The organism is Spiroplasma endosymbiont of Ammophila pubescens (assembly GCF_964020965.1).
Lineage (GTDB): Bacteria > Bacillota_I > Bacilli_A > Mycoplasmatales > Mycoplasmataceae > Spiroplasma.
On record NZ_OZ026611.1, the window covers coordinates 346,028 to 1,268,773 of the forward strand.

Here is a 922,746-nt window from a genome sequence, read left to right on the forward strand (position 1 = left end):
TTTTGATAAAGAACTTAAAACATTAATTTTATCTGCAAAAGAAATTTTATTAACTGCCGGCATTCCTATAATTGTTATTAATTCTGATAAGGATGAACAAATAAAAGATATCATAGGTATTTATTGTAAACATAATTTTGGTCGAGAAATTAATGAATTACCAGATTTATTTTATTGGCATATTAGACAATTAAAATTTAAAAATTGAGCAAAATGAATAAAAGAAAATTTAATGACAAAATAATATTAATTTTTAAGCAAACTATTAAAGATGAAATTAATCGCCCAATTTTAAAAGAAAAATACCGAAAAAATATTTTTGGAGAAATATTATCTACACATATTAATGATTATTTTATTGCTAACCAAGAAACATTAAAAATGGAACATAAAATTATTATTTATAAACACAATTTTAATAACGAAAATTATGTTGAAATAAATTTATTTGGAACTAATAAAGAATTTTTTATTAAAAGAATATATGATCCTAAAAATGATTACTTAGAATTATTTTTAACATATAATATTGGAGAATAAAAAAATGAAGAAAAAATTTAATTCTTTAAAAGATATAACATCAGAAATGGTTTCATCTATTCAATAATATACATTTGATATTCAAAATAAAATAAAAAATGAAGTTATGAATACTGGAAATAAAATTTTAGCAGAAATAAAAGAAAAAGTTCCGATTAGCAAAAACAATAAAAATCATTTACGAAATTATTTTATTTTAGAAATTAAAGAAAATGAAGATGAAATAATTGCTTACATAAGAGCAAAGAAAAAATATCAAATAGTTCACTTAATTGAATTTGGTGTAAGACATTATTGGTCTGGAACACAAATTATAGCACGACCGTTTATGCGACCCGCATATAACAAAAATATTAATGAGTTTATAGAAAATATAAAAAATATTATTAAAAATGGGGTTTAAAATTAAATGAATTACTCAATACAAAAAAATTTAAAATTAATAAACGGGTTAATTTCTAAAAATTATTTTAAAATACCTATTTTTTATAATTTTGGTAAAATAGATGATAATAATTTATCAAATTACATTACATACTATGATATTACTAATCAAAGTATTTTATACGCAGATAATATTTCATATGTGAAAAAACAAGTAATTCAAATATCAATTTTTACACAAGAAAGAAATTTTTTATTAGAAGAAGAATTAGAATAAATATTAGAAAATAATAAAATCATTTTCAAAAAAGTACAAAATTATTATTTAAATAGTGAAAAAATTTATATAACAATATATGAAGTTTATTTAATTAATACAAGAAAATAATTAAAAGGAGAAAAAATATGAACAAAGATAATTTAATTGAGTTTGGACTTTCAAATGTTCATTATGCAATTATTAAAACAATAGATAATAAAATCAGTTATGAAACACCAAAAGCAATTAAAGGTGCTACCAGTTTAGCGTTAAATATTGCTGAAAATACAACTACTATTTATGCTAATAATATTCCCTATTATATTGCTCATTCTAATCAAGGTTATACTGGAACATTAACTATTATTAAACCAAGTGATATATTTTTAGAAGAAATTTTTGGATTAATAAAAGATAAAAATAATATTAGATTTGAAAAATCAAATATTCAACCAAAAGAAATGGCAATGGGTTTTGAAATTGATGGTGACACCGAAAAACGAAGAATATGACTTTATCGAGTTAATTTAAAAAGGTCTAATGAAACACACAATACAAAAAACGAAAATGTTGAAGCAGATACTTATTCATTTGAATTTAATGCCCTGCCCAGAGCAGAAGATAATATTATTAAAAGTTATATTAGTGAAAATACTAATAAAAATATTTTTAATAGTTGATTTAATGAAGTATATAAAGAAAATAGTGAAATACATTCTGAAATAATTAAAATCAATATTAGTAAAATTAATAAATTAGATAAACCAACTATTCATGTTACAAACGCAGCAAGTACAACACCAGAAGAATTAAAACCACAATTTAAAACTGTTGTTTTAAAAGCAGTAAAAGCAGTAAATAGTTCTTTAACCGAGAGTGATTTTGATTACTTTATTGAAAGTAAAGGTGAAGACTGACCAATTAATATTACAAATGGTAAAACTGTAGAAGTTCAAATTGAAGGTAAAAATAACGCTATTGGTCAAACAAATCCGATTGATGTTGTAATTAAAAATTCTTAAAAATATTTAAGAATTTAAAGGAGTTAAATATGAACAAAAAAATTAAAGTTGGGAATGTTGATATAAATATTAATACAAGTGCTTATTTTTTAGTAATTTATGAACAATTAACTGGTAGTGATTTAATTACTGATTTTAAAAAAATGAAGAATGAAAAATTTTCATATAAACAATTATTAGATATGTTGTTTTCTTTTGCATATAATTATGATAATAATTTAGATTATAAAGAATTTTTCCAAAGTATCCCATTATCAGAAATTATGAATGAAGCATTTGTAACAAAATTAAATAATTTAATAGCAGATGTATTTATTTCAAATAATAATATTAATGAAAAAAAGTAGTTAATCAAAATTTAAATAAAAATTGAACTAATACTTTTATTTGTTTAATTAAAGAATGTGGTTATTTAGTTAGTGATTTAAAATTATTTACCTTAAAACAATTTTTAAATATTATAGCTTTACATTCAGAAAGATATCAAGATGATAATAATTTTTCTAAAAAACCAACACAAGAAAAAATAAATAAAATATTTTTTGGAGGTTAAAATTTAATGGCAGAACAAATCAAAGGAATGCATCTTGAAATTAGTACAAATTTATCAAATATAAATACAGAAGTCAAAAAATTAGCCAATACTGTTAATCTTTCAAATCGAAAACTTGCTAATCTTGATGATAATTTAAAATTTAAAAATGGTAAAGAAATTGATATTTTAAGAAATAAAATTGTTGAATATAACAAAAATATTGAAAATACAACAAAACAAAAACAACAATTAATTAATAAAGTAAATGAATTACAAAAAAATCAAAAAGAATATTTAAATCAAATTAAAAAAACTGAAATAGCACTTAAAAATGCAACAGATGAAAAACAAATTAAAAAATTAAATGTTGAATTGTCTCAATTACAAAAGAAATTTAATGCAATACCAAGGGAAATTGAATTTACAAATTTAACTATTGATAGAATTGATCGTAATATAATTAAGTTTAATAGCGACTTAAAAGAAACTAACAAACAACTATCTAAAATAAGTGGCGATAAATTTATTAAATTTGGAAACAAATTATCAGATAGAGGTAAAAAATTAAGTGCTTATATTACAATACCGTTAATTGGTATTAAGGCTATTTTAGGAAAAATAACAAAAGATACGATTTTATTTGGTGAAGAATTAAATAAAACAGCACAAAAAATTAATATTTCAACTGATAATTTACAAAAATTTAGATTTATTGCTAAAAAGATTGGTTTAGAAACTGAAAATATTGAAATTTTATTTCAAAAACTAAATAAAACAACCTATGAATTGTCACAAGGCATTATTAATGAAAGTACTGATGCATTTCAACAATTAGGAATTAATATTAAAAATACTAGTGGGGAATTAAAAAATACTGAAACTATTTTTTTAGAAACAAAAAATGCACTATCTAAAATAACAAATGAAACAGAAAAAAGTAACTTTATTTTTAAAATTTTTGGTTATGAATTAGGTAGTAAAATTGCTCCGTTATTATTAAAAAGTAATGAGGAAATAAAAAATTTAACTAATAATTTTGAAAATTTAACATTAATTTCAAATGAAAATATTAAAAAATCGACAGAATTAAGTAATAAATGAAGTGAATTAATACAAAAACTATCAATAATAAAAATGGAATTAGCAATAGGTTTATTCCCTATTTTTGAAAAGTTTGTTAATTTTATTGATAGTAATTTAATACCTTCAATTAAAAAAATAATCAATACTTTTAATTCATTAAGTGTTAGCCAAAAAGAATTAATATTTAAAATTTTAGGTATATTAACAGTTATGGCACCAACTGTATTAATATTCGGAAAATTAGTATCTATTGGAGGTTTATTAATAAATACCATTAATTTATTAAAAACAGCCCTTTTGGGGTTATCATCTTCAATGGGTGCAATCGGAATAGGAATAAGTATTATTAGTGCTTTATTAGTACTGTAGCAGAAAGTTTAACAGCGGCTGAAACTTTATCATTTACAGAAGGATCCGCAGTTGTGGCAACTGAAGGGGTAGTTATTGGAACGGAAGCTGGTTCTGCCGCATCATTAGCTCCCGAAACTTTAGGATTATCATTAGTAATTGGGGGATTAGTAATTGCAGGAACTGCTATTTTTTGATGAATTAATTTTAATCATAAAATAGTTAAACATGAATCACATAATCAATATAATGAAATTGAAAAATACTATAAATTTTTAGCTCATGATCAACTAAAATTAGATATTAATATCAATGAATGAAATAAAATTAAACAAATTTATCAAGAAAATGCAAATAATTATCAACAATTTAAAAATAAAATCAAATCAGAAATTAGTAATTTTCATAAAGAAGATCATAGCGGCTGAGGCGGATCAATTACTGATGAAAATATTAATACTTTAATTAATATTCTTTATAATCATTTTCAAGAAATAAATAATTATTTTTTATCTAATCCTAACCATGGTTGAAAAATTATTACAAATACTGTGGGAAGTTATTTTATAATTGAGGAGGAATAGAAAAATGAAAAAATTACTTAGTATAATAGGTGTAATTATTTTAATTACTAACGGAAGTAGCAATTTAATTGCATGCGATAATAGTGCATTAACATCAGAAAAATTAGCAGAATTAAAAGAGAAAAACAGCAAAATTATAAATGGCAATAAATTAGAATGAATAGCACCACAAGAAAAACCTTTTGATACAGTTGATAATAAATATTATTTTGTTGTGTGGCGTGGCGATAAAAATGATAATTGAAGAATTGCAAAATTTAAAAATGATAATATATATATAAAAATAGATGAATATAATAATTTTTAGGGAATTCGTAAAGCTTTTGTTAATAATTATAGCGATGGAATTGTTATAAATAAAATAAAAGATAATCAAGAATTAAGATATAGAATTTGGCCTAATAATGATTATTTTAAAGCAGTTTATCGTTGAGATGGGAAAAATGAACCACCAATGTTAAAAATTAACAGTGATGGCGAAATTAAAAACTAAAAAAATAATTTTATATATATGTAAAATAAAAAAAATAAAAGAATATAGTTTTATAAATAAGGACTTATTCTTTTTTTGTTAATAACAAAAAAATAGATTATAAAAATTAATATAATTTATTTAATTAAATCAAAAAAATATACATTTTTTCCTTTTATATTTGGCTCACCTTCACCTTCTCAACGATAAACTGCTTTAAAATAATCATTATTAGGCCAAATTCTATATCTTAATTCTTGATTATCTTTTATTTTATTTATAACAATTCCATCGCTATAATTATTAACAAAAGCTTTACGAATTCCCCAAAAATTATTATATTCATCTATTTTTATATATATATTATCATTTTTAAATTTTGCAATTCTTCAATTATCATTTTTATCGCCACGCCACACAACAAAATAATATTTATTATCAACTGTATCAAAAGGTTTTTCATTTTCATAAACTTTTTTAAATTTTCTTAATTGGTTTTTAATATATTCTTCAAGTTCATTTAATTCTTTCGTTTTTCTATATTCTAAATTTGTTAAATAATGTTTAATATCTTTTAGTTGGTTTTGTTTTTCTTGTAATAGTTCTTTTTCTTCTTGAATTTTTTGGGTGATTGTTAATAGTTTTGATGGGTTGCGATTTGATTCCATTAAAAGTGGCAATAAATATTTACTTTCATCTTTGATATTTTCAATAGTTTCAAGATCATAAATATCTTTTTTAAATTTTGCTTTAAAACTTATTAATGGAAATTCATAAATACCGTCATTTGGTTTTTGGTTTAAATTATCTTGGATTAATTTCGAAACATTGTTAATTATTTTTATTTCGATGGGATTGCCAAATTCTTTTAATTCACCATTAATTATTTTTGCTTCTTTATTTAAATCAACTCTAACTACAATATAATAATTTTCATTATTTGCTACATAATTTTTATCTACAAGTAATTTTGTATCTTTTTTTAATTTAATAATACGGCCACAAACACTTAAATATAATTGCGTATTAAAAATTAATTCAAGACCATAAACTGTATTTTTATATGTATATTTTAATTTTTCATTTTCATTTTGAATTAAAAAACCAGTTGAATTTTGGTATATAGTTTCACCATTAGATAAAAGTGTTTTTGTTTGTTGTTTTAATAATAAATCGTATAATATTGCTTGGTCTTTTGCTAAAATAATATCGCCGTTATCAAATGTTATTTTTCTAATTCCCATTTTTTATTTTCCTTTATTTTGTGTCATCATCATTTTTGATTATTGTTTCTATTTTTTCATCATCTAATTGATCACATTCTTTTTTAATTTTATCTTTTAATTTAATTAGTAATTTATTAAATTGTGCTAATAATGCAGGTATTCCTAATGTTAATCCGTGAATAGTTCAGTATAGTATTTTTAAAAAGGATAGTTTAATTTTTTTATTTTTCATTTTTCTTATCTCCTTGTTTATGTTTGATATTTATTTCGTTGTTATTTGATAATTTGTTGTTGAAATTAACAGTCATAATATCTAGTTTTGTTTCAATTCGTAAAATGGATAATTGAATTTCGCTTTTTAATTCATTAAATTCTTTAATGTAAATATTATTTATATTTTGTATATTTGTTATTTCTTTGTTGATTGTTTTTAATTCTCCTTTAATGTTTTCATTTTCTTTTTGTAAATTATCATTTTGTTCTTTAATATTTTTATTTTTCTTATTTAATCACATTGCCATCGTGCCAGCACCCCCACCAGTAAATACTGATAATATAATTGCAATAATTTCAAGGACTTGTTCCATTAAACATTAAATCTCCTTTTAATATTATTAATTTGACTATTTATTCTCAATTCTACATCTTTTGATTTTTGATCAGCATTACTAATTTCATTGTTTATTTTTTCATATTCTTGTTTAAAATTTTTAATTTCATTTATATTTTTAATTAACTGGTCTGTTTTAATGTAATTTATTACTTCTTTAATATTTGTAATATTATTTGATGTTGCTTGATAACTGATTAATGCTATTTCATAAATGCCATTTTCTTTATTAATTAGATTGTCATTTTGTAAATTTGGACTTGAGCCGTTATTGTATTTAATTTCTAAATTAACTGGATCAGATTGTCCTAAATTAACTTTTATTATTACATATCCGTAATAAGTTTCATTTGGATTGCTGGGTTGAATTAATTCTATTTCTGTATTTTCTTCAATTTCTAATAGTCTGCCATAAATTAAAATATAGTTTTGGTTAAAAATAATTTTGTTATTATTTTGCGTATAAAGTACTTTTTCATTGTTTTTAATAATTCCCACTTTGTTTTCTGTGTTATTTGATAAAAAATAATTTTGTATGTTTGCGTCATCTACTGCTTCAATATTATAATTATTAAATGTTTTTCCTACAACTGCCAACTTTATTCACCTCATTTGGTCGTGTGTCATCATACCGTCATTAAAATATAATGTCAAATAAAAAAAGACAATTAAAATTGTCTAAAAAAAAATATGATATTATTATATTAATTTAATAAATAAAAGAATGATAAAGACACTATCATTCCTACTATAAATTGTATTATTAATTAATAATTTTTTCAAGTAAGAGTGAATAAGACTTTCACTCTTTTTTAATTAAATTAAGGAGGTGAAAAATATATGAATAAAAATAATGAAAATAATTTAGATTTAATTTTAAAAGAAAATAAGGAATTAAAAGAAAGAATATTTTTATTAGAAGAAGAATTTAAAAAATATACAAATGATACAAATACTAGATTATCTGAACTTGAAGATATAGAAGCATTAACAAACAAAGTGTGTAGATGTATGGGAAATAAAATAAATAGGAGTTAAAAAAAATAATATTAATTACTTGTTAGTATTTTATATTTATAAATAAAAATAGTTTAAATTAAACTATTTTTTTACTTATTTCTAAAAATTCAATAGCATCATCAATATTATTAACTGTTATGGAAATTGATATTGAGTCTTTAACCTTATTATAATTTTTTTCAACATTAAAATAGCCTTTTTCATTTGAGTCATTGATTTTTTTTATTTTTAAATCATTAATTTTCATATATTTACTCCTTTCTCTTTAATTTACATGACGATGATACCGTCATTAATTAAAATTGTCTATTAAAATTAAATATTTTTTGTTTTTAACATGTCAATAAAATTAATTATTGCTTTTCCGAATACTAAATGAATGGTATTTTTGTTATTTTCATATTGAATTGCGGATAATATTGTTTCACATTCTTTGTTATTAAAATATAGAATAAATTTATCGCCTAATTTTATTTTGTTTAAATCTAAAATATTTGTATTTTTATTAATATCAAATTCAATGACATGTGAATATTTGCTTTGTTGTAATTCTTGTTTAGCATAATCAAATATATTAATTTTTTTATCTAATTTAGCAGTTTTATTTATAATTGGTAAAATTCTATTTTTAATATCTTTTTTATTTTTAATATTTTCAATATATTTTTTAACATCCTCTAAATTTTTTAATTCTGTTTGCGATTCTGTTGTAAATTTTTCTAATTCTAAAAATTCATTTCAATTAAAAATGCTATATTTTGCTATTTTATTTAAATTATTTTCATTGTTTTGATAATAAATTATTATTTTTTTCCCAGCACATTAGCATTATATATAAATTGAAAAACTTTTTCTTCATTCCAATGATCAGATATGGAAAAAAGTCAATTTTCTATGGGCTTTTCTTTATTTTCTATTTTTATAAATTAAAATTCTTCATCATTTATTTTTGTAATTTTAGTACCAATTGGAGCATTTTTAATTAATTCTAATGTTATTTTTTTATTTTCAATTGGAATTTGTATTGTTTTTGATGAAATTTTATTATTTCAAATATTTAAAATTTTATTTAAATTTTCTAATTTTTTATTATTAATAATTTCATTATTTTTAAGTAAATATCAATTTTCTTTAAAATTATTATTTTCATCGTAAATATTTAACTTATTGATTGCTTGTTTGTAAAATAATCTATTTTTAAATTATAAATATCATTAATGTTATCTTTTAAATAATTTTTTTCGTTATTTTGTGAATTAAAAGTTATATTAATTTTTTTATTTTTAATATCTAATTCAAAAGATAAATAATTTCTTGTTTGGTTATAAATAATTTTATAAAAATCAAAAAAACTTACTTCTGATTGATTATCTTGTATAAATGTATATTTGCTATTATTTGATTTATTAGTTCATATTAAGTTATTTTTTCAAAATTCCTTTAAAAAACTATCTTGATTAAAATAATTATAAAAAATTGTATTTAATCCGTTCCAAATAGGTTTATTTATACTATTTTTAACTAATATTTTAAAATCAAAAATACCAATTATTGGTTTACAACTAACTATGCAAGATTTATTTTCTTTAATATTTTCGATATTTGTTATTATTCCTAAATATATTTTTTGATTAATATCATTAGTTATATAAACATAATCCCCAATAATGGCGTTTATATTATTTTTACTTAATATAAATTTTGAAACTTGTAAAACATAAATATCTTCATAAATATTATACTTTTCAACAATGCTATTATCTTTAAAGTTTAAATTAATTTGTGAAAAAATATTAATATTAAGATAATTAGACTGATAAATATTCTTCATAGTATTTTATTTCTAAACTCCCTGCTAATTTTGATGTTGGTAGATCATTAAATTATTTAATTTTATATTCTCCTATTGGTATTGTAAAGAATGTATTTAAATTAAAATCTTGTTTTTCGTAAATATTAATTTCTTGTTTAATTTTATTGTTTTTATCTTTAATAACTTTTATAATTTTTTGATTTTCGATAGTTGTATTAATAATAATTGCTTCATTTTCCTTAATTTTTTCATAAATTTTACATTCGCTAATTTCTTTATTATCTTTAAGAAGTTTTATATGTGGATTTATTGATGCACAATTTATGATTATTTCGCCTTTTGCTGGTAAATCACTATTATTTTTTATTTTCTTTGTTTGATCATAAATACTTGTGTATTTAAATGCTCCAAATTTATAATTATATTTTTTTCCGCCACTTGTATCAATAATTAATTCTCACTCAATTTGAATTTCTTTTTTTCAATTAGAAACTTGTTCTAAAATAAAATCAATTTCTAAATTATTGAATTGGTTTAATTCATTTTTACCGATATTTTTAATATATACATCACAATAATATTCATTATAGTTATTATTATATGTAACACCATAAATTAATTTTAATGATTCAGAGTTAGCAAGTTCATATTTTATTTTTTCAATAAAATCACGATATTTTTGATATGCGTTAGGGTTTATAAATAATAATTTTAAGGATAATTCATTTAATATTTTTTTATTTGATTCTAAAATAAAGTTATTTTTAACATTTAAAAAAGAATTATTAAAACCAATGCCAAGATTATTAAAAGAAATGGTTAATATATCAGTAGTATTTTGTAAGTCAATAATTTCATTATTACTTGTTTTTATTTTAAATGTTCTAACTATCATAAAATGTTAACTCCTATTTATTTTATTTCCTATTTGTCTAAGTATTTGATTTGTTGATTCTTCAATATCCATATTATTTGAAATATTAAAATTATTATTAAATGTATTACTATTATTTATATTTTTTGTATTAAGAGTTGATTGTTGTAATGCTGGTTTTTGAATTTCTGGTAATGATGAGATTTAAATATTTACTAATCCAAATGTTAAATATTTTAGCCCTGTTAATACTTTATTTATTAGTCATATAATACTATTTAAAATTTTAATTAAAAAATTAAATGGAGGTATTAAAAAAGTTATAATTGCTTTTCCAATCTTAGCAAAAATAGATGCTAATCCATTAAATAATGTAAAAATTGGTTTTAAAATTGGCATTAATGCTTGAAATAAATTTTTAAGTAATTCAATAACTGGAATTAATAATTGTTTACAAATATTCCCTAATTCTTTTAATAATTCTTTAAATTCTTCATTTTGGACTAATAAAGGTACTTTCTGATAAAAGCGGAGTCATTTCTACTGCTTCACCCGCTTCTAATGAAACAACAGCACGAGTGGTTGATAAACTATTTTTGATATAATTAGCAGTATTTGAAAAACCTTTTATTGGTGATATGCCAGTCATTTTTGAAATTCCTAAAATTCCCGTACCAGAAATTCCTGTAGAAGTAAGTCCTAAACCAACACCTCTTAATTTATCTTTAAATGCTTTTTGTTCATTTTCGGGTAATGATTGATAATGTTGATTGATTTCATTTAATTTTTGTTGTTTTTCTTCTTTTGATAGAGAATTATATTTATTTATTGTTTTTTTTAGTTGTTGTTTCTTGTGAATTTGCAATATTTATGTTTATTGGTTTTTTTACTGAAGGTATAGGTATATTGTTATTATTACTTCCAGTAGATTTATTTGAAATTGTTATATTTCTTTTGATTTTTCTGCTTCTGTTAATTTTTGTTGTTTTTGTATATCTGTATTTTTTTCTTTTGAATTTATAATATTTTCTTCATTTGTATTTTGTAACAAAATAAAATTATAATGATTTTCATTTACATGAAATATTTGTAAGTTTACATTTGGATTATTTGTTTCAAATATGTTTCTATTATTTACATTAATATTAGAACCTAGCAAATTACCAATCGCTAAAATTTCAAGTTGTCCACCCCACGATGAGGATTGTCTCATTCTTTCTAAGTAATTATTAATATTAATTTCATTTTCGCTTATCTGAATTGCACTGCGAAAAGTTTCAATCTGATTTATCTGTGAATTTATTTGTGTTGGATTGTCTAAATTACCTCTTATATAATCAACAACACGATTACGAAACACATTTGTTACTAAATTATTTGCTATTTGATTTTGATATCATAATTGATTTAAATTTCTATTATTTTCTAAATCATATTGCTTTAATAATTTTTTAATAAGTTGTAAATATTTTAAATTTTCTTCACCAAATAATTGGATAAATCGGTTTTTAAATTCTTCATTATTATTTCTTACTGGCAATAAATAAGCTGTTGCAACAGATCAAAACAAACAACTTCCATCTGCTGGAACATCATATTCATATGTTGGTTGTAATAATGTTTTTATTTTTTTTGGGTTTCTTGCAAATTGTTTTCAATTTTTGTTTTTTGCTTTTGTATTAAATCTTCTTTTAATAAAATATTTTTACATATATTTATTTTTTTATTTAGTTCAATAAATTTCTCTAGAATATTTATTATTTTTATTTGTTTATACTTTTTTGCATAATCTAAGGGGTTAATATCTAAATTATTTTTTGCATAGACATCACCACCATTATTAATTAATAATTTTACAATTTCTAGATCGTCATTTTTTATCACAACAAATAAAGGGTTGAAACCTAAATTATTTTTTGCATTAATAAATTCTTCAAATTTTTTATCTTTGTATAATTCTTTCCCTTTCTTAATTAATAATTTTACAATTTCTAAATTATTATTATATATTGCATAAAATAAAGGTACTCCTTTTTGTTGGTTTGATTCATTTATTTTAATTTTATCTTTTGAATTTTGATTATTTAATAATTCTTTGACAATTTCTAAATTATTTTTTGATGATGCTATATTTAGGGGTGTATCACCATATTCATTTGTAATATTAACATTAATTTTAGGATGTTTTAATAATTCTTTTATAATGTTTATAGAATCATTTTGAACTGCTAACAATAATGGTGTAAAAATATTTAAAAAATAACTATTTATTGTTATCTCATTAATATTTAATTTAATTAATAGTTTAATAATATCTAAATTATTTTTTTGAATAGAAGAAAATAAAAGAGAAGTATCATTATTAATAAAATTAAAAACAAGTATTTTATCTTTTTTTATTTCATTTTTTACTTTTTTAATTTGATTTTTTGCTCAATTAAAATCTAAAATAAATAAAAGAGGAGATTCTATTTTAAAGTTAATTTTTCTTTTAAAAGAAATAATTTTTTTATTATAGTGTAATCCCAATATCAGTTCTAATCTATTTATAATATCTCTTTTTATTTCTACAAAAATTTTATTTTCTGATTTATCAATTAATTTTTCTATTATTTCTAATACTTTTTTAATATTGTTTTTTATTAATTTTAATAAATTATTTAGAGAATTAGCAACATCTTTTTTTGCTTTTAATATTTTATTAACATTATAAAATATTTCTTTTTCATTAAAATTACTTTCTAATTTTAATATTTTGTCAATTTCTTCTTTTTCATTTTCTCATGTTTTTTCAAATAAACTTATTATTTCTATCATTTTTTCATTTATTATTTCTGATTCTGATTTTATTAATATTTCGTTAATTTCATTTTTAAATTTATAAAAAAAATCATTAATACTCTTTTCTTTTATTAATTGTTCTCAAATTTCTATTCTAAATTTATTTATCTGTTCTGAATATTCACCTCAATTTCATAGTAATTCTATTTCATTATCTATATATTTTTTTCAATTAATTGTTTGATTATTTTTAAATACTTTTTCTTGAATTTCAGTTAATATATTCATATTTATATTTTTATTTTTTGCCATTATTTCTTCTAATTTTTTAATATTTTTAACATTTGCAAAAATTTCTAAAGTTTTTTCATCACATTGAAATCTCATAGCTTCACTTGTAATAAAAATTATTCTTACTAAATCATTTTTAATTTCTTGACTTTGTTTATTTTCATTATCAACTTTTGTTAAATTTTTAATTGCATTATTTAAAATATCTTGAGAAATATTAATTTCTTCAAAAAAATGTTTATTATTTTGTTCTTTTTTTATAACATTTAAACCATTTTTTGTATATGCCCCTGTATAATTTAAATTAATCTTTTGACAATTATATTTTTCTGCTACTTTTTTATTTATAGTTTTAGTTTTTATTTCCTCGATTTTTAAACCTTCACCTTGTAAATTTTTAATTTTATTATCTAAATATTCTTTATAATTATTATAATTTACAGAAGGAATAAATATTAATATTTCTTCTTTTAATTTTTCTATTTTTTTATTTTTTTCATCAATTTGTTGTTTATTTTTTGTTTTTCTTGCTTCAATTAATTCTTTATTTAATTTATTTAAATCTTTTGCCTTATTAATTTCTTTTTTAATTAATTTGTTAATATTTTTGATATTGTTTTCAATTTTTTTTATTTCTTCTGGATCTTTTTCAATTTTTACCTGTTCTTTTAATTTATCTAATTCTTTTAATTTATTAAGTTTTTCCTTAATTTTTCATTCTAAGCTTTCTTTTTCGGCTTTATCTTTGCTTTTTTCTTTGATTAATTTATTAAGTTTTTCTAAATCAGTTTTTATTTTTTCTAGTTCAGTAATTTCATTTTGATTATTTTGTTTTATTTTTTCTAAAAGTTCATCATCAAAATAAAAATATTGATTCTGATTATTAATAAATCCTAATAAGTAAAAGTTATTTAAATTAATTACTAATTTTATACTTTTATTATCACTATTTTTTAATGTTAATATTAATATTTTTTCTTTGTTATTTTGTTGTTTTTTAAATCAATCAGCCATTTTTGGTTCTAATTCTTCTAATTTAGAAATAATTGTTTTATTATCAAGTTCTTTACTTATAAGTCCACCCATATTGATACTTCTTAACGGATCAATATAATTTTCATCAATAAGTTCTTGTAACATTTTTTGAATATTATCAGAATAATTTTTATTTAAAGTAATTTCTTTTTCAATAATATAAACTTTACTATCTGAAATTGCTAAAAATTGAGATTGTTGTTCATCTTGCATTTTTGGAGTAGTTGAGGTATTTTCGTTATTTTGTCTTTTTTTAATACTGTGTTTTCTATTCGGTGCTGCTGCAATTACTGATGGTATTGCATTTCCAGTTATCATAATTGTTCCTAATAATCCTAAAAGTTTTTTCATATTATTTATTTTCTTTCTTCCTTGAATATTTTTTTCAATTTCTACTGACATTATATATATATGCAAGACATCTATATTTAGAAAGAATAGGAAAAATAGAATGATTATTATTGTAATAATATTAGGAAACAAATGGCAATTTTATATTGTGATCTTCCATTAAATAAATAATTTTGTATTTTAAAATTACTTTTATTTTGATAAACTAAAATTATTAAATTAAGTATCATAATTCAAAAGGGGTATTTTTTTATGTATGTGTATTGTAAAATTTGTGGTAAGTGTGATCATCAAAAAAATATTTTAATTTTGTAGAAAAGAGTTTTCTACAAAATTAAAGAAAAAATAAAGATACAAACAAGACACCAAATAAAAATTAAAAATTTATATGTTATAAATAATAAATCCAACTTTTTGTTGACTATTTCCTAAAATCTTAATATGTATAAATAATTTTAATTCTCTCTTTTTAGTATTATATTTTAATGGCAATATCATACTTATTAATAAAAGTGTATTTTAATTTGATGTATATTTTATTAAAATCATATTCTTTCTATAAAAATAAGGTTATTATATTAATTTTTTTTATAAAATTAATTTGACAAATATTTAAAGTAGAGTTAGTGTGTGAGTATTATTTGATAATAATTAGAAGATGGAAATGCTAAAATGATTACAAATATCGATTTTTTTAAAGACGCTGAAGAAGAAAATGATAAAAAATATGTTGAAGATATTACTAAAAAATTGATTGAAACAGATGATGAATTGTTTAAAATGACAAAAGAAAATCCAGAATATCAAAAATATAAAATAAAAGAAAAAAGAAATAAAACTATAATAACAAAAAAATGCCGTGTAACTATTCCTCGAAGAAGATATTATTATTTTGATGAAATTTTAAAAAGAAATGTATCTGTTTTTTTGTTAGACGAATATTTGGGAATTGAAAAATGACAAAGAACAGAAAATTAATTACGAGAAAAAATATTATTATTTATGGGTGATGGAAAAAGATATAGTGATGTTATAGATACAGTTGCGGATTCAAAAGTTAGTAATATGACAATATCAAATATTTATAAGAATGTTTATTTAGATAAAATTGACTATATTCATATTAATCAAAGTAATAAAATAGATATTACTGGAGATACTATATATGTTCAAGCGGATGGTACATTTCAAATTATGCGAGATGATAAAACCAAAGAAAAATTAAAAGAACATATATTAATTTCTAGTATACATACTGGGTTTGATAAGGAAAAATCAACTAAAAAAAGACCAGTAATTGAAAATAAAAAAGGTGTTTTCGAAATGAATAATATTCCACATAAAATTAAAAATTTAACTAATATTAAGGTATTTACAAATAAAGTTATTGAAGCAATGCATAGTTATAATATTAAAAAAGATACAAAGATTTTAGTTTTGGGTGATGGTGCAAATTATATTGAAACTATAGCTAATGCTATTGCGAAATAATTTAAAAATAATATTATTGATGTAAGTTTAGATAAGTATCATTTAGTTAAAAAATTTGAACATTTATGATCATATCGAAAAAGAAATAAAATGCAAGAAATAAAATATAATGTAGCAAAACACTATTTTTATAATGGCAAATATGATGAATTATTAGATTTATTAAATTCTCTTTTGCCATATATTGTTGGAAATAAACGAAGTTATTTATTAAAAACAATTAAATATATTAAAAATAATGAAAAAGGTATTCGTAATCAAATTCTTTCTAATAATATTGGTTGTCATATGGAAGGTGATATTTCGAAAGCAAAAAGTGTTAAAGGTAGAGGAGGCAAAATTTATAATAAATTAACTTTTAATAATTTATTAACTGCTTCAATGATTAAAACTAATAGTGAAACGAATATGAAAAATAATAAAGAAATGAAAAATATTGTAATTAATAAAAATAATTTAGTTGAAGTTCTTAAAGTTTAAAATTTAAGTATTTAGTTTTTAATTTATTATTTTTAAAGATGTTAAATAAATAAAAATTATTTTTTAGTGTGCAAAAATAATAAAAATAAAAAATATAAGAGATAAATATTGACAATAAAATAGTTTGGTTTAAAATAATAGTGTAAGTGGAATGCTTAAAGCGTTCTAATTTCTTAAATTATATAAGTTACCCTATAATTTTTTATACGACCAAAAGTTTTTCAATTAGTTAATGAATCAGGATTATTATTAGTTGTGTCTAATGAACTCCAAGTTTCACTAACTGAATTAACAAATCATATTATTCATCATTTAGCTTTTATTATTATTTTATTTGTATTAGTCTTAAATATTTTTGTTAAAGTTATTGGTTTATTTGAAAATAATCACCAACCAAAATGGTGAATAACAATTAGTATTTTAATTAAATGTTATTGTGGTTCTTTGCTAACTAAAAAAATGCTTGGAAAAAACGACTTCAAAAAAATTCACATAACTCAAAAAAAGTTAAGAACATCATAACAAAACTAATAGATTACGATAATCAATTACTAAAAGAATATCAAACAAAGTTAACAAAATTAAAAACCCAATTAACAAATACGCATCAGCAGAAAAAGAAGGATAATTATCAGCTATCAATTAGCGCTTTAGAACAAAAGATTCAAAATTTACAAGAGGAAATGGAACAAATTTATGATAACAAAAACAACAAAATCTTTTAACAATAAAATTAAAGAATGATTTAAAAAAATTTTTCGCCGCTTAATAAATCAACATCAACATACATTATTAAAAAATCCAATTTCGTTACAAAAAAATACTGTTTTAGGAATTGAAAAATTTGATTTTTATTATAATTTTGGAACCAAACAAGCATTGTTTAATAATATTAACTTAAATATTTTGCGAAACAAAGTAACAGCTTTAATTGGACCATCAGGATGTGGAAAATCAACTTTGTTACGAGCAATTAATCGAATGAATGATTTAATTGAAGGTACAAGAGTTAATGGTGCAATTATATATAATGGTAAAAACATCTATCAGTATCATCAAAATATTATTTCATTGCGAACAAAAATTGGAATGGTTTTTCAAAAACCGAATCCATTTCCAAAGTCAATTTATGAAAACATTGCCTTTGGATTAAAAAGTTTAGGAATTTTTGATAAAAGAATTCTCGACCAAACGGTGGAATCATCATTACGACAAGCCGCATTATGAGATGAGGTTAAGGATAATTTGCAGGATTCAGCATTAAGTTTGTCAGAAGGACAACAACAACGATTATGTATTGCTCGTGCAATTGCGTTAAAGCCAGAAATTTTGTTAATGGATGAACCAACAAGTGCATTAGATCCAATTGCAACTGCGAAAGTTGAAGAGTTAATTTTGGATTTAAAAAAGAATTTTACAATTATTATTGTAACGCACTCTTTATAACAAGCGGCACGAATTTCTGATTATACTGCATTTTTTTGAATGGGACAGTTAATAGAATATAATAAAACAGCATTATTGTTTTCTCATCCTCGTGAATCAAAAACAGAAGATTATATTACAGGTCGTTTTGGTTAAAAAGATTAAATTTATTATTTGGTTCTATTTTGATGATAAAGTAACCTTTAATTTGAATATTTTCTAATTTTCTTGCAAATTGACTCCATAGGTTGTAAAATATATTGTAAGTATGCAATATTTTTATTGCAAACTAAGAAGGTATCAAATATATGTAGAGGAGAAAAAGTAGATGACAAAAATTGCAATTAACGGGTTTGGACGTATTGGCCGTTTAGCTTTTAGAAGATTATTTGACGAAAAAAATGTTGAAATTGTCGCAATTAACGATTTAACTGCGGCAAAAACCTTAGCAACATTATTAGAACTTGATTCAGCCCAAGGAGGATGAAAAAGAGGAAAAATTTCTTCAGAAGAAGGCGTTATTATTGTTGATGGGAAAAAAATAAATGTTTATGCCAAAAAAGATCCTGCTGAGTTACCATGAGGTAAATTAGGCATTGATGTTGTTGTTGAATCAACAGGATTCTTTGCTGATCGTGTTGGTGCTTCAAAACACCTTACAGCCGGAGCAAAAAAAGTTTTAATCTCAGCTCCAGCAAAAGGAACCGATGTTAAAACAATTGTTTATAATGTAAACCATAAGGAAATTAAAAAAGAAGATACTATTATTTCAGGGGCAAGCTGTACAACTAACTGTTTAGCACCAATGGCAAAAGTATTAGACGAAAAATTTGGAATTGAAAAAGGATATATGACAACTGTTCATGCGGTAACAAATGATCAAAGATTGTTGGACTTAGCACATGATGATTTAAGAAGAGCACGTGCTGCTTTTTCAAATATTGTTCCAACTAAAACGGGAGCAGCAGCAGCAGTTGCATTAGTATTACCACAATTGGAAGGTCGATTTGATGGAATGGCTTTACGTGTTCCAACTATTACTGGTTCAATTGTTGACTTAGCAGTTGAATTGAAAAAAACAACAACAGTTGAAGAAATTAATAATGCAATGAAAGCAGCAGCTTCAGAAACTTTTGGTTATAATACACAACCAATTGTTTCATCAGATATTATTGGTGAAACACACGGATCAATTTTTGATGCAACATTAACAAAAATTATTGAACGTGATGGTAAACAATTAGTTAAAGTATATGCATGATATGATAATGAAATGTCATATGTATCACAAATGGTACGTACATTATTATACTTTGCGACAGTCTAATTAAAATATACAAAACACTAAAAAATATTTTAGTGTTTTTTTATTTTTCTAAAAAAAGATATTTCTTATGCTATGATATTTATATAAGAATTACTCTTATAAAAATAATCTAATAAACTATAATTAATATCCGTTTGTTTATTTACTATTGATAATGGAGACAATTAAAGCAATTAAGGAGAGCAAAAAATGAAAAATCCTATTTTAGAAAAGCATTTTAGTAATATTCGTGATCAACTAAAATTAATTTTAAATACAGAAAAAATTCATGACTCAACAAACCCAATCCAATTATTATATGATAATGTTCTTTTAATTCAGAACAATGGACGCGTTATTACCGATGAGGATTTTACATATCGTTTAGAATTAGCCTTGGCAGATACTTATAAAAAACTGTCATTACGAATTGATTCATTATTACGAAATGCTAAAACATTAGCTTTTAGTTATTTTAAAGAAAAATTAGATATTAAAGAATGACGCGATGATTTATATGCTGATGCTGTTGAAATATTAAATGAAAAATATGATGATAAACTAATGCAAATAGATTTTATTTATATTCCTTATCAGATGACAGAAATGTTAAATGAAGGTTTACGCAATATTTCTTCACGAAAATTACATGAAGTAACAGCATAAAAATAAGTTTTATTTATGAATAAATAGTTATGGAAATAACTATTTTATTTTATTAATTTTTAAAGACCTTAATTGTCTTTAAAAAACCCTTATTTTATTGGCAAAAATGCGATATAATTTATATTGTTAAAATGTATAACAATGAGAGGGATATATTATGAGTCAAAACAAGAAATTATTTTATGTTACAACCCCAATTTATTATCCAAGTGCGCAATTACATATTGGACATGCATATACTACCACATTAGCTGATATTATTAATCGTTATAAAAAAATGGCTGGTTATGAAACTTTCTTTTTAACAGGCAGCGATGAACATGGTGAAAAAATTGAAAAGAAAGCAAAAGCAGCAGGGGTAACACCATATCAATTTACAACAATGATTGTTGATAATTTTAAATTATTATGAAATAAATTAGGAATTGAATATTCAAAGTTTATTCGTACTACTGATAAAGAGCATGAAGTTGGAGTCCAAAAAATTTTTAGTAAATTATATAATAATGGAGATATTTACTTAGGAGAATATGAAGGTTTATATTGTGTTAGTTGTGAAGAATTTTTAACTGAAGAACAAATTGGTAAAGTAACAAACCAGTGCTTAGTTTGTGGTAATAAACCACAAAAAGTAAAGGAAGAAACATATTTTTTTAAAGTCTCAAAATATAGTCAATTTTTAATTAATTATTATAATAATCACCCTGGTTTTATTGAACCAGAACCAAGAAAAAATGAAATGTTAAATAATTTTATTTTACCAGGCTTAACTGATTTATCTGTTACTAGAATAACTTTTTCCTGAGGAATTAAAACCTTAGAAAATGATAAACACATTATTTATGTTTGAATTGATGCATTATCAAATTATTTAACAGCATTAGGTTATTTATCAAATGATGAAACATTATTTAATAAATTTTGAAATAATGAGGATGTTGAGATTTTGCAACTATTAGGAAAAGAAATCGCTCGTTTTCACACGATTTATTGGCCAAGTATGCTAGAAAGTTTAGGATTACGTCAGCCTAATAAACTTTTATCGCATGGTTGAATTTTATTTAAAGATACTAAAATGAGTAAATCAATTGGAAATGTTGTTGATCCATTATATTTAATTGATAAATATGGTCGAGATACATTACGGTTTTATTTAGGATATGAAATTCCAACTGAAAATGATGGTAAATTTTCTTATGAAATGTTTTTAGAATCATATAATGCTCATTTAGTTAATAATATAGGGAACTTGGTATCACGAGTAAGTAATATGATTAGTAAATATTTTAATGGTCAGTTAGTAAAACAACAACAATTGGATAATGTGCTAATTGAAAGTTGTATCCAAGCGGTGCAGAATTATCAGCAGGCAATGGATGTTTATCAAATTTCAGCAGGACTAAACATTATTTTGGAATTATGTAATAAGGCGAATAAATATATTGAAGAAAATAAACCTTGAGAGTTAGAAAAAAACGAAAATATGGAGCAATTATATGAAACTTTAGCAAGTTTAGCTTATACTATTATTGTTAGTGCTTTTTTATTGCAGCCAGTTTTAGTTGATAATGCGCAAAAAATTGCCGATTATTTTAATGTTAATTTAAATGATTTAACATTTGAAACAATTTTAACGCAAGAAATCATTTATAATAAAACAATAGAGAAAAAAGAAAACTTATTTAATCGTGTTAATGTAGAACAAAAATTAAAACAAATTGAAGCAGAATTAAATTAATAAAACTAGTAAAGGAGGGAGTTTAATGAAAAAATATGATGTAATTGTAATTGGTGCTGGTCATGCTGGTGTCGAAGCAAGTTTAGCTGCAGCAAGAATGAAAAAAAAGACATTATTAGTTACTTTGCATAAAGATAAAATTGCATTAATGCCATGTAATCCCTCAATTGGTGGTCCAGCTAAAGGGATTGTTGTTCGTGAAATTGATGCCATTGGTGGTGAAATGGCAAAGGCAGCTGATGCAACATCTTTACAAATGAAATTATTAAATTCTTCACGTGGTCCTGCTGTATGAGCATTACGCGCTCAATCAGATAAGATTGAATATGCAAAATATATGCAAAAAGTAATTGAAAAGCAAGATAATTTAGATTTATATGAAGGAGCAGTTCAATCTTTATTGGTTGATGATGACAATAATTGCTATGGAGTAATGTTAAAAGATCAAACACAATTTTTTGCAAAAAAAGTTATTTTAACAACAGGAACATATATGCAATCTTTAGTGTTACAAGGAATGACAAAAAAAGCAGAAGGACCTGATGGCGACATTACAACAGCAGGATTATCAACCCAGTTAAAACATTTAGGGCTTGAGTTATTTCGTTTAAAAACTGGTACACCAGCACGTGTTCTTAATACTTCAATTGATTATAGTAAAGCACAACCAGAACCAGGGAGTGATTTGCAACTAGCTTTTTCTTATTCAACAAAAACCTTTACACCGTTACAAGAGCAAGAATTATGTTGATTAATTCATTCAACATCAAAAACACATAATATTGTGCAAAAAAATTTAACAGCATCAGCAATGTATTCTGGAAATGTAAAAGGAACAGGGCCACGTTATTGCCCAAGTTTTGAAGATAAAATTGTGCGGTTTGCTGATAAACCACGTCATCAAATTTTCTTAGAGCCAGAATCAAAGAGTTTAAATACAATTTATGTGCAAGGATTTTCAACTTCAATGCCAATTGATGTACAAAAAAAGATGCTACGTTCCTTGCCAGGATTTGAAAATGTTGAAGTTTTAAAATGATCTTATGCAATTGAATATGATGCAATTGTACCAACACAATTAAAACATACGTTAGAAACAAAAAAAATTAAAAATTTATATACGGCGGGTCAAATTAATGGAACAAGTGGCTATGAAGAAGCTGCTTGCCAAGGTTTAATGGCTGGAATTAATGCTGTTTTAAGTATTGACCAAAAAGAACCTTTCATTTTACGTCGTGACCAAGCTTATATTGGAGTGTTAATTGATGATCTAATTACAAAAGGGACAGAAGAGCCTTACCGTTTATTAACTTCTCGTGCTGAATATCGTTTATTATTGCGCAATGATAATGCTGAAGAACGATTAAAAAATTATGCTTATCAATTTGGTTTAATTGATCAAAAAAGTTGAATTGAATATCAAAATAATGTGCAAAGTTATAATGAAATAATGCAATTGTTAAAAGAAACTTATTTTACGGCAAAATCACCATTAATTCAAAAACTAACTAAATTAGGTGTTGTCAACATTACAGAACGCATTTCTGGTTATAATTTATTAAAACGATCAAATATTGAGTTAAAATATTTAGAGGAGGAGTTACCACCGTTAAATAATTTAAAATCATTTTTAAAACAAAATTTATTAATTAATATTCGTTTTGAAGGATATATTAAAAAAGAACAAGAAATTGCTTTAAAAACAATTAAGTTGGAAAATAAATTAATTCCAGTTAATTTGAATTATGATTTGGTAGATAACTTGGCACTTGAAGCACGAGAAAAATTTAAAAAGATTAGACCAATTTCAATTGGTCAAGCGAATCGAATTTCAGGAATTAATCCAGCTGATATTCAAATGCTGTTATTTCATTTAAAAAAAATGGAATTGAATGCAAATAGATAAGAGGGTGAAGTATGAAATTATATAATACTTTGACTCGTAATTTTACAGATTATGATCAAGCAAAAAAAATTAATATTTATGGTTGTGGACCAACTGTCTATAATTACATTCATATCGGTAATGCTCGTGCAATTATTATTGTTGATTTATTAGTTAGTTTTTTACAATTTCAACATATTGAAGTTAATTATATTCAAAATTACACGAATATTGATGATAAGATTATTGCTAAAGCAGCAACAGAACATAAAACTGAACAAGAAATTGCAGAATTTTATATTAAAGCTTTTGAAGAAGATGTTTTTAATTTAAATGTTAGAACACCAGCAAAGCGAGTACGAGTAACAGACCATGTTAAAGATATTATTACTTTTATTCAAAAATTAGTTAAACTTAATGCTGCATATGAAGTTAATGGTAGTGTATATTTTGATATTGCAAAATATCAAGCACAATATGGACAATTAGCTAATAAAAAAATTTCAGAATTAGAAACTAATATTCGAATTGAACATGATGCTAATAAGCATAGTCAATATGATTTTGCTTTATGAAAGCAAACAACCGAAGGAGTTTCTTTTCCCTTTTATGATCAAACGGGTAAATTATATCAAGGTCGCCCAGGTTGACATACAGAATGTGCTGTCTTAATTGATAAATTTTTTCATAAAGAAACAATTGATATTCATGCCGGCGGAATTGATTTAGTTTTTCCTCATCATGAAAATGAACGAATTCAATTTTTAGCAAAAAATAATAAGGAAATTGCAAACATTTGAATGCATAATGGGCATTTAAATGTTGCTGATAAAAAAATGAGTAAATCATTAAATAATACTATTTTAGTTCGTGATTTTATTAAATTATACGGAGCAAATACATTACGTTATTTGTTATATGCGACTAATTATACACAACCATTAAATGTAACAGAAACTTTAATTATTAGTACACAAGGTGAAACCGAAAAGATTTTTAAAGTCTTAAAAGCAGTAAATTTATATTTAGCTGAATATAACTTAAATTATAATTTAGCACAACATGGTGACAATGTTAAGAAAGTTCTTGCTGAGTTAGCAAATAATTTAAATAGTCCAAATGTTTTAACTATTATTAGTAAAATGACTAAAATTATTAATACTCAATTACGTGATAAAAAACTTAATTTGCAACTTGCTAGTGATTTTTATAATATTATTTTTAATATTATGAATTTTAATTTTAAGTTACCAGTGATTAGTGGTGAAATTCGTAAATATTTATTAGAATGAATTAAGTCAAAAAATAATAAAGATTTTGTCAAAGCAGATGAACTTCGTAAGGTTTTAGTAGAAAAAGATATTTTGTAACGGAATGAAACAAAAATAAATTAATATTATTGGTGCCGGGTTAGCAGGTTGTTAAATTGCTTACCAATTAGCAAAACGTGGTTTAAAAGTAAAATTATATGAAGCAAAAACATTATTTAAAAATCCAGTTCAAAAATTAGATACATTTGCATAATTAGTTTGTTCTAATTCTTTTCGTAGTGTTTCAAGAGAAAATGCAATTGGAATTTTAAAAGAAGAATTAAAGTTATTAAATTCTTTCATTTTAAAAACAGCTTATGATGTTCAAGTTCCTGCTGATGATGTACTTAGTGTTGATCGGGAGTTATTTTCACAAAAAGTTACAGCAACTTTAATAAAACATCCTAATATTACCATTATTTATGATGAATTTATTAAAATAGATCCAAAACAAATTACTATTATTGTTGTTGGACCACTAGTGACAACAAATTTTGCTCTTGATCTTAAAAAGTTAGTTGGTAAGAAAGCATTGTATTATTATGATGGTTCAGCCCCAATTGTAACAAAAGCTGGAATTGATTTTTCAAAAGCATATTATGGCGCACGACATTCAGAACAAAAAGATTATATTATTTGTCCATTAACAGAAGATGAGTTTAATCAATTACTTACAGAATTAGTAACGGCAAAACGAGTTCCTATTGCAGATTTTGAAAAATATTTTAGAGGTTGTCAACCAATTGAGATTATGGCACAAACATCACGAAAAATTCTTTTGAATGGACCAATGAGTAGTAATAATTTACCAGACAAAAATGGTAAGCAGCCATTTACAGTGGTTCAATTACGGCAAGATAATGTCATTGATAATTTATATAATATTGTATGTTTACAGACGAATTTAACATGGCCAGAACAAAAACAAATTATTACACAATTTATTCCAGGTTTAGCAAAAGTAGATATTGTTCGATATGGAGTTTTACATAAAAATAATTATATTAATTCACCAAAAGTTTTAAATTAATTTTTACAATATAAACAAAATAATAATATTTTTTTTGCTGGTCAAATTATTGGGTAGAAGGTTATTTAGAATCATCGGCAGCAGGTTTATTATGCGCTTTAAATGTCTATCAATATGTAATGGATTTACCATTAATTAAATTTCCTTCAGAAACTGTGTTAGGAGCATTAGTCAACTATGTTACAAATCCAAAACAACGAGATTTAAAACCAATGAAAGCAAATCTTGGCATTATGCCAACTTTAACAACTAAGTTTAAAAATAAACCAGAGAAAAATTTAGCACTTTATTCTCGGGCAATAAAAAAATAAAAGAAACTATTAAAAAATATCAAATTAAATTATAATACTTATAAAGAAATTTATTAATATAGGTTATGAATAATAAAACAGGAAAAGGAAGAAAATATGCAAGAATATATATACATTTACGGAATTAATCCTGTTGTGGAGTCATTACTAAATCCAGCAGTGAAAATTAATAAACTTTATTTATTACCACAAGGGAAAAATAATGATTATTATTTGAAACTAGCTAAAAGTCGTCAAATTAAAGTTGTCTTTTGTTCAACAGATAAAATGACAGCTCTTGTACAAACTAGTAAGCATCAAAGTCTGGTATTGGAAATTTGCAAGCCAGAAAATTATTCATTAACTGCAATAATAACAAAAGCATTACAAAATAGGCATCCATTTTTATTAGTCCTTGATCAAATTTCTGACCCACATAATTTTGGGGCAATTTTGCGTACTTGTGATTTGTTTAATGTTGATGGGGTTATTATTCTAGAAAAACGCCAAGTTGATATTAATGCTACTGTTGCCAAAACCTCTGCAGGTGCTTTTAATTATGTTCCAGTTTGTCGAGTAAATAATTTAACTAATGCAATTGAATATTTAAAAAAACAAGGGTTTTGAATTTATGCAACAAGTTTAACTACAACAGCCCACAATGTAAGTGAATTAAAATATAATACGCCAATTTGTCTAATCGTGGGTAATGAAGGAACAGGGATTAGTGCAAAATTATTAAAGCATTCTGATTTTAATATTTATATTCCAACAACAGGTCATCTTGATTCTTTAAATGTATCGGTTGCTAGTGCTATTTTAATTTATCAAATTAAAATGTTGCAACAATAAAATTTAATTTAGAAATGATTTGACTATTGTTACGATGAATGAATATGAATTACTTTATTTATTTCAAGAAGGTCATAATCAAACAGCATTATTTAGTTTATATAAATTATATGTATCCTTTCTAGAAGATGTTAAACGCCGAACTTTTTATAAGTATTTTGGTTTACCAATTGAATTAGCTGATTTAGAAAGTTTAAAGTATTTTTCAGTATTAGAAAGTGCCAAAATGTATAATCCCCATTCGTCAAAAAAATTAAAAGATTTTATTTTTTAACGTTACACATGAGATATTCATAAACAAATTCGTCAATTTTTTAATATAAAAAATAAAGTTTTAAATTATTACATTAAATTAACTAATGAAAATATTACTAATCAAGATGAAAATTTTTCAAATAAAATTGCTTGTTTTGATGAACAAAAACAAATTATTAAAATATTTTATCAACGATTATCACCATTAGAAAAAGAAGTATTTCGGTTATGATTTGCTGGTGAAAATATTTATAATATTCACCACTTATTAGGGTTAAATTATCGGCAAGTTGATAATGCAATGCAACGAATTATGCAAAAAACAAGAGATTTTTACAAAAATAGTTAATTAAGTATATGAATATTGTTATTAATATACTATAATTAATTATGGTGAATATTATGCGCGAAAAGATTATATTAGTATGTTCAGAATGTTTAAATCGAAACTATACAACATTTAAAAACAAAATGACACAAAAAGAACGATTAGAAATAAATAAGTTTTGTAAAACATGTAATAAACATACTAAACATAAAGAAACAAGGTAGAGGTGTTTGCAATGAAAAAAAATGAAAAATCAAAAAAGAATGTTAAAACAGTTTTAACAAAAGAAGAAAAAAAAGCGTTAAAAATTCAAAAGAAAAATGAAAAAGCAGCGCTAATTTTTCAAAAAAAAGCAAGTAAAACAGCACCAATTCAACTTGGAACAAAAAAAGTAAGCACAACACCAGAGGTTGATGAGAATGGTGAACAAATTAAAAAAGGTCTTTTTAAGCGTAAAAATTCAAATAAAAGTAAAAAAACAAATTGAAAATTAGCTTTTCGTGAATTTCCTGTCAAAATGGCAAAAGAAGTCACAAAAATTCGATGAACAAGTAAGGGTAGTTTAGGACGCAAGTTTTTAATCACAATTTTATTTATTATTGCTTTTGCGGTGTTTTATTTAGTATTAGATTTAGTTTTATATCATTTACTAACTGTTGCTCGCATTATATAATAGATAAGTTTAAAAGGAGTAAAGTAAGGTAATGTTAGGAAAAAACACAATAACAGATGAAATCATTGATAATGATAAAAGTGAAGACAGAGAAACTTTAGAAGATGTTACAAAGTATCCTGGAAAATGATATGTAATTAATTGTTATTCTGGACATGAAGACCGTGTTCGTGATGACTTAATTCAACGGGTAGAATCATTAAATATGAAAGATGTTGTTTTTGATATTAGAGTTGTAAAAGAGATAGTTTTAGCTAAAAAAGGTGGAAAACTAATAGAAAAAGAAAAAAATGTTTATCCAGGTTATATTTTTATTAATATGATTATGAACGATGAAGCTTGATATATTGTTCGGAACACAACAGGGGTTACTGGATTTATTGGCTCATCAGGGCGAGGAACAAAACCTTTTCCTTTAACAGATCAAGAAGCAAGGAAAATGCTTTCAAAATCATTGGCAGCTAAAAAAACAGCAACACAGCAAGGGAAAAAAGTTAAAAAAGTATTTGTGGCAAACTTTGAATTGAATGATTATGTTCGAATTTTATCAGGAACTTTTACTGATATGGAAGGACAAGTAACAAAAATTGACACTTCAAAAGGGATTGCGATAGTAAATTTAGAAATGTTTGGTCGTTTGACACCTACTGAAGTTGAATTTGACCAATGTAAAAAAATTGGTTAGGTTAGCATAGCAAATTAATATTAATTTTTGTTATGCTTTTTTTAAAATGATAAATGTAAACCGTTTAACTGAGGATACTTTTTTTATGCGAAATGCTATTGTTGTTGCACGCGAACTATTAGGAAAATATTTAGTTCGAATTATTGATGGGAAAAAAATTATTTGTAAAATTATTGAAACTGAAGCTTATGATGGACCCGAAGATGATGCTAATCATGGTTTTAACAATAAACGTAGTTCTCGTAATGAAACACTTTTTTGAAAAGGTGGCTTTGCACATGTTTTTCTCATTTATGGGATGTATCATTGTTTTAATATTGTTACTGACCAAGTTGATTTTCCAAGTGCAGTTTTATTACGCGCTGGTGAAATTATTATTGATGAAACTGTTCCTGACTTTGTTTCAACACCACGGTTAGCAAATGGTCCTGGAAAGTTATCACGCTATTTAAAAATTACTAAAGCTGATGATGGACTTTCTCTGCTAGAAAGTTCAGTTTTATATCTTGCCGAAGATACAGCATCAACTGCAATTGAAATTACAACTACACCACGGGTCAACATTGAGTATGCAACAAATTTTAAATTAAAACCATATCGATTTTATATTACGGATCATAAAGCAGTTTCGAAAAAATAAGAGGTTAAAATGAATAAAACAAAAAAAGCAGAAATTTGAAAGGTTCACCGGGAATTTCCTTATCTTGAGATTAGCAATATGGGGCGTATTCGTAATATTGTAACAAAGAAAGTTAAGGAATTAAAGAAGCCAAAAAATACTAATTATTATTTAATTCGTCGTCGTGAAGATGGAAAAACAAAAACAAGGCCATTACATAAGTTGGTTGTTGAGTTATTTATTGGTTCAGTTCCGCCAAATATGACAATTGATCATATTAATAGTAATCCTCGTGATAATCGAGCAGAAAATTTAGAAATTGTTTCAAAACGAGAAAATACAATTCGGCAAATTAGGATGTGATCACATCCGCATAGTTTTTATAATCGAGATTTAGTGGAAGCACATAGTGAGAAACAATGAATGTATCGTGGTGAACTATATAATTGAATTGAAATCTTAAAGCTATTACATGCTCAAGGAATTATATACTATCAAGTGAAATGAAAAGGAAGTAGTAAAGGGCGAATTGGTCAATTACCAAATGGTGAAACAATTATGCGTGTCAAAAATATTGATTCTAATAATGGTGATGATGATGATTTTTAAAAAAAACTATTATGTTGTTTATTCATAATAGTTTTTTTAAAAAAATAATTTGTGATTTAAGTCCAGCACTAGCATTTAAGTCAATAATACCATGATAGTTTAATTTAATAGCATCAACAAGTGTTGCTGATATGCAAACATCTGTAGCAACACCAACAATGACTAAGTTAGTAACCTTGTGTTCTTGAAGAAATTCATGTAATCCATTTGAAGTATGATTATCACTAAAAAAACCACTGTAGCTATAAAAATCTTGTTGTGTTCCTTTTAAAATAATATGGTCAAATTGCGATGTAGTTAATTTATATAACTCACTGCCAAATGTATTTGTAATGCAATGTGGACCTCATTTAACAAACGAACAATGATTATTAGGATGAAAATCTTTTGTCGCAATAACTAAATCACCATTCTGATGAAATTCATGAATTAAAGCAACAATTTTTTCATATAATTTTTCTGCTCCTGGAACATATAACGCTCCTTTAGGATCAACAAAGTCATTTTGATAATCAACCACACAATTAAGGCTTTTTATTCATTTCATAATCCTCTCAATTATTTTTTAAATGTTTATATATTACCATATATATTGTTATAATGTTAAAAGAAATTAAAAATTCTAGGGGGATATTGATGATTAAATTAATTAAAACAGCGTTACCAGAATTAGAAATTACACCTGAGTAAGAAAAACAGTTACAATTATATTATCAATATTTAGTTGAACAAAACCAAATTATGAATTTAACTACAATTATTAATGAAGACGAGGTTTATCTTAAACATTTTCTTGATTCAGGATTATTATTAAAAGAATTCTCATTGTCAAAGGAGATGACAGTTAGTGATGTTGGCAGTGGGGCTGGTTTTCTAGGGCTGGTTTTAAAAATTATTTGCCCAACAATTAAATTAACAATTATTGAAGCATTAGAAAAACGATGCTTATTTTTACAACGATTAGTGATGAAGTTACAATTAAAAAATGTTGAAATTATTCACGCTCGAGCAGAGGAATATAGTCGAGAGCATGCTGAATCTTTTGAACTTGTTGTTTCTTGTGCTGTTGCTAATTTAGGGGTGATTTTAGAATTAGTAGTGCGAATGGTTAAAACATCGGGAAGGATTATTTGTTATAAAGGACCAAATGTTAAGGCTGAATTACAAGCAGCGCAAAAAACTTTATCAGTTTTAAATTTAAAATTAGAAAAAATTCAACATGAAACGATTTCACAACTTGGTGAACGAAACATTTGTTATTTTATTAAAACAGAGGCAACTGCAGAACCATATCCTCGTCGGTTTAATCAAATAAAAAAATTTCCAATTGGATAAAGTGTTATATAATAATAATGTATAAAATTATCAAATGCAACAGAACAGAAAGGACAATTATGGGAAAAATTATTGCAATCACAAACCAAAAAGGTGGCGTTGGTAAAACAACAACTTCGATTAACTTAGCGGCCGGATTGGCACGTACTGGACGAAAGATTTTATTAGTGGATATTGATCCCCAAGGAAATGCAACAACGGGTACAGGTGCTAATAAAGAAGAAATTCATGAAAGTATGTATGATGTTTTAGTTGGACAAATCCCATTAAAAAATATTATTATTTCAAATATTATGACTAATGTTGATTTAGCACCAGCAACCATTTCATTAGCGGGAGCAGATATTTATTTGATGGAAAGAACAGAAGATAACCAAAGCATTTTATTAGAGCGGATTAAACCGGTTCGCGATAAGTATGATTTTATTTTAATTGATTGTCCCCCTTCCTTAGGATTAATTAATCGAAATGCACTAGCTTGTACTGATTCTGTTTTAATTCCAATTCAAGCAGAGTATTATGCTTTAGAAGGTTTGGCACAGTTATTAACAACAATTCATTTTGTACAAAAAATGTTTAATGAAAATTTAGCAATTGAAGGAATTGTTTTAACAATGTTTGATTCACGAACAAAATTATCATTTGAAGTGATGACAGAAGTTAAAAAATATTTTAATGAAAAAGTTTATCGAACACATATTCCAAGAAATGTTAAAATTAGTGAATCACCATCACATGGTTTGAGTATTTTTGAATATGATAAAGGTGGTGCAGGTGCAGTTGCTTATGAAGAATTAGCGAGAGAGGTGTTGGCAAACAATGGCAAGTAATACTAATAGTCGATTAAGTTCAAAAGGGTTAGATAAAATTTTTGGTGAAGGAATCAACAAAGTAATTAAAGGGATTGAAAGCAATGATGTATTAAAAGAGACAGCGAATGAAATTGTATTAGCGGAAATTTTTCCTAATCCGCATCAACCCCGTAAAAATTTTAATGAAGAAGAATTAACAGAATTAGCACAATCAATTAAAGAATATGGTTTAATTCAACCTATTATTGTAAAAAAAACGAATAATGGTTATTATTTAGTTGCCGGAGAGCGTCGTAGTCGAGCTGCCAAATTAGCAGGATTAACAACGATTCCAGCAATTGTTGTTGATTTTAATGATCAGCAGATGAAAGAAGTTGCTTTAATTGAAAACATTCAACGGGTTGATTTAAATTCAATTGAAGAAGCTAATGCTTATAAAGAATTAATTGAGTTACTAGGATTAACCCAAGAAGAATTAGCACAACGAATTGGAAAATCACGAAGTCATGTCACAAATACGATGCGATTATTAAATTTACCAACTGAAGTGCAAACCTTGTTATTAGAAAATAAAGTAACAATGGGGCAAGTTAAACCATTAATTAGTTTAAATGTTGACAAAAATGAATTAAAAAATATTATTAATAAGATTATTAATTTAAATTTAAATGCGCGTCAGGTTGAAGAATTGGTCAAAGAATATAATCCAAAAATAACGAAACCATTAATTAAAAATTCAGAGAAGGATTCATCAAAACGAGCTGTTAATGAATTTTTGGAAAATAAAATAATGCGAAAATTAGGAACAAAAGTAGTTATTGATACTGACAAAATTGTTATCAAGTATACTGGAATTAAAGATTTAAACCGTATTTTAGAATTATTAGGTTTAATTGATGATTAATTAATAGTAAGGAAGAACATAATGGCATTAAAAATGGGAATAGTTGGTTTACCAAACGTTGGTAAATCAACTTTATTTAACGCAATTACAAATTCACAAGTTGAAGCAGATAATTATCCATTTGCAACAATTAATCCAAATGTTGGGACGGTAGAAGTTCCTGATGAACGAATGGATACTTTAATTACTCTTTGTGCTCCGCACAAAGCAATTCATAGTACCTTTGAATTTTATGATATTGCTGGATTAATTGCGGGAGCTAATAAAGGTGAAGGTTTAGGAAATGCTTTTTTGCAAAATATTCGCGAAACTGATGCAATTTGTATGGTCATCCGTTGTTTTGATAATAAAGATATTACCCACGTTGAAGGAACAATTGATCCAATTCGTGATATTGAAATTATTAATTTAGAATTAATTATTTCTGACAAAGAACAAATTAAAAAACAAATTGATAAAATTAGCAAAAAAGCACAAACTTTAAAACAAAAAGAAGATGTTTTTGAGTATGAATTATTATTAAAGTTAGCAACAGGATTAGAACAAAATAAATTATTAAAAGATTTAACATTATCAGATGATGAACTAAAAGTAGTAAAGAATTTTAATTTATTAACAATTAAACCTTTTATTTATGTTGCTAATGTTGCAGAAAGTGATTTAAACCAACCAGATAATTTTTATGTTAAAACAGTTAAAGAATATGCTCAACAACAAGCAATTGAAGTCGTTGTTATTTGTGCTAAAATTGAAGAAGAATTATCAGCATTAGAACCAGATGATCGGAAATTATTAATGGCTGATTATGGCATTAAAGAAGCTGGTTTAAGTCAATTAATTAAAAAATCTTATGCTTTATTAGGTTTACAAACATTTTTTACTGCTGGTAAGCAAGAAGTACGAGCATGGACTTTTAAAAAAGGAGCAACAGCACCAATGTGTGCAGGAATCATTCATTCTGACTTTGAACGTGGTTTTATTCGCGCAGAAGTTTATTCGTATGATGATTTAGTGCAATATGGTAGTGAAAAAGCTGTAAAAGAAAATGGTCGGTTAGGAAGCGAAGGAAAAACTTATGTTATGCAAGACGGCGATATATGTTTTTTTAAATTTAATGTTTAGGGAGAAATAATAATGCGAATTGGCAATAGTTATGATTTACATAATTTAAAAGTAGGAACTGGTTTTTATTTAGGGGGAATTTTTATTCCATGCCAATACCAAATTGAGGCTGTTTCTGATGGTGATATTTTGTTACATACAATTAGTGAAGCAATTATTGGAGCCTTAGGATTAGGTGATTTAGGAGAATGGTTTGATGAAATAAATAAAAAACTTAATTCACAATTAATTTTAAAAAAAGCATTAACATTAATGACTGAACAGAATTATCAAATTAGTAATATTGATGCAACAATTATTATTGATGAACCACACTTGCAAAAGCATAAAAAAGCAATTAAAACTAATTTACAAAAATTATTACAAATTACGGCTGAAAAAATTAACTTAAAAGCAACAACTACTGAACAAAATTTTCCAAATATTATCCAAAGTTATACAACATTATTACTTTTAAAGCAAAATGATTAGGTCAAAAGCTAGAATGGGGGATTAAAATGAAACAAAAAGTCAGATTACGTTACGCACCAAGTCCAACGGGATTTTTACATATTGGTAATACAAGAACAGCATTATTTAATTATTTATTTGCAAAACATTATGATGGTGTTTTTGTTCTACGAATTGAAGATACAGATATTGAACGAAATGTTGAAGGAGCGATTGCGTCACAATTAGATAATTTACGTTGATTAGGAATTCAACCAGATGAAACAATTGATCGCCCAGGGACTTATGGACCATATCGACAATTAGAACGGTTAGAACTTTATCAAAAATATGCGCAAAAATTATTAACAACAAAAAAAGCATATTATTGTTTTTGTACACCAGCTGAACTTGAAAAAGACCGTGAAGCACAATTGGCAAAAGGATATTTTTCACCACGTTATAATCGCAAATGTTGACAATTAACTTCTGAACAAATTGCTGAAAAATTAGCAAAACAAAGTCCATATAATTTACGTTTTTTCGTTCCTGATGAAGCAAGTTATGATTTTAATGATTTAGTCCGCGGTCCTGTTCATTTTGAAGGAAAAGATATTGGCGATTGAGTTATTTTAAAATCAAATGGAATTCCAACTTATAATTTTGCGGTCGTAATTGATGATATGTTAATGGAAATTAGTCATGTTGTTCGGGGAGAAGAACATATTTCTAATACACCAAAACAATTAATGATTTACGAAGCATTTAATGCTAAGCCACCAATTTTTGCTCATTTAACCTTAATTGTTAATGAGCAACATAAAAAGTTGTCAAAACGAGATAGTCATTTAATGCAATTTATTAGCCAATATCGAACATTAGGATATTTACCAACAGCAATTTTTAATTTTATTAGTTTATTAGGATGATCGCTTCCGGGCACTGTTGAAATTTTTAGTCATGATGAATTAATTAAAATTTTTGATGAAACGCGGTTTAGTAAATCGTCAAGTATGTTTGATGTTAAAAAATTAACTTGAATGAATAATTATTATCTTAAAGCAATGAATGATGAGGATTATCTAACTTTTGTTCGACCTTTTTTAGCAGAAAGCTATGATTTAACAAAAAAAACATCAGAATGAGTAAATATGTTATTATTAATTTATAAAAAAGAACTTCAATATGGTGCAGAAATTGTGACCTTAACAAAACCATTTTTTGAACCAACAACAAAGTTATCAATGGTAACGCAAGCAGTGTTAACAGAATTGAGCGGTTATGAAGAAATGATAACATCTTTTAAAACAGCGTTAAGTCAATTGCCAGTTTGAGATGAACCAAATATTAAGCAATTAATTAGTAAAATGGGGGAACAATATGCTATGAAAGGAAAGAATTTATTTATGCCAATTAGAATTTTTACTTCTCATCAAGAACATGGACCAGAACTAGCCAAGGTTATTTATTTATTAGGGAAAGAACAAGTAATTAATAATATTACTAAATTACAATAACGAAAAAATGAAATTACCACTAACAATCCGAGATAGTGTTCATGGCGATATTGAAATTAATGAAGAAATTACCGTAAAATTAATTAATACTCCAGAATTTCAACGCTTGCGTCGCATTAGTCAATTAGCAGGGGGGCAATTTGTTTTTCCAAGTGCGTCGCATACGCGTTTTTCACATTGTATTGGTGTTTATCATTTAGTTAGTAAAATGTTAGAAACAGCAAGTTTTCAAGAAATGTATAGTACGCATGAACGATTATTGGTTAAATTAGCAGGATTACTGCATGATGTTGGTCATGGTCCATTTTCACATACATTTGAAATGACTAATCATATCACAAAACAGAATATTAATCATGAAGATTATTCGTCTTTATTAATTAAAAATCCAACAACAAATATTAATAAAATCTTAGCGGTTGAATTTAGTCCAGAAGAAATTAATGAACTATGTATGATGATTGAAGGTAGACATCCGGACGGGGTTTTATCATCGTTAGTATCTTCACAATTAGATGCTGACCGAATGGATTATTTATTACGTGATGGACAAACAAGTGGTGTAGGTTATAGTCATGTTGATACACAGTGAATTATTCGGCATTTATTTATTAAAGATAAAAAGATTGTTTTTCCGTTAAAAGTACAGTATGCAATTGAATCATTTTTAATTGGCCGTTATCATATGTATAAGCAAATTTATTTACATTCACTAAGCATTGGATTTGATTTAACTTTTCAAATGATGTTCAAACGATTGTATGATTTATATCATAGCAATTATCAATTTAAAAATAAAGTAATAATTACTTTATTAATTCCACTGTTGGAAGGAAAAATGATGAATTCAGATCAATATTGTACATTAGATGATTATACATTATTTACATATTTAAAAATGTTAGAAAATGAAAATGATGAAATTTTAGTTACATTAATTGAAATGTTCACGACGCGAAATTTTTTGCAAAAAATAAACCCAGTAAAAAGAAATTTCAAAGAAATTAAAAATAATTTGATAAAAAAATATAAAAACCATTATAATTACTTTATGGTTGAATATAACCTAAAACCAGTTAAATTATATGATAGTGATACTAAACCAATTTATATTGATACATCAAAAGGAATTAAATGCATTATGGAAGTTTCAGAAGTCTTAGCATTTAAAAATAATAATAAAAAGACAGCAACAACAATTTGATTTTCAATTGGAGAAAAATATGAGAATGATTAATAAGAAAGATTTAAATTAATGAACGATAATGTAGAGTTATTAGAATTAGTGTATTCATATTTAAAAAAGAAAAAAAATAGCGATACTTTTGAAAATATTTGAAATGATATTGCATCAAAAAGTGATGTAACAGTTCAAGGAGCCAGCAAAGAAGATGTCATTGCAGAATTATATACTGATTTGGTGTTAGATAATCGTTTTGTGTTGACAAGTGAAGGTATGTGAGGGTTACGTGAATTCTTAAAATATGATGAAATTAAAAAACAATATGATTATACTGACCAGTTTGAAACAACAGAAGAATTTGAAGATATTGATTTAGATGAAGAAGATGAAGAGGAAAATGATGAAGAAGAATCATTAATTGATACTCTTGATTTTGATGATACATTAGATGATGATAACGAGGAAGATGATTTTGTTGAAATAGAAGTTGATGATGATTTAATTGAAAATGATTATTCTATTGATGATGACGATGAAACAGTAGCAGCTAAATTGGGTATTACAGAAGAAATTGACTGAAAAGCTCTTGAAAAAGAAATGGAAGAAAATAATTAATACCAAGATTAAAGAGTGTTAGAAGTGACAACCATGTTAATTTCTAAACTCTTTTTAATTTGAGGATGAAAGGATGATAAGACAATGGCAAAATATATTTTTGTAACTGGTGGAGTTGTCAGTGGCTCAGGGAAAGGCATTACAGCTTCTTCAATTGGTGTTTTATTAAAAGCAAGTGGATTAAATGTTTTTATGCAAAAATTTGATCCATATTTAAATGTTGACCCTGGAACAATGAGTCCTTATCAACATGGTGAAGTTTTTGTAACAGCAGATGGTGCTGAAAACAGATTTAGATTTAGGACATTATGAACGTTTTATTGATGAAAATTTAACAAAAGAATCAAATATTACTTCAGGACGAATATATAAAAATGTAATTGAAAAAGAACGCCGTGGCGAATATGAAGGTAGGACAGTTCAAGTTGTTCCCCATTTTACTAATGAAATTAAAAAGAAAGTTTATCATGCGGCATCAACATCAAAAGCAGATATTATTATTACTGAAATTTGGGGGACAGTTAGGGATATTGAATCGTTGCCTTTTATTAAAGCAATTCGTCAAGTTCGCATGGAACAAGGACGAGAAAATGTTATTTATATGCATGTTTCATTAGTTCCATATATTAAAAATGCAAAAGGGATTTTGGTTCCTGGTGGTTTTGAAGGGAAAATTTTAGCATGTCAATTTGCTTGTGAAAATAAAATTCCATTCTTTGAAATTTGTTTTGGGATGCAAGCAGCTGTAATTGATTTTACCCGTAATGTTTGTCACATTCAGGATGCTAATTCTTCAGAATTAACAGAAACAAAAAATGCAATTATTTATATTATTCGTGGCAAGGATAAAACCGATGCTTTAGGAGAAACATTACGCTTAGGTAATTATAAGACAACTTTAGTTCCAAACACATTAGTACATAAGTTATATGGGAAAGATGAGATTTTGGAACGTCATCGCCATCGTTATGAAGTTAATAATGATTTTCGTGAACAATTAGCACAAGCAGGATTAGTATTTAGTGGTCTTTATGCTGAGAAAAACTTAGTGGAAGTTATTGAAATCCCAAACCATCCTTTTTATCTTGCTACACAATATCATCCTGAGTTTACTTCTCAGCCAAATAAACCAAATCCATTATTTAATGGTTTTGTGCAAGCAGTAATTAACAATAAATAAGATGAAAAATTTGAAAAAATAGGTAGATTTATATTAAGATTAAACCGTAGAAAGGTTGGAAATAAGTTATGAGTGGTACAAATTATCGAACACTAGCGATTGTTGGGAGCCAGTGGGGTGATGAAGGAAAAGGCAAAATTACTGATTATTTTGCTCAACAAGCAGATGTTATTGTTCGTTGAGCTGGTGGTGATAATGCTGGACATACAATTGTCATTAAAGGAACAAAATATAAGTTAAGTATTGTTCCTTCTGGTGTTTTTAATAAAAAATCAATTAATGTAATTGGGAATGGTTGTGTTGTTAATTTACGTAAATTAGTTAGTGAAATTAATTATTTACAAGAACATGGTTTTGATTGTAAAAATTTACGAATTAGTGATCGTGCCCATTTAATTTTTCCATATCATATGAAAATTGATGAATTGCAAGAAGAGTATCGCCAAAAAGATTCAATTGGAACAACAAAAAAAGGAATTGGTCCTTGTTATCAAGATAAAGCAGAACGAATTGGGATTAGATTAGGTGATTTATTTGATGAAAAAGGATTTTTACAAAAATTAGAAAATAATTTAAAATTTAAAAATGAAGTTTTAACAAAAGTTTTTAATAGTGAAGGATTTGACCCAAAATTAATTTGAAAAGAATATTTGGCATTATTTCAACAAATTAAAACACTAGTAACTGATACTTCAATTTTAGTTGATAATGCAATTCATACGCATCAAAAAGTTTTGTTTGAAGGCGCACAAGGAGTAATGTTAGACTTAGATCATGGTACTTATCCTTTTGTTACGTCATCAAATCCAACAGCAGCTTCAATTTCGGTTGGTGTTGGGATTGCACCGCGTTATATTAATAATGTTTTAGGAATTGTTAAAGCATATAATACTCGTGTTGGAACCGGGCCATTTCCATCAGAAATTTTTGGCGAAGTTGAAACATATATTCGTGAAACAGGACGTGAATATGGGACTGTATCGGGGCGTGCGCGCCGAATTGGATGATTTGATGGTATTTTAATGAAACATTCGTTGCGAATTAGTGGTTATACTAGTATGGCAATTATGTTATTAGATGTTTTAGCTACTATTAAGGAATTAAAAATTTGTATTGGCTATGAATATCAAGGACAACAAATTGATTATGTTCCAAGTACAATTAAAGAATATGAGATGTGTAAACCAATTTTAATAACAATGCCAGGCTGAGATGAGGACATTAGTAATGTTACAACATTTGAAGATTTACCACATAATGCTCAACAATATTTAATGAAGTTAGAAGAAATCGTTGGTGTTCCAATTAGTTTATTTTCTGTTGGTCCTGACCGTGAACAAACTATTTTAATGAATAAGGAGATTTTTTAATGATTGAACGTTATTTTGTTCCAGAGATTGGAAAAATTTGAAGTGATGAAAATAAATATAATACCTGAGCAAAAGTAGAATTATTGGTTTGTGAAGGATGGACACAATTAGGATTAATTCCCACAACAGATATTGAAAAAATTAAAACTAATTTAACAGTAAACTTACCACGAATGTTAGAACTGGAAGTTGAAACAAAGCATGATGTTGTTGCTTTTACTAGAATGTTATCAGAAACATTGGGACCAGAAAAAAAATGAATTCATTATGGTTTAACATCAACTGATATTGTTGATACTAGTCAAAATTATTTGATTAAAGAATCAAACTATATTATTAAAAAATATATGCTTGAATTAAAAGAAGCGTTAAAAGAAAAAGCTCTTACTTATAAAAATCAATTAATTATGGGTCGTACCCATGGAATGTTCGCCGAACCAACCTCATTAGGATTAAAATTTTTACTTTGATATGTTGAATTAGAGCGTAATATTACGCGATTTGATGCTGCAGGTTCAGCAATTGCTGTTGCAAAAATATCAGGTTCAGTTGGTAATTTTGCGCATGTTGAAGTTCAAGTTGAAGAATATGTGGCAAAACAATTAGGGCTAAACCTTGACCCAATTACAACGCAAGTAACATCACGTGATTATCATATTGCATTATTTACAAGTTTTAGTCAAATTGCTAGTTTGTTAGAAAAAATGGCGCTTGAATTTCGCCATTTCCAACGTTCAGAAGTGGCTGAAATTGCGGAAGGATTTATCAAAAGTCAAAAAGGTTCATCTTCAATGCCACATAAAAAAAATCCAATTAGTGCGGAAAATATTGCTGGTTTAGCTCGTTTAGTGCGTAGTAATATGAATGTTACATTTGAAAATAACTTATTATGACATGAGCGTGATATTTCCCATAGTAGTAATGAACGAATTATTATTCCCGACACATATCATTTAGTAGTTTATTTATTGAAACGAATGATCGGTGTTATTAATAATTTGGTTGTTAGTCCGGAGAAAATTATTGAACATTTACAACAAGCCAATCAAATTTATTTTAGTCAAGTTGTTTTAACAAATATTTTAAAAGAAACTAATTATTCACGTGAAGAAGTTTATGATTTTATTCAAAAATGTACTTTAATCGCACAACAACAGCAAATTGATTTTAAAAATGTTTTGATTGATAATAATATAGCAAAATATTTAGCCTTACCAAAATTAGAAAAATTATTTGATAACAATTATTTTTTACGAAATATTGAACAGATTTATCAACGAGTGCTAAATTAAAAAAGGAGCGAGATAATGAAGTTAATTGTGGGTTTGGGGAATCCAGGTAATGAATATACTTATACAAGACATAATATTGGTTTTTTAGCCATTGCTAAGTTGGTAGATAAATTTAATTTAGCAAAGTCAAAAAATGCTTTTAATGCTTTAATATGAGAAACAACAATTAACAACGAGAAAGTTCTTTTTTGTCAACCACAGACTTTTATGAATATAAGTGGATTTGCAGTTTATCAAATTAAACAATTTTATAAATTAACATTAGAAGATATTATTGTCATTTATGATGATAAAGATATTCCTTTCAATGTTATTAAGTTAAAAAAGAATGGTTCAAGTGCTGGTCATAATGGAATTAAAGATTTAATTCAAAAACTAGGTAGCGAAAATTTTTTACGGATTCGTTTAGGAATTGGTAAAGATGTCCAAATTCCAACCCGAAACTGAGTACTAGGAAAGTTTTCTCCTAGTCAGTTAGAACTTATTAATAATGATTTATTAGAAAGAGTTTATCAAATTATGGTGCAATATTTAGAAAAAGCAACTAGTTTTGATAAATTAATGAGTCTTTATAATGGCAAATAAAATTAAACAATATAGTTTTAAAAGTAATAATCCGAAAATTTACTTAATTGCAACTCCAATTGGTAATTTGCAAGAAATGACACCACGAGCAATTGAAGTTATTAAACATGATGTTCAAAAAATTTATTGTGAAGATACGCGGAACACAATTAAACTATTAAATTATTTTAATTGTAAAAAACAGTTAATTTCTTTAAATAAAGAAAATGAAATGCAACGCTTAACAGAAATGTTAAATGATTTAGCACAAAACTTATCAATTGCAATTATTAGTGATGCCGGTTATCCACTGATTAGTGATCCAGGTTATTATGCTGTTAACCATATTTTGGAACATTATCCCTATGATGTAATTCCGATTAGTGGTGCTAATGCTGCTTTAAACGCCATTGTTAGTTCGGGTCTTAATCCGCACCATTTTTTATTTTTTGGTTTTTTAAATAAAGCAAAAACAAAAAAAATTAATGAGTTAGAACAACTGCTATCATTTCCATATCCTATTATTTTTTATGAAGCACCGCATCGAATTTTAGAAACATTAAAAATAGTTAAATCAGTTTTTGGTGAGCGTAAAATTGTCATTGGTAAGGAAATTACAAAAATTCATGAGCAATGATATCGTGGACAGTTAAGTGAAGTGCTTTTGTTTTTACAACAAGAAGAAAATGCTGCTTTTGGTGAGTATGTCCTTGTTGTTGATGGGGCGGCGAATCTTCCAGTTCCTATTATTGCAGATGAAATTTTAGTTGCCGAAATTGACCAATTAATTACAAAGCAAAATTATCGCGTTAAACAAGCAATTGATTTTGTTGCAAATAAATATAAAATTAGTAAAAATGTTTTATACAATAAATATCATCAACAAAAGGAGCACGATGGAAAAAACAGAACGAATTAAACACTTAGTGTTTTGTAGCATTCTCTTTAGCTTAGAAATTATTGTTTTACTCTTAACTTATTTTTATAGTTTAATTTATTATCAATTAAATTGATTAAGTTATTTATGATATTTTGTTAGTTGATAAAGTGTCAAAACTGATTTTTTAATTTTATTATTTGCCTTCGGAGGATTAATTTACTTTACAAAATTACAAAATTGTCATTTTGTAACAAACCAGTTTTTTATTTTATACATTGTCTTTGCTGCCTTGTTAACATTTTTATTTTTTACACTTGTGACAGTTATCGGTACCATTACTGGTGAAAAGTTTACTGCCAGTTGGCATAGCCTCGCAATTTATTGAATTAGTACAACAGTGCAGCATTGATTGTGTCCCGCGATTTTCATTATCTATTTTTGCATTGTGGTTGAAAAAGAATGTATTAATTATAAAAATTTTTATTTACAAAAGTTATATAAGTTTTATCTTCATCCAATTTTTTATACTATTTTTATTGCTGTTCGGGAGGGAGTTTTATTATTAATTCCAATTGATGAAAAATTGTGAAATTATAGTATGCCAGCAAATAACTACTATGTACCATATTTTTTTTTAAAATTTTCGACGGTTAGAATATTATCTTTTATATTTAATTGTGTTAAGTATCATTATTGCTTTATTAATAACATTCGTTGTTAATTTAAATAATTTATTAGTTAACCACCAGAAAATTAAAGAAAGTCAAGAAAAAATAAATTAAATTTAAATAATTCTTATTTTACGGTAAAATTGAAATACATAAAAATTATAGAAGAATAGAGGGATAAAAAATGACAGAACAGAGTAATTTCTGAACAGATGTTGAAAAAGGAATGATGAGTTATTTAACAAAATATATTAATTTTTTTGAAACAGACTATGCAAAAGACACAGCGGAAAAAAATCCAAAAATAGAAGCTTTTTTAGCAGGAGCAAAGTTTAAAACTAATTTTGAAGATTTATTTAATTTTGTGAAAACAGAAATCAAACCATTATTTGATGATATTAGAGCAGAATATTTACAAGATAAAAAACCAGAAGAAATTGATCAGAAAAAAGTTACAACATTAATTGAAGTAAGCAAATTATTTAACGCAATTATTCCATTACCACGATTTTTAAATGATTTTATGACTAGTGCAAAAGAAACTAGTCCGGTTGATTTAAATAAACTTTTTGTAAATATGATGAAAGTAGAAATTGGTGAATTAACAAAAATTTATGATGATGAGATTAAAGAACTTGACCCAGCGCTTGATAAATGTTTAAAAGAGATTAATAATGCTAATGATGCCTTGGAAATTTGAAATTTAGTAAATCAATTAGGTTTATTTTTACAACGTGATATTATGTTAACTGATTTTTCTCCTGAAAAAGAAGAAGAAAAATTAAAAGGACAATTAGCAAATATTGATCAAATTGAAAAAGATTATAATGATGGAAAAATTAAATTACCAGAATTTAATAAAGAAAAAATTATTGAAGAGGTCCAAGCATATCATAATTTTGTCATTGCATTAAGTCCGGGAAAACGATTAGAAATTGCTGAAAAAACAACAGAATATCGTAATAAAGTCGTTCCTTTAGTTCAAATTATTCAATGCTTACATGATTTATTAATTAATATCTTAACTGCAACAAATATCATTAACACAGCAAAACAATAAAAATTTATTGTTTTTTTATTTCTAGTGATAAAAAAATAATAAAAAACTTTAAAGACTTGTTTTTAAAATTAAAAAGAATAATATAAAAGTATAAGGATAAAAAAAGTAAACAATGGCATTTTTATTTATGCAATATCGAAAAGTGTATTGTTTAAATATATTTGATAAAAGGATAGCATAATCAATTTTAAGTATATTTATTTAAATGGCATTAAAGGACATTACAATTTGATAGGTATTCTGTGTATTTAACAGTAATTTGCATTTTTTTAGTTTTGCATGTTTATCTTTAATTTTTATTAAAGGATTTTAATAAAAATGGACGTAGAAAGAGAAAGAGGACAAGTAACATGACAGAAAAATATGATATTAATGTTTATTCAGAAATAGGTAATTTAAAAACAGTATTGTTACATCGCCCTGGTGATGAATTAGCTAATTTATCACCAAATTTATTGGAACGATTATTGTTTGATGATACACAAGATTTAGCAGTTGCACAAAAAGAACATGACTTTTTTGCGCAAACTTTTAGGAACTTAGGTGTTGAGGTGTTGTATATTGAAAAATTAGTCGCTGAAGTTTTAGACACTGATTCAAAAATGCGGCAAGAATTACTAGAACAGTTTTTAAAAGAATCTGGTGCAAAAGAAGAATACATTAGTAAGTTACGTACTTATTTAGGCAAATTAGATAATCAAGATCTTGTTAATAAAATGATAGCATGGGTAACAAAATACGAGTTAGGAGTAGAAATTACAAATAATTATCCGCTAGCGGTTGATCCAATGCCAAATATTTTATTCCAACGTGATCCATTTGCATCAATTGGAAATAGAGCAACTATTCATAAAATGTTTACGGTTACTATAAATCGTGAAACATTATTTTCTGATGTTGTTTTAAGACATCACCCCCGTTTTAAAGGAAAAATTAATTTTTGATATGATCGTAATGAAAAAGAAACTTTAGAAGGTGGAGACATTTTAGTTTTAAATGCAAAAACATTAATTATTGGTGTTTCACAAAGGACATCAATGGAAGCTATTAAAATAGTAGCAAAAAATCTAATTGAAAATGATTCAGTTAGTTATGAAAAAGTTATTGCATTAGATTTAAAAACAAAAAATCGTGCTTTTATGCATTTAGATACTGTTTTTACTAATATTGATTATGATAAATTTATCGCACATCCATTAATTTTTGAAGCAATGGGTGAGTTTAAAATTTTTGAAATTACAAAAAATGGAGTTAAAGAAAGGCATCGTGTAAGTGAAGTGCAATAAATCAACTCAGAAAGGAGTTGATTTATTGCACTTCACTTACACGATGCCAAACAATTAAAGATTATTTATCAGAAGAAGTTGGTAAGCCAGTTCAAATTTTTAAATGTGGTGGAGAAGATCCAATTGTACAGGCAAGAGAACAATGAAATGATGGGACAAATGTTATTACAATTCGTCCTGGTAAAGTGATTGCCTATTCAAGAAATCAAATTACAATTGAAATTTTAAAACAAACTGGTGTTAAAGTGCACGTTATTGATTCAGCTGAATTATCACGTGGACGTGGGGGACCTCATTGTATGTCAATGTCAATTTGAAGAGAGGATATCTAAAATCTTAATATTATATTTTAAAAGGAGAGAAAAAATAATATGGCTGTAAATTTAAAAGGAAGAAGTTTTCTAACTTTATTAGATTTCACGCAAAGAGAAATCTATTATTTATTAGATTTAGTAAGACAATTGAAAGAAGCAAAATATGCTGGAACTGAGCAAAAACCATTAGCTGGAAAATCTGTTGCTTTATTATTTGCAAAAGATTCAACACGAACAAGATGTGCTTTTGAAGTCGGAGCATTTGATTTAGGAATACACCCTGTTTATTTAGGACCAAGTGGTAGTCAAATGGGGAAAAAAGAATCAATTGAGGATACTGCAAAAGTATTAGGAAGAATGTTTGATGGAATTCAATTTCGTGGGTTTAAACAAACTGATGTTGAAGCATTAGCAAAATATTCAGGTGTTTCAGTATGAAATGGATTAACTGATGAATTTCACCCAACGCAAATGTTAGCTGATATTTTAACATTGCAAGAAGAAAAAGGACAACGCAATATGAAAGGGCTAAAATTTGTTTATTTTGGTGATTCTCGTTTTAATATGGCAAATAGTTATATGGTTGTTAGTGCTAAATTAGGAATGCATTTTGTTGCTTGTGCGCCAAAGGATTTATGACCAAATGCAGAATTATTGAAAAAAGTATAAGCAATTGCCAAAGAACATGGTGGGTCAATTACGTTAACTGAAGACCATAAAACAGCGGCAAAAGATGCTGATGCAATTGTCACTGATGTTTGAGTATCAATGGGAGAAGATCCTGCTGTTTGAGGAAAAAGAATTAAGGATTTAACACCATATCAAGTAACAATGGAAAAAATGAAACAAGCAAAAGAAGATGCTATCTTTTTACATTGTTTACCAAGTTTCTATGATGGAAATATGGATACTGTGCAACAAGTGATTAAACAATTTAGTGGAACTGGCGAATTAGAAGTTACTGATGGAGTTTTCCAATCAAAATATTCACGTGTTTTTGAAGAAACAGAAAATCGTTTACATACTATTAAAGCAGTAATGCTAGCAACAATTCGTGGCTAGGTTATTAATTATGAAAGGTTAAAAGGGGTGCAAAAATGGATGTAAAAAAGAAAAAAAGTTTAAATTTAAATTGCCGACAGCATTTACAATTTTATTAGGAATTACACTCTTAATTATTATTGTCTCTTGAATTCCAGGAACAACTGGTTCATGAAAAGATGCTGATGGTGAACTTCACAATAGTAGACCTGCCGGAATTTTTGACTTATTTTTAGCTCCGATGCAAGGATTTAAAAGTAAAGTTGATGTTATTGTCTTTATTTTAGTTTTAGGAGGTTTCTTAGGCATCGCGTTATTGAATCAAAAGCATTAGATGCTGGGATTGGGCGTTTAGTAGCAAAAATGAAAGGCCGTGAAATTTGAATTATTCCAATTGTAATGTTTTTATTTTCAGTTGGTTATACAACTTATGGAATGGGGGAAGAAACAATCGCCTTATACCCAGTTATTATTCCTGTTTTATTAGCTGCTGGTTTTGATGTGTTAACAGCGGTAATGGCAATTTTATTTGGTGCTGGAATTGGTTGTATTGGTTCAACATTAAATTCATTTGTTATCCAAGTTGCTGCTAATGCTGCTAGTGTGTCTGATTTAACATCAACAACAGGAATTATTTGAAGAGCCGTGTCATGATTATTATTGACAGCAGGTGGAATTTCATTTGTTGTTTGATATGCGTTACGTGTTCGTCGTACACCAGGGAAATCACTATTATTTGATAAAAAAGATTTTTATGAAGCAGAATTTGCAATTGTTGATGATTTACCAGCATACAATAATAAACGAAAAGAAATTATGGCGATTTTTATGATTAGTTTTGTCTTAATGATTTTTTCATTAATTGGATGGGATAAATTTTGAATTCCTGTCTTTGTTAATTTTACAAAATTAGTTAGTGAGCATGCCTCATTTATTGCTAATTTCTTTGCTCCATTAAGGCAATGATCATTTATGGAAATTTCAGCATTATTCTTTATTGCATCAATTATTATTGCATTAATTAATTGAAAAGGAGAAGAAAAATACGTTAATAGTTTTATTAGTGGTTCAGCTGATATTCTATCTGTTTGCTTGGTTATTACCCTTGCAGCTTGGATTGGGTTTATTATGACAAATACTGGAATGCAAAACAAATTAGTTAGTGGATTATCTACACCAATGTCAACATTAGGGAAAACAGGCTTTATTATAGCAGTCTTCTTTTTCCTAATTATCTCATTTGTAATTCCATCTAGTTCAGGATTTGCCCAAACTGTTTTCCCAATTTTAGGTCCTATTGCTAATGGGGTAGCAACAGGTTTAACATCAGGAACAATTACTGCCTTTTAATTCGCAAATGGAATTATTAATTTAATTTCACCAACAAGTTCAATTTTAATGGCAGCGTTATCAATTTCAAAAGTTCCTTATGGTAGTTTTATAAAAGCATCATGACCATTAATTGTTGGAATTATTGTTGCAACAATCATCTTGTTAGGAATTGGAACTTTATTACCAATTTCAAACACCACTCCTTGATTCTTAATGCCAATTGAGTAAGCAAATTTTCATTTTAAGAGAAAGGATATGTAAATATGGCAAGAATAGTTGTTGCGTTAGGAGGAAATGCATTAGGAAATTCCCCCAGTGAACAACACGAAATTGTAAAAGATACTGTGAAGGCAATGGTCGACATTATTGAAAATGGTGATGAATTAATTATTGCTCACGGGAATGGACCACAAGTTGGAATGATTAACAATGCTTTTGATGAAGCAGCCCATGTTAATAATAAAATTCCAATGATGCAATTTCCCGAATGTGGAGCAATGTCACAAGCCTATATTGGCTATCATTTGCAAAATGCAATTTTAAATGAATTAAATAAACGTAAAATTAAGAAAAATGTTGTAACAATTGTAACACAAGTTGAAGTTGACCAGAAAGATCCTGCTTTTAATAATCCAACAAAGCCAATTGGCGCATTTTATCCTGAAGCAGAGGCAAAAGCATTAGCTAAAAAAAATGACTTTACTGTTAAGGAAGATGCTGGACGGGGATGACGCCGAGTAATTGCATCACCACAACCAATTGATATTGTTGAAAAAGAAATTATCGAAGATTTAATTAAGCAAGGACATATTGTAATTATCGTTGGTGGTGGAGGTATTCCCGTTGTGAAAACAGGGACTGCTTATCAAGGAGTTCCTTCTGTTATTGATAAAGATTTTGCTAGTGCAAAGTTAGCAGAATTAATTAAAGCTGATAAATTGATGATTTTAACAGCGGTAGCAAAAGTTGCAATCAACTATGGAAAACATAACCAACAAGCATTAGATGTTTTAACTTTAACTGCAGCGGAAAAATATATTACAGAAAATCAATTTGCGCCAGGTAGTATGTTACCAAAAGTACAAGCTGCAATGAAGTTTGCTAGTTCTGGATTGCAAAAAATAGCAATCATTGCTGAATTAGCACAAGCTAAAGCAGCATTAGCTGGTAAATCTGGTATAACAATTAGTAAATAAATTCATAGGAATTATTTAAACTTTTTTTCTAAAAATTACACTTTGTAGGAAGTATAATTAAGAAAAAAAGGTTTTTATTATCGTAAAGTTAATAAGAATAAGGGTTAAATAGCAATTAGAAATTTTTTTAAAAAAAAAAAAAAATTTTCTCAAAATTTGAGTAATAATTAAATTAAGAAAAAACAATTAATCAAACTGTTTATTAATAGCTTATAAAATAATAAAATTTAATACAACCATCATTTCAAGGAAGAAAAATGTGATATAATCAAGTCTAAAACAATAGAAAATATTAACTATTTTATGCACAGAGGTAAAGAATGAAAGAGAATTTAAATAGTATTCAACATCAAATATTAATACAAGAAGATAATTTGGATAATTTTGTTACTGATTTATATTATTTTAGTACACTATTAGAAACCTTAAAAAAAAAGATTTTAAAAATCATTTAACAGATTTAACCAGGTTAAAAAAATAATTCATTGCCATTGTTAAGACCAATGAGTGAAGTTGCTGTAAGGTTAGCAGTTGCTAATGCAATGTATTTTATGTTTAAAACAACTGGTGGTAGTGGTTTATTAATGAATGGAACACCTGGAACAGAACGAGCGAAGGTTACTGTTATTGGTGGTGGTGTTGCTAGAACAGCTGCAGCAAATATGGCAGCAAGCATTGGCTGTTATGTTACATTAATTGAATTTAATGAAAATAGAATTTGACAATTGTATCACTTGTTTGGCAAACAAGTCCATATTTTAAAATCTAACCATGCTAATATTGAAAAATCAGTTTTAGCAAGTGATTTTGTTATTTCAACGGTTTTAATCCCAGGAGCATCAGCACCAAAATTAGTAACGGAAGAAATGGTTAAAAAAATGAAAAAAAAAAAAAAAATAGTATTATTATTGATGTTGCTATTGACCAAGGTGGTAGTGTTGAAACAATTACTAAGGCAACAACCCATGATAATCCAACTTTCATTATGCATGATGTCATTCATTACTCAGTAACAAATATGCCAGGGGCAGTCCCAAAAACAAGTACAATTGTTTTAACAAATGCCACAATCCAATATGTTCTAGCAATTGCGAATACTGATTTTAAAACATTATGCAAAACACATCCGCCAATTCGAAAAGGAGTTCAGACAGTTGAAGGTAAACTTGTTTTTGCCCCAGTTGCGGAAGCACATAACTTGGAATATGTTTATGTATTATCAATTTGTTAATTATTAATTTAGTAAAGTAAAAAAGTGAACATCTAAAATAAAGTAGACATAAAAAATAAAAATTATATTAAAACTTTATTAAAAAGATGTTCTTTTTATATGAAAAAGTGGAAAAACAGTAAAATTACTTTAAAAGGAATATAATATTTCACGAAATACCATTTATTTATGAATTAAAACATATAATTTAAAAGGTGAAAAAAAGTTTAGAATGAAGTCACGAAACACAAGTTAAAAACATAAAAAGGAAACATTCTGTTACCAATACACCATTAGAGTTAATGACAAAAAAATTTATGAATATGCAAAATAATTTAAAAAATTATCAAAGTATTTATTCCTAAGTGTAAAAAAAATATAAAAAAATTTATGAGTGATCTAATATTTATACAATTGTATTATTGTGTAAAGTATTTAAGGTTTCTAGAACTGGTTATCATAGCTGATTATGATTGGGAAAACCAAAATATAATAAATGAAATAACTTAATTGCGGATATTATACAAACAATGTATCATAATTTTAACGGTATTTATGACTACAACATGATTACATTATGTTTAAAAAACTATATAATTTAAAAATGAAATTAACAGTTATAATCAGAAAGAAAAAATTTAATTATAAAAAAATTTTTGATATATTAAGATATGAAAATATTTTAAATAGAAATTTTTCAACAACTGGAATTAACCAAAAAATTGGGACAGATATCACATATTTAACTATTAATAATAAAACATATTATTTATCAATAGTAAAAGATTTTCATACAAATGAAATTTTAGATTATCAAATTAGGAAAATGCTTGATATGCTTTTTATAATAAAAAATATAATTAATTCTTGAGTAAAAGCGAGAAAACCTAAAATATGAATTCTACAAACTTTATGTTTACAAACTTGTGTAAAAAAATAGGAATAACAATTTCAATGTCACGAAGAGGTTCTTCACCAGATAATGGTCATACAGATTCTTGATTTAAAACTTTTAAAATTGATTTTTTTGAAACATTAAAACGTATTTTTAGAAATAAAGAATATGTATATTGAATGGTTTCAGAATATCTTAAATTTTATAATGAAATTAGATCACAAAGCAAATTAAAAGGATTGAGCTCTGTTGAACACAGAATAACTCAATCCTAAAGCAATTTTATTTTTTATGTACACTTTTTTCCATATTCAAAGTTTGCTTATTATTTATATCTACAATATTTGCATAAATACTTTTTTTTATTTTTATACATAATAATCTATTTATATTTTTTTCTTCAAATTTTTGTTGTGTAGCATTTAATTTATATTTTTCTTGTTTATTTTTTAAAATAATTAATAATTGCTTTAAATATCAAAATGTTGGCGCAAATATTTGGCTGGACCATCTTCTTGATTTGATAATATAATTTTATCAGCAATTGCTTTTAACTCATCAATAGCATTAGAAACAGCAAGTCCACGTCCTGCATCTCGAATTAATTCAAGATCATTATGTGAATCACCAAAAGCATAAGTATTTGTAACATCAACACCTAGATGCTGCGCTAAAAATTGTAAGACACTTCCTTTTGAAATTTCTTTGCAAGAAATTTGAAAAAATGTGTTCTTATAGTATGATACCACATCTAATTTAGGTCATAATTGTTGCAAGTCCTTAATGAAAGTTTTAGTTTCCTTATCATTTAAACCAACTTCCAATGATATTACAATTGTTTTAATATTTTCGGTAATTTCTTCTGGGTTAGTCACAATATGATAATTTGTTTGTGTTCATGTTGTTCATTTATGAGTTACTTCATTATATTCATTAACATAAGTACTATTATTACTAAAAAAAGAAGTTTTATATTTTTGATAAGTAAAATTAAAAATTTCCTTAATTTCTTCTTTTGTCAACGTTATATCTAATAAAAAACTATTTGTTTTAAATGAATAAATGCTACAACCTTTGTTTGATACAACATAACCATCATATTTATCCACGTTTAATTGTCGTGCAACTTCAATTGTATTTTTTGCTGCTCGTGCTGTTGACGGAATAAAGGGAATTCCTTTTGCTTGAATTAAGTTAACTGTTTCTAATGTAAGCGGACTAAAATTTCGGTTATTATCAAATAAAGTTTTATCTAAATCACAAAAAATTGCTTTGTTCATTTTTGCTAATTCCTCTCTGCAAGTTTTAATATAATTTAATTATTTAAAGATATGTATTTAATATTAGTTTGATAGTAATTTTATAGTCTAGTAAAATTATATATGAAAAATTTTTAAAATAGAAAAAATATTTCATAAAATATTTAATATTATTTTTTCTAATGAAAGTTTAATTCTTATTATTTCAATTTCAATCTGAAATTCACGATCAATTTTTTAATATTTATCAATTTCAATTTGAGTATCTAAGAAATATACATAATTAAGATTATTTTTATTTTGATATTCTGGTTTTATTAAATATTTTCGCCGATAAAATGTGATTTTTCCATGTTGAAAAATAATTGTTCTTTAAAACAATCCTTTTAAAATAAAACGCGTTTGGACATATTCAGATTTTAATAGTTTGTAATCAATTAATTCAATTGCAGATTTAATAATTCTTTCTAAAAAATCAATATTTTTATGTTGAAATCATTCTAATAAATTTTTAGGTGTAATTTCTACTTTAGCAAATTTAAATAAAGTAGGTAAATCAATTTTAAATTTATTTAGTAAGTTTGATATTTGGTTTATAATCATAAGACATAGGGTACCTTTCTAATTAATTTTTTAATAAACTAATTATAAATAAGATAACCCTTTTTTATTTTCCCCAAAAAAATAAAACAGCATCTTTATTAATAACGCTAATAGAAGAAAACATTATTTTATGATATAATAAATATAAGCTATTAATATAAGTAGGGTAAACATATGTGTCAAAACAGTAAAAAGGGTTATAGCAGTAATTGTCACAATAATTGTCGGATTCATCACCATCCGAATTTTTTTAATTATTATCAATATCCTGTTTTTCCTTCTTATGGGTGTGAAACACCACCATTAATTCAGTATTCAATTCCGCAACCTCTATATCCACCGTTATTTGCACAATATCAATATTCTCCAATTATTCAATATCCAATGACAGGACTACAACCAAATCAAAGTTTGTCACTAGGACAACCATATCAATATAGCCCACATAATGTTGGACAAAATTTTAATAATTTAGCCAATAATGCTAGAATTAATGATAATTTTCAATATCAATCTCAACCTGTTAGAGAAGATTATTATTTATCTCCTTATAATTCTCGTATTCCATTAGGGACAGAACGATATTATAATGATTTTCGTCGTCCAAGTTTACCATTAAGTGTTGAAGAAGAATATAATTGAGCAGTACATATTTCTGATATTTTGGATGAGTTTATTGGGCGTCATCGCAGTCGACCAAAATCTAATTTTGATGAATATCAAAACTTAAAACAGACATTAGATACTTCATTACGCCATTTGCAAGAAGCAGAAGCACTAAACCAAAAATTGGTTAATACTTGAGCAAAAAAGGATGATAATTCAAGTAATAATAATTCTGTACATTTACCAACAGATAGTATTGATTCTAAATTATTAAAGTCAAAATATGACCAATCTGATGCTTTAAATGAAAAAAAAGTTTCTCCAATAATTGTTAGTTCTGAACCAGAAAAAAGTTCATCTTTAACTGAAAATAATGTAGAAGATAGATTTAATTTCCTTGATTTTGAAGATAATTTAGATGATAACTCTAATCCTGAAGATGATACGCATAGTTTCTTTTTTAATGATGAATTTAAAGTAGGAGATTCACCTGAAAAAAAGACAATAATATTGCAAAAAATGATAATGATGTTAATAAGGTTGCTGCTGAAGATATTCATGATTTTTTAGGTGTCAAATCACCAGAATTTGATTTAATAGAATCTAATCCAGAAATAATAGAAACGGATGTTTTAGATGATGAAATAACCTTTATTGATATTGATAAAGTAAAGGATACAAAACCAGCTTTTGGGACATATAAGGATTATATAATTAAGACATCATTAGGGGAAAAACGAGCTAGTGAGATTTATCCAAAAATATTTGATGAATATGGTCATCTTAAAATGGATCATTATGAAGCAATGGCCCAATTTGGATTGACAGAAAAACAATATGATCAATTAATTGAAAATTTTTATCATGCAAAAGAAAATAAAACAAAAAAATTAAAAAAAATAAATTTGGAGTAGTTACTAAATCAAAATTTAATGCTAAAGCTTTTTGAATTATGATCAGTGTTTTAGGTGTTATTTTATTATTAATTGCAATAACTGTTATTTTGTATTTTACTGTTCCTAGTGTTACTGAAGGAATTAATATAATAATTGCTAAAATAAAAAAAATATTTTAATTTAGAATAATAAATTTCAAAATAGTTTTTTAAAATATTATGTATAATAATTATTGATGTGTTTTAAAAAATAAAGGAGAGAAAACATGGCACAGACGCTGGTAATAATGGAGTCCCCAACTAAAACAAAAGCAGTTGAAAAATATCTTGGCGAAAATTATTTAGTTTTATCATCAGAAGGACATATTCGTAATTTATCAACAAAAGGTGAGTATGGGTTAGGAGTAGATATTAAAACTTTTGAACCAAGTTATAAAATGGAACGTGGAAAAAAAGAAATTGTTAAAAAATTAAAACAAGAAGCCAAAGCAGCAGATTTGGTTATTCTAGCAACCGACCCTGACCGAGAAGGAGAAGCAATTGCTTATCATTTAAATGAAGTCTTAAATTGTGGTGACAAATCTCGCCGTGTTCGCTTTAATGAAATTACAAAAGAAGCAGTGTTAGATGCATTTCAACATCAAACAGATTTAGATATGAATTTAGTTCATTCACAAGAAACTCGACGAATTTTAGACCGTTTTATTGGTTTTCGCTTAAGCAAATTGTTACAGAAAAAGATTAAGTCAAAATCAGCAGGACGAGTACAATCGGTTGCTTTAAAGTTAGTTGTTGAACGAGAAAAAGAATGGCAAAATTTTGTGTCAGAGGAATATTGGACTGTTGAAGGATTATATAAAAAGGCAGTTGTTAAATTAACAAAATTTAAGGATGAAAAAATTGAATTAAAAGTAGAAGCAGATGTTCTAAAAGTTAAAAAAGTTTTAAAAAAAGATTTTGTTGTTGTTAAAATTAAAGAAAGTAAAAAACAGCAAAAATCACCGAATCCACATACTACTTCAACAATGTTACAAGAAGCAAGTAGTAAAATGGGTTTTGCTTCAAATAAAACATCATTAATTGCTCAGCAATTATACGAAGGAATTAAAGTTAAAGATAATATTACTGGATTTATAACATATCCGCGGACAGATTCAATTCGATTAAGTGACAATTTTGTTCAGGATGCTTTTGACTATATTACAATTAAGTATGGAACAAAATATTTAGGCGAAGTTAAAACACCACCAAAAAATAAAAAAAATGTGCAAGATGCTCATGAAGCAATTCGTCCAACTGATTTAACAATGACACCAGAAGCGGCAAAAGAATATTTAAGTCGTGATCAACTACGCTTATATAAAATTATTTATAATCGTGCGTTAGCTAGTTTAATGGCGAATGCAAAGTTATTAAGTAAAGCAATTATTTTAGATAATAATAATTATGAATTTCGGATGACAGGAAGTACGATTCAATTTGATGGGTTTTTAAAATGTTATGTTTTAGAAGGTGATGAAGAAATTGCAAAGTTACCAATGTTAAAACCAAATCAAATTATTAATTTAAATGAATTATATGGAATTCAACATTTTACTAAACCACCGAGTCGTTACTCTGAAGCAAAATTAATTAAGACATTAGAGGAAATTGGGGTTGGACGTCCATCAACTTATGCACCAATTATGCGAACATTAAAAGATCGTGGTTATATTATTGTAGAAAACAAAGCAATTAAAGCAACTGAAAAAGGGATTTTAACAAGTGATAAATTACAAGAATATTTTAGTGATATTATTAACGAAACATACACTTCAACAATTGAAGAAAGTTTGGATGTGATTGCACACGGTGACGCAGAACCAAAACCATTATTAAAAGAATTTTGAGAACGATTTGAACCACGCATTGAAGCAGCAATGGAATTAATGGAAGAAATTCCAGTTGAGAAGGTGGGGATTGAATGTTCAGAATGTGGAAATGATTTAGTATATCGATATGGAAAATACGGGAAATTTATTGCATGTTCAGGGTTTCCAAAATGTCGTTATATTCATCAAACTGGTCCAAAATTTGGTCCTTGTCCAGAATGTGGCGTTGGTGAAATTATTTTGAAATTTAATAAGCGACGTCAACGTTTTAAGGCGTGTACTAATTATCCAAATTGTAATTACACTGATTCATATAAAGAAGAAAAGATCGAACAAGAAGAAAATAATAGCGAAAATAACGGATTGTATCGAATTAATTTATTAAAATAATAAACGATACTTTTTTTATGCTAGATATTTATGCAAAATATTTTATTATTTAGAAAATGATTTTCATAGTTCTAGCGGTATAATTAGTACAGTTTCAGAAAGGGGATATGACGAATTATGTATGTAAAAGGAAGTAAAGTTCTTGCAAAAGTTACAAACATTACACCGTTTGGTGCATTTTGTGAATTAAAAAATGCTGCTGGATTAATCCACATTAGTGAGATTTCAGATTACTATGTAAGAGATATCAAAGAATTTGTTAATATTGGTGACAATGTTGAAGTAGAGGTACTAGACTATGACCCAGTTAAGAAACAAGTAAAATTAAGTTATAAGAATTGCCGACCTGAATTATTGAAAAAGAATAATAGTCAAATTCAAGAAACAGGAGTAGGATTCCAAATGTTAAGTGAAAAAATTAATTCACTAACAAGTAAATAAATTAAAATTTTTACAAATGTAAGGTTTTTTAGATAGAAAGCAGGCATATTATTAAAATGATTAAAGTAGATTTTATTAATGCATTAGCCGAATCTGTTTTTAACAAATATTTAGGGCGAGTTAAAGATATTCACCAAATGATTCATAATAAAACAGGATTAGGAAATGATTTCCTTGGTTGAGTTGAGTGACCAAATAATTATGATCAAGCAGAGCTTGCAAAAATGAAACAAACAGCAAAGAAATTAGCTAGTGAAATTGACGTTTTATTGGTAATTGGAATTGGTGGGAGTTATCTTGGCGCGCGAGCAGCAATTGAAATGATTAATGGGTTATATAGTCAACAAAAAGTAGAAATCATTTATATTGGAAATACAATGTCTTCAACTTATACAGCACAAGTTTTGAAATATCTTCAAGACAAAAAATTTGGAATTTGTGTTGTGTCTAAATCAGGGACAACAACTGAGCCAGCAATTGCATTTCGTCTTTGCAAAGAGCTTTTAGAAAAAAAAGAAGGAAACCTAAAAGTATCCAACTTAATTGTTGCTATTACAGATAAAGAGAAAGGTGCTCTAAAAATATTAGCTGATAAAGCAGGTTATCAAACCTTTGTTATTCCGGATGACATTGGGGGAAGATATTCAGTGTTAACTCCAGTTGGTATTTTTGCAATGTTAGTAAGTGGTATTAATGTTGATAATGTCTTTAAAGGAGCACAACAAGCTTATCAAGATACTTTAATTGATGATTTCACTAATCATGCCTATAAATATGCTGTTGGACGTTATATTTTAAATCAAGAGGAAAAATATAAAGCAGAAATGCTTGTAACTTATGAGTTACAAATGCAAATGATTACCGAATGATGGAAACAATTATTTGGGGAATCAGAAGGAAAAAATTCAAAGGGTTTACTACCATTATCGTGTGTTTTTTCGACAGATTTACATTCTCTTGGCCAATTCATTCAAGAAGGGACAAAAAATATTTTATTTGAAACAGTTATTGCAATTAAAGAACCACAAATTAATCTTAACCTTCCAAAAGCAGAAGTAGATACCGATGGTTTAAATTATCTCGCTGGAAGAACATTGCATGAAATAAATACCATTGCTGTTGAAGGCGTTGTTGCTGCTCATACAAAAGTTGGGCATGTTCCAAATATTGTTTTAGAATTTGCAATAATGGATGATAAAATGTTTGGTTATTTAGCATATTGATTTATGAAAGCTTGTGCAATGTCAGCTTACTTGTTAGAGATAAATCCATTTGATCAACCAGGAGTTGAGGTTTATAAACAAAATATGTTTAATTTATTAGGAAAATAAAAGACAAAATAAAAAATATTGAAACTCAATATTTTTTTATTTTTTTAATTGCTTAATTTGGTTTAAAAAAGTTGAAGAAATTTCATTCAAACCATAATCGGCAATAAAAAAAATTGTTTCAAGATCTTTATTTAATTGTTTATTAGCAAAAGCTAATTCCATTTCATATTTTAAATCGTTATTATTTCGTAGACCTCGAATAATATATTTAGCCCCTAATTGTTTAGCAAAATCACTAGTTAACATTTTGTCATTAATAACAATTTCAATATTTAAATTAAGGTTTTGACAAGCTATGGCAGCTTGTTCAGCACGCGTTTTAATGTTTGTTTGATTTGATTTTTCTAAATTATTCGTAATTACAACATATAATTTTGAAAAGAGAGTACTTGCTTTTTTAATAATATTAAGATGACCATCATGAATTGGGTCAAAACTACCTGGAAAAATTGCTTTCAAGATTATTTTCACATCCTTTTAAATATTATTATTTTAACTCAAAAAATGTGTTATGATAATAGAAATATGATATTTTTCCGATTATTTGGATATTTTTTTAATAGTAATGTATAATAATTAAGATTACATTTATTTAGAGAGATTACATTTGTATTAAGGGGAAAAATGTATAAATACATTTAAAAAATAAAATGTAAATAAGTATTAATTAATGAACAGCGAATAGAAAGTAGACGATTTTAATTATGGCAAAAATTAATTTTTTCGCTCTTGGTGGATTAGACGAGCGAGGTAAAAATTTATACTGCATTGAGGTAGAACAAGATATTTTTATTTTTGATGCGGGAACAAAAAATCCGGAACGTGGAATTTTAGGAATTGATGTAGTAATTCCTAATTTTGATTATCTAAAGGAAAACCGTACTCGAATTAAAGGTGTTTTTATTACAAAACCTTCGGATGAATGTTCTGAAGCACTTACTTATATTTTAAAAGAATTGGCACTACCAGTTTATGGAAGTGATTTAACTTGTAATATTTTAAAATTCCATTTACAACGTTTTAAAGTTCGTGGGAAAGAAGAATGTTTTCATGTTATCAATGTAAAAGATATTCTTGATTTTGGTTTATGCAAGGTTGAAGTATTTTCAACAACAACAAATATGCCAAATAGTTTTGGTTTTGCATTGCATACACCTGATGGCACAATTATTTATACTGGAGATTATATTTTTGATGCTAAAGCAGACCCTAATTTTGCAACAGATTTACAACATTTAAATCAAATTATTGCTAAAAATAAGGTACTATTATTTTTATCAGAAGCCTCATCAGCTTCACGCCGTGATTATACAGCACCAAACCATAAGATTAAAAATTATGTTGAACGAGCTGTTAAAGAAACAAAAGATCGTATTATTTTAGTTTGTTTTGATCAAGATTTACATAAAATTAGTGAGTTATTTGATTTAGTTCGTGAAAATAATATTTCAGTTGGAATTTATGGTCAAACTTTATTAGAGTCATTAAAAGTGTTATCGGATAGTAAAAAACTAAATTTCAATGGAATTAATTTAAAAGGATTACAAGAAGCAGTTAAAGAAGAAAAATCATTAATTATTGTAACTGGTAGTGGAGAACGTTTATATAGTCGTTTGATTAAAATTGCTTCTGGTAATGATGATATTCTAGATATTAAAGAAAGTGATACAATTATTTTAACAACACCGCCAAACCCAGGAAGTGAATTAAATCATGCCAATGTTTTAGATGAATTAGCACGAACTGTCGCAAAAACAATTGCTTTATCGGATAAAAAAGTTTGAACAATAACAGCAAGTTATGAAGATGTTAAATTAATGAGTTCAATTATTAATCCAAAATATTTTGTGCCATTGAAAGGTTTATATAAAGATTTTGTGCAAGCAAAAATGGCAGCAATTGAAGCTGGGATTAATCCAGAACATATTTTTATTGTTGATAATGGCGAAGGTCTTGAATTTATTGATGGTGAATATACGAAAAAAATCAATAAGGTAAAAACCGCTGATTTATATGTTGATGGGATTGGCGTTGGTGACATTGGAGCAGTTGTTTTAAATGAACGAAAGCAATTAGCTACTGATGGAGTTGTTATTATAGGAGTTTCAATTGATAGTAAAACAAAGGAATTGGTTTCTTTAATTGACACGCAAATGCGAGGAGTAATTTATATTCAAGAAAATAATGATATTTTCCGTAAAATGCAAAAAGTTATTATTGAAATTATTAAGAAACATTATAAAAAAGCTGTTGTTGGTGAAATGTATGATGTCAATGAAATAAAAAATGAAATTAGATCGACAATTAGTTCATTTGTTAAAACAGAAACAGGAAAAACACCAATTATTTTAGCAATTGTGAATGAAATTTAATTTTATGATATATTTGTAGTAGATAAATATTTGAAGCTTTTAAAATGTATGGTAATATTTAAAGTAATTTCTAAATATTTAGAATTTTAGGAGGGCTGCACTATGGAAAAGAAATCTTATGATGATCAGTTATTAAATGATCAGAATGAGAAAACTGCAATCTTAAAAGTCGAAAAAAAGCAGCGTCGTAATGATTCCATCGGGTGAGTAATTGGGGCATTATTAGTGACGTTTTTTACTATTCTTGCCATAGGGCGAATTACTTTAATTGGGCAATTTATTGATGATGTTTTATTTACATTTGCATTTGGCTGGTTTAAATATTTAATGTATTTTGTATGCTTAGTGCTAGGCTTGACAATTTTTATTGGAGTACGGATTCGATTAAAATCACGGGTAATTTGAATGGTGGTAACCTTTATCATTTTGTCCTGCTGATTGGTAAGTAGCATTTTGTTAATTTATCAATATGCTAAAGGGCAAATGGCGTATTTTGATAAAACTGTTTTTTTAGATGTTGTTAAGAATTATTTGCAACGCTGACAAGATGCATCAATTTTTAATCCTAATCCAAACCATCCGATAACATTTGTTGGTTTTAATGGTGCTTGAATTACTTTATATGCTGGAGGGGGTATGATTGGCAATCTTTTAGCTGGGATTGCTAGTTATACTACCATTTTTGGTTCATTAATTTTGTGTTTATCAGTTTTTTTATTATGAGAAAGTTGAGTCGCAACCGGAACAGCAATTGGGATGTTTTTACCAAAAAATGAACATCAGCAACAAGGTGTACGTGTATTACGTTTATCAGCAAATCGACGTCAAAAGCAAAATATTTACCAAAATTTTAATATTCCTGATGAGGAATTATTTTCAGCTCGACAAGTTATGCATACAACAGAAGTATCAGATATTACAATTCAAATGCCATCATATACAGCCTTAAATGACCAACATTTAATTGATGATTTAATTGCCGATGATTTTGTTGGTAAGAAAAAAATGAAACAAAATTATGTTCGTTTTGATAATCAAACTAGTTCTACACCAGAATTACGAAAAGAACCTTTCAATGCAAAAGAACCTTTTAATGATTATTATTCAGGGCCTTCACAGTCACCACATTCTTCGCAATTGCCGCACCGTTCACGAATGCAATTAACACCGGATCAATATATTCAACCACGTAATCGCCGTAGTAATAATACGCTTAATAAAAAACTTAATGATTTACCAGTGTATGGTTCTTCTTATGGAAAAGATATTAATATTGATGTTACACGTGATAAGTTGAATTCAGCAACTGATATCACGCCTTTTGGAAAAATTAATCGATGTAGTAATTCAACAACTTTAAAGCAAACATCATTTTATGATGAACAATTACCAACAGAAAAATTTAATCCAACGCCATCAGAACAATTTGAAACAATTGATATTAATGAAGGAATTTATCATCGACAAAGTAATTCAGAATATTATCATCCATTAGAATCATATCAAGATGAATATTATTCGAATTATGAGCCACCATTAATGGATCAACAACATTTTGACATGCCGTATCAACCACCCCACCGTGTTATGAAACCCAAGTCAATTGAGATTAATAAAAAAAATAGTCAAACTATTTCGCGCCGAAATACTTTTAATAATCCACATTACAAATTACCAAATTTAGGTTTATTAAGTCCAAATGAAGATAACCGTCGTAATAATGAACGAAATAAACTTGCTGCGCAAAAGAAAGCAGTGAAAATTAATCAAGTTTTTCAACAATTTAATATTGCTGCTAGTGTCCAAGGAATTAATATTGGCCCAACTATTACAAAATTTGAAGTTCAAATGCAACCAGGAGTGAAAGTTAACAAAATTATGCATTTAGAAAATGATCTAAAATATGCTTTAGCGACTCAAAATGTTCGAATTGAAGCCCCAATTCAGGGAAAGTCAGCTGTTGGAATTGAAATTGCTAATGAAATTAGTAATAAAGTAACATTACGTGAAATTATGGAACGATTACCATTAGAAAAACAAGATCGTAAATTATTAGTTGGCATTGGTCGCAGTGTGAACGGAGAAATTATTTTTGTTGAATTAGATAAAATGCCACATTTATTAGTTGCTGGTTCAACAGGTAGTGGAAAATCTGTTTGTATTAACACCATTTTATCATCACTAATATTACGAACAAAACCATCGGAAATTAAATTATTATTAATTGACCCAAAACAGGTTGAACTAGTTGTTTATAATAATTTACCCCATTTATTAGCGCCAGTTATTACAGATACTAAATTAGCAAATTCTGCCTTAAAAAAAATAATTGCTGAAATGGAACGTCGTTATAGTATGCTATCAGAACGTGGAGTCCGCAATATTAAATCGTTTAATAAAAAAGTTACAGCAAAAGATCGCTTACCTTATATTGTTGTTATAATTGATGAATTAGCTGACTTAATGATGACAGCTGGAAAAGATATTGAAGATTCAATTATGCGAATTACGCAATTAGCTCGTGCTGCTGGAATTCATATGGTGATTGCAACACAACGCCCATCAACAGATGTTATTACCGGGGTAATTAAAACAAATATTCCATCGCGAATTTCTTTTTCAGTTACCTCAGCAATTGACTCTCGCACAATTTTAGACCAAGGTGGGGCTGAAAAACTAATTGGATATGGTGATATGTTATATGCGCCTGCCGGGCAAAATATTTCAACCCGTGCGCAAGGGGCATTTATTTCTGATGATGAAATCCAACGATTAGTTGAATTTTGCCGTGCTCAACAAGAACCTGATTATGATGAAGAGTTTTTAAATATTGAAATAAATAGTGAAACAGGAAGTAGCAATGAAAACGATAATATTGATTCATTGTATCAAGAAGTTAAACATTTTGTGATTTTAAATCAAAAAGCCTCGACATCTTTAATTCAACGAAAATTCTCAATTGGATATAATCGTGCTAGTTGTTTAATTGATGCTTTAGAAGAAAATGGGATTATTGGTCCACAAAATGGATCAAAACCACGGGATGTCTATGTTCAAAATATTGACTTAGATGATAATTCTTTTAATGATGGCGGTTATTGATAGAGCGCAGATAATTTACAAAAAAGTAATGATTTATTGTGTATTTATAATTTTTATATATAATTAATGATATAATTGGAAAGATAAAATTTCAATTAATATTTTTAAATATTGAGTATATAATTAAAATATTATGTAAAAAAAACATTAAGGATGAGAAGAAATGGCAAAAAAAACAAAAAAAATAAATGCAAAGTTAGAGAAACTAAATGATATTTCATTAAAATTAACTGATGTTGAATTTCGCTATCGGGAAAATCATCCTAATGCTGTTGATGGAGTTAGTTTTGAAATTAACCATGGGGAATATGTTACAATCATTGGACATAATGGTAGTGGAAAATCAACAATTAGTAAAATTATTATTGGTGTTTTACGCCCACAAAAAGGGAAAATTGAAGTTTTTGGTAATGAAGTTCATTCATCAACAATTACGGGAATTCGAAAATTTTTAGGAATTGTGTTCCAAAATCCAGATAATCAATTTATTGGATCAACAGTTCGTGATGATATTGCATTTGGACTTGAAAATCGCCAAATTCCGCAAAAAGAAATGCAAGCAATTATTGATAAAGCTGCGGCAAAAGTTGGTATGAATAATTTTCTTGACCATGAACCACTAATGCTATCAGGAGGGCAAAAACAACGGGTTGCAATTGCTTCAGCACTAGCATTATCACCAGATATTATCATTTTTGATGAAGCCACAAGTATGTTAGATCCAAAAGGACGAAAAGAAATTAAACAAATTATGGTGGATTTAAAAGAATCACGCGAAAAAACAATTATTTCAATTACGCATGATATGGATGAAATTTTAAATGCTGATAAAGTGATTGTTATGAATAAAGGTCAAATGGTTAAATGTGGAAAACCACATGAAGTTTTGTATGATGAAGAGTTTTTGAAATCAATTCATTTAGATGTTCCTTTTGTTTCAAAAGTCGTTGATAGTTTACGCTTAAATGGTTTAAAAGTGAAAAATACACTAGATCTTAGAGAGTTGGTGGATGAGATATGTCAAAAGTAAAAAAACAACCTAAAATTGAAGCATTACAAAATGTTGATATTACATTCACAAATGTGTCTTATGTTTATGCTTCTAAAACACCTTATGAATATACTTCCTTGCAAGATATTAATGTTGTTATTAAACCTGGGAAAATTACTGCTATTATTGGATCAACAGGAAGTGGCAAATCAACCTTAATTCAACATATCAATGGTTTATTAATTCCAACTACAGGAGTGGTTGATGCAAATGGTTTTATTATTAAAGCAAAACAAAAACGCATTAAAAATATTAAACAATTACGAAAATCAATTGGCTTAGTGTTCCAGTTTCCAGAATATCAATTATTTGAAGAAACAATTGAAAAAGATATTATGTTTGGTCCAGTTCACTTAGGTGAAAGTAAAGAAGTTGCTCGAGAAAATGCTAAAAAATACTTAGAAATGGTTGGTTTACCATTAAATTATTTAGAGCGTTCACCGTTTGATTTATCAGGAGGGCAAAAACGCCGGGTTGCGATTGCAGGAATTTTAGCGATGGAGGGTAATACTCTAATTTTAGATGAACCAACTGCTGGATTAGATCCTGAAGGTGAAGAGGATTTTATTAAGTTATTTCAACGGATTAATAAGGAACAAAATAAACGTATTATTTTAGTAACGCATAATATGGACCATGTTTTAGAAATTGCTGATGAAGTTATTGCTTTAAAAGAAGGCCGAGTTTTAAAAGTTGGATCACCATTTGAAATTTTTAAGGATAAAAATTTATTACAAGAATTATTAATTGAATCACCAAAAATTTATCATTTGATTTATCAATTACAAAAAAAAGGTCTTGATTTAACAAATGTTAATATTCGTAATATTGACCAATTAGCAAAAAAAATTATTGAACATAAAGAACAAAAAAGAAAGGAATAAAAGAGATGCGCTTATCATTTGGACGTTATATTGCTTATAATTCCCCAATTCATCGAATGGATCCACGGGTAAAATTATTTATGTTGTTATCATTAATGATATCAATCTTTTTTTCAACTGGTTTTACCGGTTATGCCATTTTAGGAATAACAATTTTTAGTTTGTTCTTTTTAGCCAAATTACCGCCAAGGTTATTACGAGCATTACTAAAACCAATCTTATTTATGTTTATTATTTTGTTGTTAATTAATTGCTTTTTAGTTACGGATGGTTATATTGGATGACATTGAGGTGGAAAAGCAACAGCAACAGGTTCTGTTGCTGCGGGAGGAAAAAGTTGATTTGCTTTTTCTGAAAAAGCTATTTTTAATGCCCTTTATATGGCATGCCGGATTTATTTAATGATTTTAATTACAACAATTTTAACGGCAACAACGCGCCCATTAGATTTAACTTTAGCGTTAGAAGATTTATTAAGTCCATTAAAACTAGTGCGCTTTCCAGTTCATATTTTATCAACAATTATTTCAATTGCCTTACGAATGATTCCAACTTTAATTGAAGAAGCGGGACGGATTATGAAAGCGCAAGCCTCACGTGGGGTTGATTTTAAAAATGGCCATTTTAAAGATAAAATTAAGTCAACAACAGCGTTAATTATTCCATTATTAGTATCAGCATTTCAAAAAGCTGAAGATTTAGCATATGCAATGGATGCTCGTGGTTATGACCCCCATGCCAAACGAACACGTTATCGTCATTATCGAATTCATTTTCCTGATGTGTTATTATTTATTTTTGGGGTTGGAATTGCTAGTATTATTATTGCTCAATCAGTAACAATGGGGCAATATGAAACTTTTTATCAAGTTTGACATTGAGATAACAATTCTAATGGATGAATATTTGGTAAAATTAAAACAGGATTTTTACAAATTCGGATTCCACATATTGATGAATTTGTTTTAGGATGATAATGTTATATTTATTATTAAGTATTGAATATGATGGTTATGATTATAGTGGCTGAGTTAAACAAAAAAATGCTCGAACAATTCAAGGTGAATTGGAAAAAGCATTTTTTGTTATTTGTCATCAAAAAATTTGAACTTTAGGAGCTAGTAAAACGGATGCTGGTGTGCACGCTTGTGATCAAAAGGTATTAGTAAAACTACCATTCCAACCACGACATTTAGCTTTTTTTATTAAAACCATTAGTCAAACTTTACCACCAAATATTAATATTAAAGGATATCAGTTTGTAGCTGAAAATTTTAGTGTTCGAACTGCAAAAATAAAAGAATATGTTTATACAATTAATGATCAAGAGTATGATCTTTTTAACCACCGTTATGAACTTAAAGTTAATGCACCATTAAATGTTAAAAAGTTACATCAAATTAGTCAAATTTTTGTTGGAACACACGATTTTGCTTATTTTGCAGGGGTTAAACCAACCGAGGATATTGCAACAGTACGAACAATTAACAAAATTTGGGTTAAACGAAACAAAGCAAAAAAAATTGAAATTCATTTTAAGGGGAAAAGTTTTATTCGTTATCAAATTCGCATGTTGACACAAAATATTTTAGCTTGTTATGCTGCCAAAGTTAGTTTAACTGAACTACAAGCACAATTAAACTACCCGCCTAAAGGAGCAACAACAAAATATTGTGCAAAACCATATGGTTTATGTTTGAAAAAAATTAAATATTAAAATAATTTTAATTAGTATGCTTTTCTTTAAAAAATAAATATGATATTATATATTATTTTACTTTTTTATGGTACAATTTATAGTAACAGGTATGGGTAGAAAATAGGGCAAAATGAGGTGCAAAAAATGAATAATGGTTTTTATATTTTATCAAATGAAGAAGGATATTTAGTAAAGTCACATGATACTAATAGTGAAATTGCACTATTTAGAAGTCGTCGTGATGCAGAAGTGTTTATTAGCACTTTAACATTATCACCAACTCCTGCTTTTTCAAATAATTATTCATCAGGAACTTCAATTCCCCAATATTCATCGCAACCTCAGCAAATTATTACGCCATACCCGACCAATGGTGCTTCACCACAAGTATTTTTTATTCAACAACCAGCTCCAGCGCAACAAGTAGCCCCACCGCCATATCCATTTTATCCGATGATGCCACCAACTTCGCAAATGGGAGGAATGTGTTATGGTATGTATCCAAATTATTATGGGCAACAAAATAATCCTTATGGACCATGAGGTTGTACTTGTGAGCATAATAATTCAGATTATAATGAACATTTTGAAAGAAATCCGCACATTAAAAATAATGAAGGTTTAAAATCAGGTTGAAATAATGCCAGCAATGATTTGAATATAAAAAAAAATAATCAATTAAAAGATGATTCAGTTCCTTGAACACAGAAAAATGATGAATATTCAAATAATGGGTATGAAGAACAACTAGTTCAATCGTCGGTTGAAGAATATAATCCTCAAACAGTTATTAATCAAGGCCAAAATAATCCGGTTGTAACTGATGAAATATTAGGACAACAATATAATGATAATGATGTTCCAATTACTAATCCAGAGCCTATAATAACTCCAAATGTTTATTCAGAGGAAGTACAACAACAAGGAAATTATTCCCAACCAACCAACAATCAACCATACTATGAACAAGCTTTTGTTTTTAATCCGGTTTTTCTTAATCAACAATCAGAACAACCAGAACAATATGAGCAACCAAAACAAGTAACAAAACCAATTAATGTAGCTAATGATGATGAATTCTTTAATTTTGCTAATGAACAAGAATTTAATAACAATTCCAAAATTTCAAAAAAAGAAACAAAAAGTTTAATGAAAGAAGAATTAAAAGCAGCTAAAATGCAAACAAAATTAGAAAAACAGAATCGTAAAAAAGCAAAACGTAAAAGGGCACTTGATATTGAAGAATTAGACCCAATTGTAGAATAAAAAGCAAATTAATTTTGCTTTTTATTTTTTTAAAATATTTTAAATTTATGGTTGTTTTTTAAATAAAATTAATGTTATAATGATTTAGGTTTTCGGGCTATAGCTCAGCTGGTTAGAGCGCACCCCTGATAAGGGTGAGGTCGATGGTTCAAGTCCATTTAGCCCGACCATTTTTTTATAAGAATTTTGGGCCCGTAGCTCAGCTGGGAGAGCACCTGCCTTGCACGCAGGGGGTCGACGGTTCAATCCCGTTCGGGTCCACCATTTCAAAATAGATTTAAACAATTAATTAAAAAAGCATATTAAATATTAATATGTAGTATACCACACACATTTTGGAGATTGCAACAAAACAAGAAAAAATAATAAAAAATATAATTAAAATATAAAAACATCATTAAAAATGATACATATATAAATAAAAATTCTAAAATTGACACACTAAAAAATAGTTTAAATAAAACTTTATAAATTTAAAATTATTTAGTTAAATTAGTTAAAAATTCAAATGGTGTTTAAAAATTCAAAGATTTATGCCCTCTTTCAAAATTATAAAAGTAATAATAATCATTTAGTTTATTTTGTAAACCAGCTGCATCCAATATTTTTTCATCAAATACAAATAACTTAGTATAATTTTGATGAAATCTTTCAATTTTACCGTTTGACTACGGAGAACGAACAGGTGTTGTTTGATGTAAAATATTTTTATCTGTTAAAAATTGAGTAAAAGTAGTTTCTTTAACAATACTTTTTTGATTATTCCGATGACTATTAATAAATTCAGAACCGTTATCAGTTCTAATTCGTGTTATTTTAATACCAAATATTTTTTTAAAATCACTGATTACTCTTTTAACAGCATCAATAGCATTATTGGTGCTTAATTTATTATAAATATAACCAAATACTCCTCTCATTCTTTCATCAATAAAATCATAAACATAATACTTTTTATCAACTGGAAATTTACTTGGCATAAAATATTTAGCATCCATTTGTAATAATCCTAATTCTTTAACTTCATATCTTGGATGTTTTCTTTTAATTTCTTTAATTTTATTTTTTATTTTTAATCAACGCCTATCTTTTTTAAGTCAACGAAAAAATGTTTTTAAATTTTTTGGTACTTTATTTTTTAATTCTTCACCATGAATTCCTTTTTTTAAATTATAAAACAATGATAAAACACCCCCAGCGTGTTTATCACAATATTCAAAATATAAATCACAAATATTCTCGCGAACATCATTACTATATTGATAATTAATATTATTAGGAACTGTTGATTTTAATAATAAATCTTCAAAATTATTATTTGTATATGCAAGTAAAATTTTCTTTGCTCAGTAATAAAAAGTTGAAAATTTATTTTTAAAATATTTTTTAATCAAGTCTTTTAATAACAACTTAGTTTTTAAAAAAATTCCTTACATAAATTAATATATGCAAATATTTTTGTTTTTATTCTTTTATAGTATTTATTTTTATAATTTTTACTTAAAAAATCTTGCAATTTTGCTTGTAAATCGCCTAAATTAGAGTTATTAATAATATATTTCATTAATTCACCTCATTTTTTAAAAATAATATAGTATAGTTATATCATTTAATAATAATTTTTATAAAACTTCAAACTTTTTTTAAACAATCATAACCATAATAAGTAAGTATCGTTTCTAAAACATATTTAAAAATACTTATATATATATATATATATATAATGTCAATAGAATTTGATAAAAAAGAAGTAAAATATGAAAAAATGACTTAGTATTTTAGGAGCAATCGGATTAACAGCAACAAGTACAACAACATTAATTAGTTGTAAAAAACCAAATAACAATGAAAACGGGAATAATAAACCAGAACCTACACCAGAACCAAAAAAACCACCAAAAGATAGTAATTGAAAGTTAATTGATAAAAAATATTATAGTAATGAGATTAAAAATATAAATAATAAATGATATATTGGTATTTTTCCTAAAATGTGAAATTCAGGTAAACCCATTATTCCGTATAGTATTTTTAAAGCAATTAATGATGGAGAGGATATTTCTATTTATGGTAAATTTGGTAATGGGTTTAAAACTTCAAATGATAATGTTTATCGTTGAGATGGAAATGGTGAACCAATTGAATTACCAAATTTTGATAAAAATACTGGTGAAATTACAAATTGAAAAGGTTAAAAAGGAACTTAAAAATAGTTCCTTTTTAAATTAATCGCACAAATTTCATAAAGATAATTAATAAAAATAAATTAGTTATTGTGCTATACAATGCAGGACTAAATTTTCATACTTCGAATGTTTGACTGAAAAAACTATATATTGTTTGAAAAATTTTACCAACACCACTCGCTAGTTCGTTTACTTGTTTTATACCAGGAATATTATTCACAATTCAAATTGCCGTATTTCTGATATGACACGCTAAATTATATCAACTACAACTTTCATATTGTGCTTGTCATCATTGACTATCGGGAAATAATCCACCATTATTTATTTCTTGTCAGTTATAAATACCAAAATTAAAGTCATAATATCGATACATATCATTTTCTTTTTGGGCTTGTAATTCAAAGACATTATATCCGATTTTTTGTTCTTCCATTTTCTTATATTTTAAACCATATTTATCTTTTAAAACATCTTCAAAAACATATCCTTCATTTTGATTAATATTATAATAATTTGAAACTGAAAAATCATAGTTAAATACATCTCCATAATTTGTGTTATAAAACAGATTTTTATAGGCTGAATACATCTTAAAATCTAATAATTTATATTTATCAGAAAAATAAAAATATCGTGGATAAATTTTAAAACCATTATTTGCTAACAAACTATATTTTTTGTTATATCCTTGCGTATAAGTATTATTATCTAAATCAAACATTGTTCGTAAATAATCCTTATAAAAATTTTTAGATACAACAAACATACTATTCAATAATTCTTTAAATTTATCATAAGAAACTAAAAATTTTTTCTTTTGTTCTTCAAATTCTTTTTTCTCTGCTTTGGTTTTTAAAACTTTTTTATTATTTTCAAATTTATAAATATAATTATTATAGTCATTAAAATATTTTATTGACTTTCCATTTTCATCTAAAATAACATCTTTAAAATTTTCTAATTTTAAACCAAAAAAGTTAATCAAAACAGTATCATATTGTAAATTATCAATATAACCACTTTCAATAAAATTACTCCGATTTTGAAAAATAGGAATCAAAGCATAAGCAAAAAAAGATTTTAAAAAGTTATTAATATCTATTTTTCCAGTCATTTTTTGATAATAAATAGTATTATAAAGATTTCATTGTCCAATAGAATAAATATTTCCTTCAAAATTAAAGATATTTTCTTTTTCTTTCATAAAAGTAAACAAAAAACCTAATTTTTCATCTTTATGAGTAGATTCAGATACATAAAAACTGCGTGCCCTAATATGTGTTAGTTCTAAACTACCAGCAATAATATTATTACTTTTATCAATCGTTAAAATCATCCTATAAATTGATTTTTTAATAACATATCAACTACCAATTTTTTCACTTTCATCAATAATTTCAAAATCAAAAATTATTCTTTGTGTTCCAACAATAGGATTATCATAACCGGGATTACCCCTTTGTTGAACTCTAATGTTTTCTTGAATAATAACATCTAAATAATTATTTAAAAAATCTTTAACTTTATTTTGATTATCAACACTTCAATCTGTAATTTCACCAGTATTTTTATCAAAATTTGGTAATTCAATTGGTTCACCATTTCCATCTCAACGATAAACATTATCATTTGAAGTTTTAAACCCGTTACCAAATTTACCATAAATAGAAATATCCTCTCCATCATTAATTGCTTTAAAAATACTATACGGAATAATGGGTTTACCTGAACTTCACATTTTAGGAAAAATACCAATATATCATTTATTATTTATATTTTTAATCTCATTACTATAATCTTTTTTATCAATTAACTTTCATTTTTGAAATTTTAAATTAACTGATTGTAAATCAGTTATATTTGCTTTTAATTTATTTAATACTGTCGCTAAATTGTATTTATTAGCAAACGAATAAATAAAATTCGTTAATTCTCTTAAAAATTGTTTTTTATCAACATCATAAAATTTATTAATGTTATACTGTTTAACATAACTATCTCAATTTTTATATAAATCCATAAATTTATCACTTGGTTTATCATAAGAAACACCAGTTGAATAACTATCCTTTAAAAAATCTAAGTACCATTTATCATTATAAGTTAGTGATCTTGATGTTTTTAAAGTAGGATTAATAAAATAATTGGTATCACTTCAATTTTCAAAAAAAGTACTGCGTAAAAACATCGTATTAATAAAATCAGTTTCATTAATGCCCGTTTCTACATTCCGCTTTGTTCTTGCTTTTTCTTCTGTTTGTTGTGATTGATGGTTTTGTTGTAATGTCATTGCCCCTAACGAGAAAAAAGAAATCAATAAAATTGGTATAAACGAAAATAATACTAAAAACTTACGCATTATTTTTTACCAACTTATTTTTATGATTTTCTTTTATTAATTTGATAATTTCATTAAATAAATAACCATAAAAATAATGAATTATTAAGATATATCACAATATATCAAATCATAAACCATAAATTATATAAAAATTTATACCAGCATATTTCTCTTTTAATTCTTCAATCGTTGAAACTGTATCTAAAATACATACAAGCGTTAACGAAAAACTTATAATAAGATATAAAATTAAATCAACCCAAGAAATAAATAAACCATTTTGTTTCTTTTCTTTTTTATTTTCTACATTACTTTTCATAAATTTAACTCCTAACTATATAATGTTTTTGAAATAATAAAACCAATAATATATAAACTTGATATTGTTAACATTAACGGATGACTAAATAAAATCGCCATTTTATCAAAAATAGATAACAACCAAGTATCAGAATTATATAAATCCATAATAATATTTTTTGCCGATGTCAACTGATTAATAATAACTGTAATAAAACCAATTCCAAATATAGCGATTGCCATTACCAATAAAACTAACTTAATCATATAAAATTAACTCCTTACTTATTTTTTTATTCTTTTAGTGGTATGAATTCTTTTAAAACCTAATTCTCTTGTTTTTGCTTGTCTTACTAAACTTGATAACTGTTGTTTATTGCGACTAACTTTAAATTGTTTTCGTTCTTTAATATGTTTTTGTAAACCTTGTTTAGTACTAGAAACACCCCGAACAGTGGCACCGTATAGTTTAGAACTATTAATAACACCGCTTTTAACTGTTGAACCTAAATCGTTATAATTAATTGATGTTCCGTGAATTGCATAAATAGATAATTTAATAACCATAAAAAAGATTAAAAAATAAGCAATTGTTATATTTGTCATTGGTAATTTAGTATTTCAAATCACATCAAAAACAAATAAAAAAGTATCAAAAATAAAACTAAAAATCTTATTTCAATTATCGTTATTAACGCTTTCACTTAATAAATTACTCATTTTTTATTTTTCTTTTCCCTTTTTTTGCTTTTAAATTTTCTTTCAAAATATCAATATCAAACAATTCTAAGCGTTGTTTATTGTTTAATTTTGATATATCTTTTCAAAAGTATTCTTTTTTATTAATAACTTCATCATTTTTTAAATCACGGACAAATGATAATCAATGACTATCATATTTATTAGCAAATTCAAGCGGAATAATTATCTTAAAAAACCGAATTCCTAATCCAACATCCGACTTATGTTTTGCTCTTTTACCTTCTGCTGTTCGTTCTACTGATTTTGTTTTTCAAATTTAATAATCTGTAATATCTTGGAAAATACCAATTCGCATAACAAAACTACGATTAAAAATATTACCTAATTTTGACTTAACGGGTTTTTTCAATGAAATAGAAATAATAATACCACTTGCTAAATGACAAATATTATTTCACATCATACCTTCACGCTGTACAGTAAAAATCGATCTATTTTTAAAATGTCTTGCTAAAACAATTCACACACTTTTACCACCATGAACTTTTTTAACTTCGTGGGGACTAGTTCCATCAATATATAAAAAACTCTCATCAAACAAAATTAAACTATCATCAGGTGGGACTAATTTAGTTCTATCAGTAAAATCTAAATTATTAAAAGTTAAAAGTTTTATTGCATCATCTTCAATTGGATAATTACTATAAATTTTATTCGTTAAAAGTTTCATAACTTGTGATAGAAAAGTTAAAAGCAATGTTTTACCAGTTCCTAATTTACCAATAATTACGGATAATGGATTATCTCAAATAAAGTAAACTAAACGAAAGACATTTAACTGATAAAAAACATTTTTTCAAACTCACCAAACAAAATATACACATTGTAAAACAAATAATAATCAAAATACTAAACCAGTAAAATTTAAAGAAATTATTCAAAGTAATAAATCAATTAAACTAAACAAAACCATTGAACCACTAATATAACAAAAATTTATTAGAAAAAATACAAACTTTTTCATTATTTAAAATACCCAACTATTTTAAAAATCATTCACAATAAGAACCAAGTTAAAAACAAAATTACAATTCAAACACCAATCATCAAAGTTAAATATTCATTTTGTGTTAAATTCCACATTGTAATACTTTCAACATTTGTTTTATTTATAAATAAAAAGACATGAATAAAAAACTCTTTTAATTTTTCTCAATCATTTTGCATCTTTAAAAACTCCACATTTTCTGAATAAGTTTAAAAAACATTCCAAAAAATAAAATGATAAATAACACAAACGATATAACATATAAAAATTCTGGGGCATTAGAACCAATTATATAACTAACAAATTGAACTCAATAATTATATAAACTCATTATCTAATTCTTCCAAATCGCGAATTAATTGTTCTACTTTTTCGTCATTTCAATTTATTAAATTATTATTGATATTTGTTTTTACTTTTTTAGGTTCATTTTGAAATAATGCTTTATGCATAAGCGTAAAATAGTTATGTTTATATTGACTATACAAATCAATTATTTCTGTTACAGTTAAAAATTTTCAATCGTGTTGTTTTAAATTTTAATCATATTTTACAATACGATAAGAATTATCATAAATTAAACCGATTGCTACTTGATCTGAATGTTTTTCACTAGGATAAATAAATTTATTACTCAATCAAAAACCAATATAGCGATTATGATTAGGTAAATTTATAAAACTTGCTTTATCTGTTTAAAAAGGAATAAGTTCCTTTCTAATAAAATAATTTTCTATATTTTGATTTTTCTTAATAAAACTACTCAATTTTTTCAACTCCTTTATAACAATTTAAACAATAAAATTCATCAAATCGTAATCTTTTCATATCATATTGAATAAATTATCCGCTAATAAATTACGCGGAATAATTTATTCTTTTACTTTTTAATTTCAATATCTTTTGCAATCTTATTGACAGTATTAATAACAATATCTTTTCCATACTTTTTCACTAACGACCGCAAAATAAAATATTGCTTTGTTTGCATAATTTCAACTCCTTATTTAAAATATTAATAAAATTTATTTCTAAAACTGTAAATACCACAAAAGTACAAAATGTATGTGGTTTCTACAATTTTATTTTTTGATATTAATTTAGATGCAAATAATGAATTACATGAATTAGGAATTATTAAAGAAAGTTATAGTATTGATTTAACAAATGATTTAGATTTGAATTTATGGAAAAAATAAATAAGAAAAACGAAGGAAAAAATTATGATTTAATTTATAACCAAATTGATAATTTTTTTATTGAAGATTCAGAATTATTAAAATTTTGTGAATATATATTAAATATTACTAATTTATCAATGGAAAAGTATGGACCAATAATTAGTGCTTTGAATAATTACAAATCAGTTGCTTTTAATAGTTATCCAACAAAAATTTATGAATTATTAGATTGATTTGGTATTGAAATTGTTTATGCAATTAATAATGGATTAAAAGTAAAACGTTTTGGTGTTAAAGACAATAGTACTGGTAGTAATAGCAAGATAAGAAGAAAACCAAGATTAATGTCAAATAAAACTTTAAAAAATATTGATAATGATGATAACAAAATTAATAAAGAAATAATTTTTACTGAGTATTTTGCAAATAATGGTAATATTAGTGCTAAGTTAATTGCTTTAAATAAGTTATTACCACTGTTAGAAGAAAAACGAGCTTAAATTAAAGATTTTAATCCTAAGTTAGAATATGATATTTTTAGTTTTTTACAACATACAAAATATCGGAATTCTTTAACATATCAAGAAGATAGCGAAGCTGAAAAACGTTTGGATAAAGTTTTTAAAAAAGCGGTGCTATCGTTATATTTATTAGATATTGGTTAAAAAGCGAAGAAAATAATTTGTTTTTTATTTATTAAAATTATTTTAAAAAGTTTTCCGTTATAATTTGTAGTAGGTGATTATGATGAAAGTTATTTTAATTAAAGATATTAAAGGAAAAGGAAAAGTTAATGATGTAATTGATGTTGCTGATGGCTATGCAAAAAATTATTTAATTAAAGAAGGTTTTGCAATTCCAACAACTTCTGCTAATTTGGCTAAATTAAATGTTGTTTTATCACAGCAAGCAGCACAAGAAGCAGCAACAAAAGCTTCTTTAGAAGAATTAAAAACAGCATTAGAAGAATTAACATTGAATTTTAAATTAAAAGTTCATAATAATAAAACATTTGGTTCTGTTTCTTTAACACAAATTGAAGATCGATTAGCAAAAGAATTTAACTTAAAAGTTGATAAAAAGAAATTTATTGATAGTAATAATTTAACAAGTTTTGGGTTACATTACCTAAAAATTAAATTAGCTCCAAATATAATTGCAACATTAAAAGTGATGGTAGAAAAAAAGGAGAGTTAATTAATGGAAAACATCAATAAAACAGAATTAAATAAACTTAATGTTATTAATGATGCGGAAAAAAATGTTTTAGCAATAATTGTACACTCCATTACAGCAGCTGAAGAAGTTTTTTCAATTTTAACAGAAGAAGATTTTACTGTAATGAATTACAAAGTAATTTTCAAAACTTTACAAGAACAATTTTCAGCAAAGGTTGCTATTAATATTACAACATTAAGCAATTATATGTTAAAAAATAATATTTTAAATAAAATTGGTGGCATTGAATTTTTAACTGATTTATTTCAATCATATACAACAGATGCTAATTTATCTGAATATTTAGATATTATTATTAAAAATACAACCTCACGTCGATTAAAGGCTGTTGTTGATAGTATTAATCGTCAGATTGATGCTCATCAGCCAATTGATGAAGTTGTTAGTCACGCAGAAAAAGAAATCTTAGATGTTAAAAAGGAGCGAAAAGGGAATTTATTTAAAACTTCATATGATGAAGTTGATAAAGTACTCCAAAAAATTGAATTGTTAGAAAATTCCGGTGAAATGTTAACAGGAAGTCCAAGTGGTTTTCGTGATTTAGATCGTATGACATCAGGTTTTCAAAAAGGGGATTTTATTATTTTAGCGGCACGTCCTTCAATGGGAAAGACAGCATTAGCTTTAAATTTTGCTGTTAAATCAGCTGCTCAATCAAAAAAAGCAGTTGCTATTTTTTCAGTTGAAATGCCAGCGGAACAATTAATTCAAAGAATGCTAGGAAGTTATTCAACAGTTGATTCTGTTAAAGTTCGAACTGGTAAAGGGTTACAAACACGTGATTGAGAAAATATCACCAAGGCGGCGGATTTTTTAAAACAAACAAAATTATTTATTGATGATACACCAGGTTTGAAAGTCATTGAATTACAGTCAAAGTTAAGAAAATTATGTCGTGAAAACGAAGTTGGTTTAGTTGTTATTGATTATTTACAATTACTTAGCACTGGAACTCATTTTGGTGATTCACGTCAACAAGAAGTTTCAACAATTTCGCGGCAACTTAAAGCATTAGCACGTGAATTAGAGGTTCCGATTATTTGTTTATCCCAATTATCACGGTCAGTTGAAAAACGAGAAGACAAAAGGCCAATTATGTCTGATTTACGTGATTCAGGAGCAATTGAACAAGATGCGGATATTATTATGTTTTTATTTCGAGAAGAATATTATACTGCTCACGATTCAAATAATATGGAAGGACCAATGTTAGAAACGGAAAAAGCACAATTAATTTTATCAAAGCATCGAAATGGTCCAACTGGGAGTGTTGAATTATTATTTGTAAAAAAACACGGTTCATTTGCTGATTATGGTTTGCAAAATACAAAAATTTAGGATACTATATTAATTAGTGAAAAATAAATTAGTGTTTAAGAAAAGAGGACTATAATGCGTAAGTTATTATCAATTTTTGCAGCAACAACTTTGGTTACAACATCATCAGCATCAGTTGTTGCTTGTGGTGGTGCACCACAAGGAAATCCTATTCCTACTTTTATGTATAATGGAAATCAAAAATTTAGTCATGCTCCAACAGCAACTGGTAAATCAACAAATGGAATTGATGATGTAACACAATCAGGAAAAGATGAAAATGGTGTTCCTTATGAATACAGTTTAAAGGAAGGGCAATTGGGTTTAATTAATAATGCAATTAACCCTATTTTACATGGTATAAATTTAACAAAAGATAATAGTGTAACAACTGGTAAAGGAGCAAAGTGAACTGATGAACAAATTGCATCTGGTTTAAAAGGACAAAAGGATGAACTAATTAAAACTGCAAAAACTGATGCGCAAGATCCTTTTGATAATAGTAAAAAAATTAATCAAAAAGTATTATGAGAAGAATTTTTTAACAATTATTCAACTAGTTATGACTCATACTATAGTCAAGTTGCTTTCCTAGCAAATGAAAATAAAACAATCTTAAATAAAACAAATGATAATTTGGTTACAATGACTGGAAATGCAGAAAAGACAAAAAATAAAGATTGAGTTAAAGAACAAACTTGACCAGATGGCAAAAAAACTCCTTATACACCTTCATCATTAAAAGTATTATCACCTATAGCAACGATTCTTAAATGATTAAATGATCCAAAAAATGGCTATAATCAAGGTTATGATCAAATTGATCAAAATCGTGGATATCAATCAGCACGTTATCTTGCAATTGTTATTCCTAATGTGACAATTCGCTTTGAGTTTCAAGGAGAACATAATCGTTTTACTTTTACATCAACAATTGATAAATTAGTATGTTATGCAAATTATCTTGTTTACGAAAATCCAAATAGTACAAAAGATAGTCCAACTTATGGTCATCAATGATTTTTCCTAAGTTATGGTTTTTATGACTTTGAGAATTTAAAAGATGATTATCATCACTATAATTTTAATGCGATTCCAGATGCTGCTAAGATTTATCAAAATATTAAAATTGCATTAGGTTTTGTTAAAAAAAATGATGATAAAGGAATTTTAACCGATGAGGAAGATAAGGAAGTTGGTAAACGTGGTCAATTCTCAACACCAGAAACAGATTATACTTTCCCAGCTCTAAAATGAACAATTAATGTTGATTCAATTACTGACCAATATAAATAATGGATATTAAAATTCTGGCAATTGGTTTATTAGATAAAAAGTATCTAATAATGGGCTGTGAAACTTTTTTTGAACGAATTAAGCATTATGCAAAATTAGAAATTATTGAATTAAAAGAAGTTAATAATAAGAATGAACAAGTAACAATTAATGAACAAACAGCATTAGTAATAAAAAAACTATTAGATTATTCAGAATATTATAAAGTATTATTAGCATCACAAGGTCAAATTTTAACAAGTGAACAAATTGCTTCATATATTAAGGAAGTTAAAGATTTTAAAAAAGCAAAGTTATTGTTTATTATTGGAGGCAGTCATGGTTTTAATAATAATGAATTATTGTCAAAGGTTAATTTTCAATTAAGCTTTGGAGCAATAACTTTACCACATCAATTATGCCGATTAGTATTATTAGAACAAATATATCGTAGTTTTAAGATTATTAATAATGAAAGTTATCATAAGTAATTTTTAAAAAGAACAACCAGATTATATTTTTTTGGTTTTAGTTCTTTTTTTATTTTGGCGGGTTTGCTACATCATTGCAATTTTTCGTTTTCGCGCTAATTCTGATAAAGCATTTGTATTTGTTTCTAATAATAATTGCCGATAATAAGGACTATTTTTTTTAGCTAATTTAATAACTTTAATTCGGTCAGCGACAGTCATATTATTAACATCAATATAATTAGGATCCTTTATTCTATAAGCTTGGTTTTTTAATTGCTTATTCTTTTTTTGAGCATTTAATAAAATTTTATACATTGGATTATTTTTATCAATGATTTTCTTTTTATATAACTGTGGTTTTTTGTTTGTTTTGCGGTAAATTTCATGGCTTCGTGATGTTTTACGTGCTAAAGTTTCAAGTTGAATTTTAACCACCTGTGCTTTATGTTCTTGAATTTTTTTATAACGCAAATCATAACCATTGTCCTTTGTTTTTTTAATATAATAGTTTTATTTTCTATTTCTTTTGCCATTTTTCTCCTTACTTTTCAACATGTAATTATTCCAATTTTATTATAATATTAATTATAAATTAGATGAAACAAAGAAGTAAAAAAGATAAAATATTTTATTTTTTTTCTTAAAAAAGACTTGCATTATTGCTTATTATCCAATAAAATAAATAAGCATGTATATTTTGTGGGAACATCTTTTTTGGTCTATCACTGATACACTAATAGGCGTTGTTAATGTTTACACAAAAAATATGAATAAATTAGGAGGAAAAGTAATGGCTCAAACTAAAATGAGAATTAAATTAAAAGGTTTTGATCACCGTGTGGTTGATCAATCAATTAAAAAAATCATTAAAGCAGCTCAAGCAGCAGGAGTAGAGGTAAAGGGACCAATCCCTTTACCAACTGATCGTAATATCATTACTATTTTAAGAGCAACTCATAAATATAAAGATTCAAGAGAACAATTTGAAATAAGAACACATAAAAGAATTATTGATATTATTAATCCTGATGGTCCAAAGGTAATTGATACTTTAAAAAGAGTGCAGTTACCAAGTGGTGTGGAAATTGAAATGAAATAAATAACCATTCTTAAATTTAATTTATAAACAAGATATACATGACGTATTTTCAAGGAGGAAAGAAATGAAAGGAATCTTAGGACGCAAAATTGGTATGACACAAATTTTTGCTACCGATGGTAGATTAATACCAGTTACAGTAGTTGAAGTAGAACCTAATGTTGTTTTACGAGTATTGACAAAAGAACAAAATGGTTATCAAGCGCTTCAATTAGCTGTCGAAGATAAAAGAATTAATTTGGTTTCAAAACCAGACCAAGGACAATTCAAAAAAGCGAATACAACACCTAAGCGCTTCGTTAAAGAAATCAGAAATATGGATGGTTATAATCATGGCGATATTATTAAAGCTGATATCTTTACTGCTGGGGAATTCGTTGATGTTATAGGAACTTCAAAAGGAAAAGGATTTACCGGTTCAATTAAAAGACATAACTATTCACGGGGACCAATGGGACATGGTTCAGGTTATCACCGTGGTGTTGGGTCGATGGGAGCTATTGCCCCAAATCGGATTTTAAAATCTAAAAAAATGCCTGGACATATGGGAACCGAAAAAGTAACAATTCAAAATTTAGAAGTTATTGCAATTGATACTGAAAAAAATGCTTTATTGGTAAAAGGTTCAATTCCAGGTCCAAAAAAACAGTTTGTAGTTATTAAAGAAGCAATTAAAGGTTTAAAACCAAATATACCAACAGAACTAGTTAAAAGAACTGTTGAAACAAAAACACCAGAGCCCACAGTGAAAGAAGAAAAAACAGTTGAAGAAGTTGTTGATGCAGTAGTTGATACAACGCCAACAGCAGTCACTGATGCACCAGCATCAAAGACAGAATAGTTTTGTAGAAAGGAATTTTAAAATGAAATTACAAGTACTTGATGCGAAGGGAACAAGCGTTAAAGAAATTAGTGTAAATGATGCCATTTGAGGAATTGAGCCACACCAGCAAGCAATGTTTGATGCTGTTATTGCGCAACAAGCCGCAATGCGTCAAGGCACACACAAAACTAAGACAAGAACTGAAGTATCTGGTGGGGGAAGAAAACCTTGAAGACAAAAAGGAACTGGTCGTGCTCGCCAAGGTTCAATTAGAGCACCACAATGAAAAGGAGGAGGGATTGTTTTTGGCCCAACTCCAGAGAAAAATTATTTAAAACATGTTAATAAAAAAGTTAGAAAATTAGCAATTAAATCTGCATTATCGTTGAAAGTTCAAGATAAAAATATTATGATAATTGATCAATTTGGAATTGATAAACCTTCAACAAAAGCAATGGTTGAAGTTTTAAATAATTTAAAAGTTAATGGTGAAAAACTATTAATTATTACCACAGAAGGTGATGAAGTTAATTTTAAATCATCACGTAATATTGAAAAGGTAAATATAATTACATCAGCTGGAATTAATATATATGATTTATTAAATGCAAACAAATTATTAGTAACAGAACAAGCAATAAAAGCAATTGAGGAGGTGTACGCATAATGCATATTATAAATGTCATAAAAAAACCAATTTTATCAGAAAAAACATATCGTAATATGGCGAATGGGGTTTATACTTTTGAAGTTGCGCGTACAGCAAATAAAGTTCAAATTAAAAAAGCTTTTGAAAAAATCTTTGAAGTAAAGGTTGAAAAAGTTAATGTTATTAATTATGACCCAAAAGAAAAGAAAATGGGAAAATTTGTTGGAGAGACAACATACACAAAACGTGCAATTATTAAATTAAAACCAGGTGAGAAATTAGATTTATTAGGAGAAGATAAATAATTCCAGGATACACTATCTGGGACTGTTTATTGGCGAAATAGGAGGATAAATAAAAATGCCAATTAAGAGTTTTAAACCAGTCACACCGAGTCGTCGTAATATGACGTCATTAGATTATTCCGTGTTGACAACTGATCGCCCGGAAAAATCATTAATTGAAACTCGGAAAAAACATGCTGGTCGTAATAACCAAGGAGTTATTACAACAAGACATAAAGGTGGCGGTCACAAAGTTAAATATCGTATTATTGACTTTAAACGTAATAAGGATAATATTATTGGAAAAATTGCAACAATTGAATATGATTCAAATCGTAATGCCTTTATTTGTTTAGTTAATTATGTTGATGGTGAAAAAAGATATATTTTAGCACCAAAAACCATCAAAGTTGGAATGCAAATTGTTAGTGGTGAAAAAACAGATATTAAAGTTGGAAACTGCATGAAATTAAAAAACATTCCAGAAGGGACTGTTCTACATAATTTAGAATTACGTCCAGGCAAAGGTGGACAATTAGCTCGTTCAGCTGGTTCATCAGTGCAATTATTAGGGAAAGATGAAGATGGTAAATATGTCACAATTCGATTAACATCAGGTGAAGTTCGTAAAGTTTTAGGAGAATGTCGAGCAACAGTTGGTGAAGTTGGAAACGAAGACTACGCCCTAGTAAATTGAGGAAAAGCAGGACGAAACCGCTGACGTGGAATTCGTCCAACTGTTCGTGGGTCAGTTATGAACCCAAATGATCACCCTCATGGTGGGGGAGAAGGTAAAGCTCCGGTTGGTCGAAAAGCACCAATGACACCATGAGGTAAAAAAGCATTAGGAGTGAAAACTCGTAACAAGAAAAAAGCTTCAACTAAATTAATCGTTAGAAGACGTACTAAATAATCTTGCTAATTAGGGTCAATCTGACAAATAATAGTTGAAAGTAAAAATCAAAATTAGAGAGATTATATATAGGAGGTAAAACAATGTCACGAAGTCTGAAAAAAGGGCCATTTGTTGATAAACATTTACAAAAAAAAGTTGAAGCATTAAATACTACGAATAAAAAAGAAGTTGTTAAAACTTGATCAAGAAGAAGCGTTATTTTCCCAGAATTTATTGGTCATACTTTTGCTGTTCACAATGGAAAAGAACATATTCCAGTTTATGTTACCGAAGATATGGTTGGTCATAAATTGGGAGAATTCTCACCAACAAGAAAATTTGGTGGACATGGCGATGATAAGAAGAAGAAAAAATAATTAAATTCAGAAAGTGAGTATTATATAAATGGATGTAAGAGCAAACTTAAGAAATATTAGAATATCGCCACGAAAAGTAAGACTAGTTACCGATTTAATTCGGAATAAAAAAGTGGGAGACGCAATAGTTATTCTTAACAACACAAACAAAAAATCATCAGTTCCAGTTCAAAAATTAGTTAAATCAGCGGTAGCAAATGCCGTTAATAATAATGGATTGGATGCTGATCTCTTATTTATTAAAGAAATCTTCGTTAACGAAGGACCAACATTAAAACGTTTCCGTCCGCGTGCACATGGGCGAGCATATGAAATATTGAAGAGAACAAGTCACATCACAGTTACTGTTAGTGATGGACAACAATAAGAAAGGAAGATAACAAGAGATGGGTCAAAAAGTTAGTCCAACAGGATTACGCGTTGGAGTTATTAAAACGTGAGATTCAAGATGATACGCTGAAAAGCAAGAATATGTCAAATGATTGCATCAAGATATCAAGATTAGAAAAGCTCTAATGAAAGAATTAAAAGGAGCAAGTGTTTCTAAAATTGAAATTGAACGAACAAAAAAAGAAATTGTTATCTTTATTAGAACTGCTCGTGTTGGTGTTGTCTTAGGACAAGAAGGAAAAAACATCGCAAAATTAGTAAAATTAGTACATGTTACAATTGGCGATCGTAAAATAGAAGTAAAAATTAATGTTGTTGAAATTAAAAACCCAGACACTGATGCACAATTAGTGGCAAATACCATTGCTGAACAGATTGTTAATCGTGCTTCATTTAGAAGTGTTCAAAAATTAGCAATTAAAAAAGCAATGAAAGCTGGAGCACAAGGAATTAAAACTTCCGTTTCAGGACGTTTAGGTGGTGTAGATATGGCACGAACAGAAGGATATACCGAAGGAACCGTACCATTAGCAACTTTACGTAGTGATATTGATTATGCTTTAGCCGAAGCTTTAACAACCTATGGCCAAATTGGAGTTAAAGTTTGAATTTGTAAGGGAGAAATCCTAAACAAAGAATTAGTTTCTACAAGTGATGAAAAACCAAAGTTTGAAAAACGTGACTTTAATCGTTCAAACAATAATCGTCGTGATCAAGGACCAAAATCACACCCTGCTGCTAAGGAGGCAAAATAATGTTATTACCAAAAAGAACAAAATATCGTCGTCCGCATCGTATTAAATATGAAGGAAAAGCAAAAGGAAATACGAAAGTAGATTTTGGAGAATTTGGATTAAAATCACTAGATGGAGCGTGAATTACAAACCGCCAAATTGAAGCAGCGCGGATTGCAATGACACGTTATATGAAACGTTGAGGAAAAGTTTGAATTAGAATTTTTCCTCATATGGCGAAAACAAAAAAACCATTAGAAGTTCGAATGGGTTCAGGAAAAGGTTCACCTGAAGAATGAGTAGCAGTTGTTAAAACAGGAACGGTCATGTTTGAAGTAGCAGGTGTTTCTGAAGAAACTGCCCGTGAAGCATTACGATTAGCAATGCATAAATTACCAGTAAGATGTAAGATTGTTAAAAAAGGAGAAGAGTAAGAGATGAATGATTTAACCAAAAAATCAGTTGAAGAATTGAAAAAACTGGAAGAAGAATCACGTGCTGAATTATTTGCGTTACGATTCCAATCAGCAATGGGGAATTTAGAAAAACCACATCGCATTGGGGAATTAAAAAAGCAAATTGCTCGTATTTTAACAATCTTATCTGCTCGTAAAAATGCTGGGGAAAACACCGCAATTAATGTTAAAGTTAATTTAAATGAAACATATGCGAAAATTGAAAAAGAATCACAAGCATTTGCAAAACAACGCAAGGCAAAAATTGAGAAAATGATGGCTGAGCAACAAGCTGCTGAAGGAGAAATGCCAAGTTTAATGGATTTACCATTAAATGACGCAATGGACTTAACAGAAGAAGCTGTTGTTTCAACAATAGGAGAAGCAAATGTTCTTGATGAACAAAAAACACCAGTTGCGGCAAAGAAACCAGCCGGTGGGAAAGAATCTCCTAAGAAAAAAGTTATTGGGGAAGAAAAATTGACAACTGGAAAAGCAGTTACATCAGCTGTGAAAAAAGCCTCAGTGGCTAAAAAAGATGTTGTACAAGAAACTAAAACTGATAAAGATACAACATTAAAAACTTTAATTAAAGAAAAAGCTGCGGCAAAGAAATCAGCAGCAAAAAGTAAAACAACACCAAGCGACAAAACAATAGTAACTGTTAAATCAGTTACTTCGGCTAAAGTAGACATTGAAGTACCAAAAGGAACAAAAAAAGCAGAGCCAACTAAGACAACTAAAAAAACAACTGAACTTAATGCAAAAGAAAAATTAGCAGCAATTAAAAGTTCTGTTGCGATGGGTGGCACTGCAAAAGGGCGTGATTCAGGAGTTAAAATTGATTTAGAATTAAAAACAAAAGACCCTAACGCAAAAGAATATACTTATGGTACAAATTGAAAAGAAAATCGTGATAAAATCTTAACCACTGGTAAAACAACAAAAAAAGCCGATGACAAAACAACTAAGAAAGGGACAGAAAAAAATAATGGAAAGAAATAGTCGTAAAGTCTTACAAGGACGTGTTATTTCAGATAAAGCTGAAAAAACAATTACTGTTTTAGTTGAAACATATAAAAACCACCCCTTATATAAAAAACGTGTAAAGTATTCAAAAAAATATTTAGCACATGATGAACAAAATCAAGCCCATATTGGAGATAAAGTAAGCATTATGGAAACGCGTCCTTTATCAAAAACTAAACACTTTCGTCTAATTCAAGTTATTGAAAAAGCAATTGGTTAGTAAGAAGAGAATAATAAAAAAATGATCCAACAAGAATCAAGATTAAAAGTTGCTGATAACTCTGGGGCAAAAGAAGTGTTAGTAATTAAAAATTTGGGTGGTTCATGACGAAAGTTTACTAATATTGGGGATATCGTTGTATGTACAATTAAAAAAGCAACCCCTGGTGGAATTGTTAAAAAAGGACAAGTTGTTAAAGCGGTTATCGTGCGTACTAAACGTGGTTTAAAACGAAGTGATGGAACACAAATTCAATTTTCAGAAAATGCTGTAGTATTAATTAAAGATGATAAAAACCCACGTGGAACACGGATTTTTGGGCCAATCGCCCGGGAAGTTAAAGATGCTGGTTTTGTAAAAATTGCATCATTAGCACCAGAAGTATTATAGGAGACTATTTATGAATAAAGTTAAATTTAAAAAAGGTGACTTAGTGAAAGTTATAGCCGGAAAATATAAAGGAACAGAAGGTCCAATCATTAGTGTCTTACGTGAAAAAAGTCGTGTGGTAATTGAAGGGATTACAAATATTAAACATGTGAAACCTTCACAAGATAACACTGAAGGAGGAATTCAACAAGTTCCCGCTTCAGTTCATATTTCAAATGTTGCATTAATTGATCCAAAAAATAAAAAAGAAATTACTAAAATTAGTTATCAAATTGCTGATAATGGTAAAAAAGTTCGCATTGCTCGTAAGTCAAAAGCGCATTTAGCATAGAAAGGAATAATGATTAATAATGAATGTTAATTTAGAAAAAAAATATAAGAATACAATTGTTAAAGAATTATTCAAAGAGCAAGGTTTTCAATCAATAATGCAAGTTCCTGTTGTTAAAAAAATTGTTGTTAACATGGGAGCTGGGGATGCAACACAAAATAGTAAAGTAATTGAAGATATTACAAATGAATTAGCATTAATAACTGGGTTACGACCAGTTGTTACCAAAGCTAAAGGTTCAATTGCTTCCTTTAAATTACGTGAAGGAATGCCAATTGGAACAAAAGTTACTTTACGTGGGAAAAAAATGTATCAGTTTTTAGATAAACTAATCAACATTGTTTTACCACGAGTAAGAGATTTCCGTGGGCTTAATAAAAATGCCTTTGATGGGCGTGGAAATTATACATTAGGAATTAAAGAACAAATTATTTTCCCTGAAATTGACTATGATAAAGTTAAAAGAGTACGGGGAATGGATATTACAATTGTCACAAGTGCAACAAATGATGCTGATGCTCGAGCATTATTAAGCAAAATGGGAATGCCATTTAAAAAATAGGAGGAAAGAAGATATGGCCAAAAAATCATTAAAAGTTAAACAACAATGCCATCCAAAATTCAAGGTAAGAGGTTATACTCGATGTGGAAACTGTGGACGACCTCATGCTGTGTTACGTAAATTTGATTTATGTCGTTTATGCTTTAGAAATTTAGCAAGTAAAGGACAAATTCCTGGGGTTAGAAAAGCTTCATGATAGAAAGAGAGACTAATTAATTATGATGATTGATACAATCGCTGATATGTTAACAAGAATTCGCAATGCTAATCAACGTTTACACAAAAGTGTAAAAATGCCGTCAAGTAAAATGAAAGTAAGAATTGCTGAGATTTTGAAAGAAGAAGGCTATGTCGAAGACTTTAAAGTATCAGGAGATATTAAAAAAGACTTAACGTTAACTTTAAAGTATAAAGGTAAAACAAAAGTTATTTCAGGATTAAAACGAATCTCAAAACCAGGTTTAAGAGTTTATGTAACCGTTGAAGAAGTACCTCAAGTTTTAAATGGGATGGGAATTGCAATTATTTCAACAAACCAAGGAATTATGACAGACAAAGCAGCAAAACAATCTCACTTAGGTGGGGAAGTTATTGCTTATGTGTGATAGAAATATTTAAAGGAGAGCAAAACAATGTCTCGAATTGGTAATAGAGAGTTAAAAATTCCAGTTGGTGTTGAAGTAACAATTCAACCAAATAATGTTATTGTAAAAGGCGCAAAAGGACAATTAGAACAAGCAATTCCAAGTGTTATTACTGTTGCTGCCAAAGAAGGTGTTGTGACAACAACTAGAGCAAATGATGTGAAACATAGTAAGCAATTACATGGAACAATTAATTCTTTAATTCAAGGAATGTTAAAAGGTGTCAGCAAAGGTTTCAAAAAAGAATTAGAAATTAATGGAGTAGGGTATCGTGCGGCGTTAGCTGGTGATAAGTTAACGTTAAGTTTAGGATATTCTCATTCAATTGAATATAAAATTCCGCAAGGAATTACAATTACACTTCCAAAACCAACACAAATTATTGTAGAAGGAATTTCAAAACAATTAGTTGGGGAAGTAGCTGCAAACATCAGAAATTATCGTAAGCCAGAACCTTACAAAGGTAAAGGAGTTAAATACAAAAACGAACAGATTATCCGTAAAGAAGGAAAATCTGCTGGTAAATAGCAGAAGAAAGGAATATCAACAATGGCAAATTTACAAAGTCAAAGTCGTAGTGCAAAACGAAAAAGAAGACATTTTCGTGTTCGTGCCAAAATTAATGGTACAACAGCTGTTCCTCGTTTAAATGTGTTTAAATCAAATGGGCATTTTTATGCTCAATTAATTGATGATGTGAAGCAAAAAACAATTGTTGCAGCCTCAACATTAAAAATGGCTGGTTTAAAATCAACAAGCAATATTGCAGCGGCAGAAAAAGTTGGCGCTGAAATTGCAAAAAAAGCACTTGATAAAAAAGTTACAACGGTAGTATTTGATCGCGGTGGATATTTATACCATGGCAAAGTAAAAGCATTTGCAGAGGCTGCTCGTAAAGCAGGACTGAAATTTTAAAAGGAGCAATAAGAAGATATGGCAGAGAATAAAACAGATTTAAAACCAAATACAGGAAACTCAGCTCAACCAGCAGCAAAAAAAGAAGGACCACAACATAATTTTCGGCAAGGCAATCAACGTTTTGAACGTAATAATGATCGTCGTGGTGATGAAAATATGTTTGAAGAAAAAGTCGTAACAATTCGTCGGGTTACTAAAGTAACAAAAGGAGGACGTCATTTCCGCTTTGCGGCAGTTGTTGTGATTGGTGATAAAAAAGGTCGCGTTGGTTTTGGGACTGGAAAAGCAAACGAAGTTCCTGATGCAATCAAAAAAGCAATTAAAGAGGCAAAAAAACAATTAGTAAAAGTGCCACTAGTGGGAACAACTGTTCCACATGAAGTTATTGGTCATTTTGGAGCAGGAAAAGTATTAATTAAACCAGCTCGCAAAGGGACAGGAGTTATTGCTGGAGGACCAGCCCGAGCTGTGATTGAATTAGCAGGTTTAGCAGATGTTTATACAAAATCATTAGGATCAAATACCCCAATTAATATGATTCGTGCAACATTAGATTGTTTAAGTAATTTACGAACAATTGATCAAATTGCAAAATTACGTGGTAAAACCGTAGAAGAGTTACAAGGATAAGAGGACAGAACAATGAAATTAAACGGATTACAGTATACTGATGGATCTCGTCATAGTAAGAAACGACTAGGACGAGGAACTTCATCAGGATTAGGAAAAACAGCTGGTAAAGGACATAAAGGGCAAAATGCCCGCACCGGTGGTGGTGTTCGCCCTGGATTTGAAGGGGGACAAACTCCTATCTTCCGTCGTTTACCAAAGGTTGGTTTTACTAATTTAACAACCAAAAAATATGTCTTATTAAACTTAAGTGATTTGGAAAAATTAGGATTGAATGAAATTAACCATCAAACATTAGTTGCCCAAAAAGTGCTAAAAAATGAAAAAGAATTAATTAAAATCTTAGGTAATGGTACAATATCTAAGAGTGTTAATGTTAAAGTTAACAAAGTTTCGCAAACTGCAAAAACAGCAATTGAAAAAGCTGGAGGAAAAGTGGAGGTAATATAGTGAAAACTAAAGCGAAAAAAAGAAAAATGACTCGCCATAATCGCGATGTTGACATTGTTAAATCATCAAACTTTTTTGTTAAAAATAAAGATTTGATTAAACGAATTTGTTTTACTTTATTAATTTTAGTTTTAATTCGTTTAGGTAGTTATTTAACAGTCCCAGGCGTAAAAATTTCACCTGACTTTCAAGATTTATCAAACAATGATCAGTTCTTTAGTTTGATTTCAATGTTAGGAGGAGGAACGCTTGGAAAGTTTTCAATTTTAGCTTTAGGAGTATCACCATATATTACTGCTTCGATTATTGTACAGTTATTATCAACTGATGTAATTCCGCCTTTATCACGCTGAGCAAAAAGTGGAGAACGTGGGCGGAAAAAATTAGATCGCTTAACAAAGTGATTAACAATTCCATTTGCAATTATGCAAGTAATTGCCACAATTTTTACTATGGCAAACCAAGGCATTATTTCTCCAAAATGAGATTCATCTGATTTTGGAACGGGAAGTCCAATCTTTTATTATACATTAGTTCCAACCGCTTTAATTGCAGGAACAATGTTAATGCTTTGATTAGCAGATCAAATGACAATTAGAGGGATTGGTAATGGGGTCTCATTAATTATTTTTGCTGGAATTGTTGCGCAATTACCAAATAATTTACAAACAACTTTTAAATTTTGAATTTCAGGACAAGAAGACATTAACTTATTATTTGATGGAATTTTAAAATTCCTAGTGTATGTTGTAATGTTCTTATTAGTGGTTTTATTTGTTGTAATGTTAAATGAATCAGAACGGAAATTGCCAATTCAGCAAACAGGAAGTGGTTTGATATCTGGAAATGAAGAAACCCGCCCCTTCTTACCATTAAAAATTAATTCCGCTGGAGTTATTCCCGTAATTTTTGCCTCGGCATTAATTTCAGCCCCAATTACTGTTGCACAGATTATTAGTATAAGTAATCCAAATAATGGTTTTGTGCAATTTACCAATAATTATTTATCGTTTAGTACATGACCAGGAATTATTATTTATGCAATTTTAACAATTTTATTTACTTTCTTATATTCACAAGTACAAATGAATCCTGAAAAAATTGCTGAGAATTTTCAGAAGGCCGGAACCTTTATTCCTGGTGTTCGCCCTGGGAAAGAAACTGAAAAATACATTAAGGGAACAATTAACCGTTTAAGTATTTTAGGGTCAGTCTTTTTGGCGGCAATTGCAATTTTACCTTATGTGATTAGTAAATTAACAGCTTTACCAAGTGCATTAGCAATTGGAGGAACAGGATTAATTATTATGGTATCAGTCGCATTAGAAACAATGCGTCAAGTTAAAGGACGAATTACGCAACAAGCGTTTATTGATAAAAAGTCGCAACAATTAACGGATGATACTAAAGATTCATATTTATGATAGAAAGCCAGAGGAAAGTTAATGCGAAATTTTATTTTGTTAGGAGCTCCTGGTAGTGGAAAAGGAACCCAATCAGACCATTTAGTTAAAAAGTTTGGTTTTACGCATATTTCAACCGGTAATATTATTCGTGATAATATTAAGCAAAACACACCATTAGGTATTTTGTGTCAACAGTATGCTGACCAGGGAAAATTAGTTCCTGATGATATTATGATTCAAATGGTTGAAAATCATTTACAAACAGTAACTGGTGATTTAATTTGAGATGGTTTTCCGCGCACAATTGCGCAAGCAAAAAAATTAGATCAATTATTGCAAAAACTAAATAGCAAGGTTGATCATACATTATATTTTGAAATTGATGAATCAAAGTTAATCGAACGAATTACGGGACGTTTAACTTGTCCAACTTGTGGACGAACATATCATAAAACAGCAGTGCCCCCAAAAGTGACATGAGTTTGTGATGATGATCAAACCCCATTAGTACAACGTAAAGATGATAATGAAGAAAAAATTAAAATTAGATTAGCGGAATATCATGCTGATACTGCACCGTTAATTGAATATTATTTAAATCAGCAAGTATTAACCGTTATTGATGCTGATATGGAAGGAAATGCTGTCTGAGACCAAATTATGGCAGTTTTAAAATAATGGAGATTGGAGGTAATAGATAAAATGGCCAAAACTGATTTATTAGAAGTACAAGGAACAATTTTAGAAGTATTACCAAATACAATGTTTAAGGTGCAATTAGAAAATGGTGCAACTATTTTAGCTCACGTTTCGGGTAAAATCCGGATGAATTACATTCGCATTTTACCCGGCGATACAGTAGTTGTTGAAATGTCACCTTATGACTTAGAACGTGGGCGTATTGTTTTTAGACATAAATAAACAAAATAACAAAAATTTTGGTAAAGGAGAATACACGATGAAAGTAAGATCATCAGTTAAAAAAATCTGCGACAAATGTCGTGTAATTAAAAGAAAAAGGCGTGTGATGATAATTTGTTCACAGCCAAAACATAAACAACGACAAGGTTAAAAAGGGAGGAAAAGAACATGGCACGTATTGGCGGAGTAGATATTCCAAATGATAAGCGCGTAGTAATTGCGTTAACATATATTTATGGAATTGGAAAACCACAATCACAACAAATTTTAAAAGAAGCAAAAATATCAGAAGATATTCGTGTGAAAGATTTATCAGAAGATGAATTAACAACAATTAGAAATGAAATTGCCAAATTAAAAACCGAAGGAGACTTACGACGTGAAATTGCTTTGAATATTAAACGTTTAATGGAAATTGGTAGTTATCGTGGAATGCGTCATCGTAAAAGTTTGCCAGCACGCGGACAGTCGTCAAAGCAAAATGCACGAACAGTTAAAGGACCACGTAAAACAGTTGCTAATAAGAAAAAATAGTAGATAAGGAGAACAATTATGGCTGTTAGAAAAAAAACGAATAAGAAAAAAGTTAAAAAAAATGTCCTAAAAGGAATTGCACATATTCATTCAACTTTCAATAATACAATTGTTACCCTTTCTAATGAAGCGGGTAATGTCATTTCATGAGCATCAGCAGGAGCAATGGGTTTTAAAGGAAGTAAGAAGTCAACTCCTTATGCTGCCCAAATGGTTGCTGAAGCAGCTGGAAAAGCAAGCCAAGAACACGGAATGAGTAGTGTTCAAGTTGAAGTAAAAGGGCCAGGCCCAGGGCGTGATGCTGCGGTACGGAGCATTCAAGCAATTGGATTAGAAATCACTTCAATTAAAGATGTAACGCCAATTCCTCACAATGGGGCACGCCCACCAAAAAGACCAAGAGGATAGGAGAAAGATTAGGCGATGAAACAATTTATTAGACCAGAATTTAAATTACAAGCAGAAGATAAAGCCAATAATTACGGAAAATTTTTAGTTGAACCGTTAGAACGAGGATTTGGTGTTACATTAGGAAATGCGATACGTCGAACATTACTATCAGCAACACCAGGAGCCGCTGTTTTTGCTGTTCGAATTAAAGGTGCCTCGCATGAATTTACTGCTATTCCCGGTGTTGTTGAACATGTTACAAAAATAATTTTAAATATTAAAAATTTAGTATTAAAAATTAATCAAGATATTATTCCAGATGGAGAATCAGTAATTTTAAAAGTAGTTTCTTCAAAAGAAGGAGAAATTTACGCAAGAGATTTAGTTGTCCCAACTGGAGTAGAAGTTATTAATGGTGATTTATTATTAGCAACAATTGCTAAAGGTGGAGAATTATACTTGGAGCTACATGCTCGTAATTCACGTGGGTATAAATCATTTACAGATAATAAAAAAGAAAAGAAATATGCTGATTTAATTGTAATTGATTCAAATTATTGTCCAATTAAGCGTGTGGCATATAATGTTGAACCAACAAAGGTGGGGAAAAATGCTGACTTAGAAAAATTAGAATTAGAAATTCAAACTGATAGTTCAATTACACCAGTTAACGCTGTTGCAATGGCAGCAAAAGTTATTACTGAGCATTTAGAATTCTTTGTTAACTTGAATGAAGCAATTAAAGCAACCCAAATTATTTCATCTGAAGCAGAAGCGGAAGAAGATGAATTAGATCGTAGCATTGATGAACTAGAGTTTACGCAACGTTCACAAAATTGTTTAAAAAGAGCAAAAATTGATACTTTACGTGATTTAATTTCAAAATCAGAAAATGAAATTCAAGAAATTAGAAACTTAGGGAAAAAATCATTAACAGAAATTAAAGATAAAGTGGCCCAATTAGGTTTACACTTTCGACGTGATTAAGAGAGGTGAAAAAGGATGTCATACCAACAAAAAAGAGGGAAAAATACTGCATGAAGAAATGGCTTAATGCGTAATTTAGCAACCGAATTAATTATTAATGAACGGTTGGAAGTAACAGAAACACGTGCCAAAGAATTACGCCGTCATTTTGATAAATTAGTTACACTAGGAAAACGACAAGATTTACATGCTCGTCGTCGTGCTGCTAGTTTTTTACGTGATATTGAGGCAAATGAAAAGGAAACCGCATTACAAAAATTATTTAATGGCATTGCCAAAAAATATAAAACTCGTAATGGTGGTTATACACGCATTTTAAAATTAGATAATCGTAAAGGAGATAATGCTCCGATGGTGATTATTGAATTAGTCTAACCAAAAAAAACTAACTGTTGTGTCATTAGTTTTTTTTTTTTTTTAAAATGTGTAAATTGTAAATGCAAATGTAGCACTTTATTGAAAAAGAATAAAGTGTTTTTTATTTTGTAAAAAATACTTATATTTATTGGATTAATCGTTAGATAGTATCTTTTACACTTAATAAAATATGTTTTTTCAGAAAAATCCATCCTTTCTTTTCTTAAAAAATTTTGAATAATTGTTTTATTTAGTTGTTAGTTAATTGTTAAATATAATTACTAAAAAATATATTTAATAAACAAAGAATTAAAAAAGATAATGAGATAAAAAAATAAAGATATTATCTAACGATTAATCCAAAATTCAATCTTTAAAACTTAATATTTTTTGATGCTTAAAGATGGATAACTCATCTATGGCACGAAGCCTTAAAGAAAGTGTGAAAGCGATTGGATTTACTACTCCTATTTATTTTTTTAATTCTCGGCAAGATTAATCACTTGCGAAATGTCAGAGCATGTGTTTTTTGGTTTGTTTTCATAAAAAGAGTGTTGTTAAACCAAAAAAAACAATATCGGACACTAAAAAAACAAGAGGGTTGGAACTCCAAAAGGTTATTTTCTTTATATAAAGTTGTGTAGGGATGGATGAAGCGTAATTAATAACTGGGTAAACTTTTTTTTTTTTTTGTTTATTTCCGTATGGGAGTAAACTCTATCAAAATATCCTATTCCCCCGCTCCACTTTGAAGGTGAGCGGGGGAATAGGAATTAAATTAAATATTAAAATAAATTATTTACTAAATATCAAAATATTAACCAATAAAGGAATATTATGTTTTTTTTACAGAAAGGAAAATATTTGATGAAAAAATGAAATAAAAAAATTAAAAATAAATTACAAGAATTAATGATACGAGCTTATCTGGTAACAGTAAATGATATTAATGATGAAATTTGAGCAACAAATGAAAAGAATTAAGGAGTATAGATAAATGACAGAATATAAAAGTAAATATATTAATAAAACTTGAAATGAAATAACAACATCATTTGATTGAGTTAATTGTCAACCTATTAATTGTCGTATTTCACATCATAAAAAGCATTATGATTTGCAATGTTTAGAATGAGCCAAAATGTACTTAAATTTATTTAAAGACAAGTGAGATGTTATTGTTTCATATATGCAATATTATAAAATTAACGATATTTTAGATTTAGCATCCGATGGATGAAAAATATTACAAATTGACAAAAAAATAAAACAAATAAATTAAAATATATTATTGCAATTGACCCTGCTGGAATTGGACAAACTGGTATTATTATTTATAATGTTTTGCAAAAGAAAATAATTAATAATATTACTTTTAATTCCAAAAATGAAGAAGAAGCAATAAATAATATGTATTTAATATTAAATGAGTTTAAAAATAAAATTTGTTCTTATTTAAATAAAGTTATTGTAATAATTGAAGATTATCAACTTCATAAGGGTTTAAAAATAAAAAATCCATTATCTACTCCTAAATTTATTGGTGGTTTAAAAGTTTTATGCAAATATCTATTTAATTTAAATTATGTTTTACAATCACCAGTCATTAAGAAAAATTATATTTATAAAGGAAATATTAAAATGTCAGAGCACGAACACGATGCTTGAAAACATTTACAGTATTTTTTAGCAAAAGGAGTTGATAAAAATGGCACAAACAAAAAGTAATTTACCTAAAAAATCAATAACTAATAAACCTAAAATAAAAAATAAAAAAGTTAATAAGTTAGAATTAACTGTTAGATTACATGAAAATCCGATTAAAACTAAGATTAAGGCACTGGTTGCTGGTGGTGTTGAAGTTGATGCTTGTTCGGCTAAATGTCAGTGAGAAGGATTAAATTACTCAACATTATCAATATATAACCCATCTATTTTAACTGAGTTTTTGAAATTAAAAAAAGATGATGAGATAAAAATTAAAGGCTCAGTATTTAATCAGTTAAATATAAAAACTAAACGCTATTTTTTGTCTTTTAGAGTAGACAGTTTTGAAATTATACAAAAAGCGATTAGAAAAAGAACAAATACAAATATTAAAAAATAGGAGGAAAAACAATGGCATTAAAAAATGTAAAATATGTTTTTATTAATGAAAATAGTGAACCTATTAAAAATGAAGATGGTAGTTTAGATATTAAAACTGCTGAAATTATTTTAGAAAATACTGCTGAAGTTGAAGAATTTAATGCAATTAATTTAGAAAATAGTAATCAGCAAATCAACGAACTACAAACAAAAAATACTGAATTAACTTCACAAATTAAACAACAAACAATTCAATTAAAACAAATTGAAGTAATTGACTTTATTAATTCTTTAACTGATAATGAAGAATTTAAAAATGTTTTATTAAAGTCTTATGATATTACTGATGATATTGAAATCATTAAAACACAATTGCAAAGTGTGTATGATGAATTAATTAAGGTACAAACAGTTAATACTGGTGGCGTACCAAAAGTATAAAACAAAGAAAACAATATTTTAGATACAGACAATGTATTTAATAAATAGAAAGAAGGAAGTAAATTATGGCACAAAACCCACAAAGAATTTTCGGAGATATTGCTAATCAAGCAACAAAACGAGATCGATAAACATTTGAACAATGATATTTACAAACTTATCAACAAAAATTTAGTTGAGAAGCATTATTTGCATGAAAAGATGCAAGTAAATTTAGTTTAGCATATAAAAGAAAGAAAAATATTAAATATAATGAAGGTTCTGGTAAAGATGGGAAAGTATTTAATACTGATGATAAATTATTAAATTATTCAGAAGTAGAATTTGATGATGGAATTGTTGAATTAGATACAATTTTAACTTTTGCTCGTAAATTAGACCCTGTAGAAAGTGATTTTAACCCTAATCTTTGGGCTGCTGATATTGAACAAGCAATGGATACTGAGGTTGCTTATAAACGTAATAAAATTTTAGAAATTATTAATAAAGGAGTAGTTACAACCATTCAAGGCCAAAAAGCAGATGATACTAATGCTTTACAAATTCACGATGAAATTATGGATAAAATATATGAAAATGGATTTACCCCATCAGAAACAGTTGTCTTGGGTTCGGCTGATTTTATTCGTGGAATTCGTAATAAATTACAGTTACAACTTGGAGCAAATGACCAAATAAACAATGTAATTGAAACAAGCGGAGCAATGAAAACTGTTGAAGGAACAACATATTATATGGTTCCTAAAAAATTACCAATTATTAATAAAGATGGTTCAGAAGGAACAATTACTTTATTACCAGATGGTGTTAATGCAATTGCCTTTAAATTTAGTAAAAAATATGACCCTCTTATCTTACGCAAAAAAGACCATACTCCATTAAGAGTTGGTGCAGCTGCATTGGGTACTGGAATGGTTAATACTTTGATTATGGAAAGAGTTTTATATTTAGGTGGGGTAGTAGTTGAACCTAAGGGAATTATTAAACATATTGTTTCAAAAATTGATATTAGTAAAATTAATAAAATAGATAAACCAAATATTCATGTTACAGACCCAACAAAAACAACAGCCGAACAGTTAAAATCACAATTTAAAGATATTGTTTTAAAAGCAGTAAAAGCAGTAAATAGTTCTTTAACTGAAAGTGATTTTGATTACTTTATTGAAAGTGCTGGTGTTGACTGACCAATTAATATTACAAATGATAAAACTATTGAAGTTCAAATTGAAGTTAAAAACAATGCTACTGGTCAAACAAATCCGATTGATGTTAAAATTAAAAATTCTTAATAGTACTAAAAAATAGTACTTTTTCGTTTGATATATATGCCAATTGGAACATCTAAAACAGCCCTTATTTATGCTGTTAAAAAAATCAAACTAGATTGTCAATCCAACAACAAGAAAAAAATTTTGGTTTACAGTTATTAGAATTTTTAGGAATTCAAGTTTTAGCACTTGGTTTATCAGTTTTAACTGGTGGTATTGCTTCGGCTGTTGGTCTTGGTGCGGGATTATCTAATTTTGCCGCAGCATTTATCTCATTTGGAGTAGAAACAGCAACCGATTTTGCCGTAAATCAAATATACGATAAATTAACATCAGAAGTGACAGTAAAAAGTACTGCCTTAAATTTGCTACCAGCAATTGGTGGTATTGGAAAATTAACGCGTGCTGCTCGAACAACTAAAATTTTAAAATTAGCGAAAGAAACTAAACTACTTGAAAAATTAGGTGTAATAACTGCTAATAATTTAGAAGATGTTGTAAGACAAGTTAGAGGTAAAAAGATTTTATCTGATAAATTAATATTTGATTTTACAAAACAAGCTAATAATGAAACTTTATTATATACAATTGGAAAATTAGCCCGAAATGATTTTTATAAGGGTTTTAAAGTTTCTAAATTAGAAACAATTAATAATTTATTAAAAATTGAAAAAAATATTCAAAAAATAAGTAAAATTAATACTAATGAGTGATATAACAAAATGACTAATCTTTATAAAAAAGGTGTTGGTAAAAACCTGATATTAAATGCTAATTTAATGCGGGGCAGTAAAATATATAATAATAAATTATTAAATATTTTTCATCAAACACCAATTAAATTAAATAAAATTTTAAATCATTTAAACCCAAATTTTTATATTCAAAAAGTAACTAAAAAATTATTAGCCCCAATTAAAAAAACAAATAATTACTATTAAACAAAAAGTAATTAGTAAAATTACTGATAAAACTAAAAAAATATTATCTAAATTTGAAACTAAGGCTATTAAAAAAGGTCAATTATTACCTTTTGCTTATGGTTCTGATGTTTTTTTTAGCAGTTAAAATTGTTCCATTATCAGTTGCGGGTGAAGTTGCTTTAACAATATATTATAAAAATCCTAAATATGTCCCTATTGTCGTTATGACAACTTTAATCAAAGCAAACAGTTTGTTTTAGCTCCTGAACCGTTTAAATTCTATATGAACAGTGAATGGTTTATTGGTTGGGGATTTAAAAAAACAAGTTTGTTTAATTTAGTTTCTTTTGCCCCACTTGTTTATCAGCAAGTAGTAAAAGGTAGTTTTAAAATATATCTGACAATTGCTAAGATATTAAAAATGAAAGAACAATTTAAAAATAACTTTAATAAATATAAATTGTTAAATACGCTAGAAGATAGTGCGGTTATTAGTTTGTTAGGTAATGGACTAGTATTTCAAGCATATAAACAACTCAGAACAAAACAAGATTTAAACAAAACAATTAAAACAAAAACATTACTAAATAGTAAAAAATTTATATTAAAGAAAATATATTCTAAAAAAAGTAAATGATAAGGAGATGATTAAATGTTAAATGAATTATGACAAAATGTTACTTTGGAAAATTATAATAATTTTATTCCAATGACAGGTAAAATTACACAAGTTCCAGTTCGTTATAATAAGTTTTTTAAAGGTGATGTAGAATTATGATTTAAAACATTTGCTTTAAGAGCCCAAAATATGATTAATTCTTACTTAAACTATCCATTTTCAAAACTAAAGTTTGAAACATTTAAAGATCCATTATTAAAGAAAATTTGTATTAATATGGTGTTTATTACGATTGAGCATTGAACATTTAACCGCATTCCAATTGAATTTTTTACTTCGGCAAATATGAGTTGTTGGTGATATTAATTATTCATCGTAAAATGACCCTATGATTACTTGACAAGGTCTATTGTCTACCTATGCAAAATCATTGGCTAATTTAACAACTTTAAAGAAAATGTTTCGTACTTTTCAAGAAGAAGGTATTGATTTAACAATGATTGATTTAGAAGCATATTATACTCAATTAGAAGTTGATGCTTTAATAGAAAAAGAAAAAACTAAGATTGACAATAAAACTATTGTTAAAAATAACAATAATGAAATAAATATTCCCTTTGATAATGATACTATTTATGAAAAAAATGGTGTCTGAAAAGCAAAACAAAGTGGCGGTAGTGATATTAAAATTGATAATAAAACAATTATTAAAAATACTGCTGATGAATTAATGGTTTCAGATTTAAAACAAAATAAAATAACTTTATTACCTAATAGTAGTGGTCGTGTTAATGCTGATTTTAATGCTGAAAACGGGGAATTAAGAATTTGAGACCCTAGTTTTGAAGGTGGTAAAAATACTGCTGATTATATGATTATTGATAGTACAGTTGCGGGAATTGAAAGTACTGATGATACATTTAGTACTACTAAATATTTAGATAAATTTTATTTACAGAAAAAAGATTTACCTAAAATATCAAATGATTGAAAAGTTGTTGATACTAGTGATTTTGTTCAAGATTCTAAAGGATATAAAATTAAAAATTTTAATAAGTCAGAATATTATTATCGTTTATGGTGTTATACAACGCTTGAGATAGAACTATATATAATTACGCATATAAACTTTAAAGGTCAATTAGCAAGTGGAATATCATATGGAAATAATCCAAGTCATTGAATTACCATTCAATTATTTTCCAACGGTGAGTTTAAATTATCATCAATATCAAATAGTGTTGAAATTAAAGGATTGTATATTGAAAGAAAAAAAGTAAGTTAGGAAGGAGATGGTATTATGCCAAAAGTAACTATTAAAGATATGATTATGTTTTTGAAAATCTTTGGAGTTTCATCATTTTTTTATTGCCGGAATTATTATTTGTTTTATCGGAGAAAAAACATTGGGTATTTTTTGACCAGCATATGTTATTGTTTGAGCAATGCTTATTGGAACAGGAATTATAGTTTTAATTATTGAAACTATTATATTTATCAAAACTCATAACAAACAACAAAAACAAGATAGTATTGAAGATGTTATTAAAAAAGAAGATACGAAATAAAGAGGTGATATAAATGGGATTGTTACCAGCAAAAAAGAAATTAAAAAAAGAATATGATATTGATAGTTATTATCTTAATTTAGCATCAACGATTACTAATCGTAAAAATGTTACTGTTCAAAAACATAATGAAATTTTAGAAAAAAGAATTTGTGAAGATAATGTTAATTTTTTAAATCCACGTGATTTAGAAATTAACATTTATAATCCAATTAATAATAAACAGATAGATACTAAATTAATTAATAACTTTTTAAAAATGCAAGACTTTACTAATAAGAATTGATATAACGAATATAAAATTAATAAGAATGGTAAAGGTGCATATTTTATTTTTGCTAATAATTCAAAACTTAATTTTATTACGATTGATTTTTACAATGACCAATATGACGAATTAGGTAATTTAGTTTCGTGTACTTTTGATTATGACCCTTATCTTAAAAATGACCAGAGTGTTTTTATTACTGAAAAATTAGAAATTAATTATGTAACTAAACAAGTAAAAGTTATTAGAAAGTTAAAAACACGATTATACAGTACTATTACCGACTTATATATTGATGATACTAAATGAAATAACTATACAACATTACAAAGAGAGGAAATATTGCCACTTAATTTTATTCCGATTGAAATTATTCCTAATGACCCTAATTTTGAACCTTCTGCTCGTTATGGTAAACAATTTGCTAGTATTTTAGATATTATTGCGGAAAATATTATGTTAAACCCATTATTAAATAGTGGTAAATTTACCATTAATACTAATGTAGTTACTGGTGTTGTTGACCAAGAAATTAGTAAAATGTTAGCTTCGTTTATTGAAAATGACTTGTTATTAGTTGAAGGAGACCCCGATAGTAATTTTCAACCAGTAGACTATATTGCTAGTAATTTTAAAGGTGAACAATTAACCAAAATATATGATTGATTATTAACTAATTACTATAAAATAAATCGCCACCATGTTCCCACAATCGCTAAGGGGCTCAACAAACACAAGCGGAAGTTGCTGGTGTTAATATTCAAACAAACGCTTCGTATGAACAAATGATATATATCAGAGAAATTAAATTAACTGAATTCATTATTAAGTTAATTAAATATGATAATGCTATTTTAAATAGTAGAACATTTAATATTAAAAATATTGATGATTTAATTGTTGATGTTCGCTTACCAGTAAATGCAACTTTAAACAGACAATTAAATAACAATGAAACTATTATAAATATACCTAATGAAGAACAAGAAAAACAAAAATAATGTTAAAACCATCAGAAAAAATGTTAGCACAATTAGCAGAAAATGATGAACCAATTGACTATTCAATTGATAGTATTCCATTAGATTTTGCTAGTCAATCTCAGTACAGCGACCCTGATTTAGAACAATTATTTACTGAAGACCGTGCTAGAACCTTATATATTTATAAAATTAATAATCTTGTTAAGACAAAAAACAAAAACCAACCTTAAACTACTCTCAAAATAGTGTTAAAATAGGTTTTGTTGACAAAGATGAATATATTAAGATTATTGGTTATGAAATCAGTGATTTTAATTTTAAATTACAAATTCAACAAAATACCACAGTTCAAGATAATAGTACAAGTTATGTAATGATTGATGAAAAAGATATTTTAATTAATGATATTTCAAAAAAAGACAAAGAATTTTTAGAATCCTATGACTTAAAAATAGTATCTATTAATGAACCAATTACCGAAGACAATAAAAATGAATGTTATATTATCGAAGAATATAAAAGACCTTATTCACCTGATGGTGTTGATATTATTAAATCTACTCATTTAGTTAAGGTGACTGATTTTAAATGAAAAAACCAAAATAGTATTCATTTAGTATTACAAAAATCATTACCCGAAGATACAGTATTTACTGGAATTGAGATTAAATACCCTAAATCAATGTTATTTGGAAATATTAAATGTTGAGGAAATATCAATGGTGTTTATTCTTATCCATCATCAAATATTGAAAATGCTAGTTTAGTACCATTATTATCAATGTCAATTGAAACAAACTCTAATTTAAGAGTATTTCAATATTGGTTTACTGAAAGTTTTTTACCGTGAAGTATTGCAAAAAACTATATTCAAGGTAAAGATATTTTAGATTTAATAAATAAAAATGGTTTAGATAAAGTTTTATTGAATTATTTAACATATCGTTATAATTATGATAGAAAATTTCAAGGTGCAAAATATGATGAAAAAGGTAACCCCACCAATAAAGCGACTGAACTACGCCAAAAATTCGAAGGACAAAAACCCGAAGATATTATTGATGGTTTATTTGAAAATTGAAAACTAGATAATTCTACATCTATTAATGACAGTGCTATTAAAAGATTTAAATAAATTATCTATATGTTATCAAATTATACATATAGTAAATATGCTATTAACAAAGGTTATAATGATGATATTAAATTATTTTCTCCTTATTATTTCAAACTAATTTCAAAACCAAATAGATTAGAAGAAGGATATTTTTATTTTTCAGATTGTCAAGTACAAATATATTCATTATATTTTGATTTTATTGGTTATAATCCACCAATTCCAGTAAATTATTGAAAAGAAATTAAAGCACAAGAAAAACCATTTAATCAAGTGGATAATAAATGATATTTTGCTATATGGAAACCTAATAATTCTATTTATTGAAAAATATCAAAATTTAAACACGATACAAATAAAGGAAAAAAATTGAGGCTTGAGATCCATTAAAACCATATTATATTGATCTCTTTTTATGGGTTTTTGAAACAAAAGAACAAGATTTATTAATAGATGATCAATCGGAAGGTAAAATAGAACGAATTTTTTGAAATGAAGATAAGGGACAAAATTTTAAAGCAGTTTATCGTTGAAATGGTGGTGGTGAACCTCTTAAACCTTTAATTGATTCAAGTACTGGAAAAATTATTGATTGAAATTTAAAACAACAACCAAATGTTAATAATAACAAAGATAATGAAATTAAAGTAAGTGTTAAAAACAAAGATATTTCAGAAAATCCTATTTATCAATTAGAAGCAAATTTTTTTAATTGATTATCATTAACAAATGAATTAGAAACAAATAACATTCCTTCTCTTATTCCATCAGAAATTAAATTATCTGATGGTGAATATGGTAAATATTTAACTAATTTAATTGTTTCTAATGACAAAATAGAAGACTATTTAAATTATTTTTCTGAATGATATAAATTACTTTATTCTAAAATAGATTGAATTAGTACAATCAAAGATTTAATTGATTATAGTATTAAAATAACTTTTGATAAAAAACTATTTAATTTAAATCAAATTGAAATATCAGGTATATGAGGTTATGGTAATTATGAAATTACAATTTTTACCGAAAAAGTACAAATTAATATTAATAATTTACAACTATTTAATAAAAATAATGAAAAATTATCATTAATTATATTAGAAATATAAAAAGTCATTTTAATAAATGACTTTTTATTATTCATTAACTTTTACATTACCGGTTTTATTAATAATTAAATTAGGTACATTAGTATCTTCTAAATTTCAACGATAAACTGCTTTAAAATTTTGTCCCTTATCTTCATTTCAAAAAATTCGTTCTATTTTACCTTCCGATTGATCATCTATTAATAAATCTTGTTCTTTTGTTTCAAAAACCCATAAAAAGAGATCAATATAATATGGTTTTAATGGATCTCAAGCCTCAATTTTTTTCCTTTATTTGTATCGTGTTTAAATTTTGATATTTTTCAATAAATAGAATTATTAGGTTTCCATATAGCAAAATATCATTTATTATCCACTTGATTAAATGGTTTTTCTTGTGGCGCCATTCATTCTAAATTGTCTTTTATTTCTTGCTTATTTGTATTTATTTGATTTTCTTCTTTTAATTTTGCTAATTGTTCTTTTGTATATTCTTGTGTTGTATTACAAGCAACTAAACTTGTTGTACTTGTTCAAATTAAAGTGATTGAACTTAAAGGACTTAATATTTTTTTTATATTTTAATTCTACTATTACTATAGCTGCTATTAATTCTGGTTCTGCCATTTCTCAAATTGATGAAAAAATACTAATAGCTTTTTTACAAAATAATTGAAAAACATCTTCATGAATTAATACGATACCGTTTTCTATTTGATTAAATAAAATATTAAAAATTTGTTCCCCCGTCATTGAAATTTCTGTAGTTTGATCTGGAATAAATTCAGCTTCACTGTCTCTTCATGGATCTCTAACATAATAAGTATCTTCAAGTATATTTTCTTTATTTGGTTTGATTCCAACAATTAATGCAGCATGATAAGAGCTATCACATCCTTCATCATCATATTCGTCGTCATCAAATAAACCACCAAACATAACAGGAGATTGTCTAGAAAGAGATTCCCATATTAAATGTCTTATCCACATTCTTTTTTCTATATCATTTAATCTATTTCAAAATAATCGAGTTAAATCAATTTTCTTTAAATTAAATCCCAAATTTTCCTGAATTATCGGGTTTGTGTTTAATATTTCAATTACCTTTGATAATGAAGCGCCATCATTTGCATTGTTTGGAAAAAAACTTGCAATTTCTTCTTGTTCCATTTCTTTAAGATCTTTATTATTAATAATATTATTACTAAATATATTTTTTAAAATTGCAATAACACATCATCAATCATGTATTTGAAATTCCATTGGTTTTTTCATGCTAGTTTTTCTTAAATCAATTAACACATCTTCTAATATTGGATATGTTATTTCTTGTCTTTTAACTCTATTTAAATTTTTTAAATTATTTGTTTGTAAATAACTAATTTCATTATTTTATAATTTAGTTTCTTCTTTTTGATAAGGACTAGCGGCAATTTTTGTTGGTACAGCAGTTCCACTAATTGTTAATACACTTAATAAACTAAGTAATTTTTTCATTTTTTATAATTTCCTATCTTTTATCTTGAAACTTTTTTCAAGATCTATTGACATTATATATATATATATATATATATATACAAACACTTTTAAATATATTTTAGAAAGGAAATTATACAAATGATTATTATTGTGATTATATTGTACTAAATCTGGGCTCGCGGTGATTTTCATAATTTTATGAAAAATTACTTAAAGTTTAAAAAAACTTTTGCCGCGCTTTTCAAAATACTTGGGAAAAATTCTAAGCGTTAAGCGAAGAATTTTATAAAGGTTCCCAAATTTGTTTGAAAGAACCTCAAAACTTTTTTTAACTTATAAATTATTTTATCACAAAAATTTAAGAAAATCAACCGCTCGCCCAAAACCTCAAAAAAATATATAATTAACTTTGTATATAAAAGAAAGGATTTTTTAAAATGGATAAAACAAAGCATCATTTTACTTTTAAATAAAGAGTAATGTTAAAAGATTTATTAGAACTTGATTCTTTAAAAAGAAAAAATGGTAAACCCAATATATCTAAAATAGCAAAAATATTGCATAAAAATCGCAATACAATTAGACGAGAAATAAAAAGGTTAAAAGATAATGAATATGACGCTAAATTAGCACACGAAAATTATTTACAAAAACAACAAAAATGTTTTAAAAAATCATCATTATTGCTAAATATTTTAGAATGACTAGATGAAAAATATAACAAATTTTATGATTCACCAGAACAAATCTGTAAAAAATATGAAAAAGAGTTTGGTATTAAATTTCCAGTATGTTTTAAAACTTTATATAAATATATTCATTTGGGATTTTTAAATTTCAAGAAATATAATTTGTATTTTAATGGTAGAAAATATAAAACAAAAAATAGGATTGATAATCGAGGTAAAATAAGAAATTTTAGAACTATTGAAGAAGCAAAACATGATAAATATGAATTTGGTTGATTTCAAATGGACACTATGGTTGGTAAAAATAATAGTGTTTGTTTAGTTTTAATCGAAGAATTAACGCAATTTAAAATCATTGAACCATTAAAAGAAAAAACAACAAAAGAAGTTACAAACGCATTAAAACGAATTTTTTTCTAACAGATTTTTTAAAGATAGATGCAAAGGAATAATAACAGATCAACCCAAAAGAATTTGCTGATTGAGAAAAAATTAAAAAAATAACAAATGCTAAAGTATATTTTTGTGACGCTGGAACTCAAACACAAAAACCCAAAGTTGAAAGAGCAATTCGTGATTTTAGACATTGATTTTCTAAAGGAATTGATTTAAGTATTTATTCAAGAAATTATTATCAAGAAGTTGCCAATATAATAAACTCTAAACTTAAAAAATCTTTACATTAACTATCTTCAAAAGAAGTTTTTATACAAATGTTTAATTTTTAATATAATTACTTATAAAATTTTAATCATTTTATTTTTCGGTGTGTCAAAATTCATAAATTTAAGACAAAACTACTAAATTTTTTTAAAATAAATTATATTTAACATTTATTTTATTGATGTTATAATGAAATCAAATAAAGTGCTACATTTCATAGTACAATTTACAATGATAAAATAAAATCTGAAAGGAATTTAACTATGATTACAATTAAAACAGACCAAGAAATTGAATATATGCGCAAAGCTTGTTTAACATTAAAACAAATTCATCAAGAATTAAAAGCGATGATTAAACCAGGAATAACAGGCGTAATGCTTAATCATCGCGCAAAAGAAATTATTCGAGCAAATAATTGCCAACCAAATTTTAAAGGTTTATATAGTTTTCCTGCGGCCATTTGTGTTTCTTTAAATGAAGTTTTAATACATGGGATTCCAAATCATACATCATTTGTGGAAGGTGACCTTGTCTCTGTTGATGTGGGTTGTTCATATGAAGGTTATAATAGTGATGGTGCTTTTACTGTAATTGTTGGAAAACCGCGCACAGCAGAACATGTGAAGTTATTAACTGTCACTGAAACAGCATTAGCAAAAGCAACCGCAATTTTGAAACCAGGAGTACGAATTGGTGATATTGGTGAAACAATTCAAACATATGTTGAAGGAGAAGGTTTTTTCTTACCAACTGAATTTGCCGGCCATGGAATTGGGCGTGAATTACATGAAGAACCAATTATTCCTAATGTTGGAACAGCAGGAGTAGGAATGCGCTTACAAGCTGGAATGACGATTTGTATTGAACCAATGGTTCAAATTGGGACTAAAGCAATTAAAATGTTGGATGATAATTGAACGCCAGTGTCAGCTTTAAACTTATGTAGTGCCCATTTTGAAGATACAATTTTAATTACTCCGACTGGATATGAAGTTTTAACTTAATTATTTTTAAAAATAATAATCGTACCGAATCCTTAATAAAGTATTTGACCCATTTTTTAATTTTCTTGTGAATGAATTGAAAAATTTGTAATTATTGTGTACCATAAATGAGTAGTGCTTTATGTTTAACATGAAGGGAGCTATTATGCGATTTAAACAAAGAAATTGAGTTTGAAAAATTAATATTTTTGGCAAACATATTAAAGCTGAAGCAGGAAAACGAAATCCGTTTGATTATGCCCGAGTTAAAAAAATGACCCGAGAATTAATTAGAAAACAACGATTAGAAGCAAAAGTAAATAAAAATAATAACTATCAATTTTAAAAAACCATACTTTCTTAGTATGGTTTTTTAAATTATTTATTAAGTTGATAATTATTTTTAATTTTTTGATAAATCATTGTTTTGTAATCTTTATCAAGAAAGTCAATAAATGTAAAAACACCAACAAAATGATAACCAATACCTAATTATTTTTCATTTAATTTTGCAAAAGTAATTAATTGGGTTTGACGTTCTAATTGTTTTTCACCTAATTTTTGTTGTTTTGTCTGATCATTTGTGTCATTAAAATAATAAATATAATTTCAGTCATCGGACATATAATTTGCATATCCCTTTTTAATTGCTAATGCTTTTTGGGTGAGAGAAACAATATTAGGAAATTAAACTTGTTGATAATGATTAATATTATAGCCACTTGTTAAAGTTGAAAGCTGATTTTCATCAGTAAATAAGGTGCTCAAGACATCAAAAATTGTTCGAAATATTATTTTATCATCAGTTGTAATTTCTTTTTGTTGCAAAATTTTTTATAATGTTTCATTTGTCATTTGATGAACCCTTCTTTTTAAACTTGTAAATTATTTTACTTTTCTAATATAATAATTATACTAAAAAGAGATAAAATGTTATAATTATGGCAAGAATTGATTGAGAGAGGGGATTAAAATGTTTTTATCATTTTTTATTGTAGTACAAAATAATCAGACAAAATTAATGAAGACTTTACTATCAATTAAGGAACAAACAAGTGACGATTATGAAATTGTTTTAATTGATGATAGTGGATTCCAACCAAAATCACCACTCTTAGAATTTATGAATGAATGCTTTTATAATAATATTGGTAAACAAATTCAAGTAATTACAAATTTACGAAGTCAAGACTTTTCATATGGTATTAATACTGCTATTTCAATTGCACAAGGAGATTTTTTTATGATTGTTGATGAAGGACAGACAATTCATAAAACAGCAGTTGCAGTTTTAAAAGAAAAAGTTGAAACATATCAAGTTGAACATAAAAAAGTTGATATGCTTGAATTTAGGTTACATTATGCGAATTCAAATGAAAAAAGTGAAATTTGAAATAAATGTAATGTTTTACTGTCGCCTAAAACTAATAAAGAAGTGTTAGCATATGTTAATTGCTCACTTTTTACAAAGATATTTCGTCGAAACCTTATTTTACAAAAAAATATTACATTACTTGATTATCGTCGTACTGATACTTTCTTTATTTATAACGCATTAGTTTATACCGGGGGATATGTTGCAATTAAAGATGTGCTAGTTGATTATGAATTAGGAATTGTCAATTATAGTGTTTTTGATTTAATTAAACAATGAATTTATATTTTTAATTTATATCGTGATTTAAATTTATATCGTGAATATCAAGAAGAATTAGAGTATGCTTTTATTCGCTTTTGCTTAGTAACATTTTTAGAAATTGTTAGTTTACAAAACAATAAAAGATTATCAATTAAAGCTATCCATAGTGCCGAAAATAAATTAGAACGTCGTTATAAAAGTTTTATGAAAAATAAATATCTTAAAAATGTAAAAGAACCACAATTTAAAATGATTGTTGCTGATATTAAAGGTTTTATTAAACATTGAAAACTGGAAAATACAAAATAAATAATGCAAGAATTAGCAAACAATAAAAATTCAGCTGCTAGGATGATGTCAAAACCAGAAGAAGAATATCAGCTTCATCAATTAGCGCGTCCAGTTCGTGTTATTTTTGTTCGTTTCTTTGATATTATTTTAGCGAGTTTAATTCCATTAGTATTAACTTTAACGATGAAGTATTGAGATCAAGCTCGAACAATTTGAGCGCCTATTTTAGTTATTGCTGTTACTTTTGTTCTTTTCTTTCTTTATTTTGTTCTTATTCCTTATTTTTGAGATGGTAAAACAATTGGAAAATTTTGTTTTCAAATTAAATTAGTTACGAGTGAGGCAAAATTAAAGTTAGCAGTTATTTTTACCCGTGAATTATTTATTACATTTTTACCTTGATTTGTTGTTTTATTGACAAATTTAAGTTTAAATTTAATTTTTGAAGTTAGTTTAAGTGATTTGTTTCGGACAACTAATAAAAATCCAATTGCATTAATTATTATTCGAACTATCACAACAATTTATTTTTTATGATACCTTGGTTTAATTTTTGGTTTAGTGTTAAATCCAAATCATCAAATTTTATTTGATCGTCATTTTCATTTATTTACTGTCAAGAAAAAACCAATTCCTAAAAAAGCACCAACAATACCAAAAGAATTAATAACAAGAAAAACAAAACATATTCATTTACAAGAAAACCAACCAGGAAATATTTCTGATGAAATTTTAAAAGAAATTGATGAATTATAGGGTAAAATGTAATTGTTTGTAAAGAAAGGCAGAATATCATGGTCAATGAATTTATTGAAAGTTTAAATCCAAATCAACGCGAAGCTGTTTTAACAATTACTGGACCAGTGCGAATTATTGCTGGAGCTGGAAGTGGTAAAACACGCGTTATTACTAACAAAATTGCATATTTAATTAAATATGCTAATTTGCAACCATGATGCATTTGTGCTGTTACATTTACTAATAAAGCTACTAATGAAATGAGAGCCCGTATTGTTGATATGATTGGAAATAGTGGCCAGCGTTGTATGATTGCAACTTATCATGCCCTATATGCTCGTATTTTACGAGAAGATATTATTCATTTAAATTATGATCGTCATTTTAATATTATTGATATGGCAGACCAAGATAGTATCATTCGTAATATTTATAAAACATTACCTGTGAAATATGATGCACAAGAAGCAAAAATGGTGAAGAATTTTATTTCGAAATGAAAAAATGACTTTATTAGCCCTAATAGTGCAAAAGCATCAGCAAATGGTGATGAAATACGATGAGCAGAAGTTTATGACACTTATGAAAAACGTTTACGAGAGATAAATAGCGTTGATTTTAATGATTTAATTTTATTAACATATAAGTTATTTAAAAATAATGGGGAAGTATTAAAAAAATGACAAAATCGTTTTGATTATTTTTTAGTTGATGAATTTCAAGATACCAATGAATTGCAATTTGATATTATTAAATGATTAGTCGGTGATAATCACAATATTACTATTGTTGGGGACCCTGATCAAACAATTTATTCGTGACGGGGAGCAAAAATTAATTTAATTTTAAATTTTGATAAATATTTTCCGCATACACAAACAATTGTTTTAAATGAAAACTATCGGTCAACACAAAGTATTTTATCATTAGCTAATAATTTGATTATTCATAATAAAAATCGGATTGAAAAAGATTTATTTACTATCAAAGCTTCAGGGCAATTACCAATTTTATATCACGGTGCTAATAGTAGTGATGAAAGTGATTTTGTAGCTCGTAAAATTAAAACTTTAATTAAAGAAGAAAATTATGCTTATAATGATATTTTAATTTTATATCGTGCCAATTACTTATCACGTGATTTAGAAACGGCCCTTGCTGATTATGGTCTTTCATATCGTATTTTTGGGGTTTTTAAATTTTATGAACGAAAAGAAATTAAAGATGCACTTGCTTTTTTAAAAATAATTATGAATAATGATTCTTTAGCCATTGAACAAATTTTGTTGTTAACACCAAAAATTGGTCCAAAAGCATTTGAACAAATTATGCAAATATTAAAAGAGCAACAAATAATGTTTACAACATTACTAGAGCAACATTTTGATTTATTGCCATTAAATCTTCAACATAGTTTAAATAAAGTGCGAGAAGCAATTGTCCTAGCATTAGCACAATTACCAACTGCTAAATCAGTTGAAAGTTTATTAGTTCTTCTCTTAGATAAAACAGGTTATTTGCAGCGTTTACGAGATAACTATGAAGAAGAACGAGAAGAAAATATTTTAGAATTAATTGCGTCAGTTGGTAAATTTGATCAGCAAAACAAGGAATTAGCAGGAACAGAATTATTAAGTGAATATTTACAATTAATTTCATTACAAACTGATAGTGATAGTGTTAATTTAACTGATAATACTATTTCTTTAATGACAATTCATAATGCAAAGGGATTAGAAAAAAAGGTTGTTTTTATTGTTGGTTTAAATGAAGGAATCTTTCCAACAACACAAGCTATTAAGATGGGAACTGAACAATTAGAAGAAGAGCGTCGAGCCTTATACGTTGCCATTACAAGAGCAGAAGAATTGTTGTTTATTAGTTATGCTGATGGTTATTCATATATTACAGGTAATGAACGCTTTGAATCACGATTTATTAAAGAGTTAGATAACGATTTTTATGAAAAAGTTAATAGCGAAAGATTGTTTAGTAAGCCAAAGTCAATTACTATTTCTTATAATAATCAAAGTGAAAAACAATCACGAACTGTCTTTAATCTTAATAAAAACATTGAATCAGCTTTTAAAACTAATTCATGAAAAGTAAATGATATGGTTAGTCATGAATTATTTGGAATTGGAGTTGTTGTTAAAATTATTGCGCAAAATGTCCAAATTGTTTTTCCACATCCTTATAATGTCAAGATTATTTCAGCAGATAGTCAAGCAATTAAAAAAGTGGAATCATAAAAGAAAATAACAATACCAAATATTTGAAATTTTTATTTAAAAACATAAAAAATTGTTAAGGGATAATATACTTATTTTTGTTTTTTTGATATAATGAGTTAGTATATTTTAAAGGAGGAAATTTAATGGCATCATTTAAAGCTGTTATCGCTGATCCTGTTGGGATGCATGCACGTCCAGCGGCATTAATTGTAGGAGAAGCAGGAAAATACCAGTCAGATATTACTATTTTCTCAGGAGGAAAAACTGGTAACTTAAAATCAATCATGACTATTATTGCATTAGGAATTCATCAAGGTGCAGAAGTAGAAATTGTTGCAAGTGGTTCTGATGAAGACGCTGCAATTGCAGGGATTGAAAAAGTAATGAAGGATAACAAGGTTATTTAGGGTAATTTTATTAAATATACAAAAATTAAAAAATAATAGATTTATCTATTATTTTTTTGTATATTTTTGTTACTTGTTTCTTTCTTAGTATTTTTTTAAGGAAAAATTATTATATAATAATGAGGAGGTGGATGAAATGGTAATTCTTGCAATTGAGACAAGCTGTGACGAAACTAGTATTGCTATTTTTAAGAATGGAAAAATTTTAGCAAATATTATTTCATCACAAATTAAGGAACATACAAAATACGGTGGAGTTGTGCCAGAACTTGCTTCGCGGTTACATTTAAAAAACTTTTCTTATGTTCTACTTGAAGCTTTGCAAAAAACTAATATTCATATAACAGAATTACAATACATTGCATACACATCAAAACCTGGTTTAATTGGAGCACTACATATTGGGAAAACAATAGCAGAAACATTGTCTAATTATTTAGAAATTCCAATTTTACCTTTAAACCATTTATATGGTCATATCTATGCTAGTGCAATCGATAATGATTTTTTATTTCCTCTTTTAGCAGTGCTAGTTAGTGGTGGCCATACTCAGTTAATATTAATGAAAAAACATTTGAATTTTGAAATTTTAGGCTCAACATTGGATGATGCAATTGGTGAATGTTATGATAAGATTGCTCGAATGCTGGACTTAGGGTATCCGGGCGGACCTGTTATTGATAAGCTTGCAGCGACAGGAACAACAACACAATATCACTTACCACTACCATTAAATGATCAAAGTTATAATTTCTCTTTTAGCGGATTAAAATCAGCTGTAGCTAATTTAATTGCAAAAGAACAACGTAATACTAAAATTAACTTGTCTAATTTTTGTGCGACATTTCAAAAAACATGTGTTGATATTATTATGCGAAAAACAAAATTAGCAATTCAAAATTTTCAGCCGCAAATGGTTACGTTAGTCGGTGGAGTTTCAGCTAATAGCACATTACGAGCAGCAATTTTAAATTTAGCAACACCAAATTTAAAAATAGTTATTCCAAAATTAGAATATTGTACTGATAATGCTGCAATGATTGCTCGCTTAGCAGCACAAGAACTACTGGAAAATAACATAAAAGGAGATTAGATAAAATGGCATCATTTTTATCAAAATTAGAAACATTCGATTCAAAGAATTTTACTAAAAAAGAAAATGAAATTATTAAATATATTAAAGAAAATATGAAGGAAGTAACAACAATGAATATTGAAGTTTTAGCGCAACAAGTAAATACTGATTATAGTGTAATATATGGTTTGTTACGAAAAATACAGATTAATGGTTATTGAGACTTTTTAATTGCGATTGCTGCTGATATTGAAATTAAATCATTAGATTTTGAAAATATGGAGAGTCTAATGAAGAAAACATATTTTGATATTCTTAATCAAAATGATACGATGATTGATAATGAAAAGATGAATCAAACAATTAATGCAATTAAAGGAGTATATCGAATTTTTGTAATTGGGCTGGGTTCAACAAATGCATTGTCACAAACATTAGTGCTAGAATTATATCGTTTTGGTTTTAATGCTTTTAATCTAAATGAAAATGAAGAAGACTTAATGGTTCGTTCTCGGATTATGAATAAAAATGATTTAATTCTAGCTTATTCATTATTTGATGATAATGAAGCAGTTAACAAAGCATTAACAATTGCAAAAGAAAAAGGAGTAACGATTGTAGTAATTTCTGGGAAAGATATGTCAAAAGCAGTTAAATTAGCAAATTGGTCGCATATTATTTCAACCCCAAATCAACAAGTAAATGATCATAAAATTTATGTTAATAAATTATTACCTTGAATTTATTTTACTGATGATTTAATTAATAAAGTCTGGTCATCAGATATTGTTGATAAAGATTTTGTAATGGCTCAACAAGATAATCGTTGAGATTATTAAAATAATGGATAATATTTCAATTCTCTCAAAATTATCAATGATTCAAGGAACTTGCACAAAAAAAGAAATTAAAATTGCAAACTATATTCGTGAAAATATTCATAATATTCGAAACCTTAAAATTGAAGGTTTATCAAAAGCGACTGGAATCGGTTATTCACCAATTTATTCTTTAATTAAAAAGTTAGGCTTTATTGGTTATCGTGATTTTATTATTGCAATAGTTGCAGAACAAGAACGTTTAGAAACCAATAATTTGCATTTAGATGAAACAGAAAGTATTTTTTATATTATCAAGATATGCTAGAGCGTAATCAGCAAACTTTTGATGATGTTAAGTTTTTAAACACAGTTACTTTATTAAAAAAAGCGAAAGGAATTTATTTAGCTGGTTTAGAAATTTCATCTTTAGCAGTAAAAGAACTAACTACCCGTTTATTTAGTTTTGGCTTTACTTGTAGTTTGTTGGTAGAAAATGAAAATAATATTATTACTCGTGCCAGTTTAATCCAACCAGATGATTTATTAATCTGTGTAAGTTTAGAAGGAAAAACAATGTCTGTAATAGCAGCAGCTAAGGAAGCCAAAAATAATGGGGTAAATGTAATTGGTGTTACATCAAAATATAATTCGGATTTATCAAAATATACTGATATTATGCATACTGTTGTTTCTTCAACTTTATATGAAAAAAATGAAATTTTTATTTCTTTTTTATTACCATTAATATATTGAAATGATAATTTAATTAAAGCGCTTTTATCTATTAATAAAGAGCACCAATATTTAGAAAATCGGATTAAAAGTAATAAAATTTTAAAAAAATATTGTTAAAATTAAAGGAACTAATGTTCCTTTTTATTTTTTATAGTACAATATAAATTAAATATAGAAATGTTAAGAGGGAATGAAAATGACGCCACATATCAATGCTAAACAAGAAGAAATTTCTGAAACAGTTTTAATACCCGGAGATCCATTACGAGCAAAGTTTATTGCGGAAACTTTTCTTGAAAATATAAAATTAGTGAATGAAATTCGAAATATGTTTATGTACACCGGAACTTATAAAAATAAAACAATTACAATTGCTGGAAGTGGAATGGGATGTCCTAGCATTGGAATTTATTCATATGAATTATTTAAATTTTATAATGTTGATAATATTATTCGAATTGATTCAGCAGGTAGTTATGATGCTGCACTAAAGATTTATGATATTGTTAACGCAACAGCAGCTTATGGCGAAAATAATTATGCTAGAATTGTAGCAGGAATAGAAAATGATGTTTTAAATTCTTCACAACATCTTTTTGCAACAATTGAAGAAATTGCTAAAGCAAAACAAATTAAAACTTTTCCTGGAATTGTTCATTCATCTGATGTTTTTTATCGTAAAAATGATGATGATTGAAAAAAAATAAAGCCAAGTATAAAACAGTATGTGTTGAAATGGAAGCATTTGCTTTGTTTGCAAATGCCTTAGCATTAAAGAAAAATACAGCAACATTATTAACAATTTCTTATTCCTTTATTACTGGTGCTGTGACAACAGCAGCTGAGCGGCAAAATAATTTTTACCAAATGGTAGAATTAGCATTAGAAAGTGCAATTAAATTATAAAAGAAAAAAGGAGAAAAAATATGACAACAGTTTTAGAGCTATACCAAGATCAAGTTAAAGATCAAAGTGAAGTTACAATTTTTGGGTGAGTTCGTTCTAATCGCAGTAGTGGTAAATTAGGTTTTTTAGTTATGAATGATGGAACAGTTTTTAATAATGTGCAAATTGTTTATAAAGCGGAGCAACTTGCTAATTTTTTAGCAATTAGTAGTTTACGAATTTCATCAGCAATTAAAGTAGTTGGAAAGTTTTGTGTAACACCATCTGCCAAACAACCATTTGAAATTCAAACATCCGTAATTGAAATTCTTGACGAGGCAAGTGAAGATTATCCATTACAAAAAAAAGAGCATTCTTATGAATATTTACGTGAAATTGCTCATTTACGTGCAAAAACAAACACTTTTAATGCGGTGTTCCGAATTCGTAGTAGTAGTTCTTTTGCAATTCATGAATTTTTTAATAAAAACAATTTTATTTATGTTCATACACCAATTATTACCGGAAATGATGCTGAAGGTGCTGGCGAATCATTTATTGTAACAACAAGAACTGATAATAATTATAATGAAGATTTTTTTGGGAAAAAAGCTAGTTTAACTGTTTCAGGTCAACTTCATGCTGAAGGATTTGCACAAGCTTTTCGAAATGTTTATACTTTTGGTCCAACATTTCGTGCTGAAAATTCTAATACAACAAGACATGCTGCTGAATTTTGAATGATTGAGCCTGAAATTGCTTTTATTGACCTGGAAGAAAATATGACATTAATTGAAAAAATGATTAAGCATATTATTATTTATTTATTTATTAACAACCATTATGAACTTGACTTTTTAAATAGTAATGTTGATGATAAATTATTGGAAAGATTAAAAAGTGTTTTAAATGATGAATTTGTTTATTTATCATATACAAAAGCAATTGAAATTTTACAGAAAGCTGTTACAAAAGGTCAAAAATTTGAAAATCCAGATATTTTTTGAGGAATGGATTTACAAACTGAGCATGAAAGATATTTGTGTGAAATAGAAACAAAAAAACCAACCTTTTTATTTAATTATCCGAAAGAAATTAAAGCATTTTATATGAAAATTAATGATGACAATAAAACAGTTGCTGCGTGTGATTTACTAGTACCAGGAATTGGAGAATTAGTTGGCGGTAGTGTTCGTGAAAATGATTATGATAAAATTGTTAGTCGTTGTAATGAACTAAAAATTCCAACGACAGATTTACAATGATATATTGATTTACGAAAATATGGTTATTATAAAAGTGCAGGTTTTGGCTTAGGGTTTGAACGTTTTATCATGTATGTGACAGGAATGACAAATATTCGTGATGTGATTCCCTTTCCACGTACGCCGCGAAACTTATTATTTTAATTTGATGCATATAAAAATTTTATTTAATTATAAATTTTTTTTGTTATAATTTTAGCATTGCATAGATAGGGGGACATAAAATATTTAACTTAGTTACTTATGATAATATGAAAGGAATATATATAAATTAACGAAGTTATTAAACAATTACGAATTCATAAAGGATTAACTCAACGTTAATTATCCAAAATATCAGGGTTACAACAATCGACTATTTGTCGAATTGAAAAAGATTGTTCAAAAACAAGTTGAAATAAAATTTTAAAATTACTTGTTGCACTAAAATTAGATGTTAAAAAATTTATTGACAAATTATATACATACAATGAATACAAATTATATGAATTTTTATCATTAATTATTGATAACCCCAAAATTCGTAAAGAGCTTGATCAAAATCCACGATTATTAGCATTAAAAGTATTACGAATTTTTACTAATTAAGAAAAAAGTTAGATAATTTTGTCTTACCATGCAGTTGAATTAACTATGAAAATAAAATAAAGACCTAATAGGTCTTTTGTGTTTTAATAAATGGTTTAATAAAAAAATGATATAATAATGCTATATATTAATTATTAATTATAGCAATGTGAGGAATAAAAAATTGATTTGAGATTATTATTTTATCTTTGATGGTAACTGTAAAAAACAAAATTTACGATGTATTTGTAAAACAGCTACTGATGCAGAACGAGCGTTAGAAGATTGTTATTTAGATAACAAATATAATGCAGATATTATTAAAGCAATTTCATTTTGTTTAATATTTACATTTGATAGTACAACTGATAATTACGAACTAAACAAGCAAGGAACAGAAGACTTTATTAAAAAGTTACCAATTTGTCAACAATGTAATCGTGTTAAAAGCAAATTAGCTCGTTATCAACTTTGTTCAGAATGTGAAAGTGAATTAGTTGGTTTGGAAACTTTTTAATGTGATTTATGTAAAAAACATCGTCTTGTTTGAGATGATTTTAATCGCGAATTATTTGGAAAATTATTAGTAAATAATAAAGAATATATAATTTGTTTTAAATGTGCTGCACAAAATTTTCAAAAGGATACAAAAACAGAAGGGATGAAAAGATAGTGAATACAATTAAAAATTTATATATTGTTTTTTACACTGATAATGCTGATACTCCTAACCAAGGGAAAGTTGTTAAAGTTTTTACTGATAGTGAACTAGCAAGAAAATATTTGTTAACAAAAGTTAATTTAAATGGAAAAAAATTACAAAGGATAATAAATGAATTTTAAAAGTGTATTGTTATGTTGGATCTAATGATTCTTATAAATATTCAAAATGAGAAACAACTCAATTTAAAAATATGGTTGTTAATTGTATCCATTGTCATCAATATTTTTTACGAGAAAATAATGCCAATATGTGTGATGAGTGTTTAGGACAAGTGAGACAGTGCTTAAAAGAATGTGAAGTTTGTCATAATTTTTTTAATCCAGTTGGGATTAAATTTGTTTCAAATGGTGATGTTTTTCCTCTTTAGCTTGCCAAGAATGTTCACAAATATTATTACAAAATTTAAATGTTAAATAGTGGTCGTATAAAGAAAATTGGGGTTTTTTATAAAAACAAGAAAAAAATGTCTTTATTTTATTGAACTAAATAATATTTAAAAACAAAAACCCCAATCTTTTACATGCGACCTAAATAGTTCTTTTAAGAAATAAAATTTTAGCAAAAAGATACCATCAAAATATTAAAATAATATTAATTATTAGGAGGTTTTTTATGTTAAAGTGAAATACTAAAATTTTATTTTATGTACGATTAAGTGTTTTATTTTTAATTTTATTTTTTTTAATTGCTGATTTAGTGTTAGCAATAATTAGTCCACAACCTCAATTTCGTGATTTAGGATATGCAGAACGAGTATCAAATTATTATTCGTTTTTTACAACGCAAACTAATTATATTGTTGCTGTTTATTTTTTCATTTATTTATTTGAAAACAAGTTTAAAATTCAAAGTCCTAGTTATTTAATTAAATTAGCTGTGACAACATATATTACAATTACAATGGTAGTTTTTTGACTTGGAATTTTTACAAGTACACAAGATGCTAATCAATACAATGTATATGCTTGAATATCGACAATTGTTTTGCACTTAGTAATTCCAATTAGTATGATTATTAGTTATATTTTAACAACCGGAACTTTTGAATATAATTTAAAACAACATTATAAATTAGCATTATGATTAATTTTAATTTATCCAGTTTGTTATTTTATTGTAATTTTAATTCGAGGAACATTGCGTCATTTAGATAAGAGACCACCTGATACTTGATATCCTTATTTTTTTTCTTAATGTTTATCAAGAATGGGGATGATTAATTTTAACTTTTTCTTTTATTTGTATTTTAACCTTATTCATTGGTTTACAATATTTATATATTTTTTTTAAATAATAAGTTACATTCTAAATATCAAGGCGAAACATTAAACAAACGTGTAAATGAAAAAATATTTGGAATTAGTGGAAAAGGGATGACATTACATAAAAAAGATGTTTTTATCCCACAATCAATGTTAAATGTTTTTAAAAATGATTTTTCTGAAGAAGGAAAATATGATTAGCAAAAAATAAAGTGTTAAGTTAAAAAACTTGACTCTTTTTTAATTTCAGGTATTATATAAAGGATGTTAAGTTTTATAGTTTAACATGAACGCAGAATTAGAAAGGAAATTATTAATGGTAAAATTACGTTTAAAAAGAATAGGTAAAAAGAAAGCAGCATTCTACCGAATTGTTGCAACAGATGCTCGTGTCAAACGTGATGGAGAATATATTGAGTTAATTGGAACATATAATCCTATTAATGGTGATGTGAAAATTAATCATGATCTTGCTTACAAATGATTATTAACAGGAGCACAACCAACTGATACTGTTCGTAATTTGTTAAGTAAAGAAGGTTTAATGACTAAATTGCATAATGAAAAATATGCTGCTAAAACAACAAAGAGTACAAAAGAAAAGACAGCAACAGATAAAAAAGCAAAGGTAACAAAGAATCCGAAAGCAAAGACAACAACAGATGCCAAAAAATAGTTGTAATTAAGTGTGGTGTTAATTAATGTATATTACTGAACTTAAAAATTTAATTAATCCGTTAATTTGTCAGAATGATAATGAATTATATTATGAAATTCGCCAAATGCCATCGACAAACGTAGGAGAAATTAATTTATTAGTAATGTGTAATGAAGAAGTGTTAGGATATGTTGTTGGTAAAGCAGGAATAATTGCTAATAGCTTAAGAACTTTATTAAATATTAGAGCACATGTTGATCAAAATAAAGTTAATATTAAGTTTGAGGTTTTATAGATGGAAACTTTGTTAAAAATTTTTAAACTTAAAAAGCCCCATGCAATTAAAGGTGAACTTAAAGCAACTTTATTAATAAACATTAAAAATATAAATAAATTGCTTAATAAATTAATGTTTATTCAAGTTCAAATGATGTATACGCCAGTAACATTAATTAAAATTACTTCTACTAAGCAAGATTATATTTTAAAGTTTAAAGAGTTTACTAATATTAATGAGGTAATAGCTTTTAAAGAATGCTATTTATTTGCTCAAAAAGCAGATTTGAATTATACAGAAGTTATTAATCAGGAAAATTTAATTAATTTTACAGTCTTTCATAATCAAAAAAAAATTGGGATTTTAGTAAATCAATTTGAAACTAAGGCACATCTTGTTTTTGAAATTAAAACAACAGATGGTACATTAATGATGATTCCAAATGTTGATGCATATGTTGAACAAGTTGATCTGCAACAACAAGAAATTATTTTAAAAAAGGTGATTTAAAATGAAAAAGTTTACAGTGTTAACTTTATTTCCAGAAATGTTCAATAATTTTATGACAACATCAATTATTAAAAAAGCACTTTATGAAAAATTAATTGCAATTAAAATTGTTGATATTCGTGATTATAGCATTGGCAAACATCATCAAGTTGATGATTACCAATATGGTGGTGGTGAAGGAATGGTTTTAATGATTGAACCATTAGTAGCAGCGATTAAAGCTTACCAAACAAAAGATAGTATAACAATTTTGTTAACACCACAAGGTAAGCAATATGTGCAAGAACAAGTGCAACAATTTGCAGCAAATGATAATGATTTAATTTTAGTTTGTGGGCATTATGAAGGCTTTGATGAAAGAATTTTATATTATATTGATTATGAATTATCAATTGGTGATTATATTTTAACTGGCGGTGAATTAGCTAGTATGGTTGTAATTGATAGTGTTACTCGTTTATGCGAAAATGTAATTAATACACAATCACATCTCAATGATTCTTTTTCTAACAATCTATTAGATTATCCTGTTTATACAAAACCAGTTGAATATGATGGCCATTATGTTCCTGAAGTTTTATTAAGTGGTCATCATCAGAAAATTGCCCAATGACGAGAATATGAAGCATTAAAAAAAACTTGATTAAAACGTCCCGACCTTTTAGAAAAAAAAATTTTAACCACAGAACAACAAATATTATTAGAAAAAATTAAAAACGAAAAAAAGGTTTAACGACCGTAGAAAGGAAAAAAACAGTTATGAAGATGAATTTAACAGAAGAAATTACAAAAGATCAACTTCGTAGTGATTTGCCACAATTTTCTTCAGGAGATACAATTAAAGTACATTATAAAATCCAGGAAGGAAATAAGTTTAGAATTCAAGCTTTTGAAGGAGTAGTAATTAAGTTACAAGGTAGCGGAATTGCAGAATCAGTTACAATTCGTAAAATTAGTAATGGAGCTGGCGTTGAAAGAAAATTCCCTTTACATTCGCCATTAATTGATAAGATTGAAATTGTAAAATATGGACGAGTTCGTCGTGCTAGAATTTATTACATGCGTAATCGAACTGGTAAAGCTGCTCGAATTAAAGAGATTATTAAAACAAAATAACCCTAAAAGACTGATAAAGTCTTTTTAATTTGTATTAAAATAATAACACAAGGAGGAAACACAATTATGTGTGATAAGAAATTTTCAATTCCCAAAGAATTTATTAAAAATAATAAGAGGGTTTATAAACTTGCTGAAGCAGCTGATGTTATTATTGAAGTAGTTGATGCAAGAATTGCACATTCTGGTGCTAATCTTTTAAATTATGCGAAATTAAATGATGTGAAAAGAATAATTTTATTTTCAAACACACAAAAAGCTGATGTTGAGCAAACAAAAAAATGAATGGAATATTATCATAGCCAAGAAATTTATTGTCAAATGTTATTATGTCATGAAGAGCAAACTAGTAAAGAATATCAGCGGTGTTTAGCCAATTTTAAGAAACTTTTAAAAAAGTATGCTAATAAGAAAATATTAATTATTAGTTTACCAGATAGTAATAAAGAACTTTTATTAGAAAAAATATTTGATAATAATGAAACATTTGAAAAAGGAAGAGGAATATTTTTTACCCGTGAAAAAATTTATCGTTATAATAATGTTGAATTTATTGACACAGTACCAATTACAGGGATTAATTTTTCTCAACCAGATGTTTATTGAAATACACAAATTTTAGGACTTTTTAAAATAGAGGATAATACAGAAATAGTAGCAATTAAAGCATTCCAATTGTTATTAACAAAATATCAAAAAAAATTAGAAACAGCATATAGTGTTCGAATTCAACCAAAATCATCAGTAAAACAAATTGTTAAAGAATTTATTAAATTAATGACAACAAATTTATCTTTACCTGATAGTGAAACAACCGATAATTTACTTCTATGTGCTAAATTTTTAGAAGATATTAAAAAAGGGAAGAAAATTCCCGCAATTTCATTGGAATGAGTTGAAGATTATGTTAAATAATTTTTATTTAAAATGATAAAAATTATTAAAAAAAGATTAAAAGGAGAAAAATAAAATGACAACAAATATTCATTGGTTTCCTGGCCATATGGCAAAGGCAATTAAACAAATTGATGAGCAAAGTAAATTAATTGATTTAGTAATTGAAATTGTTGATAGTCGAATTCCGTTTTCCTCTTCAAATCCATTGGTTGATAACTTACGTGGTTTAAAACCAAAGTTAATTATTTTAAATAAAAAAGATTTAGCGGACCCAGTTGCCATCAAGGCATGACTTGAATATTACCAATCTCAACAGATTGCTGTTTTACCATTGGATAGTAAGCATGGCAATATTACAAAATTAATTATTGAAAAAATTTATTTTGTTTTAGCTGGTAAAATTGAACGTGATCAAAATAGAGGAATTAAATCACCAAAACTAAAAGTAATGGTAATTGGTATTCCTAATGTTGGAAAATCTACTTTTATTAATGCTTTAATAAAACGAAATTCAACTCGAGTTGGTAATAAACCAGGTGTAACAAAAGGCCAACAATGATTAAAATTAAATCATCAAATTGATTTAGTTGATACTCCGGGAATTTTATGGTCTAAAATTAATGACCCACAAGTAGCAATGAATTTAGCTTTTACACGGTCAATCAAAGAAGATATTTTACCAAAAGAAGAAATTTGCTTAGCTGCAATAAAATGAATGCATAAATATTATTTTTCTTTGTTAGCGAAGCAATATCATCTTTTACCAAGTGATAATTTTGATGTAACAGATGAACAAAAACTTTTTGAATTATTATTAGTAATGCAACAAAATCGTTTTCATAAAGTTGATGAAGATAATGTTAATAATATTGTTACTGATTTTTTAAATAATTTATGAAATAATAAGTTTGGTTTAATGTCTTTTGAGTTTCCACCTGGAAGAGGAACAATTAATTATGAATAAATTTGAACAAGAGATTTTAATGTCATATCCTAATACAACAATTATGGCAGGAACTGATGAAGCTGGCCGCGGATGTTTAGCAGGTCCTTTAGTTGTTAGCGCTGTTATTTTACCGCTAAATTATGTTAACGATGAAATTAAGGATAGTAAAAAATTAACACTAAAGCAACGAAATAAATTAGCAGATGAAATTATGTCTATTGCAATTAGTTATACGATTGAGATTATTTCTGTTGCAATGGTTGAAACTTTGAATCCCAAGCAAGCAAGTATTATTGGTATGCAACAAGCAATTGATAATTTAATGGTTAAACCAGATATAATTTTAACTGATGCAGAAAAGTTAGGACCATCTTATCATCACCAAGCAATTATTAAAGGGGATAGTCTTTCACAATCAATTGCGGCAGCTTCAATTTTAGTAAAAGTAACAAGAGATAATTTAATGCTCAAATTTGATCAAGATTATCCACAATATGATTTTAAAAATAATAAAGGGTATGGAACCCAAAAACATTTATTAGCATTACAAGAATTTGGAATTACATCATTGCATCGGAAAACTTATCGCCCTGTTCGTGAAGCTATGTTAAAAAATAATGTTAATTATAAATAAAAATAACAAAAGTAAAACTGTTAATGTTATATTTCTTATATTAAGAAAATTATAATTATTAAATAGAAAGGAATTAATATGCGTCAAGTTTTACTTTTTTTTTTTTTTTTTGCTTTAAAATATAATGGGGACTGACTTAAAATTTATCAAGCCTTAGAAACAAAAAAAATTGCTTATGAAGATTTAATTAATATTGAAACTAAAATAACATGTCGTTATGTTACGATTATTAATCGTGAATATCCAAAATCATTATGCAATATTTATCGACCTCCCTTTGTTTTATTTTATGTTGGTGACTTGGCTGTTTTAAATGGTCAAAAACATAAATTAGCAATTTGTGGAACAACAGCACCAAATAAAAGAGGACTAATGACAACTAAGATGTTAACAAAGAAAATATTAAAGCAAAAAATAACTTTAATTGTTACTTCAGAACCAGGCATTAATGAATGTGTGGTTAAAAATCTTAGTAATGGAAGTAGTATTTTAATTCTTAAAAATTTAAATGATTATGAACAAATGACAAAACAATATCCTAATACAAAATTTCAAATCATTATTGCTGAAGCATACCAAAATAATGTTAATAAAAGTCAGTATGAACTTTATCGGATTATGTCAGGATTGATGAATGGTGTTATCATTGTTCAATCAAGTTTAGATGATGAAACACATCGAATTATGTCATTGGCTAAACATGATGAGAAAGAAGTTTTTTGTTTTCCAGATCAAATTACTGTTGCTAATAAAAACAATGGTTTTATTAAAGACGGAGCGCAATTAGTAGAAAATGTTGATGACATTTGTGGGAAATTATAATTTTGTAAAGGAACATAGATTAATTTATGTAATCATGTTAACGAATAAAAAAAAATAAAAAATAAGAATTCATTTTTAACAAAAATGTATAATGTATATACCATATACATTTTTTATTTATGCAAATTATTTTAAACTCTTTTCACATAAAAATAATTCTATGAGATGGTGATTAAAATTTATAATTATTTAATTAAATTACCTAATTAAAGTTTTATAAATTATCTTGCATTAATTTTAAGAATAAGTTATAGTTAACGTGTGATAAAAAGATAAAATGCTGATATATGTTAGTATTATGGATTAATGTTTCTACATCTTACCGTCATTAAGATACTATAGGGCATAATTTTTTTGTTTTATTTTCGTAAATTTAACAAAAATAATTTGCATAACCTATTTCGCACATTAGCAATGATAGTTTATGCTTTTATTTTTTTATTTTGTAAAGGAGAATAACAATTGTGCAAATAGACAAATTAGAATTATATCTACCAGAGGATAAAATTCAAAATAAAATTAAGGATTATGCGGAAAAATTAAATAAATTATACGAAGGTAAAACATTATATTGTATTGGTTTACTAAATGGAGCATTATTTTTTATGAGTGATTTGTTAAAACAACTTAAAATTCAAATTGTGATTGATACAATGAGTATTTCAAGTTACATTGGAACTCAGTCAACAAATAAACTTACTATTCATAAGGATATTTCAAAAGATATTACTGGACAAGATGTTTTATTAATTGAAGATTTGATTGATACTGGTAAAACGTTATCGGCTGTCATTGAACAAATTCAAGCAAAAAAAACAAATAGTTTACGAGTAGTTTGCTTAGCAGATAAAATTGCTATGCATCCAAATTTTAATTATCCCTATGATGCACTATTTATTGTTCCAAATGAGTTTATTGTTGGTTATGGTTTTGATTATAATGACCAATTTCGACAATTACCAAATGTATACATATGGAGAGGTGAATAAATGAAAATAACAAATAAAATTATTATTTTAGATTTTGGGTCACAATACACTCAATTAATTGCCCGTCGGATCCGTGACTTAGAAGTATATTGTGAAGTATGACCATATAATACAGCATTAGAAAAAATTAAAACAACACCAATGAAAGGAATTATTTTATCAGGTGGGCCTGCCTCTGTTTATACAGAAGATGCATTTTTAATTGATAAACAATTGTTTGAATTAAAAGTTCCTGTTTTAGGAATTTGTTATGGAATGCAATTAATAAGTCATTTACATGGAGGGACAGTACAACGAGCAACAAAACAAGAATTTGGTTTTTCAGAATTAATTATTGATAATCAAGAAGATTTATTTACGAACATCCCTGTTAAATCACAAGTGTGAATGAGTCATGCTGATCATATTGAAGGCATTCCAACAAATTTTATTCAAATTGCTCATAGTGAAAATTCAATTAGTGCAATTAAACATTCAGAAAAGAAAATTTATGGTTTACAATTTCACCCAGAAGTAACCCACACTTTAATTGGCCAACAATTATTAAACAATTTTGTTTTTAACATTTGTGGTTGTGAGCCAAAATGAAAAATTACAGAGTTTATTTCAGCAGCAACAACTGAGATTAAGAATAAAGTTGGAACTGATAATGTTGTTTTAGCATTATCAGGTGGTGTTGATTCTAGTGTTTGTGCAGTTTTATTACATAAAGCAATTGGAAAACAATTAACATGTATTTTTGTTGACACCGGATTATTACGCCAAGATAGTGGATGAAATGATTTACAAAAATTTCAAGAAAAATTTAAATTAAATATTATTAAAATTAATGCGCAAGAAAGATTTTTAACTGCTTTAAAGGGAGTTACTAATCCAGAAGAAAAGCGAAAAATTATTGGGAATTTATTTATTGAAATTTTTAATGAAGAAGCAATAAAAATTCAAAATGTTAGATGATTAGGACAAGGAACAATTTATCCAGATGTGATTGAATCTGTCTCAGTGAAGGGACCATCTGCCACAATTAAATCGCATCATAATGTTGGGGGATTACCAAAGGATTTACCATTTCAATTAATTGAACCATTACGTGAATTATTTAAAGATGAAGTTCGCCGAACTGGTGAAGTATTGGGCATTGATTTTAAATTTGTGTATAAGCATCCGTTCCCAGGACCAGGTTTAGCAGTCCGAATTATTGGTGAAATTACCGCAGAAAAAGTAGCTTTATTACAAGCAGCTGATCAAATTTTTATTGATGAATTATATCAGGCAAATTTATATGATCAAGTTGCACAAGCATTTGTTGTTTTATTACCTGTTCAGTCAGTTGGTGTAATGGGCGATGTACCAACATATGGATATACTGCTGTTGTGCGCAGTGTTGATACAACTGATTTTATGACAGCAAATTGAAGTCGGCTGCCATTTGAATTATTGGAAAAAGTATCAGCTCGAATTGTAAGTGAAGTTCATGGAATTAATCGAATTACTTATGATATTACATCAAAACCACCAGGAACAATTGAATGGGAATAAAAAAATATTAATAATTCTTTACATTAATATTAAAAAATGTTATCATTATTTGCAGGAATGTTGAGGTACAAAATGCAAATTGGTTTGATGAAAGAATTTGAAGTTTTTTTTTTTTTTTACAAAAAAAGAAGATTCTTTTTGATATCTTTAATATTCTACAAAATAAAACAATAATTAATGTTAATAATGCAATTTACTAGTTAGTAATAATTTACAAACTAGTTTTTTTATGCAATTTTAAAAAAGAAGGAGAAAAAATAATGGAAAAAGAACAAACTACTTTAATTGAAAATAATATTAAATTATTATTAGGTCCGCATGATAACCCAAAAAGCTTTTTGCAATGGTCAATTTTAGCATTACAGCATGTTTTTGCTATGTTTTGTTCAACGGTGTTAGTACCATTAATTATTAATCAAACAGCTGGAGTTGAAGTTATGAACATTGCAATGGCCTTGTTTTGTTCAGGGGTTGGAATATTAATTTATATTGCAATTACCGCTGCAAAAGTACCAATGTATTTGGAAAGTTCGTTTGCATATATGGGAGCAATGGGAGTGTGTTATCCTTTATATGGCAATGCGGTTTTTATTGCCGTAATGATGGTTGGTGTTATTTATATCACTTTTGGAGTATTAGTATATTTTATTGGTAATAAATTTTTAGAACGAATTTTACCAGCAGTAATTGTTGGACCATTAATTATTATTATTATTATTGGAATGTCTGTTGCCCCAAGTGCAATTAATAATGCTGGTTTTAATCCAACTGCTTGAAAGCAACCTTATTCACATTGGATTGGGATTGGAATTGCTATTTTTACCTTTTTAGTAACAGCAATTATCGCTTTGAAATGTAAAGGATTTACTAAGGTAGTTCCAGTCATTATTGGTGTTGTCACAGGATATTTATTATGTGTAATTCTTCATTTCGCAATTGGAACAGAATATCAAATTTTAGATACATCAAAAATTACTGACCCAAGTCAATGACAATGATATCCATCGTTTAAAAAAATTTGAGATTTAAAAGCAAGTAATATTGGGCCAGCTATTTTAGCAATTAGTCCCTTGGCAATTATTGCGATTGCTGAACATATTGGTGATCATATTAGTATGGGGTAAATGACAGGAAAAAATTTTGTTAAAGACCCTGGAATGCATCGGACATTAGTTGCTGATGGAGTTTTAATTATTTTTGATGGTTTAGTTGGTGGACCAGCAAATACAACATATGGTGAAAATGCTTCAGTAGTTGGGATGACACGAATTGCTTCGGTATGAGTAACAGGATTGGCTGTCCTGTTTGCAATTGGATTATCATTTATTGCTCAAGTGAATCAATTAGTACAAATGTTGCCAGTACCAGTAATGGGCGGGATTAGTATGATTATGTTTGGTTTGATTGCTACAAACGGAATTCGAGTGTTAATTAATAATCAAATTGATTATACAAATATGAAAAATGTTTTTGTAACAGCAATTATGTTAGTGTTAGGCTTAGGAGGGGCGGTTTTTAATTTTAATTTAGGGACTGGTAATTTACAATTTACAGGTGTTGCACTAGTAGCATTTACTGGAATTTTCTTAAATTTATTGTTACCAGATCATCAAAATAATGGTTTTCAATGATGAAAAAAATTAAAGTTATTTATTAAAACACAAAAAGAACAAAAAAGAGTAAAAAAAAGAGAAAAAAAATAAGAAAAAGTAAGTACTTATAAATGAGAATAAAATAAGAATAAATTTTACTCTCATTTTTCATTAGGAAACTTTATTTTGATGTTTTTATTAATTTTAGTTGCAAATAATAAACTTTTATAGAATAATTATTAAAGAATAATTTGGTTGTTAATTTTGATATTTAAGGAAGTGATGAGTAGTGTTATTTTTAAAAAAATTAGAGGCATTTGGTTTTAAATCATTTGCTGATCCATTAACAGTCAATTTTGATCATGAAATGATAGGAATTGTAGGACCAAATGGGAGCGGAAAATCAAATATTAATGATGCAATTCGTTGATGCTTAGGTGAACAATCAATTAAATCACTTCGTGGGAATAATAGTGAAGATGTTATTTTTAATGGGTCAGAAACAAAACCAGCATTAAATATGGCAGAAGTTAAACTAATTTTTGATAATACAAACCGGATTTTTGCAATGGACTATGATGAAATCGAAATTATTCGTCGTGTTTTTCGAGGAATTGGTGAAAATGAATATTTTATTAATAAACAACGAGTTCGTTTAAAAGACATTCAGGATTTTGCAATGGATAGTGGTTTAACAAAGTCATCATTAGCAATTATTTCACAAGGAAATATTAATGCTTTTGCAGAAGCAAAGCCATTAGAACGACGTGCTTTATTTGAAGAAGCTGCTGGGGTTGCAAAATATAAACGCCGTAAATTAGAAGCTTTAAAAAAATTGGACCGTTCAAATGAGAATTTAGCACGTTTAAAAGATATTTTAAATGAAATCGAACGTAAATTACCAAGTTTGAAACGACAAAGTGAAAAAGCAATCAAATATACAACATTAAAAGATAAATTAAATCAAATTGAATTAGCTGTTTTAGTAAAAGATATTACTTTTTTTAATGACAAATTATTAGAATTACGTTCACAACAGAAAAAAATTATTAGTACAAAACAAGATGCTGATCGAGAATTAAAAAATAAAGAAATTGAATATAATGAATTAAACAAAGAAAACTTTAATTTGGATAGTAAAATTAATGTTTTAACTAAAGAATTTCAAAGTTTAGTTTCAGAAATTAGTGATTTAAAAGTACATAAAATTGAATTAGATAATAAAGAAGCAGCTTTAAAAATGTCTAATAATGATATTACTATTACTAATATGATTAATGATTATAATGAATTAACCGTTAACTTACAAAATGAAAGTGAAAAATTGGCAACATTAGAAACACAGCAACAAGAATATCGTGCTCAACGTGAAACTTTTAATACAAAGCAAGCTGTGCTAAATGAGCAATTAGGAGCAATTAATAAAACAATTATTCGTTTAGAAAGTGAATTAGAACGTGCACAACATAATTTTGAAAATCAGGATAATTTACATGAAGGTGTTAAAAATATTATTAATAATAAAAATGTTTTTCCTGGAATTATGGAATTAGTTCAAGATATTATTAATGTTGATGAAAAATATGAGCAAGCAATTGTGACTTCTTTAAGTGGGCGTTTACAAGATATTTTAGTTAAAAATGTTGATAGTGCAAAACGAGCAATTTCATATTTAAAACAAAACCGTGCTGGACGAGCAACATTTATTCCGTTAGATGTAATATCGCCACGCTATCTTAACAGTGATGAAGAATTTGTAATTAAATCAGTGCGAGGATATTTAGGTTTAGGAAATAATTTAGTTAAAGTAAAAAAAGAATTTCGAATTGCAGTTGATTATTTACTAAGTCGTTATTTGATTTGTACTGATTTTGATAGTGCACAAGAAATTGGAAAGTTAACAAAATATCGTTATAATATTGTTACATTAGATGGCGAAATTGTTCGCCCGCAAGGAGCTGTTACAGGGGGTTCTCGACGAACACGGATGACCATTGTTAATCCAGAAAAAGAATTAAGAATTCTTAATGAAAAATTAGCAATGCAAACTGAAGAATATCATCATATTTTAAAACAATTAAATATGCTTCGACGACAATTAGATGAAATTAATGAAGTTATTGCTGAAAATCAAGCTTCAATTGGGGCAGGGAAACGACAAATTGAAATTATTATGTATAACCAAACAAAGTTGCAAAATGAATATCAGTTACTAACATCAAAAAATATTAATGAAACAAAAATAGTTGAAAATGAAGCAGTGCTTAATATTACGGATCAAATTAAACAAAAAGAATTTTTAAAAACAAAAATTGAACAACAATTAAATGTTGCCCGTAGTTTAAAAGATAAGCAGTCATTAGTAATCAATGAGCTTAATAATCAAATTGGAGAAAAACGATATTATATTTCAGCTTTGCAAGAACAAATTAGCAAAATGAATATTGATTTATCGATTATTAATGTTAAAATTCAGCAAAATCTAACAAGACTAACAGAAGAATATCAAATGACATATGACCATGCTAAGACATTAGAATTAAAGGTAATTGATAATGAAGATTTAATTCGTGATGAAATTAAACAGTTACGAAGTGACTTATCTCAAATTGGCAATGTTAATTTAGAAGCAATTGAAGAATATAAAGAGGAAAATGCTCGTTTTCAATTTATGAATAATGAATATAACGATGCAAATGATTCGGTTAAAAACTTGTTAAAATCAATTGATGAAATGGATAGTATTATGAAAGAACAATTTGATAAAACAATTAAAGAAGTAAATGAGAATTTACCATCAACTTTTGAAGTATTATTTGGGGGTGGTTCAGCAAGAATTATTTATACTGAACCAGAAAATTTATTAGAAACAGGAGTTGATATTAAAGTATCACCACCAGGGAAAAATATTACTAATTTAAATTTATTATCTGGAGGAGAAAAATCATTGGTTGCTTTATCAGTTCTTTTTGCGATTTTAAAAGTCCGACCAATTCCATTAGTAATTTTAGATGAAGCAGAAGCACCATTAGACCCAGCAAATGTTGAGCGATTTGCTAAGTATATTCGTAGTTTTGTTGATACCACTCAATTTATTGTTGTTACTCATCGCGTTGGAACAATGGAACATTGTGAAGTATTATATGGGGCAACAATGCAACAAAAAGGAGTTACAAAAATTGTTGGAATTAAATTACAACAAGCTGCTGAAATGATTAAAGAATTTGAGAATAAACTTGAAAATAAAAAAGCATAAATTATTTATGATTTTTTATTTTTTTGATACAATTAGTATGAATAATTTTTAAACAAATAAAACCATATAAAGGGGAGGAAACTTAACAAATGAAGCCAAACGAATCTACTAAGGCTGTTAAGGAAAAGAAAGAAAAAAAACATTTTCTTAAGAGTGTAGTAGGAGAGATTAGCCATCATAAAATGTTTACTTTAGTTGGTTTTGTTTTGGTATTAGTAATATCAATTATTATTTGAACAATTGCATCGGCTAGTAATGTAATTGTTGCTGGAGGGAGTACATCAGTTGCCCAAGTAATGGCAAATATTACGGAACAATATAAACGTGATAACAAAAAAGATATTTTATATAATTCATTAGGAAGTGCTGCTGCCTTAGTTGGTGTAAAAAATGGTAGTTATGCTTTTGGTTTTTTATCAAAAGATGTTAATTCAACGCCTAAACCAGGGGATAACCGCTCTAATGCTCAACAACTATGAGCAGATTATCATACTGGTCGTTTTGTTTTTGCCCGTGATTATATTATCTTGGTATATCATTTACCAAATGGTTGTAAAATTAAACCACACCAAGATTCGTTACAATTTCAAAGTTTTTTTGGTGGAGAAGGAACTGAATTAATTCGTAAGATTTATACTAATCCAAATTTTACTTGACAACAAGCTTTTGGTTCGCAATTAGTTTGTAGTAGTGGTAGCAATAAATTTTATACTTTAACACGTGAGTCTGGAAGTGGGACAAGAGATTTTTTTGAATCAGCAGTAATTAAAAGCAAAAAATATAAAACAAATCAAGTAGATTCATCAAATGGTTCAATGTATCAAGCAATTTCAACTACTCCTGGGTCAATTGGTTATATTTCTTTTTCATATATTAAAAGAATTATTAGCAATGAAGATTTAGGGACAAAAGCAATTGCTAGTGTTATTAGTAAAGGAAGTACAGAACCAGAATTACCATATAAAGTTATTGATAATAATTATGAATTTAATCCAGCTTATTCTTTAACAAGACCCTTTACTGAAATTATTAATTATCAAGGAAAACAATTCAATAATGCCTTACCTTTTATTGCATGAATGTTAGATCCATTACCATATTCAAAAACAAAACCAAAACTACGAAATGGGAAAGATAATCCTTATTATGACTCAAATTTTAAGTTAAGTCCACATGATGCTGCATATTGATATATGGAAGAAGGCGAAGAACCATTATCAATTGATGACTTTTTCTTCCGAAAGTATAATAATAATACAACTTTTGCAAAAAGTGGAAGAACAGCTGATAGTGAAAAAGTAGCTTGAAATTTTAAATCAGATTATCAAAGTATTTGAGATATTATTGTGAAAAAATTTCCCGAAAAATATCAAGCATATTTTGAATATGAATATAACGGAATGGAGAATTAACTATGGCCAAGAAAGAAGTCACGAAAGAAAAACAACCGTTTTCCCAAAAAATAACATTATGAAAAATTCGTTTTACAAATAATTTTCGCGGACGAAAACAAATTATTGATTTTACTTCAAAAATTATTATTTATTGTTTTGCGATTTTAACAATTTTAATTTTATTAACTCTAGTTGGTTTTATCATTTATAAATCAATTTATTTCTTCCAACATTATCCTGGTGGTTTTTGAGGCTTTTTATCAGGTAATACTTGAAATGCTAATAATAGTCAATTTGGTATTTGACGAATTATTATTGCAACATTTTTTGTCTTATTAATTGCTTTACTATTTGCAATTCCGTTAACTATTTTTTCATCATTATATATTTCAGAATATTTAAGTCCAAGGATTAAACGTAAAGTGATTGGTATTATCCAATTGCTAGCTGGAATTCCATCTGTTGTTTTTGGATTATTTGCTTTAGTAATTTTAGGACCGCTTTTCATGTTAATGGGCGCTCCTTCAACCTCAAACTTATTAGTAACATCAATTACTTTAGCTTTTATGGGTTTACCAATTATGATTTCATTATCAATCAATGCTTTAGAAAATGTTCCTGATTCATATCGCTTTGGTTCATTAGCATTAGGATTAAGTAAAACCCATACAAATTATCGTATTGTTTTACGTTCAGCTTGATTTAAAATTATTACTGCTATTATGATGGGAGTTGCACGGATTATTGGAGAAACAATGGCGGTGATGATGATTGCTGGAAACGCACCAGATGGTTTAAAACTTGGAAATGGTTTTATTAATTTTATTTTTTCATCAATAGCAACTTTAGCATCAACAATTGGATTAGAAATGTTGGAAAATTCAGGGCCAATGCATGAATCAGCATTATATGCAATTGGACTAGTATTATTTATTATCGTCTGTATTATTAATATTTTTATTATTTCATCACAATCATTTCATAATCGAAAACGAAACTATCATGCTCGTAAAACAACAAAAGGTTTACGATTAAGTAAATCATATAATGCTAATAAAATTAATAAGTTATTTTATGAACATATTAAAAAAACAAGGGGTTTGAAAAAGTTTAAAGATGGAATCGGAATGTTCTTTTTAATCTCTTCAACTGTAATTGTTGTATCATTTACATTAGTTATTTTAGCTACAATTATTTGAAAAGGATTATTTGGAATGGTATGAAGTGATCTAATTTCAACATCAACCTTTTATGGCGGAGCAGGAATTCTTTCAACATTTTTAGTTACTCTGTTATTAGTTATTTGTTCAATAATTTTTGCGATACCATTATCATTAATGGTTGCCATTTATTTAAATGAATATGCCCGTCCAAATAGCATTTTTGCAAAAGTGGTGCGTTTTGCAATTGATGTTTTATCATCAACACCAAGTATTATTTATGGAACTTTTGGATTAGCTTTCTTTATTGGTGTTTGTCGTTTACCATTATCCATTTTAAGTTCTGGTTTAACCTTAACAATTGTTATTTTACCAATTATGATTCGTAGTATTGAGGATGCTTTATCAGGTCTTGAAAACTCATTGCGACATGCCTCTTTAGCATTAGGAACTAACAAAACATCAACAATACTGAAAGTTGTTTTACCAAATGCGATGCCAGGTATTATTACTGCCATTATTTTAGCAATTGGACGTGTTATTGGTGAATCAGCGCCAGTTTATTTAACATTAGGAACCGTGGTACGATTACCAATTGCTGGATTTATGTCACCAGGGGCAAGTATGACAACACAAATTCTAATGTTCTCAAAAGAAGGAGCAACAGCAGGAGCAATGCGAATTATGTTTGAATTAGCTTTTGCGATTATGGTTTTAATTTGGTTATCAAATAGTTTGACCCATATTTTAGGGAAGAAATTTGCACCAAATTATGTTAATATTGGATTTAGAGCTAAGTGAAAAAATCGAATTAATAACTTGAAATTTTTCTTTTCAAAAGAAAATTATCTTCATCAAAAACAAAGTTTTAATAATTTTTGAAAAAAATTTGTACCAAAGAAAAAACAACGCCATGAAGAAAATAAGACGAAGAAGAAGAAGAAGAAGAAGGGGGAAAAATAATGGATCCAAAAGTAATTATTAAGAATCCAACATTTGATTCATCAGATAATAATCCAGATTTAATTAAAGTAAAAAATGTTGACTTTTTTTATAAAGGAAACAAGCAGGCTCTTTTTAATATTTCAATGAAAATTAAAGAACATACTGTTACTGCTTTTATTGGTTCCTCAGGATCAGGAAAATCAACATTATTGCGTTTATTTAATCGAATGAATGATGTTGAGCCAAAGTCAATTTTTAAAGGTGAAATTTTAATTAATGGGAAGAATATTTATAGTCCTGAAACAGATATTGTTAAATTACGAACAGACATTGGGATGGTATTTCAAAAACCTTCACCTTTTCCAATGTCAATTTATGATAATGTTGCTTATGGACCACGGAATCAAGGAGTTCGTGATCGAAAATTAGTTAATAGTATTGTTGTTGAAAGTTTAAAACGAGCAGCATTATGAGATGAAGTAAAAAATAATTTACGAGATTCTGCTTTTGCATTATCGGGGGGACAACAACAACGTTTATGTATTGCCCGAGCAATTGCGATGAAACCTAAAATTTTGTTAATGGATGAACCAACCAGTGCATTAGATCCAATTTCAACATCAAAAATTGAGGAATTAATTACCCAACTAAAAAAAGATTTTACAATTGTTTTAGTAACCCACCATATGCAACAAGCCGCACGAGTTGCTGATTATACTGCTTTTTTTACAAAAGGGAAATTAATTGAATATAATAAAACTAAGATTATTTTTTCTCGTCCGGCTAATAAAAAAACAGAAGATTATATTACTGGGCGTTTTGAATAACGAAAGGAAGGGGACAAAATATGAGCATAAAAATTGAAAATGATTTAGCACAAACAAAACAAATGATTATTGATATGATTGCAATGACAAAAAATCAATATGATGATATGGTTAAATGTTTAGAAACAAATGATGTTGAGCTTGCTCAAAGTGTTATTTCCGCTGATGAAACAATTAATAAAATGCAAGAGGCTTTCATTGAAGTTTCACTATGAAAAATTGCAAAACAACAAATGGTTGCAAAAGATTTACGACGAATAGTTGGTTTCATTTTGATTGTTAAGGAAGTTGAACGTATTGCAGATTATGCAAAAAGTATTTGTCGTTATTATATCAAATATAAACCTTCAACAAAGTTAATTAATTTTTTAAAAAAATTAGTTGCAAAAGTCATTGAAATGTTAACAGAAGTGTCAAATATTTTTGAGGAAGAACGAATTGAGTCAGCATATAATATTTTAAAATATGATACTGAATTAGACAATATTTATAAAGTTGAAAATGATGCTTTAATTGAAAAAATTCGTGAAGCAAAATCAAAAGAAGAAATTAAAGTTATTACTTTAACAATGCAACAATTACGTTCAATTGAGCGGGCTGGAACACATATCATTAATATTGCTGAAACATTAATTTATATTATTGAAGGAAAAATTTATGATTTTGAATTACCAATTTAATATGGTTTTCATGATGAAGATCATTTTTAATGCAAAATTATCAATGAATTTTTACTACTTGTAGTTTTATATTTAATATAATTAAATTTATTACTAAATAGTTAAAAATAAAAGTATAATTTATAATGGATATAAAAAAATAAAGAAGGTGACAAAAAGATATGAAAATTTGTAATAAATACAGTGAAATGTTGAAAATGAAGAATTACACTTAATGAAATTGTTAATAGGAAATGAATAAATTAACAATCTTTACAAAGATTGTTTTAATAGTAATAAGTACTAATTTAAGTATCTATAAAATTTTATCGAGAAAATATCTCATTAAATAATATGAAGACAATAAAATAAATAAAATCAAAATAGAAAAATTTACTATATAAGGTGAAAATTATTGGTTGTAGCAAACAAGAATGTATTATGGTTAAAACCAAAAACTTTGTTGCTTGTTAAAAAAGGAGAATTAAGATGTCATATTTAGATAATTTAAAATTATGGAAAGATGCTAAAAATTTAGATCCAACATTAGCCGCTGAATTTCAACAAATGTCTGAAGCAGATTTAATTGCTGCTTTTTCAGATGATTTAGAATTTGGAACTGCTGGATTGCGAGGATTATTAGGTCCAGGAACCGGAAAAATGAATTTATATACAATTCGAAGAGCAACATTAGCTTTTATGCAATATTTAAAAACAATTTATTCTGCGACAGATTTAAAATCAAAAGGAATTGTAATTGGGCATGATAACCGTCATTTTTCAGCTGAATTTGCACAAGAAGTAGCAAATATTTTTGCTAGTAATAATATTAAAGCAATTTTATTTACTAATAATGACCTTCGCCCAACGCCAATGGTTTCTTATACCATTCGGAAAATAAAAGCGGTAGCGGGTGTTATTATTACAGCAAGTCATAATTCGCGTGAATATAATGGTTATAAAATTTATGATCATAATGGTTCACAGTTTTTGCCAGTCGCAACTGATGTCATTGGTGAAAATTACTTAAAAATTAAAGGAGAAGTTTTTACTTTAACTTTAAATCCAGATTCAACTTTAATTACATATGTTGCAAAAGAAGTCGAGGATAATTATATCAGCGATGTTAAAGCAATGCAGTTTTATCCAAATCAAAAACGTAATATTAAGATTGTTTTTTCTAATTTGCATGGAACAAGTAAAGAATGAACTCCACGAATTTTAAAAGAATGTGGCTATGATGTTACGATTGTAGAAGAGCAATTTGATAATGATCCTAATTTTACTTTTGCCCCTAATCCGAATCCAGAATTAACAGAATGTTATGATTTATCATTAAAATATGCTAAAAAAATTAATGCTGACGTTGTTATTTTAAATGACCCTGATGCTGATCGTTTAGGAATTGGTGTTAAAATCAAAGATCATGAGTATTATTTAATGACTGGAAATGAAACAGCTCCGGTATTAATTGAGTATTTATTTTCCCATTATCAACGTCAAAAAACATTACCTAAAAATGGGGTTATGTATAATACTTTTGTTACTGGAAATTTATCAGATAAAGTAGCTGAAAGTTATGGTGTTCAAGTTATTAAAACATTAACTGGTTTTAAATGAATTGGGGATCAAATGAGCAAAGCAACAGATAAAGGGTTAGAATTTTTATTTGGATTTGAAGAAGCATATGGTTATATTTTAAAAGACATAACTCGTGATAAAGATGGAATTCAATCATCATTAGTCTTAGCAGAAGCTTGTTGGTATTATCATAATCAAGGAAAAACATTATATGATGTTTTAGTTGAACAATATAATAAATTTGGTTATTTTTATTGTAAAACAGTTAATTTAGTTCGTGATGGAATTGATGGCAAAAAAATTATTAATAATATGTTAAAAAAATTACGACAAGAAACAATTACTAGTTTAGATAAAATTAAATGTATTAAAAAAGAAGATTATTTGCATGGTTTATATGAAATACCAGGCCAAGACTTACTAAAGTTTTATTTTGCAGATGGTAGTTGATTTGCAGTTCGTGCAAGTGGAACAGAACCAAAAATAAAATTCTATTTTGTTTGTGTTGATAAAACAAATGAAGAAGCAAAAAGAAAAATGGAAGCAATGTACCAAGAATTAGAAACTAATTATTTAAAAGAATAAAAGTTATACTAATATGTAGTTAGAAAATAGGGGGTTTGGTTGGGTATGGCAAAAATTATTTTTGAAGCTGATGATAATCGCAAAGGAATTGTTGATAAAATTTTTGTTACAAATAAACAAGTTGTCCAAAAGGGGGATAAACTTGCTAACATTATTACACAAAATAAAGTTTATGAAATTAAAGCGCCAATTAATGGTGAAGTGTTAAATCTTATTGTTTATGAAAATAAAGTTATTAATAGTGGTGATGTTTTATTAGATTTATTACCATTTGAGGCAACCCTTAATGAACATGACAATAATTTTGAGCAACCCTATAATACTATTTCTTTTAATGGTTCTGGAAAATATAATGTACAAAATCGGCCACCAATTGATATTAAAAAATCAGAAACAGAAATTTTTCGCGAAGAATTAATTGAAACATTACTATTACTAGCGCGTGAAGTAGCTGGTGAAAATCCACAAGATGATTTTGAAGATTCAATTGAAATTGATTTACCAGAAGAAAATATAGCACAAAATTCAACCCCATTTTTTAGCCAGAATAATGATTCAAAGACATTTCCGTTTAAAGATAAAGTTGAAAATGTTCTTGAGAATATTTCTAGTGAAGAAAATATTGAAACATTGCAAAAAGATTTGGGTGATTTAAAAGAAGATTTGACAATTGTTAAAGATGATTTAGCAACAATGACAATTGAAGAAGAAGTTATTGAAGAACTTGAAAATTTAGAACGTGATTTAGCATTTACAGCAGAAATGGCTGCGAGAAAACAAGTTGATGATAAAAAACTAGACCCCTTACATCATCAACCCTTTGATAGATAAGAATACAAACAAGAAAATTATACAAAAGAAGAATTAAAAAGTAATTTTGCTCAAAGTATAAATAATGTTGATGATTCAAAAATGGAACCTATTCTAAATTTAGAACAAGATAAATTAGTGGAAAATAAGCCGAAGGGACATCATGGTGAACATTCAAAGTCACATTCGACGGTTCATTCGTCTGTTTACTATCATCTTAAAAAGCATAAGTCAGAAGATGCAACGTCAAGGGAACATTCCGCTTCTTCAAAACATAAAATAAAAGAAAATCCACAAACTTTGCAAGTTGACAAGGTAAAATTAAATCAAGAAGCAATTATTCGTGCAAAAGAAATTATGGAAAGTAAAAAAAATATTGTCCATGGTTTTATTGATGTTGAAGTTGATGTTAGTGAGTTAGTTAGTTTATTATTAATTATGCGTGAAGCATATTCACAAAATGATATTGAATTAACATTATTGCCTTTTTATGTTAAAGCAGTCTATGATGGATTAAAAAAATTCCCTGTTTTAAATGCATCCTTTATTAGTCAAAAAAATGAAATTTTATTAAAATGATTTTATAATATTGCTTTTAGTGTAGATAGTGATACTGCAGTAAAAATGCCTGTTTTATATAATTTAAAAAATGTTTCAATTAAAGAAATTGCTTCAAAGGTAACAAAATTAATAAGTAAAAGTATTAGTAATGAATTAAAAGAAAAGGATTGTCAAGATGCCTCATTTTCAATTATAAATTATGGGGAATATGGAATAACACGGAGAACATTTACAATTCCAAATGATAATGTTGCCGGAATTGCAATGGGTATTATTTTTAAAAAACCTGTTGTGGTTGAAAAAAATGATATTGCAATTCGTGATATTATGGTAATTACATTGGGGTATAATGAAGCTGTAATTGATATTACTGAAGCAAGTAAATTTATCCATTATGTTGCATATTTATTATCAAATCCAGGGCTTTTATTATAAGATAAAAAGTCATTACTCACTTTTTTATTTCTAGGAGGGGAAAAATGAATATTAAAGATTTAACAAAAGAAGTTAATAATGTAGAATTAATCGTAATTACTGATAAAGTTACCCAAGGGACAGCATCTAATGGCAGCACTTATTTATCAATAACCTTTAAAGATCGTACCGGAACAATTGAAGCAAGATTATGAGATGCTCGTCCTGCTGACATTGAAAGTTGAATTAAAGGTAATTGTTATAAAGTAAATATTAATATTATTGAGTATCGAAAAGTTTTACAAGCAAAAATTAATAGTTATAATATTGTTGATAATGCAAATATTAATCTAGATGATTTTATTGAAGTTGCGCCGCTTCCAGCAGATGCAATGTATGATGAAATTATTACAACAGTAAAAAAAATGAAAACAACTGAATATCGTGAAATTATGACTTTAATTTTAGCAAAATATGGTGAGCAATTTAAAATTTGACCAGCTGCTATTCGTAATCATCATGAAATTAAATCAGGTTTAATTTGGCATAGTTTAACTATGCTGCAAATGGCAAAAAATGTTGTCAATGTTTATCATGATCGTTTAATTGATGCGGAACTATTATATTGTGGTGTTATTTTACATGATTTAGGAAAAGTTATTGAAATTACAAGTGGTGCTACAAATGATTTTTCATTTGAAGGAAAATTACTTGGTCATATTTCAATTATGGCAAATGAATTAAATTATCTTGCCCAAAGTAATAATTTAAATTCAGAAAAAATTGTTTTATTAGAACATATGATTTTAGCTAGCCATGGTCGATTGGAATATGGTTCACCTGTTGAACCACACTTATTAGAAGCAGAAATCTTATCATTTTTAGATAATTTAGATGCACGAATTTACCGTATTGATAAAGAACTAGAAAAAACATTGCTTAATGAGCAAACACAACGCCTGTTATCTATTGAAGGCCGTTGATTTTTAAAACATTTTGAAAAATAATGATTAATTTAATTGTAAAAAGTTTAAAATTTTTTTAAAATTTTATATTTTTTGCAATTTTTTTTCTGTTTTTCATTTGATTTTTCTTTTTTATTTTTTGTGACAGGTATATAATGAAATTACGGTATGATTTAATTTTCAGGAATAAATGCCATAACAAAATAACTATTGGCACATTTAGTTAGTTATATCGAAAGAACTATTAATACTACTAAAAATAGAAAAGGAGAATATAACATGAAGATTATTGTGGTTGGAATTAACCATGCAGGTACAACTGCTGTTAGAACCTTAAGACGATTAGATCAGAAAGCAGAAATTGTTACTTATGATAAAAACAACAATATCTCATTTTTAGGATGCGGAATTGCACTATGAGTTTCAGGAGAGGTAAAAGATCCAAACGATTTATTTTATGCTTCACCAGAAGTATTAAAAAATGAAGGTATTAAAGTAAACATGGAGCATGAAGTATTATCAATTGATAATAAAAATCAAAAAATTCGTGTAAAAGATCTAAAATCAGGAAATGAATTTGATGATAATTATGATAAATTGATTTTAGCGATTGGTTCTTGACCAATTATTCCACCAATTGAAGGAATTAAGCAGGAAGGTATTCATATTGTTAAATGATTTCAACATGGGGAATTAGTAAAAAAAGCAAATGATGACAAAAATATTCAAAATGTTGTTGTATGTGGGGCAGGATACATTGGCGTTGAATTAGTTGATGCTTTTCATAAAAAAGGAAAAAATGTTACTTTAGTTGATATTTCAGATCGCATTATGCCACGTTATTACGATAAACCTTTTACTGATAAAGTTGAAGCAGCAATGCGTAAAGCGAGTGTTAATTTACGTGGTGGCGAAAAAGTTATTAAATTTGAGGGTAACAATAATAAAGTAACAAAAGTAGTAACAGATAAAGGTTCATATGATGCTGATTTAGTAATTTGGTCAGTTGGTTTTAAACCTGCAACAGAAATTTTAAATGGTGTTATTGATTTAGACAAAAATGCAGCCATTAAAGTTGATCAATATATGCAAACATCAGACCCAAATATTTTTGCAATTGGTGATTGTGTTGAAGTTTATGATAATGCTAAGAAACAGCCAGCATATATTGCTTTAGCAACAAATGCTGTCCGAACAGGAGTTATTGCAGCTGTTAATGCTTTAAAACCAGCAGGTTTAGCATCACCAGGATTCCAAGGTTCAAATGCAATTAATGTTTTTGGTTGAGCGCTAGCTTCAACAGGAATGACAGAAACGGTGGCAAAAGATTTAGGATTTGATTACGATCAAATTACACTTACGGATAATGATCGTCCAGAATTTATGGATACATATCAAGAAGTTTTAATTAAAATTCTTTGAGACAAAAAAACAAGAAAAATTATTGGTGCACAAGTAGCTTCAAATGCTAATCATACCGAAGTTATGTATATGTTTTCATTAGCAATTATGAAGGGAGTTACAATTGATGAACTACCATTAATTGATATTTTCTTCTTGCCACATTTTAATAAGCCATATAACTTTATTACTTTACCAGGCTTAGAAGTATTAGGATTAAATTACTTTAAAAAATAAGAAAAATGATTTGTTTTAAAAATTCTTCTACAGATGTTTATTTTAATTTGGCTTTAGATGAGTATCTTTTAAAAAGTGATATTAAAGACAACATTTTCTTTTTGTGAAAAAATTTTAATACAATTGTTATTGGTCGAAATCAAAATACGATTGAAGAAATTAATTTACAAGCGGTTGAAACTGATAAGGTGAATGTTGCTCGTCGAATAACAGGTGGTGGGGCTGTTTATCAAGATGATGGTAATTTGTGTTTTTCTATTATTGTTAATAAAGATGATAAAATAGCGCAAAATTATGAAAGTATTTTACAACCTATTATTAATGTTTTACAAAAACTTGGTTTAAATGCTAAATTTGCTGGTAAAAATGATATTGAAATTGATGGCAAAAAAATCTCTGGTAATGCACAAATAAAGTATAAAAATCGGTTGCTACACCATGGAACATTTTTATTTGATGTTGATTTAAGTAAAATGCAAAAATACTTAAATGTTAGTCAAGATAAAATTATTTCAAAAGGAATTAAATCAATTCCGGCACGAGTGACTAATATTCGACCATTATTAACAAATAATATTACAATTGATGAATTTATGCTATTTATTACTAATGAGTTTTTAGCACAAGGAACACCAGTGTTAGATTTACCACCAGATATTATTGCGGCAGTTAATAAACTAGCTGATGAAAAATATCGAACATGGGAATGAAACTTTGGTAATTCACCTGAATTTAATTATCAGAATAAAATTCGATATGAAGGAAAAGGTACCGTTGATGTGCGTTTAAATGTTAATGAAGGAAAAATTACGAAAATTAAATTTTTTGGTGATTTTTTAGGTTCTGGTGGAACAGAGCCACTTGAAACTCTTTTAACAGGTTGTGAATATAATCTGGATAAAATTAAAACAAAATTATTAGAAATTAATATTAAAGATATTTTTGGGGATAAATTTGAACTACAAGAAATTTTAGATGTTATTTTTACCTAAAAATATTTAAAAAACAGGAAAGGCAGGAATCAAAAAGATGTATTTTAACAAATTTGATTCGTTAAAAAATGAAATGCTTCAAATTATGGATGCAACGGGAAAGATTGTTAAACCAGATTTGATGCCAAAAATTAGTGACGATGAGGTTTTAACAGCGTATAAATTAATGTGCTTATCACGTCGCCAAGATGATTTTCAAAATAAAATTCAAAGACAAGGAAGAATGCTATCATTTCTTTCATCAACTGGGCAAGAAGCAACTGAAGTAGCATATGGAATGCAAATTATTAAAGGAAAAGACTGATTTTCCTCAGCATATCGAAATAATGTTGCTTGATTAGCAACAGGTGTTCCAATGCGCAATATTATGTTATATTGATGTGGAAATGAAATGGGAAGTTATATGCCAGAAGGAATTAATACTTTACCAATTAATATTCCAATTGCAACACAATATTCGCATGCAACTGGGTTAGCATTTTCTGAAAAATATAATAAACGTGATGGTGTTGTTATTACAACAACTGGTGATGGTGGTTCTTCTGAAGGAGAATTTTATGAAGCAATGAACTTTGCGAAGTTACATGAAGTTCCAGCGATTTTTATTGTGGAAAATAATCAGTATGCAATTTCAACTCCGCGTCATAAAGCAACGAAAGCAATAAACTTTGCAGTAAAAGGAATTGCGGTTGGAATGCGAAATATTTTAGTTGATGGGAATGATTTTTTTGCAGTTTATGCTGCTGTGCAAGAAGCTATTAAATTTGCTCGTAAAGGTGAAGGACCATCATTAATTGAATGTAATACTTATCGAATTGGGGCGCATTCATCAGCTGATGACCCCAAGGTTTATCGTGATGAAAAATTACATCAAGAGGCATTAAAAAAAGACCCTTTAATTCGTTTAAAAGCTTATTTAATTAAACAAAAAAAATGATCAGAAAAAGAACAAGAAAAATTAGATGCTGAACAAGATAAATTTATTAAAGATGAATTTGCATGAGTTGAAGCAAACAATACTGTTTCAATTCATGATATTTTTGCTTACAATTATGCTGAAATGCCAAAATTTTTAGAAGAACAATATCAAGAAGCAGAAGCATTTTTTGCAAAATATCCAAGTAAAGGAGGACACCACTAATGCCAGTTGTAAATAATATCCAAGCATTAACTCATGCTTTAGATTTAGCAATGGAAAAACACCAAAATATTGTGATTTATGGTGAGGATGTTGGTTTTGAAGGAGGAGTCTTTCGTGCTACACTTGGTCTACAAGCAAAATATGGTGAAAACCGTTGTTTTGATGCGCCAATTGCCGAAGCAACATTAGTTGGAACAGCAGTGGGGATGGCCATTAACGGAATGAAACCAATTGTTGAAATGCAATTTGAAGGATTTTCGTATCCATCATTTCAGCAACTTTTTACCCATGTTGCTCGATTACGTAATCGCTCACGCGGTCGTTTTACTTGTCCATTAATTGTTCGTATGCCAATGGGTGGTGGAATTCGTGCGTTAGAACATCATTCTGAAGCAGTTGAAGCAATGTTTGCACATAATCCAGGTTTAAAAGTAGTTATTCCTTCAACTCCATATGATACCAAAGGATTATTATTAGCAGCTGTTGAATCACCTGATCCAGTTATCTTTTTAGAACCAACGAAGATATATCGCGCTTTTAAACAAGAAATTCCTGATGAATATTATACTTTACCAATTGGTGAAGGTTATAAAATTCAAGAAGGAGATGATTTAACAATTGTTACTTATGGAGCACAAGTTAGTGAATGTGAAAAAGCTTTAGCACAATTAAAAGAAGAAGGTTTTTCTGTTAATGCTGATTTAATTGATTTACGAACAATTCAACCATGAGATCGTGAAATCGTTATTGAATCTGTTAAAAAAACAGGACGAATTTTAGTTGTTCATGAAGCTGTTCGTTCATTTTCAGTCGCATCCGAAGTTATTACAACTGTTAATGAAAAATGTTTTGAATATTTAAAAGCTCCAGCGGAACGAGTAACTGGTTATGATATTATTATTCCATTTGATCGTGGTGAACATTATCATCAACCATCAGTTCAAAAAATTGTAGTTAAAATTAAAGAATTAGTTAACTACCAATTTTAGATAGGAGTTGAAAGTAAAAATGGTAAAATTTAAATTCGCCGACATCGGTGAAGGATTAACAGAAGGAAAAGTAGCCAACGTTATGATTAAAGTTGGTGACAAAATTAAAGACGGAGATGAAATGTTTGCCGTTGAAACTGATAAAGTTAATACGGAAATTTTTGCACCATGTGATGGTATTGTTAGCAAAATTAATATTAAAGTTGGCGATACAATTTATGTTGGTGATGTAGTAGTTGAAATTTATGATGGTACTGCTGGCGATAGTCCAGCACCAGCAGTTCCCGAACAGTCAACAGTAGCACCAGTTAAAGAAGAAAAAGCAGCAGGAGTAGTTGGAGCAGTTCCTATTTCTAATACCGTTTTAGCACCACGTCATTTACCAAGTAATGGTAATACTAATGTTGATCATAATAAAAATGTGTTATCAACACCAATTGTGCGAAAAATGGCAGCTGATTTAAAAATTGATTTAACACAAATTCAAGGTTCAGGACCAAACGGTAAAATTATGAAAGCTGATTTAGACCAAAGGGCGAAAAGGGCAGTAACTGGCCCTACTTTATCAACATTGCTAATTGATATTCCGCAAATTAATGCAACTGGTGCTGTTCGCCGCGAAGCAATGTCACCAATTCGGAAAGCAATTGCAAAACAAATGACTTTATCAAAAACTGTTATTGCTGAGACAACATTAATGAAAAATATTGATGTAACAAAATTAATTGAAATTAGAACACAATTAAAAGGTCAAGCAGAACAACAAGGAATCAAGTTAACATATATGCCTTTTTTTATGAAAGCTTGTGCAATTGGTTTAAAAGATTTTCCAATTTTAAATGCGTCATATGATCAAGACCAACAAGAAATTATTTTTAAAGACTATTATAATATTGGAATGGCAACTGATACACCGATTGGTTTAATGGTTCCTGTTGTTAAAGGGGTTGATCAGTTAAATATTCTGCAAATTGCAAAAATGATTAATGATTTAGCAGCAAAAACACGTGAACGTAAATTAAAACCTGATGAAATGAAAGATGGAACCTTCACAATTACTAATTTTGGGTCAGCGGGCATTGAATTTGCCACACCAGTAATTAATTTCCCAGAGGTAGCAATCTTAGGGGTTGGAATTATTAAAAAAGCACCAGTTATTAATAAAAATAATGAAATAGAAATAAGTTCAATCTTACCATTATCGTTAACGATTGATCATCGTTTAATTGATGGTGCTGATGGTGGTCGCTTTTTAGCACGAGTAACAGCGTTACTAGAATCACCAGCTTTATTATTATTGTAAGAGAAGAGGTTATGAAATGGAAAACAAATATGATGTAATTATTGTTGGAGCAGGTCCAGGTGGTTATGTTACAGCGATTAAAGCAGCACAAGAAGGTTTAAAGACACTAATTATTGAAAAAGAATATTATGGTGGTGTTTGTTTAAATGTTGGTTGTATTCCAACAAAAGCGTTATTAAAAAGTAGTAAAGTATATGATATGATGAAACATGCTGACAATTATGGGATTGATGTCGCAAAAGCAGCAGTAGCGCCAAATTGAGTAAAAATGCAAGAACGAAAAGCAAAAGTAGTAACGCAATTAACAAAAGGGGTTGAATTTTTATTGAAAAAAAATAAAGTTGACCTAGTTAAAGGCGAAGCAAAAGCAATTGACAAAAATACTGTTGAAGTTGCTGGTAAACGTTATTTATGTACTAATTTAATTATTGCAACTGGAAGTGTTTCACGTGGATTACCATTACCAGGGTTTGAGCAAGCTGAAAAAGCTGGTTATGTTATATCATCAACAGAAGCTTTAGCATTACCAGCAATTCCAAAAAAATTAATTATTATTGGTGGAGGTGTAATTGGCATTGAATTTGCTTGCTTATATCATCGTTTAGGAACCGAAGTAACAATTTTGCAAGGTTTAGACACTATTTTAGAGTTATTGGATAAAGATATTCGTGAAGAATTAACAAAATTGTTGATTAAAAATAAGGTAAAAATTGAGACTTCAGTGAAAATTAAAACAATTAAAGGTAAATCAGTAATTTATGATAATAGTGATGGTAAAGAAGTAAAACTAACATCAGATTATTGTTTAGTTTCAGTTGGTCGAACACCAGTAACAACTGGTTTTGAAAACATTGGGTTAAAAATCGGAGAAAGAAAAAACATTGAAGTTGATGAGCAATGTAAAACAAACTTGCCAGGTGTTTATGCAATTGGAGATGTTGTGGGACGTGCAATGCTGGCTCATGTTGCTTCAGCACAAGGAATTTTAGTAATTGATAGTATTAAAGGAAAAAATGTAAAAATGAATTATAATCGAATTCCTTCGTGTATTTACTCATTCCCAGAGGTAGCAACAGTTGGAATTACTGAAGAACAAGCAATTAAAGCTAAAATTGCTTATAAAGCATTTAAATTTCCGTTATCAGCAAATGGTAAAGCAATAGCTGATGGTGAAACTGATGGTTTTGTTAAAATCTTATGTGACCCAAAATATGACGAAATTTTAGGAGCGCATATTGTTGCTGCAACAGCAACAGATATGATTTCTGGAATTACTGCTTGTATGGAAACAGAAGGAACAATTCATGAATTGGCAAAAACAGTTCACCCACATCCAACCCTATCAGAAATTATTATGGAAGTTGCTCATGGTTTAGAAGGCCATGCAATTCATATTTAAAGTTACAGAAGTAACTTTTTTTATTTAAAAAAAACAATTAAAAAGCTTAATTTTGTTCAAAAAGGTTGCTTTGCATTTAATATTAATTTTGTTATAATAAATCCATTCAATAGGTTTATTATTAATCTTACTAAAGGAGATTTCAATGGCAAGAAAACCAGGTAGTTGACATAAACTTAATAACTTAACAAAGAATGTTACTGTAGCATCACGTAAAAAAGGGTTACTTGCCGCAATTTGTGCTGTGTTATATCTTGGTGCTTTAATTCCCTCTGCTTATTTTGGTGTGTCATTTTTAGCAAATATTTTAAATTATGGTGGAATTGAAACTGATGGACCCTTGCCTGATGTTAATGATGGGGATTATTTTGAAGTTAACTTTGCAAAAACAAAACTACGCGATAATACAACAACAACTCCGGTTTTTGAAACTTATGAAATTCCTCCTGACCCTAATACTGGGCAAGTTGCACAAACTCGCGCTCGTGCGAGATCATTACGATTAGAATATGCTTATAATTTAATTTTTAAAAAAGCACCTAGTTTATACATTACAAACAATATCTTTTTTAAGAATAAATACAAAAATCCTAAGCAAATTCAAATTTTAGATATTTATACTGATTCATGAGGGACACAACAGTTAAGTCTTGCTGATGTGCAACAAAACCAATTTAATTTGATGAAAAATTTATTATTTTTAAAAATCAAATACGAAGACGTAATCCAAAAAAATCTGGTTTGAATCCCAACCCTATTTGTTGGAAATGAAGGATTTTTATCAAACTTTTTAAGTTTTAAATTAGGAGAAACAAGAAACAAAGATGATTTAAAACCAACAATTTGAGAAAAACAAACAAATGTTCTAGGTGAACAAGCTAATAATATTATGATTAATGGTACTAATGATAGTTTGGCGTTAGCAGATCAAGTTTATGCTGCCTATAAAGAACGTTTTGCTGCTTTTTATGCAGAAAATAAAGGAAATGATAAAGAATTTATTGGTGATTATAATCCATATAGTAATTTTGTTATTTCAAGTGTTAATCAAAATGATCAACTGTTTCCAGGAACTGCTATTGATAGTACGCATTACATGCTTGATATTAATCGGGTAATTCAGTCAGCATATAAAAAGGGTGATTCAGAGCAAAGTTTTGCAAAAACAGACACTCAAATTAATGGTAAATATATTCCACAATTATTAATTTTTTTAATTAATATTTTAGAAACATCACAAAATCGTGGTTTAGTCTTACCAAAAGAACTTGTACCAATCGAATGACAATTTTGATATCAACATCTTCAACCAAAACGTTTAAATGTTAACCAACCAGAGCAATTTTACTTTATGTTTTTACCGCAAGGTGAAATAATTCAAAATGTGATTGCAAATCGATTGGGAGAGCAAATTAAAGATGTTTTAAATGGAAAATATTCATTAGCAACAGCAATTAGAGAATTACAAGAAGATGTTTTGAGTAACCCTAATAGTTCAAAATATAAATGAGTTTATGATTGAAATATTTTACCATTTCAATCATATGGAATAATTGAAAAAGCAGATTATACTGTTGTTAAAAGAACGATTCAAGAAAATGGTGATTTAACAATTAGTTTTAATAATAATCAAGTGGCAAAAACAAAATATGTAATAATTGATCAACCATCATTACATTCAATTACTAATTTAGTTAATCCTGGTGATCATGATGCCTATTTAATTAGTGATAAACAAAAACGAAATACTTTATTTGTAAAATATTGAAGTGCTAATTTATATGGAGCACAAAAACCATTAAATTACATTGATATTGATGTTCGAAATATTCTACATGATGTAACTTCATTTAAAACAATGTTACAAAAACAAATTGTTAATCGTACATGGGAATTTATACAAAATATTAGTCAAATGGTAGGAAACAATTTAAACATTAGTGATAATGTATCACAAATAGATTATGCTAATGGAATTGCAAAAGATATTATCACATTTACACCTTTAAATAATTATCATAATAGTGCTGCTACTTTTAATGATTGATTTTATGCATTGCAAATTAGCAGTGAACAAAGATATAGTAATTTAACTGTTCTTGATATTAAATTAGAATTAAAAGCAAAAGAAAATGTTCCAGACTATCTTCAAGCAATTACTTTCCGTTTTAACATTAATTATATTTAAAATTTATGTATAAAATATGAAAATGTGTATAATAATAGTAAATATTAATGTTTGAAAAGGAAGGGATTTACATGCGTAAAATTTTAACACTCCTAACAACATTTCTGGCTACAAGTGCTCCTATAGCTAGTGTTATATCGTGCGGAACGCCTTATCCATCAAAAATTATTGGAAGAGAGAATATTTCAACAGAATTCACTTTAATTAATAATGTTATTGTTACTGATGATAATATGACTGTAGAAGAATCAATTTTTAATCAAGCAAAAATTGAAGGGAGGCTCTCTCAAGATTTGCTTTTAGATTTTTTTGAAATTACTGATTCGAAAAATATGGTAAAACCGGTTACTGCTAATACACCACAAACTGGATATGTTGTTTTAACAATTCGCCACGATGAAGATATTCCATATATTGGTTCAATTACCGTTCGTTTTACTTTAGTTAAAAAGTTGTCAATGGATATTAGTCAAATTATTAACTTAGAAAATATATGAGATGTCACAAAATATGAAAATGTTGAGGAATTATATAATGAGATTTGAGAAAAGGCCGTTGGTAGTTTTAAACCAGAAACGCCAATTGATTCAGAAACTTATGATATCTCAGGTTTTCAATTGCCAGGCGATTATAACAAAGCATTGCCTGTAACAATGTTTGCTGAATATAATGGCAAAACAAATACGCCAACAAGTCTTTTTAGTGGGACAATTACAATTAAATTAAGCATTATTAGTTATCGTGCTATGGTTAATTTGAAATTACAGCAGAATAACTTAGAACCAGCAAAGTTATATGACTTAGTGTGAAAAGAAGTTAAACAACAGTTTAACGATGATTCGCAAGTTTCAAGTGATTATAATAACTATCAAATTGATTGAAGTACTGTAACAGAACCAAATATTGGTGGTAATACAGAGTTGAATTTTTTAGGAACACCAATTAATGAAAGCATTCATCATTATATGCGAGTTGTTGGATTCATTGTTAAAGATCAAATTGAATTACCACCAACAATACAATTATCAATTCCAATTGTTGTAACTCAACAAGAACGACCAAATGTTGATAAAGATTGAATTTGAAAATTAGTAATGCGTGAAGCAAACATCAATGGTGGCCCAGCATTAACTAATTTTGACACCACAAGTTGACAATCAATATTTAATAAGAATTGACCTAATATTGGGCGAAGAGAAAAAGTTACTTTGCAGGCACTTAATCTTAACACTGACCCAATGTTTAAAGGCAATATTGCAATCACATTAACATTAATTAATCAAGGAATTGATCCTGGGTTATTAGCATTAGAGCCAATTTTATTGGCTGAAGATGATAAACACACAACAAACTCAGTTTTAGATTTAGTATGAGATAAATTGATTAATAATAAGGCATGGAATCCGCATTTATCACGTGATTTAGTGAATTTTGAACCTCAAGACCTAGACAGACTAAGTAATGCTTTAAAAGAAACTAAAAAAAGTGGAAAATGAGAAACTTATGTAATGAATATTTCTGGAAAACAAGAAGTTGCTGGTCGTGATTTTAAAGTTACTGTTCACGGTCAAATTAAAATGGTTAATAAGCCAATTGAAGAAACCCCCGTAGTTGATTTATCCTATAAAACTTATAAATTTGTGCCAAGAAAACAAAGTAGTTTGGACAACCAAGTGCCATATTTAGCTCATCAAATTTGAGGCGATATTATTAAAAATTCAATATTTATTGATGAAGATGAACCAACTTTTGGGCTTTCTAAAATTCAAACGGATTGAAATTACTTTGAGTCAATTTGTCAACAACTAAATGAATCGATTAATAAATATGATGTAAGTAGTAGTGATAATAAAATTCCTTTAGAGTTGCAATTTTCATCTAAAAATAATGCTATTTTTACAGGTCAAGTTACTCTTAAATTAAATTTAACCCCAACTGTCCCAATTAAGTTTAATCTTGATTTAACAAGTTCAATGTTACCAATCTTTATTCGTAGTTTACCAAGAACATTAGCAGATAAAAAAGAATTAGTAAAAAATATGGTTAATGCAATCCTATATGATGGAATCATAAAAAATCCAAGTTTAAAAGGACAACAGCCAAATATTTTATGAGAATTATTATCTTATGATACAGAATCAGAAGAATTCATTGAACAATTTAATTTTCCAACAGAAAATAATCCACAACAAGAATTGATTATTAAGGTTAAAACATCAACTGGCCAATTCGCTAATAGTACATTTATATTAAAAATAAACTTAATTTATCAGCCTTAAAACTCTTCAAAAAAGAAGAGTTTTTTCTTTTATTAGATAGAATAAAAGTTAGATAGTTCCTAATATTAGAAAACCAGCTGTCTATGCACTAATTTCATATGCATAAAATAAATTTGGTAAATCAAAAATTAGTGAATCTGTAGGTTTAGATATACTATCTGAAAGTGACAAAACTAAAAATTTTTCAAAGTCAGTTTCAAACCTAAATAGATTTAGATAGAATATTCAAGATTTTTTATCTAAATTTTAGACCAAATGATTATTTTATTATGTTAATTTTTAAGAAAAATTTAACAGATATTAAAACTACAAAAAGGTAGTTTTATCATATTTTTTAATGTTGAAATAGATATGATAAACTACCTAATTATGATACAATTTTGCATATAAAAATAATTATATTAATTATTAGTTTATTAAAATAATAACAACTAAATAGAAAAAATAAAAAGTTATTAAATATTTAAAATTAATATAGATAGTTAATATTATACAAATAATCAATCTTGGTAATAATTTGAAAATTAATTTATTTTTTAAAATTTGTGAATTATGGAAGGAAGATATTTAGTGAAAAAAATAAGTATTTTAGTTGAAATAATATTATTTGTATATATTTTAATAACAATAATGCTAATGAAAAATATAGAAAGATTCCAAATCGGAAATAGAATAAAGATTGAAAAAAAATAGTGACAGTATTAAAGAACCATCGGTCTTAGAATCAAAATCACCAAAAATAACTCCATCTAGGACAGCAACATTCCCAAAGGTAATACATTCATTAAAAGGAGGAACATCAGTTGGAAGTCCATCAAATAGAAAAACATCAGTTGGAAATCCAACGCATAGAAGAACATCAAGCAGAATACCATCAGAAAGAAGAACAAATCCAAGAGAATTTCCACCAATAAAACCAATTGAAGAATCAGGAGGGTCTGGATCATCAGGTCCGCCATCAAGTAGTGCCTCGAATTCTTCAAATTCTTTAAGAAAAGAAAAGACAGTATCATCAACAAGTTTAGAGGAGCAAGTTCAAACATCAAGAGAAGTAGATGAAAATCTAAAGGTACCAAAAAATAACAGTGAAACATTAAATTCACAAGTAGAAGATGAAAATAAAGCGGATAAATTAAAAGCACTTGAAATTGTAGAGGAACAATATGAAGAAGTTTTAAAAAATAAGACAGAATTAGAATCAAAATTTTTAGAATTAGAATCAAAATTTAAAATAAACTTGGTCAAAACAGAATCAGAAACAGCAGAATTAAAGTATAAAACAGATGAGTTGGAATTAGTTAAAATAAGGCAAAAATATAATAGTTTACTAGAAAAAATAAGAGTTACAGAAGAAAAAATTCAAAAAATAAAATTAGAAATAAACAAAAAAAATAGAGAATATGCAGGAGAATTAATTTTTTTCCCACTAATTAATGAGATTGAAAAAAACAATGATGAATTGTAATTAACAATAACGAAAAGTACTTGAAAAATAATAGTTTCATTATTTAAAGATAATCCAAAAGAAGTATTTTTAATTGAATTAAAAAATCAAATTACTAGTTTTCATAAGAATGAGTATTTGGGATATTCAATTACTGATGCGGATATAAGTTCTTTGGCATATTTAATTTGAGATCATTTTAGTTATTACTATAATTTAACATGGGACTTAGGTGTTAATCAAGCAATAGAAATTACTTCCTATTCTGGATATGACCATGGATACTGAGACCCTGCTGATCCTTCTAGAAAAAATAGAGTTGTTGGTGAAAATACATCGGAAATATTTGGTGAAGAAGAAGAAAAACTTGAAATAAAAACATCTTTTCATAGTTCAAAGCAAGAATATGAAAAGGCACAAGCAGAATATAAACCAGCAGCAGAAAAATATATAAAAACAGCGGAAAAATATAATGAAGAAAAAGACGAATTTATGATAAAAACATTTGATTATGAAATCTTTTTAGGAAAAGAAAAGAATAGTTATATAATAAAAGATAAAAATGTTACAAAACAAAAACTTAATTATGAAAAAGTAAAATTAGAAGAAGTAAAAAAAAAAGAATTTGATTTAGTAGAAGAAGACCTTAAAAAATACAAGAAGAATTATAAAAAAATCAGTTAAATAATATAAGGCATATAGTGATTTTTATGATAAACTTGGTTCTAATTTTTCATGATATTTTGTTTGATATTCTCATAAAATTTATTCTGATAATCAACGTAACTTTAATTTTTGTCTAATATATTTTATAACTTCAAGATTAATGATTATTTTCTGGTGGCATTTTAATCGTTTAATCTTGCTTTTTATGTATAACCGGTACCTAAAACTTTATTCTAAGATTTTATTAAGAAAGATAGTATTTTTAAAAGAAAATGCTATAATCATTGTAAACAAAGGAGAAATTATTAAATTAGGTGATTATTGATGGAGAAAGCAACACAAGATTTTCAAAAAAATGATGTTCGGTTAACAAGAATGTATTTTACTACACCAATGGAAGTTATTGCTAGAATTATGATTTTAATTGGACAAGCGGTTATGCTAGGAGTAATTATTATTGTATCAGCTTCTTTAGCAATGATTGCAACTAGTAAATTACCAATTCCTGCCGTTTTTAATAATTTTGGTTTAGCTGACGGTGTTTTTCGTGGTCTTACCATTGTTATTGCTCTGTTTGGGATTATCTTTTCTTTAATATTTGTAGTTCCAACATTAATTGTTCGTAATATTAAACTTTTAAAGGTAACTGGAATTATTTTTAATACAGTCGGATGCATCTTTGTTTTACTAATGTTAGGATTAAGCATTATTGCATATCTTTATATTCCTGTTCGGTTAAATTTACCAGGGGTAATTATGGCTGGACTTTGTATGTTAATGTTATTTTGAGGCAGTTTTTTATTATGATTCTCAGCAATTCGTCAGCAGAAACGAATTAACCTTGCTGTTGCTGAAAGTTTAGATTTTAATTCTAAATTAAACATAGTTGAACAGGAAGGTGCTTTAATGAAAAAAACAGAAAATAGTAAAACAATAAATCAAGAACAATCAGCAAAAGTAGTAAAAAAAATACAGTTTGTTGTTGATAATCGTCCGCCAGTTTTAAAAAATTTAGATAAAACTGTTATTGATCACACCGTAAAATCATCAGGGAAATATGAATTAAATCGAAAACAACAAATTCGTCCGTTACCTTATCAATACAACATTGAAGCAAGTAAGTATTATTTTTCTACTAAAAGTGAAACAATAGCGAGAACTTTAATTGTCTTTTCACAATTATTGTTAATTTTAGTTGCTCTAATATATATTCCAACGTTAGGGCAGGTAGGAGCACAATTTATTATTTCTTTATTATCCAAATTTAAAACTCCATTTACTGATCAAATTGTAGCAATTGGTCAACCAATTGTAATTGGAATAATTATTTTATTAGCTATTTTATGGGTTACAACATTCTTTTTTATAACAATTCCAATTTTAATTACTAAAACATTAAAAACTGTTAATATTTGAATAATTATTGTTAGTATTGTTGGTAATATTAATTGTTCTTCAATTCTTGGATTAGCTATTTTACAATTTATTTATGCTAAAAATTCAGTTGCTGGATTAAATATTAACCCATTTGTGTTACCTTCAATTGTGATTGTTGCTTTTTGTTGTTTTATATTGGGGTGCTTATTTTTAAAAAGTGATCGTAAAAAATATCAAACCAAATTAGAAAATAAAATATCAAACCAAATTAGAGCACTAAGAGAGTAACGAGAAAAACTATTATGTTAACAAAAATTAGTTCAAAACGAGATGAATTAGCACTACAATGAAATACACGAATTGAAGTTGCAGCACGTTTATTAGTTATTAGTTTTTCAATTTTAGGAACTTTTATGGGTTATTTTATTAGTGCTGGTTGTGCAATGGCTTATAATAATATTAAAAATTTAACAGGTGTTATTTCCCATCGAACTTATGAATTACATTATATTATTGCTGGTATTGTTGGTCTAATTTGTGCTTGTTTTTTCTTTTGTTTTATTGGTTTGCCATATATAAAATTAAAAAAAGCAGCTAGTTTTAAAAGTTGAATTATTATTTCAAGTATTTTTTCAATAATATATTATACAACATGTTTTATCTTAGCAGTAATTTTTATGAATATGTTTAACACTATGAATAATTATTTTATTGTGGGTTTTACTTTATTTATTATTTGTTTTTTAGTAATTTTTTTATCATATTTTTTATTATGACGTGAAGTAAAAAAACAATGAATTTTACGAAAAAAATTTGAGTATTTAGCAGATGAAGAACAAATGAAACAAGTAGAAACAAAATTAGCAACTTTAGAATTACGACGTCAGCGCCTTGTTGAATTAGAAACAATTAAGTATAATAAAGAAAAGTATAGTTTAAATCATTTAAAGGAAAAAAAGAAAAATATTTATGTACAAAAACCTGTTTTAGAAGAGAAAGAACAAGAAGTTTTAAAATCATCTAAGCAAGAATAATATAATAAATATTAGAGGAGACTGTATTAATGAATAAAGAAGATAACAATAATAATGTGGTGAAATTAACAACTCAACCAGTTCGTCGAAAAATTTCTCGGAAAGCAAATTTAAATCTTTTTGCTATTATTACAATAATAGCAATTACTGCTGGGTTAGGTGGAGTTATTTACTCAATTATTGCTGCTTCTTTTTATCATGATAAAAATCCGTGAGCAAATGCTATTTTGTTAGATGATAAAATTACAAAAAAGGTTAATTCACAATTGTCAAAAGCATTAGTTGATTCTAATGGGGTTGCAAAACCAGATCATTTAACTAGTTATGTTTGGTTTAATGCTGGTGAAAAAGAGGGAATTGATATTTATGCTAATCTAACTAATATTCAAATTATTCAAGATATTTTTGCAAAAAATAATTGAATTGAAGATAATTTAAGTATTGTTGAAACAATGCTAAAAGGAACAGGGACTAGTTTATCAGGAACCAAAGTAATTTATCAAAATAATCTTTTGAATTTAGTTTTGCGACCAAAAATTTTATCTTATCCATATAATGATGGTGATGATAAATATGGTTTAGTAACAATTGTCCCAGTGGATTATCAACAAGGACTTTTTACATATAAAGTTCGTTTTGCTTTGCAATTAATTGCAACTGATTTTGCTGGTTATTATATTGATTTAAAGAAAACATTTGATTATACATATTATACAACAGAGGGTGCTTATCCAGTTGCTTTAACATTAAGTCAGCTTTTAAATTTAATTAGCAACCAAAAAATTATTAATTTAGTTCAGAAATATCATATTAGATTAGATAGCGACAATGAAGTAATTTTAAATAGTCTTTTAAGTGAATATTATCCAATTGCAAAACCAGATAATAGTATTCTTATTAATGAAGAAATTGCAAACAAAGATGGTGTTCCTTTTGCACCAATTGTTAAAACACCGTCGGGAAGTGACTTAACATTAAATATTAAGTATGATTCTAAAAAATTTAGTTCATTGCACCAATTTGGTGCTAATCTTTTTAATTATCATGATAAAAATTATTCAGCAATTCCTAATATTTTTACTAAAATTGGAGTTACAATGCCAACATTTGAAAATGTTAAAAATAGTTATGATTTATATGATCGAAACAGTGAAGATACTTTTCTTGCTGATGGAATGATTGACCAACGAGTAAACTCTTATCGAGGATTTATTAAGGAAATGGGGATTGATTCCGATAATATTACTGATAACTTTAATTATGTTACTAATGATAATAGCCAGTATGTTTGAGGCTCAGAACATCAAATTTTTTATAATGAAGTTAAAATTAAATTTTTAAATATTAATAACAATTTAGGAAATAATATTTATCGAAGTCCAACTAAAATTTACTATGATCAACAACGTTATACAAATACTTCAATTAATTTCCAAGCATTTGATTTATCGGCAAATGTTAAAGATGTTATTGAAAAAGTTCAATATGATGATTCTGCAGTAGAAATTGATCGTCGTTTAACAAATCAAATTGGAATTATTAAAACTAATTTAAAAGATTATTTATTAAAGCAATTAAATAATCCCTATATTAAAATTGATAATATTGTAAAAGAGATTACTGTTGGTGTTACAAATAATGTTTCTACAATTGAAGGAACCGTTTTTGTAAAACACTCACCTATTAATGGAACTTTGCGTGGGAATGATAATAAAGTATATCAAGATAAATTGTTAACTTTACCAAAAATTGATATTACAGTACGTTTTTCTTATGATGGTACTAACAGTAACACCCATAATTTATCTTATCAATATGATGTTGCATCTAAAGTAGTTAAAGATTGACGTGGTGTTGATAAAAATAATCTCAGTGTTTTACAAAGTGATTTTAACTTTTTTTAAAATTATACAACCCTTGATAAAATAACAAGTTTAGAAAATAATTATCGTGAGGAAATAATTGGTGTTGCTAATATATGATAAAATAATAATCCAATGGGAGCAGGAAATAAAGATAATAATTATCACGTTGAATTTTCAAATCGAAATTCGTTTGCAATTAAGTTAAATCAAGTTAATGTTGGACGGAATAATAACAATAATTTACGAGTTGGAACCTATAATGTTAGTGTGACAGCAACAAAAGGATCACTAAATTATCAAGGAACATTCACAACTAATTCAATTTATGTAAAAGCAGCGCCAATTGAACATCTTACAGTACCATCATTGTTTGCAGATAGTTCATGGACACAGCAACAAGCTTATTGACAAATTAAAACTAGTATTTTAAGTCAAGCTGCAAGATATGGTTTAAATTTAACAGATAGTGATTTTAGGATTAGTGGAATTTCAGAAAATAATGTTGAAAAATTACCAACTGGGAATAAAGCAATCACCATTACTGCTGTGGGAAATGATAATGTTGTTACTGGAACAGCAGTTGTTGATTTAATTGTAAATTCAATTAATATTAGAAAATATAATAGTGCACTTAAACTAGGCTTTCAAAAAGTAAATGATTCAATTGGTGAAACAATAAACAGTATTTTTGCACAATTACAACAAGTAGTTAATAAAGATGGATATAACATTGTAAATTTCCGTGAATATTTTAATGTTATTATTTTGACTGAAGATAATCGTGAATTAGATGCTAATGATGTCTTTTTAGAAGAAGGTAATTATTGATATTATATTAAAGTAACAAGTTTTGGAGCAAAATATTTTAAGGGAACAATATCAAATATTTTGATTGTTAAAAAATAGGAAAAAAATAATTTAATTGCCTAAATTTAGGGAAAATGTTAAAATGTTTACACAAATTAAAATAGGGTTAAATACCAAAGGGGGAACAAAATGTTTAAAAATAAGCCAACATATGGAAGTAAATTTCCAGATTTAGAGTTGCTTGATACTGAAGAAGAACGCCGAAAATATGAGGAGGAAGTTAAAGAATTATCTAAACAGGAGCAGAAACGTTTTAGTTATTTGTCACCAACTCAGCACAATGATTTTTCACAACGACGAATGTTTTGGGATAGTCCACTTGAACGAGTAGGGCGAAGTTTTATTATTTTTGGACAGTTAGTAGCAATTGTTTTAGCTTATTTTATTGGTCAAAAGGCAATTTTAGTTGTTTTAAGTAATTATCTTGATCCAAATATTAAAGTTTTTGCTGAGATTTATGTTAAAGATCTTTTAAGTTATGGGTTCTTATTTCTTAGTTTATTATTTAGTTTATTATATTTTATTCCGATGACAATGGTCCGAACTGCGGGTGCTATTTATGGATGAGGTATTTCTTATATTATGTTAGCAATTTTATATTTTTTATTTGTTGAAATTTTATGTGCAATTTTATTGATTCTAGGAAGTATTAAAGGAAATCCCACTGAACCAATTAATATTTGATTATTAGTTTTTATTGTTTTGGTTCTAATAATTACTTCTATTTGAATTGTTGGAGCATGCCTCTTAATTGTTAAATCAGATGATGTTAAACGAAGAATTAATTTAGAAGTTTAGGAGAAAAAAGAAAATGATGACACTTACAGAAAGATTAGAAGAATTAACCAAACAATTACAACAAAATGTTTATGAAAAAGAAGAAATTTTTAATTTAGCAATGTTAGCCATGCTAAGTGGTGAATCAATTTTTCTTTTAGGAAAACCCGGAATTGCTAAATCGTTAGTTTCACGTCGTTTAAAGCATGCTTTTAAAAATGGTGCTATTTTTGAATATTTAATGAATCGTTTTTCAACACCAGAAGAAATTTTTGGACCAATTTCAATTGAAGATTTACAAAAAGGAGTGTATAAGCGCTTAATTGATAAATATTTACCAAGGGCTGAAATTGTATTTTTAGATGAAATTTGAAAAGCAGGACCATCAATTCAAAATACTTTATTAACAATTATTAATGAAAAGATTTTTCGTAATGCTGGAGTAGATATAAAAGTGCCAATGAAATTATTAATTTCAGCGTCAAATGAGTTGCCAGCAGAAGGACAAGGTCTTGAAGCTTTATATGACCGTTTTATTATTCGTTATATTGCACAAGGGTTAAAAGACGAAGAAAACTTTAATGATATGATTGCTGGAGTAACTGAATTGGATGCAAAAGTTGATGAAGCTTTACAAATTACACATGAAGAATATGATACATGACGAAAAAAAATTAATAAGATTAAAATAACACCAGTAACTTTTGATTTTATTTCTCGATTTCGAAAAGCAATGTATATTGCGACTGAAGGTGAATATTATATTTCAGATCGTCGTTGAAAGAAGATTGCTCATTTAATGAAAGCTTCAGCATTTTATAATGGTCGTGATACAGTTGATAAAGCTGATTGGTTAATCATTCCATATTGTATTTGAGATGATGAACAACAAGAAGAAACATATAATGCTATTTTTAATGAATTTTATTTAGATGCTTTAACGTATGATGTTCGTGAAAAAAAGAATCGTTTAAACAAAGAATTAGAAGAATTATCATCTCAGTATGAAGATATCCAAGAAGTTAATAGTCGCAAAAGTGAATATTTGGATGTTTTTGATGGAAAATTACAAGGAACATTTCATCGAATTTTTTGAAAAAACCAACAGTATCCAATTTGTTTTATTCGTGTTGAAGATTTTATTGATGCTCGTCATAATAAGACACAACCCATATTAATTGAATTATATTATGGTGAAGATTTAGATAATATGGCAGATGTTTTGCAAACAGAGATTAGTTATGTTAATGATAGTACTTTTAAAATTATTAAAACAAATGAAGAAATTAAAATTGAAATTAAGAATTCAAAAGTGAATAATAATTCAAAACTTGAAAAAAGAATTTTAGCTGTTGAACGAGAAATTGATAGTTTAACAACTGCTTTTCCGGATGAAAAAGAACGATTATTATCTTTAAATTGCCTATTTTTTAAAGAACGTTTTATGTTGGCAGTTAATAATGCCTTTAGTGATAATAAAATAAATTTTAATGAAAATTGGTTAGAATTAGAACAATTTTCAAATTCAGAGCAAAAAATAAATAATAGTAATTTTGAACAATTAACAAAAAATTAAATGAGTAAAACAAGGGAGGATTTAATGTGAATCCATATTTAGAGCAAAAAGCGGGAGTTCAACTAGCTAGTAAGTTAACAACATTAAAAAATACGGATTTAGTTAATCCAAGGTTTGCTCTGATGAAAACAACGAACCGGTGATTAAGTGAAATGTTTGACCAAGCTGTTAATAATTTTTATGATCATCAAATTGAAAATGAAATTATGAAAATTAAGTTAGATTCAAATATCGAAAAAGAAATTTATTTATTTCATTGGATTAAAGTTAATGGTTATGATGGTTTAAAAAAGAATTATGCTTCAACACAAGATTTTTTATTTAAAGTTAATTCACTATTTTATGATCGGCTAAATTATTATCGTTATGAATTTAATAAAAAACAAAACAATAATCCAAATATGTTATTTCGTGATTTTATTGGAATTTGAGAATCCATTTTAATTAAAAGAATTAATGATTATCGTTTTGCAAAAATTGAAGAATTAAGAACAAAGTTTATGCAAGATTTATATAATAAAGTGGAAATTTATAATAAAGCTAATAGTTTATTAAAAACAGTATGAAACTTTTTTGGCAAAATATGAAATCCAGTAGAACTAAAAAAAGGTGTTAATATGTCAACCGTTGATAAATTTGCAAAATTTTTGGAAACTAATCCAGCAATTATGGAAATTGCAACATTATTAGGGCGTTTTCAAAGTGAAAGTAATTTAATTGAACAACGAATTTTAGAAGAAATTGTAATGGATTATGAATGAAAACCAATTGGTTCTTCACCAGAAGAAATTATTGGAGCAATTGAATCTAAAGATTTAGAACATATGTTTCCCGTCGAATTAGTTTTATTAAAAGATCCAGTTTTAAAATATATTTTTTATAAAAAATATATTGAGGACAAATTAACAACATTTGAATTTTTATCACAAGATAAAGTTTCCAAAGAACAAATTAAATTACGAACAATTGAAACATATGTTCCTGAAGAAAAAGGACCAATCATTTTATCAATTGATACCTCTTCTTCAATGCGAGGTAGTCCCGAACAAATTGCCAAAGCTCTTGCTTTAGCAATTGCAAAAATTGCTTTAGCAGAGCATCGCCCTTGCTACATGATTAATTTTTCTAAAAGTTTAGATGTTTATAATTTATCTTCTTTAAAAGATTCACTACCAAAATTAATTGAATTTTTGTCAAAAAGTTTTGCTGGGGATACAGATGTTGAGCCAGCATTAGAACATACTTTAACAGTAATGGATAGTAATGAATATTTTAATGCTGATTTGTTATTAATTAGTGATTTTTTAACTTCTGATTTATCACCTGATTTAATAACAAAGATAAATTTATTAAAACAGCGTCGGAATCGCTTTCATGCTATTGTTATTGGGACAATGGGTGCAAAAAATGTAGAAACAATTTTTAATAATGCTTGAATTTATGACCCACGTGATCCATTTGCTTCAGAACGAATAATTGCTTCGTTAACAGGGCAAATTGTAAAGAAATATGATAAAGTTCCTAATGCAAAAGCAATTTTAGGACAAATGAGAACTGCAAAGGAGATTAGCAAAAATGTTAAGTAACAATACTTTTAATTATTTGTTAGAAAACCAAAAAAAATTAGATAAGCATATTTTAACAAAATTTAACTTAAATAATAATGAAACATTTGAGAAACGAATTTTGGCTTTTTTAGTTGAGTTAGCAGAATTTATTAATGAACAACGTGATTTTAAATATTGAAGTGTTAAGCCGGCTTCAGCAAAAGATATTTTATTAGAAGAATATATTGATGGAATTCATTTTTTAATTAGTATTGGTAATAGTTTAACCGTTGACTTTAAAACATATCAATACCATAATGAATATTGTCAGGAAAATATTAATTTGACAAAACTTTATTTAGATTGTTTTGCAGTTGCAACAGAACTAATTAAAAATCAAACATCAGAAGTTTATTTTAAAGTTTTAAATCAGTATTTAATAATTGCTGAACAGTTAAAATTTACTGAAGATGATTTACTTACCGCTTATAATAAAAAAAATAAAATTAATTTTACTCGCCAAGAAAATAATTATTAAAAAAATGTTTTATAATTTTTATAAAACATTTTTTTAATCAGTATCAAGACTACTTTTCCGATTTTCTTTAAATTCTTCTAATGTTTTAATAAAAATTGCTGCTGTTGGACACACCATTTGTGCTTCCACTAACTCCTTATCATTATCAATGGTATTTGCAAAACCATCATCATCCATAAAAAATGTTTCAGTTTCATCAATCATAATACAGCTACCACAAGAAATACATAAGTCAGTATTTACATATGTTCTTTTTTTTGATATATCACGATTTGCCATATTTATCACTCCATTATTTATTTACTATAATAATAACAAAAATTTTAATAATAATATATAATTTTAATGTAGTTTAAAAAAGTTGGAGGTTTAACATGGAAACTAGAATGGAGAAATTTGCCCAGCTACGTGAAATGATTAAGAAAGAGATTGAGATTGATCAAGAAATTAATCAAACCAGTCAAGTCATTAATAATTACATGGCGAAGTTAAACGCTATTGATGATAATTTTTTTGGTAGTGTTAAATCAGATTTTGAACAAGAATTTAGTTGAGAAAAAGTATATTTGGATAAAAACCCAAATGAACAACCATACCCATCTGATTTTAAATATGATTTGAAACAATTGCTAGAACAAGTTGTTAATACAACTAAAGCAACAATTCAAACTAATCAAAAAAATGACCAAGATGCTGGTGATGTTATGCATAATATTTTAATTGCTGAAACATTGTTAAATAAACCAACATATCAAAAATATCAAGCAATTTTAGAAAGTATTTTAGCAGAAAAAATTACTTATCATCGAGTAAGTGATAAAATTCAAGCAGAAAATAGTGATTTTAAAATTAATTCAGCTAATATTGAATTTAGTACAATTGCACATATGCGTAAAAATGATCAACGATCAACAGCAGAAATGCTAAAAGAATCAAGTGCTCTTTTAGAAGAAAAACATAATAATGTATTAGTTGTTTATCGAAAAATAAAATCAGGTTATAAAATGTTATTTAGTACTATGCTTTTGCTTGTTGTTTTATTAGTTATTTGTTTAGTTTTAATCTTTATGTTATAGAAAATAGGAGTAGATGATGAAAATAAATATTGCGATTGATGGCCCCGCTGGTAGTGGAAAATCTTCTGCTGGTTATGAATTGGCCAAAAAAATAAATTATCAGTTTATTGATACTGGGTTAACTTACCGTGCTTTTACTTATTTTTGTGTAAAAGTTGGAGTTGATTTTGCAAATCATCATCAGTTACAAGCACAATTAACAAACTTTAAGTATCAAGTGATTAATAACCGTGTTTATGTCAATGGGAAAGATATTACTGATAAGTTGCAAACTGATCTTGTTCTGGATAATATCAACAAAATTACTGGACTTGATTTTATTCGAGCAGCAATGGTTTGCCTGCAACAAAAATTAGTGATTAAAAAAGGTAATGTTGTTGTTGGACGAGATATTACTACTGTTGTTCTTCCTAATGCTGAAGTGAAAATTTACTTAACAGCGAGTACTACAGCGCGAGCTAACCGCCGATGAAATCAAAATCAAGAAAACCATATTTTTCCGAATAATTTGGCAGAAATTACTGCTAAATTAAAAGAACGAGATTATGTTGACACAACCCGAGCGGTTGGACCATTAAAAATTGCTCCTGATGCAGTTATTGTGGATAGTAGTAAGTTAACATTTGAACAAACGGTAACTAAAATTTATGAAATAATATGTAATTATAAGAAAGCAGGAAAATAAATGGCACAAAAAGGAACTGTTGCAATTGTAGGGCGTCCAAATGTTGGAAAATCAACATTATTTAATCGTGTTATTAAAAATCGCCTTGCAATTGTTGAAGATATTCCTGGTGTAACACGTGATCGAATTTATGCTTTCTCAGAATGATTAACAAGAGAATTTTTAATAATTGATACGGGGGGAATTACATTAAATAATACGGTAATGTTTACACAAGAGATTAAAATGCAAGCAGAAATTGCAATTGCAGAAGCTGATATTATTATTTTTGTTTTATCGTACAAAGAAGGAATTACCCCAGATGATGAAATGGTTGCAAAAATACTATATCATGCTAAAAAACCGGTTCTTTTAGTTGTTAATAAATATGATAAGCAAGAAAAAGAAAGTGAATTGTATGAATATATGACATTAGGATTTGGTGAGCCAATTGCTGTATCTGCTACTCATGGAATTGGAATTGGTGATTTATTAGACCAAGTAATTTCTCATTTAGATCAAATTCCAGTTCAACCAAAAACAGAAGGAATTCATTTTTCTTTAATCGGTAAACCAAATGTTGGAAAATCTTCTTTAACAAATGCTATTTTAGGTGAAGAACGAGTCATTGTATCACCAATTGCAGGAACAACAACAGATTCAATTGATACATCATTTAAACGGAATAATCAACTTTATACTGTGATTGATACTGCTGGAATTCGTAGAAAAGGGAAAGTTTATGAAAAATTAGAGAAATATAGTGTTCTTCGTGCTGTTAGTGCAATCGAACGAAGTGATCTTGTTTTATTAATTATTGATGGGACAGTTCCTATTACTGACCAAGATACAAATATTGCTGGTATTGCATTTGAACAAAATAAACCAATTATTTTGGTAGTTAATAAGTGAGATGCTGTAATGGAAAAAGATGAACGGTCAATGAAAAAAAATGAACAAAGTATTCGTGGATATTTTAAATATCTAAATTATGCGAAAATGGTTTTTGTTTCTGCTTTAGAAAAAAAACGATTACATATTTTATTTCAAACAATTGATGAAGTTTATGTTGGTTTAACGCAGCGAGTAAAAACTAGTGTTCTAAATGAAATTTTAGTAAAAGCACAATTGTTAAATCCACCACCAGATTTTAATGGTGGGCGTTTAAAAATTTATTATGCTACTCAGCCTGAAGGTGTTGTACCGACTTTTATTATGTTTTGTAATAATCCAAAATATCTTCATTTTTCTTATAAAAGGTTTCTTGAAAATCAACTTCGACAATATTTTGGATTTGAGGGAGTACCAATTAAAATATTATTTAGAGAGAGAAAGTAACGAGGAAAATTATGATGAAAAAAACACAAAAAAATATTACTGTTATTGGAACAGGAGCATATGGGACAGTTTTAGCAAATGTTTTGACAGATAATGATCATAACGTTATTATGTATGGAATTGATAAGAAAGAAGTTAATGATATTAACAACGAACATTTAAATCGTCATTTTTTTGGTAATTTAAAAATTAATAAAGAAATTAAAGCCACAACAAATTTTGCTGAAGCAGTTGAAGATGCTGAATATATTATTTTAGGAATTCCTGTTGTTGCTATTAAATTAATAATTGAGAAAATCAATCAAACAGTAACAAAACCAGTTGTTATCATTAATGTTGCTAAAGGATTAGATCCTGAAACACACGAAGTTTTATCAAAATCAATTATAAAATTAATAAATCCAAAAATTTTAAAAGCATATGCAGGTATTTATGGTCCAAGCATTGCAAAAGAAGTTTTACAACGAAAACCAACGTGTATTATGGCAGTTTCACAGGATTTAGTAATTGCGCAAGAAGTTCGTGATTTGTTTAATAATGAATATTTTGTTACTTTTGCTAATACGGATGTGATTGGTAGTGAATATGCGGTTGCTTTAAAAAATGCATTAGCAATTGCCTCAGGAATTTTTAATGGTCTTTATGAATCTGATAATGCTAAAGCATCATTAATTACAATGGGGTTAAATGAGATTCAACTTTTTGCCAAAACAAAAGGAGCTCAAATTGAAACTTTTTTTAATTTTGCAGGATTAGCTGATTTAATTTTAACAACTACCTCAAGTAAATCACGGAATTATTCGCTTGGTTTTGCAATTGCTCAAGTTGATGATGCTCAAAAAGTTTTATCAGAGCAAGTAAAAACAGTAGAAGGTGTTTTAACTTGTAAAACAATTGTGTTAGATGCGCGTGCAAATAATATTACATTACCTTTATTTGAAGCTTTATATGATATTTTATATCATAATAAACGACCAAGTGTAATTATTAATAATGTTTTTACAAAAGCAATATTATCTTAAAATTGCGGCCATTTTTATGTTATAATTAATATACGAAGTATACAAAAATAAAGAGTATGTAATTATTAATGAAATGGAAGGGCATAAAATGAATTTTAAACATTCTTTTAACAATGGTTCAGGCAACAAGCCAGAAAGTAGCCAACAGCAAACTTCTCTTAACCAGGGAAATAATTTTAATGTTTCACAACAAAATTATCAACAAAAAGGATCTAATCAAAATTATAATCCAGTAACATCTGGACAGGTTGGACAAAATATTTCGCAACAACAATATTCATCAACAAGAAATATTGGTTCACAACAATATCAACAACAAAATGGTAATAGTCAAAATTATAATCAACTTAGTACTAACCAAGGGGTTCAATCATCACAACAATATCAACAGCAAAATTTAATGCAACGTCCACCGCAAAATATTGGACCACAGCAATTTAATCAACAATCAAATCTTGGTTCACAGTATCAGCAGCAGAATGGACCTAATCAAAATTATAATCAACTTAGTACTAACCAAGGGGTTCAATCATCACAACAATATCAACAGCAAAATGTGAATCAACAATATTCTCCTAATGTTAGTAATTGAGGACAACAAAATAACCAACAAATAAATACTATGCAAGAAAATTCACAACAATTATCGGGACAAGGAACTCAACCTCAAACGATTGCTGAACGAATTACTAATATGCAAAATCGTACTTCAATTAAACCATCAGATTTCTTAAATGCCCCAATTGATCCAAATATTAAAGTTGGACTTGGCCAAAATATGAATATTGGAGTACCAGGACCACCCGATTTATTTGTTTATAAGCAGCAAAAAGGAACTAATAGCAAAAAACATCAAGCAAATATTGAAAAAATTCAATGTCAATGTAAAAATTGTGCAAAGAAAATACGTCCTTGATTAACTGTTTTTATTACTATTTTAATTGTTTTAGCGATTTTAGGTGGTTGTGTAGGTGCTATTTATGGTTTTCGTCCGCAATTAAGAGATTGACTTTTGAAAGATGAAGTAGCAACTGAAAATGCAAATGCAGTTGTTTAAAGGATAATTTTTGTTTGAGAATTTAGTTTTTAAACCATATTTAAAAATATGGTTTTTTCTTTTACAATATAATTATGAGATTTTAATAGAAAGTAGGGAATTATGAATAAAATTAAATTAATTGCATTAGATATGGATGGAACTGCTTGTTCCTTTCATCAAGGGATTCACGAGGCCAATATTATGTCAATTATTAAAGCACAAGAAATGGGGGTACGAGTTATTTTTGCAACAGGACGACCAGTATTAACTTCGTTATCAGAAGCTATTAAAGTAAAAATGGATTATTTTCATCAATACTTTATTGGTTTTAATGGTGCTTGTATTTATGATATTAAGACACATACAATTGTTCATCAACAAACCTTGTCTGCTTCTCAAGTTAATTTTTTATTCCAATTGGCAAAAAAATATCATAAAAAATTATGATGTTATATTGATGATTTAACCAAAGTTATTGTTAATTTTAATCCTGTTGCTGAAAATAATCCTGAATTAGCATTTTTTGATGGAGAGTTTATTCAATATGATTCTGCATTAACAATTCAAAATAAAAGCTATAAATGTATTGTAATGGATGTTCATGAAAACGACGATTTTATTATTGCAGCTCGTGGACAAAATATTGAAATTGCAATTGATGCCTCAGGAACAGCAGAAATAAATGCTCCAGAGATTAGTAAATTAGCTGGTTTGAAATGAATTTCATCCCAATGGAATATTGCTTTATCAGAAATGATGGCAATTGGTGACAGTATGAATGATTATTGAATGATTAAAAATGTAGGATTGGGAATTGCAATGGAGAATAGTCAAGAACAAATCAAGACAATAGCAAAAGAAGTAACGACAACCGTTGAAACAGGTGGTGTTGCAAAAATGATTGAAAAATATATTCTCAATAATAGAAAATAATTATATAATTGTTAAGAAAAGAGAAAAAGAGGAGAAATAATAAAATGAAAGTTAAACAACCAATTTTATTGGCAATTCTTGATGGGTGAGGGATTGCACCTGATTCAAAAGGAAATGTTGTAACACAAGGGCATATGGTCAATGTTGAAAAGCTAAAAGCAAAATATCCATGAGTCTCAGCACATGCGGCAGGAGAATGAGTTGGTTTACCAGAAGGACAAATGGGAAATTCTGAAGTTGGACATATTCATTTAGGAGCAGGTCGCATTAAATATGAATCATTAACTTTAATTAATAAAGCAATTAAAGATGGAACATTTAATCAAAATCCAGAACTTTTAGCTGCAATTAATTTTGCAAAAAAAAATAATGGTGCTTTTCATATTATGGGATTATTTTCAGATGGTGGTGTTCATTCACATTTAAACCATATTTTTGCTGCTTATAAATTAGCAACACAAGAAGGAGTAAAAGAAATTTACTTGCATATTTTTGGTGATGGACGTGATACGAAACCAGAATGTATTAAAATTTATCTTAAACAATTTCAACAATTACAAAACGAATTAAAAGTTGGCAAAATTGCAACCATTGGTGGTCGTTATTACGCAATGGATCGTGATAAAAAATATGACCGAGTTCAGGTTGCTTATGATGTTTTAGTTTCAAGAAAAGGCTCGGAATTTAGTGACCCAATAGAATATATTGACCGTGAATATCAAGCTAGCCGTAATGATGAATTTTTAATGCCAGCATATAATATTAATACTCCAAGAGGTTATATTAAATCAGGTGATGCTGTCTTTTTTGCTAATTTTCGTCCTGATCGTGCTATTGCAATAGCTTCGGCTTTAACAAATCCTAATTTTCCGGGTAATGATGCACAAACTTATTTTATGCCAAAATTATATGATATTTATTTTGTTTCAATGATGGAATATGCAGAAACAGTTGCTTCAAAACATGTTGCTTTTAAACCAATTGAAGTTATTAATGGTTTAGGAGAATGATTAAGTAAAAAAGGTTACCGTCAATTGCGAATTGCTGAAACAGAAAAAATTGCTCATATTACATTTTTCTTTGATGGTGGAAAAGATTATTTTAAAAATGGTCTAGCAACACAAGCCGAAATTACATTACCAGGGGCTTCAATAGATTTAATTCCATCACCAAAAGTAGCAACTTATGATTTAAAACCAGAAATGTCAGCGTATGAAATTACTGATAAATTAATTGCTGAACTTAATCGAAATGAATTTGATGTTATTATTTTAAATTTTGCAAATTGTGATATGGTTGGGCATACTGGAATCTTATCAGCCGCAATCGAAGCAGTTAAAACTATTGATGATTGTATTGGTAAAATTTATGCAGCAATTGAGAAAGTTAATGGAATTATGATTATTACTGCTGACCACGGAAATGCTGAAATTATGATTGATGAAACGGGGGGTCCTAATAAAAAGCATACTTCACAATTGGTTCCAATTATTATTACAAAAAAGGGGTTACAATTACGAAAAGATAATCCGGCAATTGCTGATATTGCTCCGACAATCTTAGATTTATTAGGTGAAGAAATTCCCCCTGAAATGACACAACCATCATTAATTAAATAAAAGACATTGCAAAATGTCTTTTTTAATAGATGGATTCAAAATTCTGTACCAAATAATTTTAAATTTTAAATGGATTTTTAACTAATTTATTATATAATAAAAAGTAGAATTTAAAGGAGTAATAAAAATGACTAATAATGATAATGTTTATAATCCTAAAAGAGCATGATATGAGTTAAAACCAACATTAGTTGATCGTGCTGCTCCCTTTGATTTTAATTTAGTTAAACTTAAAAATACGGGTTATATTTTTTTAGGAACAGCTATTTTTGCTCCCTTTTTTATTAATATTCTAATTTCATATATGTTTACACATAATGAATATGCTTTAGCAGGGATGAACTTTATTAGTTGGATTATTGTTGCAATTGGTTCATATTTTGTTATTAGTGGTGCACAAAATGAAATTATGCGGTCAGGTGCTATTGCCTTTTATTATTTTTATTTTATTCCAAATATTATTGGTTTAGTAATTGGAACCATTGTAAACCAGTTTCATCCATCTGATAGTGTTAAAACAACAATTAATTTATTAACATTAATAATTGCGGGATTGGTGACAATTTTTATTCTTTATCTGTCATCACCATTAATTTTTGAAAAAATTAAATTAACTTTAAAACAAGATTGCAAACGTTTTTTTGTTGTTTGCTCAATTAGTATTATTGCTGTTTTTTCAATTCATTTATTTTTTGTTTATTTACAATCATTAATAACAGCAACAACTTCAAACAATCAAAATAATTTAATTAAAGGACTAGATAAATGGTGAAATATTGCTTTCTTATTTATCTATACAATTTTAATTGCTCCAGTTGTTGAAGAATTAGCAACTAGACACGGAATTTTTAGTTTAAGTGGTAACAAATGACTTGGATTTGTTGCATCAACAATTTTCTTTACTGGCATGCATGTCGCTGGAACCGGTGATTGAGAACATTTTATTGGATATATTGGGGCATCATTAACACTAGGAATGCTATTTTTTATTGTTAATGGGAATGTTACATATACCATAATTCCGCATGTTGGTTATAATTGCATTGTTGTCATTTTAACACTTGCTGCACCAAAATTTTTAGCATAATTAATTTTAAAAAAGCACTTTAGTGCTTTTTATTTTTTTTGAAACAAACTTATACAGATATATATTTAATTAGTTATGTTCTAAGACAATGAATGATTTTCTAAAAAAGATTCTTTAGAGATTTATTTATAGCAATATTATTATTAATCATTATATATAATCTAATACCGGTTCCAATTCCCATTCATGTTCTACCACCGATAGATGAACCTGTAACATTTACTCAATGCTGTGTTAAAACTTGAATATAATAACTATTATTTTCATAATATCAAGTTAAAGCAAACTATTGACTGCTTTCAATATATGCATTTCCATATTTAACTCAACGTGCTTGAACTAAAAAACGATTTTCAGGTTTAATTAATTTAGGAATATCTTTGACATCAACAATCTTAGCATTAATCATTTTTTTGCAAGTTTCATTATCACTATGAAAATTATTATATTTATTGGGACCGTTGCAAAGATACGGGTTGTTAGTTAAAAACAAGATATAATCTTGTTTTTTCTTTTATGTATAGAAAATTTAATTTAAGGAGTTGAAATTATGCAAACAAAACATTATTTTATTTTGCGGTCCTTAGTAATTAAGTATGGAAAAGATAATGTTATTAATACTGTTAATAAGATAGTAACTAATAATGTAAAAGAAAATGAATAAATTATCCGCGTAATTTATTAGCGGTAATTTATTCAATATTGTTTATTTTTGAGCGTAGCGAACACGCGGAGCGTGTCGCGCAAACTAAATTTTTAGGAGGAATTAAATTATGCCAGTATGGTTAACATGAATATTTAGTATTGTTATTGTTTTAGGAATTCTTGCTTGAATTGGTTTATCGATTTATCAAAAAATTCGTCAAATTCGGGGTAAGAAAAAAGATAAAAAAGAAATTGAAAACAAGGAGGATAAAGAATAACGTTAGGTATGTATTTAACAACAGCTGTTAATTTTCTAGCTACAGATACTCCTACTATTTCAGGTGGAATGGATTCTATTTGAAGCGGTTTGGGACAAGCAATGATGAAAGTTAAAGATGCTGTTTATGCTGTGTTACCACAATTAATGACCTTTTTAGGTGATGCTTGAATTATTTTAATTCCATTTGGAATTTGAGTAATTATTAAAATATTAAACTTTTTCCGTGTCATGGTTAAAGGCTTTTAATATTTATTATAACTGATCCATTCATATATTTTAGCTATGGCACACTAGCTTTTATGTGAGTTGATTAATTATAAACGTATAATTTTATATTTTAATAGCTATTAGTTAAAACTAAGTAGTTATTTTCAGTGTGCCTTAATTTTTAATTTTATATATTTAACAATGTTTATTACAATACATATACATTATTTAAACATTTTATAGTAAAGGAGGATTAGAATGAAATTTATTAGTCCGTTGTCTTGGTCAGGTGGAAAAGCTAAACACTTTGATAAAATTAAAGCATTATTACCGGCTAAATTTGATAAATTTATAGATTTATTTTGTGGCGGTGCTTCAGTTGGCTTAAATGTGTTAGACCAGCAGTTATGTAACAAAGTAGTCTTTAATGATTTACATAGTGACTTGATTAACTTTTAGCGGGAAGGGATTCACTTAATCGAATTAGATTATTTACAAAAATTGGCATACCCTAATTCAAAAACTATTGATGAAATGAAAGAAAAGATAGCAAATGATTATTGTTTGAATACAGGCGAAAAATTTTTAATTAAAAATGCTTTAACTTTTAACGGAAAAGAATGAGGAACTTGAACAGATAAAAGATTACAACAAAATTTTAATTTTAATAAATTGTTGAGAATTCAAAATGTTAGAAGACTATTAGTTGATCCTAAAAATAATATTGAGTTCTATAATTTGGACTATAAAAATATTATTAATAAATATTATATGGATAAAAATATTGTTTGATATTTAGATCTACCATATTATTATAATAAAGGAAGAGTTTATAAACATTCAAAAATTAACTTTTATGAACTAAAATATAATATTTTAAAAATTAAAGGTAAATGAATTTTAAGTATTGATAATTCTGAGTTTATTAAAGACTTGTTTAAAGAATTTAATATTAATGAATTTGAATGAGTGTATAGTTCTACTAATTGTCATAATAAAAAGCCAAAACTTGGCCAAGAATTAATTATTACAAATTTTAGGTAGTTTGATTAATTATTAAACTTAAATGTCAAATTTGTCATTCTATTTTGAATAAAAAATTTGTTGGTAGTTTGTTTTGAGTAATGTATCATAAACCAAGTTATAAAAGTGGTTTTAATACGGCATTGTGTAAATATAATATGGAAAGTAAGGTGTTTTTATAAGTTTTTATAAGAAGAATATTAACGTACAAAATTATTTTATTCGAACAGAATTTACAGTTTTTCAAACTGACAAAGCTTCGTTTATAAATTTACCTAACCACAATAAACATATTGGTTTTTGATTAAATAATAAGTTTATTTATTTTAGTAAAAAACATTCTGATCAAGTAGCTATTGGTTTAATTTATGATAATTCTTATTCTATTGTGAAATATGATGAAAATTTAAAACGAAATTTTTGGAAATATTTAACTGGAACACAAATAATTAATTTGTATAATCAATATAAACAAAATTATTTTATACAAATGAAAAAAAGCATTATTCCCTGCTGAACCTCAAAAAGTAAAAACAAATTTAAAAAAGGTCATAAAAAAGAAATACAACAAATATTAAGTCAATTAGAAAAAGATAATAATATTAAAAATAGAGAACAATTTAAAAATGAAAATTATTTAAATACTAATTGACAACCCTTAAATAGTAGTTGACTTGATAGTGGTATGTTTAATATTACAAATAAGTTAACTTTAACAGGTAATTTAACTATTTTAATATATATAAAAACAGCAAAACACCCGAAATTTTATGGTCCATATGTTTATCCTAATGTTCTAGTTGAAATTTGAAAATTATTAAGTAATACTGTATCTAATTCAGGAACCTTATTTTAGCGTTATTGATTAAGAAAATGATTACCTAGTCATTTAAGAAATTATATTAAAAAACGATTACTGCAAGCATTAAAAGAAAAATACCCAAAAGGAACTACTAAATTAACATTACCAATAGTTCAAAAATTAAATCAAATTAAAAAGTTTATTAATAATTTAAAAATTGGACATTTTAATTTTAATTTTGCTGATGAAATTAATAATAAAAAATGGTATCGTGAACGCCGAAGTGATGTTAAAAATATTAAGAATTTATATAAAACACCAGTTAAAAATATGTTTTACAAAACTAATCAAACTATTAAAAAAATTAAAAAAGTACAAAGAAAAATTAATAGTTATAAGCCAAGTAATTTAAAAAATAAATATCGTAATCAATTAAAAGGTGTTTTATATGGAAAATAATTTAAATAATTTGTTATTTATAACAGTTGAAGATGTTAAAGAAAGTAAACTTTGACAACCTATTAATGATAGAAAACAATCTGCTTATAATGATAATTTAATTTATAATGCTATTTTAAAAACTAGTTTATGAATGGATAGATTATCAGGTGGAACAATTTCCGATAAGATTAATAAAAAAGAATTATTTCCATGAATAAAAAAAGATAATACTGGTTTAATTGAATATGATAAATGATTAAGTTATATTCAATCTGCTTGTTTATTAGTAGTTATGAATTGATATTTACCAAAAGGTGTTAATGATTTAACTGGTAGTGCTTCATTTTTACAAGGTGGAGTTGCTTATTCACAAACTAATGACCCTGAAGCAAATGAAAATATTACCATAGATGTTAAAAATGCTTTAAAATTAGCAGATGAAATAATTGATATTATATCTAGTAAAACAGTATCTAGACCTTATAATTATAGTTTAGATAATTATGCTCATTCATGAGAAGAAGAATATAAACATATTAGTAAAAAAACTTTTTATCCAACATTATTATTTTGATTAAAAGAACGATTACAAACAAATAATTCAATAAATATTTTTTATCCAACTATTAATGATTTTTCTAAAATTGATTATAACGAATATATTAAAATTATTGTTCCATTTGATAATGATACTATTTATGAAGAAAATGGTGTTTGAAAAGCAAAACAAAGTGGTGAAATTCCATCGGATGTTATTAAAGATAGTGATTTTAATAAAAATTATATTAAAAAAGTTGATGGTAAATATATTGTAAAAACATCACAAGATATTAATCTTAAACAAGATAAATTAGTAAGTGGCACAAATATTAAAACTATTAATGATAATTCATTATTAGGTAGTGGTGATATATCTATTAGTGGTGCCAATGATTGAGAATTAATTAATTATCCAGATGCAAACGAAAAATTAACATTTAAAATTCCAAATTATGATTTAACAAAATATTACTATAAAATATCAATTTCAATAACAGACTATTCATCTGCTAATAAATTTGTAACATATTATTTTGAAACAATATTACAAAAATCAATTTTTACATTTTTAGCAGATAATTCATATCAAAGAATAATGATTAAGCAAGATGACTCAATTTCAAATGACACAAATAATATTGTTATTAAAGATTTAACAATTAAAAGAAAATTAATAAATAATAGCGAATTAATGGCAGATGAACCACATTTTATTTATAAGCGTGATATGGATATTGATTTACCTAAGTATCAAGAAGAAACATCGGACTCTTATGATATAGTGATAAGAAAAATAAATAGTGCAACAACTATTAATGAATTAAATTTATTTAAAAAACATCCAATATTAAGAATTATTTCAAATAATAGAAATGATATTAAAGAATTATTCAATAAAAAATGATTAGAATTAAATAAAAATGAATAAAAAATTAAATGAGGTAAATAATTATGAAACAAGATAAAACAACTTGATTAAAGGGTGCCTTACCTTGAAATTGATTTAAAAAAGACCCTATTCCGACTTATAATTGAACTCATAAAGATATTAGAGAATGAGAAAGGAAATATAAAATTCGTAGTTGAGTAGTTAGTTTTTATACATTGATATTTTTAGTATTAAATTGTTGATTAAAATATGGCATGATTAATGCAATAAAAGATAATATTAATTGATGTAATTATGGTCAATATTGAGGTAATGGAATTGCTATATTATTAACACCTTTATTTACACACGGAATTCAGGGTATATTTGTTGCTAGTAGTAAAACAAAAGTAGATATGAAAATTGATATACCAAGATTAAAAATATCTAAAATGGGATTAGTATTTACAATATTACCTTTAATTACTTTAATAATTTCTTTAATTATCATTTGAATTGATAAATCAAAATGAAAAAAAGACCATTTATGACATTGTTTGGACTGCCGTATTAATCCGCGTGTCGTTCAACCACGAATAGCAAAACAATGAAATAATTTAGATGGCATAACAGAAGAAAAATTAAAAAATATACAAAATGAAAATATTAAAAAACAAAAACAAGAAGAAAATAAACAAGAATTAAATATAAACAATAATAATTAAATTTTATTAAAATAGACTATATATAGGGGCGGTTGATATTTTTGGGTGGTTATATAGTTTTAATTTATAAATTATTTTGTTCTGAAAGGATAGATGGCCACTGTTTGAGTAAGGATAAGAAAGGAATTAAATAAAATGAATGAAACATTAATGATTGCTTTACTTGTGTTAGCAGGTGCAGGTGGAATCGGTAGTCTTGGTATTTTTGGATTATCTGCTAAAAAAATTAAAAAATATAAAGCAGAAATTAGAGAATTAAGAACTGCTGTTATTGCCCACGAAAAACATTTACGAGGATCTGAATATGCAACAGAATTAGCATTAAAAACAGGTCAAATTAAAAATGTTAAAAAGCAAGTTAAAGTAAACAACAAAAAACAAGAACAAAAAGATGCTATTAGACAACTAAAAAATAGTATTTTAAAAAAATAACCTTAATTGGTTATTTTTTTATTTTTCCTTTACTATGTTTTATATAAAAATTAATAAGATGTTATATTCGTTGTGAATAAGTAAAGTCATTGAATTCATTTCAAACTTTTTCTTCATTTTCATTTAAGTAAACATTAACATTTCAAATTAATTTAGAATAATATTTTCTTGTTTTTTGATTAAATGAATGTTTCATAATATTATCTTTCATAATTAGCAATAATAATAGCATCGCGTAAATGATTACTTTTATTTTCATTATTATATTTTCAACCTTTACCATATTGATAAGTTAAATTAGCATCTTTTTCAAATTTTCATATACAACTATCATTATATTTGCTCAAATTTTCCATATTTTTAAGAACTGATTTAGTATGGCGTGGTGATACTCAATTGATATTTAATAATTTTTCTGTTTTATATTTAATTGCCCCTATAAGTTTTAATAAATCATCTCTATCTTTACTCGCATTAGAAGATGTATATAAACAATCTTCAATATTAATAATTGCTTCTGCTCTTAACTCATCTAAAATAATATTGGTTTGTACAATTCAATCACGATTTGTATATTCATATTTATCAATTAATTTATTATCTTCAAAAAAAGCAATAGCCGTAGTACCAGTTCCTGATGGGTCAATACCTATTTTTATCATTATCTTAAAAATCTTTCTTTAAATTGATAATAAAAATCTTCGCTTTGTTTTCTAATCAGAACTGGTGATAATTTTTCAACATTTAATTCTTCTTTTAATCAATTTTTACCTTTTGAAATAATATCTTGTTCTATTTTTGTATTTGTAATAAAATTTTTAATATTATTAAAATGCTGTTCACTCATTCAATTTGGATTTGAATTGTTAATAATTTCTGTTTGTTCTTTTTCTTGCTTAGAATTAATTTTACTTATTTCACTATTATCGGGGTCTAATTCTTCGGTTGGTAAACCTAATAATTTACTTAAAACATTTTTAACTCCATAAGTTAATGCTGACCCAATACTTTTAGCGGGGTCAGTATTTTTACCCGTAAAAGGTTAATAAGTTTTAATTTCTTCTGTTTCTTTACATAAAGTTAATTCCATTTCAAAATACGGGATATCATTAATTACTTTTAAAGTATCTTTTACATAACTTCAAATATATGTAATATGATGTTTTTAAAATTCTTTTTTAACTAATTCTAATACTTGTGCTTCACCAAAATAGTTATACATTACTCTATCATTCATTTGCATTGTTTGGTTTTTTTCTAAATATAATGATAAATCGTGTTGTATTTCACCAATACTTGCTATTAATGTTTTTTTAGTTTCTTGTGGCATTTTCTCATTCCTCTCTTTCTTGTCATATTAAAATTGCTTCTTTAATTTGTTCTAAATTTTGTTTAGTAATATCAACTTTTTTCTTTAATTACTATTTTTAATTTTGGATTTATAATTATCATTAATATTTTTTTATTATCTATACAAAAGTCTTTTTCTAATAAATAATAAAGTTTTAATTGTCAAATATAGCGTTCAATATCTGTTTTCTCATTAGAACTAGTAATTTTTCAATCACATATTATATATTCATTATCAGTTGTTATTCCAATAAAATCAGTTGTCCCACACATTAAAGGACTATAAAGTGTTTTTTCAGTTTCATAATATTTAAATTTAATATCTTTAAAAGTTTCTTGATATAGTTTTGTAAAATTTTTAAATAATTCACGATGTGATTTTATTTCACAATTAATAAATTGAATTAATTCATCATCAAAATTATTTTTTATTCAAACATCAATCATATTATGTAAACATATTCCACGATTTTGTGCTAATTTTAAAATATTCTCATCAATTTGTGAAAAATCTTTTGGCACTAAAATATTAACAATTTTACTTACACTAGGTATTAAAATACTATACTTATGTAATTCATCATTAAAAATATATAAAGGTTTTAAATCTAATCTAATAAAATTGTTTCATCATTACCAATATTTTGATTATCATTATTAAATAATTCTTTTGTCTCAGATGAATTAAATTCTATTTTTTCTTGTGGTTTATCAGATTTTTTTAAATCATTATTTGTATGTAAAAATTCATAATTAGATACTTGAACTATTTAATGTATTTTATTATTCTTATCTTTAAAAGATTGTAAAACACCAGTAATTGCTATTTGACTACCTTTTTGACAATATTTTTGTAAAGTAATTGCTTGTTTATTTCAAACTTGACAAGGTATAAAATCAGTTTCTTTTTGTTTTGAATATGGACGTGCTATTGTTAAATTAAAAATTGCATATTCTTTCCCATTTTGAGTTTTCTTAATTTCAATATCTTTTGTTGTTCTACCAATTCCAATAAATTTATTCATTATTAAATTTCCTCCAAATTCTTTTCTTCAATTAAACTATCAATATAGTAATAAGCACTTTCTTCTGAATGACATTCTTCTAATGCTTCATTAAATAAGTATTCTTCGGTATAAACTTTGTCATCTTCATCTTTATACATATTATTCACATCCTTGTTATTTAATATTTTCATTTTCTAAATCAATAATTGTTGTTAATCATTCATTTTCATTTTCAACACTAGCAGTAAGTTTTGCTTATTTTAATGTATAAAACGATTTAGTTAGAACTTCATTTTCATGTTTCATTACTAATAAGTATTTTTTATTCATAATTTAATTTCTCCTAATTCTTTTTACCTAATACTAAATGTTCATCAGTAATATTTTCAAATGAAACGGAATAATTTTTAAGCATTAATTCATTTAATTTATTTTCTTGATTACATTTTGAACAATAACCTCAATATCTTTGTTTAAGACAAGTTTTATTTAACTTTTTCATAAAAATCTCCTAAATTATTCCTTTGATTTTTTTGTCAATTTGTAATATTTTTCATCCATCGGAAGCTAAATCTAAAATATCGTTAATTTTGTAATGTTGCATATAAGAAGCAATAACATCTCATTTATCTTTAAATAAATTTAAGTACATTTTGGCTCATTCTAAACATTGCAAATCATAATGATTTTTATGATGTGAAATACGACAATTAATAGGTTGACAATTAACTCAATCAAAAGATGCTGTTATTTCATTTCAAGTTTTATTAATATACAAACTTTTATATTCTGTCATTTATTTTTCCTCCTATTTTTAACTCACTGGCACTCACTCCCAAGTGAAAGTGCCAAGCGAAAATTAGTTATATAAGTATTTATCTATTTACTTACTACGCCATCCGCCTTAGTGGGGTGAGCGGTGGTGGTATGTTAATTGTTTGAATATTTAATAATACACAGTTGTTTTTTCTTTTTGCCGCCAGAGAGTTTTCTCTCTCTTCATCCCACCATTTCAGGTCAAAGCGTTCAGTTTTTAAAATAAATTCACTTGCACTTTGAAGATCCTAGTGCTGGCTTTGTGGTTTGTAAAACCGTTGCCACTTCTAAGAAGTAAATCTATCGCAAATTTATTTATAAAGTGTCCATCTCAATATTTATTGTCGTTTGATGTTGACTTCGCACTTATCACGACTATCGCTTGTTAAAGCGTCTATTATTTCCGGACTGATTACCGTTGGGCTAGACCGCCTCTGGTGGGAATGAGTTTAAACTCATGTTCTTATGAAAGCACTTAGTTATTTAAAATAACAGTCCCACACTGCATTAAATTGTTTTATAAAATTTAAGTTTTAAAAAACCCGTTTCTCAATCAAAAATAATTTTTGAATTTTCTAAGCGTTTATAAAATCGTTTTTGTTTTTTATTTTTTGTCCGATTTAATAAATCTTTATGTTTTTCACAAGTTCATAAAACCTTATTTGATGAAAACTCTTCAGTAATAAATGATATTATTTTATAGCAGTTATCAATATCACAAATTTGTTGTTGCTTATTTTTCATTACTTACTCCTTTCTTTTATTAAGTTTTTTTATTAGCAAATTAATTAACTGAAACAGAGAAAGGACAACACCTTAAAATTGGAGAAAAAACAGGTACACTTTGTAAATATTTCTAAGATATTTAATAAATGTGTAAACAACTTAAAGAGGGTATCAAAAAATTGTAATAAAAGTTTCTATTTTAAGATTTTAAAATGCTGTCCTTTCTCTGAATCAATTAATAATTTTGGTTTTACAAATAAAAAAACCATTTTAGTAAATGGTTTAATTATTATTCTTATTCAATTTCTATGTATTTGTTAAAACCCTTCTTTTTTACATGCGACCTTTAGCTTTTAAAACGCGCAATAAGGGTTATTTAACAAGATAAAATTTTTAAAATAATTCATAATTTTACTTGTATATATATATATATATATATATAATGCAGGTATATATTGAGTAAGGTTTCAAGACTAAGAAAAGGAGAAAAACAAGTATGAAAAAATTATTTAGTTTATTAAGTGTTTTAACTATTAGTGGAAGTGCTATACCAACAACAATTGCCGCTAGTACTTATCAAAAAGAAAAATTAAGTATTGATAATATTAATTATTCACAAAAAATTAATTTAAAAAAAATAATTAGAAATAAACGAGAAAATGATAAAAAACTAAATGATTTATTAAAAAATTGATTTTTAGGTATTTTAGATAAAAATGATGAAGAAACAATTTTAAATAAAATTTGTAAATTAAATAAAAAAATAAAAAAAAGCAATATAAAGATTACTGATATTTCAGAAATTGGTGCAAGAGTTATATGAAATAATAATGAAAATTCTAATGATTTTGTGTGAGTTAGTTTTCAACTTGCTTCTTCTTTTGGTATTGAAATAGTTGGTCATTCTTGTTTTTATAATCCTTCTAATGAAGAAAGTTATGATTCTTCTTTTAATTGAGAATGTAAAAATGTTTTGCCAAATACAAGTAATAGTTCTATAGAAAATAATGGTAGATTAGTTGGAAATTCAAGATTTTATAATGTTTTAGAAAATAATTCAAGATTGCAACCCCATAGACCGGCACCAACACCGCCAAAATTAAACATAGTAACAAACAACAAAACAGAAGAAATAATATATGCAACAGTTTTGCCAAAAAGTCAAAGAAATAACCAAAATAATGTTACACCACCCAAGCCACCAAGAAATTTAAACAATCTTTTATTAAATACAAATTTAGGTGAATTACCAGATAATTTACCAGATACTATTTTAAATCGTTTTATTGAATTAAATATTAATATAAATAGAAATCACATTTCAATTTCAAATATAACAACTACATCAGCAATAATAATATCTAATCAAAATTCAAGATATATAGGAAATTTAGAAGTTTTCTTTACTTTAAATTATAAAGATAAAAAAAATTTAATTAAAATTAGTGATAATGAAAAAGATAATGATTCAAATTCAAATAACAATCAAAAAATAAAAGATATTATTACTAAATTTAATAATTTATCAAAACAATCTAAACAAAAAAAATTAAATGAAATCAATCAACATTATCAATCATTACCCAAAAATGAACAAAAAGCATTTAAAGATAAATTAAGAGATGTTGGTTTGGGGTTTACTTCTACTGGAATTTCTGGTGCTGGAATTTTAGGTATTTCAAAAATGACCGGAATATCACCAATAAAAGGCTTATCAATCACTCGTACTGTTGTTTCATCAGAAACGGGGGAAGCAGTAGAAATGACCCCACTTTTATCAGAAAGTACTGTAGCAGAAGGTTTAACAGCGGCTGAAACTTTATCAGTTGCAGAAGAATCCGCAGTTGTGGTCACTGAAGGGGCAGTTATTGGAACAGAAGCTGGTACTGCGGCAGCATTAGCTCCCGAAACTTTAGGTTTATCATTAATAATTGGGGGATTAGTAATTGCAGGAACCGCTATTCTTTGATGAATTAATTCTAATCATACAATAGTTAAACATGAATCACATAATCAATATAATGAAATTGAAAAATACTATAAATTTTTAGCTCATGATCAACTAAAATTAGATATTAATATCAATGAATGAAATAAAATTAAACAAATTTATCAAGAAAATGCAAATAATTATCAACAATTTAAAAATCAAATCAAATCAAAAATTAGTAATTTTCATAAAGAAGATCATAGCGGCTGAGGTGGATCAATTACTGATGATGATATTAATACTTTAATCAATATTATTTACAATCATTTTCAAGAAATAAATAATCATTTTTTATCTAATCATAATCATGGTTGAAAAATTATTACAAATACTGGGGGCAGTTATTTTATAATTGAGGAAGAATAAAAATATGAAAAAGATATTAAGTCTTTTAGGAATATTCACTTTAATAGGAACAAGTACAACAAGTTTAGTTGCTTGTAATACACCACAAGAATATACAAAAGAAGAATTAACAGAATTAAAAGAAGAAAACAAAATAAATACCGCTAACCAAGAAATCAGAGATAACTTAGGATGAATAGCACCACAAGAAAAACCATTTAATACAGTTGATAAAAAATGATATTATGTAGTATGGCGTGGTGATAAAAAAGATAAATGAAAAATTATTAGTTTTAAAAACGATATAGATTTAAATTTTATATCATTAAAAAGGAAACTTGACCATTGAAAACAATATGATTTATTTGTTTCTTCAAAAGGTTTAGTTATACATAGATATGATATTAATTCAAATGGTAATTGATGAAAAATAAATAATGATTATTTTAAATCAGTATATCGTTGAAATTTAACTACACAAAAACCTGATTTAATTATTGATAATGATGGTAATGTAAAAGTTAATGGAGAATAAAAAAGAGATTAAATCTCTTTTTCTTTTTATCTTGGTTTAAATGTAATTTTAACTGGGTTATCACTTTTATTGCGAATACCCAATATATTTGGATTATTAATATCTATTGTTATATTTTTATCATTACCAAAATATCCATAATAAATTCCAGTTGATGTATCCAAATAAAATGATGAAAAATCTGGGCGAACTACTTTTGAAAATCTGATTTTTAATTTCATATCATTAGTATAATATGCTTGTAGCTCTATTTCTTTAATTTTATCATTATCACTATTGGATAATTTTGTTATTTGAAGTAATAAACTTAAATCAGTTTTTCCAAATTTATAGCGACTTTGATAAACAAATCCAGTTGTTAATCCATTAGTATACACTATAGGTTTAAATGTTTTAATTTCATTAGTTATATTATCAGTATATAAAGTTCTTGTATTTTCAAAATTAACTTTATCAACTTGTGTTCTACCGTTTAATTTTAAAGTTGCATTAGATAATAAACCAAAATTAATATTACAATTATTACCGTATGATAAATTAACATTTCTATTAGGAATAAAATTTTCTATTTCAGGTGGTCCACATTCAACTTGTAAATTACCTAGATTACTTATTTCAATAGTTTTATAAGTATCTTGGAATTTACTTATACTTTTAATTGTTGGGTCAATTTGTTTTAAATCAATTTCTACTTCATAATAAGCATTATAATAATTATTACTAAATAAATTAATAAAATCTTTTTTTCAAAGAAAAGAAATAGTTGTGCTACATTGTGCCAGTGCAATAATTTTAGTTTTTAATGGTTGAACTATATTAGCATCTAAAATATCTTTTGTATAAGGTTTATAGTTATATGGAACTGGTGGTAATACATATTCAGGATAATTAAAAGTAGGTATTTCATAATCATGTGGTAATAAGAAACTAGTTTTATAATTAGTTGTCATATCGCGTAAATAATTATTTAATACGCTTTTTGTTTTACCACGAAAACTTCATACTGATAAGCGTAAATAATCTTCTTCATTATTTGTATATGGATTATCAGCATAAAAGATAATTTAAAAATTACCTTTATATAATGCTTTGATTGAAAACATATCAATTATATAACTACAATTTGTACCATCAGGTGTTTGTAAGAATTCGCAATCATTATCTTTTTCACTATCACTAACTGGTGTTTGAGCATCTACTGCTCTTACTAATTCATTAATTAAATAAATACGATTAGTTTTAGGGTTTAATTGTTTTAAATTATAAGTTGAATAAGTTATTCGTTCTGTTAATTTACCATCTTTTTCAAAAACATTGCCTTGTATTTTATCAGTTAATAAAGTAGTAAAACTAAAACTAGTAGTATTAGCACCAATCATAGCACCAACTTTATCATTTCCCTGTTCTCTAAATATTTCAAATGGTAAATAACCTTTACCAGCAGCCTTATCACCTCAAAAGGCATCATTATAAAAACTATAAACATTAGCACTCATAAAACCATTAAGTCATGGGAAATTAGGTCATTTATCATCTTGTGTAATTGTTAAATTACCAATTCAGTCCCAAGGAATACCAAACGAAACAAAGTTTAAAAACTTTCCAATAGCAGGTATCGTAAAAGGATTAAATACTAATTTTTGCGTATAGTTTAAAGGTAATACTGTAATTTTGCGATTAATAAAATTATTCATATTTAAAATATCTCAAACATTACATTTACCCATTTTATTATATTCAATTTGAACTTGACCAACAGTATTACCAAATTCATCTTTTCTTCTAAAATAAGATGATGCTTGGGTACTAATAATGTTATTAATAGTTCCACTATTTACTTTTACTTTATCAGGTGGAGTAATAATTCAATTTTTAGACCAATAAGGCTTAGAATTTAAATTTTCTTCCTTAATAGTTGTTCCAACAGTAGGATTGGTTGCTGTTGAACTTGCTTTATCTGTTATTATCATACCCTCATTATTTTTTTCAATTCAAAAATCAGACATTGATTGAATATGTTCTTTTCAATCTTTATATCCAGTAATAATAGTTGGTTGAATACCCTGAATGTTATATCAACTTACTTCGGGTGAAGCATAAGTATTTATTTTATCAGGTGGTGCAGGAAACATGTTATACATTAATAAATCACGAGAATTCATTACTTTTTTATTAAATTCACCTTTAATAATTGGTCGCCCAATAACAGGTATATTAAAAAAGATAGGATTACCATAAAATTTAACTGCAATTGCTCTAACACCTGGGTCTTTTAATAAAATCTCATCTAATTCAACAATACCTTTATTTAGTTTTTCATCATAAGTTATTTTAGGAAAACAATAACCTTCACCTGGGGCACTTGTTTGTATAAATTGTCGTACTGTGATAAACCACTATTACTAATTTTGTCATTAATATTTGAAAAAGTAATTTTTTGTCATAAGAAATCACCATCTTCTACGGAATAATAATTAATAACATTTGATGGATACAATCATTGTCTATATTGGTGTGCAGAATTAATATCACCACCACCAATATTTAAACCACGGTCATTAAATACAGTATAAAAATTATAATAATCATTAATATTTAATTTAGTAATATCTTCATCTAAAATTAATAAAGTATATTGTCGTTCTGTTGATTGTTGAGTAAATATTTGTTCAAATTTAGCATCACCAAATTTAATAGAACTTACATCATCAACCATATAAGCATCTCAATATTTACCAACTTTAACCTCTTTTGTATAAAAGTTATCAGCTTTATTATCATTATTAATAAAATAGCTTAATTTATATTGATTTAAGTATTCTAACATTCTATTAATATCATAAATATTTTCACCATCAATTAATTTTCAATAAATATTATTATTTTCATCTTTTAATTTTATCGCAAAAGGTGTTTCATTATTGGCTCATATTGTTGAGTTAATTGGTTGATTTTTAAAATCATCAATTGTTAATATATTAATTTCTTCACCTTTATATTTTTGGACTATTTTTAAACTACCTTGTCATTGAGCAATCGTACTTTCCATATTATCAAATATTCTTGAATAACTACCACAATCACTTGGTTTAGCATTATTAGGTTTTCAACCTGTTTCAGTATTAGGAATATATGAACTATAAACATTAAAAGGAAATACCATTCAATGTCTATGTTCTTTTATACTTTCTCTTATATCTATTGCAGTAGCACCTGCTCCTGTTCTTAATCATTGCATAGCTGCTGGACTAATTTTTTGCATTTGTTAATTCTCCTTAATTTCTGTTCTACCTTGTACGGCATTTTGATTATTACCAGTTTCATCATATTCCATTAATTTATTATTATGTTCTATCTCTTGGGCATGCCTTTTATCTCAGTATTTTTCAATTTTTTCATAATATTTGATTGCTTCTAATTCATCAACATCATTATATTCAGTTATTGCTCTTACTGGCTCCATTGTACGATTTTCTAATCTAGTAGTAATTAATTCATTTTGTCGCATTTGATCTACTAAACTAGCACTAACAAAATCAAAACCATAAGGGCGTTCACCATTTCCATCTCATAAACCATAATATTTTAAAACAGTATCAAACATTTTAGTATAATATTGTTTACGATATGCTTGTAAATATGCTTGTTTTTCTAAGTCTTTTGTTTTTTTATTAATGATTGGGTTTTATTTTCTTCACTATCTGAGGCATCATCAAAAGGACTAGAAAAATTACATGCTATATATACTTGTTCAATAATTGCTTTTTAGTCTTGTGTATATGTTTCTAAGGTTGGTGCTCCTTGTACTACTTGTAAAGATTAGGATAATTGACCATCTACGTCTGATTGACCTGATTGAATAAAAATATCATCAAAAGCATCTTGTAATACTTTTTTATTGCCTTTGTTATAAGCAGTCACTAAATAATCATCTAATACCCCATATCAATGCGTACGATTTGCTCATCTTTCTTTTGATTTAATATTAAAACTATCTTCTAAATCAAATTGTAATTTATAACAATTTGCCATTGTAGGTCATGGATTTAAAGTTGTTGATGTTGATAAAAATAAAGGATTAGGTTCATTTATCATTTCTCAAAAGGGCACTATACCTAATTTATTTTTAAATTCTTGAACTAAAACAGGTCTAACATCATCTTTAATTTGTGTTTTACTTTGACCAACAACTACTTCATTATTTTTAGGTCAACCTTTAATAACTATTTTATCTTTGGTACAAATTAAATTTAAAATAAAACCACTATCTGATTGATGATAATTTAATCAAATATCAGCACATTGTTCAATTTCGTTTATTTTACTTACGCGTGATGTAAAGTTAAAAGGGTTAATTCATAAATCAATATTTCCATCACTAGTTTCTAATAAACCAAAGATAGTTTCACCCATTAAACTTGCTGTTAATTCATTTTTATCTAATTTTTCTTTTATTTTATAAGTTTCATATCATCAATTTAATTTTTCTAAAATATCTTTACGATGCGACTTAAATAAAATATCTTTACCATTTATTAATCGCATTTGATGACGAGCGATAATATTTGCTAAATTAATAGTTCAATCATAATTATAAAATTTTAAAACACTATTAATATCATTTAAGTTTGGTAAACTAGGGAAAGTATTATTCATTGTTATTTTGCTCCTTTAATTTTAAAATAAGTGCATAATTAATTATATTTACAGTTAATAAATTTGGTTCATTTGATAAAACTTGAACACATACTTTAACTTTTTGATATCTTTTAATATATTCGTTATATAAATTTAATTTACATATTGCGATATTATCTTTTTTTAATTCTTGACAAAGTCTTTTTTTAACTTGTCCACAAACAGACATATAGGGTCTTTTTGCATTTATTACACGCTCATCATGTATTACATAAATATCTTTTTTCATTAATTTATTCACTCCCTTTCTTGTCATAATTTATAATCTGCTGAACTATTATGCTTAACCATTGGTATTAATTCAAAATGTAAAGCATAAAAATCACTATCAAATGTATCATCATATAAGTCTAATACTTTTTCTTCTCTTGCTTCAGGCTTATCTTCTCATTGTATTAATTCATATTGGGTTTTACTTACAGGACATTTTTCTCATAATCATTTTAATTGATTAGTATTTATTAACATTGTGAATGCCTCTACACGATGTCTTACTTTAAATTTTTGTTTTTGTGCTGGTTTAAAATTCATGTATTGACCAAAAGAATAATTATATTTTTCTCGGTTTAAACTTTCTAATGTTGCATAAGCACTATCATCAACATTAATTGATATACCTTGTTGAATTAAATTAAAATATTGATTTAATTGATTGTTATAAAACTCTAAAATATCTTTAACTTGTTCTAATTCAGTTTTAAATTGTTGTGTAGCATTTGAATGTGTATATTCTGCTACTTTATATGCTTTTTTATCAAATGAGTTATATATTCAAAAACTAGCCGCTGTTGTATGTCCTTTAGGACTAGTAGCATTAGCAATATCAACACCACCTAATAATTTAGTTGGTTGAATAATATCTGTTGCTTGCATAATATCAATATATCTTGCAAAGATTGATCCACCAGTATTACCAGGCAATCCTCAACTCCAAACTCTTGCTCTTTCAATATCTAATTGTTCTAATCTTAATTGTTCATTAACTTTATCTTGTGGTAATTCATAATTAAGTCTTCAACTAGAATAATGAATAATAATCTTCATATTTCATTTTTCAATATATTTAATTTGTTCATATTTACTACGCATTATTTCTTCATTAAAAGGTAATAATTGATTACAATAAGCAACAATATATCTTTTTAAACTTTCAGGATTACATGTATTAATTGTTATTTTATTTTGATAACCACGAATAGCAAACTCTAAATCACTTAAATCTTTTTGTTGAAATTGGTTACATTCTTATCGTCAATCAATAACTAATTTATATTTATTTAAATCAGCAAATGCTTTTAATTTTTCTTTTCGACTTGGTGAATATAAACCTTTACAATATATTTTGCTACCATTTGATAAAGTAAAAGTAAAATTTGATAAATTAATACTATAAGGAATATGATTTTCATCCAACATATTTCATATATTTTGAAAGACACTATCTTTTAAATCTTTACTCCAATACATGCTAGCAATTATACAAATCGACTCTTTAATTAATAAACTAATTTTTAATAATTCACCAAACATTTTAATATTTGATATAGTTTTACCACTATATCGTGTCCCAATTTGATTAATTTCATTAACTAATTCATATTTTTTAACAAATGGATATTTATTACCAATACTACTATTTTGTAATAACCAATAAGGAATTTCTAACAAATAAGTAAAATGATTAAGAATTATTATCACTTTCTTTTTTAATATCTCTAATATCCGCTTGTAAATTAACAATTATTGGTTGTTGATTATTTAAGTTTAATTCTTTTTCAAGTTCTTTTTCTTGTAGTGAATATTTATAATTAAATGCTCGTTGTCAATATAATTTAGCACCATCTGGTGATTTCATTATAAAGTTAATTATTTCACTTTCAATTTTATCAACTTGTTTTTCAAGCAAAGGAACTATCTTTTCGCTCGCATAAGTATCATATCTTCACTTGCGAGAAAAGTTGAATTCATTGGTTAAATCATTCAAAGTATAGGGTTTATTAGGTGATTTATTTTCTCAAAATTTCTCTATTTTACGATAAAAAGTTGCCAAACTTGCTGTTTTTGGATTAAATTCTTTCATTTTTTACTCCTTTTTGCATATTAAAATTGCTATTATTTAAACAATATGATTAAATAAAAGAGTAATTAATCCTGAAAATATAACAAAAAAACCAACTTGGTTCTTTTTTTATTACCTATATTTTACATCAAAATAAAAAAAAGTAAATTATTTTACTTTTTTCAGTTAAATTAATTTGCTAATAATTAACACTTTAGTTATAACACAATAAATAAAAAAATAATATTTTTTTTTTTTTTTGCATTTTCATTATTTTTGTGCTAAAGTCCTAAACTATAGAAAAGATGGTATAAAAATGATAAATGTTGATAACAATTTTTTAAATAATTTTATTAATTTATTAAATATACAAAGTATTGAAATTATTCAACAAAGTTTAGAAGATTGTGATGAATGAATTTTTAAAAATTATAAAATTGATGAAACTTTAAAAGAATTTAAAAATTATAAAGTAAAAGAAATAAAACCAAGAAAATTAACTATTTTAAATGGGAAAATAACTTTTAAAAGAAGAAAATATTATAAAATTAATCAAGAAACAGGTAAAGAAGAATATATTTTTCCTTTGGATAAACTTTTAGGAATTAAAAAATGACAAAGAATAGATAATTCTGTTAAAGAAAAAATATTATCATTTGTTGGCAATAAAAAAACATATCAAGATATTTTAGATACTATGGAACATGTAAAAATTTGTATAAAAACAATATCAAATATTATGAAAAATGCAAAAATTGATAAAGAATATTATATTAATAAAACTGATAAAAAAATAAAGGTACCTCATACTTTATATATTCAAATTGATGGAACTTATTTAAAAATGTGAAATGAAAATAAAAAGGGGAAAGAAAAAATAAAAAAACATAGTATATTTTCAACTGTTCATACTGGTTTTGATAAAACAAAATCAACTAAAAAAAGACCTGTAATTGCAAATAAATTAGGAGTTATAGAACTAGATAATATTCCAGAATATATTAAAAAAAAATAGTAAATTAATTAATTTTGTTAGTAAATTACTTACATTAATTACAAGTTATTATGATATTAATGACAATATTGAATTTATGGTATTAGGAGATGGTGCACCTTGAATTAAAAATATGGCAAAATTTATTCAAGAATATTTTCCTAAAAATAAAGTACATTACACGATAGATAAATTTCACCTTACAAGTAGATTTAAAAAATTATATCCTTATCAAAGTAAAAACAAAGAAAACAGAGAAACATACCATAAAGCAGTCGATTATTTTTTTAATGGTAAATATGAAGAATTATTAGAACTCTTAGAAAACAGTGCTTCTTTTATAAAAGAATCAAAAATGAAATTCTTAAAAGAGACAATTAAATTAATTAAAAATAATGAAGAAGGTGTCAGAAATCAAACATTATGAAATAATATTGGTTGTCATATTGAAGGTGATATATCACATTACTGTAAAGGTGTTTTGGTTAAAAAAGCAACTTATCATGAAAAAACTCTTAAAAATAAATTAAATACTAGTATGATGAATTTTAAAAATAAAATTAATTTATTTAATACTAATGAACCATTAGAAGAAAATAGAATTAATTATTCAGTTAATAATTTTGTAAATAATAATTTACAACCAAACTTATATTTTTATTAATTTTATCTAATAAATTAAATAACTTTAATAAACATGTATTTTTGTCGTGGAAAAATTTAAAAAATGTTAAAATATTGTTGACAATAAAATTAAAAGTAATATAATTTAGATAAGTAAGTGGTATTTTTATTCCACAATTTCTAAGATATTAATTAAAACCCTTAAATAATACATACAGTCAATAATTTATAAAACTTCAAACTTTTTTAAACAATCATAATCATAATAAGTAAGTATCCTTTCTAAAATATATTTAAAAATGCTTGTATATATAATGTCAATAGAATTTGATAAAAAAAGGAACAAATATGAAAAATTTACTTACTATTATCTTTATCAATTGTTAAAATCATCCGATAAATTGATTTTTTAGTTAAAATATTACCTTTAACAGATTTTTCCATATTATCAACAATTTCAAAATCAAAAATAATTCTTTGACTACCTAAATTTGGATCATCATAATCTAGATTACCACCTTGTTGAACTCGAATATTTTCTTGGATAATAACATCTAAATAATTATTTAAAAAATCTTTAACTTTATTTTGATTTTCAACACTTCAATTTATAATTTCACCAGTATTAGGATTAATTGTTGGTTTTTGTGGTTCACCAACTCTATCTCAATAATAAAGACCTTTTAATTTACTCATTTCAACATAAACTTTTATATCACTGGGAATAAACGGAATACCATCTATTTCTTTGGCGTTATTTGTATCATGTTTAAATTTTAATATTTTTCATTGTTTGCTATTAAAAGGTTGAAAAACAAAAAAATAAAATTTATTATCTATATTAAAAACAAATGAATTATAATCATTAACTAATTTTCAATTATCTTCAATTAAATTAACCGATTGTAAATTATTTATATTTGTTTTTAATTTATTTAACATTTGTGTTAAATTATATTTATTTGTAAAAGAATAAGCAAAATTTATTAATTCTCTTAAAAATTGTTTTCTATCAACATCATAAAATTTATTAATGTTATACTGTTTAACATAACTATCTCAATTTTTATATAAATCCATAAATTTATCACTTGGTTTATCAAATGAAATTCCAGTTGAATAACTATCCTTTAAAAAATCTAAATATCACTTATCATTATAAGTTAATGATTGTGTTGTTTTTAAAGTCGGATTAATAAAGTAATTTGTTTCTGACCAATTTTCAAAAAAAGTACTGCGTAAAAACATCGTATTAATAAAATCAGTTTCATTAATGCCCGTTTCTACACTTCGCTTTATTCTTATTTGTTTTGCTGTTTGTTGTGATTGATGTTTTTGTTGTAATTTCATTGCACCCAATGAAAAAAATCAATAAAATTGGTACAAACGAAAATAATACTAAAAACTTACGCATTATTATCTACCAACTTATTTTTACGATTTTCTTTTATTAATTTAATAATTTCATTAAATAAATAACCATAAAAATAATGAATTATTAATATATATCACAATATATCAAATCATAAACCATAAATTATACAACCATTTATACCAGCATATTTTTATTTTAATTATTCAATCGTCGAAACTGTATCTAATACACATACAAGCGTTAACAAAAAACTTATAATAAAATACAAAATCAAATCAACCCAAGAAATAAATAAACCATTTTGTTTCTTTTCTTTTTTATTTTCTACATTACTTTTCATAAATTTAACTCCTAACTATATAATGTTTTTGAAATAATAAAACCAATAATATATAAACTTGATATTGTTAACACTAACGGATGATTAAATAAAATCGCCATTTTACCAAAAATAGATAATAACCAAGTATCAGAATTATATAAATCCATAATAATATTTTTTGCTGATGTCAACTGATTAATAATAATCGTAATAAATCCGGTTCCAAATATAACGATTGCCGCTACCAATAAAACTAACTTAATCATATAAAATCAACTCCTTACTTATTTTTTTATTCTTTTAGTGCTATGAATTATTTTAAATCCTTGTTCTCTTGTTTTTGCTTGTTTTGCTAAACTTGATAACTGTTGTTTATTGCGACTAACTTTAAATTGTTTTCGTTCTTTAATATGTTTTTGTAAACCTTGTTTAGTACTAGAAACACTCCGAACAGTAACACCGTATAGTTTAGAATTATTGATAACACCACTTTTAACCGTTGAACCTAAATCATTATAATTAGTTGATGTTCCGTGAATAGCATAAATTGATAACTTAATAACCATAAAAAAGATTAAAAAATAAGCAATTGTTATATTTGTCATTGGTAATTTTGTATTTCAAATCACATCAAAAACAAATAAAAAAGTATCAAAAATAAAACTAAAAATCTTATTTCAATTATCGTTATTAACGCTTTCACTTAATAAATTACTCATTTTTTATCTTTTCTTTCCCTTTTTTGCTTTTAAATTTTCTTTCAAAATATCAATATCAAACAATTCTAAGCGTTGTTTATTGTTTAATTTTGATATATCTTTTCAAAAGTATTCTTTTTTATTAATAACTTCATCATTTTTTAAATCACGGACAAAACTTAATCAATGACTATCATATTTATTAGCAAATTCAAGCGGAATAATTATCTTAAAAAACCGAATTCCTAATCAAACATCTGACTTATGTTTTGCTCGTTTACCTTCTGCTGTTCGTTCTACTGATTTTGTTTTTCAAATTTCATAATCTGTAATATCTTGAAAAATACCAATTCGCATAACAAAACCACGATTAAAAAATATTACCTAATTTTGACTTAACGGGTTTTTTTAATGAAATCGGAATAATAATACCACTTGCTAAATGACAAATATTATTTCACATCATTCCCTCACGCTGTACGGTAAAAATTGCTCTATTTTTAAAATGTCTTACTAAAACAATTTACACACTTTTACCACCATGAACTTTTTTAACTTCGTGGGGACTAGTTCCATCAATATATAAAAAACTCTCATCAAACAAAATTAAACTATCATCAGGTGGTACTAATTTAGTTCTATCAGTAAAATCTAAGTTATTAAAAGTTAAAAGTTTTATTGCATCATCTTCAATTGGATAATTACTATAAATTTTCTTCGTTAAAAGTTTCATAACTTGTGATAGAAAAGTTAAAAGCAATGTTTTACCAGTTCCTAATTTACCAATAATTACTGATAAAGGATTATCCCAAATAAAATAAACTAAACAAAAGACATTTAACTGATAAAAAATATTTTTTCAAACTCACCAAACAAAATAAACACATTGTAAAACAAATAATAATCAAAATACTAAACCAGTATAATTTAATGAAATTATTCAAAGTAATAAATCAATTAAACTAAACAAAATCATTGAACCACTAATATAACAAAAGTTTATTAGAAAAAATGCAAACTTTTTCATTATTTAAAATATCCAACTATTTTAAAAATCATTCACAATAAAAACCAAGTTAAAAACAAAATTACAATCCAAACACCAACCATCAAAGTTAAATATTCATTTTGTGTTAAATTTCAAGTTGTAATATTTTTAATATTTGTTTTATCTATAAACAAAAAAACATGAATAAAAAACTCTTTTAATTTTTCTCAATCATTTTGCATATTTAAAAACTCCACATTTTTTGAATAAGTTTAAAAAACATTCCAAAAAATAAAACGATAAATAATACAAACGATAAAACATATAAAAATTCAGGGGCATTTGAACCAATAATATAACTAACAAATTGAACTCAATAATTATATAAACTCATTATCTAATTCTTCCAAATCGCGAATTAATTGCTCTACTTTTTCAACAGTTTAATTTGTTAAATTATTATTGTTATTTGTTTTTACTTTTTGAGGTTCAGCAGGGAATAATGCTTTTTTCATTTGTATAAAATAATTTTGTTTATATTGATTATATAAATTAATTATTTGTGTTCCAGTTAAATATTTCTAAACATGTCGTTTTAAATTTTCATCATATTTTACAATAGAATAAGAATTATCATAAATTAAACCGATTGCTACTTGATTTGAATGTTTTTCACTAGGATAAATAAATTTATTACTCAATCAAAAACAAATATGGCGATTATGATTAGGTAAATTTATAAAACTTACTTTATCTGTTTCAAAAGGAATAAGTTCCTTGCTAATAAAATAATTTTCTATATTTTGATTTTTCTTAACAAAACTACTCAATTTTTTCAACTCCTTTATAACAATTTAAACAATAAAATTCATCAAATCGTAATTTTTTCATATCATTAAAACAAGTTTCACATTTATATTCAAAATAATTAATCATTACTTATCATTTCCTAACTAAATGTTTGTTTAATAAACAATGTTATATTTAATGTTTATATATTGTTTATTTATTGATAAAAACATTGATTATTAACAATGTTATACATAATGCTAATATATTGTTTATTTAATGTTTAATTAACAATGTTATTAACAATATTAAATATATAAAATAGTAAAAATTGGCACACTGAAAAATACTATTAAGTTTTAAAGTAATAGTTATATAAAATAAATTAATAAAAAATAAATAAACTAGTGTGCCTTAATTTTGTTTAAAATAACTTAAAATATAATGTTATATTCTATTAAAATCCTTTAACCATATGACGGAAAAAGTTTAATATCTTAATAATAATAAATAATCCAAATGGAATTAAAATAATTCACGCATTACCTAAAAAGGTCATTAACTGCGGTAAAATACCATATACAGCATCTTTTACTTTACCCATTGCATTACCTAATCCAGTTTAAATAGAATCCATTCCAGTCCCAAAAGTAACTGCATCTGCTAAAAAATTCATTATTTTCTATCCTCCTTTTTTCAATTTCTTTTTTTTCTTTTTTCTTACCTTGAATTTGTCTAACTTTTTGATAAATTGATAAACCAATTCACGCAAAAATACCTAACAAAATCAAAATACTAAATATTTATGTTAATCATACTGGTATTATATAACTCCTTTCAATAAATTAAAAAATTGAAATTTGCAAACTCGCTCCGCTCGTTGTCGCTTTGCTCCACTTAAAAAACATTATTGAATAAATTATCCGCTAATAAATTACGCGGAATAATTTATTCTTTTACTTTTTAATTTCAATATCTTTTGCAATCTTATTGACAGTATAATAACAATATCTTTTCCATACTTTTTCACTAATGACCGCAAAATAAAATATTGCTTTGTTTGCATAATTTCAACTCCTTATTTAAAATATTAATAAAATTTATTTCTAAAACTGTAAATACCACAAAAGTACAAAATGTATGTGGTTTCTACAGTTTTATCTTTTACTTTATTCAATAAATCTTTATGTTTTTCACAAGTTCATAAAATTTTATTTGATAAAAATTCTTCGATAATGAATGATACTTTTTATAACAATCATTAACATCACATATTTTTTGTTGTTTAATTATCATTACCTCCTTTTAGGAGTTGTTTTATTTCAAATAAAAAACAACCCTAACAAGAGTTGTTTTTTGCCGCTTCATCGTACACGATGCCAAACTAAATATTTTTTTTATTTCACTTGTTTCCTTTCTGTTTTTTTATTCTTAACAGATTTTTTCATAGTTTATAAAATACTATCTTATTTATTGTGAAAATCATTTTAATTAAATTAATATACTTTTTGATTTATTTACCATTTATAATTATTTTTATATATAACAAAATAATTAATGTTAAGATTATGGAAAGAATTAAATATATAAATAATTTTAATAAAATATACTAATTATTAAAAAATTTAGTAAACAAATTGTTTCATACAAAAAGATGATATATAATATCATCTTTTTAATCCATTTCTGTTTGTTTGACTGTTGCTATTAAAAGATCTAAAAATGGTTTAATATCATTTTGAAAAGTAAAACTAATAAATAAAGCTGTTCCGCTGCCAGATATTGCAAAGGCATTTTTATTGGTTTGTAAAAAGTTATTAAGATTGATTTTACTTTGATGTTTTTTAGTAAAACTAATGAATCCATATTTTGAGGTTGAATTAATAAAAATTAGTAAGCTATTTTCATATTCTTGTAAAAATTTATTTAATTTATTTCGTATTAGTTCAAGTGTTATTTTTTCATCATTAATAATAATTTCTTTGATTGTTAAATTATTATTAATACTTGTTTCTTTGAATGGAAAAACAGTATTATCAATTGTTTGTAATAATAATTTATATTTTTCTTTTGCAATTTCATTTAATTGTTTTTCTAATTGTTCAATTTCCGTATTTAAACTATTTTTTGCAATGATTGTTGTTGTAATTTCAAAATTAGGTATTATGAAATTAAATTCAGCATCATAACTTTTAATTTTTTTAATACTTTGGTATAAATTATCTTTTTTTTGGTTAATTCAATTAGCAAAATAACTTTCTGTTGCTTCTTTATTTGTTGAAAATTGTATTCGAACTTTCTTTTTATCAACTCAACAATCTCAAATTTCAAAAAAATTAATTTCTTTTAAGTTATTAATATGGGTTCCAACACATAAATCAATTGTTGCAGTTGGAAATTCAACAACACGAACAATTGGATCATATTCAAAATTTGGATGAGCAATTTTTAATTCTCTTGCCTGGGCAATTGGCATTTGATATTCAATTTTAGCAATGTTATGATTAATTAATTTCTCAATAATTTGTTTACGAGCGCTTAAAATAATTTCTAATCAGTTATCAACTTTTATTCATTGCTAAGAAAGCATAATCAGTTTTAATCTGAACTGAATCTGTCATATCACCATCATTTAAAATATGCTCAATAATATAAGATAAAATATGTTGGGCTGTATGATTTTTTGTAATTTTAATTCGACGTTTAACATCTATTTTTTGGATTAATAAGTCATTAATTTCAATTGTTGTACCATTAGTATCAACAAGATGAAGATATACTTTTTTGTAAATTTGTTTATTTAAATCAAAAACAGAAATTTTATGGTCTTTCTTAATAATATTCCTGTGTCAGAAATTTGACCCCCGCCAAGGGCATAAAAAAACAGTGTGATCAAAAGCAATAAATCCAATTCCATTTAATGTGGTAACTGGATAACCATTTGCATCAAATAATGCTAAAACTGTTCCAGTGTCAGTTGTTTGGTTATAACCAAGAAAAGTGGTAAGGGGAAGATTAACACTATTATTTTGTTTTTTCAAGGTACTTCATAATAATTCAATTTGTTCATTAGTCATAATATATCGGTTCCTCTCTTAATATTAAATTATATGTTATATTTGTAAATTGTAAATAAAGGAAAAGAAAAATTTATTAGGTGAATTAAAAATGATTTTCATAATATATTAAAAAATAAAAGAATATTTTTACATATTCTTTTATTTTTTATTTAAAATTACTGGAATAATCAATGGATTACGACGTTTATAACGGTAAATGAAAGGAGATAATGATTGCTTAATAGCATTTTTAAGAGCGCCAAAAGTTGGTTTTTGGGTTTTTAAAACTTCATTAACTGCTTCGGTTACTAAACGAATTGATTCATTAATAATATTTCCAGATTCTTTAACATAGAAACTTCCTCTTGAAATAATGCGTGGTGGTGTTAGTAATTGATTATTTTGCGAATCAATTGAAATAACAACAGCAATTAACCCATCTTTTGATAAAATTTCACGGTCACGAACAACAGCGGTTGTTTGCCCTGATAAATCTTTTCCATCAACATAAACAGCTTCAGCTTCAATTCTTTTACCAATTGATGCTGTTTCATTTAATAGTTCAATTTGATCACCATTAGCACAAATAAAGATATTATCTTTTGGGACATTGACACTAATTGCTGTTTCACCATGTTGGCGAAGCATACGATAGTCACCATGCATTGGCATAAAGTATTTTGGCTTCAATAGGGTAAATAATAATTTTTGTTCTTCTTGTGAAGCATGACCAGACGTATGGATTTGATTTAAAGGACTATTTTCTTGCACAATAGCACCAGCACGAACTAGTTTATTAATAACTCGTTCAACATCAGCTTGATTGCCGGGAATTGGTGATGATGAAAAAATAACAGTATCACCAGGAATAATAGAAATATGTTGATGTTGATTATTTGCAATTCGGGATAATGCTGCCATTGGTTCACCTTGGCTTCCAGTACAAATAATTAATATTTCATTATCTTTATAGTTTTTAGCATCATTAGCTTTAATAAATGCTTTATCAGAAATTTTTAAATGTCCCATTTGACGAATAATTTTAATAATGCGATCTAAACTTCGACCAAACACTAAAATTTTTCGTCCATATTTATTTGCAATTTCAACAATATGTTGAATTCGATGAACATTTGAAGCAAAAGTTGAAATTAAAATTCGCCCCTTAGCTTTAACAAATAATTCACCAATATTTTTAATAATTTTTGTTTCAGTTTGAGTGTAACCCTCAACTTCAGCATTGGTACTATCAGCCATTAATAACATAACACCTTCTTGCCCCATATTTGCCATTCGTTCAATATCAGCACGATGTCCTAATGGTGTTCAGTCAAATTTATAATCACCAGTTGAAACAACTTTTCCATTTGGAGTAACTACTGAAATTCCAAAGGCATCAGGAATACTATGGTTAACAGCAAAAAAGTTAATTTTAAAGTTTTTTGTTTTAATAACACTCATATTATCAACTTCTTTAACAATTGTTGTTTGTTCCAATTTTGCTTCTTTTAGACGATCACGAATTAAAGCAGCTGCTAATCGTGGTGCATAAATAATTGGAATATTAACTTCCCGTAATAAATAGGGAATTCCACCAATATGATCTTCATGGCCGTGTGTAATAAATAATGCTTTTATTTTTCGTTGGTTTTCTTTTAAATAATTATAATTAGGAATAACAGCATCAACTCCAAGCATTGTTGAACTTGGAAATTTAACTCCTGCATCAAGCATAATTAACTCTTCATCATGCTCGATACAATATGTATTTTTTCCAACTTCTTCTAATCCACCTAAAGCAAACACTTTTGTTGGAATTTTATTTTTAACAACATTTTGGATTGGTTGTTTTGTTACTATACTAGTTGGTTTTGTAACTATTGCTTTGTTTTTACTTGTTTCTTTCTTTTCTTCATTCATTGAAATTATCACCTCATAATTCTAAAATTAACGCATAGTTTTTTCTTTATTAAATTGGATATTATTAAAAAGAAAAAAATTAATTTACTAGTATCCAAGAAATTATAACATAAAGATTAGTAAGATTACCAAAAAAAAAAAAAAACTTTTGTTTTAAAAAAATTTAAATATTTTTTTATAAAATAATTCAATCACTTTTTTTCATTCAAGGTTCGGTTTTATTAATTAAATCATAATAAAGGTTTCCTTCTAAATGCCCTTGTTCATGTTGAAAAACAATTGCTTCAAGGCCACGGGCAGTAATTGTTACTTGTTGTTGTTTTAAATAATCATAACCTTCAATAATAATTCGAAAACTACGAAGGACAAAACCTTCTTTATCACCATTAACACTTAAACAACCTTCGCCTTCTTCTATACAAGCTATTTGTTCACTTTTTCCAATAATTTTAGGATTAATCATTGCATGTTCAATTATTTTTTTATTTTCTGTTTCTTCATCTGTCTCTTCAATTCGAATATAATACATTTTAAGATTATGTCCAATTTGAGGAGCGGCTAAACCAACAGCTGGTTTAATCTTATTGGCATTATTTTTTTTGGGGTGTAGAAACCACATACATTTTGTACTTTTGTGGTATTTACAGTTTTAGAAATAAATTTTATTAATATTTTAAATAAGGAGTTGAAATTATGCAAACAAAGCAATATTTTATTTTGCGGTCATTAGTGAAAAAGTATGGAAAAGATATTGTTATTATACTGTCAATAAGATTGCAAAAGATATTGAAATTAAAAAGTAAAAGAATAAATTATTCCGCGTAATTTATTAGCGGATAATTTATTCAATAATGTTTTTTAAGTGGAGCAAAGCGACAACGAGCGGAGCGAGTTTGAAAATTTCAATTTTTTAATTTATTGAAAGGAGTTATATCATACCAGTATGATTAACATAAATATTTAGTATTTTGATTTTGTTAGGTATTTTTGCGTGAATTGGTTTATCAATTTATCAAAAAGTTAGACAAATTCAAGGTAAGAAAAAAGAAAAAAAAGAAATTGAAAAAAGGAGGATAGAAAATAATGAATTTTTTAGTAGATGCAGTTACTTTTGGGACTGGAATGGATTCTATTTGAACTGGGTTAGGTAATGCAATGGGTAAAGTAAAAGATGCTGTATATGGTATTTTACCGCAGTTAATGACCTTTTTAGGTAATGCGTGAATTATTTTAATTCCATTTGGATTATTTATTATTATTAAGATATTAAACTTTTTCCGTCATATGGTTAAAGGATTTTAATAGAATATAACATTATATTTTAAGTTATTTTAAACAAAATTAAGGCACACTAGTTTATTTATTTTTTATTAATTTATTTTATAATAACTATTACTTTAAAACTTAATAGTATTTTTCAGTGTGCCAATTTTTACTATTTTATATATTTAATATTGTTAATAACATTGTTAATTAAACATTAAATAAACAATATATTAGCATTATGTATAACATTGTTAATAATCAATGTTTTTATCAATAAATAAACAATATATAAACATTAAATATAACATTGTTTATTAAACAAACATTTAGTTAGGAGATGATAAGTAATGATTAATTATTTTAAATATAAATGTGAAACTTGTTTTAATGATATGAAAAGATTACGATTTGATGAATTTTATTGTTTAAATTGTTATAAAGGAGTTGAAAAAATTGAGTAGTTTTGTTAAGAAAAATCAAAATATAGAAAATTATTTTATTAGCAAAGAACTTATTCCTTTTGAAACAGATAAAGCAAGTTTTATAAATTTACCTAATCATAATCGCCATATTGGTTTTTGATTGAGTAATAAATTTATTTATCCTAGTGAAAAACATTCAAATCAAGTAGCAATCGGTTTAATTTATGATAATTCTTATTCTATTGTAAAATATGATGAAAATTTAAAACGACATGTTTAGAAATATTTAACTGGAACACAAATAATTAATTTATATAATCAATATAAACAAAATTATTTTATACAAATGAAAAAAGCATTATTTTTAAATGAACCTAAAAAAGTAAAAACAAATATCAATAATAATTTAATAAATTGAAATGATGAAAAAGTAGAGCAATTAATTCGCGATTTGGAAGAATTAGATAATGAGTTTATATAATTATTGAGTTCAATTTGTTAGTTATATTATTGGTTCAAATGCCCCTGAATTTTTATATGTTTTATCGTTTGTATTATTTATTATTTTATTTTTTGGTATGTTTTTTAAACTTATTCAGAAAATGTGGAGTTTTTAAATATGCAAAATGATTGAGAAAAATTAAAAGAGTTTTTTATTCATGTTTTTTTGTTTATAAATAAAACAAATATTAAAAATATTACAACTTGAAATTTAACACAAAATGAATATTTAACTTTGATGGTTGGTGTTTGGATTGTAATTTTGTTTTTAACTTGGTTTTTATTGTGAATGATTTTTAAAATAGTTGGATATTTTAAATAATGAAAAAGTTTGCATTTTTTCTAATAAACTTTTGTTATATTAGTGGTTCAATGGTTTTTTAGTTTAATTGATGGAATTATGTAAAGTGAATTGCAACAAATCTTATTATTTAAATAATAAAACAAAAATTATAAAAAATCAATTATAAATTTTCAAAAATTAAAATATTTATAATTTTTATTTTATTTTAAGCACAATTAACCATACTAAAAAATAATTTATTAAGTTAAATAATAAATTTATTTAAAAATTCTGTAAAAATACTTTTTTTTTTTTTTTGCACTTATTCAATTTAAACAATACCTTAATTTATCATTTATAACATTAACTACTCAATTTATTTTTTGTTGACTAACATTATTAAAATCAGTTCCCTTAGGATATCATTCTCTAAGTTCAGAATTCATATATTCAATTAAAGGTTTTTGTTGTGGTTTACCAGGATCACAAAAATAAACTTGTGTTTCAGCAAATATTTCTAATTCTCTTCATTTACTAAATTCTTTTCCTCTATACTGTTATTATTCCTTTAATTTTTCCAATTAAATTATTACTTATAACAATATCTTTAAACTTTTCTACAACTTCATTAGCAGTATGATTTTTTAATTTCATTACAAAGTAATTTTTACTTAATTTTTCAACCAAAACTAAACAACTAGATTGATTTTTTTTACCAACTAAAGTGTCCATTTCAAATCAACCAACATCAGTGTCTTTATTTTCAATATCTCATATTGATTTAAAATTATTTAATTTACCACGATTATCAAATTTTCCTTTTGTTTTATATTTTTTTACACTATGACGTAAATTCTGTTTTAAAAAACCATAAAAACCCAAATAAATTCATTTATACAATGTTTTAACACAAACAGGAAATTTAATACCAAACTTTATAAAATAACGATGAATAAGTTGCGATGGAGAATCACAATAAACATTAAATCTTATATTAATAAAATTTAATTGTTCTTCTGTAAACTTATATCTTTTATTATTCTTTTTTCTTTTCTAAGAAAACATTTTATCTGACTTATAAGCACCATATTCATTAATAGTTTTAAAACGCTTAATTTCACGCAAAATAGTACTACGATGTCTATTCAAACATTTAGCAATTGCAGAAATATTTGGTTCACCATTCTTTTTTAAAAACATCTTTGATAATAATAATTGTTTTAATTTAACCTTATCCATAAAACTTAAATGACTATACATAACATTTATATACCTTTCATCAATTTATAAATTTAATATTAAAATTATTTAATACATAATTGATATATGATAAAATCAATTATAGAATTTAAGTAATTTTAATAAAAAGGAGTAAAATATGAAAAAATGACTTAGCATTTTAGGAGTAATCGGATTAACAGCAACAAGTACAACAACATTAATTAGTTGTGAAAAACCAAATAACAATAAAAACGGCGGAGGTAATAAACCAGAACCGAAACCAGAACCACAACAACCACCAGAAAATAGTAGTTGAAAATTAATGTCACAAGCAACAACTAATAGATTATCACATCCTAATTATTTAAATATTGCAGATAATAAAAACCATCATTAATTATTTTTATGATTTTATAATTTTTAGGAATATCATTATTATAAATAAAAATATAATTTTTATTATCTGCAATATTTAAATAATTAGGATGTGATAATCTATTAGTTGTTGCTTGTGACATTAATTTTCAATTATCTTCAATTAAATTAACTGATTGTAAATTATCAACACTTTTTTCTAATTTATTAATAACTTCCACAGTATTAAAATACTTTGCAAAAGAATAAAAAAAATTTGTTAATTCTCTTAAAAATTGTTTTCTATCAACATCATAAAATTTATCAATATTATATTGTTTAACATAACTATCTCAATTTTTATACAAATCCATAAATTCATCACTAGGTTTATCAAATGAAATTCCCGTTGAATAACTATCCTTTAAAAAATCTAAATATCACTTATCATTATAAGTTAATGATTGTGATGTTTTTAAAGTAGGGTTAATAAAATAATTTGTTTCAGATCAATTTTCAAAAAAACTACTGCGTAAAAACATTGTATTAATAAAATCATTTTCATTCATTCCCGTTGTTTGTTGATTAACAGTATAATTTTGCTGATGTAATGGTTTGAATGCTGTTAAAGTAATAAAAGGAATAATTAATCCTAAAATACTTAAAATAAATATAGCAAATAAAGATAATGACTTACGAATTATTTTTTACCACCTCTTCTTTTTTATTTTCTTTTATTAATTTGATAATTTGATTAAATAGATAACCATAAAAATAATGAATTACTAAAATATATTATAATATATCAAATCATAAACCATAAATTATATAACCATTTATACCAGCATATTTCTCTTTTAATTCATCAATAGTTGAAACTGTATCTAAGACACATACAAGCGTTAATGAAAAACTTATAATAAGATACAAAATTAAATCAATCCAAGAAATAAATAAACCATTTTTATGTTTCTTTTCATTTTTATTTTCCATAAACTCAACTCCTAACTATACAATGTTTTTGAAACAATAAACCCAACTATATATAAACTTGATATTGTTAACATTAACGGATGACTAAACAAAATTGCCATTTTACCAAATAAAGAAAGTAAAAAAGTATCTGAGTTATATAAATCCATAATGATATTTTTTGCTGATGTTAATTGATTTATAATGACTGTAATAAATCCTGTTCCAAAAATAGCGATTACCGCAACTAATAAAACTAATCTAATCATTATTTATTCACTCTCCGATATTCTTGTTCTTTTGTTTTTGCTTACCTAGCTAAACTTGATAATTGTTGTTTATTACGATTAATTTTAAATTGTTTACGATCTTTAATATGTTTTTGTATACCTTGTTTAGTATCTGAAACTCCACGAGCTGTGGCAGAATAAATATTTGATACACCTGTTTGTACTGTTGAACCTAATTCGTTGTATTGAGTTCTTGTACCGTGAATTGCATAAATCGATAACTTAACAACCATAAAAAAGATAATAAAATAAGCAATTGTCGTATTTGTCATTGGTAATTTTGTATTTCAAATTACATCAAAAATAAACAAAAATACATCAAAAATAAAACTAAAAATCTTATCTCAATTATCGTTATTAACGCTTTCACTTAATAAATTACTCATTTTTTATCTTTCCTTTCCCTTTTTTTGCTTTTAAATTTTCTTTCAAAATATCAATATCAAACAATTCTAAGCGTTGTTTATTGTTTAATTTTGATATATCTTTTCAAAAGTATTCTTTTTTATTAATAACTTCATCATTTTTTAAATCACGAACAAAACTTAATCAATGACTATCATATTTATTGGCAAATTCAAGCGGAATAATTATCTTAAAAAACCGAATTCCTAATCCAACATCCGACTTATGTTTTGCTCTTTTACCTTCTGCTGTTCGTTCTACTGATTTTGTTTTTCAAATTTCATAATCTGTAATATCTTGGAAAATACCAATTCGCATAACAAAACTACGATTAAAAATATTACCTAATTTTGACTTAACGGGTTTTTTCAATGAAATCGGAATAATAATACCACTTGCTAAATGACAAATATTATTTCACATCATTCCTTCACGCTGTACAGTAAAAATCGCTCTATTTTTAAAATGTCTTACTAAAACAATTCACACACTTTTACCACCATGAACTTTTTTAACTTCGTGGGGACTAGTTCCATCAATATATAAAAAACTTTCATCAAACAAAATTAAACTATCATCAGGTGGTACTAATTTAGTTCTATCAGTAAAATCTAAGTTATTAAAAGTTAAAAGTTTTATTGCATCATCTTCAATTGGATAATTACTATAAATTTTCTTCGTTAAAAGTTTCATAACTTGTGATAGAAAAGTTAAAAACAATGTTTTACCAGTTCCTAATTTACCAATAATTACTGATAAAGGATTATCCCAAATAAAATAAACTAAACGAAAGACATTTAACTGATAAAAAATATTTTTTCAAACTCACCAAACAAAATAAACACATTGTAAAACAAATAATAATCAAAATACTAAACCAGTATAATTTAATGAAATTATTCAAAGTAATAAATCAATTAAACTAAACAAAACCATTGAACCACTAATATAACAAAAGTTTATTAGAAAAAATGCAAACTTTTTTATTATTTAAAATATCCAACTATTTTAAAAATCATTCACAATAAAAACCAAGTTAAAAACAAAATTACAATCCAAACACCAACCATCAAAGTTAAATATTCATTTTGTGTTAAATTTCAAGTTGTAATATTTTTAATATTTGTTTTATTTATAAACAAAAAAACATGAATAAAAAACTCTTTTAATTTTTCTCAATCATTTTGCATATTTAAAAACTCCACATTTTTTGAATAAGTTTAAAAAACATTCCAAAAAATAAAACGATAAATAATACAAACAATAAAACATATAAAAATTCAGGGGCATTTGAACCAATAATATAACTAACAAATTGAAATCAATAATTATATAAACTCATTATCTAATTCTTTCAAATCGCGAATTAATTGCTCTACTTTTTCATCATTTCAATTTATTAAATTATTATTGATATTTGTTTTTACTTTTTGAGGTTCAGCAGGGAATAATGCTTTTTTCATTTGTATAAAATAATTTTGTTTATATTGATTATACAAATTAATTATTTGTGTTCCAGTTAAATATTTCCAAACATGTCGTTTTAAATTTTCATCATATTTCACAATAGAATAAGAATTATTATAAATTAAACCGATTGCTACTTGATTTGAATGTTTTTCACTAGGATAAATAAATTTATTACTCAATCAAAAATCAATATGGCGATTATGATTAGGTAAATTTATAAAACTTGCTTTATCTGTTTTAAAAGGAATAAGTTCTTTGCTAATAAAATAATTTTCTATATTTTGATTTTTCTTAACAAAACTACTCAATTTTTTCAACTCCTTTATAACAATTTAAACAATAAAATTCATCAAATCGTAATCTTTTCATATCATTAAAACAAGTTTCACATTTATATTCAAAATAATTAATCATTACTTATCATCTCCTAACTAAATGTTTGTTTAATAAACAATGTTATATTTAATGTTTATATATTGTTTATTTATTGATAAAAACATTGATTATTAACAATGTTATACATAATGCTAATATATTGTTTATTTAATGTTTAATTAACAATGTTATTAACAATATTAAATATATAAAATAGTAAAAATTGGCACACTGAAAAATACTATTAAGTTTTAAAGTAATAGTTATTATAAAATAAATTAATAAAAAATAAATAAACTAGTGTGCCTTAATTTTGTTTAAAATAACTTAAAATATAATGTTATATTCTATTAAAATCCTTTAACCATATGACGGAAAAAGTTTAATATCTTAATAATAATAAATAATCCAAATGGAATTAAAATAATTCACGCATTACCTAAAAAGGTCATTAACTGCGGTAAAATACCATATACAGCATCTTTTACTTTACCCATTGCATTACCTAACCCAGTTTAAATAGAATCCATTCCAGTCCCAAAAGTAACTGCATCTGCTAAAAAATTCATTATTTTCTATCCTCCTTTTTTCAATTTCTTTTTTTTCTTTTTTCTTACCTTGAATTTGTCTAACTTTTTGATAAATTGATAAACCAATTCACGCAAAAATACCTAACAAAATCAAAATACTAAATATTTATGTTAATCATACTGGTATGATATAACTCCTTTCAATAAATTAAAAAATTGAAATTTGCAAACTCGCTCCGATCGTTGTCGCTTTGCTCCACTTAAAAAACATTATTGAATAAATTATCCGCTAATAAATTACGCGGAATAATTTATTCTTTTACTTTTTAATTTCAATATCTTTTGCAATCTTATTGACAGTATAATAACAATATCTTTTCCATACTTTTTCACTAATGACCGCAAAATAAAATATTGCTTTGTTTGCATAATTTCAACTCCTTATTTAAAATATTAATAAAATTTATTTCTAAAACTGTAAATACCACAAAAGTACAAAATGTATGTGGTTTCTACATCTTTGAATTTTCAGACACCATTTGAATTTTTAACTAATTTAACTAAATAATTTTAAATTTATAAAGTTTTATTTAAACTATTTTTTAGTGTGTCAATTTTAGAATTTTTATTTATATATGCATCATTTTTAATTATGTTTTTATATTTTAATTATATTTTTTATTATTTTTTCTTGTTTTGTTGCAATCTCCAAAATGTGTGTGGTATACTACAATTATTTTTTTGGGGAGTATGCGAATATCTTACAAAATCAATTATTTTTTGCTAAAAATTGAATTCGTTCATTTTCGGGTGTTAAGGATACAGACACATCAATTGATGGTTGTCGAATTGATGGAGTGTCATCCAATACTAATCAGTCATGAGTTGGTACTTCATTTTGTAGCATTAAAAATCACCTCTGATGGGATTTTATCATAAGAATTAAAATAAGAAAATATAATTAGTATTTAAAACTAAATAAAAACTGGTAATACCAGTTTTTATTTTTTATAAAATAATTCAATCACTTTTTTTTGTTCAAGGTGCTTTTTTATTAATTAAATCATAATATAATTTACCTTCTAAATGTGCTTGTTCATGTTGAAAAACAATTGCTTCATAACTACGGGCAGTAATTGTTACTTGTTGTTGTTTTAAATAATCATAACCTTCAATAATAATTCGAAAACTACGAGGGACAAAACCTTCTTTATCACCATTAACGCTTAAACAACCTTCGCCTTCTTCTATACAAGCTATTTGTTCACTTTTTCCAATAATTTTAGGATTAATCATTGCATGTTCAATTATTTTTTTATTTTCTGTTTCTTCATCTGTCTCTTCAATTCGAATATAATACATTTTAAGATTATGTCCAATTTGAGGAGCGGCTAAACCAACAGCTGGTCTAATTGTATGACCACTATTTTTTTGCGGATCTTGGGAATATCTTACAAAATCAATTAATTTTTGCATTACAAGTTCATTTTCAGATGCTAATGGTAAAGAGACATCAATTGATGGTTGTCGAATTGACGGTGTATCATCAAATACTAGTCAGTCTTTAGTTGGTATTTCATTTTGCAACACTAAAAATCACCTCTTAAAAAATTATAACATATTCAGCAATTATTAAAGAAAATTCTAAAGTTTTAGTATAATAAAAAAAGAAAGAGAAGGGTTAAGAAGATGCGCGTAATTAGTGGAAAATATAAGGGTTATCAAATTAAAACATTAGATGGAATGAATACCCGACCAATGACGCCACGTGTTAAAGAAGATACATTTAATATTTTAGATAATTATTTTATTTATGAAAATAAAATTGGATTAGATATTTTTGCTGGAAGTGGTCAATTAGGAATTGAAGGGTTATCACGGGGGTTACAACAATGTTATTTTAATGATTCGCACCAAGGTGCCTCCAAAATTATTGAAACTAATTTAAATAACTTAAAAATAAATAATGCAAAGGTATTAAATTATGATTATAAAGTTTTATTAAATTGAATGATACAACAGAAAGTATTAATTGATATTTTATTTTTAGACCCACCTTTTAAGCAAATTGAGTATTATTATGATATTATTACTATAATATTGAATAACAATATTATTAATAACTATGGAATAATAGTTTGTGAATCAAATCAAATGTTGTCATTTGATCAATTTAATTTAGTTATGTTACGTTTTAAAACATATAAAAAAAAGTATTTATATATATTAAGATTAGAAAAAGGAGAACGTTAATGTGCAGAAAGAGGGTTTTTTAATTATTTTTTCTGGCCCATCAGGAGTCGGAAAAGGGACAATATGCCAAGAACTTTTTAAATATGAGGAGTTGAATTTGGCTTATTCAGTTTCAATGACAACAAGAACAAAAAGGCAGGATGAAATTGAAGGAGTAAATTATTTTTTTGTTGACCGACTAACATTTGAAGCTGCAATTAAAAATGATGAATTATTAGAATATGCTGAATTTGTTGGTAATTATTATGGTACGCCAAAATCATATTGTATTGAACAAATTAATAATGGAAAAAATGTTTTATTAGAAATTGAAGTACAAGGTGCAACACAAGTGTTACAGAAAGTAACTGATGCAGTTTCAATTTTTTTAATTCCACCAAGTTTAGAGGAATTAGAAAAACGAATTCGAGGCCGAAAAAGTGAACCCGAAGAAATATTACAAGCACGATTAGCAAAAGCAGCTGATGAACTTCCATTGCAAAGTAATTATAATTATGTTGTGGTAAATAACACTGTAGAACAAACAGTTGCAGAAATTAAAACAATTTTAGAACAAGAAATTGCTAATCGTTCGTAAGTTTAAAAGATTAAGAAATGCAAGCAAGAGAAATAGCATGAAATATCTTATGAAAAATTTTTGCAAAAAATAAGTTTAGTAATCATTTATTATCAAATATTGTAGAACAAAATGATGATTTTACTGACCAAGATAAAACTTTAATTTATCGAATTGTTTATGGTACTTTAAAAAATAAATTGTATTTAGAATATATTGCTAATCAATTTATTGAATCCAAAAAAACTAATCAAAAATTACAAGTTTTATTATGAATGAGTATTTATCAATTTCGTTTTTTAGATCGTATTCCTAATTATGCAATTGTTAATGAAGCTGTTAATATTAGTAAAAATCTAAATCCAAAGTATGCTGGTTTTATTAATGCTACGTTAAAAAAGATTTTTGCCAGTAAAGATGAGATTTTTGAAATTAATATTGCTGATGAAACAAAAAAATTAAGTATTAAATATAGTTTTCCATCATCATTATATTTAATTCTTCGTAATGAATATAGTGAAGATATTGCTCAGCAAGTAATGGTTGATAGTTTAACAATTCCAAAACTTTCATTTCGCGTTAATACCCTAAAAATTAGTCGAGATGAATTATTAGTTCAATATTCAAATTATAATTTAACAAAAAGTTTAGTATCTTCTGTGGGTGTCATTGCCGATAAACCAGTTGTTAATTCAGAAATGTTTAAAAAAGGTTTAATTTTTATTCAAGATGAAATGAGTATGCGCATTGCAGAAGTATTAAATCCGCAAGAAACTGATCGCGTGTTAGATATGTGCAGTGCACCGGGTGGTAAAACAACACATTTAAGTCAAATCATGAACAACAAAGGGATTATTGATGCATATGATATTAGTGAAAAGAAGATTAATTTAATTAAAATGAATGCTAGTCGATTAGGAATTACGAATATTTATCCACATTTATTAGATGCTAGAAAAATTAATCCTGAAATTCAATATGATAAAATTCTTTGTGATGCCACCTGCAGTGGTTTAGGGGTAATTAAACGAAAACCAGAAATTAAATATCATACTTTGACTAATCAAGAATTAGCAAATTTAGTTGAGATTCAAGAACAATTATTAGAGAAAGCTTATCAATTGTTAAAGCCAGGTGGAATTTTGGTTTATTCTACTTGTACTTTTGGTGGATATGAAAATACTATTCAAATCCGCAATTTTTTAGCAAAACATCCGGATTTAAAAATTATTGCAACAGAACAAATTTTTGGTTATGAAAATAATACTGATGGATTTTATTATTGTAAAATTAGAAAAAAAGATAAGTAATTATAAAAACTATGTAAAATATATATAAATAAAAGAAGAAAGGAACCACAATTATGAATACGAATGTTAAATTAATTGAAAATCTGTTAGAAGAGTACTTAAAGGCAAATAATTTAACAACACTAGTGATGGTTGAAAAACCACGTCAAGAAGGATTTGGTCATTTATCAACCAATTTGGCTTTGTTACTAGAAAAAAAAATAAAAAAGGCACCAAATAAAATTGCTGAAGAAGTTATTGCTTTTATTGAAAAAAATAATAAATCATATTTTAAAAAGATTGAAATTGCTGGTGCGGGATTTATTAATTTTACTTTAGCTGATGATCAGTTACATCAAGTTATTAATGAGGTTTTAAAACGAGAAGAAAAATATGGATATTCAGCTCCAAAGAATTTTACTTATAATTTAGAAATTGTTTCAGCTAATCCAACGGGATTTTTACATATTGGTCATGCTCGGAATGGTGCCATTGGTGATAGTGTTGCTAGGATTTTGCGAGCAGCTGGTTATCATGTTCAAACTGAATATTATGTTAATGATGCTGGTAATCAAATAAATACTTTAGCAGTGACGGTTTTTGTTAGTTATTTAAATTTATTGGGTAAAAAAACCGAATTACCTCCTAATGCATATCGTGGCGATATGTATGATGATGTTGCACAATATTTTGTTGACAATTATCAAGATAAATTTATTAATTTAACTTTTGATAAGGATTATAAAATTAGTGATCCAAAGGTACATGAAATGTTTCGTAAAAAATCAGTTGATTTATTTTTAGATATTATTAAAAAGCAATTAAAATTATTTCGAGTTGATATTGAATATTATTCTTCTGAAGCTGAAATGTACGAGGAAGGAAAAATTGATGCAACATTAGCCCAATATGCCAAATTGGGAAAAACTTATGAACAAGATGGTGCATTATGATTAAAAACAACTGACTTTGGTGATGATAAAGATCGTGTTTTAGTTAAATCAAATGGTGATTTAACTTATATTACTCCTGATTTAGCATCACATAATGAACGTTTAATGCGAAGCAAAGCAGATAAATTGGTTAATTTTTGAGGTGGTGATCATCACGGTTATATTGTACGAATGTTAGCGGGGTTACAGTTATTAGGGTATAAAAAAGACATTTTAGATATTGATATGATTCAAATGGTACGATTAATTAAAGACGGTGTTGAATATAAAATGAGTAAACGAAAAGGGACAGCAGTTTGATTAATTGACTTAATTGAAGAAATTGGAGTTGACCCAATTCGTTATATGTTAGCTTCAAAAAGTGCTCAAAGTCACATGGACTTAGATATTGGTATTTTAAAAGAGCATTCTTCAAAAAACCCTGTTTATTATGCACAATATGCAACAGCGCGTTGTAATAGCGTGCTAAAACAAGCCAAAATGAGCAAAATTAATATTACGGATGTTAAAACCTTTGAATTATTAACGTCACAAAAAGAATTAGACCTTTTAAATGAGATTGATTTATTTAATCGTTGCATTGAAGAAGCAGCAAAATTACGTCAACTACATTTTGTCTGTGATTATGTGCAAAATATTGCGCGGCAATTCCATTCATATTATAATGAATCAAAAGTTATTAATTTAGATAACTTAGAATTAACAAAACAGCGTTTAGTATTTATTAAAGTAATTTATCAAGTTTTATCAAATGCCTTTAATTTATTAGGGGTTAATGTTATTGAACAGATGTAGTTATTTAGGTTATGTTATAATCTATAAGACAGAAAGAGGGTGCAGGTGTGTTACAAAATAATTGAGATGTTTTTTTATTTAATCCATTAATGTTATTATTGTTATTTGTTCTTTATATATTAATTTTAATAAAAAACATTAAAATTAAACATACTAGTCAGAAGGCATTCTTTATTCAAACGTTTTTATATTGATTTGCATTATCATCAATTATTGGTGATAATTTTGAGTTCCGTGATTTATTCTTTGCTGCATCAATTAATAATATGGAAGGAATTGCCATTATTGCAGCAACTTTCCTTTCTCTTTATGCTTTTTTAGCGATGATTCTTTATGTATTTTTACATAAGGTTTTTTCTCGTATTGGTTGACATTTTTTTCAATATACAATGTTTGGAATATCAATGCTTGGAATTTTTATTTTAATTGTTTATCCTTCCGCACCAACATTAATTATCGCGGCAATTTTTCTTGGTTTTGGAATTATTACAAAGGCTAGTTATTTTTTATCATATAATGAAGCATATGGCCGTAAGTTTTTTCCATTTAAAACAATTAGTTTAGTAGCGCCATTAATGACATTTGCACTTATTTTTGGCAGTGAGTTTAATAATATTGTTATTACAGTAGGAAGTAATTTAACTAATCAGTTGCAAATAGGAATTATTGGAATTGGTGCAATAATTGCTATTGCGGGTGCAACCATTTTATATGCTTTATTTTCACATAAAGAATTTAAATCAACATCATTTACGATTGAACAGCAAAAAATGTTTGAACCATTTAAATGATGAAAAGTATTAATTAACTTTTTTATGGTAATTTTAATTATTATTTTAAAAGAAGTATCTCAATCAAATATTTATCTTTGATTGTTAGGCCAACGCACATGAGAAAAATACCATGATGTTTGAAAAGTCAACCAATTTGTTCGTTTAAATGAACAATTATTCCTAATTCCACAATTTTTTGGTGCTTATTTAGCTTGTCATTTACTGTATAATAAAATTGGTGTTAAATATTGCTTTGGGTTAGGGTTATTACTATGATTTATTTTCTTTAGTATTACTGCATTTAATCATTCGCCAGAAGCTTACTTAGCATTGCAAGTTATTAATGGATTAGCTTTTGCTATGTGTTTTAATATTTTGTTTGCAATGACGTGTGAATGAAAATATCGTTCACCAACAAATAAACCGATTGTAGCACAATTTCAATTATTATGATTTGGGTTAGAATTCATTATTAAATTTGTTGATGATGTGATGCGTGATAAAAAGGTTGGTATATTTAAAGAATATGTTTATGGTCAACAATATATTCCCCCTGATAGTTTTGCGATTCAAATTGATAATATTACAACAATTATTTCAACAATTTGTGCCACAATTGTTTTACTTTTATTGTTAATATTTTATTATACTTCAGACCTAATTTTAGCTGAATATCGTAATCATTTACGTTTATTAGTTCCGAAAGTTAATCTATTATTACGCGAAAGTTTTATTAGTCGTGTTAAATCAAATATTAATTCTGAAACAAATAACAAGAAAAAAACTTAAATAAAATAATTGTTGTTTTAATAAAAGAATATTTTTAGTATTTTTTTAAATTATGGTTAAAGGAGATTAGAATGAAAAAAATAATTAAGATTTTAATGGCACTACAAATAGGCACTACTTCTGCTAGTTTTTTAACATCTTGTGTTAAAAAATACCAATATATGTATGATATTTGGGTAATTACTAGTGGTGGGTCAATTAATGATAAATCTTATATTCAATCAGCGTGAGAAGGAGCAAGCAAATATATCGTGTCACAATTTACCCAAGTTTCATCAATGACACAATGACAAGATAGTCCATTGCGAGCTAGCTATTTTGAACCAAATGGTATTACACCAGGTGAATTTAAAGCAGCTTATATTACAGCTAGTATTGCTGGGGCAAAGACGCTAATTTTACCTGGTTTTACTCATGCCAATACCATTGGTTGAGCAGCAAACTTAGTGGATAATTTTATTTTTATTGATGGTAGTGGTCAGAATGTCCATAAAAATATGGACCCATATGGTCCGTTAGCTGATAATATTGTCGGAATTTTATTTCAAAAAGAAATTGCTGGTTTTTTAGCGGGTCTTGTTACAGCAATATGACTTAATTTGCATCAAACAGAATTTCAACAACAGTTAAATATTGCAACTTATGGAGGAATGGATAATCCAGTTGGTGTTTCAAATTATTTATGAGGATTTTTATTATCAGCGGATGTGTTTAATGAAATTATTAAGATCGATATTAGATATCCTAATTTACATCAATTGATAACAGATATTTTAGCAATAATTAAAAACATAAACCCCAAAATTAATAATTTATTACCAATAAGAAAAGTTCAAGAAGTATTAAATGACAATGAATCATGGTTTTCACAATCATTTAATCAAGGAGAAGGAAAAGTGATTTCTGATTATTTAATTAATAAAAAAGCAAGTATTATTTTTCCTGTTGCAGGACCACAAACCCAAGATACAATTGACCGAATTAAATATAATAAAACGAAAACAAAAGTTGTTGGAGTTGATACAGCACAATCTCAAATATATGGTGATGAATATATTATTACTAGTGGGTTATTAAATATTGCACAAGCAACAGAAGATGCTTTATCTAATATCTATTCACCAACTTGTAGTTATAATAATGTAACTAAACAATGAGATAATAAGCAACTTGATTCTTGTTGAATTAATACTGACCAATCTTCAAAAACAAATTCAAATTGATTAGGGATTGAAAAAACAAAATGGATTGATGATAGTATTATTAATTATATTAATAACGATGCAAAGATTACTAAATTAACAACAACAATTGGGATGATTTATGATCAAATTAAACAAGAGCACTTTACTGATACATTAAAATTAACTTATCAAACACAAAATGAAGTAAAAACTAAATTATTAGAGACATTAGAAAAGGGTTTAGGATAAAAATAATATATTTTTTGCATAAATTTTAAAAAGTATAGTATAATACTTACAGATAGTGTGGTTTTTATATGGAGGGCTTCTTGACAACAAACATAACAATCTTAGATTTAGACATTCCAGTAATCGGGTTAATTGGTTTTCTACTAGGATTTGCAGCGCTATTATTATTTGTTTATTTTATTATTACTTTTTCTTTATTTCAAAGTAAAAAAAGCAGTAGTAATTGAACGAATATTGTAAAATTAAAACAAGAAACTAGTTTTAAGGAAAACATTGAGTATTTTGAACAAGAAATTATGCTAGCTAAAAAAATGGGTGATAAAAACTAGCAGTTTCTTTTTTAATACAATGTTATTCACATTTAGGGCAGGTGAAACAAAGTATGGGTTTTTTTAATACGGTTAAATCGTTTATGGTGAAAGATAAACAACATGAGCAACCACCAATGCAATCAGCAAATCGTTTTGGTGATAATTTTAATCCTGAATTAAGAAACCAAAATAATGTTGATTTTAGTCAAAATCAACCCTATCCAAATTGAATGCCTCAAAATCATCTTTCGTCAAATCAATACTTTCGTCCAAATGAAGCATATAAACAAAACCAATTAAATAATATGGAAATGTTATATCAAAATAATACAATTCGTCCAGCACGAATGAACTTAAGTAACCAATATAATTATTATGCTAATAATCATGATCGCCAGTATCTTGAAGAAGACCGTGAGGTAATGAATGTAAATGCTTCACAAATGCCACCTGGTTATGTTGAGCCATATTATAATCATGATGCGGCGCAAAATTATTCGCGTCCAGTTCATCAACAAATTTTGCCACGCCGAATTCAGCAGCATGTAGTAAGTTCTAATTATGATCAATATTGGTCAGGACAACAAAATCAAGGGCGATATGACAATGCTGAATTTATGGGATATCAGAACCACCGTGATGGTTATGTTAACGATGATAATATGTATGCAAATCAATATCGCCCCCCTTATCAATCACGTGTTGCATCACCGTATCATCAATCACAAGTTAATGAACAATTTAATCGTTCAGAATTAGCTTATGATAGCAAAGGTGCCTATCGTGGTGCAAATTCAGCACAATATTTTGATGATAATCAAATGATGACAAATTCAATGCCAGCGCCACCATCGTATTATCAAAATGGTCATTTTACTCTATCAGCGCAATTTGACCCACCAGCTTTAACAAACAGTAGGGAAAATAATCGTTATGCTTATCAACCACAGTTATCAGAAAAACAACGTCGTCGTCGTTTTAATAAGGAATATGCTAACCGTTTAATTCCTTTAGAAATTGCTCGTGAGATTCGTTCGGAAAAAGTTCGTACCTTAATTATGATTATTATTGGTTTTCTTGGCACAATGATGACAAGTTTATTTATTGCCTTATATTTTATTTCTCATCAACAAGAATTAGAAGCAATTATGGGAATTAAAGCGAAATATATTCCTCATCCATTTTTGACAATTACTTTTTTGTTAATTTCTCTAGGATTATTGTTTGCTGGTATTTTTGATTTATCACGAGTTCGAATTGAAACAAATAGTTATCTTTCTAATTTAACACGGGGTAATCATACTATTCCGCATTTCTTAATTGATAATTATAAAAAAATGACTGTTCGTAGTATTGTTTTAAATTGATTAGCATTTCCGACTTATTTCTTTGGTGGAATTATTTTAGGAATTTTATATGGTTTTCAACAACATTCAGGTGAAGAGTTTCGATTTGGTTTTTGAAGTTGAGGCATTGTTGATGATTTAACAGCAGCCATTACAATTACAATTATTATTTTAATCGTAACATTAGGCGTTCATATTGCGAATATTGTTTTAACAAAAAAAAGAAAAGCAAATATTATTGGTTATTATGGATATGAAATTGTTCATCCAGAAGAATTAGCAGCTTTAAAGAAAAAAACAAATCGTATTTGTTTAGTAATTTTTATTATTTTCTTAATTATTTTAACACTAGTAATTTCAATTCCATGATTAATTGCTCGTCGTCGTAAACGAAACGGTGATGCATTACTTGGTCGTTGGTTTAACCGAAATTAAATATTGTTTTAAAAATAATTGATAATGTTTTTCTTAACCAAAAGATAAATAATAATTGTTATTGTTTATTATTAAATTATAATGTTAGGAGAAACATTTTTTATATGAAAATAGCATTACATTTTAATAATATGATTTCTTAATCTTTTTTATTTGCAAGATAAAATTTATCTTGCAAATAATTTGTTAAGGGCATGAATGTGCTTTTTTTATTCAATATAATAAATAATAAGTATTTTATTGAAAGAAGGTGACATATTGATGAAACGGTTATTAACCATTTTTAGTGCTTTTGTGTTAGGCAGTGGTAGTGCCGTTTGGGGTGGTTAGTTGTACCGCGCGAGGAAAGCATGAACGTGATGATAAAGATGAATTAGATCATAATCAAGATCTTGGTATTTTAAATGATATAAAACAGGAAGTAAATCAAACTTTTGCAGCGTGGTGGGACACAAAGACAACAATTAATATTAATGATTATCCGGATCAAATACCATTTGTTGCAGAGTTAGTTGATGAGTTAAAAAAAGAGAATGATGGTTTGACATTGACGGATGAAAGAATTAGTAAATATCGTTTTTTAACACAGTTGCTTACTGGTTTTAAAGTAGAGTTTGCTAATTTGAATCAAAGTTTACGAAATCGCTATTCAAATTATTATGTTGATACAATGCCGTTGTTATTAGCTGAGAATGATATTTCATTTACTTTGTATAATATTAATTTTGATAACATCAGGAGGTTATTAAAAGATACTCCACAAGAGGTATTGGGAATTACAGTGCAAGTTAATATTGGTTATGAAGTGAGATTTAAAGGATTGCCAGCGAGAAATGAAATTAATGCTCTAGTAGTTATAACTAATGATTTAGATGTTTTAAGTAAGATTCAGGATAATATTGAGGAGTATTTTACTATGTTTGTTAATAAAGTTTTGAAAGATCAAAAATTTCAAATTAGAGTAACAAAATATAGTTTTGAGTTATTTCCCAGCAAACTAATTTGGGACATTGTTAAGAAGGCTTTAAAGAATGAAAATATTTTATTTTTTGGTATTTATTGATAAGATTATTCTGTTAGTTTTTTCGGGGCTAATGCAAACGGTATGTTACTTAAAAAGGATTCTGTTTTAGCATGAGCCGGCGAGGGATATGACCTAATGAAATTAACACCAGAAAATTTTTTAAACTTTTATTATAAAGAAACACATGTTCTAAAAAAAGTAACTGAGAACAAATATTCTTATGTTGTAAATAAGATATTACGTATGCGTGTAACAAACTTTGGACTTGAAGGTTTACCATTTAAATCTTCATATACTTTTATAAAAATGGAAACAAATATTAACATTTTAATAGAAAAAAATCTCTTTAATTTTCAGCTTGCGGAATTTGCAAAAATAGTAATGGAGTTTTGACATTATTTTAAATTAGAAACATATTATGAAAATTATCGTCTTGTTTTTAAGGTGAACCAAACGGTTTTTTATAAGGTCCTCGAACGTGCTGGTGTTTTAGAGCAAAATTCAGAAGTAAGTGATATCATTTCAATTTTTAACCCTATTATTAATTTTTTTAAAAGTGAAATAAGTTCAAATCTAACAATACGTAACTTTAATATTAAATTTTCTAGATATACAATTAATATAATTAATAAAACTGAAAAATCTTTTACTGTAAAATTATTACGTAAAATTGCAAACATAAATAGTAATATTCAAAATAACATATTATATTAGTGAGTCAATTTGACTATGGTTTTTTTATTACTCCAAAAAAGGAAGAAATGATTAATAATGATGAATATTCATTTTTGCAAATAATTGAATTTGAGGTTGGTTAATTTTTAAATGAAATCTTTTAATTTAATTATTAAAAAACATATAATTGTTGCAATTAAAATTATAAATCTATATTATTAAAATATAAAAGAAGTGAGGATTAACAATGATTGAACATTTATATGTACATATTCCTTTTTGTGACCATATTTGTTTTTATTGTGATTTTTTTAAAATTAAAAAATCACGCCCAATAATGATTGAAGAATATTTAACTTCATTAGCACATGAGATTGTTCAACCATATCCTGATTTTGCTTTAAAAACAATTTATTTGGGAGGAGGAACACCAAATAGTTTAGATGATAATCAATTAGAACAACTATTACAACTATTACAAAAAGTTGTGCAAAACCCAATAATGGAATATACAATTGAGTTAAATCCAGAAAAAATTACAAAAAGTCAATTACAACTTTTAAAGAAATATCAGATTAACCGTCTTTCAATTGGTGTTGAAACTTTTAATAATCAGTTATTAAAAAAAGTTAATCGTTATCATAATAGTGCTGCTGTTGTTAATAGTTATTACTTAGCTCGTCAAGAAGGTTTTGATAATATTTCGTTTGACTTAATTTATAATTTATTTGATCAAACACAAGCTGATATTGAGGCAGATTTGTTAATGATTAAAAAATTACAACCTGATCATATTAGTTGATATTCATTAATTTTAAAAAAAAATTCATATTGGGGTAAAACAAAACTTAAATTACCGGAGTATGATATTGCATTTGATGAAATTATTAATACTGCATTAACTAAAATAGATTATGAAAGATACGAAATTTCAAATTATACTAATAACAACAAAAAATCACAACATAATTTAGCGTATTGAACTAATAAGTCTTTTTGACTGCTTGGCCCTAGTGCAGCTGGTTTTATTAATAACGATGGTTACTATTTATTACAGAATTCGCGAAAATATGCTAACTGAACACAAACTAAAACAGAATTGTCGGTAAAGGATTATTATTTTCAAATTTTAATGATGGGATTACGTGTTTTAAATGGCATTGATTTAACAAAGGTTAGAGATGCAAAAGCAGCAGTAGATTACTATCAAAATAAAATTGATGTAGAAGTACAAAAAAATAATTTAGTTTTTGATAATAATCATTTACGTTGTACAAGCCAAGGTTTAAATATTTTAAATGATATTTTAGTTAATATTATGGATTAAGACTTATGCTATAATGTAACTAAAGAAGAACTGTGAATAATTAGAATTGATAATTAAGAAAATATAAGAGATTAAAACTATAAGAAAGGAAGAAAATTATGGAAATTAATGTTGATAAATTACTAACAGAATACTTTGATTAATCTTTACAAAAAATTCAGGATATTATTCGAATTCCTTCAGTTCGTAGTGAAGCAAAATCAGGAGCACCATTTGGTCAAGGAACAAAAAACTTTTAGAATATGTCATTAAGTTAGGAACAGAATTAGGTTTCAAAACATATCAAGATTCAGAAAATCGTTATGGTTATGTTGAATATGGTTTTGGTTTAGAAATTTTTGCGGTTTTAGGACATTTAGATGTTGTTCCCCCAGGTGATCTTAACAAGTGAGAGTTTGAACCATTTAAACCACAAATTAAAGATAATAAATTGTTTGGTCGAGGAGCAATTGATGATAAAGGTCCGACAATTATTAATTTGTATGCTTTAAAATATTTAAAAGATCATAATTATCGTCCAGATTATACTATTCGTTTAATTTTTGGTTTAACAGAAGAAACAGATTGAGCGTCAATTAAAGCTTATATGGAAACAGAGGGAGTACCTGCCTTAGGATATACGCCAGATGGAGAATTTCCTGTTGTATATACTGAAAAAGGAATTATTAATGTTGATATCATTGGTAAAGATGAGTCATTCACATTAATAGGTGGTGAAGCGTATAATTCTGTTGCTGATGTTGTTAGTTACCAAGGTCCATATTTGGATGATATTAAAACTAAATTAGAACAAAAAAATATTGAAACAAAGGTAGAAAATGATTGCTTAATTGTTAAAGGAAAATCTTCACATGGTAGTTTACACCAGAGCGAGGAATCAATGCTGCTTTAATTACTTTAGCAACATATGCTGAATTAAATAATAATTCAATGATTGCAAATTTTGCAAAAAAATATTTATATAATAATTTTCATTTTAGTCATCTTTTCCCAGATATGAAAGATGAAACCGGATTATTAATTGTTAATAATGGAATAGTTGAAATTAATCAAGAAAAAACACGCTTAACTTTAAATATGCGCGTTCCAATTTCATATAAATTACCTGATGTACAAAAACCATTAACAGCAGAATTAAAAAAATATAACTTGGAATTAACAAATATTTCTTGGCAAGAAGCATTTTATATGCCAGTTAATAGTCCAATTATTAAAAATATTATGAAAGTTTACCAAGAGGTGACTGGTGATACCCACACAAAACCTGTAGCAATTGGTGGTGGAACATATGCTAAAGCAATGACAAATTGTGTGGCATTTGGCGCTGAATTTGATATTAATGAATCAATAATGCATTCTTATAATGAGTATGTTAAGCTTGATGATTTAAAAAAAATGTTAGAAATTTATACAAAAGCGATTCCTTTTTTAACAAAAAAATAGTATAGTCCTTAATTTAAATAATGATATCTATTCATCTTTTTCACAAATAAAAAATAATTATTATATAATAAAATATATAAATTAAAAAATATAAAAAATTACTAAGCAGAATATTACAGACATAAATAAAATAGTTATTAATGATCTTATATTTTGCTTTTTAGATTAGTTCATTAAAAGAAAAAGAAAGTGGGAAGTATAATGAAAAATAGCATTATTAAGGAAAAATGAGTGAAACTGTTAAAATTATTTTGGGAAGCATAGGTGGAACTTTCTTTTTAGGATTATTTACATTTTTAGGAATAGTTGTTAGGGAAAGAAATAAGACTAAAAGACGAAAATTTGAACTTAAGCATCAAACTTTAAATAAAACAACAATCCGTTTAATGGCTCAAAAAATTCTTTTTTTAGAGAAAAAAATAAAAAAATAAAACAGACAGAAGAGTTTTTTGAAAAAAATAAAAAAATATTTGAATTATTGACCTTATTAATCGTTTAGATGAAAGTGAACAAACAAATGACAATAATAGCAATAATAGAAATGAGGAAATTGATTATGATCAAAAAAATGATGAAAAGAAGAATTAAAGATGAAAAAAATGAAATTTTATGGTTGTATGTATTATTTAAGGGTTTTAATTAATATCTTAGAAATTGTGGAATAAAAATACCACTTACTTATCTAAATTATATTACTTTTAATTTTATTGTCAACAATATTTTAACATTTTTTAAATTTTTCCATGACAAAAATACATGTTTATTAAAGTTATTTAATTTATTAGATAAAATTAATAAAAATATAAGTTTGGTTGTAAATTATTATTTACAAAATTATTAACTGAATAATTAATTCTATTTTCTTCTAATGGTTCATTAGTATTAAATAAATTAATTTTATTTTTAAAATTCATCATACTAGTATTTAATTTATTTTTAAGAGTTTTTTCATGATAAGTTGCTTTTTTAACCAAAACACCTTTACAGTAATGTGATATATCACCCTCAATATGACAACCAGTATTATTTCATAATGTTTGATTTCTGACACTTTCTTCATTATTTTTAATTAATTTAATTGTCTCTTTTAAGAATTTAATTTTTGCTTCTTTTATAAAAGAAGCACTGTTTTCTAAACATTCTAATAATTCTTCATATTTAGCATTAAAAAAATAATCGATTGTTTTATGGTACGTTTCTCTGTTTTCTTTGTTTTTACTTTGATAAGGATATAATTTTTTAAATCTACTTGTAAGGTGGAATTTATCTATCGTGTAATGTACTTTATTTTTAGGAAAATATTCTTGAATAAATTTTACAATATTTTTAATTCAAGGTGCACCATCGCCTAATACCATAAATTCAATATTGTCATTAATATCATAATAACTGGTAATTAATGTAAATAATTTATTAACAAAATTAGTTAATTTACTATTTTTTTTAATATATTCTGGAATATTATCAAGTTCTATAACACCTAATTTATTTGCAATTACAGGTCTTTTTTTCGTTGATTTTGCCTTATCAAAACCAGTATGAACAGTTGAAAATATACTATGTTTTTTTATTTTTTCTTTTCCTTTTTTCTTTTCATTTCACATTTTTAAATAAGTTCCATCAATTTGAATATATAAAGTATGAGGTATCTTTATTTTTTTATCAGTTTTATTAAGATAATATTATTTATCAGTTTTTGCATTTTTCATAATATTTGAAATTGTTTTTATACAAATTTTTACATGTTCCATAGTATCTAAAATATCTTGATATGTTTTTTTCTTGCCAATAAATGATAATATTTTTTCTTTAATAGAATTATCTATTCTTTGTCATTTTTCAATTCCTAAAAGTTTATCCAAAGGAAAAATATATTCTTCTTTACCTGTTTCTGGATTAATTTTATAATATTTTCTTCTTTTAAAAGTTATTTTCCCATTTAAAATAGTTAATTTTCTTGGTTTTATTTCTTTTACTTTATAATCTTTAAATTCTTTTAAAGTTTCATCAATTTTATAATTTTTAAAAATTCATTCATCACAATCTTCTAAATTTTGTTGAATAATTTCAATACTTTGTATATATAACAAATTATTAAAATTCTTAAAAAAGTTGTTATCAATATTTATCATTTTTTTACCCTCTTTTCTTAGTTCTACACATTAACACAAAAATAATAAAAATGCAAAAAAAAAGATATTATTTTTTATTTATTGTGTTATAATTTAATTGTTAATTATTAGCAAATTAATTTAACTGAAAAAGTAAAGTAATTTACTTTTTTTTATTTTGATGTAAAATATAGATAATAAAAAAAGAACCGTGTCAAGTTCTTCTGTACATGTTTTTCTCTACTTATATTTAACCATATAAAGGAGTAAAAAATGAAAGAATTTAATCCAAAAACAGCAAGTTTACGAACATTCTATCGTAAAATAGATGAATTTTGGCAAAATAAATCACCTAATAAACCATATACTTTGAACGATTTAACCAATGAATTCAATCTTTCTCGCAAGTGAAGATATGATACTTATGCGAGCGAGAAGATAGTTCCTTTACTTGAAAAACAAGTTGATAGAATTGAAAGTGAAATAATTAATTTTATAATGAAATCACCTGATGGTGCTAAATTATATTGACAACGAGCATTTAATTATAAATATTCACTACAAGAAAAAGAACTTGAAAAAGAATTAAACTTAAATAATCAACAACCAATAATTGTTAATTTACAAACAGAGATTAGAGATATTAAAAAAGAAAGTGATAATAATGCTTAATCATTTTACTTATTTATTAGAAACACCTTATTGGTTATTACAAAATAGTACTATTGGTAATAAATATACATTTGCTAAAAAGTTTGAGTTAGTTAATGAAATTAATCAAATTGGAACACGATATAGTGGTAAAACTATATCAAATATTAAAATGTTTGGTGAATTATTAAAAATTAGTTTATTAATTAAAGAACCAATTTGTATCATTGCTAGTATGTATTGGAGTAAAGATTTAAAAGATAGTGTATTTCAAAATATATGAAATATGTTAGATGAAAATCATATTTCTTATACTATTAATTTATCAAATTTTACTTTTACTTTATCAAATGGTAGCAAAATATATTGTAAAGGTTTACATTCACCTAGCAGAAAAGAAAAATTAAAAGCTTTTGCTGATTTAAATAAATATAAATTAGTAATTGATTAAAGAGAAGAATGTGATCAATTTCAACAAAAAGATTTAAGTGATTTAGAATTTGCTATTCGTGGTTATCAAAATAAAATAACAATTAATACATGTAACCCTGAAAGTTTAAAAAGATATATTGTTGGTTATTGTAATGAATTATTACCTTTTAATAAAGAAATAATGCGTAGTAAATATGAGCAAATTAAGTATATTGAAAAATGAAATATGAAAATTATTATTCATTATTCTAGTTGAAGATTAAATTATGAATTACCACAAGATAAAGTTAATGAACAATTAAGATTAGAACAATTAGATATTGAAAGAGCAAGAGTTTGGAGTTGAGGATTGCCTAGCAATACTAGTGGATCAATCTTTGCAAGATATATTGATATTATGCAAACAACAGATATTATTCAACCAACTAAATTATTAGGTGGTGTTGATATTGCTAATGCTACTAGTCCTAAAGGACATACAACAGCGGCTAGTTTTTGAATATATAACTCATTTGATAAAAAAGCCTATAAAGTTGCTGAATATACTCATTCAAATGCTACACAACAATTTAAAACTGAATTAGAACAAGTTAAAGATATTTTAGAGTTTTATAACAATCAATTAAATCAATATTTTAATTTAATTCAGCAAGGTATATCGATTAATGTTGATGATAGTGCTTATTCAACATTGCAAAGTTTAAACCGAGAAAAATATAATTATTCTTTTGGTCAATATATGACATTTAAACCAGCACAAAAACAAAAATTTAAAGTAAGACATCGTGTAGAGGCATTCACAATGTTAATAAATACTAATCAATTAAAATGATTATGAGAAAAATGTTCTGTAAGTAAAACCCAATATGAATTAATACAATGAGAAGATAAGCCTGAAGCAAGAGAAGAAAAAGTATTAGACTTATATGATGATACATTTGATAGTGATTTTTATGCCTTACACTTTGAATTAGTTAATATGATTAAACATAATAGTTCAACAGATTATAAATTATGACAACAAAGGGAGTGAATAACTTAATGAAAAAAGATATTTATGTAATACACGATGAGCGTGTAATAAATGCAAAAAGACCTTATATGTCTGTTTGTGTACAAGTTAAAAAAAGACTTTGTCAAGAATTAAAAAAAGATAATATCGCAATATGTAAATTAAATTTATATAACGAATATATTAAGAAATATCAAAAAGTTAAAGTATGTGTACAAGTTTTAGCAAATGAACCTAGTTTATTAACAGTAAATATAATTAATTATGCACTTATCTTAAATTTAAAGGAGCAAAATAACCATGAATAATACCTATCCATCTTTACCAAACTTAAATGATATTAATAGTGTTTTAAAATTTTATAATTATGATTGAACAATTAATTTAGCAAATATTATTGCTCGCCATCAAATGCGATTAGTAAATGGTAAAGATATTTTATTTAAGTCGCATCGTAAAGACATTTTAGAAAAATTAAATTGATGATATGAAAATTATAAAATAAAAGAAAAATTAGATAAAAACGAATTAACAGCAAGTTTAATGGGTAAAACTATCTTTGGTTTATTAGAAACATCAGACGGTAATATCGATTTATGAATTAACCCTTTTAACTTTACATCTCGTGTAAGTAAAATAAATGAAATTGAACAAGGTGCTGATATTTGATTAAATTATCATCAATCAGATAGTGGTTTTATTTTAAATTTAATTTGTACCAAAGATAAAATAATTATTAAAGGTTGACCTAAAAATAATGAAGTAGTTGTTGGTCAAAGTAAAACACAAATTAAAGATGATGTTAGACCTGTTTTAGTTCAATAATTTAAAAATAAATTAGGTATAGTGCCCTTTTGAGAAATGATAAATGAACCTAATCCTTTATTTTTATCAACATCAACTTGATTTAGAAGATAGTTTTAATATTAAATCAAAAGAAAGATGAGCAAATCGTACTCATTGATATAGGGTATTAGATGATGATTTAATGACTGCTTATAACAAAGGCAATAAAAAAGTATTACAAGATGCTTTTGATGATATTTTTATTCAATCAGGTCAATCATCCGTTGATGGTCAATTATCCCAATCTTTACAAGTAGTACAAGAGACACCAACCTTAGAAACATATACCGAAGATCAAAAAGCAATTATTGAACAAGTATATATAGCATGTAATTTTTCTAGTCCTTTTGATGATGCCTCAGATAGTGAAGAAAATAAAACCCAATCATTAATAAAAAAAACAAAAGACTTAGAAAAACAAGCATATTTACAAGCATATCGTAAACAATATTATACTAAAATGTTTGATACTGTTTTAAAATATTATGGTTTATGAGATGGTACTGGTGAACGCCCTTATGGATTTGATTTTGTTAGTGCTAGTTTAGTAGACCAAATGCGACAAAATGAATTAATTACTACTAGATTAGATAATTGAACAATGGAGCCAATAAGAGTGATAACTGAATATGATAATGTTGATGAATTAGAAGCAACCAAATATTTTGAAAAAGTAGAAAAATGACAAGATAAAATGCAAGCCAAAGAAATTGAACATAATAATAAATTACTAGAATATAATGAAACTGGCAATAATCAAAATGCCTTACAAGGTAGAACAAAAATTAAGGAGAATTAAAAAATGAGTAGAATTAACCCAGGTGTTATGGAAGAATTAAGAAGACAAGCACATGATACTTTAATAGATATAAGAGAAAACATAAGAGATAATAGGCATTGAATGGTATTTCCTTTTAATGTTTATAGTTCATATATATCTGATACTGAAACAGGTTGAAAACCTAATAATGCAAAACCAAGTGATTATGGTAGTTATTCACGCATATTTGATAATATAGAAAGTACAATTGCTCAATGACAAGGTAGTTTAAAAATAGTCCAAAAATATAAAGGTGAAGAAATTAATATTTTAACGATTGATGATTTTAGTAAACAACCAATTAACTCAACAATATGAGCAAATAATGAGACACCTTTTGCGATAAAATTAAAAGATGAAAATAATAATGTTTATTGAAAATTAATTGATGGTGAAAATATTTATGATATTAATAGAATGCTAGAATACTTAAATAAATATAAATTAAGTTATTTTATTAATAATGATAATAAAGCCGATAATTTTTATACAAAAGAGGTTAAAGTTGGTAAATATTGAGATGCTTATATGATTGATGATAGAAGTTCAATTCAATTTGGTGATGCTAAATTTGAACAAGTATTTACTCAACAATCAACTGAAAGACAATATACTTTATTAATTTTAGATGAAGATGCAGATAAATTAAATATTAATGATTATTATAATTTTTATACTGCATTTAATGACCGTGGATTAAATATTGGTGGTGGTGATATTAATTCTTCACCACAAGATAGACAATGATTATATCCATCAAATGTTATTAATTATTATTCCGTAGAAGATGGTGATTTCTTATGACAAGAAATTACCTTTTCAAGTATTAATGACAAAATTAGTAATAGTGGTTTATCAGTAAGACAATTTATTCAAACAAGTGCTCCAGGTGAAGATTATTGTTTTCCAAAAATAACTTATGATGAAAAACTAAATAAAGGTATTGTTGAATTAGATGAGATTTTATTAAAAGACCCAGGGGTTAGAGCAGTGGCAGTTAAATTTTATGGTAATCCAATCTTTTTTGATATGCCTGTTATTGGGCGACCAATTATTAAAGGTGAATTTAATAAAAAAGTAATGAATTCAAGATATTTATTAATGTATAATATATTTCCTGCTCCACATGATAAAATAAATACTTATGCTTTACCCGAAGTAAGTTGATATAACATTCAAGAAATACAACCAACTATTATTACTGGATATAAAGATTGAAAAGAACATATTCAATCAATGTCTGATTTTTGAATTAAAAAAAATAATGGGGGTATGATAATAACAGATAAAGCAAGTTCAACAGCAACTAATCCAACTGTTGGAACAACTATTAAGGAAGAAAATTCAAATTCTAAGTCTTATTGGTCTAAAAATTGAATGATTACTCCACCAGATAAAGTAAAAGTAAATAGTGGAACTATTAATAACATTATTAGTACCCAAGCATCATCATATTTTAGAAGAAAAGATGAATTTGGTAATACTGTTGGTCAAGTTCAAATTGAATATAATAAAATGGGTGCATGTAATGTTTGAGATATCTTAAATATGAATAATTTTATTAATCGTCAAATTACAGTATTACCTTTAAACTATACGCAAAAATTAGTATTTAATCCTTTTACGATACCTGCTATTGGAAAGTTTTTAAACTTTGTTTCGTTTGGTATTCCTTGGGACTGAATTGGTAATTTAACAATTACACAAGATGATAAATGACCTAATTTCCTATGACTTAATGGTTTTATGAGTACTAATGTTTATAGTTTTTATAATGATTCCTTTTGAGGTGATAAAGCTGCTGGTAAAGGTTATTTACCATTTGAAATATTTAGAGAACAAGGAAATGATAAAATTGGTGCTATGATTGGTGCTAATGCTACTAGTTTTAGTTTTACAACTTTATTAACTGATAAAATACAAGGTAATGTTTTAGAAAAAGATGGTAAACCAACAGAACGAATAACTTATTCAACTTATAATTTAAAACAATTAAACCCTAAAACTAATCGTATCTATTTAATTAATGAATTAGTAAGAGCAGTTGATGCTCAAACACCAGTTAGTATAGTGAAAAAGATAATGATTGCGAATTCTTACAAACACCTGATGGTACAAATTGTAATTATATAATTGATATGTTTTCAATCCAAGCATTATATAAAGGTAATTTTGAAATTATCTTTTATGCTGATAACCCATATACCAATAATGAAGAAGATTATTTACGCTTATCAGTATGAAGTTTCGTGGTAAAACAAAAAGCGTATTAAATAATTATTTACGCGATATGACAACTAATTATAAAACTAGTTTCTTACTACCACATGACTATGAAATACCAACATTTAATTACCCACAATATGTATTACCGCCAGTTCCATATAACTATCCAGAGTATACCAAAGATATTATGCCTTCTGATGTAGTACTACTATTAAAAACTAAAATTACAGCACCAGCACAATGTAGAAAAGCATATAAGACAGTATTAAGTCCTTTTTTGAATGAATTTAAAAGAAACTTTTTTTCTGATGAATTTAATGAAGGCTATTATGAAACTGAAATTGATTTAAAACAAATTGACCCCACAATTCAAAGTATTAGTAAATTTCAAGATTCTTATAAAACTATTGAAATAAGTAATTTAGGTAATTTACAAGTTGAATGTAAACAAGCAAATATAGAGAATGTTATTCTTAATAGAAATATTAATTTATCTGGTGATTATGATAATTGTAATATTGATTTATTTTCATTAGCAACTATAATTTTACAAGAAAGTGGTCGTTATCAAACTGATAAAGTTAATTTTGATAATACAATAACTTTATATACAGATAATATAACCAATGATATTCAAACGGTTGCCAGTGGTTATACTAATGGATTACCAAGTTATGATGATTATGAAAATAAATATACAGGTCAAAAAGGAAGCGGAGATATTAGGTTTTTATTGCAAATAACAAAATTATATAATAATGATAACGATAAAATTAAAGAAACATATTTACAATCATATTATACAAATGATATGAAATTAAAAATCAGATTTTCAAAAGTATTATTTGCTAATTTAACAGCAATAGTAAAGGGGCAATTTAATCAATGATTTTGGGGTAATAACAAAAATATTGTCTTGGATGTTAATAATCCAAATTTACTAGGCATTAGAAACAAAAATGAAAACCCAATCAAAATTACATTTATACCAAGATAAAGAAAAAAGAGATTATTAAATCTCTTTTTTATTCTTCATCAACTTTTACATTACTATCATTATCAATTACTAAATTTGGCTCTGTTGTATCTAAATTTCAACGATAAACTAATTTAATATAATTAAAGTCAAATCCTCATACAGAATATTCTGGAACCCCTTTATAATTAAATAAACGAATATTTTTTTCTCATTTTCCATTTGCATATCCATGAGTTTTAAATAATTGAAGACTATGATGATTACCATATATATCAATTATTTTATCTTCATTAAAATTTTCATACTTATATTTAATAATTCTTCAACTATAATTTTTATCACCACGCCATACTACATAATATCATTTTTTATCAACTGTATTAAATGGTTTTTCTTGTGGTGCTATTCATCCTAAGTTATCTCTGATTTCTTGGTTAGCGGTATTTATTTTGTTTTGTTCTTTTAGTTTTGTTAATTCTTCTTTTGTATATTCTTGTGGTGTATTACAAGCAACTAAACTTGTTGTACTTGTTCCCGCTAGTGATATTGTACCAATAATAATTAATATTTTTTTCATATTTTTAATTTCCTTCTATTGACTGATAATTTAAATAAAAATGAAAATAAAATTAATTATTTCCATAATTTTTTATAAAGAACCTCATTCAATACCGGGTTGATTTAATAAAAAACCAATTCAAATACCTTTTCCCCTATTATTCTGTTGTATTAACTCAGAAGTAAGATAAAAATTTAATGCAGAAATAGCATTAGCAGCGGCGGGTATAGTAGGAACAAAATATGGTGATATATTAGTTATAAATTTACCAGCACCCTCTTCTCCTGCAATATTTTCTTTAATAGAATTTAAATAATTGACTAAAAGTTTGCAAGCTTTAGTATGCATTTTTAGAATTCAATAAAATTCTTTTTTATATAATCTCCATTGAAATATGTACATACCACCTCGAAAATATACTGCATTACTAATCATATCTACAGAACGAGTTAACCTATGTTTATCTTTTTGATAAGGACTAGCGGCAATTGTTGTTGGTATAGCACTTCCACTAATAGTTAAAACACTTAATAAACTAAGTAATTTTTTCATACTTGTTTTTCTCCTTTTCTTAGTCTTGAAACCTTACTCAAGATCTACCTACATTATATATATATACAAGCAAAATTAGCGCTTATTTTAATAAATTTATCTTTTAAAATACTCTTAATTACGCGTTTTAAGGGCTAAATTAGCAGTAAAATATATTAAGTTTAATGTATTATTTGTATTGTATTAAAGTATTGTATTGGTAAAATATTATGATATTATTATTTTAGTTAAATAAAAAAGAGAATGACCCTATATCATTCTTATTTTATATTATATACTAATAAATAATTATTTCAATTTCATTATAATACTTTTATATTATTTGTTTAGTATTTTTATACAAAATATATTGTAATTGTGAACTATTGGTATATAATTAAAAGCATAGGTTTAATCTTTTTTCCGTAAAAAAGAGTTTATGCTGACTTGTTAATCGGACAAGAATAAAAAAAGAGAGGTTTATAAAATGGCACTTACAAAAGAACAATTAATCGAACAAGGTTTAAGTGAAGAAATTGCAGAAAATATCTTAAATCAGTTTAATAATGAAGCAAAGCAAATTAGAGAAAGTGTGAAAAAACGCGAAGATGTTATATCAAAAGAAGATTTTATTAAATTATCTAATTCATTAGATAATTTAAAAGCATTTAAAGACGTTCCATCTACTAAAATTGAAGATATTAAAACTAATTTAGAAAAAGTTAGTGGTAGTTCTTTATCTGAAAAAATGCAAACTTTAAAAGAATTAAAACCTGATTTGTTTGTTGAAGATCAACCATCAGTTTCACCAACTAATTTTATTAAAGATATGATTGAAAAATCGGTTGAAAATAAAAATGATGAAATTGAAACTATTAAAGAAAAAGGAGCATATACTCCTGATGAAATTAAAAAATTAACTGATTATACACTTAAAAACCTTAGATAATAAGGGAGTGAAATATTATGGCAACAATTAACTTGCCACAAGTACCTTTTACATTGCAAGGTAATACAACAAATCAAAAAGCGTATGTTGATATGGTTAATGCATTATTGTGTGGACCTTTATATAATGAATATGCAAGTATTATGCAGTATGCAACAGCAACCGCAGAACAAGTTGCTTGATTACCAAATGCAGGACAAGCATTATATAATTTAACTCATCGTGTGGTATGACAAGATGATTATTCATTACCAAATGGTGAAACAACTCAAACTATGGGATTAACAAGAATTCCAATTCCTATTGATAAAAGATTTAATTTAAAATTAATGAATGAGGCTTTTGACTTAGCATTAATAGAACAAAATATTAAAAATGGTGTTATTGCTGATGCTATTTCTAGTGTGATACAGAATAAATTTGTTAATTTAGAATGTGAATTAATTCAGGCTATTTATGATTATTGTTTAGCATATGGTCAATATATGAAGTAATTCCATTTCGTAGTTATACAGCCGAAAATGCAGATGATGCAAATAAAGCATTCTTTAAATTAAATGAAACTTTGATTGAATTAACAAATCAAATTAGTAATTTATATTTTGGTTTACCAACAGATAAAATGTTTATGGTTTTAGGTCGAAGATCATATTTAAGATTAACACCTGCTTATTTAAAAGTAATTGGTTCACAAGCACAATTAAAAGCGATGGTTAATGGTGAATTATATGAAAATACAGCAACGGGTATTCCAGTATCAAAAAGATTTCATTTAGAAAAAACATATACAAAAGGACAAGTTAACCGTGATAAAGATTATAATTTTACTAATGTAAATGGTTTAATTATTAATAAACAAGTATGAGCTTATCCAATTAATATGGATACTATTCAACAAGTTTTAGATAATGATACTGCTAACCCTAAATGAATTGGTAAGGTTCAATATGCAACACCAACTATTTTATATCCAAAAACATGTAAAATTATTTTGGAAAAACAACCAAGCCAAGATGAAATTACTGCCGCTAAAAGTAATCTAAATAAAACTTTTAGAGTTCCAGTTGATTATCTAATTTCAGCAACAAAACCAGAATCAAAACCAAATAATCAAGGTTAATATAAAATGAATTTACTAATATTACGCGTTTTAACTTTATTAGTATCTAATTTAGAAAATAAACCTTTAATAAGTAAATTTGTAAATTTAATTAATAGAGTTAATCAAGTTCAAAATAAAGTATTAAAACCAATTAATTATATTAGTGATAAATATAATAAAATTACAAATAAAGTTGAAGATATTTATCAGTGATTAAATCCATTTACTTATTTAGATTTAATTAAAAAAGGTCATAAAAAAGAAATACAACAAATATTAAGTCAATTAGAAAAAGATAATAATATTAAAAATAGAGAACAATTTAAAAATGAAAATTATTTAAATACTAATTGACAACCTTTAAATAGTAGTTGACTTGATAGTGGTATGTTTAATATTACAAATAAGTTAACTTTAACAGGTAATTTAACTATTTTAATATATACAAAAACAGCAAAACATCCAAAATTTTATGGTCCATATGTTTATCCTAGTGTTCCAGTTGAAATTTGAAAATTATTAAGTAATGCTGTATCTAATGCAGGAACTTTATTTTGGCGTTATTGATTAAGAAAATGATTACCTAGTCATTTAAGAAATTATATTAAAAAACGATTACCGCAAGCATTAAAAGAAAAATACCCAAAAGGAACTACTAAATTAACATTATCAACAGTTCAAAAATTAAATCAAATTAAAAAGTTTATTAATAATTTAAAAATTGGACATTTTAATTTTAATTTTGCTGGTGAAATTAATAATAAAAAATGGTATCGTGAACGCCGAAGTGATGTTAAAAATATTAAGAATTTATATAAAACACCAGTTAAAAATATGTTTTACAAAACTAATCAAACTATTAAAACAATTAAGAAAACAAGAACAAGAATTAATAGTTATAAGCCAAGTAATTTAAAAAATAAATATCGTAATCAATTAAGAGGTGTTTTATATGGAAAATAATTTAAGTAATTTGTTATTTATAACAGTTGAAGATGTTAAAGAAAGTAAACTTTGACAACCTATTAATGATAGAAAACAATCTGTTTATAATGATAATTTAATTTATAATGCTATTTTAAAAACTAGTTTATGAATGGATAGATTATCAGGTGGGACAATTTCCGATAAGATTAATAAAAAAGAATTATTTCCATGAATAAAAAAAGATAATACTGGTTTAATTGAATATGATAAATGATTAAGTTATATTCAATCTGCTTGTTTATTAGCAGTTATTAATTGATATTTACCAAAAGGAGTTAATGATTTAACTGGTAGTGCATCATTTTCACAAGGTGGTGTTGCTTATTCACAAACTAATGATCCTGAGGCAAATGAAAATATTACTCGTGATGTTAAAAATGCTTTAAAATTAGCAGGTGAAATAATTGATATTATATCTAGTAAAACAGTATCTAGACCTTATAATTATAGTTTAGATAATTATGCTCATCTATGAAAAGAAGAATATAAACATATTAGTAAAAAAAACTTTTTATTCAACATTATTATTTTGATTAAAAGAACGATTACAAACAGATAATTCAATAAATATTACTTATCCAACTATTAATGATTTTTCTAAAATTGATTATAACGAATATATTAAAATTATTGTTCCTTTTGACAATGAAACTATTTATGAAAAAAATGGTGTTTGAAAAGCAAAACAAAGTGGTGAAATTCCATCGGATGTTATTAAAGATAGTGAATTTAATAAAAATTATATTGAAAAAGTTGATGGTAAATATATTGTTAAAACATCAAAAGATTTAGCAAGGAATTATTATGATGCAAATGCAATTAATAATTTTTTAATAAATAAACAAGATAAATTAATAAATGGGACAAACATTAAAACTATTAAATGGTAATTCATTATTAGGGAGTGGCAATATATCTATTAGTGGTGGAAATGATTGAGAAGAAGTTGATAGTAGTGATTTTAGAGTTGGTCAAATCGGATATAATATTCCTAATTTTGATAAAGAAAATTATATTTATAGAATTTGAGCCTAAGGAAAAAATAGCAACACAGAATTAAATGGTGAAGAAATGCTACAAACAAGGCGTGGTTTTATAAAAACATTGAGTGTTTTATATGACCAAATAGGTAATAATAGGGAATGTTGAGCATTATCTATTAATCCTAGTGGATTGATTAATGTTGGAGCTAATGGTACAGCAACATTTAGAAAATTAGGGACTATTTTTATTGAAAGAAAAAGAATAAATTATTCAAATAATACAAAATTAATGGCAGATGAACCACCACACTCTATTTATAAGCGTGATACGGATACTGATTTGCCCAAAGAAATGTGAAAATGATACAATTTCTTGATAAATAAAATAAAGAGTGTAACAACTATTAAGGAATTAAACTTAATTAAATATAATCCCATATGGCAAAATGTTTTAAATAATAGAAATGATATTAAAGAATTATTCAATAAAAAATGATTAGAATTAAATAAAAATGAATAAAAAATTAAATGAGGTAAATAATTATGAAACAAAATAAAACAACTTGATTAAAGAGTGCCTTACCTTGAAATTGATTTAAAAAAGACCCTATTCCGACTTATAATTGAACTCATAAAAATATTAGAGAATGAGAAAGAAAATATAAAATTCGTAGTTGAGTAGTTAGTTTTTATACATTGATATTTTTAGCATTAAATTGTTGATTAGAGTATGGGATGATTAATGGCATTAAAGACCAAATTAATTGGTATAATTATGGACAATATTGAGGTAATTGAATTGCTATTTTGATAACACCTTTATTTACACACGGAATTCAAGGTATATTTGTTGCTAGTAGTAAACCAAAAGTAGATATGAAAATTGATATACCAAGATTAAAAATATCTAAAATGGGATTAGTATTTACAATATTACCTTTAATTACTTTAATAATTTCTTTAATTATTATTTGAATTGATAAATCAAAATGAAAAAAAGACCATTTAAGACATTGCTTTGACTGCCGTATTAATCCGCGTGTCGTTCAACCACTAATAGCTAAACAATGAAATAATTTAGATGGCATAACAGAAGAAAAATTAAAAAATATACAAAATGAAAATATTAAAAAACAAAAACAAGAAGAAAATAAACAAGAATTAAATATAAACAAATAATTAAATTTTATTAAAATAGACTATATTTATAGAGGTGGTTGATATTTTGGGGCGGTTATATAGTTTAATTTATAAATTATTTTGTTCTGAAAAGATGGATGGCCACTGTTTGAGTAAGGATGAGAAAGGAAGTAAAAAAAATGTTAAATGATACATTAATGATTGCTTTACTTGTATTAGCGGGTGCTGGTGGAATGGGTAGTCTTGGTATTCTTGGATTATCTGCTAAAAAAATTAAAAAATATAAAGCAGAAATTAGAGAATTAAGAACTGCTGTTATTGCCCACGAAAAACATTTACGAGGATCTGAATATGCAACAGAATTAGCATTAAAAACAGGTCAAATTAAAAATGTTAAAAAGCAAGTTAAAGTAAACAAAAAAAAACAAGAACAAAAAGATGCTATTAGACAACTAACAAATAGTATTTAAAAAAATAACCTTAATTGGTTATTTTTTTATTTTTCCTTTATTATGTTTTATATAAAAATTAATAAGATGTTCTATTCGTTGTGAATAAGTAAAGTCATTGAATTCATTTCAAACTTTTTCTTCATTTTCATTTAAGTAAACATTAACATTTCGAATTAATTTAGAATAATATTTTCTTGTTTTTTGATTAAATGAATGTTTCATAATATTATCTTTCATAATTAGCAATAATAATAGCATCGCGTAAATGATTACTTATATTTTCATTATTATATTTTCAACCTTTACCATATTGATAAGTTAAATTAGCATCTTTTTCAAATTTTCATATACAACTATCATTATATTTGCTCAAATTTTCCATATTTTTAAGAACTGATTTAGTATGGCGTGGTGATACTCAATTGATATTTAATAATTTTTCTGTTTTATATTTAATTGCCCCTATAAGTTTTAATAAATCATCTCTATCTTTACTCGCATTAGCAGATGTATATAAACAATCTTCAATATTAATAATTGCTTCTGCTCTTAACTCATCTAAAATAATATTGGTTTGTACAATTCAATCACGATTTGTATATTCATATTTATCAATTAATTTATTATCTTCAAAAAAAGCAATAGCCGTAGTACCAGTTCCTGATGGGTTAATACCTATTTTTATCATTATCTTAAAAATCTTTCTTTAAATTGATAATAAAAATCTTCGCTTTGTTTTCTAATCAGAACTGGTGATAATTTTTCAACATTTAATTCTTCTTTTAATCAATTTTTATCTTTTGAAATAATATCTTGTTCTATTTTTGTATTTGTAATAAAATTTTTAATATTATTAAAATGCTGTTCACTCATTCAATTTGGATTTGAATTGTTAATAATTTCTGTTTGTTCTTTTTCTTGCTTAGAATTAATTTTACTTATTTCACTATTATCGGGGTCTAATTCTTCGGTTGGTAAACCTAATAATTTACTTAAAACATATTTAACTCCATAAGTTAATATTGACCCATACTTTTAGCGGGGTCAGTATTTTTACCTGTAAAAGGTCAATAAGTTTTAATTTCTTCTGTTTCTTTACATAAAGTTAATTCCATTTCAAAATACGGGATATCATTAATTACTTTTAAAGTATCTTTTACATAACTTCAAATATATGTAATATGATGTTTTTAAAATTCTTTTTTAACTAATTCTAATACTTGTGCTTCACCAAAATAGTTATACATTACTCTATCATTCATTTGCATTGTTTGATTTTTTTCTAAATATAATGATAAATCGTGTTGTATTTCACCAATACTTGCTATTAATGTTTTTTTAGTTTCTTGTGGCATTTTCTCATTTCTCTCTTTCTTGTCATATTAAAATTGCTTCTTTAATTTGTTCTAAATTTTGTTTAGTAATATCAACTTTTTCTTTAATTACTATTTTTAATTTTGGATTTATAATTATCATTAATATTTTTTTATTATCTATACAAAAGTCTTTTTCTAATAAATAATAAAGTTTTAATTGTCAAATATAGCGTTCAATATCTGTAAAGGACTATAAAGTGTTTTTTCAGTTTCATAATATTTAAATTTAATATCTTTAAAAGTTTCTTGATATAGTTTTGTAAAATTTTTAAATAATTCACGATGTGATTTTATTTCACAATTAATAAATTGAATTAATTCATCATCAAAATTATTTTTTATTCAAACATCAATCATATTATGTAAACATATTCCACGATTTTGTGCTAATTTTAAAATATTCTCATCAATTTGTGAAAAATCTTTTGGCACTAAAATATTAACAATTTTACTTACACTAGGTATTAAAATACTATACTTATGTAATTCATCATTAAAAATATATAAAGGTTTTAAATCTAATCTCATAAAATTGTTTCATCATTACCAATATTTTGATTATCATTATTAAATAATTCTTTTGTCTCAGATGAATTAAATTCTATTTTTTCTTGTGGTTTATCAGATTTTTTTAAATCATTATTTGTATGTAAAAATTCATAATTAGATACTTGAACTATTCAATGTATTTTATTATCCTTATCTTTAAAAGATTGTAAAACACCAGTAATTGCTATTTGACTACCTTTTTGACAATATTTTTGTAAAGTAATTGCTTGTTTATTTCAAACTTGACAAGGTATAAAATCAGTTTCTTTTTGTTTTGAATATGGACGTGCTATTGTTAAATTAAAAATTGCATATTCTTTCCCATTTTGAGTTTTCTTAATTTCAATATCTTTTGTTGTTCTACCAATTCCAATAAATTTATTCATTATTAAATTTCCTCCAAATTCTTTTCTTCAATTAAACTATCAATATAGTAATAAGCACTTTCTTCTGAATGACATTCTTCTAATGCTTCATTAAATAAGTCTTCTTCGGTATAAACTTTTCCATCTTCATCTTTATACATATTATTCACATCCTTGTCATTTAATATTTTCATTTTCTAAATCAATAATTGTTGTTAATCATTCATTTTCATTTTCAACACTAGCAGTAAGTTTTGCTTCTTTTAATGTATAAAACGATTTAGTTAGAACTTCATTTTCATATTTCATTACTAATAAGTATTTTTTTCCATAATTATTCCTCCTAATGTTGTTTACCTAATGTTCAATGTTCATCAGTCATATTTTTAAATGAAACTAAATAACTTTTACGCATTAATTCATTTAATTTATTTTCTTGATTGCATTCTTTATGAAAACAATAACCTCAATATCTTTGTTTAAGACAAGTTTTATTTAACTTTTTCATAAAAACCTCCTAAATTATTCCTTTGATTTTTTTGTCAATTTGTAATATTTTTCATCCATCGGATGCTAAATCTAAAATATCGTTAATTTTATAATATTGAATATATGAAACAATAACATCTCACTTGTCTTTAAATAAATTTAAGTACATTTTGGCTCATTCTAAACATTGCAAATCATAATGCTTTTTATGATGTTAAATACGACAATTAATAGGTTGACAATTAACTCAATCAAATGATGTTGTTATTTCATTTCAAGTTTTATTAATATACAAACTTTTATATTCTGTCATTTATTTTTCCTTCTATTTTTAACTCGCTGGCACTCACTCCTAAGTGAAAGTGCCAAGCGAGAATTAGTTATATAAGTATTTATCTATTTACTTACTACGCCATCCGCCTTAGTGGGGTGAGCGGTGGTGGTATGTTAATTGTTTGAATATTTAATAATACACAGTTGTTTTTTCTTTTTGCCGCCAGAGAGTTTTCTCTCTCTTCATCCGCACCATTTCAGGTCAAAGCGTTCAGTTTTTAAAATAAATTCACTTGCACTTTGAAGAGCCTAGTGCTGGCTTTGTGGTTTGTAAAACCGCTGCCACTTCTAAGAAGTAATATCTATCGTAAATTTATTTATAAAGTGTCCATCTCAATATTTATTGTCGTTTGATGTTGACTTCGCACTTATCACGACTATCGCTTGTTAAAGCGTCTATTATTTCCGGACTTACATTACCGCTGGGCTAGACCGCCATGTGGAATAAAAACACTTAGTTATTAAAAATAACAGTCCCACACTGCATTAAATTGTTTTATAAAATTTAAGTTTTAAAAAACCCGTTTCTCAATCAAAAATAATTTTTGAATTTTCTATTTTTTGATAAAACCGCTTTTGTTTTTTATTTTTTGTCCGATTTAATAAATCTTTATGTTTTTCACAAGTTCATAAAACCTTATTTAATGAAAACTCTTCAGTAATAAATGATATTGTTTTATAGCAGTTATCAATATCACAAATTTGTTGTTGCTTATTTTTCATTACTTACTCCTTTCTTTTATTAAGTTTTTTTATTAGCAAATTAATTAACTGAAACAGAGAAAGGACAACACCTTAAAATTGGAGAAAAAACAGGTACACTTTGTAAAGATTTCTAAGATATTTAATAAATGTGTAAACAACTTAAGGAGAGTATCAAAAAGTTGTAATAAAAGTTTCTATTTTAAGATTTTAAAATGCTGTCCTTTCTCTGAATCAATTAATAATTTTGGTTTTACAAATAAAAAAAACCATTTTAGTAAATGGTTTAATTATTATTCTTATTCAATTTCTATGTATTTGTTAAAACCCTTCTTTTTTACATGCGACCAATTTTTAAAATTTATTTAGATAAGTTAAATAAATTAGAAGAAATGGAAAGCAAAAGTAAATTAAATATTATTAATATTTTTTTAGTCATTGAATTATTATCAATTTCGTTTACAACTGCCGTTTTATTGTTAAAAAATGAAATTAAATTTGAACAAGTTAAAGAATATTTAAAATTTGCTTCTCATTTTTATAATAATAAATTAAAAATTAATCCTAATACTGTGAGCTTATTAGTTGAAATGTCAGTCGAAGAAAAACAAAAATTTTCAAATTTATTAAAAGAAGAAAATGATATTGTTAACAAATATGTTATTAGATTAAATAATGTCTTTTTAATTAAATATGAAAATGATTTATGAGAACGATTTAATTCATTATATGATATTGAAAAACAATATTTTAATTCTCATAAAAAATTCCAAAAATGAAATCAAAAATTAGAAAAAGTTTTAACAAATATCATTACTGAAAAGAATTTTAATAATATCCATCAGTGAGATGTCAAAAAAGAAATTAATCCTTTGTATCATCAAAAAAATATTACAAATGAAAAAAAATAAAAAAAATATTACCATTTCTTCCAAACAAATCATATTTTGAACCAAATAAATGTAATTATTAAAAAAGATAATATTAAATATATTATCTTTTTATTTTATTATACTGTTTTAGCAAGACGTTGAGCAATTGATGGTTCACCTTTTGCTCAGAAGATAATAACAAAAACGGTTCCAATAACTGTTACCATTAAAATTCATTGTAAAAAGGAACATAATCCGTAAATAAACTTTCCTTTTCGATCCTTTGGACAGTCTGTTCCAAAAATTAAAGTCCCAACAGGATTAACATTGAAAATTAATAAAATAACATTTAATCAACAAAAAAGAATATTAAAAAGCGATGATAGCATTCTTTTAGCCATAATAAAGCCTCCTTTCAGATATATATAATTATATAATGTTTATTACAAACTTATTATCTAATTCAAAAATTTTCTTTATTTTAATTTATGATATAATAATTATGCTCAGTTTTTGGAGAAAATAATAATGAATGTAAAAAAAACACATAACAATAATGACCTTATAAATTTAAAAAATAACGAAGAACTTGTTAAAAAACATTATAAATATTGAATCAAATTTAAAGATGAGTTATTTGAGTACTTATTAGAAATAATAAAACTTGGTAAGATTAAGATGTTTTATTGTAATAATTACCACCAGGGGAAAGATATTGATGATTTAAATATTTATGATCTTTTTTTCGGATTTAGTTTTGATAAGATTAATGTTAAAACAGAAACAATTGGTCATTTTATTGTTGAGTTATGTAACGAATGTAATCAAATGAATGATGTTACTAATTCATATATTAAAGTATTACAAAATAATGTTGCATGTATTTATTGCAAGAAATTACTTTACCAAGATGACGAACACTTATTACTTGATAATAATAATTATTGCTCACGAGAATGTTTACGCAAATATCTGAATAAAACAATTAAAGAAGGAGAGTAAGTTATGAAAACCAAAGTTTTGAATAACAATAAATGATTAGATAAAATAGCTGAATCAGTAGTAAAAATTCAAACACTAACGAATATCCCATATGTTGATTGTCATACATGTAATTATGAAAATCAATCGTCAAATTTACTTTTTGCTAATTTATCATATGAAATATTATCAGTTTTAATTAAAACAACTTGTGGGTATGATATTGCGAAAGGAGTTAATTTTTCACGCATTGTGAATGACCATGGTGATAATTTTGAATTATTAGGAGAAGCAATTACTGAATGTTGAGTTCATAAAGAAAAAACTTGTAGTCATCACTTAAATGAATCAAAAGTATTTGTTTGCTATCAATGTGATAAACCTAAACCAAAAATAATGTGCATTAATAACGTTAATGTTTGTTCATTAAAATGTTTAAAAGATTATTTAAATGCTCAAGTAAAATAAATTTTATAATTAAAAAAGGAAATTATGATTATAATGGATTGTTTGTTAATTTCAAATTATTACTTTACTTAACAAAATATCAAAGATAAAATTATAATTAGTAGTTAATTTTAACTAAAAAGGAGGTTGAGGGAATGCCATCATATTATACAGAACATATTTTAAAATTAAAACAGCTAAAATTAAAGGCACCATTAACTGATAGGGAAATTAATGCTATTGTAACAGCTTTTAAGCATTTAGTTTGTAAAATTAAAAAAGATGCTGTTGTTATTAAGCATCAAAAATTTGGATATGAACTTTTTCATAGTAAAGCAGACGACAAATATTGAGCATATGCTCTTACATTTACTGAACCTATTAATCCATTAAAACCAATTTATAAACATCATTGAATTGGTAATGCTTTTATTGGTTATGGGTATAATACATTAGAAGAAACAATTAATCAAACTTTTAAAATGATGGAACAAGGACCAACTGCACAAACAAATTTTCGTGATTATTTAACTAGTTGAGATGAAGAGAAAGACCGCATTTTCTTAGGTTGAGAAGAAAAAGAATGGTCTTTTGAAAAATATCAAAAATTTCAGCGTTGATATGAAAAAAACAAGGTTAAAATTATGGCAAAACAAATTGGAGTTAAGGATGCCGAAGATTATAATAAAGAAATTAATGATAAAAATAATAGGTCTGGATTAGCGGTTTTATTAGGGAAAATGCAAGATCCACCAAAACGCCCCCGAGCAATGGCTGTTGTAATGCGCGAAACAGTAAAGACAAAAGAAAAATGAGATGACCCAAAAACCAAAAAATACCTTGTTGGTTTTATGTATGTCAATTAAGAAAGCATTCCATCTTATGAATTATCGAGAAATTAATTCAACGCAAAATGAACATATTAAATTATTGGCAAAATTAAAAGAAAAAAAATACCGAAAAGAATTTAATTTAGCCTTAATTGAAGGATGAAACATTATTGATGAAGCATTACAACAAAATATTGTTGTTGAAATTTTAACAACAAAAGCAAATCAACCAAAATTAAAGAATTTTAATAATATTTTATTAACAATAGTTCCGAAATTAATTTTAACTAAGTTGAGTCAAAGCAAAAATAGTCAAAATATTATCGGTATGATTGATTTAACGAAGGTTAAGGAACAAAATAATTTTCAATTTAATCAAAATATTCTTTTATTAGAAAACATTCAAGATCCAGGTAATGTCGGAACATTAATCAGAACTGGCCTTGGTTTTGGTTTTACAAATATTATTTTGTATAATCATACTGTTGATCTTTTTAATGATAAAGTCTTACGTGCTAGTCAAGGTGCGATTTTTAAAGTTGCAATTAAAGAGATTGGTTTAAATGAAATTAAAAACTTCCAATTAAACCAATATAAAATTATTACGACAGGTTTAAATCAAAAAAGTGTTTATTTACAAGATTGTCAGTTTAAGCAAAATGACCGGTATATTTTAGCATTGGGTAATGAGGGGCATGGCCTTTCCACCACATTGCAAGAAATTAGTGATTATAATGTACAAATTAAAATTAATTCACAACTTGAGTCATTAAATGTTGCTCAGGCAGGAACAATTTTAATGTATGAAATTAATCGTCAGATGGAGGAAAAATAATGTTTAAGTTTAAAAATGCAAGTTATGTTACATCAGCGGTTAATAAAGCAGGTTGAATTAATGATGATTTATTAGAAATTGCTTTTTTAGGGAAAAGTAATGTTGGTAAATCAAGTTTTTTAAATATGTTGACAAATCAGCGCCAATTAGCAAAAGTTTCGCAAATTCCTGGGAAAACCCGTATGTTAAATTTTTTTGCAATTAATAATAATCAATTTCGAATTGTTGATGCACCCGGATATGGGTTTGCAAAAGTTGGCAACCAATATAAGATGGATTTTGCAAAAATGATGGAAGAATATTTAACTCAACGCCAAAATTTAAAATTTGTCTGTTTGTTAGTAGATTTACGTCATCCACCAACTCAAGATGATTATGAAATGTATCAATATTTAAAACATTTTAACATTTTGACCGTTTTAATTGGAACAAAACTTGATAAGGTCAAAAAGAATGATATTCAAAAGCATGAAAAGATTATTAAAGTTAAATTAAATTTTGCTGATAGTGATTATTTTATTAAAACATCAAGTCGAAATAAAATTGCCCGTGATGAATGTTGAGCATTATTTGCAAAATTATTAAATTTTAATGAATAGTTAAAATATTTTAAATTAATAAACTTATTAAAACTATTTTTACTTGAAAAATTCAATATACAGGGCAACTAATTCCGGCAATTGGAGTAGCCTTTTTTGGGGTTTATTTAGAAAAAGGATTAAATCGAATTGTTTCCACTGTTCTAAAACAAATTTTTGTACCATTATTAACGATTTTATTATCTTTTACAGTTGGATTATGTTTAATTGGTCCAATTGGCTATATCATTGGAAGTGCAATTTCAGTTGGATTAAGTTGAGCGTTAGTTAATCCAATTGCAAAATATTTCTTTGGACCAATTTTAGGATTATTATATGCGCCAATCGTAATTACTGGTGTTCATACGATGCTTAATGCAGTAATGATTCAAGATACAGTTCAAATTGGGGGAACATTTATTTTTCCAATTTTATGTATGTCAAATATTGCCCAAGAAAGTGCCACTTTAATGTTTACTATTAATAACCGAAAGGACCCAAAAATGAAAGAAATTGGAATTTCTGCCACAACGTCGGCTTGATTGGGAGTAACTGAGCCAGCATTATATGGAATTAATTTACGCTTTCTGTATCCATTCTTAGCAGCAATTGTTGGTTCAGCAAGTGGCGCAATGTTATTAACCGTTGCAGGCGTAACTTCAAATGGAATTGGAAATGGGGCATGATTAGGAATTTTATCAATTCAATCATTTAGTCAAATCCAAGGTGTTCAAACATTTATTGGTACGGGTTATGCGTGATTTATTCTTAGTGCATTACTAACAATGAGCGTAACAATGGCCTTAACATGATTTTTAGAAAAACTTTCACGTTTTACAAAATTACGAGATGAAATATTACAAGTTAAGGGGACAAGTTTAATTAGTTTTAAAAAACAACCAAAAGTGGTTGAAAATATTAATAAATAAATCTTTGAAACGATAAAGGAGATTATAAATGAATAAAATAAATTGGTCGTATAAAGAAAATTGGGGTTTTTTATAAAAACAAGAAAAAAATGTCTTTATTTTATTGAACTAAATAATATTTAAAAACAAAAACCCCAATCTTTTACATGCGACCAATAAATTTTCAAGAAGCGATTGTGTATGAAATTCACCCACAATCGTTTTATGACAGCAATCATGATGGTGTTGGTGATTTACAAGGAATTATTCAAAAATTAGATTATTTAGCAATGCTAGGAGTTAAAATTTAAAAATTGATTATTTAAATAATGAAAAATGAAAATTAGCACCCCATGAGTCGGCTAAACTAGTAGCAAAAATTAAGGAATGACAGAGCCTGGTGCAAGCAGCGGGTTGTTGGTTAGCTAATTTTTTAAATAATCATGATCAACCACGGCATTATCACGTTTTGGTGATCCGGAAAATTATCGTTTTGAATCAGCCACAGCTTTAGCAGCTGTTGTCTTGTTACTACGAGGAACGCTATATCTTTATCAAGGAGAAGAATTTGGCATGGAAAATAATAATTATACCAAGATTGAACAGTTAAAAGATGTTGAATCAATTAATTATTATCACATTCTTCAAAATGAAAGAGAACAACCAAATGTTATTTTAAAAGTATTAAGTGCACGTTCACGCGATAATGTTCGTACTCCAATGCAATGAAATAATCAGCAATTTGCTGGGTTTAGTACACATAAACCATGAATTGATGTTAATATGAATTATTTAAAAATTAATTGAGAAAAAGATTATCATAGTTCACAATCAATTTTTAAAGCTTATCAAATGTTAATTCAATTTCGCAAAAATAATCTTGCCTTTAGTTATGGAGAGATTGAATTTGTTGAAATTAATCCAGTAATATTAAGCTTTTATCGTTATTATAAACAAAACAAATTTTTAGTATTAATTAATTTATCTGCGCAAACAATTCCAATGCCAGATAATTTATTGCCTGAAAAAACGATGTATAACAATTACTCAACTTTTGATAAAAAAATTAATCCTTATCAAGTTCTTGTGTTTGATTATTTAATGTCAAAACCATTTAAATAATCAAACCCTTTTTTAAATTAAATAAATCTAGTTCAATTTTAGCAATTAAGTCATCAATACAATTTTGGATATTTCTATTTCTTGCAATTATTGGTTTTCAAATTTGGTTTTGATGGTGGGCTTTTGTGCTATAGAAGTATTTATCTAATAAAAGAGTAAATTTATCGTTAACAAATGACATTGATAAAATTTCTTGATATTTGTTACTATTATCGATTAAATTAGCCATTGCTTTTGGGGTTAAAATTTTACGTAATTTTATAGGGTCTGTTGTATTAATATCAAAAAGATTAGGAAATTCTGTTCCTTCTAATTCAATTTCTTTATTATTTAAAATAAATTTTTTAAATTTACTTTGGTGTGGCACAATATTGGCTTCAATTTCAAGGTTTTTTGGTAAAGTAGCTGCAAAGAAAAAGTAATTTTCAGAACGCTTCATTTCAATTCATAATAATAAATAGGTGATATTAATTCCATTTGCAATACTATTTGATGTTTTTTGGACTTTTGATTTACTATTAGAAAGCGAAGCTAAAACAATTAAACCAATAAAAAGACAAAAAATTAATGTTTTTAAAAAAACCATTGTTTTACGAACAGTAATAATACCTAATGAAAAGGTATTATTTTTTATTGTGCCATTGATAACTTTATTATCAATTTTTTCTTCTAAGCTACTAACGCGAATTAAACTTTGTTGTAATAAATTATTTTTTTTGGGATTTTTACTAAAACTAGTGAAATTGGGTTCTGGGATAATCTTAAAATTATTACTTATTTCATCTAAAATAACTTCATCTTTTCAAAAATCAGCAATTGCAATTCGGTAATATTCATTATAATGTAATCGATTAAGAAAAAGACTAATACTAATAGCATCGGCTTTAATCAACATATAAACAATAATTGTTATTACTAACAGCGGTAAAGGTAAGTATATTAAATAAAATGTAAGTTCAGGGTCATTATTATTAGCAATAAAAGTAAGAATAATACCAATAAATAAAGCAGTAGTAAAAATTAAGATTAATGAACTGAAAATAACATCAACAATGATTGATTTACGTCAAAAACTAGTAATTTTTCGATAATGATTTTGTATATGTTCTTGGTGAAGTGCTTTAATTTTATTAACTGCTGTTTCTGATAACGCAGTGCTAGTCATTTGTTATTTCACATCGATTTCTAAAAAAAGTAATATTGTTTTAGGTAAATTATAATTTAAAAAAAGTAAGATTACAATTAAGTCCTAAAAATAAATATACTTTTTTATTTGAACTTGGTATATAATAATTATGCATTGTTTTATAATTTAGAAAATAAAAACACTTAAGGAGTGAAAAAATAAATGAACAGTTTATTATTAACAAGCGTACCACCAAATCCAGAATGAATTACGCCAAGTAATATACCATATAATATTTTGGCAACATATGGCGGATGAATTCATATGTATGCTGTTTTTATTACAATAGGAATGATTTGTTCGGTTTTAGCCTGTTTTATTCGAATAAAATTAAAAAAGGTTCCGATTGAACCATTAATTTGATCAATTTTTGCTATTATTCCATTTTCATTATTTGGAGCAAGTTTTTTTGGAAAATTTAATAATGATGTTAATCATCCTTGAATTTTAGAACCAGGTGATGTTCCATTTTGGTCTTTATTTGCGTTTTGAAAAGCTGGAATGAGTATTCATGGTGGTGTTTTGTTCGGAACAATTACTGGCTTAATTGTTTTTGGCATTGTTGGTTGAAAAGCAAAAGTTTCACTTTGAGTTTATACGGATTGTATTATTTCAAACATTTTATTAGGACAAGTATTAGGTCGTTGAGGTAATTTTTTTAATCATGAATTATTAGGAAGTGTTACTTCATATGATTCATTACGTTGATTACCAGCTTTTATTCGGGATAACTTATGACAGTGAGATGGTTTATCACCAGAAACAAATAACCTTGGTGAAATTTTCTTTCGCCAACCGATCTTTTTATATGAATCATTCTTTAATTTCTTAGCATGATTATTTATTACTTTTTTTATTCCTGTTGCTGGACAATTATTTAGTAAAAAACCATGGAAAAAAGACTCTAAAGAATATCCCTTTGATTTAAAATATAATTTTATTCATTTTTTTAATCGAAAATATCTTAAACCTGATAAAATGACTTGAAAAGAAGTTTGGGATAAAGCATATTTTAACTATGTACCAAACCAAAAGCAATTAGATGAAATGGCTAAAAAAAGTGGGCAAATAGATAGTTCAAAAGAACAAACTGGTTTTACCAATAGAATTAAAAAATGATGACATAATGATAGTGCTGCATTAACAAAATTAAATAATACGGGGCGTTATGTAATCACACGTAGCGGGGTGCAAACTGGTTTTTATTTCTTTTTATGAAATTTGATTCGTTTTATTTTAGAAACACAACGTGATGATGACACAAGTTTATTTATTAAAAATCATCGTACGCTAGATTATACGGTCTTAATTTTAATTGCCCTAATTGGTTTAGGATTAGCAATTTATGCGCAATGAGGAGCGCCGAAAAAATTCCGCAAAAATGGATTTATGTATGAAAAAGAATATGTTGATTTTCATAGTTTGCAAACATGAAAATTTGAAAAATATTTAAATAATAATATCATTATTGGCGAAGATAATTATGTTAATAAATTACCAGTAGTCATTAAGACAAAAGTTATGGAATTCTTAGGATATAAAGGTGAATCTTTTGAAAAATATTTTGAATTAAAATATGTTAAAACAAATGAACAAAAAGCAAGCAAGCACGAAGTTATTAATTATAGTTTTAAAATAGTTGCTTTACCAGGAACAAATAATAAATTTATTGATGAATTAGTTGTTAATCAAACTTTTAAATTTAATTTAAGTAAAATTTTACAACAAACAACATTAATCTTATCAAAACCTGATGATAATAATTATTTTACCTTAACGAAAAAACAATTGGGATTATTATTAAATGCTATTATTCATACTCCTGAAAAGGCAAATGAAATTAAAACGAGGTGGTATCAATTTTATCCTCATATTAATGAACAAAAAACAACAATTTTTGATCTTGATTTGAATGATTTAATTGCTTTTGATGAATTAAAAATTAATCCAAAAGCAAAAAAAATTGAAATATCAAAATTCCAATTTAAAGAAAATCAATTTTATTACTTTAATAAAAAAATTGCTTTTAAATTAAAATGAGAATAATTAACTTTTAAGAGTGTACAATAATAATAGAAAGAAATATAGTATACCACACACATTTTAGAGATTGCAACAAAACAAGAAAAAATAATAAAAAATATAATTAAAATATAAAAACATCATTAAAAATGATACATATATAAATAAAAATTCTAAAATTAACACACTAAAAAATAGTTTAAATAAAACTTTATAAATTTAAAATTATTTAGTTAAATTAGTTAAAAATTCAAATGGTGTCTGAAAATTCAAAGATTTATGCACTCTTTTAAAATTATAAAAGTAATAATAATCATTTAATTTATTTTGTAAACCAGCTGCATTCAATATTTTTTCATCAAATACAAATAACTTAGTATAATTTTGATGAAATCTTTCAATTTTACCGTTTGACTGCGAAGAACGAACAGGTGTTGTTTGATGTAAAATATTTTTATCTGTTAAAAATTTAGTAAAAGTAGTTTCTTTAACAGTACTTTTTTGATTATTCCGATGACTATTAATAAATTCAGAATCGTTATCAGTTCTAATTCGTGTTATTTTAATACCAAATATTTTTTTAAAATCACTGATTACTCTTTTAACAGAATCAATAGCATTTTCGGTGCATAATTTATCATAAATATAACCGAATACTCCTCTCATTCTTTCATCAATAAAATCATAAACATAATACTTTTTATCAACTGGAAATTTACTTGGCATAAAATATTTAGCATCCATTTGTAATAATCCTAATTCTTTAACTTCATATCTTAGGTGTTTTCTTTTAATTTCTTTAATTTTATTTTTTATTTTTAATCAACGCTTATCTTTTTTAAGTCAACGAAAAAATGTTTTTAAATTTTTTGGTGCTTTATTTTTTAATTCTTCACCATGAATTCCTTTTTTAAAATTATAAAACAACGATAAAACACCCCCAGCGTGTTTATCACAATATTCAAAATATAAATCACAAATATTCTCGCGAAAATCATTACTATATTGATAATTAATATTATTAGGAACTGTTGATTTTAATAATAAATCTTCAAAATTATTATTTGCATATGCAACTAAAATTTTATTCGCTCAATAATAAAAAGTTGAAAATTTATTTTTAAAATATTTTTTAATTAAGTCTTTTAATAACAACTTAGTTTCAAGAAAAAACTCCTTACATAAATTTATGCAAATATTTTCTTTTTTATTCTTTTATAATATTTATTTTGATAGTTTTTACTTAAAAAATCTTGCAATTTTGCTTGTAAATCGCTTAAATTAGAGTTATTAATAATATATTTCATTAATTCACCTCATTTTTTAAAAAATATAGTATAGTTATACCATTTAAAATAATTTTTATAAAACTTCAAACTTTTTTAAACAATCATAACCATAATAAGTATGTATCGTTTCTAAAATATATTTAAAAATGCTTATATATATATATATATATAATGTCAATAGAATTTGATAAAAAAAGGAACAAATATGAAAAATTTACTTACTATTTTAGGAACAATCGGATTAACAGCAACAAGTACAACATCATTAATTAGTTGTGAAAAACCAAATAATAGTGAAAACGGTGAGGATAATAAACCTGAACCTACAACAGAACCAGAACAACCGCCAGTTAAAAGTAATTGAAAATTAATTACTGATAAATATATTCCACGAGATACTGGATGATACATTATTTCTTATAAATGATTTGGAGAATTTAATATTATTAAAGTAAATAGTTCAGAAAAATACGGAAATGATATTAATAAGATTATAGGTAGTTCATTTAATAATTATGAAAATATTAATATTTATAAGTGAAATTTAGATAATGAACCTATGGGCTTTCAATTACCTAAAATTAACATAAACACTGGTGAAATTACTGATTGAAAAGGTTAAAAAAGAACTTAAAAATAGTTCCTTTTTATATTAATCGCACAAATTTCATAAAAATAATTAATAAAAATAAATTAGTTATTGTACTATATAATGCAGGACTAAATTTTCATACTTCGAATGTTTGACTGAAAAAACTATATATTGTTTGAAAAATTTTACCAACACCACTCGCTAGTTCGTTTACTTGTTTTATACCAAGAATATTATTCACAATTCAAATTGCCGCATTTCTGATATGACACGCTAAATTATATCAACTACAACTTTCATATTGTGCTTGTCATCATTGACTATCGGGAAATAATCCACCATTATTTATTTCTTGTCAGTTATAAATACCAAAATTAAAGTCATAATATAGATACATATCATTTTCTTTTTGGGCTTGTAATTCAAAGACATTATATCCGATTTTTTGTTCTTCCATTTTCTTATATTTTAAACCATACTTGTTTTTTAAAATGCTTTCAAAAACATAACCTTCATTTTGATTAATATTATAATCATTTGAAACTGAAAAATCATAGTTAAACACATTACCATAATTTTTATTATAAAACCGATTTTTAAACGCTGAATACAATTTAATATCTAATTGTTTGTATTTATCAGAAAAATAAAAGTAACGTGGATAAATTTTAAAACCATTATTCGCTAATAAATCATATTTTTTATTATATCCTTGCACATAAGTATTATTTTCTAAATCAAAAATTGTTCGTAAATAATCTTTATAAAAATTTTGAGAAACCGTAAACATACTATTTAATAATTTTTCAAATTGAGTTTTATTAATATTGCTTTTCTCAATTAATACATCTGTAAAATTAACTAATTTTAAACCAAAAAAGTTAATTAAAACCATATCATATTGTAAATTATCAATATATCCACTTTCAATAAAATTACTACGATTTTGAAATACTGGAACTAAAGCATGAGCAAAAAATGCTTTTAAAAATTTATTAATATCAATTTGACCCTTCATTTGTTCAAAAATCTCTTTACCAGTATTAGGAAATTACCCTGATAATAATTATATGTTTCAGCACTAAAATTAAATGTATTTTCCTTATCTTTCATAAAAGAAAATAAAAAACCTAAATCATCAGTATACCGATAATTATTATAATCATATCCATTTCAATATTGCTTAAGATGTGTTAACTCTAAACTCCCAGCAATAATGTTATTATTTTTATCAATCGTTAAAATCATCCGATAAATTGATTTAAAACTATTTTTTCATAAACTTTCATCAACAATTTCAAAATCAAAGATTATTCGTTGTGTACCAACAATAGAACTTTCATAATTGGGATTACCCCCTTGCTGAACTCTAATATTTTCTTGAATAATAACATCTAAATTTAATAAAATCAGTTTCATTAATACCAGTTTCTACATTCCGCTTTGTTCTTGCTTTTTCTTTTGTTTGTTGTGATTGATGGTTTTGTTGTAATGTCATTGCCCCTAACGAGAAAAAAGAAATCAATAAAATTGGTATAAACGAAAATAATACTAAAAACTTACGCATTATTTTTTACCAACTTATTTTTATGATTTTCTTTTATTAATTTGATAATTTCATTAAATAAATAACCATAAAAATAATGAATTATTAAGATATATCACAATATATCAAATCATAAACCATAAATTATATAAAAATTTATACCAGCATATTTCTCTTTTAATTCTTCAATCGTTGAAACTGTATCTAAAATACATACAAGCGTTAACGAAAAACTTATAATAAGATATAAAATTAAATCAACCCAAGAAATAAATAAACCATTTTGTTTCTTTTCTTTTTTATTTTCTACATTACTTTTCATAAATTTAACTCCTAACTATAGAATGTTTTTGAAACAATAAACCCAATAATATATAAACTTGATATTGTTAACATTAACGGATGACTAAATAAAATCGCCATTTTATCAAAAATAGATAACAACCAAGTATCAGAATTATATAAATCCATAATAATATTTTTTGCTGATGTCAACTGATTAATAATAACTGTAATAAAACCAGTACCAAATATAGCGATTGCCGCAACTAATAAAACTAACTTAATCATATAAAATCAACTCCTTACTTATTTTTTTTATTCTTTTATTACTATGAATTCTTTTAAATCCTTGTTCTCTTGTTTTTGCTTGTCTTGCTAAACTTGATAACTGTTGTTTATTGCGACTAACTTTAAATTGTTTACGTTCTTCAACATGTTTTTGTATACCTTGTTTGGTATCTAAAACTCCACGAGCTGTTGAAGAATATAATTTTGATGTACTATTTTGAACAGTTGAACCTAATTCATTATATTGTGTTGATGTACCATGAATAGCATAAATTGATAATTTAATAACCATAAAAAAGATCACAAAATAAGAAATCGTTGTTTTTGTCATTGGCAATTTAGTATTTCAAATCACATCAAAAATAAACAAAAATACATCAAAAATAAAACTAAAAATTTTGTCTCAATTACTACTTTCTGATAATAAATTAATCATCTTTACCACTTCCTTTTTCTTTTTTAGGTTTTAAATTCTTTTTCAAAATATCAATATCAAACAATTCTAAGCGTTGTTTATTATTTAATTTTGATATATCTTTTCAAAAGTATTCTTTTTTATTAACAACCTCATCGTTTTTCAAATCACGAACAAAACTTAATCAATAACTATCGTATTTATTAGCAAATTCAAGCGGAATAATTATCTTAAAAAACCGAATTCCTAATCCAACATCCGACTTATGTTTTGCTCGTTTACCTTCTGACAATCGTTCAACTGATTTTGTTTTTCAAATTTCATAATCAGTAATATCTTGAAAAATACCAATTCGCATAATAAAAAAACGATTAAAAATATTAAATCCTTTTTAACAATTGGTTTTTTAAGTGAAATTGGAATAATAATACCACTTGCTAATTGCCTAATATTGTTTCAAATCATACCCTCACGCTGAGCAGTAAACAAAGCACGATGTCCAAAATGTCTTGCTAAAACAATTCACGGTATCTTACCACTATGAACTTTTTTATCATCGTGCGGACTAGTTCCATCAATATATAAATAACTTTCATCAAATAAAATAACACTATCATCTGGAGGAACTGGTTTTGTTCGATCAGTAAAATCCAAATTTTTAAATGTTAAAACTTTAACCTTGTCATCTTCTAATGGATAATTACTATAAATTTCATCTGTTAATAATTTCATAGACTGAGACAAATAAGTTAAAAGTAATGTTTTACCTGTTCCTAACTTACCAATGATAACTGACAAAGGGTTATCTCAAACAAAATCAACTAACCTAAATGCATTTAACTGATAAAAAATATTTTTTCATAATCACCAAAAAAATATACACATTGTAAAACAAATAATAGTCAAAATACTAAACCATTATAATTTAATGAAATTATTCAAAGTAACAAATCAATTAAACTAAACAAAACCATTGAACCGCTAATATAACAATAATTTTTTAAAAAAAATACAAAATTTTTCATTTTTAAAATACCCAACTATTTTAAAAATCATTCACAATAAAAACCAAGTTAAAAACAAAATTACAATTCAAACACCAACCATCAAAGTTAAATATTCATTTTGTGTTAAATTTAAAGTTGTAATATTTTCAACATTTGTTTTATCTATAAAAAAAAAGACATGAATAAAAAACTCTTTTAATTTTTCTCAATCATTTTGCATTTTTAAAAACTCCACATTTTTTGAATAAGTTTAAAAAACATTCCAAAAAATAAAACGATAAATAATACAAACGATATAACATATATAAATTCGGGAGCATTTGAACCAATAATATAACTAATAAATTGAATTCAATAATCATATAAACTCATTTAATTTAAATCTTTCAAATCATTAATTAATTCTTGGTCTTTTTCAACAGTTCAACTTGTTAAATTATTATTGTTATTTGTTTTTACTTTTTGAGGTTCAGCAGGGAATAATGCTTTTTTTCATTTGTATAAAATAATTTTGTTTATATTGATTATACAAATTAATTATTTGTGTTCCAGTTAAATATTTTCAAACATGTCGTTTTAAATTTTCATCATATTTCACAATAGGATAAGAATTATCATAAATCAAACCGATTGCTACTTGATTTGAATGTTTTTCACTAGGATAAATAAATTTATTACTCAATCAAAAACCAATATGTTTATTGTGGTTAGGTAAATTTATAAACGAAGCTTTGTCAGTTTGAAAAACTATAAATTCTGTTCGAATAAAATAATTTTGTATGTTAATATTCTTCTTATAAAAACTCATAAAAACACCTTACTTTCCATATTATATTTATACAATGCCGTATTAAAACCACTTTTATAATTTGGTTTATGATACATTACTCAAAACAAATTACCAACAAATTTTTTATTCAAAATAGAATGACAAATTTGACATTTAAGTTTAATAATTAATCACACTACCTAAAATTTGTAATAATTAATTCTTGGCCAAGTTTTGGCTTTTTATTATGTCAATTAGTAGAACTATACACTCATTGAAATTCATTAATATTAAATTCTTTAAACAAGTCTTTAATAAATTCAGAATTATCAATACTTAAAATTCATTTATCTTTAATATTTAAAATATTATCTTTTAGTTCATAAAAGTTCATTTTTGAATGTTTATAAACTCTTCCTTCATTATAAAAATATGGTGGATCTAAATATCAAACAATATTTTTATCCATATAATATTTATTAATAATATTTTTATAGTCCAAATTATAGAACTCAATATTATTTTTAGGATCAACTAATAGTCTTCTAACATTTTAAATTCTCAATAATTTATTAAAATTAAAATTTTGTTGTAATCTTTTATCTGTTCAAGTTCCTCATTGTAAACCATTAAATGTTAATGCGTTCTTAATTAAAAATTCTTCACCAAAATTTAAACAATAATCATCAAACATTTTTTGTTTTAATTCGTTAATAGTTTTTGAATTAGGATATGCTAATTTTTTCAAATAATCCAATTCAATTAAATGAATACCATATTGTCAAAATTCAATTAAACTAGTATTCAAATCATTAAAAACTACTTTACTGCATAATTGTTGATCTAAAATATTTAATGCTACGGAAGCACCGCCACAAAATAAATCTATAAATTTATCAAATTTAGCCGGTAATAATGCTTTAATTTTATCAAAGTGTTTAGCTTTTCCACCTGGCCAAGACAACGGACTAATAAATTTCATTCTAATCCTCCTTTACTATAAAATGTTTAAATAATGTATATGTATTGTAATAAACATTGTTAAATATATAAAATTAAAAATTAAGGCACACTGAAAATAACTACTTAGTTTTAACTAATAGCTATTAAAATATAAAATTATACGTTTATAATTAATCAACTCACATAAAAGCTAGTGTGCCAAAATATATGAATAGCTATGGATCAGTTATAATAAATATTAAAAGCCTTTAACCATGACACGGAAAAAGTTTAATATCTTAATAATAATAAATAATCCAAATGGAATTAAAATAATTCACGCATCACCTAAAAAGATCATTAACTGCGGTAAAATACCATATACAGCATCTTTTACTTTACCCATTGCATTACCTAACCCAGTTCAAATAGAATCCATTCCAGTCCCAAAAGTAACTGCATCTGCTAAAAAATTCATTATTTTCTATCCTCCTTGTTTTCAATTTCTTTTTTTTTTCTTTTTTCTTACCTTGAATTTGTCTAACTTTTTGATAAATTGATAAACCAATTCACGCAAAAATACCTAACAAAATCAAAATACTAAATATTCATGTTAATCATACTGGCATGATATAACTCCTTTCAATAAATTAAAAAATTGAAATTTGCAAACTCGCTCCGCTCGTTGTCGCTTTGCTCCACTTAAAAAACATTATTGAATAAATTATCCGCTAATAAATTACGCGGAATAATTTATTCTTTTACTTTTTAATTTTAATATCTTTTGCAATCTTATTGACAGTATTAATAACATTATCTTTTCCATACTTTTTCACTAACGACCGCAAAATAAAATATTGCTTTGTTTGCATAATTTCAACTCCTTAAATTAAATTTTCTATACATAAAAGAAAAAACAAGATTATATCTTGTTTTTAACTAACAACTCGTATCTTTGCAACAGTCCCCTATTTTTTAGTATGTTAAAATATGAAATTATTTTTTGTATTTTTATTTTTTTGTGTTACTATGTTTTTATAAAAGAAAAAAGTTTCTTGTTTTTAAATAAATTAAGTAATACCCATTTATATGCAACACTCTCAAAATATTAAATGATTTTTTTTCTAATGAAATTAAAAAGAAATATGACGTTGAAATTGATTAAAATTATATTAAAAGTTAATAAAAATAATAAAAAAATATTAAAATATAGGGTTGAAATGAAAAAATATTCGTATAAAATTAAAATCTTCTGCGAAAATTTTTCTAAAAAAGAGTATAATAATATGTGGCAATGATTTCATTGCTAATATTCCACTTATATATTTAAAATTAATACTTCTTACTTAATCTTTTAAGTAAAGGAGAAATAATTATGCAAACACACATATGAGTAATTATCCTTATTGCTGTTGCAATAGGTTCTTACTTTCTTGGATATTTATTTGAAAAATATTTAAGATTTAAATTAATCAAAAAAGCAGAAGATAAAGCAAAAAAAATTATTAATGCTGCTAAAGCAGATGGACGCGTTGAAGCAGCACAAATTAGACAAGAAATGAAAGATGAACTAACTCGCAAACGTGAAGAATTTTTAGCAACCGAAAAATTTTTAGTAGATAGAGAACGTTTAATTGTTGAGAGAGAAGAAGTATTAAATAGCAAAGAGCAAGAAGTGTTTCGCAAGAAAGAAGAATTGCAAGGAAAGATTAACTATTATCAAGAAATGGTAGAACGAAATCTTCATCAACTTGAAAAAGTTGCCGGATATTCACTTGAAGAAGCAAAAGATGTTCTTTTTAAAGAAATAAGTGATCGGTATCAAAAGAAAATTGGTGAATTTTTACGAAATGCTGAAAATACTGCAAAAATTAATGCCAAACAAACAGCCATTAACATTATTACTACTGCAATTGAACGTTATGCAGCAAAAGTTGTGGCAGAAAAAACAACAACTTCAATTTATTTAGAAGATGATAATATGAAAGGACGAATTATTGGGAAAGATGGACGTAATATTCGTACATTTGAAATAGCGGCAGGCGTTGATTTAATTATTGATGATACACCTAATGTTGTACAAATTTCATCTTTTAACCCAATTCGTCGGGAAATTGCAAAAAAAACTTTAGAAAAATTATTACTTGATGGCCGAATTCAACCAACGCGAATTGAAGAAACAATCAAATTAGAACAAGAAGAAATCGAAATGACAATTCTTGAAGCAGGAAAAGAAATTGCGGCTGAATTAGCAATTGATAATTTAGATATTGAATTAATTCGTCACTTAGGAATTTTAAAATATCGAACTAGTTATGGTCAAAATGTCTTATTACATTCTGTCGAAGTAGCAAAATTAGCAGCAATAATGGCAAGTGAACTGGGGTTAGACCCTGCAATTGCAATGCGTGCTGGGTTATTACATGATATTGGAAAAGCAGTTGATTTTGAAAATGAGGGAAGTCATGTTACTTTAGGTGTTCAAATTGCAACAAAATGTAATGAACATCCAATTATTATTAATGCAATCGCTTCGCATCATGGCGAAGTACCAGTAACTAGTCCTTATTCTGTTTTAGTATCAGCAGCTGATACGTTGTCAGCTGCTCGTCCAGGCAGTCGTAATAATACTGTTGAAAATTATATTGCTCGAATGAATGAGTTAGAAAAAATTTGCCAAAAAGTCCATGGTGTCCAATCAGCTTATGTTTTACAAGCAGGACGACAAATTCGAGTTATTGTTAATCCAATTATTAATGATGATGCTCGTACTCATAAAATTGCGCTTGATATTAAGGAAAAAATTAAACAAGCAAAGGCAATTCCTGGTGATATTGTTATTACAGTTATTCGTGAATTACGAGTTACGGAAACTGTTATTTAAAGAATAAAATTTTTATTCTTTTTTATGTTAATTTTAGTATAATTAATTAATAAAAGTGTATTTTTTATAAAAATTAAAGGAGAAAAAATATGATTGGAGATTTTTTAGCGAATCGATTGAAAAAATCAATTGAAAAAAATATGAAAAAATCAACTTTAACGACTGATGATATTACTGAAACAATGCGTGAAATTCGATTAGCATTATTGGAGGCTGATGTTAATAATGAAGTAGTTAAATATTTTATTAAAGCTGTTGAAGCAAAAGCACGGGGTGAATATATTCTTGATGGATTAAATGCATCACAAATGATGGTTAAAATTGTGCATGAAGAATTAGTTAATATATTTGGAAAAACAGTTAAAGAATTATCATTTACTTCAAAACCAACAATTGTAATGATGGTTGGTTTACAAGGAAGTGGTAAAACAACCACAACGGGAAAAATTGCTAAGTTAGTTGAAAAGAAATATCACAAAAAACCATTATTAGTTGCTTGTGATATTTATCGACCAGCAGCGATTGAACAATTAAAAACAATTGGGAAAAATTTAAATATTGAAGTTTTTGAGCGCGGAACACAAAATCCAGTAACGACTGCGCAACAAGCAATTACTTATGCAAAAGATAATAAAAATGATTTTATTTTAATTGATACAGCTGGACGTTTACATATTAATGCTGAGTTAATGCAAGAATTAAAAGAAATTAAAAATAATATTACTCCGGATGAAATTCTTCTTGTTGTTGATGGGATGACAGGGCAAGACATTATTAATGTTGCGACTGAATTTAATCAGTTATTAAAATTAACAGGAGTAGTTGTTACAAAACTAGATGGTGATGCTCGTGGTGGGGCTGCTCTGTCAATTACACATTTAACAAAATTACCAATTACTTTTATTGGAACTGGAGAAGGAATGAGTAATTTACAAATCTTTTATCCTGACCGAATGGCTGATCGAATTTTAGGAATGGGAGATGTTCAAACCTTAGTTGAAAAAGCAAAAGATGTATTAGATGAACGTGATATCAAAAAAACAATGAATCGAATGATGATGGGACAGTTTGATTTGCAAGATTTATTAAACCAAATGCGCCAAATTTCAAAAATGGGTAAAATGGGCGGAATTATGAAATTATTACCTGGAATGCCAAAATTAAGTGATGAAAAAATTGCTGATGCTGAACGAAAATTAAAAGTAATTGAAGTATTATTATCATCAATGACAGTTAAAGAACGTCGTGAACCACGATTATTAAAACATTTATCACGAAAAAATCGGATTTTAAAAGGCTCAGGACGAACTGAAAAAGAATATAATGAGCTAATTAATCAATTTGAAAAAACAAAAAAACAAGTTGATGAAATTGCTCGTCAAATTAAATCAGGGCGTATGCCAAATATTCCCGGGATGGGTGGTCTAAGCGGAATGGGTTTTAATTAATCTATTTAAGAAAACTGTTTTTTAAACAGTTTTTATTTTGTGACACAAAATAATGTTGTTTTAACAAAATTATTTCTAAATAATAAAATGACTATCCAAGATTGAACATTATAAATTATTAAAAGTTTTAGAAAAGGAAAAACATATGAAAGAAAATAGCAAAAAATGGTGAATGATTAATTCAACATTAGTTTTAATGGTAACGGTTTTTGTCAGTTTTATTCTGTATGTCTGATATCTTGGTTATTTAAATCTAAGACCACTTTAGTTAGGGACAATTGTTACTGACCTCAATTTAAAAACCCTTAAAACTAATGGCTTACATATTCCGAAAAAAATACAGATTAAAGAAAAATTAAAACAACAATTTCCTAATTTAAATATTAATAAAATAAAAATTAAAGATAACATTAGTTCTTCATCAGCAACAATTGTTTCAAGTGATTTTTCGTTTTATCGAGGATCAGTGATTCTTTATTATACTCTTGATAAATCAATTGCTAATCAAATTGATTTAAATCGACAATATGTTCCAAATAAAACTTGAGTACAAAATCGAAGTTACCGAGGAATGTGAATTAATAATAATATTGCAACAAAACTTGAACAAAATTTAACAAATGCTTTTTTAAGTCCAGCTAATTATACTAATTTACCATTCTATGATCAAAAAACATTTATTTCTTATGATGAATTATTGTCCTTTTTAGATGAACCAATTCTACATTCTTGACAACAATTTATCAATCATTATTGTTCAACTTATCAAAATAAATTAAAAGAAATTATTGGTCGTATAAAGAAAATTGGGGTTTTTTATAAAAACAAGAAAAAAATGTCTTTATTTTATTGAACTAAATAATATTTAAAAACAAAAACCCCAATCTTTTACATGCGACCAAATTATTACATTATTTTATAATATTTGTGCTTTTCTTTGAGCAAAACAAGAAATTAATAAAGTTTTAAGTTCTGTTATTATTAAAGATGGATAATTTTTAGAAACAAAGGGTTATACAAATTCAAACAACCGGTAAATTGTAATTGCATATGATGCAATAAATTGTAACTATGAAGAGATATGAAAGCAAAATTGGGTTGAAGGTGGAATTTCACAACAAAGTATTTTTTACACTCTATGTCATGAACTTGGACATTTGTTGCACTATCGTTATAAATTAGATTATAAAATTAATGTGATTGAACAATTAAAAACATTTTTATTAAAAAAAATTAATAACTTTCACCAGCAACAAAGTTTAACAAAAGAAAAGATTTTTCAATTATTTCATCTTAGTAAATTTTCATTTAAAGATAATTTTGAATTTTTTGCGGAGGGATTTATATATTGACTTTTAACAAGTGATGCTTTAAAAACAAAAGCATGAGAATTTTGACATGAGTTTTTAACATCTTATTTGCCAAGTTTAACTTAATATTAAGTAGTTTTTGATAAAGTAAATTTCTTTACTAATTTGTAATTTTATTTTGATTATTTGTTAAAACAATTTATAATATATTAGAATAAAATATAAAAAAGAAAGGAAAGTTATAATGGCATTACAATATAAGCGAGTTTTACTAAAATTATCTGGTGAAGCATTAGGGAATTCTGATAATTTATATGATGCGAAAAAAATTTATGATATTGCAAAACAAATTGTTAAATTACAAAAAGAAGGATTACAAATTGCTATTGTTGTCGGCGGTGGTAATATTTGACGCGGTAATCGTGCTGACACAATTAAAATGAATCCAATTAGTGCAGATTATATGGGAATGTTAGCAACAGTAATGAATGCTTTAGCATTAGAGGCTGTATTAAAAAATGAAGGTAGTCAGAATGTTGTTGTAACTTCAAAAATTCAAGTTCCGGAAGTTGCTTCACCATATTTGTTTAAAAAAGCAAAAGCTGCTTTAGAAAAAGGAGCAATTGTTATTATGGCTGGAGGAACTGGCCAACCAAAGTTTACAACTGATACAGCAGCAACAATTAGAGCAATTGAAATTGATGCAGATGTTATGTTAATGGCAAAAAATGGAGTTGATGGTATTTATGATAAAGATCCGCGCCATAATGCTGATGCAGTTCGCTTTGATAATATTAGTTTAAATGAATTGCAAAAAAAACAATTAAAAATAATGGATTTAACAGCATCTAGTTTAGCAATGGAAGATGATGTTAAAATCGTTGTTTTTGATATTAATGAACCAGATAATATTTATAAGGCAGCACATGGTAATGCGCGTTCAACAATTGTTACAGGAGGGAAAAAATAAATGTCGCAAGAAGTTATTAATCAAACAAAAGAAAAGATGGAAAAAGTAATCGTTTCATTTGAAAATGAATTAATTAAAATTCGTACTGGTCGTGCCAATCCAAATATGTTATCACATATTATGATTGATTATTATGGAACACTAACACCAATTCAACAATTGGCTAATATCATGGTGCCAGAAGCACGACAATTAGTTATTAAACCATATGATCGTTCAATTATTAATTTAATTGTAACAACAATTAATAAAGCAGATTTAGGTTTAACACCAAATTCAGAAGCAGATTTAATTCGGTTAAATATTCCTCCGCTAACTGAAGAACGTCGTAAAATGTTGGTTAAGGAAATGTGAAAAGCTAGTGAACAGTTTAAAGTAGCAATTCGGAATGAACGACGAGATAGTAATGAACACCTTAAAAAAGATTCTGAATTAACTGAAGATGATAAAAAATATTATGAAGGGGAAGTTCAAAAATTAACAGACCAATTTATTAAAAAAATTGATGAAAAAGCAACTCTAAAAGAAAAAGAACTAATGGAAGTTTAAAACTTTCATTTTTTTATGACTCTCGGTATAATTAACAAAATGGGAAGAAGGACATAAGGCATGAAAATACCACAATATATTGCAATTATTTTAGATGGTAATGGTCGTTGGGCAACTAAGCAAGGTTTAGAACGAACAGCTGGCCATGAAGAAGGAGCAAAACGGATTAAAGATGTCGCATTAAAAGCAAATGCTCTTGGTGTTAAGTATTTAACGATTTATTGTTTTTCAACTGAAAATTGAAAACGAAGTGCACAAGAAGTTGCATATTTAATGGCGATGCCAGAGCGATTATTAAATAATAAACAAGTTAATAATTTTAAGAATGAAAATATTGTTTTAAATCATATTGGTCGGCGTACAAAAATGCCGCTTAAAACATTAACAGCAATTGATAATGCTATTTTACGGACAAAAGATAATAATGGAATGGTTTTAACATTTGCTTTTGACTATGGAGCCATTGAAGAATTATTAACAGCAATTAATCAAATGATAAGTGAAAAATTAGCAACTGTTGATGAACAGACATTATTTCAACATTTATATACCGCAGATTTACCAGATGTTGATTTAATGATTCGATGTGGTGGTGAACAAAGGTTAAGTAATTTTTTATTATTACAAAATCGTTATGCTGAATTATATTTTACCAAAGCATTTTGACCAGAATTTGATGAAAATGCTTTAACTGAAGCAATATTAGATTATAATAATAGAAATAGAAGATTTGGAGGAATTGAAAGTGATAAACAATCAGGAAGATAATGTTCTTATTAATGAAAATGAAAAATCAACAGGAGATGATAATTTAACAAATAAAGCGTCAAAAAGTAAGGAACATAAAGGTATGTTTCAAAAAAAATATGTTGCTCGTCATATTACATTTTATTTGTTATTAGTCTTTTTAGGTTTATATTTATTCACAGGGGCAATTGCAACAGAATGACATGGTAATGTTCCACATATTGAAATTGCTAATTATGTTTTTATTGGCATTAATGCTGTTATTTTAGGTTTAGTTAACTATGAAATTTTGCGGTTAGTTGGAGGAACAAAGTGACCAATTTATACGCAAGTCATTACATATTTATTAATAATTTTTTTATTTTTGTTTCCAGCTGAATCAATCGCAACAGAATATGGTGGAATTGGTTCAATTAATTACCCATTTTATACATTATTAAATTGAAATTGATTAAAACCCTGAATTATTTTTGTTATTTATTTATGTGCGATTTTAGGATATTATTGTTTAGTATTTAGTTCAAAAGAAATTACTTTTGGTAAAATGACATTAGTTTTAATTTTTACCTTGTATTTAACTTTTGCTTTAAAAGCAATGAATAAATTTATGTTAAATCCTGCTTATGGTTGAAGTAGTGTGGTATGATTAGCATTAATTATTATTTTAACTGATACTTTTGCTTTTGTTGGTGGTGTTACTTATGGAAAACATAAATTAGCGCCAACAATATCTCCAAACAAAACATGAGAAGGTGCTGTAACGGGAACAATCTTAGCAGCAGGAATTACAATTACTTATGCTATTTTAATGTTTCATTTTGCAACTAGTAACCATTGGGTTTTTAACTTTTTCTCAAATGATAATAATAAAAATGTAATGCGTTATGTAATTTATGTTCTGCTAGCGTTTGTATTAAGCATTTTGTCACAATTAGGGGATTTATCATTTTCATGAATTAAACGTCGTTATAATATTAAAGATTTTAGTAATTTATTGTCTGGCCATGGTGGTATTTTAGATCGTTTGGATTCATTTTCATTAGTCTTTTTTGTAATGTTTATTATTTCAAATATAGTGTTACAACGATAATTTATGATGCGAAATATTATTGTTTTTGGTGCGTCTGGAAATATTGGTCAACAAGCGTTACAAATTATTAAATCAAATCCAAATGATTTTCAAATTACCGCTGTTAGTATTTATCATAATATTTCAGTTCTAATTAAGATTTTAGATAAACATCGCACAATTAGGATTGTTCATCTTGGTGATGAAACACAACAAGCTATTTTAACAGCGCAATATCCAAATATAACTTTTGTAACTGGAGAAACAGGAATTAATGCAATGTTAGTTACTTTTCCGACAGCTTTGGTTTTAAATGCAGTTAGTGGTTTTGCAGGATTGTACCCAACATTACAAACTTTATATGGTAAAAACCGTACGTTATTATTAGCAAATAAAGAATCGTTAGTAGTAGCAGGGGATTTAATTAACAATTTATTAGCAAAAAATAATAATAAATTATATCCAATTGATTCTGAACATTGCGCTATTTTTCAATGTTTAGAGCAAACCAACCCGTGTTCAGAAATTATTTTAACAGCTTCAGGGGGGATGTTTGCTAATAAAACATTAGCTGATTTAAAAACAATTGATGAGCAACAATCTTTGCAACATCCAACTTGAAAGATGGGGCAAAATATTACCATTGATTCTTCAACAATGGTAAACAAAGGATTTGAAATTATAGAAGCTTATCATTTATTTAAAACTTCAAAAATCACTGTTATTTTACATTCACAAGCTATTTTACATTCAGCCGTACAATATGCCGATTCTTCAATTATTGGACAATTATCAAAACCTTCAATGTTACAAGTTTTAAATTATTTTTTATATTATCCAATTCGAAAACATAGTTCGTTCTTAAAACCATTAAATTTTGAGGAATTAATAACCTTAACATTTCAAAAAGCTGATTTATCTCGTTGAAAAGCGCTACAATTAGCCTATCGTTGCTTAAATGAAAATAATTCATTAGCCATTGCTTTTAATGCAGCAAACGAAACATTACGTTCGCTTTTCTTAGCCGGAAGAATTAAATTTTATCAAATTGTTGATTATATTGAATATTTTATGAATCAAATTAAACCGCAAAAATTAGTTAATTATCGTGAAATCAAAGAATTAAATGATATCATTAAAAGAGATATTATTAATTATTTTTCTGAAAAATAATGTTATTTCGAATAAAAAAGTAAGGAGTTAAGAAATAAATGTCAGCAGGAATGGTAGTTTTAGGTTTTATAATTGGGATTATAATTTTATTAATGTTAGTTACAATTCATGAATTTGCACATTTTATTATTGCGAAATTAGCGGGAGCATATGTCTATGAATTTGCAATTGGTTTTGGTCCCAAAATTTTTTCTTGAGGAAAAAAAGAAACTCGTTATTCAATCCGAATTTTTCCTTTTGGAGGATATGTTTATGTTGCAAGTCAATTAGTTGATCCACCAAAAGGGCGTGAAGAGGAAGAAGTTCCTGAAGAACGAAAAATGGAAAATATTGCAAAATGAAAACGCTTAATTTTTATTGTCGCAGGAGCTTTAATGAATTTTTTTATTGCTGTTTTTATTTTTACCACAACTTTTGCGGCATTAAATTATAAACCATCTGATATGACATATTGAGGAGCTAAGTATGATTCTAATGGTGCAGCATATGCTGCTCTAAAAACGATTGGTCAAAATGTTGCTCAAGATATTGTGATTTTAGATTATTGATTAGGTCCTAATATTGAAAAACTTAAAGTAGCACAAGAATATTATCGTGTTAATAAAGAAGATAAAGCTGATAATAAGGAGAATCATATTTTAGCAAGTCATGTGGGAACAGTAGATAAGATTCCAACTTATCAAACAACAGTTTTTAATTTTATTAAAAATTTAAAACAACAATATGATAATAGTAATAATGATGAAAAAATTAATTATATTATTCTTGCTTTTGCTCGTGTAAATAATAAACAAGAAGTTACAACGGCTTCGGATGGTTTATTTCAAACTGAACCAGTTAAGTTAACAGAAGCCAACAATACTTATACAGTCGGAATTAGAGCTCCTGATCGTCAGTTTGCTTCAACTGCGCAAGCATATGGCTATGGTTGAGGAGAAACATTTAGACAATCAGTGACAATTTTAAAATCATTTGGATTATTATTTACTGGTCAGTGAGGACAATTATCTGGTCCAATTGGAATTGCAAGAACAGTTTCTTCAATGTTAACAGAAGGACCAGCTCTTTTCTTTATGTATGTGGCCATGTTATCTGCTAATTTATTTGTTTTGAACTTAATTCCAATTCCACCATTAGATGGATACAAGTTTTTTGAAACATCAATTGAAGGAATAGTTGGTGGAGTAAAACGCTTAAATGGTCGGGTAAGGATTTGAAAGAAAAGCCATGATCCAGCGCAACAAAAAGTATTATTAGAAGAATATCAAGCAAAAGAGCAAAAATGACAGTTACCCCATAAGGCAAAGATTATTATTAATGTAACGGGAGCAATAGTCTTTATTTTATTATTTATTGGAATAACAATTAAAGATGTCTTTTTTTAAGCAGAAAAGCTAGGTGAGAATTAGATGATGGACCAACAATTGATAAAACTATTTACAGCAAATAATTTAGAATTTACTGGAAATTATTTTGATGATGCTAAAGTCATTAAAGCAGAATATAGTACTAGTGAAGGTTTTTTTCGTGTTGTGATTGAAATTAATGATTTTTTACCACTAGAAGTTTTACTAAAATTAGAACAAACTTTATTAGAAAATGAAACATTACCCACAAAGATTTCTTTACGGGTTCGAAAAGAACAATACGAATTAGAAACTATTTTTAGTTACTTAGAATATATTCGATTAAATAAATCGGAATTAAAAAATAGTTTTTTTAGTAAATTATCCCCAGAACGTTTTGTTTTAACTGATAATATTTTAAAAATTACTGTTCATTCGGAAAGTGAACAAAAATTAGTGGGTGAACATTGTAATTATTATCAAAAAAAACTTCGTCGCTATGGTTTTAGTGATTTACAATTATCCCTAGTGATTGATTTACGAGAAAATAATATTTTAGAAATTAATGAACAAGAATTAATTAAATATCAAGAAACAGCGCAAAAAACAGAACAGTTAATTTCTAAACCAACCAATGGGACTAATCCAGTTCGAAGAGAATTAAATAGTTATCAGAGAGCAAAAAATGGAGAAGCAAGTTATGAACGGTTAATTGATATTGATCAAGATGTTCCGAATGTGACAATTTATGGAAAAATTTTAAGTAAAGAACGACAGTTAATTTCAACAAAGAAATTTATTTATGTAATAACAATTACTGATTATAGTGATACAATTGGCGCAAAATTTTTTACTCGAACAGAACAACCAGATGATTTTATTGAAGAATTAAAAACGAATGAATGAGTTAGTCTTTTTGGCGATATTCGGTATAATACTTATGGTAATGAACAAATGTTTTTTATTAAAAAAATTTCTCGTTTAGAGCGTGAAGATTTATATCGTGAAGATAATGCGCCTGAAAAACGCGTGGAGTTACATCTCCATACTAAAATGAGTGTTATGGATGGAGTAACAGATCTTGCAATGCTTTTTAAAACATTAGTACATTGGAATCATAAAGCAATTGCTTTTACTGACCATTTAAATGTTCAAGCTTATCCAGAAATTTATAATCTTAATAAGAAATATCCTGATGTTAAAGTTATTTATGGTGTTGAAGCAGATGTTTTAGATGATAAAGTCTGATATGTTAAAAACCTGCATCATCATAATTTACGAACTGCAAAATATGTTATTTTCGACTTAGAAACAACTGGCTTAAGTAGTAGCTATGATGAAATCATTGAATTTGGTGCGGTTATTATGGATGGTATTAGTGGTGAACGTCAAACAATTAATCATTTGTTTAAACCATCCGTTAAGTTATCATCATTTACAACTGAATTAACAGGAATTACAGATGAATTATTAGCGGATAAACCAACTTTTATTGAATCAATTGACCAAATTTTAGAATATTTTAAGGATGCAATTTTAATTGCACATAATGCTGAGTTTGACCTTGATTTTATTCAATCGTGGTTAAAAAAAGCTGGACGCGCAGAAATTAATAACACAGTAATTGATACTTTACAATTATCACGGATTTTAGAACCACATTTGAAAAATTATCGGTTGGGAACAATTGCTCGTTGTTATAATGTTATTTATAATGAAGAAGTTGCTCACCGTGGTGATTATGATGCAATTGTTTTAACAGATATCTATGAGCATCAGCTACGGAAAATGATTAATACTTATAGTATTGAGTTTGATGATGATATTGAGAAAATTCATGACCCTGCTGTTTATAAAAAACTGCGACCAAAACATATGACAATTTTAGCAAAAAATCAGTTAGGTTTATTAGAATTATTTAAACTAATAACTGCTGCGCATACTAAATATTTTTATTCATCACCAAAATTATTAAGAAGTGTAATTGAACAACATCGTAGTAATTTATTGATTGGGTCATCATGTGTTAATGGTGATGTTTTTGAAGTGGCACGAAATAAAGATGAATCGGAATTAGCAGAAACAATTAAGTTTTATGATTATGTTGAAATTCAACCTCCTAGTGTATATAAACATTTAGTTCAAATAGGGGATTTATCAGAAGAACGATTATTAACAGTCATTAAAGATATTATTTTTACAGCAAAAAAATTAAATAAATTAGTTGTTGCTACTGGTGATGTGCACTATCTTAACCCAGAAGATAAAATTTTCCGTGAAGTTTATATTAATGCAAAAGGAATTGGTGGCCGTCCACATCCTTTATATGATTATAAGCAACGAGTAACTGATAATCCTGATCAGTTTTTAAGAACAACAATGGAAATGATGAACGAATTTAGGTTTTTAAATGATGATGAATTAATTTATGAAATTGTAGTAACAAATCCAAATTTAATTGCTGACCAAATTGAAAAAGTTGAAATTATTAAAGATAAATTATATATACCTAAAATTGAGGGTAGTGACCAATTATTAAAAGAATTATGTTATCAAAATGCTTATAAAATTTATGGTAAGTCATTACCAGAAATTGTTGCATCACGCTTAGAACGTGAATTAAATGCTATTATTAAGCATGGTTTTGCTGTTATTTACTGAATTGCACATAAATTAGTTGATAAATCATTGCAAGATGGCTATTTAGTCGGGTCACGGGGAAGTGTTGGTAGTAGTTTTGTTGCAACAATGAGTAATATTACTGAAGTAAATCCATTACAACCACATTATTTATGTTCTTATTGTAGTTATAGTGAATTTATTGTTGATGGTTCAGTTAAGTGTGGATATGATTTACCAGTTCGTACTTGTCCAAAGTGTCAAAAACCATTAAAAGGAGAAGGGCATGATATTCCCTTTGAAACATTTTTAGGGTTTGAAGCAGATAAAGTTCCGGATATTGATTTAAACTTTTCAGGAGAATATCAACCAATTGCACATGACTTTACTAAAGAAATGTTTGGAGAACGTAGTGTTTATCGTGCCGGAACAATTTCAACGGTGGCAGAAAAAACTGCATATGGTTATGTGAAAGGTTATTTTGAAAGTAAAAATATTTTACATTTAAAACGTCGCGCAGAATTAGAACGAATTGCCAAGGGTTGTGAGGGAGTTAAACGAACAACTGGACAACATCCAGGTGGAATTGTTGTTATTCCAAATGAATATGAAGTTGAAGCATTTACACCAGTTAATTTTCCTGCTGATGATATCAAATCAAATTGATTAACAACTCATTTTGATTTCCACGCAATTCATGATAATGTTTTAAAGTTAGATATTTTAGGTCATGTTGACCCAACTGCTTTGCGAATGCTGCAAGATTTAACGGGAGTGGATCCAAAAACAATTCCAACAAATAATGAAGCAGTTTTAAGTCTTTTTCGAAGTTTAGATGTTTTAAAAATTAAACCAGAATATATTAATGGTGAAAAAACTGGTGCAATTGGTATTCCTGAATTTGGTACCTTTTTTGTTCGTAAAATGTTATTAGATACAAAACCAACTTCATTTGCAGATTTAGTCCAAATTTCAGGATTGTCACACGGAACAGATGTTTGAATTGGCAATGCCCAAGAATTAATTCGAAATCAAAATATTAGTATTTCAGAAGTAATTGGATGTCGTGATGATATTATGGTTAATTTAATTTATAAAGGGTTACCTGCTCAAAGTGCTTTTAAGATTATGGAAGATGTTCGGAAGGGCAAGGGATTAACAACTGAACATGAACAATTAATGCGGGATAATAATGTTGAACAATGATATATTGATTCGTGTAATAAAATTAAGTATATGTTCCCAAAAGCACATGCAACAGCCTATGTCTTAATGGCGTGACGAGTAGCATGATATAAAATTAATTATCCAGTTGAATATTATGCAACATTTTTTTCAACTCGAACAGATGTTTTTGATATTAAAACAATTTTAAAAGGAGCAGAAACAATCAAACAAGTTTTACGCGATATTCAAACTCGTTTGGATAATAAAGATTTTAATGCTCCTGATAAACCAACACAAAAAGAAAAAGATTTAATTCCCGTTTATGAAGTAGCATTAGAAATGTATGCCCGAGGAATTAAAATGAGCAATATTGATTTAAAAACAAGTCGAAATAAAAATTTTACCGTTATTACAAATGAAAATAATGAAAAAATTATTTTACCGCCATTTTCTGCAATTGATGGTTTGGGGGGAGCTGTTGGCGATAGTATTATTAATGCTCGCCATGAAAAACCATTTTTATCAATTGCTGATTTACAAAAACGAACAAATATTACAAAAGCTCATTTAGAATCATTTGAAGAACTTGGAATTTTAAAAGATTTATCATTAGATGATCAAATTGCGTTTGAGTTTTAAATAAGATAATTTTTTATGATATTTTCCTTTATAATTAGAATAATTAAGAGGTGAAGAAAATGGCAATTAAATCAGGTTTTGTTGCAATTGTGGGGCGACCAAATGTTGGTAAATCAACATTATTAAATACAATTTTAAATAATAAAGTAGCAATTGTAACAGCAAAGGCACAAACAACACGAAACCGTATTCAAGGGATTTATAATGATCAAGAATCACAAATTGTTTTTATGGATACCCCAGGCATTCATAAAACTCATCATGAAATGGGGAAATTTATGAATAAAGTTGCTTTATCAGCAACAAAAGCAGCCGATGTTATTTTATTTTTAGCTCCAGCAAATGAACACATTGGTGATAATGATCGTTATATTATAAGAGCACTACAAGAGCGCGCAATTCCAATTGTTTTAGTTGTAACAAAAATTGATTTAGTTTCCAAAGGTGATTTAATGGTAAAAATTGCTGAATGAGAAAAAATTCATCAGTTTACTGCTATCATTCCCGTTTCAGCCGTCAAACATAAAAATCTTGAAACATTATTAACTTTATTAAAAACACATTTAGCAGTAGGACCACAATATTATCCTGATGATATGTTAACTGATCAACCAGAAAAGTTTTTAATTCGTGAAATTATTCGTGAAAAAATTTTGTTGTTGACAGAAGATGAGATTCCGCATAGTGTTGCCATTTTAATTGATAAAATTGATGATCAACCACAGCTATTAAAAATTATGGCTTCAATTTGTGTTGAACGGGATTCGCAAAAAGGAATTATTATTGGGAAACAAGGCCGTTTAATTAAACAAATTGGAACGCAAGCCCGCTTAGAATTAGAACAAATTTTAGGAACAAAAATATTTTTAGAATTATTTGTTAAAGTAGTGGATAAATGACGGGATAAACCTTCAATGATTGCCCGTCTAGGTTATAACAAAGAAAGTTATTAAAATGATTCAAAAATTAACAGGAATGGTATTGCATAAACGACCTTATGATGATAACAGTGCAATTATTACGATTTTGTCACAAGAATTAGGAAAATTAGCTTTTTTTGCACCTGGGGTACAAAAAATTACATCAAAAAATCAGTATGCAGTACAATTCTTAGCAACAAGTGAATTTGAAATATTTTTATCATATCATAATAATAAGTTAAGTAAATTAAAGACAGGAAATTTATTAAAAACAAGAATTAAATTAGCACAAAATTATGATGATTATTTATTAGCAACATTAATTTGTAAAATTGCTGAGCAAGCGGTTGTTGACCGTCAAGATGATAATGAATTGTACGAATTATTAACAACAACATTAGACAATTTAGTTGCATGAGAAGATAATTTAAGTATTGTAATTGCTTTTATGTTTCGTGCTTTAAAATGATATGGATTAGAATGAGACTTTACGATGTGTAAACGATGTGGCAGCAAACAACACATTAAAACAATTAGTTTTCTTGAGGAAGGATATCTTTGTAAAAATTGTTTATTACCAAGAGATTATCTTTTTCCAATTGAATTAGTGAAAGTTTTTAATAGTAATTTTCATACTAATTTTTATTTTTACAATAAGATTAATATAAAAGCTTTAATAATATTATTTAAAATGCTATGTGAGTATTATTTAACAAAAGTTGGAATATTTTCGTGTAGTATTTATGAAATGCGACAAAAATCAATTTATTTTAAAGAATAACATAGTATAATTGAGAATAGAGAAATAAGAAGGAGTTATATTAATGCAATATACATTAGAAGAAGTTGTTAATCATTTAAAAACACAAGGTTTTGTTTTTCAAGGGAGTGAAATTTATGGTGGTTTAGCAAACAGCTGAGATTTTGGACCATTGGGGGTTGAATTAGAACGAAATTTAAAAAATTTATGATGACAACATTTTATTACAAAATCAAAATATAATGTTGGTCTTGATAGTGCTATTTTAATGAACAATAATGTTTGAAAAGCTTCTGGACATCTTGGCAATTTTGCTGACCCATTATTAGATTGTAAAAAATGTAAAAGCCGAATGCGGGCAGATAAACTGATTGAAGATAATTATCCGAAATTAAATTGTGGTGGTTGAACTAATAAACAATTAGAGACTTTTATTACCGAAAAAAATATTTTATGTCCAAATTGTGGAGGACATGATTTTACTGAAATTCGTCAGTTTGAATTAATGTTTAAAACAAACCAAGGTGTCATTGAAGATGAAAAATCAGTTGTTTATCTGCGACCAGAAACAGCACAAGGAATTTTTGTTAATTTTAAAAATGTTCAACGTTCTTTGCGAAAAAAATTACCTTTTGGTGTTGGTCAAATTGGAAAGTCATTTCGGAATGAAATTACCCCAGGAAATTTTATTTTTCGTACACGTGAATTTGAACAAATGGAATTAGAATTTTTTTATGATAGTAACGAAAAGATTGATTGATTTGAATATTGAGTTAAAGAAGTAATCAAGTTTTTAGAATTAATTGATTTAAAACCAGAAAACTATCATTTTCGTGAGCATAACGCTAATGAGTTAGCCCATTATGCAAAACGAACTATTGATATTGAATATAAGTTTCCGTTTGACATAGGTGAATTATGAGGGATTGCTGACAGGGGGGATTATGATTTACGTCGTCACAGTAAAATGAGTAAAAATGATTTGTCGTATTTAAATCAAGAAACAAATGAAAAAATTATCCCGCATGTAATTGAACCATCGGTTGGTGTTGGGCGCTTGATGTTAGCGATTTTATATGATGCTTACCATGTTGAAAAAGTTTCTGATAATGAGACAAGAATTGTTTTAAAATTAAGCCCGTTATTAGCTCCATATCAAATTGCGGTGATTCCATTAAGTAAACAATTAAACAACAATGCTTATCAGTTATATGAAAAACTCTTAGGTCGTTTTCAATGCACTTATGATGAAACAGGAAATATTGGAAAGCGTTATCGTCGTCAAGATGCGATTGGAACACCGTTTTGTGTAACAGTTGATTTTGACAGTCAAAAAGACCAAAAAGTTACAGTTCGTAATCGTGATACAATGAAACAAGAACGAGTGGCAATTGCTAATTTAGAAAGCTATTTTACCGCAACATTAAAATAATTAAAAGGAGTGAAAGGTATGGCATTAATTAGTAATGAAAAAATTGATTTAATTAAGTCAAAAGTAAATATTGTTACCGTAATGTCAGAATATTTATCGCTTGAAAAACGGGGTCGTAATTATTGAGCAGTTTGTCCGTTTCATCAAGATTCACATCCTTCAATGAGTATTTCACCAGAAAAGCAAATTTACCGTTGTTTTACTTGTTCAGCTGGAGGCAATGTTTTTACTTTTTTACAAGAATATGAAAATATTAGTTTTATTGAAGCTTTAAAAAAAGTTGCGGTAATGGCCAATATTTCCTTAGATGAATTGACTACTTATCAAGAAAAACCAAAATATGATAAAAGTGAACAGTTAATTTTTGAAATTAATGCCTTAGCAAGCGCTTACTTTAGTAATAATTTAGAAACCAAAAAGGCTTATGATGCAAAGGAATATTTAACAAAGCGGAACATTAATAATACTGAAATTGAATTATTTCAGATTGGTTATGCTGAGAGTGGCTTTGATCATTTGTACCATTTTTTAATTAAAAAAGGATATTCAATTAATGATATTCAACAAGCGGGTTTAATTACAATTAAAAATGGCAAGGTGTATGATTATTTTAATAATCGTTTAATGTTTCCGATTAAAAATGAAGATAGTTATATTATTGGTTTTTCTGGACGAGTAATTGGGGTTACTAACCAGATAGCAAAATATCTTAATACTCCTGAAACAAAGGTTTTTAAAAAAGAACAACTAATGTATAATATTCACCGGGCGAAATCGTTTATTCGCCAGCAAAATAATTTAATTTTACTTGAAGGATATATGGATGTTATTAGTTTAGAAAAATTAAATCTTAAAAATACCGTTGCTTTAATGGGAACTAATTTAAGTGAATATCATTTAAAAGAAATTAAAAGATTAACAAATGAGTGTTTAATTTTTTTAGACGGTGATAAGGCTGGAATTAATGCTAATTTAAAAGCAGCAATTAAATTATTAAGTTATAATCTAAAAGTTAAAATTGTCTTGAATGAGACGCAACAAGACCCTGACGAATTAGTTAATAGTGGTCAGGGGGAATTAATTCATGCAATGTTAGCAAATGCCCAACATCCAATTAATTTTGCTCTTGATTATTTTCAAAATAAATTTAATTTACAAGCAGCAAATGAATTAGAAGAATTTATTAATATTGTTGCATCTTTAATTAAAGCTAGTCCAAATCAATTGGAACAAGAATTAGCGGTTAATAATTTAGTTAAAATAACAGGAATATCTAAAGAAACAATTACAACAAAAATTGGACAAATTAAAACATATCAAAAAACAGTTTTTTCACCTGCTGTGTCAGAACCAATTCCTAATGGAACAAATGATAATAATTATCAGCAAAAGCCGCCACCAAGGTTCAAACCACACCAAAGTAATACTGGTGTAGTTAAAAATACAAAATATAAAATTAAAAATTTAAAACGATATCTTTTAGCAGAACAAAATATGGTTTTACAATTACTTGGTTCTCGAAAAGCAGCAGATTTTTATCAAAGAAAAATTGGAAATTTAAATTTTGATGGTTATCGTTTGTTAGCAAATGATATAATTACTTATTATAACGGACATTTGGGGGCAGAAAATGTTAAAATTAATATGTTGTGTCAAGAAATAAGTGATCCAAATTTAAAAAAAATATTAATGGATATTATTAATAAATCAACAATTAAAATTAAATATAATAGGAAAGAATTAGAAGACTATGCGCTCTTAATTGATGATTTTGCTAATGAAAAAGAGATTGCAATGCTATGAAATAAGTTAAAAAAAGCAAGTAATCTAATTGAACAACAGGCAATTTCAATGGAAATTGACAAGTTGAATCAACGATTAAAATTTAAAAAGGGGTAGAGAGAATGGGATTATCAAAAAAAGAAGTCAGAGATATGAAATCTTTTGATGAATTTAAAGAATATATTAATAAATATTTAGAAGAAAATAACAATGAGATTGAACAAGAAAAATTAATAACATTAATTAATGATCATTTTGAAGTTGATGATAATGATGTTAAAGAATATTTCGAAGAATTAGTTGCTAATGGTGCTGAATTTAGTGATATTAATTTAGAAGAGTTAGAAGAAAATGAAGTTCCTGAACCAGAAAAAGTAACGAAAAAACAACCAGATGAAAAATTACGTTACAAAGTTGGTGGAATTTCAAATGAAACAAAAATTCAAGATATTATTAAAGCTTACTTTAATATTTTGGGAACAAGTAAGATTTTAACTCGTGAAGAAGAAATTAAATATGCTAAAATGTTAGAATCATCTGATCCAGAAGAAAGACGTTTTGGACGGGATAAATTAATTACTTCTAACTTGAAGTTAGTTGTTTCAGTTGCTCGTAAACATTTAAACCGAGGATTAGATTTTTCAGATTTAATTGAAGAAGGTAACATTGGGTTAATGAAAGCTGTTGATAAGTTTGATTATAAGCGTGGTTTTAAATTTTCAACATATGCTACATGATGAATTAGACAAGCAATAACCCGGGCAATTGCTGATCAAGCGCGAACAATTCGGATTCCTGTTCATATGGTTGAAACAATTAATAAGTTAACAAGAATTGAACGGCAATTAACACAAGAGTTAGGACGCGAACCAAGTTACAATGAAATTGCTGAAAAAATGGGGCAAGGAATGGTTGGCGAAAAAGTTCGTGAAATTAAGAGACTATCAATTGAACCAGTTTCATTAGAAAAACCAATTGGTGATGAGGATGATACTCATTTTGGTGATTTTGTTGATGATAAAGATATTTTTACACCGGATGAATATGCTGAAAAAGAATCATTACGAGAAGTAATTGATGAAGTTTTCCATGAAATTTTATCAGCACGAGAAGAAAAAGTAATTAGAATGCGGTTTGGACTTTTACCAACAAAGTTACGAACAGTATTACGGTTAGCAAAAGAATGTGAAGATGAAACTTTCCCCGAATTAGTTCAAACAGTTAAAGCTCTTGATATTCATTATGATACACCAATTGAAAAAGTACAAAGTCAAAAAAATGCTTTAATTGATAAGCATTTATCAAAATATGATTCACCAAAAACATTAGAAGAAGTAGGCAAAGAATTTAAAGTAACACGTGAACGAATTCGCCAAATTGAAGCAAAAACAATTCGTAAGTTTAAGCCAAACCAATCTAATTCGAAAGCAAAAGTATTAAAAGACTTTTTTAAAGGATAGGGGTTTTAAAAAAATGGATAGATTATCAGAACGTTTATTATTAATTGCCAAACAAATTAATGAAAAAGACATTATTTGTGATATTGGGACAGATCATGCAATGATTCCAATTTATTTAGCAAAAGGAAATTTAATTACCAAAGCTTATGCATGCGACATTGCAGCACAACCCTTAGCCCAAGCGAAAAAAAATATTGCAAAATATCATACTGAAAAACTTATTACCCCAATTTTAGCAGATGGTTTAACAGGAGTTTCGGACATTAAGATTGATACATGTATTATTTCAGGATTAGGGAGTACAACAATTTTAACCATTTTGCAACGAGATTCTGATTTAATTGATCGTTATATTTTATGTCCTAATGATGATCCATTTTTATTACGAGAATGAATTAAAAAACATAAGTACTTTATTGAAAAAGAATTATTAATTAAGGAAAATGATATTATTTATGAGATTATTGTTGTTAATAAAACTGCTGGTCAAAAAGTCAAAAATAAAAAAGACTTATACTTCGGTCCCTATCTTCGCAAAGAACATAGTAAACTTTTTCAAGAGAAATGATTGTTAAAAAATGATTATTATTTAACATTGTTAAACAAGATTCCTGCAAACACTAAGCGCTATCAAGAAGTTAAAGCAAAACTAAAAATGATTAATAAGGTGATATAATGTTAATTAAAAAATTATATCAAGAAATTGAAACTGATTTTTCATTAAAAGCAGCTTGTAAGTGAGATTATAGTGGTCATCAATATGGAAACAAAAATCATTTTGTAGCAAAAATTATGGTTAGTTTAGATTTAACAAGCGAAGTAATTACAGCAGCAGTCGCTAAGCAAATTAATGTTATTATAACTCATCATCCTTTTTGTTTTGGCAAGAAAAAAAGAATTCAACAGATTCCTTACAAACGAGCAATTATTGATCTTCTTAATAAACATCAGATAACTGTTTATGCTTTACACACAAATTATGATGGTTTAATGAATGAATTGATTTTACAAGAATTAAATCCCCTAAAAATTGTTCCCTTTGATGATGATTTAACAATGATTGGGTATGTCAGTTTAACAGCTGATGAAATTATTACGAAATTAAAAGAAATTTTTAAAATTACAACAGTGCAGCACAATTTATCGACGTTAGAGCAACCTATTAAAACAGTTGCCTTAGCAGCAGGAGCGGCAGGTGATGTGATTGCAAAAATTAACCAAAATATTGACCTGTTTATTACTGGGGAAGTAAAATGAGATCAATGAGTATTAGCAAATGAAAAACAATTAGCAGTTATTTGCTTCAACCATTATATGGAAGATTTTTTTACTGCTGCTTTTGCTGGATACTTAACCCGAAAGTTTCCAACTTTAACAATAATTCCATATTATATCAAAAATATTATTAACTATCGTTAATAATATTTTTATATTTGCTCTAAATAACGAATTACTTCTAACTGAATGATGCTAGGTGTTGATGCCCCCGCAGTAACAGCAACACAGGTTTTATTTGCCAACCAAGTTGCTTGAATATCATTTTTATCATTAATACGATATGATTCAATCCCAATTTGTTCGCCCATTGCAACTAGCTTTAAGGTGTTACTACTTCGTTCATCACCAACAACAAGTAAAAGGTCAATTGTTGTTGAATTTAAATTTAGAACAGCATTTTGTCGTTCTAATGTTGCATTACATAAATCATTTTTAAAAAGAATTTCATTTGGAACAAGGGTTTTAATTTTTTTCACAATTGCTTCAATATCAATTTTAGAAAGGGTTGTTTGGTTTGTAATTAAAATCTTTTTAGTTGGGTCAAGATTAGGCAAAATGTTATCAACTTCTTGTTCTGTTGTCACAAGATTGATGCTTGGACTAAGCGATAACATTGCATTTGTTTCTGGATGAAAGTGTTTTCCAATAAAAATAATTTGATAATTAGGTTTTGCTAAATATTCCTTAATTAAATTTTTCGTGATAGTTACTCATTCACATTCAGTATCAACAAGTGTAATGTTTTTCTGTGCTGCGACATCTTTAATCCGGTCATCACTACCATGTGCACTTAAAATCACAACAGCATTATCTGGTAGTGTTTGCATTAGCGCAAGGCGATTAAGTTTAAAATCGTTGACCGCAATAACACCTAAATTAACAATTTCATCAATAACATGTTTATTATGAACAAGATAACCTAACATATAAATTTGCCGTCCAGCATATTTGACAGCAGCTTCTTTTGCTCATTTAATTGACTTGACAACACCAAGACAATAACCACGAGGTGTCATTTTTACAACTTTCATTTTTTCACCAATCCATTTTTATCTACTTATATAATATCATAACTAAAAATCTCTTTTATCATTTTAAAATAATATCTTAAACTTATTTATTAATCAAACTAAATTTGATATAATTAATTCGTCTATTTTAAATAAAAATTTTATCTTTTTATTAAAATATTACAATTATCTTAAATACTAAATTCAATTTGGGATAAAAAAATATTTAATGCAAAAAACTAATGATTAATGCTATTTTAACATTAGCAACCAACATTGGTTTGATTTCATTATGAAAGGAGATTGAGTATGCCAGTAAGCTTGAAAGCTAAAAGCAAAAAGGTGCCCCAGTCGAAAAAACCAGTAGCAAAAAATGCGACAGAAGAAAAATGATTATTCATTAAATCACAAGCAGTTATTGATTCAACTCCAGCTATGAAAAGATCAATCGATCGTTCATTAGGAGATGTTTATACAAAAACAGCAGCGGATTATCGGTCAAAAGATGGAAGTGCCATTACTACTGCAATTACAGCAGAAAGACTAATTGCAGAACGTTTAGGAAAAACAGCAACTCAACGAAAAGCAATTGAAGTGCAAAATAAAAAGAAGGCCACTCAAATGTTAAATTCAAAGGATAACAAAAAATCTGCTAAAAAAGCAGCAGCAAAAAAATCTTTGAAAAAAGTAGGGACAAAAAATAAGTAATGTTAACAATAACTAGATTTTCTAGTTATTGTTTTATTTAAAATTTTTATTAATATTTTTCCTGTTTTTATAAAATAGAAAAATAAGATTAAGAATTTTAAATAATTAGGACTATAATATAAAAGAAAAGAGGTTGGATCATGAAATCATTTAGCAAGTGAAGTATAGCTTTAATATGAATTATTGTATTAATTATTTTAGTTTTAGCCTTAGTTTTTTTGGGAATATATTATGATGGTTATTATTGAGAAGGAAAAGGATTACCAGTTAATATTAATGATATTAAAACATTTCATGGTAATGGTTATCAGTTAATAGGTCACTTGGGAATTGACAAATTAATGCGATTAGTATCCTCGAGATCATTTATTTGAGGATATTCAAATATTATTGTACCTGATGGTGGGCGAGGAATTGATTTAATGACATGGTTGCACCAATCGGGTAATGTTAATAATAGTGGAGTGATTCAATGATCCCAAAATTATGAATTAGAAGCCGGAACAAATTTTGCAGAAGTAGTTGGTAGTCTATTAATTGTGCTATTAGTGGCGGTTCCCGTTTTAATCTTAATTGGAATATATGTTACAAAAAAATGATAAAAGCAATGACACATCCTTATTCAATTGAATATTTAGACACACAGAAAAAAATGAAAAAAACAATAAAACAAGCTAGAAAAGCACTGAAAAAAATGAATATAGCTGTTCGCAAGGGACATGAAACATCCACAACATTAGCACGAGAACAAGAACGATGAGCTAATTTAATTGTTAATGCTGAAACAGATTTTCTTAAAGAAGAAGAACTTTTTAAAGATCAGGATAATAAAAAACCAGTTGTGAAAAAATTAGTAACTACCGGTAAAAAATAAAAGTTATATAATGAAATTAGCAATAATTTCATTTTTTAAATATGTTATAATTTGGAAGATAAAAAAAGGGGGTTAAATTATGAGTAATTTTAATCAATTTGGTTTTAAGCGGTTTTTAAATTTAGGCCTTGCTGAATTAAAATTTGTTGAACCAACTATTGTGCAAGAAAAAGTAATGCCATTATTATTAAAACATCAAAATGTTATATGTAAGGCACATACAGGAACTGGAAAAACATTTGCGTTTTGTTTACCAATTTTAAATAATATAAATTATGAGCAAGCAAAAATTCAATCTATTATTGTAACTCCAACCCGTGAATTAGCAAAACAAATTTATGATAATATTCGTTTTTTTAAAAAATTTGAACCAAATTTACAAGTTAATTATTTTATTGGTGGCGAAGATATTAAACGTCAAATTGAACAATTGCAACGAATCCAACCCCACATTATTATTGCTACTCCAACGCGACTAAAAGATTTGTTTGAACAACAAAGTCTAAATTTAGGTAAATTAACAACTTTTATTATTGATGAATGTGATATGCTTTTTGATTTAGATTTTATTGAAAATGTTGATTATATTTTGAGCAAAGTGAATCATAATGTTCAAGTATATGTTTTTTCTGCAACAATTCCGCCTGAGTTAAAACCTTTTTTAATCAAGTATTTAAAAAATCCACATTATTTAGATTTAAATGCCAATCAAATAACAAATCAAAACATTACACATATTTTAATTCCAACAAAACATCAAGAGCGAGAAACAATTTTATTAAAACTTTTAAAAATATTTGATCCATATTTATGTTTAATTTTTGTTAATAAAAAAACAGATATTAATAAGTATTATGATTTGTTATTAGAACATAATTATTCTGTCATCCAATTACATGCTGGATTAGAACCACGATTACGAACACAAGTTGTTAAACGAATTCGAAATTTAGAATATAAGTATGTTATTGCCAGTGATATTGCAGCGCGTGGAATTGATTTTATTGGTGTTAGTCATGTTATTTCAATTGATTTACCAAATGATTTAGAATATTATATTCATCGTAGTGGTCGTACTGGGCGGGCAAATTATACTGGCTATAGTTATGTTCTTTATGATACAAAAAATTTAAATTTAGTGCAACAATTAATGACAAAAGGAATTATTTTTAAAACAAAGAAATGAAATCAACAAGGAGAATTGATTGAAACAGTTCTTAGTGATGATAAGCCTAAAAAACATTCTTCTCTTGCAGTTGAGAATGAAATTAATAAAATTATTCATCGTTATAAAACAAAAGATAATAATAAAAAAATTAAACCTGGTTATAAGAAAAAACGGAAAGCGGAAATTGATGAATTTAAAAAACAAGTTCGTCGGAGTCACATTAAAGAATCAATTAAAAAAATTAAAAAAGAAAAAGCAAGAGAATGGGCAAATAAATTATTTAATAAAGATTAAAAAGAAAACTTAATGTTTTTTGTTAATGTTAATTTTTTTTAAAACAAGAAACAAAAGTCTTTTTTTTTTTTTTTTTTGTATAATTATCTTGTAGTTTTTAAAATTACAAAATATATTATGAAATTAATGAAATAGGAGGAAAATTATGACTCATAATGAAACAGTCGAAGCAACGCAAGGAAAAAAGTGGATTTAAATAAAAAGATAGTTCACTTTTTTTCATTAAAAATGTTTCGTTATACTTTAATTAAAATGTTAAAGGCACCATCAATATTAGTGATGTTTATTTTAACATTAGTAGTAGGAATAATTATGGTTTTATCATTAGCTTTAGGAATAAGAGATGTTGCTAGTGGAGACTATATTGATGCTGCTAAATCATTATTTACTATTTATTCATGGATTTGATATATGTTATACTTTGGGTTAACATCAATGTTTATTGGTTTTAAAGCGGTACAGTTAATTCGTGATGAAATTGATGATGGAACATTATTAATTTTTTCATCAATTCCAATCTCACGAACAAGAATGATTATTGAAAAATGATTAGCTTTACAGTTATTATGCTTAATTTATTCACTAATTATTTTATTATTATCACCAATTTTATCATTCGGAATGGGGCAAAAAGGAACAGCATTTGGAAAAATAATTTTAAGCAAAGTTAACTTTATGATTTTAACAAGTTTTATTTTACAATTATTTTTAACCACAATTGGTATTTTAATTTCTTTAGGATTAAATGCAAAAGGTGTTATCGGTATTTTATTTACAATTGGTTTTTTAACAGTAATTGGAGCGATGATTCCATTTATTTATAATGCAAGTAAAGGTGACCGAGCATCACAATATTTGATTAAAACCGCAGATTTAGCAAAAAATCCTGTTAAATTTAAGGACTCTGATCTTAAAAAAACATATGATGATTTATTAAATCCGACTGGTTGACCAGTATGAAGTGTATCTGACGATAAACTTAGTATATCTTTTTCTTATAATAGTGAAAATATGGAAGCTTTTGATGTGACTTCATTAGCACAGAATATTGATTTAGTGGTCACTAAATTACCTACTACTGGAAACCCAATTTCTTGAAATGATGTTGTTATAGAAGTTAAAAAAACACCAAATGATTATCTAATATTAGCAAAATTAATTAATACTAATGTATTAGAATTTGATGGTTATAAGTCAATTAAATTTAATGTTGTTAAACCTACAATTGGTAATGAAGTTACATTTACAAATAATAGTGATAAAGGAATTAATATTTTATCGGATTTTTATAATGATGTAAGTTTACAACAACCAATTACGCTTTCAAGAACAAAACCATCATCTGATGCTAAAATTAATATAAATGTGTTAAATGAAACAAAATTAAAAAGTAAAACAACAAAAAATATTTATCAAATTATTAAAACAATGTATGATAAATCAATTTTTTCACCAACAATTTTTAGTTATCCAAAAAATAGTTATCTTTCAGAAGGAATCATTGCACCAAGTAGAATTGCATCGCTTGTTTTTAACACATTGTCGAAAACTAGTCAAAATAAATTTAATAATTTTTCTTGAGATTTTCGTGAATTTTTAGATCGTAATTTATATAGTGAAAATGTTTATATTAATGATCCAGTTATGTCATTGTATACTCAATTTATTTCCCAAATATCTTATTGATCACAACAAGGAATATATGATCAATATAATGCTATTCATGATAACGAGCAACAACCACAAGATAAATTAAATAGTATTAAAAAAGCTCAAACAAATTATAAATTAATGGCATACTTAAATCCATGACAACAATGAGTTGTAATGTGAACAGGAAATGCTAGTTCTAGTGTATCAGGAGCAAATGATATGGCTGCAACAATGTTGTTACCAATTAATAATTATTTAGATGTTAAAATTGATTCTGTTGCTTTTCAGACAAGTGATTCTAAGGCAAAAACAAATTATTTTTTAATGGGAGACTTTAATAAACCAGTAACATTAACTAGTTTATCTGGTTTGTATACCTGTTATTTATTAGTAACACTTGCATTAGCAGGATTAACATTATGATGAATTACAAGAAAGGATTTTGTATAGTTATGAAAACAAAAAAAAGTAATTTTACACCAAATCCTGATTTAGCAATCGAGATTCATGGATTTACAAAAAAAATTAAAAAATTTGTCGCTGTTGATGATATTAATATGAATGTTGCAAAAGGGAAAATTCATGGTTTTATTGGACCAAATGGTTCAGGAAAAACCACAACAATTAAATCATTAGTTGGAGCAATTATTCCAACAAGTGGTAATTTTAGTATTAATGGTTTAAAAGCGAACTCACCAGCAGCAAAAAAAATTATTGGATATATTCCTGAAAATGCTCGGTTTCCAAAACATTTAAATGTTTATAAATATTTAATTGAAATGAGTTATTTACGAGATGTTAAGTATAAAGAAGCAAAAGTAAAAACAAAGCAAATCTTAGAAAATCTAAATTTATGAAAATTTCGAACTAAGAATCCTAATACATTTTCATCAGGAATGAAGAAAAAGGTCTTATTAGCACAAGCATTAATTGCGAATCCAAAGGTCCTAATTTTAGATGAACCAGCGGCTAATTTAGACCCAACTGCTCGCCAAGAATTATTCAATGATTTAATTAAAGTTAAAAACCAAGGAAAGACAATTTTAATTTGTTCACATATTTTAACTGAATTGCAAGATTTGGCTGATGAGATTACAATTCTAAATTATGGTAAGGTTGTGTTTTCGGGTACTGTTATTAATTCAACCCAAAACTATTATCAATTTACCGTAATGGAAAAACCAATGTTAGCAAGTTTAGAAAATGTTGTAAAAAAATTAAATCTTCCTATAATTGAAAAATTAGAAGATGGTTTAATTTTACATTTAGAAAATGGTAATGAACAAATTAAAGAAATTGCTTATCGTGCTTTTGAAGAAAAAGTAATTTTAATTACTATTAAACCATTTGTAACAAATATTACCGAAATTTACGATCGTGTTGTTTTTTCAGTTAATAAAAATTTTGGTAAAGCAAGTGCATTAAGTAATTAATGTTAAAAAACCTTAGTAAAATAATTTTTTTGAGCTATAATTATAACGAAGATTATTAATGTAGTTTTAAAATTACTTTACATCGTAAGGTTTTTTTATTTTTTTATTAGGGGGGAAATTAATTTGTCAGAAGTTTTAACAGGTCGTGAAAAAAAATTACGGTTTGAAAAACCTTGAAAAACAATAGCATACTTTTGTGTTCCAACTGTTTTCTTAATGATTGTTCAAGGGTTATACAATATTGTTGATAAAAGTTTAGCATTATCATTTGCCGCACCTGATTTAATTCATGATCAATTTTATATTGATGCATATAATCAGTTAAAAAATATTAGTGTTACAGAAATTCCTTTAGCTGATATGCGGTCATTTATTAATGTTGCAACTCAATATGCTTCACAAACATATAACTTACAATGGTCGTTTAGTATTATAATTGGAATGGGTTGTGCAATGAATTTTTCAATTGCTTATGGACAACGTGATATTCCAAGTATGCATCGAATTGCAGGAAATGGTTTTTCATTAACAGTTCTTTTTTCAATCATCGTCGCATTTGCAATTTTTTGTATTGTATTTCCGGGATGAAACGCCATATTTATTACTTCTCAAATGGGAAAATATTATAATCCAATTACAGAAAGTTTATGTTGAGAATATTCATTTCCAATGTTAGCAGCAGCAGCAATGATGTTTTTAAGTTATTATTTTATGTCGTTAATTCGTAGTGAAGGACGAATGAAATGAGTAATAATTATGATTTTAAGTTCATTATTAATTAATGCTGCAGCGGCCATTTTCTTTATGAGAGTTTGTCATTTTGGAATGTCAGGAGCAATGTTGGGGACAGTTTTTTCTTGAACAGTACAAGTAATTTGAGGATTTATTATTGTTTTTAAAACAAAAAATAGTTATTCAAAATTTTACTGAAATGACTTATTTCAAATTGAAGGAAAAAATATTGCTAATTTTACTAAAGCAGGATTACCAAATTTTATTAATAATGTTGCTTTAGTAGTTACATCTTATGTTGCAACATCCCTTGTTGTTCAGTTATCAAACCAAGAATATCATAATGGGGTTGCTGTTTTGCAGGAACTTTATTCTTCAATTGTGCCATGAATGACATTAGTATTATCAGCAGGGGTTGGTGTTACACAAGGGGCTCGTAGTATTATTGCTTATAATTATGGGGCAAAAAAGAATGCTCGAATTTGAGAAGTTTTAAAACGGGTTAGTTTATTAATTATTATTTGATTTTGTTTAATGTTAATTGTCTTTATTATTTTTGGAAAAGATATGATGATGTTATTTGTTTTTCCTGAAAAATATGCAACGAAATATCGTTGATGAATTGTTTTAAACTTTATGACTTATCCATTTTGTTCATTAACTTATATTGCTTTAACGTTGTTCCAAGGAATTAATCGTTCCTTTTTAGCAACATTTACAAGTAGTTTACGTTCAATTGTTGTAATTTTACCATTAATTGGAATTGGTTTTGGCGTTAGTCAAGCAATTGGAAATCCAATTTTCTATTATGTCTTTATTGGTTTAAATGATTTAATTTCAGCAGCAATTATTATTCCAATTTTAGTTTACTACTGAAGAAAATATCGTAACAAATTAGTTGATGAACCTGATCCATATTTTAATGAATATCAAGAAGATTTACGAACTAAAAAAGTTTTAAAAGTGAAACATCAACAAAAAAAATAACAAGGTTTGAATAACTAAAATAGACACATAAAATTAATTTTATGTGTCTATTTTATTGAAGATTATTTGTTATTAATTATAAGATAAATTAATTATTATCATCTCTTTCAACTAAAATTACTCATTTATCTTTTATTGAAAAACTATAACAGTTTTGGTGATAATTGTTAATAGCAAAATCATTTAATCCTTTAAAAGCCATTAAATATTTATTATCAGTAATTTCTTTATTACATTTCTTACAACTAAAATTATTTATCATATTATTAATTGCTGTTTGGTTCATTGTTTGAAGATGTTTAATCTTACCACGACTAATTTTGGTTGCAATTTGACTTAAATTAGTGCTTTTTGTTTTTGTAATGTATTCACTTAAATATAAGTTAATTTGACGAAATCCTAATTTGTGATAAACATTATATCCTTGTGATGTTGCAATCAACCCAACCAAATCGTAACCTTGATTATAAACACGATTAATTAAATAATTCATCATTAGTTTTGCTAATCCTTGTTGGCGAAAATTTTGATGAGTTGAAATATCATCAATAATTGCAATATCTTTTTCAAAATAAATATTTCCAGTTGCTGCAGGAAGATCATTTTTATATAATAAATCAATTTCAACGGTATTTTTATTTTTATTTAATTTTAATAAAGTTTTATAAAATGCATAATCTCAACTTTTTGGTCCCATTGCACTTTCAAGAATTTTACTAAAATCATTTAATCGTTTATTATCATTAACACGTCGAAATTTAAGATTTTTATCAACTTTTAATTTTACTTTTTTTCATTTTGTTAAATCAAGTACCATTCCAACTAAAATTTCATTTTGAATAAATCCTAATGATTCAAAAAAAGCTTGTTCTTTTTCATCAATTTGTTCACCAATGGTATATCATAAAAAGTCTAAGTCATTATCAACATAGTCTTTTACTAACTCTTTAACACGTGTAGCATCTTCTTGGTAATCTAATTGGGTACTAATTGCAATGGTATATGTTTTATCATCATTGTTGCTAATATCGGTCATATAAATTTCATTTTCAGTATCAATTAATTCATTTCGAATTCGTTTATCTTGAAAGGGATTGGTCATATAACGGACAAAATTTTGTGCTAATTTTGTTGCCTCATACTCACCTTTAATTCGAAACATTCGCTTAATTTTCGGATTCTGTCGATACTTTTTTTGTTTCATTTTTTCATCCACCTTAAATTATATATATTATATCGTGTTTTTAAGGAAACTAATATTAAAATATGTTGATTTTAAAAATAAATTTAATAAAAGATTATTATAATTTTTCTTTATTATACCTTATTGACACTTTACATTAAAAATTGTAAAATCAACCACGATGTAGATGATTTTAAAAATAGAAATAATATTTTTAAAATAAATTACTTTGCTTATATAAAAAGGGAAATTTAATATGAAATTTATTTCAGAAATAAAGTCTACCTTTAAAAGAAGTTATAAATCAGTTAAAAAAGAGCTTAATATATTTTTAAAAAAACTTGGTTTTAATAAAGATGAAACTATTAAAATATCAACTAAAATTTTTGATCACATTGATGAAACATTAGAAACATATGTAAATAGTGGAATTAATGTTGAAATTGATGCCGAAGCATTAGAACCAATATTTAATGTAAAAAATAAAAATATTGAAAACAATAAAGGATATAATCAAGATTATGCTAATGAATATAAAAAAATATTTAATGAGGTTAATAACTTTTTTCCAAAAGATAGAAAAGAATTAAACAAAACGAATTCAAGATTTACTGTTGAACAAGTTGAGGAAGATGAAACATATAGTCGATAATAAGAAATAATAAGATATGTAATAATAATAAAATAGTGATAAAATTAACAAAAAGATTGGAGTGCAAATAAATGGGAACGTATATAAACATTATGGGGACATATCGTGAAATTACTTGTGATTGTGGAAAAAAATGCAACAAAATTAATAATTTAGATCCAGATTGTAAAGTATGCAATAGTTGCGAAGAATGTTGTAATTGTAATAAAAAAGAAGAACTTGTCTTACAATCTGAAGAATAATTTATTTTTAAGAAAAACATAAAATTTATTGAATTTTTTTAAGATAACGATATAATTAATTATGGTTGTTTCAGTTTCAACCGCTCTTTGACTTTTAAGTACCTAAAGGATATGCAATACTTATCTACTTACAAGGCGAGTCTAAACTGGAGGTGTAAAAATGTTTGCAATAATTAAAACTGGAGGGAAACAACTTCGTGTTTCTCAAGGTGATGAAATATTTATTGAAATGTTAAATGGTAATGAAGGTGAAAAAGTTAATTTCACTGAAGTTTTAATGATTGATGGAGAAGTAGGAACTCCTTTTATTAAAGGGGCATCAGTAGCAGGAACAATTTTAAAACAAGGAAAGCAAAAGAAAATTGTTGTTTTCCATTATAAACCAAAGAAAACACAACATAAAAAATATGGGCATCGTCAGCCATATACAAAAGTTAAAATTGATCAAATTTTGTTATCAGGTTCTGCTAAAGGAACAACAACAGATGCCAAAGCTAAACCTACGGTAACAAAATCAACAACTGCTACAAAGTCAACTGTAAAACCTGTTGCTGATAAAAAACCAGTAACAACAGAAAAAACAGCAACAACAAAAGCAGTTTCTTCAGGTGATAAAAAACCAGTAGCGGCAAAGCCAGCAGCTAAAAGTTCATCAACAACATCAGCAAAAAAACCAGCATCAAAAACAAAACAAAGTGACAAGTAAAACATTATGATTAAGATTATAATTACGAAAATTGAGAAAAAAATTAAGAAAATTGAAATTACTGGTCATGCTAAAGCAGCTGAATATGGTAAAGATCTTGTTTGTGCTGCAATAACAGGAATTGCAATTGGTGGTTTAAATGCAATTGATCAAATTAAACCAAATAGTTGTCAATTCATTGTTAAGGAAGGAATAATTATTATTACAGTAAAAAATAATATTGCTGACTTACAAGTTATGTTACAAACAATTTATTATCAATTTTTAACAATTTATCAGCAATATCAAAAATTTATTAGTGTAAAGGAGGTTGAAGAATAATGATGAAGTTCGCATTAGGCCTACAGTTATTTGCTTCAAAAAAAGGAGTAGGATCGACTAAAAATGGTCGTGATTCACATTCAAAACGATTGGGTGCAAAAAGAGCTGATGGCCAAACAATTAGAGCAGGATCAATCATTTATCGTCAACGTGGAACAAAAGTTCACCCAGGAGTAAATGTTGGGCGTGGTGGTGATGATACCTTATTTGCCTTAATTGATGGTATTGTTAAGTTTGAAAAATTTGGACGAAATAAAACAAAAGCATCAGTTTATCAAAAACAAGTTAAATAAATAAAAAAAATACTAATTTTTTGAAAAAAAGTAGAATTAGTATTTTTTTATGGTTATAATATATCTATTAAAAGGAGGATTAGAATGATTTGCAATAAAAAAACTTGAAAAGATTGACAAGTTTATTATAAATTATTGTTTGCCATTTTAATCGGTTTTAGTTTTTTTAGTGTTGTTTTATCAATTCAATATATTTATATCATAGGTTCAATTGTGATGATTATTTATTTCTTATCTTTTATAAAATATCAAAGTGAGATAACAGGAACAAATATTTATCAAGAACAAAATCTTTGAAAATTTTATTTTTATCCAATTATTGGAAAAATTATTAATATAGTCCATGGGAAGTGTCATTATCAAACAGGGAAGGCATGCCCCTATCAATATTTTTCTTAAATGTGCATCAAGTATTTGCAGGAGTATTTGGTGCACGATGATTTCTGAACACGGTGATAGTTGTTTCAGAATTAGTTTTCTAAACTAAAACTATTATTCAATTTTTTAGAGACAGAATTATAATAATAAGAAAAATTTGAGAAAGAAATGCAGCGATATTTTTTTATTAATCAAAAGAAATATTATTCGTTAACGACAATTATTAATAATTTATTAGTAATTGTTTTTTATTTTTAAAAGAAAGGAATTAAAAAATGAAAAAAAAGAAGCATATTAGCAAGTTTGGTTTTATTGTTTCTACATTAGGGGCAGCAATTGGACTTGGTAATGTATGGGGGTTCCCCACCTTATTAAAGCAAAATGGAGGTTTAGCATTTTTTGTTTTATATATTTTAGCAATTATTACTTGTGGCATTCCGTTATTAATTTTAGAATTCAACATTGGTAATATGCGACGTAAATCGTTAATTAATATTTTTGATAAAGAAAATCCAAAAGCAAGTGGGTTTATCGGTTGATTTGAATCAGCCTTTATGTTTATTGTCGCTAATTACTATACCGTATTAATTGGTTATGTTTTAATTTCATTAATATTAAATTTTACATCGTCAATTAACACACCATTATGGTTTGATAATAATATTTTAAATCCTGGTGGAATTGGTGTAGCCGGTAATGCTAATTTTCAATGATTAGCATACTTAGCCTTTATTGCAATTGTTATTATTGCTGGGACAATTGTGATGTTTCGAGCAAAAGGAATTGAAAAAGCAAATGTTATTTTTATTCCAGTTTTATTTGTTATTTTATTAGTTTTAGCAATTTACGTTTTAACAATTCCAGGAGCATTAGAAGGACTAGGAACAGTTTTAATGCCAACGCAAAGAACCTTAAGTTCCTTTGGTAACTTGCAAGTATGAAGTGATGCCTTTGGATTAGGTGTGTTTACGGTTTGTGTTGGTTCAGGATTTATGATGTTATTTGCTGGTGCAGCACCAAAAACACAGGATAATACAAATAAAGCATATATTTTATCATTTGGTGTTTTAGCAATTTCACTTTTAACATTAATTATGGTTTTTGGTTCAGCAGGCATTTTAGTTCATGAACAAAATCCTGGATTAATTACGATTGATGATTATACCAAAGCAATTGATGAAGCGTTTCCAAAGAATGATGGTGCTAGTTTTATCTTTAATGTTTTTCCACAAACTTTTAATGTTATTAATAAACAAACCTTTGTTGGTTTTGGAAACTTTTTAGGCATTTTATTTTTTACAGCATTATTATTTGCTGGATTAAGTAGTATTATCGCAATGATTGAAGTTGTCATAAATGGAATTTTTTCAAATTACAAGGTAAAGGGAAAACAAGTTATTATTATTTTAATGATTTTAATGGCTGTCATTGGTTTAGTCTTAATGTTTAAAGATACTAACCAATTACTTTATTCGTTCCAAGCTTTATCTGGTAGTGTTAATATGTTAGTGATGGCTTTAGTTGAAATTATTTTATTTATTCATATTTACAAAAAATTACCAATAATGATTGCCTACAATAATGCACATTCGTGAATTAAAATTGGTAAAACATATAAATTTGCTATTTCGTATTTAACACCATTGTTGTTAGCAGTTAATAGTGTTTTTATGTTTTATGTCTTTATTAATTCAGGGTTATCAAAACCTTGATGATTATCAGTATTAGCAGTATTATTAGGAATTATTATGCCGTTAATATGTAGTATTTTATCGGTTACTGTGTTAAAAAAATATCAAATTAAACCAGTACCAGTTGGAATGTGACAAGAAGGATTGGAGAACTAAATGATGGCAACTTGATTAATTATTACATTGACGATTATTATTGTGTTGTTTCTTGTTTTATTTGGCGGATTTGTCTTTTTTATGTATAAAGATTGAAACAATAATATTAAAAGGGCAGAAGACACAAAATTAGAAAAAAATAAAAATAAAAGTTAATTATAACTTTTATTTTTATTTTAGAATAATATTCTTGGAGGAACAAAAAAAGGTTGCAATTAATTGAAAAAGAATTATAATAAAACCATAAATATTAGAGGAGTAATTAAAAAAAATAGTTCAGAGAGTTAATTGATGGTGTGAAATTAGTCTATTGTTTTAATGAAGGTTGCTAAATATTTTAACTTGATATTTTAATTAAGGTAATAAGTGATACTTATTAAAAAAGGATGGTACCGTAATTATTTAGAAAATAATTGCTCCTATTATTTTATTTAAATAATAGGAGTTTTTATTTAGAAAGGAAACAAAAATGGGAAAAGAATTAACAAAGAAATATGATCATGCCTTGGTCGAAACAGGAAAATATCAATTTTGAAAGAAAAAATGTTATTTTACTGCAGATGTTACAAGTAAACAGTCAAAGTTTAGTATTGTTATTCCACCCCCAAATGTGACTGGGAAATTACATTTAGGTCATGCCTGAGATACAACATTGCAAGACTTGATTATTCGCTATAAAAAATTACTAGGATTTGATACTTTATATTTACCAGGAATGGACCATGCGGGAATTGCTACACAGGCAAAAGTAGAAGAACGTTTACGTATAACAAAAAATATTTTACGACATGATTTAGGACGAGAAAAGTTTATTGAACAAGTTTGAGCATGAAAGGAAGAATATGCTGAAATTATTCGTGAGCAATGAGCTAAATTAGGATTAGCATTAGATTATTCACGTGAGCAATTTACATTAAATAATAATTTAACATCAGCAGTACAAAAAGTTTTTATTGATTTATACCAAAAAGGATTAATTTATCGTGGTAAACGAATTATTTCTTGAGACCCTGTACAAAAAACCGCTTTATCAAATATTGAAGTTATTTATCAAGAGCAACAAGGCAAAATGTATTATTTTAAATATTTTTTAGAAAATAGTACAAGTGAGTTTTTGACAATTGCAACAACACGCCCAGAAACAATGTTTGCTGATCAATGTGTTGTTGTTAACCCAAATGATAATCGTTATCGCAAATATTGAAATAAAAAAGTGATAAATCCAGCAAATGGTGAATTGCTTCCTATTATTTGTGATAATTATGTTGACCAAGATTTTGGAACGGGAGCAATGAAATGTACACCAGCACATGATGCTAATGATTTTGAAATTGCTTTGCGTCATCATTTAGCAATGCCAATTTGTATGAATTTAGATGGGATAATGAACGAATTGGCTGGAAAATATCATCACCAAGATCGTTTTACTGCCCGTCAAAATTTAGTTCATGATTTAGATCACCAAAAGTTAATTGTTGAAATTAAAGATCATTCTCATCAAGTTGGTTTTTCAGAACGAAGTGGTGCTATTGTTGAACCATATTTATCAGACCAATGATTTGTTAAAATGGAATATTTTGCTGAAAAAATTATTAAATTTCAATCATCACCAAATAAAATTCAATTTTATCCATCTCGATTTAATACAACATTAATTAATTGAATGAAAAATGTTCAAGATTGATGTATTTCACGGCAACTATGATGAGGACATCAAATTCCAGCATGATATCATAAAGATGATTCAACAAAAATTCATGTTGGTTTAACTCCACCAGATAATAGTAAAAATTGAATTCAAGATGGAGATGTTTTAGATACTTGATTTTCATCAGCATTATGACCAATGACAACTTTAGGATGAAATTGAGATAAAACATTATTTCATCGCTATTTTCCAACTAATGTTTTGGTGACTGGTTATGATATTATTTTCTTTTGAGTTTCAAGAATGATGTTTGACTCATTAGAGTTTACAAAGGAAAAACCATTTAATGATGTTTTAATTCATGGTTTAATTCGTGATGAAGAAGGCCGAAAAATGAGTAAGTCATTAGGGAATGGGATTGATCCGATGGATGTTATCAAAGAATATGGTGCAGATACATTACGTTATTTTTTAGTTACAAATAGTGCACCAGGACAAGATTTACGTTTTTCTTTAGAAAAAGTTAATAGTGCTTGAAATTTTATTAATAAGTTATGAAATGCTGCTCGTTATGTTGAACTGAATTTAACAAGTGATTTTAAACCATTGGTTAATTTTGAAACAGAAATTAAAAACTTATTATTAAACCATCAAGAAAATGCTATTGATCAATGAATTTTAACTGAATTAACAAAAACAATTGCTAAAGTACAAACGAATATGGAAAAATATGAATTTGTTTTAGTTGGCAAAGATTTGTATGATTTTGTATGAAATAAGTTTTGTTCATGATATATTGAATTAACAAAAGTTAATTTACAAAGTAATAATGCCACAATCAAGAAGATAACAATTCAAACATTGTTTTATGTTTTAAAACAAATTTTAATTATGTTACATCCATTTATTCCATTTGTAACAGAAGAAATTTATCAAAAATTAAATTTGAAAGAGTCAATTATGTTAGAAGTTTATCCAAAAATTAATTTTAATTATAATGTTGATTATTTGAATTTAGTAACGGAAATTGTTGCTGCAATCCGTGAATTGCGAAGTAATTATCAAATTAAAAAAGAAGATATTATTGAAATTTGATTTGATCAAATAAGTAGTAAAAATAATATTACCACAAATGTTATTGCATTAATTAATGAATTTATTTTAAAAATGGTTAATAGTAAAGTGATGGGCGTGCTTCAAAAAAAAGATGCAAACCAAAAATATGCCACAATTCCATTGACGAATGTTATTTTAGAAGTTGAATTGAATGATATTGTTGATGAAACAGTAGAACAACAAAAAATCAATGGGGAATTAACTCGTCTCGAACAAGAACTAGAACGAAGCAAAAATATTTTAAATAATCCAAGTTTTTTAGCAAAAGCAAATCCTGAAAAGATTAAATTTGAACAAGAAAAATATGCCCAATATTTAGAACAATATCAACAATTAAAAGGAAAAATAACAAATGGCAATTCCAACGATTAACATTATTGGGGCTGGATTAGCAGGAACCGAGGCAGCGTATCAATTAGCACGACGAGGTTTTAAGGTTAATTTATATGAAAGTAAACGATTAATAAAAAATCCAGTGCAAAAACAAAATTCCTTTGCAGAATTGGTTTGTTCAAATTCGTTACGTAGTGAAAGTTTAACGAATGGTGTTGGTTTATTAAAACAAGAAATGCTAGCATTTAATTCATTAATTATTAAAGCAGCTTATGCAAGCCGTGTTCCAGCTGGGGAGCATTAGCTGTTGATCGGAATTAGTTTTCAGAATATATTACAACATGGTTAACAAATAATTCAAATGTCACTTTAATTGATCAAGAGGCAACAACTATTGATGATAAAGCAATTACATTGATTGCTTCTGGACCCTTAACAACATCAAAATTTCAAATGACCATTCAAGGATTATTGGGGCAAGAATATTTTTACTTTTATGATGCAGCCGCACCAATTATTACAAAAGAAAGTATTGATTTTACTAAGGTATATTATAAATCACGTTATGATCAAGGCAATAGTAAAGATTATATTAATTGTCCAATGAGCAAGGATGAATTTGAATTATGAATTAAAGCATTAATTACAGCAGAAACAGTAGCTTTACATGATTTTGAAAAAGAAATTTATTTTGAAGGGTGTATGCCAATTGAGGTAATGGAAAAAAGAGGGATTAAGTCATTATTGTTTGGACCATTAAAACCAATTGGTTTAGAAACCACAAATGGTAACCGTCCATATGCTGTTGTGCAATTACGTCAAGATGATGCAATTGATACATTATATAATTTAGTTGGTTTTCAAACTAATTTGAAGTTTCCAGAGCAGCAACGCCTTATTAGTATGATTCCAGGTTTAGCAAATGCTCAGATTGTACGATATGGTGTTATTCATAAAAATAATTTTATTAATTCTCCAATTTTATTAAATCAATTTTTACAAGTAAAAAAAAATCAGAATATATTTTTTGCTGGTCAAATTATTGGTGTTGAAGGATATGTTGAATCAGTAACCACAGGAATTATTAGTGCCCTAAATATTGCAAGATTATTAAATAACGACCCAATGTTAACATTTTCACCCGAAACAATGATGGGCGCATTAGTGAATTATATTATTAATGCTTCGAAAACTAATTTTCAGCCAATGAAAGCAAATTTTGGCATTATCCCTCCCCTTGAACAACATTTTAAAAGTAAAAATGAAAAATATTTAGCATATAGTGAACGTGCGTTAACAACATTAAAACATTTTATTATAAACAATAATTTAAATGTGGAAAGTATCTTTTAATAATTTTAAAAAAGCATAAAATATAAATAGAATAATGCAGAAAGAAACGAGGCAGTAAAAATGAATTTGGAATTGAATGCATTAATTAATGGTGAATTAATCAATAATGGGGATTGATTAGAAATAATTTCACCAATTAATAATAAGCCATATGGCCGTGTTCCAGCTCTAAAAGAAAAAGAAATAAATGAAGCGTTTAAGTGGGCTCGACAGTCACAAAAAGAATGAGCAAATTTAACTTTATTTGAACGAATTAGTTATTTGCAAAAATGAGCAAAATTATTAGAAAGTCATAAGACAGAGCTTGCGAAAATTATGGCCCATGAAATTGGAAAAAGTTTAAAAGATGGTCAAGTTGAAGTAGAACGTAGTATTGAATATATTGATTACACAATTGAAGAAGCAAAACGAGTTTTTCCAGAAACATTAACTGGGGATGGTTGAAATATTAAAAATAAATTAGGGATTTTTTCTCGTGTTCCAAAAGGTGTTATTTTGGCAATTTCACCATTTAATTATCCTGTTAATTTAAGTATTGCAAAAATTGTACCAAGTTTAGTTGTTGGTAATACTGTTGTTTTTAAACCGGCAACAAATGGCAGTTTAACTGGGTTATATATGGCAAAATTAACTTTTGAAGTTGGTTTTCCGAAAGGTGTTTTTAATGTTGTAACTGGTCGTGGACGTGATATTGGAGATTTATTAGTTTTAAATCCTGAAATTGATGTTATTTCATTTACTGGGTCAGTTGTTGTTGGCAATCATATTCGCAAATTAGGACATGGAAAAGACTTAGTATTAGAATTAGGAGGAAAAGATCCAGCTTTAGTATTAAAAGATGCTGATTTAACAAAAGCAGTAAAAGAAATTGTTGCTGGTGCTTATGCATATTCTGGACAACGTTGTACGGCTGTTAAGCGAGTATTAGTAGATGAAACAATTGCTGATGAACTAGTAAAATTATTAAAAATAGAAGTTAGCAAGTTAGAAGCAGGTTCGCCATTAGATAATAAAGTTATTATTCCTGTCATTGATTTAAAAGCTGCAGATTTTGTACAAGGTTTAATTGATGATGCTTTAGTAAAAAAAGCAACATTAATTCTTGGTAATCAACGAAAAGATAATTTAATTAGTGCAACTTTAATTGACCATGTTACCTCAGAAATGCGATTAGCATGAGAAGAACCATTTGGTCCAGTCTTACCAATTATTCGTTGTAAGAATGTTGAAGAAATGATTACTTTAGCAAATAAATCAAATTTTAAATTGCAAGCATGTATTTTTACAAAAGATATTAATGCAGCATTTAATATTGCTAATGAATTAGAAACAGGAACGGTTAATATTAATGGTCGTACTCAACGAGGACCTGATTCATTCCCGTTTTTAGGAATTCATGATTCTGGACAAGGAGTTCAAGGGATTCGTGAAACAATTAATTCAGTGACACGTTTTAAAGGATTAGTAATTAATTATTAAAAATAATCTTTTTTAGTTTTATGATATATTATAATTATAAGTAGGTGAAAGTAAAAAATGGAAAATAAAGTAGAGAAAATGTCTTTGCGTGAAGAAAAAATTGAACAAACTTTGAATGAACTAATGTCAACAATTCAAGCAATTAATTTAGATCTTACTGAATTACAAGAACGAGCAAGTTTACAAACGAATGCTGTTTTCGATGAATATGATACTATTGGTGAGCAAATTGCCAATATTGCTAAGGAAATTAATGATTTAGAATATAAGTTTGATATTACCGAAATTTCACTATATTTAATTTTTTTAGATTTAAAATTATCATTTAATATTTTAAAAAATAAGTTAGAAGTAACAAAATATTTAATCCAACTTTTTCAAAGACAGTAATTAATTATTATTGTCTTTTATATTATTATTTTTAGGGGAGGTTATTTAAAAATGGATTTAAAACAAGAAAAGTTTTTGTTTACAGATGAAGAAGAACATCTTATTACTGATTTTCAAAAAGAAAAGGGCTATATTTTTTATTTTTTTCCGAAAGCAGCAACACCAGGCTGTACTTTAGAAACAGTTGCTTATAATTGTTATTATCAAAAATTTTTAACTGCTGGTTATAATGTTATTGGTATTAGTCGTGATAATTTAAAAAAACAAACTGAGTTTCAAAATGATAATAATGTTAGTTTCCCTATGTTATGTGATATTGATTCTAAATTATGTGAAATGTTTGGTGTCTTGAAAGAAAAGAAAATGTTTAATAATATTTATCTTGGCATTGAACTAAGCACTTTTTTGCTGGATAATGATTTTAAGATTATTCAAGAATGACGGAAAGTTAAACCAGTTGAACATATTAAAACAGTATTGTCACTAGTAACAGAAACTGATTTAAATAATAAATCTTAGTGTTATATTTATATTATTTTAGTAATAATTAGCATTGTAATGTAATTTTTTAGGAGACAAAAATTTAAAATTACGAAAGGGTTTTAATATGGTACAAAATTTAATAAACTTATCAACAAATTTTAAATATAATGGTTTATCTAACCAAAAAATTATTATTAATTATAATAAAGTTTTTAAATATATTAAATTAAACAATAAAACAAAAAAATTATTAATTGATTATTAGGTCGCATGTAAAAAAGGGTTTTAACAAATACATAGAAATTGAATAAGAATAATAAATTAAACCATTTACTAAAATGGTTTAATTTATTATTCTTATTCAATTTCCGATTTTTTTCCAAAACCCTTATTTTATTTATACGACCTCAACAATACCTTTATTTAGTTTTTCATCATAAGTTATTTTAGGAAAACAATAACCTTCACCTGGGGCACTTGTTTGAATAAATTGTCGTACTGATAAACCACTATGACTAATTTTGTCATTAATACTTGAAAAGATAATTTCTTGTCATAAAAAACTACCATCATAAGGTGAATAATAATTAATAACATTTGATGGATATAATCATTGTCTATCTTGGGGTGCAGAATTAATATCACCACCACCAATATTTAAACCACGGTCATTAAATACAGTATAAAAATTATAATAATCATTAATATTTAATTTAGTAATATCTTCATCTAAAATTAATAAAGTATATTGTCGTTCTGTTGATTGTTGAGTAAATACTTGTTCAAATTTAGCATCACCAAATTTAATAGAACTTACATCATCAACCATATAAGCATCTCAATATTTACCAACTTTAACCTCTTTTGTATAAAAGTTATCAACTTTATTATCATTATTAATAAAATAACTTAATTTATATTGGTTTAAGTATTCTAACATTCTATTAATATCATAAATATTTTCACCATCAATTAATTTTCAATAAAGATTATTATTTTCATCTTTTAATTTTATCACAAAAGGTGTTTCATTATTGGCTTATATTGTTGAATTAATTGGTTGATTTTTAAAATCATCAATTGTTAATATATTAATTTCTTCACCTTTATATTTTTGGACTATTTTTAAACTATCTTGTCATTGAGCAATCGTACTTTCCATATTATCAAATATTCTTGAATAACTACCATAATCACTTGGTTTAGCATTATTAGGTTTTCAACCTGTTTTAGTATCAGGAATATATGAACTATAAACATTAAAAGGAAATACCATTCAATGTCTATGTTCTTTTATACTTTCTCTTATATCTATTGCAGTAGCACCTGCTCCTGTTCTTAATCATTACATAGCTGCTGGATTAATTTTTTGCATTTGTTAATTCTCCTTAATTTTTGTTCTACCTTGTAAGGCATTTTGATTATTACCAGTTTCATTATATTCTAGTAATTTATTATTATGTTCAATTTCTTTGGCTTGCATTTTATCTTGTCATTTTTCTACTTTTTCAAAATATTTGGTTGCTTCTAATTCATCAATATTATTATATTCAGTTATTGCTCTTATTGGCTTCATTGTGCCATTATTTAATCTAGCAGTAATTAATTCATTTTGTCGCATTTGGTCAACTAAACTAGCGCTAACAAAATCAAATCCATAAGGTCGTTCACCAGTACCATCTCATAAACCATAATATTTTAAAACTGTATCAAACATCTTAGTATAATATTGTTTACGATATTCTTGTAAATATGCTTGTTTTTCTAAATCTTTTGTTTTAGTTAATAATGATTGTGTTTTATTTTGGTCATTATCTGATTTATCACCAAAAGGACCAGAAAAATGACATGCTAAGTATACTTGTTCAATAATTGATTTTTGATCTTCGGTATATGTTTCTAAGGTTGGTGTACCTTGTACTACTTGTAAAGATTGAGATAATTGACCATCAACGGCTGATTGACCTGATTGAATAAAAATATCATCAAAAGCATCTTGTAATACTTTTTTATTACCTTTGTTATAGGCAGTCATTAAATCATCATCTAATACCCTATATCAATGAGTACGATTTGTTCATCTTTCTTTTGATTTAATATTAAAACTATCTTCTAAATCAAATTGTAATTTATAACAATTTGCCATTGTAGGTCATGGATTTAAAGTTGTTGATGTTGATAAAAATAAAGGCTTAGGTTCATTTATCATTTCTCAAAAAGGTACTATACCTAATTTATTTTTAAATTCTTGAACTAAAACAGGTCTAACATCATCTTTAATTTGTGTTTTACTTTGACCAACAACTACTTCATTATTTTTGGGTCAACCTTTAATAATTATTTTATCTTTGGTACAAATTAAATTTAAAATAAAACCACTATCTGATTGATGATAATTTAATCAAATATCAGCACCTTGTTCAATTTCATTTATTTTACTTAAGCGTGATGTAAAGTTAAATGGGTTAATTCATAAATCAATATTACCGTCTGATGTTTCTAATAAACCAAAAATAGTTTTATCCATTAAACTTGCTGTTAATTCATTTTTATCTAATTTTTCTTTTATTTTATAAGTTTCATATCATCAATTTAATTTTTCTAAAATGTCTTTACGATGCGACTTAAATAAAATATCTTTACCATTTATTAATCGCATTTGATGGCGGGCAATAATATTTGCTAAATTAATAGTTCAATCATAATTATAAAATTTTAAAACACTATTAATATCATTTAAGTTTGGTAAAGATGGATAGGTATTATTCATGGTTATTTTGCTCCTTTAAATTTAAGATAAGTGCATAATTAATTATATTTACTGTTAATTTACTACGCATTATTTCTTCATTAAAAGGTAATAATTCATTACAATAACCAACAATATATCTTTTTAAACTTTCAGGGTTACATGTATTAATTGTTATTTTATTTTGATAACCACGAATAGCAAATTCTAAATCACTTAAATCTTTTTGTTGAAATTGATTACATTCTTCTCTTCAATCAATTACTAATTTATATTTATTTAAATCAGCAAAAGCTTTTAATTTTTCTTTTCTGCTAGGTGAATTTAAACCTTTACAATATATTTTGCTACCATTTGATAAAGTAAAAGTAAAATTTGATAAATTAATAGTATAAGGAATATGATTTTCATCTAACATATTTCATATATTTTGAAATACACTATCTTTTAAATCTTTACTCCAATACATACTAGCAATGATACAAATTGGTTCTTTAATTAATAAACTAATTTTTAATAATTCACCAAACATTTTAATATTTGATATAGTTTTACCACTATATCGTGTTCCAATTTGATTAATTTCATTAACTAACTAAAACTTTTTAGCAAATGTATATTTATTAACAATAGTACTATTTTGTAATAACCAATAAGGTGTTTCTAACAAATAAGTAAAATGATTAAGCATTATTATCACTTTCTTTTTTAATATCTCTAATCTCTGTTTGTAAATTAACAATTATTGGTTGTTGATTATTTAAGTTTAATTCTTTTTCAAGTTCTTTTTCTTGTAGTGAATATTTATAATTAAATGCTCGTTGTCAATATAATTTAGCACCATCAGGTGATTTCATCATAAAATTAATTATTTCACTTTCAATTCTATCAACTTGTTTTTCAAGTAAAGGAACTATCTTCTCGCTCGCATAAGTATCATATCTTCACTTGTGAGAAAGATTGAATTCATTGGTTAAATCGTTCAAAGTATATGGTTTATTAGGTGATTTATTTTGCCAAAATTCATCTATTTTACGATAGAATGTTCGTAAACTTGCTGTTTTTGGATTAAATTCTTTCATTTTTTACTTCTTTATATGGTTAAATATAAGTAGAGAAAAACATGTACAGAAGAACTTGACACGGTTCTTTTTTTATTATCTATATTTTACATCAAAATAAAAAAAGTAAATTACTTTACTTTTTTCAGTTAAATTAATTTGCTAATAATTAACAATTAAATTATAACACAATAAATAAAAAATAATATCTTTTTTTTTGCATTTTTATTATTTTTGTGTTAATGTGTAGAACTAAGAAAAGAGGGTAAAAAAATGATAAATATTGATAACAACTTTTTAAGAATTTTAATAATTTGTTATATATACAAAGTATTGAAATTATTCAACAAAATTTAGAAGATTGTGATGAATGAATTTTTAAAAATTATAAAATTGATGAAACTTTAAAAGAATTTAAAGATTATAAAGTAAAAGAAATAAAACCAAGAACATTAACTATTTTAAATGGGAAAATAACTTTTAAAAGAAAAAAATATTATAAAATTAATCCAGAAACAGGGGCATCGTGTAAGTGAAGTGCAACAAATCAACTCCTTTCTGAGTTGATTTGTTGCACTTCACTTACACGATGCCAATTAAATAAAAATGAGACTAATTTATATTTAAGTTTTTTCTTATATTCTTTAATTCCATCAATATGAATTTTAGTTCGCACAATAATTATTACAAAATATATGGATGTTTCATTAAATACTTATGCTCAATGAGAATATCTTAATATTATGCTTGAAATTCTTCAAGAAGCTTTTGTTTTTATATTATTCTTTTTTATTGGAAAAATTAAAAATAATAAAATTGATGACTTAAATAAAATTCGTCAAATTTATTTATTTGTTTTTTTTAATTTACTTAGGAATTATTTTTCTTTTTTATTTTTTTTATTGATAATCTAATTAAAGTTATTGATGGTTATAATTATAATGATCAAATAATATTTTTTAATTTGCCAATTATTTTCAAAAATTCCAGAAGTTTTGTTATTAATTTCTAATGTTTTTTTATTAAATGTTGGTAAAAGTAAGTTGTTCTTTTTTCTATTATTAGGTAAAACAATGATTTATATTATTTTAGATTTTACGTTAGCAAATGAAAATGTTTTTGCAAATACATATATTGGTTTGGGATTAAGTAGTATTTTAACTAATATATTTTTATTTCTTTTTTCTTTATTAATTATTGCAAATTTTTTTAGTTTTAAAATTTTTTGAAATATTAAAACTTTTCGATTAACAAAATTAGAATTTAATAAAGTTTTTTTTCTTAATTTTATTTTTACTTTTTTATCATCGGCAATTAATAACTTTTTCTATTTATTGGTAATTGCAAAAACATTAAATTCATTAACTGCATCTGGTTCATATTGATTAGCTAATCAATTAATTTGAAATTGAATTTTATTACCAATAATTGCTTTAGTTGAAGTATTTAAAGCTATAGTTGCCATTAATGTAGATGAGGGCATAAATAGTAAAGAACTTAATAAAAAATTTATTAAATATTTTAAGCTTTCATTTCTTTTATTTGTTGTTTCAGCAAGCATATTTTATGGACTATGAATTCCTTTTTCTAGATTTTTAACTGATAATGATCAAACAAAAATGACTGAATCAATGCAAATTATGAGAATTGTTATTTGATTTTATCTTTTTTATACTTGAGCGACTTTGCTTGATGCAGTTTTTATTGGAATTGGCAAATTAAAATTCTTATTAATAAAATCATGTGTAATAAATTTTACAGTTTATTTAATTCCATTTATATTAATTGCAGTTAATATTTTATTCCTAAACATAAAATTAATTATTTTAATTTATAGTTTTTCTTTATTAGGGTCATTTATTGTTAATCTTATAATGTATTTAATATTGCTTAACAAAAATAAAGAGACAATGTTAGGATAAAATAAATAAATCCCTTTTAACTAAAATATGCCCCTTTTTAAATCTGGCAATTTAATTAAAAATATGATAAAATAATAAATATATAGTATTGTAAAGGGAAACGAAGATAATGAACAAAACCGTTTTTTCAAAAAACGAGATTAAGTTACGTTATGACAATTTATGAAAAACAATTTTTATTTTTTCTTTACCAACTGTCTTTGTGATGGCAATGACAACATTATATCCAATCTTCGATAAATTTATTGCTTTAACATTTGTAACACCAAATGTTTTTCATCATCAGCCATATTTGGATTGATATAAAGAACATATTACAATTAATGGTAAATTATGAACATATGAATCAGCAAAAATTTTTGTTAATTTGTCAACCCATTTTTCAATGCAAATTTATAACTTATTATTTGCTTTTGCAATTTTATTTACGATTGGAACATCAGTTACATTTGCAATTAAATCTAGGGAAAGTAATAAACAACAAACACAATCTTTAGCAGGAAATGCTTTAACAATTACCGTTTTATTTTCATTTGTTGCAGCTTTTTTTGTTTTTTGTTTAGTTTTTCCACAATGAGATAATATTATGATTTTAATTCAATTAAGTAAAAAAGGAACCTGAATCGTACAAGATTTAACTTGGCATTATGTTTTTTTTAATGTTACTTGCTAGTCATTTAATGTTTGTTAGTTATTTATTACTAACATTATTACGAACAGATGGAAAAAGTCATGTTGCAATTTACATTACAATTGGAGCAATTGCAATTAATGTCTTATTTTCAATTGTTTTTGTAAAATATGGTCGAATGTTGTTAAAAGGTACAATGTTAGGAACAATTATTTCATGAATTTTTATTATTATTGTTTCATTAATTTGTATTTATTATAATAAAAATTCTTATTTACGATTTCATTGGCGTGATCTTTTTTATTTACATAAAACAACAATTAAAGAAATTTTTCGATTAGGTTTTTCATCTTTTGTTAATAATTTAGGTGCTGTTTTAGTTTCAATTTTATCATCAACAATTATTTCATCATTACCAGGACAATTTATTCAACGCCAGCAATATGGTTTAGCATCCTTCCAATTATTTAATAGTGCGATAAGTCCTTGAATTGCTTTTTTTACTGCAATTGCATTAGGGATTGCACAAGGGATGAAAACAATTATTGGGTATAATTATGGAGCAAAAAAATATTTACGAATGTATCAAACTTGTTGATATGGATTAGTAATTATTAGTGGTTGATTACTTTTTACTTTATTATTATTTATTGCTCTTGGGCCACAATTGTTAATGGCTTTTGCTTTTCCTGCTGATTTAGTTGATGAATATCGGTGAATAGCAGTTTTAATGTTAATGAGTTATCCTTGTGCTGCTATTTCATTTTTAGGTGTTTCGTTATTTCAAGGGATGAATAACGCACGAAAAGCAGCATTATGCTCTTAATTTCGTGCTTTTATTGTGTTACCAATTTTAATGTTATGTGGATATTTCTTAGCACATGGATTATCGGATGGCACAGACCAAAGTAATATTTATTATTTTATATTATTAGGGTTAAATGATTTAATTTCAGCTATCATTGTAGGTATTATTTTATATTTATTTTGATACAAACATCGTTATCATATTTTTAATGAAGTTGATGAAAAAGATCAAGAATATTTGCAAAGTAAAAAACAACAAACAAGGTATTAAACTTAAATAAAATGGTAGGTAATTATATACCTTTCTAATAATTATGACAATAGTTTATTTTAATTTTACTTAAATATGTGATATAATTTATCTATAAGAAAAGTGGGTATATTGATATGGAGGGGTATAACATGAATAATAATGATCCAAAATTTAGTGGTGGAAATGAAAATCATTTTAATTCGTTTGAAAATAACAATAGTTTTGGCAATGATAATTTATTAAACCAAAATGCACCAGTAACACCACTAACAAAACCAATTAGAGTTCCTGGTAATCCAAACGATTTTAAAACAAAAATTAATCCACCTTTTAATTCTTCTTACATTTCAAAAGCTTTGGGAATTAATAGAACAGAAGTTAAACCGCAACATAATAAACCAATTTATCAACCAATTATTTATCAACCATTTGTTATGCCTATTATGCCTAATCCAATGAATGCGATGGGAATAGGGGCATATAATCCGATGATGGGTTATCCGCAAATGTTCCCTTATCCAATGATGCCACAATTTCCAATGATGATGAGTTATCCGCAAATGTCACAATATCCCGGAATGTTAACTTATCCTCCAATGGCAGGACCAGAAGTAGAACAACAATTTGCTGGTCAAGATTCTAATTTTAATAAAAGACAGTATTCGCAAGATTCAGGTCGTCATTACGCAATTATGAATTCAGATTTGATGAAACAACAACAGGGAATCAATAACGATTTTGATGATAATTTTGATGATACGTTTAATGAGGGAACTCCTTTTGGGGCAAACCATGATTTTAATCAAACAAATGACTTTGGTAGTACTAATTTTTCTGGTCAAAATGATTTTGGCCAAGGAAATTCAAATTTTGGACCAACACCAGATTTTAATGCAGCACCAAGCTTTAGTTCATCACCTGATTTTGCTCCATCAGATGATTTTAATAATAGCAATGTTTTGGATAAAATTGATGCAACAAAAATGCCATTTCAATATGATGAAGAAACAAGCAAGCGAAAATTACCAGTTTGAGCAATAGTTTTAATTGTTGTGCTAGTACTTTTAGTTTTAGCAGTTATAACAATTGTAATGTTGTATTTTAATATAGAAGCAGTTCATGACTTAATTAATAGTTGATTTGGCTTTGATGTACCATTTGAGCCGTGATTTTAAAAATGTTATTTAATAACATTTTTTATTTATTTTAATAAAATAAAAAAATCTAGACAAGGGTTAAAATCTAGATTTTTAACTATTATTTAAAATTTGAAAGGTTTTTTACTTGAAAAAATTATTTTATTATTTTAGGTCGTTAATTTATTTTGCTTGTATTGTCTTTTTAAAATCTTGTGGTGGCAATGTACTATTTTTGATTTTAAAAAACCAAACAACAAAACCTAAAATTACTAAAATATTATTTTTATTAGGTTTTTTAAAACGATTAATTTTTTTAATAATTTGTTTATCATATTGACAATTATTATCTTTTTCTTCTAATATAATTTTAGTTTTATCAATAACATTTTGTTGATGAATTGAATTGCTTAAAATATATGCATAATCAAATTCGGCTTCATTTTCATATTTGCTTCGTAGAGGATTAAATGTGCCAGGAATAAATAAACTTAATGAAAATTTAATTTTTTTAATTATTTTTTTTAAAAATTTATTCATTACTGCTCACCTCTTTTAATTAGTAATATGATAACATAAAAAAATAATCTTGTTAAGATTTTTTTTATTTTTTCAGATGATTTTATTTTTAAATAAGGTAAAATTTAAGTATATGAGAATAGAAAATAAGGTGAAAATGATGGAACAATATCTTAATATGGCTTGTTTTATTTTAGAACACGGGCAAGAAAAAGATGATCGAACAAATACGGGAACAATTTCTTTTTTTGGTTATCAAATGCGTTTTAATTTAAGCAAAGGATTTCCACTTTTAACAACAAAAAAAGTTCATTTTAAGTCAGTAGTTTATGAATTATTATGATTTATTAAAGGCGATACTAATATTAAATATTTAGTAGATCATGATGTTTGAATTTGAAATGAATGACCATATGAAAAATATCAAGCATCAGCAAAATATAATAATGAAACATTAGCTGAATTTGTTGAAAAAATTAAAACTGATGCAAATTTTGCTGCTAAATTTGATGATTTAGGACCAGTATATAGGAAACAATGACGAAACTTTAACGGAGTTGATCAGTTAGCAAAATTATTAGAAAATTTAAAAAAGAATCCATATTCACGTCGTCATATTATTAGTGCCTGAAATCCAGTAGAAGTTGATGAGATGGTTTTACCACCATGTCATACTTTAATTCAGTTTTATGTTTCAAAAGATAATAAATTAAGTTGTCAATTATATCAACGTAGTGCGGATGTTTTTTTAGGAGTCCCTTTTAATATAGCAAGTTATGCTTTATTAACCCATTTAATTGCCCAAGTTGTTGGTTTAGATGTTGGCGATTTTGTCCATACTTTAGGAGATTGTCATATTTATAAAAATCATTTTAATCAAATTAAAGAACAATTAACACGTTCTCCGCGAAAATTACCAACTTTGAAGTTAAATCAAACCATTACTTCGTTATTTGATTTTAAATTTGAAGATATTATGTTGAAAAATTATGACTCAGCCCCATTAATTAAAGGAACTGTCGCAGTATAATGATTAAGTTATTATGAGCAATGGATGAAAATAATTTAATTGGTCAAAATAACCAATTACCATGACATTTAAGAGAAGAATTACAGCATTTTAAAGAAACAACATTAGGACAAACAATTTTATTTGGTCAATTAACTTATGAAGGAATTGGACGACCATTATCGAAACGAAAAACATTAGTTTTAACAAGACAACTTGATTATCAAATTAATCATCCAGATGTGGAAGTAGTAACTGATTTAACAGCAATTATTAATTTTTATCATCAAAATCCAAACGAAGATATTTATATTTGTGGGGGAAAAAAATTTATGAGGCAACATTACCATATGCTGATGAATTAATCATTAGTTATATTAGGGGAAAATATCAAGGTGATACTTATTTTCCTTCGTTTGATTTAAACCAATTTACTTTAATTAAATCAAACGAATATCAGCAATTTGTAATAAAATATTATAAAAGAAAGGAACAAAGTTAAAATGTTAAATATTTGAAAAATTCTTCTGACATGACCAAGATTTTTACGAACAATTACTAAAGCAAGGAGTATTAGTAAAAAAATTAAACGAGATCCAAATATTGTTTCAGAAGAATATCGTTATCATTGATTACAAAAACGAACACGCTATATGTTATGAGTGCACGATGTTAAAATAATTGTTCATGATCGTGATAATTGAATTGATAAGGGTTGTTTAATGATTGTAAATCATCAATCGAATGTGGATCCGGCATTATTATTTGCTCTAAATGATTTTAATAAAACGGCACCTTGTGCATTTATTGCTAAAAAAGAATTACAAGATAACCGAACATATCGAAATTTTTTAACATTAATTGATGTTTTATTTTTAGATCGGGAAAACCCTCGCCAGGCCTTAGAAATTATTAAAGAGGCAAATGATTTAATTCGTGTACCACGAACAATGGTTGTTTTTCCGGAAGGAACACGAAGTCGCAGGCAAGAAATGGGAGAATTTCATGCTGGAAGTTTTAAAATTGCCCAGAAAGCACATGTTCCAATTATTCCTGTTTCAATTGTTAACTCTTATCCAATTTTTAATAAAGAACTTAAAAAAAGAGGAAAAAAGTATGTTCATGTTGTGTTTCATAAGCCAATTAAGCCAGATACTTTTATGACCAAATCAACTGAATTAATTGCAAATAATGTTAAACAAATTATTCAAAAAGGAATTGATCAATATCAAGATGTTGATCATAAAAAAGATTATGAAGAATATAAAATTTTATTAAAGAAAAAAACGACTTAAAGAAAGAAGGTATCGAATAGTGAATATTTTAGAATTAATTGATAAAAAGAAAAATGGACAAGAGTTATCACGAGAAGAAATTAACTTTATTGTCAAAGGATATACATCAGGGATTATTCCAGATTATCAAATGTCAGCTTTTTTAATGGCAATTTATTTTCAATCAATGTCAGTTACAGAAATTTCGTTTTTAACTGAAGCAATGATTAATTCAGGGGAAGTATATGATTTAACTACGATTCCTGGTTTTAAAGTTGATAAACATTCTTCTGGTGGAGTTGGTGATAAGGTTAGTTTAATTTATGCGCCTTTAGTTGCTGCATTTGGTTTAAAAGTGGCAAAAATGTCAGGACGAGGATTAGGCCAAACAGGAGGAACAATTGATAAGCTGGAAAGTATTCCCGGTTTTAAAGTTGAACTTTCTTTTAATGAATTTAAGGATGTTATTAATAAAACAAATTTATCAATTATGTCTCAATCTGATAATCTTGTTCCTGCTGATAAAAAGATTTATGCCTTACGGGATGTGACTGCAACAGTTGATTCATTACCATTAGTGGCAGCAAGTATTATGTGTAAAAAAATTGCGACTGGTAGTGATGGAATTGTGTTAGATGTTAAATGTGGTAGTGGCGCTTTTATGAAAACAATATCTGATGCACGGAAATTAGCACAAATTATGGTTGAACTTGGAATTAAATTTAATAAGAAGATTGCTGCTGAAATTACTAATATGACAGAACCATTAGGCCGTACTATCGGTAATGCAATTGAAATTTATGAAGCATTACAAACATTACGAGGGAAAGGATCTGATGATTTGACTTACATTGTATGTGAAGCAGCAGCTTTAAGTTTATGCCAAGCAGGGCTTTTTAAAGATTTAGCAATGGCAGTTAAATCTTGTGAAGAAAAATTACAAACGGAAGAACCGTTAAATTACTTCCGTGCTTTTGTGAACGAGCAAGGTGGAGATTTAAGTTTTATTGATAATGATTTAACTTTAAAAGAAGTATTAAAAGTAAAAAATATAGTTGAAATTAAAGCAACCCAAGCGGGATTTATGGAAATTATTGATACTAATGAGTTAGGATTATTAGCTGTTCGTTTAGGAGCTGGCCGTAATACAAAAGATGAAACAATTGATTATCATGCTGGTATTTATTTAAACAAAAAAACTGGTGAAAAAGTTGCAAAAAATGATGTTGTAATGACTTTATATACTAACCGTTATGTTACTGCCCCAGTTTATGATTGAGCACAACGAACTTTTCGAATTGTTTCAACAAAACCACCACAAGAAGAATTAGTTTATGAGATAATTCAATAAAAGTGATGCTTTAAGTTAATCACTTTTTTGTTTTAATGTCTTTAATTTTTTTAAAATAGCGGTATTATTAACTAAGAAAATAAACACGGGAGAGAAAGAATGTTACATTTGCCGCGCTATGAAGTAAAACTTAATAATTTTTCAGGACCATTAGATTTGTTGTTGCATTTAGTTAAAGAAAAGGAAATGGACCTTTTTGCAATTAAATTGACAGAAATTACTGATCAATTTTTAGCATATATTAGAGAAATGGAACAATTAAATATTGAAATTGCATCAGAATATTTAACAATGGCAAGTTATTTAGTTGAGACAAAAACAAAATTAGTGTTACCAAAAGAAGAAGTTGAAATTGATGATAATTATGAAAAAGATTATCGTGATGAACTAATTAATCGTTTACTAGAATATAAAAAAATTAAAGAAGTTAGTCAATATTTTAAAGATCAACATCAAGAGGGAATTCGTTATTTGTCAAAACCACGAACAATTATTAAAGGAAATCCAATTAAAGAAGAAGATTTACCATTGTCGCCAAAAATTAATATTGATAAATTAACTAATAGTTTTTTAAAAATGTTAGAACGAATTAATGCAGCAAAACCATTAGAATCAAATGTTGTTATTACTGAAGTTTCTCCAGAAGAAATGGCGGAGCGAATTATGGCATTATTAGCGCAAGATGATAAAGAATGAACATTAGAAGAATTGCTAGGTAATTTTACTTTATCATTACAAGTTTTTGTTGCTTGTTTTATTGCTTTGTTAGATTTAGCTCGTCATCAAAAAATTGAAATTGAGCAATACCAACATTTAGAAGCAATTTACATTAAACCATACTTACAGAAAGAGGGGAATTAAATTAGATGAATTTAAATGAAAAAATGGCTGTTTTAGAAGGGCTATTATTTATCAGTGGTGATGAAGGAATTAATTTAAAAGAAATTGCTCATATTCTTGAAATTTCTGTTCCTGAGTGTGAGGAGGTTTTAGCAAAATTAAAACTAGAATATCAAACTAATAATAATCGTGGGTTAACAATAACATCTTTTGCTGATAAATATCGCTTAGCAACAAAGCAAGAATATTATCAATTTTATTTAAAATTAGCTAATAATAAAATAGAAGCACGTTTATCACAAGCAGCATTAGAAACATTAGCAATTATTGCCTATCGTGGGCCAATTAGTAAACCAGAAATTGAAGAGTTACGAGGAGTTAATTCTGACAGTGTTATTAACAAATTACGCGCACGTGATTTAATTGATGAAGTTGGTAAAAGCAAATTACCAGGGAAACCAATGACATATCATATTACTGAAGAATTTTTAAAAGTTTTTAATTTAACTTCTTTAGCAGATTTACCACAAATTAAGGAAACTGTGATAGAAAAAGAGCAGGATTTATTTAAATAATGGAACGCTTACAAAAAGTTATTGCAGCAAAAGGTTATTGTTCACGACGAAAAGCAGAAGAATTAATTATTCAAGGACGAGTTAAAGTTAATAATATTGTGGTAACAACGTTAGGTACTAAAGTTAGCAAAAATGATCAAATACAGATAAACAATCAAATCCTTACGAATGAAAATGCAAATAAGGTTTATTTGATGTTGAATAAACCACGAAATTGTGTTTCAACAATTATGACCCGCAACATCGCAAAACAGTTTTAAACTATGTTAAAGGTGTTTCAGAGCGAATTTATCCGGTGGGTCGTTTATAGATTATGATACTAGTGGGCTTTTGCTATTGACTAATGATGGAGAATTTAATAATATTATTACACACCCAAGTCATATTATTAATAAGACATATCATGTTTTGGTTTTTGGTTATCTTTCAAAACAACAATTACAACAATTAGCAACAGGACTTGAAAATGAACCAGGAATTATAACAAGAAAAGCGCAAGCAAAATTAGTAAAATATGAAGAAGCAAAAAATGTTTCGATTCTTTTATTAACAATTCATGAAGGCAGAAAACATCAAGTTAAAAAAATGATACAAGCATTAGGACATGAAGTTATTAAATTAAAACGAATTGCAATTGGTTTTTTACAATTATATGAAACATTAAAGCCTGGTGAATGACGTTATTTAAAACCCAAAGAAATTAAACGTTTTTTTGGAATAGCATCACACTTAAAAACAAAATAAAGGAGAAAAAAACAATGCGGATTACGTTAGCAGGAGTTGTTGGAGTAGGGAAATCAACTGTTAGTAAGCTATTGGGAGAAAAACATCATTATATGGTAATGGATGAGCCAGTTGAGGAAAATCCATATTTAGATCAGTATTATGCTGATCCAAAAGATATGGCTTTTAAAATGCAAGTATATATGGTAATGGCGCGTAGTAAACAATTAAAACAAGCAAAAATAACATCTAATATTATTTTTGACCGTAGTATTTTAGAGGATCCAATTTTTGTTGATGTCTTATATGAACTAGGATATATGAATACAACAGATTATAAAGTTTATAAAGAATTTTATGATGTTGTTGTTTTACAAAGTTTATATTTAGATGAAAACATTAAACCAGAATTAGTTGTTTATTTACGAGTTGATCCAGAAATAGCAATGGAACGAATTACCAAAAGAGGCCGAGCTAGTGAACAAAATATTGGCAGTGCTTATTGAACATTATTAAACCGAAAATATGAGGAATGATATGAACGCTCAAAAGATAAGTTTAATTTTTTAGTTATTGATGCCAATCATAAAAAACCAGAAGAAATTGTTGCCATAATTTCAGAAAAATTAATTGAAAAGAAATAAGACAATAAAAAAACTAGTGTCAACACTAGTTTTTATTTGTTTAAATTTGCCCTAATCCTTTTTCTTTTCAAATTTTCATTACAGTATCTTTTCCTTTTGTTTCTAAAATATCTTTGTATTCTAAATAACGTTCTTGACATTCTTTAATTTCTTTTAAAGCTTGGTCTAAGCCACTTCAACCATTAATTTTAACTTCTTTTTTTTGCAAAGTTTTATATTGTAAAAAGAAAGTTTCAATTTCATTTCGTATTGCTAATGGAACATCTTCTAAAGTTTGAATATGATTAAAACGCGGATCATCAGCCATCACAGCCATTAATTTTGTGTCAATTTCCCCGTTATCAATCATATTAATTGTTCCCAAAATACGAACATTGATTTGACAACCAGAAATTGTGGGGTAAGTGCTTAATGAAATTACATCAAGGGGATCACCATCTCAATCTAATGTGTTTTCAATAAAACCATATTCTCCTGGATAAAAATTAGCACCATATAAAACCCGGTCTAAAACAATTCGCCCTGTTTTAAGATCATATTCATATTTATGACCAGACCCCTTAGGGATTTCAACGATAATTGGTAAAACATTATTTTTACTCATTATTTTTCTTCCTTTCATTACTTTCCTAATTATTAATATAGCATAGAAAGGCAAATAATGTTATGTCTTTTTAATCCTTTTTATTTTTTTGCAATAAGATCAAATAAAAGTATTGTGTTATATTCAAAAAAATAAAAGATAATTATTATTTTTGTGTAAGTTATAAATTTAAAAAACAAATACATTTAATTATATATTAACATATTTTTAATAGAATTAATAAATTATTTTTTATTTATTATTTTTTAAAAAAATGAAAAATTTTGGTAATTTTATCAATTTTAGGTATACAATGAAAGTAAGAAAGTGGGCTATGAAGAAACAAAAAATTGTATTAAAATGTATCAATTATATTAAATTACCAAATTATCAACCTTATAAAAAAATAAAAAATTGATAAATTAGGATGCCAATTACTATGAATACATTATTAAAATACACTACATTAGCAGGACTTGCAGCAGTACCTGTTGCAACTGCAACTTCATTACCAATCTTAGAAACCAATAGCAATACTGCTATTTCATCAAGTAGTTTGTTACAAGATGCAGCTACTATTGAAGAAAAAGATGCTAAAGCTATTGCTAATCAACTTCGTCTTGAACCATCAAATGGATCATCATTAACAGAAGAACAAAAATTAAATGAAGCAAAAGAAGTAATTTTCAACAACATTGATAGTGTTAAACCTGATGCAATCGCTTCAATTGAAAATGATATGGATTTTAGAGAAATTACTAAAGCTATTAACAATCTTACTATTGATAATTTAGAAATTCCCAAAGGAGATACTAAATCATTAAAAATTGGTTATCAAACAATTTCAATTAATTTAAAAATGAATAACACAAATAATCTTATCAGTGTTATGTTAATTAATGTTAAACCAATTGGTAGTGGAACTGGAGATGAATATAATTTATTGCAAGAAAGAGCTTCTATTGAAGAAAAAGCTGCAAAAGCTATTTTTGACCAAATTCGTGAAAATCCAGTTGATGGGTCATCATTAACAGAACGTGAAGTAATCAATAGCGCAAAAGATTTAATATATAATAAAATTGATGAAGTAAAATTTGATGCAATCGTTTCGATAACTGATGACATGGATGCTAGAGAAATTACAGAAGTAATTAATGATATTAAAGCATAAGATTTAATAATTCCAAGTGGAGATACTAAACTTTTAAAAGCTGGATATCAAAAAATAACAATTAATTTAAAAATTAAAGAAACAAATAATATTATGTCTGTAATCTTAGTTAATGTTAAAGCACTTGAAGTTTAATAAACAGTAAAAAATCATTAGAATAAAATTAATACTAAAATTGCTTCATATAAATAAATTGTATGAAGCAATTTATTTAATTATTAAAAAATAAAAAAAGAGATGAATTACTATGTATAAATTAATTAAATGCCTTACATTAACAGGATTTTTAACTGGACCAATTGTTACAACAACTTCATTACCAAGTTTTAACTCAAATCAAGATGTTTTAAGAGATTCTGATTGTAACTGTGGATTAGAAGCATTGCTTTAACTTACATTAAAGAAGCAATTGGTGAAATTGAATCAGTTGATGGATCAACTTTATATGCAGGACAAACTTATAATACTGCTTTCCAATTATTATGAGTTGCCATTGAGCAATTTAAAATTAAAGCAGTAGAAAAAGCAAACAATATTAGTGATAAAAACGTTAAAGAAGAGATTATTAAATTAATAAATAGCTTGAAAAATAGTGATGCAAAAATCACTGAAGAAAATGCTGTTTTAAGAACAGGAAATAATGAGATCTTAATTGATTTACAACTTGGTTCTGCAAAAGATACAATACATATTATATTAGATAGTGTTCAATTGTTACAAGACCCTGATACATTAGAATATACTGCATATGCAATTTTAGTTCAAATTCTAAACAAAGGAATAGCTGATGGTTCAAAATTGAATGCAAAACAAAAATTAGAAGTAGCATTGCCTTATAGATGAAACTTTATTGATAAAAACAAAAAAGATACGATAGAGGCAATAACAAACAGAGAAGATATTAAAAATATTAAAATTAAAGAAAAACTTGTTAACTTAGTAAAAGAGTTAACTAGTGAAAATATATCAATTGCAAAAACTAATAAAACTACAATTTTAACTGAAGGATTTAATCGCATTAGTTACTATAAGTTTTCCTAAAAATGAATACAATGCAACAATTGGTTTAGGAAATGTTAAACCTGAAACAGAATAAATTGTTGGATGTAAAATGCTTTGTATGAATCATATACAAAGCATTTTACATCCAACTGAATAATTTTTACAATTAGTTTTTACTTTGCTATATTTTAAAAATAATTTATAATTAAACAAGGTGATAATATGCAAACAAAAATAAAAAATTTATTTTACTTAGATACAAAAAGAATTGTGGCAATGGCAATTGTGATTGCTTTATATGTTTTATTGTCATGATTAAGTAAAATAATGAATTTAACAGTTTTTATCGTTGCTCCATTTTTAAAAATTGAGTTAACTGATTTTTTAATGTTATTATCTCTTCGTTTGTTTGGTATTATTTATGCTAGTTTTTTAACTATTAGTGTTAGTTGATTACGAATGGTTTATTTAGGTGATACTCCTATTGATGTATTTGCTTTAATGTTAGCAGATTTAATTTTTTTATTAGTTTTTTGATTAGGCGATAATTTTTTACGAAAAGGATTTAATCACTTGTTTAAAAATAATTTTTCAAAAAAAGCTGATTATTTAATTACAACAATAAATGTTAGTTTAGCAACAATTATTGCTTCATTTGTAATGACATTATTTAATTGATTATTTATTTATGACATGTATGCCCATTTCTTACATATTCCCCGCGAAACAGTACAATGATTTAAAAGTATTTTAGTACCGATAGTTATTCCTTTTAATTTATTGAAATTTACGATTAATAGTATTGTTTTTATCTTAATTTATCGTGCAGTAATTCACCTTCAAAAGCAATTTATAATAATAAAACCAACAAAAAAAGTAACAGAAGTATTAAATGATTATAATATTATTGATGAAATTTATTTTTAAAAAAGCAAACTTATTTTCTTGAAAATATTATTTAATTTATGTTATTATTTGTATGGTATGCCCACGTAGCTCAGTAGGAGAGAGCATGCGCCTTCTAAGCGTAGGGTCGGGAGTTCGAATCTCTCCGTGGGCGCCATTTTTTAAATTGTAATTAAATTAAAAACCTTATTTAAATGATTAAATAAGGTTTTATTTTTTTAAAATTGTTATAATAATATAAAAGATTGTTTTATCTAAGGAGGATTTATTAAATGCAAACACCATTAAATTATTATGATGAATTAATTAATGAAATTAAAGAATTAATTAGTAATCATAATTACAATGGTACACTTATCAAAATTCATGATGAATTGCTGATGCCTTATATTCCTCAACAAGTTGAGAAAGTATTAACAACATTATTACAAGAAGTTAATGAAAAAATTCGAGAACAAAAGCCAAGTGAAATAACAGTTTGAACATTAGCAAAAATTAGTGATATTTTAGCGAATCCATCTGATGAGGAAACTCAATTATTAGCTTTTCAATATTTAAAAGACCAAAATTTACGACAAATTTTACCAGTAATTCGTCAATATTTTCTGAATAAAAAAGTTACTGATTTTGCAAAGATTTATTTATTATACTTATTAAAAAAACAAGAAATTACAGAAATATTTGAAGTGAAAAAAACAAATGGTATTTTTCACTTGAATCCAAGTCAAATAATACCATATAAAGAAAATGAACAAGTTAAAACCATAATGAAATTATTAGACCAATGAGTTTATAATGATAATCCTAGTTTATACCATACTTGTTTATATTTGTTAGAAACATATTATTATAACTTATATCCTTATTTTTTAGAAAATAATGAAGAAAAAGCATTAACAATTGCAATTATATATCAAGGTCATCGGATGTATGGTGAAAAAATAGTAATCCAAGATCTGGCAGAACAATTTACAGTTCAAGTTGAAATAGTAAAAAAATATCTTCCTTACTTAGCCCAACAAGAATTATAAAATAAATTATTATTTAGAATTAGACCAAAAAAGCAAAATAAATTGGGAAAAAAGTTATTTAAAGTCATTCTTTTTGTTATAATAAACTATGTGCAATAATTAGTTAAGGAGTAAAATATGAAATTTAAAGCGGAAAAAATACAAGATAAAGGAATTGGAAAATGATATGTAACCATTAATGATACAGAATGGACAGATTATATTAAAAAAGCTGAAAAAAAAGCAGCAGAGCAATTAGAGGTTCCTGGCTTTCGAAAAGGGAAAGTACCCACTGATTTAATTAAAAAACATCTAACTGAAGCAAAAATTTTAGATGCGGCACATTATTTAGTTGTTAATAAAGCTTATAAGTTTGCGTTTGATCAAAAATCAGATATTGAACCATTTTCATCACCAGTTCCAAGTGTACAAAAAATTAGTAAAACAGAGTATATCTTACAATTAGAATTTGATTTAAAACCAGAAGTTAAAATTAGTAAGTATACTGGTTTTACTGATAAAGAATTAAAAAAGACAAAAATTGAAGTTAAAAAAGCAGATATTGACGATAATATTAATCAATTGCGTAATCGTTTTGCAATTTTTAAACCAAAAACAACAGAAATTACAACTGGCGATACAGTAATTTTTGATTTTGAAGGTTTTATTGATGGAAAACCATTTAAGGGTGGTAAAGCAACAGATTTTACTTTAGAAATTGGGAGTGGTCAATTTATTCCCGGTTTTGAAGAAGCCATGATTGGTTTAAAAACAGGTGATAAAAAAGAAATTAATGTTACTTTCCCAGATGATTATCATGTTGAAGAATTAAAATCAACTTCGGCTATTTTTAAGTTAAATATTAAGGAAGTTAAAACAAAAGAATTACCAGAATTAAATGATGAATTAGCAAAAGATGTTAATTTAAAAGGTATTGATACGTTAGCTAAATTGGAGGCGCATGTTAAAAATAATATTTATGAGCAATTATTAAAACAAGAATATGATCATTTTATTGGCCATTTATTCCGCTTAATTGCAGAAGATTCAAAGATTGCTTTACCAGAATCAATTATTCGTAAAGAAGCAAATCAATTAAAACATGAGTTTGAACAAAAATTACAAGGTCAACAAATGGATATAAAAACGTATAAAAAACGAACAGGAATGTCAGAAGAAGATATTTTTAATGAGTTATTTAAAGACGCTAAGAATCGTTTAGAAAATGTTGTTATTGTTGATGCAGTTGTTCAAAATGAAAATATTACTGCAACTGATGCAGAAATTGATGAACAATATGAAAAGTTAGGAAAACAATTTGGAATTGATGGTAAAGCATTAAAAGAAACAAAATTAGTATCCGACCAACAAATAAAAGAACAAGTTATGCATGATAAGGTATTTGCCTTTTTATATCAAAATAATGGTGAATAGAATAAAAACTAACATTATTGTTAGTTTTTTTTATATAGGAGGATAATCTGGATTAGCATGAAAAGTGCTGAATTTTCTTTCTTTTTATGATATAATAAAATTATTATTAAGTATTAAACTGGTATTCTTTAATTTTGAGGTAAAGATATAATAAACAATAGGTGAGATGATTTTTTAAAAAATAGCACTTACCTATTGTAAGTGCTATTTTTTTTGTTATAATTTTTGTGTAACTTAAATTTATATTGCGATATTTTTTAAAATAAGATAAGATATTGTCAATATAAGTGAAGAAAAGAAACAGGAGGTGTTTTGAAGATGGATTCAAAAATAACACAATTAAAAAATGTACCCGTTCTTGTAACACGGGGTAGTTATATTTTTCCAGGCTTTGAACAAGTATTAGAGGTAGGACGAGATAAATCAATTTTAGCGGTGAATACAGCTAGCAAGGATTTTGATAATCATATTGTATTAGTTAGTCAAAAAAAACCGTTAGAAGATAATCCAAAATTATCTGAAATTTATCGAATTGGAATTTTAGCAGAGTTAAAAATTCGTAAAGTATGGGAAGATGGTAGTCTAACAGTTAATTTTAAAGCAGTTGATCGAGTAAAAATTTTAGATTTACGCGAAGGAGAATTTTATGCTGCTGATATTGATATTTTAAAATCATTTGTTAAATCAGAAGATAAAATTGTTGAAAAATTAACAGCGAATATTAAAGAATTAATGAAATTACAAGATATTTTGCCAGAAGATTTATTAGATCAAATTGGTGATTCAGTTGATGGGAATGAAGTTGTTGATACAATTGCTCAATTTTTACCATTTATTCCAGTGGCAAAAAAACAAGAAATTATTGAAGAATTAGATGTTGAAAAAAGACTTCAAATTATTTTTGATCATTTAGTTAATAAACAACAAGTCAATGATATTGATAATAAAATTAGCAAAAAAATTAAAGAACGAGTTGATGAACAACAACGTGAATATTACTTACGAGAAAAATTAAAAGCAATTAAAGATGAACTAGATGAATTTGATGGCGCCGCTGACGAAATGAAATTATATAAAGAACGATTAGCAAAAGAACCATTTCCAAAAAATATTAAAGAACGAATTGAACAAGAAATCACTCGTTACGAAGCATTACCACAAGCATCAAGTGAATCAAATATTATTCGAACTTATATTGATTGAATGATGCAAATTCCATGATGGGAAAAAACAGAAGAAAAAAATGATTTAAAATTTGCAAAAGAAGTGTTAGATAAATATCATTTTGGTTTAGATAAAGTTAAGGAAAGAATTATTGAATACTTAGCCGTTAAAACAATGACTAAATCTTTAAAAGGACAAATTATTTGTTTAGTAGGGCCACCAGGGGTTGGAAAAACAAGTTTAGCAAAATCAATTGCTGAAGCAACAGGACGAAAATTTGTTAAAATGGCCTTGGGAGGTGTAAAAGATGAATCAGAAATTCGCGGGCATCGTAAAACATATATTGGAGCGATGCCAGGACGCATTATTCAGTCAATGAAACGTGCTGGTTCAATAAATCCATTATTTTTATTAGATGAAATTGACAAAATGGCATCAGATTATCGTGGTGACCCCGCTAGTGCAATGTTAGAAGTATTAGATCCAGAACAAAATTCAACCTTTTCTGACCACTACTTAGAAGAAACATATGATTTAAGTGATGTTATGTTTATTGCAACAGCCAATTATTATGATAATATTCCAGAAGCTTTAATTGACCGAATGGAAATTATTCAATTATCATCATATACTGAATTGGAAAAATTCCATATTGCAAAAGATTATTTAGTTCCAAAAGTATTAAGTAATAATGGTTTAGCAGATGGACAATTAATAATTACCAATGATGCAATTAATGAAATAATTAAATATTATATGCGTGAAGCAGGAGTTCGTCAGTTAGAACGAGATTTAAATGCTGTTGCACGGAAATTTATTGTTAAGTTCTTAAATAAAGAAATGGTTAATTTAACAGTTAAACCAGATACTGTTAATGATTTATTAGGTAAACGTCGTTTTGAACATACCGAAAAAGAAAAAGAATCACAAGTTGGAGTTGTAACAGGATTAGCATATACTCAATTTGGTGGTGATATTTTACCAATTGAAGTTAATAGTTTCTTAGGAAAAGGTTCATTAGTGTTAACTGGAAAATTAGGTGACATAATGAAAGAATCAGCATCAATTGCGTTAGACTATGTAAAAGCAAATTCTGGTAAATTTAACATTGATCCAAAATTCTTTGAAACACATGATATTCATATTCATGTTCCAGAAGGAGCAGTACCAAAAGATGGACCATCAGCTGGAATTACCTTAACAACAGCAATTATCAGTGCTTTAAGTAATCGTCCAGTATCGAAAGATATTGGAATGACTGGTGAAATTACTTTACGAGGACAAGTCTTACCAATTGGTGGTTTACGAGAAAAATCAATTTCTGCCAACCGTAGTGGTTTAAAAACAATTTTAATTCCACATAAAAATATTAAAGATATTGAAGATATTCCAAAAGAAGTGCAAGAAACATTGAATATTATTCCAGTTGGAACATATGATGAAGTTTTCAAAAATGTTTTTGGCACAAACTAATTTTTAAAATGTATCAATTTGATACATTTTTATTTTCTTTGTTTTAACTCTAAATTGACAAAATAATTTAAGTATAGTAGTATCTTGTTGTATATGATTTAAAAAATAGTTTTTTAAAGTACATGGCTTATATTTGTTAGTCTTTAATAAATATAATAATGATAAAGGGTAAAAACTATGCGTGCTATGGTAAAAGTTGAAAAATTAGTAAAAAAAATTCTAAAAAATACAAGAAAACAAATTAAAAAACTTGCAAGAGCATTAGGTTTTAGTAAAAAGCAATCAGTACAAATTGCAACAAAAAACACACATAATTTAATAGAAACAATGGAAAGTTATCGAAAAATTACTGATTCAGAGCAAAATTTAAATTTTGAATCAGGTTTTTTAACTAATATATCTTGAACTTTTTTAAATAATGATAGTACTAAAGATGAAGATGGTTATGAAATTCCGATTAAATTAAATGATGAGCCAATTTATGAATCAATTTATGAGGCAATTCCTGAGCCAATTTATGATAATATTCCATCTTCTAAAAATGAACCAATCTATGATTATTTACCACCAGCAAAACCAGTTCCAGAATTAAGAAAAGAAAAAATTATTACAGTTCCAAAGTTAGATTCAACAAAAGTTAGCGATGTGTATAAAAATATCAAAGAAAATGAAAATGATGCAGTAGAAGAAAGTACTGTTGAAAGATAAAATGATAAACTAAGGTAAAATCTTTGAATAATTGGTCGTATAAAGAAAATTGGGGTTTTTTATAAAAACAAGAAAAAAATATCTTTATTTTATTGAACTAAATAATATTTAAAAACAAAAACCCCAATTTTCTTTATACGACCAAATATTGATATTTTTAAAATAAATGACTTTAATTAATTATTTATTTTAATGAAATAATTAATTAAACACTTAAAAGAAAGAAGAATTTATGGAAATTATTTCAGGATTTAAAAAAAATTTTAAAAAATCTTACAAATCAATTAAAAAAAGAATTAATATATTTTTAAAAAAGCTTGGTTTTAGTAAAAAGAAAACCTATGAATTATCAAACCAAATTGTTACTGAAATGTATGGAACAATAGGTAGATATGTTCAAAAAGAAATCAATGATCAAATTGAACCGAGAAGTTTACAACAAGAAAGAAAGTGATCTGCCATCATATAGTGAAACAATCACAAATTCTCAGTCATATCATCAACCGAGTGGTTTATCATCATATAAGGAAGTAAAACCATAATTACCGATATATGAAGAAGCAGTCGCAGATATTAAACCATTTGATGAAGAACGTGCTAGAAGATATAAAGAATTATTGAATGAAATGAATATCTTTTTTTGCAAAAGAAGCATTAAAACCAACTGGCAAAAATTGAACATCAAATGTAAAACAAGCGAAACCATTATCACAATTAAAGAATGGGCAAAATGGAAACGCGGATGTTGAAGAAAATGAACTATATAGTTTATAAAATAAAAATTTTATTATAAAAACAATATTAAAAGAGGGGTTAAGTTATTAAAAATAAAATTTACTACTTTAAATTTATTCAAAAATATACATATACATACTAGTTTTTATAGGCAATTAATATTTTAATTGCTTTTTTATTTTTTTAAAATACTAAAAGGGTATATAATATTTATGCTATAATTTTTTTGTATATGACCAAGGTTACTGGTAAATTACATTAATTTATTTTATGGATAAAATATGAGTGTAAGAACTTGACTATCTTCGGTAGCAATTTTATGTTTTATTTTAGTTATTTATGAAATAATTTTATTAATAAAATATAAAAGAGCTCGTAAAAGAAATTTTAGTAATATGTTAAATGAAACAATAAAAAATTCAAATAAAAATTTAATAAATAAAGAAAAAAATATTGAAAATATAAAAACCAAAGTAGTTAGCATTCTTAGTTATAAAGATAAAATTAATATTATAGTATTAATTATTGGAGTCGTAGGAATGTTCCTTTTTTCGACATTAAGTTTTTTATATGCATAAAAGTAAAAGATTTTCAAAACACCAAAAAGATAGTTTAATCGCTGCGTGTGTTTTTTCCCGATTGCTAATATCTTTGAGATAATCTTTATTTCATTTTTCAAAGTATGAAAAATGCCAGGTTTTACTTTTAGTAAATTTTTTCCTTATTTATGAAAATTTATGTCTGAAAATATCACTTTTGTTCTAATTTGTATTGCAGTTATTTCAATCATTTTTTGAGTAATTGCTTCTTTTATAATATTTGTTGCGGCAAAACATTTTGAAAAAACATATGTTAAAAAAACAGAAACATCAGAATATGAGGGCGCAAAATGAATTGTAAATGAATTAGACAATAAAGGGAGTATTAGAGAATTTAATAAATTATATCCTGTTCATAATTTACATGATGTTAAAAATAAGGCCGGATGAGTAGTAAGATTTTTGAAAAAAAATAGTAAAATTAATTTTAATATTCGTACTAATACACATGCAATATGTTTAGGAGCAACAAATAGTGGGAAATCACAAAAAATTGTCATGCCTTCTGCTATTTATAATAGTTGTTTACCAGAAAGATATAAATCATGTCTAATTTTTACCGATCCTAAAGGAGAACTATATGATGTCTTATCAAAACTATTACAAAAAAATGGTTATGAAGTATTAGTTTTAAATTTACGTGATCCTAAAAATTATTCTTCTTGAAATTCATTAGCAATTTCCTACAAGTATTATTATGACTCAGTTACTATTGCAAAAGAGTTAAAGTATTTTATAGTTAAAAATCAAAAACATTTTGAAAAATATGTTTGTTATTATCATGATGAATTTAATTGCACAGAATGTTTTAGAAATATTGTTGACAAAAAAATTGCAATTTTTCGTAATCAATGATTTTTTGATTTAAAAGAAGCACAAGAATTTGTTGAAGCAACTAGAAATGAATTAAAATCATTAGCAATTGAAGAAATTAATGATTTAGTTTTAACAATTTGACCTTTAACTGGTGGTGAAAATGACCATTTTGCAAGTATGGATGCTAGTATTGCAAAAACAATTATTTTAGGATTATTAGAGATATTAGATGATAATCCAGCGGCGTTACCCTTAGAAAAATTTAATTTCCCATTAATTACTATGCTTTGTAGTGACCGTAAAAAAATGAAAGCCTGGTTTGCCAGTTTACCATCAACATCATTAGCAAAAATTATTGGAGCTAATGCATTAGCAACTGGTGAAAAAGAATTAGGTTCAATTTTTTCAACTTTAGATCGTGGATTACAAATATATCAAGATCTTGGTATTCAATCTATTGTATGTAGTAATGAAATTGATTTATTTAAGTTTACTGAAAAACCAAAAGCTTTATTTTTAATTATTCCTGATGAAAAAACTAATCGTCATATTTTTGCTTCGCTAATTATTTTGCAATTATATAAAGCAAATGTAGGAATTGCAACAGAACAAAAAAGTAAACGCTTACCGCGTGATATTCAGTTTTATTTAGATGAGTTTGGAAATATGCCAACAATTCCTAATTTTCAATCCGTTGTTACGGTTGCTCGGAGTAGAGGAATGTTTTTCCTAATAATTGTTCAAGATTTAGATCAAGTTTATGAAAAATATGGCAAAGAAAATGGAACAGTTATTATTTCAAACTGTAATTTAAATATTTATATTCAAACTAATAATTTTGATACTGCAAAAACATATTCAGATATGTTAGGAACTGAAACAGTTGAAATTTTATCTCATTCACGTTCACGTAGTCTACAAACAAAACGAATTATGATTGATCCTGTCCAAAGAAGAAAAGAAGGAATGGAATTAATTAAACCTAGTGATTTAATGAAATTAAAAAATCCTTATGGAATTATATTTAGTTCAAAAGAAAATCCGGGTTTAGTTTATATGGATTCAGCATGAAAATATAGTAAAGTATTTGGTTTAGGTAAACTTAAAAATACAAAAATAATTAAGCCATTTAATTTTCTTAATAATCATTATTTTGATTTATTTTCATATGTTACATCAGGTCAAGTTGAAATAATGAAAAATGAAATTGAAGAAAAAATTGGAACAATTTTAAAAATTCCTCTTGCACAACGAACACCTGAACAAATTAAATTGTTAGAAAAATGTAAAAATATTGGAATTAATTTTACTGAAAGTTAATATATTTATAATTAGTTGTATTGCTGATTCTATTCTTTAACTTGCCGTGAAATATCATTAGTTAAAATATCTTTTTTATTAAACATTACATAACTTGGCTATTATCTTATAGACTGTGGTATTTTGCTGAATTTGTAATTTAAAATAAAAATACAGAATATTAAAAATTAAACATATTACAATTTACATAGGTATATCCGAAAAAGGATATTTTTAAGAAGTATCTAATAATTAATAGTAATGAACCCATTTTTGTCACAATTAATTCTTTCCAAAAATAAGTTAGAGTTATATTAAGAAAATGGGTTTTATTATGGCGAAATTATCAAAAATTCAAAAAGAAAAAATAATTAATTTAATACAGCAAGGATATAAAACTAAAGATATTGCAATTAGGTTCAGAGTAAACTGATTCAATTTCTTATATTAAAATGAGAAAATAGTCCGCTATCATTGATGATAAAATAATTGTTGCAAAAATAAGAGCAGTAATTAACTGCTCTATAAATATAATAATCATAAAATTATCAAAAATTGCTATAAAATATGCTTAAAAGTTTATTATCAAATATACAATTTGATTCTAAAATATCATTTTCTGTAGAAATACTATCTTCACTCACTAATGGAGTCGGAGGACTGTCCATAGTTCCTAAAGAACTTTGAAAAAATGGCATATGTCCGCGCATTACATTTATAAAAGTTGGAATAAATATAGAACCAAGAACATAAGTGCTTATTATTAAAGCACCATATATACCTTCTCTGTTAAACAATAACTGAAATAAATCATTTCCATTTATGGTCAATTCTTTTACTACTCTGACACCATTTTCTATTTTATCAGGATCTCTAATTAAATATATAATTTTAAACGGATCTTCATTTGGTTTAATTCCAGTTAATGAAACACAATGTTCGGTTCCTCTACCATTAAATGTTCCCAGTATAATAGGAGTACTAAAGTAAAGAGATGTTCATACTAGTATTTGAAATAATATCATTCTTAATCTTTTATCAATAAATAAATTATGAAAGAAAAAATTATGAAGATCAAAGTAAGAATAATGGCTGCTTAAACTATCACTAATTTGAGTGTCATCTTTTAAAAATTTATAAATTGCATACAAATTTAAACCATTTTCAGCAATATTGTTTGTTTTTTTACTTTTCTACAAAACGAGTAAAAAGTTCTTGCTGTTCTAAAGAAACATTAGAGTTTTATGCTATATTATTAGCTAAAATATTTTCTAATACGGCTAAAGTACAAAAACTAGAATGAATTTGAGGTTTTATTGGATGGAATAGGCATTGTTGTTTTTTAAATCAATTGGTTTTGTTTTTCAATCATCTTGACGTACATTGTTATATTGAACAATTAGTTGGTTTTTTTCTGTTTTAGGTAAAGAAAAGTGAATTATTGTAGGATTTTCTCCTTTTCATAAGGGAGGTACAAATGGTACAATTTTTGCATCATTTTGGGTAATATCAGTTACATAAATTCTACTTATATCAAATCTAGGATTTAGTCTTGAAATTTCATTAATAATCATTTCAGGTGTATTAGTGCGTAATTCCCCTAAATTAGTATTTGTAATAACAGATGCTTGCAAAGGAATATTTCATGGTTCTTGTGCTGCATCACTAGTATCTTTATTTTCATCATTTTCTTCTGTTAAAACAAAATTGTAATGATTTTGATTAACATAATAAATATATATGTTACCAACTTCACTTTGATTTTGATTTTCTGAATAAAAAATTTCATTATTTCTAATAATATTCATATTTAAGAGATTAGCCATTGCTTCAATTTAAATAAACCCTCCTCAATTACCTGTTAATCTTATATTATTTAAATAATTTTCAATTATTTGTTCATCTGATATATCCATTGGATTTAATTGTCGTACATCAGCTAAAATAGCACTACTAAATGTTGCACGATTTTCACCACGGAATCTATTTAAATTAAAACTTATATAATCAACAACACGATTACGAAAAACAGTTTCTATCAAATATCTAGATATTATACTATTAAATAAACTATGATTATTATTATGATTTAGTAATTCAAAGTTGTGAAATAACTCTTGCACCATTGATAAATAATTTGAATTTTCTTCACCAAATAATTGTATAAATCTTATACGAAATAGGTCATTGTTATTTCGTACTGGCATCAAGAAAGCAATTGCAACCGACCAAAATAAACAATTACCATTACTAGGAACATCATATAATAAACTTTGTTTATTGTATATTCTTTTTCTACGTTTAAATTCAGCGTGCTGATATGTTAAATTCTCTGAATTACCCTCCATTTTTCGACTATGAAATGTTTCTCAATCAATAATAATATTATTACTATCCACAATATGATTATACAATTCTGGATTATTACCATATCAATATTCCTCTGGATTCTTAGCAAATGAAGTAATACGAATTGACTCATCTATTCTTAATTTTTGAAATAAAGTAAAGTAATCAATAAAGTGGTTTCAAATTTTAATGCAGCAAATGATTCAAGTTCTTCATTATTAAGGGCATATTTATAATCATCATATCCTGGTATTTTTTTAATAAAAATACTTTTATCTTTTGTTAAAAAATAAATAATATTTATTATAGTTCAAGTTAATTTATTAATTTTAATTTTCATTTTAGAAAATGTTGACTTTTCAACTACATTACCGTTTATTCTACAATATTTTCCTATATTTTTATTTACTATACTTGGCATTAATTGCGTACTCTTTATTTTATTTGTATTTAAATCATTATTTGTACCAATAATTATTGTTGTTTTTTCATCTTTAATATATTCACCATTACTAATATATAGTCTAATCATAAATTGTTGATTATTATCTACATTTAAAAACATATTAATATTGATTAAAATTTTTAAAAATTATATTAGCATAAGCATCAATTGCACTTTCATCAAAATCTGCAGCAGATAAATTAATACTATCTTTTTTTTTATTTCTGTTATTATTTGTTTAATTTTTATTAACATATTATTTTTATTAAAATCTTGAGAAAATAATATGTTAACTATATCTAATAATTTTTCTTTTGATAACACAATAGATAAATTTCAAATTGATTTATTATAATTATAAATTTTTTCAACAAAGCTATTTTTTTCTTCGTATGGATAATTAATGAAACTTACTTCATTTTTGTTATTTAAAGCAATTAAAATTTCGTTTTTTTCTGCTTGTAAAAAAATATTATAATTATTTTTATTTTCAAATAAATACTTTGCAATTATTTTTAAGTCCTCATCTGAAGGCATAATTTCATTTAAAAAATAATTAGAATTATTGAAATCTGTTTTTATTTCTTTTATAAATCATTCTTCAAATTTACTAATATCTGTTTCAATTTCTTAATCAATTATTTTTATAATTTTTTTTCATATATTATTTTTAAAAATAAAATAGTATCCGTATTTTAATATCTAATGAATATATTTTTATATTTTTCATTCATAAATAGTTTTTCTGCATAATCAATAATATTATTATCTCGTCTATCAGAATATGAATCTATTGGTGGACGATTTTTTTCTCATTGAGTTTTTTCTCCGATAATTTCAAATAAGTTAGAATTTTTTATTCATTCTCCATTTTCAATAAATAAAATAGTTCTAATTTGCTGTTTTTTCCCTAAATTTGCAAATAAATTACAAATTTCAACAAAATTTTTGAAAAATGTATGAGCATAAGCATCAATGGCATTATTATCAAAATCTGCAGCAGATAAATTTACACTATGCTCTTTTATTTCTGCTAATATTTCTTTAGTTTTTGTTATAAAGATATATTCTGTGCTTTGAACATATATTCCAATTATATCCAATAATTTTTCTTTTGATAAAACAACTGATAAAGTTCAAGTTGAATCATCATTATTATAAATTTTTTCAACAAAACTTATTGGTTCATTAATAACATTAAGTTCATTTAATTCTGTTTTATTTATGTTTTGCATTATTTTTAAATTTTTACTATTAGTGGCGATGGCTGTTGACATACCATTACCAACAATTACTATAGTTCCTAATAAAATTAACAATTTTTTCATAACTTAAAGTCCTTTCTTTCAAATATTTTTTTATTTTATTAGAATAATAAGACTTAATAGTTAATATAATTATAAATAACATTGTAATTGATATTATTTATAATTATATTATAATTTCCGATTTTAAGATTTATTTATGTAAATTATAAATGAAAGTGCAACAAATCTATTAATAAAATAATAAAGTGATACAATGTTTTAGAATTAACTATTTACTAATAAAAGAAAGGAAGAAAAAAAGTGAAAAAAATATTACACTTATTAATTAGTGTAACTATAACTTTTGGAACTATTCCAAATTTACTAGCTAATAATTGTAGAATAAACGATGAAATAGGACAAAAAAAATCGACCCTTATTGGGTTGATTTTTTTATTTAAAAATTAACTCTAAAAAATAATTTGAAAGTGAGGTAATGATAATTAAACAACAAAAAATATGTGATATTGATAACTGCTATAAAACAATATCATTTATTACTGAAGAGTTTTCATCAAATAAGGTTTTATGAACTTTTGAAAAACATAAAGATTTATTAAATCGGACAAAAAATAAAAAACAAAAACGATTTTATAAACGCTTAGAAAATTCAAAAATTATCTTTGATTGAAAAACTGGGTTCTTAAAACTTAAATTTTAACAATAACTTAATTTAATGCAGCGTGGGACGGTTATTTTTAATAACTAAGTGTTTTTATTCCACATGGCGGTCTAGCCCAGCGGTAATGTAAGTCTGGAAATAATAGACGCTTTGTTTTAAAAGCGATAGTCGTGATAAGTGCAAGGTCAACATCGAACGACAATAAAAATAGAGATGGACACTTTATAAATAAATTTGCGATAGATATTAATTCTTAGAAGTGGCAGCGGTTTTACAAACCACAAAGCCAGCACTAGGCTCTTCAAAGTGCAAGTGAATTTATTTTAAAAACTGAACGTTTTGACCTGAAATGGTGCGGATGAAGAGGTGTATATACACAGCGTAACAAATTTACAAACAACTACAAAATGTAGAACATTGTAGTACTTTGTAGTTAATTGTAAATGTTAACACCGCCACCACTCACCCAGTGAAGCGGATGGCGTAGTAAATAAATAGATAAATAATTATATAACTAATTCTCGCTTGGCACTTTCACTTGGGAGTGAGTGCCAGCGAGTTAAAAATAGGAGGTTTTTATGAAAAAGTTAAATAAAACTTGTTTTAAACAAAGATATTGAGGTTATTGTTTTCATAAAGAATGTAATAATTAAGAAAACAAATTACAAGAATTAATGCTACGTGCTTATCCCGTATCATTTGAAGATATGACTGATGAACAGTGAGCATTAGGTAAAAAGAATTAGGAGAAACTAACCTATGAAATGTCAAAGAATTAATTGCAATAATCAAAATGCTTATTTTGGAAATAATTATATTGAAAAATTGGTGATAAATTAGAGTGAAATTTAGGTTATAAAAAAGAAATTATATTATGTGAAGAACATTGATTAAAAACTTATCAATTAGAAAATTTAATTGTAAATAAAAAGAATTAGGATAAATAATTATGGAAAAAAGATATTTATTAGTAGCAAAAAATAGTTTTGGAATAAATACCACATATTTTTACACAACTGAAGAAGCAAAAGCATATTCTAAAAATTTAAAGTATAGTAAAACAACTATTATTGATTTAGAAAATGAAAATATTAAATGACAAGGATGTGAATAATAATGATGAATTTAAAAGAATTATTGAATGAATTATTTGATAACTACCCAGAAGCGGCACAAGATTATAGTTTAGATATTTGAGATAGATATTATCTTTAATTTGAAAGAAAACGCTTAACAGATGAAGAATTTGAAAACTTAAAACAAGTTTATTTTAGTAAACAAAAAAAATAATTTTATTGAAATGGAGAATAAAAATGACAGAAACAGTTAAAGAATTAATTGTAAAAATAAAACAAGAAATTAAATTATGTAATAGTGCTTTAGCATTAAGAACATTAGAATATTTAATAAATAAATATGAAAATGAACTTGCTGAAAAAAATAGAAAAATTGATTTGCTATTAACAGCAAATAGAGAAATTACTTATTCAACTAAAAATAGAGAATATAATCAACAACAATTATATAAAGAAGATTTTTACAAAAATCCATATTCAACAGGTTCTATCGATTGAATATTAGTTGACAGTTCAAAATATGACAAATTGCCTAGTAAGGAGGATAAAAAATGAGTGATATTGTAAAAAATACAGTAAATAATATTACATTTTAATTTCCTTTAAACGGAGAGGATTTTAAAAATGAAAGTCTTCTAGCGTATAATGTTCAAAAAATTAAAGAAGAAAATAAACAAGAATTAACTGAGTATATTTTTAGACATATTAATCATTATGCATTAAATGGTTATCAAGATGTTCATTTAAAAGATATTCCAAGTGCTATTACTAAAAATAATTTTGTTTTTAAAGAATGATTAGGACCTGTTCAAAAATTATTAGATGAGCATAATAGAATTGGTAAAATAATTACTAATTATAGAAATTATATTGAAAGATACAGAGTTGAAATTAATAATAATTTAATACAAGCTCGCAAACAAAAACAACAAGAGTTTTTAAAAGAACAAGAATTAAAAAAACAAGAATTAAAAAAACAAGAATTAATTGAGAAAGCAAATAATTTAACTGTTGATATGGGGTTAGATATAGATCAAATACAAGATGAACAAGTTAGAGTTATGGAAAAAGTAGCTGAAATTGATAAATCATTAGAACTAAAACAATTAAAAAAAGTTGGTATTAATTTTATTAAAGAAAAATTATTAATCAAAGATATTGATATTTTAGGAATTGATAATAATTTTTTAGAAAATGCTAATCAATATGAATTAAAACAATTAATTAAATATTTAATTGTTGATGAAAAGTTAGTTAAAAACATAATTAAAGCACAATGAGATACAAATACAGATACTAAATTAATTGGAATTAAGGGTATTAAATTCAAAATAAATAAAGGAGTTAAATAAAATGGCAAATATAGTAGAATTTTTAAGAACTGATACAGCTACTAATTGAATTAAAAGTAAATTTTCAAATGAAAATGAAATTGCAAGATTTAAAAGTAATATAGTTGCAATATCAAATAGTAATGAATTATTACAAAAAGCAGATCCAAAAACAATTATGACTGCTTGTTATCAAGGGGTGTTATTAAATTTACCAATGGAAAGACAATTTGGTTATGCTTATGTTGTTCCATATAACACTAAAATAATAAGAATTATTAATGGTCGCGAAATACAAGAATGAGTTAATTAACCACAATTTCAAATGGGTTATAAAGGTTATATTCAATTAGCCCAAAGAAGCGGTCAATATTTAGATATGTCAGTATCTGATGTTAAAAATGGTGAATTAATAAATTATGATTGTTTAAAAGGAACTAGTTTTAATTGAATACAAAATGAAGATGAACGAGAAAAATTATCAATTATAGGTTATGTAGCATATTTTAAAATGGTTAATGGTTTTGAAAAAACACTATATATGACCAAAGAACAAATGGAAAATCATTTTATGAAATATTCTAAAACTTATGCTAAAAATAAATCATTTTATATTGCTACTTTTGATGAAATGGCATTAAAAAAAGTATTAACTAGTTTGTTACGAAGATGAGGTATTATGTCAGTTGAATTACAACAAGCATATAAATCAGATCAAGCAGTTATTACAACTAATGATGAAAAGATTTATATTGATAATGATAGTAATATCGCTAAAAATCAGGGGCATATGAGCCATGAACCATTATAAAATAATATAAATACCCCATGTAATGATGAAATAACGTACACAAACGATAATGTAGTTAAAGAAGAAGATATCTCTAATGTAGTACCAGCAGTTAACAATGATGAGGATGTATACGCATGATAAAAATAGGTATTGACCCATCAGGAACTGGTACTACTGCTATTGTTTGTTATATAAATAACGAATTAGTAGATAAAACAGAAATAATAAGTAAAGAATGAACAATACATGTATTAAAAATCTTGGAATATATAAAAGAACAACAAGAATGCAAAATATATATTGAAGATTGTTTACCAATTCAATTACCTTCAACAAAAGATAGAGATAGTTTATTAAAATTAATAGGAGAAATAAAATTTAATACTTATAATTATTTATTAGATGAAAATTTTAATAAAAAAACTAAGTGAATAGCACCTATTTTTACTAAATCAGCTGTTAAAAATATGGAAAATTTAAGTAAATATAATGATAGTTGTTTATTAGAATATGAAAAAGATAATAATTTAACTTATCAATATGGTAAAGGTTGAAAATATAATAATGAAAAAATAAGTAATCATTTACGAGATGCCATTATTATTGCTAATTATGGTGATTAACTATGAAAACTAATTTAGGTGAATTAATACATGGTGACAGTTTAGAAATATTAAAAACTATTCCTAATAAAAGTATTGATTTAATTTTAACTGATCCACCATATTTTTATGAAAGTATAAGGAAAAAACAAAATAAATTAAAAGATAATAATGTAAAATCTGTAGGAAAATATATTGTTAAAAATGCACTTGATTTAGTTAGTATTAAATCAACTAAACATATTGAATATGAAAAATATTTAAACGAATTTAAAAGAATAACAAAATTTATGAATTGCTTAATTTGATTAAATATTAAGCAAATTGATCAATATTTACCTATTATTCGTAAAAATAAGTGAAGATGATATTTATTAAAGTGAATTAAAACTAATCCTATTCCAAGGAATAATCCTTATTACGAGGATATTGAATATTGCTTATGAATTTTTGAAACAGGAGCTAAATATACTAAAACTTATGAAAATTGTAAAACTGTATATTATTACCCCATTGGTCAAGATGAAAATATTAATCATCCGACAGTTAAACCTATTGAAATGATTAAAGAGCAATTATTTAAGCATTCTCAGCCTGGTGATACTGTATTAGATTGTTTTTTAGGAAGTGGTACGACTGCAGTAGCTTGTGAACAATTAAATCAGCGTTGAATTGGTATAGAAATTAATGAAAAATATTATAAATTATCAAAACAAAGATTAAGTAATATTCAAACTACATTATTTATTTAAAGGAGATTATTTATGAAAAGAAAATTAATTCGTAATATAAATGTTTACTTAAATGAAAAACAAAAAAAAGTTTGAAATGAATTACCTGAATTATATACCAACTCACAAAAAATAGAATATCTTATTAATTTTTATATAAGTCACAATAAAGGAGATGATAATAATGTTAATTAAATATAAAGGAAAAAGAATTAATTTAAGTAATCAAACACAAATTAAAAGTGGTATTAAATTTACTAATGAACTAATATTTTCAGATTATAAATATAAATTATCTTTTGAAAATATGGAGCAAAGAGATAAAACATTAGAATTAATTGATACATTTATTAACAATGGTTGTTATCAACCTTATGTTCAAAAATATTATTTATTAGATTTAGATAAAGAATTAAATGAATAAATATATTTTATGTTATCGTACAGAAAAAGGTAATATTCCATGTAAAACTCCCCTTGGTGAATATATAACTGGTACAGACCATGAAGATGTAAATATCAATTCAACCTGAGAATGAGAATATTTAATCAATAAATATGGTGAAAAGAATTTAATTATCTTAAAAACAAATAAAAAAATAACCAATTAAGGTTATTTTTTATTTAACTCTAATCATTTTTTATTGAATAATTCTTTAATATCATTTCTATTATTTGAAATAATTCTTCATATTGGATGTTTTTCAAATAAATTTAATTCATTAATAGTTGTTGCACTCTTTATTTTTCTTATCACTATATCAGAAGAATCTAATGTTTCTTTTGGAAAATCATTATACATATCACGCTTATAAATAGAATGCGGTTCATCTGCCCTTAATTAATTTATTATCTTCAAAAAAAGCAATAGCCGTAGTACCAGTTCCGGATGGGTCAATACCTATTTTTATCATTATCTTAAAAATCTTTCTTTAAATTGATAATAAAAATCTTCGCTTTGTTTTCTAATCAGAACTGGTGATAATTTTTCAACATTTAATTCTTCTTTTAATCAATTTTTACCTTTTGAAATAATATCTTGTTCTATTCTTGTATTTGTAATAAAATTTTTAATATTATTGAAATGCTGTTCACTCATTCAATTTGGATTTGAATTGTTAATAATTTCTGTTTGTTCTTTTTCTTGCTTAGAATTAATTTTACTTATTTCACTATTATCGGGGTCTAATTCTTCGGTTGGCAAACCTAATAATTTACTTAAAACATATTTAACTCCATAAGTTAATGCTGACCCAATACTTTTAGCGGGGTTAGTATTTTTACCCGTAAAAGGTCAATAAGTTTTAATTTCTTCTGTTTCTTTACATAAAGTTAATTCCATTTCAAAATATAGTATATCATTAGTTATTTTTAAAGTATCTTTTACATAACTTCAAATATATGTAATATGATGTTTTTTAAATTCTTTTTTAACTAATTCTAATACTTGTGCTTCACCAAAATAGTTATAAATTGTTCTACCATTCATTTGCATTGTTTGGTTTTTTTCTAAATATAATGATAAATCGTGTTGTATTTCACCAATACTTGCTATTAATGTTTTTTTAGTTTCTTGTGGCATTTTCTCATTCCTCTCTTTCTTGTCATATTAAAATTGCTTCTTTAATTTGTTCTAAATTTTGTTTAGTAATATCAACTTTTTCTTTAATTACTATTTTTAATTTTGGATTTATAATTATCATTAATATTTTTTTATTATCTATACAAATCTATACAAAAGTCTTTTTCTAATAAATAATAAAGTTTTAATTGTCAAATATAGCGTTCAATATCTGTTTTCTCATTAGAACTAGTAATTTTTTAATCACATATTATATATTCATTATTTTTAACTCGCTGGCACTCACTCCCAAGTGAAAGTGCCAAGCGAGAATTAGTTATATAATTATTTATCTATTTATTTACTACGCCATCCGCTTCACTGGGTGAGTGGTGGCGGTGTTAACATTTACAATTAACTACAAAGTACTACAATGTTCTACATTTTGTAGTTGTTTGTAAATTTGTTACGCTGTGTATATACACCTCTTCATCCGCACCATTTCAGGTCAAAACGTTCAGTTTTTAAAATAAATTCACTTGCACTTTGAAGAGCCTAGTGCTGGCTTTGTGGTTTGTAAAACCGCTGCCACTTCTAAGAAGTAATATCTATCGCAAATTTATTTATAAAGTGTCCATCTCTATTTTTATTGTCGTTCGATGTTGACCTTGCACTTATCACGACTATCGCTTTTAAAACAAAGCGTCTATTATTTCCAGACTTACATTACCGCTGGGCTAGACCGCCATGTGGAATAAAAACACTTAGTTATTAAAAATAACCGTCCCACGCTGCATTAAATTAAGTTATTGTTAAAATTTAAGTTTTAAGAACCCAGTTTTTCAATCAAAGATAATTTTTGAATTTTCTAAGCGTTTATAAAATCGTTTTTGTTTTTTATTTTTTGTCCGATTTAATAAATCTTTATGTTTTTCACAAGTTCATAAAACCTTATTTGATGAAAACTCTTCAGTAATAAATGATATTGTTTTATAGCAGTTATCAATATCACAAATTTGTTGTTGCTTATTTTTCATTACTTACTCCTTTCTTTTATTAAGTTTTTTTATTAGCAAATTAATTAACTGAAACAGAGAAAGGACAACACCTTAAAATTGGAGAAAAAACAGGTACACTTTGTAAATATTTCTAAGATATTTAATAAATGTGTAAACAACTTAAAGAGAGTATCAAAAAGTTGTAATAAAAGTTTTTATTTTAAGATTTTAAAATGCTGTCCTTTCTCTGAATCAATTAATAATTTTGGTTTTACAAATAAAAAAAACCATTTTAGTAAATGGTTTAATTATTATTCTTATTCAATTTCTATGTATTTGTTAAAACCCTTCTTTTTTACATGCGACCATTGAAACTACTGTTTTAGAAGGTGGTAAAAAATGATATGTTGGTGCAATTGATATTAAAGGACTTAATATTACAACATTAGATACAAATGAACAATTATTAAAATTTAACCAATTGGCAAATATGTTTCGTTTAACAGATTGTCAATTAAGTTTAGTAAAAATTGAAAAACCTTATGATTTAGAAAAAAATATTGTTAATTTAGATAAAACAGTTGATAAATTAATTAATCTTCGTAGAGATGAAATTTTAACCGCAAAAGGATACAAAAGTCGTTTTGAACAATTAGAAGGTTATCGAAAACTTTATGAAGATCAAGCTGATATTTTAGGTTATTCTTTTACTAGTAAAGTATTTGTCTTATTTGTATATGATACTTCAATAAGCAAATTAGAACGAGATATTCATATTATTAAAATGAAGTTAACGGAAACTAATTTGCGAACTATTGATTTGGATAAATATGAATTAGTTAATACAATTAAACTGATTTTTAATCCATTTGATGAAAAGTTTTCAAATGAAAAAATTGATGAGTATCAAGATAATGTTAATGAATTATTAGCATTAGATAATATTACCCTTACTAAAAGTGGTTTTCGTATAAATGATGCGCAATTTTCTATTAAAGGAATCCAAAATTATCCAATCTATCCACAAGATGGTTGAGCTGCAAAATTATGCACAACAGATAGTACCGTTATTTTTAATATTTCGAATACAAATCTTGATGCAGTTAAAGAACAATTACATCGAGCAATGATTAATGCCCGTACTAATTATTTTTCTGTTAAAAAGACGGTTAATCGTTCAGAAAAAGAACGTGAATATGAATCGTTTGAAAATTTAGTACAATTAATTGCATCAGGTGAAGAACAAATTAAACGGGTAAATGTTATTTTTTTAAATTATGGTTTTAATCGACATATGTTAAAACAATCAGAAGAAAGACTACATATTTTATTAAAAAGTCTTAATATGAAAATGGATTATTTATTTTTTCGACAAATAAGTGGGTATAGTGCCTTATTACCAAAACTAACTGATCCAACGGCATATCATAATTCTTATGAAATGTCATGTGCAACATTAGGAAATTCATTTCCATTTTTAAATAACGCTTTAGAAGATGAAAAAGGATTATTTGTTGGTTATAACACCACTGGTGATGTAATTTTTACTGACCAATTCAAACGTGGTGGTTATTTTCAAAATTCAAATGCGCTATTTATTAGGACAACAGGAGGTGGTAAAACGACAACTGTTAGCAAATTTTTGAATTATCATATCATTAATGATAGAAAAGTAATTATTATTGATCCAAAGCGCGAGTTTGGAAAACTTTGTGATTATCATGATGGGAATTGAATTGATGTTGGTTCTGGGAATAAAGAAAATTTTAATCCATTACAAATTAATGCAAAAATTGACCAATATCAAAATATTAATACAATCATTGGTGACCATTTGCAAATTTTAGAAACATTTTTTCATTTTACCCATCCAAGTTTAAAAATGGACTAAGTTGGTTTTTTAACACAACGAATTTTAGATTTATATTTAAAATTAGGTATTAATAATGAAAAAAAATTTAATAAAATGGAAAATAATGATTGACCAATTTTTGATGATTTACTTAATTTTTTAACAAAACTAGAACCAGATCTTGGCGAAGCAGAAATGCTCAACAAAATTACAAAAATTATTCAATATGATTTTACTGGTTATGGGAAATATGCTGCATTATGGGATAAACATTCAACTATTACCTTAGATGATAATTTATTAAATATTTTAGATATTCAAACACTATATTCAAAACAAAAAGTTTTAAAAGCACAAATGTTTTTAATGCTTAATTATATTAGAACAGAAATTAATAATAATCGATTTAATACAGACAATGAAATAATTTTAGCTGTCGATGAAGCACATATTGTTATTGATAAAGACAATCCACAAGCTCTAAAGTTTTTATTTGAAACAGTAAAAATGATCCGTGGTTTTAATGGCGTGGTAATTTTAGTAACACAAAATCTAACCGATTTTAGAATGACTGCCGAATTAGAACGAGAAGCATCTGCCATTCTTAATAATGCGCAATATGTTGGGATTTTAAAATTAAAACAAAAAGACTTACATGATGTAAGTGAATTATATAGTGCAAGTGGAGGTTTATCGGAATCAGAAATTAATTTTTGTGCCGGTGAACAACGAGGGGATATGTTATTTATGGTGACAGATTATAATCGCCATTTTTTACATGTGGAATTATCTGATTTTGAGCAACAAGCCTTTGGAATAAAATTATTAGAAAACTAAAATGAGGGAAGAAAAATGGAAAGACTAAAACGTAAATCTTATAAAGTACAATTAAAAGTTCCGATTGAATTATATGAGGAATTACAAAAATTTATTGATGATGAACATTCATTAGCTTATGTAATTAAGCATCTTATTAAAAAAGGAATTCAAAATTACTTTGGTGATGACGAATAATAATCTTTTAATTTATTTGTTAAAAGTAATAAGTTTATTTTTGTAAATGACCATTTATTTTACGAGAAAAAGTTATTTGGTAAATGACAATCTATATTTTAATAATTCTTATTAAAATATTACAAAAGGAAAGGGAAAAATATGCAGGGGATATTTTTGATTAACAAGGCACAACCATTTAGTTCACAATTAAAAAAAGAAGCAAAGATGGTTTATCATAATGTTAATATTGATAAATCATCTTGCAAATTTAATAAAAAGGGTCCAAAACAATTTTTTATTAAATTAAAAAGTAAAATATTAAAATTAATTTTAAGAATACAAATTGCTACAAAAGGAGAATTATTATGAGTTTATTAAGTTTACTAGCTGATGCACCTGATTTTTCAAAAACTGCCGATTTAGTAGTTGTATTATTAAATGCAATATTATCACCAGTTTCAATTATTGCTGGAGCAATTTGTATTTTATATATTATTAAACATGGTTTAAAAATTAAAAAATTTGCTGATGATCCTGAACAACGAAATATTCAAATATATGCTGTCTGTTGATGTGTTTTTGGATTAGCATTATGTATTTTTGCACCAATATTTATTAACATAATATTACCAGAATTAATTAATAGTTCAGGAAGTTATGAGCCTCCTACTAAGTAGGGATTTATGGAATTAATATTTAATTTACCTTTTTTAGGTATCATTGACTGAATTTTAACTGGGATATATAAAGCAGTATGAGGAATCTTTATTACCGGCCCGTTAGGGTTGGTTTCAGTTTTTACACAAGTTCTTGAATTTTTATCATCAGGAATAATTTTTAGTTTATTATTTAACTCACAAGAAGGCTTTTCTTGATCAAATATTACAACTGCATTTTGGCAATTTGCCATTGTTTCAGTAGCTTTCTTAGTAATAATTTTTATTACCCAATATTTAACATTACAATTTAAAGATGCAAAAGAAATGCAGCCAAGACTAATGGCGTGCTTTAAATATACTGGTTTAGCTGGAATCTTTGTTCTTTTTATTCAAATTGGTTTTTTCTTTTTAAATGGAATTATTACTTGGTTTATGGGAATGTTAAGTATAATTTTTGGAACTAGCGACCAAAATTTAGCTGATGTATTATATTGAATTGGAAATAGTGATGGTGTTGCGGGGAAACCAGGCGATTATGGGCCACCAAGTAATATTATGGATTGAAGTTTAATTATTGAAATTTTTTCCGTTTGGTTTGTTCTGTTCGCCATTGCAATATTGGGAATGTTATTAACACAAAAGATTTTTGAATTATTATTTCTTTTTATAGTTGCTCCAGTTGTAATGGTAAAGATGGTGCAAGATGAAGGAAAAAGAGCACTAACATGAAAAGATATGGTGTTATTAAAAATGTTAGCGACATCAACAGCGTTGGTGGCTTATTATATTTTTATGATATATATTAATGTTATTTCAGATCCTAATTTTGGTCCTTCTGATTTTCCTGGTTATGCAAGAATGTTTTTACAAATTATTTGTATTTTAGGAGGAGCACTAAGTGTCTGAGGCATTACAAATTTACTTTCAGCTTTTATTGGTGAAGCAATTGGAATGTCAGATGGTCTTAATTCAATTTGTAGTACAATAGCAGCTGGTATGTTTGCAATGGGAGCCGGGAAGGTTGCTAAAAAAGCACTTGGTTTTGCGAAAAAGAAACATAAAAAAGATTCATCGGGAATGCCAGGACTGCCGGGATGGATACGTTTAGTGGTGGTGGCGGTAGTCAAAACCAAAGCCAAGGGATAACACCACTAAGTTTTTTAGAAACAAGAACAGGAGCTTTAGGAATGCTTGGAAAAGGATTGCGGGTTGGAGGTAATGCTCTTGGTCGTTCAATTTGAGCAGTTAAAAATGGATGAGACTCAACAAAAGCGACATGAGGAGATTCATATGATGTTAATCCAACATCAACAGGAAGTTTTGGAAAAGTTAAGAAAAATCTTAAGCAAACTAAAAACTTTATGAAAACAGAAGCCCTTGCTGGAGCAAATTATCTTGGTAGAAAATCTATGAAGATTGCTACAAAAGGAATCAAACAAGTTAAAAAACATTCTTATGAGCATGTTCAACGAGGTTATAAAACTGCCAAAAGAAAAGAACGCTAATTCAAACTTAGCACGAGGATAAAACTTATGAAAAAACGATTGTGAATTTTGTTATGCAGTATACCAATGCAACTAACAATTTATACTTTTGGATGTAAAAGTTTTGATTATGGTTCAAATCCACATAATTTAAAACCAATTGAGCCACCAGAAGAAGTAAAAGATATCAATTATTATTTGCAATTAAAAGAAAAAAATCAAAAATTATTTGAAAAAGCAAAAAAAGAAATTGATGAACTAAATTCATCAGAATCAATTCAGGAAATATGTGGTAGTTCAAAAATGTGTTCTGAATTGCAAGAAATAATAGATGCAAATATGGTTGAAATGTATGAATATCAAGCAATTGTCTATGATTGTGATTACCAAATTTTATTTTTAGAAAATGATGGTGATTTTAGTGATAAAAAATTAGAGAAAATGCAATTGCTATTATTACAAATGAAAATAATATTTTAAAAAAACAATTTGAATTAATGACAACTTCATCTGACCCATATCGGAAGATGAAATTAATAAAGTTAAAAATTTAATTAAAACCTGTGAAGAAATTTTAGAAAAATTAAATAAAGAAAATGAAAATGAAACTTAATTTAAATAAGTAAAATACTAAAATGGGTTTTAAACAGCAAAATTTAAATAATTAATATTTAACAATATTAATTATTTTTTTATGATAAAAATATGATTTAGCAACGAAGATGTAGATAGTTATTTTATTTCAGTAAATGATTATCTTAAAAATAATTTTCTTAATAATTATGATAGTATTCTACTAACTATGGAAAAATACTTTATTAAAAGAATAAACGAAAGGAAAAGAAGAGATGAAAAAAATATTATCCTTATTTAGTATTTTTGCTTTGTCAGGAGTAATTAGTGGAAATCTGACTGCTTGTCACAAAGACACAGAGACAAATAACATTGACCAAGAAATTGCAAATGTTTTAAAAAATATGAAAGATGTTAAAGACATTGATAAAACAGAAGATGGATGATAATTTGTTAATGAAACATTTTTAAATGATCATATTATTCTCCTTTTATTATAAAAATTAGGGGCGAAATAAACGGATGAAAAACGTAAAGAAGTTATGAAAAAAATTGTTGAAAAAATTGGCTTAGTTTTATTAAACAATGAACATGTTGAAGTAAAACAATATGATATTGATAAAATTAAAAATACAAGTTTAGAAACTTTATTCTTAACTGGTATTAAAGAAAAATTAATTACTTCCGATGAAGATAAAGCAAAATATTTAGATGAAGAAGGAAATATTAAAAAAGAATATTTTGAGGAAAACAAAAATATTTCATTAGCAGTGAAAATTAATTTTAATGGTTCAAGTTATAATCTAGCATTTACATTTAAGACAGCGTAACAAATACCATAGATATTATTCTATCTCGTTTATTAATTAAAAAGTATTTACATAAAAAACAAAAATCAACTTTTGAGCATCTAAAATAAAGTAGACATAAAAAATAAAAATTATGTTAAAACTTTATTAAAGAGATGTTCTTTTTATATGAAAAAACAAGATAACAAAAAATTTAAAAGATGAAAAAATTAGAATGCGATTATAGATTATAACTTAAAAATGGAAATAAGAAACATTCTATTGCCAATAAATAATTAGAGTTAATAACAAAAAGAATTATATGAATATCCAAAAAATAAATTAATCACCTGTTAGGAAAACAAAAGTCTATTTAAAAAATGTCCAAAAAAAGCTACTAATCCAGGCAAAGTCTTGTTACTATTTTTGGGATAAAAGCATTAAATTTATGGTTATTAAAAAAATACTTACTTTATTCCAACGTTAACTAGTTTATAAATAATACTTATTGTTTTTACTAAGAAAAAAGATTATAATATTAACTAAGGAGGATTTGATATGGCCATATTTAATAATAAGAAGCCAACTTTTGTATCAATGAATTTAGGAACAGCTTACACTCTGGTTTATATTTCAGGGAGTGGAATTGTTTATAATGAACCATCCATTGTGGCATATAAAATTAAATAAAATCGGATTATTGCTGTCGGAAATGAAGCATATAAAGTGATTGGAAAAGGAAATAAAACAATTAGAATTGTTCGACCAATGGTTAATGGAGTTATTACAGATATTCGTGCAACAGAAGCACAATTAAAGTATATTTTTAATCGTTTAAGAGTTACCAAGCAATTAGCTAATTCAATTATGTTATTAGCTTGTCCATCAGTTATTACCGAATTAGAAAAAAATGCTTTGAGAAAAATTGCGATGAATCTAGGCGCAACAAAAGTTTTTGTTGAAGAAGAAGTTAAAATGGCTGCGTTAGGTGGTGGGGTTGATATTTATAAACCTTTTGGTAATTTAGTGATTGATATGAGAGGAAGAACAACAGATATTGCGGTTCTTGCTTCAGAGGATATTGTATTATCAAAATCAGTTAAAGTTATTGGAAATTATTTAAATGATGAAATTCTAAAATATGTTCGTTCTCAATATGGTTTAGAAATTGGAATTAAAACAGCAGAAATGATTAAGATTGAAATTGGTTCATTAGCAAAATATGGTGATGAACGAAAAATGAAAGTGTATGGACGCGATGTTGTTTCAGCATTACCACGAGAAATTGAGTTGACGCCAGAAGAAATCCGGGAATTTTTAAAAGTTCCAGTATCACGAATTATTGATTTAGCAGTTCAAGTCTTAGAAGAAACACCGCCAGAATTAGCAGGAGATATTTTCCGCAATGGAATTACCATTTGTTGTGGTGGTTTAATCAAAGGAATTGATCACTACTTTGAAGACACATTACAATTACCAGCCAAAATTGGTGAACAACCATTATTAGCAGTTATTAATGGAACAAAAAAATTTGAATCAGATATTTATGATATTATTCGCCAAGAACATCAGAAAACAAAAGAATTAGATTATTAAGAATGTTACAAGTTGCTATAAGAATTAACGAGCATATAAAAATAGCAAATATGATCAGCATAGAGCAACTATGAATTAAAATCAAAACCAATAATAATATTGCCAAGGTTAGCATTGGTTTATTATAAAACTGATAATTATCAGTTTTTTTATGTTATGATGTAAAAAAATACTTAGGAGCGAAAAAATGTTTGAACCATTAGCATTTGTCTTACGACCAACCACAATAACTGATATCATTGGGCAAAGCCACCTTATTAATGATTACAATGGTGTTATTTCACGAATGTTGAAATATAATTATGCAAGTTCATTAATTTTTTATGGTGATCCGGGCGTTGGAAAGAGCAGTATTGCTCGAGCATTAGCCAGTGATTTACAACTTGAGTATGCAATTTTTAATGCTGAAATTGATAAAAAACAAGATTTAGAAAAAATTATTAAGCAAGCAGCAAATTTTGAACGATTTATTATTATTGTGGAAGAAGTACACCAAATGAATAAAGATCGGCAAGATATTTTATTGCAGTATTTAGAAAATGGACACTTAATTATGTTTGCTTGTACAACAGAAAATCCTTATTTTGTGATTAATCCAGCTTTACGATCACGAGCTAATATTATTAAATTAGAACGAATTACTGTTGATGAAATGCTAACTGGCCTACAGAAAATAATTACAAAGAAAAAATTACCGTTAGCAATTACTAATGATGCGTTACTATTAATTTGTCAATTAGCAAGTGGTGATTTACGAATTGCAATTAATATATTAGAATTATGTTTAAATTTATATCCCACAGAAGAAATTACCACAACAATTATTAATAATATTGCTCCAACGGCTAATTTAATTAATTTTGCAGAAGGTGATGAACATCATGATTTAAAATCAGCCTTGCAAAAGTCAATTCGGGGTAGTGATGTTAACGCAGCTTTACACTATTTTACACGGTTATTAGCAAGTGGTGATCACGAAGCATTATTGCGTCGAATGTTAATTATTGCTTATGAAGATATTGGCTTGGCTAATCCAGCAATTGCGGTCCATGTCAAAACAGCAATTGATAGTTTTCGTCAAATTGGATTACCAGAGGGACGAATTCCATTAGGATTAGCAATTGTTGAAATGTGTTTAAGTGAAAAATCAAATAGTGCTTATTTAGCAACAGATCAAGCGTATGAAGATGTTTTAAAAGGTAATCTTTATCCAATTCCGCATCATTTACGGGATACAAGTTATGCTTCAGCAAAAAAACTAGGAAATGGCCAGGGATACCAATATCCGCATGATTTTCCAAATGATTATGTTGCGCAACAATACCTGCCAAAGGAAATGCGCGGTATAGTTTATTATCAACCAAAATTACATAGTGTGTATGAAAAACGAATTAATGAGTTATATGAACGGTTTACAAAAAAAGGCAAGTAGAACTTTTGAAAGAACTACTTAGTTTATTTTTTGTTAGTGCTAGAATAAAATTAAAGAAATGGGGATGAGAGAAATGACAGTCGTAAAAATTCATATATCAGAATTAACATGTAGTAGTTGTGCGATGGCAATTGAAAAAAAGTTAACAAAAATTCCACAAATTAAATTTCAAATTGGGATTGTAATAAGAACTGTTAAAATTACTTATGATTAAACAACTTTAGATAAAAAAACAATTTTTCACCAGATTAAAAAAGCCGGTTATGATTTTGATTAAATTGAAACAAAACAGTTATAAGATGGTTATTATTTAATGAAAAAGCAACAAAAAGCAAAGTTAACAAAACGGTAAATTCGAGATCTGTATGAATTAATTATTGCAATAATTTTAGATATTCCTTTATTATTGGGAATGATACCAGGGTTAGGACTGCTCCATAATGAATGATTACAATTAACCTTTGCTAGTGTTATTTTATTTTATTGTGGCCGTCGTTATTATATTAATATGTTTAATGAAATATTTCGCTGGCATTTATTAGGAATGAATACGTTAATTGGTTTGGAAACATTAATTTCATATAGTTATAGTATTTATTTAATTGCATCACGTAGTCATTATATGTTATTATTTGAAACTGCTGGAACAATTATTACTATTATGTTATTAGGTAATCTAATTAATACAAGAGTGCAACGAAAAGTAACAATGGGAATTGAAAGCGTTATTTCGTTGCAAGTTGAGCACGCTAACCGTGTAGGGAAGAACCAAACCATTGATGTTATTAATACTAAAGATATTCAAATTAATGATTTTTTATTAATCAAAAAAGGGGAAAAAATTCCAGTTGATGGAGTTGTTACAAAAGGGATTGCATATTTAAATGAAGTAATGTTAACTGGCGAAAGTAATATTATTGAAAAACAAATTGGTGATGAGGTAATTGGTGAAACTGTCAATATGGGTGAACCATTTTATTGTCAAGCAAAAAAAGTTGGTGCTGATACTGTTTTAGCAAATATTTTAGAAAAAGTTGATGAAATTCAAAGTCAAAAACCACGAATTCAACGAATTGCTGATCAAATTGCAAAATGATTTACACCATTTATTTTAATTATTGCGATTATTACATTTTTATGTCAATATTTTATTTTTCATTCTTATGATATTGCAAAAGCAATTGATATTGTCATTACTGTTATTGTTATTAGCTGTCCTTGTGCATTAGGTTTAGCAACCCCCTTAGCAGTTGCGGTTGGTTTTGGTAAAGCTTTAAAAGAAAGAGTTATTTTTAATAATACCGATGCATTTGAAAAAATTACTAAAATTGATGCTATTGCTTTTGACAAAACAGGAACAATTACTAATGGTCAGTTAACTGTTCATGATTTATTAGGAGCTAAAGAAAATATTAAATATATTTATAATTTAGAAAAATTATCAGCACATCCAATTGCAAAAAGTATTCAGCATTATTTTGTTAATTGTCAAGATGAAATTTCATTTGAACAATTTCAAGAACAACCAGGGCTTGGTGTGAGCGGGGTTTACCAGCATCAAATGTATCAATTATTATCTTATCAAACAGTAGTAGCCAAAGGTTTTCAAAATCAAATGGAATTAGCAGTTCAAAAAATAACAGTGATTAATTCAATTTTAATTACCATTGTAATTAATAAAACAATTATGAATGTGATTATCTTAACGGATACAATTCGGTTTGATGCGCAATTAGCAATTACAAAGTTTACTAAAAAACATATTGCAACGCATATGATTAGTGGAGATAATGAACAAACAACAAAGGCAATTGCTAATGAAATTGGAATTACAAGTTATTATGCTAATGTTTCACCACTAACAAAGGCAACAATTGTTGCAGAAATTCAAGCAGCAGGAAATGTTATTGCTTATGTTGGCAATGGAATTAATGATTTAGTTGCTTTAAAACAAGCTGATTTTGCAATTGCAATGGGGAAAGGTAGTGAAGTTGCAATTCAAAATAGTGATATTACAATTATTAAACCAAGTATTTTTAATATATATAAGGTATTTGTGCTAACAAAATTAACACGAAGTTTAATTTGATGAAACTTTTTTTGAGTTTTTAGTTATAATTTAATTTCAATTTCATTAGCGATTCTTGGTATTATCCCGCCTTTAATTGGTGCAATTGTAATGGGAGTTAGTCAATTATTAGTTTTATTAAATTCATTAGTTTTTAATAATATAAAAGTAAAATTTAAGTAAAATTATGGCTAATAATAAATTTTTACTTTAGTTAAAAAGTGAAAAACTTTTTTATTAAAAATTATTTGTTTTTAATTTTTTTATGTTATCTTTAAAATAGATATATTTTTAAGATATATCTTAATAATATAGTATAAATAATAATTAAGAATATAAAAAAAGATAAAATAATATTAAATATAAATCTCATAAATAAACAAAGAACTTACTGGATCGTAAAAAATTATAAAATAATTAAAACAAGGCAACATATTTTAGAAAGGGAAAAAACATTACTATGAAAAAATTTTTAATGTTGTTAAATGCCGTAGTTTTTCCGGTTATTTCATTTTTAGTAGTTTGTGCTTGTAAAAATATTAATGATATAATAGTTCGTAAAGTGCCTCTTACTCCTGCAAATTTAACAACTTTTTTTGAAAAAAACAATGTCTTAGAATATATAGGTGAATACTTTTTTAAAGATGCTGATACTCAAACAGATAAAGAAACTTTACGTATGACAAAAGGTCGAATTGAACATATGTTTAAAAGTTTGCTTGATCAAACTTTAGGCAACAAAATTCGTAACCATTTTAGTTATAAACCAAGTGAATATTATTTTAAAATTACAAAATTAAAGCATTATCCTAGTTATAAATTAAATCAATTTTATGATTTTAATTTTCAATTAATTATTGATTTTCAAAATCGATTTTATTTTCAACAAGATAATTTAGTATTGAGATTTAAAGAAACTAAGCAATATAATAATGAGAAATGATTAAAAGTTTATTTAGATTATTTAAAAAATTGTAGTACTTATTTATGACAAAGTAAATATCTTGGTTATGAAAAAAATGGGTCATTGCCATACCATCCTGATGCTCAATGAACTAGTAAACATTCAAAGGTACTTTTTATGAAAAATAATAATTCATATGTATTAAGATTCCTTTCGGAATATTATGCAAATTTATGAAATGATGCAAATACAACAGGAGGGTTATGATTTTATAAAGATAAACAATTTCATGTTAATGTTATAAGATATGAATATTTAGGACAAACACCAGCCAGATTATATAATAATAATGGTGTTCGTGCCGACATAACATTAACTTTTACTAGTAAAATTGACAATCGTATTAGTGCTAGTGCTAGTTATGAAATATGAATGAAATATAAAAAGGTTGATTAAGGATTCTGTTGCAATAAAAATTATGCTTGTATATTTTTTTTTTTTTTTTTGTAAAAAAATTTATTAAGTTTTCCTGATAAGGTAAGCATTAGGATATATTAAGTTATATCATTTGAACTATGAATAACATTGGATTCAACTGAAAGGATAATTAAATAATCCTAAAAATAAAAGTTGCTTTTTGATATTAATTTATGTTATGCTCAAATTAGATATAATAAATTATATCATTTGGTATTAATTATCAAATTGTATAAAATTTATTTTAATAATATTTAAAAATTAATTAATAATAAAAACAACTGGTTTTTATAAGGATTTTTAGTATTGTTAGAGTTCTTTAATTCAACAAATAACGTGGGGTTAAATGTTGAACAAGTAATAATAAAAATTAAATTATAAAATTATTAATTATTAATTATTAATTACTAATGCTAACTTAGCATTTTTTGCGTACGCAAAAACAAAAAAACTATAACAAATTATTAACATATGGAGGAATTAGTTTTTATGAAGAAAATTTTAGGATTTTTGCCTTTATTAATGTTGATAACAAGTGGTGTGGGGTCAGTTGTTAGTTGTGAAATGGTGACTAATGGGCAAAATCATCAGAAAGTACCAATTACAAATGAGAATTTAAGAACATTTTTTGCAGAAAATAAAATATTTGAATATCAAGGTGAATTCTTTTTTAAAGATGAATTAGAACAAACTAAAGAAGAAACAGACAAAATGACAAGTGGCGCAGTATCGAGTATTCATAAGTTTTTACTTGATCAAACTTTTGGGGAGAAATTTAGAAGTTATTTTTTTATGTTCCATTTGAATATCAGTTTACAGCATTAAATCTTGAGACTTATCCTGGTTATCGGTTAGGACAAACTTATGATATAACCTTTAATGTTTTAATTAAAAGTAATAAAAATAAGATTGATTTTCAGCAGAATAATTTAGTGTTAAAGTTTACAGAAACTAGTCAGTATGCAGAACAAAAATGATTTTCGAAGTATGTTGATTATTTTATTAATTTAAGCAATGAAATTTGAGGTCAAAAATATGAAGGATTTTCTAACTGATTTTAAATTAGCCCTTCAGCGACATGAAATAATGATTTTCCAAAAACAAAGTATTTGGAAAAAAATAATGCAACGATTTTACAAGATATTTCAAAGTATTATGCACGAATTTTTTCTATAGATGAAATTCCAATAAAATAATTTTATTCTGAAAATAAAATAACAGGTGTTGCAAATAGTTATGAGTATTTAGGGAATGTACCTAGTACTTATTATTATGGTAAAGGAATTCGCGCAAGAGTGAATTTAACATTTGCTTATTTGAATAATCCACAAATGACAGTGACAAGAGATGTTGAACTATGAATGGAATATTTTCATATCCAACCACAAATATGATAAATAACTTTTTTAAATCTAAAAAAGTAATTTCTATTTTCGGTGACACCATTTTTGATGCATATGGGAAAATTAAAAGAATTCATCGGTTAGGGCAGACAGTAACAGAAGGTGAAATTAAATTAGTTTTATTATCTTATGAAACTTTTTTACAAAATGGACAAGAATATTATGAAATTGATGTGAAAAAATTATCAGCACATGAAGCTTTTAAAAAAGCTGCTGAGATATTACGAGGAAATTTAGCAATTAATAATGATGGTTCTAAAATTGATATAAAAACTAGTTTTAAACCCGTTTCAAAACTAGCTAAATTTGCAGGAAAACTTGCTGCTGGTTTACAAATTGCAAAAGCAATATGAGACATTGGAAATCTTGTTTCCCCATTTAAATTTAATATTTATGAAAATGATTTGGGAAATGGTCAAAAATTATATTATCAAACAACTGAATTTGAAATTCCAATTTTAAATATTCAACTTTCAAAAACAGACCCAAGTCGAGTTGTTAATTTAACTCCGATAAAATTATTTTCAAATGGAAGTATTATTAGTGATGATGTTGAAGACGAGAACAAACAATTATTTACTATGTTAGGGAGTCTTATTATTGGAAAGGATAAAGCACGACAATATTTAAAAGAATATATTTTAGCTAATCCAACAAAGTTCGTAGCAACACGCTCATATTATATTACAGTTATGAGTAATCAAGAAATGCGCGAAATTGTTGCAGATAAAGATAATCCGGTTGATGCTATGAAAAAGTTAAGGACATTTGTAAACGATATTTTTATAAAATATTTTGCAAACAATGTTAATAAAATGTATTTTGATGGAATTAATAGTTTTTTTAATAATCCAATTGATGCTCGGGATAGTTTAAAAACAAAGATTACAAATAATCAATTTATTATTAAATATAAGTTTACAGATTTAGAAGGGATTACTAAATATTATGATGATGAAGCAAGGTTACTTAAAGAACAAAATCATTATCTTGAAAATAATGTTGTAATAAGAAAAACAATTTTGCAAAGTGACTTAATTACAACAATTCGTTTTGATAAATTAAAGCATCAAATTGGTGCTCACAATAAGGTTTACAGCGTAATTTTTAATAGGCAAGAACGTTATTTCTTAACGGTGGAAGATGCCAAGAATTATGTTTATCGTAACTCAGATATTGTGCTAAAAACAAATAAAGTAATTAATTATTATGTCTTTTTTGGAACTTTACAATTTAATAATAAGAGTGATTTTTATAAATGGGTAAAAGATAATACGATAATGGTAAATGACCAAGGGGAGGTAATTTAAAATGGCAATTAATTTCTTTAAAGGAATATTAGCAAGTGTAACATTAACAACAGCACCAGTTGGTACAGCAATGAGCACAATAGCATCTGATGAAGTAATATCGTCACCAGAAGCAGGTTTATTTCGAATGATTAAAAATTCATCAACAGCAGTTGAAACAAAAACAGCGTGAAATTATGATGGTCAAGAATTTTATTCTCAACAAGAATTAGATAATTATATTATTCAGAATAACCAAATTGAAACAATTCAAACATCATCTGATCCAGGGAAAATTATTAATGATTACCAATATCGAACATTAAATCCGGATAAAATTTATGATATTAATTTTGATAATTATCAATTAATTTATCGTGATTCATACGGAAATGTTAGTTTAACAAAAACGGCGGCATTAGAAACTTATACAAAAAATATTAAAAATAAATATAGTTATGATGCTATTGAATGATATGATTCACCAGAAGAAGCAAAAATAGGTTTAATTTATCAAGGTGGATTACGTAAATCACTATATTATTATATTAATGGTCGCTATTATTATAATGCTTTTAATTTGCAGGATCAAAATGCGTTAAAAAATATTTTAACAGAAGGATATAATTTAGACCCAAGTGAATTTACAGGACATGTGCCAATTTATGGCACAAGAGATAGTTTACGAAATGTTGTTGCTAATAATTTTCGTCCAATTTAAACAAATGCAAGTAATATGAATCAACAGTTAAATTATACAAATTTCTTAATAACTAAGATCGAGCAAACAATTTTTTTATCACCTGGAAATGGTAATTTAATTAAAGTAGTTGAAAATGGAACACAGAGAACATTGAAAGCGGTTGAAACAATTGCAATTATTGATTCAGAATGAAAGTTTAATGAAAAAGATTTTTCTGATGTAAGCAAATGAGAACGATACCAACAAGACGATGATTGGATTAAGTCAGTTGGAAAATACTACTATACAAAAACTTTTACAAGTGGTAGTCGAACTTATGAAATAACTTATTTACCAGTTAAATCAGGGAGTGGTTGAAGTTATGCTGATTTTTATTGAGATCGGTTAGCAACAATCAATAAGTATGAATCAGTAATTACGTTATATGATAATGATAAAGAAAGTAAAACAAAAAATGAATTATATCATTGAGAAAAATTACCATTAGGAATTAAAACAAAAAATGAGATTCCAACACAATATGTTCGCCAAGTTTATGATTTATGGTTTAATCATTTTTATGAAGAAAAATTTTTAAAATTAGATCGAAAGGATGAAGATGGTATTTTTTATAATAATTATGGAGTTAAAGCTGATATTTTATATGATATTAACGATCAACAAGGGGATAAATATTCATTAACCGAAAGTATAAAATATTATCATAGCAAACTTAAACCACAAATTTTATCAGGACCAACTGTTATAAATGAAAAAGGAGAAACAACATATTGATTACGAGATGATTTTTATGCTACTAAGAATCAATTAGATAATTATCTTTTCTTAACAGGAATTGTTGATACACGGTTAATGTATACTTATTTTGATGTTCAAGATCTGTCATCCCAAGATATGCTAGCATTAACAACAACGGAAGCTGATGCTCGTGAAAAACAGTTTCAATATGACCAAGGGATTTTACTAAAAAAATACTTTGCATATGATGTTTTAGGTAACAAAGTTGTTTCTGCAAAAAGTGAAGCGGATGCAATTACAAAGTTGCACAAAACAGTTATTTTCACGGGAAAATATATTAATAAAAGCGAAATTAATGCTTGAGATAATGGAATGATGAGTTATGACAATGTTATTCAAAATGGCATTTATCATGTATACCGGATTTATAGTCAAATTCGTGCTGACCAGGGTCTTATTCCTTACATTTATTTTGATAGTTATCAATCTGCTTTAACCGCTATTAAAGCCGGCGTCAATCATGCAATTAAAATTACAACTACAACTGTTAATGTTTATTTATATGTGTATATGGATAAGGTAAGTAATAAACACTCATTTACGTATACAAATGATGAAAAAATTAATGCCATTGTTGCAGAAATTATACGGTTAACCTAATGGTGATTATTAGTTCTAAAGTAAAGAAAATTCTCCATATAATTAGTAGAGTGTTTCTTTTCTTATTAATTGTTGGAGGGATTATTAGTGCTTTCTATTATTCCAAGAAAGAAATTTAATTTATAATTTAAGTGGTATTATTACTTTTACTATTTTAGGAATAACAGCATTATTTTTATTATTTTTATGTTTATTACAAAAACAACCAAAACAGCAAATTCAGCAAACAACAATCTTTTATTTTTTAACATTGTTTTTATTACTGCTTTTTTAGCGTTATTTATTAGTTCTTATGGATTATACAGTTTATGATTTTTTTTGTTTAAATTTTTATCACCAGTTTATTTAATTGGATTAATATTTCTTTTTGCTTTAATAATGACTTTTTTCTTAAAAGACCTTGGTTATACGATTAGTTTTTGTGTTCCGGTTTTGTTATATCTGTTTATTTTCCTTAATCATGCAAAAACAAGATTAGCATTAGGAGCAATTCTAAGAGGAATCATTTTAGGTAATATTATAGTAAGTTATTTTCAATATGATTTTTCAAAGTTAAATCTTAAACGCGTTTTTATTAAAAAAATTTTTATTGGTAATTTTAAAATTTTTTTATTAACATTTTTAGTTAGTTTAATTTTATTTTTTCTGCTAGGGAAAGATCATTATGCTTTATTTAGTCCAAATATTAATTTTAATAAAGAAACATCTAATTAACTTAATTGGTTTTTTGCTATTATTTTTATTCTTATTATTTCAAATTAAACCAGTCTTTATTTTCACTATTTGTGTTATCGTTCAAACAATTACAGGGTTTGTTTTACAATTATTTGCTATTGAAAGTCAATATAATGTAATTTCGTTTTTATTGTTTTCTCAAAATGAAACATTAATTAATGTTAGTTTGTATTTATATAGTTATTGTTGTGCAACAGTGTGATTTGGAATTTTGTTAGTATTGGCTAGTTTTAAAACAATGTATGGTCAGTTTATGAATAATATAATATTGTTTTATCAACTTGACCAAAAGTTTATGACAATTGGTATGGTGCTTAATTATGAATATAAATATTTTTTTTATTATAAAAGTTGAACTGATTTATTGACTTCTCGTCAACAACAGAACACAATAAGCGTTTTATTAACATCAAATGATATTGTTGTGAATCATCGTTTAATACAAACAATTATTCTTTATCAATTACATTATCAAATTATGCAAATGTTTTTACCATTTTCAATTCATTTATTATGAGCATTATTTTGAACAAGTAATAATTTTAATATAGTTATGTTAACAAGTTATTTATTGTTTTTAAAAAGTGCTTGAGTCTATTATTTTTTACTTGTATTATTAACTTTATTTATTATTTTTCCTTGGGGACAAGATTACTTTTTTCTTAATTGATGAGAAGTTTTGACTTATCGCATTAAACTAAAACAATGCTCAATTACTAAAAGCATAAAAAGTTCGCGGATTAGAAAAAAATGGCAGCAGAATAAGAAAAAATAACAACAAAAAAGTTTTTATTTTTTTGATACGATTACAATATAAAAATTATGAAAAGAACTAAAAAGAATTATAATTAGGTTTAAATTTATTAACTATCTTTAAGAAAGGAAGGGATTTGATGCCACGAAAACATCTAATTGCTAACTTAGCAATTGGCAATCATTTTTTAATTCCGATTGATATTGAAAATAAAGTTATTATAAGTGATATTTACTATGATTTATTGTGTCATGATTCAACTGCTATTTTAAAGAAGAAAAGTTATTTATTGTGAGAGCATCAACTAGTTCTAAAAGAATATAATTATTATGATGTTAATAAAATTTCAAAAGGAACAATTATTGCTGGCTTAAAGTTTTTAAATGCAAAAGCAAAGCTGGAAACAACATTTTTAGGTTGCTATGACGGAATTAGTCAAACTAGTGCTTTAGCATTTATTTATTTAGTTGCAAATAACATTATTCCACCATTAGCATTTAAAAAAGCAATAACGCATTTTTTAACTAATCATTATGCTTTAATGAAAATAAATCAAGGAATTTATGATTTTTTAAAGCAACATTATCCTTATAAGAAACTTAATGCATTAACACAACAAAAGTGAGAGCATTTACATGGCTAATCTTCGACTTGAATTAGGCAATTATACTGTTAAAATGTATTATCGTAGTAAATGTCTTTTTAATAATCCTAATTTAATTGTTTATGATTTGGATACATTATATTATTTATGAATGGGAAATTTTACACAAGAACAAATAGAAGGAAATTTAAATATTGTTAAAACTCGTTTAATTGAACATAATAAATTAATTTGTTTAAAAAGCTTATTAATTTATTTAAATAATTTAGAATTAGATTTTAGTACAAATCAAATTTCACTTGTTCAAAATTTTGTTTGTAGTGTTTCGGAACGAATAGCAATTATGACTAATTTTCCTAAATTAAAATGAATAACAATTAAGCAACATTATGGTTTATTAGTTCAAAGAAATGATTTTTATGTTGATGTTAAAAGTAAAACAACGATAATTTACCAGTGTAGTACAAAAGACCTTTTTAAATTAAATTATGGTTGGATTAATTGTCAAAATATCTTTCAACAATATCTTAATCATAATTTTAATGTTATGTTATCTGTTTCAGATTTAATAACATTAATTCCAAATTTATGTCAAAGGATATGAACATCATATAAAATAAAAGCACTTTGCCTTGAAAAAGGTCTTTTTTCAGAAGTTGTTATAACAGATTATGAAAAAGCAATGGCAGGATTTTTTTTTATCGCGAAAAATTAAAACAGTTGTCCAAGAAAAATTAACAATCGGGAATAATAATTATGAAATTTTAACAAAGGTTAAAAAATAATAAAAATATGGTATTAAGTTTAAGATATGGTAGGAAATTTAAAGAAATTAATTAAAATATTTATATTCCAATAAATATTTTAATTTTATGCATACATAAAATCAGAAAAGTTTGTTTTGTTAAAAAAGTGTGATAAGATGATATTGTTAATTTATATAGTTTTAGGAGTTGAAATATTATGGCTACTGTTGTTGTCAAAGCAGGAGAACCGCTAGACAAAGCGTTAAAACGATTTAACAAGGTTTCTTCAGTTAAAAGAAAAGAAGCCCGAAAACGTGAACACTGAATGAGCAAAAAAGAAAAAAGACGTTATAAACAAGAACAATCACGTAGTTTTCGTTAAAAAAAATCCCATTTTAAATGGGATTTTTTTTAAAAATTACTATCTTTTAAAATTACATAATCAACTTTTTTAATGGCCGAAAGATCTTTACCACCAGCATATGAAATTGATGATTGTAAATCTTCTGTCATTTCACGTAATGTTTCAAAAATGCTGCCACGAATTTCAATTAACTCTTTTTTACCTTCAACATAACGTTTTTCACCTTTATTATATTCACTTGCTGATCCAAAATATTCTTTATATTTAATACCATTATTTTCAACTTGTTTTCCAGGTGATTCTTGGTGCGCAGCAAATAAACTACCAATCATGCATATTGTTGCGCCCATTCGAATTGATTTCGCAATATCACCGTTAACTCGTAATCCACCATCTGCAATAATTGGTTTTGAACTACCTTTACTACATCATTTAACAGCCGATAATTGTCATCCACCATTACCAAAACCAGTCTTTAATTTAGTAATACAGACTTTTCCGGGTCCAATGCCAACTTTTGTTGCATCAGCGCCTCATTGTTCTAAATCACGAACAGCTTTTGGTGTTCCAACATTACCTGCAATAATAAATGTTTCATGACCTAAATGGCTGCGAATATGTTCAATCATTTTTTTTACACTAAAAGCATGACCGTGAGCAATATCTATTGTGATATAGTCAGGTACTAATTGTTCTTTTTTTAATGTTTCAATTAGTGCAAAATCATCTGGTTTAACACCAACTGAAATTGATGTAACCAAGTTTTTACTTTTCATATGTTTAATAAACTTAACTTGATCTACGTTAAAACGATGCATAATGTAAAAATAATTTTTTTCTGCTAATTTTTCACATAATTCTTCATTCACTACCGTTGCCATATTTGAAGGTACGACAGGTAAATTAAAAGTATGTTTTCCTAATTTAATGGTTGTATCACATTCTTTTCGAGAATTAACAACACATAATTCTGGAATTAATTGAATGTCTTCATAATCAAATGCTTTCATTTTTTTAATTTCACCTCACTTATTAAATGTACCATAAAATAAGGGGAAAAACCCGAGTTTTCTTTTTAAAAAAGAATAAAAAAATATCTTGTAATCATATTAAAACCATCATATAATTAATTATGTAATTGTAGAAAGGAATAGTGATTATACAAATGATGACAAGAAATTTTGGTTTTACTAGATTTTGAATTGTGTTATCAAGTATTGTGGGTATTGCGGGAATGGCAATAGCAGGAGGGGCTTACTTTTATTACTTAGGCCGATATAACAATGGGACTTTTCCTGGTGATATCAACGCTGCAAATACTTGATTAATGAATTCATATGCTGATTTAACAAGTGTTAAAGTTGTACTTTTACTAGTAGTGCTTTTTTCATTTTTCACAACAATAATTTGTAATATTGGATTGATTCGTTATGCAATTAGCAGTACTGATGCCGAATTATGTGCAAACAAATGAAGTTTAGCGGTATTATCGTTATCAATTGGTGGTTTTTTTGCACCATTTGCATTAACATGATTACCAGATACTGATGTTAAAGCAACAAAAAATGCTCGCGTTGTTATTGTCCGTTATTTAGGGACTGCTTGATTAGTATCAGCTCTTGTTAGTATTGTTGCAATTATGATTTTTTATAACAAGGCAACAGATAAAACTTGAGTTGGAGACTCAAAACAAAATTTTGCCATTATGATGGGAGTTTTAGCTGTTGTTAGTGTTTTAAGTTTAATTTTTGTCCCTGGTTTTTATAGTAATAAAGTTGTTGCTAATATGATGGCTGAAACTTCTTATGGAAAATGATTACGTTTCGTTTCAACTGTTTATACTATTTTAGTAACAATAATGTTAGTGATCCAAATTATTACGGCGTTATTAAAACTAATTGAAGCATTTAGCCGTATCTTCCAAAAAGGACAAAATGGACTAGCAATTTTCACTAATATTTTAAATTTTACTGCAACATTAATTGGAACAATCTTTATGATTTATCTAATTACAAAAGTAATTAAAGGATTATGACGTCGTGAAGATGGTTATATGATTAACATTCCACAATATAAAGCATCTGACCATATGCAACGTCGTTATTAATAAGATTTTTAAAATGGATTTTATAATATTAAAATCCATTTTTATTAGTGATTTTAGATAATGTAATCTTCTTAAAAAAAATAAAATTAATAATATTTTAATTGACAAAAATTATTGTTTTATATAAAATTAAAAAGGTTTCAACACAATACTTACATTGTGTCATCGGGTGTTAGCTCAGTTGGGAGAGCGCCTGCCTTACAAGCAGGTGGTCAGCGGTTCAAGTCCGTTACACCAGACCATTAATGATTCCTGCTGGCTTAGCTCAATAGGTAGAGCAACTGACTTGTAATCAGTAGGTTGGGAGTTCGATTCTTCTAGCCAGCACCATTCTTTGGAGGGGTAGTGAAGTGGCCAAACACATCTGACTGTAACTCAGCTCCTTCGGGTTCGGGGGTTCGAATCCCTCCCCCTCCACCATCTTTATGTATATTTTGGGCTATAGCCAAGCGGTAAGGCAAAGGACTTTGACTCCTTCATGCGCTGGTTCAAATCCAGCTAGCCCAGCCATTGTCTCCTGTTAGCTCAGTCGGTAGAGCAACTGGCTTTTAACCAGTGGGTCAAAGGTTCAAGTCCTTTACAGGAGACCATTTATAAAAAATATATGCCCGAGTGGCGGAATAGGTAGACGCAACGGACTTAAAATCCGTCGGTTTTACAACTGTACCGGTTCAAGTCCGGTCTTGGGTACCATTTATTTTATTTAAAAAAAATGATATTATGTTAAGGCAGTGATATATATATATATATATATCACTGTAGTTTAGGATAAAATTTAAAATTAAAATGCAGGTGTAGTTTAATGGTAGAACTTCAGCCTTCCAAGCTGACTGTGAGGGTTCGATTCCCTTCACCTGCTCCATGATATTAATTGTTAGTTTAACAATTTTTTTATGTTAAAATAAAAAGGCAAGGGGCAAAAGAGGAGTTAGTGATTGTTATGAAAGTCATTAAAAATGATAATAAAAAAGAGTCTACTAGTAATTGAGAACATTTACCACCAGAAATGCAACATGATTTAGAATTTCATGCTTCACGCACAGCATTTTGAAAAAGTCTTCTATTTTTAATCATTGAAGCTGTAGGACCATTTTTATTATTGTTTTTTTTAATTTCGCCTGACTTAAGTTTTGCCTACCATTATGATGTTGGCATTGGAATTGGTTTTGGTTTAACAATGGTTTTTAGTGTTTTTTTATTAACTTGTTTAGGGTTTTATTTTCATTTTCATCAAGCTGACCAGTTTACCTATACTATTGCATTATCTTGAATGTTATATGGAATTTATTTAACTGGATATTGATGAGGATGAGATAAGATTTTATATCGTTGCTTAGTATCATTTCTTTTTCTCTTAATTGCTATTTTTGTTGGTACATTTATGACCGTATGAATGCGTAATCTTCGTGGATATTTTCAAATAAAAAAAAGTAAGAAACAATTAGAGTCACCAGTTATTAATAAAAAAGAAAACAATAATTCACCAGTTGATTCATCAGTAACAAAGAAAGAACCTTAATTATTTTTTTGTAAATTAGTTAATTTTAAATTAATAATTGTTAAGAAAATCTTTTGTTTTGTCTGTTCATACATGTAATTAGCTCAGTAAATTCATAGAATGTTTTGGTAATACATTCATGCTACTACTTTTTCTTGTTGTTGTGATGTTAAATTAAAAAGATTAAATCAATAAGTTCGTTCAGCTTTTGTTGTTAATGTTTCGGAAGCAAATGAAGCAATATCAAAAAATTTATCATTTAGCATAGCATATTCAAAATCAATTAAATAAAGCTTTTGGTTTAAAAAAACTAAATTACCATGATTTAAGTCATTATGGCATAAAACAAGTTCTGTTGGTTGCAATTTTAAATAATCAAGTTTCTCTTCATATGGAGCTAAATTTACCAATTGTTTACAAATTGCTGTTTTTAATGTTATTAAAAATTGCTTAGGATTAAATGTTTTAATTTGATTATTTGGATTAATTTTAGTTTCTCATAATTGTTTAATTATTGTAGCAACTTGGTTTAAGACTTGGTTTGTAAGTTTAACCGCACTAAGTGATTGTAAAGTTGGGTAGTATGGTGTAACCAAAAAGAAATGATCACCATCATAGCCATAATCTACAATTGGTAATGTTAAATCGGCATTTTTAATTTGTTCTAAAACAAAAATTTCATTTTGATGATCAATGAATAAATTAGTAAAAGGATTACTATAACGGATAAAAAGATTATCAATACTTTGATAATTTTGGTTAGTAATACCTAAATTTAATTTTGCTTTAATTTGGTATTTCATCATATTTCTGACTTCCATTCTGTCTGTTATATATTATTAATTTTATTATACAATATATATAGTTAAGAAAAGCGGGGAAATAAAAAATGAATGAAATTTGAATTGCTACTAGTAATAAGAACAAAGTACGAGAATTTAAAGAAATGTTTGAAGGTATTAATATAATTATTAAATCATTGTTAGATTTAATAGTACCTGTGCCTGAAATTCCTGAAACAGGAACAACCTTTAAAGAAAATGCATTTTTAAAAGCTGATTATTTAAGCAAAATGTTAAATAAGCCAGTATTAGCGGATGATTCTGGATTAGAAATTATTGGTTTAGGAAATTTTCCTGGTGTTAATACTCGCCGTTGAGCAGAACCAATTACGGATAATAATATTATTAATAATTTATTAATTGAAAAATGTCGTTTACTAGAAGAACGTTATGCACAAGCAGTTTGTGTTTTATGTTATATTAATCCAAGTACAAACGAAACAAGGTATTTTCGAGGAATAACAAAAGGTCTTATTACTGAAAAACCAGTTGGTAATAATGTTTTTGGTTATGATGCAATTTTTTTCTTACCAGAAATTGGTCAAACTTATGCTGAATTAACTGTAGAAGAGAAAAATAAGTATTCGCATCGTTCAAAGGCTTTTCAAATGTTTAAAAAATGATGACTAGGAGGAAAAGATGAAGACAACAAAAAAATTAACATTATTTTATTTGAACCAGAAATTGCACAAAATGTTGGAGCCATTATGCGAACTTGTGTTGCAATTAATGCTAAGTTACATTTAATTGAACCATTTGGATTTATTTTTGATGAACGATTTATTGCTCGCAGTAGTGTAAATTATGTTGAGTTTGCTGATTATGAAACATATAATGATTGAAATCATTTTTCACAATTAAATTCAAATCTTAAATTATATTGTGCAACTCGTTATGCACAACAACCACATAGTGCAATTGATTTTACAAAGGAAGAAAAAGTTTTTATTTTATTTGGACGTGAATCAACTGGTATTCCAACAACAATTTTGAAAGAACATTTATCACGAACTTTTCGTATTCCAATGTCAGAAAAAGTTCGTAGTTTAAATGTTGCTAATACAGTTGGGATTGTTGGTTATGAAATTATGCGGCAATGAGATTATCCTGGTTTATCAAAAGTTGAAATTCAAAAAGGGGTTGATTTTTTAAAATAAAAATAACAATGCTTTTTGTGAATTTTTTTCTTACTTTTGAAAAAAGTTTTTTATAATTTTTTTAGTATTGAGTTATATTGATTGTTTTTAGAAAGGATGATAAAGAATGAATCAAGTAATATTGGTTGGGCAAGTAGAAGGAACTTATGAAATTATTTATGATAAAAAAGAAGCAGAACGAAAACTAATGAAATTTTTGCTAAAGATTCAGCGCCCTTTTAAAAATAAAGATGGTAACTATGATAGTGATTTAGTTAATGTTAAAGTATGAACAAATAATATCGATGATTTAGATATTAGTTTACGTGATAAAGCAATTATTGCTGTTAAAGGGCGAATTCAATCATTTCGTTCCAATAATTTTGATGAAGAAAATTATTATAACGATATAATTGCTGACCGTGTTACGTATTTAAGCAGTTTTAACTAACATTACTTAATATTATTAACTTAATACCAATTAGCCATTTCTTTTGAAATGGCTTTTTATATAAATAAATTAAAATTTAATAGCAAGGAAAACAATAATTTTAAGAAAAAGATGTTAAAATAATGTCTTTTTAAGTAATTATTTTTTTATAAAAAAAATTAATATTTTTGCTAAAAACACTTGCAAAAAAATGAGGATTTTATATACTTATAAAGGTGTCAGTTGGTAGTAATTTATTACTTAATTGTAAATAAAATACTTACTTACATTATCAAAAACAATACTAAAAATATGAAAAAAAGAGTCAAAAGTTATTGACAATAAACGCATAATTTTGTATAATTTAAGAGGTGTTTTGCTGACACAAGAACGATCTTTGAAAACTAAACATAACAACAAAAGATAATCATTTAATCAATGAATATCCGTCATTAAAGCTAGGAACAAAAACGATATTTTTTAATGAGAGTTTGATCCTGGCTCAGGATGAACGCTGGCGGCATGCCTAATACATGCAAGTCGAACGGGGTGCTTGCACCCAGTGGCGAACGGGTGAGTAACACGTATCTAATCTACCCATTAGCGGGGGATAACAGTTGGAAACGACTGCTAATACCGCATACGACATTTTCTGGCATCAGAGAATGTTAAAAGGTCCGTTTGGATCACTAATGGATGAGGATGCGGCGTATTAGTTAGTTGGTGGGGTAATGGCCTACCAAGACAATGATACGTAGCCGAACTGAGAGGTTGATCGGCCACATCGGGACTGAGACACGGCCCGAACTCCTACGGGAGGCAGCAGTAGGGAATTTTTCACAATGGGCGAAAGCCTGATGGAGCAATGCCGCGTGACTGAAGACGGTCTTCGGATTGTAAAGGTCTGTTGTAAGGGAAGAACAGTAAGTATAGGAAATGATACTTATTTGACGGTACCTTACCAGAAAGCCACGGCTAACTATGTGCCAGCAGCCGCGGTAATACATAGGTGGCAAGCGTTATCCGGATTTATTGGGCGTAAAGCGTGCGCAGACGGTTTAACAAGTTTGGGGTCAAATCCTGGAGCTCAACTCCAGTTCGCCTTGAAAACTGTTAAGCTAGAGTGTAGGAGAGGTCGACGGAATTCCATGTGTAGCGGTGAAATGCGTAGATATATGGAGGAACACCAGTGGCGAAGGCGGTCGACTGGCTTATCACTGACGTTTAGGCACGAAAGCGTAGGGAGCAAATAGGATTAGATACCCTAGTAGTCTACGCCGTAAACGATGAGTACTAAGTGTCGGACTAAGTTCGGTGCTGCAGCTAACGCATTAAGTACTCCGCCTGAGTAGTATGCTCGCAAGAGTGAAACTCAAAGGAATTGACGGGGACCCGCACAAGCGGTGGAGCATGTGGTTTAATTCGAAGCAACGCGAAGAACCTTACCAAGGCTTGACATCCAGTGCAAAGCTGTAGAAATACAGTGAAGGTTAACATTGAGACAGGTGGTGCATGGTTGTCGTCAGCTCGTGCCGTGAGGTGTTTGGTTAAGTCCAGTAACGAGCGCAACCCCTGCCGTTAGTTACTCCATTAATGAGATACTCTAACGGGACTGCTAGTGTAAGCTAGAGGAAGGTGGGGATGACGTCAAATCAGCATGCCCCTTATGTCTTGGGCTACACACGTGCTACAATGGTCGGTACAAACAGTTGCGATCTCGTAAGAGGGAGCTAATCTGAAAAAGCCGATCTCAGTTCGGATTGAGGGCTGCAACTCGCCCTCATGAAGCCGGAATCGCTAGTAATCGCGAATCAGCAATGTCGCGGTGAATACGTTCTCGGGTCTTGTACACACCGCCCGTCACACCATGAGAGTTGATAATACCAGAAGTCGGTATTCTAACCGCAAGGAGGAAGCCGCCCAAGGTAGGATTGATGATTAGGGTGAAGTCGTAACAAGGTATCCGTACGAGAACGTGCGGATGGATCACCTCCTTTCTATGGAGTTAATACTTTATAGTAATTAACTAGTTTTAATAACCGTTATGTTTAGTTTTCAGAGATTAGTTTCTCTGACAATAACAAGTAAATGTTATTGGAATTGTTCTTTGAAAACTGGATAATAGACATCTAGTTATTTTAATCAAGTGATTAAAATAACAATAATTCAAAATTTCTGTTATTTTTAAAAAATAACTAAAATTTCACAGTTATATTTGTAAATGATTCTTAAAAAACTGATTTAAAATCAGGTCAAATAATTTATAAAACTTTGAAGTTACAAAGGGCGTATGGTGAATGCCTTGGGAATAGGAGACGATGAAGGACGTGACTACCTGCGATAAGGTTCGGGGAGCTGGAAGTAAGCTTTGATCCGGACATGTCCGAATGGGGAAACCCGGTGAGATTAATCTCTCATCATCCTATAATGAATAAATAGTTATAGTGAAGGTATACCTAGGGAATTGAAACATCTTAGTACCTAGAGGAAAAGAAAGCGAAAGCGATTCTCTTAGTAGCGGCGAGCGAACGGGGAACAGCCCAAACCAGATTTATCTGGGGTTGTAGGACCATAATAGTAGAGTTACAAAACTTGTTTATAGTAGAAATGGTTGGGAAACCATACCACAGAGGGTGATAGCCCCGTATACGAAATAAACAAGACTCGAAATGGTATCCTGAGTACGGCGAGACACGTGAAATCTTGTCGGAATCAACGCGGACCACCGCGTAAGGCTAAATACTACCTATTCACCGATAGTGAACCAGTACCGTGAGGGAAAGGTGAAAAGCACCCCGGGAGGGGAGTGAAAGAGTACCTGAAACCATATGCCTACAAGAAGTCGGAGCCCGTTAATGGGTGACGGCGTGCCTTTTGTAGAATGAGCCGGCGAGTTATGATAGCATGCAAGGTTAAGTAGAAAATACGGAGCCGTAGTGAAAGCGAGCCTTAATAGGGCGTTTAGTATGTTGTCATAAACCCGAAACCAGGTGATCTAGCCATGAGCAGGTTGAAGTTGAGGTAAAACTTAATGGAGGACCGAACCGACGTTCGTTGAAAAGACCGCGGATGACTTGTGGCTAGGGGTGAAATTCCAATCGAACCTGGAGATAGCTGGTTCTCCCCGATATAGCTTTAGGGCTAGCGTCGAGGTTAGCAAGTTGGAGGTAGAGCACTAAATGTATGATGGCCCCACCTAGGGGTACTGAATGCAATTAAACTCCGAATGCCAATTTTGTATACTCGGCAGTCAGTACATGGGTGATAAGGTTCATGCACGTAAGGGAAACAGCCCAGATCATCAGCTAAGGTCCCAAAATTTATGCTAAGTGTGTAAGGATGTGAAGTCGCTTAGACAGCTAGAAGGTTGGCTTAGAAGCAGCCACCCTTTAAAGAGTGCGTAACAGCTCACTAGTCGAGTAACTTTGCGCCGAAAATGTACCGGGGCTAAGCATAATACCGAAGCTATGGGTTTTGTATTTATATACAGGGCGGTAGGGGAGCGTTCTAACAGGGATGAAGGTAGACCGTGAGGACTGCTGGACTGGTTAGAAGTGAGAATGCCGGCATGAGTAACGTTTGAGGGTGAGAATCCCTCATGCCGTTTGACCAAGGTTTCCTGGGCAAGGTTCGTCCACCCAGGGTTAGTCAGGACCTAAGGCGAGGCCGAAAGGCGTAGTCGATGGACAACAGGTTGATATTCCTGTACCACCATATAGAGCGATGGAGTGAAGGAGAAGGATAGTATATCCCGGTTATTGGATTCCGGGCTAAGCACAAAGAGGGTAAGGTTGGCAAATCCGCCTTGCATAACCTTGAAATGTGATGGGGAGCGAACGGTTCGCCTAGTAGCGAAGTATATGACTCCATGCTTCCAAGAAAAGCTTCTAGTACTATTTATATGGTGCCTGTACCTAGAACGAACACACGTGGTCAAGGAGAGAATCCTAAGGCAAGCGAGATAACTGTAGCTAAGGAACTCTGCAAAATAACCCCGTAAGTTAGCGAGAAGGGGTGCTCATATTACTATGAGCCGCAGTGAAGAGGAAGGGGCAACTGTTTAGCAAAAACACAGCTCTCTGCAAAGTCGTAAGACGACGTATAGGGGGTGACGCCTGCCCAGTGCTGGAAGGTTAAGGGGATTAGTTAGCATTAGCGAAGCTTTGAACCGAAGCCCCAGTGAACGGCGGCCGTAACTATAACGGTCCTAAGGTAGCGAAATTCCTTGTCAGGTAAGTTCTGACCCGCACGAAAGGCGTAATGATCCCTTCGCTGTCTCGGCTGCAGACTCGGTGAAATTTTAGTACCTGTGAAGATGCAGGTTACCCGCAACTAGACGGAAAGACCCCATGGAGCTTTACTATAGCTTGATATTGGGTTTTGATATAGCATGTATAGGATAGGTGGGAGACTTTGAAGCAGTAACGCTAGTTGTTGTGGAGTCATCCTTGGAATACCACCCTTGTTATGTCGGAATCCTAACCTAGATCTGTAAGCCAGATCAGAGACAGTGTCAGGTGGGTAGTTTGACTGGGGCGGTCGCCTCCTAAAATGTAACGGAGGCGCCCAAAGGTACCCTTAGTATGGTCGGAAATCATACATATAGCGCAAAGGTAGAAGGGTGCTTGACTGTGAGACTTACAAGTCGAACAGGAGCGAAAGCTGGGCTTAGTGATCCGGCGGTCCCGTGTGGAAGGGCCGTCGCTCAACGGATAAAAGTTACCCTGGGGATAACAGGCTGATCTCCCCCAAGAGTTCACATCGACGGGGAGGTTTGGCACCTCGATGTCGGCTCATCGCATCCTGGAGCTGAAGTTGGTTCCAAGGGTTGGGCTGTTCGCCCATTAAAGCGGTACGCGAGCTGGGTTCAGAACGTCGTGAGACAGTTTGGTCCCTATCTGTTGTGGGCGTAGGAAATTTGAAGAGATCTGTCCCTAGTACGAGAGGACCGGGATGGACACACCTCTGGTGCTCCAGTTGTCACGCCAGTGGCACAGCTGGGTAGCTATGTGTGGAAATGATAATCGCTGAAGGCATCTAAGCGAGAAGCATACTTTAAGATGAGATTTCCCATCCTTTATGGAGTAAGACCCCTTGAAGACGACAAGGTTGATAGGTTGGATGTGTAAGCACGGCGACGTGTTCAGCTAACCAATACTAATAGGTCGAGGACTTCAAAAAAGCGAGAGCTTATTTACAAATTTTAGACAGTTTATTATCTAGTTTTGAGCGGATAATTTCCCTCAGATATAATCTGGTGCTTATGGCATAGTGGACACACCCGTTCCCATCCCGAACACGGAAGTTAAGCACTATTACGCCGACGATAGCCGCAAGGTGAAAATAGGGCAATGCCAGGTTGAAAAAAGGTTTTGATCTTTTTTTTAAAAATATTTTTACTTTCTTAGTATTTTACAAATATGTTATAATGAAAAACATCTCACACCCACTATAAATTATTAAGAAAGGAAAACAACATATATGAAAAAAATTTTAAATATCTTAAGTACAGTAACTTTAGTTAGTGCAGGAACAGTAGCGCTGTTGCTTGTAAAGATAATGATTTTATAAATAAAGTTAATGATATTTCATTAGCCCAAGATTTAATTGATAATTCAGGAAATAGTGTGGCTATTATGCGATTAATAATTCTAATCAAGATAATATTATTTCAGCCATTAAAAATTATCCTGTATTTACTGATTTTTATGAAATATATGGTAATGATATAAAACAAGTTATTGATTCAGAGATAAAGTTTACTGTGGCTGATTTTAAAATTGGTAAAATTTTCAAAGTGGATAAAAGAATAATTGCAAGTAATAAAGATTTACAAGATAAAGGAATCTTTTTTGTTGAAGTTAATGGAGTAAATCAATTAGCAGGAACAGTTTTTTTGAAATTGAAATTATCTAATTTTTAAGTGAGTATTCTTTCCAATGATTTATTGTATATTCGTGAATTTAATCTAAAAAAAAATAATATTAATTTAAAATTAATATTATTTTTTTTAAAATAATTTATAATTTACATTAATTAACCATAAATTTTTTATTCCTTTCTAATTAAAATTTGTTTTAATAATATTTTTATATAAAATATTTTACAATGTAAACTGTAATATGAAGTGTGACAAATCAACTCCTTTCTGAGTTGATTTTTTAATGGAAATAAAACATTATTTTATAGTTTATATAATAAAAAAAGAGTATACTATAAATAGTTAATAAATGTTAAAGTAAATAATAATTTATAATAATTTATAATAATTCTAGTATCAATTTTAACATTTGTTAACTAATATTTCTGGTATAGAACCAGATTTAAGGAGAAGTTTTTATGAAAAAATGATTATCAATGTTAGATTCAATTGGATTATTTACTTCAACAATTTCACCTATTGTAAGTTGTGTTACAAATGAAAATGTTGATAAGCAAATACGTCTTGACATTTTTAGGAATTATGTAAAAACAAATAGTGAATCTAATAATTCACTTAAACAAGCGAAATCATCAGACCAACCATTTAAATGATACGCACCAAAAAACACAGAAGATGGTAGTTTAAATGTTTGAGCAAATGACCCTTGTACAATTTTGTATGATGATGAAGGAATATACTACAGTTGAATTTTATTTAGAAACGAAAAAGATTTTCCAGCCGAATGAGTTGAAATGACATCACCTGATATGAATTCTTGAACTCAAACTGAAATACGTATTAAACGAGGAAGAGAATTTTCTCAAACATCTTATATACCTTCTGCTTTAGGAGGCTAAGTTTGGCGAGATGATGAAGGAGAGTTCTTTGATGAAGGAGATATCGTATTTGTAATTTCAATGCAACCATATAAGTTAATGGATGATAGTGAAATAACAGGAGACAGTGGAATTGCATATTTTGTTTCGCGTGGTTTGAGGCAACCAATTTATAAAACTGGTGTTCTAGCACCAGAAAAGCCAGCAGGTATAAACGATTGAAAAGATACTTTCATATATCAAACAGATGATGGCTTACATTTTGCAATCTCAGCAGGTAATCGTGTTGAATTTTGAAAAATTAACAGTTTTGAAACAAATGATATTGAAAAAATAGATGAGTTATATGTTCGTGGTCTTGGCGTTGAAGTGCCAAATGTTATTAGATTTGGTGAAAATAAATGATACATATCTTGTTCGGTTCAAGATCCTCCTGATCCTACAAAGGGGCCCTTTCAATCAAGCTATTGATATTTTTGTAAATTAGTTGATGGCAAATTTGAAGTTTATTCTCAAGGTCAACATGAGTATGGATCTGAGGGTTATGCACAAAGAGTTTCAGATCCTTATCAAACCATAATTACCCAAAAGGCCTATGTAAGAGCAATGCCGGGTAATTGAAATTACAATACCGATATTTGAGCTTGAAAAGGTGGATGTTATGGTACTGATGAATTATCACTTTCAGAATACTGGGTTGGATTAACACCTAATGATCCATTCACAGATTATTACGATAATGGGACAGCAGTCTATATATTGAAAGGTAAGAATTTGACTAAAGGTTATAAGTTAAGTTTTAATAATGGAGATATTACTTTTTACTTAGAAGCAGATAAGTTTTTTTGGAATAATCAAATTGATATTGAATTGAAAAAGTGAACAGAACAAGGAGGACAAACAGATGTAGAGGATGTTATTTGTATGATTTGAAATAAAACAACATTAACAGTTTATAATAATACTAAAGGTTGAAATGCACATTTCATGTTACCAGAAAAAATAACTCACACTCTAAATAAAGGTGCTAAGTCTCTAGCACTTGATGATGATGTAAAAAAGAATTAGACTAATCTATATTTAAAATAAATATTTGATATTTATGTTATATTATTAGATATATAAAAATATATTAAAAAAGAGCAATAGAATTGAACATCTAAAATAAAATTTACAGAAAAAAGAGACAAATATTTTTTGTTATATAATTTTATTGAAAGGATGTTCTTTTCTTATGGCAAAACAATGAAACAAAAATGAAAAACTAGAAATTTTAACATTTGCTGAGTTAAATGGCATTAAACTAACAGTTCAAAAATATAACATAGCCAAATCTATTATACATAGATGACGTGTAGATGCACAAAACAATTTTGATAACCTAGAATGATGTCATGGATCTCAAAGTAAACAAAAGACAAAAAAAGAATTAATATTTCAGCAATTGACTCAAATGATGCCAAAAAAATGTCACGTTTTGAATTAGAAGAGATTGCTAAATTATATTTTGCATTAAAATTTTGTCAGACCTAGAGTTAAACAAAGAAAAACTCTATTCGAACAACGAATGGAGTTTCAAAATAAAAATGTCTCTTTTTTTTGTTAATTTTAATTGACATTGTCAAATTGCTCTTTTTCTTTTTAGCATTCGTTAAGTTTACACTTCTAATGGAATAAATAAAATTAAATGTGAAAATTGTAATAAAAAAGCAAATTCCATTTAAGAAAAAAATCTTTTTCTTTTTGTCCTAACTGTCTAAATAATATTGCTGAAAATTATATAAATTATGTAAATAAGTTATATAAAAATTTATAGAATTTATAAAAGATTAAATAAATATAATAATATTTTATGTTATTACTTAATTAATAGATTTGTTGCACTTGTATTTACAATTTACATTCTTTTAATACAAGATATAATATTAATTAATAAAAAAGAAAGGAATTTTTAAAAATGAAAAAATTTTTAGTTTTCTTAGGGATAAATTCATTTTTCCCTAATATCACATGTGGTATAACTGGAATTACCGAATATAACAACTTAAAACAAAATAGTAGTTTAGTGAACAATTCAACAATGAGAATACAAACAAAGCAGCCAGTTATTGCATTTCAAAATGAAATAAAAGTTTATCAAATTACAACTGATGTACTACCAAATGAAGAAAAATTTGATATTATTATTAAAACTAAACCTAACTTATGAAAAGAAATTAAAAATTTATGAGAAACTGCTAATAATAGTAGCTTTACCAACGAAAATGATAAAAAGAATAAATTTATCCATGATGTAAAAACTAAACTATTGGATTCTATGACGATTGATTCATCAATTGAAACAGAGTCATTTCTTTTGATGTTAGTTAATCAAATTTGAAGTGGTTGAGATTTAATTAATGATTTTTGAGTTGAATATTTTCAAGAAAACTACCGTATGTTTATGCATTTTACATTAAAATATGAACCAACAAATATTGAACGATATAGCAATATTGAAGTTAAACTTTGTTCAATATATTCAGATCATAAATCATAAATAGGATAACAAAAAAATGCATTATTATTTTGAATAATGCATTGTGTAAACATTAAAATATAGTTGTTGTGATTCAAATCCCAGTTTCTTATATAAAGGTAAACCATCTGGTGTTGCAACTAAACCAGCATAGTTGTAATTTGCTTTTTTTGCTTTGTTTAATAAATGAATTAACATTTCCTTAGCATAACCTTGTTTTTGATGTTCAGGATGAGTAGCAATGTCGTCAATAATTGCTAATTCTGACTCAAAATATAAGTTTCCTGTTGAAACAGGGACTTGATTTTTCATTAAAGTTGTAAAATAACTAATTTTTTGTTCTTGATTTAATTCTCAAATTGATTGATATTTTGCTAAATCAATTAATGATAAATCAAAGGCTTTTTTAATGATTTCAACAACATTAAGAACATTTGTTTCTGTTGTTACTTCTTGAAATTGCTCATTATCACTTGCCCGATTAGCAATGTTAAAAGTTGTTAAGTCAATTAGCATTCCAATGGCTGTTTCAAAATGTTGAAGATCAGTTTTTTCAAAAAATTTTTTTTCAAATTGATTATTATCATTGGTAATAGTACATCAAGTAAAAAGTGTTTTAGTTTGATGATATTGTTCAATAATTTCACTAGCTTTTGCAAATTGTTCAGCTGTTATGAGATGTGAACTAATAACAACATTTAAATTACTTTTTGAATTACGTGAATCAATATGATGAAAGAAATTCTTATAATCACTTTCAATTAGATGTTTACCATTGTCATGTTTAGGGTCAACCATATAATGAATAAAGTTTGCAACTAATTGATCTAATTTTTTATTGTTAAATGTTAGCATGATATTACTCATTTTTACCACTTTTTAATTTTACCATTTTTTTGCCTTTGAATCAAAATATATGGAATACACAAAAGGAATATTTTAAATTTTTTATTTTTTTTGATATAATGACAATAGTCTATGTAGAAATATCAATAAATATTCTTATATAGGAAACGAAACATAAAAAGATGAGGAGTTTATTTATGGTAATAAAAAAGAAAATTGTTATGCAAGAAGAATTACCAGTAGTTGATTTAATAAATCAAATTATTGAGGAAGGAAAAGAGTTAACTACTAAAACTGATATAAAAGCAGCAAAAGAAAAACTAATGCATGAAGAATGAATTAAAAAAAATAATGAAGCATGTGCTATTGCAGCAAAAAAATGAGAAGAAAAAATTAAATTAGCAAAGGAAAAAGAACTTAAAGCAGCATCAAAACTTAAAGATGTTGATAAGATTGAACAAGAAAAAATTGCTTTATTAGAACAAAAACGGAAAGAAGAAATTGCTAAAAATAATGCTTTATATGAAGAACGTGCTAAAAAACAAGCTCGTTTGACAAATATTTCACGTGTTAAAAAAGCAATGCGTGAGCGAAAAATGATTTTATCAAAAGAATCATGAGAAAAAGAGTCACAAAAATGACAAAAATTATTAGATCAAGTTTCACGTTAATTAAATAACTTGCACTGATGTTTATCAGTGTTTTTTTAATTTAAAATAAAATTGTTAAGTCACTTAATTTAGTTTTAAATAAAAATAAAATTATCTTAAACTTGGCAAATAAAAAATTAAAAATTCATGTCAAAATTCTCATGCTTTGGTTTTTAATGTATCATTTGTTAAAAATCAGTATGAAAATCCTTCGGCAAAAAATTCAAAATAACTTTTAAAAGAATATTCGTTAAGATGAAATAATTGAAAATTTTTTCTCTATCCAAATTATGGGAATTATTATTTTTTTACTAAAAATTGGGAGTGTTGCATATAAACGGGTATTATTTAATTTATTTAAAAACAAGAAACTTTTTTCTTTTATAAAAACATGTATAGTGTAAATGTAATTAGTTATTTCTTACTCTTATTAATTAAAATAATAGCACTTAAAAATAAGTTTGCAAGTATTTTTAAATTATTTTTTTAATTTATTTAAAATTAGTATATTTAGGCACACTAAAAAATAATTTATTAAGTTTTTTTATTTAATAAATTTATTTAATATATTTATTAAATAACTGTGTTGGTGTTTCTCAATTTAAACAAGGTCTTATCTTATCATTAATTGTATTAATTATTCAATCTATTTTATCTTGTTTAATAATTCTAAAATCAGTACTTTTTGGTAATTCTCGCCTTATATCTCTATTTATTCGTTCTACTAATGCTTTTTGTTTTGGTTTACCAGGATCACAAAAATATACATTTGTTTTAAGATGTTTTTCAATATCTTTTCAATTTCAAAATTCTTTTCCTTGATCAGTTATAATTCCCTTTAAATGTTTTTTTAAAAGTTTATTTTTAAAAATTTGTTTTAAAGTTTCTAATACTTCTGTTGATTTTTTTTCTTTTAATTTTTTTAAAAAGGTAAATTTAGTTAATTCTTCTGTTAATGTTAAACATGGTGATTTCTTATCTTTACCAACAATAGTATCCATTTGAAATCAACCAAAAGTACCTTTTTCATGTTTTGCTTGTTTAATAGTTTTAAAATCATTGCTTAAATTACCACGTTTATATTTTTTCCCTTTATGTATCTTTTTTTACTATGAAAATACAAATTACGTTTATTTAAACCAAATAAACCTAAATAAATATATTTATAAAGTGTTTTAAAACACATAGGGAATTTATCATTAAATTCAATTTCATATAATTTACATATTTGTTTAGGGGTGTATAATGAAATTTATTAAATTTTTCATCTAATCATAATAATTGTTTAAAAGTTAAAGTAGTTTTCTTTTTACAATTTTTACGATTTTCTAAATATCGTTTATGTTCTTGCATAGGATGATATCGTTTAATATGTTTATAATGTTTTAAGTGATATTTAATAGTACTTTTACTACGACCCATATATCTTGCTATTTTTGATATATTAAGAGTGCCATTTTTTTTCTTAAAAATATCAGATTCTAACGCTTCTTTTAAATTACATCTTTCAATAAAACTTAAATGTTTAAACTTTTTCATTTTTTCCTAACCTTTCTTAAAATATTTACATAATACAATAAAAAAAATAAAAGTAAATTATTGACATTAAATTTAATGATGATAAGATAATATTGTAAATATAAAAAGGCAGAATTTTCCTACTCTTAACCTGTTTTAGAAAATTACAAAAATATAGACTTGCAAAAGTCTTTTTTTTTTTTTTATTTTTTTAATAAATATACTTGACATATTAAAAGAAAGGTTGGAATAAAAATGAAAATACAAAATAAATGTATAGGTTTGTAATAAAAAAAATGATAGTAAAAGTACTTTTAAAAGTATAGGAACAATTTATTTTGATGATAAATGTCAATCATGTATTAAAAAAAGTAATGAAAACTGAATTGAAAATAATAAAGAATTTTATAATTCAATTGAAGAAGCTTTAAAAAATGATTATTTAAAAATAGAAAAGGAATTAAATTAATATGGCTAGACATACTACATATCCAAAAAAGAATGAAGATGTCCAAATCATCAACCTGTAGGAAGACCGTTTGGAAAATATGATTTAGAATATTCAAAAGAAAATGGAAATTTAAAAAGAGGTTTTGCAAGACAAAAATGTACTTGTGGATCAACTCATCGTGTTGAATATACACCACATTGAGTTGATGAAGATTGTTCTGCAAAAAAAAGGAAATTGAAATTTTTAATGTATTTTAAATGTAATATTTGTAATATTAAAAATAGTAATTTTCAAATTAAAGAACAACAAATTAAAAATAAAGATGGATCTATTGATATTAAATATTTAAAAATTACATATTTTATTTAAAAAGTAAATCAATTTACTTTTTTTATTTAAATGTGTAAATTGTAAATGCAAATGTAGCACTTTATTGAAAAAGAATAAAGTGCTTTTTATTTTGTAAAAAATACTTATATTTATTGGATTAATCGTTAGATAGTATCTTTTACACTTAATAAAATATGTTTTTTCAGAAAAATCCATCCTTTCTTTTCTTAAAAAATTTTGAATAATTGTTTTGTTTAGTTGTTAGTTAATTGTTAAATATAATTACTAAAAAATATATTTAATAAACAAAGAATTAAAAAAGATAATGAGATAAAAAAAATAAAGATACTATCTAACGATTAATCCAAAATTCAATCTTTAAAACTTAATATTTTTTGATGCTTAAAGATGGATAACTCATCTATGGCACGAAGCCTTAAAGAAAGTGTGAAAGCGATTGGATTTACTACTCCTATTTATTTTTTTAATTCTCGGCAAGATTAATCACTTGCGAAATGTCAGAGCATGTGTTTTTTGGCTTGTTTTCATAAAAAGAGTGTTGTTAAACCAAAAAAAACAATATCGGACACTAAAAAAACAAGAGGATTGGAACTCCATATCAAAATATTAACCAATAAAGGAATATTATGTTTTTTTACAGAAAGGAAAATATTTGATGAAAAAATGAAAGAACAGTTTAAAAATAACTTTAATAAATATAAATTGTTAAATACGCTAGAAGATAGCGCGGTTATTAGTTTGTTAGGTAATGGACTAGTATTTCAAGCATATAAACAACTCAGAACAAAACAAGATTTAAACAAAACAATTAAAACAAAAACATTACTAAATAGTAAAAAATTTATATTAAAGAAAATATATTCTAAAAAAAGTAAATGATAAGGAGATGATTAAATGTTAAATGAATTATGACAAAATGTTACTTTGGAAAATTATAATAATTTTATTCCAATGACAGGTAAAATTACACAAGTTCCAGTTCGTTATAATAAGTTTTTTAAAGGTGATGTAGAATTATGATTTAAAACATTTGCTTTAAGAGCCCAAAATATGATTAGTTCTTACTTAAACTATCCATTTTCAAAACTAAAGTTTGAAACATTTAAAGATCCATTATTAAAGAAAATTTGTATTAATATGGTGTTTATTACGATTGAGCATTGAACATTTAACCGCATTCCAATTGAATTTTTTACTTCGGCAAATATGAGTGTTGGTGATATTAATTATTCATCGCAAAATGACCCTATGATTACTTGACAAGGTCTATGCCTACCTATGCAAAATCATTGGCTAATTTAACAACTTTAAAGAAAATGTTTCGTACTTTTCAAGAAGAAGGTATTGATTTAACAATGATTGATTTAGAAGCATATTATACTCAATTAGAAGTTGATGCTTTAATAGAAAAAGAAAAAACTAAGATTGACAATAAAACTATTGTTAAAAATAACAATAATGAAATAAATGTTCCCTTTGATAATGTGATACTATTTATGAAAAAAATGGTGTCTGAAAAGCAAAACAAAGTGGTGGTAGTGATATTAAAATTGATAATAAAACAATTATTAAAAATACTGCTGATGAATTAATGGTTTCAGATTTAAAACAAAATAAAATAACTTTATTACCTAATAGTAGTGGTCGTGTTAATGCTGATTTTAATGCTGAAAATGGGGAATTAAGAATTTGAGACCCTAGTTTTGAAGGTGGTAAAAATACTGCTGATTATATGATTATTGATAGTACAGTTGCGGGAATTGAAAGTACTGATGATACATTTGGTACTACTAAATATTTAGATAAATTTTATTTACAGAAAAAAGATTTACCTAAAATATCAAATGATTGAAAAGTTGTTGATACTAGTGATTTTGTTCAAGATTCTAAAGGATATAAAATTAAAAATTTTAATAAGTCAGAATATTATTATCGTTTATGGTATTATACAACGCTTGAGATAGAACTATATATAATTACGCATATAAACTTTAAAGGTCAATTAGCAAGTGGAATATCATATGGAAATAATCCAAGTCGTTGAATTACCATTCAATTATTTTCCAACGGTGAGTTTAAATTATCATCAATATCAAATAGTGTTGAAATTAAAGGATTGTATATTGAAAGAAAAAAAGTAAGTTAGGAATGAGATGGTATTATGCCAAAAGTAACTTTTAAAGATATGATTATGTTTTTGAAAATCTTTGGAGTTTCATCATTGTTTTTTATTGCCGGAATTATTATTTGTTTTATCGGAGAAAAAACATTGGGTATTTCTTGACCAGCATATGTTATTGTTTCAGCAATGCTTATTGGAGCAGGAATTATAGTTTTAATTATTGAAACTATTAGATTTATCAAAACTCATAACAAACAACAAAAACAAGATAGTATTGAAGATGTTATTAAAAAAGAAGATACGAAATAAAGAGGTGATATAAATGGGATTGTTACCAGCAAAAAAAGAAATTAAAAAAAGAATATGATATTGATAGTTATTATCTTAATTTAGCATCAACGATTACTAATCGTAAAAATGTTACTGTTCAAAAACATAATGAAATTTTAGAAAAAATAATTTGTGAAGATAATGCTAATTTTTTAAATCCACGTGATTTAGAAATTAGCATTTATAATCCAATTAATAATAAACAGATAGATACTAAATTAATTAATAACTTTTTAAAAATGCAAGACTTTACTAATAAGAATTGATATAACGAATATAAAATTAATAAGAATGGTAAAGGTGCATATTTTATTTTTGCTAATAATTCAAAACTTAATTTTATTACTATTGATTTTTACAATGACCAATATGACGAATTAGGTAATTTAGTTTCGTGTACTTTTGATTATGACCCTTATCTTAAAAATGACCAGAGTGTTTTTATTACTGAAAAATTAGAAATTAATTATGTAACTAAACAAGTAAAAGTTATTAGAAAGTTAAAAACACGATTATACAGTACTATTACCGACTTATATATTGATGATACTAAATGAAATAACTATACAACATTACAAAGAGAGGAAATATTGCCACTTAATTTTATTCCGATTGAAATTATTCCTAATAACCCTAATTTTGAACCTTCTGCTCGTTATGGTAAACAATTTGCTAGTATTTTAGATATTATTGCGGAAAAGATTATGTTAGACCCATTATTAAATAGTGGTAAATTTACCATTAATACTAATGGAGTTACTGGTGTTGTTGACCAAGAAATTAGTAAAATGTTAGCTTCGTTTATTGAAAATGACTTGTTATTAGTTGAAGGAAACCCCGATAGTAATTTTCAACCAGTAGACTATATTGCTGGTAATTTTAAAGGTGAACAATTAACCAAAATATATGATTGATTATTAACTAATTACTATAAAATAAATCGCCACCATGTTCCCGCAATCGCTAAGGGGGCTCAACAAACACAAGCGGAAGTTGCTGGTGTTAATATTCAAACAAACGCTTCGTATGAACAAATGATAAATATCAGAGAAATTGGTAGTATACATTATTTTGAGGTTTTTAATAAATTAAGTAATTAGAAACAAATTAAGTTTCGCTTATGACTAAATGATAACAAAATTTATAAAAAATTCAACTTTTTTTAAAAATATAATTTTTATTTAAAAAAATAATTTATAAAATTATGAATTTTGACACACTAAAAAATACTTTTTAAAGTTATTACTAATTTTAAAAGGTTTTTATTTTTTTATAAAGATAAAAATTGATTTTGAGATTGATTTAAATTAAATATATTAAATTCAATTTTTTCTTTATTTTTATTAGTTTTATCAACTTTCTCATCATTAATTTGATTATTAAGTCTTAACATAGAAGAAATTAACATATTAATAAATGTTTCTTTACAATATATTTTTGCACCCCGCCCTTTAACAGCCTTAATATAGTGTGATATATCTCCTTCCATGTGACAACCAATATTATATTCTAATGTTTGATTTTCAATACCTTCTTTATTATTTTTAATTAATTCAATAGTTTCTAATAAAATTTTCTTTTTATTATCAATAACATAGGGCAAATGACACATTAAAAAATCTAATAATGCTTCATAATTTCCAGTAAAAAAATATATTTTTGCTAATTTATATTTTAATCTATGAATTTGGTTTTTCTTACGATTTGGAAATAATTCTTTAAATCTTTTTACTAAATGAAATCTATCTAAACTATATGATACAGTATTATTTTTATATTTTGCTTTTATTGCTTTGTAAATTTTTTTAATTTGTTTTTCACCATCACTTAATATTAATATTTTAGTATTTTCATTAATATCATAAGTATCCATTGATTTAAAAATTTTATCAATAAAATTATCAATATTAGATTTATCATTTTTATTCTTATGATTTTTATTCATCATTTGAAAAATGCCTTTTTTCTTTTTCATTTTTTTTCTGTTTTTTGTTGATTTTTCTTCATCAACACCAACATGCATAGTTGAAGCAAATATTTTATTTTCAACTCTTTTTTTATTTTCTCACATAGGTTTAAAAGCCCCATCAATTTGAATATATAAAACATTATTTGGAATTTTAATTTTATTGTTATTTTTATTACTAATGTAATCGGTTTCTTCTAAATCTGCATTTTTAAAAATATTAGATATTGTTCTTTCACTAATATTAGCGTTTTCGACAGTATCTAAAATATCTTTATATCTTTTTCCATCACCCATAAATGAAGTAATTTTATTTATTAAATTTTGTTCATTTCTTTGGTATTTTTTTAAACCTAATTCTTCATCCAAAGGATAGCGATTTATATATTCATTTTTTTCTTCATCATATTTAACATATCTTCGTCTTTTTAAAGGTATATCTCCATCTTCTGTTCTAATTGTTTTTGGTATTTTTGATACAACCTTATATCCTTGTAATATTTTTCCTTGTTGATATAATTTAAATATCTCATTATCTCTTTCAATTAAGAAATTTTTAGTTTCATTGTTTGTTTCTATTCTTTTATTTTCTTTATAATTTCCTAATAAATTATTTTTTAATTCCATTTTATAATTTCCTTTCTTAATTAAAAAAAATATTTTAAATTATGATACTTAATTGATACTTAATACTTCATATAATCTTAACAAAAAAGGAGGCTAATTAAAAATGCAAGATTTTACAAAAATTAATAACAAAAAACGAATTACTAGTTATGAATATTTAAATAAAAAATATGATTTAAATTTTAGTGACTTTAATTTTGGCTTTGATTGAGAAGTATTTAAAGATTTTGTTGGTGATAGTTATGCCCGATATTTTACTTCGCCAAGTTTTTTTAAGTTTGTCTCAGCGGGGCGTGGTACTAATAAAACATGAAATCATTTAGCAGAAAAATTATTTTTTGCTTGTAATTTTACTGATGCTTCATCTAATATTTTACGAAGATACGCTAACACCCACGAAGATACTACATTTGGCGATACAATTAATGTATGTAATTATCTATACGATAAATATGGGATTGATATAGGACCTGACAATGAAAATGGCATTGTTTGACCTAAAAATGTTAAAGAAGGCGGCGAGATTGTTTTTCCTAGTGGTGTTCGCATTGCTTTTGCTGGTTATGCTAATGGTAATAAAATTATGGGAAAAGTTGGTAAAGGTAGTGGTATTATATCAGCATGAACTGATGAAATGATACATGCCGAAGAAAAAGAAATCTTAACTGATAAAGAATTAGATAAAAGATATAATAATTTAAGAGTTTCAATGTTTCGTTCAAAAAGTTTAAAAGTGTCTTACAAAAAATATACTGATGAAAATGATAATGAACAATATAATTTAGATAATCCTATTTCAGTAAAAGAATTATCTTGAACATTTCAAGAATGAGATAATATAACAAAACAATACATAACAGTAACAACATATTTTCATAAAACATATTCTAATCAATTTACTTTTAATCCTTTTGATAAATACCATGTCTTTTATGAAAAATTTGTAACCCCATTTTTACCCTTAAATGAAAGAATTAAAACTATTTTAAAAGAACATAACCAAGTATATTCAGAAAACAAACATGTATTTAAAGGCTTAGGTGTTTTTAATTTACGATTAACAATGGGAGCTGTTTGAAATAAAATACCCGATATTACTAAAAAACTTGTTTTAGCAAATAAAGAAGAGCGACCTGATTTATTTGAAATTGAATACTATGGTTTTGAATATAATGATAATGACCCCAGTATTTATGTTTTACGAAATTATCGTAAATATATTAAAGAGTATAATTTACAAGATTTTTATAATACAAATACAAAACAGTATCAATTTGATAGTTATTCAATTGGTGTTGATTATGCTAATGGTAGTGAAGACCATACAGTATTTTTATTTAGTGGTTATAAAATTAATGAAAATAATGAATATGATAAATATTTAATTGAAGAAAATGTTGTTACCCCAAAAAACACAATGAATTTAAATGAAATAGTTGAACATTACGGCCAATGAATAATTCATACATTTGATAAATTTGATGGTTTTGAATATGCAACATTTAATTATGATATTAATGCCCACGACTTTATGCAAAAATTACAAGAAGATATTTACCCTTATTTAGGCTATAAAATTAAAATGTTTAAAGCGAAAAAACATCAGACATCTCTTAATAAAGAAGCAGGTATAATCAATCGCGTAACCTGAATAAGAAAAATGTTTGTTCAAGGTAAAATATATGGCATATTAGATAACTTCCCATTTTTAGATAAGTGCATTAGTGAACTAAGATTTAGTGATACCAAAACAAACACACCCGATAGTAAAATGTACCATGACCCATATGATGCTTTGTTTTATGGCTCTTATCCGTATCGTTTTAAAATGGGAATATAAAAAAGGTTTTAAAAACCTTCTAAAATTTATAAATTTTATTTACTTTTTATTTACTAAATAATTAGTATTTAATGATTTTTCTAAACTAGGTGATTTTTCTTGTATTTTATTACTATCATCATTTTTCAATAGTTCAGAATGACAATTTTTATAACTTAATTTAAGATGTTTTCTAACTGAATTAAATTCTAGTATCTCAACTTCAATTTCATCACCAACATCAAAAAAATCTCTAATATCTCTAACAAAGTAATCTGAAATCTCACTAATATGAATTAAACCATCAGCCTTTTCTGCTCTACAAAAAGCACCATAAGGTGTAATGTTTGTTATTTTAACATTAACTTTATTTCCTTTTTTATAGATAAAATTAAATATACTTCCTTTCTTTAAATGCTTTAATTATATCAATAAGACTATAAAAATTATTTGCAGGAATTGGGCGAGCGGTTGATTTTCTTAAATTTTTGTGATAAAATGACTTACAAGTTAAAAAAGATTTTGAGATTCTTTCAAACAAATTTGGGAACCTTTATAGAATTCTTCGCTTAACGCTTAGAATTTTTCCTAAGTATTTTGAAAAGCGCGGCAAATGTTTTTTTAAACTTTAAGTAATTTTTCGCAAAACTTATGGAAATCACCGCGAGCCCAGATTCTATCAAACAATAAATTTGAGTAAAGGAAGGATAGTATGAAATATTTAATTTTATCAATAAGGTGTTTTTTCATAACTGAAACAAAAAAGAAAATAGCAATCTTGTTAATAACAATTTTATTGTTAGGATTATGTATTTCTTTGCCTATTGTTTTTGTTACTGCTGCTAATAATAAAACAAAATTTGAAAATTCATTTTTAGAAAGAGATAGAACTCTTACATTTTGTAATAAAAACCAAAAAATAGGTCAAGCATTAATTAACTATACAATAAAAGATGAAGAAAATAATTCTAATGATATATTTAAAAATAATGATAAATACACTATATTTTTATGGTGTACAAACCAACCTAATAATTGAAATCTTGATAAAGTTTATAATCCTGTTTATTCATTATTTTATTTAACTTATAAAAATATAATGAATTTACAAGATTTTTCAGTTAATGATACTGGTGGAATAGATGAAATTTATTCAAAAGAATGGAATAAAAAATATGATATTTCTAATTTTTGGGGAAAATATAAAAATTTTGATAATTATTTTATAAATTAAAAAAGTTATTTTAATAAATAACTTTTTATATTTCTATTGTAACTAACGATAATTTTTCATTGTTTTTATTAAATAATTCTAAATTATTAATATTAATTTGTTTTTTTTCTGTAAAAATTATAATATCATAATTTCCATAACCTCATATACCCGATATTTCAATTTGATTTAAGATACTAATATTTTGTGAAAAATAAATTTTAATATTATTTTCAACAAAACTATTAATTAAATTTAATCATTCTGATTTTGAATATACTGTTCCTTTTTTATGATATCCATATAATGCTTCTAATGTTTGTTGTACTTTATCATCAGAAATAATTAAATTTGTTAAATATTTCCCATATTCTCCATCTGATAGTTTAATTTCACCAGGAATAAGGGAAGGAATATTATTTGTTTCTAATTCATTCGTTATTGATAATCAATTAAAAAAATTTGACTCTAATTGATAAACATGGTTTTCTGAAATATCATTATCTATAATTTTTATATTACTTTTTTGCATTTCATAATAATTTTTATTTTTTAAATCAGAAAAATCAAAATAAGATGATTTTAATTGTACTATGCAATCTTGAAACTCATAGTATGCTTCTTCATCTTTTCCCTCTTTAATTTTTGGTTCAGAAAGTAATTCAAAATAATAGGGAGAAAATAACTTAATATCATCATTATAACCTTTATTAACTGCCATATTACTATATACATAATTTGATAATAGATAAATAATTTGTTTAAATCTTTTTACCGCTTTTTCATTAAGATAAGTAGGATTTTTAAATTTTCAATTTTCAAATAAACCATCAATAACATCTTCAGGTTTTTCCCCTTCAAATAATTGTTTTATTTTTGCACTTTCATTTATTGGATTTCCTTTTTCATCATATTTAGCGCCGCGAAATTTTCTGTCGTAATTATAACGAAATGTTAACATATCTCTTAATACTTTTTCTAATTTTCCATATACTTCAGAAGATTGTATTTCAATTAGTAGTTCTCCATATCGAGAAGCATTATTTTGTCATATTGGCGGAAGTAATGAAATAGACGGTGTTTCTGGCATTTTACCAGGTATTTTAACATCGTATGAATATTTCCCGGGAGGATTATAATATGCAACAATATTACATTCTAAAATTCTGGCATTTTTAATTACTTGTTTTCTTGGATTTTTATTGTGGTTTCCTACACTAACCAAAATTAAACAATCATTTGGGGTAGAAAAATTTTTTGCTATTTCAAATGGCAAAAAACTATATCCTAGTCAATACTGAAATATTCTTAAATTGGGATTTGTTTCAATTGGCATAGATAGTAAAGGTAATAAATTAGCATTTTGAATAATTGACTGTGGATAAGAATAAACACCATTAACATTGCCCCAACACTTAATATTGCCAAATAACATTGATTTAGGATATTTAATTTCAATTCCAGTAAATACTGTGTCTTCGGGTAATGATTTTTGTAATACTAAATGAATACTATTTTGGTTTTTTCACTTAAAATCAGTTATTTTAACTAAATGCGTAGATTTAATAATGTCAACACCATCAGGTGAATAAGGGCGTTTATATTCTTCAATGATATAGCATTCATTTTTGTTTTCTTCACTAATTGGTTCATTAATAGACACTATTTTTAAGTCTAATGTTTCTAAAAATTCTTTATCTTGTTTTGAAATATCCTTGATTAAAATATCTTTTTCGTCAATCATTACATAACTTGTGCTATTATCTTGAATTGTGGTGTTTTGTTGAATTTGTAATTTAAAATTAAAGTCGCTAATTTCATAACCCGTTATTTTAATATATTCATCTTTGTCAATAAAACCTATTTTAACGCTATTTTGAGAGTAGTTTAAGATTGGTTTTTGCTTTGTCTTAACAAGATTATTAATTTTATAAATATATAAGGTTCTTGCACGGTCTTCAGTAAACAATTGTTCTAAATCAGGGTCGCTGTACTGCGATTGACTAGCAAAATCTAACGGAATACTATCAATTGAATAGTCAATTGGTTCATCATTTTCTGCTAATTGTGCCAACATTTTTTCTGATGGTTTTAACATTATTCTTGTTCTCCTTCTTTATTAGGAATATTGATAATAGTTTCGTTGTTTTTTAATTGTCTGTTTAAAGTAGCATTTACTGGTAAGCGAACATCAACAATTAAATCATCAATATTTTTAATATTAAATGTTCTACTATTTAAAACAGCATTATCATATTTAATTAACTTAATAATAAATTCCGTTAATTTAATTTCTCTAATGTATATCATTTGTTCGTATGATGCGTTTGTTTGAATATTTACACCAGCAACTTCAGCCTGAGTTTGTTGGGCTCCTTTAGCGATTGCAGGAACATGATGGCGATTTATTTTATAATAATTAGTTAATAATCAATCATATATTTTGGTTAATTGTTCACCTTTAAAATTACCAGCAATATAGTCTACTGGTTGAAAATTACTATCAGGGTCTCCTTCAACTAATAACAAGTCATTTTCAATAAATGAAGCCAACATTTTACTAATTTCTTGGTCAACAACACCAGTCACGCCATTAGTATTAATGGTAAATTTACCACTATTTAATAATGGGTCTAACATAATCTTTTCAGCAATAATATCTAAAATACTAGCAAATTGTTTACCATAGCGGGCAGAAGGTTCAAAATTAGGGTTATTAGGAATAATTTCAATCGGTATAAAATTAAGTGGTAATATTTCTTCTCTTTGTAATGTTGTATAGTTATTTCATTTAGCATCATCAATATATAAGTCGGTAATAGTACTGTATAATCGTGTTTTTAACTTTCTAATAACTTTTACTTGTTTAGTTACATAATCAATTTCTAATTTTTCAGTAATAAAAACACTCTGGTCATTTTTAATATAAGGGTCATAATCAAAAGTACAAGATACTAAATTACCTAATTCATCATATTGGTCATTGTAAAAATCAATAGTAATAAAATTAAGTTTTGAATTATTAGCAAAAATAAAATATGCACCTTTACCATTTTTATTAATTTTATATTCGTTATATCAATTCTTATTAGTAAAGTCCTGCATTTTTAAAAAGTTATTAATTAATTTAGTATCTATTTTTTGATTAGTAAGTTGATTATAAATGCTAATTTCTAAATCACGCGGATTTAAAAAATTAGCATTATCTTCACAAATTCTTTTTTCTAAAATCTCATTATGTTTTTGAACAGTAACATTTTTACGGTTAGTAATTGTTGATGCTAAATTAACATAATAACTATCAATATCATATTCTTTTTTTAATTTCTTTTTTGCTGGTAACAATCCCATTTATAACACACCCCCTTATTTTTTATTTGTTTTTTTAAAAGTTATCTTCTATCATACGCATTATTATTCTGATTCCAATTTGATTTGGATTTCTCTTTATTTGTTCTTCACAAAATTCAAAAGCATATTTTTTCTTTCTAATTCTTCTGTTTTCATCTTTACAATTTTGACATATGCAATTTCCACACATCTATTTCACATCCTCTTTATTTTGTATCTTCTTTTTTAATAACATCTTCAATACTATCTTGTTTTTGTTGTTTGTTATGAGTTTTGATAAATCTAATAGTTTCAATAATTAAAACAACAACCCCAAAACCATTAAGCATTGCACCAATAATTACATATGCAGGTCAACCAATTCCTAATTTAGTAGGTCCTATAAAACAAATAATAATTCCAGCAATAAAAAACAATGATGAAACTCCAAAGATTTTCAAAAACATAATTACATCTTTAACTTCTACTTTTGGCATAAAAACATCTCCTTCCTAACTTACTTTTTTTCTTTCAATATATAATTTAGTCATTTTAGCAGCAGCATTTTTTGAATATATTATAATTTTTCCATTATTTCTTAATTGTGCAATTTGATTTTCATTACCAGTAGTTGTTATTCCACTTGATATATTTCCTGTAAATCCTTTATAAGTTGATAAATAAAAACTATTTAAAAATTGATTATCAACTCATACTTTATATTTATATTTATTTTTATCTCAATCTTTTATTTGATATTCACTAACATTAGGAGTTCAATCAGTAATATCTACAATTTCTCAATCACTACTTTTAATTTGATAATGTTCATTAATATATTTTGTAGTTGGTAATGTGTCATCAGTTATTTTTAATTCTGATGTTATACTTGTTTTAATAATTTCAAAGTTAGCAGTTATATCATTATTTTTAAATGCTGGGTCTCAAATTTCTAATTCACCTGTTTTTTGATTAAATGAAGCATTAGCTTTGCCACTTTCAGTAGGTATTAATTTAATTTCAATTTGTCGTGTTCTCATATAATTAACAAATTCACCACCACTAGTTGGGTCATCAATTGCTAATTCATCATTATAACCATTTGTTACAGATATTTTGCCTTTATTATTACCACCTTTAGTAATAGCAAAATCATTAGGATTTAATATTTTCATTATAGACTCTGAATTAATAATATCGCTAGTATTAGATTTTCAAACTTTATTAGTTTTATCATAAAAAATAGTATCATTATCAAAGGGGACATTTATTTCATTATTGTTATTTTTAACAATAGTTTTATTGTCAATCTTAGTTTTTTCTTTCTCTATTAAAGCATCAACTTCTAATTGTGTATAATATGCTTCTAAATCTATCATTGTTAAATCAATACCTTCTTCTTGAAAAGTACGAAACATTTTCTTTAAAGTTGTTAAATTAGCCAATGATTTTGCATAGGTAGGCAATAAACCTTGTCATGTTGCCATAGGGTCATTTTGTGAAGAATAATTAATATCACCAACACTCATATTTGCCGAAGTAAAAAACTCAATTGGAATACGGTTAAATGTTCAATGTTCAATCGTAATAAACACCATATTAATACAAATTTTCTTTAATAATGGGTCTTTAAATGTTTCAAACTTTAATTTTGAAAATGGATAATTCAAATAGGAATTAATCATATTTTGGGCTCTTAAAGCAAAAGTTTTAAATCATAATTCTACATCACCTTTAAAGAACTTATTATAACGAACTGGAACTTGTGTAATTTTACCTGTCATTGGAATAAAATTATTATAATTTTCCAAAGTAACATTTTGTCATAATTCATTTAACATTTAATCATCTCCTTATCATTTACTTTTTTTAGAATATATTTTATTTAAAATAAACTTTTTACTATTTAATAGTGTTTTTGTTTTAATTGTTTTGTTTAAATCTTGTTTTGTTCTAAGTTGTTTGTATGCTTGAAATACTAGTCCATTACCCAATAAACTAGTAACCGCACTATCTTCTAGCATATTTAACAATTTATCTTTATTAAAGTTATTTTTAAATTTTTCTTGCATTTTTAATATCTTAGCAATTGTCCGATATATTTTAAAACTATATTTTACTACTTGCTGATAAGCAAGCGGGGCAAAAGAAACTAAATTAAACAAACTTGTTTTTTTAAATCCCCAACCAATAAACCACTCACTGTTCATATAAAATTTAAACGGTTCAGGAGCCAAAACAAACTGTTCTGCTTTGATTAAAGTTGTCATAACGACAATAGGGGCATATTTAGGATTTTTATAATATATTGTTAAAACAACTTCGCCCGCAACTGATAATGGAACAATTTTTACTGCTAAAAAAACATCAGAACCATAAGCAAAGGGTAATAATTGGCCTTTTTTAATAGCTTTAGTTTCAAATTTAGACAATATTTTTTTAGTTTTATCAGTAATTTTATTAATTACTTTTTGTTTAATTGTAATTATTTGTTTTTCAATTGGGGCTAATAATTTTTTAGTTACTTTTTGAATATAAAAATTTGGGTTTAAATGATTTAAAATTTTATTTAATTTAATTGGTGTTTGATGCAAAATATTTAATAATTTATTATTATATATTTTACTGCCCCGCATTAAATTAGCATTTAATAGTAGATTTTTACCAACACCTTTTTTATGAAGATTAGTCATAATGTTATATCACTCATTAGTATTAATTTTGCTTATTTTATCAATATTTAATCCATATTCAGACAATCATTTATTAGCATTTTTTTCATTTACGCGTGGTATTTTTTGAACTAATTTAGGACTTATTTTTTGAATATTTTTCTCAATTTTTAATAAATTATTAATTGTTTCTAAATTAGAAACTTTAAAACCTTTATAAAAATCATTTCGGGCTAATTTACCAATTGTATATAATAAAGTTTCATTATTGGCCTGCTTTGTAAAATCAAATATTAATTTATCAGATAAAATTTTTTTACCTGTAACTTGCCTTACAACATCTTCTAAATTATTAGCAGTTATTACACCTAATTTTTCAAGTAGTTTAGTTTCTTTTGCTAATTTTAAAATTCTAGTTGTGCGAGCAGCACGCGTTAATTTTCCAATACCACCAATTGCTGGTAACAAATTTAAGGCAGTACTTTTTGCTGTTACTTCTGATGTTAATTTATCGTATATTTGATTTACAGCAAAATCGGTTGCTGTTTCTACTCCAAACGAGATAAATGCTGCGGCAAAATTAGATAATCCCACACCAAGACCAACAGCAGATGCTACACCACCAGTTAAAACTGATAAACCAAGGGCTAAAACTTGAATTCCTAAAAATTCTAATAACTGTAAACCAAAACTTTTTTCTTGTTGTTGGATTGACAATCTAGTTGGATTTTTTTTTAACAGCATAAATAAGGGCTGTTTTAGATGTTCCAATTGGCATATCTATCAAACTAAAAAGTACTATTTTTTAGTACTATTAAGAATTTTTAATTTTAACATCAATCGAATTTGTTTGACCAGTAGCGTTGTTTTTACCTTCAATTTGAACTGCAACTGTTTTATCATTTGTAATATTAATTGGTCAATCTTCACCTTTACTTTCAATAAAGTAATCAAAATCACTTTCAGTTAAAGAACTATTTACGGCTTTTACCGCTTTTAAAACAACATCTTTAAATTGTGGTTTTAACTGTTCGGCTGTTGCTGTTGCTGGGTCTGTAACATGAATATTTGGTTTATCTAGTTTATTAATTTTACTAATATCAATTTTTGCAACAATATGTTTAATAATTCCTTTGGGTTCAACTACTGCTCCGCCTAAATATAAAACTCTTTCCATAATCAAAGTATTACCCATTCCAATACCTAACGCAGCAGCACCAACTCTTAACGGAGTATGGTCTTTTTTGCGTAAAATAAGGGGGTCATATTTTTTGCTAAATTTAAAGGCAATTGCATTAACTCCATTTGGTAATAATTCAATTGTTCCTTCTGAACCATCTTTATTAATAATTGGTAATTTTTTTGGAACCATATAATATGTTGTTCCTTCAACAGTTTTCATTGCTCCACTTGTTGCAATTACGCTATTTATTTGGTCGTTTGCTCCAAGTTGTAATTGTAATTTATTGCGAATTTCACGAATAAAATCAGCCGAACCCAATACAACTGTTTCTGATGGGGTAAAGCCATTTTCATATATTTTATCCATAATTTCATCGTGAATTTGTAAAGCATTAGTATCATCTGCTTTTTGCCCTTGAATAGTTGTAACTGTTCCTTTATTAATAATTTCTAAAATTTTATTGCGTTTATAAGCAACCTCAGTATCCATTGCTTGCTCAATATCAGCAGCCCAAAGATTAGGATTAAAATCACTTTCTACGGGGTCTAATTTACGAGCAAAAGTTAAAATTGTATCTAATTCAACAATTCCATCTTCAAATTCCACTGTTGAATATTTTAGTAGGTTATCATCAGTATTAAATACTTGACCGTTTGCTCCCAAACCTTCATTATATTTAATATTTTTCTTTCTTTTATATGTTAAACCAAACTTATTGGCTTCTTTTCACGCAAATAATGCTTCTCAACTAAATTTTTGTTGATAAGTTTGTAAATATCATTGTTCAAATGTTTCTCGGTCTCTTTGTGTTGCTTGATTAGCAATATCTCCGAAAATTCTTTGTGGGTTTTGTGCCATAATTTACTTCCTTCTTTCTATTTATTAAATACATTGTCTGTGTTAATATCATAAGACTTTAATAAAACATTTTTAAATTCTTCATTATCAGTTAAAGAATTAATAAAGTCAATTACTTCAATTTGTTTTAATTGAATTGTTTGTTGTTCAATTTGTGAATTTAATTCAGTATTTTTTGTTTGTAGTTCGTTGATTTGCTGATTATTATTTTCTAAATTACTTGCATTAAATTCTTCAACTTCAGCAGTATTTTCTAAAATAATTTCAGCAGTTTTAATATCTAAACTACCATCTTCATTTTTAATAGGTTCATTATTTTCATCAATAAGAACATATTTTACATTTTTTAATGCCATTGTTTTTTCCTCCTATTTTTTAATATTTGTATTTGTTCTTTTTCTAATCGCTTTTTGTATAATTTCAAAACTATCTACTCTAAAAGATAAAAAATAGCGTTTAGTTTTTATATTTAACTGATTAAATACTGAGCCTTTAATTTTTATCTCATCATCTTTTTTTAATTTTAAAAACTCAGTTAAAATAGATGGGTTATATATTGATAATGTTGAATAATTTAATCCGTCTCATTGACATTTAGCCGAACAAGCATCAACTTCAACACCACCAGCAACCAGTGCCTTAATTTTAGTTTTAATCGGATTTTCATGTAATCTAACAGTTAATTCTAACTTATTAATTTTTTTATTTTTTATTTTAGGTTTATTAGTTATTGCTTTTTTAGGTAAATTACTTTTTGATTGTGCCATTTTTATCAACTCCTTTTGCTAAAAAATACTGTAAATGTTTTCAAGCATCGTGTTCGTGCTCTGACATTTTAATATTTCCTTTATAAATATAATTTTTCTTAATGACTGGTGATTGTAAAATATATTTTAAATTAAATAGATATTTGCATAAAACTTTTAAACCACCAATAAATTTAGGAGTAGATAATGGATTTTTTATTTTTAAACCCTTATGAAGTTGATAATCTTCAATTATTACAATAATTTTATTTAAATAAGAACAAATTTTATTTTTAAACTCATTTAATATTAAATACATATTATTTATTGCTTCTTCTTCATTTTTAGAATTAAAAGTAATATTATTAATTATTTTCTTTTGAAAAACATTATAAATAATAATACCAGTTTGTCCAATTCCAGCAGGGTCAATTGCAATAATATATTTTAATTTATTTGTTTTGTTTTTTTGTCAATTTGTAATATTTTTCATCCATCTGATGCTAAATCTAAAATATCATTAATTTTATAATATTGCATATAAGAAGCAATAACATCTCACTTGTCTTTAAATAAATTTAAGTACATTTTGGCTCATTCTAAACATTGCAAATCATAATGATTTTTATGATGTGAAATACGACAATTAACAGGCTGACAATTAGCTCATTCAAAAGATGTTGTTATTTCATTTCAAGTTTTATTAATATACAAACTTTTATATTCTGTCATTTATCTATACTCCTTAATTCTTTTTATTTGTTGCTCAAATTTCATCATTAATATCATTTACCGTTACTGGATAAGATCGTATCATTAATTCTTGTAATTTATTTTTAATTTTTTTATTTCATTTTTTCATCAAATATTTTCCTTTCTGTAAAAAAACATAATATTCCTTTATTGGTTAATATTTTGATATTTAGTAAATAATTTATTTTAGTATTTAATTACTTCGCCGCCCACTTCACTTCGGGGGTGAGCGGGGGCGGATAGGATATTTTGATAGAGTTTACCCCCATACGGAAATAAACAAAAAACAGTTTACCCAGTTATTAATTACGCTTCATCCATCCCTAGACAACTTTATATAAAGAAAATAACCTTTTGGAGTTCCAACCCTCTTGTTTTTTTAGTGTCCGATATTGTTTTTTTCGGTTTAACAGCACTCTTTTTATGAAAACAAGCAAAAAACACATGCTCTGACATTTCGCAAGTGATTAATCTTGCCGAGAATTAAAGAAATAAATAGGAGTAGTAAATCCAATCGCTTTCACACTTTCTTTAAGGCTTCGTGCCATAGATGAGTTATCCATCTTTAAGCATCAAAATATTAAGTTTTAGTATTGCATTATTCATTAGATAGTACCTTTATTAAAAATGATATTATTAGTTGTTAAACCGAAAAAATATAATAAATCACAGAAAGGAAATTATAAAAATTAACTAATTGATGGAGAAAATAGGTTAATTTTTAATTTTAAAGATACTATCTGATGAATAATGCAAATAAAAAAATCGCTCTAATAAGCGATTACTTTAATTTGTATTTAATTACTTTATTTATATTTTTTATAAAACCTCAACTTTTTTCTTACTACCGAGAAATTAAATTAACTGAATTCATTATTAAGTTAATTAAATATGATAATGCTGTTTTAAATAGTAGAACATTTAATATTAAAAATATTGATGATTTAATTGTTGATGTTCGCTTACCAGTAAATGCAACTTTAAACAGACAATTAAATAACAATGAAACTATTATAAATATACCTAATGAAGAACAAGGAGAACAAAAATAATGTTAAAACCATCAGAAAAAATGTTAGCACAATTAGCAGAAAATGATGAACCAATTGACTATTCACAATTGATAGTATTCCATTAGATTTTGCTAGTCAATCGCAGTACAGCGACCCTGATTTAGAACAATTATTTACTGAAGACCGTGCTAGAACCTTATATATTTATAAAATTAATAATCTTGTTAAGACAAAACAAAAACCAACCTTAAACTACTCTCAAAATAGTGTTAAAATAGGTTTTGTTGACAAAGATGAATATATTAAGATTATTGGTTATGAAATCAGTGATTTTAATTTTAAATTACAAATTCAACAAAATACCACAGTTCAAGATAATAGTACAAGTTATGTAATGATTGATGAAAAAGATATTTTAATTAATGATATTTCAAAAAAAGACAAAGAATTTTTAGAATCCTATGACTTAAAAATAGTATCTATTAATGAACCAATTACCGAAGACAATAAAAATGAATGTTATATTATCGAAGAATATAAAAGACCTTATTCACCTGATGGTGTTGATATTATTAAATCTACTCATTTAGTTAAGGTGACTGATTTTAAATGAAAAAACCAAAATAGTATTCATTTAGTATTACAAAAATCATTACCCGAAGATACAGTATTTACTGGAATTGAGATTAAATACCCTAAATCAATGTTATTTGGAAATATTAAATGTTGAGGAAATATCAATGGTGTTTATTCTTATCCATCATCAAATATTGAAAATGCTAGTTTAGTAACATTATTATCAATGCCAATTGAAACAAACCCTAATTTAAGAGTATTTCAATATTGGTTTACCGAAAGTTTTTTACCGTGAAGTATTGCAAAAAACTATATTCAAGGTAAAGATATTTTAGATTTAATAAATAAAAATGGTTTAGATAAAGTTTTATTGAATTATTTAACATATCGTTATAATTATGATAGAAAATTTCAAGGTGCAAAATATGATGAAAAAGGTAACCCTACCAATAAAGCGGCTGAACTACGCCAAAAATTCGAAGGACAAAAACCCGAAGATATTATTGATGGTTTATTTGAAAATTGAAAACTAGATAATCCTACATCTATTAATGACAGTGCTATTAAAAGATTTAAACAAATTATCTATATGTTATCAAATTATACATATAGTAAATATGCTATTAACAAAGGTTATAATGATGATATTAAATTATTTTCTCCTTATTATTTCAAACTAATTTCAAAACCAAATAGATTAGAAGAAGGATATTTTTATTTTTCAGATTGTCAAGTACAAATATATTCATTATATTTTGATTTTATTGGTTATAATCCACCAATTCCAGTAAATTATTGAAAAGAAATTAAAGCACAAGAAAAACCATTTAATCAAGTGGATAATAAATGATATTTTGCTATATGGAAACCTAATAATTCTATTTATTGAAAAATATCAAAATTTAAACACGATACAAATAAAGGAAAAAAAATTGAGGCTTGAGATCCATTAAAACCATATTATATTGATCTCTTTTTATGGGTTTTTGAAACAAATGAACAAGATTTATTAATAGATGATCAATCGGAAGGTAAAATAGAACGAATTTTTTGAAATAAAGATAAGGGACAAAATTTTAAAGCAGTTTATCGTTGAAATTTAGAAGATACTAATGTACCTAATTTAATTATTGATAAAACCGGTAATGTAAAAGTTAATGAATAATAAAAAGTCATTTTAATAAATGACTTTTTATATTTCTAATATAATTAATGATAATTTTTCATTATTTTTATTAAATAGTTGTAAATTATTAATATTAATTTGTACTTTTTCGGTAAAAATTGTAATTTCATAATTACCATAACCTCATATACCTGATATTTCAATTTGATTTAAATTAAATAGTTTTTTATCAAAAGTTATTTTAATACTATAATCAATTAAATCTTTGATTGTACTAATTCAATCTATTTTAGAATAAAGTAATTTATATCATTCAGAAAAATAATTTAAATAGTCTTCTATTTTGTCATTAGAAACAATTAAATTAGTTAAATATTTACCATATTCACCATCAGATAATTTAATTTCTGATGGAATAAGAGAAGGAATGTTATTTGTTTCTAATTCATTTGTTAATGATAATCAATTAAAAAAATTTGCTTCTAATTGATAAATAGGATTTTCTGAAATATCTTTGTTTTTAACACTTACTTTAATTTCATTATCTTTGTTATTATTAACATTTGGTTGTTGTTTTAAATTTCAATCAATAATTTTTCCAGTACTTGAATCAATTAAAGGTTTAAGAGGTTCACCACCACCATTTCAACGATAAACTGCTTTAAAATTTTGTCCCTTATCTTTATTTCAAAAAATTCGTTCTATTTTACCTTCCGATTGATCATCTATTAATAAATCTTGTTCTTTTGTTTCAAAAACCCATAAAAAGAGATCAATATAATATGGTTTTAATGGATCTCAAGCCTCAATTTTTTTCCTTTATTTGTATCGTGTTTAAATTTTGATATTTTTCAATAAATAGAATTATTAGGTTTCCATATAGCAAAATATCATTTATTATCCACTTGATTAAATGGTTTTTCTTGTGGCGCCATTCATTCTAAATTGTCTTTTATTTCTTGCTTATTTGTATTTATTTGATTTTCTTCTTTTAATTTTGCTAATTGTTCTTTTGTATATTTTTGTGTTGTATTACAAGCAACTAAACTTGTTGTACTTGTTCAAATTAAAGTGATTGAACTTAAAGGACTTAATATTTTTTTTCATATTTTAATTCTATTTATAATATAGCTGCCAATAATTCTGGTTCTGCCATTTTTCAAATTGATGAAAAAATACTAATAGCTTTTTCGCAAAATAATTGAAAAACATCTTCATGAATTAATACTATACCGTTTTCTATTTGATTAAATAAAATATTAAAAATTTATTCCTCCGTCATTGAAATTTCTGTAGTTTGATCTGGAATAAATTCAGCTTCACTGTCTCTTCATGGATCTCTAACATAATAAGTATCTTCAAGTATATTTTCTTTATTTGGTTTGATTCCAACAATTAATGCAGTATGATAAGAGCTATCACATCCTTCATCATCATATTCGTCGTCATCAAATAAACCACCAAACATAACAGGAGATTGTCTAGAAAGAGATTCCCATATTAAATGTCTTATCCACATTCTTTTTTCTATATCATTTAATCTATTTTAAAATAATCGAGTTAAATCAATTTTCTTTAAATTAAATCCCAAATTTTCCTGAATTATCGGGTTTGATTTTAATAGTTCAATTACTTCTGATAATTTAACACCATTATTTGCATTTATTTCTGGAAAAAAACTTGCAATTTCTTCTTGTTCTATTTCTTTAAGATCTTTATTATTAAGAATATTATTATCAAATATATTTTTTAAAACTGCCACAACACATCAAAAATCAGTTATTTGAAATTCCATTGGTTTTTTCATGCTAGTTTTTCTTAAATCAATTAACACATCTTCTAATATTGGATATGTTATTTCTTGTCTTTTAACTCTATTTAAATTTTTTAAATTATTTGTTTGTAAATAACTAATTTCATTATTTTCTAATTTAGTTTCTTCTTTTTGATAAGGACTAGCGGCAATTTTTGTTGGTACAGCAGTTCCACTAATTGTTAATACACTTAATAAACTAAGTAATTTTTTCATTTTTTATAATTTCCTATCTTTTATCTTGAAACTTTTTTCAAGATCTATTGACATTATATATATATATATATAAGCACTTTTAAATATATTTTAGAAAGGAAATTATACAAATGATTATTATTGTGATTATATTGTACTAAATCTGGGCTCGCGGTGATTTTCATAAGTTTTGCGAAAAATTACTTAAAGTTTAAAAAAACTTTTGCCGCGCTTTTCAAAATACTTGGGAAAAATTCTAAGCGTTAAGCGAAGAATTTTATAAAGGTTCCCAAATTTGTTTGAAAGAACCTCAAAATTTTTTTTAACTTGTAAGTTATTTTATCACAAAAATTTAAGAAAATCAACCGCTCGCCCAAAACCTCAAAAAACTATATAATTAACTTTGTATATAAAAGAAAGGATTTTTTAAAATGGATAAAACAAAGCATCATTTTACTTTTAAAGAAAGAGTAATGTTAAAAGATTTATTAGAACTTGATTCTTTAAAAAGAAAAAATGGTAAACCCAATATATCTAAAATAGCAAAAATATTGCATAAAAATCGCAATACAATTAGACGAGAAATAAAAAGGTTAAAAGATAATGAATATGACGCTAAATTAGCACACGAAAATTATTTACAAAAACAACAAAAATGTTTTAAAAAATCATCATTATTGCTAAATATTTTAGAATGACTAGATGAAAAATATAACAAATTTCATGATTCACCAGAACAAATCTGTAAAAAATATGAAAAAGAGTTTGGTATTAAATTTCCAGTATGTTTTAAAACTTTATATAAATATATTCATTTGGGATTTTTAAATTTCAAGAAATATAATTTGTATTTTCATGGTAGAAAATATAAAACAAAAAATAAGATTGATAATCTCGGTAAAATAAGAAATTTTATAACTATTAAAGAAGCAAAACATGATAAATATAAATTTGGTTGATTTCAAATGGACACTATGGTTGGTAAAAATAATAGTGTTTGTTTAGTTTTAATCGAAGAATTAACGCAATTTAAAATCATTGAACCATTAAAAGAAAAAACAACAAAAGAAGTTACAAACGCATTAAAACGAATTTTTTCTAACAGATTTTTTAAAGATAGATGCAAAGGAATAATAACAGATCAAGGCAAAGAATTTGCTGATTGAGAAAAAATTGAAAAAATAACAAATGCTAAAGTATATTTTTGTGACGCTGGAACTCCAACACAAAAACCCAAAGTTGAAAGAGCAATTCATGATTTTAGACATTGATTTTCTAAAGGAATTGATTTAAGTATTTATTCAAGAAATTAATCAAGAAGTTGCCAATATAATAAACTCTAAACTTAAAAAATCTTTACATTGACTATCTTCAAAAGAAGTTTTTATACAAATGTTTAATTTTTAATATAATTACTTATAAAATTTTAATCATTTTATTTTTCGGTGTGTCAAAATTCATAAATTTAAGACAAAATTACTAAATTTTTTTAAAATAAATTATTTTGAACATTTATTTTATTGATGTTATAATGAAATCAAATAAAGTGCTACACTTCATAGTACAATTTACATTTATAAAAAAGGAAGTGATGTGCAATGAAAAAAGTTGTTGTCGGATTATCTGGAGGGGTTGATTCTTCAGTTAGTTTATATTTATTACAACAAGCAGGTTATGATGTAGAAGGTCTTTTTATGCGGAATTGAGACAGTCAATTAAATAATGATATTTTAGGAAATAAAGCAATTAATAATGTGATTTGTCCACAAGAACTTGATTATAATGATGCTGTTAATGTTAGTAAAACATTACAAGTACCATTGCACCGTGTTGATTTTATTAAAGAATATTGAGAATATGTGTTTAAACATTTTATTAATGAATATCAAAAAGGGCGAACTCCTAATCCAGATATTTTATGTAATAAGTATATTAAATTTGACTATTTTTTAAACTATGCAATTAATAACTATCATGCTGATTTTATTGCCATGGGACATTATGCTCAAGTACGATTTAATGAAAAATTACAAGAATATCAATTATTACAGGGAATTGACCGGGATAAAGATCAAACTTATTTTTTAAGTCAGTTGAACCAAGGACAATTATCAAAAACATTTTTTCCATTAGGAAATTTAACAAAAAAAGAAGTTAGAGAAATTGCAAGTGCACAAAATTTAAGCACAGCTAATAAAAAAGATTCAACAGGAATTTGTTTTATTGGAGAACGTGATTTTAAAAACTTTTTACAAAATTATATTCCAAATCAAAATGGTAATATTGTTGATATTGAAACAAAAGAAGTTGTTGGTCATCATAATGGGGTGATGTATTATACAATTGGTCAACGTCGTGGTTTAAATTTAGGTGGGATGAGTGAACCATATTTTGTGGCTGGTAAAAATGTAGAAAACAATATTTTATATGTTGCAAAAAGTAGTGAAGAAAAATGACTATATTCAACGAGTTGTATTATTACTGATGTTAATTGAATTAATACTTTACATGAAAAAGAATTTAATTGTACAGCTAAATTTCGTTATCGTCAAAAAGATATTCCTGTTAAAGTAACAGTTTTAAGTGATAATAAATGTCTTGTGCAATTTGCAACAAAAGTAAAAGCGATTACGCCAGGACAAGCTGCTGTTTTTTATGATGATGAAGTTTGCCTTGGGGGCGGAGTTATTAATGATGTTTATTTAGATAATCAAAAATTATGATATTTATAAGAAAGGATTACTAAAATGGCTGAAAAAATACGGGGTTATTTAAAATTAATTGTTTTTGAGTCCAATAATGGTTATCGGATTTGCAAATTTCAATTAGAAAATGATAAAACACATTTTATTTTTATTAAAGGATTTTTATCAACTTTACAGCCAGAACAATTATATGAATTACAAGGGAACTTTGTCTATAATGAACGCTATGGTGAAAATTTTGAAGTTAAGGAAATTCATAAACTTTCCCCACGGAGTAATGATGAGGTTTTAAAATATTTAACTAGTAGTTTATTTCCCACAATTGGTGAAAAAGCAGCACAAATAATTATTGATTATTATCAAACCGATGTGATTACCAAGATTAAAGAAAATTTATCAGTCTTACATGAAATTCCGGGTATTAGTGTTAAGCAAGTTAATATTATTGCAAAGGTATTTAAGTCAATGAGCCGTGATGATGAATTAAATCATCAATTTAATCAAAAAGGATTATCTTTACAAGTTTTATCTTTATTAAAAACAAAATATAATGTTGATCAGATTTATGCTTTATTAAAAAAAGATCCTTATTCATTATTATTAAAAGATAATATTGCTTTTAAAACAATTGATAAGATTTATTTAGCATTTGAACAAGAACCTTTTACTAACATTCGAATTGGTTATTATGCATGATATTTAGCAAAAGAATTTTGTAATAATAATGGTGATACTTATTTAACGTTAAATGAATTAACAAAAATCTTACAAAAGAATTTTCCTTTTTTAACAAAAGAACAGTTGTTAGCCGGATTAAAATATAGTAAAGAAATTAAATTATTAATTTTTAAGGATGATAAAATTTATGTTGCAGAAATATATCATAGTGAAATTAATATTGCTGCAATGTTAGTTGGTTTGAATACGATTAATCAATATGATGATCAAAAATTAACAGAAGAGTTAGAAAAATTAACAAATAAAAAACAAATTACTTATAATATTAATCAAACAAAAGCAATAAAGGCTGCTGTGCATTCTAATTTTTTAGTTATTATTGGAGGACCTGGTACGGGTAAAACAACAGTTGTTGATGGTATTGTTAGTCTTTTAAAAAAAGTTTACCAACAATCAAAAATTGTATTAGCAGCACCAACTGGAAAAGCAGCCAAACGATTACGAGAAAAAACTGGGCAAAAAGCTTTAACAATTCATAAATTATTAAAATATGATGCTTTGACTAATCAATTTTTTTATAATGAAAATAATCCTTTGGAAAATGATATTTTAATTTTAGATGAAGTTAGCATGGTTGATAGTTTGTTATTATCACAAATTGCAAAAGCTAGTGTTAATTTGTGTAAATTAATTTTAATTGGTGACCCAAATCAATTACCGTCAGTTGCTTGTGGTGATTTGTTACGAGATATTATTCAAAGTGATATTTTTAATGTTATTAAATTAGAAGAAGTTTATCGTCAAGAAGCTGGAAATGACATTTTAGAACTATCTTATGCAATTGAACAAGAACATTTTGAAGGTAATAATTTATTTGACAAAAAAGATTTTACTTTTATTAATGAAACTGATTCACAAACATTATTAACAATTGTTGGTAATTTATATCAAAAACTTAGTGATGAATATGGAGCAGATTATAATGCTATTCAAGTAATTGCCCCAATGTATAATGGTCCAGTTGGAATTAATGCATTAAATACTTATTTGCAAAATCGAATTAATCATGCAAGTGGTCAAAAAGAAATTGAGATTGGGCATCGTTTTTTCCGAGTTAATGATAAAGTTATGCAACTTAAAAATCGACCTGAATTAGAAATTTATAATGGCGATGTTGGCATTATTGTTGATATTAAAAAAGATAAAAATTTAAATGATGTGATCTTAGTAAAATACGATAATGTAATTGCATATAGTAAAGAACTTTATTATGATATTACTTTAGCTTATGCTTGTAGTGTTCATAAATTACAGGGCAGTGAATATGATAATATTATTTTTGTAATAACAAAAAGTTTTTGAATGATGTTAAAACGAAATCTAATTTATACAGCAATTACTCGTGCTAAAACTAAATTATATTTAATTGGTGAACCATCAGCATTTTTATATGGTGTTAATAATTTATCACAAAAACGGCGAACAACTTTACAAGAAAAAATTAAAACATTTTTAAAAGAACAATAATTACCATATTTTACCTAGTTTTAATATTATCGTAAAAAATTTAACATAAAACTTATTAAATTATAGAGGCGTTGCAATGGCACCAAGATTAGCAGATGCTATTGTAAACATATTTATTAAATTATGGCCTGTAAAAGTTTTATTAGTAGTGCGATCAAAAGCATCACTAACATAGTAAATGGTTTCATCCGGATTATCATCAATCAATATTGCTATTATAATAACAACATGTTTTACTTGACTATTTAGTCATCAAGGCGGACTGACTTTAATGCCAAGTATTACTGGTATATCATTTTTAAGACTAAGTTTAACTAAATTTTGTAATCATAGTTTTTGTTCATCTTTTTTACCAAAATTTTGTTCTAAGACATAATTTTGATATTCTAAAAAATTTGGATGTAGTTGCAAATTAATATGTTTATTTAATATTGGAATAGCATTCACCATCAAAGTTTCATTATTTGTTTTCATTTCATTAGCTAATTCATCTTGCGATAATAAATCATTATTATTTATGTAACTAATAATAGATTTAATTGATGCTGGAACACAATAATATTTTTGCTCTTGTTGGAAGTTAGAAAAATTATGTTTTAATGAAATATAAGTTGGTGGATTTATTATAGTATTTTGTGTTGTTATATTAGTAATAAATAAAGTGGTAATGATAAATAAGACAATACTTAATACATTTATCATTTTTGACATTTTAATTTATCCTTTCTTTCTCTTAAAATATTTTAAGATAATTTTATCATAATTTAAAAAATTAACAAATTATTTTTTAAAATCATTTTGTTTATTTGAAATTTATTGATTTAGTAGTGAAATAATTTACTTTTTTTCACCAAACCAGTTTTTTTGTTATAATGGGTGCTTAAAATTAATATTAATAAATAACTTAATTTTAAGCAAACAGAGAAACATATATTTTATAGTTTTCATTAGTTTATATTTAAAATATGTAATTAAAATCTCCTTTTAGTTACACATTTTGCTTTCATTGAAAATATTTTCAAAAAGTCAATTTATATTGCTTTTTTATAATAAAGATATAAAAAGGAAATTAGTTTGAAAATATTGTTAATATAAAATAATTATGATAAAGTGAAGATTGTAGATGATTTTAAAAATATTAGTAATATTTTTAAGGTAAATGACTTTAATTAATTAAAATATGAATTAAAAAAGAAATTTTAACATCGTTAGTACCAGAAACTGTAATTATAATATTTAAGTTTTAATTTTTTTAAGTTATAATTAAAAAGTATAAAATTAGATATTACGAAAGGATTTTAAATAGTGAAAAAATTAATGATTTTATTAGGAATGACTTTTTTTGCAACGGCAGGATATAGTCCAATTATCGGTTGTAAAAAACCGCTTAAACTTGATGATACTGAAAATGGTATTGGAAAAGATATGGAAATTTTAAATAAAATTTCACAACGTGCTATCAATAATTTTTCAGTTTATGCACAAAATAAAAATACAATTAATAGTACTGAATATCAAAATAAATTTGATAAACTGTATACAATGGTTGACAAGGAAACTGAAAGCAAAAAATTAGACCAAATGGATAAAGATGCGATAGATGCTTTAGCAACATTAAAAAATGGCTTTCTTGCTGTGTTTAATAATATTAATAATGAAATTTATAATGACTATTCAAATTATTATACTGATAGTAAACCAATTAATTTATTAAATGATAGTTTAAGTTATGAATTAAATTTTATTGATATGGTTCAATTGCAAGCAATTTTAGATCGACCAGGATTAGAAACAGTAAAAGCAGTTAGACTAGATTTTCATTTTCAATTTGAAGCTAAGTTTAAACTTTTAACAACAACTTCAGATTATGTAATCCAATATGTTATTACTGATAATCCAGAAGAAATGAAAGTTATTTTAAAAGGGATGGTTCAAAAAATTTCAAGAGTAATTGTTAATTTTTTCAATCAAGAAGGAATTTTTCAAATTGATAAAACATCTGAATTTGCTACAATTTATCAAAATTTTGATGTAAACTATACAGCTGGTTTTGCTAATTTAGATAATATTATTTTAAAAAAGTTACAAAGTAAAATTAAAAGTGATAGCGAATTGCAAAAGTTTGCAAAGAATATTAAATATAATTCTTCAATAACTTTATTAAGTTTACTAACAAGTGCAATTAATAATACTACTAATGGTGTTAATGTTGTTCGAGAAAATACAGCTTCATATGTTTGAACCGGAAAAGGATATCAGCCTAATAAAATTACTCCAGAAAATTTTGTTAAGTTTTATCGTTCATTAGTTAATGTTTTTAATACTGGAGGTCAGAACTTACGATTAGCTGATTTTCATGTGAATTTAGCAAAAATTCAAGTGGCAGGTTTTCCATTATCTGAAGCAGTAATGAATGATGGGCAAGCATTAAAAGTTCAAGTTGAAATTACAGAAGAAGGTTTAACAAATAAGTTAATGGAATATGGACGGTTAGTAGTTGCTTTTTATAATCATTTTAAATTAGAATCAAATGAGCATTCAGGAGTATTCCATCTTAGCAAAGAAGCTTTTACTAAAATTTTAAATTTAAAAACCCGAAAATACAAAGATGTTTTAAAAATATTAATTAATGATTTTAAAGAAGCAAATCAAGCAAAAAATTTACCAGGAATTGATATTTTTACAACTGGTAATTGGGAAAAACGTGTTCACGAAGTGAGTTTAAATGAAACTAAAGATACTTTTTCACTTAGTCGGGGAGCAGTTTGAAACTTTGATTTATTATTTGGAAAAAATAATGCGGTTTATTATACTGGATGAACATCAAGATTATTTACCTTAGAATTTACTAAAAAATAAGTTTAATTTAAAAAAGCAAGAAAACCTTGCTTTTTTAAATTAACAATAAAAATTGCTAGCATTAATACTAGCAGGTATGTAAATAATAAATCTGGTCCGTTTATTTTAATAATAATTAAGGTTAGTATGTGAATAATAATTGTCACATTATTCATTTAATAGTTTATAAATGTTATTGTGTTGCTGATTACTACTAATAAGGAATATAACAAAATTTAAAACTAAATCTAAATTATTTATTTAATAATATTGCAAATAAATAACTATTTGTTATTGATTGTTTATTATTTGATTTATTATGTTATCTATTATTTTTTATGGTGGGCTAGATTGTTGACTATTTTTTGATTCTATATTGGAATTGAAAGGAGTAAAAATACTTAATAAGGTCCGTAAATATTATTTACAATCTTTATTATATGCTTATATATTTTTCTGACAATAGTTTCATTTTTAATTATAAAAATATCAACTTTTTTCCTAGTTTGTTTTTAGTTGGTAGATAATTTGTTAATTTTGTAAGGTACCATACACATTTAAGAATTTAGTAAAATACCGCGTAAAAGCGGTTTTTTACGTTTAAAGGAGAAATGCGGTATGGCAAAAACAGTTAAAAAAAATTAGATTTTTTCTATAAAAAATATAGTAAGAATGAAGATAGAAACAATATTTTTCCGGCGACACATTGTAGTTTAACAATGACGCTTCATCAACAGCAAGTATTATTTAAAGTTTTAAATGACTATGAAAGTGAAATTGCTAATAAAGATAAATTAATTAAATCACAAGCTTACGATTGTTCAGAATATTTAAAAATTATTAAAAGAAATGCAGATGAAAGGCAAACTCAATTAAAGAAAAGTGATTTTGAATATTATTATGATTGTGAATATTGTGGTCGGTTATCTGAAGGACAACAATGTGAAAAATCCTATTATGATAATGAATGTTTTAGATATCATGATGAAACACACATATATTAATTGCTTTAAAAGATAATTCAAAATATGAAAGTTTAGAGGATCAGACATGGCACTAATAAAAAAAAAGAAATAGTTACATGTGAAAATGAAATACATGGTGATCAACATATAGAAACGTGTGGTAAATGTTTAAAAAGCATTTGTTATAAATGTGATGAAACTTTATATGTAAATGTCAAAACAGAAAATGATACTACATACATAAATTGCTATGTATGTAGTAGAAAATGCTTAATTGGCTTAATAGAGGAAAATAATTATGGTTAATACACATTTATTAACTAAAATAAATATAAATAATGAATGATACACATTACCTTATGCTATTAAACCTATTTTAGAATTTTTAAAGCCAAATTCAAATATATTATGTCCTTTTGATAAGAGCAATAGTGAATTTGTAAAAGTGTTACATGATGCAAGACATAATGTTGTGTTTAGACATATTGATGATAATTTGGATTTTTTCAAATCCACCATTTAGTAAACGAAAGCAAGTTATTGAACATTTATTTACTTTTGGTAAACCATTTGCAATGTTAATGCCATTAGTAAGCATTGCTTTAAAGTCTATTAGAGAAAAAATAGATCAATGTGAGCTGTTAGTATTTGACAAAAGAATTAAGTTTATATCAAGTGAAGGAATAATTTGTAAAAATCCTCCAAGTGAAACAGCATATATAGGTCACAAAATTTTACCTAAGCAAATTGTGTATAGAAAGTTAGAGGAATAGTTATGCAAGATTTATTAGAAGAAATTAAAATGAAAATTAAAACTATGCACGCAACATTAATTCAATTGAATGAATATGAAATTCATCATGAATCAATTAATATTATTAGAAAAGAAAAACATTTTTATGAATATCTTGTTGAAAAACTAGAAAAGGCAATTGCTAAATAAGTTGTGAAGCTTATTAGTCCATTGTTTTGACCTGGTGGAAAAGCAAAACACTTTGATAAAATAAAATCATTTCTGCCAGGGAAATTTGATAAGTTCATAGACTTGTTTTGTGGTGGTGATTCAGTTGGCTTAAATGTGTTAGACCAGCAGTTATGTAACAAAGTAGTCTTTAATGATTTACATAGTGACTTGATTAACTTTTGGCGGGAAGGGATTCACTTAATCGAATTAGATTATTTACAAAAATTGGCATATCCTAATTCAAAAACTATTGATGAAATGAAAGAAAAGATAGCAAATGATTATTGTTTGAATACAGGCGAAAAATTTTTAATTAAAAATGCTTTAACTTTTAACGGAAAAGAATGAGGAACTTGAACTAATCTTTGACTAAAACAAAATTTTAATATAAGTAAATTAAGAAGAGTTGAATATTGTTGTAATTTATTGGTAAATCCCGAAATAAAAGTTGAATTTCATAACTATTATTATAAAAACATAATAAGAATTTTTGGTCATAACAAGAATAATGTTTGATATTTAGATCCACCATATTATTACAATAAAAGGAAACCATATAAACATTCGAAAATTGATTTTGAAGAGTTAAAGGAAGAACTTCTTAAAATCAAAGGTAAGTGAATTTTAAGCATTGATAATTCACCATATATTAGAGAATTATTTAAAGAATTTAATATTCATGAATTGGAATGAGTATATAGTTCTACAAATTGCCATAATCGAAAGCCAAAGATTGGACAAGAGCTGATAATTACAAACTTTAATTAAAGATATTAATTCATAAGAAAGGAGCTAGTTACAATGGAAAACATAAAAATTTGTGAATCTGGTTGCCATGATCGAAGTAGAAATTTTGCTAAAGACTTTGATTTTATAAAAGAATTTAGCACCAATTCTGAAACTGGTGAAATTTATAAACCTTACAAGCAAAAAGATAAAAATAAAAATATATCTAATTATCGAATTCATAGAACTTCTATGGAAAAATATAATAATTGTGGTTAAAAAATAATTAGTTACATTGTTAAAACTCCTGAGCGTTGAATTATTGTTCCTGATTCTTTTGTTTATAAAGATAAGTTTAAAGATGATTTTTTAATAGTTGGAATTGCTCCGCAATTTGTTTATTATACAAGAACAAATAGAGAAGCTGCACATGGTATTCCGAGTGTTAAGAAAAAAGGATTCAATATTTTTGTTGACTTAATTGAATTAGAACAGTATGATCATAAAACCCAAATTGAGGCTAATAATCAATTAACAAAAATATGAAATAACAATCAAAAATGAATTGATACACGTATAGCTAATAATGAACGAATAAAAAAACTTACTGAAGTGCAAGCGAAGCAATTAGATAATCAACCTGTGTCATATCGTGGTGCAGAATATAAAATTAATGATAACCCTGACAGTAATAATGACCCTCCAACCATTTCATTTGATGATGACGACAATATTTTATGAGATTAATGGATAGGAGAGGGAATTTTATAGAAACCTATATCTATGTGTAAATTATAACACAATAGACTATTTTTGCGTAACTTGTGATTTTTGCTTTGGCAAAATATTCTGCTATTCTTGTTCACATAAAATATACAAAAGAAATCACAGAAAGGTACACATAAAAGTTACAAATATTGATATGGAGGTTTTTATGAAACAACAAAGTTATTTTCCTAGTTTTTCAGTAGGTATAGATCCCGCTGGAATTGGTACAACTGGAATTTTTATTAAGACTATTGGGGCTCGATTTCCTAATTATAAATATGTGCAAGTAAAATGTAATAACCCAACTGATTCAACAATTGAAATTTTAACTATTATCAATGATTTTAGAAATAAACATCACGATTTATCTTTAAATGTTGTAGTAGTTGAGAATTTGCACATGGGTCCTGAAAAAATGCGTGAGGTGCGAGCAACTCGTGAGTTAATTGGAATTTTAAGATATGAATTGCAAGATAAAATGCGATTACATTACCCAGCTGATAAAAACAAGGAAATGATTAAAAAAGAACTTAAAGAACGAACAACTAAAAATGAACATTCAATTCATGCAAAAGCAATTTTGGAAGCGCATTTTAGGGAAAAAGAATTTGAATATAAATGTGAAAAATACAATTGGGAGGTAATTGATTATGGCACAAAGAAAAAATGATAATAAGATGTTGCTATCAGTATTTGATGGCATTGTTGCAGTTTATAAAAAAGATTTATTAAAAGAAAAAATTAATGGTGTCGAAGTGGATGTAATGAGTATGCAAATTCGTTGAGGTTCCAGCTACGGTTGAATTAAAGAAGCTATTTCAAAAAATATAACTCAGTTAAAGAAGTTTGAAGTTAATGATATAATTCACATTAAAAGATCTTTAACAAATGTTTTTAGTCGATATTATAAAAATAATTTGTTAGTTATTAATAATTTAATTGAAATTGATAAAGTAGGTCAATTGGATCGTGCATATCATAAAAAATAAGTAAACCTTAACAAATCAAGAAAAATAGTGCATCTATATATGTACCAGGAGGAATTATTATAACCAATATAATTAAAAAATTAAAATTAGATGATAAAGGAAATCCGATTTTAAATGATAAAAAAGAATTTGAAATTGAAGAAGTTGATTTAGATGCTTTAATGGCAGATGAAATAAAAAAACAAGTTAATGAACAAGTTGAAAAATTATCAGAATAAAAAGCAAAAGAGATGTTTACTAAACAATTAGAAGATCAAACTACTAAATCAAAAACTGAAAAAGAAGATCGTCTTGCAGTTCTTGAAAAAAAATTTGCAGAAATTCAACAAGGAATTAAAGGAAACCAAGGTGTTTGTGTTACTCAAGAAAATAAACAATCAGATAATTTAGATAGTAATAAAAATCAAGAATCAAATTCTTCAATGGGAATTGATTTGCAATCATTAAAAATAGTGGGAGGTAATGAATAATGGCAATTACATTAAATAATATTCAAACTTATTTTAAGGATAATTTTAAATTAAGTAATTTATATGGAAGATCTAAATATGCTGTTTTATTCCCAAATGAGTTGCAACAAAATGGTGGGGGATGAAAAGCTGAAGTTTACTTGCCAATTATGAATGAGTCGGTAACACAGAAAGATTGAGATCCTAATTTAGGTTTTACTGAAACTTATGTGACTGAAGATTTTAAAAAAGTACAGTTAGATCAAAATTTTACTGTGTATAATCGAATTGCCAATCAAGATAAACTGGCATAAAATTGACCTACTTTATCAATTTCAATTAAATTATTAATAACTAACAAATTATTTTTATAATATCGACTAATCATTAACTTCAAACTTCTTTAACTGAGTTATATTTTTTGAAATAGCTTCTTTAATTCAACCGTAGCTGGAACCTCAACGAATTTGCATACTCATTACATCCACTTCGACACCATTAATTTTTTCTTTTAATAAATCTTTTTTATAAACTGCAACAATGCCATCAAATACTGATAGCAACATCTTATTATCATTTTTTCTTTGTGCCATAATCAATTACCTCCCAATTGTATTTTTCACATTTATATTCAAATTCTTTTTCCCTAAAATGCGCTTCCAAAATTGCTTTTGCATGAATTGAATGTTCATTTTTAGTTGTTCGTTCTTTAAGTTCTTTTTTAATCATTTCCTTGTTTTTATCAGCTGGGTAATGTAATCGCATTTTATCTTGCAATTCATATCTTAAAATTCCAATTAACTCACGAGTTGCTCGCACCTCACGCATTTTTTCAGGACCCATGTGCAAATTCTCAACTACTACAACATTTAAAGATAAATCGTGATGTTTATTTCTAAAATCATTGATAATAGTTAAAATTTCAATTGTTGAATCAGTTGGGTTATTACATTTTACTTGCACATATTTATAATTAGGAAATCGAGCCCCAATAGTCTTAATAAAAATTCCAGTTGTACCAATTCCAGCGGGATCTATACCTACTGAAAAACTAGGAAAATAACTTTGTTGTTTCATAAAAACCTCCATATCAATATTTGTAACTTTTATGTGTACCTTTCTGTGATTTCTTTTGTATATTTTATGTGAACAAGAATAGCAGAATATTTTGCCAAAGCAAAAATCACAAGTTACGCAAAAATAGTCTATTGTGTTATAATTTACACATAGATATAGGTTTCTATAAAATTCCCTCTCCTATCCATTAATCTCATAAAATATTGTCGTCATCATCAAATGAAATGGTTGGAGGGTCATTATTACTGTCAGGGTTATCATTAATTTTATATTCTGCACCACGATATGACACAGGTTGATTATCTAATTGCTTCGCTTGCACTTCAGTAAGTTTTTTTATTCGTTCATTATTAGCTATACGTGTATCAATTCATTTTTGATTGTTATTTCATATTTTTGTTAATTGATTATTAGCCTCAATTTGGGTTTTATGATCATACTGTTCTAATTCAATTAAGTCAACAAAAATATTGAATCCTTTTTTCTTAACACTCGGAATACCATGTGCAGCTTCTCTATTTGTTCTTGTATAATAAACAAATTGCGGAGCAATTCCAACTATTAAAAAATCATCTTTAAACTTATCTTTATAAACAAAAGAATCAGGAACAATAATTCAACGCTCAGGAGTTTTAACAATGTAACTAATTATTTTTTAACCACAATTATTATATTTTTCCATAGAAGTTCTATGAATTCGATAATTAGATATATTTTTATTTTTATCTTTTTGCTTGTAAGGTTTATAAATTTCACCAGTTTCAGAATTGGTGCTAAATTCTTTTATAAAATCAAAGTCTTTAGCAAAATTTCTACTTCGATCATGGCAACCAGATTCACAAATTTTTATGTTTTCCATTGTAACTAGCTCCTTTCTTATGAATTAATATCTTTAATTAAAGTTTGTAATTATCAGCTCTTGTCCAATCTTTGGCTTTCGATTATGGCAATTTGTAGAACTATATACTCATTCCAATTCATGAATATTAAATTCTTTAAATAATTCTCTAATATATGGTGAATTATCAATGCTTAAAATTCACTTACCTTTGATTTTAAGAAGTTCTTCCTTTAACTCTTCAAAATCAATTTTCGAATGTTTATATGGTTTCCTTTTATTGTAATAATATGGTGGATCTAAATATCAAACATTATTCTTGTTATGACCAAAAATTCTTATTATGTTTTTATAATAATAGTTATGAAATTCAACTTTTATTTCGGGATTTACCAATAAATTACAACAATATTCAACTCTTCTTAATTTACTTATATTAAAATTTTGTTTTAGTCAAAGATTAGTTCAAGTTCCTCATTCTTTTCCGTTAAAAGTTAAAGCATTTTTAATTAAAAATTTTTCGCCTGTATTCAAACAATAATCATTTGCTATCTTTTCTTTCATTTCATCAATAGTTTTTGAATTAGGATATGCCAATTTTTGTAAATAATCTAATTCGATTAAGTGAATCCCTTCCCGCCAAAAGTTAATCAAGTCACTATGTAAATCATTAAAGACTACTTTGTTACATAACTGCTGGTCTAACACATTTAAGCCAACTGAATCACCACCACAAAACAAGTCTATGAACTTATCAAATTTCCCTGGCAGAAATGATTTTATTTTATCAAAGTGTTTTGCTTTTCCACCAGGTCAAGACAATGGACTAATAAGCTTCACAACTTATTTAGCAATTGCCTTTTCTAGTTTTTCAACAAGATATTCATAAAAATGTTTTTCTTTTCTAATAATATTAATTGATTCATGATGAATTTCATATTCATTCAATTGAATTAATGTTGCGTGCATAGTTTTAATTTTCATTTTAATTTCGTCTAATAAATCTTGCATAACTATTCCTCTAACTTTCTATACACAATTTGCTTAGGTAAAATTTTGTGACCTATATATGCTGTTTCACTTGGAGGATTTTTACAAATTATTCCTTCACTTGATATAAACTTAATTCTTTTGTCAAATACCAACAGCTCACATTGATCTATTTTTTCTCTAATAGACTTTAAAGCAATGCTTACTAATGGCATTAACATTGCAAATGGTTTACCAAAAGTAAATAAATGTTCAATAACTTGCTTTCGTTTACTAAATGGTGGATTTGAAAAAATCCAAATTATCATCAATATGTCTAAACACAACATTATGTCTTGCATCATGTAACACTTTTACAAATTCACTATTGCTCTTATCAAAAGGACATAATATATTTGAATTTGGCTTTAAAAATTCTAAAATAGGTTTAATAGCATAAGGTAATGTGTATCATTCATTATTTATATTTATTTTAGTTAATAAATGTGTATTAACCATAATTATTTTCCTCTATTAAGCCAATTAAGCATTTTCTACTACATACATAGCAATTTATGTATGTAGTATCATTTTCTGTTTTGACATTTACATATAAAGTTTCATCACATTTATAACAAATGCTTTTTAAACATTTACCACACGTTTCTATATGTTGATCACCATGTATTTCATTTTCACATGTAACTATTTCTTTTTTTTTATTAGTGCCATGTCTAATCCTCTAAACTTTCATATTTTGAATTATCTTTTAAAGCAATTAATATATGTGTGTTTCATCATGATATCTAAAACATTCATTATCATAATAGGATTTTTCACATTGTTGTCCTTCAGATAACCGACCACAATATTCACAATCATAATAATATTCAAAATCACTTTTCTTTAATTGAGTTTGCCTTTCATCTGCATTTCTTTTAATAATTTTTAAATATTCTGAACAATCGTAAGCTTGTGATTTAATTAATTTATCTTTATTAGCAATTTTACTTTCATAGTCATTTAAAACTTTAAATAATACTTGCTGTTGATGAAGCGTCATTGTTAAACTACAATGTGTCGCCGGAAAAATATTGTTTTTATCTTCATTCTTACTATATTTTTTATAGAAAAAATCTAATTTTTTTTAACTGTTTTTGCCATACCGCATTTCTCCTTTAAAGGTAAAAAACCGCTTTTACGCGGTATTTTACTAAATTCTTAAATGTGTATGGTACCTTACAAAATTAACAAATTATCTACCAACTAAAAACAAACTAGGAAAAAAAGTTGATATTTTTATAATTAAAAATGAAACTATTGTCAGAAAAATATATAAGCATATAATAAAGATTGTAAATAATATTTATGGACCTTATTAAGTATTTTTACTCCTTTCAATTCCAATATAGAATCAAAAAATAGTCAACAATCTAGCCCACCATAAAAAATAATAGATAACATAATAAATCAAATAATAAACAATCAATAACAAATAGTTATTTATTTGCAATATTATTAAATAAATAATTTAGATTTAGTTTTAAATTTTGTTATATTCCTTATTAGTAGTAATCAGCAACACAATAACATTTATAAACTATTAAATGAATAATGTGACAATTATTATTCACATACTAACCTTAATTATTATTAAAATAAACGGACCAGATTTATTATTTACATACCTGCTAGTATTAATGCTAGCAATTTTTATTGTTAATTTAAAAAAGCAAGGTTTTCTTGCTTTTTTAAATTAAACTTATTTTTTAGTAAATTCTAAGGTAAATAATCTTGATGTTCATCCAGTATAATAAACCGCATTATTTTTTCCAAATAATAAATCAAAGTTTCAAACTGCTCCCCGACTAAGTGAAAAAGTATCTTTAGTTTCATTTAAACTCACTTCGTGAACACGTTTTTCCCAATTACCAGTTGTAAAAATATCAATTCCTGGTAAATTTTTTGCTTGATTTGCTTCTTTAAAATCATTAATTAATATTTTTAAAACATCTTTGTATTTTCGGGTTTTTAAATTTAAAATTTTAGTAAAAGCTTCTTTGCTAAGATGGAATACTCCTGAATGCTCATTTGATTCTAATTTAAAATGATTATAAAAAGCAACTACTAACCGCCCATATTCCATTAACTTATTTGTTAAACCTTCTTCTGTAATTTCAACTTGAACTTTTAATGCTTGCCCATCATTCATTACTGCTTCAGATAATGGAAAACCTGCCACTTGAATTTTTGCTAAATTCACATGAAAATCAGCTAATCGTAAGTTCTGACCTCCAGTATTAAAAACATTAACTAATGAACGATAAAACTTAACAAAATTTTCTGGAGTAATTTTATTAGGCTGATATCCTTTTCCGGTTCAAACATATGAAGCTGTATTTTCTCGAACAACATTAACACCATTAGTAGTATTATTAATTGCACTTGTTAGTAAACTTAATAAAGTTATTGAAGAATTATATTTAATATTCTTTGCAAACTTTTGCAATTCGCTATCACTTTTAATTTTACTTTGTAACTTTTTTAAAATAATATTATCTAAATTAGCAAAACCAGCTGTATAGTTTACATCAAAATTTTGATAAATTGTAGCAAATTCAGATGTTTTATCAATTTGAAAAATTCCTTCTTGATTGAAAAAATTAACAATTACTCTTGAAATTTTTTGAACCATCCCTTTTAAAATAACTTTCATTTCTTCTGGATTATCAGTAATAACATATTGGATTACATAATCTGAAGTTGTTGTTAAAAGTTTAAACTTAGCTTCAAATTGAAAATGAAAATCTAGTCTAACTGCTTTTACTGTTTCTAATCCTGGTCGATCTAAAATTGCTTGCAATTGAACCATATCAATAAAATTTAATTCATAACTTAAACTATCATTTAATAAATTAATTGGTTTACTATCAGTATAATAATTTGAATAGTCATTATAAATTTCATTATTAATATTATTAAACACAGCAAGAAAGCCATTTTTTAATGTTGCTAAAGCATCTATCGCATCTTTATCCATTTGGTCTAATTTTTTGCTTTCAGTTTCCTTATCAACCATTGTATACAGTTTATCAAATTTATTTTGATATTCAGTACTATTAATTGTATTTTTATTTTGTGCATAAACTGAAAAATTATTGATAGCACGTTGTGAAATTTTATTTAAAATTTCCATATCTTTTCCAATACCATTTTCAGTATCATCAAGTTTAAGCGGTTTTTTACAACCGATAATTGGACTATATCCTGCCGTTGCAAAAAAAGTCATTCCTAATAAAATCATTAATTTTTTCACTATTTAAAATCCTTTCGTAATATCTAATTTTATACTTTTTAATTATAACTTAAAAAAATTAAAACTTAAATATTATAATTACAGTTTCTGGTACTAACGATGTTAAAATTTCTTTTTTAATTCATATTTTAATTAATTAAAGTCATTTACCTTAAAAATATTACTAATATTTTTAAAATCATCTACAATCTTCACTTTATCATAATTATTTTATATTAACAATATTTTCAAACTAATTTCCTTTTTATATCTTTATTATAAAAAAGCAATATAAATTGACTTTTTGAAAATATTTTCAATGAAAGCAAAATGTGTAACTAAAAGGAGATTTTAATTACATATTTTAAATATAAACTAATGAAAACTATAAAATATATGTTTCTCTGTTTGCTTAAAATTAAGTTATTTATTAATATTAATTTTAAGCACCCATTATAACAAAAAAACTGGTTTGGTGAAAAAAAGTAAATTATTTCACTACTAAATCAATAAATTTCAAATAAACAAAATGATTTTAAAAAATAATTTGTTAATTTTTTAAATTATGATAAAATTATCTTAAAATATTTTAAGAGAAAGAAAGGATAAATTAAAATGTCAAAAATGATAAATGTATTAAGTATTGTCTTATTTATCATTACCACTTTATTTATTACTAATATAACAACACAAAATACTATAATAAATCCACCAACTTATATTTCATTAAAACATAATTTTTCTAACTTCCAACAAGAGCAAAAATATTATTGTGTTCCAGCATCAATTAAATCTATTATTAGTTACATAAATAATAATGATTTATTATCGCAAGATGAATTAGCTAATGAAATGAAAACAAATAATGAAACTTTGATGGTGAATGCTATTCCAATATTAAATAAACATATTAATTTGCAACTACATCCAAATTTTTTAGAATATCAAAATTATGTCTTAGAACAAAATTTTGGTAAAAAAGATGAACAAAAACTATGATTACAAAATTTAGTTAAACTTAGTCTTAAAAATGATATACCAGTAATACTTGGCATTAAAGTCAGTCCGCCTTGATGACTAAATAGTCAAGTAAAACATGTTGTTATTATAATAGCAATATTGATTGATGATAATCCGGATGAAACCATTTACTATGTTAGTGATGCTTTTGATCGCACTACTAATAAAACTTTTACAGGCCATAATTTAATAAATATGTTTACAATAGCATCTGCTAATCTTGGTGCCATTGCAACGCCTCTATAATTTAATAAGTTTTATGTTAAATTTTTTACGATAATATTAAAACTAGGTAAAATATGGTAATTATTGTTCTTTTAAAAATGTTTTAATTTTTTCTTGTAAAGTTGTTCGCCGTTTTTGTGATAAATTATTAACACCATATAAAAATGCTGATGGTTCACCAATTAAATATAATTTAGTTTTAGCACGAGTAATTGCTGTATAAATTAGATTTCGTTTTAACATCATTCAAAAACTTTTTGTTATTACAAAAATAATATTATCATATTCACTGCCCTGTAATTTATGAACACTACAAGCATAAGCTAAAGTAATATCATAATAAAGTTCTTTACTATATGCAATTACATTATCGTATTTTACTAAGATCACATCATTTAAATTTTTATCTTTTTTAATATCAACAATAATGCCAACATCGCCATTATAAATTTCTAATTCAGGTCGATTTTTAAGTTGCATAACTTTATCATTAACTCGGAAAAAACGATGCCCAATCTCAATTTCTTTTTGACCATTTGCATGATTAATTCGATTTTGCAAATAAGTATTTAATGTATTAATTCCAACTGGACCATTATACATTGGGGCAATTACCTGAATAGCATTATAATCTGCTCCATATTCATCACTAAGTTTTTGATATAAATTACCAACAATTGTTAATAATGTTTGTGAATCAGTTTCATTAATAAAAGTAAAATCTTTTTTGTCAAATAAATTATTACCTTCAAAATGTTCTTGTTCAATTGCATAAGATAGTTCTAAAATGTCATTTCCAGCTTCTTGACGATAAACTTCTTCTAATTTAATAACATTAAAAATATCACTTTGAATAATATCTCGTAACAAATCACCACAAGCAACTGACGGTAATTGATTTGGGTCACCAATTAAAATTAATTTACGCAAATTAACACTAGCTTTTGCAATTTGTGATAATAACAAACTATCAACCATACTAACTTCATCTAAAATTAAAATATCATTCTCCAAAGGATTATTTCCATTATAAAAAAATTGATTAGTCAAAGCATCATATTTTAATAATTTATGAATTGTTAAAGCTTTTTGCCCAGTTTTTTCTCGTAATCGTTTGGCTGCTTTTCCAGTTGGTGCTGCTAATACAATTTTTGATTGTTGGTAAACTTTTTTTAAAAGACTAACAATACCATCAACAACTGTTGTTTTACCCGTACCAGGTCCTCCAATAATAACTAAAAAATTAGAATGCACAGCAGCCTTTATTGCTTTTGTTTGATTAATATTATAAGTAATTTGTTTTTTATTTGTTAATTTTTCTAACTCTTCTGTTAATTTTTGATCATCATATTGATCAATCGTATTCAAACCAACTAACATTGCAGCAATATTAATTTCACTATGATATATTTCTGCAACATAAATTTTATCATCCTTAAAAATTAATAATTTAATTTCTTTACTATATTTTAATCCGGCTAACAACTGTTCTTTTGTTAAAAAAGGAAAATTCTTTTGTAAGATTTTTGTTAATTCATTTAACGTTAAATAAGTATCACCATTATTATTACAAAATTCTTTTGCTAAATATCATGCATAATAACAAATTCGAATGTTAGTAAAAGGTTCTTGTTCAAATGCTAAATAAATCTTATCAATTGTTTTAAAAGCAATATTATCTTTTAATAATAATAAATAAGGATCTTTTTTTAATAAAGCATAAATCTGATCAACATTATATTTTGTTTTTAATAAAGATAAAACTTGTAAAGATAATCCTTTTTGATTAAATTGATGATTTAATTCATCATCACGGCTCATTGACTTAAATACCTTTGCAATAATATTAACTTGCTTAACACTAATACCCGGAATTTCATGTAAGACTGATAAATTTTCTTTAATCTTGGTAATCACATCGGTTTGATAATAATCAATAATTATTTGTGCTGCTTTTTCACCAATTGTGGGAAATAAACTACTAGTTAAATATTTTAAAACCTCATCATTACTCCGTGGGGAAAGTTTATGAATTTCCTTAACTTCAAAATTTTCACCATAGCGTTCATTATAGACAAAGTTCCCTTGTAATTCATATAATTGTTCTGGCTGTAAAGTTGATAAAAATCCTTTAATAAAAATAAAATGTGTTTTATCATTTTCTAATTGAAATTTGCAAATCCGATAACCATTATTGGACTCAAAAACAATTAATTTTAAATAACCCCGTATTTTTTCAGCCATTTTACTAATCCTTTCTTATAAATATCATAATTTTTGATTATCTAAATAAACATCATTAATAACTCTGCCCTCAAGGCAAACTTCATCATCATAAAAAACAGCAGCTTGTCCTGGCGTAATCGCTTTTACTTTTGTTGAAAATTGTACAAGACATTTATTATCACTTAAAACTGTTACTTTAACAGGAATATCTTTTTGACGATAACGAAATTTAGCTGTACAATTAAATTCTTTTTCATGTAAAGTATTAATTCAATTAACATCAGTAATAATACAACTCGTTGAATATAGTCATTTTTCTTCACTACTTTTTGCAACATATAAAATATTGTTTTCTACATTTTTACCAGCCACAAAATATGGTTCACTCATCCCACCTAAATTTAAACCACGACGTTGACCAATTGTATAATACATCACCCCATTATGATGACCAACAACTTCTTTTGTTTCAATATCAACAATATTACCATTTTGATTTGGAATATAATTTTGTAAAAAGTTTTTAAAATCACGTTCTCCAATAAAACAAATTCCTGTTGAATCTTTTTTATTAGCTGTGCTTAAATTTTGTGCACTTGCAATTTCTCTAACTTCTTTTTTTGTTAAATTTCCTAATGGAAAAAAATGTTTTTGATAATTGTCCTTGGTTCAACTGACTTAAAAAATAAGTTTGATCTTTATCCCGGTCAATTCCCTGTAATAATTGATATTCTTGTAATTTTTCATTAAATCGTACTTGAGCATAATGTCCCATGGCAATAAAATCAGCATGATAGTTATTAATTGCATAGTTTAAAAAATAGTCAAATTTAATATACTTATTACATAAAATATCTGGATTAGGAGTTCACCCTTTTTGATATTCATTAATAAAATGTTTAAACACATATTCTCAATATTCTTTAATAAAATCAACACGGTGCAATGGTACTTGTAATGTTTTACTAACATTAACAGCATCATTATAATCAAGTTTTTGTGGATAAATAACATTATTAATTGCTTTATTTCCTAAAATATCATTATTTAATTGACTGTCTCAATTCCGCATAAAAAGACCTTCTACATCATAACCTGCTTGTTGTAATAAATATAAACTAACTGAAGAATCAACCCCTCCAGATAATCCGACAACAACTTTTTTCATTGCACATCACTTCCTTTTTTATAAATAAATAATAATTAATTAGTACCATTATTTTAACATTGAAAATTAAAAATCCCAAGATAAGAAATTAGTTTCCTATTGTTTAAATAATTTACTATATAAATTTTAAGACCTTTCTTTTTTTTCTTTTTAAAACTGCTGCTAACATTAAAATATTTGCCAACAATAAAAAACTATAACTAATAATTTGCATAATATTACTGAACCAATTAAAAATATTGTTCATAAAAAAATAACTATATAATGCAATTCCAATCACACTACATAAGAAAAGTAAACTTAATGGTAAAAAACAATAAAGCTGAATTTTAAAATTTGATACCAAACAAAATGGAAGAACAACAATAATTGCATAAATCCCAATTAAAATTAACATAAATATTCGATTCATAAAAAAATAATGATGATTAACAGTAATAAAATTAAATTTACCAAAATTAACTACAAAAAAATTATATAAATCTAAAGCTGAATTATTATTTCAATTATTAAACACTAAAAATGCACTACATAATACTATTAATCCAATAATCGCCATAAGGCGTGCAATTAAAACAATTGGATCACGTCATTTAAGAATGTTGTTTTTCTTAATTTTAGTAATTCGTTGACGCCCATTTGGTAATTGCTTAATTTGATAATTATTATTAAACATTGTTGTTGCTTGAACAGTAGACTTTGAGTGCTTATTTGTCAAAGGCAAAACATTAGGATTAAGGTTTTTTGTTTTTCTTCTTCCAATTTGTTTTATTTTAAGTTTACTGCCTTGTTTTATCAAATCTTCTTTGACATTAGAATTAAATAACTTAGCATAAAAATTATCTATTTGATAAGTTCCCTCTGCTTCTTCAAGTTCAATTGCTTGAGAAGTTTCATCTTGAAATTTTACTTTTTCTGATAAAACTTGTGAAACTTTTTTTGTTTCCAAATTCTTTTCTTCTTGATGATAATATTTATTGGTTGTTTGTTCCACTCCTAAATTTGGTCGTTTTGTTATATCCCATTCCATCGTATCAATTTCATCATAAAATTGATTTCCCTTGTCAGGACGAACAATTAAATCTACTCCTTTTCCTGTTTTTTTATTTTCATTTTGTTTATTATCAAACTTTTTATTATAAGTTTCTTCTTCAATATTTTTTGCTTGGATTGGAGGCATATTATGTGTTATTTTTTGCGAAACATTTATTTTTTGACCTGGTATTTTATTATAACTTTGAGTAAAAAAAATATCTTTTTGTGGTGATGATTTTGGTAAAGAAAGTCTAGGAAAATGATTTATTAAAACTGACTTTGATTTTATAGTTTGTTTATTATCAATATTAGTTAATGACTTCTTTAATTTTTCTTGATCTTTTTGCATTATTTTTTGAGCAACAGCACGAGCTTGTGCTTTAACTTCTGTATGATCAATTTTAACTTCAACAGGTTCATTGTTAAATTGATCATCATTATTTTTCTTATTAAAATTTAATAAATCAATGTTTTTTGTAATAGTAGGTGGCTCATATAAATGTTCTTCATTATCCAATTGAATTTTTTCATCAAAAGTTGATTTAATTTTATTTAATCGGTGATGAAAACTTGTTTTTTCTTGTTGTAACTTTTCAGTTTGATGATGTAAAATTTTTAATGCATTTGGATTATCTAAATTTAAAATCATTTTCCGTGGTTGTACAAATGAATTTAAAGCACTATTTTGATTAACATTTTGGGTTTTAGTAAAAAAATAATTATTCTTAAAAAAATGACTATTTTCTTGTAGAAAAAAAGTTGCATCATTATTTAAAGTAAACTCTTGCTGTTCAATGCTTTGATCATTATGTGCACTTTGCTTAATTGGTTTAATTTTTAAAATTTTAATATCATTACTCTTCATTATCAACACCCATTTCAAGAAAGCTCAAAACTAATATATATTAATTATATCCTAAAACAGTTAAAAAACAAAGGAAATATTGGGTCTTTTTCGTAATAACAAAGAAACAATAAAAAGCAATTAAAATTTTAATTGCTTTTTATATTTATAAAATTATTTATTACATTTCCTTAGGAACTGCGTTCATAATCTATTTGATTAGACTCTAATTCTTCTACTGCATCAAAAAATTCATCATTATCATCGGTTCTATCACTATCAATCATTTGTTCACTATTTGAATGTGAAGGTGAAGCTGTATTAACTTCAATAAGAATTTCTTTAAATCTATCAGCAAGAGCTTGATTTGAAGCTGAAATATGTGACATCATTTTTAAGATGTCAAAATTATCTAAAACAATTTCAATTTGTCTAAAGTCAGGTTCTAAATACTCATATATATTATCTCTTTTTGCAATCTTCTTCATTTCTTCAAGTTTACGCTTTGCTTCTCTTTCAACTTGTTTGTAATATATTTGAGCATTAATAACAATATCTTGTTGAACATTATTTTTTTCTTTCTTCTTTTGTTCTTATATTAAGTCATTTATTATAATTAGTTCAATAGTAATGTTTTTTCAATAACCAATTTTTTGCACTATTTCATTTTTCGCTAATTTTATCAGCAGTAAAATTTCATGCTGATTTAGTTTTTTTTACGCACATTATTAGTTCATACTATTACTTTATATGCTAAATATATTTTTCCTACATTTTCAAACATTTTTCCTAAATAGCCCATAATATTAATATGCCCCTTTCACAACTGAAAAGAATAAAATTGATATTTTATTACTTTTTCATTTTATATTTTTAATTTTTGTTTTTTCTACTCTTTATAATATTATTTATACTATATATCATTTAATGTAATTATTTTTTTAAATGAAATAATTTATAATAATTTATTAATAAAAACAGTTAATTAAAGTCATTTATTTTAAGAAATATTAACCATTTCATAAAATCATTTACAATATTAACTTTATCATATTAATTTTAAATTAACAAACCGCTAAGTTAAAAATCTGATTATTTAATTAATCTTAACTACACATTTTGATAAATAAAAAAAGACTAATACAATGTTTTTATGCAGTAGTTTTTTTGAAAATTGATCAGAAACAAATTACTTTATTAATCCGACTTTAAAAACATCAAAATCATTAACTTATAATGATAAGTGATATTTAGATTTTTTAAAGGATAGTTATTCAACCGGAATTTCATTTGATAAACCTGGTCATGAGTTTATGGATTTATATAAAAATTGAGATGTTTATGCTAAACAATATAGTATTGATAAATTTTATGATGTTGATAAAAAACAATTTTTAAAAGAATTAACTAATTTTTCTTATTCGTTTGCTAAGTATTTTAATACTGCTGAAGTTATTAATAAATTAGAAAAAAGTGTTGATAATTTACAAATAATTAATTTAAATGTTGGTAATTGAAAACAAGTTATTGTTCTAAATAAACCTTTAAATGGAATTGATAATAAATATTATATTGTTATTTGAATAAATAGTGAAAATAGTAGTTGAAAAATTAATAAATTTTTAAATAATCAAGAAACATTTTTTATTGATTTTGATTCTAGATTACAAAAATCAAAAATAAATGGTTTTTATGATTTAGGTGTTTTAAGACAACAAAGTACAATGATTTATTGGCATGAAGATAATGGTAAATATTTTAAATCTGTTTATTATTGAGATGGAAATGGTGAACCACAAACACCCGAAATTGATACAGATACTGGTAGTGTTATTTTTTGGACTGATACTAATTATCAAAATACTCGTTCTTTTTTATTAAAATATATTAATGCTATTGTGCAAGAAAATATTCGAGTTCAACAAGGTGGTAATCTAGATTATGATGATCTAAATTTGGGTAGTCAAAGAATAATATTTGATTTTGAAATTATTAATAATTTGAATAAGTCTAGTACTGGCACTATTTTAGTTAAAAAATCAATTTATCGAATGATTTTAACTATTGATGAACGAAAAAATATTATTGCTGGGAGTTTAAAGTTAACACATCTTAAGCAATATTGAAATGGATATGATTATAATAATTATCGGTATACTGATGATTTAGGTTTTTTATTTTCTTTTATGAAAGATAAGGAAAATACATTTAATTTTAGTGCTGAAACTTATAATTATTATCAGGGTAATAATCCTAATACTGGTAAAGAATTTTTTGAAAAAATGAAAGGTCAAATTGATATTAATAAATTTTTAAAAGCCTTTTTTGCATATGCTTTGGTACCTGTTTTTCAAAATCGGAGTAATTTTATAGAAAGTGGTTATATTGATAATTTAGGATATGATACTGTTTTAATTAACTTTTTTGGTTTAAAATTAGTTAATTTTAAAGATGTTTTAATTGATGAAAAAAATACTAATAAAAATCAATTTGAAAAATTATTAAATACTATGTTTACGGTTTCTCAAAATTTTTATAAAGATTATTTACGAACAATTTTTGATTTAGAAAATAATACTTATGTGCAAGGATATAATAAAAAATATGGTTTATTAGCGAATAATGGTTTTAAAATTTATCCACGTTACTTTTATTTTTCTGATAAATACAAACAATTAGATATTAAATTGTATTCAGCGTTTAAAAATCGGTTTTATAATACAAATTATGGTAATGTGTTTAACTATGATTTTTCTGTTGCAAATGATTATAATATTAATCAAAATGAAGGTTATGTTTTTGAAGGTTCTTTAAAAGATAAATATGGTTTAAAATATAAAAAAATTGAAGAACAAAAAATTGGTTATAATGTTTTTGAATTACAAGCACAAAAAGAAAATGATATGTATTGTTATTATGATTTTAATTTTGGTATTTATAACTGACAAGAAATAAATAATGGTGGATTATTTTCCGATGGTCAATGATGACAAGCACAATATGAAAGTTGTAGTTGATATAACTTAGCGTGTCATATCATAAATGCGGCAATTTGAATTGTGAATAATATTCCTGGTATAAAACAAGTTAATGAATTAGCGAGTGGAGTTGGAAAAATTTTTGAAACAATATATAGTTTTTTTAATCAAACATTTGAGGTATGAAAATTTAGTCCAGCATTATATAATACAATAACAAATATATTTTTATTAATTATTTTTATGAAATTTGTACTATTAATATAAAAAGGACTAATAAAGTCCTTTTATTCTTTTCAATCTGTAATTTTGCCAGTATCCTTATTAATTTCGAGTGTTTGTGGTTCATTAACTCCATCTCAACGATAAATATTTTTATATCCAAAAATTTTTCATGTGTCAGTTTTTAATTGTTTACCTTTTCATTTATTTATAAATCATGTTTTTCCAATTAATTTTAATCCTATATAAGTTTTTAAATTATGGTTAATTTTTTCATTTTCACCTTCAATCATTAATTTTCAATTACTATTTTCTGGTGGTTATTGTGGATTATATCATGGCTCGGGTTTATTACCCCCGTTTTCATTATTATTTGGTTTTTCACAACTAATTAATGTTGTTGTACTTGTTATTAATCCAATTACCCCTAAAATACTTAGTATTTTTTTCATATATTTATTCCTTTCTGTGAAGTGTTATAATTTTCTTAATTATATTATACATTTTTTAAAGTATGTGTAAATTTATGAAATATATTAATTAATAATTTTGATTTAATAAAGAAAGGAAATAATAAAATGTTTAATTTTAATAAATTTAGTGCAAATATTTATGAAAATGCTTTAAATCAGTTAAAAGAAAAGGTAGAAAGAATTGATAATATAATTTTTAAAAAACGAGATAAAATAAAATATTTTGTAAAAGAAATAAAAACTAGAAAAATTAAAACAGAATTTGGAATATTAATTTATAAGAGAAGAATTTACAAATATCTTTATAAGGGTAAGTGAAAATATGTTCCTCTTGTTGATAAACAATTTGGAGTTGAAAAATGACAAAGAATAATTAATGATTTAAAATTAAAAATAATTGCTGAAATAGTAAAAAATAAAAGATATAGTGATATATTAGATATGTTTAATTGTAAATTGCATTTTTCATCTGTTTCGCGTATTTTACGAAAAGCATTAATAAAAAGAAAAGATAAAAAAATAGATTTAAAAAATTGAGAAAATTTATATATCAATTTGGATGATGCACATGTAACTTTAAAAAATAAAAATAATAAATCTTATTTGCAAATTATTAGAATAATTTCATTTAATACTGGAAAAGAAAATAATAAATCTTTAAATAAAAAATATTGTTATTTTTTTCTTAATAAGAAAACTCGAGGAGCAGAATTTAATGCTTTATTTATTAAAAAACAAATTCAAAAATTTTTTAAAAATTATGAAAATATTAAATTAATTATTGTGGGGATAGTGCTAAATGAATTAAAAAAACTGCTAAAATTTTAGATGGTATGTTTATATTTGATAGATTTCATGCAATAAGAGAATTAAAGAATAATATATATTGTGGTAATCGTAGTAAAAAATCCTTTAAAAATTATTTACACGCAAAGGAATTATTTTTACAAGGAAAATACGACGAATTTATAACTTTTTTAAAATCATTACAGAATGAAAGAATTAAATTAAGGTATTTTATTAATTTAAAAAATGGTATTTTAAATCAAAATAAAGAGTGAAATATTGGCGTATCTGCTGAAAGTGATGTTTCAAGAGTTGTAAAATCTTGTTTGGGATATGGGAATAAAACATTTTCATTTTCAACATTTAAAAATATTTTGGATTTAAAAATTATGAGATTTAATTTTAGTTTTTAAACTATTTTTTAGTATGTTAAAATATGAAATTATTTTTTGTATTTTTATTTTTTTGTGTTATTATTTTTTTATAAAAGAAAAAAGTTTATTGTTTTTAAATAAATTAAGTAATACCCGTTTATATGCAACACTCCCATAATGTCAAAACCATTTACTAATAAAATCACTGAATTAAGTTTTACTTCACCTAACGGGTGTTATATTGGTAATTTAAAATTAAAAAATAAACAAGGGAAAGTTCCTAATTTGATTGCAAAAGAAGGAACAGTAATTTTTCCTAAGTTAGTTTTTCCATGGCAGTTAGAGCCAAATATTTCAATGACAGATTTTTGAAATGGAAATCAAAATTATTCCCCTAAAAGATATTTTTACTTTTTTGGATTCAAAAGGAATTAAATACAATCAAGAGTTTTCATTACAAGATTTCTTACAACTTGGTGGTTCACAATCACCTTCATCAGTTCAAATTGCTAAAGCAAAAAGAATTAAGTTTAATGCTGTTTATGATGGAAATGATCAAGTTCCAGCTTTTGATAGCGGAACTGGGACTGCGTATTATGACAAAAGACCATTTACTAATCGTAATAAAGTTTTTGAATTAAATTTAGATCAAGTTACAATTTTTCCTAACTCAGATTTTTCTAATTCTGATAATACGAATAAAACTTTATATCAATCAATTGCATCATATGGACTAGTACCATATCAAGAAGCAACAAAATTAAATTTAATTATTAATCTTGAAATTATTCCAGAAGGTGCGACCCCTTCTTAGGACGCTTTTGAAATATTGAAAAAAAATGTTGACATATAGTTATTGAAAAGATAATGAATTTGTTGTTGCAACAGAAATAGTAAAAAAAGAAGATCAATGAGTTGAAATAATTAAAAATGATAAAATTTATAAAATTAGATTTTTGTTTGAAGGGCAAGAGATCGTTATGCAGTAATTACCAATTTATGAATGGCATGAAAAAAAAAGAAATCCAACAATAGTTTTAGAAAATATAAATATGATTAATCGAATTGAAAATGCATTAGCAATGCTATCAAATAATTTAAAATCAACATATTGTATTAACAAAGGGGACAATGACGATTACAAAATTTTATTACCATATTATTTTGAAATTACTAACCCATTAGAAAGACCATATCAAGATGATTACTAAGAATATAAAGATATAGTTGTTAAATTAAAGTCAAATTATGGAATTTTTACTGAAAAAGGATTTGAATTTAACCAAGATATTATATCAAAGAACTATATTTATCAATTAGATTATAATAACTTTTCATTTCCGGAAATTAATAATTCATTAGAAACTAGTTCAATTCCCTCTACAATGCCCTTAGATCAGCAACTAGCTAATGATAGTTACTCAAAATATTTAGCATATCGAGTTACTAATCTTAATGAAGAGATAAAACAATTATATGGTTCTTATGGTAGTGGCAATATTGAATTTGATGCATATAATGACAGCATTACTAATAAAGGCGAATTTAAACTACAAACTGCATCGTATGTGACAGAACTATTAATAAGTTCAATATCTGGTTATGGTACATGAGAGTTTAGAATGGTTGATGAATATAATGAGACAGTTAAATTTACAATTGATTTATTTGATAGCACTGATCAATCTAGGTCATTAATATCCCTTATATTATAAGGGTTTTTATTTGCCAAAACCCACGAGCGATCGCGCACATGTTTTCTAAAAAAAAAAAAAAAGATTTTCCTTGACTCCAATTTAAAAATAGTGGAGAATTATGTATATTTGTAAATATGAATGGAATGAATATTTGCAAATAAGAATAATTGTAGAGGTCTCCATACTTTTAGAATTCGCCGCAAGAAAAATTTTTTTGAAAACATAGTGCGCTCGCGCGTAAATTTATTGACAAATTAAGAAAAATAGTGCATCTATATTGACATGGAAACAAAAGAAATAATTAACTTAAATTGAGATGAACAAAACTGTAATTTTAATATTGATGTATTAGCTAAGATTTTTATTGCCAAATTTTGTGAGCCAATATCAAAACCAGCAATATTTAAAATTTTAACTGGGGCAAAAGGGTTTGGAAAATATTATCTTATTTGTTTATTAGCTTTATTTTATACATGCAATTTTTTAGATTGAAATTGTCTACTAGCACGGTATACTTACATATCCGCAAAAGATAACTACGATAAAAAAATGACAAGAGTGATTAATGATCTAGTTGAATATGGTGTTACGATTAAAGAAGTTATTGATGAAAAAATAATAAAGAAAAGAGCTAGTGATAATTTATTCGAATACAAATGACCAAATGGAAGAATAATTAAAGTTGTTGGTTTTGATAATGGAAGTACTTGAGAAGGGCAAGACGCATCAGTAGGGGAATATGCCTTTTTTGGTTTATACAAAGTCATTCCATTGGATGCAACAATTTTAGATGAAAACGAATATATGTATCGATTATTCAATATGATAATTCAAATTTCACGTGGGAAAAATATTACAACTACAAGAGAAGTAGTTCCATAATTATGTTATTCAGACGAGGATGTAACAATGGAATTGCGAAAAGAACAGGTTATTATTTTTGGTTTCAATAATCATAATGTTGATCATATTATTTATGAGACATTTGTTCAATCGATTTTTCCATTAACAGATGAAGTCCAAAAAGAATTAGATAACAATGATATATCATATTTTAATGATCCAATTTTTATGAATAATATTGGTGTAACAGTTGTCAGAGGCACTACTAAAGTAAATAATAAAAATCTTAGTCAAAGAGTATTTTATTTAGGAAATTGATTAAATGAAAATAAACCAGAAGTATATGATTCATTATTTCGTGGAGGAGAAAGACAATTTAATGCTGAACGTTATAGCTATAAAAAAGATTTAATTACTGGCGCAAAATTTTTTAATCCAAAAGATTTTTTTTGAAAAGATATGAATAAATATTGATTTACTAAAATTAAGATTGGTGCTGATTATGCTGATAGTATCAAAGGGCAAGACGATGCTACTCAAATTTTAATAGGATTTTAATTTGACAAGGAAGAATTTATTGAAGGAATTTATATTCTTAAAGAACAATCAATATCAAGCACAGAATTTAAGGATATGACTGAAAAAGTTGATAGTATGGTTAATAAAATTAATAGTTGATCACAAATTTATCATAACTTAAAAGAAGACTTTAGTTATTGTATTGGACATGACGTTCGTACAGTTGGCCATTTTGTTAGAAAAAAACTACTCGAAAATAATGATTGGAAAAATATAGATTTAGATATTACAAGATTTTCTACTATTTTAGTTACTGGTGTAAAAGGATGAAGTGTACAAGATCGACACTATAAATGAAAAAGATTATTAGCCGAAGGAAAAATTTATTTTAGTAATAATTTAGATGTTTATAAAACGTTTAATGATAAAGAAATATTAGTAAAAAAGAATGGTTATTTATATCAAGAATTATTTAATTGTATTAATAATGAAAAAACTAATATTCGTGATGAAAAACCTAGTGTAAATAAATTGGATATGATCAATGCAGCTGAATGTTGTCTGAGCTATTTTAGATTTAAGTTATTTAAAAATTAAAATTGTGCTATAATTTTACTAACGGTATGAGCTAAATTCTTAAATGTGTGGGGTTTCCACAATTTGTTAATTTTAACTTGCATTTTAAAAGTAAACTTTATATTATTATTTTAACAACTTTAAAAAGCTGTCCCAGCAACTGTAAAGTGGATGAAAGCTAACATCATTCCATTGAGAAAATATTTCTTGAGAAGGAATAGTGAGTAAAGTGAAACTAAGCCAGTAGACCGATCTAAAAAAACATTGGTAAAATATCAATACTGCACTTATAGTTATTATCTCTGGGGTTAGATGATTAATTATTTATTAGTGAAAACTATTAAATAATAATTTGAAAGACGTCAAAAAGCGTTTTTTAGTTGTTAATTGTGGATATGCAACAATATTCTTTTTCGTGTTGTTTAAATATCCTTACTTTTTAAATAAAAATAGCATTGATAGGTATTTATTGGTAATTAAATTAAGCGGAAAAGAGAGGAATAAAAAAATGACACCACATATTAATGCCAAAAAAGAAGAAATTGCAAAAGTTGTTTTAATGCCGGGAGACCCATTACGGGCAAAAACCGTTGCTGAAAAATATTTAACAAATTTAAAATTAGTAAATGAAGTTCGAAATATGTTAATGTATACTGGCAAATATAAAAACATTGAGGTAACAATTGCTGGAAGTGGAATGGGTTGTCCAAGTATTGGAATTTATTCATACGAATTATTTAAGTTTTATGATGTTGATTATATTATTAGAATTGGTTCAGCTGGAAGTTATAATCCAAATATTAAAGTTTATGATATCTTTAATGTTCGTGAAGTATTTGGCGAAAGTAATTATGCAAAAATTGCAGCTAATATTGATAGTAATTTAATTGCTGCAAGTGAAAAATTATTTAATGAAATTGAAACTGTAGCACAAGCAAAAGGAATTAAAACTCACACTGGAATTGCTCATGTAGCAGATGTTTTTTATCGTTATGATGATTCATTAGACTTTACTCATACTCATAAGTTAGATGTTGTTGAAATGGAATCATATGCTTTGTTTACTAATGCAATTGTTACGCAAAAACATGCAGCAACATTATTAACAGTTTCTGACCATCTTGTAACTAAAGAAGTTACTACAGCATTGGAACGCCAAAATAATTTTATGACAATGGTTGAATTAGCATTAGATACTGCTGTTCAATTAATGGGTTAAAAACGAAAGGAGCAATAAAATGAAAATTGCAGTCTTTGGAACCGTTGGAGCAGGAAAAACAAAAGTTAGTGAAGAATTATGTAAACAATTAAACTATAATTTATTTAAAGAACCATTAGAAGAAAATCCATATTTTAAAGATTTTTACCAAGATATGGTAGGATTTGCCTTTAAAATGCAAATTTATATGTTAACAACAAGAATTGAGCAATTTTTCAACATTGATAATTTAGAGGATACTGTTTTTGACCGCACAATTTTAGAAGACCCTGTTTTTGTGCGAGTTTCCAACTTATTAAAAATTATGAATGAAATTGATTTTAAAGTTTATAATCGTTTTTTTCAAAATGTTATTGTTCCAATTTTGAAGAAAAAGTTAGGCTTTGATGTCATTATTTATTTAAAAGTTTCAACTGAAAAAGCGGTTGAACGAATTAAACAACGTGGGCGTCAATTAGAATTAGAAACCCCATATTATTACTGGGAAAAGTTAAATGAACAATATGAAATTTTATATCATGAATTAAAAAATGATTATAAATTTATTGTTATTGATGCTGACAGTGATGATTTTTCAGAAAAAATAAGCATTATTATGCAACATTTATTACCTCTTGATAATAAAGTTCCTTGTTTAATTTAAAAAATAATTATTATTAATATTTTAATTTAATAAGGAGGAAATTAAAATGAAAAGCACAAATAATAATATAGAAACAAAAAGTTTAAGTAATTTAAGAATTTTAGGAACTGATGCAAGCAATTTATTTAAATAATTTAATTGCTAATCCGGCAGTACCTGATTGAATTAATCGTGATCGTTTTGTATTATCTCCAGGACATGCTTCAACTTTACAATATGCGATTTTACATTTAGCTGGTTATAATTTAACAATTGATGATTTAAAAAATTATCGTTATATTAATTCAAAAACGCCAGCTCATCCAGAATATGGTGTTACTCCTGGAGTGGATAATTCTTCTGGTCCCCTAGGACAAGGAGTTGGCTATGGATTTGGAATGGCATTAGCTGAACAACATTTAGCAGCTAAATTTAATAAACCAGATTATAAAATCATTGACCATTATACTTATGCTTTATGTAGTGATGGTGATTTGCAAGAAGGCGGAGCAATTGAAGCAATCCAATTAGCTGGGGTATGAAAATTAAATAAATTAATTATGTTATATGATTCAAATGATTGCCAATTAGATACAAAATGTGATGCTGTTTTAAAAATTGATTATCAACGTTTTTTTTGAAGTACAAAATTGAAATTATATTCGAATTGAAAACGCAGATGAGGATCTACCAGCAATTCAAAAAGCAATTGAACAAGCGCAAAAATCTAATAAACCAACATTAGAAGAATTATTTGTAATTCCATCGGTTGATTTAAAAGATTTTGAAGCGTTATTAACAACTGATAAAGATAAAAAAGCAGGAACACGAATTATTATGGGTGATGTGTTTAAATATTATCAACAAAAGTGTTTAAATAATATGTTTGGAGGTAGTGGTGATTTGGGTACTGCAACCAAAATTATTGGTTATAATGGTTCATGAACAACATCAACACCACAAAATAATAATGTTCATTTTGGAGTGCGTGAATTTGCTGCCGGAACAATTAGCATTGGTGTTGAATTACACCAAGGTTTGTCGAATGGCTTATATTCAAAACTTACCCGTAATTTTTGCTTTTTCACATGATTCAATCGGTGTTGGTTTTGATGGAAAATCACATCAGCCAGTTGAACAATTAGCAATGCTACGAAATTGTTCGAATTTAAATGTGTTTCGTCCAGCGGATATTAAAGAAGCAATTGGGTGTTTGAAAGCAAGCGTAGAAGCAAAAAGTGCTCCATCAGCTTTAATCTTATCGCGACAAGATACTCCATATCAATTAGCAGAAACATGTTGAGAACAAACGTTAAAAGGGGGATATATTGTTGTTGCTGAAGATGAGACAAAACCATTGGAGGCAATTATTATTGCAACAGGAACTGAAGTAGCACCAGCAATTGTTGCAGCTAAGACAATTAAGAAAAATATTCGTGTTGTATCAATGCCCTGTGTTGAATTATTTGAACAACAGTCAAAAGCGTATCGGGAAAAATTGTACCAAATAATATAACAAAAGTAATTGCAATTGAATTTTCAAATGATTATGTTTGATATAAATTTGTTGGTAAAACGGGCTTAATGTTAGGTGTTGATGATTATGGTTTATCAGGAAGTGCGGATGCTGTTATTAAATATAAGCAATTAGATCAAATTTCTATTATTAATAGAATTAAAGCATATTTAGGAGAATAATGATTACATTAGAAAAACTATTAGAGTATAAAACTTTTTATGTTATTCGAAATCATAATTATGTTGTTGCTCAACAAATTTGTAAACAGTTAATTAATTTACAAGTTAAATGTTTAGAATTAATTTTCACAATTCCTAATGTTGCAGAATTAATTAGTTTTGTTCGTAACAAGTATCCAACAATTTTAGTTGGAGCAGGAACAGTTTTAACATTAGAACAAGCAATGCAAGCAGCAATAGCCGGAGCTCAGTTTTTAGTAGGTCCAGTTTTTAACCAAGCAGTTAGTGAATATTGTCATCAAAATAATTTACTGTATATTCCAGGGGTAATGACACTACAAGAAGTTAAATTAAATTTTATTCAAACAATTAAAACATTTTTTCCAACAAAAGTTTATATGGCTTCAGGAGGAATTAATTTAACAAATTACGAAGAAGCAAAAAACTTAGGATATGATTTAGTTGCTGTCGGTGCTTTTATCACTGGTGATATTAATAGTACAGGTCTTGATATGGAAAAATTTAAAACATTTAAAACAATAATTAATCAATAAAGGAGAAAAAATAATATGAGAGATAATAAAAAAGTAATTTACAATGCGGGTAGTATGTTTACTGAGGCCCAATGAAACACAAGAAAACGTGAAGGAGATATGTTGCGTGAAATGTTTCCAGACTTTATTATTGGAAATCCAGTTGATTTTGAAACAAATCAAAAAGAACGTCCTACAAATAAAGCAATTTTTGAATTAGATTATGTTGGTTTAACTGAAGCAGATTATGTAATTTTAGAATTAGATGGTTGAGATTCAGGAACTCATATGGAATTTGGTTTAGTAGTTGAACAAGCAATTCATAATAAAAATAAATATTTATTCCCAATTATTTCTGACTTTCGTTTACATCAAGGAATTTTAAAAGGAGAATATCCTGGTTTTGGTTTAAACGAAATGATTACAGGAGCATTATATTATGAACCATTAAATAATGGTGATGTTCCTCAAATGACATTATGTAATTCGCATAAATTAGCTTGTGAAGCAATTAAAACTATTGAAACGGGAAGAATTGAAGAGTATCGAAAAAAATATGATATTAAAGATATTTTTAAAGAAAGAGAAGATACTTTATATCATGGTTTTAATTGTTTTATTTAAATTAATTAATAAATTAATGAAGAGTTATATGATTTATAACTCTTTTTATTATGCTGTGAAATTAATAGAAAATAATTATAAAAAAATTATTGGATATAAAAAATAAATAGTTAAAGAATAATAACCATTTTATTATTTAATTACTTGCATTTTTTTTATAATCTAACCGTGTCAAATTTTAAAACTTTAATGTTTGATTACAACTTTTATAATGAAAAAACTAATTTATATTAATAAAATATTTATTTACAAAGAAGGGTGTCAGATTCAAATGGATACAAATTATGTACAAAATGAACAAGAAAATGTTCAAACCAATGTTATTCAAAATAAAAAGCCAGATAATTTATGTTGAGCAGGATGTATTATAGCAATTGTTATATCATCGTTAGCATTGATAGGTTTTTCAATTGGTGGTTTAATGTTATTAGTAACAGGCACTATGAGTTATGGTTTTTATATGGTTACTGGGATTTTTTATTTAATAATTGCTGGAATCGAAATAATACCAATTATTATGTGCAATAATGTTTTAAAAGGAAAAGCAGAATCAAATCTTGCAGCGGGCGTTATTGCTTTAATTTTTTAAGGTTTGATTAGTGGTCTTTTAATTTTAATTGGTAAATATGAAAATAAAAAACCACAAATATTATCTACTAATTAGTTAAACTTTAATTAACAATTAAATTAGTAACAAAGTTATTATTTCAATAATAACTTTTTAATTTATAATTTAAGCAAATAAATTGTTAATTAGTATTATTTTTTGCAAATAATTTGAAAAATAAGTTAAATTACTTTTTATTTTTCTTTTTACAAGATAATATAAAATATATTGTTTAAATTAACTATATTAACTATCATAACTCAACATCAAAAAAAGTCAATAAACATCGGGGTTTAAAAAATAACAACCCCATAAAATAAAGGTTTTAGAGCATTGTTTTCCGACATTTTAAAAAGGTTTTAAAAATAATATTAATTACTAGAAAGGAGTTATAAAAATGAATAATAAATATTTTAATATTTATCCATATCCTTTTAATCAGTATCCATATAATGAATTAGATGATGATGACATATGATATTTACATACTGGTTTAAATAAAGCAGAAAGAAAAGAATTAATAAATAAAATATATGGTCAAAACAAATACTTTTATGTTAAAAAAACATATTACGGTAATTATGTAAAAAATACATTTTTTCCATTAGATAGAATTGAAAATAATATTCGCAATAAAACTGGTATTAAAAATACTGGTGAAAATGAAACTAAACTATTAAATAATCGTATTCGTACCCAAGGAAACTGTATTCGTAAAGCAATACATAATTTTCAAAATGCAGATAAGTTAACATTTTTAACTTTAACTTATGCAGTTAATGAAACAGATATTAAAAAATGCAAATATGATTTAATGAAATTATTTCAAAATATAACTAGATATCGTAAAAAATATAAAAAATGTAAAGATTTCAAATATTTATATGCATATGAATATCAAAATCGCGGAGCAGTCCATTTTCATATAATTTTAGATTGTTATATTCCTAATAAAATAATACGAAAATATTGACTTTATGGAATTAATAAAAATATCAAAGTTCAAAAAAGAACTAATGAACAACTTATAAAATATCTTTCTAAATATATGGTTAAGTCATTAACTAAAAATGAATTAGAAAAAATAGAAGTTGCCAAAGAGTTTGATATTGATTATAAATCTAAAAATGTTGCCTCAGGTAATAAACTTAATAATTTATTTGATTTGAATATTAAGTTATATCAATTTAGTAGAAATTGCGATAATGTAGCGACTAAAACTGGTTTAATAAATATGTCTTTTGATGATTTATGAGAAATATTTATTCACCATAAAAATGGTAGTAAGAAAAAAGTTGAGGTTTTATAAAAAATATAAATAAAGTAATTAAATACAAATTAAAGTAATCGCTTATTAGAGCGATTTTTTTATTTGCATTATTCATCAGATAGTATCTTTAAAATTAAAAATTAACCTATTTTGCCCTACAAACTAGTTAATTTTTATAATTTCCTTTCTGTGATTTATTATATTTTTTCGGTTTAACAACTAATAATATCATTTTTAATAAAGGTACTATCTGATGAATAATGCAATACTAAAACTTAATATTTTGATGCTTAAAGATGGATAACTCATCTATGGCACGAAGCCTTAAAGAAAGTGTGAAAGCGATTGGATTTACTACTCCTATTTATTTCTTTAATTCTCGGCAAGATTAATCACTTGCGAAATGTCAGAGCATGTGTTTTTTGCTTGTTTTCATAAAAAGAGTGCTGTTAAACCGAAAAAAACAATATCGGACACTAAAAAAACAAGAGGGTTGGAACTCCAAAAGGTTATTTTCTTTATATAAAGTTGTCTAGGGATGGATGAAGCGTAATTAATAACTGGGTAAACTGTTTTTTGTTTATTTCCGTATGGGGGTAAACTCTATCAAAATATCCTATCCGCCCCCGCTCACCTTCAAAGTGAAGCGGGCGGCGAAGTAATTAAATACTAAAATAAATTATTTACTAAATATCAAAATATTAACCAATAAAGGAATATTATGTTTTTTTACAGAAAGGAAAATATTTGATGAAAAAATGAAATAAAAAAATTAAAAATAAATTACAAGAATTAATGATACGAGCTTATCCAGTAACGGTAAATGATATTAATGATGAAATTTGAGCAACAAATAAAAAGAATTAAGGAGTATAGATAAATGACAGAATATAAAAGTTTGTATATTAATAAAACTTGAAATGAAATAACAACATCTTTTGAATGAGCTAATTGTCAGCCTGTTAATTGTCGTATTTCACATCATAAAAATCATTATGATTTGCAATGTTTAGAATGAGCCAAAATGTACTTAAATTTATTTAAAGACAAGTGAGATGTTATTGCTTCTTATATGCAATATTATAAAATTAATGATATTTTAGATTTAGCATCAGATGGATGAAAAATATTACAAATTGACAAAAAAACAAAACAAATAAATTAAAATATATTATTGCAATTGACCCTGCTGGAATTGGACAAACTGGTATTATTATTTATAATGTTTTTCAAAAGAAAATAATTAATAATATTACTTTTAATTCTAAAAATGAAGAAGAAGCAATAAATAATATGTATTTAATATTAAATGAGTTTAAAAATAAAATTTGTTCTTATTTAAATAAAATTATTGTAATAATTGAAGATTATCAACTTCATAAGGGTTTAAAAATAAAAAATCCATTATCTACTACTAAATTTATTGGTGGTTTAAAAGTTTTATGCAAATATCTATTTAATTTAAAATATATTTTACAATCACCAGTCATTAAGAAAAATTATATTTATAAAGGAAATATTAAAATGTCAGAGCACGAACACGATGCTTGAAAACATTTACAGTATTTTTTAGCAAAAGGAGTTGATAAAAATGGCACAATCAAAAAGTAATTTACCTAAAAAAGCAATAACTAATAAACCTAAAATAAAAAATAAAAAAATTAATAAGTTAGAATTAACTGTTAGATTACATGAAAATCCGATTAAAACAAAAATTAAGGCTCTTGTTGCTGGTGGCGTTGAAGTTGATGCTTGTTCGGCTAAATGTCAATGAGACGGATTAAATTATTCAACATTATCAATATATAACCCATCTATTTTAACTGAGTTTTTAAAATTAAAAAAAGATGATGAGATAAAAATTAAAGGCTCAGTATTTAATCAGTTAAATATAAAAACTAAACGCTATTTTTTATCTTTTAGAGTAGATAGTTTTGAAATTATACAAAAAGCGATTAGAAAAAGAACAAATACAAATATTAAAAAATAGGAGGAAAAAACAATGGCATTAAAAAATGTAAAATATGTTCTTATTGATGAAAATAATGAACCTATTAAAAATGAAGATGGTAGTTTAGATATTAAAACTGCTGAAATTATTTTAGAAAATACTGCTGAAGTTGAAGAATTTAATGCAAGTAATTTAGAAAATAATAATCAGCAAATCAACGAACTACAAACAAAAAATACTGAATTAAATTCACAAATTGAACAACAAACAATTCAATTAAAACAAATTGAAGTAATTGACTTTATTAATTCTTTAACTGATAATGAAGAATTTAAAAATGTTTTATTAAAGTCTTATGATATTAACGATGATATTGAAATCATTAAAGCACAATTGCAAAGTGTTTATGATGAATTAATTAAGGTACAAACAGTTAATACTGGTGGCGTACCAAAGGTAGAAAACAAAGAAAACAATATTTTAGATACAGACAATGTATTTAATAAATAGAAAGAAGGAAGTAAATTATGGCACAAAACCCACAAAGAATTTTCGGAGATATTGCTAATCAAGCAACACAAAGAGACCGAGAAACATTTGAACAATGATATTTACAAACTTATCAACAAAAATTTAGTTGAGAAGCATTATTTGCGTGAAAAGAAGCCAATAAGTTTGGTTTAACATATAAAAGAAAGAAAAATATTAAATATAATGAAGGTTTGGGAGCAAACGGTCAAGTATTTAATACTGATGATAACCTACTAAAATATTCAACAGTGGAATTTGAAGATGGAATTGTTGAATTAGATACAATTTTAACTTTTGCTCGTAAATTAGACCCCGTAGAAAGTGATTTTAACCCTAATCTTTGGGCTGCTAATATTGAACAAGCAATGGATACTGAGGTTGCTTATAAACGCAATAAAATTTTAGAAATTATTAATAAAGGAACAGTTACAACTATTCAAGGGCAAAAAGCAGATGATACTAATGCTTTACAAATTCACGATGAAATTATGGATAAAATATATGAAAATGGCTTTACCCCATCAGAAACAGTTGTATTGGGTTCGGCTGATTTTATTCGTGAAATTCGCAATAAATTACAATTACAACTTGGAGCAAACGACCAAATAAATAGCGTAATTGCAACAAGTGGAGCAATGAAAACTGTTGAAGGAACAACATATTATATGGTTCCAAAAAAATTACCAATTATTAATAAAGATGGTTCAGAAGGAACAATTGAATTATTACCAAATGGAGTTAATGCAATTGCCTTTAAATTTAGCAAAAAATATGACCCCCTTATTTTACGCAAAAAAGACCATACTCCGTTAAGAGTTGGTGCTGCTGCGTTAGGTACTGGAATGGGTAATACTTTGATTATGGAAAGAGTTTTATATTTAGGCGGAGCAGTATTTGAACCCAAAGGAATTATTAAACATATTGTTGCAAAAATTGATATTAGTAAAATTAATAAACTAGATAAACCAAATATTCATGTTACAGACCCAGCAACAGCAACAGCCGAACAGTTAAAACCACAATTTAAAGATGTTGTTTTAAAAGCGGTAAAAGCCGTAAATAGTTCTTTAACTGAAAGTGATTTTGATTACTTTATTGAAAGTAAAGGTGAAGATTGACCAATTAATATTACAAATGATAAAACAGTTGCAGTTCAAATTGAAGGTAAAAACAACGCTACTGGTCAAACAAATTCGATTGATGTTAAAATTAAAAATTCTTAATAGTACTAAAAAATAGTACTTTTTAGTTTGATAGATATGCCAATTGGAACATCTAAAACAGCCCTTATTTATGCTGTTAAAAAAAATCCAACTAGATTGTCAATCCAACAACAAGAAAAAAGTTTTGGTTTACAGTTATTAGAATTTTTAGGAATTCAAGTTTTAGCCCTTGGTTTATCAGTTTTAACTGGTGGTGTAGCATCTGCTGTTGGTCTTGGTGTGGGATTATCTAATTTTGCCGCAGCATTTATCTCGTTTGGAGTAGAAACAGCAACCGATTTTGCTGTAAATCAAATATACGATAAATTAACATCAGAAGTAACAGCAAAAAGTACTGCCTTAAATTTGTTACCAGCAATTGGTGGTATTGGAAAATTAACGCGTGCTGCTCGCACAACTAGAATTTTAAAATTAGCAAAAGAAACTAAACTACTTGAAAAATTAGGTGTAATAACTGCTAATAATTTAGAAGATGTTGTAAGGCAAGTTACAGGTAAAAAAATTTTATCTGATAAATTAATATTTGATTTTACAAAGCAGGCCAATAATGAAACTTTATTATATACAATTGGTAAATTAGCCCGAAATGATTTTTATAAAGGTTTTAAAGTTTCTAATTTAGAAACAATTAATAATTTATTAAAAATTGAGAAAAATATTCAAAAAATAAGTCCTAAATTAGTTCAAAAAATACCACGCGTAAATGAAAAAAATGCTAATAAATGATTGTCTGAATATGGATTAAATATTGATAAAATAAGCAAAATTAATACTAATGAGTGATATAACATTATGACTAATCTTCATAAAAAAGGTGTTGGTAAAAATCTACTATTAAATGCTAATTTAATGCGGGGCAGTAAAATATATAATAATAAATTATTAAATATTTTGCATCAAACACCAATTAAATTAAATAAAATTTTAAATCATTTAAACCCAAATTTTTATATTCAAAAAGTAACTAAAAAATTATTAGCCCCAATTGAAAAACAAATAATTACAATTAAACAAAAAGTAATTAATAAAATTACTGATAAAACTAAAAAAATATTGTCTAAATTTGAAACTAAAGCTATTAAAAAAGGCCAATTATTACCCTTTGCTTATGGTTCTGATGTTTTTTTAGCAGTAAAAATTGTTCCATTATCAGTTGCGGGCGAAGTTGTTTTAACAATATATTATAAAAATCCTAAATATGCCCCTATTGTCGTTATGACAACTTTAATCAAAGCAGAACAGTTTGTTTTGGCTCCTGAACCGTTTAAATTTTATATGAACAGTGAGTGGTTTATTGGTTGGGGATTTAAAAAAACAAGTTTGTTTAATTTAGTTTCTTTTGCCCCGCTTGCTTATCAGCAAGTAGTAAAATATAGTTTTAAAATATATCGGACAATTGCTAAGATATTAAAAATGCAAGAAAAATTTAAAAATAACTTTAATAAAGATAAATTGTTAAATATGCTAGAAGATAGTGCGGTTACTAGTTTATTGGGTAATGGACTAGTATTTCAAGCATACAAACAACTTAGAACAAAACAAGATTTAAACAAAACAATTAAAACAAAAACACTATTAAATAGTAAAAAGTTTATTTTAAATAAAATATATTCTAAAAAAAGTAAATGATAAGGAGATGATTAAATGTTAAATGAATTATGACAAAATGTTACTTTGGAAAATTATAATAATTTTATTCCAATGACAGGTAAAATTACACAAGTTCCAGTTCGTTATAATAAGTTCTTTAAAGGTGATGTAGAATTATGATTTAAAACTTTTGCTTTAAGAGTCCAAAATATGATTAATTCCTATTTGAATTATCCATTTTCAAAATTAAAGTTTGAAACATTTAAAGACCCATTATTAAAGAAAATTTGTATTAATATGGTGTTTATTACGATTGAACATTGAACATTTAACCGCATTCCAATTGAATTTTTTACTTCGGCAAATATGAGTGTTGGTGATATTAATTATTCTTCACAAAATGACCCTATGGCAACATGACAAGGTTTATTGCCTACCTATGCAAAATCATTGGCTAATTTAACAACTTTAAAGAAAATTTTTCGTACTTTTCAAGAAGAAGGTATTGATTTAACTATGATAGATTTAGAAGCATATTATATACAATTAGAAGTTGATGCTTTATTAGAAAAAGAAAAAACTAAGATTGACAATAAAACTATTGTTAAAAATAACAATAATGAAATAAATGTCCCCTTTGATAATGATACTATTTTTTATGATAAAACTAATAAAGTTTGAAAATCTAATACTAGCGATATTATTAATTCAGAGTCTATAATGAAAATATTAAATCCTAATGATTTTGCTATTACTAAAGGTGGTAATAATAAAGGCAAAATATCTGTAACAAATGGTTATAATGATGAATTAGCAATTGATGACCCAACTAGTGGTGGTGAATTTGTTAATTATATGAGAACACGACAAATTGAAATTAAATTAATACCTACTGAAAGTGGCAAAGCTAATGCTTCATTTAATCAAAAAACAGGTGAATTAGAAATTTGAGACCCAGCATTTAAAAATAATGATATAACTGCTAACTTTGAAATTATTAAAACAAGTATAACATCAGAATTAAAAATAACTGATGACACATTACCAACTACAAAATATATTAATGAACATTATCAAATTAAAAGTAGTGATTGAGAAATTGTAGATATTACTGATTGAACTCCTAATGTTAGTGAATATCAAATAAAAGATTGAGATAAAAATAAATATAAATATAAAGTATGAGTTGATAATCAATTTTTAAATAGTTTTTATTTATCAACTTATAAAGGATTTACAGGAAATATATCAAGTGGAATAACAACTACTGGTAATGAAAATCAAATTGCACAATTAAGAAATAATGGAAAAATTATAATATATTCAAAAAATGCTGCTGCTAAAATGACTAAATTATATATTGAAAGAAAAAAAGTAAGTTAGGAAGGAGATGTTTTTATGCCAAAAGTAGAAGTTAAAGATGTAATTATGTTTTTGAAAATCTTTGGAGTTTCATCATTGTTTTTTATTGTTGGAATTATTATTTGTTTTATAGGACCTACTAAATTAGGAATTGGTTGACCTGCATATGTAATTATTGGTGCAATGCTTAATGGTTTTGGGGTTGTTGTTTTAATTATTGAAACTATTAGATTTATCAAAACTCATAACAAACAACAAAAACAAGATAGTATTGAAGATGTTATTAAAAAAGAAGATACAAAATAAAGAGGATGTGAAATAGATGTGTGGAAATTGCATATGTCAAAATTGTAAAGATGAAAACAGAAGAATTAGAAAGAAAAAATATGCTTTTGAATTTTGTGAAGAACAAATAAAGAGAAATCCAAATCAAATTGGAATCAGAATAATAATGCGTATGATAGAAGATAACTTTTAAAAAAACAAATAAAAAATAAGGGGGTGTGTTATAAATGGGATTGTTACCAGCAAAAAAGAAATTAAAAAAAGAATATGATATTGATAGTTATTATCTTAATTTAGCATCAACAATTACTAACCGTAAAAATGTTACTGTTCAAAAACATAATGAGATTTTAGAAAAAAGAATTTGTGAAGATAATGCTAATTTTTTAAATCCGCGTGATTTAGAAATTAGCATTTATAATCAACTTACTAATCAAAAAATAGATACTAAATTAATTAATAACTTTTTAAAAATGCAGGACTTTACTAATAAGAATTGATATAACGAATATAAAATTAATAAAAATGGTAAAGGTGCATATTTTATTTTTGCTAATAATTCAAAACTTAATTTTATTACTATTGATTTTTACAATGACCAATATGATGAATTAGGTAATTTAGTATCTTGTACTTTTGATTATGACCCTTATATTAAAAATGACCAGAGTGTTTTTATTACTGAAAAATTAGAAATTGATTATGTAACTAAACAAGTAAAAGTTATTAGAAAGTTAAAAACACGATTATACAGTACTATTACCGACTTATATATTGATGATGCTAAATGAAATAACTATACAACATTACAAAGAGAAGAAATATTACCACTTAATTTTATACCGATTGAAATTATTCCTAATAACCCTAATTTTGAACCTTCTGCCCGCTATGGTAAACAATTTGCTAGTATTTTAGATATTATTGCTGAAAAGATTATGTTAGACCCATTATTAAATAGTGGTAAATTTACCATTAATACTAATGGCGTGACTGGTGTTGTTGACCAAGAAATTAGTAAAATGTTGGCTTCATTTATTGAAAATGACTTGTTATTAGTTGAAGGAGACCCTGATAGTAATTTTCAACCAGTAGACTATATTGCTGGTAATTTTAAAGGTGAACAATTAACCAAAATATATGATTGATTATTAACTAATTATTATAAAATAAATCGCCATCATGTTCCTGCAATCGCTAAAGGAGCCCAACAAACTCAGGCTGAAGTTGCTGGTGTAAATATTCAAACAAACGCATCATACGAACAAATGATATACATTAGAGAAATTAAATTAACGGAATTTATTATTAAGTTAATTAAATATGATAATGCTGTTTTAAATAGTAGAACATTCAATATTAAAAATATTTATGAGTTAATTGTTGATGTTCGCTTACCAGTAAATGCTACTTTAAACAGACAATTAAAAAACAACGAAACTATTATCAATATTCCTAATAAAGAAGGAGAACAAGAATAATGTTAAAACCATCAGAAAAAATGTTGGCACAATTAGCAGAAAATGATGAACCAATTGACTATTCAATTGATAGTATTCCGTTAGATTTTGCTAGTCAATCGCAGTACAGCGACCCTGATTTAGAACAATTGTTTACTGAAGACCGTGCAAGAACCTTATATATTTATAAAATTAATAATCTTGTTAAGACAAAGCAAAAACCAATCTTAAACTACTCTCAAAATAGCGTTAAAATAGGTTTTATTGACAAAGATGAATATATTAAAATAACGGGTTATGAAATTAGCGACTTTAATTTTAAATTACAAATTCAACAAAATACCACAGTTCAAGATAATAGTACAAGTTATGTAATGATTGATAAAAAAGATATTTTAATTAATGATATTTCAAAAAAAGATAAAGAATTTTTAGAAACATTAGACTTAAAAATAGTGTCTATTAATGAACCAATTAGTGAAGAAAACAAAAATGAATGCTATATCATTGAAGAATATAAACGCCCTTATTCACCTGATGGTGTTGACATTATTAAATCTACGCATTTAGTTAAAATAACTGATTTTAAGTGAAAAAACCAAAATAGTATTCATTTAGTATTACAAAAATCATTACCCGAAGACACAGTATTTACTGGAATTGAAATTAAATATCCTAAATCAATGTTATTTGGCAATATTAAGTGTTGGGGCAATGTTAATGGTGTTTATTCTTATCCACAGTCAATTATTCAAAATGCTAATTTATTACCTTTACTATCTATGCCAATTGAAACAAATCCCAATTTAAGAATATTTCAGTATTGACTAGGATATAGTTTTTTGCCATTTGAAATAGCAAAAAATTTTTCTACCCCAAATGATTGTTTAATTTTGGTTAGTGTAGGAAACCACAATAAAAATCCAAGAAAACAAGTAATTAAAAATGCCAGAATTTTAGAATGTAATATTGTTGCATATTATAATCCTCCCGGGAAATATTCATACGATGTTAAAATACCTGGTAAAATGCCAGAAACACCGTCTATTTCATTACTTCCGCCAATATGACAAAATAATGCTTCTCGATATGGAGAACTACTAATTGAAATACAATCTTCTGAAGTATATGGAAAATTAGAAAAAGTATTAAGAGATATGTTAACATTTCGTTATAATTACGACAGAAAATTTCGCGGCGCTAAATATGATGAAAAAGGAAATCCAATAAATGAAAGTGCAAAAATAAAACAATTATTTGAAGGGGAAAAACCTGAAGATGTTATTGATGGTTTATTTGAAAATTGAAAATTTAAAAATCCTACTTATCTTAATGAAAAAGCGGTAAAAAGATTTAAACAAATTATTTATCTATTATCAAATTATGTATATAGTAATATGGCAGTTAATAAAGGTTATAATGATGATATTAAGTTATTTTCTCCCTATTATTTTGAATTACTTTCTGAACCAAAAATTAAAGAGGGAAAAGATGAAGAAGCATACTATGAGTTTCAAGATTGCATAGTACAATTAAAATCATCTTATTTTGATTTTTCTGATTTAAAAAATAAAAATTATTATGAAATGCAAAAAAGTAATATAAAAATTATAGATAATGATATTTCAGAAAACCATGTTTATCAATTAGAGTCAAATTTTTTTAATTGATTATCAATAACGAATGAATTAGAAACAAATAATATTCCCTCCCTTATTCCTGGTGAAATTAAACTATCAGATGGAGAATATGGGAAATATTTAACAAATTTAATTATTTCTGATGATAAAGTACAACAAACATTAGAAGCATTATATGGATATCATAAAAAAGGAACAGTATATTCAAAATCAGAATGATTAAATTTAATTAATAGTTTTGTTGAAAATAATATTAAAATTTATTTTTCACAAAATATTAGTATCTTAAATCAAATTGAAATATCGGGTATATGAGGTTATGGAAATTATGATATTATAATTTTTACAGAAAAAAAACAAATTAATATTAATAATTTAGAATTATTTAATAAAAACAATGAAAAATTATCGTTAGTTACAATAGAAATATAAAAAGTTATTTATTAAAATAACTTTTTTAATTTATAAAATAATTATCAAAATTTTTATATTTTCCCTAAAAATTAGAAATATCATATTTTTTATTCCATTCTTTTGAATAAATTTCATCTATTCCACCAGTATCATTAACTGAAAAATCTTGTAAATTCATTATATTTTTATAAGTTAAATAAAATAATGAATAAACAGGATTATAAACTTTATCAAGATTTCAATTATTAGGTTGGTTTGTACACCATAAAAATATAGTGTATTTATCATTATTTTTAAATATATCATTAGAATTATTTTCTTCATCTTTTATTGTATAGTTAATTAATGCTTGACCTATTTTTTGGTTTTTATTACAAAATGTAAGAGTTCTATCTCTTTCTAAAAATGAATTTTCAAATTTTGTTTTATTATTAGCAGCAGTAACAAAAACAATAGGCAAAGAAATACATAATCCTAACAATAAAATTGTTATTAACAAGATTGCTATTTTCTTTTTTGTTTCAGTTAGGAAAAAACACCTTATTGATAAAATTAAATATTTCATACTATCCTTCCTTTACTCAAATTTATTGTTTGATAGAATCTGGGCTCGCGGTGATTTCCATAAGTTTTGCGAAAAATTACTTAAAGTTTAAAAAAACATTTGCCGCGCTTTTCAAAATACTTAGGAAAAATTCTAAGCGTTAAGCGAAGAATTCTATAAAGGTTCCCAAATTTGTTTGAAAGAATCTCAAAATCTTTTTTAACTTGTAAGTCATTTTATCACAAAAATTTAAGAAAATCAACCGCTCGCCCAATTCCTGCAAATAATTTTTATAGTCTTATTGATATAATTAAAGCATTTAAAGAAAGGAAGTATATTTAATTTTATCTATAAAAAAGGAAATAAAGTTAATGTTAAAATAACAAACATTACACCTTATGGTGCTTTTTGTAGAGCAGAAAAGGCTGATGGTTTAATTCATATTAGTGAGATTTCAGATTACTTTGTTAGAGATATTAGAGATTTTTTTGATGTTGGTGATGAAATTGAAGTTGAGATACTAGAATTTAATTCAGTTAGAAAACATCTTAAATTAAGTTATAAAAATTGTCATTCTGAACTATTGAAAAATGATGATGGTAATAAAATACAAGAAAAATCACCTAGTTTAGAAAAATCATTAAATACTAATTATTTAGTAAATAAAAAGTAAATAAAATTTATAAATTTTAGAAGGTTTTTAAAACCTTTTTTATATTCCCATTTTAAAACGATACGGATAAGAGCCATAAAACAAAGCATCATATGGGTCATGGTACATTTTACTATCGGGTGTGTTTGTTTTGGTATCACTAAATCTTAGTTCACTAATGCACTTATCTAAAAATGGGAAGTTATCTAATATGCCATATATTTTACCTTGAACAAACATTTTTCTTATTCAGGTTACGCGATTGATTATACCTGCTTCTTTATTAAGAGATGTCTGATGTTTTTTCGCTTTAAACATTTTAATTTTATAGCCTAAATAAGGGTAAATATCTTCTTGTAATTTTTGCATAAAGTCGTGGGCATTAATATCATAATGAAATGTTGCATATTCAAAACCATCAAATTTATCAAATGTATGAATTATTCATTGGCCGTAATGTTCAACTATTTCATTTAAATTCATTGTGTTTTTTGGGGTAACAACATTTTCTTCAATTAAATATTTATCATATTCATTATTTTCATTAATTTTATAACCACTAAATAAAAATACTGTATGGTCTTCACTACCATTAGCATAATCAACACCAATTGAATAACTATCAAATTGATACTGTTTTGTATTTGTATTATAAAAATCTTGTAAATTATACTCTTTAATATATTTACGATAATTTCGTAAAACATAAATACTGGGGTCATTATCATTATATTCAAAACCATAGTATTCAATTTCAAATAAATCAGGTCGCTCTTCTTTATTTGCTAAAACAAGTTTTTTAGTAATATCGGGTATTTTATTTCAAACAGCTCCCATTGTTAATCGTAAATTAAAAACACCTAAGCCTTTAAATACATGTTTGTTTTCTGAATATACTTGGTTATGTTCTTTTAAAATAGTTTTAATTCTTTCATTTAAGGGTAAAAATGGGGTTACAAATTTTTCATAAAAGACATGGTATTTATCAAAAGGATTAAAAGTAAATTGATTAGAATATGTTTTATGAAAATATGTTGTTACTGTTATGTATTGTTTTGTTATATTATCTCATTATTGAAATGTTCAAGATAATTCTTTTACTGAAATAGGATTATCTAAATTATATTGTTCATTATCATTTTCATCAGTATATTTTTTGTAAGACACTTTTAAACTTTTTGAACGAAACATTGAAACTCTTAAATTATTATATCTTTTATCTAATTCTTTATCAGTTAAGATTTCTTTTTCTTCGGCATGTATCATTTCATCAGTTCATGCTGATATAATACCACTACCTTTACCAACTTTTCCCATAATTTTATTACCATTAGCATAACCAGCAAAAGCAATGCGAACACCACTAGGAAAAACAATCTCGCCGCCTTCTTTAACATTTTTAGGTCAAACAATGCCATTTTCATTGTCAGGTCCTATATCAATCCCATATTTATCGTATAGATAATTACATACATTAATTGTATCGCCAAATGTAGTATCTTCGTGGGTGTTAGCGTATCTTCGTAAAATATTAGATGAAGCATCAGTAAAATTACAAGCAAAAAATAATTTTTCTGCTAAATGATTTCATGTTTTATTAGTACCACGCCCCGCTGAGACAAACTTAAAAAAACTTGGCGAAGTAAAATATCGGGCATAACTATCACCAACAAAATCTTTAAATACTTCTCAATCAAAGCCAAAATTAAAGTCACTAAAATTTAAATCATATTTTTTATTTAAATATTCATAACTAGTAATTCGTTTTTTGTTATTAATTTTTGTAAAATCTTGCATTTTTAATTAGCCTCCTTTTTTGTTAAGATTATATGAAGTATTAAGTATCAATTAAGTATCATAATTTAAAATATTTTTTTTAATTAAGAAAGGAAATTATAAAATGGAATTAAAAAATAATTTATTAGGAAATTATAAAGAAAATAAAAGAATAGAAACAAACAATGAAACTAAAAATTTCTTAATTGAAAGAGATAATGAGATATTTAAATTATATCAACAAGGAAAAATATTACAAGGATATAAGGTTGTATCAAAAATACCAAAAACAATTAGAACAGAAGATGGAGATATACCTTTAAAAAGACGAAGATATGTTAAATATGATGAAGAAAAAAATGAATATATAAATCGCTATCCTTTGGATGAAGAATTAGGTTTAAAAAAATACCAAAGAAATGAACAAAATTTAATAAATAAAATTACTTCATTTATGGGTGATGGAAAAAGATATAAAGATATTTTAGATACTGTCGAAAACGATAATATTAGTGAAAGAACAATATCTAATATTTTTAAAAATGCAGATTTAGAAGAAACCGATTACATTAGTAATAAAAATAACAATAAAATTAAAATTCCAAATAATGTTTTATATATTCAAATTGATGGGGCTTTTGAACCTATGTGAGAAAATAAAAAAAGAGTTGAAAATAAAATATTTGCTTCAACTATGCATGTTGGTGTTGATGAAGAAAAATCAACAAAAAACAGAAAAAAAATGAAAAAGAAAAAAGGCATTTTTCAAATGATGAATAAAAATCATAAGAATAAAAATGATAAATCTAATATTGATAATTTTATTGATAAAATTTTTAAATCAATGGATACTTATGATATTAATGAAAATACTAAAATATTAATATTAAGTGATGGTGAAAAACAAATTAAAAAAATTTACAAAGCAATAAAAGCAAAATATAAAAATAATACTGTATCATATAGTTTAGATAGATTTCATTTAGTAAAAAGATTTAAAGAATTATTTCCAAATCGTAAGAAAAACCAAATTCATAGATTAAAATATAAATTAGCAAAAATATATTTTTTTACTGGAAATTATGAAGCATTATTAGATTTTTTAATGTGTCATTTGCCCTATGTTATTGATAATAAAAAGAAAATTTTATTAGAAACTATTGAATTAATTAAAAATAATAAAGAAGGTATTGAAAATCAAACATTAGAATATAATATTGGTTGTCACATGGAAGGAGATATATCACACTATATTAAGGCTGTTAAAGGGCGGGGTGCAAAAATATATTGTAAAGAAACATTTATTAATATGTTAATTTCTTCTATGTTAAGACTTAATAATCAAATTAATGATGAGAAAGTTGATAAAACTAATAAAAATAAAGAAAAAATTGAATTTAATATATTTAATTTAAATCAATCTCAAAATCAATTTTTATCTTTATAAAAAAATAAAAACCTTTTAAAATTAGTAATAACTTTAAAAAGTATTTTTTAGTGTGTCAAAATTCATAATTTTATAAATTATTTTTTTAAATAAAAATTATATTTTTAAAAAAAGTTGAATTTTTTATAAATTTTGTTATCATTTAGTCATAAGCGAAACTTAATTTGTTTCTAATTACTTAATTTATTAAAAACCTCAAAATAATGTATACTACCATAAAAATAAGTTTGGTGAAAAACAAATTAAAAAAATTTATAGAGCAGTAAAAGCAAAATATAAAAATAACACTGTATCATATAGTTTAGATAAATTTCATTTATCAAATAGATTTAAACAATTATTCCCAAATCGAAATAGAATCAAAATTCATAGAATAAAATATAAATTAGCAAAAATATATTTCTTTACTGGAAATTATAAATTATTATTAGATTTTTTAATATGTCATTTATCATATGTTAATGGTAATAAAAAAATATTTTTATTAGAAACCATTGAATTAATTAAAAGTAATGAAGAAGGTATTGTAAATCAATCATTAGAATATAATATTGGTTGTCATGTTGAGAGTGATGTATCGCATTATATTAAGGCTGTTAAAGGGCGTGGCGCAAAAATATATTGTAAAGAAACATTTATCAATATGTTAATTGCTTCTATGTTAATACTTAATAATCAAATTAATGATGAGAAAGTTGATAAAACTAATAAAAATAAAGAAAAGATTGAATTTAATATATTTAATTTAAATCAATCTCAAAATCAATTTTTATCTTTATAAAAAATAAAAAACCTTTTAAAATTAGCAATAACTTTAAAAAGTATTTTTTAGTATGTCAAAATTCATAATTTTATAAATTATTTTTTCAACTAAAAATTATATTTTTAAAAAAAGTTGAATTTTTTATAAATTTTGTTATCATTTAGTCATAAGCGAAACTTAATTTGTTTCTAATTACTTAATTTTATTAAAAACCTAAGAATAATGGATACTACCCATTTTTGGAAATATTTAACTGGAACACAAATAATTAATTTGTATAATCAATATAAACAAAATTATTTTATACAAATGAAAAAAGCATTATTCCCTGCTGAACCTCAAAAAGTAAAAACAAATAACAATAATAATTTAACAAATTGAACTGTTGAAAAAGACCAAGAATTAATTAATGATTTGAAAGATTTAAATTAAATGAGTTTATATAATTATTGAGTTCAATTTGTAAGTTATATTATTGGTTTAAATGCTCCCGATTTTATATATGGTTATATCGTTTGTATTATTTATCATTTTATTTTTTGGAATATTTTTTAAACTTATTCAAAAAATGTGGAGTTTTTAAAAATGCAAAATGATTGAGAAAAATTAAAAGAGTTTTTTATTCATGTCTTTTTGTTTATAGATAAAACAAATGTTGAAAATATTACAACTTTAAATTTAACACAAAATGAATATTTAACTTTGATGATTGGTGTTTGAATTGTAATTTTGTTTTTAACTTGGTTTTTATTGTGAATGATTTTTAAAATAGTTGGGTATTTTAAATAATGAAAAAGTTTGTATTTTTTTTAAAAAATTATTGTTATATTAGCGGTTCAATGGTTTTGTTTAGTTTAATTGATTTATTATTTTGAATTATTTCTTTAAATTACACCGGCTTAGTATTTTGACTATTATTTGTTTTACAATGTGTATATTTTTTTGGTGATTATGAAAAAATATTTTTTATCAGTTAAATGCATTTAGGTTAGTTGATTTTGTTTGAGATAACCCTTTGTCAGTTATCATTGGTAAGTTAGGAACAGGTAAAACATTACTTTTAACTTATTTGTCTCAGTCTATGAAATTATTAACAGATGAAATTTATAGTAATTATCCATTAGAAGATGACAAGGTTAAAGTTTTAACATTTAAAAATTTGAATTTTACTGATCGAACAAAACCAGTTCCTCCAGATGATAGTGTCATTTTATTTGATGAAAGTTATTTATATATTGATGGAACTAGTCCGCACGATGAGAAAAAAGTTCATAGTGGTAAGATACCGTGAATTGTTTTAGCAAGACATTTTGGACATCGTGCTTTGTTTACTGCTCAGCGTGAGGGTATGATTTTAAATAATATTAGGCAATTAGCAAATGGTATTATTATTCCAATTTCACTTAAAAAACCAATTGTTAAAAAAGGATTTAATATTTTTAATCGTTTTTTATTATGCGAATTGGTATTTTTCAAGATATTACTGATTATGAAATTTGAAAAACTGAGTCTGTTAAAAGAACAGCCGAAGATAAACGTGCAAAACATAGATCTGATGTCGGATTAGGAATTCGGTTTTTTAAGATAATTATTCCGCTTGAATTTGATAATAAATACGATAGTTATTGATTAATTTTTGTTCGTTATTTGAAAAACGATGAGGTTGTTAATAAAAAAGAATACTTTTGAAAAGATATATCAAAATTAAATAATAAACAACGCTTATAATTGTTTGATATTGATATTTTGAAAAAGAATTTAAAACCTAAAAAAGAAAAAGGAAGTGGTAAAGATGATTAATTTATTATCAGAAAGTAGTAATTGAGACAAAATTTTTAGTTTTATTTTTGATGTATTTTTGTTTATTTTTGATGTGATTTGAAATACTAAATTGCCAATGACAAAAACAACGATTGCTTATTTTGTGATCTTTTTTATGGTTATTAAATTATCAATTTATGCTATTCATGGTACATCAACACAATATAATGAATTAGGTTCAACTGTTCAAAATAGTACATCAAAATTATATTCTTCAACAGCTCGTGGAGTTTTAGATACCAAACAAGGTATACAAAAACATGTTGAAGAACGTAAACAATTTAAAGTTAGTCGCAATAAACAACAGTTATCAAGTTTAGCAAGACAAGCAAAAACAAGAAAATTAGGTTTTAAAAGAATTCATAGCACTAAAAGAATAAAAAAATAAGTAAGGAGTTGATTTTATATGATTAAGTTAGTTTTATTGGTAGCGGCAATCGCTATATTTGGAACTGTTTTTATTACAGTTATTATTAATCAGTTGACATCAGCAAAAAATATTATTATGGATTTATATAATTCTGATACTTGGTTGTTATCTATTTTTGATAAAATGGCGATTTTATTTAGTCATCCGTTAATGTTAACAATATCAAGTTTATATATTATTGGGTTTATTGTTTCAAAAACATTCTATAGTTAGGAGTTAAATTTATGAAAAGTAATGTAAAAAATAAAAAAAGAAAAGAAACAAAATGGTTTATTTATTTCTTGGGTTGATTTAATTTTATATCTTATTATAAGTTTTTCGTTAATGCTTGCTATTAAAAGGTTGAAAAACAAAAAAATAAAATTTATTATCTATATTAAAAAAAATGAATTATAATCATTAACTAATTTTCAATTATCTTCAATTAAATTAACCGATTGTAAATTATTTATATTTGTTTTTAATTTATTTAACATTTGTGTTAAATTATATTTATTTGTAAAAGAATAAGCAAAATTTGTTAATTCTTTTAAAAATTGTTTTCTATCAACATCATAAAATTTATTAATGTTATACTGTTTAACATAACTATCTCAATTTTTATATAAATCCATAAATTTATCACTTGGTTTATTATAAGAAACACCAGTTGAATAACTATCCTTTAAAAAATCTAAGTACCATTTATCATTATAAGTTAGTGATCTTGATGTTTTTAAAGTAGGATTAATAAAATAATTGGTATCACTTCAATTTTCAAAAAAACTACTGCGTAAAAACATTGTATTAATAAAATCAGTTTCATTCATTCCCGTTGTTTGTTGATTAACAGTATAATTTTGCTGATGTAATGGTTTGAATGCTGTTAAAGTAATAAAAGGAATAATTAATCCTAAAATACTTAAAATAAATATAGCAAATAAAGATAATGACTTACGCATTATTTTTTACCACCTTTTCTTTTTTTATTTTCTTTTATTAATTTGATAATTTCATTAAATAAATAACCATAAAAATAATGAATTATTAAGATATATCACAATATATCAAATCATAAACCATAAATTATATAACCATTTATACCAGCATATTTTTCTTTTAATTCTTCAATCGTTGAAACTGTATCTAAAATACATACAAGCAATGAAAAATATTAAAATTTAAACATGATACAAATAACGCCAAAGAAATAGATGGTATTCCGTTTATTCCCGGTGATATAAAAGTTTATGTTGAAATGAGTAAATTAAAAGGTCTTTATTATTGAGATGGTAGTGATGAACCAGAATTGCCAACAATTAACAAAAATACTGGTGAAATTATAAATTGAAGTGTTGAAAATCAAAATAAAGTTAGAGATTTTTTAAATAATTATTTAGATGTTATTATTCAAGAAAACATTATAGTTCAACAAGGGGGTAATCCCAATTATGAAAGTTCTATTGTTGGAACACAAAGAATAATCTTTGATTTTGAAATTGTTGATGAAAGTTTATGAAAAAATAGTTTTAAATCAATTTATCGGATGATTTTAACGATTGATAAAAATAATAACATTATTGCTGGTAGTTTAGAACTAACACATATTAAGGCACGCAGTTTTGATGTATCTGAATCTACTCATAAAGATGAAAAATTAGGTTTTTTGTTTACTTTTATGAAAGAAAAAGAAAATATCTTTAATTTTGAAGGAAATATTTATTCTATTGGACAATGAAATCTTTATAATACTATTTATTATCAAAAAATGACTGGAAAAATAGATATTAATAACTTTTTAATTTTTTTTTTTTTTTTGCTTATGCTTTGATTCCTATTTTTCAAAATCGGAGTAATTTTATAGAAAGTGGTTATATTGATAATTTACAATATGATACTGTTTTGATTAACTTTTTTGGTTTAAAATTAGAAAATTTTAAAGATTTTATTTTAGATGAAAATGGAAAGTCAATAAAATATTTTAATGACTATAATAATTATATTTATAAATTTGAAAATAATAAAAAAGTTTTAAAAACCGAAGCAGAGAAAAAATTTGAAGAACAAAAGAAAAAATTTTTAGTTTCTTATGATAAATTTAAAGAATTATTGAATAGTATGTTTACGGTTTCTCAAAATTTTTATAAGGATTATTTACGAACAATATTTGATTTAGATAATAATACTTATACGCAAGGATATAACAAAAAATATGGTTTGTTAGCAAATAATGGTTTTAAAATTTATCCACGTTACTTTTATTTTTCTGATAAATATAAATTATTAGATTTTAAGATGTATTCAGCCTATAAAAATCGGTTTTATAACACAAATTATGGTAATGTGTTTAACTATGATTTTTCTGTTGCAAATGATTATAATATTAATCAAAATGAAGGATATGTTTTTGAAGATGTTTTAAAAGATAAATATGGTTTAAAATATAAGAAAATGGAAGAACAAAAAATCGGATATAAGTCTTTGAATTACAAACACAAAAAGAAAATGATATGTATCAATATTATGACTTTAATTTTGGTATTTATAACTGACAAGAAATAAATAATGGTGGATTATTTCCCGATAGTCAATGATGACAAGCACAATATGAAAGTTGTAGTTGATATAATTTATCGTGTCATATCAGAAATGCGGCAATTTGAATTGTGAATAATATTCCTGGTATAAAACAAGTTAATGAATTAGCGAGTGGAGTTGGAAAAATTTTTGAAACAATATATAGTTTTTTTAATCAAACATTTGAGGTATGAAAATTTAGTCCAGCATTATATAATACAATAACAAATATATTTTTATTAATTATTTTTATGAAATTTGTACTATTAATATAAAAAGGACTAATAAAGTCCTTTTATTCTTTTCAATCTGTAATTTTGCCAGTATCCTTATCAATTTCGGGTGTTTGTGGTTCATTAACTCCATCTCAACGATAAATATTTTTATATCCAAAAATTTTTCATGTGTCAGTTTTTAAATGTTTACCTTTTCATTTATTTATAAATCATGTTTTTCCAATTAATTTTAATCCTATATAAGTTTTTAAATTATGGTTAATTTTTTCATTTTCACCTTCAATCATTAATTTTCAATTACTATCTTTTGATGGTTGTTGTGGTTTTTTTGGTTCTGATGTAGGTTCTGGTTTATTATTCCCGTTTTCATTGTTATTTGGTTTTTTACAACTAATTAATGTTGTTGTACTTGTTGCTGTTAATCCGATTGCTCCTAAAATACTAAGTCATTTTTTCATATTTTACTCCTTTTTTATCAAATTTTATTGACATTATATATACAAGTATTTTTAAATATGTTTTAGAAACGATACTTACTTATTATGGTTATGATTGTTTAAAAAAGTTTGAAGTTTTATAAAAATTATTTTAAATGATATGATTATACTATATTTTTTTAAAAAATGAGGTGAATTAATGAAATATATTATTAATAACTCTAATTTAGGCGATTTACAAGCAAAATTGCAAGATTTTTAAAGTAAAAATTATAAAAATAAATACTATAAAAGAATAAAAACAAAAATATTTGCATATATTAATTTATGTAAGGAATTTTTTTAAAACTAAGTTGTTATTAAAAGACTTGATTAAAAAATATTTTAAAAATAAATTTTCAACTTTTTATTACTAAGCAAATAAAATTTTACTTGCATATGCAAATAATAATTTTGAAGATTTATTATTAAAATTAACAGTTCCTAATAATATTAATTATCAATATAGTAATGATGTTCGCGAGAATATTTGTGATTTATATTTTGAATATTGTGATAAACACGCTGGGGGTGTTTTATCATTGTTTTATAATTTAAAAAAAGGAATTCATGGTGAAGAATTAAAAAATAAAGCACCAAAAAATTTAAAAACATTTTTTCGTTGACTTAAAAAAGATAAGCGTTGATTAAAAATAAAAAATAAAATTAAAGAAATTAAAAGAAAACATCCAAGATATGAAGTTAAAGAATTAGGATTATTACAAATGGATGCTAAATATTTTATGCCAAGTAAATTTCCAGTTGATAAAAAGTATTATGTTTATGATTTTATTGATGAAAGAATGAGAGGAGTATTCGGTTATATTTATGATAAATTATGCACCGAGAATGCTATTGATGCTGTTAAAAGAGTAATCAGTGATTTTAAAAAAATATTTGGTATTAAAATAACACGAATTAGAACTGATAACGGTTCTGAATTTATTAATAGTCATCGGAATAATCAAAAAAGTATTGTTAAAGAAACTACTTTTACTCAATTTTTAACAGATAAAAATATTTTACATCAAACAACACCTGTTCGTTCTTCGCAGTCAAACGGTAAAATTGAAAGATTTCATCAAAATTATACTAAGTTATTTGTATTTGATGAAAAAATATTGGATGCAGCTGGTTTACAAAATAAATTAAATGATTATTATTACTTTTATAATTTTGAAAGAGTGCATAAATCTTTGAATTTTCAAACACCATTTGAATTTTTAACTAATTTAACTAAATAATTTTAAATTTATAAAGTTTTATTTAAACTATTTTTTAGTGTGTCAATTTTAGAATTTTTATTTATATATGTATTATTTTTAATGATGTTTTTATATTTTAATTATATTTTTTATTATTTTTTCTTGTTTTGTTGCAATCTCCAAAATGTGTGTGGTATACTACACTTTACAATGAAAATGGCATTGTTTGACCTAAAAATGTTAAAGAAGGTGGCGAAATTGTTTTTCCTAGTGGTGTGAGAATTGCTTTTGCGGGTTATGCTAATGGTAATAAAATTATGGGAAAAGTTGGTAAAGGTAGTGGTATTATATCAGCGTGAACAGATGAAATGATACATGCCGAAGAAAAAGAAATTTTAACTGATAAAGAATTAGATAAACGTTATAATAAATAAACGTTATAATAATTTGCGAATTTCCATGTTTAGATCAAAAAGCTTAAAAGTATCTTATGAAAAATACACGGATGAAAATGATAATGAACAATATAATTTAGATAATCCTATTCCAGTAAAATAATTATCTTGGACATTTCAAGAATGAGACAACATAGCAAAACAATACATAACAGTAATAACATATTTTCATAAAACATATTCTAATCAATTTACTTTTAATCCTTTTGATCTAAACATGTCTTTTATGAAAAATTTGTAACCCTATATTTACCTTTAAATGAAAGAATTAAAAATATTTTAAAAAAACACAATCAAGTATATTTAGAAAACAAACAAGCATTTAATGGTTTGGGTATTTTTAATTTACGATTAACAATGGGTGCTGTTTGAAATAAAATACCTGAGTTATTCAATTGGTGTGGATTATGCTAATGGTAGTGAAGGCCACACGGTGTTTTTATTTAGTGGTTATAAAATTAATGAAAATAATGAATATGATAAATATTTAATTGAAGAAAATGTTGTTACACCAAAAAACGCAATGAATTTAAATGAAATAGTTGAACATTACGGGCAATGAATAATTAATACATTTGATAAATTTGATGGTTTTGAATATGCTACATTTCATTATGATATTAATGCACACGACTTTATGCAAAAATTACAAGAAGATATTTACCCTTATTTAGGCTATAAAATTAAGATGTTTAAAGCCAAAAAACATCATACATATCTTAATAAAGAAGCAGGTATAATCAATCGCGTAACCTGAATAAGAAAAATGTTTGTTCAAGGTAAAATATATGGCATATTAGATAACTTCCCATTTTTAGATAAGTGCATTAGTGAACTAAGATTTAGTGATACCAAAACAAACACATCCGATAGTAAAATGTACCATGACCCATATGATGCTTTGTTTTATGGTTCTTATCCATATCGTTTTAAAATGGGAATATAAAAAAAGGTTTTAAAAACCTTCTAAAATTTATAAATTTTATTTACTTTTTATTTATTAAATAATTAGTATTTAATGATTTTTCTAAACTAGATGATTTTTCTTGTATTTTATTACCATCATCATTTTTCAATAGTTCAGGATGACAATTTTTATAACTTAATTTAAGATGTTTTCTAACTGAATTAAAATCTAGTATCTCAACTTCAATTTCATCACCAACATCAAAAAAATCTCTAATATCTCTAACAAAGTAATCTGAAATATCACTAATATGAATTAAACCATCAGCCTTTTCTGCTCTACAAAAAGCACCATAAGGTATAATGTTTGTTATTTTAACATTAACTTTATTTCCTTTTTTATACATAAAATTAAATATACTTCCTTTCTTTAAATGCTTTAATTATATCATTAAGACTATAAAAATCATTTGCAGGAATTGGGCGAGCGGTTGATTTTCATAAGTTTTGTGAAAATCACTGTGAGTCTAGATTTAGTACAATATAATTACAATAATAACCATTATAATTCATTCCCTTTCTAAAATATATTTAAATTGCTTGACTTGCATATAATATATATAATGTCAATAGATCTTGATAAAAAGTTTCAAGATAAGAAAGGAAATTATACAAAATGAAAAAACTTTTAAGTTTATTAAGTGTATTAACAATTAGTAGCTCTGCAATCCCAACAACAATTGCTGCAAGGCTTTATCAAAAAGAAAATAATAACAACAATCTAAGAGAAACAATGGAATCAGATTCAAATAATTTAGAAACTTCAAATAGAAATAAAAGAGAAGATGAAATTACTTACGTTTCCGAACTTTTAGATATTAACTTAGAAGTAGCAGTACCAACTGTTGCTCAAACAGAATCTTTATCTTGTGGCCCAGCAATATCAGAGTCAATTTTAAGATCTTTAGGTCTTAGAAATTTTAGAACGCCAGATACTCCATTATATTCATGTCAACAACATTTAATTGGTAATATGGAAACAACATTGCAAACAGTAGATAATTTTAACTTTTTAGGAGGAGGAGGAACCATTGTACCAAATTGAACAAATACAGTTAATAATTACATTATTAATAATAGATTAAATAATTTTAGAAGATATGTTGCACATTCATTAAATTCAAGTATTAATGACCCCACACTTGTTGGAAGCACTAGAGTTGGTGTTGATTATAATAATTATACAAATTTGAATATTTTTCTTAGTTTAATTTATAATAGTTTAAATAATAGTATGCCAGTTGCTTTAGGTTTTACAGGTAGATTTAATGATAATGAACCACGACGTAATCATTTTATTTTAATTAATGGTATTTATAGAAATACTTCAACAGATAATAATTTATATTTTAACTATATGGATCCAGATGGTGGTGTTATGAGAAGATTTTCAAGCAATCAATTAAATTCTTTATTATCTAATGGTGGTTTTTTAATTTATCACGATATACGAACAATGGATCATAATATTCAAATACACGAATCAATGAAAATTGGTAGCGCTTTATGTAATAACCCCACAACATCTCTTGGTGCAGCAGTAGGAACTGGTGCTGCAATTGGAGCAACAGTTGGTACAGAAACTTTTCCTGTTTTAGGGACTGCAATTGGAGCTATTATTGGTACATTATTAACTTTAACAATTAGAGTTGTTAAATGTGATTAAATGAAAAAAATATTAAGTCCTTTAAGTTCAATCACTTTAATTTGAACAAGTACAACAAGTTTAGTTGCTTGTAATACAACACAAGAATATACAAAAGAACAATTAGCAAAATTAAAAGAAGAAAATCAAATAAATACAAATAAGCAAGAAATAAAAGACAATTTAGAATGAATGGCGCCACAAGAAAAACCATTTAATCAAGTGGATAATAAATGATATTTTGCTATATGGAAACCTAATAATTCTATTTATTGAAAAATATCAAAATTTAAACACGATACAAATAAAGGAAAAAAAAATTGAGGCTTGAGATCCATTAAAACCATATTATATTGATCTATTTTTATTGGTTTTTGAAACAAAAGAACAAGATTTATTAATAGATGATCAATCGGAAAGTAAAATAGAAAGAATTTTTTGAAATGAAGATAAGGGACAAAATTTTAAAGCAGTTTATCGTTGAAATTTAGAAGATACTAATGTACCTAATTTAATTATTGATAAAACCGGTAATGTAAAAGTTAATGAATAATAAAAAGTCATTTATTAAAATGACTTTTTATATTTCTAATATAATTAATGATAATTTTTCATTATTTTTATTAAATAATTTTTATTAAATAGTTGTAAATTATTAATATTAATTTGTACTTTTTCGGTAAAAATTGTAATTTCATAATTACCATAACCTCATATACCTGATATTTCAATTTGATTTAAATTAAATAGTTTTTTATCAAAAGTTATTTTAATACTATAATCAATTAAATCTTCGATTGTACTAATTCAATCTATTTTAGAATAAAGTAATTTATATCATTCAGAAAAATAATTTAAATAGTCTTCTATTTTGTCATTAGAAACAATTAAATTAGTTAAATATTTACCATATTCACCATCAGATAATTTAATTTCTGATGGAATAAGAGAAGGAATGTTATTTGTTTCTAATTCATTTGTTAATGATAATCAATTAAAAAAATTTGCTTCTAATTGATAAATAGGATTTTCTGAAATATCTTTGTTTTTAACACTTACTTTAATTTCATTATCTTTGTTATTAATTAACATTTGGTTGTTGTTTTAAATTTCAATCAATAATTTTTCCAGTACTTGAATCAATTAAAGGTTTAAGATGTTCACCACCACCATTTCAACGATAAACTGCTTTAAAATTTTGTCCCTTATCTTCATTTCAAAAAATTCGTTCTATTATCCACTTGATTAAATGGTTTTTCTTGTGCTTTAATTTCTTTTCAATAATTTACTGGAATTGGTGGATTAGAACCAATAAAATCAAAATATAATGAATATATTTGTACTTGACAATCTGAAAAATAAAAATATCCTTCTTCTAATCTATTTGGTTTTGAAATTAGTTTGAAATAATAAGGAGAAAATAATTTAATATCATCATTATAACCTTTGTTAATAGCATATTTACTATATGTATAATTTGATAACATATAGATAATTTATTTAAATCTTTTAATAGCACTGTCATTAATAGATGTAGAATTATCTAGTTTTCAATTTTCAAATAAACCATCAATAATATCTTCGGGTTTTTGTCCTTCGAATTTTTGGCGTAGTTCAGCCGCTTTATTGGTAGGGTTACCTTTTTCATCATATTTTGCCCCTTGAAATTTTCTATCATAATTATAACGATATGTTAAAAAATTTAATAAAACTTTATCTAAATCATTCTTATTTACTAAATCTAAAATATCTTTACCTTGAATATAGTTTTTTGCAATATTTCACGGTAAAAAACTTTCAGTAAACCAATATTGAAATACTCTTAAATTAGGGTTTGTTTCAATTGGTATTGATAATAATGGTACTAAACTAGCATTTTCAATATTTGATGATGGATAAGAATAAACACCATTGATATTTCCTCAACATTTAATATTTTCAAATAACATAGATTTATGATATTTAATTTCAATCCTAGTAAATACTGTATCTTCGGGCAATGATTTTTGTAAAACTAAATGAATACTATTTTGGTTTTTTCATTTAAAATCAGTTATTTTAACTAAATGAGTAGATTTAATAATGTCAACACCATCGGGTGTATAAGGTCGTTTATATTCTTCAATAATATAACATTCATTTTTATTTTCTTCACTAATTGGTTCATTAATAGATACTATTTTTAAGTCTAATGTTTCTAAAAATGCTTTGTATTGTTTTGAAATATCATTAATTAAAATATCTTTTTCATCAATCATAACATAACTTGTACTATTATCTTGGACTGTTGTATTTTGTTGAATTTGTAATTTAAAATTAAAGTCACTAATTTCATAACCAGTTATTTTAATATATTCATCTTTGTTAATAAAACCTATTTTAACGCTATTTTGAGAGTAGTTTAAGATTGGTTTTTGCTTTGTTTTAACAAGATTATTAATTTTATAAATATATAAGGTTCTAGTACGGTCTTCAGTAAATAATTGTTCTAAATCAGGGTCGCTGTACTGCGATTGACTAGCAAAATCTAATGGAATACTATCAATTGAATAGTCAATTGGTTCATCATTTTCTGCTAATTTTGCTAACATTTTTTCAGATGGTTTCAACATTATTCTTTTCCTCTTTTTTCTTTTGTTTTTTCTAAATTGTTTATATGTTTAGATGTTATTTTTTCAATAAGACCGTATTACAAAATAAACAATAATCAGAGTTAATTAAATTAATTGGACATTCACAATTTTTACAATATTTTGCCATTATTCTTGTTTTCCTTCTTAATTAGTATATGATAATAGTTTCGTTGTTTTTTAATTGTCTGTTTAAAGTAGCATTTACTGGTAAGCGAACATCAACAATTAACTCATCAATATTTTTAATATTGAATGTTCTACTGTTTAAAATCGCATTAATCATATTTAATTAATTTAATAATGAATTCAGTTAATTTAATTTCTCTAATATATATCATTTGTTCGTATGATGCGTTTGTTTGAATATTTACTCCCGCAACTTCTGCTTGAGTTTGTTGAGCCCCTTTAGCAATAGCGGGAACATGATGGCGATTTATTTTATAGTAATTAGTTAATAATCAATCATATATTTTGGTTAATTATTCACCTTTAAAATTACCAGTAATATAGTCTACTGGTTGAAAATTACTATAAGGGTCTCCTTCAACTAATAACAAGTCATTTTCAATAAATAAAGCTAACATTTTACTAATTTCTTGGTCAACAACACCAGTCACGCCATTAGTATTAATGGTAAATTTACCACTATTTAATAATGGATCTAACATTATTTTTTCAGCAATAATATCTAAAATACTAGCAAATTGTTTACCATAACGAGCAGAAGGTTCAAAATTAGGGTTATTAGGAATAATTTCAATCGGGATAAAATTAAGTGTTAATATTTTTTCTCTTTGTAAAGTTGTATAGTTATTTCATTTAGCATCATCAATATATAAGTCGGTAATAGTACTATATAATCGTGTTTTTAACTTTCTAATAACTTTTACTTGTTTAGTTACATAATCAATCTCTAATTTTTCAGTAATAAAAATACTCTGGTCATTTTTAATATAAGGGTCATAATCAAAAGTACAAGATACTAAATTACCTAATTCATCATATTGGTCATTGTAAAAATCAATAGTAATAAAATTAAGTTTTGAATTATTAGCAAAAATAAAATATACACCTTTACCATTCTTATTAATTTTATATTCGTTATATCAATTCTTATTAGTAAAGTCCTATATTTTTAAAAAGCTATTAATTAATTTACTATCTATTTTTTGATTAGTAAGTGGATTATAAATGCTAATTTCTAAATCTCGCGGATTTAAAAAATTAGCATTATCTTCACAAATTCTTTTTTCTAAAATCTCATTATGTTTTTGAACAGTAACATTTTTACGATTAGTAATCATTGATGCTAAATTAAGATAATAACTATCAATATCATATTCTTTTTTTAATTTCTTTTTTGCTGGTAATAATCCCATTTATAACACCTCTTTATTTTGTATCTTCTTTTTTAATAACATCTTCAATACTATCTTGTTTTTGTTGTTTGTTATGTGTTTTGATAAATCTAATTGTTTCAATAATTAAAACAATAACTCCAAAACCATTAAGCATTGAACCAATAATTACATATGCAGGTCAACCAGTTCCTAATTTAGTAGGTCCTATAAAACAAATAATAATTCCTGCGATAAAAAACAATGATGAAACTCCAAAGATTTTCAAAAACATAATTACATCTTTAACTTCTAATTTTGGCATAATAACATCTCCTTTCTATATAGGTGTCACTTCACCCTGATATTCATAAATGCTAGGGTCAAAACCAGATAAATCATTTCAAGTTTTGCCATTATCATTACTAAATTTAAAATATAAAGAATTAGGAGCGATACCAAACATTAATTCGCCAAATGGTTGTGTTTTACAAGATAAATATGATATTCAAAATTTTGAATTTTTCTGAAATAAACCAGAAAATTTAATTCAATTTAATCCTTTTAATACTATTACATAAAATTTATCATTAATTAATTCCATAGTATGATTAATAATTTTTTTCCATAAATGATTATTATCATATGTAATGGAATTGTAGACTGCTTTTGATGTTGGTACTTCTTCATCTGTTGACTTATCATTAATGATTTTTGTTATTGGTACTTGAATATTATTTTGTACTTCTCTGACTATTTTTGTAAATCTTGGTATATCTTCGGGTTTTGGGTCATTATGAAAACTTAAATAACCATATATGTATATATTTTTATAACTAACATATCTTTTACAAGTTATATAATCAATTTCTATATTAGAATTTTTTGTTAATTTATCTTGTTTTTTATCTAAATTTTCTTTTGTTTCATTTGATAAATTATCAATTTTTTTTTATCTAATTTATCATCATTTTCTATTCTTTCAGTTTTTTCTTTTTCTAATAAAGCATCAACTTCTAATTGTGTATAATATGCTTCTAAATCTATCATAGTTAAATCAATACCTTCTTCTTGAAAAGTACGAAAAATTTTCTTTAAAGTTGTTAAATTAGCCAATGATTTTGCATAGGTAGGCAATAAACCTTGTCAAGTAATTATAGGGTCATTTTGCGATGAATAATTAATATCACCAACACTCATATTTGCCGAAGTAAAAAATTCAATTGGAATGCGGTTAAATGTTCAATGCTCAATCGTAATAAACACCATATTAATACAAATTTTCTTTAATAATGGATATTTAAATGTTTCAAATTTTAGTTTTAAAAATGGATAGTTTAAGTAAGAATTAATCATATTTTGGGCTCTTAAAGCAAATGTTTTAAATCATAATTCTACATCACCTTTAAAGAACTTATTATAACGAACTGGAACTTGTGTAATTTTACCTGTCATTGGAATAAAATTATTATAATTTTCCAAAGTAACATTTTGTCATAATTCATTTAACATTTAATCATCTCCTTATCATTTATTTTTTTAGAATATATTTTATTTAAAATAAACTTTTTACTATTTAATAGTGTTTTTGTTTTAATTGTTTTGTTTAAATCTTGTTTTGTTCTGAGTTGTTTATATGCTTGAAATACTAGTCCATTACCCAATAAACTAGTAACCGCACTATCTTCTAGCGTATTTAACAATTTATCTTTATTAAAGTTATTTTTAAATTGTTATTGCATTTTTAATATCTTAGCAATTGTCCGATATATTTTAAAACTATCTTTTATTATTTGCTGATAAGCAAGCGGGGCAAAAGAAACTAAATTAAACAAACTTGTTTTTTTAAATCCCCAACCAATAAACCACTCACTGTTCATATAGAATTTAAACGGTTCAGGAGCCAAAACAAACTGTTCTGCTTTGATTAAAGTTGTCATAACGACAATGGGGGCATATTTAGGATTTTTATAATATATTGTTAAAGCAACTTCACCCGCAACTGATAAAGGAACAATTTTTACTGCTAAAAAAACATCAGAACCATAAGCAAAAAGTAATAATTGGCCTTTTTTAATAGCCTTAGTTTCAAATTTAGACAATATTTTTTTAGTTTTATCAGTAATTTTATTAATTACTTTTTGTTTAATAGTAATTATTTGTTTTTCAATTAGGGCTAATAATTTTTTAGTTAATTTTTGAATATAAAAATTTGGGTTTAAATGATTTAAAATTTTATTTAATTTAATTGGTTTTTGGTGCAAGATATTTAATAATTTATTATTGTATACTTTGCTACCATGCATTAAATTAGCATTTAATAGTAGATTTTTCCCAACACCTTTTTTATGAAGATTAGTCATAATGTTATATCACTCATTAGTATTAATTTTACTTATTTTATCAATATTTAATCCATATTCAGACAATCATTTATTAGCATTTTTTTCATTCACGCGCGGTATTTTTTGAACTAATTTAGGACTTATTTTTTGAATATTTTTCTCAATTTTTAATAAATTATTAATTGTTTCTAAATTAGAAACTTTAAAACCTTTATAAAAATCATTTCGGGCTAATTTTCCAATTGTATATAATAAAGTTTCATTATTAGCCTGCTTTGTAAAATCAAATATTAATTTATCAGATAAAATCTTTTTATCTGTAACTTGCCTTACAACATCTTCTAAATTATTAGCAGTTATTACACCTAATTTTTCAAGTAGTTTAGTTTCTTTTGCTAATTTTAAAATTCTAGTTGTTCGAACAGCACGCGTTAATTTACCAATTCCACCATTTGCTGGTAACAAATTTAAAGCGGTACTTTTTGCTGTTACTTCTGATGTTAATTTATCATATATTTGATTTACGACAAAATCGGTTGCTGTTTCTACTCCAAACGAGATAAATGCTGCGGCAAAATTAGATAATCCCGCACCAAGATCAACAGCCGAAGCAATACCACCAGTTAAAACTGATAAACCAAGAGCTAAAACTTGAATTCCTAAAAATTATAATAACTGTAAACCAAAACTTTTTTCTTGTTGTTGGATTGACAATCTAGTTGGATTTTTTTAACAGCATAAATAAGGGCTGTTTTAGATGTTCCAATTAGCATATCATTTATCAAACGAAAAAGTACTATTTTTTAGTACTATTAATAATTTTTAATTTTAACATCAATCGGATTTGTTTGACCAGTAGCGTTGTTTTTACCTTCAATTTGAACTGCAACTGTTTTATCATTTGTAATATTAATTGGTCATTCTTCACCTTTACTTTCAATAAATTAATCAAAATCACTTTCAGTTAAAGAACTATTTACTGCTTTTACTGCTTTTAAAACAACATCTTTAAATTGTGGTTTTAACTGTTCGGCTGTTGCTTTTGTTGGGTCTGTAACATGTATAGTTGGTTTATCTATTTTATTAATTTTACTAATATCAATTTTTGCAACAATATGTTTAATAATTCCCTTAGGTTTAACTACTGCTCCACCTAAATATAAAATTCTTTCCATAATCAAAGTATTACCCATACCAGTATCTAACGCAGCAGCACCAACTCTTAACGAAGTATGGTCTTTTTTGCGTAAAATAAGAGGGTCATATTTTTTGCTAAACTTAAAGGCAATTGCATTAACTCCATTTGGTAATAATTCAATTGTTCCCTCTGAACCATCTTTATTAATAATTGGTAATTTTTTAGGAACCATATAGTATGTTGTTCCTTCAACAGTTTTCATTGCTCCACTTGTTGTGATTACACTATTTATTTGGTCGTTTGTTCCAAGTTGTAACTGTAATTTATTACGAATTCCACGAATAAAATCAGCCGAACCTAAAACAATTGTTTCTGATGGAGTAAAGCCGTTTTCATATATTTTATCCATAATTTCATCATGAATTTGTAAAGCATTTGTATCATATGCTTTTTTGCCTTGAATAGTTGTAACTGTTCCTTTATTAATAATTTCTAAAATTTTATTACGTTTATAAGCAACTTCAGTATCCATTGCTTGTTCAATATCAGCTGCTCAAAGATTAGGATTAAAATCACTTTCTATGGGGTCTAATTTACGAACAAAAGTTAAAATTGTATCTAATTCAACAATTCCATCTTCAAATTCCACTATTGAATATTTTAGTAGGTTATTATCAGTATTAAATACTTGACCGTTTGCTCCTAAACCTTCATTATATTTAATATTTTTCTTTCTTTTATATGTTAAACCAAATTTATTTGCTTCTTTTCACGCAAATAAAGCTTCTCAACTAAATTTTTGTTGATAAGTTTGTAAATATCATTGTTCAAATGTTTCTCGGTCTCTTTGTGTTGCTTGATTAGCAATATCGCCAAAAATTGTTTTTTGATCCATATTTTTATTCCTTCTTTCTATTTATTAAATACATTGTCTGTATCTAAAATATTGTTTTCTTTGTTTACTACTTTTGGTACGCCCCCGTATTAACTGTTTGTACCTTAATTAATTCATCATAAACACTTTGCAATTGTGTTTTAATGATTTCAATATCATCAGTAATATCATAAGATTTTAATAAAACATTTTTAAAATCTTCATTATCAGTTAAAGAATTAATAAAGTCAATTACTTCAATTTGTTTTAGTTGAATTGTTTGTTGTTCAATTTGTGAAGTTAACTCAGTATTTTTTGCTTGTAGTTCGTTGATTTGCTGATTATTATTTTCTAAATTACTTGAATTAAATTCTTCAACTTCAGCAGTATTTTCTAAAATAATTTCAAGCAGTTTTAATATCTAAACTACTATCTTCATTTTTAATAGGTTCATTATTTTCATTTATAAGAACATATTTTACATTTTTTAATGCCATTGTTTTTCCTCCTATTTTTTAATATTTGTATTTGTTTTTTTTCTAATCGCTTTTTGTATAATTTCAAAACTATCTACTCTAAAAGACAAAAAATAGCATTTAGTTTTTATATTTAACTGATTAAATACTGAGCCTTTAATTTTTATCTCATAATCTTTTTTAATTTCAAAAACTCAGTTAAAATAGATGGGTTATATATTGATAATGTTGAGTAATTTAATCCTTCTCACTGACATTTAGCCGAACAAGCATCAACTTCAACACCACCAGCAACAAGAGCATTAATTTTTGTTTTAATAGGATTTTCATGTAATCTAACAGTTAATTCTAACTTATTAACTTTTTTATTTTTTATTTTAGGTTTATTAGTTATTGATTTTTTAGATAAATTACTTTTTGTTTGAGACATTATTTAACATCTTTATTATATAATTTGTCATATTTTGAACTGTCAACTAATATTCAATCGATAGAACCTGTTGAATATGGATTTTTGTAAAAATCTTCTTTATATAATTGTTGTTGTTTTAATTCTTCAATTTCACTACTTAAATTTTGATTAAAATTATGTGCCATATCTATTTGTTGTTTAAAACTATTTATTTCTTGCTCTTTTTCAGCAAGTTCTTTTTTAAGTGTTTCATTTTCTTCTTTAAGTTTGTTAAATTTAATTGATTCTGTTATTGTTATTATTTATCACTTCCTTTTTTAAAAAATATTGTAAATGTTTTCAATCATCTAATTCGTGCTCTGTCATTTTAATATTTCCTTTATAAATATAATTTTTCTTAACAACTGGTGATTGTAAAACATAATTTAAATTAAATAGATATTTGCATAAAACTTTTAAACCACCAATGAATTTAGGAGTAGATAATGGATTTTTTATTTTTAAACCTTTGTGAAGTTGAAAATCTTCAATTATTACAATAACTTTATTTAAATAAGAACAAATTTTATTTTTAAACTCATTTAATATTAAATACATATTATTTATTGCTTCTTCTTCATTTTTGGAATTAAAAGTAATATTATTAATTATTTTATTTTGTAAAACATTATAAATAATAATACCAGTTTGACCAATTCCAGCAGGGTCAATTGCAATAATATATTTTAATTTATCTGGTTTATTTTTTTGTCAATTTGTAATATTTTTCATCCATCTGATGCTAAATCTAAAATATCGTTAATTTTGTAATGTTGCATATAAGAAGCAATAATATCTCACTTGTTTTCAAATAAAATTAAGTACATTTTTGCTCATTCTAAACATTACAAATCATAATGCTGAAATACGACAATTAATAGGTTGACAATTAACTCAATCAAAAGATGTTGTTATTTCATTTCAAGTTTTATTAATATAACAAACTTTTATATTCTGTCATTATATATACTCCTTAATTTTTTTATTTGTTGATCAAATTTCATCATTAATATTATTTGCAGTTACTGGATAAGCACATATCATTAATTCTTGTAATTTATTTTAGTATTTAATTACTTCGTCACCCGCTTCACTTTGGGGAGTGAGCGGGGGCGGATAGGATATTTTGATAGAGTTTGCCCCCATACGGAAATAAAAAAAACAGTTTACCCAGTTATTAATTATGCTTCATCCATCCCTACACAACTTTATATAAAGAAAATAACCTTTTGGAGTTCCAACCCTCTTGTTTTTTTAGTGTCCGATATTGTTTTTTTCGGTTTAACAGTACTTTTTTTATGAAAACAAGCCAAAAAACACATGCTCTGACATTTCACAAGTGATTAATCTTGTCGAGAATTAAAGAAATAAATAGGAGAGTAAATCCAATCGCTTTCACACTTTCTTTAAGACTTCGTGCCATAGATGAATTATCCATCTTTAAGCATCAAAATATTAAGTTTTAGTATTGCATTATTCATCAGATAGTACCTTTATTAAAAATGATATTATTAGTTGTTAAACCGAAAAAATATAATAAATCACAGAAAGGAAATTATAAAAATTAACTAGTTTGTAGGGCAAAATAGGTTAATTTTTAATTTTAAAGATACTATCTGATGAATAATGCAAATAAAAAAATCGTTCTAATAAGCGATTACTTTAATTTGTATTTAATTACTTTATTTATAATTTTTATAAAATCTAAGCTTTTTTCCGACTACCCAAAAATGTCGTTTTAAATTTTCATCATATTTCACAATAAAATAAGAATTATCATAAATCAAACCAATAGCTATTTGATCAGAATGTTTTTTACTAAAATAAATAAACTTATTATTTAATCAAAAACCAATATGTTTATTGTGGTTAGGTAAATTTATAAACGAAGCTTTGTCAGTTTGAAAAACTGTAAATTCTGTTCGAATAAAATAATTTTGTACGTTAATATTCTTTTTATAAAAACTCATAAAAACACCTTACTTTCCATATTATATTTACACAATGCCGTATTAGGACCACTTTTATAACTTGGTTTATGATACATTACTCAAAACAAACTATCAACAAATTTTTTATTCAAAATAGAATGACAAATTTGACATTTACGTTTAATAATTAATCACACTCCTTAAAATTTGTAATAATTAATTCTTGGCCAAGTTTTGGCTTTTTATTATGACAATTAGTAGAACTATAAACTCATTTAAATTCATTAATATTAAATTCTTTAAACAAGTCTTTAATAAATTCAGAATTATCAATACTTAAAATTCATTTACCTTTAATGTTTAAAATATTATCTTTTAGTTCATAAAAGTTCATTTTTGAATGTTTATAAACTCTTCCTTTATTATAAAAATATGGTGGATCTAAATATCAAACAATATTTTTATCCATATAATATTTATTAATAATATTTTTATAGTCCAAATTATAGAACTCAATATTATTTTTAGGATCAACTAATAGTCTTCTAACATTTTGAATTCTCAATAATTTATTAAAATTAAAATTTTGTTGTAATCTTTTATCTGTTCAAGTTCCTCATTCTTTTCCGTTAAAAGTTAAAGCATTTTTAATTAAAAATTTTTCGCCTGTATTCAAACAATAATCATTAAACATTTTTTCTTTCAATTCATTAATAGTTTTTGAATTAGGATATGCTAATTTTTTCAAATAATCCAATTCAATTAAATGAATACCATATTGTCAAAATTCAATTAAACTAGTATGCAAATCATTAAAAACTACTTTGTTACATAACTGCTGGTTTAGCCGATAATAATGCTTTAATTTTATCAAAGTGTTTAGCTTTTCCACCTGGCCAAGACAACGGACTAATAAATTTCATTCTAATTCCTCCTTTACTATAAAATGTTTAAATAATGTATATGTATTGTAATAAACATTGTTAAATATATAAAATTAAAAATTAAGGCACACTGAAAATAACTACTTAGTTTTAACTAATAGCTATTAAAATATAAAATTATACGTTTATAATTAATCAACTCACATAAAAGCTAGTGTGCCAAAATATATGAATAGCTATGGATCAGTTATAATAAATATTAAAAGCCTTTAACCATGACACGGAAAAAGTTTAATATTTTAATAATTACTCAAATTCCAAATGGAATTAAAATAATTCAAGCATCACCTAAAAAGGTCATTAATTGTGGTAACACAGCATAAACAGCATCTTTAACTTTCATCATTGCTTGTCCCAAACTGCTTCAAATAGAATCCATTCCACCTGAAATAGTAGGAGTATCTGTACTAGAAAATTAACAGCTGTTGTTAAATACATACCTAACATTATTCTTTATCCTTCCTTGTTTTCAATTTATTTTTTATCTTTTTTCTTACCTCGAATTTGACGAATTTTTTGATAAATCGATAAACCAATTCAAGCAATAATTCCTAAAATAATAACAATACTAAATATTCATGTTAACCATACTGGCATAATTTAATTCCTCCTAAAAATTTAGCTTGCGCGACACGCTCCGCGTGTTCGCTACGCTCAAAAAAAAAAAAAAAACAATATTGAATAAATTACCGCTAATAAATTACGCGGATAATTTATTCATTTTCTTTTACATTATTAGTTACTATCTTATTAACAGTATTAATAACATTATCTTTTCCATACTTAATTACTAAGGACCGCAAAATAAAATAATGTTTTGTTTGTATAATTTCAACTCCTTAAATTAAATTTTATATACATAAAAGAAAAAACAAGATTATATCTTGTTTTTAACTAACAACCCGTATATTTGCAACGGTCCCACTTTCTATGAAATAATAACATTAATTAAAAAGAAAATTAAAACTTGATGAGATAGTAAGGAACTAATTGATACTAATAATTATTTTAATGATATTGCTAAATTCAATGAATTTATTACAACTTTAAAACCAGATGAATCACAAACTTTTATTGGTGCGGAAATTAGCAAATGATCTTTTTTTAGAACAGTTAATTAATGATTTTAAAAAAGAAATTAATAATATTAATAATGAACTTGTTATTACTTATAATAATTTTTATCGTAAAATAGAAAAAGAATTTTCAATATTATTGTCAGATGATAGTATTAGATTAAAAGTAAATAAAATTAATTTTGATATTAATTATTCAGTTAAATTTAAAGAATTTTACCAAGTTTATTAAAGTAACGGGTTAGTTATTGCAAGTAATAATCTGGAAGTTCTAACTAATGTTCAAGAAAAAGTTGAATCATGATTTATAAACTTTATTCATGATTTATTTATTAAGCAAGAAAATAAAATTACTGATACTTCAAATCAACATTTTAATGATATTAATACGAATAGTACAATTTGACGAACTATTAAACAAGAATTAGATAAAAACAATATAATAACTAATTCTCAACCTTATTTTTATAAGTTTTTTGATACTTTAAATTTATGAAGTCGATTTTATAAACCTGATTCAATATTAGCCTTAATAGGGGAAGGGTATCAACCAGATAAATTAACGGTAGAAAACTTTTTAAAACTTTATAAAGAACATAACAAGATTATTCTTAGTGAAGATAAATATTATTTAAAAGCAGATATAACCAATTTTTTGCCAATTAATTTAACAATTGAGAATTTATCTTTTAAAGATAAATCTTCACAATAAAAAACATTAAAGACACCAATTAAAGTTTTAGTACCAAGAGATAAAGTTGATCAACAATTACAGCAATTTGCAGAAAAAACAATGGCATTTTGACGTTATTATCAATTAGAAACTTATGATAATAAACTTGTTTTTAAGATTAACCAAGCAGATTTTGATGTTTTACTTAAAAAAGTTAGTTTATTTAAACCAGAAAATTCAATTGATGCAAAAATGACACTAATTTTTGAGACTATTTTTAATCTTTTTAATAATACTGTGACTGATACAAGAAAGATTAAATGACACATTTATAAACCTAATGTAGCAGATTCAACAGAGAAGGAAGTTATTTCAAAATTTAAAATGGAAACAATAAATGATGATAAAAATATTACAATTCAACTATTTAGAAACCATTATCCTAGTGGAAATTATCCAATTTACTATATAAATTTATCTTACAATGATTTTGGTTATAGTTTCTTTTTTACTCCTAATCGCGAAGAAAGTAATATTAAAAATGATGATTATTCATTTTTACAAACAATAGAATTTAAGGTTGTTTAAGTTTATATTAATTAATTATAAGAAACAAAGTGGTGTTATCTAATCGATAACACCACTTTTATTTCACAGTTTTTTATTAAACTTAATTTTACATTAATTTAGGAATAATGTTATAATAATATGAGCAAAATATAATGAAAGCTATAAAGGTGATGGTAATGAAAATATATGTTCTAAAAAAATATCAAAAATTTATTAATATTTTCTTTATTATTTTTCTTGCTTATATTTTATTTTCATCATCGTTTTCAATTATTGATATTGCTGGTAATTATAGTTTTTTAAATATTACATTAAATTTATTTTATCTTATTTGATCAAGTTTTATTTTTCTCTTTTTTATGGGAATTTTAGTTCAAATTTTGATTAATTTTAAACAATTAAAAAAGACAACAATTTCAGCGTGGAAATTAATTTTATTTTCTAATTGACAAATTATTATTTTATGACTTTGTAATATTGTTTTAATTTCATATATATTATTTTTTGGTTATACTTCAATAATTTTTCAATTGCAAAATATAATTGCATATGAAACAATATATTCTTTTTTAGTTATTTTATGCTATGTTTTTTATGCAATTTTTACTATTAGTTTTATTGTGATGCTAATATTGTTTCGCTTATATATAGGTTATTTAAAAAACATTAATGATGTGATTGCTTCTAGTTACTATACATTTTGTAAATGTACTTTAACTAGTATTGTTATTCCCCAACAATGTCAATTAACAATGTCAATTTTATTAATAATTTATCCAAATTATAATTTTAATCAATGATTTATTAAAAAAACTAGTATTGTTGATAATCTTCGTAAAACAGAATTATTAACACAATTTAAAAAACAAACAACACCACCTAATCTTTATTTTAACTAAATTCAAATATTAACAAAAGATAAGAAGAAAGAATGTGGAAAAATGACAGGTTTTAAGTTATTATTTAAAAACAATTTTAAAAACACGGTTAAAAATAAAATTCAATTTTTTGGTTTAGTTGTTTTAGTATTTTTGACTAGTTTTATTTTTACAATTATTGAAGTTTGTAAACAACGAGTAGAGAATAATTATAATACTTTTATTTCTGAACAATTAAGTAATCAACATGATTTTGTTGTTAGTTTTACTAATACTACTTATGTTAAAAATTCAAATGGGGAACCAGATCAGTTTGAAAAAATTACAGATAGTGGGGTTCGTCAAAACGCAATTTTAGAATATATTAAAGAACAATTAAAAAATCGAAATGAACATTTTATTTATAATCGTGTTGAAGCACGAACATTTAGTTTGGGGAAAAATAAAGTTATTAAAGCAGTAACATTAAATCCTTATCAAGAAATTGATAAATTTATTGTTGCTAATGGAATGCCGTTAAGTTTTTATATGAAATATTTATTATCAATTAATGAAGAAACAATGCATTGGATTTATTTGACGCCTGAGTTTGCTCGTAAAAATAATATTAAAATTAATGATATTATTCGATTACAACCCGATAGATATGGAACAACAATTAAAGTTGCTGATAGTGAATTAAAAGGTGTTGATTTAACTTCATATGAAAGAGAAGATATTAATAAATGATTGCCAAAATCACCATATTCAAATGAAAATTGGTTTCGAGTGGTTGGATTTGGACAATCAGCGGATTATGTTACACCAATTATTGATGCAGGGCATCCGTTTCCAAATATGAAAAATGAAGGAATTGCATATTTAGATCCGCGATTATTTGGCTTAGTTGAAGATGCAGTTGAAGATACAGCTGGTAATAAATATTCTGTAACAAAGTTAGATTTAACAAAACAAATTTTAATTCCAGAAAGTCAATTAGAACGAGAAATTTATTATGTTGGAAAATTTCAACAGACAAAAGTTGACCAAATGCGAAGTAATTATAGCCAAACAATTAATAATTATTTAAATACTGACCAGGGAAAACATATTGGTTTAAATGGATATTATGTTAAAACACTATCAACTGGTTTACCAATTGCTACGTTTCGAACAGATAATCGTTATGAATTTGCAAAACGAATTACATATTTTACGTCAACATTAAGTACTTTTATTAGTGGTTCTTATATTTTAATTACAATTTTACTAATTATTTCGTTCTTTGTATTAATTCTAGTTGTTCGTCGACAAATTGATGCAACTGGCCCACAAAATGGATTGTTACGAGCATTAGGATATCGTCGTCGTGTATTAACCTTTAGTTATATTTCCTATCCATTAATGATTGCATTAATTGGGGGAATAGTTGGTTATGGAACGGGAATTAGTGGCCAATTTACTGTTAAATATTTATTTGGTTCATATTTTAATTTACCATATGGAAATTTTGTATTTGCACCATTAGCATTAGTAACTTGTGTTTTATTTATTTTCGCTTTACTAACTTGTGTCACAATGATTAGTGGAACAATTATGATGGTTTCAAGAACACCACTACAATTAATTCGTAAAGAAAAAACAGTTTCACATGGTCGTTTTAAAAAAATTGTTTATAAAATGTTTGCAATTCGTAAAACATTTGATGCACGATTTAAAGCAGTACAATTATCTAATTCAATTGGAAAAATGGTAGGAGTATCTTTAACAATGATTATTAGTACCATTATTATTACAATGTCAACAACAATTCCAATTATCTTACAAAATAATATTCGTTATTCATACGAAGGAGATAATTATAAAACCCTAGTTGAATATAATAGTCCGATTTATAATTTACCAACAAGTTTTTTGCGAACATATGATCCAAGTCAAAAACCATGAGATAGTAAAAACAGTCTTTTAACTAAGACAAATATGACAAGAGATGTTAATCAATATCTTACTGATTTTGAAACAGGGCAAATTAATTCTGAAAATTTTGCTCCAACTTATCAAGCAGATGATATGCGGTCATTGTTATATCGTAATATTTCAAAAGAATTTTTGCAAAGTAATAAATTAACTTCAAGTGATCCGGGTTTATCCAAAGCAATTTGTAGTACGACATGAGGTGATTACAATGATTTTGCTCTAAATCTTTTAAAAAAATCAACCATTGAACAATATTTACGAACAACAGAAACAGCTCGCGAACATATTGATATTTTAGAAAAATCTCGATTATTTTATTGAAAATATCGGGAAACTGTTGGTTTAAACATTAAACGTACAGATTATTTTGATTCACGAGGGAATTTAAATTTAAATGATAAGTTAAGAAACAATATTTTTACCCAAAGTGATTATAAACGAGATTTTGGAGAAGGAAATCCAACGATTACATTAGCTAATAATCATTTTCGTCCAGCATTAGAACAACCATTGTCTGTATCGTTTTATGATGTTTTAAATTCAGCAACAGGAAATGAGTTTAATACACGTTTAAAAAAACCAATGTATGATTTATATAATTGAATTTATTCTTACTTTGTAGAAAATGTTAATCAATGTTTTATTCAAGGAGTATATTCACGTTCTCCGCAAACTGTTCGGTTAAAAATGCAAGAAGCATTTAATCAAAACAATGGTAATTTTAATTTAACTTTTGTAGTAATTCCGTTTAATCCATTAACAGATGATCGGGGAACAATGATTAATGCTGAATTAAATAGTATTGATCTTAAGATTTACGGAATTAATCGTACATTTAAAAACCAAACATTAACTAATAAAAATGGTGCGAATTTAAATGAAAAATTATTTACAGCAAGTAATAATATTGTTTTAAATGAATCATTAGCTAAACGCTTAAATGTTACAGTTGGAAATCAAATTAGTCCGTATTTGATTCGCAAAGCATTAGTTGATGGTAATCAAGGTGTTACTTCTGATCAAATTTTACAAGGTTGAGATGGAAGTGATGTAACAGATGATGATGCTCAAGCACAAGGGCGAGTTGGTAAATTAATGTTTAATGGTGATAATAAATATAAAAATAAGGTTATAGATGAAAATAATGAATATGTTTTAGAAAGTAAAATTGATGCACTTGACCCAAATTTTATAAAACCATCAATTTTAAACGATAAAATTGTTGATGGAAGTTATCGAGTAAGTAATCAAATGAACAATCAAACTTTTACAGTTGTTGGTATTACTAATCAATATGGTTCACCACGAGCTTGAATTAATGAAGATAGGGCACAACAATTACTAGGATATGATAAAACACGGAATTATTTATTACAATTGTTTTTAAATGAATGAATGAATTCATTTATCAGGAAGAATCCTGAATTAACACCATCAAGAAAAGAGAGTTTAAACTTGTTAGAAAAATTTATTAAAGATCATTCAAGTACGCCTGTTAATAACTTATGAAATAAGTTTGTTGAATATTGAATCGTACATCAAAGTGCAGTTAATTGAATTGCTGTTTTTGAAAATGAATATCCGATTTTTAATTATAAAATTTCTAATAGTGCTAAAATTGATGATATTGAAACAGGACTAGGAACAAGTCAATTATTTGGTGACTATAGTTTTTATGGTTTAAATGGTGGTATTAGAAGTAAAATTTCTTATCCACCATATGCAAATAGTACTTTTGATAGTTTAATGCCAATTACTGAAGCACAATCAATTTTAGGAAATATTTCAAAAGCAGTTAATGGGATTATCTTCTTTATTATTGGAATTTCGTTTGTATTAAGTTTTATGATTATTATTTTAACAAGTAATATTGTTATTGCAGAAAACCAAACAATTATTGCAACAATGAAAGTATTAGGATATCGAAATCGTTATATCACAAAATTAGTTATTGGAATGTATATTCCTATTATTGTAATAATGACAATTGCCGGTTTTGGCTTGGGATGATTATTCTTAATTATTTCTAATATGATATTAATTCGAATTGGGATAGTTTTACCACTGTTTATGAATGTCATGATTCCATTTATTGCAATTGGAAGTGGATTATTATTATACTTTATTGCATATTTAATTAGTTGATTCAATATGAATCGAATTAATCCATTGATTGCAATTATGAATGCGGATTAAGGAGGAATTAAAATGAAAAAATTATTAGCAACTATTGCTGTTGGAATTTTAGTTTCAGGACCAGTAATGTCTGTAGTTAGTTGTACTAAAAATGATAATTGAAATAATATTCCAGTTGATCCACCAGTTTTGCCATTTGAAGTAACTGGTTTTGTTGGAGTTGATTTTAAAACAATTGATCCACAAAATAATAAACAAACTATTCCTGAATTATTCCAGCAATTAGCGCAATTGTTTCAAGGAACAAAATGAAACTTTAATCAGTTAATAAAAAATTATAAATTTAATAATCAATCAAAACCAATTGATAAAATTGATTTGTATCGTAATGGTCAATATGAATTGAACTTTAGTGATGGAACAAATTTAAATACAATAAAAATTAATAAAACAGTAACAACTTCAAACCATTTAGCTGATAAAGTAAAAAGTATTGATTTAGGACAAATTACTGATGCACGACCAAAAACAATTTTAATTGCCACTATTTTTAACAATATGCAACTTATTTCAGAATTAGATAAGTTTGGTGAGTATTTTATTGGACCACAAACATCAGAAATATGAAACCGGCAAATTAATAAAGTTGATAAAATTATGATTAAACCTAATCAAACTGGAGCAACTTTAATTTCAGGAAAAGACCATTGGTCAGAAGAAAATAACCCAAGAACAGATTATTATGGTTCAGTTAAAGTGTCTTTTTCTGTTGTCCCACCTGAACCTCCAATATTAAAAAAGGATTTAGGACAAATGAAATTAACAACAAATTTAGGTAAATTACCAAAAGTAACTATTTTACAAGTAATGATGATGTTTATTAGTGTTAATTTTGTTAGCCAGTTAAATCGACTAAGTGCTTTATTAAATGATTTATATTTAGAAATTAACCCTGATAACAAAGGTGGAACAATTACTGTTTATGATAAATCAGAATACTATACTACTGGTAGTGTTAACATAAGTTTTAGTTAATTACATATTAATAAAAACCGCTAATTAGCGGTTTTTATTTGTGATTTTTATTCTAGTGGTTAATAAAAATTATTTGCAGTAATTTTATAATTATGCAATTTATTATTTATTTTTAATTTAATAATATGATATAATTAATTGAATTTTTTATAATAAATGTGGTATAATTATAATAGAAAAAATGGTTCCATAAGAAAATTCTATGATGTAATAATTATAAAATGTATTAAATTATTTTAAATTAATTATGTAAGGAGTTTTTATGTTGAAAGATATTTTTTATATTGTCGAAGAAGAAATGTGCAATAAATGTTGAAATCAATTAGCACAAGCAATAAAAGAAGTTAAAAATAATAACTCGCAAGAAATTAATAATTTAATGTTTTTCAAATATTATTTGAAAAATCAAATTACTGCACTTGCTTCAAAGGTTATTATAATTATTAAATGTAATAATAATTTTTATACATTATTTTGAAAACAAGATTTATTAAAATCAGAGATTAATAGTGATAACGTGGAGTCAGAGTATCTTCCACAAGGTTTAATATTAAGTGAAGAAATTGTTGATGATGTTATATTAAATTTAAGAAATAAGAATAATCAACGTTATAAGTTAAATGATAACAAAAATTTAAATGTTTTAAATAACAATAGTTCAGTATTATTTGATGATAATATGTCAGGTACATTTTTACCAATTCCCGTTTCTAATGCAGAAGTTATTCAAATTACTAATATTAAGCGAAAAAGTAAACATTGACTTTGAATTTTAGTAATTATTTCTGCCCTCTTATTAACAAGCGGGATTGGTGTTATTGGTTATGAAATGCATCGGCAATCATCTCATTCTAATTTAGTTAATTCTAAAATTATTGTAAGGGATGATAATCCGGTTGGTGAAGTTAAAGATGAAAATAAAGATTTTATTTTAGAATACAATAATTTTGATGAACAAATTATTGATGAAGAAATAATTGATATTTCACAATATAGTTATGATTTTACTAAAAATCCGCTGAATTTAATTGAAGTACAGGCATTAGATATTGCTTTAATTAAACCAGAATTATTAAAATTATCAGAGGTTTCCGACCCATTACAAACATTATTAGAAAATAACAAACTAAAAATTACATTACTGCAAGAACCAGAAATGATAAATGATAATGTTGAATATATTATTCTGCTGCAATTAGATGCAGTAAATATTAAAGGATATATTGGGCAAGCAGTTTTACATCTTGGTGTTAAGGTCAAACCAGTAAGTAGTTGCTTCTGGTGTTATTAATATCAATGGTGTTGTTGATTTAAACGGTGGTATAGTGGGGAAATATGAGTGAACAGATTTTACAAAACATTTTAATTCTCTTTTAAAATTATATGATAACTCAATGGTCTTTACTATTGATGCATGACAAGCTTATTTACCAGCATTAGGGACAAGAATTGAAATTTCTCAAGCCCAAAAAAATAATTTAGCATCGGTACTAAATAAACAATATCTACCAAAACTTGAAGTTACAAATATTTATCAAAACGGTGATGTCAAACACTTAAAAATTAGTTTGTAAGGTACCATACACATTTAAGAATTTAGTAAAATACCACGTAAAAGTGGTTTTTTACGTTTAAAGGAGAAATGCGGTATGAAACAAAATGATTTCTTTTTATGTAGATACGACACAAAAGATGAAAGAATATTAGGAGTTTATAAAACATACAAAGAAGCTATTAAAGAAGTTTATGGGTATGAACCAGGGCATCCTAAATATGAAAATGCATATGCAGCAATATGTGCAAGTGCAAATAATGTACCTGGCACAAAAGGACAGAAACGGTCTGCATTTGGTTTTTGATACAAAATAAATATTTAAAGGAGAAATGCGGTATGGCAAAAACAGTTAAAGAAAAATTAGATTTTTTCTATAAAAAATATAGTAAGAATGAAGATAGAAACAATATTTTTCCGGCGACACATTGTAGTTTAACAATGACGCTTCATCAACAGCAAGTATTATTTAAAGTTTTAAATGACTATGAAAGTGAAATTGTTAATAAAGATAAATTAATTAAATCACAAGCTTACGATTGTTCAGAATATTTAAAAATTATTAAAAGAAATGCAGATGAAAGGCAAACTCAATTAAAGAAAAGTGATTTTGAATATTATTATGATTGTGAATATTGTGGTCGGTTATCTGAAGGACAACAATGTGAAAAATCCTATTATAATAATGAATGTTTTAGATATCATGATGAAACACATATATTAATTGCTTTAAAAGATAATTCAAAATATGAAAGTTTAGAGGATTAGACATGGCACTAATAAAAAAAGAAATAGTTACATGTGAAAATGAAATACATGGTGATCAACATATAGAAACGTGTGGTAAATGTTTAAAAAGCATTTGTTATAAATGTGATGAAACTTTATATGTAAATGTCAAAACAAAAAATGATACTACAGTGTTACATGATGCAAGACATAATGTTGTGTTTAGACATATTGATGATAATTTGGATTTTTTCAAATCCACCATTTAGTAAACGAAAGCAAGTTATTGAACATTTATTTACTTTTGGTAAACCATTTGCAATGTTAATGCCATTAGTAAGCATTGCTTTAAAGTCTATTAGAGAAAAAATAGATCAATGTGAGCTGTTGGTATTTGACAAAAGAATTAAGTTTATATCAAGTGAAGGAATAATTTGTAAAAATCCTCCAAGTGAAACAGCATACATATTTTAGTATACCACACACATTTTGGAGATTGCAACAAAACAAGAAAAAATAATAAAAAATATAATTAAAATATAAAAACATCATTAAAAATGATACATATATAAATAAAAATTCTAAAATTGACACACTAAAAAATAGTTTAAATAAAACTTTATAAATTTAAAATTATTTAGTTAAATTAGTTAAAAATTCAAATGGTGTCTGAAAATTCAAAGATTTATGCACTCTTTCAAAATTATAAAAGTAATAATAATCATTTAATTTATTTTGTAAACCAGCTGCATCCAATATTTTTTCATCAAATACAAATAACTTAGTATAATTTTAATGAAATCTTTCAATTTTACCGTTTGACTGCGGAGAACGAACAGGTGTTGTTTGATGTAAAATATTTTTATCTGTTAAAAATTGAGTAAAAGTAGTTTCTTTAACAATACTTTTTTGATTATTCCGATGACTATTAATAAATTCAGAACCGTTATCAGTTCTAATTTCGTGTTATTTTAATACCAAATATTTTTTTAAAATCACTGATTGCTCTTTTAACAGCATCAATAGCATTCTCAGTGCTTAATTTATCATAAATATAACCAAATACTCCTCTCATTCTTTCATCAATAAAATCATAAACATAATACTTTTTATCAACTGGAAATTTACTTGGCATAAAATATTTAGCATCCATTTGTAATAATCCTAATTCTTTAACTTCATATCTTGGATGTTTTCTTTTAATTTCTTTAATTTTATTTTTTATTTTTAATCAACGCTTATCTTTTTTAAGTCAACGAAAAAATGTTTTTAAATTTTTTGGTGCTTTATTTTTTAATTCTTCACCATGAATTCCTTTTTTTAAATTATAAAACAATGATAAAACACCCCCAGCGTGTTTATCACAATATTCAAAATATAAATCACAAATATTCTCGCGAACATCATTACTATATTGATAATTAATATTATTAGGAACTGTTGATTTTAATAATAAATCTTCAAAATTATTATTTGCATATGCAAGTAAAATTTTATTTGCTCAGTAATAAAAAGTTGAAAATTTATTTTTAAAATATTTTTTAATCAAGTCTTTTAATAACAACTTAGTTTTAAAAAAAATTCCTTACATAAATTAATATATGCAAATATTTTTGTTTTTATTCTTTTATAGTATTTATTTTTATAATTTTTACTTAAAAAATCTTGCAATTTTGCTTGTAAATCGCCTAAATTAGAGTTATTAATAATATATTTCATTAATTCACTTCATTTTTTAAAAATAATATAGTATAGTTATATCATTTAAAATAATTTTTATAAAACTTCAAACTTTTTTAAACAATCATAACCATAATAAGTAAGTATCGTTTCTAAAACATATTTAAAAATACTTGTATATGTATAATGTCAATAGAATTTGATAAAAAAGGAGTAAAATATGAAAAAATGACTTAGTATTTTAGGAGCAATCGGATTAACAACAAGAAGTACAACAACATTAAATAGTTGTAAAAAACCAAATAACAATGAAAACGGGAATAATAAACCAGAACCTACACCAGAACCAAAAAAACCACAACAACCACCAAAAGATAGTAATTGAAAGTTAATTGATAAAAAAGATTATAGTAATGAGATTAAAAATATAAATAATAAATGATATATTGGTATTTTTCCTAAAATGTGAAATTCAGGTAAACCCATTATTCCGTATAGTATTTTTAAAGCAATTAATGATGGAGAGGATATTTCTATTTATGGTAAATTTGGTAACGGGTTTAAAACTTCAAATGATAATGTTTATCGTTGAGATGGAAATGGTGAACCAATTGAATTACCAAATTTTGATAAAAATACTGGTGAAATTACAAATTGAAAATGTTAAAAAGGAACTTAAAAATAGTTCCTTTTTAAATTAATCGCACAAATTTCATAAAGATAATTAATAAAAATAAATTAGTTATTGTGCTATACAATGCAGGACTAAATTTTCATACTTCGAATGTTTGACTGAAAAAACTATATATTGTTTGAAAAATTTTACCAACACCACTCGCTAGTTCGTTTACTTGTTTTATACCAGGAATATTATTCACAATTCAAATTGCCGCATTTCTGATATGACACGCTAAATTATATCAACTACAACTTTCATATTGTGCTTGTCATCATTGACTATCGGGAAATAATCCACCATTATTTATTTCTTGTCAGTTATAAATACCAAAATTAAAGTCATAATATCGATACATATCATTTTCTTTTTGTGCTTGTAATTCAAAGACATTATATCCGATTTTTTGTTCTTCCATTTTCTTATATTTTAAACCATATTTATCTTTTAAAACATCTTCAAAAACATATCCTTCATTTTGATTAATATTATAATCATTTGAAACTGAAAAATCATAGTTAAATACACCTCCATAATTTGTGTTATAAAACCGATTTTTATAGGCTAAATACATCTTAAAATCTAATAATTTATATTTATCAGAAAAATAAAAATATCGTGGATAAATTTTAAAACCATTATTTGCTAACAAACCATATTTTTTGTTATATCCTTGCGTATAAGTATTATTATCTAAATCAAACATTGTTCGTAAATAATTCTTATAAAAATTTTTAGATACAACAAACATATTATTCAATAATTCTTTAAATTTATCATAAGAAACTAAAAATTTTTTCTTTTGTTCTTCAAATTCTTTTTTCTCTGCTTCGGTTTTTAAAACTTTTTTATTATTTTCAAATTTATAAATATAATTATTATAGTCATTAAAATATTTTATTGACTTTCCATTTTCATCTAAAATAACATCTTTAAAATTTTCTAATTTTAAACCAAAAAAGTTAATCAAAACAGTATCATATTGTAAATTATCAATATAACCACTTTCTATAAAATTACTCCGATTTTGAAAAATAGGAATCAAAGCATAAGCAAAAAAAGATTTTAAAAAGTTATTAATATCTATTTTTTCAGTCATTTTTTGATAATAAAAAGTATTATAAAGATTTCATTGTCCAATAGAATAAATATTTCCTTCAAAATTAAAGATATTTTCTTTTTCTTTCATAAAAGTAAACAAAAAACCTAATTTTTCATCTTTATGAGTAGATTCAAATACATCAAAACTGCGTGCCTTAATATGTGTTAGTTCTAAACTACCAGCAATAATATTATTACTTTTATCAATTGTTAAAATCATCCTATAAATTGATTTTTTAATAACATATCAACTACCCATTTTTTCACTTTCATCAATAATTTCAAAATCAAAAATTATTCTTTGTGTTCCAACAATAGGACTATCATAATCGGGATTACCCCCTTGTTGAACTCTAATGTTTTCTTGAATAATAACATCTAAATAATTATTTAAAAAATCTTTAACTTTATTTTGATTTTCAACACTTCAATTTATAATTTCACCAGTATTTTTGTTAATTGTTGGCAATTCTGGTTCATCACTACCATCTCAATAATAAAGACCTTTTAATTTACTCATTTCAACATAAACTTTTATATCACTGGGAATAAACGGAATACCATCTATTTCTTTGGCGTTATTTGTATCATGTTTAAATTTTAATATTTTTCATTGTTTGCTATTAAAAGGTTGAAAAACAAAAAAATAAAATTTATTATCTATATTAAAAACAAATGAATTATAATCATTAACTAATTTTCAATTATCTTCAATTAAATTAACCGATTGTAAATTATTTATATTTGTTTTTAATTTATTTAACATTTGTGTTAAATTATATTTATTTGTAAAAGAATAAGCAAAATTTGTTAATTCTTTTAAAAATTGTTTTCTATCAACATCATAAAATTTATTAATGTTATATTGTTTAACATAACTATCTCAATTTTTATATAAATCCATAAATTTATCACTTGGTTTATCAAATTAAATTCCCGTTGAATAACTATCCTTTAAAAAATCTAAGTACCATTTATCATTATAAGTTAGTGATCTTGATGTTTTTAAAGTAGGATTAATAAAATAATTGGTATCACTTCAATTTTCAAAAAAAGTACTGCGTAAAAACATCGTATTAATAAAATCAGTTTCATTAATGCCCGTTTCTACACTCCGCTTTGTTCTTGCTTTTTCTTCTGTTTGTTGTGATTGATGGTTTTGTTGTAATGTCATTGCCCCTAACGAGAAAAAAGAAATCAATAAAATTGGTATAAACGAAAATAATACTAAAAACTTACGCATTATTTTTTACCAACTTATTTTTATGATTTTCTTTTATTAATTTGATAATTTCATTAAATAAATAACCATAAAAATAATGAATTATTAAGATATATCACAATATATCAAATCATAAACCATAAATTATATAACCATTTATACCAGCATATTTTTCTTTTAATTTTTCAATCGTTAAAACTGTATCTAAAATACATACAAGCATTAACGAAAAACTTATAATAAGATATAAAATTAAATCAACCCAAGAAATAAATAAACCATTTTGTTTCTTTTCTTTGTTTATTTTCTACATTACTTTTCATAAATTTAACTCCTAACTATAGAATGTTTTTGAAACAATAAACCCAATAATATATAAACTTGATATTGTTAACATTAACGGATGACTAAATAAAATCGCCATTTTATCAAAAATAGATAACAACCAAGTATCATAATTATATAAATCCATAATAATATTTTTTGCTGATGTCAACTGATTAATAATAACAGTAATAAAACCAGTTCCAAATATAGCGATTGCCGCTACCAATAAAACTAACTTAATCATATAAAATCAACTCCTTACTTATTTTTTTTATTCTTTTAGTGGTATGAATTCTTTTAAAACCTAATTCTCTTGTTTTTGCTTGTCTTGCTAAACTTGATAACTGTTGTTTATTGCGACTAACTTTAAATTGTTTTCGTTCTTTAATATGTTTTTGTAAACCTTGTTTAGTACTAGAAACACCCCGAACAGTAGCACCGTATAGTTTATAACTATTAATAACACCGCTTTTAACTGTTGAACCTAAATCGTTATAATTAGTTGATGTTCCGTGAATTGCATAAATAGATAATTTAATAACCATAAAAAAGATTAAAAAATAAGCAATTGTTATATTTGTCATTGGTAATTTAGTATTTCAAATCACATCAAAAACAAATAAAAAAGTATCAAAAATAAAACTAAAAATCTTATTTCAATTAGCGTTATTAACGCTTTCACTTAATAAATTACTCATTTTTTATTTTTCCTTTCCTTTTTTTTTGCTTTTAAATTTTCTTTCAAAATATCAATATCAAACAATTCTAAGCGTTGTTTATTGTTTAATTTTGATATATCTTTTCAAAAGTATTCTTTTTTATTAATAACTTCATCATTTTTTAAATCACGAACAAAGCTTAATCAATAACTATCGTATTTATTAGCAAATTCAATCGGAATAATTATCTTAAAAAACCGAATTCCTAATCCGACATCAGATCTATGTTTTGCACGTTTACCTTCGGCTGTTCTTTTAACAGACTCAGTTTTTCAAATTTCATAATCAGTAATATCTTGAAAAATACCAATTCGCATAATAAAAAAACGATTAAAAATATTAAATCCTTTTTTAACAATTGGTTTTTTAAGTGAAATTGGAATAATAATACCACTTGCTAATTGCCTAATATTGTTTCAAATCATACCTCACGCTGAGCAGTAAATAAAGCATGGTGTCCAAAATGTCTTGTTAACACAATTCACGGTATCTTACCACTATGAAATTTTTTCTCATCGTGCGGACTAGTTCCATCAATATATAAATAACTTTCATCAAATAAAATAACACTATCATCTGGAGGAACTGGTTTTGTTCGATCAGTAAAATCCAAATTTTTAAATGTTAAAACTTTAACCTTGTCATCTTCTAATGGATAATTACTATAAATTTCATCTGTTAATAATTTCATAGACTGAGACAAATAAGTTAAAAGTAATGTTTTACCTGTTCCTAACTTACCAATGATAACTGACAAAGGGTTATCTCAAACAAAATCAACTAACCTAAATGCATTTAACTGATAAAAAACATTTTTTCAAACTCACCAAACAAAATATACACATTGTAAAACAAATAATAGTCAAAATACTAAACCATTATAATTTAATGAAATTATTCAAAGTAACAAATCAATTAAACTAAACAAAACCATTGAACCGCTAATATAACAATAATTTTTTAAAAAAAATACAAAATTTTTCATTTTTAAAATACCCAACTATTTTAAAAATCATTCACAATAAAAACCAAGTTAAAAACAAAATTACAATTCAAAAACAAACCATCAAAGTTAAATATTCATTTTGTGTTAAATTTAAAGTTGTAATATTTTCAACATTTGTTTTATCTATAAACAAAAAGACATGAATAAAAAACTCTTTTAATTTTTCTCAATCATTTTGCATCTTTAAAAACTCCACATTTTCTGAATAAGTTTAAAAAACATTCCAAAAAATAAAATGATAAATAACACAAACGATATAACATATAAAAATTCTGGGGCATTAGAACCAATTATATAACTAACAAATTGAACTCAATAATTATATAAACTCATTTAATTTAAATCTTTCAAATCATTAATTAATTCTTGGTCTTTTTCAACAGTTCAATTTGTTAAATTATTATTGTTATTTGTTTTTACTTTTTGAGGTTCAGCAGGGAATAATGCTTTTTTCATTTGTATAAAATAATTTTGTTTATATTGATTATACAAATTAATTATTTGTGTTCCAGTTAAATATTTCTAAAAATGTCGTTTTAAATTTTCATCATATTTTACAATAGGATAAGAATTATCATAAATCAAACCAATAGCTACTTGATCAGAATGTTTTTTACTAAAATAAATAAACTTATTATTTAATCAAAAACCAATATGTTTATTGTGGTTAGGTAAATTTATAAACGAAGCTTTGTCAGTTTGAAAAACTATAAATTCTGTTCGAATAAAATAATTTTGTACGTTAATATTCTTCTTATAAAAACTCATAAAAACACCTTACTTTCCGTATTATATTTACACAATGCCGTATTAAAACTACTTTTATAACTTGGTTTATGATACATTACTCAAAACAAACTACCAACAAATTTTTTATTCAAAATAGAATGACAAATTTGACATTTAAGTTTAATAATTAATCACACTCCTTAAAATTTGTAATAATTAATTCTTGGCCAAGTTTTGGCTTTTTATTATGACAATTAGTAGAACTATAAACTCATTTAAATTCATTAATATTAAATTCTTTAAACAAGTCTTTAATAAATTCAGAATTATCAATACTTAAAATTCATTTACCTTTAATATTTAAAATATTATCTTTTAGTTCATAAAAGTTCATTTTTGAATGTTTATAAACTCCTCCTTCATTATAAAAATATGGTGGATCTAAATATCAAACAATATTTTTATCCATATAATATTTATTAATAATATTTTTATAGTCCAAATTATAAAACTCAATATTATTTTTAGGATCAACTAATAGTCTTCTAACATTTTGAATTCTCAATAATTTATTAACATTAAAATTTTGTTGTAATTTTTTATCTGTTCAAGTACCTCATTCTTCACCATTAAATGTTAATGCGTTCTTAATTAAAAATTCTTCACCAAAATTTAAACAATAATCATCAAACATTTTTTCTTTCAATTCATTAATAGTTTTTGAATTATGATATGCTAATTTTTTCAAATAATCCAATTCAATTAAATGAATACCATATTGTCAAAATTCAATTAAACTAGTATGCAAATCATTAAAAACTACTTTGTTACATAACTGCTGGTTTAGTCGGTAATAATGCTTTAATTTTATCAAAGTGTTTAGCTTTTCCACCTGGCCAAGACAACGGACTAATAAATTTCATTCTAATCCTCCTTTACTATAAAATGTTTAAATAATGTATATGTATTGTAATAAACATTGTTAAATATATAAAATTAAAAATTAAGGCACACTGAAAATAACTACTTAGTTTTAACTAATAGCTATTAAAATATAAAATTATACGTTTATAATTAATCAACTCACATAAAAGCTAGTGTGCCATAATGGATCAGTTATAATAAATATTAAAAGCTTTTAACCATGACACGGAAAAAGTTTAATATCTTAATAATAATAAATAATCCAAATGGAATTAAAATAATTCAAGCATCACCTAAAAAGGTCATTAATTGTGGTAACACAGCATAAACAGTATCTTTTACTTTACCCATTGCATTACCTAACCCAGTTTAAATAGAATCCATTCCAGTCCCAAAAGTAACTGCATCTGCTAAAAAATTCATTATTTTCTATCCTCCTTTTTTTCAAGTTCTTTTTTTCTTTTTTCTTACCTTGAATTTGTCTAACTTTTTGATAAATTTATAAACCAATTCACGCAAAAATACCTAACAAAATCAAAATACTAAATATTCATGTTAATCATACTGGCATGATATAACTCCTTTCAATAAATTAAAAAAATGAAATTTTCAAACTCGCTCCGCTCGTTATCGCTTTGCTCCACTTAAAAAACATTATTGAATAAATTATCCGCTAATAAATTACGCGGAATAATTTATTTTTTTTTTACTTTTTAATTTAAATATCTTTTGCAATCTTATTGACAGTATTAATAACAATATCTTTTCCATACTTTTTCACTAACGACTGGAAAATAAAATATTGCTTTGTTTGCATAATTTCAACTCCTTATTTAAAATATTAATAAAATTTATTTCTAAAACTGTAAATACCACAAAAGTACAAAATGTATGTGGTTTCTACACATTGGAGATATTACTCAGCTAACAACTGACCAAAAAGATAATCTAACAAATGCAATTAATTCAACTAATGATAAATTTAAATTATTATGAGAAAAAGTAGATAGAGCAAATAATCCGTTTACAACCACGAATTCAAATTCTAAATGATATTTAGTTAAATTAAATAAAGGTAGTTTTGAGTGTAGTATTCAATTTATATTTCAATATACTTATGGATATTGAAATGATGGGTCTAATACTTTATATTCATGAACAATATTTAATATTCCTAAACCCGAAGATGATGCACCTTTGCCCCAAAATAAAAAAATATATTATAATTTTGCCATTGCTGATGATAACATTGGAATTTGAAGTTATTCAGAAATTGTTAATAAACAATTTTGAAAGCCTTGAAGTGCAGTGAATGATTATGATATTTATGAATATAAAAGAAGTGGGGTTCCTTATCCGATTACATTTAATAAAACAAATAATCAACAAATAAACTTTACTATGCCTGGTTCTTATTGAGAAAAACAATATGTAACAGAACAAGAAGAATTAGAAAAAGAAAGAAAAAAACGAGAAATTGCTAAATTATCTGATATTAAGCCATTAGAGGATAAAATTAGTGAAATTAAACCCATTGTTGATGATTTACATCAAAAAGATGAACATCTTATGAAAACATTAGGGTTACATCCTGATTATAAATATTACAAAAAAAATGAAGGAGATGACTCATAATGGCAGATACAAAATTTAATCTATTTGAAAGTTTAAATCCAAAACCAATTTTTGATGGATTGAAGAAACTATTTAATGTAGGACAGTGAAAAAAAATATATTGATGAAAGAGATAACCAACAAAAAGAACTAACAAATGAGTTGCAATTATCAAAAGAAATTTGTGAGCTAAAAATTAAACGTCAAGCAATGTTTCGTTATTTTGGTCATATTTCATATTTATCAGTTTTCTCAATTTTATTAGTATCTAGTCAATACAAATGATTTGAATAGAGTTTATCTCCGATTTCTGATACTCATAATTTTATTACTTTAAAATTTGGAGAATGAGGTGGTTACCCGGTGGAATATTTAGGAATTTGAAGAATTTGTAAAGTAACTAATAATCCATTAACTAGAAAACTATATATTGGTAAAGGTTTTCAACAGCTTTATCGTTTACCAGCTTATTTACTTACAATACCAATTTGAACTACTTTTAATAAAAAAATTAAACAAAAAGAAGATTTATGAAATGAAAGAAAATTAAATTCATTGACAAATCAAGAAAAATAGTGCATCTATATGTACCAGGAGGAATTTAAAATGATCAAAAATAAAAAGCGTAAAATTAGAAATTATACTATTACTGGAGTATCAGGAATAACAGGATTAGGAGTCGCTGAAGGAATTTTCTATGGAATTCCAAAACTTAGTGAAATACTTCCCGGTTGAGCAATTGCTTTATTTATTTGCTTAATTATGCTCTTAGCAATGTTATTTGCATTTTTAGTTTTATCATACATTGCCAATGTTCGTGATGCAGAATTGCGAAGACGATTAAAAACTGAGGAATTATTGCAACATGGTGATCAAAGAAAAAGGGGGAATTATGACTACTAGTGATCAAGTATATAATCCCAATGAACAAAAAAATAACAATGATTTTATTAATTATTTATTAATGAAAGGAATGGTTAGAATGAAACCGATTGTTGGTGATGGTCAAGTTTTTTTACCTTTTAACCAATTAATTATAACATGACAATCAAATTCTTTGATGCAAACAATGCGTAATACGCGGAATGATATTTGAAATGAAATTAAAACCGATTTAGGAATTCCTAACATTAATGAAATTAAGTCTGCGCAACAAACAACCGCAGAAATTCAAGCCAATCAATTTTTAGTGTCGCCAGCTATTGAACGTGAAAAAATGTTATATGTTAATTTTTTGCAAGATTTTGGCAAAAAATTTTTGATGATGTTAAAGGAATGTAATCTAAAAGAAGAAAGTTTATTACAAGGTTATGATTTTAGCGATTGAACAGTTGATTTAGACATTGATTTAACAACCCAAAAAAATATTTTACAAACAATGAATATGATTACAAACACCTCAACCGTTAATAACAAGTAGGAGGATACTAATAATGGAAAATAAACAATTTGATAACTTAAACGATGATTTTGTCGAAAGTATTAAAGCAAAATTAAATCGCCGAGAAAAAGCAGATAATTCGCAGTTTTATACATAAGATGAAGTTAAAGATTATTGAATTTATCCGCTTTATTCACTAACAGGTAATAACATTAAAAATGGGATTAAAGCTTCAACAAGTAAAATAACCATTTGTGCAACACAAATTGAACGTGGTCAAAAAATTCGTGGATATTTAACCCAAAATAATATTTTTAGTTTAAATGAATTAGCTGATCCAACAAATCCTTCCGAATCAATTTTCAAAAATACAGTGAGCTTAGTTTTTTCAACCCAAAATGATGAACAACAATTTGATACTGACTATTTATATTTATTGACAAAAGAAGCGATTAAAACTGAAAATTTTTAAAATATTGAAAAAATTAAGGATTTAACAAGTTCTTATAAAATATCGCCAATTAAAATAATTTTATCAAAACCATTTACTAATAAAATCATTGAATTAAGTTTTACTTCTCCTAACGGGTGTTATATTGGTAATTTAAAATTAAAAAATAAACAAGGGAAAGTTCCTAATTTGATTGCAAAAGAAGGAACAGTAATTTTTCCTAAGTTATTTTTTCCATGGCAGTTAGAGCCAAATATTTCAATGACAGATTTTTGAAATGGAAATCAAATTATTCTCCTAAAAGATATTTTTACTTTTTTGGATTCAAAAGGAATTAAATACAATCAATAGTTTTCATTACAAGATTTCTTACAACTTGGTGGTTCACAACCACCTTCATCAGTTCAAATTGCTAAAGCAAAAAGAATTAAGTTTAATGCTGTTTATGATGGAAATGATCAAGTTCCAGCTTTTGATAGTGGAACTGGGACTGCGTATTATGACAAAAGACCATTTACTAATCGTAATAAAGTTTTTGAATTAAATTTAGATCAAGTTACAATTTTTCCTAACTCAGATTTTTCTAATTCTGATAATACGAATAAAACTTTATATCAATCAATTGCATCATATGGACTAGTACCATATCAATAAGCAACAAAATTAAATTTAATTATTAATCTTGAAATTATTTTAGAAGGTGCGATCCCTTCTTCGGACGCTTTTGAAATATTGAAAAAAATGTTGACATATAGTTATTGAAAAGATAATGAATTTGATGGTGCAACAGAAATAGTAAAAAAAGAAGATCAATGAGTTGAAATAATTAAAAATGATAAAATTTATAAAATTAGATCTTTGTTTGAAGGGCAAGATCGTTATGCAGTAATTACCAATTTACGAATGGCATGAAAAAAATCCCACAATAGTTTTAGAAAATATAAGTATGGTTAATCGAATTGAAAATGCATTAGCAATGCTATCAAGTAATTTAAAATCAACATATTGTATTAACAAAGGGGACAATGACGATTACAAAATTTTATTACCATATTATTTTGAAATTACTAACCCATTAGAAAGACCATATCAAGATGATTACCAAGAATATAAAGATATAGTTGTTAAATTAAAGTCAAATTATGGAGTTTTTACTGAAAAAGGATTTGAATTTAACCAAGATATTATATCAAAGAACTATATTTATAAATTAGATTATAATAACTTTTCATTTCCGGAAATTAATAATTCATTAGAAACTAGTTCAATTCCCTCTACAATGTCCTTAGATCAGCAATTAGCTAATGGTAGTTACTCAAAATATTTAGCACATCGAGTTACTAATCTTAATGAAGAGATAAAACAATTATATGGTTCTTATGGTAGTGGCAATATTGAATTTGATGCATATAATGACAGCATTACTAATAAAGGCGAATTTAAACTACAAACTGCATCGTATGTGACAGAACTATTAATAAGTTCAATATCTGGTTATGGTACATGAGAGTTTAGAATGGTTGATGAATATAATGAGACAGTTAAATTTACAATTGATTTATTTGATAGCACTGATCAATCTAGGTCATTAATATCCCTTATATTTATAAGGGTTTTTATTTGCCAAAACCCACGAGCGCTCGCGCACATGTTTTCTAAAAAAAGATTTTCCTTGACTCCAATTTAAAAATAGTGGAGAATTATGTATATTTGTAAATATGAATGGAATGAAGATTTGCAAATAAGAATAATTGTAGAGGTCTCCATACTTTTAGAATTCGCCGCAAGAAAAATTTTTTTGAAAACATAGTGCGCTAGCGCGTAAATTTATTGACAAATTAAGAAAAATAGTGCATCTATATTGATATTAAAACAAAAGAAATAATTAACTTAAATTGAAATGAACAAAACTGTAATTTTAATATTGATGTATTAGCTAAGATTTTTATTGTCAAATTTTGTGAGCCAATATCAAAACCAGCAATATTTAAAATTTTAACTGGGGCAAAAGGGTTTGGAAAATCTTATCTTATTTGTTTATTAGCTTTATTTTATACATGCAATTTTTTAGATTGAAATTGTCTACTAGCACGGTATACTTACATATCCGCAAAAGATAACTACTATAAAAAAATGACAAGAGTGATTAATAATCTAGTTGAATATGGCGTTACGATTAAAGAAGCTATTGATGAAAAAAATAAAGAAAAGAGCTAGTGATAATTTATTCGAATACAAATGACCAAATGGAAGAATAATTAAAGTTGTTGGTTTTGATAATGGAAGTACTTGAAAAGGGCAAGACGCATCAGTAGGATAATATGCCTTTTTTGGTTTATACGAAGTCATTCCATTGGATGCAACAATTTTAGATGAAAACGAATATATGTATCGATTATTCAATATGATAATTCAAATTTCACGTGGGAAAAATATTACAACTACAAGAGAACTAGTTCCACAATTATGTTATTCAGACGAGGATGTAACAATGGAATTGCGAAAAGAACAGGTTATTATTTTTGGTTTCAATAATCATAATGCTGATCATATTATTTATGAGACATTTGTTCAATCGATTTTTCCATTAACAGATGAAGTTCAAAAAGAATTAGATAACAATGATATATCATATTTTAATGATCCAACTTTTATGAATAATATTGGTGTAACAGTTGTCAGAGGCACTACTAAAGTAAATAATAAAAATCTTAGTCAAAGAGTATTTGATTTAGGAAATTGATTAAATGAAAATAAACCAGAAGTATATGATTCATTATTTCGTGGAGGAGAAAGACAATTTAATGCTGAACGTTATAGCTATAAAAAAGATTTAATTACTGGCGCAAAATTTTTTAATTCAAAAGATTTTTTTTGAAAAGATATGAATAAATATTGATTTACTAAAATTAAGATTGGTGCTGATTATGCTGATAGTATCAAAGGGTAAGACGATGCTACTCAAATTTTAATAGGATTTGAATTTGACAAGGAAGAATTTATTGAAGGAATTTATATTCTTGAAGAACAATCAATATCAAGTACAGAATTTAAGGATATGACTGAAAAAGTTGATAGTATGGTTAATAAAATTAATAGTTGATCACAAATTTATCATAACTTAAAAGAAGACTTTAGTTATCGTATTGGACATGACGCTCGTACAGTTGGCCATTTTTTTAGAAAAACACTACTCGAAAATAATGATTGGAAAAATATCGATTTAGATATTACAAGATTTTCTACTATTTTAGTTACTGGTGTAAAAGGATGAAGTGTACAAGATCGACACTATAAATGAAAAAGATTATTAGCCGAAGGAAAAATTTATTTTAGTAATAATTTAGATGTTTATAAAACGTTTAATGATAAAGAAATATTAGTAAAAAAGAATGGTTATTTATATCAAGAATTATTTAATTGTATTAATAATGAAAAAACTAATATTCGTGATGAAAAACCTGGTGTAAATAAATTGGATATGATCAATGCAGCTGAATGTTGTCTGAGCTATTTTAGATTTAAGTTATTTAAAAATTAAAATTGTGCTATAATTTTATTAACGATATTAGTTAAATTCTTAAATGTGTGGGGTTTCCACAAATTTAAAAATTAGTTATACTAGTAAAACAAATTAAAAAATGATAAAATACATATTGTATAAATACCTTGCTATAAAATTAAGAGACATAAATTGAGTAATTTAAGAAAATAGATGGAGAATAAAATGCTTAAAAAAGGTAAATTAAATTCATGATATTCAATAATATCATTTTCAATTTTTAAAATCCGCCGTTCAATGGCAGTTTGATTTTTAGTATTATTGTCACTTGTTTTATTTGGTGCAATTGCGATTACTCTTTTTTTATCTTCAACAAATATTTATGATTTTTTAAAAAATTTTCAATATGGAGTGTTTATTTTTAATAATATTTTATTATTATTGTTTGTGTTGTTAGTTATCATTAAAATTTTTGGTCGAGAATTTGAAGATGGGACATATTTACTTTTAATTTCCAAACCATATTCTCGATTTACTTTATTTTTCTTAAAATTAATTTCACTTTGAATTTTGATTATCTTTTTCTTAGGAACAATTATTTTATTTGCTTTAGGAATTGGTTATATTGGTTATTTAATTAATAATGATCCAGAGTATTTACAAGTTTATCAAAATTTATTATTGAAATTATTTTTATATTCTTTAGCATTATCTTTTTTTTCATCAAGTGGTATTTTATTTGCGGTAACTTTTTTAAATTCACAAGTAGTTTTATTAATTGTTGTTATTTTCTGTAGTTTATTTTTAGTTGGTGGGATGCCATATTCGTTAATTATGAGTTTATCTAATACAATTGATTTATCATTTGTTCACACTAATATGACTAAGCAGCCTTATCCTGTACATATTATTAAAAGTACAATTAATTTTAAAAGAAATTTAGAAAAAAAATTAATTAAATATGATAATTTAACTAGAAAAATTTGAGATTTTTATAATTCGTGAGATTATGATGATTTAGATAAAGTTTTTAAAACGCGAGACTATGAAAATATTACAAGTAATCCTAATTTGCGAATTAAACGATTAGAATTTTATCAATCATTAGGTTTAACAAAACCAAAAGAAGATAGTTATACAATTAGCCAACTTAATAAGTGAGATAAAATAACAAAATATAAATATGATAATAAGGATGAAACCATTTTTGAAATTTTTAATAAAGTTGGCGGAAGTAATCTTCAAATGAAAGTAAACTTTGCGACAAATTTCTTTTTCAAATCACCAGGAGAATTAGATTCAAATAATGAAATTCATCAAGAATTACTTGACGCTATTAACTTTATTGGAAGAAGTGCAAAATCGTGAGACTTGTATCTTAGAACAAATGATTTATATGGAAATTCATTATTTTACTTTGATTTAGATAAATCCTATTATAGTTTATCATCATCTGATATTAAAGTAGGAACAGAAAAACGAAAGTTATCTGAGCCAAATGGATTTAATCCAGTAAATGTTTTTCGTTCTGAATTTGCTCGAGTTGATTCAGAATATAATAATGGTACTGAGTTTCAAGATTGAATTCTTAAATATTTTGGAGCTGAAGATATAATTGAAGATGGTTTTGAAATTAAAACACTTTATGTTTTAAGAGAAATTGAAATTAATATTTTAAAAAAAATAATGGATTATAAATTACTTGAAGGTGTACCAATTAAAATAAATACCGAATGACAAAAATATGATGATTTAATGCAAACTTATGAATTAATTTCTAAAATTAATATTATTGAACATTGAAATCAAATTTGAACAAGTTCTTTATCATATATTCCATTTTGATTTGAACCATTGCAACGAAGTAATATTGATTTTAGTGTTCAAAACAATTATTTAATGAGTTATCAAGATTTCCCAATAGCATTACAACAAGATAAAAAAGTTGACCTTGATGTACCACCATTTTTAAATATTAATTTATTGTTATATGTTTATTTAGGAATATCTGGTTTATTTTTAATTAATGCTTATTTAATTTTACGTCGCAAAAATATTACTTAAGGCAGGGGAAAGGAGATGTTAAAACATGAATAATAATTCATTAGTACTTAGCGATGTGGCAATTACTTCGCGTAATTTTAGCAAAAAGTTTAAAAATAGTATTGTTGGTCCATTTAATTTTAATGTTAGTCGTGGAAAATTACATGCCATTTTAGGTGCTTCTGGAAGTGGAAAAACAGTTTTCATTAAATCTTTAATTGGTGGTTTAAAGGGCTTTCATGGTGATATTACAATTTTTGGTAAAAAAGCAACAAAAATTAGTATGAAAAAAATGATTGGTTATGTTCCTGAGTTTGTTACTTTTCCTGAAAATATTAGTTCTTATAATTTTTTAAAATATTTAGGAAAAACAAATGGTTTACGAGGGAAATATCTTTGTGACCGCATTGAATATTTAATGAAATCATTAGAAATTTGAGAACACCGTGATAAAGATGTTAATTCATTTTCATCAGGAATGAAAAAAAGAGTAATGATTATTCAAGGTATTATTCATGATCCTGAAATTTTAATTTTAGATGAACCAGAAGCGGGATTAGATATTAATAATCGAAAAAAAATTATTTTTTACTTAAAACAATTAACACTCCGCGGTAAAACTGTCTTTTTTTCATCCCATTTACTAGATGAAATTAAAGACTATATTGATGAATTTACAATGGTAATGAATGGAACGCAAATTTATACGGGGCAATTAGCTGCCTTTAATATTAAAAATAGTTATTATCTAGTGACTAATAATCCCCAAGCAATGATTCGTTATTTTAATTCAAACCGAGTACCAAACTGATATGATCGAGCAAATAATTCGTTAAATTTTGTTTTAAATTCACCATTACATTTATATTATGTCACTCAATATGCATTAAAAAAACAAATTAAAATTGCTAAAATTAGTGAAGTTGAATTTTCATTTGATTTTCTATTACAAAAATTAAATATTACGCTACCTCCTAATATGACTACTAATCGTAAATTACGAAAAAAACAATTGAAGAAATAGAAACAAGGTTATTAACCAGCATAAGTTTTAAATGTAATTATGTAACAAAATTAAAGAAAGTAATCTTTAAAAATATTTTAATGGGCATTAAAGTATTTTTTTTATTATAATTAAATTAGGTCCAATATTTAAAAAAGGAGCAAATTGTATGAAATTTGATATTTCAAAAGAAAAAATTGAAAGTACATATAAAAAAATTAAAAACCATATTATTAAAACACCATTGATTTTTGCAACAAAATTAAGTCAAATTACTGGCAATGAAGTATATTTAAAATTAGAAAACTTACAACGTGCCGGTTCATTTAAACTACGTGGGGCGTTAGCAAAAATAATGGAACTAAAACATGAAATAATTGCAAAAGGAGTAGTAGCAGCAAGTGCTGGGAATCATTCACAGGGCGTTAGCTTTGCAGCTAATTTATTAAAAGTGCCAGCAACAATCGTAATGCCGCAAACAGCACCAATTAGTAAAATTAATGCCACAAAAAATTATGGTGTTGAAGTAATCTTACATGGTGATTTTTTTGATGATGCTAACAAAAAAGAATTATAAATTGCTAAAGCATAAAATAAAGTTTTTATTCATGCATTTAATGACCTTGATGTTATTAGTGACCAAGGAACAATTGCAATTGAAATTTTAGAAGAAATACAAGATCTTGATTATGTTCTTGTTCCAATTGGTGGTGGGGGCATTTTGTCAGGGATTGCCACTTATATCAAAGCAGTTAATCCAAAATGTAAATTAATTGGAGTACAAACCCAAAATGTTCCAAGTTATTATGAAGCACGAAAAATTAATAAACCATTTTTTGTTCAAGGTAAGTTGTCAATTGCTGATGGAATTGCTGTTAAACAATGTGGGGATATTACTTTTAATATTTTAAATAAACATGTTGATGATGTTATTTTAGTTTCAGAATCAGAAATTGCAGAAACAATTTTATTTTTATATGAAAAAAAAGTGACAAAGAATTTAAATTAAATGTTAAAAATAAGAAAATTGCCTGTGTCCTATCAGTAGGTAATATTGATGTAATAACATTTTTAAATATTACTAACCGTGCGTTGATTAACCAACGTCGTCGAATTATTTTAAAAATTGATGCCCCATTAAGAAAAGGACATATTAGTAAAATCACGAACATTGTTGATTCCCATGGGCTTCAAATTTATCAAATTTCTGATTTTCAATTAGAAAATAGTCTTGAAATTAATCGTGAAATTATTCGCTTAGTAATTGATATTAATATGTGGATTGAATTAACAAAGATTGCTGTTGATTTGGAAAAAGCAGGATATACGGTCATGGAAAAAGAATTTATTAATTCAACATAATGGAATTAATTCATACTGATCAAGCACCACAAGCCGTAGGTCCATATTCCCAAGCTATTAAACTTGCAATTGGATTTTTGTATATTTATGGGCAATTAGTATTAAATCCTGCAACAATGCTTTTAGCCGATAATATTAGTGATCAAACAAGACAAGTATTAGCAAATATTAATGCTATTTTAACCGCTGCAGACTATACTAAGGACAATGTTATTAAAACAACAATTTTACTGATTGATATTAATGATTTTGTTGTTATTAATGAAATTTATGAACTTTTTGGGACAGTTGCAAAGATACGGGTTCTTAGTTAAAAACAAGATATAATCTTGTTTTTTCTTTTATGTATAGAAAATTTAATTTAAGGAATTGAAATTATGCAAACAAAATATTATTTTATTTTGCGGTCCTTAGTAATTAAGTATGGAAAAGATAATGTTATTAATACTGTTAATAAGATAGTAACTAATAATGTAAAAGAAAATGAATAAATTATTCCGCGTAATTTATTAGCGGTAATTTATTCAATATTGTTTATTTTTGAGCGTAGCGAACACGCGGAGCGTGTCGCGCAAGCTAAATTTTTAGGAGGAATTAAATTATGCCAGTATGGTTAACATGAATATTTAGTATAAAAAAAATTGAAAACAAGGAGGATAAAGAATAATGTTAGGTATGTGTTTAACAACAGCTGTTAATTTTCTAGCTACAGATACTTCTACTATTTCAGGTGGAATGGATTCTATTTGAAGCGGTTTGGGACAAGCAATGATGAAAGTTAAAGATGTTGTTTATTATGTGTTACCACAATTAATGACCTTTTTAGGTGATGCTTGAATTATTTTAATTCCATTTGGATTATTTATTATTATTAAGATATTAAACTTTTTCCGTGTCATGGTTAAAAGCTTTTAATATTTATTATAACTGATCCATTATGGCACACTAGCTTTTATGTGAGTTGATTAATTATAAACGTATAATTTTATATTTTAATAGCCATTAATTAAAACTAAGTAGTTATTTTCAGTGTGCCTTAATTTTTAATTTTATATATTTAACAATGTTTATTACAATACATATACATTATTTAAACATTAGTATAACAATGTTTATTACAATACATATACATTATTTAAACATTAGTATAACAATGTTTATTACAATACATATACATTATTTAAACATTAGTATAACAATGTTTATTACAATACATATACATTATTTAAACATTTTATAGTAAAGGAGGATTAGAATGAAATTTATTAGTCCGTTGTCTTGGCCAGGTGGAAAAGCTAAACACTTTGATAAAATTAAAGCATTATTATCGGCTAAACCAGCAGTTATGTAACAAAGTAGTTTTTAATGATTTGCATACTAGTTTAATTGAATTTTGACAATATGGTATTCATTTAATTGAATTGGATTATTTGAAAAAATTAGCATATCCTAATTCAAAAACTATTAATGAATTGAAAGAAAAAATGTTTAATGATTATTGTTTAAATTTTGGTGAAGAATTTTTAATTAAGAACGCATTAACATTTAATGGTGAAGAATGAGGTACTTGAACAGATAAAAAATTACAACAAAATTTTAATGTTAATAAATTATTGAGAATTCAAAATGTTAGAAGACTATTAGTTGATCCTAAAAATAATATTGAGTTCTATAATTTGGACTATAAAAATATTATTAATAAATATTATATGGATAAAAATATTGTTTGATATTTAGATCCACCATATTTTTATAATGAAGGAAGAGTTTATAAACATTCAAAAATGAACTTTTATGAACTAAAAGATAATATTTTAAATATTAAAGGTAAATGAATTTTAAGTATTGATAATTCTGAATTTATTAAAGACTTGTTTAAAGAATTTAATATTAATGAATTTAAATGAGTTTATAGTTATATTAATTGTCATAATAAAAAGCCAAAACTTGGCCAAGAATTAATTATTACAAATTTTAAGGAGTGTGATTAATTATTAAACTTAAATGTCAAATTTGTCATTCTATTTTGAATAAAAAATTTGTTGGTAGTTTGTTTTGAGTAATGTATCATAAACCAAGTTATAAAAGTAGTTTTAATACGGCATTGTGTAAATATAATATGGAAAGTAAGGTGTTTTTATGAGTTTTTATAAGAAGAATATTAACGTACAAAATTATTTTATTCGAACAGAATTTATAGTTTTTCAAACTGACAAAGCTTCGTTTATAAATTTACCTAACCACAATAAACTTATTATTTAATCAAAAACCAATATAGCGATTATGATTAGGTAAATTTATAAAACTTGCTTTATCTGTTTCAAAAGGAATAAGTTCCTTGCTAATAAAATAATTTTCTATATTTTGATTTTTCTTAATAAAACTACTCAATTTTTTCAACTCCTTTATAACAATTTAAACAATAAAATTCATCAAATCGTAATCTTTTCATATCATTAAAACAAGTTTCACATTTATATTCAAAATAATTAATCATTACTTATCATCTTCTAACTAAATGTTTGTTTAATAAACAATGTTATATTTAATGTTTATATATTGTTTATTTATTGATAAAAACATTGATTATTAACAATGTTATACATAATGCTAATATATTGCTTATTTAATGTTTAATAAACAATGTTATTAACAATGTTAAATATATAAAATAGTAAAAATTGGCACACTGAAAAATACTATTAAGTTTTAAAGTAATAGTTATATAAAATAAATTAATAAAAAAATAAGGTCGCATGTAAAAGATTGGGGTTTTTGTTTTTAAATATTATTTAGTTCAATAAAATAAAGACATTTTTTTCTTGTTTTTATAAAAAACCCCAATTTTCTTTATACGACCAAAAAATAAACTAGTGTGCCTTAATTTTGTTTAAAATAACTTAAAATATAGTGTTATATTCTATTAAAATCCTTTAACCATATATATGACGGAAAAAGTTTAATATCTTAATAATAATAAATAATCCAAATGGAATTAAAATAATTCACGCATCACCTAAAAAGGTCATTAACTGCGGTAAAATACCATATACAGCATCTTTTACTTTACCCATTGCATTACCTAACCCAGTTCAAATAGAATCCATTCCAGTCCCAAAAGTAACTGCATCTGCTAAAAAATTCATTATTTTCTATCCTACTTTTTTTCAAGTTCTTTTTTTTTCTTTTTTCTTACCTTGAATTTGTCTAACTTTTTGATAAATTGATAAACCAATTCACGCAAAAATACCTAACAAAATTAAAATACTAAATATTCATGTTAATCATACTGGCATGATATAATTCCTTTCAATAAATTAAAAAATTGAAATTTGCAAACTCGCTCCGCTCGTTGTCGCTTTGCTCCACTTAAAAAACATTATTGAATAAATTATCCGCTAATAAATTACGCGGAATAATTTATTCTTTTACTTTTTAATTTCAATATCTTTTGCAATCTTATTGACAGTATTAATAACAATATCTTTTCCATACTTAGTTACTAAGGACCGCAAAATAAAATAATATTTTGTTTGCATAATTTCAACCCTTTATTTAAAATATTAATAAAATTTATTTCTAAAACTGTAAATACCACAAAAGTACAAAATGTATGTGGTTTCTACAGTTTAAAAAGAAATTGGCATTTTTTGCTAGTTTTACGGCAATAACAACAGTAACACCATTAGTTGTTTCGTGTGGAATTAGTTTAGATTTGTTAGCAAATCGTTTAATTACCGATAATGTTTTTCGTTCTATTTTTAAATCCCCCTTAACATCATAGTCAAGTGCATCAACAATGTTAGTTGTTGATAATAAAATTTTAGCTGATGTTCTTGGAACATTAGTAGCAACTGATAAATATAATCGTAGTTTCGGTGATCTTGCTGAGCAAAAAGATAAAACATCAAAATATGTTGGAATTCCTAATGCTGATCAAAGTGAATGAAAATATAAAATTTCACCACAAGCAAAATGATTTAATTATCAAGGTAATTTTCAACGGCAAGTTAAAGCTAGTGATATGATTAATACTGCTAAGTTTGTTTTATTTCCAAAGAATTTATCGGCAACATCAGGATTATGACGAACTTTTATTAGTTGGGCACAAGAAATTTGAGAGTATTTTCAGGCAGGTAATTATCAACCAGATTATTATAATGATCCAATTTGAAAAAAATTAGGAATGACAATTAATGAGGCTGATGATGAAATTACCATTAAATTAACAAAGTCAGCAGAATATTTTGATACTTTAATGACTTATTTAGCTTTTGCATCATTACCAGAAAAGGCATTACGACAAGGTTATAATTTATGGGACCAATTATAAAAATATTTGGTATTCAGGAGCATATTTAGTTGAAAAATATAGTTCAACTTCACAAATTTTATTGCGAAAAAACCCTGCTTATAGACATGCCAAATTAACATACATTGATAAATTAAATTATACTTATTTAGCAAATAATGATGTTTCGCATGAACGTGTTTTATTTGAATCAGGTGATGTTAATGATTTTCTAGTTGAACCAACAGATAGTAATGGTTGAAAGAAATATGTTGGTTCTAATCCTGCTAATCCAATTTTTAGTGGTGCATCAAGTATTATTAATCCTGATCCAACAACATATACAATTATTCATAATTATGCGAATAGTGATATTTTAAATTCAAACCCAGTTCGTGCTAAGCAAGCATTAAATGCAAGTAAGGCGTTACAATATGATAAAGTTCGAAAATATTTATCAACCCAACTAGACCGTAGTAAATTTGTTAAATATTATTCCGAAGTCCTAGATGATTCACCAACTTCCAAGTTTTTATGAAATGTTTATACTGCATGTTATTTTGTTTATAATGGGAATGTTGATTATGCATCATATGTTGAAGAAGCATATGCAAACCATTTTTTAGATGGTAATGCAATGGCTTCCAGCCAAATATTAAAAGATGGTAGTGATGCTTTATATCGTAACAAAGATTTATTAAAAAATGATGATAATATTTTAAATGATATTCGCACTTGATTACAAACAAATATTGGTGCTTCACAAGTTGAATTTCGCTTTTTAATGAATGTAGCATACAACACATTAACAATTAATAAATTTTTATTGAATATGATTGACTCATTTAACGCTGAAAATGATGTAATTAAAATTATTTCAGATATTACTGTTGACGCTACAGAATATAAAACCCGTTGTAAAAAAGCAGATTGAGATATGCAAGCAGGAGGATGGTCACCAGATTATGCTGATCCATATACTTACTTACATACCCTTTCCTTAGGTGGTGATTTACAATATTATTTTGGAACTTCACGGATTTTTAGTGACCTAAAATTAACAAATAATCTTGCACCAGACTATGCAACAGTTAAGGATCAATTGAATAATTCATATTGAAATCTTTTAAAAAATACAACAGCAATTGAAAATTTTTATAATGTTTTTAAAAATTATACTAACCAAGTTGCGGCAAGTGATGAAATTACTGATCCCGTTCGCTTAGCTGATCGTTATCGAGGCTTTGCCGAAGTTGAATTTAATGCTATTTATACTAATTTTATGTTTATTCCAGTTTATGTTCCAAATAGATCATATCAAATTCGAATTTCATATGTAACACCACGAACACAAGTTACAATTGGGTATGGTAGTTCAAAATATAAACATTGAGGAATGGTTTTAAATCCGTACTTACTGACGACACAAGAACGGCAAATTATTGAAAAACGTTATCAACAACAATTAGCAATTATTCAAACTGATTATGCGGCGTTTAGGGAGGATTATTAATATGAAAAAGTTGTTAACATCTTTTACGGCTTTAATGGTTATTAGTGTTCCTGCGACTGTTGTCAGTTGTGCTAGAATGGAAACGCGTGATCGTAGTAAAATTTCGTTATCTTTATTTAAAAGTGAATTAGCTTTAATTCCTGTTTTTGAAACACAACAACCAACCACAAAAGTAACTAAAACGATATTTCAAAATGCAGTTTATGATGCATTAGAAACAAACGCAAAGACAGGCATTATTATGAGTACAAATTATTGCTAATAAGAATAGTATACATTTTGCAGATAAAACTGATATTATTTCGATAACATTATATCAAACCCAACCACTTGCATTAGATACCATTACATTTAATTATGAAGCAAAAGTGTTAAAAGCCTTACCAGTTGAGGATATGATGACTTATTTTGCTATCTTAAATCCAACATTTTATTTCTCACCCCGTCATTTTGCAATTACTAAAACAACTGATTATGTTATTATTAAGGCGTTATCAACCTCAAATCGATATCGTGGTGAAAATCGTATTAATATTTAGGTTACCTTACAATTTTATAAAATTAAAATATTTGGAGAAAATTTGTTTAAAAGAAATTTTATCCTTTTTATTGATTTTAATAACTATCTGTTTAAAATTACGATATAATTAAACTACGAACAATAGAAAAGGAAGAAGAAGATGATTAGTGTAAACGATTTCCGCCCAGGATTAACGTTTCAATATGAGGGTAATATTTACGTAGTAATTGAAGCACAACATTCAAAATCTGGTCGTGGGCAAGCACATGTTAAAACAAAAGTTAAAAATTTGCGTAGCAATGCAACAACAAATATTACTTTCACTGGTGGTGATAAAGTTGAAAAAGCAATGATTGATAAGGTTGAAATGCAATATTTATATGATGATGGTACAAATGTCATTTTTATGGATACGCAAACTTATGAGCAATTAGAAATTCCCTCAACTAATTTAGTTTGAGAAAAAAACTTTTTAAAAGAAGGAGTAATGGCTTCTGTTACCAAATATGATGGTGAAATATTGGGAATTATTTTACCAGATAAGGTCGATCTAACAGTTACTGAGGCAGAATCAGCAGTAAAAGGTGATACTAGTTCTGGTGCAATGAAAAAAGCAGTGTTAGAAACTGGCTGAGAATTACAGGTTCCGTTGTTTATTAAAGAAGGCGAAGTTATTACTGTTTCAACTAGTGATGGAAAATATTCCGGACGAGCTTAATTTTAACAATTCATAAAAGGAGAGATTAAAGATGAATAATAATTTTAATGAATTAATATTTGAAAATAATCATCGTGGGACAATTGTTGTTAGTTTATTAACAATTAAAAAGATTATTTTATATGCAATCCGTGATATGACTCACCAATATTTTGTAGATAAAGTTGAATGTCGTATGATTGATAATTCATTATTGCACATTTATATTAGTGGAAAAGTAATGGCAAAAGAAAACCTAAATGATTTAACAGTTGAAATTAATGAAGCAATTATGAAAGAATTAAGTTATTCGTTACAAATTAAACCAAAAAATATTAGTATCACTTATCATCATTAATAATTTAATAGCGAAGTAACTATAGAAAAAAGAAAAATATTATGAATTTGGTAATACCTTGCAAAGTTATTACCAAATTTTTATTTATATTATTAATTTAGCAACATAACAAAATTATTACAATTTCAGAAAGGAAATACAAAATGAAAAAATTACTACGTTTATTATGTGTATTAACTATCAGTGGAACTACAATGCAAACTGTTATTGCTGCTAGTAGTTATGAAAAAAATGATATAGAAAATTGTAAAAGAAAGAAAAGAGAAAATAATGATAAATTTTTACCAAAATTAATAAAAAATACTAAATTAGAAAAAATTCCTACAAATAGCGAAGAAAATATTTTAAACAAAGTTGTTCGTTTAAATAGAAATATTAATAGAAATGATATAACTATTAACAGATTATTAAATAATAAAGCACAAATTGTATTGCGAGAAACATTAGAAAATAATAGTTTCCCAGAAAATAATTTTATTTGAGTAACTTTTGAAACAGATCCTGATATTGAAATTCAAGTAGGTAATTCAATTTTTTATAATCTTAATCCTGTTACAAGTAATTCAAATAAAAATAATTATTCTTATGTATTATTTGATAATAGAAACAACTTTAATCTTGGAATAATACCAGATAATCGCGGAACTACAATTATACAATATATAATAAATAATTTTCCCAGTTTTCTAGATATTATTGAACCTTAAACCGATGTTGTTTTAGAAAACATTACTTATTCAACTGCAACTTTATTAACTTCAACATTTGGAAGAAATGATGCACAAATATTAGTAACATTTACCCCACAAAGAATTGACTTAAATTCAATAATTACAATTACTGATTTAGGAAGGATTAATAAGTTAGGTGTTGTAGAAAGAATATTTAACTTGTATCCTCAATTACGAAACACTAATATATATGTAAATTTTATTTCATTAACATCTGCAAGAATTTTTGTTTCAGATGATGACCCATTATATTTTGGTAGTGTTTCAGTTTCTTTTGAAAATAATGTTGTTGATAAAGAAACACAAAAAGAAGAAAACAAAAAAAATGATGATTCAGATTCAAATGAAAAAGATACAAAAATTAATTTGTTAGTTTGACCTAATGAACATAATAAAGGTTCAATTAAACCTTCAAAATTAACACTGCTAAAAGAAAGTGATAAGTATAAACAGACTGCAAATTTGAATAAAAAAAATAATCCTTCAGTAATATTAAAAAACTTAAATTTAAATTGAGACATAACTGGCCCAATTACAAATGATAAAAAAATCGAAAGTAAAAAAATAAATTTAATTAAATGATCAGATTATGCAAATAGTTTAAAAGAATTGTAAATTGTACTATGAAGTGTAGCACTTTATTTAATTTCATTATAACATCAATAAAATAAATGTTCAATATAATTTATTTTAAAAAAATTTAGTAGTTTTGTTTTAAATTTATGAATTTTGGCACACTGAAAAATAAAATGATTAAAATTTTTATAGGTAATTATATTAAAAATTAAACATTTGTATAAAAACTTCTTTTGAAGATATTCAATGTAAAGATTTTTTAAGTTTAGAGTTTATTATATTAGCAACTTCTTGATAATAATTTCTTGAATAAATACTTAAATCAATTCCTTTGGAAAATCAATGTCTAAAATCGCGGATTGCTCTTTCAACTTTGGGTTTTTATGTTGGAGTTCCAGCATCACAAAAATATACTTTAGCATTTGTTATTTTTTCAATTTTTTCTCAATCAGCAAATTCTTTGCCTTGATCTGTTATTATTCCTTTGCATCTATCTTTGAAAAATCTGTTAGAAAAAATTCGTTCTACTGCGTTTGTAACTTCTTTTGTTGTTTTTTCTTTTAATGATTCAATGATTTTAAATTGGGTTAATTCTTCGATTAAAACTAAACAAACACTATTGTTTTTACCAATCATAGTATCCATTTGAAATCAACCAAATTCATATTTATCATGTTTTGCTTCTTCAATAGTTCTAAAATTTCTTATTTTTTCAAGGTTATCAATTCTATTTTTTGTTTTATATTTTCTATCATGAAAATACAAATTATCTTTCTTGAAATTTAAAAATCCCAAATGAATATATTTATATAAAGTTTTAAAACATACCGGAAATTTAATACCAAACTCTTTTTCATATTTTTTACAGATTTGTTCTGGTGAATCATGAAATTTGTTATATTTTTCATCTAGTCATTCTAAAATATTTAGCAATAATGATGATTTTTTAAAACATTTTTGTCGTTTTTGTAAATAATCTTCGTGTGCTAATTTAGCATCATATTCATTATCTTTTAACCTTTTTATTTCTCGTCTAATTGTATTGCTATTTTTATGCAATATTTTTGCTATTTTAGATATATTGGGTTTACCATTTTTTCTTTTTAAAAAATCAAGTTCTAATAAATCTTTTAACATTACTCTTTCTTTAAAAGTAAAATGATGCTTTGTTTTATCCATTTTAAAAAATCCTTTCTTTTATATACAAAGTTAATTATATAGTTTTTTGAGGTTTTGGGCGAGCGGTTGATTTTCTTAAATTTTTGTGATAAAATGACTTGCAAGTTAAAAAAATTTTGAGGTTCTTTCAAACAAATTTGGGAACTTTTATAAAATTCTTCGCTTAACGCTTAGAATTTTTCCCAAGTATTTTGAAAAGCGCGGCAAAAGTTTTTTTAAACTTTAAGGCATTTTTCATAAAATTATGAAAATCACCGCGAATCCAGATTAATACAATATAATCACAATAATAATCATTTAAATAACTTCCTTTCTCAAATATGCTTAAAAAGTGTTTGTATATATATATATATATATATATATAATGTCAATAGATCTTGATAAAAAGTTTCAAGATTAGAAAGGAAATTATACAAAATGAAAAAACTTTTAAGTTTATTAAGTGTATTAACAATTAGTGGAAGCGCAATACCAACAACAATTGCCGCTAGTCCTCATCAAAATCAAGAAAATAATTTAGAAACTTTAAATAGAAATAAAAGACAAAATAATAATTTTATAAAATATAATAAAAAACTAATTATTGATAATAATGATCCAAAAAAATATAAATCGAGTTTAAATGAAATTATTAATTATTTAATAAATGAAAACATTTTAATATCAGTTTTTGAAAATAATAGTTCAGAAATATATGCATTAAATAGTAGTTATTTAAATAGTAATCACTATCTTATATTTCCTGTTTCTATAATTGATAATGAAGCGGGAGGTGAAATTGAGTTAGTTATTAGATTGAACGATTTTTATATTGTTGGTTTTATTAACATTATTAGGTACTTTTCAAGAAAATATTATTAGAAATTATTATTGATTATCCGACTCTGATCACCCCAATTTAGAATTAAGACATATAGATAATACTATTGCAGCTGATTTTCCTCTTCAATTTGATGAACATTATAATATTCTTTTAGGAGGTGCCGATAGTAGTCATTCAATTAATTGATTTTCTATTCAAAATGCATTTACTATTCTACATAATTGAAGAAATAATAATAGTAATAATAATTTAATAAAAAAAGCTTTAGGATATATAATTTTAGTAACTTCAGAAGCTTTAAGATTTAGAAGTGTTTTTAATTTAATTTTAAATAATATAATCGAAGGTTATAGCAATATATATTGAAATCCTGCAGAAAATAGTGATCATACCAATGTTCGTGCTATTGTAACAAATTGACAATCTATAAGCAATAATATTATTGACGCAATTAATAATATTCAAGTAAGATTTGGTAATATCAACGAAGTTATTAATGAATCATTTTATAATTTATTATCACAATTACCATTAAATACAATTACTCAGGCTCTTGCAAATACAGATGTTAAAATTATTCTTGGGTTACTTATGCATCCAACTTTAAATTGTGATAGAAGAACAAGAAGTATAAATAACAATATAAAAAATGAATATTGTGATGCGATTAAAGGGACAGAACAAAATTACCCTTTAAAAAATAAAAAAATAACTTCTGTTAAAATTTTAGATGAAAATAATAAAGGTGACAATTTAAAAAGTGGAGATATTTTTGTTGGAACAACTGAAGGACTTTATTTTGTTCGCAAAAATGAAGTAGTTTTAAAAGTAGATAATATTGATAATGATAAAAATGACCATACCGAAATAACAAGTATAAAAGAATTTGGCAACGGTAATTTTTATGTTTTTACAAATGACGAAAAAGTTTATTTTTTAAATACAAAACTTATAAATGATGAACATATTATAGGAGAAATATTATGAAATGCTGAAAGTTCTAACTTAGAAAAAGAATTAAAATTATATTATGATAAAAATAAAGAAAATAAAAAGTTAGATTTTGAATCAACATTACATAATTATTGAAATACAAAATCATTTTTACTAAATTTAGATAAAATTAACCCTGTTGAAAATTTTAATAAAATAGAATTTTTAGGAGATACCGATAATAATTGTTGAGGAACTATGGTAAATTGAGGAAGTTGAGTTTATACAAACAATTGTAAAGCAAGTTGAGGAAAAGTTAAAAAATTAAAAGGTCAAGATATTAATAGCTTTTTAAAAGATAAAAATAACAATTTTAAAAATATAATTGAAAACACAAAAAATAACGTACCACAAAATAAAGAACAAGAATTACAAAAATTTTGAGATAAAGATGGTGAAGCAAAAATAGAAATTAATCAAAGATTTGGATTAACTTGATATTGAGAAAATAATAAATATTATTTAAAAGTATTCGGATTACAATATTGTGAATGATGAGCTTCTGGTGCATCACTTAATTGTCATATGAAATTAGGTAATGGTATTAGATTATATAATAATTAATTATGAAAAGATTATTAAGTTTTATTGGAACAATCATTTTAATCGGAACAAGTACAACAAATTTAGTTGCTTGTAATAAAACACAATATAGCGAAGATGATTTAAAAAAAGAAAAAGAAAAACATAAAATAGATACTGCTAATCAAGAAATTAAAAATAACTTAGAATGAATAGCACCACAAGAAAAACCATTTAATACAGTAGACAGTAAATATTATATAGTTGTTGCTCGAAATAGTTTAAATAGTGATTGAAAGATATTTAAATTAAAAAATAATGGTGAAAAAGGTAGGGGTTTAAAAACAGATTGAGGTGAAAGACCTGTTGGCTGGATTTTTACTTCTAATGGTATTTATTTAGCTACAGGTAATTTGTTAGATACTTCAATGAAATATGTATGAGGTAAAAATAAAAAATATGAAAATTATATTAAATCAGTTTACCGTTGAAATTTAAATAAAAATATTCCTAGTTTAGCTGTAAATAATAAAACTGGTGAAATAGCACTTTAATAAAAAATTTTTAGAAGATTTAAAAATTTTTTTATATTTCTAATGTAATTAATGATAATTTTTCATTATTTATATTAAATAGTTGTAAATTATTAATATTAATTTGTTCTTTTGTGGGTGGGTAGGAAAATATTATACTATTTGATTGTTTTAAAAAATCAGCAACCGCTTTATTTGAATAAGATTTTTCATCTTCAACACCATTTTTATACAAATATCATGTATCATCTTTTATTAATTCTAAATATGTATTTCTATTTTTTCCACTGGCCTTAGTTAAAATAGGACAATTTTTAATTAATTCTAAGTTAATATCTTTTCCTTCAATAATTTTTTCATTTGATTTTTCAATAAAAATATTAATATCATAGTTTCCATAACCTCATATACCTGATATTTCAATTTGATTTAAATTAAATAGTTTTTTATCTTTGTTTCTAATTCATTTGTTATGGATAATCAATTAAAATAATTTGCTTCTAATTGATAAATTGGGTTTTCTGAAATATCTTTGTTTTTAAAACTTACTTTAATTTTATTATCTTTGTTGTTATTAACATTTAGTTGTTGTTTTAAATTTCAATCAGTAATTTGTCCTGTTTTAGGTGAAATAAATGGTGTGTTTGGTTCATCTATAGCATTTCAGCGGTAAACTGATTTAATATAATTTTCATATTTTTTATTTTTACCTAATACATATTTCATTGAAGTATCTAACAAATTACCTGTAGCTAAATAAATACCATTAGAAGTAAAAATCCAGCCAACAGGTCTTTCACCTCAATCTGTTTTTAAACCCCTACCTTTTTCACCATTATTTTTTAATTTAAATATCTTTCAATCACTATTTAAACTATTTCGAGCAACAACTATATAATATTTTTGGCATTGATAACAATGGTACTAAACTAGCATTTTCAATATTTGATGATGGATAAGAATAAACACCATTGACATTGCCTCAACATTTAATATTACCAAATAACATTGATTTAGGATATTTAATTTCAATCCCAGTAAATATTATATCTTCTGGTAATGATTTTTGTAATACTAAATGAATGCTATTTTGATTTTTTCATTTAAAATCAGTCACCTTAACTAAATGAGTAGATTTAATAATATCAACCCTGTCTGGTGAATAAGGATGTTTATATTCTTCAATGATGTAACATTCATTTTTATTGTCTTCGCTAATTGGTTCATTAATGGAAACTATTTTTAAGTCATAAGACTCTAAAAATTCTTTGTCTTGTTTTGAAATATCATTGATTAAAATATCTTTTTCATCAATCATTATATAACTTGTGCTATTGTCTTGAATTGTGGTATTTTGTTGAACTTGTAATTTAAAGTTAAAGTCGTAAATGGTCTTTTTTTCATTTTGATTTATCAATTCAAATGATAATTAAAGAAATTATTAAAGTAATTAAAGGTAATATTGTAAATACTAATCCCGTTTTAGAAACTTTTAATCGTGGAATATCAATTTTCATATCTACTTTTGGTTTACTACTAGCAACAAATATACCCTGAATTCCGTGTGTAAATAAAGGTGTTAATAATATGGCAATTCCATTACCTCAATATTGACCATAATTATATCAATTAATATTATCTTTTATTGCATTAATCATGCCATATTCTAATCAACAATTTAATGCTAAAAATATCAATGTATAAAAACTAACTACTCAACTACGAATTTTATATTTCCTTTCTCATTCTCTAATATCTTTATGAGTTCAATTATAAGTCGGAATAGGGTCTTTTTTAAATCAATTTCAATGTAAGGCACCCTTTAATCAAGTTGTTTTATCTTGTTTCATAATTATTTACCTCATTTAATTTTTTATTCATTTTTATTTAATTCTAATCATTTTTTATTAAATAATTCTTTAATATCATTTCTATTATTTGAAATAATTCTTCATACTGGGTGTTTTTCAAGTAAGTTTAATTCATTAATAGTTGTTGCACTATTTATTTTTCTTATCACTATATCATAAGAATCCGATGTTTCTTTTGAAAAATCAGTATCCATATCACGCTTATAAATAGAATGCGGCTCATCTGCCCTTAATTCGCTATTATTTATTAATTTTCTTTTAATTGTTAAATCTTTAATAACAATATTATTTGTTTCATTTGAAATTGAGCCATCTTGCTTAATCATTATTCTTTGATATGAATTATCTGCTAAAAATGTAAAAATTGATTTTTGTGATATTGTTTCAAAATAATATGTTACAAATTTATTAGCAGATGAATAGTCTGTTATTGAAATTGATATTTTATAGTAATATTTTGTTAAATCATAATTTGGAATTTTAAATGTTAATTTTTCGTTTGCATCTGGATAATTAATTAATTCTCAATCATTGGCACCACTAATAGATATATCACCACTACCCAATAATAAATTACCATTAATAGTTTTAATATTTGTGCCACTTACTAATTTATCTTGTTTAAGATTAATATCTTGTGATGTTTTTACAATATATTTACCATCAACTTTTTCAATATAATTTTTATTAAAATCACTATCTTTAATAACATCCGATGGAATTTCACCACTTTGTTTTGCTTTTCAAACACCATTTTCTTCATAAATACTATCATTATCAAATGGAACAATAAGTTTAATATATTCGTTATAATCAATTTTAGAAAAATCATTAACAGTTGGATAAAAAATATTTATTGAATTATCTGTTTGCAATCGTTCTTTTAATCAAAATAATAATGTTGGATAAAAAGTTTTTTTACTAATATGTTTATATTATTATTCTCATGGATGAGAATAATTATCTAAACTATAATTATAAGGTCTAGATACTGTTTTACTAGATATAATATCAATAATTTCACCTGCTAATTTTAAAACATTTTTAACATCACGAGTAATATTTTCATTTGCCTCAGGGTCATTAGTTTGTGAATAAGCAACTCCACTTTGTGAAAATGATGCACTACCAGTTAAATCATTTACTCCTTTTGGTAAATATCAATTTATAACTGCTAATAAACAAGCAGATTGAATATAACTTAATCATTTATCATATTCAATTAAACCAGTATTATCTTTTTTTACTCATGGAAATAAATCTTTTTTATTAATTTTATCGGAAATTGTCCCACCTGATAATCTATCCATTCATAAACTAGTTTTTAAAATAGCATTATAAATTAAATTATCATTATAAGCAGATTGTTTTCTATCATTAATAGGTTGTCAAAGTTTACTTTCTTTAATATCTTCAACTGTTATAAATAACAAATTACTTAAATTATTTTCCATATAAAACACCTCTTAATTGATTACGATATTTATTTTTTAAATTACTTGGCTTATAACTATTAATTCTTGTTCTTGTTTTCTTAATTGTTTTAATAGTTTGATTAGTTTTGTAAAACATATTTTTAACTGGTGTTTTATATAAATTCTTAATATTTTTAACATCACTTCGGCGTTCACGATACCATTTTTTATTATTAATTTCACCAGCAAAATTAAAATTAAAATGTCCAATTTTTAAATTATTAATAAACTTTTTAATTTGATTTAATTTTTGAACTGTTGGTAATGTTAATTTAGTAGTTCCTTTGGGGTATTTTTCTTTTAATGCTTGTGGTAATCGTTTTTTAATATAATTTCTTAAATGACTAGGTAATCATTTTCTTAATCAATAACGCCAAAATAAAGTTCCTGCATTAGATACAGCATTACTTAATAATTTTCAAATTTCAACTGGAACACTAGGATAAACATATGGACCATAAAATTTCGGATGTTTTGCTGTTTTTGTATATATTAAAATAGTTAAATTACCTGTTAAAGTTAACTTATTTGTAATATTAAACATACCACTATCAAGTCAACTACTATTTAAAGGTTGTCAATTAGTATTTAAATAATTTTCATTTTTAAATTGTTCTCTATTTTTAATATTATTATCTTTTTCTAATTGACTTAATATTTGTTGTATTTCTTTTTTATGACCTTTTTTAATTAAATCTAAATAAGTAAATGGATTTAATCACTGATAAATATCTTCAACTTTATTTGTAATTTTATTATATTTATCACTAATATAATTAATTGGCTTTAATATTTTATTTTTAACTTGATTAGCTCTATTAATTAAATTTACAAATTTACTTATTAAAGGTTTATTTTCTAAATTAGATACTAATAAAGTTAAAACGCGTAATATTAGTAAATTCATTTTATATTAACCTTGATTATTTGGTTTTGATTCTGGTTTTGATGCTGAAATTAGATAATCAACTGGAACTCTAAAAGTTTTATTTAGATTACTTTTAGCGGCAGTAATTTCATCTTGGCTTGGTTGTTTTTCCAAAATAATTTTACATGTTTTTGGATATAAAATAGTTGGTGTTGCATATTGAACTTTACCAATTCATTTAGGGTTAGCAGTATCATTATCTAAAACTTGTTGAATAGTATCCATATTAATTGGATAAGCTCATACTTGTTTATTAATAATTAAACCATTTACATTAGTAAAATTATAACCTTTATCACGGTTAACTTGTCCTTTTGTATATGTTTTTTCTAAATGAAAACTTTTTGATACTGGAATACCCATTGCTGTATTTTCATATAATTCACCATTTACCATCGCTTTTAATTGTGCTTGTGAACCAATTACTTTTAAATAAGCAGGTGTTAATCCTAAATATGATCTTCGACCTAAAACCATAAACATTTTATCTGTTGGTAAACCAAAATATAAATTACTAATTTGATTTGTTAATTCAATCAAAGTTTCATTTAATTTAAAGAATGCTTTATTTGCATCATCTGCATTTTCGGCTGTATAACTACGAAATGGAATTACTTCATATTGACAATCTGCTAAACAATAATCATAAATAGCCTGAATTAATTCACATTCTAAATTAACAAATTTATTCTGTATTACACTAGAAATAGCATCAGCAATAACACCATTTTTAATATTTTGTTCTATTAATGCCAAATCAAATGCTTCATTCATTAATTTTAAATTAAATCTTTTATCAATAGGAACTGGAATTCTTGTTAATCCCATTGTTTGAGTTGTCCCACCATTTGGCAATGAATAATCATCTTGTCATACTACACGATGAGTTAAATTATATAACGCTTGTCCTGCATTAGGTAATCAAGAAACTTGTTCTGCGGTTGCAGTAGCATACTGCATAATACTTGCATATTCATTATATAAAGGTCCACGCAATAAAGCATTAACCATATCAACATAAGCCTTTTGACCTGTTGTATTACCTTGTAATGTAAAAGGTACTTGTGGCAAATTAATTGTTGCCATAATATTTCACTCCCTTATTATCTAAGGTTTTTAAGTGTATAATCAGTTATTTTTTTAATTTCATCAGGAGTATATGCTCCTTTTTCTTTAATAGTTTCAATTTCATCATTTTTATTTTCAACCGATTTTTCAATCATATCTTTAATAAAATTAGTTGGTGAAACTGATGGTTGTTCTTCAAAAAACAAATCAGGTTTTAATTCTTTTAAAGTTTGCATTTTTTCAGATAAAGAACTACCACTAACTTTTTCTAAATTAGTTTTAATATCTTCAATTTTAGTAGATGGAACATCTTTAAATGCTTTTAATTCATCTAATTCATTAGCAACTTTTAAATAATCTTCTTTTGAAATAGTATCTTTTCGTTTTTGTATACCTTCAATAATTTGTTTTGTTTCATTATGAAATTTATTTAAAATATTATCTGCAATTTCTTCACTTAAACCTTGTTCTATTAATCGTTCTTTTGTAAGTGCCATTTTATAAACCTCTCTTTTTTTATTTTTGTTCGAATAACAAGTCAGCATAAGTCTTTTTAAGGCGGAAAGCATAAACCGTAAATTACTTACTTTTTTGTTAAAAGGATAAACCGTTAACATTATTTTACACTATTATTTTAATAATACAACTATTAATAGAGAAGAAGAAAAATATAACTTAATATATTTTACTGCTAATTTAGCCCTTAAAACGCGTAATTAAAGAGTATTTTAAAAGATAAATTTATTAAAATAAGCGCTAATTTTGCTTGTATATGTATATATATACATATATAATGTCAATAGATCTTGATAAAAAGTTTTAATATTAAGAAAAGGAGAAAAACAAGTATGAAAAAATTACTTAGTTTATTAAATGTTTTAACTATTAGTGGAAGTGCTATACCAACAACAATTGCCGCTAGTCCTTATCAAAAAGAAGAAAATATAATTAGTGATATTAGTTATTCACAAACAAATAATAATTTAAAAAATTTAAATAGAGTTAAAAGACAAACACAAAGAATAGTTCCTAGTTTGAAAAATATAATTAGCACTGTTTATATAGGTGAAATTCAAAAAAATAACCAAGAACAAATTATTCAAAGATTAAGAGAAAATAATCATCCAATTCTATCAAGATCAGATTTTTTAGAACATATCGTCTTTGAAAACATTACAGGAGATTCAGCAATAGTTCATGCAAGTCAAAATATTTATGTAGATGACCATGCATATTCTATTCCGAGTTCACTAAATTTTACTATTAATTTCATTTTACGGCCTTTATTGTCAACAATAATTAGAAATAGACATTTAGGTGTTATTCCTGTTCATGCATATTCAATTTTTAGACTAGATGATATTTTTGTTGATTATGGTAGTATTTTGGAGGCTTTACGTAGGGTAAATCCAAATTTAAATGGTGTTGATAGTAATATTATGCAATATATTCGATCATCTTATAATGGTATAACAGAAACAAGATTAGCTTTAACGCAAGAAGGACAAAATTTTTATGAACAAGATTATGTTATATTAAATTATAATGATCATCTGTCTACAGATTTTTTAAACTCACTTTTCCCTAATGGTATTTTAAGAAATAATTTAAACGAATTACAGTTGGGTGAATTGTCAGATAACAGATCCGATACTATTTTAAATAGAATAAGACAATTAAGTCCTGGATTTAATATTAATTATTTTGTTGTTGAAAATATAACAGTCAATTCAGCAACAATTCGTTATGAAAATAATAATGGTGATTTTGCTTCTTTTAGACTTGATTATTCATTTAATGTTACTTTTAATTTAAATAAAAATGAAGAACAAAATTTAAATATAAATGATAATAATGATTCAAATTCAAGTAATAATCAAAAAATAAAAAATATTATTACTAAATTTAATAATTTATCAAAACAATCTAAACAAAATAAATTAAATGAAATCAATCAACATTATCAATCATTACCCGAAAATGAACAAAAAGAATTTAAAGATAAATTAAGAGATGTTGGTTTAGGGCTTACTTCTACCGGAATTTCTGGTGCTGGAATTTTAGGGATTTCAAAAATAACCGGAATATCACCAATAAAAGGCTTATCAACTACTGCCAATTATATCAAAAATAGTTTATCAACCACTCGTACTCTTGTTTCATCAGAAACAGGGGAAGCAGCAGAAATGACCCCACTTTTATCAGAAAGTACTGTAGCAGAAGGTTTAACAGCGGCTGAAACTTTATCAGTTACAGAAGTAGCCGCAGAAGCTGATATTGCTGTGGTTTTAGCGCCCGAAACACTAGGTTTATCATTAGTAATCGGTGGATTAATAATTGCAGGTACTGCTTTAATTTGATGATTCAATGACACTAATGAAGATGTAACAAAACATGAATCACATAATCAATATAATGAAATTGAAAAATACTATAAATTTTTAGCTCATGATCAATTAAAGTTAAGTATTAGTAGTGATGAATGAAATAAAATTAAAGAAATATATGAAAAAACAAAAAATAAAGAAATTTCTTCAAAACATATTACTAATTTTATAAAAGAATGTGAAAAAGAAATTACAAATTTTCATAAAGAAGACCATAGTGGTTGAGGCGGGTCAATTATAGATGATGATATCAATACTATTTTGGAAGTAATTTATTTTGAGTTTGAAACTATCAATAATCATTTTTTATCTAATCCTAACCACGGTTGAAAAATTATTACAAATACTATAGGCAGTTATTTTATAATTGAGGAGGAATAAAAAATGAAAAAATTACTAAGTATTTTAGGGACAGTTAGTTTAATTACTAGCGGAAGTAGCAATTTAATTGCATGTGATAATAGTGAATTAATATCAGAAAACTTAGCGGAATTAAAAGAAAAAAATAGTATAAATATAAATGGAAATATTTTAGAATGAATAGTACCCCAAGAAAAACCATTTAATGAAATTGATAATAAATATTATTATGTAGTATGACGAGGTGATAAAAACGAGGATTGAAGAATTGTTAAATTTCAAAATAAAAAAGAACAAAGACTAATAAAATTTGATTAACAAAATAAATATTATATTAAAATTGGGCAATATAATGGAGGTTTTGATATTTCTATAAATCAATATCCCTCTAGTGTACAAACATTAAAACCTTGGCAAAAATATAATGAAACTTATTTTAAATTTGTTTATCGTTGAAATTTAGATACTAATGTACCTGATTTAATTTTAGATGAAAACAGTAATGTAAAAGTTAATGGTGAATAGAAAAAAAGATTGTTAAATCTCTTTTTATTTTCTTGGTTTCATTCTAATTTTAACAGGACTATTACTATTATTTCTAATACCTAAAATATTTTCGTTATTAATATCTATTGTTATATTTTTATCATTACCTCTAATGTGGTAATATTTGGAACTTTCCAATATTCTTCCTCATAAATATATAATTATTACTTTTGAAAATCTAATTTTTAATTTTAAATCATTAGTATAATATGCTTGTAAATATGTTTCTTCAATTTTACGATTAACATCATAATTTAATTTAGTAATCATAGGTAGAAAAAATAAAGTACCATTATTTTGTTTAGTTTTATAACTTTGTTCATAATAACTGCCTGATAATCCATAGGTATTTCAAATATCAAACGTTTTAATATCATTTATTGGTATTTCTTTTGTATCATTTATGGTAAAAATACTACCAAAATTAACTTTTTCAATTTGTAAACAGCCATTTTGCAATAAAGTTATATCATCTAATGACCCTAAATCAATATTACATTTATCATAACCACCTAATAAATTAATGTCTCTATTAGAAATAAATTTTTCTATATCTGGTGGTCCACATTCAACTTGCAAATTATTAAGATTACTTATTTCAATCGTTTTATAAGAACTAATAAATTTATCAATACTTTTAATAGTTGTGTCTACTTGTTTTAAATCAATTTCTATTTCATAGTAACAATAATTATAATCATCATTAAATAAATTCAATATTGTAAGACCAGTATTATTTTTACATTGTACTGGTGTTATAATTTTAGTTTTTAATGGTTTGATTGTATTAGAATCTAAGATATCTTTTGTATACTCTTTATAATTATATGGCACTGGTGGGAGAACATACTGTGGGTAATTAAATGTTGGTATTTCATAATCATGTGGTAGTAAGAAACTAGTTTTATAATTAGTTGTCATATCGCGTAAATAATTATTTAATGTACTTTTTGTTTTACCTCTGAAACTTCATACTGATAAGCGTAAATAATCTTCTTCATTATTAGTATATGGGTTATCAGCATAAAAGATAATTTCAAAATTACCTTTATATAATGCTTGAATAGAAAACATATCAATTATATAACTACAATTTGTACCATCTGGTGTTTGTAAGAATTCGCAATCATTATCTTTTTCACTATCACTAACTGGTGTTTGAGCATCAACTGCTCTTACTAATTCATTAATTAAATAGATACGATTAGTTTTAGGGTTTAATTGTTTTAAATTATAAGTTGAATAAGTTATTCGTTCTGTTGGTTTACCATCTTTTTCTAAAACATTACCTTGTATTTTATCAGTTAATAAAGTAGTAAAACTAAAACTAGTAGCATTAGCACCAATCATAGCACCAATTTTATCATTTCCTTGTTCTCTAAATATTTCAAATGGTAAATAACCTTTACCTTTTGATTTTTCAGACCAAAATGCATCATTATAGAAACTATAAATATTAGCACTCATAAAGCCATTAAGTCATTGAAAATTAGGTCAAGTTTTTTCATCTTGGTTAATTACTCATCCTCAGGGAATACCAAATGAAATAAAGTTTAAGAACTTACCAACTCCACCCGGTATCGTAAAAGGGTTAAAAACTATTTTTTGCGTATAGTTTAAAGGTAATACTGTAATTTGGCGATTAATAAAATTATTCATATTTAAAATATCTCAAACATTACATTTACCCATTTTATTATATTCAATTTGAACTTGACCAACAGTATTACCAAATTCATCTTTTCTTCTAAAATATGATGATGCTTGGGTACTAATTATATTATTAACATCTTCATTATTTACTTTTATTTTATCCGGTGGAGTAATCATTCAATTTTTAGACCAATAAAATTTAGAGTCATTATCTTCTTTATGAATAGTTGTTCCAACAGTCGGATTGGTTGCTGTTGAACTAGCTTTATCAGTTATTACAATTCCCTCACTATTTTTTTGATTTCAAAAGTCGTATCTACTTTCCATATCTTTTTTTCAATCTTCATAACCAGTTATCATAGTTGGTTGAATACCTTGAATGTTATATCAACTTACTTCGGGTGATGCATAAGTATTTATTTTATCAGGTGGGGCAGGATACATGTTATACATTAATAGATCACGAGAATTCATTACTTTTTTATTAAATTGACCTTTAATAATTGGTCGCCCAATTACTGGCATATCAAAAAATATCGGATTACCATAAAATTTAACTACCATTGCTCTAACCCCTGGGTCTTTTAATAAAATTTCATCTAATTCAACAATACCTTTATTTAGTTTTTCATCATAAGTTATTTTAGGAAAACAATAACCTTCGCCTGGGGCACTTGTTTGTATAAATTGTCGTACTGATAAACCACTATTACTAATTTTGTCATTAATACTTGAAAAGGTAATTTCTTGTCATAAGAAATCACCATCTTCTACGGAATAATAATTAATAACATTTGATGGATATAATCATTGTCTATCTTGGGGAGCAGAATTAATATCACCACCACCAATATTTAATCCACGGTCATTAAATGCAGTATAAAAATTATAATAATCATTAATATTTAATTTATCTGCATCTTCATCTAAAATTAATAAAGTATATTGTCTTTCAGTTGATTGTTGAGTAAATACTTGTTCAAATTTAGCATCACCAAATTGAATTGAACTTCTATCATCAATCATATAAGCATCTCAATATTTACCAACTTTAACCTCTTTTGTATAAAAATTATCGGCTTTATTATCATTATTAATAAAATAACTTAATTTATATTTATTTAAGTATTCTAGCATTCTATTAATATCATAAATATTTTCACCATCAATTAATTTTCAATAAACATTATTATTTTCATCTTTTAATTTTATCGCAAAAGGTGTCTCATTATTTGCTCATATTGTTGAGTTAATTGGTTGTTTACTAAAATCATCAATCGTTAAAATATTAATTTCTTCACCTTTATATTTTTGGACTATTTTTAAACTACCTTGTCATTGAGCAATTGTACTTTCTATATTATCAAATATGCGTGAATAACTACCATAATCACTTGGTTTTGCATTATTAGGTTTTCAACCTGTTTCAGTATCAGATATATATGAACTATAAACATTAAAAGGAAATACCATTCAATGCCTATTATCTCTTATGTTTTCTCTTATATCTATTAAAGTATCATGTGCTTGTCTTCTTAATTCTTCCATAACACCTGGGTTAATTCTACTCATTTTTTAATTCTCCTTAATTTTTGTTCTACCTTGTAAGGCATTTTTATTATTGCCAGTTTCATTATATTCTAGTAATTTATTATTATGTTCAATTTCTTTGGCTTGCATTTTATCTTGTCATTTTTCTACTTTTTCAAAATATTTGGTTGCTTCTAATTCATCAACATTATCATATTCAGTTATCACTCTTATTGGCTCCATTGTTCAATTATCTAATCTAGTAGTAATTAATTCATTTTGTCGCATTTGGTCTACTAAACTAGCACTAACAAAATCAAATCCATAAGGGCGTTCACCAGTACCATCTCATAAACCATAATATTTTAAAACAGTATCAAACATCTTAGTATAATATTGTTTACGATATGCTTGTAAATATGCTTGTTTTTCTAAGTCTTTTGTTTTTTTTATTAATGATTGGGTTTTATTTTCTTCACTATCTGAGGCATCACCAAAAGGATTAGAAAAATTACATGCTAAGTATACTTGTTCAATAATTGATTTTTGATCTTCGGTATATGTTTCTAAGGTTGGTGTCTCTTGTACTACTTGTAAAGATTGGGATAATTGACCATCAACGGCTGATTGACCTGATTGAATAAAAATATCATCAAAAGCATCTTGTAATACTTTTTTATTGCCTTTGTTATAAGCAGTCATTAAATCATCATATAATACCCCATATCAATGAGTACGATTTGCTCATCTTTCTTTTGATTTAATATTAAAACTATCTTCTAAATCAAGTTGATGTTGATAAAAATAAAGGATTAGGTTCATTTATCATTTCTCAAAAGGGCACTATACCTAATTTATTTTTAAATTCTTGAACTAAAACAGGTCTAACATCATCTTTAATTTGTGTTTTACTTTGACCAACAACTACTTCATTATTTTTAGGTCAACCTTTAATAATTATTTTATCTTTGGTACAAATTAAATTTAAAATAAAACCACTATCTGATTGATGATAATTTAATCAAATATCAGCACCTTATTCAATTTCATTTATTTTACTTACACGAGATGTAAAGTTAAAAGGGTTAATTCATAAATCAATATTACCGTCTGATGTTTCTAATAAACCAAAGATAGTTTTACCCATTAAACTTGCTGTTAATTCGTTTTTATCTAATTTTTCTTTTATTTTATAATTTTCATATCATCAATTTAATTTTTCTAAAACGTCCTTACGATGCGACTTAAATAAAATATCTTTACCATTTACTAATCGCATTTGATGGCGAGCAATAATATTTGCTAAATTAATTGTTCAATCATAATTATAAAATTTTAAAACACTATTAATATCATTTAAGTTTGGTAAAGATGGATAGGTATTATTCATGGTTATTTTGCTCCTTTAAATTTAAGATAAGTGCATAATTAATTATATTTACTGTTAATAAACTAGGTTCATTTGCTAAAACTTGTATACATACTTTAACTTTTTGATATTTCTTAATATATTCGTTATATAAATTTAATTTACATATTGCGATATTATCTTTTTTTAATTCTTGACAAAGTCTTTTTTTAACTTGTCCACAAACAGACATATAAGGTCTTTTTGCATTTATTACACGCTCATCGTGTATTACATAAATATCTTTTTTCATTAAGTTATTCACTCCCTTTGTTGTCATAATTTATAATCTGTTGAACTATTATGTTTAATCATATTAACTAATTCAAAGTGTAAGGCATAAAAATCACTATCAAATGTATCATCATATAAGTCTAATACTTTTTCTTCTCTTGCTTCAGGCTTATCTTCTCATTGTATTAATTCATATTGGGTTTTACTTACAGAACATTTTTCTCATAATCATTTTAATTGATTAGTATTTATTAACATTGTGAATGCCTCTACACGATGTCTTACTTTAAATTTTTGTTTTTGTGCTGGTTTAAATGTCATATATTGACCAAAAGAATAATTATATTTTTCTCGGTTTAAACTTTGCAATGTTGAATAAGCACTATCATCAACATTAATCGATATACCTTGCTGAATTAAATTAAAATATTGATTTAATTGATTGTTATAAAACTCTAAAATATCTTTAACTTGTTCTAATTCAGTTTTAAATTGTTGTGTAGCATTTGAATGAGTATATTCAGCAACTTTATAGGCTTTTTTATCAAATGAGTTATATATTCAAAAACTAGCCGCTGTTGTATGTCCTTTAGGACTAGTAGCATTAGCAATATCAACACCACCTAATAATTTAGTTGGTTGAATAATATCTGTTGTTTGCATAATATCAATATATCTTGCAAAGATTGATCCACTAGTATTGCCAGGCAATCCTCAACTCCAAACTCTTGCTCTTTCAATATCTAACTGTTTTAATCTTAATTGTTCATTAACTTTATCTTGTGGTAATTCATAATTTAATCTTCAACTAGAATAATGAATAATAATTTTCATATTTCATTTTTCAATATACTTAATTTGCTCATATTTACTACGCATTATTTCTTTATTAAAAGGTAATAATTCATTACAATAACCAACAATATATCTTTTTAAACTTTCAGGGTTACATGTATTAATTGTTATTTTATTTTGATAACCACGAATAGCAAATTATAAATCACTTAAATCTTTTTGTTGAAATTGATCACATTCTTCTCTTCAATCAATTACTAATTTATATTTATTTAAATCAGCAAAAGCTTTTAATTTTTCTTTTCTGCTAGGTGAATGTAAACCTTTACAATATATTTTGCTACCATTTGATAAAGTAAAAGTAAAATTTGATAAATTAATAGTATAAGGAATATGATTTTCATCTAACATATTTCATATATTTTGAAATACACTATCTTTTAAATCTTTACTCCAATACATACTAGCAATGATACAAATTGGTTCTTTAATTAATAAACTAATTTTTAATAATTCACCAAACATTTTAATATTTGATATAGTTTTACCACTATATCGTGTTCCAATTTGATTAATTTCATTAACTAACTCAAACTTTTTAGCAAATGTATATTTATTACCAATAGTACTATTTTGTAATAACCAATAAGGTGTTTCTAACAAATAAGTAAAATGATTAAGCATTATTATCACTTTCTTTTTTAATATCTCTAATCTCTGTTTGTAAATTAACAATTATTGGTTGTTGATTATTTAAGTTTAATTCTTTTTCAAGTTCTTTTTCTTGTAGTGAATATTTATAATTAAATGCTCGTTGTCAATATAATTTAGCACCATCAGGTGATTTCATCATAAAATTAATTATTTCACTTTCAATTCTATCAACTTGTTTTTCAAGTAAAGGAACTATCTTCTCGCTCGCATAAGTATCATATCTTCACTTGTGAGAAAGATTGAATTCATTGGTTAAATCGTTCAAAGTATATGGTTTATTAGGTGATTTATTTTGCCAAAATTCATCTATTTTACGATAGAATGTTCGTAAACTTGCTGTTTTTGGATTAAATTCTTTCATTTTTTACTTCTTTATATGGTTAAATATAAGTAGAGAAAAACATGTACAGAAGAACTTGACACGGTTCTTTTTTTATTATCTATATTTTAAATCAAAATAAAAAAAGTAAATTACTTTACTTTTTTCAGTTAAATTAATTTGCTAATAATTAACAATTAAATTATAACACAATAAATAAAAAATAATATCTTTTTTTTGCATTTTTATTATTTTTGTGTTAATGTGTAGAACTAAGAAAAGAGGGTAAAAAAATGATAAATATTGATAACAACTTTTTTAAGAATTTTAATAATTTGTTATATATACAAAGTATTGAAATTATTCAACAAAATTTAGAAGATTGTGATGAATGAATTTTTAAAAATTATAAAATTGATGAAACTTTAAAAGAATTTAAAGATTATAAAGTAAAAGAAATAAAACCAAGAAAATTAACTATTTTAAATGGGAAAATAACTTTTAAAAGAAGAAAATATTATAAAATTAATCCAGAAACAGGTAAAGAAGAATATATTTTTCCTTTGGATAAACTTTTAGGAATTGAAAAATGACAAAGAATAGATAATTCTATTAAAGAAAAAATATTATCATTTATTGGCAAGAAAAAAACATATCAAGATATTTTAGATACTATGGAACATGTAAAAATTTGTATAAAAACAATTTCAAATATTATGAAAAATGCAAAAACTGATAAAGAATATTATCTTAATAAAACTGATAAAAAAATAAAGATACCTCATACTTTATATATTCAAATTGATGGAACTTATTTAAAAATGTGAAATGAAAAGAAAAAAGGAAAAGAAAAAATAAAAAAACATAGTATATTTTCAACTGTTCATACTGGTTTTGATAAGGCAAAATCAACGAAAAAAAGACCTGTAATTGCAAATAAATTAGGTGTTATAGAACTTGATAATATTCCAGAATATATTAAAAAAAATAGTAAATTAACTAATTTTGTTAATAAATTATTTACATTAATTACCAGTTATTATGATATTAATGATAATATTGAATTTATGGTATTAGGCGATGGTGCACCTTGAATTAAAAATATTGTAAAATTTATTCAAGAATATTTTCCTAAAAATAAAGTACATTACACGATAGATAAATTCCACCTTACAAGTAGATTTAAAAAATTATATCCTTATCAAAGTAAAAACAAAGAAAACAGAGAAACGTACCATAAAACAATCGATTATTTTTTTAATGCTAAATATGAAGAATTATTAGAATGTTTAGAAAACAGTGCTTCTTTTATAAAAGAAGCAAAAATTAAATTCTTAAAAGAGACAATTAAATTAATTAAAAATAATGAAGAAAGTGTCAGAAATCAAACATTATGAAATAATACTGGTTGTCATATTGAGGGTGATATATCACATTACTGTAAAGGTGTTTTGGTTAAAAAAGCAACTTATCATGAAAAAACTCTTAAAAATAAATTAAATACTAGTATGATGAATTTTAAAAATAAAATTAATTTATTTAATACTAATGAACCATTAGAAGAAAATAGAATTAATTATTCAGTTAATAATTTTGTAAATAATAATTTACAACCAAACTTATATTTTTATTAATTTTATCTAATAAATTAAATAACTTTAATAAACATGTATTTTTGTCATGGAAAAATTTAAAAAATGTTAAAATATTGTTGACAATAAAATTAAAAGTAATATAATTTAGATAAGTAAGTGTTATTTTTATTCCACAATTTCTAAGATATTAATTAAAACCCTTAAATAATACATACAACCAACAATTATATGGTTCTTATGGTAGTGGCAATATTGAATTTGATGCATATAATGACAGCATTACTAATAAAGGCGAATTTAAACTACAAACTGCATCATATGTGACAGAACTATTAATAAGTTCAATATCTGGTTATGGTACATGAGAGTTTAGGATGGTTGATGAATATAATGAGACAGTTAAATTTACAATTGATTTATTTGATAGCACTGATCAATCTAGGTCATTAGTATCCCTTATATTTTATAAGGGTTTTTATTTGCCAAAACCCACGAGCGCTCGCGCACATGTTTTCTAAAAAAAGATTTTCCTTGACTCCAATTTAAAAATAGTGGAAAATTATGTATATTTGTAAATATGAATGGAATGAAGATTTGCAAATAAGAATAATTGTAGAGGTCTCCATACTTTTAGAATTCGCCGCAAGAAAAATTTTTTTGAAAACATAGTGCGCTCGCGCGTAAATTTATTGACAAATTAAGAAAAATAGTGCATCTATATTGATATTGAAACAAAAGAAATAATTAACTTAAATTGAGATGAACAAAACTGTAATTTTAATATTGATGTATTAGCTAAGATTTTTATTGCCAAATTTTGTGAGCCAATATCAAAACCAGCAATATTTAAAATTTTAATTAGGGCAAAAGGGTTTAAAAAATTTTATCTTATTTGTTTATTAGCTTTATTTTATACATGCAATTTTTTAGATTGAAATTGTCTACTAGCACGATATACTTACATATCCGCAAAAGATAACTACGATAAAAAAATGACAAGAGTGATTAATGATCTAGTTGAATATGGCGTTACGATTAAAGAAGCTATTGATGAAAAAATAATAAAGAAAAGAGCTAGTTATAATTTATTCGAATACAAATGACCAAATGGAAGAATAATTAAAGTTGTTGGTTTTGATAATGGAAGTACTTGAGAAGGGCAAGACGCATCAGTAGGGGAATATGTCTTTTTTGGTTTAGACGAAGTTATTCCATTGGATGCAACAATTTTAGATGAAAACGAATAGTGGGAAAAATATTACAACTACAAGAGAAGTAGTTCCACAATTATGTTATTCAGACGAGGATGTAACAATGGAATTGCGAAAAGAACAGGTTATTATTTTTGGTTTCAATAATCATAATACTGATCATATTATTTATGATACATTTGTTCAATCGATTTTTCCATTAATAGATGAAGTCCAAAAAGAATTAGATAACAATGATATATCATATTTTAATGATCCAACTTTTATGAATAATATTGGTGTAACAGTTGTCATAGGCACTACTAAAGTAAATAATAAAAATCTTAGTCAAAGAGTATTTGATTTAGGGAATTGATTAAATGAAAATAAACCAGAAGTATATGATTCATTATTTCGTGGAGGAGAAAGACAATTTAATGCTGAACGTTATAGCTATAAAAAAGATTTAATTACTGGCGCAAAATTTTTTAATTCAAAAGATTTTTTTTGAAAAGATATGAATAAATATTGATTTACTAAAATTAAGATTGGTGCTGATTATAATGATAGTATCAAAGGGCAAGACGATGCTACTCAAATTTTAATAGGATTTGAATTTGACAAGGAAGAATTTATTGAAGGAATTTATATTCTTGAAGAACAATCAATATCAAGTACAGAATTTAAGGATATGACTGAAAAAGTTGATAGTATGGTTAATAAAATTAATAGTTGATCACAAATTTATCATAACTTAAAAGAAGACTTTAGTTATCGTATTGGACATGACGCTCGTACAGTTGGCCATTTTGTTAGAAAAACACTACTCGAAAATAATGATTGGAAAAATATCGATTTAGATATTACAATTTTTTTCTGTTTGCTATAATTATAAGTAAATTATTTATAAAAAATTTAAATAATTTAAGTGTTATAATTTAATTTTTATGTGAATAAATCATCAATTAAATATTAACCAAGTTTTTTAGAAGAAAGGAAAAAACTATTTTATGCTTAAAAAAGAACAAAATAAGAAATTTAGTTTAGCAGATTTTGTTTGATTAGGCTTTAATTATACTATTGGAATTGGTTTTATAGGGAATTTCGCTATTTTATCAAATATCTCACAACCTGACTCAATTGGAATTCATGTTATTTGATTATTTGCAGTTGAAGGTTTAATTGCAGGAATATGTGCGTGAGCATTTGCTAAAATGGCCAGAGTTCATCATTCTAATAATAATGGAGCTTCATACATTTATGTTCGAACAAGTTTCGGTAAATTTTGGGGAATTTTTGTTGCTTTTATGCAATATGTTTCCTTACCATTTTTAATTACGATTCAAGTAGTGATGTTGATTCGAGGTTCATTCGGAGCAGATTGAATATCAAAAATGAATCCAGATGGAAGTGTTACTGTACCTTGGTATGCTGCAAACTGAGGATCATTTGGTGACTTATGATTAGATTTTAAATGAAAATTTAAGTTATTGAGGACATCATACGAAATTTTCGTTGCCAGGATTTATTAAAGCTTTTAATTCATGCTTTTTCTTCTTTGCTGGTTTTGAAGTTTTTTCAACTGCTGGGAAAAATATTAGTAATCCAGAGAAAAATATTGGCCGTGGAATTACACTAATTATGTTAATTAGTACAATTTTCTATATTGTTATTTCAATTATTTTCTTTGCCGCTTTTACTGAATTTGTCCAAAATATGCAAATAGGAATATGAAGTTTAGGTTTTAATAATAATATTATTTTATATGGTGGTGCAATTATTATGATTATTAGTGCTTTAGCATTAAAAATAAATGTCGCAATGCAAAATGCTTTATATGGGTGAACTTCATTGCAACCATTATCGGCAGAAGGGTATTTACCATATCATTTACGTAAGTTAAATAAAGATGGATTACCAATTCGTGCTTCAATTTTAAACTTAGTTATTACAAGTTTAATGATTTTTATTTGGTTAGCAATTCTCGATATTATTAAAGGGATTAGTTTAACAAAGCAATTTGGTTTTATGGCAACCGCAGCAGAAGCAATGACTTATCAACAACCATTTGATGTTTCATCATTAACTGAAGCATCATCAGCTATTACAATTTTTATTTATGGAATGGTAATTGCTGTAACACTAAAATTAGCTTATCAGCAGAAAATTAAGATGCGAATATGAGAGTATCAACAATTGAGTTAACATTTGTTGGTTTTTCGGTGAGTTTTGCAACAATTTGATATTTTACTTACTATCGTGCAAAATTATCTTCGTCGAATGAAAAAACAACCTGAATTACAAGATAAATTGGATGCCGAATTTGAAGTTAGAGATGATTGAAAATATGTTTCATTAGAAATTCGTCATGAAATTAAAAATTATTTAGAACGAAATCAAGCATTATATCAAGCGACAAATAATGTTAATTATCAAGATGCAGAACATTTGCTCACGGAATTAAATCTTATTATTGAAAAAAGTAGTAGTCTTGATGAGAAAAAAGATGAATCAGAGCATGAAGAATAACCAAACAATTTAACGAAAGTTAAATTGTTTTACTTTATGATATACTAGAATAAGAAAATAAGAGGGGGAATTAAATGCAATCAAAACCAAAAAATAAGGTGCAATTAGTTACTATTGCTGGTGGGACTGCAAGTGGCAAAACAACAGTTGCAAATAAAATTGCTGAAATTTTGCAAGGAAAAAAAATCGTTTATTTAAAAATGGATCATTATTATAAAAAATTAGACGATTTGACATTAGCAGAACGAAAAAGAATTAATTTTGATCATCCAAATGCCCTTGATTTAGAATTATTAGTTAATCATCTAGAACTTTTAAAAAATCATCAAGATATTCAAATGCCAAATTATGATTTTACAATTTCTAATCGCTCAATCCAAACAACGGAAATAAAAAGTGGTGATGTGATTATTCTTGATGGTATTTTAGGTTTAGCATTAGAAGAAATTCGTAAATTATCGGATATTAAAATCTTTATTAAAACAGAAGATGATATTCGTTTTATTCGACGTTTAACACGTGATTTATCAAAACGGGGGCGAACAGTTGAAAGTATTATTAATCAGTATTTAACAACGGTAAAACCAATGCACGAGTACTTTGTTGAGCCAAGTATTAAATATGCCGATATTATTGTGCCATATTATAAAGGAAATGAAATTGCAATTGATATGATTGCAACAAAAATTAAGGCTTTATTACTTGATAAAAAATAAAAAACCCATTATTATTGCTTTTTTTAAGGTATAATAATGATTGTTGTAATTAAAAAACAGAGAGGAACGGAGAGAACATCATGAATGAAGAAATTTTGTTAACTAAAGAGGGAATTAAAGACTTACAAGAAGAATTAGATAATTTAATTAATGTTATTCGTCCCGAAGTTATTGAAGAGTTAAAAGAAGCTCGTGCACAGGGAGACTTATCAGAAAATGCTGATTATGATGCAGCACGAAACCGTCAAGCGGAAGTTGAAGGACGAATTAAAGAAATTGAATCACTATTAACAAAAGCAAAAGAAATTAAGGAAGTTAAATCAAAAACAGGAATTATTAAATTGGGAAGTACAGTAACATTTACTAATTTATTGATTAATAAAAAATATGAATTAAAAATTGTTGGTGCTGTTGAATCTAATCCTTTTAAAAATACAATTTCGAATGAATCACCAATTGCAAAAGCTATTATTGGCAAAAAAGCTGGAGATTTAGTTGAAATTAAGGGAATTCAAGAACCTTATAAAGTTAAAATTTTAACTGTAGAATAAATAATAAAAAAACAATTTTATAATGAACATCTAAAATAAAATTGACAGAAAAAAGAGACAAACATTTTCTGTTATATAATTTTATTGAAAGGATGTTCTTTTCTTATGGCAAAACAATGAAACAAAAATGTAAATTGTAAATTAATGATTTTGAAGGTTATTAACTGTAGTAACACATTATAAATAGCATCTTTAACTTTCATCATTGCATTACCTAATTCGGTTCAAATAGAATCCATGCTACCTGAAATAGTAGGAGTATCTGCAGCTAGAAAATTAATAGCTGATGTTAAATACATACCTAACATTATTCTTTATCCTCCTTACTTTTAATTTCTTTTTTTTCTTTCCTCTAATTTGATGAGTTTTTTGATAAATCGATAAACCAATTCACGCAAAAATACCCAATATAATAACAATGCTAAAAATTGTTGACTATATTGAATAAATTACCGCTAATAAATTACGCGGATAATTTATTCATTTTCTTTTACATTATTAATTACTATCTTATTAACAGTATTAATAATATTATCTTTTCTATACTTAGCTACTAAGGACTGCAAAATAAAATAATGTTTCTTTTCAATAAAAAATCAATTCCTTTCTGAGATATTTTATTGCACTTTATATTATAATTTACAAAAAAATATTATTAAATATTTAAAAACGGAAAATTATTTTCTTTGTTTTGAGGATATCATAGAATTATCTTAGTGTTGTCTAAGAAAGGAAGGAGTATAAAAAAATGAAAAAACTTTTAAGTTTATTAAGTACACTAACAATTGGATCAACTGCTATTCCAGCAGAATATGCAATGTATCCTTACAATTTAGAAAATAATAGTAAATTATCAGGAGAATGAAATTATGGCGGAAGATCTTTTGATTGAAAGGATAATTATTTAACTACTAATGTTGGGAAACCAAAATTAAGAGATTTTATTCCAGTAATTTATGATACTGAAGTACAAATTAAAGAATTAAGTTCAACAATTGATTTACTTTGAAAGAAAATAATAGCTACTGAAGAACAAAGTAAGAAAGTTCTTGAAACACAATTACAGATGATGCAACAAGTCACAATACTAGTCTTAAAGCAGAAATAAAACTAAAAAAACTAGAGATTAGTAAGTTAACAAAAGAATCACAAGAAAAAGTTTCTACATTGGAAATGGAAGTTACTCAGTTAAAAGAGAAGTTAACAGCTAGTGAACAAAATAAACTTTCTTTAGAACAAAAAATACAAGAAGTTAAAACTAATTTAGAAAAAGTTACTGAGGAGAAAACTGCTTTAGAAGTTAATTTAAAAGATAAGTCAGAAAAAATTAATGATTTAAATTTCAAATTAGATCAAGCAAATGGTGAAATTAATAATTTAAATTCACAAGTTGCTGATTTGAAAACTAAGTTAGAAGGTAGTGAGCAAGAGAAAGCGACTTTAGAAGCAAGTAATAAAGAATTACAAGAGAAAGTTAATGAGTTAACAGAAAAAACACAAGGATAATTAATAAAAAAGTTGCAACATTATTTTTGCAACTTTTTTATTCAAATTGAAAGGAAAAAAGAAATGAAAAAAATATTATCATTATATGGAATGATTAGTATTATTGGACCTAGTATTTCAACTTCAATTGCAAATACTTCACATTAAAATCAAGATAAAAATATTATGATTATTTCATCAAATGAAGAACAAAAACAAGCAACTAAACAATTTGGAATAAAAATAGAATATAAAAATATAAATGAAGATTCAAAACCTAATGATTATTATCAAAAAATAAAAAAAAATTAAAACAATAAATTTAAAAATACAACAAAGTAATTGTGCATTAAAAGAAGTGCTTTAAAAGCACTTTTTATTATATTTAATTATATTTAATAAATAAAAAAGGAATAATTAAGGTAAATTTGTTAAGTTATTAAAGAGGAAGTAAAAATGACGGAATTAACAATAAATTAAATGAAACAAATCAATGGGGGTAAAATGTCTGGTGCTTTATTAACGGGGATCGCGGCAATAATTAATGCATGTAGTAATTCACTAACTAGTTTAATTACGACTGGTTTTTCAATCGCTTTTGCAACTCAACAAAAAAATCGAACAGATTAGAAATGAAATTATTATCGTTAAAACAACAAAAAAATTTAATTGGTGGTGGTGCTTGATTTGTTGGGTTGCTAATTTTAGTTTCTTTTTTTGATATTATTAAAATTAGTTTAGATAGTTATCAGATTGCATAAGAAACAAAAAGACAAAATAATTTTTTACAGGAATTAAATAACAGTGATGATAAAATAAGAATAGGACATAGTAGTGAAATTTTATATGTATAATGTTTAATTCTAATAAAAATAATTTTTATTTTAAATTTAATTACAAAAAATAATTTTTATTTATTTTAAAAATAAAAAACAAAAAAATTATTATAATTTTAACAATTTTAAACATTTTAATATTTGTCATTGATAATTAAGATAAAATATGATACAATAGTCATAGTTGTATTTTGCATATAATCAAATATTAATTATAGTAAGATGCACTAAAAATAAACAATTTTTGGAAATTAAATATGAAAATAGAGGTGGAAAATAAATGATTGGCGTAATTTCAACAGCATATTTCACGATGAAAGATAAGCACAGTATTAAAACAGTAAAAAAATATTGGTGAAAAAACTGTGTAATTCAACATGTTAAATACCATGGAAAAACTTTCATTATAGCAACAGTAGGATATGGTAAAGCAAATGCTGCAATGGCACTTACTTACTTATTAGAAAAATATCCTGGTTTACAAACAATTTTAAATGTAGACTTAGCATTGTCAACAAACGATAAACATGACACAGGAGACACAACAATCACAACAAAATTTATTTATCGTGATGCTGACTTAACAGTTTTTAAAGATATTAAATATGGACAAATTGTTAATGAACCTGAATCATTCCAATTCGATGGTGAATTCGCTAAAGTTGTTAAAGACTTTAAATTAGGGTTAACAGAAGGAGTTACTGGAACAGCAGATATGCTGATTTATAACTCAAAACAATTTAAGGAAATGGTTGATAAATATGGGCATACTATTGATGTAATTGATACTGAAGCAGGGGCAATTGCACAAGTTGCTAAAAAATCAAATATTAATTATATTGCTTTAAAAATTATTTATAATAATGCATTATCACCATGAGATAATGATCCAATTCATAAATTCAAAATGTATGAAACAGTTAATACATTAAAATATTTATTAAGAAGATTATTTAACTTATTAAGTTCAAATTATATTATTGATTTATCACAATCTTCACAAGATGATTTAGATTCAATTAATGAATTATTTGAAATTAAACATGACCAATGAATTAAATTATTTAAACCAAATACACATAAAGTATTATCAGGGTTTGGGCCTTCATTAATGTTAGTTGATAAACAAGAAAAAACTCCTGTTGCATTAGATATTATTCAAGTAATGCGTTCAAAAACAAAAGAAGCAGAAGGACCAAGTAAAGTAATTTTAGGGGAAGATGAATGAAAAAATGCTCCTAAAAAATGATTACGTAAATTATTATTTTTAGAACAAGTTCGTGTTAATGATGATGAATTATTATGAAATAAATCAGCAAAATATGATTTAAATAATGAAAAATTATATAAAATTGAAACAGTTGCAAATGAAATTGCGGCAGCAATTGCTGAAAAATGTCAAGATAAATCATCATATACATATAATGGTGCAACAGTACAACAAAAATACTTATTAGTAAATTGTGATGCAAAAATTTCGTTTTACATTACCCATAATCAATCACATGAATTTGTGGAAGATAAAAACTTTGGAACACAATTAGTAAGTAATGAATTTGTTAAATATTTAAATGAAGCATTGAAAGATGTTGACTCACCATATCAACAAATTGTTGTTTATATGACAATTCCAGCATTAGATTATCGAAAAATTCCAGTGTTTATTCCTTCAAACAAAGGAGCAAACAGAGGTGTTAAATTTGGAACTTCAAAAACCAAAAAGTTACAACGAGATTATACTGTAGTTGATATTAAAAGAAATGATTATGATCCAATCAAAGTTGGTTCATTCAAAGTTACAATTCGTTTAAAAAGTGAATAATTAATAATTAATTAATTTTATTAAAAAACAACCTTTTGGTTGTTTTTTATTTTTTAAATGATGTTATACTTATTAGAAATAATTAAGGTTAAGAAAGGGCATGGAATAACGAAAAATGGTTAACGAAGAAGAAAAAAGATTAACAGCAGAAGGAGATAGTAACAACATTGGAGTTAACCCTGATAATATTACAAACAAACCATCAGATTTTTATCCGAAAGAAAAAACAACGGAAAGAAAAACCCGTAGTCGTGAACGGATTTCACGAAAAGAATTTAATTTACGTTTTAAAGCTTATTTTAAATCACGTTTATTCAGTGATTATGCTTATATTATTTTTGCTGCTTTTTTAGGAATGGCTAGTTATGATTACTTTATTGCAGCAACAACAAGTAATGGGATTACTCCAAGTGGAATTGGAGGGATTGCCCGTGGAATTGCGGTTGGAATTTGACCAAACCAAGATCAGTTACAAATGCAAACAAGTATGTACTGAGTTTTTTATTTTGTGTTTAATATCCCATTATTTATTTTTGGCGTCATTAAAGTTGGACTTCGTTTTTCTCTTCGTACAATTGTTTATATTTGTTTGCAAAATGGTTTTCACTTTGCATTTGCTTATATCCCGGTTATTAATCCGCAAGAATTATTTTTTATTGTTAATTATAATAGTTTAAATATTTTTAGTAATTATGGTGGAATGTATCAGATTTGATTATTTGTTTTTGCAGCGGTAGCAGGAATTTTAAATGGAATTGCTTATGGCTTAGTTTATAAGGGGGGAGCATCAACAGCTGGAACTGATTTTGTTTTTGCTTATTATTCAGCTAAAAAGAAAATTTCAATTGCTAATTATAATCGAATTGTTAATTATATTATTATTGTTGTAATGTTAGCAATTCACACAACATTATTAAGTCGTAGTGAATTAACAAGTATTTATTTTGGAAAAGACTGAGCAGCAGATATTGATCAAATTCAACGCCTTGGTTTTAAAATTGATGATGGTGGTTTATATGGTAGTGATTTCACTAGTCATAAAATTGAATACTTCTTTGGTCCTGCCTTATTTGCTTCATATTTATTTGTCGTAGTACAAGCAATTACAATTGATATTATCTTCCCGAAATTTAAATATCGTAGTTTAATGGTTATTACTTCAAAAGCAGATGCTATTGTCTCGGGGTTACAATATGTTCATTATCCTAATGATATTATTCGTTTACCAGCACGTGATCATTATGAAGGCAATGATCTTAATAATGAAGTGATTATTGTTTCCACCTCAGTTTTAGAATATAAGAAAATTAAAGCTGCGATTATTGTTTCTGATCCAGAAGCTAAAATTTTAGTTCATAAACTAGACAAACTTATTGCTAATTATAAAGTAGATAAATATTAATCTTTTTGTGCAATTAAATTTAATCAGACAAACCCTTTTTGAAATATTTCATAGTCATGTTTTAACATTAGTAAAATATTCTTTAACATGACTTTTTCATTTAAACTAATTCTAATATTTAATAAACTATTATAATTATCTTTATTATGATTTATTGCACTAGTTGCTAATTGGAATGATCATGTTTGGTTGGTTACTTTAATATTTGGGATTATTTTTGTTGTTGTCATATTTTCTAGAATAAGATTTTTAAGAGTTAATGTTAAATCCGCCTTAGTTTGGTCATATCAAAAAAAGTTATCAAAAATTAAGTTATTTTTTTGATATTTATTTTTTCGTGTAATTTCAAAATTTTGATCATTAAGAGAAGGAACAGTTATTGTTAAAAATAAATAACGATAATATTGAAGGTTATAAGGTTTCGGAATTAAATTTGGTTGAAGATTATCAACAACCGTAGTTGTTGTTTGATTAATAGAACCAAAGTTAAAATTATAACCGTGATATTGACCAATAATAATATTGTCATTTACTTTAAAATCAGATAAGTGTGGCAGATTATTTGGTGTAATTGTTCATTGGGAACTAATATCACTAATTGTTAATGTTTTAAAAATGGTCTTAAAGATATCATTATAGATATTAATTAATAATGTTTTATTTAAATTAATTTTAATTTGATTAATTAATGTTTTCTGACGTTTTTTAACAAAAATTAATAAGATAAAATTTATTAAAGTTATTAGTAAAAAAAACAATACCAAAAGGTAAGAAGACAGCTTTGCGCATAGTAAAATGTAAGTTATATGCTGCAACAAAATTAAAAATTGTTAACAAAAAATTAAAAATTAAACTTAACAAGCATAATAGATTAATTCCTTGTCAAGCTACAATTTTATCATTCTTTTTAATAATAATTTTTTGATAAATTTGATTAATTGTTAGTTTAATTTTTTCAATGTTTTTTTCGTTAATCATTTTGATCCTTTCATAAATAAGTTATTTTTCTTATCTTATATATGATATTATAAAATTAATTAGAAAGAAAGGGAGACCTTAAAATGAAAGATTATAATTTAATTATAGGAAGTCATGTTAGTATGAACAAGCAGCAAAATTATTTGCTTGGTGCCTTAAATGAAAGTTTAAATAATAATGCTAATGCAATGATGATTTATACAGGACCACCCCAAAATACTATTCGCGTTAGTACGGAGCAATTTTTTATTCCAGAATTTTATCAGCAATTAAAAGAACATCATTTTGATATCAATAATATTATTATTCATGCTCCTTATATTATTAATTTAGCAAACACAACTAATCCTAGTACTTTTGAAATAGCTGTTGAGTTTTTAAAAAAAGAAATTACTCGTGCTGATGAAATTGGAATTAAAACAATTGTTTTACATCCTGGAAGCGCGGTTGGTGCACCAGAACAAGTTGGATTAGATCGCATTATTGAAGGATTAAATTTAGTTTTAACACCTAATCAAAAAGCAACAATTGCTTTAGAAACAATGGCTGGTAAAGGAAGCGAATTAGGAACAAATTTTGCACAACTAAAATATATTATTGATAATGTTAAATTAAATGATAAATTAGGAATCTGTTGAGATACTTGTCATATACATGATGCTGGTTATCGCTTGACAGAAGCATTAGATGATATTATTATAGAATTTGAGCAATTAATTGGTTTAAACCGGTTATTATGTTTACATATTAATGACAGTAAAAATCCTTTAAATGCCCATAAGGATCGGCACGAAAACATTGGTTATGGTTACTTGGGATTTGAAACCCTTTTAAAAATAATTTATCATCCTAAATTAGATGGGATGATTAAGATTTTAGAGACACCATATGTAGGAGAAAAGAATCATGCATTTGCTCCTTATAAGGATGAAATTGTGATGATTAAGGCAAAACATTTTACTGACCCATTTCAACAAAATGGTAAAATAAAAATAGATTTAGGAGAATAAAAATGTCCGCAAAGAAAATTATCGATAATTTGTATCTTGGTGATCATCATAGTGTTCCACATGATGCTGCGTTAGTAATTAGTTGTGCTGAAGAAATTTATCGTGAACAAATTCAAAAATATAATATTAAAAATGATAATCAAGAATATCTTTGAATTGATGACAAACATGTTTATTTTAATTTTAAAGATTATCCAACATTACAAGAATTAGATCCTAATATTGTAATTCAAGCACTAAAGATTATTGATAATAATATTAAAAATAAAAAAATTTATGTTCATTGTGTTTGAGGAATTAACCGTAGTGCATCAATTGTTTTTATGTATTTAGTAGCAAAAGGATATATTAATCATGATGACTTTGATAGTGCATTGGAGCAATTTGAACGAATTTATCCCTATATCAATCCAAATCCAGGTTGGTTTGATTTTTTGCTAAATGAGTTTCCATATAGTCACTTAATTTCGAATTAAAAAAACTAGGTAATTACCTAGTTTTTTAACGTTTATTTTTACAACACTCACATTTTTTATTAACACAATCTGTACAAGAAATACAAATTAAGCAAGAACGACAACCAACTTTTGGTTTACTACAAGTACGACACGAAAAACAATCATGATTTTTTGCGGGACAACACATATTCATATCATTCACCTCTATTTTCTTTCCAATTTTTATTTTATCATAAAAGGTTTTATTATTGTTGAATGTTTTTTTTGTTGTCATTCTTGATAATATTCATCAATTAATAATTTTAATTCTGGAACAAGATCTTTTTGTTTACATGATTTATAAATTTTACCTTTTTTAAAAATAATTCCACCATTTTTACCACCAGCAATTCCTAAATCAGCTTGTTTAGCTTCTCCTGGACCATTAACAACACAACCTAAAATGGCAATTTTTAATGGAATTTTTAAATCTTTTGTATATTCTTCTAATTCTTTTACAACAGGGAAAAGGTCATATTCTAAACGACCACATGTTGGGCAAGCAATTACATCAACAATGTTATCATAAAGTCCTAATGAATTTAACATTCGTTTAGCAACTTCCACCTCCGCTATTGGATCAGTTGATAAACTAATTCGGATCGTATCACCAATACCATTAAAAAGAAGCGGTGACAAACCACTACATGATTTAATTGTTCCGGTATGATGACTACCAGCTTCGGTAATTCCTAGATGAAGGGGATAATTTCATTCTTGACTAGCTAAGGTATAAGCTTCAATTGCCATTAATGGTTCGGTTGCTTTTAAAGATAAAATAATATCATAAAAACCAAGATGTTCTAAAATTTCAATATGACGACGAGCACTTTCAATCATTGCTTTAGGAGTTCAACCATATTTATTGATAAGATCTAATGGCAAACTACCAGAATTAACCCCAATTCGGATTGGAATCTTTTTTTCAAGACATTTTTCGACAACTTTTTTTGTATTTTCAATACTCCCAATGTTTCCTGGATTAATTCTAATTTTACTAATACCAGCATCAGCAGCAATTAAAGCAAATTCATAATTAAAATGAATGTCTGCAACTAATGGACAAGGAGAACGTTCAACAATTGTTTTTAAAACAGCATCATCACCTTTTCCTAAAACAGCAATTCGAACAATTTCACAACCTTCTTGATATAGTTGCTTGATTTGCATTAAAGTATCTTCAACATCGTGTGTTTTTGTATTAGTCATTGATTGAATAACAACTTTATTTTGTCCGCCAATTTGAACATTACCAACCATTACTTTTCGTGTATTATTTCGTTTATTCATTTTTTGCACGTCCTTATCTTTTTAATCTTTTGGGTATGTTATTGTAAATTGTGGGGGAAATTTTAAACACCCGTAGGGGATTTAAAATTTCACTAATAAACAACCCAATACTTTAATTTATTACAAAATTGTTACCTAAATCCTTTAAAATAATTTCAAAATAATCATACGACTAAATGCAAAGAAATACAAGACTAAAATTAGTTTTTCATTATTTACGCTGTTTTGTTTTAATTTTATTTCAATTTTGTTCTAAAATATAAATTGTAGGATAAAGTACAACAAATTTAAAAAAAATCTAAAAAGTTATTTAAATCTTATTGAATTTTATTTTTTGAACTATATAATAATAAATGTCTAGGAAAGTATAAGAATTGTACTTTTATTAAATTAATAATAAACAGCACAAGTTTAGCCCTATAAATATGACCATACTTTGTATTATATTATCTTATACTTCATGGATACCCTAAAAAAACAATCTCACCCGGGTTGTTTTTTTTATTTTAATTGCTTTTTGATAAAAAAGAAGTTATGATATAAGTATAAAAATAAATGATATACCTGTATATACTAGTAATATGGTCTAGTGTTTCTACGTCTTACCATTGGAAAAAGACGCTATAGGTTAATGCTTTTGCTTTTTAAACATTAACCACTCATTTTAATGAAAAACCATGTTGATCTTTTTGTTTTTACAAACATTAAGTAAAAAAGAAGCAAAAAATATGAAACGAATTTTACAAAGTTTGATGATGATAAGTATCATTAGCACTTCAGTAAGCAGTGTTTTTGCTTGTGTAAAGAAATATAATTTTGATAATAGTATTTGGGTTATTACTGATGGGAGAACTGTAAATGATCTTGCTTTTAATCAATCCGCATGAGAGGGAGCAAGTAAATATGTTTTTGCACAAAAAAATCAAATTGTTACACCACAAAATTGAAAAAGTTTAAACTGACGAGCAAGTTACTTTGAATCAGTTAGTCAAACGCCCGGTGATTATAAAAATTGCTTATATTACATCTTAAATTGCAGGAGCAAAAACACTAGTTTTACCTGGTTTCAACCATGGTAATACCATTGGTTGAGCAGCAAGTTTAGTTGATAATATTATTTATATTGATGGAAGTAATCAAAACATTCATCTTAATATGGACCAGAAGGCACAATTAGCAAAAAATATTATTGGAATTACTTATCAAGCTGAAGCTTCTGGCTTTTATGTGAGTTTAGCAACAAGCATTTATTTAAATGCGCACCAAAATGAATATAATGGACACTTAAAAGTTGGTAGTTATGGTGGGATGGATAATCCAGTTGCTGTTTCAAATTATATGTGAGGTTTTTTAGTTGGAATTGATTTATTTAATACTATTATTAATTCTTCAGTAAATAGTAAATGAAATAATATAAAACATGATATATTAAACCAAGTCCAAAATATTAATCCAGAAATAACAACTTTACAATCAATTGTTAAAGTGCAAAATGTTTTAAAACAGAATGAATCATGATTTTCACAATCATTTCAAGCTGGTGATGGTAAAATTATTAGTGATGAATTATTAGCTCGTAGCGCTCATATTATTTTTCCGGTTGCTGGTGCACAAATTCAAGATACAATTAATCAAATTAAAGTTAATAAAATCAATGCTAAGATAGTTGGTGTTGATACCGAACAATCTAAAATTTATGGCGAAAATTATGTTGTGACTAGTGCTTTAAAACAAATTACCACTTCAACTTTTGATGCATTAAAAAATATTTATTCAGCACAATGTGGGTATGATGCACAAAATAATATATGAGATGAGACAAAACAAACAAGTAATTGTTGAATTAATACTGGCCAAACTTCTCTTGATCATCCAAGTTGGACAGGGATTGAAACAACAAAATGAGTTAAACAAGATTTAGTTGATTTTTTACATAATACAACTGATGATCATAACAAAGATACTTTGTTTGATAAGATAGTAAAAATATTACAATATGCTTACAAAAATGGAATTGATAATCATTCCCCAATTTCTGCACATAATTTTACAAATACTTTACAAAATACATATGAAACACAAACAAAATTAAAAGCATATTTATTAGCAGCAATTGAAAAGGTGTTATAATTTTCTTAAGGCTTATTCATCAACTAAAAAATTATGATAAGCAGTTATTTATAAAAAAGAAAGTAGAATAATAAGATGAAAATAATTAATAATTTAAATAAACCTTTTTTTAATCCAGCAGATGATGATTCTGATGATGAGAAAACATTTGAAGTTAGTGAACAAAATAAAAAAATCAAAAGTAATAATCAAGATATAACACAAAATAATGAACTTTTGAAAAATGATTTTTTAAATAACCTTAGTAAAGATTTTAAAGATATAACATTTGTTGAAAAAAATGATTCAAAAATAGTTTTAGACAATAGACTAATAGTACCATTACCTAAAATTGAAAAATCAAAAAGATGGCGTGAATTGGCAGATAATCGTTTATCTTTTTTTAAAAATAATAAAATACAGCCCGAAGGAATAGGAGCTTCTTCTGCTAAATATTTAATTACAGAAAATATGTATAAATCAATTCATAATTTACCTAATTTTGCAAAATCACATGCATGTATTTTAGCACCTTGTGATATTGCAGGATTAGTTAGTCACAGTAGTATAGCGGATGGTTTGGGAAATAATTTTTTATTAGAGGTCAAAAGTAGTTCTCAAAATGTTATATACAGACGAATGGATGAGAAGTCTTTTAATTTAAAAGAAGGACAATTAAGAGTGAAAACTTCTGATAATAAAATTAATTAAGATGTTGTTAAAAAAAACAATGATAGAAGGGCATCGTGTAAGTGAAGTGCAACAAATCAACTCAGAAAGGAGTTGATTTTTTATTGAAAAGAAACATTATTTTATTTTGCAGTCCTTAGTAATTAAGTATGGAAAAGATAATGTTATTAATATTGTCAATAATATTGTAATTAATAATGTAAAAGAAAATGAATAAATTATCCGCTTATTTTGAGCGTAGCGAACACGCGAAGCGTGCCACAAAATTAGATTTTTAGGAGGAATTTAAGTTATACCAGTTTGATTAACCACATTTTTTAGTGTTGTTATTATATTAGGTATTTTTGCTTGAATTTGTTTATCGATTTATCAAAAAATTCGTCAAATTCGAGGTAAGAAAAAAGATAAAAAAGAAATTGAAAACAAGGAGGATAAAAAATAATGTTAGGGATGTATTTAACAACAGCGGTTAATTTTTTAGTAGCAGATACACCTACTATTTCAGATGGAATGGGTTATATTTGAAGCGGTTTGGGACAAGCAATGATGAAAGTTAAAGAAGCAATTTATGCTGTGTTACCACAATTAATGACCTTTTTAGGTGATGCGTGAATTATTTTAATTCCATTTGGTATTTTTGTTATTGTTAAGATATTAAACTTTTTCCGTGTTATGGTTAAAGGATTTTAGTATTAAAAAACTAAGGCACACTAGTTTATTCATTTTTTATTAATTTATTTTATATAACTATTACTTTAAAACTTAATAGTATTTTTCAGTGTGCCAATTTTTACTATTTTTCATATTTAACATTGTTAATTAAACATTAAATAAACAATATATTAGCATTATGTATAAACATTGTTAATAATCAATGTTTATATCAATAAATAAACAATATATAAACATTAAATATAACATTGTTTATTAAACAAACATTTAGTTAGAAGATGATAAGTAATGATTAATTATTTTGAATTGTAAATTGTACTATGAAGTGTAGCACTTTATTTGATTTCATTATAACATCAATAAAATAAATGTTCAATATAATTTATTTTAAAAAAATTTAGTAGTTTTGTCTTAAATTTATGAATTTTGACACACCGAAAAATAAAATGATTAAAATTTTATAAGTAATTATATTAAAAATTAAACATTTGTATAAAAACTTCTTTTGAAGATAGTCAATGTAAAGATTTTTTAAGTTTAGAGTTTATTATATTGACAACTTCTTGATTAATTTCTTGAATAAATACTTAAATCAATTACTTTAGAAAATCAATGTCTAAAATCACGAATTGATCTTTCAACTTTGGGTTTTTGTGTTGGAGTTCTAGCGTCACAAAAATATACTTTAGCATTTGTTATTTTTTCAATTTTTTCTCAATCAGCAAATTCTTTGCCTTGATCTGTTATTATTCCTTTGCATCTATCTTTAAAAAATCTGTTAAAAAAAATGGTCGCATGTAAAAGATTGGGGTTTTTGTTTTTAAATATTATTTAGTTCAATAAAATAAAGACATTTTTTTCTTGTTTTTATAAAAAACCCCAATTTTCTTTATACGACCAAAAAAATTCGTTTTAATGCGTTTGTAACTTCTTTTGTTGTTTTTTCTTTTAATGGTTCAATGATTTTAAATTGCGTTAATTCTTCGATTAAAACTAAACAAACACTATTATTTTTACCAACCATAGTGTCCATTTGAAATCAACCAAATTCATATTTATCATGTTTTGCTTCTTCAATAGTTCTAAAATTTCTTATTTTACCGCGATTATCAATCCTATTTTTTGTTTTATATTTTCTACCATGAAAATACAAATTATATTTCTTGAAATTTAAAAATCCCAAATGAATATATTTATATAAAGTTTTAAAACATACTGGAAATTTAATACCAAACTCTTTTTCATATTTTTTACAGATTTGTTCTGGTGAATCATGAAATTTGTTATATTTTTCATCTAGTCATTCTAAAATATTTAGCAATAATGATGATTTTTTAAAACATTTTTGTTGTTTTTGTAAATAATTTTCGTGTGCTAATTTAGCGTCATATTCATTATCTTTTAACCTTTTTATTTCTCGTCTAATTGTATTGCGATTTTTATGCAATATTTTTGCTATTTTAGATATATTGGGTTTACCATTTTTTCTTTTTAAAGAATCAAGTTCTAATAAATCTTTTAACATTACTCTTTCTTTAAAAGTAAAATTATGCTTTGTTTTATCCATTTTAAAAAATCCTTTCTTTTATATACAAAGTTAATTATATAGTTTTTTGAGGTTTTGGGCGAGCGGTTGATTTTCTTAAATTTTTGTGATAAAATAACTTACAAGTTAAAAAAAGTTTTGAGGTTCTTTCAAACAAATTTGGGAACCTTTATAAAATTCTTCGCTTAACGCTTAGAATTTTTCCAAAGTATTTTGAAAAGCGCGGCAAAAGTTTTTTTAAACTTTAAGGCATTTTTCATAAAATTATGAAAATCACCGCGAACCCAGATTAATACAATATAATCACAATAATAATCATTTGTATAATTTCCTTTCTAAAATATATTTAAAAGTGCTTGTATTATATATATATATATATAATGTCAATAGATCTTGAAAAAAGTTTCAAGATAAAAGATAGGAAATTATAAAAAATGAAAAAATTACTTAGTTTATTAAGTGTATTAACTATTAGTGGAAGTGCTATACCAACAACAATTGCCGTCAGTCGTTATCAAAAAGAAGAAACTAAATTAGAAAATAATGAAATTAGTTATTTAGAAACAAATAATTTAAAAAATTTAAATAGAGTTAAAAGACAAGAAATAACATATCCAATATTAGAAGATGTGCTAATTGATTTAAGAAAAACTAGCATGAAAAAACCAATGGAATTTCAAATAACTGATTTTTGATGTGTTGTGGCAGTTTTAAAAAATATATTTGATAATAATATTCTTAATAATAAAGATCTTAAAGAAATAGAACAAGAAGAAATTGCAAGTTTTTTTCCAAACAATGCAAATGATGGCGCTTCATTATCAAAGGTAATTGAAATATTAAACACAAACCAGATAATTCAGGAAAATTTGGGATTTAATTTAAAGAAAATTGATTTAACTCGATTATTTTGAAATAGATTAAATGATATAGAAAAAAGAATGTGGATAAGACATTTAATATGGGAATCTCTTTCTAGACAATCTCCTGTTATGTTTGGTGGTTTATTTGATGACGACGAATATGATGATGAAGGATGTGATAGCTCTTATCATGCTGCATTAATTGTTGGAATCAAACCAAATAAAGAAAATATACTTGAAGATACTTATTATGTTAGAGATCCATGAAGAGACAGTGAAGCTGAATTTATTCCAGATTAAACTACAGAAATTTCAATGACGGGGGAACAAATTTTTAATATTTTATTTAATCAAATAGAAAACGGTATAGTATTAATTCATGAAGATGTTTTTCAATTATTTTGCGAAAAAGCTATTAGTATTTTTTCATCAATTTGAAAAATGGCAGAACCAGAATTATTGGCAGCTATATTATAAATAGAATTAAAATATGAAAAAAATATTAAGTCCTTTAAGTTCAATCATTTTAATTTGAACAAGTACAACAAGTTTAGTTGCTTGTAATACAACACAAGAATATACAAAAGAACAATTAGCAAAATTAAAAGAAGAAAATCAAATAAATACAAATAAGCAAGAAATAAAAGACAATTTAGAATGAATGGCGCCACAAGAAAAACCATTTAATCAAGTGGATAATAAATGATATTTTGCTATATGGAAACCTAATAATTCTATTTATTGAAAAATATCAAAATTTAAACACGATACAAATAAAGGAAAAAAAATGAGGCTTGAGATCCATTAAAACCATATTATATTGATCTCTTTTTATGGGTTTTTGAAACAAAAGAACAAGATTTATTAATAGATGATCAATCGGAAGGTAAAATAGAACGAATTTTTTGAAATGAAGATAAGGGACAAAATTTTAAAGCAGTTTATCGTTGAAATTTAGAAGATACTAATGTACCTAATTTAATTATTGATAAAACCGTTAATGTAAAAGTTAATGAATAATAAAAAGTCATTTATTAAAATGACTTTTTATATTTCTAATATAATTAATGATAATTTTTCATTATTTTTATTAAATAGTTGTAAATTATTAATATTAATTTGTACTTTTTCGGTAAAAATTGTAATTTCATAATTACCATAACCTCATATACCTGATATTTCAATTTGATTTAAATTAAATAGTTTTTTATCAAAAGTTATTTTAATACTATAATCAATTAAATCTTCGATTGTATTAATTCAATCTATTTTAGAATAAAGTAATTTATATCATTCAGAAAAATAATTTAAATAGTCTTCTATTTTGTCATTAGAAACAATTAAATTAGTTAAATATTTACCATATTCACCATCAGATAATTTAATTTCTGATGGAATAAGAGAAGGAATGTTATTTGTTTCTAATTCATTTGTTAATGATAATCAATTAAAAAAATTTGCTTCTAATTGATAAATAGGATTTTCTGAAATATCTTTGTTTTTAACACTTACTTTAATTTCATTATCTTTGTTATTATTAACATTTGGTTGTTTTAAATTTCAATCAATAATTTTTCCAGTACTTGAATCAATTAAAGGTTTAAGAGGTTCACCACCACCATTTCAACGATAAACTGCTTTAAAATTTTGTCCCTTATCTTTATTTCAAAAAATTCGTTCTATTTTACCTTCCGATTGATCATCTATTAATAAATCTTGTTCTTTTGTTTCAAAAACCCATAAAAAGAGATCAATATAATATGGTTTTAATGGATCTCAAGCCTCATTTTTTTTCCTTTATTTGTATCGTGTTTAAATTTTGATATTTTTCAATAAATAGAATTATTAGGTTTCCATATAGCAAAATATCATTTATTATCCACTTGATTAAATGGTTTTTCTTGTGCTTTAATTTCTTTTCAATAATTTACTGGAATTTGTGGATTAGAACCAATAAAATTAAAATATAATGAATATATTTGTACTTGACAATCTGAAAAATAAAAATATCCTTCTTCTAATCTATTTGGTTTTGAAATTAGTTTGAAATAATAAGGAGAAAATAATTTAATATCATCATTATAACCTTTGTTAATAGCATATTTACTATATGTATAATTTGATAACATATAGATAATTTGTTTAAATCTTTTAATAGCACTGTCATTAATAGATGTGGGATTATCTAGTTTTCAATTTTCAAATAAACCATCAATAATATCTTCGGGTTTTTGTCCTTCGAATTTTTGGCGTAGTTCAGCCGCTTTTCAGTAAACCAATATTGAAATACTCTTAAATTAGGGTTTGTTTCAATTGGCATTGATAATAATGTTACTAAACTAGCATTTTCAATATTTGATGATGGATAAGAATAAACACCATTGATATTTCCTCAACATTTAATATTTCCAAATAACATTGATTTAGGGTATTTAATCTCAATTCCAGTAAATACTGTATCTTAGGGTAATGATTTTTGTAATACTAAATGAATACTATTTTGGTTTTTTCATTTAAAATCAGTCACCTTAACTAAATGAGTAGATTTAATAATATCAACACCATCAGGTGAATAAGGTCTTTTATATTCTTCGATAATATAACATTCATTTTTATTGTCTTTGGTAATTGGTTCATTAATAGATACTATTTTTAAGTCATAGTATTCTAAAAATTCTTTGTCTTTTTTTGAAATATCATTAATTAAAATATCTTTTTTATCAATCATTACATAACTTGTACTATTATCTTGAACTGTGGTATTTTGTTGAATTTGTAATTTAAAATTAAAATCACTGATTTCATAACCAATAATCTTAATATATTCATCTTTGTCAACAAAACCTATTTTAACACTATTTTGAGAGTAGTTTAAGGTTGGTTTTTGTTTTGTCTTAACAAGATTATTAATTTTATAAATATATAAGGTTATAGCACGGTCTTCAGTAAATAATTGTTCTAAATCAGGGTCGCTGTACTGCGATTGACTAGCAAAATCTAATGGAATACTATCAATTGAATAGTCAATTGGTTCATCATTTTCTGCTAATTGTGCTAACATTTTTTCTGATGGTTTTAACATTATTTTTGTTTTTCTTGTTCTTCATTAGGTATATTTATAATAGTTTCATTGTTATTTAATTGTCTGTTTAAAGTTGCATTTACTGGTAAGCGAACATCAACAATTAAATCATCAATATTTTTAATATTAAATGTTCTACTATTTAAAATAGCATTATCATATTTAATTAACTTAATAATGAATTCAGTTAATTTAATTTCTCTGATATTTATCATTTGTTCATACGAAGCGTTTGTTTGAATATTAACACCAGCAACTTCCGCTTGTGTTTATTGAGCCCCCTTAGCGATTGTGGGAACATGGTGGCGATTTATTTTATAGTAATTAGTTAATAATCAATCATATATTTTGGTTAATTGTTCACCTTTAAAATTACCAGCAATATAGTCTACTGGTTGAAAATTACTATCAGGGTCTCCTTCAACTAATAACAAGTCATTTTCAATAAACGAAGCTAACATTTTACTAATTTCTTGGTCAACAACACCAGTAACTCCATTAGTATTAATGGTAAATTTACCACTATTTAATAATGGGTCTAACATAATCTTTTCCGCAATAATATCTAAAATACTAGCAAATTGTTTACCATAACGAGCAGAAGGCTCAAAATTAGGGTTATTAGGAATAATTTGAATTGGAATAAAATTAAGTGGTAATATTTCTTCTCTTTGTAAAGTTGTATAGTTATTTCATTTAGCATCATCAATATATAAGTCGGTAATAGTACTATATAATCGTGTTTTTAACTTTCTAATAACTTTTACTTGTTTAGTTACATAATCAATCTCTAATTTTTCAGTAATAAAAATACTCTGGTCATTTTTAAGATAAGGGTCATAATCAAAAGTACACGAAACTAAATTACCTAATTCGTCATATTGGTCATTGTAAAAATCAATCATAATAAAATTAAGTTTTGAATTATTAGCAAAAATAAAATATGCACCTTTACCATTCTTATTAATTTTATATTCGTTATATCAATTCTTATTAGTAAAGTCTTGCATTTTTAAAAAGTTATTAATTAATTTAGTATCTATCTGTTTATTATTAATTGGATTATAAATGCTAATTTCTAAATCACGTGGATTTAAAAAATTAGCATTATCTTCACAAATTATTTTTTCTAAAATCTCATTATGTTTTTGAACAGTAACATTTTTACGATTAGTAATCGTTGATGCTAAATTAAGATAATAACTATCAATATCATATTCTTTTTTTAATTTCTTTTTTGCTGGTAATAATCCCATTTATATCACCTCTTTATTTTGTATCTTCTTTTTTAATAACATCTTCAATATTATCTTCTTTTTGTTTTTTGTTATGTGTTTTGATAAATCTAATTGTTTCAATAATCAAAACTATAATTCCAGCTCCGATAAGCATTGCTGAAACAATAACATATGCTGGTCAAGAAATACCTAATGTTTTTTCTCCGATAAAACAAATAATAATTCCTGCGATAAAAAACAATGATGAAACTCCAAAGATTTTCAAAAACATAATTACATCTTTAATATTTACTTTTGGCATAATACCATCTCCTTCCTAACTTATTTTTTTCTTTCAATATACAATCCTTTAATTTCAACACTATTTGATATTGATGATAATTTAAACTCACCGTTGGAAAATAATTGAATGGTAATTCAACGACTTGGATTATTTCCATATGATATTCCACTTGCTAATTGACCTTTAAAGTTTATATGCGTAATTATATATAGTTCTATCTCAAGCGTTGTATAATACCATAAACGATAATAATATTCTGACTTATTAAAATTTTTAATTTTATATCCTTTAGAATCTTGAACAAAATCACTAGTATCAACAACTTTTCAATCATTTGATATTTTAGGTAAATCTTTTTTCTGTAAATAAAATTTATCTAAATATTTAGTAGTACCAAATGTATCATCAGTACTTTCAATTCCCGCAACTGTACTATCAATAATCATATAATCAGCAGTATTTTTACCACCTTCAAAACTAGGGTCTCAAATTCTTAATTCCCCGTTTTCAGCATTAAAATCAGTATTAACACGACCACTACTATTAGGTAATAAAGTTATTTTATTTTGTTTTAAATCTGAAACCATTAATTCATCAGCAGTATTTTTAATAATTGTTTTATTATCAATTTTAATATCACTACCACCACTTTGTTTTGCTTTTCAGACACCATTTTTTTCATAAATAGTATCACATTATCAAAGGGAACATTTATTTCATTATTGTTATTTTTAACAATAGTTTTATTGTCAATCTTAGTTTTTTCTTTTTCTATTAAAAGCATCAACTTCTAATTGAGTATAATATGCTTCTAAATCAATCATTGTTAAATCAATACCTTCTTCTTGAAAAGTACGAAACATTTTCTTTAAAGTTGTTAAATTAGCCAATGATTTTGCATAGGTAGACAATAGACCTTGTCAAGTAATCATAGGGTCATTTTGCGATGAATAATTAATATCACCAACACTCATATTTGCCGAAGTAAAAAATTCAATTGGAATGCGGTTAAATGTTCAATGCTCAATCGTAATAAACACCATATTAATACAAATTTTCTTTAATAATGGATCTTTAAATGTTTCAAACTTTAGTTTTGAAAATGGATAGTTTAAGTAAGAATTAATCATATTTTGGGCTCTTAAAGCAAATGTTTTAAATCATAATTCTACATCACCTTTAAAAAACTTATTATAACGAACTGGAACTTGTGTAATTTTACCTGTCATTGGAATAAAATTATTATAATTTTCCAAAGTAACATTTTGTCATAATTCATTTAACATTTAATCATCTCCTTATCATTTACTTTTTTTAGAATATATTTTCTTTAATATAAATTTTTTACTATTTAGTAATGTTTTTGTTTTAATTGTTTTGTTTAAATCTTGTTTTGTTCTGAGTTGTTTATATGCTTGAAATACTAGTCCATTACCTAACAAACTAATAACCACACTATCTTCTAGCGTATTTAACAATTTATCTTTATTAAAGTTATTTTTAAATTGTTCTTTCATTTTTAATATCTTAGCAATTGTCCGATATATTTTAAAACTACCTTTTACTACTTGCTGATAAACAAGTGGGGCAAAAGAAATTAAATTAAACAAACTTGTTTTTTTTAAATCCCCAACCAATAAACCATTCACTGTTCATATAGAATTTAAACGGTTCAGGAGCTAAAACAAACTGTTCTGCTTTGATTAAAGTTGTCATAACGACAATAGGGACATATTTAGGATTTTTATAATATATTGTTAAAGCAACTTCACCCGCAACTGATAATAGAACAATTTTAACTGCTAAAAAAACATCAGAACCATAAACAAAAGGTAATAATTGACCTTTTTTAATAGCCTTAGTTTCAAATTTAGATAATATTTTTTTAGTTTTATCAGTAATTTTACTAATTACTTTTTGTTTAATAGTAATTATTTGTTTTTTAATTGGGGCTAATAATTTTTTAGTTAATTTTTGAATATAAAAATTTGGGTTTAAATGATTTAAAATTTTATTTAATTTAATTGGTGTTTAATGCAAGATATTTAATAATTTATTATTATATATTTTACTGCCCCGCATTAAATTAGCATTTAATATCAGGTTTTTACCAACACCTTTTTTATAAAGATTAGTCATTATGTTATATCACTCATTAGTATTAATTTTGCTTATTTTATCAATATTTAATCCATATTCAGACAATCATTTATTAGCATTTATTTCATTTATGCGTGGTATTTTTTGAACTAATATAGGACTTATTTTTTGAATATTTTTTTCAATTTTTAATAAATTATTAATTGTTTCTAATTTAGAAACTTTAAAACCCTTATAAAAATCATTTCGGGCTAATTTTCCAATTGTATATAATAAAGTTTCATTATTAGCTTGTTTTGTAAAATCAAATATTAATTTATCAGATAAAATCTTTTTACCTCTAACTTGTCTTACAACATCTTCTAAATTATTAGCAGTTATTACACCTAATTTTTCAAGTAGTTTAGTTTCTTTCGCTAATTTTAAAATTTTAGTTGTTCGAGCAGCACGCGTTAATTTTCCAATACCACCAATTGCTGGTAGCAAATTTAAGGCAGTACTTTTTACTGTCACTTCTAATGTTAATTTATCGTATATTTGATTTACGACAAAATCGGTTGCTGTTTCTACTCCAAACGAGATAAATGCTGCGGCAAAATTAGATAATCCCACACCAAGATCAACAGCCGAAGCAATACCACCAGTTAAAACTGATAAACCAAGAGCTAAAACTTGAATTCCTAAAAATTATAATAACTGTAAACCAAAACTTTTTTCTTGTTGTTGGATTGACAATCTAGTTGGATTTTTTTAACAGCATAAATAAGGGCTGTTTTAGATGTTACAATTAGCATATCATTTATCAAACGAAAAAGTACTATTTTTTAGTACTATTAATAATTTTTAATTTTAACATCAATCGGATTTGTTTGACCAGTAGCGTTGTTTTTACCTTCAATTTGGACAAAAACCTTGGTATCATTTGTAATATTTATTGGTCAATCAACACCAGCACTTTCAATAAAGTAATCAAAATCACTTTCAGTTAAAGAACTATTTACTGCTTTTACTGCTTTTAAAACAACATCTTTAAATTGTGGTTTTAAGTGTTCGGCTGTTGTTTTTGTTGGGTCTGCAACATGAATAGTTGGTTTATCTAATTTATTAATTTTATACTAATATCAATTTTTGAAACAATATGTTTAATAATTCCTTTTGGTTCAACCACTGCTCCACCTAAATATAAAACTCTTTCCATAATCAAAGTATTACCCATTCCAGTACCTAACGCAGCAGCACCAACTCTTAACGGAGTATGATCTTTTTTGCGTAAAATAAGAGGGTCATATTTTTTGCTAAACTTAAAGGCAATTGCATTAACACCATCTGGTAATAATTCAATTGTTCCTTCTGAACCATCTTTATTAATAATTGGTAATTTTTTAGGAACCATATAGTATGTTGTTCCTTCAACAGTTTCATTGCTCCACTTATTGTGATTACACTATTTATTTGATCGTTTGTTCCAAGTTGTAACTGTAATTTATTACGAATTCCACGAATAAAATCAGCCGAACCTAAAACAATTGTTTCTGATAGAGTAAAGCCGTTTTCATATATTTTATCCATAATTTCATCATGAATTTGTAAAGCATTTGTATTATCTACTTTTTTGCCTTGAATAGTTGTAAATGTTCCTTTATTAATAATTTCTAAAATTTTATTGCGTTTATAAGCAACCTCAGTATCCATTGCTTGCTCAATATCGGCAGCTCAAAGATTAGGATTAAAATCATTTTCTACAGGGTCTAATTTACGAGCAAAAGTTAAAATTGTATCTAATTCAACAACTCCATCTTCAAATTCTACTGTTGAATATTTTAGAAGATTATCATCGGTATTAAATACTTGTCCATCTTTTCCCAAACCTTCATTATATTTAATATTTTTCTTTCTTTTATATGTTAAACCAAGTTTATTTGCTTCTTTTCACGCAAATAATGCTTCTCAACTAAATTTTTGTTGATAAGTTTGTAAATATCATTGTTCAAATGTTTCTTGGTCTCTTTGTGTTGCTTGATTAGCAATATCGCCAAAAATTGTTTTTGGATTCATATTTTTATTCCTTCTTTCTATTTATTAAATACATTGTCTGTATCTAAAATATTGTTTTCTTTGTTTACTACTTTTGGTAAGCCCCCAGTATTAACTGTTTGTACCTTAATTAATTCATCATAAACACTTTGCAATTGTGTTTTAATGATTTCAATATCATCAGTAATACCATAAGACTTTAATAAAACATTTTTAAATTCTTCATTATCAGTTAAAGAATTAATAAAGTCAATTACTTCAATTTGTTTTAATTGAATTGTTTGTTGTTTAATTTGTGAAGTTAATTCAGTATTTTTTGTTTGTAGTTCGTTGATTTGCTGATTACTATTTTCTAAATTAATTGCATTAAATTCTTCAACTTCAGCAGTATTTTCTAAAATAATTTCAGCAGTTTTAATATCTAAACCACCATCTTTATTTTTAATAGGTTCACTATTTTCATTAATAAGAACATATTTTACATTTTTTAATGCCATTGTTTTTCCTCCTATTTTTTAATATTTGTATTTGTTCTTTTTCTAATCGCTTTTTGTATAATTTCAAAACTATCTACTCTAAAAGACAAAAAATAGCGTTTAGTTTTTATATTTAACTGATTAAATACTGAGCCTTTAATTTTTATCTCATCATCTTTTTTTAATTTCAAAAACTCAGTTAAAATAGATGGGTTATATATTGATAATGTTGAGTAATTTAATCCTTCTCACTGGCATTTAGCCGAACAAGCATCAACTTCAACACCACCAGCAACAAAAGCATTAATTTTTGTTTTAATAGGATTTTCATGTAATCTAACAGTTAATTCTAACTTATTAACTTTTTTATTTTTTATTTTAGGTTTATTAGTTATTGATTTTTTAGGTAAATTACTTTTTGTTTGTGCCATTTTTATCAACTCCTTTTGCTAAAAAATACTGTAAATGTTTTCAAGCATCGTGTTCGTGCTCTGACATTTTAATATTTCCTTTATAAATATAATTTTTCTTAATGACTGGTGATTGTAAAATATATTTTAAATTAAATAGATATTTGCATAAAACTTTTAAACCACCAATAAATTTAGGAGTAGATAATGGATTTTTTATTTTTAAACCCTTATGAAGTTGATAATCTTCAATTATTACAATAACTTTATTTAAATAAGAACAAATTTTATTTTTAAACTCATTTATTATTAAATACATATTATTTATTGCTTCTTCTTCATTTTTGGAATTAAAAGTAATATTATTAATTATTTTCTTTTGCAAAACATTATAAATAATAATACCAGTTTGTCCAATTCCAGCAGGGTCAATTGCAATAATATATTTTAATTTATCTGGTTTATTTTTTTGTCAATTTGTAATATTTTTCATCCATCGGATGCTAAATCTAAAATATCGTTATTTTGTAATGTTGCATATAAGAAGCAATAATATCTCACTTGTTTTCAAATAAAATTAAGTACATTTTTGCTCATTCTAAACATTGCAAATCATAATGCTTTTTATGATGTGAAATACGACAATTAATAGGTTGACAATTAACCCAATCAAAAGATATTGTTATTTCATTTCAAGTTTTATTAATATACAAACTTTTATATTCTGTCATTATATATACTCCTTAATTTTTTTATTTGTTGATCAAATTTCATCATTAATATCATTTACTGTTACCAGATAAGCTCGTATCATTAATTCTTGTAATTTATTTTTAATTTTTTTATTTCATTTTTTCATCAAATATTTTCCTTTCTGTAAAAAAACATAATATTCCTTTATTGGTTAATATTTTGATATTTAGTAAATAATTTATTTTAATATTTAATTTAATTCCTTCGCCGCCCGCTCCACTTTGAAGGTGATCGGGGGGATAGGATATTTTGATAGAGTTTACCCCCATACGGAAATAAACAAAAAAACAGTTTACCTAGTTATTAATTACGCTTCATCCATCCCTACACAACTTTATATAAAGAAAATAAATATAAAGAAAATAACCTTTTGGAGTTCCAACCCTCTTGTTTTTTTAGTGTCCGATATTGTTTTTTTGGTTTAACAACACTCTTTTTATGAAAACAAGCCAAAAAACACATGCTCTGACATTTCGTAAGTGATTAATCTTGCCGAGAATTAAAAAAATAAATAGGAGTAGTAAATCCAATCGCTTTCACACTTTCTTTAAGGCTTCGTGCCATAGATGAGTTATCCATCTTTAAGCATCAAAAAATATTAAGTTTTAAAGATTGAATTTTGGATTAATCGTTAGATAGTATCTTTATTTTTTTATCTCATTATCTTTTTTAATTCTTTGTTTATTAAATATATTTTTTAGTAATTATATTTAACAATTAACTAACAACTAAATAAAACAATTATTCAAAATTTTTTAAGAAAAGAAAGGATGGATTTTTCTGAAAAAACATATTTTATTAAGTGTAAAAGATACTATCTAACGATTAATCCAATAAATATAAGTATTTTTTACAAAATAAAAAGCACTTTATTCTTTTTCAATAAAGTGCTACATTTGCATTTACAATTTACAAAATTATACTAAGTTATTTGTATTTGATGAAAAAATATTGGATGCAGCTGGTTTACAAAATAAACTAAATGATTATTATTACTTTTATAATTTTGAAAGAGTGCATAAATCTTTGAATTTTCAGACACCATTTGAATTTTTAACTAATTTAAACTAAATAATTTTAAATTTATAAAGTTTTATTTAAACTATTTTTTAGTGTGTTAATTTTAGAATTTTTATTTAAATATGTATAATTTTTAATGATGTTTTTATATTTTCTTGCAATCTCTAAAATGTATGTGGTATACTACACTAATGCAATTACTGAATCAAAAGCAAAAGTTGACCAAAAAATTATTGCTTTAGAAGAAAAACATCGCGAAGAAAATAGCAAAAATTTAATTGAGATAACAAATACCATTGATGAAAAAATAAAAAGTTTAGAAGAAAAACAAAATCAAATCATTAATAATTTAGAAGATAAATTAAATAAAGAAAAATGAATTATTGGTGAATATAAGTGAATGCCGGTTGGTTCTAAAATGCCTTTAGGTTGAGTTAAAGTAAATATAACTGATGGGCATACATTAATAGCAGGTCGCACAGTCGGAGTAACATCAGGAAGTGTTGGAAAACATACACATGATTCAGCAAATAATAATTCTGTATGAGCCTTAAGAAATCCTAATCGCGGATTCTCATTTATTAATGATCGAGATGGTGGTCGAATTGGTCGAAAATATATGCCATTTTTACACGACTATAATGATTTAATTATGATTAAACCAAATGCTAGTGACTCAGGAAAAGGAATTTCTAAAACTAATGATAATATGGCAGCTGGTTTAATTGCTGAACTTTGACAGTATAAAGGTTAAAAACAAATAAAATTTATTAATAACTAATAAAGTTAGTTATTAATGTTATAGCGAAGATTTAAAGATGATATTTTAAAATATCATCTTTAAATCTTTTTTAAGTTTGTAAAACTTATTGAAAGTAATTTATTTTGCTTTTTAGCAATACTTGTTTTATAAGGCATTTTAAAGTATAATTATAATTAGTGGAAATAGTAACGATAATTTAAGAAGTAATTAACATGGATGATAAACTGATTGAAGATAATACTGATTTTTTAGTAAAGTTTACTCTTGAAAATTTAGAACTTTTAAAAAAATTAAAAATTCAGCTTGATCAAGAAATTAGTCATTTATATGAATTAGCAAAACAAAAAAAGCAATAAATACAGCATTTACAAGAAAAGTCAAAATATAATTATAGTAAAATTAAAAATAGAAATGATTTTAAAAATTTAATTCAACATGCTTTATTGGAAAAAAATATTGATGAAATTTTAAATCGATTTATGTTTCGTATTGATACAATGATTTTACAATATAATTTATCTGAAAAATATAGTAAAATTATTAATCAAGTTGAAATAAATGCACGAAGTGTATATTTAACAATTAAAGAACAAAAAAATAATTCAACTAAAGAAATGCTAGAATTACAAGAATTGTTAAAAGAAGTTAATACACCATTAGTTGAATTAGTTAAACAATATAATGAAAAAATTAGTCAAATTAATGCTAGCAAAGTTTTAATTGAAAAAATAACATTAGAAGAAGTAACAAATGAGTATATTGATTTTTTCTTATTAGATGATAAAGGTTAAAAATTTTATTAATTTTACCTTTTTTTCTTTTTTTGTTTTAACATAAAATTATCTTTTGTTTTGTTATAATGATGATATAGAAGTGAGGCGAATATTTATGGAATACAAAATTCGTAGTAAAAATATTATTATTACCAATGCAATGAACCAACATTTAGTTGATACTTTTAATAAATTATTAAAATATCAACAAATTAATGAAAATGATCTTGTTCATGTTGACATTGAATTTACGAAAGAAAACAATATTGTAATTCATACTGCAATTGATATTAGAGGGCAAAATAATTTTTTAAAAGCAGAAGTTCGCAATAGTAATTTTTATAAGGCAGTTGATCAAAGTTTATATAAAGTTGAAGAACAATTACGAAAAATTAAAGGCAAACAAGAAGACCGTCATAATAAAAATCAATCATTAGGAAAATTTTATAGTGAAGTGATTGCTGCAGAAGAGGAAGAACTTGATCTTGAATAATGTTCATAAATAAAAAATGTTTAACTAAATTTAGTTAAACATTTTTTATAATAATTACTTGTTATTACTTGGTGTACTTGCTGTGTTTGTTTTATTAACACGAATTGCTCCAATTCCTTCTAATAATCATATTAAAGCACCAATTAGAGCAATTAATTCACCAACAACAATTACTCATGTTGAAACTTCTTTTGTTGAAGTAATAATTGCACCAATCATTCCAATAATTGCAATAGTAATAAAAATAATTCCGGCAACTAATTTAGCAATTTTATGACGAATAAAGGTTGCAACACAGATAAATAAGAAAGCTGTAATCAAAATAATTGCACCATTATCACCAGTATTATTGTGAACAAAAAGTTTTGTGTTAACATTAACGTTTGGAAAAGAATTTAAGATTGCTAAGATAAATAATCATAACCCAGAAATTCAAATCATTACTTTTTGGAATGTCACATTAATTTTAATTGTTGCATATTTCATTTTTGCCATTGTTTTTCCTCCTTAACCATAACATTATTTATATTATAACTTAGTTTTAAAAATATTAATGATAAATTAAATAATTTGTAAAATATCGTTTGGTTTAATATTTAAAAAATTAATCATTCCAGTAGCAAGACAATAGACAAAATAACATTATGGAAAATAATGGCTCATTTTTTGTGGTCCAAAATTTTGAATTGTTTGAATAACTTCAAAATTTTTATTGCAAAAAATAACATCAAATTGATAAAAAATTCCAAAACTATTAAAACCACGTACTTTACGTAATAAATATCCATCTTTCATTGTGATATCATTTGGTTGAATTAAAGTCGTGAATTTTTTCCGAAAAGTTTTAATCACATGAATATTAATGTCTTGTGGAATACTATTAACAGTTAATGCTTTACGATTTTTTAATAAATAATATTTTTTATTTCGTTTATGTTTTGTCCGATGAAATTTATAAACTACTTTTGAGAAAAATCCCATGCATAACACCTTTTTCTTTTTTTCTTAACAATTATATAAAATTATATTATAATTACCAAGAGAAAAGAGGTGTTATTTATGAAATTTGCATTGTTTTTAGCAACAGGTTTTGAAGAAGGCGAAGCAATTATTACAACTGATGTGTTACGACGAGGAGGAATTAAGCTAGAATTAATTAGTGTTACTAAAGCATTAGAAGTTGTTTCATCCCATGATGTTACGATTAAGACTGATAAATTAATTGAAGATATTAAATATGAAGATTATGATGGTTTCATTTTACCAGGTGGTCGCATTGGTGTTGATAATCTTGCAAAAAATGAGATGTTAAAAGATTGGTTATTAAAAGCCAATAATGATCAAAAAACAATTGCTGCAGTTTGTGCAGCACCTCAAATTTTAGGACATTTAGGAATTTTAGACAATAAAGAAGCCACTAGTTATCCGGGATGTATCGAAGGGATGGAAAAGGCAATTTATAATGATGAAATGGCTGCTATTACTGATGGTCATATTATTACTGGGGCTTCAGTTGGTTCAACAATGAATTTTGCTTTAGCAATTGCTGATCGAGTTTTAGGAGCAGAAAAAGTAATGAAACTTCAAAATGAATTAGTAATTCGTGATTAATTTAGTTATATTAAATGTTTGCATAAATAAATTGTAAAAGAGTAGAATTAATATATCTCAAATGAGCACATTAATTTTGTACAAATTTTTTACCAACTCTTAAAAGTCATTCTGATAAATTTTCTTAATCCTTTGTTCAGATAAAAAAGAGTTTAAAATTTTAGTTGAGGTAGATATGTTACTTTGTTATATTTAAATAACAATACGGTTTTTTAACTATAATTCAAATAAATATTAGTGGTCGTATAAAGAAAATTTGGGTTTTTTATAAAAACAAGAAAAAAATGTCTTTATTTTATTGAACTAAATAATATTTAAAAACAAAAACCCCAATCTTTTACATGCGACCATATTAGTTTATATTTTGTTTTATTTAAAATTGAACTACAATAAGGAGGGAAGAAAATGAAAAAATTACTAGCCTTTTTAGGAGCTATTTCATTAGTAGGGTCAAATGCTGCTTTAATGACAGCATGTACTAGTAAAAAAGAAGATGCAAATCTTGAAAATCTTAAACGCGAATTGTCACAATATGTTGAAACACCATTTTTTGCTTCATCATCAAATGCAACAAGTGAGGAGTTCGCAACAATGTTAAGTAGTCGTCTTAATTTAGGCAGTTATAAATTAGCTGTTAAAAATGATTCAACATTTGTGAAACCAAAGATTATTGATAATAATCATTCAGATGAAAAAATAGCACAAGATAATATGTCAACTATTTTACAACAACAAGACTCTAAAAAAGGTTTAGATGTTGTTAATGGAACTGCTAGTGTTAGTATTTTAAAAAAAGATAAAGAAGAATTCAATGTTAAAATTAAATGAGTTACAAATGAATTAATTCTTTTAAAAAATACTGTCAATAAAATTGACAATATGAGTAGTAAATTACAAAATATTAATTTACCATTGCCGCCATTAGTAAAAGGAGTAAATATAACTTTTGCTGATTTATATACTTTTATTGGCTTATTGCCTTTACCAGAGAAAGAAATTATGGAGATTGATTTAACTAAAATTAATGAACCAGATTTTCTTGAAAAATTTGACACACTATTAAATATTATTGCTGAAAATCTTAAGACTTTACAATTTGATATTAGTGGTTATCTTAATAAAGATATTTCTTTTAATCAAACTCTTGTTGGAAAAGGAACAGTTAAAGACCTTTTACATAATATGGCACCTGATTTAATTGCTTTATTACAATGATTTGTTAAAAAAGGAAAAGAAAAAATTGAATCAACACATAATACAGTTCTGCCATTAATCCAGTATTTATTCTCACCAGTTAATACCAATTTAAAAGAAAATATTAAAGTTGTTTTTGGTGAAACAGGGTATTTTTATCAAAATACTAATACAAATTTAGACAGTTTAATATTTCATACTTTAACTGGTTATCGAAGTGATTACAAAGAAACGGATAGTAAATATCGATTATCATTAGATGTACTATTTTTGGGTGGTGAAATTAACCAAAGTAAAATAAAAAGTTTACTTAGTTTAAAACCAACTTTATTAATTGGAAGTATTTTAGATATTTTTGCTGCAAAAGGTGACAAAGGAATTGATGCTGTTAAGACAAATCTTGTTCAGCCAAAGACATGACAAGGGATTAGTGAAATTGTCACTAGTTTTCTTCCTAAAATTGAGTTTTTCTTAGGTCCACAATTAATGAATTATGCTGGTTCTAATATTTTACGTGATTTTGAAGTAAGTAATACTGAGTTAAAAAGTAATGATGTTACAATGAGTGCCGGAACAGTTAAATTACAATTTAAAACTCCTGGGCAAGATGGTAAGTGAGAAAATTTTAGGGCAATTATTGATGAAAATAATACTCCTAACTTTACACAAATTTTAAATGCTGTTGACTTTAAATTAAGTTTTACAAATGTTAAATTTAAAGTTACAACAAAAACTAATGAAAAAATTGCTTATGAAACTAGTGGCCAATTTCGTTTTGATTTGTGATTATCAGATAATTATGAATAATATATATAATTAAAAAGTTTTCAATTTTTAATTGAAAACTTTTTAATTCTTTTTTTTGTTTATAATTAATTTAGAATAATGTACAAAAAATAAAAGGAGTTAGATTATTAATGAAAAAAATATTATTGATATTAACTAGTTTAGGAACTATAATATCACCTAGTTTTAATTTAATTGCTTGTAATCCGCCACAACAATATGAAAAAATATTTTACAAACATTTCAAATTAATACTAACCAGACAGGACCTGACATTCTTAATAATCTTCATACTTTTATGCAAACACGATATAATCTAAAGGAAGACCCAACAGCAGTTAAAATTGCTAAATATGAAATTTGATATAATAATAAAAATATTAATAACGACAAGACAACAACTGTTACTCGTGATAAAATTATTAATATTATTATTAAACTAGCACCTTCTGATAAAACAATTCAATTCGACCAACAAAATTTAGTTCAAGAAGGTTTTATTTTAGGTGGTACTTATAAAGTTAATATTAAAGTAACTGATGTCAATAAGCAGGATATTAAAACAGTAATTGTTAATGATTTAAAATTAGCAGCACATGAAGAGGAAACATATGCAGCTTTAAACAATGAGATAGAAATTTTAGAAGCAGTTCGAGATGCTATTAATCAACGCTTGTCAATTACTGCTTCAAATAATGACTTTGTTTTAACAAATGACCAAGTTCCACAAAATAAACAAGTTCCTAATACGATTATTACTTTTACAGTCACTGCGACAACAAGTAGTAGTTTAATTCAAGGTTCATTTACTTTTAATAGTATTTTATTAGCACGTAAAGATATTTCTAGTGTGGAAATTAACAAAATGTTAATTGTGCCAAATCCAAAGTTAACATATCAAGCGTTGAACCAAAATCCAAAAATATTAGATGCTATTATTGGTACCATTAATAATAAATTACAAATTACAATTACAACAAATGATTTTATTGTTACAAATGATCAAGAGGGTGATAAAAAACAAGAGCCAAGTCAAAAAGTAAGTTTTATTGTTAAAGCAGCAGAAAGTAGTAATTTAATTAAGGGAATAGTTACTTTTACTGTTGAGCTGCAAAAATTAAATATAAGTTCAGTTACGATAGCAAAAATTGCTTTGATTGCCAATTCGGATGCTGATTATCAAGAATTAAATCGAGATGTTAATTTAATCAAGGAAGTAAGAAAAGCAATTGATACAACATTTTCAATTAATGTAACAGTTGCTGATTTTAAAATTACTAATGATCATGATAAAAGTTCTGATCACCAAACGCCAGGAGAAATGATTGAATTTACGGTAATGGCTAATGAAAATAGTCAATTAATTACTAACAGGTTTATTTTTAAAATAACTTTACTATCAAAAGAGATTTCATACTAAAAATTATTGCAATAGAAGAGGAAACTAAAATGATTGAAAAGTTAAGAAATAATGATTGAAAAATAGTAAGTCGAAAAATTATTAATGATCAATTGCAAGAATATTACCATAATAATATTTCCTTTCAACCACCAAAGAAACGATTCCAATTAATTATTCGTTGAATGATGTTTTTAGGACCCTTTTTTAGTATTATGGGAATTTTTTTTATTATTTTATTTGTCGTAAAAAATATTAAAATAACTTTAATATGAATTCCTATTTTAATGTTTTTAATTGGCCTTGCGCTGATTATATCACAGTTTGCTATTATATTGTTAAATGGACACGATTATTAAAATTATCAGATCAGATTATGGATAAAATTGATTTAGTGACAATTTATAATTTAGCATTAGGATAATATTTTACTTCTGAATTAACATTATTAGGAATTACTAAAATATTTAAACCATTACCAACGCGTTTAATTAATTTTAATAATAACACTAAAATTGATTTTGTGTTTAATTTAACTCATGCTAGTGGAAATATTTCCTTTGGAACAATTACACATAAAGTTTCAACTAAAATTAACAATAAGGTTGATAAAGAAGAATTTTATCGTATCCCAATTTTCACAATTCAACCGTATCATAAATTAACAGGACAATTTACAATGCAACCACGCGGGATAACAACTAAATTTTTTAATCCATTAAATTATATTAATTTACAAGATAATTTATTTGAAGAAAAATTTTTAGTTGGTGGTACATCTGAACGAGCAATTAAAACAATTTTAACGCCACAAGTTCGAAAGAATTTATTTATTTTAGCAGGAAAAGTGCCAACCATTCCAGCAGTTGATGTTGCTGATGGGGTTTTAACGTTCTTATTTCAATCTTATTTAGTTAAAAGTTGAAATGATAAAACAATGGCATTAACAACAGTAGAATTTTCCGAAAAATTTGATAATATTATTCAAGATATTCTTGCAAAAATTGAAATTGATATTATTTGATTAAAAGAATGTTTTACATGATTAAATCAATTTGACATTATGATTGTCTAGTAAATAATTTTATAATTACTTATTTTATTTAATAATTACCAGAAGAGAGATGATAATAAATGGGAGAAAAGTTTTTTACAAATCAAAATCAACAAAAATTATTAGTTGAATTAAATAATGAAATGTGTACTGCTGATGAAGTATGCTTTGTTTTTCCTTTTATTTCAAAGGCAATTATTAATAAAATTGAAGCATCAATTAAACATTGCTGAATGCAAAAAATTTCAATTCGAATTATTACAACAACTTTTGATGATTTAGCAGAATACAATAATTTATTATAATTGACCCGTTTAGTAACAACTTATGATAATATCCAAGTCAAAGTTGAAGATAATTTAGAAAAACGAAGTGAACGAATTCATATTAAAGCTTCCCTTTTTAAACGATTCCATGGTATTTCAACCGTAATTCTTGGTTCTTCAAATTTAACTTATAAAGGAATGGTTACTGGGCGAGAATGAAATATTAAGTTAACAACAAAAAATAATCCTAATTTAGTTACGGAAATAATTGATGAATTTGAGTATTTATGAAATGAAGTTTTAGTTTATTTTAATGATGAAATCGCACGTAATCATTTATTAGAACGTATTAGTCAAAATCAATCAATGCGAATTGCAACAATGTTTAATCATACTACAACTGAAATTTTAACCATTCGAAAATACTTATATGATTTTCAAAAAGCAATTGTGGCAAAATTACAGTATCGTCGTCGTTGTGGTAAACAAGCACATTTAGTAATTATGGCAACGGGAACGGGGAAAACTGTTGTTGCTGTGTTTGATTATTTCCACCAATTACAAGAAAATAATCATCAACCCTTGAAGTTGTTGTTTTTGGCTCATCAGAAAGAAATTTTAGACCAAGCCTTACAAACTTTTCGCAATGTTTTGATGGATCAAACTTTTGGAGAAGTAATGTATGAGGGCAAAGTAATACAGAATCAAACGCATATATTTGCAACTATTCAAACCATGGCAAGTCGGTTACCACAGTTTGCGACAAATCATTTTGATGTGGTTATTTTTGATGAAGCACACTATATTGCTGCTACAACCTTTGACCAAGTTTTTAATTATTTTCAACCACAACAAGTACTTGGATTAACAGCAACACCAGAACGAGAAGATGATAAGTCCATTAAAAAATATTTTCTTAATGAATATGCCAAAGAATTACGACTATGAGATGCAGTTAATCAACGTTTATTATGTCTATTTGATTATTATTGTATTGATGATAATACGGTTGATTTAACTGGTGTTGATTTAAACGCTGATAATGAACTTTTTAAAAAGTTAAATACGAATGCTCGAAATGAGTTATTATTAAAAATGATTGATAAATATATTGGCTTATATGCAAAACCAGTTGCCTTAATTTTTTGTGTTACAACTGAACATGCTAAATTGGTAGCAATATTTTTACGAACAAACCATTTACGAGCAGATTACTTAACATCTGAAAATCGTGACCACCGCGCGCGGATTTTACATGAATTTAAAACAGGGCGAATTAATTATTTATGTGTTGTTAATATGTTTAATGAAGGAATTGATGTACCAGAAATTAATACTATTATTTTATTACGACCAACAAATTCAAAAACAGTTTATTTACAACAGCTTGGGCGAGGGCTTCGTAAAACAGAATTAAAAAGTCGCTTAGAAGTTTATGATTTAATTAGTAATATTGATAGCAAATATGATATTACTGTTGGGATTAAAAACTTATATGATCCGAAATTAACATCAATAAAGGGAGTGTTAGCTAATGAAGGACTGCCTTATAATTGTACAATTACCTTAGAACAATGCTCACAAAAAATTATTTTAAATAACTTACGAAAATGATATGATAATCGAGCTCGAATTAAAACCCATATTCGTGAATATTATCAAAAATATCAAGAGGCAGGATTAAAACATTTACTATCTGATTATGATTTATCCTTATACCAATTTTATAATTATGTTAATGATTTTTATGTTAAAATTGGCCGAAATATTACGCATTATCATCAAAATGACAATAATACTAATCGTAATAAAAATATTTTAAAACAATTTTTATTTTTAGATAGTTATCCAATTATTAATTATTTTATTTTACGTTTAAGTCAAACTATTACTGCTGATGCAATTAACCTTGAATATGATAATTTATTAATAACATCATTATTATATGAAGTAACAAGTATGAATGTTTTTACGCAATTATTTCCAAATTATTTAACGATTCCTGATTTAGTAACTTATTTTATTGACCAGCATCAAGTGATTGTGGCTGAATTATTGTTACTTTTACAATATAAATTAGAACATGAAACATTAAAAATGTATTCTAGTGCAGCAACACCATTATTACCCGAGACAAATTATACTGTAAAACAAGTCTTATCCGTAATTGGCCGAACTAATTTTTTATTATCACGAGGTGAATTACGAATTATTGCTTTTCAAGCAGGATATCTAACATTTGATCAAACAAAACAAGTTATTTTGGCGGATGAAGATGGTACTTGTTATGGAAAATTAACCAAATATTTACCTGATCAAAAGATATTTTATTGATCAATTCCAGAAGTGATGACAATGGCTAATAAATTAGTGCGAGATATGCAAAATAGTGCAATAACCAAATACTTATTTTTACAAAATAAAATTAATTTAAAATGACCAAATTTAGGATTAAAATTATATTCTTTTGTTGGCTTTGGCAAGTATGACACAATGTTAACAGACAATTATCTTACTGCAAAATTTTTTGTTCAACTTGAAGAAGAATAGATGATATTAAAATGTATTTATAATTGTAAGTAAAAAAGATTAATCCATTTCACCAGTTAAGCAAAAATGTATTATAATTAAAGAATAGTATTATTTTATTAAAGGAGCCTATAGTAAAATGGAAAGTTTTAATCTTGAATACATTCGGAGTTTAGCGAGATTAACAATATTTAATAATGCCGAACAGTTATACCAAACAAAAAAATAACATTATTAAAAATTGATGAACAGAAAAGTTCAAGCGATGAAAAAGAATTAATGCTTTATTGCCAAGTAGCGTCAAAACATAGTGGGGATTATTATGATGTTAATGTTTTTTTTACTTTAAGCAATAATTTAACTTTTTTAACACGGCAAAATTGTAGTTGTATTGACTATAATTTTCAACATCAAATTTGTCAGCATATTATTGCAGTTTTACTTTTTGTATTTTATGAATCAAACAATAATTTAGTTACTTGACGGTTATTTTTTACAGTGACTGATCAACTATTAACAACATTTATTAATAAAAATAAACAAAATTATAGTTTAAAAGAACGAATTATTACTTGTCAATGTAATTTAATTATTGATTCTACTTTGCAACAACCACCAGCAGTACAACTAAAGTTAGGATATGAAGGTGAGCAGTTGTTTGATATTAAAAATATTTATCATTTTTTGATTTTTTTAACCAAACCTGCCCTTGATCCAGATTATTTAAAAGGTTATGAAATTTCACAAAAATTTACTTTTTATCCTAATAAAAGTACTTTTGCACCATTTGTTGAAAAAGTAATTATGTTTTTACAACAAGAATTTATTAATGTTAGTAGTTTTTTACAAACACAAAAAATGGATTTTTATGGGGTATCAATTACGAAAAGTTTTGGGTTTTCAGCATTTCAAACAGAACGATTTTTAAAACACATTAAAAGGGAAACAATTAAACTAATAATTGATGGCGAAGAATATTCTGATGTTAAAATTAGTGTTGATCAATATCAACCAGCCTTATCTATTCAACAAGAAGATAATGTTATTCAAATTATTAATAAAAAAGAAAATCCAATTATTTTAACAGCAACGCAACAAAGTCTCTTTGATACTAAACAAATTTTTTTATTAAATGATAAAGATACTTTTTTATTAGGACCAATTTATCAAACAATGGCATTAACAAAACACAACAAAATTATCTTTAATCAACAGCAAACTAATGATGTTATTAAAGAAATTGTTTCCTTATTAGATTATCCAGATAATGCAGTTCAAATTGACCCTATAATTTTAAATTCATTAGAAAAAACACCATTAGTTATTGAAAGTTATTTTGATTTTAAGAACAAAGAAATTATGTTACGATCTCTTTTTCGCTATGGAAAAATAACATTTGATTTACTAAATAAATCCAATAATGACAATAAAATTGTTTTACGAAATGTTTATCATGAACAAGAATATTTAACATTTTGTAAACAAATTGGTTTTGTTCAAAAAGGGAATTATTTTGTCTTAAATGAATTGGAACATGTTTTAAAATTATTATCAAAAGATATTTTAACATTAGAAACGCTTTCACAAATTTTTTATACTGATAATTTTAAAAATGTACGTTTAATTGATTTTAAAGTAACAAGTACTACAATTAATGTTAATCAAAAAAAATGACGGGTTAGAATTTGATTTTAAACTTTCAAAACTTGATTATTCAGATTTAGGGGAAATTTTAAATGCAATTAATCGTAACCAGAAATATTATCAGATAACAAATGGTAACATTATTGATTTGCAAGAACAAACATTACAAAAATTTGCAACTTTAATTAATCAGTTTAATTTTAAACAAGAACAATTTATGCAAGGAAAATTACAAGTTCCAAAATATCATGCTTTAACAGTGTATAATAACTTAACTTTATGAGCTGAGTTTAATTGCTGTTTTAATGTTGATTTTGAGAATTTAATTACAAAAATTAAGCATTTAGAAGAAAATGAATTTAGTATTCCAGCATCATTAGCATCTATGATGTGTGATTTTCAAAAAAAGGTTATTTTTGATTAAAAACCTTAGCTTCGTTAGGGTTTGGTGACATTTTAGCAGATGAAATGGAATTAGGAAAAACATTACAAACAATTAGCTTTATTTTAAAGGAATATGAATTAAATCGAGAAATGGCACCGGTTTTAATTATTGTTCCAGCAGCATTAATCTATAATTGAAAAAAGGAAATTGATCGGTTTGCACCAATGTTACAAACATTAGTTATTGCTGGTGAACGAAAAACACGGGAAATGTTATTTACCAAAATTAAGCATGGGCAAGTGGTTATTACCTCTTATCCATTATTACGCCGTGATATTCATTATTATCAACAATTTTTTTCAATATTGTTTTTTAGATGAAGCACAACATATTAAAAACCCACAATCAATTAATGCAAAAGTGGTGAATACTTTAAAAACAGGGATTCGGTTTTCCTTAACAGGAACGCCAATTGAAAATAATTTAACTGAATTATGGTCAATTTTTAATTTTATTTTACCTGGCTTTTTATTACAACATTAACAATTTCAAAAGCGATATGAAATTCCAATTGTTCGTGAACAAAACGAAGCAGTTAAAAAGAATTATTACAAAAAATTGCACCATTTATTTTGTGACGTTTAAAACAAGGGGTAATGAGTGAATTACCATCAAAAATTGAAAATAAAATTTTAGTGGAAATGACAACACGACAAAAGAAAATTTATGCTGCATATGCTAATGCTGCTCGAGAAGAAATTAATAAAATTTTAACAGCTGGACAATATCAACAAAATCGTTTAAAAATTTTTGCTACCTTAATTAAGTTACGGCAAATTTGTTGTGACCCGAGTATTTTGGATAAAAAATATCAAAATGAAAGTGCTAAATTAGATGCATTACGTGATATTTTTGGTGATCTTGCTGGTAGTGGTCATAAAATATTAATTTTTTTACAATTTACTACTGTTTTAAAACGAATTAAAGCAATTGTTGAAAAAATCGGTTTACAATACTTTTATTTAGATGGGAAAACTCGTTCGGAAAGTCGTGTGCTAATGACACAAAAGTTTAATGAGGATACAACAGTTAATGTTTTTTTTAATTTCTTTAAAAACTGGTGGGGTTGGTTTAAATTTAACAGCAGTAGATGTTGTTATCCACCGTAGAAAACCAAACAACAGATCGTGCTCATCGTTTTGGACAGCAGAATACTGTTCAAGTAATTAAGTTAATTGCAAAAGGAACTATTGAAGAAAAAATTTTAACAATTCAAGATAATAAACAAGCTGTAATTGATGCTGTTTTAAATAATAATTCAGAAAATGCTAATTTTACAAAATTATCAGAAGCAGAATTACGAAATATTCTTGAGTTATAAAAATAAAGGAAATAACAAAAAAGTATAATAATTTTTAAAAATATTTTTACATAGTAAAAAAGTTGTTAAAGGCACGAGGGTTTTTTTTTTTTTTTATTCAATATAATGATAAGTATCTTATTGAAGGAAGGTGACATATTAATGAAAAAGTTATTAACGCTTTTTAGTGCTTTTGTGTTAGGTAGTGGTAGTGTGTTTGCGGTGGCTAGTTGTAGAACACGGCCAAAGCACAATATTGATGATGAAGAAGTAAATGATAATAAAGATATTGAAATTTTAAATCAGATCAAAGTCAAAGTACGCCAAACGTTGACAGCATTGTGGGATACAAAGACAACAATTGATATTAATGATTACTCGGATCAAGAAAAACTTAGAAATAGGACACATTGGTGGAATTTTTACTCCTATTTTTAATTTTTTTAATAAGAGAACATCAGATTTACAAGGTACGCTTAAAGATGTCGACGTTGTGAGCAACAATCTAAAGTATAAAGTTAATTATACTAAGAATGAAAAATCTTTGACTATAAAATTATTACATAAAGGTTGAGTCTACTCATATAATGATATTAGTTTAAGTTACTTCACCTTTATGAATAATGAATTTAACTTTTACTATAGTTTTTTTATTAATGTAATGTGAAAAGATATTAACGTTGATAATAATAAATATTCTTTTTTACAAATAATAGAGTTTCAAGTTATTTAAATATTTAAACTAATTATTTATAGTCTAATCATTACCTTTTTAGAGGTTTTAAAATAATGGCAATTTACAAAAAGGATGTTATCCTATTCTTTGCTTTTTCTAAGATAACAAATAAAGAATATTTGAAAATGTGATATAATAATAAGTCATTTACAACATAATAGAATATGATTGGACTAAAGGAAGTATAAACAATGCAAAATGATATGCACACTATATATGATGAAATGTGTGATACTTGTAAAAAAACCTTTAAAAAAATTATTTTAGCAATTTGTAGTGACCGAACAAAATATGTTAATAATTTACTTCTTTTTGTTTGTAAAATTAATCCAACATTTACTCTTAAAGATGATGAAGGAATAATGCCAATTGCATTAATTAATTGTAAGGATAATAAGTATACCTTTTTTTGAAAAACTAATTTTTTAGATGTCTCGAGCAATCCAAAAGTTCCTGTTGTTAACCAAACAATTCAATTATCAAAAGAAACAATTGACAAAATTCCAACTCATCGTCGTTCGTTGCCAATTAAGTCTAAACCACCGATTGAAAAAGTTCCTGTAGTTCAAGAAAAGAAAGTTGAAACATTAAAACCAATTCCTGAAGCAACAACTAAATTAGAATTAGAGGCGGAAAGTAAAATTGAAATGCCAGATAATGATAAAAATAAGGATAATAATGATATTAAAGAAAAACCTATTGATTTGCCAACTGAATTAATGATACCATCACCTTCAATTGACGATGAAGCTATTGCTTTGGCAAAAAAATGGAACCCGATTCTATGACATCAATGCGTAAAATTTTACATACTACTATTAACCGAAAAATGCAATTCAAAATTTGAAGTTTAGTTGTTATTTTAGTAATATCACTTGTTGGTTTTGGCATTGGTGGATGACAATTATGACAACACTTTGCAAACACTGCAAATAATGAAAATAATGGTGGAGGTGTTAGTGAACGAACTAATATTACTTTATTAGGTGGTGATTTAAGTAAACAAGTTATTGAAATTGAAGATTCAAATAATTGGATGGATTTATACGGTGCTTTATTAACCTTAGAAATTGGTTTCAAAAATGATGGGAAATTAGAGCCACAACTGTTAGAAGCAATTAAAGATCCAGCTACTACTTTAACTTTTAGTAGTGAACGTTTTCGCGAAGATAAAACAGTCTATGCAGCTAAAATTATTATTAATGCAGATAAGGCAACTAATTTTTATGGTATTACTAATATTGCAATCCAAGCTAAGTCAAAACGAATTAATATTATTAATTTGGGTACAAATTTAGCATATACTCCTGTTGATATTTCAAGTGATATACCTAAAGATATTTTATCAGCTATGATAGCAAATTCAAAAATTTCAAATAAGTTATCACCAGAATCATTAGCGTTGTTACAAACGGCGCAAAAAGATGAAAATTTATTTCTAAGAATTGATGGTAGTGTTAATAAAACATCTGGTGCAACATCTGATGTTCAATTAGTTATTTTAGCGGATAAATCAAATCTTTATAAAGGAACAGCTTCATTTTCTTTGAAAGTAAAATGAAAATTATAACAATTAATTTTTAAACTCATTATTATCTATGAGTTTTTTTATTTTTAAAAAGGATTTCTTGTAATTTACAAGTTAATCTAAGATAGGAGGAAGATAGGAGAGATGTATGCTTCAATTTATGGAACAGTTCAGGATATTAATGCAAATTTAATTTATTTAGAACATAATAATTATGGTTATGAAATTAATTTAGTTACAAATAAATTATTTGAGTTTAAGAAAACAATGCAGATTAAATTATATACTTTTTTAGTAGTAAAAGATTATTTTCAATGATTTGGTTTTTTAGATTTAGCAACAAAAAAAATTTTTTGTGATTTATTAACAATTCCAACAATTGGAGTTAAAACTGCTGTTAAATTATTACAACAAATTAGTGTGGAAGATTTATTAACTTTAGTTCAACAAAATAATTTACATCAAATTGAGCAATTACGAGGATTAAAAGTTCATAGTGGTCGAATTTTATTTAATGCATTACAAAAAATTTATTTAACAAAAAAATATAATAATTTACAAAATAAAGTTATTAATTGTTTAAAAACATTAGGTTATTCTTTAACAACTATTTATCAAACAATTAATGCAATTAAATAACCACCAAAGCAACTTGACCAATATTTAAAAATAGTTTTAACAGCAATCAGCAAAAATGCAGTTACTTAATTTTCGTCCTGATAATTTTGAAACATATATTGGTCAAGAAAGTATTAAAACAAATTTAAAAATTATGATAGCAGCTAGTCAAAAACAACAGTTGCCTTTAAAACATATGCTTTTTATTGGCGGTAGTGGTATGGGAAAAACAAGTTTAGGATATTTAATTGCCAATTTATTAAAACAAAAATTACATCTTTTACATGGACCAAATTTACAAAAACCAAGTGACCTTATTACTTGTTTAATGCAAATTAAATCTTTTGATTTAGTTTTTATTGATGAAATTCATGCTATTAGTCAAGAAGTAAGCGAAACATTATATCCGGCTCTAGAAGACAATTGCTTAAACTTAATTTTAGGAAAAGATTATAATACTAAAAATGTAACATTATCATTGTCACCGTTTACATTTTTAGCAGCAACAACTTTGTTATATAAAATTCCACAACCATTATTGAATCGTTTTACAGCTGTTTTTTATTTTGAAGAATATAGTAATTTTGAAATTCAACAAATTTTAAATAATTTATTTTTACAAGTTGGATTAGTTTTACCAGCTAATGAATTACAATTACTAACAAGTTATACTCGTAATAATCCCCACACCACTTTGCGGTTATTTTATCGAGTATATGACTATTTGGTTGTTAATTCTCGTTCAATTGATCTTGACTTTTTAACAGAAATTTTAACTAATTTAAAAGTATTTCAAGATGGGTTAGAATGAAATGAAGTTAATTATTTAAAACATATTTATCATCTTTTTCAACAAAAACCAGTTGGTTTAGGAACATTAGGCCAAATTTTAAATGAACCGCTTTTAACAATTACCAATAATTTAGAACCATTTTTATTAAAAAAGGGCTATTTGTTAAAAACCCTATGGGGCGGGTATTAACATCAAAAGCAATTGAATTTTTAAAAAAATTAACATAAATTGCTTAATTTTTTAAATAACTTAGTTATAATAATAGATGGAACTAAGGTAAGGTATAAATATAATGCAAAATCATCAAAAAGAACAACAACAAATTGCTAATTATGTTTTAAAAATGATTAGTTTAAAAACAGTAGATTTAAAGTTATTAAATCGAAATATTACTGAACAGGATGTTATTAATTATTTATTAAAAATAATTTTAGTTGATAAAAAAATTATTGATGTTAGTGATGCTGCTTATTATATTTTTAATATTAAACTTAACCGGATAATTGAATTTATGAATAATCAAAAAATTACTGATCCAGATTTATCGTTAGATGATTTTAAAGATATGTTTATTAAATCATAGGATTAGATAAGAAATAGTGTACAATATATAAAGAAAAGTTGAAAAGTAGAATAGTGGTGTCAAGCGTGGAAAAGAAAGAACAAGTTAAAATAATTAAAGAGCCAAAAGATAAAAGAGCAATAAGTCGATTAATTATCCGAATCGGAACGTTAATTGTTTTAGTTATTGCTATGATTGTTGGTGCGCTTTTTTCAGCGGATAGTTTTCGTTATTCATATCAAACAGGAATTGCTTATTCAGGAGGATATCAAGTTCAAATTGATGTTTTTGACAAAAGAGACCCTAATTATTCACCGGATACTCCAAATGGAGATAGCAAAAAAGGTTTAGAATTATTACGAAATAAATTAGATCCTTTATCAAACCAAAATTTATATTTACAAACATTAGGACGTAATTCGGTTGAAGTTATTGTTGGAAAAGATAGGTTTAAATCTTATAATGACTTAAGTAAAATAATTCAACGATTAGGAGCAATTTACTTAACTGATAATAAGGGAAAAGATTTATTAATTAGTGATAATAATGGAACAAAAGAACGAACACCATTAAGTGATGTTATCTCTGGTTCAACAACAGGAGTTGACCAAGCACGGCGACCAATTATTACCTTACAAATTAAAAATCAACAAAAATGAGATAGCATTATTAATAGTTTAAAACCAACAGAAGGAGGCGGACAAGCACAGCCATTATATATTTGAACTGATATTGGTCAAATGATTGATGATTTACGCCATGATATTGATAATATAAAAGCAATTGCAACTTTGTTTAGTGTTGATATTCGTAGTAAGGTTTCTTCAACAGATTGAACAAATATTTATCATATTTTTGATGTAGAATATTATGATACAGGGACTGCTCGAATTCAGCATGGAAATTTGTTAGATTTAGCATTACGTTATCCAATTTCACAAATTAGAACATGAATGGAAGATATTCGTTTTCGTTTTACAACAGTACCGACAAATCGTTTATTAATTGATCCAAATGATAAAAGTGCTACAACAAATGCATATATTGATCCATTGCGACCATATTTACAAACAATTATTGAATATAATAGTGTTTTGACCGAAGCATATAAAAAATATATTATTAATTGAAATTCAATTAAAATTGGAACTGGTGCAGCCGAAAATTCAAATCAAATTACAACATCAACCGAAACAGAAGCTCGTCAAATTAGTAACTTGGTTAATGGGGGGCTAAGTGGACTAGAATTTACTATTCGCGGTTATCGTGAAATCCCACCGGTTGTTTCAGCAAATGTGTTTAAAATTTCAATGATTATTTTAGGTGTTCTAGTTTTAGCCATTTTTATTGTATTATTAGTTTATTATCGTTTATTTGGATTAATTGCCATCTTAACTTTATTGTTTACAATTATTTCAACCTTATATTTTTCATCTTTATTAAAGGTTGAAATTTCACCAGAAAGTATTGCTGCCTTAATTATTGCTTTTGGATTATCATTAGAAGGAAACTTGTTGTTCTTTTCACGGTATAAACGTGAGCGGTATGAAAATAACATCCCATTTGAACCAGCAATGAAAATTGCTAATAAACAAACAATTGCTGTTTTTATCGATGCTTTAGTTGTTTTAGTAATATTAGGACTGTCGCTATTTTGAACAGGAACTAATAATATTAAATCATTTGCCACAATTTTATTAGTTGGTTTAATTATTGCAATTATTATGGTTTTTGCCGTAGCGCGGTTAATGTATTGAATTGTCATTAAGTTACATTGACAAGAAAAATATCGTTGGTTAGATGTTTCACGATTTTCATTATGAACCTGATTGTTTAAGAAACAATCAAGAAAACTAGCTACGGATGTTAAAATAGTGGATTCTTCAACAACTGAACTTCCATCTGATGTTGAGGTAAACCTGCCTGCTAATGCTGAAACAGAATTATCTGCTTCAGCCCCTGTAGAAAATAAAAAGCGTAAACAATTAAAACATGGCAAATGAACCTTTTATAATATTACAAAATGAACCCCAATTGTTGGAATCATTTTATTAATAATTGCCTTAGCAATTGGTTTTGCTGGAAAAGCAAATGTTGCTAATACAATTAAACCAGGAATTAATATTACAGTTAATGAAGACTTGTGAGGAACAGATGGGTTTAAACAAGTTCCAGATGAAGTTGTAATTGCCAAGTTAAATACGCAAATTGAAGAGTATCGGCAAATAACACGTCATAATTTTAGTTTTAATATTTATGTGATTAAACGACAAGATAGTGGTAATAGTAACCATATTTTAGTTGTTAGTACAAATATTACGAAGGGTACTTTTGAACGTGAATTGTTATCAAGCATTTCTTCATTTTATGGTGCTAGCCCGAGTGATACATCATTAGCCTTACAACAAACTGATCCAGTTATGGAAGGTTATATCTTAAAAATTGCGGCAATTAGCCTGGCAATTGGTTTAGCATGTATTTTTGTTTATACATTATTCCGCTTAGATTGAGCACAATTTGTTGGAATGGTGTTAGCCGCAATCTTTACGTTAATTGTTACTATTGCAATTGCAATTATTACGCAGTTGTTAATTACCTTTGAAATGTCAATTGCGTTCTTAACGATTTTTGGGTTTGCAATTGCTTTTGGAACAATGATAATGGTGCGTGTAAAACAAAATAAAAAAGCAATTAATATTCGTGAGTATGAAACATTCTTTGCCTATATGTCAGAACATCGTGCTCAAATTAAACGTTTACGTCGTGCTCATAAAGTTTATTATCAAGAGGAATTAAAAAAACTAGCAGTTAAAAATCCAGATTTAAAATTAAAAGAATTGAAAAAACAATATCGTGACCAATTGCACCGGGTAGAATTGGTGGCAAAAGATATTAAAAGTAAAAACCATAAAATCATCCGAGAAATTCAAAAAGAGTTTCGGATCTATAATTATGAACATAACTTTTTACAAAAAGTTGCTAATATTACAATTAAACAAATGTTACAGCACTGTTTAACATTAGGAATTATGTTTGCGATTTTATTAATTACTTTAGCGGCTTTTTCAGGAACATGATTTGGCTTTAATGTTGTTATTTTAATTGGTTTAATTATTGGGATGTTTGCGACATTATTTGTTGCAATCCCAATTTGAGTAGCATTAGAAAAATATCGTGCATTAAATAAAATCCGTGTTAAAAATTACTTAGATTCACAACGTGTTGAAGTTGATGAACAAGTTGTTGTTGGAATTAATGATTAATTAACCAAGAAAGGAATTTTTAAAAATAGATCTAAAAAAGTTTATTGTTGATATTCCTAATTTTCCAGAACTGGGGGTTATTTTTTGTGATATTACTCCGTTATTAAATAACGCTTTGGCTTTTAAAACAGTAATTAAGCAATTAGCAGCGTATGCTGTTGCTCAAAAAGCAACAGTAATTATTGCTCCTGAAGCACGTGGTTTTTTGTTTGGCCCAGCTGTTAGTTAATTTACCAATTTACGGTTTATTCCTGTACGAAAAGCGGGAAAATTACCCCACGCAGTTATTGATGTAAAATATAGTTACGAATATGCGGCAAATCAATTAGAGATTCATGCTGGAGATTTACAACCAAATGATCGTGTGTTGATTGTTGATGATGTTTTAGCATCGGGAGGAACAGCATGCGCAATGTGTCAATTAGTTAAGCAAGAACAAGCAACAATTGTTGGTTTAGCTTTTATGATTGATTTAACATATTTAAATGGTAAAAAAGATTTAGGTTCATATCCAATTAAAACCCTGATTGAATATTAATGCTAAACGCGATATAATTATAATTATTATAATAAAAAGGGGTTGTTTATAATGGATCGAGATATTAAATATGAAGAAGTCTTAGCCCAAATTAAGTTGTATATTAAAGATGAAGCAACATTAAAGGAAATTCAGAAAGCATATGAGTATGCTGAAGAAAAACACCATGGGCAAGTTCGCAATAGCGGAGCAGCGTATATTATCCATCCATTATGAACAACCTTTTTTTTGGCACAATGACGAATGGGACCAAAAACTTTAATTGCTGGGTTATTACATGATGTTTTAGAGGATACTCCGGCTACCTTTGAAGAATTACAAGAATTATTTGGGATTGAAATTGCTAATTTAGTTGAAGGGGTAACCAAAGTTAGTTATTTTGCAAAAGAAAATCGGACACAAATCAAAGCACAATATTTACGAAAGTTATATTTATCAATGGCAAAAGATATTCGCGTAATTATTGTCAAGTTAGCTGATCGTTTACATAATTTAAAAACAATTGGTTATTTAAAACCAGAACGTCAACAAATTATTGCACGAGAAAGTTTAGAAATTTATTCAGCAATTGCTCATCGCTTAGGAATGAAAGCTGTTAAACAAGAAATTGAAGATATTAGTTTTAAAATTGTTAACCCTGTGCAATACAATAAAATTGTTTCATTATTAGAATCAAGTAATAAAGAGCGAGAAAATACTATTAATCAAAAAATTGAAGAATTAAAAAAAATTTTAATTGCTGAGAAAAAGATGTCTGTAAAAGTATATGGACGTAGTAAATCAATTTATTCAATTTATCGTAAAATGAATCAGTTTGGTAAAAATTTTGATGATATTCATGATATTTTAGCTGTTCGTATTATTACAAATAGTGTTGATGATTGTTATAAGGTGTTAGGTTTTGTCCATCAGCATTATACGCCATTAAATAATCGCTTTAAAGATTATATTGCTACGCCAAAACATAATTTATATCAATCTTTGCATACTACAATTGCGGCTGATGATGGTCTTATTTTTGAAATTCAAATTCGAACTAAAGAAATGGATGAATTAGCAGAACAAGGGGTAGCAGCGCATTGACGTTATAAAGAAGGGGAAAATTATGATATTACAAAAAAACAAAAAGATATTGATGAACGATTAGATATTTTTAAACGGATTTTAGATTTAGAAAATATTTCAGTACAAGAACGAGATGAAATTCAACAAGAAGTTTATAAACCAGATCATTTAATGGAACAAATTATTCAAAATGATATTTTTTCTTCGTTAATTTATGTTTTAACACCAAATGGAAAGGTTGTAACATTACCATTTGGTTCAACTGTTCTGGACTTTGCTTATAAAATTCATTCTGAAATTGGAGAAAAAACAATTGGAGCAAAAATTAATGGTTTATTTTCACCAATTTCAACTGTTTTAAAATCAGGAGATGTGGTTGATATTAAAACAGCAGCAACCCAAAAACCAAATCATTCATGATTAGTTGTCGCCAAAACATCATCGGCGTTACAAAAAATTAAGAAGTATTTGAAAAAAGAATTAGTTGAAGTAACTAGTGATGCAAAATCAGTTAATTTAGAGAAAATTAAACAAACAAAGGCACAAATTGAAGAATATATTGCAAAAAGAGATTTAAAATGAAAATTAGTTGATTCAGAAACACAATTAGAACGATTACATGCAATTAATTTTAATAATATTGAAGATTTTTTGTTAGATGTTGCTAATGATGAATATACTTTAGAAGAAGCAATTAATTTAGTTTATTTAGATCACGAAACAAGTCAAAATGAAAAAATTTTAAAAAAATTACAAGATAAACAATATAAAAAAGCACAATTAAAAGATGATATCATTGTCCAAGGTATTTCAAGCATTAAAGTTGTTATTTCACAATGTTGTTTGCCAATTCCATATGAAGACATCACTGGTTATGTTTCTAAAGCTGAAGGGATTAAAGTTCATTTAAAAACTTGTCGTAATATTCAAAGCGGTGATAAGCAAGACCGCCAAGTTGAAGTTAGTTGAAATGAAGCAGTTTGTAAAAATAAACAATATGATTGTGCAATTCGGATTGAAGCAATTGATCGACCAGCCTTACTAGTTGATGTGACAAAAGTATTAAGTCATTTAAATGCATCGGTTCAAATGATGAGTGCTAATGTTTCTGGTGATTTAATGAATTTAACAATTAAAACAATTATTAAGGTTAGTAATGCTGACCGCTTGCAACAAATTCGGTCATCATTATTAGCCATTCCAGATATTAAAGTAGTAGAAAGAGTTATGATGTAATTTGTTAATCACTTCAGAATAAATAAAAAATATCATCTTCATTGTTTTTTTGGTATAATATACCTATAATTATTTAGAAACATGGAGGAGACTATGGCATTAAAGTCTTGACTAAAATTTAGTACTATATGATTTTTAGCAGGAATTGTAATTATTATAGCTGGAGCAGTTGTTCCAACATTAAATCAACAAGTAACAGCCTTAAAACAAGAAATTATTAATTCATTAAGCGTTAAAGGATTAAACCCTAATCCATTAGAAACTTTGCAGGGAGATAGTGCTTATAATATTTTAAATTTTTTATTATCATATGGTTCTTTTCAAGCAGTTTTTAGTTTAAATGGATTTGCTCTTTTTAAATTTTGAGTAATTGATTTATATATTTTTGTTCCTATTTTTACATTAATTGCAGTTGGAACAGCAATTTTTGTTATTGTCTTACTAACAAATATAACAGTAGCACATTGAAAATGAAATGTTCGTTTATTAGTTGGTAAATGAATGACAAGAATTGGTGGCTTTACTCTATATCTATCCTTATTTTTAGGATTATTTTTCATTACCATTGCTGATGGTTTTTCTTTTGTACTGCGTGAAAAACTTTATTGATATAATTTAACTAATGGTCAAGGATTGGCAACTTGAATAAACAATGTACAATATCAACCAAATGTGTTTTCAATATTAGGTTTAATAATTAATCAAGATGGCTTAGAAACGCTTTTTGCACAAGCACCAACAATTATGCAAGCAGGAGCAGTATTAATTATTTTTGTGATGCCCCTTGCTGTTGCTAATGTTGTGATTGGATTATCAATTCGCATTGCAATTGAATTATTATTACCATCATCAGCAGGACACCGTGGTAGATTTGTAACTCATTTTATACAATGATTAGGATACATTAATATTTCTTCTATTCGGGAACTTCGTCAACGCTTAGGAAACAACATTGGAATGATTTTATTAATGATTGGTTTTATTGTAATTATGATTTTCCCTGCTTTCACATCAACAACGGGGTATGTTAGAGCTAACTGAATTCTTTTAGTAGTTGCGATAGGATTAATGATCATTAGTTTTATTCCCCTTTATTTTATGTTGTTTTGTTTAGCACGTTTACAAGAATTTTCATATAATTTATTAATGTTTGTTCAAATGCTAACATGATTAGTAATTGGTTTACTTTGACAAACCTTAATGTGAACAATATTTCGCCAATATTTTCAATATCCAGCCGTTGTGCCAGTAATTACGACTTTCTTCTTTGTTAATATTTTATTAGTTTCGTTTTATTTATTGGTTCGAGGATATCGAAAATAGACTTTTAGTAAGAACTTCTTTGAAATAAAAAAGTTTTTTTTCGTTTGGTATGCTATAATCCTATTAATTAATTATGAAAGAGAAGGGAATATTAAAATGACAAAATTTACAGCAAATGCAATTCGAAGAATGTGGTTAAATTTTTTTCGCAGTAAGGATCATTATGAATTACCTTCAGTATCATTGATTCCTGTTGATGATCCGTCATTATTATGAATTAACTCTGGTGTGGCGACGTTAAAGTCATATTTTGATGGGCGAAAAACACCACCATCACCACGCTTGACAAATTCACAAAAATCAATTCGAACTAATGATATTGAAAATGTTGGTTATACAGCACGTCATCATACTTTGTTTGAAATGCTTGGTAATTTTTCAATTGGTGATTACTTTAAAAAAGAAGCAATTATGTATGCTTGAGAATTTTTAACTGATAAAAAATGAATTGGGTTTGATCCTGCCAAATTATATGTCACAATTTATAAAGATGATCAAGAAGCTTATGAAATTTGATGCAATGTAATTGGTTTAAGTGATGAACGAATTATTAAAGGTGATAAGGATACTAATTTTTGAGAAATTGGGGCCGGACCATGTGGACCTAATACCGAAATTTTTTATGACCGTGGGGAAAAATATGATCCTGAGCGATTAGGATTAAAGTTATTGCAAGATGATTTAGAAAATGATCGTTATTTGGAAGTTTGAAATATTGTTTTTTCACAATATAATAATAATGGTGATGGGACATATACTGACTTACCACGAAAAAATATTGATACTGGTGCTGGATTAGAACGAATTACTTCAATTATTCAAGAAACACCAACTAATTTTGAAACTGATTTGTTTATGCCGATTATTAAAACGGTTGAAAAATTAGTAAATGGAAAATATCATTATGATGAAACAGCATTGTTAAACAATGATTCAGAACAATTAAAAATTAATACTGCGTTTAAAGTAATTGCTGATCATATTCGAGCAGTTACTTTTGCAATTGCTGATGGTGCTTTTCCAGGGAATAAAGATCGCAGTTATGTTATTCGGCGTTTAATTCGTCGTGCTAGTTTATATGGGAAAAAAATTGATTTAACAGAACAATTTTTATTTAAATTAGTGGGAACAGTAGTTAACATTATGCAAGAATATTATTCTTATCTAGTTGAAAAACAACCAATTGTTGAACAATTTGTATTAGATGAAGAAAATAAATTTTTGAGAACATTAGAACAAGGAAACAAACTTTTTAATGAAGTTAAAATAAAATATGGTATGATTTCAAAAGAACATGCCTTTCGTTTATTTGAAAGTTATGGTTTCCCAATTGAATTAATTGAAGAAGAAGCACACGAAGTAGGGATTAGTGTTGATCGTGTTGGTTTTGATGAATTATTAGAAAATGCGAAAACAATTTCACGTACTAATCGAAAAGATATTAAAGCAATTCATTTACAAAGCGAACTTTTTACCAAGTTAGATGTTGCTAGTCAATTTGTTGGTTATGAACATGAACAAGTTAATAATACAGAAATTGTCTTTATGTTTGCTGATGATAAACCAGTCACAAAATTAACTAATACAACAGGATATATCATTTTAAAAGAGACACCATTTTATGCTGAAAAAGGGGGACAAGCTGCTGATCACGGATTAATTTTAAAAGACAATACGACAGCTTATGTTCTCGATGTACAACAAGGGCCAAATAAACAGCATTTACATTTTGTAAAAGTTGAAGGGACACTTAAGATTGGAGATTTGGTCAATGCGTCAATTGACAGTGATAGTCGCTTTTATACACGGAAAAATCATTCAGGAACACATTTAATTCATGCTGCTTTACGAGAAGTGTTGGGAAACCATGTTATGCAAACTGGTTCTTATAACGATGATGAACGTTTACAAATTGATATTACACATAATCAAGCAATTACACCAGCGGAAATTACAGATGTAGAAGCTTCTGTTACAAAAGCAATTAAGGCTGCAATTCCTTGTGAAGTTATTTATACTGATATGCAAACAGCATTAGATGTGCATCATGCTTTAGCTTTTTTTACAGAAAAATATGATGCTGAGGTTCGAATTGTTAAATTTGGTACTTATTCTTGTGAACTTTGTGGGGGAACCCATGTGACTAATTCACAAGATGTTGAAGATTTACTAGTAACTGGTTTGGAATCAAAAGGAGTTGGAACATTTCGAATTCATGCTATTACCTCAAATAAAACAATTGCTAGTTATCTAAATGAACAATTTTTAAAAGAAAAAACTGAAGCAATTAATTATTTTGATAAGTATAATCAAGGTAAGAAAGCATTACTTGATCAACGTTTAGAGCAAACTTGAGAACAAATTAGTAATTTAACTGTTTCAAAAACAAACTGAAAACAGTTAAAAGAGTTAGTAGTACAATTTAAAGAAGATTTTAAACATTGACAAAAACAATATGATAATATTTTAATTCAACAATTTGTCAAACAATATAATACCTTGTTACCACAAACTAAAAATGGAATTAATGTTTTAACTCATCAATTTACAACAAAAGTTGATATTAATGCTTTAAAAGTGTTAATTGATGATTATAAAGTTCGATATCAAAACTTACTAATTTTCTTCGTTGATGTTAGTGATGAAAAACAAGCCACATTAATTGTTGGTGTTAGTGATGATTTACACGATCGTTATCAAGCTGGAAAAATTATTCAACAATTAAATCTATTATTAGGTGGTAAAGGTGGCGGCAATAACAGTGTTGCTCAAAGTGGTTTTAACAATAAAGACAAAACTTTACTTGTTAAATTATTTGCTGACCCGCTAGAATTTTTAAAACATCATGGCTAAGTATTATTTAGGAGTTGATGTTGGTAGTAAAACACTAGGGTTAGCAACAAGTCGGGGACTGATTGCGACTGGGTATGGTGTTTATCGTTTTCCAGAAAATGATTTTGCACAAGCAGCACAATATTTAGCAGAGTTAATTACAACGAAACAATTTAGTGATATTATTATTGGCTATCCAAAAAATATGAATAATACAACTGGACCTCGTGCTTTAATGGTTAATGATTTTGTTGATATTTTAAAACCATTATTAGAAGCAACGATAACAATTCACTTAGTTGATGAACGGTTAACAACACGTCAAGCTCATCAAATAATGTTAGAAGCAAATCTTTCGCGCCAAAAACGAAAACAAAAAAAAGATAGTTTAGCAGCGCAATTAATTTTAGAAGCATATTTACAACAAAAATAAAAGAGTCATTCTCTTTTATTTTTTTAATGTTTAATTATATAAGTATTGATATCAAAAGCAAGAAAAAAATGATATAATTTTAGATTAAGAATTTATTGACGGTTATAATTTAAAAATTTGAGGTAAAATGATGGCTAGTAAGAAATTGAATGAAACAAAACAATTACAAGAAGTTAATAATAATTTAAAAATAAATGTTAATGAAACAATGCTTATTAAAATGCTAACTAAGTCTTGGAAAAAGTCAGAACCATATTTAAAGTTAATGGAAGAATATCAAAATTTAAATTCAAATAGTGCAATTGATTGAAATCAACGTTATGAAAAAAAATATGAAAAATTTGTTAAATTATTATTAGGAGAAAATGCACAATTTAAAAAAACCTCAAGTAAAAAATCATCATTATTTAAAAAAGAATTGGCAAAAAATGCAACGAGTAGAAAGAAAACAATGGGACTAAATCCTAGCCAGTTAAGATTATTGTCAAAACGAAAATTATCGCGAGTTGAAGATTTATTTCCATCGCGAGTTGTTCGTGGTTATCAAGCATCACAAGAAGCAATTGAATCAGAGATAAAACAACCACGTCAAGCTTTTTTAAATAATAATGAATCTGTTTTAGCAAGTTTGCCAACCAAACAAGTTGTTAAGAATGAACTAACCTTAGATGAGAATATAAAGTCTGATAAAGTATTTCCTTCATCAGAAGAAACTAAAAATATTATTAGTAAGTTAAATCCAAATCAGCAACGATTAATCCGACAACGCAATGAACATTATGGACGATTTCAAAGTCAAACACAAGGTTCAAAAAATGACAGTCAAAACAAGGAAACAATTGAATCATTAAAAGGATTTAATGAACAAGTGAAAGAACATGCAAATAATTGAGGATTAAATCAAAATCAATTACAATTGTTATCACGACGAGATAATACTAAGCATGATTTTAATCCATATTCAAATCGAGCGCAAGAAGGTTATCATCCAGAAGAAGATTATTCTTTATCAAATCGGGATCTTAAACCACGGTCATTAGATGAAATTAAAGATCAAATGAATTTAAGTAAAAATCAATTAGAATTATTGTCACGTCGGAATTCACATCCTTCAGAGTGAAAACAACATATACAGCAAATCACACATAAAAAAGATAAAAATGAGACACCAATTGTGATTAACCCGGAACATGTTATTAAAAAACGTGATCAAATGGTCAAAGAATCATTATCCCGTAGTTTAGGAAAAACTAAGAAACAAATTGGTGGTAAATATATTCGTAATTTTACAAAAGAAGAACCAAAACGAAAACCAATTTTTAAAACTGATCTTTATTTAGAACCTGATATTACTAGACAAATTAATCCATTAATGATAAAACCATCAAAGAAGATTAAGTCAAAATTATCAGTAGAAAAAAAATGAAGCAATTGTGCCAAATTTAACTTTCACAAATGCAATTAGTAGTAAGCAAAAGCAACCATTTTTGAATGGAACTAATCAAAATAGTGTACCTACTAAAACAATAGGGGCTAGCAATAATAAAACATTAATTGAACAAACACAAAAAAATAAAAATGATTATATTTCAATTATTGATCCTAAAAAACGTCCTAATTTAAAAAAGTTAAAATATGGTAATGATTATGAAAAAAAATAATGATAAAGTTTCTAATTTAAAAATAACAAAAAAAACAATCTAATTTGATAGCAGAAGTAAATAATCAAACATTTATTCCTACTAAAAGAAAAGACGCAGATTTGACTTTATATACACGGAAAGAATTAAAAGATTATCAAATTGATTATGCTTATTCGACAAAAACACCTGATTTAACAGTTGATTTAACGGAAAATCAATATACTTATGCAGGATATCATCCTCGTGAAATTCGTGAAATTCATCGGCGTTAGTTAGAACAACTTCATCAACGTTTATTAAAAGAAAAATTAATTCAAAAAAATATGTGTAAAGAACGGCGTTATCAAAAAAAACTTAATAATAAAAAAGTAAAACCTAAACCATTACCACAAATTTTAATTGAAAAATATCGTGCTGAAGGAAAAAAGGTTATTATTGGCTTTTTAGTTAAAAACTCTAATAATGAAAAGAGTGAAACAATAAGTAGTAACAATAAAGTGGTGAAGAATTAACAATGGAAAATAAAAAAATTTCAACAGTCGAATTAATTCGTAAATATTTTGATGAAGTTGTAACATCAAGTGGTATTGATCCTCAGAAAAGACCTGATGTGGCTTTACAATGAGCGCGAGAGAAAGAATTATGAGCGCAAGAGGCAGATGCTATTGTTCAAAAACAATTATTACAAGCATTAGCAAATAATAATAAAATTCAAATACAACAAGTACAACGTCAACAAGAGTTAGCGCTTCGTGATTTACAACAAATTAGATTAAATGAATTAAAAAAACAAGAAGAATATTTGGTTACATTATCAAAGCCAGTTAAATTACCAAAGATAAATAAAAAAATATTAAATAGTGAAGTTACTGGATTAGAATTGCAAGCAAAGCCAGTATTTAAAAATAGAAATGACATTAATAAAATTTCAACAGCAGAAGATAATTATGGCACTATTTTTATGCGAAAAATTGGTCGTGCATTGTTAGATGAATATAATATGTATATCATCAACCACAAGAACAAGAATCTTTGCTGCTATCAACTGAAAAATAAATAAAAAGTAAGAGGCAGCGTTATCTTCACAAAAAAGGCCCAAAATCACGCTGATAATCTTTAAGTTAAAAAAGATATATTATTATAAATAATTTATTAAAAAAAGCAAGGTTTTTAGTAAAAAAAAAACTTTAAAAAAGTGCAAAAATTTTATATAATATATGTAAGTATCAAAAAACGAGAAAATAGATAAAAGAGGAATAGAAAGTGGCAAAAGAAAAAGACTCAGAATCTGTTGTAACTTCTCGTGTCAATTATGGAAACATTATTGATTCTGATCGAGATACAACAGAACTAATGGATAAAAAATTAACGCCGGCAACAATCAAGGTTTTATTGGGACAATTAGATGAAAATAGTGCCGAATACAAAGCGTTAAAACAAAAATATATTAACGAAGTTGTTGGAACTAAAAAAACAGGTGTTATTCGTTTAAAGGATAAAAAAAGAAATACTTGAGAAGAGCAAAGAGCTAAAAGTAAATTTATTGATTATAGTTATCGGGTTGAAAAAGAAATTCCTGTTTTACAAAGATTAAAGAATCATAAAGCAAAACAAGCAGTTAGTAAGAAAGCAGGGTCAAAATCAAAGCCTTTCTTACCAAAATTTTCACCAGTAATGTCATTAACAGAAGAAATAACAATTACTACTGAGCAAACGAGTATGCCGAAGAAAATGTCTGTTAAAAATGCCAATTCTAAAACAGAAAATTTAATGAAACCGCCATCAAAAGATAGTGAGCATATTAATGACCAGTTTTCTACTTTCTCAACCTGAAATCATTTTGATGCTAATCAGGTTAAAAATAAATTAGAATTATCAAACTCGTTTGAAGACGAACCTAAAACAATTATTCGTAGAAAAGAAACAGAAGAAGTAACAACAATTCGTCGTGATTTACGACCAATCTTGGCACAACAAATTTCTCAAATTAAACGGAATGATTTATCAATTGTTGATTTTGTTGTTGATCCAAATGATAAAATTGAAATTGAAAAAGGAGATGATGAAATTCTTGTTCGTTTAATTAAACAATCACCAGTTGAAATTAGTTTAAATGAATTTGCTGAAAAAGATATTACTCCGCCAAAACCAAAGCCAGTTAAAATAATTCGGACAGCAGAAGATCCATTATCAATTGAAGAACGATTAATTTTACGATTAGAAAATAAAAGTCGTTTTCAGAAATTGATTGATGCAGAGCAAACGCAATTAGAACAATTAAAAGCAACTTTTGCTGTAAAACTAAATTATAAACAAAGAAAAAAAGATCGAGAAACTGCAAAAGCAAAGAAAGCGATTAATAATCAAACAAACGAAGTAATAACTGATGAACAAGAATTATTGTTTGATAAAGATCTTTACAAAAAAACAAATTATAATCATTGTTATGATGAAACAAAACGGCCAAATATTGAAGAACTATTAGTTTATGATCAAAAAATGACGAAATATTTATTTGAAGTTCGACGTCAATATGAACAAGGATATAATCGTCAAATTTCTCAAGAATTAGCTGATTTTAATCGAGCTATTAACTTATCACGAGCAATTAAAACTAATGATGAAGAATTAAACGATGCAATTTTAAAAAACCGTAGTGAATCAATTTCCCTATTACGTAAGCATGTTATGCTATTAAACCAAAAGCAATATGCTGAAATTAAATTGCTAAATAAACAAGTGCTTAAATATAAAGATACAAAAGGAAACCTTGAAGAGTTTATTAAACGTCAAAAGGAATTCCGACGGTTATTAAAAATTCGCGATGAAGTTAAAGAAAATCGACAACTTTTAATTGAATCATTACGAGTGCAAGCAAAACTAATGCAAGACGCACGTAGTAGAAAATAGTGTATTAATTATTAATTATCACCTCGTTAAGTATTAACCAAATATTTATAAACCTTAAGGAGATAGGAGGTAACGAGAAATGATAGGAGATATAAAAACAGGGCATCTTTACTTTTTACGCAATGGAAAAATCATTTGCATTGATCGGATTGACCCCAATGAAATGTTTTTTGCAGGTAATGCACAAGATAAAAATCATTTTCTTAGTTATAATGTTTATACTGAAGATAATGTTACAGAGGCATGTAATAAAAAGGAATATATTTTATTAATAAATGTTAAATTACATGGGAAATTAATGTATTTACATGCAAAATAAATTAGATTTTTAAAGTTGGCAGAAATTAAAGCTCTATTATTAGTAGATGTGATTCATGTTCGGGTACAAGAAAAAATCTTTGATTATCAAGAAGCTTTAGCACGTCGATATAATGAAGAATTAGTTGAAAAATTAACAGAAGAAGATGAAATTCAATATCGATATTCGTATCAAAAACGAACTAATCATTTTTGACATCGTAAGAAATCATAGATTTCTTTTTTACTTAATTTAAAGAAGGGAAAAATAAGATGTTAACATTTAAAAAACGACGTTATTTAGTTAAAATTCGACAGGAGCTTGGTTTACCACCGTTGAATTGAAAACAAGAGTTATATTCTGAGCAATATTATGGCTTTGATAAGATTATTGAACGATATGTTCGGACTGTTAATTATATATGATATTTTAAAAATGTTGCTTTTTATGATGATTTTAGCCGTATTACATATTATTTTCCACGCTTAATTTTAACGCGAAAAAATCTTTATTTTTTAAAAATCAAAACATTATCTGAACCAGTAACAACAACATTAACAACTCCAATGTGAGAGAAAAGGAAAGGTTTAATTACTTCGCCAATTGTAACACAACAATTTATGATTAATCGGATGGTTAAATTACTTGATGCAAAACAATTTTTACGTACTGCTATAATTAATTTGGTTGTGATTAATAGTAAAAAACCATTTATTGTTACTGACTTGGTGCCTTATAATAATATTCAAATAATTAATCAGCAAGAAATGCATTGAAGTGATATAATAAAACATATTGAAAAAAACGATGATTTAACGATTGATCTTTTTGCCGATGAAACAATTTTAATGTTACATCATTTGTTAAGCGAGCATAGTCATCGCCATAATTATCGGTTACAAAAAAGTAGTTTATTTTGTTTATATCATTATATTTAAAGGAGTATGTCACGTGTCAAAACGCCAAGAACGCATTAATATTATTAATTTGTTATATCGTCACTTTGTTTTACAACATGATGTTTTAACAACAAAACAAGAAGCATATGATTTCTCACAAATGGTAACAACTTCTACGGAAACAATTCAAGTTGAGGAAATATTAGCAAATCTATCAGATATTATTGCGAAAATTAATCAACATTTAAAACCAGGATGAAATTTTGCTCGCTTAAGTAATTATCATAAGGCTGTTTTAGTATATGGAGTTTATGAAATTTGTTATCAACAATTAGCAAAGGCAATTGTCATTAATGAAAGTTTAGAAATTTTAAAATTATATGGCGAAGATACTGATTTTAGTTACATTAATTCAGTCTTAGATCAAGTTTAATTTCTAAAATATAAGAATGAGTTCATACAAATAAAAATGGATATTTATATCCTTTTTGTATTTTTTTTTTTTTTTGATAAAATGTTCTGAGCGTATTTATTAATTAAAACTGAATAAATATAGCTAGGAAAGGGATAACCTATGAAACAAGTAGTTATAAAGGAACGCAAAGCAATTGATTCAACAAAACCACTAGTAGAAGTAGTTGATGTTACAAAAAATATAAAAATAAAGTTGCTTTTAATAACGTTAATTTAGTGATTAATCCAGGTGATCGCATTGGGGTAATTGGAGCCAATGGAATTGGTAAATCAACATTAAGTGAAATTATTGGTGGAATTCGCCAACCAACAAGTGGTAAAGTCCATCGACAAGAAAATTTAACAATTGGTTTACAGTTCCAAGAATCAAAATATCCAATTGGGATTTCAGTAATGGATATGATTAAATACTATTTAAATACCTTTAATATTCCAATGAAAGATAGGCATTTACGTGAATTGTTACGAACATATCAATTAATTGGAATGGAAAATAAATTTGTTGAAGGTTTTTCTGACGGCCAACAACAACGATTAAATATTTTATTATCAGTAATCCATGACCCAGACTTAGTTATTTTAGATGAAATTTTAACTGGATTAGATATTGAAGTTTGATTAGAAATTTTTCACTTTTTACAAGAGAATATTGTTGATAAAGGAAAAGCGATGTTTTTAGTAACACATATGATGAGTGAAGTTGAAGAGTTTTGTGAAAAATATATTTATGTTCACAATGGTCAAATTAAAGAAGCTGGTCAAGTCAAAGACATTGTCGCAAAATATGGTTCAGTGCATAATTTTACGTGACAAATGTTTGAGAAAAATAAAAAAGCTGATTTAGAACAACAATATCAATCTGTAGTTAAAAAAGCAAAAACAAATTCACGGGTTAATAAAGTTGATAAATGGATTTGTGATGGACGTTTACGCGGTAAAAATAAACCATTAATTGATTTAATGTTAAAATACTATTACAAAGGTTTTTTTGTTCCATTCTTTTTAATTGTTTATCCAATTTTATTATTATTTTTAAATGGATTTGCTTTTAAGCAATTAAATAATAATCCAGGACAAAACATTCATACTTTAGTTGGTTCAATCGCAATGGTTCAAGCAATGTCAGTTGGAATTTTTATTATTCCGCAGACAATTTTAGAATTTAAGAATAGTGTCTTAATGAAGCGTATTGGAGCTACAAATATTAAACCAGTCTTTTTTGTTTTTTCAGTAATGATTGTTGGAATGATTTTTATTGTGTTATCATTCTTATGAACACTATTATGAGCAGGTATTTTATTTGGATCAACTTTTGGTTGAAAAGAAATTACTGCACCAAATAATTTTGTTGCTGCAATTCCGTTCGTTATCTTAGTATTTATTTCAACAATAGCATTAGGATTAATGCTAGCCTCAATTTTTAAATCAACAACATCATTTATTGCAGGGTCAAATGTTATTTTCATGCCAATTGTTTTTCTAAGTGGTGCTTTTATCCCAGCTGAGTTAATTAATAGTAGTGATGTATTAAAATATGTTACTTATATTAATCCGTTTAAATATACTATGGATCCATTTTTAAAAGCATGAAATGGTCAAAACTTTGTCTTTACACCAACATATGGGATATACTTAGGAGTTTCACTTGCTTTAATTGGAACATATGTTAGTGTTGCTGGATGAAAATTACGTTGACAAGCATAAAATTTTTTTAGAATAAAAATCTCTCTCAATCTGAGAGATTTTTATTTTTTAATTAATACGATAAGATTTAAATATATCAATTAAAAACATAGAGAGAAAGGAAAATTGTTAATGAAAAAAAGTACATTATGACTAATTTTAGTTGGTATTATTAATATCGGTTCGTTATTAATAAATGTCCATTTTATGAGTCAAGACAACCAAGGAAATGTAGCAAATAATGTTAAACAAGAAACTAGGGTTAAAAGAAGTTTCAATGATAATCAAGATGAAATTGAAGCGTCATTAGAAAGTATTTTTACAGATACTAAAATTTTATATGCTTCATTTCGACCAATATTATGAACTCAAATCATTATTTATCGTACTATTGTACAAACAAAAAAAGAGTTTATTAATTTTTTTATTGCAGAGATATTTTCTGAAGCAAGAAATGTTTCCATTGATGGAAGAATTAGAAGATTAGAATATATGTCATCATTCGTTAATTTGATTTGAAATAATTGAAATAAAATTAATGCGATTTGAAATGATAGTGACAAAAAACATCGTATACAAATTGTTGCAAAAATATTACCAAACATTATTGTTTGAGAAACTTATCATGGAAAACATGAAAAACGAATCTTATCCGAGTATCTTTCAACTAATATTAGATATGATGAAGGTGAAATGGTTTATTAAAATAAAATTAGCAAAAAGTTGATTTATATTATTATAAAAATACTTGCATTTTTTAATAAAATTTGTTAAATATATTATTGGCAGTTACATATGCCATTTGCTAATAGTCATGTTAATAAGGAGGAATGTTATATGATTAAACCACTAGGAAAAAATATTGTCTTAGAAAAAGAAGAAAAAAAAGAAACATTTATTAATGGAATTTATTTACCAGAAGATGAAAAAAACAAAAGCCATATTGGAAAAATAATTGCAATTAGTACTGAAGTTAGTAAAGATGGGACCTTTGAAGGAAAAATAAATAATAAAGTTCTTTATCGCGAATATGCCGGAACTGAAATTGAATTTAATAATAAAAAATTAGTCTTAATTTCTAATGAAGATATTTTAGGCGTAATTGAAGAATAAAATTAAAGGGGGAATAGAAATATGTCAAAATCAATTAAATTTGCTGAAGAAGCAAGAATGAAATTACTTAATGGAATTAATAAATTAACTGATGCAGTAAAAGTGACTTTAGGACCAAAAGGAAAATATGTTTTATTAGAAAAAACTTATGGTTCACCATTAATTACGAATGATGGTGTTACAATTTCAAAGGAAATTGAATTAAGTAATCATTTTGAAAATATGGGAGCTAAATTAGTTGCTGAAGTTGCTAATAAAACAAATGATGTTGCTGGTGATGGAACAACAACGGCAATTGTTTTAACTCAAGCAATTGTTAAAGAAGGATTAAAAAATATTACTGCTGGTGCAAATGCTGTAGCTATTCGTAATGGAATTGAAAAAACAGTTAAAGCAATTGTGGATTTATTAAAACAATCAGCAAAAGAAATTAAGTCAAAAGAAGAAATTGCACAAGTTGCGAGTGTTAGTTCAAAAGATCCTGAAATTGGTGCCTTAATTGCTGAAATTATGGCTAAAGTTGGTAATGATGGGGTTATTACGATTGAAGAATCAAAAACAATCAATACTGAAACAAGTGTTACTGAAGGATTACAATTTGATAAGGGATATTTATCACAATACATGGTAACTGATAGTGAAAAAATGTTAACAGAATTTGAAAATCCATATATTTTAATTACTGATAAAAAAATTAGTAATATGAAAGAAATTCTACCAATTTTAGAAAAAATTGTTGAAGAAGGACGTCCATTATTAATTATTGCTGATGATGTTGATGGTGATGTTTTACCGACATTATTACTAAACAAAATGCGTGGTGCTTTCAATATTTGTGTTGTTAAAGCGCCAGAATTTGGGAATAACCGTAAAGATTTATTGGAAGATATTGCTATGCTAGTAAAAGGTAAATTTGTTAATGGTGATTTAGGAATGGATTTCAAAACTTTAACTTTAGATGATTTAGGAACGGCAAAAAAAGTAATTGTTTCAAAAGATACGACAACAATTATTGAAGGAAAAGCAACACGTGCAGAAATTGAAGATCGTAAAGAATTTATTCGTAATCAAATCAAAAATGAAAAATCAACATTTGAGCAAGTTAAATTGAAAAAAAGATTAGCTAAACTTGCGAATGGTGTTGGAATCATTAAAGTTGGTGCACCAACTGAAACAGAAATGAAAGAGAAAAAATTACGAATTGAAGATGCCTTAAATTCAACTAAAGCTGCTGTTGAAGAAGGCATTGTTGCTGGTGGTGGAACGGCATTAGTACAAGTTGGGAAAAAATTAGGAAATTTAAAATTAAATGATGAAGAAAAATTAGGATTAAATATTGTGTTACGAGCAATTGAAGAACCAGTTCGTCAAATTGCTGCTAACGCTGGTGTTGATGGTTCAATTATTATTAATAAATTAAAAGAACAAAATGACAATTTTGGTTATAATGCTGCAACAAATACATGAGAAAATATGATTGAGGCGGGAATTGTTGATCCAGTTAAAGTAACACGTTATGCTTTACAACATGCTGGTAGTGTTAGTGCTTTGTTGTTAACAACGGAAGCTGCTGTAGTAAATAATGATGAAGACAAACAACCAAAAGCACCAAGTTATCCTGACTTAGGAATTTAATTAAAGAAACATTATAAAAAGACTGATTGAAATCAGTCTTTTTATAAATTTATTTTTATTTTATTAGCTTTATAATGTTTTTATGTTCTCAATTTTAATATATTCTGAAACAATTCCTAAGATATCATCTTTAAAATATCAAATTGCAATACAAATTAAAGCAATAATTACTAATAAAATAATTGTATAAATAATTCGTTTAATTTTAAGATATTTAATAATTAAACATAATAAAATAATTACGATAACAGCAATTGTTGATGGCATTACAATTGAAATAATTTTGTTTCAAATTTCTTGTGATTTTGTTATATTTGTTAAAAATAACATAGTTTTTTACCCTTTCTAAGTTGTAAAATTTATCATTCATTACCTTAACAGGTAAATTATATTAATTTTTTTATAATGAAATTGTAAAACATTTGCCTTAGGGTAATAAAAAAACGATTTGTAAGAAAATAAGAAGGGTTTATGTGATTTACCTTTTTGTTTTACCGAATTTTTATATATTAAAAATTTTGGGTCTTGTTTGATATGGTGGATGATAAAAACAATTATTGTTAGATAAATGACATTAAAAAGTTTCTTATTTAAAAATACTGGTTATTAATTATTTTAAGTTTAGATTATATTTAGGTTTTTATTTTTTATGATAGAATAATAAAGTATTATTTATAGAGAAATAAAATGTGAAAAAGAGGAGAAAAAATGAGGGACGAAATTAAAAAAGAAGAAAAAGTAGATAATTCCGATAGTTATAGCAATGAGGATAGTTTTGTAAATATTTATAAGTATGCGTTAAAAAAAGGAAATAGTTCATTTTATAAAACCTTTTTAATGGGTTTAGCCGCTGGTTTATTTATTGGATTTGGTTATATTGCTGCAATTACGGCAACAAAGGGAAATTGAGATAATATCCCAATTGGTTTAAAAAGTTTAGTATTTGGTCTTGTCTTTACTGTTGCAATTACAATGATTGTTTTTCTTGGGGGAGAAATGTTTACATCAAATTCTTTAGCATTAATTGTTGTTTTTAAAAAACAATTAAATGTTGGAAAATTTGTTAGTAATTTATTTATTGTTTTAAGTGGTAATTTCCTAGGTTGTTTAGTGATGGCTGGTTTAACAGCGTGAGGTGGTTTTTTAAATAATACGCCTGGTTCTGAAACTGATTTTTATAATAATGCGGTAATCTTAATTAATGGAAAATTAGAACACAAATGATGAGAAAACTTTGGGAGTGCCATTTTATGTAACTTTTTAGTTGCTGGTTCGATTTATGCTGCACATACAACTAAATCAGCCGTTGCTAAATTCTTTGTTGTAAATTTAATTATTATGGCTTTTGCAATTTCTGGATTTTCGCATGTAGTTGCTAATTCATATTTATGATTTTTACAACCATTTTTAAAAATTTTTGGAACAAGTGGTGGTTGAGCAGATTTTGGAAAATTTGCTTACAATGTTCAATTACCAACTTTAATTGGAAATTTCTTAAGTGGAGGAATTTTCTTACCATTTTTATATTATTTTATTTATCGAAAAGATGTAAAAGAAAAATTAACACTTTAATTGCTTTTGAAAAAAAAGAAATGTTGTTACTTTAATAACATTTCTTTTTTAATTATTTTATTGTTTCAATGATATTATTAATTGGAAGATATTGATAATGGAGGGGAAAATGAATAAAAATATTTATACAGTTAGTGAAATTAATTATTATTTAAAAACAATAATTGAACAAGAACCAAATTTAATTAATATTTCTCTACAAGGAGAAATTTCTAATATTACAAATCACTCTTCAGGACATGTTTATTTTACAATCAAAGATGAAAAAGCCCAAATTCGGGCAATTATGTTTGCGTTTAATGCAAAAAACTTACAATTTAAATTAAAAGAAGGTTTAAAAATTATTGCAACAGGTTCTATTAAGGTATATGAGCCGCAAGGAACATATAGTTTACAAGTAGTTACTTTATTTTTACAAGGTGTTGGTACTTTGTTTTTAAAATATGAAGCCTTAAAACAAGAATTAAGTAAAAAAGGTTGGTTTGATCAATCTTTAAAAAAACCAATTCCACGGTTTCCAAATAATATTGGTGTAATAACAGCTCCAACTGGTGCTGCCATTCGTGATATTATTACTACAATTCATCGCCGTTTTCCCCAAGCAAACATTTATTTATTTCCAAGTTTAGTGCAAGGAAGTGACGCAAAACATGATATTCGAGCAAAAATTAAGGCAGCACAGGCATTTACTCCGCAGCTTGATACATTAATTGTTGGTCGTGGTGGGGGCAGTATTGAAGATTTATGAGCTTTTAATGAACTTGAAGTTGTTGAAGCAATTTATCAAGCAACTATCCCAGTTATTTCAGCTGTTGGTCATGAAATTGATTTTACTTTAGCTGATTTTGTTAGTGATTTACGAGCACCGACACCAACGGCGGCGGCTGAATTAGCAACACCTGATCAGAAAGAATTAGTTAATTATTTACAACAACAACGCCGTCATTTAATTAATCTTATTAAAGGCAAAGTTGATAAGATGCAAAATAAACTAAGCGAATTAAAAAATAGTTATGTTTTAACAAAACCCCAAGCATTATATACACAATCTAAGCATTCTTATCAATTATTATTAAAGCAGTTTAATGTTTTACAAGAAACATTTTTTATAGCAAGTAAAAATATGATTCAAAATTATTATCAAAAATTAGTAAGAACAATTCAACAACAAATTTTAACAATTGAACATAATAAAAATAATTTAATAAGTAAATTAGACTTATTAAGTCCTTTAAAAACATTAATTCGTGGTTATAGTATTACTTACAATGAAAATAAAAATGTGATATCATCAACCAATGATGTTCAGAATAATGATATAATAATGACACGTGTACAAGATGGAATTATTCAATCAATTGTACAAGCAATTAATAAGGATGGTGAAAAAAATGACAAATAATAAATCATTTGAACAAATTTTAGAACAATTAAAGCAAATTGTTAATGATTTAGAAAATAATCAATTGCCATTAAATCAAGCAATTGATGCTTTTGAAACGGGCATTAAATTAACAAAATTAGCGGAAACTAAATTACAAGATATTAAAGATAAAGTCACTAAAATTGTTAAGTATAATAACCCAACTGATTTTAAAGTTGATGAAGAATAATTTATTATGGCAGGGCAAATTTTTGAACGTAGTGGCTGAGTTAAAAAAAATAATATTAAAATTTGGAAAAAATTGCATGAGTTAAAATTAAGTCGGGTGATTTTAAAAGATTTTAAAACTTTTGATGAAAAAGATATTTTAATTAAAAATTTTGTTTATTTATTACGATTAAATAATTTAGATGAGCAAGAATATTTTGATAGTATTATTTTAATTAAATTAGTTTTAATTTATTATCATATGCAATATATTCGTCATACCGGTGTAAAACGTGAACAAGAACAAATTTTAAAAGTAATTAAGGAATTAAAAAGCAAAATTTTTGTTAATTACCTCGATGATAATTATGAGGAAACAATTTTTGCAAATAATGACATTACAAATTCAAAAATTAAGATGTATTATAATTTTAATTTACTTTATAATTTTATTGCTAATGTTTTTTATCAACCTTTTGTTAACCTTCCAAATCATGAATTATATTTTAATTATGGTTATTATCTTGTTTTTTTAATTAATTTAACAGTAATGAGAAAGTTATTAAAGGATAGTAGTAATGTTGAAATTTATAAAATAAAATTAGATGTAACAGCTTACTGTCATTATTTGATTGGAAAAATTACACCATTATATTTCAATAATTTTGTTCAACAAATTAATTATTTTTTACAAAAGTATTAAGTGGGGTTAAAAGATGAAATTACAAGATTATCAGCATTATACTGATTTAAAAAATTTAAAAACAAAAGCTTTAATTGAATTAGCAGCGGATGTTCGTCGTCTTATTATTGAAACAGTTACCAAAAATGGGGGACATTTAGCTAGTAATTTAGGGGCAGTTGAATTAACAATTAGTTTATTAAAAACTTTTGACATTGACAATAATGATTTGATTATTTTTGATACTGGTCATCAAACTTATGCTTATAAAATTTTAACTGATCGTAAAGCACATTTTTCAACGATTCGCTTACCTGATGGCTTAGCGGCTTTTCAACATATTAACGAAAGTAAATATGATCATCTTTCTAATGGTCATGCGGGAACTGGTTTATCCACAGCAATTGCTTATAGTTATAATCAAAAATATAATAATATTATTTGTGTGATCGGGGATGCAGCATTTACTAATGGTTTAACTTTAGAAGCTTTAACTTATTTAGGAACAATTTCCAATAAAATTATTATTATTTTAAATGATAATGGAATGAGTATTTCTAAAAATGTTAATATTTTACATACAATAGTTAGTAAAGTTCGAACTGGATGACTATATTGTAGTGCTAGTAAAGTTGCAAAAGTTTTACGTTATATTCCCCCATTAACATTATTATGATTAGGCCACCTATTAGTTGAAAAAATTATTCGTAGTTTTGCAATTCCAGGGTTATTTGCTGGTTTTAATTTAGATTATATTGGGACAGTGGATGGCCATAATTTTTGTAAATTAGCAAAAAGTCTTCGTCAAGCAAAAAAACGAAATGCAAGTGTTGTTCTGCACCTTAAAACAAAAAAAGGTTATGGTTATGGGTTAACCCAAGCAGAACAAGAGAAATATCATTCTTATAGTTTAACTGATAATAAACATAATGAATGAAGTTATTATGTTGCAAAAATATTGGAAAAAGTATTTCAAACAGCATCAGAAAAATTTTATTTTATTTCTGCTGCAATGCAAGCTTCAGTTCATTTAGAAGAATTTATGCTTCAAAATCCGCAATATTGTTTAGATGTTGGTTTAGCAGAAGAACACGCTGTTACCTTAGCTGCTGGTTTTGCTTTAGACCATCAAAAAGTAATTGTGAATATGTATGCTAGTTTTTTGCAACGAACTTATGATCAAGTTTTACATGATGTTGTTCGTAATCATTTGCCAGTTGTTTTTTTAATTGACCGAGCTAGTTTAGCACTTGCAGATGGAGATAGTCACCATGGAATTTATGATATTGGATTTTTAAATAGTATGGGTGATTTACCAATTATTAGTCAACCAGCAACGAGTGGTGAGTTTGACCAGTTATTAAAGTTAGCTTTAATTAATAAAAAAGATCCTTTTTTTATTCGTTATCCAAAAGGAGGAATTACGCAGCAAGTTTTGTCAGTACCATTCTCAGTTGGACAATGAGAATATGTTATTAAAAATCCTAAAGCGCGAATTTTATTAATCACATATGGGAATAATGTAATTAAAGCAAAAACAGTTATCACAAAATTAGATACAAAAAAAATTAATGTTATTAATGCTCGCTTTATTAATCCAGTTGATAGAGAAATGTTAAAGCAAATTAACATGGAAAAATATCAACAAATTATTATTTTTGAAGAAGTTATCAAAGAAACTGGTTTATATGTGAAGATTATTGATTTATTAATTAATCATAGTGCAACAATTTCACATTATGGTTATGAAAATGGTTTAATTAAAAAAGATATGAATAATCTTGAAGAAATTTTAAGAAACTTAATTAATTAAGAAATATCCTTGTATTATGAAAAAAATAAGAGTTAAATTTATAGAGAAGAAAAGGAAAATAATGCTAATGGAATATGTTAAAGTAAAATTAGATAAAAAAGCAAAATTAGAGCAATATTTAGAAAAATATCAAGTTGATGGGATTTTATTTCATTCAACCGTTAACCGTTTTTGACTATCTGAATTTGCTTCTTCCGAAGGTTATTTGTTATTCACAAAAACTGAATCAATCTTGTATTTAGATGGACGATATATTACTGCTGGTAAAAAGGAAGCAAGAAATGTTACACATGTTATTGAAATGACAACCAATGATCCTGCTCGCTTTTTTGGAATGTTACAAAGTGATTTGGTTAAAAACAAGGTCAAAACTTTAGCTTTTGAGAGTGATTACTTAACATATTTGATTTATCAAAATTTAACAACAAATTTACCATCCGTTACTTTAAAACCAGTTGATTTCTCAGAATTACGAGCAATTAAAACAAATTCTGAGATTGAAGCTTTAAAGCAAGCATGTGCAATTGGTGATATTGCAATTAATAATGTTATTAACAAAATTAAAGTTGGAATGACAGAACGTCAAGTTGAACAAATTATTATTAATAGTTTTATTGAAACTGGTGCTGATAAACCTAGTTTTGATACAATTGTTGCTTCTGGATGACGAGGATCATTGCCACATGGACGTGCAACTGATAAAATAATTGCGAATAATGAATTAATTACAATTGATTTTGGATGTATTTATAATGGTTATTGTTCTGATACAACACGAACAATTGGGTTAGGAACACCATCATCTAAAATGTTAGAAATTTATGATGTTGTTTATGAAACACAAAGTTTAGGAATTCATGCAATTAAACCGGGCGTTACAACAGCAATGATTGATAAAATTTGTCGTGATTATATCATAAGTAAAGGTTATGGCGAATATTTTACACATTCAACAGGGCATGGGGTTGGGATTGAAATCCATGAATTTCCTCGCGTATCACCATTTTGCGATGTCTTATTAGAACCAGGAATGGTTATTACTGTTGAGCCAGGAATTTATATTCCTAATTTAGGTGGTGTTCGCATTGAAGATGATATTTTAGTCACCGAAAATGGATTTCATCTTTTAACAGAAGCAAAACGTGAATTAATTTTAATTTAAGCTAATGAAAACAAAATTAACAAAAACACAAATTTTTATTCTTATCTTTTTTATTTTCATGCTTTTGTTTCTATTCTTATCATTGTTACTAATTATTAGATGATTTAAAAACAAATATGAATAAAATTCAAGAGTATTTAATTAAATTGCATAAAGATGTTAAGACATTAAAAAAATTACTGGAATAATTACGCCAAAATCAGTTGCTCCAACTTTGACTCAAATGAACGATAATCCAGTTGATTATTAAAGCCAAGATTTAGACCTTATTCAAGCAAAGCGAACATCACGGCACCAAAATTCAAACATTATTAATCAAGATTAATTAGAACAAATAACTAGTGGTATTGAACGCTCAAAGAGTTTAATTAATCCGACAGAATATATTATGCCAAAACGTGATGAAAATTTTGTTAATAATTTTCCAACGCAAAAATTTTTATCAACAGAAATGTTATCTGAATCAAAAAATGAAAAGAAACTTTCATTAAGTGCAATTTTTGATCGAAAAAAAAATTCAAACTGAATTAAAACAAGATAAAATTGAAGATGAAGAACAAAATAATGAAAAAATTAATACTTTTTCGCTAAAATTTGATGACCCAACAATAATAGAAAATCAAACATTTCGTGAGAAGGTTGGATTTAATCTAAATAATTATGATTATACCAATAATGAACAAAATAATTCCCTTGAAATAAAATCTATTTATCAAGTTGGTGATCGAATTATAGATAATAGAATTGAATATGAAATTATATTAGTTATTCCTCATCAGCAAAATGATACTATAATTTATGAATTAACTTTAAAATCAACAGTAGATGAAACAATTAAATCTCTTATGAGAAAATAATTTTTATTAGGGAGTGTGCCCATTAAATAGGACAAAATTTTATTTATTTTATTTTTTAATGATACCCTTAGTTGTATTATAAAATTCAATATATTTTTTAAAATAATTATGTCTTTTATTTTATTTTGCGTATTATAATTATTATAGAAGGTTTCACACTTTAATCTAGTATAAAAACTTTCTTCCACAGCATTATCAGTTCGAGTAACTATTGCTGAGTAACTTATTTTAAATTTATATTTTCTATAGAATTCAATGTACTCTGTAGCAGTATAAATTTAGCCTTGATCTGAATGAATTATTAATTTCTTCAGATCTTTTTTATTTGAAACTGTTGCTATTGCTTTTAATAAAGTTTTTATTAATACTGAAGTTGTCATTGAATCTGAGATTGTATAAGCAATTACTTTTCTTGTTGCTAAATCAATGAATGAAATTAAATTGGATTTTTCAGTATGATTATGTTTAATGACAGTTACATTAGTACTTCATACTCGATTTGGTTTCAATTGGTTAAATTTACGTTTTAGTAAATTCTTTTTGTTTGTTTAACTTAATGATTTTTTAATATGACGGGAACGATTTTTTCAGTAGAAAGGGATAATTCCATGTTCCTTAAAGATTCGTTGAAGACGTTTTTTATTAATAACGAGATTTAATTTCTTAAATAGATAAATTTTTCATCTTCTTATTCCATAGGAGTTAAGAAATTTGTTATTGAGTTTTTCATTTTGAATAAGGGTAATAATTCCTTCATCGACTTTTATTAATGAAGTTTTTGTTTGTAAATAACGATAATAATTTGACCGTGTAATTCCAATAGTCTCACATAATAGAGTAATTGAAAAGTATTTTGTATGTTCGTTAATAAATTTTATTTTTTCTTTTGTTGTCACCGGATGAAGGTTTGATACTTTTTTAAGATTTGATTTTTCGCTTCAAGTTTCTGTATTTGTTTTTTTAAACCTAAATTAATTTTCTTATTTGTTTTTAATTGATTTTGTTTTCTGCAAGCAGTTGCTTTTGTTCCATCTTTAGGTTACGCAAATGATTTAACGATAATTGTAAGATAGTTTTTACTGTCTTATTAGACACATTTTCATCTTTTAAGTAATCTGTTTGTTTTGAATGACTAATTCATGTTGCTAATGTTCCAATTGGAATCGAATATTTTATTGATATTAGTTTGTATGAATAATGACTAAGATAAAAATCTTGTATAATTTTATTTTTTAAGTCTTGATCATATTTATTAAATTTTTGTCCTTTTTGTGCCATTGTGTAAATTCCTCCTAAATAGTATTTTATCTTTTTTTTGTTCTCATTTAGGGATACACATCGTTAAATATTTTACTCAGCAATTAAGTTGTTAAAAGTACTCCTGTGCTTTTTTTAATTGTAAATTGTAAATACAAATGTAGCACTTTATTGAAAAAGAATAAAGTGCTTTTTATTTTGTAAAAAATACTTATATTTATTGGATTAATCGTTAGATAGTATCTTTTACACTTAATAAAATATGTTTTTTCAGAAAAATCCATCCTTTCTTTTCTTAAAAAATTTTGAATAATTGTTTTATTTAGTTGTTAGTTAATTGTTAAATATAATTACTAAAAAATATATTTAATAAACAAAGAATTAAAAAAGATAATGAGATAAAAAAATAAAGATACTATCTAACGATTAATCCAAAATTCAATCTTTAAAACTTAATATTTTTTGATGCTTAAAGATGGATAACTCATCTATGGCACGAAGTCTTAAAGAAAGTGTGAAAGCGATTGGATTTACTACTCCTATTTATTTCTTTTAATTCTCGGCAAGATTAATCACTTGCGAAATGTCAGAGCATGTGTTTTTTGGCTTGTTTTCATAAAAAGAGTGCTGTTAAACCGAAAAAAACAATATCGGACACTAAAAAACAAGAGGGAGGAGCTCCAAAAGGTTATTTTCTTTATATAAAGTTGTGTAGGGATGGATGAAGCGTAATTAATAACTGGGTAAATTTTTTTTGTTTATTTCCGTATGGGGGTAAACTCTATCAAAATATCCTATCCGCCCCCGCTCACCTTCAAAGTGAAGCGGGCGGCGAAGTAATTAAATACTAAAATAAATTATTTACTAAATATCAAAATATTAACTAATAAGGGAATATTATGTTTTTTTACAGAAAGGAAAATATTTGATGAAAAAATGAAATAAAAAAATTAAAAATAAATTACAAGAATTAATGATATTAGCTTATCCAGTAACGGTAAATGATATTAATAATAAAATTTGATCAACAAATAAAAAAATTAAGGAGTATATATAATGACAGAATATAAAAGTTTGTATATTAATAAAACTTGAAATGAAATAACAATATCTTTTGATTGGGTTAATTGTCAACATATTAATTGTCGTATTTCACATCATAAAAAGCATTATGATTTGCAATGTTTAGAATGAGCAAAAATGTACTTAATTTTATTTGAAAACAAGTGAGATATTATTGCTTCTTATATGCAACATTACAAAATAACGATATTTTAGATTTAGCATCCGATGGATGAAAAATATTACAAATTGACAAAAAAATAAACCAGATAAATTAAAATATATTATTGCAATTGACCCTGCTGGAATTGGTCAAACTGGTATTATTATTTATAATGTTTTACAAAATAAAATAATTAATAATATTACTTTTAATTCCAAAAATGAAGAAGAAGCAATAAATAATATGTATTTAATATTAAATGAGTTTAAAAATAAAATTTGTTCTTATTTAAATAAAGTTATTGTAATAATTGAAGATTTTCAATTTCACAAAGGTTTAAAAATAAAAAATCCATTATCCACTCCTAAATTCATTGGTGGTTTAAAAGTTTTATGCAAATATCTATTTAATTTAAATTATGTTTTACAATCACCAGTTGTTAAGAAAAATTATATTTATAAAGGAAATATTAAAATAACAGAGCACGAATTAGATGCTTGAAAACATTTACAATATTTTTTAAAAAAGGAAGTGATAAATAATGACAATAACAGAATCAATTAAATTTAACAAACTTAAAGAAGAAAATGAAACACTTAAAAAAGAACTTGCTGAAAAAGAGCAAGAAATAAATAGTTTTAAACAACAAATAGATATGGCACATAATTTTAATCAAAATTTAGGTAGTGAAATTGAAGAATTAAAACAACAACAATTATATAAAGAAGATTTTTACAAAAATCCATATTCAACAGATTCTATCGATTGAATATTAGTTGACAGTTCAAAATATGACAAATTATCTAATAAAGATGTTAAATAATGTCTCAAACAAAAAGTAATTTATCTAAAAAATCAATAACTAATAAACCTAAAATAAAAAATAAAAAAGTTAATAAGTTAGAATTAACTGTTAGATTACATGAAAATCCTATTAAAACAAAAATTAATGCTCTTGTTGCTGGTGGTGTTGAAGTTGATACTTGTTCGGCTAAATGTCAGTGAGAAGGATTAAATTACTCAACATTATCAATATATAACCCATCTGTTTTAACTGAGTTTTTGAAATTAAAAAAAAGATAATGAAATAAAAATTAAAGGCTCAGTATTTAATCAGTTAAATATAAAAACTAAACGCTATTTTTTGTCTTTTAGAGTAGATAGTTTTGAAATTAAAAATGAAGATGGTAGTTTAGATATTAAAACTGCTGAAATTATTTTAGAAAATACTGCTGAAGTTGAAGAATTTAATTCAAGTAATTTAGAAAATAATAATCAGCAAATCAACGAACTACAAGCAAAAAATACTGAGTTAACTTCACAAATTGAACAACAAACAATTCAACTAAAACAAATTGAAGTAATTGATTTTATTAAATTCTTCAACTGATAATGAAGATTTTAAAAATGTTTTATTAAAATTTTATGATATTACTGATGATATTGAAATCATTAAAACACAATTGCAAAGTGTTTATGATGAATTAATTAATGTACAAACAGTTAATACTGGAGGCGTACCAAAAGTAGTAAACAAAGAAAACAATATTTTAGATACAGACAATGTATTTAATAAATAGAAAGAAGGAATAAAAATATGGATCCAAAAAGAATTTTTGGCGATATTGTTAACCAAGCAACAGTTAATGATAGAGAAACGTTTGAAACTTGATATTTACAAACTTATCAACAAAAATTAAGTTGAGAAGCTTTATTTGCGTGAAAAGAAGCAAATAAATTTGGTTTAACATATAAAAGAAAGAAAAATATTAAATATAATGAAGGTTTGGGAAAAGATGGACAAGTATTTAATATCGATGATAATCTTATAAAATATTCAACAGTAGAATTTGAAGATGGGGTTGTTGAATTAGATACAATTTTAACTTCTGCTCGTAAATTAGATCCTGTAGAAAATGATTTTAATCCTAATCTTTGGACTGCCGATATTGAGCAAGTAATGGATACTGAGGTTGCTTATAAACGCAATAAAATTTTAGAAATTATTAATAAAGAAACAGTTACAACTATTCAAGGCAAAAAAGCAGATGATACAAATGCTTTACAAATTCATGATGAAATTATGGATAAAATATATGAAAACGGCTTTACTCCATCAGAAACAATTGTTTTAGGTTCGGCTGATTTTATTCGTGGAATTCGTAATAAATTACAGTTACAACTTGGAGCAAATGACCAAATAAACAATGTAATTGAAACAAGCGGAGCAATGAAAACTGTTGAAGGAACAACATATTATATTGTTCCTAAAAAATTACCAATTATTAATAAAGATGGTTCAGAAGGAACAATTGAATTATTATCAGATGGTGTTAATGCAATTGCCTTTAAGTTTAGCAAAAAATATAATCCTCTTATTTTACGCAAAAAAGATCATACTCCGTTAAGAGTTGGTGCTGCTGCGTTAGGTACTGGAATGGGTAATACTTTGATTATGGAAAGAGTTTTATATTTAGGTGGAGCAGTGGTTGAACCAAAAGGAATTATTAAACATATTGTTTCAAAAATTGATATTAGTAAAATTAATAAATTAGATAAACCAACTATTCATGTTGCAGACCCAACAAAAACAACAGCCGAACAGTTAAAACCACAATTTAAAGATGTTGTTTTAAAAGCAGTAAAAGCAGTAAATAGTTCTTTAACTGAAAGTGATTTTGATTACTTTATTGAAAGTGCTGGTGTTGACTGATCAATTAATATTACAAATGATACCAAGGTTTTTGTCCAAATTGAAGGTAAAAACAACGCTACTGGTCAAACAAATCCGATTGATGTTAAAATTAAAAATTCTTAATAGTACTAAAAAATAGTAATTTTTCGTTTGATAAATGATATGCCAATTGGAACATCTAAAACAGCCCTTATTTATGCTGTTAAAAAAATCCAACTAGATTGTCAATCCAACAACAAGAAAAAAGTTTTGGTTTACAGTTATTAGAATTTTTAGGAATTCAAGTTTTAGCTCTTGGTTTATCAGTTTTAACTGGTGGTATTGCTTCGGCTGTTGGTCTTGGTGCGGGATTATCTAATTTTGCCGCAGCATTTATCTCGTTTGGAGTAGAAACAGCAACCGATTTTGCCGTAAATCAAATATATGATAAATTAAAATCAGAAGTAACAGCAAAAAGTACCGCCCTAAATTTGTTACCAGCAATTGGTGGAATTGGTAAATTAACGCGTGCTGTTCGAACAACTAGAATTTTAAAATTAGCAAAAGAAACTAAACTACTTGAAAAATTAGGTGTAATAACTGCTAATAATTTAGAAGATGTTGTAAAGCAAGTTACAGGTAAAAAGATTTTATCTGATAAATTAATATTTGATTTTACAAAGCAGGCTAATAATGAAACTTTATTTATATACAATTGGAAAATTAGCCTGAAATGATTTTTATAAAGGTTTTAAAGTTTCTAATTTAGAAACAATTAATAATTTATTAAAAATTGAGAAAAATATTCAAAAAATAAGTCCTAAATTAGTTCAAAAAATACCACGCGTGAATGAAAAAAATGCTAATAAATGATTGTCTGAATATGGATTAAATATTGATAAAATAAGTAAAATTAATACTAATGAGTGATATAACATTATGACTAATCTTCATAAAAAAGGTGTTGGTAAAAATCTACTATTAAATGCTAATTTAATGCGTGGTAGCAAAGTATACAATAATAAATTATTAAATATCTTGCACCAAACACCAATTAAATTAAATAAAATTTTAAATCATTTAAACCCAAATTTTTATATTCAAAAATTAACTAAAAAATTATTTGCCCCAATTGAAAAAAATAATTACTATTAAACAAAAAGTAATTAATAAAATTATTGATAAAACTAAAAAATATTGTCTAAATTTGAAACTAAGGCTATTAAAAAAGGTCAATTATTACCTTTTGCTTATGGTTCTGATGTTTTTTTAGCAGTTAAAATTGTTCCTTTATCAGTTGCGGGTGAAGTTGCTTTAATAATATATTATAAAAATCCTAAATATGCCCCCATTGTCGTTATGACAACTTTAATCAAAGCAGAACAGTTTGTTTTAGCTCCTGAACCGTTTAAATTCTATATGAACAGTGAATGGTTTATTGGTTGGGGATTTAAAAAAACAAGTTTGTTTAATTTAGTTTCTTTTGCCCCACTTGTTTATCAGCAAGTAGTAAAAGATAGTTTTAAAATATATCGGACAATTGTTAAGATATTAAAAATGCAAGAACAATTTAAAAATAACTTTAATAAAGATAAATTGTTAAATACGCTAGAAGATAGTGCGGTTACTAGTTTGTTAGGTAATGGACTACTATTTCAAGCATATAAACAACTCAGAACAAAACAAGATTTAAACAAAACAATTAAAACAAAAACACTATTAAATAGTAAAAAGTTTATTTTAAATAAAATATATTCTAAAAAAAATAAATGATAAGGAGATGATTAAATGTTAAATGAATTATGACAAAATGTTACTTTGGAAAATTATAATAATTTTATTCCAATGACAGGTAAAATTACAAAAGTTCCAGTTCGTTATAATAAGTTCTTTAAAGGTGATGTAGAATTATGATTTAAAACATTTGCTTTAAGAGCCCAAAATATGATTAATTCTTACTTAAACTATCCATTTTCAAAGCTAAAATTTGAAACATTTAAAGACCCATTATTAAAGAAAATTTGTATTAATATGGTGTTTATTACGATTGAACATTGAACATTTAACCGTATTCCAATTAAATTTTTTACTTCGGCAAATATGAGTGTTGGTGATATTAATTATTCATCGCAAAATGACCCTATAATTACTTGACAAGGTTTATTGCCTACCTATGCAAAATCATTGGCTAATTTAACAACTTTAAAGAAAATTTTTCGTACTTTTCAAGAAGAAGGTATTGATTTAACTATGATAGATTTAGAAGCATATTATACACAATTAGAAGTTGATGCTTTATTAGAAAAAGAAAAAACTGAAAGAATAGAAAATGATGATAAATTAGATAAAAAAAAATTGATAATTTATCAAATGAAACAAAAGAAAATTTAGATAAAAAACAAGATAAATTAACAAAAAATTCTAATATAGAAATTGATTATATAACTTGTAAAAGATATGTTAGTTATAAAAATATATACATATATGGTTATTTAAGTTTTCATAATGACCCAAAACCCGAAGATATACCAAGATTTACAAAAATAGTCAGAGAAGTACAAAATAATATTCAAGTACCAATAACAAAAATCATTAATGATAAGTCAACAGATGAAGAAGTACCAACATCAAAAGCAGTCTACAATTCCATTACATATGATAATAATCATTTATGGAAAAAAATTATTAATCATACTATGGAATTAATTAATGATAAATTTTATGTAATAGTATTAAAAGAATTAAATTGAATTAAATTTTCTGGTTTATTTCAGAAAAATTCAAAATTTTGAATATAATGGTGAAGGGACACCTATATAGAAAGGAGATGTTATTATGTCAAAATTAGAAGTTAAAGATGTAATTATGTTTTTGAAAATCTTTGGAGTATCATTATTGTTTTTTATCGCAGGAATTATTATTTGTTTTATAGGACCTACTAAATTAGGAATTGATTGACCTGCATATGTAATTATTGGTTCAATGCTTAATGGTTTTGGAGTTATTGTTTTAATTATTGAAACAATTAGATTTATCAAAACACATAACAAACAACAAAAACAAGATAGTATTGAAGATGTTATTAAAAAAGAAGATACAAAATAAAGAGGTGTTATAAATGGGATTATTACCAGCAAAAAAGAAATTAAAAAAAGAATATGATATTGATAGTTATTATCTTAATTTAGCATCAACGATTACTAATCGTAAAAATGTTACTGTTCAAAAACATAATGAGATTTTAGAAAAAAGAATTTGTGAAGATAATGCTAATTTTTTAAATCCGCGAGATTTAGAAATTAGCATTTATAATCCACTTACTAATCAAAAAATAGATACTAAATTAATTAATAGCTTTTTAAAAATGCAGGACTTTACCAATAAGAATTGATATAACGAATATAAAATTAATAATAATAATGGTAAAGGTGTATATTTTATTTTTGCTAATAATTCAAAACTTAATTTTATTACTATTGATTTTTACAATGACCAATATGATGAATTAGATAATTTAGTATCTTGTACTTTTGATTATGACCCTTATATTAAAAATGACCAGAGTATTTTTATTACTGAAAAATTAGAAATTGATTATGTAACTAAACAAGTAAAAATTATTAGAAAGTTAAAAACACGATTATACAGTACTATTACCGACTTATATATTGATGATGCTAAATGAAATAACTATACAACTTTACAAAGAGAAAAAATATTACCACTTTTTAGGTCGCATGTAAAAAAGAAGGGTTTTAACAAATACATAGAAATTGAATAAGAATAATAATTAAACCATTTACTAAAATGGTTTTTTTATTTGTAAAACCAAAATTATTAATTGATTCAGAGAAAGGACAGCATTTTAAAATCTTAAAATAGAAACTTTTATTACAACTTTTTGATACCCTCCTTAAGTTGTTTACACATTTATTAAATATCTTAGAAATCTTTACAAAGTGTACCTGTTTTTTCTCCAATTTTAAGGTGTTGTCCTTTCTCTGTTTCAGTTAATTAATTTGCTAATAAAAAAACTTAATAAAAGAAAGGAGTAAGTAATGAAAAATAAGCAACAACAAATTTGTGATATTGATAACTGCTATAAAACAATATCATTTATTACTGAAGAGTTTTCATCAAATAAGGTTTTATGAACTTGTGAAAAACATAAAGATTTATTAAATCGGACAAAAAATAAAAAACAAAAACGATTTTATAAACGCTTAGAAAATTCAAAAATTATTTTTGATTGAGAAACGGGTTTTTTAAAACTTAAATTTTATAAAACAATTTAATGTAGTGTGGGACTGTTATTTTTAATAACTAAGTGTTTTTATTCCACATGGCGGTCTAGCCCAGCGGTAATGTAAGTCCGGAAATAATAGACGCTTTAACAAGCGATAGTCGTGATAAGTGCAAGGTCAACATCAAACGACAATAAATATTGAGATGGACACTTTATAAATAAATTTACGATAGATATTACTTCTTAGAAGTGGCAGCGGTTTTACAAACCACAAAGCCAGCACTAGGCTCTTCAAAGTGCAAGTGAATTTATTTTAAAAACTGAACGCTTTAACCTGAAATGGTGCGGATGAAGAGAGAGAAAACTCTCTGGCGGCAAAAAGAAAAAACAACTGTGTATTATTAAATATTCAAACAATTAACATACCGCCACCGCTCACCCCAGTGAGGCGGATGGCGTAGTAAGTAAATAGATAAATACTTATATAACCAATTCTCGCTTGGCACTTTCACTTGGGAGTGAGTGCCAGCGAGTTAAAAATAGGAGGAAAAATAAATGACAGAATATAAAAGTTTGTATATTAATAAAACTTGAAATGAAATAACAACATCATTTGATTGAGTTAATTGTCAACCTATTAATTGTCGTATTTCACATCATAAAAAGCATTATGATTTGCAATGTTTAGAATGAGCTAAAATGTACTTAAATTTATTTAAAGACAAGTGAGATGTTATTGTTTCATATATTCAATATTATAAAATTAACGATATTTTAGATTTAGCATCCGATGGATGAAAAATATTACAAATTGACAAAAAAATCAAAGGAATAATTTAGGAGGTTTTTATGAAAAAGTTAAATAAAACTTGTCTTAAACAAAGATATTGAGATTATTGTTTTCATAAAGAATGCAATCAAGAAAATAAATTAAATGAATTAATGCGTAAAAGTTATTTAGTTTCATTTAAAAATATGACTGATGAACATTGAACATTAGGTAAACAACATTAGGAGGAATAATTATGGAAAAAAAATACTTATTAGTAATGAAATATGAAAATGAAGTTCTAACTAAATCGTTTTATACATTAAAAGAAGCAAAACTTACTGCTAGTGTTGAAAATGAAAATGAATGATTAACAACAATTATTGATTTAGAAAATGAAAATATTAAATGACAAGGATGTGAATAATATGTATAAAGATGAAGATGGAAAAGTTTATACCGAATAAGACTTATTTAATGAAGCATTAGAAGAATGTCATTCAGAAGAAAGTGCTTATTACTATATTGATAGTTTAATTGAAGAAAAGAATTTGGAGGAAATTTAATAATGAATAAATTTATTGGAATTGGTAGAACAACAAAAGATATTGAAATTAAGAAAACTCAAAATGGGAAAGAATATGCAATTTTTAATTTAACAATAGCACGTCCATATTCAAAACAAAAAGAAACTGATTTTATACCTTGTCAAGTTTGAAATAAACAAGCAATTACTTTACAAAAATATTGTCAAAAAGGTAGTCAAATAGCAATTACTGGTGTTTTACAATCTTTTAAAGATAAGGATAACAAAATACATTGAATAGTTCAAGTATCTAATTATGAATTTTTACATACAAATAATGATTTAAAAAAATCTGATAAACCACAAGAAAAAATAGAATTTAATTCATCTGAGACAAAAGAATTATTTAATAATGATAATCAAAATATTGGTAATGATGAAACAATTTTATGAGATTAGATTTAAAACCTTTATATATTTTTAATGATGAATTACATAAGTATAGTATTTTAATACCTAGTGTAAGTAAAATTGTTAATATTTTAGTGCCAAAAGATTTTTCACAAATTGATGATAATATTTTAAAATTAGCACAAAATCGTGGAATATGTTTACATAATATGATTGATGTTTGAATAAAAAATAATTTTGATGATGAATTAATTCAATTTATTAATTGTGAAATAAAATCACATCGTGAATTATTTAAAAATTTTACAAAACTATATCAAGAAACTTTTAAAGATATTAAATTTAAATATTATGAAACTGAAAAAACACTTTATAGTCCTTTAATGTGTGGGACAACTGATTTTATTGGAATAACAACTGATAATGAATATATAATATGTGATTGAAAAATTACTAGTTCTAATGAGAAAACAGATATTGAACGTTATATTTGACAATTAAAACTTTATTATTTATTAGAAAAAGAGTTTTGTATAGATAATAAAAAAATATTAATGATAATTATAAATCCAAAATTAAAAATAGTAATTAAAGAAAAAGTTGATATTACTAAACAAAATTTAGAACAAATTAAAGAAGCAATTTTAATATGACAAGAAAGAGAGGAGTGAGAAAATGCAACAAGAAACTAAAAAAACATTAATAGCAAGTATTGGTGAAATACAACACGATTTATCATTATATTTAGAAAAAAACCAAACAATGGAAATGAATGGTAGAACAATTTATAACTATTTTGGTGAAGCACAAGTATTAGAATTAGTTAAAAAATAATTTAAAAAGCATCATATTACATATATTTGAAGTTATGTAAAAGATACTTTAAAAATAATTAATGATATACCATATTTTGAAATGGAATTAACTTTATGTAAAGAAACAGAAGAAATTAAAACTTATTGACCTTTTACGGGTAAAAATACTGACCCCGCTAAAAGTATTGGGTCAGCATTAACTTATGTAGTTAAATATGTTTTAAGTAAATTATTAGGTTTACCAACCGAAGAATTAGACCCCGATAATAGTGAAATAAGTAAAATTAATTCTAAGCAAGAAAAAGAACAAACAGAAATTATTAACAATTCAAATCCAAATTGAATGAGTGAACAGCATTTTAATAATATTAAAAATTTTATTACAAATACAAAAATAGAACAAGATATTATTTCAAAAGGTAAAAATTGATTAAAAGAAGAATTAAATGTTGAAAAATTATCACCAGTTCTGATTATAAAACAAAGCGAAGAATTTTATTATCAATTTAAAGAAAGATTTTTAAGATAATGATAAAAATAGGTATTGACCCATCCGGAACTGGTACTACGGCTATTGCTTTTTTTGAAGATAATAAATTAATTGATAAATATGAATATACAAATCGTGATTGAATTGTACAAACCAATATTATTTTAGATGAGTTAAGAGCAGAAGCAATTATTAATATTGAAGATTGTTTATATACATCTGCTAATGCGAGTAAAGATAGAGATGATTTATTAAAACTTATAGGGGCAATTAAATATAAAACAGAAAAATTATTAAATATCAATTGAGTATCACCACGCCATACTAAATCAGTTCTTAAAAATATGAAAAATTTGAGCAAATATAATGATAGTTGTATATGAAAATTTGAAAAAGATGCTAATTTAACTTATCAATATGGTAAAGGTTGAAAATATAATAATGAAAATATAAGTAATCATTTACGCGATGCTATTATTATTGCTAATTATGAAAGCTAATATTATGAAACATTCATTTAATCAAAAAACAAGAAAATATTATTCTAAATTAATTCGAAATGTTAATGTTTACTTAAATGAAAATGAAGAAAAAGTTTGAAATGAATTCAATGACTTTACTTATTCACAACGAATAGAACATCTTATTAATTTTTATATAAAACATAATAAAGGAAAAATAAAAAAATAACCTTAATTGGTTATTTTTTTTAAATACTATTTGTTAGTTGTCTAATAGCATCTTTTTGTTCTTGTTTTTTGTTGTTTACTTTAACTTGCTTTTTAACATTTTTAATTTGACCTGTTTTTAATGCTAATTCTGTTGCATATTCAGATCCTCGTAAATGTTTTTCGTGGGCAATAACAGCAGTTCTTAATTCTCTAATTTCTGCTTTATATTTTTTAATTTTTTTAGCAGATAATCCAAGAATACCAAGACTACCCATTCCACCTGCACCTGCTAACACAAGTAAAGCAATCATTAATGTTTCATTCATTTTATTTAATTCCTTTCTTATCCTTACTCAAACAGTGGCCATCTATCCTTTCAGAACAAAATAATTTATAAATTAAACTATATAACCACCCAAAAATATCAACCGCCCCTATATATAGTCTATTTTAATAAAATTTAATTATTATTGTTTATATTTAATTCTTGTTTAATTTCTTCCTGTTTTTGTTTTTTAATATTTTCATTTTGTATATTTTTTAATTTTTCTTCTGTTATGCCATCTAAATTATTTCATTGTTTTGCTATTCGTGGTTGAACGACACGCGGATTAATACGGTAGTCCAAACAATGTCGTAAATGGTCATTTTTTCATTTTGATTTATCAATTCAAATGATAATTAAAGAAATTATTAAAGTAATTAAAGGTAATATTGTAAATACTAATCCCGTTTTAGAAACTTTTAATCGTGGAATATCAATTTTCATATCTACTTTTGGTTTACTACTAGCAACAAATATACCCTGAATTCCGTGTGTAAATAAAGGTGTTAATAATATGGCAATTCCATTACCTCAATATTTACCATAATTATATCAATTAATATTATCTTTTATTGCATTAATCATGCCATATTCTAATCAACAATTTAATACTAAAAATATCAATGTATAAAAACTAACTACTCAACTACGAATTTTATATTTCCTTTCTCATTCTCTAATATCTTTATGAGTTCAATTATAAGTCGGAATAGGGTCTTTTTTAAATCAATTTCAAGGTAGGATACCCTTTAATCAAGTTGTTTTATCTTGTTTCATAATTATTTACCTCATTTAATTTTTTATTCATTTTTATTTAATTCTAATCATTTTTTATTGAATAATTCTTTAATATCATTTCTATTATTTGAAATAATTCTTCATATGGGATGTTTTTCAAATAAATTTAATTCATTAATAGTTGTTGCACTATTTATTTTTCTTATCACTATATCATAAGAGTCCGATGTTTCTTCTTGATACTTGGGTAAATCAATATCCATATCACGCTTATAAATAAAATGTGGTTCATCTGCCCTTAATTCGCTATTATTTATTAATTTTCTTTTAATTGTTAAATCTTTAATAACAATATTATTTGTGTCATTTGAAATTGAGCCATCTTGCTTAATCATTATTCTTTGATATGAATTATCTGCTAAAAATGTAAAAATTGATTTTTGTGATATTGTTTCAAAATAATATGTTACAAATTTATTAGCAGATGAATAGTCTGTTATTGAAATTGATATTTTATAGTAATATTTTGTTAAATCATAATTTGGAATTTTAAATGTTAATTTTTCGTTTGCATCTGGATAATTAATTAATTCTCAATCATTGGCACCACTAATAGATATATCATCACTACCTAATAATAAATTACCATTAATAGTTTTAATATTTGTGCCACTTACTAATTTATCTTGTTTAAGATTAATATCTTGTGATGTTTTTACAATATATTTACCATCAACTTTTTCAATATAATTTTTATTAAATTCACTATCTTTAATAACATCCGATGGAATTTCACCACTTTGTTTTGCTTTTCAAACACCATTTTCTTCATAAATAGTATCATTATCAAATGGAACAATAATTTTAATATATTCGTTATAATCAATTTTAGAAAAATCATTAATAGTTGGATAAAAAATATTTATTGAATTATCTGTTTGTAATCGTTCTTTTAATCAAAATAATAATGTTGGATAAAAAGTTTTTTTACTAATATGTTTATATTCTTCTTCTCATGGATGAGAATAATTATCAATGACTAGGTAATCATTTTCTTAATCAATAACTCCAAAATAAAGTTCCTGCATTAGATACAGCATTACTTAATAATTTTCAAATTTCAACTGGAACACTAGGATAAACATATGGACCATAAAATTTCGGATGTTTTGCTGTTTTTGTATATATTAAAATAGTTAAATTACCTGTTAAAGTTAACTTATTTGTAATATTAAACATGCCACTATCAAGTCAACTACTATTTAAAGGTTGTCAATTAGTATTTAAATAATTTTCATTTTTAAATTGTTCTCTATTTTTAATATTATTATCTTTTTCTAATTGACTTAATATTTGTTGTATTTCTTTTTTATGACCTTTTTTAATTAAATCTAAATAAGTAAATGGATTTAATCACTGATAAATATCTTCAACTTTATTTGTAATTTTATTATATTTATCACTAATATAATTAATTGGCTTTAATATTTTATTTTTAACTTGATTAGCTCTATTAATTAAATTTACAAATTTACTTATTAAAGGTTTATTTTCTAAATTAGATACTAATAAAGTTAAAACGCGTAATATTAGTAAATTCATTTTATATTAACCTTGATTATTTGGTTTTGATTCTGGTTTTGATGCTGAAATTAGATAATCAACTGGAACTCTAAAAGTTTTATTTAAATTACTTTTAGCGGCAGTAATTTCATCTTGGCTTGGTTGTTTTTCCAAAATAATTTTACATGTTTTTGGATATAAAATAGTTGGTGTTGCATATTGAACTTTACCAATTCATTTAGGGTTAGCAGTATCATTATCTAAAACTTGTTGAATAGTATCCATATTAATTGGATAAGCTCATACTTGTTTATTAATAATTAAACCATTTACATTAGTAAAATTATAACCTTTATCACGGTTAACTTGTCCTTTTGTATATGTTTTTTCTAAATGAAAACTTTTTGATACTGGAATACCCATTGCTGTATTTTCATATAATTCACCATTTACCATCGCTTTTAATTGTGCTTGTGAACCAATTACTTTTAAATAAGCAGGTGTTAATCCTAAATATGATCTTCGACCTAAAACCATAAACATTTTATCTGTTGGTAAACCAAAATATAAAATTACTAATTTGATTTGTTAATTCAATCAAAGTTTCATTTAATTTAAAGAATGCTTTATTTGCATCATCTGCATTTTCGGCTGTATAACTACGAAATGGAATTACTTCATATTGACCATCTGCTAAACAATAATCATAAATAGCCTGAATTAATTCACATTCTAAATTAACAAATTTATTCTGTATTACACTAGAAATAGCATCAGCAATAACACCATTTTTAATATTTTGTTCTATTAATGCCAAATCAAATGCTTCATTCATTAATTTTAAATTAAATCTTTTATCAATAGGAACTGGAATTCTTGTTAATCCCATTGTTTGAGTTGTCCCACCATTTGGCAATGAATAATCATCTTGTCATACTACACGATGAGTTAAATTATATAACGCTTGTCCTGCATTATATTTCACTCCCTTATTATCTAAGGTTTTTAAGTGTATAATCAGTTATTTTTTTAATTTCATCAGGAGTATATGCTCCTTTTTCTTTAATAGTTTCAATTTCATCATTCTTATTTTCAGTTGATTTTTCAATCATATCTTTAATAAAATTAGTTGGTGAAACTGCTGGTTGTTCTTGTACAAACAAATCAGGTTTTAATTCTTTTAAAGTTTGCATTTTTTCAGTTAAAGAAGTACCACTAACTTTATCTAAATTAGTTTTAATATCTTCAATTTTAGTAGATGGAACATTTTTAAAAACTTTTAATTCATCTAATTCATTAGATAATTTAATAAAATCTTCTTTTGATATAACATCTTCGCGTTTTTGCACACTTTCTCTAATTTGCTTTGCTTCATTATTAAACTGATTTAAGATATTTTCAGCAATCTCTTCACTTAAACCTTGTTCAATTAATTGTTCTTTTGTAATTGCCATTTTATAAACCTCTCTTTTTTTATTCTTGTCCGATTAACAAGTCAGCATAAACTCTTTTTTACGGAAAAAAGATTAAACCTATGCTTTTAATTATATACCAATAGTTCACAATTACAATATATTTTGTATACAAATACTAAACAAATAATATAAAAGTGTTATAATGAAATTGAAATAATTATTTATTAGTATATAATATAAAGCAAGAATGATGTAGGGTCATTCTCTTTTTTATTTAACTAAAATAATAATATCATACTATTTTACCAATACAATACTTTAATACAAATACATTAAACTTAATATATTTTATTGTTAATTTAGCCCTTAAAACGCGTAATAAGGGTTATTTAACAAGATAAAATTTTTAAAATAATTCATAATTTTACTTATATATAATGCAGGTATATCTTGAGTAAGATTTCAAGACTAAGAAAAGGAGAAAAACAAGTATGAAAGAATTGTTTAGTTTATTAAGTGTATTAACTATTAGTGGAAGTGCTATACCAACAACAATTGCCGTCAGTCATTATCAAAAAGAAGAAACTAAATTAGAAAATAATGAAATTAGTTATTTAGAAACAAATAATTTAAAAAATTTAAATAGAGTTAAAAGACAAGAAATAACATATCCAATATTAGAAGATGTGCTAATTGATTTAAGAAAAATTAACATGAGAAAACCAATGGAATTTCAAAAAAATAGTTTATGATGTGTTGCGGCGGTTTTAAAAAGTATATTTGATAATAATATTCTTAATAATAAAGATCTTAAAGAAATGAAACAAGAAGAAATTGCAAGTTTTTTTCCAGAAATAATTAAACTATTAAAATCAAACCCAATAATTGAAAAAAATTTGGGATTTAATTTAAAGGGAGTTGATTTAAATCAATGATTTTGAAATAGATTAAATGATATAGAAAAAAGAATGTGGATAAGACATTTAATATGGGAATCTCTTTCTAGACAAGTTCCTGTTATGTTTGGTGGTTTATTTGATAAAGAATATTTTGGCGAAAGATATTATAGCAGTTTTCATGCTGCATTAATTGTTGGAATCAAACCAAATAAAGAAAATATACTTGAAGATACTTATTATGTTAGAAATCCATGAAGAGACAGTGAAGCTGAATTTATTCCAAATCAAACTACAGAAATTTCAATGACAGGGGAACAAATTTTTAATATTTTATTTAATCAAACAGAAAATGGTGGCGTATTAATACATGAAGATGTTTTTCAATTATTTTGTGAAAAAACTGTTAGTATTTTTTCATCAATTTGAGAAATAGCAGAACCAGAATTAATAGCAGCTATAGTATATTAGAATTAAAATATGAAAAAAATATTAAGTCTTTTAGAAATAATCACTTTAATTGGAACAAGTACAACAAGTTTAGTTGCTTGTAATACACCAAATGAATATACACCAGAAGAATTAGCAAAACTAAAAGAAGAAAACAAAATAAATACTACTAACCAAACCATTAGAGATAATTTAGAATGAATGGCATCACAAGAATCTCCATTTAACGAAGATAAATATTATTATGTAATATGACGCGGTAATAAAAATGATAATTGAAGAATTGTTAAATTTAAACATTATAATGATAATGGCCAAAAAGTTATTGATAATTATGATATATATAAACTTATATCATCAAATGATGAAAAAAAATTATTTAATTTATTTATTTTAAAAGAGCCTGTAAGTTATTTTTGACTAAAAAAAGATGATGGAACTCATTTTAAATCAGTTTATCGTTGAAATTTAGATACACAAGAACCTACTTTAATTATTGATGATAAAGGTAATGTAAAATTTAATGGAGAATAAAAAGTTAATTTAAAATGAATGATAAATAAATAATTGGGGTTTTTATTGACCTAAATAATTATATGTTATAATTAAATTAATAAAAGTAGAGTAAGTACCTATTTTAAAAGTAATAGGCCTAGTGGATTAGTCCGGTTTACTTTATTTTTTTCTTTATCTTGGTTTAAATGTAATTTTAACTGGATTATCACTTTTATTGCGAATACCTAATATATTATTTGGATTAGATACATCTAATACAATATCTTTATTATTACCAAAATGATAAAAAGCAGAATTATTAATACCTAAAAATAATTTAGATAATAATATTTTTGAGAATCTAATTTTTAATTTTACATCATTAGTATAATATGCTTGTAAAAATGTTTCTTTAATTTCATCTTTGTCATTATTATATAACTTTGTTATTTGTAATAAAAATTTTATATAACCACTATTTTTTGTTTTATATCTATTTTCATAATCATTATGGCTTGGTAAACCATTAGTATACGCAGTAATAAATGTTTGAATTTCATTAGTTATATTATCAGTATATAAAGTTCTTGTATTATCAAAATTAACTTTATCAATTTGTGAGCGGCCACCTTCTTGTAAAGTAATATTTTCTAATGAACCAAAATCATAATCACAAGTAGAACCACCACCATTTAAATTAACATTTCTATTAGGAATAAAATTCTCTATTTCAGGTGGTCCACATTCAACTTGTATATTATTAAGATTACTTATTTCTATTGTTTTATAAGCATCTTGAAATTTACTGATGCTTTGAATTGTTGGGTCAATTTGTTTTAAATCAACTTCAATCTCATAATAACCATAATTAAATTCATCATTAGAAAATAAATTAACTGGAAGACCACTTTCTCTAATTCCTTTTTTACATTGTGCTGGTGCCGTAATTTTAGTTTTTAATGGTAGTACTACATCAGAAGGCATAATATCTTTTGTATACTCTTGATAATTATATGGAACTGGTGGAAGAACATATTGTGGGTAATTAAATGTTGGTATTTCATAGTCATGAGGCAATAAGAAACTAGTTTTATAATTAGTTGTCATATCGCACAAATAATTATTTAATACACTTTTTGTTTTACCACAAAAACTCCATACTGATAAGCGTAAATAATCTTCTTCATTATTTATATATGGGTTATCTGCATAAAAGATAATTTCAAAATTACCTTTATATAATGCTTGAATAGAAAACATATCAATTATATAACTACAATTTGTCCCATCAGGTGTTTGTAAGAATTCGCAATCATTATCTTTTTCACTATACTAACTGGTGTTTGAGCATCTACTGATATTACTAATTCATTAATTAAATATATGCGATTAATTTTAGGGTTTAATTGTTTTAAATTGTAAGTTGAATAAGTTATTCGTTCAGTTGGTTTACCATCTTTTTCAAAAACATTGCCTTGTATTTTATCAGTTAATAAAGTAGTAAAACCTAAACTAGTAGAATTTGCACCAAAGATAGCACCAACTTTATCATTTCCTTGTTCTCTAAATATTTCAAATGGTAAATAACCTTTACCTTTTGATTTTTCAGACCAAAATGCATCATTATAGAAACTATAAATATTAGCACTCATAAAGCCATTAAGTCATTGAAAATTAGGTCAAGTTTTTTCATCTTGGTTAATTACTCATCCTCAGGGAATACCAAATGAAATAAAGTTTAAGAACTTACCAACTCTACCCGGTATCGTAAAAGGATTAAAAACTATTTTTTGCGTATAGTTTAAAGGTAATACTGTAATTTGACGATTAATAAAATTATTCATATTTAAGATATCTCAAACATTACATGCACCCATTTTATTATATTCAATTTGAACTTGACCAACAGTATTACCAAATTCATCTTTTCTTCTAAAATATGATGATGCTTGGGTACTAATTATATTATTAACATCTTCATTATTTACTTTTATTTTATCCGGTGGAGTAATCATTCAATTTTTAGACCAATAAAATTTAGAGTCATTATCTTCTTTATGAATAGTTGTTCCAACAGTCGGATTGGTTGCTGTTGAACTAGCTTTATCAGTTATTACAATTCCCTCACTATTTTTTTGATTTCAAAAGTCGTATCTACTTTCCATATCTTTTTTTCAATCTTCATAACCAGTTATCATAGTTGGTTGAATACCTTGAATGTTATATCAACTTACTTAGGGTGATGCATAAGTATTTATTTTATCAGGTGGGGCAGGATACATGTTATACATTAATAGATCTCGTGAATTCATTACTTTTTTATTAAATTGACCTTTAATAATTGGTCGCCCAATTACTGGCATATCAAAAAAGATTGGATTACCATAAAATTTAACTGCCATTGCTCTAACCCCTGGGTCTTTTAATAAAATTTCATCTAATTCAACAATACCTTTATTTAGTTTTTCATCATAAGTTATTTTAGGAAAACAATAACCTTCGCCTGGGGCACTTGTTTGTATAAATTGTCGTACTGATAAACCACTATTACTAATTTTGTCATTAATATTTGAAAAAGTAATTTTTTGTCATAAGAAATCACCATCTTCTACGGAATAATAATTAATAACATTTGATGGATACAATCATTGTCTATATTGGTGTGCAGAATTAATATCACCACCACCAATATTTAATCCACGGTCATTAAATGCAGTATAAAAATTATAATAATCATTAATATTTAATTTATCTGCATCTTCATCTAAAATTAATAAAGTATATTGTCTTTCAGTTGATTGTTGAGTAAATACTTGTTCAAATTTAGCATAACCAAATTGAATTGAACTTCTATCATCAATCATATAAGCATCTCAATATTTACCAACTTTAACCTCTTTTGTATAAAAATTATCGGATTTATTATCATTATTAATAAAATAACTTAATTTATATTTATTTAAGTATTCTAGCATTCTATTAATATCATAAATATTTTCACCATCAATTAATTTTCAATAAACATTATTATTTTCATCTTTTAATTTTATCGCAAAAGGTGTCTCATTATTTGCTCATATTGTTGAGTTAATTGGTTGTTTACTAAAATCATCAATCGTTAAAATATTAATTTCTTCATCTTTATATTTTTGGACTATTTTTAAACTACCTTGTCATTGAGCAATTGTACTTTCCATATTATCAAATATGCGTGAATAACTACCATAATCACTTGGTTTTGCATTATTAGGTTTTCAACCTGTTTCAGTATCAGATATATATGAACTATAAACATTAAAAGGAAATACCATTCAATGCCTATTATCTCTTATGTTTTCTCTTATATCTATTAAAGTATCATGTGCTTGTCTTCTTAATTCTTCCATAACACCTGGGTTAATTCTACTCATTTTTTAATTCTCCTTAATTTCTGTTCTACCTTGTAAGGCATTTTGATTATTACCAGTTTCATCATATTCCATTAATTTATTATTATGTTCTATCTCTTGAGCATGCCTTTTATCTCAGTATTTTTCAATTTTTTCATAATATTTGATTGCTTCTAATTCATCAACATTATCATATTCAGTTATCGCTCTTATTGGCTCCATTGTTCAATTATCTAATCTAGTAGTAATTAATTCATTTTGTCGCATTTGGTCTACTAAACTAGCACTAACAAAATCAAATCCATAAGGACGTTCACCATTTCCATCTCATAAACCATAATATTTTAAAACAGTATCAAACATTTTAGTATAATATTGTTTACGATATGCTTGTAAATATGCTTGTTTTTCTAAGTCTTTTGTTTTTTTAAATGATTGGGTTTTATTTTCTTCACTATCTGAGACATCACCAAAAGGATTAGAAAAATTACATGCTATATATACTTGTTCAATAATTGCTTTTTGGTCTTGTGTATATGTTTCTAAGGTTGGTGTCCCTTGTACTACTTGTAAAGATTGGGATAATTGACCATCTACGGCTGATTGACCTGATTGAATAAAAATATCATCAAAAGCATCTTGTAATACTTTTTTATTGCCTTTGTTATAAGCAGTCATTAAATCATCATCTAATACCCCATATCAATGCGTACGATTTGCTCATCTTTCTTTTGATTTAATATTAAAACTATCTTCTAAATCAAATTGTAATTTATAACAATTTGTCATTGTAGGTCATGGATTTAAAGTTGTTGATGTTGATAAAAATAAAGGATTAGGTTCATTTATCATTTCTCAAAAGGGCACTATACCTAATTTATTTTTAAATTCTTGAACTAAAACAGGTCTAACATCATCTTTAATTTGTGTTTTACTTTGACCAACAACTACTTCATTATTTTTAGGTCAACCTTTAATAATTATTTTATCTTTGGTACAAATTAAATTTAAAATAAAACCACTATCTGATTGATGATAATTTAATCAAATATCAGCACCTTGTTCAATTTCATTTATTTTACTTACACGAGATGTAAAGTTAAAAGGGTTAATTCATAAATCAATATTACCGTCTGATGTTTCTAATAAACCAAAGATAGTTTTACCCATTAAACTTGCTGTTAATTCGTTTTTATCTAATTTTTCTTTTATTTTATAATTTTCATATCATCAATTTAATTTTTCTAAAATGTCTTTACGATGCAACTTAAATAAAATATCTTTACCATTTACTAATCGCATTTGATGGCGAACAATAATATTTGCTAAATTAATTGTTCAATCATAATTATAAAATTTTAAAACACTATTAATATCATTTAAGTTTGGTAAAGATGGATAGGTATTATTCATGGTTATTTTGCTCCTTTAAATTTAAGATAAGTGCATAATTAATTATATTTACTGTTAATAAACTAGGTTCATTTGCTAAAACTTGTACACATACTTTAACTTTTTGATATTTCTTAATATATTCGTTATATAAATTTAATTTACATATTGCGATATTATCTTTTTTTAATTCTTGACAAAGTCTTTTTTTAACTTGTCCACAAACAGACATATAAGGTCTTTTTGCATTTATTACACGCTCATCATGTATTACATAAATATCTTTTTTCATTAAGTTATTCACTCCCTTTGTTGTCATAATTTATAATCTGCTGAACTATTATGTTTAACCATTGGTATTAATTCAAAATGTAAAGCATAAAAATCACTATCAAATGTATCATCATATAAGTCTAATACTTTTTCTTCTCTTGCTTCAGGCTTATCTTCTCATTGTATTAATTCATATTGGGTTTTACTTACAGAACATTTTTCTCATAATCATTTTAATTGATTAGTATTTATTAACATTGTGAATGCCTCTACACGATGTCTTACTTTAAATTTTTGTTTTTGTGCTGGTTTAAATGTCATATATTGACCAAAAGAATAATTATATTTTTCTCGGTTTAAACTTTGCAATGTTGAATAAGCACTATCATCAACATTAATCGATATACCTTGCTGAATTAAATTAAAATATTGATTTAATTGATTGTTATAAAACTCTAAAATATCTTTAACTTGTTCTAATTCAGTTTTAAATTGTTGTGTAGCATTTGAATGAGTATATTCAGCAACTTTATAGGCTTTTTTATCAAATGAGTTATATATTCAAAAACTAGCCGCTGTTGTATGTCCTTTAGGACTAGTAGCATTAGCAATATCAACACCACCTAATAATTTAGTTGGTTGAATAATATCTGTTGTTTGCATAATATCAATATATCTTGCAAAGATTGATCCACTAGTATTGCCAGGCAATCCTCAACTCCAAACTCTTGCTCTTTCAATATCTAATTGTTCTAATCTTAATTGTTCATTAACTTTATCTTGTGGTAATTCATAATTTAATCTTCAACTAGAATAATGAATAATAATTTTCATATTTCATTTTTCAATATACTTAATTTGCTCATATTTACTACGCATTATTTCTTCATCAAAAGGTAATAATTCATTACAATAACCAACAATATATCTTTTTAAACTTTCAGGGTTACATGTATTAATTGTTATTTTATTTTGATAACCACGAATAGCAAATTCTAAATCACTTAAATCTTTTTGTTGAAATTGATCACATTCTTCTCTTCAATCAATTACTAATTTATATTTATTCAAATCAGCAAAGGCTTTTAATTTTTCTTTTCTGCTAGGTGAATGTAAACCTTTAAATATATTTTGCTACCATTTGATAAAGTAAAAGTAAAATTTGATAAATTAATAGTATAAGGAATATGATTTTCATCTAACATATTTCATATATTTTGAAATACACTATCTTTTAAATCTTTACTCCAATACATACTAGCAATGATACAAATTGGTTCTTTAATTAATAAACTAATTTTTAATAATTCACCAAACATTTTAATATTTGATATAGTTTTACCACTATATCGTGTTCCAATTTGATTAATTTCATTAACTAACTCAAACTTTTTAGCAAATGTATATTTATTACCAATAGTACTATTTTGTAATAACCAATAAGGTGTTTCTAACAAATAAGTAAAATGATTAAGCATTATTATCACTTTCTTTTTTAATATCTCTAATCTCTGTTTGTAAATTAACAATTATTGGTTGTTGATTATTTAAATTTAATTCTTTTTCAAGTTCTTTTTCTTGTAGTGAATATTTATAATTAAATGCTCGTTGTCAATATAATTTAGCACCATCAGGTGATTTCATCATAAAGTTAATTATTTCACTTTCAATTCTATCAACTTGTTTTTCAAGTAAAGGAACTATCTTCTCGCTCGCATAAGTATCATATCTTCACTTGCGAGAAAGATTGAATTCATTGGTTAAATCGTTCAAAGTATGTGGTTTATTAGGTGATTTATTTTGCCAAAATTCATCTATTTTACGATAGAATGTTCGTAAACTTGCTGTTTTTGGATTAAATTCTTTCATTTTTTACTCCTTTTTGCATATTAAAATTGCTATTATTTAAACAATATGATTAAATAAAAGAGTAATTAATCCTGAAAATATAACAAAAAAACCAACTTGGTTCTTTTTTTTATTACCTATATTTTACATCAAAATAAAAAAAAGTAAATTATTTTACTTTTTTCAGTTAAATTAATTTGCTAATAATTAACACTTTAGTTATAACACAATAAATAAAAAAATAATATTTTTTTTTTTTTTTGCATTTTCATTATTTTTGTGCTAAAGTCCTAAACTATAGAAAAGATGGTATAAAAATGATAAATGTTGATAACAATTTTTTAAAGAATTTTATTAATTTATTAAATATACAAAGTATTGAAATTATTCAACAAAGTTTAGAAGATTGTGATGAATGAATTTTTAAAAATTATAAAATTGATGAAACTTTAAAAGAATTTAAAAATTATAAAGTAAAAGAAATAAAACCAAGAAAATTAACTATTTTAAATGGGAAAATAACTTTTAAAAGAAGAAAATATTATAAAATTAATCAAGAAACAGGTAAAGAAGAATATATTTTTCCTTTGGATAAACTTTTAGGAATTAAAAAATGACAAAGAATAGATAATTCTGTTAAAGAAAAAATATTATCATTTGTTGGCAATAAAAAAACATATCAAGATATTTTAGATACTATGGAACATGTAAAAATTTGTATAAAAACAATATCAAATATTATGAAAAATGCAAAAATTGATAAAGAATATTATATTAATAAAACTGATAAAAAAATAAAGGTACCTCATACTTTATATATTCAAATTGATGGAACTTATTTAAAAATGTGAAATGAAAATAAAAAGGGGAAAGAAAAAATAAAAAAACATAGTATATTTTAAACTGTTCATACTGGTTTTGATAAAACAAAATCAACGAAAAAAGACCTGTAATTGCAAATAAATTAGGAGTTATAGAACTAGATAATATTCCAGAATATATTAAAAAAAAAATAGTAAATTAATTAATTTTGTTAGTAAATTACTTACATTAATTACCAGTTATTATGATATTAATGACAATATTGAATTTATGGTATTAGGCGATGGCGCACCTTGAATTAAAAATATTGTAAAATTTATTCAAGAATATTTTCCTAAAAATAAAGTACATTACATGATAGATAAATTCCACCTTACAAGTAGATTTAAAAAATTATATCCTTATCAAAGTAAAAACAAAGAAAACAGAGAAACGTACCATAAAGCAATCGATTATTTTTTTAATGCTAAATATGAAGAATTATTATAATGTTTAGAAAACAGTGCTTCTTTTATAAAAGAAGCACAAATTAAATTCTTAAAAGAGACAATTAAATTAATTAAAAATAATGAAGAAAGTGTTAGAAATCAAACATTATGAAATAATACTGGTTGTCATATTGAGGGTGATATATCACATTACTGTAAAGGTGTTTTGGTTAAAAAAAGCAACTTATAATGAAAAAAACTCTTAAAAATAAATTAAATATTAGTATGATGAATTTTAAAAATAAAATTAATTTATTTAATACTAATGAACCATTAGAAGAAAATAGAATTAATTATTCAGTTAATAATTTTGTAAATAATAATTTACAACCAAACTTATATTTTTATTAATTTTATCTAATAAATTAAATAACTTTAATAAACATGTATTTTTGTCATGGAAAAATTTAAAAAATGTTAAAATATTGTTGACAATAAAATTAAAAGTAATATAATTTAGATAAGTAAGTGGTATTTTTATTCCACAATTTCTAAGATATTAATTAAAACCCTTAAATAATACATACAACCATATTTTATTTCGTTATATAAGTATCGTCCTATATCTTTTTCACCAGGTGGTAAATTTGTAATTTTTCCATATTGGATTACAAATGCTTTAAAAAATGCTTCTTCTTTTTTAAAAGAGTATAGAATAAATAATTGTAGATCAATATCTTCATTATTGGTTTTAAATTTACTTTTATATTCATTAGCTTTTCGTTGAAATTCATTACCTTTTGCTTCTGCTTTAATACTTTGTTTTTCCTTTGTGCTATCTTTAATATTATCTAATAATGTAGTATTAATTTTTTCTTTTAAAGTTTTAATAATTTTATTATTTTCACTCGTATTAAGCTTATTACCATTAAATGTATTACAAGCAAGTAAAGATGTTGTACTTATTGCTGACGAACCAAATATCCCTGAAATAGTTAATATTTTTTTCATATTTTAATACTTATTTTTCCTTTCTTTTTTGAATTTTTACATAATGCAACTGCTTATTCCATTTATAACTTTTTTAAGAAAAAAACAAGAGTATTTTTTAATAAATTTCTTTTTTCTTAACACTAAAAAGATATCTTATATAAGATATCTTTTCTTATAATTTATATATTAAAACCTAAGACCCTATTCTTTTTACTGGTAGTTTATTAAAAATAAAAATAAAACTTAAAAATAACATTCCAATAATAATACTATAAATAATTATATAAGTTAATATATTTGTAGAAAAAGTAATTATTACTGGAATAATAATAATACCTAACAATAAACTAAAGATAGCATGCCCGAAGACATGTTCAATCATTAGACCTAAGGTTAAATGCTCAGTTCCAACTAAATTAATTATATTATTTTTTTGAATACGACTTAAATGCCCAAGACAACATCCTATTAAGATTTGACTTCCATCTAAACCAATTGTTAAATATAAAATATGCGATAATTGGGTTTGAAAGGGGAAGAAGGCAATTGTTAATCCTAATAATAATGCAATGGCAATTATAGCAATAATTGTATTACAAATAATTTGGTGTTTAATATTATTATTGTTTATTTTTAGTAAATATCCAAATAAATAACTTATTTTTCGAATAACATATAAACTACCTATCACTATAATCATAATTGCGGTGTTATTAAAAATTAAAATAGGAAGAATGTAACCAAATACTTCATTAATACTGTATAAAAAACTTGATGAATATAAATAACTTCAAAATTGTTTGTTTTTTTGAAGTACTTTTCAACTATTAGGATTAATTTTAAAAGTAATTTCTTTTGTTTGAATATCATGGTTGAAAAAAATTAAACTAAAGTTAATTAATGCTAATAGACTAAAATATCCTTGTAAGGAAATTTTAGCTGTTAATTCTGTTAAAAAGTATTGTATTAAAAAAGGAATTATAATTGTAACAACACTTCCTAAAATAAAATAAAGACTAGGATTTGTTTTTAATTGATGTTCACGGGTATAACTACGGATAATTTCCATTGAAAAAGGAACCATTCCAGCAACAAACATTCCTGTACAAAAAAGCAGTAAGGGATAAAAATAAATAATTAAATTATTATCAAAAAAATTAACAGTAATTAATAACGAAAGAAAAATAAAAAGAAAAAAACTATTAATTTGAAGGATAAAAGTATTACTCTTTTTCTTTTTAACTTTAGCCCATAATGGAGTAAAAAAGAACATTGCAGTAGGAACTAATAAGAAGAATCAAATTTTTGTTAAACCAAATTTATCAAAAATTGCAAATGGAGTAAATGAAAATAGTGCTCCCATCAAGATTCCCTGAATAATTATTATTATTTTTCAATTTCGTAATTTATTTGTCATTTTTATTATCACATCCTTTGCTTTATGGTATTTATCATATTATTGCTTTTTAGTGCAGAGTTTAAAAAATCTTTTCTTTTTTTACCTTACTTTTTAAAAAATTAGAAGACGTTATCACGACTTTTAAATAAATATTTAACCATTCAAGAGACCACTCTTTTTCTATTAATTTTTTCATTTTAACTTTTTTAATTATAAATGAATAATCCAAAAAAAGTAAGAATTAATGGAATATTTTTCAAATTATTAAGTTTTTTCTTTTAATTCGTTGTAAAATGATATTATGAGTATTAATTTATTAGTGTATAGAAGGAAATAAATAAAATGAAAAAATCAATTGATACAATCAAAATGTTGGGAATTGAAGCAATTAATAAAGCAAATTCAGGCCATCCAGGAATTGTTCTTGGTGCTGCGCCAATGGCATATACTTTATTCACAAGACACTTAGTTGTTAACCCACAAGTGGATAAATGAACAAATCGTGATCGTTTTGTTTTAGCAGCAGGACATGGTAGTGCTTTATTATATTCGTTATTGCATTTATCAGGATTTGATCTTAATATTGATGATTTACGAAATTTTCGTCAAGTTGATTCAATTACGCCTGGTCATCCGGAATCACATTTAACGCCCGGAGTGGATGTGACAACAGGTCCTCTTGGCCAAGGACTTGCAGCAGCAGTTGGTTTAGCGTTAGCAGAAACGAATTTAGCAGCAAGATACAATACCAATAAATATCCTCTTTATGATCATTATACTTATGTTTTATTTGGTGATGGTGATTTACAAGAAGGAGTTACACAAGAAGCAATATCTTTAGCAGGACATTGAAAACTAAATAAATTAATTGTATTATTTGATTCTAATGATGTACAATTAGATAATATGGTTAATGTTGCACAAAGTGAAAACATTGCTGATCGTTTTAAAGCAGCAAATTGAAATTATCTTTTTGTTAAAGATGGTAATGATATTGAAGCAATTGATCAAGCTATTATAAAAGCAAAAAAAAGTGATAAACCAACATTAATCGAAGTAAAAACAATAATTGGTGATGGGGCAACAAAACAAGGTACACCAACAGTACATGGTGCGCCGTTAGGAAGTGATATTAAAACAGTTCGTAAAATGTTAAAATGAGATTATAAATCATTTGAAGTTCCTAGTGAAGTTTATAAGGATTTTGAAATCAATGTTAAACAACGAGGAATTAAAAAATATCAGGAATGATTAGAAATGTATCAAGGTTTTTGCGAAGAAAATTCTACTTTAGCAAAAGAACTTGATGATGCCGTTTATGGTAATTTTAATTTTAATCCACAAGATTTTCGTGATTTAAAACCAATTAAGTCACAAGCAACACGAATTAGTAGCGGGGCAATTCTTGACCGTCTTTCTAATATTATTCCAGCTTTAATTGGTGGTAGTGCTGATTTAAGTGGTAGTACAAAAGCAAAGGGAACTGATGGTGTTTATAGTCCTAAAAATCGATTAGGTCGAAATTTAGCTTATGGAGTGCGTGAATTTGCAATGGCAGCCATTAATAATGGAATTTGTTTACACCGTGGATTAATTCCTTTTGCAAGTGGTTTCTTTGTTTTTGCTGATTATATGAAGCCAGCTATTCGTTTAAGTTCATTAATGGAAATTCCAGCTATTTATATTTTATCGCATGATTCAATTGCTGTTGGTGAAGATGGTCCAACACACCAACCGATTGAACAATTAGCAATGTTACGTAGTCAGCCAAACTTAAATGTTTTTCGTCCAGCTGATTTTAATGAAACATTAGGAGCTTATCATATCGCTTTACAGTCAAAACATATTCCAAGTGTTATTTTAATTACACGACAAGATTTACCAGAATTAGAACATTCAAATGTTGAGGCAGTGAAAAAAGGAGCTTATCAAATTTATGGACAAGAAGATAATAATGATGTTGTATTGTTAACAACTGGTAGTGAGGTTAGCATGGCAATTGCTGTTGCAAACAAATTAGAACATGATAAAAAAATTAAAGTAAAAGTAGTATCAATGCCTTGTTGAGAATTATTTGAGCAGCAAGATGCTGCCTATAAACAAAAATTGTTAGAACCAACAGCTTTAATTGCGTCAATTGAATTAGGAGCAACCTTTGGTTGAGAACGTTATACTTCAAATAATGGTTTGAATTTTGGAATTAACACTTTTGGACAATCAGGACCATTTCAAGATGTATTAGAATATTTTGGTTTTAATGTAGAAAACATTGTTAATGCTATTAATAAAAAAATGCAATCATCATAAAAATGATAATTGCATTTTTTATTGTTCTCTTGTTTATTTAACTATCATATTTTAAATAACGTTGTCAAAAAATGGGAGCTAAACTACGTAAAATAAAAGGAACAACAATTTGGATAATTGGATATGTAAAAAGAAAACTATGAATAAAATTATAAACAATGGCATATAATCAATTACTATAACCTGATCAAACTGAATCAGGGAATAAAGTTGTTCAAATTAAAACACCAACTAATACTTGTGACAAGTAAATAAGAGTAATAATACTAAAACAAATAATAATATAATTAACATAAGTAATATATTTTTTGTCATTATTAACTTTAAAACGCATAAAACTCGCAATTGTTGGAATAATCATTGGAACAAAATAATCTAATAAATATGATCATGATGAAACAATAAAATTTGAAGCAATAAATAGCAATGACATCAGGGCACTAATACTCCCAGTTATAAAACCAGCGATTGCTGAGTGTAAAAAAGCAATAACGATAAGTGGAAGATATTTTAAACAAATGCCACCACCATATGGTAAGTTAGGCAATAATGTTTCTAAATATGCTAAAGCTAAGGTTGCTGCTACAAACATCGCAATAATAACAATATCAAATGTTTTTCATTTTCAAATTCCTAAATTAATTAAAAATCGTTTTCGTTTCATAGTATTAGTAAATAATAAATCACTAACCTTTATTTCATAACTATAAATAATAATATTACTAATTAAATTAAGAACATTCAAACTAATAATATTTAAAATAATAAACTGAAACTTATAATTAATATATTCTTCATAATTTGTTAATCAAGCACTTATTGCAGATATGATACTAAATATTAAACCAAGTCCACAAGTCGTTAAACAAAAAACTCATATATTTTTAAAATATTGGTCATTATTTAAATGAAATAGTTTACTTAATCTTGATAGTGGTAAAATACTAAGCGTTATTAAAATACCAAGGTATAAACTTATGACAATAAAAATTGTTACTTTATTGTATCATAAAATAATGTTTTGTTGGTTTAACTTAACCTTAAAAGATGGGGATGTAACCATAAAAAAATCTCCTTACACAAATAATTTTGTAATTAACTTCTGTGAAAGTGAGCATCAAATTAAATTTATTAAATTAAATAAATAACAAATTTGAACTCCCTACGCTAGTGTTAACTAGATCAGGTTCGAAGAGTATTTCTCAAACTTATGTTTTATAAGTTACCTCTGTCAATTACAATATTATCTTAACATTGTTGGAAAAAACTGCAAGAAATTTTAATAATTTATTATATAATAATGTATATGGAATTAGAGGCAAAGATATGTTTAAATGATGAAGACGAAAAAAAACTGAACAAAAAATAGTAAATTTAGAAACAGCTAGTGCTTTTGATGATGAAATTGAAGCATTTAGTGGGGTTAATTTTAGTGATGAAACAGTTGACTTTAAAGTGCCACAATCAACACAAGTGATGGTAAATAACTCAGAAAATTCTAAAATTAGAAATACTGAAAAACACATCAAACCATCGAACCAAGAGAATGTTAATAATATTCATAGCCTTGTTCAAAATGCACGTCATCAAATTAATAAATACAAAGAAGAATATAATGTTAATGAACATGAAAATGTTTTAGAACGTTTAGAACAATTAAAAAAATTACGTGATAGTTCACAAGTTCAACCAAATGAATTTCAACAAATGCTAAATCAAATTAAAGAACGGAATTTTAATGATCGAATGGCATATATTATGGATCGCATTAAAATTTCTCATCGTTATGATGATAAGTTAGAGTTAGACCATAATGGTGAACCATTAGAAGAGAATTTCCCAAAAGGGGTAAAAAAAAATAAAGTTACAATTACTGGTAATAAAAATGAAATTAATACTTTTAAACAAAACTTACCAAAAAAAATTGCTAATGATTTAAGTGAAAAAGAAAATGTTACCATTACATTATCTATTAAACAATTTCAAGAAGTTGTGCGTGATACTGTCGAAGATGTTTTAGTTGAATTAGGAATTAAAAATAAAGATGAATAATTTTTATTTTGTTTGAATTTGTTGTTATTTTTGGATTGGGAGGAAGAATAAATGAAGATAGCATTATTTGGTGGTAGTTTTGACCCATTTCATACTGACCATTTAGCAATGATTAATCTTGTTAAAACAAAAACAGATATTGATGAAATTTGAATTATTCCAACAAATCAGAATCCTTTTAAAACACGAAAATTATCTCCCCCTACGGATCGTGTCGCAATGATTAATTTAGCAATCGCTGATTTAGTGGATGTTAAAATTAATTTAATTGAATTAGAAAATGCAAAGCCTAGTACAACATATGAAACTGTTTTAAAATTGCAACAGCAATTTCCTCATCATCAGTTTTATTTTATGATTGGTTCTGATCAACTAGCATCATTAAATAAATGAAACAATATTAATGAATTAGCAAGAATGCAAACTTTTATTGTTTTCCAACGAAATGAACCAATTGATCAAACAATTTTAAAACAATATCAAGCAATGTTACTTCCATTTCATAATAATTTAAATTTATCATCAACAATGTTACGAGAAGGAAAAAACATTGCATTACAATTGCCAAATATTACGAATTATATTAATAATAATTTATTATATTTGCCAGAACGACTAGGCCAAAATATGGATAAGGAACGCTATCAACATTGTTTAAATGTTGGCCAAAAAGCGCGGGAATTAGCATTAGTTCATAAGTTAAATCCGCAAAAAGCTTTAATTGCTGGGACTTATCATGATATTACAAAACAATGATTAGAACAAAAACAAAAAGCATATCTAACAAAATATTTACCGACGTTTTTATCAGAGCCAATTGCTACTTGGCATGCTTATACTGGTTATTGCCATTTAAAATATGATTTATTATTTAATGATGAAGATATTTTATCAGCAATTAAATGGCATACTGTTGGTCGACCAGAAATGACTTTATTTGAAATGCTAATTTTTGTTGCGGATAAAATTAGTAGTGAACGAAATTATTCAAAAGTTGATTATTATCGAACATTAGCCCAAAAAGATTTAGTAAAGGCATTTCAAGAATTATTAATAGTTCAATTTGAACGAGCAGTCGCGAAGCAAGGCCTTGAGCATTTAGGAAAAAATATACAATTGACTTATCAGCAATGAAAAGAGGATAAATAACGTTATGAATTTAATTATTAGTGCAATGAAAGAGGAATTGGCAGCAACTTTAAATGTTTTAAAACCAACAATAGTTGATAAATATACCCAGATTGAAGTATATCAAAAAGATAATTGATTATTTGCAATTAGCAAAATTGGGTTAGTTAATGCTGCTATGACTTTAACAACCTTACTTAAAGATTATGTAATTAAAACAGTTTATAATCTTGGAACAGTTGGGACTTTAAAACCAAATTTTAAACCATTATCAGTTTTAGCAATTACGGAAGCTTACTATACTTTTGCTAATGCCCAAGAGTTTGGTTATGCAATGGGGCAAATCCCTGGCGAATTACCTAGTTATTATAGTGATAAAAAATTAATAGCTACAATTACAACAAAAATGCCACACATTCAAACAGCAGTTTTAGGCAGTAGTGATATTTTTATTGATAAAATAGAATATTTTGAGCATATTAAAAATAAATTTAAAAATAAGATTGATGTAGTTGATATGGAAGGTTGTGCTTTTTTTCAAGTTGCTTTAAATTATCAAATTCCAATTATTAGTATTAAAATTGTTACAGATTATTTACAAGCAAATAAGAAAAGTTCAACAATACAATTTAAACAAAATTTATCACAAGCAGGAATTTTAATTTGTGAATTAATTTCAGCAGAATTATTTAATAATCAAGAATAAAAAATTAAAAATTAAGATATAATTTAAACAATGTTATCAAATAGAAAGAGGGATTAAATGTCGTGACTGACGGTTTTGATTCAAAATAATTGTTGCATTAGTTGCTTTATTTGGATTATTAACTAATTATTTAACTAATTTATTGCATTTAAACAAAATGATTGTGACGGACAGTAATAACCAAGCAACATATTTATGAGCTGTTTATGATCAAACAGGCGCAATTAGTCATTGAAATTATGCTGGTTACACAATATGATGAATTTCATTTTTTACAACACAATCAAATTTTTTAGTATTAATTTGATTTGTAATTGCAATTATTTGCCATCGGCAAGAAGGAATTATTAAACTATTAAAAACATATTTATCATTATCAGTTGCTGTGTATATTACCGTTACTTGTTTAATTTACAATTTCGTATTATTACCAGCAATCTTAAAAAATAAAGATTTAATGTGAGGGCCTCTAAAGTGAACAGAGCAAATTATTCTGCATGCTGTTGTACCAGTATTAACAATTATTTATATTGTTATCTTTGCTAATCAGTCACCATTAGTTTTAACAAAACAATTTTATCGACAAAAATTAGGGTGATATTTTATTTATCCAATTTTATATGGTGTTTATGGAGTTATTAAAGGAATATTATGTGAATATAGTGGAATGCATCTAAAGATTGCATATCAATATTTCTTTTTACAAATTACAAATCCAAAAGTACAAGATCTACCTGGTATTGTTTGATTTATAATTGCTATTATTTTAATTTCAGGGATTATTGCTGCTTTTGGAGGCTTATATCATTTTAGTATGTTAAAAGTTACAAAACGTTATCAACAAGCAAAAAATTTTGAGAGTGTTGCATATAAACGGGTATTATTTAATTTATTTAAAAACAAGAAACTTTTTTCTTTTATAAAAAAAATAATAACACAAAAAAATAAAAATACAAAAAATAATTTCATATTTTAACATACTAAAAAATAGTTTAAAAACTAAAATTAAATTATTTTAAATTAACTAAAATTAAATCTTATAATTTTTAAATCCAAAATATTTTTAAATGTTGAAAATAAAAATGTTTTATTCTCATATCCCAAACAAGATTTTACAACTCTTGAAACATAACTTTCAGCAGATACACCAATATTTCACTCTTTATTTTGATTTAAAATACCATTTTTTAAATTAATAAAATACCTTAATTTAATTCTTTCATTCTGTAATGATTTTAAAAAAGTTATAAATTCGTCGTATTTTCCTTGTAAAAATAATTCCTTTGCGTGTAAATAATTTTTAACAATATATATTATTCTTTAATTCTCTTATTGCATTAAATCTATCAAATATAAACATACCATCTAAAATTTTAGCAGTTTTTTTTAATTCATTTAGCACTATCTCCACCAATAATTAATTTAATATTTTTATAATTTTTAAAAAATTTTTGAATTTGTTTTTTAATAAATAAAGCATTAAATTCTGCTCCTTAAGTTTTCTTATTAAGAAAAAAATAACAATATTTTTTATTTAAAGATTTATTATTTTCTTTTCCAGTATTAAATGAAATTATTCTAACAGTTTGCAAATAAGATTTATTATTTTTATTTTTTAAAGTTACATGTGCATCATCCAAATTGATATATAAATTTTCTCAATTTTTTAAATCTATTTTTTTATCTTTTCTTTTTATTAATGCTTTTCGTAAAATACGCGAAACAGATGAAAAATGCAATTTACAATTAAACATATCTAATATATCACTATATCTTTTATTTTTTACTATTTCAGCAATTATTTTTAATTTTAAATCATTAATTATTCTTTGTCATTTTTCAACTTCAAATTGTTTATCAACAAGAGGAACATATTTTCACTTACCCTTATAAAAATATTTGTAAATTCTTCTCTTATAAATTAATATTCCAAATTCTGTTTTAATTTTTCTAGTTTTTATTTCTTTTACAAAATATTTTATTTTATCTCGTTTTTTAAAAATTATATTATCAATTCTTTCTATCTTTTCTTTTAACTGATTTAAAGCATTTTCATAAATATTTGCACTAAATTTATTAAAATTAAACATTTTATTATTTTCTTTCGTTAATGTATAGTATAATTAAAGTAATTATAACATTTTACAAAAAGGAATAAATATATGAAAAAGTTATTAAGTATTTTAGGAGCAATCGGATTAACAGCAACAAGTACAACAAATTTAGTTGCTTGTGATAAACCTAAGCCAAATAATAATAGCGAAAACGGAAATAATAAACCAGAACCTAATAAACCACAAGAACCGCCAGTTGAAAGTAATTGAAAATTAGTTAATAATTTTAAGGAAAATTTACAAAAAGAAATTAATGTAAAAAATAATAAATGATATATAGCAATAGGAAGAAATAAAAGAGGCAATCCTTTATATAATTCTGTTGTTAAATTTAATTCAAAATGAGATGTTTTAACTGTGAGTGGTAATATATCATTTGGTAATGATAATTATTATTCTTTAAAAGATATTAAAAGTATTTATCGTTGAGATGGAACTAATGAACCACAAACACCAGATGTTGATAAAGATACTGGTAAAATTATAGATTGAAAAGAATAAAAGGACTTTATTAGTCCTTTTTATATTAATCGTACAAATTTCATAAAAATAATTAATAAAAATATATTTGTTGTTGTATTATATAATGCTGGACTAAATTTTCATACCTCAAATGTTTGATTAAAAAAAGTATATATTGTTTGAAAAATCTTACCAACGCCACTGGCTAATTCGTTTACTTGTTTTATACCAGGAATATTATTAACTATTCAAATTGCCGCATTTCTGATATGACACGCTAAATTATATCAACTACAACTTTCATATTGTGCTTGTCATCATTGACTATCAGGGAATAATCCACCGTTATTAATTTCTTGTCAATTATAAATCCCAAAATTAAAATCATAATAACGATACATATAATTATCTTTTTGTGCTTGTAATTCAAAAACATTATAACCGATTTTTTGTTCTTCCATTTTCTTATATTTTAAACCATATTTATCTTTTAAAACACCTTCAAAAACATATCCTTCATTTTGATTAATATTATAATCATTTGAAACTGAAAAATCATAGTTAAATACACCTCCATAATTTGTATTATAAAACCGATTTTTAAATGCTGAATACAATTTAATATCTAATTGTTTGTATTTATCAGAAAAATAAAAGTAACGTGGATAAATTTTAAAACCATTATTCGCTAATAAACCATATTTTTTATTATATTCTTGTACATAAATATTATTTTCTAAATCAAAAATTGTTCGTAAATAATCTTTATAAAAATTTTGAGAAACCGTAAACATACTATTTAATAATTTTTCAAATTGAGTTTTATTAATATTGCTTTCCTCAATTAAAACATCTGTAAAATTAACTAATTTTAAACCAAAAAAGTTAATTAAAACCGTATCATATTGTAAATTATCAATATATCCACTTTCAATAAAATTACTACGATTTTGAAATACTGGAACTAAAGCATGAGCAAAAAATGCTTTTAAAAATTTATTAATATCAATTTGACCTTTCATCTGTTCAAAAATCTCTTTACCAGTATTAGGAGTATTACCTTGATAATAATTATAATTTTCAGCACTAAAATTAAATGTATTTTCCTTTATCTTTCATAAAAGAAAATAAAAAACCTAAATCATCAGTATACCGATAATTATTATAATCATATCCATTTCAATATTGTTTAAGATGTGTTAACTCTAAACTCCCAGCAATAATATTTTTTCGTTCATCAATCGTTAAAATCATTCGATAAATTGATTTTTTAGTTAAAATAGTACCAATACTAGACTTATTCAAATTATTAATAATTTCAAAATCAAATATTATTCTTTGACTACCTAAATTTGGATCATCATAATCTAGATTACCACCTTGTTGAACTCGAATATTTTCTTGCACAATAGCATTAATATATTTTAATAAAAAAGAACGAGTATTTTGATAATTAGTATCAGTCCAAAAAATAACACTACCAGTATCTTTATCAACATCTGGTGTTTGTGGTTCATTAGTTCCATCTCAACGATAAATACTTTTAATATCTTTTAAAGAATAATAATTATCATTGCCAAATGATATATTACCACTCACAGTTAAAACATCTCATTTTGAATTAAATTTAACAACAGAATTATATAAAGGATTGCCTCTTTTATTTCTTCCTATTGTTATATATCATTTATCATTTTTTACATTAATTTCTTTTTGTAAATTTTCCTTAGAATTATTAACTACTTTTCAATTTTGAAACTTTAAATTAACTTGTTGCAAATTATCAATACTTTTTTCTAATTTATTTATAATTTCAACAGTAATAAAATATTTTGCAAATGAATACGAAAAATTTGTTAATTCTTTTAAAAATTGTTTCTTATCAACATCATAAAATTTATCAATACTATATTGTTTAGCATAAACATCTCAATTTTTATATAAATCCATAAACTCATGACTAGGTTTATCAAATGAAATTCCCGTTGAATAACTATCTTTTAAAAAATCTAAATATCACTTATCATTTCCTAACTATAGAATGTTTTTGAAACAATAAACCCAACTATATATAAACTTGATATCGTTAACATTAGTAGATGACTAAATAAAATTGCCATTTTGCCAAACAAAGAAAATAAAAAAGTATCAGAATTATATAAATCCATAATAATATTTTTTGCTGATGTCAACTGATTAATAATAACCGTAATAAATCCGGTTCCAAATATAACGATTGCCACAACTAAAAAAACTAATCTAATCATTATTTATTCACCCTTCGATATCCTTGTTCTCTTGTTTTTGCTTGCCTAGCTAAACTTGATAATTGTTGTTTATTACGATTAATTTTAAATTGTTTACGTTCTTCAACATGTTTTTGTATACCTTGTTTGGTATCTAAAACTCCACGAGCTGTTGAAGAATATAATTTTGATGTACTATTTTGAACAGTTGAACCTAATTCATTATATTGTGTTGATGTACCATGAATAGCATAAATTGATAATTTAATAACCATAAAAAAGATCACAAAATAAGCAATCGTTGTTTTTGTCATTGGCAATTTAGTATTTCAAATCACATCAAAAATAAACAAAAATACATCAAAAATAAAACTAAAAATTTTGTCTCAATTACTACTTTCTGATAATAAATTAATCATATTTACCACTTCCTTTTTCTTTTTTAGGTTTTAAATTCTTTTTCAAAATATCAATATCAAACAATTATAAGCGTTGTTTATTATTTAATTTTGATATATCTTTTCAAAAGTATTCTTTTTTATTAACAACCTCATCGTTTTTCAAATAACGAACAAAACTTAATCAATAACTATCGTATTTATTATCAAATTCAAGCGGAATAATTATCTTAAAAAACCGAATTCCTAATCCGACATCAGATCTATGTTTTGCACGTTTATCTTCGGCTGTTCTTTTAACAGACTCAGTTTTTCAAATTTCATAATCAGTAATATCTTGAAAAATACCAATTCGCATAATAAAAAACGATTAAAAATATTAAATCCTTTTTTAACAATTGATTTTTTAAGTGAAATTGGAATAATAATACCACTTGCTAATTGCCTAATATTATTTCAAATCATACTCTCACGCTGAGCAGTAAACAAAGCACGATGTCCAAAATGTCTTGCTAAAACAATTCACGGTATCTTACCACTATTAACTTTTTTCTCATCGTGCGGACTAGTTCCATCAATATATAAATAACTTTCATCAAATAAAATAACACTATCATCTGGAGGAACTGGTTTTGTTCGATCAGTAAAATCCAAATTATTAAAAGTTAAAAGTTTTATTGAATCATCTTCAATTGGATAATTACTATAAATTTTATTCGTTAAAAGTTTCATAGACTGAGACAAATAATTTAAAAGTAATGTTTTACCTGTTCCTAACTTACCAATGATAACTGACAAAGGGTTATCTCAAACAAAATCAACTAACCTAAATGCATTTAACTGATAAAAAATATTTTTTCATAATCACCAAAAAAATATACACATTGTAAAACAAATAATAGTCAAAATACTAAGCCGGTGTAATTTAAAGAAATAATTCAAAATAATAAATCAATTAAACTAAACAAAACCATTGAACCGCTAATATAACAATAATTTTTTAAAAAAAATACAAACTTTTTCATTATTTAAAATACCCAACTATTTTAAAAATCATTCACAATAAAAACCAAGTTAAAAACAAAATTACAATTCAAACACCAATCATCAAAGTTAAATATTCATTTTGTGTTAAATTTAAAGTTGTAATATTTTCAACATTTGTTTTATCTATAAACAAAAAGACATGAATAAAAAACTCTTTTAATTTTTCTCAATCATTTTGCATTTTTAAAAACTCCACATTTTTTGAATAAGTTTAAAAAATATTCCAAAAAATAAAATGATAAATAATACAAACGATAAAACATATATAAAATCGGTAGTCGAAAAAAAAGCTTAGGTTTTATAAAAATTATAAATAAAGTAATTAAATACAAATTAAAGTAATCGCTTTATTAGAACGATTTTTTTATTTGCATTATTCATCAGATAGTATCTTTAAAATTAAAAATTAACCTATTTTGCCCTACAAACTAGTTAATTTTTATAATTTCCTTTCTGTGATTTATTATATTTTTTCGGTTTAACAACTAATAATATCATTTTTAATAAAGGTACTATCTGATGAATAATGCAATACTAAAACTTAATATTTTGATGCTTAAAGATGGATAACTCATCTATGGCACGAAGTTTTAAAGAAAGTGTGAAAGCGATTGGATTTACTACTCCTATTTATTTCTTTTAATTCTTAGCAAGATTAATCACTTGTGAAATGTCAGAGCATGTGTTTTTTGGCTTGTTTTCATAAAAAGAGTGCTGTTAAACCAAAAAAAACAATATCGGATACTAAAAAACAAGAGGGAGGAGCTCCAAAAGGTTATTTTCTTTATATAAAGTTGTGTAGGGATGGATGAAGCGTAATTAATAACTAGGTAATTTTTTTTGTTTATTTCCGTATGGGGTAAACTCTATCAAAATATCCTATCCGCCCCCGCTCACCTTCAAAAGTGAAGCGGGCGGCGAAGGAATTAAATTAAATATTAAAATAAATTATTTACTAAATATCAAAATATTAACCAATAAAGGAATATTATGTTTTTTTACAGAAAGGAAAATATTTGATGAAAAAATGAAATAAAAAAATTAAAAATAAATTACAAGAATTAATGATACGAGCTTATCTGGTAACAGTAAATGATATTAATGATGAAATTTGATCAACAAATAAAAAAATTAAGGAGTATATATAATGACAGAATATAAAAGTTTGTATACTAATAAAACTTGAAATGAAATAACAACATCTTTTGATTGAGTTAATTGTCAACCTATTAATTAATTGTCGTATTTCACATTATAAAAAGCATTATGATTTGCAATGTTTAGAATGAGCAAAAATGTACTTAATTTTATTTGAAAACAAGTGAGATATTATTGTTTCTTATATGCAACATTACAAAATTAACGATATTTTAGATTTAACATCAGATGGATGAAAAATATTACAAATTGACAAAAAAATAAACCAGATAAATTAAAATATATTATTGCAATTGACCCTGCTGGAATTGGTCAAACTGGTATTATTATTTATAATGTTTTACAAAATAAAATAATTAATAATATTACTTTTAATTCCAAAAATGAAGAAGAAGCAATAAATAATATGTATTTAATATTAAATGAGTTTAAAAATAAAATTTGTTCTTATTTAAATAAAGTTATTGTAATAATTGAAGATTTTCAACTTCACAAAGGTTTAAAAATAAAAAATCCATTATCTACTCCTAAATTCATTGGTGGTTTAAAAGTTTTATGCAAATATCTATTTAATTTAAATTATGTTTTACAATCACCAGTTGTTAAGAAAAATTATATTTATAAAGGAAATATTAAAATAACAGAGCACAAATTAGATGCTTGAAAACATTTACAATATTTTTTAAAAAAGGAAGTGATAAATAATGACAATAACAGAATCAATTAAATTTAACAAACTTAAAGAAGAAAATGAAACACTTAAAAAAGAACTTGCTGAAAAAGAGCAAGAAACAAATAGTTTTAAACAACAAATAGATATGGCACATAATTTTAATCAAAATTTAGGTACTGAAATTGAAGAATTAAAACAACAACAATTATATAAAGAAGATTTTTACAAAAATCCATATTCAACAGGTTCTATCGATTGAATATTAGTTGACAGTTCAAAATATGACAAATTATCTAATAAGGATGTTAAATAATGTCTCAAACAAAAAGTAATTTACCTAAAAAATCAATAACTAATAAACCTAAAATAAAAAATAAAAAAGTTAATAAATTAGAATTAACTGTTAGATTACATGAAAATCCTATTAAAACAAAAATTAAGGCTCTTGTTGCTGGTGGTGTCGAAGTTGATGCTTGTTTGGCTAAATGTCAGTGAGAAGGATTAAATTACTCAACATTATCAATATATAACCCATTTGTTTTAACTTAGTTTTTGAAATTAAAAAAAGATGATGAGATAAAAATTAAAGGATCAGTATTTAATCAATTAAATATAAAAACTAAACGCTATTTTTTGTCTTTTAGAGTAGATAGTTTTGAAATTATACAAAAAGCGATTAGAAAAAGAACAAATACAAATATTAAAAAATAGGAGGAAAAACAATGGCATTAAAAAATGTAAAATATGTTCTTATAAATGAAAATAATGAACCTATTAAAAATGAAGATGGTAGTTTAGATATTAAAACTGCTGAAATTATTTTAGAAAATACTGCTGAAATTGAAGAATTTAATTAAAGTAATTTAGAAAATAATAATCAGCAAATCAACGAACTACAAGCAAAAAATACTGAGTTAACTTCACAAATTGAACAACAAACAATTCAACTAAAACAAATTGAAGTAATTGATTTTATTAATTCTTCAACTGATAATGAAGAATTTAAAAATGTTTTATTAAAATCTTATGATATTACTGATGATATTGAAATCATTAAAACACAATTGCAAAGTGTTTATGATGAATTAATTAAGGTACAAAAAGTTAATACTGGGGGCTTACCAAAAGTAGTAAACAAAGAAAACAATATTTTAGATACAGACAATGTATTTAATAAATATAAAGAAGGAATAAAAATATGAATCCAAAAACAATTTTTGGCGATATTGCTAATCAAGCAACACAAAGAGACCAAGAAACATTTGAACAATGATATTTACAAACTTATCAACAAAAATTTAGTTGAGAAGCATTATTTGCGTGAAAAGAAGCAAATAAACTTGGTTTAACATATAAAAGAAAGAAAAATATTAAATATAATGAAGGTTTGGGAGCAAACGGTCAAGTATTTAATACTGATGATAACCTACTAAAATATTCAACAGTAGAATTTGAAGATGGAGTTGTTGAATTAGATACAATTTTAACTTTTGCTCGTAAATTAGACCCTGTAGAAAATGATTTTAATCCTAATCTTTGAGCTGCCGATATTGAGCAAGCAATGGATACTGAGGTTGCTTATAAACGCAATAAAATTTTAGAAATTATTAATAAAGGAACATTTACAACTATTCAAGGCAAAAAAGTAGATAATACAAATGCTTTACAAATTCATGATGAAATTATGGATAAAATATATGAAAACGGCTTTACTCTATCAGAAACAATTGTTTTAGGTTCGGCTGATTTTATTCGTGAAATTCGCAATAAATTACAGTTACAACTTGGAACAAACGATCAAATAAATAGTGTAATCACAATAAGTGGAGCAATGAAACTGTTGAAGGAACAACATACTATATGGTTCCTAAAAAATTACCAATTATTAATAAAGATGGTTCAGAAGGAACAATTGAATTATTACCAGATGGTGTTAATGCAATTGCCTTTAAGTTTAGCAAAAAATATGACCCTCTTATTTTACGCAAAAAAGATCATACTCCGTTAAGAGTTGGTGCTGCTGCGTTAGGTACTGGAATGGGTAATACTTTGATTATGGAAAGAGTTTTATATTTAGGTGGAGCAGTGGTTGAACCAAAAGGAATTATTAAACATATTGTTTCAAAAATTGATATTAGTATAAAATTAATAAATTAGATAAACCAACTATTCATGTTGCAGACCCAGCAACAGCAACAGCCGAACACTTAAAACCACAATTTAAAGATGTTGTTTTAAAAGCAGTAAAAGCAGTAAATAGTTCTTTAACTGAAAGTGATTTTGATTACTTTATTGAAAGTGCTGGTGTTGATTGACCAATAAATATTACAAATGATACCAAGGTTTTTGTCCAAATTGAAGGTAAAAACAACGCTACTGGTCAAACAAATCCGATTGATGTTAAAATTAAAAATTCTTAATAGTACTAAAAAATAGTACTTTTTCGTTTGATAAATGATATGCTAATTGGAACATCTAAAACAGCCCTTATTTATGCTGTTAAAAAAATCCAACTAGATTGTCAATCCAACAACAAGAAAAAAGTTTTGGTTTACAGTTATTATAATTTTTAGGAATTCAAGTTTTAGCTCTTGGTTTATCAGTTTTAACTGGTGGTATTGCTTCGGCTGTTGATCTTGGTGTGGGATTATCTAATTTTGCCGCAGCATTTATCTCGTTTGGAGTAGAAACAGCAACCGATTTTGTCGTAAATCAAATATATGATAAATTAACATCAGAAGTAACAGCAAAAAGTACCGCTTTAAATTTGTTACCAGCAAATGGTGGAATTGGTAAATTAACGCGTGCTGTTCGCACAACTAGAATTTTAAAATTAGCAAAAGAAACTAAACTACTTGAAAAATTAGGTGTAATAACTGCTAATAATTTAGAAGATGTTGTAAGGCAAGTTACAGATAAAAAGATTTTATCTGATAAATTAATATTTGATTTTACAAAGCAGGCTAATAATGAAACTTTATTATATACAATTGGAAAATTAGCCCGAAATGATTTTTATAAAGGTTTTAAAGTTTCTAATTTAGAAACAATTAATAATTTATTAAAAATTGAGAAAAATATTCAAAAAATAAGTCCTAAATTAGTTTAAAAAATACCACGCGTGAATGAAAAAAATGCTAATAAATGATTGTCTGAATATGGATTAAATATTGATAAAATAAGTAAAATTAATACTAATGAGTGATATAACATTATGACTAATCTTCATAAAAAAGGTGTTGGTAAAAATCTACTATTAAATGCTAATTTAATGAGGGGTAGTAAAATATTTAATAATAAATTATTAAATATTTTTCATCAAACACCAATTAAATTAAATAAAATTTTAAATCATTTAAACCCAAATTTTTATATTCAAAAAGTAACTAAAAAATTATTAGCCCCAATTGAAAAACAAATAATTACTATTAAACAAAAAGTAATTAGTAAAATTACTGATAAAACTAAAAAAATATTATCTAAATTTGAAACTAAGGCTATTAAAAAAGGTCAATTATTACCTTTTGCTTATGGTTCTGATGTTTTTTTAGCAGTTAAAATTGTTCCTTTATCAGTTGCGGGTGAAGTTGCTTTAACAATATATTATAAAAATCCTAAATATGTCCCTATTGTCGTTATGACAACTTTAATCAAAGCAGAACAGTTTGTTTTGGCTCCTGAACCGTTTAAATTCTATATGAACAGTGAGTGGTTTATTGGTTGAGGATTTAAAAAAACAAGTTTGTTTAATTTAGTTTCTTTTGCCCCACTTGCTTATCAGCAAGTAGTAAAAGATAGTTTTAAAATATATCGGACAATTGCTAAAATATTAAAAATGCAAGAACAATTTAAAAATAACTTTAATAAAGATAAATTGTTAAATACGCTAGAAGATAGTGCAATTACTAGTTTATTGGGTAATGGACTAGTATTTCAAGCATATAAACAACTCAGAACAAAACAAGATTTAAACAAAAAAATTAAAACAAAAACATTACTAAATAGTAAAAAATTTATATTAAAGAAAATATATTCTAAAAAAAGTAAATGATAAGGAGATGATTAAATGTTAAATGAATTATGACAAAATGTTACTTTGGAAAATTATAATAATTTTATTCCAATGACAGGTAAAATTACAAAAGTTCCAGTTCGTTATAATAAGTTCTTTAAAGGTGATGTAGAATTATGATTTAAAACATTTGCTTTAAGAGCCCAAAATATGATTAATTCTTACTTAAACTATCCATTTTCAAAGCTAAAATTTGAAACATTTAAAGACCCATTATTAAAGAAAATTTGTATTAATATGGTGTTTATTACGATTGAACATTGAACATTTAACCGTATTCCAATTGATTTTTTTACTTCGGCAAATATGAGGTTGGTGATATTAATTATTCTTCACAAAATGACCCTATGGCAACATGACAAGGTCTATTGCCTACCTATGCAAAATCATTGGCTAATTTAACAACTTTAAAGAAAATGTTTCGTACTTTTCAAGAAGAAGGTATTGATTTAACAATGATTGATTTAGAAGCATATTATACTCAATTAGAAGTTGATGCTTTATTAGATAAACTTGTTATAGAAAAAATTAAAGATGAAAAACTTGCAAAAATAAAAGAAGAAATTTTAGATGAATTAAAAAAATCAATTGTTATACCAAAAGTTCCAAATTGAGAAATTGTTGATACTAGTGATTTTATAGTTGGTCAAACTGGATATAATATTCCTAATTTTGATAAAGAAAATTATATTTATAGAATTTGAGCCTCAGAAAAAAATAGCAAAGGAGATTTAAAAAGTCAAGGGATGTTACAAACAAGGCATAGTTTTAAACAAACAATAGGTGTTATATATGATCAAATAGGTGTTAATAGTGCATGTTTAGCATTATCTATTAATCCTGATGAATTGATTAATATTGGAGTTAATGGTCCAGTAACATTTAAACCTTTGGGATTTGTGTTTATTGAAAGAAAAAAGGTAAATTAGAAAGGAGATGTTATTATGCTAAAAGTAAATATTAAAGATGTAATTATGTTTTTGAAAATCTTTGGAGTTTCATCATTGTTTTTTATCGCAGGAATTATTATTTGTTTTATAGGAGAAAAAACATTGGGTATTTCTTGACCAGCATATGTTATTGTTTCAGCAATGCTTATCGGAGCTGGAATTATAGTTTTGATTATTGAAACAATTAGATTTATCAAAACACATAACAAAAAACAAAAAGAAGATAGTATTGAAGATGTTATTAAAAAAGAAGAAACAAAATAAAGAGGTGTTATAAATGGGATTGTTGCCAGCAAAAAAGAAATTAAAAAAGAGTTATGATATTGATAGTTATTATCTTAATTTAGCATCAACGATTACTAATCGTAAAAATGTTACTATTCAAAAACATAATGAAATTTTAGAAAAAAGAATTTGTGAAGATAATGCTAATTTTTTAAATCCACGTGATTTAGAAATTAGCATTTATAATCCAATTAATAAAAAGTATTTAGACACTAAATTAATTAATAAATTTTTAAAAATGCAAGACTTTACTAATAAGAATTGATATAACGAATATAAAATTAATAAAAATGGTAGGGGTGCATATTTTATTTTTGCTAATAATTCAAAACTTAATTTTATTATTATTGATTTTTACAATGACCAGTATGATGAATTAGGTAATTTAGTATCTTGCACTTTTGATTATAACCCTTATATTAAAAATGACCAGAGTATTTTTATTACTGAAAAATTAGAGATTGATTATGTAACTAAACAAGTAAAAGTTATTAGAAAGTTAAAAACACGATTATATAGTACTATTACCGACTTATATATTGATGATGCTAAATGAAATAACTATACAACTTTACAAAGAGAAGAAATATTACCACTTAATTTTATTCCAATTCAAATTATTCCTAATAACCCTAATTTTGAGCCTTCTGCTCGTTATGGTAAACAATTTGCTAGTATTTTAGATATTATTGCTGAAAAGATTATGTTAGATCCATTATTAAATAGTGGTAAATTTACTATTAATACTAATGGAGTTAATGGTGTGGTTGACCAAGAAATTAGTAAAATGCTGGCATCATTTATTGAAAATGACTTGTTATTAGTTGAAGGAGACCCTGATAGTAATTTTCAACCAGTAGACTATATTGCTGGTAATTTTAAAGGTGAGCAATTAACTAAAATATATGATTGATTATTAACAAATTACTATAAAATAAATCGACATCATGTTCCCGCCATTGCTAAGGGAGTCCAACAAACACAAGTTGAAGTTGCTGACGTAAATATTCAAACAAACGCATCATACGAACAAATGATATATATTAGAGAAATTAAATTAACTGAATTTATTATTAAGTTAATTAAATATGATAATGATATTTTAAACAGTAGAACATTCAATATTAAAAATATTGACGAGTTAATTGTTGATGTTTGCTTACCAGTAAATGCTATTTTAAACAGACAATTAAAAAACAACGAAACTATTATCAATATACCTAATGAAGAAGAAGAAGAACAAGAATAATGTTAAAACCATCTGAAAAAATGTTAGCACAATTAACAGAAAATGATGAACCAATTGACTATTCAATTGATAGTATTCCGTTAGATTTTGCTAATCAATCGCAGTACAGCGACCCTAATTTAGAACAATTATTTAGTGAAGACCGTGCCAGAACCTTATATATTTATAAAATTAATAATCTTGTTAAGACAAAGCAAAAACCAATCTTAAACTACTCTCAAAATAGCGTTAAAATTGGTTTTATTGATAAAGATGAATATATTAAGATTATTGGTTATAAAATTAGTGACTTTAACTTTAAATTACAAGTTCAACAAAATACCACAATTCAAGACAATAGAACAAGTTATGTAATGATTGATGAAAAAGATATTTTAATTAATAATATTTCAAAACAAGACAAAGAATTTTTAGAAACATTAGACTTAAAAATAGTATCTATTAATGAACCAATTAGTGAAGACAATAAAAATGAATGTTACATCATTGAAGAATATAAACGTCCTTATTCACCAGGCGGGGTTGATATTATTAAATCTACTCATTTAGTTAAGGTGACTGATTTTAAATGAAAAAATCAAAATAGTATTCATTTAGTATTACAAAAATCATTACCAGAAGATACAGTATTTACTGGTATTGAGATTAAGTATCCTAAATCAATGTTATTTGGAAATATTAAATGTTGAGGAAATGTGAATGGTGTTTATTCTTATCCATCATCAAATATTGAAAATGCTAGTTTAGTACCTTTGTTATTAATGCCAATTGAAACAAACCCTAATTTAAGATTATTTCAATATTGATTTACCGAAAGTTTTTTACCGTGAAGCATTGCAAAAAATTATATTCAAGGTAAAGATATTTTAGATTTAGTAAATAAGAATGATTTAGATAAAGTTTTATTAAATTTTTTAACATATCGTTATAATTATGATAGAAAATTTCAAGGGGCAAAATACGATGAAAAAGGCAATCCTACAAATAAAGCGGATGAATTACGCCAAAAATTCGAAGGACAAAAACCAGAAGATGTTATTGATGGACTATTTGAAAACTGAAAATTAGATAATTATAAATCTTTAAATGATAATGCTGTCAAAAGATTTAAACAAATTATCTATATGTTATCAAATTATACATATAGTAAATACGAAATTAATAAAGGTTATAATGATGATATTAAATTATTTACACCCTATTATTTTGAATTATTATCAATACCTAATAAAATTGAAGAAAATTATTGAGAATTTAAAAATTCTATAGTTCAATTAAATTCATCATATTTTAATTTTATTAGTGGTCCTATTCCTATAAATTATTGAAAACAAATTTATCCAAGTGATAAACCGTTTAGTATAGCAGATGATAATTATTATTTTGTAGTTTGGCGTGGTGATGAAAATACTAATTGAAGAATTATTAAATTTAAAAATATTAATTTTTCAGAAAGAAGAAAAGTTTTAGATACACAAGAAGATTATGAATTAGCATTAACACGATTAGGAGATAATTTATTTCGTGTTAAAATAAGAGCTGTAAGACCTATAACATCTTGGTCACAAGATGATGGAACTTATTTTAAATCAGTTTATCGTTGAAAAATTGATAAAAATATTCCTGGGTTAGAAGTAAATGATAAAACTGGTGAAATAAAAGTTGAAGGAGAATAGAAAAATATAAAAAGTCATTTATTAAAATGACTTTTTATATTTCTAATCTAATTAATGATAATTTTTCATTATTTTTACTAAATAATTCTAAATTATTAATATTAATTTTTTCTTTTTCTGTAAAAATTGTAATATCATAGTTACCATAACCCCATATCCCTGATATTTCAATTTGATTTAAATTAAATGGTTTTTGATGACTATAAAAAGTTATTTTAATTATATCTTCAACCAAATTTTCAGTCATATTTATTCAATTTGCTTTTGAATAAAGTAATTTATATCATTGAGAAAAATAACTTAAATAATCTTCTATTTTGTCATTAGAAATAATTAAATTAGTTAAATATTTACCATATTATCCATCTGATAATTTAATTTCAGCAGGAATAAGTGAGGTGATATTGTTTGTTTCTAATTCATTTGTTATTGATAATCAGTTAAAATAATTTGTTTCTAATTGATAAATATGGTTTTCTGAAATATCGGTGTTTTTAACAGTTACTTTAATTTCATCATTTTTGTTGTTATTATTTTGCTGTTTTAAATTTCAATCTGTAATTTGCCCTGTTTGTGGATCAATAATTGGTGTATTTGGTTGACCTTGTATTTCTCAATGATAAACTGATTTAAAATAAGTTCCATCATCTTGTGACCAAGATGTTATAGGTCTTATAGCTCTTATTTTAACACGAAATAAATTATCTCCTAATCGTGTTAATGCTAATTCATAATCTTCTTGTGTATCTAAAACTTTTCTTCTTTCTGAAAAATTAATATTTTTAAATTTAATAATTCTTCAATTAGTATTTTCATCACCACGCCAAACTACAAAATAATATTTATTATCAATTTGATTAAATGGTGTTTCTTGTGGCGCTATTCATTCTAAGTTATTTTTAATTTCTTGATTAGTAGTATCTATTTTATGTTTTTCTTTTTCTTTTTTTTAAATCATCTTCGCTATATTGTGTTTTATTACAAGCAACTAAATTTGTTGTACTTGTTCCAATTAAAGTGATTGTTCCCAAAAGACTTAATATCTTTTTCATTATAATAATTCCTTTCGTTAAAATTTTCTTACAATTACAATTATATATATACAAGGACTATTTAAGAGTTTGAAAGGAAATTATTTAATTTATATGGAAAGGGTCAATCTAGGCTCGCGGTGATTTTCATAATTTTATGAAAATCAACCGCTCGCCCAATTCATGCAAATGATTTTTATAGTCTTAATGATATAATTAAAGCATTTAAAGAAAGGAAGTATATTTAATTTTATGTATAAAAAAGGAAATAAAGTTAATGTTAAAATAACAAACATTATACCTTATGGTGCTTTTTGTAGAGCAGAAAAGGCTGATGGTTTAATTCATATTAGTGATATTTCAGATTACTTTGTTAGAGATATTAGAGATTTTTTTGATGTTGGTGATGAAATTGAAGTTGAGATACTAGATTTTAATTCAGTTAGAAAACATCTTAAATTAAGTTATAAAAATTGTCATCCTGAACTATTGAAAAATGATGATGGTAATAAAATACAAGAAAAATCACCTAGTTTAGAAAAATCATTAAATACTAATTATTTAATAAATAAAAAGTAAATAAAATTTATAAATTTTAGAAGGTTTTTAAAACCTTTTTATATTCCCATTTTAAAACGATATGGATAAGAACCATAAAACAAAGCATCATATGGGTCATGGTACATTTTACTATTGGGTGTGTTTGTTTTGGTATCACTAAATCTTAGTTCACTAATGCACTTATCTAAAAATGGGAAGTTATCTAATATGCCATATATTTTACCTTGAACAAACATTTTTCTTATTCAGGTTACGCGATTGATTATACCTGCTTCTTTATTAAGAGATGTCTGATTTTTTTGGCTTTAAACATCTTAATTTTATAGCCTAAATAAGGGTAAATATCTTCTTGTAATTTTTGCATAAAGTCGTGTGCATTAATATCATAATGAAATGTAGCATATTCAAAACCATCAAATTTATAAAATGTATTAATTATTCATTGCCCGTAATGTTCAACTATTTCATTTAAATTCATTGCGTTTTTTGGTGTAACAACATTTTCTTCAATTAAATATTTATCATATTCATTATTTTCATTAATTTTATAACCACTAAATAAAAACACCGTGTGGTCTTCACTACCATTAGCATAATCCACACCAATTGAATAACTATCAAATTGATACTGTTTTGTATTGGAATTATAAAAATCTTGTAAATTATACTCTTTAATATATTTACGATAATTTTGTAAAACATAAATACTGGGGTCATTATCGTTATATTCAAATCCGTAGTATTCAAGTTCAAATAAATCAGGTCGCTCTTGTTTGTTTGTTAAAACAAGTTTTTTAGTAATATCAGGTATTTTATTTCAAACAGCACACATTTTTAATCGTAAATTAAAAATACCCAAACCATTAAATGCTTGTTTGTTTTTTGAATATACTTGATTGTATTATTTTAAAATATTTTTAATTCTTTCATTTAAGGGTAAATATGGGGTTACAAATTTTTCATAAAAGACATGTTTAGATCAAAAGGATTAAAAGTAAATTGATTAGAATATGTTTTATGAAAATATGTTATTACTGTTATGTATTGTTTTGCTATGTTGTTTCATTCTTGAAATGTCCAAGATAATTCTTTTACTGGAATAGGATTATCTAAATTATATTGTTCATTATCATTTTCATCAGTATATTTTTCATAAGATACTTTTAAACTTTTTGATCTAAACATGGAAATTCGCAAATTATTATAACGTTTATCTAATTCTTTATCAGTTAAAATTTCTTTTTCTTCAGCATGTATCATTTCATCTGTTAACGCTGATATAATACCACTACCTTTACCAACTTTTCCCATAATTTTATTACCATTAGCATAACCCGCAAAAGCAATTCTCACACCCTAGGAAAAACAATTTCGCCACCTTCTTTAACATTTTTAGGTCAAACAATGCCATTTTCATTGTAAGGTCCTATATCAATCCCATATTTATCGTATAAATAATTACATACATTAATTGTATCGCCAAATGTAGTATCTTCATGGGTATTGGCATATCTTCGTAAAATGTTAGATGAAGCATCAGTAAAATTACAATCAAAAAATAATTTTTCTGCTATGTGATTTCATGTCTTATTAGTACCACGCCCCGTTGAAATAAACTTAAAAAAAGTTGGTGAAGTAAAATATCGGGCATAACTATCACCAACAAAGTCTTTAAATACTTCTCAATCAAAACCAAAATTATAGTCACTAAAATTCAAATCATATTTTTTATTTAAATATTTATAACTAGTAATCCGTTTTTTGTTATTAATTTTGGTAAAATCCTGTATTTTTAAATAGCCTCTTTTTTTGATAAGATTATGTGAAATATTGAGTATCATATTTTAAAATAATTTGTTTATATGAAAGGAAATTATAAAATGGAATTAAAACAAAATTTATTAGAAGATTATAAAAAAGATAAAATAATAGAAACAAACAATGAAACTAAAAATTTCTTGATTGAAAGAGATAATGAGATATTTAAATTATATCAACAAGGACAAATATTACAAGGATATAAGGTGATATCAAAATTGCCAAAAACAATTAAAATAGAATGTGGAGATATTCCTATTAAAAGAAGATTATATGTTAAATATGATGAAGAAAAAAAAGAAAATATAAATCGTTATCCTTTAGATGAAGAATTAGGTTTAAAAAAAATACGAAAGAATTGAAATAAATTTAAAAAATAAATATATGTCTTTTATAGGTGATGGAAAAAGATATAAAGATATTTTACATACAACAGAAAATGCAAATATTAGTGAAAGAACAATATCTAATATTTTTAAAAATGCCGATTTAGAAGAAACCGATTACATTAGTAATAAAAATAACAATAAAATTAAAATTCCAAATAATGTTTTATATATTCAAATTGACGGAACTTTTGAACCAATACGAGAAAATAAAAAAAATTGAAAATAAAATATTTCTTGCGACTATGCATGTTGGTGTTGATCAAGAAAAGTCAACAAAAACCAGAATAAAAATAAAAAAGAAAAAAGGAGGATAGAAAATAATGAATAAAAATCATAAGAATAAAAATAATAAATCTAATATTGATAATTTTATTGATAAAATTTTTAAATCAATGGATACTTATGATATTAATCAAAATACTAAAATATTAATATTAAGTGATGGTGAAAAACAAATTAAAAAAATTTATAGAGCAGTAAAAGCAAAATATAAAAATAACACTGTATCATATAGTTTAGATAAATTTCATTTATCAAATAGATTTAAACAATTATTCTCAAATCGAAATATAATCAAAATTCATAGAATAAAATATAAATTAGCAAAAATATATTTCTTTACTGGAAATTATAAATTATTATTAGATTTTTTAATATGTCATTTACCATATGTTAATGGTAATAAAAAAATATTTTTATTAGAAACCATTGAATTAATTAAAAGTAATGAAGAAGGTATTGTAAATCAATCATTAGAATATAATATTGGTTGTCATGTTGAGGGTGATGTATCGCATTATATTAAGGCTATTAAAGGGCGTGGCGCAAAAATATATTGTAAAGAAACATTTATCAATATGTTAATTGCTTCTATGTTAAGACTTAATAATCAAATTAATGATGAGAAAGTTGATAAAACTAATAAAAATAAAGAAAAGATTGAATTTAATATATTTAATTTAAATCAATCTCAAAATCAATTTTTATCTTTATAAAAAATAAAAAACCTTTTAAAATTAGCAATAACTTTAAAAAGTATTTTTTAGTATGTCAAAATTCATAATTTTATAAATTATTTTTTCAACTAAAAATTATATTTTTAAAAAAAGTTGAATTTTTTATAAATTTTGTTATTATTTAGTCATAAGCGAAACTTAATTTGTTTCTAATTACTTAATTTTATTAAAAACTTAAGAATAATGAATACTACCTTATCCAGAGCAAGTATCATCATTTACAGATTTAGTGACAACGGTAGAAAAAACGGAAGATAGTTTAAGTTTAACACGAGAAAAAATTAAAAACTATCATTTTTTAGAGCAGTTATTGACTAGTTTTCAAGCAGAGTTTGTTAATTTGAATCAAGATTTACGAGATCGCTATTCAAATTATTATGTTGATACAATGCCATTGTTGTTAGATGATAATAATATTTCGTTTAGGTTATATCATATTAATTTTGATAAGATAACAAGGTTAATAAAAAGTACTCCACAAGCAATATTAGGAATCACGCTTAAGGTTACGATTCCCTATAAAGTAAGATTTAAAGAATTATATAACGATGATATAATTAATAATGTAGTAGTTATTTCTAATAATTTAGATGTTTTAAGTAATATTTAAGAAAGCCTTTTAGATTATTTTCTTATTTTTATTGATGAATTGTTTAAAAAACAAGAGTATAAACTTATTGTTACACATTATTTTCATTTTTTTAATATATTCCTAGAATATATTAAAAAAAAGACTAATAGAAAACGACATTATGTTGGAAATGCTGGCTTCCGATATTAGACTCAAATATAGATATAGGTTAGGTCATTCGCTAATCACTTTGTTACAAGAAAAAGATTTTGTTTTAACATAAGCAGGAGAGGGGTATAACCCTGATAAATTGACACCAGAAAACTTTTTAGAGTTTTATAAACAGAAATATAATTACATAAAAGATGGAAATTATGTTATGGGTTCTCTAGACGGATTTTACTGAAACAGTACCATCCTGATTGAAAATTTATCACTTAAAAAACCAAAAAATTATAACTCAATTATGTTAAAAACACCAATTGTTGTATCCATATCAAAAGATATCTTCGAACCAGAATTGGAAGGATTAGCAAAATTAACGATGGATTTTTGAAAATATTATAAATTGGAAACTTATAAGGACAAACTTGTTTTTAATATGAAACAAAGTGAGTGAAATGGTTTGATAGAAAAGACTAGTAATTTAGGTGACACATTAGAAACAAGGAACTTGTCTTTTATTTTTAATCCTATTTTTAAATTTTTTGAGAACACATTAAATTCAAAATCTGGTTATAAATTCACGTCATATGTAAATAAATTCACGACGAATACATGGAAAATTAATCTAATCAAAAAAGAATCATCTTTTGTTATAGAATTATTTTGACCAAAAGTCTTATTATTAGAGAGTTCACGAAACGGTGGTATAAATTTTGCTTCAGGGTTATTATCTTATTCTTTCTTTTTTCAACCTAACGTTAAGAACATTCCTGATGATGGTAAATATTCATTTTTACAAATAATAGAGTTTAAGGTTAGTTAATTTTTTATTAATAAATAAAAATTTTAAAATTGAAAAATGCTTTCATTATAAAAAACTGAAAGCATTTTTCAATTAGAATTATTAAGCAATTAAAACATGGATAATTCATTAATGTTTTTTGATTTGATTATGTTTTGGAAGATTACCATTTTCTAAATCAGATTTCCCTTTAAAATCATAAGGTTTTTCGGTTCCTTTTAATAAACGAACAATATTTTGATGATGCTTTAAGATTAAGAAAATAGCACTTAAAGTAATAATAATATTAATTAAAGCTAAACTATCATAGTAATTGTCATAATTAACATAATGTAAGTAATTCACTCAAACAAGATGAGAATTTTGAAGTAAATCACCATTAAAATTAATAACATCAATGCTACTTAATTGTGGGATTCAACATAATGCTCCTGTAAAAAATGTTGCTAAAATTGAAGAAACAGAAACTCGTTTTCAAATAAAAATTGTGCTTCATCAAACAACTGTAGCAATTAAAAAGTAATATAGGTTAGTCATTCATAATAATCCTAAAAAAGATGAAACTGTTTTACCGCCTTTAAATTTATAATAAATTGGATAAGAATGACCAATTAAAACAAAAAAAGCTGGAATATAATAACTAGTTGAGCCAAAATTAACCCCATTAATATTAATACAACTAATACCAAAGGCAATAAACATTGTAATAGTAACTTTTAGCATATCTAAAAACATAATGGCGAAACCTCATTTTTTTCCTAAAACACGACTAGTATTTGTGGCTCCGGCATTTTTAGAATGATAATCTCGCACATCAATTTTATAAATTTTTTTACTAATAAAGATTGATCAACTAAAAGAACCAATTAAGTAACCAATTATTGCCGTAATAGCTGTCCCTAAATATCCATATAATGTCATTCATTCACCTTTCTTTTACTATTATATAGCAATTAGAAATAATTTAGTAAATAATTGTAAATAAAAGCATTATAATATAAGATATTAATAGTGAAAATTATATTTAAAAGGAATGATAGAGAATATGAGTATTGAAGATAAAACATTAAAATATGATGAATCATCAATTCAGATTTTAGAAGGACTAGATGCGGTTCGAAAACGTCCAGGAATGTATATTGGTTCAACTGATGTTCGTGGATTACATCATTTAGTTTGAGAAATTATTGATAATTCAATTGATGAGGCATTAGCTGGTTATTGCAATGAAATTGATATTATTATTTATAAAAATAATGCGATTACGGTGGCAGATAATGGTCGTGGTGTTCCAACCGGAATTCATTCATCTGGTAAATCAACGCCAGAAGTAATTTTTTCAGTTTTACATGCTGGAGGAAAATTTGGTGGTGATGGTTATAAAACATCAGGAGGATTACATGGTGTTGGTTCTTCTGTTGTTAATGCTTTATCGTCAACTTTTGATGTCACAATTTATCGTGACCACAAAGTTTGAAGTATTAAATTTGCGAATGGTGGGCAAGTTAAAGAACCGTTAATAAAAATTGGTACAACAACAAAAACAGGAACAACAGTTACTTTTTTACCTGATCATAAGATTTTTAAAGTAATTGATTTTTCTTTTTCCACAATTTCAGAACGAATTCGTGAATCAGCATTTTTAAATAGTGGGGTTAAGTTGACATTGACTGACCAACGCACTGATAAAAAAGTATCATATTTATTTAATAATGGTTTGGAAGAATTCATTACTTATATGAATGAAGGTAAAAAAAGTATTACTCCAATTATTATGTTAAAAGGGATAGAAAAACAAATTGAAGTTGAAATAGCGTTACAATATTCAACTGAATTTAATGAAAATTTACTTAGTTTTGCCAATAATGTTAAAACAAGTGAAGGTGGCAGTCATGTTGCTGGATTCCGAACAGGATTAACAAAAGTAATTAATGATTATGCTCACAAAGAAGGTTTATTAAAAGAAAAAGATAAGAATCTTGATTCGGTTGATACACGGGAAGGATTAACAGCCATTGTTTCAGTAAAAATTCCTGAAAATTTAATTCAGTATGAAGGTCAAACGAAAGGAAAATTAGGAACTTATGAAGCACGACTTGTTGTTGAAACAATTGTAGCAAAGCAATTTGGATTTTGATTAACAGAAAATAAGGCAAATGCTTATACTATTATTGAAAAAGCATTATTAGCTCGTAATGTTCGTGAAGAGGCTCGGAAAGCACGCGAAGCAGCTCGTAATAGCAAAAAACGTGGTAATAGTGATCGCTTATTAACCGGAAAATTAACCCCAGCTCAAAATCGAAATAAATTTAATAATGAGATTTTTTTAGTTGAAGGAGATTCGGCGGGGGGAAGTGCCAAGTTAGGGCGTGATCGTCGTTTTCAAGCAATTTTACCGTTACGTGGGAAAGTGATTAATGCTAAAAAAGCAAAACTTCAAGATTTAATGAATAATGAAGAAATTAATGTAATGATTAATGCCATTGGGGCTGGAGTCGGAAATGGCTTTGATATTAATGATGCCAATTATGGCAAAGTAATTATTATGACTGATGCGGATACGGATGGTGCGCATATTCAAACTTTATTGCTAACATTTTTTTATTGTTATATGCGACCATTAATTGAAAATCATCGGGTTTATCTTGCTTTACCACCTTTATTTAAAATTACTAGCACCAAAAATAAACATATCGAATACGCATGAGATGAAACAGAATTAAAAAATAAATTAAGTCAATTTCATGGTAAATTTGAATTACAGCGTTATAAAGGGCTAGGGGAAATGAACGCAGAACAATTATGAGAAACAACAATGGATCCCCAAACTCGTCAGCTAATTTTAGTAACAATTGATGATGCTGTTATGGCTGAAAGACGGATTGTCACCTTAATGGGTGATGATGCTAAAAAACGAAAAGATTGAATTGATGAAAATGTTAAATTTACTTTAGAAGATGATTTTCAAGCAATCATTAATTAAGTAGGACAACAATGTTACAAGCAATCAAAAAATTAATTAATACCCTAAATCAAACCAATCTAACTCTTAGTCAATATCAAAATTTTCAGTTATGACTTATTAAAATAAAAGAAACAAAAACAAGATTGACATTAGAAGTTTGAACAAGTAATGGCAATGAAGATAGTGAAAATACAATTACAACAACGATTGAACTTGCGATAGCAGATGAAATATCATTAAATTGATGTTATGAAAGTTTACTATTAGCAGCGCAACAAACTACGGAAAAAGAAGTTTTTTGAAAAAAAATTATACAACAAGTAACACCGCTTTATCAATTAGAACCAAGTAGTAACTTGTACTTGTTAACAAAAGAAGGCATTCATTTTTTTAACGATAAAATTGTTGCATTTGAATTAGACTATTATAATTATAATATATTAATAATTTTATTTGCTTGGCAAAAAATTAATATGGGAATTAATATTAAAAAAAGAATATTAATTAAACCTAACAATTTACCACTAAAAATTAATCAACAATTAAATACATTAAATTTAACAATTTATAAATTATTATTAATTGAAGAAACCTTATTTTATCAATGTGAAATTGATTGGTTATCTAAAATGGGTAAATATATGATTAAATCAGCAACAACAATTTATTATCAACAAGAATTTATAATCAAAACAAATATTTTAGCAGAGTTGTTACAGTTAATGGAAATTTGTAATAATCTTAATGACCGAATCTTAGCATATTTCCGGACATTGTTATTATTAACTCATCAACAGCAACTCTTTACTTATGATAAACATAAGGATTATTGAATATTAACAAAATTAGGGCAAAAGTTATTTTATCAAATTGATTATAAAAAGTTTATAATCAAGAATGAAATGATGAAAGTTGATTTACAGAGAGGAATTTAAAAATGAGTAATAACGAAAAAGAAAATGAATTAGTTTATAGTTTAAATGATATTATGTCAGAACGCTTTGGTCGTTATGCCAAATATATTATTCAAGATCGAGCCTTGCCTGATGTTCGTGATGGTTTAAAACCAGTGCAACGCCGTATTTTATTTGCAATGAATGAATTACGATTAACTTTTAATACGAGTTATAAAAAATCGGCACGGATTGTCGGAGAAGTAATTGGTAAATATCATCCACATGGTGATACATCAGTTTATGATGCAATGGTAAGGTTATCGCAAGATTGAAAAGTCCGTTATCCATTAATTGATATGCATGGAAACAATGGTTCAATTGATGGGGACCCAGCGGCTGCAATGCGTTATACTGAAACTCGTTTAAGTGAAATTTCCTCATTTTTATTACAAGATCTTGATAAAAAAACAGTTGCTTTTGCCCCTAATTTTGATGATTCAGAACAAGAACCTGTTGTATTACCAGCTTTATTTCCAAATTTATTAGTTAATGGTTCAACTGGAATTGCTGCTGGATATGCAACAAATATTCCACCACATAATTTACATGAAATTATTAATGCAACAATTCATTTTATTGAAAAACCAGACAGCACGGTTAAGGATTTAGTAAAATATGTTAAAGGACCTGATTTCCCAACGGGGGGGATTATTCAGGGAAAAAGTGGAATTTTAGAGGCATACCAAACAGGAAAAGGCAAAATTATTGTTCGTAGCAAAATTGAATTTGAAAACAATGCTTTAATAATTACTGAAATTCCATATGAAGTTGTTAAACAAGACTTAGTTAAAAAGATTGATGATATTAAATATAATGAACCAGGATTAAATATTAAGGAAGTTCGTGATGAAACAGACCGCGAAGGGTTAAGAATTGTGATTGAATTAGGTAAACAAGCTAATGTTGAAACCGTACGGAAATTTTTATTAAAAAATACTAATTTACAAATTTCATATAATTTTAATATGGTTGCTATTGCAAATAAACAACCACGACAATTAGGATTAAAGAAAATCTTAACCCACTATGTTGAACATCAACAAGCAGTTGTTACTCATCGTTCTCGCTTTGAATTAGCACGAGCACAAAAACGCTCAGAAATTGTTGCTGGGTTAATCAAAACAATTAGTATTTTAGATGAAGTAATTGCCGTTATTCGCCATTCAAAAGATCGCAGTGATGCAATTCATAATTTAGGGAAAAAATTCGGTTTTACCCAAATTCAAGCCGAAGCAATTGTCCAGTTACGATTATACCGGTTAACTTCAACAGATATTTTACAATTAAAAGCAGAACAAAAAGAATTAATTGCAACAATTACTGAATTAAAAGCAATTTTACGTGATATTAATAAATTAAATAGTGTTATTATTCACCAATTAGAATTAATTAAGAAAAAGTTTGTTTCACGTCGTCGTAGTGTGATTGAGAATGAAATTGAAGCAATTGAAATTCAAAAAACAGAAACAATTATTGAAAAAGATTTGAACATTTGAATTTCACGAGATGGGTATTTAAAAGCGTTAGAAAATAATCAATTAGCAAGGTTAGCAACTGAAGAATTTAAACGAAAACCAGGGGATTTATGAATTGCTGATTTTCAAGCTAATACTTCTGATAAAATTTTATTAATTACTTCAAAAGGAAATTATGTTATTATTCCAGTTTATAAAATTAAAACTGTTCGGTTACGTGATATTGGTGAACATGTTAATACTATTTCTGAATTACCAGGAGAAGAAAAAATTATTAGTGCTTTCTTATTAAATGATTTTAATAAAAAAGAACAATATATTATGTTGGCAACTAAAAATGGAATGATTAAAAAAACAGCTGTTAAAGATTTTGAAGCAACACGAATTAGCAAGGCTATTAAAGCTATTAATTTAAAAAATGATGATGAAGTTGTTGCTAGCCAATTAGTTGATCATCATCCATATGTTGTCATAACAACAGCAAACGGTTTTATTGTTAAATATCGTAAAAAACAAATTCCCACATTAGGGTTACGAACAGCAGGGGTAAAATCAATTAATCTACGTGATGATGTAGTTATTAATGCCGGTTATTGTGAAGATGATAATTTAGTATTAATTACTAATCTTAATACTGGGAAAAAAATTGATTTAACAGAAATTCCTACATCAACACGTCCAGTAAAAGGAACACGATTATATAAGTTAAATAAAGATATTAATGAACTTGTCCGCTGAACGTTTTTAACAAAAGGGAAAGATATTTTACATATGTTAAATCAAAACAATAAAATTGAGATATTTAATACTGATAAAATGCCTGTTCATAAATTAGTTACTGCTAATCATACGTTAGGCTTTGAAAATATTGTTGATATTGTTATTCCCCATTATTATGATTTAAAACTAATCCCATCAAAAAAAGGATTAGAAAGTAGTGGTGCAGCTGCAAAAAAGCATTCGTTTTATCATAATGAACATGATAATGTAAACAATATCAAACCCCTAATTGAAGTAAAAAAACCAACGAATAATTCTGCTGTTAATAAGACAGAACCAAATGAAAAAAGTTATAATCAGAAAACAATCACCTCAGAAAATACTAACGATGAAGAAAGTGATCCCAATGTTAAATTAGCATTAATGATTCCATCAGAAGAAATTTATCAAGTTGAGCAAGTTATTGCAACAGCAGAACCAATAACAACGCTTGACTATCATGCAAATAGTAAGAAAACAATTAACAAAAACATTGTGGGTAAACCACGCGGAGAAAAAATGCGCCAGAAAAATAAAAATATAAAAGAGACAAAAAAGAAAATTCGAAAAGAACAACAAAGTAAACGACAATTAGAGCAAAATTTAACAAATGTGGAAAATAGTAGAATAGTATCTGCACCTGAACAAGAACCATCGCCATTATTTGTTCGCAAAACCTTTGGAAAAGTGAAAACAACAGCAGATATGTTAATTGAAAAGAAACAACGTGAGCAAGCTAAAGTAGCTTTAGTAAAAGCACAGGCACAACAAAATAATCAACAAAAAAATATAAAACCGACAGTTTCGTCTTTTGACGAAGAAAAACCATCTTTTGAAAAAGTGGTCACAACAGTGGAAACTCTGCTTAAAAATAGACAACAACAAATTAATTTTGAGTTTAATAATAGCGAAAAAGATAAACCTATTATTAAAGCAAAATCACGAACAGAATGATTAAAAGCAATTGAACAAGCTTCAGCTGGAACAATTAAGGTTGGCTTAAGAAATGTTTCTTCAAATAATCATGAGCAAACAATGCAAAAAGTTGATTTTAAACAAATTAAAAATAAAAGAGTAACGAAAGCTAACTTTAAAAAAGATTTAGCAATTGATGAAACAAAAGAATTACAATTAACTATTCATGATATTTTAGATAAAAGTAAAAAATAAAAACACGAGGAGTGAATAAAAAATGACTAATTTGGGAACAGACTTTTTAGTTAAATGTACTAATATTAATAAATTTTATCGAAAACAACATGTCTTAAAAAATGTTAGTTTAACTGTACAAAAAGGAAATCGAATTGGAGTTATTGGACCAAATGGAACAGGGAAAAACAACTCTATGTGAGATTTTAGCCCAATTACGTCGTGTTTCCAATGGCAGCAGTGAAAAACAAGTTGGAATTCGGATTGGGATGCAATTGCAAGAATCTAAATATCCTCGTGGCATTACTGGTTATGATATTTTAAATTTGTATTTAAAAGATTATAATTTATTAATTCCACCAGAAAACATTTATCAACTTTTATTAAATTTACAAATTGAAAAAAATATGAACAAGGATATTTCAAAATTATCTGGCGGACAACAACAAAAGATTAATATTTTATTAGCATTAATTGTTGACCCAGATTTGATTATTCTTGATGAATTAGCAACAGGCTTAGATTTAGAAATTAAAGATAAAATATATGAGATTTTAAGTATTTTTTTAGCAAATGAAAATAAAGCATTATTATTAATTTCCCATAATATGGAAGAAATTGAGAAGTTTTGTGATACTTTAATTTTTATGGTTGCAGGAGAAATTACAAAAGTAACAAAAGTAGTTGATGTTGTTGCCAAATATAGCAGTGTTGAAGCTTTTTTCAAAGATCAATTTAAAGAATATCAAATTGGCGCTTATAAACAGGGCTATAGAACAGGAACAATCGAACATGACAAATGAGCGAAAAACTGAGCAAAATACATCGATAAAAATAAAAAATAGTTGATTAGTTAATGAAAAAGTTAATTTATCAGCCCTATATCGTTTTTTTCTAAGTTATTTGCGACGTCAAAAAATGGTTTTAATTCTTTTCGTTGTACTAATTCCAATTGCAATTCTTTGCCAAGCAATTTTTGTTAACTACCGCCAAGGACCGAATGTTATGGCACTATCAATTGGAGTTAATTTTATTGCAACGGGGGCAAGTGTTGCTGTATATATGTTAATGGGTTTTTTAATTGATTTAAAAATGTCCGTTGTCTATAAACGCATTGGATTATTAGGAATTAAACCATTAGGTTTTGTTTTAATTGTTTACACTTATTGTTTTACCTTGGTATTAATTGCTGATTTCCTAGTTTTAATTACTAGTTTCATTATTAATGCGGTGTTAAAGATTAATTTTGCTGTTGCGTATAATTTAATTGTTTAACAATTTTATTTGTCGGAGGTTTATTCTTATTTGTAGTTTTTATTGCAGCTTTATTTGGTGCACATTATAAAGAAGTAATTTTATCAATTAAGGGCTTAAGTATTGGCTGTGGTGTTATATTGGGTTCAGTTGTTTTAACTGGTCTCTTAATATGGTTAATTGTTCGAATTTTTCGTTGAGATAATTAAAAAAATGCGGAAAGCAACGAAAATAATTGGCAAATTTAAATTATTTTGCTATGATATACTTGTTGTAAAATTCGGGAAGAATAAGATTTAAGCAGAAAAGAGGAGTAAACAAATGCGTGAAGGAATAATTTTACGTTGTGAACAATGTAAGGAAGAAAACTACATTGCAAAACGTGACAAAAAGAAACAACAGGACAAATTAGAAGTGAAAAAATATTGTTCAAAATGTAACCAACATACTTTACATAAAGAAAAAAAATAACTCATTAGAATGAGTTATTTTTTTAAAATTATTTTTAGCAAAGTTAGAGTTAACATCTGTTTGGATTAACAGGTTTTATGTTATGATTAAGGTAAAGTAGATAATAATGCTTTCATATTGGTGTTTTTTTGATTATTTTAAAATAGCAAAGGAAAAATGTGAAAGGAAGGAAGCACGAATGATTCGAAAAGATACAATTATTGATCAAGACCAAATTAATCAGTTAAGACAAAAAATAATTGAGAAAATTAGTCTTGATAATTATAATCTTTTAGAACAAGAAGCTATTTTGCAGTATTTTCAGAATAATAATTTTTATAAAAAATTAGAAACCGAAGTAGGATATGTAATTAGTTTTGAAAATAAAATTTTAGGTTATGGTACTTATCATCCCCAATAAAATAAAATCACTGATTTATATGTTGACCCTGAATATCAAGGGTGATATTTTGGCAAAAAATTGCTAAAACAGTTAGAATTATAAGCACAAACAAACGATTTTTTAGATATTACTGTGGATGTTTTTTTACCAGCTGTTGCTTTTTTTCAAAAGCATCATTATATTGCAGTGAAGAAAAATGTTCATATTTATTCACAACAAGAAATTTTAATCTATTTTATGAAAAAATATTTTTAATTCAATAGAAAAAAATGTATAATATATCCAATAAAAGGAATGACGGGTAATGTTGAACAAATTAAATTTAGAATCCAAAAGCGTTAAAAACTTTTAAATTTTTAAATTCACTAAAATTAAATTTTCTTTCAATTGAACGAATTTTAAAAGCAAAAACAGAATTAACTTTTGCTCAAAAAGAAGCAATTTTAAATTTAATGCGACAACAATATAATATTAAGATTAAAGCAAATTATAATGCACGTCAATAGGTCAAACCCAGCAGCGAAAACAAGAACTTAGTTTAAAAAAATTAAAAAATATACAAAAAAACATTCTCAGTAAAGGACATTAAAAAATAAAAAACAACAAGAGATAACAAATATTTATCAAAAGCGACCTTCTTTTAGCCAAGGTAATTTATTAGAATTAACGAAGTAAAGGATTAATTTATTACGTAATGCTTCAAACAATTACAATCGAATGGGGCAAGGTGTTATAAAATGACGAAATCCTTATTATTCAATGTTTGGCATTAACCAAACGAATCTTAAAAAAATTCATGATTAAGAAGTAAAAATAACTTTTTTAAAATAAAATTTTTAAGGTATAATAATTAACAACACAGTAAAATAGAAAGGTCATTAGTGATGGAAGAATACATATCCCAGAATAATAGCAACTTAGAAACTAATTTAAAAACTAATTTTGAAACGGGCTTAACTTCAGAAGAAGTAATTGCTCGGCAAAAACAATATGGAAAAAATGAATTACCAAAAAGTAAAGTAACCCCATGATATGTTATTTTTAGCAAAGCCTTAATTGAACCAATCCAATTAATTTTAATTGCAGCAGCTGTAATTTCAGTAATTGCGCCAATGATTGGAAATAATTGACAAATTCAGGGCGAATATTTTATTGATTTTTCAGTAATTGCAGCAATTGTTATCCTTGATGCAATTTTAGAAACAATCCAAACAGTAAAAGCACGGAAATCAATGGCCGCTTTAAAATCTTTATCAAAACCAAAAGCGGTCGTAATTCGAAATGATTCTCAGCAAGAAATTCCAGCCAATGAATTAACAGTTGGTGATATTGTTATTTTAGAAGCAGGAAAATATGTTCCAGCGGAACTACGCATTATTGAACAATCTGATGTATTTATTGATGAAGCAATTTTAACGGGGGAAAGTGTTCCTGTTCATAAAACAGCTTACCCAATTGAACCAACAACAATTTTGGCAGAAATGAAAAATATTGCTTTCATGTCAACTTTTATTACAGCTGGGCGAGCAGTTGGTGTAGTTATTAAGGTTGGTCAACAAACAGAAATTGGAAAAATTGCAACAACAATTAATGAAACAGAAGAAACTGCTACAAATTTAGAAAAAAAACTAACAAAGTTTTCGTATTGAATTGCAGGCTTAAGTTTTATTATTGCTATTGTTATTTTTTTAGCATTATACTTTAATGGTAATAAAAGTGGATGAACTAATTATTTAATGGTAGCAATTACTTTAGCAATTGGGATGATTCCAGAATCATTAGCAGCAGTTGTTTCGATTACTTTATCATTTTCAACCAAACGAATGGCAAAACAAAATGTGATTGTAAAAAAACTTGCTAGTATGGAAACATTAGGAAGTGTCAATGTTATTTGTACTGATAAAACAGGAACTTTAACACAAAATAAAATGACAGTTAAAAAAGTAATGATGAATAATGCTGTAATTAATGCTGACGAATACGTTAATAGTAGTCTGGATCAGCACCAAGATTTATTTTTGAAAGCATTAGTTTTATGTAATGATAGTGTTACTGAAGATAAAGAACGGATTGGTGATCCAACAGAATTAGCATTAGTTGATTATGCTGAATTATTTGCTTATGATGAGCAAGATTCACGTGATAAATGAGAACGAATTGATGAAGTTCCTTTTGATTCTGAACGTAAATTAATGTCAACTTTAAATGTGATTGAAGGGGTTAGTACAACTTTTACAAAAGGTGCATTGGATAGTTTATTAGAACGTTGTGATCGCATTATGATTCAGAATGAAATTTTAACATTAACAAAAAAAGATAAAGCATTGTTGTTAAAGTTAGCAGATGATTTATCAGCGCAAGCATTACGGGTATTAGCTTTTGCTTATAATACTAATTTTGATGATGAACAAGACTCCGAGGCGTTAGAAAAAAATTTAATTTTTTTAGGAGCTGTTGGTATGATTGACCCTGTTCGTCAATCTGCTATTGAAGCAGTAAAAAAAGCACATGCTGCTGGAATTAAAGTTGTTATGATTACTGGTGATCATGCAACAACTGCTCTAGCAATTGCAAAAGAATTAGACTTAGCTTATTCAGAATATGAAGTAATTTCTTCAGAGCAGTTAAATGCAATGACAGATAAGCAATTAATTCGAATTGTTGATAATATTAAAGTATTTGCACGAGTTAATCCTGAACATAAAGTTCGGATTGTTAATATTTTACAGCAGAAAGATTATCTTGTGTCAATGACAGGAGATGGGGTTAATGATGCTCCAAGTTTAGTAAAAGCTGATATTGGGGTAGCAATGGGAATTACTGGAACAGATGTTGCAAAACAAGCAGCTGATGTTATTTTAACGGATGATAATTTTGAAACAATTATTAAAGGGGTTAATGAAGGCCGTAATGTTTATCAAAAAATTCGCCGAGCAATTACGTTTGTGATTGGAGTTAATTTAGCAAATGTTTTATCAATTTTTATTTTATCCTTAATTAATCATGTTTCACCAGTTGAAGCAACTGATATTTTATGAATGAATTTAGTTATTGAATCAATTTTAGCAATTTGTATTGGAATGGCTGATAATGATGATACATTAATGACAATTAAACCGGTGCAAGGGAAGAATCCCTTATTTCGAAATATTTGAGGGCCAATGATTCGCATTACAATTTTAACAACAAGTGTTTGTGTTGGCGCTTATTATTTTGGAATGAGTTTTGTTCCAACTCAAGCATACGAAGCTTATGGTTATCAAACAGTTTTTGATTTTTTACGAAGTAATGATTCTAATATTACAATTGAAATGAAATTGCAAATTTCTGATTTTGGTCTAACAGGGATTTTTATTGCTTTAACTTGTGCACCAAGTATGTTTGTTAATACTGTTACTTTAACAAATTGAAAAATAAAACAACGTTTTACTCCAATTATTAATCGACCATTAATTTATGCTGCAATGGGAGCAGTTTTATTAAATATTGTTATTTTGTTTATTCCTTGAATTAATAATAAAGTACTAAACTTAAATGATTTAGAAGTTTATAATTTAAATAATTGATATTTTATTCCTTCTTGTTTAGCAATGGCAATGATTCCTGTCACAATTATTGTGATAACTGACGCTTGTCATTTTTGATGACATCATGGGTTAAAACAACACTTACGAAAACTTGGTAAAATTAAAATAAGAAAGTTATAAAGGAATAATTGTATTACAAATAATTTTTAGGAAATATTATATTGAGCAATTAAGTTGTTAAAGGCACGAGGGTGCTTTTTTTTAAAATTATTATTATTCAATATAATAATAGGTATCTTAGATTTCAAAAGATGAAGTTAACGAACAAGATTTACTAATGTTTGCTAAATTAATAATGGATTTTTGAAATTATTATAAGTTAATACTTATAAAATTTTATATAATAAACAGGACTATACGGAGAAAATATGGCTATTGAAAAAACAAAAGATAAAAACTTAAATCAAAAATAAAATCAGTTATTAAATAAAAAAATAAATTCTTACACATTAGAAAAGTTAATTCGTCATAGTAATACAGGTAAGGTTGAACCAGCAAATAAAATGATTGCTGAATATTATGCTCGTCGTGATAAAGAAATGCAAGCAGCAAAAGTTCGTCGTGAACAAGCTAACCGTGGTGGAATTTATAACTTTAGTCTGGCAATACAACAAATAAAGAATTAACAAAACAATATAATTTACATACTGCTAATCTTAAAAGTGAAAAAGTGTTACCAATTGATCGTTTTTCACCGCAATATTTAGCAAAGCAAAATAAGATAGGTATTAAAAAAGAAAACGATAATCGTCCGGTAATTGATTTGTTTGATGAAAATAATAATGAAAAACAACCAGCAATTATTGTTTATGATCCAGTAAAAGGGATATATGTGATACAAGAACCAAAATTAGGGCGAAAAGAAACATCAAGTTCTGAAACAAGTCTTGCTGGAAAACTAAAACAACAAACTATTTCTCGTAAGAGTGGAAATATTAGTAAAAAGAAAGCAATTGAAGAAAATATTTCTAATGATATAACAAAAGATCATACGATAATCGCTAATCGTAGACGCGGTTCTTTTGATACAAATAGTATTGATCCAAGTAAAAAACCAAATTTTTTAAGTCAAATACAAGAACAAACGGATGAAACTGAAATCTTTATTTTTAGAAAAATATTCTTGAATAAATTTTGCCATATTTTTAATTCAAGGTGCACCATCTCCTAATACCATAAATTCAATATTGTCATTAATATCATAATAACTTGTAATTAATGTAAGTAATTTACTAACAAAATTAATTAATTTACTATTTTTTTAATATATTCTGGAATATTATCTAGTTCTATAACTCCTAATTTATTTGCAATTACAGGTCTTTTTTTAGTTGATTTTGTTTTATCAAAACCAGTATGAACAGTTGAAAATATACTATGTTTTTTTATTTTTTCTTTCCCCTTTTTATTTTCATTTCACATTTTTAAATAAGTTCCATCAATTTAAATATATAAAGTATGAGGTACCTTTATTTTTTTATCAGTTTTATTAATATAATATTCTTTATCAATTTTTGCATTTTTCATAATATTTGATATTGTTTTTATACAAATTTTTACATGTTCCATAGTATCTAAAATATCTTGATATGTTTTTTTATTGCCAATAAATGATAATATTTTTTCTTTAACAGAATTATCTATTCTTTGTCATTTTTTAATTTCTAAAAGTTTATCCAAAGGAAAAATATATTCTTCTTTACCTGTTTCTTGATTAATTTTATAATATTTTCTTCTTTTAAAAGTTATTTTCCCATTTAAAATAGTTAATTTTCTTGGTTTTATTTCTTTTACTTTATAATTTTTAAATTCTTTTAAAGTTTCATCAATTTTATAATTTTTAAAAATTCATTCATCACAATCTTCTAAACTTTGTTGAATAATTTCAATACTTTGTATATTTAATAAATTAATAAAATTCTTTAAAAAACTGTTATCAACATTTATCATTTTTATACCCTCTTTTCTATAGTTTATGACTTTAGCACAAAAATAATGAAAATGCAAAAAAAAAGATATTATTTTTTATTTATTGTGTTATAATTAAAGTGTTAATTATTAGCAAATTAATTTAACTGAAAAAAGTAAAATAATTTACTTTTTTTATTTTGATGTAAAATATAGATAATAAAAAAGAACCAAGTTGGTTCTTTTGTTACATTTTTAGAGATAATTTACTCTTTTATTTAATCATATTGTTTAAATAATAGCAATTTTAATATGCAAAAAAGAGTAAAAAATGAAAGAATTTAATCCAAAAACAGCAAGTTTGGCAACTTTTTATCGTAAAATAGAGCAATTTTGAGAAAATAAATCACCTAATAAACCCTATACTTTGAATGATTTAACCAATGAATTCAACCTTTCTCGCAAGTGAAGATATGATACTTATGCGAGCGAAAAGATAGTTCCTTTGCTTGAAAAACAAGTTGATAAAATTGAAAGTGAAATAATTAACTTTATGATGAAATCACCAGATGGTGCTAAATTATATTGACAACGAGCATTTAATTTTATAAATATTCACTACAAGAAAAAGAACTTGAAAAAGAATTAAACTTAAATAATCAACAACCAATAATTGTTAATTTACAAACAGAGATTAGAGATATTAAAAAAGAAAGTGATAATAATGCTTAATCATTTTACTTATTTGTTAGAAACACCTTATTGGTTATTACAAAATAGTACTATTGATAATAAATATCCATTTGCTAAAAAGTTTGAGTTAGTTAATAAAATTAATCAAATTGGAACACGATATAGTGGTAAAACTATATCAAATATTAAAATGTTTGGTGAATTATTAAAAATTAGTTTATTAATTAAAGAACCAATTTGTATCATTGCTAGTATGTATTGGAGTAAAGATTTAAAAGATAGTGTATTTCAAAATATATGAAATATGTTAGATGAAAATCATATTCCTTATACTATTAATTTATCAAATTTTACTTTTACTTTATCAAATGGTAGCAAAATATATTTAAAGGTTTACATTCACCTAGCAGAAAAGAAAAATTAAAAGCCTTTGCTGATTTGAATAAATATAAATTAGTTATTGATTGAAGAGAATAATGTGACCAATTTCAACAAAAAGATTTAAGTGATTTAGAATTTGCTATTCGTGGTTATCAAAATAAAACAACAATTAATACATGTAATCCTGAAAGCTTAAAAAGATATATTGTTGGTTATTGTAATGAATTAATGCCTTTTGATGAAGAAATAATGCGTAGTAAATATGAGCAAATTAAGTATATTGAAAAATGAAATATGAAAATTATTATTCATTATTCTAGTTGAAGATTAAATTATGAATTACCACAAGATAAAGTTAATGAACAATTAAGATTAAAACAGTTAGATATTGAAAGAGCAAGAGTATGGCGTTGAGGACTTCCTGGCAATACTAGTGGATCAATCTTTGCAAGATATATTGATATTATGAAAGCAACAGATATTATTCAACCAACTAAATTATTAGGTGGTGTTGATATTGCTAATGCTACTAGCCCCAAAGGACATACAATAGCAGCGAGTTTTTGAATATATAATTCATTTGATAAAAAAGCATATAAAGTTGCTGAATATACTCATTCAAATGCTACACAACAATTTAAAACTGAATTAGAACAAGTTAAAGATATTTTAGAGTTTTATAATAATCAATTAAATCAATATTTTAATTTAATTCAGCAAGGTATATCGATTAATGTTGATGATAGTGCTTATTCAACATTGCAAAGTTTAAACCGAGAAAAATATAATTATTTTTTTGGTCAATATATGACATTTAAACCAGCACAAAAACAAAAATTTAAAGTAATACATCGTGTAGAAGCATTCACAATGTTAATAAATACTAATCAATTAAAATGATTATGATAAAAATGTCCCGTAAGTAAAACCCAATATGAATTAATAAAATGAGAAGATAAGCCTGAAGCAAAAGAAGAAAAAGTATTAGACTTATATGATGATACATTTGATAGTGATTTTTATGCTTTACATTTTGAATTAATACCAATGGTTAAACATAATAGTTCAGCAGATTATAAATTATGACAAGAAAGGAAGTGAATAAATTAATGAAAAAAGATATTTATGTAATACATGATGAGCGTGTAATAAATGCAAAAAGACCATATATGTCTGTTTGTGGACAAGTTAAAAAAAGACTTTGTCAAGAATTAAAAAAAGATAATATCGCAATGTGTAAATTAAATTTATATAACGAATATATTAAAAAGTATCAAAAAGTTAAAGTATGTGTACGAGTTTTAGCAAATGAACCTAGTTTATTAACAGTAAATATAATTAATTATGCACTTATCTTAAATTTAAAGGAGCAAAATAACCATGAATAATACCTATCCATCTTTACCAAACTTAAATGATATTAATAGTGTTTTAAAATTTTATAATTATGATTGAACAATTAATTTAGCAAATATTATTGCTCGCCATCAAATGCGATTAGTAAATGGTAAAGATATTTTATTTAAGTCGCATCGTAAAGACATTTTAGAAAAATTAAATTGATGATATGAAAATTATAAAATAAAAGAAAAATTAGATAAAAACGAATTAACAGCAAGTTTAATGAGTAAAACTATCTTTGGTTTATTAGAAACATCAGACGGTAATATTGATTTATGAATTAACCCTTTTAACTTTACATCTCGTGTAAGTAAAATAAATGAAATTGAACAAGGTGCTGATATTTGATTAAATTATCATCAATCAGATAGTGGTTTTATTTTAAATTTAATTTGTACCAAAGATAAAATAATTATTAAAGGTTGACCTAAAAATAATGAAGTAGTTGTTGGTCAAAGTAAAACACAAATTAAAGATGATGTTAGACCTGTTTTAGTTCAAGAATTTAAAAATAAATTAGGTATAGTGCCCTTTTGAGAAATGATAAATGAACCTAATCCTTTATTTTTATCAACATCAACAACTTTAAATCCATGACCTACAATGGCAAATTGTTATAAATTACAATTTGATTTAGAAGATAGTTTTAATATTAAATCAAAAGAAAGATGAGCAAATCGTACTCATTGATATGGGGTATTAGATGATGATTTAATGACTGCTTATAACAAAGGCAATAAAAAAGTATTACAAGATGCTTTTGATGATATTTTTATTCAATCAGGTCAATCAGCCTTAGATGGTCAATTATCCCAATCTTTACAAGTAGTACAAGGGACACCAACCTTAGAAACATATACACAAGACCAAAAAGCAATTATTGAACAAGTATATATAGCATGTAATTTTTCTAATCCTTTTGGTGATGTCTCAGATAGTGAAGAAAATAAAACCCAATCATTAATAAAAAAAAAAAAAGACTTAGAAAAACAAGCATATTTACAAGAATATCGTAAACAATATTATACTAAAATGTTTGATACTGTTTTAAAATATTATGGTTTATGAGATGGAAAAGGTGAACACCATTATGGATTTGATTTTGTTAGCGCTAGTTTAGTTGACCAAATGCGACAAAATGAATTAATTACTACTAGATTAGATAATTGAACAATGGAGCCAATAAGAGCGATAACTAAATATGATAATGTTGATGAATTAGAAGCAATCAAATATTATGAAAAAATTGAAAAATACTGAGATAAAAGGCATGCTCAAGAGATAGAACATAATAATAAATTAATGGAATATGATGAAACTGGTAATAATCAAAATGCCTTACAAGGTAGAACAGAAATTAAGGAGAATTAACAAATGCAAAAAAATAGTCCAGCAGCTATGCAATGATTAAGAACAGGAGCAGGTGCTACTGCAATAGATATAAGAGAAAGTATAAAAGAACATAGACATTGAATGGTATTTCCTTTTAATGTTTATAGTTCATATATTCCTGATACTGAAACAGGTTGAAAACCTAATAATGCTAAACCACGTGATTATGGTAGTTATTCAAGAATATTTGATAATATGGAAAGTACGATTGCTCAATGACAAGGTAGTTTAAAAATAGTCCAAAAATATAAAGGTGAAGAAATTAATATATTAACAATTGATGATTTTAAAAATCAACCAATTAACTCAACAATATGAGCCAATAATGAAACACCTTTTGTGATAAAATTAAAAGATGAAAATAATAATGTTTATTGAAAATTAATTGATGGTGAAAATATTTATGATATTAATAGAATGTTAGAATACTTAAATCAATATAAATTAAGCTATTTTATTAATAATGATAATAAAGCTGATAACTTTTATAAAGAGGTTAAAGTTGGTAAATATTGAGATGCTTATATGGTTGATGATGTAAGTTCTATTAAATTTGGTGATGCTAAATTTGAACAAGTATTTACTCAACAATCAACAGAACGACAATATACTTTATTAATTTTAGATAAAGATATTACTAAATTAAATATTAATGATTATTATAATTTTTATACTGTATTTAATGACCGTGGTTTAAATATTGGTGGTGGTGATATTAATTCTGCACCCCAAGATAGACAATGATTATATCCATCAAATGTTATTAATTATTATTCACCTTATGATGGTAGTTTTTTATGACAAAAAATTATCTTTTCAAGTATTAATGACAAAATTAGTCATAGTGGTTTATCAGTAAGACAATTTATTCAAACAAGTGCCCCAGGTGAAGGTTATTGTTTTCCTAAAATAACTTATGATGAAAAACTAAATAAAGGTATTGTTGAATTAGATGAAATTTTATTAAAAGACCCAGGGGTTAGAATAATGGCAGTTAAATTTTATGGTAATCCTATCTTTTTTGATATGCCAGTAATTGGTCGACCAATTATTAAAGGTCAATTTAATAAAAAAGTAATGAATTCTCGTGATTTATTAATGTATAACATGTTTCCTGCACCACCTGATAAAATAAATACTTATGCTTCCCCGAAGTAAGTTGATATAACATTCAAGGTATTCAACCAACTATTATTACTGGATATAAAGATTGAAAAGAACATATTCAATCAATGTCTGATTTTTGAATTGAAAAAAATAATGATGGTATGATAATAACAGATAAAGCAAGTTCAACAGCAACCAATCCAACTGTTGGAACAACTATTAAGGAAGAAGACAAAAATTCTAAACCTTATTGGTCTAAAAATTGAATGATTACTCCGCCAGATAAAGTAAAAGTAAGTAGTGGAACTATTAATAATATAATTAGTACCCAAGCATCATCATATTTTAGAAGAAAAGATGAATTTGGTAATACTATTGGTTAAGTTCAAATTGAATATAATAAAATGGGTAAATGTAATGTTTGAGATATTTTAAATATGAATAATTTTATTAATCGCCAAATTACAGTATTACCTTTAAACTATACGCAAAAATTAGTATTTAATCCTTTTACGATACCTGCTATTGGAAAGTTTTTAAACTTTGTTTCGTTTGGTATTCCTTGGGACTGAATTGGTAATTTAACAATTACACAAGATGATAAATGACCTAATTTCCCATGACTTAATGGTTTTATGAGTGCTAATGTTTATAGTTTTTATAATGATGCCTTTTGAGGTGATAAGGCTGCTGGTAGGGGTTATTTACCATTTGAAATATTTAGAGAACAAGGAAATGATAAAATTGGTGCTATGATTGGTGCTAATGCTACTAGTTTTATTTTTACTACTTTATTAACTGATAAAATACAAGGCAATGTTTTTGAAAAAGATGGTAAACCAACTGAACGAATAATTTATTCAACTTACAATTTAAAACAATTAAACCCTAAAACTAATCGCATATATTTAATTAATGAATTAGTAAGATCAGTAGATGCTCAAACACCAGTTAGTGATAGTGAAAAAGATAATGATTGAGAATTCTTACAAACACCTGATGGGACAAATTGTAGTTATATAATTGATATGTTTTCTATTCAAGCATTATATAAAGGTAATTTTGAAATTATCTTTTATGCCGATAACCCATATATAAATAATGAAGAAGATTATTTACGCTTATCAGTATGGAGTTTTCGTGGTAAAACAAAAAGTGTATTAAATAATTATTTGCGCGATATGACAACTAATTATAAAACTAGTTTCTTATTGCCTCATGACTATGAAATACCAACATTTAATTACCCACAATATGTATTACCGCCAGTTCCATATAACTATCCAGAGTATACCAAAGATATTATTCCTGCTAATGCAAAATTACCTATTAACTTTAATTTTACAGCACAACCTTAGTGTAAGAATACTTTAAATACTGTGGTTAATTTATTTAATGATACAGAAGAATATACAGGTTATTATGAAACTGAAATTGATTTAAGACAAATTGACCCAACAATTCAAAGTATCAGTAAATTCCAAGATGCTTATAAAACTATTGAAATAAGTAATCTTAATAATTTCTCTATTACTAATAATGCAACTAAAATAGCAGATTACAATTATAGTAATACAAAATTAACTGCAGGATTTGAAATATGTGGTACTAGTTTGGGAACATTATCTGAACTTATTGTTAAAGAAGATGGGGAACAACAAACAACAAATGCTAATTTTCCTAAAAATAAAATTATTAAAACAAATGAAATTTTAACAGGACAAATTAAATCTTTTATTACAAGTCATGCAGATGAATTAAAAGAAAAAAAATATCATACACAATATAGAATTAAAGAAAAAAGTCAATTATTAATAAACTTTTTAATACAAATATCATCAATTAACAATATAAAATCTAATAAAGTTCAAAATGTATATTTACAATCATATTATACAAATAATATGAAATTAAAAATTAGATTTTCAAAAGTAATATGACCCCAATTTATGGGTACTTATTATCCTGATTATAAAAATTTTGGAAATGATAATAATTTAACTTTTTCAAATAAATCTGATAAATTAAATTTTATTAACAAAAATAATAATCCAGTTAAAATAACTATTAAACCAAATTAAAAAGAAAAAGAGATGTAAAATCTCTTTTTTTATTCTCCTTTTACTTTTATATTACCATCTTTATCAATATCTAAATTAGGTAATTTTTGTTCTTCACCATTTAAACGGTAAACTGATTTAAAATAATTTTTATTATTATTTTTTCATGTGGATTCTAAATTATTATTAATAAATAAAACAACATATAAATAACCAACACCTATATGAACACTGATTGAAAGTTCGCTTTTATTTTGAACATCTATAATTTTTCTATTTTCTTTGTCAACTTTTATATCGTTCTTAAATTTAATTACTCTTCACTCAGAATTTAATTTACCGCGCCATACTACATAATATCATTTATTATCTACTGTATTAAATGGTTTTTCTTGTGGTGCTATTCATTCTAGATTATCTCTAATGGTTTTATCCTTTGTGTCTATTTGGTTTTCTTTTTTTAATTTATCTAATTCTTATTTTGTATATTCATGTGTTTTATTACAAGCAACTAAACTTGTTGTACTTATTCCTAGTAATGATATTGCACCTATTATGCTTAATAATCTTTTCATTTTCTAACCTTTCTTAAATTTATATTTAAAACAACATGTTATCGCTAATTTTAAACAATTAATTATTTATCTAGATTTTTTTAAATAAAAAAATAAATAAAAATAAATTTAGTTTTATTTCTATTTATAAAAATATTGTTTATATTTATTTTAATTATTTATTTCACATTTTATTGTGATGATTTTCTAAAATAGAAATTTCTATTTTAGAAAAATGACTATTTTTATTTGTATCTTGTCATTCAATTTCAATAAAATTATCATCATTTTTTATTGCAATAGCTGATAAAATATCAAAATTTAATCCATTAATTTTTATAGCTTTATTACTACCATTTTTTACAAAGTAAATATTTTTATTATTTATATAATATTTATTATTTTTATTATCAGAACCAAACTTTCTAATATAATTTTCACTAATTCCATATATTTTTTCAATAATTGGTTTACGTTCACCATTTTCTCTAATTCAATAGAAAACATCAACACCATTATCAGTTTCTATGTTATTTTCAATTTTATTAGGGTTAGGTGCTACGGCAATTACACCCGGCATTGCTGTTCCGCTAATTGTTAATATACTTAATAAACTAAGTAATTTTTTCATACTTGTTTTTCTCCTTTTCTTAATCTTGAAACTTTTTATCAAGATCTTATTAACATTATATATATAATATATTATATATGCAAGAGTAAATTAACTAATAAAAAAAGTGCTAGTAATAAGCACTTTTGTTGATATTTTGATAAATAATTATTCATAGAAAATTTGTTGTATCTAAAAATTTTTATAAGGATTATTTACGAACAATGTTTGATTTAGATAATAATACTTATACGCAAGGATATAACAAAAAATATGGTTTGTTAGCAAATAATGGTTTTAAAATTTATCCACGATATTTTTATTTTTCTGATAAATATAAATTATTAGATTTTAAGATGTATTCAGCCTATAAAAATCGGTTTTATAATACAAATTATGGAGGTGTATTTAACTATGATTTTTCAGTTTCAAATGATTATAATATTAATCAAAATGAAGGATATGTTTTTGAAGGTGTTTTAAAAGATAAATATGGTTTAAAATATAAGAAAATGGAAGAACAAAAAATCGGTTATAATGTTTTTGAATTACAAGCACAAAAAGATAATTATATGTATCGTTATTATGATTTTAATTTTGGGATTTATAATTGACAAGAAATTAATAACGGTGGATTATTCCCTGATAGTCAATGATGACAAGCACAATATGAAAGTTGTAGTTGATATAATTTAGCGTGTCATATCAGAAATGCGGCAATTTGAATAGTTAATAATATTCCTGGTATAAAACAAGTAAACGAACTAGCGAGTGGTGTTGGAAAAATATTTCAAACAATTTATATTTTTTTTAGTCAAACATTTGAAGTATGAAAATTTAGTCCTGCATTGTATAACACAATAACTAATTTATTTTTATTAATTATCTTTATGAAATTTGTGCGATTAATTTAAAAAGGAACTATTTTTAAGTTTCTTTTTAACCTTTTCAATTTGTAATTTCACCAGTATTTTTATCAAAATTTAGTAATTCAATTGGTTCACCATTTCCATCTCAACGATAAACATTATCATTTGAAGTTTTAAACCCGTTACCAAATTTACCATAAATAGAAATATCCTCTCCATCATTAATTGCTTTAAAAATACTATACGGAATAATGGGTTTACCTGAACTTCACATTTTAGGAAAAATACCAATATATCATTTATTATTTATATTTTTAATCTCATTACTATAATCTTTTTTATCAATTAACTTTCATTTTTGAAATTTTAAATTAACTGATTGTAAATCAGTTATATTTGCTTTTAATTTATTTAATACTGTCGCTAAATTGTATTTATTAGCAAACGAATAAATAAAATTCGTTAATTCTCTTAAAAATTGTTTTTTATCAACATAATAAAATTTATTAATATTATATTGTATAGCATAATTATCTCAATTTTTATATAAATCCATAAATTTATCACTTGGTTTATCAAATGAAATTCCCGTTGAATAACTATCCTTTAAAAAATCTAAGTACCATTTATCATTATAAGTTAGTGATCTTGATGTTTTTAAAGTAGGATTAATAAAATAATTGGTATCACTTCAATTTTCAAAAAAAGTACTGCGTAAAAACATCGTATTAATAAAATCAGTTTCATTAATGCCCGTTTCTACACTCCGCTTTGTTCTTGCTTTTTCTTCTGTTTGTTGTGATTGATGGTTTTGTTGTAATGTCATTGCCCCTAACGAGAAAAAAGAAATCAATAAAATTGGTATAAACGAAAATAATACTAAAAACTTACGCATTATTTTTTACCAACTTATTTTTATGATTTTCTTTTATTAATTTGATAATTTCATTAAATAAATAACCATAAAAATAATGAATTATTAAGATATATCACAATATATCAAATCATAAACCATAAATTATATAAAAATTTATACCAGCATATTTCTCTTTTAATTCTTCAATCGTTGAAACTGTATCTAAAATATATACAAGCGTTAACGAAAAACTTATAATAAGATATAAAATTAAATCAACCCAAGAAATAAATAAACCATTTTGTTTCTTTTCATTTTTATTATCCATAAACTCAACTCCTAACTATACAATGTTTTTGAAACAATAAACCCAACAATATATAAACTTGATATTGTTAACATTAACGGATGACTAAATAAAATCGCCATTTTATCAAAAATAGATAACAACCAAGTATCAGAATTATATAAATCCATAATAATATTTTTTGCTGATGTCAACTGATTAATAATAACAGTAATAAAACCCGTTCCAAATATAGCGATTGCCGCTACCAATAAAACTAACTTAATCATATAAAATCAACTCCTTACTTATTTTTTTATTCTTTTAGTGGTATGAATTCTTTTAAAACCTAATTCTCTTGTTTTTGCTTGTCTTGCTAAACTTGATAACTGTTGTTTATTGCGACTAACTTTAAATTGTTTTCGTTCTTTAATATGTTTTTGTAAACCTTGTTTAGTACTAGAAACACCCCTAACAGTAGCACCGTATAGTTTAGAACTATTAATAACACCGCTTTTAACTGTTGAACCTAAATCGTTATATTTGTCATTGGTAATTTAGTATTTCAAATCACATCAAAAACAAATAAAAAAGTATCAAAAATAAAACTAAAAATCTTATTTCAATTATCGTTATTAACGCTTTCACTTAATAAATTACTCATTTTTTATTTTTCCTTTCCCTTTTTTTGCTTTTAAATTTTCTTTCAAAATATCAATATCAAACAATTCTAAGTGTTGTTTATTGTTTAATTTTGATATATCTTTTCAAAAGTATTCTTTTTTATTAAAAACCTCATCGTTTTTCAAATCACGAACAAAACTTAATCAATAACTATCATATTTCTGAGCAAATTCAAGCGGAATAATTATTTTAAAAAACCGAATTCCTAACCCAACATCCGACTTATGTTTTGCTCGTTTACCTTCTGCTGTTCGTTCTACTGATTTTGTTTTTTAAATTTCATAATCAGTAATATCTTGAAAAATACCAATAGCAGCATTACCAACCGCTTAAAAAATTGAACCAATATAATCAAATTGCTGACAATGTTCCCGTTTGAGTTAATTATGGATTGATTGAAGCATCATTCATAACCCCCCAATCGTAATAACAAAGCAGCAATTGGTAATACAACAATTGAAAATTGTAATGTTTTTCCTAATTTTTGTAAATATTGCATTTTATTTGTTTTCTTTCTTTTTTAGCTTACATAAGTTGATATGTTTTAACTAAAATGATTAAAAGATTATGTATTAAGTTTAATAATTGTAACTAGGCCAACTATTAAGGATATTGCAAATAATGATGTTAAGATTAAAAAAATATTTCGTTTAATTTCAAACAAAAGACCTCGTTCACGCTGAACTCCTAACCGTTGTTCTTTAAATTTATTATTTTTATTTCGTCAATATAAAAAGTGAATTAATAATAATAAAATCATAAAAAAAATACTAATCCCAATTACGTCGCCTCAAACTAGAGTTTGAGTATGTTTATCTAGTTCTAGTAAATTATTGGTATTAGTAAGTAATAAGGTTTGAGCCAATAATTTATTGTCCATTTTAAATATCCTTTTCTACTTTTTAACTATATGTTTTATTATTTTCTTAAATAGTATTTAAAAAATAATGTTATTTTATTAATAAGGGTCGGAAGTCCTAATTGCTATTACAATCTGCAATGTCAAAATTTATAATAAAAAAATAAATATTTTAAATATTCTTTGTTTTATAAATAATTTAATTAATATGACTATTATCATTTTTTATACTTTATTTTTATATGAATCAAACAGTTAATTTTAAATGTCCATAATCTTTTTTTCATTCTTTTTTTCTAAGCATAAGTATGATTACTTATGCTTGCATTATAACACTTTTGTTTTTTTTTAAAAAAAAGAAAATATAATTTTTTATAAAAAATTTTATACTAAATTTAAGAAATTAAAAACCTTCTTTCTCAAGAAGGTTTAAGTATTAGTTTTCCCTAAATTATTTTTGTAATTGTTGATCATAATATTTTTTTGTTTTATTAATATTGTTTTTGCCAACAAAAACAAAGTTATGTTTTGATTTAATACAATCTGGATTGATACAATGCAATTTATACTCACAAGGTTTTGAGCGACAGAAAAACACCGGTTGTTCACACATTTGGCATGATAAAATTGATTTTTGTGATTCTTGCATTGCAGCACATTTTTTACATTCTTCAGCATGTTGTTCGCAGCCAATGAAGACACTATCTGGCATTGCTAATCTTTTTTTTGTTTTAGTTGAATTGTTATTTTCGAAAGCCATAGTTTTTGTGTTCTCCTTTCATAAAATACTTGTAATAAACACCTCTCTTATCAAAAAATTATCGGCGCCAATAGTAAAAACATTAATGCCGATGAATGATAAAACTTATCTTTAAGGGTTAATTTAAGGGTTAATACAAATTTTAGTATATATTTTTTAGTAAAAATTAACAATGTTATTCCTTTCAAAAATGTTGATTATTAAGGGTTTGATGAAATAATTTGGTAATTTATGGTAAAAATTAAAAAAATAACTTATTTTATTTAAAATAATTTATAATTATTTAATTTGATTTAATTTATAAACTATAAAATAGAATTTATTTTAAGTTTAAACTTGAAAAAAAAAAAATACAATAAGATTATCGATAATATTAATCGAATAGAAAGGAAACATATAAAAAATGAAAAAAATTTTAGCAATTCTAGGAGCAATTAGTTTTTCGACAGTTGGAGCAAGTAATGCTATTGCTTGTAATGCAATACATGAAAATGAAATTAAAAGTCTTCAAAATCGATTATCAACATTAAAAGGGAAAATTAATAACTTAAAAAATATTAGTGAAGAAGAAAAAGAACAATTAAAATTTGCCTTAATAGAACTTGAAAATCAGTTACAAACATTAACTTCCCATGGAATTAAATCAATGTCAAAAACAGAACTTGATTTATTAAAAAAAGCAATATCTTTTTTAGAACAACAATTTAACAAATTAAGTTAAATAAATATAGTTAATGTTCTCAATATTTAAATTAAAAATGTTTCTTTTAATTGGAAATACCCAGTTAAAAAAAACATTTTTTTATTTCATTACAAGTTTTTATTTTTGAAGAGTATCTAAAAATTGATAAACTTCGTCATAATTTGGTTCAGAAGAAATTGGTAAAACAATTTGTAAATAAATAATTTTATTGTCTTGATCTAAAACCATTACACTTCGTGCTAATAAGTTATTAAATGGAAAGTATAATTTTGTTTGTGTTCCAAATTCACGATAATTAGTATCAGATAATAGAATATGGTTTGAATTAATAAAAGCTTCACATGCTCGTTTCAAAGCAAATGGCAAATCACGTGAAATTGTTATTAATTGAAAATTAGGATATTTACTAATAATTGTTTCATTAAATTGTTTTGTTTGTGTTAAACAAACACTAGTATCTATACTAGGTACTGCGGAAATAACTTTATATTCTTTTGTTATGGTTGCTAATTCAAAATCTTGTCAATCAACCATATCAGCTTTAAATGATACTTTGTCACCAACTTGAATATGATCTTTTGCAAGCAAATTTTTAACATCGCCGCTCATTGTTCCTACTGCCATAAAATTTATTTCCTCCCTTCTTTTATAAGAATATTATATCCTAAAATATTATGATAATAAAGTATTTCAAGCATTTTCAATTATTGTTGCTATAACTTCGTCAGCAATATAATTAATCGGATTTATTGTTCGTTGTAATAAACAAATAAATTCAATGTTTTTCTTTTTATTTCCTAAAATTGGAGAATAGTCACAATTGATAACACTGAAACCATTATTAAGACCTAAAGTAAAGATTTTTTTAATAACATCATAGTGGGTTGCTTTATGATTAATTTTTCCTTTCTTAACAGCTTCTTTTGTACTCTCAAACTGTGGTTTAATTAATAAAAAAGCATAATGATTTAATAATAAAATATCTTTTAAAGATGGAATAATTTTATCTAATGAAATAAAAGAAACATCACAGCAAGCAAATTCAATTTCATCAGGGGCAAATAATGCTTTAGTAACATATCGAAAATTAGTTTTCTCTAATGAAACAACCTGCGGATTATTGCGTAATTTTCAAGCTAATTGGTTTGTACCAACGTCGACAGCATAAACTTTTTTAGTATGATTTTGTAATAAACAATCGGTAAAACCACCAGTTGAAGCACCAATGTCAAGGCAAACTAGGTTTTTAACGGTTAAATTAAAAGCAGTTAAACCTTTGGCTAACTTTTCCCCTGCTCGGGAAACATATTTTAATGGTTCACCACGTAATTTAATAATACTATTTTCTTTTACTAGTTCACCTGGTTTTAAAGCTGGGACATTATCAACTAAAATATTGTTTGCTAAAATCATTGCTTTAGCTTTTTCACGCGAAGGAGCTAAATTATTATTAACCATTAACTGGTCTAACCGAATTTTCATTAAAATTTATTCTCCCTTTCATTTACTTTTCTTAAATGCACGTTGGTTTTGATAACGAAATAATAATCGTTGCTTTCGATTTTTTGTTTCTCGATAAGTTTCTAAGATTGTATCTTGTGCTAGGATATAATTAGTAATTTCTTTAAAAAAGTAAGCACCATATGATAATGATCATTTTAATGAAACAAAATTTTGATCAATTTTAGCTTCAATAATTTTTGAATAATTACTAATAATGTAATTACATTCTAGCATAATGTTATTAATATTATTATATTTAAAAAGATAATATGTTGTTTGTGGTAATTGATATTTTTGTGCTAAAAAAGCAAGATTTTTTGGAATAATTAATTGTTGAGTATCTAAGTCAATTGTAATATCAACTGGTTTTCATAATGGCACATAGTGGGTTTTCCCCGATAAAGTTAATAACCGTTGCTTAGTATCTTGTGACATTTGTCACTTTTTCCCTCATTTGTTATTTGCTCAATTATAATAATTAAACTTGTTATTTTCCATCTAATCACCCATTTGACTAAAGTAATTATACCAAATTTAGGATGAACAAAAAAGGATTTAGATAATAATTTTATTTGCATTAATTATCCTAATATTTCAAATTTAATATTTATACTTTCACTTATAATTTAGCAAATAATTATAACTTATTTTTTAAAAAAATATATTACTTTTTTTAAAAAAATAAATATTTTTAAAAGGCAAATTATTTACAATTTTAAGCTTAAAAATGGGAAAAAAATTGATATTTTAATAATTATCACTAAATTAATTGTGCCATAAAATGAGAAGAATATAATGAAAGTGTAAATAATATTTACGGCGTCAATATAGATATTTTTACAGGAGATGATTAATAATGTTTGGTTATAAGAATATCTTAGTTGGTGTTGAAGCAATTGCGTTGGCAACTACCCCGGCATTATTATTATCGAATACAACATTTATCAATAATACATACAATAAAACTGCACATAATATAAAACCGAGGAAAAACTAGGAATAACATATCAACAATTTTATCAAAATAATAAATCAAATATTGATCTAACAAATATTAAAAATTTAAAATATGGAATTAATAAATGGGATTATTATTTTGTTTACTCACACTTATACTTAAATCATGCTTTATTAACCAAAGTTCAAAATGATTTAGGATCAGTTGACGGAGTTATTGCAGCCTTATTAAGCACAATCCCAGAAATTGCAACTGTCGCTGGAATTGTTGCTGCATTATTAATTGCACAATGATATGTCTGAAATATTCCATCATATGATCAGGGTAATGGTGTTGGTATTAACTTAATTGGAGTAGTTCCTCAAATTATAATTTCTGTTTGAGCACAATAAGTTATTAGTTTATTATCAAAAACAGACAAGGCCCAGATTTATTATTTACACTACTGCTAGTTTATACTAGCAGTTTTTAAATTTAGTTTTTAATTAAATTTAAACAAATAAAAAGAGCACTTTGCTCTTTTTATCTTTCATTTTCAATTTTTTGGTTTTGTTCTTGCTGTGTTGCAATATGTTCTTTATAAATTTTTATCGTTTGTTCTTTAGTTAATTTTTCTAATCTTGCTGGTTTAGGTACTACATTTGGGACGTGTTTTATTCCCCTGTATAAAAGATTGAATTACCTGTTTGTAATATGTTTTCATTTTTGCTATCAGTTTCAGATGAAGGGTTACCAACTTCTAGTCCTGGATTTGCTTTTAATTCAAAAGTATTTAGTTTACTTTTTAAATTACTTAAAGTTTTCTGTGCGACATCAATAATTTCTGGTCCATTTATAATATTTTCTTTATCTTTATCATTGTGAAAATATTGTAAAACTACCCCATTAAATAATTCATTATAAAAATTTTTAATGTCTGATAGTTCTTCTAAGTTTATTATTTCTTTTAAATTATTATCATTTGAGATAACTTCTTGGTATATTTTATATTTTTCATCTAATTCTGCTTTAAAATCTGCATATTCATTAGCAATAACTTTTAAATTATTAATAAATTCGATTCTTTTCATTGCAATTTTCTTTCAATATTGTTTTTAATTATTATTTATGAAATAATAATTAAAGTAATTTATTTTAAAATTAGTTTTAAAATCATATACTTATTAAGTTTATCATAATTTATTAGTACAAACATTAATAAGCAAATAAAAACTCAACATTTATTGAGTTTTTATTATTTTTGTTAATTAAAATGTTTTAACAACTTTTTGAATTTCTTCATCATATTGGTCAATTAACTCATCTGGACTTAGGGCATTGGTTGGAGCAACTTTTGTTCCTGCAACAAGAATTGGTTTATTAACAGTAGCACCAACAAATTCTCATGTTCCTTTTAAATATTCGGTGTGATTTCCCCATGGATATCAACCAAAAGGAGCTCCTTGGGTTGTTAAAATTTGTACTTTTAAATGTGGTAATAACCCGATTGCATCACCTTTTTTTGCATATTTATATGAAAATGTTTTATCTGCAACTAACACATGATCTAAGTAATTTTTCATTAAGCCAGAAACATTAAAGTTGTTCATTGGACATACAACAATAACTTTTTGTACTTCTTTTAATTGATTAATATAAACATCAGCATCCTCTGCATTAAAATAAGTACCAAAATTATCACGCGTAAGTGTTTTAAGGGCCATTGGGGTTTCGTTTAAATCTAAATGAATAATTTCATCGTTTGCATTTGCTGCTTGATAATATTTAAGAAAACGAACTGCTAAAGCTTTTGAATATGATTTTTCATTAGGGCTAACCGTTCCATAAATTACTAATACTTTATTTGCCATGATTATCGTTCCTTTCTCGTTTTATTTTATCATATTTTATTCTCTAAACTAATTAATAATATTGTTAGAAATTGTTGCAAATGATAATTTTTGATAATTTAAAAAATTTAACAAAATTTTTAAAATAGCAAATAATTTTTAGCATTTTAATAATATAATAATGTTATGAAAAGGAGAAAAAAATATTATGTATGATAAAAAAAGCAAGGTTATTGTTAAAATAACAAATATCACGCCGTTCGGTGCTTTTTGTGAATTAAAAAATGCAGCTGGTTTAATTCATATTAGTGAATTTTCTGATTTCTTTGTTCGAGATATTCGAGAATTTGTTAATGTTGGTGACAATGTTGAAGTAGAAGTTCTTGATTTTGACCCCGTTAAAAAACATGTCAAATTAAGTTACAAAAATTGCCGTCCAGAATTATTGAAAAAGGACAATAATCCAACGGAAGAAACACTGCCAAATTCAGAATCATTACCTAATAAGAATGATTTATTATCAAAATAAATAAACTAGTAAAAAGTAGTTTGAAACTACTTTTTATTTTGCTAAATTTAATTGTTTTTATAACTGGTTTGTTTACTACTAATTTTATTTTGCGTGTAAATTGTAAATGCAAGTGCAACAAATCTATTAATTAAATATTAACATAAAATAATAACTAAAAAAATAAAATTACAAATAAAACCAAAATTTTAAATAATAAAAAACTTCTAAATCCAAAAGATTTTTTTGTTATTAAATATGATATAATTAAGTAAATTAGTGAGGTGATAAATATATGAATTCAACAAAATTTTCTAAATATTTAGAAATTTCACCAATAGAAGCTAATAAAATTGAAATGGCAATTTTATTTTTATTAAATGCTGCATTTGAAAAAAATAAAAAAATTTATAAAATGCATATTTTCAAATTTCTTTCATTTTTAGAATGAACAGCAGCTAAAGAATTTTCAAATCACTTTTTTTATTAGATTTTACAGCATGAGAAAATGGACCAGTTCCTTATAGTTTTATGAAATATATTGACGAAAATAATGGAACTTTTTCTTATTTTACATATAAAAAATTAAACAATGAAAATAAAGATGAGCCTTGAAAAATATTATTTAGTTTTAAAAATACATCGCCTACTTATTTTAAAGATTATTTTAACTGAAAATATTTTTCTGACAAAGAAAAAGAATTATTATATAAAGCAACAGAATGAGTATTAAGTTTTAAAACAACTAAAGAATTAAGTAACGATTCTCATAAAAAAATGAAATCATGAGAACTAGTTTGAAATAAATCTGTTTCAGAAAATAAAAAAAATGAATTTTTTGATTTTAGTTATGAAATAGGAATTTTCAAAAACAGATGAAGAATATGATCATATACAAAAAAATATATAAAATATCAGGAAAACAAAAAAATGGATTATAATGGTAATTTAGTTTCTGTTTTTATTGATAATTATGACCCATCTGTTGATTATATTACAAATGAACCTAAAAAATCTTTATATGTACCTTTATTTTTTGATGGTTATTATTATCACCTTATAAGATTAACTACACAAATTCCTACCAAAGATGAAAAAAATACATTGAAATCCCATCAAAACCAGAAACTGAATTAAATAAAAAATATTATGCTAGATTAGATAGAAAAGAAAATGAAATTATTAAATTAAAAAAAGATAGAATTTCACAATATAAAATAATAATTTGTTCAAAAATAAATACATTTTATAGAAAACAAATATTAATTAAATGTTTAACTTCTCCTCATATGCAACCTATTTATTATGAATTTTTAAATAAAGAAATTAAAAAAATTTTAATTTAAATATATTCTAAGTTTTTTTGAATTAAATTTATAAATAAACTTTTAGCTGAATTTCAATTTAAACACTGTTGTGGTCGCTCATTAATAATATTAACTACTTCAGACATCGTGTAAGTGAAGTGCAACAAATCAACTCAAAAAGGAGTTAATTTTTTATTGAAAAGAAACATTATTTTATTTTGCGGTCCTTAGTAACTAAGTATGGAAAAGATATTGTTATTAATACTGTCAATAAGATAGTAATTAATAATGTAAAAGAAAATGAATAAATTATCCGCGTAATTTATTAGCGGTAATTTATTCGATATTGTTTATTTTGAGCGTAGCGAACACGCGAAGCGTGCCGCGCAAGCTAAATTTCTAGGAGAAATTAAGTTATGCCAGTATGGTTAACATGAATATTTAGTATTGTTATTATTTTAGGAATTCTTGCTTGAATTGGTTTATCGATTTATCAAAAAATTCGTCAAATTCAAGGAAAGAAAAAAGATAAAAAAGAAATTAAAAATAAGGAGGATAAAGAATGATGTTAGGGATGTATTTAACAACAGCTGTTAATTTTCTAGCTACAGATACTCCTACTATTTCAGGTGGAATGGATTCTATTTGAAGTGGTTTGGGACAAGCAATGATGAAAGTTAAAGATGCTGTTTATGCTGTGTTACCATAATTAATGACCTTTTTAGGTGATGCGTGAATTATTTTAATTCCATTTGGTATTTTTGTTATTGTTAAGATATTAAACTTTTTCCGTGTTATGGTTAAGGGATTTTAGTATTAAAAAACTAAGGCACACTAGTTTATTCATTTTTTATTAATTTATTTTATATAACTATTACTTTAAAACTTAATAGTATTTTTCAGTGTGCCAATTTTTACTATTTTTCATATTTAACAATGTTATTAACATTGTTAAATAAACATTAAATAAACAATATATTAGCATTATGTATAACATTGTTAATAATCAATGTTTTTATCAATAAATAAACAATATATAAACATTAAATATAACATTGTTTATTAAACAAACATTTAGTTAGGAGATGATAAGTAATGATTAATTATTTTGAATATAAATGTGAAACTTGTTTTAATGATATGAAAAGATTACGATTTGATGAATTTTATTGTTTAAATTGTTATGAAGGAGTTGAAAAAATTGAGTAGTTTTGTTAAGAAAAATCAAAATATAGAAAATTATTTTATTAGCAAGGAACTTATTCCTTTTGAAACAGATAAAGCAAGTTTTATAAATTTACCTAATCATAATCGCCATATTGGTTTTTGATTGAGTAATAAATTTATTTATTCGAGTGAAAAACATTCTGATCAAGTAGCTATTGGTTTGATTTATGATAATTCTTATCCTATTGTAAAATATGATGAAAATTTAAAATGTAATATTTGAAAGTATTTAACTGGAACAGAATTAATTAATTTGTATAATCAATATAAACAAAATTATTTTATACAAATGAAAAAATCATTATTCCCTGCTGAACCTCAAAAAGTAAAAACAAATAACAATAATAATTTAACAAATTGAACTGTTGAAAAAGACCAAGAATTAATTAATGATTTGAAAGATTTAAATTAAATGAGTTTATATAATTATTTAGTTCAATTTGTAAGTTATATTATTGGTTTAAATGCTCCCGATTTTATATATGGTTATATCGTTTGTATTATTTATCGTTTTATTTTTTGGAATGTTTTTTAAACTTATTCAAAAAATGTGGAGTTTTTAAAAATGCAAAATAATTGAGAAAAATTAAAAGAGTTTTTTATTCATGTCTTTTTGTTTATAGATAAAACAAATGTTGAAAATATTACAACTTTAAATTTAACACAAAATGAATATTTAACTTTGATGGTTAGTGTTTGAATTGTAATTTTGTTTTTAACTTGGTTTTTATTGTGAATGGTTTTTAAAATAGTTAGTTTTTTTAAATAATTAAATTTTGTTATTATTATGGTTTTCTCTCCCCACAAAATTTTAAAATCTTTTTTTGAATATATATATTCATTATGAATGCAGTAATTATTAATATAAATAATGTTGTAAAAAATATTTCTTTTGCATTTATTTGACTAATATTCTTAAATATTCATTCTACAAAATTAATTGTAGTAATTAATTTTCCGATAGGATTAATTAAAAAGTTTATAATTTCAATAATAGGCAATAATATTGAAATTATTTTTAAAATTTTCTTAATTTTTATCACTCTTCTTTTTGATTTGTGGTGAGATAAAACCATAATAATATTAGTTTAATTGTAAATAACTATTGGAGGTAAAATGAAAAAGTTTATATTTTTTCTAAAAAATTATTGTTATATTAGCGGTTCAATGATTTTGTTTAGTTTAATTGATTTATTATTTTGAATTATTTCTTTAAATTACACCGGCTTAGTATTTTGACTATTATTTGTTTTACAATGTGTATATTTTGTATGATGAGTTTGAAAAAACATATTTTATCAGTTAAATGCATTTAGGTTAGTTGATTTTGTTTGAGATAACCCTTTGTCAGTTATCATTGGTAAGTTATGAACAGGTAAAACATTACTTTTAATTTATTTGTCTCAGTCTATGAAATTATTAACAGATGAAATTTATAGTAATTATCCATTAGAAGATGACAAGGTTAAAGTTTTAACATTTAAAAATTTGGATTTTACTGATCTAACAAAACCAGTTCCTCCAGATGATAGTGTTATTTTATTTGATGAAAGTTATTTATATATTGATGGAACTAGTCCGCACGATGAGAAAAAAGTTCATAGTGGTAAAATTCCGTGAATTGTTTTAGCAAGACATTTTGGACATCGTGCTTTGTTTACTGCTCAGCGTGAGGATATGATTTGAAACAATATTAGGCAATTAGCAAGTGGTATTATTATTCCAATTTCACTTAAAAAACCAATTGTTAAAAAAGGATTTAATATTTTTAATCGTTTTTTTATTATGCGAATTGGTATTTTTCAAGATATTACTGATTATGAAATTTGAAAAACTGAGTCTGTTAAAAGAACAGCAGAAGGTAAACGTGCAAAACATAGATCTGATGTCGGATTAGGAATTCGGTTTTTTAAGATAATTATTCCGCTTGAATTTGCTAATAAATACGATAGTTATTGATTAAGTTTTGTTCGTGATTTGAAAAACGATGAGGTTTTTAATAAAAAAGAATACTTTTGAAAAGATATATCAAAATTAAATAATAAACAACGCTTAGAATTATTTGATATTGATATTTTGAAAAAGAATTTAAAACCTAAAAAAGAAAAAGTAAGTGGTAAAAATAATTAATTTATTATCAGAAAGTAGTAATTGAGACAAAATTTTTAGTTTTATTTTTGATACTTTTTTATTTGTTTTTGATGTGATTTGAAATACTAAATTACCAATGACAAATATAACGATTTAGGTTCAACAGTTAAAAGCGGTGTTATTAATAGTTCTAAACTATACGGTGCTACTGTTCGGGGTGTTTCTAGTACTAAACAAGATATACAAAAACATATTAAAGATCGTAAACAATTTAAAATTAATCGTAATAAACAACAATTATCAAGTTTAGCAAAACAAGCAAAAACAAAAGAACAAGGATATCGAAGGGTGAATAAATAATGATTAGATTAGTTTTATTAGTTGCGGCAATCGTTATATTTGGAACCGGATTTATTACGGTTATTATTAATCAGTTGACATCAGCAAAAAATATTATTATGGATTTATATAATTCTGATACTTTTTTACTTTCTTTGTTTGGCAAAATGGCAATTTTGTTTAGTCATCCGTTAATGTTAACAATATCAAGTTTATATATAGTTGGGTTTATTGTTTCAAAAACATTCTATAGTTAGGAGTTGAGTTTATGGATAATAAAAATGAAAAGAAACATAAAAATGGTTTATTTATTTCTTGGATTGATTTAATTTTGTATCTTATTATAAGTTTTTCATTAACGCTTGTATGTGTCTTAGATACAGTTTCAACTATTGATGAATTAAAAGAGAAATATGCTGGTATAAATTTTTATATAATTTATGGTTTATGATTTGATATATTATGATATATTTTAGTAATTCATTATTTTTATGGTTATCTATTTAATCAAATTATCAAATTAATAAAAGAAAATAAAAAAGAAAAGGTGGTAAAAAATAATGCGTAAGTCATTATCTTTATTTGCAATATTTATTTTGGGTATTTTAGGTTTAATTATTCCTTTTATTACTTTAACAGCATTTAAACCATTACATCAGCAAAATTATACTGTTAATCAACAAATAACGGGAATGAATGAAACTGATTTTATTAATACAATGTTTTTATGCAGTAGTTTTTTTGAAAATTGATCAGAAACAAATTACTTTATTAATCCGACTTTAAAAACATCAAAATCATTAACTTATAATGATAAGTGATATTTAGATTTTTTAAAGGATAGCTATTCAACGGGAATTTCATTTGATAAACCTGGTTATGAGTTTATGGATTTATATAAAAATTGAGATGTTTATGCTAAACAATATAGTATTGATAAATTTTATGATGTTGATAAAAAACAATTTTTAAAAGAATTAACTAATTTTGTTTATTCTTTTAAAAATAAATATAATTTAACTAAAATACTAAATAAATTAAAAACAAATATAAATGATTTACAATTAGTTAATTTAATTGAAGATAATTGAAAATTAATTGACAGTAAAGATATTGATAGAAATAGTAAAAAATATTATATTGGACTTTATGGAACTACTAGCAATTGATGATTTTTTAATCCAAAAAAAGGAAAAGAAATAGGAGAATTATCATTATTTTATAAATGTAAAATAATTTATCGTTGAGATGGCGTTGATGAACCACAAACACCAACTATTAATAAAAACACTGGTGAAATTATAGATTGAAGTGTTGAAAATCAAAATAAAGTTAAAGATTTTTTAAATAAGTACTTAGATGTTATTATCCAAGAAAAAATTAGAATTCAGCAATGTGGTAATCCCAATTATGATGATCCAAATTTGGGTAGTCAAAGAATAATATTTGATTTTGAAATTATTAATAATTTAAATAAGTCTAGTATTGGTACTATTTTAACTAAAAAATCAATTTATCGAATGATTTTAACGATTGATGAACGAAAAAATATTATTGCTGGGAGTTTAGAGTTAACACATCTTAAGCAATATTGAAGTGGATATGATTATAATAATTATCGGTATACTGATGATTTAGGTTTTTTATTTTCTTTTATGAAAGATAAGGAAAATACATTTAATTTTAGTGCTGAAACATATAATTATTATCATGGTAATACTCCTAATACTGGTAAAGAGATTTTTGAACAGATGAAAGGTCAAATTGATATTAATAAATTTTTAAAAGCATTTTTTGCTCATGCTTTAGTTCCAGTATTTCAAAATCGTAGTAATTTTATTGAAAGTGGATATATTGATAATTTACAATATGATACGGTTTTAATTAACTTTTTTGGTTTAAAATTAGTTAATTTTACAGATGTTTTAATTGAGGAAAGCAATATTAATAAAACTTAATTTGAAAAATTATTAAATAGTATGTTTACGGTTTCTCAAAATTTTTATAAAGATTATTTACGAACAATTTTTGATTTAGAAAATAATACTTATGCGCAAGGATATAATAAAAAATATGGTTTATTAGCGAATAATGGTTTTAAAATTTATCTGCGTTATTTTTATTTTTCTGATAAATATAATCAGTTAGATTTTAAAATGTATTCTGCTTATAAAAATCGGTTTTATAACACAAATTATGGTAATGTGTTTAACTATGATTTTTCTGTTGCAAATGATTATAATATTAATCAAAATGAGGGTTATGTTTTTGAAGGTGCTTTAAAAAACAAATATGGTTTAAAATATAAAAAAATTGAAGAACAAAAAATCGGTTATAATGTTTTTGAATTACAAGCCCAAAAAGAAAATGATATGTATCGTTATTATGACTTTAATTTTGGGATTTATAATTGACAAGAAATTAATAACGGTGGATTATTCCCTGATAGTCAATGATGACAAGCACAATATGAAAGTTGTAGTTGATATAATTTAGCGTGTCATATCAGAAATGTGGCAATTTGAATAGTTAATAATATTCCTGGTATAAAACAAGTAAACGAATTAGCGAGTGGTGTTGATAAAATTTTTCAAACAATATATAGTTTTTTTAGTCAAACATTTGAGGTATGAAAATTTAGTCCAGCACTATATAATACAATAACAAATATATTTTTATTAATTATTTTTATGAAATTTGTGCGATTAATATAAAAAGGACTTGTTAGTCCTTTTATTCTTTTCAATCTGTAATTTCACGATTATTAGGATTAATTGTTGGTATTTGTAGTTCACCAACTCCATCTCAACGATAAAAAATTGGTTTATATTTAGATTTATTAATATTTTGCAAATTATTTAAAACTTTTAATCTAACTGTATATCCTTTCCATACAGGATCAGTTTCACTAATTCTTCAAATATTTTTATCACCATCATCTAAAATTATAACAGCTCATTTATTATTTAAATTTAAAAATTCTTTTTTATCAATTAATTTTCAATTACTATTTTCTGGTGGTTTTTGTGGTTCTGTTGTAGGTTCTGGTTTATTACCTCCGCCGTTTTCATTATTATTTAGTTTTTCACAACTAATTAATGTTGTTGTGCTTGTTGCAGTTAATCCAATTGCTCCTAAAATACTAAGTAAATTTTTCATATTTGTTCCTTCTTTTTTTATCAAATTCTATTGACATTATATATATATAAGCATTTTTAAATATGTTTTAGAAACGATACATACTTATTATGGTTATGATTGTTTAAAAAAGTTTGAAGTTTTATAAAAATTATTTTAAATGATATGATTATACTATATTTTTTAAAAAAAATGAGGTGAATTAATGAAATATATTATTAATAACTCTAATTTAGGCGATTTACAAGCAAAATTGCAAGATTTTTTAAGTAAAAATTGTCAAAATAAATATTATAAAAGAATAAAAAAGAAAATATTTGCATATATTAATTTATGTAAGGAGTTTTTTTAAAAACTAAGTTGTTGTTAAAAGACTTGATTAAAAAATATTTTAAAAATAAATTTTCAACTTTTTATTACTGAGCAAATAAAATTTTACTTGCATATGCAAATAATAATTTTGAAGATTTATTATTAAAATCAACAGTTCCTAATAATATTAATTATCAATATAGTAATGATGTTCGTGAAAATATCTGCGATTTATATTTTGAATATTGTGATAAACACGCTGGGGGTGTTTTATCTTTGTATTATAATTTAAAAAAAAGAATTCATGGCGAAGAATTAAAAAATAAAGCACCTAAAAATTTAAAAACATTTTTTCGTTGACTTAAAAAAGATAAGTGTTGATTAAAAATAAAAAATAAAATTAAAGAAATTAAAAGAAAACATCCAAGATATGAAGTTAAAGAATTAGGATTATTACAAATGGATGCAAAATATTTTATGCCAAGTAAATTTTCGGTTGATAAAAAGTATTATGTTTATGATTTTATTGATGAAAGAATGAGAGGAGTATTTGGTTATATTTATGATAAATTAAGCACTGAGAATGCTATTGATGCTGTTAAAAGAGCAATCAGTGATTTTAAAAAATATTTGGTATTAAAATAACACGAATTAGAACTGATAACGGTTCTGAATTTATTAATAGTCATCGGAATAACCAAAAAAGTACTGTTAAAGAAACTACTTTTACTCAATTTTTAACAGATAAAAATATTTTACATCAAACAACACCTGTTTGTTCTCCGCAGTCAAACGGTAAGATTGAAATATTTCATCAAAATTATACTAAGTTATTTGTATTTGAAGAAAAAATATTGGATGCAGTTAGTTTACAAAATAAACTAAATGATTATTATTATTATTATTATTATTATTTTTATAATTTTGAAAGAGTACATAAATCTTTAAATTTTCAGACACCATTTGAATTTTTAAATAATTTAACTAAATAATTTCAAATTTATAAAGTTTTATTAAAACTATTTTTTAGTGTGTTAATTTTTTATATATGTATCATTTTTAATAATGTTTTTATATTTTAAATTATATATTTTATTATTTTTTCTTTGTTTTCTTGCAATCTCCAAAATGTGTGTGGTATACTACAATTCAAAATAAAACAATAATAAATTTACTTTTACAAAAAATCAAAAACCTTGAAATAAAATTAATCAAAAGATAAGAAACCAATAATTATTCTGAAAAGGAATAATTATTTTTTATAAATAGTAAAATTTCACAAAGTGGTCAAGCTGTAACACTTAAAAATAAACAAAGTGGGAGGATATCTGTAAGGTTAATCAACTAATTAAATTAATACTACATGGGGCAGAAGAGTAGTCGTAAGTGATTAACTAAACCACACCTAAGGGAAACTCTACCTAAATGAGAAAAAGTTAATAAAGTTATCTAACAAATAACTAGTGAAATTAAAAGAAAAGAAAAAGAATAAGAAGGTTAATTAATTTCTCTCTTTCTATCGATAAAAATAATGTAATAAAACTGCTGACAAATTATTTTAAGCAGTATAAAATTTTACTATCATGCAATGATGATTAAAAAGGAATATAAGTATGTTAAATATTTTTAATAGTTTTAAAGATATAAACTTTGTTGAAGAAGTAAATATCGATGTTAATTTAATAGGAAAACAAAAAATGAAAGAAAAATATGAAAACATTGATCAAGAATTAAGAGAGCAAAACCGTAATGGAAAAAATGGTTATATTTTGTGAGGGAAAAAGAATAAAATGATAAAAACTCCCTTTGGCAATATTATAATTAAAGCTTCCAGATTTGGTTATCGTGATAAAAAAGATAATAAATTCAAAACAACAACTTTATTAAATAAAAAAATTGGTTTAAAAAATAATCAAACAATTATTTTAAGTGTTAAAATAGAACTTTGAAAATTAATGGATAGTACTAAAAGACAAAGAGATATTATGGATATGTACCCAAAATTAAATATATCAAAGATGACAATCACAAACATTAATAAGGAAATTGATTTTGCTAAATTATTTAAAGAACAATTAAAAACAAAGACTGAAAAAATAATTGTCCAAACACCATATTTGTATGCTGGAGTTGACGATTCTTTTAGTAATTTAACAAAATATAGAAAAATAGAAAAAAATATGTTTAGAACAGCATATTTTCATACTGGGTATGATGAAATAAAAAGCACTAAAAATAAAAATGTTCTAAAAGATAAAAAAATTTTTATTGTTATGAAATCAGTAAAAAATAAATACTATCTTATTAAAAAATATAAAAAAGAATTTTTACATTTTTTAAATCAAAATTTTAATATTGAAAATTGTAAGTTAACGCTAACAGGTGATGGAGCAAAATGAATCCAAAAATTTGCGAATGAAATTGGTGCAATTTTTATTTTAGATCAATTTCATTTAATGAAAGAATTAAAAACAATATTTCCTTATTGAAGAAGAAAACTTACTAAAAATTTAACCGATAATGAAAAAATAAGAAAACAAATTTATTGAGATATGAATAAATTATTTAAAAATGACGATCCGGATGAAGCAATAAAATATTTAAAAAAAATTAATTACAAGAAAAAATATTAAAGAATATCCATTTTTAAAAGATAAAAAAGATAAAATCAATGGTTTCATTAAATATATCAAAAATAATTCTGAGGGTATTAAAGTTTATAAAGAAAATTGATATATTGGGTCTTGTACTGAACCACAAATTTCGCATAATGTCAAATGATTAAAATGATATGGTGCTAAATCATATAGTGAAAAAGTTTTTAAAAATATGATTGCATTGAAAATGGCAAAAGAAAATGGTGTTAATTTAATTGAGTTTTATCTTAATAAATTAAACAAAAAAAATGAAAAAGAATATAATTATTATTTTAAAAATGAAGATAAGTATAATCAGCAATTTTTAATAAATAAAAATGTTGCTCACCAAGCACAATGTTTTGTCTAAAATTTAAAGTAAAAATCAATAATTTAAAATAAATTTATTAAATAATTTGCGAATTATTATTTTTTGTATTGTAAATTATTACTTTTATGTTATGATTAAATTAATTAAAAAAGATAAATTTATCTTTTTCTTAGGAATTTTATTTTAATAGATAAATATTTATTAGAATAAGGTATCACCAACCGAATAATTTACTCCCTCCCTTTCCATGACACGGAAAAAGTTTAATATTTTAATAATTACTCAAATTCCAAATAGAATTAAAATAATTCAAGCATCACCTAAAAAGGTCATTAATTGTGGTAACACAGCATAAACAGCATCTTTAACTTTCATTATTGCTTGTCCCAAACCGCTTCAAATAGAATCCATTCCACCTGAAATAGTAGGAGTATCTGCAGCTAGAAAATTAACAGCTGTTGTTAAATACATCCCTAACATCATTCTTTATCCTCCTTATTTTTAATTTCTTTTTTATCTTTTTTCTTTCCTTGAATTTGACGAATTTTTTGATAAATCGATAAACCAATTCAAGCAAGAATTCCTAAAATAATAACAATACTAAATATTCATGTTAACCATACTGGCATAACTTAATTTCTCCTAGAAATTTAGCTTGCGCGGCACGCTTCGCGTGTTCGCTACGCTCAAAATAAACAATATTGAATAAATTACCGCTAATAAATTACGCGGATAATTTATTCATTTTCTTTTACATTATTAATTACTATCTTATTGACAGTATTAATAACAATATCTTTTCCATACTTAGTTACTAAGGACCGCAAAATAAAATAATGTTTTCTTTCCATTAAAAAATCAACTCCTTTCTGAGTTGATTTGTTGCACTTCATATTACAGTTTACAATTTAAAATAATTTAATTTTAATTTTTAAACTATTTTTTAGTATGTTAAAATATGAAATTATTTTTTGTATTTTTATTTTTTTGTGTTATTATTTTTTTTATAAAAGAAAAAAGTTTCTTGTTTTTAAATAAATTAAGTAATACCCGTTTATATGCAACACTCCCAATTATTCTAAAATTTTTAATTTTAGATGATAATTTACGATAAATATGATAATCTATAAAATGTATATGATTTTAAAAATATTAACTATGTTTTTAAATAAATGACTTTAATTAATTATTTTATTAGATTAATTAAACATAGAAAAAGAATAATTTAAGATGAAAATTACATCAAAAATTAAAAGAACTTTAAAAGAATCTTATCGATCAATTAGAAAATCAATTAAGACAATGTTAACAAAACTTGGTCTTAATAAAAGTCAGGTTCAAGAAGCAACAACACGAACTTTGAATGCAGTAGAAGTTGAAATAAGTAAATTTTTAAATGAAGAAATGCAAAAAGTTGATTTGTTATCTACACCAAATCCAGAAATTAAAGGTTTAGTAGAACCATTAAAACCACAAGTAAAGAAAACATATGGTAATGATCAAACAGAAGCTAATAAATATAAAGCTATGCTAACCGAATTAAATAGTTTTTTAGCAGAAGAAAAACAATCATCATTAAAAACAGTAGCAAAAGCACCAGTACCATTACCACGAACAAAATTTAATCAAAATTTAACAACAGAAACTGAAGAAGATGAATCATATGGTCGATAGTAAAAAAAACAAGATTTCTTTTTTATTAAAAATCAATTTTTTAATTGATTTTTTTCTTTTAGAATAGTATTGCGAGAAATGATTAAATATTGTATTATTTGTTTAGTATATGACTTTTTATAAGTAAATAACTTAAAAAATTATAGAAAGTAATGCAAGAAATATGGCAAATAAAGATGAGAAAAAATTTTACAAAACTTATTTTTTTATTTGTTCTTCATTTATATTTGGTCCGTTAGGTGCTTTAATTTCATGATTAATTTTAAAATTTCAAAAAAATAAAAAACTTAAAAATAAACAAAATGAAGAGCAATTGTTAGAAAAGTTAGCACTTTTAAAAAATAACAATCTTGAAAATGATGATAGTAAAGATGAAATTAATAATCAAAAACTTGTAGAATTTTATAAAAATATTCTTGCTGAATTTGATACTTTATTTTCAAAGCAAAGTAAAGATGTACCAGACGTTAAAAATCAAAATACACAAACAACAGTTGGATCAAATCAAATTTTAGAACAATCAAAAACTAATGATTTATTAAGAGAAATTATGAGAGTAAAAAATAATTTAAGAAAAGTGGAACCAAAACCAAGAATTTTTACAAACAGAATAATTCCCAATCCTACCATTAAACCAAACTTATCAAATTGACAAAAAGAACAAATTAAATCAGTTAATGAACAATTAAATTCAATAGAACACGAAAATGAAAATAATAAAAATATTGATGAGAATACAAGATAAAATAAAAATTAGGTATTTTTTATATATAATTAATAAATTGCTACCGCAAAAAACTAGTTTGTTTATCATTAAATATAAACTTTACAAAAAATATGGTAGAATAAATTTATTGTATATGATTTTAAAATATTATTTAATATTTTAAAATAAATGACTTTTTATTAAAAGAAAAATTTAATATGAAAGTAAAAAACAAACTAAAAAGAGTAAGTTGGAAAGTGATTGGTGATCTATCACAAGCTTTTAAAATAGCACGTGGTGCAATTAATCATGTTTTAATTAAAATGGGTATTGACAAAGCTGAAACTATTAAGAGATCAGAAAATTTTATTCATCTCTTAAAAGAAGAAATAGCAGAATATAAAGAACATATTGAAGGTTATAAAGAATTAGTCAATAAGTTAAAAACGACTAATGTTGAATTAGAAAAACAATATTATGAAGCCCTTGCTAAAATAGCAAAAGAAAATGGGGAAGATTTTGTTTTAGAAAACAATACTAAAAATATTGCAGAAATCAAACAATAATTAAACCAGTGCGAGGAAAAAAGATAACATCTAATATTCAGAAACAAGGTCAACAATATCAAAAAATTTTTAACGAAATTGATAATATTGATGAAGGATATGTATCAGATAAAGAACATGAAATATAAAAAATAAAAACAACAACAATGTTGTTGTTTTTATTTTCGTTTTCTTTGATAATTGTAAACCGATGTTAATACTCAATTTTGGGGACTTCATTTTGTTAATTTTTTTACAATTTTATTAACACTACCTGTTACAATATAATTTTTTCTTTTTACTTTTAATCCTTTTAGTAAACTTTTTCGAGCATAAGTAGATGTCTTCATAACTTTCACTGTTGAATGATATTTTGCATCTTTCTGGTTACTACTTCGATTTCAGAAATCAGTTTTTAACGGTCCTGGACATAAGGTAATAACTCGAACTGGTGATTTTGTTTTTTTCAATTCCGTATTAATCGCCACTCCCAAACTTCAGACATAAGCTTTTGAAGCATAATAACTAGCAAAAACTGGGGCTGGCGTAAATGCCGCTAAACTACCAATGTTTAAAACACGTCCTTGTTGTTGCGCTATAAAACGTTGTACAAATAATTTTGTTAAAATATGGAGCGCTTTAATATTTAAATCAATCATATTCATTTCTTGCTCTAAACTAGATTCATTAAAATAACCTCATACACCATACCCAGCATTATTAATTAAAATTGTTACATTATCTTTTGCAACATCATTAAATAATTTTTCACAATTTTCTAAATTACTTAAATCATAATTAATCATTTTAATTGTTTGTGTTGGATATTTTTGTTGTAAAGCAGTAACGGGGGTTGTATCACGAGCAACAGCAACAACATTATAACCAAGTTTTAATAATTCTTCGCAATAACAATATCCTAATCCTTTACTAGCACCAATAACAACAGCTCATTCTAAACTATTACTATTTGTTTTTTTCATTATTTTCTTATCCATTTTCTAATTTTGGTTTTTTAATAACTGTCATATCAAACAATGTTTTAAGATTTAAGAAAATATAATTTCCTGCTGCCGCTAATGATAATACCGTTGCTAAATACATTGGAATCATAATAATTTGGTTTACTCAACCAAATTCATCTCATTGGCCTGTTTTTAAAGAATGACCATTAAACATACGAAAACCAATAAAAAATAAAATTGTCATTCCAAACATCTCCATTGCTGCTCGCACACGCCCCAGTTGATTAGCAGCCATCACCACTTTTTGTGTTGCTAAAATTTGGCGAACAACATCAATTATAAAATCGCGAGCAATTAACAATACAACCATTCAAACTGGAATAATGTTTGCACAAGCAAAGACAATTAAAACAGTATTTATCAGTAATTTATCGGCGATTGAATCAAAAAATTTACCGGATGTTGTGACTTGATTGTAGCGACGAGCAATAAAACCATCTAATAAATCAGTTAAACTAGCAATAATAAATAAAATCCCAGCAATTAAATAACTAATTGGCAATGAATAAGTAACATTATCTCTTTTAATTGTTAATCATTGATCTCATCCATTATATAAGGAACTATTTTCAAATGGAACAATTACCATTAAAGCAATAATAACTGGGATTAAAAAAATTCGAATTAATGTAATACGATTAGCTCAATTCATTTTAAGTCCTCTTTTCTAAAAATATCTTATCCTTGATATGTTAATATTACTTACATATTATATTATATAAATGTATAATATTAAAGAAAGTTTATGAGGTGAGGGGAAAAATGGTTAAAGAACTAGTAAAATTATTTCAACAAAAACAAATGACAATTGCAGCATATGAATCAATAACAGGAGGTCTTTTTAGTCATTATATAACTAATGTTCCAAATGCTAGTCATGTTTTTTTAGGCAGCATTGTTACTTATACTAATGACATTAAAATTAAACTTGGTCATGTTTCCCAATCAATAATTACAAAATATGGTGTTGTTTCAAAAGAAACAGCTGAGGCAATGGCTTTTGCTTGTCAAAAACAATTTAATAGTGATTTTACCATAAGTTTTACCGGTAATGCTGGTCCAGGCCAATTAGACAACTTGCCAGTTGGAACTGTGTTTGCAACTATTCTTTTTCAAAACCAAGCAACAACATTCGCATTAACATTTAATCCAAGTTGATCACGAGAAAAAATTAAAATTGCAACTGTTACAACAATAATTAAACATTTACAACAAATTTTAGAAAAAGAACAAGGAATTAATAGTAAAAAAAGATAAAAATAAACAGAAAGGAGAATAAAATAATGGAAGATAATAAACCAGTTCCTCCTGAAACAAAAACTGTTAACCAAGATGAAATTTTAAAAACAGTAATGAAAGAAATCGAAAAAACATATGGTAAAGACGCTATTATAAAATTAGAGGATAAAAGCAACCTAACAATTTAAGCTGTCTCAACTGGAAGTTTATTACTTGATGAAGCAATTGGAGTTGGTGGTTATCCTAAAGGACGAATTATTGAAATTTTTAGGCCAGAATCATCAGGAAAAACAACTTTATCATTACATGCTATTGCTGAAGTACAAAAAATGGTGGGCGAGGAGCCTTTATTGATGCTGAACACGCTTTAGATCCAAATTATGCTAGAAAACTTGGTGTTAATATTGCTGAATTAATTATTACCCAACCTGATTCAGGTGAACAAGCATTAGATATTTTATAAACACTTGTTAAATCGAATGCAATTGATTTAGTTGTCATTGATTCTGTTGCCGCATTAGTGCTCAAAGTAGAATTAGAGGGAGAAATGAGTGATGTAACAATTGGTGCGCAAGCACGTTTAATGAGTAAAGCTTTACGAAAATTAAACGGAGTAATTAATAAAACAAATTCAATCGTTATTTTCATTAATCAAATTCGCGAAAAAGTTGGTGTTTTATTTGGTAATCCTGAAACAACAGCAGGGGGCGTGCTCTTCGTTTTTATGCTTCTGTCCGATTAGATGTTCGTCGTACTGAAACACTAATAACAGCAGGAGTAACAACCGCCAATAAAGTAAAAATTAAATTGGTTAAAAATAAGGTCTCACCGCCTTTTAAAACAGCTCTTGTTGATATTAATTATAATGAAGGAATTGATAAATATTATGAATTAATTGATTTAGCAGTAAAATATGATATTTTAGCAAAAGCCGGGATATGATATGCTTATCAAAATAATAAAATTGGTCAAGGCCGAGAACGTGTAAAAGAATATTTAAAAATGAATCCAGCAGTTTTTTGGAAATTCAACAACAAATTATTAATAATTTTAAAACAAGACAACAAGATTAGTTAAATGAAACATAATAAAAGAAAAAGTTATTCAAAGAATAACTTTTTCTTTTATTATTTCGCATTCTATTTAGTCTTTTTTTGTTTTTTAAAATGACATTTTTCTAATAAAATCCGAAACTCATTCGGATCTTTTTTCCGAATAATATTAATTAGTTTAATTATAAAGATAATAATAGCGAAAAAAAGCTTGTAAAATATTTGTGACAGCTATTTGGTAATTAATTTCTGGACTAATAACAGCATAACAAATTCAAACTAAAGAAGCAGTTATTAGTAATAAATACATTAATAATGAAATTCCTTTTGTATTTCTTTTAATAATTGTTTTAATACTCTGCGGAATAAGATAAATGCTTGTTAAACTAGTCCCAACTAAACCAATAATTTCATAAGTTGTCATTTAAAACTTCTAAAATTCTATTTCCGTTTTAATGACATGTTTCATAAATTGTAAAGCGTTGGTTAAAATATTGTGGTTTTGTAATTTCCGCTGCTAGTGCTTTGGTCCCACTAGTGTAACTAGCAAATCTAATGTTAAAGTTATTCAAAATCGCTGGCATTGCCCACAAATTTAGTAATGGTAAGGTTATTATAATTGATAAGTTCATTAATAAGTTTCTGACCCAATTTACCTTTAGCCTCAATCAATAAAATTCTCATATTTCCCTCCTTTACTAATATCTTAACATATTTATTTTTTCTAGAATGGATAAATTAATAACTAATTTTTTTTCAAAAACCCTTATTTTATTGGCATCTTTAAAAAAGAAAAAATTATTTTTTTAAATCTTTTGGGAGTGTTGCATATAAACGGGTATTATTTAATTTATTTAAAAACAAGAAACTTTTTTTCTTTTATAAAAAAATAATAACACAAAAAAATAAAAATACAAAAAATAATTTCATATTTTAAAATACTAAAAAATAGTTTAAAAACTAAAATTAAATTATTTTAAATTAACTAAAATTAAATCTCATAATTTTTAAATCCAAAATATTTAAAAGTTACTTAGTATTTTAGAAACAATCGGATTAACAGCAACAAGTACAACAACATTAATTAATTGTGAAAAACCAAATAACAATAAAAACGGCGGAGGAAATAAACCAGAATCGAAACCAGAATCACAACAACCACCAGAAAATAGTAATTGAAAATTAATTGACAGTAAAGATATTGATAGAAATAGTGAAAAATATTATATTGGACTTTATGGAACTACTGGCAATTGATGATTTTTTAATCCAAAAAAAGGAAAAGAAATATGAGAATTATCATTATTTTATAAATGTAAAATAATTTATCGTTGAGATGGTGTTGATGAACCACAAACACCAACTATTAATTCCAATACTGGTGAAATTACAGATTGAAAAGAATAAAAGGACTAACAAGTCCTTTTTATATTAATCGCACAAATTTCATAAAAATAATTAATAAAAATATATTTGTTATTGTATTATATAGTGCTGGACTAAATTTTCATACCTCAAATGTTTGACTAAAAAAACTATATATTGTTTGAAATATTTTTCCAACACCACTCGCTAATTCGTTTACTTGTTTTATACCAGGAATATTATTAACTATTCAAATTGCCACATTTCTGATATGACACGCTAAATTATATCAACTACAACTTTCATATTGTGCTTGTCATCATTGACTATCAGGGAATAATCCACCGTTATTAATTTCTTGTCAATTATAAATCCCAAAATTAAAGTCATAATAACGATACATATCATTTTCTTTTTGGGCTTGTAATTCAAAAACATTATAACCGATTTTTTGTTCTTCCATTTTCTTATATTTTAAACCATATTTATCTTTTAAAACATCTTCAAAAACATATCCTTCATTTTGATTAATATTATAATCATTTGCAACAGAAAAATCATAGTTAAACACATTACCATAATTTGTGTTATAAAACCGATTTTTATAGGCTGAATACATCTTAAAATCTAATAATTTATATTTATCAGAAAAATAAAAGTAACGTGGATAAATTTTAAAACCATTATTTGCTAACAAACCATATTTTTTGTTATATCCTTGCGTATAAGTATTATTTTCTAAATCAAAAATTGTTCGTAAATAATCTTTATAAAAATTTTGAGAAACCGTAAACATACTATTTAATAATTTTTCAAATTGAGTTTTATTAATATTGCTTTCCTCAATTAAAACATCTGTAAAATTAACTAATTTTAAACCAAAAAAGTTAATTAAAACCGTATCATATTGTAAATTATCAATATATCCACTTTCAATAAAATTACTACGATTTTGAAATACTGGAACTAAAGCATGAGCAAAAAATGCTTTTAAAAATTTATTAATATCAATTTGACCTTTCATCTATTCAAAAATCTCTTTACCAGTATTAGGAGTATTACCCTGATAATAATTATATGTTTCAGCACTAAAATTAAATGTATTTTCCTTATCTTTCATAAAAGAAAATAAAAAACCTAAATCATCAGTATACCGATAATTATTATAATCATATCCACTTCAATATTGCTTAAGATGTGTTAACTCTAAACTCCCAGCAATAATATTTTTTCGTTCATCAATCGTTAAAATCATTCGATAAATTGATTTTTTAGTTAAAATAGTACCAATACTAGACTTATTCAAATTATTAATAATTTCAAAATAAAATATTATTCTTTGACTACCCAAATTTGGATCATCATAATTGGGATTACCACCTTGCTGAATTCTAATTTTTTCTTGGATAATAACATCTAAGTACTTATTTAAAAAATCTTTAACTTTATTTTGATTTTCAACACTTCAATCTATAATTTCACCAGTGTTTTTATTAATAGTTGGTGTTTGTGGTTCATCAACGCCATCTCAACGATAAATTATTTTACATTTATAAAATAATGATAATTCTCCTATTTCTTTTCCTTTTTTTGGATTAAAAAATCATCAATTGCCAGTAGTTCCATAAAGTCCAATATAATATTTTTCACTATTTCTATCAATATCTTTACTGTCAATTAATTTTCAATTATCTTCAATTAAATTAACTAATTGTAAATCATTTATATTTGTTTTTAATTTATTTAGTATTTTAGTTAAATTATATTTATTTGTAAAAGAATAAACAAAATTAGTTAATTCTTTTAAAAATTGTTTTTTATCAACATCATAAAATTTATCAATACTATATTGTTTAGCATAAACATCTCAATTTTTATATAAATCCATAAACTCATAACCAGGTTTATCAAATGAAATTCCCGTTGAATAGCTATCCTTTAAAAAATCTAAATATCACTTATCATTATAAGTTAATGATTTTGATGTTTTTAAAGTCGGATTAATAAAGTAATTTGTTTCTGATCAATTTTCAAAAAAACTACTGCATAAAAACATTGTATTAATAAAATCAGTTTCATTCATTCCCGTTATTTGTTGATTAACAGTATAATTTTGCTGATGTAATGGTTTAAATGCTGTTAAAGTAATAAAAGGAATAATTAAACCTAAAATACCCAAAATAAATATTGCAAATAAAGATAATGACTTACGCATTATTTTTTACCACCTTTTCTTTTTTATTTTATTTTATTAATTTGATAATTTGATTAAATAGATAACCATAAAAATAATGAATTACTAAAATATATCATAATATATCAAATCATAAACCATAAATTATATAAAAATTTATACCAGCATATTTCTCTTTTAATTCATCAATAGTTGAAACTGTATCTAAGACACATACAAGCGTTAATGAAAAACTTATAATAAGATACAAAATTAAATCAATCCAAGAAATAAATAAACCATTTTTATGTTTCTTTTCATTTTTATTATCCATAAACTCAACTCCTAACTATAGAATGTTTTTGAAACAATAAACCCAACTATATATAAACTTGATATTGTTAACATTAACGGATGACTAAACAAAATTGCCATTTTGCCAAACAAAGAAAGTAAAAAAGTATCAGAATTATATAAATCCATAATAATATTTTTTGCTGATGTCAACTGATTAATAATAACCGTAATAAATCCGGTTCCAAATATAACGATTGCCGCAACTAATAAAACTAATCTAATCATTATTTATTCACCCTTCGATATCCTTGTTCTTTTGTTTTTGCTTGTTTTGCTAAACTTGATAATTGTTGTTTATTACGATTAATTTTAAATTGTTTACGATCTTTAATATGTTTTTGTATATCTTGTTTGGTATCTAAAACTCCACGAGCTGTTGAAGAATATAATTTTGATGTACTATTTTGAACAGTTGAACCTAATTCGTTGTATTGAGTTCTTGTACCATGAATAGCATAAATTGATAATTTAATAACCATAAAAAAGATCACAAAATAAGCAATCGTTGTTTTTGTCATTGGCAATTTTGTATTTCAAATTACATCAAAAATAAACAAAAATACATCAAAAATAAAACTAAAAATTTTGTCTCAATTACTACTTTCTGATAATAAATTAATTATTTTTACCACTTCCTTTTTCTTTTTTAGGTTTTAAATTCTTTTTCAAAATATCAATATCAAACAATTATAAGCGTTGTTTATTATTTAATTTTGATATATCTTTTCAAAAGTATTCTTTTTTATTAACAACCTCATCGTTTTTCAAATAACGAACAAAAATTAATCAATAACTATCGTATTTATTATCAAATTCAAGCGGAATAATTATCTTAAAAAACCGAATTCCTAATCCGACATCAGATCTATGTTTTGCACGTTTATCTTCGGCTGTTCTTTTAACAGACTCAGTTTTTCAAATTTCATAATCAGTAATATCTTGAAAAATACCAATTCGCATAATAAAAAACGATTAAAAATATTAAATCCTTTTTTAACAATTGGTTTTTTAAGTGAAATTGGAATAATAATACCATTTGCTAATTGCCTAATATTGTTTAAAATCATACCCTCACGCTGAGCAGTAAACAAAGCACGATGTCCAAAATGTCTTGCTAAAACAATTCACGGTATCTTACCACTATGAACTTTTTTCTCATCGTGCGGACTAGTTCCATCAATATATAAATAACTTTCATCAAATAAAATGACACTATCATCTGGAGGAACTGGTTTTGTTCGATCAGTAAAATCAAAATTTTTAAATGTTAAAACTTTAACCTTGTCATCTTCTAATGGATAATTACTATAAATTTCATCTGTTAATAATTTCATAGACTGAGACAAATAAGTTAAAAGTAATGTTTTACCTGTTCCTAACTTACCAATGATAACTGACAAAGGGTTATCTCAAACAAAATCAACTAACCTAAATGCATTTAACTGATAAAATATGTTTTTTCAAACTCATCATACAAAATATACACATTGTAAAACAAATAATAGTCAAAATACTAAGCCGGTGTAATTTAAAGAAATAATTCAAAATAATAAATCAATTAAACTAAACAAAACCATTGAACCGCTAATATAACAATAATTTTTTAAAAAAAATACAAACTTTTTTATTATTTAAAATACCCAACTATTTTAAAAATCATTCACAATAAAAACCAAGTTAAAAACAAAATTACAATTCAAACACCAACCATCAAAGTTAAATATTCATTTTGTGTTAAATTTAAAGTTGTAATATTTTCAACATTTGTTTTATCTATAAACAAAAAGACATGAATAAAAAACTCTTTTAATTTTTCTCAATTATTTTGCATTTTTAAAAACTCCACATTTTTTGAATAAGTTTAAAAAACATTCCAAAAAATAAAACGATAAATAATACAAACGATATAACCATATATAAAATCGGGAGCATTTAAACCAATAATATAACTTACAAATTGAACTCAATAATTATATAAACTCATTTAATTTAAATCTTTCAAATCATTAATTAATTCTTGGTCTTTTTCAACAGTTCAATTTGTTAAATTATTATTGTTATTTGTTTTTACTTTTTGAGGTTCAGCAGGGAATAATGCTTTTTTCATTTGTATAAAATAATTTTGTTTATATTGATTATACAAATTAATTATTTGTGTTCCAGTTAAATATTTCCAAACATGTCGTTTTAAATTTTCATCATATTTCACAATAGAATAAGAATTATCATAAATCAAACCAATAGCTACTTGATCAGAATGTTTTTTACTAAAATAAATAAACTTATTATTTAATCAAAAACCAATATGTTTATTGTGGTTAGGTAAATTTATAAACGAAGCTTTGTCAGTTTGAAAAACTATAAATTCTGTTCGAATAAAATAATTTTGTACGTTAATATTCTTATTATAAAAACTCATAAAAACACCTTACTTTCTATATAACTTTTATAGTATTATATTTACACAATGCCGTATTAAAACCACTTTTATAACTTGGTTTATGATACATTACTCAAAACAAACTACCAATAAATTTTTTATTCAAAATAGAATGACAAATTTGACATTTACGTTTAATAATTAATCACACTCCTTAAAATTTGTAATAATTAATTCTTGGCCAAGTTTTGGCTTTTTATTATGATAATTAGTAGAACTATAAACTCATTTAAATTCATTAATATTAAATTCTTTAAACAAGTCTTTAATAAATTCAGAATTATCAATACTTAAAATTCATTTACCTTTAATGTTTAAAATATTATCTTTTAGTTCATAAAAGTTCATTTTTGAATGTTTATAAACTCTTCCTTTATTATAAAAATATGGTGGATCTAAATATCAAACAATATTTTTATCCATATAATATTTATTAATAATATTTTTATAGTCCAAATTATAGAACTCAATATTATTTTTAAGATCAACTAATAGTTTTCTAACATTTTGAATTATCAATAATTTATTAAAATTAAAATTTTGTTGTAATATTTTATCTGTTCAAGTTCCTCATTCTTTTCCGTTAAAAGTTAAAGCATTTTTAATTAAAAATTTTTCGCCTGTATTTAAACAATAATCATTTGCTATCTTTTCTTTCATTTCATCAATAGTTTTTGAATTAGAATATGCCAATTTTTGTAAATAATCTAATTCGATTAAGTGAATCCCTTCCCGCCAAAAGTTAATCAAGTCACTATGTAAATCATTAAAGACTACTTTGTTACATAACTGCTGGTCTAACACATTTAAGCCAACTGAAGCACCGCCACAAAATAAATCTATAAATTTATCAAATTTAGCCGGTAATAATGCTTTAATTTTATCAAAGTGTTTAGCTTTTCCACCTGGCCAAGACAACGGACTAATAAATTTCATTCTAATCCTCCTTTACTATAAAATGTTTAAATAATGTATATGTATTGTAATAAACATTGTTAAATATATAAAATAGTAAAAATTGGCACACTGAAAATAACTACTTAGTTTTAACTAATAGCTATTAAAATATAAAATTATACGTTTATAATTAATCAACTCACATAAAAGCTAGTGTGCCAAAATATATGAATAGCTATGGATCAGTTATAATAAATATTAAAAGCCTTTAACCATGACACGGAAAAAGTTTAATATTTTAATAATTACTCAAATTCCAAATAGAATTAAAATAATTCAAGCATCACCTAAAAAGGTCATTAATTGTGGTAACACAGCATAAACAGCATCTTTAACTTTCATCATTGCTTGTCCCAAACTGCTTCAAATAGAATCCATTCCACCTGAAATAGTAGGAGTATCTGTACTAGAAAATTAACAGCTGTTGTTAAATACATACCTAACATTATTCTTTATCCTCCTTGTTTTCAATTTCTTTTTTATCTTTTTTCTTACCTTGAATTTAACGAATTTTTTGATAAATCGATAAACCAATTCAAGCAAGAATTCCTAAAATAATAACAATACTAAATATTCATGTTAACCATACTGGCATAACTTAATTCCTCCTAGAAATTTAGCTTGCGCGGCACGCTTCGCGTGTTCGCTACGCTCAAAATAAACTATATTGAATAAATTATCCGCGTAATTTATTAGCGGTAATTTATTCATTTTCTTTTACATTATTAGTTACTATCTTATTAACAGTATTAATAACATTATCTTTTCCATACTTAATTACTAAGGACCGCAAAATAAAATAATGTTTTGTTTGCATAATTTCAACTCCTTAAATTAAATTTTCTATACATAAAAGAAAAAACAAGATTATATCTTGTTTTTAACTAATAACCCGTATCTTTGCAACGGTCCCAATCTTTTTTATAAAATAATTTGTTAAATTAAAAAATACTTGCAAAATTTTTGCAAATAAAATATAATAACAATGTAGTTAAAACAGGTTGCATAAAGACTAATTAGTTATTAATATGGTCCAATCTTAATAATTAATTATGTTTTTAATTATATGTTTCCTTTGTAAAAAACTACAAAATTAAATCAACATTGCAAATAAATACTCTTTATAATTGTATAATCATTTAACGGTCCAAAATATTACTTTTAAAGTAATTGTTTATAAAATTATTTAATAATAACTAATTGCAATGTTGGTGGAAAAAATCTATATGTTGTCTTTGAGCGTTTTACTAACAGTAAAACGCTTTTTTTATAGCAAAATTAACTATATAAGTTTATAATTATAATAGAGTATAAACAACAGAGGGGAATTATTTTACATGCAAAATGGATTAGAAAAGCAGTTGGAAGATACGTTTAAAAGTTCGAAGCAAGCAATGTTTGATGCTTTATTAAAAAGTTATTATTTAGATGATGATCAATTAGATTATTTGCATAAACATTATCGACCAATTTTTACTTTTGATGATAATGAAGCATGTATTTGTTTAAGTAATGAGCAATATGCAAATTGTTGCAAAACGAAGATATTAAATTCAACTAAAAATCGTGCTCAATATATTTCAATTTTACAAGCAGTAGGGGATTTAACATTAAAAGAACAATATATTGAACAAGAAACAAAGCATTATCAACAAGTTTTAAAAAAATGTATTAAACAAAAATGTATTTTACAAGAATGTAATAATAAAGTTGATCAGCACAATCTTTATTCGCTTGATATTAGTAAAAATCATTATTATTTAAATCGTTATCATTCTAAACATTTTTTTAAAAATATTAAAACATCTTTTTTAGATTTAATATCAACAGAGAAAGTACCTTATTTTTTTAATGTTTTTTGTCAAAAACATTTGAATGAATATCTTCATTCAAACAAAACGCTTGTACCGCAGTTAGAAGCATTATTAATGAATATTAACGATAATTTAGTGGATCATCAAGAAGTTTATGAAACATATGTTAATTATTATTATAATTTAAGTGTTGCTGAACAAGTGATTTTAACAATTAAACTTCGCCGAATTATGAAATTAGCGTTAGTTTATCAATTAGAATTATCACGTTTATTAAATGATTTAGATAATCAACAACATAGCTATGTTGTTAAAAAAATAACTTTGCCAAAAGAAATTCATTCAATTGTTTGCAATGATATTCTATTAGCACAATTAACTCCAATCACTTTTCAAGCAATTAATTCACCGAATAATCCGTTTTTACCAAATAAAATTTTATACACAAGATTAGTTAATAATGCGAAAAAAGGGGAAATTCATTTTATTTATCATAAAAATAATCGGATTTTGAATACTTACTTTGCTGAATGAGCAGAAAAAAATAAAAATGAAAAACAATGACAAAATTATCTATCAAGTATTATCCTTAATCAAGGAATCCATTTTTTAATTAATAAAAAATATTATGATAAACTAAATCAAAAAACAAAAGATTTAATTAATATTTATTATTATAATAGGTTTGAACAACCACGAAATTCAGCAGAAGAATTAATACTCCAAACTTTTATTAATAATTTTAATAATGGCATTAATATTTTAAAATAGGAAGTTGATGAAAATGACAATATTAGGATGAATTATAATTGGAGTTTTTCTTAGTTTATTATTTATTTTTATTGGTTTTTTAGGATGATTTTATCAAAAAAAACAGCAACTTTTTTTTCAAATTTTTAAACAATTAGAAGTTGAAAATCAAGAATATATTAATAATAATTTATCAAAATTAACTTTGCAAGAAATTAACGTTAAATTTAAATTAGAGCCAGGTGAAAAAGTATTTAGTAATATTCCTGTTACTGTTTACCTTACCCATAAATTAAAAAATAATCAAACTCATTCCAAATATACAATTCCGTTTTCAAATGGAATTAGTGTTGGTTATGGGCAAGGTAAAAGAATTAAAGAAATGTATCAAATTCCATTTCAAAATGGTCATATGTTTATTACAAACCAAAGAATTTTAATTATAAATGAAGACATTACTACAACTTGACCATTAAGTGAAGTTAATAATCTTGAATTAAGTATTTTTCGAATTAATAATATTCTATATCAAGGCTTTTATTTATATATGAAACAAAAACGTTTTATGATTATTGTAAAAGGTTTAGAAACGCCATATCTAATTTATAAGGTGTGAAAGCATGAATCATAATTATTTAATTGGAATTATTTTATTTAGTACTATTTTAGGTGTTGCAATAATTATTGTTGCTATTTTAGCTTTATGCCAGCAACAAAAAATAAAACATTTTAAACAAAAGAAAAATGAACTAGAAAAAATGATTGATAACAATCAAACATTCTTAAATGATAATTTAGTCGTAATTAAAATTAAATATGAATTGCCAAAAAATGAAATTTGTTATTATCAAGCACCAATTATTGGTTATGAAATAACAAAACCAAAAGAACTTCAACAAAATATCTACTACTTAACTCAACAAATGAAAGAGCAATATTATATTGAATACTTGGCTGGTTATTTAAATCTTACTACTAATAATGGTAAGGAAACAATTAATGAAACCATTTATGTTACAAATTACCGCTTAGTTTTTGAAACTAAAGATCAAAATCTTATTATTTGATTAAAAGATATTAATTTTGTTTTACCAAGTATTTTTAATCTTAATGGTTTTTATCAAATCGGTTTTTTTATTAGTACTACTGAAAAAATTTATCGCTTTATTACAAATGATGTTAAAATATCAATGACAATTTTTAAAACATGACAACAAAATAGGGGAGGTTAATTAAACAATGAAAATGCATATTATTTTAGTTTTTTTATTAATCTTAATGTTAACTTTATATACTTTTCATACTTTATTTTTTATTCATTATCAAAAACAAAAAGAAAATAATAAGGCAATTAAAGAATATAAATGAAAAGCAATGATAATTTTTATCTTTATTACCATCTATCTGCTTTTAACTCCACTTAATATTTTTATTATTATTGATTATATTTTATTAATGACTTTATCAAGTATCTCAAATACATTTACTTATTTATTTGTAATTATTGCAATTTGTAATTATGGCTTAATTTTAAGTTATTTAATTATTCAAACATTAGTTAATAATAGTTTATGAATTAAAGTAAATGATGAAACCATTTTCTTTTTAGATGAAGAAATTATCTTATCGCAAGTGATTGGTATTGATATCAATGGTTTGTTTAATAAAGTTATTTATAAAGTTGATGGAGAAATTGAAAAAAAAGTTATTGTTGGAAAAAAAACATTTGAATTTTTAGAACAAATTAAATTAACAAATTAAAAAGCAATCAACCTGTTGGGAAAACCAGTTGATTGCTCTTTTTCTGTTTGGGTAACAAAAATAATTATGTTGGCGAAATAAGGATTTATGTAAATTATTTTTTTATGGTAACTTAATTAATAAAAAGAAAAGATAAGAGATAACCTAAAGGGGAGAGATAGTAGTGTAATTATAAATCCTTTATATAATTATTCTGTTTACTTTAGAGATTTAGGAAAAATATTTTTCCTTACCCATAGTATACTATTAATATTAAAATAATACAATATTTTTTTTATTTTTTAATAAAATAAAATATTTTTCCAAAATAAAAATATGAACTTTGCTAGCATTTTTCCATAATGGTTATTCCCCTGGCATCGTAATTGATTTTATCATATATCAATTTTGCGTGAAATTAAGCGTTTTAAAACTATTGATGAATATAGTGCTTATAAGTCAGATAAAATGTATTATGAGAAAAGAAAAAAGAATAATAAAAGATATAAGTTTACAGAAGTTTGGTATTAAATTTCCTGTTTGTGTTAAAACATTGTATAAATGAATTTATTTGGGTTTTTATGGTTTTTTAAAACAGAATTTACGTCATCGTGGTAAAAAATATAAAACAAAAGGAAAATTTGATAATCGTGATATCTGAACCCTTTTTTTCACCTTAATTTTATAGTATAATAAATAGGTAAAAAAAGTATGGGGGTTTTAATAATGGAAAATAATAAAAAAGTAATTGATTATTGAGATGATTATGACCCAAATGATTTTGATCCAGCAAAACGACCAACTTCAATTTTGCAAGATAAAACAATATTAAATAATAATCAAAATTATGTTGATAAAATTACTAGATTAACAAATTAATTTTAGACATATTCATATTACAATAATAAATTTAATGTTAAACAAAATAATGTTCAAAATGATGTTTTTGATCACAATGATAATTATGATGAATTAGATTATTCTGAATTTCAACCAATAGAAGGGGCAGAAATTAATCAAGCAACAGAATTAACTGATCTAGATGAGTTAAATTTAAATAATAAGAATCGATTTGTTCCATTTAATGAAAATGATATGGTTACTCCAGCACTTGAGTTAATCAAATTTATGATCGTTGGCAAAAATCAAAAGCTAATTTAATTACGCGTAAATTAGATGTTCTACGAAATCGAGTTCAAGAACCACGAATTGAAGGACGCCGAAAATTTAGAAGAATTATTAAGTAAACCAGCTCAAGTTGTATTAGATGCGACTCCATGTGTTGGCGGCGATGAGGTTTATCCTGACCAAAAATATTTTAATAATCCAGTTTTACCTTTAAAAGTATGAGCAATATCTTAAAAAATGCTAAAATAAATATTGATGCAAGTAAAAAAGAAGCAATCTTTATTAATGATGAGGATGTGTTAGATCCCAATAATTTAAATTATGAACAACGTTTGCGTTTATTAAAATTAGCAGCTGACCCCAATAATGAAGAACGAAAAAAATTGTTACAAATGAAATTAAATAATGGTAGTTTACTATCCTTATCAGCAATAGTTAAAGAACGATTACAAAAAGTTAAAACTAGGGAAATTGAATTAATTGAGGAAACAACTCTTACAAAAGATAACAATTAGAGTAAAAGGAAAAGAAAAAAATATTTTTTTAGCACAATAACCTATTAATGTTTACACTTTCAAGTTATAATATAAGGAGTATCAGTTTATTTTATTATTTAATAGTAGAGGATGATTACGATGATATTAGGAAATAGTGAAATAGCCTTTATTTTAATTGGATTTTTTATTGCGATTAATATTATTATATTAATTTTTTTAATTCTATCTTACCGAAATATTTTAGTTCTGATTCCAAATTTAAATAATACTCCAAGTCAATCAATGATTTCATTAGAAGTAATTGATCGCTATTTAACGAAAAAGAAAATTACTGGTTTAAAAGTTGTTCGTAAACCGGGCCAAGTTTTAATTACACATTCTTATAAAAAGAAAACATTTTATATTAATGATTTACAATTATTTAATCAGTCTTATTTTTTATCAGGGATGGGATTAGATTATGTTTTAGGGCGAACATTTTTTGCAACCCAATTATATTTAAAAAATAAACATGTTCAAATAATGCATTTTTTATTATATTTGGCTCCACCATTATTATTGTTATTCTTTCTTATCGTTTCATTATTTACAATTATTTTTATTGCTATTCTAAAAACTAATCCCGCCTTGTTAGACCATAATAATTTCTTTTACTTTATTAATCGCTATGGAGTCTTAAATTTATTATTAATTTTTATTATTGCAGCATATTTAATTTTATTAAGTTTTAATGGACATTTTAAGCAAAATTTAGAAAATTGATATGAAACAGAAATGCGACCATTTGTTAAAAAACAGTTTCCGGAGTTATATGATGATTGAATTATTGCTCGTAGTTATTCACGGAGTATTCAGTTTACATATATTTTTGGTTATAATTTTATTTTTAAAAAAATTTATAAATATACAGGACCCTTTGGCCTTTAGTAAAATAGAGGAGAGAAAGAATGAAAGTTATTTTTCATATTGATATGAATAGTTTTTTTTGCTAGTTGTCATCAAGTTGCTAATCCCCACTTTCAAGGAAAACCACTTGTTGTTGCTAATTCTTCACGGCGAGCAGTTGTAACAACAGCGAATTATGAAGCACGACAATTAGGCATTAATAGTCCAATGCCGTTATATAAGGCAAAAGAAATTTGTCAGGACCTTGAAATTGTTAAGCAAGATTTTGTTTTATACGTTGATTTTGCGCAAAAATTATTTGATTTTATTAGTATGCATTAGCATAGTTTGCTGATCTTACAACATTAGAAACCATTTTAGGCAAACCAGCACATGCTTTTGTTGAGCGGGCTAATGAAACAACTTTTGAATATGACTTAATTGATTATGAAAATAAGAATAAAATTTATTTATTAGCAAAACATGTTAGTCAACGAGCAGAAAAACGAACAATGGTTGGCAATGTCATTTATGTTACATTTAAAAATGCTAATCGAAAACGTTTTACAAGACAACAAACAATTAAAAAGTATACTAACTTCCTAGATGATATTTATTCAGTGGCAATTATATTATTTGATCAATTTTAATCAGGTCAGCCAATTCGGTTAATTGGTGTTGGTTTACGAGGAATTATTAGTAAATATGATTTAAGAGAACAAGTTTCATTTGAAACATTAGAAACCTTACAACCAGATACTGCAACAAATAAATTAATTAAGGAAATTAATAAAAAATACTGCCAAGATGTGTTTTAACTGGTCAAAAATTAGAAGAAATAAAATACTTATTACATAGCCAAACGAAATATATTCAATCAGATCAACGTATTTTAGATGAAACAAAATTAAATTAAAAGAAAAGGGAAAGTAAATCTTTTTTTATTCTCCCCTTTTCTTTTTATTATTTTTTTCTTTTGCGATTGCTTTAACAACAGCTTTTTCAATTAAAGCTTCAATTTCTGTTGCAGTTAAGATAATAGTTGGTTCAACTGGTTTATGACTTATTTTTTCCTTAGTAGTAGCTTTTTGTTTCTTTGTTTGTGCTGAATTAGGTTTATTATTGGTTGACTTTTTTTGTTTCGATGCGTTTAAAACGGTTTTTTTTTCTTGGTTAGTTTGCATTTCAACATCTAATTGATCTAAGTCATTATTATCAAAATCACTAATTGTTTCTAGCGGGTCTTCTTCAGATGAACTTTTAATGCGTTCAATGCCACCTCGATAAGCATAATCGATTATTTCTTGCAAGCCAGGATCTTTTTTACTAGTACGAGTAGGGGAAAATAAATTATTATTATCGCTTTCACCTACTTCTTGTTGGTTGGTAACTGCAGCACGTAAACGAGCCATTTTTGCTTTAATATCATTTTCATCAACACCAATCGCTTTTTCATCTTCATTTGGAATTCCTAATTTGTGTTTAATGTTTTCATTATTTTTTTTAGCATTTTCTAAAATATATTGAATTGTTCCCTTTTCAACTACTGTTGGTTTAATGGGTTCATTACTAGTTGTAGTTGGATTTAGCATTCGATTCATTTTTGCTTTAATCTTATTTTCAGTTGCTCTTGAAATAGCTTTATTACTATTTTCTGAACATTCATGAATTTTAAAATGAATTGGACAAAATGTTGGTACTCCCATTCTAACTCCCCGCTTCTCTTTAATATCTATATATAATTATAACTTAAATTGAGGTAAATGTGTATTAGATTAAATTTAATCCTTTTTTATGTAACAGCATTTTTATAGTATAATGATAAAAAATAAATTAGAAAGTGGTTGTAATTAATGAACATTTTTATTTTTCATCGTGATTTTAAAATTGAAGATAATCTTGGTCTTGCTCAGTTGGCTAATGAAGAAGATAAAATTTATTTATTATTTATTTTTACAAAAGAACAAATAAAAGCAAATAATTATTTTTCACCTCGTAGTTTTCAAGCAATGGTTCACTTTTTAGAAAATTAACATGAACCTTTTTCCTTAATTGTTTTAAACAATGAAAATGAACAAACCGGAATTAAATTTTTATTAGACCAAGGTTATAAAATTAATAAAATATATACAAATCGTGATTATATACCATATTTGCTCTTAACCGAAGTAAAGCAATGCGTCAGTTATCAAAAGAATATAATTTTATTTATCGTGAATTTGATGATTATGTATTAATAGAACCATGAACAATAAAAACTACTCAAAATGGATATTATACTGTTTTTACACCATTTTGAAATAAATTAAAAGAACATTTTAACGTTAATAAGATTGTTCTTTATAAGGTTAAATCATTTTCGCCTCAACAATTAAAAAATCTTGAGATTTTACAAGACATTACAAATGTTAAATCTAGTGATTTTAATTTACCATTAGTATCTGAAAAAGTTAAAACAACAATTTTTCAGTTAGATCAAAACTATCATCAAACTCGTGATTTTGTTGATTTAGAAACTAGTACAGCAAAAATTAGTACTGCTTTAAAATTTGGCATTATTTCAATTCGGCAATGTTATCTTTGAAGCATTGAAAAATTTGGTGTTTTTGATAACGCTTTTGCGCGCCAATTAGCATGGCAAGTAACTTATAATGCGCAATTACATCAACAATGATCTTTTAGTGAAAATTGAAATAAAAAAATAACAATTGACTGGACAAATAATCTAGAATGATTACAAAAGTGGCAAAATGGTGAAACTGGTTATGATTTTATTGATGCTGGAATGAAGGAGTTAAAAGAAACAGGGTTATTACATAATCGAGCAAGAATGGTTTGTGCTTCGTTTTTAGTTAAGAATTTAAAAATTGATTGACGTAAAGGCGAACAATATTTTACTCAACAGTTAATAGATTATGACCCTATAATATATTAAGAAATATCAAAAAGTTAAAGTATGTGTACAAGTTTTAGCAAATGAACCTAGTTTATTAACAGTAAATATAATTAATTATGCACTTATCTTAAATTTAAAGGAGCAAAATAACCATGAATAATACCTATCCATCTTTACCAAACTTAAATGATATTAATAGTGTTTTAAAATTTTATAATTATGATTGAACAATTAATTTAGCAAATATTATTGCTCGCCATCAAATGCGATTAGTAAATGGTAAAGATATTTTATTTAAGTCGCATCGTAAAGACATTTTAGAAAAATTAAATTGATGATATGAAAATTATAAAATAAAAGAAAAATTAGATAAAAACGAATTAACAGCAAGTTTAATGGGTAAAACTATCTTTGGTTTATTAGAAACATCAGACGGTAATATTGATTTATGAATTAACCCTTTTAACTTTACATCTCGTGTAAGTAAAATAAATGAAATTGAACAAGGTGCTGATATTTGATTAAATTATCCATCAATCAGATAGTGGTTTTATTTTAAATTTAATTTGTACCAAAGATAAAATAATTATTAAAGGTTGACCTAAAAATAATGAAGTAGTTGTTGGTCAAAGTAAAAGTAGATGGTCAATTATCCCAATCTTTACAAGTAGTACAAGGGACACCAACCCTAGAAACATATACACAAGACCAAAAAGCAATTATTGAACAAGTATAGCAGGACAAGCGTTATATAATTTAACTCATCGTGTAGTATGACAAGATGATTATTCATTGTCAAATGGTGGGACAACTCAAACAATGGGATTAACAAGAATTCCAGTTCCTATTGATAAAAGATTTAATTTAAAATTAATGAATGAAGCATTTGATTTGGCATTAATAGAACAAAATATTAAAAATGGTGTTATTGCTGATGCTATTTCTAGTGTAATACAGAATAAATTTGTTAATTTAGAATGTGAATTAATTCAGGCTATTTATGATTATTGTTTAGCAGATGGTCAATATGAAGTAATTCCATTTCGTAGTTATACAGCCGAAAATGCAGATGATGCAAATAAAGCATTCTTTAAATTAAATGAAACTTTGATTGAATTAACAAATCAAATTAGTAATTTATATTTTGGTTTACCAACAGATAAAATGTTTATGGTTTTAGGTCGAAGATCATATTTAGGATTAACACCTGCTTATTTAAAAGTAATTGGTTCACAAGCACAATTAAAAGCGATGGTAAATGGTGAATTATATGAAAATACAGCAATGGGTATTCCAGTATCAAAAAGTTTTCATTTAGAAAAAACATATACAAAAGGACAAGTTAACCGTGATAAAGGTTATAATTTTACTAATGTAAATGGTTTAATTATTAATAAACAAGTATGAGCTTATCCAATTAATATGGATACTGTTCAACAAGTTTTAGATAATGATACTGCTAACCCTAAATGAATTGGTAAAGTTCAATATGCAACACCAACTATTTTATATCCAAAAACATGTAAAATTATTTTGGAAAAACAACCAAGCCAAGATGAAATTACTGCCGCTAAAAGTAATCTAAATAAAACTTTTAGAGTTCCAGTTGATTATCTAATTTCAGCATCAAAACCAGAATCAAAACCAAATAATCAAGGTTAATATAAAATGAATTTACTAATATTACGCGTTTTAACTTTATTAGTATCTAATTTAAAAAATAAACCTTTAATAAGTAAATTTGTAAATTTAATTAATAGAGCTAATCAAGTTAAAAATAAAATATTAAAGCCAATTAATTATATTAGTGATAAATATAATAAAATTACAAATAAAGTTGAAGATATTTATCAGTGATTAAATCCATTTACTTATTTAGATTTAATTAAAAAAGGTCATAAAAAAGAAATACAACAAATATTAAGTCAATTAGAAAAAGATAATAATATTAAAAATAGAAAACAATTTAAAAATGAAAATTATTTAAATACTAATTGACAACCTTTAAATAGTAGTTGACTTGATAGTGGTATGTTTAATATTACAAATAAGTTAACTTTAACAGGTAATTTAACTATTTTAATATATACAAAAACAGCAAAACATCCGAAATTTTATGGTCCATATGTTTATCCTAGTGTTCCAGTTGAAATTTGAAAATTATTAAGTAATGCTGTATCTAATGCAGGAACTTTATTTTGGCGTTATTGATTAAGAAAATGATTACCTAGTCATTTAAGAAATTATATTAAAAAACGATTACCACAAGCATTAAAAGAAAAATACCCAAAAGGAACTACTAAATTAACATTACCAATAGTTCAAAAATTAAATCAAATTAAAAAGTTTATTAATAATTTAAAAATTGGACATTTTAATTTTAATTTTGCTGGTGAAATTAATAATAAAAAATGGTATCGTGAACGCCGAAGTGATGTTAAAAATATTAAGAATTTATATAAAACACCAGTTAAAAATATGTTTTACAAAATTAATCAAACTATTAAAACAATTAAGAAAACAAGAACAAGAATTAATAGTTATAAGCCAAGTAATTTAAAAAATAAATATCGTAATCAATTAAGAGGTGTTTTATATGGAAAATAATTTAAGTAATTTGTTATTTATAACAGTTGAAGATGTTAAAGAAAGTAAACTTTGACAACCTATTAATTATAGAAAACAATCTGCTTATAATGATAATTTAATTTATAATGCTATTTTAAAAACTAGTTTATGAATGGATAGATTATCAGGTGGGACAATTTCCGATAAAATTAATAAAAAAGATTTATTTCCATGAGTAAAAAAAGATAATACTGGTTTAATTGAATATTATAAATGATTAAATTATATTCAATCTGCTTGTTTATTAGCAGTTATAAATTGATATTTACCAAAAGGAGTAAATGATTTAACTGGTAGTGCATCATTTTCACAAAGTGGAGTTGATTATTCACAAACTAATGACCCTGAGGCAAATGAAAATATTACTCGTGATGTTAAAAATGCTTTAAAATTAGCAGGTGAAATTATTGATATTATATCTAGTAAAACAGTATCTAGACCTTATAATTATAGTTTAGATAATTATTCTCATCCATGAGAAGAAGAATATAAACATATTAATAAAAAAACTTTTTATCCAACATTATTATTTTGATTAAAAGAACGATTACAAACAGATAATTCAATAAATATTTTTTATCCAACTATTAATGATTTTTCTAAAATTGATTATAACGAATATATTAAAATTATTGTTCCATTTGATAATGATACTATTTATGAAGAAAATGGTGTTTGAAAAGCAAAACAAAGTGGTGAAATTCCATCGGATGTTATTAAAGATAGTGATTTTAATAAAAATTATATTGAAAAAGTTGATGGTAAATATATTGTAAAAACATCACAAGATATTAATCTTAAACAAGATAAATTAGTAAGTGGCACAAATATTAAAACTATTAATGGTAATTTATTATTAGGTAGTGGTGATATATCTATTAGTGGTGCCAATGATTGAGAATTAATTAATTATCCAGATGCAAACGAAAAATTAACATTTAAATTCCAAATTATGATTTAACAAAATATTACTATAAAATATCAATTTCAATAACAGACTATTCATCTGCTAATAAATTTGTAACATATTATTTTGAAACAATATCACAAAAATCAATTTTTACATTTTTAGCAGATAATTCATATCAAAGAATAATGATTAAGCAAGATGGCTCAATTTCAAATGACACAAATAATATTGTTATTAAAGATTTAACAATTAAAAGAAAATTAATAAATAATAGCGAATTAATGGCAGATGAACCACATTTTATTTATAAGCGTGATATGGATATTGATTTACCCAAGTATCAAGAAGAAACATCGGACTCTTATGATATAGTGATAAGAAAAATAAATAGTGCAACAACTATTAATGAATTAAATTTATTTGAAAAACATCCAATATGAAGAATTATTTCAAATAATAGAAATGATATTAAAGAATTATTCAATAAAAAATGATTAGAATTAAATAAAAATGAATAAAAAATTAAATGAGGTAAATAATTATGAAACAAGATAAAACAACTTGATTAAAGGGTGTCTTACCTTGAAATTGATTTAAAAAAGACCCTATTCCGACTTATAATTGAACTCATAAAGATATTAGAGAATGAGAAAGGAAATATAAAATTCGTAGTTGAGTAGTTAGTTTTTATACATTGATATTTTTAGTATTAAATTGTTGATTAGAATATGACATGATTAATGCAATAAAAGATAATATTAATTGATATAATTATGGTCAATATTGAGGTAATGGAATTGCCATATTATTAACACCTTTATTTACACACGGAATTCAGGGTATATTTGTTGCTAGTAGTAAACCAAAAGTAGATATGAAAATTGATATTCCACGATTAAAAGTTTCTAAAACGGGATTAGTATTTACAATATTACCTTTAATTACTTTAATAATTTCTTTAATTATCATTTGAATTGATAAATCAAAATGAAAAAAATACCATTTACGACATTGTTTGGACTGCCGTATTAATCCGCGTGTCGTTCAACCACGAATAGCAAAACAATGAAATAATTTAGATGGCATAACAGAAGAAAAATTAAAAAATATACAAAATGAAAATATTAAAAAACAAAAACAAGAAGAAATTAAACAAGAATTAAATATAAACAATAATAATTAAATTTTATTAAAATAGACTATATATAGGGGCGGTTGATATTTTTGGGTGGTTATATAGTTTAATTTATAAATTATTTTGTTATGAAAGGATAGATGGCCACTGTTTGAGTAAGGATAAGAAAGGAATTAAATAAAATGAATGAAACATTAATGATTGCTTTACTTGTGTTAGCAGGTGCAGGCGGAATGGGTAGTCTTGGTATTCTTGGATTATCTGCTAAAAAAATTAAAAAATATAAAGCAGAAATTAGAGAATTAAGAACTGCTGTTATTGCCCACGAAAAACATTTACGAGGATCTGAATATGCAACAGAATTAGCATTAAAAACAGGTCAAATTAAAAATGTTAAAAAGCAAGTTAAAGTAAACAACAAAAAACAAGAACAAAAAGATGCTATTAGACAACTAACAAATAGTATTTAAAAAAAATAACAAATTAAGGTTATTTTTTTATTTTTCCTTTATTATGTTTTATATAAAAATTAATAAGATGTTCTATTCGTTGTGAATAAGTAAAGTCATTGAATTCATTTCAAACTTTTTCTTCATTTTCATTTAAGTAAACATTAACATTTCGAATTAATTTAGAATAATATTTTCTTGTTTTTTGATTAAATGAATGTTTCATAATATTAGCTTTCATAATTAGCAATAATAATAGCATCTCGTAAATGATTACTTATATTTTCATTATTATATTTTCAACCTTTACCATATTGATAAATTAAATTAGCATCTTTTTCAAATTTTCATATACAACTATCATTATATTTGCTCAAATTTTCCATATTTTTAAGAACTGATTTAGTATGGCGTGGTGATACTCAATTGATATTTAATAATTTTTCTGTTTTATATTTAATTGCCCCTATAAGTTTTAATAAATCATCTCTATCTTTACTCGCATTAGCAGATGTATATAAACAATCTTCAATATTAATAATTGCTTCTGCTCTTAACTCATCTAAAATAATATTGGTTTGTACAATTCAATCACGATTTGTATATTCATATTTATCAATTAATTTATTATCTTCAAAAAAAGCAATAGCCGTAGTGCCAGTTCCGGATGGGTCAATACCTATTTTTATCATTATCTTAAAAATCTTTCTTTAAATTGATAATAAAATTCTTCGCTTTGTTTTCTAATCAGAACTGGTGATAATTTTTCAACATTTAATTCTTCTTTTAATCAATTTTTACCTTTTGAAATAATATCTTGTTATATTTTTGTATTTGTAATAAAATTTTTAATATTATTAAAATGCTGTTCACTCATTCAATTTGGATTTGAATTGTTAATAATTTCTGTTTGTTCTTTTTCTTGCTTAGAATTAATTTTACTTATTTCACTATTATCGGGGTCTAATTCTTCGGTTGGTAAACCTAATAATTTACTTAAAACATATTTAACTCCATAAGTTAATGCTGACCCAATACTTTTAGCGGGGTCAGTATTTTTACCCGTAAAAGGTCAATAAGTTTTAATTTCTTCTGTTTCTTTACATAAAGTTAATTCCATTTCAAAATATGGTATATCATTAATTATTTTTAAAGTATCTTTTACATAACTTCAAATATATGTAATATGATGCTTTTTAAATTCTTTTTTAACTAATTCTAATACTTGTGCTTCACCAAAATAGTTATAAATTGTTCTACCATTCATTTCCATTGTTTGGTTTTTTTCTAAATATAATGATAAATCGTGTTGTATTTCACCAATACTTGCTATTAATGTTTTTTTAGTTTCTTGTTGCATTTTCTCATTCCTCTCTTTCTTGTCATATTAAAATTGCTTCTTTAATTTGTTCTAAATTTTGTTTAGTAATATCAACTTTTTCTTTAATTACTATTTTTAATTTTGGATTTATAATTATCATTAATATTTTTTTATTATCTATACAAAAGTCTTTTTCTAATAAATAATAAAGTTTTAATTGTCAAATATAGCGTTCAATATCTGTTTTCTCATTAGAACTATTAATTTTTCAATCACATATTATATATTCATTATCAGTTGTTATTCCAATAAAATCAGTTGTCCCACACATTAAAGGACTATAAAGTGTTTTTTCAGTTTCATAATATTTAAATTTAATATCTTTAAAAGTTTCTTGATATAGTTTTGTAAAATTTTTAAATAATTCACGATGTGATTTTATTTCACAATTAATAAATTGAATTAATTCATCATCAAAATTATTTTTTATTCAAACATCAATCATATTATGTAAACATATTCCACGATTTTGTGCTAATTTTAAAATATTCTCATCAATTTGTGAAAAATATTTTGGCACTAAAATATTAACAATTTTACTTACACTAGGTATTAAAATACTATACTTATGTAATTCATCATTAAAAATATATAAAGGTTTTAAATCTAATCTCATAAAATTGTTTCATCATTACCAATATTTTGATTATCATTATTAAATAATTCTTTTGTCTCAGATGAATTAAATTCTATTTTTTCTTGTGGTTTATCAGATTTTTTTAAATCATTATTTGTATGTAAAAATTCATAATTAGATACTTGAACTATTCAATGTATTTTATTATCCTTATCTTTAAAAGATTGTAAAACACCAGTAATTGCTATTTGACTATCTTTTTGACAATATTTTTGTAAAGTAATTGCTTGTTTATTTCAAACTTGACAAGGTATAAAATCAGTTTCTTTTTGTTTTGAATATGGACGTGCTATTGTTAAATTAAAAATTGCATATTCTTTCCCATTTTGAGTTTTCTTAATTTCAATATCTTTTGTTGTTCTTTAAATAAGTCTTCTTCGGTATAAACTTTTCCATCTTCATCTTTATACATATTATTCACATCCTTGTCATTTAATATTTTCATTTTCTAAATCAATAATTGTTGTTAATCATTCATTTTCATTTTCAACACTAGCAGTAAGTTTTGCTTCTTTTAATGTATAAAACGATTTAGTTAGAACTTCATTTTCATATTTCATTACTAATAAGTATTTTTTTTTCCATAATTATTCCTCCTAATGTTGTTTACCTAATGTTCAATGTTCATCAGTCATATTTTTAAATGAAACTAAATAACTTTTACGCATTAATTCATTTAATTTATTTTCTTGATTGCATTCTTTATGAAAACAATAACCTCAATATCTTTGTTTAAAACAAGTTTTATTTAACTTTTTCATAAAAACCTCCTAAATTATTCCTTTGATTTTTTTGTCAATTTGTAATATTTTTCATCCATCGGATGCTAAATCTAAAATATCGTTAATTTTATAATATTGAATATATGAAACAATAACATCTCACTTGTCTTTAAATAAATTTAAGTACATTTTGGCTCATTCTAAACATTGCAAATCATAATGCTTTTTATGATGTGAAATACGACAATTAATAGGTTGACAATTAACTCAATCAAATGATGTTGTTATTTCATTTCAAGTTTTATTAATATACAAACTTTTATATTCTGTCATTTATTTTTCCTCCTATTTTTAACTCGCTAGAACTCACTCCCAAGTGAAAGTGCCAAGCGAGAATTAGTTATATAAGTATTTATCTATTTACTTACTACGCCATCCGCCTCACTGGGGTGAGCGGTGGCGGTATGTTAATTGTTTGAATATTTAATAATACACAGTTGTTTTTTCTTTTTGCCGCCAGAGAGTTTTCTCTCTCTTCATCCGCACCATTTCAGGTCAAAGCGTTCAGTTTTTAAAATAAATTCACTTGCACTTTGAAGAGCCTAGTGCTGGCTTTGTGGTTTGTAAAACCGCTGCCACTTCTAAGAAGTAATATCTATCGTAAATTTATTTATAAAGTGTCCATCTCAATATTTATTGTCGTTTGATGTTGACTTCGCACTTATCACGACTATCGCTTGTTAAAGCGTCTATTATTTCCGGACTTACATTACCGCTGGGCTAGACCGCCATGTGGAATAAAAACACTTAGTTATTAAAAATAACAGTCCCACACTGCATTAAATTGTTTTATAAAATTTAAGTTTTAAAAAACCCGTTTCTCAATCAAAAATAATTTTTGAATTTTCTATTTTTTGATAAAACCGCTTTTGTTTTTTATTTTTTGTCCGATTTAATAAATCTTTATGTTTTTCACAAGTTCATAAAACCTTATTTAATGAAAACTCTTCAGTAATAAATGATATTGTTTTATAGCAGTTATCAATATCACAAATTTGTTGTTGCTTATTTTTCATTACTTACTCCTTTCTTTTATTAAGTTTTTTTATTAGCAAATTAATTAACTGAAACAGAGAAAGGACAACACCTTAAAATTGGAGAAAAAACAGGTACACTTTGTAAAGATTTCTAAGATATTTAATAAATGTGTAAACAACTTAAGGAGAGTATCAAAAAGTTGTAATAAAAGTTTCTATTTTAAGATTTTAAAATGCTGTCCTTTCTCTGAATCAATTAATAATTTTGGTTTTACAAATAAAAAAAACCATTTTAGTAAATGGTTTAATTATTATTCTTATTCAATTTCTATGTATTTGTTAAAACCCTTCTTTTTTACATGCGACCTATTCATATTCTTGTAAAAATTATAGTAGTTTTTCTTTTAATTCTGTTTCATCTAATAAATTATCTAACATAATTTTATTCTGATATGGAATTGAATCTGCTAAATCAGTACCACAAATAACTGCTAAAATTTGTTGATCAGTAGCATCAAAAGCATTCACATTAGTATGAGTTATTTCTAAGTGCGGTAAATTTAATTCTTGTACAATCTTTTTAATGTTCATTTCAATTAATAATTATAAACCTAATACTTGTCCGCAAACAGCAACAAGTTTATTACGATCGGTAGTTTTAAGTGGCAGGTTTGAAGCAATGATAGGTTGCTTGGATGGTACATTAAGATTAGTTTTAATAAGAAGCGGGTTTGTTTGGTAATGTTTTTTTTGTTCGTAAAAAAAGTTATTAAATTAAGAAGTGGTAATATTAATCACAGGATAACGGCAAGAACTGGTAACAATCATAAACTAACTTTTCGCCCAACTAACTGTCCTAACCCAGCAATTGGTAAACCTAAGAGAAAATCACTATCTCCTCATGTTAAACCGTTTAAACTACCATTAACATTTGTTAATGTATGCATATATTTTAAACCAAAAAATAAGAATGGAATAAAAGTCATTAAAATCTCATTTAGAAATGGACCAAAGATTGCTCCTCATACGCCTCCATACGCATTACCAAAAACACCAGCGGTTGCTCCGACAAAGAAATGCGGAACAATACTTGGAATCACAATTGCTCAGCCAATAAAACTATGATCTTGACCAGTATTAAGAATGTTGGCATTAACTAAGGCATCATAGCCTTTCACACCCCATGCAGTAAAGTAAATAATTAAGTATAAGAAAACCATTGTTATTGCAATTGCAATATTAGTATTACGTAAGAAGCTTAATCCTTTTGGAAACTTAATTTCTTCTGTTGATTTAAGTGGTTTGCGACTTATTTTTGCAATTACAATTCCAATTCAAGCAGAAAACAAGTATGATAATGATCCGGTATGGCCAACTGCTAAGGTATCGGATTTCGTAATTTTAATGACATATTTATTTAATAATGCTGGCGAAATAATCATTCATAGCGATACCAATAATGCACCAGTAATAACAATAATTGGTAAATCTTCAGCTAAATTTAACCCCGCTAAATTTAAAACACTAGCAAACATTACTGATAAGTAAAATAAGACATGGCCAATTAAATAAATATATTTATAAGTGGTAATCCGTGCTAATAAAATATTTAATAACATTGCACAAATCATAATTAATGATCCAGCTAACACAATTTTTGGTAAACTATTTAAAAATAACCCAGGAATAACAACATTATTAGCAATAATCCCATTAATCCCAAACAATAAATTAAAAGCATTTCCTAATTTACCAACTGCACCAGCTAAAATCCCAGCTCCCCCACCGATAATTAAAAACCCGTTCTTGCGTTGTAATAAACAACCAACAAGAGCAAATAAACCAATCAAGATTGCTGGTGTGCCAATAAATTCTTTAAAGAAATTTAAAACATAATCGCCAGTTGTTAAAGATAAAAAACTCGACATTTTTATTCCTCCTTGCTAATTATCATCTTTGTAGTATTAAGATAACGAAGGTTTCTTCTAACATCTTAAATCAACATAACATATGTAACATATGTCTATTTTGATTTTATTTTTTTCTTTAACACATGTTAAATAATAATCTAACATGTGTTACATTATTGGCAAAAGATATTAAATCCAATCTTATTTTGCACGTTTCATTGAATTCATAACCTTTTTAATATCTGCTTCCGACGGTTTGCGTCCCATTTGCATATACATTGCTCGAATTTGTTTTTCAGTAATTGGGGGATTATCATGTAATTGTTTTTGCACAATTTTTTTGGTAATTAAAAATCCTAAAACCCCACCAATAACTAAACAACCAATCCCAATAATAAGTCCTCCTCATCAAGGCATTCTTGTTGTCCTCCTTTTTTGTAATAAATAATTATTAGCATAATTCCTATAATATTTTAACATATTTTTTAAAATAAGTCTTATTTTCCTGGTTTTTAAGAATCTGCTTTTCTTCGATTACATTTAACATGGACAACAATGATATTATCATTTGAATTTGTTCCACCTTGTGATTTGGGTATAATATGATCAATATTCCATTTGAATTTGCTGTTTCGTTGATTTTTTACACTTTCATGAGCACCATATATTATTGTATCACCACATAAATAACAAATTTTATGATTTTCTGCACAATCTTGAATATCACAATTGCAGTTCTCGGCATTATTTCATGCAATAATAGCTTTATCATCTAAATTCATAATTCATTAAACCTCCTTTTTTTTCATAAAACTTAAGTTTACTGCTCATATTGATAAATTCTAGTAATAACACTTTCAACATCATTGTCGTAAAAAACAAAGGGAATAACTTCTTTTGATTGCGGCATTATATAATTATATAAATATACTATTTTTTTAATTTATTAACCATTGATTTATTTATTAACCATTGATTTAAATTAATTGTTGCATCATATAAAGTCTGTACTGCACTGCTTAGAAGTCTAATACAATTTTACAATATAAGTATAACACTATCGTTTTTTAAAAACATAAATTTTATCTACTCTAGTTGCTTTACCTGCACGTTTTCCCATTGAATTAGTAGCTTTTAATTTTTGTTTTATGTTATCTTTATAAATTTTAATTAGTTCTAAATCAGTTAAATGTTTAAATTCATTTCATATATTTTCAAAAGAATATTCTATTTTATCAGTTTTTTTACATCGCCAATTACTAAAACTATTGTTGATTTTTTGTCACATATTTCTGATATATTACTTAAATATTGCAACATAAAATTTTTATATTCATTAATACTATGACAATCATCTAATTTAATATTTTTATTATTTTCTTTAGTATTAAAACCCAACATTCACATTTTTAATCAATTCTATTGAGTATAATTAATTATGTTTAAATATGGTGGTGATGTGAATACTAACTTAGGTGTTATATTAAAATATTCAGATATATTTAATGCATTGCCTAATTTTACTTGAGCATTGTTATTATAAAATGTAGATCTTTTAAGGATATATCTAGTTCTATTGCGAATTTTGTCAAAAATATTATCTTCAGGTTTTACTAAATTGTGTTTTAAAGCATAATTTTTTACATAATTAACAGCCATTGATGTATGATTGCTCATACTTAGAGAAAGATAAATACTTCCCCCCGTTTTTCTCATTGAACCATGCATAATTCCTAATGTAATAGTTAAAATAAAATTATCTTCATCTAATAAATCTGCAAAATTTTCACCATATATTTTTTTATAAATAACATTTGTCTTAAGTTTATATCACTGTAATAAGTTTTTAAATCTTGATTAATATCATCTAAATTATTCCAATTATTTTGAGTTTGTAAATATTCTAATTCTCATTCATTTATTCTTGAAATTATTTCATCTTTAATAAAACTTTTTGTTTTAGAACGACTAATAACATATGCAAATGGATTTAAATCTATTGAATATGCTTGCTTGTTTAGAATTCTTGCTTGTAATAAAGTAGTGCCACGCCCCGAAAATGTATCTAAAACTATGTCATTATCATTAGGAGCATATTCATTGATAAAATATTCAGCTAATGCAGGAGAAAACATCGCTATACAAGAACATATTCGATGCATTCAATCACCTCAAAGACGGCTATGTTTTTTTCAAATAACTTCAGGATTTAATAAATAAATATCTTCAGTATTAATATCTATTAATTTAACTATATCTTTTTACTGCATTATACATCTTGTTTAAATTATCAATCATATTAATATCATCTTTCATCTCAAATCCACAATATGGCTTATGAACTAAATTATTTAATAAAGAAAAATTATTTGTTTTTGAATCATCATTCTTTTTATAATCTACTATTCGTAAAATTATAGAATATGAGGAATCTATATCAATGCTTAAATCTTCTAGTCTTTTATTATATTTAATTTTTATTAATTTTATGATAAATTCTGCAAAATTTGATGAATCTTTTGAATTTACTATAGAACTAAGAACGCTTGTTATTTTTCCAACGTCATGGTTTATTGAATCATCATAAATTGATATAAAATCATTAATTTTATTAATGTCCTCAGCTGAACATCCTAATTTAGATATAAAATAATCTGTCGAACCTTGTACTCTATAAAAAAACTCTAAAATTAATAAATCAATTATAGTTCTTATAGTTAATGCAACATTTGTAAATGAATATTCACTTTCATCAAAATTTTTTAAATTAGATAATGTTTTTAAATCATTTCTAATCATATATTTTACTGATCTAATAAATTTACTATCATATGGATTATCAATAAATTCATTTGTATCTATGTCATCAGATTTTAAATTTGTTAATAATTGATATTGGGCATTTTCTATGTCATTTAATTTATTATTTTTCTTTTTTTCTTTTAAAGCATTATATGTAAGGTTTAGAGTTTTTTTATTTGACAATGAATAACCAATTACATCACTAAGCTCATTATAAATTTCTTCTTTAATTTCACGAGTAGTTATCTTTTTTTCTTTAGCATTCAATACTAAAAAATCAATTATTTTTTCCATTTTTTCTTCTTTAATATTTTTATTATATGAAAATGTTAAAGTATCAATATCAATTTCTATATTTAAAATTTCTCTCATAGTTTTTTCACGACCATTAATTAATAACTTTTGGGCTAATAATAACTCATATCCAGACACTTCCATCTGTTTTAAATCAATAGGTAAGTTTTTATGAAATTTATTATATATTTCTAATGATCTTATAATCCATATTGCACTTCTAATATCTTGTTTAATTATTCCGACTTTTTTACCAAATAATATGGAAAGCTCATTTATTGAATTATCAATATTTTTATTTTTACGCATACGTTCAAACATTTTTAATAAATCATCAAAATATTTTGCACGTGACCAATCACGCTTACCAATTTGTTCCCAATATGTTTTGAATAAATTGTTTTCCAAATAATTTCATTACTTTCTGCTGAAACATCAAAAAATCATTGTTCAGAAACAAAAAGTTTATTCATTCGATTTATTTCAAAAATAATATTATTTTTATTTTTTTCTTAATCAACTTGTTTTGTGTTTTCATAAAATGGCTTATCACCACATACATCACCAAAGGAAAATTCTTTATTAATTAATTTAATAGCCAGTAATCTTCTATTTCCTTCTAAGATATAATAAAAACTACTATCTTTATCTAAATAAATTAGAATTTTATCATTTATATATAAAAACCCATTATTTTTAATTGAAACAATTAGTTCAAGTAGACCACTCAAATCTCCTTCATACTTCAATAATTCTTGTGCAATATTAATATCTGAATATTCTGGAAAATATAAGTCTTTAAAATTAATTTCTTCCATATTGGTATATCTTGGATTGATTGGTAACATTCTTATAAAAAAATTCAGAATATGTTTTACTAGTTTCTTTATTTATAATGTTTGAATTTATAGATCAAATTTTAGCTTTTTTTCTTCTGACATTGGTCATAAATGTTCAAGCATATTTTTATATTTTTCATTTTGTTTCTATTGTTCTTTATATGCTCTCTTTGTTTAAGCTAAAGTCCAAACAATTCCTCGTGCAATTCTCATTTTAAAAACCTCTTTCTTAATTGTTTATAAAATATTTTAAAAGTAATGATAAGTTAATATTATAATTAAATATTACATAAAAATAGTAGTAATTACTACTTATTTTTATAATTTTTCATCTTTTAAATTGTGCCTACCCACATAAGTTCACTTTTTTAAAAATTAATATATTATTTTAGTAATATACTTTTCCTTTAATTATTTTTTTACTTTGTTTCGTTTGATTCCACCATGACCTGAACAAGTTCCTTTTCCTGAAGAATTTGACCAAGTTCCATCTCTACACTGTGTAGTATGACCTGAACATGAACATTGAGTAAATGATATTGATGAAAATGAAATCATTGTTATAAATGATGCTATAAGAAAATATTTTTTCACTTTATTCTCACCTATTTTCTATTATTTCTTTAAACAAATTATTTTCAATATCTTGAAATTCTTTTTTTCAACTTGTTGTATGAATTTGATTAATTGTTGTTTTTTGTTACCTTGAATTATGATTTTCATCAATTTGTAAAAGATAAAAACATCCAAGTTTATCCATAACTTCTATACTAAAAGTTTTTTTACTTTTAATTATTGATTGAGTTAATTTCTTTGCTGTTTGTTTCATTTTTGCAAGCTCTGCTTGATCATAATTATTTGGTTATTACTTATTAATTCATCTATATTTTGATTATGACATTGTTGTAATTTATTAAAAAATTTTTTATAATTTTTAAATTTTAATGAACTTGAGTTTGAAAAATTAAAATATTTTAATGAAAAATGTAATTTATTTTTTTCAACAATTGAAGGGACTTTAATATAACGATTTTTCATTAAATTAAATTTCTTCTAATTTTATGTCATTAAAATAATCTTTAATTATTTTTTTTATAATCATAGATTGTTTTGTTTTACTTCAAGGTGTTCCTTCTTTATGACTCATTTCAACCAATGTTCAAGTTGATAATTTTATAATATATTAGATAAAATCTTATCAATGATAATAAAGTTAATATTTGGATTCTCATACATATATTTAGAATAAGCATCTTTTGGTAAATTTATTTCTCCACTTTGTTCTACCTTTTCTTTATTAAAATAATATAATTTTTGAATTACTGGACCATATTTTCAAGCATAAAAATCTTTTGGAAATAATTCTTGTTTTGTTTCAGAAAAATAAAATCCAAATAAAAAATATAATATTTTTTGCATTTTTAAATTATTAATTTCTAATAAAAACATTGCAAATTCATCAGTTGTACATTCTTTATCATAAAAATATTTCAATATATAATTTGAAATATTTTTTGCCCCATATTTTTCCACACTTATTACCTATTTAACATTTTAATTTATATATTAAACTTCGATTTTTTTTACAAATTTTTTGCTGTTGTTTAAAAGATACTTCTGTTTTTCTATTCTTCTTCATCTTTGATTATTTGCTTGTATTTGTCTAATCAATGTTCTTCATCCACTCATAATTATAAATTATTTATTTCCTTTTCTTAAATCAATAATTTAATATCTTTTTCTAGTTATTTTCTTAATTTAATTATATATAAAAATATCCATAATCAAAAACAAAATAAATCTCTTCACTCAAAATAAAAAAAGGCAATAAAGAATATTACCTTTGCTATAGTTTTAATATTTCATAAAAATTATATTGCTAGTTATTGTTATATATTTATTATTTTAACTTAATCCCTAATTCATCCAACTGTTTGTCCTCAACTGGACTTGGTGAAGCTGTCATTGGATCAGTTCCTGTTGTATTCTTCGGAAAAGCAATCACATCCCGAATTGATTCACTATTCGTTAAAATCATTGCTAACCGATCAAGTCCAAATGCAATTCCACCATGGGGTGGAACACCATAATTAAAAGCATTTAAAAATCAACCAAATTTGTTCTCAATTTCTTGGTTTGATAATTGTAATGATTTAAACATTCGGGTTTGAACTTCACTTTGGTGAATACGAATGCTTCCTCCCCCAATTTCATAACCATTTAAAACTAAGTCATAAGCATCAGCACGCGCAGTTGCCATTTTCTGCTCAAAATTATCAATAAATTCACTAGTTGACGCGGTAAAAGGATGATGAGCTGCTTCATAACGTTGATTTTCATCTGATCATTCATATAATGGTCAATTAACAATTCATAAGAAGTGATATTCATTCGGTGGAATTAAAGCAAACATTTTAGCTAATGATACTCGGACTGCTCCTAAAGCTTGGCAAGTAACTGCTTTTTCATCACTAACAAAGAAGAATGTTCCAGCTTGTTTATTACATTTTTGTAATAATTTTGCTTTTTCAGCATCACTAAGTACTTTTGCAAGTGGTCCTTCTCAATTATTTTTTTCTTGTTTAACTCATACTAACCCTTGTGCTTTATTTTGTTGGGCAATCCGCGTTAATTCTTCAACTTGTTTTTTGCTGACTAATTGGGGAAGAAAAATCCCTTTTAAATTCAACTCCTTTTTTAACGCTGTTGCAAAGATTCTAAATTCAGTTTTCGCAAAAATATCTTTTGCATCAAATAACTGTAAATCATAACGCGTATCTGGTTTATCAGTGCCATATTTTTCAATTGCTTCATTATATTCCATCCGAAGAAAGGGCGTTTTAATTTTAACTTTCATCACATCTTGCATAATTGTTTGAAATAATGTTTCAACAAAATGGATAATATCATCGCGCTCAACAAAACTCATTTCTAAATCTAATTGCGTAAATTCTGGTTGACGATCACTTCGTAAGTCTTCATCGCGAAAACACTTTGCAATTTGAAAATATTTATCAAATCCGGCTAACATTAATAACTGTTTAAACAATTGCGGTGATTGTGGTAACGCATAAAAATTATGGGGATTTAAACGCGAGGGAACTAAGAAATCACGGGCACCTTCTGGTGTTGATTTGTTTAAAATTGGTGTTTCAATATCAATAAATTGATGAGCATGACAAAATTGCCGAATTGTTTGCACTAATTGATTTCGTAACATAATTTTTTGTTGCATTATTGGTCGACGTAAATCTAAATAACGATATTTCATTCGAACATCTTCTAACGCATCAGTGACATCATTAATAATTAATGGCGGCGTTTCGGCTTTTGATAAAATTGTGACTTGTTTAGCTGCAATTTCAATTGCCCCGGTTGGTAATTCTAAATTCTTACTTTTTCGCTCAATTACAACACCTTCAACACTAATAACAAATTCATTTCGAATTGTATTAATCATCGCATATTGGAGATGCATTGGTTGGACAACAACTTGTGTAATCCCTGTTCGATCACGTAAATCTAAGAAAATAATCCCCCCTAACCGACGATTCTTTGCCACTCAACCACTTAAAACAACCTTTGCTTTAACATTTTTTAATGTTAATTCACCACAAGTATGTGTTCTCTTCATTATTTCTTCTCCTTACTTAAAACTGTAATAATCTTGTCAAACTTAAGTTCTTGTTCTTTTCCTGTTTGTTGGTTCTTAATTTTTACAACATTTTTTTTCAATTCTTCATCACCAATAATAATAGCATTCTTTGCTTTCAAACGCTCTAATGATTTAAACTGAGCTTTAACACTACGTGTTAAATAATCACAATCAACACGAAAACCACTTGCTCGAAGTAATAACAACAACGAAGCAGCAAAATAACGCGCATGATCAGATAAACAAATTAAATAAGCATCAAGATAAGCCTCATCAGCTAGGGCAATATCATTCGCAGCTAAAGTTAATAACAATCGTTCTAATCCTAAGGCAAAGCCTACCGCTGGATAATCTAAACTTGGTTCAAAGGTGTGCACTAATTGGTCATACCGTCCACCACCTAGTAAAGTTAATTCTCGTTCTACTCCCTCAATCACAATTTCAAAAACAACGCCAGTATAATAATCTAATCCTCGTACTAATTGCGCATCTAAGGTAAAAGGAATTCCTAATTTAGTTAACAACTTTTGAATTGCCACAAATTCTTCATTTTCTGTTGGGGTTAAATAATCATAAATCTTTGGCGCATTACTAAATTTATCATGATCAATTTTACAATCTAATACTCGTAATGGATTCTTTTGTACCCGAATTTGACAATCAGCACATAATGTTTGTTTTTGGAATAAAGCTGTTAACACATCAAGATACTTTGTTCGTGCTGCACCAATTGTTAAATAATTTAGTTTTAATGTTAAGTTTGTTAATCCAAGTGTTTTTAATAAATTATAACCAAGTAAAATAACTTCAACATCTAATAAATAATTCTTAGCTCCGACCACTTCAACTCCAAACTGATTAAATTGACGTAAACGACCATGTTGAGGTCGTTCATAACGAAACATATTCCCAAGGTAAAATAATTTTAATGGTAATTCATATTTCCCATATAGTTTATCTTCAATAATACTGCGAATAACAGGTGCGGTTCCTTCTGGACGTAAAACAAATGCTCGCTCTTTTTTATTTAATAATTCAAACATTTCTTTGCTAACAATATCGGTTTCTACTCCTACTGAATGCACAAATAAATCTTTTGCTTCAAAAATTGGAGTTCTAATTTCATGATAGTTATATTGCATAGCAAGACTACGCAGCATTAATTCTAGAGCACTTAATTCACTTGCTTTTTCATAATAAAGATCTTCAGTTCCTCGTGATTTTTGGATATTCATAACTTTCTTCCCTTCTAAATAAAAAACTAAAAGATTACTTAGGAACGAAAAATCGCGGTGTCATCTTATTTCATTATCTTTTAGTTAATGCGCTTACTTGTCAAAATCTATTAAATTTTATCTTCATGTTGTCATCACGCTTTAAAATTCCAATAGTTTCCACCAGCCACTATTTCTCTGTTCAATTATTGTCAACAATAATTTCTTTCAATTAAAATTATACCTATTTTTTTAGAAAAGTAAAATAAATTAGCAATTTATCTTGTAAAAACCATTCATATTTAAGACCTGTTAGCCTTTTAAAAATATTTCTGGTTTTTATTCCCTTTAGTTAATTTTAAATCCCACGTTGATACAATTCACCTAATACTAATGTTTGTAACTCTTTAATTGTTATTTTTCTATCTTTTAGCATTATTTCTCTCCATCAAACTTGTTTTTTTGCGTTATATAATTTAAACGTAATTAATCATTCAATCAAAATAAATTGAATTTTTAAAATATTAATTATATATATCAAAATAAAATTTTATTATAATTAGATAAATATATTAATTCATTTTTTACTACTAATGTATATTTGGAATATTTATATGACCATATATAAGCAAATGCGAAAAAAAGTAAAAAAATATTTAATACAAACAAAACTACCGTTTAAATCTAAATAATTATTACTTTGATTTTTTCTTATTTTTTTTAAACAAAACAAATCCAATAATATTTAAAGTTAATATATTATATATATTAAACAAAATTTTATTTTTTAATAAAAAAAGATAAGAGGAAAACATTAATATATGTAAACTTGTTCATCATTGTGCAAACAAAAATGAAATTATAAAAAGTACTATAGCAAATGAAATAACATTAAAGTTAATAATTGATAAAATAATAAAAAGACTTGTTGAACATATACTACTACAAAATAGAAATCAAAAAAACCATTTTAAAATTAACATTTTTTTCATACTTTCCTCCTATATTTTAAAATTTATTCTGGTATTAATCACTGCCCCAGTCTAAATTTGGAGTTATATCTAAAAATCCAATTCACACACCATTTCCTTTACCTCATTTATAATTATTTTTAAAATTTAAATTTAAAAGTTGTTCCAATATTTTTTCATAATAATATTAACATAATTTTGAAATAACCAAAAATTAATTTAGTGTAAAAACCATCGATACTTAAGACCACTAAATTCTTTAATATAAACTTAGACAGGATTAAAATGATAGCAAGTAATAAAATTATATAAAAAGGGTTAAGTTCTTCCTTAACCCTTTTTTCACATTAATAAAGTATTAAACATCTTCTTTATAATATTTATTTCATGATGCAATATCATCACTATCATTCTTATTAACTGGTTCTAATGATGGCCGTTTTTCTAAGTCAATTTCGTCTTCAACATTATTATTCTTTTTCCGCGAATCAAGGATAAATTCTTTATCTGGTGCTGTCCGATTTTGTAACGCTTGAATTTGCTAATAAATACGATAGTTATTGATTAAGTTTTGTTCGTGATTTGAAAAACGATGAGGTTGTTAATAAAAAAGAATACTTTTGAAAAGATATATCAAAATTAAACAATAAACAACGCTTAGAATTGTTTGATATTGATATTTTGAAAAAGAATTTAAAACCTAAAAAAGAAAAAGGAAGTGGTAAAGATGATTAATTTATTATCAAAAAGTAGTAATTGAGACAAAATTTTTAGTTTTATTTTTGATGTATTTTTGTTTATTTTTGATGTGATTTGAAATACTAAATTGCCAATGACAAAAACAACGATTGCTTATTTTGTGATCTTTTTTATGGTTATTAAATTATCAATTTATGCAATTCACGGAACATCAACTAATTATAACGATTTAGGTTCAACAGTTAAAAGTGGTGTTATTAATAGTTCTAAACTATACGGTGTTACTGTTCGGGGTGTTTCTAGTACTAAACAAGGTTTACAAAAACATATTAAAGAACGAAAACAATTTAAAGTTAGTCGCAATAAACAACAATTATCAAGTTTAGCTAGGCAAGCAAAAACAAGAGAACAAGGATATCGAAGGGTGAATAAATAATAATTAGATTAGTTTTTTTAGTAGCGGCAATCGTTATATTTGGAACTGGTTTTATTACAGTTATTATTAATCAGTTGACATCAGCAAAAAATATTATTATGGATTTATATAATTCTGATACTTTTTTACTTTCTTTGTTTGGCAAAATGGCAATTTTATTTATTCATCCACTAATGTTAACGATATCAAGTTTATAAATAGTTGGGTTTATTGTTTCAAAAACATTCTATAGTTAGGAGTAGTTAAATATGAAAAAAACAATATCTTTATTTTCAATATTTATTTTAGGTATTTTAAGCTTAGTTATTCCTTTGATTATTTTAACAGCGTTTAAACCTCTAAATCAACAAAGTTATAATGTTAAGCAACAATCAACAGGAATGAATGAAACAAATTTTATTAATACAATGTTTTTACGCAGTACTTTTTTTGAAAATTGGTCAGAAACAAATTACTTTATTAATCCGACTTTAAAAACATCACAATCATTAACTTATAATGATAAATGATACTTAGATTTTTTAAAGGATAGTTATTCAACTGGTGTTTCTTATGATAAACCAAGTGATAAATTTATGGATTTATATAAAAATTGAGATAATTATGCTATACAATATAATATTAATAAATTTTATTATGTTGATAAAAAAACAATTTTTAAAAGAATTAACAAATTTTTCGTATTCATTTGCAAAATATTTTAATACTGTTGAAATTATAAATAAATTAGAAAAAAGTGTTGATAATTTGTAACAAGTTAATTTAAAATTTAAAAATTGAAAATTAATTAGTTATAATAATTTAGAAAATGAATTTAAAAAACAAAATAATAAATGATATATATTAAAATATAAAAATCAAATAATTTTAAAAGAAAAATATACTCAAAAAGATAAAATTAGAATTAATAATTTTGAAAACTATAAAATGATAAAATTTGGAAAAAGAATGATACAACAATTTAATAATAAACCAATAGAATTAATATTTTATCGTTGAGATGGAGTTAATGAACCACAAACACCCGAAATTAATAAGGATACTGGCAAAATTACAGATTGAAAAGAATAAAAGGACTTTATTAGTCCTTTTTATATTAATCGTACAAATTTCATAAAAATAATTAATAAAAATATATTTGTTATTGTATTATATAATGCTGGACTAAATTTTCATACTTCGAATGTTTGATTAAAAAAATTATAAATTGTTTGAAATATTTTTCCAACACCACTCGCTAATTCATTAACTGTTTTACATCCGGAATATTATTAACAATTTAAATTGCCGCATTACGAATTGACATGCTAAGTTATATCAACTACAACTTTCATATTGTGCTTGTCATCATTGACCATCGGGAAATAATCCACCATTATTTATTTCTTGTCAGTTATAAATACCAAAATTAAAATCATAATAACAATACATATCATTTTCTTTTTGTGCTTGTAATTCAAAAACATTATAACCAATTTTTTGTTCTTCAATTTTTTTATATTTTAAACCATATTTATCTTTTAAAGAACCTTCAAAAACATAACCTTCATTTTGATTAATATTATAATCATTTGCAACAGAAAAATCATAGTTAAACACATTACCATAATTTGTATTATAAAACCAATTTTTATAAGCAGAGTACATTTTAAAATCTAATGATTTATATTTATCAGAAAAATAAAAGTAACGTGGATAAATTTTAAAACCATTATTCGCTAATAAACCATATTTTTTATTATATCCTTGCACATAAGTATTATTTTCTAAATCAAAAATTGTTCGTAAATAATCTTTATAAAAATTTTGAGAAACCGTAAACATACTATTTAATAATTTTTCAAATTGAGTTTTATTAATATTGCTTTTATCAATTAATACATCTGTAAAATTAACTAATTTTAAACCAAAAAAGTTAATTAAAACCGTATCATATTGTAAATTATCAATATATCCACTTTCAATAAAATTACTACGATTTTGAAATACTGAAACTAAAGCATGAGCAAAAAATGCTTTTAAAAATTTATTAATATCAATTTGACCTTTCATCTGTTCAAAAATCTCTTTACCAGTATTAGGAGTATTACCTTGATAATAATTATATGTTTCAGCACTAAAATTAAAGATATTTTCTTTATCTTTCATAAAAGAAAATAAAAAACCTAAATCATCAGTATACCGATAATTATTATAATCATATCCATTTCAATATTGCTTAAGATGTGTTAACTCTAAACTCCCAGCAATAATATTTTTTCGTTCATCAATCGTTAAAATCATTCGATAAATTGATTTTTTAGTTAAAATAGTACCAATACTAGACTTATTCAAATTATTAATAATTTCAAAATCAAAAATAATTCTTTGACTACCTAAATTTGGATCATCATAATCTAGATTACCGCCTTGTTGAACCCTAATATTTTCTTGAACAATAACATCTAAGTAATTATTTAAAAAATATTTAATTTTATTTTGACTATCAATATTTCAATCAGTAATTTCACCAGTGTTTTTGTTAATGGTTGGTAATTCTGGTTCATTATTTTCTTGTCATTGATAAAACGAATTAACAATATATCATACTCTATTAATTGTATGATAAGGTGCCCCAACATTTCAAACTGATTTATCTGAAAAATTAAATTTTATAATAGAAAAATCATCAGTTTGTTGCTTTTTAACAATTGCAATATATCATTTATTATCTGGCAAACTAGAACGAGCACTTAATTTTTCAATTATCTTCAATTAAATTAACCGATTGTAAATTATTTATATTTGTTTTTAATTTATTTAACCTCTGTGTTAAATTATATTTAGTTGTAAAAGAATAAATAAAATTTGTTAATTCTCTTAAAAATTGTTTTTTATCAACATAATAAAATTTATTAATATTATATTGTATAGCATAATTATCTCAATTTTTATATAAATCCATAAATTTATCACTTGGTTTATCATAAGAAACACCAGTTGAATAACTATCCTTTAAAAAATCTAAGTATCATTTATCATTATAAGTTAATGATTGTGATGTTTTTAAAGTCGGATTAATAAAGTAATTTGTTTCTGACCAATTTTCAAAAAAAAGTACTACGTAAAAACATTGTATTAATAAAATTTGTTTCATTCATTCCTGTTGATTGTTGCTTAACATTATAACTTTGTTGATTTAAAGGTTTAAACGCTGTTAAAATAATCAAAGGAATAACTAAGCTTAAAATACCTAAAATAAATATTGAAAATAAAGATATTGTTTTTTTCATATTTAACTACTCCTAACTATAGAATGTTTTTGAAACAATAAACCCAACTATTTATAAACTTGATATCGTTAACATTAGTGGATGAATAAATAAAATTGCCATTTTGCCAAACAAAGAAAGTAAAAAAGTATCAGAATTATATAAATCCATAATAATATTTTTTGCTGATGTCAACTGATTAATAATAACTGTAATAAAACCAGTTCCAAATATAGCGATTGCCGCTACCAATAAAACTAACTTAATCATTGCTTATTTCACCTTTCTTTTTATTTTTGATGATATATATTCTATTAAAAAATCAATAAAACTAATTAATAAAAGTGTTAAAACAAGTCAAATTAATAAATATCCTAAACACATTAAATTTCCAACAATACCGAAATTTATAAAAAACTCTCTAAATTTTTCAAAATCAGCAAAATATAATAAAGCGATACCTAAAAAATGACATAAAATAAAAATTAATGTTTTTCATCATCATTTTTTTAAAAATCTCAAAATTTTATTTTTCATATTTACAACTCCTTACTTATTTTTTTATTCTTTTAGTGCTATGAATTCTTTTAAACCATTGTTCTCTTGTTTTTGCTTGTCTTGCCAAACTTGATAACTGTTGTTTATTGCGACTAACTTTAAATTGTTTTCGTTCTTTAATATGTTTTTGTAAAACTTGTTTAGTACTAGAAACACCCCGAACAGTAACACCGTATAGTTTAGAACTATTAATAACACCACTTTTAACTGTTGAACCTAAATCGTTATAATTAGTTGATGTTTCGTGAATTGCATAAATTGATAATTTAATAACCATAAAAAAGATTAAAAAATAAGCAATTGTTATATTTGTCATTGGTAATTTAATATTTCAAATCACATCAAAAACAAATAAAAAAGTATCAAAAATAAAACTAAAAATCTTATTTCAATTATCATTATTAATGCTTTCACTTAATAAATTACTCATCTTTTTTCTTTCCTTTCACTTTTTTTGCTTTTAAATTTTCTTTCAAAATATCAATATCAAAAAATTCTAAGCGTTGTTTATTATTTAATTTTGATATATCTTTTCAAAAATATTCTTTTTTATTAACAACCTCATCGTTTTTCAAATCACGGACAAAACTTAATCAATGACTATCATATTTATTAGCAAATTCAAGGGGAATAATTATCTTAAAAAACCGAATTCCTAATCCAACATCCGACTTATGTTTTGCTCGTTTACCTTCTGCTGTTCGTTCTACTAATTTTGTTTTTCAAATTTCATAATCTGTAATATCTTGAAAAATACCAATTCGCATAATAAAAAAACGATTAAAAATATTACCTAATTTTGACTTAACGGGTTTTTTCAATGAAATAGGAATAATAATACCACTTGCTAAATGACGAATATTATTTCACATCATACCCTCACGCTGTACAGTAAAAATCGCTCTATTTTTAAAATGTCTTGCTAAAACAATCCACACACTTTTACCACCATGAACTTTTTTAACTTCGTGAGGACTAGTTCCATCAATATATAAAAAACTCTCATCAAATAAAATTAAACTATCATCAGGTGGGACTAATTTAGTTCTATCAGTAAAATCTAAGTTATTAAAAGTTAAAAGTTTTATTACATCATCTTCAATTGGATAATTACTATAAATTTTCTTCGTTAAAAGTTTCATAACTTGTGATAAAAAAGTTAAAAGTAATGTTTTACCAGTTACTAATTTACCAATAATTACGGATAATGGATTATCCCAAATAAAGTAAACTAAACGAAAAACATTTAACTGATAAAAAACATTTTTTCAAACTCACCAAACAAAATATACAGACTATAAAGCAAATAATAATCAAAATACTAAACCAGTATAATTTAATGAAATTATTCAAAGCAATAAATCAATTAAACTAAACAAAACCATTGAACCATTAATATAACAAAAATTTATTAGAAAAAATACAAACTTTTTCATTATTTAAAATACCCAACTATTTTAAAAATCATTCACAATAAAAACCATGTTAAAAACAAAATTACAATTCAAACACCAACCATCAGAGTTAAATATTCATTTTGCGTTAAATTTCAAGTTGTAATATTTTCAATATTTGTTTTATCTATAAACAAAAAGACATGAATAAAAAACTCTTTTAATTTTTCTCAATCATTTTGCATCTTTAAAAACTCCACATTTTCTGAATAAGTTTAAAAAACATACCAAAAAATAAAATAATAAATAATACAAACGATAAAACATATAAAAATTCAGGGGCATTTGAACCAATAATATAACTAACAAATTGAACTCAATAATTATATAAACTCATTATCTAATTCTTCCAAATCGCGAATTAATTGCTCTACTTTTTCATCATTTCAATTTATTAAATTATTATTGATATTTGTTTTTACTTTTTTAGGTTCATTTAAAAATAATGCTTTGTGCATACGCGTAAAATAGTTTTGTTTATATTAATTATATAAATTTATTAATTCTGTTCCAGTTAAATACTTTCAAGTATGTCGTTTTAAATTTTCATCATATTTTACAATAGGATAAGAATTATTATAAATTAAACCGATTGCTATTTGCTCTGAATGTTTTTCACTAGGATAAATAAATTTATTACTCAATCAAAAACCAATATTGTGATTATGATTAGGTAAATTTATAAAACTTGCTTTATCTGTTTCAAAAGGAATAAGTTCCTTGCTAATAAAATAATTTTCTATATTTTGATTTTTCTTAACAAAACTACTCAATTTTTTCAACTCCTTCATAACAATTTAAACAATAAAATTCATCAAATCGTAATCTTTTCATATCATTAAAACAAGTTTCACATTTATATTCAAAATAATTAATCATTACTTATCATCTCCTAACTAAATGTTTGTTTAATAAACAATGTTATATTTAATGTTTATATATTGTTTATTTATTGATAAAAACATTGATTATTAACAATGTTATACATAATGCTAATATATTGCTTATTTAATGTTTAATAAACAATGTTATTAACAATGTTAAATATATAAAATAGTAAAAATTGGCACACTGAAAAATACTATTAAGTTTTAAAGTAATAGTTATATAAAATAAATTAATAAAAAATAAATAAACTAGTGTGCCTTAATTTTGTTTAAAATAACTTAAAATATAGTGTTATATTCTATTAAAATCCTTTAACCATATGACGGAAAAAGTTTAATATCTTAATAATAATAAATAATCCAAATGGAATTAAAATAATTCACGCATCACCTAAAAAGGTCATTAACTGCGGTAAAATACCATATACAGCATCTTTTACTTTACCCATTGCATTACCTAACCCAGTTCAAATAGAATCCATTCCAGTCCCAAAAGTAACTGCATCTGCTAAAAAATTCATTATTTTCTATCCTCCTTTTTTTCAAGTTCCTTTTTTTCTTTTTTCTTACCTTGAATTTGTCTAACTTTTTGATAAATTGATAAACCAATTCACGCAAAAATACCTAACAAAATCAAAATACTAAATATTCATGTTAATCATACTGGCATGATATAATTCCTTTCAATAAATTAAAAAATTGAAATTTGCAAACTCGCTCCGCTCGTTGTCGCTTTGCTCCACTTAAAAAACATTATTGAATAAATTATCCGCTAATAAATTACGCGGAATAATTTATTCTTTTACTTTTTAATTTCAATATCTTTTACAATCTTATTGACAGTATTAATAACAATATCTTTTCCATACTTTTTCACTAACGACCACAAAATAAAATATTGCTTTGTTTACATAATTTCAACTCCTTATTTAAAATATTAGTAAAATTTATTTCTAAAACTGTAAATACCACAAAAATACAAAATGTATGTGGTTTCTACAATGACAAAAAAACAAGCCCAAATTCATAACCAAGTTCGCACACAATCTCCAAAAATTAATCAAGAAGTTTTTAGAAACTTTATGGATGTTATGAATGAATTACATGAAAAAACAAAATAAAAAACTAAAGAACAATCATACGATAGATAATTTGAAAAATTATCCATTGTTTACCATAAGTTGCCTTAACAATCTAGATATAATCTAGATTTTTTTAATTTTTAGACTATATCAGACATCCAGTTCTTATTTTTTGTAAATAATATTGTCACGATGTCAATATTTATATTTTTTAGATTTATTAATTTTTGCAGTTCTTACTTTTGCTACAATTCATAAAACACCATCAATATCAAGCAATAAAATTGTTTTCTGACCATTATTCAATTCAACCATCGAATAGCGTTTGTTTTGTTTGTTTTAAATTAATGATAAAACTTTATAAATGACATGGTCAGTTGCATAAGCAACTCATTGAAAGAATATTAATAAAACTATTAAACTAAACATTAAATCAGTTAAGTAATGTGTTCTTGAAAGAATTTGCATAAATGCCATCATTGCAATATTTGCAATAAAAAATCCAAATATGAATCATTTTCAGAAAGTAATCTTTTGTTTACGTTTTTCATTCATGAAATATAACAAAAAACCACAGACAGGCATTGATGATGAATTCATGTGACCAGATGGAAATGCCTTATCACTTCAGTGATGTGTTCCTTCCCCTGCTTTCCCTAATAAGAAAGCTCAGTATTCAGCTTTAAAACCTTGAATTTGTCACCAATCTAAATATTCGGCATTAATAACATTAGTTGGTTTGTTTGTTCAACTATCTGGTAAATGGTCAATAACATATTGATAATCAACATGGACTCAATATGGTCGTCCAAAGAAAGTTTTCAAAAGTGGATCAAAAGTAATACCAAAAAGCGCAAACACTACAAATATTTTTAAGGCATCAATTCAATAATTATTAGTTAATAAATCATCTCGTTTTAAAAATTTAACTCTTAAAAATCAAGCAATCCCGCCCATTAAGATAACTTCAATACTAAGTTGAATTGTCATTGCAACGATTGTACTTGTTCCATCAAGACCAAATCAATAATCTCTTCCTTTACCACCAAAAGCAGAAAATGTTGATTGCTGATAAATCATTCGACTAATAATTAAGGCAAATAAAATTATAAATAAAGCATAAACAGTAATAATGATAATTGTTAAGAATTTAAATTTTGATTTATATTTAATATTTAAACTTTCTAATAAAATCCCTACTCCTGCAAACATAAATGTAACGGTCATTGTATAAGCTAGTTTATCTCAAAATAAACTTAATCAACTGACAACACCATTATCATTTAAATCACCAATCGCTTTTGCAATTTGGCGGTCTCAAATACTTCCTACAATAAAAAGTGTTATAACAACAGTTAAGGCAATAATTTTTAATATTTTAAAAACAAATTTGTTCTTACTATCTTTGTTCATAAATGCAGAACCGTCAACATAGAACTTTTGTTTAGTGTCTCTCGTAAAATTTCACATCTTCATGAAATCATTATATCATAATAAAAAGCAGCAACTTGGTAAATAAAAAAATGTTTTATTTAAAAACATTTTTAACTTGGGGAAGAAATTCTGCTAGTTGTTCTTTTGATAATACTTCGGTAAAAAGATGTTCACGAACCCCATTATCGGTAACTGTCATTGTTGTTGTATTAGCAATTTTTTTAATTCTAAGACACTATTCCCCATTGCAACAGTATAACCAACAATTTTAACAAGTTCAAGGTCATTATAATTATCCCCATAAAAAATAAACTGTTGTGGATCAGACCCTTTTAAAGCACATAATTTTTTAAAAGCACGACTCTTATTAATATTTAATGCTTGAATATCAAATAAATCTTTTTGAGAGAAAACACCATCAGCTGCATCTTTAAAGGGATGATAAATCGCTTGGACTTGCTCTAATTCAGTTGATGAATTAAAAGGGAATAAAATTTTTAAAACTTCAATTTCATTATTTTTTAATAATGCTACATAATCCGTTTCTGTATCAATTGGAATGCGATAATCATCATTATCTAATTGGGCATTATACTTTAGCATAAAAGCAATCCGACCAGATTCAAGATGACCATAAACCATATTAGCAGTATAAACAATGTGATCAACATTTCCTGCAATGGCCTTTGTTAACACCGCAAGAGCTAATGCTTGTGGTAAAGGTTGTTGATATAATATTTCATTTGTTAAACTGTCACGAATTAATGTCCCATTACAGGAAATAATTGGTGTTTTAATTTTTAATTTTGCAAAATATTCTTTTGCCATTAAGTCTAATCGTCCTGAAGCTAAAAACAAGTGATAATCACTAGCTAGTTGATATGTTTGTAATGCTTCATATGTTTCAGGATTAATTATATAACCTTTCCCTGCAATTGTGCCATCTAAATCAGTAATTACATAAGGATATTTTTTAACAAGATTCATAATATTTTATTTCCTTTCTACTTATCTACTTTTAATTATAAAACTAAATAAACTGTTTTCGTAGTGTAATTTTAATGTTTTAATGGGTTTCAACCATTATTTTTTGACCACTTTGCCCTTTAAAACTAATTCATCCTAAGCCAGCAATAAAGAGCGAATAATTACCTGGTTCCTTAATTTCAAGCATTCGTTCAGTTCATTCTTGATAATCTTGTAATCTAACAACAGCAGTTGGTAGATGTTGGGTAAAATAATAATCTTTATTACTTAATTTGGTACGGTGTAATTTCAAATTGTTATTTTTATAAAAATGAAAACTTGTTTTTAAACCTGTAAGATATGAAAAACTAGCTAATTCTTCATAAAAAATTGTTTGCTCTGCAGACAATTGAAATGTAATTGGTTTTAATAGTTGTTTAGTCAGCATATTTTTATTATTTTCGGCAAGATATGGAAGCATACTATGCTTATTAATGATACCAGAAGTATCATAAACTTTCTGTCTCGTTACCAAATTAACAATAATTTTATCTAATGTTGTTGCAAGGTTATTTGAAACAGTAATTTTTTGTTGTTGGTTAGTTAACTTAATTAAATTATTTAATAATGTACTTTTTCCTGTATTAGAACTACCAACAAAAACAAGATTATTATCTTGGCACTTAATATATCGTCATAATTCATCTAAACCATAATTCTTTAAGCCACTCACTAAAATGATATCTTCTAGTTTTGAAAAAAGCACTGAATTTCGAAAAAGTTCACTAATATAAGTAATAATTTTATTAGCATTAATTAATTTATTTACTAAATCAATTTTATTAATAATTAAAGTTACTTTATTATTTTGTAATAGTTGTTCTAATTCCAAATTCCGTGTTCCATCCAAATCATAAACATCTAAAACATAAAAATAATGTCAATTCAAATGATAATCTTGGCGTAACTTTGCAAGAAAATCAATTGCTGTTATATTATAAGGAACTAGTTCATTATAATGAGTTAACCGAAAACAACGATAACAATAATCTTGCGTTAATGTTTCCACATAGCCAAGGTCGTTTGGAGTTGTGGTTTGTAAAATAACCCCACAACCAGTACACTTCTTATAAGATATCATAGTCTAATCCATATTCTCCTTCATCAAAGAAACCTTTATGTAAAATATTTTTTTGAGCTAACCGTTTATAAAGTAAATTTTCTAATAAACGCATTAATCGGTTTGATTCATTAACACCTGTTACTGTGACAACTAAAATGCTTTCCATATGAGCTCGATTAGCGAATAAAACATCCGTAATTAATTGATCACCAACCATAATCATTTCATGGGGATTAGTATTAAATTGCCGTGAAATCACACGAAAATATTTTAATAATGGTTTTTTAGCATTTCAATAATAATGTTCAATCCCTGCTTTTTGGGCAAACCGTTCAACTCGTTTTCGGGTATTATTTGATACTAACACAAAAATCATCCCTAATTCCTTAACCTTTTGAATTAAATTTAAATTATCAGTATTCGGAATACCACGGTAAAATGGAGTCAAAGTATTATCTAAATCACAAATAAATACTTTAATCCCATGTTTTTTTAATGATTCAAGATTAATTTTATTAACATTTTTCACATAAATGGATGGTTTAAAATAATTTAGTAATAAATTGCGATTCTTTTTTTTACCAAAAATATTCTTTGCCATTATTTAAAACCCTCGTTTCTTACTATTATTTATTATATCAATTTTCAATAAAAAAGGTTATTCTTTTCTATAAATCATAACCTTTTTAGCATCTTTAATTCATTATAATTTTACTAATAAAATACTTATTATTATTATGTAATTCAACAGTAATTGTAATAGTTTTACCATTAATTTGATATTCAAAAACATTATCCATTGGTTGTGCTAGAACAGTAACATCTATTTTAGCAATCGTCTTTTGCATTTCTTGTAAAATAACATTTTGACTTTTATCAAAATCAGTAAGATATTTTGTTAAAGTTGTAAAAACACCATTGATTCCTTTGATGTTTTCTAAAATATGATTTAAATAAAATAAGGGACTATTGTCAATAATTCTCTTATCTTTAAATCCTAATATTTCTAAAAAAAGATCTGGGTTTAATAAGGTATCACGTAAAAGTCATGACTGATTCGTAGTTGGTGTTAAAAACTGGTCAAATAAATGATAAACATCTTTTGCATTAATAAATGTTGGTTCAGTTATTGCTGCGGTTATTTCTTTGCAAACTTCAACAATACTTTTATGTTTAATAAAATTAGTTAATTCATTATTTGGTAATCAATTTTGTAATGGTTCTGTAAAAACCATTTTTAAATTTTTAATTTTTGAAACAGATGAATTTGGTAATAACATTGTCAAAATATCACCTAAGATATCACCGTGATATAATTCCAAGAATAAATCATTTACAGCATTTGGATTATCAACAATTTTGGTGATAATTGGTTTTAAATTTGCTGGTAAGTTCTTTTCAACTAATGAGTTTGTTAAAAAAGTAACCATATCATTTAATGTTTCACCAGCCGCCATTGTATTAATTAAATCTCATACTAAATTTCCTGTATAACCTTTTGTTTCAAATAAATCAAGGGGTTGATAAATATTAATGATAACTTTACCAAAAACGGATAACCCAGCTGGTGTTAAATCTTCTGTTACTAAAAAGGGAAGATTTTTTCAAATCGTCGGACTAATTTGATGATGTTCAGAACTTTGCAATAAAATGGCCATTAATGTTCGTAGTCTCTTCCCGGTTGAATCTCCTAATCATTGTGATAAATTCCGCATAATTTGTTGTAAATCTATTTTTGAATCAAGTTGATAAGAAGCCGAGCGAACTCTGACAATATCATTTCATGTCACAGTTTGATTTGCATCAAATTGTTGTAAATAATTTAGGACAATGCGACTAAACCGAATGACTTCACTAATTGCTGTTAAATTATTAATTAGATTAAATTTAAAATTAATTTTTTGTTGCATTATTTCAACAATTGTTGTTCCAAAGGTCTTTAACGCTGTGGTATAGTTGTCTGCTGTTGCTTGTAAATTTGTTTTATTTTTATAGTCAAATCGTTCTAACTGCCCTGTTAATTCATTTACAGCATTAACAAGACCAATCATCCCCGATGTTAAAGATTCTTGATAAGTCATTCCTTGGTAAATTGAATCATCAAAAGCATTACGGAAAGAAATTAGTGTTTCTTGGTCAAGAATATCACTTGCAAATTTTAAAATCGTTGATGATAAGAACTCATTTAATAAATGACCATTCGCAATTAATGTTAATAAACCAGGTAATCCTTCTTTAGCAAGAATATTAAAAATTTGTGAACCTAATTGAGCAACATTTGAAATCATTTTATTTGCTTGTTCTGGTTTAAAAGAATTGGTTAAGTTTAAATTTGTTTTTAAATTGCTTTTTAAATAAGCATTCCCATAATATCGATTAAATAATTCAGCATAGCGATTATATTCTTGTAAGTTTTCCTGTTGGGCTGGTTGTGTTGGTAAGTCTTTTAAATACATTGGTTGAGCAAACTGATACATTAAATAATTAAAATCATATTTATGTTGATCACTAATGTAAGCCATTTTGACAACTTGACTATTTTAAGGCATCTAAACTTGCTTGATAATGGCGTAATAGTAGCACATTACTTTCAGGATTAAAACACCCAATCGTTGGGGCAACTGAAGTCGTTAGTAATGTCAAACTCCCTAAATACGCTAATAACTTTTTCATGTTAAGTTCACTCCTTTACAACTTGATAATAATGTTCCATTGCTAACTGATGAACTTCTCTTGTTGGATGAACAATGTCAAAAAAGAAATAATCATCAACATTACCATTGGATGGTAAGGCTGAATTACGTTGCGCATTTAACTTTCCTTCTTCAATAATTTTCATAAAATCTAAATTTAAATTATTAAAATTAACTGTTACATTGTCCTGCGGATGACGCGTTTTAAATTCTGTCATTAAAACAGGTAAATTATCATATAGTCCTCAATTTCGAATTGCATTATTGTAATAGCTATTTGCTAATTCAATCATTTTTGCTACTCGGAAATGAAATTCGGTTGCTATATTATTTGCACGTTTTTTTAAATTCTCATCCAAATCTTGGTTATTATAACGTGGAATTATACTGACATTTGGTGCATCAGAAAATAATATTTTTCGAACCCCATTATTTAATAAGGTAAATAATGCTATTTTAATTCGTTCAACACTTTGTTGCATCGTTACTAACTCCACCTGTGGATCTGTTGCATCAATAATTTGAAACAAATCATTGCCTCCTATTTCAAATAAAACTAAGTCTGTAGAACGCAACTTGTGCTGGCTAACTAATGCTTGGGCTTGTTTTTCAATTGTAACACGATTTAATAATACCCCTTCTGTTCCCACCACATCCGCAGCAGTTGCCCCAGCAATTGCATAATTGCGTCCAAAATCACTATCACGATCATTTGGAATTCCTGGTTTAATTTTATCAAAACCAAGTTTATCATTTAATAAGACAGCTGCTGTATTTCCATTTGTCAAACTGCCATTTTGATAATTTTCTAAATCACTTGGATCATCAGTTCCAATTTTAATATCTAATTTAAAACTATTTTTTACTAGTTTTTCAATTCCGTGCGAATCACTTAAACTATCCCCTAAAATATAATAATTTGTAAATTGTAAATTACTTTTTGCATCATCAATTGCTTTTGATTTATCAATATCTTTTCCAATTAATAATAACGAATCATCAGGATTGAGATGTCAGTCTTGTTCAATCACACAACTCGTAACCATAACAGTACTCCTTGTTGTTACATTTAAAACAGCAAGTAAAGTAAAAAATCTTTTCATATTTTTTTCTCATTTGTTAATTCTTTTTTCTAATAATGATAATAATAATAATTGGTCCAATGCTAAGTAATAAAAATGGTCACATTAAAATAAAAACAGTTCCTGCTCTTGTTGCATATAATGCACTAACAAAATTTGGGTGATATAAATCATCCACAGTAATTGGGGCAATAATATCTTGTGGTGTTAAAGCAGGATTAACAAAAACACTTTCACCTGCCATTGCTGTCATAGCATAAGCAAGATTTTTTAATTGCATATTTAAAAATCAAACTTTATTATTAACAAGATAGGTTCCAATTGATTTGTTGACAACTAACCCATTGATATCAGGTCCACCACTATCAACCATTTGATTATAATCTTCTTGATTATTAATTGTTTGTTGGATTAATGCATGCTCTTTTAACCCTGAACTAAACATTTGTTGAATCCCACCACTTTTAAACATTCATTGAATGCCAGTATTGACATACCCATACGAATGAAATTTAACGGAAACTGTTTTATCAAATTCAATTAGATCAAGCCCAACATCATATAAATCAATATTTTCGTGTTTTTCGATGGTTGGTCCCCAATGATTATAAAATCATGTCTCAGCAAACTGTAAATACTCCTGTTTGATTGTTTCATTTTCATCTGGTTTTTCATAAAAATTTAACGATGATAAAATATCAGCTTCATATGTTGATTTTAAAACAGTATTAGTTAGCGTTTCATAAATTTTAATCTTACTATTTATTACAAACTTTCCCTGTGGAAATGCTCGTTGAATTTGAGTTTTTAAACTATTAATAAATTTTAAAGATTCTAATCCCATTCCAGGCAGGGTTAACCCAATTCCTAGAATTAAAAAAATACTAAGAACTCAGCTTAAAATTCCTAGTCAAATAAACTTCATTTTCTTTGAAAGATTGTTTAACATTATATTTTTTCCTTCTAATTGATAATTATTTTAAAGCTATTAAATCATTTCCATTGAACCCAGTTAATTATATTATAACGAAATAATTGCCAAAAAAAAGAAAAAATTTTAAAATTCTATTTTATTAATTTAACTCCTTTATTAAAATAACCAATTGCAACATCGACTAAAGCACATGATACGGTATCAAAACAAACTGAAGTTATTGTTGCTCATCATGAAGTATATTCATTAAAGAAAGTTGGAAACAATGTGACAAAACTAATAATTCCAAAGATAAAACTTCAAAAATCACAATAAAATGAATAACATTCACATTTTAAAACTTCTGGTTTATCATTTCGTGTTTCATTTTTTGTTCTATTATATAATTTTAATCCTAAATAATAAGCAACCATAGCACTTAAAACACTTAAACTATCACAACAAATGGTTGTTGCTGTTAAAGCAAACGATTGAGCATCACGAATATTAGCATCAAGACTTCAAAATGGTTCTAACGCTAAAACACTTAGAATTCCAAAAGTAACTCCTAAGAAACCAAAACTAAAACTTAAAATATCTGCTCATATAATTGAATTTTTTAACCGATATAACATCATAATCCTCACATATTTTATGTCTAATTTTCTAACACTAAAAGTAGTTCTACGCTTTTTTTAAAAAAAAGCAACCCTATTAAATTATATGGTTGTAAAAACCATAGACATTTTAGACCACCTAAGTTGTTAAAATTAGATTAGGAGAGATAAAATATTAAATAATTTATTTTTTTCAAATCAACTTTTCATATTGTTATCTAATACTTTCGCAAAGATATTCTATCCAAAATAAATTAAAAAGTACAATTATATTGCATTAATTACTTCACTTTTATTAAGAAATTTGATAAACTTCTATGGAGGTGCAATTATGAAAAAGTATAATTATATTTCATTATTTAGTGGTGGTGGAGTTGGATGCTATGGATTTAAGATGGCAGGCTTTGACTGTATTGCAACATGCGAATTATTAGAAGAGCGAATTAATATACAAAAATTTAATAACAAATGTAAATATGAATCTGGGTATATAATTGGAAATATTGAAGATAATGCTACTAAAAAAGGATAAATGATGAAATAGATTATTGGAAAAAAAAATGAATTAATTACAGATATTGATGTCATTGTTGCAACACCTCCTTGTCAGGGAATGTCAACAGCAAACTATAAAAAAATAATGAGATTAAACGAAATTCTTTAGTAGTTGAAGCTATAGAAATAATTAATCATACGCGACCTACTATTTTTATTTTTGAAAACGTACGCGCTTTTTTAAACACAGATTGTACTGGAAAAGATAGTAATAATTATAAAATTAAAGATTATATTCATAAAATTTTGGATACTAATTATAATATTTTTTATAAAACTATAAATTTTAGTGAATATGGAGTGCCAAGTAGTCGTCCAAGAACCATTGTTATTGGAACTAAAAAAAAGTAAAATAAATATTTCTCCATTAAATATTTTTCCACTAAAGGAAAAAAAGTTACATTAATAGATAGTATTTATGGCTTAAAACAACTTAATACTATGGGAGAAATTGATAACCATGATATCTATCATTTTTATAGAAGCTTCCCAGAATACATGGTTGAATGAATAAAAGACTTAAAAGAAGGAGAAAGTGCTTTTAATGGTAAGATAAAACCATATAAAATTGTAGATGGACAAAAAATAGAATTAAAATCTGCTCATTTAGGAAATAAATTCAGGCGTTTATTTTGAGATAAAATTGGTTCATGTATCACAACAAGAAATGACCAATTAGCGAGTCAAGACACTATACATCCATCAGATAATAGAGTATTGAGTATTAGAAAATTAATGAAACTAATGACTATTCCAAATTCATTTAACTGAACAAATCTAAGTAATACTGAATTAAATTCCATTGAATTAAAGACAAAACAACTTTTTCTTAGAAAAAACGAATTAAACATTAGAAGAATTATTGGCGAATCTGTTCCAACCAAAATATTTTATGATATGGCAAAAAATATTAAAGAAATATTAGACTATGATAATAATTTAATTTTGAAAAATAAAGAAAACTTTTATATAAATTTATATCTGGTAGAAAAACAAATTATAAATGTAAAAGAAACAGGTTTTTTATACACCACAAAGTATAATATTTAATTTGCTAAAAAATATAAAAGTTAAAAAGAAAAAAATCAAAATTTTAGAACCATCTATTGGAATGGGAAATTTTTTACCACAATTATTACGTATTTTTGATGATTGTGAAAAAATTGAAATAACATGTATTGATATATCTAACGAAATTATAAAAAACTTAATTAAAAATTTAAAAAATTTAAAGTATCAAAAAGACAAATTTATTTTTCACTTTGTTGTAAAAGATTTTTTAAGTTTTTCTATGCAACATTATGATTATATAATTGGGAATCCTCCTTATTTTAAAACGTTAAAATCTCAATACAACTCTATTAATATGTTTACAAATTTTTTAGAACATTCATATAAAAAATGTGATGAATTACTTTTTATTATTCCTAAAACTTTTTTAATGGCTGATTCATATTTTGAACTAAGAAAAAAATATGAATCATATTATTATATTAAAAATATAACTGATAATGGAATACATGCATTTGAAAAAGTGTTTATAGAAACTATATCAATTCATTTTACTAAATTAGTAACAACTACAAATATAAATATATTAAATATTACTTATAATGAAATATTACCCATAAATTATATATACCATGATAAAGTTTGATTAATTTATAGGAATGAATGATTTGATAATTTTATTAAAGAAATAGCTTTAGATTTTTTTATCCCATATAGAGATAGACAAATATCTAATAAACTTTTAGAAACAGAAAATGGAAAAATAAAATATGAGTTATTAAATCAAAAAAAAATATTAAATTCTTCTGAATTTGTTCATATACATAATTATGATAAATATATTTCAAAAGAAAATTTAAATTCAATAGCAATTAAAAAATTTATTAATCAAAAAGAAATTCTGATTCCAAATTTTACATATAATATTAAAGCCGGTTGATTGCCGGAAAATGCTATTCCAAATGGTTCTTTAGTTGTTATGAAACCAAAATATGAAATAAATAATAAAAATATAGATTTATCATTTTTTTCAACAGAAAATTATCATAAATATTATAAAATTATTAAAAATAATAGTAAATTCACAATAAATATTGATAAATGTACCACATATTATATTGGTCCAAAAAAAGATTAAAGCATTTTTAGCGGGGCATTTTTATTTATTTCATCTAAATTTTTAAAATCATCACGTTCTAAAACATAATCTTTAATATTTAAAGAATTTAATACGATAATAATATTATTATTGTTTGCCAAGTCATTAAACATTTGCTCTAAAGATTCATCTTTAATTGTTTGATTACAAGAAATTATTAAATTAATTTTTTTAACGTTTTTAAATTCTGGATAATAATATCTATAATAGAATAATTGTCCAATAGCTTTGGCAATTTGAGAAAAATAATTTTCTTTAGTAGCTGTTTTAATTTCGTAAATATTTATCTCATCTTTTTCTTTATTTAAATAATTCCAAATATCCACTCTACTCTCATAAAATTCATATTCTGAATTTGTTTCCATCAAAAAATCAATCATTAATTCATGTAAAGTATTTGTTGCTCATACTAATAAACTATCTGTTTCTTTTAAAATAGTATCTTTATTATTTGTTTTCTTAATGGAACTTTTTATTCGTTTTTTACACCCCTTTAATGCAGTTATTTCTTTAATGGTATTTTTTTCTTCAAAAATACTTTCTTGTTGCTCAAGGTTTTGATTTTGTAATTCAAAAATTAATGAATGTATTTTTGTAATATCCAATGTATAAATATAATTATTTTTCCGTATGCCATTAATTTTTTATTTTAAATGTCTTTTTCCATGTTTATTATACGATATAGTTAAAACATCATTTATGTCTTCAAAATTTCCTGTTCTTGTAACTGTAACGTTTATTTTTTAAATAAATGCTCAAACTTTGAAAATTGCACGCAAATTATTATTAATCATATCTTGACTTTTGATATTAGTTTTTTGTTTCATTTTTTCTACTAAATTATTTAATAGATTAAAATTTTTAGTTTTTAAAGCTAATTCACAATTTTGTGTTTCTCTTTCATTTTCTAAAATAGCATTTGCATATAAGTATAAGCATGCAAATGAATTTTCATAAGAAATTGCAATATAATTTAATAAATTTTCATCAATTAAATCAATATTATATGTTCCATTAACTGTTCGAATAATATTCATATATTCTAATACATGAATATTTTCGTTATATATTCCCAATTTCAGTTTCACTTGTATCTAGATTTCATTTATTTCTAGCATAATCAATTCAACTTTTCTTATTTATATTATTGAAATTATCCTTTAAATAATTTGCAAGTAAATAAATGCAATCATATGTGACCTTCTGTTTAAAGCATGACTGTCTTAATTCCATTTTTAAATAACTAATCATATTTTTACCTTTCTAAATAATTGAATATAATTGAATGTATCATACTATTAGGATAGCAAATAATAAACGCATTATCAATATTTAAAATATATTGTTTATGTAAAAACCATATACATTTTAACCACCTAAGAAAGTTACTATTAATTATAATGGTGAATATAAAGATAATATGTTTATATGACAATAATAACTATTCTCCTAATAATGTTTAAACGGATTACTGAAACTATTTTATTAACTGATAATAATGCCATTACTCGTGCTCAAACAACTTATAAAGTAAACATAGGCATCATAATGATAATTCAGATATTTTATCTTTAACTATGCTCCATAAATTTATAATGGTTAAATAAATAACATAATAATCATGTTGCAAAAGTATTAACAACAAATAAGGTTGTTAACGTTCCAATTAAACTTTTCTTATTATTAGCAGCCATTGTTTTAAAGTCATATTCATAATACTTATTATTTACTTTATGTACATCATATAAAACTTGAGTTGGGAAAGACCCTTGGGCAAATGTTCACAATGTATAAGGATCAATCAACTGCTTTAATGTAATTTCAAAATGAGTAACAAAATAAACATTTCTAACAATTTTACTAATATAACTGTTTAATACTGTTGTCACAGAATACTTCTTATAAATATAATCCTAAAGTGCTTTTTCTCGTAATTCTCATTGTTGTTTAAAAGTATTATTTATAGTATTAAAAATATTTTTTAAAAAAGCAGAATGATTTAAAATTAAATAAGAAAAATATTCTTCAAAAAATGAAGAGTTGTTTTCAACAATTAAATTATTAATTTCTAAAAACTTTCATTTTATTTGTTCACCTTTTTCTAAAAAATTGATTAACAAATTAAACTCATTTTCTTTTTTGAAAGTTTTTAATAATTCTTCTTGTATCGTATTAATATAAGTATTTTGTTTAATAAATTTAGATAATACGGATTTTGTGAAATTAAAAAATAATTTGTATCAATATAGCTTAAGTCTAACACTTTTAACTTACTCATCTCATATACATTCTTATATGGTATGTGGTCCTTTAAAAAAAATTCACCATGATTAGCATCATACGGTATTAAAGGCAAAATTCAAAATAAAGCAGTGAAAAGAAGACTAAGGAAAGTAATAAAAGTTAACGCAAAAAGTTTTGATGTAATAAAGCAAAAGAGAAAAATAATTGGAACCAGTAATATTAAATATAATAAAATTACTAAATAAAATTTTAAATAAATAAAATAATCATAAGCATCAGCAACTCGTAATAAAATAGTTAAAACAACACTTGGCAATAACAATAGAATTGTAAAAAATAAAGCACTAAAACAATAGAAAAAGGTCAGTTTAAATAAAATTAAATTACTTCGATGTTTAAAATTAAGGACATATGTATAAAGAATTCCGTTATTTTGTTCTTCTTTAAAATTAACAATAATTAAATAAGTAACAAAAATTGGAATAAAAATGAAGTACACTATTCGGAAAAAACATAATAAGAGTAGCATAACCACTTTTAATTACTCATGCATAATTTAAAAAGAAAAAAGCAAAAAAAAGTCATTGTTATAACAAGGCCAAAAAGTAATCATAATCATATTATTTTTGATTTGAAATTTTTTTTTAAATAAAAATAATCATAACCGCATTAAAAAAACAACTCCTTTTTCTCATCTTTTCTTTTGACCCCTTCAATTTGCCCATAATATAATTGTTCAAGATTCTCTTGTTGATAATCAAAAGTTTTATTATATAAAATTTTTCCTTCATTAAGGATAACAACATAATTAATTAAAGATTCTAATTCTGGCAAAATATGTGAAGCAATAATAATTGTCATTTTAGGGTTTCTTTGATGTAACTTAAAAATTAACTTACAAACTTGTTTTCTAGAATCAGGATCTAAATTAGCAGTTGGCTCATCTAGAACCAATAAATCCGGATCATTAATTAAAATTAACGCTAATAAAAATTTCTTTTTCATTCCACTGGAAAATTTAGCAAAACTTTTGTGGGCGTGCTCAGCTAAATCAAAATATTCTAGTACTATTGGAATTAGTTCTTTTGCTTTTTGATAATTAATTTTTGTAATAAAAGCTTGGTAAAATAAAATATCTTTTGCACTTATATTATGATTAAAAAAACTATTAGCAGGTGCAAAACCAATTTTTTGCATTAATAAAAAAATCATCATATTTTAAGAATTGATCTTTTCTAATCAGTCCCAAAATAATTTTAATTAAAGTTGTTTTGCCTGCTCCATTAGGACCAATCAAACCAATAATTTGACCATCATCAATATTTAAAGTAACACCACTAATAATTTTTTTATGTTTATATCCAAATGATAATTCTTGACATCTAATTTTTATCATTTTTAAAAGTCCTTCCCTATAAACCTTAGTTTTCCAGTAATCTAATTTAATTTTCTAATTTGTTAATCCTATCAAATGCTTTTTTAAATTGTTCTTGTAAATTTATTAATGTATATTCAGTATATTTTTTATTTAAATGAAATATTGCTATAAAATTTTTAATTACTAAATATTGATTTCATCAAATACCAATATCATTCACATTTTTAATAATATGTCCTCCAACTTCTTCTGTTAAATTATCTTTATTTTTAAATTTAATACTAGCATGTTCATATACTAATCAATCATGAGATAATTTATCTTTTTTACCTAAATGAATTCAAATTGAACTATTCGTAAAATCGTCACTAAGATCATCATAAAACATTGGTAAATTATTATAATATATTTCATGATAATTATTACGCATTTCTTCTACTCATCACTCCCACCCATCTTGACCATGATAAACATCATAAGTAAAACTTATTGGTTGTATGTATTATTTAAGGGTTTTAATTAATATCTTAGAAATTGTGGAATAAAAATACCACTTACTTATCTAAATTATATTACTTTTAATTTTATTGTCAACAATATTTTAACATTTTTTAAATTTTTCCACGACAAAAATACATGTTTATTAAAGTTATTTAATTTATTAGATAAAATTAATAAAAATATAAGTTTGGTTGTAAATTATTATTTACAAAATTATTAACTGAATAATTAATTCTATTTTCTTCTAATGGTTCATTAGTATTAAATAAATTAATTTTATTTTTAAAATTCATCATACTAATATTTAATTTATTTTTAAGAGTTTTTTTCATGATAAGTTGCTTTTTTAACCAAAACACCTTTACAGTAATGTGATATATCACCCTCAATATGACAACCAGTATTATTTCATAATGTTTGATTTCTGACACTTTCTTCATTATTTTTAATTAATTTAATTGTCTCTTTTAAGAATTTAATTTTTGCTTCTTTTATAAAAGAAGCACTGTTTTCTAAACATTCTAATAATTCTTCATATTTAGCATTAAAAAAATAATCGATTGCTTTATGGTACGTTTCTCTGTTTTCTTTGTTTTTACTTTGATAAGGATATAATTTTTTAAATCTACTTGTAAGGTGGAATTTATCTATCGTGTAATGTACTTTATTTTTAGGAAAATATTCTTGAATAAATTTTACAATATTTTTAATTCAAGGTGCGCCATCGCCTAATACCATAAATTCAATATTGTCATTAATATCATAATAACTGGTAATTAATGTAAATAATTTATTAACAAAATTAGTTAATTTACTATTTTTTTTAATATATTCTGGAATATTGTCAAGTTCTATAACACCTAATTTATTTGCAATTACAGGTCTTTTTTTTCGTTGATTTTGCCTTATCAAAACCAGTATGAACAGTTGAAAATATACTATGTTTTTTTATTTTTTCTTTTCCTTTTTTCTTTTCATTTCACATTTTTAAATAAGTTCCATCAATTTGAATATATAAAGTATGAGGTATCTTTATTTTTTTATCAGTTTTATTAAGATAATATTCTTTATCAGTTTTTGCATTTTTCATAATATTTGAAATTGTTTTTATACAAATTTTTACATGTTCCATAGTATCTAAAATATCTTGATATGTTTTTTTCTTGCCAATAAATGATAATATTTTTTCTTTAATAGAATTATCTATTCTTTGTCATTTTTCAATTCCTAAAAGTTTATCCAAAGGAAAAATATATTCTTCTTTACCTGTTTCTGGATTAATTTTATAATATTTTTTTCTTTTAAAAGTTATTTTCCCATTTAAAATAGTTAATGTTCTTGGTTTTATTTCTTTTACTTTATAATCTTTAAATTCTTTTAAAGTTTCATCAATTTTATAATTTTTAAAAATTCATTCATCACAATCTTCTAAATTTTGTTGAATAATTTCAATACTTTGTATATATAACAAATTATTAAAATTCTTAAAAAAGTTGTTATCAATATTTATTATTTTTTTACCCTCTTTTCTTAGTTCTACACATTAACACAAAAATAATAAAAATGCAAAAAAAGATATTATTTTTTATTTATTGTGTTATAATTTAATTGTTAATTATTAGCAAATTAATTTAACTGAAAAAGTAAAGTAATTTACTTTTTTTTATTTTGATGTAAAATATAGATAATAAAAAAAGAACCGTGTCAAGTTCTTCTGTACATGTTTTTCTCTACTTATATTTAACCATATAAAGGAGTAAAAAATGAAAGAATTTAATCCAAAAACAGCAAGTTTACGAACATTCTATCGTAAAATAGATGAATTTTAGCAAAATAAATCACCTAATAAACCATATACTTTGAACGATTTAACCAATGAATTCAATCTTTCTCGCAAGTGAAGATATGATACTTATGCGAGCGAGAAGATAGTTCCTTTATTTGAAAAACAAGTTGATAGAATTGAAAGTGAAATAATTAATTTTATGATGAAATCACCTGATGGTGCTAAATTATATTGACAACGAGCATTTAATTATAAATATTTATTACAAGAAAAAGAACTTGAAAAAGAATTAAACTTAAATAATCAACAATCAATAATTGTTAATTTACAAACAGAGATTAGAGATATTAAAAAAGAAAGTGATAATAATGCTTAATCATTTTACTTATTTGTTAGAAACACCTTATTGGTTATTACAAAATAGTACTATTGGTAATAAATATCCATTTGCTAAAAAGTTTGAGTTAGTTAATGAAATTAATCAAATTGGAACACGATATAGTGGTAAAACTATATCAAATATTAAAATGTTTGGTGAATTATTAAAAATTAGTTTATTAATTAAAGAACCAATTTGTATCATTGCTAGTATGTATTGGAGTAAAGATTTAAAAGATAGTGTATTTCAAAATATATGAAATATGTTAGATGAAAATCATATTCCTTATACTATTAATTTATCAAATTTTACTTTTACTTTATCAAATGGTAGCAAAATATATTGTAAAGGTTTACATTCACCTAGCAGAAAAGAAAAATTAAAAGCTTTTGCTGATTTAAATAAATATAAATTAGTAATTGATTGAAGAGAAGAATGTGATCAATTTCAACAAAAAGATTTAAGTGATTTAGAATTTGCTATTCGTGGTTATCAAAATAAAATAACAATTAATACATGTAACCCTGAAAGTTTAAAAAGATATATTGTTGGTTATTGTAATGAATTATTACCTTTTAATGAAGAAATAATGCGTAGTAAATATGAGCAAATTAAGTATATTGAAAAATGAAATATGAAAATTATTATTCATTATTCTAGTTGAAGATTAAATTATGAATTACCACAAGATAAAGTTAATGAACAATTAAGATTAGAACAATTATATATTGAAAGAGCAAGAGTTTGGAGTTGAGGATTGCCTGGCAATACTAGTGGATCAATCTTTTCAAGATATATTGATATTATGCAAACAACAGATATTATTCAACCAACTAAATTATTAGGTGGTGTTGATATTGCTAATGCTACTAGTCCTAAAGGACATACAACAGCGACTAGTTTTTGAATATATAACTCATTTGATAAAAAAGCCTATAAAGTTGCTGAATATACTCATTCAAATTATACACAACAATTTAAAACTGAATTAGAACAAGTTAAAGATATTTTAGAGTTTTATAACAATCAATTAAATCAATATTTTAATTTAATTCAGCAAGGTATATCGATTAATGTTGATGATAGTGCTTATTCAACATTGTAAAGTTTAAACCGAGAAAAATATAATTATTCTTTTGGTCAATATTATGACATTTAAACCAGCACAAAAACAAAAATTTAAAGTAAGACATCGTGTAGAGGCATTCACAATGTTAATAAATACTAATCAATTAAAATGATTATGAGAAAAATGTCCTGTAAGTAAAACCCAATATGAATTAATACAATGAGAAGATAAGCCTGAAGCAAGAGAAGAAAAAGTATTAGACTTATATGATGATACATTTGATAGTGATTTTTATGCTTTACATTTTGAATTAATACCAATGGTTAAGCATAATAGTTCAGCAGATTATAAATTATGACAAGAAAGGGAGTGAATAAATTAATGAAAAAAGATATTTATGTAATACATGATGAGCGTGTAATAAATGCAAAAAGACCCTATATGTCTGTTTGTGGACAAGTTAAAAAAAGACTTTGTCAAGAATTAAAAAAAAGATAATATCGCAATGTGTAAATTAAATTTATATAACGAATATATTAAAAAGTATCAAAAAGTTAAAGTATGTGTACAAATTTTAGCAAATGAACCTAGTTTATTAACAGTAAATATAATTAATTATGCACTTATCTTAAATTTAAAGGAGCAAAATAACCATGAATAATACCTTTCCATCTTTACCAAACTTAAATGATATTAATAGTGTTTTAAAATTTTATAATTATTATTGAACTATTAATTTAGCAAATATTATTGCTTGCCATCAAATGCGATTAGTAAATGGTAAAGATATTTTATTTAAGTCGCATCGTAAAGACATTTTAGAAAAATTAAATTGATGATATGAAACTTATAAAATAAAAGAAAAATTAGATAAAAATGAATTATCAGCAAGTTTAATGGGTAAAACTATTTTTGGTTTATTAGAAACATCAGACGGTAATATTGATTTATGAATTAACCCATTTAACTTTACATCACGCGTAAGTAAAATAAATGAAATTGAACAAGGTGCTGATATTTGATTAAATTATCATCAATCAGATAGTGGTTTTATTTTAAATTTAATTTGTACCAAAGATAAAATAATTATTAAGGGTTGACCCAAAAATAATGAAGTGGTTGTTGGTCAAAGTAAAACACAAATTAAAGATGATGTTAGACCTGTTTTAGTTCAAGAATTTAAAAATAAATTAGGTATAGTACCTTTTTGAGAAATGATAAATGAACATAATTCTTTATTTTTATCAACATCAACAACTTTAAATCCATGACCTACAATGGCAAATTGTTATAAATTACAATTTGATTTAGAAGAAGTTTTAATATTAAATCAAAAGAAAGATGAGCAAATCGTACTCATTAATATGGGGTATTAGATGATGATTTAATGACTGCTTATAACAAAGGCAATAAAAAAGTATTACAAGATGCTTTTGATGATATTTTTATTCAATCAGGTCAATCAGCCGTTGATGGTCAATTATCCCAATCTTTACAAGTAGTACAAAGGACACCAACCTTAGAAACATATACACAAGACTAAAAAGCAATTATTGAACAAGTATATATAGCATGTAATTTTTCTAGTCCTTTTGATGATGCCTCAGATAGTGAAGAAAATAAAACCCAATCATTAATAAAAAAACAAAAGACTTAGAAAAACAAGCATATTTACAAGCATATCGTAAACAATATTATACTAAAATGTTTGATACTGTTTTAAAATATTATGGTTTATGAGATGGAAATGGTGAACGCCCTTATGGTTTTGATTTTGTTAGTGCTAGTTTAGTAGATCAAATGCGACAAAATGAATTAATTACTACTAGATTAGAAAATCGTACAATGGAGCCAGTAAGAGCAATAACTGAATATAATGATGTTGATGAATTAGAAGCAATCAAATATTATGAAAAAATTGAAAAATACTGAGATAAAAGGCATGCCCAAGAGATAGAACATAATAATAAATTAATGGAATATGATGAAACTGGTAATAATCAAAATGCCGTACAAGGTAGAACAGAAATTAAGGAGAATTAACAAATGCAAAAAATTAGTCCAGCAGCTATGCAATGATTAAGAACAGGAGCAGGTGCTACTGCAATAGATATAAGAGAAAGTATAAAAGAACATAGACATTGAATGGTATTTCCTTTTAATGTTTATAGTTCATATATTCCTGATACTGAAACAGGTTGAAAACCTAATAATGCTAAACCAAATGATTATGGTAGTTATTCAAGAATATTTGATAATATGGAAAGTACGATTGCTCAATGACAAGGTAGTTTAAAAATAGTCCAAAAATATAAAGGTGAAGAAATTAATATATTAACAATTGATGATTTTAAAAATCAACCAATTAACTCAACAATATAAACCAATAATGAAACACCTTTTGCGATAAAATTAAAAGATGAAAATAATAATCTTTATTGAAAATTAATTGATGGTGAAAATATTTATGATATTAATAGAATGTTAGAATACTTAAAACAATATAAATTAAGTTATTTTATTAATAATGATAATAAAGCTGATAATTTTTATACAAAAGAGGTTAAAGTTGGTAAATATTGGGATGCTTATATGGTTGATGATGTAAGTTCTATTAAATTTGGTGATGCTAAATTTGAACAAGTATTTACTCAACAATCAACAGAACGACAATATACTTTATTAATTTTAGATGAAGATATTACTAAATTAAATATTAATGATTATTATAATTTTTATACTGTATTTAATGACCGTGGTTTAAATATTAGTGGTGGTGATATTAATTCTGCTCCCCAAGATAGACAATGATTATATCCATCAAATGTTATTAATTATTATTCACCTTATGATGGTAGTTTTTTATGACAAGAAATTATCTTTTCAAGTATTAATGACAAAATTAGTCATAGTGGTTTATCAGTAAGACAATTTATTCAAACAAGTGCCCCAGGTGAAAGTTATTGTTTTCCTAAAATAACTTATGATGAAAAACTAAATAAAGGTATTGTTGAATTAGATGAAATTTTATTAAAAGACCCAGGGGTTAGAGCAATGGCAGTTAAATTTTATGGTAATCCAATCTTTTTTGATATGCCAGTAATTGGGCGACCAATTATTAAAGGTCAATTTAATCAAAAAGTAATGAATTCTCGTGATTTATTAATGTATAACATGTTTCCTGCACTACCTGATAAAATAAATACTTATGCTTCCCCGAAGTAAGTTGATATAACATTCAAAGTATTCAACCAACTATGATAACTGGTTATGAAGATTGAAAAAAAGATATGGAAAGTAGATATGACTTTTGAAAACAAAAAAAATAGTGAGGGTATTGTTATAACTGATCCTAGCACTACATCAGCAACCAATTCTACTGTTGGTAGAAATATTCATAAATAAGATAAAGATTCTAAATTTTATTGATCAAAAGATTGAAAAATAACACCACCAGCAAAATTAAAAACAAACGGCGGCACAATTGATAATATCATTAGTACTCAAGCATCATCATATTTTAGAAGAAAGATGAATTCGGTAATACTGTTGGTAGTGTTCAAATTGAATATAATAAAATGGGTTCATGTAATGTTTGAAATATTTTAAATATGAATAATTTTATTAATCGACAAATTACAGTATTACTCTTAAACTATACGCAAAAACTAGTTTTTAATCCTTTTACGATACCAGGCGGTGTTGGTAAATTTTTAAACTTTATTTCATTTGGTATTCCATGAGGTTGAGTAATTAATCAAGATGAAAAAACTTGACCTAATTTTCAATTTCTTAATGGTTTTATGAGTTCTAATATTTATAGTTTTTATAATGATGCATTTTGGTCTGAAAAATCAAAAGGTAAAGGTTATTTACCATTTGAAATATTTAGAGAACAAGGAAATGATAAAGTCGGTGCTATCTTTGGAGCAAATGCTACTAGTTTAGGTTTTACTACTTTATTAACTGATAAATTAAAAGGAAATGTTTTAGAAAAAGATAGTAAACCAACTGAACGAATAACTTATTCAACTTATAATTTAAAACAATTAAATCCTAAAACTAATCGTATATATTTAATTAATGAATTAGTAAGAGCAGTTGATGCACAAATACCAATTAGTGATAGTGAAAAAGATAATAATTTAGAATTTTTACAAACACAGGATGGAACAAATTGTAGTTATATAATTGATATGTTTTCAATACAAGCATTATATAAAGGTAATTTTGAAATTATCTTTTATGCAGATAATCCTTATACCAATAATGAAGAAGATTATTTAAAATTATCAGTATGGAGTTTTCGTGGTAAAACAAAAAGTGTTTTAAATAATTATTTACGAGATATGACAACTAATTATAAAACTAGTTTCTTATTACCACACTACTATGAAATACCAACATTTAATTACCCACAATATGTTTTACCACCAGTACCATATAACTATAAACCTTATATCAAAGATATTATGCCTTCTAATGTATTACAAACATTAAAAACTAAAATTATTGCACCAACACAATGTAAACGAGCTTCTTCTGATACTCCTAATAGTTTTATTAATTTATTTTCTGATGAATTTAAGGATGCTTATTGTGAAGTAGAAATTGATTTAAAAAAAATTGACCCAACAATTAAAAATATAAGTAAATTCCAAGATACTTATAAAACAATTGAAATAAGTAATTTAGGTAATTTGCAAGTTGAATGTGGACAACCAAATATAGAGAATTTTATTCTTGATAGAAATATTAATTTAAATGGTGGTCGTAATGCTTGTTATGCTAATTTTGGTTTGTTATCTAATATAACTTTACAAGAAAGTGGCCGTTCACAAACTGATAAAGTAAATTTTGATAATACCATAACTTTATATACTGATAATATAACTAATGAAATTCAAACATTTGCTACTGGTAAAACTAATTGTTTACCAAACGATAATTATAAAAATAGTTATATAACTGAAAAAGGCAAAAATAGTGGCGATATTAAATTTTTATTACAAATAACAAAATTATCTGATACTGATAAAGATAAAATCAAAGAAATATATTTACAAGCATATTACACTAATGATGTAAAATTAAAAATTAGATTTTCAAAAGTAATATTTACTCAATTATTTTTGCGTAATACTAATTATAATTTTCTATTTTTCTATTCTGGCAATGATAAAGATATTATATTAGATATTTCTAACCCAAATGTTTTAGGTATTATAAATAAGAATGATAATCCAGTTAAAATAACAATAAAACCAAAATAAAAATAAAAAAGAGATAATTAAATCTCTTTTTTATTCTCCATTAATTTTTACATTGCCGTTTTTATCTAAAATTAAATCGGGTTCTTGTGTGTCTAAATTTCAACGATAAACTGATTTAAAATTATTACTATTTTCTTCTCAAATAAAAGTTGGTTCATTAATTGATTTAAAAATAATTAAATTAATCTTAGTATCATTAAGTGAGTAATAGCGTAATTGAATTTTATATTTGCTTTTTTCATCTATAGTCTTATATTGATATTCATGCTTTGGAGGTATTATTTCTTCATAATTTTTAAACTTAGTAATATTTCAATTTTGGCCTTTTCATACTACATAATATCATTTATTATCAACCGTATTGAATGGATGTTCTTGCGGCGCTATTCATTCTAAATTGTCTCTAATAGTTTGATTTTTTGTATCTATTTTATGTTTTTCTTTTTGTTCTTTTAATTGTTTGGGTGTATATTCTTGTGGTGTATTACAAGCAACTAAACTGGTTGTACTTGTTCCAATTAAAGTGATTGCTCCTATGATACTTAATATCTTTTTCATATTTTAATTCTATTATACTATAGCTGCCATTAGTTCTGGTTCTGCCATTTCTCAAATTGATGAAAAAATACTAATAGCTTTTTCACAAAATAATTGAAAAACATCTTCATGTATTAATAATTCACCGTTTTCTATTTGATTAAATAAAATATTAAAAATTTGTTCCCCGGTCATTGAAATTTCTGTAGTTTGATCTGGAATAAATTCAGCTTCACTGTCTCTTCATGGATCTCTAACATAATAAGTATCTTCAAGTATATTTTCTTTATTTGGTTTGATTCCAACAATTAATGCAGCATGAGAAGAGTTATTAAATATTTGGCCATAATATTCTAATTCAAAAAAACCACCAAACATAACAGGAGATTGTCTAGAAAGAGATTCCCATATTAAATATCTTATCCACATTCTTTTTTCTATATCATTTAATCTATTTCAAAATAATAGAGTTAAATCAATTTCCTTTAAATTATATCCCAAACTTTCCTTAATTATCGGGTTTGTGTTAAATAATTCAATTACATCTGATAAAGAAACACCCTCATCATTTATAATCTCTGAAAAAAAACTTATAATTTCTTCTTGTTCCATTTCTTTAAGATCTTTATTATTAAGAATATTATTATCAAATATATTTTTTAAAACTGCAATAATACATCATGAATTAGTTGCTTGAAATTGCATTGGTTTTTTCATGCTAGTTTTTCTTAAATCAATTAACACATCTTCTAATATTGGATATGTTATTTCTTGTCTTTTAACTCTATTTAAATTTTTTAAATTATTTGTTTGTAAATAACTAATTTCATTATTTTCTAATTTAGTTTCTTCTTTTTGATAAGGACTAGCGGCAATGACATTAGGTATTGATGTTCCTATAATTGTTAAAGTACTTAATAAACTAAACAATTTTTTCATACTTATTTTTCTCCTTTTCGTTATCTTGAAACCTTTTATTAAGATTTACCAGTATTATATATATATATATATATATATATACAAGCAAAATTAGCGATTATTTTAATAAATTTATCTTTTAAAATACTCTTAATTACGCGTTTTAAGGGCTAAATTAGCAGTAAAATATATTAAGTTGGTCGTATAAGAAAATTGGGTTTTTTATAAAAACAAGAAAAAAATGTCTTTATTTTATTGAACTAAATAATATTTAAAAACAAAAACCCCAATCTTTTACATGCGACCAACTTTTTCATTATTTAAAATACCCAACTATTTTAAAAATCATTCACAATAAAAACCAAGTTAAAAACAAAATTACAATTCAAACACCAACCATCAAAGTTAAATATTCATTTTGTGTTAAATTTAAAGTTGTAATATTTTCAACATTTGTTTTATCTATAAACAAAAATACATGAATAAAAAACTCTTTTAATTTTTCTCAATCATTTTGCATTTTTAAAAACTCCACATTTTTTGAATAAGTTTAAAAAACATTCCAAAAAATAAAACGATAAATAATACAAACGATATAACATACACAAATTCGGGAGCATTTGAACCAATAATATAACTAATAAATTGAACTCAATAATCATATAAACTCATTTAATTTAAATCTTTCAAATCATTAATTAATTCTTGGTCTTTTTCAACAGTTCAATTTGTTAAATTATTATTGTTATTTGTTTTTACTTTTTGAGGTTCAGCAGGGAATAATGCTTTTTTCATTTGTATAAAATAATTTTGTTTATATTGATTATACAAATTAATTATTTGTGTTCCAGTTAAATATTTTCAAACATGTCGTTTTAAATTTTCATCATATTTCACAATAAAATAAGAATTATCATAAATCAAACCAATAGCTACTTGATCAGAATGTTTTTTACTAAAATAAATAAACTTATTATTTAATCAAAAACCAATATGTTTATTGTGGTTAGATAAATTTATAAACGAAGCTTTGTCAGTTTGAAAAACTATAAATTCTGTTCTAATAAAATAATTTTGTACGTTAATATTCTTCTTATAAAAACTCATAAAAACACCTTACTTTCCATATTATATTTACACAATGCCGTATTAAAACCACTTTTATAACTTGGTTTATGATACATTCTCAAAACAAACTAACAACAAATTTTTTATTCAAAATAGAATGACAAATTTGACATTTAAGTTTAATAATTAATCACACTACCTAAAATTTTTAATAATTAATTCTTGGCCAAGTTTTGGCTTTTTATTATGTCAATTAGTAGAACTATACACTCATTGAAATTCATTAATATTAAATTCTTTAAACAAGTCTTTAATAAATTCAGAATTATCAATACTTAAAATTCATTTACCTTTAATCTTTAAAATATTATCTTTTAGTTCATAAAAGTTCATTTTTGAATGTTTATAAATTTTTTCTTTATTATAATAATATGGTGAATCTAAATATCAAACAATATTTTTATCCATATAATATTTATTAATAATATTTTTATAGTCCAAATTATAGAACTCAATATTATTTTTAAGATCAACTAATAGTTTTCTAACATTTTGAATTATCAATAATTTATTAACATTAAAATTTTGTTGTAATCTTTTATCTGTTCAAGTACCTCATTCTTCACCATTAAATGTTAATGCGTTCTTAATTAAAAATTCTTCACCAAAATTTAAACAATAATCATCAAACATTTTTTCTTTCAATTCATTAATAGTTTTTGAATTAGGATATACTAATTTTTTCAAATAATCCAATTCAATTAAATAAATACCATATTGTCAAAATTCAATTAAACTAGTATGCAAATCATATGCAAATCATTAAAAACTACTTTGTTACATAACTGCTGGTCTAACACATTTAAGCCAACTGAAGCACCGCCACAAAATAAATCTATAAATTTATCAAATTTAGCCGGTAATAATGCTTTAATTTTATCAAAGTGTTTAGCTTTTCCACCTGACCAAGACAACGGACTAATAAATTTCATTCTAATCCTTCTTTACTATAAAATGTTTAAATAATGTATATGTATTGTAATAAACATTGTTATACTAATGTTTAAATAATGTATATGTATTGTAATAAACATTGTTAAATATATAAAATTAAAAATTAAGGCACACTGAAAATAACTACTTAGTTTTAACTAATAGCTATTAAAATATAAAATTATACGTTTATAATTAATCAACTCATATAAAATAAAAGCTAGTGTGCCATAATGGATCAGTTATAATAAATATTAAAAGCCTTTAACCATGACACGGAAAAAGTTTAATATTTTAATAATTACTCAAATTCCAAATGGAATTAAAATAATTCACTCATCACCTAAAAAGGTCATTAATTGTGGTAACACAGCATAAACAGCATCTTTAACTTTCATCATTGCTTGTCCCAAACCGCTTCAAATAGAATCCATTCCAGTCCCAAAAGTAACTGCATCTGCTAAAAAATTCATTATTTTTTATCCTCCTTTTTTTCAAGTTCTTTTTTTCTTTTTTCTTACCTCGAATTTGACGAATTTTTTGATAAATTGATAAACCAATTCACGCAAAAATACCTAACAAAATCAAAATACTAAATATTCATGTTAATCATACTGGCATGATATAACTCCTTTCAATAAATTAAAAAATTGAAATTTGCAAACTCGCTCCGCTCGTTGTCGCTTTGCTCCACTTAAAAAACATTATTGAATAAATTATCCGCTAATAAATTACGCGGAATAATTTATTCTTTTACTTTTTAATTTCAATATCTTTTGCAATCTTATTGACAGTATTAATAACAATATCTTTTCCATACTTTTTCACTAACGACCACAAAATAAAATATTGCTTTGTTTGCATAATTTCAAATCTTTATTTAAAATATTAATAAAATTTATTTTGTAAAAAATGTAAATACCACAAAAGTACAAAATGTATGTGGTTTCTACACCTTAATTGCATTAGCAATTTTCTCATTAGTTTCAGTTTTAAAATTATTTAATTGATTATTAATTTCATTAACACATTTTTCTTCTGAAGATTTAATTTTTTGATCAGTCTTGTCTTCTAATTCTTTTAACTTTGCTTCAACATCATTATTACTTCATGGTCATTCCATAATTTTATTTTTCCTTTCTTCTATTTTCTTAATAAAAAATAATAAAAATTAAAAACATAATTAAATATAAATTTTATGTTATTAACAAATCTAATTTTTATAAATTTATTTAATGTTGCACATATTATGCAGAGGACTTTGGGTTTGGGTCTTGTTAAATTTAAATTATTTATAAAAATTTATTATTATATTTTGGAAACTATTTAACACAAAAAAACATCTAAATTTTATTTGTTAATTTATTCAATTATATTTAAATTATGTTTTTAAACGTAAATTAATTCATATTAATTTAATTAAATTAAATTAATATAATTAATCCAAATTGATATAAACGATTATGACATCAGATGTATATCAATCTAGTTCTTATTAATTTTATTATATAGCAAAAATAATAAAAAGCAATTTTTTTAAAAATAAAAACCACTTTATCTAACTTAATTGGCAACAATTAAGTTAACTAAATAAAGTAGCATTATTTATTGTTATTAAAAATCAAGATTATTTATCATTATAGCATCAGGGATGCGCTGGTTGTAAATTTTCTAAAGCGTTATTGGAAAGATTACCATCAATATAATCAATAGTTCAAGAATAATCTTTATCAGGTTGAATATCTTGTTATTGAGCTTTTAGCATTAATTGACCACAATATTTGCATGGTGCTTCTTGAAAAAGATCATATTTACTATAATCTTTGTGTTCAAAATATTTTTGAACTTTATTCATTGCATATGATTTTCAAATTGAATTTCTTTCATATCTTCCTCATTTATGATTTGTATGTTTCATAAAAACCTCCATAATTCTTTTCTTATAAAAAATGTTTCTAATTTTTTATTACTTAATAAGTTTCTTCAAAGAAATACGGAAACATGCTTCTTTAAATATAAAATTTTATAAATACATAATAATATCATAATTGCATTTTTGCAATTTAACATAATTAAAGTAACAATTAAGGTAAAAAACATTAATTGTTAAAATTACATTATTTAAACTATATTTTTACTTTTAAATCGATTTAAATCAATATTAATTAATATAATCGATTTAAATTGATATAAAAGATAATTACATCAGATATATATCAATATTATTATTTTCATTATATAACAAAAATAAGCAAACAATCCACTTTAAACAAAAATGTATTAACTTTATCATAAAGGTGGTGCTCGCACTTTTTGGAAACATTTAGTTTCCTTGATTTTATTAAAAATCCTAATTAAAATTAATTGTTTTAGTTTACTTAATTTTGCTATCAAAATAATAATTAATAGTCACATTTTAAAAGCATAGACTGTTTTTGACTCCTAAAATATGATATGTAAATAATAAATTAAGTAATAAAAACAAATTAATAATAAATAATAAAAAAATAATTTTTTATAAAACCTAAATGTATGCCCATTCATAAATAAAATATTCCTTACAATAAATTACTTTTGTAATAAAAAATAATCTAATATTCTATGTTTTAAAAATATCTTAACATTATTTAGTAGTAATATTTAAATTTAAAAAAACTAAATTATCTACATTAGTTAATTCCAATTTCTCATTTAAATATAAGTTTACTTAAAATAAATATTATAATTGTTCAAAGACATAATGTAATAATTGAAATATATAACTTTGGAAATTCTAAAACTTAACTTCAAAAAAATGTTCTTTCTTTGAAATTACTAAAAAATAAAGACATTAATTCTAATTAAAAAAAGTTTTACAATACTAATTAATTGCAAAACAATTTTAATTTTTGCTAACAGAAATTAACGAACTAAAAATATTGGGTGGTCCTTTAGGTAATCGTCGTTTATGTTCAGAAGTTTGATGTAATTGTTTAATTCGTTGTGCAATAGCTGCTGGAACCGATTTTCCTTGTAAATAATAATCTAATTGTTGATAGATAAATCCTAATTCTTTTTCGTCAGTTTGATTAGTCCATAATCCCGCTGTTGGTGGACGTGAAATAATTTGTGATGGCACACCTAGTAGTTTTGCTGCTTTCTGAACTTCAGATTTTAGTAAATGAATAATAGGAACTAAATCAGCAGAACCATCACCATATTTAGTAAAATATCCAACATGTCATTCATCAGCATTATTTGTACCCAAAACCATATAATTATGGCTTTGTGCTAAAGCATATAGGGTCGTCATTCGTAACCGTGGTTTAATATTAGCGAATGCTAATTGATGTGATGGTAAAGCTAATGTTGCAATTAAATTATCATATGTTGCTGTTAAATCAACAAGATGATAATTTAATTGATGATTATTAATTAATAATTGTGCACATTCTTGATCAAAATAATCAGAATGACAGGGCATGATAACTGCTAAATGATGATTAGGAAAAGCTTGTTTTGCTAATAAACTAACAACAGCTGAATCAATTCCGCCAGATAAACCAACAATAACCCCTTCGCATTTGGATTTTGTTACTTCTGTTTTAATTCATTTTACTAAATAACTCAAATATTGTTTTAATTCTTTCATCATTATCCATCCCATTCTAATTCGTAATCAAAAATTCGAACAATATCTCCTGCTTTTGCTCCTTTTGCTCGTAATATTTCAAAAACTTTTAAATCTTGTAATTTTTTATTAAATAATAATAGATTATCATAAGTTGTAATTGGTGTTTTATGATAAGCTTGATAAACTGCTGCCCCCGCTACTTTTCAAACACCATTGCCAAGATTAACAACTTCCACCTCTTGTTCAATTGGTGCGGTATACTTATATACTTTATAATCTTCTTCCGTTGATGTTATTTCATCTAATTGCCATAATGCTTTATTATCCTTAATTTTTGTCAAAGCTGCCCCAATTTGATTTATTAACAATGATAAATTTTGATTCATTAAACCACTAACTTCAATAATTTCTGCAGTTGGAATTTGCGTCTTAAATTTAATTAAATTTTTTGCTGCAATCTCAAGATCCATTTTATTTGCTACAATAATTTCTGATCGTAATTCTAATTTATAATTATATTTTTTTAATTCTGTTTTAATATTTAAATAATTTTGGTAAACATCTTCTGTTCCATAATTCCCTGACATATCTAAGACATGAACAATCAATTTACAACGTTCAATATGGCGTAAAAAATCATGTCCTAGTCCCTTACCTGCTGCTGCGCCAGCAATTAATCCTGGTAAATCTGCAACAACAAAACTATGATGTTTTTGATCTTGAACCACTCCTAATTGCGGGGTTAAGGTAGTAAATGAATAATCAGCTATTTGTGGTTTAGCTTTTGAAATTTTTGCTAATAAAGTTGATTTACCAGCATTCGGTAAACCAACTAGACCAACATCAGCTAAAACTTTTAATTCACAACGAATCTCTAATGTCTCCCCTAAATCACCAGCTTCAAAGATAGTCGGTGCTTTATTTTTAGAATTTGCAAAGCGAGCATTACCACGGCCACCCTGGCCACCTTTTGCTAAGACAACTTCTTGCTGATGAGTAGTAATATCACCAATAATTTCATTTGTTTGATTATTATAAATTAATGTACCTAACGGAACTTTAATATACTTATTAATAGCATTTTTACCATGCATATTTTTAATGCTTCCATTTTGACCATCGGCTGCTTTAATTTCTCTCTGATATTTTAAATCAAGTAATGTATTTATCCCTTCATCGCCAACAAAAATAATGCTACCACCATTACCACCATCGCCACCCGAAGGACCACTTTTTGGAACATATAATTCACGATGAAAAGCAACGGCACCATCACCGCCTTTTCCTGCAAATAATTTAATTGTTGCAACATCAATAAATTTCATTACGTATCCTTTTCTCATTATGTTAATTTTGTGCCCTTAAAAATAATCACCATTGTCATTACATTATAAATAATTTTTATCTACTAACAATGTTATCTTTGTTTTTCCTAGCTTAATACTTCTAATTGTTTTAAAACTACTTTGTTAATTAAAAGTAACCCTTTTTATTTTTTTCTTCAATAACTTATTATAAAATTAGAAGATACTTTTAGTATATTAAAATATTTCTTGCACTAATTCTCCTTATATTAAAAAATTTATTAATTAAGTTATATAAATTTATCTTGATAAGTAAAGAAACCTACTTTAATTTTTTTCTTTAATTCTTAAATCGTTTTTATATTTGGACATATTATATTATAACAAAATTTAAATATTTTAGGAGTTATTTAATCTTTAAAAAAGAAAAAAACAATTAAAATTGTTTTTTAGAAAATATTATTAAAAGTAAATTATGATTTTAAATAATTACTATTTTTAAATTCAACCATAATTTGTTGACAAAGATCATCAAACTGTGAATAAGAAAATGAATATCAATGAACATTTGTTAATTGATTTTTAAATCATGTTATTTGTTTTTTAGCATAAATTTTATTAGCTTGAACCAGTGTTGCTAATGTTGCATAATATGAAAGCTCGCCTTTTAAATAACGAATAATCTCTGGACAGCCAATAATTTTCATACTTTGTTTTGCTGAATCATAATTGCAATATTTATATGCTGCTTCAACTTCAGCAAATAAACCCCGCTCTGTTAATCGTAATACCCGTTCAGATAAATATTGATGCAGTTCTGTTTTATCTGGTAATAACCCAATAATATATGGTTCAATATATCATTCATTACGGTGATGATCATTAACTGATTTTAATGTTCCGGTTTGAAAATAGTATTCTAATGCCCGCCAAACACGTTTTCGATTATTAGGATGAACTTTATTACTCTCTTGCGGATCAATTGCTGCTAATTTTTCTCACAAAGCATAATTAGAAATATATTCATATTCTTTTGTCTTTAATAAATCACGACCCTGGTCAGAAAATTGATAATTTTTTAATAGTGCATTAATATACAACCCACTACCACCAACTACAATTGGAAACTTATTTTTAGTTCATAATTGAGCTAATATTTTTCGCCCTTCTTGTTGATACATCTTAATGGAATAATTCTCATTTAAATCAATTGTTGATAATAAATGGTGTAGAATACCAACTTGTTCAGATGGTGTTATTTTATTTGTTGCAAGATTTAACCCATTAAAAATTTGAGTAGCATCAGCATTAATACATTCCCCATTAAAACGCTGAGCCATCTTAATTGATAAATCAGTTTTACCACTTCCTGTTGGACCAACAATTAAAATAACTTTTTTCTGCACAATCAAAACCTCACTAATTTCTTTATAAATTTTATCGGATAATTCATTTTTTTCAAATGTATACTGTAAAACTAAACGATAAAAATTTAGAAAAAATATAGCAAATTAAAAATAAAAAAACAATAATTTCAAAAAATATTAAAAAAATATATTTTTCACAATAATTATTTAAAAATAAACACAAGAAAAAATAAATTTTATTAATCTTATATAGTATAACTAATTTAATGAACAAAACGGTCGCATGTAAAAGATTAGGGTTTTTGTTTTTAAATATTATTTAGTTCAATAAAATAAAGACATTTTTTTCTTGTTTTTATAAAAAACCCCAATTTTCTTTATACGACCACAAACTCTTTTAAAATATTGTCTTGATGTAAAATTCCCTAAACAAGGTCTAATGGTAGTGTTTAATATATCTAAAACATTTTTTAATCTACTACGAATATTAATCAAAGGTTCATTTGGTCCAAATCATCGCCTTATATCTATATTTATTCGTTCTACTAATGCTTTTTGTTTTGGTTTACCAGGATCACAAAAATAAACTCTTATTTTAAAACATTTTTCTATTGGTTTTCATTTATAAAATTCTTTTCCTCTATCTGTTAAAATACAACTAAATTTATTACTACCAATTTGTCTAATCATTTTCATTAAAATCATTAACACAATACTTGATTTTTTAGTAAATAGAATATCATAAAAAACTATTTTAGATTTTCGATTTACCAAAACTAACAAATAAAAATTACCACAATCAATAGTATCCATTTCTCATATTCCACTAAAATTTAAATCATCACCATAATCATTTAAAAATTGTTGATAATTTTTAACATTAATTAATTTTCCACGATTATCATTTTTTTCACCATTTTTAGTTTTTCGCTTTTTATTTTTAAAATACAAATTATCTTTTGCTAAATTAAAATAACCTAATCTAATATATTTATACATTGTTTTAAAACATACACTAAATTTTATATTATATTGTAATTCATATGACATAATAATATTTTGTGGAGAACGACCAAAATTATTATATTCATTAGAAAAATGACTTAATTCTTGTGAATTTAATATTGAATATTTACGACATTGTTTTTTCTTTTTATCATGTATTTTTTGTACTTTTGTAGCATTATAATCATTAATATTATCAAACATATTTAATTCTTCTCAAATTACAGAATAAGACCTACTCATTTACTTAGCAATTTTATTAATATTAATGGTTCCATTTTTCTTTTTAAACAAATCATTATCTTTTAATTTTTCTAAATTTACTCTTTCATTAAAATCTAATCTTTCATATTTTTTCATATTTTACCCCTAAAATATGTTATACTTTTTATAAAGATTATAACATTTCACAGAAAGGGATAAATATATGAAAAAGTTATTAAGTATTTTAGGAGCAATCGGATTAACAGCAACAAGTACAACAAATTTAGTTGCTTGTGATAAACCTAAACCAAATAATAATAGCAAAAACGAAAATAATAAACCATAACCACAACAACCACCAGAAAATAGTAGTTGAAAAGTAGTTAATAATTCTAATTTTATTAATTATAAAGTTGATAATAAATGATATATTGTAATTTTTCAAAATAATACAAAAGATTGATATATTATTAATTTTTTAAATAATAATACAAATGATAAAATTTTAGGTACTTTTTCATTTGATGGCATTAAAAAAAATATTTATTTATCTAATCTTAGAAATTATTTTAAAAATGATAATGTTAGAACAATTTATCGTTGAGATGAAAATAATGAACCACAAACACCAGATGTTGATAAAGATACTGGTAAAATTACAGATTGAAAAGAATAAAAGGAACTATATACTTTCTTTTATATTAATCGTACAAATTTCATAAAAATAATTAATAAAAATATATTTGTTATTGTATTATATAATGCTGGACTAAATTTTCATACCTCAAATGTTTGATTAAAAAAAGTATATATTGTTTCAAAAATTTTTCCAACTCCACTCGCTAATTCGTTTACTTGTTTTACACTCGGAATATTATTAACAATTCAAATTGCCGCATTACGAATATGACACGCTAAATTATATCAACTACAACTTTCATATTGTGCTTGTCATCATTGACCATCGGGAAATAATCCACCATTATTTATTTCTTGTCAGTTATAAATACCAAAATTAAAATCATAATAACAATACATATCATTTTCTTTTTGGGCTTGTAATTCAAAAACATTATAACCAATTTTTTGTTCTTCAATTTTTTTATATTTTAAACCATATTTATCTTTTAAAGAACCTTCAAAAACATAACCTTCATTTTGATTAATATTATAATCATTTGAAACTGAAAAATCATAGTTAAACACATTACCATAATTTGTATTATAAAACCGATTTTTAAACGCTGAATACAATTTAATATCTAATTGTTTGTATTTATCAGAAAAATAAAAGTAACGTGGATAAATTTTAAAACCATTATTCGCTAATAAACCATATTTTTTATTATATCCTTGCACATAAGTATTATTTTCTAAATCAAAAATTGTTCGTAAATAATCTTTATAAAAATTTTAAGAAACCATAAACATACTATTTAATAATTTTTCAAATTGAGTTTTATTAATATTGCTTTCCTCAATTAATACATCTGTAAAATTAACTAATTTTAAACCAAAAAAGTTAATTAAAACCGTATCATATTGTAAATTATCAATATATCAACTTTCAATAAAATTACTATGATTTTGAAATACTGGAACTAAAGCATGAGCAAAAAATGCTTTTAAAAATTTATTAATATCAATTTGACCTTTCATCTGTTCAAAAATCTCTTTACCAGTATTAGGAGTATTACCCTGATAATAATTATATGTTTCAGCACTAAAATTAAATGTATTTTCCTTATCTTTCATAAAAGAAAATAAAAAACCTAAATCATCAGTATACTGATAATTATTATAATCATATCCATTTCAATATTGTTTAAGATGTGTTAACTCTAAACTCCCAGCAATAATATTTTTTCGTTCATCAATCGTTAAAATCATTCGATAAATTGATTTTTTAGTTAAAATAGTACCAATACTAGACTTATTCAAATTATTAATAATTTCAAAATCAAAAATAATTCTTTGACTACCTAAATTTGGATCATCATAATCTAGATTACCACCTTGTTGAACTCGAATATTTTCTTGCACAATAGCATTAATATATTTTAATAAAAAATAACGAGTATTTTGATAATTAGTATCAGTCCAAAAAATAACACTACCAGTATCTTTATCAACATCTGGTGTTTGTGGTTCATTATTTTCATCTCAACGATAAATTGTTTTAACATTATCATTTTTAAAATAATTTCTAAGATCAGATAAATAAATATTTTTTTTAATGCCATCAAATGAAAAAGTACCTAAAATTTTATCATTTGTACTATTATTTAAAAAATTAATAATATATCAATCTTTTGTATTATTTTGAAAAATTACAATATATCATTTATTATCAACTTTATAATTAATAAAATTAGGATTATTATCTAATTTTCAATTTTGAAACTTTAAATTAACTTGTTGCAAATTATCAACACTTTTTTCTAATTTATTTATAATTTCAACAGTATTAAAATATTTTGCAAATGAATACGAAAAATTTGTTAATTCTTTTAAAAAATGTTTTTTATCAACATCATAGAATTTATCAATGTTATATTGTTTAACATAACTATCTCAATTTTTATATAAATCCATAAATTTATCACTTGGTTTATCATAAGAAACACCAGTTGAATAACTATCCTTTAAAAAATCTAAGTATCACTTATCATTATAAGTTAATGATTGTGATGTTTTTAAAGTCGGATTAATAAAATAATTGGTATCACTTCAATTTTCAAAAAAAGTACTGCGTAAAAACATCGTATTAATAAAATCAGTTTCATTAATGCCCGTTTCTACACTTCGCTTTATTCTTATTTGTTTTGCTGTTTGTTGTGATTGATGTTTTTGTTGTAATTTCATTGCACCCAATGAAAAAAATCAATAAAATTGGTACAAACGAAAATAATACTAAAAACTTACGCATTATTATCTACCAACTTATTTTTACGATTTTCTTTTATTAATTTAATAATTTCATTAAATAAATAACCATAAAAATAATGAATTATTAAGATATATCACAATATATCAAATCATAAACCATAAATTATATAACCATTTATACCAGCATATTTTTCTTTTAATTCTTCAATCGTCGAAACTGTATCTAATACACATACAAGAATTAACAAAAAACTTATAATAAAATATAAAATCAAATCAACCCAAGAAATAAATAAACCATTTTGTTTCTTTTCTTTTTTATTTTCTACATTACTTTTCATAAATTTAACTCCTAACTATATAATGTTTTTGAAATAATAAAACCAATAATATATAAACTTGATATTGTTAACATTAACGGATGACTAAATAAAATTGCCATTTTGCCAAACAAAGAAAGTAAAAAAGTATCAGAATTATATAAATCCATAATAATATTTTTTGCTGATGTCAACTGATTAATAATAACCGTAATAAATCGGGTTCCAAATATAACGATTGCCGCTACTAAAAAAACTAATCTAATTATTATTTATTCACCCTTCGATATCCTTGTTCTCTTGTTTTTGCTTGCCTAGCTAAACTTGATAATTGTTATTTATTACGATTAATTTTAAATTGTTTACGTTCTTTAATATGTTTTTGTAAACCTTATTTAGTACTAGAAACACTCCGAACAATAGCACCGTATAGTTTAGAATTATTGATAACACCACTTTTAATCGTTGAACCTAAATCGTTATAATTAGTTGATGTTCCGTGAATTGCATAAATTGATAATTTAATAACCATAAAAAAGATTAAAAAATAAGCAATTGTTATATTTGTCATTGGTAATTTAGTATTTCAAATCACATCAAAAACAAATAAAAAAGTATCAAAAATGAAACTAAAAATTTTGTCTCAATTACTACTTTCTGATAATAAATTAATCATCTTTACCACTTCCTTTTTCTTTTTTAGGTTTTAAATTCTTTTTCAAAATATCAATATCAAATAATTCTAAGCGTTATTTATTATTTAATTTTGATATATCTTTTCAAAAGTATTCTTTTTTATTAACAACCTCATCGTTTTTCAAATCACAAACAAAACTTAATCAATAACTATCGTATTTATTAGCAAATTCAAGCGGAATAATTATCTTAAAAAACCGAATTCCTAAACCAACATCTGACTTATGTTTTGCTCGTTTACCTTCTGCTGTTCGTTCTACTGATTTTGTTTTTCAAATTTCATAATCTGTAATATCTTGAAAAATACCAATTCGCATAACAAAACTACGATTAAAAATATTAAATCCTTTTTTAACAATTGGTTTTTTAAGTGAAATTGGAATAATAATACCACTTTCTAATTGCCTAATATTGTTTTAAATCATACCCTCACGCTGAGCAGTAAACAAAGCACGATGTCCAAAATGTCTTGCTAACACAATTCAAGGCATCTTACCACTATGAACTTTTTTCTCATCGTGCGGACTAGTTACATCAATATATAAATAACTTTTATCAAATAAAATAACACTATCATCTGGAGGAACTGGTTTTGTTCGATCAGTAAAATCCAAATTTTTAAATGTTAAAACTTTAACCTTGTCATCTTCTAATGGATAATTAGTATAAATTTCATCTATTAATAATTTCATAGACTGAGACAAATAAGTTAAAAGTAATGTTTTACCTGTTCCTAACTTACCAATGATAACGGACAAAGGGTTATCTCAAACAAAAACAACTAACCTAAATGCATTTAACTGATAAAAAATATTTTTTCATAATCACCAAAAAAATATACACATTGTAAAACAAATAATAGTCAAAAAACTAAGCCGGTGTAATTTAAAGAAATAATTCAAAATAATAAATCAATTAAACTAAACAAAACCATTGAACCGCTAATATAACAATAATTTTTTAAAAAAAATACAAACTTTTTCATTATTTAAAATACCCAACTATTTTAAAAATCATTCACAATAAAAACCAAGTTAAAAACAAAATTACAATTCAAACACCAACCATCAAAGTTAAATATTCATTTTGTGTTAAATTTAAAGTTGTAATATTTTCAACATTTGTTTTATCTATAAACAAAAAGACATGAATAAAAAACTCTTTTAATTTTTCTCAATCATTTTGCATTTTTAAAAACTCCACATTTTTTGAATAAGTTTAAAAAACATTCCAAAAAATAAAACGATAAATAATACAAACGATATAACATACACAAATTCGGGAGCATTTGAATCAATAATATAACTAATAAATTGAACTCAATAATCATATAAACTCATTTAATTTAAATCTTTCAAATCATTAATTAATTCTTGGTCTTTTTCAACAGTTCAATTTGTTAAATTATTATTGTTATTTGTTTTTACTTTTTTAGGTTCAGCAGGGAATAATGCTTTTTTCATTTGTATAAAATAATTTTGTTTATATTGATTATACAAATTAATTATTTGTGTTCCAGTTAAATATTTCCAAACATGTCGTTTTAAATTTTCATCATATTTCACAATAAAATAAGAATTATCATAAATCAAACCAATAGCTACTTGATCAGAATGTTTTTTACTAAAATAAATAAACTTATTATTTAATCAAAAACCAATATGTTTATTGTGGTTAGATAAATTTATAAACGAAGCTTTGTTAGTTTGAAAAACTATAAATTCTGTTCGAATAAAATAATTTTGTACGTTAATATTCTTCTTATAAAAACTCATAAAAACACCTTACTTTCCATATTATATTTACACAATGCCGTATTAAAACCACTTTTATAACTTGGTTTATGATACATTCTCAAAACAAACTACCAACAAATTTTTTATTCAAAATAGAATGACAAATTTGACATTTAAGTTTAATAATTAATCACACTATCTAAAATTTGTAATAATTAATTCTTGGCCAAGTTTTGACTTTTTATTATGTCAATTAGTAGAACTATACACTCATTGAAATTCATTAATATTAAATTCTTTAAACAAGTCTTTAATAAATTCAGAATTATCAATACTTAAAATTCATTTACCTTTAATCTTTAAAATATTATCTTTTAGTTCATAAAAGTTCATTTTTGAATGTTTATAAACTTTTTCTTTATTATAATAATATGGTGGATCTAAATATCAAACAATATTTTTATTCATATAATATTTATTAATAATATTTTTATAGTCCAAATTATAGAACTCAATATTATTTTTAAGATCAAATAATAGTCTTCTAACATTTTGAATTCTCAATAATTTATTAACATTAAAATTTTGTTGTAATCTTTTATCTGTTCAAGTACCTCATTCTTCACCATTAAATGTTAATGCGTTCTTAATTAAAAATTCTTCACCAAAATTTAAACAATAATCATCAAACATTTTTTCTTTCAATTCATTAATAGTTTTTGAATTAGGATATGCTAATTTTTTCAAATAATCCAATTCAATTAAATGAATACCATATTGTCAAAATTCAATTAAACTAGTATGCAAATCATTAAAAACTACTTTGTTACATAACTGCTGGTCTAACACATTTAAGCCAACTGAAGCACCGCCACAAAATAAATCTATAAATTTATCAAATTTAGCCGGTAATAATGCTTTAATTTTATCAAAGTGTTTAGCTTTTCCACCTGACCAAGACAACGGACTAATAAATTTCATTCTAATCCTCCTTTACTATAAAATGTTTAAATAATGTATATGTATTGTAATAAACATTGTTAAATATATAAAATTAAAAATTAAGGCACACTGAAAATAACTACTTAGTTTTAACTAATAGCTATTAAAATATAAAATTATACGTTTATAATTAATCAACTCACATAAAAGCTAGTGTGCCATAGCTAAAATATATGAATGGATCAGTTATAATAAATATTAAAAGCCTTTAACCATGACACGGAAAAAGTTTAATATTTTAATAATTACTCAAATTCCAAATGGAATTAAAATAATTCAAGCATCACCTAAAAAGGTCATTAATTGTGGTAACATACCATATACAGCATCTTTTACTTTCATCATTGCTTGTCCCAAACCGCTTCAAATAGAATCCATTCCACCTAAAATAGTAGGAGTATCTGTAGCTAGAAAATTAACAGCTGTTGTTGAATACATACCTAACATTATTCTTTATCCTCCTTGTTTTCAATTTCTTTTTTATCTTTTTTCTTACCTCGAATTTGACGAATTTTTTGATAAATCGATAAACCAATTCAAGCAAGAATTCCTAAAATAATAACAATACTAAATATTCATGTTAACCATACTGGCATAACTTAATTCCTCCTAGAAATTTAGCTCGCGCGGCACGCTTCGCGTGTTCGCTACGCTCAAAATAAACAATATTGAATAAATTACCGTTAATAAATTACGCGGATAATTTATTCATTTTCTTTTACATTATTAGTTACTATCTTATTAACAGTATTAATAACATTATCTTTTCCATACTTATTTACTAAGGACCGCAAAATAAAATAATGTTTTGTTTGCATAATTTCAACTCCTTAAATTAAATTTTCTATACATAAAAGAAAAAACAAGATTATATCTTGTTTTTAACTAACAACCCATATCTTTGTAATGGTCCCAAAAATAATAAAGAAAAGAGCTAGTGATAATTTATTCGAATACAAATGACCAAATGGAAGAATAATTAAAGTTGTTGGTTTTGATAATGGAAGTACTTGAGAAGGGCAAGACGCATCAGTAGGGGAATATGCCTTTTTTGGTTTATACAAAGTCATTCCATTGGATGCAACAATTTTAGATGAAAACGAATATATGTATCGATTATTCAATATGATAATTCAAATTTCACGTGGGAAAAATATTACAACTACAAGAGAAGTAGTTCCATAATTATGTTATTCAGACGAGGATGTAACAATGGAATTGCGAAAAGAACAGGTTATTATTTTTGGTTTCAATAATCATAATGTTGATCATATTATTTATAAGACATTTGTTCAATCGATTTTTCCATTAACAGATGAAGTACAAAAAGAATTAGATAACAATGATATATCATATTTTAATGATCCAACTTTTATGAATAATATTGGTGTAACAGTTGTCAGAGGCACTACTAAAGTAAATAATAAAAATCTTAGTCAAAGAGTATTTGATTTATGAAATTGATTAAATGAAAATAAACCAGAAGTATATGATTCATTATTTCGTGGAGGAGAAAGACAATTTAATGCTGAACGTTATAGCTATAAAAAAGATTTAATTACTGGCGCAAAATTTTTTAATCCAAAAGATTTTTTTTGAAAAGATATTAATAAATATTGATTTACTAAAATTAAGATTGGTGCTGATTATGCTGATAGTATCAAAGGGCAAGACGATGCTACTCAAATTTTAATAGGATTTGAATTTGACAAGGAAGAATTTATTGAAGGAATTTATATTCTTGAAGAACAATCAATATCAAGTACAGAATTTAAGGATATGACTGAAAAAGTTGATAGTATGGTTAATAAAATTAATAGTTGATCACAAATTTATCATAACTTAAAAGAAGACTTTAGTTATTGTATTGGACATGACGCTCGTACAGTTGGCCATTTTGTTAGAAAAAAACTACTCGAAAATAATGATTGGAAAAATATCGATTTAGATATTACAAGATTTTCTACTATTTTAGTTACTGGTGTAAAAGGATGAAGTGTACAAGATCGACACTATAAATGAAAAAGATTATTAACCGAAGGAAAAATTTATTTTAGTAATAATTTAGATGTTTATAAAACGTTTAATGATAAAGAAATATTAGTAAAAAAGAATGGTTATTTATATCAAGAATTATTTAATTGTATTAATAATGAAAAAAACTAATATTCGTGATGAAAAACCTGGTGTAAATAAATTGGATATGATCAATGCAACTGAATGTTGTCTGATCTATTTTAGATTAAGTTATTTAAAAATTAAAATTGTGCTATAATTTTACTAACGGTATGAGCTAAATTCTTAAATGTTTGGGGTTTCCACAGAAAAAAGATAATTTAATCTTGTTTTTTTATAAAAATGATATATTATTATTTGTAATTACACAATACCAAATGTGAAATTCTTGGTAAAGGAGATAAATAGGAATGAAAAAATTGTTCAGTGTCTTTGCTGCAATTAGCATCTTAGCTGCTCCGGTAACATACACAATTGGATTTAATTCAATCCCTGATTTACCTTATATTTCAGATAATCAAATTTCAGAAAATACTAAGAAAACTATTAATAACTTTGTTTTGGATGAAAATAGTAAGGTTAACACATTATTTGATTATAATCTTGATACATGAGTAAAACCAACTTTTTTCCCAAAAGAAAATATTATGAATATTAATATTGAAAACAAAGATATTTTAAAACAAATGCAACTAACTATGTCGCAATTAAAAAAAATTCATAGTGAAGAAAATTTAGCAAAAGATAGTTTAGAATATATGAAAAAAAAGTTTACTGTCATCGCGAGATTTAAGAAGTCAGCCGTGACCAACGGTTGTTGAGAAATATAATTGATATTTAGATCAAACAAGTAAAAATAAAACAATAACTGATTTAGAAACTTTAGTATCTTATTATGATAATCCAATTTCAGAAAAATCAGATTTATATGACAAAAAACGTTGATTATATGTTGACCAACTTCGTAGTGAAAATGTAAAAGATTGATTTAAAGATTCTCATTCATGGACTTTAAATCCTACTAGCGCAAATTATAATGAAAACACAAAATTTGATCAAGGAATTTTTTATTATCTTTTACTTAACACTTACTTGCAAAAAGTGCAGACACATTATAATGTTCAATTAAAAAATATTTAAAAAGAATATAGCAACAAAAACGATAAAGAAAGCATTCAAAATATTATTAGTCATGATATTACAGGAATCATTTTAACTTTTACGGTCTGAGATCCTGAAAAATGAACCAAATATTTTGTTGATGGCCATTCTGTTGTTAATAGTAACGAAAATATTTTTGAAAACTTACCAATTTTACTAATTAAACAAAAAATTGGAGTTAAATTAGTTGTTGCAAATATCTATGGAACAGTTTCTAGTTATTTAATCGGAAGTTTTGTAATTTCTAATTTATTAGGAATTGAATAAATGCGGTTTACCATTTTTTCTAAAAAGAAATAAAATATGATAAAATATAATTGTCCGCAAGGACAGTTTTCTACGTTTATTATAACGTTAAGGTGTGTTTGGGGTTATTAACCGCTATATAAATCAGTAACTCTACACCCAAGCACTTAAAGCGGTTCAGAGTTATTTTTAAAATAAAGTAAAGGCTAACAGTTGAATGTTAGTTTTTTAATTTGTAAATTGTAAATACCAACCGATAAAAAGTTAACTATCAATTTAGTTAACTTTTTTAAGTTAGTTTTAAGGAGTTGAAATTATGCAAACAAAACATTATTTTATTTTGCGGTCCTTAGTAAATAAGTATGGAAAAGATAATGTTATTAATACTGTCAATAAGATTGCAAAAGATATTGAAATTAAAAAGTAAAAGAATAAATTATTCCGCGTAATTTATTAGCGGATAATTTATTTAATAATGTTTTTAAGTGGAGCAAAGCAACAACGAGTGGAGCGAGTTTGCAAATTTCAATTTTTTAATTTATTGAAAGGAGATATATTATGCCAGTATGGTTAACATGAATATTTAGTATTGTTATTATTTTAGGAATTCTTGCTTGAATTGGTTTATCGATTTATCAAAAAATTCGTCAAATTCGAGGTAAGAAAAAAGATAAAAAAGAAATTGAAAACAAGGAGGATAAAGAATAATGTTAGGTATGTATTCAACAACAGCTGTTAATTTTCTAGCTACAGATACTCCTACTATTTTAGGTGGAATGGATTCTATTTGAAGCGGTTTGGGACAAGCAATGATGAAAGTAAAAGATGCTGTATATGGTATGTTACCACAATTAATAACCTTTTTAGGTGATGCTTGAATTATTTTAATTCCATTTGGAATTTGAGTAATTATTAAAATATTAAACTTTTTCCGTGTCATGGTTAAAGGCTTTTAATATTTATTATAACTGATCCATTATGGCACACTAGCTTTTATGTGGGTTGATTAATTATAAACGTATAATTTTATATTTTAATAGCTATTAGTTAAAACTAAGTAGTTATTTTCAGTGTGCCTTAATTTTTAATTTTATATATTTAACAATGTTTATTACAATACATATACATTATTTAAACATTAGTATAACAATGTTTATTACAATATATATACATTATTTAAACATTTTATAGTAAAGAAGGATTAGAATGAAATTTATTAGTCCGTTGTCTTGGTCAGGTGGAAAAGCTAAACACTTTGATAAAATTAAAGCATTATTACCGGCTAAATTTGATAAATTTATAGATTTATTTTGTGGCGGTGCTTCAGTTGGCTTAAATGTGTTAGACCAGCAGTTATGTAACAAAGTAGTTTTTAATGATTTGCATACTAGTTTAATTGAATTTTGACAATATGGTATTTATTTAATTGAATTGGATTATTTGAAAAAATTAGCATATCCTAATTCAAAAACTATTAATGAATTGAAAGAAAAAATGTTTGATGATTATTGTTTAAATTTTGGTGAAGAATTTTTAATTAAGAACGCATTAACATTTAATGGTGAAGAATGAGGTACTTGAACAGATAAAAGATTACAACAAAATTTTAATGTTAATAAATTATTGAGAATTCAAAATGTTAGAAAACTATTATTTGATCTTAAAAATAATATTGAGTTCTATAATTTGGACTATAAAAATATTATTAATAAATATTATATGAATAAAAATATTGTTTGATATTTAGATCCACCATATTATTATAATAAAGAAAAAGTTTATAAACATTCAAAAATGAACTTTTATGAACTAAAAGATAATATTTTAAAGATTAAAGGTAAATGAATTTTAAGTATTGATAATTCTGAATTTATTAAAGACTTGTTTAAAGAATTTAATATTAATGAATTTCAATGAGTGTATAGTTCTACTAATTGACATAATAAAAAGCCAAAACTTGGTCAAGAATTAATTATTACAAATTTTAGATAGTGTGATTAATTATTAAACTTAAATGTCAAATTTGTCATTCTATTTTGAATAAAAAATTTGTTGGTAGTTTGTTTTGAGAATGTATCATAAACCAAGTTATAAAAGTGGTTTTAATACGGCATTGTGTAAATATAATATGGAAAGTAAGGTGTTTTTATGAGTTTTTATAAGAAGAATATTAACGTACAAAATTATTTTATTCGAACAGAATTTATAGTTTTTCAAACTAACAAAGCTTCGTTTATAAATTTATCTAACCACAATAAACATATTGGTTTTTGATTAAATAATAAGTTTATTTATTTTAGTAAAAAACATTCTGATCAAGTAGCTATTGGTTTGATTTATGATAATTCTTATTTTATTGTGAAATATGATGAAAATTTAAAACGACATGTTTGGAAATATTTAACTGGAACACAAATAATTAATTTGTATAATCAATATAAACAAAATTATTTTATACAAATGAAAAAAGCATTATTCCCTGCTGAACCTAAAAAAGTAAAAACAAATAACAATAATAATTTAACAAATTGAACTGTTGAAAAAGACCAAGAATTAATTAATGATTTGAAAGATTTAAATTAAATGAGTTTATATGATTATTGAGTTCAATTTATTAGTTATATTATTGATTCAAATGCTCCCGAATTTGTGTATGTTATATCGTTTGTATTATTTATCGTTTTATTTTTTGGAATGTTTTTTAAACTTATTCAAAAAATGTGGAGTTTTTAAAGATGCAAAATGATTGAGAAAAATTAAAAGAGTTTTTTATTCATGTCTTTTTATTTATAAATAAAACAAATGTTGAAAGTATTACAACTTTAAATTTAACACAAAATGAATATTTAACTTTGATGGTTGGTGTTTGAATTGTAATTTTGTTTTTAACTTGGTTTTTATTGTGAATGATTTTTAAAATAGTTGGGTATTTTAAATAATGAAAAAGTTTGTATTTTTTTTAAAAAATTATTGTTATATTATCGGTTCAATGGTTTTGTTTAGTTTAATTGATTTATTATTTTGAATTATTTCTTTAAATTACACCGGCTTAGTTTTTTGACTATTATTTGTTTTACAATGTGTATATTTTTTTGGTGATTATGAAAAAATATTTTTTATCAGTTAAATGCATTTAGGTTAGTTGATTTTGTTTGAGATAACCCTTTGTCCGTTATCATTGGTAAGTTAGGAACAGGTAAAACATTACTTTTAACTTATTTGTCTCAGTCTATGAAATTATTAATAGATGAAATTTATACTAATTATCCATTAGAAGATGACAAGGTTAAAATTTTAACATTTAAAAATTTGGATTTTACTGATCGAACAAAACCAGTTCCTCCAGATGATAGTGTTATTTTATTTGATAAAAGTTATTTATATATTGATGTAACTAGTCCGCACGATGATAAAAAAGTTCATAGTGGTAAGATGCCTTGAATTGTGTTAGCAAGACATTTTGGACATCGTGCTTTGTTTACTGCTCAGCGTGAGGGTATGATTTAAAACAATATTAGGCAATTAGAAAGTGGTATTATTATTCCAATTTCACTTAAAAAACCAATTGTTAAAAAAGGATTTAATATTTTTAATCGTTTTTTTATTATGCGAATTGGTATTTTTCAAGATATTACAGATTATGAAATTTGAAAAACAAAATCAGTAGAACGAACAGCAGAAGGTAAACGAGCAAAACATAAGTCGGATGTTGGTTTAGGAATTCGGTTTTTTAAGATAATTATTCCGCTTGAATTTGCTAATAAATACGATAGTTATTGATTAAGTTTTGTTTGTGATTTGAAAAACGATGAGGTTGTTAATAAAAAAGAATACTTTTGAAAAGATATATCAAAATTAAATAATAAACAACGCTTAGAATTATTTGATATTGATATTTTGAAAAAGAATTTAAAACCTAAAAAAGAAAAAGGAAGTGGTAAATATGATTAATTTATTATCAGAAAGTAGTAATTGAGACAAAATTTTTAGTTTCATTTTTGATACTTTTTTATTTGTTTTTGATGTGATTTGAAATACTAAATTACCAATGACAAATATAACAATTGCTTATTTTTTAATCTTTTTTATGGTTATTAAATTATCAATTTATGCAATTCACGGAACATCAACTAATTATAACGATTTAGGTTCAACGATTAAAAGTGGTGTTATCAATAATTCTAAACTATACGGTGGGCAATCGTTATATTTGGAACCCGATTTATTACGGTTATTATTAATCAGTTGACATCAGCAAAAAATATTATTATGGATTTATATAATTCTGATACTTTTTTACTTTCTTTGTTTGGCAAAATGGCAATTTTATTTAGTCATCCGTTAATGTTAACAATATCAAGTTTATATATTATTGGTTTTATTATTTCAAAAACATTATATAGTTAGGAGTTAAATTTATGAAAAGTAATGTAGAAAATAAAAAAGAAAAGAAACAAAATGGTTTATTTATTTCTTGGGTTGATTTGATTTTATATTTTATTATAAGTTTTTTGTTAATTCTTGTATGTGTATTAGATACAGTTTCGACGATTGAAGAATTAAAAGAAAAATATGCTGGTATAAATGGTTATATAATTTATGGTTTATGATTTGATATATTGTGATATATATTAATAATTCATTATTTTTATGGTTATTTATTTAATGAAATTATTAAATTAATAAAAGAAAATCGTAAAAATAAGTTGGTAGATAATAATGCGTAAGTTTTTAGTATTATTTTCGTTTGTACCAATTTTATTGATTTTTTTCATTGGGTGCAATGAAATTACAACAAAAACATCAATCACAACAAACAGCAAAACAAATAAGAATAAAGCGAAGTGTAGAAACGGGCATTAATGAAACTGATTTTATTAATACGATGTTTTTACGCAGTACTTTTTTTGAAAATTGAAGTGATACCAATTATTTTATTAATCCGACTTTAAAAACATCACAATCATTAACTTATAATGATAAGTGATATTTAGATTTTTTAAAGGATAGTTATTCAACTGGTGTTTCTTATGATAAACCAAGTGATAAATTTATGGATTTATATAAAAATTGAGATAGTTATGTTAAACAATATAACATTGATAAATTCTATGATGTTGATAAAAAACAATTTTTAAAAGAATTAACAAATTTTTCGTATTCATTTGCAAAATATTTTAATACTGTTGAAATTATAAATAAATTAGAAAAAAGTGTTGATAATTTGCAACAAGTTAATTTAAAGTTTCAAAATTGAAAATTAGATAATAATCCTAATTTTATTAATTATAAAGTTGATAATAAATGATATATTATAATTTTTCAAAATAATACAAAAGATTGATATATTATTAATTTTTTAAATAATAATACAAATGATAAAATTTTAGGTACTTTTTCATTTGATGGCATTAAAAAAAATATTTATTTATCTAATCTTAGAAATTATTTTAAAAATGATAATGTTAAAACAATTTATCGTTGAGATGAAAATAATGAACCACAAACACCAGATGTTGATAAAGATACTGGTAGTGTTATTTTTTGGACTGATACTAATTATCAAAATACTCGTTCTTTTTTATTAAAATATATTAATGCTATTGTGCAAGAAAATATTCGAGTTCAACAAGGTGGTAATCTAGATTATGATGATCCAAATTTAGGTAGTCAAAGAATTATTTTTGATTTTGAAATTATTAATAATTTGAATAAGTCTAGTATTGGTACTATTTTAACTAAAAAATCAATTTATCGAATGATTTTAACGATTGATGAACGAAAAAATATTATTGCTGGGAGTTTAGAGTTAACACATCTTAAACAATATTGAAATGGATATGATTATAATAATTATCAGTATACTGATGATTTATGTTTTTTATTTTCTTTTATGAAAGATAAGGAAAATACATTTAATTTTAGTGCTGAAACATATAATTATTATCAGGGTAATACTCCTAATACTGGTAAAGAGATTTTTGAACAGATGAAAGGTCAAATTGATATTAATAAATTTTTAAAAGCATTTTTTGCTCATGCTTTAGTTCCAGTATTTCAAAATCATAGTAATTTTATTGAAAGTTGATATATTGATAATTTACAATATGATACGGTTTTAATTAACTTTTTTGGTTTAAAATTAGTTAATTTTACAGATGTATTAATTGAGGAAAGCAATATTAATAAAACTCAATTTGAAAAATTATTAAATAGTATGTTTACGGTTTCTCAAAATTTTTATAAAGATTATTTACGAACAATTTTTGATTTAGAAAATAATACTTATGTGCAAGGATATAATAAAAAATATGGTTTATTAGCGAATAATGGTTTTAAAATTTATCCACGTTACTTTTATTTTTCTGATAAATACAAACAATTAGATATTAAATTGTATTCAGCGTTTAAAAATCGGTTTTATAATACAAATTATGGTAATGTGTTTAACTATGATTTTTCAGTTTCAAATGATTATAATATTAATCAAAATGAAGGTTATGTTTTTGAAGGTTATTTAAAAGATAAATATGGTTTAAAATATAAAAAAATTGAAGAACAAAAAATTGGTTATAATGTTTTTGAATTACAAGCCCAAAAAGAAAATGATATGTATTGTTATTATGATTTTAATTTTGGTATTTATAACTGACAAGAAATAAATAATGGTGGATTATTTCCCGATGGTCAATGATGACAAGCACAATATGAAAGTTGTAGTTGATATAACTTAGCATGTCATATTCGTAATGCGGCAATTTGAATTGTTAATAATATTCCGAGTGTAAAACAAGTAAACGAATTAGCGAGTGGAGTTGGAAAAATTTTTGAAACAATATATACTTTTTTTAATCAAACATTTGAGGTATGAAAATTTAGTCCAGCATTATATAATACAATAACAAATATATTTTTATTAATTATTTTTATGAAATTTGTACGATTAATATAAAAGAAAGTATATAGTTCCTTTTATTCTTTTCAATCTGTAATTTTACCAGTATCTTTATCAACATCTGGTGTTTGTAGTTCATTATTTTCATCTCAACGATAAATTGTTTTAACATTATCATTTTTAAAATAATTTCTAAGATTAGATAAATAAATATTTTTTTTAATGCCATCAAATGAAAAAGTACCTAAAATTTTATCATTTGTATTATTATTTAAAAAATTAATAATATATCAATCTTTTGTATTATTTTGAAAAATTACAATATATCATTTATTATCAACTTTATAATTAATAAAATTAGAATTATTAACTACTTTTCAACTACTATTTTCTGGTGGTTGTTGTGGTTATGGTTTATTATTTTCGTTTTCGCTATTATTATTTGGTTTAGGTTTATCACAAGCAACTAAACTTGTTGTACTTGTTGCTGTTAATCCGATTGCTCCTAAAATACTTAATAACTTTTTCATATATTTATTCCTTTCTGTAAAATGTTATAATTACTTTAATTATACTATACATTAACGAAAGGAAATAATAAAATGTTTAATTTTGTAAAGTAAAGATGCAAATAGGACAATTTGCCCTTATTTAACTCAATAATATATCTTTTATTAAAAATTGCAACTATTTTTTTAAAAAAAATAATTTTTTTAAATATAAGTTAATATTTAAGCACGACAAAAAGAAAACTTTGTTACAAATATATAATTCATATTTAAAAAAATTAAATATTAATATTTTTTAAAAATACCTCTTTGGAGGATAATCAACCTAAACTCGGTCGTGGTTTCTCATTAATAATTTTCATAACTTTATTAATTTCTTTTTGACTAATAGGATTAAAATCTGTTCCCTTAGGAAGATATTCTCTAATATCTATATTTATTCTTTCAACTTTGGGTTTTTGTGTTGGAGTTCCAGCATCACAAAAGTATACATTTGCATTAGTAATCTTTTCAATTTTTTTCATTTACTAAATTTTTTACCTTGATCAGTTATTATTCCTTTTATATTTTCCTTATAAAGTTTATTTTTAAAAATACTTTTAATGGCTTTATTAATCTCTTCTGAATTATGGTGGTCTAATTTAAAACAAATCGTATATAAACTTTTTTCTTCTGTAAAAGTTAAACAAGCAGATTGATAGTCTTTATCTACTATACAGTCCATTTGAAATCAACCAAAAGTACCTTTTTCATGTTCTGCTTCTTCAATAAATTTAATATTAGTTAATTGACCACGATCATCTTTTCTCTTTTTTGTTTTAAACTTTTTACCTTTAAATGGCAGTTTTTTCTTAATTTCAGTATTTTCATCATCAAAAACTCCATATTCAATATATTTGTAAAGTATCACATGTGAAAATGAAAACTTTTCATTATACTTTTTTTCATATTCAAAAATAATTAACATTGGTGAATACGTCTTTTACTTAAAATTTTTCTTATATGATTTACAACTTTTTTTCTAATTGTAGTATATTTTATAGATTTTTTTCTTTTATTTTTATAATCATCATTCGCTTTTTTAGGATAGTATTCTTCTTTAAGTTTTTTAGTCTCTAATCTAATTGTATTACGACTTTTATTCATTACTTTTCCTATTTTAGAATAATTGGGTGTGCCATCTTTCTTTTTAAATTTTTCGTATATTAAATATTCTTTTAAGTCATTTCTTTCTGCTAAATTAAAATGTTTAAATTTTTTCTTTTCTTTTTTTATAAGACAACCTAGCCCTTTCTATTAAAATATTTATACACTAAAAATTAAAATTTTGTTGACAATACTTTAAATGATGGTAGGATGGTGATGTAATTTAATACAAGTAGGATTTACTAGCCCTTAATCGCTTGTTTAAAAATTACTAAAAAATAGAGACTTGAAAAAGTCTTTTTAATGAGTGAGTAAATTATTCGGTTGGTATAAAATTTCCAAAAACTAAGAAAAAGATAGATATAAAATTCTATCTTTTTTAATTAGGTTAAAATTGTCGTTAACCTTGCTTAGTTTAAGAAAATAATAGCAAAACCAACCAAATAAAACTCTCCTACTTGGAATGTCGTAAAACCAAGCAAGCGAGGATAAACAATATAAGGGTGGCCGTACCGCTACGACATAATGGAGACAATTCTTTTAGGCAATATAAAAGAGTTATCGTGGTTTGGGGATAAATCTTTAACCTGTAATGGTTAAAGGGTAAGTGTTCCACAATAAAAAAATTTTAGAAATCTTACTATTTATAAGAAGGATTTGAAAGTGTCTTTAAAAGAACTCTGTTGAAAAGAGTTAAAAATTAAATTAACAAATAAGACAATATCAATTAATAAATGTCAGTGTTATATCAATGAGTACTTTACAAAATTAACCAAAAACAAAAAAGGCGGCTGATATTGTAAAAAGTATGCTCGGCATTGTTTAGCAAGATTAGAATTTATTAACAAACAAAAAATAAGTTATAATCTTTGATTTTTGACTTTACAATGCAAAAATAACCACCAAATTATTAAAAAATTAATTTTTAAGAAAAATAAATAATGAATTATTAATATCAAAAATTAGAAAGGAGAAATTATATGGTTGAAAATAATATCAAAAATACAATTAGCGAGTTAATTAACGAGATTAAAACAACAACAGAAAACAATTTAAGTAATTTAGAACAAATTATGGAAGCTTTAATTGATAAAGTTAATAATATTGAAAATATTTTACATCAAATACGATAAAAAAATTAAACCAACTATTTATTAAAACTAGTTGGTTTTTTATTTTTGATAAATAAAAAAGAAAGTTAGGTATTAAATATGACATGTCAAAGAATTAAATGTAATGATAATGGTTTTTTAGGAAATAGTTATTTAGAAAAAAATAACTTAAATAATCAATTTGAATACAATATAAATTACAAAAAATCAATAATCTTATGTCAAAAACATTGATTATATACTTATAAATTAGAAAACAATTTAGTTTTAAAAGGAGAATTAAAATAATGAGAAAAAGTTGTCCTAAATGTAGATCAAAAATAGATGGTGATGGTAAAGAATTATGATGCAGCAATGATTATTGTATTTTAGCAAAAAAATCATATATTTTTAGAAAGAAAAAATAATGAATATGTTTGTTTGTGAATATTGTTTTATAAATGTTCTAAATTTAATTTTTAGATGATCACTTAGTTATTTGAAATGTTGTGAAATGTTGGAAAAGAATTTGAAGAAAATTTAATATGTTTGATAAAAAGCAATATAAAGAATGAAACATATTATCTAAATATTTAAGTTGATATGAAATATTTAGATATTTTAAAAGAGTTTATGATTATAAAAATGAAGAAGAATTAAGTCAAGAACTTAAAAACCAACTTGATGAAAAAGATAAAGAAATTGTTAAATTAAAAAAAGAACAATTATATAAAGAAGATTTTAAAAAAATGATTACTACTAGTTATAGTTCCAAAGATCATACAAGTTTCACAACTTGAGAATTAAAAGATAATTCATTATATGACAAATTACCTAGTAAGGAAGATAAAACATGTATTTAGTTATAAAAGATTCAAATAATATAAAAGATCATTATAAAATAACGGATTTAATTTCAAAAAATACCGATCATGAAGAAAAAGAAAACTTTTGATATAAATTTGGTTTAGAACAATATTGAACAGGATATTGTTGATCAAGTGAAACAATAGATAATATAAAAGATATTGATGAATACTTAACAAAAAAGTTTAAAGAATTACAAGAAAAATCGTGAAATGAAATTATAGAAAATTATGTTGAAGATAAATTTGATTATACAGTGGTAAATCATTTATCTGATATTAATTGAAAAAAAAGAGTCAGACAAAAATATAGAACCAGTTCGTTAAGAATTGATTTTTTGGTTTAATTAATTATTTATTTTTAACCTACTATTGGATAGTAATTTTAGAAAGAATAAAATTAAAATCAAAAAATAAATTTAAAAATTTAAGGTGTTAAAAATAGCTTCTACATTCAATTTCAAAATTGAATGTAGAAGCTTGTTAATTCAAATATGTATTTAAAGGGAGATTAAGTTTATGGCAAATAGAGATGTTAAATGTAAAGAGTGTGGTAAAATTTGAACTTTTACTACTAGAAATACAACTTTTAACAGTCATTATGGTTTAACAAAAGATACTATGGTGTCTTATGCTAGATATTATTTTTGTCCTGATACTAATTGTTTGATTTTATGGAAACACCGAAGACAAGATAATTGTTGTGTTCATAAAAAATAAAAAAAGGGAGTTAAATGTGATAAAAAAAATTTATTTAAACCAAAATTTAATTTCACAAGAAATAAATAATAAAACACAGATTTTAATAAACAAACAAAAAGATTGCGTTGTTTGATATAAAAATGGTTTAGGTTTATCAAATTATCAAAATTATTTTTGTTTAGAAATTGATGAAAATAAGAATTATGAGGTCCATAGTAGCGTTAATAATAAAAATGGTAATATTGTGGGAAAAAATTTAATTTTATCTTTTGAAAAATTAAAGCAAGAAAATAAAAAGAAGTTTAATTTGCAAAGCAAAAATGATGCTAATAATGATTTACTAAATGAATATAATAATCATTATGATAACAAAACAACACAACAAAAATTAACATCAGAACAATTAAAACAATTACTAGAAGATTTAGAAAATATTGATAACCCCAATTATTGAGATAATGGTTTTTATTTAGGATACAACAAATATGAAAAAAATAATTAGTTTGTTATCAATATTTTCGTTATCGTGTACAAACACAGTGAATTTGATTAGTTGTGGTAATATTACAAATAACAAACCACACTTACCACCAACAAAACCAAAAGAATCAATAATCAAAGACATTTTTTACTATGAAAAATTAAAACAAGAAATTACAGCAGAAATTAAAGAATATGATGAAGTAATTAAAGAAATTGAAAATAGTAAAAATGATTATGAAAATGAAACAGATTATCAAATAGAATTAAAGCAAACCCAAGCAGAAAAATTTATTAAAATGTCTGAACTAAATAATTGCGAATATCAAATTTTACTATGTCAAAAAGAAAATGATTTTACAGACGAACAAAAACAACAAGTAATTAAGTTGTTAGAAAAACAAATAAACAACTTAAATAGTGCTTTAAATTTATTAAGCGAAATTAAAAATAGTGATTTTAACCAGAAAGATTTAGAAAAAATAAATACAATAATTAAAAATATAAAAACAATTTTAGACGAAATTAAAAAATAGAAAGGAATAATTTAATGTGAAAAAATTTTTTAAAGAAATTAATTTATTAAAATTAATGGGTATTGTTGTTGGAATTATAGAGTGCGGTTTAATGACTACATTTTTAATTTTATGTAGAGGATGAATAAATGATAGTGCAGGTCTTTATGTTTATGTTGTGATTTGTATTTTTAACATTGTAATTAGTGGCGGAATTATATATATCATTGGTTTATTAATTTGAGAACTAATTGAAAATGGCAAAAGAAAACAAAAATAATGTAAATAATAATTAAAATAACACAAAACAAGATAATTAATATCTTGTTTTTTTAGAAAGAGGTGCAGAAATGATTAATTTCCCATTTTGTAAATATATTCATAATATTTATAATGAAAACAATATTAATATATTATTTTTTTTGTTCTTATAGGTATCCCAATCCATGAATCGTTTTAGATAAAAGAAAAATTAGAAGAATGATTGTTTATTATGCTTAAAGTAATTGAATTATTTGCTGGGATTGGGAGTCAAAGAAAAGCATTAGAAAAGATTGGAATTAACCACAAAATAATTGCTTTTTGTGATAATGATAAATACGCTGAAAAATCATAAATGTTCTGCATTTTGTAGTTGTTTGTAAATTTGTTACGCCGTGTATATACACCTCTTCATCCGCACCATTTCAGGTCAAAACGTTCAGTTTTTAAAATAAATTCACTTGCACCTTGAAGAGCCTAATGCTATACGCAAATTTATTTATAAAGTGTCCATCTCTATTTTTATTGTCGTTCGATGTTGACCCTGCACTTATCACGACTATCGCTTTTAAAACAAAGCGTCTATTATTTCCGGACTTACATTACCGCTGGACTAGACCGCCATGTGGAATAAAAACACTTAGTTATTAAAAATAACCGTCCCACTCTGCATTAAATTAAGTTATTGTTAAAATTTAAGTTTTAAGAACCCAGTTTTTCAATCAAAGATAATTTTTGAATTTTCTATTTTTTGATAAAACCGCTTTTGTTTTTTATTTTTTGTCCGATTTAATAAATCTTTATGTTTTTTACAAGTTCATAAAACTTTATTTGATAAAAATTTTTCGATAATGAATGATATTGTTTTATAACAATCATTAACATCACATATTTTTTGTTGTTTAATTATCATTACCTCACTTTCAAATTATTTTTTAGAGTTAATTTTTAAATAAAAAAATCAACCCAATAAGGGTTGATTTTTTTTGTCCTATTTCATCGTTTATTCTACAAAAAAATAATACTTCGTTTTGGTTGCAAATGTTTATATAATGGTATTAAAACATCTTCTTTATGATAAGACACTGCATTTATATATTGCTGTCTAATATTATTTTGCTCAATAACATTTTTTGTAACAACAATTTCAACAGGATTATTTTGATAGTTATTAGCAATTTCTAATACTTGTTTTGACATTGTTGCTGAAAATAATAATATTTGATATTGTTTAGGAGCATTTTGAAATACTTTATCAAGATCATTTTTAAATCCCATTTTTAACATTTCATCAGCTTCATCTAAAACAATTGTTTTAATTTTATCTAATCGTAATGTTTTACGATTAATATGATCAGCAATTCGTCCCGGAGTTCCCATAATAATATTACTTTTTCGTAAAGCATAAATTTGACGTTGAATATGTGAACCACCACAAATTAAGGTTGCATTTACACCTTCCAAATAAGTTGCTAATTTTCGAACCTGGTCAATTATTTGGCTCGCTAATTCATGGGTTGGGCATAAAATAATCGCTTGTGGTTGTTTTAAGTGCGTATTTAAGTTTTGTAAAATTGGCAAAATAAAAGCTACAGTTTTACCAGTTCCCGTATGACTTTTACCAATAATATCTTTATTATTAAGAGCCACTGGAATAGTTTTTTCTTGGATTTCAGTTAGGTTAGTATAACCCATTTTAACAATCATTCGCTGTAATGCTGGGTATAAATTTAATGTATTAAAATTCATTTAGTCTCCTTTAAAATTTAGTATAAATAGTTTAGTTGTTTTTTTAACATTACAGCTGTTGAATTTACATATTAATATTATTTTAGATAACAGAATAAATTAAAGTTTAACAACTTATTAATTATATCTTAAAAACTTAATAAAATAAAGCATTTTTCCTAGAAATTAAAAGGAATTTTATTATAATTTTAGAATCACAAGCAAAATTAAAAGGAATGAATCCCATTGAATACAGAAAATCATTCCTATAACTTACTTTCTATATGTCTATTTTTTTAACATATTCATAAATTGTTTTTTTTATTTATTTTTAGATAAAAATCTTAAAATGGTCATCAAGTTTTTAAAAACTGAACTGTTGAAGATGCATTATTCTTTGTTGTATCAATCACTGAATTAGCAAAACTTTTCGCTTCATCAGGATGATTGTAAGCATAGTAGCCAACTGCGCCAATGGCTGCTGAACCTAATACTATTCCTATTGATCCTGGCGCAAGTCCAAATAAAGCACATACTAAACTATTAGTAAATTGACCTATTACTTGTCCTAATATTCGTGGTGCTTTTTTTAGCCCTTTATAAGCTAAAACTGCTCCTTTTTTAATTCTTGTCTTAATATTTTTACCGTTAGTTTTTAGAAAAATTTTAAAATTCTTACCCTCTTTTTTTGCAAAGGTTTTAACAGCAGTCCCTGTTGTTTTGATCCCTTGTAAGGTATTTTTACCTATTTTTTCAATACTTTTACTCTTTTCTTTTAAAAATGTTTCAGCAGTGTTACCAATATTTTTCATCCGTTGGAATCCACTATTAACAACTTTTTTTTACTTTATTAGTTTTTTTGTAAAGAAGTTTTTAATCACATGGTTTCTTTTTACAATATCTTTAATACCAGTTTCCGATATTTTTTCAACTTTATCTAGCCCTGTTTCAATAGATTTAGGCGGGATAATTTTTTTACAAAGGATTTTTTCAGTTGCAACAATTTTGTTTACAACAGTTTTTTCAGTCGCTTTAAGCTCTTTCCCATTTTTTTACCAAGACTTTTAGCATCTGCTTTAAATTCTTTATATGCTTTTTTAGTAAAATTCTGAAATTTTTTCAACATTTTAAAACCAGAATTAGTTTTAACTTTAGATGGTTTCTTATCTGAATTTAATAACGAGTAAACATTTGATGGTACTAATTCTGAATTTGATATATCCCCAATAATATCTTTCATAATAAATTCTTGTGATACAGTTTGATTTGAAGGATTTAAAGCAGGAGTTGCCATTAATGTCCCACTTAAGCCACTGCTGCTAAGTCCTAATGCCCCAAAAATAAATATTAGTTTTTTCATATTTAATTATCCTTTCTTATATAAAATTATCGTGTTTTAAAAATTGTTATGTTAAAAAGATAGTCAACTTTTTAAATAATCTGTTGTTGTTGAAATATAATGTTTAGCATTATTAACAGCTTTATTTGAAAAAGCTTTAATATCATCTCAATGTGTATAAGTATAATATCCACCATATATTACTAATGCAATGGCTGTTGCTACCCCTAATGCCGTTGCCACTGTTCCTAATGAACCAGTTAAAAGACCACTTTCAATTGTTTCTCCAATGGTAATACTGTAATAACTCGCTTCTGCAAAATCACTTTGAATTGTTTCTGCAATAATATCGTCGCTATCATTTTCACCCATTATTGCATTAAAAATTTCTTGCAAATCATCCATTGAAATTATTGATGATTCTTGATTAAGATCTTCTAATATTTTGCTTGAATTAGTAAGTGAACTATCCATATTATCAAGTTCATTTTTCATATTTTCAATTTGTTCACGGAATGAATCATTTCATAAATTATCACTATTTGATTTTATACTACTTACTTCAACGGTAGTTGGATTTATACTTGTATTAAATGTATTAATTGCAGATATTGCACTACTAATAGCTCCTAATGTTCCTAAAATAATTGGTGTAACCTTCATTTGTTTTCTATCCTTTCTTAAACATTAAATTAATCAATATAAAATAAGGACTTAAATATTATTTCTTTCTTATCTGAAGTTATATATATAAAAGGAATGGATAATTAATATTTTTTCTATTTTTCAAAGGAAGTTTTTAAATTTATTATTATTTTTAAAAGTTAGAAATATTATTTAAGTTCAATAGGGAGTAATACTTTTTTGTTAGTAAATTTAATTTTATTTCATTACTAAATTTATAATTTTATTTTGTGATAACTTAGTAATAAAACTAAGATGGTTTTAATACCGCAATTGCTAAAAATTTACTTGTACCAATTGAATTAGCAACAAAAATGATTAAGAGATAATCGAATTATACAAAGGTTAGAAACTTAAATGACTTTCTTTTTTGTTTTAGTATTTAAATCAACTTTTAATAATTTCTAAAATATCATATTTTCTTAATTAACATTTTGATTAGTGCTAACTAGTTATTATATTATTTCGTTTACTTTAAAATTATTGTTTATAGTTTTGTAAAAATAGATAATATAAAAGGAATTACTAACTAGTAATAATTAATAGATTTAAGAAATAATGCTTTCATAGTTTTATCTTCTTTCTTAAATATTTAAAAATAATATTTTTTAAATCAGGGAGTAAAATTATGTGTTATATATTAAGAATAAGAAAATTTGAAAACACGAAAATAATAAACTTCTAATTATCGTTTAACTTCTAGTTAATTGCCTGATTCTTTTAACTATATTATTTAATAAACAAAATTTATAATATTATTTTGATAATTGATATATCCATCTTTTTGATAAAATTTTGGTAAATAAATTTTTATAACAATACAACTGCTTACTTTATTTATAACTTTTTTTAAGAAAAAAAACAAGGACATTTTTTTTTTTTTTTTTAAAAAAAAGTACTAAGGAATAATATGATAAACACTGCATTATTACTTTTAATTAATCTAATTTTTTTAAAACAAATTTACAAAATCTAGATTAATTTAAAAAATACTTTAATTCTTCTTCCAAGATAATTATTATCTTTTTTACTAGAATCGGGAACTATAACAGCATAATCTTTCTTAATATCTTGAAACTTAATTCAATCAATATTTAGCATAAGGTTTTTTTCTTTTAATACTCTACGTAATGTTGTTTAATTATTGTCTGTTAATATTTCCAAATTCAGGGTCTTAATTATTGAATGCAAAATAAAATTATTTGTTTTAAAAGTTACACTTGCATCGTTTTCAATTTTAGAAGTGTAATTTGATAGCACTACATTGGCTTTGTTTTTTTGAACATTAGTAAAAATAATCCGAATTGGTGCTTTAATACCAAGGTTTATTAAAACTTGATTTAAAGTCGGATTTTTATAATATAGCGCATTACGGATATCATTTATTGAATTAGATGAAATCTCACCTAAATTAGGCTCTTTAATTAAATCTTTCATTGAATATTTATTATTTTTTTCAATAGTATTAGTAGGATCATAAGTTATTGTTTTATTGGGTAAAATAATAGTAATAAAAAAAGAAATAAGCACTGTTGAAATTAAAAGAAATATTTTATTCATAAATTTTCCCTTTCATTGATTTAAAAAATTACTTTATAATTTTACCTAAATAAACTAGTTTTTACATATTATTTATGCATATTTATAAATAAAAAACAATAAAGTTTACTTTATTGTTCTTAACCTATCATAATTAATATCTTATGATGGTGGATAGACATAGTCTTCTGGTTTAAACGAAATTCGATATTTATCAATTGGTCAAGGTGTATAATAAATATTATTCGTTGTTTGGTTAATACCAAAACGAAATTTAAGTTCATCATATCATCTATAATGTCAAGTAAATGCACGATCTTTACCAATGTCAACATTAAATTTGTTATGAGCTGTAACTCAGAACTTTCCAATATCAGGTAAAATTTTGATTTCAGGTTGTTCCTTAAATTCTCTTAAATAATCATTTCAAATTGTTTGAAGCGATAAAGCAGGATTTTTTGCAAATTGGTTATTTAATGTTTTTCATTTTTTAATTGGTAAGAAAATAACCCCTTCGGTATGGACACAAATATCTCATGTAATTTGGAAATATTTATAAAATGCAGCAATAATTCGTCCAAAGTTCTCAATCTTTTTGATCATTCCTGCTCGTGTTATTCCTACATTAATATAAATTGGTTTATTGTCATTTACTGCAATCCCTGATAACGGCAATCCAGCAACTAAAATTTTTGCTAAATTAATTTTAAACTGTCCTAACTGTAATTTTTCACCAGTAGAAGCAGTTAAAATATTCAATTTTTCACCATAAAATTCTAAAAAATTTTCAGGTGTTAATTTGTCTGGAGCATACCCAGTATTAACTCAGGCATATTTTTCATCATATGGCAAGACTGGTGTCACACCGTTTGTATCTGGATTAATAATTGAATTTAATAAAATTAAGATTTTTTCATCACTAGCATAAGTGATATTTTCTCCAAGTTCTCCCAACGTATCATCTTTCTTTAAACCTTCTTCTAATTTTCTTTGGACAATTGCATCTAACATACTGTGATTATAAGCATAATTTAAATCAAAATTATCATAAATACTTTTGAAAGCTTCATGTTTATCAACAATAATATCACCAGACATCTTCTCATTAAAAAATTTAATGATTGAATTTGATATTTGTTCTACTACTGCTTTTAAAATTTTTTGCATTTTATCAATATCATTGGTAATAGTATATTGAATTAAAAATGGTACAACTGTTTCTAATTTTTTAAATTTGATGTTAACATAAAATTTAAAGTCTAAACGAACAGCTTTTAAACCTTCCAGATTAATATATGCTAGTTTACCTAATTTTTCAACATCAATAAAATTTAAAATAAAGTTCACACTATCTGGTTCAATATTCAACGGAAAACTATTTGGATAATAGTTTGAATATTTATTAGCAATTTCTCGATTAATATTATCAAAAACTGCCATAAAACCAGTTTTAAGAGTTGCTAAAACTGGCGCAACCTTACCATCTTCTTCCTTTAATACTTCCTTTTGGTGATCATTTCTTACCATTGAAAATAAGTTTTCAAAATCAATATTTGGGTAAAAATTAGTATCAATTAAAGTTTTTTCTGCTGTGTATTTTTGAATTGCATTTGATGCTGCTTTTGTTATATCATTTAAAATTTTTAAATCTCCATTATAATCAATTTCATTTTCATTATTATGGTGATTATTGTTTCAAGCATTTTTACAACTAATAACAGAACCAACACTAACAACAATAAAATTTGCAACTCCCAACATTGCTAATAGTTTTTTCATATTTTTTAAATCCTTCCTTTTAAAAAAATAACTATATCCCAAATATCTTATATATATTTTAATATCCTATATATTCAAAATATCTTTTATGTTATTAAAAAAAAAAAAAAAAATCAAGGGGGTTAATAATTATTTTAAAATATATTTTTTAATCCGAAAGAATTTCTAATTTATGGCATAAATTAACTCATATATAAAATTTTAATCTTTAGTTTGAATTAAATATGTATAATTTAATGAAGAGTTTTGTGGAATAATACAAAATAAACGTTTCAAAGAGCGATTTTTTCAACCAATAATTAAATAATTTTTTCTTTTTATTTTTAATGCTTTTGGTAAAGATTTTTTAATAAATCGTTCTAATGACATTAAACCTGGCAATGTTTTATTATTTTTAAAATCAGTATTTTTAAAAAACGCAGTTTGTGTGACTCCAGGACAAATAGTAACTACACGAACTGGTGATTTTGTTTTCTTTAATTCAGTATTAATAGCAACAGATAAACTTAAAATATATGCTTTTGTTGCATAATAAGTTGTCATTCCAGGTCCAGGGAAAAAAGCAGCTAAGGAAGAAATATTAATAATTTGTCCTTTTTTCTGCTCAATAAAATATTGCGTAAAAAGTTTTGTTAAAATATGGACTGCTTGAATATTTAGATTAATCATTTTTAATTCATCTGCTAAAGGAATTGTTATAAAAAGACCTTTTTTCCCAAAACCAGCATTATTAATAAATAAAACAATATGATACTGTTTTATTTCTTCAAATAAAGCATAACAATTTTCAGGAACAGACAAATCATATGATAAAGCAACAATTGTTTGTTCAGGAAATTGTTGTTGTAATTCTTTTGCTCATTCTGTATGGCGAGATACTCCAATAATATGATAACCTTGCTTTAACAATCACTGACAATAACCATATCCAATTCCTGATGATGCTCCTGTTACTACAGCAAATTCTTTTTCCATAATATATCATCCTTTTCATTAGCTTAATTCTAACATTAAGTAAAATAATCTTTTTTTAAATGTAAATTAAATGCACAATAACAAATTTATTAACTAAATAATAGTAATTGTTGCAATTAAATAAATTATTAATTTATTTTATTATACTCCATATTAAACTTTAAAAAAAAAGTTAAAAACCTTAAACCTTATTTTCTAATTCTTAATGTTTTAATGATTGCTTTATATTCATTAAAATCAGTTTTGGTTAAATATGCAAGCAAGTGTTTTCTTTGTGCTACTTTTTGCAATAAACTTCTTCTTGATACAATATCTTTTCGATGTACTTTTAAGTGTTCGGTCAAATTGTTAATATCTTCTGTTAAGATTGCAATTTGAACTTTTGTTGAACCAGTATCTTTGGCATTTTGACCAAACTTTGTAACTAATTCTGCTTTTTTTTCTTTTGAAACCATTACTATTTTCTCCCTTCATTTATTGGCTTATTATGTTAAAACAAAGAATTTAAGAAAGGGTTATCTTAAATAAACGAAATAACAACCTTATTAATATTATGCTTTTTTAGCAAAAAAAGCAAGGGTATTAACTAAATCTTGTTCTAAAAGCGTAACTAATTCTGCTAAATTATTAATTTTAATATTTTCTCGAAGATATTTTTTAAAATAAACAATGATTTCCTGACCATATAAATCCAAATTAACATTTAGCAAATATGTTTCAACAACTTCTTTCTCTTCAAATAACCGATAAGATGTCATTGAAGGATAAAGTTTACCTTGTGCTAATGTTTCTGTTACATAAACACCATAGGGTAAAATTACTTTTTGTGGCAAATAAACATTTGCCGTTGGAAAATTAATTGTTCGTCCTAATTGTTTTCCTGGTTTTACTTCTCCACGTAAATTATAATCTTCATACAATAATCTATTTGCTGATGCTAAATCATATTCTAATAAAAAATTTCGAATTGTTGTTGAAGAAAACAAATTATCTTGGCGAGTAATTAAATAAACATTTTCTTGACCAAAAAAAGCAATAATATCATTAAAATCCCCTTCACGATTTTTTCCAAACCGAAAATCAGAACCAATGACAATTTTTGTAACATTAAATTGTTTTTTTAAAATTGTTAAAAATTGTTGTGCAGATAAATTTATAAATGCAGTACTAAGCGGCACTTCTAAATAATAATCAAATCCTAATTTTTCAACAATTTGTTGTTTTGAATGATTATCTACTATTTTTGTATTTGTTTGTTGTAAAAAATCACTGACAATTTGTGACATAGTAAAAAATAATGTTGCAAGGTTATACTGTTTTTTAATCTCCATTAAACGTGTAATTAATTTTAAATGACCTTGATGAAACCCATCAAACAAACCTAAACAAGCAACTTTTGGTTTCTTATCACTTGACTTATTTCATACTAAAGTTTTCATTAATAATGATCATCCTTCTCTCTGTCATCTTGGTTTTTAGGTTCAATATGTCCTCATAGTCCACGTTGACAGGCATAAACATGTTTTCCAATATGTTTATAAATTGCTAAAACATTTTTATTTTTATCAATAATAAAAATAATTGGGTCAGTATGATTAATAATAACAATAGGTTTTCCTTGCCGAATTTCTTCATCATGATGATAAAGTAATAATTGTTGATTATTAATAAATAAAGCATCATACATCGATATTAACTCATTAAAATTTACTTCTTCAGGGCTAATTGTTTTAGATAGCATAAAATTTCCTGATTGCGTACGACATAAAGCTGTAACAGTAGCAATAGTATTTAATTTTGCCGCAATATCAGTCACTAAACTTCTAATATATGTTCCTTTAGTACATAACACACTAAATTTAATTGTATGATTATGTGCATCATATTTTTTTAATTTAATTGCCTTAATTGTAACAGTTCGTGATCTAATTTTTACTTCTTTATCTTGGCGTGCATATTCGTAAAGTTTTTTACCATTAACTTTAATAGCAGAATATTTTGGTGGATATTGTTCATACATAAATCCATTAAATTCATTAAAGGTTTTTTTTAATATTTTCTTTTGAATCTTAAATGGTGCTGTTTCATTAAGCACATTCCCAGTAATATCACCAGTATCTGTCTCAACAAATAATCGCATTTCAACATCATACGCTTTATCTGCTGTTAACAAATATTCACTCATTTTCGTAGCATTATTCACTAAAACAACTAACAATCCTGTTACTAATGGGTCTAATGTTCCTGCGTGACCAATTTTATTAATCTGCAATTTTTGTTTAATTTCTTGAATAACCTGATTACTTGTTTTTCCTGTTGGTTTATTGATTAAAAAAATACCGTCATGCATAATAACCACCCCACTTCCTGAAATATTATATCACTTTTTAATATATTCCTAACACTGATTAAAAAAGTACCTTATTTTTATCGTATTTTTTACAAAATTAATTGATTATTAGAAAAATATAGTTTATGATATTTATGTATGAAAAATAAATATTGTTACATTTATATCTTTCTTAAATTATTCTAGCCTTTCCTTTTGTGCTAAAATTTGTATTTTGTGGCAATATTTAAATCTAAAATAATCTTAAAGTTTGTTTTTCATACGTTTTTAAAAATTAATTGAAGTTTCTTATAGGCTGTTCATTTTTCTTCAATTAATTTTTTTTATTTGTCTAAAACAAAAAAATTACTTTTAAAATCTTGCAATTTCAAAAATGTATGTTATTATTAAAAATGTCTTAAGTAGACAAATAAGTAAATCAAAATAAGAAAATTGGACATGTTAGGTAATCTTTATTTTTTAATAAAATAAAGCAACGAACACAGATAAATGTATTAAATACCTAAATGGCCTTTAAAATTAATAAAATATCTCAAAAAATATAAAAAATAGGACTAAAGTCCTGTTTTTTATATTAATTTATTATCTTGTAAAATAGCAACTAATCCTTTAAAAAGTAAATCTTTATCATAATGGTAATTAACTAATTTTTTAATGTAAACAGCATTACCTCCTGTTAAAATTATTTGTGGTTTTATTGCTTCAGTTGCAAGTTGGTTAACAAAAGCAGTAATTGTTAATAAATGACCATTGACTAATCCAATATTGATTGCTTGTTTAGTATTTTTTCCTAAAGTCGCATTATCATAAGAAAAATCAAATTTTTGTAATAATTGTGCCCGTTCAAATAAAGCTTCTGCTGCTGTTTCTAAACCTGGCATAATAATTATTCCTAAGAGAATTCCTTGTTTTAGTAATGAAATTGTTGTTGCTGTTCCCATATTAACTAAAATAACATCTTGTTTAGGAAATAAAACTAATGCTGCATATGAACCAACAATTAAATCAGCACCAAGATTGCGAAGATTAGGAATGTCTGTTTTTAATCGCTCAGTAAACAAATTTTTTTTAACTTGATAAAAAGGAATTTTTAAATCTGCAGCTAATTGGTAAAATAAATCATCTCACATTGGCCGAACAGAAGATAAGGCTAATAATGTAAGATCTGTTAAAACTAATTTTATTGTACTTAAATCAGTTATTATTTTTTGCCGAAAATTCTTTTCAGCAACTAATTCGCGACTAGACATTGTTAAAAAAACAATAATCTTTTTTTGAGAATTAAGAATTGCAAATTTAATCGCTGTATTACCAATATCAACTAATAATTTTATTACTGTGTTCGCTCCTTTATTAATTCACTAATTGCTGCTAAAATTTCTTTTGCAATAATAATTTTGTTTTGACTAGGAATTTGTTGATGCCCTTTTTTTGTTAATAAAATGATTTCATTTTGATCAGTACCCATAACATTAATTTGATTGATAATAATTAAATCTAAATTTTTGTCAATTAACTTTTGACGAGCATAATCTAAATCAAAATTATTTTGAGCACTAAAACCAATTAAAATTTGGTACTGTTTTAACTTACTTAATTCAGATAAGACATCAACATTAGGAAGTAATGATACAGCAAGTTGAGGATTTTTTCGCTTGCTAATTTTTCCTTTAATAGGAACAGCAACTTGATAATCATTTAAAGCAGCGCACGCAATAATAATGTCTTGTTCTTTATACGTTTTTAACATTGCTGTTAACATTTCATTGTTTGTGTTTGCTTTAACATGCTCATAATAAATTGGAAAATCACAATCACCAACAATTGTTGTTAAGGAACAGTTTGTTCATGTTAATACAGTATGCAATGCATTTCCCATTTTCCCGCTCGAATTATTTGTCAAATAACGAATATCATCTAAATATGTTTTTGTTCGCCCAAAATTAAGCATAACTTTTTTATCTTTTCACAAGTTTTTTCAAACTAAAAATTGCTTTATTTCCTTTAGAATATCTTCTCATTCTCAGGCACGACCAATCCCAACCATATTGCAAGCAAGCGTCCCTGAACGAGGTTCATAAATTTGATTCCCATCTGCTATTAATTGTGCTAAATTCCGTAAATTAGCTGGTGATAAATACATCTTACTATTCATTGCAGGAAAAATCATTTTATAACTTTGCGTAGCACTATATACTAAACTCGCTAACGTATTTGTAAAACCATGAGCAATTTGAGCAATAAAGTTTTGTGTTGCTGGGTAAACAACAAATAAATCAGCTTGCTCAGCAATTGTAATATGTTCTGATAAGTCTTTTTTATCATAATATTGTTTCATAAAAATTTCGGTTTTTGCTGTTGTTGGTCAATCCTTTAAAAATTTTAAAGCATCTTGTGTTAAAAGTAATTCAACATCATGTTCTTTCTTCAATGCTTCATATAAATGAAGACCCTTATGAGCAGCAATGCTTCCCGTAATAACTAAAATAATTTTTGCCATATTAACACCTCACTCATTGTTATAATTATATAAATAAAAATCGATATATTAACATAAATATATCGATTTTTAATTATTACCTTGTTGTTTTCTTTGCAAAAAAAACAGCCTGTATTCTTCATTGCGATTCGGCAATAATTCCTTCTACTAATTCTTGTCATTGTTGTTGCTCTAAATAACGGCAATAAAAGTTACGAATAATATTTAATCGTTCACCATAACGTTCTTGGGCAAAATATTTTACCTTTTTTAATATTGAGATATAGGCATATTGTAAATCTAATGGTTTTTGATAAATTTTTTGATAAACCTGTGCATATTCTTTAATTAACTCGGTTGCCTTATATTCTAAGGCTTTTGTTCGTTCAATAATCATTCGTTTTAAAATTTCATCTTTTTATGTTGAATTATATTTTGAACTTTTCATAACATAATACAATTTTATTTCTAATGCTAAGACAGGATTATTATGTGATATAATTTTTTCATTATTCACAATCATTGATAATTCACGAATAACATTATCATAAAATTGGCTACAATTGTTCCCTCCTAAAGTTGACACTTTTTCACCCCACATAATAAATAGTTTTTAAATCCTTATAAATAGTTTTAATCAAGTACCTTTCTCATAATAACATTATACCGTATATTTATTATTTTTAATTAAAAACTTAACTAGGAAAAGTTATAATTCATAGTTTTTATTCTTTAATTATCATTACCAATAACATAATCATCATTTTTTAAGTTATCAACAGAAGTCATAATAGCTTGCAATCGCATATAATAATTTGATGATGAAATAATTGGATATTTTTTATCAAAATAAACCTTAATATATGTTAATTTTTTACGATAAGTTGTTAATCATTTATGTGCAATTAAATTTAGTTCCTCCATAATCTCTCGTTGATTAACACTTATGGCATCTTTTCGTTTTGCCGGATTCAGTTTTTTAAATAGACCTGTTGCTTTTTGTTTAAAATTAATTGCGTAATCAATAAAACAAACTACCCCTGAAATTTTAACTGGTGTAACATAAATTCCTAAATCATGATTACGGCAGTAATCATACTGAATTCGCGAAAAATTAGTATTTTTAAACTCTAATTGAACATAATTTAAATCATTAATTTCTTTAATATTATAAATTTTAAAATCCACATAATAATCATATGGTGTTAAAAAGCAATTATTGGTATGTCAACTATAGCGTGAAATTGATTCAAAAATTTCTTCTTCAATAAATTCAAATTCACGAAAATAATATGTTTCTGTTTTTCAAAACCGTTCTAAAATATAAAAAATTAATTCTTCACCATCAATATTATTTAAAAATCAATTTTTTTGAAAATTAATATTACGATACTTCATTAAATCTTGTTTTTCAATCCGCTTACTCATATCAATTTTTTGTAAATAATTATCATATCTTTTTGTAAAATATTCATAAAACCATCGTAAGGTTAAGGTATATAAAATATAATAATATGGAAAATCATCTTTCAAAACATACTTAATCAGTTTTATTAATGTTCGTAATAAATTATTAGAAATCTTATTAGCTTTATTAAAACCTTGGACAACTTGAATAACATTATCATTTTTTTCAATTCCATTTCGTCAAAAAATATATGTTAATTCTCCTTCTGAATTTTTTTTGTAACAAAAAGGAATAATTCTTACAATAAAATTAATTTCATCGTTAACTTGATATTCTAAATAACCATCATTTTGACTATCCTTGATAACTGTTCCTTTACTAATATTTTTGCGCATTTCATTCAAAACAACTTGAAACATTTGTTCACGTAAGCCTGTTTTATTTTTAGGATGATACTTAATAATGGTTAATTCTAACTCTAACTTGTCATATTTTGTTAATGTTTTAAAACCATATTCTCCAAGAGCAATTGTTTGATAACCTAATTTTTGAAAACTATTTTTATAAATTCTAAAAATTTCCTGCATTTTTTTTTGAATATTAGTTGCTAAATTAAGTTGTTTACTAACAATACTATTTAATTCTAAAAACTTTGCTTTTTTTTGCATTAAGTTCGCCTCTATTTTCTACTTAAAAATATTATAACAAAAATTATTTAATATTTATAATCTCATCATTCACAACATCAATGCTAACAGCATTAGGAACTTTATTTAAACCCGGCATCGTAATAATATCTGCTAAATAAGCAATAAAATATTCTGCTCCTGAATTAATTTTTAAGTCACGAATAATAATTTGATCATCATAAGGATTTTTATTGTCAAAAATTGTTTGATGATTTTTAGCCATACAAACTGGTCAATGTTGATATTTTGTATTTTGTTGATAAAAATCAATCTTTGTTTGTGCCAAGGGACTAAAAACAATTTTTGTTGTTTGATAAATTTTTGTACAAATTATTTTAATTTTTTCAGTAAGCGATGTTGTTGATGGATTAAATAATAATTGATATTGTTGTGGTTTTTCAATTTCTTTAAGAATAGTTTTAACCAAAGTTGGATTATCTTTAATTCCGAAATGATATGTATTATTAATTCCAAATAGAATTTTTTGTTCTTTTAACCATTCAGTCACAACAGCAATTTCTTCAGGAGTGTCAGTTGCGAATTGATTTAAACAAACAACAAAATTTAAATGGTAATTTTGAATAATTTTAATATGATGTTGTAAATGCTCTAATCCTTTTTTAAACTACCAAGATCAGCTATTGCTAATGTTGTTTCAACAGCACCACCATGTAATTTTAATGCTCTAATTGTTGCTACTAACACGGTACAATCTGGTGTATATTCCTCGTTTAAATTAATAATATCATTAAATTTTTCAAACCCTAAGTCACTCCCAAATCCAACTTCACTAACAACATAATCACTTAATTTTAATGCTAAATTTGTTGCAATTAAAGAATTTGTCCCATGGGAAATATTTGCAAATAGCCCACAATGGATTAATAATGGTGTACCATATTTTGTTTGTGCTAAATTTGGCAATAAAGCATTTTTTAATAAGGCTAATAATGAACCCGTAATTTTTAATTCGTGTAGGTAAACTGGTTCATTATTCAAATTATAAGCAATTATTGCTTGGTCTAAACGACGACGTAAATCATCAAAATCTTTACTTAAACCTAAAATTGCCATAATTTTGCTAGCAGCAGTAATTTGGAAATGTTCTGAACGATGTAATTTATCATTAATTTTTATTTCAATATTTCGTAAAGCACGATCATTAACATCCAAACAACGTTGCCAAACAATTTGTTTAGGATCAATTTGCAGTGGATTTCCTCAATAAAGAAGGTTATCAATCATAGCACTGACCATATTATTTGCTGTTGTAATTGCATGAAAATCACCAGTATAATGTAAATTAATTTCATTTTCTGGTTCCATAATGCATTCGCCGCCACCGGTTGCTGAACCTTTTAATCCAAACACTGGTCCTAACGATGGTTCTCATAATGCTAAAGTTGTTTGATATCCTAAATGATTCAACATATCAGCAATACCAATTGAACAAGTTGTTTTTCCCTCTCCTGCTTTGGTTGGATTAATTGCTGTCACTAAAATAAACTTTGCTTTTTTAGGTAAATTAATAAAATTAAAGGCTTTTACTTTTGCCATATAATCACCATATTTAATTAAGTCATCATCTTTTAAATTAATTTTTGTTCCAATTGTGATAATTTTTTCCATTTTCTTTTACTCCTTTTAATTAATAATGTCCTATTTTTAGGGGGTGTCAATAATTTTTAAACACGATGCTATTTTAAAAATGCTAAGATTTTGTATTTAATTATTTAACTCTTTCAGATACAATAATTTATATACAGGTATTTTAGCATAGAAAAGAGCGAAAATTTAATGGATAAAACAAAAATAATTGATGGGAAAATGGTTAGTGAATTAATCAAAGTAAAAATAACTAAACAAATTTTAAAAATTAAGGCAAAAAAGCAACGTGTACCTGCCTTAACAATTATTCAAATTGGTAATAATAAAGCCAGTACTACTTATATTAAAAATAAAAAAATTGCTTGTGAAAAAGTTGGTGTTACTTGTAATGTATTAAATTATCCAGATAGTATTGCCGAATCAGTTTTAATAAAAATTATTAATGAATTAAATAATAATTTTAACATTGATGCAATTCTTGTTCAACTTCCATTACCAAGGCATCTCAATAGTGAAAAAATTATTAACACAATAACAACTAAAAAAGATGTTGATGGGTTTACTCCAGAAATATTAGGCAATTTAATGCTTGGATATTATAACTTACTGCCAGGGACGCCAAAAGGAATTATTGATCTTTTAAAACACTACCAAATTCAATTAGCAGGACAACATGTTGTAATTATTGGCCGTAGTAACATTGTTGGTAAACCCCTTGCTAATCTTTTAATAAATGCGTCAGCAACTGTAACAGTTTGCCATTCACAAACAAAAAATTTATCTGTTTTTACAAAACAAGCCGATATTTTAATTTCTGCCGTGGGGAAATCTAAATTTGTTACAGCAGAGATGATTAAAGAAAATGCTATTGTGGTTGATGTTGGAATTAATCGTGATGAAAATAATAACTTATGTGGTGATGTTGACTTTAATAATGTTTTATCAAAAGTAAAAATGATTACCCCTGTTCCTGGTGGAGTTGGGCCAATGACAATTGCCGCATTATTAAAAAACATCTTATACCTTTATCAATTAAATCAAGAAATATAAAAATGTTTCTTTTAACTTTTATATCACCAATATTTTAGTTAAAAGAAACATACTTTGTACTTTGATAAGGTTTCTTATTTTAAATTTTGCAAGATTGCTTCAATATTATTCGCATTATCTAATGAATGATCAAAAACAAATTCTAAATCCGGACAACGATAAATTTCTAATTTATGTGCTAATTTACTTCGAATTTCATTTTTATAATTCTGAACAATATTGTGAAATTCTGCCTCTGATTTATTTAATAATGATGAATAATAAACCTTTGCATGACTCAAATCATTTGATAATTTGACAGCATGAATTGATATAGTATTTAAAATTTCATCACGAATTTCTCGTTGCATAATAATTGTTAAATCACGGGTAATCAAAGATTGCATTCTTTGAACTTTAATTTTATTTGCCATTATCTCACCTTTTTCTAACTTACTAGCATTATAACAAAGCATTTTATAAAAAGGAATAATTTTATTAATAAACAAAATTATTTTTAAAAAGAACTAAAAAAAGGATTAGATGTCATTAAAAAAACAATTTTTATTTGATAGTATGTAAAATATACCAAGGAGGGACTATGAAACGTTGAAATTATCGGATTTGATACAAAGATTATCTCTGATATTATAAAGTAATAATTGCCAGTTTAGCTTTTGGATTTTTAACTTATGGATTTTACATGGATATTTTTAAAGAATTTTGATATGTAAAAGAAACAAAACTTACTAGTTTGCAAAATTATGACATCTTATTAAGTTTTTATTCTGTTCAAATTAATATCATAACTATTACTTGGTTAATATTAGCAATTTTTAATCATCATCGTAAACAAAAAAGTTGATTTTTTTCAACTAATGCTAAATTAAGTATTTTAAACTGAAATTTATTAATGTTTTTTATTTTTTGAATTGGAATTATTATTGGTTATAAAAACGGAGAAGTAACAATTTTTGAATATAGTAAAGCACAAATTAGTTGTACTGTTGTTACTCATTTTATTATGCCAATTCTCTTTTTTGGTTATACCTTCTTGTCATTTGGTGATTATCGTCTTAGTTGAAAAAAAGACTTTTTACAAAAAGATTGATGAATTAGTTTAAGTTATCCATTTTTTTATTTAATGTATGTTATTGTGCGGGCAACAGCTTGAAAACGAGATGGCAATATTACTTGAGCATATCCTTATCCATTTTTAGACATTGATAATCCAATTATTTCAGGATTATCAAGAGTACAAGCAGCATGTTTTATTGCTTTTATTTTTATTATTGTTTTTACTATTTTTCACATTAGTTTGCATAGTCTTAACAATGGTATGTACCGTGTTTTTAATAAAAATCAAACTAAAAATAAAAAAAGAAAATAGTGATAAATAAAGTTATTTATCACTATTTTCTTTTTGCAGTTGTAATAAAATTTATTATTGCTATTAAATATTCCGTTGAATTATAATATATTCCGCGAATATGATCACAATCAAAAACAATTCGACGACTAATTTTTTGTTTTTCATACTTACGTTTATTCTGGTAAGACACCCGCCCCATTATATATGGTGTTGCATGATCTTTCTTATTCAAGATATATAACACTGATAATTTTGCTAATGCTTCCAAATTCTCACCAGGATTAATTTGTTCTGGATCATACCCGCGTGTTTCAATCGCATAACGACGAATTGCATAATAATGTTCATAATAATTAACTTTTGTCTTTAACATATAATAACGATATAAAACATTTAAATTACTAATTGTTGAATCTAAAACAGCACTATTAATTAATTTATTTTTATCAAATGCAAATTTTAAATATTCCATAATAACAAAAGTTCCCATTGACCAACCATGAAAATTAAGTTCATTTAATTTTGGATCAATTTTAGTTTGTAAAAAATCAACTACTGCTGCTAAATCATATTTTTCATAGTAACCCATTGTTGTCATTTTAGTAGTTGATTCGCCATGATTTCGTTGGTCAAAAACAAGAATATTATAACCTAACCGAAGATAAATTAAACCAAAAAAAATTGCACGGAATTTATGTGAATTTAATCCGTGAACAACAATAACTCATTTTTTATTGTTGTCATTTTTTACTCATGAACGAATTGAAACTCCTTTTAACATCACATCTTCATAACCAGGAATATCATATTCCTGAATATCTCATTTTTGTGCTAATTCATCAGAAGTTAATGCCATTGTTTCAAGATGCAAACGCTTGGTTAAATCCATAATATACTTTTTACAATATGCTTCTAAATCATTATCAGTTTTTTTTCATCAAGTATGATGAGTTAATAAAAACCGTTTGTCATGAAAAGCATAAAAGATTTTAATATAAATAGCATTATTATGCATATATTCTTGTAATTGATCATCAGGAACAAGACGATAACTATGGTCAGTAACGAAATCTTGTTGAAAATCTTCCTCATCTTTATGTTTCTTAACCATCCTACTGTAAATCCTCCTTCGTAAAGCCATATGGTAGTAAATCTTTAATTGTTAAAACATATGATTCACCTTTTTGATTATAAATTTCAATTGAAATTCGATGATCAACTAATTCTCATAAAAATTGCCGGCATATTCCATAAGGAAAACCTGCTTGTTTACTGTCAGTATATAAGTAAAATTTTATAATATCTGTTTTACGATAACCTAACGCATAAACCTGAGCTAAAGCTGTCCGTTCTGCGCAAATCGTAGCAGCATATGCTGCATTTTCAACATTAACACCAATAACTTCTGTACCATCTTTTAACAAACAAATTGCACTAACACGAAAATTTGAATATGGTGAATAAGCTTTTTTACTTAATAATTTTAACTTTTCAAAATAAATTGGCATTTCATTAACTCCCCTTTTTAACTAATGTGTAAATATAACTTAATAACATCCACCAACGGTGGTAACATTATTAATAATCCAATTGCAATTGCCAAAATAGAATTAATTAATGTTGCCGCGGCACAAATATCTTTAATTTTTTTTGCTTTAATATTATATTCAAATGATAATAAATCAACAAAATTTTCAACCATTGTATTAATTAACTCAAAACCAATGACAATTCCAATGGTTAATAATAAAATTGATCATTGAACATATCCAAACTGGTTAGGAACCATTTTTTGCAATCAAATTCCTAGACAAATAACAACCAATGACACAATAAAATGAATAATTAAACTTGATTCTTCTTTAATTGCTGTATAAATTCCACGAAAAGCATTTGAAAATTTATTCCGTAATTTAAAAAATATTTTTTTCTTGACTGGTGACTCTTTTGCCATTATGTATCCCTTTCTTCTTTCTGTTTTTATTTTATTGGAATTCGGTTAATTTGTAAATCATTTAATACTTTTCGTTGTAAATTAAACATTTTTTCTTCATCAGTCGGAGTTTGATGATCATAACCTAAAATATGTAACATACCATGAGTAAATAAAAAAGCAAATTCACGACGAAGATAATGGTTATATTCAGCAGCTTGAGCAAGAGCTTTTTCATAGCAAATAAAAATATCCCCTAAACTGCGCAGTCCGGTTAATTGAAATAAATCAATCTTATTTTCTTCTTCTAAAGCAAAGGTAATAACATCAGCAACATAATCTTTGTTACGATATTTTCGATTAAGTTCTAATTGTTCTTGTGCATCAACAATAATTAATGATAATTCTAATGGCTCAGTTATTGCTAATAAAGTTTTAATTTTTTTGAAAATTGCATTAAAATCATCTTGATATGGTTTAATATCAAACTTTGTTTCATTGTAAATCACAAAATCATCTTTCATTACCTCACCAGACCCTTCTCTTTTTTTATTATAACAAATTAAATCATTATCTTCAGTAAATAATCTAATGTTGTTTGCGAACCAATTTCCATTTTCGCTGATAAATATCAAACATTAATCATAAATTCTGTCTGATTTAAAATAAGATAATAAGGTCGCATGTAAAAGATTGGGGTTTTTGTTTTTAAATATTATTTAGTTCAATAAAATAAAGACATTTTTTTCTTGTTTTTATAAAAAACCCCAATTTTCTTTATACGACCGATAATAATCATTTTCTCTTTTAACTTGCGTTATAATTATTTGTCATTGTTTCTCTACAAAATATTTTATTTTTACTTATTGTCCTGGTTTAATAACTCAAGGTGTCTGATGGGGAACAAAAATATAAGTTAACTCATCGTCATTAGTTTTAAGAATTGTTAAATAACCATCATAATATAAACTAATTGGAAAATAAGCAAGAAAAAGAACAAACCCAATTAACATTAAACATCATATTCCCATTAAAATTAAACTTTTTTTATTCATTAATAATATTTAACTTTGTTAAATCAATCACAGTTGGGAAATATTGTTCAACAATTTGGTCATGACCAGCATATACAATTAATTGTGATGATTTTAATTGAAATAATAATTTTAATAAAATAATTTTACTATCATAGTCAACATTACTTAATACTTCATCAAGGAAATAGACCTCACAGCGTTGTAACAATAAATTTAAAAACAAAATAATTTGTCGTTGTCCTTTTGATAAATTTTCACCATTATTATAAACCATTTTTTCAAATGATAAATAATTTTGCAATAATAATTGATTTATTTCTGGCAACTTTAAAATTTGATAATTACACTGTTGATTAAAATTAATAATATTATCATAAACACTACCCGTAAATAAAAAGTCATCTTGATGAAACAATAAAATTTTACTACAAATGGTTTGTTCAGTAAGAATCGATAAATCAAACTGATCATTAATCATTATTGTACCAGTTGCCCCTAATCGTAATTTAGCAAGAATTTCTAATAATGTTGTTTTTCCAATGCCATTTCGTTCTTTTAAAAAACAATGGTTTTGGAAAGTTAATATTAAATTTTTAAAATAAAATTATCATTAATAAGATAATTCAAATTTGTTACTGTTAAAGTTGTAATTGGAGCAAGTAAAGATTGTGCTTGTGAAATATCTTTTTGCTTAGGAAATAATAATGTTACTGTTTGATGAAAAGATTTTTCTAATTTTCCTTTTTCAACAATAAAAACTGATAATTGGCTAGTAAAATCATTGATAAAACTAGCTAAAGCACTATAAAACATTAAGTTACCAATTGTTAAAGTTTGTTGACTAATAAAATGGAGCGCTAAGTAAAAAAATAAAAATAATGCTAATTGGGAAATTAAACTTAAAATTAATTTTTGAATAATATTATTTTTTTCAAAATAATATGTTTCATTTAAAAATACCTGTAATTTTTTTATTCATTGATAGTTAAAATAACTTTCTAAATTACGACTTTTTTGAAATTTAAAACTATGATATAACTCTAATGTAATATTTTCAAATTCTAATCCTTCTTGATACCAGCGATTATATCAATTTTTATTAATTTGCGAAAATAAAAAAGACAAGAAAAAAATAAGCACATTTTCTAAGAGAACAATTGCTAAAATTAATCCATTTAAATTAAGTAAAAAAAATAATGCTAATAATGATCATTAAAAAACTAAATAATAATTGTGGCAACGTTGTTCCTAAAAAAGTAGCCAAAATTAAAACATCGGTTTGTCGTTTTAACCATTCACCAGTATTAAAACGTTTAAATTCAAAAGTAGAAAGGTTTTTTAAATTAGTCACAAATGTTGTTAGCATTGTTTTGCTAACGCGCCGTTGTAATTTAACCATCATTTTTTGAAAAAAATAATTAAAAAAGAGACGAAAACCATAAACAATGATAAATATAAGAAAAAATAACAACTTCTTGGTGAAAACCAGTTGTTAAACGATCAAAATAAACCTTAATAAAACTTTTCCAAAAAATAACTAAAAAGTTAACTAATACATTTAATAACATTGTTCATAATAAAAACTCTTATGTTCTTTTAAAAAAATAATGTTAAATAAAATGATTTTGTCTTATAAACAAATTGTTTTACTTTTTTTGTAAAAATAATCACAGCTTAAAATTTTTCCATAAATGTATTAATTAAAATTCAACTGCCTTTATTTGCACTAGTGTCAGCAACAAAAAAGGATTTTCCACGACGTTGATAAATCGCAACATAATGATAATAACCCATTGCATTTAAAACATAAGCAATTAATGGTTGCTCAAATGTTGGTGTTGCTAATTCTTGTTTACTAATTTCAAAAGCAGTTAATCCGATATTGTATTTACTAGCAATTTGACTTAAACTATAAACACTTAATGCTCCCTGATAAGCAGGAAGGTGATTTTTCAATTCATTAATTGTCAATTTTTGGTGATGATAATATTCAATTAACATTGCTAAACAAGCATAACCACAATCATCATTTTGCTCTTGTTTAATAAAAGGATATCACATAAAAACACCTCTTTTTCTAGTTATTGTTAACCAAAAAAAGAGAATATTTCCTAGATAAATTATAATCAACTATGATAAATTTTCTGATAACCAGCTTTTAAACCAACACTTATTAAATCAAAAATAACTACACCACCTGCTAAAAATGCATATCAAATTGGAGGGGGTGGAATTAAATGCAACCAAGGACCAATGTTTGAAATATAAGGTAAAGCAAAAACAATTATTAAAATTAGGCTGTATGTATTATTTAAGATATTAATTTAAAACCCTTAAATAATTTATACGACCTTTTTAAATCTACTTGTAAGATGAAATTTATCTATTGTATAGTAAATTTTATTTTTAGGAAAATATTGATACATAAAATTTTTAGTATTTTTAATTCATAATGCACCATCACCTAAAATCATAATTTCAATATTAGGTGTCATGTTAAAATGAGTTTCAATTAAAGTAAATAATTTTATAAGAACTGGTTTTAAATTTGCTTCTTTTTTAAGATAATCTGGAATATTATCCATTTCAAAAATACCTAATTTATTTGCAATTACAGGTCTTTTTACAGTATATTTTTCTTCATCATATCCAGTATGAACAGTACATGCTATCGTGTGTTTTTTAATCTTTTTTCTTCTTTGTTTTGTTGAATCTAACATTTTCAAATAAGTTCCATCCATTTGAATATATAAAGTGTGTGGAATATTTAATTTTTTATTAGTTTTATTAATATAATATTCTTCATCAGTTTTTGCATTTTTAATAATATTAGATATTGTCATTAAACTAATTTTTACATGTTCCATAGTATCTAAAATATCTTTATATCTTTTTTTCTCAGTAATAAAAGATAATATTTTTTCTTTAACAGTATTATCTATTCTTTGTCATTTTTCAATTCCTAAAAGTTTATCCAAAGGAAAAATATATTCTTCTTTACCTGTTTCTGGATTAATTTTATAATATCTTCTTCTCTTAAAAGTTATTTTTCCATTTAAAATAGTTAATGTTCTTGGTTTTATTTCTTTTACTTTATAATCTTTAAATTCTTTTAAAGTTTCATCAATTTTATAATTTTTAAAAATTCATTCATCAGAATTTTCTAAATTTTGTTGAATAATTTCAATACTTTGTATATATAACAAATTATTAAAATTATTAAAAAAGTTTTTATCAACATTTATCATTTTTTACCCTCTTTCTTTAGTTCTACACATTAACACAAAAATAATAAAAATGCAAAAAATAATAGTAATTTTTATTTATTGTGTTATAATTTAAATGTTAATTATTAGCAAATTAATTTAACTGAAAAAAGTAAAGCAATTTACTTTTTTTTATTTTGATGTAAAATATAGATAATAAAAAAAGAACTTGTGAGAGTTCTTTTGTTACATTTTTAGAGATAATTTACTCTTTTATTTAATCATATTCATTAAATAATAGCAATTTTAATATGCAAAAAGGATTAAAAAATGGTAACTTTTAAGACTATTTCAGGTAAAACTAAGGAGTTTTTGCGGCAAAAAGCGGACAAATTGAGTAATAAAAGAGAATATTTATACTATTTAAAACTACCATTTGATAATTGACAAGATGAAGTTGATACAAAAACCGTTGATTTTATTAATGATACGATAAATAAATTAGAAATAGAATTGGAATTAGCGTTATTAAATGACCAGTATGGCGGGGGTAAGAAGATATATGTTGAGAAATATGTTAACGATACAAGTATAAATAATCAACAGCCGATAATTGTTAATTTACAAACAGATATTAGAGATATTAAGAAAGAAAGTGATAATAATGCTTAATCATTTTACTTATTTGTTATAAACTCCTTATTGGTTATTACAAAATAGTAGTATTAGTAATAAATATCCATTTGCTAAGAAATATGAGTTAGTTAATGAAATTAATCAAATTGGAATACGATATAGTGGTAAGACTATTTCAAATATAAAAATGTTTGGTGAATTATTAAAAATTAGTTTATTAATTAAAGAACCAATTTGTATTATTGCTAGTATGTATTGGAGTAAAGATTTAAAAGATAGTGTATTTCAAAATATATGAAATATGTTAGATGAAAATAATATTCCTTATACTATTAATTTATCAAATTTTACTTTTACTTTATCAAATGGTAGCAAAATATATTGTAAAGGTTTATATTCACCAAGTCGAAAAGAAAAATTAAAAGCATTTGCTGATTTAAATAAATATAAATTAGTTATTGATTGAAAAGAAGAATGAGACCAATTTCAACAAAAAGATTTAAGTGATTTAGAGTTTTCTATTCGTGGTTATCAACATAAAATAACAATTAATACATGTAACCCTGAAAGTTTAAAACGATATATTGTTGGTTATTGTAATGAATTATTACCTTTTAATGAAGAAATAATGCGTAGTAAATATGAGTAAATTAAGTATATTGAAAAATGAAATATGAAGATTATTATTCATTATTCTAGTTGAAGACTTAATTATGAATTACCACAAGATAAAGTTAATGAACAATTAAGATTAGAACAATTAGATATTGAAAGAGCAAGAGTATGAAGTTGAGGTTTACCTGGTAATACTAGTGGATCAATCTTTGCAGGATATATTGATATTATGCAAGCAACAGATATTATTCAACCAACTAAATTATTAGGTGGTGTTGATTTAGCAAACTCTACTAGTCCCAAAGGACATACAACAGCGGCGAGCTTTTGAATATATAATTCATTTGATAAAAAAGCATATAAAGTAGCAGAATATACACATTCAAATGCTACACAGCAATTTAAAGGACCATTAGAACAAGTAAAAGATATTTTAGAGTTTTATAACAATCAATTAAATCAATATTTTAATTTAATTCAACAAGGTATATCAATTAATGTTGATAATAGTGCTTATGCAACATTAGAAAGTTTAAATATAGAAAAATATAATTATACTTTTGGTCAATATATGACATTTAAACCAGCACAAAAAAAATTTAAAGTAAGACATCGTGTAGAGGCATTCACAATGTTAATAAATACTAATCAATTAAAATTATTATGAGAAAAATGCCCTGTAAGTAAAAATCAGTATGAATTAATTCAATGAGAAGATAAACCAGATTCCAGAGAAGAACTAATGTTAGACTTATATGATGATACATTTGATAGTGATTTTTATGCCTTACACTTTGAATTAGTTAATATGATTAAACATAATAGTTCAGCAGATTATAAATTATGACAACAAAGGAAGTGAATAACTTAATGAAAAAAGATATTTATGTAATACACGATGAGCGTGTAATAAATGCGAAAAGACCTTATATGTCTGTTTGTGGACAAGTTAAAAAAAGACTTTGTCAAGAATTAAAAAAAGATAATATCGCAATATGTAAATTAAATTTATATAACGAATATATTAAAAGATATCAAAAAGTTAAAGTATGTGTTCAAGTTTTATCAAATGAACCAAATTTATTAACTGTAAATATAATTAATTATGCACTTATTTTAAAATTAAAGGAGCAAAATAACAATGAATAATACTTTCCCTAGTTTACCAAACTTAAATGATATTAATAGTGTTTTAAAATTTTATAATTATGATTGAACTATTAATTTAGCAAATATTATCGCTCGTCATCAAATGCGATTAATAAATGGTAAAGATATTTTATTTAAGTCGCATCGTAAAGATATTTTAGAAAAATTAAATTGATGATATGAAACTTATAAAATAAAAGAAAAATTAGATAAAAATGAATTAACAGCAAGTTTAATGGGTAAAACTATCTTTGGTTTATTAGAAACTAGTGATGGAAATATTGATTTATGAATTAACCCTTTTAACTTTACATCACGCGTAAGTAAAATAAACGAAATTGAACAATGTGCTGATATTTGATTAAATTATCATCAATCAGATAGTGGTTTTATTTTAAATTTAATTTGTACCAAAGATAAAATAGTTATTAAAGGTTGACCTAAAAATAATGAAGTAGTTGTTGGTCAAAGTAAAACACAAATTAAAGATGATGTTAGACCTGTTTTAGTTCAAGAATTTAAAAATAAATTAGGTATAGTGCCCTTTTGAGAAATGATAAATGAACCTAATCCTTTATTTTTATCAACATCAACAACTTTAAATCCATGACCTACAATGGCAAATTGTTATAAATTACAATTTGATTTAGAAGATAGTTTTAATATTAAATCAAAAGAAAGATGAGCAAATCGTACGCATTGATATGGGGTATTAGATGATTATTTAGTGACTGCTTATAACAAAGGCAATAAAAAAGTATTACAAGATGCTTTTGATGATATTTTTATTCAATCAGGTCAATCAGACGTAGATGGTCAATTATCCTAATCTTTACAAGTAGTACAAGGGGCACCAACCTTAGAAACATATACACAAGACTAAAAAGCAATTATTGAACAAGTATACTTAGCATGTCATTTTTCTAGTCCTTTTGGTGATAAATCAGATAATGACCAAAATAAAACCCAATCATTAATAAAAAAACAAAAGACTTAGAAAAACAAGCATATTTACAAGCATATCGTAAACAATATTATACTAAAATGTTTGATACTGTTTTAAAATATTATGGTTTATGAGATGGAAATGGTGAACGCCCTTATGGTTTTGATTTTGTTAGTGCTAGTTTAGTAGATCAAATGCGACAAAATGAATTAATTACTACTAGATTAGAAAATCGTACAATGGAGCCAGTAAGAGCAATAACTGAATATAATGATGTTGATGAATTAGAAGCAATCAAATATTATGAAAAAATTGAAAAATACTGAGATAAAAGGCATGCCCAAGAGATAGAACATAATAATAAATTAATGGAATATGATGAAACTGGTAATAATCAAAATGCCGTACAAGGTAGAACAGAAATTAAGGAGAATTAACAAATGCAAAAAATTAGTCCAGCAGCTATGCAATGATTAAGAACAGGAGCAGGTGCTACTGCAATAGATATAAGAGAAAGTATAAAAGAACATAGACATTGAATGGTATTTCCTTTTAATGTTTATAGTTCATATATTCCTAATACTGAAACAGGTTGAAAACCTAATAATGCTAAACCAAGTGATTGTGGTAGTTATTCACGAATATTTGATAATATGGAAAGTACGATTGCTCAATGACAAGGTAGTTTAAAAATAGTCCAAAAATATAAAGGTGAAGAAATTAATATATTAACAATTGATGATTTTAAAAATCAACCAATTAACTCAACAATATGAGCCAATAATGAAACACCTTTTGCGATAAAATTAAAAGATGAAAATAATAATATTTATTGAAAATTAATTGATGGTGAAAATATTTATGATATTAATAGAATGTTAGAATACTTAAATCAATATAAATTAAGCTATTTTATTAATAATGATAATAAAGCTGATAACTTTTATACAAAAGAGGTTAAAGTTGGTAAATATTGAGATGCTTATATGGTTGATGATGTAAGTTCTATTAAATTTGGTGATGCTAAATTTGAACAAGTATTTACTCAACAATCAACAGAACGACAATATACTTTATTAATTTTAGATGAAGATATTACTAAATTAAATATTAATGATTATTATAATTTTTATACTGTATTTAATGACCGTGGTTTAAATATTGGTGGTGGTGATATTAATTCTGCACCCCAAGATAGACAATGATTGTATCCATCAAATGTTATTAATTATTATTCCGTAGAAGATGGTGATTTCTTATGACAAGAAATTACTTTTTCAAATATTAATGACAAAATTAGTAATAGTGGTTTATCACAGTACGACAATTTATACAAACAAGTGCTCCAGGTGAAGGTTATTGTTTTCCAAAAATAACTTATGATGAAAAACTAAATAAAGGTATTGTTGAATTAGATGAGATTTTATTAAAAGACCCAGGTGTTAGAGCAATTGCAGTTAAATTTTATGGTAATCCTATCTTTTTTAATATGCCTGTTATTGGGCGACCAATTATTAAAGGTGAATTTAATAAAAAAGTAATGAATTCAAGATATTTATTAATGTATAATATATTTCCTGCTCCACATGATAAAATAAATACTTATGCTTTACCCGAAGTAAGTTGATATAACATTCAAGAAATACAACCAACTATTATTACTGGATATAAAGATTGAAAAGAACATATTCAATCAATGTCTGATTTTTGAATTAAAAAAAATAATGGGGGTATGATAATAACAGATAAAGCAAGTTCAACAGCAACTAATCCAACTGTTGGAACAACTATTAAGGAAGAAAATTCAAATTCTAAGTCTTATTGGTCTAAAAATTGAATGATTACTCCACCAGATAAAGTAAAAGTAAATAGTGGAACTATTAATAACATTATTAGTACCCAAGCATCATCATATTTTAGAAGAAAAGATGAATTTGGTAATACTGTTGGTCAAGTTCAAATTGAATATAATAAAATGGGTGCATGTAATGTTTGAGATATCTTAAATATGAATAATTTTATTAATCGTCAAATTACAGTATTACCTTTAAACTATACGCAAAAATTAGTATTTAATCCTTTTACGATACCTGCTATTGGAAAGTTTTTAAACTTTGTTTCGTTTGGTATTCCTTGGGACTGAATTGGTAATTTAACAATTACACAAGATGATAAATGACCTAATTTCCTATGACTTAATGGTTTTATGAGTACTAATGTTTATAGTTTTTATAATGATTCCTTTTGAGGTGATAAAGCTGCTGGTAAAGGTTATTTACCATTTGAAATATTTAGAGAACAAGGAAATGATAAAATTGGTGCTATGATTGGTGCTAATGCTACTAGTTTTAGTTTTACAACTTTATTAACTGATAAAATACAAGGTAATGTTTTAGAAAAAGATGGTAAACCAACAGAACGAATAACTTATTCAACTTATAATTTAAAACAATTAAACCCTAAAACTAATCGTATCTATTTAATTAATGAATTAGTAAGAGCAGTTGATGCTCAAACACCAGTTAGTATAGTGAAAAAGATAATGATTGCGAATTCTTACAAACACCTGATGGTACAAATTGTAATTATATAATTGATATGTTTTCAATCCAAGCATTATATAAAGGTAATTTTGAAATTATCTTTTATGCTGATAACCCATATACCAATAATGAAGAAGATTATTTACGCTTATCAGTATGAAGTTTCGTGGTAAAACAAAAAGCGTATTAAATAATTATTTACGCGATATGACAACTAATTATAAAACTAGTTTCTTACTACCACATGACTATGAAATACCAACATTTAATTACCCACAATATGTATTACCGCCAGTTCCATATAACTATCCAGAGTATACCAAAGATATTATGCCTTCTGATGTAGTACTACTATTAAAAACTAAAATTACAGCACCAGCACAATGTAGAAAAGCATATAAGACAGTATTAAGTCCTTTTTTGAATGAATTTAAAAGAAACTTTTTTTCTGATGAATTTAATGAAGGCTATTATGAAACTGAAATTGATTTAAAACAAATTGACCCCACAATTCAAAGTATTAGTAAATTTAAAGATGCTTATAAAACTATTGAAATAAGTAATTTAGGTAATTTACAAGTTGAATGTAAACAAGCAAATATAGAGAATGTTATTCTTAATAGAAATATTAATTTATCTGGTGATTATGATAATTGTAATATTGATTTATTTTCATTAGCAACTATAATTTTACAAGAAAGTGGTCGTTATCAAACTGATAAAGTTAATTTTGATAATACAATAACTTTATATACAGATAATATAACCAATGATATTCAAACGGTTGCCAGTGGTTATACTAATGGATTACCAAGTTATGATGATTATGAAAATAAATATACAGGTCAAAAAGGAAGCGGAGATATTAGGTTTTTATTGCAAATAACAAAATTATATAATAATGATAACGATAAAATTAAAGAAACATATTTACAATCATATTATACAAATGATATGAAATTAAAAATCAGATTTTAAAAAGTATTATTTGCTAATTTAACAGCAATAGTAAAGGGGCAATTTAATCAATGATTTTGGGGTAATAACAAAAATATTGTCTTGGATGTTAATAATCCAAATTTACTAGGCATTAGAAACAAAAATGAAAACCCAATCAAAATTACATTTATACCAAGATAAAGAAAAAAGAGATTATTAAATCTCTTTTTTATTCTTCATCAACTTTTACATTACTATCATTATCAATTACTAAATTTGGCTCTGTTGTATCTAAATTTCAACGATAAACTAATTTAATATAATTAAAGTCAAATCCTCATACAGAATATTCTGGCACCCCTTTATAATTAAATAAACGAATATTTTTTTCTCATTTTCCATTTGCATATCCATGAGTTTTAAATAATTGAAGACTATGATGATTACCATATATATCAATTATTTTATCTTCATTAAAATTTTCATACTTATATTTAATAATTCTTCAACTATAATTTTTATCACCACGCCATACTACATAATATCATTTTTTATCAACTGTATTAAATGGTTTTTCTTGTGGTGCTATTCATCCTAAGTTATCTCTGATTTCTTGGTTAGCGGTATTTATTTTGTTTTGTTCTTTTAGTTTTGTTAATTCTTCTTTTGTATATTCTTGTGGTGTATTACAAGCAACTAAACTTGTTGTACTTGTTCCCGCTAGTGATATTGTACCAATAATAATTAATATTTTTTTCATATTTTTAATTTCCTTCTATTGACTGATAATTTAAATAAAAATGAAAATAAAATTAATTATTTCCATAATTTTTTATAAAGAACCTCATTCAATACCGGGTTGATTTAATAAAAAACCAATTCAAATACCTTTTCCCCTATTATTCTGTTGTATTAACTCAGAAGTAAGATAAAAATTTAATGCAGAAATAGCATTAGCAGCGGCGGGTATAGTAGGAACAAAATATGGTGATATATTAGTTATAAATTTACCAGCACCCTCTTCTCCTGCAATATTTTCTTTAATAGAATTTAAATAATTGACTAAAAGTTTGCAAGCTTTAGTATGCATTTTTAGAATTCAATAAAATTCTTTTTTATATAATCTCCATTGAAATATGTACATACCACCTCGAAAATATACTGCATTACTAATCATATCTACAGAACGAGTTAACCTATGTTTATCTTTTTGATAAGGACTAGCGGCAATTGTTGTTGGTATAGCACTTCCACTAATAGTTAAAACACTTAATAAACTAAGTAATTTTTTCATACTTGTTTTTCTCCTTTTCTTAGTCTTGAAACCTTACTCAAGATCTACCTACATTATATATATATACAAGCAAAATTAGCGCTTATTTTAATAAATTTATCTTTTAAAATACTCTTAATTACACGTTTTAAGGGCTAAATTAGCAGTAAAATATATTAAGTTTAATGTATTATTTGTATTGTATTAAAGTATTGTATTGGTAAAATATTATGATATTATTATTTTAGTTAAATAAAAAAGAGAATGACCCTATATCATTCTTATTTTATATTATATACTAATAAATAATTATTTCAATTTCATTATAATAATTTTATATTATTTGTTTAGTATTTTTATACAAAATATATTGTAATTGTGAACTATTGGTATATAATTAAAAGCATAGGTTTAATCTTTTTTCCGTAAAAAAGAGTTTATGCTGACTTGTTAATCGGACAAGAATAAAAAAAGAGAGGTTTATAAAATGGCACTTACAAAAGAACAATTAATCGAACAAGGTTTAAGTGAAGAAATTGCAGAAAATATCTTAAATCAGTTTAATAATGAAGCAAAGCAAATTAGAGAAAGTGTGCAAAAACGCGAAGATGTTATATCAAAAGAAGATTTTATTAAATTATCTAATTCATTAGATAATTTAAAAGCATTTAAAGACGTTCCATCTACTAAAATTGAAGATATTAAAACTAATTTAGAAAAAGTTAGTGGTAGTTCTTTATCTGAAAAAATGCAAACTTTAAAAGAATTAAAACCTGATTTGTTTGTTGAAGATCAACCATCAGTTTCACCAACTAATTTTATTAAAGATATGATTGAAAAATCGGTTGAAAATAAAAATGATGAAATTGAAACTATTAAAGAAAAAGGAGCATATACTCCTGATGAAATTAAAAAATTAACTGATTATACACTTAAAAACCTTAGATAATAAGGGAGTGAAATATTATGGCAACAATTAACTTGCCACAAGTACCTTTTACATTGCAAGGTAATACAACAAATCAAAAAGCGTATGTTGATATGGTTAATGCATTATTGTGTGGACCTTTATATAATGAATATGCAAGTATTATGCAGTATGCAACAGCAACCGCAGAACAAGTTGCTTGATTACCAAATGCAGGACAAGCATTATATAATTTAACTCATCGTGTGGTATGACAAGATGATTATTCATTACCAAATGGTGAAACAACTCAAACTATGGGATTAACAAGAATTCCAATTCCTATTGATAAAAGATTTAATTTAAAATTAATGAATGAGGCTTTTGACTTAGCATTAATAGAACAAAATATTAAAAATGGTGTTATTGCTGATGCTATTTCTAGTGTGATACAGAATAAATTTGTTAATTTAGAATGTGAATTAATTCAGGCTATTTATGATTATTGTTTAGCATATGGTCAATATATGAAGTAATTCCATTTCGTAGTTATACAGCCGAAAATGCAGATGATGCAAATAAAGCATTCTTTAAATTAAATGAAACTTTGATTGAATTAACAAATCAAATTAGTAATTTATATTTTGGTTTACCAACAGATAAAATGTTTATGGTTTTAGGTCGAAGATCATATTTAAGATTAACACCTGCTTATTTAAAAGTAATTGGTTCACAAGCACAATTAAAAGCGATGGTTAATGGTGAATTATATGAAAATACAGCAACGGGTATTCCAGTATCAAAAAGATTTCATTTAGAAAAAACATATACAAAAGGACAAGTTAACCGTGATAAAGATTATAATTTTACTAATGTAAGTGGTTTAATTATTAATAAACAAGTATGAGCTTATCCAATTAATATGGATACTATTCAACAAGTTTTAGATAATGATACTGCTAACCCTAAATGAATTGGTAAAGTTCAATATGCAACACCAACTATTTTATATCCAAAAACATGTAAAATTATTTTGGAAAAACAACCAAGCCAAGATGAAATTACTGCCGCTAAAAGTAATCTAAATAAAACTTTTAGAGTTCCAGTTGATTATCTAATTTCAGCAACAAAACCAGAATCAAAACCAAATAATCAAGGTTAATATAAAATGAATTTACTAATATTACGCGTTTTAACTTTATTAGTATCTAATTTAGAAAATAAACCTTTAATAAGTAAATTTGTAAATTTAATTAATAGAGTTAATCAAGTTCAAAATAAAGTATTAAAACCAATTAATTATATTAGTGATAAATATAATAAAATTACAAATAAAGTTGAAGATATTTATCAGTGATTAAATCCATTTACTTATTTAGATTTAATTAAAAAAGGTCATAAAAAAGAAATACAACAAATATTAAGTCAATTAGAAAAAGATAATAATATTAAAAATAGAGAACAATTTAAAAATGAAAATTATTTAAATACTAATTAACAACCTTTAAATAGTAGTTGACTTGATAGTGGTATGTTTAATATTACAAATAAGTTAACTTTAACAGGTAATTTAACTATTTTAATATATACAAAAACAGCAAAACATCCAAAATTTTATGGTCCATATGTTTATCCTAGTGTTCCAGTTGAAATTTGAAAATTATTAAGTAATGCTGTATCTAATGCAGGAACTTTATTTTGGCGTTATTGATTAAGAAAATGATTACCTAGTCATTTAAGAAATTATATTAAAAAACGATTACCGCAAGCATTAAAAGAAAAATACCCAAAAGGAACTACTAAATTAACATTATCAACAGTTCAAAAATTAAATCAAATTAAAAAGTTTATTAATAATTTAAAAATTGGACATTTTAATTTTAATTTTGCTGGTGAAATTAATAATAAAAAATGGTATCGTGAACGCCGAAGTGATGTTAAAAATATTAAGAATTTATATAAAACACCAGTTAAAAATATGTTTTACAAAACTAATCAAACTATTAAAACAATTAAGAAAACAAGAACAAGAATTAATAGTTATAAGCCAAGTAATTTAAAAAATAAATATCGTAATCAATTAAGAGGTGTTTTATATGGAAAATAATTTAAGTAATTTGTTATTTATAACAGTTGAAGATGTTAAATAAAGTAAACTTTGACAACCTATTAATGATAGAAAACAATCTGTTTATAATGATAATTTAATTTATAATGCTATTTTAAAAACTAGTTTATGAATGGATAGATTATCAGGTGGGACAATTTCCGATAAGATTAATAAAAAAGAATTATTTCCATGAATAAAAAAAGATAATACTGGTTTAATTGAATATGATAAATGATTAAGTTATATTCAATCTGCTTGTTTATTAGCAGTTATTAATTGATATTTACCAAAAGGAGTTAATGATTTAACTGGTAGTGCATCATTTTCACAAGGTGGTGTTGCTTATTCACAAACTAATGATCCTGAGGCAAATGAAAATATTACTCGTGGTGTTAAAAATGCTTTAAAATTAGCAGGTGAAATAATTGATATTATATCTAGTAAAACAGTATCTAGACCTTATAATTATAGTTTAGATAATTATGCTCATCTATGAAAAGAAGAATATAAACATATTAGTAAAAAAAACTTTTTATTCAACATTATTATTTTGATTAAAAGAACGATTACAAACAGATAATTCAATAAATATTACTTATCCAACTATTAATGATTTTTCTAAAATTGATTATAACGAATATATTAAAATTATTGTTCCTTTTGACAATGAAACTATTTATGAAAAAAATGGTGTTTGAAAAGCAAAACAAAGTGGTGAAATTCCATCGGATGTTATTAAAGATAGTGAATTTAATAAAAATTATATTGAAAAAGTTGATGGTAAATATATTGTTAAAACATCAAAAGATTTAGCAAGGAATTATTATGATGCAAATGCAATTAATAATTTTTTAATAAATAAACAAGATAAATTAATAAATGGGACAAACATTAAAACTATTAAATGGTAATTCATTATTAGGGAGTGGCAATATATCTATTAGTGGTGGAAATGATTGAGAAGAAGTTGATAGTAGTGATTTTAGAGTTGGTCAAATCGGATATAATATTCCTAATTTTGATAAAGAAAATTATATTTATAGAATTTGAGCCTAAGGAAAAAATAGCAACACAGAATTAAATGGTGAAGAAATGCTACAAACAAGGCGTGGTTTTATAAAAACATTGAGTGTTTTATATGACCAAATAGGTAATAATAGGGAATGTTGGGCATTATCTATTAATCCTAGTGGATTGATTAATGTTGGAGCTAATGGTACAGCAACATTTAGAAAATTAGGGACTATTTTTATTGAAAGAAAAAGAATAAATTATTCAAATAATACAAAATTAATGGCAGATGAACCACCACACTCTATTTATAAGCGTGATACGGATACTGATTTGCCCAAAGAAATGTGAAAATGATACAATTTCTTGATAAATAAAATAAAGAGTGTAACAACTATTAAGGAATTAAACTTAATTAAATATAATCCCATATGGCAAAATGTTTTAAATAATAGAAATGATATTAAAGAATTATTCAATAAAAAATGATTAGAATTAAATAAAAATGAATAAAAAATTAAATGAGGTAAATAATTATGAAACAAAATAAAACAACTTGATTAAAGAGTGCCTTACCTTGAAATTGATTTAAAAAAGACCCTATTCCGACTTATAATTGAACTCATAAAAATATTAGAGAATGAGAAAGAAAATATAAAATTCGTAGTTGAGTAGTTAGTTTTTATACATTGATATTTTTAGCATTAAATTGTTGATTAGAGTATGGGATGATTAATGGCATTAAAGACCAAATTAATTGGTATAATTATGGACAATATTGAGGTAATTGAATTGCTATTTTGATAACACCTTTATTTACACACGGAATTCAAGGTATATTTGTTGCTAGTAGTAAACCAAAAGTAGATATGAAAATTGATATACCAAGATTAAAAATATCTAAAATGGGATTAGTATTTACAATATTACCTTTAATTACTTTAATAATTTCTTTAATTATTATTTGAATTGATAAATCAAAATGAAAAAAAGACCATTTAAGACATTGCTTTGACTGCCGTATTAATCCGCGTGTCGTTCAACCACGAATAGCTAAACAATGAAATAATTTAGATGGCATAACAGAAGAAAAATTAAAAAATATACAAAATGAAAATATTAAAAAACAAAAACAAGAAGAAAATAAACAAGAATTAAATATAAACAAATAATTAAATTTTATTAAAATAGACTATATTTATAGAGGTGGTTGATATTTTGGGGCGGTTATATAGTTTAATTTATAAATTATTTTGTTCTGAAAAGATGGATGGCCACTGTTTGAGTAAGGATGAGAAAGGAAGTAAAAAAAATGTTAAATGATACATTAATGATTGCTTTACTTGTATTAGCGGGTGCTGGTGGAATGGGTAGTCTTGGTATTCTTGGATTATCTGCTAAAAAAATTAAAAAATATAAAGCAGAAATTAGAGAATTAAGAACTGCTGTTATTGCCCACGAAAAACATTTACGAGGATCTGAATATGCAACAGAATTAGCATTAAAAACAGGTCAAATTAAAAATGTTAAAAAGCAAGTTAAAGTAAACAAAAAAAAACAAGAACAAAAAGATGCTATTAGACAACTAACAAATAGTATTTAAAAAAATAACCTTAATTGGTTATTTTTTTATTTTTCCTTTATTATGTTTTATATAAAAATTAATAAGATGTTCTATTCGTTGTGAATAAGTAAAGTCATTGAATTCATTTCAAACTTTTTCTTCATTTTCATTTAAGTAAACATTAACATTTCGAATTAATTTAGAATAATATTTTCTTGTTTTTTGATTAAATGAATGTTTCATAATATTATCTTTCATAATTAGCAATAATAATAGCATCGCGTAAATGATTACTTATATTTTCATTATTATATTTTCAACCTTTACCATATTGATAAGTTAAATTAGCATATTTTTCAAATTTTCATATACAACTATCATTATATTTGCTCAAATTTTCCATATTTTTAAGAACTGATTTAGTATGGCGTGGTGATACTCAATTGATATTTAATAATTTTTCTGTTTTATATTTAATTGCCCCTATAAGTTTTAATAAATCATCTCTATCTTTACTCGCATTAGCAGATGTATATAAACAATCTTCAATATTAATAATTGCTTCTGCTCTTAACTCATCTAAAATAATATTGGTTTGTACAATTCAATCACGATTTGTATATTCATATTTATCAATTAATTTATTATCTTCAAAAAAAGCAATAGCCGTAGTACCAGTTCCTGATGGGTTAATACCTATTTTTATCATTATCTTAAAAATCTTTCTTTAAATTGATAATAAAAATCTTCGCTTTGTTTTCTAATCAGAACTGGTGATAATTTTTCAACATTTAATTCTTCTTTTAATCAATTTTTATCTTTTGAAATAATATCTTGTTCTATTTTTGTATTTGTAATAAAATTTTTAATATTATTAAAATGCTGTTCACTCATTCAATTTGGATTTGAATTGTTAATAATTTCTGTTTGTTCTTTTTCTTGCTTAGAATTAATTTTACTTATTTCACTATTATCGGGGTCTAATTCTTCGGTTGGTAAACCTAATAATTTACTTAAAACATATTTAACTCCATAAGTTAATATTGACCCATACTTTTAGCGGGGTCAGTATTTTTACCTGTAAAAGGTCAATAAGTTTTAATTTCTTCTGTTTCTTTACATAAAGTTAATTCCATTTCAAAATACGGGATATCATTAATTACTTTTAAAGTATCTTTTACATAACTTCAAATATATGTAATATGATGTTTTTAAAATTCTTTTTTAACTAATTCTAATACTTGTGCTTCACCAAAATAGTTATACATTACTCTATCATTCATTTGCATTGTTTGATTTTTTTCTAAATATAATGATAAATCGTGTTGTATTTCACCAATACTTGCTATTAATGTTTTTTTAGTTTCTTGTGGCATTTTCTCATTTCTCTCTTTCTTGTCATATTAAAATTGCTTCTTTAATTTGTTCTAAATTTTGTTTAGTAATATCAACTTTTTCTTTAATTACTATTTTTAATTTTGGATTTATAATTATCATTAATATTTTTTTATTATCTATACAAAAGTCTTTTTCTAATAAATAATAAAGTTTTAATTGTCAAATATAGCGTTCAATATCTGTTTTCTCATTAGAACTAGTAATTTTTCAATCACATATTATATATTCATTATCAGTTGTTATTCCAATAAAATCAGTTGTCCCACACATTAAAGGACTATAAAGTGTTTTTTCAGTTTCATAATATTTAAATTTAATATCTTTAAAAGTTTCTTGATATAGTTTTGTAAAATTTTTAAATAATTCACGATGTGATTTTATTTCACAATCAATAAATTCAATGAATTCATCATCAAAATTATTTTTTATTCAAACATCAATCATATTATGTAAACATATTCCACGAGTTTGTGCTAATTTTAAAATATTCTCATCAATTTGTGAAAAATTTTTTGGCACTAAAATATTAACAATTTTACTTACACTAGGTATTAAAATACTATACTTATGTAATTCATCATTAAAAATATATAAAGGTTTTAAATCTAATCTCATAAAATTGTTTCATCATTACAAATATGTTGATTATCATTATTAAATAATTCTTTTGTCTCAGATGAATTAAATTCTATTTTTTCTTGTGGTTTATTAGATTTTTTTAAATCATTATTTGTATGTAAAAATTCATAATTAGATACTTGAACTATTCAATGTATTTTATTATCCTTATCTTTAAAAGATTGTAAAACACCAGTAATTGCTATTTGACTACCTTTTTGACAATATTTTTATAAAGTAATTGCTTGTTTATTTCAAACTTGACAAGGTATAAAATCAGTTTCTTTTTGTTTTGAATATGGACGAGTAATTGCTAAATTAAAAATAGTATATTCTTTTCCATTACTTGTTTTCTTAATTTCAATATCTTTTGTTGTTCTACCAATTCCAATAAATTTATTCATTATTAAATTTCCTCCAAATTCTTTTCTTCAATTAAACTATCAATATAGTAATAAGCACTTTCTTCTGAATGACATTCTTCTAATGCTTCATTAAATAAGTCTTCTTCGGTATAAACTTTTTCATCTTCATCTTTATACATATTATTCACATCCTTGTCATTTAATATTTTCATTTTCTAAATCAATAATTGTTGTTAATCATTCATTTTCATTTTCAACACTAGCAGTAAGTTTTGCTTCTTTTAATGTATAAAACGATTTAGTTAGAACTTCATTTTCATATTTCATTACTAATAAGTATTTTTTTCCATAATTATTTCTCCTAATGTTGTTTACCTAATGCTCAATGTTCATCAGTCATATTTTTAAATGAAACTAAATAACTTTTACGCATTAATTCATTTAATTTATTTTCTTGATTGCATTCTTTATGAAAACAATAACCTCAATATCTTTGTTTAAGACAAGTTTTATTTAACTTTTTCATAAAAACCTCCTAAATTATTCCTTTGATTTTTTTGTCAATTTGTAATATTTTTCATCCATCGGATGCTAAATCTAAAATATCGTTAATTTTATAATATTGCATATATGAAACAATAACATCTCACTTGTCTTTAAATAAATTTAAGTACATTTTGGCTCATTCTAAACATTGCAAATCATAATGCTTTTTATGATGTGAAATACGACAATTAATAGATTGACAATTAACTCAATCAAATGATGTTGTTATTTCATTTCAAGTTTTATTAATATACAAACTTTTATATTCTGTCATTTATTTTCCTCCTATTTTTAACTCGCTGGCACTCACTCCCAAGTGAAAGTGCCAAGCGAGAATTAGTTATATAAGTATTTATCTATTTACTTACTACGCCATCCGCCTTAGTGGGGTGAGCGGTGGTGGTATGTTAATTGTTTGAATATTTAATAATACACAGTTGTTTTTTCTTTTTGCCGCCAGAAAGTTTTCTCTCTCTTCATCCGCACCATTTCAGGTCAAAGCGTTCAGTTTTTAAAATAAATTCACTTGCACTTTGAAGAGCCTAGTGCTGGCTTTGTGGTTTGTAAAACCGCTGCCACTTCTAAAAAGTAATATCTATCGCAAATTTATTTATAAAGTGTCCATCTCAATATTTATTGTCGTTTGATGTTGACTTCGCACTTATCACGACTATCGCTTGTTAAAGCGTCTATTATTTCCGGACTGATTACCGTTGGGCTAGACCGCCTCTGGTGGGAATGAGTTTAAACTCATGTTCTTATGAAAGCACTTAGTTATTTAAAATAACAGTCCCACACTGCATTAAATTGTTTTATAAAATTTAAGTTTTAAAAAACCCGTTTCTCAATCAAAAATAATTTTTGAATTTTCTAATCGTTTATAAAATCGTTTTTGTTTTTTATTTTTTGTCCGATTTAATAAATCTTTATGTTTTTCACAAGTTCATAAAACCTTATTTGATGAAAACTCTTCAGCAGTTATCAATATCACAAATTTGTTGTTGCTTATTTTTCATTACTTACTCCTTTCTTTTATTAAGTTTTTTTATTAGCAAATTAATTAACTGAAACAGAGAAAGGACAACACCTTAAAATTGGAGAAAAAACAGGTACACTTTGTAAAGATTTCTAAGATATTTAATAAATGTGTAAACAACTTAAAGAGGGTATCAAAAAGTTGTAATAAAAGTTTCTATTTTAAGATTTTAAAACGCTGTCCTTTCTATGAATCAATTAATAATTTTGGTTTTACAAATAAAAAAACCATTTTAGTAAATGGTTTAATTATTATTCTTATTCAATTTCTATGTATTTGTTAAAACCCTTCTTTTTTACATGCGACCTAAAATTGGAAATACTAACCGTAACGCGGTTGGTCTTTTCAAAATGCTAATTTATTTGTACGCATAAAGAAAATCATTAACATATGCAATAATGCCTCTTCCGTAAACATTGTTGTTTGAAATTGAAAAATTAATTTTGCATTATTGCCTTGATTTGGGTCAACACTTCATATTAATGCTAATGATGTTAATATAATACCCATCACAACAAAATTTAAAACACTCATTAACGTTACAGATGGTCCATTTCATAATGTAAATGATAAAATTCCTTTTGTGTCTCTCAACTCCGTGGTTTTTGAATATATTCCGGATTAACAGTATCAAAAACAACTGCTACTTGCGAAAAATCAAATAATAAATTTTGAAATAAAATTTGAATTGAAGTCATTGGGGCAAAAGATAACCAAGCTGAAGCAATTAGCAAACTTAACATCAAACCAAAATTAACAGCAACTGTTACTTTAATATATTTAATAATATTGGCAAAAATACTTCGCCCTTCAATAATTCCTTGTTCTAATACTAATAGTGATTTTTCTAATAAAATAATATCCGAAGCTTCTTTTGCAATATCAGTAGCATTATTAATTGAAATCGCAACATCACTTTTGCGCAATGCTAATGCATCATTAATTCCATCACCCATATAGCCAACCTTGTGTTTATTGCTTTGTAAAGCAGTAATAATTTGAGCTTTTTATAGGGGGGTTAATTTTGCAAAAATATCATAGTTTTCAACTGCAATTGATAATTGTTCTGCTGTCATATTTTCAATTTCTTCTCCAACTAAAACTCCCCGAACTTTTAAATTAATTTTATTACAAACCACTAAAGTTGTTTAAGGAGCATCGCCAGTTAAAATTTTCATCTTTACTCCATATTTATTCAGTAATTTTAGTGTTCCTTCAGCATCTTTTTTAATAACATCAGTAAATGATAAAAAACCAAGAAAAATTAAATCTTGTTCATCTGTCAAATTTTTTTTTTTTTTTTGCAATTAGTTTATAAGCTACAGCAATTAAACGAACACCTTGTTGATTTAATAACAATAAATTTTCAATAAGTTTTAGTTTTACTGTTTTATCAAGTGGAAAAACTTGTTGCTCAATCTCATAGGAATGACAAAGATCAAGCATTTCTTCTACTGATCATTTGGTAACAATCATTTGTTGTTCATCGTCTTTTGAAGTCACTAATACTGAAACTCTACGGCGAATAAAATCAAATGGTATTTCATCCAATAATTGATAAGTTGTTCGTAAACTTTTTGTATAATTAACTTTTGGATAACTAATAATTGCATTATCAATTTGATTTTTCATTTCTAACTGAAAATAACTATTTAAATAGTCATATTTTAAAACTTTTGGAGCATTAACTTGATTAATGCTATGATAACTTTGTAATTCAATTTTATCCTCAGTTAATGTTCCTGTCTTATCCGTACATAAAACATCAATTGCTCCTAAATTTTGAACTGCATCAAGTTGTTTAATTACAACTTTTTCTTTTGCTAAATTTTTGCTTCCCCGGGTCAAGTTAGCAGCAACAATTACTGGCAACGATTCGGGAGTTAAACCAACTGCTACAGACAATGTTAAAATTAAAGCTTCTAATCCATTGTCCTGTTCGAATGCCATTTAACACTAGCACAATTGGTACCATAATTAAAATAATTAGAATAATTAAGCGCGTAATTTTTTTAATTTCTAAATTAAAACTATTTTCTGTTGGTACTGCTGCTAATTGTTCATTTAACATTCCTAAATAAGTATTAACACCTGTTTTTAAAACTACCACAACAGCGGTTCCTGCAACAATACTATTTCCCATAAACCAAAGATTTGATAAATCAAAAATTTGATGTGGTGCAGCATTCGCAACAATTGTTTTAAAAACAGGTGTTACTTCACCAGTTAAAACAGCTTGGTTAACTGACAAATTTTTAGTATAAATAATTCGAACATCACAAGGAACAATATCACCTGTGGAAAGATAAATTAAATCACCAGGAATTAATGTTTTTGATTCTACTTTAACTGCTTTTGCAACTAAATTCGGTAACATTGTTTCATTAACTGTTGCAAAATGGTATTCCCCTGTTCGAATTACCATTGAAGTTTTTTTTTACTAATTGTTGTAATTCTTTTATTGTTCGAAATGCTTTATAATCTTGTCCTAATGAAATTGTTGCGCTTAAGGTCATCATAATGGCAATAATAATTGCACTAGCTAAAGATAATGGATCATGAAAATCTTTAACAAAAAAGTTCCTAATTGAAAACCAAAAATTACAATTAATAATAAATTAAAAGAATTAACAATTGTCAAAAAAATATTTTTCATTCAATTAAATTGTTGTGGTTTAATTGCAGTTTGACCTGCGTGAGCTAAGTATTGTTTAACTTCATCATTATGATAACCAATTTTTTGATTAGGTAAATTTGCAACAATTTCAGGAATGGTTGCTTGGGCAAGTGCTTGATAATCAGTAAAAATTTTAGTTTCATTAAATTGTTGGTTCTTTTTTGCCATAATACCAAGCCCTCCATGATTATGGTTTAATAATATCATAATTTAAAAAACAAATTTGTTAATAAAAACACAAAACAATTGTTTTGTGTTACTTATTTTATGTCATTAAACCAGCTTCGTATAATCGTTTAAAACGTCCTTCAACTTTTTTTAGTTCATCAAAGGTTCCACTTTGAACAACTCCATTTCCTTTTTCTAAAACTAAAATTTGATCAACATTCTTAATGGTACTTAAACGATGAGCAATAATAATTGTTGTTATACCTTTCATTAGGTTATCTAATTCCGCTTGAATTTCTTTTTCAACAATATTATCTAAAGCACTTGTTGCTTCATCAAGAATTAAAATTTCAGGATTTCGTAAAAACATTCGCGCAATTACTAATCGTTGCTTTTGCCCTCCTGATAAAATAAAACCACGCTCTCCTAGTAAAGGATTAAACCCTTCTGGTAAGTCAATAATAAAATTATATAATTCTGCTTTTTTTGCTGCTGCTTCACATTCAGCATCAGTTACTATAAAAGTTCCATAACGAATATTATCGTAAAAACTTCCGTAAATAATTTGTGGTTCTTGTTCAACATAACCAACATGGTCTAAATATGATTTTAAATTAATTTTTTTAAATTTTGATTATTATTAACATAAATATTCCCTTTTGTTGGATCATAATATCGTAATAATAATTTTGAAATTGTTGATTTTCCAACACCTGTTTCTCCAACAAAAACATAACTTTTTCCTTGGTGAAAATGAAAATTAAAGTTTTCTAAAATATATGGTTCATCTTCATCCGCCGCATCATATTTAAATCAAACTTTGTCAAAGACAATATCACCACTAATTTCTTTTAATGGTGGTGTGGTTGCATTAATATTAATGTTAGGAACTTCATTAAAAATTTCTGCAACACGAGTTGCTGATGTTGATGCTGTTGCTAAATTAGCTAGTAATCGAACAACTTGAATAATTGGAAAAATTAGGGAATTAATACTCATTGTAATTGACAACATCACAGTTGGGTATAATCGATTATTGTTAACAAAAATAATTCCAACAATTAATGCAATTGTATTCATACTAGTCAAGGTTGTTATAACAAAAGCAATTACAATTGATTGTACTTTAATAGCACGCATACTAACTTTATAATATTCTTTATGAATTTTATTAAAACGTTCTTTTTCATATTCATTTGTACCTGTTGCTTTAATTAATCGAATTGCATTAATCCGATCATTAACATCACCATTAACATCAGAGACCACTTTTCGTTGTTTATACATTAACCGACGAATAAAAGTAAAACCAAATGAAGTTAATAATAAAATTCCAAATGATATTCCTAAAATAATACCAGCTAATTCCGCAACAGTTGCACTTCCATCAAGATAAACAAAATTACCATCTTGATCAATAACTGGTTCAATCCCGCGTGGACCATCTTGGTATTGCAAAACACGGTTATCTAAAGTAAACATAATCCCAATACTACCAATGAAGGTGAAGAAAGCATTTAAAAAATTTTGTGGAACTTGAAATGCTTGGTCACTTAAAATTTGCGTATCAGAAATTAATTTAGTTAAAATATCACCCATTTTTTTATCATGATAATAATTCATATCTAAATCAACTAATTTATTTAAAACTTTAATTCGAATATCAATTTCAATTTTTCGTGAAATTGACCCACCAACTAAACTTTGTAAATATAAAAACATTCCTGAAACAATAAAAGTTCCGGCAAAACCAATTGCTCAGTATAGTAATGTTCCTCATGGCATCACAGGATCATTAATACTTGAACGCTTTGACATTCTCGTTGTCAATTCCATCATAACAATATTTGTTAATTTAGGTAAGGCAACTGTAATTCCACAAGTAATAATAATAAATAAGATTAAACATAATCAACGAAATCAAAATTGTTTATAATAAATTGATAATAATTTAAAAAATCCCATTGGGGTGGCTTTTGGCTTTTTAATTGGCAACGGTTCTTTTTTTGTATTATTGCCAGTTAAATTTAACCCATCATTTTTTTCTCTCATCATAAACTCCTTTTTGTGCATTTTGTTAAGTATTTAACAAAATAATTATACGAATTCTAAAAAATATTACAAGTTATTTTATTAATATTTGTTAAATATTTAACATTTTATTTAAGATGTAGACCCTTCTTTTTTTAGCAACTCAACTATCCTTCCTAAATCAGCTAGTAAAGTTTCATATCGTGGTTTTGATAAAATTTGCATAATGCGTTGATCTAATTGATTTACTAAATTAAAAACAATTGGTTTTAATTTTCATCACTTTTCAGTTAAGGTTAAATAAATAATTTTTTTATTATTTTCTGGGCGATTTTTTACAACATAACCCTTTTGTACTAATTTTTTTGAAACAATCGTAATATTTGCCCGTGATTGATTAACAACTTGTGCTAATTCATTCATTGTATAGTCAGGAAACCGTTCAATTAAAATTAATAACCAAATATTAGAAATTTGAAAATCATAATAACCTTGTTTTTGTAGTTCATTTTCAATTTGCTGTGTAAATGCTTTGTTAATAAAAACTAAATAATGAAAAAGTAATCCACAACATATTTCATTTTCTACTTGCATTTTTTCCAGAATAATCCTCCTCCTTATCATTAATTTTTCTATATTTCTTATCTTTTTTTATCTTAACATAGAATAAATTAATGTTAAGTATTTAACAAAGATAAATAAAAAATGTATTTAAAATAAATACACTTTTTTTGCTTTCAACGTTCTAAATCATGAATTGAATTATTATTAGTTAAAAATTCAATTTCAAAAATAATATTTTTGGAAGTTAATTTGCCTTTTTTCTCATCATTTACGCGAAAAGCATAATTTTGATAAACAAATTCTTTAATTTTATTTTCTGATTTTGTTAAATCATATCCTGTTTCCTTAATAAATAATTGATATAATGTTTTACCTGTACTTTCTGGTGGTGCTGCTAAATGCAAATATTTTTGAAATACTTTTTTAATCGAAGTACTACCATGAATTCAAAGCATATGGTGATCAATTTCTTTTACTTGCCCAGTTTCATCATCTTCATCATAAATTTCACCAACTAATTCTTCTAAAATATCTTCCAGTGTAACGATTCCAAGAAAATTATTACTATCTTCATTGGTACTAACAACTGCCATATGAACTTGTTCTTGTTGAAATAATTCTAAAGCATCATCTAATTTTAAATAACGAGAAAAAAATTGGTTCAGAAACTAAACTTTTGATATCAACTTCTTGATGATCAATAACGGCAATAAAAACATCTTTAATGTTTAAAATTCCAATTACTTTTTCAGTTTCTGGAACTAAAACAGGAATACGCGTAAAACGTTCTTGCTTATAAAACCGTTGTAATTCTCGTCATGAAATATTACTATAAATTGTTTTAACTTTTTCCTTTGCTGTCATAATTGAACCAATTGTTTTTTCATCAAAAGTTATTGCTGATTCAATTAGTTCTTTCTCATTTTTTCTAAAACACCTTCTGATTCAATTGTTGAAATTAATTCTAACAATTCATTTTCTGTTGTTAAAACACCATTTTTTTTGTTTATGAAAGGTTAACAACCAAGTAAAAGTAAAAGGATAAAACAAAATTTTTCAGATTCATAAAATATAAGCTGAAAAAATTGAAAACTTTTCAGGAAAAGCTTTAGCAATTGTTTTTGGTAATAATTCACCAAAAATTAAAACAGTTAAACCAATAATTCCTGTTGCTACTCATGTTGCTGTTTCAGCATTGATAATCAAAGACGCAAAAAATAAAGTTCCAATTGTTGCTAAAGCCGTATTAACTAAAGTATTTGCAATTAAAATAGTTGCTAAAGTACGATCATAATCTTTGACCAATTTATAAACTTGTTTTGCTCGACGAATTGTTTTATTTGTTGCTCTTTTTTGCCATTTACTAATATTCTTTTTTGCCATTTGTTTTAAACGAATAACATTAATTGAGGTAATAGCTGTTTCTGAAGCCGAAAAAAACTTGAAAAAATTAATAAAATAATCATTATTGGAAGTAACACAGCCAATGCGATGGTCATATCCATTATCATTTACTCTCCTTTAAAATCTGTATTACTTTTTATCATTATATACTTTTCTCTCATAATTATCTACTAAATAACACCATAAAAATATTTAGATTTAACTTTAAAAATATAAAAAATAATGTATAGTTATAGATAGACAATTATATAAAATAATTCTTGGGGAGGAATAGAAATGAAAAAACTGCTAAGTACAATGGCAGCAATGACACTCGCAACAACAACAGCAACAGCAACAATCGCTTGTTCAAATCAAAATATGGCTTATTACAACCAATTCATCAATGGTATAAACAATAAAGAAAGTTTTATTTTTATGGTTTCAGCAAAGAATTGCATTCATTGTCAAAATACAACAGATACAACAATTCCAAATTTATATAATAAAAATGGCTATGGTAATGATAAATATGACAAGTATTTAGCAGGTAATTTTGGTGCCCAATATGCTTTAAAAACATATCCGATTAGTTCTGATGAACAAGAAAAAATTAAAAACACTCGCTTAATTATTACTGATAACATTAAAGATTATAATGGTATTTGAAAAGAAAAATGAGCAAAAAAAATTGCTGATTGAATTGTAACACAAGAGCGAAATGCTCATAAAATTAATGGTAAAATTGACAAAACAATTACTGCTGATTCATTAGGATTAACTGTAACGCCAATTTACGTCTATATTAAAAATGGAAATTATGTTGGGTTCGAAACTGGTGACGTTGGAAACTTACAAACGGGGGCCAATTCTGACTTATGAATGAATCGTTTTATTAAACATATGGTCTTAGAAGATTGAGATATTGATCATAATAAATCATAATAAAAAATACTCAGACAACTTGCTGGGTATTTTTTTAATTAATCATTGTTAAAATTGCATTAAAAATAATAAATAAATGATTATAAATAATTTGGTGAGTATACATTTTGCGCCGATCATTAATAATAATCGGTGTTTTTGTTGTTAAATTAGTTTCTATAATCGGTGAATTTTCTTTTAAAATAAATTTAATATTATCTAACGGTAAAGTTTTATCAGTATGTTTTAAAACATTAAATAAATAAGTTTGATCTGTATCAATAATAATTCAAATTACAAGATCATCATCTCTTAATTGTTCTAAAAATTTTTTAGCAATAAATTCATGTGTTGTTACACTTACATCAAAACCAATTCCTAACAATTGATGATAAAAATTAATTAATAAATCTAAATGTGTATGTTCACCAATCAAATAAATTTTTTTTGTTGTTTTTAGCATTGTTTTTAATTTTAAAATTGATGATAAATTTTCATTTAATAATTTTGTCATCATTGCACTATGGTTTGATACTAAATCATTAACAGTATTTTTTGATGGATTAAGACGATAAAACTGATTAAGTTTTTTTAAATTATCTAATTCATAGCGAAAAAAAATATAAAATTCTTTTCATCCTGTAAAACCTAAACTTTTACAAAACTTTGTCACCGATGAAACACTTGTATGTGATGTTTCTGCAACATCATTAATGATAAAATTTTCATTTGATACTTTAGCAAAATTTAAAATAGCTTGTGCAATAATACCATTAACAATATCATCATTACGATTAATAATTTCCTCTAACTTCTCAAGAATATTAGTTTTTAATTGCATATTACCCACCTATTCATTCCATGGTTTAATCCCTTCAGATTTCAATTAGATTTTAATAAAATTTAGATAACAATGGAATGAAAAAAATTTGAGAGTTTAATGAAAATATTTTCCTAATCTACCTCATCGGTACGGTCTTTTACTACTTCCTCAATTTTTGCTAGCACAGTAAATAATTCTTCAAATTCAAACTTTTCAATTTTGTTACATACATGTGGACATTATTTAAATCCATTTTAACCTCCTTTCAAGCAAAAAATTACCATCCTAAGTTAACTTTTCCTTGCAAATATAAAACTTTGTTTAACAACAAAGTTTTATATTACTTTAACATTAAAATCATATTGTTTCATAACTTCTGGTTTGTCCGTTACTAAATATGAAACATCTTTAACGTCATAAAATTTAAAAAACCCAACTTTATCAAATTTTATACTATCAGCTAATAAAATTTTAACTTGAACCCGTGCTAAGGCTGCTAATTCAACCCGCGCTTCTTCTTCATTACTTTTGAAAACAGCGCCAGTTTTATCAATTGTATTTGCTGAAAAAATAACTTTTGAAAATTGAATTAATGATAAACTTTCCTCACAAAACGAACCATAAAAAGCTTGTGATTTTTCTCGTAATTTGCCTCCAAATAAGACATTATATTGAACATTAGGATTATCTTTTGCCAATTGTAAAATTCGAAATGAATTAGTGACAATTTTTATTGGTTTATCAATTAAAGTAACAAAAATTTCACAAGTTGATCCTGCTCCGACAAAAATAACATCATTTTTTTCTAACAAATTTATTAACTTTTTTCCGATAATCATTTTTTTATCAAAATTAATACTACTTGTTCGAACATTAATATTACATGTTTTATTATGAACTCCTAAAAAATTAATACCACCATAATACATTGTAATAATTCCTTCATTTTCAAGTTCTTTTAAATCACGGCGCGCAGTTGTTGCTGAAATATTATATTTTCGAACATATTCAAGAACATGATTCATTTCGTGAAAAAGTTTTTGACACAAATATGCTAATAATAAATCTTTTCGTTGGACTCGATGGATAATTCTCTACTCCTTTCATTGTTTAATTCTGTACTTAATTATTATACCGAAAAAAAGTTATTTACCAAAATGTTCCAAAAATTTTCTTAAATTTTCAATAAGTTTTTTATTATGCAATAATTGATATAATTCAGCATCACTTGCTTTTTGAATTGCACCAATACTTTCAAAATGGTGATTTAATAATTTAATTCGTTGTTTTCCAAACCCTGGGATTGTTTCTAGAATACTTGTTGTCAAAGCTTTTGTTTGCCGGCGGCGAAAACTAGTAATTGCAAAATTATGAACATCATCTTGCATTCTTGTTAAAAATAAAAATAAACGGCTACTTTTATCCAAATATACTTTCTCTTTTTTTAAATTAAGTAAATGGTCAGTTTTATGATGATCATTTTTAACTAAACCAATCACGGGAATTGATAAATCTAATTTTGCTAGTTCTTTTAAACAAGCATTAACTTGTTGAATCCCACCATCCATAATAATTAAATTAGGAAGGGCTTGTTCTTCTTGAATAATCTTTTGATAACGACGAGCAACAACCGCCGCAATACGGTGCATATCATCTTGATATGGAATTTCTAAATTATACTTACGATAATCATTTCGTGATGGACGACCATTTTTATAAACAATAACCCCACCAGTCACAAACTCATTATTAATATTAGCAATATCAATCATTTCAATTAAATATGGTAATTCTGATAAACCTAATAGCATTTGTAACTCTTTTAAAATTTCAGCATTATTTAATTCTCGTTGGGCAGTTGTCTGGTATTGGACATAAGATTCATAACTATTTTCAGTCGCTAATTTCATAATTGTTTTTTCAATTGATGTTTTAGGATGAAAAACACGATTATCAAATAACAATTTTAATTCTGGTAATGCAATTGCTTCGTTAACAATTATTTTTGTGGGTAAAATATTTTTTTGATAAATATTTTGCAAGTATAAGCGGTATAATTCTTGGTAATCTTCAGCAAAATCAAGATGATAATATTCATAATCTTTATAGCTTAATTTTCCAGCACGATAAAATAAAGTTGTTAACACTAAATGCTCAGTAGTTTGATATAAACTAATCACATCTAAATCATCATTTTGATTTAACATTTCAACTGTTTGTGATGATAAAGTTCAATCTAAGTTTCGAATTAAAACTTTTAATTTATGTGCTTCTTCAAATTGTAAGTTATCTGCGGCTTGAAACATTCGTTTCTCTAGTAGTTTTTTTGTTTCAGTAAAATTACCTTTAAAAAAATTATGAATTTTTTTAATCATTTTTGTATAATACTCTGAAGGAACTGATTTAAAACAAGCACCTGAACATTGATTAATATGATAATAAAGGCAAGGTTTTCCAAGATTTCCTTTACAACGACGTAAAGGATATAATCGTTCTAAGACTTTAATAATTTCCCGCGCATGACTCCCTTCTGGGAATGGTCCATAATAGCTAGCATATTTTTGATGAACATTACGAACATACAAATATTGAGGGTCTTTTTCTTTTGTAATTACAATATAAGGATAATGTTTATCATCATTTAACAAAATATTGTATTTTGGTTTGTACTGCTTAATTAAATTATGTTCTAAAATTAGTGCTTCTTTTTCAGTTTTCGTAATAATTGTTTCTAAACTAACTATTTCTTGAACTAAGCTGGTTGTTTTATAATTATACACTTTGTTAAAATAAGAACTAACACGACTTCGTAAGTTTTTTGCCTTTCCAACATATAATACTTGATGATAATTATTGTAAAATAAATAGCATCCTGGTTTAGTTGGTAAAATCTCAACTTGCTCTTTTAACGATAATTTTTCTGACATTTTTCATTCTTTCCCTTATGTTTGTTAATATTTTATTCTTAATTAAAACAATTAGCAACTCATCATAAAAAATCCAAGATAAGAAAACGGACTTAATATTAAAATAAAAAACTACTTTTCAGAAAAGTAGTTTTGTTAATTTTTTAACGCTTGTTTTGATTTTTCTACTAACACTTTAAATTCACTTGGATTATGAATTGCTAATTCTGATAACATCTTACGATTTACTTCAATGTTAGTTTTATTTAAACCATTCATAAATTGTGAATACGACATATCATGTTCACGTACTGCAGCATTAATTCTTTGGATTCATAATGAACGAAAATCTCTTTTACGTTGCTTACGATCACGAAAAGCATACGCTCATGATTTCATTACTTGTTCTTTTGCTTTTTTGTAATGCGTTGATTTTGTTCCAAAATATCCTTTTGCTTCTTTAATAATTTTTTTACGACGTTTTCTTGTTGTTGGTCCGCCTTTAACTCTTGCCATTTGTTAATACTCCCTTCTCTTTCTTTATCCTTGTAATAGTTGTTTTAATCGACTCTGATCAGTTTGATCCATTAAACCAGCTTTACGTAAATGACGTTTTTGTTTTGTTGTTTTATTTTGGGCTAAATGTGAAGTATATGCATGCGAAATCTTTCATTTTCCTGTTCCTGTTATTTTAACTCTTTTTGCTAAAGATTTTTTCGTTTTCATTTTTGGCATAAATTTTCCTCCTTGTCTTTTCTTTTAAAAGTTAATTTAATTAATTATTTTTTTGGTACAACATACATATCTAAAAACAAGCCATTTAACTGGGGTTCTTTTTCAATCTTTGCTAAATCTTCAATATAACTAAAAAATTTATCTAATGTTTCTTTGCCATATTCAGGTCTTGCAACTTCTCGACCACGAAACTTTAAAGAAATTTTAACACGGTTTCCATCAGTTAGAAATTCACGCACTTTTTTTGCCTTAAATTCCAAATCATGTTCACCAATTCCTGTTCGTAAACGCATCTCTTTATTTTCAGTTACATGTTGATTTTTCTTATTTTCTTTTTCTTTTTTCTTTTGTTCGTATTTATATTTTCCATAATCAACCAATTTTGCTATCGGTGGATTTGAAGCAACTGATACTAACAATAAATCTAAACCTTTTTCTTCAGCAAAACGAACTGCTTCATTTCGCCCTAAAGGGCCAACTTTATTACCATCATCTAAAATAATTAAAACTTCACGTGCTCTAATATCATAATTTACTTGCTCGATATTTTTATTGTTTTTAGTGGGTTGATTCATCCAATACCTCCATTTTAATTAATTAAAAAAACGCTCAAAAGTAGCGCTTTCATTAACAAGAATTATCTTCTTAAATGATTAAAATATAATCATTAAAAACTTTAATTTTATCTTGTAAAACCTATTAACCACACTAAAGGGCATAGGTGAGCATTAGCTACTTTAACATTTTTCATTATTAATTATATGATGTTTTTTAATTTAGTCAATAATATTAATAAGATATTTTAAATTAACTTACTAATCAAAATCATTGTATTCTTCTACTCTAATTGTTGCTGAAACTCTTTTAAAATTTGTTGTTCTGCTTTTGACAACAAACCATTAGTTGTTACTAAATTTTCAAAATTAGTTAATGTATATAAAGGAACTTGTAAACTTTCAAAAGCAATAATAGCTTTTTTTAATTGATAACTAAAAATTGCTAATACCGCAACAACTTCCAAACCTGCCGCTTGTAAAGTTTTCACAACTTCAATAACTGATCCACCGGTAGAAATTAAATCTTCAATGACCACAACCTTTTGTCCCCTTTCATAGACTCCTTCAATTTGATTTTGTTTTCCGTGACCTTTTTTACTACTACGAACATACCCAAATGGTAATTGTAATAAATGGCCTAATATAGCAGCATGGGGAATTCCTGCTGTTGCTGTTCCAAAAATATTATCAATTTTATCTTGTCCGAAATTAGTATTAATAAGTTCAGCAAACCTTTCAGCAATTGTTCACCGCAAATTAGGATAACCCATCGTTAATCGATTATCAATATAAATTGGTGCTTTAATTCCCGATGCTCAAGTAAATAATTCGGTAGTATTAATACTAATTGCTTTAATTCTAATTAATTCCGTAATAATGTTTTTCATCTTCATTCGTCCTTTCTAATCTGCCAATGTTGTTACATTTTGTTGATAAACGGCTACCGGATCAGCAGCGCTTGTAATTGCACGACCAATTACTAAATAATCAGCTCCTAATTCTTTTGCAAGAACTGGTGTTGCCACTTGTTTTTGATCAGTTTGTTTAGTTACCAATTGAATTCCATGGGTAATTGTTTGTAATGATGAAAACTGTGTTTTAATCATCTTTGCTTCTCAAGGGGAACAAATCACACCATAAAAGTGATTACCTACTGCTAATTTTGATAAATTTTGTACTAATCGCTCCGTTGTTAATGTTGAAGATAAAAATAAAGTTTGAAGATCATCATTATCAAGACTAGTTAATACTGTTATACCTAATAATAATTTAATTGAAGTATCTTGCACAACCTGATGCACTAATTCTAATGTTTTTTCACCACTTGTTAAATGAATTGTAACAAAGTCAACTTGATATTGTTTTAATGCTTGTAAAGTTTTTTCAACTGTAATTGGAATATCATTTAATTTTAAATCAAAAAAAACAATATGACCGTGCTGTTTTAATTTATTAATAATTTCAAAACTAATAGCATAAATTAATTCCATCCCAACTTTTAAAAATAATGATTGTGGCGGAAACTTGTTTAAAAAAGTTCATAATTGTTCTTCTGTATTAAAATCACACTCAATAAATATTTTTGGCATAATTATTTCTCCTTCTGGTGCGCGATTCCCACAATATGGCTTAAATGTTGTAAATTTTGTTCTTCACAATATGCTAACAAATCTCTTTTAATCTCTAAAACAAGGTTTGGATTAGTAAATAAACTAGTACCAATTGCAACAATACTTGCTCCAGCCATTAAAAATTCAAGAACATCATTGGCAGAACTAACTCCCCCCATGCCAATAATTGGGATTTTAACTACCTTAGCAACTTCATAAACCATCCGAATTGCGATTGGTTTAATACAAGGTCCACTTAACCCTCCTATAATGTTACCTAAGGCCGGTTTTTTCGTTTTAAGATTAATCTGCATTGCAGGAATAGTATTAATTAGACTAATTGCATCTACTCTTTCTTCTTGACAAATAATCGCAAATTGCTTAATATCAATAACTGATGGTAATAATTTCACAATTAATTTCTTTTTTGTTAAAACACGGCGAACTCTTTTAACTACTTGTCGTGTTACCACCGGATCAGTTCCAAATAAAATACCGCCTTCTTTAACATTTGGGCAAGAAATATTTAATTCAACAAAAGAAATTGCATCAATTTCATTAATAGCAGTGTCTAATATTTCGTATTCTTCAATTGTTTTTCCATTTAAGTTCACAATAATTGGAATCTGAAACGCAGCAAAGGTGGGTACAATCTTCGCTGTAAAATAATCTAACCCTGGGTTTTCTAAACCAATAGAATTAATTAATCCCGCTGTAACTTCAGCTAACCGCGGTGCACTATTGCCTAACCGTGGCTCTAAAGTAATTCCTTTTGTTGTTAGCATTCCCAACTCATTAACAGCAAAAAAGTCTTGGTAGCATTCACCATAACCAAATGTCCCACTTGCTGTTGTTAAAGGATAATTTAAGGTATATCCTAAAAATTTTGTTTTTAACATAATAATTTTTACCCTCCCTGCTTTTAATATTCAACAATAATGATTGGTACATCTGTACAAATTTTTTTATTAACCCCATCAATTGTTTTTGTACATCCCATACATGCCCCAACACCACAAGCCATATGACTTTCATATGAAATTTGTGTTGCAATTTGTTGCGTTTTAGCTAACGCATTAATTTTTGTCAAAACAATATCTGGCCCACAAGCAATAATTACTTTGGGTTTTGATTTTGTTAAATATTGTTCTAAGGCTATAACAATATTTTGTTGGTGACCAATTGAACCATCATCAGTATTTAACAAAAAATTATTATTATTTTGAAATAAAGTTACGACATTTAAAACATCCTTCGTTCGTCCCCTAAAAATAACATGATATTTTTTTTGTTTTTTAATTAATTCATCAATTAATGCTTTCATTGGAGCAATTCCAATTCCACCTGCAACAATTAAAATGTCATCTATTGTCGGCGTAACTTGAAAACCTTGGCCATGTGGACCTTGGATTTGAAAAACTTGACCAATTTTTCATTGATTAGCCATATACCATGTTCCTAATCCCTTACACTGATAATAAATGCTAATTGTTTCAGTAACCGGATTAATGTCAAAAAAACTAAATTGTCGTTTTAAGAAAAACTGTTGTTGTGCTTCAACTAGAACAAACTGACCTGGGCAAGCAATTTTACTAAGCTGTGAAGGTTTAAATGTTGCTAGTCATAAATCAGAACCCAATTGTTGATTTGCCAATAAAATAGTTGATTCAATAATTTGTTTTGTCATAGTTATTCCTCCTTTAAATGATAAATTTGACCTTGATAAATATTAATAATCGGTCATCCTGTTAAATTTTCTCCCAAAAATGGTGTATTTATTGATTTTGATTGTAATAGCTCTGGGGTTACAACTTTGTTTAGTGATAAATCAATCACTGTAAAATTGGCATAATTATTAACCTCTAATTGGACATTATGATGTTTAATTAATTGCTGTGGTTTAACTGTTAAAGCATTAATAATAGTTGACAATGCCACTTGCTGTGAAATCACTAACTTTGTATATAATAATGGAAATGTTAATTGTAACCCTATAATTCCCATTGCACTATTTGCAAACTCACCTTTCTCACTTGTCTGATGTGGAGCATGATCAGTTGCAATAACATCAATTATGCCATCATTTAAAGCTTCAATTAAACTTAATTGATCGTTAATGTTATTTAAGGGTGGATTCATTAGATAATTCCTATCATTTGTTGTAATATCATCAACTGATAATGTTAAATGGTGCGGCGTTACTTTACAAGTTAAAAAGGGATTATTTTTTTTTCTTCGCGAATTAGAGCAATACTTTTAGCCGTGGAAACATGACATAAATGATAAAGTAATTGTTGTTTATTAACAATTTTTAAATCCTTATGCAATGGTTCCGATTCATAGTTATCATCAACACCAATTAAACCAAACTTTTGCGCAATTTGGTGCTGTAAAACAACTGTTTGTTTATTCATATTTTGCCGATTATCAACATGCAACGAAATAAGTTTTTGATTTGCTTGCCCATATTTCAAAGCCTTAATTAATAAAGTTTGATTTGCTAAATAAACCCCATCATCACTAAAACCAATAACATCATCACTAATTGCTGCAAAATCAACCAATTCTTGACCAGCTAATTATTTTGTAATTGCCCCAAAAAATTGAACATTAATTGGTAATTTTGCTGCTTTAACTAACAATGGTCTTAAAACATCAATATTATCAATTGCTGGCTTTGTGTTGACCATCACACATACCGTCTGATAACCTCCATACAAACCGCTAATTGCATCTGTTATTAAATCTTCTTTTGCTGTTTGACCTTGTTCACGAAAATGAGCATGTAAATCAATAAAACTAGGAACAATAATACAATTTGGTGACAACTTAATTTCTGTTCCTAAAATACTTGAACCAATGTGAATAATTTTATTTCCTTCAATCGTAATATTAGTTTGTTTAAAACCAATTGGTAAATAAACATAAGCGTTAGTAAATGTATAAATCATCTTAATTATCCGCTAAAATATTATTTAATAATGCCATTCGTATAAAAACCCCATTTGTCATTTGCGCAAATATTTTTGCTTGTTGACATTCAACAACATCATCATCAATTTCAATACCACGGTTAAAAGGAGCTGGATGCATAATAATTGCGGTTGGCTTCATTGTTGTAACTAATTCAGATGTTAACTTATAATTTCGTAAGTAATCTAAATGATATTTTTCATCAGCATGAAATCGTTCAAACTGGTAGCGTAGTAACATTACAACATCCATTTTTGGCAAAGTTGTTTTAAAATCAACAGTTTTTACACCAGGTAATTGTAATTCATTAATTCCTGTTGTATACACATTCATTCCTAATTTTTGCATAATTTGAATATTAGTTTTTGCAACTCGTGAATATTTAATATCGCCCACAATGATAATATTTAATCCTTTAAATTCACCAAAATGTTCTTTAATTGTCAACAAATCTAATAAACTTTGGGTTGGATGATTTCCTGACCCATCACCAACATTTAAGATTGGGATTTTAATTTTATCAGCAAACTAGTGATAATAATTATTTTCCGGATGACGAATAACGAGTTCATCAACTCCTAATGCTTCAAATGTTTTAACTGTATCATATAATGTTTCTCCTTTTTTTGTTGCACTAAATGATTCATTAAAATTTAACGTTTTACAATCTAGTTTATGTGCTGCCACATCAAACGAATAATGGGTTCTTGTTGATGGTTCGAAAAAAGATTTGCCACAATCTTTGTTTGTTGATAGTTTACTTTTTTCTCATTATTTTTAAATTGTAATGCTGTTGTTAATATTCCTTGAACATCATCTTCAGTTCAACTATCTAAATTAAATAAACTTTTATTTTTCATTAAAATATAACCTCACTTTCCTGATTTTTAAATAAAGATAAAAAAAAACTTACTTAATTAATAAGATAATTTCCAATTAATTAAGTAAGTTTTAAAATGATGAGGAGAGAATAAAGTTAAGAACAAATAAGAAATAAAAACATTGGCTTCTTGTAACAAAGGTATTATGTTATTTTTTACATAATTGTCCTGATTTTTCATTTGCATTTATTATCACCTTAATATTATATAATACCAAAATTATTATATTTGTAAAGATAAAAACAAAAAAATATTAGAATTTTAAGATTAAAATTTTGATTGTGTCATTGAATTAATGCCCCCACCACCTAAAATTATTTCACGTGCATAAACAGGAATTACTTTCCGTTTTGAAAAACATTTTCGTAATACCAAAATTGCTTTTTGATCATAAACTGGATCACCAAAAATTGGACAAATCATCGCTTTGTTAACAAAATGAAAATTAAGATAACTAGCAGGAAGACGAAAACCTGGCATTCGATGTTTAAAACGCAAACTACATTCACGGTCAGTTGCTTCACGTTGGGTTAAAAATAATGGAAGTGGTTGATAAATTTTAGTAATTTTTAGTTTTCGCTCTTTGGCATCAGTTGTTGATTCTAACAATGATAAAGCTTCGATACTTCGCTCATATTGTGGATCATCTTTATTATCTGTTCATGCTAATAAAACATGTCCGGGTTCAACAATTTGAAGTAAATTGTTAATATGACCACATGCCTCATCATTATATAGTCCCCTTGTAATTCAAATAATTTTTTTAACATTTAAATATTGCTTCAAATATTGTTCAATTTCAAGTTTTGTTAAAGTCGGATTTCGATTTGGGTTTAATAAACATTCTTCGGTTATATATAATGTTCCTTCGCCATCAACATGAATACTCCCACTTTCTAGCACCAACGAACAAGCATAATAATCAACACCACTAGTATTTGCCATTGTAATAGCCACGTTATTATCCACATTATAGTCTCAGTTAAAATGTTTTGCTTTTAACATTAAACTATTTTGAATTCCTAAGTCATTAAATTCAAAACTAACTGCACGGCGTTCTCCCTTTTCATTTATTAAATAAAGTGCTCCTATATCACATGCCCAACTATCATAATAATTTGTTTTTACTAAATTAATATTGCTATTTCTTAGCATTTTTTTAACTCGTAAATAATTCTGTTCATTAACAATCATTTGGACTGGTTCATAATTACTAATAATTTTAGCAACTAATGCAAAAATTTTTTGCGCGGGAAAAGCATTTTTCTGTCAATTATCTTTCATATATGGTCATATCATTCAAGTTTGTAAATGATTACTTGCTTCTGCTGACAAATAAAACCCATCTTCTTGCGGAGTTGTTGTTAATAATTTACTCATTTTATAATTCCTCCGTTCTAAATAGCACCGACTATTTTATTAATAAAGAAAAATATAATTAAAAAATATTATTTGTTTTAAATAACAAATAATATATAAATGATTATTATTAAAAATCATTTTTTAAACAAAAATTTTCAATATAGATATTTTTTTAATACATTTGATTTAAAATATTAATTTCAAAAGAAACTGGTGAAGATGACATAATTTGACTAATACTTGCGATACAAAGTATAATCATTTTTCCCTGAGGTTTTAATTTACAAAGAACCTTAATTTTGTTTGTTAAAGCAAAATTTAAATTTAAACAAAGATTAAAAACTTCTGTTGCGACAGTCGGATTAACAATTTTAAGTTTAAATGAATCTCATTCTTTTTCTAATTGTATTTGATGATAATTAACCCGTAATTTATCAACTTGGATTTCATTTTGATATAAAATAATATCTGTCATTTCTGATTGTTTAATATAATTTGAACCTAAATAAGAAAAACATAATTGTAAATAATCAATTTCAAAAAGATTAACTGCCATTTCTTCACCAATTTTCCTCATATTATTCTAACCTTATCATAAATACAATAAACTAGCAAATATCTTGTGTTAAAAATAAAGTTAAAATTATGTTATCAAATAGAGGGTAATTGTTTTTCTTAAAATTAATTAATACAACAAAATACTTATTTTTGATTAATTGTAAATTTATAACAATTAAAGTAGTAATCCTTTTTAGTTGTTAAACGACCTAACATCATAATCCTAGTTTTGTTTTATAATATTTATTACGAAAATTAAACATAAATATTAGCAAATATTTATCCATTAAAAAGTTTTTTCCACTTTTAGTTTATCATAATTTTTGGGGTTAAAAAAAATATAATTTTCCTGAAAAAAATATTTTTTTAAACTTTATTAACAATTTGTTCATTAATTAAAATAATAAACTTATCAAAAGTAGTAGTAATTTGGTCTTCTTGTCCATAAATTCGATAAGTAATCATTTTTTTATCCCGTTCTTGGTCACCAATCACAATTTGATATGGAATTTTAGCAACTTGTGCTTCTCGAATTTTATAACTTAAACGCTCATCACGATCATCAATCATTGTACGTAATTTTAACTTTTTAAATTGCTGATGTAATTCATTAACATATTCCAAATGATGCTCATTATTAACTGGGATTATGACAATTTGTTTTGGAGCTAATCAAAATGGTAAAACCCCTTTTGTTTGTTCTAATAAAATTGCGATAAAACGTTCATAAGTTCCAATTAAACCACGATGTAACATTACTGGTCTTGCTTTTGCTCCTGTTGCATCAATATAACTTAAATTAAATTTTTTTGGTAATAAAAAATCAAATTGTAGAGTTGAAACAGTAATTTCATGGTTTAATGCTGTTTTAATTTGAATGTCTAACTTTGGCCCATAAAACGCTGCTTCGCCAATCATTGGTACATATGGAATTTTTAAATCATCTAATGCTTCTTGTAGCATTTGTTCAGCATGATTTCATATTTGATCATCATCATAATATTTTTCCTTATTTGCTGGATCACGTAATGATAATGAATAATAATCAACATTAATTTTTAAATCTGTTAAAACTTCATTAATTAATTTAAAACAACGTTTAAATTCTTCTTTTAACTGGTCATGACGTAAAAAGATGTGTGAATCAGTTAATTGCATCATTCGTACTCGCTCGAGTCCTGTTAAGCTTCCCGATGTCTCATAACGATGTAAAATGGCATGCTCAGAAATCCGTAATGGTAATTCACGATAACTACGTTGTTTATAATTATAGACAGCAATATGGTGCGGACATGCCATTGGCCGTAAAACACTAATTTCATTATCTTGTGCCATTGGTGCAAACATATTTTCTTGATAATGATCCCAATGACCAGAAATTTTATACATTTCACTAGTTCCAATAACTGGTGTATCAATCTCAATAAAATCATATTCTCATTCTTTTTCTCGGATATATTCTTGTAGTACTTTTTTTAATGCCATTCCATTTGGTAACCAAATTGGTAAACCGGGTCCAACTAATTTATCAAAAGTAAAGATTTCTAAATCCTTTCCAATTTTACGATGATCACGTTCTTTTCGCTCTTCATATGCTAATAATATTTGTTCAAATAATTCACGCGAAAAATGTGAACTTCCAGTTAATCGTTGCAACATTTTATTTTTAGCATAATCTTGTCAATATGCTCCTGCTAAACTTCAAAGTTTTAATACTTTAATATGTTTTAAAGTTGTAACTGGATAAGTATTTGGTAAATATAATTCATTACCAAGTAAGTATCCGGCTTGTTCTGCCCCTGTTTCTAGACAAAAAGTTAATAAATAAGGATTATCCCTATATCATTTTTTTGCATCGGTCATGGTCCCTAAAACAGGTGTAATAGCAAGATTATTATTAATTAATTTTGTTACTTCCTGTTCTAAAGCACTAAGATCGGTTTCTTTTAAATGTGGTTCAACATCAAAGTCAATTAAAAAGGTATCATCTTGTACCACAATTTTAGCAATTTTAGCGGTTGGATGTAAATTAGTAATTGATTTTGCTGCTATTAATGCTGTTGTATTATGCAAAATTGATAATGCTAGTGATGATTTATCAGTAATAATTTCTAATGGCCCATCAATTGTTACTAAATATTCTAAACTACGAATTTGACCAGCAAAAACCCCACCAAAGGCAGCTTTCCCTAGACTTGATGAAATACTACTGGCAATAGCATGAATTGTTTGTGGACTTTTAAATTCACGAACTTGCCCATCTGGTAATGTAATTTTAATCATTTGTAATCTTCCTTTCCTAAAAATAAAACTCGCTCCCAATATTATTAAAACAATAATACTAGGAGCGAGGTCTTCGCGGTACCATCCTAATTAAATTAGGATTTAACCTAATTTATCTTTCACACTTAATAACGAAAAGTGCTTAAACGTAAACTAACCGTTGTTACTAGTAATCTAATCGTTCTTTTATTAAGCTTCCATCATCCTTAACTTGCTGAGAAAATAGGAAGATTAGACCATGGGTAACTAGTTTAATTATTTAATTTTAATTTCTTTAATTTCTTCGTTGCGCGCAAATAAAATTGTTGAACCAATTTTTGCTCCTCATTTTTTTGCAACTTCACAAATTGCTTTTTCATCTGTTTTAAATGCTTCATAATTATCAACTTTATTCATAAAAATTGAATGCCATGATCCAAAGGCAGTATACAATTCTGGCAGTGGACTAACTCCTAAAATTACTACATTCGGGCGGAATTTTGAAATTGTTTTTAATAATTCTCCGGTGTTTGAAACAACAACAGCATATTCATATTTTCCATCTTTACATTTATTTGCTAATTTTTTAGCAATATCAGCGCGTGGTCCTGTTGTTGAATTCATAGCATCTTCTAATTGCTTTTCATAATATAATTTTGAATAAAATTCATGCTCTGCTCGTTTATTAATCATTGCCATCGTATGAACAGTAATAAATGGATAGTCACCATTTGCTGATTCACCTGATAACATTGTTGCATCAGATCCTAATTCTGTTGCAAAATAAACATCAGTAACTTCTGCTCGTGTTGGCGATGGATTTTCTGTCATTGTTTCTAACATTTGTGTTGCAACAATAACAATTTTTCCTGCTTCACGACATTTACGAATAATATTTTTTTCTCAATATGGAACATCATAATAAGGAATTTCTAAACCTAAATCTCCCCGCGCAACCATAATTCCATCCGATGCGGCAATAATTTCATCAATATTATTAATTCCAATTTGTGATTCAATTTTAGCAATAATTTGAACATGTTCAGCTTTACACTCTTTTAATAATTTTCGAATTTCTTTGATATTACCAGCTGTGTTAACAAATGATGCTGCAATATAATCAATTCCTTGTTCAACTCCAAATTTAATATCATTAATATCTTTTTCAGCTAAAAATGGTAATGTAAAGTCGACCCCCGGTAAATTAATTCGTTTATTTGTTTTAACAATATGATGGTTGAAAGCTTTTGTTTCAATAATTCCTGGCTTAACACCAGTAACATTTAACTGTAATTTCCCATCATCAACTAATACTACGTCACCAACTTTTAAGTCTTGTGATATATCATATGAAACAGTAATTTCCGTTCCAGTTCCTTCACGGCTTTGATATTCCTTTGGTAATGAATAAATCGTAACTGTTGCACCAGCAACAATTTCTTGTTTCCCATCTTTCATTATTCCAACACGAATTTCTGGACCTTTCGTATCTAATAATACTGAAATTGGTTTACCAATTTTAGCACTAACTTCTCGTGCTCACACAATTCGTGCTCCTTGTTCAGCATGATCTCCATGTGAAAAGTTTAAGCGAATTGTGGTCATTCCTGCTTTAAACAGTTCTTCAAGGGCACCTGCTGAATGCGTACTTGGCCCAATTGTTGTAATAATTTTTGTTCTTTTCATTTTCTCGTTAATATTAAAGTTAACCATTCTCTTGACAATCTCCTTCTAAAAATATTTTACCACCTTATTTTATCGTAAAATTATGATTTTTGATAAATATTCTGATTTAATTCATCAAATTTATCTCAAATTTCTTTCCGTGATGGTCGTGGAATACTTAATGCTTTCATAATTGGACGAGCAATAATTTGATCGCCGTGATTACCAATTGCTAAACCACCTGCTCCCGCAATAATTTGTTCAACAGCAAATTGTGCCATTTGAAAAGCACGATAACGCTCCATTGCCGTTGGATTACCACCTCGTTGGGTATGTCCTAAAACTGTCGCACGGGTAATATAACCACTTTTACTTTCAACTAATTTTGCTAATTTATACACATCGGGATAAATCATTTCACTAACAACAATAATAACACTTCGTTTTTGTGCTTGATGTAATGTTGCAACCCGCTCAACAATTTCTGTCTCAGATAAAGCAGCTTCGTTAATTGAAATAATATCTGCTCCACCAGCAATCCCAGCATATAAAGCAATATCACCACAGGCATGACCCATTACTTCCACAATTGAACATCGATTATGTGATTGCATTGTATCACGCAAGCGGTCAATTGCTTCAACAACAATATTAATGGCAGTATCAAAACCAATCGTATAATCTGATGAAGTGATATCATTATCAATTGTTCCTGGTAAAGCAATACAATTAATTCCCATCTCTGTTAACCGTTGCGCTCCTTGATAACTGCCATCACCACCAATAACTACTAATGCTGCAATTCCTTGTTTTCTTAAATTAGTAACAGCTTTTTCTCGTACCTTTGGGTCTTTAAATTCCGGTAAGCGTGCACTACCAATCACAGTCCCCCCTAAACGCATAATACTATCCGCAAAATTATTATCAACAACTTCCATTCAATTATTAATTAATCCTAAGTAACCATCACGAATAATATATGTTTCTAATCCTTTAGCATGTGCTGTTTTAATAACCCCTGCAATTGCCGCATTCATTCCTTGTGAATCACCACCAGATGTTAAAATTCCAATTTTTTTAAGCATGCTTTTTCTCCTTCTCTTTTGTTTTTTTCATCTTGTTTATATTAATTTTAGTTGATATTCTGCGATTGTAAAGATTTTTTTAACTTGTAAATTGTACTATGAAGTGTAGAACTTTATTTGATTTCATTATAACATCAATAAAATAAATGTTCAATATAATTTATTTTAAAAAAATTTAGTAGTTTTGTCTTAAATTTATGAATTTTGACACACCGAAAAATAAAATGATTAAAATTTTATAAGTAATTATACTAAAAATTAAACATTTGTATAAAAACTTCTTTTGAAGATAGTCAATGTAAAGATTTTTTAAGTTTAGAGTTTATTATATTGGCAACTTCTTAATAATAATTTCTTGAATAAATACTTAAATCAATTCCTTTAGAAAATCAATGTCTAAAATCACGAATTGCTCTTTCAACTTTGGGTTTTTGTGTTGGAGTTCCAGCGTCACAAAAATATACTTTAGCATTTGTTATTTTTTCAATTTTTTCTCAATCAGCAAATTCTTTGCCTTGATCTGTTATTATTCCTTTGCATCTATCTTTAAAAAATCTGTTAGAAAAAATTCGTTTTAATGCGTTTGTAACTTCTTTTTTTGTTTTTTCTTTTAATGGTTCAATGATTTTAAATTGCGTTAATTCTTCGATTAAAACTAAACAAACACTATTATTTTTACCAACCATAGTGTCCATTTGAAATCAACCAAATTCATATTTATCATGTTTTGCTTCTTCAATAGTTCTAAAATTTCTTATTTTACCGCGATTATCAATCCTATTTTTTGTTTTATATTTTCTACCATGAAAATACAAATTATATTTCTTGAAATTTAAAAATCCCAAATGAATATATTTATATAAAGTTTTAAAACATACTGGAAATTTAATACCAAACTCTTTTTCATATTTTTTACATATTTGTTCTGGTGAATCATAAAATTTGTTATATTTTTCATCTAGTCATTCTAAAATATTTAGCAATAATGATGATTTTTTAAAACATTTTTGTTGTTTTTGTAAATAATTTTCGTGTGCTAATTTAGCGTCATATTCATTATCTTTTAACCTTTTTATTTCTCGTCTAATTGTATTGCGATTTTTATGCAATATTTTTGCTATTTTAGATATATTGGGTTTACCATTTTTTCTTTTTAAAGAATCAAGTTCTAATAAATCTTTTAACATTACTCTTTCTTTAAAAGTAAAATGATGCTTTGTTTTATCCATTTTAAAAAATCCTTTCTTTTATATACAAAGTTAATTATATAGTTTTTTGAGGTTTTGGGCGAGCGGTTGATTTTCTTAAATTTTTGTGATAAAATAACTTACAAGTTAAAAAAAGTTTTGAGGTTCTTTCAAACAAATTTGGGAACCTTTATAAAATTCTTCGCTTAACGCTTAGAATTTTTCCCAAGTATTTTGAAAAGCGCGGCAAAAGTTTTTTTAAAATTTAAGTAATTTTTCGCAAAACTTATGAAAATCACCGCGAGCCCCCAGATTTAGTACAATATAATCACAATAATAATCATTTGTATAATTTCCTTTCTAAAATATATTTAAAAGTGCTTATATATATATATATATATAATGTCAATAGATCTTGAAAAAAGTTTCAAGATAAAAGATAGGAAATTATAAAAAATGAAAAAATTACTTAGTTTATTAAGTGTTTTAACTATTAGTGGAAGTGCTATACCAACAACAATTGCCGCTAGTCCTTATCAAAAAGAAGAAACTAAATTAGAAAATAATGAAATTAGTTATTTACAAACAAATAATTTAAAAAATTTAAATAAAGTTAAAAGACAAGAAATAACATATCCAATATTAGAAGATGTGTTAATTGATTTAAGAAAAACTAGCATGAAAAAACCAATGGAATTTCAAATAACTGATTTTTGATGTGTTGTGGCAGTTTTAAAAAATATATTTGATAATAATATTCTTAATAATAAAGATCTTAAAGAAATAGAACAAGACGAAATTGCAAGTTTTTTTCCAAACAATGCAAATGATGGCGCTTCATTATCAATGGTAATTGAAATATTAAACACAAACCCGATAATTCAGGAAAATTTGGGATTTAATTTAAAGAAAATTGATTTAACTCGATTATTTTAAAATAGATTAAATGATATAGAAAAAAGAATGTGGATAAGACATTTAATATGGGAATCTCTTTCTAGACAATCTCCTGTTATGTTTGGTGGTTTATTTGATGACGACGAATATGATGATGAGGGATGTGATAGCTCTTATCATGCTGCATTAATTGTTGGAATCAAACCAAATAAAGGAAATGTACTTAAAGATACTTATTATGTTAGAGATCCATGAAGAGACAGTGAGGCTGAATTTATTCCAGATCAAACTACAGAAATTTCAATAACGGGGGAACAAATTTTTAATATTTTATTTAATCAAATAGAAAACGGTATAGTATTAATTCATGAAGATGTTTTTCAATTATTTTGCGAAAAAGCTATTAGTATTTTTTCATCAATTTGAAAAATGGCAGAACCAGAATTATTGGCAGCTATATTATAAATAGAATTAAAATATGAAAAAAATATTAAGTCCTTTAAGTTCAATCACTTTAATTTGAACAAGTACAACAAGTTTAGTTGCTTGTAATACAACACAAGAATATACAAAAGAACAATTAGCAAAATTAAAAGAAGAAAATCAAATAAATACAAATAAGCAAGAAATAAAAGACAATTTAGAATGAATGGCGCCACAAGAAAAACCATTTAATCAAGTGGATAATAAATGATATTTTGCTATATGGAAACCTAATAATTCTATTTATTGAAAAATATCAAAATTTAAACACGATACAAATAAAGGAAAAAAATTGAGGCTTGAGATCCATTAAAACCATATTATATTGATCTCTTTTTATGGGTTTTTGAAACAAAAGAACAAGATTTATTAATAGATGATCAATCGGAAGGTAAAATAGAACGAATTTTTTGAAATGAAGATAAGGGACAAAATTTTAAAGCAGTTTATCGTTGAAATTTAGAAGATACTAATGTACCTAATTTAATTATTAATAAAACCGGTAATGTAAAAGTTAATGAATAATAAAAAGTCATTTATTAAAATGACTTTTTATATTTCTAATATAATTAATGATAATTTTTCATTATTTTTATTAAATAGTTGTAAATTATTAATATTAATTTGTACTTTTTCGGTAAAAATTGTAATTTCATAATTACCATAACCTCATATACCTGATATTTCAATTTGATTTAAATTAAATAGTTTTTTATCAAAAGTTATTTTAATACTATAATCAATTAAATCTTTGATTGTACTAATTCAATCTATTTTAGAATAAAGTAATTTATATCATTCAGAAAAATAATTTAAATAGTCTTCTATTTTGTCATTAGAAACAATTAAATTAGTTAAATATTTACCATATTCACCATCAGATAATTTAATTTCTGATGGAATAAGAGAAGGAATGTTATTTGTTTCTAATTCATTTGTTAATGATAATCAATTAAAAAAATTTGCTTCTAATTGATAAATAGGATTTTCTGAAATATCTTTGTTTTTAACACTTACTTTAATTTCATTATCTTTGTTATTATTAACATTTGGTTGTTGTTTTAAATTTCAATCAATAATTTTTCCAGTACTTGAATCAATTAAAGGTTTAAGAGGTTCACCACCACCATTTCAACGATAAACTGCTTTAAAATTTTGTCCCTTATCTTCATTTCAAAAAATTCGTTCTATTTTACCTTCCGATTGATCATCTATTAATAAATCTTGTTCTTTTGTTTCAAAAACCCATAAAAAGAGATCAATATAATATGGTTTTAATGGATCTCAAGCCTCAATTTTTTTCCTTTATTTGTATCGTGTTTAAATTTTGATATTTTTCAATAAATAGAATTATTAGGTTTCCATATAGCAAAATATCATTTATTATCCACTTGATTAAATGGTTTTTCTTGTGCTTTAATTTCTTTTCAATAATTTACTGGAATTGGTGGATTAGAACCAATAAAATCAAAATATAATGAATATATTTGTACTTGACAATCTGAAAAATAAAAATATCCTTCTTCTAATCTATTTGGTTTTGAAATTAGTTTGAAATAATAAGGAGAAAATAATTTAATATCATCATTATAACCTTTGTTAATAGCATATTTACTATATGTATAATTTGATAACATATAAATAATTTGTTTAAATCTTTTAATAGCACTGTCATTAATAGATGTAGGATTATCTAGTTTTCAATTTTCAAATAAATCATCAATAATATCTTCGGGTTTTTGTCCTTCGAATTTTTGGCGTAGTTCAGCCGCTTTATTGGTAGGGTTACCTTTTTCATCATATTTTGCACCTTGAAATTTTCTATCATAATTATAACGATATGTTAAATAATTCAATAAAACTTTATCTAAACCATTTTTATTTATTAAATCTAAAATATCTTTACCTTGAATATAGTTTTTTGCAATACTTCACGGTAAAAAACTTTCAGTAAACCAATATTGAAATACTCTTAAATTAGGGTTTGTTTCAATTAGCATTGATAATAATGGTACTAAATTAGCATTTTCAATATTTGATGATGGATAAGAATAAACACCATTGATATTTCCTCAACATTTAATATTTCCAAATAACATTGATTTAGGGTATTTAATCTCAATTCCAGTAAATACTGTATCTTCGGGTAATGATTTTTGTAATACTAAATGAATACTATTTTGGTTTTTTCATTTAAAATCAGTCACCTTAACTAAATGAGTAGATTTAATAATATCAACACCATCAGGTGAATAAGGTCTTTTATATTCTTCGATAATATAACATTCATTTTTATTGTCTTCGATAATTGGTTCATTAATAGATACTATTTTTAAGTCATAGGATTCTAAAAATTCTTTGTCTTTTTTTTGAAATATCATTAATTAAAATATCTTTTTCATCAATCATTACATAACTTGTACTATTATCTTGAACTGTGGTATTTTGTTGAATTTGTAATTTAAAATTAAAATCACTGATTTCATAACCAATAATCTTAATATATTCATCTTTATCAACAAAACCTATTTTAACACTATTTTGAGAGTAGTTTAAGGTTGGTTTTTGTTTTGTCTTAACAAGATTATTAATTTTATAAATATATAAGGTTCTAGCACGGTCTTCAGTAAATAATTGTGCTAAATCAGGGTCGCTGTACTGCGATTGACTAGCAAAATCTAATGGAATACTATCAATTGAATAGTCAATTGGTTCATCATTTTCTGCTAATTGTGCTAACATTTTTTCTGATGGTTTTAACATTATTTTTGTTCTCCTTGTTCTTCATTAGGTATATTTATAATAGTTTCATTGTTATTTAATTGTCTGTTTAAAGTTGCATTTACTGGTAAGCGAACATCAACAATTAAATCATCAATATTTTTAATATTAAATGTTCTACTATTTAAAATAGCATTATCATATTTAATTAACTTAATAATGAATTCAGTTAATTTAATTTCTCTGATATATATCATTTGTTCATACGAAGCGTTTGTTTGAATATTAACACCAGCAACTTCCGCTTGTGTTTGTTGAGCCCCCTTAGCGATTGCGGGAACATGGTGGCGATTTATTTTATAGTAATTAATTAATAATCAATCATATATTTTGGTTAATTGTTCACCTTTAAAATTACCAGCAATATAGTCTACTGGTTGAAAATTACTATTGGGGTCTCCTTCAACTAATAACAAGTCATTTTCAATAAACGAAGCTAACATTTTACTAATTTCCTGGTCAACAACACAAGTAACTCCATTAGTATTAATGGTAAATTTACCACTATTTAATAATGGGTCTAACATAATCTTTTCCGCAATAATATCTAAAATACTAGCAAATTGTTTACCATAACGAGCAGAAGGTTAAAAATTAGGGTTATTAGGAATAATTTCAATCGGAATAAAATTAAGTGGCAATATTTCCTCTCTTTGTAATGTTGTATAGTTATTTCATTTAGTATCATCAATATATAAGTCGGTAATAGTACTGTATAATCGTGTTTTTAACTTTCTAATAACTTTTACTTGTTTAGTTACATAATTAATTTCTAATTTTTCAGTAATAAAAACACTCTGGTTATTTTTAAGATAAGGGTCATAATCAAAAGTACACGAAACTAAATTACCTAATTCGTCATATTGGTCATTGTAAAAATCAATCATAATAAAATTAAGTTTTGAATTATTAGCAAAAATAAAATATGCACCTTTACCATTCTTATTAATTTTATATTCGTTATATCAATTCTTATTAGTAAAGTCTTGCATTTTTAAAAAGTTATTAATTAATTTAGTATCTATCTGTTTATTATTAATTGGATTATAAATGCTAATTTCTAAATCACGTGGATTTAAAAAATTAACATTATCTTCACAAATTCTTTTTTCTAAAATTTCATTATGTTTTTGAACAGTAACATTTTTACGATTAGTAATAGTTGATGCTAAATTAAGATAATAACTATCAATATCATATTCTTTTTTTAATTTCTTTTTTGCTGGTAACAATCCCATTTATATCACCTCTTTATTTCGTATCTTCTTTTTTAATAACATCTTCAATACTATCTTGTTTTTGTTGTTTGTTATGAGTTTTGATAAATCTAATAGTTTCAATAATTAAAACTATAATTCCTGCTCCAATAAGCATTGCTGAAACAATAACATATGCTGGTCAAAAAATACCCAATGTTTTTTCTCCGATAAAACAAATAATAATTCCGGCAATAAAAAACAATGATGAAACTCCAAAGATTTTCAAAAACATAATCATATCTTTAATAGTTACTTTTGGCATAATACCATCTCC

General features: G+C 25.4%; 1147 protein-coding genes, 10 tRNA genes, 3 rRNA genes, 74 pseudogenes and 4 riboswitches (1 of these 1238 running past the window's edge). Of the genes and pseudogenes, 751 read left to right on the plus strand and 483 right to left on the minus strand.

Features of this window, described 5'->3' with window-relative positions; translation table 4 throughout:
• The 9 genes from ABNT63_RS02155 to ABNT63_RS02195 all read left to right on the plus strand — a co-directional run.
• Positions 1 to 244, plus strand: the 3' portion of a protein-coding gene (locus ABNT63_RS02155; RefSeq protein WP_126821068.1) for a phage head-tail connector protein. The gene continues 74 nt to the left of window position 1, outside the view; the window shows 244 of its 318 coding nt (coding positions 75-318); its start codon lies off the left edge, out of view; the stop codon is at positions 242 to 244.
• A complete protein-coding gene (locus tag ABNT63_RS02160; RefSeq protein ID WP_348736220.1) occupies positions 214 to 540 on the plus strand; it encodes a phage head closure protein in 327 nt (108 codons plus the stop codon). The genes ABNT63_RS02155 and ABNT63_RS02160 overlap by 31 nt, the downstream gene beginning before the upstream one ends.
• A gap of 106 nt (positions 541 to 646) precedes the next feature.
• Positions 647 to 943, plus strand: a complete 297-nt coding sequence (locus ABNT63_RS02165) for an HK97 gp10 family phage protein (RefSeq protein ID WP_348736221.1) — start codon at positions 647 to 649, stop codon at positions 941 to 943.
• A gap of 6 nt (positions 944 to 949) precedes the next feature.
• Complete coding sequence (locus ABNT63_RS02170) at positions 950 to 1,201, plus strand: hypothetical protein (RefSeq protein WP_348736222.1); 252 nt, start codon at positions 950 to 952, stop codon at positions 1,199 to 1,201.
• 128 nt (positions 1,202 to 1,329) lie between these two features.
• Positions 1,330 to 2,205 (plus strand): major tail protein, encoded by an 876-nt coding sequence (locus ABNT63_RS02175; protein WP_348736223.1) that lies wholly within the window; start codon positions 1,330 to 1,332, stop codon positions 2,203 to 2,205.
• A gap of 29 nt (positions 2,206 to 2,234) precedes the next feature.
• A complete protein-coding gene (locus ABNT63_RS02180) occupies positions 2,235 to 2,552 on the plus strand; it encodes a hypothetical protein (protein WP_348736224.1) in 318 nt (105 codons plus the stop codon).
• A 212-nt stretch (positions 2,553 to 2,764) separates the two neighbouring features.
• Complete coding sequence (locus ABNT63_RS02185) at positions 2,765 to 4,192, plus strand: hypothetical protein (RefSeq protein WP_348736225.1); 1,428 nt, start codon at positions 2,765 to 2,767, stop codon at positions 4,190 to 4,192.
• Between the two features lie 53 nt (positions 4,193 to 4,245).
• Positions 4,246 to 4,755 (plus strand): hypothetical protein, encoded by a 510-nt coding sequence (locus ABNT63_RS02190; RefSeq protein WP_348736226.1) that lies wholly within the window; start codon positions 4,246 to 4,248, stop codon positions 4,753 to 4,755.
• A 4-nt stretch (positions 4,756 to 4,759) separates the two neighbouring features.
• A complete protein-coding gene (locus tag ABNT63_RS02195) occupies positions 4,760 to 5,062 on the plus strand; it encodes a lipoprotein (RefSeq protein WP_348736227.1) in 303 nt (100 codons plus the stop codon).
• Positions 5,063 to 5,364: 302 nt separating this feature from the next.
• On the opposite strand, the gene ABNT63_RS02200 is transcribed toward ABNT63_RS02195, so the two are convergent.
• Genes ABNT63_RS02200 through ABNT63_RS02215 form a run of 4 tightly spaced genes read right to left on the minus strand, consistent with a single transcriptional unit; the run spans position 5,365 to position 7,660 of the window.
• Complete coding sequence (locus ABNT63_RS02200; RefSeq protein WP_348736228.1) at positions 5,365 to 6,471, minus strand: hypothetical protein; 1,107 nt, start codon at positions 6,469 to 6,471, stop codon at positions 5,365 to 5,367.
• A 13-nt stretch (positions 6,472 to 6,484) separates the two neighbouring features.
• Positions 6,485 to 6,685, minus strand: a complete 201-nt coding sequence (locus ABNT63_RS02205; RefSeq protein ID WP_348736229.1) for a hypothetical protein — start codon at positions 6,683 to 6,685, stop codon at positions 6,485 to 6,487.
• Entirely contained in the window at positions 6,675 to 7,040 is a 366-nt protein-coding gene (locus tag ABNT63_RS02210) for a hypothetical protein (protein ID WP_348736230.1), read from the minus strand. The genes ABNT63_RS02205 and ABNT63_RS02210 overlap by 11 nt, the downstream gene beginning before the upstream one ends.
• On the minus strand, positions 7,040 to 7,660 hold the full coding sequence (locus ABNT63_RS02215) for a hypothetical protein (protein ID WP_348736231.1): 621 nt from the start codon (positions 7,658 to 7,660) through the stop codon (positions 7,040 to 7,042). Before ABNT63_RS02215 ends, ABNT63_RS02210 begins: the two co-directional genes overlap by 1 nt.
• A 243-nt stretch (positions 7,661 to 7,903) precedes the next feature.
• On the opposite strand from ABNT63_RS02215, the gene ABNT63_RS02220 reads away from it, so the two are divergent.
• Positions 7,904 to 8,101 carry a hypothetical protein gene (locus ABNT63_RS02220; protein WP_348736232.1) on the plus strand — a complete coding sequence of 66 codons (198 nt, stop codon included), beginning with the start codon at positions 7,904 to 7,906 and terminating at the stop codon, positions 8,099 to 8,101.
• A gap of 58 nt (positions 8,102 to 8,159) precedes the next feature.
• Here the strand turns inward: ABNT63_RS02220 and ABNT63_RS02225 are convergent, their stop codons facing one another.
• The 7 genes from ABNT63_RS02225 to ABNT63_RS02255 form a co-directional block, all read right to left on the minus strand.
• A complete protein-coding gene (locus ABNT63_RS02225; protein ID WP_338955876.1) occupies positions 8,160 to 8,330 on the minus strand; it encodes a hypothetical protein in 171 nt (56 codons plus the stop codon).
• A gap of 912 nt (positions 8,331 to 9,242) precedes the next feature.
• Positions 9,243 to 9,914, minus strand: a complete 672-nt coding sequence (locus ABNT63_RS02230; RefSeq protein ID WP_348736233.1) for a hypothetical protein — start codon at positions 9,912 to 9,914, stop codon at positions 9,243 to 9,245.
• 52 nt (positions 9,915 to 9,966) lie between these two features.
• Entirely contained in the window at positions 9,967 to 10,791 is an 825-nt protein-coding gene (locus tag ABNT63_RS02235) for a phage distal tail protein domain-containing protein (protein ID WP_348736234.1), read from the minus strand.
• A 183-nt stretch (positions 10,792 to 10,974) separates the two neighbouring features.
• Positions 10,975 to 11,169, minus strand: coding sequence for a hypothetical protein (locus ABNT63_RS02240; RefSeq protein ID WP_348736235.1), 195 nt, complete (start codon positions 11,167 to 11,169; stop codon positions 10,975 to 10,977).
• Between the two features lie 85 nt (positions 11,170 to 11,254).
• A complete protein-coding gene (locus ABNT63_RS02245) occupies positions 11,255 to 11,635 on the minus strand; it encodes a hypothetical protein (protein ID WP_348736236.1) in 381 nt (126 codons plus the stop codon).
• Positions 11,636 to 11,713: 78 nt separating this feature from the next.
• Positions 11,714 to 12,340: an OTU domain-containing protein gene (locus ABNT63_RS02250; RefSeq protein ID WP_348736237.1), complete on the minus strand. Its 627-nt coding sequence runs from the start codon at positions 12,338 to 12,340 to the stop codon at positions 11,714 to 11,716.
• A gap of 53 nt (positions 12,341 to 12,393) precedes the next feature.
• Positions 12,394 to 15,279, minus strand: a complete 2,886-nt coding sequence (locus ABNT63_RS02255; protein ID WP_348736238.1) for an ankyrin repeat domain-containing protein — start codon at positions 15,277 to 15,279, stop codon at positions 12,394 to 12,396.
• A 621-nt stretch (positions 15,280 to 15,900) separates the two neighbouring features.
• Here ABNT63_RS02255 and ABNT63_RS02260 point away from each other — a divergent pair.
• The 10 genes and pseudogenes from ABNT63_RS02260 to cysS all read left to right on the plus strand — a co-directional run bounded on the left by ABNT63_RS02260 (position 15,901) and on the right by cysS (position 25,589).
• Positions 15,901 to 16,206: a UPF0236 family transposase-like protein gene (locus ABNT63_RS02260; protein ID WP_348736239.1), complete on the plus strand. Its 306-nt coding sequence runs from the start codon at positions 15,901 to 15,903 to the stop codon at positions 16,204 to 16,206.
• Between the two features lie 24 nt (positions 16,207 to 16,230).
• Positions 16,231 to 16,719 carry a hypothetical protein gene (locus ABNT63_RS02265; protein ID WP_348736240.1) on the plus strand — a complete coding sequence of 163 codons (489 nt, stop codon included), beginning with the start codon at positions 16,231 to 16,233 and terminating at the stop codon, positions 16,717 to 16,719.
• Between the two features lie 90 nt (positions 16,720 to 16,809).
• Positions 16,810 to 17,199 carry a hypothetical protein gene (locus ABNT63_RS02270; RefSeq protein ID WP_348736241.1) on the plus strand — a complete coding sequence of 130 codons (390 nt, stop codon included), beginning with the start codon at positions 16,810 to 16,812 and terminating at the stop codon, positions 17,197 to 17,199.
• A 255-nt stretch (positions 17,200 to 17,454) separates the two neighbouring features.
• Positions 17,455 to 17,721, plus strand: coding sequence for a hypothetical protein (locus tag ABNT63_RS02275; protein WP_348736242.1), 267 nt, complete (start codon positions 17,455 to 17,457; stop codon positions 17,719 to 17,721).
• 246 nt (positions 17,722 to 17,967) lie between these two features.
• Positions 17,968 to 18,780 (plus strand): annotated as a pseudogene (gene pstB, locus ABNT63_RS02280) (phosphate ABC transporter ATP-binding protein PstB).
• A gap of 172 nt (positions 18,781 to 18,952) precedes the next feature.
• The gene (gene gap, locus ABNT63_RS02285; RefSeq protein WP_348736243.1) at positions 18,953 to 19,951 is read left to right on the plus strand and encodes a type I glyceraldehyde-3-phosphate dehydrogenase; all 999 of its coding nucleotides are present in this window, start codon (positions 18,953 to 18,955) and stop codon (positions 19,949 to 19,951) included.
• A gap of 189 nt (positions 19,952 to 20,140) precedes the next feature.
• On the plus strand, positions 20,141 to 20,596 hold the full coding sequence (locus tag ABNT63_RS02290; protein ID WP_348736244.1) for a hypothetical protein: 456 nt from the start codon (positions 20,141 to 20,143) through the stop codon (positions 20,594 to 20,596).
• 157 nt (positions 20,597 to 20,753) lie between these two features.
• Complete coding sequence (metG, locus tag ABNT63_RS02295) at positions 20,754 to 22,334, plus strand: methionine--tRNA ligase (RefSeq protein WP_348736245.1); 1,581 nt, start codon at positions 20,754 to 20,756, stop codon at positions 22,332 to 22,334.
• 22 nt (positions 22,335 to 22,356) lie between these two features.
• Entirely contained in the window at positions 22,357 to 24,240 is a 1,884-nt protein-coding gene (gene mnmG, locus ABNT63_RS02300) for a tRNA uridine-5-carboxymethylaminomethyl(34) synthesis enzyme MnmG (RefSeq protein WP_348737128.1), read from the plus strand.
• An 11-nt stretch (positions 24,241 to 24,251) separates the two neighbouring features.
• Entirely contained in the window at positions 24,252 to 25,589 is a 1,338-nt protein-coding gene (gene cysS / locus ABNT63_RS02305) for a cysteine--tRNA ligase (protein ID WP_348736246.1), read from the plus strand.
• Positions 25,590 to 25,649: 60 nt separating this feature from the next.
• Here the strand turns inward: cysS and ABNT63_RS02310 are convergent, their stop codons facing one another.
• On the minus strand, positions 25,650 to 25,832 hold the full coding sequence (locus tag ABNT63_RS02310; protein WP_348736247.1) for a hypothetical protein: 183 nt from the start codon (positions 25,830 to 25,832) through the stop codon (positions 25,650 to 25,652).
• Between ABNT63_RS02310 and trmFO (ABNT63_RS02315) the strand changes: the two genes are divergently transcribed.
• The 9 genes from trmFO (ABNT63_RS02315) (at position 25,798) to ABNT63_RS02355 (ending at position 30,870) form a co-directional block, all read left to right on the plus strand.
• Positions 25,798 to 26,559: a methylenetetrahydrofolate--tRNA-(uracil(54)-C(5))-methyltransferase (FADH(2)-oxidizing) TrmFO gene (trmFO, locus tag ABNT63_RS02315; protein ID WP_348737130.1), complete on the plus strand. Its 762-nt coding sequence runs from the start codon at positions 25,798 to 25,800 to the stop codon at positions 26,557 to 26,559. The two genes, ABNT63_RS02310 and trmFO (ABNT63_RS02315), sit on opposite strands and share 35 nt — an antisense overlap.
• 119 nt (positions 26,560 to 26,678) lie before the next feature.
• Positions 26,679 to 26,870 carry a hypothetical protein gene (locus tag ABNT63_RS02320; RefSeq protein ID WP_348736248.1) on the plus strand — a complete coding sequence of 64 codons (192 nt, stop codon included), beginning with the start codon at positions 26,679 to 26,681 and terminating at the stop codon, positions 26,868 to 26,870.
• A gap of 96 nt (positions 26,871 to 26,966) precedes the next feature.
• Complete coding sequence (rlmB, locus tag ABNT63_RS02325) at positions 26,967 to 27,701, plus strand: 23S rRNA (guanosine(2251)-2'-O)-methyltransferase RlmB (RefSeq protein ID WP_348736249.1); 735 nt, start codon at positions 26,967 to 26,969, stop codon at positions 27,699 to 27,701.
• Between the two features lie 34 nt (positions 27,702 to 27,735).
• Positions 27,736 to 27,975, plus strand: coding sequence for a hypothetical protein (locus tag ABNT63_RS02330; protein WP_348736250.1), 240 nt, complete (start codon positions 27,736 to 27,738; stop codon positions 27,973 to 27,975).
• A gap of 383 nt (positions 27,976 to 28,358) precedes the next feature.
• On the plus strand, positions 28,359 to 28,508 hold the full coding sequence (rpmG, locus tag ABNT63_RS02335; RefSeq protein ID WP_004028373.1) for a 50S ribosomal protein L33: 150 nt from the start codon (positions 28,359 to 28,361) through the stop codon (positions 28,506 to 28,508).
• Between the two features lie 11 nt (positions 28,509 to 28,519).
• Positions 28,520 to 28,957 (plus strand): preprotein translocase subunit SecE, encoded by a 438-nt coding sequence (gene secE, locus ABNT63_RS02340; RefSeq protein WP_348736251.1) that lies wholly within the window; start codon positions 28,520 to 28,522, stop codon positions 28,955 to 28,957.
• A gap of 31 nt (positions 28,958 to 28,988) precedes the next feature.
• A complete protein-coding gene (gene nusG / locus ABNT63_RS02345; RefSeq protein ID WP_348736252.1) occupies positions 28,989 to 29,642 on the plus strand; it encodes a transcription termination/antitermination protein NusG in 654 nt (217 codons plus the stop codon).
• Positions 29,643 to 29,688: 46 nt separating this feature from the next.
• Positions 29,689 to 30,282 carry a DNA-3-methyladenine glycosylase gene (locus tag ABNT63_RS02350; protein WP_348736253.1) on the plus strand — a complete coding sequence of 198 codons (594 nt, stop codon included), beginning with the start codon at positions 29,689 to 29,691 and terminating at the stop codon, positions 30,280 to 30,282.
• A gap of 9 nt (positions 30,283 to 30,291) precedes the next feature.
• Positions 30,292 to 30,870: an HNH endonuclease signature motif containing protein gene (locus ABNT63_RS02355; RefSeq protein WP_348736254.1), complete on the plus strand. Its 579-nt coding sequence runs from the start codon at positions 30,292 to 30,294 to the stop codon at positions 30,868 to 30,870.
• On the opposite strand, the gene ABNT63_RS02360 is transcribed toward ABNT63_RS02355, so the two are convergent.
• The gene (locus ABNT63_RS02360) at positions 30,842 to 31,390 is read right to left on the minus strand and encodes an isochorismatase family protein (protein ID WP_348736255.1); all 549 of its coding nucleotides are present in this window, start codon (positions 31,388 to 31,390) and stop codon (positions 30,842 to 30,844) included. The two genes, ABNT63_RS02355 and ABNT63_RS02360, sit on opposite strands and share 29 nt — an antisense overlap.
• A gap of 221 nt (positions 31,391 to 31,611) precedes the next feature.
• On the opposite strand from ABNT63_RS02360, the gene rsmG reads away from it, so the two are divergent.
• From rsmG to ABNT63_RS02480, 24 genes and pseudogenes are all read left to right on the plus strand, one after another.
• A complete protein-coding gene (gene rsmG, locus ABNT63_RS02365; RefSeq protein WP_348736256.1) occupies positions 31,612 to 32,205 on the plus strand; it encodes a 16S rRNA (guanine(527)-N(7))-methyltransferase RsmG in 594 nt (197 codons plus the stop codon).
• A gap of 59 nt (positions 32,206 to 32,264) precedes the next feature.
• Entirely contained in the window at positions 32,265 to 33,035 is a 771-nt protein-coding gene (locus tag ABNT63_RS02370) for a ParA family protein (protein WP_348736257.1), read from the plus strand.
• Entirely contained in the window at positions 33,025 to 33,921 is an 897-nt protein-coding gene (locus tag ABNT63_RS02375; RefSeq protein ID WP_348736258.1) for a ParB/RepB/Spo0J family partition protein, read from the plus strand. Before ABNT63_RS02370 ends, ABNT63_RS02375 begins: the two co-directional genes overlap by 11 nt.
• Positions 33,922 to 33,942: 21 nt before the next feature.
• Complete coding sequence (ychF, locus tag ABNT63_RS02380; protein WP_348736259.1) at positions 33,943 to 35,043, plus strand: redox-regulated ATPase YchF; 1,101 nt, start codon at positions 33,943 to 33,945, stop codon at positions 35,041 to 35,043.
• Positions 35,044 to 35,055: 12 nt separating this feature from the next.
• Positions 35,056 to 35,514 carry a 2-C-methyl-D-erythritol 2,4-cyclodiphosphate synthase gene (gene ispF, locus ABNT63_RS02385; protein WP_348736260.1) on the plus strand — a complete coding sequence of 153 codons (459 nt, stop codon included), beginning with the start codon at positions 35,056 to 35,058 and terminating at the stop codon, positions 35,512 to 35,514.
• A 26-nt stretch (positions 35,515 to 35,540) separates the two neighbouring features.
• Positions 35,541 to 36,989: a glutamate--tRNA ligase gene (gene gltX, locus ABNT63_RS02390; RefSeq protein WP_348736261.1), complete on the plus strand. Its 1,449-nt coding sequence runs from the start codon at positions 35,541 to 35,543 to the stop codon at positions 36,987 to 36,989.
• A gap of 7 nt (positions 36,990 to 36,996) precedes the next feature.
• Positions 36,997 to 38,226: an HD domain-containing protein gene (locus ABNT63_RS02395; RefSeq protein WP_348736262.1), complete on the plus strand. Its 1,230-nt coding sequence runs from the start codon at positions 36,997 to 36,999 to the stop codon at positions 38,224 to 38,226.
• A gap of 18 nt (positions 38,227 to 38,244) precedes the next feature.
• The gene (gene rpoE, locus ABNT63_RS02400; RefSeq protein ID WP_348736263.1) at positions 38,245 to 38,787 is read left to right on the plus strand and encodes a DNA-directed RNA polymerase subunit delta; all 543 of its coding nucleotides are present in this window, start codon (positions 38,245 to 38,247) and stop codon (positions 38,785 to 38,787) included.
• Between the two features lie 84 nt (positions 38,788 to 38,871).
• Positions 38,872 to 39,967, plus strand: a pseudogene (locus tag ABNT63_RS02405) (CTP synthase).
• 68 nt (positions 39,968 to 40,035) lie between these two features.
• Complete coding sequence (locus ABNT63_RS02410; protein WP_348736264.1) at positions 40,036 to 41,337, plus strand: adenylosuccinate synthase; 1,302 nt, start codon at positions 40,036 to 40,038, stop codon at positions 41,335 to 41,337.
• Entirely contained in the window at positions 41,337 to 42,629 is a 1,293-nt protein-coding gene (gene purB / locus ABNT63_RS02415) for an adenylosuccinate lyase (RefSeq protein WP_348736265.1), read from the plus strand. The genes ABNT63_RS02410 and purB overlap by 1 nt, the downstream gene beginning before the upstream one ends.
• Before the next feature lie 15 nt (positions 42,630 to 42,644).
• Positions 42,645 to 43,214, plus strand: a complete 570-nt coding sequence (gene pth / locus ABNT63_RS02420; protein ID WP_348736266.1) for an aminoacyl-tRNA hydrolase — start codon at positions 42,645 to 42,647, stop codon at positions 43,212 to 43,214.
• Entirely contained in the window at positions 43,204 to 44,112 is a 909-nt protein-coding gene (gene rsmI, locus ABNT63_RS02425; protein ID WP_348736267.1) for a 16S rRNA (cytidine(1402)-2'-O)-methyltransferase, read from the plus strand. Before pth ends, rsmI begins: the two co-directional genes overlap by 11 nt.
• A gap of 813 nt (positions 44,113 to 44,925) precedes the next feature.
• A complete protein-coding gene (locus ABNT63_RS02430) occupies positions 44,926 to 45,801 on the plus strand; it encodes a hypothetical protein (RefSeq protein ID WP_348736268.1) in 876 nt (291 codons plus the stop codon).
• Between the two features lie 350 nt (positions 45,802 to 46,151).
• A pseudogene (locus ABNT63_RS02435) lies at positions 46,152 to 47,419 on the plus strand (arginine deiminase).
• A 39-nt stretch (positions 47,420 to 47,458) separates the two neighbouring features.
• Positions 47,459 to 48,463: pseudogene (argF, locus tag ABNT63_RS02440) on the plus strand (ornithine carbamoyltransferase).
• A 70-nt stretch (positions 48,464 to 48,533) separates the two neighbouring features.
• Positions 48,534 to 48,776 carry a hypothetical protein gene (locus tag ABNT63_RS02445; protein WP_348736269.1) on the plus strand — a complete coding sequence of 81 codons (243 nt, stop codon included), beginning with the start codon at positions 48,534 to 48,536 and terminating at the stop codon, positions 48,774 to 48,776.
• Positions 48,777 to 48,805: 29 nt separating this feature from the next.
• Positions 48,806 to 50,002 (plus strand): annotated as a pseudogene (locus ABNT63_RS02450) (YfcC family protein).
• Positions 50,003 to 50,037: 35 nt separating this feature from the next.
• Positions 50,038 to 50,970: a carbamate kinase gene (gene arcC, locus ABNT63_RS02455; protein ID WP_348736270.1), complete on the plus strand. Its 933-nt coding sequence runs from the start codon at positions 50,038 to 50,040 to the stop codon at positions 50,968 to 50,970.
• A gap of 320 nt (positions 50,971 to 51,290) precedes the next feature.
• Positions 51,291 to 51,425, plus strand: a complete 135-nt coding sequence (locus tag ABNT63_RS02460) for a hypothetical protein (RefSeq protein ID WP_348736271.1) — start codon at positions 51,291 to 51,293, stop codon at positions 51,423 to 51,425.
• 36 nt (positions 51,426 to 51,461) lie between these two features.
• The gene (locus ABNT63_RS02465) at positions 51,462 to 51,983 is read left to right on the plus strand and encodes a hypothetical protein (RefSeq protein WP_348736272.1); all 522 of its coding nucleotides are present in this window, start codon (positions 51,462 to 51,464) and stop codon (positions 51,981 to 51,983) included.
• Positions 51,917 to 52,201, plus strand: coding sequence for a hypothetical protein (locus ABNT63_RS02470; RefSeq protein ID WP_348737132.1), 285 nt, complete (start codon positions 51,917 to 51,919; stop codon positions 52,199 to 52,201). The genes ABNT63_RS02465 and ABNT63_RS02470 overlap by 67 nt, the downstream gene beginning before the upstream one ends.
• 556 nt (positions 52,202 to 52,757) lie before the next feature.
• A complete protein-coding gene (locus ABNT63_RS02475) occupies positions 52,758 to 53,120 on the plus strand; it encodes a hypothetical protein (RefSeq protein ID WP_348736273.1) in 363 nt (120 codons plus the stop codon).
• Positions 53,121 to 53,134: 14 nt separating this feature from the next.
• A complete protein-coding gene (locus tag ABNT63_RS02480; RefSeq protein ID WP_348736274.1) occupies positions 53,135 to 53,350 on the plus strand; it encodes an IS3 family transposase in 216 nt (71 codons plus the stop codon).
• Positions 53,351 to 53,545: 195 nt separating this feature from the next.
• On the opposite strand, the gene ABNT63_RS02485 is transcribed toward ABNT63_RS02480, so the two are convergent.
• Together ABNT63_RS02485 and ABNT63_RS02490 are read right to left on the minus strand one after the other, a co-directional pair.
• Entirely contained in the window at positions 53,546 to 54,355 is an 810-nt protein-coding gene (locus ABNT63_RS02485; protein WP_348736275.1) for an HAD family hydrolase, read from the minus strand.
• Positions 54,356 to 54,706: 351 nt separating this feature from the next.
• Positions 54,707 to 54,937, minus strand: a complete 231-nt coding sequence (locus ABNT63_RS02490; RefSeq protein ID WP_348736276.1) for a hypothetical protein — start codon at positions 54,935 to 54,937, stop codon at positions 54,707 to 54,709.
• A gap of 174 nt (positions 54,938 to 55,111) precedes the next feature.
• On the opposite strand from ABNT63_RS02490, the gene ABNT63_RS02495 reads away from it, so the two are divergent.
• The 6 genes from ABNT63_RS02495 (at position 55,112) to ABNT63_RS02520 (ending at position 60,471) form a co-directional block, all read left to right on the plus strand.
• On the plus strand, positions 55,112 to 56,113 hold the full coding sequence (locus ABNT63_RS02495; RefSeq protein WP_348736277.1) for a hypothetical protein: 1,002 nt from the start codon (positions 55,112 to 55,114) through the stop codon (positions 56,111 to 56,113).
• A gap of 218 nt (positions 56,114 to 56,331) precedes the next feature.
• Positions 56,332 to 56,457: a hypothetical protein gene (locus ABNT63_RS02500; protein WP_348736278.1), complete on the plus strand. Its 126-nt coding sequence runs from the start codon at positions 56,332 to 56,334 to the stop codon at positions 56,455 to 56,457.
• 38 nt (positions 56,458 to 56,495) lie between these two features.
• Entirely contained in the window at positions 56,496 to 56,618 is a 123-nt protein-coding gene (locus tag ABNT63_RS02505) for a hypothetical protein (protein WP_348736279.1), read from the plus strand.
• Between the two features lie 107 nt (positions 56,619 to 56,725).
• The gene (gene topA, locus ABNT63_RS02510; RefSeq protein WP_348736280.1) at positions 56,726 to 58,699 is read left to right on the plus strand and encodes a type I DNA topoisomerase; all 1,974 of its coding nucleotides are present in this window, start codon (positions 56,726 to 56,728) and stop codon (positions 58,697 to 58,699) included.
• A gap of 117 nt (positions 58,700 to 58,816) precedes the next feature.
• Positions 58,817 to 59,140 (plus strand): S1 RNA-binding domain-containing protein, encoded by a 324-nt coding sequence (locus ABNT63_RS02515; RefSeq protein WP_114564671.1) that lies wholly within the window; start codon positions 58,817 to 58,819, stop codon positions 59,138 to 59,140.
• Positions 59,141 to 59,196: 56 nt separating this feature from the next.
• Entirely contained in the window at positions 59,197 to 60,471 is a 1,275-nt protein-coding gene (locus ABNT63_RS02520) for a glucose-6-phosphate isomerase (protein WP_348736281.1), read from the plus strand.
• Between the two features lie 36 nt (positions 60,472 to 60,507).
• On the opposite strand, the gene coaD is transcribed toward ABNT63_RS02520, so the two are convergent.
• A complete protein-coding gene (gene coaD, locus ABNT63_RS02525; RefSeq protein WP_348736282.1) occupies positions 60,508 to 60,930 on the minus strand; it encodes a pantetheine-phosphate adenylyltransferase in 423 nt (140 codons plus the stop codon).
• A gap of 245 nt (positions 60,931 to 61,175) precedes the next feature.
• Between coaD and ABNT63_RS02530 the strand changes: the two genes are divergently transcribed.
• The 9 genes from ABNT63_RS02530 (at position 61,176) to ABNT63_RS02570 (ending at position 71,109) form a co-directional block, all read left to right on the plus strand.
• Positions 61,176 to 62,843: a ribonuclease J gene (locus ABNT63_RS02530; protein WP_348736283.1), complete on the plus strand. Its 1,668-nt coding sequence runs from the start codon at positions 61,176 to 61,178 to the stop codon at positions 62,841 to 62,843.
• A 102-nt stretch (positions 62,844 to 62,945) separates the two neighbouring features.
• Complete coding sequence (locus tag ABNT63_RS02535; protein WP_348736284.1) at positions 62,946 to 65,948, plus strand: DNA translocase FtsK; 3,003 nt, start codon at positions 62,946 to 62,948, stop codon at positions 65,946 to 65,948.
• A 160-nt stretch (positions 65,949 to 66,108) separates the two neighbouring features.
• Complete coding sequence (locus ABNT63_RS02540; RefSeq protein WP_338991981.1) at positions 66,109 to 66,975, plus strand: energy-coupling factor transporter ATPase; 867 nt, start codon at positions 66,109 to 66,111, stop codon at positions 66,973 to 66,975.
• The gene (locus ABNT63_RS02545) at positions 66,963 to 67,880 is read left to right on the plus strand and encodes an energy-coupling factor transporter ATPase (RefSeq protein ID WP_348736285.1); all 918 of its coding nucleotides are present in this window, start codon (positions 66,963 to 66,965) and stop codon (positions 67,878 to 67,880) included. The genes ABNT63_RS02540 and ABNT63_RS02545 overlap by 13 nt, the downstream gene beginning before the upstream one ends.
• A gap of 5 nt (positions 67,881 to 67,885) precedes the next feature.
• Positions 67,886 to 68,857, plus strand: a complete 972-nt coding sequence (locus ABNT63_RS02550; protein ID WP_348736286.1) for an energy-coupling factor transporter transmembrane component T family protein — start codon at positions 67,886 to 67,888, stop codon at positions 68,855 to 68,857.
• Positions 68,857 to 69,597, plus strand: coding sequence for a tRNA pseudouridine(38-40) synthase TruA (gene truA, locus ABNT63_RS02555; protein ID WP_348736287.1), 741 nt, complete (start codon positions 68,857 to 68,859; stop codon positions 69,595 to 69,597). The genes ABNT63_RS02550 and truA overlap by 1 nt, the downstream gene beginning before the upstream one ends.
• 126 nt (positions 69,598 to 69,723) lie before the next feature.
• Positions 69,724 to 70,845 carry a hypothetical protein gene (locus tag ABNT63_RS02560; protein WP_348736288.1) on the plus strand — a complete coding sequence of 374 codons (1,122 nt, stop codon included), beginning with the start codon at positions 69,724 to 69,726 and terminating at the stop codon, positions 70,843 to 70,845.
• 93 nt (positions 70,846 to 70,938) lie between these two features.
• Positions 70,939 to 71,015, plus strand: a tRNA-Ile gene (locus tag ABNT63_RS02565).
• An 18-nt stretch (positions 71,016 to 71,033) separates the two neighbouring features.
• A tRNA-Ala gene (locus ABNT63_RS02570) sits at positions 71,034 to 71,109 on the plus strand.
• Between the two features lie 251 nt (positions 71,110 to 71,360).
• On the opposite strand, the gene ABNT63_RS02575 is transcribed toward ABNT63_RS02570, so the two are convergent.
• Genes ABNT63_RS02575 through ABNT63_RS02585 form a run of 3 tightly spaced genes read right to left on the minus strand, consistent with a single transcriptional unit; the run spans position 71,361 to position 72,409 of the window.
• On the minus strand, positions 71,361 to 71,501 hold the full coding sequence (locus ABNT63_RS02575; protein WP_348737134.1) for a hypothetical protein: 141 nt from the start codon (positions 71,499 to 71,501) through the stop codon (positions 71,361 to 71,363).
• A gap of 12 nt (positions 71,502 to 71,513) precedes the next feature.
• Positions 71,514 to 72,254, minus strand: a complete 741-nt coding sequence (locus ABNT63_RS02580; protein ID WP_348736289.1) for a DDE-type integrase/transposase/recombinase — start codon at positions 72,252 to 72,254, stop codon at positions 71,514 to 71,516.
• Between the two features lie 8 nt (positions 72,255 to 72,262).
• Positions 72,263 to 72,409 carry a hypothetical protein gene (locus ABNT63_RS02585; protein ID WP_348736290.1) on the minus strand — a complete coding sequence of 49 codons (147 nt, stop codon included), beginning with the start codon at positions 72,407 to 72,409 and terminating at the stop codon, positions 72,263 to 72,265.
• A gap of 193 nt (positions 72,410 to 72,602) precedes the next feature.
• On the opposite strand from ABNT63_RS02585, the gene ABNT63_RS02590 reads away from it, so the two are divergent.
• Entirely contained in the window at positions 72,603 to 73,040 is a 438-nt protein-coding gene (locus tag ABNT63_RS02590; protein WP_348736291.1) for a lipoprotein, read from the plus strand.
• Positions 73,041 to 73,065: 25 nt separating this feature from the next.
• On the opposite strand, the gene ABNT63_RS02595 is transcribed toward ABNT63_RS02590, so the two are convergent.
• From ABNT63_RS02595 to ABNT63_RS02625, 7 genes and pseudogenes are all read right to left on the minus strand, one after another.
• Positions 73,066 to 75,393 (minus strand): spiroplasma phage ORF1-like family protein, encoded by a 2,328-nt coding sequence (locus tag ABNT63_RS02595; RefSeq protein WP_348736292.1) that lies wholly within the window; start codon positions 75,391 to 75,393, stop codon positions 73,066 to 73,068.
• On the minus strand, positions 75,386 to 75,694 hold the full coding sequence (locus ABNT63_RS02600; RefSeq protein WP_348735630.1) for a hypothetical protein: 309 nt from the start codon (positions 75,692 to 75,694) through the stop codon (positions 75,386 to 75,388). Before ABNT63_RS02600 ends, ABNT63_RS02595 begins: the two co-directional genes overlap by 8 nt.
• Before the next feature lie 11 nt (positions 75,695 to 75,705).
• Positions 75,706 to 75,942, minus strand: coding sequence for a hypothetical protein (locus ABNT63_RS02605; protein WP_348736293.1), 237 nt, complete (start codon positions 75,940 to 75,942; stop codon positions 75,706 to 75,708).
• A gap of 18 nt (positions 75,943 to 75,960) precedes the next feature.
• A complete protein-coding gene (locus ABNT63_RS02610; protein WP_348736294.1) occupies positions 75,961 to 76,395 on the minus strand; it encodes a hypothetical protein in 435 nt (144 codons plus the stop codon).
• Positions 76,388 to 77,401 (minus strand): annotated as a pseudogene (locus tag ABNT63_RS02615) (hypothetical protein). Before ABNT63_RS02615 ends, ABNT63_RS02610 begins: the two are co-directional and overlap by 8 nt.
• Positions 77,401 to 77,604 (minus strand): DUF2649 family protein, encoded by a 204-nt coding sequence (locus tag ABNT63_RS02620; RefSeq protein WP_348735627.1) that lies wholly within the window; start codon positions 77,602 to 77,604, stop codon positions 77,401 to 77,403. The pseudogene ABNT63_RS02615 and the gene ABNT63_RS02620 overlap by 1 nt, the downstream one beginning before the upstream one ends.
• 138 nt (positions 77,605 to 77,742) lie before the next feature.
• Positions 77,743 to 78,192 (minus strand): annotated as a pseudogene (locus ABNT63_RS02625) (DUF3627 domain-containing protein).
• A 294-nt stretch (positions 78,193 to 78,486) separates the two neighbouring features.
• On the opposite strand from ABNT63_RS02625, the gene ABNT63_RS02630 reads away from it, so the two are divergent.
• From ABNT63_RS02630 to ABNT63_RS02655, 6 genes are all read left to right on the plus strand, one after another.
• Entirely contained in the window at positions 78,487 to 78,624 is a 138-nt protein-coding gene (locus ABNT63_RS02630; protein WP_348736295.1) for a hypothetical protein, read from the plus strand.
• Positions 78,612 to 79,106 (plus strand): hypothetical protein, encoded by a 495-nt coding sequence (locus ABNT63_RS02635; protein ID WP_348736296.1) that lies wholly within the window; start codon positions 78,612 to 78,614, stop codon positions 79,104 to 79,106. The genes ABNT63_RS02630 and ABNT63_RS02635 overlap by 13 nt, the downstream gene beginning before the upstream one ends.
• A gap of 247 nt (positions 79,107 to 79,353) precedes the next feature.
• The gene (gene rplI / locus ABNT63_RS02640; protein ID WP_348736297.1) at positions 79,354 to 79,803 is read left to right on the plus strand and encodes a 50S ribosomal protein L9; all 450 of its coding nucleotides are present in this window, start codon (positions 79,354 to 79,356) and stop codon (positions 79,801 to 79,803) included.
• A gap of 3 nt (positions 79,804 to 79,806) precedes the next feature.
• Complete coding sequence (gene dnaB / locus ABNT63_RS02645; RefSeq protein WP_348736298.1) at positions 79,807 to 81,183, plus strand: replicative DNA helicase; 1,377 nt, start codon at positions 79,807 to 79,809, stop codon at positions 81,181 to 81,183.
• 54 nt (positions 81,184 to 81,237) lie between these two features.
• Positions 81,238 to 82,458 (plus strand): lipoprotein, encoded by a 1,221-nt coding sequence (locus ABNT63_RS02650; protein WP_348736299.1) that lies wholly within the window; start codon positions 81,238 to 81,240, stop codon positions 82,456 to 82,458.
• Positions 82,458 to 82,928, plus strand: coding sequence for a 23S rRNA (pseudouridine(1915)-N(3))-methyltransferase RlmH (locus ABNT63_RS02655; protein WP_348736300.1), 471 nt, complete (start codon positions 82,458 to 82,460; stop codon positions 82,926 to 82,928). The genes ABNT63_RS02650 and ABNT63_RS02655 overlap by 1 nt, the downstream gene beginning before the upstream one ends.
• A gap of 66 nt (positions 82,929 to 82,994) precedes the next feature.
• On the opposite strand, the gene ABNT63_RS02660 is transcribed toward ABNT63_RS02655, so the two are convergent.
• Positions 82,995 to 83,381: a hypothetical protein gene (locus ABNT63_RS02660; protein WP_348736301.1), complete on the minus strand. Its 387-nt coding sequence runs from the start codon at positions 83,379 to 83,381 to the stop codon at positions 82,995 to 82,997.
• 319 nt (positions 83,382 to 83,700) lie between these two features.
• Between ABNT63_RS02660 and rpsJ the strand changes: the two genes are divergently transcribed.
• The 44 genes from rpsJ to ABNT63_RS02880 all read left to right on the plus strand — a co-directional run bounded on the left by rpsJ (position 83,701) and on the right by ABNT63_RS02880 (position 108,053).
• On the plus strand, positions 83,701 to 84,009 hold the full coding sequence (gene rpsJ, locus ABNT63_RS02665) for a 30S ribosomal protein S10 (RefSeq protein WP_348736302.1): 309 nt from the start codon (positions 83,701 to 83,703) through the stop codon (positions 84,007 to 84,009).
• Between the two features lie 64 nt (positions 84,010 to 84,073).
• Positions 84,074 to 84,850 carry a 50S ribosomal protein L3 gene (rplC, locus tag ABNT63_RS02670; RefSeq protein WP_348736303.1) on the plus strand — a complete coding sequence of 259 codons (777 nt, stop codon included), beginning with the start codon at positions 84,074 to 84,076 and terminating at the stop codon, positions 84,848 to 84,850.
• 22 nt (positions 84,851 to 84,872) lie between these two features.
• Positions 84,873 to 85,499, plus strand: coding sequence for a 50S ribosomal protein L4 (gene rplD, locus ABNT63_RS02675; RefSeq protein WP_338991999.1), 627 nt, complete (start codon positions 84,873 to 84,875; stop codon positions 85,497 to 85,499).
• Positions 85,499 to 85,786, plus strand: a complete 288-nt coding sequence (rplW, locus tag ABNT63_RS02680; protein ID WP_348736304.1) for a 50S ribosomal protein L23 — start codon at positions 85,499 to 85,501, stop codon at positions 85,784 to 85,786. Before rplD ends, rplW begins: the two co-directional genes overlap by 1 nt.
• Before the next feature lie 55 nt (positions 85,787 to 85,841).
• Positions 85,842 to 86,678, plus strand: a complete 837-nt coding sequence (gene rplB, locus ABNT63_RS02685; protein ID WP_348736305.1) for a 50S ribosomal protein L2 — start codon at positions 85,842 to 85,844, stop codon at positions 86,676 to 86,678.
• A gap of 83 nt (positions 86,679 to 86,761) precedes the next feature.
• Positions 86,762 to 87,037: a 30S ribosomal protein S19 gene (gene rpsS, locus ABNT63_RS02690; protein WP_348736306.1), complete on the plus strand. Its 276-nt coding sequence runs from the start codon at positions 86,762 to 86,764 to the stop codon at positions 87,035 to 87,037.
• A 28-nt stretch (positions 87,038 to 87,065) separates the two neighbouring features.
• A complete protein-coding gene (gene rplV / locus ABNT63_RS02695; protein ID WP_348736307.1) occupies positions 87,066 to 87,404 on the plus strand; it encodes a 50S ribosomal protein L22 in 339 nt (112 codons plus the stop codon).
• 19 nt (positions 87,405 to 87,423) lie between these two features.
• Positions 87,424 to 88,182, plus strand: coding sequence for a 30S ribosomal protein S3 (gene rpsC, locus ABNT63_RS02700; protein ID WP_348736308.1), 759 nt, complete (start codon positions 87,424 to 87,426; stop codon positions 88,180 to 88,182).
• A complete protein-coding gene (gene rplP, locus ABNT63_RS02705; RefSeq protein ID WP_004028429.1) occupies positions 88,182 to 88,595 on the plus strand; it encodes a 50S ribosomal protein L16 in 414 nt (137 codons plus the stop codon). The genes rpsC and rplP overlap by 1 nt, the downstream gene beginning before the upstream one ends.
• Before the next feature lie 3 nt (positions 88,596 to 88,598).
• Positions 88,599 to 89,621 (plus strand): 50S ribosomal protein L29, encoded by a 1,023-nt coding sequence (gene rpmC, locus ABNT63_RS02710; protein WP_348736309.1) that lies wholly within the window; start codon positions 88,599 to 88,601, stop codon positions 89,619 to 89,621.
• On the plus strand, positions 89,605 to 89,865 hold the full coding sequence (gene rpsQ, locus ABNT63_RS02715; protein ID WP_338993069.1) for a 30S ribosomal protein S17: 261 nt from the start codon (positions 89,605 to 89,607) through the stop codon (positions 89,863 to 89,865). The genes rpmC and rpsQ overlap by 17 nt, the downstream gene beginning before the upstream one ends.
• Before the next feature lie 21 nt (positions 89,866 to 89,886).
• A complete protein-coding gene (gene rplN / locus ABNT63_RS02720; protein WP_004028433.1) occupies positions 89,887 to 90,255 on the plus strand; it encodes a 50S ribosomal protein L14 in 369 nt (122 codons plus the stop codon).
• Positions 90,256 to 90,265: 10 nt separating this feature from the next.
• Entirely contained in the window at positions 90,266 to 90,586 is a 321-nt protein-coding gene (rplX, locus tag ABNT63_RS02725; RefSeq protein ID WP_348736310.1) for a 50S ribosomal protein L24, read from the plus strand.
• Between the two features lie 19 nt (positions 90,587 to 90,605).
• A complete protein-coding gene (rplE, locus tag ABNT63_RS02730; RefSeq protein ID WP_348736311.1) occupies positions 90,606 to 91,148 on the plus strand; it encodes a 50S ribosomal protein L5 in 543 nt (180 codons plus the stop codon).
• A gap of 13 nt (positions 91,149 to 91,161) precedes the next feature.
• A complete protein-coding gene (locus ABNT63_RS02735) occupies positions 91,162 to 91,347 on the plus strand; it encodes a type Z 30S ribosomal protein S14 (protein ID WP_004028437.1) in 186 nt (61 codons plus the stop codon).
• Positions 91,348 to 91,366: 19 nt separating this feature from the next.
• Positions 91,367 to 91,756 (plus strand): 30S ribosomal protein S8, encoded by a 390-nt coding sequence (rpsH, locus tag ABNT63_RS02740; RefSeq protein ID WP_348736312.1) that lies wholly within the window; start codon positions 91,367 to 91,369, stop codon positions 91,754 to 91,756.
• Positions 91,757 to 91,780: 24 nt separating this feature from the next.
• A complete protein-coding gene (gene rplF / locus ABNT63_RS02745; protein WP_348736313.1) occupies positions 91,781 to 92,320 on the plus strand; it encodes a 50S ribosomal protein L6 in 540 nt (179 codons plus the stop codon).
• A gap of 21 nt (positions 92,321 to 92,341) precedes the next feature.
• Entirely contained in the window at positions 92,342 to 92,707 is a 366-nt protein-coding gene (rplR, locus tag ABNT63_RS02750) for a 50S ribosomal protein L18 (RefSeq protein ID WP_126820583.1), read from the plus strand.
• 18 nt (positions 92,708 to 92,725) lie between these two features.
• Positions 92,726 to 93,340 (plus strand): 30S ribosomal protein S5, encoded by a 615-nt coding sequence (gene rpsE / locus ABNT63_RS02755; RefSeq protein ID WP_348736314.1) that lies wholly within the window; start codon positions 92,726 to 92,728, stop codon positions 93,338 to 93,340.
• 12 nt (positions 93,341 to 93,352) lie between these two features.
• The gene (rplO, locus tag ABNT63_RS02760) at positions 93,353 to 93,790 is read left to right on the plus strand and encodes a 50S ribosomal protein L15 (protein ID WP_348736315.1); all 438 of its coding nucleotides are present in this window, start codon (positions 93,353 to 93,355) and stop codon (positions 93,788 to 93,790) included.
• Between the two features lie 26 nt (positions 93,791 to 93,816).
• On the plus strand, positions 93,817 to 95,217 hold the full coding sequence (gene secY, locus ABNT63_RS02765; protein ID WP_348737137.1) for a preprotein translocase subunit SecY: 1,401 nt from the start codon (positions 93,817 to 93,819) through the stop codon (positions 95,215 to 95,217).
• 18 nt (positions 95,218 to 95,235) lie between these two features.
• Positions 95,236 to 95,874 (plus strand): adenylate kinase, encoded by a 639-nt coding sequence (locus ABNT63_RS02770; RefSeq protein WP_348736316.1) that lies wholly within the window; start codon positions 95,236 to 95,238, stop codon positions 95,872 to 95,874.
• A gap of 24 nt (positions 95,875 to 95,898) precedes the next feature.
• The gene (infA, locus tag ABNT63_RS02775; RefSeq protein WP_004028446.1) at positions 95,899 to 96,117 is read left to right on the plus strand and encodes a translation initiation factor IF-1; all 219 of its coding nucleotides are present in this window, start codon (positions 95,899 to 95,901) and stop codon (positions 96,115 to 96,117) included.
• 37 nt (positions 96,118 to 96,154) lie between these two features.
• Entirely contained in the window at positions 96,155 to 96,268 is a 114-nt protein-coding gene (rpmJ, locus tag ABNT63_RS02780; RefSeq protein ID WP_348736317.1) for a 50S ribosomal protein L36, read from the plus strand.
• Positions 96,269 to 96,285: 17 nt separating this feature from the next.
• Complete coding sequence (rpsM, locus tag ABNT63_RS02785) at positions 96,286 to 96,651, plus strand: 30S ribosomal protein S13 (protein WP_348736318.1); 366 nt, start codon at positions 96,286 to 96,288, stop codon at positions 96,649 to 96,651.
• Between the two features lie 18 nt (positions 96,652 to 96,669).
• Entirely contained in the window at positions 96,670 to 97,059 is a 390-nt protein-coding gene (gene rpsK, locus ABNT63_RS02790; protein ID WP_348736319.1) for a 30S ribosomal protein S11, read from the plus strand.
• A gap of 15 nt (positions 97,060 to 97,074) precedes the next feature.
• On the plus strand, positions 97,075 to 98,028 hold the full coding sequence (locus ABNT63_RS02795; RefSeq protein ID WP_348736320.1) for a DNA-directed RNA polymerase subunit alpha: 954 nt from the start codon (positions 97,075 to 97,077) through the stop codon (positions 98,026 to 98,028).
• Between the two features lie 15 nt (positions 98,029 to 98,043).
• A complete protein-coding gene (gene rplQ / locus ABNT63_RS02800) occupies positions 98,044 to 98,403 on the plus strand; it encodes a 50S ribosomal protein L17 (RefSeq protein ID WP_348736321.1) in 360 nt (119 codons plus the stop codon).
• A gap of 979 nt (positions 98,404 to 99,382) precedes the next feature.
• Positions 99,383 to 99,667: a hypothetical protein gene (locus tag ABNT63_RS02805; protein WP_338988664.1), complete on the plus strand. Its 285-nt coding sequence runs from the start codon at positions 99,383 to 99,385 to the stop codon at positions 99,665 to 99,667.
• A complete protein-coding gene (locus tag ABNT63_RS02810) occupies positions 99,622 to 100,113 on the plus strand; it encodes a hypothetical protein (RefSeq protein WP_348736322.1) in 492 nt (163 codons plus the stop codon). Before ABNT63_RS02805 ends, ABNT63_RS02810 begins: the two co-directional genes overlap by 46 nt.
• Entirely contained in the window at positions 100,094 to 100,492 is a 399-nt protein-coding gene (locus ABNT63_RS02815) for a hypothetical protein (protein ID WP_338991212.1), read from the plus strand. The genes ABNT63_RS02810 and ABNT63_RS02815 overlap by 20 nt, the downstream gene beginning before the upstream one ends.
• A gap of 11 nt (positions 100,493 to 100,503) precedes the next feature.
• Positions 100,504 to 100,914, plus strand: a complete 411-nt coding sequence (locus ABNT63_RS02820) for a hypothetical protein (protein WP_348735312.1) — start codon at positions 100,504 to 100,506, stop codon at positions 100,912 to 100,914.
• Between the two features lie 434 nt (positions 100,915 to 101,348).
• Positions 101,349 to 102,206 (plus strand): hypothetical protein, encoded by an 858-nt coding sequence (locus ABNT63_RS02825; RefSeq protein ID WP_348736323.1) that lies wholly within the window; start codon positions 101,349 to 101,351, stop codon positions 102,204 to 102,206.
• A 95-nt stretch (positions 102,207 to 102,301) separates the two neighbouring features.
• Positions 102,302 to 103,126: a hypothetical protein gene (locus ABNT63_RS02830; RefSeq protein WP_348736324.1), complete on the plus strand. Its 825-nt coding sequence runs from the start codon at positions 102,302 to 102,304 to the stop codon at positions 103,124 to 103,126.
• 107 nt (positions 103,127 to 103,233) lie between these two features.
• Positions 103,234 to 103,368 (plus strand): hypothetical protein, encoded by a 135-nt coding sequence (locus ABNT63_RS02835; protein WP_348736325.1) that lies wholly within the window; start codon positions 103,234 to 103,236, stop codon positions 103,366 to 103,368.
• Between the two features lie 23 nt (positions 103,369 to 103,391).
• A complete protein-coding gene (locus tag ABNT63_RS02840; protein WP_348736326.1) occupies positions 103,392 to 103,748 on the plus strand; it encodes a hypothetical protein in 357 nt (118 codons plus the stop codon).
• Positions 103,749 to 103,760: 12 nt separating this feature from the next.
• On the plus strand, positions 103,761 to 104,093 hold the full coding sequence (locus ABNT63_RS02845; protein WP_348736327.1) for a hypothetical protein: 333 nt from the start codon (positions 103,761 to 103,763) through the stop codon (positions 104,091 to 104,093).
• 22 nt (positions 104,094 to 104,115) lie between these two features.
• Positions 104,116 to 105,012, plus strand: coding sequence for a hypothetical protein (locus ABNT63_RS02850; protein ID WP_348736328.1), 897 nt, complete (start codon positions 104,116 to 104,118; stop codon positions 105,010 to 105,012).
• 121 nt (positions 105,013 to 105,133) lie between these two features.
• Positions 105,134 to 105,295 carry a hypothetical protein gene (locus ABNT63_RS02855; RefSeq protein ID WP_348736329.1) on the plus strand — a complete coding sequence of 54 codons (162 nt, stop codon included), beginning with the start codon at positions 105,134 to 105,136 and terminating at the stop codon, positions 105,293 to 105,295.
• 13 nt (positions 105,296 to 105,308) lie between these two features.
• On the plus strand, positions 105,309 to 106,376 hold the full coding sequence (locus tag ABNT63_RS02860; protein ID WP_348736330.1) for a hypothetical protein: 1,068 nt from the start codon (positions 105,309 to 105,311) through the stop codon (positions 106,374 to 106,376).
• A complete protein-coding gene (locus tag ABNT63_RS02865; RefSeq protein WP_348736331.1) occupies positions 106,349 to 106,564 on the plus strand; it encodes a hypothetical protein in 216 nt (71 codons plus the stop codon). Before ABNT63_RS02860 ends, ABNT63_RS02865 begins: the two co-directional genes overlap by 28 nt.
• On the plus strand, positions 106,564 to 106,776 hold the full coding sequence (locus ABNT63_RS02870; protein WP_348736332.1) for a hypothetical protein: 213 nt from the start codon (positions 106,564 to 106,566) through the stop codon (positions 106,774 to 106,776). Before ABNT63_RS02865 ends, ABNT63_RS02870 begins: the two co-directional genes overlap by 1 nt.
• 143 nt (positions 106,777 to 106,919) lie before the next feature.
• Positions 106,920 to 107,681: a hypothetical protein gene (locus tag ABNT63_RS02875; protein ID WP_348736333.1), complete on the plus strand. Its 762-nt coding sequence runs from the start codon at positions 106,920 to 106,922 to the stop codon at positions 107,679 to 107,681.
• 9 nt (positions 107,682 to 107,690) lie between these two features.
• Positions 107,691 to 108,053 (plus strand): hypothetical protein, encoded by a 363-nt coding sequence (locus tag ABNT63_RS02880; RefSeq protein WP_348736334.1) that lies wholly within the window; start codon positions 107,691 to 107,693, stop codon positions 108,051 to 108,053.
• A gap of 295 nt (positions 108,054 to 108,348) precedes the next feature.
• On the opposite strand, the gene ABNT63_RS02885 is transcribed toward ABNT63_RS02880, so the two are convergent.
• The 3 genes from ABNT63_RS02885 to ABNT63_RS02895 all read right to left on the minus strand — a co-directional run bounded on the left by ABNT63_RS02885 (position 108,349) and on the right by ABNT63_RS02895 (position 110,029).
• A complete protein-coding gene (locus tag ABNT63_RS02885; protein WP_348734870.1) occupies positions 108,349 to 108,498 on the minus strand; it encodes a hypothetical protein in 150 nt (49 codons plus the stop codon).
• A gap of 516 nt (positions 108,499 to 109,014) precedes the next feature.
• A complete protein-coding gene (locus ABNT63_RS02890; RefSeq protein ID WP_348736335.1) occupies positions 109,015 to 109,161 on the minus strand; it encodes a hypothetical protein in 147 nt (48 codons plus the stop codon).
• Between the two features lie 97 nt (positions 109,162 to 109,258).
• On the minus strand, positions 109,259 to 110,029 hold the full coding sequence (locus ABNT63_RS02895) for a hypothetical protein (RefSeq protein WP_348736336.1): 771 nt from the start codon (positions 110,027 to 110,029) through the stop codon (positions 109,259 to 109,261).
• A gap of 683 nt (positions 110,030 to 110,712) precedes the next feature.
• Here ABNT63_RS02895 and ABNT63_RS02900 point away from each other — a divergent pair.
• The 3 genes and pseudogenes from ABNT63_RS02900 (at position 110,713) to ABNT63_RS02910 (ending at position 112,917) form a co-directional block, all read left to right on the plus strand.
• Positions 110,713 to 111,608, plus strand: a pseudogene (locus ABNT63_RS02900) (IS30 family transposase).
• 240 nt (positions 111,609 to 111,848) lie between these two features.
• Positions 111,849 to 112,592, plus strand: coding sequence for a type I methionyl aminopeptidase (gene map / locus ABNT63_RS02905; protein ID WP_348736338.1), 744 nt, complete (start codon positions 111,849 to 111,851; stop codon positions 112,590 to 112,592).
• 145 nt (positions 112,593 to 112,737) lie between these two features.
• The gene (locus tag ABNT63_RS02910; RefSeq protein WP_348736339.1) at positions 112,738 to 112,917 is read left to right on the plus strand and encodes a hypothetical protein; all 180 of its coding nucleotides are present in this window, start codon (positions 112,738 to 112,740) and stop codon (positions 112,915 to 112,917) included.
• Between the two features lie 32 nt (positions 112,918 to 112,949).
• Here the strand turns inward: ABNT63_RS02910 and ABNT63_RS02915 are convergent.
• Positions 112,950 to 113,399 (minus strand): annotated as a pseudogene (locus ABNT63_RS02915) (hypothetical protein).
• Between the two features lie 145 nt (positions 113,400 to 113,544).
• On the opposite strand from ABNT63_RS02915, the gene ABNT63_RS02920 reads away from it, so the two are divergent.
• The 54 genes and pseudogenes from ABNT63_RS02920 to ABNT63_RS03185 all read left to right on the plus strand — a co-directional run bounded on the left by ABNT63_RS02920 (position 113,545) and on the right by ABNT63_RS03185 (position 171,971).
• On the plus strand, positions 113,545 to 114,519 hold the full coding sequence (locus ABNT63_RS02920) for a glycosyltransferase family 2 protein (RefSeq protein WP_348736340.1): 975 nt from the start codon (positions 113,545 to 113,547) through the stop codon (positions 114,517 to 114,519).
• Positions 114,520 to 114,522: 3 nt separating this feature from the next.
• Positions 114,523 to 115,257 (plus strand): RDD family protein, encoded by a 735-nt coding sequence (locus tag ABNT63_RS02925; RefSeq protein ID WP_348736341.1) that lies wholly within the window; start codon positions 114,523 to 114,525, stop codon positions 115,255 to 115,257.
• 38 nt (positions 115,258 to 115,295) lie between these two features.
• The gene (locus ABNT63_RS02930; protein ID WP_348736342.1) at positions 115,296 to 117,491 is read left to right on the plus strand and encodes an ATP-dependent helicase; all 2,196 of its coding nucleotides are present in this window, start codon (positions 115,296 to 115,298) and stop codon (positions 117,489 to 117,491) included.
• Between the two features lie 125 nt (positions 117,492 to 117,616).
• The gene (locus tag ABNT63_RS02935) at positions 117,617 to 117,880 is read left to right on the plus strand and encodes an HPr family phosphocarrier protein (protein WP_114564629.1); all 264 of its coding nucleotides are present in this window, start codon (positions 117,617 to 117,619) and stop codon (positions 117,878 to 117,880) included.
• Between the two features lie 136 nt (positions 117,881 to 118,016).
• Positions 118,017 to 118,973: a tRNA (adenosine(37)-N6)-threonylcarbamoyltransferase complex transferase subunit TsaD gene (gene tsaD / locus ABNT63_RS02940; protein WP_348736343.1), complete on the plus strand. Its 957-nt coding sequence runs from the start codon at positions 118,017 to 118,019 to the stop codon at positions 118,971 to 118,973.
• 5 nt (positions 118,974 to 118,978) lie between these two features.
• Positions 118,979 to 119,794 carry a MurR/RpiR family transcriptional regulator gene (locus ABNT63_RS02945; protein WP_348736344.1) on the plus strand — a complete coding sequence of 272 codons (816 nt, stop codon included), beginning with the start codon at positions 118,979 to 118,981 and terminating at the stop codon, positions 119,792 to 119,794.
• Positions 119,795 to 119,831: 37 nt separating this feature from the next.
• Positions 119,832 to 120,101: a hypothetical protein gene (locus ABNT63_RS02950; RefSeq protein WP_348736345.1), complete on the plus strand. Its 270-nt coding sequence runs from the start codon at positions 119,832 to 119,834 to the stop codon at positions 120,099 to 120,101.
• Positions 120,095 to 120,628 carry an SIS domain-containing protein gene (locus ABNT63_RS02955; protein ID WP_348736346.1) on the plus strand — a complete coding sequence of 178 codons (534 nt, stop codon included), beginning with the start codon at positions 120,095 to 120,097 and terminating at the stop codon, positions 120,626 to 120,628. The genes ABNT63_RS02950 and ABNT63_RS02955 overlap by 7 nt, the downstream gene beginning before the upstream one ends.
• Positions 120,629 to 120,707: 79 nt before the next feature.
• Positions 120,708 to 121,417: pseudogene (gene deoD / locus ABNT63_RS02960) on the plus strand (purine-nucleoside phosphorylase).
• 20 nt (positions 121,418 to 121,437) lie between these two features.
• Positions 121,438 to 122,805, plus strand: a complete 1,368-nt coding sequence (asnS, locus tag ABNT63_RS02965) for an asparagine--tRNA ligase (protein WP_348736347.1) — start codon at positions 121,438 to 121,440, stop codon at positions 122,803 to 122,805.
• Between the two features lie 607 nt (positions 122,806 to 123,412).
• Positions 123,413 to 123,745, plus strand: coding sequence for a hypothetical protein (locus ABNT63_RS02970; protein WP_348736348.1), 333 nt, complete (start codon positions 123,413 to 123,415; stop codon positions 123,743 to 123,745).
• 155 nt (positions 123,746 to 123,900) lie between these two features.
• Positions 123,901 to 124,071: a hypothetical protein gene (locus ABNT63_RS02975; RefSeq protein ID WP_348736349.1), complete on the plus strand. Its 171-nt coding sequence runs from the start codon at positions 123,901 to 123,903 to the stop codon at positions 124,069 to 124,071.
• A gap of 2 nt (positions 124,072 to 124,073) precedes the next feature.
• Positions 124,074 to 124,319 carry a hypothetical protein gene (locus ABNT63_RS02980; RefSeq protein ID WP_348736350.1) on the plus strand — a complete coding sequence of 82 codons (246 nt, stop codon included), beginning with the start codon at positions 124,074 to 124,076 and terminating at the stop codon, positions 124,317 to 124,319.
• Between the two features lie 245 nt (positions 124,320 to 124,564).
• Positions 124,565 to 125,146 carry a hypothetical protein gene (locus ABNT63_RS02985; RefSeq protein WP_348736351.1) on the plus strand — a complete coding sequence of 194 codons (582 nt, stop codon included), beginning with the start codon at positions 124,565 to 124,567 and terminating at the stop codon, positions 125,144 to 125,146.
• Positions 125,147 to 125,211: 65 nt separating this feature from the next.
• Positions 125,212 to 125,415, plus strand: a complete 204-nt coding sequence (locus tag ABNT63_RS02990) for a hypothetical protein (RefSeq protein WP_348736352.1) — start codon at positions 125,212 to 125,214, stop codon at positions 125,413 to 125,415.
• 115 nt (positions 125,416 to 125,530) lie between these two features.
• Complete coding sequence (gene rpsP, locus ABNT63_RS02995) at positions 125,531 to 125,890, plus strand: 30S ribosomal protein S16 (RefSeq protein WP_348736353.1); 360 nt, start codon at positions 125,531 to 125,533, stop codon at positions 125,888 to 125,890.
• A 25-nt stretch (positions 125,891 to 125,915) separates the two neighbouring features.
• On the plus strand, positions 125,916 to 126,167 hold the full coding sequence (locus ABNT63_RS03000; RefSeq protein WP_338992078.1) for a hypothetical protein: 252 nt from the start codon (positions 125,916 to 125,918) through the stop codon (positions 126,165 to 126,167).
• Positions 126,168 to 126,659 carry a ribosome maturation factor RimM gene (locus ABNT63_RS03005; protein ID WP_348736354.1) on the plus strand — a complete coding sequence of 164 codons (492 nt, stop codon included), beginning with the start codon at positions 126,168 to 126,170 and terminating at the stop codon, positions 126,657 to 126,659.
• 1 nt (position 126,660) lies between these two features.
• Positions 126,661 to 127,392 carry a tRNA (guanosine(37)-N1)-methyltransferase TrmD gene (trmD, locus tag ABNT63_RS03010; protein ID WP_348736355.1) on the plus strand — a complete coding sequence of 244 codons (732 nt, stop codon included), beginning with the start codon at positions 126,661 to 126,663 and terminating at the stop codon, positions 127,390 to 127,392.
• Positions 127,393 to 127,418: 26 nt separating this feature from the next.
• Complete coding sequence (rplS, locus tag ABNT63_RS03015) at positions 127,419 to 127,775, plus strand: 50S ribosomal protein L19 (RefSeq protein WP_348736356.1); 357 nt, start codon at positions 127,419 to 127,421, stop codon at positions 127,773 to 127,775.
• Positions 127,776 to 127,841: 66 nt separating this feature from the next.
• The gene (locus ABNT63_RS03020) at positions 127,842 to 128,690 is read left to right on the plus strand and encodes a ribosome biogenesis GTPase RsgA (RefSeq protein WP_348736357.1); all 849 of its coding nucleotides are present in this window, start codon (positions 127,842 to 127,844) and stop codon (positions 128,688 to 128,690) included.
• A 55-nt stretch (positions 128,691 to 128,745) separates the two neighbouring features.
• Positions 128,746 to 129,636 carry a ribosome biogenesis GTPase YlqF gene (ylqF, locus tag ABNT63_RS03025; protein WP_348736358.1) on the plus strand — a complete coding sequence of 297 codons (891 nt, stop codon included), beginning with the start codon at positions 128,746 to 128,748 and terminating at the stop codon, positions 129,634 to 129,636.
• Positions 129,629 to 130,252: a ribonuclease HII gene (locus ABNT63_RS03030; protein WP_348736359.1), complete on the plus strand. Its 624-nt coding sequence runs from the start codon at positions 129,629 to 129,631 to the stop codon at positions 130,250 to 130,252. Before ylqF ends, ABNT63_RS03030 begins: the two co-directional genes overlap by 8 nt.
• Positions 130,253 to 130,330: 78 nt before the next feature.
• Positions 130,331 to 131,074, plus strand: a complete 744-nt coding sequence (locus ABNT63_RS03035) for a DNA-processing protein DprA (protein ID WP_348736360.1) — start codon at positions 130,331 to 130,333, stop codon at positions 131,072 to 131,074.
• 261 nt (positions 131,075 to 131,335) lie between these two features.
• Positions 131,336 to 131,433, plus strand: a riboswitch (purine riboswitch).
• Between the two features lie 105 nt (positions 131,434 to 131,538).
• On the plus strand, positions 131,539 to 132,063 hold the full coding sequence (locus tag ABNT63_RS03040) for a phosphoribosyltransferase (RefSeq protein WP_348736361.1): 525 nt from the start codon (positions 131,539 to 131,541) through the stop codon (positions 132,061 to 132,063).
• Positions 132,064 to 133,602 carry a glutamine-hydrolyzing GMP synthase gene (guaA, locus tag ABNT63_RS03045; protein ID WP_348736363.1) on the plus strand — a complete coding sequence of 513 codons (1,539 nt, stop codon included), beginning with the start codon at positions 132,064 to 132,066 and terminating at the stop codon, positions 133,600 to 133,602.
• A 260-nt stretch (positions 133,603 to 133,862) separates the two neighbouring features.
• Positions 133,863 to 135,305, plus strand: a pseudogene (locus ABNT63_RS03050) (uracil-xanthine permease family protein).
• A 178-nt stretch (positions 135,306 to 135,483) separates the two neighbouring features.
• A complete protein-coding gene (locus tag ABNT63_RS03055; protein ID WP_348736365.1) occupies positions 135,484 to 138,450 on the plus strand; it encodes a chromosome segregation protein SMC in 2,967 nt (988 codons plus the stop codon).
• Positions 138,451 to 138,539: 89 nt separating this feature from the next.
• Entirely contained in the window at positions 138,540 to 139,862 is a 1,323-nt protein-coding gene (ptsS, locus tag ABNT63_RS03060; protein WP_348736367.1) for a phosphate ABC transporter substrate-binding protein, read from the plus strand.
• A 2-nt stretch (positions 139,863 to 139,864) separates the two neighbouring features.
• Positions 139,865 to 141,967, plus strand: a complete 2,103-nt coding sequence (pstA, locus tag ABNT63_RS03065; protein ID WP_348736369.1) for a phosphate ABC transporter permease PstA — start codon at positions 139,865 to 139,867, stop codon at positions 141,965 to 141,967.
• Positions 141,967 to 142,776 carry a phosphate ABC transporter ATP-binding protein PstB gene (pstB, locus tag ABNT63_RS03070; protein WP_348736370.1) on the plus strand — a complete coding sequence of 270 codons (810 nt, stop codon included), beginning with the start codon at positions 141,967 to 141,969 and terminating at the stop codon, positions 142,774 to 142,776. The genes pstA and pstB (ABNT63_RS03070) overlap by 1 nt, the downstream gene beginning before the upstream one ends.
• Before the next feature lie 20 nt (positions 142,777 to 142,796).
• The gene (gene phoU / locus ABNT63_RS03075; protein ID WP_348736372.1) at positions 142,797 to 143,456 is read left to right on the plus strand and encodes a phosphate signaling complex protein PhoU; all 660 of its coding nucleotides are present in this window, start codon (positions 142,797 to 142,799) and stop codon (positions 143,454 to 143,456) included.
• Positions 143,457 to 143,924: 468 nt separating this feature from the next.
• A complete protein-coding gene (locus ABNT63_RS03080) occupies positions 143,925 to 145,601 on the plus strand; it encodes a phospho-sugar mutase (protein ID WP_348736373.1) in 1,677 nt (558 codons plus the stop codon).
• Positions 145,602 to 145,646: 45 nt separating this feature from the next.
• A complete protein-coding gene (locus tag ABNT63_RS03085) occupies positions 145,647 to 146,432 on the plus strand; it encodes a hypothetical protein (protein ID WP_348736375.1) in 786 nt (261 codons plus the stop codon).
• A gap of 81 nt (positions 146,433 to 146,513) precedes the next feature.
• Positions 146,514 to 147,407, plus strand: a complete 894-nt coding sequence (locus ABNT63_RS03090; RefSeq protein WP_348736377.1) for a 2-oxo acid dehydrogenase subunit E2 — start codon at positions 146,514 to 146,516, stop codon at positions 147,405 to 147,407.
• 44 nt (positions 147,408 to 147,451) lie between these two features.
• Complete coding sequence (locus tag ABNT63_RS03095) at positions 147,452 to 148,393, plus strand: 3'-5' exoribonuclease YhaM family protein (protein WP_348736379.1); 942 nt, start codon at positions 147,452 to 147,454, stop codon at positions 148,391 to 148,393.
• Between the two features lie 237 nt (positions 148,394 to 148,630).
• Complete coding sequence (locus ABNT63_RS03100) at positions 148,631 to 149,989, plus strand: FAD-dependent oxidoreductase (RefSeq protein ID WP_348736381.1); 1,359 nt, start codon at positions 148,631 to 148,633, stop codon at positions 149,987 to 149,989.
• 47 nt (positions 149,990 to 150,036) lie between these two features.
• Positions 150,037 to 150,981 (plus strand): lipoate--protein ligase, encoded by a 945-nt coding sequence (locus ABNT63_RS03105; RefSeq protein WP_348736383.1) that lies wholly within the window; start codon positions 150,037 to 150,039, stop codon positions 150,979 to 150,981.
• A 37-nt stretch (positions 150,982 to 151,018) separates the two neighbouring features.
• Positions 151,019 to 152,122 carry a pyruvate dehydrogenase (acetyl-transferring) E1 component subunit alpha gene (pdhA, locus tag ABNT63_RS03110; protein ID WP_348736384.1) on the plus strand — a complete coding sequence of 368 codons (1,104 nt, stop codon included), beginning with the start codon at positions 151,019 to 151,021 and terminating at the stop codon, positions 152,120 to 152,122.
• A complete protein-coding gene (locus ABNT63_RS03115; protein WP_348736386.1) occupies positions 152,122 to 153,111 on the plus strand; it encodes an alpha-ketoacid dehydrogenase subunit beta in 990 nt (329 codons plus the stop codon). Before pdhA ends, ABNT63_RS03115 begins: the two co-directional genes overlap by 1 nt.
• Positions 153,112 to 153,130: 19 nt before the next feature.
• Positions 153,131 to 154,414, plus strand: coding sequence for a dihydrolipoamide acetyltransferase family protein (locus tag ABNT63_RS03120; protein ID WP_348736388.1), 1,284 nt, complete (start codon positions 153,131 to 153,133; stop codon positions 154,412 to 154,414).
• 16 nt (positions 154,415 to 154,430) lie between these two features.
• Positions 154,431 to 155,813, plus strand: a complete 1,383-nt coding sequence (lpdA, locus tag ABNT63_RS03125; protein ID WP_348736390.1) for a dihydrolipoyl dehydrogenase — start codon at positions 154,431 to 154,433, stop codon at positions 155,811 to 155,813.
• 145 nt (positions 155,814 to 155,958) lie between these two features.
• Positions 155,959 to 158,001, plus strand: a complete 2,043-nt coding sequence (locus ABNT63_RS03130) for a hypothetical protein (protein ID WP_348736392.1) — start codon at positions 155,959 to 155,961, stop codon at positions 157,999 to 158,001.
• Positions 158,002 to 158,072: 71 nt separating this feature from the next.
• A complete protein-coding gene (locus tag ABNT63_RS03135; protein WP_348736394.1) occupies positions 158,073 to 160,280 on the plus strand; it encodes a hypothetical protein in 2,208 nt (735 codons plus the stop codon).
• 679 nt (positions 160,281 to 160,959) lie between these two features.
• Positions 160,960 to 161,745 (plus strand): hypothetical protein, encoded by a 786-nt coding sequence (locus ABNT63_RS03140; protein ID WP_348736395.1) that lies wholly within the window; start codon positions 160,960 to 160,962, stop codon positions 161,743 to 161,745.
• Between the two features lie 153 nt (positions 161,746 to 161,898).
• Entirely contained in the window at positions 161,899 to 162,408 is a 510-nt protein-coding gene (locus ABNT63_RS03145; RefSeq protein ID WP_348736397.1) for a hypothetical protein, read from the plus strand.
• A 306-nt stretch (positions 162,409 to 162,714) separates the two neighbouring features.
• Positions 162,715 to 164,055, plus strand: coding sequence for a hypothetical protein (locus tag ABNT63_RS03150; protein ID WP_348736398.1), 1,341 nt, complete (start codon positions 162,715 to 162,717; stop codon positions 164,053 to 164,055).
• A 14-nt stretch (positions 164,056 to 164,069) separates the two neighbouring features.
• Positions 164,070 to 164,801, plus strand: coding sequence for a hypothetical protein (locus ABNT63_RS03155; RefSeq protein ID WP_348736400.1), 732 nt, complete (start codon positions 164,070 to 164,072; stop codon positions 164,799 to 164,801).
• A gap of 29 nt (positions 164,802 to 164,830) precedes the next feature.
• The gene (locus tag ABNT63_RS03160; RefSeq protein ID WP_348736402.1) at positions 164,831 to 166,705 is read left to right on the plus strand and encodes a hypothetical protein; all 1,875 of its coding nucleotides are present in this window, start codon (positions 164,831 to 164,833) and stop codon (positions 166,703 to 166,705) included.
• Between the two features lie 93 nt (positions 166,706 to 166,798).
• The gene (locus ABNT63_RS03165) at positions 166,799 to 167,572 is read left to right on the plus strand and encodes a hypothetical protein (RefSeq protein WP_348736403.1); all 774 of its coding nucleotides are present in this window, start codon (positions 166,799 to 166,801) and stop codon (positions 167,570 to 167,572) included.
• 90 nt (positions 167,573 to 167,662) lie between these two features.
• On the plus strand, positions 167,663 to 168,331 hold the full coding sequence (locus ABNT63_RS03170) for a hypothetical protein (protein WP_348736405.1): 669 nt from the start codon (positions 167,663 to 167,665) through the stop codon (positions 168,329 to 168,331).
• Between the two features lie 13 nt (positions 168,332 to 168,344).
• Entirely contained in the window at positions 168,345 to 169,886 is a 1,542-nt protein-coding gene (locus ABNT63_RS03175) for an AAA family ATPase (protein ID WP_348736407.1), read from the plus strand.
• A gap of 26 nt (positions 169,887 to 169,912) precedes the next feature.
• Positions 169,913 to 171,472 carry a VWA domain-containing protein gene (locus tag ABNT63_RS03180; RefSeq protein WP_348736409.1) on the plus strand — a complete coding sequence of 520 codons (1,560 nt, stop codon included), beginning with the start codon at positions 169,913 to 169,915 and terminating at the stop codon, positions 171,470 to 171,472.
• Complete coding sequence (locus ABNT63_RS03185) at positions 171,462 to 171,971, plus strand: dUTP diphosphatase (protein ID WP_348736411.1); 510 nt, start codon at positions 171,462 to 171,464, stop codon at positions 171,969 to 171,971. Before ABNT63_RS03180 ends, ABNT63_RS03185 begins: the two co-directional genes overlap by 11 nt.
• A gap of 33 nt (positions 171,972 to 172,004) precedes the next feature.
• Here the strand turns inward: ABNT63_RS03185 and ABNT63_RS03190 are convergent, their stop codons facing one another.
• Positions 172,005 to 172,250, minus strand: coding sequence for a ferredoxin (locus ABNT63_RS03190; RefSeq protein ID WP_348736413.1), 246 nt, complete (start codon positions 172,248 to 172,250; stop codon positions 172,005 to 172,007).
• Positions 172,251 to 172,345: 95 nt separating this feature from the next.
• On the opposite strand from ABNT63_RS03190, the gene ABNT63_RS03195 reads away from it, so the two are divergent.
• The 8 genes from ABNT63_RS03195 (at position 172,346) to ABNT63_RS03230 (ending at position 180,749) form a co-directional block, all read left to right on the plus strand.
• Positions 172,346 to 173,047 (plus strand): hypothetical protein, encoded by a 702-nt coding sequence (locus ABNT63_RS03195; RefSeq protein WP_348736414.1) that lies wholly within the window; start codon positions 172,346 to 172,348, stop codon positions 173,045 to 173,047.
• A gap of 16 nt (positions 173,048 to 173,063) precedes the next feature.
• A complete protein-coding gene (gene cmk / locus ABNT63_RS03200) occupies positions 173,064 to 173,732 on the plus strand; it encodes a (d)CMP kinase (RefSeq protein ID WP_348736416.1) in 669 nt (222 codons plus the stop codon).
• On the plus strand, positions 173,733 to 175,049 hold the full coding sequence (gene der, locus ABNT63_RS03205) for a ribosome biogenesis GTPase Der (RefSeq protein WP_348736418.1): 1,317 nt from the start codon (positions 173,733 to 173,735) through the stop codon (positions 175,047 to 175,049).
• 14 nt (positions 175,050 to 175,063) lie between these two features.
• A complete protein-coding gene (locus tag ABNT63_RS03210; protein WP_348736420.1) occupies positions 175,064 to 176,071 on the plus strand; it encodes an NAD(P)H-dependent glycerol-3-phosphate dehydrogenase in 1,008 nt (335 codons plus the stop codon).
• Between the two features lie 88 nt (positions 176,072 to 176,159).
• Positions 176,160 to 177,128 (plus strand): hypothetical protein, encoded by a 969-nt coding sequence (locus tag ABNT63_RS03215; RefSeq protein WP_348736422.1) that lies wholly within the window; start codon positions 176,160 to 176,162, stop codon positions 177,126 to 177,128.
• A 102-nt stretch (positions 177,129 to 177,230) separates the two neighbouring features.
• Positions 177,231 to 178,043: a Cof-type HAD-IIB family hydrolase gene (locus ABNT63_RS03220; protein WP_348736424.1), complete on the plus strand. Its 813-nt coding sequence runs from the start codon at positions 177,231 to 177,233 to the stop codon at positions 178,041 to 178,043.
• Positions 178,044 to 178,087: 44 nt separating this feature from the next.
• Complete coding sequence (gene gpmI / locus ABNT63_RS03225) at positions 178,088 to 179,662, plus strand: 2,3-bisphosphoglycerate-independent phosphoglycerate mutase (protein ID WP_348736426.1); 1,575 nt, start codon at positions 178,088 to 178,090, stop codon at positions 179,660 to 179,662.
• A 127-nt stretch (positions 179,663 to 179,789) separates the two neighbouring features.
• Positions 179,790 to 180,749, plus strand: a complete 960-nt coding sequence (locus ABNT63_RS03230; RefSeq protein ID WP_348736428.1) for a CPBP family intramembrane glutamic endopeptidase — start codon at positions 179,790 to 179,792, stop codon at positions 180,747 to 180,749.
• A gap of 286 nt (positions 180,750 to 181,035) precedes the next feature.
• Here ABNT63_RS03230 and ABNT63_RS03235 read toward each other — a convergent pair whose 3' ends face one another.
• Complete coding sequence (locus tag ABNT63_RS03235) at positions 181,036 to 181,158, minus strand: hypothetical protein (protein ID WP_348736430.1); 123 nt, start codon at positions 181,156 to 181,158, stop codon at positions 181,036 to 181,038.
• 364 nt (positions 181,159 to 181,522) lie between these two features.
• Here ABNT63_RS03235 and ABNT63_RS03240 point away from each other — a divergent pair, with 364 nt between their 5' ends.
• The 10 genes and pseudogenes from ABNT63_RS03240 to ABNT63_RS03280 all read left to right on the plus strand — a co-directional run bounded on the left by ABNT63_RS03240 (position 181,523) and on the right by ABNT63_RS03280 (position 186,712).
• The gene (locus ABNT63_RS03240; RefSeq protein WP_338989041.1) at positions 181,523 to 181,672 is read left to right on the plus strand and encodes a hypothetical protein; all 150 of its coding nucleotides are present in this window, start codon (positions 181,523 to 181,525) and stop codon (positions 181,670 to 181,672) included.
• 8 nt (positions 181,673 to 181,680) lie between these two features.
• A complete protein-coding gene (locus tag ABNT63_RS03245; RefSeq protein ID WP_348736432.1) occupies positions 181,681 to 181,920 on the plus strand; it encodes a hypothetical protein in 240 nt (79 codons plus the stop codon).
• Between the two features lie 219 nt (positions 181,921 to 182,139).
• The gene (locus tag ABNT63_RS03250; protein ID WP_348736434.1) at positions 182,140 to 182,340 is read left to right on the plus strand and encodes a DNA adenine methylase; all 201 of its coding nucleotides are present in this window, start codon (positions 182,140 to 182,142) and stop codon (positions 182,338 to 182,340) included.
• A gap of 42 nt (positions 182,341 to 182,382) precedes the next feature.
• Entirely contained in the window at positions 182,383 to 182,925 is a 543-nt protein-coding gene (locus ABNT63_RS03255) for a hypothetical protein (RefSeq protein WP_348736436.1), read from the plus strand.
• A 157-nt stretch (positions 182,926 to 183,082) separates the two neighbouring features.
• A pseudogene (locus tag ABNT63_RS03260) lies at positions 183,083 to 183,443 on the plus strand (DUF3627 domain-containing protein); the annotation flags it as partial.
• Positions 183,444 to 183,589: 146 nt separating this feature from the next.
• Positions 183,590 to 183,760 (plus strand): hypothetical protein, encoded by a 171-nt coding sequence (locus ABNT63_RS11340; protein ID WP_431607833.1) that lies wholly within the window; start codon positions 183,590 to 183,592, stop codon positions 183,758 to 183,760.
• A gap of 276 nt (positions 183,761 to 184,036) precedes the next feature.
• Entirely contained in the window at positions 184,037 to 184,165 is a 129-nt protein-coding gene (locus ABNT63_RS03265) for a hypothetical protein (RefSeq protein ID WP_348736438.1), read from the plus strand.
• Positions 184,155 to 185,615, plus strand: a complete 1,461-nt coding sequence (locus ABNT63_RS03270) for a hypothetical protein (protein WP_348736440.1) — start codon at positions 184,155 to 184,157, stop codon at positions 185,613 to 185,615. Before ABNT63_RS03265 ends, ABNT63_RS03270 begins: the two co-directional genes overlap by 11 nt.
• A gap of 23 nt (positions 185,616 to 185,638) precedes the next feature.
• Positions 185,639 to 186,280: a hypothetical protein gene (locus tag ABNT63_RS03275; protein ID WP_348736442.1), complete on the plus strand. Its 642-nt coding sequence runs from the start codon at positions 185,639 to 185,641 to the stop codon at positions 186,278 to 186,280.
• 135 nt (positions 186,281 to 186,415) lie between these two features.
• Complete coding sequence (locus ABNT63_RS03280) at positions 186,416 to 186,712, plus strand: hypothetical protein (RefSeq protein ID WP_348736443.1); 297 nt, start codon at positions 186,416 to 186,418, stop codon at positions 186,710 to 186,712.
• A 61-nt stretch (positions 186,713 to 186,773) separates the two neighbouring features.
• Here ABNT63_RS03280 and ABNT63_RS03285 read toward each other — a convergent pair whose 3' ends face one another.
• The 11 genes and pseudogenes from ABNT63_RS03285 to ABNT63_RS03330 all read right to left on the minus strand — a co-directional run bounded on the left by ABNT63_RS03285 (position 186,774) and on the right by ABNT63_RS03330 (position 190,629).
• Positions 186,774 to 186,908: a hypothetical protein gene (locus tag ABNT63_RS03285; RefSeq protein WP_348736445.1), complete on the minus strand. Its 135-nt coding sequence runs from the start codon at positions 186,906 to 186,908 to the stop codon at positions 186,774 to 186,776.
• A 4-nt stretch (positions 186,909 to 186,912) separates the two neighbouring features.
• A complete protein-coding gene (locus ABNT63_RS03290) occupies positions 186,913 to 187,374 on the minus strand; it encodes a hypothetical protein (RefSeq protein ID WP_348736447.1) in 462 nt (153 codons plus the stop codon).
• Positions 187,374 to 187,559 carry a hypothetical protein gene (locus tag ABNT63_RS03295; protein WP_348736449.1) on the minus strand — a complete coding sequence of 62 codons (186 nt, stop codon included), beginning with the start codon at positions 187,557 to 187,559 and terminating at the stop codon, positions 187,374 to 187,376. Before ABNT63_RS03295 ends, ABNT63_RS03290 begins: the two co-directional genes overlap by 1 nt.
• An 87-nt stretch (positions 187,560 to 187,646) precedes the next feature.
• Positions 187,647 to 187,718, minus strand: a pseudogene (locus tag ABNT63_RS11345) (hypothetical protein); the annotation flags it as partial.
• A gap of 159 nt (positions 187,719 to 187,877) precedes the next feature.
• Positions 187,878 to 188,042: a hypothetical protein gene (locus tag ABNT63_RS03300; RefSeq protein ID WP_348735260.1), complete on the minus strand. Its 165-nt coding sequence runs from the start codon at positions 188,040 to 188,042 to the stop codon at positions 187,878 to 187,880.
• 62 nt (positions 188,043 to 188,104) lie between these two features.
• Entirely contained in the window at positions 188,105 to 188,584 is a 480-nt protein-coding gene (locus ABNT63_RS03305) for a hypothetical protein (RefSeq protein ID WP_348736451.1), read from the minus strand.
• Positions 188,585 to 188,832: 248 nt separating this feature from the next.
• Positions 188,833 to 189,087, minus strand: a complete 255-nt coding sequence (locus tag ABNT63_RS03310) for a single-stranded DNA-binding protein (protein ID WP_348736453.1) — start codon at positions 189,085 to 189,087, stop codon at positions 188,833 to 188,835.
• Between the two features lie 2 nt (positions 189,088 to 189,089).
• A complete protein-coding gene (locus ABNT63_RS03315; protein WP_348736455.1) occupies positions 189,090 to 189,227 on the minus strand; it encodes a hypothetical protein in 138 nt (45 codons plus the stop codon).
• A gap of 185 nt (positions 189,228 to 189,412) precedes the next feature.
• Positions 189,413 to 189,571 (minus strand): hypothetical protein, encoded by a 159-nt coding sequence (locus ABNT63_RS03320; protein WP_348736457.1) that lies wholly within the window; start codon positions 189,569 to 189,571, stop codon positions 189,413 to 189,415.
• 9 nt (positions 189,572 to 189,580) lie between these two features.
• Positions 189,581 to 189,865, minus strand: coding sequence for a hypothetical protein (locus tag ABNT63_RS03325; RefSeq protein WP_348736459.1), 285 nt, complete (start codon positions 189,863 to 189,865; stop codon positions 189,581 to 189,583).
• A gap of 527 nt (positions 189,866 to 190,392) precedes the next feature.
• On the minus strand, positions 190,393 to 190,629 hold the full coding sequence (locus ABNT63_RS03330; protein ID WP_348736461.1) for a hypothetical protein: 237 nt from the start codon (positions 190,627 to 190,629) through the stop codon (positions 190,393 to 190,395).
• Positions 190,630 to 191,107: 478 nt separating this feature from the next.
• On the opposite strand from ABNT63_RS03330, the gene ABNT63_RS03335 reads away from it, so the two are divergent.
• Both ABNT63_RS03335 and ABNT63_RS03340 read left to right on the plus strand, forming a co-directional pair.
• On the plus strand, positions 191,108 to 192,967 hold the full coding sequence (locus tag ABNT63_RS03335; RefSeq protein WP_348736463.1) for a hypothetical protein: 1,860 nt from the start codon (positions 191,108 to 191,110) through the stop codon (positions 192,965 to 192,967).
• 4 nt (positions 192,968 to 192,971) lie between these two features.
• Entirely contained in the window at positions 192,972 to 193,481 is a 510-nt protein-coding gene (locus ABNT63_RS03340) for a lipoprotein (protein ID WP_348736465.1), read from the plus strand.
• 26 nt (positions 193,482 to 193,507) lie between these two features.
• Here the strand turns inward: ABNT63_RS03340 and ABNT63_RS03345 are convergent, their stop codons facing one another.
• From ABNT63_RS03345 to ABNT63_RS03385, 9 genes are all read right to left on the minus strand, one after another.
• Complete coding sequence (locus ABNT63_RS03345) at positions 193,508 to 194,431, minus strand: hypothetical protein (protein WP_348736467.1); 924 nt, start codon at positions 194,429 to 194,431, stop codon at positions 193,508 to 193,510.
• Between the two features lie 114 nt (positions 194,432 to 194,545).
• Complete coding sequence (locus ABNT63_RS03350) at positions 194,546 to 195,643, minus strand: hypothetical protein (protein ID WP_348736468.1); 1,098 nt, start codon at positions 195,641 to 195,643, stop codon at positions 194,546 to 194,548.
• 164 nt (positions 195,644 to 195,807) lie between these two features.
• Positions 195,808 to 196,743 (minus strand): hypothetical protein, encoded by a 936-nt coding sequence (locus ABNT63_RS03355; RefSeq protein WP_348736470.1) that lies wholly within the window; start codon positions 196,741 to 196,743, stop codon positions 195,808 to 195,810.
• Between the two features lie 3 nt (positions 196,744 to 196,746).
• Positions 196,747 to 197,085, minus strand: a complete 339-nt coding sequence (locus ABNT63_RS03360) for a hypothetical protein (RefSeq protein WP_348735162.1) — start codon at positions 197,083 to 197,085, stop codon at positions 196,747 to 196,749.
• A 215-nt stretch (positions 197,086 to 197,300) separates the two neighbouring features.
• Positions 197,301 to 198,137, minus strand: coding sequence for a hypothetical protein (locus tag ABNT63_RS03365; protein ID WP_348736472.1), 837 nt, complete (start codon positions 198,135 to 198,137; stop codon positions 197,301 to 197,303).
• Complete coding sequence (locus tag ABNT63_RS03370) at positions 198,130 to 198,408, minus strand: hypothetical protein (protein WP_338991181.1); 279 nt, start codon at positions 198,406 to 198,408, stop codon at positions 198,130 to 198,132. The genes ABNT63_RS03365 and ABNT63_RS03370 overlap by 8 nt, the downstream gene beginning before the upstream one ends.
• Complete coding sequence (locus ABNT63_RS03375; RefSeq protein WP_348737139.1) at positions 198,408 to 199,397, minus strand: PBSX family phage terminase large subunit; 990 nt, start codon at positions 199,395 to 199,397, stop codon at positions 198,408 to 198,410. The genes ABNT63_RS03370 and ABNT63_RS03375 overlap by 1 nt, the downstream gene beginning before the upstream one ends.
• A gap of 27 nt (positions 199,398 to 199,424) precedes the next feature.
• Positions 199,425 to 199,877, minus strand: coding sequence for a hypothetical protein (locus ABNT63_RS03380; RefSeq protein ID WP_348736474.1), 453 nt, complete (start codon positions 199,875 to 199,877; stop codon positions 199,425 to 199,427).
• Entirely contained in the window at positions 199,861 to 200,259 is a 399-nt protein-coding gene (locus tag ABNT63_RS03385) for a hypothetical protein (RefSeq protein WP_348736476.1), read from the minus strand. The genes ABNT63_RS03380 and ABNT63_RS03385 overlap by 17 nt, the downstream gene beginning before the upstream one ends.
• A 295-nt stretch (positions 200,260 to 200,554) precedes the next feature.
• Between ABNT63_RS03385 and ABNT63_RS03390 the strand changes: the two genes are divergently transcribed.
• Both ABNT63_RS03390 and ABNT63_RS03395 read left to right on the plus strand, forming a co-directional pair.
• The gene (locus tag ABNT63_RS03390; protein ID WP_348736478.1) at positions 200,555 to 201,253 is read left to right on the plus strand and encodes a UPF0236 family transposase-like protein; all 699 of its coding nucleotides are present in this window, start codon (positions 200,555 to 200,557) and stop codon (positions 201,251 to 201,253) included.
• Between the two features lie 76 nt (positions 201,254 to 201,329).
• Entirely contained in the window at positions 201,330 to 201,896 is a 567-nt protein-coding gene (locus ABNT63_RS03395) for a UPF0236 family transposase-like protein (RefSeq protein ID WP_348736480.1), read from the plus strand.
• A 317-nt stretch (positions 201,897 to 202,213) separates the two neighbouring features.
• Here ABNT63_RS03395 and ABNT63_RS03400 read toward each other — a convergent pair whose 3' ends face one another.
• The 15 genes and pseudogenes from ABNT63_RS03400 to def (ABNT63_RS03465) form a co-directional block, all read right to left on the minus strand.
• A complete protein-coding gene (locus ABNT63_RS03400) occupies positions 202,214 to 203,206 on the minus strand; it encodes a spiroplasma phage ORF1-like family protein (protein ID WP_348736482.1) in 993 nt (330 codons plus the stop codon).
• A 224-nt stretch (positions 203,207 to 203,430) separates the two neighbouring features.
• Positions 203,431 to 203,571 (minus strand): hypothetical protein, encoded by a 141-nt coding sequence (locus tag ABNT63_RS03405; RefSeq protein ID WP_348736484.1) that lies wholly within the window; start codon positions 203,569 to 203,571, stop codon positions 203,431 to 203,433.
• Between the two features lie 11 nt (positions 203,572 to 203,582).
• Positions 203,583 to 203,819, minus strand: a complete 237-nt coding sequence (locus ABNT63_RS03410; RefSeq protein WP_348736486.1) for a hypothetical protein — start codon at positions 203,817 to 203,819, stop codon at positions 203,583 to 203,585.
• A gap of 18 nt (positions 203,820 to 203,837) precedes the next feature.
• On the minus strand, positions 203,838 to 204,272 hold the full coding sequence (locus tag ABNT63_RS03415) for a hypothetical protein (protein WP_348736488.1): 435 nt from the start codon (positions 204,270 to 204,272) through the stop codon (positions 203,838 to 203,840).
• A gap of 3 nt (positions 204,273 to 204,275) precedes the next feature.
• On the minus strand, positions 204,276 to 204,608 hold the full coding sequence (locus ABNT63_RS11350; protein ID WP_431607834.1) for a hypothetical protein: 333 nt from the start codon (positions 204,606 to 204,608) through the stop codon (positions 204,276 to 204,278).
• A gap of 166 nt (positions 204,609 to 204,774) precedes the next feature.
• Positions 204,775 to 205,278, minus strand: coding sequence for a hypothetical protein (locus tag ABNT63_RS11355; RefSeq protein ID WP_431607835.1), 504 nt, complete (start codon positions 205,276 to 205,278; stop codon positions 204,775 to 204,777).
• Positions 205,278 to 205,481: a DUF2649 family protein gene (locus ABNT63_RS03425; protein ID WP_348736490.1), complete on the minus strand. Its 204-nt coding sequence runs from the start codon at positions 205,479 to 205,481 to the stop codon at positions 205,278 to 205,280. The genes ABNT63_RS11355 and ABNT63_RS03425 overlap by 1 nt, the downstream gene beginning before the upstream one ends.
• 201 nt (positions 205,482 to 205,682) lie before the next feature.
• Positions 205,683 to 206,069 (minus strand): annotated as a pseudogene (locus tag ABNT63_RS03430) (DUF3627 domain-containing protein).
• Positions 206,070 to 206,485: 416 nt separating this feature from the next.
• A complete protein-coding gene (locus tag ABNT63_RS03435) occupies positions 206,486 to 206,632 on the minus strand; it encodes a hypothetical protein (protein WP_348736492.1) in 147 nt (48 codons plus the stop codon).
• 4 nt (positions 206,633 to 206,636) lie between these two features.
• The gene (locus ABNT63_RS03440; RefSeq protein WP_348736494.1) at positions 206,637 to 206,819 is read right to left on the minus strand and encodes a hypothetical protein; all 183 of its coding nucleotides are present in this window, start codon (positions 206,817 to 206,819) and stop codon (positions 206,637 to 206,639) included.
• Positions 206,820 to 206,962: 143 nt separating this feature from the next.
• Positions 206,963 to 207,094 (minus strand): hypothetical protein, encoded by a 132-nt coding sequence (locus tag ABNT63_RS03445; RefSeq protein ID WP_348737210.1) that lies wholly within the window; start codon positions 207,092 to 207,094, stop codon positions 206,963 to 206,965.
• A gap of 609 nt (positions 207,095 to 207,703) precedes the next feature.
• Positions 207,704 to 208,504, minus strand: coding sequence for a hypothetical protein (locus ABNT63_RS03450; RefSeq protein WP_348736495.1), 801 nt, complete (start codon positions 208,502 to 208,504; stop codon positions 207,704 to 207,706).
• An 82-nt stretch (positions 208,505 to 208,586) separates the two neighbouring features.
• Positions 208,587 to 209,105 carry a hypothetical protein gene (locus ABNT63_RS03455; RefSeq protein WP_348736497.1) on the minus strand — a complete coding sequence of 173 codons (519 nt, stop codon included), beginning with the start codon at positions 209,103 to 209,105 and terminating at the stop codon, positions 208,587 to 208,589.
• 141 nt (positions 209,106 to 209,246) lie between these two features.
• Positions 209,247 to 211,007 (minus strand): ribonuclease J1, encoded by a 1,761-nt coding sequence (rnjA, locus tag ABNT63_RS03460; RefSeq protein WP_348736499.1) that lies wholly within the window; start codon positions 211,005 to 211,007, stop codon positions 209,247 to 209,249.
• Positions 211,008 to 211,182: 175 nt separating this feature from the next.
• Positions 211,183 to 211,626 (minus strand): peptide deformylase, encoded by a 444-nt coding sequence (def, locus tag ABNT63_RS03465; protein WP_348736501.1) that lies wholly within the window; start codon positions 211,624 to 211,626, stop codon positions 211,183 to 211,185.
• A 74-nt stretch (positions 211,627 to 211,700) separates the two neighbouring features.
• On the opposite strand from def (ABNT63_RS03465), the gene ABNT63_RS03470 reads away from it, so the two are divergent.
• The 5 genes and pseudogenes from ABNT63_RS03470 (at position 211,701) to ABNT63_RS03490 (ending at position 213,518) form a co-directional block, all read left to right on the plus strand.
• A complete protein-coding gene (locus ABNT63_RS03470; protein WP_348737210.1) occupies positions 211,701 to 211,832 on the plus strand; it encodes a hypothetical protein in 132 nt (43 codons plus the stop codon).
• Between the two features lie 149 nt (positions 211,833 to 211,981).
• Positions 211,982 to 212,158, plus strand: a complete 177-nt coding sequence (locus tag ABNT63_RS03475) for a hypothetical protein (RefSeq protein WP_348737141.1) — start codon at positions 211,982 to 211,984, stop codon at positions 212,156 to 212,158.
• On the plus strand, positions 212,091 to 212,309 hold the full coding sequence (locus ABNT63_RS03480; RefSeq protein ID WP_348736503.1) for a hypothetical protein: 219 nt from the start codon (positions 212,091 to 212,093) through the stop codon (positions 212,307 to 212,309). Before ABNT63_RS03475 ends, ABNT63_RS03480 begins: the two co-directional genes overlap by 68 nt.
• Positions 212,310 to 212,726: 417 nt before the next feature.
• Positions 212,727 to 213,176: pseudogene (locus ABNT63_RS03485) on the plus strand (DUF3627 domain-containing protein).
• A 138-nt stretch (positions 213,177 to 213,314) separates the two neighbouring features.
• Positions 213,315 to 213,518 carry a DUF2649 family protein gene (locus ABNT63_RS03490; RefSeq protein ID WP_348736505.1) on the plus strand — a complete coding sequence of 68 codons (204 nt, stop codon included), beginning with the start codon at positions 213,315 to 213,317 and terminating at the stop codon, positions 213,516 to 213,518.
• A gap of 239 nt (positions 213,519 to 213,757) precedes the next feature.
• On the opposite strand, the pseudogene ABNT63_RS03495 reads toward ABNT63_RS03490, so the two are convergent.
• A pseudogene (locus ABNT63_RS03495) lies at positions 213,758 to 214,739 on the minus strand (IS30 family transposase).
• A gap of 118 nt (positions 214,740 to 214,857) precedes the next feature.
• Between ABNT63_RS03495 and ABNT63_RS03500 the strand changes: the two are divergent.
• Positions 214,858 to 215,097 carry a lipoprotein gene (locus ABNT63_RS03500; protein WP_348736507.1) on the plus strand — a complete coding sequence of 80 codons (240 nt, stop codon included), beginning with the start codon at positions 214,858 to 214,860 and terminating at the stop codon, positions 215,095 to 215,097.
• A 4-nt stretch (positions 215,098 to 215,101) separates the two neighbouring features.
• Here the strand turns inward: ABNT63_RS03500 and ABNT63_RS03505 are convergent.
• From ABNT63_RS03505 to def (ABNT63_RS03560), 12 genes and pseudogenes are all read right to left on the minus strand, one after another.
• Positions 215,102 to 215,755: pseudogene (locus ABNT63_RS03505) on the minus strand (spiroplasma phage ORF1-like family protein); the annotation flags it as partial.
• 94 nt (positions 215,756 to 215,849) lie between these two features.
• Positions 215,850 to 216,047 (minus strand): hypothetical protein, encoded by a 198-nt coding sequence (locus tag ABNT63_RS03510; RefSeq protein WP_348736509.1) that lies wholly within the window; start codon positions 216,045 to 216,047, stop codon positions 215,850 to 215,852.
• Positions 216,048 to 216,058: 11 nt separating this feature from the next.
• Positions 216,059 to 216,295, minus strand: a complete 237-nt coding sequence (locus ABNT63_RS03515; RefSeq protein WP_348736511.1) for a hypothetical protein — start codon at positions 216,293 to 216,295, stop codon at positions 216,059 to 216,061.
• 41 nt (positions 216,296 to 216,336) lie between these two features.
• Positions 216,337 to 216,702, minus strand: coding sequence for a hypothetical protein (locus ABNT63_RS03520; RefSeq protein ID WP_348736513.1), 366 nt, complete (start codon positions 216,700 to 216,702; stop codon positions 216,337 to 216,339).
• On the minus strand, positions 216,695 to 217,708 hold the full coding sequence (locus ABNT63_RS03525) for a hypothetical protein (RefSeq protein WP_348737143.1): 1,014 nt from the start codon (positions 217,706 to 217,708) through the stop codon (positions 216,695 to 216,697). Before ABNT63_RS03525 ends, ABNT63_RS03520 begins: the two co-directional genes overlap by 8 nt.
• Positions 217,708 to 217,911 carry a DUF2649 family protein gene (locus tag ABNT63_RS03530; protein ID WP_348736505.1) on the minus strand — a complete coding sequence of 68 codons (204 nt, stop codon included), beginning with the start codon at positions 217,909 to 217,911 and terminating at the stop codon, positions 217,708 to 217,710. The genes ABNT63_RS03525 and ABNT63_RS03530 overlap by 1 nt, the downstream gene beginning before the upstream one ends.
• Positions 217,912 to 218,049: 138 nt before the next feature.
• Positions 218,050 to 218,499, minus strand: a complete 450-nt coding sequence (locus ABNT63_RS03535) for a DUF3627 domain-containing protein (protein ID WP_348736515.1) — start codon at positions 218,497 to 218,499, stop codon at positions 218,050 to 218,052.
• A gap of 417 nt (positions 218,500 to 218,916) precedes the next feature.
• A complete protein-coding gene (locus ABNT63_RS03540) occupies positions 218,917 to 219,063 on the minus strand; it encodes a hypothetical protein (protein ID WP_348736492.1) in 147 nt (48 codons plus the stop codon).
• 4 nt (positions 219,064 to 219,067) lie between these two features.
• Complete coding sequence (locus ABNT63_RS03545; RefSeq protein ID WP_348736517.1) at positions 219,068 to 219,250, minus strand: hypothetical protein; 183 nt, start codon at positions 219,248 to 219,250, stop codon at positions 219,068 to 219,070.
• A 143-nt stretch (positions 219,251 to 219,393) separates the two neighbouring features.
• The gene (locus ABNT63_RS03550) at positions 219,394 to 219,525 is read right to left on the minus strand and encodes a hypothetical protein (protein WP_348737210.1); all 132 of its coding nucleotides are present in this window, start codon (positions 219,523 to 219,525) and stop codon (positions 219,394 to 219,396) included.
• Positions 219,526 to 219,829: 304 nt separating this feature from the next.
• Positions 219,830 to 220,003, minus strand: coding sequence for a hypothetical protein (locus ABNT63_RS03555; RefSeq protein ID WP_348736519.1), 174 nt, complete (start codon positions 220,001 to 220,003; stop codon positions 219,830 to 219,832).
• Positions 220,004 to 220,104: 101 nt separating this feature from the next.
• On the minus strand, positions 220,105 to 220,686 hold the full coding sequence (gene def, locus ABNT63_RS03560; protein WP_348736521.1) for a peptide deformylase: 582 nt from the start codon (positions 220,684 to 220,686) through the stop codon (positions 220,105 to 220,107).
• A gap of 99 nt (positions 220,687 to 220,785) precedes the next feature.
• On the opposite strand from def (ABNT63_RS03560), the gene rsmD reads away from it, so the two are divergent.
• The 14 genes from rsmD to ABNT63_RS03630 all read left to right on the plus strand — a co-directional run bounded on the left by rsmD (position 220,786) and on the right by ABNT63_RS03630 (position 234,929).
• Positions 220,786 to 221,349, plus strand: a complete 564-nt coding sequence (gene rsmD, locus ABNT63_RS03565; RefSeq protein WP_348736523.1) for a 16S rRNA (guanine(966)-N(2))-methyltransferase RsmD — start codon at positions 220,786 to 220,788, stop codon at positions 221,347 to 221,349.
• Position 221,350: 1 nt separating this feature from the next.
• Entirely contained in the window at positions 221,351 to 221,926 is a 576-nt protein-coding gene (gene gmk / locus ABNT63_RS03570; protein ID WP_348736525.1) for a guanylate kinase, read from the plus strand.
• Positions 221,927 to 221,943: 17 nt separating this feature from the next.
• Positions 221,944 to 223,215 (plus strand): 16S rRNA (cytosine(967)-C(5))-methyltransferase RsmB, encoded by a 1,272-nt coding sequence (gene rsmB, locus ABNT63_RS03575; protein ID WP_348736527.1) that lies wholly within the window; start codon positions 221,944 to 221,946, stop codon positions 223,213 to 223,215.
• 53 nt (positions 223,216 to 223,268) lie between these two features.
• Positions 223,269 to 224,942, plus strand: a complete 1,674-nt coding sequence (gene argS, locus ABNT63_RS03580; RefSeq protein WP_348736529.1) for an arginine--tRNA ligase — start codon at positions 223,269 to 223,271, stop codon at positions 224,940 to 224,942.
• A gap of 47 nt (positions 224,943 to 224,989) precedes the next feature.
• On the plus strand, positions 224,990 to 226,504 hold the full coding sequence (locus tag ABNT63_RS03585; protein WP_348736531.1) for a hypothetical protein: 1,515 nt from the start codon (positions 224,990 to 224,992) through the stop codon (positions 226,502 to 226,504).
• Between the two features lie 71 nt (positions 226,505 to 226,575).
• Entirely contained in the window at positions 226,576 to 227,937 is a 1,362-nt protein-coding gene (locus ABNT63_RS03590) for a BMP family ABC transporter substrate-binding protein (protein WP_348736533.1), read from the plus strand.
• A gap of 80 nt (positions 227,938 to 228,017) precedes the next feature.
• Positions 228,018 to 228,266, plus strand: coding sequence for a hypothetical protein (locus ABNT63_RS03595; protein WP_348736535.1), 249 nt, complete (start codon positions 228,018 to 228,020; stop codon positions 228,264 to 228,266).
• Between the two features lie 53 nt (positions 228,267 to 228,319).
• Positions 228,320 to 230,029 (plus strand): MSC_0882 family membrane protein, encoded by a 1,710-nt coding sequence (locus tag ABNT63_RS03600; RefSeq protein ID WP_348736537.1) that lies wholly within the window; start codon positions 228,320 to 228,322, stop codon positions 230,027 to 230,029.
• Between the two features lie 304 nt (positions 230,030 to 230,333).
• The gene (locus ABNT63_RS03605) at positions 230,334 to 231,095 is read left to right on the plus strand and encodes a hypothetical protein (protein ID WP_348736539.1); all 762 of its coding nucleotides are present in this window, start codon (positions 230,334 to 230,336) and stop codon (positions 231,093 to 231,095) included.
• A gap of 39 nt (positions 231,096 to 231,134) precedes the next feature.
• Positions 231,135 to 231,767, plus strand: coding sequence for a hypothetical protein (locus ABNT63_RS03610; protein WP_348736541.1), 633 nt, complete (start codon positions 231,135 to 231,137; stop codon positions 231,765 to 231,767).
• A gap of 208 nt (positions 231,768 to 231,975) precedes the next feature.
• Positions 231,976 to 233,055 (plus strand): radical SAM family heme chaperone HemW, encoded by a 1,080-nt coding sequence (gene hemW, locus ABNT63_RS03615; RefSeq protein ID WP_348736543.1) that lies wholly within the window; start codon positions 231,976 to 231,978, stop codon positions 233,053 to 233,055.
• 355 nt (positions 233,056 to 233,410) lie between these two features.
• Positions 233,411 to 233,947: a M20/M25/M40 family metallo-hydrolase gene (locus ABNT63_RS03620; RefSeq protein WP_348737145.1), complete on the plus strand. Its 537-nt coding sequence runs from the start codon at positions 233,411 to 233,413 to the stop codon at positions 233,945 to 233,947.
• A 38-nt stretch (positions 233,948 to 233,985) separates the two neighbouring features.
• Positions 233,986 to 234,498: a M20/M25/M40 family metallo-hydrolase gene (locus ABNT63_RS03625; protein ID WP_348736545.1), complete on the plus strand. Its 513-nt coding sequence runs from the start codon at positions 233,986 to 233,988 to the stop codon at positions 234,496 to 234,498.
• Positions 234,499 to 234,725: 227 nt separating this feature from the next.
• Positions 234,726 to 234,929, plus strand: a complete 204-nt coding sequence (locus tag ABNT63_RS03630) for a hypothetical protein (protein ID WP_348736547.1) — start codon at positions 234,726 to 234,728, stop codon at positions 234,927 to 234,929.
• Positions 234,930 to 235,289: 360 nt separating this feature from the next.
• Here ABNT63_RS03630 and ABNT63_RS03635 read toward each other — a convergent pair whose 3' ends face one another.
• Both ABNT63_RS03635 and ABNT63_RS03640 read right to left on the minus strand, forming a co-directional pair.
• Positions 235,290 to 236,102 carry a UPF0236 family transposase-like protein gene (locus ABNT63_RS03635; RefSeq protein WP_348736549.1) on the minus strand — a complete coding sequence of 271 codons (813 nt, stop codon included), beginning with the start codon at positions 236,100 to 236,102 and terminating at the stop codon, positions 235,290 to 235,292.
• A gap of 78 nt (positions 236,103 to 236,180) precedes the next feature.
• Positions 236,181 to 236,630 (minus strand): UPF0236 family transposase-like protein, encoded by a 450-nt coding sequence (locus ABNT63_RS03640; protein WP_348736551.1) that lies wholly within the window; start codon positions 236,628 to 236,630, stop codon positions 236,181 to 236,183.
• A gap of 252 nt (positions 236,631 to 236,882) precedes the next feature.
• Between ABNT63_RS03640 and ABNT63_RS03645 the strand changes: the two genes are divergently transcribed.
• From ABNT63_RS03645 to ABNT63_RS03685, 9 genes are read left to right on the plus strand one after another with little or no spacing between them, the layout of a single operon-like run.
• The gene (locus ABNT63_RS03645; protein ID WP_348736553.1) at positions 236,883 to 237,281 is read left to right on the plus strand and encodes a hypothetical protein; all 399 of its coding nucleotides are present in this window, start codon (positions 236,883 to 236,885) and stop codon (positions 237,279 to 237,281) included.
• Complete coding sequence (locus ABNT63_RS03650; RefSeq protein WP_348736555.1) at positions 237,274 to 237,711, plus strand: hypothetical protein; 438 nt, start codon at positions 237,274 to 237,276, stop codon at positions 237,709 to 237,711. Before ABNT63_RS03645 ends, ABNT63_RS03650 begins: the two co-directional genes overlap by 8 nt.
• A gap of 54 nt (positions 237,712 to 237,765) precedes the next feature.
• Positions 237,766 to 238,734 carry a PBSX family phage terminase large subunit gene (locus ABNT63_RS03655; protein ID WP_348737147.1) on the plus strand — a complete coding sequence of 323 codons (969 nt, stop codon included), beginning with the start codon at positions 237,766 to 237,768 and terminating at the stop codon, positions 238,732 to 238,734.
• Entirely contained in the window at positions 238,734 to 239,012 is a 279-nt protein-coding gene (locus ABNT63_RS03660; protein ID WP_348736557.1) for a hypothetical protein, read from the plus strand. The genes ABNT63_RS03655 and ABNT63_RS03660 overlap by 1 nt, the downstream gene beginning before the upstream one ends.
• A complete protein-coding gene (locus tag ABNT63_RS03665) occupies positions 239,005 to 239,529 on the plus strand; it encodes a hypothetical protein (RefSeq protein WP_348736559.1) in 525 nt (174 codons plus the stop codon). The genes ABNT63_RS03660 and ABNT63_RS03665 overlap by 8 nt, the downstream gene beginning before the upstream one ends.
• Positions 239,530 to 239,572: 43 nt before the next feature.
• Positions 239,573 to 240,349 carry a hypothetical protein gene (locus ABNT63_RS03670; protein WP_348736561.1) on the plus strand — a complete coding sequence of 259 codons (777 nt, stop codon included), beginning with the start codon at positions 239,573 to 239,575 and terminating at the stop codon, positions 240,347 to 240,349.
• A 3-nt stretch (positions 240,350 to 240,352) separates the two neighbouring features.
• Positions 240,353 to 242,503: a hypothetical protein gene (locus ABNT63_RS03675; protein WP_348736563.1), complete on the plus strand. Its 2,151-nt coding sequence runs from the start codon at positions 240,353 to 240,355 to the stop codon at positions 242,501 to 242,503.
• 5 nt (positions 242,504 to 242,508) lie between these two features.
• Positions 242,509 to 242,643 carry a hypothetical protein gene (locus ABNT63_RS03680; protein ID WP_348735243.1) on the plus strand — a complete coding sequence of 45 codons (135 nt, stop codon included), beginning with the start codon at positions 242,509 to 242,511 and terminating at the stop codon, positions 242,641 to 242,643.
• Positions 242,610 to 243,593: a hypothetical protein gene (locus ABNT63_RS03685; RefSeq protein ID WP_348736565.1), complete on the plus strand. Its 984-nt coding sequence runs from the start codon at positions 242,610 to 242,612 to the stop codon at positions 243,591 to 243,593. The genes ABNT63_RS03680 and ABNT63_RS03685 overlap by 34 nt, the downstream gene beginning before the upstream one ends.
• A gap of 28 nt (positions 243,594 to 243,621) precedes the next feature.
• Here ABNT63_RS03685 and ABNT63_RS03690 read toward each other — a convergent pair whose 3' ends face one another.
• Positions 243,622 to 244,152 carry a lipoprotein gene (locus ABNT63_RS03690; protein ID WP_348735245.1) on the minus strand — a complete coding sequence of 177 codons (531 nt, stop codon included), beginning with the start codon at positions 244,150 to 244,152 and terminating at the stop codon, positions 243,622 to 243,624.
• 72 nt (positions 244,153 to 244,224) lie between these two features.
• Positions 244,225 to 244,686: a hypothetical protein gene (locus ABNT63_RS03695; RefSeq protein WP_348735246.1), complete on the minus strand. Its 462-nt coding sequence runs from the start codon at positions 244,684 to 244,686 to the stop codon at positions 244,225 to 244,227.
• 466 nt (positions 244,687 to 245,152) lie between these two features.
• On the opposite strand from ABNT63_RS03695, the gene ABNT63_RS03700 reads away from it, so the two are divergent.
• From ABNT63_RS03700 to ABNT63_RS03745, 10 genes are all read left to right on the plus strand, one after another.
• Positions 245,153 to 245,614 (plus strand): hypothetical protein, encoded by a 462-nt coding sequence (locus tag ABNT63_RS03700; RefSeq protein WP_348736566.1) that lies wholly within the window; start codon positions 245,153 to 245,155, stop codon positions 245,612 to 245,614.
• Between the two features lie 17 nt (positions 245,615 to 245,631).
• Complete coding sequence (locus tag ABNT63_RS03705; protein WP_348735248.1) at positions 245,632 to 246,108, plus strand: hypothetical protein; 477 nt, start codon at positions 245,632 to 245,634, stop codon at positions 246,106 to 246,108.
• Positions 246,078 to 246,734 (plus strand): hypothetical protein, encoded by a 657-nt coding sequence (locus ABNT63_RS03710; protein ID WP_348736568.1) that lies wholly within the window; start codon positions 246,078 to 246,080, stop codon positions 246,732 to 246,734. The genes ABNT63_RS03705 and ABNT63_RS03710 overlap by 31 nt, the downstream gene beginning before the upstream one ends.
• A gap of 6 nt (positions 246,735 to 246,740) precedes the next feature.
• On the plus strand, positions 246,741 to 247,679 hold the full coding sequence (locus ABNT63_RS03715; protein WP_348736570.1) for a hypothetical protein: 939 nt from the start codon (positions 246,741 to 246,743) through the stop codon (positions 247,677 to 247,679).
• Positions 247,669 to 248,262, plus strand: coding sequence for a hypothetical protein (locus tag ABNT63_RS03720; RefSeq protein WP_348736572.1), 594 nt, complete (start codon positions 247,669 to 247,671; stop codon positions 248,260 to 248,262). Before ABNT63_RS03715 ends, ABNT63_RS03720 begins: the two co-directional genes overlap by 11 nt.
• Complete coding sequence (locus tag ABNT63_RS03725; protein ID WP_348735253.1) at positions 248,165 to 248,593, plus strand: hypothetical protein; 429 nt, start codon at positions 248,165 to 248,167, stop codon at positions 248,591 to 248,593. The genes ABNT63_RS03720 and ABNT63_RS03725 overlap by 98 nt, the downstream gene beginning before the upstream one ends.
• The gene (locus ABNT63_RS03730; protein ID WP_348735254.1) at positions 248,562 to 248,738 is read left to right on the plus strand and encodes a hypothetical protein; all 177 of its coding nucleotides are present in this window, start codon (positions 248,562 to 248,564) and stop codon (positions 248,736 to 248,738) included. The genes ABNT63_RS03725 and ABNT63_RS03730 overlap by 32 nt, the downstream gene beginning before the upstream one ends.
• A gap of 36 nt (positions 248,739 to 248,774) precedes the next feature.
• Positions 248,775 to 249,206, plus strand: a complete 432-nt coding sequence (locus tag ABNT63_RS03735) for a hypothetical protein (protein ID WP_348735255.1) — start codon at positions 248,775 to 248,777, stop codon at positions 249,204 to 249,206.
• 23 nt (positions 249,207 to 249,229) lie between these two features.
• Positions 249,230 to 249,865, plus strand: coding sequence for a hypothetical protein (locus tag ABNT63_RS03740; protein ID WP_348736574.1), 636 nt, complete (start codon positions 249,230 to 249,232; stop codon positions 249,863 to 249,865).
• Between the two features lie 140 nt (positions 249,866 to 250,005).
• Positions 250,006 to 250,296 (plus strand): hypothetical protein, encoded by a 291-nt coding sequence (locus ABNT63_RS03745; RefSeq protein ID WP_348735257.1) that lies wholly within the window; start codon positions 250,006 to 250,008, stop codon positions 250,294 to 250,296.
• 18 nt (positions 250,297 to 250,314) lie between these two features.
• Here the strand turns inward: ABNT63_RS03745 and ABNT63_RS03750 are convergent, their stop codons facing one another.
• The 13 genes and pseudogenes from ABNT63_RS03750 to ABNT63_RS03805 form a co-directional block, all read right to left on the minus strand.
• Complete coding sequence (locus ABNT63_RS03750; protein ID WP_348734963.1) at positions 250,315 to 250,500, minus strand: hypothetical protein; 186 nt, start codon at positions 250,498 to 250,500, stop codon at positions 250,315 to 250,317.
• A gap of 4 nt (positions 250,501 to 250,504) precedes the next feature.
• Positions 250,505 to 250,966, minus strand: coding sequence for a hypothetical protein (locus ABNT63_RS03755; protein ID WP_348736576.1), 462 nt, complete (start codon positions 250,964 to 250,966; stop codon positions 250,505 to 250,507).
• Positions 250,966 to 251,151, minus strand: a complete 186-nt coding sequence (locus ABNT63_RS03760) for a hypothetical protein (RefSeq protein WP_348735259.1) — start codon at positions 251,149 to 251,151, stop codon at positions 250,966 to 250,968. The genes ABNT63_RS03755 and ABNT63_RS03760 overlap by 1 nt, the downstream gene beginning before the upstream one ends.
• A gap of 87 nt (positions 251,152 to 251,238) precedes the next feature.
• Positions 251,239 to 251,301, minus strand: a pseudogene (locus ABNT63_RS11360) (hypothetical protein); the annotation flags it as partial.
• Positions 251,302 to 251,468: 167 nt separating this feature from the next.
• Positions 251,469 to 251,633, minus strand: coding sequence for a hypothetical protein (locus tag ABNT63_RS03765; RefSeq protein ID WP_348735260.1), 165 nt, complete (start codon positions 251,631 to 251,633; stop codon positions 251,469 to 251,471).
• A complete protein-coding gene (locus ABNT63_RS03770) occupies positions 251,617 to 251,754 on the minus strand; it encodes a hypothetical protein (protein ID WP_348736578.1) in 138 nt (45 codons plus the stop codon). Before ABNT63_RS03770 ends, ABNT63_RS03765 begins: the two co-directional genes overlap by 17 nt.
• 53 nt (positions 251,755 to 251,807) lie before the next feature.
• The gene (locus tag ABNT63_RS03775; protein WP_348736580.1) at positions 251,808 to 252,182 is read right to left on the minus strand and encodes a hypothetical protein; all 375 of its coding nucleotides are present in this window, start codon (positions 252,180 to 252,182) and stop codon (positions 251,808 to 251,810) included.
• Positions 252,173 to 252,589, minus strand: coding sequence for a single-stranded DNA-binding protein (locus ABNT63_RS03780; RefSeq protein WP_348734958.1), 417 nt, complete (start codon positions 252,587 to 252,589; stop codon positions 252,173 to 252,175). Before ABNT63_RS03780 ends, ABNT63_RS03775 begins: the two co-directional genes overlap by 10 nt.
• A 2-nt stretch (positions 252,590 to 252,591) precedes the next feature.
• Entirely contained in the window at positions 252,592 to 252,729 is a 138-nt protein-coding gene (locus tag ABNT63_RS03785; protein WP_348736047.1) for a hypothetical protein, read from the minus strand.
• A gap of 1 nt (position 252,730) precedes the next feature.
• Complete coding sequence (locus tag ABNT63_RS03790; protein WP_348735108.1) at positions 252,731 to 252,877, minus strand: hypothetical protein; 147 nt, start codon at positions 252,875 to 252,877, stop codon at positions 252,731 to 252,733.
• 34 nt (positions 252,878 to 252,911) lie between these two features.
• Positions 252,912 to 253,076, minus strand: a complete 165-nt coding sequence (locus ABNT63_RS03795; RefSeq protein WP_348736582.1) for a hypothetical protein — start codon at positions 253,074 to 253,076, stop codon at positions 252,912 to 252,914.
• A gap of 9 nt (positions 253,077 to 253,085) precedes the next feature.
• The gene (locus tag ABNT63_RS03800; RefSeq protein ID WP_348736583.1) at positions 253,086 to 253,250 is read right to left on the minus strand and encodes a hypothetical protein; all 165 of its coding nucleotides are present in this window, start codon (positions 253,248 to 253,250) and stop codon (positions 253,086 to 253,088) included.
• A gap of 626 nt (positions 253,251 to 253,876) precedes the next feature.
• A complete protein-coding gene (locus ABNT63_RS03805) occupies positions 253,877 to 254,113 on the minus strand; it encodes a hypothetical protein (protein WP_348735110.1) in 237 nt (78 codons plus the stop codon).
• Positions 254,114 to 254,433: 320 nt separating this feature from the next.
• On the opposite strand from ABNT63_RS03805, the gene ABNT63_RS03810 reads away from it, so the two are divergent.
• On the plus strand, positions 254,434 to 255,003 hold the full coding sequence (locus ABNT63_RS03810) for a hypothetical protein (RefSeq protein ID WP_348736585.1): 570 nt from the start codon (positions 254,434 to 254,436) through the stop codon (positions 255,001 to 255,003).
• 98 nt (positions 255,004 to 255,101) lie between these two features.
• Here ABNT63_RS03810 and ABNT63_RS03815 read toward each other — a convergent pair whose 3' ends face one another.
• The gene (locus ABNT63_RS03815; protein WP_348736587.1) at positions 255,102 to 255,365 is read right to left on the minus strand and encodes a hypothetical protein; all 264 of its coding nucleotides are present in this window, start codon (positions 255,363 to 255,365) and stop codon (positions 255,102 to 255,104) included.
• 127 nt (positions 255,366 to 255,492) lie between these two features.
• On the opposite strand from ABNT63_RS03815, the gene ABNT63_RS03820 reads away from it, so the two are divergent.
• The 8 genes from ABNT63_RS03820 to ABNT63_RS03855 all read left to right on the plus strand — a co-directional run bounded on the left by ABNT63_RS03820 (position 255,493) and on the right by ABNT63_RS03855 (position 260,665).
• On the plus strand, positions 255,493 to 255,966 hold the full coding sequence (locus tag ABNT63_RS03820; protein ID WP_348736589.1) for a hypothetical protein: 474 nt from the start codon (positions 255,493 to 255,495) through the stop codon (positions 255,964 to 255,966).
• A gap of 3 nt (positions 255,967 to 255,969) precedes the next feature.
• Entirely contained in the window at positions 255,970 to 256,413 is a 444-nt protein-coding gene (locus tag ABNT63_RS03825) for a hypothetical protein (protein ID WP_348736591.1), read from the plus strand.
• 134 nt (positions 256,414 to 256,547) lie between these two features.
• Positions 256,548 to 257,258: a hypothetical protein gene (locus ABNT63_RS03830; RefSeq protein WP_348736593.1), complete on the plus strand. Its 711-nt coding sequence runs from the start codon at positions 256,548 to 256,550 to the stop codon at positions 257,256 to 257,258.
• 16 nt (positions 257,259 to 257,274) lie between these two features.
• The gene (locus tag ABNT63_RS03835) at positions 257,275 to 258,057 is read left to right on the plus strand and encodes a TrmH family RNA methyltransferase (protein WP_348736595.1); all 783 of its coding nucleotides are present in this window, start codon (positions 257,275 to 257,277) and stop codon (positions 258,055 to 258,057) included.
• Positions 258,057 to 258,656 carry a ribosome biogenesis GTP-binding protein YihA/YsxC gene (yihA, locus tag ABNT63_RS03840; RefSeq protein ID WP_348736597.1) on the plus strand — a complete coding sequence of 200 codons (600 nt, stop codon included), beginning with the start codon at positions 258,057 to 258,059 and terminating at the stop codon, positions 258,654 to 258,656. Before ABNT63_RS03835 ends, yihA begins: the two co-directional genes overlap by 1 nt.
• A gap of 107 nt (positions 258,657 to 258,763) precedes the next feature.
• Positions 258,764 to 259,564 (plus strand): PTS transporter subunit EIIC, encoded by an 801-nt coding sequence (locus tag ABNT63_RS03845; RefSeq protein WP_348737149.1) that lies wholly within the window; start codon positions 258,764 to 258,766, stop codon positions 259,562 to 259,564.
• Between the two features lie 146 nt (positions 259,565 to 259,710).
• Complete coding sequence (locus ABNT63_RS03850) at positions 259,711 to 259,854, plus strand: hypothetical protein (protein ID WP_348737212.1); 144 nt, start codon at positions 259,711 to 259,713, stop codon at positions 259,852 to 259,854.
• A 262-nt stretch (positions 259,855 to 260,116) separates the two neighbouring features.
• A complete protein-coding gene (locus ABNT63_RS03855; RefSeq protein WP_348736599.1) occupies positions 260,117 to 260,665 on the plus strand; it encodes a hypothetical protein in 549 nt (182 codons plus the stop codon).
• Here the strand turns inward: ABNT63_RS03855 and ABNT63_RS03860 are convergent.
• Positions 260,658 to 261,830 carry a DUF3137 domain-containing protein gene (locus ABNT63_RS03860; RefSeq protein ID WP_348736601.1) on the minus strand — a complete coding sequence of 391 codons (1,173 nt, stop codon included), beginning with the start codon at positions 261,828 to 261,830 and terminating at the stop codon, positions 260,658 to 260,660. The genes ABNT63_RS03855 and ABNT63_RS03860 overlap by 8 nt on opposite strands.
• Before the next feature lie 183 nt (positions 261,831 to 262,013).
• Between ABNT63_RS03860 and ABNT63_RS03865 the strand changes: the two genes are divergently transcribed.
• The gene (locus tag ABNT63_RS03865; protein WP_348736603.1) at positions 262,014 to 263,897 is read left to right on the plus strand and encodes a prolipoprotein diacylglyceryl transferase family protein; all 1,884 of its coding nucleotides are present in this window, start codon (positions 262,014 to 262,016) and stop codon (positions 263,895 to 263,897) included.
• A gap of 201 nt (positions 263,898 to 264,098) precedes the next feature.
• Here the strand turns inward: ABNT63_RS03865 and ABNT63_RS03870 are convergent, their stop codons facing one another.
• Positions 264,099 to 265,028 (minus strand): DDE-type integrase/transposase/recombinase, encoded by a 930-nt coding sequence (locus tag ABNT63_RS03870; protein ID WP_348736605.1) that lies wholly within the window; start codon positions 265,026 to 265,028, stop codon positions 264,099 to 264,101.
• A 339-nt stretch (positions 265,029 to 265,367) separates the two neighbouring features.
• Between ABNT63_RS03870 and ABNT63_RS03875 the strand changes: the two genes are divergently transcribed.
• Positions 265,368 to 265,784 carry a lipoprotein gene (locus ABNT63_RS03875; RefSeq protein WP_348736607.1) on the plus strand — a complete coding sequence of 139 codons (417 nt, stop codon included), beginning with the start codon at positions 265,368 to 265,370 and terminating at the stop codon, positions 265,782 to 265,784.
• Between the two features lie 25 nt (positions 265,785 to 265,809).
• On the opposite strand, the pseudogene ABNT63_RS03880 reads toward ABNT63_RS03875, so the two are convergent.
• The 12 genes and pseudogenes from ABNT63_RS03880 to ABNT63_RS03935 all read right to left on the minus strand — a co-directional run.
• A pseudogene (locus tag ABNT63_RS03880) lies at positions 265,810 to 267,143 on the minus strand (spiroplasma phage ORF1-like family protein); the annotation flags it as partial.
• Positions 267,124 to 267,321, minus strand: coding sequence for a hypothetical protein (locus tag ABNT63_RS03885; protein WP_348736609.1), 198 nt, complete (start codon positions 267,319 to 267,321; stop codon positions 267,124 to 267,126). The gene ABNT63_RS03885 and the pseudogene ABNT63_RS03880, both read right to left, overlap by 20 nt.
• Positions 267,314 to 267,622 carry a hypothetical protein gene (locus tag ABNT63_RS03890; protein ID WP_348735630.1) on the minus strand — a complete coding sequence of 103 codons (309 nt, stop codon included), beginning with the start codon at positions 267,620 to 267,622 and terminating at the stop codon, positions 267,314 to 267,316. The genes ABNT63_RS03885 and ABNT63_RS03890 overlap by 8 nt, the downstream gene beginning before the upstream one ends.
• An 11-nt stretch (positions 267,623 to 267,633) precedes the next feature.
• Positions 267,634 to 267,870 carry a hypothetical protein gene (locus tag ABNT63_RS03895; RefSeq protein WP_348736100.1) on the minus strand — a complete coding sequence of 79 codons (237 nt, stop codon included), beginning with the start codon at positions 267,868 to 267,870 and terminating at the stop codon, positions 267,634 to 267,636.
• Complete coding sequence (locus ABNT63_RS03900; protein ID WP_348736611.1) at positions 267,863 to 268,306, minus strand: hypothetical protein; 444 nt, start codon at positions 268,304 to 268,306, stop codon at positions 267,863 to 267,865. The genes ABNT63_RS03895 and ABNT63_RS03900 overlap by 8 nt, the downstream gene beginning before the upstream one ends.
• A pseudogene (locus tag ABNT63_RS03905) lies at positions 268,299 to 269,310 on the minus strand (hypothetical protein). The gene ABNT63_RS03900 and the pseudogene ABNT63_RS03905 overlap by 8 nt, the downstream one beginning before the upstream one ends.
• Complete coding sequence (locus ABNT63_RS03910) at positions 269,267 to 269,512, minus strand: DUF2649 family protein (RefSeq protein WP_348736613.1); 246 nt, start codon at positions 269,510 to 269,512, stop codon at positions 269,267 to 269,269. The pseudogene ABNT63_RS03905 and the gene ABNT63_RS03910 overlap by 44 nt, the downstream one beginning before the upstream one ends.
• A 152-nt stretch (positions 269,513 to 269,664) precedes the next feature.
• Positions 269,665 to 270,100 (minus strand): annotated as a pseudogene (locus tag ABNT63_RS03915) (DUF3627 domain-containing protein).
• A 157-nt stretch (positions 270,101 to 270,257) separates the two neighbouring features.
• Positions 270,258 to 270,563, minus strand: a complete 306-nt coding sequence (locus tag ABNT63_RS03920; RefSeq protein WP_348736615.1) for a DNA adenine methylase — start codon at positions 270,561 to 270,563, stop codon at positions 270,258 to 270,260.
• A gap of 51 nt (positions 270,564 to 270,614) precedes the next feature.
• The gene (locus tag ABNT63_RS03925; RefSeq protein WP_348736617.1) at positions 270,615 to 271,043 is read right to left on the minus strand and encodes a DNA adenine methylase; all 429 of its coding nucleotides are present in this window, start codon (positions 271,041 to 271,043) and stop codon (positions 270,615 to 270,617) included.
• 219 nt (positions 271,044 to 271,262) lie between these two features.
• The gene (locus ABNT63_RS03930) at positions 271,263 to 271,481 is read right to left on the minus strand and encodes a hypothetical protein (protein WP_348736619.1); all 219 of its coding nucleotides are present in this window, start codon (positions 271,479 to 271,481) and stop codon (positions 271,263 to 271,265) included.
• On the minus strand, positions 271,414 to 271,632 hold the full coding sequence (locus tag ABNT63_RS03935) for a hypothetical protein (protein WP_348736621.1): 219 nt from the start codon (positions 271,630 to 271,632) through the stop codon (positions 271,414 to 271,416). Before ABNT63_RS03935 ends, ABNT63_RS03930 begins: the two co-directional genes overlap by 68 nt.
• Positions 271,633 to 272,378: 746 nt before the next feature.
• Here ABNT63_RS03935 and rny point away from each other — a divergent pair.
• The 18 genes from rny to ABNT63_RS04025 all read left to right on the plus strand — a co-directional run bounded on the left by rny (position 272,379) and on the right by ABNT63_RS04025 (position 294,697).
• Positions 272,379 to 273,887 (plus strand): ribonuclease Y, encoded by a 1,509-nt coding sequence (gene rny / locus ABNT63_RS03940; RefSeq protein ID WP_348736623.1) that lies wholly within the window; start codon positions 272,379 to 272,381, stop codon positions 273,885 to 273,887.
• An 89-nt stretch (positions 273,888 to 273,976) separates the two neighbouring features.
• On the plus strand, positions 273,977 to 275,335 hold the full coding sequence (gene ffh / locus ABNT63_RS03945; protein WP_348736625.1) for a signal recognition particle protein: 1,359 nt from the start codon (positions 273,977 to 273,979) through the stop codon (positions 275,333 to 275,335).
• A gap of 466 nt (positions 275,336 to 275,801) precedes the next feature.
• Positions 275,802 to 276,197, plus strand: coding sequence for a hypothetical protein (locus tag ABNT63_RS03950; RefSeq protein WP_348736626.1), 396 nt, complete (start codon positions 275,802 to 275,804; stop codon positions 276,195 to 276,197).
• A 298-nt stretch (positions 276,198 to 276,495) separates the two neighbouring features.
• Positions 276,496 to 276,771: a hypothetical protein gene (locus tag ABNT63_RS03955; RefSeq protein ID WP_348736627.1), complete on the plus strand. Its 276-nt coding sequence runs from the start codon at positions 276,496 to 276,498 to the stop codon at positions 276,769 to 276,771.
• A gap of 118 nt (positions 276,772 to 276,889) precedes the next feature.
• A complete protein-coding gene (gene pyrH / locus ABNT63_RS03960; RefSeq protein WP_348736629.1) occupies positions 276,890 to 277,615 on the plus strand; it encodes a UMP kinase in 726 nt (241 codons plus the stop codon).
• A complete protein-coding gene (gene frr / locus ABNT63_RS03965) occupies positions 277,616 to 278,164 on the plus strand; it encodes a ribosome recycling factor (RefSeq protein ID WP_348736631.1) in 549 nt (182 codons plus the stop codon). It abuts the gene before it with no gap.
• A 60-nt stretch (positions 278,165 to 278,224) separates the two neighbouring features.
• Positions 278,225 to 278,932: a polyprenyl diphosphate synthase gene (gene uppS / locus ABNT63_RS03970; protein ID WP_348736633.1), complete on the plus strand. Its 708-nt coding sequence runs from the start codon at positions 278,225 to 278,227 to the stop codon at positions 278,930 to 278,932.
• A complete protein-coding gene (locus tag ABNT63_RS03975) occupies positions 278,910 to 280,001 on the plus strand; it encodes a phosphatidate cytidylyltransferase (protein ID WP_348736635.1) in 1,092 nt (363 codons plus the stop codon). Before uppS ends, ABNT63_RS03975 begins: the two co-directional genes overlap by 23 nt.
• Positions 280,002 to 280,007: 6 nt before the next feature.
• Complete coding sequence (gene dxr / locus ABNT63_RS03980; protein WP_348736637.1) at positions 280,008 to 281,153, plus strand: 1-deoxy-D-xylulose-5-phosphate reductoisomerase; 1,146 nt, start codon at positions 280,008 to 280,010, stop codon at positions 281,151 to 281,153.
• Positions 281,154 to 281,191: 38 nt separating this feature from the next.
• Positions 281,192 to 282,538: a site-2 protease family protein gene (locus ABNT63_RS03985; RefSeq protein ID WP_348736639.1), complete on the plus strand. Its 1,347-nt coding sequence runs from the start codon at positions 281,192 to 281,194 to the stop codon at positions 282,536 to 282,538.
• Between the two features lie 27 nt (positions 282,539 to 282,565).
• Positions 282,566 to 286,924 (plus strand): PolC-type DNA polymerase III, encoded by a 4,359-nt coding sequence (locus ABNT63_RS03990; protein WP_348737151.1) that lies wholly within the window; start codon positions 282,566 to 282,568, stop codon positions 286,922 to 286,924.
• A gap of 59 nt (positions 286,925 to 286,983) precedes the next feature.
• Positions 286,984 to 287,877, plus strand: a complete 894-nt coding sequence (gene era, locus ABNT63_RS03995) for a GTPase Era (protein WP_348736641.1) — start codon at positions 286,984 to 286,986, stop codon at positions 287,875 to 287,877.
• A 1-nt stretch (position 287,878) separates the two neighbouring features.
• Positions 287,879 to 288,625: a DNA repair protein RecO gene (recO, locus tag ABNT63_RS04000; protein ID WP_348736643.1), complete on the plus strand. Its 747-nt coding sequence runs from the start codon at positions 287,879 to 287,881 to the stop codon at positions 288,623 to 288,625.
• Positions 288,626 to 288,668: 43 nt separating this feature from the next.
• Entirely contained in the window at positions 288,669 to 290,036 is a 1,368-nt protein-coding gene (locus ABNT63_RS04005) for a glycine--tRNA ligase (RefSeq protein ID WP_348736645.1), read from the plus strand.
• Between the two features lie 18 nt (positions 290,037 to 290,054).
• Positions 290,055 to 291,935 carry a DNA primase gene (dnaG, locus tag ABNT63_RS04010; protein WP_348736647.1) on the plus strand — a complete coding sequence of 627 codons (1,881 nt, stop codon included), beginning with the start codon at positions 290,055 to 290,057 and terminating at the stop codon, positions 291,933 to 291,935.
• Between the two features lie 5 nt (positions 291,936 to 291,940).
• Positions 291,941 to 293,278: a sigma-70 family RNA polymerase sigma factor gene (locus ABNT63_RS04015; RefSeq protein ID WP_348736649.1), complete on the plus strand. Its 1,338-nt coding sequence runs from the start codon at positions 291,941 to 291,943 to the stop codon at positions 293,276 to 293,278.
• A gap of 13 nt (positions 293,279 to 293,291) precedes the next feature.
• Positions 293,292 to 293,954, plus strand: a complete 663-nt coding sequence (locus ABNT63_RS04020) for a tRNA (adenine(22)-N(1))-methyltransferase (protein ID WP_348736651.1) — start codon at positions 293,292 to 293,294, stop codon at positions 293,952 to 293,954.
• Entirely contained in the window at positions 293,954 to 294,697 is a 744-nt protein-coding gene (locus ABNT63_RS04025; RefSeq protein WP_348736653.1) for a Nif3-like dinuclear metal center hexameric protein, read from the plus strand. The genes ABNT63_RS04020 and ABNT63_RS04025 overlap by 1 nt, the downstream gene beginning before the upstream one ends.
• A gap of 8 nt (positions 294,698 to 294,705) precedes the next feature.
• Here ABNT63_RS04025 and ispH read toward each other — a convergent pair whose 3' ends face one another.
• Entirely contained in the window at positions 294,706 to 295,587 is an 882-nt protein-coding gene (gene ispH, locus ABNT63_RS04030; protein WP_348736655.1) for a 4-hydroxy-3-methylbut-2-enyl diphosphate reductase, read from the minus strand.
• A 288-nt stretch (positions 295,588 to 295,875) separates the two neighbouring features.
• On the opposite strand from ispH, the gene ABNT63_RS04035 reads away from it, so the two are divergent.
• The 7 genes from ABNT63_RS04035 (at position 295,876) to ABNT63_RS04065 (ending at position 303,415) form a co-directional block, all read left to right on the plus strand.
• Positions 295,876 to 296,274 carry a hypothetical protein gene (locus tag ABNT63_RS04035; protein WP_348736657.1) on the plus strand — a complete coding sequence of 133 codons (399 nt, stop codon included), beginning with the start codon at positions 295,876 to 295,878 and terminating at the stop codon, positions 296,272 to 296,274.
• A 140-nt stretch (positions 296,275 to 296,414) separates the two neighbouring features.
• Positions 296,415 to 296,876, plus strand: coding sequence for a hypothetical protein (locus tag ABNT63_RS04040; protein WP_348736659.1), 462 nt, complete (start codon positions 296,415 to 296,417; stop codon positions 296,874 to 296,876).
• Positions 296,870 to 297,148 carry a hypothetical protein gene (locus ABNT63_RS04045; protein ID WP_348736661.1) on the plus strand — a complete coding sequence of 93 codons (279 nt, stop codon included), beginning with the start codon at positions 296,870 to 296,872 and terminating at the stop codon, positions 297,146 to 297,148. The genes ABNT63_RS04040 and ABNT63_RS04045 overlap by 7 nt, the downstream gene beginning before the upstream one ends.
• Before the next feature lie 79 nt (positions 297,149 to 297,227).
• Entirely contained in the window at positions 297,228 to 298,610 is a 1,383-nt protein-coding gene (locus ABNT63_RS04050; RefSeq protein ID WP_348736663.1) for a DEAD/DEAH box helicase, read from the plus strand.
• 186 nt (positions 298,611 to 298,796) lie between these two features.
• Complete coding sequence (locus tag ABNT63_RS04055; RefSeq protein WP_348736665.1) at positions 298,797 to 300,713, plus strand: ABC transporter permease; 1,917 nt, start codon at positions 298,797 to 298,799, stop codon at positions 300,711 to 300,713.
• A gap of 2 nt (positions 300,714 to 300,715) precedes the next feature.
• A complete protein-coding gene (locus tag ABNT63_RS04060) occupies positions 300,716 to 301,696 on the plus strand; it encodes an ABC transporter ATP-binding protein (RefSeq protein WP_348736667.1) in 981 nt (326 codons plus the stop codon).
• Positions 301,697 to 301,819: 123 nt separating this feature from the next.
• Positions 301,820 to 303,415, plus strand: a complete 1,596-nt coding sequence (locus ABNT63_RS04065) for an MATE family efflux transporter (RefSeq protein WP_348736669.1) — start codon at positions 301,820 to 301,822, stop codon at positions 303,413 to 303,415.
• 88 nt (positions 303,416 to 303,503) lie between these two features.
• On the opposite strand, the gene ABNT63_RS04070 is transcribed toward ABNT63_RS04065, so the two are convergent.
• Positions 303,504 to 304,619 carry a GNAT family N-acetyltransferase gene (locus ABNT63_RS04070; RefSeq protein WP_348736671.1) on the minus strand — a complete coding sequence of 372 codons (1,116 nt, stop codon included), beginning with the start codon at positions 304,617 to 304,619 and terminating at the stop codon, positions 303,504 to 303,506.
• A 235-nt stretch (positions 304,620 to 304,854) separates the two neighbouring features.
• Here ABNT63_RS04070 and ABNT63_RS04075 point away from each other — a divergent pair, with 235 nt between their 5' ends.
• The 14 genes and pseudogenes from ABNT63_RS04075 (at position 304,855) to ABNT63_RS04140 (ending at position 316,104) form a co-directional block, all read left to right on the plus strand.
• Positions 304,855 to 305,250, plus strand: a complete 396-nt coding sequence (locus ABNT63_RS04075; RefSeq protein ID WP_348736673.1) for a hypothetical protein — start codon at positions 304,855 to 304,857, stop codon at positions 305,248 to 305,250.
• A 71-nt stretch (positions 305,251 to 305,321) separates the two neighbouring features.
• Positions 305,322 to 305,492, plus strand: coding sequence for a hypothetical protein (locus ABNT63_RS04080; protein WP_348736674.1), 171 nt, complete (start codon positions 305,322 to 305,324; stop codon positions 305,490 to 305,492).
• Positions 305,493 to 305,652: 160 nt separating this feature from the next.
• A pseudogene (gene rplU / locus ABNT63_RS04085) lies at positions 305,653 to 305,943 on the plus strand (50S ribosomal protein L21); the annotation flags it as partial.
• Positions 305,944 to 306,204: 261 nt separating this feature from the next.
• On the plus strand, positions 306,205 to 306,519 hold the full coding sequence (locus ABNT63_RS04090) for a ribosomal-processing cysteine protease Prp (RefSeq protein WP_348736675.1): 315 nt from the start codon (positions 306,205 to 306,207) through the stop codon (positions 306,517 to 306,519).
• A gap of 2 nt (positions 306,520 to 306,521) precedes the next feature.
• Positions 306,522 to 306,812, plus strand: coding sequence for a 50S ribosomal protein L27 (rpmA, locus tag ABNT63_RS04095; RefSeq protein WP_348737153.1), 291 nt, complete (start codon positions 306,522 to 306,524; stop codon positions 306,810 to 306,812).
• Positions 306,813 to 306,896: 84 nt separating this feature from the next.
• Positions 306,897 to 307,211 carry a hypothetical protein gene (locus tag ABNT63_RS04100; RefSeq protein ID WP_348736677.1) on the plus strand — a complete coding sequence of 105 codons (315 nt, stop codon included), beginning with the start codon at positions 306,897 to 306,899 and terminating at the stop codon, positions 307,209 to 307,211.
• A 254-nt stretch (positions 307,212 to 307,465) separates the two neighbouring features.
• Positions 307,466 to 309,037, plus strand: coding sequence for a sodium-dependent transporter (locus ABNT63_RS04105; protein ID WP_348736679.1), 1,572 nt, complete (start codon positions 307,466 to 307,468; stop codon positions 309,035 to 309,037).
• Positions 309,038 to 309,040: 3 nt separating this feature from the next.
• Positions 309,041 to 309,193: a hypothetical protein gene (locus ABNT63_RS04110; RefSeq protein WP_348736681.1), complete on the plus strand. Its 153-nt coding sequence runs from the start codon at positions 309,041 to 309,043 to the stop codon at positions 309,191 to 309,193.
• A 313-nt stretch (positions 309,194 to 309,506) separates the two neighbouring features.
• Positions 309,507 to 312,173 (plus strand): valine--tRNA ligase, encoded by a 2,667-nt coding sequence (locus ABNT63_RS04115; RefSeq protein ID WP_348736682.1) that lies wholly within the window; start codon positions 309,507 to 309,509, stop codon positions 312,171 to 312,173.
• Positions 312,154 to 313,487, plus strand: a pseudogene (gene trmFO, locus ABNT63_RS04120) (methylenetetrahydrofolate--tRNA-(uracil(54)-C(5))-methyltransferase (FADH(2)-oxidizing) TrmFO). Before ABNT63_RS04115 ends, trmFO (ABNT63_RS04120) begins: the two are co-directional and overlap by 20 nt.
• 60 nt (positions 313,488 to 313,547) lie before the next feature.
• A complete protein-coding gene (locus ABNT63_RS04125) occupies positions 313,548 to 314,966 on the plus strand; it encodes an NADP-dependent glyceraldehyde-3-phosphate dehydrogenase (protein WP_348736684.1) in 1,419 nt (472 codons plus the stop codon).
• Between the two features lie 57 nt (positions 314,967 to 315,023).
• Positions 315,024 to 315,356 carry a hypothetical protein gene (locus tag ABNT63_RS04130; RefSeq protein ID WP_348736686.1) on the plus strand — a complete coding sequence of 111 codons (333 nt, stop codon included), beginning with the start codon at positions 315,024 to 315,026 and terminating at the stop codon, positions 315,354 to 315,356.
• Between the two features lie 51 nt (positions 315,357 to 315,407).
• Positions 315,408 to 315,875 carry a peroxiredoxin gene (locus ABNT63_RS04135; RefSeq protein WP_348736688.1) on the plus strand — a complete coding sequence of 156 codons (468 nt, stop codon included), beginning with the start codon at positions 315,408 to 315,410 and terminating at the stop codon, positions 315,873 to 315,875.
• 88 nt (positions 315,876 to 315,963) lie between these two features.
• On the plus strand, positions 315,964 to 316,104 hold the full coding sequence (locus ABNT63_RS04140; RefSeq protein ID WP_348736690.1) for a hypothetical protein: 141 nt from the start codon (positions 315,964 to 315,966) through the stop codon (positions 316,102 to 316,104).
• A 132-nt stretch (positions 316,105 to 316,236) separates the two neighbouring features.
• Here ABNT63_RS04140 and ABNT63_RS04145 read toward each other — a convergent pair whose 3' ends face one another.
• The 5 genes from ABNT63_RS04145 to ABNT63_RS04165 all read right to left on the minus strand — a co-directional run bounded on the left by ABNT63_RS04145 (position 316,237) and on the right by ABNT63_RS04165 (position 319,670).
• Positions 316,237 to 316,857 carry a hypothetical protein gene (locus tag ABNT63_RS04145; RefSeq protein WP_348736692.1) on the minus strand — a complete coding sequence of 207 codons (621 nt, stop codon included), beginning with the start codon at positions 316,855 to 316,857 and terminating at the stop codon, positions 316,237 to 316,239.
• A 21-nt stretch (positions 316,858 to 316,878) separates the two neighbouring features.
• Positions 316,879 to 317,115: a hypothetical protein gene (locus ABNT63_RS04150; protein WP_348736693.1), complete on the minus strand. Its 237-nt coding sequence runs from the start codon at positions 317,113 to 317,115 to the stop codon at positions 316,879 to 316,881.
• A 102-nt stretch (positions 317,116 to 317,217) separates the two neighbouring features.
• A complete protein-coding gene (locus ABNT63_RS04155; protein WP_348736695.1) occupies positions 317,218 to 318,609 on the minus strand; it encodes a hypothetical protein in 1,392 nt (463 codons plus the stop codon).
• Positions 318,602 to 319,120, minus strand: coding sequence for a phage terminase large subunit (locus ABNT63_RS04160; protein ID WP_348736697.1), 519 nt, complete (start codon positions 319,118 to 319,120; stop codon positions 318,602 to 318,604). Before ABNT63_RS04160 ends, ABNT63_RS04155 begins: the two co-directional genes overlap by 8 nt.
• Before the next feature lie 151 nt (positions 319,121 to 319,271).
• Positions 319,272 to 319,670 carry a hypothetical protein gene (locus tag ABNT63_RS04165; protein ID WP_348734840.1) on the minus strand — a complete coding sequence of 133 codons (399 nt, stop codon included), beginning with the start codon at positions 319,668 to 319,670 and terminating at the stop codon, positions 319,272 to 319,274.
• Positions 319,671 to 319,963: 293 nt separating this feature from the next.
• Here ABNT63_RS04165 and ABNT63_RS04170 point away from each other — a divergent pair, with 293 nt between their 5' ends.
• The 4 genes and pseudogenes from ABNT63_RS04170 (at position 319,964) to ABNT63_RS04195 (ending at position 324,437) form a co-directional block, all read left to right on the plus strand.
• The gene (locus tag ABNT63_RS04170; protein WP_348736699.1) at positions 319,964 to 320,563 is read left to right on the plus strand and encodes a hypothetical protein; all 600 of its coding nucleotides are present in this window, start codon (positions 319,964 to 319,966) and stop codon (positions 320,561 to 320,563) included.
• 159 nt (positions 320,564 to 320,722) lie between these two features.
• On the plus strand, positions 320,723 to 321,571 hold the full coding sequence (locus ABNT63_RS04175) for a hypothetical protein (protein WP_348736701.1): 849 nt from the start codon (positions 320,723 to 320,725) through the stop codon (positions 321,569 to 321,571).
• A 109-nt stretch (positions 321,572 to 321,680) separates the two neighbouring features.
• A pseudogene (locus ABNT63_RS11365) lies at positions 321,681 to 323,280 on the plus strand (MATE family efflux transporter).
• A gap of 131 nt (positions 323,281 to 323,411) precedes the next feature.
• Complete coding sequence (locus ABNT63_RS04195; protein WP_348736709.1) at positions 323,412 to 324,437, plus strand: hypothetical protein; 1,026 nt, start codon at positions 323,412 to 323,414, stop codon at positions 324,435 to 324,437.
• Between the two features lie 144 nt (positions 324,438 to 324,581).
• On the opposite strand, the gene ABNT63_RS04200 is transcribed toward ABNT63_RS04195, so the two are convergent.
• On the minus strand, positions 324,582 to 324,938 hold the full coding sequence (locus ABNT63_RS04200; RefSeq protein ID WP_348736711.1) for a hypothetical protein: 357 nt from the start codon (positions 324,936 to 324,938) through the stop codon (positions 324,582 to 324,584).
• Between the two features lie 139 nt (positions 324,939 to 325,077).
• On the opposite strand from ABNT63_RS04200, the gene thyA reads away from it, so the two are divergent.
• From thyA to ABNT63_RS04240, 8 genes and pseudogenes are all read left to right on the plus strand, one after another.
• Positions 325,078 to 325,947, plus strand: coding sequence for a thymidylate synthase (gene thyA / locus ABNT63_RS04205; RefSeq protein WP_348736713.1), 870 nt, complete (start codon positions 325,078 to 325,080; stop codon positions 325,945 to 325,947).
• Positions 325,948 to 325,967: 20 nt separating this feature from the next.
• Positions 325,968 to 326,428, plus strand: a pseudogene (locus ABNT63_RS04210) (dihydrofolate reductase).
• 1 nt (position 326,429) lies between these two features.
• Positions 326,430 to 327,221 carry a lysophospholipid acyltransferase family protein gene (locus tag ABNT63_RS04215; RefSeq protein ID WP_348736717.1) on the plus strand — a complete coding sequence of 264 codons (792 nt, stop codon included), beginning with the start codon at positions 326,430 to 326,432 and terminating at the stop codon, positions 327,219 to 327,221.
• A gap of 19 nt (positions 327,222 to 327,240) precedes the next feature.
• Positions 327,241 to 328,551 (plus strand): thymidine phosphorylase, encoded by a 1,311-nt coding sequence (locus ABNT63_RS04220; RefSeq protein ID WP_348736719.1) that lies wholly within the window; start codon positions 327,241 to 327,243, stop codon positions 328,549 to 328,551.
• Positions 328,552 to 328,650: 99 nt separating this feature from the next.
• Positions 328,651 to 329,412 carry a segregation and condensation protein A gene (locus tag ABNT63_RS04225; RefSeq protein ID WP_348736721.1) on the plus strand — a complete coding sequence of 254 codons (762 nt, stop codon included), beginning with the start codon at positions 328,651 to 328,653 and terminating at the stop codon, positions 329,410 to 329,412.
• Positions 329,413 to 329,417: 5 nt separating this feature from the next.
• Entirely contained in the window at positions 329,418 to 329,966 is a 549-nt protein-coding gene (gene scpB, locus ABNT63_RS04230; protein WP_348736723.1) for an SMC-Scp complex subunit ScpB, read from the plus strand.
• A pseudogene (locus ABNT63_RS04235) lies at positions 329,966 to 330,710 on the plus strand (pseudouridine synthase). The gene scpB and the pseudogene ABNT63_RS04235 overlap by 1 nt, the downstream one beginning before the upstream one ends.
• 14 nt (positions 330,711 to 330,724) lie before the next feature.
• A complete protein-coding gene (locus tag ABNT63_RS04240) occupies positions 330,725 to 331,333 on the plus strand; it encodes a deoxynucleoside kinase (RefSeq protein ID WP_348736725.1) in 609 nt (202 codons plus the stop codon).
• Positions 331,334 to 331,373: 40 nt separating this feature from the next.
• Here ABNT63_RS04240 and ABNT63_RS04245 read toward each other — a convergent pair whose 3' ends face one another.
• Positions 331,374 to 331,937 carry an inorganic diphosphatase gene (locus tag ABNT63_RS04245; protein ID WP_348736727.1) on the minus strand — a complete coding sequence of 188 codons (564 nt, stop codon included), beginning with the start codon at positions 331,935 to 331,937 and terminating at the stop codon, positions 331,374 to 331,376.
• 418 nt (positions 331,938 to 332,355) lie between these two features.
• Here ABNT63_RS04245 and ABNT63_RS04250 point away from each other — a divergent pair, with 418 nt between their 5' ends.
• The 12 genes from ABNT63_RS04250 (at position 332,356) to ABNT63_RS04305 (ending at position 344,254) form a co-directional block, all read left to right on the plus strand.
• Positions 332,356 to 333,087 carry a hypothetical protein gene (locus ABNT63_RS04250; protein ID WP_348736729.1) on the plus strand — a complete coding sequence of 244 codons (732 nt, stop codon included), beginning with the start codon at positions 332,356 to 332,358 and terminating at the stop codon, positions 333,085 to 333,087.
• 582 nt (positions 333,088 to 333,669) lie between these two features.
• Positions 333,670 to 334,128, plus strand: coding sequence for a hypothetical protein (locus tag ABNT63_RS04255; protein WP_348736731.1), 459 nt, complete (start codon positions 333,670 to 333,672; stop codon positions 334,126 to 334,128).
• A gap of 183 nt (positions 334,129 to 334,311) precedes the next feature.
• On the plus strand, positions 334,312 to 335,016 hold the full coding sequence (locus ABNT63_RS04260; protein ID WP_348736733.1) for an ECF transporter S component: 705 nt from the start codon (positions 334,312 to 334,314) through the stop codon (positions 335,014 to 335,016).
• Between the two features lie 59 nt (positions 335,017 to 335,075).
• Positions 335,076 to 335,152, plus strand: a tRNA-Arg gene (locus ABNT63_RS04265).
• A 115-nt stretch (positions 335,153 to 335,267) separates the two neighbouring features.
• Positions 335,268 to 336,026 carry a DUF3196 family protein gene (locus tag ABNT63_RS04270; protein ID WP_348736735.1) on the plus strand — a complete coding sequence of 253 codons (759 nt, stop codon included), beginning with the start codon at positions 335,268 to 335,270 and terminating at the stop codon, positions 336,024 to 336,026.
• Between the two features lie 117 nt (positions 336,027 to 336,143).
• Positions 336,144 to 337,439 carry a trigger factor gene (tig, locus tag ABNT63_RS04275; RefSeq protein ID WP_348736737.1) on the plus strand — a complete coding sequence of 432 codons (1,296 nt, stop codon included), beginning with the start codon at positions 336,144 to 336,146 and terminating at the stop codon, positions 337,437 to 337,439.
• A 318-nt stretch (positions 337,440 to 337,757) separates the two neighbouring features.
• Complete coding sequence (lon, locus tag ABNT63_RS04280) at positions 337,758 to 340,076, plus strand: endopeptidase La (protein WP_348736739.1); 2,319 nt, start codon at positions 337,758 to 337,760, stop codon at positions 340,074 to 340,076.
• Positions 340,077 to 340,253: 177 nt separating this feature from the next.
• Positions 340,254 to 340,784 carry a hypothetical protein gene (locus ABNT63_RS04285; protein WP_348736740.1) on the plus strand — a complete coding sequence of 177 codons (531 nt, stop codon included), beginning with the start codon at positions 340,254 to 340,256 and terminating at the stop codon, positions 340,782 to 340,784.
• Positions 340,785 to 341,016: 232 nt separating this feature from the next.
• Positions 341,017 to 341,253, plus strand: coding sequence for a hypothetical protein (locus ABNT63_RS04290; protein WP_348736742.1), 237 nt, complete (start codon positions 341,017 to 341,019; stop codon positions 341,251 to 341,253).
• 152 nt (positions 341,254 to 341,405) lie between these two features.
• A complete protein-coding gene (locus tag ABNT63_RS04295) occupies positions 341,406 to 341,558 on the plus strand; it encodes a hypothetical protein (protein ID WP_348736744.1) in 153 nt (50 codons plus the stop codon).
• A 242-nt stretch (positions 341,559 to 341,800) separates the two neighbouring features.
• A complete protein-coding gene (locus tag ABNT63_RS04300) occupies positions 341,801 to 342,097 on the plus strand; it encodes a hypothetical protein (RefSeq protein ID WP_348736746.1) in 297 nt (98 codons plus the stop codon).
• A 111-nt stretch (positions 342,098 to 342,208) separates the two neighbouring features.
• On the plus strand, positions 342,209 to 344,254 hold the full coding sequence (locus ABNT63_RS04305) for a type IV secretory system conjugative DNA transfer family protein (protein WP_348736748.1): 2,046 nt from the start codon (positions 342,209 to 342,211) through the stop codon (positions 344,252 to 344,254).
• 524 nt (positions 344,255 to 344,778) lie between these two features.
• Here the strand turns inward: ABNT63_RS04305 and ABNT63_RS04310 are convergent.
• The 6 genes from ABNT63_RS04310 to ABNT63_RS04335 all read right to left on the minus strand — a co-directional run bounded on the left by ABNT63_RS04310 (position 344,779) and on the right by ABNT63_RS04335 (position 348,355).
• The gene (locus ABNT63_RS04310; protein ID WP_348736750.1) at positions 344,779 to 345,384 is read right to left on the minus strand and encodes a hypothetical protein; all 606 of its coding nucleotides are present in this window, start codon (positions 345,382 to 345,384) and stop codon (positions 344,779 to 344,781) included.
• A 162-nt stretch (positions 345,385 to 345,546) separates the two neighbouring features.
• On the minus strand, positions 345,547 to 346,041 hold the full coding sequence (locus tag ABNT63_RS04315; protein ID WP_348736752.1) for a hypothetical protein: 495 nt from the start codon (positions 346,039 to 346,041) through the stop codon (positions 345,547 to 345,549).
• Between the two features lie 27 nt (positions 346,042 to 346,068).
• A complete protein-coding gene (locus ABNT63_RS04320; protein ID WP_348736754.1) occupies positions 346,069 to 346,647 on the minus strand; it encodes a hypothetical protein in 579 nt (192 codons plus the stop codon).
• 74 nt (positions 346,648 to 346,721) lie between these two features.
• Positions 346,722 to 347,114, minus strand: a complete 393-nt coding sequence (locus ABNT63_RS04325; protein ID WP_348736756.1) for a hypothetical protein — start codon at positions 347,112 to 347,114, stop codon at positions 346,722 to 346,724.
• A 60-nt stretch (positions 347,115 to 347,174) separates the two neighbouring features.
• Entirely contained in the window at positions 347,175 to 347,564 is a 390-nt protein-coding gene (locus ABNT63_RS04330; RefSeq protein WP_348736758.1) for a hypothetical protein, read from the minus strand.
• A 158-nt stretch (positions 347,565 to 347,722) separates the two neighbouring features.
• Positions 347,723 to 348,355, minus strand: coding sequence for a hypothetical protein (locus ABNT63_RS04335; RefSeq protein WP_348736760.1), 633 nt, complete (start codon positions 348,353 to 348,355; stop codon positions 347,723 to 347,725).
• 415 nt (positions 348,356 to 348,770) lie between these two features.
• Between ABNT63_RS04335 and ABNT63_RS04340 the strand changes: the two genes are divergently transcribed.
• The 10 genes and pseudogenes from ABNT63_RS04340 (at position 348,771) to ABNT63_RS04385 (ending at position 354,100) form a co-directional block, all read left to right on the plus strand.
• Complete coding sequence (locus ABNT63_RS04340; RefSeq protein WP_348736762.1) at positions 348,771 to 348,995, plus strand: hypothetical protein; 225 nt, start codon at positions 348,771 to 348,773, stop codon at positions 348,993 to 348,995.
• Positions 348,996 to 349,905: 910 nt separating this feature from the next.
• Positions 349,906 to 350,070 (plus strand): hypothetical protein, encoded by a 165-nt coding sequence (locus ABNT63_RS04345; protein WP_348736763.1) that lies wholly within the window; start codon positions 349,906 to 349,908, stop codon positions 350,068 to 350,070.
• Between the two features lie 199 nt (positions 350,071 to 350,269).
• Positions 350,270 to 350,599, plus strand: a complete 330-nt coding sequence (locus tag ABNT63_RS04350; RefSeq protein WP_348736765.1) for a hypothetical protein — start codon at positions 350,270 to 350,272, stop codon at positions 350,597 to 350,599.
• A 449-nt stretch (positions 350,600 to 351,048) separates the two neighbouring features.
• Positions 351,049 to 351,384 carry a hypothetical protein gene (locus ABNT63_RS04355; protein WP_348736767.1) on the plus strand — a complete coding sequence of 112 codons (336 nt, stop codon included), beginning with the start codon at positions 351,049 to 351,051 and terminating at the stop codon, positions 351,382 to 351,384.
• A 1-nt stretch (position 351,385) separates the two neighbouring features.
• Positions 351,386 to 352,174, plus strand: a pseudogene (locus ABNT63_RS04360) (recombinase RecT).
• A gap of 116 nt (positions 352,175 to 352,290) precedes the next feature.
• A complete protein-coding gene (locus tag ABNT63_RS04365; protein ID WP_348736768.1) occupies positions 352,291 to 352,779 on the plus strand; it encodes a hypothetical protein in 489 nt (162 codons plus the stop codon).
• A gap of 2 nt (positions 352,780 to 352,781) precedes the next feature.
• Complete coding sequence (locus ABNT63_RS04370; RefSeq protein ID WP_348736770.1) at positions 352,782 to 353,510, plus strand: DNA-methyltransferase; 729 nt, start codon at positions 352,782 to 352,784, stop codon at positions 353,508 to 353,510.
• 12 nt (positions 353,511 to 353,522) lie between these two features.
• Entirely contained in the window at positions 353,523 to 353,684 is a 162-nt protein-coding gene (locus tag ABNT63_RS04375; RefSeq protein WP_348736772.1) for a hypothetical protein, read from the plus strand.
• A complete protein-coding gene (locus ABNT63_RS04380; protein WP_348736774.1) occupies positions 353,674 to 353,913 on the plus strand; it encodes a hypothetical protein in 240 nt (79 codons plus the stop codon). Before ABNT63_RS04375 ends, ABNT63_RS04380 begins: the two co-directional genes overlap by 11 nt.
• Positions 353,906 to 354,100 (plus strand): hypothetical protein, encoded by a 195-nt coding sequence (locus ABNT63_RS04385; protein WP_348736776.1) that lies wholly within the window; start codon positions 353,906 to 353,908, stop codon positions 354,098 to 354,100. Before ABNT63_RS04380 ends, ABNT63_RS04385 begins: the two co-directional genes overlap by 8 nt.
• Positions 354,101 to 354,102: 2 nt before the next feature.
• Here the strand turns inward: ABNT63_RS04385 and ABNT63_RS04390 are convergent, their stop codons facing one another.
• From ABNT63_RS04390 to ABNT63_RS04405, 4 genes are all read right to left on the minus strand, one after another.
• A complete protein-coding gene (locus tag ABNT63_RS04390) occupies positions 354,103 to 354,291 on the minus strand; it encodes a hypothetical protein (RefSeq protein WP_348736778.1) in 189 nt (62 codons plus the stop codon).
• Between the two features lie 111 nt (positions 354,292 to 354,402).
• Entirely contained in the window at positions 354,403 to 355,071 is a 669-nt protein-coding gene (locus tag ABNT63_RS04395) for an ERF family protein (RefSeq protein WP_348736780.1), read from the minus strand.
• Positions 355,055 to 355,192, minus strand: a complete 138-nt coding sequence (locus ABNT63_RS04400; protein WP_338989728.1) for a hypothetical protein — start codon at positions 355,190 to 355,192, stop codon at positions 355,055 to 355,057. The genes ABNT63_RS04395 and ABNT63_RS04400 overlap by 17 nt, the downstream gene beginning before the upstream one ends.
• A 670-nt stretch (positions 355,193 to 355,862) precedes the next feature.
• Positions 355,863 to 356,087, minus strand: a complete 225-nt coding sequence (locus tag ABNT63_RS04405; protein ID WP_348736782.1) for a hypothetical protein — start codon at positions 356,085 to 356,087, stop codon at positions 355,863 to 355,865.
• A 442-nt stretch (positions 356,088 to 356,529) separates the two neighbouring features.
• Here ABNT63_RS04405 and ABNT63_RS04410 point away from each other — a divergent pair, with 442 nt between their 5' ends.
• From ABNT63_RS04410 to rpsU, 25 genes and pseudogenes are all read left to right on the plus strand, one after another.
• Entirely contained in the window at positions 356,530 to 357,939 is a 1,410-nt protein-coding gene (locus ABNT63_RS04410) for a hypothetical protein (protein ID WP_348736783.1), read from the plus strand.
• Between the two features lie 75 nt (positions 357,940 to 358,014).
• The gene (locus ABNT63_RS04415; RefSeq protein WP_348736785.1) at positions 358,015 to 358,737 is read left to right on the plus strand and encodes a hypothetical protein; all 723 of its coding nucleotides are present in this window, start codon (positions 358,015 to 358,017) and stop codon (positions 358,735 to 358,737) included.
• Positions 358,738 to 358,752: 15 nt separating this feature from the next.
• A complete protein-coding gene (locus tag ABNT63_RS04420; protein ID WP_004028635.1) occupies positions 358,753 to 358,914 on the plus strand; it encodes a hypothetical protein in 162 nt (53 codons plus the stop codon).
• Between the two features lie 156 nt (positions 358,915 to 359,070).
• Positions 359,071 to 359,274: a hypothetical protein gene (locus tag ABNT63_RS04425; RefSeq protein WP_348736787.1), complete on the plus strand. Its 204-nt coding sequence runs from the start codon at positions 359,071 to 359,073 to the stop codon at positions 359,272 to 359,274.
• Positions 359,262 to 359,573: an Mbov_0395 family pilin-like conjugal transfer protein gene (locus tag ABNT63_RS04430; protein WP_348736789.1), complete on the plus strand. Its 312-nt coding sequence runs from the start codon at positions 359,262 to 359,264 to the stop codon at positions 359,571 to 359,573. Before ABNT63_RS04425 ends, ABNT63_RS04430 begins: the two co-directional genes overlap by 13 nt.
• Positions 359,574 to 359,579: 6 nt before the next feature.
• Positions 359,580 to 360,701 carry an Mbov_0396 family ICE element transmembrane protein gene (locus tag ABNT63_RS04435; protein ID WP_348736791.1) on the plus strand — a complete coding sequence of 374 codons (1,122 nt, stop codon included), beginning with the start codon at positions 359,580 to 359,582 and terminating at the stop codon, positions 360,699 to 360,701.
• Positions 360,650 to 361,060 (plus strand): hypothetical protein, encoded by a 411-nt coding sequence (locus tag ABNT63_RS04440; RefSeq protein WP_348736793.1) that lies wholly within the window; start codon positions 360,650 to 360,652, stop codon positions 361,058 to 361,060. Before ABNT63_RS04435 ends, ABNT63_RS04440 begins: the two co-directional genes overlap by 52 nt.
• Before the next feature lie 27 nt (positions 361,061 to 361,087).
• Positions 361,088 to 361,519: a hypothetical protein gene (locus tag ABNT63_RS04445; protein WP_348736795.1), complete on the plus strand. Its 432-nt coding sequence runs from the start codon at positions 361,088 to 361,090 to the stop codon at positions 361,517 to 361,519.
• Positions 361,520 to 361,887: 368 nt separating this feature from the next.
• Positions 361,888 to 362,061: a hypothetical protein gene (locus ABNT63_RS04450; RefSeq protein WP_348736797.1), complete on the plus strand. Its 174-nt coding sequence runs from the start codon at positions 361,888 to 361,890 to the stop codon at positions 362,059 to 362,061.
• A 93-nt stretch (positions 362,062 to 362,154) separates the two neighbouring features.
• Entirely contained in the window at positions 362,155 to 362,442 is a 288-nt protein-coding gene (locus ABNT63_RS04455) for a hypothetical protein (RefSeq protein ID WP_348736799.1), read from the plus strand.
• Positions 362,443 to 362,958: 516 nt separating this feature from the next.
• Positions 362,959 to 363,996: pseudogene (locus tag ABNT63_RS04460) on the plus strand (rod shape-determining protein).
• Between the two features lie 187 nt (positions 363,997 to 364,183).
• Positions 364,184 to 365,428 carry a replication-associated recombination protein A gene (locus tag ABNT63_RS04465; RefSeq protein WP_348736801.1) on the plus strand — a complete coding sequence of 415 codons (1,245 nt, stop codon included), beginning with the start codon at positions 364,184 to 364,186 and terminating at the stop codon, positions 365,426 to 365,428.
• A 73-nt stretch (positions 365,429 to 365,501) separates the two neighbouring features.
• Complete coding sequence (locus tag ABNT63_RS04470) at positions 365,502 to 365,642, plus strand: cation transporter (protein WP_348736803.1); 141 nt, start codon at positions 365,502 to 365,504, stop codon at positions 365,640 to 365,642.
• A 198-nt stretch (positions 365,643 to 365,840) separates the two neighbouring features.
• On the plus strand, positions 365,841 to 367,679 hold the full coding sequence (locus ABNT63_RS04475; RefSeq protein WP_348736805.1) for a heavy metal translocating P-type ATPase: 1,839 nt from the start codon (positions 365,841 to 365,843) through the stop codon (positions 367,677 to 367,679).
• 277 nt (positions 367,680 to 367,956) lie between these two features.
• A complete protein-coding gene (locus tag ABNT63_RS04480) occupies positions 367,957 to 368,856 on the plus strand; it encodes a translocator protein (RefSeq protein ID WP_348736806.1) in 900 nt (299 codons plus the stop codon).
• Positions 368,857 to 369,366: 510 nt separating this feature from the next.
• Positions 369,367 to 369,702, plus strand: coding sequence for a hypothetical protein (locus tag ABNT63_RS04485; RefSeq protein ID WP_348736808.1), 336 nt, complete (start codon positions 369,367 to 369,369; stop codon positions 369,700 to 369,702).
• Between the two features lie 107 nt (positions 369,703 to 369,809).
• Positions 369,810 to 369,938, plus strand: coding sequence for a hypothetical protein (locus ABNT63_RS04490; RefSeq protein WP_348736810.1), 129 nt, complete (start codon positions 369,810 to 369,812; stop codon positions 369,936 to 369,938).
• A 296-nt stretch (positions 369,939 to 370,234) separates the two neighbouring features.
• Positions 370,235 to 371,590, plus strand: a complete 1,356-nt coding sequence (locus ABNT63_RS04495; protein WP_348736812.1) for a hypothetical protein — start codon at positions 370,235 to 370,237, stop codon at positions 371,588 to 371,590.
• 1 nt (position 371,591) lies between these two features.
• On the plus strand, positions 371,592 to 372,290 hold the full coding sequence (locus ABNT63_RS04500) for a hypothetical protein (RefSeq protein WP_348736814.1): 699 nt from the start codon (positions 371,592 to 371,594) through the stop codon (positions 372,288 to 372,290).
• Between the two features lie 15 nt (positions 372,291 to 372,305).
• Entirely contained in the window at positions 372,306 to 373,670 is a 1,365-nt protein-coding gene (locus tag ABNT63_RS04505) for a hypothetical protein (protein ID WP_348736816.1), read from the plus strand.
• Between the two features lie 186 nt (positions 373,671 to 373,856).
• The gene (locus tag ABNT63_RS04510) at positions 373,857 to 374,384 is read left to right on the plus strand and encodes a hypothetical protein (RefSeq protein ID WP_348736818.1); all 528 of its coding nucleotides are present in this window, start codon (positions 373,857 to 373,859) and stop codon (positions 374,382 to 374,384) included.
• Positions 374,335 to 375,180, plus strand: a complete 846-nt coding sequence (locus ABNT63_RS04515; protein ID WP_348736820.1) for a hypothetical protein — start codon at positions 374,335 to 374,337, stop codon at positions 375,178 to 375,180. The genes ABNT63_RS04510 and ABNT63_RS04515 overlap by 50 nt, the downstream gene beginning before the upstream one ends.
• Before the next feature lie 118 nt (positions 375,181 to 375,298).
• Positions 375,299 to 375,802, plus strand: coding sequence for a hypothetical protein (locus tag ABNT63_RS04520; RefSeq protein WP_348736822.1), 504 nt, complete (start codon positions 375,299 to 375,301; stop codon positions 375,800 to 375,802).
• The gene (locus ABNT63_RS04525) at positions 375,795 to 376,478 is read left to right on the plus strand and encodes a hypothetical protein (protein WP_348736824.1); all 684 of its coding nucleotides are present in this window, start codon (positions 375,795 to 375,797) and stop codon (positions 376,476 to 376,478) included. The genes ABNT63_RS04520 and ABNT63_RS04525 overlap by 8 nt, the downstream gene beginning before the upstream one ends.
• Positions 376,479 to 376,726: 248 nt before the next feature.
• The gene (gene rpsU / locus ABNT63_RS04530; protein ID WP_004028656.1) at positions 376,727 to 376,891 is read left to right on the plus strand and encodes a 30S ribosomal protein S21; all 165 of its coding nucleotides are present in this window, start codon (positions 376,727 to 376,729) and stop codon (positions 376,889 to 376,891) included.
• A gap of 29 nt (positions 376,892 to 376,920) precedes the next feature.
• Here rpsU and ABNT63_RS04535 read toward each other — a convergent pair whose 3' ends face one another.
• Complete coding sequence (locus ABNT63_RS04535; protein ID WP_348736826.1) at positions 376,921 to 377,883, minus strand: GMP reductase; 963 nt, start codon at positions 377,881 to 377,883, stop codon at positions 376,921 to 376,923.
• A 155-nt stretch (positions 377,884 to 378,038) separates the two neighbouring features.
• Between ABNT63_RS04535 and ABNT63_RS04540 the strand changes: the two genes are divergently transcribed.
• The 9 genes from ABNT63_RS04540 to ABNT63_RS04580 all read left to right on the plus strand — a co-directional run bounded on the left by ABNT63_RS04540 (position 378,039) and on the right by ABNT63_RS04580 (position 380,499).
• Positions 378,039 to 378,980 (plus strand): hypothetical protein, encoded by a 942-nt coding sequence (locus tag ABNT63_RS04540; RefSeq protein WP_348736828.1) that lies wholly within the window; start codon positions 378,039 to 378,041, stop codon positions 378,978 to 378,980.
• Positions 378,981 to 379,146: 166 nt separating this feature from the next.
• Positions 379,147 to 379,222 (plus strand) — tRNA-Val (locus ABNT63_RS04545).
• A gap of 12 nt (positions 379,223 to 379,234) precedes the next feature.
• Positions 379,235 to 379,310, plus strand: a tRNA-Thr gene (locus ABNT63_RS04550).
• 6 nt (positions 379,311 to 379,316) lie between these two features.
• Positions 379,317 to 379,400 (plus strand) — tRNA-Tyr (locus ABNT63_RS04555).
• A 15-nt stretch (positions 379,401 to 379,415) separates the two neighbouring features.
• Positions 379,416 to 379,490, plus strand: a tRNA-Gln gene (locus ABNT63_RS04560).
• A 4-nt stretch (positions 379,491 to 379,494) separates the two neighbouring features.
• Positions 379,495 to 379,570 (plus strand) — tRNA-Lys (locus tag ABNT63_RS04565).
• A 16-nt stretch (positions 379,571 to 379,586) separates the two neighbouring features.
• Positions 379,587 to 379,673: transfer RNA gene (locus tag ABNT63_RS04570), tRNA-Leu, on the plus strand.
• 95 nt (positions 379,674 to 379,768) lie between these two features.
• A tRNA-Gly gene (locus ABNT63_RS04575) sits at positions 379,769 to 379,842 on the plus strand.
• Positions 379,843 to 379,920: 78 nt separating this feature from the next.
• Entirely contained in the window at positions 379,921 to 380,499 is a 579-nt protein-coding gene (locus ABNT63_RS04580) for a DxFTY motif-containing membrane protein (RefSeq protein ID WP_348736830.1), read from the plus strand.
• Here ABNT63_RS04580 and ABNT63_RS04585 read toward each other — a convergent pair.
• Positions 380,496 to 381,299 carry a phosphotransferase gene (locus ABNT63_RS04585; protein ID WP_348736832.1) on the minus strand — a complete coding sequence of 268 codons (804 nt, stop codon included), beginning with the start codon at positions 381,297 to 381,299 and terminating at the stop codon, positions 380,496 to 380,498. The genes ABNT63_RS04580 and ABNT63_RS04585 overlap by 4 nt on opposite strands.
• A 125-nt stretch (positions 381,300 to 381,424) precedes the next feature.
• Here ABNT63_RS04585 and ABNT63_RS04590 point away from each other — a divergent pair.
• The 11 genes and pseudogenes from ABNT63_RS04590 to ABNT63_RS04640 form a co-directional block, all read left to right on the plus strand.
• Positions 381,425 to 381,880: pseudogene (locus ABNT63_RS04590) on the plus strand (non-canonical purine NTP pyrophosphatase); the annotation flags it as partial.
• Positions 381,881 to 381,928: 48 nt separating this feature from the next.
• Complete coding sequence (locus ABNT63_RS04595; protein WP_348737155.1) at positions 381,929 to 382,477, plus strand: tRNA (cytidine(34)-2'-O)-methyltransferase; 549 nt, start codon at positions 381,929 to 381,931, stop codon at positions 382,475 to 382,477.
• Between the two features lie 106 nt (positions 382,478 to 382,583).
• Positions 382,584 to 382,907 carry a single-stranded DNA-binding protein gene (locus tag ABNT63_RS04600; protein WP_004572346.1) on the plus strand — a complete coding sequence of 108 codons (324 nt, stop codon included), beginning with the start codon at positions 382,584 to 382,586 and terminating at the stop codon, positions 382,905 to 382,907.
• Positions 382,908 to 383,365: 458 nt separating this feature from the next.
• Positions 383,366 to 384,883: ribosomal RNA gene (locus ABNT63_RS04605) — 16S ribosomal RNA — on the plus strand.
• 273 nt (positions 384,884 to 385,156) lie between these two features.
• Positions 385,157 to 388,067 (plus strand): 23S ribosomal RNA (locus ABNT63_RS04610).
• Between the two features lie 72 nt (positions 388,068 to 388,139).
• A 5S ribosomal RNA gene (gene rrf, locus ABNT63_RS04615) occupies positions 388,140 to 388,246 on the plus strand.
• The 16S, 23S and 5S rRNA genes sit together here, the layout of an rRNA operon.
• A gap of 404 nt (positions 388,247 to 388,650) precedes the next feature.
• Positions 388,651 to 388,809, plus strand: coding sequence for a hypothetical protein (locus ABNT63_RS04620; RefSeq protein WP_348736833.1), 159 nt, complete (start codon positions 388,651 to 388,653; stop codon positions 388,807 to 388,809).
• Positions 388,810 to 389,225: 416 nt separating this feature from the next.
• Positions 389,226 to 389,666 (plus strand): hypothetical protein, encoded by a 441-nt coding sequence (locus ABNT63_RS04625; RefSeq protein ID WP_348736835.1) that lies wholly within the window; start codon positions 389,226 to 389,228, stop codon positions 389,664 to 389,666.
• Positions 389,667 to 389,726: 60 nt separating this feature from the next.
• Positions 389,727 to 390,713 carry a hypothetical protein gene (locus ABNT63_RS04630; protein ID WP_348736837.1) on the plus strand — a complete coding sequence of 329 codons (987 nt, stop codon included), beginning with the start codon at positions 389,727 to 389,729 and terminating at the stop codon, positions 390,711 to 390,713.
• Positions 390,714 to 390,879: 166 nt separating this feature from the next.
• Positions 390,880 to 391,131 (plus strand): hypothetical protein, encoded by a 252-nt coding sequence (locus tag ABNT63_RS04635; protein ID WP_348736839.1) that lies wholly within the window; start codon positions 390,880 to 390,882, stop codon positions 391,129 to 391,131.
• A 471-nt stretch (positions 391,132 to 391,602) separates the two neighbouring features.
• Positions 391,603 to 392,184, plus strand: a complete 582-nt coding sequence (locus ABNT63_RS04640) for a hypothetical protein (RefSeq protein ID WP_348736841.1) — start codon at positions 391,603 to 391,605, stop codon at positions 392,182 to 392,184.
• Positions 392,185 to 392,208: 24 nt separating this feature from the next.
• On the opposite strand, the gene ABNT63_RS04645 is transcribed toward ABNT63_RS04640, so the two are convergent.
• Positions 392,209 to 393,030, minus strand: a complete 822-nt coding sequence (locus tag ABNT63_RS04645; RefSeq protein ID WP_348736843.1) for a GNAT family N-acetyltransferase — start codon at positions 393,028 to 393,030, stop codon at positions 392,209 to 392,211.
• A gap of 176 nt (positions 393,031 to 393,206) precedes the next feature.
• On the opposite strand from ABNT63_RS04645, the gene ABNT63_RS04650 reads away from it, so the two are divergent.
• Positions 393,207 to 393,680, plus strand: coding sequence for a hypothetical protein (locus tag ABNT63_RS04650; protein WP_348736845.1), 474 nt, complete (start codon positions 393,207 to 393,209; stop codon positions 393,678 to 393,680).
• Between the two features lie 536 nt (positions 393,681 to 394,216).
• Here ABNT63_RS04650 and ABNT63_RS11370 read toward each other — a convergent pair.
• Positions 394,217 to 395,198 (minus strand): annotated as a pseudogene (locus tag ABNT63_RS11370) (IS30 family transposase).
• 664 nt (positions 395,199 to 395,862) lie between these two features.
• Between ABNT63_RS11370 and ABNT63_RS04665 the strand changes: the two are divergent.
• The 6 genes from ABNT63_RS04665 (at position 395,863) to ABNT63_RS04690 (ending at position 398,410) form a co-directional block, all read left to right on the plus strand.
• Complete coding sequence (locus ABNT63_RS04665; protein WP_348736850.1) at positions 395,863 to 395,997, plus strand: hypothetical protein; 135 nt, start codon at positions 395,863 to 395,865, stop codon at positions 395,995 to 395,997.
• A 645-nt stretch (positions 395,998 to 396,642) separates the two neighbouring features.
• Positions 396,643 to 396,861, plus strand: a complete 219-nt coding sequence (locus tag ABNT63_RS04670; protein ID WP_348736851.1) for a hypothetical protein — start codon at positions 396,643 to 396,645, stop codon at positions 396,859 to 396,861.
• A gap of 12 nt (positions 396,862 to 396,873) precedes the next feature.
• Entirely contained in the window at positions 396,874 to 397,281 is a 408-nt protein-coding gene (locus ABNT63_RS04675; protein WP_348736853.1) for a hypothetical protein, read from the plus strand.
• Positions 397,269 to 397,571: a hypothetical protein gene (locus ABNT63_RS04680; RefSeq protein WP_348736855.1), complete on the plus strand. Its 303-nt coding sequence runs from the start codon at positions 397,269 to 397,271 to the stop codon at positions 397,569 to 397,571. Before ABNT63_RS04675 ends, ABNT63_RS04680 begins: the two co-directional genes overlap by 13 nt.
• Positions 397,571 to 398,125, plus strand: a complete 555-nt coding sequence (locus tag ABNT63_RS04685) for a hypothetical protein (protein WP_348736857.1) — start codon at positions 397,571 to 397,573, stop codon at positions 398,123 to 398,125. Before ABNT63_RS04680 ends, ABNT63_RS04685 begins: the two co-directional genes overlap by 1 nt.
• Before the next feature lie 15 nt (positions 398,126 to 398,140).
• Positions 398,141 to 398,410 carry a hypothetical protein gene (locus ABNT63_RS04690; RefSeq protein WP_348736858.1) on the plus strand — a complete coding sequence of 90 codons (270 nt, stop codon included), beginning with the start codon at positions 398,141 to 398,143 and terminating at the stop codon, positions 398,408 to 398,410.
• A gap of 70 nt (positions 398,411 to 398,480) precedes the next feature.
• On the opposite strand, the gene ABNT63_RS04695 is transcribed toward ABNT63_RS04690, so the two are convergent.
• Positions 398,481 to 398,612, minus strand: coding sequence for a hypothetical protein (locus tag ABNT63_RS04695; RefSeq protein ID WP_348736860.1), 132 nt, complete (start codon positions 398,610 to 398,612; stop codon positions 398,481 to 398,483).
• 58 nt (positions 398,613 to 398,670) lie between these two features.
• Between ABNT63_RS04695 and ABNT63_RS04700 the strand changes: the two genes are divergently transcribed.
• The gene (locus tag ABNT63_RS04700; protein WP_348736862.1) at positions 398,671 to 399,531 is read left to right on the plus strand and encodes a hypothetical protein; all 861 of its coding nucleotides are present in this window, start codon (positions 398,671 to 398,673) and stop codon (positions 399,529 to 399,531) included.
• A gap of 170 nt (positions 399,532 to 399,701) precedes the next feature.
• Here ABNT63_RS04700 and ABNT63_RS04705 read toward each other — a convergent pair whose 3' ends face one another.
• Positions 399,702 to 401,024, minus strand: a complete 1,323-nt coding sequence (locus ABNT63_RS04705) for an Mbov_0401 family ICE element transposase-like protein (protein WP_348736864.1) — start codon at positions 401,022 to 401,024, stop codon at positions 399,702 to 399,704.
• Between the two features lie 103 nt (positions 401,025 to 401,127).
• On the opposite strand from ABNT63_RS04705, the gene ABNT63_RS04710 reads away from it, so the two are divergent.
• Positions 401,128 to 402,864, plus strand: coding sequence for a hypothetical protein (locus ABNT63_RS04710; protein WP_348736866.1), 1,737 nt, complete (start codon positions 401,128 to 401,130; stop codon positions 402,862 to 402,864).
• A 207-nt stretch (positions 402,865 to 403,071) separates the two neighbouring features.
• On the opposite strand, the pseudogene ABNT63_RS04715 reads toward ABNT63_RS04710, so the two are convergent.
• Positions 403,072 to 403,266, minus strand: a pseudogene (locus ABNT63_RS04715) (S1 RNA-binding domain-containing protein); the annotation flags it as partial.
• A 289-nt stretch (positions 403,267 to 403,555) separates the two neighbouring features.
• Here ABNT63_RS04715 and ABNT63_RS04720 point away from each other — a divergent pair.
• Positions 403,556 to 404,077, plus strand: coding sequence for a hypothetical protein (locus ABNT63_RS04720; protein WP_348736868.1), 522 nt, complete (start codon positions 403,556 to 403,558; stop codon positions 404,075 to 404,077).
• 25 nt (positions 404,078 to 404,102) lie between these two features.
• On the opposite strand, the gene ABNT63_RS04725 is transcribed toward ABNT63_RS04720, so the two are convergent.
• The 10 genes from ABNT63_RS04725 to ABNT63_RS04770 all read right to left on the minus strand — a co-directional run bounded on the left by ABNT63_RS04725 (position 404,103) and on the right by ABNT63_RS04770 (position 413,577).
• A complete protein-coding gene (locus ABNT63_RS04725) occupies positions 404,103 to 406,154 on the minus strand; it encodes a hypothetical protein (RefSeq protein ID WP_348736869.1) in 2,052 nt (683 codons plus the stop codon).
• Positions 406,154 to 407,407 carry a hypothetical protein gene (locus ABNT63_RS04730; RefSeq protein ID WP_348736871.1) on the minus strand — a complete coding sequence of 418 codons (1,254 nt, stop codon included), beginning with the start codon at positions 407,405 to 407,407 and terminating at the stop codon, positions 406,154 to 406,156. The genes ABNT63_RS04725 and ABNT63_RS04730 overlap by 1 nt, the downstream gene beginning before the upstream one ends.
• 206 nt (positions 407,408 to 407,613) lie before the next feature.
• On the minus strand, positions 407,614 to 407,883 hold the full coding sequence (locus ABNT63_RS04735; RefSeq protein ID WP_040092761.1) for a hypothetical protein: 270 nt from the start codon (positions 407,881 to 407,883) through the stop codon (positions 407,614 to 407,616).
• A gap of 15 nt (positions 407,884 to 407,898) precedes the next feature.
• Positions 407,899 to 409,227: a hypothetical protein gene (locus ABNT63_RS04740; RefSeq protein ID WP_348736873.1), complete on the minus strand. Its 1,329-nt coding sequence runs from the start codon at positions 409,225 to 409,227 to the stop codon at positions 407,899 to 407,901.
• A 12-nt stretch (positions 409,228 to 409,239) separates the two neighbouring features.
• On the minus strand, positions 409,240 to 410,802 hold the full coding sequence (locus tag ABNT63_RS04745) for a hypothetical protein (protein ID WP_348736875.1): 1,563 nt from the start codon (positions 410,800 to 410,802) through the stop codon (positions 409,240 to 409,242).
• Between the two features lie 70 nt (positions 410,803 to 410,872).
• A complete protein-coding gene (locus tag ABNT63_RS04750; RefSeq protein ID WP_348736877.1) occupies positions 410,873 to 412,099 on the minus strand; it encodes a hypothetical protein in 1,227 nt (408 codons plus the stop codon).
• A gap of 17 nt (positions 412,100 to 412,116) precedes the next feature.
• Positions 412,117 to 412,455 (minus strand): hypothetical protein, encoded by a 339-nt coding sequence (locus tag ABNT63_RS04755; protein ID WP_348736879.1) that lies wholly within the window; start codon positions 412,453 to 412,455, stop codon positions 412,117 to 412,119.
• 12 nt (positions 412,456 to 412,467) lie between these two features.
• Positions 412,468 to 412,866 carry a hypothetical protein gene (locus ABNT63_RS04760; RefSeq protein WP_348736881.1) on the minus strand — a complete coding sequence of 133 codons (399 nt, stop codon included), beginning with the start codon at positions 412,864 to 412,866 and terminating at the stop codon, positions 412,468 to 412,470.
• On the minus strand, positions 412,847 to 413,338 hold the full coding sequence (locus ABNT63_RS04765) for a hypothetical protein (protein ID WP_348736883.1): 492 nt from the start codon (positions 413,336 to 413,338) through the stop codon (positions 412,847 to 412,849). The genes ABNT63_RS04760 and ABNT63_RS04765 overlap by 20 nt, the downstream gene beginning before the upstream one ends.
• Positions 413,293 to 413,577, minus strand: a complete 285-nt coding sequence (locus ABNT63_RS04770; protein WP_348736885.1) for a hypothetical protein — start codon at positions 413,575 to 413,577, stop codon at positions 413,293 to 413,295. The genes ABNT63_RS04765 and ABNT63_RS04770 overlap by 46 nt, the downstream gene beginning before the upstream one ends.
• A 764-nt stretch (positions 413,578 to 414,341) precedes the next feature.
• Here ABNT63_RS04770 and ABNT63_RS04775 point away from each other — a divergent pair.
• The 3 genes from ABNT63_RS04775 (at position 414,342) to ABNT63_RS04785 (ending at position 416,806) form a co-directional block, all read left to right on the plus strand.
• On the plus strand, positions 414,342 to 414,650 hold the full coding sequence (locus ABNT63_RS04775) for a hypothetical protein (protein ID WP_348736887.1): 309 nt from the start codon (positions 414,342 to 414,344) through the stop codon (positions 414,648 to 414,650).
• Entirely contained in the window at positions 414,625 to 416,352 is a 1,728-nt protein-coding gene (locus ABNT63_RS04780) for a hypothetical protein (RefSeq protein ID WP_348736889.1), read from the plus strand. Before ABNT63_RS04775 ends, ABNT63_RS04780 begins: the two co-directional genes overlap by 26 nt.
• Positions 416,353 to 416,656: 304 nt before the next feature.
• Positions 416,657 to 416,806, plus strand: a complete 150-nt coding sequence (locus tag ABNT63_RS04785) for a hypothetical protein (protein ID WP_348734870.1) — start codon at positions 416,657 to 416,659, stop codon at positions 416,804 to 416,806.
• Between the two features lie 295 nt (positions 416,807 to 417,101).
• Here ABNT63_RS04785 and ABNT63_RS04790 read toward each other — a convergent pair whose 3' ends face one another.
• From ABNT63_RS04790 to ABNT63_RS04800, 3 genes are all read right to left on the minus strand, one after another.
• Entirely contained in the window at positions 417,102 to 417,476 is a 375-nt protein-coding gene (locus ABNT63_RS04790) for a hypothetical protein (RefSeq protein WP_348736890.1), read from the minus strand.
• A 104-nt stretch (positions 417,477 to 417,580) separates the two neighbouring features.
• The gene (locus tag ABNT63_RS04795; protein ID WP_348736892.1) at positions 417,581 to 417,832 is read right to left on the minus strand and encodes a hypothetical protein; all 252 of its coding nucleotides are present in this window, start codon (positions 417,830 to 417,832) and stop codon (positions 417,581 to 417,583) included.
• A 27-nt stretch (positions 417,833 to 417,859) separates the two neighbouring features.
• A complete protein-coding gene (locus ABNT63_RS04800; RefSeq protein WP_348736894.1) occupies positions 417,860 to 418,342 on the minus strand; it encodes a hypothetical protein in 483 nt (160 codons plus the stop codon).
• Positions 418,343 to 418,752: 410 nt separating this feature from the next.
• Between ABNT63_RS04800 and ABNT63_RS04805 the strand changes: the two are divergent.
• The 3 genes and pseudogenes from ABNT63_RS04805 to recD2 (ABNT63_RS04815) all read left to right on the plus strand — a co-directional run bounded on the left by ABNT63_RS04805 (position 418,753) and on the right by recD2 (ABNT63_RS04815) (position 423,231).
• Positions 418,753 to 419,728, plus strand: a pseudogene (locus ABNT63_RS04805) (IS30 family transposase).
• Positions 419,729 to 419,919: 191 nt separating this feature from the next.
• A complete protein-coding gene (gene mnmA / locus ABNT63_RS04810; RefSeq protein ID WP_348736898.1) occupies positions 419,920 to 421,053 on the plus strand; it encodes a tRNA 2-thiouridine(34) synthase MnmA in 1,134 nt (377 codons plus the stop codon).
• Between the two features lie 15 nt (positions 421,054 to 421,068).
• A complete protein-coding gene (gene recD2, locus ABNT63_RS04815) occupies positions 421,069 to 423,231 on the plus strand; it encodes an SF1B family DNA helicase RecD2 (protein WP_348736900.1) in 2,163 nt (720 codons plus the stop codon).
• Positions 423,232 to 423,291: 60 nt separating this feature from the next.
• On the opposite strand, the gene ABNT63_RS04820 is transcribed toward recD2 (ABNT63_RS04815), so the two are convergent.
• Positions 423,292 to 423,942: a C39 family peptidase gene (locus ABNT63_RS04820; protein WP_348736901.1), complete on the minus strand. Its 651-nt coding sequence runs from the start codon at positions 423,940 to 423,942 to the stop codon at positions 423,292 to 423,294.
• 594 nt (positions 423,943 to 424,536) lie between these two features.
• On the opposite strand from ABNT63_RS04820, the gene ABNT63_RS04825 reads away from it, so the two are divergent.
• The 11 genes from ABNT63_RS04825 (at position 424,537) to ABNT63_RS04875 (ending at position 431,244) form a co-directional block, all read left to right on the plus strand.
• Positions 424,537 to 426,090 (plus strand): hypothetical protein, encoded by a 1,554-nt coding sequence (locus tag ABNT63_RS04825; RefSeq protein WP_348736903.1) that lies wholly within the window; start codon positions 424,537 to 424,539, stop codon positions 426,088 to 426,090.
• Positions 426,091 to 426,788: 698 nt separating this feature from the next.
• Positions 426,789 to 427,073 carry a hypothetical protein gene (locus ABNT63_RS04830; protein WP_348736905.1) on the plus strand — a complete coding sequence of 95 codons (285 nt, stop codon included), beginning with the start codon at positions 426,789 to 426,791 and terminating at the stop codon, positions 427,071 to 427,073.
• Between the two features lie 449 nt (positions 427,074 to 427,522).
• Positions 427,523 to 427,807, plus strand: coding sequence for a hypothetical protein (locus ABNT63_RS04835; RefSeq protein ID WP_348736906.1), 285 nt, complete (start codon positions 427,523 to 427,525; stop codon positions 427,805 to 427,807).
• Positions 427,808 to 427,809: 2 nt separating this feature from the next.
• Entirely contained in the window at positions 427,810 to 427,977 is a 168-nt protein-coding gene (locus ABNT63_RS04840) for a hypothetical protein (protein WP_348736907.1), read from the plus strand.
• Between the two features lie 3 nt (positions 427,978 to 427,980).
• Entirely contained in the window at positions 427,981 to 428,766 is a 786-nt protein-coding gene (locus ABNT63_RS04845) for a DNA adenine methylase (protein WP_348736909.1), read from the plus strand.
• Between the two features lie 33 nt (positions 428,767 to 428,799).
• Positions 428,800 to 429,003, plus strand: coding sequence for a hypothetical protein (locus ABNT63_RS04850; RefSeq protein WP_348736911.1), 204 nt, complete (start codon positions 428,800 to 428,802; stop codon positions 429,001 to 429,003).
• A gap of 333 nt (positions 429,004 to 429,336) precedes the next feature.
• On the plus strand, positions 429,337 to 429,471 hold the full coding sequence (locus ABNT63_RS04855) for a hypothetical protein (protein WP_348736913.1): 135 nt from the start codon (positions 429,337 to 429,339) through the stop codon (positions 429,469 to 429,471).
• Between the two features lie 187 nt (positions 429,472 to 429,658).
• Positions 429,659 to 430,165, plus strand: coding sequence for a hypothetical protein (locus tag ABNT63_RS04860; protein ID WP_348736914.1), 507 nt, complete (start codon positions 429,659 to 429,661; stop codon positions 430,163 to 430,165).
• Positions 430,143 to 430,481 (plus strand): hypothetical protein, encoded by a 339-nt coding sequence (locus tag ABNT63_RS04865; RefSeq protein ID WP_348736916.1) that lies wholly within the window; start codon positions 430,143 to 430,145, stop codon positions 430,479 to 430,481. The genes ABNT63_RS04860 and ABNT63_RS04865 overlap by 23 nt, the downstream gene beginning before the upstream one ends.
• Positions 430,482 to 430,711: 230 nt before the next feature.
• Positions 430,712 to 430,951 (plus strand): hypothetical protein, encoded by a 240-nt coding sequence (locus tag ABNT63_RS04870; RefSeq protein ID WP_348736917.1) that lies wholly within the window; start codon positions 430,712 to 430,714, stop codon positions 430,949 to 430,951.
• Positions 430,951 to 431,244, plus strand: a complete 294-nt coding sequence (locus ABNT63_RS04875) for a hypothetical protein (protein WP_348736919.1) — start codon at positions 430,951 to 430,953, stop codon at positions 431,242 to 431,244. The genes ABNT63_RS04870 and ABNT63_RS04875 overlap by 1 nt, the downstream gene beginning before the upstream one ends.
• Before the next feature lie 66 nt (positions 431,245 to 431,310).
• Here the strand turns inward: ABNT63_RS04875 and ABNT63_RS04880 are convergent, their stop codons facing one another.
• The 9 genes from ABNT63_RS04880 to ABNT63_RS04920 form a co-directional block, all read right to left on the minus strand.
• Complete coding sequence (locus tag ABNT63_RS04880) at positions 431,311 to 431,523, minus strand: hypothetical protein (RefSeq protein WP_348736921.1); 213 nt, start codon at positions 431,521 to 431,523, stop codon at positions 431,311 to 431,313.
• A complete protein-coding gene (locus ABNT63_RS04885) occupies positions 431,501 to 432,007 on the minus strand; it encodes a hypothetical protein (protein ID WP_348736914.1) in 507 nt (168 codons plus the stop codon). Before ABNT63_RS04885 ends, ABNT63_RS04880 begins: the two co-directional genes overlap by 23 nt.
• Before the next feature lie 187 nt (positions 432,008 to 432,194).
• Complete coding sequence (locus ABNT63_RS04890; protein WP_348736913.1) at positions 432,195 to 432,329, minus strand: hypothetical protein; 135 nt, start codon at positions 432,327 to 432,329, stop codon at positions 432,195 to 432,197.
• A gap of 333 nt (positions 432,330 to 432,662) precedes the next feature.
• A complete protein-coding gene (locus ABNT63_RS04895) occupies positions 432,663 to 432,866 on the minus strand; it encodes a hypothetical protein (protein ID WP_348736911.1) in 204 nt (67 codons plus the stop codon).
• 33 nt (positions 432,867 to 432,899) lie between these two features.
• Positions 432,900 to 433,685 (minus strand): DNA adenine methylase, encoded by a 786-nt coding sequence (locus ABNT63_RS04900; protein ID WP_348736922.1) that lies wholly within the window; start codon positions 433,683 to 433,685, stop codon positions 432,900 to 432,902.
• A 3-nt stretch (positions 433,686 to 433,688) separates the two neighbouring features.
• Positions 433,689 to 433,856 carry a hypothetical protein gene (locus tag ABNT63_RS04905; protein ID WP_348736924.1) on the minus strand — a complete coding sequence of 56 codons (168 nt, stop codon included), beginning with the start codon at positions 433,854 to 433,856 and terminating at the stop codon, positions 433,689 to 433,691.
• A 2-nt stretch (positions 433,857 to 433,858) separates the two neighbouring features.
• Positions 433,859 to 434,143 (minus strand): hypothetical protein, encoded by a 285-nt coding sequence (locus ABNT63_RS04910; protein ID WP_348736906.1) that lies wholly within the window; start codon positions 434,141 to 434,143, stop codon positions 433,859 to 433,861.
• 449 nt (positions 434,144 to 434,592) lie between these two features.
• Positions 434,593 to 434,877: a hypothetical protein gene (locus tag ABNT63_RS04915; RefSeq protein WP_348736926.1), complete on the minus strand. Its 285-nt coding sequence runs from the start codon at positions 434,875 to 434,877 to the stop codon at positions 434,593 to 434,595.
• A gap of 699 nt (positions 434,878 to 435,576) precedes the next feature.
• Complete coding sequence (locus ABNT63_RS04920; RefSeq protein ID WP_348736903.1) at positions 435,577 to 437,130, minus strand: hypothetical protein; 1,554 nt, start codon at positions 437,128 to 437,130, stop codon at positions 435,577 to 435,579.
• A 594-nt stretch (positions 437,131 to 437,724) separates the two neighbouring features.
• Between ABNT63_RS04920 and ABNT63_RS04925 the strand changes: the two genes are divergently transcribed.
• Complete coding sequence (locus ABNT63_RS04925) at positions 437,725 to 438,375, plus strand: C39 family peptidase (protein WP_348736901.1); 651 nt, start codon at positions 437,725 to 437,727, stop codon at positions 438,373 to 438,375.
• Between the two features lie 60 nt (positions 438,376 to 438,435).
• On the opposite strand, the gene recD2 (ABNT63_RS04930) is transcribed toward ABNT63_RS04925, so the two are convergent.
• The 5 genes and pseudogenes from recD2 (ABNT63_RS04930) to ABNT63_RS04950 all read right to left on the minus strand — a co-directional run bounded on the left by recD2 (ABNT63_RS04930) (position 438,436) and on the right by ABNT63_RS04950 (position 444,353).
• Positions 438,436 to 440,598: an SF1B family DNA helicase RecD2 gene (gene recD2 / locus ABNT63_RS04930; RefSeq protein WP_348736928.1), complete on the minus strand. Its 2,163-nt coding sequence runs from the start codon at positions 440,596 to 440,598 to the stop codon at positions 438,436 to 438,438.
• A gap of 15 nt (positions 440,599 to 440,613) precedes the next feature.
• Positions 440,614 to 441,748, minus strand: a pseudogene (gene mnmA, locus ABNT63_RS04935) (tRNA 2-thiouridine(34) synthase MnmA).
• Positions 441,749 to 441,863: 115 nt separating this feature from the next.
• Positions 441,864 to 443,648 carry an ABC transporter permease gene (locus ABNT63_RS04940; protein WP_348736930.1) on the minus strand — a complete coding sequence of 595 codons (1,785 nt, stop codon included), beginning with the start codon at positions 443,646 to 443,648 and terminating at the stop codon, positions 441,864 to 441,866.
• Between the two features lie 170 nt (positions 443,649 to 443,818).
• A complete protein-coding gene (locus tag ABNT63_RS04945) occupies positions 443,819 to 444,115 on the minus strand; it encodes a hypothetical protein (RefSeq protein ID WP_348736932.1) in 297 nt (98 codons plus the stop codon).
• Positions 444,116 to 444,194: 79 nt separating this feature from the next.
• On the minus strand, positions 444,195 to 444,353 hold the full coding sequence (locus ABNT63_RS04950; RefSeq protein ID WP_348736934.1) for a hypothetical protein: 159 nt from the start codon (positions 444,351 to 444,353) through the stop codon (positions 444,195 to 444,197).
• Between the two features lie 419 nt (positions 444,354 to 444,772).
• Between ABNT63_RS04950 and ABNT63_RS04955 the strand changes: the two genes are divergently transcribed.
• A complete protein-coding gene (locus ABNT63_RS04955; protein WP_348736936.1) occupies positions 444,773 to 446,872 on the plus strand; it encodes a spiroplasma phage ORF1-like family protein in 2,100 nt (699 codons plus the stop codon).
• Between the two features lie 20 nt (positions 446,873 to 446,892).
• Here ABNT63_RS04955 and ABNT63_RS04960 read toward each other — a convergent pair whose 3' ends face one another.
• A complete protein-coding gene (locus tag ABNT63_RS04960) occupies positions 446,893 to 447,120 on the minus strand; it encodes a hypothetical protein (protein ID WP_348736938.1) in 228 nt (75 codons plus the stop codon).
• A 27-nt stretch (positions 447,121 to 447,147) separates the two neighbouring features.
• Positions 447,148 to 447,279, minus strand: a complete 132-nt coding sequence (locus ABNT63_RS04965; protein WP_348736940.1) for a lipoprotein — start codon at positions 447,277 to 447,279, stop codon at positions 447,148 to 447,150.
• A 126-nt stretch (positions 447,280 to 447,405) separates the two neighbouring features.
• On the opposite strand from ABNT63_RS04965, the gene ABNT63_RS04970 reads away from it, so the two are divergent.
• From ABNT63_RS04970 to ABNT63_RS05105, 28 genes are all read left to right on the plus strand, one after another.
• On the plus strand, positions 447,406 to 448,128 hold the full coding sequence (locus tag ABNT63_RS04970) for a UPF0236 family transposase-like protein (protein WP_348736942.1): 723 nt from the start codon (positions 447,406 to 447,408) through the stop codon (positions 448,126 to 448,128).
• 5 nt (positions 448,129 to 448,133) lie between these two features.
• Positions 448,134 to 448,499 (plus strand): hypothetical protein, encoded by a 366-nt coding sequence (locus ABNT63_RS04975; RefSeq protein WP_348736944.1) that lies wholly within the window; start codon positions 448,134 to 448,136, stop codon positions 448,497 to 448,499.
• 138 nt (positions 448,500 to 448,637) lie between these two features.
• Positions 448,638 to 448,895: a hypothetical protein gene (locus ABNT63_RS04980; protein ID WP_348736946.1), complete on the plus strand. Its 258-nt coding sequence runs from the start codon at positions 448,638 to 448,640 to the stop codon at positions 448,893 to 448,895.
• On the plus strand, positions 448,876 to 449,274 hold the full coding sequence (locus ABNT63_RS04985; protein ID WP_348736947.1) for a hypothetical protein: 399 nt from the start codon (positions 448,876 to 448,878) through the stop codon (positions 449,272 to 449,274). Before ABNT63_RS04980 ends, ABNT63_RS04985 begins: the two co-directional genes overlap by 20 nt.
• 25 nt (positions 449,275 to 449,299) lie before the next feature.
• Positions 449,300 to 449,449 carry a hypothetical protein gene (locus tag ABNT63_RS04990; protein ID WP_348736949.1) on the plus strand — a complete coding sequence of 50 codons (150 nt, stop codon included), beginning with the start codon at positions 449,300 to 449,302 and terminating at the stop codon, positions 449,447 to 449,449.
• A gap of 63 nt (positions 449,450 to 449,512) precedes the next feature.
• Complete coding sequence (locus ABNT63_RS04995) at positions 449,513 to 449,671, plus strand: hypothetical protein (protein ID WP_348736950.1); 159 nt, start codon at positions 449,513 to 449,515, stop codon at positions 449,669 to 449,671.
• 174 nt (positions 449,672 to 449,845) lie between these two features.
• Positions 449,846 to 450,175 (plus strand): hypothetical protein, encoded by a 330-nt coding sequence (locus ABNT63_RS05000; protein WP_348736952.1) that lies wholly within the window; start codon positions 449,846 to 449,848, stop codon positions 450,173 to 450,175.
• A 264-nt stretch (positions 450,176 to 450,439) separates the two neighbouring features.
• The gene (locus tag ABNT63_RS05005) at positions 450,440 to 451,039 is read left to right on the plus strand and encodes a hypothetical protein (protein WP_348736953.1); all 600 of its coding nucleotides are present in this window, start codon (positions 450,440 to 450,442) and stop codon (positions 451,037 to 451,039) included.
• Positions 451,040 to 451,066: 27 nt separating this feature from the next.
• Entirely contained in the window at positions 451,067 to 451,558 is a 492-nt protein-coding gene (locus ABNT63_RS05010) for a hypothetical protein (RefSeq protein ID WP_348736955.1), read from the plus strand.
• A 75-nt stretch (positions 451,559 to 451,633) separates the two neighbouring features.
• Positions 451,634 to 452,116, plus strand: a complete 483-nt coding sequence (locus ABNT63_RS05015; protein WP_348736957.1) for a hypothetical protein — start codon at positions 451,634 to 451,636, stop codon at positions 452,114 to 452,116.
• A 107-nt stretch (positions 452,117 to 452,223) separates the two neighbouring features.
• Positions 452,224 to 452,343, plus strand: a riboswitch (cobalamin riboswitch).
• Positions 452,344 to 452,603: 260 nt separating this feature from the next.
• Positions 452,604 to 453,314: a purine-nucleoside phosphorylase gene (gene deoD / locus ABNT63_RS05020; protein WP_348736959.1), complete on the plus strand. Its 711-nt coding sequence runs from the start codon at positions 452,604 to 452,606 to the stop codon at positions 453,312 to 453,314.
• Positions 453,315 to 453,333: 19 nt separating this feature from the next.
• A complete protein-coding gene (locus ABNT63_RS05025; protein WP_348736961.1) occupies positions 453,334 to 453,957 on the plus strand; it encodes a deoxynucleoside kinase in 624 nt (207 codons plus the stop codon).
• A gap of 110 nt (positions 453,958 to 454,067) precedes the next feature.
• Complete coding sequence (locus ABNT63_RS05030; protein ID WP_348736963.1) at positions 454,068 to 454,667, plus strand: hypothetical protein; 600 nt, start codon at positions 454,068 to 454,070, stop codon at positions 454,665 to 454,667.
• A 314-nt stretch (positions 454,668 to 454,981) separates the two neighbouring features.
• A complete protein-coding gene (locus ABNT63_RS05035) occupies positions 454,982 to 455,452 on the plus strand; it encodes a transketolase-like TK C-terminal-containing protein (RefSeq protein ID WP_348736964.1) in 471 nt (156 codons plus the stop codon).
• Positions 455,453 to 455,633: 181 nt separating this feature from the next.
• Positions 455,634 to 456,188, plus strand: a complete 555-nt coding sequence (locus ABNT63_RS05040) for a bifunctional 4-hydroxy-2-oxoglutarate aldolase/2-dehydro-3-deoxy-phosphogluconate aldolase (RefSeq protein WP_348736966.1) — start codon at positions 455,634 to 455,636, stop codon at positions 456,186 to 456,188.
• Positions 456,189 to 456,203: 15 nt separating this feature from the next.
• Positions 456,204 to 456,791, plus strand: coding sequence for a nucleoside 2-deoxyribosyltransferase (locus ABNT63_RS05045; RefSeq protein ID WP_338988805.1), 588 nt, complete (start codon positions 456,204 to 456,206; stop codon positions 456,789 to 456,791).
• A 271-nt stretch (positions 456,792 to 457,062) separates the two neighbouring features.
• Positions 457,063 to 457,380, plus strand: a complete 318-nt coding sequence (locus ABNT63_RS05050; protein ID WP_348736968.1) for a hypothetical protein — start codon at positions 457,063 to 457,065, stop codon at positions 457,378 to 457,380.
• 415 nt (positions 457,381 to 457,795) lie between these two features.
• Entirely contained in the window at positions 457,796 to 458,707 is a 912-nt protein-coding gene (locus ABNT63_RS05055; RefSeq protein WP_348736970.1) for a rolling circle replication-associated protein, read from the plus strand.
• Between the two features lie 841 nt (positions 458,708 to 459,548).
• Positions 459,549 to 459,833: a hypothetical protein gene (locus ABNT63_RS05060; protein ID WP_348736885.1), complete on the plus strand. Its 285-nt coding sequence runs from the start codon at positions 459,549 to 459,551 to the stop codon at positions 459,831 to 459,833.
• Positions 459,788 to 460,279: a hypothetical protein gene (locus ABNT63_RS05065; protein WP_348736972.1), complete on the plus strand. Its 492-nt coding sequence runs from the start codon at positions 459,788 to 459,790 to the stop codon at positions 460,277 to 460,279. Before ABNT63_RS05060 ends, ABNT63_RS05065 begins: the two co-directional genes overlap by 46 nt.
• Positions 460,260 to 460,658, plus strand: coding sequence for a hypothetical protein (locus ABNT63_RS05070; RefSeq protein ID WP_348736881.1), 399 nt, complete (start codon positions 460,260 to 460,262; stop codon positions 460,656 to 460,658). Before ABNT63_RS05065 ends, ABNT63_RS05070 begins: the two co-directional genes overlap by 20 nt.
• A 12-nt stretch (positions 460,659 to 460,670) precedes the next feature.
• Entirely contained in the window at positions 460,671 to 461,129 is a 459-nt protein-coding gene (locus ABNT63_RS05075) for a hypothetical protein (RefSeq protein ID WP_348736974.1), read from the plus strand.
• A gap of 17 nt (positions 461,130 to 461,146) precedes the next feature.
• Entirely contained in the window at positions 461,147 to 462,373 is a 1,227-nt protein-coding gene (locus ABNT63_RS05080; protein WP_348736976.1) for a hypothetical protein, read from the plus strand.
• A 36-nt stretch (positions 462,374 to 462,409) separates the two neighbouring features.
• Positions 462,410 to 464,005, plus strand: a complete 1,596-nt coding sequence (locus ABNT63_RS05085; protein WP_348736978.1) for a hypothetical protein — start codon at positions 462,410 to 462,412, stop codon at positions 464,003 to 464,005.
• Between the two features lie 12 nt (positions 464,006 to 464,017).
• A complete protein-coding gene (locus ABNT63_RS05090; RefSeq protein ID WP_348736980.1) occupies positions 464,018 to 465,346 on the plus strand; it encodes a hypothetical protein in 1,329 nt (442 codons plus the stop codon).
• A 15-nt stretch (positions 465,347 to 465,361) separates the two neighbouring features.
• Positions 465,362 to 465,631, plus strand: a complete 270-nt coding sequence (locus ABNT63_RS05095; RefSeq protein ID WP_348736982.1) for a hypothetical protein — start codon at positions 465,362 to 465,364, stop codon at positions 465,629 to 465,631.
• A gap of 206 nt (positions 465,632 to 465,837) precedes the next feature.
• Positions 465,838 to 467,091 carry a hypothetical protein gene (locus tag ABNT63_RS05100; protein ID WP_348736983.1) on the plus strand — a complete coding sequence of 418 codons (1,254 nt, stop codon included), beginning with the start codon at positions 465,838 to 465,840 and terminating at the stop codon, positions 467,089 to 467,091.
• Positions 467,091 to 469,142 (plus strand): hypothetical protein, encoded by a 2,052-nt coding sequence (locus tag ABNT63_RS05105; RefSeq protein ID WP_348736985.1) that lies wholly within the window; start codon positions 467,091 to 467,093, stop codon positions 469,140 to 469,142. The genes ABNT63_RS05100 and ABNT63_RS05105 overlap by 1 nt, the downstream gene beginning before the upstream one ends.
• 64 nt (positions 469,143 to 469,206) lie before the next feature.
• On the opposite strand, the gene ABNT63_RS05110 is transcribed toward ABNT63_RS05105, so the two are convergent.
• Positions 469,207 to 469,689 (minus strand): hypothetical protein, encoded by a 483-nt coding sequence (locus ABNT63_RS05110; protein ID WP_348736987.1) that lies wholly within the window; start codon positions 469,687 to 469,689, stop codon positions 469,207 to 469,209.
• A 367-nt stretch (positions 469,690 to 470,056) separates the two neighbouring features.
• On the opposite strand from ABNT63_RS05110, the pseudogene ABNT63_RS05115 reads away from it, so the two are divergent.
• A pseudogene (locus ABNT63_RS05115) lies at positions 470,057 to 470,173 on the plus strand (S1 RNA-binding domain-containing protein); the annotation flags it as partial.
• A 207-nt stretch (positions 470,174 to 470,380) separates the two neighbouring features.
• Here ABNT63_RS05115 and ABNT63_RS05120 read toward each other — a convergent pair.
• Both ABNT63_RS05120 and ABNT63_RS05125 read right to left on the minus strand, forming a co-directional pair.
• Positions 470,381 to 471,157: a hypothetical protein gene (locus tag ABNT63_RS05120; RefSeq protein WP_348736989.1), complete on the minus strand. Its 777-nt coding sequence runs from the start codon at positions 471,155 to 471,157 to the stop codon at positions 470,381 to 470,383.
• A gap of 234 nt (positions 471,158 to 471,391) precedes the next feature.
• Complete coding sequence (locus ABNT63_RS05125) at positions 471,392 to 472,117, minus strand: hypothetical protein (RefSeq protein WP_348736991.1); 726 nt, start codon at positions 472,115 to 472,117, stop codon at positions 471,392 to 471,394.
• A 103-nt stretch (positions 472,118 to 472,220) separates the two neighbouring features.
• On the opposite strand from ABNT63_RS05125, the gene ABNT63_RS05130 reads away from it, so the two are divergent.
• The 7 genes and pseudogenes from ABNT63_RS05130 to ABNT63_RS05160 all read left to right on the plus strand — a co-directional run bounded on the left by ABNT63_RS05130 (position 472,221) and on the right by ABNT63_RS05160 (position 476,770).
• Positions 472,221 to 473,543, plus strand: coding sequence for an Mbov_0401 family ICE element transposase-like protein (locus ABNT63_RS05130; protein WP_348736993.1), 1,323 nt, complete (start codon positions 472,221 to 472,223; stop codon positions 473,541 to 473,543).
• Positions 473,544 to 474,201: 658 nt separating this feature from the next.
• Positions 474,202 to 474,324: a hypothetical protein gene (locus ABNT63_RS05135; RefSeq protein WP_348736995.1), complete on the plus strand. Its 123-nt coding sequence runs from the start codon at positions 474,202 to 474,204 to the stop codon at positions 474,322 to 474,324.
• Between the two features lie 216 nt (positions 474,325 to 474,540).
• A pseudogene (locus ABNT63_RS05140) lies at positions 474,541 to 474,738 on the plus strand (DUF3627 domain-containing protein); the annotation flags it as partial.
• A 153-nt stretch (positions 474,739 to 474,891) separates the two neighbouring features.
• Entirely contained in the window at positions 474,892 to 475,095 is a 204-nt protein-coding gene (locus tag ABNT63_RS05145) for a DUF2649 family protein (RefSeq protein WP_348734996.1), read from the plus strand.
• Positions 475,095 to 476,106 (plus strand): annotated as a pseudogene (locus ABNT63_RS05150) (hypothetical protein). Before ABNT63_RS05145 ends, ABNT63_RS05150 begins: the two are co-directional and overlap by 1 nt.
• Positions 476,099 to 476,515, plus strand: coding sequence for a hypothetical protein (locus ABNT63_RS05155; RefSeq protein ID WP_348736997.1), 417 nt, complete (start codon positions 476,099 to 476,101; stop codon positions 476,513 to 476,515). The pseudogene ABNT63_RS05150 and the gene ABNT63_RS05155 overlap by 8 nt, the downstream one beginning before the upstream one ends.
• 18 nt (positions 476,516 to 476,533) lie before the next feature.
• Complete coding sequence (locus ABNT63_RS05160; RefSeq protein WP_348736999.1) at positions 476,534 to 476,770, plus strand: hypothetical protein; 237 nt, start codon at positions 476,534 to 476,536, stop codon at positions 476,768 to 476,770.
• 185 nt (positions 476,771 to 476,955) lie between these two features.
• Here the strand turns inward: ABNT63_RS05160 and ABNT63_RS05165 are convergent.
• Positions 476,956 to 477,498 (minus strand): annotated as a pseudogene (locus tag ABNT63_RS05165) (spiroplasma phage ORF1-like family protein); the annotation flags it as partial.
• Positions 477,498 to 477,701 (minus strand): hypothetical protein, encoded by a 204-nt coding sequence (locus tag ABNT63_RS05170; protein WP_348737001.1) that lies wholly within the window; start codon positions 477,699 to 477,701, stop codon positions 477,498 to 477,500. The gene ABNT63_RS05170 and the pseudogene ABNT63_RS05165, both read right to left, overlap by 1 nt.
• A gap of 111 nt (positions 477,702 to 477,812) precedes the next feature.
• On the opposite strand from ABNT63_RS05170, the pseudogene ABNT63_RS05175 reads away from it, so the two are divergent.
• Positions 477,813 to 479,388, plus strand: a pseudogene (locus ABNT63_RS05175) (spiroplasma phage ORF1-like family protein); the annotation flags it as partial.
• A gap of 20 nt (positions 479,389 to 479,408) precedes the next feature.
• Here the strand turns inward: ABNT63_RS05175 and ABNT63_RS05180 are convergent.
• Entirely contained in the window at positions 479,409 to 479,807 is a 399-nt protein-coding gene (locus tag ABNT63_RS05180; protein WP_348737003.1) for a lipoprotein, read from the minus strand.
• 560 nt (positions 479,808 to 480,367) lie between these two features.
• On the opposite strand from ABNT63_RS05180, the gene ABNT63_RS05185 reads away from it, so the two are divergent.
• Both ABNT63_RS05185 and ABNT63_RS05190 read left to right on the plus strand, forming a co-directional pair.
• Complete coding sequence (locus tag ABNT63_RS05185; protein WP_348737005.1) at positions 480,368 to 481,069, plus strand: DDE-type integrase/transposase/recombinase; 702 nt, start codon at positions 480,368 to 480,370, stop codon at positions 481,067 to 481,069.
• 149 nt (positions 481,070 to 481,218) lie between these two features.
• A complete protein-coding gene (locus ABNT63_RS05190) occupies positions 481,219 to 481,464 on the plus strand; it encodes a hypothetical protein (protein ID WP_348737009.1) in 246 nt (81 codons plus the stop codon).
• A 54-nt stretch (positions 481,465 to 481,518) separates the two neighbouring features.
• On the opposite strand, the gene ABNT63_RS05195 is transcribed toward ABNT63_RS05190, so the two are convergent.
• The gene (locus ABNT63_RS05195) at positions 481,519 to 481,704 is read right to left on the minus strand and encodes a hypothetical protein (protein ID WP_348737011.1); all 186 of its coding nucleotides are present in this window, start codon (positions 481,702 to 481,704) and stop codon (positions 481,519 to 481,521) included.
• 142 nt (positions 481,705 to 481,846) lie between these two features.
• Between ABNT63_RS05195 and ABNT63_RS05200 the strand changes: the two genes are divergently transcribed.
• Positions 481,847 to 482,431 carry a hypothetical protein gene (locus ABNT63_RS05200; protein WP_348737013.1) on the plus strand — a complete coding sequence of 195 codons (585 nt, stop codon included), beginning with the start codon at positions 481,847 to 481,849 and terminating at the stop codon, positions 482,429 to 482,431.
• 40 nt (positions 482,432 to 482,471) lie between these two features.
• Here ABNT63_RS05200 and ABNT63_RS05205 read toward each other — a convergent pair whose 3' ends face one another.
• Positions 482,472 to 482,798, minus strand: coding sequence for a S1 RNA-binding domain-containing protein (locus tag ABNT63_RS05205; protein WP_348737015.1), 327 nt, complete (start codon positions 482,796 to 482,798; stop codon positions 482,472 to 482,474).
• Positions 482,799 to 483,067: 269 nt separating this feature from the next.
• Here ABNT63_RS05205 and ABNT63_RS05210 point away from each other — a divergent pair, with 269 nt between their 5' ends.
• Genes ABNT63_RS05210 through ABNT63_RS05220 form a run of 3 tightly spaced genes read left to right on the plus strand, consistent with a single transcriptional unit; the run spans position 483,068 to position 484,649 of the window.
• A complete protein-coding gene (locus ABNT63_RS05210; protein WP_348737017.1) occupies positions 483,068 to 484,117 on the plus strand; it encodes a hypothetical protein in 1,050 nt (349 codons plus the stop codon).
• Positions 484,118 to 484,519, plus strand: coding sequence for a lipoprotein (locus ABNT63_RS05215; protein ID WP_348737019.1), 402 nt, complete (start codon positions 484,118 to 484,120; stop codon positions 484,517 to 484,519).
• A complete protein-coding gene (locus tag ABNT63_RS05220) occupies positions 484,464 to 484,649 on the plus strand; it encodes a hypothetical protein (protein ID WP_348737021.1) in 186 nt (61 codons plus the stop codon). Before ABNT63_RS05215 ends, ABNT63_RS05220 begins: the two co-directional genes overlap by 56 nt.
• Before the next feature lie 44 nt (positions 484,650 to 484,693).
• Here the strand turns inward: ABNT63_RS05220 and ABNT63_RS05225 are convergent, their stop codons facing one another.
• The 7 genes from ABNT63_RS05225 to ABNT63_RS05255 all read right to left on the minus strand — a co-directional run bounded on the left by ABNT63_RS05225 (position 484,694) and on the right by ABNT63_RS05255 (position 488,391).
• Positions 484,694 to 485,188 carry a hypothetical protein gene (locus tag ABNT63_RS05225; protein ID WP_348737023.1) on the minus strand — a complete coding sequence of 165 codons (495 nt, stop codon included), beginning with the start codon at positions 485,186 to 485,188 and terminating at the stop codon, positions 484,694 to 484,696.
• Positions 485,189 to 485,301: 113 nt separating this feature from the next.
• Positions 485,302 to 485,583 carry a hypothetical protein gene (locus ABNT63_RS05230; protein WP_348737025.1) on the minus strand — a complete coding sequence of 94 codons (282 nt, stop codon included), beginning with the start codon at positions 485,581 to 485,583 and terminating at the stop codon, positions 485,302 to 485,304.
• Positions 485,584 to 485,592: 9 nt separating this feature from the next.
• Positions 485,593 to 486,708 carry a hypothetical protein gene (locus ABNT63_RS05235; RefSeq protein WP_348737027.1) on the minus strand — a complete coding sequence of 372 codons (1,116 nt, stop codon included), beginning with the start codon at positions 486,706 to 486,708 and terminating at the stop codon, positions 485,593 to 485,595.
• A 169-nt stretch (positions 486,709 to 486,877) separates the two neighbouring features.
• Positions 486,878 to 487,012, minus strand: coding sequence for a hypothetical protein (locus ABNT63_RS05240; protein ID WP_348737029.1), 135 nt, complete (start codon positions 487,010 to 487,012; stop codon positions 486,878 to 486,880).
• Between the two features lie 196 nt (positions 487,013 to 487,208).
• Positions 487,209 to 487,397, minus strand: a complete 189-nt coding sequence (locus tag ABNT63_RS05245) for a hypothetical protein (RefSeq protein ID WP_348737031.1) — start codon at positions 487,395 to 487,397, stop codon at positions 487,209 to 487,211.
• 459 nt (positions 487,398 to 487,856) lie between these two features.
• A complete protein-coding gene (locus tag ABNT63_RS05250) occupies positions 487,857 to 488,108 on the minus strand; it encodes a hypothetical protein (protein WP_348737033.1) in 252 nt (83 codons plus the stop codon).
• Between the two features lie 13 nt (positions 488,109 to 488,121).
• Positions 488,122 to 488,391, minus strand: a complete 270-nt coding sequence (locus ABNT63_RS05255; RefSeq protein WP_348737035.1) for a hypothetical protein — start codon at positions 488,389 to 488,391, stop codon at positions 488,122 to 488,124.
• A 49-nt stretch (positions 488,392 to 488,440) separates the two neighbouring features.
• Between ABNT63_RS05255 and ABNT63_RS05260 the strand changes: the two genes are divergently transcribed.
• Positions 488,441 to 488,647, plus strand: coding sequence for a hypothetical protein (locus ABNT63_RS05260; RefSeq protein ID WP_348737037.1), 207 nt, complete (start codon positions 488,441 to 488,443; stop codon positions 488,645 to 488,647).
• Between the two features lie 328 nt (positions 488,648 to 488,975).
• On the opposite strand, the gene ABNT63_RS05265 is transcribed toward ABNT63_RS05260, so the two are convergent.
• The 13 genes and pseudogenes from ABNT63_RS05265 to ABNT63_RS05325 form a co-directional block, all read right to left on the minus strand.
• Complete coding sequence (locus ABNT63_RS05265; protein ID WP_348737039.1) at positions 488,976 to 489,578, minus strand: hypothetical protein; 603 nt, start codon at positions 489,576 to 489,578, stop codon at positions 488,976 to 488,978.
• Positions 489,572 to 489,769: a hypothetical protein gene (locus ABNT63_RS05270; protein WP_348737041.1), complete on the minus strand. Its 198-nt coding sequence runs from the start codon at positions 489,767 to 489,769 to the stop codon at positions 489,572 to 489,574. The genes ABNT63_RS05265 and ABNT63_RS05270 overlap by 7 nt, the downstream gene beginning before the upstream one ends.
• A gap of 30 nt (positions 489,770 to 489,799) precedes the next feature.
• On the minus strand, positions 489,800 to 490,876 hold the full coding sequence (locus ABNT63_RS05275; protein ID WP_348737043.1) for a hypothetical protein: 1,077 nt from the start codon (positions 490,874 to 490,876) through the stop codon (positions 489,800 to 489,802).
• A 479-nt stretch (positions 490,877 to 491,355) separates the two neighbouring features.
• Positions 491,356 to 492,444 carry a hypothetical protein gene (locus ABNT63_RS05280; RefSeq protein ID WP_348737045.1) on the minus strand — a complete coding sequence of 363 codons (1,089 nt, stop codon included), beginning with the start codon at positions 492,442 to 492,444 and terminating at the stop codon, positions 491,356 to 491,358.
• A gap of 344 nt (positions 492,445 to 492,788) precedes the next feature.
• Positions 492,789 to 492,920, minus strand: a complete 132-nt coding sequence (locus ABNT63_RS05285) for a hypothetical protein (RefSeq protein ID WP_348737047.1) — start codon at positions 492,918 to 492,920, stop codon at positions 492,789 to 492,791.
• A 142-nt stretch (positions 492,921 to 493,062) separates the two neighbouring features.
• Complete coding sequence (locus ABNT63_RS05290) at positions 493,063 to 493,329, minus strand: hypothetical protein (RefSeq protein ID WP_348737049.1); 267 nt, start codon at positions 493,327 to 493,329, stop codon at positions 493,063 to 493,065.
• A complete protein-coding gene (locus ABNT63_RS05295) occupies positions 493,329 to 493,496 on the minus strand; it encodes a hypothetical protein (protein ID WP_348737051.1) in 168 nt (55 codons plus the stop codon). Before ABNT63_RS05295 ends, ABNT63_RS05290 begins: the two co-directional genes overlap by 1 nt.
• Positions 493,497 to 493,587: 91 nt before the next feature.
• The gene (locus tag ABNT63_RS05300; protein ID WP_348737053.1) at positions 493,588 to 494,082 is read right to left on the minus strand and encodes a hypothetical protein; all 495 of its coding nucleotides are present in this window, start codon (positions 494,080 to 494,082) and stop codon (positions 493,588 to 493,590) included.
• Positions 494,037 to 494,177, minus strand: a complete 141-nt coding sequence (locus ABNT63_RS05305; protein ID WP_348737055.1) for a hypothetical protein — start codon at positions 494,175 to 494,177, stop codon at positions 494,037 to 494,039. The genes ABNT63_RS05300 and ABNT63_RS05305 overlap by 46 nt, the downstream gene beginning before the upstream one ends.
• Before the next feature lie 858 nt (positions 494,178 to 495,035).
• Positions 495,036 to 495,320 (minus strand): annotated as a pseudogene (locus tag ABNT63_RS05310) (DUF3627 domain-containing protein); the annotation flags it as partial.
• 148 nt (positions 495,321 to 495,468) lie between these two features.
• Positions 495,469 to 496,155 (minus strand): DNA adenine methylase, encoded by a 687-nt coding sequence (locus ABNT63_RS05315; protein WP_348737057.1) that lies wholly within the window; start codon positions 496,153 to 496,155, stop codon positions 495,469 to 495,471.
• A 269-nt stretch (positions 496,156 to 496,424) separates the two neighbouring features.
• A complete protein-coding gene (locus tag ABNT63_RS05320) occupies positions 496,425 to 496,604 on the minus strand; it encodes a hypothetical protein (RefSeq protein WP_348737059.1) in 180 nt (59 codons plus the stop codon).
• A 95-nt stretch (positions 496,605 to 496,699) separates the two neighbouring features.
• On the minus strand, positions 496,700 to 496,822 hold the full coding sequence (locus ABNT63_RS05325; RefSeq protein ID WP_348737060.1) for a hypothetical protein: 123 nt from the start codon (positions 496,820 to 496,822) through the stop codon (positions 496,700 to 496,702).
• Positions 496,823 to 497,281: 459 nt separating this feature from the next.
• Between ABNT63_RS05325 and ABNT63_RS05330 the strand changes: the two genes are divergently transcribed.
• From ABNT63_RS05330 to ABNT63_RS05375, 10 genes are all read left to right on the plus strand, one after another.
• Positions 497,282 to 497,533, plus strand: a complete 252-nt coding sequence (locus ABNT63_RS05330) for a hypothetical protein (RefSeq protein ID WP_348737062.1) — start codon at positions 497,282 to 497,284, stop codon at positions 497,531 to 497,533.
• A gap of 561 nt (positions 497,534 to 498,094) precedes the next feature.
• Positions 498,095 to 498,562, plus strand: a complete 468-nt coding sequence (locus ABNT63_RS05335; protein ID WP_348737063.1) for a hypothetical protein — start codon at positions 498,095 to 498,097, stop codon at positions 498,560 to 498,562.
• A gap of 158 nt (positions 498,563 to 498,720) precedes the next feature.
• Positions 498,721 to 499,443 carry a hypothetical protein gene (locus ABNT63_RS05340; protein WP_348737065.1) on the plus strand — a complete coding sequence of 241 codons (723 nt, stop codon included), beginning with the start codon at positions 498,721 to 498,723 and terminating at the stop codon, positions 499,441 to 499,443.
• A 42-nt stretch (positions 499,444 to 499,485) separates the two neighbouring features.
• Positions 499,486 to 503,574: an ABC transporter permease gene (locus tag ABNT63_RS05345; protein ID WP_348737067.1), complete on the plus strand. Its 4,089-nt coding sequence runs from the start codon at positions 499,486 to 499,488 to the stop codon at positions 503,572 to 503,574.
• A gap of 12 nt (positions 503,575 to 503,586) precedes the next feature.
• Positions 503,587 to 504,549: a hypothetical protein gene (locus ABNT63_RS05350; protein ID WP_348737069.1), complete on the plus strand. Its 963-nt coding sequence runs from the start codon at positions 503,587 to 503,589 to the stop codon at positions 504,547 to 504,549.
• A 262-nt stretch (positions 504,550 to 504,811) separates the two neighbouring features.
• Entirely contained in the window at positions 504,812 to 505,840 is a 1,029-nt protein-coding gene (locus ABNT63_RS05355) for a hypothetical protein (protein ID WP_348737071.1), read from the plus strand.
• Positions 505,841 to 505,874: 34 nt separating this feature from the next.
• Positions 505,875 to 506,123 carry a hypothetical protein gene (locus tag ABNT63_RS05360; protein WP_348737073.1) on the plus strand — a complete coding sequence of 83 codons (249 nt, stop codon included), beginning with the start codon at positions 505,875 to 505,877 and terminating at the stop codon, positions 506,121 to 506,123.
• Between the two features lie 75 nt (positions 506,124 to 506,198).
• A complete protein-coding gene (locus tag ABNT63_RS05365; protein WP_348737074.1) occupies positions 506,199 to 506,426 on the plus strand; it encodes a hypothetical protein in 228 nt (75 codons plus the stop codon).
• A 14-nt stretch (positions 506,427 to 506,440) separates the two neighbouring features.
• A complete protein-coding gene (locus tag ABNT63_RS05370; protein WP_348737076.1) occupies positions 506,441 to 506,869 on the plus strand; it encodes a hypothetical protein in 429 nt (142 codons plus the stop codon).
• A 195-nt stretch (positions 506,870 to 507,064) separates the two neighbouring features.
• Positions 507,065 to 507,304, plus strand: a complete 240-nt coding sequence (locus ABNT63_RS05375; protein ID WP_348737078.1) for a hypothetical protein — start codon at positions 507,065 to 507,067, stop codon at positions 507,302 to 507,304.
• A 159-nt stretch (positions 507,305 to 507,463) separates the two neighbouring features.
• Here the strand turns inward: ABNT63_RS05375 and ABNT63_RS05380 are convergent, their stop codons facing one another.
• The 3 genes from ABNT63_RS05380 to ABNT63_RS05390 all read right to left on the minus strand — a co-directional run bounded on the left by ABNT63_RS05380 (position 507,464) and on the right by ABNT63_RS05390 (position 508,549).
• A complete protein-coding gene (locus ABNT63_RS05380) occupies positions 507,464 to 507,586 on the minus strand; it encodes a hypothetical protein (protein WP_348737080.1) in 123 nt (40 codons plus the stop codon).
• 199 nt (positions 507,587 to 507,785) lie between these two features.
• Positions 507,786 to 508,394 (minus strand): hypothetical protein, encoded by a 609-nt coding sequence (locus ABNT63_RS05385; protein WP_348737082.1) that lies wholly within the window; start codon positions 508,392 to 508,394, stop codon positions 507,786 to 507,788.
• Complete coding sequence (locus tag ABNT63_RS05390) at positions 508,385 to 508,549, minus strand: hypothetical protein (protein ID WP_348735631.1); 165 nt, start codon at positions 508,547 to 508,549, stop codon at positions 508,385 to 508,387. Before ABNT63_RS05390 ends, ABNT63_RS05385 begins: the two co-directional genes overlap by 10 nt.
• A gap of 181 nt (positions 508,550 to 508,730) precedes the next feature.
• Between ABNT63_RS05390 and ABNT63_RS05395 the strand changes: the two genes are divergently transcribed.
• Positions 508,731 to 509,177 (plus strand): lipoprotein, encoded by a 447-nt coding sequence (locus ABNT63_RS05395; RefSeq protein WP_348737084.1) that lies wholly within the window; start codon positions 508,731 to 508,733, stop codon positions 509,175 to 509,177.
• 25 nt (positions 509,178 to 509,202) lie between these two features.
• Here the strand turns inward: ABNT63_RS05395 and ABNT63_RS05400 are convergent.
• From ABNT63_RS05400 to ABNT63_RS05440, 9 genes and pseudogenes are all read right to left on the minus strand, one after another.
• A pseudogene (locus ABNT63_RS05400) lies at positions 509,203 to 511,530 on the minus strand (spiroplasma phage ORF1-like family protein).
• A complete protein-coding gene (locus ABNT63_RS05405) occupies positions 511,523 to 511,732 on the minus strand; it encodes a hypothetical protein (protein ID WP_348737086.1) in 210 nt (69 codons plus the stop codon). Before ABNT63_RS05405 ends, ABNT63_RS05400 begins: the two are co-directional and overlap by 8 nt.
• A gap of 111 nt (positions 511,733 to 511,843) precedes the next feature.
• Positions 511,844 to 512,080 carry a hypothetical protein gene (locus ABNT63_RS05410; RefSeq protein WP_348737088.1) on the minus strand — a complete coding sequence of 79 codons (237 nt, stop codon included), beginning with the start codon at positions 512,078 to 512,080 and terminating at the stop codon, positions 511,844 to 511,846.
• Entirely contained in the window at positions 512,073 to 512,534 is a 462-nt protein-coding gene (locus ABNT63_RS05415; RefSeq protein ID WP_348737090.1) for a hypothetical protein, read from the minus strand. The genes ABNT63_RS05410 and ABNT63_RS05415 overlap by 8 nt, the downstream gene beginning before the upstream one ends.
• Positions 512,519 to 513,540 (minus strand): annotated as a pseudogene (locus tag ABNT63_RS05420) (hypothetical protein). The gene ABNT63_RS05415 and the pseudogene ABNT63_RS05420 overlap by 16 nt, the downstream one beginning before the upstream one ends.
• On the minus strand, positions 513,497 to 513,742 hold the full coding sequence (locus tag ABNT63_RS05425) for a DUF2649 family protein (protein WP_348737092.1): 246 nt from the start codon (positions 513,740 to 513,742) through the stop codon (positions 513,497 to 513,499). The pseudogene ABNT63_RS05420 and the gene ABNT63_RS05425 overlap by 44 nt, the downstream one beginning before the upstream one ends.
• Positions 513,743 to 513,894: 152 nt before the next feature.
• Positions 513,895 to 514,329, minus strand: a pseudogene (locus tag ABNT63_RS05430) (DUF3627 domain-containing protein).
• Positions 514,330 to 514,477: 148 nt separating this feature from the next.
• A complete protein-coding gene (locus tag ABNT63_RS05435; protein WP_348737094.1) occupies positions 514,478 to 515,164 on the minus strand; it encodes a hypothetical protein in 687 nt (228 codons plus the stop codon).
• 254 nt (positions 515,165 to 515,418) lie between these two features.
• Complete coding sequence (locus tag ABNT63_RS05440) at positions 515,419 to 515,565, minus strand: hypothetical protein (RefSeq protein ID WP_348737096.1); 147 nt, start codon at positions 515,563 to 515,565, stop codon at positions 515,419 to 515,421.
• 540 nt (positions 515,566 to 516,105) lie between these two features.
• Between ABNT63_RS05440 and ABNT63_RS05445 the strand changes: the two genes are divergently transcribed.
• From ABNT63_RS05445 to ABNT63_RS05465, 5 genes are all read left to right on the plus strand, one after another.
• A complete protein-coding gene (locus ABNT63_RS05445; RefSeq protein WP_348737098.1) occupies positions 516,106 to 516,849 on the plus strand; it encodes a hypothetical protein in 744 nt (247 codons plus the stop codon).
• A 141-nt stretch (positions 516,850 to 516,990) separates the two neighbouring features.
• The gene (locus ABNT63_RS05450; RefSeq protein WP_348737100.1) at positions 516,991 to 517,122 is read left to right on the plus strand and encodes a hypothetical protein; all 132 of its coding nucleotides are present in this window, start codon (positions 516,991 to 516,993) and stop codon (positions 517,120 to 517,122) included.
• A 69-nt stretch (positions 517,123 to 517,191) separates the two neighbouring features.
• On the plus strand, positions 517,192 to 517,404 hold the full coding sequence (locus tag ABNT63_RS05455) for a hypothetical protein (protein ID WP_348737102.1): 213 nt from the start codon (positions 517,192 to 517,194) through the stop codon (positions 517,402 to 517,404).
• Positions 517,405 to 517,434: 30 nt separating this feature from the next.
• Positions 517,435 to 517,731, plus strand: a complete 297-nt coding sequence (locus ABNT63_RS05460) for a hypothetical protein (protein WP_348737104.1) — start codon at positions 517,435 to 517,437, stop codon at positions 517,729 to 517,731.
• Positions 517,694 to 518,248, plus strand: a complete 555-nt coding sequence (locus tag ABNT63_RS05465; RefSeq protein WP_348737106.1) for a hypothetical protein — start codon at positions 517,694 to 517,696, stop codon at positions 518,246 to 518,248. Before ABNT63_RS05460 ends, ABNT63_RS05465 begins: the two co-directional genes overlap by 38 nt.
• Positions 518,249 to 518,398: 150 nt before the next feature.
• On the opposite strand, the gene ABNT63_RS05470 is transcribed toward ABNT63_RS05465, so the two are convergent.
• On the minus strand, positions 518,399 to 518,575 hold the full coding sequence (locus tag ABNT63_RS05470; RefSeq protein ID WP_348737107.1) for a hypothetical protein: 177 nt from the start codon (positions 518,573 to 518,575) through the stop codon (positions 518,399 to 518,401).
• Between the two features lie 274 nt (positions 518,576 to 518,849).
• Here ABNT63_RS05470 and ABNT63_RS05475 point away from each other — a divergent pair, with 274 nt between their 5' ends.
• From ABNT63_RS05475 to ABNT63_RS05535, 13 genes and pseudogenes are all read left to right on the plus strand, one after another.
• Positions 518,850 to 519,011: a hypothetical protein gene (locus tag ABNT63_RS05475; RefSeq protein WP_348737109.1), complete on the plus strand. Its 162-nt coding sequence runs from the start codon at positions 518,850 to 518,852 to the stop codon at positions 519,009 to 519,011.
• 381 nt (positions 519,012 to 519,392) lie between these two features.
• On the plus strand, positions 519,393 to 519,614 hold the full coding sequence (locus ABNT63_RS05480; protein ID WP_348734798.1) for a hypothetical protein: 222 nt from the start codon (positions 519,393 to 519,395) through the stop codon (positions 519,612 to 519,614).
• Entirely contained in the window at positions 519,607 to 520,347 is a 741-nt protein-coding gene (locus tag ABNT63_RS05485) for a hypothetical protein (protein WP_348734799.1), read from the plus strand. The genes ABNT63_RS05480 and ABNT63_RS05485 overlap by 8 nt, the downstream gene beginning before the upstream one ends.
• 504 nt (positions 520,348 to 520,851) lie before the next feature.
• Entirely contained in the window at positions 520,852 to 520,980 is a 129-nt protein-coding gene (locus tag ABNT63_RS05490) for a hypothetical protein (protein ID WP_348734800.1), read from the plus strand.
• Between the two features lie 33 nt (positions 520,981 to 521,013).
• Positions 521,014 to 521,610: a hypothetical protein gene (locus tag ABNT63_RS05495; RefSeq protein ID WP_348734801.1), complete on the plus strand. Its 597-nt coding sequence runs from the start codon at positions 521,014 to 521,016 to the stop codon at positions 521,608 to 521,610.
• A gap of 108 nt (positions 521,611 to 521,718) precedes the next feature.
• Complete coding sequence (locus tag ABNT63_RS05500) at positions 521,719 to 522,201, plus strand: hypothetical protein (RefSeq protein WP_348734802.1); 483 nt, start codon at positions 521,719 to 521,721, stop codon at positions 522,199 to 522,201.
• 186 nt (positions 522,202 to 522,387) lie between these two features.
• A complete protein-coding gene (locus ABNT63_RS05505) occupies positions 522,388 to 524,226 on the plus strand; it encodes an ABC transporter permease (RefSeq protein ID WP_348734803.1) in 1,839 nt (612 codons plus the stop codon).
• Positions 524,227 to 524,251: 25 nt separating this feature from the next.
• Entirely contained in the window at positions 524,252 to 525,229 is a 978-nt protein-coding gene (locus ABNT63_RS05510) for an ABC transporter ATP-binding protein (protein WP_348734804.1), read from the plus strand.
• Between the two features lie 148 nt (positions 525,230 to 525,377).
• A pseudogene (locus ABNT63_RS05515) lies at positions 525,378 to 526,217 on the plus strand (threonine/serine dehydratase).
• A gap of 83 nt (positions 526,218 to 526,300) precedes the next feature.
• On the plus strand, positions 526,301 to 526,570 hold the full coding sequence (locus ABNT63_RS05520) for a hypothetical protein (protein WP_348734805.1): 270 nt from the start codon (positions 526,301 to 526,303) through the stop codon (positions 526,568 to 526,570).
• Positions 526,570 to 526,884, plus strand: coding sequence for a Rid family hydrolase (locus ABNT63_RS05525; protein ID WP_348734806.1), 315 nt, complete (start codon positions 526,570 to 526,572; stop codon positions 526,882 to 526,884). Before ABNT63_RS05520 ends, ABNT63_RS05525 begins: the two co-directional genes overlap by 1 nt.
• 352 nt (positions 526,885 to 527,236) lie before the next feature.
• Positions 527,237 to 527,485 carry a hypothetical protein gene (locus tag ABNT63_RS05530; protein WP_348734807.1) on the plus strand — a complete coding sequence of 83 codons (249 nt, stop codon included), beginning with the start codon at positions 527,237 to 527,239 and terminating at the stop codon, positions 527,483 to 527,485.
• A gap of 389 nt (positions 527,486 to 527,874) precedes the next feature.
• Positions 527,875 to 528,561 (plus strand): DNA adenine methylase, encoded by a 687-nt coding sequence (locus tag ABNT63_RS05535; RefSeq protein WP_348734808.1) that lies wholly within the window; start codon positions 527,875 to 527,877, stop codon positions 528,559 to 528,561.
• Positions 528,562 to 528,814: 253 nt separating this feature from the next.
• Here ABNT63_RS05535 and ABNT63_RS05540 read toward each other — a convergent pair.
• The 3 genes and pseudogenes from ABNT63_RS05540 to ABNT63_RS05550 form a co-directional block, all read right to left on the minus strand.
• Positions 528,815 to 528,961 (minus strand): annotated as a pseudogene (locus ABNT63_RS05540) (DUF3627 domain-containing protein); the annotation flags it as partial.
• A 542-nt stretch (positions 528,962 to 529,503) separates the two neighbouring features.
• Complete coding sequence (locus ABNT63_RS05545; protein ID WP_348734809.1) at positions 529,504 to 529,716, minus strand: hypothetical protein; 213 nt, start codon at positions 529,714 to 529,716, stop codon at positions 529,504 to 529,506.
• 6 nt (positions 529,717 to 529,722) lie between these two features.
• Entirely contained in the window at positions 529,723 to 529,866 is a 144-nt protein-coding gene (locus ABNT63_RS05550; protein WP_348734810.1) for a hypothetical protein, read from the minus strand.
• A 317-nt stretch (positions 529,867 to 530,183) separates the two neighbouring features.
• Between ABNT63_RS05550 and ABNT63_RS05555 the strand changes: the two genes are divergently transcribed.
• The 9 genes from ABNT63_RS05555 (at position 530,184) to ABNT63_RS05595 (ending at position 535,295) form a co-directional block, all read left to right on the plus strand.
• Positions 530,184 to 530,354, plus strand: coding sequence for a hypothetical protein (locus tag ABNT63_RS05555; RefSeq protein ID WP_348734811.1), 171 nt, complete (start codon positions 530,184 to 530,186; stop codon positions 530,352 to 530,354).
• 15 nt (positions 530,355 to 530,369) lie between these two features.
• Entirely contained in the window at positions 530,370 to 530,903 is a 534-nt protein-coding gene (locus ABNT63_RS05560; RefSeq protein WP_348734812.1) for a hypothetical protein, read from the plus strand.
• A 61-nt stretch (positions 530,904 to 530,964) separates the two neighbouring features.
• Positions 530,965 to 532,374 (plus strand): hypothetical protein, encoded by a 1,410-nt coding sequence (locus ABNT63_RS05565; RefSeq protein ID WP_348734813.1) that lies wholly within the window; start codon positions 530,965 to 530,967, stop codon positions 532,372 to 532,374.
• Position 532,375: 1 nt separating this feature from the next.
• Positions 532,376 to 532,636, plus strand: a complete 261-nt coding sequence (locus ABNT63_RS05570) for a hypothetical protein (RefSeq protein WP_348734814.1) — start codon at positions 532,376 to 532,378, stop codon at positions 532,634 to 532,636.
• 106 nt (positions 532,637 to 532,742) lie between these two features.
• Positions 532,743 to 532,913 carry a hypothetical protein gene (locus tag ABNT63_RS05575; protein ID WP_348734815.1) on the plus strand — a complete coding sequence of 57 codons (171 nt, stop codon included), beginning with the start codon at positions 532,743 to 532,745 and terminating at the stop codon, positions 532,911 to 532,913.
• 141 nt (positions 532,914 to 533,054) lie between these two features.
• Complete coding sequence (gene efp, locus ABNT63_RS05580; RefSeq protein WP_348734816.1) at positions 533,055 to 533,612, plus strand: elongation factor P; 558 nt, start codon at positions 533,055 to 533,057, stop codon at positions 533,610 to 533,612.
• A 31-nt stretch (positions 533,613 to 533,643) separates the two neighbouring features.
• Positions 533,644 to 533,949 (plus strand): MMB_0454 family protein, encoded by a 306-nt coding sequence (locus ABNT63_RS05585; RefSeq protein WP_348734817.1) that lies wholly within the window; start codon positions 533,644 to 533,646, stop codon positions 533,947 to 533,949.
• A gap of 143 nt (positions 533,950 to 534,092) precedes the next feature.
• Entirely contained in the window at positions 534,093 to 534,656 is a 564-nt protein-coding gene (locus tag ABNT63_RS05590) for a hypothetical protein (RefSeq protein WP_348734818.1), read from the plus strand.
• Positions 534,657 to 534,839: 183 nt separating this feature from the next.
• Positions 534,840 to 535,295 (plus strand): hypothetical protein, encoded by a 456-nt coding sequence (locus ABNT63_RS05595; RefSeq protein WP_348734819.1) that lies wholly within the window; start codon positions 534,840 to 534,842, stop codon positions 535,293 to 535,295.
• 162 nt (positions 535,296 to 535,457) lie between these two features.
• On the opposite strand, the pseudogene ABNT63_RS05600 reads toward ABNT63_RS05595, so the two are convergent.
• Positions 535,458 to 536,435, minus strand: a pseudogene (locus tag ABNT63_RS05600) (IS30 family transposase).
• 417 nt (positions 536,436 to 536,852) lie between these two features.
• Here ABNT63_RS05600 and ABNT63_RS05605 point away from each other — a divergent pair.
• From ABNT63_RS05605 to ABNT63_RS05615, 3 genes are read left to right on the plus strand one after another with little or no spacing between them, the layout of a single operon-like run.
• Positions 536,853 to 537,296 carry a hypothetical protein gene (locus tag ABNT63_RS05605; RefSeq protein WP_348734821.1) on the plus strand — a complete coding sequence of 148 codons (444 nt, stop codon included), beginning with the start codon at positions 536,853 to 536,855 and terminating at the stop codon, positions 537,294 to 537,296.
• Complete coding sequence (locus tag ABNT63_RS05610) at positions 537,247 to 538,815, plus strand: ribosome-inactivating family protein (protein ID WP_348734822.1); 1,569 nt, start codon at positions 537,247 to 537,249, stop codon at positions 538,813 to 538,815. The genes ABNT63_RS05605 and ABNT63_RS05610 overlap by 50 nt, the downstream gene beginning before the upstream one ends.
• A gap of 2 nt (positions 538,816 to 538,817) precedes the next feature.
• The gene (locus tag ABNT63_RS05615; RefSeq protein ID WP_348734823.1) at positions 538,818 to 539,327 is read left to right on the plus strand and encodes a lipoprotein; all 510 of its coding nucleotides are present in this window, start codon (positions 538,818 to 538,820) and stop codon (positions 539,325 to 539,327) included.
• A gap of 31 nt (positions 539,328 to 539,358) precedes the next feature.
• On the opposite strand, the gene ABNT63_RS05620 is transcribed toward ABNT63_RS05615, so the two are convergent.
• The 9 genes from ABNT63_RS05620 to ABNT63_RS05660 all read right to left on the minus strand — a co-directional run bounded on the left by ABNT63_RS05620 (position 539,359) and on the right by ABNT63_RS05660 (position 545,145).
• Positions 539,359 to 539,790 carry a hypothetical protein gene (locus ABNT63_RS05620; protein ID WP_348734824.1) on the minus strand — a complete coding sequence of 144 codons (432 nt, stop codon included), beginning with the start codon at positions 539,788 to 539,790 and terminating at the stop codon, positions 539,359 to 539,361.
• On the minus strand, positions 539,736 to 540,032 hold the full coding sequence (locus ABNT63_RS05625; protein WP_348734825.1) for a hypothetical protein: 297 nt from the start codon (positions 540,030 to 540,032) through the stop codon (positions 539,736 to 539,738). The genes ABNT63_RS05620 and ABNT63_RS05625 overlap by 55 nt, the downstream gene beginning before the upstream one ends.
• A gap of 148 nt (positions 540,033 to 540,180) precedes the next feature.
• Positions 540,181 to 540,723 (minus strand): hypothetical protein, encoded by a 543-nt coding sequence (locus ABNT63_RS05630; RefSeq protein ID WP_348734826.1) that lies wholly within the window; start codon positions 540,721 to 540,723, stop codon positions 540,181 to 540,183.
• The gene (locus ABNT63_RS05635) at positions 540,683 to 541,156 is read right to left on the minus strand and encodes a hypothetical protein (RefSeq protein WP_348734827.1); all 474 of its coding nucleotides are present in this window, start codon (positions 541,154 to 541,156) and stop codon (positions 540,683 to 540,685) included. The genes ABNT63_RS05630 and ABNT63_RS05635 overlap by 41 nt, the downstream gene beginning before the upstream one ends.
• A gap of 23 nt (positions 541,157 to 541,179) precedes the next feature.
• Positions 541,180 to 542,052: a hypothetical protein gene (locus ABNT63_RS05640; protein ID WP_348734828.1), complete on the minus strand. Its 873-nt coding sequence runs from the start codon at positions 542,050 to 542,052 to the stop codon at positions 541,180 to 541,182.
• Positions 542,053 to 542,115: 63 nt separating this feature from the next.
• On the minus strand, positions 542,116 to 542,631 hold the full coding sequence (locus ABNT63_RS05645; RefSeq protein ID WP_348734829.1) for a hypothetical protein: 516 nt from the start codon (positions 542,629 to 542,631) through the stop codon (positions 542,116 to 542,118).
• Complete coding sequence (locus tag ABNT63_RS05650) at positions 542,621 to 543,559, minus strand: hypothetical protein (RefSeq protein WP_348734830.1); 939 nt, start codon at positions 543,557 to 543,559, stop codon at positions 542,621 to 542,623. Before ABNT63_RS05650 ends, ABNT63_RS05645 begins: the two co-directional genes overlap by 11 nt.
• Positions 543,560 to 543,565: 6 nt before the next feature.
• The gene (locus ABNT63_RS05655; protein WP_348734831.1) at positions 543,566 to 544,666 is read right to left on the minus strand and encodes a hypothetical protein; all 1,101 of its coding nucleotides are present in this window, start codon (positions 544,664 to 544,666) and stop codon (positions 543,566 to 543,568) included.
• A gap of 17 nt (positions 544,667 to 544,683) precedes the next feature.
• Complete coding sequence (locus tag ABNT63_RS05660; protein WP_348734832.1) at positions 544,684 to 545,145, minus strand: hypothetical protein; 462 nt, start codon at positions 545,143 to 545,145, stop codon at positions 544,684 to 544,686.
• A 351-nt stretch (positions 545,146 to 545,496) separates the two neighbouring features.
• Between ABNT63_RS05660 and ABNT63_RS05665 the strand changes: the two genes are divergently transcribed.
• The gene (locus ABNT63_RS05665) at positions 545,497 to 547,416 is read left to right on the plus strand and encodes a hypothetical protein (protein ID WP_348734833.1); all 1,920 of its coding nucleotides are present in this window, start codon (positions 545,497 to 545,499) and stop codon (positions 547,414 to 547,416) included.
• Between the two features lie 3 nt (positions 547,417 to 547,419).
• On the plus strand, positions 547,420 to 547,713 hold the full coding sequence (locus ABNT63_RS05670) for a lipoprotein (RefSeq protein WP_348734834.1): 294 nt from the start codon (positions 547,420 to 547,422) through the stop codon (positions 547,711 to 547,713).
• A 231-nt stretch (positions 547,714 to 547,944) separates the two neighbouring features.
• Here the strand turns inward: ABNT63_RS05670 and ABNT63_RS05675 are convergent, their stop codons facing one another.
• The 7 genes from ABNT63_RS05675 to ABNT63_RS05705 form a co-directional block, all read right to left on the minus strand.
• On the minus strand, positions 547,945 to 551,166 hold the full coding sequence (locus ABNT63_RS05675) for a hypothetical protein (protein ID WP_348734835.1): 3,222 nt from the start codon (positions 551,164 to 551,166) through the stop codon (positions 547,945 to 547,947).
• Between the two features lie 3 nt (positions 551,167 to 551,169).
• Entirely contained in the window at positions 551,170 to 551,946 is a 777-nt protein-coding gene (locus ABNT63_RS05680) for a hypothetical protein (protein WP_348734836.1), read from the minus strand.
• Between the two features lie 214 nt (positions 551,947 to 552,160).
• On the minus strand, positions 552,161 to 552,514 hold the full coding sequence (locus tag ABNT63_RS05685) for a hypothetical protein (protein ID WP_348734837.1): 354 nt from the start codon (positions 552,512 to 552,514) through the stop codon (positions 552,161 to 552,163).
• Positions 552,507 to 552,785: a hypothetical protein gene (locus ABNT63_RS05690; RefSeq protein WP_348734838.1), complete on the minus strand. Its 279-nt coding sequence runs from the start codon at positions 552,783 to 552,785 to the stop codon at positions 552,507 to 552,509. The genes ABNT63_RS05685 and ABNT63_RS05690 overlap by 8 nt, the downstream gene beginning before the upstream one ends.
• The gene (locus ABNT63_RS05695) at positions 552,785 to 553,753 is read right to left on the minus strand and encodes a PBSX family phage terminase large subunit (protein ID WP_348737157.1); all 969 of its coding nucleotides are present in this window, start codon (positions 553,751 to 553,753) and stop codon (positions 552,785 to 552,787) included. Before ABNT63_RS05695 ends, ABNT63_RS05690 begins: the two co-directional genes overlap by 1 nt.
• A gap of 6 nt (positions 553,754 to 553,759) precedes the next feature.
• Positions 553,760 to 554,245: a phage terminase large subunit gene (locus ABNT63_RS05700; protein ID WP_348734839.1), complete on the minus strand. Its 486-nt coding sequence runs from the start codon at positions 554,243 to 554,245 to the stop codon at positions 553,760 to 553,762.
• Positions 554,238 to 554,636 (minus strand): hypothetical protein, encoded by a 399-nt coding sequence (locus tag ABNT63_RS05705; RefSeq protein WP_348734840.1) that lies wholly within the window; start codon positions 554,634 to 554,636, stop codon positions 554,238 to 554,240. Before ABNT63_RS05705 ends, ABNT63_RS05700 begins: the two co-directional genes overlap by 8 nt.
• Before the next feature lie 251 nt (positions 554,637 to 554,887).
• On the opposite strand from ABNT63_RS05705, the gene ABNT63_RS05710 reads away from it, so the two are divergent.
• The 8 genes from ABNT63_RS05710 (at position 554,888) to greA (ending at position 561,175) form a co-directional block, all read left to right on the plus strand.
• Positions 554,888 to 556,228, plus strand: coding sequence for an Mbov_0401 family ICE element transposase-like protein (locus ABNT63_RS05710; protein ID WP_348734841.1), 1,341 nt, complete (start codon positions 554,888 to 554,890; stop codon positions 556,226 to 556,228).
• A gap of 962 nt (positions 556,229 to 557,190) precedes the next feature.
• Entirely contained in the window at positions 557,191 to 557,436 is a 246-nt protein-coding gene (locus ABNT63_RS05715) for a hypothetical protein (protein WP_348734842.1), read from the plus strand.
• Positions 557,423 to 558,268 (plus strand): hypothetical protein, encoded by an 846-nt coding sequence (locus ABNT63_RS05720; protein ID WP_348734843.1) that lies wholly within the window; start codon positions 557,423 to 557,425, stop codon positions 558,266 to 558,268. Before ABNT63_RS05715 ends, ABNT63_RS05720 begins: the two co-directional genes overlap by 14 nt.
• Before the next feature lie 121 nt (positions 558,269 to 558,389).
• A complete protein-coding gene (locus ABNT63_RS05725) occupies positions 558,390 to 558,911 on the plus strand; it encodes a hypothetical protein (RefSeq protein ID WP_348734844.1) in 522 nt (173 codons plus the stop codon).
• Positions 558,895 to 559,584, plus strand: coding sequence for an amino acid permease (locus ABNT63_RS05730; protein WP_348734845.1), 690 nt, complete (start codon positions 558,895 to 558,897; stop codon positions 559,582 to 559,584). The genes ABNT63_RS05725 and ABNT63_RS05730 overlap by 17 nt, the downstream gene beginning before the upstream one ends.
• Positions 559,585 to 559,590: 6 nt before the next feature.
• On the plus strand, positions 559,591 to 559,908 hold the full coding sequence (locus ABNT63_RS05735) for a hypothetical protein (RefSeq protein ID WP_348734846.1): 318 nt from the start codon (positions 559,591 to 559,593) through the stop codon (positions 559,906 to 559,908).
• A gap of 74 nt (positions 559,909 to 559,982) precedes the next feature.
• A complete protein-coding gene (gene udk / locus ABNT63_RS05740) occupies positions 559,983 to 560,624 on the plus strand; it encodes a uridine kinase (RefSeq protein WP_348734847.1) in 642 nt (213 codons plus the stop codon).
• Positions 560,625 to 560,704: 80 nt separating this feature from the next.
• Entirely contained in the window at positions 560,705 to 561,175 is a 471-nt protein-coding gene (gene greA, locus ABNT63_RS05745; RefSeq protein ID WP_338988767.1) for a transcription elongation factor GreA, read from the plus strand.
• Positions 561,176 to 561,246: 71 nt separating this feature from the next.
• Here the strand turns inward: greA and ABNT63_RS05750 are convergent, their stop codons facing one another.
• Both ABNT63_RS05750 and ABNT63_RS05755 read right to left on the minus strand, forming a co-directional pair.
• On the minus strand, positions 561,247 to 561,483 hold the full coding sequence (locus ABNT63_RS05750; RefSeq protein ID WP_348734848.1) for a hypothetical protein: 237 nt from the start codon (positions 561,481 to 561,483) through the stop codon (positions 561,247 to 561,249).
• Positions 561,452 to 561,583 (minus strand): hypothetical protein, encoded by a 132-nt coding sequence (locus ABNT63_RS05755; RefSeq protein ID WP_348734849.1) that lies wholly within the window; start codon positions 561,581 to 561,583, stop codon positions 561,452 to 561,454. The genes ABNT63_RS05750 and ABNT63_RS05755 overlap by 32 nt, the downstream gene beginning before the upstream one ends.
• 340 nt (positions 561,584 to 561,923) lie before the next feature.
• Between ABNT63_RS05755 and ABNT63_RS05760 the strand changes: the two genes are divergently transcribed.
• From ABNT63_RS05760 to ABNT63_RS05790, 7 genes are all read left to right on the plus strand, one after another.
• Positions 561,924 to 562,283, plus strand: a complete 360-nt coding sequence (locus ABNT63_RS05760) for a hypothetical protein (protein ID WP_348734850.1) — start codon at positions 561,924 to 561,926, stop codon at positions 562,281 to 562,283.
• Between the two features lie 65 nt (positions 562,284 to 562,348).
• A complete protein-coding gene (locus ABNT63_RS05765; protein ID WP_348734851.1) occupies positions 562,349 to 562,681 on the plus strand; it encodes a hypothetical protein in 333 nt (110 codons plus the stop codon).
• A 165-nt stretch (positions 562,682 to 562,846) separates the two neighbouring features.
• On the plus strand, positions 562,847 to 562,972 hold the full coding sequence (locus ABNT63_RS05770; RefSeq protein WP_348734852.1) for a hypothetical protein: 126 nt from the start codon (positions 562,847 to 562,849) through the stop codon (positions 562,970 to 562,972).
• A 168-nt stretch (positions 562,973 to 563,140) separates the two neighbouring features.
• Positions 563,141 to 563,290 (plus strand): hypothetical protein, encoded by a 150-nt coding sequence (locus tag ABNT63_RS05775; protein WP_348734853.1) that lies wholly within the window; start codon positions 563,141 to 563,143, stop codon positions 563,288 to 563,290.
• 2 nt (positions 563,291 to 563,292) lie between these two features.
• On the plus strand, positions 563,293 to 563,421 hold the full coding sequence (locus ABNT63_RS05780) for a hypothetical protein (protein WP_348734854.1): 129 nt from the start codon (positions 563,293 to 563,295) through the stop codon (positions 563,419 to 563,421).
• A 355-nt stretch (positions 563,422 to 563,776) separates the two neighbouring features.
• Positions 563,777 to 565,318, plus strand: a complete 1,542-nt coding sequence (gene fib, locus ABNT63_RS05785) for a cytoskeletal motor fibril protein Fib (protein WP_348734855.1) — start codon at positions 563,777 to 563,779, stop codon at positions 565,316 to 565,318.
• Between the two features lie 115 nt (positions 565,319 to 565,433).
• Positions 565,434 to 566,720 carry a YitT family protein gene (locus ABNT63_RS05790; protein ID WP_348734856.1) on the plus strand — a complete coding sequence of 429 codons (1,287 nt, stop codon included), beginning with the start codon at positions 565,434 to 565,436 and terminating at the stop codon, positions 566,718 to 566,720.
• On the opposite strand, the gene ABNT63_RS05795 is transcribed toward ABNT63_RS05790, so the two are convergent.
• Both ABNT63_RS05795 and ABNT63_RS05800 read right to left on the minus strand, forming a co-directional pair.
• Positions 566,717 to 567,478 (minus strand): hypothetical protein, encoded by a 762-nt coding sequence (locus ABNT63_RS05795; protein ID WP_348734857.1) that lies wholly within the window; start codon positions 567,476 to 567,478, stop codon positions 566,717 to 566,719. The genes ABNT63_RS05790 and ABNT63_RS05795 overlap by 4 nt on opposite strands.
• On the minus strand, positions 567,426 to 567,698 hold the full coding sequence (locus ABNT63_RS05800) for a hypothetical protein (RefSeq protein WP_348734858.1): 273 nt from the start codon (positions 567,696 to 567,698) through the stop codon (positions 567,426 to 567,428). The genes ABNT63_RS05795 and ABNT63_RS05800 overlap by 53 nt, the downstream gene beginning before the upstream one ends.
• Positions 567,699 to 567,781: 83 nt before the next feature.
• Between ABNT63_RS05800 and ABNT63_RS05805 the strand changes: the two genes are divergently transcribed.
• Positions 567,782 to 568,708, plus strand: a complete 927-nt coding sequence (locus ABNT63_RS05805) for a deoxyribonuclease IV (protein WP_348734859.1) — start codon at positions 567,782 to 567,784, stop codon at positions 568,706 to 568,708.
• Between the two features lie 2 nt (positions 568,709 to 568,710).
• Positions 568,711 to 569,184, plus strand: coding sequence for a protein-tyrosine phosphatase family protein (locus ABNT63_RS05810; protein ID WP_348734860.1), 474 nt, complete (start codon positions 568,711 to 568,713; stop codon positions 569,182 to 569,184).
• 204 nt (positions 569,185 to 569,388) lie between these two features.
• Here the strand turns inward: ABNT63_RS05810 and ispG are convergent, their stop codons facing one another.
• Positions 569,389 to 570,495: a flavodoxin-dependent (E)-4-hydroxy-3-methylbut-2-enyl-diphosphate synthase gene (ispG, locus tag ABNT63_RS05815; RefSeq protein WP_348734861.1), complete on the minus strand. Its 1,107-nt coding sequence runs from the start codon at positions 570,493 to 570,495 to the stop codon at positions 569,389 to 569,391.
• 544 nt (positions 570,496 to 571,039) lie between these two features.
• Positions 571,040 to 571,139: riboswitch (purine riboswitch) on the plus strand.
• Between the two features lie 45 nt (positions 571,140 to 571,184).
• On the opposite strand from ispG, the gene ABNT63_RS05820 reads away from it, so the two are divergent.
• The 6 genes from ABNT63_RS05820 (at position 571,185) to ABNT63_RS05845 (ending at position 573,984) form a co-directional block, all read left to right on the plus strand.
• Positions 571,185 to 571,574 carry a hypothetical protein gene (locus ABNT63_RS05820; RefSeq protein ID WP_348734862.1) on the plus strand — a complete coding sequence of 130 codons (390 nt, stop codon included), beginning with the start codon at positions 571,185 to 571,187 and terminating at the stop codon, positions 571,572 to 571,574.
• A 76-nt stretch (positions 571,575 to 571,650) separates the two neighbouring features.
• Positions 571,651 to 572,625 carry a hypothetical protein gene (locus tag ABNT63_RS05825; protein WP_348734863.1) on the plus strand — a complete coding sequence of 325 codons (975 nt, stop codon included), beginning with the start codon at positions 571,651 to 571,653 and terminating at the stop codon, positions 572,623 to 572,625.
• Between the two features lie 75 nt (positions 572,626 to 572,700).
• A complete protein-coding gene (locus ABNT63_RS05830) occupies positions 572,701 to 573,315 on the plus strand; it encodes a hypothetical protein (RefSeq protein WP_348734864.1) in 615 nt (204 codons plus the stop codon).
• A gap of 1 nt (position 573,316) precedes the next feature.
• Positions 573,317 to 573,511, plus strand: coding sequence for a hypothetical protein (locus ABNT63_RS05835; protein ID WP_348737202.1), 195 nt, complete (start codon positions 573,317 to 573,319; stop codon positions 573,509 to 573,511).
• Positions 573,512 to 573,586: 75 nt separating this feature from the next.
• Positions 573,587 to 573,736: a hypothetical protein gene (locus tag ABNT63_RS05840; RefSeq protein ID WP_348737158.1), complete on the plus strand. Its 150-nt coding sequence runs from the start codon at positions 573,587 to 573,589 to the stop codon at positions 573,734 to 573,736.
• The gene (locus ABNT63_RS05845; RefSeq protein WP_348734865.1) at positions 573,736 to 573,984 is read left to right on the plus strand and encodes a hypothetical protein; all 249 of its coding nucleotides are present in this window, start codon (positions 573,736 to 573,738) and stop codon (positions 573,982 to 573,984) included. The genes ABNT63_RS05840 and ABNT63_RS05845 overlap by 1 nt, the downstream gene beginning before the upstream one ends.
• A gap of 455 nt (positions 573,985 to 574,439) precedes the next feature.
• On the opposite strand, the pseudogene ABNT63_RS11375 reads toward ABNT63_RS05845, so the two are convergent.
• A pseudogene (locus ABNT63_RS11375) lies at positions 574,440 to 575,533 on the minus strand (IS30 family transposase); the annotation flags it as partial.
• A 413-nt stretch (positions 575,534 to 575,946) separates the two neighbouring features.
• Between ABNT63_RS11375 and ABNT63_RS05855 the strand changes: the two are divergent.
• From ABNT63_RS05855 to ABNT63_RS05870, 4 genes are all read left to right on the plus strand, one after another.
• Positions 575,947 to 576,675, plus strand: a complete 729-nt coding sequence (locus ABNT63_RS05855; protein WP_348734867.1) for a hypothetical protein — start codon at positions 575,947 to 575,949, stop codon at positions 576,673 to 576,675.
• Positions 576,676 to 576,690: 15 nt separating this feature from the next.
• Complete coding sequence (locus tag ABNT63_RS05860; RefSeq protein WP_348734868.1) at positions 576,691 to 576,852, plus strand: hypothetical protein; 162 nt, start codon at positions 576,691 to 576,693, stop codon at positions 576,850 to 576,852.
• 13 nt (positions 576,853 to 576,865) lie between these two features.
• Positions 576,866 to 577,183, plus strand: a complete 318-nt coding sequence (locus ABNT63_RS05865) for a lipoprotein (RefSeq protein ID WP_348734869.1) — start codon at positions 576,866 to 576,868, stop codon at positions 577,181 to 577,183.
• Positions 577,184 to 577,699: 516 nt separating this feature from the next.
• A complete protein-coding gene (locus ABNT63_RS05870; RefSeq protein WP_348734870.1) occupies positions 577,700 to 577,849 on the plus strand; it encodes a hypothetical protein in 150 nt (49 codons plus the stop codon).
• 292 nt (positions 577,850 to 578,141) lie between these two features.
• On the opposite strand, the gene ABNT63_RS05875 is transcribed toward ABNT63_RS05870, so the two are convergent.
• The 15 genes from ABNT63_RS05875 to ABNT63_RS05945 form a co-directional block, all read right to left on the minus strand.
• Positions 578,142 to 578,654 carry a hypothetical protein gene (locus tag ABNT63_RS05875; RefSeq protein WP_348734871.1) on the minus strand — a complete coding sequence of 171 codons (513 nt, stop codon included), beginning with the start codon at positions 578,652 to 578,654 and terminating at the stop codon, positions 578,142 to 578,144.
• A 182-nt stretch (positions 578,655 to 578,836) separates the two neighbouring features.
• Positions 578,837 to 579,457, minus strand: coding sequence for a hypothetical protein (locus ABNT63_RS05880; RefSeq protein ID WP_348734872.1), 621 nt, complete (start codon positions 579,455 to 579,457; stop codon positions 578,837 to 578,839).
• On the minus strand, positions 579,457 to 579,672 hold the full coding sequence (locus ABNT63_RS05885; protein ID WP_348734873.1) for a hypothetical protein: 216 nt from the start codon (positions 579,670 to 579,672) through the stop codon (positions 579,457 to 579,459). Before ABNT63_RS05885 ends, ABNT63_RS05880 begins: the two co-directional genes overlap by 1 nt.
• Before the next feature lie 54 nt (positions 579,673 to 579,726).
• Positions 579,727 to 580,713: a hypothetical protein gene (locus tag ABNT63_RS05890; protein WP_348734874.1), complete on the minus strand. Its 987-nt coding sequence runs from the start codon at positions 580,711 to 580,713 to the stop codon at positions 579,727 to 579,729.
• A gap of 13 nt (positions 580,714 to 580,726) precedes the next feature.
• A complete protein-coding gene (locus ABNT63_RS05895) occupies positions 580,727 to 580,996 on the minus strand; it encodes a hypothetical protein (protein ID WP_348734875.1) in 270 nt (89 codons plus the stop codon).
• A 20-nt stretch (positions 580,997 to 581,016) separates the two neighbouring features.
• The gene (locus ABNT63_RS05900; protein WP_348734876.1) at positions 581,017 to 581,565 is read right to left on the minus strand and encodes a hypothetical protein; all 549 of its coding nucleotides are present in this window, start codon (positions 581,563 to 581,565) and stop codon (positions 581,017 to 581,019) included.
• A gap of 168 nt (positions 581,566 to 581,733) precedes the next feature.
• Positions 581,734 to 582,264, minus strand: coding sequence for a hypothetical protein (locus tag ABNT63_RS05905; protein ID WP_348734877.1), 531 nt, complete (start codon positions 582,262 to 582,264; stop codon positions 581,734 to 581,736).
• Positions 582,265 to 582,276: 12 nt separating this feature from the next.
• Positions 582,277 to 582,627 carry a hypothetical protein gene (locus ABNT63_RS05910; RefSeq protein WP_348734878.1) on the minus strand — a complete coding sequence of 117 codons (351 nt, stop codon included), beginning with the start codon at positions 582,625 to 582,627 and terminating at the stop codon, positions 582,277 to 582,279.
• 382 nt (positions 582,628 to 583,009) lie between these two features.
• A complete protein-coding gene (locus tag ABNT63_RS05915; protein WP_348734879.1) occupies positions 583,010 to 583,690 on the minus strand; it encodes a hypothetical protein in 681 nt (226 codons plus the stop codon).
• A gap of 633 nt (positions 583,691 to 584,323) precedes the next feature.
• Positions 584,324 to 585,133, minus strand: a complete 810-nt coding sequence (locus tag ABNT63_RS05920; protein ID WP_348734880.1) for a hypothetical protein — start codon at positions 585,131 to 585,133, stop codon at positions 584,324 to 584,326.
• A gap of 17 nt (positions 585,134 to 585,150) precedes the next feature.
• On the minus strand, positions 585,151 to 585,609 hold the full coding sequence (locus tag ABNT63_RS05925) for a hypothetical protein (protein WP_348734881.1): 459 nt from the start codon (positions 585,607 to 585,609) through the stop codon (positions 585,151 to 585,153).
• Between the two features lie 11 nt (positions 585,610 to 585,620).
• Positions 585,621 to 586,019 carry a hypothetical protein gene (locus tag ABNT63_RS05930; RefSeq protein ID WP_348734882.1) on the minus strand — a complete coding sequence of 133 codons (399 nt, stop codon included), beginning with the start codon at positions 586,017 to 586,019 and terminating at the stop codon, positions 585,621 to 585,623.
• Positions 586,000 to 586,491, minus strand: a complete 492-nt coding sequence (locus tag ABNT63_RS05935; protein WP_348734883.1) for a hypothetical protein — start codon at positions 586,489 to 586,491, stop codon at positions 586,000 to 586,002. The genes ABNT63_RS05930 and ABNT63_RS05935 overlap by 20 nt, the downstream gene beginning before the upstream one ends.
• 16 nt (positions 586,492 to 586,507) lie before the next feature.
• Entirely contained in the window at positions 586,508 to 586,729 is a 222-nt protein-coding gene (locus tag ABNT63_RS05940) for a hypothetical protein (protein ID WP_348734884.1), read from the minus strand.
• The gene (locus tag ABNT63_RS05945) at positions 586,729 to 586,857 is read right to left on the minus strand and encodes a hypothetical protein (RefSeq protein ID WP_348734885.1); all 129 of its coding nucleotides are present in this window, start codon (positions 586,855 to 586,857) and stop codon (positions 586,729 to 586,731) included. Before ABNT63_RS05945 ends, ABNT63_RS05940 begins: the two co-directional genes overlap by 1 nt.
• A gap of 1,083 nt (positions 586,858 to 587,940) precedes the next feature.
• Here ABNT63_RS05945 and ABNT63_RS05950 point away from each other — a divergent pair.
• From ABNT63_RS05950 to hpf, 4 genes are all read left to right on the plus strand, one after another.
• Positions 587,941 to 588,525 (plus strand): hypothetical protein, encoded by a 585-nt coding sequence (locus ABNT63_RS05950; protein ID WP_348734886.1) that lies wholly within the window; start codon positions 587,941 to 587,943, stop codon positions 588,523 to 588,525.
• A 221-nt stretch (positions 588,526 to 588,746) separates the two neighbouring features.
• Positions 588,747 to 588,890, plus strand: a complete 144-nt coding sequence (locus ABNT63_RS05955) for a hypothetical protein (protein ID WP_348734887.1) — start codon at positions 588,747 to 588,749, stop codon at positions 588,888 to 588,890.
• Positions 588,891 to 588,977: 87 nt separating this feature from the next.
• Positions 588,978 to 589,325, plus strand: coding sequence for a hypothetical protein (locus ABNT63_RS05960; protein ID WP_348734888.1), 348 nt, complete (start codon positions 588,978 to 588,980; stop codon positions 589,323 to 589,325).
• A 97-nt stretch (positions 589,326 to 589,422) separates the two neighbouring features.
• Entirely contained in the window at positions 589,423 to 589,800 is a 378-nt protein-coding gene (gene hpf, locus ABNT63_RS05965) for a ribosome hibernation-promoting factor, HPF/YfiA family (protein WP_348734889.1), read from the plus strand.
• Between the two features lie 54 nt (positions 589,801 to 589,854).
• Here hpf and ABNT63_RS05970 read toward each other — a convergent pair whose 3' ends face one another.
• Positions 589,855 to 590,295, minus strand: a complete 441-nt coding sequence (locus ABNT63_RS05970) for a hypothetical protein (RefSeq protein WP_114565104.1) — start codon at positions 590,293 to 590,295, stop codon at positions 589,855 to 589,857.
• Positions 590,296 to 590,442: 147 nt separating this feature from the next.
• Positions 590,443 to 590,781, minus strand: a complete 339-nt coding sequence (locus ABNT63_RS05975; protein WP_348734890.1) for a hypothetical protein — start codon at positions 590,779 to 590,781, stop codon at positions 590,443 to 590,445.
• A gap of 78 nt (positions 590,782 to 590,859) precedes the next feature.
• On the opposite strand from ABNT63_RS05975, the gene ABNT63_RS05980 reads away from it, so the two are divergent.
• From ABNT63_RS05980 to groL, 39 genes are all read left to right on the plus strand, one after another.
• Positions 590,860 to 591,411: a DJ-1 family glyoxalase III gene (locus ABNT63_RS05980; RefSeq protein WP_348734891.1), complete on the plus strand. Its 552-nt coding sequence runs from the start codon at positions 590,860 to 590,862 to the stop codon at positions 591,409 to 591,411.
• 405 nt (positions 591,412 to 591,816) lie between these two features.
• A complete protein-coding gene (locus tag ABNT63_RS05985; RefSeq protein WP_348734892.1) occupies positions 591,817 to 593,412 on the plus strand; it encodes a lipoprotein in 1,596 nt (531 codons plus the stop codon).
• A 277-nt stretch (positions 593,413 to 593,689) separates the two neighbouring features.
• Positions 593,690 to 594,811, plus strand: coding sequence for a spiralin repeat-containing protein (locus ABNT63_RS05990; protein WP_348734893.1), 1,122 nt, complete (start codon positions 593,690 to 593,692; stop codon positions 594,809 to 594,811).
• Positions 594,812 to 594,840: 29 nt separating this feature from the next.
• Complete coding sequence (locus ABNT63_RS05995) at positions 594,841 to 595,149, plus strand: hypothetical protein (RefSeq protein ID WP_348734894.1); 309 nt, start codon at positions 594,841 to 594,843, stop codon at positions 595,147 to 595,149.
• A gap of 164 nt (positions 595,150 to 595,313) precedes the next feature.
• Entirely contained in the window at positions 595,314 to 595,865 is a 552-nt protein-coding gene (locus ABNT63_RS06000; RefSeq protein ID WP_348734895.1) for a hypothetical protein, read from the plus strand.
• A 59-nt stretch (positions 595,866 to 595,924) separates the two neighbouring features.
• Entirely contained in the window at positions 595,925 to 596,149 is a 225-nt protein-coding gene (locus ABNT63_RS06005) for a hypothetical protein (RefSeq protein WP_348734896.1), read from the plus strand.
• Positions 596,150 to 598,660, plus strand: a complete 2,511-nt coding sequence (locus ABNT63_RS06010; protein WP_348734897.1) for a DEAD/DEAH box helicase family protein — start codon at positions 596,150 to 596,152, stop codon at positions 598,658 to 598,660.
• Between the two features lie 258 nt (positions 598,661 to 598,918).
• Positions 598,919 to 600,334, plus strand: a complete 1,416-nt coding sequence (locus tag ABNT63_RS06015; protein WP_348734898.1) for an SNF2 helicase associated domain-containing protein — start codon at positions 598,919 to 598,921, stop codon at positions 600,332 to 600,334.
• A complete protein-coding gene (locus tag ABNT63_RS06020) occupies positions 600,294 to 600,707 on the plus strand; it encodes an SNF2 helicase associated domain-containing protein (protein ID WP_348734899.1) in 414 nt (137 codons plus the stop codon). Before ABNT63_RS06015 ends, ABNT63_RS06020 begins: the two co-directional genes overlap by 41 nt.
• On the plus strand, positions 600,674 to 601,063 hold the full coding sequence (locus ABNT63_RS06025; RefSeq protein WP_348734900.1) for an SNF2-related protein: 390 nt from the start codon (positions 600,674 to 600,676) through the stop codon (positions 601,061 to 601,063). Before ABNT63_RS06020 ends, ABNT63_RS06025 begins: the two co-directional genes overlap by 34 nt.
• On the plus strand, positions 600,960 to 601,211 hold the full coding sequence (locus ABNT63_RS06030; protein WP_348734901.1) for an SNF2-related protein: 252 nt from the start codon (positions 600,960 to 600,962) through the stop codon (positions 601,209 to 601,211). The genes ABNT63_RS06025 and ABNT63_RS06030 overlap by 104 nt, the downstream gene beginning before the upstream one ends.
• 113 nt (positions 601,212 to 601,324) lie before the next feature.
• Positions 601,325 to 601,837 (plus strand): DEAD/DEAH box helicase, encoded by a 513-nt coding sequence (locus tag ABNT63_RS06035; RefSeq protein ID WP_348734902.1) that lies wholly within the window; start codon positions 601,325 to 601,327, stop codon positions 601,835 to 601,837.
• Positions 601,822 to 602,049: a hypothetical protein gene (locus tag ABNT63_RS06040; RefSeq protein ID WP_348734903.1), complete on the plus strand. Its 228-nt coding sequence runs from the start codon at positions 601,822 to 601,824 to the stop codon at positions 602,047 to 602,049. Before ABNT63_RS06035 ends, ABNT63_RS06040 begins: the two co-directional genes overlap by 16 nt.
• 141 nt (positions 602,050 to 602,190) lie before the next feature.
• A complete protein-coding gene (locus ABNT63_RS06045) occupies positions 602,191 to 602,466 on the plus strand; it encodes a hypothetical protein (RefSeq protein WP_348734904.1) in 276 nt (91 codons plus the stop codon).
• Between the two features lie 489 nt (positions 602,467 to 602,955).
• Positions 602,956 to 603,618, plus strand: a complete 663-nt coding sequence (locus tag ABNT63_RS06050; protein ID WP_348734905.1) for a hypothetical protein — start codon at positions 602,956 to 602,958, stop codon at positions 603,616 to 603,618.
• Positions 603,558 to 604,334: a hypothetical protein gene (locus ABNT63_RS06055; RefSeq protein ID WP_348734906.1), complete on the plus strand. Its 777-nt coding sequence runs from the start codon at positions 603,558 to 603,560 to the stop codon at positions 604,332 to 604,334. Before ABNT63_RS06050 ends, ABNT63_RS06055 begins: the two co-directional genes overlap by 61 nt.
• Before the next feature lie 102 nt (positions 604,335 to 604,436).
• The gene (gene ruvA / locus ABNT63_RS06060) at positions 604,437 to 604,931 is read left to right on the plus strand and encodes a Holliday junction branch migration protein RuvA (protein ID WP_348734907.1); all 495 of its coding nucleotides are present in this window, start codon (positions 604,437 to 604,439) and stop codon (positions 604,929 to 604,931) included.
• Between the two features lie 55 nt (positions 604,932 to 604,986).
• Positions 604,987 to 605,892, plus strand: a complete 906-nt coding sequence (locus ABNT63_RS06065) for a Holliday junction DNA helicase RuvB C-terminal domain-containing protein (RefSeq protein ID WP_348734908.1) — start codon at positions 604,987 to 604,989, stop codon at positions 605,890 to 605,892.
• Between the two features lie 103 nt (positions 605,893 to 605,995).
• A complete protein-coding gene (locus ABNT63_RS06070) occupies positions 605,996 to 606,286 on the plus strand; it encodes a hypothetical protein (RefSeq protein ID WP_114565089.1) in 291 nt (96 codons plus the stop codon).
• A 65-nt stretch (positions 606,287 to 606,351) separates the two neighbouring features.
• Positions 606,352 to 609,528, plus strand: a complete 3,177-nt coding sequence (locus ABNT63_RS06075; RefSeq protein ID WP_348734909.1) for a protein translocase SecDF, variant type — start codon at positions 606,352 to 606,354, stop codon at positions 609,526 to 609,528.
• Between the two features lie 364 nt (positions 609,529 to 609,892).
• The gene (locus ABNT63_RS06080; RefSeq protein ID WP_348734910.1) at positions 609,893 to 610,066 is read left to right on the plus strand and encodes a phosphoribosyltransferase family protein; all 174 of its coding nucleotides are present in this window, start codon (positions 609,893 to 609,895) and stop codon (positions 610,064 to 610,066) included.
• 51 nt (positions 610,067 to 610,117) lie between these two features.
• Positions 610,118 to 612,367: a RelA/SpoT family protein gene (locus ABNT63_RS06085; RefSeq protein ID WP_348734911.1), complete on the plus strand. Its 2,250-nt coding sequence runs from the start codon at positions 610,118 to 610,120 to the stop codon at positions 612,365 to 612,367.
• Between the two features lie 93 nt (positions 612,368 to 612,460).
• Complete coding sequence (gene scm1, locus ABNT63_RS06090) at positions 612,461 to 613,690, plus strand: motility-associated protein Scm1 (protein WP_348734912.1); 1,230 nt, start codon at positions 612,461 to 612,463, stop codon at positions 613,688 to 613,690.
• 96 nt (positions 613,691 to 613,786) lie between these two features.
• Entirely contained in the window at positions 613,787 to 616,543 is a 2,757-nt protein-coding gene (gene alaS / locus ABNT63_RS06095) for an alanine--tRNA ligase (RefSeq protein ID WP_348734913.1), read from the plus strand.
• Positions 616,536 to 616,955 carry a Holliday junction resolvase RuvX gene (ruvX, locus tag ABNT63_RS06100; protein ID WP_348734914.1) on the plus strand — a complete coding sequence of 140 codons (420 nt, stop codon included), beginning with the start codon at positions 616,536 to 616,538 and terminating at the stop codon, positions 616,953 to 616,955. The genes alaS and ruvX overlap by 8 nt, the downstream gene beginning before the upstream one ends.
• Before the next feature lie 130 nt (positions 616,956 to 617,085).
• Entirely contained in the window at positions 617,086 to 618,420 is a 1,335-nt protein-coding gene (locus tag ABNT63_RS06105; protein WP_348734915.1) for a hypothetical protein, read from the plus strand.
• Positions 618,389 to 618,616, plus strand: coding sequence for a hypothetical protein (locus tag ABNT63_RS06110; RefSeq protein WP_348734916.1), 228 nt, complete (start codon positions 618,389 to 618,391; stop codon positions 618,614 to 618,616). The genes ABNT63_RS06105 and ABNT63_RS06110 overlap by 32 nt, the downstream gene beginning before the upstream one ends.
• A 44-nt stretch (positions 618,617 to 618,660) precedes the next feature.
• A complete protein-coding gene (locus ABNT63_RS06115; protein WP_348734917.1) occupies positions 618,661 to 618,870 on the plus strand; it encodes a hypothetical protein in 210 nt (69 codons plus the stop codon).
• Between the two features lie 51 nt (positions 618,871 to 618,921).
• Positions 618,922 to 619,110, plus strand: coding sequence for a hypothetical protein (locus ABNT63_RS06120; RefSeq protein WP_348734918.1), 189 nt, complete (start codon positions 618,922 to 618,924; stop codon positions 619,108 to 619,110).
• A 2-nt stretch (positions 619,111 to 619,112) separates the two neighbouring features.
• Entirely contained in the window at positions 619,113 to 619,658 is a 546-nt protein-coding gene (locus tag ABNT63_RS06125; RefSeq protein ID WP_348734919.1) for a hypothetical protein, read from the plus strand.
• Between the two features lie 203 nt (positions 619,659 to 619,861).
• On the plus strand, positions 619,862 to 621,508 hold the full coding sequence (locus ABNT63_RS06130) for a hypothetical protein (RefSeq protein ID WP_348734920.1): 1,647 nt from the start codon (positions 619,862 to 619,864) through the stop codon (positions 621,506 to 621,508).
• A 79-nt stretch (positions 621,509 to 621,587) separates the two neighbouring features.
• The gene (locus ABNT63_RS06135; protein WP_348734921.1) at positions 621,588 to 621,827 is read left to right on the plus strand and encodes a hypothetical protein; all 240 of its coding nucleotides are present in this window, start codon (positions 621,588 to 621,590) and stop codon (positions 621,825 to 621,827) included.
• 15 nt (positions 621,828 to 621,842) lie between these two features.
• Positions 621,843 to 622,040 (plus strand): hypothetical protein, encoded by a 198-nt coding sequence (locus ABNT63_RS06140; protein ID WP_348734922.1) that lies wholly within the window; start codon positions 621,843 to 621,845, stop codon positions 622,038 to 622,040.
• Between the two features lie 38 nt (positions 622,041 to 622,078).
• Positions 622,079 to 622,744 carry a hypothetical protein gene (locus ABNT63_RS06145; RefSeq protein ID WP_348734923.1) on the plus strand — a complete coding sequence of 222 codons (666 nt, stop codon included), beginning with the start codon at positions 622,079 to 622,081 and terminating at the stop codon, positions 622,742 to 622,744.
• 13 nt (positions 622,745 to 622,757) lie between these two features.
• Positions 622,758 to 623,138, plus strand: a complete 381-nt coding sequence (locus ABNT63_RS06150) for a transcription antitermination factor NusB (protein ID WP_348734924.1) — start codon at positions 622,758 to 622,760, stop codon at positions 623,136 to 623,138.
• A 257-nt stretch (positions 623,139 to 623,395) separates the two neighbouring features.
• The gene (locus tag ABNT63_RS06155; RefSeq protein ID WP_348734925.1) at positions 623,396 to 624,883 is read left to right on the plus strand and encodes an ABC transporter ATP-binding protein/permease; all 1,488 of its coding nucleotides are present in this window, start codon (positions 623,396 to 623,398) and stop codon (positions 624,881 to 624,883) included.
• Between the two features lie 111 nt (positions 624,884 to 624,994).
• Positions 624,995 to 625,567 carry a hypothetical protein gene (locus ABNT63_RS06160; protein WP_348734926.1) on the plus strand — a complete coding sequence of 191 codons (573 nt, stop codon included), beginning with the start codon at positions 624,995 to 624,997 and terminating at the stop codon, positions 625,565 to 625,567.
• Between the two features lie 132 nt (positions 625,568 to 625,699).
• The gene (locus tag ABNT63_RS06165) at positions 625,700 to 625,975 is read left to right on the plus strand and encodes a co-chaperone GroES (protein ID WP_348734927.1); all 276 of its coding nucleotides are present in this window, start codon (positions 625,700 to 625,702) and stop codon (positions 625,973 to 625,975) included.
• A gap of 21 nt (positions 625,976 to 625,996) precedes the next feature.
• The gene (gene groL / locus ABNT63_RS06170) at positions 625,997 to 627,610 is read left to right on the plus strand and encodes a chaperonin GroEL (protein ID WP_348734928.1); all 1,614 of its coding nucleotides are present in this window, start codon (positions 625,997 to 625,999) and stop codon (positions 627,608 to 627,610) included.
• Positions 627,611 to 627,679: 69 nt separating this feature from the next.
• On the opposite strand, the gene ABNT63_RS06175 is transcribed toward groL, so the two are convergent.
• Positions 627,680 to 627,940 carry a hypothetical protein gene (locus ABNT63_RS06175; protein WP_348734929.1) on the minus strand — a complete coding sequence of 87 codons (261 nt, stop codon included), beginning with the start codon at positions 627,938 to 627,940 and terminating at the stop codon, positions 627,680 to 627,682.
• A gap of 378 nt (positions 627,941 to 628,318) precedes the next feature.
• Between ABNT63_RS06175 and ABNT63_RS06180 the strand changes: the two genes are divergently transcribed.
• The 8 genes from ABNT63_RS06180 (at position 628,319) to ABNT63_RS06215 (ending at position 635,287) form a co-directional block, all read left to right on the plus strand.
• The gene (locus ABNT63_RS06180; RefSeq protein ID WP_348734930.1) at positions 628,319 to 629,182 is read left to right on the plus strand and encodes a formate/nitrite transporter family protein; all 864 of its coding nucleotides are present in this window, start codon (positions 628,319 to 628,321) and stop codon (positions 629,180 to 629,182) included.
• A 109-nt stretch (positions 629,183 to 629,291) separates the two neighbouring features.
• Entirely contained in the window at positions 629,292 to 630,584 is a 1,293-nt protein-coding gene (gene xseA, locus ABNT63_RS06185; protein WP_348734931.1) for an exodeoxyribonuclease VII large subunit, read from the plus strand.
• Positions 630,574 to 630,795, plus strand: coding sequence for an exodeoxyribonuclease VII small subunit (xseB, locus tag ABNT63_RS06190; protein WP_348734932.1), 222 nt, complete (start codon positions 630,574 to 630,576; stop codon positions 630,793 to 630,795). Before xseA ends, xseB begins: the two co-directional genes overlap by 11 nt.
• Before the next feature lie 6 nt (positions 630,796 to 630,801).
• The gene (locus tag ABNT63_RS06195; protein WP_348734933.1) at positions 630,802 to 631,476 is read left to right on the plus strand and encodes a hypothetical protein; all 675 of its coding nucleotides are present in this window, start codon (positions 630,802 to 630,804) and stop codon (positions 631,474 to 631,476) included.
• A 13-nt stretch (positions 631,477 to 631,489) separates the two neighbouring features.
• The gene (locus ABNT63_RS06200) at positions 631,490 to 633,268 is read left to right on the plus strand and encodes a 1-deoxy-D-xylulose-5-phosphate synthase (RefSeq protein ID WP_348734934.1); all 1,779 of its coding nucleotides are present in this window, start codon (positions 631,490 to 631,492) and stop codon (positions 633,266 to 633,268) included.
• Positions 633,269 to 633,335: 67 nt separating this feature from the next.
• Positions 633,336 to 634,430 (plus strand): aminopeptidase P family protein, encoded by a 1,095-nt coding sequence (locus ABNT63_RS06205; protein ID WP_348734935.1) that lies wholly within the window; start codon positions 633,336 to 633,338, stop codon positions 634,428 to 634,430.
• A 388-nt stretch (positions 634,431 to 634,818) separates the two neighbouring features.
• Positions 634,819 to 634,971 (plus strand): hypothetical protein, encoded by a 153-nt coding sequence (locus ABNT63_RS06210; RefSeq protein ID WP_348734936.1) that lies wholly within the window; start codon positions 634,819 to 634,821, stop codon positions 634,969 to 634,971.
• Positions 634,931 to 635,287, plus strand: a complete 357-nt coding sequence (locus tag ABNT63_RS06215; RefSeq protein ID WP_348734937.1) for a hypothetical protein — start codon at positions 634,931 to 634,933, stop codon at positions 635,285 to 635,287. Before ABNT63_RS06210 ends, ABNT63_RS06215 begins: the two co-directional genes overlap by 41 nt.
• 278 nt (positions 635,288 to 635,565) lie before the next feature.
• Here the strand turns inward: ABNT63_RS06215 and ABNT63_RS06220 are convergent, their stop codons facing one another.
• Both ABNT63_RS06220 and ABNT63_RS06225 read right to left on the minus strand, forming a co-directional pair.
• Positions 635,566 to 635,796: a DDE-type integrase/transposase/recombinase gene (locus ABNT63_RS06220; protein ID WP_348734938.1), complete on the minus strand. Its 231-nt coding sequence runs from the start codon at positions 635,794 to 635,796 to the stop codon at positions 635,566 to 635,568.
• A 481-nt stretch (positions 635,797 to 636,277) separates the two neighbouring features.
• Positions 636,278 to 636,565, minus strand: a complete 288-nt coding sequence (locus ABNT63_RS06225; RefSeq protein ID WP_348734939.1) for a hypothetical protein — start codon at positions 636,563 to 636,565, stop codon at positions 636,278 to 636,280.
• A 907-nt stretch (positions 636,566 to 637,472) separates the two neighbouring features.
• Here ABNT63_RS06225 and ABNT63_RS06230 point away from each other — a divergent pair.
• From ABNT63_RS06230 to ABNT63_RS06345, 24 genes are all read left to right on the plus strand, one after another.
• On the plus strand, positions 637,473 to 637,601 hold the full coding sequence (locus ABNT63_RS06230; RefSeq protein WP_348734940.1) for a hypothetical protein: 129 nt from the start codon (positions 637,473 to 637,475) through the stop codon (positions 637,599 to 637,601).
• Positions 637,601 to 637,822, plus strand: coding sequence for a hypothetical protein (locus ABNT63_RS06235; protein WP_348734941.1), 222 nt, complete (start codon positions 637,601 to 637,603; stop codon positions 637,820 to 637,822). The genes ABNT63_RS06230 and ABNT63_RS06235 overlap by 1 nt, the downstream gene beginning before the upstream one ends.
• A gap of 16 nt (positions 637,823 to 637,838) precedes the next feature.
• A complete protein-coding gene (locus ABNT63_RS06240; protein WP_348734942.1) occupies positions 637,839 to 638,333 on the plus strand; it encodes a hypothetical protein in 495 nt (164 codons plus the stop codon).
• Entirely contained in the window at positions 638,311 to 638,592 is a 282-nt protein-coding gene (locus ABNT63_RS06245) for a hypothetical protein (RefSeq protein ID WP_348734943.1), read from the plus strand. Before ABNT63_RS06240 ends, ABNT63_RS06245 begins: the two co-directional genes overlap by 23 nt.
• Entirely contained in the window at positions 638,592 to 638,852 is a 261-nt protein-coding gene (locus tag ABNT63_RS06250; RefSeq protein ID WP_348734944.1) for a hypothetical protein, read from the plus strand. The genes ABNT63_RS06245 and ABNT63_RS06250 overlap by 1 nt, the downstream gene beginning before the upstream one ends.
• A gap of 61 nt (positions 638,853 to 638,913) precedes the next feature.
• Complete coding sequence (locus ABNT63_RS06255) at positions 638,914 to 639,162, plus strand: hypothetical protein (protein WP_348734945.1); 249 nt, start codon at positions 638,914 to 638,916, stop codon at positions 639,160 to 639,162.
• Positions 639,134 to 639,349, plus strand: coding sequence for a hypothetical protein (locus ABNT63_RS06260; protein WP_348734946.1), 216 nt, complete (start codon positions 639,134 to 639,136; stop codon positions 639,347 to 639,349). The genes ABNT63_RS06255 and ABNT63_RS06260 overlap by 29 nt, the downstream gene beginning before the upstream one ends.
• A 17-nt stretch (positions 639,350 to 639,366) precedes the next feature.
• A complete protein-coding gene (locus ABNT63_RS06265; RefSeq protein ID WP_348734947.1) occupies positions 639,367 to 640,587 on the plus strand; it encodes a hypothetical protein in 1,221 nt (406 codons plus the stop codon).
• A 98-nt stretch (positions 640,588 to 640,685) separates the two neighbouring features.
• Positions 640,686 to 641,189, plus strand: coding sequence for a hypothetical protein (locus ABNT63_RS06270; RefSeq protein ID WP_348734948.1), 504 nt, complete (start codon positions 640,686 to 640,688; stop codon positions 641,187 to 641,189).
• A complete protein-coding gene (locus tag ABNT63_RS06275) occupies positions 641,137 to 641,598 on the plus strand; it encodes a hypothetical protein (RefSeq protein WP_348734949.1) in 462 nt (153 codons plus the stop codon). The genes ABNT63_RS06270 and ABNT63_RS06275 overlap by 53 nt, the downstream gene beginning before the upstream one ends.
• A gap of 42 nt (positions 641,599 to 641,640) precedes the next feature.
• Positions 641,641 to 642,219: a hypothetical protein gene (locus ABNT63_RS06280; protein ID WP_348734950.1), complete on the plus strand. Its 579-nt coding sequence runs from the start codon at positions 641,641 to 641,643 to the stop codon at positions 642,217 to 642,219.
• Between the two features lie 12 nt (positions 642,220 to 642,231).
• On the plus strand, positions 642,232 to 642,834 hold the full coding sequence (locus tag ABNT63_RS06285; RefSeq protein WP_348734951.1) for a hypothetical protein: 603 nt from the start codon (positions 642,232 to 642,234) through the stop codon (positions 642,832 to 642,834).
• Between the two features lie 444 nt (positions 642,835 to 643,278).
• Entirely contained in the window at positions 643,279 to 643,548 is a 270-nt protein-coding gene (locus tag ABNT63_RS06290; RefSeq protein ID WP_348734952.1) for a hypothetical protein, read from the plus strand.
• A gap of 13 nt (positions 643,549 to 643,561) precedes the next feature.
• Positions 643,562 to 644,224 carry a hypothetical protein gene (locus tag ABNT63_RS06295; RefSeq protein ID WP_348734953.1) on the plus strand — a complete coding sequence of 221 codons (663 nt, stop codon included), beginning with the start codon at positions 643,562 to 643,564 and terminating at the stop codon, positions 644,222 to 644,224.
• A gap of 277 nt (positions 644,225 to 644,501) precedes the next feature.
• Entirely contained in the window at positions 644,502 to 644,738 is a 237-nt protein-coding gene (locus ABNT63_RS06300; protein WP_348734954.1) for a hypothetical protein, read from the plus strand.
• Between the two features lie 506 nt (positions 644,739 to 645,244).
• Positions 645,245 to 645,529, plus strand: a complete 285-nt coding sequence (locus ABNT63_RS06305; RefSeq protein WP_348734955.1) for a hypothetical protein — start codon at positions 645,245 to 645,247, stop codon at positions 645,527 to 645,529.
• 9 nt (positions 645,530 to 645,538) lie between these two features.
• Complete coding sequence (locus ABNT63_RS06310) at positions 645,539 to 645,703, plus strand: hypothetical protein (RefSeq protein ID WP_348734956.1); 165 nt, start codon at positions 645,539 to 645,541, stop codon at positions 645,701 to 645,703.
• Positions 645,704 to 645,714: 11 nt separating this feature from the next.
• A complete protein-coding gene (locus tag ABNT63_RS06315; protein WP_348734957.1) occupies positions 645,715 to 645,885 on the plus strand; it encodes a hypothetical protein in 171 nt (56 codons plus the stop codon).
• Between the two features lie 141 nt (positions 645,886 to 646,026).
• Positions 646,027 to 646,443, plus strand: a complete 417-nt coding sequence (locus ABNT63_RS06320) for a single-stranded DNA-binding protein (protein WP_348734958.1) — start codon at positions 646,027 to 646,029, stop codon at positions 646,441 to 646,443.
• Positions 646,434 to 647,087 (plus strand): hypothetical protein, encoded by a 654-nt coding sequence (locus ABNT63_RS06325; protein WP_348734959.1) that lies wholly within the window; start codon positions 646,434 to 646,436, stop codon positions 647,085 to 647,087. Before ABNT63_RS06320 ends, ABNT63_RS06325 begins: the two co-directional genes overlap by 10 nt.
• Positions 647,071 to 647,229 carry a hypothetical protein gene (locus ABNT63_RS06330; protein ID WP_348734960.1) on the plus strand — a complete coding sequence of 53 codons (159 nt, stop codon included), beginning with the start codon at positions 647,071 to 647,073 and terminating at the stop codon, positions 647,227 to 647,229. The genes ABNT63_RS06325 and ABNT63_RS06330 overlap by 17 nt, the downstream gene beginning before the upstream one ends.
• An 81-nt stretch (positions 647,230 to 647,310) precedes the next feature.
• The gene (locus ABNT63_RS06335; protein ID WP_348734961.1) at positions 647,311 to 647,739 is read left to right on the plus strand and encodes an ERF family protein; all 429 of its coding nucleotides are present in this window, start codon (positions 647,311 to 647,313) and stop codon (positions 647,737 to 647,739) included.
• On the plus strand, positions 647,739 to 648,200 hold the full coding sequence (locus ABNT63_RS06340; RefSeq protein ID WP_348734962.1) for a hypothetical protein: 462 nt from the start codon (positions 647,739 to 647,741) through the stop codon (positions 648,198 to 648,200). Before ABNT63_RS06335 ends, ABNT63_RS06340 begins: the two co-directional genes overlap by 1 nt.
• Positions 648,201 to 648,204: 4 nt before the next feature.
• The gene (locus ABNT63_RS06345) at positions 648,205 to 648,390 is read left to right on the plus strand and encodes a hypothetical protein (RefSeq protein WP_348734963.1); all 186 of its coding nucleotides are present in this window, start codon (positions 648,205 to 648,207) and stop codon (positions 648,388 to 648,390) included.
• 19 nt (positions 648,391 to 648,409) lie between these two features.
• Here ABNT63_RS06345 and ABNT63_RS06350 read toward each other — a convergent pair whose 3' ends face one another.
• From ABNT63_RS06350 to ABNT63_RS06380, 7 genes are all read right to left on the minus strand, one after another.
• The gene (locus ABNT63_RS06350) at positions 648,410 to 648,697 is read right to left on the minus strand and encodes a hypothetical protein (RefSeq protein ID WP_348734964.1); all 288 of its coding nucleotides are present in this window, start codon (positions 648,695 to 648,697) and stop codon (positions 648,410 to 648,412) included.
• A gap of 134 nt (positions 648,698 to 648,831) precedes the next feature.
• The gene (locus ABNT63_RS06355; RefSeq protein WP_348734965.1) at positions 648,832 to 649,473 is read right to left on the minus strand and encodes a hypothetical protein; all 642 of its coding nucleotides are present in this window, start codon (positions 649,471 to 649,473) and stop codon (positions 648,832 to 648,834) included.
• A 23-nt stretch (positions 649,474 to 649,496) separates the two neighbouring features.
• Positions 649,497 to 649,829 (minus strand): hypothetical protein, encoded by a 333-nt coding sequence (locus tag ABNT63_RS06360; RefSeq protein ID WP_348734966.1) that lies wholly within the window; start codon positions 649,827 to 649,829, stop codon positions 649,497 to 649,499.
• Between the two features lie 634 nt (positions 649,830 to 650,463).
• The gene (locus ABNT63_RS06365) at positions 650,464 to 651,036 is read right to left on the minus strand and encodes a hypothetical protein (RefSeq protein ID WP_348734967.1); all 573 of its coding nucleotides are present in this window, start codon (positions 651,034 to 651,036) and stop codon (positions 650,464 to 650,466) included.
• A gap of 6 nt (positions 651,037 to 651,042) precedes the next feature.
• Positions 651,043 to 651,540: a hypothetical protein gene (locus ABNT63_RS06370; RefSeq protein WP_348734968.1), complete on the minus strand. Its 498-nt coding sequence runs from the start codon at positions 651,538 to 651,540 to the stop codon at positions 651,043 to 651,045.
• A gap of 1 nt (position 651,541) precedes the next feature.
• Positions 651,542 to 651,982, minus strand: a complete 441-nt coding sequence (locus ABNT63_RS06375) for a hypothetical protein (protein WP_348734969.1) — start codon at positions 651,980 to 651,982, stop codon at positions 651,542 to 651,544.
• Between the two features lie 7 nt (positions 651,983 to 651,989).
• Positions 651,990 to 652,451, minus strand: a complete 462-nt coding sequence (locus ABNT63_RS06380) for a hypothetical protein (RefSeq protein WP_348734970.1) — start codon at positions 652,449 to 652,451, stop codon at positions 651,990 to 651,992.
• A 452-nt stretch (positions 652,452 to 652,903) separates the two neighbouring features.
• On the opposite strand from ABNT63_RS06380, the gene ABNT63_RS06385 reads away from it, so the two are divergent.
• Both ABNT63_RS06385 and ABNT63_RS06390 read left to right on the plus strand, forming a co-directional pair.
• On the plus strand, positions 652,904 to 653,779 hold the full coding sequence (locus tag ABNT63_RS06385) for a hypothetical protein (protein WP_348734971.1): 876 nt from the start codon (positions 652,904 to 652,906) through the stop codon (positions 653,777 to 653,779).
• Between the two features lie 9 nt (positions 653,780 to 653,788).
• Positions 653,789 to 654,292, plus strand: coding sequence for a hypothetical protein (locus ABNT63_RS06390; protein ID WP_348734972.1), 504 nt, complete (start codon positions 653,789 to 653,791; stop codon positions 654,290 to 654,292).
• A 153-nt stretch (positions 654,293 to 654,445) separates the two neighbouring features.
• Here the strand turns inward: ABNT63_RS06390 and ABNT63_RS06395 are convergent, their stop codons facing one another.
• Genes ABNT63_RS06395 through ABNT63_RS06430 form a run of 8 tightly spaced genes read right to left on the minus strand, consistent with a single transcriptional unit; the run spans position 654,446 to position 661,176 of the window.
• Positions 654,446 to 655,513, minus strand: a complete 1,068-nt coding sequence (locus tag ABNT63_RS06395) for a hypothetical protein (protein ID WP_348734973.1) — start codon at positions 655,511 to 655,513, stop codon at positions 654,446 to 654,448.
• 5 nt (positions 655,514 to 655,518) lie between these two features.
• Positions 655,519 to 656,451 (minus strand): hypothetical protein, encoded by a 933-nt coding sequence (locus tag ABNT63_RS06400; RefSeq protein WP_348734974.1) that lies wholly within the window; start codon positions 656,449 to 656,451, stop codon positions 655,519 to 655,521.
• A 36-nt stretch (positions 656,452 to 656,487) separates the two neighbouring features.
• Positions 656,488 to 657,663 carry a hypothetical protein gene (locus ABNT63_RS06405; RefSeq protein WP_348734975.1) on the minus strand — a complete coding sequence of 392 codons (1,176 nt, stop codon included), beginning with the start codon at positions 657,661 to 657,663 and terminating at the stop codon, positions 656,488 to 656,490.
• A 3-nt stretch (positions 657,664 to 657,666) separates the two neighbouring features.
• On the minus strand, positions 657,667 to 659,055 hold the full coding sequence (locus ABNT63_RS06410; protein ID WP_348734976.1) for a hypothetical protein: 1,389 nt from the start codon (positions 659,053 to 659,055) through the stop codon (positions 657,667 to 657,669).
• The gene (locus ABNT63_RS06415) at positions 659,048 to 659,326 is read right to left on the minus strand and encodes a hypothetical protein (protein ID WP_348734977.1); all 279 of its coding nucleotides are present in this window, start codon (positions 659,324 to 659,326) and stop codon (positions 659,048 to 659,050) included. Before ABNT63_RS06415 ends, ABNT63_RS06410 begins: the two co-directional genes overlap by 8 nt.
• Positions 659,326 to 660,378 (minus strand): PBSX family phage terminase large subunit, encoded by a 1,053-nt coding sequence (locus tag ABNT63_RS06420; protein ID WP_348734978.1) that lies wholly within the window; start codon positions 660,376 to 660,378, stop codon positions 659,326 to 659,328. Before ABNT63_RS06420 ends, ABNT63_RS06415 begins: the two co-directional genes overlap by 1 nt.
• 14 nt (positions 660,379 to 660,392) lie before the next feature.
• The gene (locus tag ABNT63_RS06425) at positions 660,393 to 660,785 is read right to left on the minus strand and encodes a hypothetical protein (RefSeq protein WP_348734979.1); all 393 of its coding nucleotides are present in this window, start codon (positions 660,783 to 660,785) and stop codon (positions 660,393 to 660,395) included.
• A complete protein-coding gene (locus ABNT63_RS06430; protein WP_348734980.1) occupies positions 660,778 to 661,176 on the minus strand; it encodes a hypothetical protein in 399 nt (132 codons plus the stop codon). The genes ABNT63_RS06425 and ABNT63_RS06430 overlap by 8 nt, the downstream gene beginning before the upstream one ends.
• 296 nt (positions 661,177 to 661,472) lie before the next feature.
• Between ABNT63_RS06430 and ABNT63_RS06435 the strand changes: the two genes are divergently transcribed.
• The 3 genes from ABNT63_RS06435 (at position 661,473) to ABNT63_RS06445 (ending at position 662,816) form a co-directional block, all read left to right on the plus strand.
• Positions 661,473 to 662,057, plus strand: a complete 585-nt coding sequence (locus ABNT63_RS06435; protein ID WP_348734981.1) for a UPF0236 family transposase-like protein — start codon at positions 661,473 to 661,475, stop codon at positions 662,055 to 662,057.
• A gap of 190 nt (positions 662,058 to 662,247) precedes the next feature.
• Entirely contained in the window at positions 662,248 to 662,466 is a 219-nt protein-coding gene (locus ABNT63_RS06440) for a hypothetical protein (RefSeq protein WP_348734982.1), read from the plus strand.
• Positions 662,467 to 662,654: 188 nt separating this feature from the next.
• A complete protein-coding gene (locus tag ABNT63_RS06445) occupies positions 662,655 to 662,816 on the plus strand; it encodes a hypothetical protein (RefSeq protein ID WP_348734983.1) in 162 nt (53 codons plus the stop codon).
• Between the two features lie 126 nt (positions 662,817 to 662,942).
• Here the strand turns inward: ABNT63_RS06445 and ABNT63_RS06450 are convergent, their stop codons facing one another.
• Both ABNT63_RS06450 and ABNT63_RS06455 read right to left on the minus strand, forming a co-directional pair.
• Positions 662,943 to 663,416: a hypothetical protein gene (locus ABNT63_RS06450; protein ID WP_348734984.1), complete on the minus strand. Its 474-nt coding sequence runs from the start codon at positions 663,414 to 663,416 to the stop codon at positions 662,943 to 662,945.
• 175 nt (positions 663,417 to 663,591) lie between these two features.
• Positions 663,592 to 664,815: a hypothetical protein gene (locus tag ABNT63_RS06455; protein WP_348734985.1), complete on the minus strand. Its 1,224-nt coding sequence runs from the start codon at positions 664,813 to 664,815 to the stop codon at positions 663,592 to 663,594.
• Positions 664,816 to 665,139: 324 nt separating this feature from the next.
• On the opposite strand from ABNT63_RS06455, the gene tkt reads away from it, so the two are divergent.
• On the plus strand, positions 665,140 to 667,104 hold the full coding sequence (tkt, locus tag ABNT63_RS06460) for a transketolase (protein ID WP_348734986.1): 1,965 nt from the start codon (positions 665,140 to 665,142) through the stop codon (positions 667,102 to 667,104).
• 37 nt (positions 667,105 to 667,141) lie between these two features.
• On the opposite strand, the gene ABNT63_RS06465 is transcribed toward tkt, so the two are convergent.
• Positions 667,142 to 668,167 carry an energy-coupled thiamine transporter ThiT gene (locus ABNT63_RS06465; RefSeq protein WP_348734987.1) on the minus strand — a complete coding sequence of 342 codons (1,026 nt, stop codon included), beginning with the start codon at positions 668,165 to 668,167 and terminating at the stop codon, positions 667,142 to 667,144.
• A gap of 78 nt (positions 668,168 to 668,245) precedes the next feature.
• A riboswitch (TPP riboswitch) is annotated at positions 668,246 to 668,344 on the minus strand.
• Between the two features lie 86 nt (positions 668,345 to 668,430).
• Between ABNT63_RS06465 and ABNT63_RS06470 the strand changes: the two genes are divergently transcribed.
• The 4 genes from ABNT63_RS06470 to ABNT63_RS06485 all read left to right on the plus strand — a co-directional run bounded on the left by ABNT63_RS06470 (position 668,431) and on the right by ABNT63_RS06485 (position 671,966).
• Entirely contained in the window at positions 668,431 to 669,156 is a 726-nt protein-coding gene (locus ABNT63_RS06470; protein WP_348734988.1) for a hypothetical protein, read from the plus strand.
• A 51-nt stretch (positions 669,157 to 669,207) separates the two neighbouring features.
• Complete coding sequence (locus ABNT63_RS06475) at positions 669,208 to 670,305, plus strand: nicotinate-nucleotide adenylyltransferase (RefSeq protein WP_348734989.1); 1,098 nt, start codon at positions 669,208 to 669,210, stop codon at positions 670,303 to 670,305.
• A 4-nt stretch (positions 670,306 to 670,309) separates the two neighbouring features.
• Complete coding sequence (mtnN, locus tag ABNT63_RS06480; protein ID WP_348734990.1) at positions 670,310 to 670,990, plus strand: 5'-methylthioadenosine/S-adenosylhomocysteine nucleosidase; 681 nt, start codon at positions 670,310 to 670,312, stop codon at positions 670,988 to 670,990.
• Between the two features lie 157 nt (positions 670,991 to 671,147).
• Positions 671,148 to 671,966 (plus strand): Pr6Pr family membrane protein, encoded by an 819-nt coding sequence (locus ABNT63_RS06485; RefSeq protein ID WP_348734991.1) that lies wholly within the window; start codon positions 671,148 to 671,150, stop codon positions 671,964 to 671,966.
• A gap of 517 nt (positions 671,967 to 672,483) precedes the next feature.
• On the opposite strand, the gene ABNT63_RS06490 is transcribed toward ABNT63_RS06485, so the two are convergent.
• The gene (locus tag ABNT63_RS06490) at positions 672,484 to 673,080 is read right to left on the minus strand and encodes a UPF0236 family transposase-like protein (protein ID WP_348734992.1); all 597 of its coding nucleotides are present in this window, start codon (positions 673,078 to 673,080) and stop codon (positions 672,484 to 672,486) included.
• Between the two features lie 72 nt (positions 673,081 to 673,152).
• Here ABNT63_RS06490 and ABNT63_RS06495 point away from each other — a divergent pair, with 72 nt between their 5' ends.
• Positions 673,153 to 673,605: a spiroplasma phage ORF1-like family protein gene (locus ABNT63_RS06495; RefSeq protein WP_348734993.1), complete on the plus strand. Its 453-nt coding sequence runs from the start codon at positions 673,153 to 673,155 to the stop codon at positions 673,603 to 673,605.
• A gap of 20 nt (positions 673,606 to 673,625) precedes the next feature.
• Here the strand turns inward: ABNT63_RS06495 and ABNT63_RS06500 are convergent.
• The 5 genes and pseudogenes from ABNT63_RS06500 to ABNT63_RS06520 all read right to left on the minus strand — a co-directional run.
• Positions 673,626 to 675,594, minus strand: a pseudogene (locus ABNT63_RS06500) (spiroplasma phage ORF1-like family protein); the annotation flags it as partial.
• Between the two features lie 2 nt (positions 675,595 to 675,596).
• Positions 675,597 to 675,833 (minus strand): hypothetical protein, encoded by a 237-nt coding sequence (locus tag ABNT63_RS06505; RefSeq protein ID WP_348734994.1) that lies wholly within the window; start codon positions 675,831 to 675,833, stop codon positions 675,597 to 675,599.
• Positions 675,833 to 676,231 carry a hypothetical protein gene (locus ABNT63_RS06510; RefSeq protein ID WP_348734995.1) on the minus strand — a complete coding sequence of 133 codons (399 nt, stop codon included), beginning with the start codon at positions 676,229 to 676,231 and terminating at the stop codon, positions 675,833 to 675,835. Before ABNT63_RS06510 ends, ABNT63_RS06505 begins: the two co-directional genes overlap by 1 nt.
• A pseudogene (locus ABNT63_RS06515) lies at positions 676,224 to 677,235 on the minus strand (hypothetical protein). The gene ABNT63_RS06510 and the pseudogene ABNT63_RS06515 overlap by 8 nt, the downstream one beginning before the upstream one ends.
• A complete protein-coding gene (locus tag ABNT63_RS06520) occupies positions 677,235 to 677,438 on the minus strand; it encodes a DUF2649 family protein (protein WP_348734996.1) in 204 nt (67 codons plus the stop codon). The pseudogene ABNT63_RS06515 and the gene ABNT63_RS06520 overlap by 1 nt, the downstream one beginning before the upstream one ends.
• Positions 677,439 to 678,276: 838 nt before the next feature.
• Here ABNT63_RS06520 and ABNT63_RS06525 point away from each other — a divergent pair.
• The 15 genes from ABNT63_RS06525 to ABNT63_RS06595 all read left to right on the plus strand — a co-directional run bounded on the left by ABNT63_RS06525 (position 678,277) and on the right by ABNT63_RS06595 (position 687,320).
• Complete coding sequence (locus ABNT63_RS06525; RefSeq protein WP_348734885.1) at positions 678,277 to 678,405, plus strand: hypothetical protein; 129 nt, start codon at positions 678,277 to 678,279, stop codon at positions 678,403 to 678,405.
• A gap of 57 nt (positions 678,406 to 678,462) precedes the next feature.
• A complete protein-coding gene (locus ABNT63_RS06530) occupies positions 678,463 to 678,693 on the plus strand; it encodes a hypothetical protein (RefSeq protein ID WP_348734997.1) in 231 nt (76 codons plus the stop codon).
• Positions 678,648 to 679,142: a hypothetical protein gene (locus ABNT63_RS06535; RefSeq protein WP_348734998.1), complete on the plus strand. Its 495-nt coding sequence runs from the start codon at positions 678,648 to 678,650 to the stop codon at positions 679,140 to 679,142. Before ABNT63_RS06530 ends, ABNT63_RS06535 begins: the two co-directional genes overlap by 46 nt.
• Complete coding sequence (locus ABNT63_RS06540) at positions 679,120 to 679,401, plus strand: hypothetical protein (RefSeq protein WP_348734999.1); 282 nt, start codon at positions 679,120 to 679,122, stop codon at positions 679,399 to 679,401. The genes ABNT63_RS06535 and ABNT63_RS06540 overlap by 23 nt, the downstream gene beginning before the upstream one ends.
• Positions 679,401 to 679,637 carry a hypothetical protein gene (locus ABNT63_RS06545; protein ID WP_348735000.1) on the plus strand — a complete coding sequence of 79 codons (237 nt, stop codon included), beginning with the start codon at positions 679,401 to 679,403 and terminating at the stop codon, positions 679,635 to 679,637. Before ABNT63_RS06540 ends, ABNT63_RS06545 begins: the two co-directional genes overlap by 1 nt.
• 3 nt (positions 679,638 to 679,640) lie before the next feature.
• Positions 679,641 to 679,799, plus strand: a complete 159-nt coding sequence (locus ABNT63_RS06550) for a hypothetical protein (protein WP_338989005.1) — start codon at positions 679,641 to 679,643, stop codon at positions 679,797 to 679,799.
• An 11-nt stretch (positions 679,800 to 679,810) separates the two neighbouring features.
• Positions 679,811 to 679,945: a hypothetical protein gene (locus tag ABNT63_RS06555; protein WP_348735001.1), complete on the plus strand. Its 135-nt coding sequence runs from the start codon at positions 679,811 to 679,813 to the stop codon at positions 679,943 to 679,945.
• Between the two features lie 341 nt (positions 679,946 to 680,286).
• Positions 680,287 to 681,096 (plus strand): hypothetical protein, encoded by an 810-nt coding sequence (locus tag ABNT63_RS06560; protein ID WP_348735002.1) that lies wholly within the window; start codon positions 680,287 to 680,289, stop codon positions 681,094 to 681,096.
• 633 nt (positions 681,097 to 681,729) lie between these two features.
• On the plus strand, positions 681,730 to 682,197 hold the full coding sequence (locus ABNT63_RS06565) for a hypothetical protein (protein WP_348735003.1): 468 nt from the start codon (positions 681,730 to 681,732) through the stop codon (positions 682,195 to 682,197).
• Between the two features lie 12 nt (positions 682,198 to 682,209).
• Positions 682,210 to 683,142 (plus strand): hypothetical protein, encoded by a 933-nt coding sequence (locus ABNT63_RS06570; protein WP_348735004.1) that lies wholly within the window; start codon positions 682,210 to 682,212, stop codon positions 683,140 to 683,142.
• A 12-nt stretch (positions 683,143 to 683,154) separates the two neighbouring features.
• Positions 683,155 to 683,562, plus strand: a complete 408-nt coding sequence (locus tag ABNT63_RS06575; protein ID WP_348735005.1) for a hypothetical protein — start codon at positions 683,155 to 683,157, stop codon at positions 683,560 to 683,562.
• The gene (locus tag ABNT63_RS06580) at positions 683,508 to 684,089 is read left to right on the plus strand and encodes a hypothetical protein (RefSeq protein ID WP_348735006.1); all 582 of its coding nucleotides are present in this window, start codon (positions 683,508 to 683,510) and stop codon (positions 684,087 to 684,089) included. Before ABNT63_RS06575 ends, ABNT63_RS06580 begins: the two co-directional genes overlap by 55 nt.
• A 15-nt stretch (positions 684,090 to 684,104) precedes the next feature.
• Positions 684,105 to 684,374 carry a hypothetical protein gene (locus ABNT63_RS06585; protein ID WP_348735007.1) on the plus strand — a complete coding sequence of 90 codons (270 nt, stop codon included), beginning with the start codon at positions 684,105 to 684,107 and terminating at the stop codon, positions 684,372 to 684,374.
• A gap of 13 nt (positions 684,375 to 684,387) precedes the next feature.
• A complete protein-coding gene (locus ABNT63_RS06590; RefSeq protein WP_348735008.1) occupies positions 684,388 to 685,644 on the plus strand; it encodes a hypothetical protein in 1,257 nt (418 codons plus the stop codon).
• A complete protein-coding gene (locus tag ABNT63_RS06595) occupies positions 685,644 to 687,320 on the plus strand; it encodes a hypothetical protein (RefSeq protein ID WP_348735009.1) in 1,677 nt (558 codons plus the stop codon). The genes ABNT63_RS06590 and ABNT63_RS06595 overlap by 1 nt, the downstream gene beginning before the upstream one ends.
• Positions 687,321 to 687,354: 34 nt before the next feature.
• On the opposite strand, the gene ABNT63_RS06600 is transcribed toward ABNT63_RS06595, so the two are convergent.
• On the minus strand, positions 687,355 to 687,567 hold the full coding sequence (locus ABNT63_RS06600; RefSeq protein ID WP_348735010.1) for a hypothetical protein: 213 nt from the start codon (positions 687,565 to 687,567) through the stop codon (positions 687,355 to 687,357).
• A 70-nt stretch (positions 687,568 to 687,637) separates the two neighbouring features.
• Here ABNT63_RS06600 and ABNT63_RS06605 point away from each other — a divergent pair, with 70 nt between their 5' ends.
• Positions 687,638 to 687,769, plus strand: coding sequence for a hypothetical protein (locus ABNT63_RS06605; protein ID WP_348735011.1), 132 nt, complete (start codon positions 687,638 to 687,640; stop codon positions 687,767 to 687,769).
• A 477-nt stretch (positions 687,770 to 688,246) separates the two neighbouring features.
• On the opposite strand, the gene ABNT63_RS06610 is transcribed toward ABNT63_RS06605, so the two are convergent.
• A complete protein-coding gene (locus tag ABNT63_RS06610; RefSeq protein WP_348735012.1) occupies positions 688,247 to 688,372 on the minus strand; it encodes a lipoprotein in 126 nt (41 codons plus the stop codon).
• 231 nt (positions 688,373 to 688,603) lie between these two features.
• Here ABNT63_RS06610 and ABNT63_RS06615 point away from each other — a divergent pair, with 231 nt between their 5' ends.
• Positions 688,604 to 688,930: a S1 RNA-binding domain-containing protein gene (locus ABNT63_RS06615; protein ID WP_348735013.1), complete on the plus strand. Its 327-nt coding sequence runs from the start codon at positions 688,604 to 688,606 to the stop codon at positions 688,928 to 688,930.
• A 38-nt stretch (positions 688,931 to 688,968) separates the two neighbouring features.
• Here the strand turns inward: ABNT63_RS06615 and ABNT63_RS06620 are convergent, their stop codons facing one another.
• From ABNT63_RS06620 to ABNT63_RS06635, 4 genes are all read right to left on the minus strand, one after another.
• A complete protein-coding gene (locus tag ABNT63_RS06620; RefSeq protein WP_348735014.1) occupies positions 688,969 to 689,148 on the minus strand; it encodes a hypothetical protein in 180 nt (59 codons plus the stop codon).
• Positions 689,149 to 689,174: 26 nt separating this feature from the next.
• Positions 689,175 to 689,771, minus strand: coding sequence for a hypothetical protein (locus ABNT63_RS06625; RefSeq protein ID WP_348735015.1), 597 nt, complete (start codon positions 689,769 to 689,771; stop codon positions 689,175 to 689,177).
• A gap of 89 nt (positions 689,772 to 689,860) precedes the next feature.
• Entirely contained in the window at positions 689,861 to 690,223 is a 363-nt protein-coding gene (locus ABNT63_RS06630; protein WP_348735016.1) for a hypothetical protein, read from the minus strand.
• Positions 690,181 to 690,753 (minus strand): hypothetical protein, encoded by a 573-nt coding sequence (locus ABNT63_RS06635; RefSeq protein WP_348735017.1) that lies wholly within the window; start codon positions 690,751 to 690,753, stop codon positions 690,181 to 690,183. The genes ABNT63_RS06630 and ABNT63_RS06635 overlap by 43 nt, the downstream gene beginning before the upstream one ends.
• Positions 690,754 to 690,792: 39 nt before the next feature.
• On the opposite strand from ABNT63_RS06635, the gene ABNT63_RS06640 reads away from it, so the two are divergent.
• The 5 genes from ABNT63_RS06640 to ABNT63_RS06660 all read left to right on the plus strand — a co-directional run bounded on the left by ABNT63_RS06640 (position 690,793) and on the right by ABNT63_RS06660 (position 693,694).
• Entirely contained in the window at positions 690,793 to 691,110 is a 318-nt protein-coding gene (locus ABNT63_RS06640; protein ID WP_348735018.1) for a hypothetical protein, read from the plus strand.
• A gap of 4 nt (positions 691,111 to 691,114) precedes the next feature.
• Positions 691,115 to 691,345 (plus strand): hypothetical protein, encoded by a 231-nt coding sequence (locus ABNT63_RS06645; protein WP_348735019.1) that lies wholly within the window; start codon positions 691,115 to 691,117, stop codon positions 691,343 to 691,345.
• Between the two features lie 94 nt (positions 691,346 to 691,439).
• Positions 691,440 to 692,114, plus strand: coding sequence for a hypothetical protein (locus ABNT63_RS06650; RefSeq protein WP_348735020.1), 675 nt, complete (start codon positions 691,440 to 691,442; stop codon positions 692,112 to 692,114).
• Positions 692,115 to 692,364: 250 nt separating this feature from the next.
• Entirely contained in the window at positions 692,365 to 692,745 is a 381-nt protein-coding gene (locus ABNT63_RS06655; protein ID WP_348735021.1) for a hypothetical protein, read from the plus strand.
• 271 nt (positions 692,746 to 693,016) lie between these two features.
• Positions 693,017 to 693,694 (plus strand): hypothetical protein, encoded by a 678-nt coding sequence (locus ABNT63_RS06660; RefSeq protein ID WP_348735022.1) that lies wholly within the window; start codon positions 693,017 to 693,019, stop codon positions 693,692 to 693,694.
• Positions 693,695 to 693,802: 108 nt separating this feature from the next.
• On the opposite strand, the gene plsY is transcribed toward ABNT63_RS06660, so the two are convergent.
• The gene (plsY, locus tag ABNT63_RS06665) at positions 693,803 to 694,594 is read right to left on the minus strand and encodes a glycerol-3-phosphate 1-O-acyltransferase PlsY (RefSeq protein ID WP_348735023.1); all 792 of its coding nucleotides are present in this window, start codon (positions 694,592 to 694,594) and stop codon (positions 693,803 to 693,805) included.
• Between the two features lie 124 nt (positions 694,595 to 694,718).
• Between plsY and parE the strand changes: the two genes are divergently transcribed.
• The 10 genes from parE to ABNT63_RS06715 all read left to right on the plus strand — a co-directional run bounded on the left by parE (position 694,719) and on the right by ABNT63_RS06715 (position 707,842).
• Entirely contained in the window at positions 694,719 to 696,656 is a 1,938-nt protein-coding gene (gene parE, locus ABNT63_RS06670; protein WP_348735024.1) for a DNA topoisomerase IV subunit B, read from the plus strand.
• 11 nt (positions 696,657 to 696,667) lie between these two features.
• Positions 696,668 to 697,573, plus strand: coding sequence for a hypothetical protein (locus ABNT63_RS06675; RefSeq protein WP_348735025.1), 906 nt, complete (start codon positions 696,668 to 696,670; stop codon positions 697,571 to 697,573).
• A 2-nt stretch (positions 697,574 to 697,575) separates the two neighbouring features.
• A complete protein-coding gene (parC, locus tag ABNT63_RS06680; RefSeq protein ID WP_348735026.1) occupies positions 697,576 to 700,998 on the plus strand; it encodes a DNA topoisomerase IV subunit A in 3,423 nt (1,140 codons plus the stop codon).
• A 134-nt stretch (positions 700,999 to 701,132) separates the two neighbouring features.
• Positions 701,133 to 701,822: an ATP-binding cassette domain-containing protein gene (locus ABNT63_RS06685; RefSeq protein ID WP_348735027.1), complete on the plus strand. Its 690-nt coding sequence runs from the start codon at positions 701,133 to 701,135 to the stop codon at positions 701,820 to 701,822.
• Complete coding sequence (locus ABNT63_RS06690) at positions 701,770 to 702,252, plus strand: hypothetical protein (protein WP_348735028.1); 483 nt, start codon at positions 701,770 to 701,772, stop codon at positions 702,250 to 702,252. The genes ABNT63_RS06685 and ABNT63_RS06690 overlap by 53 nt, the downstream gene beginning before the upstream one ends.
• A 300-nt stretch (positions 702,253 to 702,552) precedes the next feature.
• Positions 702,553 to 702,702: a 50S ribosomal protein L33 gene (rpmG, locus tag ABNT63_RS06695; protein WP_004028258.1), complete on the plus strand. Its 150-nt coding sequence runs from the start codon at positions 702,553 to 702,555 to the stop codon at positions 702,700 to 702,702.
• Between the two features lie 178 nt (positions 702,703 to 702,880).
• Positions 702,881 to 703,102 carry a hypothetical protein gene (locus ABNT63_RS06700; protein ID WP_348735029.1) on the plus strand — a complete coding sequence of 74 codons (222 nt, stop codon included), beginning with the start codon at positions 702,881 to 702,883 and terminating at the stop codon, positions 703,100 to 703,102.
• Between the two features lie 866 nt (positions 703,103 to 703,968).
• Positions 703,969 to 706,791, plus strand: coding sequence for a cation-translocating P-type ATPase (locus tag ABNT63_RS06705; RefSeq protein WP_348737160.1), 2,823 nt, complete (start codon positions 703,969 to 703,971; stop codon positions 706,789 to 706,791).
• A 383-nt stretch (positions 706,792 to 707,174) separates the two neighbouring features.
• Positions 707,175 to 707,297: a hypothetical protein gene (locus ABNT63_RS06710; protein ID WP_348735030.1), complete on the plus strand. Its 123-nt coding sequence runs from the start codon at positions 707,175 to 707,177 to the stop codon at positions 707,295 to 707,297.
• Between the two features lie 44 nt (positions 707,298 to 707,341).
• On the plus strand, positions 707,342 to 707,842 hold the full coding sequence (locus ABNT63_RS06715; protein WP_348735031.1) for a hypothetical protein: 501 nt from the start codon (positions 707,342 to 707,344) through the stop codon (positions 707,840 to 707,842).
• Between the two features lie 74 nt (positions 707,843 to 707,916).
• On the opposite strand, the gene ABNT63_RS06720 is transcribed toward ABNT63_RS06715, so the two are convergent.
• Positions 707,917 to 708,093, minus strand: coding sequence for a hypothetical protein (locus ABNT63_RS06720; RefSeq protein WP_348735032.1), 177 nt, complete (start codon positions 708,091 to 708,093; stop codon positions 707,917 to 707,919).
• Positions 708,094 to 708,114: 21 nt separating this feature from the next.
• Positions 708,115 to 708,621, minus strand: a complete 507-nt coding sequence (locus ABNT63_RS06725) for a UPF0236 family transposase-like protein (RefSeq protein ID WP_348735033.1) — start codon at positions 708,619 to 708,621, stop codon at positions 708,115 to 708,117.
• 289 nt (positions 708,622 to 708,910) lie between these two features.
• Between ABNT63_RS06725 and ABNT63_RS06730 the strand changes: the two genes are divergently transcribed.
• The 9 genes from ABNT63_RS06730 (at position 708,911) to ABNT63_RS06770 (ending at position 715,634) form a co-directional block, all read left to right on the plus strand.
• A complete protein-coding gene (locus tag ABNT63_RS06730) occupies positions 708,911 to 709,228 on the plus strand; it encodes a hypothetical protein (protein WP_348735034.1) in 318 nt (105 codons plus the stop codon).
• Between the two features lie 75 nt (positions 709,229 to 709,303).
• Entirely contained in the window at positions 709,304 to 709,696 is a 393-nt protein-coding gene (locus tag ABNT63_RS06735) for a hypothetical protein (RefSeq protein ID WP_348735035.1), read from the plus strand.
• Between the two features lie 98 nt (positions 709,697 to 709,794).
• Entirely contained in the window at positions 709,795 to 710,562 is a 768-nt protein-coding gene (locus ABNT63_RS06740) for a PBSX family phage terminase large subunit (RefSeq protein WP_348737162.1), read from the plus strand.
• Between the two features lie 200 nt (positions 710,563 to 710,762).
• Positions 710,763 to 711,041: a hypothetical protein gene (locus ABNT63_RS06745; protein WP_348735036.1), complete on the plus strand. Its 279-nt coding sequence runs from the start codon at positions 710,763 to 710,765 to the stop codon at positions 711,039 to 711,041.
• Positions 711,034 to 712,425 (plus strand): hypothetical protein, encoded by a 1,392-nt coding sequence (locus ABNT63_RS06750; RefSeq protein WP_348735037.1) that lies wholly within the window; start codon positions 711,034 to 711,036, stop codon positions 712,423 to 712,425. The genes ABNT63_RS06745 and ABNT63_RS06750 overlap by 8 nt, the downstream gene beginning before the upstream one ends.
• Positions 712,426 to 712,428: 3 nt before the next feature.
• Positions 712,429 to 713,604 (plus strand): hypothetical protein, encoded by a 1,176-nt coding sequence (locus ABNT63_RS06755; RefSeq protein ID WP_348735038.1) that lies wholly within the window; start codon positions 712,429 to 712,431, stop codon positions 713,602 to 713,604.
• Positions 713,605 to 713,678: 74 nt separating this feature from the next.
• The gene (locus ABNT63_RS06760) at positions 713,679 to 713,936 is read left to right on the plus strand and encodes a hypothetical protein (RefSeq protein WP_348735039.1); all 258 of its coding nucleotides are present in this window, start codon (positions 713,679 to 713,681) and stop codon (positions 713,934 to 713,936) included.
• Between the two features lie 21 nt (positions 713,937 to 713,957).
• Positions 713,958 to 714,911 (plus strand): hypothetical protein, encoded by a 954-nt coding sequence (locus ABNT63_RS06765; RefSeq protein WP_348735040.1) that lies wholly within the window; start codon positions 713,958 to 713,960, stop codon positions 714,909 to 714,911.
• Between the two features lie 21 nt (positions 714,912 to 714,932).
• Positions 714,933 to 715,634, plus strand: a complete 702-nt coding sequence (locus ABNT63_RS06770) for a hypothetical protein (RefSeq protein WP_348735041.1) — start codon at positions 714,933 to 714,935, stop codon at positions 715,632 to 715,634.
• Between the two features lie 455 nt (positions 715,635 to 716,089).
• Here ABNT63_RS06770 and ABNT63_RS06775 read toward each other — a convergent pair whose 3' ends face one another.
• Both ABNT63_RS06775 and ABNT63_RS06780 read right to left on the minus strand, forming a co-directional pair.
• Positions 716,090 to 716,188, minus strand: a complete 99-nt coding sequence (locus ABNT63_RS06775; RefSeq protein WP_348735042.1) for a lipoprotein — start codon at positions 716,186 to 716,188, stop codon at positions 716,090 to 716,092.
• A 154-nt stretch (positions 716,189 to 716,342) separates the two neighbouring features.
• On the minus strand, positions 716,343 to 716,798 hold the full coding sequence (locus ABNT63_RS06780; RefSeq protein ID WP_348735043.1) for a hypothetical protein: 456 nt from the start codon (positions 716,796 to 716,798) through the stop codon (positions 716,343 to 716,345).
• Between the two features lie 161 nt (positions 716,799 to 716,959).
• Here ABNT63_RS06780 and ABNT63_RS06785 point away from each other — a divergent pair.
• Positions 716,960 to 717,691 (plus strand): annotated as a pseudogene (locus ABNT63_RS06785) (spiroplasma phage ORF1-like family protein); the annotation flags it as partial.
• 25 nt (positions 717,692 to 717,716) lie between these two features.
• Here the strand turns inward: ABNT63_RS06785 and ABNT63_RS06790 are convergent.
• From ABNT63_RS06790 to ABNT63_RS06820, 7 genes and pseudogenes are all read right to left on the minus strand, one after another.
• The gene (locus tag ABNT63_RS06790) at positions 717,717 to 718,541 is read right to left on the minus strand and encodes a spiroplasma phage ORF1-like family protein (RefSeq protein WP_348735044.1); all 825 of its coding nucleotides are present in this window, start codon (positions 718,539 to 718,541) and stop codon (positions 717,717 to 717,719) included.
• Positions 718,534 to 718,830 carry a hypothetical protein gene (locus ABNT63_RS06795; RefSeq protein ID WP_348735045.1) on the minus strand — a complete coding sequence of 99 codons (297 nt, stop codon included), beginning with the start codon at positions 718,828 to 718,830 and terminating at the stop codon, positions 718,534 to 718,536. The genes ABNT63_RS06790 and ABNT63_RS06795 overlap by 8 nt, the downstream gene beginning before the upstream one ends.
• Before the next feature lie 11 nt (positions 718,831 to 718,841).
• Entirely contained in the window at positions 718,842 to 719,078 is a 237-nt protein-coding gene (locus ABNT63_RS06800) for a hypothetical protein (RefSeq protein ID WP_348735046.1), read from the minus strand.
• A gap of 18 nt (positions 719,079 to 719,096) precedes the next feature.
• Positions 719,097 to 719,452, minus strand: a pseudogene (locus tag ABNT63_RS06805) (hypothetical protein).
• Positions 719,445 to 719,783 (minus strand): annotated as a pseudogene (locus ABNT63_RS06810) (hypothetical protein); the annotation flags it as partial. The pseudogenes ABNT63_RS06810 and ABNT63_RS06805, both read right to left, overlap by 8 nt.
• Positions 719,784 to 720,037: 254 nt before the next feature.
• Positions 720,038 to 720,352, minus strand: a complete 315-nt coding sequence (locus tag ABNT63_RS06815) for a hypothetical protein (protein WP_348735047.1) — start codon at positions 720,350 to 720,352, stop codon at positions 720,038 to 720,040.
• A gap of 430 nt (positions 720,353 to 720,782) precedes the next feature.
• The gene (locus ABNT63_RS06820; protein ID WP_348735048.1) at positions 720,783 to 721,091 is read right to left on the minus strand and encodes a hypothetical protein; all 309 of its coding nucleotides are present in this window, start codon (positions 721,089 to 721,091) and stop codon (positions 720,783 to 720,785) included.
• A 403-nt stretch (positions 721,092 to 721,494) separates the two neighbouring features.
• On the opposite strand from ABNT63_RS06820, the gene ABNT63_RS06825 reads away from it, so the two are divergent.
• The gene (locus ABNT63_RS06825; protein ID WP_348735049.1) at positions 721,495 to 721,812 is read left to right on the plus strand and encodes a lipoprotein; all 318 of its coding nucleotides are present in this window, start codon (positions 721,495 to 721,497) and stop codon (positions 721,810 to 721,812) included.
• 99 nt (positions 721,813 to 721,911) lie between these two features.
• On the opposite strand, the gene ABNT63_RS06830 is transcribed toward ABNT63_RS06825, so the two are convergent.
• From ABNT63_RS06830 to ABNT63_RS06840, 3 genes are read right to left on the minus strand one after another with little or no spacing between them, the layout of a single operon-like run.
• Complete coding sequence (locus tag ABNT63_RS06830) at positions 721,912 to 722,418, minus strand: thiol peroxidase (RefSeq protein ID WP_348735050.1); 507 nt, start codon at positions 722,416 to 722,418, stop codon at positions 721,912 to 721,914.
• 48 nt (positions 722,419 to 722,466) lie between these two features.
• Positions 722,467 to 723,276 carry a TlyA family RNA methyltransferase gene (locus ABNT63_RS06835; RefSeq protein ID WP_348735051.1) on the minus strand — a complete coding sequence of 270 codons (810 nt, stop codon included), beginning with the start codon at positions 723,274 to 723,276 and terminating at the stop codon, positions 722,467 to 722,469.
• Positions 723,277 to 723,282: 6 nt separating this feature from the next.
• Positions 723,283 to 723,795, minus strand: coding sequence for a hypothetical protein (locus ABNT63_RS06840; protein ID WP_348735052.1), 513 nt, complete (start codon positions 723,793 to 723,795; stop codon positions 723,283 to 723,285).
• 358 nt (positions 723,796 to 724,153) lie between these two features.
• On the opposite strand from ABNT63_RS06840, the gene ABNT63_RS06845 reads away from it, so the two are divergent.
• Positions 724,154 to 724,294 (plus strand): hypothetical protein, encoded by a 141-nt coding sequence (locus tag ABNT63_RS06845; RefSeq protein ID WP_348735053.1) that lies wholly within the window; start codon positions 724,154 to 724,156, stop codon positions 724,292 to 724,294.
• Positions 724,295 to 724,397: 103 nt separating this feature from the next.
• On the opposite strand, the gene ABNT63_RS06850 is transcribed toward ABNT63_RS06845, so the two are convergent.
• From ABNT63_RS06850 to ABNT63_RS06860, 3 genes are all read right to left on the minus strand, one after another.
• Positions 724,398 to 724,676: a hypothetical protein gene (locus ABNT63_RS06850; RefSeq protein WP_348735054.1), complete on the minus strand. Its 279-nt coding sequence runs from the start codon at positions 724,674 to 724,676 to the stop codon at positions 724,398 to 724,400.
• A gap of 232 nt (positions 724,677 to 724,908) precedes the next feature.
• A complete protein-coding gene (locus ABNT63_RS06855; RefSeq protein ID WP_348735055.1) occupies positions 724,909 to 725,325 on the minus strand; it encodes a hypothetical protein in 417 nt (138 codons plus the stop codon).
• Between the two features lie 177 nt (positions 725,326 to 725,502).
• Positions 725,503 to 726,105 (minus strand): FMN-dependent NADH-azoreductase, encoded by a 603-nt coding sequence (locus tag ABNT63_RS06860; RefSeq protein ID WP_348735056.1) that lies wholly within the window; start codon positions 726,103 to 726,105, stop codon positions 725,503 to 725,505.
• 187 nt (positions 726,106 to 726,292) lie between these two features.
• Here ABNT63_RS06860 and ABNT63_RS06865 point away from each other — a divergent pair, with 187 nt between their 5' ends.
• The 3 genes from ABNT63_RS06865 (at position 726,293) to ABNT63_RS06875 (ending at position 727,729) form a co-directional block, all read left to right on the plus strand.
• On the plus strand, positions 726,293 to 726,613 hold the full coding sequence (locus ABNT63_RS06865) for a S1 RNA-binding domain-containing protein (protein WP_348735057.1): 321 nt from the start codon (positions 726,293 to 726,295) through the stop codon (positions 726,611 to 726,613).
• A gap of 274 nt (positions 726,614 to 726,887) precedes the next feature.
• Positions 726,888 to 727,082, plus strand: a complete 195-nt coding sequence (locus tag ABNT63_RS06870; RefSeq protein ID WP_348735058.1) for a hypothetical protein — start codon at positions 726,888 to 726,890, stop codon at positions 727,080 to 727,082.
• Between the two features lie 41 nt (positions 727,083 to 727,123).
• Entirely contained in the window at positions 727,124 to 727,729 is a 606-nt protein-coding gene (locus ABNT63_RS06875; protein ID WP_348735059.1) for a hypothetical protein, read from the plus strand.
• A gap of 205 nt (positions 727,730 to 727,934) precedes the next feature.
• Here ABNT63_RS06875 and ABNT63_RS11380 read toward each other — a convergent pair.
• Positions 727,935 to 728,039, minus strand: a pseudogene (locus ABNT63_RS11380) (IS30 family transposase); the annotation flags it as partial.
• 276 nt (positions 728,040 to 728,315) lie between these two features.
• Between ABNT63_RS11380 and ABNT63_RS06880 the strand changes: the two are divergent.
• The 9 genes and pseudogenes from ABNT63_RS06880 (at position 728,316) to ABNT63_RS06920 (ending at position 734,270) form a co-directional block, all read left to right on the plus strand.
• Positions 728,316 to 728,471: a hypothetical protein gene (locus ABNT63_RS06880; protein WP_348735060.1), complete on the plus strand. Its 156-nt coding sequence runs from the start codon at positions 728,316 to 728,318 to the stop codon at positions 728,469 to 728,471.
• Positions 728,465 to 728,608, plus strand: a complete 144-nt coding sequence (locus ABNT63_RS06885) for a hypothetical protein (protein WP_348735061.1) — start codon at positions 728,465 to 728,467, stop codon at positions 728,606 to 728,608. Before ABNT63_RS06880 ends, ABNT63_RS06885 begins: the two co-directional genes overlap by 7 nt.
• 492 nt (positions 728,609 to 729,100) lie before the next feature.
• Positions 729,101 to 729,538 carry a DUF3627 domain-containing protein gene (locus ABNT63_RS06890; RefSeq protein WP_348735062.1) on the plus strand — a complete coding sequence of 146 codons (438 nt, stop codon included), beginning with the start codon at positions 729,101 to 729,103 and terminating at the stop codon, positions 729,536 to 729,538.
• A gap of 153 nt (positions 729,539 to 729,691) precedes the next feature.
• Positions 729,692 to 729,895, plus strand: coding sequence for a DUF2649 family protein (locus ABNT63_RS06895; protein ID WP_348735063.1), 204 nt, complete (start codon positions 729,692 to 729,694; stop codon positions 729,893 to 729,895).
• A gap of 347 nt (positions 729,896 to 730,242) precedes the next feature.
• Positions 730,243 to 731,256, plus strand: coding sequence for a hypothetical protein (locus ABNT63_RS06900; RefSeq protein WP_348735064.1), 1,014 nt, complete (start codon positions 730,243 to 730,245; stop codon positions 731,254 to 731,256).
• Positions 731,249 to 731,577, plus strand: a pseudogene (locus tag ABNT63_RS06905) (hypothetical protein). The gene ABNT63_RS06900 and the pseudogene ABNT63_RS06905 overlap by 8 nt, the downstream one beginning before the upstream one ends.
• Entirely contained in the window at positions 731,577 to 731,813 is a 237-nt protein-coding gene (locus ABNT63_RS06910) for a hypothetical protein (RefSeq protein WP_348735065.1), read from the plus strand. The pseudogene ABNT63_RS06905 and the gene ABNT63_RS06910 overlap by 1 nt, the downstream one beginning before the upstream one ends.
• 11 nt (positions 731,814 to 731,824) lie before the next feature.
• Entirely contained in the window at positions 731,825 to 732,124 is a 300-nt protein-coding gene (locus ABNT63_RS06915) for a hypothetical protein (protein WP_348735066.1), read from the plus strand.
• Positions 732,117 to 734,270, plus strand: a pseudogene (locus ABNT63_RS06920) (spiroplasma phage ORF1-like family protein). The gene ABNT63_RS06915 and the pseudogene ABNT63_RS06920 overlap by 8 nt, the downstream one beginning before the upstream one ends.
• A gap of 19 nt (positions 734,271 to 734,289) precedes the next feature.
• Here ABNT63_RS06920 and ABNT63_RS06925 read toward each other — a convergent pair.
• Positions 734,290 to 734,715: a lipoprotein gene (locus ABNT63_RS06925; RefSeq protein ID WP_348735067.1), complete on the minus strand. Its 426-nt coding sequence runs from the start codon at positions 734,713 to 734,715 to the stop codon at positions 734,290 to 734,292.
• A 184-nt stretch (positions 734,716 to 734,899) separates the two neighbouring features.
• Here ABNT63_RS06925 and ABNT63_RS06930 point away from each other — a divergent pair, with 184 nt between their 5' ends.
• The 5 genes from ABNT63_RS06930 to ABNT63_RS06950 all read left to right on the plus strand — a co-directional run bounded on the left by ABNT63_RS06930 (position 734,900) and on the right by ABNT63_RS06950 (position 738,012).
• On the plus strand, positions 734,900 to 735,046 hold the full coding sequence (locus ABNT63_RS06930; protein WP_348735068.1) for a hypothetical protein: 147 nt from the start codon (positions 734,900 to 734,902) through the stop codon (positions 735,044 to 735,046).
• Between the two features lie 11 nt (positions 735,047 to 735,057).
• Positions 735,058 to 735,651 (plus strand): hypothetical protein, encoded by a 594-nt coding sequence (locus tag ABNT63_RS06935; protein ID WP_348735069.1) that lies wholly within the window; start codon positions 735,058 to 735,060, stop codon positions 735,649 to 735,651.
• Positions 735,652 to 735,860: 209 nt separating this feature from the next.
• Positions 735,861 to 735,998: a hypothetical protein gene (locus tag ABNT63_RS06940; protein ID WP_348735070.1), complete on the plus strand. Its 138-nt coding sequence runs from the start codon at positions 735,861 to 735,863 to the stop codon at positions 735,996 to 735,998.
• Between the two features lie 621 nt (positions 735,999 to 736,619).
• Entirely contained in the window at positions 736,620 to 737,639 is a 1,020-nt protein-coding gene (locus ABNT63_RS06945) for an Mbov_0401 family ICE element transposase-like protein (RefSeq protein ID WP_348735071.1), read from the plus strand.
• A gap of 196 nt (positions 737,640 to 737,835) precedes the next feature.
• Positions 737,836 to 738,012 (plus strand): hypothetical protein, encoded by a 177-nt coding sequence (locus ABNT63_RS06950; protein WP_348735072.1) that lies wholly within the window; start codon positions 737,836 to 737,838, stop codon positions 738,010 to 738,012.
• A 162-nt stretch (positions 738,013 to 738,174) separates the two neighbouring features.
• Here ABNT63_RS06950 and ABNT63_RS06955 read toward each other — a convergent pair whose 3' ends face one another.
• Together ABNT63_RS06955 and ABNT63_RS06960 are read right to left on the minus strand one after the other, a co-directional pair.
• On the minus strand, positions 738,175 to 738,453 hold the full coding sequence (locus tag ABNT63_RS06955; RefSeq protein ID WP_348735073.1) for a hypothetical protein: 279 nt from the start codon (positions 738,451 to 738,453) through the stop codon (positions 738,175 to 738,177).
• On the minus strand, positions 738,447 to 738,602 hold the full coding sequence (locus ABNT63_RS06960; RefSeq protein WP_348735060.1) for a hypothetical protein: 156 nt from the start codon (positions 738,600 to 738,602) through the stop codon (positions 738,447 to 738,449). The genes ABNT63_RS06955 and ABNT63_RS06960 overlap by 7 nt, the downstream gene beginning before the upstream one ends.
• 601 nt (positions 738,603 to 739,203) lie before the next feature.
• Here ABNT63_RS06960 and ABNT63_RS06965 point away from each other — a divergent pair.
• The 3 genes from ABNT63_RS06965 to ABNT63_RS06975 all read left to right on the plus strand — a co-directional run bounded on the left by ABNT63_RS06965 (position 739,204) and on the right by ABNT63_RS06975 (position 740,919).
• Positions 739,204 to 739,647, plus strand: a complete 444-nt coding sequence (locus tag ABNT63_RS06965) for a hypothetical protein (RefSeq protein WP_348735074.1) — start codon at positions 739,204 to 739,206, stop codon at positions 739,645 to 739,647.
• Positions 739,648 to 739,810: 163 nt separating this feature from the next.
• Positions 739,811 to 740,392 (plus strand): hypothetical protein, encoded by a 582-nt coding sequence (locus tag ABNT63_RS06970; RefSeq protein ID WP_348735075.1) that lies wholly within the window; start codon positions 739,811 to 739,813, stop codon positions 740,390 to 740,392.
• A gap of 218 nt (positions 740,393 to 740,610) precedes the next feature.
• Positions 740,611 to 740,919 carry a hypothetical protein gene (locus tag ABNT63_RS06975; protein WP_348735076.1) on the plus strand — a complete coding sequence of 103 codons (309 nt, stop codon included), beginning with the start codon at positions 740,611 to 740,613 and terminating at the stop codon, positions 740,917 to 740,919.
• Between the two features lie 158 nt (positions 740,920 to 741,077).
• Here the strand turns inward: ABNT63_RS06975 and ABNT63_RS06980 are convergent, their stop codons facing one another.
• Positions 741,078 to 741,881, minus strand: coding sequence for an SDR family NAD(P)-dependent oxidoreductase (locus ABNT63_RS06980; RefSeq protein ID WP_348735077.1), 804 nt, complete (start codon positions 741,879 to 741,881; stop codon positions 741,078 to 741,080).
• A 7-nt stretch (positions 741,882 to 741,888) separates the two neighbouring features.
• Positions 741,889 to 742,575 (minus strand): CDP-diacylglycerol--glycerol-3-phosphate 3-phosphatidyltransferase, encoded by a 687-nt coding sequence (pgsA, locus tag ABNT63_RS06985; protein ID WP_348735078.1) that lies wholly within the window; start codon positions 742,573 to 742,575, stop codon positions 741,889 to 741,891.
• A 110-nt stretch (positions 742,576 to 742,685) separates the two neighbouring features.
• On the opposite strand from pgsA, the gene ABNT63_RS06990 reads away from it, so the two are divergent.
• The gene (locus ABNT63_RS06990) at positions 742,686 to 743,180 is read left to right on the plus strand and encodes a CinA family protein (RefSeq protein ID WP_348735079.1); all 495 of its coding nucleotides are present in this window, start codon (positions 742,686 to 742,688) and stop codon (positions 743,178 to 743,180) included.
• A gap of 26 nt (positions 743,181 to 743,206) precedes the next feature.
• Positions 743,207 to 744,239, plus strand: a pseudogene (gene recA, locus ABNT63_RS06995) (recombinase RecA).
• Positions 744,240 to 744,392: 153 nt separating this feature from the next.
• On the opposite strand, the gene ABNT63_RS07000 reads toward recA, so the two are convergent.
• The 11 genes and pseudogenes from ABNT63_RS07000 to ABNT63_RS07050 form a co-directional block, all read right to left on the minus strand.
• A complete protein-coding gene (locus ABNT63_RS07000; RefSeq protein WP_348735080.1) occupies positions 744,393 to 744,638 on the minus strand; it encodes a SemiSWEET family transporter in 246 nt (81 codons plus the stop codon).
• 28 nt (positions 744,639 to 744,666) lie between these two features.
• The gene (locus tag ABNT63_RS07005; protein ID WP_348735081.1) at positions 744,667 to 744,798 is read right to left on the minus strand and encodes a hypothetical protein; all 132 of its coding nucleotides are present in this window, start codon (positions 744,796 to 744,798) and stop codon (positions 744,667 to 744,669) included.
• 842 nt (positions 744,799 to 745,640) lie between these two features.
• Positions 745,641 to 747,794 (minus strand): annotated as a pseudogene (locus ABNT63_RS07010) (spiroplasma phage ORF1-like family protein).
• 28 nt (positions 747,795 to 747,822) lie between these two features.
• Entirely contained in the window at positions 747,823 to 748,086 is a 264-nt protein-coding gene (locus tag ABNT63_RS07015; protein WP_348735082.1) for a hypothetical protein, read from the minus strand.
• An 11-nt stretch (positions 748,087 to 748,097) separates the two neighbouring features.
• Positions 748,098 to 748,334 carry a hypothetical protein gene (locus ABNT63_RS07020; RefSeq protein ID WP_348735065.1) on the minus strand — a complete coding sequence of 79 codons (237 nt, stop codon included), beginning with the start codon at positions 748,332 to 748,334 and terminating at the stop codon, positions 748,098 to 748,100.
• Complete coding sequence (locus ABNT63_RS07025) at positions 748,334 to 748,732, minus strand: hypothetical protein (protein WP_348737164.1); 399 nt, start codon at positions 748,730 to 748,732, stop codon at positions 748,334 to 748,336. The genes ABNT63_RS07020 and ABNT63_RS07025 overlap by 1 nt, the downstream gene beginning before the upstream one ends.
• Positions 748,725 to 749,737, minus strand: a pseudogene (locus ABNT63_RS07030) (hypothetical protein). Before ABNT63_RS07030 ends, ABNT63_RS07025 begins: the two are co-directional and overlap by 8 nt.
• Positions 749,737 to 749,940, minus strand: coding sequence for a DUF2649 family protein (locus ABNT63_RS07035; protein ID WP_348735083.1), 204 nt, complete (start codon positions 749,938 to 749,940; stop codon positions 749,737 to 749,739). Before ABNT63_RS07035 ends, ABNT63_RS07030 begins: the two are co-directional and overlap by 1 nt.
• 153 nt (positions 749,941 to 750,093) lie before the next feature.
• Positions 750,094 to 750,528 (minus strand): DUF3627 domain-containing protein, encoded by a 435-nt coding sequence (locus tag ABNT63_RS07040; protein ID WP_348735084.1) that lies wholly within the window; start codon positions 750,526 to 750,528, stop codon positions 750,094 to 750,096.
• Between the two features lie 162 nt (positions 750,529 to 750,690).
• Positions 750,691 to 751,485, minus strand: coding sequence for a DNA adenine methylase (locus ABNT63_RS07045; protein WP_348735085.1), 795 nt, complete (start codon positions 751,483 to 751,485; stop codon positions 750,691 to 750,693).
• A gap of 219 nt (positions 751,486 to 751,704) precedes the next feature.
• Complete coding sequence (locus ABNT63_RS07050) at positions 751,705 to 751,884, minus strand: hypothetical protein (protein ID WP_348735086.1); 180 nt, start codon at positions 751,882 to 751,884, stop codon at positions 751,705 to 751,707.
• Between the two features lie 959 nt (positions 751,885 to 752,843).
• Between ABNT63_RS07050 and ABNT63_RS07055 the strand changes: the two genes are divergently transcribed.
• The 11 genes and pseudogenes from ABNT63_RS07055 to ABNT63_RS07105 all read left to right on the plus strand — a co-directional run bounded on the left by ABNT63_RS07055 (position 752,844) and on the right by ABNT63_RS07105 (position 758,970).
• Positions 752,844 to 754,091 carry a hypothetical protein gene (locus ABNT63_RS07055; protein ID WP_348735087.1) on the plus strand — a complete coding sequence of 416 codons (1,248 nt, stop codon included), beginning with the start codon at positions 752,844 to 752,846 and terminating at the stop codon, positions 754,089 to 754,091.
• Positions 754,092 to 754,104: 13 nt separating this feature from the next.
• Positions 754,105 to 754,701: a hypothetical protein gene (locus ABNT63_RS07060; RefSeq protein WP_348735088.1), complete on the plus strand. Its 597-nt coding sequence runs from the start codon at positions 754,105 to 754,107 to the stop codon at positions 754,699 to 754,701.
• Positions 754,691 to 755,302: a hypothetical protein gene (locus tag ABNT63_RS07065; RefSeq protein ID WP_348735089.1), complete on the plus strand. Its 612-nt coding sequence runs from the start codon at positions 754,691 to 754,693 to the stop codon at positions 755,300 to 755,302. The genes ABNT63_RS07060 and ABNT63_RS07065 overlap by 11 nt, the downstream gene beginning before the upstream one ends.
• A 7-nt stretch (positions 755,303 to 755,309) precedes the next feature.
• The gene (locus ABNT63_RS07070) at positions 755,310 to 755,831 is read left to right on the plus strand and encodes a hypothetical protein (RefSeq protein WP_348735090.1); all 522 of its coding nucleotides are present in this window, start codon (positions 755,310 to 755,312) and stop codon (positions 755,829 to 755,831) included.
• A 381-nt stretch (positions 755,832 to 756,212) separates the two neighbouring features.
• Positions 756,213 to 756,480: pseudogene (locus ABNT63_RS07075) on the plus strand (IS30 family transposase); the annotation flags it as partial.
• A gap of 56 nt (positions 756,481 to 756,536) precedes the next feature.
• Entirely contained in the window at positions 756,537 to 756,689 is a 153-nt protein-coding gene (locus ABNT63_RS07080; RefSeq protein WP_348735091.1) for a hypothetical protein, read from the plus strand.
• Positions 756,690 to 757,019: 330 nt separating this feature from the next.
• Positions 757,020 to 757,172: a hypothetical protein gene (locus ABNT63_RS07085; RefSeq protein WP_348735092.1), complete on the plus strand. Its 153-nt coding sequence runs from the start codon at positions 757,020 to 757,022 to the stop codon at positions 757,170 to 757,172.
• A complete protein-coding gene (locus ABNT63_RS07090; RefSeq protein ID WP_348735093.1) occupies positions 757,157 to 757,453 on the plus strand; it encodes a hypothetical protein in 297 nt (98 codons plus the stop codon). The genes ABNT63_RS07085 and ABNT63_RS07090 overlap by 16 nt, the downstream gene beginning before the upstream one ends.
• Positions 757,454 to 757,573: 120 nt before the next feature.
• Positions 757,574 to 758,362: a hypothetical protein gene (locus ABNT63_RS07095; RefSeq protein WP_348735094.1), complete on the plus strand. Its 789-nt coding sequence runs from the start codon at positions 757,574 to 757,576 to the stop codon at positions 758,360 to 758,362.
• A 39-nt stretch (positions 758,363 to 758,401) separates the two neighbouring features.
• Positions 758,402 to 758,662, plus strand: coding sequence for a DNA repair protein (locus ABNT63_RS07100; protein WP_348735095.1), 261 nt, complete (start codon positions 758,402 to 758,404; stop codon positions 758,660 to 758,662).
• A gap of 131 nt (positions 758,663 to 758,793) precedes the next feature.
• Positions 758,794 to 758,970 carry a hypothetical protein gene (locus tag ABNT63_RS07105; protein ID WP_348737166.1) on the plus strand — a complete coding sequence of 59 codons (177 nt, stop codon included), beginning with the start codon at positions 758,794 to 758,796 and terminating at the stop codon, positions 758,968 to 758,970.
• 291 nt (positions 758,971 to 759,261) lie between these two features.
• On the opposite strand, the gene ABNT63_RS07110 is transcribed toward ABNT63_RS07105, so the two are convergent.
• Positions 759,262 to 760,026: a hypothetical protein gene (locus tag ABNT63_RS07110; protein ID WP_348735096.1), complete on the minus strand. Its 765-nt coding sequence runs from the start codon at positions 760,024 to 760,026 to the stop codon at positions 759,262 to 759,264.
• A gap of 147 nt (positions 760,027 to 760,173) precedes the next feature.
• Here ABNT63_RS07110 and ABNT63_RS07115 point away from each other — a divergent pair, with 147 nt between their 5' ends.
• From ABNT63_RS07115 to ABNT63_RS07155, 9 genes are all read left to right on the plus strand, one after another.
• Positions 760,174 to 760,353 carry a hypothetical protein gene (locus tag ABNT63_RS07115; RefSeq protein ID WP_348735097.1) on the plus strand — a complete coding sequence of 60 codons (180 nt, stop codon included), beginning with the start codon at positions 760,174 to 760,176 and terminating at the stop codon, positions 760,351 to 760,353.
• A gap of 143 nt (positions 760,354 to 760,496) precedes the next feature.
• Positions 760,497 to 761,255 (plus strand): FAD-binding domain-containing protein, encoded by a 759-nt coding sequence (locus tag ABNT63_RS07120; protein WP_348735098.1) that lies wholly within the window; start codon positions 760,497 to 760,499, stop codon positions 761,253 to 761,255.
• Between the two features lie 113 nt (positions 761,256 to 761,368).
• Positions 761,369 to 761,761 (plus strand): hypothetical protein, encoded by a 393-nt coding sequence (locus ABNT63_RS07125; RefSeq protein WP_348735099.1) that lies wholly within the window; start codon positions 761,369 to 761,371, stop codon positions 761,759 to 761,761.
• 247 nt (positions 761,762 to 762,008) lie between these two features.
• Positions 762,009 to 762,878 (plus strand): hypothetical protein, encoded by an 870-nt coding sequence (locus ABNT63_RS07130; RefSeq protein WP_348735100.1) that lies wholly within the window; start codon positions 762,009 to 762,011, stop codon positions 762,876 to 762,878.
• A gap of 6 nt (positions 762,879 to 762,884) precedes the next feature.
• Positions 762,885 to 763,823 carry a hypothetical protein gene (locus ABNT63_RS07135; protein ID WP_348735101.1) on the plus strand — a complete coding sequence of 313 codons (939 nt, stop codon included), beginning with the start codon at positions 762,885 to 762,887 and terminating at the stop codon, positions 763,821 to 763,823.
• On the plus strand, positions 763,813 to 764,805 hold the full coding sequence (locus ABNT63_RS07140; RefSeq protein ID WP_348735102.1) for a hypothetical protein: 993 nt from the start codon (positions 763,813 to 763,815) through the stop codon (positions 764,803 to 764,805). The genes ABNT63_RS07135 and ABNT63_RS07140 overlap by 11 nt, the downstream gene beginning before the upstream one ends.
• A gap of 134 nt (positions 764,806 to 764,939) precedes the next feature.
• A complete protein-coding gene (locus ABNT63_RS07145; protein ID WP_348735103.1) occupies positions 764,940 to 765,272 on the plus strand; it encodes a hypothetical protein in 333 nt (110 codons plus the stop codon).
• Positions 765,273 to 765,295: 23 nt separating this feature from the next.
• Positions 765,296 to 765,937, plus strand: coding sequence for a hypothetical protein (locus ABNT63_RS07150; RefSeq protein ID WP_348735104.1), 642 nt, complete (start codon positions 765,296 to 765,298; stop codon positions 765,935 to 765,937).
• A gap of 134 nt (positions 765,938 to 766,071) precedes the next feature.
• The gene (locus ABNT63_RS07155; RefSeq protein ID WP_348734964.1) at positions 766,072 to 766,359 is read left to right on the plus strand and encodes a hypothetical protein; all 288 of its coding nucleotides are present in this window, start codon (positions 766,072 to 766,074) and stop codon (positions 766,357 to 766,359) included.
• A 19-nt stretch (positions 766,360 to 766,378) separates the two neighbouring features.
• Here ABNT63_RS07155 and ABNT63_RS07160 read toward each other — a convergent pair whose 3' ends face one another.
• The 23 genes from ABNT63_RS07160 to ABNT63_RS07265 all read right to left on the minus strand — a co-directional run bounded on the left by ABNT63_RS07160 (position 766,379) and on the right by ABNT63_RS07265 (position 781,331).
• Complete coding sequence (locus ABNT63_RS07160; RefSeq protein WP_348734963.1) at positions 766,379 to 766,564, minus strand: hypothetical protein; 186 nt, start codon at positions 766,562 to 766,564, stop codon at positions 766,379 to 766,381.
• Positions 766,565 to 766,568: 4 nt separating this feature from the next.
• Positions 766,569 to 767,030 (minus strand): hypothetical protein, encoded by a 462-nt coding sequence (locus ABNT63_RS07165; RefSeq protein ID WP_348735105.1) that lies wholly within the window; start codon positions 767,028 to 767,030, stop codon positions 766,569 to 766,571.
• 128 nt (positions 767,031 to 767,158) lie between these two features.
• Positions 767,159 to 767,698 carry an ERF family protein gene (locus ABNT63_RS07170; protein WP_348735106.1) on the minus strand — a complete coding sequence of 180 codons (540 nt, stop codon included), beginning with the start codon at positions 767,696 to 767,698 and terminating at the stop codon, positions 767,159 to 767,161.
• On the minus strand, positions 767,682 to 768,335 hold the full coding sequence (locus ABNT63_RS07175; RefSeq protein ID WP_348735107.1) for a hypothetical protein: 654 nt from the start codon (positions 768,333 to 768,335) through the stop codon (positions 767,682 to 767,684). The genes ABNT63_RS07170 and ABNT63_RS07175 overlap by 17 nt, the downstream gene beginning before the upstream one ends.
• The gene (locus ABNT63_RS11385) at positions 768,326 to 768,703 is read right to left on the minus strand and encodes a single-stranded DNA-binding protein (RefSeq protein WP_431607837.1); all 378 of its coding nucleotides are present in this window, start codon (positions 768,701 to 768,703) and stop codon (positions 768,326 to 768,328) included. The genes ABNT63_RS07175 and ABNT63_RS11385 overlap by 10 nt, the downstream gene beginning before the upstream one ends.
• Before the next feature lie 66 nt (positions 768,704 to 768,769).
• Complete coding sequence (locus ABNT63_RS07180) at positions 768,770 to 768,916, minus strand: hypothetical protein (protein ID WP_348735108.1); 147 nt, start codon at positions 768,914 to 768,916, stop codon at positions 768,770 to 768,772.
• 36 nt (positions 768,917 to 768,952) lie between these two features.
• Complete coding sequence (locus tag ABNT63_RS07185; protein WP_348735109.1) at positions 768,953 to 769,117, minus strand: hypothetical protein; 165 nt, start codon at positions 769,115 to 769,117, stop codon at positions 768,953 to 768,955.
• Positions 769,118 to 769,126: 9 nt separating this feature from the next.
• Entirely contained in the window at positions 769,127 to 769,411 is a 285-nt protein-coding gene (locus ABNT63_RS07190) for a hypothetical protein (RefSeq protein WP_348734955.1), read from the minus strand.
• Between the two features lie 506 nt (positions 769,412 to 769,917).
• Positions 769,918 to 770,154 carry a hypothetical protein gene (locus tag ABNT63_RS07195; protein ID WP_348735110.1) on the minus strand — a complete coding sequence of 79 codons (237 nt, stop codon included), beginning with the start codon at positions 770,152 to 770,154 and terminating at the stop codon, positions 769,918 to 769,920.
• A gap of 348 nt (positions 770,155 to 770,502) precedes the next feature.
• Positions 770,503 to 770,706, minus strand: a complete 204-nt coding sequence (locus ABNT63_RS07200; protein ID WP_348735111.1) for a hypothetical protein — start codon at positions 770,704 to 770,706, stop codon at positions 770,503 to 770,505.
• A 20-nt stretch (positions 770,707 to 770,726) separates the two neighbouring features.
• Entirely contained in the window at positions 770,727 to 772,025 is a 1,299-nt protein-coding gene (locus ABNT63_RS07205) for a PTS transporter subunit IIC (RefSeq protein WP_431607838.1), read from the minus strand.
• A 201-nt stretch (positions 772,026 to 772,226) separates the two neighbouring features.
• Complete coding sequence (locus ABNT63_RS07210) at positions 772,227 to 772,442, minus strand: YneF family protein (RefSeq protein ID WP_348735113.1); 216 nt, start codon at positions 772,440 to 772,442, stop codon at positions 772,227 to 772,229.
• A gap of 95 nt (positions 772,443 to 772,537) precedes the next feature.
• On the minus strand, positions 772,538 to 772,807 hold the full coding sequence (locus ABNT63_RS07215; RefSeq protein WP_348735114.1) for an HNH endonuclease: 270 nt from the start codon (positions 772,805 to 772,807) through the stop codon (positions 772,538 to 772,540).
• Between the two features lie 275 nt (positions 772,808 to 773,082).
• Positions 773,083 to 773,313, minus strand: coding sequence for a hypothetical protein (locus ABNT63_RS07220; RefSeq protein ID WP_348735115.1), 231 nt, complete (start codon positions 773,311 to 773,313; stop codon positions 773,083 to 773,085).
• A 131-nt stretch (positions 773,314 to 773,444) separates the two neighbouring features.
• Positions 773,445 to 773,753: a hypothetical protein gene (locus ABNT63_RS07225; protein WP_348735116.1), complete on the minus strand. Its 309-nt coding sequence runs from the start codon at positions 773,751 to 773,753 to the stop codon at positions 773,445 to 773,447.
• A gap of 38 nt (positions 773,754 to 773,791) precedes the next feature.
• Complete coding sequence (locus ABNT63_RS07230; protein WP_348735117.1) at positions 773,792 to 774,187, minus strand: DNA methyltransferase; 396 nt, start codon at positions 774,185 to 774,187, stop codon at positions 773,792 to 773,794.
• Positions 774,188 to 774,272: 85 nt separating this feature from the next.
• A complete protein-coding gene (locus tag ABNT63_RS07235) occupies positions 774,273 to 775,529 on the minus strand; it encodes a hypothetical protein (protein ID WP_348735118.1) in 1,257 nt (418 codons plus the stop codon).
• Positions 775,530 to 775,633: 104 nt separating this feature from the next.
• Positions 775,634 to 775,939, minus strand: a complete 306-nt coding sequence (locus tag ABNT63_RS07240) for a ParB/Srx family N-terminal domain-containing protein (protein WP_348735119.1) — start codon at positions 775,937 to 775,939, stop codon at positions 775,634 to 775,636.
• Positions 775,940 to 776,660: 721 nt separating this feature from the next.
• Positions 776,661 to 776,789: a hypothetical protein gene (locus tag ABNT63_RS07245; RefSeq protein ID WP_348735120.1), complete on the minus strand. Its 129-nt coding sequence runs from the start codon at positions 776,787 to 776,789 to the stop codon at positions 776,661 to 776,663.
• Between the two features lie 344 nt (positions 776,790 to 777,133).
• On the minus strand, positions 777,134 to 777,493 hold the full coding sequence (locus tag ABNT63_RS07250) for a type II toxin-antitoxin system antitoxin SocA domain-containing protein (protein WP_348735121.1): 360 nt from the start codon (positions 777,491 to 777,493) through the stop codon (positions 777,134 to 777,136).
• Positions 777,494 to 777,860: 367 nt separating this feature from the next.
• Positions 777,861 to 779,594 carry an aspartate--tRNA ligase gene (gene aspS, locus ABNT63_RS07255; RefSeq protein WP_348735122.1) on the minus strand — a complete coding sequence of 578 codons (1,734 nt, stop codon included), beginning with the start codon at positions 779,592 to 779,594 and terminating at the stop codon, positions 777,861 to 777,863.
• The gene (gene hisS / locus ABNT63_RS07260) at positions 779,594 to 780,850 is read right to left on the minus strand and encodes a histidine--tRNA ligase (RefSeq protein WP_348735123.1); all 1,257 of its coding nucleotides are present in this window, start codon (positions 780,848 to 780,850) and stop codon (positions 779,594 to 779,596) included. The genes aspS and hisS overlap by 1 nt, the downstream gene beginning before the upstream one ends.
• Before the next feature lie 337 nt (positions 780,851 to 781,187).
• Entirely contained in the window at positions 781,188 to 781,331 is a 144-nt protein-coding gene (locus ABNT63_RS07265) for a hypothetical protein (protein ID WP_348735124.1), read from the minus strand.
• 994 nt (positions 781,332 to 782,325) lie between these two features.
• On the opposite strand from ABNT63_RS07265, the pseudogene ABNT63_RS07270 reads away from it, so the two are divergent.
• The 5 genes and pseudogenes from ABNT63_RS07270 to ABNT63_RS07290 all read left to right on the plus strand — a co-directional run.
• Positions 782,326 to 782,535, plus strand: a pseudogene (locus tag ABNT63_RS07270) (hypothetical protein); the annotation flags it as partial.
• Entirely contained in the window at positions 782,528 to 782,935 is a 408-nt protein-coding gene (locus tag ABNT63_RS07275) for a hypothetical protein (protein ID WP_348735125.1), read from the plus strand. The pseudogene ABNT63_RS07270 and the gene ABNT63_RS07275, both read left to right, overlap by 8 nt.
• A 74-nt stretch (positions 782,936 to 783,009) precedes the next feature.
• Positions 783,010 to 783,132 (plus strand): hypothetical protein, encoded by a 123-nt coding sequence (locus ABNT63_RS07280; RefSeq protein ID WP_348735126.1) that lies wholly within the window; start codon positions 783,010 to 783,012, stop codon positions 783,130 to 783,132.
• Between the two features lie 51 nt (positions 783,133 to 783,183).
• Positions 783,184 to 783,781: pseudogene (locus ABNT63_RS07285) on the plus strand (spiroplasma phage ORF1-like family protein); the annotation flags it as partial.
• Between the two features lie 81 nt (positions 783,782 to 783,862).
• A complete protein-coding gene (locus ABNT63_RS07290; RefSeq protein ID WP_348735128.1) occupies positions 783,863 to 784,006 on the plus strand; it encodes a hypothetical protein in 144 nt (47 codons plus the stop codon).
• A gap of 20 nt (positions 784,007 to 784,026) precedes the next feature.
• On the opposite strand, the pseudogene ABNT63_RS07295 reads toward ABNT63_RS07290, so the two are convergent.
• The 19 genes and pseudogenes from ABNT63_RS07295 to ABNT63_RS07385 all read right to left on the minus strand — a co-directional run bounded on the left by ABNT63_RS07295 (position 784,027) and on the right by ABNT63_RS07385 (position 799,013).
• A pseudogene (locus tag ABNT63_RS07295) lies at positions 784,027 to 786,207 on the minus strand (spiroplasma phage ORF1-like family protein).
• Positions 786,208 to 786,258: 51 nt separating this feature from the next.
• Complete coding sequence (locus tag ABNT63_RS07300; protein WP_348735129.1) at positions 786,259 to 786,456, minus strand: hypothetical protein; 198 nt, start codon at positions 786,454 to 786,456, stop codon at positions 786,259 to 786,261.
• 3 nt (positions 786,457 to 786,459) lie between these two features.
• Positions 786,460 to 786,723, minus strand: a complete 264-nt coding sequence (locus ABNT63_RS07305; RefSeq protein ID WP_348735130.1) for a hypothetical protein — start codon at positions 786,721 to 786,723, stop codon at positions 786,460 to 786,462.
• A 16-nt stretch (positions 786,724 to 786,739) separates the two neighbouring features.
• Positions 786,740 to 787,174, minus strand: coding sequence for a hypothetical protein (locus tag ABNT63_RS07310; RefSeq protein ID WP_348735131.1), 435 nt, complete (start codon positions 787,172 to 787,174; stop codon positions 786,740 to 786,742).
• Positions 787,167 to 788,180 (minus strand): annotated as a pseudogene (locus tag ABNT63_RS07315) (hypothetical protein). The gene ABNT63_RS07310 and the pseudogene ABNT63_RS07315 overlap by 8 nt, the downstream one beginning before the upstream one ends.
• Positions 788,180 to 788,383, minus strand: a complete 204-nt coding sequence (locus tag ABNT63_RS07320) for a DUF2649 family protein (RefSeq protein WP_348735132.1) — start codon at positions 788,381 to 788,383, stop codon at positions 788,180 to 788,182. The pseudogene ABNT63_RS07315 and the gene ABNT63_RS07320 overlap by 1 nt, the downstream one beginning before the upstream one ends.
• Before the next feature lie 138 nt (positions 788,384 to 788,521).
• Positions 788,522 to 788,971, minus strand: a pseudogene (locus tag ABNT63_RS07325) (DUF3627 domain-containing protein).
• 416 nt (positions 788,972 to 789,387) lie between these two features.
• Positions 789,388 to 789,606 carry a hypothetical protein gene (locus tag ABNT63_RS07330; RefSeq protein WP_004028164.1) on the minus strand — a complete coding sequence of 73 codons (219 nt, stop codon included), beginning with the start codon at positions 789,604 to 789,606 and terminating at the stop codon, positions 789,388 to 789,390.
• Complete coding sequence (locus ABNT63_RS07335; RefSeq protein WP_348735133.1) at positions 789,606 to 789,755, minus strand: hypothetical protein; 150 nt, start codon at positions 789,753 to 789,755, stop codon at positions 789,606 to 789,608. The genes ABNT63_RS07330 and ABNT63_RS07335 overlap by 1 nt, the downstream gene beginning before the upstream one ends.
• 577 nt (positions 789,756 to 790,332) lie before the next feature.
• Complete coding sequence (locus ABNT63_RS07340; RefSeq protein WP_348735134.1) at positions 790,333 to 790,482, minus strand: hypothetical protein; 150 nt, start codon at positions 790,480 to 790,482, stop codon at positions 790,333 to 790,335.
• 24 nt (positions 790,483 to 790,506) lie between these two features.
• Positions 790,507 to 791,580, minus strand: a complete 1,074-nt coding sequence (locus tag ABNT63_RS07345) for a phosphatase PAP2 family protein (protein ID WP_348735135.1) — start codon at positions 791,578 to 791,580, stop codon at positions 790,507 to 790,509.
• 153 nt (positions 791,581 to 791,733) lie between these two features.
• Positions 791,734 to 792,588, minus strand: a complete 855-nt coding sequence (locus ABNT63_RS07350) for an HAD-IIB family hydrolase (RefSeq protein ID WP_348735136.1) — start codon at positions 792,586 to 792,588, stop codon at positions 791,734 to 791,736.
• A gap of 79 nt (positions 792,589 to 792,667) precedes the next feature.
• Complete coding sequence (locus tag ABNT63_RS07355) at positions 792,668 to 793,708, minus strand: GTPase (RefSeq protein WP_348735137.1); 1,041 nt, start codon at positions 793,706 to 793,708, stop codon at positions 792,668 to 792,670.
• Positions 793,695 to 794,291: a YqeG family HAD IIIA-type phosphatase gene (locus ABNT63_RS07360; protein ID WP_348735138.1), complete on the minus strand. Its 597-nt coding sequence runs from the start codon at positions 794,289 to 794,291 to the stop codon at positions 793,695 to 793,697. The genes ABNT63_RS07355 and ABNT63_RS07360 overlap by 14 nt, the downstream gene beginning before the upstream one ends.
• Positions 794,292 to 794,385: 94 nt before the next feature.
• Positions 794,386 to 796,212: an MOLPALP family lipoprotein gene (locus tag ABNT63_RS07365; RefSeq protein WP_348735139.1), complete on the minus strand. Its 1,827-nt coding sequence runs from the start codon at positions 796,210 to 796,212 to the stop codon at positions 794,386 to 794,388.
• A gap of 13 nt (positions 796,213 to 796,225) precedes the next feature.
• Positions 796,226 to 796,363, minus strand: coding sequence for a lipoprotein (locus ABNT63_RS07370; RefSeq protein WP_348735140.1), 138 nt, complete (start codon positions 796,361 to 796,363; stop codon positions 796,226 to 796,228).
• A gap of 1 nt (position 796,364) precedes the next feature.
• Positions 796,365 to 797,486 (minus strand): SGNH/GDSL hydrolase family protein, encoded by a 1,122-nt coding sequence (locus tag ABNT63_RS07375; protein ID WP_348735141.1) that lies wholly within the window; start codon positions 797,484 to 797,486, stop codon positions 796,365 to 796,367.
• 16 nt (positions 797,487 to 797,502) lie between these two features.
• The gene (locus ABNT63_RS07380) at positions 797,503 to 798,414 is read right to left on the minus strand and encodes a hypothetical protein (RefSeq protein WP_348735142.1); all 912 of its coding nucleotides are present in this window, start codon (positions 798,412 to 798,414) and stop codon (positions 797,503 to 797,505) included.
• Positions 798,415 to 798,530: 116 nt separating this feature from the next.
• Positions 798,531 to 799,013, minus strand: a complete 483-nt coding sequence (locus tag ABNT63_RS07385; RefSeq protein WP_348735143.1) for a hypothetical protein — start codon at positions 799,011 to 799,013, stop codon at positions 798,531 to 798,533.
• A 313-nt stretch (positions 799,014 to 799,326) separates the two neighbouring features.
• Here ABNT63_RS07385 and ABNT63_RS07390 point away from each other — a divergent pair, with 313 nt between their 5' ends.
• From ABNT63_RS07390 to ABNT63_RS07400, 4 genes and pseudogenes are all read left to right on the plus strand, one after another.
• Positions 799,327 to 799,527: a hypothetical protein gene (locus ABNT63_RS07390; RefSeq protein WP_348735144.1), complete on the plus strand. Its 201-nt coding sequence runs from the start codon at positions 799,327 to 799,329 to the stop codon at positions 799,525 to 799,527.
• An 81-nt stretch (positions 799,528 to 799,608) separates the two neighbouring features.
• Positions 799,609 to 799,901 (plus strand): annotated as a pseudogene (locus ABNT63_RS11390) (DNA cytosine methyltransferase).
• 90 nt (positions 799,902 to 799,991) lie between these two features.
• On the plus strand, positions 799,992 to 800,600 hold the full coding sequence (locus ABNT63_RS07395) for a hypothetical protein (protein WP_348735145.1): 609 nt from the start codon (positions 799,992 to 799,994) through the stop codon (positions 800,598 to 800,600).
• A 61-nt stretch (positions 800,601 to 800,661) separates the two neighbouring features.
• Positions 800,662 to 801,699 (plus strand): methyltransferase, encoded by a 1,038-nt coding sequence (locus tag ABNT63_RS07400; protein WP_348735146.1) that lies wholly within the window; start codon positions 800,662 to 800,664, stop codon positions 801,697 to 801,699.
• On the opposite strand, the gene ABNT63_RS07405 is transcribed toward ABNT63_RS07400, so the two are convergent.
• The 10 genes from ABNT63_RS07405 to ABNT63_RS07450 form a co-directional block, all read right to left on the minus strand.
• Positions 801,696 to 802,325, minus strand: coding sequence for a hypothetical protein (locus ABNT63_RS07405; RefSeq protein ID WP_348735147.1), 630 nt, complete (start codon positions 802,323 to 802,325; stop codon positions 801,696 to 801,698). The two genes, ABNT63_RS07400 and ABNT63_RS07405, sit on opposite strands and share 4 nt — an antisense overlap.
• A gap of 138 nt (positions 802,326 to 802,463) precedes the next feature.
• A complete protein-coding gene (locus ABNT63_RS07410; RefSeq protein ID WP_348735148.1) occupies positions 802,464 to 802,808 on the minus strand; it encodes a hypothetical protein in 345 nt (114 codons plus the stop codon).
• 483 nt (positions 802,809 to 803,291) lie between these two features.
• Positions 803,292 to 803,609 (minus strand): hypothetical protein, encoded by a 318-nt coding sequence (locus ABNT63_RS07415; RefSeq protein ID WP_348735149.1) that lies wholly within the window; start codon positions 803,607 to 803,609, stop codon positions 803,292 to 803,294.
• 24 nt (positions 803,610 to 803,633) lie between these two features.
• Positions 803,634 to 803,840 carry a hypothetical protein gene (locus ABNT63_RS07420; protein WP_348735150.1) on the minus strand — a complete coding sequence of 69 codons (207 nt, stop codon included), beginning with the start codon at positions 803,838 to 803,840 and terminating at the stop codon, positions 803,634 to 803,636.
• Positions 803,841 to 804,633: 793 nt separating this feature from the next.
• A complete protein-coding gene (locus tag ABNT63_RS07425) occupies positions 804,634 to 805,161 on the minus strand; it encodes an ABC transporter ATP-binding protein (protein ID WP_348735151.1) in 528 nt (175 codons plus the stop codon).
• Positions 805,133 to 805,360, minus strand: a complete 228-nt coding sequence (locus tag ABNT63_RS07430) for an ATP-binding cassette domain-containing protein (RefSeq protein ID WP_348735152.1) — start codon at positions 805,358 to 805,360, stop codon at positions 805,133 to 805,135. Before ABNT63_RS07430 ends, ABNT63_RS07425 begins: the two co-directional genes overlap by 29 nt.
• A 46-nt stretch (positions 805,361 to 805,406) precedes the next feature.
• On the minus strand, positions 805,407 to 805,772 hold the full coding sequence (locus ABNT63_RS07435; protein ID WP_348735153.1) for a hypothetical protein: 366 nt from the start codon (positions 805,770 to 805,772) through the stop codon (positions 805,407 to 805,409).
• Positions 805,773 to 806,013: 241 nt separating this feature from the next.
• Entirely contained in the window at positions 806,014 to 806,175 is a 162-nt protein-coding gene (locus ABNT63_RS07440; protein ID WP_348734983.1) for a hypothetical protein, read from the minus strand.
• On the minus strand, positions 806,159 to 806,755 hold the full coding sequence (locus ABNT63_RS07445) for a UPF0236 family transposase-like protein (RefSeq protein WP_348735154.1): 597 nt from the start codon (positions 806,753 to 806,755) through the stop codon (positions 806,159 to 806,161). Before ABNT63_RS07445 ends, ABNT63_RS07440 begins: the two co-directional genes overlap by 17 nt.
• Positions 806,709 to 807,314 (minus strand): UPF0236 family transposase-like protein, encoded by a 606-nt coding sequence (locus ABNT63_RS07450; RefSeq protein ID WP_348735155.1) that lies wholly within the window; start codon positions 807,312 to 807,314, stop codon positions 806,709 to 806,711. Before ABNT63_RS07450 ends, ABNT63_RS07445 begins: the two co-directional genes overlap by 47 nt.
• A gap of 388 nt (positions 807,315 to 807,702) precedes the next feature.
• Here ABNT63_RS07450 and ABNT63_RS07455 point away from each other — a divergent pair, with 388 nt between their 5' ends.
• The 11 genes from ABNT63_RS07455 (at position 807,703) to ABNT63_RS07505 (ending at position 814,350) form a co-directional block, all read left to right on the plus strand.
• On the plus strand, positions 807,703 to 808,005 hold the full coding sequence (locus ABNT63_RS07455; RefSeq protein WP_348735156.1) for a hypothetical protein: 303 nt from the start codon (positions 807,703 to 807,705) through the stop codon (positions 808,003 to 808,005).
• Positions 807,998 to 809,113 carry a PBSX family phage terminase large subunit gene (locus ABNT63_RS07460; RefSeq protein ID WP_348735157.1) on the plus strand — a complete coding sequence of 372 codons (1,116 nt, stop codon included), beginning with the start codon at positions 807,998 to 808,000 and terminating at the stop codon, positions 809,111 to 809,113. The genes ABNT63_RS07455 and ABNT63_RS07460 overlap by 8 nt, the downstream gene beginning before the upstream one ends.
• Positions 809,114 to 809,156: 43 nt before the next feature.
• The gene (locus ABNT63_RS07465) at positions 809,157 to 809,459 is read left to right on the plus strand and encodes a hypothetical protein (protein ID WP_348735158.1); all 303 of its coding nucleotides are present in this window, start codon (positions 809,157 to 809,159) and stop codon (positions 809,457 to 809,459) included.
• 123 nt (positions 809,460 to 809,582) lie between these two features.
• Entirely contained in the window at positions 809,583 to 809,738 is a 156-nt protein-coding gene (locus ABNT63_RS07470; protein ID WP_348735159.1) for a hypothetical protein, read from the plus strand.
• Complete coding sequence (locus ABNT63_RS07475) at positions 809,731 to 810,453, plus strand: hypothetical protein (protein ID WP_348735160.1); 723 nt, start codon at positions 809,731 to 809,733, stop codon at positions 810,451 to 810,453. Before ABNT63_RS07470 ends, ABNT63_RS07475 begins: the two co-directional genes overlap by 8 nt.
• A gap of 11 nt (positions 810,454 to 810,464) precedes the next feature.
• On the plus strand, positions 810,465 to 810,620 hold the full coding sequence (locus ABNT63_RS07480) for a hypothetical protein (protein WP_348735161.1): 156 nt from the start codon (positions 810,465 to 810,467) through the stop codon (positions 810,618 to 810,620).
• A 161-nt stretch (positions 810,621 to 810,781) separates the two neighbouring features.
• Positions 810,782 to 811,120 carry a hypothetical protein gene (locus ABNT63_RS07485; protein WP_348735162.1) on the plus strand — a complete coding sequence of 113 codons (339 nt, stop codon included), beginning with the start codon at positions 810,782 to 810,784 and terminating at the stop codon, positions 811,118 to 811,120.
• A 3-nt stretch (positions 811,121 to 811,123) separates the two neighbouring features.
• Positions 811,124 to 811,459 carry a hypothetical protein gene (locus ABNT63_RS07490; RefSeq protein WP_348735163.1) on the plus strand — a complete coding sequence of 112 codons (336 nt, stop codon included), beginning with the start codon at positions 811,124 to 811,126 and terminating at the stop codon, positions 811,457 to 811,459.
• 99 nt (positions 811,460 to 811,558) lie between these two features.
• On the plus strand, positions 811,559 to 812,302 hold the full coding sequence (locus tag ABNT63_RS07495) for a hypothetical protein (RefSeq protein WP_348735164.1): 744 nt from the start codon (positions 811,559 to 811,561) through the stop codon (positions 812,300 to 812,302).
• A gap of 45 nt (positions 812,303 to 812,347) precedes the next feature.
• A complete protein-coding gene (locus ABNT63_RS07500; RefSeq protein WP_348735165.1) occupies positions 812,348 to 812,482 on the plus strand; it encodes a hypothetical protein in 135 nt (44 codons plus the stop codon).
• Between the two features lie 173 nt (positions 812,483 to 812,655).
• Positions 812,656 to 814,350 (plus strand): hypothetical protein, encoded by a 1,695-nt coding sequence (locus ABNT63_RS07505; RefSeq protein ID WP_348735166.1) that lies wholly within the window; start codon positions 812,656 to 812,658, stop codon positions 814,348 to 814,350.
• Between the two features lie 30 nt (positions 814,351 to 814,380).
• On the opposite strand, the gene ABNT63_RS07510 is transcribed toward ABNT63_RS07505, so the two are convergent.
• The 14 genes from ABNT63_RS07510 to ABNT63_RS07575 all read right to left on the minus strand — a co-directional run bounded on the left by ABNT63_RS07510 (position 814,381) and on the right by ABNT63_RS07575 (position 825,398).
• Positions 814,381 to 814,908 carry a lipoprotein gene (locus ABNT63_RS07510; protein ID WP_348735167.1) on the minus strand — a complete coding sequence of 176 codons (528 nt, stop codon included), beginning with the start codon at positions 814,906 to 814,908 and terminating at the stop codon, positions 814,381 to 814,383.
• Positions 814,909 to 814,920: 12 nt separating this feature from the next.
• Complete coding sequence (locus tag ABNT63_RS07515; RefSeq protein WP_348735168.1) at positions 814,921 to 815,826, minus strand: hypothetical protein; 906 nt, start codon at positions 815,824 to 815,826, stop codon at positions 814,921 to 814,923.
• Positions 815,827 to 816,121: 295 nt separating this feature from the next.
• Positions 816,122 to 816,325: a DUF2649 family protein gene (locus ABNT63_RS07520; RefSeq protein WP_348735169.1), complete on the minus strand. Its 204-nt coding sequence runs from the start codon at positions 816,323 to 816,325 to the stop codon at positions 816,122 to 816,124.
• A gap of 152 nt (positions 816,326 to 816,477) precedes the next feature.
• Entirely contained in the window at positions 816,478 to 816,912 is a 435-nt protein-coding gene (locus ABNT63_RS07525) for a DUF3627 domain-containing protein (RefSeq protein ID WP_348735170.1), read from the minus strand.
• Positions 816,913 to 817,068: 156 nt separating this feature from the next.
• Positions 817,069 to 817,620 carry a hypothetical protein gene (locus ABNT63_RS07530; protein ID WP_348735171.1) on the minus strand — a complete coding sequence of 184 codons (552 nt, stop codon included), beginning with the start codon at positions 817,618 to 817,620 and terminating at the stop codon, positions 817,069 to 817,071.
• A gap of 44 nt (positions 817,621 to 817,664) precedes the next feature.
• Positions 817,665 to 817,865, minus strand: a complete 201-nt coding sequence (locus ABNT63_RS07535; protein WP_348735172.1) for a DNA adenine methylase — start codon at positions 817,863 to 817,865, stop codon at positions 817,665 to 817,667.
• A 255-nt stretch (positions 817,866 to 818,120) separates the two neighbouring features.
• Complete coding sequence (locus tag ABNT63_RS07540; protein ID WP_348735173.1) at positions 818,121 to 818,339, minus strand: hypothetical protein; 219 nt, start codon at positions 818,337 to 818,339, stop codon at positions 818,121 to 818,123.
• Positions 818,254 to 818,487: a hypothetical protein gene (locus ABNT63_RS07545; RefSeq protein ID WP_348735174.1), complete on the minus strand. Its 234-nt coding sequence runs from the start codon at positions 818,485 to 818,487 to the stop codon at positions 818,254 to 818,256. Before ABNT63_RS07545 ends, ABNT63_RS07540 begins: the two co-directional genes overlap by 86 nt.
• A gap of 328 nt (positions 818,488 to 818,815) precedes the next feature.
• The gene (locus ABNT63_RS07550; protein WP_348735175.1) at positions 818,816 to 818,989 is read right to left on the minus strand and encodes a hypothetical protein; all 174 of its coding nucleotides are present in this window, start codon (positions 818,987 to 818,989) and stop codon (positions 818,816 to 818,818) included.
• Positions 818,990 to 819,613: 624 nt separating this feature from the next.
• Entirely contained in the window at positions 819,614 to 819,784 is a 171-nt protein-coding gene (locus ABNT63_RS07555) for a hypothetical protein (RefSeq protein ID WP_338989277.1), read from the minus strand.
• Positions 819,785 to 820,747: 963 nt separating this feature from the next.
• Positions 820,748 to 821,500, minus strand: coding sequence for an NAD(+) synthase (gene nadE / locus ABNT63_RS07560; RefSeq protein WP_348735176.1), 753 nt, complete (start codon positions 821,498 to 821,500; stop codon positions 820,748 to 820,750).
• Positions 821,500 to 822,804, minus strand: a complete 1,305-nt coding sequence (gene obgE / locus ABNT63_RS07565) for a GTPase ObgE (protein WP_348735177.1) — start codon at positions 822,802 to 822,804, stop codon at positions 821,500 to 821,502. Before obgE ends, nadE begins: the two co-directional genes overlap by 1 nt.
• Positions 822,805 to 823,256: 452 nt before the next feature.
• Entirely contained in the window at positions 823,257 to 824,189 is a 933-nt protein-coding gene (miaA, locus tag ABNT63_RS07570) for a tRNA (adenosine(37)-N6)-dimethylallyltransferase MiaA (protein WP_348735178.1), read from the minus strand.
• A gap of 276 nt (positions 824,190 to 824,465) precedes the next feature.
• Positions 824,466 to 825,398 carry an IS30 family transposase gene (locus tag ABNT63_RS07575; RefSeq protein WP_348735179.1) on the minus strand — a complete coding sequence of 311 codons (933 nt, stop codon included), beginning with the start codon at positions 825,396 to 825,398 and terminating at the stop codon, positions 824,466 to 824,468.
• A gap of 184 nt (positions 825,399 to 825,582) precedes the next feature.
• Here ABNT63_RS07575 and ABNT63_RS07580 point away from each other — a divergent pair, with 184 nt between their 5' ends.
• Entirely contained in the window at positions 825,583 to 825,705 is a 123-nt protein-coding gene (locus ABNT63_RS07580) for a lipoprotein (RefSeq protein WP_348735180.1), read from the plus strand.
• 350 nt (positions 825,706 to 826,055) lie between these two features.
• Here ABNT63_RS07580 and ABNT63_RS07585 read toward each other — a convergent pair.
• The 10 genes and pseudogenes from ABNT63_RS07585 to ABNT63_RS07630 all read right to left on the minus strand — a co-directional run bounded on the left by ABNT63_RS07585 (position 826,056) and on the right by ABNT63_RS07630 (position 832,598).
• A pseudogene (locus ABNT63_RS07585) lies at positions 826,056 to 828,224 on the minus strand (spiroplasma phage ORF1-like family protein).
• A gap of 56 nt (positions 828,225 to 828,280) precedes the next feature.
• A complete protein-coding gene (locus tag ABNT63_RS07590; protein WP_348735181.1) occupies positions 828,281 to 828,589 on the minus strand; it encodes a hypothetical protein in 309 nt (102 codons plus the stop codon).
• A gap of 11 nt (positions 828,590 to 828,600) precedes the next feature.
• Positions 828,601 to 828,738: a hypothetical protein gene (locus ABNT63_RS07595; RefSeq protein ID WP_348735182.1), complete on the minus strand. Its 138-nt coding sequence runs from the start codon at positions 828,736 to 828,738 to the stop codon at positions 828,601 to 828,603.
• A 98-nt stretch (positions 828,739 to 828,836) separates the two neighbouring features.
• Positions 828,837 to 829,244, minus strand: a pseudogene (locus tag ABNT63_RS07600) (hypothetical protein).
• Positions 829,237 to 830,249, minus strand: a pseudogene (locus ABNT63_RS07605) (hypothetical protein). Before ABNT63_RS07605 ends, ABNT63_RS07600 begins: the two co-directional pseudogenes overlap by 8 nt.
• Entirely contained in the window at positions 830,249 to 830,452 is a 204-nt protein-coding gene (locus tag ABNT63_RS07610) for a DUF2649 family protein (RefSeq protein WP_348735169.1), read from the minus strand. The pseudogene ABNT63_RS07605 and the gene ABNT63_RS07610 overlap by 1 nt, the downstream one beginning before the upstream one ends.
• Positions 830,453 to 830,604: 152 nt before the next feature.
• Complete coding sequence (locus ABNT63_RS07615) at positions 830,605 to 831,039, minus strand: DUF3627 domain-containing protein (RefSeq protein WP_348735183.1); 435 nt, start codon at positions 831,037 to 831,039, stop codon at positions 830,605 to 830,607.
• Positions 831,040 to 831,195: 156 nt separating this feature from the next.
• Positions 831,196 to 831,981, minus strand: a complete 786-nt coding sequence (locus ABNT63_RS07620) for a DNA adenine methylase (RefSeq protein ID WP_348735184.1) — start codon at positions 831,979 to 831,981, stop codon at positions 831,196 to 831,198.
• 219 nt (positions 831,982 to 832,200) lie between these two features.
• A complete protein-coding gene (locus ABNT63_RS07625; protein ID WP_348735185.1) occupies positions 832,201 to 832,449 on the minus strand; it encodes a hypothetical protein in 249 nt (82 codons plus the stop codon).
• Positions 832,449 to 832,598, minus strand: coding sequence for a hypothetical protein (locus ABNT63_RS07630; protein WP_348735186.1), 150 nt, complete (start codon positions 832,596 to 832,598; stop codon positions 832,449 to 832,451). Before ABNT63_RS07630 ends, ABNT63_RS07625 begins: the two co-directional genes overlap by 1 nt.
• Before the next feature lie 310 nt (positions 832,599 to 832,908).
• Between ABNT63_RS07630 and ABNT63_RS07635 the strand changes: the two genes are divergently transcribed.
• The 12 genes and pseudogenes from ABNT63_RS07635 (at position 832,909) to ABNT63_RS07690 (ending at position 842,377) form a co-directional block, all read left to right on the plus strand.
• Positions 832,909 to 833,187, plus strand: coding sequence for a hypothetical protein (locus ABNT63_RS07635; protein ID WP_348735187.1), 279 nt, complete (start codon positions 832,909 to 832,911; stop codon positions 833,185 to 833,187).
• Between the two features lie 27 nt (positions 833,188 to 833,214).
• Positions 833,215 to 834,168 (plus strand): hypothetical protein, encoded by a 954-nt coding sequence (locus tag ABNT63_RS07640; protein ID WP_348735188.1) that lies wholly within the window; start codon positions 833,215 to 833,217, stop codon positions 834,166 to 834,168.
• 260 nt (positions 834,169 to 834,428) lie between these two features.
• On the plus strand, positions 834,429 to 834,848 hold the full coding sequence (locus ABNT63_RS07645) for a hypothetical protein (protein ID WP_348735189.1): 420 nt from the start codon (positions 834,429 to 834,431) through the stop codon (positions 834,846 to 834,848).
• Between the two features lie 1,135 nt (positions 834,849 to 835,983).
• The gene (locus ABNT63_RS07650; RefSeq protein WP_348735186.1) at positions 835,984 to 836,133 is read left to right on the plus strand and encodes a hypothetical protein; all 150 of its coding nucleotides are present in this window, start codon (positions 835,984 to 835,986) and stop codon (positions 836,131 to 836,133) included.
• Complete coding sequence (locus ABNT63_RS07655; RefSeq protein WP_348735190.1) at positions 836,133 to 836,381, plus strand: hypothetical protein; 249 nt, start codon at positions 836,133 to 836,135, stop codon at positions 836,379 to 836,381. Before ABNT63_RS07650 ends, ABNT63_RS07655 begins: the two co-directional genes overlap by 1 nt.
• A gap of 250 nt (positions 836,382 to 836,631) precedes the next feature.
• The gene (locus ABNT63_RS07660) at positions 836,632 to 837,417 is read left to right on the plus strand and encodes a DNA adenine methylase (protein ID WP_348735191.1); all 786 of its coding nucleotides are present in this window, start codon (positions 836,632 to 836,634) and stop codon (positions 837,415 to 837,417) included.
• Between the two features lie 156 nt (positions 837,418 to 837,573).
• Positions 837,574 to 838,008, plus strand: coding sequence for a DUF3627 domain-containing protein (locus ABNT63_RS07665; protein WP_348735183.1), 435 nt, complete (start codon positions 837,574 to 837,576; stop codon positions 838,006 to 838,008).
• A gap of 152 nt (positions 838,009 to 838,160) precedes the next feature.
• Complete coding sequence (locus ABNT63_RS07670; protein WP_348735192.1) at positions 838,161 to 838,364, plus strand: DUF2649 family protein; 204 nt, start codon at positions 838,161 to 838,163, stop codon at positions 838,362 to 838,364.
• Positions 838,364 to 839,376 (plus strand): annotated as a pseudogene (locus ABNT63_RS07675) (hypothetical protein). Before ABNT63_RS07670 ends, ABNT63_RS07675 begins: the two are co-directional and overlap by 1 nt.
• On the plus strand, positions 839,369 to 839,770 hold the full coding sequence (locus ABNT63_RS07680; RefSeq protein WP_348735193.1) for a hypothetical protein: 402 nt from the start codon (positions 839,369 to 839,371) through the stop codon (positions 839,768 to 839,770). The pseudogene ABNT63_RS07675 and the gene ABNT63_RS07680 overlap by 8 nt, the downstream one beginning before the upstream one ends.
• Positions 839,771 to 839,843: 73 nt before the next feature.
• Positions 839,844 to 840,152 (plus strand): hypothetical protein, encoded by a 309-nt coding sequence (locus tag ABNT63_RS07685; RefSeq protein WP_348735181.1) that lies wholly within the window; start codon positions 839,844 to 839,846, stop codon positions 840,150 to 840,152.
• Positions 840,153 to 840,208: 56 nt separating this feature from the next.
• Complete coding sequence (locus ABNT63_RS07690) at positions 840,209 to 842,377, plus strand: spiroplasma phage ORF1-like family protein (protein WP_348735194.1); 2,169 nt, start codon at positions 840,209 to 840,211, stop codon at positions 842,375 to 842,377.
• A gap of 350 nt (positions 842,378 to 842,727) precedes the next feature.
• Here the strand turns inward: ABNT63_RS07690 and ABNT63_RS07695 are convergent, their stop codons facing one another.
• Positions 842,728 to 842,850 carry a lipoprotein gene (locus ABNT63_RS07695; protein WP_348735195.1) on the minus strand — a complete coding sequence of 41 codons (123 nt, stop codon included), beginning with the start codon at positions 842,848 to 842,850 and terminating at the stop codon, positions 842,728 to 842,730.
• Between the two features lie 257 nt (positions 842,851 to 843,107).
• A pseudogene (locus ABNT63_RS11395) lies at positions 843,108 to 844,104 on the minus strand (IS30 family transposase).
• Positions 844,105 to 844,955: 851 nt separating this feature from the next.
• On the opposite strand from ABNT63_RS11395, the gene ABNT63_RS07710 reads away from it, so the two are divergent.
• From ABNT63_RS07710 to ABNT63_RS07750, 9 genes are all read left to right on the plus strand, one after another.
• On the plus strand, positions 844,956 to 845,108 hold the full coding sequence (locus tag ABNT63_RS07710) for a hypothetical protein (protein ID WP_348735198.1): 153 nt from the start codon (positions 844,956 to 844,958) through the stop codon (positions 845,106 to 845,108).
• 78 nt (positions 845,109 to 845,186) lie between these two features.
• Complete coding sequence (locus ABNT63_RS07715; RefSeq protein ID WP_047797189.1) at positions 845,187 to 845,375, plus strand: hypothetical protein; 189 nt, start codon at positions 845,187 to 845,189, stop codon at positions 845,373 to 845,375.
• A 236-nt stretch (positions 845,376 to 845,611) separates the two neighbouring features.
• Complete coding sequence (locus ABNT63_RS07720; RefSeq protein ID WP_348735199.1) at positions 845,612 to 845,929, plus strand: hypothetical protein; 318 nt, start codon at positions 845,612 to 845,614, stop codon at positions 845,927 to 845,929.
• The gene (locus tag ABNT63_RS07725) at positions 845,920 to 846,279 is read left to right on the plus strand and encodes a hypothetical protein (protein ID WP_348735200.1); all 360 of its coding nucleotides are present in this window, start codon (positions 845,920 to 845,922) and stop codon (positions 846,277 to 846,279) included. Before ABNT63_RS07720 ends, ABNT63_RS07725 begins: the two co-directional genes overlap by 10 nt.
• Positions 846,280 to 846,451: 172 nt before the next feature.
• Entirely contained in the window at positions 846,452 to 846,652 is a 201-nt protein-coding gene (locus ABNT63_RS07730) for a hypothetical protein (protein ID WP_348735202.1), read from the plus strand.
• A gap of 16 nt (positions 846,653 to 846,668) precedes the next feature.
• Positions 846,669 to 847,136, plus strand: coding sequence for a hypothetical protein (locus ABNT63_RS07735; protein ID WP_348735203.1), 468 nt, complete (start codon positions 846,669 to 846,671; stop codon positions 847,134 to 847,136).
• Complete coding sequence (locus ABNT63_RS07740; protein WP_348735204.1) at positions 847,120 to 847,650, plus strand: hypothetical protein; 531 nt, start codon at positions 847,120 to 847,122, stop codon at positions 847,648 to 847,650. The genes ABNT63_RS07735 and ABNT63_RS07740 overlap by 17 nt, the downstream gene beginning before the upstream one ends.
• A 16-nt stretch (positions 847,651 to 847,666) precedes the next feature.
• On the plus strand, positions 847,667 to 847,909 hold the full coding sequence (locus ABNT63_RS07745; protein ID WP_348735205.1) for a hypothetical protein: 243 nt from the start codon (positions 847,667 to 847,669) through the stop codon (positions 847,907 to 847,909).
• 213 nt (positions 847,910 to 848,122) lie between these two features.
• A complete protein-coding gene (locus ABNT63_RS07750) occupies positions 848,123 to 848,245 on the plus strand; it encodes a DNA cytosine methyltransferase (RefSeq protein WP_348735206.1) in 123 nt (40 codons plus the stop codon).
• 333 nt (positions 848,246 to 848,578) lie between these two features.
• On the opposite strand, the gene ABNT63_RS07755 is transcribed toward ABNT63_RS07750, so the two are convergent.
• The 18 genes and pseudogenes from ABNT63_RS07755 to ABNT63_RS11400 all read right to left on the minus strand — a co-directional run bounded on the left by ABNT63_RS07755 (position 848,579) and on the right by ABNT63_RS11400 (position 864,489).
• Positions 848,579 to 848,803: a hypothetical protein gene (locus tag ABNT63_RS07755; RefSeq protein ID WP_348735207.1), complete on the minus strand. Its 225-nt coding sequence runs from the start codon at positions 848,801 to 848,803 to the stop codon at positions 848,579 to 848,581.
• Positions 848,804 to 848,898: 95 nt separating this feature from the next.
• On the minus strand, positions 848,899 to 849,639 hold the full coding sequence (locus tag ABNT63_RS07760; RefSeq protein WP_348735208.1) for a DEAD/DEAH box helicase: 741 nt from the start codon (positions 849,637 to 849,639) through the stop codon (positions 848,899 to 848,901).
• Between the two features lie 323 nt (positions 849,640 to 849,962).
• Positions 849,963 to 850,430 carry a hypothetical protein gene (locus ABNT63_RS07765; RefSeq protein WP_348735209.1) on the minus strand — a complete coding sequence of 156 codons (468 nt, stop codon included), beginning with the start codon at positions 850,428 to 850,430 and terminating at the stop codon, positions 849,963 to 849,965.
• Between the two features lie 197 nt (positions 850,431 to 850,627).
• Positions 850,628 to 850,978, minus strand: coding sequence for a hypothetical protein (locus ABNT63_RS07770; RefSeq protein ID WP_348735210.1), 351 nt, complete (start codon positions 850,976 to 850,978; stop codon positions 850,628 to 850,630).
• Positions 850,979 to 851,029: 51 nt separating this feature from the next.
• Positions 851,030 to 851,620, minus strand: a complete 591-nt coding sequence (locus tag ABNT63_RS07775; protein ID WP_348735211.1) for a hypothetical protein — start codon at positions 851,618 to 851,620, stop codon at positions 851,030 to 851,032.
• 993 nt (positions 851,621 to 852,613) lie between these two features.
• Positions 852,614 to 852,742 carry a hypothetical protein gene (locus ABNT63_RS07780; protein ID WP_281268786.1) on the minus strand — a complete coding sequence of 43 codons (129 nt, stop codon included), beginning with the start codon at positions 852,740 to 852,742 and terminating at the stop codon, positions 852,614 to 852,616.
• Between the two features lie 36 nt (positions 852,743 to 852,778).
• Positions 852,779 to 853,201, minus strand: coding sequence for a hypothetical protein (locus tag ABNT63_RS07785; RefSeq protein WP_348735212.1), 423 nt, complete (start codon positions 853,199 to 853,201; stop codon positions 852,779 to 852,781).
• Positions 853,202 to 853,342: 141 nt separating this feature from the next.
• Positions 853,343 to 854,959 carry a hypothetical protein gene (locus ABNT63_RS07790; protein WP_348735213.1) on the minus strand — a complete coding sequence of 539 codons (1,617 nt, stop codon included), beginning with the start codon at positions 854,957 to 854,959 and terminating at the stop codon, positions 853,343 to 853,345.
• A gap of 201 nt (positions 854,960 to 855,160) precedes the next feature.
• Positions 855,161 to 855,934: an SDR family NAD(P)-dependent oxidoreductase gene (locus tag ABNT63_RS07795; RefSeq protein WP_348735214.1), complete on the minus strand. Its 774-nt coding sequence runs from the start codon at positions 855,932 to 855,934 to the stop codon at positions 855,161 to 855,163.
• A gap of 188 nt (positions 855,935 to 856,122) precedes the next feature.
• On the minus strand, positions 856,123 to 856,389 hold the full coding sequence (gene rpsO / locus ABNT63_RS07800) for a 30S ribosomal protein S15 (protein WP_348735215.1): 267 nt from the start codon (positions 856,387 to 856,389) through the stop codon (positions 856,123 to 856,125).
• Between the two features lie 96 nt (positions 856,390 to 856,485).
• Positions 856,486 to 857,373 (minus strand): riboflavin biosynthesis protein RibF, encoded by an 888-nt coding sequence (gene ribF, locus ABNT63_RS07805; RefSeq protein ID WP_348735216.1) that lies wholly within the window; start codon positions 857,371 to 857,373, stop codon positions 856,486 to 856,488.
• On the minus strand, positions 857,373 to 858,284 hold the full coding sequence (truB, locus tag ABNT63_RS07810; protein ID WP_348735217.1) for a tRNA pseudouridine(55) synthase TruB: 912 nt from the start codon (positions 858,282 to 858,284) through the stop codon (positions 857,373 to 857,375). Before truB ends, ribF begins: the two co-directional genes overlap by 1 nt.
• Positions 858,285 to 858,853: 569 nt before the next feature.
• Positions 858,854 to 859,642 carry a type III pantothenate kinase gene (locus ABNT63_RS07815; RefSeq protein WP_348737167.1) on the minus strand — a complete coding sequence of 263 codons (789 nt, stop codon included), beginning with the start codon at positions 859,640 to 859,642 and terminating at the stop codon, positions 858,854 to 858,856.
• Positions 859,618 to 860,784: a bifunctional phosphopantothenoylcysteine decarboxylase/phosphopantothenate--cysteine ligase CoaBC gene (gene coaBC, locus ABNT63_RS07820; RefSeq protein WP_348735218.1), complete on the minus strand. Its 1,167-nt coding sequence runs from the start codon at positions 860,782 to 860,784 to the stop codon at positions 859,618 to 859,620. The genes ABNT63_RS07815 and coaBC overlap by 25 nt, the downstream gene beginning before the upstream one ends.
• A gap of 76 nt (positions 860,785 to 860,860) precedes the next feature.
• The gene (locus tag ABNT63_RS07825) at positions 860,861 to 861,160 is read right to left on the minus strand and encodes a hypothetical protein (RefSeq protein ID WP_348735219.1); all 300 of its coding nucleotides are present in this window, start codon (positions 861,158 to 861,160) and stop codon (positions 860,861 to 860,863) included.
• A 21-nt stretch (positions 861,161 to 861,181) separates the two neighbouring features.
• Positions 861,182 to 861,349, minus strand: a complete 168-nt coding sequence (locus tag ABNT63_RS07830) for a hypothetical protein (protein ID WP_348735220.1) — start codon at positions 861,347 to 861,349, stop codon at positions 861,182 to 861,184.
• Positions 861,350 to 861,495: 146 nt separating this feature from the next.
• Positions 861,496 to 862,839: a hypothetical protein gene (locus ABNT63_RS07835; RefSeq protein ID WP_348735221.1), complete on the minus strand. Its 1,344-nt coding sequence runs from the start codon at positions 862,837 to 862,839 to the stop codon at positions 861,496 to 861,498.
• Between the two features lie 43 nt (positions 862,840 to 862,882).
• Positions 862,883 to 864,489: pseudogene (locus tag ABNT63_RS11400) on the minus strand (formate--tetrahydrofolate ligase).
• A 168-nt stretch (positions 864,490 to 864,657) separates the two neighbouring features.
• Between ABNT63_RS11400 and ABNT63_RS07850 the strand changes: the two are divergent.
• The gene (locus ABNT63_RS07850) at positions 864,658 to 865,518 is read left to right on the plus strand and encodes a bifunctional 5,10-methylenetetrahydrofolate dehydrogenase/5,10-methenyltetrahydrofolate cyclohydrolase (protein ID WP_348735223.1); all 861 of its coding nucleotides are present in this window, start codon (positions 864,658 to 864,660) and stop codon (positions 865,516 to 865,518) included.
• A gap of 74 nt (positions 865,519 to 865,592) precedes the next feature.
• Here ABNT63_RS07850 and rbfA read toward each other — a convergent pair whose 3' ends face one another.
• Positions 865,593 to 865,931 carry a 30S ribosome-binding factor RbfA gene (rbfA, locus tag ABNT63_RS07855; RefSeq protein WP_348735224.1) on the minus strand — a complete coding sequence of 113 codons (339 nt, stop codon included), beginning with the start codon at positions 865,929 to 865,931 and terminating at the stop codon, positions 865,593 to 865,595.
• A gap of 167 nt (positions 865,932 to 866,098) precedes the next feature.
• Here rbfA and ABNT63_RS07860 point away from each other — a divergent pair, with 167 nt between their 5' ends.
• The gene (locus tag ABNT63_RS07860; RefSeq protein WP_348735225.1) at positions 866,099 to 866,887 is read left to right on the plus strand and encodes a hypothetical protein; all 789 of its coding nucleotides are present in this window, start codon (positions 866,099 to 866,101) and stop codon (positions 866,885 to 866,887) included.
• A 22-nt stretch (positions 866,888 to 866,909) separates the two neighbouring features.
• Here ABNT63_RS07860 and ABNT63_RS07865 read toward each other — a convergent pair whose 3' ends face one another.
• The 11 genes from ABNT63_RS07865 to ABNT63_RS07915 form a co-directional block, all read right to left on the minus strand.
• Positions 866,910 to 867,980: an alpha/beta hydrolase gene (locus tag ABNT63_RS07865; RefSeq protein WP_348735226.1), complete on the minus strand. Its 1,071-nt coding sequence runs from the start codon at positions 867,978 to 867,980 to the stop codon at positions 866,910 to 866,912.
• A gap of 1 nt (position 867,981) precedes the next feature.
• Complete coding sequence (cdd, locus tag ABNT63_RS07870) at positions 867,982 to 868,377, minus strand: cytidine deaminase (protein ID WP_348735227.1); 396 nt, start codon at positions 868,375 to 868,377, stop codon at positions 867,982 to 867,984.
• 17 nt (positions 868,378 to 868,394) lie between these two features.
• Positions 868,395 to 868,823: a diacylglycerol kinase family protein gene (locus ABNT63_RS07875; RefSeq protein WP_348735229.1), complete on the minus strand. Its 429-nt coding sequence runs from the start codon at positions 868,821 to 868,823 to the stop codon at positions 868,395 to 868,397.
• Between the two features lie 26 nt (positions 868,824 to 868,849).
• Complete coding sequence (gene ybeY / locus ABNT63_RS07880; protein WP_348735230.1) at positions 868,850 to 869,437, minus strand: rRNA maturation RNase YbeY; 588 nt, start codon at positions 869,435 to 869,437, stop codon at positions 868,850 to 868,852.
• Positions 869,438 to 869,665: 228 nt separating this feature from the next.
• Positions 869,666 to 869,857 carry a hypothetical protein gene (locus ABNT63_RS07885; RefSeq protein WP_348735231.1) on the minus strand — a complete coding sequence of 64 codons (192 nt, stop codon included), beginning with the start codon at positions 869,855 to 869,857 and terminating at the stop codon, positions 869,666 to 869,668.
• A complete protein-coding gene (locus tag ABNT63_RS07890; protein WP_348737170.1) occupies positions 869,850 to 870,428 on the minus strand; it encodes an ATP-binding cassette domain-containing protein in 579 nt (192 codons plus the stop codon). Before ABNT63_RS07890 ends, ABNT63_RS07885 begins: the two co-directional genes overlap by 8 nt.
• Positions 870,425 to 870,964 carry a hypothetical protein gene (locus tag ABNT63_RS07895; RefSeq protein WP_348735232.1) on the minus strand — a complete coding sequence of 180 codons (540 nt, stop codon included), beginning with the start codon at positions 870,962 to 870,964 and terminating at the stop codon, positions 870,425 to 870,427. Before ABNT63_RS07895 ends, ABNT63_RS07890 begins: the two co-directional genes overlap by 4 nt.
• Positions 870,965 to 871,019: 55 nt before the next feature.
• The gene (locus ABNT63_RS07900; RefSeq protein ID WP_348735233.1) at positions 871,020 to 871,238 is read right to left on the minus strand and encodes a hypothetical protein; all 219 of its coding nucleotides are present in this window, start codon (positions 871,236 to 871,238) and stop codon (positions 871,020 to 871,022) included.
• Between the two features lie 275 nt (positions 871,239 to 871,513).
• Positions 871,514 to 871,900, minus strand: coding sequence for a cysteine peptidase family C39 domain-containing protein (locus ABNT63_RS07905; protein ID WP_348735234.1), 387 nt, complete (start codon positions 871,898 to 871,900; stop codon positions 871,514 to 871,516).
• Positions 871,901 to 871,959: 59 nt separating this feature from the next.
• A complete protein-coding gene (locus ABNT63_RS07910) occupies positions 871,960 to 872,082 on the minus strand; it encodes a hypothetical protein (protein WP_348735235.1) in 123 nt (40 codons plus the stop codon).
• Between the two features lie 99 nt (positions 872,083 to 872,181).
• Positions 872,182 to 873,087, minus strand: a complete 906-nt coding sequence (locus tag ABNT63_RS07915) for an Mbov_0401 family ICE element transposase-like protein (RefSeq protein WP_348735236.1) — start codon at positions 873,085 to 873,087, stop codon at positions 872,182 to 872,184.
• Between the two features lie 288 nt (positions 873,088 to 873,375).
• Between ABNT63_RS07915 and ABNT63_RS07920 the strand changes: the two genes are divergently transcribed.
• From ABNT63_RS07920 to ABNT63_RS07965, 10 genes are all read left to right on the plus strand, one after another.
• Positions 873,376 to 873,717 (plus strand): hypothetical protein, encoded by a 342-nt coding sequence (locus tag ABNT63_RS07920; protein WP_348735237.1) that lies wholly within the window; start codon positions 873,376 to 873,378, stop codon positions 873,715 to 873,717.
• A gap of 151 nt (positions 873,718 to 873,868) precedes the next feature.
• A complete protein-coding gene (locus ABNT63_RS07925; RefSeq protein WP_348735238.1) occupies positions 873,869 to 874,330 on the plus strand; it encodes a phage terminase large subunit in 462 nt (153 codons plus the stop codon).
• A gap of 24 nt (positions 874,331 to 874,354) precedes the next feature.
• Positions 874,355 to 875,167, plus strand: a complete 813-nt coding sequence (locus tag ABNT63_RS07930; protein ID WP_348735239.1) for a PBSX family phage terminase large subunit — start codon at positions 874,355 to 874,357, stop codon at positions 875,165 to 875,167.
• Entirely contained in the window at positions 875,167 to 875,445 is a 279-nt protein-coding gene (locus tag ABNT63_RS07935; protein ID WP_338991181.1) for a hypothetical protein, read from the plus strand. The genes ABNT63_RS07930 and ABNT63_RS07935 overlap by 1 nt, the downstream gene beginning before the upstream one ends.
• The gene (locus ABNT63_RS07940) at positions 875,438 to 876,274 is read left to right on the plus strand and encodes a hypothetical protein (protein WP_348735240.1); all 837 of its coding nucleotides are present in this window, start codon (positions 875,438 to 875,440) and stop codon (positions 876,272 to 876,274) included. Before ABNT63_RS07935 ends, ABNT63_RS07940 begins: the two co-directional genes overlap by 8 nt.
• 215 nt (positions 876,275 to 876,489) lie before the next feature.
• On the plus strand, positions 876,490 to 876,828 hold the full coding sequence (locus ABNT63_RS07945; protein WP_348735162.1) for a hypothetical protein: 339 nt from the start codon (positions 876,490 to 876,492) through the stop codon (positions 876,826 to 876,828).
• Positions 876,829 to 876,831: 3 nt separating this feature from the next.
• Positions 876,832 to 877,767, plus strand: a complete 936-nt coding sequence (locus ABNT63_RS07950; protein WP_348735241.1) for a hypothetical protein — start codon at positions 876,832 to 876,834, stop codon at positions 877,765 to 877,767.
• 113 nt (positions 877,768 to 877,880) lie between these two features.
• Entirely contained in the window at positions 877,881 to 878,984 is a 1,104-nt protein-coding gene (locus ABNT63_RS07955; RefSeq protein WP_348735242.1) for a hypothetical protein, read from the plus strand.
• A 5-nt stretch (positions 878,985 to 878,989) separates the two neighbouring features.
• The gene (locus ABNT63_RS07960) at positions 878,990 to 879,124 is read left to right on the plus strand and encodes a hypothetical protein (RefSeq protein ID WP_348735243.1); all 135 of its coding nucleotides are present in this window, start codon (positions 878,990 to 878,992) and stop codon (positions 879,122 to 879,124) included.
• Positions 879,091 to 879,912: a hypothetical protein gene (locus tag ABNT63_RS07965; protein WP_348735244.1), complete on the plus strand. Its 822-nt coding sequence runs from the start codon at positions 879,091 to 879,093 to the stop codon at positions 879,910 to 879,912. Before ABNT63_RS07960 ends, ABNT63_RS07965 begins: the two co-directional genes overlap by 34 nt.
• Before the next feature lie 190 nt (positions 879,913 to 880,102).
• Here ABNT63_RS07965 and ABNT63_RS07970 read toward each other — a convergent pair whose 3' ends face one another.
• Positions 880,103 to 880,633 (minus strand): lipoprotein, encoded by a 531-nt coding sequence (locus ABNT63_RS07970; RefSeq protein WP_348735245.1) that lies wholly within the window; start codon positions 880,631 to 880,633, stop codon positions 880,103 to 880,105.
• Positions 880,634 to 880,705: 72 nt separating this feature from the next.
• A complete protein-coding gene (locus ABNT63_RS07975) occupies positions 880,706 to 881,167 on the minus strand; it encodes a hypothetical protein (protein ID WP_348735246.1) in 462 nt (153 codons plus the stop codon).
• Positions 881,168 to 881,633: 466 nt separating this feature from the next.
• Here ABNT63_RS07975 and ABNT63_RS07980 point away from each other — a divergent pair, with 466 nt between their 5' ends.
• The 11 genes from ABNT63_RS07980 to ABNT63_RS08030 all read left to right on the plus strand — a co-directional run bounded on the left by ABNT63_RS07980 (position 881,634) and on the right by ABNT63_RS08030 (position 886,777).
• Positions 881,634 to 882,095, plus strand: coding sequence for a hypothetical protein (locus tag ABNT63_RS07980; RefSeq protein ID WP_348735247.1), 462 nt, complete (start codon positions 881,634 to 881,636; stop codon positions 882,093 to 882,095).
• A 17-nt stretch (positions 882,096 to 882,112) separates the two neighbouring features.
• Positions 882,113 to 882,589, plus strand: a complete 477-nt coding sequence (locus ABNT63_RS07985; protein ID WP_348735248.1) for a hypothetical protein — start codon at positions 882,113 to 882,115, stop codon at positions 882,587 to 882,589.
• Entirely contained in the window at positions 882,559 to 883,215 is a 657-nt protein-coding gene (locus ABNT63_RS07990) for a hypothetical protein (RefSeq protein WP_348735249.1), read from the plus strand. Before ABNT63_RS07985 ends, ABNT63_RS07990 begins: the two co-directional genes overlap by 31 nt.
• A gap of 6 nt (positions 883,216 to 883,221) precedes the next feature.
• Positions 883,222 to 883,551, plus strand: coding sequence for a hypothetical protein (locus ABNT63_RS07995; RefSeq protein WP_348735250.1), 330 nt, complete (start codon positions 883,222 to 883,224; stop codon positions 883,549 to 883,551).
• 33 nt (positions 883,552 to 883,584) lie between these two features.
• Positions 883,585 to 884,160, plus strand: coding sequence for a hypothetical protein (locus tag ABNT63_RS08000; RefSeq protein ID WP_348735251.1), 576 nt, complete (start codon positions 883,585 to 883,587; stop codon positions 884,158 to 884,160).
• Positions 884,161 to 884,293: 133 nt separating this feature from the next.
• On the plus strand, positions 884,294 to 884,743 hold the full coding sequence (locus ABNT63_RS08005; protein ID WP_348735252.1) for a hypothetical protein: 450 nt from the start codon (positions 884,294 to 884,296) through the stop codon (positions 884,741 to 884,743).
• Positions 884,646 to 885,074 carry a hypothetical protein gene (locus ABNT63_RS08010; RefSeq protein ID WP_348735253.1) on the plus strand — a complete coding sequence of 143 codons (429 nt, stop codon included), beginning with the start codon at positions 884,646 to 884,648 and terminating at the stop codon, positions 885,072 to 885,074. The genes ABNT63_RS08005 and ABNT63_RS08010 overlap by 98 nt, the downstream gene beginning before the upstream one ends.
• Positions 885,043 to 885,219, plus strand: coding sequence for a hypothetical protein (locus ABNT63_RS08015; RefSeq protein WP_348735254.1), 177 nt, complete (start codon positions 885,043 to 885,045; stop codon positions 885,217 to 885,219). Before ABNT63_RS08010 ends, ABNT63_RS08015 begins: the two co-directional genes overlap by 32 nt.
• Positions 885,220 to 885,255: 36 nt before the next feature.
• Complete coding sequence (locus ABNT63_RS08020) at positions 885,256 to 885,687, plus strand: hypothetical protein (RefSeq protein ID WP_348735255.1); 432 nt, start codon at positions 885,256 to 885,258, stop codon at positions 885,685 to 885,687.
• A 23-nt stretch (positions 885,688 to 885,710) separates the two neighbouring features.
• On the plus strand, positions 885,711 to 886,346 hold the full coding sequence (locus tag ABNT63_RS08025) for a hypothetical protein (protein WP_348735256.1): 636 nt from the start codon (positions 885,711 to 885,713) through the stop codon (positions 886,344 to 886,346).
• 140 nt (positions 886,347 to 886,486) lie between these two features.
• Positions 886,487 to 886,777, plus strand: coding sequence for a hypothetical protein (locus ABNT63_RS08030; protein WP_348735257.1), 291 nt, complete (start codon positions 886,487 to 886,489; stop codon positions 886,775 to 886,777).
• An 18-nt stretch (positions 886,778 to 886,795) separates the two neighbouring features.
• Here ABNT63_RS08030 and ABNT63_RS08035 read toward each other — a convergent pair whose 3' ends face one another.
• From ABNT63_RS08035 to ABNT63_RS08145, 24 genes and pseudogenes are all read right to left on the minus strand, one after another.
• Positions 886,796 to 886,981 (minus strand): hypothetical protein, encoded by a 186-nt coding sequence (locus tag ABNT63_RS08035; RefSeq protein ID WP_348734963.1) that lies wholly within the window; start codon positions 886,979 to 886,981, stop codon positions 886,796 to 886,798.
• A gap of 4 nt (positions 886,982 to 886,985) precedes the next feature.
• On the minus strand, positions 886,986 to 887,447 hold the full coding sequence (locus ABNT63_RS08040; protein WP_348735258.1) for a hypothetical protein: 462 nt from the start codon (positions 887,445 to 887,447) through the stop codon (positions 886,986 to 886,988).
• The gene (locus ABNT63_RS08045) at positions 887,447 to 887,632 is read right to left on the minus strand and encodes a hypothetical protein (RefSeq protein ID WP_348735259.1); all 186 of its coding nucleotides are present in this window, start codon (positions 887,630 to 887,632) and stop codon (positions 887,447 to 887,449) included. The genes ABNT63_RS08040 and ABNT63_RS08045 overlap by 1 nt, the downstream gene beginning before the upstream one ends.
• Before the next feature lie 87 nt (positions 887,633 to 887,719).
• Positions 887,720 to 887,782, minus strand: a pseudogene (locus ABNT63_RS11405) (hypothetical protein); the annotation flags it as partial.
• Between the two features lie 167 nt (positions 887,783 to 887,949).
• Entirely contained in the window at positions 887,950 to 888,114 is a 165-nt protein-coding gene (locus tag ABNT63_RS08050; RefSeq protein WP_348735260.1) for a hypothetical protein, read from the minus strand.
• Positions 888,098 to 888,751, minus strand: coding sequence for a hypothetical protein (locus ABNT63_RS08055; RefSeq protein WP_348735261.1), 654 nt, complete (start codon positions 888,749 to 888,751; stop codon positions 888,098 to 888,100). The genes ABNT63_RS08050 and ABNT63_RS08055 overlap by 17 nt, the downstream gene beginning before the upstream one ends.
• 233 nt (positions 888,752 to 888,984) lie before the next feature.
• Entirely contained in the window at positions 888,985 to 889,158 is a 174-nt protein-coding gene (locus ABNT63_RS08060) for a single-stranded DNA-binding protein (RefSeq protein ID WP_348735262.1), read from the minus strand.
• Between the two features lie 2 nt (positions 889,159 to 889,160).
• Complete coding sequence (locus ABNT63_RS08065) at positions 889,161 to 889,298, minus strand: hypothetical protein (RefSeq protein ID WP_348735263.1); 138 nt, start codon at positions 889,296 to 889,298, stop codon at positions 889,161 to 889,163.
• Between the two features lies 1 nt (position 889,299).
• Positions 889,300 to 889,446: a hypothetical protein gene (locus ABNT63_RS08070; RefSeq protein ID WP_348735108.1), complete on the minus strand. Its 147-nt coding sequence runs from the start codon at positions 889,444 to 889,446 to the stop codon at positions 889,300 to 889,302.
• A 34-nt stretch (positions 889,447 to 889,480) separates the two neighbouring features.
• A complete protein-coding gene (locus ABNT63_RS08075) occupies positions 889,481 to 889,645 on the minus strand; it encodes a hypothetical protein (RefSeq protein ID WP_348735264.1) in 165 nt (54 codons plus the stop codon).
• 9 nt (positions 889,646 to 889,654) lie between these two features.
• Positions 889,655 to 889,939 carry a hypothetical protein gene (locus ABNT63_RS08080; protein WP_348735265.1) on the minus strand — a complete coding sequence of 95 codons (285 nt, stop codon included), beginning with the start codon at positions 889,937 to 889,939 and terminating at the stop codon, positions 889,655 to 889,657.
• A gap of 528 nt (positions 889,940 to 890,467) precedes the next feature.
• Complete coding sequence (locus tag ABNT63_RS08085; RefSeq protein ID WP_348735266.1) at positions 890,468 to 890,656, minus strand: hypothetical protein; 189 nt, start codon at positions 890,654 to 890,656, stop codon at positions 890,468 to 890,470.
• Positions 890,657 to 891,022: 366 nt separating this feature from the next.
• Positions 891,023 to 891,235 (minus strand): hypothetical protein, encoded by a 213-nt coding sequence (locus ABNT63_RS08090; RefSeq protein ID WP_348735267.1) that lies wholly within the window; start codon positions 891,233 to 891,235, stop codon positions 891,023 to 891,025.
• A 5-nt stretch (positions 891,236 to 891,240) separates the two neighbouring features.
• Positions 891,241 to 891,657, minus strand: coding sequence for a hypothetical protein (locus tag ABNT63_RS08095; RefSeq protein ID WP_348735268.1), 417 nt, complete (start codon positions 891,655 to 891,657; stop codon positions 891,241 to 891,243).
• A gap of 51 nt (positions 891,658 to 891,708) precedes the next feature.
• Positions 891,709 to 891,840, minus strand: a complete 132-nt coding sequence (locus ABNT63_RS08100; RefSeq protein ID WP_348735269.1) for a hypothetical protein — start codon at positions 891,838 to 891,840, stop codon at positions 891,709 to 891,711.
• Between the two features lie 88 nt (positions 891,841 to 891,928).
• On the minus strand, positions 891,929 to 892,651 hold the full coding sequence (locus ABNT63_RS08105; protein WP_348735270.1) for a hypothetical protein: 723 nt from the start codon (positions 892,649 to 892,651) through the stop codon (positions 891,929 to 891,931).
• On the minus strand, positions 892,551 to 893,126 hold the full coding sequence (locus tag ABNT63_RS08110; RefSeq protein ID WP_348735271.1) for a hypothetical protein: 576 nt from the start codon (positions 893,124 to 893,126) through the stop codon (positions 892,551 to 892,553). Before ABNT63_RS08110 ends, ABNT63_RS08105 begins: the two co-directional genes overlap by 101 nt.
• 117 nt (positions 893,127 to 893,243) lie before the next feature.
• A complete protein-coding gene (locus ABNT63_RS08115) occupies positions 893,244 to 893,546 on the minus strand; it encodes a hypothetical protein (protein ID WP_348735272.1) in 303 nt (100 codons plus the stop codon).
• A 97-nt stretch (positions 893,547 to 893,643) separates the two neighbouring features.
• The gene (locus ABNT63_RS08120) at positions 893,644 to 893,916 is read right to left on the minus strand and encodes a hypothetical protein (protein ID WP_348735273.1); all 273 of its coding nucleotides are present in this window, start codon (positions 893,914 to 893,916) and stop codon (positions 893,644 to 893,646) included.
• Positions 893,917 to 893,928: 12 nt separating this feature from the next.
• A pseudogene (locus tag ABNT63_RS08125) lies at positions 893,929 to 894,165 on the minus strand (ABC transporter ATP-binding protein); the annotation flags it as partial.
• Positions 894,156 to 895,598: an ABC transporter ATP-binding protein gene (locus ABNT63_RS08130; RefSeq protein ID WP_348735274.1), complete on the minus strand. Its 1,443-nt coding sequence runs from the start codon at positions 895,596 to 895,598 to the stop codon at positions 894,156 to 894,158. The gene ABNT63_RS08130 and the pseudogene ABNT63_RS08125, both read right to left, overlap by 10 nt.
• A gap of 111 nt (positions 895,599 to 895,709) precedes the next feature.
• Positions 895,710 to 896,171, minus strand: a complete 462-nt coding sequence (locus ABNT63_RS08135) for a MarR family winged helix-turn-helix transcriptional regulator (protein WP_348735275.1) — start codon at positions 896,169 to 896,171, stop codon at positions 895,710 to 895,712.
• An 83-nt stretch (positions 896,172 to 896,254) separates the two neighbouring features.
• Positions 896,255 to 896,734 carry a hypothetical protein gene (locus tag ABNT63_RS08140; protein ID WP_348735276.1) on the minus strand — a complete coding sequence of 160 codons (480 nt, stop codon included), beginning with the start codon at positions 896,732 to 896,734 and terminating at the stop codon, positions 896,255 to 896,257.
• Positions 896,721 to 897,524 carry a CNNM domain-containing protein gene (locus ABNT63_RS08145; protein WP_348735277.1) on the minus strand — a complete coding sequence of 268 codons (804 nt, stop codon included), beginning with the start codon at positions 897,522 to 897,524 and terminating at the stop codon, positions 896,721 to 896,723. Before ABNT63_RS08145 ends, ABNT63_RS08140 begins: the two co-directional genes overlap by 14 nt.
• A 297-nt stretch (positions 897,525 to 897,821) precedes the next feature.
• Between ABNT63_RS08145 and ABNT63_RS08150 the strand changes: the two genes are divergently transcribed.
• Positions 897,822 to 898,469: a hypothetical protein gene (locus ABNT63_RS08150; protein WP_348735278.1), complete on the plus strand. Its 648-nt coding sequence runs from the start codon at positions 897,822 to 897,824 to the stop codon at positions 898,467 to 898,469.
• A gap of 34 nt (positions 898,470 to 898,503) precedes the next feature.
• On the opposite strand, the gene ABNT63_RS08155 is transcribed toward ABNT63_RS08150, so the two are convergent.
• The 22 genes and pseudogenes from ABNT63_RS08155 to ABNT63_RS08260 form a co-directional block, all read right to left on the minus strand.
• The gene (locus tag ABNT63_RS08155; RefSeq protein ID WP_348735279.1) at positions 898,504 to 899,289 is read right to left on the minus strand and encodes a MurR/RpiR family transcriptional regulator; all 786 of its coding nucleotides are present in this window, start codon (positions 899,287 to 899,289) and stop codon (positions 898,504 to 898,506) included.
• A 317-nt stretch (positions 899,290 to 899,606) separates the two neighbouring features.
• Positions 899,607 to 900,296: a DeoR/GlpR family DNA-binding transcription regulator gene (locus ABNT63_RS08160; protein WP_348735280.1), complete on the minus strand. Its 690-nt coding sequence runs from the start codon at positions 900,294 to 900,296 to the stop codon at positions 899,607 to 899,609.
• Between the two features lie 120 nt (positions 900,297 to 900,416).
• Positions 900,417 to 902,198, minus strand: a complete 1,782-nt coding sequence (uvrC, locus tag ABNT63_RS08165) for an excinuclease ABC subunit UvrC (protein WP_348735281.1) — start codon at positions 902,196 to 902,198, stop codon at positions 900,417 to 900,419.
• 135 nt (positions 902,199 to 902,333) lie between these two features.
• On the minus strand, positions 902,334 to 902,693 hold the full coding sequence (rplT, locus tag ABNT63_RS08170; RefSeq protein ID WP_114565167.1) for a 50S ribosomal protein L20: 360 nt from the start codon (positions 902,691 to 902,693) through the stop codon (positions 902,334 to 902,336).
• A gap of 24 nt (positions 902,694 to 902,717) precedes the next feature.
• Positions 902,718 to 902,912, minus strand: a complete 195-nt coding sequence (rpmI, locus tag ABNT63_RS08175; RefSeq protein WP_348735282.1) for a 50S ribosomal protein L35 — start codon at positions 902,910 to 902,912, stop codon at positions 902,718 to 902,720.
• 44 nt (positions 902,913 to 902,956) lie between these two features.
• Positions 902,957 to 903,487 carry a translation initiation factor IF-3 gene (infC, locus tag ABNT63_RS08180; protein ID WP_348735283.1) on the minus strand — a complete coding sequence of 177 codons (531 nt, stop codon included), beginning with the start codon at positions 903,485 to 903,487 and terminating at the stop codon, positions 902,957 to 902,959.
• Positions 903,488 to 903,750: 263 nt separating this feature from the next.
• Entirely contained in the window at positions 903,751 to 904,356 is a 606-nt protein-coding gene (gene pyrE / locus ABNT63_RS08185) for an orotate phosphoribosyltransferase (protein WP_431607828.1), read from the minus strand.
• A gap of 15 nt (positions 904,357 to 904,371) precedes the next feature.
• Positions 904,372 to 905,058 (minus strand): orotidine-5'-phosphate decarboxylase, encoded by a 687-nt coding sequence (gene pyrF, locus ABNT63_RS08190; RefSeq protein WP_348735285.1) that lies wholly within the window; start codon positions 905,056 to 905,058, stop codon positions 904,372 to 904,374.
• A 2-nt stretch (positions 905,059 to 905,060) separates the two neighbouring features.
• Positions 905,061 to 905,978: a dihydroorotate dehydrogenase gene (locus ABNT63_RS08195; RefSeq protein ID WP_348735286.1), complete on the minus strand. Its 918-nt coding sequence runs from the start codon at positions 905,976 to 905,978 to the stop codon at positions 905,061 to 905,063.
• Between the two features lie 23 nt (positions 905,979 to 906,001).
• The gene (locus tag ABNT63_RS08200) at positions 906,002 to 906,766 is read right to left on the minus strand and encodes a dihydroorotate dehydrogenase (RefSeq protein ID WP_348735287.1); all 765 of its coding nucleotides are present in this window, start codon (positions 906,764 to 906,766) and stop codon (positions 906,002 to 906,004) included.
• Between the two features lie 2 nt (positions 906,767 to 906,768).
• The gene (locus ABNT63_RS08205) at positions 906,769 to 907,218 is read right to left on the minus strand and encodes an amidohydrolase family protein (protein ID WP_348735288.1); all 450 of its coding nucleotides are present in this window, start codon (positions 907,216 to 907,218) and stop codon (positions 906,769 to 906,771) included.
• A gap of 71 nt (positions 907,219 to 907,289) precedes the next feature.
• Entirely contained in the window at positions 907,290 to 907,643 is a 354-nt protein-coding gene (locus tag ABNT63_RS08210; RefSeq protein WP_348735289.1) for a hypothetical protein, read from the minus strand.
• Between the two features lie 15 nt (positions 907,644 to 907,658).
• A complete protein-coding gene (locus ABNT63_RS08215; protein WP_348735290.1) occupies positions 907,659 to 908,030 on the minus strand; it encodes a hypothetical protein in 372 nt (123 codons plus the stop codon).
• A gap of 1 nt (position 908,031) precedes the next feature.
• Positions 908,032 to 908,502, minus strand: a complete 471-nt coding sequence (locus tag ABNT63_RS08220) for a hypothetical protein (protein WP_348737172.1) — start codon at positions 908,500 to 908,502, stop codon at positions 908,032 to 908,034.
• A gap of 42 nt (positions 908,503 to 908,544) precedes the next feature.
• Positions 908,545 to 908,754 (minus strand): annotated as a pseudogene (locus ABNT63_RS08225) (aspartate carbamoyltransferase); the annotation flags it as partial.
• Positions 908,721 to 908,912 carry a hypothetical protein gene (locus tag ABNT63_RS08230; protein ID WP_348735291.1) on the minus strand — a complete coding sequence of 64 codons (192 nt, stop codon included), beginning with the start codon at positions 908,910 to 908,912 and terminating at the stop codon, positions 908,721 to 908,723. The gene ABNT63_RS08230 and the pseudogene ABNT63_RS08225, both read right to left, overlap by 34 nt.
• A gap of 288 nt (positions 908,913 to 909,200) precedes the next feature.
• On the minus strand, positions 909,201 to 910,313 hold the full coding sequence (gene aguA / locus ABNT63_RS08235) for an agmatine deiminase (protein ID WP_348735292.1): 1,113 nt from the start codon (positions 910,311 to 910,313) through the stop codon (positions 909,201 to 909,203).
• 154 nt (positions 910,314 to 910,467) lie between these two features.
• The gene (locus ABNT63_RS08240) at positions 910,468 to 910,872 is read right to left on the minus strand and encodes a hypothetical protein (protein WP_348735293.1); all 405 of its coding nucleotides are present in this window, start codon (positions 910,870 to 910,872) and stop codon (positions 910,468 to 910,470) included.
• A gap of 347 nt (positions 910,873 to 911,219) precedes the next feature.
• On the minus strand, positions 911,220 to 913,136 hold the full coding sequence (thrS, locus tag ABNT63_RS08245) for a threonine--tRNA ligase (protein ID WP_348735294.1): 1,917 nt from the start codon (positions 913,134 to 913,136) through the stop codon (positions 911,220 to 911,222).
• A gap of 255 nt (positions 913,137 to 913,391) precedes the next feature.
• Positions 913,392 to 914,828, minus strand: a complete 1,437-nt coding sequence (gene pyk / locus ABNT63_RS08250) for a pyruvate kinase (RefSeq protein ID WP_348735295.1) — start codon at positions 914,826 to 914,828, stop codon at positions 913,392 to 913,394.
• A 53-nt stretch (positions 914,829 to 914,881) separates the two neighbouring features.
• Positions 914,882 to 915,865: a 6-phosphofructokinase gene (gene pfkA / locus ABNT63_RS08255; RefSeq protein WP_348735296.1), complete on the minus strand. Its 984-nt coding sequence runs from the start codon at positions 915,863 to 915,865 to the stop codon at positions 914,882 to 914,884.
• 251 nt (positions 915,866 to 916,116) lie between these two features.
• A pseudogene (locus tag ABNT63_RS08260) lies at positions 916,117 to 917,094 on the minus strand (IS30 family transposase).
• A gap of 414 nt (positions 917,095 to 917,508) precedes the next feature.
• On the opposite strand from ABNT63_RS08260, the gene ABNT63_RS08265 reads away from it, so the two are divergent.
• The 4 genes from ABNT63_RS08265 to ABNT63_RS08280 all read left to right on the plus strand — a co-directional run bounded on the left by ABNT63_RS08265 (position 917,509) and on the right by ABNT63_RS08280 (position 919,411).
• A complete protein-coding gene (locus ABNT63_RS08265) occupies positions 917,509 to 917,988 on the plus strand; it encodes a hypothetical protein (protein WP_348735298.1) in 480 nt (159 codons plus the stop codon).
• 27 nt (positions 917,989 to 918,015) lie between these two features.
• On the plus strand, positions 918,016 to 918,414 hold the full coding sequence (locus tag ABNT63_RS08270) for a hypothetical protein (RefSeq protein WP_348735299.1): 399 nt from the start codon (positions 918,016 to 918,018) through the stop codon (positions 918,412 to 918,414).
• 13 nt (positions 918,415 to 918,427) lie between these two features.
• Complete coding sequence (locus ABNT63_RS08275) at positions 918,428 to 918,745, plus strand: lipoprotein (RefSeq protein ID WP_348735300.1); 318 nt, start codon at positions 918,428 to 918,430, stop codon at positions 918,743 to 918,745.
• A gap of 516 nt (positions 918,746 to 919,261) precedes the next feature.
• Entirely contained in the window at positions 919,262 to 919,411 is a 150-nt protein-coding gene (locus ABNT63_RS08280; protein WP_348734870.1) for a hypothetical protein, read from the plus strand.
• Positions 919,412 to 919,706: 295 nt separating this feature from the next.
• On the opposite strand, the gene ABNT63_RS08285 is transcribed toward ABNT63_RS08280, so the two are convergent.
• Genes ABNT63_RS08285 through ABNT63_RS08305 form a run of 5 tightly spaced genes read right to left on the minus strand, consistent with a single transcriptional unit; the run spans position 919,707 to position 922,734 of the window.
• Positions 919,707 to 920,813 carry a hypothetical protein gene (locus ABNT63_RS08285; protein ID WP_348735301.1) on the minus strand — a complete coding sequence of 369 codons (1,107 nt, stop codon included), beginning with the start codon at positions 920,811 to 920,813 and terminating at the stop codon, positions 919,707 to 919,709.
• The gene (locus ABNT63_RS08290) at positions 920,749 to 921,195 is read right to left on the minus strand and encodes a hypothetical protein (RefSeq protein ID WP_348735302.1); all 447 of its coding nucleotides are present in this window, start codon (positions 921,193 to 921,195) and stop codon (positions 920,749 to 920,751) included. The genes ABNT63_RS08285 and ABNT63_RS08290 overlap by 65 nt, the downstream gene beginning before the upstream one ends.
• Positions 921,195 to 921,740 (minus strand): hypothetical protein, encoded by a 546-nt coding sequence (locus ABNT63_RS08295; protein ID WP_348735303.1) that lies wholly within the window; start codon positions 921,738 to 921,740, stop codon positions 921,195 to 921,197. The genes ABNT63_RS08290 and ABNT63_RS08295 overlap by 1 nt, the downstream gene beginning before the upstream one ends.
• 60 nt (positions 921,741 to 921,800) lie before the next feature.
• On the minus strand, positions 921,801 to 922,451 hold the full coding sequence (locus ABNT63_RS08300) for a hypothetical protein (RefSeq protein WP_348735304.1): 651 nt from the start codon (positions 922,449 to 922,451) through the stop codon (positions 921,801 to 921,803).
• Between the two features lie 13 nt (positions 922,452 to 922,464).
• A complete protein-coding gene (locus ABNT63_RS08305) occupies positions 922,465 to 922,734 on the minus strand; it encodes a hypothetical protein (RefSeq protein ID WP_348735305.1) in 270 nt (89 codons plus the stop codon).
• Positions 922,735 to 922,746 lie beyond the last annotated feature (12 nt).